Origin of the sequence: Roseobacter litoralis Och 149, from assembly GCF_000154785.2 — a bacterium.
Classification (GTDB): domain Bacteria; phylum Pseudomonadota; class Alphaproteobacteria; order Rhodobacterales; family Rhodobacteraceae; genus Roseobacter; species Roseobacter litoralis.
This window is the reverse complement of the sequence record NC_015730.1, coordinates 2,291,861-3,212,683: the sequence shown is the minus strand read 5'-3', so window position 1 is coordinate 3,212,683 and position 920,823 is coordinate 2,291,861. Positions and strand designations below refer to the sequence as shown.

The 920,823-nt window shown below is 57.7% G+C and carries 857 protein-coding genes, 12 tRNA genes, 1 other RNA gene, 9 pseudogenes and 2 riboswitches (2 of these 881 only partly in view); of the genes and pseudogenes, 503 read left to right on the top strand and 376 right to left on the bottom strand.

Annotated features, from left to right (window positions below; all coding sequences use genetic code 11):
- The 6 genes from RLO149_RS15235 to RLO149_RS15210 all read left to right on the top strand — a co-directional run.
- Positions 1-816, top strand: partial view of a nitrite reductase gene (locus RLO149_RS15235; RefSeq protein WP_013962996.1) — the 3' portion only. 732 nt of this gene lie to the left of the window's left edge; only the last 816 of its 1,548 coding nucleotides appear in the window; its start codon lies off the left edge, out of view; the stop codon is at positions 814-816.
- Positions 800-1,525 (top strand): sirohydrochlorin chelatase, encoded by a 726-nt coding sequence (locus RLO149_RS15230; RefSeq protein WP_245538067.1) that lies wholly within the window; start codon positions 800-802, stop codon positions 1,523-1,525. Before RLO149_RS15235 ends, RLO149_RS15230 begins: the two co-directional genes overlap by 17 nt.
- Positions 1,522-1,758: a hypothetical protein gene (locus RLO149_RS15225; RefSeq protein ID WP_148264372.1), complete on the top strand. Its 237-nt coding sequence runs from the start codon at positions 1,522-1,524 to the stop codon at positions 1,756-1,758. Before RLO149_RS15230 ends, RLO149_RS15225 begins: the two co-directional genes overlap by 4 nt.
- A gap of 65 nt (positions 1,759-1,823) precedes the next feature.
- The gene (hemA, locus tag RLO149_RS15220) at positions 1,824-3,038 is read left to right on the top strand and encodes a 5-aminolevulinate synthase (protein WP_013962993.1); all 1,215 of its coding nucleotides are present in this window, start codon (positions 1,824-1,826) and stop codon (positions 3,036-3,038) included.
- Between the two features lie 310 nt (positions 3,039-3,348).
- The gene (locus RLO149_RS15215) at positions 3,349-4,410 is read left to right on the top strand and encodes a glycosyltransferase family 2 protein (RefSeq protein WP_013962992.1); all 1,062 of its coding nucleotides are present in this window, start codon (positions 3,349-3,351) and stop codon (positions 4,408-4,410) included.
- A gap of 133 nt (positions 4,411-4,543) precedes the next feature.
- Positions 4,544-5,968 (top strand): oligosaccharide flippase family protein, encoded by a 1,425-nt coding sequence (locus RLO149_RS15210; protein ID WP_013962991.1) that lies wholly within the window; start codon positions 4,544-4,546, stop codon positions 5,966-5,968.
- Between the two features lie 33 nt (positions 5,969-6,001).
- Here the strand turns inward: RLO149_RS15210 and RLO149_RS15205 are convergent, their stop codons facing one another.
- Together RLO149_RS15205 and RLO149_RS15200 are read right to left on the bottom strand one after the other, a co-directional pair.
- Positions 6,002-6,997: a glycosyltransferase family 2 protein gene (locus RLO149_RS15205; protein WP_083825470.1), complete on the bottom strand. Its 996-nt coding sequence runs from the start codon at positions 6,995-6,997 to the stop codon at positions 6,002-6,004.
- 197 nt (positions 6,998-7,194) lie between these two features.
- The gene (locus tag RLO149_RS15200) at positions 7,195-8,835 is read right to left on the bottom strand and encodes a GMC family oxidoreductase (RefSeq protein ID WP_013962989.1); all 1,641 of its coding nucleotides are present in this window, start codon (positions 8,833-8,835) and stop codon (positions 7,195-7,197) included.
- A gap of 296 nt (positions 8,836-9,131) precedes the next feature.
- Here RLO149_RS15200 and RLO149_RS15195 point away from each other — a divergent pair, with 296 nt between their 5' ends.
- The 3 genes from RLO149_RS15195 (at position 9,132) to RLO149_RS15185 (ending at position 33,200) form a co-directional block, all read left to right on the top strand.
- Positions 9,132-10,118: a TAXI family TRAP transporter solute-binding subunit gene (locus tag RLO149_RS15195; protein ID WP_013962988.1), complete on the top strand. Its 987-nt coding sequence runs from the start codon at positions 9,132-9,134 to the stop codon at positions 10,116-10,118.
- A 115-nt stretch (positions 10,119-10,233) separates the two neighbouring features.
- The gene (locus RLO149_RS15190) at positions 10,234-12,462 is read left to right on the top strand and encodes a TRAP transporter permease (protein ID WP_013962987.1); all 2,229 of its coding nucleotides are present in this window, start codon (positions 10,234-10,236) and stop codon (positions 12,460-12,462) included.
- A gap of 608 nt (positions 12,463-13,070) precedes the next feature.
- A complete protein-coding gene (locus RLO149_RS15185; protein ID WP_013962986.1) occupies positions 13,071-33,200 on the top strand; it encodes a beta strand repeat-containing protein in 20,130 nt (6,709 codons plus the stop codon).
- 276 nt (positions 33,201-33,476) lie between these two features.
- On the opposite strand, the gene RLO149_RS15180 is transcribed toward RLO149_RS15185, so the two are convergent.
- The 5 genes from RLO149_RS15180 to RLO149_RS15160 all read right to left on the bottom strand — a co-directional run bounded on the left by RLO149_RS15180 (position 33,477) and on the right by RLO149_RS15160 (position 41,174).
- Positions 33,477-34,469, bottom strand: coding sequence for an aldo/keto reductase (locus tag RLO149_RS15180; protein WP_013962985.1), 993 nt, complete (start codon positions 34,467-34,469; stop codon positions 33,477-33,479).
- 147 nt (positions 34,470-34,616) lie between these two features.
- The gene (locus tag RLO149_RS15175) at positions 34,617-37,760 is read right to left on the bottom strand and encodes an efflux RND transporter permease subunit (RefSeq protein ID WP_013962984.1); all 3,144 of its coding nucleotides are present in this window, start codon (positions 37,758-37,760) and stop codon (positions 34,617-34,619) included.
- A 1-nt stretch (position 37,761) separates the two neighbouring features.
- Positions 37,762-38,799, bottom strand: a complete 1,038-nt coding sequence (locus RLO149_RS15170; RefSeq protein ID WP_201766492.1) for an efflux RND transporter periplasmic adaptor subunit — start codon at positions 38,797-38,799, stop codon at positions 37,762-37,764.
- A gap of 278 nt (positions 38,800-39,077) precedes the next feature.
- Positions 39,078-40,460 carry an endonuclease/exonuclease/phosphatase family protein gene (locus RLO149_RS15165; RefSeq protein ID WP_013962982.1) on the bottom strand — a complete coding sequence of 461 codons (1,383 nt, stop codon included), beginning with the start codon at positions 40,458-40,460 and terminating at the stop codon, positions 39,078-39,080.
- Positions 40,461-40,595: 135 nt separating this feature from the next.
- Positions 40,596-41,174 (bottom strand): TlpA family protein disulfide reductase, encoded by a 579-nt coding sequence (locus RLO149_RS15160; protein ID WP_013962981.1) that lies wholly within the window; start codon positions 41,172-41,174, stop codon positions 40,596-40,598.
- Positions 41,175-41,198: 24 nt separating this feature from the next.
- On the opposite strand from RLO149_RS15160, the gene argH reads away from it, so the two are divergent.
- The 5 genes from argH (at position 41,199) to RLO149_RS15135 (ending at position 47,248) form a co-directional block, all read left to right on the top strand.
- Positions 41,199-42,599 (top strand): argininosuccinate lyase, encoded by a 1,401-nt coding sequence (gene argH / locus RLO149_RS15155; protein ID WP_013962980.1) that lies wholly within the window; start codon positions 41,199-41,201, stop codon positions 42,597-42,599.
- Positions 42,599-42,775 carry a hypothetical protein gene (locus tag RLO149_RS15150; RefSeq protein WP_169315067.1) on the top strand — a complete coding sequence of 59 codons (177 nt, stop codon included), beginning with the start codon at positions 42,599-42,601 and terminating at the stop codon, positions 42,773-42,775. The genes argH and RLO149_RS15150 overlap by 1 nt, the downstream gene beginning before the upstream one ends.
- 168 nt (positions 42,776-42,943) lie before the next feature.
- Positions 42,944-43,252: a DUF2834 domain-containing protein gene (locus RLO149_RS15145; RefSeq protein ID WP_013962978.1), complete on the top strand. Its 309-nt coding sequence runs from the start codon at positions 42,944-42,946 to the stop codon at positions 43,250-43,252.
- A gap of 96 nt (positions 43,253-43,348) precedes the next feature.
- Positions 43,349-44,614 carry a diaminopimelate decarboxylase gene (lysA, locus tag RLO149_RS15140; protein WP_013962977.1) on the top strand — a complete coding sequence of 422 codons (1,266 nt, stop codon included), beginning with the start codon at positions 43,349-43,351 and terminating at the stop codon, positions 44,612-44,614.
- A gap of 42 nt (positions 44,615-44,656) precedes the next feature.
- Entirely contained in the window at positions 44,657-47,248 is a 2,592-nt protein-coding gene (locus RLO149_RS15135; protein WP_013962976.1) for a TIGR02302 family protein, read from the top strand.
- 15 nt (positions 47,249-47,263) lie between these two features.
- Here the strand turns inward: RLO149_RS15135 and RLO149_RS15130 are convergent, their stop codons facing one another.
- On the bottom strand, positions 47,264-48,067 hold the full coding sequence (locus RLO149_RS15130) for a zinc-ribbon domain-containing protein (protein WP_013962975.1): 804 nt from the start codon (positions 48,065-48,067) through the stop codon (positions 47,264-47,266).
- Between the two features lie 165 nt (positions 48,068-48,232).
- Between RLO149_RS15130 and RLO149_RS15125 the strand changes: the two genes are divergently transcribed.
- From RLO149_RS15125 to RLO149_RS15110, 4 genes are read left to right on the top strand one after another with little or no spacing between them, the layout of a single operon-like run.
- The gene (locus RLO149_RS15125) at positions 48,233-48,910 is read left to right on the top strand and encodes a cell division ATP-binding protein FtsE (protein ID WP_013962974.1); all 678 of its coding nucleotides are present in this window, start codon (positions 48,233-48,235) and stop codon (positions 48,908-48,910) included.
- Positions 48,910-49,800, top strand: a complete 891-nt coding sequence (locus RLO149_RS15120) for a cell division protein FtsX (protein ID WP_013962973.1) — start codon at positions 48,910-48,912, stop codon at positions 49,798-49,800. The genes RLO149_RS15125 and RLO149_RS15120 overlap by 1 nt, the downstream gene beginning before the upstream one ends.
- Positions 49,800-50,531 carry a lysophospholipid acyltransferase family protein gene (locus RLO149_RS15115; protein WP_013962972.1) on the top strand — a complete coding sequence of 244 codons (732 nt, stop codon included), beginning with the start codon at positions 49,800-49,802 and terminating at the stop codon, positions 50,529-50,531. The genes RLO149_RS15120 and RLO149_RS15115 overlap by 1 nt, the downstream gene beginning before the upstream one ends.
- Positions 50,515-51,132 (top strand): pyridoxamine 5'-phosphate oxidase family protein, encoded by a 618-nt coding sequence (locus tag RLO149_RS15110; protein WP_013962971.1) that lies wholly within the window; start codon positions 50,515-50,517, stop codon positions 51,130-51,132. The genes RLO149_RS15115 and RLO149_RS15110 overlap by 17 nt, the downstream gene beginning before the upstream one ends.
- A 16-nt stretch (positions 51,133-51,148) precedes the next feature.
- Here RLO149_RS15110 and lpdA read toward each other — a convergent pair whose 3' ends face one another.
- The 13 genes from lpdA to sucC form a co-directional block, all read right to left on the bottom strand.
- On the bottom strand, positions 51,149-52,537 hold the full coding sequence (gene lpdA, locus RLO149_RS15105) for a dihydrolipoyl dehydrogenase (protein WP_013962970.1): 1,389 nt from the start codon (positions 52,535-52,537) through the stop codon (positions 51,149-51,151).
- Between the two features lie 95 nt (positions 52,538-52,632).
- Positions 52,633-53,022 carry an MAPEG family protein gene (locus tag RLO149_RS15100; RefSeq protein WP_013962969.1) on the bottom strand — a complete coding sequence of 130 codons (390 nt, stop codon included), beginning with the start codon at positions 53,020-53,022 and terminating at the stop codon, positions 52,633-52,635.
- The gene (locus tag RLO149_RS15095; protein ID WP_013962968.1) at positions 53,012-53,287 is read right to left on the bottom strand and encodes a hypothetical protein; all 276 of its coding nucleotides are present in this window, start codon (positions 53,285-53,287) and stop codon (positions 53,012-53,014) included. The genes RLO149_RS15100 and RLO149_RS15095 overlap by 11 nt, the downstream gene beginning before the upstream one ends.
- Positions 53,288-53,296: 9 nt before the next feature.
- Positions 53,297-53,680, bottom strand: coding sequence for an MAPEG family protein (locus RLO149_RS15090; RefSeq protein ID WP_013962967.1), 384 nt, complete (start codon positions 53,678-53,680; stop codon positions 53,297-53,299).
- A 69-nt stretch (positions 53,681-53,749) separates the two neighbouring features.
- Complete coding sequence (locus tag RLO149_RS15085) at positions 53,750-54,088, bottom strand: hypothetical protein (RefSeq protein ID WP_148264371.1); 339 nt, start codon at positions 54,086-54,088, stop codon at positions 53,750-53,752.
- A gap of 161 nt (positions 54,089-54,249) precedes the next feature.
- On the bottom strand, positions 54,250-55,746 hold the full coding sequence (gene odhB / locus RLO149_RS15080; protein WP_013962966.1) for a 2-oxoglutarate dehydrogenase complex dihydrolipoyllysine-residue succinyltransferase: 1,497 nt from the start codon (positions 55,744-55,746) through the stop codon (positions 54,250-54,252).
- 3 nt (positions 55,747-55,749) lie between these two features.
- Positions 55,750-58,710 (bottom strand): 2-oxoglutarate dehydrogenase E1 component, encoded by a 2,961-nt coding sequence (locus RLO149_RS15075; protein ID WP_013962965.1) that lies wholly within the window; start codon positions 58,708-58,710, stop codon positions 55,750-55,752.
- Positions 58,707-59,213 carry a DUF805 domain-containing protein gene (locus RLO149_RS15070; protein WP_013962964.1) on the bottom strand — a complete coding sequence of 169 codons (507 nt, stop codon included), beginning with the start codon at positions 59,211-59,213 and terminating at the stop codon, positions 58,707-58,709. The genes RLO149_RS15075 and RLO149_RS15070 overlap by 4 nt, the downstream gene beginning before the upstream one ends.
- Before the next feature lie 202 nt (positions 59,214-59,415).
- Positions 59,416-60,303, bottom strand: a complete 888-nt coding sequence (gene sucD / locus RLO149_RS15065; RefSeq protein WP_013962963.1) for a succinate--CoA ligase subunit alpha — start codon at positions 60,301-60,303, stop codon at positions 59,416-59,418.
- A 15-nt stretch (positions 60,304-60,318) separates the two neighbouring features.
- Positions 60,319-60,822: a hypothetical protein gene (locus RLO149_RS15060; protein ID WP_013962962.1), complete on the bottom strand. Its 504-nt coding sequence runs from the start codon at positions 60,820-60,822 to the stop codon at positions 60,319-60,321.
- Positions 60,819-61,400: a hypothetical protein gene (locus RLO149_RS15055; RefSeq protein WP_013962961.1), complete on the bottom strand. Its 582-nt coding sequence runs from the start codon at positions 61,398-61,400 to the stop codon at positions 60,819-60,821. The genes RLO149_RS15060 and RLO149_RS15055 overlap by 4 nt, the downstream gene beginning before the upstream one ends.
- The gene (locus RLO149_RS15050) at positions 61,397-61,951 is read right to left on the bottom strand and encodes a hypothetical protein (protein ID WP_044025374.1); all 555 of its coding nucleotides are present in this window, start codon (positions 61,949-61,951) and stop codon (positions 61,397-61,399) included. The genes RLO149_RS15055 and RLO149_RS15050 overlap by 4 nt, the downstream gene beginning before the upstream one ends.
- 54 nt (positions 61,952-62,005) lie before the next feature.
- The gene (sucC, locus tag RLO149_RS15045; RefSeq protein ID WP_013962959.1) at positions 62,006-63,199 is read right to left on the bottom strand and encodes an ADP-forming succinate--CoA ligase subunit beta; all 1,194 of its coding nucleotides are present in this window, start codon (positions 63,197-63,199) and stop codon (positions 62,006-62,008) included.
- Between the two features lie 459 nt (positions 63,200-63,658).
- Between sucC and RLO149_RS15040 the strand changes: the two genes are divergently transcribed.
- The gene (locus RLO149_RS15040) at positions 63,659-64,411 is read left to right on the top strand and encodes a VPLPA-CTERM sorting domain-containing protein (RefSeq protein ID WP_013962958.1); all 753 of its coding nucleotides are present in this window, start codon (positions 63,659-63,661) and stop codon (positions 64,409-64,411) included.
- 72 nt (positions 64,412-64,483) lie between these two features.
- Here RLO149_RS15040 and mdh read toward each other — a convergent pair whose 3' ends face one another.
- The gene (gene mdh, locus RLO149_RS15035) at positions 64,484-65,446 is read right to left on the bottom strand and encodes a malate dehydrogenase (RefSeq protein WP_013962957.1); all 963 of its coding nucleotides are present in this window, start codon (positions 65,444-65,446) and stop codon (positions 64,484-64,486) included.
- 147 nt (positions 65,447-65,593) lie between these two features.
- On the opposite strand from mdh, the gene RLO149_RS15030 reads away from it, so the two are divergent.
- A complete protein-coding gene (locus RLO149_RS15030) occupies positions 65,594-66,349 on the top strand; it encodes a sulfite exporter TauE/SafE family protein (RefSeq protein ID WP_013962956.1) in 756 nt (251 codons plus the stop codon).
- An 80-nt stretch (positions 66,350-66,429) separates the two neighbouring features.
- Here the strand turns inward: RLO149_RS15030 and RLO149_RS15025 are convergent, their stop codons facing one another.
- Positions 66,430-66,762 (bottom strand): hypothetical protein, encoded by a 333-nt coding sequence (locus RLO149_RS15025; protein ID WP_013962955.1) that lies wholly within the window; start codon positions 66,760-66,762, stop codon positions 66,430-66,432.
- A 367-nt stretch (positions 66,763-67,129) separates the two neighbouring features.
- Between RLO149_RS15025 and RLO149_RS15020 the strand changes: the two genes are divergently transcribed.
- The 14 genes from RLO149_RS15020 to RLO149_RS14955 all read left to right on the top strand — a co-directional run bounded on the left by RLO149_RS15020 (position 67,130) and on the right by RLO149_RS14955 (position 77,499).
- A complete protein-coding gene (locus RLO149_RS15020) occupies positions 67,130-67,987 on the top strand; it encodes an HpcH/HpaI aldolase/citrate lyase family protein (protein ID WP_013962954.1) in 858 nt (285 codons plus the stop codon).
- 4 nt (positions 67,988-67,991) lie between these two features.
- Positions 67,992-68,549 (top strand): NnrU family protein, encoded by a 558-nt coding sequence (locus RLO149_RS15015; protein ID WP_013962953.1) that lies wholly within the window; start codon positions 67,992-67,994, stop codon positions 68,547-68,549.
- Positions 68,550-68,565: 16 nt separating this feature from the next.
- Positions 68,566-68,769 (top strand): DUF1737 domain-containing protein, encoded by a 204-nt coding sequence (locus RLO149_RS15010; protein ID WP_013962952.1) that lies wholly within the window; start codon positions 68,566-68,568, stop codon positions 68,767-68,769.
- On the top strand, positions 68,769-69,803 hold the full coding sequence (locus RLO149_RS15005) for a MaoC family dehydratase (RefSeq protein WP_013962951.1): 1,035 nt from the start codon (positions 68,769-68,771) through the stop codon (positions 69,801-69,803). Before RLO149_RS15010 ends, RLO149_RS15005 begins: the two co-directional genes overlap by 1 nt.
- Before the next feature lie 126 nt (positions 69,804-69,929).
- The gene (locus RLO149_RS15000) at positions 69,930-70,649 is read left to right on the top strand and encodes a DUF4344 domain-containing metallopeptidase (protein WP_044025373.1); all 720 of its coding nucleotides are present in this window, start codon (positions 69,930-69,932) and stop codon (positions 70,647-70,649) included.
- 55 nt (positions 70,650-70,704) lie between these two features.
- On the top strand, positions 70,705-71,370 hold the full coding sequence (locus tag RLO149_RS14995; protein ID WP_013962949.1) for a DUF1194 domain-containing protein: 666 nt from the start codon (positions 70,705-70,707) through the stop codon (positions 71,368-71,370).
- Between the two features lie 154 nt (positions 71,371-71,524).
- Positions 71,525-71,908, top strand: a complete 384-nt coding sequence (gene sdhC / locus RLO149_RS14990; RefSeq protein ID WP_013962948.1) for a succinate dehydrogenase, cytochrome b556 subunit — start codon at positions 71,525-71,527, stop codon at positions 71,906-71,908.
- A 10-nt stretch (positions 71,909-71,918) separates the two neighbouring features.
- Positions 71,919-72,290, top strand: a complete 372-nt coding sequence (gene sdhD, locus RLO149_RS14985) for a succinate dehydrogenase, hydrophobic membrane anchor protein (RefSeq protein ID WP_013962947.1) — start codon at positions 71,919-71,921, stop codon at positions 72,288-72,290.
- Positions 72,291-72,342: 52 nt separating this feature from the next.
- Positions 72,343-74,148, top strand: a complete 1,806-nt coding sequence (sdhA, locus tag RLO149_RS14980; RefSeq protein WP_013962946.1) for a succinate dehydrogenase flavoprotein subunit — start codon at positions 72,343-72,345, stop codon at positions 74,146-74,148.
- 234 nt (positions 74,149-74,382) lie between these two features.
- Positions 74,383-74,733, top strand: coding sequence for a hypothetical protein (locus RLO149_RS14975; RefSeq protein WP_013962945.1), 351 nt, complete (start codon positions 74,383-74,385; stop codon positions 74,731-74,733).
- Positions 74,734-74,886: 153 nt separating this feature from the next.
- The gene (locus RLO149_RS14970) at positions 74,887-75,666 is read left to right on the top strand and encodes a succinate dehydrogenase iron-sulfur subunit (protein WP_013962944.1); all 780 of its coding nucleotides are present in this window, start codon (positions 74,887-74,889) and stop codon (positions 75,664-75,666) included.
- A 9-nt stretch (positions 75,667-75,675) separates the two neighbouring features.
- On the top strand, positions 75,676-76,389 hold the full coding sequence (locus tag RLO149_RS14965; protein ID WP_013962943.1) for a ZIP family metal transporter: 714 nt from the start codon (positions 75,676-75,678) through the stop codon (positions 76,387-76,389).
- Positions 76,389-76,595, top strand: coding sequence for a hypothetical protein (locus tag RLO149_RS14960; RefSeq protein ID WP_013962942.1), 207 nt, complete (start codon positions 76,389-76,391; stop codon positions 76,593-76,595). Before RLO149_RS14965 ends, RLO149_RS14960 begins: the two co-directional genes overlap by 1 nt.
- Before the next feature lie 58 nt (positions 76,596-76,653).
- Positions 76,654-77,499 (top strand): urea carboxylase-associated family protein, encoded by an 846-nt coding sequence (locus tag RLO149_RS14955; RefSeq protein ID WP_013962941.1) that lies wholly within the window; start codon positions 76,654-76,656, stop codon positions 77,497-77,499.
- Positions 77,500-77,603: 104 nt separating this feature from the next.
- Here RLO149_RS14955 and deoD read toward each other — a convergent pair whose 3' ends face one another.
- Together deoD and RLO149_RS14945 are read right to left on the bottom strand one after the other, a co-directional pair.
- Positions 77,604-78,308, bottom strand: coding sequence for a purine-nucleoside phosphorylase (deoD, locus tag RLO149_RS14950; protein ID WP_013962940.1), 705 nt, complete (start codon positions 78,306-78,308; stop codon positions 77,604-77,606).
- 63 nt (positions 78,309-78,371) lie between these two features.
- Positions 78,372-80,339: a protein meaA gene (locus RLO149_RS14945; protein WP_013962939.1), complete on the bottom strand. Its 1,968-nt coding sequence runs from the start codon at positions 80,337-80,339 to the stop codon at positions 78,372-78,374.
- A gap of 249 nt (positions 80,340-80,588) precedes the next feature.
- Here RLO149_RS14945 and RLO149_RS14940 point away from each other — a divergent pair, with 249 nt between their 5' ends.
- The 5 genes and pseudogenes from RLO149_RS14940 (at position 80,589) to RLO149_RS14920 (ending at position 86,806) form a co-directional block, all read left to right on the top strand.
- Positions 80,589-81,959, top strand: coding sequence for a 1-acyl-sn-glycerol-3-phosphate acyltransferase (locus RLO149_RS14940; protein WP_044025688.1), 1,371 nt, complete (start codon positions 80,589-80,591; stop codon positions 81,957-81,959).
- A gap of 135 nt (positions 81,960-82,094) precedes the next feature.
- A complete protein-coding gene (gene ccrA / locus RLO149_RS14935) occupies positions 82,095-83,375 on the top strand; it encodes a crotonyl-CoA carboxylase/reductase (protein ID WP_013962937.1) in 1,281 nt (426 codons plus the stop codon).
- 368 nt (positions 83,376-83,743) lie between these two features.
- A pseudogene (locus RLO149_RS14930) lies at positions 83,744-84,463 on the top strand (helix-turn-helix transcriptional regulator).
- A gap of 116 nt (positions 84,464-84,579) precedes the next feature.
- Positions 84,580-85,218, top strand: a complete 639-nt coding sequence (locus tag RLO149_RS14925; RefSeq protein ID WP_013962934.1) for an acyl-homoserine-lactone synthase — start codon at positions 84,580-84,582, stop codon at positions 85,216-85,218.
- A gap of 52 nt (positions 85,219-85,270) precedes the next feature.
- On the top strand, positions 85,271-86,806 hold the full coding sequence (locus RLO149_RS14920; RefSeq protein WP_013962933.1) for an ATP-dependent DNA helicase: 1,536 nt from the start codon (positions 85,271-85,273) through the stop codon (positions 86,804-86,806).
- 122 nt (positions 86,807-86,928) lie between these two features.
- Here RLO149_RS14920 and RLO149_RS14915 read toward each other — a convergent pair whose 3' ends face one another.
- From RLO149_RS14915 to RLO149_RS14870, 10 genes are all read right to left on the bottom strand, one after another.
- Positions 86,929-87,702: a TIGR02186 family protein gene (locus RLO149_RS14915; RefSeq protein WP_013962932.1), complete on the bottom strand. Its 774-nt coding sequence runs from the start codon at positions 87,700-87,702 to the stop codon at positions 86,929-86,931.
- A 2-nt stretch (positions 87,703-87,704) separates the two neighbouring features.
- Positions 87,705-88,619, bottom strand: coding sequence for a sulfite exporter TauE/SafE family protein (locus RLO149_RS14910; RefSeq protein ID WP_044025372.1), 915 nt, complete (start codon positions 88,617-88,619; stop codon positions 87,705-87,707).
- 95 nt (positions 88,620-88,714) lie between these two features.
- Entirely contained in the window at positions 88,715-89,683 is a 969-nt protein-coding gene (locus RLO149_RS14905; RefSeq protein WP_013962930.1) for an ABC transporter permease, read from the bottom strand.
- A complete protein-coding gene (locus tag RLO149_RS14900; protein WP_013962929.1) occupies positions 89,683-90,777 on the bottom strand; it encodes an ABC transporter permease in 1,095 nt (364 codons plus the stop codon). Before RLO149_RS14900 ends, RLO149_RS14905 begins: the two co-directional genes overlap by 1 nt.
- A 4-nt stretch (positions 90,778-90,781) precedes the next feature.
- Positions 90,782-92,335, bottom strand: a complete 1,554-nt coding sequence (locus RLO149_RS14895) for an ABC transporter ATP-binding protein (protein WP_013962928.1) — start codon at positions 92,333-92,335, stop codon at positions 90,782-90,784.
- Between the two features lie 2 nt (positions 92,336-92,337).
- A complete protein-coding gene (locus RLO149_RS14890) occupies positions 92,338-93,333 on the bottom strand; it encodes a BMP family lipoprotein (protein WP_013962927.1) in 996 nt (331 codons plus the stop codon).
- Positions 93,334-93,468: 135 nt separating this feature from the next.
- Complete coding sequence (locus RLO149_RS14885; RefSeq protein ID WP_013962926.1) at positions 93,469-93,900, bottom strand: GNAT family N-acetyltransferase; 432 nt, start codon at positions 93,898-93,900, stop codon at positions 93,469-93,471.
- Positions 93,897-94,511 (bottom strand): tRNA (adenosine(37)-N6)-threonylcarbamoyltransferase complex dimerization subunit type 1 TsaB, encoded by a 615-nt coding sequence (gene tsaB / locus RLO149_RS14880; protein WP_013962925.1) that lies wholly within the window; start codon positions 94,509-94,511, stop codon positions 93,897-93,899. The genes RLO149_RS14885 and tsaB overlap by 4 nt, the downstream gene beginning before the upstream one ends.
- A 47-nt stretch (positions 94,512-94,558) precedes the next feature.
- On the bottom strand, positions 94,559-95,122 hold the full coding sequence (locus RLO149_RS14875) for a NifU family protein (protein ID WP_013962924.1): 564 nt from the start codon (positions 95,120-95,122) through the stop codon (positions 94,559-94,561).
- 134 nt (positions 95,123-95,256) lie between these two features.
- Complete coding sequence (locus tag RLO149_RS14870) at positions 95,257-95,712, bottom strand: universal stress protein (protein ID WP_013962923.1); 456 nt, start codon at positions 95,710-95,712, stop codon at positions 95,257-95,259.
- Between the two features lie 135 nt (positions 95,713-95,847).
- Here RLO149_RS14870 and RLO149_RS14865 point away from each other — a divergent pair, with 135 nt between their 5' ends.
- Positions 95,848-96,243: a BLUF domain-containing protein gene (locus RLO149_RS14865; protein WP_013962922.1), complete on the top strand. Its 396-nt coding sequence runs from the start codon at positions 95,848-95,850 to the stop codon at positions 96,241-96,243.
- On the opposite strand, the gene RLO149_RS14860 is transcribed toward RLO149_RS14865, so the two are convergent.
- Together RLO149_RS14860 and RLO149_RS14855 are read right to left on the bottom strand one after the other, a co-directional pair.
- Entirely contained in the window at positions 96,238-97,104 is an 867-nt protein-coding gene (locus RLO149_RS14860; protein WP_013962921.1) for a branched-chain amino acid aminotransferase, read from the bottom strand. The genes RLO149_RS14865 and RLO149_RS14860 overlap by 6 nt on opposite strands.
- A 71-nt stretch (positions 97,105-97,175) precedes the next feature.
- Positions 97,176-97,403 carry a hypothetical protein gene (locus tag RLO149_RS14855; protein WP_013962920.1) on the bottom strand — a complete coding sequence of 76 codons (228 nt, stop codon included), beginning with the start codon at positions 97,401-97,403 and terminating at the stop codon, positions 97,176-97,178.
- A 127-nt stretch (positions 97,404-97,530) separates the two neighbouring features.
- Between RLO149_RS14855 and RLO149_RS14850 the strand changes: the two genes are divergently transcribed.
- Positions 97,531-98,241, top strand: a complete 711-nt coding sequence (locus tag RLO149_RS14850; protein ID WP_013962919.1) for a M48 family metallopeptidase — start codon at positions 97,531-97,533, stop codon at positions 98,239-98,241.
- Here the strand turns inward: RLO149_RS14850 and RLO149_RS14845 are convergent, their stop codons facing one another.
- From RLO149_RS14845 to rimO, 3 genes are all read right to left on the bottom strand, one after another.
- Entirely contained in the window at positions 98,242-98,631 is a 390-nt protein-coding gene (locus RLO149_RS14845) for a thiol-disulfide oxidoreductase DCC family protein (RefSeq protein WP_013962918.1), read from the bottom strand.
- An 85-nt stretch (positions 98,632-98,716) separates the two neighbouring features.
- A complete protein-coding gene (locus tag RLO149_RS14840; protein ID WP_013962917.1) occupies positions 98,717-98,959 on the bottom strand; it encodes a CDGSH iron-sulfur domain-containing protein in 243 nt (80 codons plus the stop codon).
- Positions 98,960-99,024: 65 nt separating this feature from the next.
- Complete coding sequence (rimO, locus tag RLO149_RS14835; protein ID WP_013962916.1) at positions 99,025-100,404, bottom strand: 30S ribosomal protein S12 methylthiotransferase RimO; 1,380 nt, start codon at positions 100,402-100,404, stop codon at positions 99,025-99,027.
- A 65-nt stretch (positions 100,405-100,469) separates the two neighbouring features.
- On the opposite strand from rimO, the gene RLO149_RS14830 reads away from it, so the two are divergent.
- Positions 100,470-102,422 carry an AsmA family protein gene (locus RLO149_RS14830; protein WP_013962915.1) on the top strand — a complete coding sequence of 651 codons (1,953 nt, stop codon included), beginning with the start codon at positions 100,470-100,472 and terminating at the stop codon, positions 102,420-102,422.
- Here the strand turns inward: RLO149_RS14830 and kdsA are convergent.
- Positions 102,419-103,252, bottom strand: a complete 834-nt coding sequence (kdsA, locus tag RLO149_RS14825) for a 3-deoxy-8-phosphooctulonate synthase (RefSeq protein WP_013962914.1) — start codon at positions 103,250-103,252, stop codon at positions 102,419-102,421. The two genes, RLO149_RS14830 and kdsA, sit on opposite strands and share 4 nt — an antisense overlap.
- A gap of 384 nt (positions 103,253-103,636) precedes the next feature.
- Between kdsA and RLO149_RS14820 the strand changes: the two genes are divergently transcribed.
- The 4 genes from RLO149_RS14820 to RLO149_RS14805 all read left to right on the top strand — a co-directional run bounded on the left by RLO149_RS14820 (position 103,637) and on the right by RLO149_RS14805 (position 106,199).
- Positions 103,637-104,236, top strand: coding sequence for a uracil-DNA glycosylase family protein (locus RLO149_RS14820; RefSeq protein ID WP_013962913.1), 600 nt, complete (start codon positions 103,637-103,639; stop codon positions 104,234-104,236).
- On the top strand, positions 104,211-105,008 hold the full coding sequence (locus tag RLO149_RS14815) for an SseB family protein (protein WP_013962912.1): 798 nt from the start codon (positions 104,211-104,213) through the stop codon (positions 105,006-105,008). The genes RLO149_RS14820 and RLO149_RS14815 overlap by 26 nt, the downstream gene beginning before the upstream one ends.
- A gap of 172 nt (positions 105,009-105,180) precedes the next feature.
- Entirely contained in the window at positions 105,181-105,705 is a 525-nt protein-coding gene (locus RLO149_RS14810; protein ID WP_013962911.1) for a YHS domain-containing (seleno)protein, read from the top strand.
- A complete protein-coding gene (locus RLO149_RS14805) occupies positions 105,705-106,199 on the top strand; it encodes a rhodanese-like domain-containing protein (RefSeq protein WP_013962910.1) in 495 nt (164 codons plus the stop codon). The genes RLO149_RS14810 and RLO149_RS14805 overlap by 1 nt, the downstream gene beginning before the upstream one ends.
- Positions 106,200-106,201: 2 nt before the next feature.
- Here the strand turns inward: RLO149_RS14805 and mdoH are convergent, their stop codons facing one another.
- From mdoH to RLO149_RS14770, 7 genes are all read right to left on the bottom strand, one after another.
- The gene (gene mdoH / locus RLO149_RS14800) at positions 106,202-108,094 is read right to left on the bottom strand and encodes a glucans biosynthesis glucosyltransferase MdoH (RefSeq protein WP_013962909.1); all 1,893 of its coding nucleotides are present in this window, start codon (positions 108,092-108,094) and stop codon (positions 106,202-106,204) included.
- Positions 108,091-109,617 carry an OpgD/OpgG family glucan biosynthesis protein gene (locus RLO149_RS14795; RefSeq protein WP_013962908.1) on the bottom strand — a complete coding sequence of 509 codons (1,527 nt, stop codon included), beginning with the start codon at positions 109,615-109,617 and terminating at the stop codon, positions 108,091-108,093. Before RLO149_RS14795 ends, mdoH begins: the two co-directional genes overlap by 4 nt.
- The gene (locus RLO149_RS14790) at positions 109,617-110,837 is read right to left on the bottom strand and encodes an OpgC family protein (RefSeq protein ID WP_013962907.1); all 1,221 of its coding nucleotides are present in this window, start codon (positions 110,835-110,837) and stop codon (positions 109,617-109,619) included. Before RLO149_RS14790 ends, RLO149_RS14795 begins: the two co-directional genes overlap by 1 nt.
- A 48-nt stretch (positions 110,838-110,885) precedes the next feature.
- Entirely contained in the window at positions 110,886-112,226 is a 1,341-nt protein-coding gene (locus RLO149_RS14785) for a tetratricopeptide repeat protein (RefSeq protein WP_044025371.1), read from the bottom strand.
- A gap of 184 nt (positions 112,227-112,410) precedes the next feature.
- On the bottom strand, positions 112,411-113,619 hold the full coding sequence (locus RLO149_RS14780; RefSeq protein WP_013962905.1) for a CaiB/BaiF CoA transferase family protein: 1,209 nt from the start codon (positions 113,617-113,619) through the stop codon (positions 112,411-112,413).
- Positions 113,603-115,228 carry a thiamine pyrophosphate-binding protein gene (locus RLO149_RS14775; protein WP_044025370.1) on the bottom strand — a complete coding sequence of 542 codons (1,626 nt, stop codon included), beginning with the start codon at positions 115,226-115,228 and terminating at the stop codon, positions 113,603-113,605. Before RLO149_RS14775 ends, RLO149_RS14780 begins: the two co-directional genes overlap by 17 nt.
- A 119-nt stretch (positions 115,229-115,347) precedes the next feature.
- Positions 115,348-115,911, bottom strand: a complete 564-nt coding sequence (locus tag RLO149_RS14770; RefSeq protein ID WP_013962903.1) for a GcrA family cell cycle regulator — start codon at positions 115,909-115,911, stop codon at positions 115,348-115,350.
- Between the two features lie 389 nt (positions 115,912-116,300).
- On the opposite strand from RLO149_RS14770, the gene RLO149_RS14765 reads away from it, so the two are divergent.
- Complete coding sequence (locus tag RLO149_RS14765; RefSeq protein WP_013962902.1) at positions 116,301-117,476, top strand: aspartate aminotransferase family protein; 1,176 nt, start codon at positions 116,301-116,303, stop codon at positions 117,474-117,476.
- A 60-nt stretch (positions 117,477-117,536) separates the two neighbouring features.
- Positions 117,537-118,463, top strand: a complete 927-nt coding sequence (gene argF / locus RLO149_RS14760; protein WP_013962901.1) for an ornithine carbamoyltransferase — start codon at positions 117,537-117,539, stop codon at positions 118,461-118,463.
- A 4-nt stretch (positions 118,464-118,467) separates the two neighbouring features.
- Here the strand turns inward: argF and hrpB are convergent, their stop codons facing one another.
- Entirely contained in the window at positions 118,468-120,909 is a 2,442-nt protein-coding gene (gene hrpB, locus RLO149_RS14755) for an ATP-dependent helicase HrpB (protein WP_013962900.1), read from the bottom strand.
- 93 nt (positions 120,910-121,002) lie between these two features.
- Between hrpB and meaB the strand changes: the two genes are divergently transcribed.
- The 4 genes from meaB (at position 121,003) to RLO149_RS14735 (ending at position 123,422) form a co-directional block, all read left to right on the top strand.
- Positions 121,003-121,992, top strand: a complete 990-nt coding sequence (meaB, locus tag RLO149_RS14750) for a methylmalonyl Co-A mutase-associated GTPase MeaB (protein ID WP_013962899.1) — start codon at positions 121,003-121,005, stop codon at positions 121,990-121,992.
- A gap of 136 nt (positions 121,993-122,128) precedes the next feature.
- A complete protein-coding gene (gene rpmB / locus RLO149_RS14745) occupies positions 122,129-122,428 on the top strand; it encodes a 50S ribosomal protein L28 (RefSeq protein ID WP_013962898.1) in 300 nt (99 codons plus the stop codon).
- Between the two features lie 112 nt (positions 122,429-122,540).
- The gene (locus tag RLO149_RS14740) at positions 122,541-122,882 is read left to right on the top strand and encodes a hypothetical protein (protein WP_245538066.1); all 342 of its coding nucleotides are present in this window, start codon (positions 122,541-122,543) and stop codon (positions 122,880-122,882) included.
- Between the two features lie 45 nt (positions 122,883-122,927).
- The gene (locus RLO149_RS14735; protein ID WP_013962896.1) at positions 122,928-123,422 is read left to right on the top strand and encodes a copper chaperone PCu(A)C; all 495 of its coding nucleotides are present in this window, start codon (positions 122,928-122,930) and stop codon (positions 123,420-123,422) included.
- A gap of 12 nt (positions 123,423-123,434) precedes the next feature.
- On the opposite strand, the gene RLO149_RS14730 is transcribed toward RLO149_RS14735, so the two are convergent.
- Entirely contained in the window at positions 123,435-124,127 is a 693-nt protein-coding gene (locus RLO149_RS14730) for an NAD-dependent deacylase (RefSeq protein ID WP_013962895.1), read from the bottom strand.
- Between the two features lie 138 nt (positions 124,128-124,265).
- Here RLO149_RS14730 and RLO149_RS14725 point away from each other — a divergent pair, with 138 nt between their 5' ends.
- The 5 genes from RLO149_RS14725 to RLO149_RS14705 all read left to right on the top strand — a co-directional run bounded on the left by RLO149_RS14725 (position 124,266) and on the right by RLO149_RS14705 (position 127,220).
- Complete coding sequence (locus RLO149_RS14725; protein ID WP_013962894.1) at positions 124,266-125,141, top strand: carbon-nitrogen hydrolase family protein; 876 nt, start codon at positions 124,266-124,268, stop codon at positions 125,139-125,141.
- A gap of 77 nt (positions 125,142-125,218) precedes the next feature.
- Entirely contained in the window at positions 125,219-125,437 is a 219-nt protein-coding gene (gene infA, locus RLO149_RS14720) for a translation initiation factor IF-1 (RefSeq protein WP_005978431.1), read from the top strand.
- Between the two features lie 3 nt (positions 125,438-125,440).
- Positions 125,441-126,007 carry a Maf family protein gene (locus RLO149_RS14715; RefSeq protein ID WP_013962893.1) on the top strand — a complete coding sequence of 189 codons (567 nt, stop codon included), beginning with the start codon at positions 125,441-125,443 and terminating at the stop codon, positions 126,005-126,007.
- Positions 126,004-127,026: a ribonuclease E/G gene (locus RLO149_RS14710; protein WP_013962892.1), complete on the top strand. Its 1,023-nt coding sequence runs from the start codon at positions 126,004-126,006 to the stop codon at positions 127,024-127,026. Before RLO149_RS14715 ends, RLO149_RS14710 begins: the two co-directional genes overlap by 4 nt.
- Complete coding sequence (locus RLO149_RS14705) at positions 127,023-127,220, top strand: DNA gyrase inhibitor YacG (protein WP_044025369.1); 198 nt, start codon at positions 127,023-127,025, stop codon at positions 127,218-127,220. Before RLO149_RS14710 ends, RLO149_RS14705 begins: the two co-directional genes overlap by 4 nt.
- A gap of 15 nt (positions 127,221-127,235) precedes the next feature.
- On the opposite strand, the gene RLO149_RS14700 is transcribed toward RLO149_RS14705, so the two are convergent.
- Positions 127,236-128,807, bottom strand: coding sequence for a cation:proton antiporter family protein (locus RLO149_RS14700; RefSeq protein WP_013962891.1), 1,572 nt, complete (start codon positions 128,805-128,807; stop codon positions 127,236-127,238).
- Positions 128,808-129,030: 223 nt separating this feature from the next.
- Positions 129,031-129,480 (bottom strand): RrF2 family transcriptional regulator, encoded by a 450-nt coding sequence (locus RLO149_RS14695; protein WP_013962890.1) that lies wholly within the window; start codon positions 129,478-129,480, stop codon positions 129,031-129,033.
- Between the two features lie 82 nt (positions 129,481-129,562).
- Between RLO149_RS14695 and RLO149_RS23965 the strand changes: the two genes are divergently transcribed.
- From RLO149_RS23965 to RLO149_RS14660, 8 genes are all read left to right on the top strand, one after another.
- Positions 129,563-129,718 carry a hypothetical protein gene (locus RLO149_RS23965; RefSeq protein WP_169315066.1) on the top strand — a complete coding sequence of 52 codons (156 nt, stop codon included), beginning with the start codon at positions 129,563-129,565 and terminating at the stop codon, positions 129,716-129,718.
- Between the two features lie 95 nt (positions 129,719-129,813).
- Positions 129,814-130,047 (top strand): hexameric tyrosine-coordinated heme protein, encoded by a 234-nt coding sequence (locus RLO149_RS14690; protein WP_013962889.1) that lies wholly within the window; start codon positions 129,814-129,816, stop codon positions 130,045-130,047.
- Positions 130,044-130,349, top strand: coding sequence for a DUF6522 family protein (locus tag RLO149_RS14685; RefSeq protein ID WP_013962888.1), 306 nt, complete (start codon positions 130,044-130,046; stop codon positions 130,347-130,349). Before RLO149_RS14690 ends, RLO149_RS14685 begins: the two co-directional genes overlap by 4 nt.
- Before the next feature lie 9 nt (positions 130,350-130,358).
- Positions 130,359-131,564: an NnrS family protein gene (locus RLO149_RS14680; RefSeq protein WP_013962887.1), complete on the top strand. Its 1,206-nt coding sequence runs from the start codon at positions 130,359-130,361 to the stop codon at positions 131,562-131,564.
- Positions 131,561-132,229 (top strand): NnrU family protein, encoded by a 669-nt coding sequence (locus tag RLO149_RS14675; protein WP_013962886.1) that lies wholly within the window; start codon positions 131,561-131,563, stop codon positions 132,227-132,229. The genes RLO149_RS14680 and RLO149_RS14675 overlap by 4 nt, the downstream gene beginning before the upstream one ends.
- Before the next feature lie 251 nt (positions 132,230-132,480).
- A complete protein-coding gene (gene hemN / locus RLO149_RS14670) occupies positions 132,481-133,830 on the top strand; it encodes an oxygen-independent coproporphyrinogen III oxidase (protein ID WP_013962885.1) in 1,350 nt (449 codons plus the stop codon).
- Positions 133,831-134,079: 249 nt separating this feature from the next.
- Positions 134,080-135,744: a magnesium-protoporphyrin IX monomethyl ester anaerobic oxidative cyclase gene (bchE, locus tag RLO149_RS14665; protein WP_013962884.1), complete on the top strand. Its 1,665-nt coding sequence runs from the start codon at positions 134,080-134,082 to the stop codon at positions 135,742-135,744.
- An 819-nt stretch (positions 135,745-136,563) separates the two neighbouring features.
- Positions 136,564-137,763: a glycerophosphodiester phosphodiesterase family protein gene (locus RLO149_RS14660; RefSeq protein WP_013962883.1), complete on the top strand. Its 1,200-nt coding sequence runs from the start codon at positions 136,564-136,566 to the stop codon at positions 137,761-137,763.
- Positions 137,764-138,214: 451 nt separating this feature from the next.
- Here the strand turns inward: RLO149_RS14660 and RLO149_RS14655 are convergent, their stop codons facing one another.
- Both RLO149_RS14655 and RLO149_RS14650 read right to left on the bottom strand, forming a co-directional pair.
- On the bottom strand, positions 138,215-139,666 hold the full coding sequence (locus RLO149_RS14655) for an exopolysaccharide biosynthesis polyprenyl glycosylphosphotransferase (protein ID WP_052304822.1): 1,452 nt from the start codon (positions 139,664-139,666) through the stop codon (positions 138,215-138,217).
- A 257-nt stretch (positions 139,667-139,923) separates the two neighbouring features.
- Positions 139,924-140,928: a GlxA family transcriptional regulator gene (locus tag RLO149_RS14650; protein ID WP_013962881.1), complete on the bottom strand. Its 1,005-nt coding sequence runs from the start codon at positions 140,926-140,928 to the stop codon at positions 139,924-139,926.
- A gap of 104 nt (positions 140,929-141,032) precedes the next feature.
- Between RLO149_RS14650 and RLO149_RS14645 the strand changes: the two genes are divergently transcribed.
- From RLO149_RS14645 to RLO149_RS14630, 4 genes are read left to right on the top strand one after another with little or no spacing between them, the layout of a single operon-like run.
- Positions 141,033-142,286 carry a sarcosine oxidase subunit beta family protein gene (locus tag RLO149_RS14645; protein WP_013962880.1) on the top strand — a complete coding sequence of 418 codons (1,254 nt, stop codon included), beginning with the start codon at positions 141,033-141,035 and terminating at the stop codon, positions 142,284-142,286.
- Between the two features lie 11 nt (positions 142,287-142,297).
- Positions 142,298-142,597 carry a sarcosine oxidase subunit delta gene (locus tag RLO149_RS14640; protein WP_013962879.1) on the top strand — a complete coding sequence of 100 codons (300 nt, stop codon included), beginning with the start codon at positions 142,298-142,300 and terminating at the stop codon, positions 142,595-142,597.
- Positions 142,594-145,596 (top strand): sarcosine oxidase subunit alpha, encoded by a 3,003-nt coding sequence (locus RLO149_RS14635; protein WP_013962878.1) that lies wholly within the window; start codon positions 142,594-142,596, stop codon positions 145,594-145,596. Before RLO149_RS14640 ends, RLO149_RS14635 begins: the two co-directional genes overlap by 4 nt.
- A 13-nt stretch (positions 145,597-145,609) precedes the next feature.
- On the top strand, positions 145,610-146,140 hold the full coding sequence (locus RLO149_RS14630) for a sarcosine oxidase subunit gamma (RefSeq protein WP_013962877.1): 531 nt from the start codon (positions 145,610-145,612) through the stop codon (positions 146,138-146,140).
- 393 nt (positions 146,141-146,533) lie between these two features.
- On the opposite strand, the gene RLO149_RS14625 is transcribed toward RLO149_RS14630, so the two are convergent.
- Together RLO149_RS14625 and RLO149_RS14620 are read right to left on the bottom strand one after the other, a co-directional pair.
- Positions 146,534-147,742 (bottom strand): MFS transporter, encoded by a 1,209-nt coding sequence (locus RLO149_RS14625; RefSeq protein ID WP_013962876.1) that lies wholly within the window; start codon positions 147,740-147,742, stop codon positions 146,534-146,536.
- Between the two features lie 16 nt (positions 147,743-147,758).
- The gene (locus RLO149_RS14620; RefSeq protein ID WP_425357851.1) at positions 147,759-148,535 is read right to left on the bottom strand and encodes a hypothetical protein; all 777 of its coding nucleotides are present in this window, start codon (positions 148,533-148,535) and stop codon (positions 147,759-147,761) included.
- Positions 148,536-148,780: 245 nt separating this feature from the next.
- On the opposite strand from RLO149_RS14620, the gene RLO149_RS14615 reads away from it, so the two are divergent.
- Together RLO149_RS14615 and RLO149_RS14610 are read left to right on the top strand one after the other, a co-directional pair.
- Entirely contained in the window at positions 148,781-150,640 is a 1,860-nt protein-coding gene (locus RLO149_RS14615; protein WP_013962874.1) for a putative bifunctional diguanylate cyclase/phosphodiesterase, read from the top strand.
- Between the two features lie 355 nt (positions 150,641-150,995).
- Positions 150,996-151,262: a hypothetical protein gene (locus tag RLO149_RS14610; RefSeq protein ID WP_044025366.1), complete on the top strand. Its 267-nt coding sequence runs from the start codon at positions 150,996-150,998 to the stop codon at positions 151,260-151,262.
- A gap of 184 nt (positions 151,263-151,446) precedes the next feature.
- Here the strand turns inward: RLO149_RS14610 and acdA are convergent, their stop codons facing one another.
- From acdA to RLO149_RS14585, 5 genes are all read right to left on the bottom strand, one after another.
- Entirely contained in the window at positions 151,447-152,625 is a 1,179-nt protein-coding gene (gene acdA / locus RLO149_RS14605; RefSeq protein WP_013962872.1) for a 3-sulfinopropanoyl-CoA desulfinase, read from the bottom strand.
- A 283-nt stretch (positions 152,626-152,908) separates the two neighbouring features.
- A complete protein-coding gene (locus RLO149_RS14600) occupies positions 152,909-153,223 on the bottom strand; it encodes a bactofilin family protein (protein WP_013962871.1) in 315 nt (104 codons plus the stop codon).
- A 169-nt stretch (positions 153,224-153,392) separates the two neighbouring features.
- The gene (locus RLO149_RS14595; protein ID WP_013962870.1) at positions 153,393-154,943 is read right to left on the bottom strand and encodes a TRAP transporter large permease; all 1,551 of its coding nucleotides are present in this window, start codon (positions 154,941-154,943) and stop codon (positions 153,393-153,395) included.
- Complete coding sequence (locus tag RLO149_RS14590; RefSeq protein ID WP_013962869.1) at positions 154,940-155,437, bottom strand: TRAP transporter small permease subunit; 498 nt, start codon at positions 155,435-155,437, stop codon at positions 154,940-154,942. The genes RLO149_RS14595 and RLO149_RS14590 overlap by 4 nt, the downstream gene beginning before the upstream one ends.
- Positions 155,438-155,499: 62 nt before the next feature.
- Positions 155,500-156,585: a TRAP transporter substrate-binding protein gene (locus RLO149_RS14585; protein WP_013962868.1), complete on the bottom strand. Its 1,086-nt coding sequence runs from the start codon at positions 156,583-156,585 to the stop codon at positions 155,500-155,502.
- Between the two features lie 456 nt (positions 156,586-157,041).
- On the opposite strand from RLO149_RS14585, the gene RLO149_RS14580 reads away from it, so the two are divergent.
- The 5 genes from RLO149_RS14580 to RLO149_RS14555 all read left to right on the top strand — a co-directional run bounded on the left by RLO149_RS14580 (position 157,042) and on the right by RLO149_RS14555 (position 162,539).
- Entirely contained in the window at positions 157,042-157,743 is a 702-nt protein-coding gene (locus RLO149_RS14580; RefSeq protein WP_013962866.1) for a histidine utilization transcriptional repressor HutC, read from the top strand.
- A gap of 262 nt (positions 157,744-158,005) precedes the next feature.
- Positions 158,006-159,736 (top strand): type I secretion system permease/ATPase, encoded by a 1,731-nt coding sequence (locus RLO149_RS14570; protein WP_013962864.1) that lies wholly within the window; start codon positions 158,006-158,008, stop codon positions 159,734-159,736.
- Positions 159,733-161,046, top strand: a complete 1,314-nt coding sequence (locus RLO149_RS14565; protein ID WP_013962863.1) for an HlyD family type I secretion periplasmic adaptor subunit — start codon at positions 159,733-159,735, stop codon at positions 161,044-161,046. The genes RLO149_RS14570 and RLO149_RS14565 overlap by 4 nt, the downstream gene beginning before the upstream one ends.
- Positions 161,047-161,420: 374 nt before the next feature.
- Positions 161,421-161,915, top strand: a complete 495-nt coding sequence (locus RLO149_RS14560; protein ID WP_013962862.1) for a peptidase associated/transthyretin-like domain-containing protein — start codon at positions 161,421-161,423, stop codon at positions 161,913-161,915.
- Between the two features lie 27 nt (positions 161,916-161,942).
- The gene (locus tag RLO149_RS14555; RefSeq protein ID WP_013962861.1) at positions 161,943-162,539 is read left to right on the top strand and encodes a ferric reductase-like transmembrane domain-containing protein; all 597 of its coding nucleotides are present in this window, start codon (positions 161,943-161,945) and stop codon (positions 162,537-162,539) included.
- Positions 162,540-162,700: 161 nt separating this feature from the next.
- Here the strand turns inward: RLO149_RS14555 and nagA are convergent, their stop codons facing one another.
- From nagA to RLO149_RS14535, 4 genes are read right to left on the bottom strand one after another with little or no spacing between them, the layout of a single operon-like run.
- The gene (gene nagA / locus RLO149_RS14550; protein ID WP_013962860.1) at positions 162,701-163,828 is read right to left on the bottom strand and encodes an N-acetylglucosamine-6-phosphate deacetylase; all 1,128 of its coding nucleotides are present in this window, start codon (positions 163,826-163,828) and stop codon (positions 162,701-162,703) included.
- Positions 163,828-164,856, bottom strand: a complete 1,029-nt coding sequence (locus RLO149_RS14545; RefSeq protein WP_013962859.1) for an SIS domain-containing protein — start codon at positions 164,854-164,856, stop codon at positions 163,828-163,830. The genes nagA and RLO149_RS14545 overlap by 1 nt, the downstream gene beginning before the upstream one ends.
- A gap of 2 nt (positions 164,857-164,858) precedes the next feature.
- Complete coding sequence (locus RLO149_RS14540; RefSeq protein WP_013962858.1) at positions 164,859-165,617, bottom strand: GntR family transcriptional regulator; 759 nt, start codon at positions 165,615-165,617, stop codon at positions 164,859-164,861.
- A complete protein-coding gene (locus RLO149_RS14535) occupies positions 165,614-166,507 on the bottom strand; it encodes a glucosamine kinase nucleotide-binding domain-containing protein (RefSeq protein ID WP_013962857.1) in 894 nt (297 codons plus the stop codon). Before RLO149_RS14535 ends, RLO149_RS14540 begins: the two co-directional genes overlap by 4 nt.
- A gap of 518 nt (positions 166,508-167,025) precedes the next feature.
- On the opposite strand from RLO149_RS14535, the gene RLO149_RS14530 reads away from it, so the two are divergent.
- The 5 genes from RLO149_RS14530 (at position 167,026) to RLO149_RS14510 (ending at position 172,158) form a co-directional block, all read left to right on the top strand.
- Positions 167,026-168,282, top strand: coding sequence for an ABC transporter substrate-binding protein (locus tag RLO149_RS14530; protein ID WP_013962856.1), 1,257 nt, complete (start codon positions 167,026-167,028; stop codon positions 168,280-168,282).
- A gap of 78 nt (positions 168,283-168,360) precedes the next feature.
- A complete protein-coding gene (locus tag RLO149_RS14525; protein ID WP_013962855.1) occupies positions 168,361-169,284 on the top strand; it encodes a carbohydrate ABC transporter permease in 924 nt (307 codons plus the stop codon).
- A gap of 14 nt (positions 169,285-169,298) precedes the next feature.
- Complete coding sequence (locus tag RLO149_RS14520) at positions 169,299-170,138, top strand: carbohydrate ABC transporter permease (RefSeq protein ID WP_013962854.1); 840 nt, start codon at positions 169,299-169,301, stop codon at positions 170,136-170,138.
- Positions 170,135-171,163, top strand: a complete 1,029-nt coding sequence (locus tag RLO149_RS14515) for a Gfo/Idh/MocA family protein (RefSeq protein WP_013962853.1) — start codon at positions 170,135-170,137, stop codon at positions 171,161-171,163. The genes RLO149_RS14520 and RLO149_RS14515 overlap by 4 nt, the downstream gene beginning before the upstream one ends.
- Complete coding sequence (locus RLO149_RS14510) at positions 171,160-172,158, top strand: ABC transporter ATP-binding protein (protein WP_013962852.1); 999 nt, start codon at positions 171,160-171,162, stop codon at positions 172,156-172,158. The genes RLO149_RS14515 and RLO149_RS14510 overlap by 4 nt, the downstream gene beginning before the upstream one ends.
- A 21-nt stretch (positions 172,159-172,179) precedes the next feature.
- Here RLO149_RS14510 and RLO149_RS14505 read toward each other — a convergent pair whose 3' ends face one another.
- The 5 genes from RLO149_RS14505 to zrgA are packed head-to-tail and all read right to left on the bottom strand — an operon-like array spanning position 172,180 to position 175,770.
- Complete coding sequence (locus RLO149_RS14505) at positions 172,180-172,692, bottom strand: DUF3299 domain-containing protein (RefSeq protein ID WP_044025365.1); 513 nt, start codon at positions 172,690-172,692, stop codon at positions 172,180-172,182.
- Positions 172,674-173,189 carry a DUF3299 domain-containing protein gene (locus tag RLO149_RS14500; protein WP_013962850.1) on the bottom strand — a complete coding sequence of 172 codons (516 nt, stop codon included), beginning with the start codon at positions 173,187-173,189 and terminating at the stop codon, positions 172,674-172,676. Before RLO149_RS14500 ends, RLO149_RS14505 begins: the two co-directional genes overlap by 19 nt.
- A gap of 25 nt (positions 173,190-173,214) precedes the next feature.
- Entirely contained in the window at positions 173,215-174,465 is a 1,251-nt protein-coding gene (locus tag RLO149_RS14495) for an ABC transporter permease (RefSeq protein ID WP_013962849.1), read from the bottom strand.
- On the bottom strand, positions 174,462-175,163 hold the full coding sequence (locus tag RLO149_RS14490) for an ABC transporter ATP-binding protein (RefSeq protein ID WP_013962848.1): 702 nt from the start codon (positions 175,161-175,163) through the stop codon (positions 174,462-174,464). Before RLO149_RS14490 ends, RLO149_RS14495 begins: the two co-directional genes overlap by 4 nt.
- A 13-nt stretch (positions 175,164-175,176) precedes the next feature.
- Positions 175,177-175,770, bottom strand: a complete 594-nt coding sequence (zrgA, locus tag RLO149_RS14485; protein ID WP_013962847.1) for a zinc uptake protein ZrgA — start codon at positions 175,768-175,770, stop codon at positions 175,177-175,179.
- Between the two features lie 502 nt (positions 175,771-176,272).
- On the opposite strand from zrgA, the gene RLO149_RS14480 reads away from it, so the two are divergent.
- The 4 genes from RLO149_RS14480 to RLO149_RS14465 all read left to right on the top strand — a co-directional run bounded on the left by RLO149_RS14480 (position 176,273) and on the right by RLO149_RS14465 (position 179,875).
- The gene (locus tag RLO149_RS14480) at positions 176,273-176,926 is read left to right on the top strand and encodes a protein-L-isoaspartate O-methyltransferase family protein (RefSeq protein ID WP_013962846.1); all 654 of its coding nucleotides are present in this window, start codon (positions 176,273-176,275) and stop codon (positions 176,924-176,926) included.
- Between the two features lie 42 nt (positions 176,927-176,968).
- Complete coding sequence (locus tag RLO149_RS14475) at positions 176,969-178,408, top strand: TolC family outer membrane protein (protein WP_013962845.1); 1,440 nt, start codon at positions 176,969-176,971, stop codon at positions 178,406-178,408.
- Positions 178,409-178,479: 71 nt separating this feature from the next.
- The gene (locus tag RLO149_RS14470; protein WP_013962844.1) at positions 178,480-179,226 is read left to right on the top strand and encodes a hypothetical protein; all 747 of its coding nucleotides are present in this window, start codon (positions 178,480-178,482) and stop codon (positions 179,224-179,226) included.
- Between the two features lie 70 nt (positions 179,227-179,296).
- Positions 179,297-179,875, top strand: coding sequence for a hypothetical protein (locus RLO149_RS14465; protein ID WP_044025685.1), 579 nt, complete (start codon positions 179,297-179,299; stop codon positions 179,873-179,875).
- Between the two features lie 50 nt (positions 179,876-179,925).
- Here the strand turns inward: RLO149_RS14465 and RLO149_RS14460 are convergent, their stop codons facing one another.
- The gene (locus RLO149_RS14460; RefSeq protein WP_011567985.1) at positions 179,926-180,246 is read right to left on the bottom strand and encodes a DUF6280 family protein; all 321 of its coding nucleotides are present in this window, start codon (positions 180,244-180,246) and stop codon (positions 179,926-179,928) included.
- Between the two features lie 220 nt (positions 180,247-180,466).
- Here RLO149_RS14460 and efp point away from each other — a divergent pair, with 220 nt between their 5' ends.
- Positions 180,467-181,030 (top strand): elongation factor P, encoded by a 564-nt coding sequence (efp, locus tag RLO149_RS14455; RefSeq protein ID WP_013962842.1) that lies wholly within the window; start codon positions 180,467-180,469, stop codon positions 181,028-181,030.
- Positions 181,031-181,051: 21 nt separating this feature from the next.
- Here the strand turns inward: efp and ygfZ are convergent, their stop codons facing one another.
- A complete protein-coding gene (ygfZ, locus tag RLO149_RS14450; RefSeq protein WP_013962841.1) occupies positions 181,052-181,789 on the bottom strand; it encodes a CAF17-like 4Fe-4S cluster assembly/insertion protein YgfZ in 738 nt (245 codons plus the stop codon).
- 67 nt (positions 181,790-181,856) lie between these two features.
- Between ygfZ and RLO149_RS14445 the strand changes: the two genes are divergently transcribed.
- Positions 181,857-182,531 (top strand): TIGR04283 family arsenosugar biosynthesis glycosyltransferase, encoded by a 675-nt coding sequence (locus RLO149_RS14445; RefSeq protein ID WP_013962840.1) that lies wholly within the window; start codon positions 181,857-181,859, stop codon positions 182,529-182,531.
- Here the strand turns inward: RLO149_RS14445 and RLO149_RS14440 are convergent.
- Entirely contained in the window at positions 182,528-184,381 is a 1,854-nt protein-coding gene (locus RLO149_RS14440; protein WP_013962839.1) for an ABC transporter ATP-binding protein, read from the bottom strand. The two genes, RLO149_RS14445 and RLO149_RS14440, sit on opposite strands and share 4 nt — an antisense overlap.
- 142 nt (positions 184,382-184,523) lie before the next feature.
- Between RLO149_RS14440 and RLO149_RS14435 the strand changes: the two genes are divergently transcribed.
- Positions 184,524-185,756 (top strand): pyridoxal-phosphate-dependent aminotransferase family protein, encoded by a 1,233-nt coding sequence (locus RLO149_RS14435; RefSeq protein ID WP_013962838.1) that lies wholly within the window; start codon positions 184,524-184,526, stop codon positions 185,754-185,756.
- Here the strand turns inward: RLO149_RS14435 and RLO149_RS14430 are convergent.
- Positions 185,729-185,947: a hypothetical protein gene (locus RLO149_RS14430; RefSeq protein ID WP_013962837.1), complete on the bottom strand. Its 219-nt coding sequence runs from the start codon at positions 185,945-185,947 to the stop codon at positions 185,729-185,731. The two genes, RLO149_RS14435 and RLO149_RS14430, sit on opposite strands and share 28 nt — an antisense overlap.
- Positions 185,948-186,002: 55 nt before the next feature.
- Positions 186,003-187,106, bottom strand: a complete 1,104-nt coding sequence (locus tag RLO149_RS14425) for a pyridoxal phosphate-dependent aminotransferase (protein ID WP_013962836.1) — start codon at positions 187,104-187,106, stop codon at positions 186,003-186,005.
- Between the two features lie 114 nt (positions 187,107-187,220).
- Here RLO149_RS14425 and RLO149_RS14420 point away from each other — a divergent pair, with 114 nt between their 5' ends.
- The gene (locus tag RLO149_RS14420; RefSeq protein WP_013962835.1) at positions 187,221-188,009 is read left to right on the top strand and encodes a crotonase/enoyl-CoA hydratase family protein; all 789 of its coding nucleotides are present in this window, start codon (positions 187,221-187,223) and stop codon (positions 188,007-188,009) included.
- Positions 188,010-188,025: 16 nt separating this feature from the next.
- Here the strand turns inward: RLO149_RS14420 and RLO149_RS14415 are convergent, their stop codons facing one another.
- The 4 genes from RLO149_RS14415 to RLO149_RS14400 form a co-directional block, all read right to left on the bottom strand.
- Entirely contained in the window at positions 188,026-188,355 is a 330-nt protein-coding gene (locus tag RLO149_RS14415; protein ID WP_013962834.1) for a DnaJ family domain-containing protein, read from the bottom strand.
- A 10-nt stretch (positions 188,356-188,365) separates the two neighbouring features.
- A complete protein-coding gene (locus RLO149_RS14410) occupies positions 188,366-191,482 on the bottom strand; it encodes a valine--tRNA ligase (protein WP_013962833.1) in 3,117 nt (1,038 codons plus the stop codon).
- 75 nt (positions 191,483-191,557) lie between these two features.
- Positions 191,558-192,157 carry an HD domain-containing protein gene (locus tag RLO149_RS14405; protein WP_013962832.1) on the bottom strand — a complete coding sequence of 200 codons (600 nt, stop codon included), beginning with the start codon at positions 192,155-192,157 and terminating at the stop codon, positions 191,558-191,560.
- The gene (locus RLO149_RS14400) at positions 192,154-193,032 is read right to left on the bottom strand and encodes a phytanoyl-CoA dioxygenase family protein (RefSeq protein WP_044025684.1); all 879 of its coding nucleotides are present in this window, start codon (positions 193,030-193,032) and stop codon (positions 192,154-192,156) included. Before RLO149_RS14400 ends, RLO149_RS14405 begins: the two co-directional genes overlap by 4 nt.
- 204 nt (positions 193,033-193,236) lie before the next feature.
- On the opposite strand from RLO149_RS14400, the gene RLO149_RS14395 reads away from it, so the two are divergent.
- Both RLO149_RS14395 and RLO149_RS14390 read left to right on the top strand, forming a co-directional pair.
- Positions 193,237-195,534, top strand: a complete 2,298-nt coding sequence (locus tag RLO149_RS14395) for a xanthine dehydrogenase family protein molybdopterin-binding subunit (RefSeq protein ID WP_013962830.1) — start codon at positions 193,237-193,239, stop codon at positions 195,532-195,534.
- Positions 195,512-196,591, top strand: coding sequence for a DUF2235 domain-containing protein (locus RLO149_RS14390; RefSeq protein ID WP_052304804.1), 1,080 nt, complete (start codon positions 195,512-195,514; stop codon positions 196,589-196,591). Before RLO149_RS14395 ends, RLO149_RS14390 begins: the two co-directional genes overlap by 23 nt.
- A 199-nt stretch (positions 196,592-196,790) precedes the next feature.
- On the opposite strand, the gene RLO149_RS14385 is transcribed toward RLO149_RS14390, so the two are convergent.
- From RLO149_RS14385 to metF, 3 genes are all read right to left on the bottom strand, one after another.
- On the bottom strand, positions 196,791-197,345 hold the full coding sequence (locus RLO149_RS14385) for a hypothetical protein (protein WP_013962828.1): 555 nt from the start codon (positions 197,343-197,345) through the stop codon (positions 196,791-196,793).
- Positions 197,346-197,439: 94 nt separating this feature from the next.
- The gene (locus RLO149_RS14380; protein WP_013962827.1) at positions 197,440-197,922 is read right to left on the bottom strand and encodes a PaaI family thioesterase; all 483 of its coding nucleotides are present in this window, start codon (positions 197,920-197,922) and stop codon (positions 197,440-197,442) included.
- 59 nt (positions 197,923-197,981) lie between these two features.
- Positions 197,982-198,851 carry a methylenetetrahydrofolate reductase [NAD(P)H] gene (metF, locus tag RLO149_RS14375; protein WP_013962826.1) on the bottom strand — a complete coding sequence of 290 codons (870 nt, stop codon included), beginning with the start codon at positions 198,849-198,851 and terminating at the stop codon, positions 197,982-197,984.
- Between the two features lie 87 nt (positions 198,852-198,938).
- On the opposite strand from metF, the gene RLO149_RS14370 reads away from it, so the two are divergent.
- Positions 198,939-199,844, top strand: coding sequence for a LysR family transcriptional regulator (locus tag RLO149_RS14370; protein WP_013962825.1), 906 nt, complete (start codon positions 198,939-198,941; stop codon positions 199,842-199,844).
- Between the two features lie 179 nt (positions 199,845-200,023).
- Here RLO149_RS14370 and RLO149_RS14365 read toward each other — a convergent pair whose 3' ends face one another.
- The 5 genes from RLO149_RS14365 to RLO149_RS14340 form a co-directional block, all read right to left on the bottom strand.
- Entirely contained in the window at positions 200,024-200,881 is an 858-nt protein-coding gene (locus RLO149_RS14365; protein WP_013962823.1) for a delta-class carbonic anhydrase, read from the bottom strand.
- A 159-nt stretch (positions 200,882-201,040) separates the two neighbouring features.
- Positions 201,041-201,268 (bottom strand): DUF1289 domain-containing protein, encoded by a 228-nt coding sequence (locus RLO149_RS14360; RefSeq protein WP_013962822.1) that lies wholly within the window; start codon positions 201,266-201,268, stop codon positions 201,041-201,043.
- Positions 201,265-201,756, bottom strand: coding sequence for a Holliday junction resolvase RuvX (ruvX, locus tag RLO149_RS14355; protein WP_013962821.1), 492 nt, complete (start codon positions 201,754-201,756; stop codon positions 201,265-201,267). The genes RLO149_RS14360 and ruvX overlap by 4 nt, the downstream gene beginning before the upstream one ends.
- Complete coding sequence (gene ccmI, locus RLO149_RS14350; protein WP_013962820.1) at positions 201,753-202,994, bottom strand: c-type cytochrome biogenesis protein CcmI; 1,242 nt, start codon at positions 202,992-202,994, stop codon at positions 201,753-201,755. Before ccmI ends, ruvX begins: the two co-directional genes overlap by 4 nt.
- Positions 202,995-203,380: 386 nt before the next feature.
- Positions 203,381-203,575, bottom strand: coding sequence for a hypothetical protein (locus RLO149_RS14340; protein WP_013962818.1), 195 nt, complete (start codon positions 203,573-203,575; stop codon positions 203,381-203,383).
- Between the two features lie 191 nt (positions 203,576-203,766).
- Between RLO149_RS14340 and RLO149_RS14335 the strand changes: the two genes are divergently transcribed.
- The 3 genes from RLO149_RS14335 to RLO149_RS14325 all read left to right on the top strand — a co-directional run bounded on the left by RLO149_RS14335 (position 203,767) and on the right by RLO149_RS14325 (position 205,469).
- Positions 203,767-203,961 carry a hypothetical protein gene (locus RLO149_RS14335; RefSeq protein WP_044025363.1) on the top strand — a complete coding sequence of 65 codons (195 nt, stop codon included), beginning with the start codon at positions 203,767-203,769 and terminating at the stop codon, positions 203,959-203,961.
- Positions 203,962-204,351: 390 nt separating this feature from the next.
- Positions 204,352-204,744: a hypothetical protein gene (locus tag RLO149_RS14330; RefSeq protein ID WP_013962816.1), complete on the top strand. Its 393-nt coding sequence runs from the start codon at positions 204,352-204,354 to the stop codon at positions 204,742-204,744.
- 125 nt (positions 204,745-204,869) lie between these two features.
- The gene (locus RLO149_RS14325) at positions 204,870-205,469 is read left to right on the top strand and encodes a superoxide dismutase (RefSeq protein ID WP_013962815.1); all 600 of its coding nucleotides are present in this window, start codon (positions 204,870-204,872) and stop codon (positions 205,467-205,469) included.
- A gap of 89 nt (positions 205,470-205,558) precedes the next feature.
- Here the strand turns inward: RLO149_RS14325 and RLO149_RS14320 are convergent, their stop codons facing one another.
- A complete protein-coding gene (locus tag RLO149_RS14320; RefSeq protein WP_013962814.1) occupies positions 205,559-206,110 on the bottom strand; it encodes an LOG family protein in 552 nt (183 codons plus the stop codon).
- Between the two features lie 131 nt (positions 206,111-206,241).
- Between RLO149_RS14320 and RLO149_RS14315 the strand changes: the two genes are divergently transcribed.
- Positions 206,242-207,633 (top strand): LysM peptidoglycan-binding domain-containing protein, encoded by a 1,392-nt coding sequence (locus tag RLO149_RS14315; RefSeq protein ID WP_013962813.1) that lies wholly within the window; start codon positions 206,242-206,244, stop codon positions 207,631-207,633.
- 72 nt (positions 207,634-207,705) lie between these two features.
- Positions 207,706-209,541 carry an ABCB family ABC transporter ATP-binding protein/permease gene (locus RLO149_RS14310; RefSeq protein ID WP_013962812.1) on the top strand — a complete coding sequence of 612 codons (1,836 nt, stop codon included), beginning with the start codon at positions 207,706-207,708 and terminating at the stop codon, positions 209,539-209,541.
- 6 nt (positions 209,542-209,547) lie between these two features.
- Here RLO149_RS14310 and RLO149_RS14305 read toward each other — a convergent pair whose 3' ends face one another.
- A complete protein-coding gene (locus tag RLO149_RS14305; RefSeq protein ID WP_013962811.1) occupies positions 209,548-209,730 on the bottom strand; it encodes a hypothetical protein in 183 nt (60 codons plus the stop codon).
- Between the two features lie 127 nt (positions 209,731-209,857).
- Here RLO149_RS14305 and RLO149_RS14300 point away from each other — a divergent pair, with 127 nt between their 5' ends.
- Positions 209,858-210,487: a LysE family translocator gene (locus RLO149_RS14300; RefSeq protein ID WP_013962810.1), complete on the top strand. Its 630-nt coding sequence runs from the start codon at positions 209,858-209,860 to the stop codon at positions 210,485-210,487.
- 29 nt (positions 210,488-210,516) lie between these two features.
- On the opposite strand, the gene RLO149_RS14295 is transcribed toward RLO149_RS14300, so the two are convergent.
- The 3 genes from RLO149_RS14295 to RLO149_RS14285 form a co-directional block, all read right to left on the bottom strand.
- Positions 210,517-210,972 (bottom strand): DUF302 domain-containing protein, encoded by a 456-nt coding sequence (locus RLO149_RS14295; protein ID WP_013962809.1) that lies wholly within the window; start codon positions 210,970-210,972, stop codon positions 210,517-210,519.
- Positions 210,973-211,048: 76 nt separating this feature from the next.
- Positions 211,049-214,846 (bottom strand): efflux RND transporter permease subunit, encoded by a 3,798-nt coding sequence (locus tag RLO149_RS14290; protein ID WP_013962808.1) that lies wholly within the window; start codon positions 214,844-214,846, stop codon positions 211,049-211,051.
- The gene (locus tag RLO149_RS14285; RefSeq protein WP_013962807.1) at positions 214,843-216,081 is read right to left on the bottom strand and encodes an efflux RND transporter periplasmic adaptor subunit; all 1,239 of its coding nucleotides are present in this window, start codon (positions 216,079-216,081) and stop codon (positions 214,843-214,845) included. The genes RLO149_RS14290 and RLO149_RS14285 overlap by 4 nt, the downstream gene beginning before the upstream one ends.
- Positions 216,082-216,295: 214 nt before the next feature.
- Here RLO149_RS14285 and RLO149_RS14280 point away from each other — a divergent pair, with 214 nt between their 5' ends.
- The 3 genes from RLO149_RS14280 to der all read left to right on the top strand — a co-directional run bounded on the left by RLO149_RS14280 (position 216,296) and on the right by der (position 219,919).
- Complete coding sequence (locus RLO149_RS14280) at positions 216,296-216,973, top strand: tetratricopeptide repeat protein (RefSeq protein WP_013962806.1); 678 nt, start codon at positions 216,296-216,298, stop codon at positions 216,971-216,973.
- Between the two features lie 62 nt (positions 216,974-217,035).
- Entirely contained in the window at positions 217,036-218,388 is a 1,353-nt protein-coding gene (locus RLO149_RS14275) for a PQQ-like beta-propeller repeat protein (RefSeq protein WP_013962805.1), read from the top strand.
- A gap of 52 nt (positions 218,389-218,440) precedes the next feature.
- Positions 218,441-219,919, top strand: coding sequence for a ribosome biogenesis GTPase Der (gene der / locus RLO149_RS14270; RefSeq protein WP_013962804.1), 1,479 nt, complete (start codon positions 218,441-218,443; stop codon positions 219,917-219,919).
- On the opposite strand, the gene RLO149_RS14265 is transcribed toward der, so the two are convergent.
- Complete coding sequence (locus RLO149_RS14265) at positions 219,916-220,635, bottom strand: tryptophan-rich sensory protein (RefSeq protein WP_013962803.1); 720 nt, start codon at positions 220,633-220,635, stop codon at positions 219,916-219,918. The genes der and RLO149_RS14265 overlap by 4 nt on opposite strands.
- A 113-nt stretch (positions 220,636-220,748) precedes the next feature.
- On the opposite strand from RLO149_RS14265, the gene RLO149_RS14260 reads away from it, so the two are divergent.
- The 22 genes from RLO149_RS14260 to RLO149_RS14155 all read left to right on the top strand — a co-directional run bounded on the left by RLO149_RS14260 (position 220,749) and on the right by RLO149_RS14155 (position 241,827).
- On the top strand, positions 220,749-221,879 hold the full coding sequence (locus tag RLO149_RS14260; RefSeq protein WP_013962802.1) for a DUF2235 domain-containing protein: 1,131 nt from the start codon (positions 220,749-220,751) through the stop codon (positions 221,877-221,879).
- 70 nt (positions 221,880-221,949) lie between these two features.
- A complete protein-coding gene (locus RLO149_RS14255; protein WP_013962801.1) occupies positions 221,950-222,441 on the top strand; it encodes a hypothetical protein in 492 nt (163 codons plus the stop codon).
- A 133-nt stretch (positions 222,442-222,574) separates the two neighbouring features.
- Positions 222,575-224,041, top strand: coding sequence for a Glu/Leu/Phe/Val family dehydrogenase (locus RLO149_RS14250; protein WP_013962800.1), 1,467 nt, complete (start codon positions 222,575-222,577; stop codon positions 224,039-224,041).
- A 361-nt stretch (positions 224,042-224,402) separates the two neighbouring features.
- Positions 224,403-225,656: a sarcosine oxidase subunit beta family protein gene (locus RLO149_RS14245; protein WP_013962799.1), complete on the top strand. Its 1,254-nt coding sequence runs from the start codon at positions 224,403-224,405 to the stop codon at positions 225,654-225,656.
- Positions 225,657-225,696: 40 nt separating this feature from the next.
- Complete coding sequence (locus RLO149_RS14240) at positions 225,697-225,966, top strand: sarcosine oxidase subunit delta (RefSeq protein ID WP_013962798.1); 270 nt, start codon at positions 225,697-225,699, stop codon at positions 225,964-225,966.
- Entirely contained in the window at positions 225,963-228,890 is a 2,928-nt protein-coding gene (locus RLO149_RS14235) for a sarcosine oxidase subunit alpha family protein (protein ID WP_013962797.1), read from the top strand. The genes RLO149_RS14240 and RLO149_RS14235 overlap by 4 nt, the downstream gene beginning before the upstream one ends.
- Positions 228,883-229,428: a sarcosine oxidase subunit gamma gene (locus tag RLO149_RS14230; protein ID WP_044025360.1), complete on the top strand. Its 546-nt coding sequence runs from the start codon at positions 228,883-228,885 to the stop codon at positions 229,426-229,428. Before RLO149_RS14235 ends, RLO149_RS14230 begins: the two co-directional genes overlap by 8 nt.
- 32 nt (positions 229,429-229,460) lie before the next feature.
- Positions 229,461-229,763 (top strand): hypothetical protein, encoded by a 303-nt coding sequence (locus RLO149_RS14225; protein WP_013962795.1) that lies wholly within the window; start codon positions 229,461-229,463, stop codon positions 229,761-229,763.
- A gap of 84 nt (positions 229,764-229,847) precedes the next feature.
- Complete coding sequence (gene dnaG, locus RLO149_RS14220; protein WP_044025359.1) at positions 229,848-231,803, top strand: DNA primase; 1,956 nt, start codon at positions 229,848-229,850, stop codon at positions 231,801-231,803.
- A gap of 122 nt (positions 231,804-231,925) precedes the next feature.
- Positions 231,926-233,908 (top strand): RNA polymerase sigma factor RpoD, encoded by a 1,983-nt coding sequence (rpoD, locus tag RLO149_RS14215; protein ID WP_013962793.1) that lies wholly within the window; start codon positions 231,926-231,928, stop codon positions 233,906-233,908.
- Between the two features lie 62 nt (positions 233,909-233,970).
- Complete coding sequence (locus RLO149_RS14210; protein WP_013962792.1) at positions 233,971-234,555, top strand: hypothetical protein; 585 nt, start codon at positions 233,971-233,973, stop codon at positions 234,553-234,555.
- A gap of 76 nt (positions 234,556-234,631) precedes the next feature.
- Complete coding sequence (locus RLO149_RS14205; protein WP_013962791.1) at positions 234,632-234,916, top strand: HlyU family transcriptional regulator; 285 nt, start codon at positions 234,632-234,634, stop codon at positions 234,914-234,916.
- Between the two features lie 74 nt (positions 234,917-234,990).
- Positions 234,991-235,407, top strand: a complete 417-nt coding sequence (locus tag RLO149_RS14200) for a hypothetical protein (RefSeq protein ID WP_013962790.1) — start codon at positions 234,991-234,993, stop codon at positions 235,405-235,407.
- Between the two features lie 41 nt (positions 235,408-235,448).
- Positions 235,449-235,868 (top strand): secondary thiamine-phosphate synthase enzyme YjbQ, encoded by a 420-nt coding sequence (locus RLO149_RS14195; RefSeq protein ID WP_013962789.1) that lies wholly within the window; start codon positions 235,449-235,451, stop codon positions 235,866-235,868.
- A gap of 134 nt (positions 235,869-236,002) precedes the next feature.
- Positions 236,003-236,470, top strand: coding sequence for a transcriptional regulator NrdR (nrdR, locus tag RLO149_RS14190; RefSeq protein WP_011568035.1), 468 nt, complete (start codon positions 236,003-236,005; stop codon positions 236,468-236,470).
- Positions 236,467-237,567, top strand: a complete 1,101-nt coding sequence (gene ribD / locus RLO149_RS14185; protein ID WP_013962788.1) for a bifunctional diaminohydroxyphosphoribosylaminopyrimidine deaminase/5-amino-6-(5-phosphoribosylamino)uracil reductase RibD — start codon at positions 236,467-236,469, stop codon at positions 237,565-237,567. The genes nrdR and ribD overlap by 4 nt, the downstream gene beginning before the upstream one ends.
- 139 nt (positions 237,568-237,706) lie before the next feature.
- Positions 237,707-238,300, top strand: coding sequence for a riboflavin synthase (locus RLO149_RS14180; RefSeq protein ID WP_013962787.1), 594 nt, complete (start codon positions 237,707-237,709; stop codon positions 238,298-238,300).
- A 70-nt stretch (positions 238,301-238,370) separates the two neighbouring features.
- Positions 238,371-239,495 carry a 3,4-dihydroxy-2-butanone-4-phosphate synthase gene (gene ribB, locus RLO149_RS14175; protein ID WP_013962786.1) on the top strand — a complete coding sequence of 375 codons (1,125 nt, stop codon included), beginning with the start codon at positions 238,371-238,373 and terminating at the stop codon, positions 239,493-239,495.
- 3 nt (positions 239,496-239,498) lie between these two features.
- Positions 239,499-240,050: a 6,7-dimethyl-8-ribityllumazine synthase gene (locus RLO149_RS14170; RefSeq protein WP_013962785.1), complete on the top strand. Its 552-nt coding sequence runs from the start codon at positions 239,499-239,501 to the stop codon at positions 240,048-240,050.
- Positions 240,047-240,529, top strand: a complete 483-nt coding sequence (gene nusB / locus RLO149_RS14165; RefSeq protein WP_013962784.1) for a transcription antitermination factor NusB — start codon at positions 240,047-240,049, stop codon at positions 240,527-240,529. Before RLO149_RS14170 ends, nusB begins: the two co-directional genes overlap by 4 nt.
- 54 nt (positions 240,530-240,583) lie before the next feature.
- Positions 240,584-240,838 (top strand): hypothetical protein, encoded by a 255-nt coding sequence (locus RLO149_RS14160; protein ID WP_013962783.1) that lies wholly within the window; start codon positions 240,584-240,586, stop codon positions 240,836-240,838.
- A 530-nt stretch (positions 240,839-241,368) separates the two neighbouring features.
- Positions 241,369-241,827 (top strand): MmcB family DNA repair protein, encoded by a 459-nt coding sequence (locus RLO149_RS14155; protein ID WP_013962782.1) that lies wholly within the window; start codon positions 241,369-241,371, stop codon positions 241,825-241,827.
- A gap of 11 nt (positions 241,828-241,838) precedes the next feature.
- On the opposite strand, the gene RLO149_RS14150 is transcribed toward RLO149_RS14155, so the two are convergent.
- Positions 241,839-242,024, bottom strand: a complete 186-nt coding sequence (locus RLO149_RS14150; protein ID WP_013962781.1) for a DUF6324 family protein — start codon at positions 242,022-242,024, stop codon at positions 241,839-241,841.
- A gap of 79 nt (positions 242,025-242,103) precedes the next feature.
- Here RLO149_RS14150 and RLO149_RS14145 point away from each other — a divergent pair, with 79 nt between their 5' ends.
- From RLO149_RS14145 to RLO149_RS14135, 3 genes are all read left to right on the top strand, one after another.
- Positions 242,104-242,586, top strand: coding sequence for a GNAT family N-acetyltransferase (locus RLO149_RS14145; protein WP_013962780.1), 483 nt, complete (start codon positions 242,104-242,106; stop codon positions 242,584-242,586).
- A gap of 43 nt (positions 242,587-242,629) precedes the next feature.
- Positions 242,630-242,706 (top strand) — tRNA-His (locus RLO149_RS14140).
- 116 nt (positions 242,707-242,822) lie between these two features.
- Positions 242,823-243,830: a helix-turn-helix transcriptional regulator gene (locus RLO149_RS14135; RefSeq protein ID WP_245538065.1), complete on the top strand. Its 1,008-nt coding sequence runs from the start codon at positions 242,823-242,825 to the stop codon at positions 243,828-243,830.
- Positions 243,831-243,840: 10 nt separating this feature from the next.
- On the opposite strand, the gene RLO149_RS14130 is transcribed toward RLO149_RS14135, so the two are convergent.
- Positions 243,841-244,149 (bottom strand): DUF6476 family protein, encoded by a 309-nt coding sequence (locus tag RLO149_RS14130; RefSeq protein WP_013962778.1) that lies wholly within the window; start codon positions 244,147-244,149, stop codon positions 243,841-243,843.
- Between RLO149_RS14130 and RLO149_RS14125 the strand changes: the two genes are divergently transcribed.
- Positions 244,148-245,176, top strand: coding sequence for an RluA family pseudouridine synthase (locus RLO149_RS14125; protein ID WP_013962777.1), 1,029 nt, complete (start codon positions 244,148-244,150; stop codon positions 245,174-245,176). The two genes, RLO149_RS14130 and RLO149_RS14125, sit on opposite strands and share 2 nt — an antisense overlap.
- Before the next feature lie 175 nt (positions 245,177-245,351).
- On the top strand, positions 245,352-246,248 hold the full coding sequence (gene rpoH, locus RLO149_RS14120) for an RNA polymerase sigma factor RpoH (RefSeq protein ID WP_013962776.1): 897 nt from the start codon (positions 245,352-245,354) through the stop codon (positions 246,246-246,248).
- Positions 246,249-246,408: 160 nt separating this feature from the next.
- Here rpoH and RLO149_RS14115 read toward each other — a convergent pair whose 3' ends face one another.
- The gene (locus tag RLO149_RS14115) at positions 246,409-248,229 is read right to left on the bottom strand and encodes a M3 family oligoendopeptidase (protein ID WP_013962775.1); all 1,821 of its coding nucleotides are present in this window, start codon (positions 248,227-248,229) and stop codon (positions 246,409-246,411) included.
- A 207-nt stretch (positions 248,230-248,436) separates the two neighbouring features.
- Between RLO149_RS14115 and RLO149_RS14110 the strand changes: the two genes are divergently transcribed.
- Entirely contained in the window at positions 248,437-249,330 is an 894-nt protein-coding gene (locus RLO149_RS14110; RefSeq protein WP_013962774.1) for a hypothetical protein, read from the top strand.
- 105 nt (positions 249,331-249,435) lie between these two features.
- Here the strand turns inward: RLO149_RS14110 and RLO149_RS14105 are convergent, their stop codons facing one another.
- Genes RLO149_RS14105 through RLO149_RS14090 form a run of 4 tightly spaced genes read right to left on the bottom strand, consistent with a single transcriptional unit; the run spans position 249,436 to position 253,320 of the window.
- Positions 249,436-251,034 (bottom strand): ATP-dependent DNA ligase, encoded by a 1,599-nt coding sequence (locus RLO149_RS14105; protein ID WP_013962773.1) that lies wholly within the window; start codon positions 251,032-251,034, stop codon positions 249,436-249,438.
- Positions 251,031-252,044: a ligase-associated DNA damage response exonuclease gene (locus RLO149_RS14100; protein ID WP_013962772.1), complete on the bottom strand. Its 1,014-nt coding sequence runs from the start codon at positions 252,042-252,044 to the stop codon at positions 251,031-251,033. The genes RLO149_RS14105 and RLO149_RS14100 overlap by 4 nt, the downstream gene beginning before the upstream one ends.
- A gap of 38 nt (positions 252,045-252,082) precedes the next feature.
- Positions 252,083-253,030 carry an alpha/beta fold hydrolase gene (locus RLO149_RS14095; RefSeq protein ID WP_013962771.1) on the bottom strand — a complete coding sequence of 316 codons (948 nt, stop codon included), beginning with the start codon at positions 253,028-253,030 and terminating at the stop codon, positions 252,083-252,085.
- The gene (locus tag RLO149_RS14090; protein ID WP_013962770.1) at positions 253,030-253,320 is read right to left on the bottom strand and encodes an SCP2 sterol-binding domain-containing protein; all 291 of its coding nucleotides are present in this window, start codon (positions 253,318-253,320) and stop codon (positions 253,030-253,032) included. The genes RLO149_RS14095 and RLO149_RS14090 overlap by 1 nt, the downstream gene beginning before the upstream one ends.
- Before the next feature lie 50 nt (positions 253,321-253,370).
- Between RLO149_RS14090 and RLO149_RS14085 the strand changes: the two genes are divergently transcribed.
- The 5 genes from RLO149_RS14085 (at position 253,371) to RLO149_RS14065 (ending at position 258,333) form a co-directional block, all read left to right on the top strand.
- Positions 253,371-253,952, top strand: a complete 582-nt coding sequence (locus RLO149_RS14085) for a tetratricopeptide repeat protein (protein WP_013962769.1) — start codon at positions 253,371-253,373, stop codon at positions 253,950-253,952.
- Between the two features lie 24 nt (positions 253,953-253,976).
- Entirely contained in the window at positions 253,977-256,778 is a 2,802-nt protein-coding gene (locus tag RLO149_RS14080) for a helicase-related protein (protein WP_013962768.1), read from the top strand.
- Complete coding sequence (locus tag RLO149_RS14075) at positions 256,779-257,156, top strand: RNA-binding S4 domain-containing protein (RefSeq protein ID WP_013962767.1); 378 nt, start codon at positions 256,779-256,781, stop codon at positions 257,154-257,156. It begins immediately after the preceding gene.
- Positions 257,157-257,209: 53 nt separating this feature from the next.
- Positions 257,210-257,548, top strand: coding sequence for a ferredoxin FdxA (fdxA, locus tag RLO149_RS14070; RefSeq protein WP_013962766.1), 339 nt, complete (start codon positions 257,210-257,212; stop codon positions 257,546-257,548).
- A gap of 272 nt (positions 257,549-257,820) precedes the next feature.
- A complete protein-coding gene (locus tag RLO149_RS14065; protein WP_013962765.1) occupies positions 257,821-258,333 on the top strand; it encodes a CarD family transcriptional regulator in 513 nt (170 codons plus the stop codon).
- Between the two features lie 51 nt (positions 258,334-258,384).
- Here RLO149_RS14065 and cobS (RLO149_RS14060) read toward each other — a convergent pair whose 3' ends face one another.
- Positions 258,385-259,146, bottom strand: coding sequence for an adenosylcobinamide-GDP ribazoletransferase (cobS, locus tag RLO149_RS14060; RefSeq protein WP_013962764.1), 762 nt, complete (start codon positions 259,144-259,146; stop codon positions 258,385-258,387).
- Between the two features lie 81 nt (positions 259,147-259,227).
- Between cobS (RLO149_RS14060) and cobT (RLO149_RS14055) the strand changes: the two genes are divergently transcribed.
- The gene (gene cobT, locus RLO149_RS14055) at positions 259,228-260,241 is read left to right on the top strand and encodes a nicotinate-nucleotide--dimethylbenzimidazole phosphoribosyltransferase (protein WP_044025358.1); all 1,014 of its coding nucleotides are present in this window, start codon (positions 259,228-259,230) and stop codon (positions 260,239-260,241) included.
- Between the two features lie 14 nt (positions 260,242-260,255).
- Here the strand turns inward: cobT (RLO149_RS14055) and RLO149_RS14050 are convergent, their stop codons facing one another.
- Together RLO149_RS14050 and RLO149_RS14045 are read right to left on the bottom strand one after the other, a co-directional pair.
- Positions 260,256-262,139, bottom strand: coding sequence for a monovalent cation:proton antiporter-2 (CPA2) family protein (locus tag RLO149_RS14050; RefSeq protein WP_013962762.1), 1,884 nt, complete (start codon positions 262,137-262,139; stop codon positions 260,256-260,258).
- Between the two features lie 22 nt (positions 262,140-262,161).
- A complete protein-coding gene (locus RLO149_RS14045; protein WP_013962761.1) occupies positions 262,162-262,617 on the bottom strand; it encodes an Lrp/AsnC family transcriptional regulator in 456 nt (151 codons plus the stop codon).
- Positions 262,618-262,773: 156 nt separating this feature from the next.
- On the opposite strand from RLO149_RS14045, the gene hppD reads away from it, so the two are divergent.
- On the top strand, positions 262,774-263,868 hold the full coding sequence (gene hppD, locus RLO149_RS14040; RefSeq protein WP_013962760.1) for a 4-hydroxyphenylpyruvate dioxygenase: 1,095 nt from the start codon (positions 262,774-262,776) through the stop codon (positions 263,866-263,868).
- Positions 263,869-263,878: 10 nt separating this feature from the next.
- On the opposite strand, the gene RLO149_RS14035 is transcribed toward hppD, so the two are convergent.
- Positions 263,879-266,083, bottom strand: coding sequence for a hypothetical protein (locus RLO149_RS14035; protein ID WP_013962759.1), 2,205 nt, complete (start codon positions 266,081-266,083; stop codon positions 263,879-263,881).
- A gap of 159 nt (positions 266,084-266,242) precedes the next feature.
- On the opposite strand from RLO149_RS14035, the gene RLO149_RS14030 reads away from it, so the two are divergent.
- Positions 266,243-266,932 (top strand): SIMPL domain-containing protein, encoded by a 690-nt coding sequence (locus tag RLO149_RS14030; RefSeq protein ID WP_013962758.1) that lies wholly within the window; start codon positions 266,243-266,245, stop codon positions 266,930-266,932.
- Between the two features lie 65 nt (positions 266,933-266,997).
- On the opposite strand, the gene RLO149_RS14025 is transcribed toward RLO149_RS14030, so the two are convergent.
- Entirely contained in the window at positions 266,998-268,296 is a 1,299-nt protein-coding gene (locus RLO149_RS14025; protein WP_013962757.1) for an O-acetylhomoserine aminocarboxypropyltransferase/cysteine synthase family protein, read from the bottom strand.
- 298 nt (positions 268,297-268,594) lie between these two features.
- On the opposite strand from RLO149_RS14025, the gene RLO149_RS14020 reads away from it, so the two are divergent.
- The gene (locus RLO149_RS14020) at positions 268,595-269,752 is read left to right on the top strand and encodes an aminotransferase class I/II-fold pyridoxal phosphate-dependent enzyme (RefSeq protein ID WP_013962756.1); all 1,158 of its coding nucleotides are present in this window, start codon (positions 268,595-268,597) and stop codon (positions 269,750-269,752) included.
- Between the two features lie 194 nt (positions 269,753-269,946).
- On the opposite strand, the gene RLO149_RS23805 is transcribed toward RLO149_RS14020, so the two are convergent.
- Both RLO149_RS23805 and RLO149_RS14015 read right to left on the bottom strand, forming a co-directional pair.
- On the bottom strand, positions 269,947-270,108 hold the full coding sequence (locus RLO149_RS23805; RefSeq protein WP_158308162.1) for a hypothetical protein: 162 nt from the start codon (positions 270,106-270,108) through the stop codon (positions 269,947-269,949).
- A 186-nt stretch (positions 270,109-270,294) separates the two neighbouring features.
- Positions 270,295-270,368 (bottom strand) — tRNA-Cys (locus RLO149_RS14015).
- 348 nt (positions 270,369-270,716) lie between these two features.
- On the opposite strand from RLO149_RS14015, the gene RLO149_RS14010 reads away from it, so the two are divergent.
- Positions 270,717-270,791, top strand: a tRNA-Phe gene (locus tag RLO149_RS14010).
- Between the two features lie 61 nt (positions 270,792-270,852).
- Entirely contained in the window at positions 270,853-272,031 is a 1,179-nt protein-coding gene (locus RLO149_RS14005) for a DUF6538 domain-containing protein (protein WP_044025357.1), read from the top strand.
- Between the two features lie 442 nt (positions 272,032-272,473).
- Here the strand turns inward: RLO149_RS14005 and RLO149_RS14000 are convergent, their stop codons facing one another.
- Positions 272,474-273,088 (bottom strand): relaxase/mobilization nuclease domain-containing protein, encoded by a 615-nt coding sequence (locus RLO149_RS14000; protein ID WP_013962752.1) that lies wholly within the window; start codon positions 273,086-273,088, stop codon positions 272,474-272,476.
- A 367-nt stretch (positions 273,089-273,455) separates the two neighbouring features.
- Here RLO149_RS14000 and RLO149_RS13995 point away from each other — a divergent pair, with 367 nt between their 5' ends.
- From RLO149_RS13995 to RLO149_RS13985, 3 genes are all read left to right on the top strand, one after another.
- Positions 273,456-273,830: a hypothetical protein gene (locus RLO149_RS13995; RefSeq protein ID WP_245538064.1), complete on the top strand. Its 375-nt coding sequence runs from the start codon at positions 273,456-273,458 to the stop codon at positions 273,828-273,830.
- A 178-nt stretch (positions 273,831-274,008) separates the two neighbouring features.
- Entirely contained in the window at positions 274,009-274,395 is a 387-nt protein-coding gene (locus RLO149_RS13990; protein WP_013962749.1) for a VOC family protein, read from the top strand.
- The gene (locus RLO149_RS13985) at positions 274,392-275,273 is read left to right on the top strand and encodes a DMT family transporter (protein WP_013962748.1); all 882 of its coding nucleotides are present in this window, start codon (positions 274,392-274,394) and stop codon (positions 275,271-275,273) included. The genes RLO149_RS13990 and RLO149_RS13985 overlap by 4 nt, the downstream gene beginning before the upstream one ends.
- A gap of 173 nt (positions 275,274-275,446) precedes the next feature.
- On the opposite strand, the gene RLO149_RS13980 is transcribed toward RLO149_RS13985, so the two are convergent.
- Entirely contained in the window at positions 275,447-276,469 is a 1,023-nt protein-coding gene (locus RLO149_RS13980; RefSeq protein WP_013962747.1) for a permease, read from the bottom strand.
- 85 nt (positions 276,470-276,554) lie between these two features.
- Between RLO149_RS13980 and RLO149_RS13975 the strand changes: the two genes are divergently transcribed.
- Positions 276,555-277,454: a LysR substrate-binding domain-containing protein gene (locus tag RLO149_RS13975; protein WP_013962746.1), complete on the top strand. Its 900-nt coding sequence runs from the start codon at positions 276,555-276,557 to the stop codon at positions 277,452-277,454.
- Between the two features lie 1,018 nt (positions 277,455-278,472).
- On the top strand, positions 278,473-278,913 hold the full coding sequence (locus tag RLO149_RS13965; protein ID WP_245538063.1) for a YaeQ family protein: 441 nt from the start codon (positions 278,473-278,475) through the stop codon (positions 278,911-278,913).
- A gap of 321 nt (positions 278,914-279,234) precedes the next feature.
- Here the strand turns inward: RLO149_RS13965 and RLO149_RS13960 are convergent, their stop codons facing one another.
- The 3 genes from RLO149_RS13960 to RLO149_RS13950 form a co-directional block, all read right to left on the bottom strand.
- Entirely contained in the window at positions 279,235-280,254 is a 1,020-nt protein-coding gene (locus tag RLO149_RS13960; RefSeq protein WP_013960549.1) for an IS110 family RNA-guided transposase, read from the bottom strand.
- Between the two features lie 263 nt (positions 280,255-280,517).
- Entirely contained in the window at positions 280,518-281,327 is an 810-nt protein-coding gene (locus tag RLO149_RS23195) for a heparin lyase I family protein (RefSeq protein ID WP_013962742.1), read from the bottom strand.
- A 419-nt stretch (positions 281,328-281,746) separates the two neighbouring features.
- Positions 281,747-283,723: a pentapeptide repeat-containing protein gene (locus RLO149_RS13950; protein WP_013962741.1), complete on the bottom strand. Its 1,977-nt coding sequence runs from the start codon at positions 283,721-283,723 to the stop codon at positions 281,747-281,749.
- 330 nt (positions 283,724-284,053) lie between these two features.
- Between RLO149_RS13950 and RLO149_RS23580 the strand changes: the two genes are divergently transcribed.
- The 5 genes and pseudogenes from RLO149_RS23580 to RLO149_RS13930 all read left to right on the top strand — a co-directional run.
- On the top strand, positions 284,054-284,287 hold the full coding sequence (locus tag RLO149_RS23580; RefSeq protein WP_013962740.1) for a hypothetical protein: 234 nt from the start codon (positions 284,054-284,056) through the stop codon (positions 284,285-284,287).
- A 219-nt stretch (positions 284,288-284,506) separates the two neighbouring features.
- Positions 284,507-285,160 carry a hypothetical protein gene (locus RLO149_RS13945; RefSeq protein WP_013962739.1) on the top strand — a complete coding sequence of 218 codons (654 nt, stop codon included), beginning with the start codon at positions 284,507-284,509 and terminating at the stop codon, positions 285,158-285,160.
- A gap of 564 nt (positions 285,161-285,724) precedes the next feature.
- Positions 285,725-285,910, top strand: coding sequence for a VOC family protein (locus RLO149_RS23800; RefSeq protein WP_158308161.1), 186 nt, complete (start codon positions 285,725-285,727; stop codon positions 285,908-285,910).
- Between the two features lie 80 nt (positions 285,911-285,990).
- Positions 285,991-286,608, top strand: a complete 618-nt coding sequence (locus RLO149_RS13935; protein WP_013962736.1) for an MBL fold metallo-hydrolase — start codon at positions 285,991-285,993, stop codon at positions 286,606-286,608.
- A pseudogene (locus RLO149_RS13930) lies at positions 286,605-287,120 on the top strand (IS256 family transposase); the annotation flags it as partial. The gene RLO149_RS13935 and the pseudogene RLO149_RS13930, both read left to right, overlap by 4 nt.
- A gap of 382 nt (positions 287,121-287,502) precedes the next feature.
- Here RLO149_RS13930 and RLO149_RS13925 read toward each other — a convergent pair.
- Both RLO149_RS13925 and RLO149_RS13920 read right to left on the bottom strand, forming a co-directional pair.
- On the bottom strand, positions 287,503-289,119 hold the full coding sequence (locus RLO149_RS13925; protein WP_013962735.1) for a DUF4139 domain-containing protein: 1,617 nt from the start codon (positions 289,117-289,119) through the stop codon (positions 287,503-287,505).
- Positions 289,120-289,734: 615 nt separating this feature from the next.
- Positions 289,735-290,499 carry a transporter substrate-binding domain-containing protein gene (locus RLO149_RS13920; protein ID WP_158308159.1) on the bottom strand — a complete coding sequence of 255 codons (765 nt, stop codon included), beginning with the start codon at positions 290,497-290,499 and terminating at the stop codon, positions 289,735-289,737.
- 342 nt (positions 290,500-290,841) lie between these two features.
- Here RLO149_RS13920 and RLO149_RS13915 point away from each other — a divergent pair, with 342 nt between their 5' ends.
- The gene (locus tag RLO149_RS13915; protein WP_013962733.1) at positions 290,842-293,043 is read left to right on the top strand and encodes a hypothetical protein; all 2,202 of its coding nucleotides are present in this window, start codon (positions 290,842-290,844) and stop codon (positions 293,041-293,043) included.
- A gap of 237 nt (positions 293,044-293,280) precedes the next feature.
- Positions 293,281-294,300 (top strand): IS110 family RNA-guided transposase, encoded by a 1,020-nt coding sequence (locus tag RLO149_RS13910; protein ID WP_013960549.1) that lies wholly within the window; start codon positions 293,281-293,283, stop codon positions 294,298-294,300.
- A 361-nt stretch (positions 294,301-294,661) separates the two neighbouring features.
- Here the strand turns inward: RLO149_RS13910 and RLO149_RS13905 are convergent, their stop codons facing one another.
- Together RLO149_RS13905 and RLO149_RS13900 are read right to left on the bottom strand one after the other, a co-directional pair.
- A complete protein-coding gene (locus RLO149_RS13905) occupies positions 294,662-295,162 on the bottom strand; it encodes a hypothetical protein (protein WP_013962732.1) in 501 nt (166 codons plus the stop codon).
- A 569-nt stretch (positions 295,163-295,731) separates the two neighbouring features.
- A complete protein-coding gene (locus RLO149_RS13900) occupies positions 295,732-296,130 on the bottom strand; it encodes a hypothetical protein (RefSeq protein ID WP_013962731.1) in 399 nt (132 codons plus the stop codon).
- Between the two features lie 93 nt (positions 296,131-296,223).
- Between RLO149_RS13900 and RLO149_RS13895 the strand changes: the two genes are divergently transcribed.
- Genes RLO149_RS13895 through RLO149_RS13885 form a run of 3 tightly spaced genes read left to right on the top strand, consistent with a single transcriptional unit; the run spans position 296,224 to position 299,623 of the window.
- Complete coding sequence (locus RLO149_RS13895; RefSeq protein WP_013962730.1) at positions 296,224-297,798, top strand: recombinase family protein; 1,575 nt, start codon at positions 296,224-296,226, stop codon at positions 297,796-297,798.
- On the top strand, positions 297,798-298,709 hold the full coding sequence (locus tag RLO149_RS13890) for a plasmid partitioning protein RepB C-terminal domain-containing protein (protein WP_013962729.1): 912 nt from the start codon (positions 297,798-297,800) through the stop codon (positions 298,707-298,709). Before RLO149_RS13895 ends, RLO149_RS13890 begins: the two co-directional genes overlap by 1 nt.
- The gene (locus RLO149_RS13885; RefSeq protein WP_013962728.1) at positions 298,706-299,623 is read left to right on the top strand and encodes a plasmid partitioning protein RepB C-terminal domain-containing protein; all 918 of its coding nucleotides are present in this window, start codon (positions 298,706-298,708) and stop codon (positions 299,621-299,623) included. The genes RLO149_RS13890 and RLO149_RS13885 overlap by 4 nt, the downstream gene beginning before the upstream one ends.
- 889 nt (positions 299,624-300,512) lie before the next feature.
- Here the strand turns inward: RLO149_RS13885 and RLO149_RS13875 are convergent.
- From RLO149_RS13875 to RLO149_RS13765, 23 genes are all read right to left on the bottom strand, one after another.
- Positions 300,513-302,015 carry an amidase gene (locus RLO149_RS13875; RefSeq protein ID WP_013962726.1) on the bottom strand — a complete coding sequence of 501 codons (1,503 nt, stop codon included), beginning with the start codon at positions 302,013-302,015 and terminating at the stop codon, positions 300,513-300,515.
- Between the two features lie 260 nt (positions 302,016-302,275).
- Positions 302,276-302,674 carry a nuclear transport factor 2 family protein gene (locus RLO149_RS13870; protein WP_013962725.1) on the bottom strand — a complete coding sequence of 133 codons (399 nt, stop codon included), beginning with the start codon at positions 302,672-302,674 and terminating at the stop codon, positions 302,276-302,278.
- 74 nt (positions 302,675-302,748) lie between these two features.
- Positions 302,749-303,093: a hypothetical protein gene (locus RLO149_RS13865; RefSeq protein WP_013962724.1), complete on the bottom strand. Its 345-nt coding sequence runs from the start codon at positions 303,091-303,093 to the stop codon at positions 302,749-302,751.
- Positions 303,094-303,109: 16 nt separating this feature from the next.
- The gene (locus RLO149_RS13860) at positions 303,110-303,817 is read right to left on the bottom strand and encodes a tetratricopeptide repeat protein (RefSeq protein WP_013962723.1); all 708 of its coding nucleotides are present in this window, start codon (positions 303,815-303,817) and stop codon (positions 303,110-303,112) included.
- Positions 303,814-304,917 (bottom strand): aromatic ring-hydroxylating oxygenase subunit alpha, encoded by a 1,104-nt coding sequence (locus tag RLO149_RS13855; RefSeq protein WP_013962722.1) that lies wholly within the window; start codon positions 304,915-304,917, stop codon positions 303,814-303,816. Before RLO149_RS13855 ends, RLO149_RS13860 begins: the two co-directional genes overlap by 4 nt.
- 103 nt (positions 304,918-305,020) lie before the next feature.
- The gene (locus tag RLO149_RS13850; protein WP_013962721.1) at positions 305,021-307,426 is read right to left on the bottom strand and encodes a N,N-dimethylformamidase beta subunit family domain-containing protein; all 2,406 of its coding nucleotides are present in this window, start codon (positions 307,424-307,426) and stop codon (positions 305,021-305,023) included.
- Positions 307,427-307,523: 97 nt separating this feature from the next.
- Complete coding sequence (locus tag RLO149_RS13845) at positions 307,524-307,964, bottom strand: N,N-dimethylformamidase alpha subunit family protein (protein ID WP_013962720.1); 441 nt, start codon at positions 307,962-307,964, stop codon at positions 307,524-307,526.
- Between the two features lie 35 nt (positions 307,965-307,999).
- Positions 308,000-308,698: an urea ABC transporter ATP-binding subunit UrtE gene (urtE, locus tag RLO149_RS13840; protein WP_013962719.1), complete on the bottom strand. Its 699-nt coding sequence runs from the start codon at positions 308,696-308,698 to the stop codon at positions 308,000-308,002.
- Entirely contained in the window at positions 308,698-309,447 is a 750-nt protein-coding gene (locus tag RLO149_RS13835) for an ABC transporter ATP-binding protein (RefSeq protein ID WP_013962718.1), read from the bottom strand. Before RLO149_RS13835 ends, urtE begins: the two co-directional genes overlap by 1 nt.
- Positions 309,444-310,550: an ABC transporter permease subunit gene (locus RLO149_RS13830; protein WP_013962717.1), complete on the bottom strand. Its 1,107-nt coding sequence runs from the start codon at positions 310,548-310,550 to the stop codon at positions 309,444-309,446. Before RLO149_RS13830 ends, RLO149_RS13835 begins: the two co-directional genes overlap by 4 nt.
- A 36-nt stretch (positions 310,551-310,586) precedes the next feature.
- Positions 310,587-311,468 carry an urea ABC transporter permease subunit UrtB gene (urtB, locus tag RLO149_RS13825; RefSeq protein ID WP_013962716.1) on the bottom strand — a complete coding sequence of 294 codons (882 nt, stop codon included), beginning with the start codon at positions 311,466-311,468 and terminating at the stop codon, positions 310,587-310,589.
- A 75-nt stretch (positions 311,469-311,543) separates the two neighbouring features.
- Positions 311,544-312,848, bottom strand: coding sequence for a transporter substrate-binding domain-containing protein (locus RLO149_RS13820; RefSeq protein WP_013962715.1), 1,305 nt, complete (start codon positions 312,846-312,848; stop codon positions 311,544-311,546).
- A gap of 380 nt (positions 312,849-313,228) precedes the next feature.
- Positions 313,229-315,475: a nitric oxide reductase activation protein NorD gene (locus RLO149_RS13815; protein WP_013962714.1), complete on the bottom strand. Its 2,247-nt coding sequence runs from the start codon at positions 315,473-315,475 to the stop codon at positions 313,229-313,231.
- Positions 315,462-316,259 (bottom strand): CbbQ/NirQ/NorQ/GpvN family protein, encoded by a 798-nt coding sequence (locus RLO149_RS13810; RefSeq protein ID WP_013962713.1) that lies wholly within the window; start codon positions 316,257-316,259, stop codon positions 315,462-315,464. The genes RLO149_RS13815 and RLO149_RS13810 overlap by 14 nt, the downstream gene beginning before the upstream one ends.
- Positions 316,260-316,312: 53 nt before the next feature.
- On the bottom strand, positions 316,313-317,356 hold the full coding sequence (locus tag RLO149_RS13805) for an aliphatic amidase (RefSeq protein ID WP_013962712.1): 1,044 nt from the start codon (positions 317,354-317,356) through the stop codon (positions 316,313-316,315).
- A 47-nt stretch (positions 317,357-317,403) separates the two neighbouring features.
- The gene (locus RLO149_RS13800) at positions 317,404-318,234 is read right to left on the bottom strand and encodes an urease accessory protein UreD (RefSeq protein WP_044025348.1); all 831 of its coding nucleotides are present in this window, start codon (positions 318,232-318,234) and stop codon (positions 317,404-317,406) included.
- On the bottom strand, positions 318,231-318,890 hold the full coding sequence (gene ureG / locus RLO149_RS13795) for an urease accessory protein UreG (protein ID WP_013962710.1): 660 nt from the start codon (positions 318,888-318,890) through the stop codon (positions 318,231-318,233). Before ureG ends, RLO149_RS13800 begins: the two co-directional genes overlap by 4 nt.
- Complete coding sequence (gene ureC, locus RLO149_RS13790) at positions 318,887-320,599, bottom strand: urease subunit alpha (RefSeq protein ID WP_044025347.1); 1,713 nt, start codon at positions 320,597-320,599, stop codon at positions 318,887-318,889. The genes ureG and ureC overlap by 4 nt, the downstream gene beginning before the upstream one ends.
- Before the next feature lie 2 nt (positions 320,600-320,601).
- Positions 320,602-321,297, bottom strand: coding sequence for an urease subunit beta (locus tag RLO149_RS13785; RefSeq protein ID WP_013962708.1), 696 nt, complete (start codon positions 321,295-321,297; stop codon positions 320,602-320,604).
- A gap of 17 nt (positions 321,298-321,314) precedes the next feature.
- Positions 321,315-321,998 carry an urease accessory protein UreF gene (locus tag RLO149_RS13780; RefSeq protein ID WP_013962707.1) on the bottom strand — a complete coding sequence of 228 codons (684 nt, stop codon included), beginning with the start codon at positions 321,996-321,998 and terminating at the stop codon, positions 321,315-321,317.
- Positions 321,995-322,459 carry an urease accessory protein UreE gene (ureE, locus tag RLO149_RS13775; RefSeq protein WP_013962706.1) on the bottom strand — a complete coding sequence of 155 codons (465 nt, stop codon included), beginning with the start codon at positions 322,457-322,459 and terminating at the stop codon, positions 321,995-321,997. Before ureE ends, RLO149_RS13780 begins: the two co-directional genes overlap by 4 nt.
- Before the next feature lie 373 nt (positions 322,460-322,832).
- Entirely contained in the window at positions 322,833-323,441 is a 609-nt protein-coding gene (locus RLO149_RS13770; protein ID WP_013962705.1) for an ANTAR domain-containing response regulator, read from the bottom strand.
- Complete coding sequence (locus tag RLO149_RS13765; protein WP_245538062.1) at positions 323,441-324,850, bottom strand: transporter substrate-binding domain-containing protein; 1,410 nt, start codon at positions 324,848-324,850, stop codon at positions 323,441-323,443. The genes RLO149_RS13770 and RLO149_RS13765 overlap by 1 nt, the downstream gene beginning before the upstream one ends.
- A 90-nt stretch (positions 324,851-324,940) precedes the next feature.
- On the opposite strand from RLO149_RS13765, the gene RLO149_RS13760 reads away from it, so the two are divergent.
- From RLO149_RS13760 to RLO149_RS24155, 4 genes and pseudogenes are all read left to right on the top strand, one after another.
- Complete coding sequence (locus tag RLO149_RS13760; RefSeq protein ID WP_052304803.1) at positions 324,941-326,245, top strand: Zn-dependent hydrolase; 1,305 nt, start codon at positions 324,941-324,943, stop codon at positions 326,243-326,245.
- 186 nt (positions 326,246-326,431) lie between these two features.
- Positions 326,432-327,370, top strand: coding sequence for a phosphotransferase family protein (locus RLO149_RS13755; RefSeq protein ID WP_052304802.1), 939 nt, complete (start codon positions 326,432-326,434; stop codon positions 327,368-327,370).
- Between the two features lie 9 nt (positions 327,371-327,379).
- Complete coding sequence (locus tag RLO149_RS13750) at positions 327,380-328,303, top strand: choline kinase family protein (RefSeq protein WP_013962701.1); 924 nt, start codon at positions 327,380-327,382, stop codon at positions 328,301-328,303.
- Between the two features lie 122 nt (positions 328,304-328,425).
- Positions 328,426-328,694 (top strand): annotated as a pseudogene (locus RLO149_RS24155) (type III glutamate--ammonia ligase); the annotation flags it as partial.
- Positions 328,695-328,758: 64 nt separating this feature from the next.
- On the opposite strand, the gene RLO149_RS13745 reads toward RLO149_RS24155, so the two are convergent.
- Positions 328,759-329,286, bottom strand: coding sequence for a hypothetical protein (locus RLO149_RS13745; RefSeq protein ID WP_013962700.1), 528 nt, complete (start codon positions 329,284-329,286; stop codon positions 328,759-328,761).
- Positions 329,287-329,398: 112 nt separating this feature from the next.
- Here RLO149_RS13745 and RLO149_RS13740 point away from each other — a divergent pair, with 112 nt between their 5' ends.
- The 4 genes from RLO149_RS13740 (at position 329,399) to terL (ending at position 332,931) form a co-directional block, all read left to right on the top strand.
- On the top strand, positions 329,399-329,614 hold the full coding sequence (locus RLO149_RS13740) for a helix-turn-helix domain-containing protein (protein WP_013962699.1): 216 nt from the start codon (positions 329,399-329,401) through the stop codon (positions 329,612-329,614).
- Positions 329,615-329,784: 170 nt separating this feature from the next.
- Positions 329,785-331,113 (top strand): site-specific DNA-methyltransferase, encoded by a 1,329-nt coding sequence (locus RLO149_RS13735; protein WP_013962698.1) that lies wholly within the window; start codon positions 329,785-329,787, stop codon positions 331,111-331,113.
- Entirely contained in the window at positions 331,110-331,505 is a 396-nt protein-coding gene (locus RLO149_RS13730) for a DUF5681 domain-containing protein (protein WP_013962697.1), read from the top strand. The genes RLO149_RS13735 and RLO149_RS13730 overlap by 4 nt, the downstream gene beginning before the upstream one ends.
- Before the next feature lie 91 nt (positions 331,506-331,596).
- Positions 331,597-332,931: a phage terminase large subunit gene (terL, locus tag RLO149_RS13725; RefSeq protein WP_158308158.1), complete on the top strand. Its 1,335-nt coding sequence runs from the start codon at positions 331,597-331,599 to the stop codon at positions 332,929-332,931.
- A gap of 15 nt (positions 332,932-332,946) precedes the next feature.
- On the opposite strand, the gene RLO149_RS13720 is transcribed toward terL, so the two are convergent.
- Positions 332,947-333,162, bottom strand: coding sequence for a hypothetical protein (locus RLO149_RS13720; RefSeq protein WP_013962695.1), 216 nt, complete (start codon positions 333,160-333,162; stop codon positions 332,947-332,949).
- Between the two features lie 84 nt (positions 333,163-333,246).
- Here RLO149_RS13720 and dcm point away from each other — a divergent pair, with 84 nt between their 5' ends.
- Positions 333,247-334,572 (top strand): DNA (cytosine-5-)-methyltransferase, encoded by a 1,326-nt coding sequence (gene dcm / locus RLO149_RS13715; protein WP_281015701.1) that lies wholly within the window; start codon positions 333,247-333,249, stop codon positions 334,570-334,572.
- Between the two features lie 31 nt (positions 334,573-334,603).
- The gene (locus RLO149_RS13710) at positions 334,604-335,044 is read left to right on the top strand and encodes a very short patch repair endonuclease (protein ID WP_245538061.1); all 441 of its coding nucleotides are present in this window, start codon (positions 334,604-334,606) and stop codon (positions 335,042-335,044) included.
- On the opposite strand, the pseudogene RLO149_RS13705 reads toward RLO149_RS13710, so the two are convergent.
- Positions 335,017-336,363 (bottom strand): annotated as a pseudogene (locus RLO149_RS13705) (MvaI/BcnI family restriction endonuclease). The gene RLO149_RS13710 and the pseudogene RLO149_RS13705 overlap by 28 nt on opposite strands.
- Positions 336,364-336,608: 245 nt before the next feature.
- On the opposite strand from RLO149_RS13705, the gene RLO149_RS22920 reads away from it, so the two are divergent.
- Positions 336,609-337,544, top strand: coding sequence for an HNH endonuclease (locus RLO149_RS22920; protein ID WP_013962690.1), 936 nt, complete (start codon positions 336,609-336,611; stop codon positions 337,542-337,544).
- Positions 337,545-337,908: 364 nt separating this feature from the next.
- On the opposite strand, the gene RLO149_RS13690 is transcribed toward RLO149_RS22920, so the two are convergent.
- Positions 337,909-339,345: a LuxR C-terminal-related transcriptional regulator gene (locus tag RLO149_RS13690; protein ID WP_013962689.1), complete on the bottom strand. Its 1,437-nt coding sequence runs from the start codon at positions 339,343-339,345 to the stop codon at positions 337,909-337,911.
- Positions 339,342-340,148, bottom strand: a complete 807-nt coding sequence (locus RLO149_RS13685) for a LuxR C-terminal-related transcriptional regulator (RefSeq protein WP_013962688.1) — start codon at positions 340,146-340,148, stop codon at positions 339,342-339,344. Before RLO149_RS13685 ends, RLO149_RS13690 begins: the two co-directional genes overlap by 4 nt.
- A 185-nt stretch (positions 340,149-340,333) precedes the next feature.
- On the opposite strand from RLO149_RS13685, the gene RLO149_RS13680 reads away from it, so the two are divergent.
- The 5 genes from RLO149_RS13680 (at position 340,334) to RLO149_RS13660 (ending at position 345,308) form a co-directional block, all read left to right on the top strand.
- Entirely contained in the window at positions 340,334-340,747 is a 414-nt protein-coding gene (locus tag RLO149_RS13680) for an ester cyclase (protein ID WP_013962687.1), read from the top strand.
- The gene (locus RLO149_RS22915) at positions 340,747-341,301 is read left to right on the top strand and encodes a GNAT family N-acetyltransferase (RefSeq protein ID WP_013962686.1); all 555 of its coding nucleotides are present in this window, start codon (positions 340,747-340,749) and stop codon (positions 341,299-341,301) included. The genes RLO149_RS13680 and RLO149_RS22915 overlap by 1 nt, the downstream gene beginning before the upstream one ends.
- On the top strand, positions 341,301-342,476 hold the full coding sequence (locus RLO149_RS13670; protein ID WP_013962685.1) for an MFS transporter: 1,176 nt from the start codon (positions 341,301-341,303) through the stop codon (positions 342,474-342,476). The genes RLO149_RS22915 and RLO149_RS13670 overlap by 1 nt, the downstream gene beginning before the upstream one ends.
- Positions 342,477-342,478: 2 nt before the next feature.
- Positions 342,479-343,024 carry an amino acid synthesis family protein gene (locus RLO149_RS13665; RefSeq protein WP_013962684.1) on the top strand — a complete coding sequence of 182 codons (546 nt, stop codon included), beginning with the start codon at positions 342,479-342,481 and terminating at the stop codon, positions 343,022-343,024.
- Positions 343,025-343,541: 517 nt separating this feature from the next.
- Positions 343,542-345,308: an adenylate/guanylate cyclase domain-containing protein gene (locus RLO149_RS13660; RefSeq protein ID WP_013962683.1), complete on the top strand. Its 1,767-nt coding sequence runs from the start codon at positions 343,542-343,544 to the stop codon at positions 345,306-345,308.
- Positions 345,309-345,705: 397 nt separating this feature from the next.
- On the opposite strand, the gene RLO149_RS13655 is transcribed toward RLO149_RS13660, so the two are convergent.
- On the bottom strand, positions 345,706-346,044 hold the full coding sequence (locus RLO149_RS13655) for a hypothetical protein (RefSeq protein WP_013962681.1): 339 nt from the start codon (positions 346,042-346,044) through the stop codon (positions 345,706-345,708).
- 676 nt (positions 346,045-346,720) lie between these two features.
- Positions 346,721-346,809: riboswitch (glycine riboswitch) on the top strand.
- A gap of 154 nt (positions 346,810-346,963) precedes the next feature.
- Here RLO149_RS13655 and RLO149_RS13650 point away from each other — a divergent pair.
- Together RLO149_RS13650 and RLO149_RS13645 are read left to right on the top strand one after the other, a co-directional pair.
- Positions 346,964-348,184, top strand: coding sequence for a D-amino acid dehydrogenase (locus tag RLO149_RS13650; protein ID WP_013962680.1), 1,221 nt, complete (start codon positions 346,964-346,966; stop codon positions 348,182-348,184).
- A gap of 359 nt (positions 348,185-348,543) precedes the next feature.
- Positions 348,544-349,563 (top strand): threonine aldolase family protein, encoded by a 1,020-nt coding sequence (locus RLO149_RS13645; protein ID WP_013962679.1) that lies wholly within the window; start codon positions 348,544-348,546, stop codon positions 349,561-349,563.
- Between the two features lie 274 nt (positions 349,564-349,837).
- Here the strand turns inward: RLO149_RS13645 and RLO149_RS13640 are convergent, their stop codons facing one another.
- Positions 349,838-350,296, bottom strand: coding sequence for a GNAT family N-acetyltransferase (locus RLO149_RS13640; protein WP_013962678.1), 459 nt, complete (start codon positions 350,294-350,296; stop codon positions 349,838-349,840).
- 317 nt (positions 350,297-350,613) lie between these two features.
- Positions 350,614-352,302, bottom strand: coding sequence for an adenylate/guanylate cyclase domain-containing protein (locus RLO149_RS13635; RefSeq protein WP_013962677.1), 1,689 nt, complete (start codon positions 352,300-352,302; stop codon positions 350,614-350,616).
- A gap of 522 nt (positions 352,303-352,824) precedes the next feature.
- Here RLO149_RS13635 and RLO149_RS13630 point away from each other — a divergent pair.
- From RLO149_RS13630 to RLO149_RS24145, 4 genes are read left to right on the top strand one after another with little or no spacing between them, the layout of a single operon-like run.
- Positions 352,825-353,139 (top strand): DUF3489 domain-containing protein, encoded by a 315-nt coding sequence (locus RLO149_RS13630; RefSeq protein WP_013962676.1) that lies wholly within the window; start codon positions 352,825-352,827, stop codon positions 353,137-353,139.
- Complete coding sequence (locus tag RLO149_RS13625) at positions 353,129-353,539, top strand: DUF2924 domain-containing protein (protein WP_013962675.1); 411 nt, start codon at positions 353,129-353,131, stop codon at positions 353,537-353,539. Before RLO149_RS13630 ends, RLO149_RS13625 begins: the two co-directional genes overlap by 11 nt.
- The gene (locus RLO149_RS24150) at positions 353,536-354,462 is read left to right on the top strand and encodes a recombinase family protein (RefSeq protein WP_245538060.1); all 927 of its coding nucleotides are present in this window, start codon (positions 353,536-353,538) and stop codon (positions 354,460-354,462) included. The genes RLO149_RS13625 and RLO149_RS24150 overlap by 4 nt, the downstream gene beginning before the upstream one ends.
- Positions 354,463-354,507: 45 nt before the next feature.
- Positions 354,508-355,176, top strand: a complete 669-nt coding sequence (locus tag RLO149_RS24145) for a hypothetical protein (protein WP_245538059.1) — start codon at positions 354,508-354,510, stop codon at positions 355,174-355,176.
- A gap of 172 nt (positions 355,177-355,348) precedes the next feature.
- Here the strand turns inward: RLO149_RS24145 and RLO149_RS13615 are convergent.
- The 3 genes from RLO149_RS13615 to RLO149_RS13605 all read right to left on the bottom strand — a co-directional run bounded on the left by RLO149_RS13615 (position 355,349) and on the right by RLO149_RS13605 (position 357,124).
- Positions 355,349-355,423, bottom strand: a tRNA-Gln gene (locus tag RLO149_RS13615).
- A gap of 101 nt (positions 355,424-355,524) precedes the next feature.
- Positions 355,525-356,517 (bottom strand): NADPH:quinone reductase, encoded by a 993-nt coding sequence (locus RLO149_RS13610; RefSeq protein WP_044025671.1) that lies wholly within the window; start codon positions 356,515-356,517, stop codon positions 355,525-355,527.
- Between the two features lie 70 nt (positions 356,518-356,587).
- The gene (locus tag RLO149_RS13605; protein ID WP_013962673.1) at positions 356,588-357,124 is read right to left on the bottom strand and encodes an SH3 domain-containing protein; all 537 of its coding nucleotides are present in this window, start codon (positions 357,122-357,124) and stop codon (positions 356,588-356,590) included.
- A gap of 96 nt (positions 357,125-357,220) precedes the next feature.
- Between RLO149_RS13605 and RLO149_RS13600 the strand changes: the two genes are divergently transcribed.
- The 4 genes from RLO149_RS13600 (at position 357,221) to RLO149_RS13585 (ending at position 364,057) form a co-directional block, all read left to right on the top strand.
- Positions 357,221-358,207 carry a 2-hydroxyacid dehydrogenase gene (locus RLO149_RS13600; RefSeq protein WP_013962672.1) on the top strand — a complete coding sequence of 329 codons (987 nt, stop codon included), beginning with the start codon at positions 357,221-357,223 and terminating at the stop codon, positions 358,205-358,207.
- Between the two features lie 29 nt (positions 358,208-358,236).
- Complete coding sequence (gene ggt / locus RLO149_RS13595) at positions 358,237-360,015, top strand: gamma-glutamyltransferase (protein ID WP_013962671.1); 1,779 nt, start codon at positions 358,237-358,239, stop codon at positions 360,013-360,015.
- Positions 360,016-360,045: 30 nt separating this feature from the next.
- Positions 360,046-361,440, top strand: a complete 1,395-nt coding sequence (locus tag RLO149_RS13590) for an FAD-binding oxidoreductase (protein WP_013962670.1) — start codon at positions 360,046-360,048, stop codon at positions 361,438-361,440.
- Between the two features lie 115 nt (positions 361,441-361,555).
- Positions 361,556-364,057, top strand: coding sequence for a GcvT family protein (locus RLO149_RS13585; protein WP_013962669.1), 2,502 nt, complete (start codon positions 361,556-361,558; stop codon positions 364,055-364,057).
- Here the strand turns inward: RLO149_RS13585 and RLO149_RS13580 are convergent.
- Entirely contained in the window at positions 364,054-364,701 is a 648-nt protein-coding gene (locus RLO149_RS13580; protein ID WP_013962668.1) for a DUF938 domain-containing protein, read from the bottom strand. The two genes, RLO149_RS13585 and RLO149_RS13580, sit on opposite strands and share 4 nt — an antisense overlap.
- A 55-nt stretch (positions 364,702-364,756) precedes the next feature.
- A complete protein-coding gene (locus tag RLO149_RS13575; RefSeq protein ID WP_013962667.1) occupies positions 364,757-365,698 on the bottom strand; it encodes an aldo/keto reductase in 942 nt (313 codons plus the stop codon).
- Positions 365,699-365,774: 76 nt separating this feature from the next.
- Between RLO149_RS13575 and RLO149_RS13570 the strand changes: the two genes are divergently transcribed.
- On the top strand, positions 365,775-366,161 hold the full coding sequence (locus RLO149_RS13570) for an ectoine synthase (RefSeq protein ID WP_013962666.1): 387 nt from the start codon (positions 365,775-365,777) through the stop codon (positions 366,159-366,161).
- Here the strand turns inward: RLO149_RS13570 and RLO149_RS13565 are convergent.
- From RLO149_RS13565 to RLO149_RS13545, 5 genes are read right to left on the bottom strand one after another with little or no spacing between them, the layout of a single operon-like run.
- Complete coding sequence (locus RLO149_RS13565; protein WP_342626636.1) at positions 366,158-366,439, bottom strand: hypothetical protein; 282 nt, start codon at positions 366,437-366,439, stop codon at positions 366,158-366,160. The genes RLO149_RS13570 and RLO149_RS13565 overlap by 4 nt on opposite strands.
- Positions 366,436-367,044: a glycerol-3-phosphate 1-O-acyltransferase PlsY gene (gene plsY, locus RLO149_RS13560; RefSeq protein WP_013962664.1), complete on the bottom strand. Its 609-nt coding sequence runs from the start codon at positions 367,042-367,044 to the stop codon at positions 366,436-366,438. The genes RLO149_RS13565 and plsY overlap by 4 nt, the downstream gene beginning before the upstream one ends.
- The gene (gene pyrC / locus RLO149_RS13555) at positions 367,044-368,324 is read right to left on the bottom strand and encodes a dihydroorotase (protein WP_013962663.1); all 1,281 of its coding nucleotides are present in this window, start codon (positions 368,322-368,324) and stop codon (positions 367,044-367,046) included. The genes plsY and pyrC (RLO149_RS13555) overlap by 1 nt, the downstream gene beginning before the upstream one ends.
- The gene (locus tag RLO149_RS13550; protein WP_013962662.1) at positions 368,324-368,893 is read right to left on the bottom strand and encodes a hypothetical protein; all 570 of its coding nucleotides are present in this window, start codon (positions 368,891-368,893) and stop codon (positions 368,324-368,326) included. The genes pyrC (RLO149_RS13555) and RLO149_RS13550 overlap by 1 nt, the downstream gene beginning before the upstream one ends.
- Positions 368,890-369,834, bottom strand: coding sequence for an aspartate carbamoyltransferase catalytic subunit (locus RLO149_RS13545; protein ID WP_013962661.1), 945 nt, complete (start codon positions 369,832-369,834; stop codon positions 368,890-368,892). Before RLO149_RS13545 ends, RLO149_RS13550 begins: the two co-directional genes overlap by 4 nt.
- 117 nt (positions 369,835-369,951) lie before the next feature.
- Between RLO149_RS13545 and RLO149_RS13540 the strand changes: the two genes are divergently transcribed.
- The 5 genes from RLO149_RS13540 (at position 369,952) to RLO149_RS13520 (ending at position 376,824) form a co-directional block, all read left to right on the top strand.
- Entirely contained in the window at positions 369,952-370,731 is a 780-nt protein-coding gene (locus tag RLO149_RS13540) for a uracil-DNA glycosylase (protein WP_044025670.1), read from the top strand.
- Positions 370,724-371,335 carry a LysE family translocator gene (locus RLO149_RS13535; RefSeq protein WP_013962659.1) on the top strand — a complete coding sequence of 204 codons (612 nt, stop codon included), beginning with the start codon at positions 370,724-370,726 and terminating at the stop codon, positions 371,333-371,335. The genes RLO149_RS13540 and RLO149_RS13535 overlap by 8 nt, the downstream gene beginning before the upstream one ends.
- 1 nt (position 371,336) lies before the next feature.
- Positions 371,337-371,879, top strand: coding sequence for a molybdenum cofactor biosynthesis protein B (gene moaB, locus RLO149_RS13530; protein WP_013962658.1), 543 nt, complete (start codon positions 371,337-371,339; stop codon positions 371,877-371,879).
- A 94-nt stretch (positions 371,880-371,973) separates the two neighbouring features.
- Entirely contained in the window at positions 371,974-373,431 is a 1,458-nt protein-coding gene (locus RLO149_RS13525; protein ID WP_013962657.1) for an efflux RND transporter periplasmic adaptor subunit, read from the top strand.
- Positions 373,432-373,434: 3 nt separating this feature from the next.
- Positions 373,435-376,824 (top strand): efflux RND transporter permease subunit, encoded by a 3,390-nt coding sequence (locus tag RLO149_RS13520; RefSeq protein WP_013962656.1) that lies wholly within the window; start codon positions 373,435-373,437, stop codon positions 376,822-376,824.
- On the opposite strand, the gene RLO149_RS13515 is transcribed toward RLO149_RS13520, so the two are convergent.
- A complete protein-coding gene (locus RLO149_RS13515; RefSeq protein WP_044025343.1) occupies positions 376,821-377,627 on the bottom strand; it encodes a protein-disulfide reductase DsbD domain-containing protein in 807 nt (268 codons plus the stop codon). The genes RLO149_RS13520 and RLO149_RS13515 overlap by 4 nt on opposite strands.
- Before the next feature lie 149 nt (positions 377,628-377,776).
- Here RLO149_RS13515 and RLO149_RS13510 point away from each other — a divergent pair, with 149 nt between their 5' ends.
- On the top strand, positions 377,777-378,331 hold the full coding sequence (locus RLO149_RS13510) for a YqgE/AlgH family protein (protein ID WP_013962654.1): 555 nt from the start codon (positions 377,777-377,779) through the stop codon (positions 378,329-378,331).
- A 107-nt stretch (positions 378,332-378,438) separates the two neighbouring features.
- On the opposite strand, the gene RLO149_RS13505 is transcribed toward RLO149_RS13510, so the two are convergent.
- Positions 378,439-379,383, bottom strand: a complete 945-nt coding sequence (locus tag RLO149_RS13505) for an L-threonylcarbamoyladenylate synthase (RefSeq protein WP_013962653.1) — start codon at positions 379,381-379,383, stop codon at positions 378,439-378,441.
- A 120-nt stretch (positions 379,384-379,503) separates the two neighbouring features.
- Here RLO149_RS13505 and RLO149_RS13500 point away from each other — a divergent pair, with 120 nt between their 5' ends.
- The 5 genes from RLO149_RS13500 (at position 379,504) to RLO149_RS13480 (ending at position 383,621) form a co-directional block, all read left to right on the top strand.
- Complete coding sequence (locus RLO149_RS13500; protein ID WP_013962652.1) at positions 379,504-381,198, top strand: acyl-CoA dehydrogenase family protein; 1,695 nt, start codon at positions 379,504-379,506, stop codon at positions 381,196-381,198.
- The gene (locus tag RLO149_RS13495; protein WP_013962651.1) at positions 381,198-382,244 is read left to right on the top strand and encodes an MBL fold metallo-hydrolase; all 1,047 of its coding nucleotides are present in this window, start codon (positions 381,198-381,200) and stop codon (positions 382,242-382,244) included. The genes RLO149_RS13500 and RLO149_RS13495 overlap by 1 nt, the downstream gene beginning before the upstream one ends.
- Positions 382,245-382,247: 3 nt before the next feature.
- Positions 382,248-382,709 carry a DUF6173 family protein gene (locus tag RLO149_RS13490; RefSeq protein ID WP_013962650.1) on the top strand — a complete coding sequence of 154 codons (462 nt, stop codon included), beginning with the start codon at positions 382,248-382,250 and terminating at the stop codon, positions 382,707-382,709.
- Positions 382,710-382,872: 163 nt separating this feature from the next.
- A complete protein-coding gene (locus RLO149_RS13485; RefSeq protein WP_013962649.1) occupies positions 382,873-383,007 on the top strand; it encodes an aa3-type cytochrome c oxidase subunit IV in 135 nt (44 codons plus the stop codon).
- Between the two features lie 5 nt (positions 383,008-383,012).
- Positions 383,013-383,621 (top strand): hypothetical protein, encoded by a 609-nt coding sequence (locus tag RLO149_RS13480; protein WP_013962648.1) that lies wholly within the window; start codon positions 383,013-383,015, stop codon positions 383,619-383,621.
- 6 nt (positions 383,622-383,627) lie between these two features.
- Here RLO149_RS13480 and RLO149_RS13475 read toward each other — a convergent pair whose 3' ends face one another.
- The gene (locus RLO149_RS13475; protein ID WP_013962647.1) at positions 383,628-383,954 is read right to left on the bottom strand and encodes an AzlD domain-containing protein; all 327 of its coding nucleotides are present in this window, start codon (positions 383,952-383,954) and stop codon (positions 383,628-383,630) included.
- On the bottom strand, positions 383,951-384,682 hold the full coding sequence (locus RLO149_RS13470; protein ID WP_013962646.1) for an AzlC family ABC transporter permease: 732 nt from the start codon (positions 384,680-384,682) through the stop codon (positions 383,951-383,953). The genes RLO149_RS13475 and RLO149_RS13470 overlap by 4 nt, the downstream gene beginning before the upstream one ends.
- Positions 384,683-384,732: 50 nt before the next feature.
- On the opposite strand from RLO149_RS13470, the gene RLO149_RS13465 reads away from it, so the two are divergent.
- Genes RLO149_RS13465 through RLO149_RS13450 form a run of 4 tightly spaced genes read left to right on the top strand, consistent with a single transcriptional unit; the run spans position 384,733 to position 388,782 of the window.
- Positions 384,733-385,620: a formate dehydrogenase accessory sulfurtransferase FdhD gene (locus tag RLO149_RS13465; protein WP_013962645.1), complete on the top strand. Its 888-nt coding sequence runs from the start codon at positions 384,733-384,735 to the stop codon at positions 385,618-385,620.
- Positions 385,617-386,225, top strand: a complete 609-nt coding sequence (mobA, locus tag RLO149_RS13460) for a molybdenum cofactor guanylyltransferase MobA (protein WP_013962644.1) — start codon at positions 385,617-385,619, stop codon at positions 386,223-386,225. Before RLO149_RS13465 ends, mobA begins: the two co-directional genes overlap by 4 nt.
- Positions 386,222-386,716 (top strand): molybdopterin-guanine dinucleotide biosynthesis protein B, encoded by a 495-nt coding sequence (mobB, locus tag RLO149_RS13455; RefSeq protein ID WP_013962643.1) that lies wholly within the window; start codon positions 386,222-386,224, stop codon positions 386,714-386,716. Before mobA ends, mobB begins: the two co-directional genes overlap by 4 nt.
- Positions 386,713-388,782: a molybdopterin-binding protein gene (locus RLO149_RS13450; protein WP_013962642.1), complete on the top strand. Its 2,070-nt coding sequence runs from the start codon at positions 386,713-386,715 to the stop codon at positions 388,780-388,782. The genes mobB and RLO149_RS13450 overlap by 4 nt, the downstream gene beginning before the upstream one ends.
- Positions 388,783-388,787: 5 nt before the next feature.
- On the opposite strand, the gene RLO149_RS13445 is transcribed toward RLO149_RS13450, so the two are convergent.
- The 3 genes from RLO149_RS13445 to RLO149_RS13435 all read right to left on the bottom strand — a co-directional run bounded on the left by RLO149_RS13445 (position 388,788) and on the right by RLO149_RS13435 (position 390,854).
- Complete coding sequence (locus tag RLO149_RS13445; protein WP_013962641.1) at positions 388,788-389,834, bottom strand: hypothetical protein; 1,047 nt, start codon at positions 389,832-389,834, stop codon at positions 388,788-388,790.
- A gap of 14 nt (positions 389,835-389,848) precedes the next feature.
- On the bottom strand, positions 389,849-390,319 hold the full coding sequence (gene greA, locus RLO149_RS13440; protein WP_013962640.1) for a transcription elongation factor GreA: 471 nt from the start codon (positions 390,317-390,319) through the stop codon (positions 389,849-389,851).
- A gap of 154 nt (positions 390,320-390,473) precedes the next feature.
- Complete coding sequence (locus RLO149_RS13435) at positions 390,474-390,854, bottom strand: VOC family protein (RefSeq protein ID WP_013962639.1); 381 nt, start codon at positions 390,852-390,854, stop codon at positions 390,474-390,476.
- 78 nt (positions 390,855-390,932) lie between these two features.
- On the opposite strand from RLO149_RS13435, the gene soxR reads away from it, so the two are divergent.
- From soxR to RLO149_RS13415, 4 genes are all read left to right on the top strand, one after another.
- On the top strand, positions 390,933-391,379 hold the full coding sequence (gene soxR, locus RLO149_RS13430) for a redox-sensitive transcriptional activator SoxR (RefSeq protein WP_013962638.1): 447 nt from the start codon (positions 390,933-390,935) through the stop codon (positions 391,377-391,379).
- 163 nt (positions 391,380-391,542) lie between these two features.
- Positions 391,543-393,192 (top strand): electron transfer flavoprotein-ubiquinone oxidoreductase, encoded by a 1,650-nt coding sequence (locus RLO149_RS13425; RefSeq protein ID WP_013962637.1) that lies wholly within the window; start codon positions 391,543-391,545, stop codon positions 393,190-393,192.
- Between the two features lie 145 nt (positions 393,193-393,337).
- Positions 393,338-395,047 carry a tetratricopeptide repeat protein gene (locus tag RLO149_RS13420; protein WP_013962636.1) on the top strand — a complete coding sequence of 570 codons (1,710 nt, stop codon included), beginning with the start codon at positions 393,338-393,340 and terminating at the stop codon, positions 395,045-395,047.
- An 11-nt stretch (positions 395,048-395,058) separates the two neighbouring features.
- Entirely contained in the window at positions 395,059-395,952 is an 894-nt protein-coding gene (locus RLO149_RS13415) for a 4-(cytidine 5'-diphospho)-2-C-methyl-D-erythritol kinase (RefSeq protein ID WP_013962635.1), read from the top strand.
- Here RLO149_RS13415 and RLO149_RS13410 read toward each other — a convergent pair.
- Positions 395,945-396,946: a polyprenyl synthetase family protein gene (locus tag RLO149_RS13410; RefSeq protein WP_013962634.1), complete on the bottom strand. Its 1,002-nt coding sequence runs from the start codon at positions 396,944-396,946 to the stop codon at positions 395,945-395,947. The two genes, RLO149_RS13415 and RLO149_RS13410, sit on opposite strands and share 8 nt — an antisense overlap.
- Before the next feature lie 56 nt (positions 396,947-397,002).
- On the opposite strand from RLO149_RS13410, the gene RLO149_RS13405 reads away from it, so the two are divergent.
- The 3 genes from RLO149_RS13405 to RLO149_RS23185 all read left to right on the top strand — a co-directional run bounded on the left by RLO149_RS13405 (position 397,003) and on the right by RLO149_RS23185 (position 398,231).
- Positions 397,003-397,218, top strand: coding sequence for a putative signal transducing protein (locus RLO149_RS13405; protein ID WP_013962633.1), 216 nt, complete (start codon positions 397,003-397,005; stop codon positions 397,216-397,218).
- Positions 397,215-397,955 carry a tRNA1(Val) (adenine(37)-N6)-methyltransferase gene (locus RLO149_RS13400; protein WP_013962632.1) on the top strand — a complete coding sequence of 247 codons (741 nt, stop codon included), beginning with the start codon at positions 397,215-397,217 and terminating at the stop codon, positions 397,953-397,955. The genes RLO149_RS13405 and RLO149_RS13400 overlap by 4 nt, the downstream gene beginning before the upstream one ends.
- A 111-nt stretch (positions 397,956-398,066) precedes the next feature.
- Positions 398,067-398,231 carry a YdcH family protein gene (locus tag RLO149_RS23185; protein ID WP_083825466.1) on the top strand — a complete coding sequence of 55 codons (165 nt, stop codon included), beginning with the start codon at positions 398,067-398,069 and terminating at the stop codon, positions 398,229-398,231.
- Positions 398,232-398,285: 54 nt separating this feature from the next.
- Here RLO149_RS23185 and RLO149_RS13395 read toward each other — a convergent pair whose 3' ends face one another.
- The 4 genes from RLO149_RS13395 to RLO149_RS13380 form a co-directional block, all read right to left on the bottom strand.
- On the bottom strand, positions 398,286-399,218 hold the full coding sequence (locus RLO149_RS13395) for a transcriptional regulator GcvA (RefSeq protein ID WP_013962631.1): 933 nt from the start codon (positions 399,216-399,218) through the stop codon (positions 398,286-398,288).
- A 318-nt stretch (positions 399,219-399,536) separates the two neighbouring features.
- The gene (phbB, locus tag RLO149_RS13390) at positions 399,537-400,259 is read right to left on the bottom strand and encodes an acetoacetyl-CoA reductase (RefSeq protein WP_013962630.1); all 723 of its coding nucleotides are present in this window, start codon (positions 400,257-400,259) and stop codon (positions 399,537-399,539) included.
- A gap of 118 nt (positions 400,260-400,377) precedes the next feature.
- The gene (locus tag RLO149_RS13385; RefSeq protein ID WP_013962629.1) at positions 400,378-401,553 is read right to left on the bottom strand and encodes an acetyl-CoA C-acetyltransferase; all 1,176 of its coding nucleotides are present in this window, start codon (positions 401,551-401,553) and stop codon (positions 400,378-400,380) included.
- 159 nt (positions 401,554-401,712) lie between these two features.
- Complete coding sequence (locus RLO149_RS13380) at positions 401,713-402,555, bottom strand: EAL domain-containing protein (protein ID WP_013962628.1); 843 nt, start codon at positions 402,553-402,555, stop codon at positions 401,713-401,715.
- 129 nt (positions 402,556-402,684) lie between these two features.
- Between RLO149_RS13380 and RLO149_RS13375 the strand changes: the two genes are divergently transcribed.
- Complete coding sequence (locus RLO149_RS13375; protein ID WP_013962627.1) at positions 402,685-403,257, top strand: DNA-3-methyladenine glycosylase I; 573 nt, start codon at positions 402,685-402,687, stop codon at positions 403,255-403,257.
- Between the two features lie 132 nt (positions 403,258-403,389).
- Positions 403,390-404,010 (top strand): 30S ribosomal protein S4, encoded by a 621-nt coding sequence (rpsD, locus tag RLO149_RS13370; protein WP_013962626.1) that lies wholly within the window; start codon positions 403,390-403,392, stop codon positions 404,008-404,010.
- 64 nt (positions 404,011-404,074) lie between these two features.
- Here rpsD and RLO149_RS13365 read toward each other — a convergent pair whose 3' ends face one another.
- Complete coding sequence (locus RLO149_RS13365) at positions 404,075-405,997, bottom strand: acyltransferase family protein (protein WP_245538177.1); 1,923 nt, start codon at positions 405,995-405,997, stop codon at positions 404,075-404,077.
- On the opposite strand from RLO149_RS13365, the gene RLO149_RS23915 reads away from it, so the two are divergent.
- The 4 genes from RLO149_RS23915 to RLO149_RS13350 all read left to right on the top strand — a co-directional run bounded on the left by RLO149_RS23915 (position 405,977) and on the right by RLO149_RS13350 (position 409,114).
- Positions 405,977-406,234: a hypothetical protein gene (locus RLO149_RS23915; protein ID WP_162470489.1), complete on the top strand. Its 258-nt coding sequence runs from the start codon at positions 405,977-405,979 to the stop codon at positions 406,232-406,234. The two genes, RLO149_RS13365 and RLO149_RS23915, sit on opposite strands and share 21 nt — an antisense overlap.
- Positions 406,235-406,341: 107 nt before the next feature.
- The gene (gene hisC / locus RLO149_RS13360) at positions 406,342-407,421 is read left to right on the top strand and encodes a histidinol-phosphate transaminase (protein ID WP_083825506.1); all 1,080 of its coding nucleotides are present in this window, start codon (positions 406,342-406,344) and stop codon (positions 407,419-407,421) included.
- Entirely contained in the window at positions 407,418-408,338 is a 921-nt protein-coding gene (locus RLO149_RS13355) for a prephenate/arogenate dehydrogenase family protein (RefSeq protein WP_013962623.1), read from the top strand. Before hisC ends, RLO149_RS13355 begins: the two co-directional genes overlap by 4 nt.
- Positions 408,335-409,114, top strand: coding sequence for an extensin-like domain-containing protein (locus RLO149_RS13350; RefSeq protein ID WP_013962622.1), 780 nt, complete (start codon positions 408,335-408,337; stop codon positions 409,112-409,114). The genes RLO149_RS13355 and RLO149_RS13350 overlap by 4 nt, the downstream gene beginning before the upstream one ends.
- On the opposite strand, the gene RLO149_RS13345 is transcribed toward RLO149_RS13350, so the two are convergent.
- Positions 409,111-410,115, bottom strand: coding sequence for a DUF2125 domain-containing protein (locus tag RLO149_RS13345; RefSeq protein WP_013962621.1), 1,005 nt, complete (start codon positions 410,113-410,115; stop codon positions 409,111-409,113). The two genes, RLO149_RS13350 and RLO149_RS13345, sit on opposite strands and share 4 nt — an antisense overlap.
- A gap of 65 nt (positions 410,116-410,180) precedes the next feature.
- Between RLO149_RS13345 and RLO149_RS13340 the strand changes: the two genes are divergently transcribed.
- From RLO149_RS13340 to RLO149_RS13330, 3 genes are all read left to right on the top strand, one after another.
- Positions 410,181-410,711 carry a gamma-glutamylcyclotransferase gene (locus RLO149_RS13340; protein ID WP_013962620.1) on the top strand — a complete coding sequence of 177 codons (531 nt, stop codon included), beginning with the start codon at positions 410,181-410,183 and terminating at the stop codon, positions 410,709-410,711.
- 75 nt (positions 410,712-410,786) lie between these two features.
- Positions 410,787-411,971, top strand: a complete 1,185-nt coding sequence (locus RLO149_RS13335) for a hypothetical protein (protein WP_013962619.1) — start codon at positions 410,787-410,789, stop codon at positions 411,969-411,971.
- Positions 411,971-413,950 (top strand): peptidoglycan -binding protein, encoded by a 1,980-nt coding sequence (locus tag RLO149_RS13330; protein WP_013962618.1) that lies wholly within the window; start codon positions 411,971-411,973, stop codon positions 413,948-413,950. The genes RLO149_RS13335 and RLO149_RS13330 overlap by 1 nt, the downstream gene beginning before the upstream one ends.
- A gap of 584 nt (positions 413,951-414,534) precedes the next feature.
- On the opposite strand, the gene clpA is transcribed toward RLO149_RS13330, so the two are convergent.
- Both clpA and gloB read right to left on the bottom strand, forming a co-directional pair.
- Complete coding sequence (clpA, locus tag RLO149_RS13325; protein ID WP_013962617.1) at positions 414,535-416,856, bottom strand: ATP-dependent Clp protease ATP-binding subunit ClpA; 2,322 nt, start codon at positions 416,854-416,856, stop codon at positions 414,535-414,537.
- Positions 416,857-417,031: 175 nt separating this feature from the next.
- Positions 417,032-417,799 (bottom strand): hydroxyacylglutathione hydrolase, encoded by a 768-nt coding sequence (gene gloB / locus RLO149_RS13320; protein ID WP_013962616.1) that lies wholly within the window; start codon positions 417,797-417,799, stop codon positions 417,032-417,034.
- Positions 417,800-417,862: 63 nt separating this feature from the next.
- On the opposite strand from gloB, the gene RLO149_RS13315 reads away from it, so the two are divergent.
- The 8 genes from RLO149_RS13315 (at position 417,863) to RLO149_RS13280 (ending at position 425,319) form a co-directional block, all read left to right on the top strand.
- A complete protein-coding gene (locus RLO149_RS13315; protein WP_013962615.1) occupies positions 417,863-418,597 on the top strand; it encodes a class I SAM-dependent methyltransferase in 735 nt (244 codons plus the stop codon).
- Between the two features lie 287 nt (positions 418,598-418,884).
- Positions 418,885-419,445 (top strand): F0F1 ATP synthase subunit delta, encoded by a 561-nt coding sequence (locus RLO149_RS13310; protein WP_013962614.1) that lies wholly within the window; start codon positions 418,885-418,887, stop codon positions 419,443-419,445.
- The gene (gene atpA / locus RLO149_RS13305; RefSeq protein WP_013962613.1) at positions 419,446-420,984 is read left to right on the top strand and encodes a F0F1 ATP synthase subunit alpha; all 1,539 of its coding nucleotides are present in this window, start codon (positions 419,446-419,448) and stop codon (positions 420,982-420,984) included.
- 14 nt (positions 420,985-420,998) lie between these two features.
- Positions 420,999-421,874 (top strand): F0F1 ATP synthase subunit gamma, encoded by an 876-nt coding sequence (locus tag RLO149_RS13300; RefSeq protein WP_013962612.1) that lies wholly within the window; start codon positions 420,999-421,001, stop codon positions 421,872-421,874.
- Between the two features lie 19 nt (positions 421,875-421,893).
- Positions 421,894-423,318, top strand: coding sequence for a F0F1 ATP synthase subunit beta (gene atpD / locus RLO149_RS13295; protein WP_013962611.1), 1,425 nt, complete (start codon positions 421,894-421,896; stop codon positions 423,316-423,318).
- Between the two features lie 12 nt (positions 423,319-423,330).
- Positions 423,331-423,747 (top strand): F0F1 ATP synthase subunit epsilon, encoded by a 417-nt coding sequence (locus RLO149_RS13290; RefSeq protein ID WP_013962610.1) that lies wholly within the window; start codon positions 423,331-423,333, stop codon positions 423,745-423,747.
- Positions 423,748-423,934: 187 nt separating this feature from the next.
- A complete protein-coding gene (locus RLO149_RS13285) occupies positions 423,935-424,558 on the top strand; it encodes a LysE family translocator (RefSeq protein WP_013962609.1) in 624 nt (207 codons plus the stop codon).
- Between the two features lie 185 nt (positions 424,559-424,743).
- Positions 424,744-425,319, top strand: a complete 576-nt coding sequence (locus RLO149_RS13280) for a hypothetical protein (RefSeq protein WP_013962608.1) — start codon at positions 424,744-424,746, stop codon at positions 425,317-425,319.
- 21 nt (positions 425,320-425,340) lie between these two features.
- On the opposite strand, the gene RLO149_RS13275 is transcribed toward RLO149_RS13280, so the two are convergent.
- Positions 425,341-426,360, bottom strand: coding sequence for a ribose-phosphate pyrophosphokinase (locus RLO149_RS13275; protein ID WP_013962607.1), 1,020 nt, complete (start codon positions 426,358-426,360; stop codon positions 425,341-425,343).
- A 114-nt stretch (positions 426,361-426,474) separates the two neighbouring features.
- Here RLO149_RS13275 and RLO149_RS13270 point away from each other — a divergent pair, with 114 nt between their 5' ends.
- Both RLO149_RS13270 and RLO149_RS13265 read left to right on the top strand, forming a co-directional pair.
- Positions 426,475-427,074 carry a 2-hydroxychromene-2-carboxylate isomerase gene (locus tag RLO149_RS13270; RefSeq protein ID WP_013962606.1) on the top strand — a complete coding sequence of 200 codons (600 nt, stop codon included), beginning with the start codon at positions 426,475-426,477 and terminating at the stop codon, positions 427,072-427,074.
- Complete coding sequence (locus RLO149_RS13265) at positions 427,071-427,853, top strand: alpha/beta fold hydrolase (protein WP_013962605.1); 783 nt, start codon at positions 427,071-427,073, stop codon at positions 427,851-427,853. Before RLO149_RS13270 ends, RLO149_RS13265 begins: the two co-directional genes overlap by 4 nt.
- Here the strand turns inward: RLO149_RS13265 and RLO149_RS13260 are convergent.
- The 7 genes from RLO149_RS13260 to RLO149_RS13230 form a co-directional block, all read right to left on the bottom strand.
- Complete coding sequence (locus RLO149_RS13260) at positions 427,839-428,876, bottom strand: threonine aldolase family protein (protein ID WP_013962604.1); 1,038 nt, start codon at positions 428,874-428,876, stop codon at positions 427,839-427,841. The genes RLO149_RS13265 and RLO149_RS13260 overlap by 15 nt on opposite strands.
- The gene (locus RLO149_RS13255; protein ID WP_013962603.1) at positions 428,876-429,346 is read right to left on the bottom strand and encodes a YcgN family cysteine cluster protein; all 471 of its coding nucleotides are present in this window, start codon (positions 429,344-429,346) and stop codon (positions 428,876-428,878) included. Before RLO149_RS13255 ends, RLO149_RS13260 begins: the two co-directional genes overlap by 1 nt.
- Positions 429,343-430,275, bottom strand: coding sequence for a bifunctional riboflavin kinase/FAD synthetase (locus tag RLO149_RS13250; protein ID WP_013962602.1), 933 nt, complete (start codon positions 430,273-430,275; stop codon positions 429,343-429,345). The genes RLO149_RS13255 and RLO149_RS13250 overlap by 4 nt, the downstream gene beginning before the upstream one ends.
- Positions 430,276-430,335: 60 nt before the next feature.
- On the bottom strand, positions 430,336-430,779 hold the full coding sequence (locus tag RLO149_RS13245; protein WP_011569617.1) for a MaoC family dehydratase: 444 nt from the start codon (positions 430,777-430,779) through the stop codon (positions 430,336-430,338).
- Positions 430,780-430,868: 89 nt separating this feature from the next.
- The gene (locus tag RLO149_RS13240) at positions 430,869-431,741 is read right to left on the bottom strand and encodes a TIGR01459 family HAD-type hydrolase (RefSeq protein WP_013962601.1); all 873 of its coding nucleotides are present in this window, start codon (positions 431,739-431,741) and stop codon (positions 430,869-430,871) included.
- Between the two features lie 87 nt (positions 431,742-431,828).
- Positions 431,829-432,749, bottom strand: coding sequence for a manganese-dependent inorganic pyrophosphatase (locus RLO149_RS13235; RefSeq protein ID WP_013962600.1), 921 nt, complete (start codon positions 432,747-432,749; stop codon positions 431,829-431,831).
- Positions 432,715-433,068: a hypothetical protein gene (locus RLO149_RS13230; RefSeq protein ID WP_044025341.1), complete on the bottom strand. Its 354-nt coding sequence runs from the start codon at positions 433,066-433,068 to the stop codon at positions 432,715-432,717. The genes RLO149_RS13235 and RLO149_RS13230 overlap by 35 nt, the downstream gene beginning before the upstream one ends.
- Here RLO149_RS13230 and RLO149_RS13225 point away from each other — a divergent pair.
- The 4 genes from RLO149_RS13225 to RLO149_RS13210 all read left to right on the top strand — a co-directional run bounded on the left by RLO149_RS13225 (position 433,067) and on the right by RLO149_RS13210 (position 437,022).
- Positions 433,067-433,735 (top strand): DUF2161 domain-containing phosphodiesterase, encoded by a 669-nt coding sequence (locus RLO149_RS13225; RefSeq protein ID WP_013962599.1) that lies wholly within the window; start codon positions 433,067-433,069, stop codon positions 433,733-433,735. The two genes, RLO149_RS13230 and RLO149_RS13225, sit on opposite strands and share 2 nt — an antisense overlap.
- 182 nt (positions 433,736-433,917) lie before the next feature.
- Positions 433,918-434,229 (top strand): co-chaperone GroES, encoded by a 312-nt coding sequence (locus RLO149_RS13220; RefSeq protein ID WP_013962598.1) that lies wholly within the window; start codon positions 433,918-433,920, stop codon positions 434,227-434,229.
- Between the two features lie 54 nt (positions 434,230-434,283).
- Positions 434,284-435,927 (top strand): chaperonin GroEL, encoded by a 1,644-nt coding sequence (gene groL, locus RLO149_RS13215; RefSeq protein ID WP_013962597.1) that lies wholly within the window; start codon positions 434,284-434,286, stop codon positions 435,925-435,927.
- Positions 435,928-436,173: 246 nt separating this feature from the next.
- Positions 436,174-437,022: a DMT family transporter gene (locus tag RLO149_RS13210; RefSeq protein ID WP_013962596.1), complete on the top strand. Its 849-nt coding sequence runs from the start codon at positions 436,174-436,176 to the stop codon at positions 437,020-437,022.
- Here the strand turns inward: RLO149_RS13210 and RLO149_RS13205 are convergent.
- The gene (locus RLO149_RS13205) at positions 436,988-437,443 is read right to left on the bottom strand and encodes an NUDIX domain-containing protein (protein ID WP_013962595.1); all 456 of its coding nucleotides are present in this window, start codon (positions 437,441-437,443) and stop codon (positions 436,988-436,990) included. The two genes, RLO149_RS13210 and RLO149_RS13205, sit on opposite strands and share 35 nt — an antisense overlap.
- 72 nt (positions 437,444-437,515) lie before the next feature.
- Here RLO149_RS13205 and RLO149_RS13200 point away from each other — a divergent pair, with 72 nt between their 5' ends.
- Positions 437,516-438,313 (top strand): alpha/beta hydrolase, encoded by a 798-nt coding sequence (locus RLO149_RS13200; RefSeq protein WP_013962594.1) that lies wholly within the window; start codon positions 437,516-437,518, stop codon positions 438,311-438,313.
- Positions 438,300-439,445 (top strand): alpha-D-ribose 1-methylphosphonate 5-triphosphate diphosphatase, encoded by a 1,146-nt coding sequence (locus RLO149_RS13195; RefSeq protein ID WP_013962593.1) that lies wholly within the window; start codon positions 438,300-438,302, stop codon positions 439,443-439,445. Before RLO149_RS13200 ends, RLO149_RS13195 begins: the two co-directional genes overlap by 14 nt.
- 4 nt (positions 439,446-439,449) lie before the next feature.
- On the opposite strand, the gene RLO149_RS13190 is transcribed toward RLO149_RS13195, so the two are convergent.
- From RLO149_RS13190 to RLO149_RS13180, 3 genes are all read right to left on the bottom strand, one after another.
- Entirely contained in the window at positions 439,450-440,517 is a 1,068-nt protein-coding gene (locus tag RLO149_RS13190) for a 5-(carboxyamino)imidazole ribonucleotide synthase (RefSeq protein ID WP_013962592.1), read from the bottom strand.
- Positions 440,510-440,998, bottom strand: coding sequence for a 5-(carboxyamino)imidazole ribonucleotide mutase (purE, locus tag RLO149_RS13185; protein ID WP_013962591.1), 489 nt, complete (start codon positions 440,996-440,998; stop codon positions 440,510-440,512). The genes RLO149_RS13190 and purE overlap by 8 nt, the downstream gene beginning before the upstream one ends.
- An 81-nt stretch (positions 440,999-441,079) precedes the next feature.
- The gene (locus tag RLO149_RS13180) at positions 441,080-441,304 is read right to left on the bottom strand and encodes a YdcH family protein (RefSeq protein ID WP_013962590.1); all 225 of its coding nucleotides are present in this window, start codon (positions 441,302-441,304) and stop codon (positions 441,080-441,082) included.
- A gap of 159 nt (positions 441,305-441,463) precedes the next feature.
- Here RLO149_RS13180 and RLO149_RS13175 point away from each other — a divergent pair, with 159 nt between their 5' ends.
- The gene (locus RLO149_RS13175) at positions 441,464-441,877 is read left to right on the top strand and encodes an Hsp20 family protein (protein ID WP_013962589.1); all 414 of its coding nucleotides are present in this window, start codon (positions 441,464-441,466) and stop codon (positions 441,875-441,877) included.
- A 4-nt stretch (positions 441,878-441,881) separates the two neighbouring features.
- A complete protein-coding gene (locus tag RLO149_RS13170) occupies positions 441,882-442,106 on the top strand; it encodes a DUF1150 family protein (protein WP_013962588.1) in 225 nt (74 codons plus the stop codon).
- A gap of 62 nt (positions 442,107-442,168) precedes the next feature.
- Here RLO149_RS13170 and RLO149_RS13165 read toward each other — a convergent pair whose 3' ends face one another.
- Positions 442,169-443,488, bottom strand: a complete 1,320-nt coding sequence (locus RLO149_RS13165; protein WP_013962587.1) for a cytochrome P450 — start codon at positions 443,486-443,488, stop codon at positions 442,169-442,171.
- A 151-nt stretch (positions 443,489-443,639) separates the two neighbouring features.
- On the bottom strand, positions 443,640-444,620 hold the full coding sequence (gene trxB / locus RLO149_RS13160; protein WP_013962586.1) for a thioredoxin-disulfide reductase: 981 nt from the start codon (positions 444,618-444,620) through the stop codon (positions 443,640-443,642).
- Positions 444,621-444,819: 199 nt separating this feature from the next.
- Here trxB and RLO149_RS13155 point away from each other — a divergent pair, with 199 nt between their 5' ends.
- A complete protein-coding gene (locus RLO149_RS13155; RefSeq protein WP_013962585.1) occupies positions 444,820-445,317 on the top strand; it encodes an Lrp/AsnC family transcriptional regulator in 498 nt (165 codons plus the stop codon).
- 12 nt (positions 445,318-445,329) lie between these two features.
- On the opposite strand, the gene RLO149_RS13150 is transcribed toward RLO149_RS13155, so the two are convergent.
- The 4 genes from RLO149_RS13150 to lgt form a co-directional block, all read right to left on the bottom strand.
- The gene (locus tag RLO149_RS13150) at positions 445,330-446,073 is read right to left on the bottom strand and encodes a Hint domain-containing protein (RefSeq protein WP_013962584.1); all 744 of its coding nucleotides are present in this window, start codon (positions 446,071-446,073) and stop codon (positions 445,330-445,332) included.
- Between the two features lie 266 nt (positions 446,074-446,339).
- A complete protein-coding gene (pgeF, locus tag RLO149_RS13145) occupies positions 446,340-447,095 on the bottom strand; it encodes a peptidoglycan editing factor PgeF (protein ID WP_013962583.1) in 756 nt (251 codons plus the stop codon).
- Positions 447,092-448,150 (bottom strand): class I SAM-dependent methyltransferase, encoded by a 1,059-nt coding sequence (locus tag RLO149_RS13140; RefSeq protein ID WP_013962582.1) that lies wholly within the window; start codon positions 448,148-448,150, stop codon positions 447,092-447,094. The genes pgeF and RLO149_RS13140 overlap by 4 nt, the downstream gene beginning before the upstream one ends.
- Complete coding sequence (gene lgt, locus RLO149_RS13135; RefSeq protein WP_013962581.1) at positions 448,147-449,031, bottom strand: prolipoprotein diacylglyceryl transferase; 885 nt, start codon at positions 449,029-449,031, stop codon at positions 448,147-448,149. The genes RLO149_RS13140 and lgt overlap by 4 nt, the downstream gene beginning before the upstream one ends.
- Before the next feature lie 93 nt (positions 449,032-449,124).
- Between lgt and RLO149_RS13130 the strand changes: the two genes are divergently transcribed.
- The 5 genes from RLO149_RS13130 (at position 449,125) to RLO149_RS13110 (ending at position 452,336) form a co-directional block, all read left to right on the top strand.
- Complete coding sequence (locus RLO149_RS13130) at positions 449,125-449,367, top strand: accessory factor UbiK family protein (RefSeq protein WP_013962580.1); 243 nt, start codon at positions 449,125-449,127, stop codon at positions 449,365-449,367.
- 330 nt (positions 449,368-449,697) lie between these two features.
- Positions 449,698-450,198: a type III secretion system chaperone family protein gene (locus RLO149_RS13125; protein WP_013962579.1), complete on the top strand. Its 501-nt coding sequence runs from the start codon at positions 449,698-449,700 to the stop codon at positions 450,196-450,198.
- 41 nt (positions 450,199-450,239) lie between these two features.
- The gene (gene proC, locus RLO149_RS13120) at positions 450,240-451,055 is read left to right on the top strand and encodes a pyrroline-5-carboxylate reductase (protein WP_013962578.1); all 816 of its coding nucleotides are present in this window, start codon (positions 450,240-450,242) and stop codon (positions 451,053-451,055) included.
- Complete coding sequence (locus RLO149_RS13115; RefSeq protein ID WP_013962577.1) at positions 451,048-451,386, top strand: tRNA-binding protein; 339 nt, start codon at positions 451,048-451,050, stop codon at positions 451,384-451,386. The genes proC and RLO149_RS13115 overlap by 8 nt, the downstream gene beginning before the upstream one ends.
- Positions 451,387-451,397: 11 nt before the next feature.
- The gene (locus RLO149_RS13110) at positions 451,398-452,336 is read left to right on the top strand and encodes a 2-hydroxyacid dehydrogenase (protein ID WP_013962576.1); all 939 of its coding nucleotides are present in this window, start codon (positions 451,398-451,400) and stop codon (positions 452,334-452,336) included.
- On the opposite strand, the gene RLO149_RS13105 is transcribed toward RLO149_RS13110, so the two are convergent.
- Entirely contained in the window at positions 452,333-452,914 is a 582-nt protein-coding gene (locus RLO149_RS13105) for a thymidine kinase (protein ID WP_013962575.1), read from the bottom strand. The genes RLO149_RS13110 and RLO149_RS13105 overlap by 4 nt on opposite strands.
- Positions 452,915-453,195: 281 nt before the next feature.
- On the opposite strand from RLO149_RS13105, the gene RLO149_RS13100 reads away from it, so the two are divergent.
- Complete coding sequence (locus tag RLO149_RS13100) at positions 453,196-453,660, top strand: hypothetical protein (RefSeq protein ID WP_013962574.1); 465 nt, start codon at positions 453,196-453,198, stop codon at positions 453,658-453,660.
- 18 nt (positions 453,661-453,678) lie between these two features.
- Here RLO149_RS13100 and RLO149_RS13095 read toward each other — a convergent pair whose 3' ends face one another.
- The 4 genes from RLO149_RS13095 to RLO149_RS13075 all read right to left on the bottom strand — a co-directional run bounded on the left by RLO149_RS13095 (position 453,679) and on the right by RLO149_RS13075 (position 459,766).
- Positions 453,679-454,803: a beta-ketoacyl-ACP synthase III gene (locus RLO149_RS13095; RefSeq protein ID WP_013962573.1), complete on the bottom strand. Its 1,125-nt coding sequence runs from the start codon at positions 454,801-454,803 to the stop codon at positions 453,679-453,681.
- Between the two features lie 107 nt (positions 454,804-454,910).
- Entirely contained in the window at positions 454,911-455,213 is a 303-nt protein-coding gene (locus RLO149_RS13090) for a hypothetical protein (RefSeq protein ID WP_013962572.1), read from the bottom strand.
- A gap of 340 nt (positions 455,214-455,553) precedes the next feature.
- A complete protein-coding gene (gene carB / locus RLO149_RS13080; RefSeq protein ID WP_013962570.1) occupies positions 455,554-458,913 on the bottom strand; it encodes a carbamoyl-phosphate synthase large subunit in 3,360 nt (1,119 codons plus the stop codon).
- A gap of 97 nt (positions 458,914-459,010) precedes the next feature.
- Positions 459,011-459,766: an alpha/beta fold hydrolase gene (locus tag RLO149_RS13075; RefSeq protein ID WP_013962569.1), complete on the bottom strand. Its 756-nt coding sequence runs from the start codon at positions 459,764-459,766 to the stop codon at positions 459,011-459,013.
- A 75-nt stretch (positions 459,767-459,841) separates the two neighbouring features.
- Between RLO149_RS13075 and RLO149_RS13070 the strand changes: the two genes are divergently transcribed.
- The 3 genes from RLO149_RS13070 (at position 459,842) to RLO149_RS13060 (ending at position 461,906) form a co-directional block, all read left to right on the top strand.
- Positions 459,842-460,216, top strand: a complete 375-nt coding sequence (locus tag RLO149_RS13070; protein ID WP_013962568.1) for a hypothetical protein — start codon at positions 459,842-459,844, stop codon at positions 460,214-460,216.
- Positions 460,217-460,484: 268 nt separating this feature from the next.
- Positions 460,485-460,799 carry an ArsR/SmtB family transcription factor gene (locus tag RLO149_RS13065; protein WP_013962567.1) on the top strand — a complete coding sequence of 105 codons (315 nt, stop codon included), beginning with the start codon at positions 460,485-460,487 and terminating at the stop codon, positions 460,797-460,799.
- Between the two features lie 54 nt (positions 460,800-460,853).
- A complete protein-coding gene (locus RLO149_RS13060) occupies positions 460,854-461,906 on the top strand; it encodes a permease (RefSeq protein ID WP_013962566.1) in 1,053 nt (350 codons plus the stop codon).
- Positions 461,907-462,002: 96 nt separating this feature from the next.
- On the opposite strand, the gene RLO149_RS13055 is transcribed toward RLO149_RS13060, so the two are convergent.
- Positions 462,003-463,238: an HlyD family secretion protein gene (locus RLO149_RS13055; protein ID WP_013962565.1), complete on the bottom strand. Its 1,236-nt coding sequence runs from the start codon at positions 463,236-463,238 to the stop codon at positions 462,003-462,005.
- Positions 463,231-463,656, bottom strand: a complete 426-nt coding sequence (locus RLO149_RS13050) for a hypothetical protein (RefSeq protein WP_013962564.1) — start codon at positions 463,654-463,656, stop codon at positions 463,231-463,233. The genes RLO149_RS13055 and RLO149_RS13050 overlap by 8 nt, the downstream gene beginning before the upstream one ends.
- 159 nt (positions 463,657-463,815) lie before the next feature.
- A riboswitch (cobalamin riboswitch) is annotated at positions 463,816-464,035 on the top strand.
- Between the two features lie 104 nt (positions 464,036-464,139).
- On the opposite strand from RLO149_RS13050, the gene RLO149_RS13045 reads away from it, so the two are divergent.
- The 13 genes from RLO149_RS13045 to gph all read left to right on the top strand — a co-directional run bounded on the left by RLO149_RS13045 (position 464,140) and on the right by gph (position 476,772).
- The gene (locus tag RLO149_RS13045) at positions 464,140-464,544 is read left to right on the top strand and encodes a DUF1636 family protein (RefSeq protein ID WP_013962563.1); all 405 of its coding nucleotides are present in this window, start codon (positions 464,140-464,142) and stop codon (positions 464,542-464,544) included.
- Positions 464,541-465,323 carry an ABC transporter ATP-binding protein gene (locus RLO149_RS13040; protein WP_013962562.1) on the top strand — a complete coding sequence of 261 codons (783 nt, stop codon included), beginning with the start codon at positions 464,541-464,543 and terminating at the stop codon, positions 465,321-465,323. The genes RLO149_RS13045 and RLO149_RS13040 overlap by 4 nt, the downstream gene beginning before the upstream one ends.
- Before the next feature lie 12 nt (positions 465,324-465,335).
- Positions 465,336-466,277: an ABC transporter substrate-binding protein gene (locus RLO149_RS13035; RefSeq protein WP_013962561.1), complete on the top strand. Its 942-nt coding sequence runs from the start codon at positions 465,336-465,338 to the stop codon at positions 466,275-466,277.
- 5 nt (positions 466,278-466,282) lie between these two features.
- A complete protein-coding gene (locus tag RLO149_RS13030) occupies positions 466,283-467,329 on the top strand; it encodes a FecCD family ABC transporter permease (protein WP_013962560.1) in 1,047 nt (348 codons plus the stop codon).
- A 397-nt stretch (positions 467,330-467,726) separates the two neighbouring features.
- Entirely contained in the window at positions 467,727-468,653 is a 927-nt protein-coding gene (locus tag RLO149_RS13025) for a hypothetical protein (protein WP_013962559.1), read from the top strand.
- A 17-nt stretch (positions 468,654-468,670) separates the two neighbouring features.
- Positions 468,671-469,030: a hypothetical protein gene (locus RLO149_RS13020; RefSeq protein ID WP_013962558.1), complete on the top strand. Its 360-nt coding sequence runs from the start codon at positions 468,671-468,673 to the stop codon at positions 469,028-469,030.
- A gap of 80 nt (positions 469,031-469,110) precedes the next feature.
- Positions 469,111-470,142, top strand: coding sequence for a LacI family DNA-binding transcriptional regulator (locus RLO149_RS13015; protein ID WP_013962557.1), 1,032 nt, complete (start codon positions 469,111-469,113; stop codon positions 470,140-470,142).
- Between the two features lie 94 nt (positions 470,143-470,236).
- The gene (locus RLO149_RS13010) at positions 470,237-471,550 is read left to right on the top strand and encodes an ABC transporter substrate-binding protein (RefSeq protein WP_013962556.1); all 1,314 of its coding nucleotides are present in this window, start codon (positions 470,237-470,239) and stop codon (positions 471,548-471,550) included.
- Between the two features lie 112 nt (positions 471,551-471,662).
- Positions 471,663-472,529 carry a carbohydrate ABC transporter permease gene (locus RLO149_RS13005; RefSeq protein ID WP_013962555.1) on the top strand — a complete coding sequence of 289 codons (867 nt, stop codon included), beginning with the start codon at positions 471,663-471,665 and terminating at the stop codon, positions 472,527-472,529.
- Positions 472,530-472,541: 12 nt separating this feature from the next.
- The gene (locus tag RLO149_RS13000) at positions 472,542-473,372 is read left to right on the top strand and encodes a carbohydrate ABC transporter permease (protein WP_013962554.1); all 831 of its coding nucleotides are present in this window, start codon (positions 472,542-472,544) and stop codon (positions 473,370-473,372) included.
- 11 nt (positions 473,373-473,383) lie between these two features.
- On the top strand, positions 473,384-474,388 hold the full coding sequence (locus RLO149_RS12995; protein ID WP_013962553.1) for an ABC transporter ATP-binding protein: 1,005 nt from the start codon (positions 473,384-473,386) through the stop codon (positions 474,386-474,388).
- A 177-nt stretch (positions 474,389-474,565) separates the two neighbouring features.
- On the top strand, positions 474,566-476,029 hold the full coding sequence (locus tag RLO149_RS12990) for a mannitol dehydrogenase family protein (protein WP_013962552.1): 1,464 nt from the start codon (positions 474,566-474,568) through the stop codon (positions 476,027-476,029).
- Between the two features lie 83 nt (positions 476,030-476,112).
- On the top strand, positions 476,113-476,772 hold the full coding sequence (gene gph / locus RLO149_RS12985; RefSeq protein ID WP_013962551.1) for a phosphoglycolate phosphatase: 660 nt from the start codon (positions 476,113-476,115) through the stop codon (positions 476,770-476,772).
- Here the strand turns inward: gph and doeB are convergent.
- Positions 476,769-477,764 carry a N(2)-acetyl-L-2,4-diaminobutanoate deacetylase DoeB gene (doeB, locus tag RLO149_RS12980; RefSeq protein WP_013962550.1) on the bottom strand — a complete coding sequence of 332 codons (996 nt, stop codon included), beginning with the start codon at positions 477,762-477,764 and terminating at the stop codon, positions 476,769-476,771. The two genes, gph and doeB, sit on opposite strands and share 4 nt — an antisense overlap.
- A gap of 4 nt (positions 477,765-477,768) precedes the next feature.
- Complete coding sequence (gene doeA, locus RLO149_RS12975) at positions 477,769-478,944, bottom strand: ectoine hydrolase DoeA (protein ID WP_013962549.1); 1,176 nt, start codon at positions 478,942-478,944, stop codon at positions 477,769-477,771.
- Positions 478,945-479,068: 124 nt separating this feature from the next.
- Here doeA and RLO149_RS12970 point away from each other — a divergent pair, with 124 nt between their 5' ends.
- Genes RLO149_RS12970 through RLO149_RS12960 form a run of 3 tightly spaced genes read left to right on the top strand, consistent with a single transcriptional unit; the run spans position 479,069 to position 482,012 of the window.
- Positions 479,069-480,109, top strand: a complete 1,041-nt coding sequence (locus RLO149_RS12970; protein WP_013962548.1) for a pyridoxal-phosphate dependent enzyme — start codon at positions 479,069-479,071, stop codon at positions 480,107-480,109.
- Positions 480,106-481,263 (top strand): M24 family metallopeptidase, encoded by a 1,158-nt coding sequence (locus tag RLO149_RS12965; RefSeq protein ID WP_083825463.1) that lies wholly within the window; start codon positions 480,106-480,108, stop codon positions 481,261-481,263. The genes RLO149_RS12970 and RLO149_RS12965 overlap by 4 nt, the downstream gene beginning before the upstream one ends.
- Positions 481,260-482,012 (top strand): maleate cis-trans isomerase family protein, encoded by a 753-nt coding sequence (locus tag RLO149_RS12960; protein ID WP_013962546.1) that lies wholly within the window; start codon positions 481,260-481,262, stop codon positions 482,010-482,012. Before RLO149_RS12965 ends, RLO149_RS12960 begins: the two co-directional genes overlap by 4 nt.
- Here RLO149_RS12960 and RLO149_RS12955 read toward each other — a convergent pair.
- From RLO149_RS12955 to RLO149_RS12925, 7 genes are read right to left on the bottom strand one after another with little or no spacing between them, the layout of a single operon-like run.
- Complete coding sequence (locus RLO149_RS12955) at positions 482,009-482,944, bottom strand: AEC family transporter (RefSeq protein WP_013962545.1); 936 nt, start codon at positions 482,942-482,944, stop codon at positions 482,009-482,011. The genes RLO149_RS12960 and RLO149_RS12955 overlap by 4 nt on opposite strands.
- A gap of 59 nt (positions 482,945-483,003) precedes the next feature.
- Entirely contained in the window at positions 483,004-483,804 is an 801-nt protein-coding gene (locus tag RLO149_RS12950) for an MBL fold metallo-hydrolase (RefSeq protein WP_013962544.1), read from the bottom strand.
- Positions 483,804-484,610 (bottom strand): TatD family hydrolase, encoded by an 807-nt coding sequence (locus tag RLO149_RS12945; protein ID WP_044025664.1) that lies wholly within the window; start codon positions 484,608-484,610, stop codon positions 483,804-483,806. The genes RLO149_RS12950 and RLO149_RS12945 overlap by 1 nt, the downstream gene beginning before the upstream one ends.
- Positions 484,611-484,643: 33 nt before the next feature.
- Positions 484,644-485,750 carry a DNA polymerase III subunit delta' gene (locus RLO149_RS12940; protein ID WP_013962542.1) on the bottom strand — a complete coding sequence of 369 codons (1,107 nt, stop codon included), beginning with the start codon at positions 485,748-485,750 and terminating at the stop codon, positions 484,644-484,646.
- On the bottom strand, positions 485,747-486,385 hold the full coding sequence (gene tmk, locus RLO149_RS12935; protein WP_013962541.1) for a dTMP kinase: 639 nt from the start codon (positions 486,383-486,385) through the stop codon (positions 485,747-485,749). The genes RLO149_RS12940 and tmk overlap by 4 nt, the downstream gene beginning before the upstream one ends.
- Positions 486,382-487,551 carry a D-alanyl-D-alanine carboxypeptidase family protein gene (locus RLO149_RS12930; protein WP_013962540.1) on the bottom strand — a complete coding sequence of 390 codons (1,170 nt, stop codon included), beginning with the start codon at positions 487,549-487,551 and terminating at the stop codon, positions 486,382-486,384. Before RLO149_RS12930 ends, tmk begins: the two co-directional genes overlap by 4 nt.
- A gap of 20 nt (positions 487,552-487,571) precedes the next feature.
- Positions 487,572-488,414: an SPOR domain-containing protein gene (locus RLO149_RS12925; protein ID WP_013962539.1), complete on the bottom strand. Its 843-nt coding sequence runs from the start codon at positions 488,412-488,414 to the stop codon at positions 487,572-487,574.
- Positions 488,415-488,610: 196 nt separating this feature from the next.
- Between RLO149_RS12925 and RLO149_RS12920 the strand changes: the two genes are divergently transcribed.
- Positions 488,611-488,700 (top strand) — tRNA-Ser (locus RLO149_RS12920).
- 194 nt (positions 488,701-488,894) lie between these two features.
- Here RLO149_RS12920 and RLO149_RS12915 read toward each other — a convergent pair.
- Complete coding sequence (locus RLO149_RS12915; RefSeq protein ID WP_013962538.1) at positions 488,895-489,764, bottom strand: ABC transporter ATP-binding protein; 870 nt, start codon at positions 489,762-489,764, stop codon at positions 488,895-488,897.
- A gap of 285 nt (positions 489,765-490,049) precedes the next feature.
- Complete coding sequence (locus RLO149_RS12910; protein WP_013962537.1) at positions 490,050-490,499, bottom strand: DUF2383 domain-containing protein; 450 nt, start codon at positions 490,497-490,499, stop codon at positions 490,050-490,052.
- Between the two features lie 139 nt (positions 490,500-490,638).
- Here RLO149_RS12910 and RLO149_RS23570 point away from each other — a divergent pair, with 139 nt between their 5' ends.
- Complete coding sequence (locus tag RLO149_RS23570; protein ID WP_148264357.1) at positions 490,639-490,836, top strand: hypothetical protein; 198 nt, start codon at positions 490,639-490,641, stop codon at positions 490,834-490,836.
- A 450-nt stretch (positions 490,837-491,286) separates the two neighbouring features.
- Here RLO149_RS23570 and RLO149_RS12900 read toward each other — a convergent pair whose 3' ends face one another.
- The 7 genes from RLO149_RS12900 to RLO149_RS12870 all read right to left on the bottom strand — a co-directional run bounded on the left by RLO149_RS12900 (position 491,287) and on the right by RLO149_RS12870 (position 498,225).
- Positions 491,287-492,579 carry a PQQ-dependent sugar dehydrogenase gene (locus RLO149_RS12900; RefSeq protein WP_013962535.1) on the bottom strand — a complete coding sequence of 431 codons (1,293 nt, stop codon included), beginning with the start codon at positions 492,577-492,579 and terminating at the stop codon, positions 491,287-491,289.
- 316 nt (positions 492,580-492,895) lie between these two features.
- A complete protein-coding gene (locus RLO149_RS12895) occupies positions 492,896-493,579 on the bottom strand; it encodes an aspartate/glutamate racemase family protein (RefSeq protein ID WP_013962534.1) in 684 nt (227 codons plus the stop codon).
- A gap of 6 nt (positions 493,580-493,585) precedes the next feature.
- A complete protein-coding gene (locus tag RLO149_RS12890) occupies positions 493,586-494,308 on the bottom strand; it encodes an ABC transporter ATP-binding protein (RefSeq protein WP_013962533.1) in 723 nt (240 codons plus the stop codon).
- 3 nt (positions 494,309-494,311) lie between these two features.
- Complete coding sequence (locus RLO149_RS12885) at positions 494,312-495,094, bottom strand: ABC transporter ATP-binding protein (RefSeq protein WP_011567151.1); 783 nt, start codon at positions 495,092-495,094, stop codon at positions 494,312-494,314.
- Entirely contained in the window at positions 495,091-496,068 is a 978-nt protein-coding gene (locus RLO149_RS12880) for a branched-chain amino acid ABC transporter permease (protein WP_013962532.1), read from the bottom strand. The genes RLO149_RS12885 and RLO149_RS12880 overlap by 4 nt, the downstream gene beginning before the upstream one ends.
- A gap of 7 nt (positions 496,069-496,075) precedes the next feature.
- Positions 496,076-496,945: a branched-chain amino acid ABC transporter permease gene (locus tag RLO149_RS12875; protein WP_011567149.1), complete on the bottom strand. Its 870-nt coding sequence runs from the start codon at positions 496,943-496,945 to the stop codon at positions 496,076-496,078.
- 92 nt (positions 496,946-497,037) lie between these two features.
- Positions 497,038-498,225, bottom strand: a complete 1,188-nt coding sequence (locus tag RLO149_RS12870; protein WP_013962531.1) for an ABC transporter substrate-binding protein — start codon at positions 498,223-498,225, stop codon at positions 497,038-497,040.
- Between the two features lie 208 nt (positions 498,226-498,433).
- Here RLO149_RS12870 and RLO149_RS12865 point away from each other — a divergent pair, with 208 nt between their 5' ends.
- Complete coding sequence (locus RLO149_RS12865) at positions 498,434-499,174, top strand: GntR family transcriptional regulator (RefSeq protein WP_013962530.1); 741 nt, start codon at positions 498,434-498,436, stop codon at positions 499,172-499,174.
- A gap of 170 nt (positions 499,175-499,344) precedes the next feature.
- Here RLO149_RS12865 and RLO149_RS12860 read toward each other — a convergent pair whose 3' ends face one another.
- The 4 genes from RLO149_RS12860 to RLO149_RS12845 form a co-directional block, all read right to left on the bottom strand.
- Positions 499,345-499,662: a hypothetical protein gene (locus RLO149_RS12860; protein WP_148264356.1), complete on the bottom strand. Its 318-nt coding sequence runs from the start codon at positions 499,660-499,662 to the stop codon at positions 499,345-499,347.
- A gap of 934 nt (positions 499,663-500,596) precedes the next feature.
- The gene (locus RLO149_RS12855; RefSeq protein WP_013962527.1) at positions 500,597-501,148 is read right to left on the bottom strand and encodes a histidine phosphatase family protein; all 552 of its coding nucleotides are present in this window, start codon (positions 501,146-501,148) and stop codon (positions 500,597-500,599) included.
- Positions 501,149-501,385: 237 nt separating this feature from the next.
- A complete protein-coding gene (locus RLO149_RS12850; RefSeq protein WP_013962525.1) occupies positions 501,386-501,949 on the bottom strand; it encodes a hypothetical protein in 564 nt (187 codons plus the stop codon).
- A 163-nt stretch (positions 501,950-502,112) separates the two neighbouring features.
- Positions 502,113-502,727, bottom strand: a complete 615-nt coding sequence (locus RLO149_RS12845) for a response regulator transcription factor (RefSeq protein ID WP_013962524.1) — start codon at positions 502,725-502,727, stop codon at positions 502,113-502,115.
- A 267-nt stretch (positions 502,728-502,994) separates the two neighbouring features.
- On the opposite strand from RLO149_RS12845, the gene RLO149_RS12840 reads away from it, so the two are divergent.
- From RLO149_RS12840 to RLO149_RS12765, 16 genes are all read left to right on the top strand, one after another.
- Positions 502,995-503,489, top strand: coding sequence for a putative pterin-binding protein (locus tag RLO149_RS12840; RefSeq protein ID WP_013962523.1), 495 nt, complete (start codon positions 502,995-502,997; stop codon positions 503,487-503,489).
- Between the two features lie 39 nt (positions 503,490-503,528).
- A complete protein-coding gene (locus RLO149_RS12835; RefSeq protein ID WP_013962522.1) occupies positions 503,529-505,991 on the top strand; it encodes a PAS domain-containing hybrid sensor histidine kinase/response regulator in 2,463 nt (820 codons plus the stop codon).
- Positions 505,992-506,212: 221 nt separating this feature from the next.
- On the top strand, positions 506,213-506,992 hold the full coding sequence (locus RLO149_RS12830) for a DeoR/GlpR family DNA-binding transcription regulator (RefSeq protein ID WP_013962521.1): 780 nt from the start codon (positions 506,213-506,215) through the stop codon (positions 506,990-506,992).
- Positions 506,989-508,047, top strand: a complete 1,059-nt coding sequence (locus RLO149_RS12825) for an ABC transporter ATP-binding protein (protein ID WP_013962520.1) — start codon at positions 506,989-506,991, stop codon at positions 508,045-508,047. The genes RLO149_RS12830 and RLO149_RS12825 overlap by 4 nt, the downstream gene beginning before the upstream one ends.
- Positions 508,048-508,097: 50 nt before the next feature.
- A complete protein-coding gene (locus RLO149_RS12820; protein ID WP_013962519.1) occupies positions 508,098-509,378 on the top strand; it encodes an ABC transporter substrate-binding protein in 1,281 nt (426 codons plus the stop codon).
- Between the two features lie 72 nt (positions 509,379-509,450).
- The gene (locus RLO149_RS12815) at positions 509,451-510,326 is read left to right on the top strand and encodes a carbohydrate ABC transporter permease (RefSeq protein ID WP_013962518.1); all 876 of its coding nucleotides are present in this window, start codon (positions 509,451-509,453) and stop codon (positions 510,324-510,326) included.
- Positions 510,323-511,135, top strand: a complete 813-nt coding sequence (locus RLO149_RS12810; protein WP_013962517.1) for a carbohydrate ABC transporter permease — start codon at positions 510,323-510,325, stop codon at positions 511,133-511,135. The genes RLO149_RS12815 and RLO149_RS12810 overlap by 4 nt, the downstream gene beginning before the upstream one ends.
- A gap of 13 nt (positions 511,136-511,148) precedes the next feature.
- Positions 511,149-511,928 (top strand): metallophosphoesterase, encoded by a 780-nt coding sequence (locus tag RLO149_RS12805; protein ID WP_013962516.1) that lies wholly within the window; start codon positions 511,149-511,151, stop codon positions 511,926-511,928.
- Positions 511,925-512,725, top strand: coding sequence for an inositol monophosphatase family protein (locus tag RLO149_RS12800; protein ID WP_013962515.1), 801 nt, complete (start codon positions 511,925-511,927; stop codon positions 512,723-512,725). The genes RLO149_RS12805 and RLO149_RS12800 overlap by 4 nt, the downstream gene beginning before the upstream one ends.
- A 189-nt stretch (positions 512,726-512,914) precedes the next feature.
- Positions 512,915-513,694, top strand: coding sequence for a DeoR/GlpR family DNA-binding transcription regulator (locus tag RLO149_RS12795; protein ID WP_013962514.1), 780 nt, complete (start codon positions 512,915-512,917; stop codon positions 513,692-513,694).
- Positions 513,691-514,710 (top strand): ABC transporter ATP-binding protein, encoded by a 1,020-nt coding sequence (locus RLO149_RS12790; protein ID WP_013962513.1) that lies wholly within the window; start codon positions 513,691-513,693, stop codon positions 514,708-514,710. The genes RLO149_RS12795 and RLO149_RS12790 overlap by 4 nt, the downstream gene beginning before the upstream one ends.
- Positions 514,711-514,757: 47 nt before the next feature.
- The gene (locus RLO149_RS12785; RefSeq protein ID WP_013962512.1) at positions 514,758-516,026 is read left to right on the top strand and encodes an ABC transporter substrate-binding protein; all 1,269 of its coding nucleotides are present in this window, start codon (positions 514,758-514,760) and stop codon (positions 516,024-516,026) included.
- 64 nt (positions 516,027-516,090) lie between these two features.
- The gene (locus RLO149_RS12780) at positions 516,091-516,984 is read left to right on the top strand and encodes a carbohydrate ABC transporter permease (protein WP_013962511.1); all 894 of its coding nucleotides are present in this window, start codon (positions 516,091-516,093) and stop codon (positions 516,982-516,984) included.
- Entirely contained in the window at positions 516,981-517,790 is an 810-nt protein-coding gene (locus RLO149_RS12775) for a carbohydrate ABC transporter permease (RefSeq protein ID WP_011569662.1), read from the top strand. Before RLO149_RS12780 ends, RLO149_RS12775 begins: the two co-directional genes overlap by 4 nt.
- Entirely contained in the window at positions 517,787-518,578 is a 792-nt protein-coding gene (locus tag RLO149_RS12770) for a phosphodiesterase (protein WP_013962510.1), read from the top strand. The genes RLO149_RS12775 and RLO149_RS12770 overlap by 4 nt, the downstream gene beginning before the upstream one ends.
- Positions 518,579-518,606: 28 nt before the next feature.
- Positions 518,607-520,262, top strand: coding sequence for a Na/Pi cotransporter family protein (locus RLO149_RS12765; protein ID WP_013962509.1), 1,656 nt, complete (start codon positions 518,607-518,609; stop codon positions 520,260-520,262).
- 124 nt (positions 520,263-520,386) lie between these two features.
- Here RLO149_RS12765 and RLO149_RS23565 read toward each other — a convergent pair.
- Positions 520,387-520,470 (bottom strand) — tRNA-Tyr (locus tag RLO149_RS23565).
- A gap of 111 nt (positions 520,471-520,581) precedes the next feature.
- Between RLO149_RS23565 and rlmB the strand changes: the two genes are divergently transcribed.
- The 3 genes from rlmB to RLO149_RS12750 all read left to right on the top strand — a co-directional run bounded on the left by rlmB (position 520,582) and on the right by RLO149_RS12750 (position 522,376).
- On the top strand, positions 520,582-521,355 hold the full coding sequence (gene rlmB, locus RLO149_RS12760; protein ID WP_013962508.1) for a 23S rRNA (guanosine(2251)-2'-O)-methyltransferase RlmB: 774 nt from the start codon (positions 520,582-520,584) through the stop codon (positions 521,353-521,355).
- A gap of 27 nt (positions 521,356-521,382) precedes the next feature.
- Positions 521,383-521,697 carry a hypothetical protein gene (locus tag RLO149_RS12755; RefSeq protein ID WP_013962507.1) on the top strand — a complete coding sequence of 105 codons (315 nt, stop codon included), beginning with the start codon at positions 521,383-521,385 and terminating at the stop codon, positions 521,695-521,697.
- 208 nt (positions 521,698-521,905) lie between these two features.
- Positions 521,906-522,376, top strand: coding sequence for a CoA-binding protein (locus tag RLO149_RS12750; protein ID WP_013962506.1), 471 nt, complete (start codon positions 521,906-521,908; stop codon positions 522,374-522,376).
- Between the two features lie 9 nt (positions 522,377-522,385).
- Here RLO149_RS12750 and RLO149_RS12745 read toward each other — a convergent pair whose 3' ends face one another.
- The 3 genes from RLO149_RS12745 to hisA form a co-directional block, all read right to left on the bottom strand.
- Positions 522,386-522,703: a phosphoribosyl-ATP diphosphatase gene (locus tag RLO149_RS12745; protein ID WP_013962505.1), complete on the bottom strand. Its 318-nt coding sequence runs from the start codon at positions 522,701-522,703 to the stop codon at positions 522,386-522,388.
- Entirely contained in the window at positions 522,700-523,461 is a 762-nt protein-coding gene (gene hisF, locus RLO149_RS12740) for an imidazole glycerol phosphate synthase subunit HisF (protein WP_013962504.1), read from the bottom strand. The genes RLO149_RS12745 and hisF overlap by 4 nt, the downstream gene beginning before the upstream one ends.
- 75 nt (positions 523,462-523,536) lie before the next feature.
- Positions 523,537-524,256, bottom strand: coding sequence for a 1-(5-phosphoribosyl)-5-[(5-phosphoribosylamino)methylideneamino]imidazole-4-carboxamide isomerase (gene hisA / locus RLO149_RS12735; RefSeq protein ID WP_013962503.1), 720 nt, complete (start codon positions 524,254-524,256; stop codon positions 523,537-523,539).
- Between the two features lie 158 nt (positions 524,257-524,414).
- Between hisA and RLO149_RS12730 the strand changes: the two genes are divergently transcribed.
- Together RLO149_RS12730 and RLO149_RS12725 are read left to right on the top strand one after the other, a co-directional pair.
- On the top strand, positions 524,415-524,801 hold the full coding sequence (locus RLO149_RS12730; protein ID WP_013962502.1) for a DUF2147 domain-containing protein: 387 nt from the start codon (positions 524,415-524,417) through the stop codon (positions 524,799-524,801).
- A gap of 87 nt (positions 524,802-524,888) precedes the next feature.
- Complete coding sequence (locus RLO149_RS12725; protein ID WP_013962501.1) at positions 524,889-525,680, top strand: bestrophin-like domain; 792 nt, start codon at positions 524,889-524,891, stop codon at positions 525,678-525,680.
- A 24-nt stretch (positions 525,681-525,704) separates the two neighbouring features.
- Here the strand turns inward: RLO149_RS12725 and hisH are convergent, their stop codons facing one another.
- On the bottom strand, positions 525,705-526,343 hold the full coding sequence (gene hisH / locus RLO149_RS12720; protein ID WP_013962500.1) for an imidazole glycerol phosphate synthase subunit HisH: 639 nt from the start codon (positions 526,341-526,343) through the stop codon (positions 525,705-525,707).
- A 2-nt stretch (positions 526,344-526,345) separates the two neighbouring features.
- A complete protein-coding gene (gene hisB / locus RLO149_RS12715; protein ID WP_013962499.1) occupies positions 526,346-526,933 on the bottom strand; it encodes an imidazoleglycerol-phosphate dehydratase HisB in 588 nt (195 codons plus the stop codon).
- A gap of 145 nt (positions 526,934-527,078) precedes the next feature.
- Between hisB and RLO149_RS12710 the strand changes: the two genes are divergently transcribed.
- The 8 genes from RLO149_RS12710 (at position 527,079) to RLO149_RS12675 (ending at position 533,815) form a co-directional block, all read left to right on the top strand.
- Positions 527,079-527,318, top strand: a complete 240-nt coding sequence (locus RLO149_RS12710; RefSeq protein ID WP_013962498.1) for an Lrp/AsnC family transcriptional regulator — start codon at positions 527,079-527,081, stop codon at positions 527,316-527,318.
- A gap of 23 nt (positions 527,319-527,341) precedes the next feature.
- Entirely contained in the window at positions 527,342-527,656 is a 315-nt protein-coding gene (locus RLO149_RS12705) for a hypothetical protein (RefSeq protein WP_245538058.1), read from the top strand.
- 211 nt (positions 527,657-527,867) lie between these two features.
- The gene (locus tag RLO149_RS12700; protein ID WP_013962496.1) at positions 527,868-530,741 is read left to right on the top strand and encodes a monovalent cation/H+ antiporter subunit A; all 2,874 of its coding nucleotides are present in this window, start codon (positions 527,868-527,870) and stop codon (positions 530,739-530,741) included.
- 1 nt (position 530,742) lies between these two features.
- The gene (locus tag RLO149_RS12695) at positions 530,743-531,105 is read left to right on the top strand and encodes a Na+/H+ antiporter subunit C (protein WP_013962495.1); all 363 of its coding nucleotides are present in this window, start codon (positions 530,743-530,745) and stop codon (positions 531,103-531,105) included.
- A complete protein-coding gene (locus RLO149_RS12690) occupies positions 531,102-532,643 on the top strand; it encodes a monovalent cation/H+ antiporter subunit D (RefSeq protein ID WP_013962494.1) in 1,542 nt (513 codons plus the stop codon). The genes RLO149_RS12695 and RLO149_RS12690 overlap by 4 nt, the downstream gene beginning before the upstream one ends.
- A gap of 1 nt (position 532,644) precedes the next feature.
- Positions 532,645-533,145 (top strand): Na+/H+ antiporter subunit E, encoded by a 501-nt coding sequence (locus RLO149_RS12685; protein ID WP_013962493.1) that lies wholly within the window; start codon positions 532,645-532,647, stop codon positions 533,143-533,145.
- A complete protein-coding gene (locus RLO149_RS12680; RefSeq protein WP_013962492.1) occupies positions 533,142-533,429 on the top strand; it encodes a K+/H+ antiporter subunit F in 288 nt (95 codons plus the stop codon). Before RLO149_RS12685 ends, RLO149_RS12680 begins: the two co-directional genes overlap by 4 nt.
- Positions 533,426-533,815: a Na+/H+ antiporter subunit G gene (locus RLO149_RS12675; RefSeq protein ID WP_013962491.1), complete on the top strand. Its 390-nt coding sequence runs from the start codon at positions 533,426-533,428 to the stop codon at positions 533,813-533,815. Before RLO149_RS12680 ends, RLO149_RS12675 begins: the two co-directional genes overlap by 4 nt.
- A 154-nt stretch (positions 533,816-533,969) precedes the next feature.
- Here the strand turns inward: RLO149_RS12675 and RLO149_RS12670 are convergent, their stop codons facing one another.
- The 5 genes from RLO149_RS12670 to RLO149_RS12650 all read right to left on the bottom strand — a co-directional run bounded on the left by RLO149_RS12670 (position 533,970) and on the right by RLO149_RS12650 (position 538,586).
- Complete coding sequence (locus tag RLO149_RS12670; protein ID WP_013962490.1) at positions 533,970-535,019, bottom strand: hypothetical protein; 1,050 nt, start codon at positions 535,017-535,019, stop codon at positions 533,970-533,972.
- The gene (locus RLO149_RS12665; protein ID WP_013962489.1) at positions 535,016-536,473 is read right to left on the bottom strand and encodes a PucC family protein; all 1,458 of its coding nucleotides are present in this window, start codon (positions 536,471-536,473) and stop codon (positions 535,016-535,018) included. Before RLO149_RS12665 ends, RLO149_RS12670 begins: the two co-directional genes overlap by 4 nt.
- Positions 536,474-536,573: 100 nt before the next feature.
- Positions 536,574-536,930, bottom strand: coding sequence for a light-harvesting protein (locus RLO149_RS12660; protein WP_013962488.1), 357 nt, complete (start codon positions 536,928-536,930; stop codon positions 536,574-536,576).
- Between the two features lie 12 nt (positions 536,931-536,942).
- Positions 536,943-537,098, bottom strand: coding sequence for a light-harvesting antenna LH1, beta subunit (pufB, locus tag RLO149_RS12655; protein ID WP_011569637.1), 156 nt, complete (start codon positions 537,096-537,098; stop codon positions 536,943-536,945).
- An 849-nt stretch (positions 537,099-537,947) separates the two neighbouring features.
- The gene (locus RLO149_RS12650) at positions 537,948-538,586 is read right to left on the bottom strand and encodes a LysE family translocator (protein WP_013962487.1); all 639 of its coding nucleotides are present in this window, start codon (positions 538,584-538,586) and stop codon (positions 537,948-537,950) included.
- A gap of 942 nt (positions 538,587-539,528) precedes the next feature.
- Between RLO149_RS12650 and RLO149_RS12645 the strand changes: the two genes are divergently transcribed.
- From RLO149_RS12645 to RLO149_RS12605, 10 genes and pseudogenes are all read left to right on the top strand, one after another.
- Positions 539,529-540,500, top strand: a complete 972-nt coding sequence (locus RLO149_RS12645) for an NAD(P)/FAD-dependent oxidoreductase (RefSeq protein WP_013962485.1) — start codon at positions 539,529-539,531, stop codon at positions 540,498-540,500.
- A gap of 179 nt (positions 540,501-540,679) precedes the next feature.
- Positions 540,680-541,372: an ABC transporter ATP-binding protein gene (locus RLO149_RS12640; protein ID WP_013962484.1), complete on the top strand. Its 693-nt coding sequence runs from the start codon at positions 540,680-540,682 to the stop codon at positions 541,370-541,372.
- Positions 541,369-543,741 carry an ABC transporter permease gene (locus tag RLO149_RS12635; protein ID WP_013962483.1) on the top strand — a complete coding sequence of 791 codons (2,373 nt, stop codon included), beginning with the start codon at positions 541,369-541,371 and terminating at the stop codon, positions 543,739-543,741. The genes RLO149_RS12640 and RLO149_RS12635 overlap by 4 nt, the downstream gene beginning before the upstream one ends.
- Complete coding sequence (locus tag RLO149_RS12630) at positions 543,731-544,780, top strand: lipocalin-like domain-containing protein (RefSeq protein ID WP_013962482.1); 1,050 nt, start codon at positions 543,731-543,733, stop codon at positions 544,778-544,780. The genes RLO149_RS12635 and RLO149_RS12630 overlap by 11 nt, the downstream gene beginning before the upstream one ends.
- Before the next feature lie 79 nt (positions 544,781-544,859).
- Positions 544,860-546,008 (top strand): acyl-CoA dehydrogenase family protein, encoded by a 1,149-nt coding sequence (locus RLO149_RS12625; RefSeq protein ID WP_044025336.1) that lies wholly within the window; start codon positions 544,860-544,862, stop codon positions 546,006-546,008.
- Between the two features lie 127 nt (positions 546,009-546,135).
- Positions 546,136-547,269 (top strand): chemotaxis-specific protein-glutamate methyltransferase CheB, encoded by a 1,134-nt coding sequence (gene cheB, locus RLO149_RS12620; RefSeq protein WP_013962480.1) that lies wholly within the window; start codon positions 546,136-546,138, stop codon positions 547,267-547,269.
- Entirely contained in the window at positions 547,266-547,781 is a 516-nt protein-coding gene (locus RLO149_RS12615) for a chemotaxis protein CheD (protein ID WP_013962479.1), read from the top strand. Before cheB ends, RLO149_RS12615 begins: the two co-directional genes overlap by 4 nt.
- A gap of 305 nt (positions 547,782-548,086) precedes the next feature.
- Positions 548,087-548,194 (top strand): annotated as a pseudogene (locus RLO149_RS24510) (integrase core domain-containing protein); the annotation flags it as partial.
- A 479-nt stretch (positions 548,195-548,673) separates the two neighbouring features.
- A complete protein-coding gene (gene tnpB / locus RLO149_RS24505) occupies positions 548,674-548,829 on the top strand; it encodes an IS66 family insertion sequence element accessory protein TnpB (protein ID WP_083825504.1) in 156 nt (51 codons plus the stop codon).
- A gap of 375 nt (positions 548,830-549,204) precedes the next feature.
- Positions 549,205-550,378 (top strand): annotated as a pseudogene (locus RLO149_RS12605) (IS3 family transposase).
- A gap of 37 nt (positions 550,379-550,415) precedes the next feature.
- On the opposite strand, the pseudogene RLO149_RS12600 reads toward RLO149_RS12605, so the two are convergent.
- Positions 550,416-550,667, bottom strand: a pseudogene (locus RLO149_RS12600) (IS110 family transposase); the annotation flags it as partial.
- 134 nt (positions 550,668-550,801) lie between these two features.
- Here RLO149_RS12600 and RLO149_RS12595 point away from each other — a divergent pair.
- A pseudogene (locus RLO149_RS12595) lies at positions 550,802-551,098 on the top strand (integrase core domain-containing protein); the annotation flags it as partial.
- 110 nt (positions 551,099-551,208) lie between these two features.
- On the opposite strand, the gene RLO149_RS12590 reads toward RLO149_RS12595, so the two are convergent.
- The 4 genes from RLO149_RS12590 to RLO149_RS12575 all read right to left on the bottom strand — a co-directional run bounded on the left by RLO149_RS12590 (position 551,209) and on the right by RLO149_RS12575 (position 557,134).
- A tRNA-Gly gene (locus RLO149_RS12590) sits at positions 551,209-551,283 on the bottom strand.
- 105 nt (positions 551,284-551,388) lie between these two features.
- Positions 551,389-552,222, bottom strand: a complete 834-nt coding sequence (locus RLO149_RS12585; protein ID WP_013962477.1) for a cobalamin B12-binding domain-containing protein — start codon at positions 552,220-552,222, stop codon at positions 551,389-551,391.
- Positions 552,223-552,390: 168 nt separating this feature from the next.
- Complete coding sequence (locus tag RLO149_RS12580; protein WP_013962476.1) at positions 552,391-555,831, bottom strand: pyruvate carboxylase; 3,441 nt, start codon at positions 555,829-555,831, stop codon at positions 552,391-552,393.
- A 145-nt stretch (positions 555,832-555,976) separates the two neighbouring features.
- The gene (locus tag RLO149_RS12575) at positions 555,977-557,134 is read right to left on the bottom strand and encodes an alpha-hydroxy acid oxidase (RefSeq protein WP_013962475.1); all 1,158 of its coding nucleotides are present in this window, start codon (positions 557,132-557,134) and stop codon (positions 555,977-555,979) included.
- 106 nt (positions 557,135-557,240) lie between these two features.
- Between RLO149_RS12575 and RLO149_RS12570 the strand changes: the two genes are divergently transcribed.
- Positions 557,241-559,847 (top strand): ATP-dependent helicase, encoded by a 2,607-nt coding sequence (locus RLO149_RS12570; RefSeq protein ID WP_013962474.1) that lies wholly within the window; start codon positions 557,241-557,243, stop codon positions 559,845-559,847.
- A 137-nt stretch (positions 559,848-559,984) separates the two neighbouring features.
- The gene (locus tag RLO149_RS12565; protein WP_013962473.1) at positions 559,985-560,686 is read left to right on the top strand and encodes a DUF1868 domain-containing protein; all 702 of its coding nucleotides are present in this window, start codon (positions 559,985-559,987) and stop codon (positions 560,684-560,686) included.
- Positions 560,687-560,978: 292 nt separating this feature from the next.
- On the opposite strand, the gene RLO149_RS12560 is transcribed toward RLO149_RS12565, so the two are convergent.
- A complete protein-coding gene (locus RLO149_RS12560) occupies positions 560,979-561,218 on the bottom strand; it encodes a DUF1127 domain-containing protein (RefSeq protein ID WP_013962472.1) in 240 nt (79 codons plus the stop codon).
- A gap of 218 nt (positions 561,219-561,436) precedes the next feature.
- Here RLO149_RS12560 and RLO149_RS12555 point away from each other — a divergent pair, with 218 nt between their 5' ends.
- From RLO149_RS12555 to murD, 9 genes are all read left to right on the top strand, one after another.
- A complete protein-coding gene (locus RLO149_RS12555) occupies positions 561,437-562,510 on the top strand; it encodes an Mrp/NBP35 family ATP-binding protein (protein ID WP_013962471.1) in 1,074 nt (357 codons plus the stop codon).
- 649 nt (positions 562,511-563,159) lie between these two features.
- A complete protein-coding gene (gene mraZ, locus RLO149_RS12550) occupies positions 563,160-563,693 on the top strand; it encodes a division/cell wall cluster transcriptional repressor MraZ (protein ID WP_013962470.1) in 534 nt (177 codons plus the stop codon).
- Positions 563,694-563,696: 3 nt separating this feature from the next.
- Entirely contained in the window at positions 563,697-564,689 is a 993-nt protein-coding gene (gene rsmH / locus RLO149_RS12545; protein ID WP_013962469.1) for a 16S rRNA (cytosine(1402)-N(4))-methyltransferase RsmH, read from the top strand.
- Positions 564,689-565,048 carry a cell division protein FtsL gene (gene ftsL, locus RLO149_RS12540; RefSeq protein WP_013962468.1) on the top strand — a complete coding sequence of 120 codons (360 nt, stop codon included), beginning with the start codon at positions 564,689-564,691 and terminating at the stop codon, positions 565,046-565,048. Before rsmH ends, ftsL begins: the two co-directional genes overlap by 1 nt.
- Positions 565,045-566,826, top strand: coding sequence for a peptidoglycan D,D-transpeptidase FtsI family protein (locus tag RLO149_RS12535; protein ID WP_013962467.1), 1,782 nt, complete (start codon positions 565,045-565,047; stop codon positions 566,824-566,826). Before ftsL ends, RLO149_RS12535 begins: the two co-directional genes overlap by 4 nt.
- An 18-nt stretch (positions 566,827-566,844) precedes the next feature.
- On the top strand, positions 566,845-568,326 hold the full coding sequence (locus RLO149_RS12530) for a UDP-N-acetylmuramoyl-L-alanyl-D-glutamate--2,6-diaminopimelate ligase (RefSeq protein ID WP_013962466.1): 1,482 nt from the start codon (positions 566,845-566,847) through the stop codon (positions 568,324-568,326).
- Positions 568,323-569,753: a UDP-N-acetylmuramoyl-tripeptide--D-alanyl-D-alanine ligase gene (locus RLO149_RS12525; protein ID WP_013962465.1), complete on the top strand. Its 1,431-nt coding sequence runs from the start codon at positions 568,323-568,325 to the stop codon at positions 569,751-569,753. Before RLO149_RS12530 ends, RLO149_RS12525 begins: the two co-directional genes overlap by 4 nt.
- Before the next feature lie 9 nt (positions 569,754-569,762).
- Positions 569,763-570,845: a phospho-N-acetylmuramoyl-pentapeptide-transferase gene (gene mraY / locus RLO149_RS12520; protein WP_013962464.1), complete on the top strand. Its 1,083-nt coding sequence runs from the start codon at positions 569,763-569,765 to the stop codon at positions 570,843-570,845.
- A gap of 55 nt (positions 570,846-570,900) precedes the next feature.
- A complete protein-coding gene (gene murD / locus RLO149_RS12515; RefSeq protein ID WP_013962463.1) occupies positions 570,901-572,295 on the top strand; it encodes a UDP-N-acetylmuramoyl-L-alanine--D-glutamate ligase in 1,395 nt (464 codons plus the stop codon).
- Between the two features lie 9 nt (positions 572,296-572,304).
- Here the strand turns inward: murD and RLO149_RS12510 are convergent, their stop codons facing one another.
- On the bottom strand, positions 572,305-573,477 hold the full coding sequence (locus RLO149_RS12510; RefSeq protein ID WP_013962462.1) for a BaiN/RdsA family NAD(P)/FAD-dependent oxidoreductase: 1,173 nt from the start codon (positions 573,475-573,477) through the stop codon (positions 572,305-572,307).
- 132 nt (positions 573,478-573,609) lie between these two features.
- Here RLO149_RS12510 and ftsW point away from each other — a divergent pair, with 132 nt between their 5' ends.
- The 13 genes from ftsW (at position 573,610) to RLO149_RS12445 (ending at position 589,280) form a co-directional block, all read left to right on the top strand.
- Entirely contained in the window at positions 573,610-574,779 is a 1,170-nt protein-coding gene (gene ftsW, locus RLO149_RS12505; RefSeq protein ID WP_013962461.1) for a putative lipid II flippase FtsW, read from the top strand.
- Positions 574,776-575,876 (top strand): undecaprenyldiphospho-muramoylpentapeptide beta-N-acetylglucosaminyltransferase, encoded by a 1,101-nt coding sequence (gene murG, locus RLO149_RS12500; RefSeq protein WP_013962460.1) that lies wholly within the window; start codon positions 574,776-574,778, stop codon positions 575,874-575,876. Before ftsW ends, murG begins: the two co-directional genes overlap by 4 nt.
- Positions 575,873-577,279, top strand: coding sequence for a UDP-N-acetylmuramate--L-alanine ligase (gene murC / locus RLO149_RS12495; protein ID WP_013962459.1), 1,407 nt, complete (start codon positions 575,873-575,875; stop codon positions 577,277-577,279). Before murG ends, murC begins: the two co-directional genes overlap by 4 nt.
- A 19-nt stretch (positions 577,280-577,298) precedes the next feature.
- Positions 577,299-577,547, top strand: a complete 249-nt coding sequence (locus RLO149_RS12490) for a DUF2484 family protein (protein WP_013962458.1) — start codon at positions 577,299-577,301, stop codon at positions 577,545-577,547.
- A gap of 9 nt (positions 577,548-577,556) precedes the next feature.
- Positions 577,557-578,486: a UDP-N-acetylmuramate dehydrogenase gene (gene murB / locus RLO149_RS12485; protein WP_013962457.1), complete on the top strand. Its 930-nt coding sequence runs from the start codon at positions 577,557-577,559 to the stop codon at positions 578,484-578,486.
- A gap of 107 nt (positions 578,487-578,593) precedes the next feature.
- Positions 578,594-579,514: a D-alanine--D-alanine ligase gene (locus RLO149_RS12480; protein ID WP_013962456.1), complete on the top strand. Its 921-nt coding sequence runs from the start codon at positions 578,594-578,596 to the stop codon at positions 579,512-579,514.
- Positions 579,502-580,383 carry a cell division protein FtsQ/DivIB gene (locus RLO149_RS12475; RefSeq protein WP_013962455.1) on the top strand — a complete coding sequence of 294 codons (882 nt, stop codon included), beginning with the start codon at positions 579,502-579,504 and terminating at the stop codon, positions 580,381-580,383. Before RLO149_RS12480 ends, RLO149_RS12475 begins: the two co-directional genes overlap by 13 nt.
- Before the next feature lie 3 nt (positions 580,384-580,386).
- Positions 580,387-581,721, top strand: coding sequence for a cell division protein FtsA (gene ftsA, locus RLO149_RS12470; RefSeq protein WP_174270235.1), 1,335 nt, complete (start codon positions 580,387-580,389; stop codon positions 581,719-581,721).
- Between the two features lie 330 nt (positions 581,722-582,051).
- Positions 582,052-583,671, top strand: coding sequence for a cell division protein FtsZ (ftsZ, locus tag RLO149_RS12465; protein WP_013962453.1), 1,620 nt, complete (start codon positions 582,052-582,054; stop codon positions 583,669-583,671).
- 203 nt (positions 583,672-583,874) lie between these two features.
- A complete protein-coding gene (lpxC, locus tag RLO149_RS12460) occupies positions 583,875-584,798 on the top strand; it encodes a UDP-3-O-acyl-N-acetylglucosamine deacetylase (protein WP_013962452.1) in 924 nt (307 codons plus the stop codon).
- 177 nt (positions 584,799-584,975) lie between these two features.
- A complete protein-coding gene (locus RLO149_RS12455) occupies positions 584,976-585,842 on the top strand; it encodes an outer membrane protein assembly factor BamD (protein WP_013962451.1) in 867 nt (288 codons plus the stop codon).
- A 34-nt stretch (positions 585,843-585,876) separates the two neighbouring features.
- Positions 585,877-587,526 carry a DNA repair protein RecN gene (gene recN, locus RLO149_RS12450; RefSeq protein WP_013962450.1) on the top strand — a complete coding sequence of 550 codons (1,650 nt, stop codon included), beginning with the start codon at positions 585,877-585,879 and terminating at the stop codon, positions 587,524-587,526.
- Between the two features lie 68 nt (positions 587,527-587,594).
- Entirely contained in the window at positions 587,595-589,280 is a 1,686-nt protein-coding gene (locus RLO149_RS12445) for a chloride channel protein (RefSeq protein ID WP_013962449.1), read from the top strand.
- 6 nt (positions 589,281-589,286) lie between these two features.
- Here RLO149_RS12445 and RLO149_RS12440 read toward each other — a convergent pair whose 3' ends face one another.
- The 6 genes from RLO149_RS12440 to RLO149_RS12415 all read right to left on the bottom strand — a co-directional run bounded on the left by RLO149_RS12440 (position 589,287) and on the right by RLO149_RS12415 (position 595,606).
- Positions 589,287-589,631 (bottom strand): DUF427 domain-containing protein, encoded by a 345-nt coding sequence (locus RLO149_RS12440; protein ID WP_013962448.1) that lies wholly within the window; start codon positions 589,629-589,631, stop codon positions 589,287-589,289.
- Positions 589,632-589,706: 75 nt separating this feature from the next.
- Positions 589,707-591,497 (bottom strand): aminopeptidase P family protein, encoded by a 1,791-nt coding sequence (locus tag RLO149_RS12435; protein ID WP_013962447.1) that lies wholly within the window; start codon positions 591,495-591,497, stop codon positions 589,707-589,709.
- 46 nt (positions 591,498-591,543) lie between these two features.
- On the bottom strand, positions 591,544-593,421 hold the full coding sequence (gene cobT / locus RLO149_RS12430) for a cobaltochelatase subunit CobT (protein ID WP_013962446.1): 1,878 nt from the start codon (positions 593,419-593,421) through the stop codon (positions 591,544-591,546).
- 1 nt (position 593,422) lies between these two features.
- A complete protein-coding gene (locus RLO149_RS12425; RefSeq protein ID WP_044025660.1) occupies positions 593,423-593,821 on the bottom strand; it encodes a thermonuclease family protein in 399 nt (132 codons plus the stop codon).
- A gap of 50 nt (positions 593,822-593,871) precedes the next feature.
- Positions 593,872-594,858 carry a cobaltochelatase subunit CobS gene (gene cobS, locus RLO149_RS12420; protein ID WP_013962444.1) on the bottom strand — a complete coding sequence of 329 codons (987 nt, stop codon included), beginning with the start codon at positions 594,856-594,858 and terminating at the stop codon, positions 593,872-593,874.
- A gap of 121 nt (positions 594,859-594,979) precedes the next feature.
- Entirely contained in the window at positions 594,980-595,606 is a 627-nt protein-coding gene (locus RLO149_RS12415) for a J domain-containing protein (RefSeq protein ID WP_044025659.1), read from the bottom strand.
- 76 nt (positions 595,607-595,682) lie between these two features.
- Between RLO149_RS12415 and RLO149_RS12410 the strand changes: the two genes are divergently transcribed.
- A complete protein-coding gene (locus RLO149_RS12410) occupies positions 595,683-595,940 on the top strand; it encodes a BolA family protein (RefSeq protein WP_013962442.1) in 258 nt (85 codons plus the stop codon).
- A 9-nt stretch (positions 595,941-595,949) separates the two neighbouring features.
- Here RLO149_RS12410 and RLO149_RS12405 read toward each other — a convergent pair whose 3' ends face one another.
- The 5 genes from RLO149_RS12405 to RLO149_RS12385 form a co-directional block, all read right to left on the bottom strand.
- Positions 595,950-596,414, bottom strand: coding sequence for a DUF4177 domain-containing protein (locus RLO149_RS12405; RefSeq protein ID WP_013962441.1), 465 nt, complete (start codon positions 596,412-596,414; stop codon positions 595,950-595,952).
- Positions 596,415-596,548: 134 nt separating this feature from the next.
- The gene (locus tag RLO149_RS12400) at positions 596,549-597,022 is read right to left on the bottom strand and encodes a thioesterase family protein (protein ID WP_013962440.1); all 474 of its coding nucleotides are present in this window, start codon (positions 597,020-597,022) and stop codon (positions 596,549-596,551) included.
- 474 nt (positions 597,023-597,496) lie between these two features.
- On the bottom strand, positions 597,497-599,008 hold the full coding sequence (gatB, locus tag RLO149_RS12395) for an Asp-tRNA(Asn)/Glu-tRNA(Gln) amidotransferase subunit GatB (RefSeq protein WP_013962439.1): 1,512 nt from the start codon (positions 599,006-599,008) through the stop codon (positions 597,497-597,499).
- A 126-nt stretch (positions 599,009-599,134) separates the two neighbouring features.
- A complete protein-coding gene (locus RLO149_RS12390; RefSeq protein ID WP_013962438.1) occupies positions 599,135-599,617 on the bottom strand; it encodes a hypothetical protein in 483 nt (160 codons plus the stop codon).
- Positions 599,601-600,896, bottom strand: a complete 1,296-nt coding sequence (locus RLO149_RS12385) for a hypothetical protein (protein ID WP_013962437.1) — start codon at positions 600,894-600,896, stop codon at positions 599,601-599,603. Before RLO149_RS12385 ends, RLO149_RS12390 begins: the two co-directional genes overlap by 17 nt.
- A 224-nt stretch (positions 600,897-601,120) precedes the next feature.
- On the opposite strand from RLO149_RS12385, the gene RLO149_RS12380 reads away from it, so the two are divergent.
- Positions 601,121-601,741, top strand: a complete 621-nt coding sequence (locus RLO149_RS12380) for a transglycosylase SLT domain-containing protein (RefSeq protein WP_013962436.1) — start codon at positions 601,121-601,123, stop codon at positions 601,739-601,741.
- Positions 601,742-601,753: 12 nt separating this feature from the next.
- On the opposite strand, the gene RLO149_RS12375 is transcribed toward RLO149_RS12380, so the two are convergent.
- The 3 genes from RLO149_RS12375 to pepN are packed head-to-tail and all read right to left on the bottom strand — an operon-like array spanning position 601,754 to position 605,474.
- Positions 601,754-602,191, bottom strand: coding sequence for a hypothetical protein (locus RLO149_RS12375; protein ID WP_013962435.1), 438 nt, complete (start codon positions 602,189-602,191; stop codon positions 601,754-601,756).
- The gene (locus RLO149_RS12370) at positions 602,181-602,921 is read right to left on the bottom strand and encodes an SDR family oxidoreductase (protein ID WP_013962434.1); all 741 of its coding nucleotides are present in this window, start codon (positions 602,919-602,921) and stop codon (positions 602,181-602,183) included. The genes RLO149_RS12375 and RLO149_RS12370 overlap by 11 nt, the downstream gene beginning before the upstream one ends.
- 3 nt (positions 602,922-602,924) lie before the next feature.
- Entirely contained in the window at positions 602,925-605,474 is a 2,550-nt protein-coding gene (gene pepN / locus RLO149_RS12365; protein ID WP_013962433.1) for an aminopeptidase N, read from the bottom strand.
- Positions 605,475-605,576: 102 nt separating this feature from the next.
- Here pepN and RLO149_RS23960 point away from each other — a divergent pair, with 102 nt between their 5' ends.
- The 4 genes from RLO149_RS23960 (at position 605,577) to RLO149_RS12350 (ending at position 609,229) form a co-directional block, all read left to right on the top strand.
- On the top strand, positions 605,577-605,744 hold the full coding sequence (locus RLO149_RS23960) for a hypothetical protein (RefSeq protein WP_013962432.1): 168 nt from the start codon (positions 605,577-605,579) through the stop codon (positions 605,742-605,744).
- An 11-nt stretch (positions 605,745-605,755) separates the two neighbouring features.
- Entirely contained in the window at positions 605,756-605,908 is a 153-nt protein-coding gene (locus RLO149_RS23170; protein WP_083825460.1) for a DUF2256 domain-containing protein, read from the top strand.
- A gap of 98 nt (positions 605,909-606,006) precedes the next feature.
- A complete protein-coding gene (locus RLO149_RS12360) occupies positions 606,007-608,154 on the top strand; it encodes a malate synthase G (RefSeq protein WP_013962431.1) in 2,148 nt (715 codons plus the stop codon).
- Positions 608,155-608,452: 298 nt separating this feature from the next.
- Complete coding sequence (locus RLO149_RS12350) at positions 608,453-609,229, top strand: gamma-glutamyl-gamma-aminobutyrate hydrolase family protein (RefSeq protein WP_013962429.1); 777 nt, start codon at positions 608,453-608,455, stop codon at positions 609,227-609,229.
- A gap of 129 nt (positions 609,230-609,358) precedes the next feature.
- Here RLO149_RS12350 and RLO149_RS12345 read toward each other — a convergent pair whose 3' ends face one another.
- Positions 609,359-610,117, bottom strand: coding sequence for an SDR family NAD(P)-dependent oxidoreductase (locus RLO149_RS12345; protein WP_013962428.1), 759 nt, complete (start codon positions 610,115-610,117; stop codon positions 609,359-609,361).
- Positions 610,118-610,415: 298 nt separating this feature from the next.
- Here RLO149_RS12345 and RLO149_RS12340 point away from each other — a divergent pair, with 298 nt between their 5' ends.
- The 4 genes from RLO149_RS12340 (at position 610,416) to RLO149_RS12325 (ending at position 615,812) form a co-directional block, all read left to right on the top strand.
- The gene (locus RLO149_RS12340) at positions 610,416-610,865 is read left to right on the top strand and encodes a methyltransferase family protein (protein WP_013962427.1); all 450 of its coding nucleotides are present in this window, start codon (positions 610,416-610,418) and stop codon (positions 610,863-610,865) included.
- 125 nt (positions 610,866-610,990) lie between these two features.
- On the top strand, positions 610,991-612,565 hold the full coding sequence (locus RLO149_RS12335) for a Re/Si-specific NAD(P)(+) transhydrogenase subunit alpha (RefSeq protein WP_013962426.1): 1,575 nt from the start codon (positions 610,991-610,993) through the stop codon (positions 612,563-612,565).
- A gap of 13 nt (positions 612,566-612,578) precedes the next feature.
- On the top strand, positions 612,579-614,075 hold the full coding sequence (locus RLO149_RS12330) for an NAD(P)(+) transhydrogenase (Re/Si-specific) subunit beta (RefSeq protein WP_013962425.1): 1,497 nt from the start codon (positions 612,579-612,581) through the stop codon (positions 614,073-614,075).
- A gap of 453 nt (positions 614,076-614,528) precedes the next feature.
- A complete protein-coding gene (locus RLO149_RS12325; protein WP_013962424.1) occupies positions 614,529-615,812 on the top strand; it encodes a DUF3422 family protein in 1,284 nt (427 codons plus the stop codon).
- Between the two features lie 81 nt (positions 615,813-615,893).
- Here the strand turns inward: RLO149_RS12325 and RLO149_RS12320 are convergent, their stop codons facing one another.
- From RLO149_RS12320 to RLO149_RS12310, 3 genes are all read right to left on the bottom strand, one after another.
- Positions 615,894-616,871 carry an ABC transporter permease gene (locus RLO149_RS12320; RefSeq protein ID WP_013962423.1) on the bottom strand — a complete coding sequence of 326 codons (978 nt, stop codon included), beginning with the start codon at positions 616,869-616,871 and terminating at the stop codon, positions 615,894-615,896.
- A complete protein-coding gene (locus RLO149_RS12315; protein ID WP_013962422.1) occupies positions 616,864-617,871 on the bottom strand; it encodes an ABC transporter permease in 1,008 nt (335 codons plus the stop codon). The genes RLO149_RS12320 and RLO149_RS12315 overlap by 8 nt, the downstream gene beginning before the upstream one ends.
- A gap of 120 nt (positions 617,872-617,991) precedes the next feature.
- Positions 617,992-619,722, bottom strand: a complete 1,731-nt coding sequence (locus RLO149_RS12310; RefSeq protein ID WP_013962421.1) for a peptide ABC transporter substrate-binding protein — start codon at positions 619,720-619,722, stop codon at positions 617,992-617,994.
- A gap of 267 nt (positions 619,723-619,989) precedes the next feature.
- Between RLO149_RS12310 and RLO149_RS12305 the strand changes: the two genes are divergently transcribed.
- The 5 genes from RLO149_RS12305 to RLO149_RS12285 all read left to right on the top strand — a co-directional run bounded on the left by RLO149_RS12305 (position 619,990) and on the right by RLO149_RS12285 (position 626,393).
- On the top strand, positions 619,990-621,834 hold the full coding sequence (locus RLO149_RS12305) for an ABC transporter ATP-binding protein (RefSeq protein ID WP_013962420.1): 1,845 nt from the start codon (positions 619,990-619,992) through the stop codon (positions 621,832-621,834).
- Between the two features lie 10 nt (positions 621,835-621,844).
- Positions 621,845-622,558: an SDR family NAD(P)-dependent oxidoreductase gene (locus RLO149_RS12300; RefSeq protein WP_013962419.1), complete on the top strand. Its 714-nt coding sequence runs from the start codon at positions 621,845-621,847 to the stop codon at positions 622,556-622,558.
- Positions 622,555-623,718, top strand: coding sequence for an acetylornithine deacetylase (argE, locus tag RLO149_RS12295; RefSeq protein WP_013962418.1), 1,164 nt, complete (start codon positions 622,555-622,557; stop codon positions 623,716-623,718). The genes RLO149_RS12300 and argE overlap by 4 nt, the downstream gene beginning before the upstream one ends.
- 15 nt (positions 623,719-623,733) lie before the next feature.
- A complete protein-coding gene (locus tag RLO149_RS12290) occupies positions 623,734-625,083 on the top strand; it encodes an NAD(P)/FAD-dependent oxidoreductase (protein WP_013962417.1) in 1,350 nt (449 codons plus the stop codon).
- A 146-nt stretch (positions 625,084-625,229) separates the two neighbouring features.
- Entirely contained in the window at positions 625,230-626,393 is a 1,164-nt protein-coding gene (locus RLO149_RS12285; RefSeq protein WP_013962416.1) for a M20 aminoacylase family protein, read from the top strand.
- 14 nt (positions 626,394-626,407) lie between these two features.
- Here RLO149_RS12285 and RLO149_RS12280 read toward each other — a convergent pair whose 3' ends face one another.
- From RLO149_RS12280 to glmU, 6 genes are all read right to left on the bottom strand, one after another.
- Positions 626,408-627,478, bottom strand: coding sequence for a glycosyltransferase family 4 protein (locus RLO149_RS12280; RefSeq protein WP_013962415.1), 1,071 nt, complete (start codon positions 627,476-627,478; stop codon positions 626,408-626,410).
- Complete coding sequence (locus RLO149_RS12275; protein ID WP_013962414.1) at positions 627,478-628,773, bottom strand: 3-deoxy-D-manno-octulosonic acid transferase; 1,296 nt, start codon at positions 628,771-628,773, stop codon at positions 627,478-627,480. The genes RLO149_RS12280 and RLO149_RS12275 overlap by 1 nt, the downstream gene beginning before the upstream one ends.
- A gap of 8 nt (positions 628,774-628,781) precedes the next feature.
- A complete protein-coding gene (gene moaA, locus RLO149_RS12270; RefSeq protein WP_013962413.1) occupies positions 628,782-629,789 on the bottom strand; it encodes a GTP 3',8-cyclase MoaA in 1,008 nt (335 codons plus the stop codon).
- A 93-nt stretch (positions 629,790-629,882) separates the two neighbouring features.
- Complete coding sequence (locus RLO149_RS12265) at positions 629,883-630,437, bottom strand: pyridoxamine 5'-phosphate oxidase family protein (RefSeq protein ID WP_013962412.1); 555 nt, start codon at positions 630,435-630,437, stop codon at positions 629,883-629,885.
- Between the two features lie 256 nt (positions 630,438-630,693).
- Positions 630,694-632,514 carry a glutamine--fructose-6-phosphate transaminase (isomerizing) gene (gene glmS, locus RLO149_RS12260; RefSeq protein ID WP_013962411.1) on the bottom strand — a complete coding sequence of 607 codons (1,821 nt, stop codon included), beginning with the start codon at positions 632,512-632,514 and terminating at the stop codon, positions 630,694-630,696.
- A 2-nt stretch (positions 632,515-632,516) separates the two neighbouring features.
- Entirely contained in the window at positions 632,517-633,869 is a 1,353-nt protein-coding gene (gene glmU, locus RLO149_RS12255; protein WP_013962410.1) for a bifunctional UDP-N-acetylglucosamine diphosphorylase/glucosamine-1-phosphate N-acetyltransferase GlmU, read from the bottom strand.
- 135 nt (positions 633,870-634,004) lie between these two features.
- Between glmU and RLO149_RS12250 the strand changes: the two genes are divergently transcribed.
- The 3 genes from RLO149_RS12250 (at position 634,005) to RLO149_RS12240 (ending at position 637,266) form a co-directional block, all read left to right on the top strand.
- Positions 634,005-634,670: an HAD-IA family hydrolase gene (locus RLO149_RS12250; protein ID WP_013962409.1), complete on the top strand. Its 666-nt coding sequence runs from the start codon at positions 634,005-634,007 to the stop codon at positions 634,668-634,670.
- A 47-nt stretch (positions 634,671-634,717) separates the two neighbouring features.
- The gene (locus RLO149_RS12245) at positions 634,718-635,914 is read left to right on the top strand and encodes a DegT/DnrJ/EryC1/StrS family aminotransferase (RefSeq protein ID WP_013962408.1); all 1,197 of its coding nucleotides are present in this window, start codon (positions 634,718-634,720) and stop codon (positions 635,912-635,914) included.
- Between the two features lie 188 nt (positions 635,915-636,102).
- The gene (locus RLO149_RS12240; protein WP_044025332.1) at positions 636,103-637,266 is read left to right on the top strand and encodes an isovaleryl-CoA dehydrogenase; all 1,164 of its coding nucleotides are present in this window, start codon (positions 636,103-636,105) and stop codon (positions 637,264-637,266) included.
- 46 nt (positions 637,267-637,312) lie between these two features.
- Here the strand turns inward: RLO149_RS12240 and RLO149_RS12235 are convergent, their stop codons facing one another.
- Positions 637,313-637,918, bottom strand: a complete 606-nt coding sequence (locus tag RLO149_RS12235; protein WP_013962406.1) for an OmpW/AlkL family protein — start codon at positions 637,916-637,918, stop codon at positions 637,313-637,315.
- Positions 637,919-638,040: 122 nt separating this feature from the next.
- Between RLO149_RS12235 and RLO149_RS12230 the strand changes: the two genes are divergently transcribed.
- From RLO149_RS12230 to RLO149_RS12205, 6 genes are all read left to right on the top strand, one after another.
- Positions 638,041-638,361 carry a hypothetical protein gene (locus RLO149_RS12230; RefSeq protein ID WP_013962405.1) on the top strand — a complete coding sequence of 107 codons (321 nt, stop codon included), beginning with the start codon at positions 638,041-638,043 and terminating at the stop codon, positions 638,359-638,361.
- A gap of 46 nt (positions 638,362-638,407) precedes the next feature.
- Complete coding sequence (locus RLO149_RS12225; RefSeq protein ID WP_013962404.1) at positions 638,408-640,012, top strand: carboxyl transferase domain-containing protein; 1,605 nt, start codon at positions 638,408-638,410, stop codon at positions 640,010-640,012.
- Positions 640,013-640,089: 77 nt separating this feature from the next.
- Complete coding sequence (locus tag RLO149_RS12220; RefSeq protein ID WP_013962403.1) at positions 640,090-642,027, top strand: acetyl/propionyl/methylcrotonyl-CoA carboxylase subunit alpha; 1,938 nt, start codon at positions 640,090-640,092, stop codon at positions 642,025-642,027.
- Positions 642,024-642,689, top strand: coding sequence for a glutathione S-transferase family protein (locus RLO149_RS12215; RefSeq protein WP_013962402.1), 666 nt, complete (start codon positions 642,024-642,026; stop codon positions 642,687-642,689). The genes RLO149_RS12220 and RLO149_RS12215 overlap by 4 nt, the downstream gene beginning before the upstream one ends.
- Before the next feature lie 28 nt (positions 642,690-642,717).
- A complete protein-coding gene (locus tag RLO149_RS12210; protein WP_013962401.1) occupies positions 642,718-643,590 on the top strand; it encodes a hydroxymethylglutaryl-CoA lyase in 873 nt (290 codons plus the stop codon).
- Between the two features lie 9 nt (positions 643,591-643,599).
- A complete protein-coding gene (locus RLO149_RS12205; protein ID WP_013962400.1) occupies positions 643,600-644,382 on the top strand; it encodes a crotonase/enoyl-CoA hydratase family protein in 783 nt (260 codons plus the stop codon).
- Between the two features lie 72 nt (positions 644,383-644,454).
- On the opposite strand, the gene RLO149_RS12200 is transcribed toward RLO149_RS12205, so the two are convergent.
- A complete protein-coding gene (locus RLO149_RS12200) occupies positions 644,455-644,946 on the bottom strand; it encodes a fasciclin domain-containing protein (protein WP_013962399.1) in 492 nt (163 codons plus the stop codon).
- 268 nt (positions 644,947-645,214) lie between these two features.
- Here RLO149_RS12200 and RLO149_RS12195 point away from each other — a divergent pair, with 268 nt between their 5' ends.
- From RLO149_RS12195 to RLO149_RS12060, 27 genes are all read left to right on the top strand, one after another.
- Positions 645,215-645,580 carry an NADH-quinone oxidoreductase subunit A gene (locus RLO149_RS12195; RefSeq protein ID WP_013962398.1) on the top strand — a complete coding sequence of 122 codons (366 nt, stop codon included), beginning with the start codon at positions 645,215-645,217 and terminating at the stop codon, positions 645,578-645,580.
- 316 nt (positions 645,581-645,896) lie between these two features.
- Complete coding sequence (locus tag RLO149_RS12190; protein ID WP_013962397.1) at positions 645,897-646,430, top strand: NuoB/complex I 20 kDa subunit family protein; 534 nt, start codon at positions 645,897-645,899, stop codon at positions 646,428-646,430.
- A 41-nt stretch (positions 646,431-646,471) separates the two neighbouring features.
- On the top strand, positions 646,472-647,077 hold the full coding sequence (locus RLO149_RS12185; protein WP_013962396.1) for an NADH-quinone oxidoreductase subunit C: 606 nt from the start codon (positions 646,472-646,474) through the stop codon (positions 647,075-647,077).
- Entirely contained in the window at positions 647,077-647,250 is a 174-nt protein-coding gene (locus RLO149_RS23955) for a hypothetical protein (RefSeq protein WP_013962395.1), read from the top strand. Before RLO149_RS12185 ends, RLO149_RS23955 begins: the two co-directional genes overlap by 1 nt.
- A gap of 190 nt (positions 647,251-647,440) precedes the next feature.
- A complete protein-coding gene (locus RLO149_RS12170; RefSeq protein WP_013962394.1) occupies positions 647,441-648,661 on the top strand; it encodes an NADH-quinone oxidoreductase subunit D in 1,221 nt (406 codons plus the stop codon).
- 101 nt (positions 648,662-648,762) lie between these two features.
- Positions 648,763-649,842, top strand: coding sequence for an NADH-quinone oxidoreductase subunit NuoE (nuoE, locus tag RLO149_RS12165; RefSeq protein ID WP_013962393.1), 1,080 nt, complete (start codon positions 648,763-648,765; stop codon positions 649,840-649,842).
- A 29-nt stretch (positions 649,843-649,871) separates the two neighbouring features.
- Positions 649,872-650,573 carry a hypothetical protein gene (locus tag RLO149_RS12160; protein WP_013962392.1) on the top strand — a complete coding sequence of 234 codons (702 nt, stop codon included), beginning with the start codon at positions 649,872-649,874 and terminating at the stop codon, positions 650,571-650,573.
- 27 nt (positions 650,574-650,600) lie between these two features.
- Positions 650,601-650,849, top strand: coding sequence for a DUF5337 domain-containing protein (locus tag RLO149_RS12155; protein WP_013962391.1), 249 nt, complete (start codon positions 650,601-650,603; stop codon positions 650,847-650,849).
- A 12-nt stretch (positions 650,850-650,861) separates the two neighbouring features.
- Positions 650,862-652,157 (top strand): NADH-quinone oxidoreductase subunit NuoF, encoded by a 1,296-nt coding sequence (gene nuoF, locus RLO149_RS12150; RefSeq protein WP_013962390.1) that lies wholly within the window; start codon positions 650,862-650,864, stop codon positions 652,155-652,157.
- 4 nt (positions 652,158-652,161) lie between these two features.
- Positions 652,162-652,602, top strand: coding sequence for a DUF5333 family protein (locus tag RLO149_RS12145; protein ID WP_148264355.1), 441 nt, complete (start codon positions 652,162-652,164; stop codon positions 652,600-652,602).
- Between the two features lie 8 nt (positions 652,603-652,610).
- Positions 652,611-653,111: a DUF3291 domain-containing protein gene (locus tag RLO149_RS12140; RefSeq protein WP_013962389.1), complete on the top strand. Its 501-nt coding sequence runs from the start codon at positions 652,611-652,613 to the stop codon at positions 653,109-653,111.
- A 5-nt stretch (positions 653,112-653,116) separates the two neighbouring features.
- Entirely contained in the window at positions 653,117-653,449 is a 333-nt protein-coding gene (locus RLO149_RS12135) for a hypothetical protein (RefSeq protein WP_013962388.1), read from the top strand.
- Between the two features lie 121 nt (positions 653,450-653,570).
- Positions 653,571-653,972 (top strand): DUF5333 domain-containing protein, encoded by a 402-nt coding sequence (locus tag RLO149_RS12130; RefSeq protein WP_013962387.1) that lies wholly within the window; start codon positions 653,571-653,573, stop codon positions 653,970-653,972.
- A 41-nt stretch (positions 653,973-654,013) separates the two neighbouring features.
- Positions 654,014-656,029, top strand: coding sequence for an NADH-quinone oxidoreductase subunit NuoG (gene nuoG, locus RLO149_RS12125; protein ID WP_013962386.1), 2,016 nt, complete (start codon positions 654,014-654,016; stop codon positions 656,027-656,029).
- The gene (locus RLO149_RS12120) at positions 656,026-656,370 is read left to right on the top strand and encodes a hypothetical protein (RefSeq protein ID WP_013962385.1); all 345 of its coding nucleotides are present in this window, start codon (positions 656,026-656,028) and stop codon (positions 656,368-656,370) included. Before nuoG ends, RLO149_RS12120 begins: the two co-directional genes overlap by 4 nt.
- A gap of 6 nt (positions 656,371-656,376) precedes the next feature.
- Positions 656,377-657,414, top strand: coding sequence for an NADH-quinone oxidoreductase subunit NuoH (nuoH, locus tag RLO149_RS12115; protein ID WP_013962384.1), 1,038 nt, complete (start codon positions 656,377-656,379; stop codon positions 657,412-657,414).
- A 1-nt stretch (position 657,415) separates the two neighbouring features.
- A complete protein-coding gene (gene nuoI, locus RLO149_RS12110; RefSeq protein ID WP_013962383.1) occupies positions 657,416-657,910 on the top strand; it encodes an NADH-quinone oxidoreductase subunit NuoI in 495 nt (164 codons plus the stop codon).
- A complete protein-coding gene (locus tag RLO149_RS12105) occupies positions 657,907-658,326 on the top strand; it encodes a carboxymuconolactone decarboxylase family protein (protein ID WP_013962382.1) in 420 nt (139 codons plus the stop codon). The genes nuoI and RLO149_RS12105 overlap by 4 nt, the downstream gene beginning before the upstream one ends.
- Positions 658,323-658,925, top strand: a complete 603-nt coding sequence (locus RLO149_RS12100) for an NADH-quinone oxidoreductase subunit J (protein ID WP_013962381.1) — start codon at positions 658,323-658,325, stop codon at positions 658,923-658,925. Before RLO149_RS12105 ends, RLO149_RS12100 begins: the two co-directional genes overlap by 4 nt.
- A gap of 3 nt (positions 658,926-658,928) precedes the next feature.
- Positions 658,929-659,411 (top strand): hypothetical protein, encoded by a 483-nt coding sequence (locus RLO149_RS12095; RefSeq protein ID WP_013962380.1) that lies wholly within the window; start codon positions 658,929-658,931, stop codon positions 659,409-659,411.
- A 93-nt stretch (positions 659,412-659,504) separates the two neighbouring features.
- A complete protein-coding gene (nuoK, locus tag RLO149_RS12090) occupies positions 659,505-659,810 on the top strand; it encodes an NADH-quinone oxidoreductase subunit NuoK (RefSeq protein ID WP_011569388.1) in 306 nt (101 codons plus the stop codon).
- A gap of 131 nt (positions 659,811-659,941) precedes the next feature.
- Positions 659,942-662,047 carry an NADH-quinone oxidoreductase subunit L gene (gene nuoL / locus RLO149_RS12085; RefSeq protein WP_013962379.1) on the top strand — a complete coding sequence of 702 codons (2,106 nt, stop codon included), beginning with the start codon at positions 659,942-659,944 and terminating at the stop codon, positions 662,045-662,047.
- Positions 662,047-663,588 (top strand): NADH-quinone oxidoreductase subunit M, encoded by a 1,542-nt coding sequence (locus RLO149_RS12080; RefSeq protein WP_013962378.1) that lies wholly within the window; start codon positions 662,047-662,049, stop codon positions 663,586-663,588. Before nuoL ends, RLO149_RS12080 begins: the two co-directional genes overlap by 1 nt.
- Positions 663,589-663,600: 12 nt before the next feature.
- On the top strand, positions 663,601-665,043 hold the full coding sequence (nuoN, locus tag RLO149_RS12075; protein WP_013962377.1) for an NADH-quinone oxidoreductase subunit NuoN: 1,443 nt from the start codon (positions 663,601-663,603) through the stop codon (positions 665,041-665,043).
- 33 nt (positions 665,044-665,076) lie between these two features.
- The gene (locus tag RLO149_RS12070) at positions 665,077-665,838 is read left to right on the top strand and encodes a biotin--[acetyl-CoA-carboxylase] ligase (RefSeq protein WP_044025658.1); all 762 of its coding nucleotides are present in this window, start codon (positions 665,077-665,079) and stop codon (positions 665,836-665,838) included.
- 16 nt (positions 665,839-665,854) lie between these two features.
- Entirely contained in the window at positions 665,855-666,628 is a 774-nt protein-coding gene (locus tag RLO149_RS12065) for a type III pantothenate kinase (protein WP_013962375.1), read from the top strand.
- A 4-nt stretch (positions 666,629-666,632) separates the two neighbouring features.
- Complete coding sequence (locus tag RLO149_RS12060; RefSeq protein WP_013962374.1) at positions 666,633-668,300, top strand: ribonuclease J; 1,668 nt, start codon at positions 666,633-666,635, stop codon at positions 668,298-668,300.
- A 59-nt stretch (positions 668,301-668,359) separates the two neighbouring features.
- On the opposite strand, the gene RLO149_RS12055 is transcribed toward RLO149_RS12060, so the two are convergent.
- Both RLO149_RS12055 and RLO149_RS12050 read right to left on the bottom strand, forming a co-directional pair.
- Positions 668,360-669,814 carry a DEAD/DEAH box helicase gene (locus RLO149_RS12055; protein ID WP_013962373.1) on the bottom strand — a complete coding sequence of 485 codons (1,455 nt, stop codon included), beginning with the start codon at positions 669,812-669,814 and terminating at the stop codon, positions 668,360-668,362.
- A gap of 364 nt (positions 669,815-670,178) precedes the next feature.
- A complete protein-coding gene (locus tag RLO149_RS12050; protein ID WP_013962372.1) occupies positions 670,179-671,786 on the bottom strand; it encodes a peptide chain release factor 3 in 1,608 nt (535 codons plus the stop codon).
- 119 nt (positions 671,787-671,905) lie between these two features.
- Between RLO149_RS12050 and RLO149_RS12045 the strand changes: the two genes are divergently transcribed.
- The 4 genes from RLO149_RS12045 (at position 671,906) to RLO149_RS12030 (ending at position 674,672) form a co-directional block, all read left to right on the top strand.
- On the top strand, positions 671,906-672,685 hold the full coding sequence (locus tag RLO149_RS12045) for an SDR family oxidoreductase (protein ID WP_013962371.1): 780 nt from the start codon (positions 671,906-671,908) through the stop codon (positions 672,683-672,685).
- Between the two features lie 178 nt (positions 672,686-672,863).
- Positions 672,864-673,970 carry an ABC transporter ATP-binding protein gene (locus RLO149_RS12040; RefSeq protein WP_013962370.1) on the top strand — a complete coding sequence of 369 codons (1,107 nt, stop codon included), beginning with the start codon at positions 672,864-672,866 and terminating at the stop codon, positions 673,968-673,970.
- Positions 673,970-674,320: a Lin0512 family protein gene (locus RLO149_RS12035; protein ID WP_013962369.1), complete on the top strand. Its 351-nt coding sequence runs from the start codon at positions 673,970-673,972 to the stop codon at positions 674,318-674,320. The genes RLO149_RS12040 and RLO149_RS12035 overlap by 1 nt, the downstream gene beginning before the upstream one ends.
- On the top strand, positions 674,313-674,672 hold the full coding sequence (locus RLO149_RS12030) for a Lin0512 family protein (RefSeq protein ID WP_013962368.1): 360 nt from the start codon (positions 674,313-674,315) through the stop codon (positions 674,670-674,672). The genes RLO149_RS12035 and RLO149_RS12030 overlap by 8 nt, the downstream gene beginning before the upstream one ends.
- A gap of 53 nt (positions 674,673-674,725) precedes the next feature.
- Here the strand turns inward: RLO149_RS12030 and RLO149_RS12025 are convergent, their stop codons facing one another.
- Positions 674,726-675,391, bottom strand: coding sequence for a helix-turn-helix transcriptional regulator (locus RLO149_RS12025; RefSeq protein WP_013962367.1), 666 nt, complete (start codon positions 675,389-675,391; stop codon positions 674,726-674,728).
- Positions 675,378-675,707 (bottom strand): hypothetical protein, encoded by a 330-nt coding sequence (locus RLO149_RS12020; protein ID WP_013962366.1) that lies wholly within the window; start codon positions 675,705-675,707, stop codon positions 675,378-675,380. Before RLO149_RS12020 ends, RLO149_RS12025 begins: the two co-directional genes overlap by 14 nt.
- 219 nt (positions 675,708-675,926) lie before the next feature.
- On the opposite strand from RLO149_RS12020, the gene tatA reads away from it, so the two are divergent.
- The 4 genes from tatA to RLO149_RS12000 are packed head-to-tail and all read left to right on the top strand — an operon-like array spanning position 675,927 to position 678,285.
- On the top strand, positions 675,927-676,139 hold the full coding sequence (gene tatA / locus RLO149_RS12015) for a twin-arginine translocase TatA/TatE family subunit (protein WP_011569372.1): 213 nt from the start codon (positions 675,927-675,929) through the stop codon (positions 676,137-676,139).
- A 3-nt stretch (positions 676,140-676,142) separates the two neighbouring features.
- On the top strand, positions 676,143-676,598 hold the full coding sequence (gene tatB, locus RLO149_RS12010) for a Sec-independent protein translocase protein TatB (RefSeq protein WP_013962365.1): 456 nt from the start codon (positions 676,143-676,145) through the stop codon (positions 676,596-676,598).
- Positions 676,595-677,443, top strand: a complete 849-nt coding sequence (tatC, locus tag RLO149_RS12005; protein ID WP_013962364.1) for a twin-arginine translocase subunit TatC — start codon at positions 676,595-676,597, stop codon at positions 677,441-677,443. Before tatB ends, tatC begins: the two co-directional genes overlap by 4 nt.
- Positions 677,440-678,285 (top strand): ATP-binding protein, encoded by an 846-nt coding sequence (locus RLO149_RS12000; protein ID WP_013962363.1) that lies wholly within the window; start codon positions 677,440-677,442, stop codon positions 678,283-678,285. The genes tatC and RLO149_RS12000 overlap by 4 nt, the downstream gene beginning before the upstream one ends.
- A 75-nt stretch (positions 678,286-678,360) precedes the next feature.
- On the opposite strand, the gene RLO149_RS11995 is transcribed toward RLO149_RS12000, so the two are convergent.
- The 16 genes from RLO149_RS11995 to pyrC (RLO149_RS11920) all read right to left on the bottom strand — a co-directional run bounded on the left by RLO149_RS11995 (position 678,361) and on the right by pyrC (RLO149_RS11920) (position 694,036).
- Entirely contained in the window at positions 678,361-679,569 is a 1,209-nt protein-coding gene (locus tag RLO149_RS11995) for a LysM peptidoglycan-binding domain-containing protein (RefSeq protein WP_013962362.1), read from the bottom strand.
- Positions 679,570-679,642: 73 nt separating this feature from the next.
- Positions 679,643-680,296 carry a protein-L-isoaspartate(D-aspartate) O-methyltransferase gene (locus RLO149_RS11990; protein ID WP_013962361.1) on the bottom strand — a complete coding sequence of 218 codons (654 nt, stop codon included), beginning with the start codon at positions 680,294-680,296 and terminating at the stop codon, positions 679,643-679,645.
- Complete coding sequence (gene surE / locus RLO149_RS11985) at positions 680,293-681,078, bottom strand: 5'/3'-nucleotidase SurE (protein WP_013962360.1); 786 nt, start codon at positions 681,076-681,078, stop codon at positions 680,293-680,295. The genes RLO149_RS11990 and surE overlap by 4 nt, the downstream gene beginning before the upstream one ends.
- Positions 681,079-681,166: 88 nt before the next feature.
- Positions 681,167-681,802 carry an SDR family NAD(P)-dependent oxidoreductase gene (locus RLO149_RS11980; protein ID WP_013962359.1) on the bottom strand — a complete coding sequence of 212 codons (636 nt, stop codon included), beginning with the start codon at positions 681,800-681,802 and terminating at the stop codon, positions 681,167-681,169.
- Positions 681,803-681,833: 31 nt separating this feature from the next.
- On the bottom strand, positions 681,834-682,250 hold the full coding sequence (locus RLO149_RS11975; protein WP_013962358.1) for a DUF1801 domain-containing protein: 417 nt from the start codon (positions 682,248-682,250) through the stop codon (positions 681,834-681,836).
- Between the two features lie 5 nt (positions 682,251-682,255).
- Positions 682,256-683,740 (bottom strand): amidophosphoribosyltransferase, encoded by a 1,485-nt coding sequence (gene purF, locus RLO149_RS11970; protein ID WP_044025328.1) that lies wholly within the window; start codon positions 683,738-683,740, stop codon positions 682,256-682,258.
- A 185-nt stretch (positions 683,741-683,925) separates the two neighbouring features.
- A complete protein-coding gene (locus tag RLO149_RS11965; RefSeq protein ID WP_013962356.1) occupies positions 683,926-684,480 on the bottom strand; it encodes a CvpA family protein in 555 nt (184 codons plus the stop codon).
- Positions 684,481-684,507: 27 nt separating this feature from the next.
- Complete coding sequence (gene radA / locus RLO149_RS11960; RefSeq protein WP_013962355.1) at positions 684,508-685,869, bottom strand: DNA repair protein RadA; 1,362 nt, start codon at positions 685,867-685,869, stop codon at positions 684,508-684,510.
- A gap of 155 nt (positions 685,870-686,024) precedes the next feature.
- A complete protein-coding gene (locus RLO149_RS11955; protein WP_013962354.1) occupies positions 686,025-686,678 on the bottom strand; it encodes a hypothetical protein in 654 nt (217 codons plus the stop codon).
- A 193-nt stretch (positions 686,679-686,871) separates the two neighbouring features.
- Positions 686,872-687,618: an ABC transporter ATP-binding protein gene (locus tag RLO149_RS11950; RefSeq protein ID WP_013962353.1), complete on the bottom strand. Its 747-nt coding sequence runs from the start codon at positions 687,616-687,618 to the stop codon at positions 686,872-686,874.
- The gene (locus tag RLO149_RS11945; protein WP_013962352.1) at positions 687,615-688,385 is read right to left on the bottom strand and encodes an MlaE family ABC transporter permease; all 771 of its coding nucleotides are present in this window, start codon (positions 688,383-688,385) and stop codon (positions 687,615-687,617) included. Before RLO149_RS11945 ends, RLO149_RS11950 begins: the two co-directional genes overlap by 4 nt.
- A complete protein-coding gene (alr, locus tag RLO149_RS11940) occupies positions 688,385-689,419 on the bottom strand; it encodes an alanine racemase (protein WP_013962351.1) in 1,035 nt (344 codons plus the stop codon). The genes RLO149_RS11945 and alr overlap by 1 nt, the downstream gene beginning before the upstream one ends.
- A 111-nt stretch (positions 689,420-689,530) precedes the next feature.
- Positions 689,531-690,319 (bottom strand): DUF1194 domain-containing protein, encoded by a 789-nt coding sequence (locus RLO149_RS11935; protein WP_013962350.1) that lies wholly within the window; start codon positions 690,317-690,319, stop codon positions 689,531-689,533.
- Between the two features lie 222 nt (positions 690,320-690,541).
- Positions 690,542-692,035 (bottom strand): replicative DNA helicase, encoded by a 1,494-nt coding sequence (locus tag RLO149_RS11930; RefSeq protein ID WP_013962349.1) that lies wholly within the window; start codon positions 692,033-692,035, stop codon positions 690,542-690,544.
- Positions 692,036-692,271: 236 nt separating this feature from the next.
- Positions 692,272-692,949 carry an orotate phosphoribosyltransferase gene (locus RLO149_RS11925; RefSeq protein ID WP_013962348.1) on the bottom strand — a complete coding sequence of 226 codons (678 nt, stop codon included), beginning with the start codon at positions 692,947-692,949 and terminating at the stop codon, positions 692,272-692,274.
- Between the two features lie 52 nt (positions 692,950-693,001).
- Positions 693,002-694,036 carry a dihydroorotase gene (pyrC, locus tag RLO149_RS11920; RefSeq protein ID WP_013962347.1) on the bottom strand — a complete coding sequence of 345 codons (1,035 nt, stop codon included), beginning with the start codon at positions 694,034-694,036 and terminating at the stop codon, positions 693,002-693,004.
- Positions 694,037-694,274: 238 nt separating this feature from the next.
- Here pyrC (RLO149_RS11920) and RLO149_RS11910 point away from each other — a divergent pair, with 238 nt between their 5' ends.
- Both RLO149_RS11910 and RLO149_RS11905 read left to right on the top strand, forming a co-directional pair.
- The gene (locus RLO149_RS11910) at positions 694,275-695,183 is read left to right on the top strand and encodes an AAA family ATPase (RefSeq protein ID WP_013962345.1); all 909 of its coding nucleotides are present in this window, start codon (positions 694,275-694,277) and stop codon (positions 695,181-695,183) included.
- Positions 695,184-695,231: 48 nt separating this feature from the next.
- Complete coding sequence (locus RLO149_RS11905) at positions 695,232-696,488, top strand: vWA domain-containing protein (RefSeq protein WP_013962344.1); 1,257 nt, start codon at positions 695,232-695,234, stop codon at positions 696,486-696,488.
- 100 nt (positions 696,489-696,588) lie between these two features.
- On the opposite strand, the gene purL is transcribed toward RLO149_RS11905, so the two are convergent.
- Entirely contained in the window at positions 696,589-698,748 is a 2,160-nt protein-coding gene (gene purL / locus RLO149_RS11900; RefSeq protein WP_013962343.1) for a phosphoribosylformylglycinamidine synthase subunit PurL, read from the bottom strand.
- 284 nt (positions 698,749-699,032) lie between these two features.
- Entirely contained in the window at positions 699,033-699,938 is a 906-nt protein-coding gene (locus tag RLO149_RS11895) for a LysR family transcriptional regulator (RefSeq protein WP_013962342.1), read from the bottom strand.
- A 168-nt stretch (positions 699,939-700,106) separates the two neighbouring features.
- Between RLO149_RS11895 and RLO149_RS11890 the strand changes: the two genes are divergently transcribed.
- The 10 genes from RLO149_RS11890 to RLO149_RS11845 all read left to right on the top strand — a co-directional run bounded on the left by RLO149_RS11890 (position 700,107) and on the right by RLO149_RS11845 (position 711,406).
- Positions 700,107-703,505, top strand: a complete 3,399-nt coding sequence (locus RLO149_RS11890; RefSeq protein ID WP_013962341.1) for an indolepyruvate ferredoxin oxidoreductase family protein — start codon at positions 700,107-700,109, stop codon at positions 703,503-703,505.
- A gap of 73 nt (positions 703,506-703,578) precedes the next feature.
- Positions 703,579-704,463: a lysophospholipid acyltransferase family protein gene (locus tag RLO149_RS11885; protein WP_013962340.1), complete on the top strand. Its 885-nt coding sequence runs from the start codon at positions 703,579-703,581 to the stop codon at positions 704,461-704,463.
- A 24-nt stretch (positions 704,464-704,487) separates the two neighbouring features.
- Complete coding sequence (locus RLO149_RS11880) at positions 704,488-705,297, top strand: glutamate racemase (protein ID WP_013962339.1); 810 nt, start codon at positions 704,488-704,490, stop codon at positions 705,295-705,297.
- Positions 705,298-705,327: 30 nt separating this feature from the next.
- Positions 705,328-706,356: an N-acetyl-gamma-glutamyl-phosphate reductase gene (gene argC / locus RLO149_RS11875; RefSeq protein WP_013962338.1), complete on the top strand. Its 1,029-nt coding sequence runs from the start codon at positions 705,328-705,330 to the stop codon at positions 706,354-706,356.
- A gap of 7 nt (positions 706,357-706,363) precedes the next feature.
- Positions 706,364-706,807, top strand: a complete 444-nt coding sequence (ccmE, locus tag RLO149_RS11870; protein WP_013962337.1) for a cytochrome c maturation protein CcmE — start codon at positions 706,364-706,366, stop codon at positions 706,805-706,807.
- A gap of 78 nt (positions 706,808-706,885) precedes the next feature.
- Complete coding sequence (locus RLO149_RS11865) at positions 706,886-707,497, top strand: holin-associated N-acetylmuramidase (protein WP_013962336.1); 612 nt, start codon at positions 706,886-706,888, stop codon at positions 707,495-707,497.
- Positions 707,488-708,078: a holin family protein gene (locus tag RLO149_RS11860; protein ID WP_013962335.1), complete on the top strand. Its 591-nt coding sequence runs from the start codon at positions 707,488-707,490 to the stop codon at positions 708,076-708,078. Before RLO149_RS11865 ends, RLO149_RS11860 begins: the two co-directional genes overlap by 10 nt.
- A gap of 58 nt (positions 708,079-708,136) precedes the next feature.
- Positions 708,137-710,107 (top strand): heme lyase CcmF/NrfE family subunit, encoded by a 1,971-nt coding sequence (locus RLO149_RS11855; RefSeq protein WP_013962334.1) that lies wholly within the window; start codon positions 708,137-708,139, stop codon positions 710,105-710,107.
- A complete protein-coding gene (locus RLO149_RS11850; protein WP_013962333.1) occupies positions 710,104-710,559 on the top strand; it encodes a cytochrome c-type biogenesis protein in 456 nt (151 codons plus the stop codon). The genes RLO149_RS11855 and RLO149_RS11850 overlap by 4 nt, the downstream gene beginning before the upstream one ends.
- A gap of 70 nt (positions 710,560-710,629) precedes the next feature.
- Entirely contained in the window at positions 710,630-711,406 is a 777-nt protein-coding gene (locus RLO149_RS11845; protein WP_013962332.1) for an enoyl-CoA hydratase-related protein, read from the top strand.
- A 5-nt stretch (positions 711,407-711,411) separates the two neighbouring features.
- Here RLO149_RS11845 and RLO149_RS11840 read toward each other — a convergent pair whose 3' ends face one another.
- The 3 genes from RLO149_RS11840 to gltX all read right to left on the bottom strand — a co-directional run bounded on the left by RLO149_RS11840 (position 711,412) and on the right by gltX (position 714,820).
- A complete protein-coding gene (locus RLO149_RS11840) occupies positions 711,412-711,729 on the bottom strand; it encodes a hypothetical protein (RefSeq protein ID WP_013962331.1) in 318 nt (105 codons plus the stop codon).
- A gap of 288 nt (positions 711,730-712,017) precedes the next feature.
- Positions 712,018-713,313, bottom strand: coding sequence for a citrate synthase (gltA, locus tag RLO149_RS11835; RefSeq protein WP_013962330.1), 1,296 nt, complete (start codon positions 713,311-713,313; stop codon positions 712,018-712,020).
- 106 nt (positions 713,314-713,419) lie between these two features.
- Positions 713,420-714,820, bottom strand: coding sequence for a glutamate--tRNA ligase (gene gltX / locus RLO149_RS11830; protein ID WP_013962329.1), 1,401 nt, complete (start codon positions 714,818-714,820; stop codon positions 713,420-713,422).
- 24 nt (positions 714,821-714,844) lie between these two features.
- Between gltX and RLO149_RS11825 the strand changes: the two genes are divergently transcribed.
- Positions 714,845-716,956: a ComEC/Rec2 family competence protein gene (locus RLO149_RS11825; RefSeq protein WP_013962328.1), complete on the top strand. Its 2,112-nt coding sequence runs from the start codon at positions 714,845-714,847 to the stop codon at positions 716,954-716,956.
- Here the strand turns inward: RLO149_RS11825 and lexA are convergent.
- From lexA to RLO149_RS11790, 7 genes are all read right to left on the bottom strand, one after another.
- A complete protein-coding gene (gene lexA, locus RLO149_RS11820; protein WP_013962327.1) occupies positions 716,950-717,651 on the bottom strand; it encodes a transcriptional repressor LexA in 702 nt (233 codons plus the stop codon). The genes RLO149_RS11825 and lexA overlap by 7 nt on opposite strands.
- Positions 717,652-717,721: 70 nt before the next feature.
- Positions 717,722-718,894 carry a molybdopterin molybdotransferase MoeA gene (locus RLO149_RS11815; protein ID WP_013962326.1) on the bottom strand — a complete coding sequence of 391 codons (1,173 nt, stop codon included), beginning with the start codon at positions 718,892-718,894 and terminating at the stop codon, positions 717,722-717,724.
- Positions 718,891-719,370, bottom strand: a complete 480-nt coding sequence (gene moaC / locus RLO149_RS11810; RefSeq protein WP_013962325.1) for a cyclic pyranopterin monophosphate synthase MoaC — start codon at positions 719,368-719,370, stop codon at positions 718,891-718,893. The genes RLO149_RS11815 and moaC overlap by 4 nt, the downstream gene beginning before the upstream one ends.
- Before the next feature lies 1 nt (position 719,371).
- The gene (trpC, locus tag RLO149_RS11805) at positions 719,372-720,184 is read right to left on the bottom strand and encodes an indole-3-glycerol phosphate synthase TrpC (protein WP_013962324.1); all 813 of its coding nucleotides are present in this window, start codon (positions 720,182-720,184) and stop codon (positions 719,372-719,374) included.
- Positions 720,181-720,852: a uracil-DNA glycosylase gene (locus RLO149_RS11800; protein WP_044025327.1), complete on the bottom strand. Its 672-nt coding sequence runs from the start codon at positions 720,850-720,852 to the stop codon at positions 720,181-720,183. Before RLO149_RS11800 ends, trpC begins: the two co-directional genes overlap by 4 nt.
- Positions 720,849-721,868, bottom strand: coding sequence for an anthranilate phosphoribosyltransferase (gene trpD / locus RLO149_RS11795; RefSeq protein WP_013962322.1), 1,020 nt, complete (start codon positions 721,866-721,868; stop codon positions 720,849-720,851). The genes RLO149_RS11800 and trpD overlap by 4 nt, the downstream gene beginning before the upstream one ends.
- Complete coding sequence (locus RLO149_RS11790; protein WP_013962321.1) at positions 721,865-722,446, bottom strand: anthranilate synthase component II; 582 nt, start codon at positions 722,444-722,446, stop codon at positions 721,865-721,867. The genes trpD and RLO149_RS11790 overlap by 4 nt, the downstream gene beginning before the upstream one ends.
- Positions 722,447-722,627: 181 nt before the next feature.
- On the opposite strand from RLO149_RS11790, the gene RLO149_RS11785 reads away from it, so the two are divergent.
- Positions 722,628-724,538: a divergent polysaccharide deacetylase family protein gene (locus RLO149_RS11785; protein WP_013962320.1), complete on the top strand. Its 1,911-nt coding sequence runs from the start codon at positions 722,628-722,630 to the stop codon at positions 724,536-724,538.
- A gap of 15 nt (positions 724,539-724,553) precedes the next feature.
- Here the strand turns inward: RLO149_RS11785 and RLO149_RS11780 are convergent, their stop codons facing one another.
- The 8 genes from RLO149_RS11780 to fabI form a co-directional block, all read right to left on the bottom strand.
- The gene (locus tag RLO149_RS11780) at positions 724,554-726,620 is read right to left on the bottom strand and encodes a putative bifunctional diguanylate cyclase/phosphodiesterase (protein ID WP_013962319.1); all 2,067 of its coding nucleotides are present in this window, start codon (positions 726,618-726,620) and stop codon (positions 724,554-724,556) included.
- A 214-nt stretch (positions 726,621-726,834) separates the two neighbouring features.
- Positions 726,835-727,872 carry a succinylglutamate desuccinylase/aspartoacylase family protein gene (locus RLO149_RS11775; RefSeq protein WP_013962318.1) on the bottom strand — a complete coding sequence of 346 codons (1,038 nt, stop codon included), beginning with the start codon at positions 727,870-727,872 and terminating at the stop codon, positions 726,835-726,837.
- A gap of 3 nt (positions 727,873-727,875) precedes the next feature.
- Positions 727,876-729,387 (bottom strand): anthranilate synthase component I, encoded by a 1,512-nt coding sequence (gene trpE / locus RLO149_RS11770; protein ID WP_013962317.1) that lies wholly within the window; start codon positions 729,385-729,387, stop codon positions 727,876-727,878.
- Positions 729,388-729,393: 6 nt separating this feature from the next.
- Positions 729,394-731,232, bottom strand: a complete 1,839-nt coding sequence (locus RLO149_RS11765; protein WP_013962316.1) for a SurA N-terminal domain-containing protein — start codon at positions 731,230-731,232, stop codon at positions 729,394-729,396.
- 83 nt (positions 731,233-731,315) lie between these two features.
- A complete protein-coding gene (locus RLO149_RS11760; RefSeq protein ID WP_013962315.1) occupies positions 731,316-732,485 on the bottom strand; it encodes an aminotransferase in 1,170 nt (389 codons plus the stop codon).
- Between the two features lie 60 nt (positions 732,486-732,545).
- The gene (gene gpt, locus RLO149_RS11755; RefSeq protein WP_013962314.1) at positions 732,546-733,076 is read right to left on the bottom strand and encodes a xanthine phosphoribosyltransferase; all 531 of its coding nucleotides are present in this window, start codon (positions 733,074-733,076) and stop codon (positions 732,546-732,548) included.
- 5 nt (positions 733,077-733,081) lie between these two features.
- A complete protein-coding gene (locus RLO149_RS11750; RefSeq protein WP_013962313.1) occupies positions 733,082-733,696 on the bottom strand; it encodes a LysE family translocator in 615 nt (204 codons plus the stop codon).
- Between the two features lie 4 nt (positions 733,697-733,700).
- Entirely contained in the window at positions 733,701-734,507 is an 807-nt protein-coding gene (gene fabI / locus RLO149_RS11745) for an enoyl-ACP reductase FabI (protein WP_013962312.1), read from the bottom strand.
- A gap of 166 nt (positions 734,508-734,673) precedes the next feature.
- Between fabI and pdxH the strand changes: the two genes are divergently transcribed.
- The 7 genes from pdxH (at position 734,674) to RLO149_RS11705 (ending at position 742,840) form a co-directional block, all read left to right on the top strand.
- On the top strand, positions 734,674-735,279 hold the full coding sequence (gene pdxH, locus RLO149_RS11740; RefSeq protein WP_013962311.1) for a pyridoxamine 5'-phosphate oxidase: 606 nt from the start codon (positions 734,674-734,676) through the stop codon (positions 735,277-735,279).
- A gap of 281 nt (positions 735,280-735,560) precedes the next feature.
- Complete coding sequence (locus RLO149_RS11735) at positions 735,561-736,097, top strand: cold-shock protein (RefSeq protein ID WP_013962310.1); 537 nt, start codon at positions 735,561-735,563, stop codon at positions 736,095-736,097.
- On the top strand, positions 736,094-736,555 hold the full coding sequence (locus tag RLO149_RS11730; protein ID WP_013962309.1) for a DUF192 domain-containing protein: 462 nt from the start codon (positions 736,094-736,096) through the stop codon (positions 736,553-736,555). The genes RLO149_RS11735 and RLO149_RS11730 overlap by 4 nt, the downstream gene beginning before the upstream one ends.
- Before the next feature lie 42 nt (positions 736,556-736,597).
- Positions 736,598-736,674, top strand: a tRNA-Pro gene (locus RLO149_RS11725).
- A 780-nt stretch (positions 736,675-737,454) separates the two neighbouring features.
- The gene (locus RLO149_RS11720; RefSeq protein WP_013962307.1) at positions 737,455-741,099 is read left to right on the top strand and encodes a vitamin B12-dependent ribonucleotide reductase; all 3,645 of its coding nucleotides are present in this window, start codon (positions 737,455-737,457) and stop codon (positions 741,097-741,099) included.
- A gap of 787 nt (positions 741,100-741,886) precedes the next feature.
- Positions 741,887-742,345: a GNAT family N-acetyltransferase gene (locus tag RLO149_RS11710; protein ID WP_013962305.1), complete on the top strand. Its 459-nt coding sequence runs from the start codon at positions 741,887-741,889 to the stop codon at positions 742,343-742,345.
- 261 nt (positions 742,346-742,606) lie between these two features.
- Positions 742,607-742,840: an EF-hand domain-containing protein gene (locus RLO149_RS11705; RefSeq protein ID WP_013962304.1), complete on the top strand. Its 234-nt coding sequence runs from the start codon at positions 742,607-742,609 to the stop codon at positions 742,838-742,840.
- A gap of 71 nt (positions 742,841-742,911) precedes the next feature.
- Here RLO149_RS11705 and RLO149_RS11700 read toward each other — a convergent pair whose 3' ends face one another.
- A complete protein-coding gene (locus tag RLO149_RS11700) occupies positions 742,912-744,450 on the bottom strand; it encodes a trimethylamine methyltransferase family protein (RefSeq protein WP_013962303.1) in 1,539 nt (512 codons plus the stop codon).
- A gap of 224 nt (positions 744,451-744,674) precedes the next feature.
- Positions 744,675-745,865, bottom strand: coding sequence for a pyridoxal phosphate-dependent aminotransferase (locus RLO149_RS11695; protein ID WP_013962302.1), 1,191 nt, complete (start codon positions 745,863-745,865; stop codon positions 744,675-744,677).
- A gap of 222 nt (positions 745,866-746,087) precedes the next feature.
- Between RLO149_RS11695 and cysS the strand changes: the two genes are divergently transcribed.
- The 4 genes from cysS to RLO149_RS11675 all read left to right on the top strand — a co-directional run bounded on the left by cysS (position 746,088) and on the right by RLO149_RS11675 (position 750,937).
- Entirely contained in the window at positions 746,088-747,560 is a 1,473-nt protein-coding gene (cysS, locus tag RLO149_RS11690; protein ID WP_013962301.1) for a cysteine--tRNA ligase, read from the top strand.
- Positions 747,561-747,822: 262 nt separating this feature from the next.
- A complete protein-coding gene (gene cimA, locus RLO149_RS11685; protein ID WP_013962300.1) occupies positions 747,823-749,442 on the top strand; it encodes a citramalate synthase in 1,620 nt (539 codons plus the stop codon).
- A complete protein-coding gene (locus tag RLO149_RS11680) occupies positions 749,439-750,161 on the top strand; it encodes a class I SAM-dependent methyltransferase (RefSeq protein WP_013962299.1) in 723 nt (240 codons plus the stop codon). Before cimA ends, RLO149_RS11680 begins: the two co-directional genes overlap by 4 nt.
- Positions 750,158-750,937 carry a squalene/phytoene synthase family protein gene (locus tag RLO149_RS11675; protein ID WP_013962298.1) on the top strand — a complete coding sequence of 260 codons (780 nt, stop codon included), beginning with the start codon at positions 750,158-750,160 and terminating at the stop codon, positions 750,935-750,937. Before RLO149_RS11680 ends, RLO149_RS11675 begins: the two co-directional genes overlap by 4 nt.
- A gap of 17 nt (positions 750,938-750,954) precedes the next feature.
- Here RLO149_RS11675 and RLO149_RS11670 read toward each other — a convergent pair whose 3' ends face one another.
- Positions 750,955-752,166, bottom strand: coding sequence for an MFS transporter (locus tag RLO149_RS11670; RefSeq protein WP_013962297.1), 1,212 nt, complete (start codon positions 752,164-752,166; stop codon positions 750,955-750,957).
- A 76-nt stretch (positions 752,167-752,242) separates the two neighbouring features.
- Here RLO149_RS11670 and RLO149_RS11665 point away from each other — a divergent pair, with 76 nt between their 5' ends.
- The 3 genes from RLO149_RS11665 to RLO149_RS11655 are packed head-to-tail and all read left to right on the top strand — an operon-like array spanning position 752,243 to position 754,277.
- Positions 752,243-752,989, top strand: coding sequence for a precorrin-6A/cobalt-precorrin-6A reductase (locus tag RLO149_RS11665; protein WP_013962296.1), 747 nt, complete (start codon positions 752,243-752,245; stop codon positions 752,987-752,989).
- On the top strand, positions 752,986-753,615 hold the full coding sequence (locus tag RLO149_RS11660) for a DNA-3-methyladenine glycosylase family protein (RefSeq protein ID WP_044025323.1): 630 nt from the start codon (positions 752,986-752,988) through the stop codon (positions 753,613-753,615). Before RLO149_RS11665 ends, RLO149_RS11660 begins: the two co-directional genes overlap by 4 nt.
- A complete protein-coding gene (locus tag RLO149_RS11655; protein ID WP_013962294.1) occupies positions 753,612-754,277 on the top strand; it encodes an alpha/beta hydrolase in 666 nt (221 codons plus the stop codon). Before RLO149_RS11660 ends, RLO149_RS11655 begins: the two co-directional genes overlap by 4 nt.
- On the opposite strand, the gene RLO149_RS11650 is transcribed toward RLO149_RS11655, so the two are convergent.
- Positions 754,274-754,621: a VOC family protein gene (locus tag RLO149_RS11650; protein ID WP_013962293.1), complete on the bottom strand. Its 348-nt coding sequence runs from the start codon at positions 754,619-754,621 to the stop codon at positions 754,274-754,276. The genes RLO149_RS11655 and RLO149_RS11650 overlap by 4 nt on opposite strands.
- Positions 754,622-754,902: 281 nt before the next feature.
- On the opposite strand from RLO149_RS11650, the gene RLO149_RS11645 reads away from it, so the two are divergent.
- The gene (locus RLO149_RS11645) at positions 754,903-755,487 is read left to right on the top strand and encodes an HNH endonuclease (RefSeq protein WP_013962292.1); all 585 of its coding nucleotides are present in this window, start codon (positions 754,903-754,905) and stop codon (positions 755,485-755,487) included.
- Positions 755,488-755,623: 136 nt separating this feature from the next.
- The gene (locus tag RLO149_RS11640) at positions 755,624-756,352 is read left to right on the top strand and encodes a DUF533 domain-containing protein (RefSeq protein WP_013962291.1); all 729 of its coding nucleotides are present in this window, start codon (positions 755,624-755,626) and stop codon (positions 756,350-756,352) included.
- Here the strand turns inward: RLO149_RS11640 and xth are convergent, their stop codons facing one another.
- Entirely contained in the window at positions 756,353-757,135 is a 783-nt protein-coding gene (gene xth, locus RLO149_RS11635; RefSeq protein WP_013962290.1) for an exodeoxyribonuclease III, read from the bottom strand. It abuts the gene before it with no gap.
- A gap of 344 nt (positions 757,136-757,479) precedes the next feature.
- On the opposite strand from xth, the gene RLO149_RS11630 reads away from it, so the two are divergent.
- Positions 757,480-757,773 (top strand): DUF6749 family protein, encoded by a 294-nt coding sequence (locus tag RLO149_RS11630; protein ID WP_013962289.1) that lies wholly within the window; start codon positions 757,480-757,482, stop codon positions 757,771-757,773.
- Positions 757,774-757,847: 74 nt separating this feature from the next.
- Positions 757,848-758,897: a DUF6902 family protein gene (locus tag RLO149_RS11625; RefSeq protein WP_044025322.1), complete on the top strand. Its 1,050-nt coding sequence runs from the start codon at positions 757,848-757,850 to the stop codon at positions 758,895-758,897.
- A gap of 35 nt (positions 758,898-758,932) precedes the next feature.
- On the opposite strand, the gene RLO149_RS11620 is transcribed toward RLO149_RS11625, so the two are convergent.
- On the bottom strand, positions 758,933-759,256 hold the full coding sequence (locus tag RLO149_RS11620; RefSeq protein ID WP_013962287.1) for a HesB/IscA family protein: 324 nt from the start codon (positions 759,254-759,256) through the stop codon (positions 758,933-758,935).
- Positions 759,257-759,337: 81 nt separating this feature from the next.
- Between RLO149_RS11620 and RLO149_RS11615 the strand changes: the two genes are divergently transcribed.
- The 6 genes from RLO149_RS11615 (at position 759,338) to scpB (ending at position 765,977) form a co-directional block, all read left to right on the top strand.
- On the top strand, positions 759,338-760,501 hold the full coding sequence (locus tag RLO149_RS11615) for a deoxyguanosinetriphosphate triphosphohydrolase (RefSeq protein ID WP_013962286.1): 1,164 nt from the start codon (positions 759,338-759,340) through the stop codon (positions 760,499-760,501).
- Positions 760,502-760,710: 209 nt separating this feature from the next.
- The gene (gene argS, locus RLO149_RS11610) at positions 760,711-762,453 is read left to right on the top strand and encodes an arginine--tRNA ligase (RefSeq protein ID WP_013962285.1); all 1,743 of its coding nucleotides are present in this window, start codon (positions 760,711-760,713) and stop codon (positions 762,451-762,453) included.
- Between the two features lie 81 nt (positions 762,454-762,534).
- Positions 762,535-763,500, top strand: a complete 966-nt coding sequence (locus tag RLO149_RS11605) for an SPOR domain-containing protein (RefSeq protein WP_013962284.1) — start codon at positions 762,535-762,537, stop codon at positions 763,498-763,500.
- Between the two features lie 3 nt (positions 763,501-763,503).
- On the top strand, positions 763,504-764,502 hold the full coding sequence (gene nagZ / locus RLO149_RS11600; RefSeq protein WP_013962283.1) for a beta-N-acetylhexosaminidase: 999 nt from the start codon (positions 763,504-763,506) through the stop codon (positions 764,500-764,502).
- Positions 764,503-764,517: 15 nt separating this feature from the next.
- Positions 764,518-765,309: a segregation and condensation protein A gene (locus RLO149_RS11595; RefSeq protein ID WP_013962282.1), complete on the top strand. Its 792-nt coding sequence runs from the start codon at positions 764,518-764,520 to the stop codon at positions 765,307-765,309.
- Between the two features lie 62 nt (positions 765,310-765,371).
- A complete protein-coding gene (scpB, locus tag RLO149_RS11590; protein ID WP_148264474.1) occupies positions 765,372-765,977 on the top strand; it encodes an SMC-Scp complex subunit ScpB in 606 nt (201 codons plus the stop codon).
- 47 nt (positions 765,978-766,024) lie between these two features.
- On the opposite strand, the gene RLO149_RS11585 is transcribed toward scpB, so the two are convergent.
- The 8 genes from RLO149_RS11585 to RLO149_RS11550 form a co-directional block, all read right to left on the bottom strand.
- Entirely contained in the window at positions 766,025-767,101 is a 1,077-nt protein-coding gene (locus tag RLO149_RS11585; protein ID WP_013962280.1) for a 2'-deoxycytidine 5'-triphosphate deaminase, read from the bottom strand.
- A 67-nt stretch (positions 767,102-767,168) separates the two neighbouring features.
- Positions 767,169-767,245 (bottom strand) — tRNA-Pro (locus RLO149_RS11580).
- A gap of 56 nt (positions 767,246-767,301) precedes the next feature.
- The gene (locus RLO149_RS11575) at positions 767,302-768,537 is read right to left on the bottom strand and encodes a MerR family transcriptional regulator (protein ID WP_013962279.1); all 1,236 of its coding nucleotides are present in this window, start codon (positions 768,535-768,537) and stop codon (positions 767,302-767,304) included.
- 4 nt (positions 768,538-768,541) lie between these two features.
- Entirely contained in the window at positions 768,542-768,844 is a 303-nt protein-coding gene (gene ihfA / locus RLO149_RS11570) for an integration host factor subunit alpha (protein WP_013962278.1), read from the bottom strand.
- Between the two features lie 97 nt (positions 768,845-768,941).
- Entirely contained in the window at positions 768,942-769,913 is a 972-nt protein-coding gene (locus RLO149_RS11565; RefSeq protein WP_013962277.1) for a beta-ketoacyl-ACP synthase III, read from the bottom strand.
- Complete coding sequence (plsX, locus tag RLO149_RS11560) at positions 769,910-770,983, bottom strand: phosphate acyltransferase PlsX (RefSeq protein WP_013962276.1); 1,074 nt, start codon at positions 770,981-770,983, stop codon at positions 769,910-769,912. The genes RLO149_RS11565 and plsX overlap by 4 nt, the downstream gene beginning before the upstream one ends.
- Before the next feature lie 49 nt (positions 770,984-771,032).
- Positions 771,033-771,239: a 50S ribosomal protein L32 gene (rpmF, locus tag RLO149_RS11555; protein ID WP_013962275.1), complete on the bottom strand. Its 207-nt coding sequence runs from the start codon at positions 771,237-771,239 to the stop codon at positions 771,033-771,035.
- A gap of 232 nt (positions 771,240-771,471) precedes the next feature.
- Positions 771,472-772,017, bottom strand: coding sequence for a YceD family protein (locus RLO149_RS11550; RefSeq protein ID WP_148264351.1), 546 nt, complete (start codon positions 772,015-772,017; stop codon positions 771,472-771,474).
- Positions 772,018-772,104: 87 nt separating this feature from the next.
- Between RLO149_RS11550 and RLO149_RS11545 the strand changes: the two genes are divergently transcribed.
- From RLO149_RS11545 to RLO149_RS11535, 3 genes are all read left to right on the top strand, one after another.
- Positions 772,105-772,581, top strand: a complete 477-nt coding sequence (locus tag RLO149_RS11545; protein ID WP_013962273.1) for an outer membrane protein assembly factor BamE — start codon at positions 772,105-772,107, stop codon at positions 772,579-772,581.
- Between the two features lie 22 nt (positions 772,582-772,603).
- Entirely contained in the window at positions 772,604-773,329 is a 726-nt protein-coding gene (locus tag RLO149_RS11540; RefSeq protein ID WP_013962272.1) for a GNAT family N-acetyltransferase, read from the top strand.
- 66 nt (positions 773,330-773,395) lie between these two features.
- Positions 773,396-775,204, top strand: coding sequence for an ABC-F family ATP-binding cassette domain-containing protein (locus tag RLO149_RS11535; RefSeq protein ID WP_013962271.1), 1,809 nt, complete (start codon positions 773,396-773,398; stop codon positions 775,202-775,204).
- On the opposite strand, the gene RLO149_RS11530 is transcribed toward RLO149_RS11535, so the two are convergent.
- From RLO149_RS11530 to tyrS, 3 genes are read right to left on the bottom strand one after another with little or no spacing between them, the layout of a single operon-like run.
- Entirely contained in the window at positions 775,201-775,800 is a 600-nt protein-coding gene (locus RLO149_RS11530) for a hypothetical protein (protein WP_013962270.1), read from the bottom strand. The two genes, RLO149_RS11535 and RLO149_RS11530, sit on opposite strands and share 4 nt — an antisense overlap.
- A complete protein-coding gene (locus RLO149_RS11525; protein ID WP_013962269.1) occupies positions 775,800-776,555 on the bottom strand; it encodes an SDR family NAD(P)-dependent oxidoreductase in 756 nt (251 codons plus the stop codon). The genes RLO149_RS11530 and RLO149_RS11525 overlap by 1 nt, the downstream gene beginning before the upstream one ends.
- A 33-nt stretch (positions 776,556-776,588) precedes the next feature.
- On the bottom strand, positions 776,589-777,839 hold the full coding sequence (tyrS, locus tag RLO149_RS11520; RefSeq protein WP_013962268.1) for a tyrosine--tRNA ligase: 1,251 nt from the start codon (positions 777,837-777,839) through the stop codon (positions 776,589-776,591).
- Positions 777,840-777,903: 64 nt separating this feature from the next.
- On the opposite strand from tyrS, the gene RLO149_RS11515 reads away from it, so the two are divergent.
- Positions 777,904-779,037 (top strand): anhydro-N-acetylmuramic acid kinase, encoded by a 1,134-nt coding sequence (locus tag RLO149_RS11515; protein ID WP_013962267.1) that lies wholly within the window; start codon positions 777,904-777,906, stop codon positions 779,035-779,037.
- A gap of 203 nt (positions 779,038-779,240) precedes the next feature.
- Positions 779,241-780,317, top strand: coding sequence for an NAD(P)/FAD-dependent oxidoreductase (locus RLO149_RS11510; RefSeq protein ID WP_013962266.1), 1,077 nt, complete (start codon positions 779,241-779,243; stop codon positions 780,315-780,317).
- Here the strand turns inward: RLO149_RS11510 and RLO149_RS11505 are convergent.
- The 4 genes from RLO149_RS11505 to RLO149_RS11490 all read right to left on the bottom strand — a co-directional run bounded on the left by RLO149_RS11505 (position 780,307) and on the right by RLO149_RS11490 (position 783,521).
- Positions 780,307-780,822: a GNAT family N-acetyltransferase gene (locus RLO149_RS11505; RefSeq protein ID WP_013962265.1), complete on the bottom strand. Its 516-nt coding sequence runs from the start codon at positions 780,820-780,822 to the stop codon at positions 780,307-780,309. The genes RLO149_RS11510 and RLO149_RS11505 overlap by 11 nt on opposite strands.
- On the bottom strand, positions 780,819-782,093 hold the full coding sequence (gene eno / locus RLO149_RS11500; RefSeq protein ID WP_013962264.1) for a phosphopyruvate hydratase: 1,275 nt from the start codon (positions 782,091-782,093) through the stop codon (positions 780,819-780,821). The genes RLO149_RS11505 and eno overlap by 4 nt, the downstream gene beginning before the upstream one ends.
- A 64-nt stretch (positions 782,094-782,157) precedes the next feature.
- On the bottom strand, positions 782,158-783,030 hold the full coding sequence (locus RLO149_RS11495) for a DMT family transporter (protein WP_013962263.1): 873 nt from the start codon (positions 783,028-783,030) through the stop codon (positions 782,158-782,160).
- Positions 783,031-783,107: 77 nt separating this feature from the next.
- Positions 783,108-783,521 (bottom strand): Fur family transcriptional regulator, encoded by a 414-nt coding sequence (locus RLO149_RS11490; RefSeq protein WP_013962262.1) that lies wholly within the window; start codon positions 783,519-783,521, stop codon positions 783,108-783,110.
- Positions 783,522-783,859: 338 nt separating this feature from the next.
- Between RLO149_RS11490 and RLO149_RS11485 the strand changes: the two genes are divergently transcribed.
- Positions 783,860-785,161, top strand: coding sequence for a DEAD/DEAH box helicase (locus RLO149_RS11485; RefSeq protein ID WP_013962261.1), 1,302 nt, complete (start codon positions 783,860-783,862; stop codon positions 785,159-785,161).
- A 63-nt stretch (positions 785,162-785,224) separates the two neighbouring features.
- Positions 785,225-786,112 (top strand): DMT family transporter, encoded by an 888-nt coding sequence (locus RLO149_RS11480; RefSeq protein ID WP_013962260.1) that lies wholly within the window; start codon positions 785,225-785,227, stop codon positions 786,110-786,112.
- Here the strand turns inward: RLO149_RS11480 and RLO149_RS11475 are convergent.
- The 4 genes from RLO149_RS11475 to mazG form a co-directional block, all read right to left on the bottom strand.
- Positions 786,109-787,521 (bottom strand): protein adenylyltransferase SelO, encoded by a 1,413-nt coding sequence (locus RLO149_RS11475; RefSeq protein WP_044025649.1) that lies wholly within the window; start codon positions 787,519-787,521, stop codon positions 786,109-786,111. The genes RLO149_RS11480 and RLO149_RS11475 overlap by 4 nt on opposite strands.
- Before the next feature lie 44 nt (positions 787,522-787,565).
- On the bottom strand, positions 787,566-788,015 hold the full coding sequence (locus tag RLO149_RS11470) for a GNAT family N-acetyltransferase (protein ID WP_013962258.1): 450 nt from the start codon (positions 788,013-788,015) through the stop codon (positions 787,566-787,568).
- Positions 788,012-788,953: a nucleoside hydrolase gene (locus RLO149_RS11465; RefSeq protein WP_013962257.1), complete on the bottom strand. Its 942-nt coding sequence runs from the start codon at positions 788,951-788,953 to the stop codon at positions 788,012-788,014. The genes RLO149_RS11470 and RLO149_RS11465 overlap by 4 nt, the downstream gene beginning before the upstream one ends.
- 445 nt (positions 788,954-789,398) lie before the next feature.
- Positions 789,399-790,214 carry a nucleoside triphosphate pyrophosphohydrolase gene (gene mazG / locus RLO149_RS11455; protein ID WP_044025320.1) on the bottom strand — a complete coding sequence of 272 codons (816 nt, stop codon included), beginning with the start codon at positions 790,212-790,214 and terminating at the stop codon, positions 789,399-789,401.
- A 63-nt stretch (positions 790,215-790,277) separates the two neighbouring features.
- Between mazG and RLO149_RS11450 the strand changes: the two genes are divergently transcribed.
- From RLO149_RS11450 to RLO149_RS11435, 4 genes are read left to right on the top strand one after another with little or no spacing between them, the layout of a single operon-like run.
- On the top strand, positions 790,278-791,447 hold the full coding sequence (locus RLO149_RS11450; RefSeq protein WP_013962254.1) for a M20 aminoacylase family protein: 1,170 nt from the start codon (positions 790,278-790,280) through the stop codon (positions 791,445-791,447).
- Between the two features lie 3 nt (positions 791,448-791,450).
- Positions 791,451-792,419, top strand: a complete 969-nt coding sequence (speB, locus tag RLO149_RS11445; RefSeq protein ID WP_013962253.1) for an agmatinase — start codon at positions 791,451-791,453, stop codon at positions 792,417-792,419.
- A complete protein-coding gene (gene speB / locus RLO149_RS11440; RefSeq protein WP_013962252.1) occupies positions 792,419-793,369 on the top strand; it encodes an agmatinase in 951 nt (316 codons plus the stop codon). Before speB (RLO149_RS11445) ends, speB (RLO149_RS11440) begins: the two co-directional genes overlap by 1 nt.
- A gap of 39 nt (positions 793,370-793,408) precedes the next feature.
- The gene (locus RLO149_RS11435) at positions 793,409-793,810 is read left to right on the top strand and encodes a DUF1499 domain-containing protein (RefSeq protein WP_013962251.1); all 402 of its coding nucleotides are present in this window, start codon (positions 793,409-793,411) and stop codon (positions 793,808-793,810) included.
- On the opposite strand, the gene RLO149_RS11430 is transcribed toward RLO149_RS11435, so the two are convergent.
- On the bottom strand, positions 793,754-794,041 hold the full coding sequence (locus RLO149_RS11430) for a hypothetical protein (protein ID WP_044025319.1): 288 nt from the start codon (positions 794,039-794,041) through the stop codon (positions 793,754-793,756). The two genes, RLO149_RS11435 and RLO149_RS11430, sit on opposite strands and share 57 nt — an antisense overlap.
- 62 nt (positions 794,042-794,103) lie before the next feature.
- Here RLO149_RS11430 and prfA point away from each other — a divergent pair, with 62 nt between their 5' ends.
- From prfA to RLO149_RS11415, 3 genes are all read left to right on the top strand, one after another.
- Positions 794,104-795,159 carry a peptide chain release factor 1 gene (gene prfA / locus RLO149_RS11425; RefSeq protein ID WP_013962250.1) on the top strand — a complete coding sequence of 352 codons (1,056 nt, stop codon included), beginning with the start codon at positions 794,104-794,106 and terminating at the stop codon, positions 795,157-795,159.
- Positions 795,156-795,989 carry a peptide chain release factor N(5)-glutamine methyltransferase gene (prmC, locus tag RLO149_RS11420; RefSeq protein ID WP_013962249.1) on the top strand — a complete coding sequence of 278 codons (834 nt, stop codon included), beginning with the start codon at positions 795,156-795,158 and terminating at the stop codon, positions 795,987-795,989. Before prfA ends, prmC begins: the two co-directional genes overlap by 4 nt.
- 223 nt (positions 795,990-796,212) lie before the next feature.
- A complete protein-coding gene (locus RLO149_RS11415) occupies positions 796,213-796,764 on the top strand; it encodes a DUF4167 domain-containing protein (protein ID WP_013962247.1) in 552 nt (183 codons plus the stop codon).
- Between the two features lie 14 nt (positions 796,765-796,778).
- Here the strand turns inward: RLO149_RS11415 and rsmA are convergent, their stop codons facing one another.
- The 6 genes from rsmA to lptF are packed head-to-tail and all read right to left on the bottom strand — an operon-like array spanning position 796,779 to position 804,195.
- Entirely contained in the window at positions 796,779-797,621 is an 843-nt protein-coding gene (rsmA, locus tag RLO149_RS11410) for a 16S rRNA (adenine(1518)-N(6)/adenine(1519)-N(6))-dimethyltransferase RsmA (protein ID WP_013962246.1), read from the bottom strand.
- A gap of 27 nt (positions 797,622-797,648) precedes the next feature.
- Entirely contained in the window at positions 797,649-798,629 is a 981-nt protein-coding gene (gene pdxA / locus RLO149_RS11405) for a 4-hydroxythreonine-4-phosphate dehydrogenase PdxA (protein WP_013962245.1), read from the bottom strand.
- Entirely contained in the window at positions 798,626-799,846 is a 1,221-nt protein-coding gene (locus RLO149_RS11400; RefSeq protein WP_013962244.1) for a peptidylprolyl isomerase, read from the bottom strand. Before RLO149_RS11400 ends, pdxA begins: the two co-directional genes overlap by 4 nt.
- Before the next feature lie 7 nt (positions 799,847-799,853).
- Entirely contained in the window at positions 799,854-801,977 is a 2,124-nt protein-coding gene (locus RLO149_RS11395; RefSeq protein ID WP_013962243.1) for an LPS-assembly protein LptD, read from the bottom strand.
- Positions 801,974-803,071, bottom strand: a complete 1,098-nt coding sequence (lptG, locus tag RLO149_RS11390; protein ID WP_013962242.1) for an LPS export ABC transporter permease LptG — start codon at positions 803,069-803,071, stop codon at positions 801,974-801,976. The genes RLO149_RS11395 and lptG overlap by 4 nt, the downstream gene beginning before the upstream one ends.
- Complete coding sequence (gene lptF / locus RLO149_RS11385; RefSeq protein WP_013962241.1) at positions 803,068-804,195, bottom strand: LPS export ABC transporter permease LptF; 1,128 nt, start codon at positions 804,193-804,195, stop codon at positions 803,068-803,070. The genes lptG and lptF overlap by 4 nt, the downstream gene beginning before the upstream one ends.
- A gap of 137 nt (positions 804,196-804,332) precedes the next feature.
- Here lptF and RLO149_RS11380 point away from each other — a divergent pair, with 137 nt between their 5' ends.
- Positions 804,333-805,805 (top strand): leucyl aminopeptidase, encoded by a 1,473-nt coding sequence (locus RLO149_RS11380; protein WP_013962240.1) that lies wholly within the window; start codon positions 804,333-804,335, stop codon positions 805,803-805,805.
- Positions 805,806-805,809: 4 nt separating this feature from the next.
- Positions 805,810-806,277: a DNA polymerase III subunit chi gene (locus RLO149_RS11375; RefSeq protein WP_013962239.1), complete on the top strand. Its 468-nt coding sequence runs from the start codon at positions 805,810-805,812 to the stop codon at positions 806,275-806,277.
- Here the strand turns inward: RLO149_RS11375 and RLO149_RS11370 are convergent.
- Both RLO149_RS11370 and RLO149_RS11365 read right to left on the bottom strand, forming a co-directional pair.
- Entirely contained in the window at positions 806,274-806,855 is a 582-nt protein-coding gene (locus tag RLO149_RS11370) for a retropepsin-like aspartic protease family protein (protein ID WP_013962238.1), read from the bottom strand. The genes RLO149_RS11375 and RLO149_RS11370 overlap by 4 nt on opposite strands.
- A 51-nt stretch (positions 806,856-806,906) precedes the next feature.
- Entirely contained in the window at positions 806,907-807,539 is a 633-nt protein-coding gene (locus tag RLO149_RS11365; RefSeq protein WP_013962237.1) for a MarC family protein, read from the bottom strand.
- 49 nt (positions 807,540-807,588) lie between these two features.
- Between RLO149_RS11365 and RLO149_RS11360 the strand changes: the two genes are divergently transcribed.
- On the top strand, positions 807,589-807,792 hold the full coding sequence (locus tag RLO149_RS11360; protein ID WP_148264350.1) for a hypothetical protein: 204 nt from the start codon (positions 807,589-807,591) through the stop codon (positions 807,790-807,792).
- Positions 807,785-808,426 (top strand): bacteriochlorophyll 4-vinyl reductase, encoded by a 642-nt coding sequence (gene bchJ / locus RLO149_RS11355; protein WP_013962235.1) that lies wholly within the window; start codon positions 807,785-807,787, stop codon positions 808,424-808,426. The genes RLO149_RS11360 and bchJ overlap by 8 nt, the downstream gene beginning before the upstream one ends.
- Here bchJ and RLO149_RS11350 read toward each other — a convergent pair.
- Positions 808,423-810,285, bottom strand: coding sequence for an ABC-F family ATP-binding cassette domain-containing protein (locus RLO149_RS11350; protein ID WP_044025317.1), 1,863 nt, complete (start codon positions 810,283-810,285; stop codon positions 808,423-808,425). The genes bchJ and RLO149_RS11350 overlap by 4 nt on opposite strands.
- 140 nt (positions 810,286-810,425) lie before the next feature.
- Between RLO149_RS11350 and ndk the strand changes: the two genes are divergently transcribed.
- Positions 810,426-810,848 carry a nucleoside-diphosphate kinase gene (gene ndk, locus RLO149_RS11345; RefSeq protein WP_013962233.1) on the top strand — a complete coding sequence of 141 codons (423 nt, stop codon included), beginning with the start codon at positions 810,426-810,428 and terminating at the stop codon, positions 810,846-810,848.
- Positions 810,849-810,875: 27 nt separating this feature from the next.
- On the opposite strand, the gene RLO149_RS11340 is transcribed toward ndk, so the two are convergent.
- The 3 genes from RLO149_RS11340 to RLO149_RS11330 form a co-directional block, all read right to left on the bottom strand.
- Complete coding sequence (locus tag RLO149_RS11340) at positions 810,876-811,226, bottom strand: TfoX/Sxy family DNA transformation protein (protein WP_013962232.1); 351 nt, start codon at positions 811,224-811,226, stop codon at positions 810,876-810,878.
- A 227-nt stretch (positions 811,227-811,453) separates the two neighbouring features.
- Entirely contained in the window at positions 811,454-812,422 is a 969-nt protein-coding gene (locus RLO149_RS11335) for an aldose epimerase family protein (protein WP_013962231.1), read from the bottom strand.
- A 78-nt stretch (positions 812,423-812,500) separates the two neighbouring features.
- Positions 812,501-813,172, bottom strand: coding sequence for a hypothetical protein (locus tag RLO149_RS11330; RefSeq protein WP_013962230.1), 672 nt, complete (start codon positions 813,170-813,172; stop codon positions 812,501-812,503).
- A 246-nt stretch (positions 813,173-813,418) separates the two neighbouring features.
- On the opposite strand from RLO149_RS11330, the gene RLO149_RS11325 reads away from it, so the two are divergent.
- From RLO149_RS11325 to preA, 3 genes are all read left to right on the top strand, one after another.
- On the top strand, positions 813,419-816,673 hold the full coding sequence (locus RLO149_RS11325; RefSeq protein ID WP_013962229.1) for a chemotaxis protein CheB: 3,255 nt from the start codon (positions 813,419-813,421) through the stop codon (positions 816,671-816,673).
- Between the two features lie 415 nt (positions 816,674-817,088).
- The gene (locus RLO149_RS11320; RefSeq protein ID WP_013962228.1) at positions 817,089-818,423 is read left to right on the top strand and encodes an NAD(P)-dependent oxidoreductase; all 1,335 of its coding nucleotides are present in this window, start codon (positions 817,089-817,091) and stop codon (positions 818,421-818,423) included.
- Complete coding sequence (preA, locus tag RLO149_RS11315) at positions 818,423-819,727, top strand: NAD-dependent dihydropyrimidine dehydrogenase subunit PreA (RefSeq protein WP_013962227.1); 1,305 nt, start codon at positions 818,423-818,425, stop codon at positions 819,725-819,727. Before RLO149_RS11320 ends, preA begins: the two co-directional genes overlap by 1 nt.
- A gap of 57 nt (positions 819,728-819,784) precedes the next feature.
- Here preA and RLO149_RS11310 read toward each other — a convergent pair whose 3' ends face one another.
- Entirely contained in the window at positions 819,785-820,393 is a 609-nt protein-coding gene (locus RLO149_RS11310; RefSeq protein ID WP_013962226.1) for a TetR family transcriptional regulator C-terminal domain-containing protein, read from the bottom strand.
- Positions 820,394-820,581: 188 nt separating this feature from the next.
- Between RLO149_RS11310 and RLO149_RS11305 the strand changes: the two genes are divergently transcribed.
- From RLO149_RS11305 to RLO149_RS11265, 9 genes are all read left to right on the top strand, one after another.
- Complete coding sequence (locus RLO149_RS11305; protein WP_013962225.1) at positions 820,582-821,832, top strand: Zn-dependent hydrolase; 1,251 nt, start codon at positions 820,582-820,584, stop codon at positions 821,830-821,832.
- A gap of 25 nt (positions 821,833-821,857) precedes the next feature.
- Positions 821,858-823,312, top strand: coding sequence for a dihydropyrimidinase (gene hydA, locus RLO149_RS11300; RefSeq protein ID WP_013962224.1), 1,455 nt, complete (start codon positions 821,858-821,860; stop codon positions 823,310-823,312).
- A 23-nt stretch (positions 823,313-823,335) separates the two neighbouring features.
- Positions 823,336-824,118 carry an ABC transporter ATP-binding protein gene (locus RLO149_RS11295; protein ID WP_013962223.1) on the top strand — a complete coding sequence of 261 codons (783 nt, stop codon included), beginning with the start codon at positions 823,336-823,338 and terminating at the stop codon, positions 824,116-824,118.
- The gene (locus RLO149_RS11290) at positions 824,111-825,040 is read left to right on the top strand and encodes an ABC transporter permease (protein ID WP_013962222.1); all 930 of its coding nucleotides are present in this window, start codon (positions 824,111-824,113) and stop codon (positions 825,038-825,040) included. The genes RLO149_RS11295 and RLO149_RS11290 overlap by 8 nt, the downstream gene beginning before the upstream one ends.
- The gene (locus RLO149_RS11285; RefSeq protein WP_013962221.1) at positions 825,037-825,879 is read left to right on the top strand and encodes an ABC transporter permease; all 843 of its coding nucleotides are present in this window, start codon (positions 825,037-825,039) and stop codon (positions 825,877-825,879) included. The genes RLO149_RS11290 and RLO149_RS11285 overlap by 4 nt, the downstream gene beginning before the upstream one ends.
- Before the next feature lie 46 nt (positions 825,880-825,925).
- Positions 825,926-826,915, top strand: coding sequence for an ABC transporter substrate-binding protein (locus RLO149_RS11280; RefSeq protein ID WP_013962220.1), 990 nt, complete (start codon positions 825,926-825,928; stop codon positions 826,913-826,915).
- Between the two features lie 482 nt (positions 826,916-827,397).
- Positions 827,398-828,879, top strand: coding sequence for an alpha/beta hydrolase (locus RLO149_RS11275; RefSeq protein ID WP_044025316.1), 1,482 nt, complete (start codon positions 827,398-827,400; stop codon positions 828,877-828,879).
- Positions 828,880-828,942: 63 nt separating this feature from the next.
- The gene (locus tag RLO149_RS11270) at positions 828,943-830,232 is read left to right on the top strand and encodes a DUF2254 domain-containing protein (RefSeq protein ID WP_013962218.1); all 1,290 of its coding nucleotides are present in this window, start codon (positions 828,943-828,945) and stop codon (positions 830,230-830,232) included.
- Between the two features lie 105 nt (positions 830,233-830,337).
- The gene (locus RLO149_RS11265; RefSeq protein WP_044025645.1) at positions 830,338-832,761 is read left to right on the top strand and encodes a GcvT family protein; all 2,424 of its coding nucleotides are present in this window, start codon (positions 830,338-830,340) and stop codon (positions 832,759-832,761) included.
- A 74-nt stretch (positions 832,762-832,835) separates the two neighbouring features.
- On the opposite strand, the gene RLO149_RS11260 is transcribed toward RLO149_RS11265, so the two are convergent.
- The 4 genes from RLO149_RS11260 to RLO149_RS23950 all read right to left on the bottom strand — a co-directional run bounded on the left by RLO149_RS11260 (position 832,836) and on the right by RLO149_RS23950 (position 836,953).
- Positions 832,836-834,143 (bottom strand): HlyC/CorC family transporter, encoded by a 1,308-nt coding sequence (locus RLO149_RS11260; protein WP_013962216.1) that lies wholly within the window; start codon positions 834,141-834,143, stop codon positions 832,836-832,838.
- Positions 834,144-834,304: 161 nt separating this feature from the next.
- The gene (locus RLO149_RS11255; RefSeq protein ID WP_013962215.1) at positions 834,305-835,276 is read right to left on the bottom strand and encodes a site-specific tyrosine recombinase XerD; all 972 of its coding nucleotides are present in this window, start codon (positions 835,274-835,276) and stop codon (positions 834,305-834,307) included.
- The gene (locus tag RLO149_RS11250) at positions 835,276-836,814 is read right to left on the bottom strand and encodes a hypothetical protein (protein ID WP_013962214.1); all 1,539 of its coding nucleotides are present in this window, start codon (positions 836,812-836,814) and stop codon (positions 835,276-835,278) included. Before RLO149_RS11250 ends, RLO149_RS11255 begins: the two co-directional genes overlap by 1 nt.
- Positions 836,804-836,953 (bottom strand): hypothetical protein, encoded by a 150-nt coding sequence (locus RLO149_RS23950; RefSeq protein WP_013962213.1) that lies wholly within the window; start codon positions 836,951-836,953, stop codon positions 836,804-836,806. The genes RLO149_RS11250 and RLO149_RS23950 overlap by 11 nt, the downstream gene beginning before the upstream one ends.
- 77 nt (positions 836,954-837,030) lie before the next feature.
- On the opposite strand from RLO149_RS23950, the gene RLO149_RS11245 reads away from it, so the two are divergent.
- Positions 837,031-837,624: a shikimate kinase gene (locus RLO149_RS11245; RefSeq protein WP_013962212.1), complete on the top strand. Its 594-nt coding sequence runs from the start codon at positions 837,031-837,033 to the stop codon at positions 837,622-837,624.
- Positions 837,617-838,729 (top strand): 3-dehydroquinate synthase, encoded by a 1,113-nt coding sequence (aroB, locus tag RLO149_RS11240; protein WP_013962211.1) that lies wholly within the window; start codon positions 837,617-837,619, stop codon positions 838,727-838,729. The genes RLO149_RS11245 and aroB overlap by 8 nt, the downstream gene beginning before the upstream one ends.
- Positions 838,730-839,144: 415 nt before the next feature.
- On the opposite strand, the gene RLO149_RS11235 is transcribed toward aroB, so the two are convergent.
- The 4 genes from RLO149_RS11235 to RLO149_RS11220 all read right to left on the bottom strand — a co-directional run bounded on the left by RLO149_RS11235 (position 839,145) and on the right by RLO149_RS11220 (position 845,842).
- The gene (locus RLO149_RS11235; RefSeq protein WP_013962210.1) at positions 839,145-839,786 is read right to left on the bottom strand and encodes a response regulator transcription factor; all 642 of its coding nucleotides are present in this window, start codon (positions 839,784-839,786) and stop codon (positions 839,145-839,147) included.
- Positions 839,770-842,115, bottom strand: a complete 2,346-nt coding sequence (locus RLO149_RS11230) for a cache domain-containing protein (protein ID WP_013962209.1) — start codon at positions 842,113-842,115, stop codon at positions 839,770-839,772. Before RLO149_RS11230 ends, RLO149_RS11235 begins: the two co-directional genes overlap by 17 nt.
- 336 nt (positions 842,116-842,451) lie before the next feature.
- On the bottom strand, positions 842,452-843,726 hold the full coding sequence (gene rhaI / locus RLO149_RS11225; RefSeq protein ID WP_013962207.1) for an L-rhamnose catabolism isomerase: 1,275 nt from the start codon (positions 843,724-843,726) through the stop codon (positions 842,452-842,454).
- A 13-nt stretch (positions 843,727-843,739) separates the two neighbouring features.
- Positions 843,740-845,842, bottom strand: coding sequence for a bifunctional rhamnulose-1-phosphate aldolase/short-chain dehydrogenase (locus RLO149_RS11220; protein WP_013962206.1), 2,103 nt, complete (start codon positions 845,840-845,842; stop codon positions 843,740-843,742).
- 186 nt (positions 845,843-846,028) lie between these two features.
- Here RLO149_RS11220 and RLO149_RS11215 point away from each other — a divergent pair, with 186 nt between their 5' ends.
- The 14 genes and pseudogenes from RLO149_RS11215 (at position 846,029) to RLO149_RS11140 (ending at position 859,866) form a co-directional block, all read left to right on the top strand.
- Positions 846,029-846,841 (top strand): DeoR/GlpR family DNA-binding transcription regulator, encoded by an 813-nt coding sequence (locus RLO149_RS11215; RefSeq protein ID WP_013962205.1) that lies wholly within the window; start codon positions 846,029-846,031, stop codon positions 846,839-846,841.
- A 24-nt stretch (positions 846,842-846,865) separates the two neighbouring features.
- On the top strand, positions 846,866-847,858 hold the full coding sequence (rhaS, locus tag RLO149_RS11210; RefSeq protein WP_011569207.1) for a rhamnose ABC transporter substrate-binding protein: 993 nt from the start codon (positions 846,866-846,868) through the stop codon (positions 847,856-847,858).
- 72 nt (positions 847,859-847,930) lie between these two features.
- Entirely contained in the window at positions 847,931-849,466 is a 1,536-nt protein-coding gene (locus tag RLO149_RS11205) for a sugar ABC transporter ATP-binding protein (protein ID WP_013962204.1), read from the top strand.
- On the top strand, positions 849,463-850,443 hold the full coding sequence (locus tag RLO149_RS11200) for an ABC transporter permease (RefSeq protein ID WP_013962203.1): 981 nt from the start codon (positions 849,463-849,465) through the stop codon (positions 850,441-850,443). Before RLO149_RS11205 ends, RLO149_RS11200 begins: the two co-directional genes overlap by 4 nt.
- On the top strand, positions 850,440-851,441 hold the full coding sequence (locus RLO149_RS11195) for an ABC transporter permease (RefSeq protein ID WP_013962202.1): 1,002 nt from the start codon (positions 850,440-850,442) through the stop codon (positions 851,439-851,441). The genes RLO149_RS11200 and RLO149_RS11195 overlap by 4 nt, the downstream gene beginning before the upstream one ends.
- Complete coding sequence (locus RLO149_RS11190) at positions 851,438-851,755, top strand: L-rhamnose mutarotase (RefSeq protein WP_013962201.1); 318 nt, start codon at positions 851,438-851,440, stop codon at positions 851,753-851,755. The genes RLO149_RS11195 and RLO149_RS11190 overlap by 4 nt, the downstream gene beginning before the upstream one ends.
- The gene (locus RLO149_RS11185) at positions 851,752-853,137 is read left to right on the top strand and encodes an FGGY-family carbohydrate kinase (protein ID WP_013962200.1); all 1,386 of its coding nucleotides are present in this window, start codon (positions 851,752-851,754) and stop codon (positions 853,135-853,137) included. The genes RLO149_RS11190 and RLO149_RS11185 overlap by 4 nt, the downstream gene beginning before the upstream one ends.
- Before the next feature lie 560 nt (positions 853,138-853,697).
- Positions 853,698-854,871: pseudogene (locus RLO149_RS11170) on the top strand (IS3 family transposase).
- A gap of 393 nt (positions 854,872-855,264) precedes the next feature.
- The gene (locus RLO149_RS11165) at positions 855,265-855,963 is read left to right on the top strand and encodes a GntR family transcriptional regulator (RefSeq protein WP_013962197.1); all 699 of its coding nucleotides are present in this window, start codon (positions 855,265-855,267) and stop codon (positions 855,961-855,963) included.
- On the top strand, positions 855,963-856,790 hold the full coding sequence (locus tag RLO149_RS11160; protein ID WP_013962196.1) for a transporter substrate-binding domain-containing protein: 828 nt from the start codon (positions 855,963-855,965) through the stop codon (positions 856,788-856,790). Before RLO149_RS11165 ends, RLO149_RS11160 begins: the two co-directional genes overlap by 1 nt.
- A gap of 24 nt (positions 856,791-856,814) precedes the next feature.
- Positions 856,815-857,492 (top strand): amino acid ABC transporter permease, encoded by a 678-nt coding sequence (locus RLO149_RS11155; RefSeq protein ID WP_013962195.1) that lies wholly within the window; start codon positions 856,815-856,817, stop codon positions 857,490-857,492.
- A gap of 1 nt (position 857,493) precedes the next feature.
- Entirely contained in the window at positions 857,494-858,159 is a 666-nt protein-coding gene (locus RLO149_RS11150; protein WP_013962194.1) for an amino acid ABC transporter permease, read from the top strand.
- A gap of 3 nt (positions 858,160-858,162) precedes the next feature.
- Positions 858,163-858,939 carry an amino acid ABC transporter ATP-binding protein gene (locus RLO149_RS11145; protein WP_013962193.1) on the top strand — a complete coding sequence of 259 codons (777 nt, stop codon included), beginning with the start codon at positions 858,163-858,165 and terminating at the stop codon, positions 858,937-858,939.
- Positions 858,940-858,951: 12 nt separating this feature from the next.
- Positions 858,952-859,866, top strand: a complete 915-nt coding sequence (locus RLO149_RS11140; protein WP_013962192.1) for an aminotransferase class IV — start codon at positions 858,952-858,954, stop codon at positions 859,864-859,866.
- A 781-nt stretch (positions 859,867-860,647) separates the two neighbouring features.
- On the opposite strand, the gene RLO149_RS11135 is transcribed toward RLO149_RS11140, so the two are convergent.
- Positions 860,648-861,427, bottom strand: coding sequence for a LytTR family DNA-binding domain-containing protein (locus RLO149_RS11135; protein WP_013962190.1), 780 nt, complete (start codon positions 861,425-861,427; stop codon positions 860,648-860,650).
- Positions 861,428-861,595: 168 nt separating this feature from the next.
- On the opposite strand from RLO149_RS11135, the gene RLO149_RS11130 reads away from it, so the two are divergent.
- The gene (locus RLO149_RS11130; protein WP_013962189.1) at positions 861,596-861,931 is read left to right on the top strand and encodes a DMT family transporter; all 336 of its coding nucleotides are present in this window, start codon (positions 861,596-861,598) and stop codon (positions 861,929-861,931) included.
- Between the two features lie 583 nt (positions 861,932-862,514).
- On the opposite strand, the gene RLO149_RS23910 is transcribed toward RLO149_RS11130, so the two are convergent.
- The 3 genes from RLO149_RS23910 to RLO149_RS11115 all read right to left on the bottom strand — a co-directional run bounded on the left by RLO149_RS23910 (position 862,515) and on the right by RLO149_RS11115 (position 864,672).
- Positions 862,515-863,060 carry an NAD(P)-dependent oxidoreductase gene (locus RLO149_RS23910; RefSeq protein ID WP_052304799.1) on the bottom strand — a complete coding sequence of 182 codons (546 nt, stop codon included), beginning with the start codon at positions 863,058-863,060 and terminating at the stop codon, positions 862,515-862,517.
- Positions 862,999-864,303, bottom strand: a complete 1,305-nt coding sequence (locus RLO149_RS11120; protein ID WP_245538057.1) for a site-specific integrase — start codon at positions 864,301-864,303, stop codon at positions 862,999-863,001. The genes RLO149_RS23910 and RLO149_RS11120 overlap by 62 nt, the downstream gene beginning before the upstream one ends.
- 279 nt (positions 864,304-864,582) lie before the next feature.
- Positions 864,583-864,672 (bottom strand) — tRNA-Ser (locus RLO149_RS11115).
- A gap of 1,256 nt (positions 864,673-865,928) precedes the next feature.
- Here RLO149_RS11115 and RLO149_RS11110 point away from each other — a divergent pair.
- The 14 genes from RLO149_RS11110 (at position 865,929) to RLO149_RS11040 (ending at position 887,479) form a co-directional block, all read left to right on the top strand.
- On the top strand, positions 865,929-873,947 hold the full coding sequence (locus tag RLO149_RS11110; protein ID WP_013962185.1) for a calcium-binding protein: 8,019 nt from the start codon (positions 865,929-865,931) through the stop codon (positions 873,945-873,947).
- 753 nt (positions 873,948-874,700) lie between these two features.
- Positions 874,701-875,888: a tyrosine-type recombinase/integrase gene (locus RLO149_RS11105; protein WP_044025314.1), complete on the top strand. Its 1,188-nt coding sequence runs from the start codon at positions 874,701-874,703 to the stop codon at positions 875,886-875,888.
- A 163-nt stretch (positions 875,889-876,051) separates the two neighbouring features.
- Complete coding sequence (locus RLO149_RS23560; RefSeq protein ID WP_158308156.1) at positions 876,052-876,315, top strand: helix-turn-helix transcriptional regulator; 264 nt, start codon at positions 876,052-876,054, stop codon at positions 876,313-876,315.
- A 133-nt stretch (positions 876,316-876,448) separates the two neighbouring features.
- Entirely contained in the window at positions 876,449-879,529 is a 3,081-nt protein-coding gene (locus RLO149_RS11095; RefSeq protein ID WP_013962181.1) for a hypothetical protein, read from the top strand.
- Positions 879,530-880,359: 830 nt separating this feature from the next.
- A complete protein-coding gene (locus RLO149_RS11090) occupies positions 880,360-880,695 on the top strand; it encodes a helix-turn-helix domain-containing protein (protein ID WP_013962180.1) in 336 nt (111 codons plus the stop codon).
- The gene (locus RLO149_RS11085; protein ID WP_148264349.1) at positions 880,673-881,734 is read left to right on the top strand and encodes a reverse transcriptase family protein; all 1,062 of its coding nucleotides are present in this window, start codon (positions 880,673-880,675) and stop codon (positions 881,732-881,734) included. Before RLO149_RS11090 ends, RLO149_RS11085 begins: the two co-directional genes overlap by 23 nt.
- 52 nt (positions 881,735-881,786) lie before the next feature.
- A complete protein-coding gene (locus RLO149_RS11080; RefSeq protein ID WP_013962178.1) occupies positions 881,787-882,557 on the top strand; it encodes a hypothetical protein in 771 nt (256 codons plus the stop codon).
- Between the two features lie 175 nt (positions 882,558-882,732).
- On the top strand, positions 882,733-884,088 hold the full coding sequence (locus tag RLO149_RS11070; protein ID WP_013962177.1) for a DUF4055 domain-containing protein: 1,356 nt from the start codon (positions 882,733-882,735) through the stop codon (positions 884,086-884,088).
- 2 nt (positions 884,089-884,090) lie between these two features.
- Positions 884,091-884,606: a hypothetical protein gene (locus tag RLO149_RS11065; RefSeq protein WP_013962176.1), complete on the top strand. Its 516-nt coding sequence runs from the start codon at positions 884,091-884,093 to the stop codon at positions 884,604-884,606.
- 167 nt (positions 884,607-884,773) lie between these two features.
- Positions 884,774-885,133, top strand: a complete 360-nt coding sequence (locus RLO149_RS11060) for a hypothetical protein (protein WP_148264348.1) — start codon at positions 884,774-884,776, stop codon at positions 885,131-885,133.
- Complete coding sequence (locus RLO149_RS11055) at positions 885,133-885,387, top strand: hypothetical protein (RefSeq protein ID WP_013962174.1); 255 nt, start codon at positions 885,133-885,135, stop codon at positions 885,385-885,387. The genes RLO149_RS11060 and RLO149_RS11055 overlap by 1 nt, the downstream gene beginning before the upstream one ends.
- Positions 885,384-886,001: a hypothetical protein gene (locus RLO149_RS11050; protein ID WP_013962173.1), complete on the top strand. Its 618-nt coding sequence runs from the start codon at positions 885,384-885,386 to the stop codon at positions 885,999-886,001. The genes RLO149_RS11055 and RLO149_RS11050 overlap by 4 nt, the downstream gene beginning before the upstream one ends.
- Entirely contained in the window at positions 885,991-886,794 is an 804-nt protein-coding gene (locus RLO149_RS11045; RefSeq protein ID WP_013962172.1) for a terminase large subunit domain-containing protein, read from the top strand. Before RLO149_RS11050 ends, RLO149_RS11045 begins: the two co-directional genes overlap by 11 nt.
- Complete coding sequence (locus RLO149_RS11040) at positions 886,769-887,479, top strand: hypothetical protein (RefSeq protein ID WP_013962171.1); 711 nt, start codon at positions 886,769-886,771, stop codon at positions 887,477-887,479. Before RLO149_RS11045 ends, RLO149_RS11040 begins: the two co-directional genes overlap by 26 nt.
- Before the next feature lie 80 nt (positions 887,480-887,559).
- Here the strand turns inward: RLO149_RS11040 and RLO149_RS11035 are convergent, their stop codons facing one another.
- The 5 genes from RLO149_RS11035 to RLO149_RS11025 all read right to left on the bottom strand — a co-directional run bounded on the left by RLO149_RS11035 (position 887,560) and on the right by RLO149_RS11025 (position 890,297).
- Complete coding sequence (locus RLO149_RS11035) at positions 887,560-888,423, bottom strand: exonuclease domain-containing protein (protein ID WP_013962170.1); 864 nt, start codon at positions 888,421-888,423, stop codon at positions 887,560-887,562.
- Positions 888,424-888,517: 94 nt separating this feature from the next.
- A complete protein-coding gene (locus RLO149_RS23785) occupies positions 888,518-888,685 on the bottom strand; it encodes a hypothetical protein (RefSeq protein WP_158308155.1) in 168 nt (55 codons plus the stop codon).
- Complete coding sequence (locus tag RLO149_RS23555) at positions 888,685-888,864, bottom strand: hypothetical protein (RefSeq protein ID WP_013962169.1); 180 nt, start codon at positions 888,862-888,864, stop codon at positions 888,685-888,687. The genes RLO149_RS23785 and RLO149_RS23555 overlap by 1 nt, the downstream gene beginning before the upstream one ends.
- Positions 888,865-889,229: 365 nt before the next feature.
- A tRNA-Asn gene (locus RLO149_RS11030) sits at positions 889,230-889,304 on the bottom strand.
- A 66-nt stretch (positions 889,305-889,370) separates the two neighbouring features.
- Positions 889,371-890,297, bottom strand: coding sequence for an MBL fold metallo-hydrolase (locus tag RLO149_RS11025; protein ID WP_013962168.1), 927 nt, complete (start codon positions 890,295-890,297; stop codon positions 889,371-889,373).
- A gap of 42 nt (positions 890,298-890,339) precedes the next feature.
- Between RLO149_RS11025 and RLO149_RS11020 the strand changes: the two genes are divergently transcribed.
- The gene (locus RLO149_RS11020; RefSeq protein WP_044025311.1) at positions 890,340-891,665 is read left to right on the top strand and encodes an ATP-binding protein; all 1,326 of its coding nucleotides are present in this window, start codon (positions 890,340-890,342) and stop codon (positions 891,663-891,665) included.
- A 150-nt stretch (positions 891,666-891,815) separates the two neighbouring features.
- Complete coding sequence (locus RLO149_RS11015; protein WP_013962166.1) at positions 891,816-893,063, top strand: BamA/TamA family outer membrane protein; 1,248 nt, start codon at positions 891,816-891,818, stop codon at positions 893,061-893,063.
- Positions 893,064-893,342: 279 nt separating this feature from the next.
- On the opposite strand, the gene RLO149_RS11005 is transcribed toward RLO149_RS11015, so the two are convergent.
- Positions 893,343-893,419, bottom strand: a tRNA-Ile gene (locus RLO149_RS11005).
- Between the two features lie 125 nt (positions 893,420-893,544).
- Between RLO149_RS11005 and purM the strand changes: the two genes are divergently transcribed.
- The 3 genes from purM (at position 893,545) to rnd (ending at position 896,437) form a co-directional block, all read left to right on the top strand.
- Entirely contained in the window at positions 893,545-894,591 is a 1,047-nt protein-coding gene (gene purM, locus RLO149_RS11000; RefSeq protein WP_013962164.1) for a phosphoribosylformylglycinamidine cyclo-ligase, read from the top strand.
- Positions 894,588-895,184, top strand: a complete 597-nt coding sequence (gene purN, locus RLO149_RS10995) for a phosphoribosylglycinamide formyltransferase (protein ID WP_083825458.1) — start codon at positions 894,588-894,590, stop codon at positions 895,182-895,184. The genes purM and purN overlap by 4 nt, the downstream gene beginning before the upstream one ends.
- 89 nt (positions 895,185-895,273) lie before the next feature.
- Positions 895,274-896,437: a ribonuclease D gene (rnd, locus tag RLO149_RS10990; RefSeq protein WP_013962162.1), complete on the top strand. Its 1,164-nt coding sequence runs from the start codon at positions 895,274-895,276 to the stop codon at positions 896,435-896,437.
- Positions 896,438-896,445: 8 nt separating this feature from the next.
- On the opposite strand, the gene RLO149_RS10985 is transcribed toward rnd, so the two are convergent.
- Positions 896,446-896,952: a putative periplasmic lipoprotein gene (locus tag RLO149_RS10985; protein WP_013962161.1), complete on the bottom strand. Its 507-nt coding sequence runs from the start codon at positions 896,950-896,952 to the stop codon at positions 896,446-896,448.
- 137 nt (positions 896,953-897,089) lie between these two features.
- Here RLO149_RS10985 and RLO149_RS10980 point away from each other — a divergent pair, with 137 nt between their 5' ends.
- Entirely contained in the window at positions 897,090-897,500 is a 411-nt protein-coding gene (locus RLO149_RS10980) for a SufE family protein (protein ID WP_013962160.1), read from the top strand.
- A gap of 8 nt (positions 897,501-897,508) precedes the next feature.
- Here the strand turns inward: RLO149_RS10980 and RLO149_RS10975 are convergent, their stop codons facing one another.
- From RLO149_RS10975 to RLO149_RS10960, 4 genes are all read right to left on the bottom strand, one after another.
- The gene (locus RLO149_RS10975) at positions 897,509-898,147 is read right to left on the bottom strand and encodes a DUF1638 domain-containing protein (RefSeq protein ID WP_013962159.1); all 639 of its coding nucleotides are present in this window, start codon (positions 898,145-898,147) and stop codon (positions 897,509-897,511) included.
- Between the two features lie 41 nt (positions 898,148-898,188).
- Positions 898,189-898,887 carry a corrinoid protein gene (locus RLO149_RS10970; RefSeq protein WP_013962158.1) on the bottom strand — a complete coding sequence of 233 codons (699 nt, stop codon included), beginning with the start codon at positions 898,885-898,887 and terminating at the stop codon, positions 898,189-898,191.
- 177 nt (positions 898,888-899,064) lie between these two features.
- Positions 899,065-900,087, bottom strand: a complete 1,023-nt coding sequence (gene bmt / locus RLO149_RS10965) for a betaine--homocysteine S-methyltransferase (protein ID WP_013962157.1) — start codon at positions 900,085-900,087, stop codon at positions 899,065-899,067.
- A gap of 176 nt (positions 900,088-900,263) precedes the next feature.
- Positions 900,264-900,578 (bottom strand): DUF1476 domain-containing protein, encoded by a 315-nt coding sequence (locus tag RLO149_RS10960; protein WP_013962156.1) that lies wholly within the window; start codon positions 900,576-900,578, stop codon positions 900,264-900,266.
- Between the two features lie 156 nt (positions 900,579-900,734).
- On the opposite strand from RLO149_RS10960, the gene purC reads away from it, so the two are divergent.
- The 6 genes from purC to RLO149_RS10930 all read left to right on the top strand — a co-directional run bounded on the left by purC (position 900,735) and on the right by RLO149_RS10930 (position 908,772).
- Positions 900,735-901,496, top strand: coding sequence for a phosphoribosylaminoimidazolesuccinocarboxamide synthase (purC, locus tag RLO149_RS10955; RefSeq protein ID WP_013962155.1), 762 nt, complete (start codon positions 900,735-900,737; stop codon positions 901,494-901,496).
- A gap of 46 nt (positions 901,497-901,542) precedes the next feature.
- A complete protein-coding gene (gene purS / locus RLO149_RS10950) occupies positions 901,543-901,773 on the top strand; it encodes a phosphoribosylformylglycinamidine synthase subunit PurS (protein WP_013962154.1) in 231 nt (76 codons plus the stop codon).
- Positions 901,773-902,441, top strand: coding sequence for a phosphoribosylformylglycinamidine synthase subunit PurQ (gene purQ / locus RLO149_RS10945; RefSeq protein WP_013962153.1), 669 nt, complete (start codon positions 901,773-901,775; stop codon positions 902,439-902,441). The genes purS and purQ overlap by 1 nt, the downstream gene beginning before the upstream one ends.
- Positions 902,442-902,535: 94 nt before the next feature.
- Positions 902,536-904,239: a sensor histidine kinase gene (locus RLO149_RS10940; RefSeq protein WP_245538056.1), complete on the top strand. Its 1,704-nt coding sequence runs from the start codon at positions 902,536-902,538 to the stop codon at positions 904,237-904,239.
- Positions 904,240-904,242: 3 nt separating this feature from the next.
- Positions 904,243-905,577: a sigma-54-dependent transcriptional regulator gene (locus RLO149_RS10935; protein WP_013962151.1), complete on the top strand. Its 1,335-nt coding sequence runs from the start codon at positions 904,243-904,245 to the stop codon at positions 905,575-905,577.
- 468 nt (positions 905,578-906,045) lie between these two features.
- Positions 906,046-908,772, top strand: coding sequence for an Rne/Rng family ribonuclease (locus tag RLO149_RS10930; protein WP_044025642.1), 2,727 nt, complete (start codon positions 906,046-906,048; stop codon positions 908,770-908,772).
- A 64-nt stretch (positions 908,773-908,836) separates the two neighbouring features.
- Here the strand turns inward: RLO149_RS10930 and RLO149_RS10925 are convergent, their stop codons facing one another.
- Entirely contained in the window at positions 908,837-909,067 is a 231-nt protein-coding gene (locus RLO149_RS10925) for a sulfurtransferase TusA family protein (protein ID WP_013962149.1), read from the bottom strand.
- 92 nt (positions 909,068-909,159) lie between these two features.
- Between RLO149_RS10925 and RLO149_RS10920 the strand changes: the two genes are divergently transcribed.
- Together RLO149_RS10920 and RLO149_RS10915 are read left to right on the top strand one after the other, a co-directional pair.
- A complete protein-coding gene (locus RLO149_RS10920; RefSeq protein WP_013962148.1) occupies positions 909,160-909,912 on the top strand; it encodes a cytochrome c biogenesis CcdA family protein in 753 nt (250 codons plus the stop codon).
- Between the two features lie 123 nt (positions 909,913-910,035).
- Positions 910,036-910,926: a fructose bisphosphate aldolase gene (locus RLO149_RS10915; protein ID WP_013962147.1), complete on the top strand. Its 891-nt coding sequence runs from the start codon at positions 910,036-910,038 to the stop codon at positions 910,924-910,926.
- Here RLO149_RS10915 and RLO149_RS10910 read toward each other — a convergent pair.
- The 3 genes from RLO149_RS10910 to fumC are packed head-to-tail and all read right to left on the bottom strand — an operon-like array spanning position 910,911 to position 912,714.
- The gene (locus RLO149_RS10910) at positions 910,911-911,153 is read right to left on the bottom strand and encodes a ribbon-helix-helix domain-containing protein (RefSeq protein WP_013962146.1); all 243 of its coding nucleotides are present in this window, start codon (positions 911,151-911,153) and stop codon (positions 910,911-910,913) included. The genes RLO149_RS10915 and RLO149_RS10910 overlap by 16 nt on opposite strands.
- Complete coding sequence (locus tag RLO149_RS10905; RefSeq protein WP_044025310.1) at positions 911,150-911,326, bottom strand: DUF4169 family protein; 177 nt, start codon at positions 911,324-911,326, stop codon at positions 911,150-911,152. Before RLO149_RS10905 ends, RLO149_RS10910 begins: the two co-directional genes overlap by 4 nt.
- Positions 911,323-912,714, bottom strand: a complete 1,392-nt coding sequence (gene fumC / locus RLO149_RS10900; protein WP_013962145.1) for a class II fumarate hydratase — start codon at positions 912,712-912,714, stop codon at positions 911,323-911,325. Before fumC ends, RLO149_RS10905 begins: the two co-directional genes overlap by 4 nt.
- A gap of 178 nt (positions 912,715-912,892) precedes the next feature.
- Here fumC and RLO149_RS10895 point away from each other — a divergent pair, with 178 nt between their 5' ends.
- Positions 912,893-913,447 (top strand): hypothetical protein, encoded by a 555-nt coding sequence (locus RLO149_RS10895; RefSeq protein WP_013962144.1) that lies wholly within the window; start codon positions 912,893-912,895, stop codon positions 913,445-913,447.
- 7 nt (positions 913,448-913,454) lie between these two features.
- Here the strand turns inward: RLO149_RS10895 and RLO149_RS10890 are convergent, their stop codons facing one another.
- The 4 genes from RLO149_RS10890 to ssrA form a co-directional block, all read right to left on the bottom strand.
- Positions 913,455-913,943 (bottom strand): SspB family protein, encoded by a 489-nt coding sequence (locus RLO149_RS10890; protein WP_044025641.1) that lies wholly within the window; start codon positions 913,941-913,943, stop codon positions 913,455-913,457.
- Positions 913,944-914,034: 91 nt separating this feature from the next.
- Positions 914,035-915,282, bottom strand: coding sequence for a chromate efflux transporter (gene chrA, locus RLO149_RS10885; protein ID WP_013962142.1), 1,248 nt, complete (start codon positions 915,280-915,282; stop codon positions 914,035-914,037).
- Between the two features lie 123 nt (positions 915,283-915,405).
- Complete coding sequence (locus tag RLO149_RS10880) at positions 915,406-915,834, bottom strand: ester cyclase (protein WP_013962141.1); 429 nt, start codon at positions 915,832-915,834, stop codon at positions 915,406-915,408.
- Between the two features lie 106 nt (positions 915,835-915,940).
- Positions 915,941-916,289, bottom strand: a transfer-messenger RNA (tmRNA) gene (gene ssrA / locus RLO149_RS23160).
- 205 nt (positions 916,290-916,494) lie between these two features.
- On the opposite strand from ssrA, the gene RLO149_RS10875 reads away from it, so the two are divergent.
- A complete protein-coding gene (locus RLO149_RS10875) occupies positions 916,495-916,956 on the top strand; it encodes an NUDIX hydrolase (protein WP_013962140.1) in 462 nt (153 codons plus the stop codon).
- Positions 916,957-917,084: 128 nt separating this feature from the next.
- Here RLO149_RS10875 and RLO149_RS10870 read toward each other — a convergent pair whose 3' ends face one another.
- Together RLO149_RS10870 and RLO149_RS10865 are read right to left on the bottom strand one after the other, a co-directional pair.
- Positions 917,085-917,438 (bottom strand): DUF4345 family protein, encoded by a 354-nt coding sequence (locus tag RLO149_RS10870; protein ID WP_044025640.1) that lies wholly within the window; start codon positions 917,436-917,438, stop codon positions 917,085-917,087.
- 99 nt (positions 917,439-917,537) lie between these two features.
- Positions 917,538-918,269 carry a FadR/GntR family transcriptional regulator gene (locus RLO149_RS10865; RefSeq protein ID WP_013962138.1) on the bottom strand — a complete coding sequence of 244 codons (732 nt, stop codon included), beginning with the start codon at positions 918,267-918,269 and terminating at the stop codon, positions 917,538-917,540.
- Between the two features lie 72 nt (positions 918,270-918,341).
- Between RLO149_RS10865 and RLO149_RS10860 the strand changes: the two genes are divergently transcribed.
- The 4 genes in view from RLO149_RS10860 to RLO149_RS10845 are tightly spaced (at most 3 nt apart) and all read left to right on the top strand, a layout consistent with a single transcriptional unit that may run on beyond the window.
- Complete coding sequence (locus RLO149_RS10860) at positions 918,342-919,130, top strand: DUF2182 domain-containing protein (RefSeq protein ID WP_013962137.1); 789 nt, start codon at positions 918,342-918,344, stop codon at positions 919,128-919,130.
- Between the two features lie 3 nt (positions 919,131-919,133).
- Complete coding sequence (locus RLO149_RS10855) at positions 919,134-919,841, top strand: DUF1326 domain-containing protein (protein ID WP_013962136.1); 708 nt, start codon at positions 919,134-919,136, stop codon at positions 919,839-919,841.
- Positions 919,808-920,347, top strand: coding sequence for a DinB family protein (locus RLO149_RS10850; RefSeq protein ID WP_013962135.1), 540 nt, complete (start codon positions 919,808-919,810; stop codon positions 920,345-920,347). The genes RLO149_RS10855 and RLO149_RS10850 overlap by 34 nt, the downstream gene beginning before the upstream one ends.
- 1 nt (position 920,348) lies before the next feature.
- Positions 920,349-920,823: the start of a dimethylsulfoniopropionate demethylase gene (locus RLO149_RS10845; RefSeq protein ID WP_013962134.1), read on the top strand. Its footprint extends 629 nt past the window's final position; the window shows 475 of its 1,104 coding nt (coding positions 1-475); it begins with the start codon at positions 920,349-920,351; the stop codon falls past the right edge of the window.

The following is a 920,823-nucleotide window of genomic DNA, read 5'->3' as shown; positions in this document are numbered from 1 at the left end:
AAAGACGGTGAATCCTCGCGGGTCTCTGCCGTTTATCAGGCCCCGCAGCGCGACAGTTTCATCCTCGCCCTGAAAGACATCCCCGAGATCTGGGAGGTTGCGACCGATCCCAATGCGGACCCCGTGTACGAAGGTTTCGTGCACAGCCGCGAAAAGGGCATGGTCGAGGCGATCGCTTCGTCCGAGGGGCTTTTTGCGCGCCGCCGCATCGAAGTGACCGAACCGCTGGATGATTTCTTTTTCACGCCGGATTACCGGTTTCTGATCGGGGCGGCGCGGGAAAGCGACCGGGGCGCTGTGGTGAACCTCAACGTGGGCCGCGAGACGCATGAATTGCCGCTCTCGGGTCTGCCGCATCTGGGGTCGGGCATCTCGTGGGAATATCAGGGGCGGCGCGTCATGGCGACACCGCACCTGCGCGAGGCAAAACTGTCGGTGATCGACATCCAGAACTGGGAAGTCTTGACGCAGATCGACACCGACGGGCCGGGGTTTTTTATGCGCAGCCATGAAAATTCGCCCTACGTCTGGGCCGACGTGTTTTTCGGCCCCAACCGTGACGTGATGCATGTGATCGACAAGCAGACGCTGGAGATCGTCAAGACCCTGCGCCCCGTGCCCGGCAAGACGCTGGCGCATGTGGAGTTTGATCGTGAAGGTCGCCACGCGCTTGTCAGCCTGTGGGAAGACGACGGGGCGATCTTGATCTACGACGCGCAGACGCTTGAAGAAGTCAAACGGCTACCAATGAGCAAACCATCAGGGAAATACAATGTTTTCAATAAGATCACCTTTTCTGATGGCACCAGTCATTGATCGGCCCATCCTTGTGGTCACACATGGTTCGCCCTCTGAACCCGCACCACAGGAAGAGGCTGTGCAGGCGTTGGCGGCGCGGCTGAACCAGCTGATGCCCGACACCATGGTACGCGGGGCGACCCTTGCGTCAGAGGGTGCGCTGGATCAGGCTGTGCGGGGCCTTGATCGGCCGATCGTCTGCCCTTGGTTCATGTCCGATGGTTGGTTTGTCAAAACCCATCTGCCCAAACGCCTGAAAGCGGCGGGTCTTTCCGATTGGGAGGCGACGGCGCCCATGGGGCTGATGCCGGGGGTGGCGCGGCTGATGTGTGATCGCATACGCCTGCGTATTGCGACGCTGGAGTGGCAGATGGCGCAAACCACTGTCATTCTTGCCGCGCACGGCTCACCCTCCAGCAGCAAGCCGCGCGAGGCGACCGAAGCCGCAGCAAAGGCGCTGGCGGCGCAGGGGGCGTTCAAGGCGGTTCGTCCCTGTTACGTGGACGAGCCCCCCGCGATCCGCGATGTGGTGTCTGCGGTTCGGGGTCACGCCATTGTGGTGCCATTTTTTGCCGTGCGTGCGGGTCATGTCACAGGTGATCTGCCCGAAGAACTTGAGGCTGCGCAGTTTGCCGGGCCGGTTCTGGACCCTGTTGGAACATGGCCAGAGACGCCCGCGCTGGCGCTGGCCGCGATCACCGCATTGTTTGGTGCACAATGCGTATGAGCGATGACCGCCCCTGGCCTGTGTGGAAACTGGCGCTGTTGATGTATCCGTTTGCGGCCGGTGCGGTGGCGATCAACCTCTTCATGCTCAGCCTGATGGCACCGGTTGTGGGGTTGGACACGCTGAACCCGCTGACGGCGTTGAAGCTGTCCGTCGTTCTGGGTGTTCCGGCCGCATGGGCTGCAGGCCGCTGGGCGCGCCATTTAATGGATGAGGCAGACGAGGGCACTTGACCAAGGTCAAGGCCATGGGCGCGCGCGCCCGGTTTGATAGGTAAAACCCCGGGGGAGAGACCTGCATGAACTACGACGCCTTTTTCGCTGATAAACTGGACCAACTGCGCGCCGAAGGGAACTACCGCGTTTTTGCGGAGCTGGAACGGGACGCCACCGATGCGCCCCACGCCACGATGCATGGGGCAGACAAGGCGCGGCCCGTGACGGTCTGGTGTTCCAACGATTATCTGGGGATGGGCAAATCGGCATTCGTGCGTCAGGCGGTGGCGGATGCTGCGCTGCAGGACGGGGCCGGTGCCGGGGGCACGCGCAACATTTCAGGCACCGCGACGCAGCACGTCGCGCTTGAGGCCGAACTGGCAGATTTGCATGGCAAGGAAGCCGCACTGCTTTTTACCTCGGGCTATGTGTCCAACTGGGCCAGCCTCAGCACGTTGGGTGCGCTTCTGCCCGGTTGCACCATTCTTTCGGATGAAATGAACCATGCCAGCATGATCGAAGGCATCCGCCACAGCCGCGCGGACAAGGTTATCTGGAAACACAACGACCCCGAAGACCTCAATCGCAAGCTCGAGGCGCTGCCGAAAGGAGGCGCGCGCCTGATTGCCTTTGAATCGGTCTATTCCATGGATGGTGACATAGCACCCATCGCGGAAATCCTCGATGTGGCCGAGGCGCATGGGGCCATGACCTATCTCGATGAGGTGCACGCGGTTGGGCTTTATGGCCCGCAAGGCGGCGGCATTGCCGAAAGCGAGGGGCTGGCGCACCGCGTGTCCCTGATCGAGGGCACATTGGGCAAGGCCTTTGGCGTCATGGGCGGCTATATCGCGGGATCAGCCGTGATGTGCGATTTCGTGCGCTCTTTTGCCAGCGGGTTCATCTTTACCACAGCCTTGCCGCCGGCATTGGCCGCGGGTGCGCTGACTTCCATCCGGCATCTGCGCCGCAGTGATCTGGAACGCCGCCGTCAACAGGCCAATGTCGCCAAGCTGCGCACGCGCCTTGATGCGATGCGCCTGCCCCATCTGGACAACCCCAGCCACATCGTACCGGTGATGGTTGGTGACCCGTTCAAAGCCAAATTCCTCAGCGACACCCTGCTGGAACAACACGGCATCTACGTGCAGCCGATCAATTACCCAACGGTGCCAAAAGGCACGGAACGGCTGCGGATCACGCCGTCGCCATTGCACACTGACGCAGATATCGACCGGCTTGTCGGCGCGCTGTCCGATCTTTGGTCGCAATGCGCGTTGAACCGGGCGGTTGCCTGACGTCGCTTAGGGTACTCAGCCATTTCATCGATGCGCTGAGCCGCCATCATAGTGCACCTGCCAAACGCCGGTGCACTATGGCGTTTTGATTGGATTTGCGTTCGTCGCTGGGGTTGTGGCGCAAAGCCTGATCAAAGTAGCAGCGCGCACCAAAAACGCCGGATCAGCATAAAACCCCCGGTCCTTTAAGAATTTTTAAAAAATCGAGCGGATTATAGTGGGGTGATGTCCGGAGGCGCATTTTTCCCTTTCCAATGCGGCGATCTAGATTGATAAGCTCGGCTTGGTTCGGTGCATAGGCGTGGATAAGATGAAACTGTCAGAAGTTGAGACCTTGGTGACAGTTGTCATACCGGCATATAATGCCGAAGCAACAATCGGCACCACCCTGAACAGCGCGCGCGGACAGTCTTATCAAAACCTTGAAATCATCGTTGTGGTGGATGGCGCGACGGATGGCACCGAGGCCATCGCACGTCATCATGCGCAGCAGGATGATCGGGTCTCAATTGTTGTCACAGCGAACTGTGGATTATGCCCGGCGCGCAATACCGGGGCGCGGGCTGGTTCAGGTGCGTTCATAGCCCCTCTGGATGCGGATGATATCTGGCACTGCGACAAGATCCAAAAGCAGCTTGATGTGTTTGCGGCGGGCGGCGAGGACATGGGCATGGTCTACACGCTTTTCCGACGGATTGATCAATGGGATTACCTGATCCGCGATGGTGCTGTAACCTGCTGGTCTGGTGATGTTTTCTGTGCCTCATTGCTGTATAATTGCGTGGGAAACGGCAGTTCGATCATGGTCAGACGCCGCGCTTTCGAGCAGGTTGGCGGCTATTCGATGGAATTGAACAGGGTAGGGTGCGAAGATTATCTGCTTCAAATCCTTGTCTCGCATGATTGGATCGTTGGCGTCGTTCCCGAATACATGACGGGCTATCGGTACGATCACGAGTCGATGTCCAGAAACCACGTGCGCATGGCGTTGGCGCGGCTGAAAATGCTGGATATCGTTTCTCAGCGGCATCCTGACGTACCTGAAAATGTCATGCATCTGGCGCAGTCTCAGGCGAGGGCTGAACTGGCGATTGCAAGCGCGAGAGCTGGAAATATAGCCAAGGCCGTGTCCGAAATTTCAGGGGCATTGCGCATTAACGCCTCCTCCACCATGGCCTATTCCATCTATCGCCTGCGAGATTTTGCCTACCGTTTTATTCGCACATCCGGGGCAAATGTCAGACGCAATAAGCCGCCCAAGTTCGAAGATATGGATCCCAAAACTCATTATGGTATATCCTATCATCCGCTCAGGTCGCGGACGATGCGGCGTCTTCTGCGTCAAACGACCCTTCCGACCAAACAATGTTGATGGCATTGTCAGGCAGGGGAATTACATACCGCCGCGATTGCGTAAAACGTGCCTTGCGCCTTGTTATCCCGGTGGCTGCTCAGTCCGCTGAACGAAGGTGCGCGCCATCCTCATTGACCGTTCGTCAAGTCCTATGAGCCTGCGTCGGGCGATACGCGACAGGATCCTGAGCCGTCCTGCCGTTCTGGCCGCCCATGCGGTCACCCTCTTGGTCTTGTCGCGGCTGTTGACGCCGGCTGAATTCGGATTGTTCGCCCTTGCCGCTGTCGCCCACCAGATGGCGGTTTCCCTCGCCGATCTTGGCATAAAGACCCAATTACTGAACAGCCCGTCGCTGGACCCGCATCGCCACGGTGAGGCTTTCGGCTTGGCGCTGGCCTCTGCCTGTCTGGTCGGGGCGGGCTTTCTGGGAATTGTGCTGCTGCTGCCCGATGCGCTGGTGCCGCCGTCATTGAACCTGACGCTGTGGATATTCGCAGCCTCAGTGTTGCTTGGGCCGCTCGAATTGCTGTTCAACATCCCCCTGATGCAGAGCATGCGGTTCGGGCTGATTTCCGTGGTCAACGTTTTTGGTGCATGGATCCGCTGCGGCGTTTCAATCGTTGCCGCGCTCTATGGGGCTGGTCCGGCTGCACTTGCGGCGGGGCTGCTGGCGGAACAGATCGTTTCGTTTATCATGTTTGCCATTGCCAGACGTAAAGAGACGGTACCTGCACCGCGCATGACAGGGTGGCGTAGTCTGATAGAAGACGGTGCGCGCCTGAGCGGAAATCAGGTGATCCGCCACCTGAGCGAGCTGGGCATCATGGGGGCGATTTCCGGCTTTCTCGGCGTTGCGACACTTGGGATCTACAACCGGGCTGATCAGGTCGTGAAGCTCTTCGACAAGATATTTCTCAACAGCATGAGCCCCGTGATCCACCCGGCTTTTGTTCAGGCGATCAAGAACAAGCATCACCCTGCAACGATTTATCTCAAGAAAGTGGAGCTTCTGACCGCATTGATCTGGCCAGCCTTCGCAATGATCGCAATCCTTGCGGACCCGCTGTGTCGCGTCGTTCTTGGCCCCGGGTGGGATGCGGCACCCGTTATCGTTCAGCTCTTGGCCCTGATCGGTATCGCGCGGCCCTTCACGCAGATGAATCAGGCCCTGTTTATTGCTTTAGGTGAATTGCGTCTCAGCACGCGCCTTGACGTTCAACATCATATCACGCGTGTGGCGTTGGCCAGTGGTGGTGCATTGATCTCCCTTGAAGCGGTGTGCGTCGCCCTCGCGATTTCATATGTCATCGACGCCATGCGCCAGACCCGTGCATTTGCACGCTCCACCGGCTATGAAAAAAGGCAGCTTTTGAGCGTGGTTCTGAACGCTATGCTGCTGATGTGTTGCACGGCCGGACCTGCGGCGATGGCGTTGTACTTTGTCGCGACCGGGAATGCTATTGTGCAATTGCTGGTGGCTGCGGCGGCGGGTGCTGTGGGTTTTATTCTATGCGTTTGCGTGATGCGCAATGTGCTGTTCGACGAAGCGCAAAAGGCTCTGAAACGTATCCTGTAAGCGCCCGGGATGAAGGGACAGGACCACTATGGATCACCTTCGGAAACGCTTGCGCAGTTTGCTCACCCATTGCCATATCGCAGATGGCAGAACCGCCTTGGCGATGGCGAATGCTGCGCTGCTGCCCAGTGTGGCGGGCAATGCGAGACGCGGCGAATAGAAAAGCGCGCTGATCCAATATCTGAATGCCAGCCACACATCGCCCTGCCGGGCTGCAAGCAATGACCAGTATGCGCGCACCAGACCAAAATGCCGTCTTCGCGCAAACACACCGATTTCGCGCAACAATGGTTGGTGATTGCCGAGAAATTGCTCGTGACCTTTCTGCATGCGTCGCACGTTCGATGTGATTTGTGCCGACCTGATGCGATAGTCCACGAGCGCCTGTGGGCATTGCACAAGCGTGGATTTGCGCTCCCACAGAATACGCAGCCAGCAATCCACATCATTGTTTGATTTCAGGGCCGTATCAAAACCACCGCCAGCCGCAAATGCCTCCCGACGGACAAGCACGCCGGTTGCGCTTTCGGCGGGCGTTGCAATGAGCATCTCACCTGCATCGAAGAACTTTGCCTCACTCTGCTGAGTATGCGTGAGATGGACCGGCTCCCCCAGATAGTTGACCTCGCGCCCGTCCTCGTCGATCCGCCGGTAAAGGGGGCATGCGATATCACTTTCGGGAAACGCATCCAAAGCGCCCACGAGCTGAGTCAGGGTCTGGGGCGACCAACGATCATCCGCGTCAATGAAGCCCACAAGCTCGCCTTTTGCCTCAGCGACACCGCGGTTGCGTGCCGAGGAGGCACCCCCGTTCGGTTGCCTCAAAACTCTGAGTTGCTGGGGCTCCAGAGACCACCTGTCTTGCCGCGCCGCAAGAATGTCGGCTGTGCCGTCGGTGGATGCGTCATCGACAATGATGAGTTCGAAGGAGGCATAAGACTGGGCAACAATCGATCCGATTGCTTCGTCAATGAAGCCCTCAACATTATGCGCCGGCATTATGATGGAAACGCGCGGTACTTGTTCCAAATCTCAACGCTCCGCTAAAACTCAAGGCGACCCCCACCCGCTATCATCGTGATGACCGAGCCTCAAGCTGCGAAGGAACCTGCCGGGGTGGAAGATGGGTGAAACGGCAACGTTTGATCGACGTCGTGGCCGCTGGCGGCGAAATCGTCAGGCGTGGGTTTGGGCCCGCTGTCCAGACCGCCAGAGCCTGTGTGATGTTACGCCGATGCGTCCGCGTCACTTTTCGCCTTCATTTCCGCAGCAGGCAGAGGCGCAAGACCCCGCACCATATCCGCGGCCTTTTCGCCGATCATGATCGTGGGGGCATTGGTGTTTGACGCATTGATCCGGGGCATAATGGACGCGTCGCAGACCCGCAGGCCACTTACCCCGATCACGCGCAGCGCGGGGTCGACAACAGCATCAGGCCCTTGTCCCATCCGGCATGTGCCGACGGGGTGGTGGTCAGTTTTCGCGATCTTGATGGCATAGCGCAACAGGTCCTCCTTGGTTGCGCATGGCCCCGGCAAGACCTCGGTTGCAACGTATTTTGACAAGGCGGGTTGCGCCATGATCTCGCGGGCGATCTCAAGACCCTTTAACGACATCTCCCGATCATAGGGGTCACCCCAAAAATTGGGATCAATCAGAGGCGGCACATTGGGGTCAGATGACGCCAGCCGCACAGACCCACGCGACCTTGGCCGCACCAGCGCGCTGTTGAGCGTGACACCTGCGCCATTTATCTTGACGATCCCTTTCTCAATGCCCGACCCCTGACCCAGATGGAATTGAAGATCGGGGTAAGGGGTATCTGGGTCTGCATACCAAAAGCCCCCCGTTTCAAAGAGAGATGCCGTAGCAGGCCCGGTTTTCGTGAGATAATACCGCAAACCCGCCAACAGAGTGCGATCAATGCGGTCGGTTCCGTCGTAGGTATGCCGCCCGGTGCATTGCGATATCGTGCAAAGGTCAAGGTGATCCTGCAGGTTTGACCCAACACCGGGCAAATCAAGCGTCACATCAATGCCCACGCTGCACAGATGATCAGCAGGGCCAATGCCTGAATGCATCAACAGGCGCGGTGAGCCGACGGCGCCGGATGTAATGATCACTTCGCGGTCCGCACGGATCAGGACATCAGCACCGTTTTCACGCAGGATCACCCCGACCGCTTTGGCGCTTTCAAGCTTGATGCGCGAGACTTCAACGCCTGTACGCAGGGTCAGGTTGGCGCGCGCTTGGGCGGGTTTCAGGAAAGCCCGTGCACAAGACGAACGTCTGGCGTCACGCTGGGTCAGTTGATAAAACCCACACCCTTCCTGACGTACCCCGTTGAAATCAGGATTATACGGAAGACCCCACGCCTGCGCCGCTTCTATGAACGCCGTGCAGATCGGTAGGGCACCGCGCGGCATCGACACGCCAAGCGGCCCATCCTCGCTGTGATACAAGTCGGAAAAGACCTCATTACCCTCAGAGCGTTTGAAGTACGGCAGAACCTCGTGATAGCTCCATCCATCGCAGTTGTGGTTTTGTGCCCAATTGTCGTAGTCGTGCGGGTTGCCGCGCGTATATATCTGCGCGTTTATCGAAGAGCCGCCGCCGATGACCTTGGCCTGCGTGTACCAGAGCGATCGCCCGTTCAGCCCTTTCTGGGGCACGGTGGACCAGCCCCAGGATGCAATGCCTTTTGTCATCTTGGCAAAGCCTGCGGGGATGTGAAACAGCGGATTACGATCAAGCCCTCCCGCTTCCAAAAGCAAGACTGACGTGTTTTCATCCTCGCTCAACCGCGCCGCCATGACACAACCCGAAGACCCACCGCCCACAATGATATAGTCGTAAACCTCCAGCAATACCGCTCCTCAGATTTGTAACCGAATAGTTACACTAGTAAGGCCCCGTTGCCTTCAGGATGTCAACGCGCCCGCGGAAATCTCGTTTGAACGGGCATTGCAGCCTCCGGGGAGCGCGACGCAGAGCGGTGGCTTTATCAGGAATGTGATCAGGCATCGGCAAAAATTACCTTATACTGATTGCTTAGCGGCTAAATGACGCCTAATTACGAGAGTACACTCGGCGCGGGTCGTCGGGAGATAACAAGCGTGGCGCACCCAAAAGCGCCCGAAATGAACACGTGGAGGAAGATTATATGAAAACGCCCGCTATTATTGTGGCAACAGCCTTGCTGAGCCAAGCTGCATTTGCCGATGGTCATGAAGACCGCACGGGATGGCCCGAAAGCTTTACGGTTGCGACCGCGTCTCAGGGCGGCACATATTTCGCATACGGATCGGGCTGGGCGAATCTGGTCGCAGAGGAATTGGGCATTAGTGGTGGTGGTGAAGTCACCGGTGGCCCCGGTCAGAACATGGCGCTGGTGCACACGGGTGACGCGCAATTCGGCATGACGACCATGGGTCCGGCAGCCGAAGCCATCGCGGGCGAGAGCCCGATTGCACCGGGACTGCAAATGACGAATTCATGCGCGATGTTCCCGATGTATCAAACGCCATTCTCGGTGACGACACTTGCATCCTCCGGAATTACGGCGATTGCCGAAATTCCTGAAGGTGCGCGCATCGGGTTTGGCCCCGCGGGTTCAACGTCTGACACGTATTTCCCGCGCATGATGGACACACTTGGCGTCAACTACGAGCGCCGCAACGGATCCTGGAGCGATCTGGGTGGTCAGCTTCAGGACGGTTTGCTGGACGTGATTGCCTTTGCGGCGGGCGTGCCCGTTCCTGCGGTCAGCCAGCTTGAAGTGCAAACGGATGTGAACATCATCGAGTTCACAGCAGAAGAGCAGGCAACTATCATGGAAGCCTTCCCGGTGGCGGCCTATGCGATTGCTGAAAGCACCTATTCGACGCTTCAAGCCGATGCACGCTCGGTTTCGATGTGGAACTTTGCGATTGCCAACTGCGATCTGCCCAACAGCTTTGTCAAAGCGGTGGTCGATATCATCATGTCAGACAATGAGCGTATGATGAACATCCACAAGGCCGCTCGCACGACTGTGCCTGAAAACTGGGACAAAAACGGCGGTGTGATCGCTTGGCACCCAGGTGCCGCAGAGTGGTTCATTGAAAACGCCGGGGCCGACATCCCCGCCGATCAAATCCACAGCAAGTAAACCCACAGCCCCTGAGCTGCGCCGCTGGCGTGGCTCAGGCCGGCCCAAATTTCCTGCACGCATCTAAAAAACCGATGTCGTGCAGACGTCGCTCACAGCGAAATGGAGCCCAGCCATGGTCAGCACCCCCCAGCCAGACAGCGCGGTCGAAAGCCCGATCAACACGCAAGGGGTCGATGACGAACCGCTTGGCAGCAACCAGCGCGTATTCGAGGGGCGCACCAAATTCCTGATCGCTGCTTTTGCGGGGGTCTATGCGTTGTTCCACATGGCGGTTCTGAACGGTTGGTCAATTGGTGGCTGGACGGGAATTTACATCCCTTATCTACCGGTTTTCCCGATGGAGACGTGGAACTTCCGGATCGTGCATATCGCCGGGGCGCTGACGCTGGGCTTTTTGCTCTATTCTGCGCGGGGCTTCTCGGACCAGCCACAGCGTCGCAATCACCCGCTTGATATCGTTGCATATATCGCGCTGCTACCCGCGCTTTATGCCTGTTTCACCGCCTTCGGTTTCGCGCGCGATATCGCGGGTGGCACCATGTGGAACGGCATTGATCCGGCGATCAGGTCCGCTGAAATATGGCATTATGGCGTGCCTTTGATTGTTGCAACCAGCATTGGCGTTCTCGTCGGCTGGATGCGTGCGCCCGAACGGGGCAGGCTGTCTCCTGCGGACCTCGTGCTGATCATCTGTGCGGCTGGCGTCGCGATTTACCTGATCACGATTTTTGGCACCTTGATGCGCAATGCAACGGGCACCCCCTTTGCCCCCATCGGGATGAGCCTTGCCGCCGTCGCTGGCACCGTTCTTATCATGGAGATGACGCGCCGGGTTGCGGGTCTCGCCCTGATCGTGATTGCCGGTATTTTCCTCGTCTATGTCTTTGTCGGAGAACGCCTGCCGGGCTTCCTTAATGCGCCTGACATCACATGGCAGCGGTTCTTCAGCCAGGTCTATACGGATGCGGGAATTCTGGGGCCGACCACGGCTGTATCCTCGACATATATCATTCTGTTCATCATCTTTGCCGCGTTCCTGCAGGCGTCCAAGGTCGGCGAATACTTTGTGAACTTTGCTTTTGCCGCAGCAGGGCGCGCGCGCGGTGGGCCTGCGAAAGTGTCCATCTTTGCCAGCGGTCTGATGGGGATGATCAACGGAACGTCTGCGGGCAATGTGGTCGCTACTGGTTCACTGACGATCCCGCTGATGAAAAAGGTGGGGTACAAACCGACCACAGCGGGCGCGGTTGAGGCTGCGGCTTCGACAGGCGGTCAGATCATGCCGCCGATCATGGGCGCAGGCGCCTTCATCATGGCCGAGATTACTGGCATTCCTTACACGGACATCGCCATCGCCGCGATCATTCCGGCCGTCCTATATTTCGTGTCCGTCTATTTCATGGTGGATTTTGAGGCGGCCAAGCTGGGCATGCGCGGTATGCGTGAAGATGAGCTGCCCAAGTTCCGCGATATGGTGCGCCGGGTCTTTCTGTTCCTTCCGATCATCATCCTGATCGCCGCTCTGTTCATGGGGTATTCGGTCATTCGTGCAGGCACGCTTGCCACAGCCGCCGCCGCCGTAGTGAGCTGGTTTACACCCTACCGGATGGGGATCAAATCGGTCTCGAAAGCCTTTGAACTGGCAGGGATCATGTCCATCCAGATCATCGCGGTCTGTGCCTGTGCGGGTATCATTGTCGGGGTCATTTCGCTGACGGGCGTCGGGGCGCGGTTCTCTTCTGTATTGCTGAGCATCGCAGACACAAACCAGCTGCTCGCGCTGTTCTTTGCCATGTGTATTTCGATCCTGCTGGGCATGGGGATGCCGACGACTGCGGCCTATGCCGTTGCCGCCAGCGTCGTCGCACCGGGGCTTGTGCAGCTGGGTATTCCGGCTCTTACGGCGCATTTCTTTGTGTTCTACTTTGCTGTCGTTTCGGCCATCACGCCGCCTGTTGCCTTGGCCAGCTATGCGGCGGCAGGTATCTCGGGCGCAAACCCGATGGCCACATCTGTCGCCTCTTTCAAGATCGGAATTTCAGCCTTCATCGTGCCGTTCATGTTCTTTTACAACTCGGCTTTGTTGATGGATGGCACATGGTTCGAGGTTCTCAGAGCAGCGGTCACAGCCGTTTTGGGCGTCTACCTTTTGTCCTCCGGGGTGCAGGGCTGGTGGGCTGCAAAACGTGCGAATGTCGGGATACGCGTCGCGCTGATCGTCGTTGCCTTGTTCATGATCGAAGGCGGGCTTGTCTCTGACCTGATCGGTGTCACCGGGGCGGTTGCGTTGTTTTTTGTGTCCCGTTTTACGGGTCAGAGCACTGCGAAGAAGGAAGCGTAAAGCGCAAGCAGTAATCGATTTTCGTCAGGTTTTCCCTGAATGGCGAGATAACGCGCTAAAAGTGCGCGTCTGATTCTGATATGATGACATATATTCGCGTTGGACGTGTGCTGGGCCGGGCCGTTTCGACAATCGCGTTTTTTCTACCGAGAACATTGCGGGACGCTGAGGCCCGCTCCCGACTTAATTTCGCGAATTGCCGGAACCCGGCGGGCCGTACCGCCCTTTGTGCTGGATCACGGTGACGCGTCCGGCGTATGCGATGCTTTTTAAATGCCCGGCCTAAATAGCTAAATGCTTGGTCGACTTCACCAATCAAGCATACCGCAGATACCGCACTGCCGGTCATCTCAAGAAAACCCTGCGCGCTTCGCAGGTGAGGCATCTACACGCATAAGTCGAAATTACGACTCTTCGTTGAAAATGGCTGCGTGCCAAGGCCTTCAAACGATGACTTTTAGTCAGACGTCACGAGGCGAAAGCCGGGAAATTGGTTGACAGAAGCTTAAGGGCGATGAAGTCTATTAACCAAATTTGGGGCTATTTTCAGGCCCCGCTAGGTTTTTTTGTCCGCATTTAGGCGGATCCAGATATTTTATGAGGGCCCCATGAATTCTCCTTTGACGCCAGAACAACTTGTCAACAGCTTTACCGTCGGAAATCAAAACGAAGCGCGGGTCGAGACACTGGCTGATGGCAGCTATGTGATTGTTTGGGTGTCGACGGGTCAGGACGGAGATCAGGACGGTATATTTGCGCAAAGGTTCTCAGCGCAGGGCGAACGTATTGGCGCGCAGACCCTCGTGAATGAGACAGCCAATGAAATTCAGCGCGACCCGTCGATTGCCGCGACGGATGACGGCGGGTTCGTGATCGTCTGGGAATCCCGCAATCAGGATGTGCCGGGCTCCTTTGACTTTGGCATCTACGGACAGCGCTTTGCGGCGGATGGGTCCAAAGCGGGGGGCGAGTTTCAGGTCAATGCGGTGAACATATCTGTCACGCAGTTTGATCCTGAGGTCGCAGGCGTGCCCGGTGGCGGCTTTGCCGTCGCCTTCACGGATGATTCCGGGGATGGCAGCAGCGATGGAATCCGCGTGCGTTTCTATGACGCTGCGGGCGCGCCTCTTGGTGATGACGTGCAGGTCAATTCGGAAATTTCGGGAAATCAGGGGGAGGTCTCGATTGCTGCTATTGCGCCAAGCGCTGGCGCTAATGGGCTGGCCGCTGGCGGTATTATCGTGACCTGGACCAGTCCTGCGTCTGGCACAGCGGGCGATGGATCAAGTCAAGGCGTTTTCGCACAGCTTTATGAACCGAACGGCACCGCGATTGGCAGCGAGTTTCTGGTCAATACGACAACGGCGGGCGCGCAGCAGGACTCTGCCGTCTCAGGGTTGGACAGTGGCCGGTTTGTGATTGTTTGGGAAGACACCAGCGCGGCAGATGGCAGTGGCTTTGGTATCTTCGGGCAGGTCTATGAGGGGGACGGTACAGCCGTAGGCAGCGAATTCCAAGTCAATGTTGAGACATCCTCTTCACAGTACGATCCGGAGATCACCGCAACAAGCGACGGCGGTTTTGTGGTCACATGGACATCCGCAACCAGCGGCACGGCTGGCGACGGCAGCGGTGACGGCGTTTTTGCCCGACGTTTCGACGTCGATGGCGTCGCCGTGTCGGGTGAGATCATGTTGAACGAAGAGATAAGCGGCTCTCAGCAGCGGGGCGATGTCTCAGCCCTTGCCAATGGCGATTTCGTGTCCGTCTGGACCTCTGACACATCAGGTGATGCGGGCGACGGGTCAGTGCAGGGTGTGTTCCAGCGTATTTTTGGGGATGAACTGACGTTCTCGGCCCCCTCTGCACGGCCTCTGGTCGAAGCCTTTTCCGTAACGCGGACGTTCTCGGAAACGGATGTAAACGCAGCGCCACAACGGTTGGATGTCGATGGCGCGGTCGCGTTTTCGGATGCGGATTCAACGAATTTTGCGGGGGGGCGGATTGTCCTGTCCTCCATCGGGCAGTCTTTGTCCGAAGACGGTTTTTCCGATCAGGATGCCGATGCACAGTTGCAATTGGGATTGGACGGCACAGGGGCTGTCGCGATCAGCGGCGCGAACGTTTCTGTCGGTGGGACACTTATCGGCAGCATCAGCAGCGACGGCGCTGATGGTACAGCCTTTGTCATTGACCTGAACACTGCAGCTGATGCCGCAGCAGTCGAGGTCCTGTTGGAACATTTGACCTTTGGCATTGCCTCGGACGACCCGCGCGCGCAGACGACGCTTGAGCTGTTGGTCGAAGATGGCGATGGCGCGACATCTGATCCCGTCCTGATCAGTGTCGAGGTGACACCGGAATCCGACACCGATGGGTTTGTCGGAACCGAGCGGCAGGTCAATACAGTCACGGTTTCAAGCCAGTCGGATTCCGCGATTTCGGGTCTGGCGGATGGCGGTTATATCTCCGTCTGGACGTCGCAGAACCAGGACAATTCGGGCGACAATGACTTGGGCGTTTTTGCGCAGCGTTATGATGCGGCGGGTGGCGCAGTTGGCCCGGAATTTCAGGTGAACACGACGGTTACCTCGTCGCAGTTTGACGCGGATGTTGCCGGGCTCAATGACGGCGGATGGGTTGTTGTCTGGGATGACGACACGATCACCGGTGTGCGCCTGAATCGCTATGATGCGTCCGGTGCACTGATTGCCAGCGAGGTCCAGGTCGAGACCGAAACCTCAAGCAGCCAGTTCCAGCCACAGGTCACAGGGCTGAGCAATGGCGGCTATGTCGTCACCTGGACCTCGGTGAATTCCAGTACGGCCGGGGACGGCAATTCAAACGGCGTCTTTGGCCAGTTGTTCAATGCTGCAGGCGCGCGCGTCGGCGGCGAAATTGCGATCAATGAACAGACAATCGGCGCACAGGATACCGCTGCGGTTTCGGCCCTCAGCGGCGGTCGCTTTGTTGTGGCTTGGGAGGAGAATGACGTTGCCAATGGGGATGGGTCCTCATCATCCCTATCAGCGCGTATTTTCGATAGCTCTGGCAGCCCGGAAGGCGCGGAATTTCAGGTCAACTCCTTTGTGAACAACGCGCAGTCGGTGCCCAAAGTTGCAACGTTGGACAATGGTGATTTCGTCGTTGTCTGGCGCTCTGAGGGTCAGGATTCCAGTTCTGGCGGGATTTACTATCAGCGCTACAGCGATGCAGGGGTCGCAATCGGTGCCGAAACCCGCGTGAACGATACCGTGATCGGGGACCAGACGTTCCCTGATATCATCGCGTTGGATACAGGTGGCTTTGTCATCGGCTGGACGGATACATCCGTGCCCGCGCCGGGCAATGGTCAGGATGTGTTCGTGCAGGTGTTTGACGCGGATGGGACGCGGCTGGACAGTGAGACGCGGGTCAATACCGAAGTCCTGTCGACGCAAAACGAAATTTCATTGGCCGCCTTGCCCAATGGAAATTATGTCGTTCAATGGACGTCGGAAACTTCGGGTACGGCTGGCGACGGCGACAGCCGCGGTGTTTTCCAGCAAATCATCGGGGATCCGGCCGAGATATCGCAATCTGCGGCTCCTGTGCTTCAAGGATTGCCGCTGATCATCGATATCGACGAAGATGTTGCAAATGTCGGCAGCCAGCTTGTTTTGACGGGTGGCCTGTCTTTGACCGACGCGGATTCCAGCGATCTTGAGGGTGGGGTCGTCCGTCTGAGCCGCGTTGTGACTGAGCCGCTCGCGGACCGCTTCAATGCACCCGATGATCTGTCACAGGATTCGGTGTTTGTCGCTGTTGGCGGCACAGTTACGCAAACCGGCGCGACGCTTCGGGTCGATGGTGTGGCAGTTGCAACTGTATCTTCCGACGGTTTGAACGGCGCTGATTTGGTTTTGGACCTTCTTGCAGGTGCTACGCCGGACCGTGTTCAATCGTTGCTGAATGCTCTGTCGTATCAGACGGATTCTGATAATCCGCGCGATTCCCGCACGTATTCGCTGTTGATCGAGGATGGCGATGGCGGGCTGACCCAGCCGCGTTCGCTGGAAATCCGCATCAACCAAGTCGCCGAGGCAGGTGCGCCGGTGCCGGTTGGACCCGAAGAGCAGGTGAACAGCTTTGTCGCCGATGCGCAGGACCAGCAGGAAGTGGCCGCGCTGACGGACGGCGGCTGGGTTGTTGTCTGGGACTCCGACGGTCAGGACGAAAGTGGCGAAGGTGTCTTTGGCCAGCGGTATAATTCCGAAGGCGCGCGCATTGGCGGTGAATTTCAGGTCAACACCTTAACCTCCGGCAATCAGGCAGATCCGGTCGTCACCGGGCTGGAAGACGGCGGTTGGGTTGTCGTCTGGGAATCCGGCTTCGTGGATGTGCCGGAAAGCAGCGACCTCGGGATTATTTCGCAACGCTATGCGGCAGACGGCACGCCTGTTGGAGGCGAAACAGTTGTCAACACGACGGTGATATCCACGCAGTTTGACCCCGCCGTTGCCACTATCCCGACCGGCACACCGGGCTTTGCAAATGGCGGGTATGTCGTTGTCTACACTTCCGACAGTGGGGACGGCTCTGCGGATGCCGTTCTGATGCAACGCTTTGCGACAGACGGCACGCCCGTCGGGAGCGAGCTGGTCGCGAATACGACATCCGTCGGCAATCAGGGCACGGCAGATGTGGCCGTCCTGACCGATGGCAGCATTGCCGTAACCTATTTCTCCGGTAACACGGCCTTCGTGCGGGTGTTCAATCCCGATGGCACCGAAGCAGTCGCAGAAACTCAGGTTGGCATTACATCAAGCAGCACGTCCGAGGCGGATATTGCAGCCACGGCGGATGGTGGTTTTGTCATTGCATGGACGGATACGAGCGGGCTTGATGGGTCCGGTCAGGGTATCGCTGCGCAAAGGTATGACGCTTCCGGTGCGCCCGCAGGTGACGTTTTCATAGTCAATGACAGTTTTTCCAGCACCCAAAGCGAAGCCAATGTTATCGGGCTGGACGATGGCACGTTCGTCATCGCGTGGCGTAATTTTGCAGGGAATGCGGATGCAAGCGGCGATGCGGTGCTCGCACAGCGCTATTCGGCGACTGGCGAACGTCTCGACGGGGAGTTCCTGCTCAATCAGGAAACCTTTGTCAGCAGCCAGTTCTCACCTAAATTGGCGGCCTTGCCGGGTGGCAATTTTGTGGCCACCTTCTCATCGGTGACCTCCGGCACCTCGGGCGATGGCAGCAGCAACGGTGTCTTTCAGCAGGTCTATGGCAACCCGGCAGATTTCACACCCGGTGCCGCGCCAGTAATACAAGGGTTCTCAGACACCGCCGTCTTTGACGAAGCGGATGTCAACGCAGGCCTGCAACGTTTGGACGCGGATGCGACTGTTGCGTTTGGGGATGCGGATTCAAATGACTTTGACGGGGGCGTGCTAACGCTCGCGGTTGCGCAGACTTTTGACGATATCGAACAACTCAACCCGGGTGATGATGAAACGCAGGACCAGCTTGGTCTCGTGGCCGGGGATGTCGGAAATGGCGATGTTCAGTTCTCTGGCCTGAACACGGGTGACACAGTTACGGTAGACGGCGTTACGGTTGGTACGATCACAAACAGCGGGCCGGTTTTTTCAATCACGTTGAATACAAACGCAACCGCTGAGGCCGTTGAGGCTTTGCTGGGCAATCTTGCATACGGCAATGGTTCGGATGCGCCGGTGGCAGCCCGACGCCTGAGTGTCGACCTCACCGATGGCGACGGGCAAAGCACACCCACGCAGCTTATAGAAGTAACAGTGGTTCCGGATGTGGATTCCACACTTGTCGCGAGCGTCGAGCGCGGTGTGAACGCGCATACAGAAAGCAATCAGGACAATGCGCAGGTCGCTGAACTGACCGGTGGTGGTATCATCGTTGTCTGGCAGTCGACCAACCAGGATAACATCAGTGATTTCAACACGGGCGTGTTCGGCCAGCTATATGATGCGAACGGAATTCCCTCAGGTCCGGAGTTCCTCGTCAATGATGTAACTCTAAGTGCGCAAAGTGCGCCCAGCGTTACGGCGACCGCCGACGGCGGCTTCGTCGTTGCGTGGCAATCGACCAATCAGGATAATCCCGGCGACTTTGATCAAGGGATCATCGCGCAGCGCTTTGACGCGAATGGTGTTGAGCAAGGTTCTGAAATTGTCGTAAATACAGCGGTGGCGCTATCGCAGTTCGCACCTTCGGTCGCAGCCTTCGCCGATGGCGGATTTGTCGCCACCTATGTTTCGGATGACGGCGATGGCAGTCAGGACGCGATCCTCAGCCAGCGATTTGACGCAAATGGGGTTGCTGTCGGTGCCGAGATCACGGTGAACACGGCGACCGTGACTGGCAATCAGTCGCAACCAGATGTCGCAACGCTAGTGGACGGGGTTGGCAACAATGCAGGCCATGTGGTCGTCTTTACGTCCTTCGCGAGCGGGGCCGAAGGGGACGGGGATCGCAACGGTGTTTTTGCGCAGCGCTTTGACGCAAACGGTGCTGCAACCGGCGCGCAGTTTCAGGTCAACACAACAACGAATGATGATCAGTCGCAACCGGCGGTGATTGGTTTGGACGGTGGCGGTTTCGTCGTGGTCTGGACTGATGACCTGCTGGACGGGTCCGCTGGAGGTGTTTTTGCACAACGCTATGACGTCAATGGCGTTGCCGTTGGCGGCGAGTTCCGCGTCAACACGGACCGGCTCAACAGCGAAAGTGATGCGGATATCACGGCCCTGAGTGATGGGGGCTTTCTGGTCAGCTGGACCGCGGGCAGCAATCAGGATGGCAGCAGCGACGGTGTGTTCGGGCAGCGTTTTGACGCCAATGGTGACCGCATAGACGGTGAAATCCAACTGAACGTTGAGACATCATCCCAACAATTCCAACCCGCCGTCACGTCCTTCAACGATGGCTTTGCGGCGGTCTGGTCCTCCTTCACCAGCGGCAATTCGGGCGATGGATCCAGCTATGGCGTCTCGTTGCGTACATTTGAATCTGCACCGAGCGCGAACAACTCTCCTGTGCTTGAAGACGTTGAGCGGGATGTGCAGCTGTTTGCAGATGACATTGTGGGTGGCGCGCAAATTCTGGATGATGGCATCGAATTTTCTGACCCTGACAACGCCAATTTCAACGGTGGCACACTTGAGGTCTATTACACCGCTGGCAGGACCGCGAGCGATCAGCTGAGCATCGCAACCGATGCCGCCGTCACAATTTCGGGCAGCACGATCAGTATCAATGGCACGGCAATCGGGACCATTGATGCCGCGCAAAACGGGGTCAATGGGGAACCCTTGCGGATCGATTTCAACGCGGCGGCGGATGCGGCAGCGGTCAAGGTGATCATGGAGCATTTGGCCTATGGTTCTACCGATACCGCCCTGAACCTGCAGTTCACCAACCGTGGCATTGGGTTCACCGTGACGGATGGGAATGGCGGTCAGACTGAGCCGGATTCTATCTTTGTGCGGATTGGGGCAGGGGCCTCGACAGCCACCGGGCTTACACTGGATGACTTTGCCGATCCCGAAAACGAAGCGACACAACTTGATGACACGCCAGCGCGCAGCGAGGCTGATCTGTTTAATGCCCCACAACTCATTGATGCAAATATCGACTTTGACGATCTGGCAGGCACGAGCTTTGACGGTGGCTTCTTGCAGATTTCGGAAGTGTTCAACTCTTCGGCAAACAAACAGATATCTGTTCAAAACCAAGGGACTGGCGCGGGACAGATCGGATTTGACGGAACAAATGTGTCCTATGAAGGGACCGCCATCGGTACGATCAATGCGACGTCGAACGGTGTTAACGGCGCGACCTTGCGGGTCGATCTGAATGCAAATGCATCCGAAGCCGGGATCGAGGCCCTCGCCGAAGCGCTGACATTTGGGATCACCGGCGGGTTGAGCAGTACAAACCGCCTCGGCTTTGACCTCACAATCGGCAATCAGGCCGGGAACCAGACCGGTTTCACCCGGATGGAGCAAGAACTTATCCGCGATCTGGTGACGATTGACACCGGCCTCGGCGTCGAATCGCAGGTGAATTCCTTCACCGCCAGCACGCAGCAGGCCCCGCGCATCGCGGAATTGAGCGATGGTGGCTACATTGTCGTCTGGAATTCGACGCAGCAAGACAACCCCGCCTCGGGTAATCGCGGAATCTTTGCACAAAGGTTCAATGAACAAGGCCAGCAGGTCGGCGTTGAGTTCCAGGTGAACGATATCGCTGTCGGTGATCAGATCCAGCCGCGGGCCGAGGGTCTGTCCAATGGGACGTTCGTGCTGCTTTGGAATGATAACACCGGGCGGGATGGCAGCGGGCAGGGCGTCTTTGCCCAGGTTTATCAGAATGACGGCACTGAGATCGGTTCTGCCTTTCAGGTGAACGAAGAGTTTTCATCGACTCAGAACCAACCAGAAGCGGTTGATCTCGGTGCTGGCCGGTTCATGGTTGTCTGGACGTCAACGGCCTCCGGCACCGCAGGTGATGGCAGTAGCAATGGCGTGTTCGGGCGTGTTGTCGATGCCTCTGGTGCCCCGGAAGGCGGCGAGTTCCAGATAAACTCGACGACGGCTGGCGCACAGCAGCGCGCGCAGGTCACCTTGCTGGACAATGGCGATGTCATGGTCGTCTGGGAAGAGCAGGGCGGCAGCGATGGGTCGTCCATCGGCGTTTTCGCACAGCGTGTAGATACAAACGGTCAGTTGGTGACCTTTGATGGAACCCTCGCCGGTGCAGATGAGCAGCAAATCAATACGACAACGGCGGGCAGCCAATCTCGTCCGGATGTGGCTGCTCTTGGTGCCAGTGCAACACTGCCAAACGGTGGGTTCATCGTCGTATGGCAAAGCCCTGACGCGAGCAGTGATGGCATCTTCGGTCAGGTATTTGACAGTAATGGCGTGGCACAGGGCGCTGAATTCCAGGTCAATACATCAACGATTTCATCCCAAGCCGACCCAATTGTCGTGGGCACGCCGGGTGGCGGCTTTACCGTCGCATGGTCAGACTCCAGCGGTGTTGACGGGTCCGGCGTTGGTGTGGTCGCGCAGCGTTTCAACGCGGATGGCTCTTTCGACGGCAATGCGTTTTTGGTGAACGAAGAGATCTCGTCGACGCAAAACCAGCCCGACCTCGCCGTGTTGAGCAATGGCACACTGGCTGCTGTTTGGGCCTCGCAGACCTCTGGCACAGCCGGGGATGGGTCCGGGATCGGTGTATTCCAAGCGCTGTTTGATCAACCGACGCCACCCGCGGGGTCGATGGCACCGGTTCTGGCGGGTGTCGAGGAAACAGTGACCTTTGAGGAAAATGCCGCGAATGCGACCCCTCAATTGCTTAATCAGGACGGTGCGCTGTCGCTGACGGATATGGATTCCGCCGATTTTGATGGTGGCAGCATCCTCGTGCAGCGCATCGTGGGCAGCAGCCTCAATGAGGAACAACTGCGCGGCCCCGGCGAAGGCATTGCGCAAGACCTGCTGGGTGTTCTGGACGGCAATGGCGTCAGCGTTTCCGGAACGCAGGTCTCAGTTGGCGGCAGCGTCATCGGGACGATTGTCCAGGACGGCAGTGGCGGCAACCCATTGCAAATTGCGCTCAGTAGCGCATCGGCAACACCGGAAGCGGTGGAAGCGATCATTGCGCAGCTATCCTATCAGAACCTATCAGACAATCCGCTTGAATTACGCCAGGTCGCTGTTCAGGTGACGGATGGGGATGGCGGCTCAACCGGATCTCAAGTCATTGATATCATAGTAAATAGTGAAATAGACAGCACAGTTCTGCCGCAGGGCGACGAAGAGCAGGTCAATACATTTGTGACCGGCAGCCAGAATGACGCGGCCACGTCAGAGATATACGATTCCTCCGGTGCGCAGATTGGATATGTGGTGGTCTGGGTCAGTGCGGATCAGGACCGTGTGCAAGATGCCAGTTCCGGGATCTTCGGCCAGCGCTATGATCTGAACGGTGATCCCGTCGGTGGCGAGTTTCAGGTCAACCTGCATACCGAATTCGCGCAAAGCGATCCCACAGTCACCGGCCTGCCGACGGGTGGTTTTGTCGTCGGATGGAGTGATAATAGTTCTGCGCATCCTGCCGGAGTGCCCGCAGGAGAAGTCGGCGTGGGCACTTTCGCGCAGGTATTTGACGAAGCCGGCGTGCGGGTGGGCGATGAGTTCCTTGTGAACGACATCACCGCAAGCACGCAAGACCAGCTTGATCTCGCCGCGCAATCAGACGGTACGATTGTGGCTGTCTACTCCGACGCCAGCAGTGCGGATGGAAGCGGCTTTGGTGTTTTCCTGAGGCAGTTTGATGATACTGGCGCGCCCCTTGGTGCTTCTGTTCAAGTCAATGAAGAGACCTCATCGACCCAAAATGATGCGTCCGTTACCATTCTGAGCGGTGGTCGGATCGTTGTGACGTGGACGTCTTTCGCCTCTGGAACAGCCGGCGACGGCAACGCAAACGGCGTTTTTGCGCGTCTTTTTGAGGCGAATGGCACAGCGGTTGGCGGGGAATTCCAGGTCAACACTGCCACGCTCAGCAATCAGGACTCCGCGCAGGTCGCGGCCCTCGCAGATGGGTCCTTTGTTGTGGTCTGGGATGATGACAGTGGTGTGGACGGTAGCTCGACTGGCATCCAGATGCAGCGCTTTGACGCAAATGGGGTGGCAATCGGTGGCGAGACGCTGGTCAACGAAACCACTGTGAATGCGCAGTTTGATCCCTATATTATCGCGCTTGATACGGGCGGCTGGGTCGTGGCCTGGTCGGACAACGGCGGGAACGATGGAAGTGGAACCGGCGTATTTGGCCAAATTTATGCAGCTGACGGCAGCCGCATCGACGGTGAGTTCCAGTTGAACACCGAATTCAGCTCCACGCAGAGTGAAGCGCGTCTGGTTGCATTGCCCAATGGTGGTTTTACCGCTGTGTGGACGTCCTTTACGTCGGCCACAGCGGGCGATGGCAACAGCAATGGCATTTTCCAGCAGGTATTTGCCAACGCAGGCGACGTTCAGATCTCTGAGAACCCGGTTCTAGTTGCATTGGATGCGAGCGTCACGCTGGACGAAGCAGATGTGAACGCTTCGGGTCAGTTGTTCGCCACCGCCGCGGGCTTGGGAGATGCAGATTCATCTGATTTTGATGGCGGCGCATTGACGGTGTCGATGGTTGTTAACGATGTGATCCAATCGCAGTTTGCGGCACCGGATGACGCATCGCAAGACAGCCTCGGGTTCGATACGAGCGGTGTTGTGTCCATCGCCGGGTCAACACTGTCGGTGAACGGGACTGCCATCGGGACAATCACTTCCGATGGTGCAGATGGCGCCGAACTGGTTGTGCAACTCAACGGTGCAGCCACGCAGCAGCTGGTTCAGGACGCAATCCGGTCCTTGACGTATGGGAATTCCTCGGACGATCCCGAGACGTCGCGTCTTGTCTCTATTCAGGTCAATGACGGTGATGGCGGGCACGTGCGCGAGCTGGTCCAGATTAACATCACGCCAGAAACCGACGGCGCGGTTCCGGTCGGCGACGAAGTCCAAACGAACTCTTTCACGACCAACAATCAATCCGACAGCAAGGTCGCATCGCTTGCTGATGGGGGATACGTTGTCGTATGGTCCTCGGCCAATCAGGATGCTACCGGTGATAACGATCTCGGTGTTTTTGCCCAAAGGTATGACGCTTCAGGTGCACCGGTCGGTGGCGAGATTCAGGTCAACATAAACGCTGCTTTTGCACAAAACAATCCCGATGTGGTTGGTCTGTCCACGGGCGGTTTTGTCGTCGCCTGGGAGGATAACTCCGGCCTGATCGGTGTCGACAATGACGAAGAACTCGCGATGCAGGTGTTTGATGCCAATGGCCAGCCCGTTGGCAGTGAAATCGCAGTGCCGAGCACGACGCATTTCGACGCGGATGCCCCTGCACTTGCGGCGTTTGATAACGGTGATTTTGTCCTTGTCCGCAATGGCCGGGATGCGACCAGCCCGTTCATCGATGAAATTTATGTGCAGCGCTTCAATGATCAGGGCGGTGCGGTTGGCACGGAAACTGTGATTGCCCCACTCGGGTCTTCGAGCGCGGTGACACCGGATGTTGCGGTACAGTCGGACGGTACATATGTCGTCGTCTTTACCGCGACAAATGTGGATAATCCGGGCGACAACGACACTGGTGTTTTCATGCAGCGTTATGCAGCGGACAACAGCCAGATCGGCGGACCGGTGCAGGTCAACACGACCGAGCGTTTCTCGCAGTTTGCGCCAAAGATTGCCGCAACCGAGGATGGCGGCTATGTCGTCGTATTTGAATCTGACGTGGCGGATGATTTCGGGTTTACCACATCTGCGGGCATCTACGCACAGCGATTTGACGGGTTTGGGAACAGGGTCGGGGAAGAGTTCCTTGTCAATGAGGTCGTGGATAATGCTCAGTCCGCCCCTGATGTTGTTGCGATTTCCGGAGGCGGGTTTGCGATAACCTACTCCGACAACAATGGCACAGACGGCAGTGGTGTGGGCGTGTTCCTGCAACAGTACGACGCGCAAGGAAACCGGATTGATGGCGCATTGCAGGTCAATCAGGAATTCAGTTCAACCCAGAACGAAGCCTCCATCGCAGCACTGCCGGGTGGAAACCTTGTTGTGTCCTTTACCTCGCAAACCAGCGGCACGGCTGGTGATGGGAGCAGTGGCGGCATATTCCATCGCATCATCGGGGACCCCGCAGATTTCGCCAGCGGCGGCGACCCGGTCGTCGAGGGGATCAACCGCGAGGTCACATACCTCGAAAACACGCTGAATGGTGTGCCTCAGCTGATTGACGCGGATGGGGCTGCGGCCGTTTCCGACGCGGATTCAGCTGACTTTGACGGCGGGTCCATCCTTGTCTCAAACCTGATTTCTTCGGCGCCGTTGATCAATCAGATCAATGCACCGGATGACCTCACGCAGGACCAGCTCGGTCTGCGTCAGACGACCCAGATCACGATTGCCGGTACGACGGTCTCGGTGGATGGGACAGAAGTGGCCCAGATCATTCAGAACGGTCAGGACGGCACACCGTTTGAGTTGCGCCTGAATGCCAATGCAACGGCCGAGATTGTGGAACTGTTGGTCGAGAACCTGACCTATCGCAACATTTCGGATGATCCGCTGGCGACGCGGGATCTGCGTATTCAGGTGACCGATGGCGATGGCGGCGCGTCAGAGCCGCAGGTCGTCACGATCACCATCACGCCAACGCCGGATTCTGCTCAGCCCGTGGGTGCGGAGCAGATCGTGAACACGACTGACACGGGAAGCGAAGATAACCCGGAAATTGTGACCTTGCCGGGGACCGGTGGCGATTTCATCGTCACATGGACGAGCTTTGGGACGGATGGCAGCCGAGAGGGCATCTTTGGCCAGCGCTTTGACGTGAACGGCAATAAGCTGGCACGCGACGGAACGGGTCTTGCCTCAGGTGCAAGCGATGAGTTCCAGATCAACACGACCACCGCACAAGATCAGGCGTCGCAGGAAATCGCCGCCTTTTCGAACGGTGGCTGGGTTGTTGTTTGGGTGGACGACGCGCTGGACGGAAGTGGCAGCGGCATCGTTGCGCAGGTCTTTAACCCTGACGGGACGCTGAATGGCAGCGAATTTGTTGCAAACGATCTGGTGAGCAGTACACAGTTCAGACCCGACGTTGCCGTATTGAGTGACGATACATTTGTGATCACCTGGGAATCCGCGAATTCAGCCGGTGCGGGTGATGGCAATGGTAGCGGCATCGTCGCGCGGCATTTCCAGGCGGATGGCACGCCGATCAGCAGCCAGTTCGTCGTAAATACGGAAACGGTCAGCACGCAGTCGGACCCTGCGGTCACTGAACTGAACGATGGTGGCTTCCTTGTTACTTGGCAGTCGTTCTCCAGTGCCGGGTCTGCGGACGGTGACAGGTTTGGTATTTTCGCACAGCGGTATGATGCCAGCGCAGCACCTGTGGGTGCAGAGTTCCAGGTCAATACCGCGACGCGGAGCGACCAGACGGACGCCGAAGTGACTGTTCTGAGCGACGGAAATGTCGTCGTGACATGGACCGACTCCGTCGCAGACCTGAGCGGGACTGGCATTTACGCCACGATCATCGCCGCTGACGGTACACCGCTGGTGGACGAGTTCCGCGTCAATGACCAACGTTTGTCCACGCAGAACGATCCCGTGGTCGCTGCATTGGACAACGGCGATTTCGTTATCGCATGGGTCGATCACGCCGGAACGGATGGATCAGGTCAGGGCGTATTTGCGCAGCAATACGATTCCAGTGGTGCGCGTGTGGACAGCCAGTTCCAGGTCAACACAACCACAAGCGGGTCGCAAAACCAGCCTGATATTGCCGGTCTGCCCGGCGGTGGTTTTGTGATCACGTGGAACGGGTCAGTTCTGATCCAGATCTATGGCAATGATGCGCCGTCGATTTCGCCGGTATCTGCCAATGGCGACGAAGATACGGCGATTGTACTGGATGCCGCGATCTTTGAGGCAGGCTTTGTTGACCCGAACGGCAACACGCTGGAAGAAATCCGCATCGAAACCTTCCCGGTGAATGGCGCATTGGCGCTGAATGGTGTGCCGGTGATTGCAGGTCAGGTTGTGTCACGTGCGGATTTGCTGGCGGGTAATCTGATTTACACCGGTAATCAGGATTTCAATGGCCTTGATAGCTTCCTGTGGACGGGTTCTGACGGGATTGCCTTCTCGCAAGATCCGCCAGTTGCTGCGAATATTACCGTTGATCCGGTCAATGATGCCCCCGGTCTGGAGGCCGGTGCAGATACGAGTGTCGGTGAAGGCGCAAACCTGAACCGCACCCTGACGCTGACGGACCCGGATACGGACTCGCGTTCCTTCACGGTGGATTATGGTGATGGTTCGCCCGTTGCGACGTTCACCACGTCGTCGCTGTCTCCTGTGCTGAACCATGTTTTCGCGGGCGAAGGCACCTTTACCGTCACGGTGACGGTGGATGACAATGCGGGTGAGGCAAATTCGGTTGAGACCGACACATTCGAAGTGACGGTGGTGAATGCCAACCCGAATGCCACGAATGACTTTGTCAACGTGAGCGAAGACGGCCCCGCGGTGACAGGCAACGCCCTGACCAACGACAGTGATCCGGGCGGGGATGCGCTGACGGTCAGCGCGGTGAATGGTGTTGCGGCAAACGTCGGGCAGCAGATCACGCTGGCGTCGGGGGCGCTGGTGACACTGAATGCGGATGGCAGCTTTGACTATGATCCAAACGGTCAGTTCGAAGACCTCGCGGATTTCCAGACCGCTACCGATCCGCTGTCTTACGAGATTTCGGACGGGGAAGGCGGCACGGATACGGCCACGATCAACTTCTTTGTACGGGGTGAAAATGATGATCCCGATGCGGTTGATGATGCCTTTGCCGCCAATGACGACAACCCGATTTCAGGCAATGTGCTGAATGACAATGGCAGCGGCGCGGACAGTGATGTGGACGCGGTCAACACCCTCACTGTGTCCGAAGTCAACGGTCAGGCGGGCGATGTTGGCAACCAGATCACTCTGGCCTCTGGCGCGCTCTTGACGTTGAATGCGGACGGCACCTTTGATTATGACCCGAACGGCGCCTTTGGCACCGGCGGCACCGATGGTTTTGACTATACGCTGTCAGACGGGCGGGGCGGTACAGACACGGCGTCGGTTACGATCTCGATCAACGGGACCAATCCACCTCCGACAGCGCGCGACGACAGTATCGCCGCGGATGAAGAGGTGACAGTCAATGGCGATGTTCTGGCCGATAACGGCAATGGCGCCGATAGCGATGCCGGTGGCGATCCGATCACCGTAACGCAAGTGAACGGCAGTGCCGCCAATGTGGGTGTTGCCGTGCTACTGGCGGGTGGCGGGCAAGTCACCCTGCAAAGCAACGGTCAGTTCAGCTTTGACCCGAACAACGGCTACGAAGATCTCAGCGTTGGAGATACCGCGACCGAGACCTTTGAATACACGATCGAAGATGGCAATGGCGGCAGTGACACAGCGACCGTGACCCTGACGATTGCGGGTGTGAACGATGCGCCGCTTGGCTTAAATGACACGGCCAGCACGGATGAAGACAGCTCGACCTCCGGCAATGTCCTGAGCAATGATACCGATATCGATGCCAACGACACCCTTGTGGTCACCGAGGTTGTGGGATCGACCCTCGCGGTGGGCGTCGCCACCACAACCAGCGGCGGCGGCTCTGTCACATTGGGCTCGGATGGGCAATTCATCTATGATCCTGGCACGGCGTTCAACACGCTGAGCGTGGGGCAGACGGCGACGGATTCGATCAGCTACACGGTGGCGGATGGCAACGGCGGCAGTGCGACCGCAACCCTGTCGATTGTCGTGAACGGTGTAAATGACGCGCCGGTTGCAAATGACGATGCGCTGACGACCGGCGAAGACAGCACCCTGTTTGGCAATCTCACGGCGGACAACGGCAACGGGACCGACAGCGACCCGGATGCCTCTGACGTGCCCTTTGTCAGTGCGGTCAACGGGCAGGCGGCGGATATCGGGCAACAGATCACGCTGGCCTCCGGCGCTTTGCTGACCGTCAACGGATCGGGCACATTCAGCTATGATACCAATGGGGCGTTTGACACGCTGAACGCGGGCGAGACGGCCACCGACAGCTTTGTCTACACATTGTCAGACGGGAACGGCGGCACGGACACGGCCACGGCGACCATCACGATCAACGGCGATGCAGATGCGCCGGTTGCGGTTGATGACAGTGCCGCGACGGATGAGGCCACGGCGGTCACTGGCGACGTGCTCGCCAATGACACGGATGCAAATGGCGACACGCTGCTGGTCAGCGCCGTCAATGGCGCGGCGGGCGATGTCGGTGTGCAAGTGGCGCTGGCCTCCGGTGCATTGCTGACGTTGAACAGTGACGGCACGTTCGACTACGACCCGAACGGGCAGTTTGAAACCCTGTCTGCGGGCCAGTCGGGAACCGACACGTTTGACTACACGGTCTCTGACGGCAACGGGGGGGCGGATACCGCAACGGTGACCGTCGATATCTCGGGTCTGAACGATTCACCCATCGCGCAGGGCGACTTCTTTACCACAAGCGAAGACGCCGGACTCGTCGGGCTGGACCTGTTTGCCAATAACGGCGGCGGGGTGGACAGCGACATTGATCAGCTGGACATGCTGGTTGTGACGCAGGTCGACGGGCAATCCGCAAATGTTGGCACGCAGGTCCAACTCGCCTCGGGTGCTTTGCTGACAGTGAATGCCGATGGCACGGCTGACTATGACCCGAACGGCGCGTTCGAGTTCCTGAGCGTTGGCGCGACGGCGACGGACAGCTTCACCTATACCATCAGTGATGGGAACGGCGGCACCGACACGGCCACGGTCAGCATTGGCGTGAGCGGCGTGAATGATGCACCGGATGCGGTGGATGACAGCCGTGGCGTAAGCGTCGATGGCGCGCTCAGCGGCAATGTGCTGAGCGACAATGGCAATGGCGCGGACAGTGATATTGACGGCGATACGCTTTCGGTGACCGCGCTGAACGGCTCGACAGTAGCGCTTGGGGTCGCGACGACGCTTGCATCCGGTGCCATCGTGACGCTGAACGCGGATGGAACGTTTGACTACGACCAGAACGGCAGCTTCAGCGGTCTGGGCGCGGGGACAACTGCGACGGACACGTTCGACTACACCATCAGCGACGGCAACGACGGGACGGATACCGCGACGGTGACGATCACCATTGGCGGGTCGAACCTGCCGCCCGTGGCGATTGATGATGCCTTTGACACCAATGAGAATACGGCCTTTACCACCGGCTCGGTTCTGGACAACGATAATGATCCGAATACTGATCCATTGTCTGTCACCGGCTTTGATGACACCGCGACTGTTGGTATCGTCACGAATAACGGCGATGGCACGTTTGACTATAATCCCAACGGGCAATTCGAAACACTTGGGGTCGGTGAAACGGCGGTTGATACGTTCACCTACACGATCAGCGATGGCAATGGGGGCGTCGATAGCGCGACCGTCAACATCACGATCAACGGCGTAAACGATGCGCCAGTGGCGAGCGATGATGCGCTCACCGTGACCGAAGATACATCGGGATCAGTGGTCGCTACCGCGAATGACACCGACATAGATGGTGACGATGTCGAGATCACATCGGTAGATGATCTCGCGACCATCGGTGCTGTGCTGGTCGAGGCGGATAATGACACCATCACCTACGATACCAATGGTCAGTTCGATACTCTTGCCCAAGGCGAAACCGCGACAGACAGTTTCGGCTACACGGTGACGGATGGAAACGGCGGCACTGCCACTGCGACTGTCGATGTGACGATCACGGGTGTGAATGACGGACCTGTTGCACAGGATGATACCGTAACGACGGACGAAGATACGGGCATCATTGGCGGCAGCGTGCTTGCGGATAACGGCAACGGGGTTGACAGCGATGTGGACAACGGCGCGGTTCTGAGCATCGCCGCTGTCAACGGGCAGGCGGGCGATGTCGGATCACAGGTCACGCTGGCCTCTGGGGCTTTGCTGACACTCAACGCGGATGGTACGTTTGACTACGATCCGAACGGTGCCTTCGAGGCCCTCGCGCTCGGAGATGTCGGTAGCGACAGCTTCACCTACACCCTGACGGATGAGTTCGGCGCAACGGATGACGCGACGGTGACTGTGTCAATCGACGGGGTGAATGATGCACCTGTTGCACAGGACGACAGCTTTGCGACGGATGAAGACACCGGCGTCAGTGGCAACATCCTGAGCGATAACGGCAGTGGCGCTGACAGCGACGTGGATGCCGGGGATACGCGGGTGGTATCGGCCATAAACGGCACTGCGGCGAGCGTCGGGGTGCAAATCACGCTCGCCTCAGGTGCGCTTTTGACTGTGGGTGCCGACGGTGCACTGGACTATGACCCGAACGGCGCGTTCGAGTTCCTGAGCGTTGGCGCGACGGCGACGGACAGCTTCACCTATACCATCAGTGATGGGAATGGCGGCACCGACACGGCCACGGTCAGCATTGGCGTGAGCGGCGTGAATGATGCACCGGATGCGGTGGATGACAGCCGTGGCGTAAGCGTCGATGGCGCGCTCAGCGGCAATGTGCTGAGCGACAATGGCAATGGCGCGGACAGTGATATCGACGGCGATACGCTTTCGGTGACGGCGTTGAACGGTACGGCAGCGGCGCTTGGGGTCGCGACGACGCTTGCATCCGGTGCCATCGTGACGCTGAACGCGGATGGGACGTTTGACTACGACCAGAACGGCAGCTTCAGCGGTCTGGGCGCGGGGACAACCGCGACGGACACGTTCGACTACACCATCAGCGACGGCAACGGCGGGACGGATACCGCCACGGTGACGATCACGATCAGCCCAGAGGGCGGTGCTGTCACCGCAGGCAACGATGCATTCGTTGTGTCCGAGGGCGAATTGACGGCTGCTGGCCGTAGCCTGTTCCGGCTTGCTGCAATCGACGATCGGACAGACCTGCTCGAAAACGACACGGGCGCGAACAAGATCATCTCTGTCAATGGTGCGCCAATCAAACCGGGCATTCTGTTCGCCGGTGACAATGGTGGCCAGTTCCGTGTGTTCGAAGGCGGCGTTCTCGACTTCCAGAATCGGGGGGATTTGGTTGCGCCCGGCGACACAACTGGCTTCACTTACACGGTCAGTGATGGCAACGGCGGTACGGACACAGCGACGGTGACCCTGACAATCGGGCCCGACATTGCCGCGGATGATACGTTTGACATCACCGAAGGTGAGTTGAGCGCCGAAGGCCGTAGCCTGTTCCGTCTTGGGGCGATCAACGACCAGACGGACCTGCTCGAAAACGACATCGGCGCGGACAAGATCATCTCGGTCAATGGCGAGCCGATCAAGCCGGGCATCCTGTTCGCGGGTGACAATGGTGGCCAGTTCCGTGTCTATGAGGGGGGTGTCGTTGATTTCCAGAACCGTGGTGACTTCGTGGCTGCGGGGGAGTCCACTGGCTTCACCTACACGGTCAGCGATGGCAATGGCGGCACAGATACCGCGCGGGTGACCTTGAACGTCGGACCAGATATCGCGGATGATGACGTCTTTATGGTGTCTGCGTTCGACCTGGACGACGCTGGCCGCAGCCTGTTCCGCCTTGGGGCGATCAATGACCAGACGGACCTGCTGGAAAACGACTTTGGTGCCGATGAAATTATCTTTGTGAACGGTGAGCCCATTGAACCGGGCATCCTCTTTGCTGGCGATAATGGCGGCGAGTTCCGGGTTTACCCAGGCGGGGTCGTTGATTTCCAGAACCGGGGCGATTTGGTTGATCCCGGGGACACGACCGGCTTTACCTATACGGTCAGTGACGGAAATGGCGGGACCGATACGGCAAGGGTCACGTTGGAAGTGGGCTTACCGGTTGTGACGGAACTGTATATGTATCACAGCTCGTCAAGCATGAGCGCAGTAAATATTGTCGTAGATTTCTTTACTATCGATGATCTCACTGACCCATACACCGAGTATTCGTCTGGCTTGACGGTGCCAAACCTTCAACACGACGAGTTGGTGTTCATTGATGCCTATTAAAGCGTCATGCGAAAAACCTGAATCACGTAACGCTGCCTGAAATCAAAGATTTCAACGCGTTACGTGATACTTGATGTTTCAGGTATTTCGTCAGACGCTCTAAAGCACCGCAATATTCTGCCGCGCGTCTGCATGCTGTAAAGGTATACTGTTGGTAAAATGCTTCGACTTGCGGGCCGTGATCAAGGCCCGCAAGATCATTCTACGACGCCCGGTTGATGCCGGTTATTTTAACCGGACTGATCACCCTGCAGGGCAATGACACCTTAGGCAGGCTCAGCAGTATCCTTCCACACCCGGCCATTGCTCTGGTGCGTATCTGTCGCCATGGGCCCATCCAATCGGCAGGATGTCGTCTATGGCGTCTTTGATTTCTTGGGTCATCTCAAACGAGCACCCCGCGACGCACTCGGCCAAATGGGCTGCGCTGCGCGTTCCGGGGATCGGGATGAGGTGATCGCCCTGCGCCAAACACCACGCAATCGCCAGAGTTGCCGGAGAGGTATCAAGGGCCTGCGCGAGCGACTGGAACTGCGATATGAAGGTCATGTTGTGGCTGAAATTTGGCTCTGAAAAACGTGGTGTGCCGGTACGGAAATGACCTTTTTCAAAGGTCGCAGGATCAGGCGGCGTTGGCGTAAACATCCCGCGCCCAAGGGGGGAGAAGGGCACAAAGGCGACGCCGAGTGCTTTGCAGGTTTGGATCATCCCCATTTCAGGTTGGCGGGTCCAGAGCGAGTATTCGCTTTGCACGGCGTCGACGCCCCCCACCGCACTTGCACGTCTGAGCGATGCGGGCGAGATTTCCGAGAACCCAATCCCTCCGATCTTGCCTTCCGCCTTGAACGCCAGCAGCGTTTCCATGACGTCTTCAATCGGAATATCCACATCACGGCGGTGCATGTAATACAGATCGACCTGCTCAAGCCCCAGCCGCGACAGGGAGCCTTCAAGCTCGGTACGCAGATAAGCTGCTTGGTTGTTAAATGTACGTGCGCCGGTTTCCGGATCACGCGAGATGCCCGCTTTGGTCGCGATGGTGAAACTGTTCTGGTTGGCCTTTAAGTAAGAGCCGATGACGCTTTCTGACACGCCCATGCCATAGACATTTGCCGTGTCAAGGAAATCGACGCCAAGATCCCGTGCCGCAGACAATGTGCTATGTGCCTCGGTTTCGGTTGTGGGGCCATAAGAGCCCGCAAAACTCCAACATCCCAAGCCGATCGCTGAAATTTTTTTCCCGTCCTGGCGCAGTTGTCGAAAGTGCATGTCTGACCTTTTGCTTTGTGTCGCGTTGGAGATGAGAAGACATTGTTTAGCCAGTCGACTGCAGGCGCAATCAGCAGTGGTGGACAAGTAGAAGACCAGAGTTCAAGCTGCACGCCTGCCCCATACATCGACTGCCAAAATGGCCGCCTAGTCCTTGGCTTCCTTTAAGGGAAACAAAGTCCGGATTGTCACATAGAATACAGGCGTGAAGAAGAGGCCCAAAAATGTCACGCCTGACATGCCGAAAAACACTGCCGTACCAAGCGCTTGGCGCATCTCCGATCCAGGCCCGGTGGCGATCATCAGGGGGACAACACCCAGGATAAACGCAAAAGCGGTCATCAAAATTGGCCTCAGCCTCAGCTTGCTGGCTTCAAGGGCCGCCTCAACGGGGGAGAGGCCGCGTTCTTCCTGCGCCTGTTTGGCAAACTCCACGATCAGGATGGCGTTCTTGGCCGCGAGACCGATGAGCACAATCAGCCCAACCTGCGTCAGGATGTTATTGTCCATGCTGCGATACATGACACCGGCCAAAGCCCCCAGAACCGCAAGCGGCACAACGAGGATGATGGCAACGGGCAGGGCCCAGCTTTCGTAGAGGGCGGCGAGGAACAAAAAGGCGAAAAGGATGGAAAAGCCGAAAATATAGGCGGCTGTATCGCCCTGATTACGTTCCTGCAAGGCCAGTTCAGTCCATTCAAAATCAACGCCCGGCGGCATCAGGGATGCGGCCATTTCCTCCATCGCGATAAGCGCTTCACCCGTTGATACGCCCGGTGCCGCAGAGCCTTGGACGGGAACAGATACTTGCTGATTGTAGCGCTGCACCAACGCGGGGCCTGCGGTATCAACGATAGACACCAATGTGCCCAGCGGGACCAGTGCACCAGTTGCGGTGCGCACCCTGAGCGCGGTGATGTCTTCTTCGTCCAGTCGGAATTGTTCGTCCGCCTGCGCGCGCACCTGAAATAGCCGCCCCAAGGCGTTGTAATCGTTCACATAGGCAGAACCGAGGTTGATCGCGAGTGTTTCGAAAATTTCGCCAATGGGCACGTTCAGCATCTGTGCTCTGACGCGATCAATCTCCAGATAGACCTGTGGCGAGCTTGCGGAAAACGTCGTGAACACGCCCTGCACCTTGTCGGACTGCGCAGAGGCCCCCATGATGGCATAGGCCGTGCCGAGCACGCGCGACATGTCCGCGCTTTCGTTTTCGCGCAGTTGCAGCTTAAAGCCGCCACCGTTGCCAACGCCGCGCACAGCCGGAGGGGCAATCGCGATGATGAACGCTTCTCTGAGGGATTGCATGCGTCCGAAAAGCTGACCGACGATTGCGCCTGCGTCCAGCCCTGATTCAATGCGGTTTTCAAAGCTGTCGAATGTGGTGAAAATCACGCCCTGATTGCTGGCATTGGTAAAAGTTGCCCCTGAGAAACCTGCAAAGGCGACGGCATTTGTCACCCCGGGTGTTTCAAGGGCAATTTCGGTTGCTTGCCGTATGACAGCGTCCGTGCGTTCCAGAGAGGCGCCATCGGGCAATTGCACCACGACAATGGCATAACCTTGATCTGCGTCTGGAATGAAGCCGGTCGGAACCTCCTGATTGATCCAATAGGTCACCCCAAGCAGCCCGGCAAAGGCTACAAATGACAGCGCCAGCATTTTGTATGATCGCACAAGTACCGAGACGATTGCGACATACCCGTTTGTCAACTTTTCAAACCCGCGATTAAACCCATCGGACAGCGGCCGTGTCAAAAGCGTCAGCGGGTTGCGTGACGGTGTGTCACTGTGGGGCTTTAGGATGCTGGCAGCGAGGGCAGGCGACAATGACAGGGAATTTATCGTTGAAATCACTGTCGCCACGGAAATCGTAACAGCGAACTGCTTGTAGAATTGTCCGGTGATGCCGGGCACCAATGCGGCGGGGACAAACACCGCGATCAGAACCAGCGTTGTGCCGATGATCGCACTTTGCACTTCGTCCATTGTGCGTGCCGAGGCCTGCCGGGGTGTCATCCCGTTCTTGATGTTGCGTTCGACGTTCTCGACGACCACGATTGCATCATCGACCACGATGCCGATGGCAAGGATCAGGCCAAAAAGCGTCAGCAGGTTCAGCGTATAGCCAAGGGCAAACATCACCGCAAAGGTGCCGATCAATGATACCGGGATGGCAAGCAGCGGTATGATGGCTGTGCGCCAGCTTTGCAGAAAGATAAGAATAACCACGACCACCAGTAAGACCGCCTCAAACAGGGTCTGATACACGGCGTTGACGGATGCCGATATGAATTCGGTCGGGTTGTAGACGACCTGATATTCAAGCCCGCGTGGGAAATCCTCGGCCAGTTCATCCATGACCGCTATGATCTCATCCGCAGATGCCAGCGCATTTGAGCCGGGTCGTTGAAAAATGCCCAAGGCCACTGCCGGTTTGTTGTTGAGGTATGAGTTATTTACATAAGACCTCGCGCCAATTTCTACGCGCGCCACATCCCGCACGCGCACCACGCGGCCGTCTTCGGAGGCTTTCACGATGACGCGGCCAAACTCACGCGGGCTTTCAAGCCGTCCTTGCGTGGTGATGGTGACCTGAAACGCGCTGTTCGTATCGTTCGGGGGCGCGCCGAGCGAGCCGCCGGATACCTGCACATTCTGCTCGCGCAGGGCATCAACCACGTCAGCGGCTGTCAGACTGAGCGAGGACAACCGATCCGGATCGAGCCAAACGCGTGCTGAGAACTCCCGTTCGCCGAAAATCAACAGATCGCCGACACCATCAAGACGTACCAGACGGTCGCGCACCCGTGCCCGTGCGTAGTTCGACACATAAAGCTGATCAAAGGTCTCATCCGGTGACAGCATATGCACGACCATCATCAGATCGGGCGAGGACTTGGTCGTTGTGACACCAAGCGCACGCACCTCTTGCGGCAAGCGCGGCTCAGCGATGGCGACACGGTTCTGAACGAGCACCTGCGCGGCATCAAGGTCGGTGCCAAGCTCGAACGTAATGCTCAGGCTCATGGACCCGTCTGCCGTGGAAAAGGACGACAGATAAAGCATCCCTTCCACACCGTTGATCTCTTGTTCCAAAGGTGTGGCGACGGTCGCAGCGATGGTTTCGGCATCTGCACCGGGGTAGTTCGCACGCACAACAATCGAAGGCGGTGCAATTTGCGGATATTGCTCAATAGGCAGCTGCGTGTAGGCGAGCATGCCGACAATCGTCATGATAACGGACATGACGATGGCAAATATGGGTCGGCTGACGAAAAAACGGCCCATTCTAGTTTTCCGCAACCAGCGGTAATTCCACCCGTTCCGGGGTGACCACGCTGCCGGGGCGGGCGCGAATGATGCCTTCGATTACGATCAGTTCGCTGCCGTCGAGCCCTTCGCGTATCACGCGGTAGCCATCAATGCGCGGCCCGGGACGTACAGGGATGGGCGTGACGTTGCCCTCTGCATCCACGCTCATCACGAGGCGTCTGTTTTGGTCCGCGACGATTGCCGCATCGGGCACCAATATACCCTCGTAGGGCAGCGACCCCGGCACGTTGACACGACCAAACAAGCCCGGCGTCAGCACTTCATCGGGGTTGTCCAGAACTGCGCGCACCCGCAGCGTACCGGTTTCTGCGTCGATCCTGTTCTCAGAAAAGTCGAGGTATCCGTGGATCGGGGGGATGCTTTCGTCTGACAGGGACACTCTGACCTTCAACTCGCCGCCGCCCTCTTGCAAGGACGCACCGCGCGCGCGCGCATCGCGGGCGTAGGCAAGAAAATAACGCTCATCAATGTCAAAAAAGAAATAGATGGGATCAGAGGATACGATTGACGTAAGCTCTGTCTGATCGGCGAGAACGAGGTTGCCGGGGTCGACATGGGTCTGATCGATCCGGCCTGACATCGGGGCTGTGATTTTAGTGTATTCAAGGTCCAGTTGCGCCAATTCCAACGCTGCCCGCGCTTGCTCAAGCGCCCCTTGTGCGGCGAGATATGCCTCTCTGCGGGAATCGACTGCGCTTTGCGAGATGTTGCCATTCGTAATCAGGGCTTCGGCGCGTTCCAGTTGATCCTGCGTGAAAATATAGGTGGCCTGTGCCACATCGATCTGAGCCTGCGCCTGTCGCAATGCGGTCAGGAATCGGCGTTGGTCAATTGTGTACAAAAGCTGACCTGCTTCGACCCGGCTGCCGTCATCGAAATGCACCGTTTGCAGATACCCCGAAACGCGGGCGCGCACGATCACTTCGCCTTCGGCTTCAAATCGCCCGACAAACTCATCGTCTTCGATGATGGTTTTGACAACGGGGGTTGCCACGGTGACCGGCGGCGGTCCGTTTTGCGCGTTTGCGCTTACTCCGGCAGAAACAACAATGATTGAAAAGAAAAGTCGCGCCAAGAACGGCATAGGGCAGTGCCTCCGGTTATGCGGCGAAGCTAAACCTATCCCACAGCCCGTCAACGCTTTTTCTGTTCAATCTGAAACAGCGGGCTGCGGTTGTGTTTTCTAACGCTTGAATCTGGATAAAATGCACGCAAGGTGCGATTTAGACAAATTATGCGGCCAAAATTACGGATAACTGCCTAAAGCTTGTCTTATCCTGGCGGCTCTGTTGCATCGCAAACATCAAGAAATGCATCGGAAAAGTCGCTCGCGAGCTCAACCCACATTGGCAGATGGTCGCTCATTTTATACGTGCGCCAGTTTTTGTAAGATTGCTCAGAGCGTTGCGGCTGATACGTCTCGCGCTCATCCAGACGGTACACGTGGTCGAAAAAGTCAAAGACGTTCGCGCCATGCACCTTTACATGCGCATATCCCCGGCTGCGTTTCGGTTCCCAGAACGCGATTTGGTCGTAGGCTTTTGACTTATCTACATTCGATCCGGGGATTTGCTTTATTTTCTCTGGCACTTCGAAACCGTTTGCCTCCAGAGCCTGCATTGTTTCGTGTTCCGGGCTGATGATGTTGAAGTCACCCAACACGGCAGTCACGACCGCATTTTCGGGGTTCTTTTTCATCTCTTTTGATGCCCGGTTTCCGATGGCCTCGGTTAGTCTGACAATCTCCCTTCGACGCTGCGCCAGCAGTTTGTCGTCTTCGTTTGAGCCAAAGTAGATGTGAACGGTGGCAAGATCGATTTTTAACCACCCTGCCTGAAAACTAACCAGAAACGGGGTGCGCGCAAACTGCTTGAAACTCTGGTCGAGGGCATTGCCCGGAAACCTGAGCCGGAATGCGTCGCCTTGGACTACGTCCAGTGGAACATCAACGTTCACTTGACCCCGTGTGTTGGGTGGGCGGGTAACCTCGGTGCCTTTTGTTACTGCCAGCCCGCTGCCATCGGGCAGTTGCAGCATCGTGCCGTCGGGCAAAGGAATTTCCACATCCTGATCCAAACGTACTGTGCTGTTCTTGCGCAGGGACCGTGCGCGGTAGATGCCGGATAAATCCGCCCCTGCGGGGAGTTGCAAGGCGATCCCGTTTTCCAGCTTGATACGCTCTCCGAAACTCGCCAGAACCTTCTTGCCTTCGGGCAGCGTCAACTCGCCCGCGATGTTGCGAAACCGCACGCGATTTCGGTTGAACATAAAGACCATCCGCTCGCCGTTTCCGGCAGCGCCATCCGTCACATCTGTCGCGATATAATCCCAATCGGGTCCTAGAATATCCAGCAGTTGGGTGAATTCGCGCATGTCATCGCGCACCTCCTGTATGGCGGCGATATCAAAGTTCGAGATGATCTCGGCCATGTAATAAAGCGGCTCATACGTATCGCGCCCGTCGAATTTTGCATTGCCAAACTCGCGGATGTTCCATGTGCCGATGCGAACCGTCCCCATGCGATCTGTATGGGTCGGAAAATGCTCAGCAAGCGCCAAGCGTAGTCGCCGAATACCGGCAAGCGTGCGCTTTCGCAGTACTTCTTCGGGAGAACCAGCGGGATAGCTTATGCGTAAATTGCTGTAAAACGGCACGGTGCACGCCTTTCAAAAACCAATGGATAGAATATCCATTAGCCTAGAGATATCTGGTCACAGGTCCAATGTTTCCTGCACAGCAGGAGGGCTGTGGGGAATTCTGGTTAAACCGCAGCGCAGCACGCGCATAATTCAGGACGGCGCGCGGGCCAGAATTGTCTCGATGATGGCCTTGGCGTTATCTGATGCCCAATCTGCGTCGCCGCGCAGCCGTGCAACCTCTTTCCCCTCAGGGTCAATCAGAACGGTGATCGGCAGGCCAAAGATCGCCATCTGGCTTGCCAGCGCCTGTTTCGGATCCTGATGGCGCGGCAGGTTATCGATGCCGATCTCTTCAAAGAACTTCTTGATCCCGGTAGGCGAATTGCGTCCTGTCGCGATGGTGAGGACTTCGAAATCATCTCCGCCAAATTCTGTCTGTAATTCAGACAGGTGGGGCATTTCAACCCGGCAGGGCGCACACCATGTGGCCCAGAAATTCAGCAATACATATTTGCCCCGATAGTTTTCCAGCGTCGTCGTGCCTGCGTCATCGGCCAGAAAGAACTCCGCATTCGACGTGTCCTGCGGGGTCGCATGAAACACCAGTTTCTTCATGTCGCCTTCGCGCATTTGTGCTGCGGCCGCAAGATCGGCATGGGCCGCCGTGCCCACGGTGATTGCACCCAAGGAAAGGGCCGTATAAACGAGCGCGGATACCAGATTTTTCATTTTCCCTCCAAGGGGTGAACACAGATGACAGACACGCAGAACCCGAAATCCTCCAACCAGATGTGGGGCGGCCGTTTTGCCAACGGGCCCGATGCGATTATGGAGGCAATTAATGCCTCAATCGGGTTCGACAAGCGTATGGCTGCACAAGATATTGCAGGGTCGCGTGCGCATGCCGCGATGCTGGGCGCGACAGGCATCGTTGAGCCTAGCGATGCCGAGGCGATGGGGGAAGGGCTTCTCACGGTCTTGTCAGAAATTGAGACGGGAAATTTCGCTTTCTCGACGGCGTTGGAAGACATTCACATGAATGTGGAGGCGCGTCTGAAAGAGATCATCGGTGAACCCGCGGGGCGTCTGCACACGGGCCGCAGTCGCAATGATCAGGTCGCCACGGATTTCAAGCTCTGGGTGCGCGATCAGTTGGATGCGTCTGAGGCCGGATTGCTGGCGCTGATCCGTGCGTTGCTGGATCAGGCCGAGGCCGGGGCGGATTGGGTCATGCCCGGTTTCACGCATCTGCAGACAGCCCAGCCTGTGACCTGGGGCCATCACATGATGGCGTATGTTGAGATGTTTGGGCGTGACCTCAGCCGTGTGCGGGACGCGCGTGCACGCATGAACGAAAGCCCGCTGGGGGCGGCGGCACTTGCGGGTACGTCCTTTCCGATTGACCGCCATATGACCGCAGAAGCGCTGGGGTTTGACCGGCCCGCCGCGAATTCCCTTGATGCGGTGAGCGATCGCGATTTTGCCCTCGAATTCCTGAGCACGGCCAGCATCTGTGCCATGCACCTGAGCCGTTTTGCCGAAGAACTGGTGATCTGGTCCTCCGCACAGTTCCGCTTTGTGGCGCTGTCGGACCGCTTTTCGACCGGTTCTTCGATCATGCCGCAAAAGAAGAACCCGGACGCGGCTGAATTGATCCGCGCCAAGGTCGGTCGCATTTTCGGTGCCAATACGGCGCTGATGATGGTGATGAAGGGCCTGCCGCTGGCCTATTCCAAGGACATGCAAGAGGATAAAGAGCAAGTCTTTGACGCTGCTGATAACCTCATGCTCGCGCTGGCGGCAATGACCGGCATGGTCAGCGACATGACAGCCAACCGCGAAAGCCTCGCGCAGGCGGCGGGTTCGGGGTTCTCAACGGCCACAGACCTTGCGGACTGGTTGGTGCGCGTACTTGGCCTGCCGTTTCGCGAGGCCCATCACATCACCGGTGCGCTGGTTGCGCTGGCCGAAGCGCAGAAATGCGATCTGCCCGATCTGACGCTGGAGGATATGCGTGGGGTGCACGCAGACATCACAGCGGACGTCTTTGATGTGCTCGGGGTGGAAAACTCGGTTCAAAGCCGTATATCTTATGGAGGAACGGCACCCGTTCGGGTGCGCGAACAAATCGCTCGATGGAGGGCACTGATCTGATGACCCGATGTGTCGCGATGTTGATGTTGGCCGGTACACTGGCCGCCTGCGGTGTTGACGGTGAACCGGTGCGCCCGACAGTCGGTGCATCTGTCGCGGTTGGCTCAGGCGGTGTGAATTCAAACGTCGGGGTTGGTTTGAACCAAGGCCCGTTTTCGATATTTTTGGGGCTTTAGACGCTGTGATGATGCGGCTTGCCCTGATCTTGTCCCTTATCCTCGTGTCCGGCTGTACTGGTTCGCAGGTCTCGCATCGGCAACCGGTCGCAGAACCTGCGCCAAAAACGGGTGTAAGCATTTCCGGGTACGCGCGGTACGGCGTGGTCAAAAGGGGCTGAACCAGATATGTTGCGTGTCGTTTTCTTTGCACTGGCGATTTGGGGGTCCATTCACCCCATGTATTACTTCATAAGCTGGTTCAACGCCAACGGCTATGACCTGATGGCCATGGTCGATGCATGGCATGTCAACGCCGCTACAAGCGGTTTGGTCTGGGACCTCACGATCGCCGCCGTGGCGCTGACCGTCTGGGTGCTGACTGAAACCTTCCGCACGCGCCGTTGGCTGGGTCTGATCGCGATCCCTGCAACCTTTTGCATCGGTGTCAGCTGCGGCTTGCCGCTGTATCTGGCGCTGCGGATGCAAAATCGCTGAGGGCTGAGGCTGCATATGCAACTGCCTGTTGGGCCGAAACGCCGCGCGCGGCAAAGGCTGATTGATCTTGTCTGCGCTTTTGCGTAGAGCGCGCACATGGATCATTTTCTCTATCGCGATGGCGTTCTGCACGCCGAAGATGTACCGGTGCCCGAGATAGCGGCCACCGTGGGCACGCCGTTTTATCTCTATTCCACCGCAACGCTTCTGAGGCATTTCCGCCTTTTTGATGAGGCGCTTGATGGGATGGACCACCTCGTGTGCTACGCCATGAAAGCGGCCAGCAATCAGGCGATCCTGAAAACCCTCGCACAGGCCGGGGCGGGGATGGATGTGGTGTCGGGCGGTGAGTATCTGCGCGCCAAGGCCGCTGGGGTGCCCGGCGACAAGATTGTGTTTTCAGGTGTCGGCAAGACAGCCGCTGAAATCCGCCTCGCACTCGAAGGGGGCATTCGACAGTTCAATGTTGAGTCCGAGCCGGAGATGGAGGTGCTGAATGCCACGGCGCTTGCGATGGGTGTCACAGCGCCGATCACCATTCGTGTGAACCCGGATGTCGATGCCAAAACGCATGCAAAGATTGCCACCGGCAAGTCCGAGAACAAATTCGGCATCCCGATTTCGCGCGCCCATGAGGTTTATGCGCTGGCCGCCTCGTTGAAGGGGCTGGAGGTGATCGGCATTGATGTGCATATCGGCAGCCAGTTGACCGATCTGGCCCCGTTTGAAGCCGCCTATGACAAGGTTGCGGAGTTGACCGGGCAATTGCGCGCGCAGGGGCACAACATCCGGCGTCTGGACCTCGGTGGGGGTCTCGGTATTCCTTACACGCGGGACAATCAGGCGCCGCCTTTGCCGTCCGACTATGGCGCGATGATCAAGCGCAAGCTGGGGCATCTGGGATGCGAGATCGAAATCGAGCCGGGTCGGCTGATCGTCGGGAACGCCGGTATCATGGTCTCTGAGGTGATTTACGTGAAATCCGGTGAAGACCGCGATTTTCTGATCATTGACGGGGCGATGAATGATCTGATCCGCCCGGCCATGTACGAAGCCTATCACGATATCATTCCGGTGGTTGAGCCTGATCCTGGGATTGAACAGGTGAAATTCGATATTGTCGGCCCTGTGTGCGAATCGGGCGATACCTTCGCGCGCGCGCGGGTCATGCCGCCGGTCGCCGCCGGAGAACTCGTCGCCTTTCGCTCTGCGGGTGCATATGGCGCAGTAATGAGCAGCGAGTACAATTCTCGCCCACTTATTCCCGAAGTTTTGGTGCATGAAGATCAATTTGCGGTTATTCGCCCACGTCCAACCTTTGACGAAATGATAAAACGAGATACCATTCCTACTTGGCTCTGATGGACACTATGCATCCGAGCCTTTGGCAACGGAGCATGACATATGGCGTCTTTTTCCCGACATGATGCGGAAAAAACATTAAAATCAGTCAGATGGCCCCTGCGGTTGACGTGGCTGGGACTGCTGACCGAAGCTGTTGTGCACAGTTTCTGGCCATTGCTGACGGTATGTCTGCTTGTCATGTCGGCGCTGATGTTGGGGCTTCAGGATATTGTCGGCGTCGAAATTGTCTGGGGATCAGCGGTAATTTCCGCTCTCGCGGTCATTGCGGCGCTTATTTACGCCGCCCGAAATTTCCGCCTGCCGACCAGAGACGACGCGATCCTGAGGCTTGACGCGAGCTTGCCGGGCAGGCCGCTGCAGGCGCTCACGGACACGCAGACCATCGGGTCCGGGGATGCGGCGTCGACGGCAGTCTGGCGCGCGCACCAGACGCGCATGGCTGCGCGGGCGGTATTGGCCAAACCCGTTCCGGCAGATTTACAAACTCCCAAGCGTGATCCTTATGCGCTGCGTTACATGGCGCTGTTGGCGTTCGGCATTGCCCTGTTGTTTGGATCTATATGGCGGGTTGGTTCCGTGTCCGAAATGACTCCCGGTGGGGCCGGTCTTGCCGCAGGGCCGGTCTGGGAAGGGTGGGCCGAAAGCCCGCGCTATACCGGGCGGCCGACCATTTACCTCAACGACATTGACGCGGGCGATTTGGCGGTTCCGGCGGGCAGCTTGATTACAATGCGGATGTACGGTGAGGTCGGCGCGCTGACCCTCTCGGAAACCGTGTCCGGGCGTACAGATGTCGCTGCCGTTTCCGACCCGGCACAGGATTTCATCGTCGTACAGGATGGGGATATCACCATCAGCGGTCCGGGCGGGCGTAGCTGGCAAGTGGTTGTCATTCCGGATCAACCGCCGGAAATTACGGTTCTGTCTGACCCCAGTGCCTCGGCCATGGGTGAGATGACGTTGCCGTTCTATGCGGTCGATGACTATGCGGTAGAGGCCGGAGAGGCGCGGTTTTCGCTTGATCTGGCCTCCGTCGATCGCCGTTACGGTCTGACGATTGACCCTGAACAACGCCCCGAACTCATCGTGCCTTTGCCAATGCCGATTTCCGGCAGCAGAGCCGAATTTGAAGAGAACCTGATCGAAGATTTCTCTGAACATCCTTGGGCAAACCTGCCCGTACAGGTCAGCCTGTCGGCGCTGGATGGCGCGGAACAGCAGTTTGAAACAGAACCACGTGCCATCGTGCTGCCGGGCCGGCGGTTCTTCGACCCGGTCGCGGCCGCGGTGATAGAAGCGCGGCGCGATCTGTTATGGTCGCGCGCCAATGGGCCATCCATCGCGCAGGTCATGCGCGCGGTGTCCTATGAGCCGCAGGACCTGTTCCGTAAAGAGACCGATGCGTTACGCCTGAAGCAGGTCATCAAGGCGTTGGAAATACACGCAAAGCATGGGATTACGGACGAGAAGCAGCAAGAGCTTGCGGATGATATGTGGGACCTCGCGCTGATCCTCGAAGAAGGCGATCTGGCAGATGCCGCTGAGCGGATGCGCCGGGCGCAAGAACGTCTCAATGAGGCGATCAAGAATGGTGCATCGGACGAAGAGATCGCCGAGCTGATGCAGGAGCTGCGCCGCGCGACCGAAGACTACCTGCAGCAATTGTCTCGTCAGGCGCAACGCGACCAGCAGCAACAGCCGCCAGGGCAGCAGGGCGATCAGCAGAATTCGATGCAGATGACACAGGATGATCTGCAACGCATGATGGACCGCATTCAGGAGTTGATGGAGCAAGGGCGCATGGCCGAGGCGCAACAGGCGTTGCAAGAGCTTCAGGAGATGATGGAGAACATGCGCGTCACCCAAGGGCAGCAAGGTCAGGGCGGTCAAAGCCCGGGCGAACAAGCCATGGAGGGTCTGTCGGAAACGCTGCGCGAGCAGCAAGGGCTGAGCGATCAGGCGTTCCGCGATTTGCAGGAACAGTTCAACCCGAATGCACAAGCCGGCGAAAATCAGGGCAACGAAGGCCGCAATGGCGGTCAGGGGCGCGGCACGGAACATGAAGGCGAAGGTCAGGGGCAGGGCGGTGAACAGGACGGACAAGCCCAGAATGGTCAGCAAGGCGAAGGCGGTGCGCAGGGAAGCATTGCAGACCGTCAGCAAGCCTTGCGCGACGAGTTGAGCCGCCAGCAACAGAACCTGCCGGGTGCCGGGACACCTGAAGGGGATGCCGCGCGCGACGCGCTGGACCGCGCCGGGCGTGCGATGGATGGGGCAGAGGATGCACTGCGCCAGAACGATTTGGCGGAGGCGATCGACAATCAGGGTCAGGCCATGGAAGCGCTGCGCGAGGGCATGCGCGCACTTGGCGAAATGATGGCCGAACAACAGCAAAATGGCCAGCCGGGTCAGGGCACGCAAGAAAGCGACCAGCGTGCCGAGAGCCGCGACCCTTTGGGACGTGAGGCGGGCAATTCGGGTGTGCAGGGCGAAAACAGCCCGCTTGCGCTGAACGATGATGCCTATGGGCGCGCGCGCGAATTGCTGGATGAGATCCGCCGCAGGTCAGGCGACACAGAACGGCCTGAGGTCGAACGCGATTATCTGAACCGTCTGCTGGACAGGTTCTAGACGCCGCGCCGTTTGTTAAGGGGTGCCGCTGCCTGAAACCTGATCAAGCCAGGTCAGCAATGCTGTGACCTGAGTGTCCAGCCAGACACGCCACCCGTCGGCCATCTCCACATAACCCATCAGTGCGGGCTCTGCCTGCGGCATTTGCTGTGCGATCTGCGGTGCGTAAACATAGACCAGCACGAGACCTGCGACCAAGGCGGCGGCAAGAACGAAACCACGCCGGGCGCTTCGTTTTTCCTGCACCTCGATCTGGGCAGTCTGTCCGGGGTCCGTGCTGGCAGAGCGATCAGTGTTAGAGCGCAGCGTCGAATTTATCTCTTCGATATCCGGTAACAACTCGCGGCGGCTGGATATGGCTGATGATGCGGCTTTTGCAAAGGTTGCCTCATCCTTCTCGGGATTGGGTGCCGGTCGCGTCTTTTGCTCAGCTTTGCTGCTGTCTTGGGTGCGGCGTTTTTGGGGGGCATCGTCAAGGCCGAGGTCAGGTTGGCTTTCAAGGCTGGACTTTTCAGCCTTGCGCGCTTGTGCTTCCAACTCAGCCTCGGCGCGCAACACGTCCTCGACTGCCGGGTCCAGCGCCCGGCGCACCGGAGGCGTGGGCAGTTCGGGCGTCTCTTCCGGTTCTTCGCGGGTCTGTGCAGGTTCCGGTGTTTTTGGCAGATCAAGCGTTTCTGTCGGCGCATCGTCCGGTGCGTTCGGATGCTCCTGAAACCACGTCTGGCCACAGTTGGAACACTGCACATCGCGGCCATCCAGCGGCATCACATCTTCGGGCACTTCATACTGTGCGTCGCAATTGGGGCAAATCAACCGCATACTGAACCCTGCTGCATGGTTTCCATGGACCTTTTCATTTTGTGACACCCTATGTGACAGGTGTTTCAACGAAAAGTCTTAACTGAGCATAAACTCGGCAAGTGATGCATTGAAACCAGACCGGACCTGAGGCACAAGAGCCTCAGGCAAGGACCCGGAGGTCACGTGATCGAGCTGGACAACGTCGCTTATAGTTATAGTGGTGGCGCATTATTTTCGGATATATCCCTTACACTTGCGCCGGGCTCTTTTCATTTTCTGACAGGTCCGTCAGGGGCAGGAAAGACCACGTTGCTCAAGCTGTGTTACGGCGCTTTGTTGCCGTCGGTCGGGCAGGTTAGCGCCTTTGGCGCAGATCTCGCAGGTCTTGATCGCGAACAGATGGCCCTGTTGCAAAGGCGCGTCGGTGTTGTGCATCAGGATTGCCAGTTTCTGGATCACCTGTCGGTGGCGGAGAACATTGCACTACCACTGCATGTGACCGGGCGTGGGGCAGAGGGTGCGCATGACGACCTGATCGAGCTCATGGGCTGGGTGGGCCTGACCCACCGCGCCACGGCAATGCCGCCAGAGCTTTCAGGGGGCGAACGCCAACGTGCGGCTCTGGCACGCGGGGTGATCATGTCACCCGACGTGATCATCGCGGATGAGCCGACCGGCAACGTCGACTGGGAGATGTCACAGCGCCTTTTGCGCCTGCTGATCGAATTGAACAAAATGGGTAAAACAGTGCTGATCGCGACCCATGACCTCAGCTTGATCCGGGCGGCGAAATCTCAGATTCAGGCCCGTGTGCTGCGGATTGCAAACAATCGGGTGCAGCTTTCCGGGGCGGATCTGTGATGGGCGTCAAGGAAATCCTGCTGGGGGATCGCGGCGCTGACCGCGTTGTGCCACCCTCAGGGGTCACGGCGCAGCTTATCGTCTTTGCTTCGGGTGCCATGGCCTTTCTGGCGGTGTTCGCACTGGCCCTCAGCCTTGCATCTGGCCGGTTGGCGGCGCGCTGGGGGGATGAGTTGGCGCAATCAGCCACCATCCGCATTGTTGCCCCGTCAGAGCAATTGCAAGACCAGACGGCACTGACGCTGCGCATCCTTGAAACCACGGCTGGCGTTGCCTTTGCCCGCGCGCTGGATGTTGAAGAACAACGCGCTCTGCTGGCGCCATGGTTCGGGCCTGAACTGGACATTGATACTCTGCCGGTGCCGCAACTGATCGAAGTCATTCAGGAAGACAGTGGCTTTGACGCGGCGGGTTTGCGGCTGCGACTAGCGGCCGAGGTGCCGGGGGCAGTTTTTGACGATCATACACAATGGCGCGCGCCACTGGTGCAATCGGCGAACCGCCTCAAGGCGCTTGGCGTCGTGTCGGTGCTCCTGTTGGCCGTTACCATGGCGGCCATGGTGACGTTAGCGGCCAATGCGGCGCTGGCGGCAAATGCGCAAGTCATTCGCGTGCTGCGATTGGTGGGGGCGACCGACCAGTTCATTGCGCGTGCTTTTATCCGCCGATTTACGCTGCGGGCTGTGGCCGGTGCCGCTGGTGGTATGGTGCTGGGCATGGGGGCGGTGTTGCTTTTGCCGCCCGCCTCGGATGCGGGCGGATTTCTCACTGGTCTTGGGTTTCAGGGCGCTCAGTGGCTCTTGCCGCTGTTGATCCCGGCCCTTGCTGCTGCTGTGGCCTTCAGCGCAACGGGCTGGGCTGCCCGCCGCGTCCTCAAGGAGTTGTCGTGATGTTTCAATACCTGCGATCCGTGCTGTTCATTGCGCAAATGTATATTGCGATGCCGATCATTGGTTTGTTGTTCGCGCCTTGGGCATTGGTGGACAAACGCGGTGCCTTTGCCGCTTGCAAAGGCTATTCGCGCTATGTGTTCTGGACGGCGAAGTGGATGGTCGGGCTGCGTTGCGAAGTGCGCGGGACGCCGCCTGAGGGTGAAGCGCTGATCGCGGCCAAGCATCAGTCGTTCCTTGATATCATGATGATCTTTACCGCCTTGCCCTCGGCGAAATTCATCATGAAAAAGGAGATACTCTATACGCCCATCATCGGACTTTATGCGCGGCGTCTGGACTGTGTATCGGTGGATCGCGGCAAACGTGGCGCGGCCATCGAAAAGATGGTGGCGGATGTGCAAGCCGGGCGCAGCACGCCGGGACAGCTGATCATTTATTCGCAAGGCACGCGTGTCCCGCCGGGTGAAAAGCGCCCGTACAAGGTGGGGACGGGCATTCTTTACGAACAGTTGGGTCAGCCATGTGTGCCTGTGGCCACCAATGTGGGGGTCCTTTGGCCCAAACACGGGCTGTTGCGCAAACCGGGGGTGGCGGTGGTTGAATTTTTGCCGGTGATCGAGCCGGGCCTGCCGCGTGATGCGTTTATGAAACAGTTGGAAAACGTGGTTGAGACACGTTCCGATGCGTTGATGGCAGAAGCGGGGTTTGGGGATGGAAACGACACCTAGCCGGATCGCCAGCGTTGAGGCGCTGGAGTCGCTTTATGGCACGCCCGGCGCCCCTGCGCTGCGCAAAGTGGCGCGCCGGATGACACCGCTTTATCGCCGTTGGATCATGGCCTCAAAGCTCTGCGTGCTGAGCACGGTGGGCCCAGAAGGCACCGACGGCAGCCCGCGCGGGGATGACGGCCCTGTGGTGCAGGAACTGGACCCCGGAACGCTGCTGATGCCCGATTGGCGGGGCAACAACCGGTTGGATTCGCTGCGCAATATCGTGCAGGATGGGCGCGTGTCGCTGATGTTCATGGTGCCGGGGTCGCATAATGTGGTGCGTGTGAATGGCACGGCGTGGCTGAGCAACGACGCTGACTTGCGCGCGCGGTTTGAGCGGCAGGCGCGTCAACCTGCGACTGTCATCGTTGTTGAGATTGCGGAGATTTACACCCAATGCGCCCGGGCGTTGATGCGTGCGGGGCTGTGGTCTGGTGATGATCTGTCCGAAGATGTGCCCACCGTTGGCGAGATCCTGTCGGAAATGTCCGACGGGGACGAGGGTGGCACCGCCTATGATCAGGCATGGGGCGCGCGGGCCGCTAAAACCATGTGGTAGCCCGCGCGCGTCCTGATCACATGTGAATTGCGCCGCTACCGCAGGCCAGTGCGGCCTCACGGACCGCTTCGGAGTAGGTGGGATGCGCATGGCAGGTCATGGCGAGGTCCTCGGCGGAGGCGCCGAATTCCATGGCCACGCAGATTTCGTGGATCAGATCACCTGCCGCCGGGCCGACGATATGTGCGCCCAAGATGCGGTCAGTTTCTTTGTCGGCGATGATTTTAACAAACCCGTCGCCCGCAAAATTCGCCTTGGCGCGCCCATTGCCCATAAAGCTGAATTTGCCGACCTTATAGGCATGGCCCGCTTCCTTGAGGTTTTCCTCCGTCATGCCGACGTTCGCCACTTCAGGGTGGGTGTAGATGACGCCGGGGATCACGCTGTAATTGACATGTCCATGTTTGCCTGCAACCTGCTCGGCTGCGGCCATGCCTTCGTCCTCGGCTTTATGTGCCAGCATCGGGCCGTCAATCACGTCGCCGATCGCATAGATGCCGGCCACAGAGGTTTCCCAATGGGCGTTGACCTCAATCTGTCCCCGCGCAGACATCTTGACGCCCAGCGTGTCCAGACCCAGCCCTTCGGTGAAGGGTTTGCGGCCCGTGGCCACCAGAACCACATCGGCATCCAGCACATGTTCGCTGTCGTCCTTGCGCAGCTTGTAATGTACTTTCGCCTTGGTCTTGAGGCTTTCTGTCTTTTGCACAGCCGCGCCCATAATGAATTTAAGGCCCTGTTTTTTAAGCGTTCTTTGGAAGGTCTTTTGGACCTCTGCGTCCATGCCGGGGGTGATCGCGTCGAGGTATTCGACCACCGTGACCTCAGCACCGAGGCGCGCATAGACCGATCCCAGTTCCAGCCCGATCACGCCCGCACCGATCACCACCATCTTTTTTGGGATCTTCGCCAGTTCCAGTGCCCCGGTTGAGGTCACGACGGTTTTTTCATCCACCTCTACACCCGGCAACGAGGCCGGTTCGGAGCCTGAGGCGATGATGATATTCTTGGCTTCATGCACCTCGTCCCCGACCTTGACTTTGCCGGCCTCAGGGATCGATCCCCAGCCTTTCAGCCAGTCGATCTTGTTCTTTTTGAACAGAAATTCGATGCCCTTGGTGTTCTGGCCGATGGTGTCTTCTTTATAGGACATCATCTTTTTCCAATCGACGGACGGGCTTTTACCCATCAGCCCCATGGCGGCGAAATTATGCTCTGCCTCATGCAGCATATGGCTCGCGTGCAAGAGCGCCTTGGACGGGATACAACCGACATTCAGACAGGTGCCGCCCAGCGTGTCGCGTCCTTCGACGCAGGCCACTTTCAGACCCAGTTGCGCGCAGCGAATGGCGCAGACATAGCCGCCGGGGCCTGAGCCGATGATGATCACGTCGTAGCTGGCCATGGTATTTTTCCTTTGTTTTCAGGCGTCGGTATCGTGTCGGTGACACGTCGGTATTACGTCGGTGCGCAGGTGGCGCGGTTGGGCATAAACTGGCATCAAATAAGTCCCGCAATCAACAGTGCGGTTGTCGCGGCGACACCGATCATCCAGATGACCGAACGCCATGGGCTGAGACCGAAGGCATAGGCGGGCACGTAAGCGATGCGCGCAGCCAGATAGACCCACGCGCAGGCGGCGGTAAAGCCTGTGGACTGCCCTGAGATCGAGACAACCCCCACGGCAATCGAAAAGAGGATCAGCCCTTCGAAGTGGTTGTTCATCGCCCGCTGCAAACGAGCTGCAACGCCGGTGAGATGCACCGGCGTGTCGCGCGGCCCAAAGGCCGTTTTGGCATCAATCTGCATATTGCCCGCGACGGAATAGGCCCCCATCTGGGCCACCTGCAACAGCGCTGCGAGGGCAAGGACCGTCAGTTCAGGTGTCATCGTTTCGGCCTCGTTCCTGTGCGCGCAGATACAGCGCGACGCCCCATGCAGATGTGGCGTAAAGCACGGCAAACCCTGTGCCTGTGGCAGAGGCGCCCAGAATGATGGCCTTGGTATGGATCAACAGGGCCAGCAGGGTCATGACAGCTGCGATCCGAACCGCGGCTGTTGCGGGCGTTTCAATGCAAAACGCGATGAAGCGCAAGACAGGTTTCAGCAGCGGGGATGCAGGTGGTTCTGGCGGCGTTGATGATTGGGTTGTCACGTGGCCCCCTCAAAGTGACAGGAAGTATATGAGTGCAGTTGACAGCAAGCCAACCGTCCACGCAAGGCTGCGGATGCCCGTGAGCCCAAAGGCATAAGCGGGCAGGTAGACGAGACGCGCGAGCAGGAATGCCTGACAGGCGAGAAGCGACTGGTTGGTGGCGCTGTCGGTGACGACGATCAGCAGGACGGCAGGCGCGAAAAGCACCATTGCGTGGATCGAGTTGTGCAGTGCGCGTTCCAGCCGCCCCGCGATGCCGGACACTGTGCGCCCTTCATCGCGCGACCCCAGCAGGTAGGCTATGCCAAGCTGCGTCATCGCACCTGTGGCCTGAAGGATCAGGGTGAGGATGACCAGAAGGCCGTAGAGGGCGAGGATGGTGAGTTCGGTCATATTGTTTGCCTTTCTCTTACAAACCTAAGCCGCGATACCATTGATCAGCATTACAGTAGTGCCAGGCGACTATCTGCATGTTCCCTGATACAATAGCATACCACCCGTGTCGGCCCGGTCATTGATATCCCAGCCATTCTGGCAAATATTATTCTGCGCGACAAACTGGGCAATGTAGTCCTGCCGAACGTTTTCTTGTTGGCTCGGATCTACCAGACCATTCAAGCCATTGGTTGTAAACGCATATCTAAAGCCAGAGCTGCCATCTTGGCCACGTACTACAGTGCCGGTGCCACGGGCAATATCCAACGCCCCAGTTTTATTTCCTGACAAAAGCGCAACTTCTGTGGGTGTACAGGCTGCTAGGACAAGGGTTGCCAACCCCACAAACGGCACGAGTTTATACATGGTGACACTCCTGAACAAGTTTTGCGTCTTCATATGGCGGGTGCATGTTGCAGGCCCTCGGGCTGACGACCCCGTCGACGTCAAAAGGTCCGCTGGACTTTTTGCAAGATGGCTTGTGGCCCGAGTTCGGGCGCGGCTCCATGATTTCAAAAGTCAGCAGATTATAAATCCATTAACAAACGCCGTGGGTCTTCCAGCGCTTCTTTCACGCGCACGAGGAAGGTCACAGCGCCTTTGCCATCCACGATCCGGTGGTCATAGCTGAGCGCCAGATACATCATCGGGCGGATCACCACCTGGCCGCCGATGGCCATCGGGCGGTCCTGAATTTTATGCATGCCGAGGATGCCCGACTGCGGTGGGTTCAGGATCGGGGAACTCATCAGCGAGCCGTAAACACCGCCGTTCGAGATCGTAAACGTCCCGCCTTGCATTTCGGCCATCGACAGCTTGCCGTCGCGTGCGCGCGCGCCCTTCTCGGCAATCGCCTGTTCGATGGCATGGAACGACATGGCGTCCGCATCGCGAATGACCGGCACCACAAGGCCCGTGGGCGTGCCCGCCGCGATCCCCATATGGACGAAGTTCTTGTAGACGATATCCGTGCCATCAATCTCTGCGTTGACCTCGGGCACCTCGCGCAGGGCGTGGCAGCAGGCCTTTGTAAAGAAAGACATAAAGCCCAGTTTGACACCATGCTTTTTAAAGAACAGGTCTTTGTACTCGTTGCGCAGGGCCATCACCTCGGTCATGTCGACCTCGTTGTAGGTGGTGAGCATGGCAGCGGTGTTCTGGCTGTCCTTGAGGCGCTTGGCGATGGTCTGGCGCAGGCGCGTCATCTTGACCCGTTCTTCGCGGCTGGCGTCATCCGCAGAGACAGGCGCGCGCGGGGCCGCGGGGGCCGCTGCGGGGGCAGGGGCCGCATTGGCCGCAGCTATGGCGCTGCTGACGTCTTCTTTCATAATACGCCCGTCGCGCCCGGAGCCTGTCACCTGATCAGGACTTATTCCGGCCTCCGCCATTGCTTTTTTGGCGGAAGGCGCGTCTTCGACGTCCTTGCTGCCACTTGCAGGGGCCGCTGCGGCGGCAGGGGCGGGTGCTGACGCCGGGGCGGCGGATGCACCGTCGCCCGAAGACAGGAGCGCCAGTTTGCCACCAGCCTGAATGGTTGCGCCTTCAGCGGCCAGTATTTCCGTCAAGACACCTGAGGCAGGTGCGGGGACCTCGACACTGACCTTGTCGGTTTCCAATTCGCACAGCATTTCGTCCTGCGCCACGCTGTCGCCGACGGCCTTGAACCATGTGCTGACGGTAGCCTCGGTTACGGATTCGCCCAATGTGGGGACCATGACATCGACAGACGCGGATGCGGCAGCCGGTGCGGCGGCGGCGGGTTTTTCGGCGGGGGCAGCCGCTGCGACCCCTTCGGCTATTGTCGCGAGCAACGCATTTACGCCGACGGTATCGCCTTCGGCGGCAACGATTTCACCCAATGTGCCAGCGATGGGAGAGGGCACTTCGACCGTGACCTTATCCGTTTCCAACTCGCAGAGCATTTCGTCCACGGCCACAGCCTCACCGGGTTTCTTGAACCAGGTGGCCACGGTGGCCTCGGTCACGGATTCGCCCAATGTCGGTACGCGTACTTCAGTGGTCATTTCTTAGTTTCCTTCAATCGTCAGCGCTTCGTTCACGAGAGCTGCTTGCTGTGCTTTGTGCTGAGACGCCAGTCCGGTCGCGGGCGAGGCGGAGGTGGCGCGGCCAACATAGATGGGCCGCGCGTGTTTGGCTTTGATGCGGCCCAGAACCCATTCGATATTGGGTTCGATAAACGTCCATGCGCCCTGGTTCTTGGGTTCTTCCTGACACCAGACAACCTCGGCCTGTTTGAAGCGTTCAAGCTCCTTGACCGCAGATTGGGCGGGGAAGGGATAGAACTGCTCAACACGCAGGATGTAGATGTCGTCGATCCCGCGCTCGTCGCGTTCCTCAAGCAGGTCATAGTAGACCTTGCCCGAACACATCACGACGCGTTTGATCTTTTTGTCCGGCACCAGTTTGGTTTTGGAGTTGCCCTGCTGCGCATCGTCCCACATCAGGCGGTGGAAGCTGGAGCCGGTGGTGAATTCCTCGGCTGTGCTGACCGCGAGCTTGTGGCGCAGTAGCGATTTCGGGGTCATCAGGATCAGCGGCTTGCGGAACGAGCGGTGAATCTGACGCCGCAGAATATGGAAATAGTTGGCCGGTGTCGTGCAATTGGCGACGATCCAGTTGTCCTGCCCGCACATTTGCAGGAACCGTTCCAGCCGGGCGGAGGAGTGCTCCGGCCCTTGCCCCTCGAACCCGTGGGGCAGCAGGCAGACAAGGCCCGACATGCGCAACCATTTGCTTTCGCCGGAACTGATGAACTGATCGAACATGATCTGCGCGCCGTTGGCAAAATCACCGAACTGTGCTTCCCAGAGGGTCAGCGCGTTGGGCTCGGCCATGGAGTATCCATATTCAAACCCAAGCACCGCATATTCCGAGAGCATCGAGTCGATGACCTCATATTGGGCCTGTCCGGATTTGATGTTGTTCAGCGGATAGTAGCGTTCTTCGGTGTTCTGGTTCACCAGACCGGAGTGGCGCTGCGAAAAGGTGCCGCGTGTGCTGTCTTGACCCGAAAGACGCACGGGATAGCCCTCAGTCAGCAACGAGCCGAAGGCCAGTGATTCAGCGGTCGCCCAGTCAAAGCCTTCGCCGTTGTCGAACATCTGCTTTTTGCCATCCAGCAGGCGCCCGACCGTTTTATGGATCGGATAGTCGTCCGGTGCTGTGTAGAGCGCCTTGCCCACCTCGGCCATCGTTGCCTTGGAGATCGCGGTTTTGCCGCGCTGATACTGGTTTTTCTGCTTGTCCAGATGCGACCATTTCCCGTCGAGCCAGTCCGCCTTGTTCGGGCGGTATTCTTTCCCGGCCTCGAACTCTTCGTTCATATAGGCCTGAAACGCCGCCTTCATGTCTTCGATCTCGCCTTCGGGGATCAGCCCGTCCTTGACCAGCCGTTCGGTGTAAAGGCTGAGCGTGGTTTTGTGGCCCTTGATCTTCTTGTACATCATCGGGTTGGTGAACATCGGCTCATCACCTTCGTTATGGCCAAACCGGCGGTAGCAGAAGATGTCGAGCACCACGTCCTTGTGGAATTTCTGGCGGAATTCGGTTGCGACCTTGGCCGCATGCACGACCGCCTCGGGGTCATCGCCGTTCACGTGGAAAATGGGCGATTCCACCACCAGCGCATTATCGGTCGGATAAGGCGAGGAGCGCGAGAAATGCGGGGCCGTGGTAAAGCCGATCTGGTTGTTCACCACGATGTGCATGGTGCCGCCCGTCCGGTGCCCGCGCAGACCCGAGAGCGCGAAACATTCCGCCACGACGCCTTGTCCGGCAAAGGCTGCATCGCCGTGCAGCAGGATCGGCATGACGCTTGTGCGGTCAGGATCGTTGTTTTGATCCTGCTTGGCGCGACATTTGCCCAGAACCACCGGGTTGACCGCCTCAAGGTGGCTGGGATTGGCGGTCAGGCTGAGGTGCACGGAGTTGCCGTCAAATTCCCGATCAGATGAGGCACCAAGATGGTATTTCACATCGCCGGAGCCGTCGACATCCTCAGGTTTATAGCTGCCGCCCTGAAATTCGTTGAAAATGGCGCGGTAGGGTTTGGCCATCACATTGGCCAGCACCGACAGCCGCCCCCGGTGGGGCATGCCTATCACGATGTCGCGCACACCCAGCGCGCCGCCGCGTTTGATGATCTGTTCCATCGCGGGCACGAGGCTTTCGCCGCCAACAAGGCCGAACCGTTTGGTGCCCATGTATTTGACGTGGAGAAATTTTTCGAAGCCTTCGGCCTCGACCAGTTTGGATAGGATCGCCTTGCGCCCTTCACGGGTAAAGGCGACTTCCTTGCCGAACCCCTCGATCCGCTCCTTGAGCCAGCCGGCTTCTTCGGGGTTTGAGATGTGCATATATTGCAGCGCAAAGGTCCCGCAGTAGGTCCGTTTCACGATCGACAGGATTTCGCGCATCGACGCCATTTCAAGGCCAAGCACCTTGTCGATGAAGATCGGGCGATCCATGTCCGATTCAGTAAACCCGTAGGATTTGGGGTCAAGCTCGGGGTGGGGGGTCTGCTCGCGCATGCCCAGCGGGTCCAGATCGGCCACAAGGTGGCCCCGGATACGATAGGCGCGGATCAGCATCAGCGCGCGGATGGAATCCAGCACCGCACGTTTGATCTGCTCATCGGTTACTGCGACACCCTGCTCGGCGGCTTTGGCCTGAATTTTGCCAGCGGCCGCTTTGACCTCGGGCTCCGGCGCCCATTCGCCAGTGAGTGCCGCGGTCAGATCATCGGCGGGTTGCGGCGGCCAGTCGCTGCGCGCCCAGGATGGCCCCGACGCCTCGCGTTTGACCGAGACCTCATCATCGCCCATGGCCTTGAAAAACGCCTGCCACGCCTCATCGACGGCCGATGGGTCATTGGCATAGCGCGCATACATCTGTTCGAGATATTCCGCGTTGTGCCCCTGCATGAAGCTGGAGGCGTGGAACTGGTCGTTGGCGGGATGGTCGGTCATTGGGATACCTCATGTGGGTTGGGACCGTAGGTGTTGGGGCCGGGTTGAGACGGGCGAGTGAGCCAGAAGACTACGATGAATGGCGAAAGTGCTACGATGATCAGCGAAATGATCACGATGATCCCGAAGGCACCCTCAAATAAAGATGCAGGGTCGGAGCTGGTCAGAAGCTCAGTGCCTCCAAAAAGACCGATGAAAATGGATAGTCCAACAATCGCGATCAACGGATAAAACAGATAGACACCCGACCGCCCGCTGTCGTGCATGCGACGCCAGCCAACGGCGAGAGTTGGAATAAAAGTAGCCAGGTTGAAGGCTCCGGAGAGCAGGGTCGGGCCGCCGGGGGTGCCCGATGCTCCGTTGATGACCCCCTCAATAAAACCGAAAAACAAACCGCCCAATATAGTGAACAGGAAAAACCACCAGTATTCTGATCGCGATGCACGGCCGGAGAACGTGAAGTATTTTCGAAAGCAGGTTTTGATGGATTGGGTGAAGGTCATTGAGCGCACCCTTCCGCCTGGCGGGTACCGCCGGGCAGCGCCCGAACCGCCCCCACGGGGCGGGCGCTTCGCTTCCCACCCCTCGGTTCGGACACTGCCCTCTGTGCGCAAGTCCAACGCTTGAGTGCTGGCCGGGGCTCCGCCCGTTCGCCGCTCGAAAGCGCCATTGGCGCTTTCGCCTCGCTTATGCTCGGATCGCGGCTCACCCCTTCGCAATCGCTTCCTGAACCGCTTCGCCCAGTGTCGCGGGGCTGTCGGCGACCACGATGCCTGCAGCGCGCATGGCGTCGATTTTATCCTCGGCACCGCCTTTGCCACCGGCGACGATTGCGCCCGCGTGACCCATGCGGCGGCCGGGAGGGGCCGTACGGCCCGCGATGAAGCCGGCAGTCGGCTTCCAGCGGCCCTTTTTCTTTTCATCTGCCAAGAACTGTGCCGCGTCTTCCTCGGCGGAGCCGCCGATTTCACCGATCATGATAATGCTCTGGGTCTCTGGATCGGCCAAAAACATTTCCAAAACGTCAATGTGTTCGGTGCCTTTGATCGGATCGCCACCGATGCCCACGGCGGTAGACTGGCCCAGCCCCAGATCGGTGGTCTGCTTGACCGCCTCATAGGTCAGCGTTCCGGAACGGGAAACGACCCCGCAAGATCCGCGTTTGTGGATATGTCCGGGCATAATGCCGATTTTGCACGCATCCGGCGTGATAACCCCGGGACAATTCGGGCCGATCAGTCGGGATTTGGACCCCTCAAGCGCGCGCTGAACTTTCATCATGTCCAGCACCGGGATGCCTTCGGTGATGCAGACGATCAATTCCATCTCGGCATCGATCGCTTCCAGGATACTGTCGGCGGCAAAGGGGGGCGGCACATAGATCACGGAGGCGTTGGCTTCGGTCGCGTGTTTCGCCTCATGCACGGAGTTGAACACTGGCAGGTCCAGATGCGTTTGCCCGCCCTTGCCGGGGGTCACGCCGCCCACCATTTTTGTTCCGTATGCAATAGCCTGTTCGGAATGGAATGTGCCCTGTGATCCGGTCAGACCCTGACAGATCACCTTGGTGTTTTCGTCGATAAGTACGGCCATTTTGTTTCCTTTGACTTACATTTTAATGGCGATGGCACTGGTGCCATCATTGAGACAATCGCCACTGTTGCCAGCGGCAGAATAGGTGACGCGGATGAGCATTTGCGTCGCAAAGATCGACAGCCCGTCACAGGGGGCGACGGGTTGGTTTATGTTGCGTTCGGGATTGCCCAGCGTGACCTTGCCCGGAAAGAGCGTTTCAGCAGTGCGCTGGCCCATCTCTTCGGCGATCGCCAGCGGGACATCAGTTGTTTGCATCATGCAATACCCGGCCTTGAAAACGCCGGAAACACCGGGAGCGGTGAATTCGGTAACGCCCTCATCGAGGCCCTTGCCCAGCGTGAAGCCGGTGCTGGAAAACGCAAAGGGCATGTCCTGCGGCGTGCGGTAGTTGCGCAGGCACAATTCAAAGGCGAGCCGCATGTTCTGGGTCGCAACTTTCAAGCTGCCCTGTGCCGCGACTTGCAAGGGCATCAGCGTTACGCAAGTGAGTATGAACAGGGCGGCGCGCCGGATCATTGCACGTCCTCCAGCGGGACGGTTGCGGACACGGTGAACAGCACCTGCGGGGAACTCATTTCGATCAGAATAAGATCAGAGCGCGGGCCAAGTGCCCCTTCGAGAAGGAATTTCCTGTAGGTTTGTGAGATGCCATCCACGTCCCCTTCGGCATCGTCGTTTGGGTCCATCAATGTTATGCGCGTGGGACCACCTGCAAGCCGCATGCTACCGTCAGCAGGCAGGATCTGGCGCAGGGTGGCTTCCATGGCATTAGAGTTGAAGTTGTGATCGGGACTGGTCCGGGCGATCTGGCAATAGACATGCGCCGCTTGCGTGCCAACGGCGACTTCAACGAGGCGATACTGGCCGAGACCCCAGCGCCCCTGATGACGCCGAAACAGGCGACCATCTGCGGATTGCTCATGCCTGAGATACTGCAGGTTTGCCGGAGATTGGGCCATGGCAGTCACAGGATTTGCAAGAAACGGCGCGCACGTGCTGGAAAAGTCGTTCCAAAGATCCGTCAGGATCGCGCTGGGCGCCTGCGCTGCGGCAGGACCTGCAAGGCAGAGGGATATGGTGAGGGCGCGGATCATTTGCTGATGTCCGGTTTGTCGATGCGGACGTCAACTTCGAGAGCCAACGAGTCAACGTCAAACGCTACTACTAGATGCGTTTCGCGTCCTTCGAAAACGCCATTCAGAACAAAGGTATAACCCAATGGGCTTTTGTCGGTAACAGGAGCACCATTTTGCATTTTTACCCGCACAGGCCCGCCGACCATCTCAATTGAACCAGTTTGGGCAACCAATGTCCGAAAAAGTGCTGCTGATCCAGCAAGGTCCTCTGCGGGAAAATCTCGATAAGAACTTGTGAAGCACGTGAAGTGAAAATAACTGCGCGTCTCTTCCATCACTACGCCGAAGCCAAAATTTTGGGCATTAGCTTCTTGGACATAGTCTAGAAACGCGTCATCTTCCGTTCCTGCTATAAAAAGCCCAACGCCTTGACGCGGAAGCGCATTTCGTGCCGCCGCTGGGTTTTCGATGAAAGGGGTGCACCTTTCAATAAATGCTGCCCAAGCGCCAACAATGAATTGTTGGTCTGAACGGGCGACCTGAGCGAACGAAAACCCAGACAGCGACATGCAGATGCATGCCGCTAAGCTGACGGTCGATTTGCCTAGTCGCCCTGACACTTTTCAGCCCTTCACAGCCTTCACGATTTTCTGCGCGCCGTCCTTGAGGTTGTCGGCGGCGATCACATCAAGGCCGGAGTTGTTGATGATATCCTTGCCCTGCTGCACATTCGTCCCTTCGAGGCGGACAACCAGCGGTACTTTGAGGCCGACTTCTTTTACCGCGGCGACGACGCCTTCGGCGATCACATCGCAGCGCATGATACCGCCGAAGATGTTCACCAGAATGCCTTTGACCTGCGGGTCGGAGGTGATGATCTTGAACGCTTCGGTGACCTTTTCCTTGGTTGCACCACCGCCCACATCGAGGAAGTTCGCAGGTTCCGCGCCATAGAGCTTGATGATGTCCATTGTCGCCATCGCCAGCCCCGCGCCGTTCACCATGCAGCCGATTTCACCGTCCAGAGCAATATAGTTGAGATCGTATTTGGAGGCTTCCAGTTCCTTGCTGTCTTCCTCGGTGACATCGCGCAATTCGGAAATATCCGCATGGCGGTACATCGCGTTACCGTCAAAGGCCACCTTGGCATCAAGGACCTTGAGATCGCCGCTATCGGTGACGATCAGCGGGTTGATCTCCAGCATTTCCATGTCTTTTTCCATGAACGCATTGTAGAGCAGGCCCATCAGGCCCACGCATTGCTTGACCTGCTTGCCTTCCAGGCCCAGCGAGAATGCGATGCGGCGCCCATGAAAAGCCTGATAGCCGGACGCGGGATCAACGGAGAAAGACAGGATTTTTTCCGGCGTGGAGGCGGCGACCTCTTCGATGTCCATGCCGCCCTCGGTTGAGCAGACAAAGCTGACGCGGCTGGTTTGGCGGTCCACTAAAAGCGCGAGGTAAAGTTCGGTTTCAATCCCGGCCCCATCCTCGATGTAGATGCGGTTCACCTGTTTGCCTGCGGGGCCTGTCTGATGCGTCACGAGCGTGCGGCCCAGCATCTTTTTCGCCTCTTCTGCAGCTTCGGCGACGGATTTTGTCAGGCGCACACCGCCTTTTTCGCCCGCGTCGACCTCTTTGAACGATCCCTTGCCGCGCCCGCCTGCGTGTATCTGCGCCTTTACAACCCACAATGGCCCGTCCAGTTCGCCTGCGGCGGTCTTGGCATCTTCGGCCTTGAGCACAACGCGGCCGTCTGAGACCGGTGCGCCATAGCTGCGAAGGAGGGCTTTGGCTTGGTATTCGTGGATATTCATGTCAGCGTCCTGTCAGATTGCGATTGGATGCATGCTAGAGCGAAAGCTGAAGTCAAGTGAACCGCATTATGGATAAAAAAGGACTAAACCGGGTATTCTTTTAATTTTGTGATCACAGCATTAAATCGTGTGATCACAAAATCAAACCAGCCAGTTTTTCGAATCAGTTGCGATGGGATTCGATACTTAAAGAACTTCAATCTGTGTCGACGAAGTATGTGCTGTATCTCTATTTCTACTAAAAATAGAAATTTACCGAAAAGCTATGTGCCGAATACTACCTGTGGATGAAGCTTGGGCAAAACGCGTTAATTTTATATTAATAGCTTGGTTAACGTGCTTAAATGACGCCACAGGTTAAAGATGTATATTCCGATCGAGATTTCATTTCTTTGCCTCATTAACTTCTGCGCTTTGTCCGAAAAACCGGCAGCGTGATTATCTGGTAGGAGAGATTAAATGAATAAGTTTTTAACGGCCACGTTGGCAGCGGGTGTCGCGGTCACGATGGCAAGTGGCGCTTCTGCGACCACGTTTGATTTTGCTGCTCTAGCGAATTCAGGCAGCGGTCCTCTTTTTTACGAGGGCAGTTGGGAAAGCCGCGTTGATACGACGGCAGCTGGTGGCATGTTTGTCGATGCGTCGGATACTTTCACCGTGGGCGGCATAGGCGTCGTAGCTACAGCCGGATCATATGACAGCACAGGCACAACCACAGGTGCTTTGGGCGGTGCAAGCGCGTATTTGGACAAAGACTCCGACGGTAGACCGGCGGGACTTGGTGTGGCTCAGACATCGTCTTTGACCGGCGATGATCAAGCAGACCCCGGAAGCGATGACAACACGGGCGTACTCGGTAACAACGGTGGCGATATATTCGAGTATCTCATTTTGACGTTCACAGAGTCGGTATTCATGCAAGGCGTCACGTTCTATAATGATGGTCACTTTCTCATTACGGATGGCAAGGTCGGATACAATCAAGACGGCAGCGAAGTTATGACCGACCTAGCAATCACAATGGGCGTAAATGATTACACTTCGCTCGGGGCGTCTGATACTTGGGTGTTTGGTAAAGTGGCTGATGGCCACAACTTTTACATAAACGCTGTTTCTGTCGCGCCCGTTCCAGTACCTGCGGCGCTGCCATTGCTATTGGCTGGCATCGGCGGCTTTGGCTTCATGGCACGGCGCAAGCGTAAAGCGGCTTGAACCAGTCCATAGACAAACAAAAAACGCCCCGGAGATTTCCGGGGCGTTTTCTTTTGTGTCAGCTATTTCGGTTCAGGACAAGCTGTCGTCGATGCCCTTGCAGGCTGTGACCAGCCCTTTGACCGCCTTGACAGAGCTGTCGAACATGGCCTGCTCATCCTTGTTCATCGAGATTTCGACCACGCGCTCGATGCCGCCCGCGCCGATCACCGTGGGCACGCCGACATAAAAGCCCTTCAGGCCATAAGCACCATCAACATAGGCCGCGCAGGGCAGCACGCGTTTCTGGTCCTTGAGGTAGCTTTCGGCCATTTCGATCGCGGATGTGGCAGGCGCATAAAACGCAGAGCCGGTTTTCAGCAAGCCGACGATTTCGGCACCGCCGTCGCGGGTGCGTTGCACGATGGCATCCAGTTTATCTTGTGTGGTCCATCCCATCTTGACCAGATCCGGCAGCGGGATGCCCGCAACGGTGGAATAACGCACCAAAGGGACCATCGTGTCACCATGACCGCCCAGAACAAAGGCGGTGACGTCTTTCATGGACACATCGAATTCATCCGCGAGGAAATGCCGGAAGCGTGCCGAATCAAGGACACCCGCCATACCGCATACTTTTTCATGCGGCAGGCCCGAGAATTCGCGCAGGGCCCAGACCATCGCATCGAGCGGGTTGGTGATGCAGATCACGAATGCATCGGGTGCATGTGCGGCAATCCCTTCGCCGACAGATTTCATCACCTTGAGGTTGATCCCCAGAAGGTCATCGCGGCTCATGCCGGGTTTGCGTGCAACACCAGCGGTCACGATGCAAACATCCGCGCCTGCGATATCGGCATAGGATTGTGTACCCGACATTCTGGCATCGAATTTTGCGGATGGGCCGCTTTCGGCGATATCCAGCGCTTTGCCTTCCGGGACGCCTTCGGCGATGTCGAAGAGGACGACGTCGCCCAATTCCTTGAGGGCTGCGAGGTGGGCGAGCGTGCCGCCGATCTGGCCTGCGCCGATCAGTGCGATTTTGGGTCTTGCCATTTTGAAGATGCTCCGCGTTCGGTTGATTTCGTAGCCCTGCTAGCGAATGAACGCGGCTTGCGCAAGTTTACTTAGAGGATCGAACCAATCATTGGCCCCCGCTGATAGCATTGGACAATGCTCTGTGTATGGGTCTTAAAGGCAGGGATGCTGACACTCGACCTGACATTTTTCCTGATCGCAGGACCGGCCGTTATATTCGCGGGGATTTCCAAGGGGGGATTTGGATCAGGCGCCGCCTTTGCCTCGGCGAGCATTCTGGCGCTGGTCGTGGAGCCCGGCCTCGCTCTGGGGGTGATGCTGCCTCTGTTGATGCTGATCGACGCCAGTACGCTGCGGCCGTATTGGCGCAAGTGGGATATGCAGGCAGCGATTTTGCTGATTCTGGGCGCACTGCCTGGCGTGGCACTTGGGGCAGCTTTGTACAAACTGACAGAACCGGATGTTTTCCGCGTGCTTATTGGCGTGATCTCGGTTGGGTTTGTGATCTGGCAGATCGCCACCGCGAATGGTTTCATTAAAGTTGCAACCAAGATGCTGTCCCCCGCGGCGGGCGTTTTCGCGGGTGCGGTTGCAGGATTCACAAGCTTCGTGAGCCACGCGGGGGGGCCGCCCGCCGCGATTTACCTGCTGTCAAAGAAACTAGGCAAAACGGAATATCAGGCAACCACGGTGCTGGTGTTCTGGGCCGTGAATATTGCGAAATTCATTCCCTATGCGTTTCTTGGCATGTTTACCTTGCAGACGGCGACCGCCAATCTGGTGCTGGCCCCCTTCGCATTTCTGGGGGCCTCGCTTGGTGTCAAAGCACATGCTGTGGTGCCCGAACGCGCGTTTTTTGCGCTGACGTATGTTTTGCTGACCGTCACGGGCACCAAGCTGATTTGGGACGGGCTGACCTGAGCCAAGGCGACGCCGGCACTGATGGGAGCCTTATCCGGCTGCGCCATGCAAGACTGAAGCGCCGTATTAGAGTGACGCGGTTACACGTCTTCGCCTTTGACTGGTAGGACTTCGTCAAGTTGTTCAAATGACTGCCCTGATGCCACCAGACACGTCAGCCCATTGGGCGTTGTGACGGTGATCGTCCAAGTGCCGGTGCGCTCTGATGCGAAGACCTCAACAACAGAGTTGTTAGCGCCAAGGCCCATGGAATGGCGGGTTTCGCCGTATCCTTCGGCAAGCCTGTCTACAACCGCCTCGCGCGGGCCACAATTGCGCGGGTTTTCGGCAGCCGCGCTATGGCTGGATACGATGTAAAGAGCAGCGGCTGCGGTGAGCGCGCCAAGATGCAGTACTTTTACAGTGCGTTTCATGTCTATCTGCCTCAAGAGTAAGTTGAAATTTGACCTTCTGGTCAGACCGGTTTTCCGGCAGTGACCGGATTAATCCGGTTGGTATGCAGTCGCTGCGGGTGTGTCCGGCCATTTTCAGGCGGCAGTTTTTTCTGCACTGGGCACAGGTCTGTTGAGCGACCCCTGAAGCATCCGTTACAGAGTTGAACTAATCGTAAAGACCACGCGCGCAAACAGTTTCAATTTGAGGCTTTCTGCACTGCAGCGAGAAAATGCTTGATGTTCAATTCTAAAAATAATACGAATTCGCGCAAGTTTATAAGGCGCGCTGATGCCTCGGTCTTTTGGCACAGGCTTCCGGCGTCGCGGTCACGATCGGAGTTGTTTCATGTCACATTCCAACCGACCCCTGCGGTCCGTCCTGTACTTGCCTGCGTCCAACCCGCGCGCTTTGGTCAAGGCACGCAGTCTGGACGTGGATGCGATCATTTTTGATCTCGAAGACGCGGTGGCGCCTGATGAAAAAGCAGGCGCACGCGATACGCTCGCACAGGCGCTGTCTGAGGGCGGCTATGGCGCGCGCCTGAAAATTGTGCGGGTCAACGCGCTCGACACGCCCTGGGGTGTCGCGGATTCAAAGGCGGCGACTGACATGGGCGCGGATGCGGTGTTGCTGCCAAAAGTGGATGGACCGGAGCACCTTGAGGCGCTCGCGGCGCTCACCGGTGATTTGCCGCTGTGGGCGATGATGGAAACGCCACTTGGCATGTTGAATGCCGCCGCAATTGCCAGCCACGAGCGCTGCGCAGGGCTGGTTATGGGTACCAACGATCTCGCCAAAGACATGGGCACGCGGTTCCGCTCGGATCGTTTGCCGATGATGGCCGGGCTGGGCCTGTGCCTGTTGGCCGCCAAGGCGCATGGTGTTGCGATTGTGGACGGTGTCTATAATGCCTTTAAAGATGATGAGGGGCTGAAGGCCGAATGTGATCAGGGCCGCGACATGGGTTTTGACGGAAAAACGCTGATCCATCCCGCACAGATCGCAATCGCGAATGCAGCCTTTGCGCCAACGGAAGAAGAAGTCGAACTCGCCAAGCGTCAGATTGACGCTTATGAGGCTGCATTGGCCGAAGGTCAGGCGGTTGCCGTGGTCGACAGCCGGATCGTTGAAAATCTGCATGTTGCAACTGCGCGCGAAACATTGGCAAAAAGGGACGCAATAGCAACCCTGAACGCGAGGTAGCAAAATGTTACTCCTGATCGCCGGCCTGATCCTTTGGATCGCAGCACATTATTTCAAACGCCTGATGCCACAACAGCGCGCGGCGATGGGAAACGCGGGCAAGGGTGTCGCCGCCGTTGCGATTGTCGCATCTCTTGTTTTGATGGTGATGGGGTACCGGGCTGCAGACTTTATCCCCGTCTGGCAACCGCCTGCCTTTATGATGCACGTCAACAACACGCTGATGCTCTTTGCGCTCTGGGTCTATGGATCGAGCGCTGCGAAGGGCGCCAAGGCGTGGCCTGCATACAAGCTGCGTCACCCGCAGCTGGTAGGGTTCAAGATCTGGGCGCTGGCGCATTTGCTGGTCAATGGCGATCTCGCGTCGATTATTCTGTTCGGCGGGCTGCTTGCCTGGGCCGTGGGGTCGGTGATCCTGATCAACAAGGCAGAACCTGAGTGGACCGCACCTGAGCGGGCGGGCATGGCGACGCGCGTGCGTCTGGCAGTGATCACGCTGGTTCTCTACGGGCTCATTTCAGCTGTTCACATATGGGCGGGCGTCTGGCCATTCCCGACTTAACTCCGGAGCATTGCGCATGATACTTTATCGCTTCCTCTCAGCGGAGGATACTTCCGCCTTTTGCCATAAAGTCACGGATGCGTTGAACAAAGGCTGGTCCTTGCACGGTAGTCCGACGCAGACGTGGGACCATCGTGCGGGTGTCATGCGCTGCGGGCAAGCGGTCACCAAAGAGGCGCTCGGCACCTATACCGCTGACACCAAACTCGGAGAGCACTGATGCGCACCAAGACCAATGACGGCCGCTTTTTCGAAGACTATGCGGTCGGGCAGGTGATCAATCATGCAGTGCCCCGCACGGTCAAAATGGGCGAACGCGCGCTTTATCATATGCTCTATCCGGCGCGGCATGCGCTTTATTCATCGGACCAGTTTGCGCAAACCTGTGGGATGCCATTCAGCCCGCTGGATGACATGATCGCCTTTCATGTGGTCTTTGGCAAAACCGTGCCAGATGTGTCGCTGAACGCGATTGCCAATCTCGGCTATGCCGAAGGGCGCTGGCATCTGCCGGTCTGGCCCGGGGACACGCTGCGCTCACGATCCGAGGTCATTGGGGTCAAGCAGAATTCCAACGGGAAAAGCGGCGTGGTCTGGGTGCGTACCACCGGCCTGAACCAGAACGATGAAACGGTCATGGACTATGTGCGCTGGGTGATGGTGCGCAAACGGGACCCGGAGGCGGATGCGCCCGAACCGGTGGTGCCGGACCTTGCCAAAGTGGTCGCGCCGGACACGCTGGTGATCCCGCGCGGTCTGGATTTCACGAACTATGATTTCACCCTCGCCGGTGAGCCGCATCGCTGGGGTGATTACGAGGTGGGTGAGACGATTGATCATGTGGACGGCGTCACCATAGAAGAAGCAGAACACATGATGGCGACCCGGCTGTGGCAGAACACCGCCAAGGTTCACTTTGACACCTCGGCGCGCCCGGATGGCTCGCGATTGATTTACGGGGGGCATGTGATCTCGATGGCGCGCACGCTCAGTTTTAACGGGCTGGCGAATGCGCAGATGATCGTGGGGCTGAATGGCGGCGCGCATGCGAACCCCTGTGTCAGTGGCGATACCGTGCGCGCCTGGTCCGAAGTGCTGGACAAGGCCGAAACATCTGCGCCGGGCGTTGGCGCGATCCGTTTGCGTCTGGTGGCGACCAAGGGCGGCGCCCCCTTTGATCTGCGCGGTGAGGATGGGAAATACCTGCCCAACGTGCTGCTGGACCTCGATTACTGGGCCTTGATGCCCGTGTAACAGCGTGACTTCGTTGCGTACGCCGCCTAATCTGCGCGCATCTTACCCGTGTCCTACATGATTGTTGCCGCCTGCGCGCTGCGCTTCCTTGCAGGGCATCGGCGCGCATAGATGGAAAGGCCAAGCATGCGTAAAGCGTTCATTGCGATGCTATTCGCGGCCATGCTGGTTTTGCCGGCGACCGCGAAATCGAATGACCGGACGGATGATTTCGTAACCGCAAATACGCTGGCCATTCTCTATCACGAGTTGGGTCACGCGTTGATTGATATTCTGGACTTGCCCGTCTTCGGTCAGGAAGAAGACGCAGCGGACGTGTTGAGCGTGTTGCTGATCCATCAGCTTTACGATGACGGCGATGCGAGCGACATCATCTATGATGCGGCTTTCGGTTTCCTGCGGGAGGCAGAAGAATATGAACCTGCGCTCTGGGGCGTACATGGTCCGGACCTGCAGCGCTATTACACGATGATTTGTCTGTTTTATGGCGCTGATCCCGATGGTCGCCATGACCTCGCAGAGGAGCTTGATCTGCCGGAAGAACGACGTGACACCTGTTCCGATGAATTTGAACTGGCCGAGGCAAGCTGGGGGCCTGTGCTGGATGAGATTGCTGAGGAGGCTCCGGGTAAGAGCCTTGTTTTTAAGGGCGACGTAACCGGTTTGCTTGGTGGTGTGCTGGCCGAGGAGGTTGCCGCGCTGAACGCCGATTTTGCCCTGCCCGACAGCGTTTATCTGTCAGTGCAGGACTGCGACGAAGCAAATGGGTTTTATGACCCGGAATCACGCGAGATCATTCTGTGTTCTGAACTGGACGGATATTTGCGCGACCTGTCGAATTTTTGATCGCTGTTTTGCTGAAAATGCTGGGCATGTCCCGATAGTGGCATAACCTCGGCTTATGAGATTTATATGGGTTGGCGTCATTTATCTGTTTGGGTCCGTGCAGGCTGCGCTGGCCTGCCAGTTGGCGCTTGTGTTGGCCGTCGATATTTCCGGGTCTGTAGACAAACACGAATATCGCATTCAGATGGACGGGCTTGCTGCGGGTTTGAGGGACGGCATCGTCGTGGATGCGCTGCTGGAGCAAGAGGCGATGGTGACGCTGATCCAATGGACGGGGTCAAGCCGCCAGCGGCAGACCATACCCTGGACAGCGATCCGCGCGGCCGAAGACGTAGCGCGCCTTGCAGACCGAATAGCGGCGGATGAACGGGTTTGGCGCAACTATTCAACGGCCGTCGGCGAGGCCCTGATCGCGGCGGAACAGGCGTTAAAATCCGTGCCGCATTGCGCACGCAAGGTCATTGATGTGTCCGGTGATGGAATATCAAATGAAGGTGCAGCGCCGGACAGTCGCAGAGCGGCACTGACCGCGTTGGGGGTGACGGTAAACGCGCTGGCCATTGAAACCGATGAGGACGATCTGACGGGCTGGTTTTACGAGAACCTCATCCACGGTGAGGGTGCCTTTGTCATGACCGCAGACAGCTTTGAGGATTATCCGGCGCAGATAAAGCGCAAACTCCAGCGTGAAACGACGCGACAGCTCAGTCGAAATGATTAATGTGATCACGGTTTTGTTAGGTGTGATCACAAAACGCGCAAAAGGGAGAATTTTGTTCAGATCGCGCCAATTTAACGCGCTTTTTGGCCGATGCCGCAGGTGACAAGTGCAATAATAGGAGTAAAAGAATATCAGCGAATAAAAGGAACATATCATGGCTGATGTGAATCGGGGCAACCGTCCCTTGTCACCGCATCTGAGAATCTACCGCCCGCAGCTCACGTCAATAACCTCTATCTTGACGCGGATCACGGGAAACGCTCTGCTGATTTCCTCCCTGCTGGTTGTGTGGTGGTTTCTCGCGGCGGCAACGTCGCCTGAATCCTTCGCGGTTGCCAATGGCGTGCTGACCAGCTGGTTCGGTGATGTGGTCATGACCTTGTCGCTCTGGGGGCTATGGTATCATACGCTTGCCGGTGTGCGGCATCTGATCTGGGACCAAGGCATCGGCCTTGACATCGAAACCGCGTATAAAATGGGCTATGCGGTGATCGGCGGATCTTTTGTGCTGACACTTTTGACCATCATCTTGATCTAAGGGGCCTGTGATGAGCTATCTAACCGACCGAAAGCGCGCTGTGGGCCTTGGATCTGCCAAGTCCGGGACGGAACACCACTGGTCGATGACGGTCAGTTCTGGTGCGCTGCTTATTCTGATCCCGCTGTTCGTCTTTACCTTTGGCCCGATGCTGGGCGCGTCATACGAAGAGGTTACGGCCTATTTCGCCCGCCCGTTCCCGGCGGTAATTGCCGGTTTGACGATCATTGTAACGTTTAAGCACTTTGCGGGGGGCGTTCAGGCGCTACTTGAGGACTACGTGCACGGTGTGGCGCAAAAAGTGGCGATCGTGGCGATGACATGCGTCAGCTATGCGGCCATGGGTTTTGGCCTCTATGCGATTGTTCGCCTCGCACTGTAAAAATCATTCCGGCGCGCGCCTGTGTGCCAGCTAGACTTCCGGGAGTTACTCGATGGCTGAATACGAATATGAAACACATGAATACGACGTTGTCGTCGTAGGAGCAGGCGGTGCTGGCCTGCGTGCGACTCTCGGCATGGCCGAGCAGGGGCTTCGCACCGCCTGCGTCACCAAAGTGTTCCCGACCCGCTCTCATACGGTTGCCGCGCAGGGCGGGATCGCCGCTTCGCTGGCCAATATGGGCCCGGATAACTGGCAGTGGCATATGTACGACACGGTCAAAGGCTCCGACTGGCTCGGTGATACGGATGCGATGGAATACCTCGCCCGCGAAGCGCCCAAGGCGGTTTATGAGCTGGAACACTACGGTGTCCCGTTCAGCCGGACAGAAGAGGGCAAGATTTACCAGCGTCCCTTTGGCGGACATACAACCGAATTTGGCGAAGGCCCCGCCGTGCAACGGACCTGTGCCGCCGCCGACCGGACGGGCCACGCCATTTTGCACACGCTCTATGGTCAGTCGCTGAAAAACAACGCGGAATTCTATATCGAGTATTTCGCGATTGATCTGATCATGTCGGATGATGGGGTCTGTCAGGGTGTGATGTGCTGGAAGCTGGATGACGGGACGCTGCACCTGTTCAGCTCGAAAATGGTCGTTCTGGCGACGGGCGGCTATGGCCGGGCCTATTTCTCCGCCACGTCGGCGCATACCTGTACCGGGGATGGCGGCGGGATGACCGCGCGTGCGGGTCTGCCGTTGCAGGATATGGAGTTTGTTCAGTTCCACCCGACGGGTATTTATGGGGCCGGGTGCCTCATCACCGAAGGAGCAAGGGGCGAAGGCGGCTATCTGACCAACTCCGAAGGCGAGCGTTTCATGGAACGCTACGCACCGCAGTACAAGGATCTTGCGCCGCGCGATTATGTCAGCCGCTGCATGACGATGGAAATCCGCGAGGGGCGCGGGGTCGGCGCGAACGGCGATCACATTCACCTCAACCTCAACCATCTGCCGCCGGAAACGCTAAAGCTGCGCCTGCCGGGTATTTCGGAAAGTGCGCGCGTCTTTGCGGGCGTGAACCTCAACAAAGAACCGATCCCCGTTTTGCCGACCGTGCATTACAACATGGGCGGCATTCCGACGAATTATTGGGGTGAAGTGCTTGCGCCGACGCCGAATGAACCCGATCGTATCTCGCCCGGTTTGATGGCCGTGGGCGAAGCGGGCTGTGCTTCGGTGCATGGGGCGAACCGGCTGGGGTCGAATTCTCTGATCGACCTTGTGGTGTTTGGCCGTGCGGCAGCGATCCGGGCGGGCAAGATTGTCGATCCCGACAGCCCTGTGCCAAGCCCGAACCAGAAATCCGTTGAGGCGGCACTGGATCGGTTTGACAATGCACGCTACGCCAAAGGGCATATGCCAACCGCAGAACTGCGCCTTGAAATGCAGCAGACCATGCAAAAAGATGCAGCGGTGTTCCGCGCCAACGAAACCCTTGCCGAAGGCAAGACGGCGATGGAAGAGGTTGCGGACAAGTGGGCGGATGTCGGCGTCACCGACCGCAGTTTGGTCTGGAATTCCGATCTGATGGAAACGCTGGAACTCTCCAACCTGATCCCCAATGCCGTGGCCACGATCACCGGTGCTGAGGCGCGCAAGGAAAGTCGTGGTGCGCATGCGCATGAAGATTTCCCGGAGCGTGATGATGAGAACTGGCGCAAGCATTCGCTGATCTGGTTCAAGGGCAACAAGGCGAGCCTCGGCTATCGCGGCGTGCATGAACAAGCGCTTACCAGCCACAACGATGGCGGCATTGATCCCAAAAAGATCGCGCCCAAAAAACGGACGTTCTGAGATCAGACTGCGATACCTGACAAAGCGCCCCAGACGGGGGCGTTTTTATGTACAGCATTTTGCGTTTATCTGAGGCACTCGCATCGCAAGACGCGCTCCACCGAAAGAAGAGGCAATGACGTGTGATCGAAATCAAACGCAAAATGCTTTAATCAGCGTCCGGATCGTGCAAAAAACAACGCATAAACCGATAAGCGCTGCGGCAGAACCAGCGCGTTTGGAAAGGCAGAAATGATGCAGAAATTGAGTTTAGTGGCGGCGGTGCTCTGTTTGGGCGCGTGTAGCGGGATCCAGCAGGCGACCGATAAGGCGGGCCGGGATGCCGCGAAAACGGTACTTCCAGAAGCACTTGCGGTTTATTTCCCACAGGTGCCAAAACAGTTGTTCGAACCCTTTACGGATTGCGTGGTCGATAATGCAAATGCAAGTGAGGTTCAGGCCCTCGCTGCAGACGCGGTTGTTGGCGTGGATCAAGGCACTGCGGATACAGTGCGCGCGGTATTGGCACGCCCCGAAACGCAGTCCTGCCTGAGCGCACGCGCCACAACGATGGATTTGCCGATACCCGGCCTGTCCAACACCTGACGCGCCGTGCATCGGCAAGCGTGCCAGGAAAGGCGCCCATGCCATAGAAGCGGGGCAGAACTGCGGCATTCGGTTGCACCTGCATGCCGATGAGGTGCATGGAAATTTAAGCGTCATGCGGATAGTATCACGCTCAAAGAGGAATTCAGTCACATGGTTCAATTATCACTCCCTAAAAACTCCCGCATGACCAAGGGTAAAACCTGGCCGAAACCCGAAGGCGCGACCGACCTGCGTAAATTCAGCATTTATCGCTGGAATCCTGATGACGGTCAAAACCCACGCCTGGATACATATTTTGTCGATATGGACACATGTGGTCCGATGATTTTGGACGCGCTGATCAAGATCAAGAACGAGATTGACCCCACGCTGACCTTCCGGCGCTCTTGCCGCGAAGGGATTTGCGGATCTTGCGCCATGAACATCGATGGCATCAACACGCTGGCCTGTATCTACGGAATGGATGAGGTAAAAGGCGATGTCAGGATCTACCCGCTGCCCCACATGCCCGTGGTCAAAGACCTGATCCCGGACCTGACGCATTTTTATGCCCAACACGCATCGACCATGCCATGGCTTGAAACCAAGACGAACCGCCCGGCAAAAGAGTGGAAGCAATCCATTGACGACCGCAAAAAACTGGACGGTCTCTATGAATGCGTGATGTGTGCCTGCTGTTCGACGTCATGCCCGTCTTACTGGTGGAATGGGGACCGTTACCTTGGGCCAGCGGCATTGCTGCATGCCTATCGCTGGATCATTGACAGCCGGGATGAGGCGACCGGTGAACGGCTCGATGACTTGGAAGACCCGTTCAAACTGTATCGCTGCCACACCATCATGAACTGCGCCAAGACCTGCCCGAAGGGCCTCAACCCTGCCGAAGCGATCGCGAACATCAAAAAGATGATGGTGGAACGGCGCGTTTAACCCTGCGCTATGGAAAGTGCGGTCGATAGCATCTGGGGCGCGCTTGTCCTTGCGACACTTGCGGGCGCGTCCATCCCTTTAGGGGCCTGGCTGGGCACCTTTCACCGCCATATCATGCCGGATTGGCTGGAAGACGAGGCCCGCCACGGCGTGGTCGCTTTCGGGGCCGGGGCCTTGCTGGCGGCGGTTGCCTTGGTCCTGATCCCCGAAGGCAGTGAAAGGTTGGACCCCTTTCCCGCTTTGCTTTGGTTTTTTGCCGGCGGTGTGGGTTTTGCGCTCATCGACAGGGTGCTCAGCAAAACCGGTGGGCGGCTCTCGCAGTTTCTGGCCATGATGATGGACTATCTGCCCGAGGCGCTTGCCCTTGGTGCGTTGATTGTGGGGGATCCCGGCGCGGCCCTTCTGGTGGCGGGGCTGATTGCGTTGCAGAACCTGCCGGAAGGGTTCAATGCCATGCGCGAGATGTCGCAGGACAGGCCGGTGCCGCTCTGGATCTTCTTTGTGATGGTTCCCCTTGGGCCGCTGGCGGCATTCATCGGTGTGACCTTGCCGGCGGAACAGGACGCGTTGATCGGGGCGGTTATGATGTTGGCTTCGGGGGGTATACTCTACCTCATGCTGCAAGATATTGCGCCACAGGTCCGGTTGGATAACGCCATGCTTCCCCCGCTTTGTGGCGTTCTTGGGTTCGGGCTTGGTCTGGCGGGGGATTTGTTCATCTGATGCATATCGTCATTGGTCTTTTGATCGCTTTTGTTCTTGTGATGCTCTACGCGCGCAAGAACCGTGCGACGCGTCTGTGTCGCTGGCGCTCCGACCATACGGGTGACCATGATGCCTTGTTTAAATACAAATGCGCCGCCTGCGGGGCGGTAACCTATACCGGGACGAAAGACCCCCCAAACATCTGCCTTTCAGACCAGATGTGATGCCGCCATCTGACCCATAGCGACCATGCGACGATCCAAATCCGGAGGATAGACACACATGAGCGAACCAAAAGATGCTGATGCCCGCCGCGCGGTCAAGCCGGTGATCTGTTACCCGGTTGAAACATTGCCCGCACCCGATATGGCGATGTACGCGCGCGCGCGCGACAGTCTGAGCAAAGTCGATGAGGTGCTCGTTCCCGCGCGTGATGCGCGGTGTTTTTCGGTTCCGCGTGGCCACTTCTTTCGTATCACCTCGGTGGAGGGGGCGCAGGTTGGCGATCTCAACCTGCACAACGCGCAGGATGTGTCCGAGCGGTTTTACTCCGGGAAGACACGCGCCCTGCATGGCACGCATCTGACGACAGGTCAGCGCATGTGGTCCAGTTTCCCGCACCTGCGCCCGATGGCGACGATCACGCAGGATACGTTGGGTTGGTACGGCATCGATCCTTTTGGCGGGTCGGTGCACGATGTGATCGGTACCCGCTGCGACCCCTATACGCATGCGCTGTTGTCCGACGGGGGACAGTATCACCATTGCTGCCATTCGAACCTGACGCGCGCCCTCTCCGATCACCTCGGGGTGTCGCGCGCTGAGGCGGAACCTTTGGTGCATGATGTGCTCAACGTATTTATGTGCACAGGGTTTACCCGCGACACAGGCCAGTATTTCATGAAGGCCAGCCCGGTGCGGCCGGGTGATTTCATCGAGCTTTTCGCCGAGATCGACCTTTTGGGCAATCTGTCGGCCTGCCCCGGTGGGGATTGCTCCTCCGAGCATTCAAGCGATGCTGCGTCCTGCCACCCATTGCTGGTGGAGGTGTTCAAACCTGCGCCGGACGCTCTGGCAGGTTGGAACCCACCGGCGGCGAACAGCTATGACGGAACCCACGGTCCCTGAAGCGTTGCGCGTAAATCCTGAATCACTTGTTCGCGGCCCCTCTCTGCGGTCCAACGCGAAGAGTGATATGCAATGCCTCAAGTTAAACTCGAAAAGCGATCGTCTCAGGCGAAGGCGGCGTCCAGCGCGATTTCGACCATATCGCCAAAGGTCTGTTCGCGATCCTCAGCCGGGAGCGCCTCGCCGGTTTGCAGATGATCGCTGACGGTGAGTATCGCCAGCGCACGCCTTTTGTGGCGCGCGGCCAGCGTGTAAAGTTCGGCGGCTTCCATCTCGACGCCGAGGATACCGTGCCGCACCATCTGTTCATCCAGATCGGGGCGTTCGGCGTAAAAAACATCCGATGAGTAGATACCGCCCACATGGGTGCGCGTGCCTTTGGCCTTGGCGGCGGTGACAGCAGCGGCCAAAAGGTCGTAATGCGCGGTGGGCGCAAAATTCACCTCACGGAAAATCCCCGACGACGGCGAGGTGATCGTGGTGGCGGACATGGCAATGATCACATCACGCACGGCCACATGCGGTTGCATGCCGCCGCAGGACCCAATGCGGATCAGGGTTTGCGCGTTATAGGTTGAAATCAGTTCATTGGCGTAGATCGACAGCGAGGGCATGCCCATGCCGGAGCCCTGGATTGTCACGCGGTTGCCTTTGTAGGTGCCGGTGAACCCCAGCATGCCGCGCACTTCGTTGACCAGTTCGGCCCCCTGCAGAAAGGTCTCCGCCGCCCATCTGGCGCGGTAGGGATCGCCCGGCATCAGCACGGTTTCGGCAATCTGGTCGGGGCGGGCACCGATATGGATGGTCATGCAGGACTCCTTTGGCAGTTCGGTGCAGTTAACGGCACCTCACTACCCTCTGCAAGCCATCAGCTACTGTGCTGCCACCGCCTGAGGGTCCGCCAGCGTGACGATATCCATCATGATCATGTTGAGTTCAAAGTCCTTGGGCGTGTAGACCCGCGCAACCCCCATTGCGCGCAGGCGTTCGGCGTCATCATCCGGGATGATGCCGCCGACGATCACAGGCACATGGGACAGCCCGGCCTCGCGCATCTGTGTCATCAGGTCTTCGACCAGCGGAATGTGGCTGCCGGACAGGATCGACAGGCCGACCACATGCGCCTCGTCCTCCAGCGCGGCGTTTACGATCTCCGCCGGGGTCAGGCGGATGCCTTCATAGGCGATTTCCATGCCGCAATCACGGGCGCGCACGGCGATTTGTTCGGCCCCGTTGGAGTGACCGTCCAGCCCGGGTTTGCCCACAAGGAACTTCAGGCGGCGGCCCAGTTTGTCACTGACCACATCCACCGCATCGCGCAGATCATCCAGACCTTCGGTCCTGTTGGAACGCGCACCGGACACGCCGGTAGGTCCGCGGTATTCACCATGCACGGCGCGCATCTGTGCGGCCCATTCGCCCGTGGTTACACCCGCCTTGGCCGCTGCAATAGAGGCGGGCATGACATTGCGCCCCTCTTTTGCCGCTGCGCGCAGATCGCCAAGCGCTTGTTTGACGGCCTCTGGGTCCCGCGCGGCGCGCCATTCATCAAGGCGCGATATCTGCTCTGCTTCGACGGCCGGGTCGACGACCATGATGCCACCATCGCCCGTCATCAGCGGCGAGGGTTCCCCCTGCTGCCATTTGTTGACACCGACAACGATCGTTTCACCCGCCTCAATACGGCCCAGACGATCGGCATTGCTGTCCACGAGGCGCGCTTTCATATAGTCGATGGCCTCAATCGCGCCGCCCATACTGTCGAGGTTCGCGAGTTCCTGACGCGCACCGTCCTTGAGTGCTTCGACCTTCGCATCGACCGCCGGATTGCCGTCAAACAGATCGTCAAATTCCAGAAGGTCCGTTTCATAGGCCATGATCTGCTGCATGCGCATCGACCACTGCTGATCCCACGGACGGGGCAGGCCAAGTGCTTCGTTCCACGCAGGCAGCTGGACGGCGCGCGCGCGTGCCTTTTTGGACAGGGTGACCGCCAGCATTTCGATCAGGATGCGGTAGACGTTGTTTTCGGGTTGCTGCTCGGTCAAGCCAAGAGAGTTGACCTGCACACCATAGCGGAAACGGCGATATTTCTGGTCTTCCACGCCATAGCGGTCCCGGCAAATCTCATCCCACAGATCGACAAAGGCACGCATCTTGCACATCTCGGTCACAAAGCGGATGCCCGCGTTCACGAAAAACGAAATACGGCCCACAAGTGCGGGGAAATCCTCCTCCGGGACGCGGGGTTTCAGCGCATCTAGCACGGCGGTCGCGGTCGCCAGCGCAAAGGCGAGTTCCTGTTCCGGCGTCGCACCCGCCTCCTGCAAGTGGTAGGAGCAGACATTCATCGGGTTCCATTTCGGCACATGCGTATAGCAGTATTCGGCCACATCCGCGATCATCTTGAGGCTGGGCGCGGGCGGGCAAATATAGGTGCCGCGGCTCAGATATTCCTTGATCAGGTCATTCTGCACCGTGCCTTGCAGCTTTGAGATGTCCGCGCCCTGTTCCTCGGCCACGGCAATATAGAGTGACAACAGCCATGGTGCTGTCGCGTTGATCGTCATCGAGGTGTTCATCTGATCCAGCGGGATCTGGTCAAACAAGGCGCGCATATCGCCCAGATGGCCAACCGGCACACCGACTTTTCCGACCTCGCCCCGGCTCAGGATATGGTCGCTGTCATAGCCGGTCTGGGTCGGCAGATCGAAGGCCACGGACAGGCCGGTCTGCCCTTTGGCAAGGTTTGAGCGATAAAGTTCGTTTGACGCTTTCGCGGTGGAATGGCCGGCATAGGTCCGGATCAGCCAGGGTCGGTCTTTCTGCGGGTGCGTCATATGCGTCATCCTGAATCAGCTTGAGTAATTTTCTTACGTGCAAGCTGCCATATGCGGAATTTTATATCAATGCAAATTTGCCGCGCTGCAGCAACTCGGCTGTGCTTTATCCTGCTTTACGCCATGTGCCGACCCTTGGCAAAGACAGCCCCGCGCGAGTGATGCAGGAAAACGATGGTCGCACGCAGAACGCTGCTGTTTGGGCACGAAAAAGGTTTACCCATCGCGCAATTCTTGAAACAAGCCAGCATGACTTCGACAGTGGAATTGCCGGTTTGGTTTTTTGTGCTCATCCTGCTGTTCGCGGCAGTGACTTTCGCGTCCCACTTTCTGTTTCCTTCCGTCAGGTGGTTTTTCCGGCGTCGTCTTGAACGGGCCGTTGCACAATTGAACGAACGTCTGACGCGACCGATCGAACCTTTCAAGCTGGCGCGCCGCTATGACATGATCCAGCGTCTGATCTACGACCCTGAAGTGACACGCGAAATCGTGAACTATGCTAAGAGCCATGGCGTGCCTGAAAATGTCGCCTTTGAAAAAGCCCGCAGTTATGCCCGCGAAATCGTCCCCAGCTTTAGTGCAGTGACCTATTTCGGACTGGGCATCCGTCTGGCGCGCATGCTCGTCAATTCGATTTACGAAGTATGGACTGGCCCAAAGAACGACGCGATCATCAAATCCATTTCAAAAGACGCCACGATTGTCTTTATCATGAACCACCGCTCCAACATGGATTACGTGTTGGTGACATATCTGGCCGCGCAAACATCTGCTTTGTCCTATGCGGTGGGGGAATGGGCGCGTGTCTGGCCGTTGAGCCGGTTGATCCGGATGATGGGGGCCTATTTTATCCGGCGTCGCTCGCGCGGTGCGCTTTATCGCAAGGTGCTGGAGAGATACGTGCAGATGGCCACCGAAGGGGGCGTGGCGCAGGGAATCTTTCCCGAAGGCGGGCTCAGCCTGACAGGTCGCTTGATGCCGCCCAAGATGGGTCTTTTGTCTTATCTCGCGCAGGGTCCGGACGGTCCGGAACGGGACGTGGTCTTTGTGCCAGTGGCAATCAACTATGATCGGGTTCTCGAAGACCGGGTGCTGATCGCGGCGGGCCAGCGGGGTGATCGTCGCTTTGGTGCCCGGATATCGGTGGCCGTGCGGTTTATCCTGCGCAAATTCTGGCAGGCCCTGCGGGGTCGTTACGTACGATTTGGCACGGCGGCAGTTGTCTTCGGCGAACCTTTATCCATACGCGGATACTGCACTGAAAATTCAGTGGACGAACTGGCGGCTGAATTGATGCGGCGCATTGAAGACGCCATGCCGGTGCTGATTGTGCCTTTGCTGGCCCGCCAGTTTCAAAAACAGGCGGGGCCACTGTCAAAGGACCAATTGGTTTATGAACTGTCCCGGGATGCAGCGAGGCTCGGCGATCATATGCCCCATATGTCGCAGCCTGATCTGGCAAAGGCCGTTGGCAAAGGTCTGGTTCGCATGCGGCGCAACAACCTGCTCGATCAGCATGACAACCAGTGGCAGATGATTGAATCCGAACGGGCGGTCATAGATTTTTACGCGAATTCCATTGCCCACAGGTTTCCGGGTGATCAGGTGCGTGCGTCATAATTTCTGCACCTGCTCGGTCATAAAGTTACAAAAATGAGGTCTCATATGTTGCAATGTTGCGCGTGAGAACTTATTCAGGGCGCAGAGCGACGCGATTCTGCGACGCGGCATGACTGAAACAGGCTGGAGACTGCAATGGCACTGGATACGACCGTCGCCCATTACGAAGCACCCGAAAAAGATCTCTATGAGGTCGGTGAGATGCCACCGATGGGCTATGTGCCAAAGCAAATGTATGCTTGGGCCATTCGCCGCGAACGGCATGGTGAACCCGACAAGGCGATGCTTCAGGAAGTCGTGGATGTGCCCGAGCTTGACAGCCAGGACGTGCTGATATTGGTGATGGCGGCCGGGGTAAATTACAACGGTGTCTGGGCCGCCTTGGGTAAGCCAATCAGCTTTTTTGACAGTCACGATGAACCTTATCAGATATGCGGGTCGGATGCGGCCGGGATCGTTTGGGCGGTCGGAGATCGTGTGACGCGCTGGAAAGTGGGCGATGAAGTGGTCGTGCATTGCAACCAGGACGACGGCGATGACGAGGAATGTAACGGGGGCGATCCGATGTATTCGCCATCGCAGCGTATTTGGGGTTATGAAACCGCGGATGGGTCGTTCGCGCAATTCACACGCGTTCAAAGCCAACAGCTTATGCCCCGCCCCAAACATCTGACCTGGGAAGAGTCTGCGTGCTACACGCTGACACTGGCAACGGCGTACCGGATGCTGTTTGGTCACGAGCCGCATGACCTCAAGCCGGGACAGAACGTGCTGGTCTGGGGCGCATCGGGTGGACTGGGGTCATATGCGATCCAGCTGATCAACACCGCAGGTGCCAATGCAATCGGCGTGATTTCGGATGAAAGCAAACGCCAGTTCGTGATGGACCTCGGCGCGAAAGGTGTCCTTAACCGCAAGGATTTTAACTGTTGGGGCCAGTTGCCGACAGTGAATACGCCGGAATATGCCACATGGTTTACAGAGGCGCGCAAGTTCGGCAAGGCTATCTGGGACATCACCGGTAAGGGCGTGAATGTCGACATGGTGTTCGAACACCCCGGCGAAAGCACGTTCCCGGTTTCTACCTTCGTGGCGAAAAAAGGCGGCATGGTGGTCATCTGTGCGGGGACCACGGGCTTTAATCTGACGTTTGACGTGCGCTACATGTGGATGCATCAGAAGCGTTTGCAGGGTAGTCACTTTGCCCATCTCAAACAGGCGAGTGCCGCCAACAAGCTGATGCTGGAGCGTCGACTGGATCCTTGCATGTCCGAAGTCTTTAGCTGGGCAGATCTACCGCAAGCGCATATGAAGATGCTGCGCAATCAGCATAAGCCCGGCAACATGTCGGTGCTGGTGCAGGCTCCGACAACAGGACTGCGTACACTCGAGGATGCTTTGGAGACGCGCGGTTAACCGCCTACCGAGTCGTTTTACCTTCGAAAGCCCGCGAATCACCCCAGTGAGTCGCGGGTTTTTTGTTTGAAAAAACTGACGCTCTTTAGGATCAACAGGTTAGAAAATCGCGCTTCCCTATTTCTGGGGAGTATATATCCGCGAATTTTAAACGTGGTTACTAAATGGTAGAGTATTCTTAATCATTCGTTAACCTTTGAGAGGCGAGTCTACCATGCGAAGCGACTGGATACTGGACGTTCTAACGGACCTAAAAACTTTTGCCACGGCCAACGACCTGCCTGTACTTGCAGAACAGTTGGACGATACTGCAATTGTTGCATTGGCAGAGATTGCCTCGCTTCATGAAAGGACGCAGAACAACGCTCATGGCGACGAACAAAGTAGTGGAGGAGGTATTAGCGGCGCTGGAGCAAGCGGACACGCTTGAAGGAATCAATGAGGCGGTATTCGCGCTTCGGGGTCATTACGGCGTCGAGAATATGGTCTATCATTGGGTCGACAGCGCTGGTGATCAATACGGCTACGGAACATACCCCCTTGAGTGAGCGGCGCGGTACCAAGAACAGAACTACATTCGTATAGATCCGGTCGTGATCGGTTGTTACCAGAGATTCCACCCTGTGGACTGGAAGCGATTGGACTGGTCGAGCAAAGCTGCAAGAGCGTTTCGCGCAGAAGCTGCAACATTTGGGTTAGGGAATCAGGGCTATTCGATTCCCATCAGAGGACCTAACGGCCAGTTCGCGCTCTTTACGGTAAACACCAGTTGCGACGATGAGGAATGGGAAGAATTCACGGAGAGCAACCGGAGAGAGCTGATCCTGATCGCTCACTATTTTAACCAAAAGGCGCTGGAGTTCGAGCCGAACAAAACACCGGAGCAATCACAATCCCTCTCGCCGCGCGAGGTTGATGCGATGACGCTGCTTGCCATCGGATACAGCAGGGCGCAAGTCGCTGAAACTCTTTCTATTTCTGAACATACACTGCGCGTTTACATCGAAAGTGCGCGGTTCAAACTAGGCGCCGCCAATACCACACATGCGGTCGCCCGGGCCCTCAGCAGAGGCCTGATTGTGGTCTGAGTCTTTGGCGTTTTGAGGGCCAAAGGTTACCAACACGCGCGTGCGGGTTGGCGGCTGTTAAGCATCCTCAAGCTATTCCTTTGGTCGTCAAACGAACCGACCAGAGGAAAAAACAAATGATCCGTTACCTATACGCTGACCAACTGGACCAACACCCGACACTGCGCGATTCCATGTTCCGGGACCGCGCCGATCAGTTCAAGACAAGGTTAGGATGGGACGTCGACATCGACGAAGATGGCTTTGAACGGGATCAATATGATGCGCTGAACCCCCTTTATGTGATCTGGGAAAACGCGGATGGCTCTCATGGTGGTTCAATGCGCTTTCTGCCGACGACAGGGCGCACGATGATCAACGAACATTTCACGGACATTCTGGGGGGCGGCACGATTACCAGCCCGCTGATCTGGGAATGCACGCGCTTTTGCCTCAGCCGGGGTGCACAAAGCAAGGTGGCTGCAGCCCTGATGCTGGCCGGTGGTGAGATCATGCAGAACTTTGACGTCGCGCATTTTGCCGGTGTTTTCGACGCACGGATGGTGCGCATTTATCGGCTGATCGGCTCTTCGCCAGAAGTTCTGGGCAGCACAGGCAATGGGCGTGACAAGATCAGCGTCGGCCTTTGGGAATTCACCCCGGATGCACAGGCCAAAGTGGCAGCCAAGGCCGGGCTGTCGCTTGAATTGTCCCGCCTTTGGTTCAATCGGGCTTTTGGGACCACATCCGAACAACCACTCGCACAGGCAGGCTAAAACAGACCGTTCCTCACTGGTTCCTGGCGTGGCCTGCCTGTAGGGTCACGCCATGGAAGCCTCTGTTGTGAAATACTCTGATGACCAAGCCGTCGCTTTTGACGCGGTCACGGCTTTGCTCAGTGAAGCAGGCATAAACCTCGAAGATCAACTCCTGATGCCACCGCGCAGTTCCAAGGCAGCGGTCATGGCGATCATCGGCAAGGCAGGTTCCGGAAAAACCCTACTTCTTGCAGAGCTTTACAAGGCCATTCAGGATGCAGGCGTCGATGTGGTCTCAGGGGACTATGAGCCGCGCAAAAAACGCGACAGGCGCACGCTGGCCATCCTTGCCCCTACAAACAAGGCCGCCTCTGTACTGCGCCTGCGGGGGGTTCCGGCGACGACGATACACCGTATTTTATACACGCCTGTCTATGACCCCGAATATGAGCGGATTGCGGAATGGTTGGCAGGCACCGGCGACAAACCCGAAACAGAAGCGTTGAGCGAAGAGGCTCTGAGCCGCGCCGAAACGTTTTACGCCAAAAATAAATCCATTCCCGGCGCTTTGGCGGCCGCAGGATTACGGGGGTCCGATTTCATCACGGGATGGAAGCGTCGCGAAGAGCCGCTGGACATCGGGTTTGTGGACGAATCCTCCATGCTGGATGATAAGCAGTTCGAAGACCTTCGTGAGATTTTCCCCACGCTTTTGCTGTTTGGTGATCCGGCCCAGTTGGCGCCGGTTAATCAGTCTGGCGCCATGGTGTTCGACAAACTCCCGGCCCCCCGCATTCTGACATTGAGCCGTGTGCATCGACAGGAAGCAGACAATCCGATTCTTGATCTGGCCCATGCGCTGTCTGACCCGGATATTGGGTTTGAGGCCTTCGAACGCATGATCGAAGATGCGGCAGGTCGCGACGAACGTGTCGTCTGGGGTCAGCGGGTTGAAGTAGACCTGATGGCGCGCAGCCCGGTGCTGGTTTGGCGCAACGCGACCCGGATCCGCTTGATCAACGCGTTTCGTCAGGTTCATGGCGCGCCCGAAGATGCGCTGCTGGAAGGCGAACCGCTGATCTGCGACGGGTTGGAGCTGCCTTTGAAACACCGCAAGAAACGGCTCGATCTGGAGGCGCGCGGGCTGATCAAAGGCGCGCAGGTGATCTATCTGGGCGAAGGGCGCAAGCCGGGGTTCAGCAGGTTGCATGTGATGGGGGCCGAAGACCCGCAGGTCTCTGCCGCGTCGATCGTAAAGATTGAAAAACCTGACGAAGAAGAACCGTTTATCCCTTTTGCCGCACGCATGGGCGCGACGTTTCTGCATGGGGCGGCTGTGACGATCCATAAGGCACAAGGCAGCCAGTGGGATACTGTGCAGGTTTTTGCGCCCGATTTGTATGCGGCTGCGCGCATGGGGCGAACAGAGGCGGGGCAGCCGTTGTGGAAACGTCTGGCCTATGTGGCCATCACACGCGCGCAGAACAGGTTGGTGTGGGTGGTGCGCAATCGTCTTGCCAAGCCCACGGGTGGGCTACGCGTCGATGACCTGCGCGCCTTGCCAGCCGCCCCCCTCAGTTTGGCAGAACCTGACGAGGTGAATTGAACGTGCCGGTTGGGTAAAGCTAAAGCGTCATGCGAAAAACCTCAATCACATAACGCTGCCTGAAATCAAAGATTTCAACGCGTTACGTGATTCTTGATGTTTCAGGTATTTCGTCAGACGCTCTAGGCGCGAAAAAGCTTGAAGACCGCGGCCGCACCCCAGCCTGCCGCAATGGCGATGGCCAAAGACATCAACCCGTACAAAAGGGGCTGCTGGCGTGACAGTTCGAACAGCCAACGTTCCATACCGACCTTCTGGACGTCGATTGTGGTTGCATAGCTGGATACGACATCACCGCCGCGTGTCAGGAAAATACGGGTCGCGTAATCCCCTTCGGTCAAAGCGGCGGGCAGCCGCACCGATGTGCGAAAAAGCGTCTGTTCCTCGATTACGACACTGCCCTCACGCAATTGATAGATTTCGCTGTTTTCGCGAATGCGGATCAGCGCCTCTGTAAAGACCGCCGAATTATCTATGTTTTGAGGTGCGCCCACGGACCGGATCGCACGCGGCACAGAAACCCTGTAGCGTAAATCTTCGACTTCTTTGAGAACGTCGCGCAGGGGCCCGCTGGATAAGACTGCGTAGAAGCTTGGCGCTTCATCCACGTCGACCGCATCGGTATTGACCCAGATGCCCAGCTTTTTCTCTTTGCGCCGGACGGTGATGGGCAGGGACGGCCCGGCGATGGTGACGATCACCTGCACGGGGGGGCCATCCGGGATCAGCTCTTCGCGCTTGATGGCCCCGAAAATCAGGATTTCAGAGCCGTCAAAATTGGTATTAATGGAAATCTTGTCTTTGCTGAGGCCCAGAACGACTTCTTCTGCAGTGCTGACTGAGGCCGTGATTGCCAATGCAACGAAGGCGATCAGAGACAGGAGGCGTACCACCATCTCTAATGCCCTGTGCTTGCGCCGATGGAGTAAAGCTCCGAAGGCATGATCAATAGGTCAAGCGCCAGTTTTCCACAGACAACCAGAACCATGATGGCGAGCAGGATACGCAGTTGCTCCGCCTTGAGCTTTACACCAATACGGGTGCCTACCTGCGCCCCGATCACGCCACCCACCAGCAGTAAAACGGCCAGCACGATATCGACAGTAAAGTTGGTCGTCGCATGCAGCAGCGTGGTGAAGGCAGTCACAAAGATAATCTGGAACAGAGACGTGCCGACAACAACCTTGGTTGGCATCCCGAGCAGATAGATCATCGCGGGCACCATGATGAAACCACCGCCCACACCCATAATGGCCGCCAGTATCCCGACACAAACGCCCACAATCAGCGGCGGGATCACCGAGATGTACAAACCCGATACACGAAACCGCATCTTGAATGGTAACCCGTGGATCCAATTGTGTTTTTTACGCGCGGGCGGCTTACCTTTCTTGGTGTTCCGGATCGCATTGAGGCTTTCGATAAACATCAGCCCGCCGATAACGCCAAGGAAAACAACGTAACACAGCTTGACCAGCAGATCGACCTGGCCCTGCGCCTTGAGGTAGTTGAAAATCACCACCCCGACTGCGGCCCCGACAAGGCCACCGACCAACAGCACCGTTCCCATCTTGAGGTCCACGGTTTTACGTTTGAGATGCGCCAGCACACCAGAGAACGACGAGGCCACAATCTGGTTCGCCTCGGTCGCCACGGCGACGGCGGGGGGGATGCCGATGAAGAACAGCAGCGGTGTCATCAGAAAGCCGCCGCCAACGCCAAACATACCGGATAAAACGCCCACAATTCCGCCCAGCCCGAGCAACAGGAAGGCGTTGACCGAAACTTCGGCAATGGGGAGGTAGATTTGCATGACCTCGTTTAGGCGTAGAGCCATGCAAAATCAATGCTTAGCGGACCTGTGTGCGCATCAGGACTGATGTAATTTTGAAAACTGGCCTTATGCGGCTAGCGTTCCTTTACATAGGGTTGGCCGCCTGCGCGTGGGGGGATCGCCTTGCCGACGAAACCTGCCAGAATAATGACCGTCATGATATAGGGCAGCGCCCCGAGAATCTGTCCCTGTACCTTAATGCCGATCACCGCCTGAATGACGTCTGGCCGCGTTTCCAATGCGCCGAAAAGCCCAAAGAGCAGCGTCGCATAAAGCGCATACCACGGTCGCCATTTGGCAAAGATCAGCGCGGCCAAAGCAATGAAACCGCGCCCGGCAGACATGTCTTTGACAAAGCCAGCTTGCAGCGCGGTCGAGAGGTACGCCCCCGCAATGCCGCACAGGACACCGCAAATCAGCACGGCGGCGTAGCGCAGGCCGACAACGGAAACGCCTGCGGTATCTACCGCTGCAGGATTTTCGCCCACTGCGCGCAAGCGCAGCCCGAAACGCGTGCGGTAGAGGATCCACCACGTCAAGGGCACCGTTGCAAAGGCGAGATAGACCAAAATGGAATGACCCGAGATCAACTCGGCGTAAATCGGGCCAAGGATTGGCACATTGGCCAGCGCATCGGCAAAGGGCAGGGTGATCGGCTCAAACCGCGCGCCGCCCATGAGCGATGGCGTTCGCCCCCCTTGCTGAAACCAGTCCTGCGCAATCAAGACCGTCAGCCCGGCAGCAAGGAAGTTGATCGCGACACCGGAGATCAACTGGTTGCCGCGAAAAGTGATGGAGGCAACGCCGTGCAGCAGGCTGAGCGACATTGAGGCGGCAATACCCGCCATCAATCCGAGCCAGACAGAACCGGTGATCGCCGCGATGGCGGCTGAGAAGAAGGCAGCGGCCAGCATTTTACCCTCAAGCCCGATATCAAAAATGCCAGCGCGTTCCGAAAACAGCCCCGCAAGGCAGGCCAGAAGCAGCGGCGTTGCAAGGCGCACGGTGCTGTCGAGCAATTGAATGAGGGTGAGGAAATCCATCACGCTTTCCCCCGCCGCAGCATCAGGAAAATACGCTCCAACGGCATGCGCACCATGTTATCGAGCGCGCCGGTAAACAGGATGACAAGCGCCTGAATGACGACGATCAATTCGCGCGGTATCGACGTCCAAAGCGCAAGTTCAGCGCCACCCTGATAGAGAAAACCAAAGAGGATCGCAGCCAGAAAGACGCCAAACGGGTGGCTGCGCCCCATCAGGGCCACGGCGATGCCGATAAAGCCTGCCCCTTCAACCGCGTTCAGAACCAGCCGCTCGGCCTCGCCCATGACGTTGTTGATGGCCATCATGCCGGCCAGTGCGCCGGAAATCAGCATGGCGATCATCGTAATCGCCACCGGCGAAATGCCTGCATAGCGCGCGGCGGGCTCCGATTTGCCGTAGCTGCGGATTTCATATCCAAGCCATGTGCGCCACAGCAGCAGCCAGACCAGCACGCAAGCGACAATCGCAATCAGGAAGGTCACATTGGCGGGGGCGGCCTTGGAAAAGTTGATCCCGACCGTGGCAAAGATGTCATGTAGCGTCGGCAGATGAACCGCCTCGGGAAAGCGCGCGGTGGCGGGGTCCATGCTGCCCGCAGGACGCAGCAGATTGACCAGCACATAGTTCAGCACGGCTGCTGCGATAAAGTTGAACATGATCGTGGTGATCACGATATGGCTGCCGCGCTTGGCTTGCAAAAACGCAGGGATCGCGGCCCAGGCCGCGCCAAAGAGCCCCGCTGCCACCGTGGCCGCGACAAGCGCAACCGTCCAATGCGGCCAGGGGATCAGCAGGCAAGCCAGCGCGACGCCAAGCCCGCCCAGCATCGCCTGCCCCTCGCCACCGATGTTGAACAGACCGGCATGAAATGCGACTGAAACGGCAAGGCCGGTGAACAGGAAGTTGGTTGCGTAGTAAAGGGTATAACCCCAGCCATAGGTGCTGCCCAAGGCCCCGTTGACCATTAGTTTCACGGCTGCGACCGGGTCTTCGCCAATCGCCAGAATGACCAGCGCTGACAGGATGGCTGCCAGCATCAGCGAAATCAGTGGCACGAGGGTGACTTCAGCCCATTTTGGCACGACGTCCATCGCGTTAGCTCCCCACTCCGGCCATCAGCAGGCCCAGTTCTTTTTCGTCCGTGTCAGCCGACATACGCTCGCCCATGATGTGACCATCGAACATGACTGCAACCCGGTCGGCCAGCGCCAAAATTTCTTCGAGCTCGACCGAGACCAGCAGGATCGCTTTGCCCTGATCGCGCAGTGCGACAATCTGTTGGTGGATGAATTCGATGGCGCCGATATCCACGCCGCGCGTGGGTTGGCCGACCAGCAACAAATCCGGATTGCGTTCAATCTCACGCGCCAGCACAATTTTCTGCTGGTTCCCGCCCGAAAAGCTCTTGGCGGCGAGGGCCGGGTTAGGCGGTCGCACATCGAAACGCCCCATCTTTTCCTCGGTGTCCGCGCGGATTGCCGTGTTGTTCAGGAACAGACCGGATTGATACCCTTCGGAACGGTGATAGCCAAAGGCGGTGTTTTCCCAGGCGGCAAAATCCATGATCAGACCTTCGCGCTGGCGGTCTTCTGGGACGTGACCGATCCCGTGATTGCGCCGCGAACGGCCGTCGGAATCGCGTCCTGTCAGGTCCAGCGTTGTGCCATTCAGTGTGATGTCGCCTGTGCCTTTCGCATATCCGCCCAGCACTTCGAGCAATTCAGATTGCCCGTTGCCCGCGACCCCGGCGATCCCGAGGATCTCGCCCGCGCGGACCTGAATGTTCACCCCTTTGAGCCGCTCGACCTTTTGCTCGTCCACAACGCGCAGGTTTTTTACATCCAGAATGACCTTACCGGGTGTGGCAGGTTTTTTATCTACCCGTAGCAAGACCTTACGACCCACCATCAGTTCTGCGAGGGCTGCGGGTGACGTGCCGGATGTTTTGACAGTCGCAGTCATTTCTCCCCGGCGCATGACGCTGACCGTATCTGTCGCTTCCATGATCTCGCGCAGTTTATGCGTGATCAGGATGATGGTTTTGCCCTCTTCGCGCAGGCGGTTGAGAATTCGAAACAGCTGATCCGCCTCGGCTGGGGTCAATACGCCCGTCGGTTCATCAAGGATCAAAATGTCGGCGCGACGGTAGAGCGCCTTGAGAATTTCGACACGTTGCTGCATGCCCACGCCGATCTCTTCGATCAGCGCATCCGGGTCCACGTTCAGCCCGTATTCCTCTGCCAGTTCGACAAGCGTGCGGCGGGCTTTGGCCAAAGAGGGGCGCAGCAGCCGACCATCCTCGGCACCCAGAATGATGTTTTCGAGAACGGTAAAGTTCTCAACCAGCTTGAAATGCTGAAAAACCATGCCGATGCCTGCAGCGATGGCCGCCTGACTGTCGGGAATATCGGTTTTTTTGCCTGCGATGAAAATCTCGCCTTTGTCGGCTTTGTAGAATCCATAGAGGATCGACATCAGCGTCGATTTGCCTGCGCCATTCTCGCCAATAATCCCATGGATCGTGCCGGGCATGACGCGGATGGAAATGTCTTTGTTTGCCTGAACCGGACCAAAGGCTTTTGAAATGCCCTTCAGTTCGATGGCTGGGGCGGCAGTGGTCTGCCGCCCCAAAGTGCTGTCAGAATTCACGCTCAGAAGCTCAGTACCGGGCAGCTGTCGTCGGACATGTAATCATGGACCGTCACTTCACCGGCCGCGATTTGAGCTGAGGCCGCGTCAACGCTCGCCTGCATCTCATCAGAGACCAATGAGGCGTTGTTTTCGTCCATCGCATAGCCAACGCCACCGTTGGCCAACCCCATGACTTGAAAACCTGTCTCCAGGCCCGGACCATCCGTGAAGGCCTCAAACACGGCATTATCCACGCGTTTCATCATGGATGTGAGGACCTTACCCGGATGCAGGTGGTTTTGGTTGCTGTCCACACCAATGGACAGAATGCCTTCGTCAGCGGCGGTTTGCAGAACGCCAACGCCTGTACCGCCTGCGGCTGCATATACGACATCAGCGCCCTGATTGATTTGCGCCTTGGTCAATTCTGATCCCTTCACGGGGTCATTCCACGCGGCAGGCGTCGTGCCCGTCATATTGGCAATGACGGTCGCATCCGGGTTCACAGCCATTACGCCTTGGGCGTAGCCACAGGCAAATTTGCGGATCAAGGGAATGTCCATGCCACCGATAAAGCCCACGGTGCCCGATTGCGATGCCTGAGCGGCCATCATGCCGACCAGATAGGACCCTTCGTGTTCGTTGAACACAACGGAGCGGACGTTTGGCGCATCCACGACCATATCGATGATCACAAAGCTGGTGTCAGGGTAGTCCGAGGCGACCTGTCCCAATGCATCCCCAAAGGCAAAACCGGCCATCACGATCGGGTTTGAGCCCGCTTCGGCAAAACGGCGCAGGGCCTGTTCACGCTGTGCTTCGGATTGCAGTTCGATTTCACGGAACGTCTGCCCGGTTTCTTCCGCCCAGCGGGTTGCGCCACCGAAGGCTGCTTCATTGAAGGATTTGTCGAATTTTCCGCCGAGATCGAAAATCAGCGCAGGCTCAGCCAATGCGGCACCCGCCGACAGGGCCATAGCCGCAGTGGCGCCGAGAAATTTGTGCATAAGGGTCATTTAGGGTCTCCCAGTTTTGATTTTGGAGCGATGTTCACGGGTTTCACCATGCCATCGCTCTTCTTGAGCAGATGAATTCTGATCCTGTTCAAATTAGGGCCTAAGGCTTTGGCCGGGTCAACCGGTTTTTACGCGTCAAGCTGGGGATTCCACGCGCTGACCGTGGGTCAATTCGGATTGCATGAGCAGCGCGTCTACATTGGTGGCACCGGGGCGCTTGTAATACCCTTTGCGCCGCCCGGAAATGACGAATCCATGTTTGGCGTAGAGGGCGCGCGCGCCTTCATTGTCTGCGGCGACTTCGAGAAAGGCCATTTCGGCTTGAGCTGACTGTAACCATGTCTTCAAAAGAGCATCTGCAATGCCGCGACGACGGTATCTGGGGTCGACGGCGAGCGTCAGAAGTTCCGTTTCCCCCGCAAGGGTGCGCGCCAACGCGAAGCCGTTCTGACGTTCAAAAAGGCTGACGTGCGGCGATCCGCAAAGGGTTTTGAACTCATCGGGAGCCCACCCGCGTTCCGGCGCGAATGCTGCTTGGTGAAGCTGCGCCAAAGTCACTGGTGTCATGTCAGGATCTTGGGTGGCGCGTCTTTTGCCGGTGCCGCATCGGCGGGCCTGAGGTAGAATGGCGCTGGTCGTTGGGGCGTGTCATTGCGGCGCGCGCCCGCAAGATGTGCGATGGCTACTGCGATTGGCAGTGTTGCCTGACGGCCGCCCGCGCCGATCAACGGCCCTTCATGGGGCGGACAGTCTTCAAGGCGGATTATCGCAGCATCACTTGTGCTGCCGTCTTCGGCGGTGATCTGGAAATAGATGTGGTCCCGCCGGGCATCGACTGCGCAGGCAAAGGGCGCTGTTTGGCCGTACCCCAAGGCGTCAAATGCCGTGACACCCACAGCCGGTATGTTGAGGCCCAGCGCCAATCCCCGCGCTGCCGAAACTGATATGCGTATGCCCGTAAAATTCCCGGGTCCGATTCCCACGCCGATCACATCAATGTCCGCCAAGGTAATGCCAGCCTCGTCCAGCACTTCCGAGCAAATGACCAGCAGGCGCTCTGCTTGCCCTTTGGCCATCTCTTCGACACGCCACGCAAGAACATCATCGCCGCGCGTGACAGCTACCGCACACCGCGCCGACGCGGTATCAAAGGCGAGGACAATGGGCGCGCTGGTCACTGTCTTGTGCTTTCAGGTGTTTCTGAAACGGTTTGGCGCGTCAGGTGTCAGGTTGCGACCGGACGCACTTCGGTCACTTCGGGGATATAGTGGCGCAGCAGGTTTTCGATCCCCATCTTCAGCGTCAGAGTGGATGAAGGACAACCGGCGCAGGCGCCCTGCATGTGCAAATAGACCACACCGCGCTCAAACCCGTGGAACGTGATATCACCACCGTCTTGCGCCACGGCGGGCCGAACGCGGGTATCCAGCAACTCTTTGATCTGATTGACAATCACACCATCTTCGCCGGTATGCTCAGCGTGGCCGGAGGTGGGCGTGTGATCGCCCGCCATGACGGGTTGACCAGATTGAAAATGCTCCATGATCGCGCCCAGAAGGCCGGGTTTGATATGGTCCCAGTCCACGCTGTCCGCTTTTGTCACCGTCACAAAGTCGGTTCCAAAAAATACGCCCGTGACGCCCTCGATGGCAAAGATGCGTTCCGCCAAAGGGGATTTGTCCGCAGTCTCCGCGCTCGGGAAATCTGCGGTTCCCATTTCAAGGACGGTCTGACCCGGCAAAAACTTCAGCGTGGCTGGGTTCGGCGTGGATTCGGTCTGGATAAACATCGGCATTCTCCTGAGGTTGCTTTAGATATGCGGATCACGCCTGCGCAAGTCAAGGTTTAGAACCGTTCTAAATCGCTCCAGCAGGGGTTTTTTCCGCACAACACTCCCGATTGCGGAAAGTGCGCCCCATCTGATCAGGTAATTGCTTCGAGTTTTTCTTTACTCAGATCGCCCGGCACGATGGTGATCGGAATGGGCAATCCACCGGCGTTTTTGGTCAACTGTGTTACCAAAGGGCCGGGGCCTTTTTTGTCTGTGCCCGCCCCAAGAACAAGAACGCCGATTTCAGTGTCCTCCGCAATCTGTGCCACGATTTCATCGACGGCCTGTCCCTCGCGGATAACCAGTTCAGGATCGATACCCTGACGGTCTCTCATCCACTTTGCAAACACCTCGAAATGCACCTGAATCCGCTCGCGCGCTTCTTCGCGCATTACTTCGCCGACACCAATCCAATGGTTGAAATCATCGGGTGGGATTACTGCTAGAATTTCAACCCCACCGCCTGTCCGTGCGGCGCGCATGGCAGCAAAACGCATCGCATTGAGACATTCACGACTGTCATCCAGCACCACCAAAAACTTGCGCATGATCGGACGCCCCCTTGTTGGCCAGATCATGACCGCAGATAGAAACTTACGCAATCGCAATTTGGACACGAATGTCTCTGGACAGGTTTGCAAAACAGGATCACATTGGCGATGGTTTGGACAAGGCGGACAACTATGGCGATGCAACAGCTCATCTACGCGTCGCGGCCATTCGGGTATGATTCATCCGTTCTGGCGGGCATCCTGTCGCAAGCACGAGTCAAGAACAAGCAAAACGACATCACCGGGGCGCTGATCTGCCGGGCGGATATTTATCTGCAACTTATTGAGGGGCCTGCAGAAAAAATTGAAACGGTGTTTGATAAAATAAGCAGAGACGATCGCCACCTTGAAGTCGTCGTTCTGGTGCGTGAACAGGTAGAGGATCGTCTGTTCCCCGAATGGGAAATGAAACATGATCCGGCCAATTCATGGCTTTGGTCGCCGGATGAAATACACGATGGCATCCTGCAGACCGTCTCCGCTGATCAGGTCAGGGCTGTTTTCATACGCTCTTCCGAAGCGTCATAAAGGTTCAGACGCTGCCCAGTCCCAATACATTTCACGTAGACGCCGGGTCACCGGGCCCATCTGATAGGATGTGTCTTCAAACGCCCTGACGGCAGTTATCTTTGACATATTGCCGGTCAGAAAAACCTCGTCCGCTTGTTCGAAATCAGCAAAGCTGAGCACCTTTTCATGCACGGTAATTCCATCGCGTTGCATGTTGGACATATGCCGCGCGCGCGTGATACCGGCCAGAAACGTCCCGTTCGGGATCGGCGTGAACACCTCGCCATCCTTGACCATAAAGACATTGGCGGTCGCCGATTCCGCGACATTGCCCATGGCATCGGCGACGAGTGCATTGCCAAAGCCCCGGCGACGCACTTCGTTGAGCATGCGCGCATTGTTTGGATAAAGGCACCCTGCTTTCGCGTTGACGACACTGCTCTCCAGCACGGGTCGCCTGAAACTGGTGCGCCCTAGGCTCACGGCGGTATCCGCGGGGGCCATCGGAATTTCCTCAAGCGAGATGGCAAATCCGACCTGTTCGGGATCAGGCACAATCGCCGTCATATCCCCCTCTAGCCCCCAATACATGGGCCGTATGTAGACCGCATCCTGCGGGCCATAGGCTTTGAGACCCTCGCGTATGATCTCGACCATGGTTTCTGCCGTGACCGTCGGGTTCAACATCAAGGCGCGGGCTGAGCGGTTCACCCTTTCGCAATGGGCCAGCAGATCCGGGGTGTTCCCGTTGAAATAACGCGCGCCATCAAACACGCTGCTGCCCAGCCAACTGCCGTGGTCTGCGGCGCGCATGATCATCACATCTTCGCGGTGCCAGCGCCCGTCAAACCAAGTTGAAATATTCGTTCCGGTCGCCATCCGCCGCACCTCTTTCATGGATCACGGCAACGTCGCTGTTTTCCAACGCGGGGTCAACGGCATGTCACGATTCAGGTAGCTTTGTAGACACCTTCGGGAAGATTAAGCGCTGCCGTCAGATCCCGCCATTGTTCTGGCGACAAGCGGACCGACACGATTTGATCGGTGCGCGCATCATATTGGTTGAGGAGGATGACGCTTTCTGTCGCGTGGACAGTGACGTCTTCCTGCAAGGGGGCGGTTCCTTCATCAACAAGCGTCACGACGGTCGCATCAAATTCATGCTCAATGGTAAACATGAGATCAGACTACGTGTTGATGCAGGTTTTGCAAGTCTCACAAGTCTGTGTAAGGGGGCTGGTCGTCAACGTGGACAATGCTACTGTCCCAATACGGTTTGGTGCCGTGAAAAAGGGTTTCAATCCTATGCGCAAATCTGGTGTTTTCGCCGTCATGGCCGTGGTTTTGGCGGGTTGTTCCGTGTCAACCCAGCCCATCCCTTCTGCGCTGTCCACAGAGGTGCTAAGCAACATATCGCCCTTTCCGACACTCGAAATGAAACGTAATTTCAGCAGTGTCGTCGAAACTCTTGAACCTATTGCCGAGCGCGAGTGCCGGGCCCGGACGTCGCGGGTGAACTGTAATTTCAAAATACTTGTCGACGAACGACCAGATCAACCGCCCAATGCCTTTCAGACCATTGATCAATCAGGTCGCCCGATCATCGCATTTACGCTTCAGTTGATTGCCGATGCGCGCAATCAGGATGAACTAGCCTTTATTATGGGCCATGAAGCGGCCCACCATATTGCGGACCATCTTGGACGGCAGCAGCGAAATGCCGTGGCACGTGCGGTGATCGCAGGCGCCCTGACTATCTTGCGAGGTGGGGATGCCACCGCCGTGGAAGTTGCACAGCAACGCGGGGCACAAGTGGGCGCACGCACCTATTCAAAGGATTTTGAGTTGGAGGCCGACGCTTTGGGCACCATCATTGCCTCACGCGCAGGATACGATCCGGTGCGGGGTGCTGAGTTTTTCACGCGCATACCCGATCCGGGCGACAAGTTTCTCGGCACGCATCCGCCCAATGGGCAGCGGATTGAAACTGTCCGTCGGGTCGCTGCCGGTCTGTGATCATGCCGTCCCGCGCCTGAGCCGCCGCATGTACCAGCGGTAAATCAGCGGGGCGAGCACATAGTCATAAACAACACAGGCCAGCCAATGCACGCCGGGCAGCCCAACCAGCCGCGCCAGCCAGCGGTATCGTGGCATGTCCTGCCACAGAACGATGAACGCAGGGATGCCCGCGAAAACCTCACCGTCTTTCATCACGTGAAGCTTGCGGGCGGCGGTATCCGGATCAATGTCCCACGCGGCCAGCTTGTCGCTGTCATTGAGGTCATCGAAGGCAATCGGTAACGCCTTGTTCTGGCTATACTGCGCATAGTGGTTGATTTCATAGCTGCACACGGGGCAGGACGCATTATAAAGAACGGCCGTTTTGGTGTCGTTATTCTCGGTCATGATCCAGATATAGTCGCGTTAGCTGGTTTGACCAAAGCGGCGGACAATTCACCGCAGGTTACTTTGATCGGGGCAGTAAGAGCAATCACAGCTTGCTGTGCGAACCATCACACATTGGGGCGTTGCGCGTGGCTTTGCAGCCGCAAAAGAACACCTTACGATCCTCTTCCGCCTCGTATTTCATCGGCGCAAAGCTCGTGTCTTTGTGCGAGCCGTCACAAAATGGCTGTTTGGACGACTGGCCACAGGTGCACCAGAAATATGATTTACCGGCGGTGACTTCGACTGGGTAGGGGGCCGTCTGGGCGATTTTGGGGGTGTCGGACATGGCTTGGGTTCTCCTTGCTGTGCGCTCAAAAGGTAGCGCCCGCTTGTCAAAGGCAAAGCACCAACTCAGGTCGGCGGTACAATGCGGCCCCAAAGATCGTATTCTCCCGCCTCATCGACCTCAACCGTGACGATATCGCCCGGTTTCAACCCATCATGGCCGTCATCAATGAACAGGTTGCCGTCAATTTCCGGCGCATCCGCCTTGGTGCGGCAGGTCGCAGCATCAGTGTCCACCTCGTCCACAATCACCTCCAAGCGCTGAGCGACCTTTGCGGCGAGCTTCGCTTCGGAGATGTCCTGCGACTTGGCCATGAAGCGGTTCCAGCGGTCCTGCTTGACGTCCTCGGGCACATGATCAGGCAAGGCGTTGGACCTTGCCCCGGCAACGTTTTCGTATTGAAAGCAGCCGACGCGGTCGAGCTGCGCTTCGTCCAGCCAGTCCAGAAGGGTCTGAAACTCTTCCTCCGTTTCGCCGGGATAGCCGACAATAAAGGTCGAGCGCAGCGTCAGGTCCGGACAGATCGAACGCCATGCCGCGATTTCATCCAGCGTTTTTGCAGCAGCGGCAGGGCGTGCCATGCGGCGCAACACATCCGGATGGGCGTGCTGAAAGGGGATGTCCAGATAGGGCAGCACCAAGCCCTGCGCCATCAGTGGGATCAACTGGCGCACATGCGGGTAGGGGTAGACGTAGTGCAGCCGAACCCATGCCCCCAGTGATCCAAGGTCGCGTGCAAGATCCGTGATATGAGCGCGATGCCCGCGCTCCTCGGCGTGTTTGATGTCCACGCCATAGGCCGATGTGTCCTGACTGATGACCAGCAGTTCCTTGACGCCGCTTTCGACCAGCTTTTCCGCTTCCCGCATCACCGCATGGGCCGGACGGCTGGCCAGACGCCCGCGCATGTCGGGGATGATGCAGAATTTGCACTTGTGATTGCAGCCCTCGGAAATCTTCAGATAGCTGAAATGCCGCGGTGTCAGGCTGACCGCCGACGCAGGCAACAGATCGACAAAGGGATCGGGACTGGGCGGCACGGCGGCGTGCACCGCATCCAGCACCTGTTCGTACTGTTGCGGGCCGGTCACTGCCAGCACCTTTGGGTGCGCCCCGGTGATGTATTCGGGTTCAGCGCCCAGACAGCCCGTCACGATCACGCGGCCGTTCTCGTTCAGCGCTTCCCCGATGGCCGAGAGCGATTCTGCCTTGGCGCTGTCCAGAAATCCGCAGGTATTCACGATGACCGCATCCGCCCCATCATAATCCGGTGATATGCCATAGCCTTCTGCGCGCAATCGCGTCAAAATACGTTCACTGTCAACAAGTGCTTTGGGGCAGCCGAGGCTGACCATGCCGATTGTCGGCTGGCCGGGACGGTCCGGTTGCGTCAGCCGGGCTTTGGGCGCAAGATCAGGGCGCAGATTTGGTGGGTTGGTGCTCATGATCTGCGCTATACTGTAGTTGCAAGAGGCTTGAAAGGCCTTGCGTTGGCGCGGGAGTGTGCGTGATGAAATGGGTTTTTCGTTTTTTCGGGCTGATTTTTGCCCTTGTCGTTTTGCTGGTCGTGACGGTGTTTTTTTTGCCGGCGGATCGTCTGGCGCGCATCGCGACGGAGCAGCTGTCCGTGGCCACAGGCCGGGATGTCGCAATAAATGGTGATGTGGCGCTGACCTTCTGGCCGGTGCTTGGCGTCAGTGCCGATGATCTTGAGGTCAGCAACGCAGGCTGGGCCGATCAAGGGCCAATGCTTCAGGCGGCGAATGCAGCGATTGGTATTGACGTCATGGCGCTGCTGCGCGGTGACATCAGAATAACCAACGTCGAAGCGCATAGCCCCACAATCCGACTTGAGCAGCGCCTTGACGGACGCGCAAGCTGGGAATTCACCAATGCCGAAGACAGCGCGCAGATCAAAACAACGACAGAGGCCAAAACGGACCAATCTGAGACTGTGGCGGCGGAAAGCCGCTCGATCAGTATTGAACGCCTGAGTGTCACGGACGCGACCTTGATCTATGATGCCGAGGGCAGCGATCTCGTGACTTTGGCCGGTGTTGATCTGGCGCTCGACTGGCCGGACCCGGCGGGCCCCGCCGAAATCTCCGCAACGGTCCGTCCGGCAAACGTGCCGGTCAGTATTGATGCAGAAATTGAGGGCTTTGGCGACTTCATCACGGGCGAGACGCGCGGGGTTAAGGTTACGGTGGCAGCGCCTGCGGGGCAAATGTCATTGAATGGGCGTGCCAGCACAGCCGGGGCCGTTGCGGGCGCATTTGCGTTCAAGACGGACAATACCGAGGCGTTTTTAGCTGCACTTGGGTTGCCTGGCGTCGCATTGCCCCCCAAGCTCGGCCAGCAGATCGACGTGGCTGCTGATATCACATTGACCCCGGACCGGCAGTTGGCGCTGCGTGGTCTGGCGCTTGATCTGCATGGCAATCGGCTGAGCGGCGCGGCCGATATCTCATTGAACGGCATCCCGACTGTAAATGTGCAGCTGGCGGCAGGTGATCTGGATTTGACGCCTGCGCAGTCTGCGCCGCGCACGTCAGGATCCTCAGGCGGGCAGGGTGGCGCAGAAACCACGTCCGAAGGGTGGTCAAAATCACCGATTGATGCCTCGGCGCTGGCCTCCTTCAACGGGGACGTCGCTTTGAGCGCGGACAGTATCGACTTGGGGCAGTTCAAACTTGGGGCGACGCAAACCGTTTTACGAAATGATACGTCGCGGATGGTGTTTGAGTTGCGTCAGGTTAAAGCCTACGGCGGACAAATCACCGGTGAACTTGTCGTCAATAATCGAAGTGGTTTGTCTGTGGGTGGCAGGATGAATGTGGCCGGTATTCAGATGCAGCCGCTGTTGAGCGATGCGGTTGAATTCGACCGCCTGACCGGGCAGGGCGATTTGCAAGTTTCCTTTCTGGGAACGGGTCCATCTGTTCACAGCATTATGAATTCGCTGTCGGGTGACGGCAGTCTGAACATCGCGCGCGGCACGATCGAAGGGATCAACCTTGATCAACTGCTGCGCGGTGGCGCGTCCAGTGGCACCACGATTTTTGACGATCTCTCGGCCACATGGAACATCTCAGAAGGGGTTCTGCGCAATCGTGACCTCTTGTTGCAGTTAAAAAACTACAGCGCTTCGGGTGAAGGACAGGTGGGGTTGGGTAAACGCGATCTCAACTATAAGGTGACCCCGGTTGCCTTGCGTGCCAATTCCGGGAATGGGCTGGCCATTCCGGTGCGGTTCCAAGGGCCGTGGTCAGATGTCTCGATCAAACCGGACCTTGAAGCCGCGCTTGACCTTAACCTCGATAAAGAGCGCAGAGAGCTCGAGGATCGCGCAAAAAGCGAGGTTTCAGAGCGACTTGGTATTAAAGATGAGGACGGAAAATCCACGGAAGATGCGATAAAGGACAAAGTCAAAGACGAGTTGCTGCGCAAGCTGTTCGACTAGATCCTCAGCGGGTTTGCCTTTGCCAGAGCGTCGAATTGCATCAGCGTGTCGATCAGGTCCGGCATTTGGTCGAGGTATATCATATTGGGCCCATCCGAGGGCGACGCGTCCGGGTTTTCATGGGTTTCAATAAATACCGCAGCGACACCGATGGCGACCGCCGCGCGCGCCATCACGGGTGCAAATTCGCGCTGACCGCCCGATGATCCACCCTTTCCACCCGGTTGCTGAACCGAATGTGTGGCATCCATCACAACCGGATAGCCGGTTTGCGCCATCTGTGGCAGGGCGCGCATGTCCGCGACAAGTGTATTGTAACCAAAAGACGTGCCACGCTCGGTCAGAAGAATTTTCCTGTTGCCCGTGCTTTCAATCTTGGTCGTGATGTTCGACATCTCCCATGGCGCCAGGAACTGCCCCTTTTTGACGTTGACCGCCGCGCCGGTTTCACCCGCAGCGAGCAGCATATCCGTCTGACGGCACAGAAATGCGGGGATTTGCAGAATATCAACTGCTTGGGCGGCGGGCGCGCATTGCCCCTCGTTATGCACATCGGTCAGGACCGGCACACCAATCGCCTGTCCCACCGACTGCAAAATCTTGAGGCCCTCATCAATGCCGGGGCCGCGTACGCCTGCCAAGGATGTCCGGTTTGCCTTGTCGAATGAGGCTTTGAACACATACTGCGCACCTGCCTTGTCGCAGGCTTCTTTCATCCGGCCCGCGATCATTTGGGCGTGGTCTTGGCTTTCCAATTGGCAGGGGCCTGCAATCACGGTCAGGGGGCGGTCGTTACCGATCACAAGATCGCCGACGGGAACATGTGTCATGTCAAGAAGTTACCTGTTCTCTGAGAATTCAAGCTGTGAGACAGACCATCAAGTAGTTTCCGGTAAAGATCAAGAAGGCGTGTTCCGTGTTTTCAAAGCCGCGCCGACCTGCGCGCGTGTCTATACCTTGCGTTGTGTGCCCGTCCAAAAAGATTCTGGTATGTCGTTGAACGCCAGCATCCTCACCCCGGCATGTTCAGCGGTCCTGCCTTGGGGCCACTGTTCTTGTCCGATCAGGGGGTGATCGCGGTCTGTTACCCCCAAAACGCAAGATTAAACGCCAATTTGAGACGACCGTGCGCGGATTGCGATACGGTGTGTTGGACAGCTCCGGTTGCACCGGGTTGCCTTCACCCTGCGCGCCGATAAAGTACGCAAGTGGTGATGCTTCAGGATCAGATCAGAGACTGCCGTTTGTGCGCTGAGCGCTTCGCGGCCACCGCGACGGCACATGAACCGCGCCCCGTTGCATGGTTTGAGCCGCAGGCGCGGGTGCTGATTGCAGGGCAGGCGCCGGGGATGCGGGTTCATAAGTCCGGTAAACCTTTTTCTGACCCTTCAGGGGAGCGGTTGCGCAGCTGGATGGGTGTGTCAGAGCAGGTATTTTATGACCGTGCGCAGGTGGCTATCGTGCCGATGGCGTTCTGTTTTCCGGGCTATTCGGCGTCCGGCAGTGATCTGCCGCCGCCCCCGATTTGCGCGCAGACATGGCATGACAAAGTGACTGCTGCCCTGCCGCACATAGGGCTCACTCTGATTGTTGGCAGCTATGCAATGAAATACCATCTGGGCCTTAAGTCGTCGCTCACGCAGGCCGTGCACAGCTGGAAAGATCGAGATGAGGACATCTTTGTCTTGCCGCACCCAAGCTGGCGCAATACGGGATGGCTCAAGAAAAACCCATGGTTCGAAGAAGAGGTGCAGCCTCGTCTGCGATCGCGTTTAAAGGATGTTCTGCATGACAGATCTGACCCCTCTGGATAAGGCCCATGCCCTGATGATTGCGGATGAGGAAAACGATCAGGCGCGCTTGGGGTTCTACGAAAGACTGGCAGAGAGTGAGCTGTTCCTGATGCTGGCCGAAGACCTCAACGCCGCAGATGACGCGGTCTCGCCGGAAATATTTGAACTGGAGGGCGTGAAATATGTGCTGGTGTTCGACCGCGAAGAGCGTCTGGCCAGTTTTGCCGGGCAGGTGACCCCCTATATTGCGGTGTCCGGTCGGACCATTGCCGGGATGCTGGCGGGGCAGGGGATTGGGCTGGGTGTCAATCTGGACGTGGCCCCGTCGTCAATTCTATTGGCGGATGCGGCGGTGGACTGGTTGCACCAGACACTGGGGAACGCACCGGATGAGGTTGAGGAAAAGGTCGCAGAGCTTTCGCCCCCCAAAGGCCTGCCGGAGACGTTGATCAAGGCGCTGGATACAAAACTGGCCACCGCCATGGGGCTTGCGTCTTGCGCCTATCTTGTCGGTGTCCGTTTTGCGGGCGGGCGGAATAGTCATATGCTGGGGTTTGTCGATGCGCTGCCGCAGGCTGAAGGGGCGCTTGCCAGTGCAGCCGCCGAAGCGTTGACCTTTTCGGGCATCGAAGCAGGGGCGATGGATGTCGCCTTTTTCCTGAGCTCTGATCCCGTGGCCGCCAGAATGGAGCGTGTCGGCCTGCGGTTTGATCTGCCTCAGTTGCAACACTCCGTAACACAAATGCGCCCACCGCCCGGTTCGGATCCTGAAAACCCACCCAAATTGAAATAATTCACCCCTGCAGGGCGCGAATTCTCACGAAACGATCACGCGAACCGGCCATTTTTCACAAGCCTGAGAGGCGAGGGCCAAAGGGGTGCACCTGTGCGGTGCAAGCAGCTAAACCAGTTGACAGCGGTGCAAAAGCGCCCGTTGATGAAAAATGCCAGACTGGAGTATTCCGATGCGTTTCCCACTTAAGATGATCGCCGTTGCGGCAACTGCCATAACCCTTGCCACATCCGCTTTTGCGGGCGATCAATATGTCGACCCGACAGGCTTTGCCGTTTCCGGATATGATGTTGTTGCCTATTTCGACCTTGATCAGGCGCCTGTTGGTCAGGATCAACCCGCCGCTGTGCCGGGGAACAAAAACATCACATCGACCTATAACGGTGCGACATTCGCGTTTTCCAGCGAGGCGAACAAAGCGCGCTTTGACGCGGACCCCGCAGCCTTTGCGCCGCAATATGACGGGCATTGCGCCTATGGTGTTGCCAAGGGCGGCAAAGTCCCCGGAAACCCGGAATTGTGGCGCATTCTTGATGGTAAATTGTATCTCAACATCACGGAAAACGTTGTGGGCTTCTGGGAAGAGGATATTCCCGGTAACCTGACCCTGTCCGAAAACAACTGGGTGAGCCTTGAGCCGGCGGCCGCCTCCGACCGAGTGATCCCGCAGTTCAGCAGTGCCGCTCCCGTGAACTGATGCGGCAACCTGATCCGATCGAACAAAGCCAAAAATCCCCGTTGCGCATGTCGCGGCGGGGATTGCTCGTTGTTGCCGTCGCGGGGGTGGCCACGGGCGGAGCCGTTGCTGCGCAGTGGTTCAACATCCTCGCTGAAAACGGCGAAGCCGCGCTAAGCCCTCCGGATGTTCATGAGGCAGCACGCAGCGGGGACGTCGTGCTCATTGATATCAGGCGACCCGAAGAATGGGCGCATACCGGTATCGGTGAAGGCGCGGTTCCCATAGATATGCGCCGTCCGGATTTTGTAGAAGCGCTGCTTGTTGCGACACAAGGGGACAAATCGCGTCCTGTCGCATTGATCTGCGCACGCGGTGTCAGATCGCGCCATATGTCCAAACAACTCGCCGCCGCAGGCTTTACGCGCATCATTGATGTGCCAGAGGGGATGCTGGGATCAGGTGCGGGTCCGGGCTGGCTGAACCGTGGCTTGCCGGTCGTCGCCTTCCGATAACGCTATTCGGCCGCTTGATGTGGTCGGTCAAGAATGGTCAAGAGCTGTCGCCTTTTGCGCCGGGCATTCTGTACGATACCCGGTTCGCGCAGCGTCAGCGGGCTTTGCATGCGCAAGGGCCCTGGCAGATAGCGTGCAACGGGCAAGGCACTGGCAGCAGACAGTGGCACGGCCAACAGCAGGCTGGCTGCAATCGGGATCAGCCACAACGACACCAGACCCGACACAAGACCCATTGTCAGAACAATACCAACGCCGGTTTCCACCCAGTGAAAGCGCAACAGGTCCTTAAGAGGATAGGCCACCGCCGTGCGGTTCTGTGCTGCCCATGTCATCTCGCGGCCAATGGCCGTCCGCACGACAGCGCGCGTTTGCTGGATCATCAGGATCGGGGCATAGGCAATGGACAAGAACACTTCGACCCCAAAGGCGGACAAAAAGGCACGGCGCCCGCCATAAAGACGCGTGGCTTTGGGATGTGCGGCGATAATGCCCGCGCCGACCAATTTGGGCATCAGCAGCATGGCATACATGATCATAAGAAAGACCGCAGAATCGATGTGGCTCATGGCGGGTGGCCAGTCGGGAAACAGCGGATTGGCCTCATTGAAATAGCTGATCACATTGGTATCGCGGTCCTTGCCCAGCAAAGACCAAACGATGAGCAACACGAACCACGCGGGCGACAGCAAATAGCTGACCGCACCATGCAGCAGGTGAAACCGCGAGACAGGATGCAGCCCGGCAGTACCCAGTAGACGCAGGTGTTGCAGGTTGCCCCGACACCAGCGTTGATCGCGCAGTACATAATCGATCAGCGTGCCTGGTGTTTCTTCGAAGCTGCCGGTCAGGCGTGGCATGAAACGTACGCGCCAGCCTGCGCGCCGCAAAAGGCCCGCTTCGACAAAGTCATGACTGAAGATCAGATCTGATCGCCCCCCTCTGCGAGAGAGCCTCGGCAACCCGGCGCATGCCGCAAAAGCCCGGGTGCGAATGATCGCGTTGTGACCCCAGTAATTGCCTTCGCCTCTGGCCCAGTTTGCCAGCCCTTCGGACATGAGCCATCCATAGGCGATGTTTGAAAACTGCTGGAGGCGCGCAAACAGCGTCTCCGCCCCGATCAGAACCGGGCATGTCTGGATCAGCGCGGCCTGCGGGTCTGCGCTGAGTTCATAGGCGAGGCGGTCGATGGCCTGCCCCGTCATCAGACTATCCGCGTCCAACACAACCATGGCGTCATGCGCCGCACCCCAACCGGTGATCCAATCCACCAGATTGCCGACTTTCTTATCGGTGTTTTCGGCCCGGCGGCGGTAAAAGACACCCATGCCCGCAGGGGCGGAGACTTGCAGCAAGCTGTAGGCGCGCTCTTCTCGTGCAGCGGTTGCCGCATCGCGCGTGTCGGACAGGATGAATAACGTGTACCGGTGGTGGGCTTTCTGGCGGGCCAGATCATCGAGCATGGCCGCCGCGTTGCCGAAAACATCGCTGGTCGCTTCGTTGTAGATCGGCATCAGCAAGGCGACATCCATTGGCGCTGCGTGCCCTTTGGCGCATTGCGCATCAGTGGCCCGCGCCAACAGGCCGGCAAGGGCGATGCCGATTGTGCTGACCGAGAGGCTGACCCAGATAAAGGTGAGACCGATCAGGCTGAGCAGAAACCACTCAAGGCCCGCCATGCCCGTTTCCGAAAACCACCCGTAGATGCCGCGCATCAAGAGCACGGTCCCGACCAATGCGGGCACGAAAAGCGCAAGACGCCAGTAAAGGGATGTCTCAGGGCGATCCTGCTTGGGCGCACTGTTGACCGGGTGCTGGTCAAAGTCCTGCGCAAGCATCTCCAGCGGCGCGCGCCGGGGCATCGCCATAAACGCTGATTTGGCGTTTTCGCTCATGCGCGCGTCCAGCGGTAAAGCCAGATTTCGGAGAGGGGCGCATCCTGCAAGCGCAACTGGGCGCGGAACTCGACCAAATCCGCCTCTTGCGGGTGGAAGGTGAAGGCAAGGCGGGGTCCGCCGGTCTCCGGATTGCGTTGCACAAGCCCTTGTGACAGCTCACCGGTGCTGCTGCGCAAGACAATATCAAGCTGGCTCAGGTCGTCGGGCACATCTTCGCGGCCTTCGAAATCAATAGCGACGACAATTCCGCCCTCCGGGCGCGCGCCCATCGCCGTGTCGCTGACGCGCAGCGGCATGCCTGTCCGGGGGGCAGGATCGTCGGCCCAGTCCAGACGATAGGACATCTGGTGGCTTTCGCCCGCAGGCACAGGGGTTGCGGGGCGCCAATAAGACACGATGTTGTCGTAGATTTCCAGATCAGCGGGGATTTCAACAAGCGTGACCGCCCCCGGTCCCCATCCCTCGCCCGGTGTGACCCAAAGGGCGGGGCGGTTGTGGTAAAGCGCTTCGAGATCGGCAAAGTCGCGGAAGGCCCGCGCCCGTTGCATCAGGCCAAAGCCACGGGGGTCATCGTCGGTAAAAGCACTGATCTGCAGGTTCTTGGGATTGGCAAGCGGGCGCCAGATGGTTTCGCCTGCACCATTATGGATCATCAAACCATCGCTGTCATGCACGGCCGGGCGAAAGTCGGAAAACCGCTCGCGCATCGTGGCATCAAACAAAAACATGGATGTCAGAGGCGCGATACCAATGTGGGTCAGCGTCTCGCGGGCGAAAATCTCGGCCTCGACCTGCATGGTCAGCGTCTTGCCATGGGTGATGACGAACCGGTAAGCCCCGGTGCAGCTGGGACCATCGAGCAGCGCGTGCAACACCACATCAGGCGCACCGGGCTGCGGCGTTTCGAGCCAAAAGGCGGTGAAATCGGGAAATTCTTCGCCCTCAGGATCGGCGGTTTTCAACGCCAGCCCCCGCGCGGAGAGACCGTATGTCTCGCCCGTACCGATGCCGCGAAAATAGCTGGCACCCTGAAAAACCGCGTATTCCTGAAAAATACCGGGCTCTTCGAGTTCCGCGCGCAGTCGCAGGCCGGAATACCCCAAGGTTTCATCTATCTCGACATCAGGAAATTTATCCGTGCTGTCAAACACACCCATGTCAAATTTCAGCGGTCGCGCGCTGCCATTCTCGACGACGTTGATCTCAACCGGCTGCGGAAAATAGAGACCGGGTGGAAACACATCTACGCGCTGCGGGCCGTCTGTGTTTTCCCAAAGCGCATTGCGCCCGTCAAACCAGATTTTACGGTATTGATCATAGCTCAGGTTGCGCCAGCTTTCCGGGATCAGCGGGCGCGGCGCATAGGGTTTTTCCGCCAGCGCCTTGGCGCGCATTCTGACCTTTTGCGCATCGAAGGCCGTTGGTGCGCCCGATTGCAGCCCGGGTTCCTGCGCTGCCAGAACGGTCGGGCGCAGGGCAGCCACAGCCACCAGAGATTTGAGAAGTTCACGACGTAACATTACCGCACCGCCTTTTTTCGCCAGGGTTGCGATTTAAACCATCCAACCCCATAGGCGACGCCAATCAGGACGGTAAAACCCGCCAGATTGACAATGATCTGATTAAACAGAGAGTTGCGCCCCAACGTGTCCAGCGCCACGCCAAGCAGCCGCGCGGTGAACATGGAGGTGATGAAAACGGCCAGTGACTGCTGCCCCACTTTCATGATGACGGCAAGGATGCGGCGCCACCCTTCGGCCAGCAAGCCGCCGGTCTGGGGGGGCAGAATGCGACGACCTGCTTCGCCCACGGCGATCCAGCACAGATAGGCAAGGGCCAGAAAATGCACGTAGCGCAGAACACCGAAGTCCGATTTGTTGATCAGGACGTTGTATTCCTTGCGCCACTCGCGCACTTCGGGCAGTTGCCGGGTAATGCGGAAATAGGCCAGCGGAATGATCACGAGAACAATCACCCCGGCCACGATCACCAACAGTTTGTGGCGCGGGGGCGGTGGTATCCAGCCTGCCATGAAGGCAAAGCCGGTGAAAAACACCAACTGCCATCCGAAGGGATTAAAGAACCAGTGCCGCTCTGACCATGGCTCAGCCGGGAGGGCGAGAACATCAATCTGCGCCCCGAGCCAAACACCGACAATCAGCGCGGCCGCCAGAGCGGGATGCGCGCGGTGGCAAGCAACGACCAGCGGCATCATCGCAAGCACCACGAGATACATTGGCAGGATATCAAAGTAATTCGGCACATAGGTCAGCGTCAAAAGCCCCAGCAAATTTTCCTCCGGCCGATTGAAAAACGGGTAGAGGTTCAGTTGCCCAACATAGTCGCGCTGAAAAAGTTCCGTGCTGTTCAAAAATACCATCGTGCCCGCGATGGCGAAAAACAGCGCGATATGTGCCCAATAGACTTGCCAGCATCGGAACGCGACACGCGCAGCCCCCATCAACAGCCCCTGATCGCGAAACACGGCACCAAATGCGATGGCAGAGGCCATTCCCGAACAAAAGACAAAGACTTCAGTGGCATCGGAAAAACCAAAGCGCGCGGGAATCCACAAGGTCAGCCAGTTTCCGGGGGTATGCGCAATCAGAATGATGAACATGACTATGCCGCGAAAGAAGTCGAGGCGTGGGTCACGGATGCGCTGACCGGCCTGCGCGGTTTTCTGCGCAGGCGTCTCGCCACGCGTCAGAGGGAGTCGTGAGGGATCGGCAAGTGTCATGGCGGGTCTTTATGTCGTCGGTTGAGATTTGTCATCAGGGTGCCGCTGCTATTGGGCAGGGATCCGCCGGGCTTCGGCGATGGATGCCATACGCGTCTTGGTAAACCTGTCGGCTTGCCCGGCCCGCTGCTTGAGGCGGGCATGCAAGATGTCTTCAGTTTGCTCATAACGTCCGGCACGCAGCCCTGCATCAATGGTCAAGCGCTCGAAAACATCGCGTTGTGCATGGCTGCCGCCAATGGACTGCATGTTTGGACGCGCAGAGGCCAGATCGCTGAAAGCAGCATCATAGCGCCCTTCGGCGAAAGCATTCAGCCCTGAGGCGGCGGCAACGCCGGGGTCGGCATAGCGCGCGGGCATCTCGCCGCTAGATTTGGCGTCACGTGCAAAACGCGCTGTCATCGCGCGCTGAGCATCCGGTCGCGAAGCCCCTGCCAAGGCCAGCATATAGTGCAGATCGGCAAAGACGACACAGCCGTCGTCGGTGCGCCGTTCTGCGATATCGGCCAGTTCGGCCCACCGCGGCCCAACTTCCATGCCTTCCAGCTCAAGGCGCAACAACAGCGAGGTTGCATTCGATATGTCGCGGTAATCATCGGTTTTATCCGACCTGATCTGCGCATCATATAGGCCCAATGCGACGTCAAGTTCACCACGATCCATATGCAACAGCGCCTTGTGCCACCACACGTGATATCTGAAATTGTTACAGTGATCCCAAGCAGCGGTGTTGTTTTCGATCAAGTCGATGCCGAGATCCGGGCGCGCGGTCATGTCAAAAACATGTGCAACCGCATGTAAGCCCCAAGCGTCATCGGGCGTCAGTTCAAGCCCCGAGCGACCCGCTTGCTCGGCGTTGTCATATTCGCCGGTTTCTTCCAGCGTGAAGGCATGACAGCCCAATGCAAAGCCCCGCAGCGGGTGATCTTTGTCATGTGCTGGCAACACCCGCTCAATGGAGCGTCGCATGCCCTGCGCATCCCCCAGAATGAACCTGATCCCATGGCTGACCTTCGCCGACAGCGTGTCTGCAGGATAGGCCTGCAATGTGCGTTCCATCGCAGCAACCGCGTCGGACGGTCTATCCGCCAGCCACGCGTCCAGCGCGTCAATCCATGCACGCTCTCGCGGATTTGCAGCATCAGATGCACGAGCGGCAAGCAGAGCCTCCTTAGCGGTCTGAACCAGTTCGCGCCGCCCCATCATCAGCGAAAAAAGCCCCCGGGCGGCGTGGCCCATCGCAAAATTCGGTTCTGCCGTCAGGACCGCGCCCAAACACTGAGGCGTTGCTGTCCCATGCGCCAGAAAAGCTCGGATCATGCCGTTCCAGTCCTCCACCGCTTTTGCCGTTGATAAGGACACCGGACTTTGACAAATATCGAAATTCATTGAAAACACACCTTTTTACACCTGTTGTTTTCTGTTTATCGAAAAACGACAGTGTGCGAAGCGCTCGTGCAGAAGTTACACGTCAACGTGAAGGACTGTGTGGAAAAACGATGAATGTTTCACAGTTATCCTCAGAAAGTAACGTGATTTCAGCGGAAAACTGCGCATAGGATGATTGAATTAATCAGCTCTTGTCATCGGACAGACCGAAATCACGCAGCACTGTTTCGGTGTCCTGACCAAAGCGGGGGGGCGGGCGGTCATATCGCACCGGCGTGCGGGATAGTTTCAGTGGATTACCCAATAGCTGGACAGTGCCACCTTGCACCCCCGGTGCTGCCATTTCCTGTACAACACCGCGCGCTTTCGCCTGATCAGAATGAAGCGCCTCAGCCACTGTGTTGATCGGACCCACGGGCACTTTGACCGCGTGCAGGCGCGCGATCACGTCGGCTTTGGTGATGCCAGAAAGCCGTTCGGCAATCAGCGGGATCAGCACGTCGCGGTTCTCAATCCGCGCGAGGTTCGTGGTAAAGCGCGTATCGGCGGCCATCTCCGGGCACCCCAGCACATCGCAAAAACGTGCAAACTGCGCGTCATTTCCCACTGCGACCAAAACATGCCCGTCTGAACAACCAAAAGCCTCATAGGGCACAATGTTGGGGTGTGCATTGCCGCGCCGCACGGGCAGTTTGCCTGAAGTGAGGTAATTGGTGCCCTCATTGATAAGCCACGCCATCTGCGCATCTACAAGCGACAGATCAATGTGCTGCCCCTCGCCGGTGGCATCGCGGTGGCGCAATGCTGCCAATATGCCGATGGTGGCGTACATGCCGCACATGACATCCGCGATCCCAACGCCAACTTTCATCGGCTGCCCCTCTGGCTCACCGGTCAATGACATTATGCCGCCATAGCCCTGTGCCATGAGGTCGTAACCCGGTTGATCCCTGTTGGGTCCCGTGTGCCCGAAGCCCGAGATTGAGCAATAGACCAACGCCGGATGCGCGGCACAGAGTGCGGCGTGATCCAAGCCGTATTTTTCCAACCCGCCGGGTTTGTAATTCTCGATGACGACATCCGCGCGCGCCGCCAGCTTTTGAACGGTTTTCTGTCCATCCTCGGTCGACAGATCGATGCTGACCGACTGTTTGTTGCGGTTGGCGGCCATGAAGTAGGCAGAAAGATCGGTGCGTGACCCGTCATTATTGAGCGCATAGTTCGGCCCCCACCCCCTTGTGTCGTCGCCGCCCGTTTTCGGGTTTTCGACTTTCAGGACCGTGGCGCCCAGATCACCCAGCAGCTGTGTGGCCGTCGGCCCCGCGAGGATTCGGCTCAGGTCAAGTACGACAAGACCATCCAGTGCGCCTTTCGTCTTAGATTCGTCCGTCATAAGACCCCCGTTCGATTTTTGCAGCGATCACGGTAAACTTGTCCGCCGCCAGTGCTGTTTCCAGTGCGTCGCGCATTTCTGTACGGTTGTGCACTGTGACCCCGACGCCCCCAAAGGCACGTCCGATGGCGGCGAAATCGTGCTCTGCGAAGTCCACACCGTGGTTTGTCAGTTGGCGGGCGCGTTGCTTGAGTTCGATCAGCGCGAGGGAGGCGTCTACGAAAACCACAAAGATTGTGCGCAGACCGAGTTCCGCTGCGGTCGACAATTCCCCGGCGACCATCAGGAATCCGGCATCTCCAGAAAAGGAGACAACAGGCGTGTCCTGTGTGGCCAGTGATGCCCCCATGGCCAGCGGCACCGCACATCCCATTGTGCACAGTGCCGAGGATTGGATCAGGCCGCGCGGCGTGTAGCACTGCCACATCTGGCTGAGCAGGATGCGATGCGCACCGCTGTCCGCCGTGGCAATGGTGTTCCGGGGCAAGATGGCGCGACAGGTGTCAATGACGGCGGCCGGGCCCCAGTCATCACCCGTCGGGAAAGCCGCTGCCAACGCTGTTTTTGTAGCCTCAGGGGCGTGATCTGGCCATGTGTTTGCCGACGTGATCCCGTCTGAAAGGGCCTCAAGGGTTGCCCCGCAATCTGCGATGATGTTCAGGCTGGCCTGATGCATGTAGTGATGGTTTGGCGCGGCGGTGATGTCGATGATGTTCTGCGTCTGTGGTGTCCAGACGTCACGCCAGCCGGTGCGCATTTCGATCGGGTCATAGCCCAGGCATAGGATCAGGTCTGCGGCGTTCAGCAGAGGCAAAAGGTGCGTATCCGCAAGCGGTGACAGGCCTGCGCCGCCAAGCGCCAGCGGGTGATCTTCGGGGATGATCCCTTTTGCCTTATACGTTGTGATCACCGGGACACCGAAGGTTTCAGCAAATTGCACGAGCGCAGCGCCGCAGCCCTCATTCATCGCATCAACACCTGCGACAATGATCGGGCGTCGGGCGGACGTCAGCCAATCGCGCGCCTGTGTCAGGTCGCTCCCCGCAGGGGCCGTTGACGCGGCAGGCTGCCGGTCTGGTGGCGCTTTGGCGGGCACAAGGCTGTCGGCGACAGAAATCGGCACATCAATATGCACCGGTCCGGGGCGACCCTCTGTTGCGATGGCTACAGCCTTGTCGGCGATGATGTGCGCCGCACCTTGCACAAGCGTAAAGCTGGCTTTGGTGATCGGGCGAAAGACAGCCTGCTGATCCAGAACCTGATGCGTGTAGCTCTGCGCCTCGTCTGCGTCCACGGCGCCCGCCAGAACGATCAGCGGCACGCGGTCCTGATGTGCATTCGCAACCGCGTTCACACCGTTCAAAGCACCGGGACCAACCGTTGCCACCAAAATACCTGGTGCGCCGGTCTGGTGATATGCGCCTTCGGCCATGAAGGCGGCTGCATTTTCATGCTTGGCGAGGATAAAGGTGATGCCCGCCGTCTCCAAAGCGTCAACCAGCGTCAGGACTTCCCCGCCGGGCATGCCAAATGCATAACGGCAGCCTGCCCGGTAAAGGCGTTGTGCGACCGCATCGGCAGCGCGAATTTGGGTTTTGGTGGTCACCATGGCAGTCTTTTCGCTTTTTGAGTACGACAGGGTCATACCTGACCCAAAGCCACGCGCAACTCACCTTTGTGTTTGTGATATTTCAAAAGGGCCGCGATGGCGAACCGGTCAGGCAAGGATCAGCGGCGGCGGTCCCGGCGGGATGACATAGGCTGAAACGCAACGCCGACATGTGCCTCGCAATAGGGTTTGCCCTGTTGCACCGTCAGACCGCAAAACCAGAAGTCGTCCGTCGCAGGGTCGCCCACGGGCCATTTGCAGGTCCGTTCGGTCAGTTCCATCAGCGTCAGCCGTTTGGCTTTTTTCTCGATGGCCGAGACCTTGGCGAGGGCTTCCGGGCTGATCTCATTTGCGGATGGCTGCGGCGGCAGAGGCTGCCCGGCCGGGATAATCTGTTTGCGCGCAGGCAATGGTTTGGGTGCTGCGGGTTCGGGGGCCGCTTTCGCAGCGGGCTCCGCCGGCTTGGGGGTCGGTTTGGGCTTGGTGTCCGCTTTCGGTGCCGCTTTGGCCTTGGTCTCGGTCTTTGTGCTGGTCGTGGCACGGTTCGACAGGCCCAGCCGGTGCACCTTGCCAATGACGGCATTACGGGTCACACCGCCGAGCTCCTTGGCGATCTGACTTGCGGATTGGCCTTCGCCCCACATCTTTTTGAGCAGTTCAACCCGTTCGTCTGTCCAGGACATCAGCATTCCTCAATTCAAAAGGCGGCCCGTTGATCAGGACCGCCACTATGTCAGCGTAGCTTCTTATTCTAAAGACTAGACGCGGAGATACAAGCCGCGAACGCCCTTTGAGCAAGCTTAAACCGCTTTATTATCGGTAGGAATCGCCACCGGCGGATAAATTCTGCTTTGCAAATCGGCAGCCTTGTCCTAAACCGGGTGCATGTTGATGTCCAGAAAACCCCTCATGCGACGACAGGCTCGACGCACCGGCTGAAGCCGAAACCCGAAAGACCGCATGTCTTTGCGGTCACTGAACCAACTGAAAATCTGTAAACATTATTGACCTGTGTCTCCGGCTCATGCACGTTCTGCGTTCTGGCCTGCGACCCCTACCTGAGGATGATCCGATGATCCCCACTATACTGCCGACCTATGCCCGTGCCCCCCTGAGCTTTGTAAAAGGTGAAGGCTCCTGGTTGATTGAGGCAGATGGGCGACGCTTTCTTGATCTGGCGGCGGGGATTGCGGTCACGGCTCTGGGGCATGCGCATCCAAAGCTGGTTAAGGCTCTGACGGATCAGGCAGAGGCGCTATGGCATACCTCGAACCTCTATCAGATCCCGCAGCAGCAAAACCTCGCCGACAAGCTTACCGATCTGACCTTTGCCGATACGGTCTTTTTCACCAACTCGGGCACCGAAGCCTGCGAGTTGGCCGTCAAGATGGCGCGCAAATACTGGAACGACAAAGGCAAGCCGGAAAAATCGCAGATACTGGCGTTTTCGGGGTCATTTCACGGGCGCTCTGCGGCTGGTATCGCGGCGGCGGGGTCTGAGAAAATGACCAAAGGGTTTGGCCCACTTTTGCCCGGGTTCACGCATTTGGAGTTCGGCGATCACGACGCGCTGACGGCGGCTTTTGACGACACCACAGCGGCCGTAATCATCGAACCCATTCAGGGGGAGGGCGGCATTCGCCCGGTGCCGGATCAATGCCTAAAGGGCTTGCGCGATCTGTGTGATACGCATGGCGTGCTGCTGATCTTTGACGAAGTACAATGCGGCGTGGCGCGCACGGGCAGGCTTTTTGCGCATGAATGGGCTGGGGTGACACCGGACATCATGATGGTTGCCAAAGGCATCGGGGGCGGGTTTCCCATCGGGGCCGTGCTGGCCACCGAAGAGGCCGCCTGCGGCATGACGCTGGGCACGCATGGATCGACCTATGGCGGCAATCCGCTCGGTTGCGCGGTTGGCTGCGCGGTTCTGGATCACGTTGCTGATCCTGCGTTTCTCGCGGATGTGGCCCGCAAGGGGGCCTTGATGCGCCAGCGGCTTGAGGGTCTTGTTGCAGAGCATCCCGAGGTCTTTGAAAGCGTGCGTGGCTCTGGCTTGATGCTGGGTATCAAATGCCGTGCGGCAAACACGGACGTTGTCGCGGCGGGCTATAACGAATTGATCCTGACCGTTCCGGCGGCTGACAATGTGGTGCGCTTGCTGCCACCGCTCACGATTTCAGACGATGAGATCTCGGATGCCGTCGCGCGGCTTGGCGCTGCGGCGCGCAGTATTCAAGCAGCCTGAGTACGTAACCCATAGTTTGGGCGGCGCGAAGATCGCCGTCCTTGAACAGAGTAAGATACAATGAACCATTTTCTAGATATTCACCTGACCGACCCTGCCGATTTGCGTGGGATCATTGATCAGGCAGCAACCATGAAAAACGCGCGGCTTGGACGCCCCCGTGGCGCGCCGGATGACACGCAACCGCTGAAAGATCATATGGTGGCGCTGATCTTCGAAAAGCCGTCGACCCGAACGCGTGTGTCCTTTGATGTTGGGGTGCGGCAGATGGGGGGGCAGACAATGGTCTTGTCCGGCTCTGACATGCAACTGGGCCATGGTGAGACCATCGCCGATACTGCCCGCGTGCTGAGCCGCTATGTTGACCTCATCATGATCCGCACCTTTGATGAGGCGGTGCTGACCGAGATGGCAGAGTTTGCGACCGTCCCGGTGATCAACGGTCTGACTGACCGCACGCATCCTTGTCAGATCATGGCCGATATCCTGACGTTTGAAGAGCATCGCGGCCCGATCGCTGGAAAAAAGGTGGTCTGGTCGGGGGATGGCAACAACGTTTGCTCGTCGTTTTTGCACGCGGCTGGGCAGTTCGGCTTTGATCTGACCTTTACCGGCCCGCCAACGCTGGACCCGGAGCCAGAGTTTATCGATCTGGCTCGTTCCAAAGGGGTGAATGTTGCTGTGGAGCGTGACCCGGCCAAGGCGGTCGAGGGGGCCGATCTGGTGGTCACGGACACGTGGGTCTCCATGCATGACGCGCAATCGGCGCGCGAACGTCGCCACAACCAGTTGCGGCCCTATCGGGTGGATGCGGCATTGATGTCGCACGCCAAGCCGGAAGCGCTTTTCATGCATTGCCTGCCTGCGCATCGCGACGATGAGGCCACATCAGAGGTGATGGACGGGCCGCAGTCCGTGATCTTTGATGAAGCTGAAAACAGGTTGCACGCGCAAAAAGCCATCATGCGCTGGTGTCTGGCTGTCTAGTGTTTCACCGGCGGCGCGGTTTGGCCCGGAGTGTCGGGTCCGCCGCCGTTGGGTCTTCGGGCCAGGGATGTTTGGGGTACTGGCCCCGCATGTCTTTGCGCACGTCCGCGTAGGACGAGGCCCAAAAGCCCGGCAGGTCTTCGGTGACCTGTACGGGGCGTTGGGCGGGCGAAAGCAGCGTGATCTGAACCGGTGTTCCGGCGACCGTGGGGTGTTGTGTGACGCCAAAGAGTTCCTGTAGCCGGACCGCGATGCAAGGCTGGTGTCCGTCGTAGTCGATCGCAATTTTGCGGCCAAGCGGCGTGAGGAAATGGGCAGGTACGGCGCGATCCAATGCTTGCATCCGGTCCCAGCCCAGATGTGCCTGCAGCGCTGAGGTGATGTCAAAGCGGCGCCAGTCGCTGGCCGTTTTGACGCCCGTCAGATGCGGCAGCAGCCATGTTTCAAGGGTATCCATCAGTTGCGTTTCGCTCAGGTCCGGAAAATCTGCATGCGCACGGCGCATCAGCGCGGCGCGTGCCATGAGCCGTTCTGCGGCTTTGGTGGGCAGTAGGCCCAATTGGCGAACCCCCTCCAGCATTGCAATTGCGATGTCCTGCGCAGGTGCGTCGCGCCATACCCGGTTGTCCAGCACAAGTGCGCCGAACCTTTCCTGCTGACGTGCTTCAACACGGTTCTCGCGGCGTGACCACTGACAAACGTCATGCCATGCAATCTGATCTGTAAAGACCTCGCGCAGGTTTTGCTCGGACAGGGTGGCGGCCTGCCTGATGCGCGCCTCGCGTGGGTCACCGTCCAGATCGGTTGCAATAATCAGTCGCGCCTGCGCCATGGGGTCTGCATCGGGCAGGCGCGCGCCTTTGCCGCCAGCGAGGATATATCGCGGAGCATCTCCCGCCCGGCGCAAACCGATGCGATCCGGATAGGCCAGTGCCGCCAGCAGGGCGATGTTTTCCGGGCCTGTGCCGCGTGTGTTTCGGGCGAGCCTTTTGGCTTCCTGCTGGATGCGCTGAACGGTCGGGCGGTGCGGTTCAAAGGCATGTGCACGTTGAAAGGCGGCAGGGTCGCGCACAGCGTCAAACCGCAAAGTGAGATCGCAGGACGCGCCGCGCAAAACGTCACGCTCTGCCAATAAGGCCGCCAGCAGTGGGGCGTTTTGTCCCCCCAAGGCCACCATATGGGCCAGCCGGGGATGCAGCGGCACTTGCGCCAGAGCGCGACCGTGCGCTGTGATCCGCTCCCTGTCATCCAATGCGTTCAACATGGCCAACACCGCATGGGCTTCGGCCAACCGCCCCTTATGCGGCGGTGAGACAAACCGCAGCGTGTCAGCAGAACTGCCCCAAAGTGCCACTTCGAGGGCGAAGGCGGTCAAATCGCCGACGTCGATTTCTGGTGGCGGGAATGCTGCCAATGCGCCATCTTCGCCTTTGGTCCAGAGCTTATAGCAGGCACCGGGGGCCATGCGACCAGCACGTCCGGCACGTTGGTGTGCTTCGGCCTTGGATACTTTTGTCGTCACCAGTCTGGCCATTCCTGACGCGGGGTCGAAAACAGCACGCCGCGACATGCCCGCATCGACAACCACGCGTATCCCTTCGATGGTCAGCGAGGTTTCGGCGATTGAGGTGGCAAGGACGACCTTGCGCCCGTCTTTGCAAGGCGCGATGGCGGCGCGCTGGTCTTTGAAATCCATCGCGCCAAAAAGCGGCTGGAGCGACGTGTCTTTCGGGATTTGGTTTTTGAGCAACGCAAGCGTGCGCCTGATTTCCCCCTCGCCGGGGAGAAAGGCAAGCACGCTGCCCTCTTCCGTTTTGAGTGCGTTCAGGATGAGATCGGCAGTGGCCGCTTCCAGCCTTTGGGTTTTGCCAATCGGTCGGGGCAGCCAGTGTTCAATCACGGGATAGCTGCGCCCCTGCGATGTGAGAACCGGCGCGCCCATCAGGTCCGCCACCGGGGCTGCATCCAGCGTGGCAGACATCACAACCAGCAGCAGGTCATCGCGCAGCGCCTCGGCGACCTCCAGACACAACGCAAGGCCCAGATCCGCGTTCAGTGACCGTTCGTGGAACTCATCAAATATCACAGCGCCCACGCCGGGCAATTCGGGGTCGCTCTGAAGCATGCGCGTCAGGATTCCTTCGGTCACAACCTCGATCTTAGTGTCCTTGCTGACCTTGGACTGGCCCTTGATGCGATACCCGACACGACCCCCCAGGGGTTCACCCAGTGTTTGCGCCATGCGTTCTGCTGCGGCGCGGGCAGCCAGCCGCCGGGGCTCCAGCATCAGAATGCGCCCATCGGTCAAACCCGCTGACAGGATGGCCAAGGGCACGCGCGTGGTTTTACCCGCGCCGGGGGGGGCTTGCAGAACCACACGTTTGTCATCGCGCAAGGCGTTGATGACCTCCGGTAAAATCGCATCAATTGGCAAAGAAAATGACATGTGGCCTCATAGCCGATGGTTGAAGGCGCGCCAAGCACTGGACATTTGCCAAGCACTGCCGGAAAAACGTCAATGAACAAAGGGGCAGGGCATATGGAGACGGCGCAGCTTGCGGCAGGTGTCATCAAGGGCGAACGTCGCGCCTTGGCGCGGGCAATTACATTGGTCGAAAGCGCGCGTGAGGATCATCGGGTGCAGGCCAGTGAATTACTGCAACTGCTGCCCTTAGACCGGCAGGCCCTGCGCATCGGGCTGTCGGGCACGCCGGGCGTCGGGAAATCCACCTTTGTCGAAAGCTTTGGCATGATGCTGGTCGAAAAGGGCCTTCGGGTGGCCGTTTTGGCGGTCGATCCGTCATCCTCGCGTTCGGGGGGATCGATTCTCGGCGATAAAACCCGGATGGACAGACTGGCCCGTGCGCCCAATGCGTTCATCCGCCCCTCACCCAGTCAGACGCATTTGGGCGGTGTTGCGCGCCGCTCGCGTGAGGCGGTGGCGCTTTGTGAGGCGGCAGGGTTTGACGTGGTGTTGATTGAAACCGTGGGCGTTGGCCAATCCGAGACCGTCGTCGCGGAAATCTCTGATCTGTTTCTGCTCTTGCTGGCCCCGGCGGGCGGGGACGAATTGCAGGGCGTCAAGCGCGGGATCATGGAGATCGCTGACATGATTCTGGTCAACAAGGCGGATGGCGATCTGAAGCCTGCGGCGACGCGCACCTGTGCTGATTATGCGGGCGCTTTGCGGCTGTTGCGCAAGCGGCCTCAGGACCCGGAGGGGTTCCCCAAGGCCGTGATGGTGTCCGCTTTGCATGAAAACGGTCTGGCCGATGTCTGGCAGGATATCGAAACGCTGATCGCCTGGCGGCGCGCGCAAGGGTTTTGGCACCGCACGCGCGCGGATCAGGCCCGCTATTGGTTTGGACAGGACGTGCGCAATGCCTTGCTTGGGCAGTTGGAAACACCACAGGCGCGCGCCGCTTTAAAGTCCTTTGGCGACAAGGTTGCATCGGGTGAGATGCCCCCATCTGTGGCGGCGCAGTCCTTTTTGGCAGGGCTGGATCGTCGTGATGGGTCAAAGTCATGATTTTGCGTCCGGCTTGGGTTGACCGGAGGTGCGATTCCCACTAAAGCCAGCAAACGAAATTCCGGGGCGCGGCGTGACGCCAGCCCCTTTTGTCGTGACCGGACCGCCGGTGCGGCCCGAAAAAAAGGATGATCCCATGTCGCGCGTATGCGAATTGACCGGAAAAGGCCCGATGACTGGCAACAACGTCAGCCACGCCAACAACAAGACACGTCGGCGTTTCTTGCCGAACCTGAATGATGTGACCCTGCAGTCCGAAACACTGGGCCGCGCATTCAAGTTCCGCATTTCTGCCGCGGCACTGCGCACCGTGGACCACCGCGGTGGGTTGGATAAATTCATGGAAAAGGCCAAGGACAGCGACCTGTCTGCCAACGCCTTGAAAGTGAAAAAAGCGATCGGCAAAGCATCCGACGGTGCAGAAGCACTGAGCTAAGCGCGACCTGAAATTATTTTCGAAGGCTCCGATCTGAAAAGGTCGGAGCCTTTGGCTTTTGGGCTGGAAACCAGCGCCTCCGGGGTCGTATACTGCTTGTATGTTGCGACCCTTGTCCTCCCCTGTTCTTGGCGTATTGGTAAGCCTGCTGTTGATCGCCACCGGTCACAGCATGGCGATGGCGCGCGGCGCTGCAGCGGCGACAGGGCAGATGGTGATTTGCACGGGTGCAGGCCCCACCACCGTATACACGGATGCCGATGGCGCGCCCACCGGTGCGCCGCATATCTGCCCCGATTGTATCTTGGTGTTCGGCGATCTTGCATCACCTGCCACACTGACCCCACAAACCGAGATCATCGGCACGCAGGCTAAAATGCTGCGGCCTGATGCTGCGCGCGCCTGCGACGTTGAGACCGGGTTTCTGAGCCGCGCACCGCCTGCCGTGCTCTGACCCACATAACCCAATCTAAACGTTAAAATTTTCGAGGAGACATTCATGTTCCTTTCTCATGTCTCGCGTGCTGTTCTGGCAGCCGCGTTGATCACACCGCCTACATTCGCCTTTGCCGATATCGTCATTGACGATCCCTATGCGCGTGCGTCGCGCCCCAATGCCCCAACCGGTGCTGCGTTCATGATGATCAAGAACACAGGGGAGACGGCGGATCGTCTGGTTTCAGCGACGTCAGATGTCGCCAAACGGGTCGAGTTGCATACGCACATCGACCAAGGCGATGGCGTCATGAAAATGGTGGAAATCGAAGAGGGTATCGAGATCCCCGCTGGCGGCATGCACATGATGGCGCGCGGTGGCGATCACGTCATGTTCATGGGGCTGACCGAGAGCCTTGAGCAGGGCGGAGAGGTCTCCGTGACCCTGACGTTTGAGCAAGCGGGTGACGTCACTGTCATGATCCCGGTGGACAATGAACGCCAGCCAAAGCACGGCGCGATGAACCACGGTGATATGAACCACGACGCAACCAACTGATCGGGGCTGGAGTTATCCCCCCAGAACTTCTGCGACCCATTCGGGCACCGTCTGGGTTGCAGGTCCGATCCGGATATCATCGAACTGACTGCCAACCGCGGAGGGCTCAAGGTTGAACTCAAGCGTTTGCGCGCCGTGGCGGCGCGCTTCGGCTACGAAACCGGCTGCCGGGTAGACATTGCCTGACGTGCCGATGCCTGCGAAGAGGTCAGCCTGCGCGAGTTGATCATAGATTTCTTCCATGTCGTAGGGCATTTCCCCGAACCAAACGATATCCGGGCGTGCCGCAGGGGCCTTGCAGTGTGGGCATGCATCGCCGGGAGCCATAACCATCGGGGCGGGCCAGCGGTGATCACAAGCGCCACACAAGGCCCCGTTGAGTGCGCCATGCATATGCATCACCCGTTTCATCCCGGCTTTTTCGTGCAGGTCGTCGACATTCTGTGTGACCAAGACAACGTCGCCATCAAATCCAGCCTCCAGTTTTGCGAGGGCCAGATGAGCGGCATTCGGTGCCGCCTCCGCTGCCTGGGCACGGCGGGCATTGTAAAAATCGACCACAAGCTGCGGGTCACGCGCAAACCCTTCGGGCGTTGCCACATCTTCGATCCGGTGCTCGGCCCAGAGGCCGCCTTCAGCGCGAAACGTTCCAAGACCACTTTCCGCTGAAATTCCAGCACCCGTCAGTATTACAATTTTCTTCATATCGACTTTCCCATTGGTGCGCTCGTTGTGCCCAGTCTGCCGGTTCATGTCAAAGCCAGCGGGTTTTACCGTGCCTTGCTCTTGCGAAGGGGGCGGTTTTTCGAAACGGTGCGGCGCATACTCATTGAGGGTCGCGTGATGAAAATTGCTACTTCCGCCTATCCTTTGGATTTGCTGTCGTCTTGGGCGCAGTACGAAGATAAAATTTCCAGCTGGGTGGCGCAGGCTGCTGAACAAAACGCTGATCTGGCGGTATTCCCGGAATATGGCGCGATGGAACTTGCAACCCTCGCTGGTGCGTCTGTGGCTGCAGATCTGGAACAGTCGCTGAATGCGGTATCGGAGCGGTTGGCCGATGCAGATGCTTTGCACAAGAAACTGTCGATTGAATACGGTGTGCATATCCTCGCGGCTTCCGGCCCGGCGGTCACATCGACAAGGCCGGTCAACCGCGCCCGTCTGTTCACCCCGCAAGGCGGCGTCGGTGTGCAGGACAAGCAGATCATGACCCGGTTTGAACGTGACCCTTGGGACGTCATTGGTGGTGGCCCCTTGCAGGTGTTTGATACATCCATCGGCCGGATCGGCATTCTGATCTGTTATGATTGCGAATTTCCCTTGCTTGGCCGCGCACTTGCGGCCTGTGACATACTGCTGGTGCCATCCTGTACGGAAACGCTGGCCGGGTACTGGCGGGTGCGGATTGGGGCGATGGCCCGCGCGCTTGAAATGCAATGCGTGTCCGTCATGTCTTCGGTGGTCGGTACAGCGGATTGGTCCGAGGCGGTCGATGTCTCAGTCGGCGCAGGCGGTATTTTTGCCCCCCCAGACCGCGGCTTTCCAGAAACAGGCGTGTTGAGCCTTGGTGCGCTGAATGCAGCCGGTTGGACCATGGCCGAGGTTGATCTGCGCCACATCGCAAAGGTCCGTGCAGACGGGATTGTATTGGGCCAAAAGCACTGGTCAGAGCAGTCAGGCCGCGATGACACCGCGCCAATCGTCGATTTACGCTGAATCAGGCTTGAAAATACTTGCAAATGCGCTCATTTAGGCGGCGTCCACAAATGGTGGACGCGTTTGAAGGAGAAAACATGGCCAAGGAAGATACGCTCGAATTCCCCGGTGTCGTGAAGGAACTCCTGCCGAATGCGACATTCCGGGTCGAGCTTGAAAACGGCCATGAAATAATCGCACATACGGCAGGCAAGATGCGCAAAAACCGCATCCGGGTTCTGGCTGGCGATAAAGTTCAAGTCGAAATGACACCCTATGATCTGACAAAGGGTCGGATCAACTACCGCTTCAAATAGACTTTGTTTATTTTGGGGTCAGGATCGCCGCGCCGCAAGGAATTGCTGGCGCAAATCGGCGTTGTGCCTGACGATATTCGCCCGCCCGATATTGACGAAACACCACATAAGGGTGAATTGCCACGTCCCTATTGTGCTAGGATGGCGCGCGAAAAAGTCTGTGCCGTGGATGCGCAGCCGACAGATATCGTGCTATGTGCGGACACGACGGTCGCCTTGGGCCGCCGTATTCTGGGTAAACCCGAGGATGCAGCGGAAGCCGAAGCGTTTCTGAAATCGCTGTCCGGGCGGCGGCACCGGGTCATTACGGCGGTTGCGGTGCGGGTTGCTGATCGCGTGTGGGAAAAAGATGTGCTCAGCATTGTGCGTATGAAATCACTGTCGCAAGCGGACATCCAAAGCTATATCGACAGCGAAGACTGGCGTGGCAAGGCGGGCGGATATGGCATTCAGGGCCCGGCCGCTGCATTGATTCCGTGGATCAGCGGCTCTTACACGGGCATCGTTGGTTTGCCTCTGGCCGAAACAGCAGGCCTGTTGCAGGCGGCAGGATACAGGGGGGCCTCATGAAGGGTCAGACGATCATTCTCGACCATATCGAAAACCGTGAAGCGGCGGCACTTATGGTGGATGGCGCTTTGCAGGATATGCTGGTTGATGCGGATCAACCGCGCCCCGGTACGATTTACCGCGCGATTGCCGACCGGCCTGTGAAAGGGCAGGGGGGAATGTTCCTCAAGACGCCCGATGGGTCTGCTTTTCTGCGTCAGGTCAAGGGGATGGCACCGGGGCAAGCGGTGCTGGTGCAGGTCAGCGGCTACGCCGAAGCGGGCAAGGCCATCCCCGTGGCGCAAAAACTGCTGTTCAAGAGCCGTTATGTGATCGTGACGCCCGATGCGCCCGGTCTCAACATCAGCCGGTCGATCAAGGATGAAGCGGAACGAGATCGCCTGCTTGAGATCGCCCACGAGGGCGCGGGTGGCTCGGGCTATGGTTTGATCCTGCGGTCTTCCTGCGAGAACGCAGCGGAAGAGGACATCGCGCAGGACATAGACACGATGATGGGACTGGCGACTGATGTGCTGGAAGACAGTGGCACGGACATGGCCGTGTTGGCCACGGGCGACGGTCCGCATCTGTTGGCGTGGCGCGACTGGGTGGCACCCGGTGACGTAGTGACGGAGGCCGGCTCGTTCGAGACGCATGGTGTGCTGGATGCGCTGGATCGCGACCGTGGTATCCTGCAACCGCTTGATGGGGGTGCGAGTTTCTACATTGAACCAACGCGTGCCCTGATCGCAATCGATGTGAATACCGGCCCTGATACGTCTTTGGCGGCGGGGCTGAATGCGAACTTGGGATGTGCGCGCATGTTGCCGCGTGCGTTACGTGTCAAAGGGCTGGGGGGGCAGATTGTCCTCGATCTGGCACCGATGCCAAAAAAGGACCGACGTCGGTTTGAAACGGCCATTCGGCAGGCGTTCAAAACCTGCACCGTGGAAACCGCTCTGGTCGGCTGGACCCCTTTGGGCCATTATGAGCTGCAGCGTAAACGGGCGCGTGTGCCCTTGCACGAGGTTCTTAAATGACCTGCCCGATCTGCGGCAAACCACCGATCGAGACGGCGCGGCCGTTTTGCTCAAAGAGATGCGCAGACCTTGATCTGGCGCGGTGGTTTAATGGAAGCTATGCTGTTGCCTCTGAAAACCCCGATGATGCGGACGCCTTGCAAGAAGCAATCGATGCAGAGCGGGAAGAGCAAAGTCGCCCCAAGCCGCATTGACGCAGCACGCGCCGTTTATTTGTCCGACAAAGGATCGACACTCGTGGTGCCGGAGGCGTGATGGGCAAGGCTGCGGCCTGCTTCACGCATTGTCAGATAGGTCTGGTTCGCTCCGGCTTCTTTCATCAGATCAATGTGTTCCTCGTGCAGGGCGTGGGTCACGATCGGCCCCGTAAACCCCTTGGCGCGCAAGGTGCGTGTTGCGATCAGCTTTGCCTCCAGATCATCCATGGCAAGAACAGCCGCCTTTATCTTGCCAAGCTCCACGCTGCTCCAGAAATTGCTGTCTTCGGCATCGGCGAACACCACATTGCGCCCGGCTTTTGCGTGGGCTGCGGCCTTATAGGTATCTGCGTCCAGCCCGATGGGTTTCGACCCGTTCTGGATCAGAACCTCATATGTGGCCGAGCCCGTCCGCCCCATACCGAATATCAGCACATCCGCATCCCCCAGATCTGCGGGTTGCTCGTCGGGGTGACGTGTGACGCGCTCAAACCGGTGCAGGCGCTGTTCAAATCGTTCGTAAAGCGGATGGGCCAGCCGGTTGATCGGCGCCGCGATCAGGAAGGATACCGACACGGCGATGGCCAGCGGCACCACGAAGGGTTCGGCTGCCGGTATGCCGGTGGCAACGATCAGGCCAAATTCGCTGTAAACCGTAAGCGAGAGCGCCGACAGAAAGGCGGTTCTGGCCCGCAAGCGGAAGGCCAAGAGCAGGAAAAAGAACAAGATACCCTTGAGCGGCAACATCAGCCCCAGCACGACGGCAAAGATGAGCGCGTCCCAGTCCGGCAAGCCTGACATGCCAATCGACAGAAAGAACCCGACGAGGAATATCTCTTTCAGCGACCAAAGCGCGTCTGACAATTCGCTTGCGCGCGGGTGATTGGATAACAGCAAGCCCATCACAAGCGCGCCAATCTCACCCTTGAGCCCAATGATCTCGAACCCGTAGCCACCGATGACAAGCGCGAGCGCCATGCCCGCAAGCACCAGCACCTCATCATGGCCCGCCCAGTCGAGCAGCTTGTGCAAAAACGGGCGCAACAAGGGCGTGGCAAAGATCAGCAGCGCCCAAGGTCCGGGCACCTTGCCCGAAAAGATCGCCAGCACGACAAGCGCGATGATATCCTGAACGATCAAAATGCCGATGGCTGTGCGGCCATGGAAGGTGCCCATCTCGCGTTTGGATTCCAGCATTTTGGCGGCCAGCACAGTCGAGGAAAACGCCAGCGCGATGCCGACCAGTAGCGCAACCGTCCAGTCATCCGTGAAAAATGCGCGCGCCAGCGGGGTAAAGAGCGCAACCGACAGGGCAAAGTGCAGCAGGGATACACCGACCACATGCGGCTCGCCGATCTGTTTGATTTTCAGCTTGAGGCCCACTGTGAAAAGCAGAATCAAAACGCCAAGGTTCGCGATATATTCGAGAATCGGCCCGGTCGTGTCCGGCATGCCGACATGCGGCCCCGCAGCATTGATCACGAAACCGGCCGCAAGAAAGCCGACCAACGGCGGCAGGCCCAATGGTCTGGCTGCAAGGCCAAAAACAAATGCAGCGCCAATTGCGAAAACTTCAAAAACCATACTGTTCGGTCGTTCTTTTCTGTTGTGTCTTCCGGGATACGTCTTGGAGTTGCAGAAAGCATGTAGAACGACCGCAGGTCATGCAAGCCGAATAAACCGGAAGGCGCAGCTGTTTCCGACGGTTTGAGGAAATGGCTCAAGGTTCGTTCAGGGCGTCCGGTTTTTGCAGCAACGGACACACCTCAGTGCCAAAAAACGCATGATATCTGCCCGCAAAAAACGGCTAACCTTGTGTTTTTGCCAATTGCGAATTCAGCAATGCGCCGAGGCTGTGCCGCGACTGTGTCACATCAGCCAGCGTATAGTGATCCAGCGTTGCAAAGAAAGCCTCTTGCGCCTCTGCCAAGGGCTGGCGCAAGCCACAGGCCGGGAGGATCAGGCAGGATTTGTTCGTGCCAAAGCACTCCACCACATGCTCCTTGCGCGTCATCGTGCGCACGACCTCGCCGACAAGAATGCGTTCCGGTGGGCGCGCAAGGGTCAGGCCGCCGTTCCGGCCTCTTTCGGACAGGACAAAACCTTCGCGCACAAGCTGTGTCGAAACCTTGGACAGATGGTTTTCCGACAGCCCGAACAACGTCGCTATTTCTGACGTGGCCACGCGGGCAGGCGCACGCACAACCAAGGTTATCAGAATGCGAAGCGCATAGTCGGTAAATTTGTCCAGTTGCATGAATTGATATTTAGCATTTACAATGCGTATTTAAAAGCGTTAGTTAATACTCATCTGAAATACCTGTTAAAGGGGCGAATTGATGTCACTGTCTGAAGCTTTTCTGTGGCCGGGAACCAAGGTCTGCGAGCGTCTGGGCGTGGACCCTGAAGGGGAGGCGGGCCTGATCCGCTGGATGATAAATACACTCGTTTATCTCGTGCTGAGCTTGATCGTCGTATGGGTTATCATGGTGTAACGCTTGACGCTGAGCCTTCACGTTTGATGACGTGTGGCGGAACAAATCCGGCGTTTTTCTGACGGATAATGCGCAGTACTCGAAAGGATAGGCCCATGACGACCTGGCTTCCCACGCTGATAACCAGCACACCGCAAGAGGGATACGATCTGGCGGTCAAACTCAGCCGTGTCGCGATCAAGATGACACAGCCAGACGCAGATATCCGCGAGAAATTGCGGCCTGAGTATGCCGAGAATTTTGCGGCCCTGATTGGCTCAAGTCAGATCGTGGCGACGCATTTCGCAACCGTTGCGGCGGCTAATGGGTATTGGCGAGAGATTTCATGACACCGGTAGAAGTCAATGCGGACGGTTTTGTAGTTGATGCGTTGGTGCTGGCCGAAGCCTTCGCGCTTGAGCCGGGCGATGTGCAAAAACTGATGCGCATCGGAGAGATCACATCCCTGAGCGAAACAGGCATTGGCGAGGATGCAGGACGCTCACGTCTGACCTTTCACTATGGCGACCGCGCTGTCCGACTTGTCGTGGATCAGTCTGGCGTCATCCTGAAAAAAACCAGTTTTACGGCCAGATCCCGCACGTCGGCTCTGGCGAAAAACTCTCCTGAATTGCAACGAAAAAATCTCTAAGGGTCTGCCATGGGGCAAACAACGTCTCAACTAAGCCGGGAATGGCAGGGACCCGGTGTATTTTCCTACGGCTTTCGCCCGTTCTTTCTGTTTGGCGCGGTTTGGGCGGCTATGGCGATGGTGCTTTGGGTTTTGATGCTTTCAGGCTATTTTGCGTTACCGACCCGGCTTGACCCTCCCTCTTGGCATGCGCACGAACTGCTGTTTGGCTATCTTGGCGCGATCATCGCAGGCTTCTTGCTGACGGCTGTGCCGAACTGGACCGGGCGCTTGCCCATAGTCGGCTGGCCTCTGGCGGGATTGTTCGGTCTTTGGGCCATCGGGCGGGCTGTGATGGCGGCTTCGGCTCTGCTGCCGCTGGGCGTGGCAGAGTTCATTGATCTGTTGTTTCCCATTGCGCTCTGCGGCGTCATTCTGCGTGAGATTATCGCGGGCAAGAACTGGCGCAATCTGGTGGTGCTTGCAATGCTGGTGGTCTTCACATTGGCAAATCTGCTTTTCCATCTCGAAGCTGCGCGGGGTGATATCGCCGCTCAGGGTGTTGGAGCAAGGATTGGTGTGTCGTCCGTGATCATGATGATTGCCGTCATCGGGGGGCGGGTTATCCCGTCTTTTACCCGCAATTGGCTTGTACGACAAAAAGCGGAGCGGTTGCCCACCCCGCCGATGCAAGGTTTTGACAAGGCGGTCCTTTTGATCACGGTCCTAGGGCTTTGTTGCTGGGTTGCGGCACCAGATCACAGGGTAACCGGGGGCGCACTGCTGCTCATGGGCGCTTTGCATTTTGTCCGGCTTGTGCGTTGGCAGGGCGCGCAAACGTTTGGCGAACCGCTGCTTTTGGTTTTGCATTTGGGGTATGTTTTCGTCCCCGTTGGCGCGTTTATCGCTGGGGTCTCAATCCTGTTTTCTGACGCGATGCTGGCCGTTGCAGCACTGCACCTGTGGATGGCAGGGGGCTTTGGATTGATGACTTTGGCGATGATGACCCGCGCGACATTGGGGCATACCGGGCAAAAACTGACGGCAGGAGCGGGCACCGTTGCGATCTATCTCGCGCTGATTGGCTCGGTCTTCGCCCGGATTGCCGGGGCGTTCTGGGTCGGTTCAGCCACGACGCTTTACGCGTTATCCGGCGTGCTGTGGATCGGTGCGTTTCTTGGCTTCACCTTTATCTACGGGCCTGCCCTGATGAAATCTAAACCTGCGCGCTCATGAGCGGCTGGCTGACATTTGCGGGTGTGTTTGTGCTTTTCTTCGCGACACATTCCATTCCGGTGCGCCCGCCGGTCAAGAAGCACCTCGTAAAACACCTCGGTGCAAAGGGATTTACCCGTGCCTATTCGGCGCTGTCGCTGTTGATCCTGGCGTTGTTGATCTGGGCCGCACAGCAGGCTCCCTTTGTGCTGCTTTGGGCTGAGGCACCGTGGCACCGGCCGGTTATATGGTTGGGAATGCTCGTTGCTTGCCTGATCCTCACCGTTTCGATCGGACAGCCCAATCCCTTTTCGTTTGGAGGTCGAAACAATGACGCGTTCAATCCGTTGGACGCCGGTATTATCGGGTATTTGCGCCATCCACTGCTGAACGTTCTTGCCTTGTGGGCGCTTTTGCATGTGTTTGCGAATGGCGATCTTGCGCATGTCTTGTTGTTTGCCACCTTGGCACTCTTCGCGCTGGCCGGGCCGCGTGTCATTGATGCACGAAAAAAGCGTGATCTGGGCGCTGATGCATGGCTCGCGCTCGTATCTGAGACCCGCAGTCAGCGCCGTTTCCAAGTGCCGTCACGCGGCACAATGCTGCGTCTTTGCGCGGGCGTGATCGTCTATGTGGTGCTTGTGTACTTACATCCAATCGTAATCGGTGCCCCTGTTCTCCTGTGAAAATCAAGAGTGTTGAGGTTCCGCTGCCCTGCTTTGTGTCTTGCTGGAGCCTGCGACCCGACTGACTTCAAATCAATCTGCATCGATGATCTGGATCAAAGACAGTCCTGACTGCTTTCAAGAGACTGAGTGAAACCGGGCTTTATCCAAAGCCCTAACGACCGGAGCGGTTTGGGCGGGGTTTTCGTGGGTACGATACCACCTTTTCCAAGCCTTCAGCCAAGGTGCTGAAAGAACAGAGTGGGACTACAATGACGAACACGCTTAAAACCTACATGACCCGCAATGTACCACGCTACACCAGCTATCCAACGGCGCCGCACTTTTCCGATGCCATCGGTTCAGAGGAATATGCACGCTGGTTGTCAGCGCTTCCGCCTGAGAAACCTGTTTCACTCTATCTACACGTTCCCTATTGCCGTGAGCTATGCTGGTATTGCGGCTGCAATATGAAACTGGCCAAAAAGGATGCACCCGTCGCGCAGTATGCGCAGACGCTCAACCGCGAGATCAGCCTTTTGGCCCAGCATTTGCCAGAGCGTATGAAAATCTCTCATTTGCATTGGGGCGGCGGGACACCCACCGCACTTGTGCCTGACGATCTGGAGCGTGCAATGGACGCCGTGCACGCCAGTTTCGATTTCACCGCGGACGCCGAACTGGCGATTGAGAGTGACCCGCGGACCCTCACCGACGAGATGATCCTGCGGATTGGGCAATTGGGATTCACCCGTGCCAGTTTCGGAGTTCAGGAATTTGACCCCAAAGTGCAAAAAGCAATCAACCGGATTCAGCCGCCCGACATGGTGCGCCATTCGGTTGACGGGCTGCGTGCGGCGGGTGTCTCAGGTATCAACTTTGACTTGATTTACGGTCTGCCCCACCAGACCGTTGACACGCTGCTTGAAACGATACGTCTTTGCGTGGAGATGCAGCCTGATCGGATTGCGCTGTTTGGATATGCGCATGTGCCGTGGATGGCCAAGAAACAAAGGCTCATTGATGAGGCCGCCTTGCCCGACGGCGATGCACGGTTGCAGCAATCACAAGCAGCAGCTGTCGCATTGGTGGAGGCCGGATATGTGGCTATCGGGCTTGACCATTTCGCGCTCCCCTCAGACCCGATGGCCAAAGCTGCCAAAGAAGGAAGCCTGCGTCGTAATTTTCAGGGCTACACCACGGATCGCGCCGAAACCATGCTCGGGGTTGGATCGACATCTATCGGACGCACACCTTCCGGATACGTTCAGAACCTCACCGAAACCGGTGCCTGGGCGCGCGCCATAGAAGCTGGTGTTCTTCCGGTCGCCAAAGGTGTTGGCTTGAGCAAGGATGACAATTTGCGCGGGCATGTTATCGAACGGCTGATGTGCAATGGGGAAGTGGACCTCGATGCTGCGGCCCTGCAGGCTGGTGCGCCGGGGGGCTGGTACCACATGCACGACGCAGAGCTGGCGATACTGGAGGCAGACGGTTTGATCACGCGACAGGGCGGGAAAATTTCGGTCACCGACCATGGCGCACCGGTTGTGCGCGTGGTTGCAGCAGTTTTTGATGCCTATTTCGCAGCCCAGAGTGCGCGCCACGCTGTCGCCGTCTAAGGCTTCTTGCCCCACTTGCGCGATGTCTGTTTGCGCGGGGGCTATGCCTGTTATCAAAACACTGTCCGTTTGCCTGTAGCTGCGTTCCTGATTTCGGGACGCAGACCCGCATACGTTTTCCTGCTTCCCAGTGTTCAGCGTTGACGCTGGGATGCGGTTGTTCAGTGCCGGTGATTGGACTTTGATTTATGTCAAGGTGTATTGACACATTGACTGTCAATCTAACGTTACACAGATTGAGGAATCATCATGAAAATTCTGTTTGTACATCCAAATTACCGTTCCGGTGGCGCTGAAATTGCCGGAACATGGCCCCCGGCCTGGGTCGCTTATCTGAGCGGCCACCTGCGCGGCGTGGGCTTTGATGACATCGAGTTTATTGATGCGATGACCGACAATCTGACGGATGCTGATCTGGCACAGAAGATGGAGGCGCTGCAACCCGATGTCGTGGCTGTCACGGCCATCACACCGTCGATCTATCGCGCTGAAGATGTTCTGAAAATTGCAAAGGAACTGGTCCCCAACGCCGTGCGGGTGATGGGCGGTGTCCATGCGACATTCATGTACAAACAGGTTCTCTCCGAAGCCCCGTGGATCGATGTGATCGTGCGCGGTGAGGGCGAAGAGATCTGCTCTGAACTGATGCTGGCCATTCAGGATGGCAGCTTTCCCGGAAACCGGCACGACATCAAAGGTCTCGCCTTTTTGCACGGCGATCAGATCATTGCCACGCCTGCAGCTTCCACGGTCAAGGATCTGAGCAAGATCAAACCGGACTGGACGGTCCTTGATTGGTCAAAATACATCTACATCCCGCTTGGTACGCGGGTGGCCATCCCGAACCTTGCGCGCGGGTGCCCTTTCACCTGTTCGTTCTGTAGCCAATGGAAATTCTGGCGCGATTACCGGGTGCGTGACCCCAAGGATGTGGTCGATGAGATCGAAGATCTGGTGGATAATCACGGTGTTGGCTTCTTTATTCTCGCGGATGAAGAACCGTCGATCAACAAGAAGAAATTCATCGCCTTTTGTCAGGAACTGATTGATCGGGGCCTGCCGGATCGCGTCAAATGGGGCATCAATACCCGCGTGACAGATATCTACCGCGACCGCGATTTGCTGAAATTCTACCGTGAGGCCGGATTGGTGCACGTCAGTCTTGGGACTGAGGCTGCGGCTCAGATGAAGCTCGACATCTTCAACAAAGAAACCAAGGTTGACGAAAATAAAGAAGCGATCCGCCTGCTGCGCGAAGCTGACATTCTGGTCGAAGCTCAGTTCATCGTGGGCCTTGATAATGAAACGCCCGAAACCCTCGAAGAGACGTTTCAGATGGCTTGGGACTGGCAGCCGGATTTGGCAAATTGGTCGATGTATACGCCCTGGCCCTTTACCCCGCTGTTTCAGGAGCTGAAGGACAAGGTCGAGGTTTTCGACTACAGCCGCTATAACTTCGTGACCCCGATCATGAAGCCCAAAGAGATGACGCGGGGCGAATTGCTGGACGGTGTGATGAAAAACTACCGCCGGTTCTATTCGCGCAAGGCGCTTTTCCATTATCCATGGCGCGGCAACGGCTTCCGCCGCCGGTATCTGCTTGGCTGTCTTTATGCCTTCCTCAAGGCAGGTGTGGGGCGCACGTTCTATGACTTGGGCAAGGTGGGCTATACCGGCCCTCAATCGAAACACAAACTCGACTTCCATTTCGATGAAACCCGCACCATTGCCGAAGCGCAAATGGACGATTGGGAAGCCTCTGCCGACAAGGCAGCCAGAGCCGCCGAACGTCGCGAGGCGCTGCGCGAGCAAGGTAAAGAGCGCGCAGAAGAGAGAAGCCGGGCGTTCAAGATGCCCAATGGCGCAGAGGTCAAGGCCTGCGGTGGCGGCACTCAGCAAATGGAGGATGTGTAAGCGCATCCAGCCTTATACGGGGGTGATCAGGCGCCAAACGCCATTCTGCCACGCGGACCTTGATCGGTCAGTTTGGCGAGCCGGCACAGATCAGCGAGTAATTTTCCACGTCGCTTGGGGGCCCATGCAGGGCCCCTTGTAGCGTGGAGCGTCTTCAGTCCTCAACAATTCTGTGCGCGCAGCGTGTCAATCCGCTCTCTTGCGAACCAAGGCTCTGTGACCGGGGCGTTATTGGATATCGACGTGGGCCTGTTTTGTGATCAGCTTGGCACCGTGCTTGCAAACCCCTCGCACACGCGTTTTGGGATTTTGGGCCGGACAAGTGGCAGGCGACGACACTACCTATAGTTTTGATGGCGTTTTTCTCATTTTTTCGATCAATGACCGGGTGTGCGCTTTTGTGACGGGCAGATACGATAGCTCTCGATGAGATCGGTCTCCATTCGTCACGTGCGCAGGTGAATTTTGGTCGCGCCACCCAATTTCTTGTGGAAAAAACTGTTCTACGCGCGACGAGGCCTGTGATGTTCAGGACAAGCACCCAAAAGCCGCAGCCTGATATGGCATCAATACTGTTGCTTGGCCTGGAGCGTAGCTGAACGAAAAAAGTCACCCCCTCCGATTTCATGATGACGCTCGAATATCGGACGCATCATCACGCTGTGCGATAACTGGGACTTGTCAAAGCAGGGGATGCGACAGATCATGCTCTCACTCGATATAAGTATCGCCATCTTGTCAGGTGGATTCCTCAGGCAGTCCGGCCGGGCGGGGTTTTTCGGGTATAATGCACGGTAAACTCTCTCGAAAGGCTTCAATATGCTGCGACCCATCGTTCTTGCTTTTGTCCTTGGCACGCCCGCACTTGCTGATCCGATCACCACAGGCCCGCGTCCGCTTTATCTGATCGATCAGATGGCACCCGGCCCATTGCGCGATAAGCTGCTGTCGTGTGCAGGAGATCCGGTGCAGCGTACCTTGTTTTCTATTGGCCACCGAGGTGCGCCCCTGCAGTTCCCCGAGCATACGGTGGAAAGTAACATGGCTGCTGCGCGAATGGGGGCGGGTATACTCGAATGTGACGTGACCTTTACATCGGACAAGGAATTGGTTTGCCGCCATGCGCAGAACGACCTGCACACCACAACCAACATCCTCGCCACCGATCTCGCGGCGAACTGCACGGCTGGTTTTGTCCCGGCGGATGGTGATGCGAAGGCGAGTGCTGAATGCAGAACCTCAGACATCACACTGGCGGAGTTTCGAACCCTGACCGGCAAGATGGATGCGGCCAACACAAATGCCCGGACTGTCGAGGAATACATGGACGGCACGGCGGGCTGGCGCACCGATCTTTATGCAGCGGATGGCGGGGATTTGATGACCCACGCGGAGTCGATTGCGCTGTTCAAATCGCTGGGCGCAAAATTTACGCCTGAGTTGAAAAGCCCGGCTGTCGACATGCCGTATGACGGCTTTACTCAAGAAGATTATGCGCAGAAGCTGATCGATGAATATAAATCCGCAGACATTCCTGCATCAGATGTCTGGGCGCAGTCGTTCAACCTCGATGACGTGCTCTATTGGATCAGGGCCGAGCCAGAGTTTGGAGCACAAGCCGTCTATCTGGACGGAAGTTACAGGATTGACGGTTGGAACCCGGATGCGCCGGAAACCTGGACCCACCAGATGGATGACCTCAAGGCCATGGGCGTCAACTATATCGCGCCGCCGACATGGGTGTTGATGACCTTGGATGGCGGCAAGATCGTGCCCACCAGATACGCAATCGACGCCCGTGCGGCTGGAATTGACATCATCACCTGGACGATGGAACGGTCCGGCCCATTGCAAGACGGCGGCGGGTGGTATTACCAATCCATCAAGGATGTCATCAATTCCGATGGCGTCATGTACGAGGTGATTGACGTTCTTGCGCAGGACGTTGGTGTCAAGGGAATCTTCTCGGACTGGCCTGCCACCATCAGTTACTATGCCAGTTGCATGGGTCTTGAGTGAAACGAGCGATTGCCTTGTACCTGTAGCGTTCTGCGGCATCCCTCGCGAACAGCTTTGTCTGCATTCAAGGGTAAAAGCGTCCTCTTGGACGCAGATTGTGAAGGGATGTGTACCGCTCATGTGCATGCAGATTGCGGCAGTAGGACCAATATGAAATCTGCCCGGGCGTGTGTTGCATGCATATGGCTGGGTTAAACAGCGCTTGTCTGTGCAGTTTGCGTAAACCGAAGAGCGCTTTGAAACGGTTTAACCAACTGCATACACGCATATCCACCGCTGCGATGTCGCGTATGAAACGCGGCTTTTCATGACGAGTGCTGCACGCTCTCGCATTGAAGATCGCAAACCTTGTGTTGGTCCCGACCCTTCCCATTTTATCTTTCAGACATGACACCCAGGCCGCGCGTCACGGGTTCGTTGGGGTATGTGCGTCTGCAATTTTGTTACGGCCTCAATACGCACCCTTTTCCCGGAAAAGGCTCAACGGGGTTTGGAACAGGATTTTGAGATCTAACCAGACCGACCAGTTTTCAATATAGAACAGGTCGTGTTCAAAGCGGGCTTCCAGTTTTGTCGCGTCGTCAATCTCGCCCCGCCAGCCGTTGATCTGTGCCCAGCCTGTGATGCCCGGCGGCAACCGGTGTCGCGCCGAGTAACCATCAACGATCTGGGTAAATCGCTCATATTGACTGGACATCGCTTCGACCGCATGTGGCCGGGGTCCAACGAGTGACAAATCCCCTCGTAATACATTGAAAAGCTGAGGAAGCTCATCGATGGAGGAGCGCCTGAGGAAACGCCCGACACGTGTCACGCGAGGATCTCCTTTGGTCACCACCTTCTTTCCCAACGGGTCGGTCATATCCGAATACATTGATCGAAATTTGAGCACTTCTATGATCCGATTGTTATAGCCGTGACGGTGTTGGCGAAACAGCACAGGACCCGGAGATTCGAGCCGGATGGCGAGGGCGGCCAGGACCATCACAGGCCAAAAAACTGCCAACGCACACAGTGCAAAGAAGACGTCAAAAAGACGTTTGGCCAAACGACACTCGGGCGCATAGCTGCGCTTGAGGCGCTCAAGAGACGGCACTCTTCGGTGCTGATCAAAGGCAAAGTCCTTGCTATAGGTAGACAGCCCGACTTCGACCGGAAGGACGCGGAATTCATCCAACAACCATTTGATGCGTTTTTCTGCGGCGAAGGGCAATGCAATGATCACCAACTCAATGTCCGAAGCGCGCACGAAAGCGATCAGATCCTGATACCCGCCAATCTTGGGTATGCCCAAAACCTGCTTGGGAGAACGTATATCATCGCGATCGTCGAATATGCCATGCAGGCGAATGTCGTTACCCGGCCGCGCGTTCAGTCCCCGGATGAGGCGCGCTGCTTCCTCCCCGCCGCCGGCGATGACAGCGCGGCGGGCAATCAATCCTGTTTCGATCACCCATCTGATGATCATATTGCCGCCAAGCCGGGTCGGGATGATGGCAACTGTCAGACTTAGCGCTGTACTGGCAATTGCCGTGCTCATATTTGCGACTGGGGCGAGCGCAATGCCCACAATCACCGGAGCAATTGCGCACAACAAGCTATACCCGATGAACGACACGCGATTGGCCATGACCTTACTGCGATATCCACCAAGGACGACCATGGTTGCAACAACGACACCACTGCCAAGAATGGCCCAGCCCGCAGCATCAAGGGGCGCGAATTGCTCTGTGGCCGTGGCCCCGTAAAGGGCGAACCAGAAGGCAAGCGCGAACACGAAAACGTCAATGCAGACGGCGATGCAGGCGAGCCAAAGCGGTTCGAGCGCACCGCGTTGCAGCACAAGGGCAACATTCTGCGCGGCTTCATTCAATTTAATTGAATGCCTATCCATTTTACTCATGGTCCCGACCATCCTATTCTGACCGGGCAATCTCCGGCACTTCAGGCGATCAGTGTAGCACCCATCGGTTAAGACTCCGTTGGAGTTGGGTAAAATGGCCATCACAAATTGCATGATATCCGGCCCTGTCTTGACGATGCGGTTTCAAAGCATCTGAACGTTTACGCGTCGTCGCAAAACCCGCGCGGAAATTGGTCGGAACGTGCCAGTCGCACCCACGTCAGGCCCGCTTGAAACTGTTGATTTGCCCCAAGCCGTCATGACGCTGTTGACGCTCGGATGAGCCGCCAGCTTTCGGGGGTGGTGTTATAGGTGGCCTTAAAAACACGAATGAAATGAGACACATCCGAGAAACCCGTGTCCTGCGCAATCTGCGTGACAGACCGTTGTGTCTGTTGCAAAAGCCGTTCCGCCTGCGCCAGACGGATTCTCTTGCCCGCCTCGAAAGGCGTCATGTCCAGCGCGGCGTCGAAGCGGCGCTCCAGTGTTCTGGGGCTGACTTTCAGGCGCGCGGCCAAGGTCGAAAGTGTCGGCGGCGCGTCCAGTGCTTGTTGCAGCAACAGCAAGGTACGGCGCACGATGGGGTCGCTGGTTGTCAGGTCCAGCGGCAACCCCGGTTGCGGGCGGTCTGCTTCCATCGCCTCGTCGATCATCATGATCGACAGGCTTTTGCGCGCGGCGGCCTTGCTGATGTGGCGATCCACGAGAAAAGCCGCGAGATGCGCGGAACTTGTGCCGCCAGAACATGTCAGCCGGTCCCGGTCGACCACAAAAATCTGATCGGACACCGGCTCAAGCCCATCAAATTGCTCAAGAAAATCGTTGTGGTGGAACCAGCTGACGCAGCAGCGATATCCATCCATGAGCCCGGCGCCGTGAAGAACGAAAGAGCCGGTGCAAACACCAATCAAGGGCACGCGCGCCACCGCAGCCCGGCGCAGGAAAGCAGTGTATTCGGGTTCGAGCTGCTCCAACTCGCCCATCAGGCCGCCAATGACCACGATATAGTCAAAGCGTCCGGGGTCGCCAAGACGCTCTTCGGGCTGCACCGTCACGCCACTCGAGGAGGTGACCGGGGTCATGTCCGCTGAGAGCACACGCCAGTTGCAGAGAATGGCGCGAGAGCGGTCACCTTCGTCGGAAGCAAGGCGCAACACATCAACAAAATTGGCGAAAGCGCAGATCGTAAATTGCCGCGTCAGGATGAATCCAATGCGCAGGCGTGTGCGGTCTGAAGGGGTGGCAGATTCGGGGTGTTTCATGACGATATAATAACGCGCATCTGGCGTAATTATACAGCAACGGTTTGTGGTAATATGTTAACGAGCGATAGCTCTGCATTTTAACCGTTCGGGAAGGCCGCATCATGACTCATTTCTCCGGTATATCGCTCCTTAAGAATGCTCTGTCCGGCCATAAGAACTGGCCCGAACAATGGCCCGACTCGCCGCCCAAAGATGAATACGATGTGATCATCGTCGGTGCGGGCGGCCACGGATTGGGCGCGGCCTATTACCTCGCTAAGGAACACGGCATCACGAATGTCGCCGTTATCGAAAAAGGCTGGCTGGGTGGTGGCAATACCGGGCGGAACACGACGATTATCCGGTCGAACTATCTCTATGACGAAAGCGCGCGGCTGTTCGATCATGCCCTTGATCTGTGGGACAACCTGAGCACTGAGCTGAACTACAACGTGATGTATTCAAAGCGCGGCGTGATGATGCTCGCGCACAATGTGCACGACGTCCAAAGCTTCCAGCGGCATATTCACGCCAACCGCCTGAACGGTGTGGACAACCGCTGGCTCAACCCGAAAGAGGCGCAGGATTTCTGCCCGCCGCTCAACATCTCGCCTGATGCGCGCTATCCCGTTATGGGCGCAGCCTTGCAGCAACGCGCCGGGACCGCACGGCACGACGCGGTGGCTTGGGGCTATGCGCGGCAAGCGGCAAAGCGCGGCGTGGATATCATCCAGAACTGCCCGGTGCTGTCGATCCGGCGCGGGGCGGATGGCTCGGTCGAGGGCGTGGAAACCGGCAAAGGGTTCATCAAGGCCAAAAAGGTCGCCGTCTCCGCGGCCGGTCACACCAGTGTGGTTATGGACACAGCCGGCGTGCGTATGCCCTTGGAAAGCTATCCGCTGCAAGCGCTTGTCTCAGAACCGATCAAGCCCGTGTTCCCTTGCGTTGTGATGTCCAACACCGTGCACGCCTACATCAGCCAGTCCGACAAGGGTGAGTTGGTGATCGGGTCCGGAACCGATCAATACACCAGCTATTCGCAGCGCGGTGGCTTGCCTTTGATCGAACACACCGTCGCGGCGATCTGTGAGATTTTCCCGATCTTCAACCGCATGCGGATGCTACGCAAATGGGGGGGTATCGTCGATGTGACTCCGGACCGCTCTGCCATTCTGGGCAAAACGCCGGTTAAGGGGCTCTATGTGAACTGCGGCTGGGGCACGGGTGGATTCAAGGCCACGCCGGGGGCTGCGCACACGCTGGCATGGACCGTCGCAAAGGACGAGCCGCACCCGATCAACGCGCCCTTCACGCTAGAGCGTTTCACGACGGGTCGGCTCATTGACGAAGCCGCCGCCGCCGCCGTCGCGCATTAAGGAGAGATCTGATGCTATTGATACATTGCCCCTATTGCGATGAAACGCTGCCCGAATTGGAATTCGCTTATGCGGGCGAGGCACATATCGACCGCCCCACCGATCCATCAAAGCTGACGGATGAGGAATGGCGCGATTTCCTGTTCATCCGCACCAACGTGAAAGGCGTGCACGCCGAACGCTGGCGTCACATCAACGGCTGCGGGCGCTTTTTCAATGCCCTGCGCGACACGGTCAGTGACCGCTTTGTCACAACGTATAAGGCCGGGCAGCCCCGCCCTGATATGACAGCTGAGGAGGCCGTGAAATGAATGAATTTCGAGTAGAAGGCCGCGGGCGTGTCAACGCGGACAAGCCGGTAAAATTCACATTCGACGGCGAAATTTACAAAGGGTTTGAGGGTGACACCGTCGCATCGGCGCTGCTGGCGAATGGCGTTCACCTGATGGGGCGCAGTTTCAAATACCACCGCCCGCGCGGCGTGGTGACCGCAGGCTCCGAAGAGCCGAACGCGCTGATCGGGACGACACGTGGAAAGGGGCGGTTTGAGCCAAATACCCGTGCCACCATCCAGGAAATTTACGAAGGTCTCGACACAGAAAGCCAGAACAAATGGCCGACCTTGCAGTTTGACCTTGGTGCGATCAATGACCGGCTTTACATGCTGTTTTCCGCCGGGTTTTACTACAAAACCTTCATGTGGCCTCGCAGTTTCTGGGACAGCGTCTATGAGCCACTGATCCGCAAGGCTGCAGGTTTAGGCAAGGCCCCGACCGAGGTCGACCCCGACCATTATGCCAGTCGCTATCTGCATTGCGATGTCCTGATCGTGGGCGCGGGCCCGTCGGGGATTGCAGCAGCGCTGACGGCGGGGCGGGCTGGTTCCAAGGTTGTTCTGGTCGATGAAAATACCGAAATGGGCGGCACATTATTGTCTGAACCTGCGGTGTCGATTGAGGGGCAAAGCGCGTGGGACTGGCTCGCCGCCGCCACGAACGAACTCGATCAGTTACCCAACGTGCGCCTGATGACGCGCACCACGGCCATGGGGTATTATCACCAGAACATGATCGGCATGGTGCAGAAACTGACCGATCACATGGCCGATATTCCTGATGGCGCGCCACGTGAACGCATGTGGCGGGTGCGTGCGCACGAGGTCGTATTGGCACAGGGCGCGATCGAGCGGCCCATGGTTTTTGACGGAAACGACTGCCCCGGCGTGATGATGGCGGGCGCGGCGCAGACCTTTTTGAACCGTTTTGGCGTTCTGGTTGGCAGACGGCCCGTGGTGCTCACCAGCCATGACAGCGCTTGGTACAGCGCCTTTGACATGGCGGATGCGGGCGCGGAAGTCGTCGCGATTGTCGACACCCGACCTGAGGTTGCGCCGTCGCTTGTGCAGCAGGCGATGAAGCGCGGGATCGAAACACTGGTTGGACATACCGCGACCGGCACAAAAGGTCGTTTGCGGGTCAAGGGGCTGCGGGTGAACCCGATCAAGGAGGGCCGCGTGAGCTATGCGCGGATGCTGTCCTGTGACGCGGTGCTGGTCTGTGGTGGGTGGACACCGTCGCTGCATCTGTTCTCGCACACCAAAGGGTCATTGGATTGGGACGCCGACGCCAAAGCCTATCTGCCCGGCAACAAAACCGAAGACGTCCACATTGCCGGTGCCGGGCGCGGCCTTTGGGGCATCGCCGCTGCGCTTGAGGATGGCGCGAAGGCGGGCGTTGAGGCGGTGCAGGCGCTGGGGCAGACGGCGGATACGGTGACGTATCAAGTGACCGATGACCGCACCGGCACCGGTATCACGCAAAAAGAACTGCCGAGTGATCGCAGCGCGGGCAAAGCCAAAGCCTTTGTCGATTTCCAGAACGATGTGACCGCCAAGGACATCCGTCTGGCGGTGCGCGAGGGCATGAAATCCATCGAACACGTCAAACGCTACACGACAAATGGGATGGCGACGGATCAGGGCAAACTGTCGAATATGAACGGTCTGACGATTGCGTCCGATGCCTTGGGCAAAGAGGCCCCGCAAGTCGGTCTGACGACCTTCCGCCCGCCCTACACCCCAACGACATTTGGCGCATTTGCGGGCTATCATAAAGGCAAGCATTTTGAAGTGACACGCAAGACACCTATCGACAGCTGGGCCGAAGAAAACGGTGCAGCATTCGAGCCGGTCGCGCTTTGGCGCCGTGCGTGGTATTTCCCGCAAGACGGTGAAGACATGCACAAGGCTGTCTTGCGCGAATGCAAGGCGACCCGGGAAAGTGTCGGCATGTTCGACGCCTCCACCTTGGGCAAAATCGAGGTGTCCGGTCCGGATGCGGTCGAATTCATGAACCGGATGTACACCAACCCCTGGACCAAACTGGGTGTGGGGCGGTGTCGCTATGGCCTGCTGCTGGGCGAAGACGGCTTTATCCGCGACGATGGTGTCATCGGGCGGATACGGGACGATCTGTTCCATGTGACAACCACAACGGGCGGTGCCGCCAGCGTGTTGAATATGATGGAGGATTACCTCCAGACGGAATGGCCGGACCTCAAGGTCTGGCTGACCTCCACCACGGAGGAATGGGCCACCATCGCCCTGAACGGTCCGAACGCACGCAAACTGTTGCAGCCCTTCGTTGAAGGCGCGGATATCTCCGCCGATGCGATGCCGCATATGGCGCTCGTGGAATGCACGGTCGCAGGCTTTCCCGCGCGTCTGTTCCGGGTGAGTTTTACCGGAGAGCTGGGCTTCGAGATCAACGTGCCCGCGCGTCATGGTCGTGCCCTTTGGGAAAAACTGCATGAGGCGGGGCAGAAATTCGATATCTGCACCTATGGCACTGAAACCATGCACGTTTTGCGCGCTGAAAAGGGCTTTATCATCGTCGGTCAGGATACGGATGGCACGGTCACACCGCAGGATGCGGGTATCGGATGGGCCATCGGCAAGATGAAGCCTGATTTCGTCGGGAAGCGATCACTGGATCGCCCTGACATCGCGGCGCCAGGGCGCAAACAGCTGGTGGGCTTGTTGACGGACGATTCCAAAACCGTGCTGGTGGAAGGCGCGCAGATCGTGGCGAACCCCAAGCAGCCCAAGCCGATGAAAATGATCGGTCATGTGACCTCGTCCTACTGGTCTGAAACGCTGGGTCGTTCGATTGCGATGGCTGTCGTTGAAGGTGGGTTTGACCGCATGGACGAGACGCTGCATATCCCGACTGAGGAGGGGGGGACGGTACCTGCGAAAGTCACCGGAACCGTTTTTTATGACCCCGCGGGCGACCGCCTGAAGGTTGAATGAGGAGGACAACAAGATGAATGCTCCCGTAAGCTCTTTTGACGCCGTATCGATCGCGGTTCTGCCGCCGGTAGCGCGTTTCAACCTGCGCGTTGCACCTGCCGATCAGGCCATGGCCAGCAAAACCTTTGGCCTGGAATTGCCAGGTAAGATCGGGCAGGGGGCGCAAAACGGCGATCGCGCCGCCTATTGTATCGGACCAGATGAATGGCTGTTGCATGCCGCAGAGGCAGATCAGTCTGCCATTGTTGCGGGTTTTGATGCAGCCCGAGCAAAGACGCCACTTAGCTTGACTGTGATTTCAGATCGTGAGATCGCAATAGAGATTACGGGTCCGGCCGCGATTGAACTGTTGTCTATTGCTTGTCCGCTCGATCTGGCGCGTATGGCGGTGGGAGGTGCGAAGCGCACGGTCTTTGACTATGCGCAAGTCGTGTTGATCCGGGACGCGGATGATGCCTTCCGCCTCGAAGTCTGGCGGTCTTATTTCCCCCATGTCCACGGATTGCTGGAGGTAGGTTTTAAAGAGCTTTCGGTCGGTTTGTAACGCTACTTTTAGATGAGACGCCTGTTTGGTGTTGGCTGCGATGCGCATAGTATTTTGACTTCTGAATGAGATTTTCAGGGGAGAAATTGAACTTCTCTGAAAGGTATTCAGAACCCTGCGCGACACGCGGTACGCAGGACTCAAATGGCAGGAAAAAAGTTCAGACGGACGTATGTTGGTAATTTTCAGCGCAAGTTAAGCGCTGTTCTTTGAAGTTGCTTGCAGTAAATGCGCTCTGGTTTTTGTCGCACATTTCTGTCGCAAATGGCCCAGTATGGCCGAACGGTACAGTATTAATTCTCGCGCGCGCTGTGCGTTCGGGTTCTTGGCAAATTGTGGCGTGCATCAAATAATTGGATGATTTTGTCATTCGTGCAGAAGCCGACCTTCGGATCAGGGCGTTGGGTTGGGAACATGACTGGCTGACAAGCCAAGCCCCTTACTGGCCATAAGGGCGCAGGCGGCGGCGGCGAAACACGACACAGCCGTAGCAGAGGACGCATATGGAAACCCCGCCTCGGCGAGCAGTGCGACCATCGCGATTCCGCCGAGCCGTGCGAAAGTGATGTCCAGACTGGTTGAGGCCGCGCTCAACCCTTTTGGTGCAAATCTCAGGATTAATTGCGTAGACGGCGCGTTACTGCACGCCAACCCGGCGCCGACGAGCACACATGACAATACGATGAGAAACAGATTTTCGTTGTCATATGAGAGAAAAAACCCAACGACGATGAGGAGCGGCGAGGCAAACATAATTGTCCGGATTTGCGGGCCGTCCACCATGTTTCGCAACAAAGTACTCAAAGCGGAAAACGTCAGCCACATAACTGTCAATGCAAAACCTACACTGGCTGTCCTGACTTCATTGTCCGACAGCCAGACCGGGAGCCGGAACAGGTAATAGGTGATGGATCCATAGGTGCAAAACACATAGATAAAAGTAACCCAGAGATGGCGAGCTCGAAAGAGTTGAGAATAGTCTTTGGGCAAGACGGGGGTTTCTGCGCGCTCATTGGTGTCGCGCAATCCGTTGAGTAATATCAATGCAACGATCGCCAATAGTGCAATGAAGATGAACCCGATGTTCCAGCCGAACTTGCTGAAGAAACTGCCGTAAAAAAGTGGTGCGAAGGCGGAAACATAGCCCGCGATACTGCCCCACACGATCAGCATCCTTCCTGGTTTCAGGGGTGAGGCGCGGGTCAGGAGCAAGGGCAACAGTGGTGAAAAGATACCGGCGCCGAGGCCTTGTATTGCGCGTCCGGCAATGAGCATTTCGAAGCTTTTGGAGGTGGCAACCAAGAGTGAGCCAGCTGCAAAGAGGGCGACCCCGTAACCAAAGACCTTCCTCGTGTCAAAGGCGTCGCCGCACCACCCACTCAAAAGAACGCCAATTGCAACTGCAATTCCATATGAATTGAAGATCCACGCCAGATCACCAATCGATAAACCGAGTTGCAATTGGATCGCTGGCAACAGCAGCGGAACCAATGTGAGTTCCATGACGAAAGCGACGTTTGCCGCGATCGGTCCGATAATCAGTCCGCGCCGGGATACAGCCACTGCGTCAGCTTTATCGATCTGTGGTGTGTGAGATGTCATTTACTCATCTCGCTGGTCAGACACTTGCTTTTGCGGCTGAATTGCTCTTTTCGTCAGCCAGAGCAACCGTTGAAGCGCCCGTCGCGCGTTGCAGATTTTGTGGCGCGCGCCTGACCATATTGGCCATGTCACTGGCGCCCATCCAGATAAGGTAGTCTTCTTCGGTGACCTGTTGGTCCGGGCCGAGCCATCGACCGGGATCACAATGGTTATAGCCGTAACGTAGGTGGGCTCCCTTTGCAGCCAGTTGTTTTGGCACGAGAGCAAAAACGAATGACGGGTTCCAAGCCGCTATCATGACCTCAAGAAGGACGCGCGACAGCAGTGAAGTTGTGCCCTGGCTCCGCGGTCCTCCAAGGCCACGGGCGCGCAGCCAAAAGTCACCTTGATAGCAAACCTGGCCCGTAATCGTGTGTAGCGCTTCGGGGCCTGAGTAAAAGGTTAGGTCCGGATCGGGGGTGCTATCGGGTGTGATATACTTGTGCCGGTGCTTGTCCAGGTGGGTTGAAAGAGAAATGCCCGACAGATCAAGCAGGCGCACGGCCTGTGTGTGTACCAACTCGCCACCTGCGTTGAAACCGCAAACCCAGAACCCGTTGGTATGGTCGACATAGGAACGGGTTACATCGAACATCGGATAAAGTGGGCTGCGATCGGCTTGTTGGCTTCGATACGCACGGTATTTGGCAAAGTCATCGCCAATTTCAACGCGTATTCCAGCCTGCTCAAGATCAATGAGCGTGTTAGACAAGCTCCTTGTCAGTTCAAAAAGTCTACTCGGTGACATTAACATGCAGGCGGCCCTCTGATTTATGTCTGAAGCGCACGTTCACACCAATTGGTTAATGTTGTGTGAGCTACATCTTAATTTCGTGATATTTTGCGTTTTTCAGACGCACTTCTGATTGCCTGTCGGTCGTGCGTAACAGCGCCTAAATCATTCTAGTTTTCATTAAAAAAGGTTTGGCGCTGGGTTTTGACTTAACCGTTCTTAATCGTCTGGATGGCACAAAGGCAGCAACGTTTAGGGTTCTACACATGATACCTGCTCAGATATTCAACCAAATTAATGACAAGTGCACCGAAGGGCTCGCACTTGCTTTGGCGTCGAATGATGACGGCGCAGTTATGGAGATTCAGTGGAGTAACAAAGCCTTCACAACGATTTCCGGTTACACGGCGTCAGAGGCTCTGGGCAAACGTGGGACCATATTAATCGGTCCTGATATGGGGCAGGGCGTTCACCTTTTCATTATCGAAAAATTGATGAAATGGGAAAACTTCTCGACCAAGTCGCGCAACAACCGCAAAAATGGTGAGGTCTACTGGCAACGCATGAGTTGGGTACACCTGTCTGACCCAGAGACGGGAAACCGCTGGTGGCTGTGCTCGATCGTCGAACTGGAGGAAGAGCAAGCAGATGCGGCGAGGCATGCGATAAACGGCCCTGCGTTATCGGATCAGGAGGGCTATGAGAAAGCGCTTGAGCAGGTTCAACGTCTGGAGAAAGAAAACACGCGTCTGCTCCAACTTGCAAAGTCTGTGGCCAAAGACGCAAACGAAGACGCTTTGACGGGCCTTTCAAACCGACGCCATTTTGAGATTGAGCTAAAGACTTGGATTGAGAACCTCAAGAAGCATGGCACGGAATTTGCCGTAATCTACATTGATCTTGACCGGTTCAAGTTTGTGAATGACACGCTTGGCCATGAAGCGGGCGACCGGTTGCTGGTTTCCGTGGCGGATATGCTGCGCGATTTGACTGGTGAATCCGACCTTGTCGCGCGTCTTGGCGGGGATGAGTTTATCATACTGAGGCCACTGGCGCAGAGCGCGCTCAACATCAGCAGTCTGGCCGATGAAATCGTCGGAACGATGCAGGCGCCTTTTGCATGTGACGGTAAGTCGACTGCCTGCAGTGCAAGTGTTGGCGTGGCAATTGCCAACAAGTACATGGAACATGCCGAGCAGGTTGTCGCAGACGCCGACGAAGCGCTTTATCACGCGAAATCGCAAGGAAAGGGACGGTGGTCTTTCTTTACCGAAGAGATGCACGCCAAGTCCATTGCTACCAAAAAACTGGCATCGGACCTCTTGCTGGCGTGCGAAAGATGTGAGTTCGTCCCGTATTTTCAGCCCTTGATTGATGCACAGACCGGCAGAATTGCATGCGCGGAAATGCTGGTCAGGTGGGCGCATCCAACGCAGGGTATTCTGGCGCCGGCGGCGTTTCTGGATACTGCCGCAAACATGGGGATCCTCAAGCAAATTGATGAAATCATCTTTGCCAGTGTGCACGGGGCGCTGTCTCGCTTTGACGAGGCGGGCGTAGATCTTCCACGCGTTGCTGTGAATGTTTCTGCGGCGCGTTTGGCGGATCCAACTTTCATCCACGACATTAAAAGCTCGGGCATCAGTCCTCAAAGACTGACGATCGAAATTCTTGAATCAGTTTATCTGGATCGGATGGGTGATGTGGTCCGCTGGACCATCGACGAGTTGGACGAGTTGGGGGTAACGATTGCCCTTGATGATTTCGGGACTGGGCATGCTTCGGTGTCGGGGCTGCTGAAAATCAGACCTTCGATCCTGAAGATTGACCGTAACTTTATCCAGCCGATTGTCGAGGAAGCAAGCACAAGGCCGCTCGTCGCATCTATCGTGGGTATCGGTAAAAGCCTTGGTATGCGGGTGGTTGCTGAAGGTGTCGAAACCGAAGAACATGCGCGTCTCGTCAGCGAGATGGGCTGCGATTACCTGCAAGGATTCTATTTCGGCAAGCCGATGTGTGAAGATGACCTGCGCAACAGGCTCCTTGAATCAGGGGGGCAGTTTTGGTCTCCTGAACAGTCGGATATCAAGAGCAGCGTCGTCCGCGGTATCGCCGGAGCGGGTTGACTGTCATTTGGCTTGAAACCAGTCAGATAATCAGGGCCTTTAACCCCTCGCAAGGGTGATTTCATTATTCTGGCGATGGAAATTCAAAACAAAAAGTGACCATATTGAGGAACACATCTAAAATTGACATTATTTTGGCAAGCCTCTCGCTAATCGCATAGCTTACTGTTTTAAAGTCATTTTCTTTGGGTATCCGAAGTGACCCTAGCAAACTGCGCCATCTGACCTTTCTGTTTTTGCACCTCATGCAATGCAAATGCGGCAGAGCGGAGGCAATGAGGCAGATGCGGCCATATTCTTGACAGACCCACCCGTGATTTATCAGGCTCACAGTCGATCCTTGAAAGGAGACGTAATGAGCCTTGCTGAGCTTTTTGACACGTCCGTTCTTGTAACCAGTCCGCCGCCGGGCGCCGTAAACGTGCAGATTGGAAAAGCTGTTGAAGGCCCCGGAGGAAGGTGGGTTCCCTGCGCCTCGGCAGTTGCGGATGGAACCTATGTGCCATGCGTTTTCGAGGTTGGACCGGGCCGCAGACAAGTCTGTACCGCCAACCGGCCAACGCATTTCGTAGATGAAGCGCTCTCCCGCGCAATTGAACTTGCGACAACTGCGGCAGGCTAGGTCCGAGTGTCATGTCCCGTGTCTGCGGAAAACACATCAAATCCTGACCCTTCACTCGGTGGCGACCAGGTGCCACGCGCGCGCAGTTAAAACATGATCCTGTGCTTGGCCGAGGCCGATGGCATCAAACATGGGGATCTCGGCTCTATATGCACTGAGGTTTGCGTAAACCCATAAGTGTTGATCAGGTGTCACGTGTTTGTGGTGTTTTGATGCCCAGCACGGACCCTGCGATCTGAGTGCGCAGAACTTGCGCCGTGCCACCGCCAATGGTGAACATCCGGACATCGCGGTACATGCGTTCAAGCGGTTCGCGGTCCCCATACCCGCGCGCGCCGAACATCTGCAAAGAGTCGCTCACAACTTTGATAGCCATCTCTGATGCAAACAGTTTGGCGCGCGCAGCCATCGTCATATCAGGAAATTGACTGCCATCCGGCCCGCGCGACTTTGCAGCCTCATGTAACATCAGTCGCGCCGCATGAAGTTGGGTATCCATGTCCGCAACCATCCACTGCAGTCCCTGAAATTCCGCCAAAGGTCGTCCGAATTGCTTGCGCTCCAACAGATACCTTTTTGCATGTTCCAACGCGCCAGCTGCCACGCCCATTGCGATCATGCCCGCACCAACGCGCTGAGAGTTATAGGCATTCATTAATTCTGCAAACCCGCGCTTGAACCCCGATGGCGGGATCAGTGCCATGTCTGCACCAACCACGAGGTTTTCAAATCTGAGTTCTGCTTCGGGCATACCGCACAGGCCCATGGTTTTTTCACGGCCGACAACGGTAAAACCCTTCGGAAGTATGCCTGCCGACGGGTCTGAGTGGACGATAAAACCAGTAATCCCGAGGTCTGATCCGTCTTCGTCCAGAACCCGGGCAAATATCAGGTAGAGTTTTGACACTCCGCCCCCGGTAATCCAGTGCTTTGTGCCATTGATCACATAGGTATCGCCACGCCGTCGGGCTGTGGTGCGCATCTCGGTTGCGGCACTGCCCGCATCGGGCTCCGTGATGCAGATCGCGGGCTTGTCTCCGGCCAGAACAATGGGCGCGCAGAAGCTTTTCTGCGCATCCGTGCCATAGGCCATGACGGCGCTGATACCACCCATATTGGCTTCCACCACGACCCGCGCTGTGAGCGTACATGCTTTTGCCACTTCTTCGACGACATGGATGACATCAAGGTAGCTGGCACCTAGACCGCCCAGTTCCTTGGGAATGGTCATCCCCATAATCTGCGCATCGACAAGATCCGTGATGTTGTCCCAGCAATAGGTGCGTTCGACGTCCCATTTCGGGGCGCGCGCTGCGAAAACTGGCGCGAGTTCGCGTGCCTTGGCAACTGTGGAAAGTGTCATGAGTGCCCCTTTATGTGATTTGAGACAGCATAGAAGCTGTGTACCTCAGCTCAATCGAATAACGATTGAACTGACTTTCAAAGAGATAGACGCTGCGCGAGGGTCCAAGCCCACGGACCTGTCGAAGGCTGTGCGATCAGGACCTCGTCCGAACCTCGGCAGGCCTGCGGGAAGGGGGGACGACGATGCCTTGGATGCCTGATGTTGCAGCGCACCTGCCGTTAGGGTGCGCTGTTCACGCTTGGTTTTTGCATGCTCTCGGTGTTCAAAGCACGCTCAGTCGTTACTGCCCCGTTATTTGAACCTTGCCGAGAATCTTTGCGCCGCTTTCGGTTGTCATCGTTCGCGCGCTCACGTCCGCCTCGACTTGCGCGGTGGAGGCAAATGTCAGGTCGTCGCATTTCAAGGTGCCTTTGTGTTTGCCCTGAATGGCGATCTTCTTTGCTGCGAGCGCCCCGTCGAGTGAGCCGGTTCCATGAACAAGCACAGCCTCTGCCGTGACATCCCCAATCACCTTGCCTTTTACATCGACGTTCCCGCCCTTCGACGAGATGTTGCCTTTGATGGTAAGGTCTTCTTCTATTGTTGAAACTGCCACATCTTGCTCCTCAATTTGCATTGGGGCTGATCGTAGAACGGCGAGAACCATTTGAACACCCGTTTAGAAAGCGATGCAGCACGCAAGCGGCAGAACGCTTCATAATGACGGAACACGTGTTGTCGGATCGCTGTCTATGCTGTTGTGCACTGGCAGAAAGACAAGGCCGCTAAAACAAGGCGCCGGGCAGCCATGTGGCAAGGGACGGCATGCTCCAAACGAGAAAAATGCCGACCGCTTGCAAGCCGATGAAAGGCACCACGCCACGATATATCTGGCTTGTTGCAATCTCGTCAGGGGCTGCTGCGCGCAGATAAAACAGTGAAAACCCGAATGGCGGCGTCAAAAAGCTGGTTTGCAGGTTGATGGCCAAAAGGATGCCGAGCCATATGGGATCATGGCCCATCATGATCAGGGACGGGACCACCAACGGCAGCACGATCACGGAGATTTCTACAAAATCGAGGAAAAAGCCCAGAACAAAAACAAATAGCATGACAAACAGAAGCGTGCCACTGGGGCCACCCGGCAGGCTTCCCAAGATGTGCTCGACACGTTCCTCTCCGCCCAGGCCGATGAAAACCAGCGAAAAGAAACCCGCCGCAAGGATGGTTGCAAAGATCATCGCCGTCATGGTCAGGGTCGAGTTCAGCGCGTCATGAATGATCCTTTTGCGGAACGCGGCCCGCAGCGCCAATCCGACCGCCCCAAGCCCTGTCAGCGCAAGTAATGCGTAAACAGCGCCGGCAACCCATTCCAGCATGCCATTGTCGTTGCGCTGAAGGCGAATGGGAAATGACCCCGCGAGAATGGCCAGCGCAATCAAGGCACCGACGCCCAAAAGGATCAACCGCGTGTGACTGCTGGTTCTGCGCCCGGCCATCAAAAGGGCCCCGATCGCGCCGACGGAGGCGGCCTCGGTCGGGGTGGCAATGCCGCCAAGGATGGCCCCCAGCACCGCAAAGATCAGCAGGACGGGTGGCAGGATCGCCGCCAGAACCTCACGGCTGTCCGGGCGGCCCAGACCGAGTTCCGCAGGGGGCATATCGGCGGGTCTGAGCGCGCCGCGAATGAGGATATAGAGCAGGTAAAGCGTCACCAAAAGAAGGCCCGGTATAAGGGCTGCGGCAAAAAACTGCCCCACCGAGAGCGCCTCGACCGAGAATTTGCCCTGTTCGTATTGGGCTTGCTGGAAGGCGTTTGACATCACGTCAGCGAGGATGATGAGCAGAGTTGAGGGGGGGATGATCTGCCCCAGAGTGCCCGCCGTGCAGACAATACCCGAGGCGACCGCCGGGTTATAGCCTGCGCGCAACATCGTGGGCAGCGCGATCAGCCCCATCGCGATCACCGTCGCGCCCACTATGCCCGTCGAGGCCGCCAGCAGCGCGCCCACCAGAACCACGGATATGCCCAAGCCACCCCGCAACTGCCCAAAGCAGCGCGCCATGGTGTCGAGCAGCTCTTCGGCGATTTTGCTCTTTTCCAGCACCGCGCCCATGAACACGAAAACGGGGATGGCAATCAGCACCTGATTGCTGATCAGCCCAAACGCGCGTTGCCCCAAAGCCCCCAGAAGGGAAACATTCATGATCCCCATCATCCAACCGAGATAGGCAAAAACCACAGCCACGCCTGCGATGCTAAACGAGACCGGAAAGCCTGAAAGGATCGCGACCATGAGGGCCGCAAACATGATCAGGTCCAGGTATTCGGTCACGATTTCGCACCTTGCACAAGCAGACGGATCAAAAGGGACAGCGATTGCAGGATGATGAGACAGCAAAACGCCGGGATCAGCGATTTGAGCAGAAAGACGGCTTCGATCCCGCCGACGGACATCGGACCTTCAAGAATTTTCCAGGAATTGCGCACCGAAGGCCATGACCAATAGAGCAGCACTGTCATGGAGGGCAGCAGCAAAAACAGATGCCCGAAAATATCGATCCTGCGGCGATTACGTTCGGTGAGCTTGGCGTAAAAGACGTCAACGCGCACGTGCTTGTCGACCAGCAGCGTGTAGCCTGCGCCCAACATGAAAAGTGTCGCATGCATGTAGAGCACGCTTTCCTGTGCCGCGATGGAGTTATAGCCGAATACATAGCGGCCAATGACGATACAAAACTGTACCAGCACCATCGTCAGGGCCAGCCAACGGACTACATTCGCGACCCTTTGGTTCAGCCGATCAACCGCGTCTGCAAATGCCAGCACGCTACTCCCCCCTCGTTAACGCAGCATGGGCGCGCAGCACAGGGCCGCGCGCCCGTGGCGTCTCAATAGCCGAGTACACCGGCGCGGGCGTTCATTTGCCCGTTGTCCGCATAGGTCATGTAACCGCCCACCAGATCGCGATACGCGATAAAGCTTTCGGTGATACGACGCACCAGTTCATCGTCATCCGCGCGGTATTCTTCCATGATTTCACCGGCGGCGCTGCCCATGGCCGCGATCACGTCATCGGGCAGTTTGCGCACGTTAACGCCATGCTCGGACACCAGCGTTTTGAGGGCTTGCGCATGTTTGGTCGTGTATTCGGTCCACACGGGGTTATAGAGCCCTGTGCAAGCCTGCGTCACGACTTCCTTCAGATCGTCAGGCAAAGCGGCGAAAGCATCGGCATTGACACCGCATTCCTCGGCAGAGGAGGGTTCCCCAACACCGGGCCAGTAATAGTTCTTGGCGACCTGATAATAGCCCAATGCGGAATCCGTCCACGGTCCGATAAATTCGCCGGCATCCAGCGCGCCGGTTTGCAGCGCCTGGAACATTGCGGGGCCGCTCATGGCTTCGGCGGCCATGCCCATTTTCGCCGCCATCTGCGAAGCAATCCCGGTGGTGCGGAATTTCAACCCTTTGAGGTCTTCGACCGAGTTGATTTCGTTCTTGAACCAGCCCGCCCATTGAGGGCCGGAGTTGCCGCACAGGAATGGTTTGATCCCGAAACGCCCGTACATTTCATCATAAAGGGCCTGTCCCCCGCCATGCTGCATCCAGCCGAACTGCTCATCGGCGCGCAGGCCAAAGGGTTGCGAGCCAAAAAGCAGGATGCCCTTGGATTTTGACCCCCAATAGGCGGGGACAGCGTGATAAAGCTCAGCGGTGCCCTCGGACACGGCATCAAACACGCCGCGCCCGGGCACCAACTCGCCCGCCGCAAACAGTTTGACTTCAATCCGACCGCCGGAAAGGGTTGTGATCCGGTCCGACAGCATTTGCGCGGCAACGCCGGGGCCGGGCAGGTTTTTGGGCCATGCGGTGACCATTTTCCACTGCATCACATCCTGCGCGATGGCGGGCGCGGCGAGTGTGGACGCGGCAACGCCAACGGCTCCCGTTTTCAAAAAATTACGTCTGTCCATATTTTGTCTCCTGATTGGTTTATATTCGTTTTGTTAACGGATTGATTGCGATGTCCTGATGATTTTCTGCGCTGAGCATGGCACAGCTGGCGACACGGCAGGGCCATCTGGTCATGACGCAGATTGCGCCCTGAACGCGGGTAATCTGCGTGCAGTAAGCGCCAATTCAGCGATCCATATGTCTGTTAGGACGTGGGCGTCAGGCATGTATGGTCCTTGTTTTTTCCTGCCTTTAAGTTAATATGTAGCTACATAAAAATGTCAACGTCGTTTCAGTGCGGGCGTCCGCGCCTGCCAGTAATTTGTGCGAAACACCTGCATTGATGGTGAGGGTGCGCTCGTATTCGCGGCATCCGGGAGGGCAGGGTGAGCGGCAGCTAAAGAGGGTCGCATTTTCGAGCCTGACGCGATAGTTGACAAAAGCAAACACGCGACACGGCAGCTGGAGGCAGCCATTTGACTGGGCAATCACGCCTTTCATGGACGGATGTACGGGACGAGATACAGGCGCGTATTCTCGATCGAACATACGCACCCGGAGACAAGCTGCCACGCGACAACGACCTCGCTTTGGGGTTGGGGTGCGCACGAACGACCGTGCATCGCGCGATGCAGGAATTGTCGCGGATCGGTCTGGTAGAGCGTAAGCGCAAGGGCGGCACGCATGTCAGGACCGATCCGGTGACGCGCGCGACCTTTGACATTCCGATCACCCGACGCGAAGTTGAGCAGCGCGGCAGCAAATACGCCTATCAACTGATCAGCAGTGCAGTTGAGCCGACGCCGGGCTCTGTCATGGCCCGGTTCGGGACACCCCACCCGGCGGAGGTTTTGCACGTCAAGGCCCTGCATCTGTCGGATAACAGGCCGTATATCTTTGAGGACCGTTGGATTGATACCACCACAACACCCGACATTCTTGAGGTTGATCTGGCTTGCAACAGTGCCAACGAATGGCTTGTGCGCAACAAACCGTATAGCAAGCTTGATGTTCGGTTTTTTGCCATCAATGCCCAAGGTGAAAACGCAGAACATCTGTCCGTTGCGGCGGGCGAGGCCTTGCTTGTGATTGAACGCACCACATGGATTGGGACGGCCCCGATCACAACCGTGCGATCTGTCACCGCACCGGGATATCAGCTGTCAGCACAGAACTGACTTCGCTGAGAAGTGTCGGTTTGACGGTCTGCGCAGCCGACCGTTTCCTATTTGCGTTCTTTCGGCTCCTGCCACTTGACGCGGACGGGCTCAAAAGCGCTTATATTAGGAGCGCGGTGGGCAAAGCTGACGACTTTGATGAGGTGACCGGTTCTGACACTGGCAATGGGCGCCTTTATGTATACAAATTTAAGATGTGTAGTATTAAAGATATGTATTAAGGGCCGTGACAGCTGGCATTTAAAAAGGTGGGATTGGTATCGTGGCCAAAAGAGAAACAGGCATTGAAGAATTGCGGCGCGCCCGCCGTGCGGGGTCTTGGCTGCTATGGGCGGTGTTTCTGTTCAGTGTATTCGTAAACCTGCTGATGCTGACCGGGCCTTTGTTCATGCTTCAGGTCTATGATCGTGTTCTCGGGTCGCGATCCGAAGAGACGCTGGTGGCCCTTTTTGTGCTGGTTGGTGCGCTTTACGGTTTGATGATGCTGCTGGATTATGCGCGCGGTCGTGTGCTTGCACGATTTGGCGCTCGGTTTCAGTCGATACTCGAAAACCGGGTGTTTGAGGCGGTGCTGCGGCGCGCGGTGTTGCCAAGCGAACGCTCGGTCCCGGCAAGCGGGCTCAGGGATCTGGAAACCGTCCGCACGTTTTTCGCCTCTCCGGTTATCCTTGCGCTTTTCGACGTGCCGTGGACGCCCCTTTTCCTTGGCGCAATTTTCATCTTTCATCCGATGTTGGGCTGGCTGGCACTTAGTGGCAGTGTGCTTTTGGTCATCATCACGCTGCTCAACAACTGGCTGACAAATACCAAGACACTTGAGGCGCAAAACGTCTCGCACCGCGCACATGGCTTTGCCGAACAGGCGCGCCGCGCTGCCGAAGTCGTGCGTGCACAAGGCATGAGCGCGGCTGTCACGGCCCGTTGGCAGGGCCTGAGCGAAGAAGCGACCGACACATCCGTCAAATCCAACGACTGGACGGGTGTGTTCACATCCATGTCCAAATCATTCACTCTGTTTTTGCAATCCGCCATGCTGGCGCTCGGGGCCTATCTGGTACTACAGGCGGAAGTGACTGCGGGGGCGATGATTGCCGGGTCGATCATGATGGGACGCGCTCTGGCCCCGGTGCAACAAGCGCTGGGACAGTGGAGCACGGTACAGCGCGCGCGCGGCGCCTGGTCGTCGCTAGGCGAATTGCTGGACAAAACCCCTGTGTTGCCTGAAACGCATACACTGCCGACGCCGCATGCGAATGTGTCATTTGCGGGCGTTTCTGTTATCGCTCAGGGCGCAAAGTTCCCGACGCTCAGCGGTATCTCTTTCTATATCGGTGAGGGCGAAGCTCTTGGCGTTATCGGCAAGAGCGGGTCGGGCAAATCAACCCTTGCCAAGACGTTGCTGGGCCTGACCCGGGTGGCGGCGGGCGAGGTGCGCTTTGGCGGCGCCACCTTGGATCAATACGATCCGGATGCCCTGGGGTCCTACATCGGATACCTGCCGCAGAACGTGGTGCTTTTCTCTGGGACCATTGCTGAAAACATTGCACGAATGGCGATCAACCCTGATGATACAAAAGTGGTTGAAGCGGCAAAACGCGCTAATGCGCATGATATGATTTTGTCGCTGCCCGATGGATATAAAACAATTGTGCAGGGGGATGATGGACAGCTTTCTGGCGGTCAGCGACAGCGCATTGCCTTGGCGCGTGCCTTTTATGGTGACCCTGTCCTGCTGATACTGGACGAGCCGAATTCGGCGTTGGACAATGATGGATCGGTCGCGCTGAATTTGGCGGTACGCGAATTCAAGGCCGCCAACCGCGCCGTTGTAATCATGACGCACCGGCCAAGCGCGTTGTCGGAATGTGACCGGCTGCTGGTGATTGACGGTGGTCGGATCAAGGCGGATGGCCCTCGCGACGAGGTGCTGAAATCCATGGTCAGCAATGTCGAGAACATCAAGAAATCACTGGCACAGGCGACATCATCATGAACGGACAATCGCAGCAACCACGCGCATGGAAAGCAACCGGCCCGCTGATGGTTGGGATAACCGCGCTTTTGATATTGGTCGGGGTGATCGGCGTCTGGAGTGTTCAGGCGCGCATTGCAGGGGCTGTCATTGCCTCGGGCAATATCGAGGTGGAATCCAACCGGCAGGTTTTGCAACACCCACAGGGGGGTGTGGTTGGTGCGTTGCCCGTGAAAGATGGCGATTTTGTGAACGCCGGGGATACCGTCCTGCGCTTTGATGACACCCAGTTGCGCTCGGAACTTGCGATTGTCGAGGGGCAGCTTTTTGAGATCCTCGCGCGCAAAGCAAGATTGAAAGCAGAGCGTGATGGTCTGGATGCGTTGCCGCTTACGGAAGAACTGGCCGAACTGGCCGCAGAGGATGACGCCGTTCAGGCGTTGATTGACGGGCAAGCACAGCTGTTCGAGGCGCGGGCGACTTCCTTGCAGCAAAGTTCAGAACAGATACTGGAGCAGATCGCGCAGGCGGAGAACCAGATCGAAGGGGCGACCGCACAGCTTGCAGCGCTTGAAACCCAACGCGGCCTGATTGAAGCTGAATTGACCGACAGCCAGACGCTGTTTGAAAAAGGACTTGCCCCGGCTTCACGTGTCTCTTCGCTGCAACGCGAGCAGGCGCGGCTGTTGGGTGAAATTGGCAGTGTGACGTCCAGTATCGCTCAGCTGCGCGGTGAGATTGCATCGCTCAGCATTGAACGGATTTCGCTGACGTCGCGGTTGCGAGAAGAAGCTATTTCGACCCTGCGCGACTTACAGTTTCAGGAGGTCGAGCTTGTCCAGCGCCGCCTGAGCACCACGGATACCTTATCGCGGATGGAGCTACGGGCCCCGGTCAGCGGCGTCATCTACGGATCGCGCATATTTGCTTTGCGGTCGGTTGTCTCACCGGCTGAACCGATCATGTACATTATCCCGCAAGACCAGCCCATGGTCGTCGCGGCACGGGTTGACCCCATTCACATTGATCAGGTGCATGTCGGTCAGGAAGCCACCTTGCGTTTTGCAGCCTTCGACCAGCGCATGACACCTGAAATTATCGGGCATGTGGTTCGAATGTCAGCGGATGTGTTCACCGATGAAGTCACCGGCATGTCCTATTACGAGGTCAAGCTGGTCCCGATGGATGGTGAGGCAGAGAAACTTGGCGGGCAGGTGCTGTTGCCCGGCATGCCTGTTGAAGCCTTCATCAAAACGGCGGAGCGTTCGCCGCTCAACTATCTGGCCAAACCTTTGACCGACTATTTCACGCGCGCTTTCCGCGAGGGCTGAAAAAAACGGGGGTGGCGCAGGGTGTCGCCCAAACTTGGCCATCTGCGTGGGATCGTTCAATTGCCATAGCGCAATGAAGGTGGTTGCCAGGGTACTTTCACCGGGCCGCTTCGCCTTTTGGCGTATCAGAAATGCTTGGTGTGAGAAACATAAGAGGGGCTTGAGGCATCCAAAGAAGAGGTTTTTTCGTCAAGAACCGGAAAAACCAGCGCAGCAGGCTTGGTCCGACAGCGCGTTCCTCGCGCGATCACGAAGCTGTGATTTCATGTTATGCCTGTAATGCGGTGGGTGAATCGGAATTCGCTGATTGCGTGCTAACTTAGACATTAACCGACCCAGAATGGTTTCACTTTGCCCATACAGGAGAACCCGGAATGACCCGCAGACTGCTGACCCGCCGTTCACTTTTCACCGCCACCGCCAGCGCCGCTGTCGCCGCGACGAGTTTTTCCGGTCTTATCGGTCCCGCGAGGGCCAGCGGATTGGCACCGACAGCCACCATGCGCGGCGGGGCGAATAATTACCTGCCGGGGGCGCCAATTGTGGAGCGGATCGGCAGTGGCGGTTTCTGGATGACGGGCACGGTGCGCCGGGCCGGTGATGGCGCGCCGCTCGCGGGTCAGCGTATCCAGATCTGGGCACATACGACCGAAGGGCATGAGCGTGATCCGCACAGCCATGGCGCAACCCTGACCAACGCCAACGGAGAATTTCGCCTCGAGATGCCGCAGATCGTGCCTGCATTTGGTCAACCACATGCGCATCTGGCCTATGACAGCGAAGAGTTTCAAACGGTGTTCCTCAGACCCATCATGCGCAGTGCAAAAGACACCACATTGAGCGCGGATTTTGTTCTGCAACCGGCCTGATCACCTGTTGAAACGGGCGGAGCGTTGATGCGCTCGTTCTTAATATGGGCCACTTTGGCCTTTGCCGTGATCGTGACTGTAGCTGCGGCAGCCGCCAGCCCCCTGCTGGCATGGCGCGACCCCATTTACATTGCCGCCGGGTTGGCTGGCGTCATCGCCTTATGCCTTTTGCTCATGCAGCCGCTGTTGGCAGGGGGGGTGTTGCCGGGGCTGCCGGTTATCAAGGGCAGACGCGTACATCGTTGGGTTGGTGTGTGTTTGATTGCCGCCGTGATCATCCATGTGGCAGCGCTTTGGATTACAAGCCCCCCGGATGTTGTCGATGCTCTTATGTTCGTCTCTCCCACGCCGTTCTCGGTCTGGGGTGTGATCGCGATGTGGGTTCTGTTCGCCTCGGCGTTACTTGCGGTGCTGCGCCATAGGATACGGCTGCGCCCACGGTTCTGGCGCGTCATTCACACGTCTTTTGCCTTGATCATTGTGATTGGCAGCGTTGTTCATGCGCTGTTGATCGAGGGCACAATGGAGGTCATCTCTAAAACGGCACTATGCGCCTTGGTGATCCTCGCAACGGGCTATGTGGTCTTGAAGCTACGCGCATGGCAGGTCTTGCGGCGTCGATAAGGTTGCGGCTGTAAATGGCCACACCTGACGGGAGCGCGCATCGCGTTGGTGCGTCTGCAACATCCGTCTATCAACCGGCGGCACATGCTCGAATACGGGTTGGTCTGCAGCAAGCCCATGGGGGAGGGCGCGTGTAACGCACGGGCCGCAACACAAGCCGGTTAAAACCCCCTGACGTATTGCAAATGATCATCCAGATAAATCGCCCGCGCTTGGCCACCCGATGTAAACCCGCCCACCGTACCGGGATGCCGCAGCAGACGCGCGGGGTAACCCGTTACCATCGACAGGGCGAAGGCTTTGTCGCAACCCACGGTATTGATCAAAACGTCAAGTGCGCGCGGGAACGTCAGATCGGCCCCGGCGAGTGTCCCGTCCTCCAGTATCAGGCGACCGTTTTGGCGCAGCACGCGCCGTCCGTTCAGGCGAAACTCTGTTATGTCGGACCCGGCCGTGGGCATGGCATCACTCACTAGAAAAACAGAGCCATCCGCGTGCTTTGCACTCAAAGCGACACGTATGCTTGCCCGGTGCACATGGATATCATCCGCAATCAAGCCTGCATGAATGCCGCCTGTATCCAAAGCAGCCCCAACAAGGCCCGGCGCGCGACTGCCCAATTGGCTCATCGCGTTAAACAAATGCGTGACGCAACGCGCGCCTGCCTGAAAAGCCGCCTGCGCATCCGCCATGCTGCAATCAGTATGACCCAGCGAGACGATGATGCCCGCGTTGGACAGGCGCGTGATTTGGGCGTTTGTCACGTTTTCCGGGGCGACAGTGAGCATGATGTTTGGCACACGTCGTGCTGCATCCTGCAAAAACGCTTCATCCGCGTCGGTCATCGGGCGGATCAGTGCAGGGTCATGCGCGCCCTTTTTGGCCAGGCTCAGGTGCGGTCCTTCGAGGTGAATGCCAATGATCCCCGGCACCTTGTGGCGCATTGCGGCCTCAACGGCGTCGACAGCGGCCTTAGTGCAATCTGGCGTATCAGTAATCAGCGTTGGCAGCAGAGCACGCGTTCCTGTGGTTGCATGCGCTTGCGCGATTGTGCGCAGGCCTTCCACTGACGGGTCGTCGTTAAACAGTATACCACCCCCGCCATTGACCTGCAGATCAACAAACCCCGGCAGGATCGTTCCACCCGGCAAGGTCTCAATCTCGTAGTCGTTGGGGATGTCGCGCGTCGGGACGATACCGTGATAGACGCCCCCATCCAAGAGCAGCGCACTGTCAGACCGGAGTGTGCTGCCATCAAATATCTCTGCCCCTGCATATGCGCGTTTCATCACAGTGTTTCCGTTACTTTCTTCAGGTGCCGCGGCATGTCGGGGTTGATCCCGCGCGCTCGGGCGACCTGTTCGACCATCGCGTAGAATGAAACGATCAAAGAGATCGGATCAAGTAACGGGTGCGATGTGCGCGCGCAGGGCAGGCTGTGGGCGCGTGAGGTTTTGTCAGAGGTGACGAAGGCTTTGGCCCCTTTCGCGGCAAGCTGGTCGACAACATCCACCAGCGATGGTTCCGCCTGATCTCCTGCTGCCAGCGCAATCACCGGAAAGCCGCAGTCGACGACGGAAACAGGGCCGTGCAGCACTTCGGCGGAGGAGTAGGATTCGGCGTGCAATTGGCAGGTTTCCTTGAATTTCAGCGCGGCCTCATTCGATATTGCCAATGCAGGCCCGCGGCCCAGGCAAAAGAGCGATTGGGAGGATACGAGTTCGGATTCCAAAGCGGACCAATCCATTTGCGCCGCCTTGTTCAGCACATCCGGCAAGTCATGCATGGCACGCAACAGCGCGTGGTCTTGCTGCCACTCAGCCAACAGCCAGACGGCGGACACGGCAGAGGTGACGAATGTCTTGGTGGCTGCCACGCTCTGTTCAACACCTGCGTGCACATCCAGCACATGGGTGCTGACCTTGGCCAGATCGCTGTCCACATGGTTGGTCAGACCGATGGAAAGCGCGCCTTGCTTCTTGGCCATTTCAGCCATACGGACGATGTCCGGGCTTTTCCCCGATTGCGAAATCGCAAGACATGCGCCACGCGACAGGTGCAGGCTGCGGTCATAGATGGACACAACCGACGGACCGACAGAGGCCACCGGAATGCCTGAAACTAGTTCAGTGGCGTATTTGAAATACGTCGCCGCGTGATCAGACGATCCACGCGCGACTGACATCAGGAATGCGGGATGTGCGGTTTGCAACGCTTGCGCTGCGGAACTGATCGCGGGTGCACCCTTTGTCAGCAAGGTTTCAACGGTATTCGGGATTTCAAGGATTTCGCGGCGCATATGGGTTTGAGAACTCATGCTTATTCCCTTGATAACCGGAGTTCAGCAATAAAGTTGTATGCATCCCCCCGATATGTGGACTGGGTGAATTCCGCGACACGCCCGCTGCTCAGGTATGAGGTGCGCTCAATACGCAGACCGGCATCACGTGGTGATATTGCGAGCAGGTGGGCATCACGCTCAGCGAGGTTTATGGCTGAAATTTTCTGCAACGCTCTGACCGGCCGGTGGCCATCGCGTTCCAGCGTTTCGTAAAGGGAGGTATCCACTACCAGTGGGTTGGGCAAAATATCCGTGGGCAGGGATGCGCGCTCAATCGCAATCGGTTCCCCATCGGCGAGGCGCAGTCGTGTGATCCGAGCGACCTGTTCTTCTGATGTCAAACCCAGAGAGGTCATCTCATCCGGGGAGGGCATGAAAAGCCCGCGTTCCAGCCAACGGGATGTTGAGACCTTACCCCGCCGCGCCATGTCTTCCGAAAACGACGTCAGCCTCGATAGTTTTTGTTCAATCTGCTCAGGCTTTGAGGCGATGAACGACCCGGATCCCTGTTTTTGCACGATCACGCCAGCCTCGGCCAATGACTGAATGGCCTTGCGCACTGTGACGCGTGAGAGGTCCGTGATAGCCGCGATTTCGCGTTCCGGCGGCAAGGGGTTGCCAGGCAGCAGCAGGCCGGTTGATACGCCCTCGCTCAGCCGTTGGCGCAGCTGGACGTATCGCGGCCCTCCATCCGGACGGAACCAGTCTTCTGGCTTGAGGAACGCCGCAACACTCACGACGATCCCTCCATCCGAATTGGTTTTTGGCGCGCCAGAAGCAGGGCACCATCTAGAGCCGAGCCCTTGGGGGCTTGCAGTCGGTTTTGATGGGATTGATCAAGATAGGGTGCGTAATGGGGCCCAACCCCACCAGAAAGACATAGAACAGTCGTATTCTTAAGGCCCGCTGCTTGAATACAAGCGTCCAGATAGGCCGCACCCCGCTGCATCAGCGTCAGCGCGTTTTGATCCTTGATGCGCGCGGCATCAATAATCATCGGCGCAAAAGATGCGTAATCGCCGGGTTCGGCGGTTTTTGTAAACTGGACGACTTGGTTTAAATCGCCTTCAAAACGGTCGAGCAGCGTTTGTGTCATCGGGGAATGATCCAATAGGCCATCCTGCGCCAGAATGGCCTGCCGTAAGGCGCGGTGCCCCAGCCATCCGCCCGACGCCTGATCCGCGAGGGCCATCCCCCAGCCTCCAAAATATCTGATGGAACCCCGGAATTGCGCCGCTACGATCGTTCCTGTTCCAACCGCCATCAAGACCCCGTCCTCGGTGCCAAGCGCACCTGCCACCGAAGTTGCCCGGTCGTCTGTCACGGTGATCTGGGTGAAGGGCAAGGCGGTCGCGATCACATCCGCATCCGAGGGTTCCATAATGCCCGCAAGGCCCACATGTGCGACGCATTTTTCCGGCCAGTCGCCGGCAAGACCTGCATCAGACCCCGCCATCCGCACGGCGGCAAGGATGTTCTTGATCGTGGCGTCTGGGTCGGTCGCAAAATTTGCCGACCCGCCGGATGCGCCGCCAATGCGCTGGCCAGTCGCGTCGGAAATCGCAACCCGACAGCCGGTCCCGCCGCCATCAATGCCAACCAGAAGGAATTCAGACGCTGCTTTCATAAGATACCTATAACATACCTATTTCCAGAAATAACAGCCAATAAAATACCAAATAGTTGAATATGAAGCTATGCGGTGCAAAAAGGCAGTTTTTGAATAATTGGTAGACAATAGGTATTGTTTGACTACTGTGATTGAAAACCTAAGGAATCGATCTTGCATTCACACGTACCGCACCAAGACAACTCTGCGTCGAAGGGTCGGCCCGTCAAGCTTGATGCGTGTTCGGTCATACGCTTGCTGAATAGCGCGACTTGGGTTTTGCAGAGGACAGTTGGATCGGCCTGTGGCGCAGTCCGGAAAGCGGTGTTGAATATAATGCCCACGCAGACCGGTATCTCGATGGGTGATCTCAAGAGCGTCCACACCAAGCTGCGTCAGTATGCTGCGCGGATCACGTCGCGCGCCGCGCCTCCGGGGCCTTTTGAGCCGACGCTGCGGTCACCTGCGCGCATGCTTGCAAGATGCCGACTTAAAAACAAAAGTAACACCTGAATACAATCCAAAGGGAGACACCAATGCACAAAAATACACTCACAGGCTTGCTGTTCGCCACTACGCTTTTGGGCGCGTCAGCAGCAACGGCACAGCAGGCGGAATTGACGATCGAAAGCTGGCGCAATGATGACCTTGCGATCTGGCAGGACAAGATCATCCCGGCATTCGAAGCGCAGTATCCCGATATCAAGGTTCGGTTCACACCATCAGCCCCGGCGGAATACAACGCTGTGCTCAACTCAAAGCTGGATGCAGGATCGGCGGGGGATATCATCACATGTCGTCCGTTTGACGCGTCGCTCGCCCTGTTCGAGGCTGGCCGCCTTGCCGATCTGAGCGATTTGGAAGGGATGTCAAACTTCTCCGATGTGGCAAAATCGGGCTGGTCCACGGATGATGGCAGCGCGACCTATTGCGTGCCCATGGCCTCGGTGATCCACGGATTTATCTATAACAAAGACGCCTTCGAAGAAGTTGGTGTGGCGGTGCCGCAGACCGAAGACCAGTTCTTTGCCGTGCTGGAGGCATTCAAGGAAGACGGAAATTACATTCCCATGGCCATGGGCACGAACGACCAGTGGGAAGCGGCCACGATGGGGTATAACAACATCGGCCCGAACTACTGGAAAGGCGAGGAGGGGCGCACCGCGCTCATCGCCGGCGATCAAAAGCTGACGGATGAGGGTTGGGTTGCGCCGTTCCGGCAGTTGGCGAAATGGGGGGGCTATCTGGGCGATGGGTTTGAGGCACAGACATATCCTGACAGTCAGAACATCTTCACGCTGGGGCGCGCTGCCATCTATCCCGCCGGCAGCTGGGAAATCTCGGGCTTTAATGCACTGGCTGATTTCGAGATGGGCGCGTTCAACCCGCCGGTCCAGAATGCGGGCGACACCTGCTATATCTCGGATCATACGGATATTGGCATAGGCATGAATGCGGCGACCGAAAACCCCGAAGCAGCCATGACGTTTCTGACCTGGGTAGCGTCGTCAGAGTTTTCGAATATCTTTGCCAATTCACTGCCGGGGTTTTTCCCGCTGTCCAAGGCCGATGTAACGCTTGAGGATCCGCTGGCGCAGGAATTCATCTCCTGGCGGGGGAAATGCGAAAGCTCCATCCGCTCAACGTATCAAATCTTGTCCCGTGGCACGCCCAACCTTGAGAACGAGACATGGAACGCGTCCGTTGCGGTCATCAAGGGTGACGAAAGCCCCGAAGATGCCGGCCAACGTCTGCAGGGCGGGTTGGCCAAGTGGTACGCACCACAGCAGTAGCGCCTGTCCAAAGCACCACGGGGCGATGGAATGTCGCCCTGTGGTTTGTCCGCCCTGATGCCGTCAAGGAGATGCCGCATGCCCGCGCCCTCAAAGCCGAAAACCAGATGGCATATCGCTGTTTTCCTCGCGCCTGCAGTGCTGGTTTATACCGCAGTCATGATCTACCCGTTGTTCAACACTCTGCGTCTGGCGCTTTATTCTGAGGTTGATCAGCAGCGGATATGGGTGGGCCTGCAGAACTTTCAAACGCTGTTCGGGGATGCGATCTGGTCTGAGCAATTCTGGAATGCCTTGGGCAATAATGCGTGGTTCTTTCTGATCCACATGCTGGTGCAGAACCCGATTGGCGTGGCCTTGGCGGCGTTGTTGTCATCCCCGCGTCTGCGGTTTTCGGCGTTTTACCGATCCGCGATCTTTATTCCCACGATCCTGTCTTTTGTCATTGTTGGTTTCGCGTGGAAGCTGATCCTCTCCCCGATCTGGGGCATCGCGCCGGGTATGCTGGATGCGATTGGCCTGAAGTTCCTTTACCAGCCGTGGCTCGGCAAAGAGGAATACGCCCTGACCACGCTGAGCCTTGTGTCGGTCTGGCAATATGTGGGCATTCCCATGATGCTGATCTATGCGGCCCTGCTGTCCATTCCTGATGAAATTCTGGAGGCAGGCGAATGCGACGGCATCACGGGCATGTCCGCGTTCTGGAAGATCAAACTGCCGTTGATCCTGCCCTCTATCGGGATCATTTCGGTTCTGACTTTCGTGGCGAATTTCAACGCCTTTGATCTGATTTATGCGGCACAGGGCGCGCTTGCGGGGCCGGATTTCTCCACGGATATTCTGGGGACGTTCATGTATCGCACCTTCTTTGGTTTTCAGTTGCAACTGGGCGATCCGCATATGGGGTCCGCGATTGCCTCGGCCATGTTCGGCATCATTCTGATCGGCGTGTGCATTTACCTCTTCGGCATTCAGCGCCGCCTGCGCAATTACCAGTTCTGAGAAGGGGCAAGACCATGACCACCGCGCGCCGCATCTCCGGGACAACGATTGCCGCTCATGCCGTGCTGATTACCTATACGGTAATTGCGCTTTTCCCGGTGTTTGTGATCCTTATCAACAGCTTCAAGTCGCGGCGGGCGATCTTTCGCGATCCGCTGGGTCTGCCCAACCAAGAGACTTTTTCGCTGATTGGTTACCAGACGGTTTTCAAACAGGGGGATTTCGTTCTCTACTTTCAGAACTCGATGATTGTGACGGTTGTGTCCCTGACGCTGATCCTCGTGTTTGGTGCGATGGCAGCCTTTGCGCTCGCTGAATACCGGTTCAAAGGCAACACGTTGATGGGGCTTTATCTGGCCCTTGGAATCATGATCCCCATACGGATTGGTACGGTAGCGATCCTTGAAATGATGGTGTCTACGGGGCTGGTCAACACGTTGGTGGCGCTGATCCTTGTCTATACCGCGCAGGGGCTGCCGTTGGCGGTTTTCATCCTCAGTGAATTCATGCGCGGGGTGTCGGATGACCTGAAAAATGCAGGGCGGATGGACGGCTTGTCCGAATACCAGATCTTCTGGCGGTTGGTTTTGCCGCTGGTGCGGCCCGCAATGGCGACTGTTGCGGTCTTTAACATGATCCCGATCTGGAACGATCTGTGGTTCCCGCTGATCCTTGCCCCCGCAGAAGAGGTGAAAACGCTGACGCTCGGCAGTCAGGTCTTTATCGGGCAGTTCGTCACGGACTGGAACGCGGTGCTCTCGGCGCTGTCGATGGCGATCCTGCCGGCGATGGTGCTCTATGTGATCTTTTCGCGCCAGTTGATCCGGGGCATTACATCAGGAGCCGTCAAATGAAAGTGCTTATTGCGGGGTTGGGCAACATGGGCAAAAGCCATGCGCTGGCCCATCACCACCATCCCGAGACCGAGATTGTCGCCCTCGTCAATCGCTCGACGGTGGATTTGCCGGACGCGCTGCAGGGCTACCCGCTCCATGATGACTTTTATGCGGCGCTGAGTGCCACGCGCCCGGAGCTTGTGGTGATCGCAACATATACCGACACCCATGCGGATTATGCCATTGCCGCGATGCAGGCGGGGGCGCATGTCTTTGTGGAAAAACCGCTCGCCATGACGGCGCAGGATGCCGCGCGCGTGGTGGACACGGCACGTCGCCTCAAGCGCAAACTTGGCGTCGGCTATATCCTGCGCCATCACCCAAGCTGGACGCGCCTGATCGAGGAGGCGCGTGGCCTTGGCGGGCCATATGTGTTCCGCCTGAACCTTAACCAGCAGTCAGACGGCCCAACCTGGGAGACGCATAAGGCGTTGATGGAAACGACGTCTCCCTTGGTGGATTGCGGTGTGCATTACGTTGATGTGATGTGTCAGATCACGGATGCGCAGCCGGTGCGGGTGCATGGGATGGGCCTGCGCCTAAGTGATGAAATCGCACCGGATATGTATAACTACGGCCAGCTTCAGGTCGTGTTTGAGGATGGCTCCGTGGGTTGGTACGAAGCCGGGTGGGGGCCGATGATGTCAGAGACCGCGTTCTTTGTAAAAGACGTGATCAGCCCCAATGGTGCGGTGTCGATCACCGATGGCAACAAGGGGGCATCCGATGACATTGATGGCCATACCAAAGTGGGCGGGCTGCTCGTGCACCGACCCGGAGGGGATCGCCGGATCGACCTGCCCGACGAACCCGGACACCAGCAACTCTGCGATGCCGAACAAAGCTGGATTGTGGATGCCATTCGGCGCGACGTGGATTTGAGCCGTCATATGAAGGACGCGGTGCAATCGCTGCGCATCTGCCTTGCGGCGGATGAGAGCATTCGCACCGGTCAAACGATCAACCTGAGGCCCGGCGCATGACCGCATTGAAACTTGAGGGTATCAACAAATCCTTTGGCCCCGTGCATGTTCTCAAAGACATCAACCTGACCGTCGAGGAGGGCGAGTTTGTTGTCTTTGTCGGCCCGTCGGGTTGTGGCAAATCCACCTTACTGCGCGTGATTGCAGGGCTTGAGGATGCTTCCTGCGGGACGATTGCCATCGGGGGCGATGTGGTGAATGCGATCCCGCCGGCCAAACGCGGCATTGCCATGGTTTTCCAGTCCTATGCGCTTTATCCGCATCTGTCGGTAAAGGACAACATGGGCCTTGGCCTGAAACAAGAGGGCCAGCCGAAATCGGTCGTGCAGGAACGTGTATCCAAAGCCATCACGATGCTTGACCTTGATGACTATGCCGACCGCAAACCGGCTGCGTTGAGCGGCGGGCAACGGCAACGGGTGGCGATCGGGCGAGCCATTGTGCGTGATCCGAAACTGTTCTTGTTTGATGAGCCGCTGTCCAATCTGGACGCCGCCCTGCGGATGAACACCCGCGTCGAGATTGCAGAACTGCACCGCACGCTGTCCGCCTCAATGATCTATGTGACCCACGATCAGATCGAAGCGATGACGCTGGCGGACAAGATCGTCGTTTTGCGCGATGGGAGGATCGAACAGATCGGCAGCCCGATGGAGCTTTACAACAATCCGGCAAACCGTTTTGTGGCCAGCTTTCTGGGGTCCCCATCGATGAATTTCCTCGCGCGTTCGGTGCCGGATTTACCGCCCGGGCAGACCATGGGCATTCGCCCCGAGCATCTGCGTCTGTCCGATACGGGGCCGATTTCGGGCAGTGTCACGCATGTCGAACGGCTGGGTGGGGATACGAACCTGCTGGTCAGGACACCTCAAGATGAAACGCTGACGGTGCGGGTTTTTGGTCAGGACCCGAGTGAGGTGGGGGATGTGGTGCATCTGACTTTCGCGCCGCAACAGGTGTTTCATTTCAACGAGGCGCAGGAACGTATATTCTGAAGCCTGCGCGTGGCTTGTCGATCAATTGGCCCTGAAGGGTTCGATGTTCTCTGCCGACAGGGCGTATCCTATTTCCGCCAGCTGCGTCGTCATGGAGGCGGTACCAAACATGCCAACCACGTTTACCGCTTCAAACAGCCCTGTGTTTTCATAGGGTTCGGCGGTGGTGACAAAGACAAGCTGGTTTGCAGGCGGGGGCGGCACATGCACGCAGGCGCCAACAAACGGAACCAGAATAAAGGCCGTCACACCCGCGCCGGTATAATCAATCGGGACGATGAACCCCGGCAGCCGCACGATCTGACCATTCCAATCCGTGCGCAGCCCGCTTGAGGGCGGTTGCTGGCTCATCAGGTTGGTATCATCGTGATCAATCAGGCCCTGCAGCATGGGCGGCATGATCGTGTCGCCCTCTGGCACGAGGTCTGACCAATTCAGATCAATGTATTCCTTGGCCAAACCATGGCGGGGCAACAGGGCGCATGCACCGATCCCGGCGAGCAGGCTTCTGCGTTTCAACCGTTCTCGTCCCATTCAAAAACCTCCATCTTGTCGGCGGTCATGTTGTATCCGATTTCGGCCACCTCGGTGCTTTGCATCTCGTGGCGTATTTCGCCAGTGACCCAGACTGCCTCCCAAAGGTCGGTGCTGGCCCATGGTTTTTCTGTGGTCACGAACACCAGTTGATTGGCGGGCGGGGGGGGCACGTGGATGCAGGCCCCCACATAGGGCACGAGGATGAAGCTCGTCACGCCTTCCGATGTCATGTCCCACGGCAGGATATAGCCCGGCATCTTTATATAGGCCCCGTCGAGTGCGTCGTTGAGTTTGACCGCGTTTTCATCGAACACCGGAAGCCATGTGTCGTTTACCTCATCCACCTGACCGGGGCCGATGATTTCTGAATAGGGGACGCCGGGAGGGATCAGGTCATCCCATGTGATCTGGCGTGCGGTGCGCGCAAAGGCGGCGTATGGCCAGAAAACGCTGGCGGTTGCGGTGGTGATAAGGCTGCGGCGGGACAAGTTCATGTGCGATACCTTTTTTCAGTCGGCCTCAGATCCGGACCATCATACCATCTGCGAGTGACATTCTGTAAGCCCTGAGTGCGGGGATCAGGCTCACAATTGCGCCAGCACAGACCACGCCAAGCAAAACCCAGACCTCGCGCAGGGTCGGTGCTTCGATGGGCAGCCAGAGGCCAAAGGCGCGATCCACCATCGGCTGTGCCACAACAAGCCCCGCATAGAGTAACAAAAGGCCCAGGACAGCCCCGAGTGCTGCCATAAGGGTCGCTTCGAGCACCAGCATGCCCAGCACGATCCGGGGGCGCGCCCCCATCGCGCGGAATATCGCCATCTCGCGGCGGCGTTCGTTGAGGCTGGAGAAAATCGTCGCCATCATGCCAATCAACGCGGTGATGATGACCATGCCGGAAACGGCAACCAGGGCGGTTTCGGCAATGCCGACGATCTGCCAAAGCTCTTGCAGGGCGACGCCGGGGAGAATGGCAAGCAGGGGTTCTTGCGGGTATTCGTTGATCGATCGTTGCAGGCTGAACACTTGCAGACGGCTTTTCACTCCGACCAGCGCCGCTGTCACTGCCTGAGGCTGCAGGTCCATCTGTCGAATAACGTCAACGGGCGTGGATTGTCCTTGGATTTTGGTCCCGCTGGCCCAGTCAACGTGGATTGCTTCAATCGCACGCAGGCTCACGATTACGGTGCGATCCACGGGTGTTCCGGTCTTTTCCAGAATACCCGAGATGCGAAAAGGCTGGTCATCGTGGTTGGTGAAAGAGGCAAGACCATGTGCCACGACAATCGGATCGCCAACGTTGTAGTTTAGTGTTGCCGCCACATCCGCACCGACAACCGCATCAAACAAATCTGACATGATCGCTCCGTCGCCAAAAATCAGGGAACGGCCTGAACGGTATTTGTAGCGCTCAAAGAACTCAGTGGTGGTGCCCATCACGCGAAACTGGCGATGGCTGTCGCCCAAGGAGATCGGAACGATCCAGTCGACTTCGGGGCGTGCAGCGATGTCGTTGTAGCTTTCCCACGTGAGATTGTTGGTGGCGTTACCAATGCGGAATACGGAATAGAGCAACAGTTGCACCGACCCGGAGCGTGCACCCACGATCAGATCGGTGCCGGAAATCGTATCTGCGAAACTGGCCTTGGCACCGGTGCGTACCTTTTCGACACCCAAAAACAGCGCCACGGACAAGGCGATGGCAATCACCGTCATTGTGACAGTCAATGCGCGGGCCGCCATAGAGCCAAAAGCAAGACGTAAAATCATACAGGCTCCGCCAGTGTTGAGGCGATGTCGGACATTTCTATCACATGATCAAATTGCTTGGCCAGTCGTGCATCATGGCTGACCATCAGAATCGCGGTGCCGTTCCTTTTGGACTGGGCAAATAAGAGGCGCAGAAACGTGGCCTGTGTGGCGGCGTCCAATGCAGATGTCGGCTCGTCCGCGAGGATCAGCGGCGGTGCACCGATCAAGGCGCGCGCCGCCGCGACCCGCTGTTGCTGTCCGACGCTTAAGGTCCCGGCGCGTTTCAGCATGACTTCTTTTGGCAGGTCCAACTCAAGGCACAGTCTTTTCGCCTCATCATGCGGTGCGTTCACGCGCGCACGCCGTCGCGGCGCAAATTGCAAAGGCAGCAGGATATTGTCCCGAACACTTGCATAGGGCAGCAGGTTAAACTGCTGAAAGATCAGGCCAATATGTTCGGCGCGGAAGCGGTCCCGCTGGCCTTCGGAGAGTGCGGAGATATCCGTTCCCGCCACGCTGACGGTGCCCGATTGCGCGCTGACCGTGCCGCAGATCAGGGAAAGCAGCGTGGATTTCCCTGACCCGCTTGCCCCCAACAAGAGCGTCGTTTCGCCTGCGTTGAGGTGAAGTTCCGGTACAATTAACCCGAAGGCTTCCCGTCCCGGCCAATGGTATCGTGCTTTTTGCAGGTTCAGGATCGGCGTCGGATCGGCCATCGGGTTCCTTTGTTCAAAACATACCGCGCACATCCAGTGTAGGGTTGTCGCGAGAGACTTCAAAGGCCGTGGCCCCGCTTTCCGAGATCATTTGAATTTCGAGCTCCAATGCGTTTGGGAAAATGTCGAAATATGCAAATGTAATTTCAGAGGCTGCGGCAGGATCAGCGCAGTTCAAAAGGTATTCGGCATGAAACTCGCTATGGCTCGCGGCATGCGTGTCGTGATCATGTGCGTGTTCCGACCCGTGATCGTCGTGATCTTCATGGGCATCGTGGTCGTGATGCTCTTCTTCGCTTTCAAGTGCTGCGCTGGCCTGAACAACGCTGCATTCTGCTGTCTCTGGCAGAACAAACAGGGTCAACGGTTGCGCAAGTTTTGCAACGGCTGCGTCAATGCTGGCGCGATCTTCTGCGGTCTTGGCTTCATACTCAAATCCAACGATATCGGCGCCCGGTGCATGCAATTCCATCGCAACCTGTTGACCGTCAAAGGCAATGTCTAAATGGCCAACACCATGTTCATGCGCGTCCAGTTGACGGACCTCTTCGGCCAGTAAGGGCGATGAAACCAGCGTGGAAATTGCGATCAAAGGCAGAATTTTCATAGGTATGTCCTATCGGTTGTTTTGGGTTTTTAAAGTCTGTGTTGGCTTTGCATCGGCCAGTATTTCAACGGGAGGCCATGGGCCGTTGGCTGACCAGCGTTACACGAATGGGCGAAACACCCAGAGACGCCAGATCACGTGCATTTTGCTTACGCAGGTTATCGGTCTGTCTGATTTCTGTCGCACATATATCGCTCCCGTTTATGTTACTTTATACCATAACAAAGTTACGCGGTGCTGTATAGTAATGAACATCCGAACTCCGGCGATTTTTATGGCGCAGACGTCGTGGTAAGAGGGGCGTTGAGCGCGAAGACCTGCGTCTCAAGCGCTGTTGGAGCGGTTTCGATGGTATTTCCAATTCAACACTGTTTGCACAGGCAGTTGGCGACGGGTGACTCAAGTGTCACAGCGTCATAAAATCCCGTTCACAAGCGTTGCCGATGAAACTGAGATGTGCGACATGTTGCGTAGAAACTTCTAAACGAAAGAGTTTAGCCAAATGGCCGACTTTTTATCACGACGCACGATGATGGTGGACACGCAAGTGCGCCCCTCTGATGTGACAAAGTTCCCGATAATCGACGCGATGCTGACGATACCGAGGGAGGAATTCGTTCCTGCCGCTCAGCGCGAGGCGGCATATATGGGGGAAAACCTGCAAATCGGTGCCGGACGTGTCATCCTCGAGCCGAGAACGCTGGCCAAGATGCTGGATGCGCTTGATGTGTCAGTGGACGAACTCGTGTTGGATGTCGGGTCAGCGTTGGGCTATTCGGCGGCCGTCATCGCGCGTATGGCCGAAGCGGTCGTGGCGGTCGAAGAAGACGAAGCGCTGGCGTCAGAGGCGCAGGAAGCGCTGAGCATGGCAGGCGTTGATAATGTCATTGTGCATGTTGCGCCGCTTGCGGAAGGTGCGGCACAGCACGGTCCGTATGATGTTGTCATCGTTCAGGGCGGCGTCGTGGAGTTTCCTCAGGCATTGGCGGATCAACTGAATGAGGGTGGGCGCGCGGCGTGCATTTTCATGAAGGGTGCTCTTGGTGAAGTGCGCATTGGTCACAAGCAAAATGGCAAGATCACCTGGCGGATGGCTTTTAACGCAGGTGCGCCGATACTTCCGGGCTTTGCAAGGGCTGCGGAATTTCAGTTTTAGACGGTTTGCGAAAGTAAACAGGGTCTTGGAGAGGCATAATAAATGGCAGTAAATAGAAAAACCAGAGGCGCTGCACGGATTGTGCGCAAAGCGGCATTCTCTATCGGCGTCGTTTTCGCCCTCGCAGGACCGGCAGCGCAGGCCGAAACACTCGCAGATGCTTTGGCGTCTGCCTATCAAAACAGTGGTTTGCTTGACCAAAACAGAGCGCTTTTGCGCGCCGCTGATGAAGACGTAGCAGGTGCTGTCGCTGCGCTGAGGCCAATTCTGAACTTCACCGCAAACGTCACGCGTAACTTTGGGACGTCGCGCTCTACCGGCAATGTGGGCGGTATAGTTTCCGGGTTGGACAGTACGCAGGCAGACATGGGACTTGTTGCAAGCCTTTTGCTATATGACGGCGGGGCGGCATCTTTGGACGTCGAGGCGGCAAAGGAAACCGTTCTGGCTACGCGTCAGCGCTTGGTGAGTGTCGAACAGCAGATACTGTTGCGGGCTGTTGTGGCCTATCTGAGTGTCTATGCGAACCGCGATGCGGTGCAATTGCGCCAGAACAACCTGCGCCTTCTTTCAGAGGAATTGCGCGCCGCACAGGACCGCTTTGAAGTCGGAGAAGTTACACGGACGGATGTCGCGCAGGCTGAGGCAAGCCTCGCGCAGGCGCGCAGTGGTCTGGCGACGGCGCAGGGGGATTTGCAGCAAGCAATCGAAGAATACCAGAATGTGATTGGCCGCCAGCCAGGGCAGATCGCGCCGCCCCCACAACTGCCGCGCCTTGAAGGCGATGTGGAAGCTGCGCGCGCGCTTGCGGTCAGAACGCATCCCGATCTGCAGGAAGCACAGCACCGTGTCGCGGCATCGGAAATTAACATCCAGCGCGCAGAATCTGCATTGAAACCGACGATTTCGGCAGTGGGCAGTTTGGGCATCACGGATGATTTGGAATCGCGAGATTACAGCAACTCGGGAACGATTGGCATCGAACTGTCCCAACCGATCTATCGGGGGGGCGCGCTGAGTTCCACCATTCGTCGTGCCATCGCAGCGCGCGACGCCGAATTGGGCAACCTTTATGAGGTGCGCAAAACGGTTTCACAGGATGTCGGGAATGCTTATGCCGCACTGGCTGCGCGTCGTGCCAGCCTGTCGGCAAGTGAAGAACGTATTCGCGCTGCCAGAATCGCCTTCCGTGGTGTGCGCGAAGAGGCAACACTGGGCGCGCGGACAACCCTTGATGTGCTGGATGCTGAGCAGGAACTGCTGGATGCAGAGACAGCACGCATTTCAGATGAGGCCAATTTGTACATCGCGGCCTATGGTGTTCTGGATGCGACGGGAAGGTTAACCGCACAGAACCTGAACCTTGGTGTTCAGCAGTATGACCCAACCGCATATTACAACCTCGCCAAAGACGCACCGACCACAACCTCAGAACAGGGTCGGCAGTTGGACAGGGTGCTGCGTTCGCTGCAGCGAAATTAAGGCTTTTTATCAAACCATTGTGCCGCGCGGCTGCGCGCGGTAAACTGCACTTGTGTGTGGAGTGGTGAGATATGTCAGATCGTGTTACGAATGCAGAGGTTGGAGATGATGCGCGGGCAACGTTGCGCCTGATGGGCAGCAGAGCGCGCAAGACACCTTACGCACATATGGATGAACGCTTGATATTGACGCCGCAACTGCGTGTCCGAAACACAGGCGTTTTGCGTTTGACGCCAGAAGATGCTGTACCCGCCGACGATCAACGCGAACCGGATAAAGAGCCACCTTTGGCCAAGCAAAGCTCTTCTCCGTCTGCTGACCTCAACCCGTCACGAGCTGGCGACGCGAGACCTGCAACACCCGGCGCACCAAAGGCAGACGTGCTGGTTTTGACATCGCCGATCAAGCAGCCCGCACCATCCAAGCCGACGGATGTAAAGGATCTTAAAGCGAAAATTACCGCGCTGGAAACCGCCATTGCAAAAACGGTGGATCAATGGGAACCGGATGGGACCAGCAACGACCCCTATGCGGGGACACAGCCGCTTTCGATGACATGGCCCGAAGATGAATCTGATGGCACAAGCGGTCCGTTGGATCAACTCGTGCGCGGATCTGCCACCCGCAATGCAGTCACGGATGCTGTTCAGACGGCGGTATCAGGTCAGGTCATGGACGAAAAAGCGCTGCGCAGTATTGTCGCCGATATCGTGAAGTCGGAACTTCAAGGCGAGCTCGGTGACAGGATCACCCGCAACGTTCGCAAACTCGTGCGGCGTGAAATTCACCGGGCGTTGACAGCAAAGTCATTTCCCTGAGATGCGCTAGGCGCACTGCGCAGGTCTACGTGTGCAGCCGTTACACGCGCGTCGAAAGCGCGGGCTGCTGGTGAATACGCCCGCGCATCTGTTGATCGGCGCAGCCGTCTGGGGACGTCAACGATCGCGTGGCGTGATCATGGCAGCATTCGCTGGTGCGCTCTTGCCGGATCTGTCGCTGTACCTGATGGCGGGGGTGTCCCTGTTTCTTCTGAGTATTCCGCCACAGATCGTTTTTGACGAGCTGTATTTTTCCGATGCATGGCAGACCGTTTTCGCAATCGATAACTCGTTCATCTTGTGGGGGCTTTTGCTGGGCGGCGCCATTTGGAGGCGCGCGCCTTGGGCTGTGGCCTTGACGGGTGCTGCGTTCTTACATCTCTGTCTTGATTTTCCGCTTCATCATGATGACGGGCGGCCGCATTTCTGGCCCTTGTCCGGTTGGGTGTTTGAAAGCCCGTTCAGCTATTGGGATCGTGATCACGGTGCAATGTGGCTGGCCCCCATTGAAGGGGCCGCAGCAAGTGCCGCTGCGGTGATCCTCTGGCAACAGCGCCTTGGTGTGGTTTTGGGCGCTTTTGTTGCGATTTTGCTATTGGCGGAGCTTTGGATCGTGCGCCAATGGCTGTTTTTCTTCATTGACGCATAAAAAAACGCGCCCGGGATCAGGCGCGTTTTTTGTCAAAGCCAGGGGGGTGCCTAGGCTGCTTCTGCCTGCTGTGCAGCGTTGCGCCGTTCGGATTCTTCGCGGGACAGCGCGACAGATGTCCGAACACCTTTGCCAACAAAGTCCATCAGGCCTTCGACCACCCGTTCGTTGGGGTCGATCCCAGCACAGCTGAGCACTTCGCGTCCGTCACGCGAGCGCGCCCACCGCGCGATTTGTTCAGGGCCATTGCCATATTTCTTGTCGTCGGCAATTGCATCATCCAGTGCAGCGAGTACCACAGCTGCAAAAAGTTTACGCGCACGATTACCTTGCTCGTTATTGAAGGCCGTGCCGTCAACGAAATCTTTCATCCCGTCGTCCTTTCCATTATTCTTGCTCTTGTCTTTTCGGCGTGAAGTCCCTTATGCAGGAACCTAGGTGATTCGGATACCCTGTTTTTGCATACCTTCTATGCAAATTTTGCATGACTTTCCGGTGTTGACCACGACATATCGTTGGCTTGTCACCCTCCAGCCTCCCATATATAGGAGCGGGTAATTATTCATCAACCTTTTACAACGGTTTAGACACATGCCCAAAATCAACGGAAACGAAATCCGGCCCGGAAACGTGCTTGAACATAACGATGGCCTTTGGGCTGCGGTAAAGGTCGATCACGTAAAACCGGGTAAAGGCGGGGCCTTTGCGCAGGTCGAGATGCGCAACCTGCGCAACGGGTCCAAATTGAACGAGCGGTTTCGGTCTGCGGACAAGGTGGAACGCGTGCGGCTGGAACAAAAAGATCAGCAGTTTCTCTATGAGGATTCAGGCATGTTGGTCGTGATGGACACAGAGACATATGAGCAGGTGCAATTGCCTGCGGAGCTTTTGGGCGAGCGGCGGCCTTTCCTGCAGGACGGCATGACCATCGTCGTTGAGTTCTACGATGAAGAAGCGCTCAACGCGACGTTGCCCCAAAAGGTAGTCTGCAAGATCGTTGAGACCGAGGCAGTGGTAAAAGGCCAGACAGCGGCGAAGTCATTCAAGCCGGCCCTGTTGGACAATGGCGTCAAGGTCATGGTGCCGCCCTTCGTCGGGCAGGATGAGGACATCGTCGTCAACACCGAGACCATGGAATACTCCGAACGCGCCTGAGCGTTTTGATACAGTGTACCGTCAGGCGATGCGGTGTAGTTCCGCCGCACCCGCCTGCATCGGCCCCGTTGCACGGTCATAGCGCAGATAGGCCAGTGCCTTATCCCCCGCGCGGCTTTGCAGCACACCGACTGCTTTCCCGTTCGCAGTGATTTCCGCGCCCGGCTCGGCGGGACCCGTGATCGAAACCTGTGCAAGGCCTTTGCGCAATTCGGTCTTGTGCTTCATGCGGGCGGTGACTTCCTGACCGACGTAACAGCCCTTGCGAAAATCAACGCCCGCGATGCGTTCAAATCCGACTTCTAGGATGAAGGTGTCTGGGGTCAGTTCAATTCCGGTTTCCGGGATCTGATGTGCCACGCGCAGGGCGGTCCAGTCGGTTGTGTCATCTGTCTGCGGCGTGTCAGCATAGCAGCGCCAGCCAAGGGCCGGATGACGCGGATCGGGCAACGCCCCCGCGGGCGGATCGCCGATGCCACGGTGCAGATGCAGATCGGTCGTTTCGATGGAGACATCAGCGCGTAATTTATACATGCTCAACCGCTGCGCCAGCATATCCCCATGGCTTTCGGCGACATCGATCAGAATAGCGTCGCCCGATTTGCAGATAAAGAAATCGGCCAGATACTTCCCCTGTGGCGTCAACATCGCCGCATAAACCAGCCCCGTTTCAACGCCTTTGATATCGTTTGTAATCAGGCCCTGAAGAAACTCGGTAACATCTGTTCCGGTCAGTCTGAGGATGCGACGTTTGGTCATGGGGGCCTCTTTGTTAACGTGTGACAGGCATATAACCATGCAGCCGCAAGTTTGAAGAGGTAGCGTAATGCGTGCACCGATTTCGGTGATAATTCCGACGTTAAATGCAGAAACCTGTCTTGGTGCCTGTCTGGCCTCGCTGATGCCGGGGGTGGAGGCGGGATTGATCCGTGAGTTGATCGTGACGGATGGTGGCTCGACAGATGCAACGGTCGAGATTGCCAAGGAATGGGGCGCTGAGGTTCTTGAAGGGTCGGCGTCGCGTGGTGCGCAGCTGGCACGTGGATGTCGGGCGGCGCAAGGGGATTGGTTGTTGGTGCTCCATGCAGACACGCGCCTGAATGAGGCTTGGGTCGGCCCGGTGGCGAAACATCTGCGCAGTCCTGACGCCGCGTGGTTCAGGCTTGCCTTTGAGGATGGTGGCGGGGCAGGGCGCATGGTTGCGGCCTGGGCCAATTTGCGCAGCCGTATGGGGCTGCCTTACGGAGATCAGGGGTTGCTCGTGCCTGCAACGTTGTACGCGCGTGTCGGTGGCTATCCCAATCAGCCGCTGATGGAGGATGTCGCGATTGCCCGCGCGCTCAAGGGGCATCTGATCGGTCTGGATGTGATCGCAACGACCAGTGCCGCGCGGTATAAGAAACAAGGGTGGCTGCGCCGGGGCGCGCGCAACTTATGGACGCTGATACGGTATTTTGCGGGCACGCCGCCGCAGCAACTCGCTCAAAGCTATCGCGGCTAGTTTGTGAAAAACCCGCCGATCCGCTGAAGAAGGTTCGCCGGTGCGTCCATTACGGTTTTTTGTTTCTTTTCGGGGCTGATGGAACGTGTGTCCGCAACGAGCTTGCCATCCTGAAACTGGAGGCGATAGAGATCGGCATAGGTGCCGCCCCGGGCAAGCAATTCCTCATGGGTGCCTTCGTCCACGACGCGGCCACGGTCCATCACGATGATCTTGTCGGCATCACGCACCGTGGACAGTCGGTGTGCAATGACCAATGTGGTCCGCCCCGACGCAAGCTTGTCCAATGCTTTTTGCACCACGGATTCAGATTGTGCATCAAGGGCTGAGGTGGCCTCGTCCAACAGCAGGATGGGCGTGTCACGCAGCAAAGCGCGCGCGATTACGACCCGTTGTCGTTGCCCACCCGAAAGGGCAGAGCCACGTGGTCCTACAGGTGTGTCGACGCCTTTGGGCATTTGTTTGAGGAAATCACTGACGTGCGCTGCATCAAGGGCTGCGGTCAGTGCCTCTTCACTGACGTTTTTACGCCCCATCACCACATTTTCCCGGATGGTTTCGTCAAAGAGCAATGCCTCTTGCGTGACCACGGAATACAACCGTCGCAGGTCGGGCAGTGCCATCTCGTTTGTTGCGACACCGCCGACGCGCACCACCCCTTCCGTGGGGTCGATCAACCGCGTCAAAAGGTTAAAGATCGTGGATTTGCCTGCCCCGGATGCCCCAACAAGTGCTGTGGTCTGGCCTGCGGCAGCGGTCAGGGACAATTTATCCAGAACTTCGGTTTCGCCATAGCTCAAGGACACGTTTTCCAGTGTGATGCCGGGGGTGCCGGTTGGAGCAGGCTTCGGGTTCTCGGGAGAGACCAGTTTCACGGGCATTTCCATAAGCTCTTTCAACCGCTCGATTGACGCGGAAGCGATCTGGATCTGGCCACTGATGCTGGCCAACCGCCGCATCGGGTCAAACGCAAAGCCCATGGCCGTGAAAAAGCTCATGAACTGACCGACGGTTTTTTCGCCCGAAATAATCTCGCTGCCCCCATAGAGGATTACGGCCATGAAGCCGAAGCCTGACATCACATCGACCATGGCCGGTAAAGCTGCGGAGCCTTTGACCGTGCGCATGTTTGTCTTGATGAACTTCTCGGTTGTCTCGCGGTAGCGCCGGCGCTCGTAGTCTTCGGCATTGTTCAGTTTGATCTGCACGATCCCGTGAAACACCTCATCCAGACGGGTGGCCAAACTGGCGGCCAGATCGCGGACTTCACGCGCGCGCCTGCGTACGAAACGTTGTGCGACTACAGCGGGCAGCACGATGATCGGAATCCCGAAACAGGCGAGCAATGCCCATGTAACATCGACATTGATCGCCACGGCCAGCAGTACGAAGAGCCCGATAAAATCACGCCCGGCACCCGTCAGTAGGCTGCGCCAGATCTTGTTCACAGACCCAACATCGCCTTGTACCCGCTGGATCAGGTGGCCCGGCGGATGTGTCTGGTGGAATTCGCCCCCTTGCTTCATCATTTTGGCCAGAAGATCCTGCCGTACCTCAGACGCAGTCAGCATCGCGACCCGTGACAGCAGAATTTTCTGTACGACGCCCGACAGTGCCCTGACGAGGAAGATGCTAATCACCACAGCGGCGATGACATAAAGCATCCGGCCGTCGCCTTCCAAGAAGACATTGTCGAACATCGGCTGCATCATATAGGCGAGCGCGCCCAGCATTGAACCCTCAACGAACATGAAGACCAGCGCCACGGCGATCAGCTTTGCGTGCTTGCGCAAATATCCACGCCAGAGCCATTTGAACAAAATGCCTGAGGATACGCTCTTGCTGCTCATGTAATGCCTATTGTTCCCGAGTTTGACGACGCGTTGTCTATCCACTCATCTATGCCGCGCGACGCTAAGCTGCAAGCACGCTGGCAATTGACGCTTGGTTTCAGAACGCTAGTGTTGCCGAGAAACAAAAAGGGCAGTCTTGATGACCCAAAAAACCAATCTGTCTGCCGGGCGGGGATACCTCGCCATACCGGGGCCTTCTGTCATTCCTGATGCAGTGTTGCAGGCCATGCACCGTGCAGCGCCGAATATTTACGCGGGAGAGTTGCCGGATATGATGCCGGGCATCGTAACTGACCTGCGCCGCGTTGCGCGTACTAAACATGACGTTGTGATCTATATCGGCAATGGGCACGCGGCATGGGAGGCGGCACTGGCCAATGTGATTGGCGAAGGGGATCGGGTGCTGGTCCCTGCCACGGGCAGTTTTGGTCGTGGATGGGGGGATATGGCCGCGGGGCTTGGGGCGCTGGTTGAAACGCTCGATTTTGGGAAGTCTTCCGCGATGGATATGGCGCGGATCGGCGAGGCGCTGAAGGCGGATACCGCGCATACGATCAAAGCGATTCTGGCGGTGCATGTGGATACATCAAGTTCGGTGCGCAATGATATTGCAGCCCTGCGCACGGTGATGGATGAGGCGGCGCATCCTGCGCTGCTTATGGTTGATTGCATCGCCTCACTGGGCTGCGACGTGTTCGAGATGGACGACTGGGGTGTGGATGTCATGGTCACTGCCTGTCAAAAAGGGCTGATGGTGCCACCCGGTATGAGCTTCGTCTTTTTCAACGAAAAGGCCGCTGAGGTTCGGCGGCACATGCCACGGGTCAGCTGCTACTGGGATTGGACCCCGCGCGCAGCACCCGAACTGTTTTACCAATACTGGAACGGGACGGCTCCGACGCATCATGTCTATGGGCTGCGTGCCGCGCTCGACATGATCCACGCCGAAGGGATGGAGGCGGTCTGGCGGCGTCATGATGTGCTGGCACATGCGATCTGGGCGGCCTGTCATGCATGGGGTTCCGCCGGCAGTCTGGCCTTTAACGTGGCCGATCCGGACTCGCGAAGCCGGGCCGTCACGTCACTGAGGCTTCAAAGCCCAAATGCCACGGCGCTGCGCGACTGGACCGAAAACCAGCTTGGCTTAACGCTTGGCATAGGGCTGGGCATGGCCGCACCGGGCGATCCTGCGTGGCATGGTTTTTTCCGGCTCGGTCACATGGGGCATGTCAACGGGCATATGATCATGGGGATGCTTGGCGGGATTGATGCAGGGCTGAAAGCGCTGGATATTTCGCACGGGAAAGGCGCGCTTGAAGCCGCGTCCGAGGTCATCGCAACCGGTCAGGTGTCGCCGGACACGTCGCCATAGCGCTGATCGGCAAGCTGTTTGCGATGTTCGAGCCAGGAGACCCAGTGGTTGACCACCAGTCCCAGAAAGATCGCTGCGACAAGGCCATAGACCGCAAAGAGTAATAACAGGATCCATCCCAGATTGACGCCAAACATGACGATGCAGGCGCCTGTGAAATTCGGGGCCCGACCAAGCTTGTGACCTTCCATATCACACCTCGCTGATCACTCTTCCAAAAAGAGTATAGAGCGGACAGGTTTGACGTCAGCCTTTTTCTGCGCGCCGCAGCGCCTCAGGCAAAACCTCGGCCAGAAGGTCAAGGTCTGCCGGTGTGCCGCAACTGATCCTGACGCAGCGGTTCAGGGGGGCGACCATGGGCATGCGCACAAAGATGCCCTGCGCCAGCATCTCTTCCATGACCCGGCTGGCAAAGGCGTTGTCGCGACAGCAATCAATCGCGACGAAGTTTGTGGCTGATTTGATGGGTTTCAACCCGCAGGATGTGGCGATTTTCCCGATCCGCAGCCGGGAAGAGGTGATGCGCGCAACCACCGAGCGCAGCCATGTCTGATCAGACAGCGCCGCCAGTGCGCCCTCCTGAGCGGAGCGGTTCATCCCGAAGTGGTTTCTGACCTTGTTGAACGCGGCGATAACGTCTGCATGACCAATGGCATAACCAACGCGTGCACCTGCCAGTCCATAAGCTTTGGAAAAGGTGCGCAGCCGGATCACGCGCGGATCGTCATAGGCGACGGGCACCGCGCTGGTTTCAGGGGCACATTCGAGATAGGCCTCATCCAGCACAAGCAGGGTTCCGGAAGGCAACGCGTCAAGCGCTGCGGCGATGTCGGACCCGCTGTGGACGGTGCCCATGGGGTTGTCGGGATTGGACAGGTAGACCAGTTTGGCATCCACCTCGCGGGCCTTATCGAACAGGGCGGCGAGATCCTCGAAGTCCTGCTTGTAGGGCACTTTATGTACGATTCCGCCAAAACCGGCGACGTGGTAGTTGAACGTAGGGTAGGCTCCGTCCGATGTGACAACCGCATCGCCCTGAGCCACGAAAAGCCGCACCAGATTGGCGAGCAGGCTATCGATCCCCTCGCCGACCATGATTGTATCAGCAGAGGTGCCAAGATGATGCGCCAGAGCGTGGCGCAAGTCATAGCTTTCGGGATCGCCATACATCCACTGGGGTGTCTCTGCCATGGCGCGCACGGCACTTGGTGAGGGTCCAAACACGCTTTCGTTGGCGCCCAATCGTGCATCAAAGCGCAAGCCGCGTGCGCGCTCCTGCGTCTCGGGGCCGACAAACGGAACGGTTGCAGGAAGGGATTCAGCGATTTTGGTCAGGCGAAAACGAATCATGCGGCGTGATAGGCCAAGCCATACGTTGTGGGCAAGTCCGCCGTGCCGTAACGTTGCGCTGGTAATAAAATGTGTGTCAGGTTTTCTACAGTTGTCCAAAAAAGGAGATCTGCCGTGTCGCGTGTTCGCGTAACCCATCAGGATCATATCGCCCACATCATTCTGACCCGTGCGGAAAAGAAAAACGCGATGGATGACGAGATGATAGATGCTATCATCGCAGCGGGTGAAGCTGTTTCGGCGTCTTCGGCCCGTGCTGTGATCCTGTCGGGCGAGGGCAGTTGTTTCTGTGCTGGTATTGATATCTCCGGACTGTCCAAGATGGTTGGGCAGGATATCGAAGCGCTGATCATGCCACGCACCCATGGAACGGGCACAACAAACCGCTGGCAAGAGGTGTCGATGGTCTGGCATCGCCTTGATATTCCAGTGATTGCGGCGCTGCATGGTGTCGTCTTTGGCGCGGGGCTGCAATTGGCGCTGGGGGCGGATATACGCTTTGCCGCACCGGAAACGCAGTTTGCCGTGATGGAGATGAAGTGGGGTCTCATCCCCGATATGGGCGGCATGGTGCTATTGCCGCGTCTGGTGCGGGATGATGTGATGAAACGCCTGATTTACACGGCGGCCCCTGTTTCGGCGCAACAGGCCGCAACATGGGGGCTGGTCACCGAGGTTGTCGCTGACCCGCTTGAGGCGGCGCAGCGGCTGGCCTCGGAAATCGCGGGCAAAGGGCCGAACGCCATTCGTGCGGCAAAGAATTTGTGCGCCTTTGCCCATACCGCCGCCCCTGCCGATGTCCTGAAAGAAGAATCGCGGGTGCAGGTGGACTTGTTGGGTAAGCCCGAGCAGATGGAAGTGATCGCGGCGCAGTTTGCCAAGAGGGCGCCCATGTTCAAATAGCGCCGGGGTTTGGGGCTTATTGCATGAACTTCTGGCGCGCTTCACGGGCGATCTGGTACCGCAGGTCGAGGTCGGCCAGATGCGCCATGGCCTTTTTGCGCGCGGCCTCTGTTGTGCAGGCCGCATAGGCGGTGCGGGCCGCATCCAGTTGCTTTTTCAAAGCAAATTCTTCCGGCAGCACGCCAGCTTCGGCCATAATACGCATGCCTGCGGACAGGGCGGCTGCCTCCTGTGTTTCGACGGGGCGGTCGGGCAGGGGTTTGCCTTGGCCCTCAAGCCCGTCCAGCTTGCCTTCGGCGCGTGCCTTGGCAATCTGGCGTTCTGTGAGGTTTTGCAAACGTCGCATGGCGCGCAGTTTACCCCAGTTCGGCCAATCGCGCGAGCGCCTGGTTCAGCCGGGCTTCTTCCTCTTCGCGCAGGGCGAGATTGGCGCGGGTTTCCTCGACCACTTCGGGCGGGGCGGAGGCTGCGAATTTCGGATTGTTCAACCGCCCGCGCAGCCCGCCAAGCTCCTTGGCGAGCTTGCCCAGTGACTTTTCAAGCCGCGATTTTTCCTCAGCGATATCAATGATGTCGGCCAGCGGCAGCCCAAAGGACGCGCCCCGCACGGCAAGCGATACTGTCCCTTTGGGGAAGCTGTCTGCGTGCTCAAGTGCCTCGACGCGGGCGAGGCGTTTGATCATCACCTCGTTGCGCGCCCAAGCGGTCTGTCCGGCGGCGTCGATCTCGGTGACGATCAGCGGGACATATAGGCCTGCGGGCACATGCATTTGTTGGCGGGCAGAGCGGATGGCTTCGATCAGGCTGATGACCCAATTTACCTCTGCGTCAGCGGCTTCATCCACCAGTTCTGCTGTTGTGTAAGTGGGCCAGTCGGCGTGGACGAGCATCTTTTCGCGGGTGCCGGTGGCGGCCCAGAGTTCCTCTGTGATGAAGGGCATGACGGGGTGCAGCAGGATCATGCATTGATCGAGCACCCATGCCATCGTGGCGCGTGTCTCGGCGGCGTATTCGGCGTTGGTTTCGTCCTGCAACAGGGGTTTGGACAGTTCCACATACCAGTCACAAACCTTGCCCCAGACAAAGGCATAGGCCGCATTGGCCGCGTCGTTGAAACGGTAGTTTTCGAGGGCCGCGTCGATCTCTTGCCGGACTTTTGCGGTCTCTCCGATGATCCATTTGTTCACGGCCTGTTCGACGTCGGCAGGAGGTCGGTTTTGCGTCGGTATCACGTCGGTGCGCGCCGCGCGCTGGGCAAAGACTTCGTTCATCTCCGCAAAGCGGCAGGCGTTCCACAATTTGGTGCCGAAATTGCGGTAGCCCGCGATGCGCTGGGTGGAGAGTTTCAGATCGCGCCCCATGGCGGCCATGGCGGTGAGGGTGAAGCGCACGGCGTCCGCGCCGAACTCGTCGATCATGTCGAGCGGGTCGATGACGTTGCCCAAGGACTTGGACATTTTCTTGCCCTTTTCATCGCGCACGAGCGCGTGGACATAGACGGTCGAGAACGGCTTTTGCCCCGTCACCGCGTATTGCATCATCATCATGCGGGCGACCCAGAAGAAGATGATGTCAAAGCCGGTGATCAGCGTGGAGGTGGGGAAGTATTTTTGCAGCGCTTCGTTTGCTGCGTCTGCTTCGGCGTCGCCCGTCCAGCCGAGCGTGCCGATGGGCCAGAGCCCGGAGGAGAACCATGTGTCGAGGACGTCGGGGTCACGGTCGAGAATGACCACGAACTTACCTTCCAATCCTAGGGCAGTTACAGGACTCTGATACTCTAAAGCTGGTACTGGAGGTGTCCGCACTCCTTTGATGTCGGCTACGGCGATATCCTCGTTGTTTCGTAATCGGACTTCACACGGATCGCTTATACGCTTTGACCAAAAGCTTGTCGCCGCTTCAATAGCGGCCTTTTCGCTGGGAGCGCAGAATTGGTTTCCTTCATGATCAAACCACACCGGAATCTGATGCCCCCACCAAAGCTGGCGCGAGATGCACCACGGTTCGATGTTTTCCAGCCAGTTGAAATAGACCTTCTTGTCCTGCTCGGGGAAGATTTGGGTCTCGCCATTGCGCACCGCGTCAATCGCGGGCTGCACGATTTTGGAGGTTTCTACGAACCACTGGTCGGTCAGCATCGGCTCGATGACGGTTTTGGAGCGGTCGCCAAAGGGCTGCATGATCTTTTTGCTCTCAACCAGCGGCTCAAGGAAGGGTTCGTCCACGGGCAGAAAGGCGTCTTCGGGGTCGGGGTTGGCGACGGGGACCATGACGGCCAGCCCTTCGGCGGTGATCTGTTTCACGACTGCCTTGCGGGCCTCGAACCGGTCGAGGCCGCGCAACTCGCCTGGTACAAGGTTGACCGCGTCGGCTTCGGTCTCAGTGAGGGTGCGCTCGCCTTGCGCAACGGCCATCGCAATCGCTGCGGCCTCGGCGTAGGGCGCGCCGTCATCGCGCATGGCGGCTTTGGTGTCCATCAGGCGGTAGAGCGGGATGTCGTTACGCTTGGCGACGGCATAGTCGTTGAAGTCATGCGCGCCGGTGATCTTGACCGCGCCCGAGCCGAAGGTGGGATCGGGGTATTCATCGGTGATGATCGGGATCAGGCGGCGGTGTTCCTTGGGCCCAACCGGGATTTCGCAGAGCTTTCCGATGATTGGTGCATAACGTTCATCTGACGGATGCACGGCAACCGCGCCATCGCCCAGCATGGTTTCGGGGCGGGTCGTGGCGATTGAGATATAATCGCGGGTCTCGCGCAGGGTCTCGTTTCCGTCCTCGTCCTTTTCGACGTATTCATAGGTGGCCCCCCCGGCGAGCGGGTATTTGAAGTGCCACATGTGGCCATCGACTTCGATATTCTCGACCTCGAGGTCCGAGATCGCGGTTTCGAAATGCGGGTCCCAGTTGACCAGCCGCTTGCCGCGATAAATGAGGCCCTTGTTATACATGTCCACGAAGACCTTGATGACCGCGTCGTGGAAATTCGGGCCGTTGCCTGCGTCGGGGTCGCCCGGTGCGCCGCCCATGGTGAAGGCTTCGCGTGACCAGTCACACGACGCGCCGAGGCGTTTGAGTTGCCCGATGATGGTGCCGCGGGATGCGACCTTTTGCTGCCAGACACGGTCGAGGAACTTTTCGCGCCCCATCTCGCGGCGGGTCGGTTCGCCATTCGCGGCCATTTCGCGTTCGGTGACCATCTGCGTGGCGATGCCCGCGTGATCCGTGCCCGGCTGCCAGAGCGTGTCGAAGCCGCGCATGCGGTGCCAGCGGATCAGGATATCCTGCAGCGTGTTGTTGAACGCGTGCCCCATGTGCAGCGAGCCCGTCACATTGGGCGGGGGGATCATGATCGAAAAGGTTTCAGCACCTGCCCGTGCATTGGCCCCGGCCTTGAATGCGCCCGCTTGTTCCCAAGCGGCGTAGAGGCGTGCTTCGGCCTCTTTTGCGTCGAATGTCTTGTCCAGCGCCATTACATGCGTCCTTTACCCTTGCTTGCGCGATGATCTAGCCGAGGTCGCCGCAAAGGGAAAGGTCGGGCGTGCGGTTTATGTGCTGATCAGCGGTTCGCGCGCACCGGGGCGGATGATGGCCGGATCGTAAGGCGTGCGGGCAAAGACGGCGCGCACCCGGTCGACAAAGTGGTCAATCGGCAGGGTGTCATAGGCGGGATCAAAGCTGGACTGGTCCCAGCGTTCGCAAAACTGCGCGCAGTCGTCAAAATAGGCGCTGTCGCGGTAGGCGTCGCGTTTGTGCGGGTTCGCGCCGACGTGGTGGCCGTAATAGATCATCTGGAAGTCACCGTGTTTTTCCACGACCCACGTGCATTGTTCGCGCACGAAGGGGCGCAGGATGGTGGCGGCGTATTCGTCGTGGTTGTAGGGCGCAAAGATGTCGCCGATGTCATGCAGCAGGGCGGAGACGATCCAATCCGTGTCAGCGCGATCGCGTTCGGCGCGGGTGGCCGATTGCAGCGAGTGGCCAAGGCGGGTGATCTGGTAGCCCGAGAGGCTTTCATCAAGGCTGACCAGCGCCTTGAGCAGGCGGTCGGCGGTGCCCTTGGTGTATGCGGTCTCGTGTTCGGTGAGGAAGTCGTAGTCTTCCTTGGTGCCGTCTTTCATCTGGGTAAAGCTGACGCGGTCGATCATCCGTAGAGGGTTCCTTGTTTTTTGGCACCGGACATCATCGCCTTGGCCTGTGCGGCGCGGATTTTATCATACTGCGCGAGGGCATCGGGGGCAAAATTCGCCGATGGCGCGGGGAAGCTGGCGAAATGGCCGTGCCTGTCTGTGCCACGGGCGAGGAGGGCATAATCGACCTCGGCCACCTGCTGTTTCACATCCGGCGTGCAGTAGCGGATGACGGCGGCAATGCGGCGATCATCGGTGGTATTGGGGCCGGAGCCATGGATCGTCAGCCCGTGGTGGAGCGAGATCTGGCCGGGGTGGATTTCGATGGGCACCTTGTCGGCGTCCGCCACATCGACCTGCACTTCCTGCCCGCGCGACAGGAGGTTATTCTCGGCAAAGGTATCTTCATGCGGCAGGATCGCGTTTTTATGTGAGCCGCGCACGAAATCCATGCACCCGGAGGCAGGCGTCGCAGGCGAGAGCGACAGCCATGCGGTGACCAGCCCGTCAATCGCGCCGAGGCCCCAATAGGTCAGGTCCTGATGCATGGAGACGATCTGGTTGGTGCGGGGTTCCTTGATGAAGAATTCCACCGCGTAGATCATGATGTCGGGGCCGAGGATACCTTCGACGACGTCCAGAATGCGCGGGTCGGACCCGATGCGGTGGGCCATGGGCATCACGCAATGCGAATTGACACGCTTATAGGTGCTGAGCGGCAGGGGCAGGCCCGCATCGAGGTAATCCGCCTCGATCTGTTCAAGCTCGGCGCGCAGGGCGGTCGCCTCACGCGCGGGCATCACCTGCAGGGGGAAGAGATAGCCGTCGCGCCAGTACTGATCTGTCTGGGCTTGCATCAGTCGGCCCTGTTCCAGTGGCAAGGGGTGGGGCATCTGATCCTCCGGGTCGTGTGGTTGAATGATCGCGCTGGTGCGGGCGGGCTTCTGTTCTGTTTGCGACATCAATCTGCGTGCCGCAAAACGGCGCGTCGGTCCGTTGGTGCCGGCGATCATGTTATGACAGGTCTCAGCACTGGACAAGCGGGTCACCACCGCTACTGTCCCAATGACAGAGGTCGGTATGCAAGGAGGCATCGCATGGAAAAATTTGGCAAATCACAGCCCGTAAAGCGGGTTGAGGATGTTCGTTTTCTCACAGGTGAAGGTCGCTATGTAGATGATATCGCGCCTGAGGGTGCGCTCTTTGCTTTTGTGTTTCGCGCGCCTGTGGCCCATGCGGTGATCACCGGTCTGGATGTGGCGGAGGCGCGCACCGCGCCGGGCGTGCACGCGGTGCTGACGGCAGATGATCTGAAGGCTGCCGGGATTACCAAATCGATGTCCGCCCAGACGGTCAAGAACCTCGATGGCAGCATGGGTGCGGCCCCCCGCAGACCAATCCTCGCAGAGGAGCGTTTGCGTTTTGTGGGCGAGCCTGTGGCGTTCATCGTGGCGGAGACGCTCGATCAGGCGCGCGATGCGGCGGAATTGATCGACCTGTCCTATGATGAGTTGCCCGCCAAGATGGATATTCAGGCCGGTGGCGCGCCATTGCACGCCGAGGCCCCTGACAACGTGGCCTTTGACTGGGGCATGGGAGATGAGGCCGCCACGGACGCCGCATTTGCCGCCGCTGCGCACACGGTATCGCTGGAGGTGCCGGACAATCGCATCATCGTCAATTCGCTTGAGCCGCGCGGATGTTATGCCGAATGGGAGGGCGAGCGGGTCCATGTTTCTGTGGGCGGGCAGGGCGTCTGGGCGCAGAAATCAGAGATCGCGGAATTGCTGAACATCGACGCAGAACGCGTGCGGGTCACCAACCCGGATACGGGCGGTGGTTTCGGGATGAAGGGGTTCCCCTATCCGGAATATGCGCTGGCCGCCCATGCCGCCAAAACTGTCGGCAAGCCCGTGCGCTGGATGTCGGAGCGTACCGAGGCGATGTTGACCGATAACGCCGGGCGCGATCTGACGAGCTTTGCCGAATTTGCCTTTGATGAAAACCACAAGATCATCGGATACCGCGTGCATACGCGCTGCAACCTTGGCGCTTACAACAGCATGTATGCGCAGTTCATCCAGAGCCAGCTGTTCAGCCGGGTGCTGATGGGGGTCTATGATGTGCAGGCCACATGGCTGCGGGTCGAGGGGATTTACACCAACACGACCTATGTGGACGCCTATCGTGGCGCAGGGCGACCCGAGGCGATTTACGTGCTGGAGCGGTTGATTGACCGCGCGGCCCGGACCCTCGGTGTGGACCCGCTGGAATTGCGGCGGATCAATTTCATCAAGCCTGATCAGTTCCCCTATCAGAACTCGACCGGTGAGTTGTATGACGTCGGGGATTTCGACAAAGTGCTGCGCCGCGCTGAGCTTGAGGCCGATCTTGCGGGCTTTGCGGCGCGCAAAGAAGCCGACGCGGGCCAGGGTCTGCTGCGCGGTCTGGGGCTGTGTTACTATATTGAAAGTATTTTGGGTGATCCTAGTGAAGGCGCAAAGATTGCGTTCAATGAGGATGGCACCGTGAGCATCTATGTCGGCACACAAAGCACAGGACAGGGGCATGAAACCGTCTATGCCCAGTTTCTGAGTGATCAGACCGGGATACCGGCGGATCAGATTTTTGTCGTGCAGGGCGACAGTGATCAGATTGCGCAGGGCGGCGGCACTGGCGGGTCACGCTCCGTTACCGTGCAGAATACGGCGACGCTGGCCACGGTTGAGGTCATGACCACGGCATTCACAGCGTTTCTGGCCGATGAAATGGGCGTGCCAGCATCTGAGATCAGTTTTGACGATGAACGCTTCCGCGCGGATGGCAGCAATATGACGCCGACCATGTTGGAAGTGGCCGAACTGGCCCGTGAAAAGGGCCGCGATGATCTGTTGAGTCACGCGGCACGCGCGACCCTGCCTGCGCGCAGTTTCCCCAATGGCTGCCATGTGTCCGAGGTTGTGATTGACCCCGATACCGGTGTTGTCAGCGTCGATCGCTATACGGTGGTTGATGATTTTGGCAATCTTATCAACCCGATGCTGGCCGAAGGACAGGTGCATGGCGGTGTCGCACAGGGCATCGGGCAGGCGATCAGCGAACATGTGGTTTTTGATGAGCAGGGCCAGTTGCTGACCGCGAGTTTCATGGATTACGCGATGCCGCGGGCGGATGGTGTGCCCAACATCAGCTTTACCTCTGAACCCGTGCCCTCAACGGCGAATATCATGGGGATGAAGGGGTGTGGAGAGGCCGGCACGGTTGGCGCCCTCGCCGCTGTGGCGAATGCAGTTCAGGATGCGCTTTGGGAGCATGGCGTGCGGCAGGCGGATATGCCGTTTACACCGCTGAAGGTTTGGGAGTTGTTAAACAGTGAGGCTATCGCGGCCGAATAGAAAAACCTGGCATTGGCTGCGCCGGGCGATCTGGCGTCGGCCAGCGCAGGACTTCGGACCCCGCCGCGGGCCGGTCACGCATGTTATTATTCTCGACGGCACGATGTCGTCGCTCAATCCCGGTCAGGAGACGAACGCCGGGATCGCCTATCATCTGTGCCGCGAGATGGGCGCGCAACTGTCGATTTATTATGAACCCGGCCTGCAATGGACTGACTGGCGGTCCGCGCGCGATGTGATGATCGGGCGCGGCATCAACCGGCAGATCAGACGCGCCTATGGCTACCTTGCATCGCGCTACAGACCGGGGGATCGCATTTTCCTCATGGGATATTCGCGCGGTGCCTATGCGGTGCGCAGCCTTGCGGGTGTCATTGACATGATGGGGCTGTTGCGCGCGCAGGTCGCGACGGAGCGGAACATTCGTGATGTTTACCGCCATTATCAAGGCAACCCGGAGAGCGACGTGGCACGCGCCTTTTCCCGGGCAAAATGTTTGCAGAACGTCGAGATTGAAATGATTGGTGTGTGGGATACGGTCAAGGCGCTGGGCCTGAATATGCCCGTGCTGTGGCGGTTGAGCGAAAAGGCGCATGCGTTTCACAGCGATGCGCTGAGCCATAATGTCAAGGCGGGGTTTCACGCGGTGGCGCTGGATGAAACCCGCGCGGCCTATGCGCCGGTGATGTGGAACACGCCCGATGGTTTCGAGGGCCGGGTGGAGCAGCTTTGGTTTCCCGGAACCCATGGCGATATCGGCGGGCAGCTGGGCGGGTTCGAGGACGCGCGGCCCCTGTCCAACATCCCGTTGGTCTGGATGCTGGAGCGCGCGCAGTTGGCCGGGTTGCCGCTGCCCGAGGGCTGGGCAAGGCGGTTTCCCTGTGATCCGAATGCTCCGATGCTGGGCACCTTTCGCGGGCGCGGCAAGTGGTTCGTGACGCGCCGTGCGCGTGTGGCGCTGACGGACTCCTCCGAGCGGATGCATGACAGCGTGCATTTGCGCGCGGCCGCACGTCCCGCACCCCGGCGCAGAATGGCGTTTGGCCGGGCAGTCTAGCATCAGCGTGCGCGGCTATTCGAGCGACCCGGCTTGCAATTCATTGGCAGTAATGATGCGCGGCCACCATCTGCCGCGGCAGATATGCATGAGATCCTGAAGCGTCATGCGAAAAACCTGAATCACGTAACGCTGCCTGAAATCAAAGATTTCAACGCGTTACGTGATACTTGATGTCTCAGGTATTTCGTCAGACGCTTTAAAACGCCGTTGCGGCATTTTTCAAGACGTCGCTCTGCACACCAAATACACCGCGACTGGTCGAAATGCCGCTGCCCCCGACGCAGTAGTCGGCCCTGTCGTAGGATTTGAAATCGTCGATGGAACGATCTGACATCAGCGCGTCAGACACGTTGACCGCCGTCTGAGATCCGCCGCCCCGCCTGATGCGTTCCGCTGAAAGCAGTTCTTTTTCCTCCGCATCGAACCTCTGCGCGGTGTCGCGCCACGCACCGATGGGCGTCAAACGCACCATCGAGACCACCGTGCCGCCTTCCCTTAAGTGGGCAGCTGTCAAATTGATGGCGGCTCTGTGGTGTTTCAGATCGATGAACGCGGTCGTCGCATAGAATGACCAGCCCATTTCGCAAGCTTGCGCCGAAGATCGCGTTTCGATGATCTTGCAGTCTGAGACGGTTATTCTCTTGGTGTCCCAGCTGGATTTCAAGTTCGGATCCTTCGCCGAAAGGGCGCGCTGCACCTGAGCTTCTGCGGCAGCAAGGTTGTAGGTTTTGAAATCCGGCAATTTTACCATGGATTCGACCGTCGCTATTAAAAACGACCCCAAAACAAAGGCAACTGCGACGAGCACGTATTTAAATGTTGTCCATCTACTCGGTATATCGTCTTTAGCCCGGTTTCATAATGATGCAGGTCGTAGATCCGGTTGCGTAGAGCTTGCCATCCTCGGCGCCGCGAATTTCGCCATGTGCCACGCTGGTGGTGCGGCCTGCGTGATCCACCACGGCATCGCAATGGACGAACATGCCGAGGGGAATGGCGCGGGTGATATTCACCTTGTACTCCAGCGTCGTATAGACCGAACCCTGCGGCACTTTGGTCATCACAGCGCAGCCCAGTGCCGAATCGAGCAAGGCTCCATACCAGCCGCCATGCACGGCACCGCTGGGGTTCATGGCGCTGAATTCCGGGGTGCCGCAAAAGCGCACGCGGCCCTCTTCGACTTCCAGAAGGTTGAAATTGAGTGTCGCCGCGATGGGGGCGCCTGCGATCTCTCCCTTGAGCACGCGCTGCATGAAGGTCAGCCCCGACATGCCAAGGATTTCAGAGCGGGGCAGCAAATCGTCAGGGGTTTGGGCAGCGTAGGGCATCTGGTTCTCCGCAATAAGTGTTGTTGAGACACTAAGCGGCTGGTGCGCGGCTTCAAGGTTTACGCAACGTCCATAACACCTGTAACGGCCTGTGTGACACCCAATGCATGACATATTTCGCGCGTCAGTTCCGGGCGGTTGAGGGTATAGAAATGCAAACTGTCGACGCCTTCGTCCACCAGATCCGAACAGAGTTCGGTGCATAACGCACGGGCCAGCAGGTCGTGTCGGTCATCCCGCAGGGCCGCGTCAAACGCCTGATCGAGCCACGCGGGGATGGATGTCCCGCAGCGCTGCGCGAATTTGCGGGCGTTCGTCCAGTTGGTGATGGGCAGAATGCCGGGTGTGATTGGGACGGAGATGCCCGCGCGCGCGCAATCGTCGCGAAACCGCAGAAAGGTATCCGCCTCAAAGAAGAACTGCGTGATCGCCTCGCAAGCGCCTGCGTCAACCTTGGCCTTGAGCCAGTCGATATTGGCCTGCTGGCTGCTCGCTTCGGGGTGTTTTTCGGGGTATGCACCGACGCGCAGCGTGAATTGACCGCTGCGTGACAGGGCCTCTATCAACTCAACCGAGTTGGCGAACCCGTCCGGATGCGGGGTGAAGCCAGTGCTGCCGTCGGGTGCATCGCCGCGCAGGGCAACGATATCCGTGATCCCGGCTTGGGCGAAGCGTTGCGCGATGGCGAGGGTTTCGGCCTTTGATGCGCCCACGCAGGTCAGATGCGCGGCGACCGGCAGTCCGGATGATTTGTGCAACGTATAGGCCGCATCATGGGTCAGATCGCGTGTCGTGCCGCCCGCGCCGTAGGTGACTGAGAAAAACCGTGGGGCCAGAGGGGCAAGCGCCTGCGCGGTATCCCAAAGCTTGAAAGACGCATCAATGGAGCGGGGCGGGAAGACTTCGAATGAAACGGCTGGGATGGGCATCAATGTATCCTCGGATTTTTCATGACTTGTGCCACAGAATTAAAAATGAAACAAATTCATAACTTTCATCTTTAACATGAGTTCTGTATGCATATTGAGTTTCGCCATCTGCGCACGATTGAAGCGATCCATGAGGCGGGGGGGCTGGCGCGTGCGGCGGACCAGTTGCATATCACGCAATCCGCCTTGAGCCATCAAATCAAGGGCTTGGAGGATCAGGCGGGGGTTGAGCTTTTCGTGCGCCGGTCCAAACCGCTCAAGCTGTCTCCGGCGGGGATGCGTTTGCTGAAACTCGCGCGGCAGGTCTTGCCGCAGGTCAAGGCATTGCAGGATGAATTCACCGGCTTGCGCGCGGGCAGCACGGGGCGGATGCATATCGCCATTGAATGCCACGCCTGTTTTGAGTGGCTGTTTCCCGTGCTGGAACAGTTTCGCAAAGCCTGGGGGGAGGTCGACGTGGACATCCGCCCCGGTCTGGCCTTTGACGCGCTGCCCGCGCTGCTGAAGGAGGAAGTCGATCTGGTGGTGTCGTCTGACCCCGAGGATCTGCCCGGTGTGGAATTTGTCGAACTCTTTGATTATGCGCCGGTTTTCGTGGCGGCCAGCACCCATGCCCTGGCCCAGAAACCCTATATCGAGGCGGGCGATTTTCGTGGCGAGACCCTGATCACTTATCCGGTGGAGCGTTCGCGTCTGGACGTGTTCAGCCAGCTGCTGATCCCGGCCAAGGTCGAACCCGCGGCGATCCGGCAGGTGGAACTGACGGCCGTTATTCTGCTGTTGGTGGCGTCCAACCGGGGAGTGGCGGTTTTGCCCGATTGGGTGGTGCGCGAGGTGAAATATTCATCCGACTACGTCACGCGCCCCCTGACGGCCCAAGGGATCACGCGGCGTCTTTATGCGGCTGTGCGCAGTGATGATCTGGACAAGCCTTTCATGCAGCATTTGCTGGACCTCGCAGGGGCAGAGGCGCGGAAATTGCAGTCGGCGTAAGTATAGCGTGATGGACCCGCCCCATGCCCTTGTCACAAATGTGCACAAGGGTGTGGGGCGGGTATCTGGTCGCCTGTTGGGTCTGATGACAGACCAGAACCATCACGTAACGCTGCCTGAAATCAAAGATTTCAACGCGTTACGTGATGCTTGATGTTTCAGATATTTTGCCAGACGCTCTAGTTGATGTCGGAAATCAGGTCCGGGTTCACGACGAGATTGCGCACGCCATGGGCTTCGCCCTCACTGAAAATATTGTCGGACAGCCATGTCTCGACGCTGGTGATGGAGACCTTCATCACCTCAGGTCGCACGCTCCACGAGACCTGCAGGGGCGATCCTTGTTCGTTGAAAGAGGGGCCGGTTGTCGATCCGTTGTAGGCGATTGGGGTGCCGGTGTCGGTGGGAATGTTGACCGCCTGATAAAGGCCATCGACCTGTTCCACTTGGGTCAGGGTCACGAAATCTGCCGCTTCGGGATCGTTGACGAGCACATAAACCTGCGCCTCGACACGCAGCTGGGGGTTGCCGATGGACTCGGCAAGACAAGCGCCCAGCGTTGGGCCCGGCGCGACCTGCGCGGTGGTGTGCACGTAATGCAGTTCGATTGTGTCACCCGGTGCCAGATCGCCGTATTTTCCGGCGCCGATTGTGCGTCCCAAGGGTGCAAGCTCAGCCTCGGACAGGGTGCCATTGTATCTGAACCCCGTTCCTGCGCCCGCCCCATCGCCGTTCCCGGCAAATGCCGTGAATTCGCCGCCACGGTGTTCGGCGTTTTCATGAAAGTGGATGTTGCACAGGTTCATTTGCGTAAATGCGGGGGCCGTGCCGAAGGCGCGCGCGTTGTTGCCGCTCAGCGTTTCGAGGTCACGCGGGGACTGTGGCCCAAAACCGGCGCCTTGCGTATTTTTGGCCAAGGCCGCCCGTTGTGCGGCGATGACATCATCCCCGACAGCGCCGTGTCCGTCCGCAAGGGTGGATCCGGCGGTGAGCATCAAGACGCCAAAGGCACCGAAGCAAATTCTGGTAGATTTCATATGTCGCGTTTCCCTGTTTTGACATTAAAAAAGGCAGCGTAAACCCGCTGCCTTGCACGTCATAGATGTGCGCGCGGGTGGCTTTATTCAAGATCGCTTTGGTGTGTTTCGTCGGGTGGTAACCGGTCCGGATTTCAGGCCGTCACATGGGCTGACCGGTCAGCGGGCCAGCCGTGCGGCCCGTCCGCCGCGACGTTTGGTGAGCAGCCCCTGTCTGCTTGGCAATTCGTCCATCACCATGCGCCGCGCGTCGGGTGAGAGTTTGGACCACATCGTGATTTCATCGATGGAGCGCAGGCAGCCCGTGCACAGGCGTGCCTCGGGGTGGATCACGCAGATTTTGATGCAGGGGCTTTCGACTTCGTCCCGCTTCCAGATGTCACTCATTTTTGATCCTGTTCTGCGCGTATCACGCGGATGCGGTCCAATGCGCCTTGCAGGATATACCCTGCGGCGACGTGGTCAATGACCTCTGCGCGACGTTTTCGAGACGTATCCGCCTCAAGCAGGGCGCGTTCGGCAGCCACGGTGGACAGGCGCTCATCCCAAAAGGTGATGGGCAGGTCCGACCCGATGGTTTTTTCCAGATTGCGGGCAAAGGCGCGGGTGGATTGGCAGCGCGGCCCTTCGGAGCCGTCCATATTGCGCGGCAGCCCCAGCACAAGCCCGCCAAGCCGCCGTTCGGAAGCGATTTCCACCAGACGGGCGGCGTCCAGCGTGAACTTACGCCGTTTGATGGTTTCCAAAGGCGTGGCCACCGACAGGAACGTATCGCTTACGGCGACACCGATGGTCTGGGTGCCCAGATCAAGGCCCATGAGGCTGCGCATCGGCGCAAGTGCCGCGAGAAAGTCAGCGGTATCTTCAAGGATCATTCGGCCACTTGCGCCCGTTGTCCGGCGCGCAGCAGCAGATCAAGCGCGCGGGTGTCGTCGGCAAAGACCTGAATGGCGTTTTCATAGACGCTGCGCGCCGCCCCCGTCTGGCCCAAGACGCCAAGTGCGGTGATCAGCTGTGCCCAGTCCTGCACCGGGCCGCCCTCGGTGCCAAGCCGGTCTGAAAGGCCCTGCACCATACTTTCGATCATCTCGAGGCGTTCGGAGGGGCTCATCTCACCTGCGGCCTCAATGTCGGCAGCGCTCGGGCCGCCGGGAGCGTCAAGACCGGGGCCGATTTCGGGCAGTTGGTAATTGACACCGGCCCGGAACGCGAGGTCTTCGATCTGGGCGAGGACAGGTTCGATCCAGGCGGCCTCGCGCGGGCCTTCGCGCAACAGCTGATCCCAGATGCGGAACGCATTGTCGGGCCGTCCGGTTTGCGCCAGCATCAGGCCGATGTAATAGCGCGCCGCCCCATTGGTGGGGTCCAGAGCAAGCACCTGACTCAGCACGCTTTCCGCCTCTGGAGAGACATAGCCACCCGCTGCCAGCACCAGCATGTCAGCGTAGTTCGCGTAGTCTTCACTGGTGGCGTCATCGCCGCGCAGCCGCAGAATTTCACCCTGCGCGCGGGCGGCGGCGCGGAAATTGCCGAGGTTCCCCTCGTTTTGCGCCAGAAGGGTCAGACCCTGAATATCTTCGGGGCGCGCCGCCACGGCTTCGCGCAGCCGTTCCACCAGCGCGACGTAATCGGGGCTGATGTCCGGCGGGGCCACATAGGCGGGCAGGCTGTCTTCGGCTTCTTGCTGGCGGGGGCGATTTTCGCGGGCTTCTTCGGCCAGAACGATGCGATCCTTGAGCGCCAGATCGCCGTAGCCCGGCGCGCCGATGGTCATATACAGCCACAGACTGCCACCGATCAGAACCACCGCCAGAATGGCCCCGACAAGACTTGGGGCGCCTTTGTTTGCGTCCGCTTCAAGCGCATCGGTTTGCAAGGCGGCATCAGCCGCGAGGATGCGGCGCGAAATCTCGGCACGGACCCGGTCTGCATCTGCGGGATCCACGACGCCACGCGCCAGATCCTTGTCCACTTCGCGCAGCTGATCGCGGTAAACACGCAGATCATAAGCCGCCGCTGGTTCGGTTGCGCTGCGTTTTGGGGCACGCAGGGCAAGTACCAATAAAAGGGCCACAACAATCGCCAGTCCAGCAGAGATAATCCAGAACGTCATAAAGCCCTCTTGCAGCATTGAAGTACTCATGTAGCGATCAAATGGGCGGCGCAAAAGGGGCAAACGATCAAGAGCAGAGGTGTTACATGCGAGATGATGTCGCGCGTGGCCGGTTTACGCATGAAGGCGGTGGGCAGAGTCTTCAGGTCCACCATCCGCTTCTGGCGTACTGCGCGTTTATTCAAGGACTGATCAAGGGTATATTACGACGCGATGCCATACCACGCGCGCCTGCCATCCGCACGGCATGCGATAGCGTTTTGATAACGTGCGTCTGGCCATCGCGCGTGATGAGGGGGGCAGGTAACTGCGACGTGATGGCCGTGCGGGCGCGCACCGGAGTTCTGATGGTGCTGAGCTTTTTTTTCGCAAATGACTTTCAGCGCTTATTTTGACGCGCCATCCGACTTTTTGTTCTCGCCTGCGGCAGAGCCGAATGCGATCAGATTGCTGACATCTACTTCACGTCCGCCACGCGCTGCTTTGCGTTTGGCGATGCCGCGCCGTTCCAGCACGAGTAAGACGATGGCAATCGCGCCGATGCTGCCAAATCCGAGTACTGCCAACATTTGTTCGCTCATGAAGTTTCTCCGTTCTCTCAGTTCACGTTTAGTATAGCGCAAGTTCCCGGACGGGCCAAATGCGCGGTGCTCAGCCGATGGGGTTGGGGCGCAAAGGCTGTCACCCGCCGAAAGCTGTCGGGGATTTCCGCTTATATTGCAGCGCGCCGTGTACCCGTCATCATGAAATTCTCAGAAAAGGAGAGAAGATCATGTCAGACTACTCACAGCACAACCAAGGCATCGGTGGCAAAGGTATTGTTGTCGGATTGCTTCTCATCGGGCTCTTTGTTGCAGGGCTTGCGTTTCTCGGCGCAAACGGTTCGGAAGTTGAACCGGGCACTGCCGTCATAGACCCCGCCAATCCGGTAGCTGAGCCTGAACCGGCACCGGCCATCACTGAATAACACCAGAACATCAGGGGCAGACAAATGGGGGCGGGTGTCTTATGGCATCCGCCCCTTTTGCCCGAAATTCAATGCGATCTGGACCGGTTTGTCGCGATTGGCCCCATTTGCAGTGGGACATGTCTTGGTGCCCGCCAATGATAGGCGCCGGACGTGCGTCAATTTCTTACACTGGTCGTCCAAAGCCTTTTCGGCAGGTCATTTGTTCAGCGTAGCTGCGCGCGAGGTTGAAACCACTCTTTGAGCAAACAGAATTTCCCTATCGAACTTTTCGTCTATCTGGCCCAATTGAAACGAGTGGCGCTGGGGCGGTACCTGTTTCTACCTTTTCTTTACGTCAGCTTTCTTCTAACCTCGCGCGTGAGAATTCTATTAAAACAGGTCAATGTAATGAAGAAATTTTTGGTTACCACAGCTGCACTTGCAGCCTTTGCATCACCGGCCGTGGCACTGGAGTATGTGTGTGACGTCCGAGGGAATGGCGAAGGGTTTGTAAGTAGTGTTGTGGCCCTGCAATTTGAGCCGGGGGCTGGCACCGCTATGGTCTACGATGCTGTCATCGACCTCGTGCACGGCGAACCAATCGAGGTCGACCTGAAAGACCGTGGAAGGGGCAGATATCGCATGACCTACCGCGTCAGTAATATCCCCGCGAGACCACGACCGTTGACTATCCTCTACACGATTAATCTGGATGCCGAAAAGAACACGGTTGTCATTCGGGGGACCATGCCCGGATATTCCAACTTGGTCGGAGGCAAAGGCACCTGCAAAAAACGTTGAGCGGCTGCAGGATCGCTTTTGTCTATATGCTTGGAACTTTTTGCGCGCCCTGATACTTGAACTGCGAGCGTGTAGCGCTTCATTGCACTACACACCGCATTGAATAACCTAGAGGGGGCCCGACAATGGCTTTTGAACTTCCTGATCTTCCTTACGCGCACGATGCTCTGGCTGGCAAAGGCATGTCTGCTGAAACGTTGGAGTACCACCACGACCTGCACCACAACGCCTATGTGACCAATGGCAACAAGGCGATTGAAGGCACCGAATGGGCAGGTAAGTCCATGGAAGACATCATCACGGGCACCTATGACGCCACTTCCGTGGCGCAGAGTGGCATCTTCAACAACATCAGCCAGTTGTGGAACCACAATCAGTTCTGGGAAATGATGGGCCCGGGTGAGAGCAAGATGCCCGGTGAACTGGAAAAAGCGCTGACCGAAAGTTTCGGGTCTGTTGATGCCTTCAAGGAACAGTTTTCCGCCGCAGGCGCAGGCCAGTTCGGGTCAGGCTGGTGCTGGTTGGTGAAAAACGCTGACGGTTCGCTGTCGGTGACCAAGACGGAAAACGGCGTGAACCCGCTGTGTTTTGGACAGACCGCATTGCTCGGATGCGATGTGTGGGAGCATTCATACTACATTGATTTCCGCAACAAGCGCCCTGCTTATCTGACGAACTTCCTCGACAACCTTGTCAATTGGGAGAACGTCGCGTCCCGCATGTAATCATGTGACTGACGACGATGTAAAGCCCCGTGTCATCCCTGATGGCGCGGGGCTTTTTTTGTACCGTGCGACTGCCAGCGCAGCGCATTCTACGCCAGCGCGCGGTGCAGCTCTTTTCGGCAGGCTTCGGGATCGGGGACGGTGGTGTAATACCCATGCAGCGTTTCATCGGCAAAGCCATGGGCGGTCACATGGTTCAGGAGCGACACCAGAGGGTCCCAGTATCCATTTGTATTCAAGAGAAAGATCGGCTTTTGATGCAAGCCGAGTTGCCGCCATGTCAGGGCTTCGAACATCTCATCCAACGATCCCGCACCACCGGGCAGCACCACCACGGCATCGCAATTCATGAACATGACTTTCTTGCGCTCATGCATGGTTTCGGTGATCACATAGGTCGTCAGGTCGGTCTTCCCGATCTCCCAATCCACCAGAAGTTGCGGGATTACACCAAAGGTGTCAGCGCCCGCCGCCTGTGCCGCGCGCGCCACCGCGCCCATCAGTCCGACGTCGCCTGCGCCATAGACCAGACGCCATCCTTCTTCGGCGATCATTTGGCCCATGTTTTGCGCATCGCGCATGAAGTCGGGGTCGGTTCCGGGGCGGGATCCACAATAGACACAGACGGATTTTGGGGGCATCGGCGTGACTTTCTTGTTTCAAATCGCGGATTTATGACTGCATTCGTTTTGACCAGTGATAGGGCAGTTGTTATGTAGGCTCAACGTCTGCAACGCATTTCTGCGCGTGAACCCGAAAAGTAGAGATCAAAATGAACGATAATGGGTCTGCCAACCCATCCAGAAGCACAGGTCTGCTGACGGCGGGCCTTGTGATTGCGGGGCTGATTGCGGCTGCCGCTTTCCTGTCGCTGCGCGATTCCGGTCGCCTGAGTGAAGAGGCCGTGGCGGTTCTTGAGGCTTCCGAGAGAGCAGGGGCCAACACGGTCGTGACACCAGGGGAACCCGCCGGTGAGCGCCAGAGTGTGCCAGATGCCGCTGCCAGTGGGACGGACCCTGCGACGGCTGACGAGACGGTTGCGCCTGCCGAGACTGCCGAAACAGTCACCGCGACCGTCCCCACGATTGACGAAGTGCGGGTGGATACGGGCGGCACGATGGTGATCGCCGGGCGTGCAGAGCCGGGGGCCGACGTCGATGTGCTGGTAGACGGAGAGGTGGTCACCTCGGCGCAGGCCGATGCCAGTGGTGCCTTTGCCGCGGTCGGTTCCGTTTCTGCGAATGAGAGCGCCCGCAGCCTGACCCTGCGCAGTGGAACTGGCGATAGTGCCGTCGCATCAGCGGATGAGATCATTCTCACCCCCATCGCCCCGCGTTCCACAGCGCCCGCAGACACGCAGGCACAGCAGCCCGAAGCAGAGACAACTCCGGCACAACCGGATATCGCGATTGCGTCAACGGGTGCAAGCGACGACGCGGGGGCATTTGCTGAACCCGCAGCCCGTAGTGATGCGTCTGCGGATGCGACCCCCGAAGAGGCGCAGGAAACGGCCGCGAGCGCTGCACCAGCGCCCGATGCCACGCAAAGCGGTGCCGAGGTTGCGCAGTCAGCGGATGTTGGAGGTCTGGCGGATGCGCCGCGCGCCAGTGATGACGTGAGCGATGCACCGCGCGGGACAGACGTCGCGGTTTTGCGTTCAGATGAGCAGGGGGTTTCCCGCGTTCAGACGGCACCGGTGTCGCGGGTCATGCTCGATACGATCAGCTATTCTGACGACGGTGCCGTGCAGCTTGGCGGGCGCGCTGGCGCCGATGCTGTCGAAGTGCGCGCTTATCTCGACAACAGGGCAGTGGCGCGCATGAGTGTAGACCCTGATGGTCTGTGGCGCGGTGTCATCATAGATGTCGCGGCGGGTGTCTACAGGCTGCGCGTTGATGCGCTCGGACAGGATGGCGCGGTGACAAGCCGGCTGGAAACGCCGTTCAAGCGCGAAGCCCCGGCGGTTCTGGCGGCGGCCACGCAAGCCGCAACCGGGTCAATCCAGGCGATCACGGTTCAGGCGGGTGACACACTTTGGGCCATTGCACGCGACAGATATGGCGAAGGCCTGCTTTATGTGCAGGTCTTTGAGGCAAATCGCGGTGAAATTCGCGACCCTGATCTGATCTATCCGGGGCAGGTATTCGACCTTCCTGCAGACTAATTGGGGCGGCGTACTGGCCAAGCTGTGTCCGGTGTCTTAGGTAACGGCTTCTAAGACGTGACAGGACCTTACATGCCAAGTGATACCGCCGCCGATCAGACCACTGACAGCGCCGAGCAGAACATCGAAGAAACAGAACGCCGGTCGGGTTGGCGCACCATTCGAAAGGTGGCCCCATACCTGTGGCCGCAGGATCAGGCTTGGGTCCGTCATCGGGTGTTGATGGCGCTTGCGCTGTTGATTTTGGCCAAGCTGGTTTCGGTGGCGACGCCGTTTTTCTACAAGGGCGCGGTCGATGCGCTGGCCGAAGAGGGCGTGCCGCTTTTCGCCCTTGGCGCCATTGGTATGACCGTGGCCTATGGCATGGCGCGTCTGATGACGGTGGGCCTGCAACAGCTGCGTGATGCGGTGTTTGCCAAGGTCGGGCAACGCGCGCTGCGCATGCTGGCGCTTGAGACCTTCAACCACATTCACCGCCTGTCCATGCGCTATCATATCACCCGCAAGACCGGGGGCTTGAGCCGGATCATTGAGCGCGGTGTCAAGGGCGTTGATTTCCTTTTGCGTTTCTTGCTGTTTTCCATCGGGCCGCTGATCTTTGAACTGATCCTCGTGGGGATCATCTTTGCGCTCTATTTTGATTTTTATTACCTGCTGGTCGTGGCCGTCGTGATTGTTTTGTACGTCTGGTTCACTTTTGCGGTGACGGAATGGCGCGTCAAACTGCGCCGTGAGATGAACAATCAGGACACGGATGCCAATCAAAAGGCCATCGACAGCCTGCTGAATTTTGAAACCGTCAAATACTTTGTTGCCGAAAAACGAGAAGCGCAGCGCTATGATATGGCGATGGAAAAATATGAGGATGCCGCGATCAAAACCGCGTTGAGCCTCACGTTCCTGAACTTTGGCCAGTCCTTGCTGATCACGTCAGGCTTGATTGCGGTGATGGTCATGGCGGCTGTCGGGGTGCAGAACGGGACGCTGACGGTGGGTGATTTCGTGATGGTCAACGCCTATATGTTGCAGATCACCATCCCGCTGAATTTTCTGGGCACGGTGTACCGCGAAATCCGGCAGGCGCTGGTGGATATGGGCGAGATGTTTGATCTGCTGGAGCAACCGGCAGAAGTGGTCGACGCCCCCGATGCCAAGCCCCTGCGGGTCGAAGGCGGGCGCATTGAGCTGGACGACGTGCACTTTGGCTACAGTACGGATCGCGCCATCCTGAAGGGGGTTTCGATCATGGCGGACCCCGGTCAGATGGTGGCGATCTGCGGCTCGACCGGGTCGGGAAAATCCACCATCGGGCGGCTGCTGTTTCGGTTTTACGATGTGACCAGTGGCGCGTTGCGCATTGACGGTCAGGACGTGCGCGATGTGACCTTGGAAAGCCTGCACCGCGCGATTGGCGTCGTGCCGCAGGACACGGTGCTGTTCAATGATACCATCCGCTACAACATCGCCTACGGTAAGGACGGCGCAACCCAGGCGGAGATTGTGGCGGCTGCACAGGCCGCGCAGATCCACGATTTCATCATGTCCTTGCCTGAGGGTTACGAAACGGCTGTTGGCGAACGCGGACTGAAGCTGTCGGGCGGGGAAAAGCAGCGGGTCGGCATTGCGCGCACGTTGCTCAAGGACCCACCCATCCTGTTGCTGGACGAGGCGACATCGGCATTGGATTCTGAAACCGAAGCCGACATTCAAGACGCGCTGATGCAAGCTGGCCGTGGGCGCACCGTGATTACAATCGCGCACCGGCTCAGCACAATCGCCGAGGCGGATCAGATCATCGTGTTGGAAAAAGGCGTGGTTGTCGAACGTGGCACGCATGACGCGCTGTTGGCGCGCGAGGGCCGCTATGCGCAACTGTGGCGTCGCCAGCAGTCTGAAGAAGAGATTTGAACGCGGTTACTCAGGCTTTTTGTCGCGCGCGGCTTTTTCTTCGCGGGTCAGCTTCTGGTTCCATACATTTTTGCTTAGCCCCAACTCGCTGGGCGGCGGTTTGGTTTTGCCGACACTGATTTTTCCGCCCTTGTTCAGAAATTCCTGAATGAGCGCGTCATCGGTGGTTTTCTTTGGAACAGTTTTCATTTCTTACATCTACCGCCTGCATCTGCTTTAGGCAACGACGGGTTTGCCAAATCATGCGCGCAGACTGTGTTTGACCAATTGCGGCCAACGGGCCTAAGCTGGGCAACCGACATCGAGGAGACAGCGCGTGGCAATCGAGACCTATCTTCTCTATCTCACCGCGGTGGCCATTTTCTTTGCGACGCCGCCCGATACGAGCCAGCTTTTGATCATTTCAAACAGCATCCGCTATGGTGTAAGGCGCAGCCTGTTCACGATTGCGGGCGATTTGACGGCCAATTGCCTGCAAATGACCGCTGCCGCCTTTGGGCTGGCGGCGATTATCGCGACATCGGCAAGTGCTTTTACGTGGATCAAATGGGCCGGGGTGGCCTATCTTGCTTGGATCGGTGTGCAGTTGATCCTGTCCAAGGCGCAAGTGCCTGAGGTCGAGGCCAATACCACGGGCCAGTCTTTCCGACTGTTTCGGCAAGGGTTCTTCACCTCCATGGCCAATCCGTTTGCGGTGGTGTTTTTCGGGGCCTTGTTCCCGCAATTCATCGATCCCACGATGCCGGTCCTGCCGCAGCTTTTCATACTGGGCGCGACCTATATCATTGTCGATGGCTCGATTTTACTTCTTTGGGGCTGGGCGGGCGCACGTGCGATGCGCAGGCTCAAGCGCGTGTCTTTTCAACGGGTGAACAGGCTTTGTGGGGGTCTGATGATCGCAGCGGCGAGCCTGCTTGCGACCCGCGATTTGAACCCGCAGCCTTGAAGGCTGCAGGCTGAAAACCATGCGTTTTTCTATTCAGCGGCGATGGCCTTTGACGTCAGCTTGTCCAGCGCGCCGGTCATCATCTGGATGTATTTCGCATCCGCAGGCAGGCCGTGTGTCGCGGCGAGGGTGGCCGGATCGTGATAGACCACATGCACGACACCTGCGTCATCCTCATAGGCCAGAACCCGCAGGGGCAGATCAAGCCCAGCCGTCGCACCGCCCTGCATTGCGGGCGTGCCCAGTTTGGGGTTGCCAAAGATCAGCAGTTGCGAGGGCGCAAGCTCCAGATCGACGGATGCAGCACCGGCAGCGTGGTCCACGCGCGCGAAAACCGTCGCCCCGGCCCCGGTGACAGCCGCCTCAAGGCGGTCCATTGTGAAACCCACGGCATGGGGGCTGGTCTTTTCGATCAGATCGGACGCAAAAGCGCTGGTTGCGCTGACGATCGTGATCAGTCCGGCGATGGCGGCAGTGTTCGGCATTGGTATTCTCCTTTGATATTCGCGCGCAAGCTAGCACGGCGCTGGCAAGATGTCCGTCACAGTGCTGTGAGGTGCCTCATTCGGCGGCTTTCAGCGTTGTGTCCGAGGGGCGGAGGGCAGGCGTGTCATCCCAGATCAGCTCGGTGTTTGAGACGCGGTTGGCATCGCGTTCCAGTGCCCAGTCGCGTGCCGCCCGTGAGGCGCGCCCCAGTGACAGCTTGGCCAGCAACGTGGCGACCCAGCGCACATAGGTCGTGGCCCAGACGCGGATGGCCAGCATCGACGGTGTCACCACCAGCGTCAGCACCGTCGCAATGCCGAGGCCAAAGACCACCGCCGTGGCGAGTTGCTTCCACCACAGCGCTGTCGGGCTGTTAACCGTGTACCCACCATCGGCAAAGTTCAGGCTGAGCCCGAGCATCATCGGCGCAAGACCTGCCATGGTGGTGATCGTGGTCAGCAATACGGGGCGAATGCGGGCTTGGGCGGTGCGAATGATCGCCTCGATCCGGGGCATGTACTGGCTGTATTCCTGATAGGTGTCGATCAGGATGATGTTGTTGTTCACCACAATGCCTGCCAGTGCCACGATCCCCGTTCCGGTCATGATGATGGAGAACGTCTGATCCATCACCAGCATCCCGATCAACACGCCCGTGGTCGACAAAACCACGGCCACAAGCACGAGGACGGCGTTGTAAAAGCTGTTGAACTGGGCCAGCAGGATGATGAACATCAAACCGAGCGCGGCGGAAAAGGCGGTTTGCAGGAACGCCGCACTTTCGGCCTGTTCTTCCTGATCGCCGGTCCATTCCCATTCAACACCATCAGGCAGGGGATTGGTGTCAAGCCACGCCGTCAGAACCGCGATACGTTCGTTTGCATTCACGGGCACCAGCCTGAAGCGCCCCTCGTCCAACCCGGACTGCAGCGCGTCGCTCTCGATATCAGCCCGAAATGTCCAACTGTAGCCTGTGCCGTCCGGTCCGGTGACATCCGCCACAGCGCCGGCTGGACGCAGCATGGCGAGGGTAAGCTCGCCGCCTGTGCCATCGGGATCGCCCACCACCTTGACCAGCCCCGGTGCCACATCCGCCTTCACATCAAAGTACCGCTTTTGAGCGATCCGGTTGATTTCGGCCAGTTTTGGCACCGGCGTGCGGGTGATGAAGTTGCTGAGCGGGACCAGCCCATCGGTGGTGCGCACTTTGAGCGTGTCGAGGGTGGACAGGAAGCGATCCTCAGCCGGGAGGCGGACGCGGATGTCGATTTCTTCGTCCGAACTGTCGATGCGCATGGTGTCAAGCAGCAGACCCCGTGTCACAAGCTGCACCATCGCGCCCACGATCTGCACGTCAGCGCCGTAGCGGCCCGCTTTTTCCACATCTACGTCGATTTGCCAATCGATGCCGGGCAGGGGGAGCGTGTCTTCGATCAGGGTCAGGCCGGGGGTGGCGTCGAACTGTGTGCGCGCGACTTTCGTGGCCTCTGTCAGGGTGTCAAAGCTGTCTGCCTTGAGGCGCAGATGGACGGGTTTGCCCGATGCGGGGCCTTGCGCCACTTCGAGGATTTCGGTTTTGATGCCGGGCAGTTGCGCTAATTGCTCGCTGAGTTCGGCAATCACGATATTGCCGTCAAGTTCTGGCCGGTCTGCGCGATCACCCCAGGGGATCGTCTCAAACTGAACCTGCCCGATCATGTCGTTCGGGGAGGCGGCACCGGAGGTATCCGTGTTCAACCCGCCTTCGCCTGCGAAAGAAAACGCGTTCATGACGCCGGGATGGGCCAGCACAATGGTTTCGGCGTCTTTGACCAGCACGTCTTTTTCCTCAAGCGACAGGTTGCCGCGCGCCAGCACATAGACAATGCCCTGTTCGGGTTCGGATTCCACAAAGAATTCAACGCCGTTGTTGTTGTTTGTGAAGTAGATCAGAACCGTGCCGACAAAGACGAAAACCGCCCCCGCCATCACCAGCGGCATGGCCGGGTTCCCGACGATTGCCGCCATCACATGGCCAAAGCCGGAGCGGCGATAGCCTGCGGTGATCTGCTTAGGCTCGGCGCTGAAGAGCCGCGCCGCCAGCCAGCGGCCCGCGCGTCCCATGCGCGTCAACAGCGCGAAGGTTGAGACCAGCAGCACCAGAAAACCGCCGATGGCAATGGCCACACAGGCCGCTGCCGCCACAAGCAACAAGAAGACCACAAAGAAGGTCGGGATCACGGAGCCGAGCAGGTTCAGCCCTTCCATCGCCGCAAACCGTGCGCTGATACCGTCAAACACCGGCGACAGCCCGGCCAACGTCGTCAGCATGAGGGCGGCAATCGGGAAAAGTGCGAGATGCAAATACCACACAAGGCCCGCAACCTCTTGCATGTACTGCGAAATCCAGCGTTCAAGCCGACCCGTAACGCCGCCCATGACCGGCAGATAGATCAGTGCCACGACCAGCGAGGCCGAAAGCACAAAGATCAGTGTGACGGGCAGCATCCCCATGAATTCGCCCGGCACGCCGGGCCAGAAGAGCATCGGCAAAAAGGCACAGAGCGTTGTGGCGGTGGAGGACACGATGGGCCAGAACATCCGTTTGGCCGCCTCCACATAGGCCTGCATGGGCCCCACGCCTTCTTGCTGGCGCTTGTCGGCATATTCAACGACCACGATGGCGCCATCCACCAGCATCCCCACCGCAAGGATCAGTCCGAACATCACGATGTTCGAGATGGAGATGCCCATCACGGCGAGAAAGGCGAAACACAACAGGAAAGACGTGGGGATCGCAAAACCCACCAGCAGGGAGGCGCGTATGCCAAGGGCCGCCAGAGAGACGATCATCACCAGCGCAATCGCCGTAAACACGGAGCCCTGAAGCTGCTGCACCATGCTGTCCACGATGCGCGACTGGTCGTTTGACGTACCCACATGCACCGCCGAGCGCAGCCCCTCCGGCCAGCGTTCGCTTTTCTCGGCCACGAGATCTTTGACCAGTGCGGCGGTGTCGATCAGGTTGAAGCCTTTGCGTTTGACCACCTGCAAGGCGACCGTGGTTTCCCCGTCAAAGCGCGCGGTCCCTGAGCGGTCTTCGAAGGTGAGGTTGATCTGTGCGAGATCGCCCAGCGTCACGACGCGGTCGCCATTGGTCTTGACCGGCAGGTTGTAGACATCGCGTGGTTCATCGAACGACGAGGGGATTTTGACGGCGAATGTGCCTTGGGCCGAATCCACCTCACCGGCGGCAATCAGCTGGTTGTTGTTCTGTACGGTCGAGATCAGCTCACTGGCGGTGACGTTGTAGGCCTCAAGACGCAGCGGGTCGATCAGCACCTCCAGCATCTCATCGCGCGACCCGGCGATACCTGCCTCCAGCACCGCATCCAGCGTTTCAATATCGTCCTGCAAGTCCTTGGCAATGCGCACCATTGTGCGTTCCGGCACGGGGCCCGACAGGTTCACGATGATGATCGGAAATTCGGAAAAGTTGATCTCATTGATCGAATATTGCTCTGCCCCATCGGGGAATTTCGCCTCGGCCTTGCCCATGGCGTCGCGCACATCGGCGAGGATTTTCGTCTTGTCCCAGCCAAATTCGAACTCAAGCGCTACGCCCGCGTAGTTTTCGGCGGCGGTGCCGCTCATGTCCTTCAGCCCGTCAAGGTCGGCAAGCTCCGTCTCCATCGGCTTGACCAGCAAGGTTTCGCTGTCTGCGGCGGAGATGCCGGGAAAGGGCACCGAGACGAAGAGCGCCGGTATCTCGATGTCCGGCTCACCTTCTTTCGGCAGCGTGGTGTAGGAGTAGGCGCCGACAACAATGCTCAGCAGGATAAACGCCACGATCATGCGTGCGCGTCCTGCGGCCCAGTCGACGATGCCGGTCATTGCACAAGATCCCGGTAGGTGGGGGCAACGCGCACGCCCGCAATCACATATTCCTGACCCAGAACGATTACATCAACGCTGTCCGCCAACCCGGTCAGCCAGACGCCTTGCGCAGTATCGCGCAGCAGTTGCACGGCATGAAATTCGACGATGGCGTTTTCGTCGATGCTGCGAATGCCCAGCACGCCGTCATCGTTCAATGTCAGGGCGGATTGTGGCAGCAGGTGGGCCGTTGCACCTTCGCCCGCGACCATAATCTCTGCGGTCTGACCATCAGAGATGTTCATGCCGGTGTTCGCAACCTCGATCTCAACGAGGAAGGTGCGCGTTGTCTCATCTGCGGCGCGCGACAGAAATGTCACCTGACCGGTGATGTTGTCTTGACCGGTGGCGAGCGTCGCGCGGGCTGACGCGCCGACCTTGACCCGCGCCACCTCGGTTTCCGGCACGAAAGCCACCAGCTTGACGGGATTAAGCTGTATCACCGTCGCGCACAGATCACCGGCTTGCAAAAGGGTGCCGAGTTCTGCGGTATCGCTTTCCAAAATACCCGAGAAGGGCGCGCGGATCATGAGGCGTTCCAATTCTTTTTCGGCCGTTGCAACACCGGCTTGCGCGCCTTCGATTCCGGCCTGTGCCGCTTGCACACCGGCACGTGCAGATTCAACCGACGCCAAAGCGGTTGCGACATTGGCCTCCGCATTTGCCACGCGCGTTGTTGAGGCAAACCCGCCTGCGCTGAGCTTGGTCGAAGCATTTTCATTGATGCGCGCCTCGGCCAGTTGGGCAATCGCCTGATCGAGGCGTGCCTTGGCTTCAGGCGCACGGGCGCGGGCCTCGTTCAGTTGCGCATTAGCCTGTGCCAAAGCCGTCCCACGGGTGGATTCGTCGAGCCGACACAAAAGCTGCCCCTCATCCACATTTTCACCTTTGCGCAGAGGCTCCGAAACGACGGTGGCGGATGTTTCTGATTTGACGTCCACAACGCGAGCAGCGCGGGTTTCTCCGCGCAGTGAAACGGCTGTGTCGATTTCCTGCGCTATGGATTTTTGCACGACCACCCTGACCAGATCACTGGCCGCCGCGTTTTCCTCAGCACCCGTGTCTTGCGAATCGTCCGTGTCTTCCGCTGACGCATCCTGCCCGAACAAAGCAAGCAAAGCACCGCGATCAACGATGGCAAAATACAAAGCTGCCGCCACTGCAATCGCTGCAATGATGGAAAAAATACGCATGAAAACTGCCTCGTTATGAACTTCCAGCCGTCAATGCGCCGCATCGGGTGTATTCTGTGACGTTTGAAAACTGGTTTTTGCGCTAAACCGATCAGTTCAGTTTAAAGATTTTTCCGACTGAGTGCAATGGCGCGCGCGGATAGAAAGTGCAGGGTCTTGGCTTGCCCGTCCGGTCACTGTAAGAGGAGCGACAAGCGAGCTTTGGCGGGGCAATATGAGCGACACAGACAGTTTCATCGATGAAGTCAACGACGAGGTCCGTCGCGACAAGTTTTACCTGATGCTGCGCCGTTATGGCTGGGTTGCGGCCTTGGTCGTGGTTTTGATCGTTGGTGGCGCTGCATGGAGCGAGTACCGAAAAGCGCAGACGCGTGCTGAGGCCGAACGTCTGGGCGATCAGATTTTGAACGCTTTGTCGTTGGGCGAACCCGCGACGCGTCAGGCTGGCCTTGACACCATTAATGCCGAAACACCCACGGCCAAAGCCGTTGTGCGCCTTCTGGCAGCCGCCGAGGCGCAGCAGGCCGGTGAGACCGACACAGCCTTGCAAGCGCTTGAGCAAGTGGCCGTAGACGGTGATGTGCCTGAAATCTACCGTCAGATTGCAGCCTTTAAATCGATTGTCCTGCAGGCCGACACGATGGATCCGTCAGAGCGTCGCCAGCAACTGGAAGCGCTGGCCGTACCCGGTGCGCCGCTGTCGTTTCTGGCACAGGAACAGATTGCGCTGATGGAGGTCGCAGCTGGCAACACGGATGCCGCCCTCGCACAGTATCAGTCCATACTGCAGGCAGCGGGCGTGAGCGCGGACTTGCAACAACGCGCCTTACAGGTGATTGTGGCGCTCGGTGGGACGCCCGAGCTGGATAACCTTCCTGATTTGGGGAACTGAACCGGCATGGCGCGCAGCTTGGGGATAGCCGCGCGCAGACTGCAGCGGGTAAATGGGGCGGAATGAAGTTTATGTTTTTTGCAACCCAAAAGCGTCTTTTTCGACCTTTGTCTGTGTTACTCGTTGCAACGGTTTTCCTCTCCGCCTGTGCGGAGGATGACTTCATATTGCCCGGCAAACGCGAAAGCGTCGACTCAGTGCTGAACGGGGTGGATGCGTCTGAGACCCTCGCGATTCAGAATGAGGCGCGTGCCATCTCTCTGCAGGCGGTGCAATCAAATGCCAGTTGGCCCCAGGCGATGGGTAGCCCGGAATTCCGTACGGCGCATCCCGCATTGGCGTCGCAGATCACCGAGATCTGGTCGGCGGATATCGGGGCCGGCGATGGGCGCAAACAGAGAATTGTCGCAACGCCGGTCGTGGGCGGTGGGCTGATTTACACCCTTGATGCCGAGGCGCTAGTCACGGCGACATCTCCTTCCGGACAAACGGTCTGGCAGTCAGATGTGCGCCCCGCAAGGGATCGCAGCGGACAGGCAACAGGCGGTGGTCTGGCCTTTGACAGCGGGCGCGTTTTCGTGTCGCTTGGATATGGCAACTTGGTCTCTCTTGATGCGGCAACCGGTGCCGAGCTTTGGCGTCAGCGCCTCGACGGAACTGCCTCCGGGACGCCCACGGTATTCGACGGTATCGTCTATCTGACCGCTGGTGATGATCGCGGCTGGGCTGTGACGGCGGATGAGGGGCGGCTTTTGTGGCAACTCACGGCCTCGCCAGATGTCACCAATGTGCTGGGTGCACCGGCCCCTGCCGTGGCAGGTGATCTCGCCGTGTTTGCCTTCGGCTCCGGCGAGGTTCAGGCCGTGTTCCGTCGTGGCGGTTTGCGGCGTTGGGATGCGTCCGTGCGCGGCGAGCGGCTCGGCACTGCACTTGGGAACATTGGCGATGTAACAGCGCCCCCGATGATCGTAGGAAACCGCGTTTATGTGGGCAACCAGTCAGGGCGTCTTGTGGCACTTACGCTTGATGCCGGTGCGCGGGTGTGGACGGCCAACGAGGGGGCTGCGGGTAATATCGTGGCTGCGGGCGACAGTATTTTCGTCCTGTCTGATTTGAATGAATTGCTGCGCCTTGATGCCTCTGACGGCAGCCGGATCTGGGGCGTGCCCCTGTCGCGTTTTGTAAAAGACAGGCCAAGGAAACGTGCAGAAATTTATACCCACCATGGGCCCATATTGGCCGGTGGACGGCTCTATGTGGCCTCTAATGATGGGTTCCTGCGCAGCTTTGATCCGGCCGGCGGGGCCTTGGTGAACAGCATTGAGATCGCGGGCGGTGCGACGACCAGCCCGGTGGTTGCGGGCGGCGTTCTTTATGTCGTGTCGTCAAATGGCCGATTGCATGCTTTCCGTTGACGCGGCTTTGGGGTAAAGCGCAGGATAATCCCTGACATCCGGAGCTTTTGCCATGTCTTTCACGCTCGCCATCGTAGGGCGGCCCAATGTGGGCAAATCCACGCTGTTCAACCGTTTGGTGGGCAAGCGCCTTGCCCTCGTGGACGATCAGCCCGGCGTCACGCGAGACCTGCGCGAAGGGGCGGCGCGGCTGGCGGACCTGCGGTTCACGGTGATCGACACAGCCGGTCTTGAGGATGTGACCGACGACAGCCTTCAGGGCCGGATGCGTCGCCTGACCGAGCGCGCGGTTGATATGGCAGACATCTGCCTGTTCATGGTGGACGCGCGGGTCGGCATTACGCCGACCGATCTGGTCTTTGCCGATATTCTGCGCAAACGCGCGGGGCACGTCATTCTGGCGGCCAATAAATCCGAAGGTGCGGCGGCGGATGCCGGTGTGATTGAGGCCTATAGCCTCGGTCTGGGGGAGCCGATCCGCCTGTCTGCGGAACACGGTGAGGGGTTGAATGATCTCTATACCCATCTGATGCCATTGGCGGACGCCTACGCCGAGCGGGCTGCCGAAGATGCGCCGGAGATTGATGTCACCCTTGACGAAGACAGCGGCGACATGGAGGCAGCCATCCGCATGCCGACCGCCAATAAGCCGTTGCAGGTCGCGGTAGTGGGGCGGCCAAACTCGGGCAAATCCACGCTGGTCAATCAGATACTGGGCGAGGATCGTCTGCTGACCGGTCCCGAAGCCGGGATAACGCGCGATGCTATTTCCCTGCGTATGGATTGGGTCGGACCTGAGGGGGACGTGATCCCCATGCGGATATTCGACACGGCGGGCATGCGTAAAAAGGCCAAGGTGCAGGAAAAGCTGGAAAAACTTTCGGTCGGTGATGGTCTGCGGGCTGTGAAGTTTGCAGAGGTGGTCGTCGTGCTGCTGGATGCCGCGATCCCCTTTGAGCAGCAGGATTTGCGTATTGCTGATCTGGCGGAGCGCGAGGGGCGTGCTGTTGTCGTCGCTGTGAACAAATGGGACATTGAGGAAAACAAACAAGCTAAGCTGAAAGACCTGCGCGAAAGTTTTGAGCGGCTTTTGCCACAACTGCGCGGTGCACCCCTGGTCACGGTCTCGGCGCGGACCGGGCGGGGGCTTGATCGGCTGCACACGGCAATCCTGCGCGCCTATGAGGTCTGGAACCGCCGCGTGACCACCGCGCAGCTGAACCGCTGGCTCGCGGGTATGTTGGAGGCGCATCCACCGCCCGCACCGCAAGGCAAACGGATCAAGCTGCGGTATATGACGCAGGCCAAAACCCGCCCACCGGGGTTTGTCGTGATGTGTTCGCACCCTGATAAAGTACCCGAAAGCTACAGCCGGTATCTGGTCAATGGATTGCGGGTCGACTTTGATATGCCCGGCGCACCGATCCGTTTGTGGATGCGCGGTCAGAACGACTCCAACCCCTATAAAGGGCGCAAGAAAGCGCCGCCCTCAAAGCTGCGCAAACACACGGACGGGCGGCGTAAGGACTAGGTTTGCGTGGCGTTTCCAGCGCGCCATGCTTTCCAGACCGGCAGGATCAGGGCCAAGGCACCACCCCCGGCAAGCGCTGCAACGGTCGGGTAGGTGGTCATATTCTGCACAACGATTGCGACCAGTGCCCAGATGACGGCGATGCCATAGCTCGGGGCGCGTCGCAGCTGATTTTGCACGGCTGAGGCAATAAGTAACGCCATGAATATAAACACAAACGCAGCCGTCTCATCGCCAAGGTATCCATAGCCCGCTGCAACCAGCCCGAGGGCGACACAGCTCGCAGCACTCAGCCAGCCCGCATAAAGGCCGACCGGCCCCAGCGCCCAGCCCCGATCATCGCGTGGCGCGCGAAACAGCGCGATCAGCGCGGGGATCAACATAGCCCAGATCAGAATGGCGGCCCAGACCGGGCTGACGACAGCCACCGGCAACCAGATCGACCCGACCGCCAGTGACACACAGAGCGGGGCGCGCATGGCGTGCCACGTTGGGTCCTCGCGTCGTTTCCACAGGCCAAACCCCATCCCCAGCAGCAACCACAGATAAATGATGCCCCAGACCGCAAAGGCATAGCCTGCGGGCTGCACCGGCGGGTCCATTTGCGGAATGGGAAACTGGTCTGCGTCAAAACCGCCAAAGTCAGGCACCCAGAGGGTGGACCCTGCAAAGGTCAGGCAGAGCAGCACAGCAAGAAAGGCAATTGGTTTTGTCATCATTCATCCCTTTGCACGCGAAAACGCCCCACTGAGATTAAAGCAGCGCGCGGTGGCGTAACCGGCCCCCAGCGTTTCGAGGGTAGGTCTAGAGCTTTCATGAGGAGAAGCAAATGGCCGTGATTGCGATATTCTGCGATGGCACATGGAGCACGCTGGAGAGCGGCGCACGCACGCATGTGGCGCGACTGGCCGGGGCCTGCGCCGACTCCAAAACGCAAAAGATCATCTATGTCCCCGGCGTCGGCACCGGCAGCGGCATGGTGAGCGGGCTGGGGCGGTGGCTTTCCAAGGTGGGGGGCGGGTTTTTCGGCTGGGGTCTGAACCGGAATATCAAGATCGCCTATCTCGCCCTGTGTGAGGTTTATCAACCGGGTGACAAGATCATGATATTCGGGTTTTCGCGCGGAGCATATACCGCGCGATCCTTGGTCGGGAAGATCCGAAAATGCGGTATCTTATCCGATCCGACGCCGGAAAACCTGGCGTCCGCCTTTCGGCTCTACCGCTCACGGGGGCCACGCAATGCGCCTGATATGCCGCATGTGCGGGCCAAACGGCGACGGTTGTCGCCTGATTACGCGACCAGTGCGGTCGATGTGATCGAACGTGCCGATCACAGCTATCTGGTGCGCATCACATACCTTGGGGTGTGGGACACAGTGGGGGCGCTGGGGATCCCGAGTATGGTTCTGGGCCGTCTCGCCACCGTGTGGAATAGGCGCCATGCGTTTCATGACACGTCGCTGTCGCATCTCGTGGAACAGGCCCGTCATGCGCTGGCCTTGGATGAAAAACGCAGGCTGTTCACACCAAGCCTGTGGGATAACCTTGACCCGTCAGAGGCAGGTCCGGGGCTCAATCGCGGTGATCAGAGTGATACGCGCCACTATCAACAGGTTTGGTTTGCGGGCAATCACAGCATCGTTGGAGGCTCGGTTGCACCGCAAGGTCTCGCGTCTGCATCGCTGGGTTGGATATTTAAGGCGGCATCCGGCGCGGGGTTGGAGCTGAAGCCGGGGCATCAAATTCCGGACGCTGCGATTGACGCGGTCGCCGTGGCGCAGGACATGTACCGCCTGAACCGGTTGTACCATCTGTTTCCATGGCTTGTTGCATGGCGAGCGGGGCCGTGTGATGCCGGCAACCTGCACCCGACCGTCCGGTTGCGCGCTGTTTTGATGCGGTCCTACCGGCCAAAATCATTGCGCACGGCGCTGCCAAGGCTTTTTCGCAAGGTCTGAATCCGATTGCGCTTGTGAGGCATAGGGCTTGCACGGTAGGAACTGCGCCAGTCACAGACAAGGCGCAGGCATGGCACACCAAACCGAAGACGAAGTTCTGGCACGTGTTGCACCCTCCATGGGGCGACGTATTCTCGGGATCGGCATGCTGTCTTTTCTGGCGGTCCTCGTGATTTACGTGGCCATCGTTTCGCCGCCATCGTTGGGGTGGCAGGTGTTTTTGATCGCGCTTGGTGCGGGCTCGCTCACGGTTGCGAATGCGATGCGCAAATCGACCCGCCAAACGCTTGAATTGACGCGCACCGAACTGCGCGACGATGCGGGCACCGTGTTGGTTCGCATCGAAGATATATCATCAATCGACCGGGGGGCTTTTGCCTTCAAGCCGTCAAACGGGTTTTTACTGCGGTTGACAAAACCGCATACGCGCGACTGGCGGCCCGGTCTTTGGTGGCGCTCTGCGACGCGTGTTGGCGTCGGGGGGATGACCCCGATGCGTGCGACAAAATACATGGGCGAAATCATTGCGATCATGTTGGCCGAGCGCGAACAGAAAGACTGACGCCGATTACCCGGTGGTCACGGCAGGGATTCACGTCCCTTTAAACCGTCATCCTGTATATTTTGACGATGCCTAAAAAACTGGCAATTCCACCAGTGCGGGCATAGTGTCGCAGACATGTGACCGTCGGCGCATGTCCGTATTGCAGTTCAACAGGAGAACGAACGTGAATAACCCCGCCTCAGAGCCAAGCTTTCGCGAAAGCGTCGACCAGATGTTCAACCGGGCTGTCAGCCTCATGGATTTATCGCCCGGATTGGAAGAAAAGATCAGGGTATGCAACGCGACTTACACGGTGCGTTTTGGCGTGCGGCTGCGGGGCGAGATCAAGACTTTTACTGGCTATCGCTCAGTTCATTCCGAACATATGGAGCCTGTCAAAGGCGGCATCCGGTTTTCCCTTGGGGTGAACCAGGATGAAGTCGAAGCGTTGGCCGCATTGATGACCTATAAATGTGCCTTGGTCGAAGCGCCCTTTGGTGGTTCAAAAGGGGGACTTTGTGTCGATCCGCGCGAGTATGATCCGCATGAGATGGAGTTGATCACCCGCCGCTTTGCCTATGAGTTGATCAAACGCGATCTGATTAATCCCAGCCAGAACGTCCCGGCACCGGATATGGGAACGGGCGAACGGGAAATGGCGTGGATTGCGGATCAGTACAAACGGATGAATACGACGGATATCAATGGCAACGCCTGTGTGACTGGCAAGCCGTTGAATGCGGGGGGGATTTCCGGCCGGGTGGAGGCAACGGGGCGCGGCGTGCAATATGCCCTGCGTGAGTTTTTCCGCGACGGTGAAGGGATGAAGAAAGCCGGGCTGAAGGGATCGCTTGATGGTAAGCGCGTGATCGTTCAGGGGCTTGGCAATGTGGGCTATCACGCCGCCAAATTTCTGAACGAAGAAGACGGTTGCGACATCGTCGGGATCATCGAACATGATGGTGCGCTTTATAACCCCAAGGGTCTCGACGTTGACAAGATACGTGCATGGATTTCCAAACACGGCGGAATTGCGGGATATTCGGACCGCCATCAGGTCGCGGATGGCAACAAGGTCCTTGAGGAGCCCTGCGATATTCTGATCCCGGCCGCGCTCGAAGGGGTCATTAACCTTGAAAATGCCAAACGCATTCAGGCGCCGCTGATCATCGAGGCGGCAAATGGACCGGTCACAGCGGGCGCCGATGAAATTCTGCGCGAGAGAGGCACTGTCATCATCCCGGATATGTATGCCAATGCAGGCGGCGTGACCGTCAGTTATTTTGAGTGGGTCAAGAACCTCAGCCATATTCGATTTGGCAGGATGCAGCGGCGTCAGGAAGAATCGCGCCACCAGCTGTTGATCAACGAGTTGGAGCGTTTGTCGAGGGACAAGGAACTGAATTGGGAACTAAGCCCGAATTTCAAGGACAAGTATCTGCGTGGCGCGGATGAGCTTGAATTGGTGCGTTCTGGTCTCGATGACACGATGCGCATTGCCTATCAATCCATGGCGCAGGTCTGGCATGAGCGCGATGATGTGGAGGATTTGCGTACGGCGGCCTATCTGGTCTCGATCGGAAAAGTGGCCGCGAGCTATCAGGCCAAAGGTCTGTAGGACATCAGGCGTCTGGCTCAACGTCCAGAGCATTCCAGCCAGACGCCACCAACCCATCTAGCTTTGTCCATTGTGCTGGTCCTTTCAGGGCTAGACTATAGCCTTTGGCCGTGTGTTAGGCCGCCTTGGCCGGGCTTGATCTCGATTGATACCCGTAGTTTTCGGGCTGAAATACGCGCGATATAGGTGTGATTTACCTCGTACCCTCAATGATCCAAGGTTCTGGTTATCGTGGTCCCTGTCAGAGCCTGGGTTTGCAAAAAGCGACATGTCACGTCGTGTTCTTCCTATTACCAACCTTCTTGCGTTGTTAACCTGCCAGTGCAGCCTGTCCGCTTCAGGCGCAGATACAGAGGTTTTGATGCGGTTTTCAGGTCTGCGTGTCCTGCGCGAAGGGCTAACAGGGAATAAGGGCTGGGCGCCGCACTGGCGCGACCCTGAGCCCAAGGCGGAATATGACGCTGTCATTATCGGGGGCGGCGGGCACGGTTTGTCCACCGCATTCTATCTGGCCAAGAACCACGGCATGACCAACATCGCCGTGCTGGAAAAAGGCTATATTGGCGGGGGAAACATCGGGCGCAATACCACCATTGTCCGCGCCAACTACTACTTGCCCGGCAATCAGGAATTCTACAGCCATTCGCTCAAACTCTGGGAGGGGTTGGAGCAGGACCTGAACTATAATGTCATGTTTTCCCAGCGTGGCATCATCAACCTGTTTCATTCCGATGGGCAGCGCGATGCTTTCGTGCGGCGCGGCAATGCGATGCGCGCGCAGGGCGATGATGCAATCCTGCTGGATCGCGAAGGGGTGCGCGCGCATCTGCCTTATCTGGATTTTGAAAACAGCCGCTTTCCGATTTATGGCGGGCTTTTGCACGCCCGTGGGGGCACTGCGCGCCATGATGCGGTTGCATGGGGCTATGCGCGCGGTGCGGACGAAAGAGGCGTCGATCTGCTGCAGAACTGCGAAGTCACGGGTATCGACATTGAAAACGGCGCGGTGCGCGGGGTGCAGACATCACGCGGTGTGATCCGCGCCAAGAAGGTCGCCATCGTGACCGCCGGACGTTCTGGTCAGGTGGCCGCAATGGCTGGTATGCGACTGCCGATCGAAAGTCATGTGTTGCAGGCTTTTGTGACGGAAGGGCTGAAACCCTGCATTGACCATGTGATCAGCTTTGGGATGGGGCATTTCTATATCAGCCAGTCCGACAAGGGCGGGCTGGTTTTTGGCGGCGATCTTGATTTCTACGCCTCCTATGCGCAGCGCGGCAATCTGCCCATGGCCGAACATGTGATGGAGGCGGGCATGACCCTGATGCCGATGATCGGCAAGGCAAAGGTGTTGCGGTCGTGGGGGGGGATCATGGATATGACACCAGACGGCTCACCCATTATCGATACGACGGATACCGCCGGGCTCTTTGTCAATTGCGGCTGGTGTTATGGCGGGTTCAAGGCGGTGCCAGCGTCTGGATTCGCGCTGGCGCATCTGATGGCGACGGGCGCGCCGCATGAGACCGCGGCAGGCTTTCGCCTTGACCGGTTTCGCACAGGGCGCGGATTGATGGATGAAGAGGGCACGGGCGCCCAGCATAATCTGCACTGATGAACGAGGCTGGATAGATGCATATGAAAGGTCGTGAAAGATGAGGCTGACCTGTCCGCTGTGCGGCCCGCGAGACCGGCGGGAGTTTTGTTATCAGGGGGCGGCGCGTGCCTTGGACCGGCCCGTGCCGGATGCGGGTGCCGACGTTTGGGACGATTACGTACATCTGCGCGACAACCCGGCAGGCGAAACCAGAGACCTGTGGCATCACGAAGCAGGCTGTGGCGCATGGCTGGTCGTGACGCGCAATACAGTGACACATGACGTGACGGACGTGCGCCTCGCCCGCGATGAAAGAGCAACGCCGTGAGGATCGCGGGAAAAGGGCTGGTCGATCGCAGCACAAAGATACGGTTTCAGTTCGACGGTGTCGGACATACCGGTTTTGCGGGCGATACGGTGGCATCTGCGCTATTGGCCAAGGGCCAGCGGTTGATGGCGCGCTCCTTCAAGTATCACCGCCCGCGCGGCGTGATGACAGCCGGGAGCGAAGAACCAAACGCGCTGGTCACCGTGGGGCAAGGTGCTGCGCAGGACCCCAATGTGCTCGCGACCGTACAAGAAATTTACCAAGACCTGCAGGTGCATAGCCAGAACGCATGGCCGTCGCTGTCTTTCGATGCGATGGCGATCAACGACTATTTGTCGCCGTTTCTGGGCGCTGGTTTTTACTATAAAACCTTCATGTGGCCGCAGAGCTTTTGGGAGAAAATTTACGAGCCGGTCATCCGAAAGGCTGCTGGGTTGGGCGGGTTGAGCGGTTTGCCCGCCGAAGAGCGTTACGAAAAGACTTTTGCCTTTTGCGATGTCCTTGTGATCGGGGCTGGGCCAACAGGGTTGATGGCGGCGCTGAGCGCAGGTCGGGCAGGGGCAGATGTGATCCTCGCTGACGAAGACAGCCTGCCGGGCGGGCGGCTGAATGCTGAAACCCATACGGTTGACGGGATGCCGGGCCATGCTTGGGCGGCGGCGATCTGTGCTGAATTGGGCAGTATGCCCAATGTGCGCGTCATGACCCGCACAACTGTGACCGGGGCCTATGATCAGGGGACCTATGCCGCTCTAGAACGCTGGCCCGGTGCGCCGATGAACGGACATCCGCGCGAGACATTCTGGCGCATCGCAGCGCGCCGCACCATTCTTGCAGCAGGTGCGCTTGAGCGGCAGATCGCCTTTGCCAATAATGACCGCCCCGGCATCATGACGGCCAGTGCCGTGCGCGCCTATCTTAACCGCTGGGGGGTTGCGGCGGGAAAACGCGTTGTGGTGTTTGGCAATAACGATGATGCGCATCGCACAGCGTTTGATTTGTCTCATGCCGGGATCGAAATTGCGGCGCTGGTGGATGCGCGGGAGGATGCAGGCGTCGGCACGGCGGACTTCCCGGTAATTACAGGCGCGGTGGTCGAAGATACCAGCGGCCGACTGGGCCTCAAATCCATCAATGTCAGAACGTGCGGTGGCGTTCGGCATATCGACGCGGATTGTCTGGCGGTTTCGGGCGGGTGGAACCCGACGGTGCATCTGACATGTCATATGAATGGCCGCCCGACATGGGCGCCTGACATCGCCAGCTTTGTCCCAACGCCGGGTGCTGTTCCCGGATTGGTGGCTGCGGGCGCTTGTGCCGGCACTTTTGGCACGGCAGGGTGCCTCGCGTCGGGCGCGCAAGCTGCCGCTGAGGTCTGCAAAGCCTTGGGGCTTAAGGTCAAAACAGCAGATATCCCACCCGCAGAAGATGCCGCATATGAGATTAAACCGCTCTGGGCGGTGCCCGGTACAGGGCGGGCGTGGCTTGATTATCAGAACGATGTTTCAGTTAAGGATATCAAACAGGCGGCAACGGAAAACTTCCGGTCTGTTGAGCATATGAAACGCTATTCCACGCAAGGGATGGCAACCGATCAAGGCAAGAATTCCAACGTCACCGCCCTTGCCGTGCTGGCGGATGCGACCGGTCGCGGCATCCCTGAGACCGGCACCACGACGTTTCGACCACCCTATAGTCCCGTCGCCATTGCCGCGATGGGGGCCGGGGGGCGTGGCATGGGCTTTGCGCCGCGCCGGTTTACCACGTCGCATGCGGCAAGCGTGGCGCGCGGCGCCCCGATGATCGAAGCGGGTCTTTGGTACAGACCAAGTTATTTTCCCGCGGCGGGAGAGGCCACATGGCGCGAAGCCTGCGACCGCGAAGTACAGATGGTGCGCGATCACGTTGGCGTCTGCGATGTCTCGACCCTTGGCAAGATCGACATTCAGGGGCCAGATGCGGGCCGCTTTTTGGATTTTGTCTACACCAACACGTTTTCCACGCTTAAAGTGGGGTGCGTGCGGTACGGCCTGATGCTGCGTGAAGATGGCCATGTGATGGATGATGGCACGACCGCACGACTGGCAGAAACGCATTTTCTGATGACAACGACGACGGCGGCGGCAGGTCCGGTCATGCGGCACCTCGAATTCGTGCATCAGGCCCTGCGGCCTGAACTTGATTTGCGCTTTACCTCTGTGACCGAGCAGTGGGCGCAATTCGCCGTTGCGGGTCCGAAGTCGCGCGATTTGCTCAATGGCGTTTTGTCTGAGCCGATAGACAACACGGGCTGGCCGTTCATGTCCTGCGGCCCGGTCCGCATCGGGGATGTGGCGGCGCGGCTGTTTCGGATATCTTTCTCGGGGGAGCATGCCTATGAGATCGCCGTTCCTGCCCGCTTTGGGGCCAGCCTGTTTGAGGTGCTGGTTGCACGGGCGCAGGACATGCAGGGCGGTGCCTATGGTATGGAGGTGCTGAACGTCCTGCGTATCGAAAAAGGGCATATCACCCACGCGGAAATCCACGGGGCAACAACGGCCTTTGACATTGGGTTTGAGCGGATGATCAGCGCGAAAAAAGATTGCATCGGCAAGACCATGGCCGCCCGGCCCGGTTTGGTGGGAGCGCAGCGCAGCCAGCTTGTCGGTGTCAAACCCGTTCTCCCGGCGGATGATTTGACGGCGGGTGCGCATCTTTTTGCACGCGCAGCAGCGGCCACGCGAGAAAACGACGAAGGCTATATGACCTCCGTGGCCTATTCGCCCGCGATGGGTCACCCGATCGGCCTTGGGTTCTTGGTCAATGGCCGCGCGCGTCACGGCGAAATTGTGCGCATGGTCGATGCTTTGCGCGCAAAGGATCTTTTGGTTGAGATCTGCGCGCCGGTTTTCATTGATCCGGAAGGAGGGCGCTTACGTGGTTGAACTAAAGGCACGATCGCCGTGTTTCGACATGCTGCCTCTCAAGGTTGGGCATCTCGCGCTTGCCGAAATCAACCCAGGTGTGCTGACGTCCGTAACCCCGTTTGCCGGTCAGCAGGATGCCGTATCTGACGCACTGACGCAGGCGTATGGTCTGGCGTTTCCGGCCCCCAATCGCATGTCAGCTGCGGCCAAGGCCCGTGCGATCTGGTTTGGACTGGACGCAACCCTTTTGATTGGTCCGCCTGCTCCGTCCGGGTTGGATCGCATCGCGGGGATTACCGATCAGTCCGACGCGTGGGTTTGCGTTGACCTGTCTGGCCCCGGACACGAAGATGCACTGGCGCGGCTTGTACCGGTTGATATGCGCATCCAGAATTTTCCTGTGGGTCAGACGGTGCGCACTCTTTTGGGCCATATGAACGCCTCTATTACGCGTACAGCACAGGACGCGGTGCTGATCCTCGTTTTCAGATCCATGGCCGTCTCACTGGTGCATGACCTCAAAGAAGCTATGGAAGCCTGCGCGGCGCGCGGTTAACATGACAGACGTCACATTAAAGGAGTTCGAAAATGTTGCGTCTTACACTAGCTGCCATAATGGCCTGCACTGCGGTTCCTGCTCTGGCGGATGTGGACAAAACGGAATCCTGCGGTTTTCAGGCGCAGGTCGTTTCGGCGGTCCAGCAAGCGCGGTTGGATAAGGTCAAGGAACGCAATGTGGAAAAAACGATTCTCGCTGCAGATCCGACGTGGCCTGCGAATTACAGCAATGCGATCCCGCTCATCACGCCTTGGGTTTACGAATTGCCGATGAAACAAGTGCGCGACAATGATCTGAGCGAGATCTGGAACCAGAACTGCCTCGGTCAGTGAATGGCCTTGTGGGGTTTTGCGCTGCGTAATGCCGCGACGCTGACTCCGCTGGACTCTCTGCGTGGCTGGCCTGATAATTGAGCCATGAGCCTGCCGCCCGGATTTTTAGATGAACTGCTTTCCAGATGCAGTATTACCCAAGTGGTTGGGCGCAAAGTCATGTGGGATGCGCGCAAATCCAATCAGGGCAAAGGTGACATGTGGGCGCCTTGCCCTTTCCATCAGGAAAAAACTGCGTCTTTCCATGTGGATGACCGAAAAGGATTCTATTATTGTTTCGGCTGTCATGCAAAGGGGAATGCAATTTCCTTTGTGCGCGAAACCGAAAACGTCGGCTTTATGGAAGCGGTGGAAATTCTGGCGGGCGAGGCCGGAATGCCGATGCCAGAACGGGACCCGCAGGCGCAGCAAAAAGCGGATCGCCGCACGCAGTTGGCGGAGGTCATGGAACTGGCGGTCAACTATTTCCGGCTGCAGCTGAACACCGGTGCTGCCGCTGAGGCGCGCAACTATCTGGAGCGTCGCGGTCTGAGGTCAGAGACACTGGAGCGATGGGAAATCGGTTATGCGCCGGATCAGTGGCAAGGCCTTTGGGATCACCTGAAAGCCAAGAATGTTGAGGATGAACTGATCCTTGCAGCAGGGTTGGCCAAGCCTTCCACCAAAGGTGGCAAACCCTATGACACGTTCCGTGGGCGCATCATGTATCCCATTCGCGATGCACGCGGGCGGGCGATTGCGTTCGGCGGTCGGGCGATGGATCCGAATGATAACGCCAAATATCTCAACTCGCCCGAGACTGAGCTTTTTGACAAGGGCCGCAGCCTGTATAATCAAAAAGAGGCACGCACCGCTGCGGGCAAAGGCCAGCCCCTGATCGTGGCGGAGGGGTATATGGATGTCATTGCCCTTGATTCTGCCGGGTTTAACGCCTCAGTCGCGCCTTTGGGAACAGCCATCACCGAAAGTCAGTTGCAGATGCTGTGGCGCATATCACCCGAGCCGATTGTCGCGCTGGATGGCGATACTGCGGGGTTACGCGCGGCGATGCGGTTGATTGATCTCGCCCTGCCTTTGCTTGAAGCGGGGCGGTCCTTGCGATTTGCGATTATGCCGGCTGGGAAGGACCCGGATGATTTGCTGCGCGAACAAGGGGTTGCGGCGCTGCAAAAGCTACTCGATGAGGCCATGCCGATGGTCCAACTTTTGTGGCAACGTGAGACAGAGGGTGGCGTCTTTGACAGCCCAGAGCGCAAAGCGACCCTTGAAAAAGCCCTGCGTGACAAAGTGATGCTTATCAGGGATCCGTCGATCCAAAGCCATTATGCTCAGGCATTGAAAGATATGCAGTGGCAATTGTTTCGCCCACAGCGGAAAAATAATCCGGTCTGGCAAAAAAACAGGCGGCAATGGGGGAGCTCCCCTGCCACGCCGCTTACGTCGACCAAAGCCTCTGCACTGGCCAGCGCACAGACGATTGACGTGACCGAAGCCCTGCGTGAGGCGGTTTTGCTTGCTGCTTTCGCGACGTGCCCCTCGGTCATCGAAGACTTTGAAAGTGATCTGGAGCGCATGAACTGCACGGACCGCACCCATCAAGCGTTGCGGGACCTTCTTTTGCGCAACATGTCTGCTACGGAATCCGAAATCCGTGCCTTAGTTTCTGAAACTCTTGGGCCGAACACCCTTGAAAATCTGTTGGCCCAGAGCCATGTCGCTATCGTGCCCTGCATCCGAACGCCCGGCGATGCGGAAAAGGTCCGGATGACGGTTGCGGAAGAGTTCGCAAAGTTGAGCGCAACCCGTGGATTAAACGCAGAAATCGCAGAGGCGTCGGAAGACATGAGTGGTTTGGCGGATGAAGGGCTGACCTGGCGGCTGTCGCAAGCGGCCAAAGCAGCTGAAAATGCCCTGAAAAGTGTTCATGAGGACCGGGCAGAATACGAAACAGGTGCAAATGGGGCGCGAATCAGTCGGGATGAAAGAAACACTCTGGACGCCCTGCTGGAGTCGATTAAATCCCAAAAACCGCATGGTTAACCATATTTGAAGAGTAAAGCGTGAAATAGTGGTGCTTAACGGGTGGTCGAATCACCCAAAACGCTAGATGATTCCCTTATGATTCGGGCAAGCGAATCAACATATTCTGTGAGGAGCAGCGCATGGCCGCCAAAGATACCAACGACGACGCAAAGCCAGACGATCAGGATGCGGGACATTCGCTTGATATGAGCCAGACTGCGGTCAAGAAAATGATCGCTGAGGCGCGCGAGAAAGGCTACATCACCTACGACCAGCTCAACACTGTGCTGCCGCCCGATCAGGTGAACTCCGAACAGATCGAAGATGTGATGTCGATGCTGTCTGAAATGGGCATCAACATCATCGAAGACGAAGATGCCGAAGAAGAAGAAGCCAAAGGCTCGACCGAGCTGGCGACCACTGAAGGCACCCGCGAAGTCACGCTTGGGTCCGGCACGAGTGAGAAACTGGACCGCACGGACGATCCGGTGCGCATGTACCTGCGCGAAATGGGGTCGGTTGAACTGCTGAGTCGCGAAGGCGAAATCGCGATTGCCAAGCGGATCGAAGCCGGTCGCAACACAATGATTTCAGGGCTTTGTGAAAGCCCGCTGACCTTTCAGGCGATTACGATCTGGCGCGACGAACTCTTGTCTGAGGACATTCTGCTGCGCGATGTGATTGACCTCGAAGCGACATTTGGCAACCAGTTGGACGAAGACGTCAGTGTTGGCGAGCCGGTTGTCGCGACAGAAGGGGCGGCCCCTCAAAAAGAAGAGGCGAGCCCGGAGCTTGATGCCGATGGCAATCCGATTGCCAATGACGACGACGATGATGAAGACGAACAGGCCAACATGAGCCTCGCGGCAATGGAGGCGGCGTTGAAGCCGCAGGTGCTTGAGGCGCTTGATATCATTGCCGACGACTATACCAAGTTGAGCGAGATGCAGGATAGCCGGATTTCGGCGACACTGAATGAAGACGGCAGCTTTAACGCAGGCGATGAGGCTTTGTATCAAAAGCTGCGCTCAGAGATTGTTCTGTTGGTCAACGAATTGCACCTGCACAACAACCGTATCGAAGCGCTTATCGACCAGCTTTACGGCATTAACCGTCGGATCATGCAAATCGACTCCGCGATGGTGAAACTGGCGGATCAGGCCCGTATCAACCGGCGCGAGTTCGTCGACGAATACCGTGGGTATGAGCTTGATCCCAATTGGATGGAGCGGATGGCCGAAAAATCCGGTCGCGGCTGGCAGATGTTCATCGAACGCTCCAGCGACAAGGTCGAAGAGCTGCGCACGGATATGGCCCAGGTTGGTCAGTATGTGGGCCTTGATATCTCCGAATTCCGCCGGATCGTGCAGCAGGTGCAAAAGGGCGAGAAAGAAGCGCGTCAGGCCAAGAAAGAAATGGTCGAAGCCAACCTGCGGCTCGTCATTTCCATTGCCAAAAAATACACGAACCGCGGCTTGCAATTCCTTGATCTTATTCAGGAAGGCAACATCGGCCTGATGAAGGCCGTTGATAAATTTGAATACCGCCGGGGGTATAAATTCTCGACCTATGCCACGTGGTGGATCCGACAGGCGATCACGCGATCTATTGCGGATCAGGCGCGGACAATCCGTATTCCTGTGCATATGATCGAGACGATCAACAAACTGGTGCGCACGGGCCGCCAGATGCTGCACGAGATCGGGCGTGAACCGACGCCTGAGGAACTGGCTGAAAAGTTGCAGATGCCGCTTGAGAAAGTGCGCAAGGTGATGAAGATCGCCAAGGAGCCGATTTCTCTTGAGACGCCGATTGGCGACGAGGAAGACAGCCAGCTTGGTGACTTCATTGAGGACAAGAATGCCGTTCTGCCTTTGGACAGCGCCATTCAGGAAAACCTCAAGGAAACCACGACCCGCGTTTTGGCATCACTCACCCCGCGTGAAGAGCGCGTATTGCGCATGCGTTTCGGCATCGGGATGAACACGGACCATACGCTCGAAGAGGTAGGACAGCAGTTCTCGGTCACCCGCGAACGCATCCGCCAGATTGAGGCGAAAGCACTGCGCAAACTCAAGCATCCGAGCCGATCACGCAAGCTGCGGAGTTTCCTCGATCAGTGAGCTACGACTTACTGTATTTTTGGCGGACCATTAGATCAAAGTTACCGGATGCGTACGCTGTTATGCACGTCGTGCTTGCAGCAAGTGGTATTGCCTATGTCGTATTGTTTATGTGGCTGGGGGCAATACGCTTTGTTCCAGCTGCAGATGCTGGCGACTTTGTGCGACACTTCACAGGTCTTGCATCTCTTGCTTTCTTTGCCCTTTTATGTTGGCCGCTAGTAATCCCGGGTTGGCTTGATGCATTTGGAGACCGGGTTCTTGGCGTTCTCCGGAAGCCTCCGGCGACCTACAAACGAGATGTGCCAGTTGGGCGTTCGGGATGGGTGCCGGTCATTGTGTTCATTTCTCCTCTCGTACCATGGTTCGGATTCACGGCGCTCGTAGTGCTGTGGTTTCCAATGGCGACGGTCTTGATGGATTCGCGGACGACCAATCAAGATTTTACAATTGGAAGGCTGAATCAAGAATACAGGATGGCCGACTATATATCACTGCCCGATCGTCTTCCGTTGGGTGGTTCTGTCTACAGGGTTCCTCATAATATCTGGCAACATGCAAAACCCGGTGACACAATCCGCCTGAATGGCACCGGCAACCGCTGGGGCGTTTTCTACGACGAGATCGAGTTGATCAAACAGCAATGACACAGTTCGCCGTTATCAGTCTTTTCCCTGCACCGCCGCCACGTTAAGCTTGGGCAAAGCCAAAAGGGGAGCGCGCATGTCATTTCTCAAAAAACTATTCGGCGGTAGCGGTGGCGGTGGGTCTGAGGCCAAAGCCCCGACTGAAACCCATGAGGGCTTTCTGATCACGGCCACACCAATGGCCGAAGGTCCGTCCTATCGCGTCTGCGCAACCATAGAAAAAGAAATCGACGGTGAAACGTGCAGCCACAAGCTGATCCGTTCAGATATGATTCAGGGGCTGGAAGACGCACAGGCGGCCAGTTTTCGCAAAGCGAAACAAGTCATCGACGAGCAGGGCGAGCGAATTTTTAGGTCTTAGAAACGCTCTGACGATTGGCCTTTCTGTGACAGATGTGTAGCGTCAGCACAGAAATTGGAATGGGTTAAATCTTGATGCTTCGCGCTATTCTGACAGGGCTATGCTGTGTATGTTTTTCCGTGCCCGCTGGGGCACAGCCCTACCGTGCGATAAACTGGCTGTATGTCGTCCCGGTGAGCCAGAACAGCTTTGAGGTCATCGATGACGGCAGGTCAAGCGCCAAGGACTTTTGGTGCGCGGGTTCGGATTATGCCCGCGCGTTTGGCTTGGATGGCGTGCGCAAGCGGCTTTATATCCTTGATCCCCTTGGAGATTCTAAAACAACGGCCGGTGCCAAGGGCGTGGTGTTTACGGTCAGCCCGGATGACGCGATGAAGAACACGCCATCCTCCTATTCCGTTTCCGTAAAACGCCGCAACGAAAACCTTGCGATCAGCCATGCGTATAACTTCTGCGACACTTTGTTGGACGGTGTCTTCGGTCGCTTCTGAGAAACCTATTCTTTCCAACCGAACAGGACATGAAAAGCGCGATGAAAACACAGTTTGAATTTCAAACAGACGGGCCCGGGCTTTACGAATTTACCGATCAGGTCGCTGCATGGCTCCGGCCCCGAGGCGACGGTCTGTTAACGTTGCTCGTGCAGCACACATCGGCCTCGCTGTTGATACAGGAGAACGCAGATCCGGACGTGCAAACTGATTTGCAGGCCTTTTTCAACCGATTGGTGCCACCTGCGGATGACGCAAAGATGTCCTACCTGATCCATACGGTCGAGGGCCCGGATGATATGCCTGCCCACATCAAGGCTGCGATCATGCCGGTGAGCCTGTCCATTCCGGTCGCGGCGGGGCAGCTTCAACTTGGCACTTGGCAGGGGATTTATCTGGTGGAACACCGCTGCCGCCCGCATCGCAGACGGGTGGTCGTGCACTTTAATGCTGACCGATAAGACACGGTTTTTGCCACAACATGTGGGATGATAATTCGCCTCTACCCAAAACTTAGGCGTTCGCCTATACTTGTGGATAAGTGGGGCGGTGATCCCACAACAAGAGGCAGAGACTGGAATAAGGGGGACGGCCGATGCGCTGCCCGTTTTGCGGAAATATTGATACTCAGGTAAAAGACAGCCGTCCTGCGGAGGACCATGTCTCCATAAGGCGACGCCGGTTTTGCCCGGCCTGTGGCGGGCGGTTTACCACCTATGAACGCGTGCAACTGCGCGATCTGGTGGTAATCAAATCTACCGGCAAACGCGAAGATTTTGACCGTGATAAACTTGAGCGGTCCATCCGGATTTCGATGCAGAAACGGCCCATTGATCCTGAGCGTATCGACCAGATGATCTCGGGTATTGTGCGCCGGTTGGAAAGCATGGGCGAGACCGACATCGGCTCAAAACAAATCGGTGAGATCGTGATGGAAGCGCTCGCGCGGATCGATACCGTTGCCTATGTGCGCTTTGCCAGTGTGTACAAGAACTTTCAGGCGGCAGATGATTTTGACAAATTTGTCAGCGAATTGCGCCCGGACGTTCCCGGCGACGAGTGACCGAGGCGTCCCGCTACATGGCGCTGGCCCTGTCGTTGGGGCGGCGGGGGTTGGGCCGTGTTTGGCCGAACCCGGCTGTGGGCTGTGTGATTGTCAAAGAGGACCGGGTTGTCGGGCGCGGCTGGACCCAACCGGGGGGCCGCCCGCATGCCGAGACGCAGGCCCTGGCGCAAGCCGGTGCGCAGGCGCGCGGTGCCGATGTCTATGTGACGCTGGAGCCTTGCGCACATCACGGCAAGACCCCACCCTGCGCAGCGGCGTTGGTCAAGGCGGGCGTTGCGCGTGTTTTCGCGGCCACCGGGGACCCTGACCCAAGGGTGCACGGTGCTGGTTTTCGCGCCTTGGAACAGGCGGGCATCCATGTTCAGTCAGGCATTTTGGAAGCGCAGGCGCGCCGGGACAACGCGGGCTTTTTTGCGCGCGTGGAACTGGATCGCCCCTTCATGACGCTCAAGCTTGCAGGCAGCTTTGACGGGCGCATTGCAACCGGCACAGGCGAGAGCAAGTGGATCACAGGCCGGCAGGCGCGCCGCGTGGTGCATGCATTGCGCGCGCGACACGATGCGGTGATGGTGGGCGCAGGTACGGCGCGCAAGGATGACCCGGCGCTGACCGTCCGGGACCTCGGCACCGCGTGGCAACCCGCGCGTGTTGTGATCAGCCGCAGGCTCGATGTGCCGCTGATGGGGGTCTTGGCCCGCACGGCGACTGAAGTGCCGGTGATCTTATGTCATGGCAAGGACGCCGACCCGCAGCTCATCCGAACCTGGCAGGATTTGGGGGCAGTTCTGTTGCCCTGCGCGGCGAAGGGTGGGCAATTGGACCCTGCGGATGTGATGCGCCAACTGGCGGGGCATGGTCTGACGCGGATCTTTTGCGAAGGGGGCAGCGCCTTGGCGGCGTCCCTGTTCGAGGCTGACCTCGTGGATGAGTTGATCGGCTTCACCGCAGGTCTGGCGATCGGGGCAGAGGGGTTGCCGTCGATTGGCGCCTTGGGGCTGAGCAACTTGTCGCGCGCGCCGCGATATGGCCTGCGCAGCACGCAGCGCATCGGTTCGGACATCATGCATATCTGGGAGCGCGCGCAGCCTGATTGACACGCGTCGCGATGAGCGGTTCTGCCACGCTTTGCGCGGTGCATCAACGGCAGCCATAAGGCCATGACGCGCTGCAGGGGCTTGTCAGCTTTGGGTCTCCCCGCTACGTCATCACAAACACCAGCACGGCGGAGCTTTCATGTTTACGGGAATCATTACCGACATCGGCACAATCATCGACCTCAAACAGGAGGGCGATCTGCGGGCGCGCATTCGCACGGGTTATGATACGTCCGGCATTGATATGGGGGCCTCCATCGCGTCGGATGGTGTCTGCCTGACCGTGGTTGATCTCGGGCCGGATTGGTATGATGTGCAGATCAGCGCCGAGACCGTGAGCAAGACGAACCTCACCCATTGGGCGGTCGGCGGTCACGTCAATCTCGAACGTGCCTTGCGTGTGGGGGATGAGTTGGGCGGTCATATCGTGTCGGGGCATGTGGACGGTGTTGCCGAAGTCGTCGCGGTGATGGATGAGGGCGATAGCACGCGGGTGACATTGCGCGCACCTGAGGCACTGGCACGGTTCATCGCACCGAAAGGGTCGGTGGCCCTCAACGGGACCTCTTTAACGGTGAACGAGGTCGACGGCAGGGACTTCGGAATCAACTTCATCCCCCATACGAAAGAAGTTACGACATGGGGTGGGGTCAGCGTTGGGGACGCCGTGAACCTCGAAATCGACACGCTGGCCCGTTACGTCGCGCGCCTTGCGGAAATGCCTGCGCATTGAACCGGGGGCGGCTGGTCAAGCCTTCTGGCTTGGTCTATGAGCCTGTCCCAGACAAAGAGGCGTGCTTGCTATGACATTTGAAACATCCGGCCCAATTGAGCGTGAGTTGCGCGACAGCATCTCACCCATCGAAGCGATCATTGAGGATGCGCGTCACGGTCGGATGTTCATTCTGGTCGATCATGAAGACCGTGAGAATGAAGGCGATCTGGTGATCCCTGCGCAATTTGCGGATGCACAGGTGATCAACTTCATGGCCACCCATGGCCGTGGGCTGATTTGTCTGCCGATGACGTCCGAGCGTATCGATACCTTGGGTCTGCCGATGATGGCGGTCAACAATTCGTCGCGCCATGAGACGGCTTTTACCGTATCGATCGAGGCGCGCGAAGGTGTCAGCACCGGCATTTCGGCCCCAGACCGGGCGCTGACGGTCGCCATCGCCATTGATGAGGACAAGGGTCAGGCAGATATTGCAACGCCGGGTCATATCTTTCCGTTGCGTGCACGTGCGGGCGGGGTGCTGGCGCGGGCCGGGCATACCGAAGCCGCGGTTGATATCAGCCGCTTGGCCGGGCTGCATCCCTCTGGCGTGATCTGCGAGATCATGAAGCCGGATGGCGAAATGGCGCGTTTGCCCGATCTTGTGAGCTTTGCGCAGGAACACGACCTGAAGATCGGCACGATCAGCGATCTGATCGCCTATCGCCACAAACACGACAACTTGCTGCGCCTGCGGGATGAGCGGATGGTCAGTTCCGTCTTTGGCGGTGAGTGGTGTATGCGGATTTTCTCGGATGAGATGACCGGCACCGATCATGTCATGCTGTCCAAGGGTGATATTTCGACACCGGAACCGGTGCTGGTGCGCACCCATGCTCTGAACGCGCTGGAAGACGTTCTGGGCCTTGGTCCCAGCCCGGCGGATGAGCTGCCGCGCGCCATGCAGATCATCGCCGAGGAAGGGCGTGGTGCGGTCTTGCTGTTTCGCGAACCGCACCCGAAACTGCGTCTGGACGACGATGACGAGGATGGGCCCCGCACGATCAAACGCACAGGGGTCGGCGCGCAGATCATGTCGACCATGGGGCTGCACGAACTTATCCTGCTGACCGACAGCCCGCAGACGAAATACCTCGGGCTTGAAGCGTATAACCTTTCCATCATCGGCACCCGCCCGATTACAAAGGACTGAACCATGGCTGCTCAAGAACAGCATTACGTCTTGCCGCGTCCGACATTCGAAAAGCCGGTGAAGATTCTGATCGTGGTCGCACCCTATTACAAGGACATCGCGGATAGCCTGGTGGCAGGGGCCAAAGCCGAGATTGAAGCGGCTGGCGGGTCTTGGGAAGTGGCGGAAATGCCCGGCGCGCTTGAGGTGCCGACGGCAATTGGCATGGCGGACCGGCGCAGTAATTTTGATGGCTATGTGGCTTTGGGTTGTGTGATCCGTGGCGAGACAACCCATTATGAGACGGTGTGCAACGACAGCAGCCGTGCATTGCAGCTTTTGGGGCTGCAGGGGCTGTGCATTGGCAATGGCATCCTGACAGTTGAAACGCGCGCGCAGGCCGAAGCACGCGCAGATGTCTCCGGTCAGAACAAAGGTGGCGGGGCGGCTGCTGCGGCGTTGCATCTGATCGCACTGGCGCGTAAGTGGTCCTCCGAGAGCAAGGGCATTGGCTTCAAGCCGCTGGGGCAAACGATCCAAATGGCCGGCGATATAGACGGAACTGACACGGTATGAGCGCGTTTCACGGGAACCTGTCGGGCAATCAGCGCCGCAAGATGAAATCCGCCGCGCGCCTTTATGCGGTGCAGGCGCTGTTTCAGATGGAGCATTCAGGCCAGACCATTGAAATCGTGCGGCGGGAATTTCTCGAGCACCGCTTCGGTGAGACATACGACGGGCAAGAGATGTTGGATGGTGATGTTGACCTGTTTGATACGGTCATCGAGGGGGCAGTGAACTTTCAGGCCCCGATAGATCAGATGACTGACCGTGCATTGGTGGCCAAATGGCCTTTGGGGCGCATTGATCCGACCTTGCGCGCCCTGTTTCGCGCGGCTGGCGCCGAATTGAATGGTAAAGACACGCCGCCAAAGGTTGTGATTTCCGAGTATGTCGATGTTGCGCGCGCATTTTTTGAGGACGGAAAAGAGCCGAAACTGGTCAACGGTGTGCTGGATCACATGGCACGCGAGGCCCGACCCGACGCCTTTTGAGGCTTGCCGGGGCCGTCTAGGGGGCTACGTTTCTGCTCTGAAGGAGCGACAGTCATGCCACGTGTTTTCAAACTCTACCTGATGAGTGCCCTGAACGGCTTTGGCATTTCGCTGGCCTTTGTGGCGTTGATCCTTGCCTTCAATGTTGCAAACCTGCGCCATCTGGTTGGCACATCAGATATCGGCGTTTTGGCCACCGTTGCGTTCTGGATCCTGAATGGAATCGTCTTTTCCGGCGTTCAATTTGCCTGGGCATTGTCGCAGATGGTGCGCGTTGATCCATCCGAACTGGATGAAAGCAGCCGCTAGATCACTCTTTTGTGGCGAAATATTAAGAAATACTGCCTAAGATCGCTTTAATCGCCATATCCTGTGGCCTAGGCACTGGACATTTTTTTTCCAAATGCCATCTTATGATCAAAGGAGAGCAGTAATGTTTGACGCCATCATATCGTTCTTTCGGTCTTTGTTTGCACAACCTCAACAACAGGAACTTCTTATTCCTGTGCGCGTGGAGCGTAAAAAGGACCAACTGCGCCGCCGTTGATTTCTGTTTGTCGGTTGATTGATGCGGGTGTGACGGGCCCGCAGTAACCGTTTTGGTTTTATATTCCCGAGGACCTGTATGTACAGGTGGGCGCCAGGTAACCAGGCCAGGGCCAGGACAGAGCCAGCTCCCTCGGATTTGCTTAAGGCCACTGGAACGTAACCAGTCACGAGAGAAGCAGCACCCGTCACACCTTACCATTTAGGCCGGGCTTGCTCCGAGAACAAGGGCAAGCGGCGCATTACGCGATATTACTGTTGCGCGGTGTTCTTATTTTGTTCATATTTCCGGTATGGATGTCGAAAACACATGTGTTTTATCGCGTGGACAGCTGCTGGCGCGCGGCGTGTCGCGTTTGCTGGCAAGCCACGGACTGGTCACGATTGAAGAACTCGTACCGTCGCGCGGCCTGCGCGTCGACGTCATGGCGCTTGGCGGAAAAAGCGAGATCTGGATTGTGGAGTGTAAATCCAGCCGCGCCGATTTCCTTTCGGATCACAAATGGCAAGGATACCTCGCGTGGTGTGATCGTTTTTTCTGGGCGGTAGACACAGATTTTCCGACCGAGCTTCTGCCAGATACATCCGGTCTGATCATCGCGGACCCTTATGGCGGAGAAATCATGCGCATGGGTCCTGAACACAAACTGGTACCGGCACGACGTAAACAGCTTGTTCAGAAATTTGCGACAACTGCAGCGCGTCGGCTGCATAATTTACGCGATCCGGACATGCAATTGGCGGGGCCCTGATCGCTGCGGGCTTACTTCACCGCCCGCGCCCGGTTGGCGGCAGCCACGATTTCCTCAGCAATTTCTTCGGCGTCATCTGGCGTAAAATCCATTGGAATCTCAGCGCCATCAGCTTCCACGAAGATGCGCACCATGCCTTGATTTGTCGGGCCGATTTGCAGGTTTGCCTCAATGTCCCGTTCGGTATCAATGCCCATCGCGGCCTCCTTTACATATTGCGGCATGGCTAGCGCGTACAGCCTTGCAACGCAAGTATAGGGGGTATCATCTGGGGATATGAAAAACCTGATTCTCAGAAAAGTCAGGCCGGAAGACCGGGAATGGCTGGTGGCTGAACACCGTACGATCTACGCGCAGACGGACGGATTTGACGACAGCTTTGGTGATTTGGTCCAGCAGGTGCTGGACGATTTTCTGGCAAGCCATGACCCGCGATATGAGCGGGGGTGGATTGCAGAGGAGAACGGATTGCGGCTGGGCTCGATTTTTTGCGTGCGTTTGGATGAGGAGACGGCGCAACTGCGCCTGTTCCTGCTGGTTCCGGGGGCACGCGGCAAGGGGCTGGGCCTGCGCATGTTGCTTCATTGCATGCAATTCGCACAAGAGCATGGCTATTCAGGTATGCGACTTTGGACCCACCAAAGCCATAAAGCCGCCTGCGCTTTGTACAAAGCACAGGGATGGCAGTGCATTGAGACCAAACCAGTGCGATCGTTCGGGCAGGAATTGATCGTTGAGACTTACACCTACCCCTTTTAACCCTCTTGCAATTCGCAGGCGCGGCAGCTAAATCCAGCGCAGTGCCGCCTTAGCTCAGTTGGTTAGAGCGCCTGATTGTGGATCAGGAGGTCCCCCGTTCAAGCCGGGGAGGTGGTACCACCTTAAACCGCTTCATGTGACCGAACGATTATTATCGTTTTCGTGTGCGGAATACCCGACCGTACCGCCCGATCTTGCGCAACGCCGGGCAAAGTGTATTCCTTCGGCATATGAAGATGATCGGTCCTAACCTCGCGCTGGCCAGCCATGCGGCACTGCGATTGCGCCATCAGGTATCTGCAGATGCGGTCCGCCAAATTGCGGATGATCTTGGTATGCCGGATCCCTTGACGGCAAAACGCACCGAAGTGATCACCACACATCAGGAAGCTGCATTCGTCGAGGAGGCAAGCCGTGTTGTGCGTGATATCGATTTCGGATTTTCTTGTGGCCTGACCTATGGCTCCGCCGGAACCTTACCGGCATATCTTGCCGAACACTCAAGCACGCTCCGGCAAGGGCTGAACCTCGCAATAGATCATTTGCACACAGTCAGACCCGGGATGGATTTCGTGCTGGATGAAAGTGGAAACTCAGCAAACCTCAGGCTTGTGCTCTCCGATGCCAAGCTTTTGGAGTTCCCGCGTCACACGGAAATGATCTACGCAGGTGTCACGGCGCAAATCCGCGCTTTCACTAAGCGCGCATTCTATCCGGATACGATCAGCTTTTCTTATCACAGGCCGCCCATCGGGTCGGAGGTGCGATCTCGCATGGGGTGTGTGGTGGAGTTTGGTGCCGATCATATCGAGATGTCGATGTCGCCTGCGATTCTGGACGCGTGTATGGTGTCCAACGATGAAGTGCTGCTTGCCTTGCTGCTGGATCAGGCGAAAGCGATCGAGGCGCAGGTTTCGCACCCTGAAGCAAGCACCGCAGAGAAAGTCGAAGTGTTGATTGAGGCGGGGCTGGCAAAGGAAGTGCCCAAGATCAGCGATATCGCAAATGCTCTTGGTCTGTCCGAGCGTACGCTGGCGCGCCGGTTGAACGAGGCCGAAACAAGTTATTCGGGCATATTGAACCACGTTCGTTTGCGGGTCGCCGCGCGTGAATTGCGCGAGAGTACGTCGCAGATCGGTGAGATCAGCTGGCGGCTCGGATATGGTTCTTCCGCGTCTTTCTCGACAGCCTTCAAGCGCGAAACGGGATTGTCACCCAGAGAGTACCGTCAAACAAGCAGCTGAGCGGCAGGCCTCAGTCGATTGTAACGGTTTGCTTAAGCGCACCGGTGATCCGATCATAAATCAAGATGCGATTGTCATCCGTCACAATTGCGTACCAGTCGGGACCTTGTGTGAAAGACACGGCCTGTGCCCCGTCCGGCAAAGACACGCTCTGAGGTAAAACCGGCGGTACATCATAGAAGCGGATGACAATCAGCCCAACGATCAGTAGAACGCCTGCAATCATCGTGGCGGTCAATACCGTCACCAAACGCCGCAAAAACTTGAGGTTTGCGGGTTCTTCAGGCTCCCTGTCGGGGGTGAGTTCAGGGGTCATCATGTCCGTGCGTCAAATCCAATTCGTGATCGACGAAGCGCCGCCACTGCGTCTTGATAAAGCGCTGGCGCGCGATGTGCCAGTGGAGGCGGCACTTTCGCGCACAAGACTTGCACGTTTGATTGATGAGGGCGGCGTCTGGGTCGATGGTGTTGTCCAGCACAACCCCAAGGCGCGTATTGAGGCGGGTGCTCAGGTTACCATCCATGTGCAGGAAGCGCAGGACAGTCATATTTTGCCCGAAGACATACCGCTCGACATTATCCACGAGGATGCCGATCTGATTGTCGTCAACAAGCCCGCTGGGATGGTCGTCCACCCCGCACCGGGCACTCCGTCTGGCACGTTGGTAAATGCACTGCTGGCCCATTGTGGGGACGACCTATCCGGTGTCGGCGGTCTCAAGCGCCCCGGTATCGTGCACCGGATCGACAAAGATACCAGCGGTCTCTTGGTAGTTGCGAAATCCGATGCCGCGCATCACGGGCTGGCGGCGCAGTTCCAAGCCCATACGGTCGAGCGGTATTACAACTGTCTCGTCTACGGGGCACCCGACGCAAATGATCCACGCCTGCGTGGGGTCAAAGGGGCACGGTTCGAGGCCGGGAACATCCTGAAAATGACAACACAACTGGCGCGCCATAAAACCGACCGGCAACGACAGGCGGTTTTGTTTCAGGGCGGACGGCATGCGGTAACACGCGCGCGCAGCGTTGAGAGATATGGCACGCCGCCCGTGCTCACGTTGATGGAGTGTTGGCTGGAGACAGGGCGTACGCATCAGATCAGAGTTCATATGGCGCATGCGGGCCATGCATTGGTGGGCGATCCGACCTACGGCGGTAAACGCAAACTGCCAGCCAAATCGCTCCCCGATGCGACGCTGGAGGCGGTGAAGTGTTTCAAAAGGCAGGCCCTGCATGCAGCGGTTCTTGGCTTTGAGCACCCTGTTTCGGGGGAACACCTTCGGTTTGAGGCGGCTTTGCCCGATGATATGGCCCAATTGCTGGGTATCTTGCGCGCTCACTGACATGAAAAGCAAACCCGCGTGAACGCCGCTTTTGCCAAGTTTTAACTGTCGCGATTTATGCGTAGACTGACGTAACGAAGTTGTTTTTCGTTAAGGTTTTCTGCCGATCGAGACTTGAACCGATCAGTTTAGATACCATATTTATGTTAAGACAATAAACATCGGGGGGCTTTAAATGGCCAACTACGCAAATCTGCCGGCGCCAACGCCGGAAGGCGGCTTGAACCGCTACATGCAGGAAATTCGCAAGTTCCCGCTGCTTGAGCCGCAAGAAGAATACATGCTGGCAAAGCGATGGGTCGAAGAACAGGATACGGAGGCGGCCCATAAAATGGTCACGTCCCACCTGCGTCTGGCCGCGAAAATCGCCATGGGCTACCGTGGCTATGGGTTGCCGCAGGCTGAAGTGATTTCCGAGGCGAATGTCGGCTTGATGCAGGCGGTGAAACGGTTTGACCCCGAAAAAGGGTTCCGGCTGGCCACATATGCGATGTGGTGGATCCGCGCGTCCATTCAGGAATACATCTTGCGGTCCTGGTCGCTGGTGAAACTGGGCACGACCTCAGGTCAGAAGAAGCTATTTTTCAATCTGCGCAAAGCCAAAAACAAGATCGGCGCGTTGGAAGAAGGCGACTTGCACCCGGATAACGTTGCGCGCATCGCAAAGGACCTTGGTGTAACCGAGACCGAAGTGATTTCGATGAACCGGCGCATGTCGGGGGGCGATGCCTCACTCAATGCGACTGTCGGGTCCGAGGGCGAGGGGACGATGCAGTGGCAGGATTGGCTCGAAGACGAGGGTGCCGATCAGGCCGGTGATTATGAGGCGCGTGATGAGCTGGAAGCACGGCGCGAGCTGTTGGCGGACGCGATGAGTGTTCTGAATGACCGTGAAAAAGACATTCTGCAACAGCGCAGGCTGTCAGAGAAAACGGTGACGCTCGAAGACCTCAGTGCCGAATACAACGTCAGCCGCGAACGTATCCGTCAGATTGAAGTGCGCGCGTTTGAAAAGCTGCAAAAGAAGATGCGTGATCTGGCCAAGGAAAAGGGCATGCCGGTTTCGGCCTGATCATATGAAAACGTCAGGGAACCGGCGCATCTGATGCCGGTTTCCGCATGAACCCTGTGGTGCCCGGGTCACCACGCCGAAAGATCAGCCGGGAAAATCAATCACCTGCCATGCGCGCCCGGTTCCTGATTGCAGGAACCGGGCGTGAAGCATTGGGTCGTTACTCTTCCATCGCTTCCAGTTCGTCGATGAATCCTGAAATCATGCTCAACCCCTTGTCCCAGAACGCAGGGTCCGAGGCATCGAGGCCGAAAGGCGCCAGCAATTCCTTGTGGTGTTTTGAGCCGCCAGCCTTCAGCATGTCGAAGTATTTTTCCTCAAACCCTTCGGTGCCTTCCGCATAAACGGAATAGAGCGCATTCACGAGCCCGTCGCCAAAGGCGTAGGCATAGACGTAGAACGGCGAATGCACGAAATGCGGGATATAGGCCCAAAAGGTTTCGTACCCATCCATAAACTCAAACGCCGGTCCAAGGCTTTCGCCCTGCACGGACATCCACAACGCGTTGATGTCATCGGGGGTCAACTCGCCGCCGCGCCGCGCATCATGCAGTTTGCATTCGAAATCGTAAAACGCGATCTGGCGCACGACCGTGTTGATCATATCCTCGACTTTGCCCGCCAGCAGGACTTTGCGTTCTGCGTCGTCCTTGGCTCCGTCCAGCATTTTGCGGAAGGTGAGCATTTCGCCAAACACGCTGGCCGTTTCCGCCAGTGTGAGCGGCGTGGAAGACAGCATCTCCCCTTGTCCGGCGGCCAGAACCTGATGGACACCGTGCCCTAGCTCATGCGCGAGGGTCATCACATCGCGCGGTTTGCCGAGGTAGTTCAGCATGACATAAGGGTGCACATCGGTGACGGTCGGATGCGCAAAAGCACCCGGTGCCTTGCCGGGTTTGACACCCGCGTCGATCCAGCCCTTGCTGAAAAACGGTGCCGCGATCTCGCCCATGCGCGGATCAAACGCGGTATAGGCATCCATCACCATGCTTTGTGCCTGATCCCAGCCAACAATGCGGTTGTCCTCAAGCGGCAGCGGCGCGTTGCGATCCCAGACCTGCATCTTGTCGAGGCCCAGCCATTTGCGCTTGAGCTCGTAATAGCGGTGGCTGAGTTTGGGATAGGATTTCACCACTGCGTTGCGCAACGCTTCGACCACTTCGGGTTCAACCTGATTGCTCAGATGGCGGCCTTGCTGTGGGCTTTCCATGCCGCGCCAGCGGTCCACGATCTCTTTTTCCTTGGCCTGCGTGTTGTGTACGCGGGCAAAGGTTTTGACGTTCGAGCCGAAGACATCCGCCAGCTCGCGCGCGGCGGCTTCGCGTTTGGGCCGCTCAGGGTCGGTCAGCAGATTCAGTGCGCCCTCAATGTTCAGCGCCTCGCCGTCGACTTCGAATTCCAGCCCGGCAATTGTTTCATCAAACAGCCGCTCCCAGGCATCGCCCACCACGCCCAGATCATGCAGGAACTTTTCCAACTCATCGCTGAGTTGATAGGGCTTCATCGCGCGGATGCGGTCAAAGATGGGTTTATAGCGCGCAAGATCGCCGTTTTGCGCATAAAGACGGTCAAGGTGATCATCCGCAAGCCGGTTGATTTCCAGCGTGAAGAACACCAGCGGCGTGGTGAAATTGGTGATCTTTTCCTGCAGGTCGGACATGAATTTGGCCCGTCCGGCATCCGTGGTCAGCTGGTAATACCGCAGCCCGGCGTAGGACATGATACGCCCGGCGATCTGGCTGATTTTTTCGTTGCGCAACACGCACTCCAGAAAGCCAGCAGCGTCGAGGCTTTCCAGATTGCCTTCGTAATCGGCGGCAAAGCTGGCACAGGCCTGTTCCAGCCAGTCGAGATCGCGTTTCAGCTCGGGAGCATCCTCGCCGGTATAGAGATCGTCGAGATTCCACTCGGGCAGATCGCCCAGCGGATCAGCCGCGCCTGAAGCATTTGCATCGCGCACCGGAAAGGGAAGTTGAAACATGAGAGACCTCGTTTTGAATTCCTGTAATACCTAGGCTGCAGCAGGGCAGGGTACAAGCAAACAGATGCGATTATCTGCGGGTACACACAGCCACGCAACCTCACGAAAAATATAGAAACGTGGCGCGAATTCGGTAAACTGTGGTCGGGAAAAACAAAAGGCAGGACCGTTCCGGTACCTGTTTTATAACAGAAGGGAGAAACACTCATGAGTAATCAACCGATTGCGATCGCCGCCGGGGGTATGGTCATTGGCGTATTGCTTGCCGTGGCGATCAGTGGCTCGCGCGTGGATACGAAAATATCCGGCGCGCTGGAGCGTGCTGAAGGAACCACCAGCAGCGCCGTGACGGATGCAACAGAGGCCATGTCCGCCCAGCTCGCTGAGCTTGAGGCGCGCCTGAGCGATGGCGCAGCGGCAGCCTCTGAGGAAGCAGAGGCCCGGCTTGCCGCGCTCGAAGAAAGCTTTGGGGCGCAATTGGCTGCCCTATCCGAAACGGCGGCAGCACAGGCCGGTGCGTTCGAAGCAGCGCTGGCCGATTTGGCAGCGGCGGCTGTGGCCCCAGTCGCTGCACCCGAGGCCGAAACGCAGATGCCAAGCCTGAACGCCATAGGCGTGGGGCAGACGGCAGTCTTTGCCGAAGGCGCGGTCAGGGCCTTTGTGTCTTCCTTTGACGCTGAGGCGAATTCCGCCAAGCTGAGCGTTAACGGAGAGATGGTAACGCTGGATGCCGGGGCATCGACTTCCGTATCCCTCGAAAGTGGCGACTGCGTTGTGTCGGTGGTTGGGGTAAGTGACGCGGGCGTTGAGGTCGGCTCGGATTGTGGCATGTCCGAGATGGCAGCCGCTGACGTGCCGCCAGCCCCCGAAGAGGGCTATACACCCGGTTCCGTTGCGCTTTTGTCTGATGGCGCTTTGCGGGTCTTCGTGTCCAGCCTTTCACAGGATGGCAAGTCGGCGCGGATCGCGGTCAATGGGATCGACACGCAAGTGGTTAATTCCGGCGCCTCGATTGAAGTCGCTGCAGGCGATCAGACCTGCAATGTGACCGTCACCGGCGTCGGCAACGGCATGGTCGGGCTGGAGGGTGCCTGCAACTAAAGCGTCATGCGAAAAAATGTATCACGTAACGCTGCCTGAAATCAAAGATTTCAACGCGTTACGTGATACTTGATGTTTCAGGTATTTCGTCAGACGCTCTAGGCCTCAGCCATATAGTTCAAGCATCTGCTTGAGGTCATCCAGCGTGTTGGCCTCTTGCAGGGGTTTGTCCTGTCGCCACCGCGCCATGCGCGGGAAGCGCAGCGCCACGCCGGATTTATGGCGCGGGCTGGCCTGAATACCTTCAAAGGCGATTTCAAAGACATGGTGCGGCGTCACTTGTCGCACCGGGCCAAAACGCTGGAGCGTGTTCTTACGCACCCATGCGGTAATGGCGCGGAATTCGGCATCCGTCAGACCGGAATAGGCTTTGGTGAACGGCACGAGGTCATTGCCATGGCGCACGGCAAAGGTGAAATCGGTAAAGAGGTTCGCGCGTCGCCCATGTCCGGCCTGCGCATAGATCATCACGGCATCAATGGTCAGCGGATCAAGTTTCCATTTCCACCAGTCCCCCTTTTTGCGTCCCACGAGATAGGGGCTGTCGGCGCGTTTCAGCATCACCCCTTCGGCCTGTGCATCGCGCGCAGCACCGCGATGTTGCGCGAGACTGTCCCAGTCTTGAAATGAGAGCTGGGGGGATAGTTTTATCGGCGCTGTTGCGGGCAGGGCCGTGCAGGCGGCTTGCAGGATCGCGCGCCGTTCTGCGAAGGGACGTTGGCGAATATCCACGCCCTGCCATTCCAGCACATCATAGGCGTGGAGCACGACGGGCGCTTCTGCGAGCAGCTTTTTCGGCACCGTTTTGCGCCCGATCCGTTTTTGCAGCGCATTGAAACTGGAGGGCGCGTCGGCACCCGCCTCCCAGACCAGCAATTCGCCGTCCAGCACGGTGCCTGCCGGAAAAAAGTCGACCGCCTGCGCCAGTTCGGGAAAGCGGTCCGTCATCAACTCCTCGCCGCGCGACCATACGAAGTACTGCCCGTCACGCAGGATCAACTGGCCACGAATGCCGTCCCATTTCCATTCCGCGACCCATTCCGACGGTGCGCCGAGGTCTTCAACCGCCCCTTCCAGCCCATAGGATAGATAAAAAGGGTAGGGGCGCGAGGCATCCGCCATCGGGTCGTCTGCCTCGATCAGGACGTCCCATGTGGTGTCATCCGGGTGCCAGTTGCCCATCAGGCGATGCGCCAGCTCGGTTTCAGGCTTGCCCGTCGCCTTTGACAGCGCGCGCGTCATCAGCTTTTGACTGATCCCAAGGCGAAAACCGCCGGTGATCAGCTTGTTGAACACAAAACGCTCTGTGCCGCCAAGCTCTGCCCATGCATCGCGCACGAAGGCTTTGCGCTGTGCGTCGTCTGCCTCTGACAGAGCGCGTAATGCGGCGATCCAATCAGATAGGGATGTGTCGTTCGTGCTGGTCGTGTCGGGTAAAACCAGGGCGATCGTTTCGGCAAGATCGCCGACGATCGGATAATTTTCCTCGAAAAGCCATAAGGGGATATCGGCCATTTCAGCCGCCCATTCGCGCAGCTTGGTGGTGGTCACTGCCCGTTTCGGTCTGCGACCTGAAAAGATGGCGATTGTCCACAACCGGTCCTCTTTCGGGGCCTTGGCAAAATATGCCGCCAGTGCCGCCGTTTTGACGGTGGTCTTGGTGCTTTGGTCAATCGCATTGAAAAGCGCTGCAAACTCTTTCACGATTCTGCCTCGCTTTCGTCGCTCTCACCGCCAAAATCGGTTGGAACCACCTGCGCGTGCCACCCGTTTTCGCTGAGATAGCGCGCGAAAATATCCGTATAGCCGTGCGTGACGTAGATGTTTTCAGCCCCTGTGGACTTGATCGCACTCAACAGCCCGTCCCAATCGGCATGATCCGAGATGACAAAACCACGATCCCCGGACCGGCGGCGGCGCACGCCGCGCAACTGCATCCACCCGCTCGCAAAGGCGCTTTCGCTGGGGCCAAACCGCTTGGCCCATGTGCTGCCCAAAGCCGAGGGGGGCGCCACGACCAGCGCGCCACGGTTCGACTTGGGGTCCGTGTCTTTCGTCAGTTGCGTTGTGTGCGGCAAATCAATGCCCTGCGCGCGCAGAATATCGTTTGTGGCCTCAACCGCGCCATGGGTCAGGATCGGGCCGATGGAAGGGTCCAGCATGCGCAACAGCCGCTGCGCCTTGCCAAGCGCATAGGCCCCCAGAAAAGCGGTCTTGCCCGCGGCGGCGCATCCTTGCCACCATGCATTGATGTCCTGCGCGATATCGGGCTGGGGCCGCCAGCGAAAAACCGGCAGGCCAAAGGTCGATTCCGTGATAAAATGGTGACAGCGCTGCGGCTCGAACGGTTCGGACAAACCGTCGTCTTCAATCTTGTAATCTCCGGATGCGACCCAGATTTCGCCCGCGACGCTGACTTTGATCTGCGCGGAACCGGGAACATGGCCTGCGGGATGAAAGGATACCTCGGCCGCGCCGATTTGCTGCACCTCACCGTAGCGGATACTCTGACAGGTGATGTCGCCCAGCCGGTGTTTCATGACCGGAAGCGCCTGCTCGGTCGCCAGATAGTGGCGATGACCACTGCGCGCGTGATCTGCATGGCCATGCGTGATGAGCGCACGCTCAACCGGGCGCCATGGATCGATATAGAAATCCCCTGCTGCGCAGTAGATACCCCTGTCGGTAAATGAAAGAACCGGTGTGTTGGACATGGGCTTAACCTAGCGACAGATTGCCCAATGCCCAGCGATTAAACACCGCCCTCTTCCAGAAACAGGTCAACCATCTGGTCAAACAATCCGGTGGTCACCTGCGGGCCTTCCATGAGAACTTCATGCTCGGCATCCGGTACGATCTCAAGATGTCCGCGCTTCCAACTTTGCATCCGGGTGTGAATGGCAGAAATGTCGACGATGCGTTCGTTGCTGCCCATCAAGGTAAGGCAGGGCACGTTCGGCGCAGCCCGGCTCGACAAATGGCGCGTTTCCAGCAGTGCCTCACGCAGCCAGACGTAACTTGGGCCACCCAGTGTCAGTTCGGGGTGGGTTAAAAGCTGCTGTCGCATGATTTCAAATTGCGCCGGATCGCGGGTCAGCACGTTGTCTTCGAACCCGTCGGTCAGCACGTGGTGTTCCATCTTTGTCCCCGGTGGCAGCCTGTGGCCCTGACCGATGCGTGGCATGGTATGGCTGAGAACCCACGCGGCAGGCTTGAGGTGGGGCGCGATCTTGATGCCCCACATCGGGCCGCTGAAAACGACAGCACGCACGGCCAGCCCTTCCATCGCGGCGCGCAACCCAATCGCTCCGCCCATAGAATGCGCAAGCAGGAAAAATGGACGCGGCAATTCCAGTTCGCGTGCCGCCCGCATCATGGCGGCGACATCCTTCTGGTAATCGGAAAAATGATCCACGTGACCAATTACCGGATCATCGAGCAGCCGGTCCGCGAGGCCCTGTCCACGCCAGTCTACCGAAATGCTCGCCAGACCGCGTTCGCCAAGCGCCTTGGCAATCTGTCCGTATTTTTCGATGTATTCAGTCCGCCCCGGAAAAATCAGCACAGTGCCCTTGGCCGCGTGTATGGGCCAATGACCCACACGGATGCGGACATCATCAGATGTCGTCACCCAATACGCCGCAGCGTCTTCGGGGCCATGCGCTATGTCGCCATAATACGGGGCGGGATGAAGTGTCATCAGCCCAAAGCAGCCGCGAGTTGCATCGCCATTGCCATATCACCGTCGACGGTCAGCTTGCCGGTCATGAAAGCCCCGGTCGGGTCTGTTTCACCGGCGAGGATTGACTGAAACGTGTCTGCATCGGCGGTGAGCGTCACATCCGTGTCCTCATCGCCCGCGCGTGCGCCCGATCCATCGACAATGATGGCACCTTCACCGGTGATGTCGAACTTTGCGGTGCCGGTAAACTCGGAACCTGCCAGTTTTTCATTCAGCCGCTCAACGGCACCGTTCACAATATCGCTCATTTTCAAGACCCTTTTGCCTTATCTGCCCACAAGCTCTGGAATTGGCCTGCATGGCTGTTACATTGTCCCACGTTATGGCTATGCACGCACAGATTCTCAAATTGATCGTTACGGCACTTTTTGTCGTCCCTTTGTTTTTAGCACCAGCTAAGGCACAGACCAGCGAAACCGAACTTTTGCAGCAATTACAGACCGCGCCGGAATCGGATGCGAACCGTTTGGAACGTGAACTTGCGTTGATATGGGATCAATCCGGGTCGGCTGCGATGGACTTATTGCTTAAACGGGGTCGCGAGGCTTTGGAAGCCGAAGATAACGCCCGCGCGGTGGAGCATTTGTCGGCACTGACCGATCATGCACCTGAATTTGCCGAAGGTTGGCACGCCCGCGCAACAGCCCTTTATCGCGCTGGACTATATGGCCCGGCCCTTGATGCACTGCATAAGGCGCTTTTGCTAAACCCAAACAACTTCAACGCAATATTTGGCCTTGGGGTCATGTTGCGTGAATTCGGCGATCTTGAGCGGTCGGCAACCGCTTTTGATCGCGTGCTCGAATTGAACCCGCATCACGAACGCGCGAAAGCAGCGAAAGAACAATTGGCCGTGCAGGGACTGGGGCAGACACTCTAGTCAAGTTTGAGCAAGGGAAACGCCGTGACAGGTGACAAAAGGGTCGTGGCCGTTTTAGGCCCGACCAATACAGGCAAAACGACATATGCGATCGAGCGTATGTTGGGCCACAGAACTGGTGTCATCGGATTGCCGCTCAGACTGCTGGCCCGCGAGGTCTATGATCGCTGCGTCGCTGCGCGCGGGCCATCAGTCGTCGCATTGGTCACCGGAGAAGAGCGCATCGTGCCCCCGCGGGCGCAATATTGGGTTTGCACCGTCGAAGCCATGCCCGACGGCATGGGGTGCGATTTTCTGGCCGTTGATGAAATCCAACTATGCGCCGACCCGGAGCGGGGGCATGTTTTTACCGACCGGTTGCTGCGCGCGCGGGGTCTGCATGAAACGCTGTTTTTGGGTGCTGATACGATGCGCGGGCCGATCCGCGCACTCGTGCCCAACGCGGACTTTATCCAGCGCGAACGCATGTCGACGTTAACATATATCGGTCCGAAAAAGATAAGCAGGATGAAACCCCGCAGTGCAATCGTCGGGTTTTCGGTTGAGAGTGTATATGCCATCGCGGAACTGATCCGCCGCCAGAAAGGTGGGGCAGCCGTGGTCATGGGCGCGCTGAGCCCGCGCACGCGCAATGCGCAGGTGGACATGTACCAAAATGGTGAGGTCGATTATCTGGTGGCCACAGATGCCATCGGGATGGGTCTGAACCTCGACGTGGATCACGTTGCGTTTTCCTCATTGGCGAAATTCGATGGTCGCAGGATGCGGCCACTTGCGCCGAATGAATTGGCGCAGATTGCCGGACGGGCCGGGCGTGGCATGAAAAACGGCACCTTCGGTGTGACGGGTGATGCCTCGCCACTCGATGATGGGGTGGCGCAGGCGATTACCGATCACCGATTTACCCCGCTGAAAAAGCTGAACTGGCGCAATCATGCTTTGCAATTCGGCTCAATCGACAGGTTGATCCAGACGCTCGAAGCATCGCCTGACGACGAAATCCTTGTCAAAGCGCGCGAGGCGGACGATCTGAGCGCGCTCAAAAGCCTTGGGCAGAGTGCCGAGATCATGGCGCGTTGTACGGACGGACCGTCAGTTAGGTTGCTTTGGGATGTGTGCCGAATCCCAGACTTTCGCGGCATCAGCAGCGCCGAACATGCCTCCCTTCTGGAGCAGATTTTTGGCTATCTGCACCAATTGGGTAAGATTCCGGACGATTGGATGGCGCGCCAGATCGAACGGATCGACCGAACGGACGGTGATATCGATGCTTTATCCAAAAGATTGGCGTATATTCGCACATGGACCTATGTCGCACAGCGCAAAGGCTGGACAGATGACGAAAGCCATTGGCGCGACGCGGCGCGTTCTGTAGAAGACAGGTTGTCGGATGCGCTGCACGAGCGTCTGACCCAAAGATTTGTAGACCGGCGCACATCCGTGCTCTTGCGCCGGCTCGGCCAGAAGGAAGCCATGGTGGCAGAAGTATCGAATACCGGCGAAGTAACTGTTGAAGGCGAATACGTAGGGAAACTGGAAGGTTTCCGGTTCAGCCAGGACAAAGGCACAACCGGTGCTGAAGCAAAGACAATTAAAACAGCCGCCTTGCAGGCCTTGGCCCCGCAGTTCCATCTGCGCGCGGATCGGTTCTACAACGCGCCCGACACGGAAATAGACTTCACCGAACAGGGTGGTCTGATGTGGGGCAAGGATGCGGTCGGCAAGCTGGTCGCCGGGTCTGATGCGCTGAAACCGCAAGTCGATGTGTTCGTGGATGATGTCGCGGGACCGGAGGTGGCGCAAAAGGTACAACGACGCCTGCAGCATTTTGTGGACCGTAAGATTGCCGCCTTGTTTGAGCCGCTGATGAACCTCAGCCGGGATGAGACCCTTTCGGGTTTGGCACGTGGTTTTGCGTTTCAGATGGTCGAAGCCCTTGGTGTTTTGCCCCGCGGTCAGGTCGCGGACGACGTCAAGGCCTTGGATCAGGATGCCCGCGGCGCGCTGCGCAAACACGGTATTCGGTTTGGTCAGTTCACGATTTTTCTGCCTTTGCTGTTGAAGCCTGCGCCAACGCGCTTGCGCCTGGTGTTGTGGTCTTTGTCCAAAGGCATTGATGCGTTTCCTGAAGCACCACCGCCGGGGCTTGTTACAATTCCCGTCGACAAAGACGCACCAGAGGGTGCTGACACGATGTCTGGCTACAGAAACGCAGGTGAGCGGGCGATTCGCATCGATATGCTTGAGCGGCTTGCAGATATGCTGCGCGCGGAAAACACCCGGTCGGGTTTTGAAGCCAAGGCAGATATGCTGTCGATCACCGGTATGACGCTTGAACAGTTTGCCGATCTGATGCAGGGCCTTGGATACAAGGCTGAAAAAGGCGAGCGACCCAAAGTAAAAGCAGCGACCGAGGTCGTGGCATCGCAAGCTGATGGGACGTCTGAGCCGGATGAAGCAGGTGTGCCAGAAGCGCCGGCCGAAGATAGCCCGGTCACCAAGGCAGAGGGTGAAGAGGCCGTCGCACCGGCGACTGAACCTGCCGAGACGAAAGAGCCGGAAGCCGTCGCGGAAGTTGAGACAGAGGTATTTTACACCTTTACATGGGGTCGTGCGCCGCGGGCACAGGTTCCCCAAAACAAGCGCGCTGGTGCGGGTGCACAAAACAAAGGCAAGCCGGGGCGCAAAGGCAAACGGGGCGCGCCGCAGGGTGACAAGCCAAAAGCAGGTCAAAACTTCTCTGCGCGTCCGCCAAAACCTGAGAAAAAGATCGACCCAGACAACCCGTTTGCAGCCGCACTTATGGGGCTTAAGGACAACAAATAGTTGGCTGACAAGCTGCGGATAGATAAATGGTTGTGGCACGGGCGGTTTTTCAAAACCCGCTCGCTTGCCGCAGCGATGGTTGCTTCCGGTGTGGTGCGGGTGAACGGCACGCGCACGCAAAAACGCAGCCATATGGTCGTTCCGGGCGACGTTCTGACCTTTCCGCAGGGCGACGATATCCGCGTGATCCGGATTGAAGCATTGGGCTCACGTCGCGGTCCTGCGCCTGAGGCACAGGCGCTTTACACTGACCTGTCACCGCCAGAGCTCAGAGTGCGGGACGTTACACCGAAAAACCCAGCTTTTGAGGGAAAAGGTCGTCCCACAAAGAAGGATCGTCGCACCCTTGATCTTTCTCGTGTTCGGTCTCTTGAATGATTCTAATCTGTCATTTAGCAAGCGGTTAGCTATTCTATTCGGAAAGAGGGTCCATGACCTATATCGTGAACGACAGCTGCATTTCGTGCAAGTACACCGACTGCGTCGAAGTGTGCCCGGTTGACTGTTTTTACGAAGGTGAAAACATGCTCGTTATTCATCCCGATGAATGTATCGACTGCGGTGTGTGTGAGCCCGAATGTCCAGCGGACGCGATACGTCCTGACACCGAACCGGATATGGAGAAATGGGTCGAGTTTAACCGCAAATACTCGGAACTCTGGCCGGTGATTATCACCAAGAAAGATCCGCTGCCGACCGCAGAAGAGCGCGATGGTGAGACCGGAAAGCTCGAAAAATACTTCTCCGAAAACCCGGGCGAGGGCGGCTGATTCGCCGGTTTTCGTCGGTATCCGGACGCAACAGTTTCATTTTATTACAAGAATTCTGAAATGACGCTACGGCAGCTTTCGTTGTGGTGAATTTTGTGGTATAGGTTGTTGGTAAACTAACGACGGAACCGCTTTCCGCCCTGTCTCCCTGCGGGACATGGATTTGAAATAATCGGCATAAACGCACTGGATCGCGCAGCATCGCTGCTTCGGCCCTCGTGTGGTTTTGACTGTCGAAAGAGGGGCGCGCGCCGTCAGCTGAGGAATAGTGAATGACAAAATCGAAGAAACTTGATTTCCGCCCGAATGAATTCGTCGTCTACCCAGCCCACGGTGTGGGCCAGATACTCTCGATTGAAGAGCAGGAAGTCGCGGGTATCTCCCTTGAGCTTTTTGTGATTTCTTTTGAGAAAGACAAGATGACGCTGCGGGTGCCGACGCATAAGGCGACGGAAATCGGCATGCGCGCGCTAAGCAGTCCGGATGTGATCTCGCATGCGATGCGGACGCTCAAGGGCAAGGCCAAGGTCAAACGCGCCATGTGGTCGCGCCGCGCACAGGAATACGAGCAAAAGATCAATTCCGGTGATCTGATTGCCATCGCCGAAGTGGTGCGCGATTTGCATCGCACCGACGATCAACGCGAACAGAGCTATTCCGAGCGCCAGCTTTACGAAGCAGCGCTTGAGCGTCTGACCCGTGAGGTTGCAGCCGTGAGCGGTGGTGATGAGCTTGCCGCCTCTAAACAGGTCGGTGACGTTTTGGAAAGCCGCGTCGCTGCCTGAGTTGCATCCGATTTAGTAATAAAAAACCGCGCCTTCACCGGCGCGGTTTTTTTACGACAGCGCCATGATAAAGGTCAGCAAGATCAGCAGTTCGGCGACCAGCTGCGTCGCCCCCAGAACATCGCCTGTCTGACCACCGATTTTATGATGTGCGAGTTTGGCGGCTGCCAGCACAACTCCCACAACGACCAAGAGTGCCGGCAGGATCACAGGCCCCATCAAAACCGCACCAACCGACACTGCAATGAACAGGCCTAACAGCACAACGCGCAAGGCGGGTCGCCCAACGCTTTGTGACAATCCATCCCCGCGTGCATGTGGCACATAATGCATCATCACGGGCATCGCTGCGCGTGACAAACAGGCGGCAGCGACGACAGGCGCGATCCCTGTGGGCAGGAGAACGGCCAGAGCAGCCCACCGCAGCCCGCTTGTGACGATCAATGACAGGGTGCCATAGGTTCCGATCTGGCTGTCTTTCATGATCTCCAGACGACGGTCGCGATCAAACCCGCCCCAGAAGCCGTCCGCCGTGTCGGCGAGGCCATCTTCGTGCATCCCGCCGGTCGTCAGGATCAAGGCTGCGAGTGTCAGACCCGCTGCAATGCCTGCAGGCATGCCCAGAAATAGCGCCGCCGCGCCAACGCCGCCCGCGATCATTCCAAGCGTTGCCCCGACAAGCGGATAGGCCCAGACGCTGCGCGCGCCCCGCTCAAATGCAGCGGTTGGCAGGGCGGGCATGGGCAGACGCGTCAGCAGGCAAAAAGCAACCCCGATGTCGCGCATGAAAGACGGGATCATGTCGGATTTCATGCGCCTGCGGCCTCTTCACATCTTGCTGGTTGCGTCCCTTGGGGTAAAGAGGACGCGACAATCATGCAACGGGGTTCTGAAATGACGGCTGCTTTTTCCACACTTGATGAGGTCCGTGATATGCTCCGCGCGCTCCCCGAAAGCGACGCCAAGAGTTTTGATGCAGCGGCTGCGCGCAACGGTCAATTGACCAAGCCCCCCGGTGCCTTGGGTCGTTTGGAAGATCTGGCGATCTGGTATGCCGGCTGGCGCGGTGTCGCGACGCCCAAGATCGAGGCTCCGCAGATCATTGTTTTTGCTGGCAACCACGGCATCGCGGCACAAGGTGTGTCGGCCTTTCCGGCGGAAGTGACGGCACAGATGGTGCTGAATTTCCAGCATGGTGGGGCGGCGATCAACCAGTTGGCGGCGACATTCGGCGCTAAGTTGGATGTGCACGCGCTGACACTTGAGCAACCCACGGCGGATTTCACCCAAGCCCCGGCGATGTCCGAGGCTGAGGTGATCGACGCGCTGCGTACGGGTTGGCAGGCGGTTGATGAGACGGCTGATGTGTTGATCGTCGGTGAGATGGGGATCGGCAACACGACTTGTGCGGCCGCGCTTGCAGCGGCCTGTTTTGGCGGCGTGCCTGCCGACTGGGTGGGGCGCGGCACGGGGGTCGATGACGCGGGGTTGGCCATCAAGCAACGGATTGTGGCCGAAGGTCTGGCGCGGCACGCAACGGCGCATGACGGTCTGGAGAAGCTGCGCTGTCTGGGCGGGCGCGAAGTCGCCGCGATGGCGGGGGCCATCCTGCGGGCGCGCCTGTTGCGTATTCCGGTGTTGCTCGATGGTTTCATTTGCTGTGCGGCGGCGGGCAGTCTGATGCATACGGCACCGGATGCGCTGGCGCATTGTGTGGCGGGTCATTTGAGCGCTGAGGGATCGCATGACCGGCTGCTGAATGTGCTTAGGAAAGAACCGCTGCTGTCGTTAGGCTTGCGCCTTGGGGAGGCATCCGGGGCGGCGTTATCCTTGGGGGTATTGCAGGGGGCCGTTGCCTGTCTCAGCGGCATGGCAACATTTGCCGAAGCAGGTGTCGCCGCCGGTTGAGCCGTGCCGTCGGCTCACCCGTCGGTGTCTTTTGCGGAAATTGAGCGGCTCAATATGGCAGTTTCCAGCTCTTTTTGCAGCTCTTTGGCGCGCGCGACATAGGCCGGATTTTGGCTGGCAGGTCGCGATGGGTCCCAAAGATCGGCCAATTGCCGTATCGTTTTACGGTCATGATGGTAAAATACACGCTCGGCTTCTGCGGCTTCAAACTCGCTTAAGCCCACGTTTTCCAAGACATACCGACCCGCCCGGAGTGAGCTGTCAAACATCTCGCGCACAATATCGCTCGCCCCGGCCTGAAACAGGCGATAGACAAACGTGCGGTCACGGGCCCGCGCGATGATATGCAAATCCGGCCTGATGCTGCGTGCATATTTGACCAGTTTTATCGCGGCTTCAGGGCTGTCCATCGCCACAACCAACACCTTGGCATTTTCGATCCCGGCAGCGCGCAGAATATCGGGTCGGGTGGGATCTCCTAGAAACCCTTTGTATCCAAAGCGGCGCATGACGGCGATGGTTTCCATATCCTGATCCAATACAACGGTTTTGAACCCGTTTGCCTGAACCAGTCGATTGACGATCTGACCAAAGCGTCCAATTCCGGCGATGATGACGGGCCCTTCTTCGTCGATCTCATCGTCGGGAAGCTGCTCGACCTGTTCTTCCATGCGGCGGGAAAGGATATCGTAGATGATAAAGAGCAGTGGCGTGATCAGCATGGAAAGCGAGATGACCAGCAGCAGCGTTTCCGCAATCTCCAGCGGGATAACGTTTTGCTGCACCGAAAAAGACGTCAGTACGAACCCGAATTCGCCCGCCTGCGCCAGCCCGAGGGCAAAGAGCCACTGATCACGTCCCTTGAGCTTGAAGGCCCATCCGAGAGCAAACAAGATCAGGCCTTTGACGATGATGACCAAGAGCGCCATCGAAAGGATGGCGGGCGTATTGTCAAAAAGCAGCGGGAAGTTGATCCCCGCACCTACCGTAATGAAAAACAGACCCAGCAGCAGACCCTTGAACGGCTCAAGGTCGGTCTCAAGCTCATGGCGAAATTCTGAGTTCGCCAGAACCACGCCCGCCAAAAATGCACCAAGTGCCGGGGACAGTCCCACAAGCGTCATCAGAAATGAAATGCCCACGACAATCAAAAGCGCCAAGGCGGTGTACATCTCGCGCAGGCGCGCGGCGTGAATAAAGCGAAAGAGGGGACGCGTCAGATAGACGCCCGCAAAGATGACGGCGGCAATGGCACCGATCGTCACCAGCGTGACACCCCAGGCGGGCAACCCTTCGACCAGTGACAGGGAATGGTGTGCGTCGCCGGCGGCATGAGTGCCTGCGGTCAGTATGATCGACCCATCCTGCGCAATCTGCACGGGTATCGTGACGACAAGCAATGGCAAGAAAGCCAGCATCGGGATGACCGCAATATCCTGTGCCAGCAGCACGGAAAAGACATTGCGGCCCCCATTTGTCTGCATCAGGCCCTTTTCTGACAGGGTCTGCAGCACAATCGCGGTCGAACTGAGCGACAGGCTTAGCCCGATGGCCAGTGCCACGCCCCACGGCTGGTCATAGGCCATGGCGATCCCCATCAGCGCGAGCGTACTCAGCACCACTTGCAGACCCCCGAGGCCGAGCAACCGGTTGCGCATGTCCCACAGTGCGCGCGGCTCAAGTTCGAGGCCGATCAGAAAGAGCATCACAACGACGCCAAACTCGGCAAAGTGTTGCAAGTCCTGCGTTTCTGCGCCCACCAGCCCAAGGACCGGGCCGATAATAATACCCGCCGCGATGTACCCCAGAACCGAGCCCAACCCCAAGCGTGCTGCAATTGGAACGGCAATCACGGCTGCGGCCAGATAGATGGACGCCTGATAGAGGAAGCCTTCCATTGAGTCTAATTCTCCAGTCGGGTCAGGTTGGCAGCGGACCGTCGATTTTCAATTGATCCATCACGATCTGGCTGTGCACGCGTGAAATGGTAGGGTGAAATAGTAAAACATCCTGTATTAAGCGGTTAAAATCTGGCAAATCGGTGCAGTAGACGCGTAACAGGTAATCTGCATCCCCGGTCATTGTCCACGCATCAATGATCTGCGGGGTCGTGTTGATCAGCCGCGCAAAAGCGTTTGAATGCTCCACGCCATGGCTGGCGAGATGCACTTGCACAAACCCTTGTACCTGTAGCCCAAGCTGCCGCGGATCCAAACGCGCAACATAGGATTTGATGTAGCCTTCGTTCTCCAGCCGCTGACGGCGTCGGCCTGCCTGACTGTTCGACAGATGCAACAGGTCACCCAATTGCTGTGCCGTCAACTGCGCGTCGCGTTGCAGGGCGGCCAAAAGTTTCAAGTCAATGCTGTCCAGCATGATGCACGACCTCCGCATGATTTTAAGATGTCATGCGGCATTCCCGCAGAAATAGCGAGTATGTCCCTGATATTTGCGCAATTTTCGCGGCAAGAAACTGCTAATATTAGCCCCTATAGGCGTAATCATGCGCAATATCCGCAAGGAGTACAGGAAATGGGCCCTTTCCCGCACAATGCACCGAAATCACTAATCACGGATGACAATCCGGTTGGCACAGATGGGTTTGAGTTTGTGGAGTTTTCGCACCCTGAACCTGAAGCACTGCGCGCACTATTTGCGCAGATGGGCTATGCGCATGTTGCGACCCACAAAACGCGGCAGATCGAGCTTTGGCAGCAGGGCGACATCACCTATGTGCTGAACGCGGACCCCGAGAGCTTTGCGGCCGGGTTTGTGCAGGATCACGGCCCCTGTGCGCCGTCCATGGGGTGGCGCGTGGCAAATGCGCAGGTCGCGTTTGATCATGCCGTATCAAAAGGGGCTGTGCCGTATGAGGGCAGTGGCAAGGTGCTGGATGTGCCCGCGATCATTGGGATCGGCGGGTCACTGTTGTATTTTGTCGACCAATATCATGACACCAGCCCCTATAACGCAGAATATGACTGGCTGCAGGCTTCAAAACCTGCGGGTGTCGGGTTCTATTATCTCGATCACCTGACGCATAATGTGCATAAGGGCAATATGGACAAATGGTTCCGCTTTTACGGCGATCTGTTCAATTTCCGCGAAGTCCGGTTCTTTGATATTGCAGGGAAATATACCGGCCTGCTGAGCCGGGCCCTGACATCCCCTTGCGGGCGCATCCGCATTCCGATCAATGAAGATCGGGGGGAGGCCGGGCAGATTGTCTCCTACCTCAAAAAGTACAAAGGTGAGGGCATTCAGCACATCGCAGTTGGCGCGCGCGATATCTATGACAGCACAGATGCGATTGCCGCGCGCGGTGTGAAATTTATGCCCGGACCCCCCGATAGCTATTACGCCCTGAGCCACGAGCGCGTCGTCGGCCATGATGAGCCGATTGATAGAATGAAGGCGCATGGCATCCTGATTGATGGCGAAGGGGTCGTTGATGGCAATGAAACCAAGATCCTGCTTCAGATATTTTCTAAAACCGTGATCGGCCCGATCTTTTTCGAGTTCATTCAGCGCAAGGGCGATGATGGGTTCGGCGAGGGCAATTTCAAAGCCCTCTTTGAAAGCATCGAGCAAGAGCAGATCGACAGCGGAGAGATCGCCGCAGAATAACGCCCCGTTCTCAGCCGCGCGGCATTTTCAACACGATCGCGCGGCCACTTTTCTGGTATCGCAGCTCCGCATCGCCAATGGCGGATACCCGGCCCCCGTCGATCCGATCGCCGACCTCAACCTTGCGATATCGCCCATTGCTGAGCCGGACAAGCGCCCGTCTGCTGGAGGGTTTGCCATAGACACCGATCAGGTTGACCTTGCGCAGATTGATGGCGTTACGCACGGTGGCCTCTTTGCTGGCCGAAGCGCTGGAGGGAATCTTGGGCGTGACCACGCGGGGGGCGACACTTGCGGCCGATGCAGTTGTGACCGCAGAGGCGCTGGGTGCAGGTGTTGCCCGTTGAATTCTTGCAACGGTGTCTCTGAAATCCTTTGGCCGGACATCCGGTCGTAAGGACGCAGCGATTGCCCTTGCCGTAGCGCCGTCAAAATCGTCGGTTGATTGCGGTGTGATCAGCGCTTGTCCGCCCCCATTGTCCAGTGACACAAGACTCGCAGCCGCAAGCGCGTTTTCCTGTTCAGACTGTGGCCGCAGCCGTGGTCTGTATTCCCCCAGTTCTGAGCGCGTCAGACCGCTATAGGTTGCGCGTTCCGAGGATTCGATCAGATCAGCAGGGCGTACCTGTGGCCGGAAACTGGCCAGCCGCAGTCTTGTTGCGAGGTCTTCGCCCGGGTCTTCAACGCGCAACAAATTGGGTGGCTGTCGCACCGGGGGAGTTCCCTCAAAAATCCGTATCCCATCGGGGTTCAGGCTGCCTTCCGGTGTTGCAATCACCATGCCAGTGTCATCCAGCTCGAATACCGTACCGGCAGGCGCAGGCGAGGCGGGCGCGAGAAAACTCTGATCGCTGATCGATCCGGTAACAGCGGGCAGCGCAACCGCGTCGAAGTTCGGATTTATCGGGTCTATGCTGGTGATGTAGAGGTCTTCCAGACCGACGAGTGGCGGTGGGCTTGGCACCTCGGGCGCGAGGGGCCAGATGCCGCTGACTGCATAGTCCGCGCGCAGTTCATCCTCCGTTGGGGCAGGGGGCGGGGACAATTCAGTTTGGTCGGCGCCCCGCAACGCATCCAAAACGGCAGCATCTTCGTCCGTCAGATCGCGATTGAGCGATGCGAGGCTCACATCGTCTGGCTTTTCCTCGAGCTTTTGTGCGGCAAGGGGCGCTTCATCCACGAGGGGTGCTGTAAACTGCGCGGTGGGCTTGGGGGTCGACAGGCGTGCAATCAGGCTGTTGAAGCCGGTGCCAAACGCACCGCTGGCAAAGGCAGTGACACCAGCGAAAAGCACAATAAAAACAGCAACCAAAAGGCTAATTGACCCAAAACGGTTCGATAAGCTGTTGCTGTTTCTTGCGCCAAATACCGTCAAACGCTCAGCTTCGTTGTTTGGTTTTGTCACCGTTGGCGTCAGCGCAGGAGCCTTGGGGCGAGGTGGAACACGCGCCGGCTGTTCGGGCGGTGCTGCGTCAAAAGGTGCAGGCGGCTCGGCAAAACCGGGCGCCTCACTGGCAGGTGGTTGGACAAGACCGGCCGTCACACTCGGGTCAGGCGGATCCGTGCGAAAGGTCGGCACGGTGCGACGGCTCACAAAGCTGGGTCCCGGTTTCGACCTATTAATGACATCCGGCGTCGTCGGCATGGCTTCCAGACCGGTTTGCGGCGCTGTTTCCACGATCTGGATGATCGCTTCGTTGCGCGCGACGTCCTCTCCCGGTTCCAGAAGCCTGTGTGCGGCGTCGGTCATGCCGAAAAACGGCTCTTGCTTAAAGCTGTCGGCAACTGGAATAGCCACAAAGCTGACCGGCGGGAAACCATGCTCGAGCGCGAAAGCTTCGGCCTCTTTCAGAGTTTCCCCAGCGACTGCGGCGACCTGAGAAGTCGCGCCGTCGGTCTCAATGTCAAAGACGAGTTCAGACACCTCATAAGGGGTTGCCCCTTCCAGTGCCAACCGCGCTGCCGCATGTCGATCCGCGTCATCCAGCCCGGCGGTTTCAACAGTCAAATATCGTATCTGATCGTTGGGAATAACGAGTTTGCAATACACCTCGCCAGTGATCAGTGCCTTGGCCTTGCGTTGCAATCCTGCCAGATCTTCGGCAAGGCTCTCGGATGCCGGGTCAGCCTCACCAATAATCCGCCAGCCCGCTGCCGTGCGATGAAGCAGAAGGATACCGTCGTGGGACAGGGACAAGGCAAGGTTCGGTCTCATGGCGTGCTTGTTACCTGAAAAAGATTACGACCAATAGCGAATAGCCGGTGCGCGACATGATAAAGCAGGTCTTTGCCGAGGGAAAGGAAAACGGTGCATGCTCTTGTCTTATGGCCTCAGCATGGTCATGTTTTTTGCGTGGATCAATGGAGAATCTGGATGAAAAATCTGATCGTGGCGCTTGTGTTCGTGCTGGGAACGGTCCCGGCGGTTTGGGCTGACGCTGATCGCGTTATCACCACGACGGGACAAGGCGTCGTTGAAGCGGTGCCTGACATGGCAACCATAAATCTGGGCGTCACCAACGAGGCACGTCTCGCAGGGGATGCATTGCGATTGACGTCGGATGCGGTTGCGGCTGTTCTTGCGCAGCTTAACGAGGCGGGTATCGCACCGCGTGATATGCAAACACAGGGTGTGTCGTTGCAACCCGTGTGGAACCGTCGCAACCCGGAAAATGAGACGCCCCGTATCACCGGCTTCGTGGCGCGAAATACGCTGACCATACGCGTGCGGGACCTCGATACACTTGGCGGCATTCTGGATCGCGTGGTTCAGGACGGGGCCAACACATTCAACGGATTGCAATTTTCCATACAGGACCCGGAGCCCGCCATTGCGGCTGCGCGTCAGGATGCCGTCAAGGATGCCATCGCCAAGGCCGAGCAATTGGCTGAGGCGGCTGGTGTCGCGTTGGGACCTGTGCAGTCCATATCGGAAAGCGGTGGCGGTGGCCGACCAGTGATGATGGAGATGGCCTCCGCGCGGATGGCATCGGATGTGCCTGTCGCTGCAGGAGAGGTGAGCCTGACAGCCCGGGTGTCCATGGTTTTTGAGATACTGGACTGAACGTAGTTTGGTGATACGCAAAAGGGCGGCACGTGGCCGCCCTTCGCTGTTCAAAATACTGGTTTTCAGCTCGTTGCTTTGGAGAGCGCCTGATCAAGATCGGCGATCAGATCTTCCGAACTTTCGGTCCCGATTGAAATCCGGACGACGCCGGGTCCGGCCCCTGCCGCCTCTTGCTGCTCTTGGGTCAGCTGGCGGTGCGTCGTCGAGGCAGAGTGTGTCACGATCGATCTCGTATCACCCAAGTTTGCCACGTGGCTGAAGACTTCGAGTGCGTTCACGAATTTAATGCAGGCATCATAGCCGCCCTTGATCGCGAATGTGAAAAGGCCACCAGCCCCCTTCGGACAGATCTTTTTTACGCGCTCGTGGTAAGGAGACGAGGGCAGACCGGCATAGGTCACGTAGTCGACCCGCGGGTCTTTTTCCAACCACTGCGTGATGATCTCTGCGTTTTCCACGTGGCGGTCCATGCGCAGTGACAAGGTTTCCGTTCCCATCAATGTGTAATGCGCCGCCTGCGGGTTCATGGTCATCCCGAGGTCGCGCAGACCGATAGCAATCGAGTGGAAGGTGAACGCCAAAGGCCCGAAAGTTTCATGAAACTTCAGCCCGTGGTACGCCGGTTCCGGTGCGCTCAGCGACGGGAATTTGTCATTTGCAGACCAGTCGAACTTGCCTGAATCCACGATGCACCCGCCTGTGACAGTGCCGTTGCCGGTCAGGTATTTGGTGGTGGAGTGCACAACCAATGTGGCGCCATGTTCAATCGGGCGACACAGGTATGGCGTGGCCGAGGTGTTGTCGACAATCAGCGGAATGCCCGCCGCGTCAGAGATTTTGGAAATGGCGTCGAGGTCGGTGATATATCCGCCCGGATTGGCGATCGCCTCGCAGAAAACCGCGCGCGTGTCGTCGTTGATTGCGGCCTTCACGGCATCAAGGTCGTCGAAATCGACAAAGGTACATTCCCATCCGAAACGCTTGATCGTATGGCCAAACTGCGTAACGGTTCCGCCGTAAAGGCGGGTTGATGCCACGACATTTTTACCCGGCCCCATCAAGGGGAACAGTGCCATGATCTGTGCGGCATGACCCGAAGAGCAGCAGGCCGCGCCGACACCACCTTCAAGCGTCGCGATCCTTTCCTGCAGCACGGATACCGTGGGGTTGGTCAGCCGCGAATAGATAAAGCCGACTTCCTGCAGGTTGAACAGTGCCGCCGCGTGGTCGGTGTCGCGAAAGACATAGCCCGTTGTTTGATAAATAGGGGTCTGGCGTGCACCTGTTGCGGGGTCCGGGCGTGCGCCGGCATGAATTTGTAACGTGTCAAAGCCGTAGCTCGGACCTTTCGGGTCTGTCATTCTGGGTACTCCTGAAGGCTTGATTTGTCACATGGTTAGGCCAAGCCGCGCAGGGGTACAAGGGTGCAGCGACATGCCCGGTGCATCCAGAACCTGTACGCAACTCACTGGCGAAGGCTTCTGTCGCGCGCTGACACGAGGTGTCGTGACCCCCGCGGCATAGGCATTCCGGATCAAGGCCGAGCCAGCAGCATGTTGAGGGCGGTCAAAACATGATTGCCGCAGGGGCTTCGCATTTTGTGGCAGGTCGCTTAAGACATGAATTCGGCTTTTTACCCACCACACCAAAGGTCCACTCATGCCCACGCTGCCAGATTTCCGCCTTGAGACCCATTTCGCCAAATGGGAGTTTACTGCGCAATACCACCTGACAGCTTCCGACGCGGAAAGCATCTCTTTGCGTGACCTTCTTGCTATGGCCTCGGATGAGGATCGTGCTGCGTTCGAAGAGATGTGGCTCGGATATACCGAAACCTTTGGCGCTCCGGATTTGCGCGCCCGGATTGCGCAGACCTATGAACAACAGTCGGCAGATAATATCCTGTGTTTTGCAGGTGCCAGTGAGGGTATTTTTGCCGCCAATTCCGTGCTGCTCGACAAGGACAGCCACGCCATTGTCGTGACCCCGAATTATCAGTCTCACGAGACGCTGCCGGTCACGATCTGCAGTGCCACCGGGGTCCCGCTTGACCCGGATGATGGCTGGTCATTGGACATCGACCGGGTGGCCGCTGCGATCCAACCAAACACCCGGCTTTTGACGATGAACTTTCCCCACAACCCGACGGGCGCGATCCTTGCACGGGATCGTTATGATGCGCTGATCGCGCTGTGTCGCAAACACGGCATTTACATTTTGCATGATGAAATTTTCCATGGGCTGGGGCCCAGTGGCACGCAGTTTTTGCCCTTTGTCGCGGATGTCTACGAACGCGGACTGTCTTTGAACGTGATGTCCAAATCATATGGGTTGCCGGGTTTGCGTATCGGCTGGATTGCATCGCAGGACCGCGACGTACTGGCGCGTATGGAACGGCTGAAGCACTATCTTTCGATCTGTAATTCAGGCCCCAGTGAAAGACTTGCGATGATCGCGCTGGCGAACCGGCGCGCGTTGCTGGCGCGGAACTGTGCCATAGTTGATGAAAACCTGCCGAAATGGGATGCATTTTTCGCGCGATACCCGGACCTGTTTGACTGGCAGCACCCGGATGGTTCCTGCATGGCGTACCCGCGCTACAAGGGAGCAGGTGGGGTCGACGCCTTTGCCCGCGATCTGGTGGAGCAAAGCGGTGTTCTTGTCCTGCCGAGTTCAATCTATGCATCCGACATCGGCCCTGTGCCGAGCGACCGGTTTCGAATCGGATTGGGCCGTCGCGGCTTGGACGAAGGACTGGCGGCGTTTGAGGCCTATCTCAACCGCAACGACGGGCCTTCATTGCTGACGGGCGATTGACGTTCTGAGAGGCGGCCAGTTACGCACTCTCCAAGCTGGCATATGCGTTACTTGTAGTTTCCTGACCGAAAAGCTGAGAGAGTGATCGCTCTTAAAGCGTCATGCGAAAAACCTGAATCACATAACGCTGCCTGAAATCAAAGATTTCAACGCGTTACATGATACCCGATGTTTCAGGTATTTCGTCAGACGCTCTAGTCGCTGTTCTTCTTTGATTTGGCGATGTCTTCCAAAGCATCGGCTATTCGGGCTTGTTCATTTGCTTTTCTCTTGCTCGAGCGCATAATTAGCCAGATTGGCAATACCACGATCAACAGGATCAATAGGAGCCCAGGCAGGCCGATGTTGTTGAGCATGTGAAACGGTCCTCAGTATATCTACGACGACCTTTGTCAACACCGCGCGACAAGTATCAACCGATAACCGTGTTTTGAGGAGAACCGCTTGCAGAAATTTCCAGTACTTGAGCGCGGAACAAAAACAGAATATCCAGACGCGGCTGGTCACGATTCCCAAAAACCTGCTAAGTGCTTAAAATTAATTGGAGGCGAGTAGGAGAATCGAACTCCTGTACACGGATTTGCAATCCGCTGCGTAACCACTCCGCCAACTCGCCATCAAGCACTCTAGGCATATGTACTTCGAATCCGAGCGTCAAGCGACATTCCTCAGCTTTTGGCCATTTCATTCTGCTTTCACTTTAGGCTTATCGCTAATGGACTCTCACACCTGCCACTGCTTTTTGAATTGGCCAGTGAGCCTTCAAGTGTAATCCGCTGGGAACAAAGATCGACGATCTGATTCCGCGTTGCCTGTTAAGAAGTTTTGGAAGGCTCCAGATCTGAACATTGGCACTAGAATCAAAGTGTTTATGTTACATGGGTATAATATCAAAATATGGGCTGGACACCTTCTTACCAAACTCCTAGAACGCTGGCACCTCGTCAGTGAACTGACTTATATTGCCCGGGTAGCTCAGGGGTAGAGCAGTGGATTGAAAATCCTCGTGTCGGTGGTTCGATTCCGCCCCCGGGCACCACTTGTTCAGTTATCCCATTGGTTTTCCTCCAGTTTTTAGCAACTGCTTGGAGCCGTAGACCATGTCGGAGACCATTTCACCCACGTTCACCTTCGTAAAAGACGGTGTTTTCTACTTCAGTCGTCGCATCCCGAAAGAGCTGCTTCGCCACTATTCGTCGCCTCGGATCGCTTATTCGCTGCGTACAAGGTCAGGAAAGATCGCTGAAGCTCGCGCCAGAAAGGCAGCAGACCAGCTCGATGACTACTGGTTCCACCTCAGAACTCAAGAAGCAAAGCTGCCGGGAAAGCATATGCTGAGGATGGGAGCTACAGGTGCGGTAGGGTCTTCTTCTGTTCCACATGTAAGTTTGTCTTCATTTGTTTTGTTGTCAGAGGCTGTGGCGATATACCTTGAGCAGAAGGGCAAGGGCCGTCCGGTCACGTTCCACCGAGCCGCTGAGCGAGCGTGTGGCTATGTTATCGATGCCTGCGGTGACAAAAACCTCGATGTTTACACCAAGGCGGACGCAAACAAGTTCCGCGACGCACTGATTGCACGAGGCTTGGCAGGTAGCAGTTTGACCCGGGTCTTTGGCACAGTACGAGCCGTCACGAACTTTGCAGCGAGTGAGCAGGGTCTGACGCTGAACAATCCCTTTGCTGGGGTCTACTATGACCGGACTGCAGGGGTCTCAAATCGCAACCCGATCCCCTCAGACGCGCTTGGTGCCGTACAAACAAAGTGCCGGGAGATTGACGATGACCTTCGCTGGTTGGTTTCGTTGGTCTCAGATACCGGGATGCGTCTTGCTGAAGCTGCGGGGTTGAGCAAGGAAGACATCATCACCGAGGAAGATGGCTCACTCGTTGTTCGGGTCCGTCATCATCCGTGGCGGCGTCTCAAGACCAAAGGCAGCGAACGCGATGTCCCGCTTGAAGGTGAGGCGCGTTGGGCAGCACAGCGCATACTTGAACATGCCAGCTCTTCGCAGTTTGCCTTCCCGCGATACAACAAAGCGGAGACAACCAACGCGAACGCCGCCAGTGCCGCATTGAACAAATGGATGAAAGAGTACGCCCCGGAAGGATGCACCATGCACAGCTTTCGCCACTCTATGCGGGATCGCCTCAGAGCCGTCGAGTGTCCTGCTGACATCGTTGACCAGATCGGTGGCTGGCGCACGGACGGTATAGGCCACGGATACGGCTCAGGTTACCCGCTTGAGGTTCTCCAGAAGTGGATGAAGGCAGTCACTTGAGCCGACATGGTCTACGGCTCCAAGCAGTTGCTAAAAACTGGAGGAAAACCAATGGGATATCTGAACAAGTGGTGCCTGTTGACAGCGGTACGTCACCTCGCATACCCTTTGTTTTGCTGGAAAGACCAGCTGAAGAAGTGCCTGTAGGAGGAACAGAACCTCCGCTTCCGGGCACCATAACAGAATCCATGGTCTGTAAACCCACTTAAAGCCTTGAACGGGAACGCTAATTCGGCGGTTCTAGCACCCTCTTTTCGGCAGTATCTGATGCGGTCTGTGAAAGCCAATTTGAGCACCAGTTTACGTGCTGCCACACTGCCACTTTCCCATATTTTCCAAGGGCTTGAGAGGAATGTCAGGGCCGGTTCTAGTTTTTCGGCAAAGCTCCCAGAAGGAACTGTCCGATTTTCAATATTTTCGGTCAATAGTGCTTTCTGTTTGTTCAGTTGCCCGATCTTGGCTTCATAGGTTTCGAGTACTGCCGGATTGGAGGTTTCCATGATCCGCTCAAGCAGTGTTGAGGTTTCAGGGGAGATTGCCGCTTCGCCTGCTGCCATTCAGCCAATGAAAAAATACGGGGGTCCCGGTTGCGCCTGTCCCGATATCCATCCGGTAATCGCCAGCCATGCTCCAGAAATAGGTCCTTGGATACTTCTTTTAACCGAGTGTGATAGAAGGGCAGGTTGATGGCTTTCATGTCGATCACATCAATGCGAGACCAGACAACATGGGCATGTCGTCGTCCATTTTTCTCATGAAAGACAATCGCACGGGCCTGATCGTCCAACCCCAGTTTCTTTTCCGTGCGTTCAACCGCATTCAGGATGTCAGCAGTCGAAACCCGTTCCGTCTCAGGAGGGTTGATGCTCAGGGAAAACAGATATTGCTGGCATTTTGTCCCTTTGGAGATCGCATCAGCTTCCCGAAACGCGCCGTGCAGGGTTTCAGCCGTGAAGCCGCGCAGTTCATGTACTTCGACATGATCATTGTCGTGAATGTTCATAAGGTGGGTCGCCAGCTTGAGACCGCCGCCACGCTGATTGCCGTTGAGGATCATTTATCATCCTCGACGGGGTAACCAAGCGCTTTCATCAAGTCCATGCGGATTGCCAGCACAGCAGCGCAGGTTGCCATCAGGTCTTCTTCGACTTCCGGCGACATCGGCTGCCGCCGCGAGAAATCCCCTTGACGTCGCCGGTGGCGCGTAATGCCGGAAGTGTTGGACTGATCGAACCGACTAGACTCGATGGAGGTACGTGGCTGTGGGAGCCTGTCACAGAACACTCAATGATCTCAGAGCGGTACGATCTTTCCCTGTCGCTCTTGACGTTGGGTGCGCGCGCGCCACTGGCGGATACTGAAGGGGCGGCATCAAACCGCGACAGGTCCAAGGTTCACGAAGGTTGGCAAAGGGGCGCATCCGCGTGAATAGTTGGGTTTGGGTCTGTGTGCGCAGCACATCGTTGGTTGCAATGTATTTGGCGATCTATGCCGCGATTCCGGTGCTTGATTTATCGGTCATCGCGGCAACGCTTTATACCAGCCCGCTGTTCATTGTTCTACTATCGGCAGTCTTCCGTTTGGAAGCCATCAGCAAGGTTCATTTGGTCGCGGTGCTGGTTGGCTTCGCAGGTGTGCTCTTTGTCGTGCAACCCGCGGGGGCTGAGGTTCCTGAGGCCAGCACGATGGGCGGCATATTCCTGATCATGATGGCAGGCGGGCTTGTGCTTTTTTTCGACAGGAGGCCAACAAACAGACCTCTGTGCGAAGCCCGCCTTTCGCTGAAAGCTGACGAGTAAGTAGTTTGAGCTTGATCCGGTCCTCTGACGTATTGAATGGGGATGCTTTCCGTACCGATAGGTTCAAACAAACGGCATCACCGGGAAAGCCCATCATCCTCAAGATTGGTGTTATGTCTGTTGGAAAGGATCTAGTAGTTCCTAAACCAGCGCCGGGATGCGCAATGGGGAGCACCAAATGATTGACCATGTGTCCGTATCGGTCACCGATCTTGCGGCGGCACGGACGTTCTATGTCGAAATTCTTGAAAAAATAGGACTCTGTGAGCTTGTTTCCCGCGAACACAGCGTTGGATTTGGCAAGTCCTATCCGGAATTCTGGCTGAATGAGCGGCCGAACATGGGAGCTGTTGCGCAAGATTGTGGTGCTCATGTTTGTTTTCGGTGCCCTTCCAAAGACGCTGTCATCGGCTTTCATACGGTAGCGCTAGCAAAGGGTGGGTCTGATGCCGGTATGCCTAGGGACCGTCAGGGCGCGAAGACACCCTATTTTGGTGCATTCATTTTCGATTTGGATGGCAACAAAATAGAGGTTGTCACTTTTCCACGCGAGGCAACGGCATGAATGCTCAATCAACAAATCTTTCAGCCGGGATTTTCTTTGGTGTTCTCGGAATGCTTGGGTTCAGCGGAACGCTTGTCGCCACGCGTACAGCGGTCTTCGATTTTTCGCCGCTGGACATCACCAGCGCACGGATCGTTATGGCGGGCCTCCTTGGTGCGATTTTTCTGGTCCTGAGCCGACAAACAAGGTTTCCAGAGCGCAGGTTTGTGCTGCCCATTATCGTCATGGGCCTCGGTCTGGCGGTGGGTTACCCATTCTTTCTTGCCTTGGCGCTAGAAAAGGTGCCCGCCGTGCATGGTGCTGTCGTGACCGGTCTTGCCCCTGCTGCAACCGCTATTATCGCGGTGGTACGCACTGGCGAGCGGCCATCAATCGCTTTCTGGACTGCTTCTATTGTGGGATTCTGTGCAGTTTTCTATTTCGCATACGACGCAGGGGGAGGACATCTTAGCCTCTCAGATGGATGGCTCTTGCTTGGCATGTTGAGTCTGGGCGTCGCCTATGTCGAAGGGGGCCGAGTATCACGTGAAATTGGAGGGACTGCCACGCTGAGTTGGGCAATGCTTTTTCTGACGCCAGCGGCAATTGTCCCGCTCTTGGTGCGAGCCAGAGAGATCGACATCGAAGCTGTTGCGGCGTCAAGCTGGATTTCGCTGGCCTATCTCGGGATCGTCAGCATGTTTCTGGCGTCAGTGTTCTGGTATCGGGGTCTTTCCCTTGGCGGCATTGCCCGGATTGGCCAGATTAACCTACTTCTACCGCTCGTTGCTCTCGCTTGGTCAGCATTGTTTCTTGGCGAGGAAATCACTGCGACAGCCTTTGCTTGTTCCATAATTGTCCTTGCTGCCATGATTGTTTGTCTACGAAGCCGAACCTGACATTCGCTACCGCGCAGAAGGCAGTATGGTCGGCGTACTGCACTCCTTGGCAGCGTTGGTCACCAGTGTCAGGCTTCTGGAAAACCAGTCTTTCGCCGGGCTATGCATTAATTGGTACATTTAGGGATCTTTCAGATCTTTACCAAGGCCTGCTTCCAAGCCGATACCAGACTTCAAATGACCCACTCGAAAGCGTATCCTGCTGCCAAAGACCCTAGCACCGCGAGCAGCAGATACAGCAGGAACGGTTTTAGTTTCAGCACAGGCGCGATGGCCATCGCGCCCCAGATGCTTACCACACCGCCTGAGATCAGAAAGGCCATCGCGGCCCCTTCGGACATGCCGTTATCAATGAGGCCACGCGCCAGGGGCAAAGCCGCATAGCCATCGATGTAGGCCGGGGCACCTACAAAGACGGCAGCGGGAATAGCCCACCATTGATCTTCACCAACATATGCGGCAAGCGACCCCGGTGTCAGCGCCGCGTTCAGGGCATATTCGGCGGCAAAAGCCGGTATCAGGCAAATCACGATGATCCGCGCTGTTGCGCGGAACTGTGTGCTGAAAGACTGACGCCGTTCAGCGGTGCGCCAGACCTTTGGTTCGAAGCTTTGAACATCACCGCATCGCGCAGCACTCAGTTGTCGGGCCAGACCATTGTCACGAAGCGGGTTCAATGCCCAAGGCGACTTGGCGAACAATGCGGTGGTCGCGCCGCCGAACACCCCCAACCCGATTGCTGCCACCAGTTTGCCAATTGCAAAGCTCAGACCAAGCGTTGCAGCCGTTGTGGCAAGCATGGCCGGATCGGTAATGGGAGACGAGAGCCAGAACGCCATGATTGGCGCAAGCGGCACGCCCGCCGCCAAGAGACCGACCATCAGTGGTAGAACTGTCACACCGCAGACCGGTGTGATGGCTCCGATCAGCGATGCAGCCGCTACCGCGCGCAGCGTCCTTCCTTCAAACGCGCTGGCTATGTGCGTATCCGCGCCACTGGCGATGATCCAAGCTGCAAGAAGGATACCGGGGATAACGATGGGGGCGACGGTGACAAGGCCCCATCCAACAAATAGCGTGGCGTTCAGCACATGCTCAGGCCATGCAAATGAGATGCCTGCAAGCAAGGCAAGGCAAAGGCTCCAGAGCGCACGCTTCTTGCTTGTGCCTCGGCGCACTATGGTTTGATCGGCCATGGAATATTCCTTTGACCTTGCAAAATAGCGATCGACAAAGCATATGTGAAACGAATAGCTTGAATACCTGCCATCGGATTTGCAAATGGAAAATCTTGATAGTGACTTGCTTCGCACCTTCCTAGCTGTCGCTCAGGCGGGAAGTGTTACTGATGGCGCTGCGCGCATCCACAGATCGCAATCCGCCACCAGCATTCAGGTCAAACGCCTTGAGGCTATCCTGGGGCGATCTGTGTTCGACCGTCACGGGCGCGGCGTCGTGTTGAGCGAGACCGGACGTCGGCTACTGCCCGTTGCCCAGGATGTGACGGCGCGCCTTGATGTGACGCTGCGGGAAATTTCTCAGTGCGCGGTGTCGGGCCAGCTGCATGTGGGCATTCCTGACGATCATGGCAGGGCTAAGCTGGTGGAGATCATTTCTGCCTTCACGCGCCATCATCCCGGGGTCGAGCTTGTCGTAACTTGTGCGTTGAGCACAGAGTTCCCCAATGCGCTGGAAAAAGGGGCGCTCGATCTTGCCATTTACGAAGTGGAACATCCGAAACCGCAAGAGGAGGTCTTGTTCGAGGACCCCACATGCTGGATGACCTCCACACATCGGGATTTCCCGACCGGCGAAAGCCTGCCTGTGGCCCTATTCGATCATGCCTGCTGGTGGCGCGATGTGGCGATTGCGTCCCTTGAGGCGCGCGGCAAGCCCTACCGGATCGCCTATTCCAGCCAGAGCGTTTCCGGCGTGATCGCGGCCGTCGAAGCCGGGATCGCCGTTGGCCTGCTGGGTCGATCATCCCTACATTCTGGTCTGGCCGCCGTAGATGAAAACCTAGGGTTTGGATCGACGCCTGCGTCGAAGTTGGTCATGGCTGCGAGAGGGGCCAAGGAGACCCAACTACAGGCTGCTATGAAAGAGGCGGTCCGATCCGCGTTTCAAACGACGGCGTTAGAAAGTCGCCCCGGGTGCAACTTTAACAAATGCGCAAGTTAGCTCACTGCTGTGACCTGGCCGCGTTGGTCTAGGCTACGGTGAGATATTGACCCCTCTAGATCTACAACGCGGGACATTCCTGCCGTTCGTTTCATTCAATTGAATGGCGGCTCTGGACTGGGCTAAAGATTTCTTGTTGGCAGGACGCCTGCCAATTGAGTTGCTTCCCACTCTTCATTCAGAGGCTCACCGAGGCCCGCGAAGTCGTCGCTCTGGAGCTTTGATCGCATTATGAGATTGAGTCTGAAATGCCTTACCATTTGTCGCAATTCACACCATGCAGCAATTAACCCGGCATCGACGTAGTAAATCAGAACAAGCGGCCAGATTGTGCGCTTGGTTTTACTAATGAATTGTCGTGCCCGTTTGCCGACACCAAACCCAAAAACAAACCGGGGAACAATAGCATGCCGTCCATAGCCAACCGCGTGTTGAAGGCCCCGCCGTAGGTCCGCGCAATCAACGATGTGATGTACGCGAAGGTGAATATCAGAGCCATTGTCGGGCGCGTTTTCTCACGTAGGTAGATTCTGAATTGGTTTTGGTCGTTACAGATAGCGGTAGCCATTTCTACAGCCGATAGTGCCTAGTTTACAGTTTCAGTGCCATTGACGTGGGTTTCTGCCTTGCAAATGCTAAGCGTCACCGGTGCCCGGCAACGCTCCTACCGTAAATGCTCCAAACTGCTGTCAGATTTTCACTGCAACGGCGAACACTGCCATGTTGACTGCGCATTCCTCCCGTTCCCGAATGCTTGTGCTTGATCGGCTTGGGCACTGCGATCTAAAGCTGCCATTTTTGGATGAGCTATCGCAACGCATTTGGGATGTTGCAAACTGGGATTGGCTCCATCTTGTGACGATTAGCACTGTGGAGGCGATCGTAGATGGCAAGCACGGCTAGTTGCCGTTCGTCGAGTGTTGATCTGTCTCCGTCGAAAGTCATTGCCCATTCGAGTTCGTTGTAGCTGGCTCCGATTTGGTCCTCGTCGGTGCGGTTATCCCCCCATAAGCCGTCAGTGGGCGCAGCCGATAAAATACGCATCGTCGCTTTTGCGCTAAACGCTCATGAGCATTTGGAAATGACGAAAGGCCTTTCAACGGATGACGAGCCAGACATTTGGCAGAAAAGCCTGAGCGGAGAACTTGATGTATGGGTGGCCCTGGGACTTCCAAGCGAGAAGGTGATGCGTCAATCTTGTGGCAAAGCCGACAAGGTGATTGTTTATTCCTATGGCGGCAGGACTGCCGAGATTTGGTGGGACAAGATCAATAATAGCACCACCCGTTTTGATAATCTTCAGGTGATAAATTTCTCCGAGACGGACACAGGCGCACTGGCACAGCTGGCAAGCCGCACGATGAAGCTGCAGATCAATATTCAGGAAGGCGATGTGATGGTCAGCGTGGATGACAGCGTCGTTTACGTTACTCCCACGAAATGGAAGAGCGCTGCGTAATTCATGATTGCCTGCTGCATAGATGGACTTGAGTCACTCAGTGGTTGCTACCTCAGTCAGGTGTGACTGGCCAATGCCCTGTGTGGATAGCTCCTGCATAGCAAGACATATTTGAAGTAATTTCGCACTGGTCAGAAGCAGACGTGTGTCCGGCCTGTTTGCGCGGCACTCGTAGCCGCCGGCCCTGATGGTTTCCGCGACCAAGTCCCAAACGGCTTATCGAACAACAATGTGTCCTGGACATTCGACGGGGTGTCTTGGTTGGCGGGCTGACTGTGCGCCATCATTTCGTAGGTCTTGCTGTCTCGGGTGTTCCTTTTGTTAGGCTGTGTGAGGCCGGTAGTATTCGTTCTTGGTTAACACCGCCCAGACAATTCGAGCAGTCTTGTTTGCCATTGCAACGGTCGCCAGTCGAGCAGGTTTGCGCTCAAGAAGGCCGATAGCCCATGGATCGACGCGGTCAGGATTCACTTTCATTTGCCGCAATCTCGCTGTCATCCCGGTCACCAAAAGACGCCGAATGTATCGGTCACCCATTTTTGTGATCCGTCCTAATCGTTCTTTTCCGCCACTCGACATGTTCAGAGGTGTGAGCCCCAGCCACGCTGCAAATTGTCGACCATTCTTAAACTGTTTTGCGTCGCCGATAGTGGCAACAATGGCGGACGCGGTCACAGGGCCAACGCCTGGGATCGTGCGCAACAGCATAACGCGTTTGTCCAGTTTCGAATGAAGTCGCATGCGCATCTCGTACCAGCGGAACCGGAGATGCATAGCGACAAGTTGGTGGCTAAGTTGTTTCAGAACATCAATTGCGATTTGCGGAAGGGCGGGCTTTTCTCCCTCCAGAACACCTTTGGCGTATTTGACTGCGGCTCCGGTTCCTTGTGGAATGATGACACCAAACTCGGCGAGCAAACTGCGAAGCATGTTGCTGAGTTGTGTTCGTTGCCTGACGATCAAATCGCGCGCACAATGCAGGAACAAGACGGCCTGCTGTTCCTCGGATTTGGGCGCAACAAACCGCATCGTCGGGCGTGTCACCGCTTCACATATAGCTTCGGCATCATTCGCGTCAGATTTGCCGCGTTTGACATAGGGCTTCACATAATTGGCTGGGATCAAGCGAACATCGTGCCCAAGCTTGGTCAGTTCTCGCGCCCAATAGTGGCTGGACCCGCATGCCTCCATGCCGATCAAACAGGGCTCCAGATTGATGAAGAACTGCATGAGTTGTGCGCGCCGGATCGCTCGATTGAAGACAACCTCTCCATCCTCAGTAATTCCGTGAACCTGAAAAACATGTTTGGCCAGATCGATACCGATTGTTGTAACTTGCATTGGGTAGCTCCTTTCATAGCAGTGATAGACAACTGCAGTATGGCGCATTGCGACGCCGGGTGGAGCAGGAGCTATCCACACCATCCGCTTTGGGCAAACTGCAACGCAGCGCAGAACTCTGTCACCAAAGGCAAATATGGGCCGTTATTGACGAAGAATGGAGGCCTCGATTTGGGAGATGTTGCGCGGCATCCGAGGTCGGCTTGGAGACCAATGTACAGGATGCTGCACATTGCGCCAACGATGGCTTTTTTGTGCTCCTGTTAATCGACTGCTCGTTTTTGGAGCTCAACGGCAACTTTTTCGTAGGTTTTACCCATGCGCACCTCGTCAATGAAGACCACCTGAGTTGGCATCGGACCGCTATGCCTGCTCACAAAAGATCGGTAGATACCATACTTAAAGTAGTAAGACTTTGGCTCGTAACTTTGATTATAGGGGTGCACTGCAACCTGCTTTCCGTTTTTGAAAACCTCCAGCGTACCAGGAGAGCCCTGAGTGTTCAGTCGAACTGCAAAGTCGGTCCATTTTCCTCGTAACTCGCTGATACTGGCAAGTTGATAGTCTGCGATGTCGTTGCGTACGTTGTTAAATGGCCCGGACAGAACATGTACGCGTAAGAAGTATCGGTTGCCTAGCATCTCCATCTGAAAAACGCCCGGCTCGGATGGGAAGCCACCGGCAAATCCGGACGGCCCTCCCTTCATCTTAACTTGACCCACTGTCGTGCGCACCCGTGAGCTTGTTTTGAAATCTGGGGGAAGATATATTGAAAACGCTATCCATTGGTCGGTGCCATGACGCCAATCCCTTTTGACATAAAGCTCCGAACGCTCGCGGTCATTGTCGCAATCGGACCAACCGCTGTCCCAACCGCAATCGCCCGGCCGCACTTCAAACCGCTGCGCACGTTTGCCTAAGCGTGTCAGTCCACGTATCTTGGCATAACCATGTTCGGTTTGATTTTTTTGCAAGCTGCGCTCAACAGGAAGGCGCTGAGCAGCCACGGTTTCGGGAATTAGACTACACAAGAAGACTAAGGCAATTGTCGCTGCAAAAAATCTGGTAAACATGCATATCCCTTCAAATTTTTTAGAGTAGCTTACGGTTGAGGGCCTATTTGTCCAGTCAGAACCCTGAAGGAACTTAGTTTCGATAGCTGCTAAGTCTGCATCCAATAAGATTGACCGGGAGCAGCCGTTTATGCGAGTCTCATTTGCAGCACCCGGCCTGCCTCGCTTGTGCAACGCAGGGGCCACGCCCAGCAGGCCTTGACCGCAACCAAATCAACAGAAAGAGACAGGAACGGATTCTACACCTAAACGGACTGAATCAGGTGGCTGGGTCAAACCCAATTAACATGGCAATGGACTCCGTGGTTCCATCCCAAGCTGGAAGAGCTTGACCGCCTGGCACGTGACGCAAGGTTGGACGTCATCAAAACCGCCCCCATAGGCAGGCCATTCTATGCGGTATCGTTACGAAAGCCTCTCTACGGTACCGAAAGGCGTGAAGAGATCGGCCAAAGCCAAGAGCTGAACTCCTCCGATAACTTGTCATTCATGACCCGCCGCCGCTCATAGAATGCACGTTCTTCAGCTCTCCAAGCTTCGTCATCGAAAGGTTGGATCAGGCAGTCTTCAGGCAACGGAACCGGCGCGACATCTATGAAAGCTTCAGGCACCGCGGCGCTCCATGACGGCGTATAGGGCATTGCTTCGAATACCCCGCGCCAATGCCGATGATAATCAAGGTTGTTCAGGACGTCGTCGGGCCAGTGGCAGGGCCGCGCCATACCCTCAGGCAGGCGAACGCTGCCATCCGCGAAGGTCTGATCCAACTGACCCGGCTGATCAAATTGCGCGCGCGACAGGTCGAGATTGCGGAATGTGACCCCAAGAAGCACGGCTTCGGTAAAGTCGGGCTGGCCAACCGGCCAGTCAGCGCGCCCCTCAATGTGGGTCGAGCTGACCAATGCCCCAAGAAACTCAGCCGACGTCAGTTTAACATTGACGAGGCGCGAAAACCTCAACCTAGCATGCGCGAAATCGGCGCCGAAGAGACTGGACCGTTCGAATGTCGTCCCGATCAAGTCGGCGTTAGAAAACTTCGCCCGCTCCAGCAGAGCGCCGTCGAGCCGCGTCGCGTCCAAGGATGCACCCATGAAATTGACGTCATTCAAATTAGTGTGGCGAAAGTCCGCATTCTCCAGATTTGCGCCACGCATATCCGCCAGCAAGAAATCTGCATTCGTAGCACTTAGGTTGTACATGTTGCTGCCGATTAGCTTGGCGTAGCGCAGGTTTGCTCCGTCCAAACGCGCGTAGCGTAGACCCGATGCGGTCATATCCACGAAAAGTGCGCGGATACCTTCCATCTGCGCCGCTTCCATATCGGCACGGCGCAGCCGCGTCCGGGTCAGCGTCACGCCCGGAAGAAATGCAGCTAAAAGATTGGCGTGATCCATGTGCCGCTCGCTTAGATCTGGGCTCCTCATTACGGCGATCTCTCGGGAGCGGGCGGCGTCGAAGGCAGCGTTGAGGTCCTCATCCTCCAGACCCCGGTTGCGGCAGTCCGGGTCGGGGATATCGGCACACCAGTCGCGCCGGAACCTCCGCAACGCTTCATCATGCGGGCGCCAAGTCGGTGTCATCTCCGTTAAACGAATGCGTGATAAGTCGGCGACAGCGGGACGAAACCAGTTTACGACGCGTTCCGTGACGGCCGGATCTTCGGGGTAACGCGTCACCGAAGGTCCGAGGGGATCCCACTCGGTCCGCACTAGTGAAACAGCAAGCATGAGACCGATTGCCACCGTTAAAAAACTGATCGTCAATGTCCTGCGCGTTCGTTGTGGGCGGTTGCTCATCCTGTCGCGCAGTGACGCAAAGCTCTTCAAGCCGATTAAGACGCATCCCAAGGCCATGAAACCAACCGCGATGGTAAGCCATGCCAAGTGTGCGGTGTGTGACCGAAACCAGAGCCCCCAAACGAGGATCGGTGCCGCGACGAACAAAAGCGTGAACGACGTCACCATTCCCAGTGTACTCAGCGATCCAGCCTCAACGGGCGGCGGCTCTTCGCGGCGCGCTCGACCGCGCACCAGAAGTGCTGCACCGCTGACGAGCCAAGGCAGGATGACATCGGAAAGCGGATCGCGATCAATCCGAGCAGGCGCATGACCGAGAGTAGCCCAAAGCGGCTCTAGCGTTACGTGGAGATAGGCATAGGTCATCGTCACAAGTGTTGCGCCGAAGAAAAGGAACGGGATCACCGGCACCGCGACGCCGACGAGCGGCAGACTAACGTTACGATCTGCCGCAAAGAAGTCCGCATCATTGAAGCCAAGCAGAGTAATTCCGACAAACCCAAGCACGCCGAGATAGGTAAACCAGACTCCGCGCGTGGCCTGCGTGAGAGCCCGGATACGATCGATATACGTTTGATTGGTTTCGGACTTGTCGGACATAACCACTTTAGTATGCCCGCGAGAGCGTGTCCGGGGCAAGCCTACTCAAATTTCCCGTCGTCAAACATGCCTTCGCGGGGGGCATTGTAAACTTGTCTTGTCCTCGCGAAATATTAGTCAAACTGGCCCGATCAAGCACTCTTCAACTCACACGTAATGTCGCCGCAAAGGCTATGCCAGTCCTTACTGGGCCTAGACGCCGTGGCGCGTCCCATCGAAGCAGCCAATTACGCATAGCGCAGCACCTTGATCATTGGGTAGACCAACATTTTTCATCACGGTTCTCTCAGGGGAGTGAACAATTCGAATTTTCAGAGTGAGGTTCTGCCTATGGCCCGAAAATCTGCGCTTTCCGTTGGAAAGTTGAGTAATCTTGGTGCTAAAGAGCTTGCGCAGATGATACTGGCAGAGGCAGATCAGAATGCGGGTTCGGCTGAAAATTTTTGCTGCGACAGTCGAGCTTGCTCGGATGGCTCGGAAATTTCTGACTGCCCACCTGACATGATTGAATCTCATTGCGGAGGCGGCCCAAACCGGATTTTTTTTGCCGTGCAAAATATCTGACGACTTTATATTTCTCGCCGCGGATACGGCGGGTGTCGGTGTTGGTGCAGCATTTGGCTTTTGATGGGCAGACCTGACAATCGGATTTGAGAGCGCCATAGTTTCGGGCTTTCATGCCATGCGTATCCCGGGCAGGGTAAGAGTAATTGCGTCGGGTATGACTTGTTGACAGAGGCGTGCCGTACGCGCGAGGCTAGAAACGGGTTTGGGAGATTTCAGATGCAACCTGCTCGATATGCACTTGCCTTAATGATCGTCGCCGCGTCACCGGGTGCAGCGTCGACAATCAGCTCTGCGTTTGGCTTTGCGTCTATCACGATCACTGCGTTCACCTTTGAGACCGATTTTGAGCAGGTTGATCTGATTGTGGATGGTCGCACCTCGGTCAGCGCCAGTGCTTTCGTGGACAGTGCCAACGGAAGGGATGCTGGTAGCGACAGCGCAACCGTAACCTTCACCAACCCGCTTGATGAGGCACTGGAGCTTTATGTCGAGTACGAGCTTATGAGCCAGTCCTCGACGGAGTTTTTGAATGGTGTCGTGATCCGTGATGCGCGTTACGATTCGAACGCGTTTGTCGAGTTGGGCTTTCGGTCGGCCTTTACCTCCACAAACGGGAGATATGACTGCACCGATGCTGATTTCAGCTCTGCGGGCTTTGATTGCTTTGGGTTGTTCGACGACGATTTGCAGGATGTGTTTGAAACACCCTTAGACTACCTTGACCCGTTCGCAAGCGTGACCTTTTCGCTTGAGGCGGCGGCGTTCGCGTTTATCGAATCTACGCCGTCGCCGGTTCCCGGGCCACTTCCCGCTTGGCTGCTTCTTTCTGGCCTTGGTGTTTTGGGGCTGCGGCGCTTTAGGCGCGTCTAAAGTCTTTTCGCACGCCTTTGTTTGCAGATATTCGGCGAGATTGGGGGACATCTTTATTTAGCCTAGCGATATGCGCGACGCGGCTCCCATCCTGCCGCTGCTGGTCTGTCCGGACCATTCTACCTGCGCAGGAGCATTGAATGCGTTGGCTTGGAACGAGGGACAAAAAGTTATGCGGCCTGTGAACTGCGCCCTCAGTATTCGCTGCGTCTTAAACCAACTACTGGTTCTCCTGCTGCATCGCAGCAGCTCTAAACTCGCAACTGCAGCGCTTTTGGTACTACGAGCGCTTGCAGCGTGATTTGGAGACTTCCGCTGTGGACTGATTTTGTTGAAAAACTCGAAAATCTGACAGTTGCGTTTTTCTGCCAGAACCCGTTGCAACGGACAAATTGAAACCGACTATGGCCGCGGAGAACCGCGCCGAAGTATCCATAGACCCCTGCCAGATCATCAAACCTGCCACCGATAAACGCCCCATTGGTTGTCTTAAACCCGGCGGCACTGAGAAAGCTTCCGTCCTTGGACACAGCGCTGATTGCGTAAGTCGGATCAAGAACGCTCTTGATAAAGGGAACGGCCTTGGCCGCTGGTCCCAAGACCTGCCTTCATCTGGCCGGGCTGGGCGTCGAAATCACCCGAAACCCGGGCCCGATGAAAGCGGCACCGGATGAAACTGGCGAATACGAAACCATCGCATTCATCAAAGACCCTGACGGCTACAATATTGAGCTAATCCAAGCCCCCTAGGCGTCCCAACAAGCGGTGAGGCACGGCTGACGTGGATCACAAACGCATTGGGCACGGCAAATTATGAAACGAGACACACCATGACGAATAACCGCACTTCTGAAAAACAACAGGTTCACAGACTCAGTAGGTCTCTGGCTCTGACCTCGTTCTTAACTGCTATAATCGCCTTTCCAATACCGGCGTTGGCGGATGGGCCCCATCTGATGTCAACGAAAGTCGCCGAAAACCTGTACATGCTGACAGGCGATGGTGGGAACATCGGCGTCATGATCGGAGACGACGGCACGTTTCTCATCGACGATCAGATGGCACCTGCTTCGCCGGAATTGCTTGCGCTTATAAACCAATTGGGGGGCGAGCCCCCCCGGTTCCTGATCAACACCCATTTCCATTTTGACCATACTGGCGGAAATGAACTTCTTGGCGGGACAGGTACAACGATTTTCAGCCACGAGATGGCCCGCACGCGTCTTGCTGATGGAGGTGATATTCCTCTTTTCGACTTGTCGTTTCCGCCGATGGCAAGCGATGGATTGCCCGTTGTCACCTTTAAGGACTCGATGAGCTTCCATTTAAATGACGACATAATGCGCGCCGTCCATACGCCCCGGGCACACACGGACGGAGACTTGGTGGTGTTTTTTGAGATGGCCAATGTCGTGCACGCGGGGGACGTATTCTTCAACGGCATCTAGGGTTCTGGCATGCGCTGCGCGAGGTCTTTGGCGCGACGAAAGAACAGCGTTGCTGGTTCCACAAAACCGGCAATGTTTTGAACGCGATGCCAAAGTCAGTTCAAGCAAAAGCCAAAGGTCATCTGCACGATATTTGGCAAGCTGAAACCCGCGTGGAGGCTGAGGTCGCTTTTGATTTCTTCGTGGCATCCTACGGCGTGAAATATGACAAGGCTGTTGGCAAGCTGACCAAAGATCGCGACGTGCTCCTGGCCTTCTATGACTTTCCTGCTGAACACTGGAAACACATCCGAACGACGAACCCCATTGAAAGCACCTTTGCCACGGTCCGACACCGAACCGGCAAAACCAAGGGATGCCTCAGCCGCAAAACCGGCCTTGCCATGGCATTCAGGCTGATGATGTCAGCCCAGACGAAATGGCGCAAACTCGACGGAGCCAACCGCCTGCCCGAGATCATTGAGGGGATTGAATTCAATGACGGGATCAAGCAACTTCAAAACGCCGCCTGATCACGCCGTCACCAACTTTCGGGCATAGCTCAAGACAACACTACTTGTGGGTGTTCACGCTGAGGGCGAGGTTCCGTTTGGAGTGTGGTCAAGTTGGGCTCGGAGCCTCTATTGAACTAGACTTTGCAAAGTCCGCTTCCTGCGCAAGGCGACCTTGTGGCAACGCCGCTTCTAGATTTCGACCGATGAGCATCGTTTCCGTCCTTCTGTACTTAGGCAAAATGCCTGCTCTCAGCCCCAAGCGGACATTGGATCGGTAGGCCAGATGCGAGATAAGCGAACTTTGCTGTCGATCACTTTAGAGCAACAACGTAGCGCTTGCGCAAGAATGCTCCACGATCAATTCAGCAGTGCCGGGTGCCGACAAGTCGGGATTGAAGTCCTATTTTAGTAACAAGCCTTCAGGCCAGCGAACTTTTTGACTAACTGAAATAACTATCTCGTCATTTGGTACAACTTCGAGCTCCCATTTCAGGATGCCTCTCATGAAATCGTAGTTCTGTTCCGTTGGTTCGGGATCAGCTGTGAAAGTAATCTGAAGTTCTTCTTGTTCGCTGTAAGGAACTTGGCCAATCAGTTCCAAAGAATAGGACTGGTCGCCCAGATTTGTCACAGTGATCCGGGTTTCTTCGTCTCGAACGTTGGAGCGATTTAGAATGCCACTGTCGCCGTCGCTTCTGTCAAGGACCTCCAAATCTAATCTAAGGTCTTCTATTGGTCCGAATGCCAGAACACCCTCATCTCCGGCGGGAATCTCAGGCATGTCCGACAGCCCAACGAATTGGTTATCTACCGAAAAGAACGTCTCATTTGACGCAAAGAAAGGCTCGTCGGACGTATTCTTGAACCGCGCCATCAGGTATGCCGTTTCGTCTCTCAGTGGGACTGCACGCGCAAATACCTCTGCAGGCAAAGTGATCGTATCCAATGCGATCCTGGCCGCATCCACATCGTTTGCTACCGTTAGGCGTGCGAGTACATCGTATGTAACACCTGGTCCATCATAGATTGCAGCTGCAACTTCTTCCACGATAACAGGTGCTTCAACAATCGGCTCTGCTAACAGCATTGAGCTGCGATCAAGTGACTGCGCAGGTGGTGCAGGATCCACGGCCACTACCTTTCGCGGAAAAACTCGAGAAGGTTTTAATTTTTTCGACACCGACAGAGTAGACAAGCGCACCTCAACATCGTTCCAGTCCTCGCCACTGGACTGCTCGATAGCAGCCCCTCGCCGGATGCTAATCTGTGCTGTTTCTGCTGTTGAAAGGGTCACGTCGTAGAGCGGCTCCCAGCTGGCGCTAACGAAATAGGACACGGAGAGTTCTGCAGTGGCAGCTGTGTCCGTCGACAACGTGACGGCCGCTTGAAAACGATCCTCGTCTGATGTCAGCAGGGCAGCCAGAGCTTCTTCCGCATCTTCGACGGCTTCTTCTAGAACTTCTCGTGCCTTTAGCATGCCACGGATGGCTTTTTCAGCATCTAGTATCTGTTGCCGTGCTCTCTGGGTCTGTTCTCCGACCATAACTGCAATTTCATTTAGGTCGCCTGCGTCCGACGATAAACCTTCATTCCTAGCCAGAGCTTTGAGGAACTCTATCTGCATTTCGGCAGCTTCCGCTGCTGACATTACGCGCGCCTCTTGGTCCTCGTGATCGGCCAAGTTCGTTTGGGCGATCATCAATTGCTCCCGCGCCGATGCAATGTCGTCTGTGTCCTCTTCAGAAAGAGGAGGCAATGCATCGTTCCGTACCGACACCGGTCCCAAAACTGCGTTGGTCACGGCGATTTGCGGAAGTTGGTACTCCAGTTCAGGCGGCAGGTCCGGTAGGACAACATCGTGGCGACCAGCGGGCAACTCAACAGTCAAATTGCGAGTAACCTTAGCGCCTTCAAGATACACGATCACCGAGCTAGGCGCGCTTGTTATGACGTATGTTTCGCAGAACACTGGCGATGCAACACACACCAAAACTGAACTAAGAACTCTGTTTTTCATGACCGTATCACTCTCTCGTCCGAAGCTCAGTCACAGTGCCGTGCTCCGGTTCCAATTGAAACACATTTTTGAATTTAGTTCTGCTTGGGGTTCCGTGCAGCCATTCGCTAAATGCACTTCGAAGATCCGCTTTTGGAAACCGGTCCGGACTTTGCAAAGTCCGCTAACTGCGCAGTCCTGCCTTTCAAGCGAGACGCAGCATCTTGTGAAATTAGGCTCGTTGCCGTCATCGGAGCTGGTGCAGCATGTGGAATCCTAAGCTGATTTTCTCAGTTGAAGACGGCCCATTCCGGACCTTGGACAGGCGGTCGGAATGCTGCAGTCGCAGCCCATTTGGCGGCCATTCGCTGCGATAGCGAAATCTCGGGTTCTGCTAATGGGAAAGGTGCGGACGAAGCGGCCGTTCGATCTTTGACCTTCGCTGATGCAGCATACCTTCGCAGCCGCGGCGCACCTTCTGTTGCGATGCAGCGCATGTCACCCAAGCAGCCGTTAACTGGTATCGATTTGCTGAGCGGAACGTATGGACGCGGCGTCTCCACATTGAACGTTCGGCGAAGTGTTGAGGTATCCGACGTCCACACGACCTCTGTGGAGGCGAGCCTTTGATTGCATCTACTCCGCTGCCGGGTCCCCCAAGGGCGTGCGCTTCTGGATTTCCAGCAATCGAAGGAGGCTTTCGTCAATCCGACGTCCGAAGCAATTGGCGACATGTTCCTCAAAGCGACCGTCGCGCTGCTGTTCGGCGAGATACAGGTTGAGCTCGGCCACGAGCGGCTGATCATCATGCCCTCCAAAAATCGCATAGGGCTCCAAGGTGAAAGACCGTTGACCGACCAGCGGCGCGCTCAACGTATCGGATTGCTGAATCTTGAGCGATGACAGGTTTTCTTGGTACCATCTCAAGATATGATGGTCAGCAATCAACAGGTCGCTCTTTGGTGCCTTTGCATCGCTCAGAAGATCGGCGAGCGCCTCGGGATAGTCTTTGTACTCATGTTCAACGAGCGGTGCCTCCCCCACGGTGCCGCAAAAGGCGTTGGACGAAACAAAACGGTCCCAACCCGGTAACATGGTATCATCCGCGCGTTTTTGGCTCGACGTCGTGCCTCCCACCACACCGATCCGACACTGTGCGCTCTCTCCGACACCAAACCGCTCGGGCGTCATGGCCCGAGAGGGCGTGACAAAGGTATTAAGCGAGTGCGGCAGCCTGCCAGACATCCAAACCGTTGCAGTGGTTGCGCCGCACAGCAGATCGATCTCCTTGTCAGAGGTTCCCAAAAGCGACGCGACGCGTTCTGAGGCCGTAAGGCTTACCACATCGACCTCGACAGTCTCCGCGCCGCGTGCGGTGCAGCTTTCGTTCAAGTGCGCCAAGAATGCGTCGCACAAGGCAACTGTGAAACCTGCGTGCTGTGGAAAGTTAGGCGTCGTCGGGCCGCAGCTCTGCGCCGTCGGGTCGCTGTCGGGGCTGACAAGCAGGGCCGAAGGACTGAATGAAAATGGTGGAGCGTCGTCGCGTACGCCAACCCGAATTGTGGTGCCGCAATAGTCGCCTGTTTCGACAGCCTGAGCGTGGACTCCGCCTCCGATAGGGGTAGTCGCGACCGACCAAAGGACGAGCAGAGACGCTGGTTTAAAGAAATTCATTAACGAATCCATCCATACGTGTATTATGATAAATATTTCAATTTTTAATTATAGCGTATTTTAGAGACAATGGTTTGGATATTTTCTAGTCTTGCCGCCCTCGTCGCATTGGTTCTCGTCCTCGCAGCTGCACCCGATACCGGCGTGCAGATGTTCCAAATGGGCTCGGACGCGGCCAATGAAGCAGCCGATTGGCAAAGTGCACTGAGGTTCGTGGCGGCCGTATGCGTCGGTCTTTGGTTTGGCCGTGAGTTTGGTCAATGGGCGGAAGCGGGGGAAAAGGGAGACAGCCAACGCAGTGGCCTTCCCAGTGATACGATCGACGATCTACAGCGGCTGCTTCAGACGCGCGCGTTCACCACATCCTTGCGGTTTTGGCTGTGGTCGATCCTCTACGGGTTGTTTGTTGCAATCGGATTTCTCATAGTTGTGTTCTTTCCCGCGGTTGCCAATGAACTACAGCAGGCGCTGGCGCTGATACTGGGGCAGAGCGCTCTTTTCGATTTCCAAGTGGGAGGTGGCGGCCTTATGGCCGGTGTCGCCATGTCCGTACTCTTTGCCAGATCGGTCTGGGAAGGCAAATTACGGCGCTTCTTTCAGCGGCGTGCGCTAATCCCAGAAGAAGCGCGACGGATATACCAGGAGCTGAAGCATACAATCTTTGACTATCGCCCTCCGGACCATGATTTGGAACTGTTTTTGGAGCAACAGGCAGAGGACTCCAGAACGCCGACATACTTCGATTTTGAGTTCGACAGCAATCGTGTCCAACAGGCAGACAAGCGCATGGAGCTGTTGCCGCGCGTGGCCTTCATGTGTTGGCAAATCAAGCGCCTGCTGCCGCAGCATGTCGGATTTGAGGCCATGCGTCGAAATGGTCAAGAATTCGAACGGATGGCAAAATCTGTCGAAGCTTTCGAGAAGACCGCGATGGTGTGCAAAGACAGGCTGGTGTCGGTCCTGGATGGTTTGGTCAAGCTCGAAGAGGCGATTGCCGCGGCTCCGCATCTTGGTGCAAACGACACCGAAGACATCGTCAAATCACTGGATGTGCGGGCCAGTGTCGCTGCGAATACCAATCTGACCGTCGATATCCTGGAAAAAGGCGCCCTGCCGGTCTCGCGGCTCGACAATATAGCGCTTGCCCTCGTGGCGGAGCTGAATTCCCTGGGCGCGCGTCTCGGGCGATACAACGAGCTGCAAGCGAGAATAGACCAATCTTCGCTGAAACGCATCTATCGTTCGGCGACAGCTGCGCAGGCGATGCAAGAGGCTCCGGCGGCATTTGCCGGGCACCATGGCGGATCGGAGGGCCAAAGCCTGAACGCTGATTATGAGCGGCTGACAACACGGCTGGAAACTCTGCGCAAACAACTGGCGGCGGTCCAAAGCTCCCTGGTTCCGGTCTCCGTCGACAGGCTGAAAGCACTTGATGAGAAAATGGAGGCCGACAACCGCGCATTGGTCAATCTGGGCAACAGCTTCATTGGCGTGATCGTGTGCGCCGGGCTCACGGCTTACACTACGCCAAACCGCAAATTCTATCAAGCCTTCGGCCTTAACCCTACTCTTGGGTATGTGAGGTTTCGGTTTGAACGAGCGCTTATGCTGATCGCCGGTCCTTTGGCCGTCTACTTTTTCTATCTGATTGCGATGGCTGCGCAGAAGCCCGATCAGGGGTTTCAGTTTGCGATCTGGTTCCTTTTTGGAACTCTCTTCATTGCAGGATCGATCGTCTACGGCTGCGTGCACGGCGCGGCGCTTGCAAGCGTAGCAATTGAAAACCATCGCGCTATTGTCACCGAACCGTCCAATCGAGACACATCGGCCATGGGCCGTTTCAACCTGCTACACGGCTTCTTTGCGTTCTTATTCTCGACAGCCTTTCTGATCATCGGTGTTTATGTGCTGTGTTTGTGTTTGGCGTTTAACGTTACCGTGGGCAACAGCAGCGCCGAGGCGCATTCCGTGTTCCAAGGCGCGTGGCCTTTTGCGTCTGTCGCCGCCGTGTGGTCAGTTCTATGTGCGCGCATAACCCTTTGCGCCTCGCTGAACTACAAAAGCGTCGTCTCGATGCGTGACTGGGTTTTATTTCCGGCTCTGTGCCTGTTGTCCTCAGGGCTGGTGTTTGGCTTTTTGACAGGATCGGGCTTAGGGAGCGAAACGCCGTGGGGCACAGTCTTTGGTCTCGCGGCTGTGTTAACCCTCGCCGTGCTGGCCGGCGCTCAGTGGTCCGTTGATACAAAGAAACCGGGCCGTGCGGACAGCTAGCGCCCGTTTGCAGCATGACTGGTTTGGTTGCGGCCCAAGCCTGTTGCGGCGCAGCATCAGCTGACGCGATGACGCTGGAACCATGGTTAGGAGCGGCCCTTTGCGGTCATTAGACGCGAAGTTGACATGCTGCAGTGCAGCTCATCATAGCGGATGGTGTGGATAGCTCCTGCTCCACCCGGCGTCGCAATGCGCCATACTGCAGTTGTCTATCACTGCTATGAAAGGAGCTACCCAATGCAAGTTACAACAATCGGTATCGATCTGGCCAAACATGTTTTTCAGGTTCACGGAATTACTGAGGATGGGGAGGTTGTCTTCAATCGAGCGATCCGGCGCGCACAACTCATGCAGTTCTTCATCAATCTGGAGCCCTGTTTGATCGGCATGGAGGCATGCGGGTCCAGCCACTATTGGGCGCGAGAACTGACCAAGCTTGGGCACGATGTTCGCTTGATCCCAGCCAATTATGTGAAGCCCTATGTCAAACGCGGCAAATCTGACGCGAATGATGCCGAAGCTATATGTGAAGCGGTGACACGCCCGACGATGCGGTTTGTTGCGCCCAAATCCGAGGAACAGCAGGCCGTCTTGTTCCTGCATTGTGCGCGCGATTTGATCGTCAGGCAACGAACACAACTCAGCAACATGCTTCGCAGTTTGCTCGCCGAGTTTGGTGTCATCATTCCACAAGGAACCGGAGCCGCAGTCAAATACGCCAAAGGTGTTCTGGAGGGAGAAAAGCCCGCCCTTCCGCAAATCGCAATTGATGTTCTGAAACAACTTAGCCACCAACTTGTCGCTATGCATCTCCGGTTCCGCTGGTACGAGATGCGCATGCGACTTCATTCGAAACTGGACAAACGCGTTATGCTGTTGCGCACGATCCCAGGCGTTGGCCCTGTGACCGCGTCCGCCATTGTTGCCACTATCGGCGACGCAAAACAGTTTAAGAATGGTCGACAATTTGCAGCGTGGCTGGGGCTCACACCTCTGAACATGTCGAGTGGCGGAAAAGAACGATTAGGACGGATCACAAAAATGGGTGACCGATACATTCGGCGTCTTTTGGTGACCGGGATGACAGCGAGATTGCGGCAAATGAAAGTGAATCCTGACCGCGTCGATCCATGGGCTATCGGCCTTCTTGAGCGCAAACCTGCTCGACTGGCGACCGTTGCAATGGCAAACAAGACTGCTCGAATTGTCTGGGCGGTGTTAACCAAGAACGAATACTACCGGCCTCACACAGCCTAACAAAAGGAACACCCGAGACAGCAAGACCTACGAAATGATGGCGCACAGTCAGCCCGCCAACCAAGACACCCCGTCGAATGTCCAGGACACATTGTTGTTCGATAAGCCGTTTGGGACTTGGTCGCGGAAACCATCAGGGCCGGCGGCTACGAGTGCCGCGCAAACAGGCCGGACACACGTCTGCTTCTGACCAGTGCGAAATTACTTCAAATATGTCTTGCTATGCAGGAGCTATCCACACAGGACCTTCGCTATCGAAGGACAGCTCGACCACGGCCAACGGACCATCTGACGCGAAATACGATCCAAATTAACAATTTCTCGACATTCCGCCACCACCTCTTGCGTCGAAAAATAGTGTTTATTCAAATGATCGTTCCTTGGCTTCATCAGCCTCCTTTTCACGTGCCCGTTCATGGGTTTCCCACGTACGGGCCTGAGCGATGACCTGACGTGCTGCCTCATGAATGGCCTGATTTTCATGTTCCAAAAGTACCCTAAGAGCGTCCGTGTTTCGCTTCATGATATCTGCCCTACTACCGGACCAGCCATTTGGAGTAATTTGCTCTGCATAGCCGTTGAGCACGTCGACAGGGTTAGGACTGGCTTCCAGGAACTGGATGCAGCCATCGGCCAATCTAACCCGGTCGCTGTCTCCTGATGGGGTGAAGACTGAAAGCCCGTTGGCTAATACCTGCCATACCTGTGGGTCCGGCTGCGCCTGACCCCAAGCTATCAAACGCTCGATTTCAATGTCGTCCAGCACTGAACGCCGATGGGATACGTGCTCCAGTTGCCGTTTACGGTACCTCTGCTGATCATCAGTGCCTTGGAAAACACGATCCAGAAACTCGTCGGGCATTGCCGCGACGGTGGTTGCGACAGCACTCTCGTAACAGCCTGCCCGGCGACTGGCAGGACCAACGCGATCTTATCGCGACTCTCACGCATCGCTGAAACGGACAGTGCGACCGCGAAAAGGCCGATCCCAGACGACAGGGCAGTTCAGGGCCTGACCCATGCCACACAACGGTCTGCTCCAATGCCACGATCCCGCAACCCACTGAAACAACGCCACTATCCAAACGGACACACGCACCGTCTGCATTCAAGGAAGTGGTTGGCTGTGCAGGCAGTCCCAAGCTATCCAGTCTGAGCCGAAATTCCCTGTTATCAGGGAAAATACAGGGAAAAACTGCTGATTTTGCCGATCCTCGGGTTCTTTGCGTTGATTTCTGAAACGAAAACAAATTCTTACGCGTGAATTCCCTAAGTCAGATAGCAGGGAAACTCCGCGCAGCTATCAGTGAAATTTTTACAATGAGCAGGGAAGCCAACAGCTGCCTTTATGGCGCCAATGGCCTTTGGTGAAATGGACCAAGCGGGCTTTACGCTGTTTTTGACAGATGCGCTCCGGCCTGCACTTGCAAATCAACTATCCTGGTCAGTTTGACCGTCACCACCAAGCTGACGCACGGCATCAAGCAGATCCGAAATCGCGTCTTCGGCAGCCGCGAGCTTGATCGCCACCATCAGATCTTCCCGCCCAGCCATGGCCAGGAAGGTACCCAGCACCTCGTCGGAGTGCCGCGACAGCGCAATCAGATGCGCCCCACTCGGACCGTAGGTTCCCGAGAACCAGTTCTTCACCGTCTTCTCATTGGCACCCGTCCACGCCGCCACGGTCTTCACACCCGCCCGACTGTCGCCGAGCGACCGCTTCAGTGCCGATGCGATTTCTTCGACAAAGCATCCATTCGTCTGATGACCGCCTGTCCCATTATATCCGTTTTCTTTTGGAAAGAACTTGCCCTTTTTCGGAAACGACATTCCACACTCCTTCGCATTACATGATGCGAAGAATTCAACCGTTGATTCCGAAGGGAGCGATGGATTTGCCCGGAATAATGAGGAGATAAGCATGTGACTGGTCGATGGGCGGCCCACTCCGACAAGAGCGACGAGCCGCCTGAAACGGATGTGCCGGCCGTCGCCTATGTGCGGATGTCGACCGATCACCAGAAGTACTCCACCGAGAACCAGCTCGACACCATCCGGAATTACGCCACCGCCCGGGGGTTGCATATCCTGCGCGTGTTCGAGGACTCCGGTCGGTCCGGGTTGCGGCTGGATGGCCGCGAGGCGCTGCAGAACCTGATGGCCGAGGTCAGAACCGGCCAAGCGGATTTCAAGGCCATTCTGGTCTATGACGTCAGCCGCTGGGGTCGGTTTCAGGATGCCGATGAAGGGGCGTATCACGAGCATGTCTGCTCTCGCGCCGGGATCCGCGTTCACTATTGTGGCGAGCAGTTCGAAAACGACGGCAGCATCGGCTCCAACCTGCTAAAAACCGTCAAGCGGGTCATGGCGGGCGAATACAGCCGGGAACTATCCGTGAAGGTATTCGCGGGGCAATGCCGTCTGGTGGAGCTTGGTTACCGCCAGGGCGGCGCTCCCGGATACGGCCTGCGCCGGGTGCTGATCGACGAACACGGCAACCCAAAAGGCGAATTGTGCCGCGGTGAACAGAAGAGCCTTCAGACCGACCGTGTTGTCCTTGTTCCAGGCCCTGAGCAGGAACAGGATGTCGTGCGCAGCATGTACCGGATGTTCGTTGAGGATGGCTGCTCGGAGCGTGAGATTGCGGACGCCTTGAATGCAGAGGGGCATCTGACGGATCTGGAGCGGCCATGGTCCCGAGCATCGGTGCACCAGATCCTGACCAACGAAAAATACATCGGTAACAATGTCTACAACAAGGTTTCTTACAAGCTGAAGCAACGCCGGGTGGTGAATCCACGCGAGATGTGGATCCGGGCCGAGGGTGTCTACCCTGCCATTGTGGATAAAGCGCTGTTCCTGCGCGCACGCGAAATCGTTGACGCGCGCAGCCAGCATTTCACGGATGAAGAATTGCTCGAAGCCCTGCGCGGCGTGCTGAAGCAGAAAGGCGTTCTGTCCGGACTGATCATCGATGAAGAGGACAACCTGCCTTCGTCCGGCGCCTTCCGGCACCGCTTCGGCAGCCTTTTGCGCGCCTACCAGATGATCGGATACGAGCCGGAGCGCGATTATCGCTACGTCGCGATCAACCGGGCCTTGCGGCAGGCCCACCCCGGCATCGTGGCCCGGATCCTCGACGGTGTCACTGAACGTGGAGGACGGGCTGTGCAGGATCCGGACACGGACCTGATCCGCATCAATGACGAGTTCACGACGTCGGTGGTGCTTGCCCGGTGTTTCGAAACGCAGGGCGGTTCCCTGCGATGGCGCATCCGCCTCGATGCCGGCTTGGTGCCCGACATCACGATTGCCGTGCGGATGGACGAATTGAACGAAGCGCCACGCGATTATTACCTGCTGCCGAGCATCGATATGACCATGGCCAGACTGAGGCTGGCCGAGCAGAACGGGCTGTCGCTGGACGCCTACCGCTTCGACACGCTCGACTATTTTTATGCGCTCGCTGGCCGGGCCCGGATCACGGAGGCCGCCTGATGCCAGACGACGCCCAGGACATTACCCAAAAACAGGTCACTCTCATCCCCACCGACCGAATTCGTATTCTCAATCCCCGTGTGCGCAACCGGCGCACCTTCGAGGAAATGGTCGAAAACATCGCAAAGATCGGCCTGAAGCGACCTATCACGGTGGCGCAGCGCGCCGGTAAAGATCCAGCGGAATATGACCTCGTCTGTGGTCAGGGTCGGCTCGAGGCGTTCATCGAGCTTCGGCAGGATGCCATCCCTGCCATCATCATCGACGCCGACGAGAGCGACTGCCTGGTCATGAGCCTGGTGGAGAACTGTGCACGCCGCCAGCACAGCCCGATCGACCTGATGCGTGAGATCGGCAACCTGCGCAAACGCGGCTACAATGATCGCCAGATCGCAAACAAGATCGGCGTCACACCAGACTATGTCGGCATGATCGCGGGGCTTCTGGAGCGCGGGGAAGAACGGCTGGTCTCGGCTGTGGAAACCGGCCTTTTGCCGCTGAACCTTGCCATCGACATTTCAAAGACAGATGCCGAGGGCGGACAGCGCGCTCTGATGGATGCCTACACCCAGAAAAAACTGCGCGGCAAGAAGCTGGCCGCCGTGCGTCGGCTCATCCAGCAGCGCGACGCACAGGGTCCGCACCTCCATCGCAATCGCTATGGCAGAAGCGACGGCGCTAAGCGCCCCCTGACCAGCGACGCGCTTGTGAGTGCCTATCAACAGGAGGCGGAGCGCCAGAAGGTGCTCATCAAGAAAGCTGAGCTGACGCAGGGCCGCCTGATGTTCGTCGTGGAAGCGTTTCGCTCGCTTCGTGACGATGACCATTTCCTGACGCTCTTGCGCGCGGAGGGGCTGGACACCCTGCCCACATATCTCAGTCAATCGCTGGACGCAGGAGCGGCCGAATGAGGCGGGGCAAGCGCAAAACCCCGGACGCGGTTGCGCTCGGCTTTGAGAGTGATTGCGTCACCGTGCCGGTAGAGTCCGTGCTGCCCGTGAAGGCGCTGCGCGCATCGGTCAAATCCAGCCGCAAATACCGCCAGATCACCGCGTCGATCAAAGAGGTTGGCCTGGTCGAACCGCCGGTCGTCACGCGATCCACGGGTGAGGAAGGCACCTATATGCTGCTGGATGGGCATATTCGGATCGAGGTGCTGAAAGATCTCGGCATTGAACGGGTCGAATGTCTGATTTCAACGGATGACGAGGCCTTCACCTATAACAAGCGGATCAGCCGCCTTGCGCCTATCCAGGAGCACAAGATGATCCGGAAGGCCATTGAGCGCGGGGTCTCCGAGGAAAAGATCGCCCTGGCTCTGGACCTCAATCCGCGCAGCATTGTGCGCAAGGCCAAACTCCTCGACGGGATCTGCGAAGAGGCCGTCAGCATCCTGAAGGACAAACACTGCGCGACGGCTGTGTTCGAGACTCTACGCAAGATGAAAGCCATGCGCCAGATCGAGGCGGCAGAGCTGATGATGAACGCGAACAATTACTCTCCGGCGTACATCTCCGCAATTCTGGCGGGAACACCCCAGGCGCAGCTGGTGGACAAGAAGAAAACCAAGAAGATGAAGGGCATCACTCCGGAGGCCATGGCCCGCATGGAGCGCGAACTGGCCCGGCTGCAGGAAGGGGTCACCTCGATCCAGGACTCCTATGGCCAGGACCACCTGCAGCTGACCGTCATCAAGGGGTACCTGGGAAAGCTGCTCGGGAACGCCCGGATCGTCCGGTACTTGATGCAACATCGGCCGGAATTTCTGGCGGAATTTCAAGCCATCACTGCGATGGCCTCTACCCCACCGCTCGAGGCGGAATAGTCAAAACGGCCAGAATTGATGGGGACCCGGACCCGATAAGCGCGGGGACCGCAGGAGACGCCGCACTGTGGGGCGGATCAAGCGCGGCGGAGGGGATGGCGGCGAACCCGTTCGGAGCCCACCAGGTCGGCCGAGGTTTCGCCGACCGCGCGACCGCGTATGTGGTTGCGGCAATTGCAGGCGTGCCGAGGGGGGGCGGATTGGCACGCCTGCTTGAGAATTTGGTCGCACCCAGCCTTAGTTTCAGTCGCTCATGCGTCTTTAAGTTAAATTTCATGTCCCTGTCCAAACACGACTTGAGAATCTTTTTAGCGATGTGAGCATCCAACCCATCGCCAATCTCGTACCTCTTTCTCGCCGCTTCTAGGGTAAGACGGCTGCGCATTCGCGTGCATAATACTCGGTCACTCCGCTGATGGTTTGGGAGCATTCGTGTTTAATATCAATATATTAATCATTGTCTTGTGCACTAAGTGTGCAAACTGAAATCGCCGTCCGGCGCGCTCAGTCAGGTGTTTGGCGGTTCTGTGGATTGGCACCAAAGATCACGCCGCCGGTACACCCGAGGTGCAAGCCATCACACTCATATGTATGCACCGTACGCTTTATGCGACGCCGGCACGTAGAAGATCACAGCCGAACGCCTGACATGGAAATGGACCGCGTCAAAAGGGGATGTGTGCTCTTACATCGACACCCTGCTATTAACTTTGGCCTTCCCCATACAAGCGCAGAAATGTGCACTTGGGTCAAGCCTTAACCGGGCGCGCCCAACTGTTGGCTTGCCTTCAAGACCTGCAAAAACGGTCGTGTCGCTGCATGAGGTCCACAACTCACTTTTGCAAGTCCCGGAAATCAAATTTCGGCTTGGGGCTGGCATGGACGCGGATCAATGCACTTCGTAGGCAAAAGCCTGCTTAATAAGCGATTTCTCCGACCAGAGTTTCCCGAGAAAGATAAGTTCAAAAGGCGCTCCGGTTGCATAGAACCCGGCGGGAAGGGTCACCGCAGGCAACCCTGCAATATTCAACTCGCCCACGGTCGTTTCCTGAATCGTATCCCCGGAATGAAGACCCGGAAGCTCTTTTCGCATTTGTGGAAACACCAGCGAGTCGAGTTCGTGTTCGTCAAAGACCCTGTTGAAAATGTCTAGGTATGCTGCTTTCAAAGCAATAAATGCTGGTAGTTCAGGGGGCTGCGTCGGGTTCTCCATCGCAGCCCGGAAATCTGGCAGGCTGTTCATAAATTCTAACACGCCGCCGGGCCCGAACGGGTTCTCAGCAGCGGTAGCATCGGCAAATTCCGCAAAGGTTTTCAGCGCAGCATTCGGGCCGAGCCGATGCAGGTACTGACCGACGTCATAGGCGATTGATTCAAGGCCACGTCCGTCAAAGTTTGGGGTAGGGGCCGTTGGCTTTCTTAAAGATGCGAAATCTGTGCCTTCGAAAGGATCTTCGATCAGAACTGCGCCTGCCTCAGCAAGTTCTGACTTGGCGCGTTCATATAGGGCTGTGGTTTCTTCGCAAAGTGGCTGGTTTCGCCATCCAGACCCATAAAGACCGATGCGCTTGCCCGCAAGCCCGTCTTTGCTGAGGCCCGCCGCATAGCCTTCGGGCGGAATCTGCCCGACGCTTGCGAGGGTTTTTGGGTCTTCCGCACTGTAACCGGCCAGAACATCAAGGCAGATTGCTGCGTCAGTAACGTTGCGCGCGATGGGGCCGACCACATCGCGATTGGCAGAGAGAGGGACCACGCCCGCATTGGGTACGAGGCCGATTGTTGGCTTTATGCCGACCAGCCCATGGGCTGAGGCCGGGTTCTGAATGGAGCCACCGGTTTCTTCGGCAAGGCCTGCAACACACATGTTTGAGGCCACCGCAGCGGCTGTCCCTGCGCTTGATCCACCCGGAACGCGGTCTTCGATGACCACGTTCAAGGTTGGTCCCGCCCAGCTGTCATTGGCGTGGCTTCCGGTATGGCTGAGCACAGGCACGTTCGTCTTGCCGATGATCACCGCGTCGGCCGCACGCATCCGCGCAACAACCGGGGAATCCGTGCCCGGCATCAGATCAACCCCGCCTGTGCCGGAATAGAGCAGTTTCCATCCCGCGGTTGTCGGAAAACCCATCATATCCATTGGATCTTTGACAACGATGGGCACACCGGCCATCGCGCCCATTGCTTCGCCAGCGGCCCTTCGCCGATCAACGTCACGCGCTGTGTCCAGTGCCGCGTCGTTCATAAAGATGATGGCGTTGTAATGTGCATTGCATGCCTTGACCTGTTCAAGACAGGCCAGCGTCACCTCTTCGGCTGTGAAGGCCCCTGAGGCCAGTCCATCCGCAATGGATGCGATTGTCAATGTTTCAAGGTTCGACAAGGCAGCAGTCATTTACTTTTCTCCTAAATGTCGGAAATGATTGGTTTTCAGTTGGACATGCCTGATTGAAGCGTCGTCATTCGCTAGGATGAACCCGTTGGCGCAAAGCAAAGCCAGGCCGCCCAAAAAGATAATGCCGATGGCGATTTGCGCCCTCGTTATCAGGCATTTTCATGAGTTTCAGGTGCTGCCATTGAATTAGCTGTTGCCAGGCTGGACCGTGTCGCTGCATTTGCCCTCCTGTACGCGTTCCCGGACCGGGCCTTGGGCCGTTATTCCGGGATCTCATGGTCCAAGGCTTCGCTCAGCAAACCCGTGTCACAGTAGTGTTTGTAGGCCGTCAGCTTTTCGCCGTTTGAGGTCCAGAAGTGCACTGTCTCGAAATCGACTTCCTTCCCGGTCTTGGCGGCTTTAGCTCTGTAAAATCCTTTCACGACAAGAGTGGTCTCGTTGATCGGAATGAACTCTTCCGCATGGACTTCGAAATTATCAAATAGGGGGCCAAGCTTGTCAAAGAACGTTTTTGATGACTCCAGCCCGTCCTGAACGCCTCCGTATGGAAACCCCCGCATGATGTCGAACTGAAAGTCATCCGAAAGAACGTCCCCCAATTCACCCTCTCCGTTTACGATTTCATAAAACCCTGTCGCCAGTTGTGTGATGTCTTTCATGTCGTTTCTCTCCCTTTTATAAAGCCTCAGATTTTTTCCAGGCGTCGATTTCTTTATGTCGTAAACGTCCTCAATCAGGCTTGGGCGGTCCAGGCCGATTCAAGCAAATCTGCTGCATTGGGAAGACTTTGCTTGGATCTGAACAAGATCACCCATTCAATGACCCCTTCGCCTTCGAAGACGTCTGCATCGACAACTCCAAAACGTTGCATGAAATAGGTTTTCACAATCCCGGCGGCGCGTAGGGTGCCCGCCGGCTTGCCGAGGTAGATGAAGTCCTCAACGTTGTGCCCTATCGCTTCAAGTGTTTCATGAGGCGGACTTGACGAGATGACTACCTGCCAAAGCGAACCATCAGAGTCGAACTCCTTGATTGCATATAGAAACTCATACTTTATCTGTTGAACGCTGAAGCGCATGATCCGACCTTCTTGGTTAGTTGGTGTCGACACGGAAGTATAAGTCACCAGAACCAGAGCGATGGTCATGCATCCACTTTTCCACCATCTGGTGACCTGTATGAAGCTCGTCCGGCGTCATTTCCGCCACCAGCCCTTCCAGCATACTGATCGCGCTGCCTGCACCATGTTGTGCTGCAAGTGTCAGCCACATAAATGCCTTGTGACGATCCTTTGGGACGCCAAAGCCGTTGCGGTAGCTGAATCCAAGGCGAGCTTGGGCCGGGTGGTATCCGCTGTCTGCGGCCATCTGATAGTATTTAACGGCCATCTCGAGGTCTTTTTCGACGATCTTGCCTGCCGACAGCAGTGTTGCTGCATTGAACTGAGCGCCCGTATCACCAGCGTCTGCCGCCCTGCAAAGCCATTTCAGGCCGACCTCAATATCTTCGGCCACGCCATCGCCCTGAATGTACATGACGCCCAGATTGGTTTGTGCTTGAATACTGCCCATCTCGGCTGCCTTGAGGCAGCATTTGAAACCTGTCGTCTTGTCCACTGCACGCCCGTCACCGTTCATATGCATTGTGGACAACCAGAACCAAGCTGTTGCATCGCCTGCTTTGGCGCAGCTGTTAAAGACGTCATAGGCGGTCTCGAACTTGCTAGCTTCGTAAAAGGCGACGCCGTCCATGATATTGTATCCGGGCGCGCTCGGTGGCTCTTTGAGGGAAAGGTCGTTCATATCAAATAGTGCTCCACATTTCGGAAAATCGGTATGTCGCTGTCCACGTTCGGCATGTTTGCAATGCGAGAGACCAGCGCGTTCTGCGCCCACCACGCGGCCAGATCGCGCTGTTGGCGCGAGGCGGCGATGTCAGAAGTCACATCGAGCGCCGCACTCGACGGTACCGCCGCTTGTAGGGTTTCTGCTGTGGCACCGGCGTCGGTTAGCTCTGCTTGCCAGAACGCCAGACGATCCGCGCCGACGGGACCGTCCGACAGAATTTCGACGCGGAACAGCGTCTTGGTAATGGCGGTGTGCTGCAAGGTAATCACGCAGGTCTCGCCCCCCTGGCAGAGAAGGATCATGTTTGGAAATACCCAGCGTACAGACATGTCTGTGCCGTCCAGGGCGGTTCTGTGGCCTTCCATGAACCGGTCCGAAGAGGTCAACAACGCCTCTGTGCGGGCCAGCGCTTGACCGGAGAACTTCCAGTTGGCATCAAACTCCAGCCATGCGCGATGCAACCTTTCGACACCCGGGCCATTAAGGCGGTCGGGCAGGTCCAGTTCACCGGCCAGTTCGGTTTTGTCACCACTTGGATCTATGTTCACGAATAGCAGTGGCCCAATCTGTTCCACATGGACAGGGTGCAGTCGTTCGGGCCGCAGCCCAAGGTACTGGTACATAGTGCGAGTGTCGTCTTGGCCTTCGATCTTGGAAATCGGGCCCCGGTCGCGGCTGTATCCGCAGGATGTAAAGGAACAACTTGTGCGTTCACCCTGTTGGCATTGCGTCGGCACGATACGGCACCCGCCATGCTGGGCCAGGTTGAAGCGCCCTGTAAAATTGTAGCCTATGCGCTGCACGTGAATGCCATGATAGCCAAGGGTGAAGGGCAGGATGTCCCCGTCCTCCGGGATTTCATGGACGGTGCTGATGGGCACCCATTCCCGCGTCCATATGGCTTCGTCTTCTAGGTATAGAAACTGGAGCGATCTGAAGGCCAGACGGGGCAGGGCTGCCGCCTCACCAAAAGGAAGACACACGCTGTCAAAGGTTTTCGGGTCGCTGAGGGTGATGCCCTCGTCCCTGTAGCCTAGGTCTGGTCTGCGTACCATGTGGGCCTCCGGTTCCTGAATGAGGTGCTGGCCGGGCGATGGAATTTCGCAATCGAGCAGCGGTAATGGGGCCAGCGTTTTTGCCCGTCAGCCCCAAGGTTTGTTACTGCGCCGGGATCAAGTCGGGATTTCCGGCATCGCCATCGGCTCGGCCGCGTGCCCTGATCTCCGATTCTGGAACAGCAGGCAGTGGGCCATCCACCATGAAGTGGTTCAACACGTTCGCCGTCAGCTTCGAGATGTTGTTGTCGCAGTTGTTCCAAGGCAACGAGCCGCAATACGCGATCGAAGAGAATGAGAAACATCCGCCTCCGTTTGGCGTCTCGTGGAAGGCGATATCGCCTCGCACCCTTGGGTGCGTGGTGCCGTCCAGACCTTGCTGGTTAAAGCCGAAATCTTCGGTCACCAGAAGATAGGCCTCGGTGTGACGGCCCGCAGAGGTCGCTACCGTCAGCGTGTGAGGCGGGGAACCAAGCGTGAAGTCGACAATGTCGAGTTCCAACCCGGCAGCACCGCCGCCGACCAGGCCAAAGTTGCCTAGCATTTCGTCATAGTCGATCCCTTCGAAGGCCCATGAGACACGGGCGTTTTTGCTTTCCGGGGTTCTTGAGAAATAGCTCGAGACATCAAAGCCTTCTGATGACATTCCCACGCCAGCAACTGAATGCAGATAACGACCGCGGAAACGCCACATGCCGCCCAATTCTCCGGTGCCTGCGTGATAATACTCGCCCGGATCGGCACGCCATGTTCGAATGCCGGATTCGCAGCGCCGCATCTCGGTGATTACGCCGCGCCCTTTGTCCTCATAGGCGGGATGGTAGGAATGGACCCAATACCAAGCATCAGCGCCCATATACATCAGACGACCGCCACGCTGGGTGTAGTTGTGCAGCGCATCCAATTGCGTGCCAGAGTTATGTTCTGGGTGCGATCCTGTGATGATGACGTTGTAGTTCTCCAGACGCGCAAGCCCGTCATAGGTAATGTCTTCATCGGTGATGCAGTCGTATTCATAGCCCATGGTTTCGAGCCAGTAGATCAGATGCAGATCGGCCGGGTACTGCCAAGGCGCTTGCGCAAGAAAGTGGTCGTACTTGGGACGGTTGCTAAGGATTGGGCGCAGCCGGGATGAAAAGCAGATGCCGGTGCCGTCTGTGTGCGTGTCATAGATCGACCCGCCGTATTCGCGGTGCTCGGCCAGGAACATGTTCTGATGCTGCATGATCGGCACGCGGTAGATAAACAGCTCAGCCGCGCCTGCATTACAGGCCACGTGTTCGTTGGCATAAGCCATATAGCTGATCGTCGGCACCATGAAAGCGATCTTGGACTGTTCTTTGCCAATCTCGGGAACGACCCAGAACGGCACATAGTCTTCGTCGCCGTCTTGGGTGGTCAGTTTGGCCGCGTATGACCTGCTTTTGCAATCTGCGGGCACCTGCCATTCGAAATCCACTTCCCAGCGGGCATCGTCGATGTCGTCGTCATGAAAGCTAATTGCGCCGTACTGTGTGGGCGCTTCTTTCCAGTCAAAGACAGTGCCGCCCCAGTTGTGACCTGTCATGCCGCGGGTCGGCAGGTTCACGAACTCAAGATCCAACCGGTAGGGCCCAAAATCCGTGCCCTGAATGGTGTCGATCCCATCCGAGAACTCCCAGGCGGCAACGATCACTTCGGACAATGGTCCGGTGGGCCCAGAGTTGCGTCGTTCGGTCAGACCGGGCTGTGCGCCCAGCTTCATTGTCTCGATATCCTGTCGCGACAGGGCTTTGGAACAGATGCGCGGCGTCTCGATCTTGCCATTGTATTTCCCTGCCAGCACGACCCCTGCGGGTACCGAAGATCGCGCGGTGGGGTCATCCGACAACGCTTCAGTGAAGGCCGCGATGGCTGCGGGGACCGGCGTATGCGCGATCTTGTCCGAGATCGTTTTCGTAACTGGCGGGATCACCGGATCTAGGGCGTAGTGCACTTGCGGTTCGTGATAGAGGATCAATTCGCCGCTGGCCGCATCGAAGGTCGCCGCCACAAAGTGCCAGGCGTGATCGCGGACCGGTTCAGGGCTTTCCAGCGATACGCCATTGACCCGCACTTCAACATGTCCCTTTTCATTGATGAACAAGCCATATCCCTTGCCATCGCTCCACTTGGTCACAAGTCCCTGGGCGCCGTGCTTCCAGTACTTTGGGTGTGTTTTTGGTGCAGTGGGCCAGATCCAGCATTGCACAGTAAAGCTCTCGACGCGCAGTTGCGGGCAATCAGCCACATAGCCGTAAGAGCCGCTGTGGATCACTTGTTTGCGTCCGGGGACGGTTGCGCTCAGACCGCCGGGGACGGGCTTTTCGATGAATCCCGGTCCGCGGGGGTTCGTGTCGCCATTGATCATCTGGACGATCTCGGCCTTGAACTCTTTTGGCCCATCGCAGTTGATCATGAATTTGATGGTCTCTCCGGGGTGCACACCGAACGTATCGGCGTATCCGGCCAGTCGCATAGCTGCAGACATTGTTTTTCCTTCTTGTTTGACTTGCGCTTTGGCGGCCTGACTTTCTGTCAGGCGGCTGCCATTGCATCTTTTCTGGTCCTAAAGGGTGGGGCGTGGCTCAGGTGACGGGCCAATTGTCGTCACGGTGTTTCCAGCCCTCTTCGTAGTGCTCCGGCATACCGGCCGTTTCGGGTAACTCGTCCAGTCGCATCAGAAAGATCTCGTGCTGGACTTCCTGTTCGTCGGTAAAGACGCGGTCGTCGACAAATTCAGGGGGGACACCGCGCACGCCGGACAGACGGCCAATGCGCCATTCCTTCTCGACTTCGGTGCAAATGATGATCAACTTGCCCGCCATGGATTCACCACGCATGCGCAGCAAGACGCGCTTGAGCAGTGGGTCATCATGGACTCCGCCCGAGATAACGGTCGTGTCCCCCGGGGTCTCACATTTCAGGATTGAAAACCCCGCAACGCCTTTCATCGACTGTGTGCACTCGAGATGCGCCTGTATCAGTGCGTCTCTTTCCGGCGTTCCCTTCTTTGGAATGGATTGCATTTTCATTCTCCCTTGGTTGTCAAAAATTCAGCTCGTCAGACGGTCATGTGGCGATCGACCATATCGTCGGTCAGTTCCGAGATGGCACCGCCTTCGACGATGCGCCCGTTGTCCATCATCACGAACTGGTCCCCCAGATCGCGCGCCACTTTGATGTGTTGTTCGGATAGGATCATGCTGATGCCCATCTTGGTGTTGAGCATGCGCAGGGTCTCACCGATCTCGGCTACGATGTTGGGCTGGATCCCCTCGGTTGGTTCATCCAGCAGCAGGATCTGCGGATCCACAGCCAACGCCCGCGCAATGGCCAGCTGTTGTTGCTGCCCGCCAGATAGCTCTCCCGCGCGCCGGTTCAGGTTTTCCGCGAGATAGGGAAACAGCTCAAGGCAAATGTCAGGAACCTTCCCATCGCGCCCGGTCTTGGCGAACGTGCCCAGCAGGATATTCTCGCGCACGGTAAAGTTCCCGAGGATCTGTCGCCCTTGCGGCACATAGCCCAGCCCGTATTTTGCCCGCTCGTCCGTCCGAGCCTTGGTGACGTTTGTCCCAGCGACGGACAGCGTCCCAGTCATCTTGTCGACAAGCCCCATGATCGTGCGTAACAGGGTCGTCTTGCCGACGCCGTTGCGGCCCAGAACACAGACGCAAGAGCCCTTGTTCACTTCAAAATTGATGTTGCGCAGAATTTGTGTCCGCCCGTAAAAGGACGACACCCTATCCAGTTCCAAAAGCATCAGTGCGCATCCTCCGTGCCCAGGTAGACGGCGCGAACGCGTTCGTCTTTTTCAATGTCCTCAATGCTGCCCTGGGCCAAAAGGGCCCCCATATGCATCACCGTGACCACGTCCGCGATCTTGCGGACAAAGCCCATGTCATGTTCGACCAGGATGATCGTATGCGTGCGTTTGAGCGTGTTCAGGATGTCGACGGTCAGGCCGATTTCGTTCTCGGTCATGCCGGCAACGGGTTCGTCCAGCAGCAGGATCGCGGGATCCTGCATCAGAACCATGCCGATCTCGAGCCACTGTGTCTCGCCATGCGACAACAGCCCGGCCTCGACATCCAGACGCTGTGTCAGGCGGACTTGTTCCGAGATTTCCGCAAGTTTTTCTTTGCAGCCCTTGGCCGTCATGGAAAAGATGTTGCGCACTGCGTTAACTTCGCGGCTGTAGGCGACCTCGAGATTTTCACGCACAGTCAGGCCTTTGAGAACGGCCGGAATCTGGAACTTGCGTCCAACCCCCTTGCGCGAAATTTCGTGTTCTCCCTTGCCGGTGATATCGTCGCCGTTGAGATAGACCTTGCCCGCATCCGGTTTCTGGCGGCCACTGATCAGGTCGATTGTCGTAGTCTTGCCAGCCCCGTTCGGCCCCACAAGACATTGCAGCGTATGTTCGCTCACATTCAGGCTGAACCCGTTGATGACCTTGTTGCCACCAAAGCTCTTTTCAATGCCTTCGACCTTCAGAAAGCCGCCAATCATTTTGCCACCTCTTTTGCGTCTCTAAATTCTAGATTTGTCGTGGCGGTCTTTGCTTTGGCATTGGGCAGCAGGCCCAGAATAGTCTCCATAAGACCTGCAAATCCACCGGGCAGGAAGCGCACCACCAGTATGAAGGAGAACCCGAGGATCAGGATCCATGTGCTCAGGAACTGGTCGCCGACGTAGCTTTGTGCGCCTTGAACCGCAAAGGCCCCAAACATAGCCCAAATGAGCGAGTTGCGCCCGCCCAGAGCGGTCCAGATGACGATCGAGATCGAGAACCCGACTTCGAACTGTGCAGGCGATACATATTGCGTGAGCACTGCAAAGCAGCAGCCCGCGATTGCGGCGATCAGGCCGGAAAGCGTGTAGACCAGTGTTTCGTAGACCGCGACATTGTAGCCAAGAAAGCGCACGCGCTCGGGGTCGTCTTTCAGGGCGCGCACGACCAGTCCGAAGCGGCTTTGGTTGATCAGCTTTGCAGCGACCGTACAGGCCACCAGCATTGCAAAGACAGACCAGTAGGCACCGCTTGAATAGGGGTCGATTTCCAGGTTGCCTAAGTTAAGTGACCCGGGCGGAGAGATGCCGTTGACGCCATTGGTATAGGGTTGCAGATCCACAAAGATGGTCGCGAAAGCGCTGAGCGTGGCCAACGTCATGATGGCGAAGAACGGCCCTGACACGCGCGCCGTGAACATGATCCCGCCAAAGATCAGGTAAAAGGCGGTTGGGACCACGAGCGCCAGAGTGATGCCTGTCGCGGTGTTCTGGAAGGGTTGCCACAGCTGTGGCAGGCTATCGAGACCGTTGTTCAGCATAAACGGAGGGATCGTGCCTTCGGCCTGCGTTTGCATCTGCATGGTCATGGCCATGCAATAGGCGCCCAAGCCGAAGGCAATGCCTTGGCCCATGTTCAGAATACCGCCGCTGCCCCAACAAAGACTGATCGACACAGCCAGCATTCCATAGACGCCGTAGATCGCCAACTGGTTCAGCAAGAATGCATCATCCGATATCAAGGGGACTGCGCCGAGAACCGCGAAGGCAGCGGCATAAAACAGCCATTGCAGGGTTTTGTTGTGATAGATGTTCTGGTTCATTTTTAGTTGTGCCTGTCAAAGATATCTTTGTTTCACTTACCGACGCTTGCCGCTTGCCGAGATCAGCCCCTGCGGGCGGAACCTCAGAAAGACGATGATCACGACAAAGATAAGGAACTGCGCGAAGGTACTGTTGGTGATCAGAGCAAAAATCGATTGCAGCTCGCCGATTGCAAAGCTGGAGATTGCGCTTCCCATCAACGCACCACCACCGGTGACAACTGTCAGGAACGCCTCAACGACATATCCCGCACCCATGGTCGGCAAGACGATGTTCAATGCCCCGAACAATGCGCCCGCCACGCCGGCAAGCCCGGCTCCAAGCGCGAATGTGAAGGAATAGACCTGGCCGGCATTGATGCCGAAGGAGGCCGCCATTTCCCTGTTCTGGGTCACCGCCCGGACCTTGATCCCGAAGTCTGTGCGATAGAAAATAAACCACACAGCAGCGGCAAGACCGAGTGCCATGAGAATGATGAAAATACGGAAGGCCCCAAGGCTCAGCCCGCCTGCTTCGACATTTGTGGACAGGAAGCTTGGGATTTGGACGTACTTCGGATCGCTCCCAAAGATCAGCCGAGTTCCCTGAATGAGCACCAGCGATACCCCCCACGTGGCCAGCAGTGTATCAAGGGGCCTGTCGTAGAGATATCTGATCAGCGATTTTTCGATCGCGAACCCGATGGCACCGACAACAAAAAAGGCGGCGGGAATACATAGGAAATAAGGGATGCCAACGAAGGTTTGCAGAGCGTAGACCGTGTAAGCGCCAAGCATGATGAATTCACCATGTGCCATATTGATCACCCCGGCGGTGCCGTAAATGATTGTCAGTCCAAGCGCCGCTACGAAAAAGATGCTCGCTATGCTCAGGCCGAGAATAAGCGAATTGGCAAACGCGATAGACGAGAAATCCATCTTGTAACCCCCATGGTGTCAAAACTGCAGTGAACGTAGTGTTGTGGCGGGCTGATCCCGCCACAACGGCGTTGTTTAGATCACGTCGACGCGCACCGATCCGTCAGGCGCGACCAGCCCGTTGGATTTGCACGAACCCGCATCTGGATAGATCGAGAATGGATCAGGTGCGACGTGCTCGTCGGCCTGCTTGACGATCTCAAAGCTGCCATCGGACTTGCAGCGGCCGATCTTGGGGACAAGCCAGGTGTTGAAGTTGTCTCCGTCGACCCATGTCTCGCCCTCTGGCGAGACATCCGCGCCGAGCTTTACGCCGGCGCAAGCTTCGCGCACACGGGCCGATGTGACTTCGTCAAACCCATGGTTCTCGATTGCTTTTTCCATGGCGGCCTTGAACACGTAAGCAGAATTATAAGTTTCGGCCATGTTGTAGTGGGTGGCACCGTTCTTGCCGTAGGGGCTGGACAGGAAACCGTCGACGAACTTTTCGTTCGTTGGGTTTTCCAAGGCTTGGAAGTAGGGCGCGGACAGGAAGTGGCCTGCGCCGAATTCTGCACCCATCGCCTTGGTTTCGATCTCACCCGTTGTCAGCGAGGCAATTGGCATGTCTTCTGCCGAGAAACCGGCCTGTTTGAACTGGCGGTGGAAGGCGATGTCCGACGCGCCCACGACCGTCGAGAATATGAAATCAGGCTGCGCTTCGCGGATCTTGTTCAGGACCGGGCCAAACTCGGAGTCGCCCAGCGGAATGTACTCTTCGCCCAGCAGTTCGCCGCCGGCATTTTTCAGCCATATCTTGGCGTTCTTATTGGATTCCTTTGGCCACACATAGTTGGAACCGACAAAGAAGACCTTCTTGCCAAAATTCTCGACCATATAGGGGATGAGGTCTTTGGAGTGCTGGTTTGCCAGCGGGCCCGTGCACACGGTGTTTTGCGTGCATTCAGCACCTTCATAGCATGTCGGATAGAACAGCAGGTTGTCGCGCTGCATAACGATGGGCAGGATCGCTTTTCGGCTTGCGGATGTGTAGCAGCCAAAGATCGAAATGACCTTGTCGCGCAGGATCAGTTCGCGTGCCTTTTCAGAATACACACTGAAATCCGACTTTGCGTCGATGATCACAGGTTCAATAGGAGATCCAGCAATGCCTCCCGCCGCGTTGATCTCGTCGATTGCATATTGCATGACCAGAGTAGAGTCTTCTTCAGGAACGGCTAATCCGCCGGTCAAAGAGAAAAGCACTCCGACTTTGATCGGCTCACCTTTGGTCAAGGTCGCGCCCCAAGCACCACGGGATTGCGGGATCCATATGCCCGGAGCTGCAAGTGCGCTCGCTACGGCCGAGTTTTTCAAAAAATTCCGTCTGCTAAGTTTCATTGGTCTTCCTTTCGTTGGATGTTCAGGTGATCCGCCGGTTTGGAATTCCGACGCGTTTCTCTCTATCTTTGGCTTCCGGCTTACTTTCGGGTCAAGTAATTTTAGGAAAAATTTATTCCTACTAGTATAATTTTGAATGCAAGAATTGGTGCCCCCGAGGACCAACTGATTTCTTGAAAGACTGATTAAAGAATTTGCGTTTTGTTAACCGGTTTGGACTGAAGCTGCGTGCATGCTGACGAGGCTCCTTTCTTCGAATGAGCTGATTCTCTTGATTGAGTGGTGAGGTGACGCCCAGACCGGCTGCGGAGCACTAAATGTCTTGCGACATTGCGTGCCCCGCAACGCGTGTTCCGGGCAGAAAAAAATGCGGTTCCGGGTCATCTGGTCATCCGCAGATAAAACGTGGAAAGCTTGTTTGGCAGGGTCGCGATATCGGTGATCTGCAAGCTGGTTTTGCGACCAAAGATCTCTTTGTGGCGCTGCCCCGTTTCGTTACCAAGCGCCACACAAATGGCGTCTATACCCTCAGAGCGTATCCGTTGAACCGCGCGGCGTGCATCCTCTACCAGATACTCGGGGTCGGTCATATCGATGTCCGAAGGCTCGCCATCGGTCACCAAAAGGACGATTTTGCGATGCCGTGAATACCCTTCCATACAGCCTGCCGCGTATCGGAGGGCGGCTCCGATGCGCGTGGAATACTCAGGCCGCAGACCGGACAGGGCCATGCCCGTCACCTCGTCCAAAGCGGTGTCGAATGTCTTCACCGGCACAACGCGCATATCGTGTCGTCCCGAAGAGCTGAATGCTGTGATGGCAAGGTCATCTCCCAGTTGGGACATCGTGCAGGCAAGTATCGCTGCGGCGTCGCGCTCCATGTCCAAAATAGTAAAGCCTGGCCCGGCCGGATCAGCGGTCGAGCGCGAAATATCCAACAACAGATGAACCGCAATCGATCTCGGAGGCGGTGAGATGCTTTCATAGACGCCGGGGTCTGGTTGGCGGTTCGATCTGAGTGCAATCACCGTGCCAATCGCCGCATCAAGGTCGAGGGTTTCGCCCTCGAGCTGTTGCTTGAGTTTGCGCCGCTTGCCTGTTTCGGTTGTCGCGACCGCCTTTTGAAGCCGGGATAATGTCGCGCCGTGACGCTCTTGCAGTTGATCCCAAAAGCCCGCAGCCCCCAACATGACCTCATAGGCGTTTACGCTGACCCAATCTTCGCGCTCGATCCCGGCGTGGTAGTCGTATTCCGCAAGGCTGGATATCTTACGCCCGGCCTTTGGGTCTGCCGCTATCGTTTTGACAGGCTCCAGAACGTCTGGCGTTTGGGGCCTCAAATTCTCTTGCTTGCGATCATGTCTTGCATCATCTGTTTGAGTCTGTCGCAGGTCGGCAAGGGGTGCTTCAATGTCTTCTGAAGGTGGTGGTGTGTCGGGATCAGCAGGTAGGTTCCAAAGCCCCAGATTGTCGTCTCTATAGGCGGGCTGAACGACATAACTCATCGCATCGAACTGAACGCGCGTCTGACCCAGGTCATTGCCAAGAATATTGCCGATTTGGTGCGAGATGGCCGGATCATGCAGGCGGTGTGCTGCAGCGTGAAACATCGCCGCACCCTTTTTGACCCACCCATGAGTTGGCTGAAACTCCGGATCGATCAGCGCGCGCGCGAGCCCGGCAAACAGGTTCTGCGCAGTGCTCACCCCATCATGCCGTGCTGTGTGAAAAGGACACCACAAACGATGTAGGCCGGGCATGTCCTGCATCGCCAGGGTTTCCACGCGGGCATCTTCAAGCAGGGAGACAACCGCGACCTGCAGGGGTTTTAGCTGTCCCAGTTGGAACTGAGGCCCGCCATAAGTTCTGTGCGCGCCGACATGAGCGACGGCGGCGCGATACAGTTCCTTTTCAGCCCCGCGAAAGCCCGAAAAGGCTGGCGGCATCTGTATAAGGCTGCCTAAAAAGCTTGTCCGCCGGATGGGGCCACCATTTGGGCCTTTGGGTCCGGCTTCGCGCAATTGGGGAGGCTGACACCAGAGGGCTGTGTAAAAGGACTTTAACCCAGTCTCAAGGCTCAGGAAATTCTCCTCGCCCGCAAAGCGCTCGAGAAGCCGCTGGGCCTCGGGCGTTTCAAGCTGGAAGTACCCAAGTGCGAGATCTGTATCCTGCCCGGCCACGCGAAGCCCGGTCTGGATCCAAACACCAAGCTGGTCAAGACCGAGCCGAGCCAGCAGCATCTCGCTAAGTGATAGCAGCGGAAGAACAGCATCGGGGCTGTGTTTGAGAACAGATGCGATCATCTTGCGCCACTGGTCAAACGCCTGCGCATTCTGCAGTTTCAAAGCCATAATCGGACACAAGTCGAGGTAGGTTTCAGCGACTAGCGGACGCGCCCTTATTGCAATGCGTGACGAATCCGAGGCCAGTGCAATGGCTTGGTCCGGTCCGACGTCGGCCGCGACCCGCGGTGAGCCCGAGACGAAGGCACGCAAAACAGCGGCTCCGTATCCTGCACCTTTCAGGCGATCATGGGCGCGCAGATATGCCTCGCGATATGCGCCTGGAAAGGCTTCGCGTAGGGCAGGCGAAAGGCCCTCGGAACTTATCCGGTCAGATACAAGCATCAACTGCCGCCGCAAGGGTTGAACGCATCTCGGGATCGTCAGTGATCGGAATGATCAGCGCGAATTGACAGGCCGCAGCGATGGGCAAACCGGTGGTCATCAGGCGACCGGCGTGGATCAACATCCGGGTTGAGGCGCCTTCGTCCAGACCTTGACCACGCAGGTTGCGGCTTTTGCCGGCGATCTTTGTCAATCGTTCTGCGTCTTTTAGGTTCAGACCGGCCTCGGAGGCGACAATGTCTGCCTCTATCTCGGGGACGGGATAGTCGAAATCGAGCGCGCAAAAGCGCTGCTTGGTAGACTCCTTGAGGTCCTTCAAGACACTCTGGTAGCCGGGGTTGTAGGAAATCACCAACTGGAAGTCGGGATGGGCTTTGATCAGTTCGCCCTTCTTTTCCAACGGCAAAATGCGGCGGTCATCGGTCAGTGCGTGAATAATGACGGTCGTATCCTGTCGCGCCTCGACGATTTCGTCGAGATAACAGATGCCGCCGTCGCGCACCGCTTTTGTTAAAGGGCCGTCCTGCCAATACGTGCCGTCCGGTCCCAGCAGGTAGCGCCCGACAAAATCAGAGGCTGTCATGTCCTCGTGGCAGGCGATGGTCACCAGAGGCTTGCCCAGTTTCCACGCCATATGCTCGACAAACCGGGTCTTGCCGCACCCGGTCGGTCCCTTCAGCATGACCGGCAGGCGCATGTCGTAGGCCGCCGAGTAAAGGGCGACTTCATCTGCACTTGGGTAGTACCTGGGCTCTTCGCTCAGAAGATAGCTATCGAGTGACATGGGGTTTCCATCATTGCATTGACCGGCGAATTGCCCGCCGGTCCGGCGGTCGTCTATCTATGCGGTTCGGTGGTCTTCTCGTTAGGCAGGCCGTCAATCGGGCACTCTTCGGTTCCGACAGTGCTGCGGGTCATCGCTTCGACCATTTCGCGCGTACCTTCGGGGTCTTCGACCCACTTGCGATAGAAATCGTAGGGCATCTCGGCTGTGCCCTTGTCGCCATCGCCGGAATTCATCATGCCGGTGTAACCACGGTGCACGAGCTTGAAGAGGTGGTTGTTGGACTGCATGGTCCGGCGCGCTTCGCGGATAGCGGTCACGGAAAGAGGCGCATACTGAATCCCCATTTCTTCGGTGCCGCATTCGCCCAGCGTGCGCCCGTCGAACCCGCAGATCGTGGAGTGACCAAAGAAGGTATAGACCCCGTCAAACCCGGTCGCATTCGCCACCGCGACATAAGTGTTGTTGGCCCATGCCATGGCCTTGGCCATAGTGATCTGCTGTTCCTTGGCGGGGTACATATAGCCCTGGCAGCGGATGATAAGTTCTGCGCCCTTCATTGCGCAGTCACGCCAAATTTCGGGGTAGTTGCCGTCATCGCAAATGATCAGCGAGATTTTCATGCCTTTCGGGCCGTCGCTGACATAGGTGCAATTGCCCGGATACCAGCCTTCGATAGGCACCCAAGGCATGATCTTGCGGTACTTCTGGACGATCTCGCCTTTGTTGTTCATCAGGATCAACGTGTTGTACGGGGCTTTTTTCGGGTGATCCTCGTGACGCTCGCCGGTCAGAGAAAACACCCCCCAGACGTCTGCCGCGATGCAGGCTTCGGCAAAGATGGCCGTTTCCTCGCCGGGGATCGAGGCGGCGGTCTCGTACATCTCGGTTTCGTCATACATGATGCCTTGGGTGGAATATTCCGGGAAAATCACCAGATCCATGCCGGGCAGGCCACGCTTCATGCCCTTGAGCATTTTCGCGATATTGTGGCAGTTGTCGATCACCTCAGCTTTGGTGTGCAGGCTGGGCATTTTGTAGTTCACGACCGCCACGCCAACAGAGTCGTGACTGCTTCCGATATCTCCATGATGCATTTCTCATTCTCCTTTTTTGGTTGGGGCTCGTCTTTGCGGGGGTAATTTCATTTTCGGCGCTCCGCAGGTGCGGTGCCGTCCAGCGTCGTGGCTGCGGCCCGCCACATTGTTTTCATCACTTTTGTCAAAACAGCCCCGTCCGAGGCCAGAAACCGGATGAGCGCGATACGCCGGTCTTCGAAAACGGAAAGGCCGGCGTAGATGCCAGGCAGGGCGTCCGCGGCTTGCAACATCGCAGGTCCGGCACCGGGATCACCGACAACAATCATCATGCCAGAACAGGAAAAGCCGCCTGTGCGGGCAGGCCAATCGGTTCCGCTCAACTCAAAACGATCAAGCAGGAGTGGCCCGTCCGGGCCCAGAATTTCCACTTCGTTTTCAAGCCATGCGAATGGGCGCGCGCGCCCCTGCGGATCATGGCTGAGTTGCGCGTCTGCAAGGATCACGCGCGCATCTTTGCCTATCGTTGCGGTGACCCGGTTGCACAGCTTTGCGCCGCTCATTAGGATCGCCGGATCCGGCAGATAGTCGAGCCGCGCACCCTTTGCCACCGCGAGGGATACGGACTGCTTGACACCGTCGCGCCCTCGGGCGTCATGCACGATGGTCGAGGCCTGCGTCGTGACATGGGCCTGTGCACCGGCTTCGACCGTGATGTCGAGCGACAGGTCGTCCCCCGAATAGACCCCACCAGCAGACGACTGCAAATAGAGCGTTGCCATGCCCGATAGGCCACCCGGGTGATGGAAAGGCCGGGTGATGTGAAACGGGTGCGGAGTGAACTGACGCGCAAGATGCGTACGCCCCGCCACGGTGCGAAATTGCAGCTCTGCGCGGACCGGAGCCGCCATCAAACCTATGTCGCCCAGTGCATTCATGCAGGCAACTCTCGAAACAGAAGATCGCGCGCCAGCATGTTGACGATGTTGTCCACGCCCATGACGCGTGCCCCTTTGCAACAGCATCCAATGACCGGCGTTTCGCCGCGTATCTCGGCCGCCTCTGTCAGGATTTCTGCGGCATCCACGAATACGTGCGGCGCAAGATCCAGCTTGTTGATGACCAGCAGATCGCTTTGCAAAATGCCCGGACCTCGCTTGCGCGGGATGTCGTCGCCTTGGCCGACGTCGATCACGAACATCCACCAGTCAACGAGATCCAGGGAAAATGTTGAGGCCAAGTTGTCGCCGCCGGATTCGATAAGGATCAGATCGAGCTCGGGAAACCGCGCCTCAAGGTCATCGGCTGCAGCGATGTTGAGCGTGGGGTCTTCGCGGATCACCGTGTGCGGACAGGCACCCGCCTCTACGGCCGAAACGCGGTCGGGATCAATTAGACCACCCGCCCGAAGGCGTCGGGCGTCTTCCTTGGTGACCAGATCGTTGGTGACCACGGCGACTTCGATGCAATGGTCCTTGAACACCGGCATCATCGCTTCGATCAGCGCAGTTTTGCCAGAACCGACAGGCCCGCCAATGCCGATGCGGGCGGGGCCCGGAGCGGATCGTTTAGACAAAGGAACAAACTGTTTCATCGCAGCATGTACCTTTGTGTCAAAGGCAGCTTTTCTGCCGGGTCGCAGGTCGCCAGTTCACCGTCGACAAAGACTTCGAAAGTGGCCGGGTCCACGGTGATATTGGGACAGGCATCGTTCAGAAACATGTCGGATTTGCGCAAAGTGCGGGTGCCCTGTGCGGGCAAGAGTTGCTTGGTCAAGCCCAGCCGTTCCGATACCCCGCCATCGATGGCACGGGGGTTCACGAAACACGCGCCACAGGCTTGGGCCGCCTTGCCGAATGACCCCCATTGCGGGCGCATGATCAACGGCTCGCAGGTCATCAAGGATGCCGCGCTGTCGCCCATCGAACCCCAGGCGATAAAGCCGCCCTTGATCACCAATTCGGGCTTGATGCCGAAGTACCCCGGCTTCCACAGCACGATATCCGCCATCTTACCCGGCTCAATCGAGCCGATATGGTCGGCAATTCCGAAAGACCTTGCCGCGTTGATCGTATATTTGGCGATGTAGCGTTTGATCCGATGGTTGTCGCCTTTGGCAACCGTCTCTTCAGGCAGGCGTCCGCGCTGGACGCGCATCTTGGAGGCAAGCTGCCATGTGCGCGTGATTACCTCGTGGATCCGGCCCATCCCCTGACTGTCAGAGCCCAACATCGATATCGCGCCAAAATCGTGCAGCACGTCCTCGGCGGCGATGGTCTGCGCGCGAATGCGGCTTTCGGCAAAGGCCACATCCTCAGGGATCGACGGATTGAGGTGGTGGCACACCATCGTCATATCAAGATGTTCGTCGAACGTATTGATGGTGAAGGGGTTGGTCGGGTTGGTGGAGGACGGCAGACAGTTTGAAAGACCCGCCACAGTTATGATGTCCGGCGCGTGGCCACCGCCAGCCCCTTCGGTGTGATACATGTGAATCGTGCGATCCCCGATGGCCGCAAGCGTGTCTTCGACAAACCCGCTTTCGTTCAGCGTATCGGTGTGGATTTGAACCTGAAAATCCAGCTCGTCCGCAACGGTCAGGCAGGCGTCAATTGCCGCCGGCATCGAGCCCCAATCCTCGTGGATCTTCAGTCCCAGACAACCGTTTTCGATCTGTTCGACCATCGCGTCGGGTTCATGGGCATTGCCGCGCCCCAGAAATCCAAAATTCATCGGCCAGTGTTCAGCCGCCTGCAGCATTTTGCCGGTGTTGAACACGCCGCCACAATCGATCCCGACAGTGATGGGCCCCAAAGACCCACCCAGCATTGTGGTGATCCCCGATGAAATCGCATGTTCCACAAGCTGTGCGCTGTCGAAATGGACATGCACGTCGATGGCACCCGCCGTGGCGATCATGCCTTCGGCATCGCGCACGGTCGTTCCGGCTCCGACGATCAATCGAGGGTCCACACCATCCATCGTGGCGGGGTTTCCGGCCTTGCCGATGGCGACAATCTTGCCGTCTTTGATGCCGATATCACCTTTCACGATCCCGGCCATAGCATCGATCACGACCACGTTGCAGATCAGCATATCAAGCGATCCACCAGCACTGGTCACGCCCACGGCCATCCCCAATCCATCGCGCAGGGTCTTGCCGCCGCCATGCAGGCATTCGTCGCCGTAATGGGTGTAATCGTGCTCGATCTCGGCCCAAAGCTCGGTATCACCAAGCCGGATCATATCGCCCGTGGTGGGCCCGAACATCGCGGCGTATTCTGAACGCGTCATCTTCACCATGCTTAGGCCCCCTTGAATCCAGCGGCCTGAGCGCGTTTGATCGCCTCGGCCTTGTTGGTTTCGTTGACGACGCCGTTAGTGAGATTGTTCAGGCCGGACAGGCGTTTTTCCCCACCAAACGTGCACAGGGTCACTTCCTTTTCCTGACCCGGTTCAAACCGTACGGCGGTGCCTGCAGGGATATCGAGCCGAAATCCAAAGGCCGCCGCACGGTCCATCTCGAGCGCCTTGTTGGCCTCGAAAAAGTGGTAGTGACTGCCAATCTGAATGGGACGGTCGCCTGTGTTGCGCACAGTCAGGGTGACGGTTTCGCGCCCGGCGTTCAGTTTAATCTCACCGTCCGCCACGCGGAATTCGCCGGGCTTGGGGCCATTTTCCGCAACAGGTTTTTCACCGGGACGAATGGGGTCATGAACGGTAACCAGTTTCGTGCCATCGGGAAAAACCGCCTCGACCTGTATCATCGGCATCAAATCAGCGACGCCCGGCATGACGTCGTCAGTAGACAAGATGGTCGATCCAAAGCTGATCAGATCGGCCACTCTGCGACCGTCGCGCGCGCCTTCTAGGATGTCGTCACAAATGAGCGCAATCGCTTCGGGCGCATTGAGCGTGCGGCCGCGCGCGCGCCGTTTTCGGGCCAGTTCAGCCGCGGTGAATATCGTCAATCTTTCAAGTTCTGTTGGTGTCAGTAGCATTAAATGTCCTTAGTCTTTCATGTCGCAAAAAGGCTGGCATGGTCCGTTGTGCGGCGCACAGCAGCGATCTCGGATAGGGGGGAGAAACTGCCTGCTCGGGGCGGGCAGGGCATGCTGAGGCCGTTGGACATGTCTGCAGCTGTTTGTGCCAAAAGGGATTGCGCTTCGATTGCGCCTAAACAGCCCAAACGCACGGCGGCGGAGATAAATGCCATCACCGTAGAGTTCAGGGCGCCGGTCTCGGCCTGCTCCAGCGACAGCCCAATGCCTTGTGACGTCAAACCTTGCACGACGGGCTCATAGCCAGCGCAGTTCATTCGACCCGCTTGCGCGATTGCGGCTTCATAGGCGGCCACAAGGGGCGTTCCGATACGACCGTGCACGGATAACAGGGAACGGCCAATCCTGCGCGATGCGTCGGCCAACCTGTCAGAAGTGTTCTGAATGTGACAGCGCGCATCGATTTCCAGCAGACGCGTGGAGTCCTCCGCAGCTCCCCTAGCTTCGACCAAAAACGGGCGGTCAAAACTGAACCACCGCGGCACGATCTGCTGTGTCAAAACGCGATAAACATCTGTGGCATTGCGAACCTTTCCCTCGTTCTTGAGGGCTTCCAGACCGGACGAGAACGCAAATGCGCCAGACGGAAAGGCGCTGTCGGTCGTCTGCAACAGCCGTAAAAGAGAATTCGTATCGCTCAAGGCGTATCATCCTCTTTGGGCACGTCAGAACGTATGTCACCTGCGTCCAACATGGGCTCCAACCTTTCGAGGTAGACACGTGTTTCGGTCTCAACCGCGATCAGCAGCACCTCGCCTTCAAAACGGACACGCCAGTGAAGGTTGCCAGCGAAGTAGCCCAGTTTGAGCGCAGTCGCGGTGTCGCGGGGGATGAACCGCAGCCATTCTTCAGTCTCTACGCGCACAACCAAGGCCGCCGAATCGTCGATGGCCAGGACCGCGCCATCGAACAATTGCCGATCGCGCGGGAGGGCGATTGCTATCTCGCGCCCTGTATCCGTGATGCCTCTGAACCTGCGCCGTGCAAGTTCGGTTCTAGGCAGGCGCAAGTAATCCACAGCGTGCACGTGTTCCAGTCTGTGCAACTGATTGCGCAGGTCAGGTTGATCCGCCGGTCCGACGATGTCGGAGATGATGTTCATGTCGCTCGGCCACGCCTGTAGAGGCGCTCGCAGCGCGGATGTTGAAACATTGAAATACTCCAGAAGTTGAGCACCTTACGACAACGTCAAAGGGTGCTGGTGCAAAGGACCAGTTAACTTTTAAAACTGCGTATTGGGTTCAAGAGAAGTAAGCACAAAGCAAAGCGCACCAGCGCTGCTGGCAACCTCTTTGATCTTGGTGACTACGACGACCCCTCACGAACGAATAGGCTTGTTAGGCTTTTGTGGTCGTGGTTGGTCTGGCCAGAATGCGGCACTGCATTCGCCGTTGGTAAGCGCGCAACAATCTTTTCGATCTACTACGCTTGGCCTCTTCGATATCGCCAAGCAACCTTGGTCAGCGATGGTCTAATTATACATCTGATCGTTTGACTGACAAGAGCTCGCTGGCGTTGATAATAGCTTGAGCCATGTCGTAGATCGAAATTCGCTTGGCCATTGCCTGTTCTCTAAGCACTTTATGGGCATCGATCTCGCTCAAGTTGTGCATCTCCATGAGAATCAACTTTGCCTTTGCAACCGTTTTATGTCCTCTGATTCTCTGTTCCAGCCGAGTGATGTGTTCTTTATCCTCGATCTGCTGCTGCCAGATGGTTCTCGCAACGACCAGATTGGTGAGAACACCAAAACTCTTCACCGGTTTGGATGTTGCCGCCGTGGCATTCACATCAAGCAACAACTCCAACATTGCCGGGTTTTCGTAATTCACGACGCCGATGATGGTCGGACTGGGTTTTTCGGACCGCTTCAACATCGCTTTGATTCTTTCCTGATGATCGAAGAAGAGCCCGACAAATGCCACATCGAACTTTACCGGAAGTTTTTCGGGAGGCGGCCAGATCAATGCATTTCGGCATCCGATCCGGCCTAGCTGTTCAATGATCATTTTCCCGTCTCCATCGGGCGGGTGCACAACGGCGACAACGGTGTCGCGTAGATTCTTCAATCGAAAGCGGGCCATTACCGGCCCTTTTCCATAAGATCGGTGTAAGGAATGTCCCCGGGATCGTCCAATTGCATCAGGTAAGGTGACGGGATCACCGGCTCTGATGCTTCTCGAACAATCTCGAATTGGCCTTGTGCGTTGGCGATAGCGACCCGAGGCCAGAGCAATGTGTGATTGGTGGTGGCATCAACACGTACCATGCCCTGAGGCGCATCAACTGAGACCGTTGGCAGAACACGCATCAACGCTTCGCGCTCAGTCGTTCCGACCTGCTTTGCGGCTTCGGCGAACAGCTTGATTTGGAAATATGCAGCTTCGCACTCGGCGCACAGAGCCTCATCGGCGCCGAACCGTTCGCGATAATTTGAGACAAAGCGTTGGTTCACGTCGTTCTGAATGACGCTGAAATAGGGTGCAACCTTGATATTTCCTTCGGCCGCATCTTTTCCTATTGCCGCCATTTCAAGTTCGCCCGCTGTGACGGAACAGATCGGAGATTTGGTTCTGTCAAATCCTGCTTTGTCGTATGCTTTGTAGAAATCGACAGCACTTTTGCCCACCATCGTAGAGAATATGATGACGGGGCCGTTCTGCTTGATCCGAGCAATGACATTATCGATATCACTGCGCGATGCGGCTAGAGGAACATAGACTTCGTCCACGACATCCGCGCCCCGGTTGGACAAGAGATCTCGCATCAAGCTGTTGATTTCGTATGGGAAGACGTAATTTGACCCAACAAAGAAATACCTGCGGCCGTAGTTTTGCGTCATGAAATCGGCCAACCATTTGGCATTCTGATTGGGTGCGGCACCGGAATAGATGCACCCTTGTGCGTATTCAAACCCTTCATAATGCGTTGGGTAGAATAGCATTGATTTATTGGCACTTACGGGCGGAAGCACAGCCTTTCTGCAAGACGACATGTAGCAGCCGAACAGGGCATCGACCTTGTCTTCTAGGATCAGGCGCTCTGCTTCGGCGCGAAAGGCGACCGGATTTGAGCAGGTGTCATCGCCAGAGAAAAGAAATTCCTGTCCCAACAGCCCGCCGTCTTGATTGATCTCTTCGATCGCCAGCAAAGCGGCATTGCGTTGGTGGGTTTCAATAACAGAAGTGACGCCGGTGTCGGAGTAGAGAAGGCCAATCCTGACCGGCGATTTTTTGTGACCCATGGTCTTTTCCTGTAAAGAATTCATCCACCACTGGCACCAGAGGGCGTGATAGGATGTAGCGCAATCTGTTTCAACGCTGCATGATCCAACAGCAAGCCAGAACTCTCCAACGCGATCTAAGTCGTCAGTCCATTTTTCTCGCCGGTGTTTTTTTTGGCGATCTCGGTTCATTCTGCTTAATTTCGCGCCGTTACTGCTTGTGAAATTCGTCTTTGACTGATTTTCTATCTTTTGAACTGTTTGTGTCATTGGGCTTTGGGGCAGTGCAAAACGCGCAACAAAGTGCGTTGATGGAGAGGACCTCGTTCATGCAATCACCGCAAAATCACAAAGGCTGCCATGACTGCAGTTGAATACTCCCAAGACAAGGAGCACACCGAGATGCTGGATCTTCTGGAGGGCTTTTCTCGTTTTGGCGCGACGCCAGGAGGCGGCGTTTCAAGGCTTGCCTGCGATGAAGCTGAAGGAGAAGCACGCGATTTTTTCATAAAGTGGTTGGCGGATAACGGCTTTGATGTCCGTATTGACCAGATCGGAAATATTTTTGGGCTGGTCGATTTTGGTGTTGGCGATCCCAGCCTTACTTTCTATTGCGGCTCGCATCTGGACAGCCAGCCTAATGGGGGGCGCTTTGATGGCGCGCTGGGTGTAATCACAGCGATGGTCGTGGCTAAGTCGCTGATGAACGCCGTCAAACGCGGTGAATTGGCGCCGGTCTATCGCCAGCTTGTTGTGGTATCCTGGACCAATGAAGAAGGTGCACGATTTCAGCCCAGCCTGCTTGGCAGCGGTGTGTTTACCAAATCTGTACCTCTCTCGCAGGCGCTAGCCACTGTAGATGCGGATGGAGTTTCAGTAGAGGCGGCGTTGTCACAGATTGGATATCTGGGAACTGATGTGGTGCCACGGCCCGACTATTACTTTGAACTTCATATCGAACAGGGCACCCGGCTTGAAACAGCGCAAAACAGCATTGGAATTATTGAGAGATGTTGGGGGGCGATCAAGCTGCGCATCTGCGTTCAGGGCCGCGCGGATCATACTGGCCCCACGCCTATGGATGTCCGCAAGGATGCACTGCTTGCGGCCTCTCGCCTTGTTGTTTGCGTCAATGATCTGTCCAAAACCTCTGCGTCAGACCTTTATACATCCGTGGGTCGCATGGAGATCACACCAAACTCTCCGAATACCATTGCCGACACGGTCAGGCTCTGGATCGAACTGCGCAGTGCCGATCAGTCTGCCTTGCAAACCGCGGAACAGGCGCTGGCGACCAAGATCGCGGGTTTTTCCGACACAACAGGTTGCCTTATCGAAACCGAGGCCAGAAGCGACCGACCGGTCATCGCGTTTGACCCCTCAGGCTGTGCTACGATAGAGGGAGCTGCATCAGATATCGGGCTGGAAACCATGCGCCTGTCTACGATTGCGGGACATGACGCAATCAATCTGCAGACCATTTGTCCGTCGTCTCTCATCTTTGTGCCGTCAAAGGACGGGATCAGCCATGCGCCGGATGAGTTCACCTCTGACACAGATGTCATCGCGGGCTATGACGCGAGCCTTGCTGCGATCTCGGCTTTACTTGCGACTCCGCCAAAACCGCAGCGAAGCGACAAGAAAGATCCATCCAAGGCGCGATGACCCAGTGCGACGTGCACGGGATTCTGGTCAAAACATGGGCAGTAGCGGCGGAATTCTTCGGTAAAGGTGCCTTTCGCCTAGGTTTGTTCACTTCTCCTTTTGTTGCTTTTGCACGTTTCCTTAGGCTGATTTCTGACCTGTCAGGCGCCAGAGACAGATCGTTTGGTTCAAAAAAGGAGCGCGAGAATGAGTTCAAGCAGGCAAGACGCAGCGCTGTTTTGCGCCACCGCGTATTTGGGAGAGGCTCCTGCAACGATGGACAATCCTCTGACCGTTCTGGCATCGCCCGCCTGGCGCGGCGTCGAAGGAGACATGTGGCGAGCCTCTTCCCCAACAGGATCGGTCATTCTGAAACATTATCACCCCGACACCGCGTTTTACGTTGATGTCGCCGCATCCATGCGGGCCGCAGCAATGGCTGGCGACGCAGGAATCGGCCCGTCCGTGACCGGCATGTGGGCATCTCATGGGATCATTGCGTTCGAAGAACTAGCACCGCCCTGGCGATCTGGAGGGTTACAGGATGTTGTGAATGCCCACACCCGAACCGCCGTGATTGAGGCGAAGAAAGCGTTTCAAAGCCTGACGCCGATTGGCAAGCCTGTTAGCATTTTTGATGAGATCGACACATTCGTTTCGATGGTGCGCGAAAGCTCTGTCGCCACCCACCGTGACCTTGGGGTATTCGTCAGCTTCTTTGCAGACGCTCGGCACAAGATAGCTAGCGCAGGTCAGGATCGCGTTCCATGTCACCGGGATGGCAACACGGCCAACTATATGGTGGGCGGAGATACCTCGGTCAGGCTTATTGACTTTGATTTGGCCGGAGACTGCGATCCGTTCGAGGATATCGGCTGTCACCTCGTGGAGTTTTTCGAAAACGATCTGGATGCGCGTGCCGGGTTTGAAGAGTGGCATGGGTCTTTTGACGAGGGGCTGTTTCAGCGGGCGATGCTTTACGGTCTGGCAGACGATTTGCGTTGGGGGTTGATCGGTGCGCTGATGGGCGCAAAATCGGCCCGCAGCCACCTGGAATTCTCAAAATACGCGGCGTGGCGTTTCCTGCGCCTCGAAGCGCGCCTCAAAAGCTCGGATGCAAATGATCGCATTCGGGTCGCAGCCTAGGGGTAGGGTATGTCCAGCACTTTAGAAGAACAGCTTCGCAATGCGGTCAATTCGGTTCCGGGTTGGTCATGGGATGAAGTTGACGTCGCACCGCTGGACGGCGGTGTCACAAATGCCAATTTCGTCGCTATCAAAGATGGCAAGAAACACTTTATGAAGGTTTTCGGCTCTGGGACCGACAGCTTTATCAATCGTGACGCATCCAACGATGCGTCCGTTCAGGCGCATGCTATGGGCATAGGCCCTCGGGTGCTTCATTTCGACAAGAAAACCGGGCTTGAGGTCGCTGAGTTTCTGCTGGGTTATAGGGCCTCAACCAATGCGGACTATGCGCATAGGGTCTATCTCGAGAGCGTGGTGGACCTTTACAAGATTTTTCATTCCGGCCAGCCCCTTTCGGAAACCAAAACCTGCTTTGACATGATCGATGAACATATCGAACAGGGCCAATCGCTTGGTGCCATCTATCCGGTCGATATCGACTGGCTGATGAAGCAATACATGAAATCCAAATCTGCTTTTCTGGCGGCGGGTCTTGATCTTGTGCCCTGTCATAACGACCCGATGCCCGGCAACTTTATGGTGTCTGAAAAGCAAGGCATCCTGACCGACATGAAAATGATCGATTTTGAATACGCCTCCAACAATGAGCGGGCGTATGAACTGGGTATGTTCTTGGGCGAGATGTTTATTGATGAAAAGACCTCGCTTGAGATGGTGGAGCGATATTATGGGCATGCCAGCATGGATATCGTTGCCCGTGTCACCGTCGGTCGGGCACTGGCTGACATGAAGTGGGGGTCTTGGGCTGTCCAACAACGTCAGCTGCAATCTTGGGATTTTGACTATCAGAAATATGGCATTTGGAAATACGCACGGGCCCGTATGGTGTTCAATGATCCCAGGTGGGATGATTGGTTGCGGGCACTATAGATTGTAAAACATGGACCGGCTCAGGATTTCTGTTACGGACAGCAGATGACCGACAAATAGCGGATCGGAAACTCGACCAGCCGTTCAGGCCCATGCGGGGCTGATCACGGGGACCGGACCGCGTGGCCACTGATTTCACCACATTCGCTAATGATAATGCCGTCAAATACTTCATGATTGCCTTTACGGACCTGTTCGGCGGCCAACACCCAAAGCTAGTCCCGGCGCTGGCTTTGCCGGATTTGCCACATGGCTGGATATGAACCCGGCCCACGCTGATTTGCTGGCCGTGCCCGACCCATCTTTAGTCATCCAACTGCCTTGGAAGCCCGAGGTTGCGTGCGTCGCCGTGAACTGCGTGATGGAAGGCGAAGTCCTAGCCGAACCCCCTATTACGCTAAAAGGACCGCCCGTGCTTGAGGCAATCTGAAGAAGCAGGAATCCGGTTTGCCTTTTCACGCTGTGTTGTCACTCTTCGAGCATGCCGGGGCTTTCCCGAACAAATGATTAGCCAGACAGCTGGCTGACCCGGCCGCATCAAACTGTCCCTTGTTCAGGATCCGTATATCCGACCTCTCGGCCTTGTAGCCCTCGGCATTTCCTTTAGAGTGTTTCCCGATCCGTTCGCCCAGATCGGGCACCGGTTGCCCGGGTTCGGCACCAAACCAAAGGTAGTGAACCAGCTCCAGAGTAGCGGGGTCGAACCAGACCCAGATAACACAGCCTGACGGTTTCTCGGCGAGCTTCACATTGATCTTCTGCCGGCTGGTCTTTGCGCCGACGAAACTTGATTTCAGCTGAACATGACGCTGGATACCGTTTGCCTCCAGCAGGATGTCATAGCCACTGCGATCTGTGTGGCTGCGCAGGATGTCCATTTCCACGCCGCGCTTCCACATTTCCTGACAGAGGACTCCCATGAGGGCGTATTCAAGATATTGTTCCCGCAGGCTGGAGGCCGCGTTATGGATGTCATCAAGCATGCTGTTCTCCTTATCTCCCGCGCGCAGTACCGCTTCCCGCGCCCTGCCAGTCAAGTAAAATGATACTTATAGTCTGTAGATTAAAAGGCAACATCCATGACCCATACATCGAATGGATGTTCGTCAGCGGGTTGGCCGTAATCTGAAGAAATACCGCAAGCAAGCAGGCTTCTCGCAAGAGGGGCTTGCGCTCGAATGTGGTTTACACCGGACATATGTCAGCGGCGTTGAGCGGGGTGTTCGCAATCCGACGGTTGTTGTGCTTGAGCGAATTGCGGAAGCTCTGAAGGTGCCCGCCGCACGGCTGCTCGACGACTCCGAGAGCTGACTTCCTGAACAGAAGTCATTTACTACCAGATAGTTAATCCATCGGGCCGCCCGACGTAATGCCAGGTTACTTTGTGCCGGCTGTATGAGATTCCGATGCTGTGAGCTGCCTATGGACCCGTCCGGGCAGTTCTGAACCGCGCGCAAGCGCACATCAGCAAAGGAAACGTCATGACCAGACAAGAGACATTCACGCTGCCCGATCCGGGTGATATGACAATGAGGCCCGTGGGCGACCTGAATCCCTACGCTAACAATCCCCGCACGCATTCGAAAAAGCAGATCCGGCAGATCGCCGACAGTATTAGGGAGTTCGGCTGGACCAATCCGGTTCTGATCGACGCGGGAGGTGGTGTCATTGCGGGCCATGGCCGCATCGCAGCGGCAAAGCTGCTCGGAATAACGGACGTTCCTGTCCTGCGGCTGGAGCACATGAGCGAGGCTCAGAAGCGGGCCTACATTATCACTGACAACAAGCTCGCAGAAAATGCCGGCTGGGACAGTGATCTGCTGAAGATCGAACTGCAGGGTCTGCTGGACCTCAGTATTGATTTCGACATCGAGCTGACCGGGTTTGAAACCGGCGAGATCGATGTGCTGCTCGCGCCGGAAACGGCGCCTGAGCCTGAACCCGTGCCGCTGCCGGAAACCGATCGGCCGCCGGTCAGCCGCCCCGGTGATCTCTGGCTCATCGGGAAGCACCGATTGCTCTGCGGCGACGCGCTGAACCCCGCCGACTGGCGGGCGCTCATGGATCAGGACAAAGCGCAGATGATCTTTGTGGACCCACCCTACAATGTCCCGATCGCGGGTCATGTGTCCGGGCTGGGCGCGGTGAAGCACCGCGAGTTCGCCATGGCGTCAGGCGAGATGTCGCAGGACGCCTTCACGGACTTTCTGCGCGGATCCTTCCGGAATCTGGCGGCCTTCAGCGCGGATGGCTCTGTTCATTTTGTCTGTATGGACTGGCGGCACATGCGGGAAGTGCTCGACGCGGCCGAGGGCATCTATCCTGAGCTGAAAAACCTGTGCATCTGGGCCAAGACCAATGCGGGGATGGGCAGTTTTTACCGGTCTCAGCATGAGCTGGTCTTTGCCTTCAAGAGCGGCACGGCTCCTCACATCAACAATTTTGGTCTGGGCGACAAAGGCCGGCACCGGTCCAACCTGTGGACATATGCGGGCGCCAACACCTTCCGTGCCGGTCGCATGGACGATCTGAAGGCCCATCCGACAGTCAAGCCGGTCGACATGGTGGCGGATGCGATCTTGGACTGTTCGGAGCGCGGCGGGATCGTTGCCGATGCTTTTGCCGGATCCGGTACAACCCTGCTTGCGGCCGCAAAGACCGGACGGATCGGGGTCGGCATGGAAATCGACCCGCATTATGCAGATCTGATCGTTCGCCGCCTGCAGGACGCAACCGGCGAAACGGCAGTCCATGCGGAGAGCTTTGAAAGCTTTGCGGCACTCAGTACCGGACGCGGAGAGGACACATGAGCGGATCAGATAAAGACAGCTACAAGGTCGGCTACGGCAAACCTCCAAAAAGCGGGCAGTTTCAGAAGGGGAAATCGGGTAATCCGCGCGGCCGGCCGAAAGGCGCGCGCGGGCTGAAAACCGATCTGAAAGCAGAGCTCGGCGAGCGTGTCACGATCACGGAGAATGGCCGGACCCGCAAACTGACCAAGCAGCAGCTGATGGTGAAACAGCTGACTGCGAAAGCCGTAAAGGGCGATATGCGCGCAATCAGCAAGCTGGCGGAACTGGCGATTTCTCTGCTGGGGCCGGAGGATGAGGTGCCGGTCAGTGCGTCCCGGCTTTCGCCGGAGGATGACGCCATCCTTAAGCAGTTCATGGAACGGCAGGGCGGGAGCCCGCGCAATGACTGACCGCCAGGCACTCTTCGACGCTGTCCTGCGGGAAGATTTCATCGCGTTTCTGTCAAAGGCGTTCTCAACGGCCTCGGGGGGCGATCACTTTGTGCCGAACTGGCACCACGATGCCATCGGGCACCAGCTGGCCAGGGTTGAGTGCGGCGATTCAACACGCCTGATCGTGACCATGCCGCCCCGCTACCTGAAGTCTATCACGATTTCGGTCGCCTGGGTTGCCTGGCGGCTCGGCCGTGATCCCGGACTGAAATTCGTCTGCGTCAGCTATTCGGGTGAACTGGCGCAGAAACATGCCGGAGACTGCCGTGCGATCATGCAGACAGACTGGTACTGCCGCGTTTTTCCGGACACCCGCCTGAAGCGCGGCGGCGGGGCCGAAATGGACTTCGCGACCACAAAAGGCGGCGGACGTCTTTCCACTTCAGTGGGCGGCACGCTGACCGGGCGTGGCGGTGACATCATCATCATCGATGACCCGATCAAACCCGATGAGGCCATGTCGGAGACTGCACGACGTAAGGTTATCCACTGGTATGCGAATACGCTGTCATCGCGCCTGAACGACAAATCGAAGGGTGCGATCCTGCTGGTGATGCAGCGCCTGCATGAGGAAGATCTGACCGGGCATCTGCTGGAGGCCGGCGGCTGGGATCATCTGAGCCTGCAGGCGATCGCGGAAACCAGTGAACGCGTGCCGCTGGGCGGCGGTCGTGTGCACGAACGGCGCGCCGGCGATGCGCTGCATCCGGAGCGTGAAGATGTGGAGCGCCTGAATGCGCTGAAAGCTGTGATGGGGTCCGCGACGTTCTCGGCCCAGTATCAGCAATCGCCGGTCCCGGCCGAAGGTCTGCATGTGAAGCGGGAGTGGTTCAGGCGGTACAAGGAAATGCCGGAACGCCAGCCGGGTGATCTGATCGTTCAGAGCTGGGATACAGCCAGCAAAGACGGTGTGTTCAATGATTTCTCGGTTTGTACCACAGCGCTCGTCCGGAAGAACGAAGTGTTCGTGCTTGATGTCTTTCGCCGTAAGCTGCAGTTCCCCGACCTGAAGCGCCGTGCAATTGGCCTGGCGCTTTCATGGCAGACGGATATGCTGCTGATTGAGGATGCGGCGAGCGGGGCGGAGCTGATCCAGGTTCTGCGCCATGAAGCTCCCCGCGGGGTGCCGACCCCGGTTGCGCGAAAACCCGATGGCGACAAGGAAACCCGGTTTTCGGCCCAGACGCACCGGATTGAGGCAGGCGATCTGCTGCTGCCCGAAGATGCGTCCTGGCTTGCCGGTTTCGAACGCGAACTGCTCGGCTTTCCCAACCTGCGCCACGACGATCAGGTGGATGCCCTGACACAACTTCTGGCATGGCGATCGCCACGCCGCGCCCGCGTCGGGATGATCGCGCCGCAGCTGATCTTTCTGGAAGAGTAAAGATGGCTTTCCCGGCTAATCTTGTAGATACCGTGCCGCGATCATCTCTGCTGCATCCAGTTTCCGGTCAACTTCTGCCAGATTGTCGCGGATCGCTGTCGCAGCCGCGCGCGCCTTATTCGCGTCGATCCAGGGCGACTGCCCTTTCAGCGCCGCCATCGCTGCGTCTTCAAGCTGGGCCGTCACTTCCGCAAACAGGCGCTGAACTGTATCTTTCGGGTCGTTTTCCATGGCTCCGACTGACGCTTCGTTTGAAAATGAAGTCCAGTCGGATCTCGGTTCCGGGGCTCATTAACGCGAAATTCATCCAAATGTTTGCTGAATGTTCTTGCTTCCCGGGAATCGCGTCGCCATAGTGACAAAAAAATTCCCCGCGAAATTAAGTCGCGGTACCGGAGGGCGCGCAGAATGACCGAATTCGAACTACTGTTACAGAAAACAGGGCATTCAGTCGCCGAAGCTGCAAAGATTCTCGGCTATTCTGAAGGGCATATCTACCGCTGGAAACGTGGTGAGGAAACCCCGCGCGAAGGTGTAATGAACCTTCTTCGTATGGAAGTCGATGCGCGTCAGCCGGAGACTTCCGATGCGGCGTTTTCCTTTATCGATCTGTTCGCGGGGATTGGCGGGCTGCGCAAAGCTATGGAGAGCGCAGGCGGGCGTTGCGTGTTCACCTCAGAATGGGATCGGTTCGCCCAGCAGACCTATGATGCCAATTTCCCGGACAACCGCCCGATTGCCGGGGACATAACTGAAATCGACGCCGAAGAGCTTCCCGAACATGACGTGCTGGTCGCGGGCTTTCCCTGTCAGCCGTTTTCAATTGCAGGGGTATCGAAAAAGAACGCCCTTGGCCGCGCTCATGGCTTTAATGATGAGACCCAGGGCACGCTGTTTTTTGATGTGCTGCGGATCCTCAAACATCACCGCCCAGCCGCCTTCATGCTTGAGAATGTGAAGAACCTGCGCAGTCATGACAAAGGCCGTACGTTCCAGGTCATCATGCGTAAGCTGCGGGATGAGCTTGGCTACTATGTGCCGGAGCCACGCGTCATTGATGCCGCGCATTTCGTGCCTCAGCACCGCGAACGGATCGTCATTGTGGGCTTCCGCGAAGACGTGCCGTTCAGTTTTGATGATGTTATATTGCCACCCCACCGGGAGCGCCGCATGCGGGACATCCTGCACCCGGAGAACGGGAATGAGAACCCAGAGAGCCATTTCACCCTCGGCAATGACGCTGCCGTCAGCGGCAAATACACCCTGTCTGACAAGCTCTGGAAATACCTGCAGGACTATGCGGCGAAGCACAAAGCCAAGGGAAACGGGTTTGGCTTCGGGCTGGTGGATGGCGACAGCATCGCCCGCACCTTGTCTGCCCGGTACTACAAGGATGGTTCGGAAATCCTCGTAAGCCGCGGCGAAGGCAACAATCCGCGCCGCCTGACCCCGCGCGAATGTGCCCGACTGATGGGCTATCCGGAAGATTTCCGGATCCCTGTCTCAGATACCCAGGCCTATAAACAGTTCGGCAACTCGGTGGCTGTTCCTGTCTTTGCTGAGGTTGCCCGGGTTATGGAGCCGCACGTCCGGTCAATTCTGCAAGGGCAGGGGGCCAGCCCGGTCCGAAAAGTTGGCTGACGTCCATACCCCGAAAACGCGCAGTCGTAACATGGCGGCGATCCGGGGAATCAATACAAAACCCGAACTGCTCATCCGCCATGGGCTTCACGCTCGCGGGTTTCGTTATCGGCTGCACGATAGCAAGCTTGCAGGTCGGCCGGATCTGGTGTTGCCCAGATACCGGGCCGTGGTATTTGTGAACGGGTGTTTCTGGCACGGGCATGACTGCCCGCTGTTCAAATGGCCGAAAACCCGCGAGGAGTTCTGGCGGGGCAAAATCGGCGGGAATGTCGAACGGGATCAGAGGAACCTTGCGGCACTGAAAGCAGCAGGCTGGCGTGTCGGTATCGTTTGGGAATGTGTGCTGAAAGGGAAGCAGCGTCTTCAGCCCACAAAAGTCCTGGGCCTCCTTAGCGAATGGATCGAGGGTGATACATCCGCCTGTTCGATCGAAGGCCGGGGTCAGGAAACTACTGATACTCTCGCGTAGAGTTCCCGAAGCGCCGCTTCCAGTCGGGATGTTCCGATCCGCCATTGTGGCCGGACCTTCGCGGTTCCATCCGCGTAGATCGTATGGGCAGGGTCATAGTAAACCAGACCTGACGCAATTGACCTGAGCAGACGCCAGACATCGGTGCCTTCACACATGAACCATGGCGCGTTGAAACAGTATTGATCACCACCTGCCTCGGGGTCTTTCTGGAAACTGGCAGGCACATATGCAGCCAACGCATGTTTGGTGTTCCAGGAATTGGCCAGTTTTTCGAGCGACTAGCCGCCGATAAATGTGCCGAGCTCAGGGTCAGTGATCCCGACGAAAATTTCGTCAGGTTTGTCGCTGAACTCACCACTTTTCAAATCCAACCCGGATACTTCAAGCTGGTATCTTGTCGAAGTACTGGGCTTTCCGGCACGATGCACGCCAGTAAAGCGGCGGGAGCCATCGTCTTTCTTACCATCCCAGCCATAGGTCATCATGAAGTCGCGAAATGTCAGATCTCCTTCGGCACCCATGTCTGCGGTGGGAGTCATCAGGCTGATCTTGTTGCCTCTGAAGGATTTGATTTCATGGCCATAGGCATCGGGTTCTTTGAGTGCGTTGGTCTCAACCCCAAGCAAGGCTTCCAGTGTATATCCGGCACCCTGATTGCCTTTAAACGGAACGAGCGTGCCACCCTTGTTCCGGACTGATGCATGCCAGCCAGCGGCGACAATTGCACGAAGTTCACCGGTCAATTGCTCCTGAGGCGTCGCGGTCGTGTCTCCGGTGACATTCAGAATGCCAAGAACACCTGAGATGCCGGACGGTGCCAGTTCCGGGAATTCCGAAACAAGCCGGTCATCACGTTCGGACAGAAGCAGCCCGAAGATCTCACCCGCTCTGTTGGCGCCAATCCCGAGAATGCGTTTTCCGAACGCCGCCTGCTTCGTTCTGCGAATCGCGGCAGGCGCCCATTCGCACCCTTTGATAAACCCCGACAGCCGCGCCTCCGGGTACTGAAAATACTCGATCAGCTTTGTGTCTGGCGCGTGGTATCGATTGCCGTTTTGATCGAGCCAGAAATAATTGAGATGTGCCTCAGTGATCGGGCGGCCAGCAGCCGACTTTCTCTTCTTCGTGCTGCTGCTCGGCTCGCGCAGGCGAGTTTCGCGCACGGGGAACGCGTTGATCAATCCTTCAAGTTGACTGGCGAGAACAATCTGGTTCTTGTCATTGTCCTGTTTTGAAGCAAGAATTTTTACGAATATCCGGTCGACGCCTACGTCATTGAATAGGTTTCTGAAGTGATTGATCGTTGAAATGCCCATATGCAGACACTAGCGCGCTGGTTGAGTGTTGCACAATGGGCCGGCACAGCCCTTAACTGACATTCGTCATAGGGATCTTTGCTTCGTCGCAACCCCCCAGAAGCGGACCTAACAGGATAACGGCGAACCGGCATTGGCGGCAACCGGCTTGGGTGTCAGAGGATTTGCGAGTATAATTTTCTGATATGAGTAGACGCTGACGATGCTTTGCTCGGAAATATTTCACTGAGGGAACAAGAGAACAAATGAGCGTATGGCAGGACGCGGCTATTCAGTTAGATGATCTGTACTCGCAGGACCCGACTGTCGCTAGGCGTCAAATCAAAAATCAACCGCAGCTCTTGGTGCTTGATGGGACGCGCCACAGATTTTTTCCCATACGGCGATTGGCCGACGGCATCGCGGGCAGGAAAATGAACGCTCAAAAGAGCCAAGCGCAAGAGGTGCAGCGCTATCGACACAGTTTGAAGTCCTCAGGATTTCGGGAAATCACCGAAGGAGAAGCTGAATACACAGAACTGCTTGGCGATCTCGTAAGTCTTCTCAGAGAGTCGTTCCAAGAGCGCCCGTCACCTTCAAAAAAGACATTCTGGGTGCGCGACTCGATTATCAGGGAGGCTATTCTGGATGCCTTTCTGCAGTATGATGAGCATGGAATGCCTGATGGGTTCGGCGAAGCTCGTACCTGGTTTGTATCGCATCCTATAACAGAACTCCCATATCCAGCAAAAGTGATCTGGGGTTTAGCAACAAACAAGAAAGGGTCGGAATTCATCTCTCATCGGGCTCGGGACGGGTTACGCAAAGCTGGATTTGAGTGCGCTGACTTAGGCAATTTGGTCGAACCCGAGCTCCTTAGAGAAGGTTCTATCCGCGAAACGACCAACGTCAGGCGCGAACGCAACCCTGTAGCAAGGGTCCTTTGCATCGAGCACTATCGAAAGAAAAATGATGGACGACTAATCTGTATCGTTTGCGGTTTTGATTTCGCGGCCTTCTACGGAACCCTTGGCGAGGGATTCATACATGTCCATCACTTAAACCCCATCTCGGAGGCAGAGGCCTCCCGGATTGTATCACCTGAGATTGATCTTGTTCCGGTTTGCCCAAACTGCCATTCGATGATTCATCGAGGAGGCCAAACCAGATCGATCGCAGAGATGCGCGAAATTTTGGGCTAAGGCTGATTTTTTCCAACAAGATCGGCCCATACCGGTCATTGACCCACCCTTGGCCATGCCGCGATCGCATCCCGCATTGCCGACATTCGCCGCAACCGCAAAATCAGATGGTGGACGAACTCACGGTCTGCGGACTTTCCCGACATTGATGTTTGGGCATGTTGCTGACGCAGCATTTGTTCGCAGTTGCAGCGGCGCGCCTTTTGCAGTGCAGCGGGTTTCACCAGAGCAGCCGTTCAAACTGGTCACCCACGCCGGATCTCAAACTGATCTTTCGCCGCACAGTGCAGGAACTCACATGTCGCGGACAAAGCACTCTTTCGCTGCGGCTGTGCCAAGGGCTGCTTTGGCAAAATATCAGTTCTCAAGAAAAACCTGCCCTGAACAAACGCACCCGCAGCTCATTCAGTTTGTCGGGGTCCCTGAGAGGAACACGATAAAGGTCTTTGACGCCTATTTCTGGCAAGACGTCCTGACAGGATTTGACGGCTATGGCCGCGTCTTCTTGGTGTTCGAGCGCCACATGGCTCGCGGCCAAGACAAAGTGGGCGAAATACCACCTTGGCATTCGGTGGATTGCGCGTTCTGCCCATTCGATTGCGGTGGCGTAACGCCCAGCCATGTAATGCGCCAGCGCAAGACCGGAAAAGCGGAAGAAAATGCTTGGATCGAGAGGATTGGAGCGGATGGCAATCTCCTGATTGGTAATGGCCTCTTCCGAGCGCCCAAGGATGCCCAGCAAGGTGCCCAGACTGCCATAGGCCAATGAGCAATTCGGATTCAGCGCAACGGCACGTTTCAGCGCTGCGAGCGACTCGTCATATTTGAGCAGGCCCCAACAACAAATCCCCAAAGCCCAATGAGCGTATTCATTGCGATCATCAAGTTCGGTTGCGCGCCGTGCAAGCGCATAGGCGGCGTCCATTGCAGGTTGGACGTCGGGGACAAATCCCATGATGGCAATGTGGTGGTTGATCAGCGAAAGAAGCATGTTCGCCTCGGCGCTCTCGGGGTCGATCGCCAAAGCACGTTCCAGCAAGGTCTTGGCGTGGGCGTAGCTTTCCGGCGTAAAATCATAGAGCAGATGCCAGGACCGCATTGTCAGCTCCCAAACGGTCAGATCGCGTCGTGATGCACGCTCGACTGGCTCTTGAATAGTACTGAGATGCACGGTCGTCTGGATTGAGGCCACAACGTTGCGGGTGATCTCATCTTGCAGGTCAAAGACGTCCTCAAGCTGCCCATCGTAGCGTTCGGACCAGACATGCCCGCCTGTTATGCCATCGATCAACTGCGCAGTAACACGCACCCGCTCGCCCGATCGCCGAACGCTGCCTTCCAAGACAAACCGAACCCCAAGCTCTTCAGCAACGCGGCGGACATCGACAGATGAACCTTTGTAAGTAAATGTGGTGTTGCGCGCGATTATGAAAAGCCAAGGGGAACGCGACAGGGCAGTGATGATGTCGTCACTGATTCCGTCTGAGAAGTATTCCTGCTCCTGGTCACCGGACATGTTTTCAAAAGCCAGCACGGCGATGGACGGTTTCTCAGGCCGGTTGGGATGTTCAATAGGCAAATCAGCGAGCGTGGTTGCTACAGGTGCCAACCTGTCGCGCAGCTCCAATTTGGAGGACACACCCAGTTTGCGATAGATCGTCGCCAGATGCGTGCGAACCGTCGATGGCGCGAGACACAAGTGATCCGCGATCTGCTGATAGCTTTCGCCTTGTGCATAGTCCGCCGCAATTTGGTTCTCGCGGGTGGTGAGTATGCTTGTCTCGTCGGGTTTCTCGGTCACGAATGCGCCGCCTGTATCGCTCTGATCATACGGGCGTTCTCCAATGCGATCACGCTTTGGGCCGCAAACATCTGCGCAAGCCGTGTGGTGTCGTCAGAAAACGGACGCACTGTTTGGCGGTAGATCGTGAAGGCGCCAACCAAACTGTCACCGGCGAGCATTGGAATGGCAACAAAAGATCGCGCCCCGCCAAGATCCGCGGTTGCATAACGCAAGGGATCATCCGTTTGATAAACTGCCTCGGATTTGACGTCGATGATATTGATGACCGCCCGCAACTCATCCATCCGGCCAAGTCCGGTGTGGGGGCTGGCTGCAAAAATCCCCTGATCGTCTAGCCACGTTTTAAACGGCTTCGGAATTCCAACAGCATGATTGGCATGAAACCTGCCGTTCCGCTGATACTCGAACAAGATGCCAAACTCCGCATCGCAGAGTTCTAGTGCGTAGGTCAGGATCGATGGCATCACCGCCCCAAGATCGCCTTGGGACGCACTAATGATCCGAAGCACTTCGCTTAATGCTTTTTCCCTGCTGATCGCTTCCTCCAAGCTCAACGCCAACTCCGAAACGACGGCGGCCATTTCCGACGGATTGCGGGGCCGCTGGACTTCACCGTTCAGACAGGTTGCGAGCTCCAGTTTCGAGGAGACTTCAAGCTTGCGGTAGATGGTCGACAAATGCGTCCGCACCGTCGACGGCGCGATGCATAGCGCATCCGCGATGGTCTGATAGGTTTCCCCACCCGCATAAGACCGCGCGATCTGCAATTCCCTTTGACTGAGACCTGATTGGCCAGACACTTAAAATACTCCGAAAGAAACATCCTATTACGAGTTTGGTGAGAACGCATTCAACAAGCAATCCTGCAAATGCTGTAGTTTGAATACTGCATGCCGGCCCCGGATTTTACAGCATCTGCACGATATCTGGCACGGTGGGTCCTGGCCTAAGCTGACGTCATCACATCAACATGAAGGAAGGCACAATGACACAATACGAAACCGCCAAAGCTTTTTTCGAAGCCTGCGAAACCGGCAAAGGATGGGAGGGCTGCACGACTTTCTGCCACGATGGGGCGACGTTTTCATGTCAGGCAGATGCGCTGGCAGAAACCACAACCCTCGCCGGTTATGCGGAGTGGATGAAGGGGCTTCTGACACCCGTACCGGATGGCCGTTACAAGCTGACAGCCTTTGCAGTCGATGAGGCACGCGGAACCGTTGTGGCGTGCGCCGAATTTCATGGAACGCAAACCGGCGAAGGCGGGCCAGTTGCGCCAACGGGCAAAACGGTGGTCTCGGATTACGCCTATGTCATTCAGTTTAACGGCGACAAGATTAGCCATATGACCAAGATCTGGAACGATGTGCACGCGCTGCGCGGTCTGGGGTGGGCGTGATGCTTGCCGTTGCTCAATCACCGTCATCGCACGACGCGCACCATATCTCTGTGGTATCGGACCTATCCGAGCCCGGCCTGCGGGTGGCACTTGATGATCTTCTGTTGGAATACTACGGCGTTATTGTCCAAAAACTGGGCGAGGCCGGAATGGTCCACAGCTACACGCCGGAAACACTGATGGCGTCGTTTTGGCCCAAGGTGCATGACCTTATGCCACCAAACGGGCGGTTGATCGTCGCGCAGGATGCCAAGGGGCGGCTTGTGGGGTGCGGAACTTTGCACCGCGTGCGTCCCAACGCCGCCGAGGTAAAACGCCTCTATGTTCGGCCCGAGGCCGTAGGCCATGGATTGGGCAGTGCGATTGTGCGCCAATGGATCGACAGTGCGCGCGCCATGGGGCTGGATACGCTTTTGGTCAACGTGATCAACAGCAACCGCGACCCGATGGGGATATTTGAACGCTTCGGCTTTGAAACGACCGAGCGCTATCCAGAATGTGCCGACCCAATCGAAGCAGACCCCTATTTCATCTACTTGAGATACCATCTGTGATGACTCGCTGGCACATCCTCTCTCTGCTTTTTCTGGCGCGCACGGCGTTGGGGTTTCAATTCCAGACGCTCGCTTCGGTCGGGGATGATTTGGTGGTGGTTTTCGGGTTGGATTACGCTGGGATCGGCCTGCTGATCGGGCTTTTCATGGCGCCCGGTGTGGTGTTGGCTTTGCCTGCGGGGCTTTGGGGGCGTTACGTGTCTGACCGCAACATGGTCGGCTTTGGGCTGATCGGCATGGCAGTCGGAGGGGGGCTATCGTCGCTCGCGGCTGGGGGTTGGGGGTTGGGTACGGGCCGCGTCGTGGCGGGTATCGGGTGCCTGTTTGCGATGATATATTTCACCAAGATGGTCGCGGACTGGTTCGAGGGCCGCGAGATCGCGACCGCCATGAGCATTCTCGTCATGTCGTGGCCCTTTGGCATCGCCATGGGGCAAATTGGCCACGCGTGGCTTTCGCAAGCCTATTGCTGGCAGGTCCCGTTTCAGGTGGCCTCAGCGTATTGCCTGATCGCGGGGGTTGGTATTTATCTATTCTACCGTCCGCCGCACGATTTACCACATGCGAATGGCGGCAAAAGGGTCGCTATGACCGCCCAAGAATGGCGTCTGGTCATCTGTGCTGCTGCTGCTTGGGGCGTGTTCAACGCCGCTTATGTTACCTATCTTGCCTTTGCGCCCAAGGTTCTTGAGGGCCACGGCCAATCCGCTATCGCGGCCGCTGGCATCATCAGCATCGGCAGCTGGATCATGATCTTTTCTGGTGCGGCCTGCGGGCAGATCGTGGATCGCTTTGGTGGCCGCAATATCGTCTTGGCGGTCTGCATGGGCGGGGCCATTGCGGCGCTCTTGCTGCTCAACCTGCCGGGCGCTGGTTTCGGTGCAAGCCTGCTATTTGGTTTGATCGGCATGGCCCCAGCTGGCGTGATCATGGCGATGGCGGGCCAAGCCATGCGGCCCCAAGTCAGGGCCTTCGGTATGGGAATTTTCTTTACGGTTTACTATGCGATCATGTTGTTCACGCCGCCTGTCGCGGGTGCGATCCTTGATGCGACAGGCAATGCGCAGGGCCCAATGTGGCTGGCCATGGTCCTGTTCGCTACGGTCGTTCCGCTCGGCATTGCGTTCCAGTTTTTCAAAGGTGCGCCCATGATGGGTCAGGAAAGGAAAGTGTGACGATGGACATTCGGAAAACGGTTTTCACCAAAGAAATCATCACCGCTGATGAAATGGGTCAAACGTGCGACCAGATCACGCGCGTTGCCGCAATGGCGGTTGTCAGAAATCCTTTCGCAGGAATGCATCAAGACGACCTGTCGCCCCTTTTCGACGTTGGTGCACAGCTTGGTGGGTCGCTGACACAAGAGCTTGTCAACATGTTGGGTGGGCCTCCAATTGCCTACGGCAAAGCGGCAATTGTCGGATCAGCAGGTTCGATGGAGCATGGTGCAGCCGTGTTGCACCCCGCACTTGGCAAACCGGTGCGAGCCGCCGTCGGTGGGGGTAAATCCCTCATGCCTTCGAACCACAAAGTCGGGGCTTTGGGCGCCTCCATTGATCTGCCACTTGGACATAAAGACGAGGCATGGTCCTTTGACCATATCGACACGGTAACGCTCTGGGTGCCCGACGCTCCGCGCGCAGACGAAATCGTGCTTTGCGTCGGATTGTCCAATGGAACACGAGCGCAGCCCAGAGTTGGAACGGGCCCAAGCCCCTCTTGATCGTATGATCTTCCTTGAAGCTGCCATTGGACCCAAACGCAGCATCGGTCAAAGAGGGCTCGTTCCGGCCGTCGGAGGCGGCGCAGCATCTGCTCAATCTTGGCTTCTGTTGGCGATACGAACGGCCCATTGCTGCCGTTGGCCATGTCATCTCGATGCTGCGGTTGCAGCCCGCATAGCAGACGTTCACTATCGGCGCGAAATCTACGGCTGTGGGAACTCACGGAATGCGGACAAAGCGCCAATTCGCTGCGCCTGCGCCAATGGCGGCTTTGTTCTCCTGTTGCCATGACGCGACTAATCCCAGTGATTGACCACCTGGAACAAGCTCGAAAGCCACAAGACCAATAACCGCTGGCTGCCGCTCTGCGACTTGTTGGGCGTTTCGGGCTGATAGAGTCCTTGCGCTGAAAAAAAATGAAGCATGTTCTAGGCTTCAAGCAACCCTTTCAGGCCGCCTGCCATTGTGCCCTCTTCCTCTTTGAACCATACATAAAATTCTTCTTGGAAACAGCCGATGACCGAACACCGAAAACTTGCTGCGATCCTGGTTGCCGACATCGTCGGCTTCAGTCGGCTGGTCGGCAACAACGAGGAGCGAACGCTGTCAGAGTTGCGTGAGATCAACCTGGGCATCGTCGATCCGACCATTTCTTTGCATCACGGGCGTCTTGTCAAAAGAACGGGTGACGGCGTCCTTGTTGAATTTCGCAGCGTGGTCCAAGCGGCCCGTTGCGCCATCGCGTTGCAAGATGCCATGCACGAGCGCAATCGCTCAGTCGATCATGCGCACCGGATCGAGTACCGCATAGGCGTCCACCTCGGCGACGTCATCGAGGAAGGCGACGGCGATTTGATGGGCGACGGCGTCAACATCGCGGCCAGACTGGAGGCCTTGGCGGTGCCAGGAGCAATCTGCATGTCAGAGGACGCTTATCGCCAAGTCAGGTCGCGCCTCGAAGTTGAGATAAGTGACCTAGGCGAACACGAACTCAAGAACATCGCCGAACCCATGAGGGTCTACGCAATTTACTCTGGCACGATGACGGCTCCGCATTTGGAACATGGCAGATCCGCGACTGCGTCAGTGCCATCGAGTAAGCCTTGCATTGCGGTTCTTCCTTTCGCCAACATGTCGGCCGATCCTGAACAAGATTATTTCGCCGACGGTATCGTTGAGGAACTGACGACTGGCCTGGCACGTATGCGTTGGTTGACTGTGATTTCGCGCAACTCTGCATTCGCTTTTAAGGACAAGGCCATGGATGTCCGCCGCATCGGCCGGGACCTCTCGGTTGGCTATATCGTCGAAGGCAGCGTACGCAAGGCAGCCAATAGCGTGAGAATTTCTGCCAAGATGATCGATACAGAGTCTGGAGCGCATCTTTGGGGCGAGGCATTCACGGGTCGCCTCGATGACATATTCGATCTCCAGGACGAGGTAACCGCAGGCATTGTCGCAGCAGTGGAGCCATCTCTGAAGCAGGCCGAGATAGATCGCGCGAAGCGCAAGAGACAGGAGAATCTCAGTGCGTATGATCTGTATCTCAGGGCACTCGATCAGGCGCACAAGTTCACGCAAGAGGCCCGAGACAGTGCGCTAAAGCTGCTCGACGAGGCGATAAAAATAGACCCGGACTACGCCGAAGCGCACGGTGTGGCCGCGTATTGTCACCAACAGAGATATCTCTGGGGTGGGTGCGACCCGCAGGATCGGTTGGCCTCTTTGCACCACGCCGAAGCAGTTGCAGAAGGGCGAACTGACGACGCAACGCCGCTTTCGTTTGCGGCAATGGCGCTGAGTGCCCTTGATAACCAGCACGAAGTGGCTGCAACAATGCTGGCCCGTGCCCTTGACCTGTCACCAAATTCAGCGCTTGCGCTCATCTGCCGCTCACTCGTCATGACTATTCTGGGAAAACCAGAAAAAGGTGCGGTAGATGCGGCGCAATCACTTCGGCTCAGCCCCTTCGACCCCCTGCGTCATATCCCGGAGTGCGTGCTTGCGATTGCCATGTTGGCAGTCGGTCACTCGAAAGAAGCCGTGGACCACGCGCGTCGTGCTGTCGATGCAAACCCTATGTTTACGCCCGGTCGTGCTACCTTGGCTCTTTGTCTCGTTGAGGACGAGCGTATTGATGAAGCCGCTGATGTCATGCGAACTGTCTTAGCCAAGGCACCAGACACACGTATCTCCAATCTTCACGAACGTTTGCTGATCGTGAATGGATTAGGGTTCGACCGTGTTTCGGCGGCGATGCGCCTTGCCGGACTCCCTGAATGATTTGTATGCTGAGATTGTGCAGGCGGAGCGATTTTGTGGAACGTCTCCAGAGTCAGCTTCGGCCGATCGAGCGATCGTTATAGATCGGCTCTGAACTGCACCAATGTCAGCTTCCTGACGCTTAGCCGCTATTGGTGCGAGGTGCGGCACCTGGGAGGTTTGGGCTCGCAGCCGACATCTGATAGTTTCAGTCGGTTGACGGGTGCCAGCCCGAAGCGGTCATGGCGCAAAACTGCGGGGCCGGCCAGAGCGGACCTTCGCGCAAGCCCAGTCGAGTGACCGATATGCGGGACGAAGCGGGCTTTCGCTGCGGCTGCGCCAATGGCCGGTACCACCGCTTGAACCGGACCTTCATTTTGAACGGTTAAGGTTGGGTTCGCGGATTCTGCTACTTTTTCTATTCATCTGCCGCCAAATAGGCTTTGCCTTTCCGAAGTGACAGTGCTTCGCACAAAATAACACGGTATCCCGCATTGGTATCTAGCCTAAGTTTGTGAACATTCTTAGTTTCGAGGTATGCCGATTTGGTGGCTCCCATAATTGCGGGCGCACCAACAAATGGTCCTTCACGGATTTCGTATCCATGAACGCCAGAAAACGTAAGAGTATGAATCTCAAATACATTTTCCTCCCAATTTATCGGGTAGTCGATTTCAAATAAGATGACGTCCTTTTCGGGCAACTCAATCACCTTGTTGATTGTGCTGTCGTGCCAAAAAATGTCGTGTATTTCCATTTTGAATACCCCCTAAGTCAGCTAATCAGCCCTCGTCACGGATAAAGGCCTACGAACTTAGCCACATCAGTTCACCAAGTTGACACCATTTACAGTCAACCTGCCTTCAGGACTGTGCAAAGTCCACTTGCTGAGAGAGCTGCCATTTGAGCAATCTGCAGCATTCGGAACTCTGGGCTCGAAGGAGCCATTAGATCGGTTGCAGCATGTTTAAATTATGGGCGAATCAGCGACGTCAGGGACGGCCCAAAGCCGCCGTCGGCCGAGGGCACTCGATGCCGCAGCGCGGCCCTTCGAAGGAGACATTCGCTGCGCCTGCAAAATCAGGTAACGGGCGAACTCACACAACGCGGGACAACGCTGACGTCCGCTTGGAATGCCCCGATTTCGTCTTTGGAGGAGCCATTTATGAAGCAGTTCTTTTCTACCGACCATTATAGAACGCTCCAAGCCCAGAGCATTCGAGGAACAGTCTGATCATTGGTTTGTCTGGTTGTCAGAATTTGATACACTTTCCTACTTCTGTGCGCTGAGGTTCTACGTCTGTGAGACTATGGTTATTGGCAGAAATGCCGCATAGTCAGCAATCAATTCAAATGATACGGACATCTCTTGTTTTGAGCAAAGTTTGTCTTGATCCACGGCAGATTCGGCCCTAAGGCAAGAGCGTCACAATACGCTTTGTGCAGGAGAGACCGGACGAGAGTCTGGCGCCGAAGGAGCAACCCCCCGGAAACTCTCAGGCAAATGAACTGTACGAAAGCAGACAATCTGGAGAGCGGCCCGGTTCATTCCGGACCCACCGACGGAGAAAGTGCAAAGCTTAGGCTGCGTACGTAAACTCTCAGGTAATCGAACAGAGGGGATTAGCGGTGCGGATTTCTGCACCTGATCTTGATCTGTCTGGGGGTTAATCCTGATGAAAAAAATTGCCGTTATCGGCGCCGGTGTTACCGGTGTAACCACCGCTTATGCGCTTTTAAACCGTGGCTATGATGTGAGCGTGTTTGACCAGAACCGCTATGCAGCGATGGATACATCTTTTGCAAATGGCGGGCAGTTGTCGGCTTCAAACGCCGAAGTATGGAACCAGTGGTCGACTGTGTTCAAGGGAATGAAGTGGATGCTCGTGCGCGGTGCCCCTTTGTTGGTCAATCCCAAACCCAGCTGGCACAAATACTCTTGGATGGCCGAATTTATGGCTAACATACCGCATTACCATCGAAATACCGTCGACACGGTCCGCATGGCGATAACAGCGCGCGAACTTTTGAAATCTACTGCTGCAAACGAAGGGTTTACCTTCGATGTTGAAGAACGCGGCATTTTGCACATCTACAACACCAAAAAGGAATATGACCACGCCACAGAGGTGAATGCGCTTTTAACTGAGGGCGGTCTGAACCGAGAAGCTATGTCCCCCTCCGAGATGAAAACCCTGGAACCGGCGCTTGAGGGGGATTTTTACGGCGGCTACTTTACGCAATCAGATATGACAGGCGACATCCATCGCTACAGCACTGGCCTGTCAGAGGCCTGCAAAAAGAAAGGTGCCGCATTTCACTTCAACTCGGATGTGACACACATCACCCATACCGCGCAGGGTCCAGTTGTGCACTGGAAGGACGCGAAAGACGCCAAGAACGACAACCAGTTTGATGGGATGGTCATTTGTGCTGGCGTCGGGAGCCGTAAATTTGGCAAAATGCTGGGCGACCGGGTAAACGTTTATCCAGTCAAAGGTTATTCAATCACCGTTAATTTGAATGATGAAACGAGCAGGCAGGCAGCCCCTTGGATCAGCCTGTTGGATGACGAAGCTAAGATCGTGACAAGTCGGTTGGGCCCTGATCGTTTCAGGGTCGCAGGAACGGCCGAATTCAATGGCTACAACTGGGATATCCGCGACGATCGGGTGCGGCCGCTTGTTAAGTGGGTTGAGCAGAAGTTCCCGAATGTCGAAACTGAGCATGCGGTGCCGTGGGCGGGTCTACGCCCGATGATGCCGAACATGGTGCCAATGGTGAAGGGCGGCAAACGTCTCGGTGTCTATTATAACACTGGCCACGGGCATTTAGGGTGGACATTGTCAGCGGCCACGGCGGAGATAATTGCCGAAAAAATCAAGGAAGAAATCTAAAGCAGGTGTTTGTTCTATGACGGCAGCAGTGCTTCGTACTGCAGAATCTTGGCAAAATGGGCTCTTCGCTGCCATTAGATCGGCTGCAGCATGTTGAGCCCACGGATTGCCTTTCGCCAGCAGGGACGGCCCAGATCTGCCGTTCGCTTCATGGCCGAGCGCTGCGGTGCAGCTTCACAAAACCTGCCATTCGTCCATCGTGCAGCATTTTTGGAGGGTGAACGTCGGCAGAGCGTTGTGCAAAGCTGCAGTTTTCTACTGTCTAAATTGTTTGGATACGTCTTCTTTGGTATTAGAGCTTGTGCCCGTCCCAAGCGTCAAGGGATAGAAGGTCAAATTGCTTGGCTACGGAGATTTCCATGCATGACTTCTACTCAGATACACAGACCCGACCCAGCCGCGCCATGCGCGAAGCGATGCTGGAGGCTCCTGTTGGCGACGAACGGCATTTGGACGACCCGTCCACAAATGAACTTTGTGCCCGCGTTTCAAAGATGCTGGGCATGGAGGCGGCCATGTTTCTGCCCTCGGGCACCATGTGCAACCAGATCGCGATAGCTGTCCACTGCGATCCCGGTGATGAAGTGATTTGCACGCGGGACTCGCACATTCTGTTTGCCGAAAGTGGCGCATCCGCCGCGCTGTCTGGTGTGATGCACCAACCGATTGATGCGGTTCGCGGTATGATGACGCCGGATCAGGTAGCCGCCGCGATCCGTCCCCGGTCGTCGCACGCGCCGCGTAGCCGATTGCTTTGTACCGAGCAGACCGTGAATCTCGCGGGCGGAGCAATCTGGCCTGCCGAACAGTTGAAAACCGTTGCCAAGGTTGCGCGTGAGCATGGGCTTGCAACCCATCTGGATGGTGCGCGCCTCTTGAATGCCGTGGTCGCTACGGGAATCCCCGCGTCTGTCTACGCCCAAGGATATGACAGTGCGTGGATCGCGTTTTCCAAAGGGCTGGGGTGTCCGGTGGGATCGGTTCTTGCAGGATCGCAAGACTTCATCGATCGCGCCTGGCTCTTTAAACGTCGATGGGGCGGAGCGATGCGTCAAACCGGGGTGCTGACGTCCATGTGCCTCTATGCGCTTGATCACAACGTGGACCGACTGGTCGAAGACCATGACTTGACCAAAGTCATCGCCCGCAGGGTTGCAGATGTTCCTATCGTGGAACACGTTCATCCGGTTGAAACGAATATCGTGCTTGTCGATCTAAGGAAGTCCGGGCTGGCTGCCAGGGAGTGTATGTCCAAGCTTAAACAAGAGGGTGTGACGGTCACCGCAGTCGGAAAGCACAGGCTTCGTATTGTGACCCATATGGATGTGAACACAGCAGATGCCGATGCCCTGATTCAAGAAATGTTGAAGCTGTGCTGAATCATAATCGATCTGTACTAACGATCATTGCTGAGCTCCAGTCGACGTGCAGCATAGGGTATTATGGGCTCACAGCCGCCTTGCGGCGGTGCAGCGCTAAATTTGGGCCATTAGCGCCCTTGATGGGTAGCTCCAATGACCGTTATCGGCCCATTGCGGCCACTCGATCAGGTGCTCGTATGCTGCGGTGCGGCCCGTCATTCCGGACTTTCGCTGCATGCGTAAAATCCTGGGCTAAAGGAACTCACAGTCTGCGGGACTTAGCGGCCGTTGCCTACAGCGACTTTTCAAAGAACACGCGGTTGAAACCGTCTTCCGTTTTACGATCAGTCTCTTGATAGCCAAGGTGAGGATAGATCGACAGGTTTTCTGACATTTTTTCGTTTGTGTAGAGTTTGATCCGCTTTGCACCGGCTTGCTTTGCTTTTTCCTCGCAAAAGGTAATCAAGCGCTTTCCGACGCCCTTGCCCGCCGCACTCGAACGCACGGCAACGTTTTCCAACATGAAGTGATCATCTTTTTGATAGAATACTATAAATCCGATCAACTCCGCATCCGTTTCCGCTGCGACGTAGACTGAACCGGATGCGATAAGCGAACCGAAGTCTGCCACCATGGGTGCCGGTTTCTTGCCGATAGCGGCAACGTACTGTTCATAGGCATCCTCAGCGCACAATCGAACGCTGTTCTCATCTCTTGGCGTTGCTTTTCTGATTTCGAAATTATGCGTCAATGGCCAGCTCCTGCATCATCAAGCCGAGATTACTATTGCGGCGCAGCAACCTGCAAGATGGGCTCAGAGCCGCCTTGCGGCAGCGCAGCGCCCGGATTTCGAACTGAAAGCACTATTCACGCCCTTATTGTGGGCGGCCAGACGACCGTTGCCAGCCCGAAGCGGACCCACGGCGCTAGACGCAATTTTGCGATAGCCGACCTTCGCTGCGCGAGTCGCGAATTCACAAGTCGCGGGACAAAACGGGCTTTCGCTGCGGTTGCACCAACGGCTGCTTGTTGACGATTTGGACCTACGTGCAATGGTCAAAAAGCCGACTAGGTAAACAGGCCGATTTCGGGCAATTGCTCCAGTTCCACCTGCCAGACTGGCCAAAGTCGGCTTCTGTCGAAAATGTCGGCGATGGCGGACAATGACAGTGCTGGAAACAGAATGTGCGCTGCTGCCATATGTTGTTGGGCAACCTGCCTGTTGCCCCGCCGCAGTTCGGCTAAAGCGAGAAACAGGCTTGGCCACCAATTCGACCCAGCAGCACCCGCTGACCTTTCCAAAATGGAAATGCCAGGTTGCAGGTCTGGTGCATCATGCAGCAGCTGAGCAATGCCCAGAAAGAAAAGGTGTCCAGATCGAAACTTCGAAGATTGCGCTAGCTCCAATGTCCGTTCTGCATTCGAGACCGCGTGCAAAGCTTCAGGATCGTGCGTTCGAGCCCAGTCTGGCGCCGCAAATGTGTACGCAATGGATCTTCCATGCGGTGCGCCCCAAGCATTCGGGTTCAAGCGTTCAACTTGCGCCGCGGCTTCAAGCGCGGCTTCCGTTTTGCCCATCATGCCGTTCACACTGGCCAGCATGACATAGCCACCCGGCATTTTGGGGTCTATCCGGACGACGTCTATGGCAGGTTGTATTGCCGCCGCGAGCGTTGCCTGTACGGGCCACGCACCGCTCATCGCTTTGCGGTAACCCACGAAAGATTTCTGTATCTGAGCTGACGTGTTCCTTGGTTCGAGCGCAACCGCCCGCGTGAGCATAGCGTCCGCTTCATCAAATCCGTCAGATTGGCCTGAGGACATCAGATCATTGGCGCGCGCACTGAGTTCGCCCGCGTTCAACTGTTCTGGTGGACGCATCTGGGCTTGCACTTTTTCATGTGCGTCTATCTCTGCGCAGATCCGCAAAGCAAGCGCCAAACCGAGCTCGTCTGTGAGCTCGAACTCATCGATGACGATCCGATCAAACCGTTCACTCCAAAGCCGCCGCCTGTCATGTCGTGCGGAAAGGTGGACTGTAAGGCGTATCCGATCTCCGGACCGGCGCAGTGTCGCGTTCAAGATATACTTCGAAGGTGCGCCCTCGTTGTCCGGCCGAAGGACATGCAGCCAACGATACTTCTCGAGCTCTATTGCGGTTGCCTCCACGATCTCCGGGGAAAGGGTGTCGGGTGATGCCTCTTCGACGAAATTCTCCAATAGGATAGAAATCGGTTCAGATGTCATCGCTGTCGGAGGAATGCCGCCAAACGCCCAGACCTTTACCGGCTCTGCAATGTTCTTGAGGACCCGGGCCCCCGCATTCTCAAACGACACTCGCAAGTCTATGGACAGGTTTACAAAGACAGCATCGGAAATGGCGATGCCGCCCGGTTTTGCGAGCGCCTCTAGTCGCGACGCGATATTTACGCCGGTCCCAAAGACATCTTCATCCACAAAGCTGGCCGGTCCCTCGTGAATTCCTATGCGGAGTTCTGGGGCACCATCATCGGCCAATAAGTCTTGTATCTTGATTGCCGATGCGCACGCGTCCGAGCATCCGTCAAACGCGGCCAGCCACCCATCCCCAAGACGCTTTATGATCGTGCCGCCGCCCGCTGCAATGCATGGCTCGACAATAGTGTCGCGAACGTTTCTCAGGGCCTCCAACGTGGCACCGTGATCCACCTCCATCATCCGCGAATATCCAACGATGTCCGCTGCCAGAATGACAGTTTTTTGCTCTGAAGAACTCACCTGAAACCTTCCAAAATTGCCGTCACACGTCCGATGCGAGTGCAATCCGTGCATAGCATGTTTCCTAAAACAACTGACCATGGATGCGGGCGTTCGTACAGAGTGCAGCATCCGGGAAAAAGGGCTCACACCCAGCTTTCGCCGCACGCTACACGAAGGTCCGCTGTCGCGAAACTGCCCAAACTTTGCAAAGCACGCTTCCTGCGCATCGACGCCCTTGGTGGAGGCCGCAGCAATAGCGATTGCACATTTGGCGCTGTGAATGTCTGCAAATGCCTATGTGAGCAAGTAGCTTCGCAGGTGCAGCGAATGACCGGAGTCCGCCCTTCATGTCGGCAGCTTCAGACTAAGCTGAGCGAATCTTCCTCACGAAAACCAATTCAATTAGACTGGACTTCGTCTTGCGAAAGAGCGGTAGTAAACCTAATTCCGCGGGTCGACCCGCAGGTCTCCGCCCGGATGTCCGGGCTCTGGTCGGTAGCAGGGGCAGGGTGCTCCTGACTGATCGGAAAGGAGACCGACATGACCGATAAATCCACCACATCGTCCGAACCGGGCCGGGGCGCGAACCGCGTTCCGACCTCCGGGCGTACAAGCAAGAAGGATCAGCTGATCCGGATGTTGTCTGCCAGGGCAGGCGCCGAGATTGGTGCTGTCAGCAAAAAGCTCGGCTGGCAGACGCACACGACGCGGGCGGCGCTGTCAGGCTTGCGCAAAGCCGGCTTTGAGCTGGTGGGCGAGACGCCAGGCGATGGCAAGCCCAGGCGCTACCGGATTGTGGCCCGACCCGCTGATACCGGGAAAACAGATATGCCCGGGGTAACTGATGCCCGGTAAGCCGGATCCGGACCGGCCGCGGGCGATGGGCGCGTGGGAGGAGGCTTTCGGGTCTCCTCCTCCGCCCTACCTGTCGGTGGCGTTCATGTGCAAGGCGGTGGCTTACGAAGCGCAGTGCAAGGCCTCGGGTGGACTTCCGTCATCCGTGCGCCGCAGCCTGCGGCAGATCGCGGAGGGCAAACCGGTGGCCGATGCCGGCGACGGGGGTCTTCGATCCGGTTCCCATCTCGTGCGGGAGTGGAACGGCCGGACCTACCAGGTCGAAGTTGTCGAAGGCGGTTATCGCATAGACGGGAAAGACTGGGCGTCGCTCTCGGCCATCGCAAAGCACATCACTGGTACCACATGGTCCGGCCCAAGGTTCTTCGGCCTGACCCGCAGGGCAGCGAGCGGCAGATGAAGAAGATCCGCTGCGCCATCTACACCCGCAAGAGCTCGGAAGACGGGCTGGAGCAGGAGTTCAACTCCCTCCATGCCCAGCGGGAAGCCTGTGCCGCCTACATCGCCAGCCAGAAGCATGAGGGCTGGGTGCTGGTGCCGGATCAGTACGATGATGGCGGGCTCTCCGGTGGATCGCTGGACCGCCCGGCCCTGCAGCATCTACTGGCGGATATCCGGGACGGCAAGATCGACCAGATCATTGTCTACAAGATCGACCGACTGACCCGGTCGCTGGCCGACTTCGCAAAGATCGTCGATATCCTGGATGCAGGTGGCGCCTCCTTTGTCTCGGTGACGCAGTCCTTCAACACGGCCACCAGCATGGGCCGGCTGACATTGAACATGCTGCTGTCATTCGCGCAATTCGAGCGCGAGGTGACGGCGGAGCGGATCCGGGACAAGATCGCCGCCTCGAAACGCCGTGGGCTCTGGATGGGCGGGCAGGTGCCAATGGGGTATGATCCGGATGGAAGGACGCTCACCATCAATGAACGCGAAGCCAGAACGATCCGGACGCTCTACGCGCTCTACGAGCAGCATGGTACGATCCGGGAGGTGAAAGCGCAGGCCGATGCGCTGGATTTGCGCACCCGGCGCAGGACACTTTCTTCTGGCGAGACGCGCGGTGGCGGTGCCTTCGACCGCGGCCATATCCATCACATCCTGACGAACCCGATCTATGCTGGGCGCATCCGGCATCGTGACAAGGTGCATGATGGTAAGCACGACCCGATCATTGCGCCTGACCGTTGGGATGAGCTTCAACTGCGCCTGCAGGGTAAGGCCTCGCGCCTTCGCCGTCGCAAGACACCACGCCGCGTGTCGCTTCTCTGCAGGAAGCTCTTCGATGAAACCGGAGACCGGCTGACGCCATCGCATTAACGCACTAAACGGGGAACCCGGTTGCGCTACTACGTCTCGCACCGGTTGATCGCGCGCAGCGGCGAGGAAAACCTCGATGGCTGGCGCTTGCCGGCGGATCAGCTTGAGGCACAGATCAGCACTCTTGCCCATCGCCATCTCACCGAACCAACCTTCGCAGGTCGTGTCTCGATGCGCTCCGAAGCCGGCGAGATCGCCCGCGTTCGAAGCAAGCTGACAAATCTGACCAGCGGGCAGAATGTCAAAGACATCCTTGCGCTCGTCGAACGCATCAGGATCACGCCGGGCAATATCATCCTCAGGCTTGATCCCGAGAGCGTCGCGGAAGCGCTGGACATCGACGTCGATGCGTTGGACGCAAACGCCCTGCAGATCGAAGCGCCGTTCCAGCTGCGAAAGCGCGGAGTTGAAACGAAAATCATCCTCGCCGAAACTCCCCGCGACAGAGACGAGGCGCTGATCCGCAACATCGCGCTCGCGCATCACTGGCTGGAGCGGATCAAGGCGGGCGAGACCTTCGGCGATATCGCCAGAACTGATGGCATCTCCAAACGCCGCGTCCAGCACATGATCGATCTTGCCTTCCTCGCACCTGCCATTATCCGCGATGTTCTGGCCGGCGAACAGCCCCTCGGCTTCACCTCGGACTGGTGCAAGGCGCGCACCTTGCCATCAGACTGGAAGGACCAGCGCGCGCTTCTCGCGACTCTCTGATCCCCCGAACCCACACCTGCTACCGCGAAAATGCGGAGCGCAGACTTTTGCCCATTTGCGCCATTGTTCCGGCCCGGTTCGCGGTCTGCGCTGGTTTGAAAAGCCGCTAACCTTCGGATAACGCGCGACTATTCAGAGTACACCTTGCACGGTCTGGATATGGGGGAGTGGTTGGCTGGGATGGTAGGATTCGAACCTACGGTACACTGTACCAAAAACAGTTGCCTTACCACTTGGCTACATCCCAACGTCAGCGGTAATTAAAACGATGCTGGGCGACACGCAAGTCCCGTTTTTGACAAAAATTGAAGTGATCTGTTAATTCCTGTCCTCGCGCAGCGTTTCGCATCAGGTTGTGACGTCGATGAGGATCGCCCCATCGCGTCCGCCCGCTTCGACGGCCTGATGCGCGCGGGCGGTTTGCGTGAGCGTAAAGATTTCTTTGGTTGGACAGATCACTGCGCCGGCTGACAAAGCATCGTGCAGGTAATTGGTCGCTTTTTCGCGTTCTTCAGACCTTAAAATGTAGATCAGGGCGATATCAATTGTGACAGCTTTGAACAGCAGTGCTCCGAAGGGGATCGCCGGTGTCATGTTTTTTGCTGACCCATAAACCGATAAGGTGCCGTTCTCCGCGATGATTTTCGCGTTCGTTTCGATATTCTCTCCGAATTCCACATCAATGATCCGGTGATATTCCTGCCCGGCATTCTCGGCCAGTAAGTCCTGCGCAAGATTCGGCGCGTTATAATCCAGAACGCTATCGGCCCCGGCCTTAAGGCATCGTTCGAAACCCGAAGGGCTCGCCGTTGCGATAACCTTGGCCCCGCCCCATTTCGCCAACTGCACGGCGATATGGCCAACTGTGCCGTTGGCCCCATGGATCAAAAGCGACTGTCCGCGGATGTTGCCGCCGCCAAACACGGTATGGGCGGCAGTCAGACCGGGAATTCCCAAGCTTGCGCCGGTTTGCAGGTCTACGCCTTTGGGCAGGGCGACGGCCTGATGCGATGCTATCGTTATGACCTCGGCGGCGGTGCCCCAAGCCCGGTTGAACTGCCCGTTCCATATCCACACAGGCTCTGCGATGCGCGCAGGGTTCACGCCCTCGCCGACGGCGACAATGGTACCTGACCCGTCATTATGCGGACAGATTTGGTCATACGGCAGTTTGGTTTCACCCGGGCGCGCACCTGCCCGCCGTTTTACGTCTGACGGGTTTACGGCTGAATAGGCCAGTTCGACCTGCACTTCGCCGGGGCCTGGCGGCTGGACAGGCACGTCGGTCAACGCAAGGACCTCACCGGCGGGTCCGTAACGGTTGTATGTAATGGCGCGCATCTTCATCCCCTTGGTGAGCTTGCGCGAGACGATGCCGTGTCGCAGAGCGGGCTGCAAGCCCATGTCTGACCTAATCGCGCACCTCATCCGGCAAAACACCCCAAAGCAACGTCTTGGGGGTCCATCCGCGAAAACCTCCTGAGCGCACTTGGCACCAGTCCGGTTCGCATTTTCCCAGCCGCGCAATCACGCCCGCCTCCAGCATCGCGTTGACCGGAGAATCGGTGTTTGGTCGGCTGTGAATATTAAGCGTTTCTTCGACGATGACGGTGCGCACCCCAGACAACAGGGAATAATGTATCCATCCGCCTTGTCCATCGCGATCTTCCACCCGGCGCCAATGGCCATGCTCCGCCACAATCCGCAGCGGCATATCGCGGCGCTTGAACACCCAGTCGATGCGGTGGGTCAGCGAGGGGCCGCGCCTGACGTTTGCTTCGGAAGCTTTCATCGAGACATAACGCGGCATCGGTAAATTCGTAATGGGCCCGGTTGTCGCCTTAACTGGCTCAGTCGCGCTGGCAATCGACGCGCTGACGCTGGCGCACAGCAGAACGATGCAGATGATACGCAATATTTCGGTAAAGGTTCGGCCTGAATTCTGCATTTTGCTCATTTGCTTGCGACAGGTTCTTGTGCCTTGTCGTCAGTTCCGCCACCATGACAAAAAAAAGGCCCTGCGCCAAGTCCGTGGAGATCAAAAATGTCAAAGCCCAAACTGAGTGTTGTCGTAACACGACGCTTACCCGAAGAGGTTGAAACGCGACTGTGCGAGCTTTTTGATGTCCAGTTGCGTCAGGATGACAAGCCGATGGAGCGCAGCGAACTGGTCGAGGCGATCAAAACCGCGGATGTGCTCGTGCCGACCGTGACTGATGATATTGACTCTGCGCTGATTGCGAATGCGGGGGACAGGCTCAAGCTGATTGCAAATTATGGCGCGGGGGTTGACCATATCGATGTTGCGACCGCACGGCAGCGCGGCATTTTAGTGTCGAACACGCCGGGTGTTTTGGCCGATGATACTGCTGATATGACGATGGCTCTTATACTGGCGGTGCTGCGGCGCATGCCTGAGGGTCTGGCGGTCATGCAAAGCGGTGCGTGGGACGGCTGGGCGCCCAATGCCTTTCTGGGCGGGCGTGTCGGGGGGCGGCGTCTTGGCATTCTCGGCATGGGGCGGATCGGACAGGCCGTAGCGCGCCGCGCTGTGGCTTTTGGCATGCAGGTCCATTACCACAACCGGCGACGGTTGAGGCCAGAGGTTGAAGCGGACTTGCAGGCGACATATTGGGAAAGTCTGGATCAGATGGTTGCGCGCATGGACGTGATCTCGGTCAATTGCCCCGCCACGCCGTCCACTTTCCACCTGATGAACGCGCGTCGCCTGCAACTTTTGAAACCAGAAGCCGTCATCGTGAATACTTCGCGCGGGGAGGTCATCGACGAAAATGCCCTCACACGGATGTTGCGCAGCGATGCGATTGCCGGGGCGGGGCTGGATGTCTACGAACGTGGGACACAGGTGAACCCGCGTCTGCGCGAGTTGAACAATGTCGTGCTGTTGCCTCACATGGGGTCCGCCACCCGCGAAGGGCGTGCCGAGATGGGCGAAAAGGTCATCATTAATATTAAAACCTTCGACGATGGGCACCGTCCGCCGGATCAGGTCGTGCCTTCCATGCTATAGGGTCTATGTTCAGCGTCGGGAGGACTGCTATGAAACCTGTGATCTTTGCAATCGCTTTGGGATGCGCCACCAGCGTATCCGCTCAGCAAGCCGCTGATGCGGTGGCACCCGAGGCTGCAACGCAGGGCGCTTTTGCGGCGATGTCCCCCGAAATCAGCGCAGCCTTTCACGCCAAGGCCGAGAGACGCCCGGTAGAAGCGTCCAACTGGATGGTGGCAGCGGCCAATCCGTGGGCCGTGCAAGCAGGTGCTGATGTTCTTGCGCGCGGTGGCACGGCTGCCGATGCGCTGGTCGCGGTTCAGGCGTTGCTGGGGCTGGTTGAACCTCAATCCTCGGGATTGGGGGGTGGGGCGTTTCTGGTCTATTACGACGCGGCGTCTGGCAGTCTGACCACATTGGATGGCCGCGAAACCGCGCCTCTGGACGCCACGCCTAGGCTTTTTCAGGATGACGCCGGGGAGCCGCTGGGCTTTTTCGACGCGGTGGTGGGCGGCTTGTCTGTCGGGACGCCGGGCGCGCCTGCGTTGATGCAGGAAGCGCATGCGCGTTGGGGTTCGCTGCTATGGGCGGATCTTCTGGCCCCGGCGATTGATCTGGCCGATCAGGGGTTCCCGGTCTCGCCGCGCCTTGCCGGGCTGGTTGAGGCGGACAAGGAACGCTTGGCGCGCTTTGAAGCGACGGCCAGCTATTTCCTGCCCGGCGGTACACCGATTGCCGTGGGCGAGACGCTCATCAACCCCGATTACGCAGACACCCTGCGCGAAATGGCCACTGGCGGGGCAGGGGCATTTTATACCGGCAGCATTGCAGCGGATATCGTGCAAACGGTGCAAAACGCGCCGGGCAATCCCGGTGTGTTATCCACGCTTGATCTCAGCATCTATGCCGTCAAGGAACGTGCGCCGGTCTGTGTCGAATACCGCGCGCATGACGTCTGCGGGATGGGGCCGCCCTCGTCCGGGGCGCTTACGGTCGGGCAAATTCTGGGCATGCTGCAATCCTATGACCTCAGCGCAGGCCCCGACGATGTGACCGTGCGGCGGTTGATTGGTGACGCCTCGCGCCTCGCCTTTGCAGATCGCGGTCGCTACATGGCCGATAGTGATTATGTGCCTGTCCCCGCTGCGGGCCTTGTTGCGCCCGAATATCTCGCAGCGCGCGCGGCCCTTCTGGACGGTGATATGGCGCTGAGCGATGTCGCCCCGGGCACGCCCGAATTTGATCATGCGCTGAATTGGGCGGATGACGCGTCGCTCGAACTGCCCTCCACATCGCATTTCGTGATCGTGGACACGCAGGGCAATGTGGCGTCCATGACCACAACAATCGAAAACGCATTCGGCAGCAGGCTGATGGTGCGCGGGTTTCTGTTGAACAATGAGCTGACGGATTTCTCCTTTCGCAGCCATGTGGACGGCGTGCCGATTGCCAATCGCGTGGAACCGGGCAAACGGCCAAGATCATCCATGGCCCCGACCATCGTTCTGCGGGACGGCGCACCGGTCCTCGCCATCGGCAGCCCGGGGGGCAGCCGGATCATCGGCTATGTCGCACAAAGCATCATTGCCCATCTCGACTGGGGCATGGATGTGCAGCAGGCGGTCTCTGTGCCGCATGCCGTGAACCGCTTCGGAACCTACGATCTCGAAGAAGGAACCGCCGCCGAAGGGTTAAGCGACCCGCTCGCAGCCCTTGGATTCGAGGTCGGCACACGCGCGCTGACCTCGGGCTTGCATGCGATTTCCATCGGACCCTCTTTGCTGGGTGGGGCGGATCCGCGCCGCGAAGGGATTGCACTGGGACAATGATGCAGCCGCTGACAGAAGAGGCAAGCTGATATGCAACACGTAAAACTGCCCCGTAACGAGCAGGGTATTCAGACGGTTCTGGCCGTACTGAAGCAGAAATTCGGAGAACGGGTTCAGACCGGGACGTCCATTTGCGAGCAACATGGTCACACCACCACATGGATCGAAAACCAACCGCCTGATGGCGTGGTCTTTGCCCACTCCACAGCCGAGGTTGCCGATATTGTCACGATCTGCAGCGCGCATGAGGTTCCTGTTATTGCTTATGGCACGGGCACTTCGCTTGAGGGGCACCTGAATGCGCCAGCCGGTGGCATTTCGATTGACGTCAGCCAGATGGATAAGGTTCTGGCGGTCAACGCGGGCGATCTGGATTGTCGCGTACAACCCGGCGTCACGCGAGAAGACCTCAATACGTATCTGCGCGACAGGGGGCTGTTCTTTCCGATTGATCCGGGGGCCAATGCCTCGCTGGGGGGGATGGCTGCGACCAATGCGTCGGGCACCAATGCGGTGCGTTACGGCACAATGAAGGACAACGTGTTGTCGCTTGAGGCGGTCATGGCGGATGGCCGCATTATCAGAACCGGGACACGGGCGCGCAAATCCTCGGCGGGCTATGATCTGACGCGGCTGCTGGTCGGCTCCGAAGGGACGCTTTGCATCATTACCGAAATCACGCTGCAGTTACAGGGTATTCCTGAAGCGATCAGCTCAGCCTATTGCTCCTTTCCAAGCGTTGACGCTGCTTGTCAGACTGTCATGGCGGTCATCCAGTACGGGCTGCCGGTTGCGCGGATCGAATTGCTTGATGAGGTGATGGTCAAGGCCATTAACCCTTACGCGCAGCTTGGCCTGCCGGAAACGCCCCTTTTGCTGTTGGAATTCCACGGCACTGAGGCAAGCGTTGTCGAACAGTCCGAGATTTTTGCGGCTCTTTCAGAAGAGCATGGTGGCAACGGATATAAGGCGACCGAGACAACCGAGGAGCGCAACAGGTTATGGAAGGCACGGCACGAAGCCTATTGGGCCATGTTGCAGTATCGACCGGGGACGCATGGTGTTGCCACGGATGTCTGCGTGCCGATCTCCAAACTGGCGGAATGTGTGCGGGCATCGCAGACGCGCGCGTCGGAACTGGGTCTGATCGTACCTATTGTCGGCCATGTGGGCGACGGGAATTTTCACGCCACACCTTTGGTCGATATGTCCGACCCGGATGAGGTCGACCGCGCGGCGAGTTTTGTGTCGTGGTTGAATGAACTGGCGATTTCGATGGATGGCACCTGTACCGGTGAGCACGGGATCGGGCAGGGTAAGATGCCCTATCTCGTCAAGGAACTGGGGGAGGCCACGGATTTCATGTCCGACATCAAGCGGGCGCTTGACCCTAAGGGTATCATGAACCCCGGCAAAATATTTTAGCACCCGCGCGCGGGTGTAATGTCGCTTTCCCGCGATTTCCGGTCGGGGGTGTTTGGCGCTGCTTTCGCGCAGGCTGTACACCTGTCGCCAGATCGACAGCAGGGAGCCGTGCGTCATGAAAACCCAAGTCAAAGCACTCGTTGTTGGGGGCGGTGCCGTCGGCACGTCCATCGCCTATCATCTCGCCCACGCAGGCTGGGACGATGTCATGCTGCTGGAGCGTGACGAGCTGACCTCAGGCTCGACATGGCATGCAGCGGGCCTCTTGCCCTATTTCAACATGTCCTTTGCCACGACCCATATTCATGATTATTCCATCCGGTTTTATAAGACACTTGAGGAAGAGACCGGCTTGAACGCAGGCTTTGCCGTGGTGGGCAACCTGCGCATGGCGCAGACGGAGGAGCGGATGGATGAATACATGCTCTATGCCTCCACCGCTGAAACCTGCGGCGTGCCTTACCAGTGGATGACCCCGGATGAGATCAAGGCCAAATGGCCGCTGATCCGGACGGATGACCTCAAGGGCGCGCTGTATCACCACACAGATGGGTATATTAACCCTGCCGATGTGACGATGGCGATGGCCAAGGGCGCGCGCCAACGGGGCGTCGCGATTGAACGCAAATGGCAGGCGGATGCCTTTCACTGGACAGGCACCCATTGGGAAGTGACCGCCACCAAGATGGTGGAAAAGGGCGGCAATCTCGTGCCCTCGGACGAGCAGGTTGTGATTACGGCAGAACATGTGGTGACGGCTTCGGGCAACCATGCGCAGCGCACGGCACCAATGCTCGGCATCAAGATCCCCGCGATCCCCGTTGAGCATCAGTTTATCGTCATGGATCAGGACCCCGATCTGGTGAAATTCCGCGCCGAGGGGCATGTCGAACACCCGGTGATCCGTGATGCGGATGCGCAGTCCTATGTGCGTGAGGAGCGCGGCGGCTGGATTTTGGGTGTGTACGAGCAAAACGCGCCTGCGCGGTTCGAATATGGTGTGCCCGACAGCTTCCGGGCGGATCTGTTTCAGCTCGACCTTGAGCGGATCGAAGAGCAATACCTTGCCATGATCCACCGCATTCCGTCCTGCGAAGAAAGTGGTCTCAAGGATGATTTCAACGGCCCGATCTGCTACACCCCGGATGGCAACCCGCTGGTGGGTCCGGCACCGGGTTTGCGCAACATGTGGCTGGCCGAAGGGTTTTCGTTCGGGATCACGGCGGCGGGTGGCACGGGCTATTACCTTGCGCAGTTGATGGTCGAGGGCGAGGCTGAGATCGACATGGCGAGCCTTGATCCCAAACGCTACGGCGACTGGATGACCACGGAATTTGCCGCCCGAAAGAACGAAGAATGCTACAGCCACGTCTATATCCTTCACCACCCGGATGAAGAACGCCCGGCCTGTCGCCCCCTGCGCACCTCGCCCGCGTACGACCGGCAAGCCGCGCGCGGCGCGCAATTCGGCTGGGTAAACGGATGGGAGCGCCCGAACTATTTCGGCCCGCTGGATGCACCTGAAAGTTTCGACCACGATGCGCGGTCATTCCGACGGGGTGGCTGGTGGCAATACGCCGTGGAGGAGGCCAAGGCGATCCGCGAGGGCGTGGGCCTGATTGATGCCACCGCCTTTACCAAACATCTGCTCAAAGGGCCGGGGGCCACGCAATTCCTTGATTGGTTCACCTGCAACAAATTGCCCAAAGTGGGGCGGATCAACCTGACGTACGCCCTGACGCCGCACGGGACAACGCGCACGGAATATACCATCGTGCGTCTGGGTGAGGATGAATATTACCTCGTCTCCGCAGGGGCCTGGACGGCCTATGACGCGGATTACCTGCGCAAGGCGATTGAGGATAAAGCGCCCGAGTTTGGCTATATCGAATGCCATGACGTGACCACGCAGTGGGGTGTTTTTGCCATCGCCGGGCCGAAATCACGCGATGTGTTGAACGCGCTGGTCAGGGACGCGGAGCCGTCCACGGTGCTGTCCAACAAGCGCTTTCCGTGGCTGAGCGTGCGCAACATTGAGCTGGGCATGTGCCCGGTGCGCGCAATCCGCGTCGCTTATACCGGGGAATTGGGCTGGGAGTTGCACCACCCGATCGAGATGCAGAATTACCTGTTCGATCAGCTTGAAAAGGCGGGTGAAAAGCACGGTATGAAACTGGTGGGCGCACGGGCGCAAAACTGGCTTCGGCAGGAAAAATCCTATCGTGCCTTTGGCACAGAGCTTGGCCGCGACGCCACCCCGCTGGAGGCTGACCTGCCGCGTTTCATCGACCTGAGCAAGGATTTCCATGGTAAGGCGCGCCTTGAAGGAACCGGCGTGCGGTCCAAATGCGTGACCTTGCTGATTGATGGTCCGCCGGATGCGGACCCATGGGGGCGGGAGGTGCTTTATCATGGGGAAACACGTGTGGGGCGTCTCACGTCTGGCGGCTATTCGGTGGCTTTCGGTAAATCCATCGGCATGGGCTATGTCAGCCCTGATCTGGCCGTGCCCGGCACCCGGCTCAAGGTGAAGATGCTGGACCAGCTGTGGGATGCTGAGATCACCGAAGACAGCCCCTATGACCCCCGAAACGAACGCATCCGAATGGACCGTTAAACCTCAGCGATAAACGCGAGGTTATTGGCGGGCATCTCGACACGCGTCACAGAAGTCGCACCCGCGCGTGTCAGCCAGTGCTTTACATCGGCGTCGTTCTTATAGCCGATGTGGGGGTCCGCTGTATTCAGTTGGTGGTGAAAGCGGGCATCGCCGTCACTGATCAGGGCACCGTTTCTTTTGAACGGGCCGTAAAGGACGAAGCGCCCGCCGGGCACCAGTGCTGCAAGCGCGCCCGCAACGACCATTTGCGCGGCTGCGTCGTCGATCAGATGCAGCAGGTTGATGAGCACGACAAGCTGCTTGCCGCCCACCGCGTCCGCCCAATCTGCGCGCGTGACATCAAGATGGCGCGGCGTGCGCAGATTGGGCAACCCAGCCTCGCGCGCATAGGCGGAAATGCTGGCGATCCGCTCGGCGTCCACCTCACTTGGATGCCAGATCAAACCGGGAAAGCGCTGCGCAAAATGGATGATATGCTGTCCGGTGCCACTGGCGATTTCCAACGCATGCCCCGTCTCGGGCGCGTGATCGTGCAGCAAATCGCCCAAGGCTTGCGCGTTGCGCCCAGCGGCGGGGGCGTGCAGTTTTGCGCCAGACGCGGGCGTCGCGACACTGGCAGTGGCGGGCAGTTTTTTCATCATGGTGTTCGGCGGATCGCAGGCGTATCGCTTGTGTCAATCGAGCGCGCAAACCCCTTCATGCCTGCTGTTCCTCGATCCTGTCGGTCGCGGGGGGCGGTGTCGGGGTGAGCGCGCTCATCCGGTTGTAAAGTTCGGCGGTCAGTGTGGTGTCAGTCGCCGCAAGCGACGGCACGAGTTGCGCCGTGGACCGTGCCGAGATGATTGGCGTCGGCCCCATCGGATGGGCGGCAGCCCAGGCAACCGCAAGCGTCGCGGGATGTATCCCCTCGGCGTCAGCGATATTGCCGAGCTCCTGCGCGGCGCTGTGCATCCAGTCCACACCATATCTCGTGGCATAGCGTTCATCCTCGCTTAACCGACCTGAACCGCCGCTGCTGTATTTGCCCGTCAGCAACCCGCCGCCAAGCGGAGAATAGGGTGCGCAGGCAACACCCTGATCGGCGCACATCGGCAGGATTTCAACCTCCGCCTGACGTTTCACGAGGCTGTACATGGGTTGCAGAATATCCACCGTCAGATCGAACCGCGCGGCCACGCCGATGGCCTTCATCACTTGCCATGCCGCAAAATTTGACACACCGATGTAGCGGATGTGTCCTTTGGCCTTGATCTCCGCCAGCGTCTCGAAACTTTCGTTCAGGTCGGTGTCCGGGTCAAACCGGTGCAGATAAAGCACATCAACCATATCGAGGTTCAAGCGCTGGCGTGAGACATCAAAGCTGCTCAGAATATTGTCGCGCCCGGCCCCGCCCGCATAGGCGACTTTGGTCGCGATGATCAGATCATCGCGCTGATCGGCGATCATCTCGCCCAGCAGTTTTTCCGATGCACCCCCCGTATAAAGATGTGCGGTGTCGAAATGAGTGATGCACTTCGCGCGGCAGGCATCAAACATGTCCCGCGAGGCTGTGGCATCTGCAGCGCCGCCAAATTGCATGGTGCCAAAGGCGAGGCGACTGGCGGGGGTGCCGTTCGGGCTGGTCAGGTGATTTTTCATACGGAAAGAAGTGGCACGCAGACTGCGCGCATGCAACGTTCAAACGTGAAGAGATAAACGCAAACAGGGGCGAAAAATGATTGTTGTCGATAAAAAAGACCTGCTTGGGACTGCGCGCGATGCGGCGGGTCCGGGCTGGAGCAGCCTGCGGCTTTTGGTGAAATCTGACGGTATGGGATTTTCCATGACCGAGACCAAAGTGATGCCAGGCACGGTTCTGGACCTCGAATACAAGCACCACATTGAGGCGTGTTATTGCCTTTCGGGCAGCGGTCGCATCGTCGAAACGGATACCGGGGTGGAGCATGTGATTACGCCGGGTGTTCTTTATGCGCCCAACGCGCATGATGCGCATCAGGTCATCGTCGAAGGGGATGTGCCCTTTCACCTCATCTGCGTGTTTTCGCCTGCCTTGCAGGGAGATGAGGTGCATGGGCCGGATGGCAGCTATGCCAGTAGTTAATCGGGCGGATGATCTGGCACAAAACCCGTCACAAAGGCGGTCACTTTGACGTCGCTCATTTCGCAAGGGCGCAGCTTGGGGCCCGACGCAGGATTGTAGAGGTTGAGGCTGATATAATCCGCACCGCCCAATTCTTCGGCAACCAGTTTCAGAGACTTGCCTGCGCTGAAAACCGATTTGGTGGCGACATAGCGCCGCCCCTCAAAAGTGCCGTAACATGTGCCTTTCGGAAACCGATCCAACGCGCGCATAAAAGCTGCGAGGTCGCCTTGCGTCACTTTTTCTGGCCGATTTTGGGCTCAGTCCCCGTTCTGATCCGCGCGATATTGCCGCGATGGCGCCAGAAGATAAGTGCGCCCAACAGGATCAGCAAACTCACTGCAACGGGAAACCCGAGCAGGAACGCCAGCGGCACGGCAGCAACTGAAGCAACCAGCGCGCCCATGGACGAAATGCGCGTTGCAAACGCGCCCGCAAGCCAAGCCAGACAGCATCCGACCCCGACCGGGAAGGCCAACGCGAGTACGATGCCCAGAAAAGTCGCGACCCCTTTACCCCCGGCAAAACGCAGCCAGACCGGATAGCAGTGACCGATCATGGCCATCAGCCCTGCGATCTGCGCGAGGTCTTCCCCGCCTGCGGCGCGCGCGGCCAGAACGGCCACGACTCCCTTGCCCCCGTCCAGAACAAGTGTGAGTGCTGCGGCAAGTTTATTCCCGGTCCGCAGGACGTTGGTCGCGCCGATGTTTCCAGACCCGATATCGCGCAGATTGCCCAGCCCCATGACCTTGGCCAGCACCATGCCAAACGGGATCGACCCCAATAGGTAACCGATGACGCCCAAAAGAGCGAGTGCGGGAAGGGTGCTATCAATCAACGGCATCAGCTTCTTTCATAGACACGCTGGCCTGCGACATAGGTCGCGAGCACGCGGCCCTGCATGCGCGAGCCGTCAAATGGCGTGTTGCGGGATTTTGAGCGTAGCGTCGTGCGGTCCATCAAAAACGGTGCATCGGGGTCAAACAGCACAAGGTCTGCAGGTGCGCCTGCTGCCAGACGCCCGCTGTCGAGACCCAGCCGTTTTGCGGGGTTGAGCGACATGGCGCGCCACAGGGTCGGCAGGTCGATCAGATCCGCATGATAAAGCCGCATTGCCGCAGGCAAGAGCGTTTCAAGGGCCACCGCCCCTGACGCGGCCTCTTCAAAGGGCAGGCGCTTGCTTTCCTCGTCCTGCGGGGTGTGCATCGAAGAGATCACGTCAATCAACCCGCTGCGCACGGCATCAGCCACAGCGAGGCGATCCGTCTCATCGCGCAGCGGCGGTTTCAGTTTGAAGAACGTCCGGTAATCCGCCACATCCAGCGCATTCAGCGTCAGGTGGTGGATCGAAGTGCCAGCGGTCACATCATGACCGTTCTGCTTGGCCCGCTCCAGCGCAGGAAGCGCGCGCGCGCAGGTGATCTGATCCGCATGGTATCGCGCGCCCGTCATCTCGACCAAGGCGATGTCCCGGTCCAGCGCCATACGCTCTGCCATGGGCGAAACCGCCGGCAACCCTCTGAGAGAGGCGAATTTGCCGGATGTTGCCACCGCTCCGGCACTGAGGCCGGGGTCTTGCGGGTGTGCGATGACCAAGGCCCCGAGGGAACGCGCATAGCTGAGCGCACGCGACAGAACTTTGGTGTCGGTCACCACGCGGTCGCAGTCTGTAAAGGCAACCGCACCTGCGTCCATCAGAAAGCCGATTTCGGTCATCTCGCGGCCCGCACGCCCCTTGGTCAGGGCGGCCATTGGCAAGACGTTCACGGCGGCTGCCTGATTGGCCCGCCGGGTCACGAATTCAAGCGTCTCGGGGCTGTCGATGGCCGGTGTCGTGTCGGGTCGCGTGACCATGGTTGTCACGCCACCCGCCGCTGCCGCGCGCCCGGCGGAGCGATAGCTTTCCTTGTGGCGCTCACCGGGTTCACAGACCTTGACACCGATATCGACAATCCCCGGAGCGAGGTGTTTGAGGTTGCAATCAACCGTTTCGCCATCGGGTCGCGCATTCTTGTCGAGTCGCTCGGCAATCCTGCCGTTTTCGATCCGCAGGCCACCAATTGAGATGGTGCCTGTTTCGGGGTCAACCAGCCGTGCATTTACAAGGTTGAGCGGTTTCATCATCAGCTTCCGACCCACAGCATCAAGCCCACCACGCCAAAGGCGACGAGCAGTGCAACCGTTGCAATTCGTCCGGACATGGCGGCGTCGGAGGGGCGTTTTTTGACGAGCGGATCTTCTGGCGGGTCCTGATTTGGTGCTGCCGAGGGCGTGCGCAGGTCTACCCCGCCGGTCCAGTCGGCCCCTTCCTGCGGGTAGGACCCGATCAGCGTCAACTCTGGTGCGGGCGTAATTTCTTGTGCAACGCCGCCAAAAGCAGAGGAATAGACGACCATGACCCAGCCATCGAGCGCCGACAGTTTGCCGCGGTCTTTCTCGAGCGAGGGCGGGGTCGCTCCAGCGCCTTCCAATAGGTAATCGGCCAGTGCCATTTCGGAGAGGTCCGCAATGGCAAAAACCTCGACATGCTGAAGGTCCAGTTTCTTGGCACCCAAAGCGTCGTTCAGAGCGCTTTGGGTATCTTGCGAACTTGCACTATCGCGCAACGTTTTAGCGTCGGCTTCGCTCAAGGACAGGGCGAACACCCGGATCACACCGCTTTCAAGAGCGGGAACGGATATAGTGTTAATCATTCAGCACCTCGTGTGAGCCTTAGGTTTTGAGACAGCAAATCCATCGCGGCCATACGCACAGCGACACCCATTTCGACCTGATCCTGAATGACGCTGCGGTTGATGTCATCGGCGAGCGTGCCGTCAATTTCCACGCCTCTGTTCATGGGGCCGGGATGCATGATGATCGCATCCGGTTTGGCGTTGGACAGTTTGTCGGCATCCAGCCCGAAGCGGTGGTAGTATTCACGCTCCGACGGAATAAAGCCGCCATCCATGCGTTCTTTCTGAAGCCGCAGCATCATCACCACATCGACGTCTTTCAGGCCCTCATTCATATCGTTGAAAACCTCAACGCCGAACTCTGAAATCCCCGCAGGCATCAGCGTGGGCGGGCCGATCAGACGTATGCGGTTTTCCATCTTGCCCAGCAGCATGATGTTGGATCGCGCCACACGGCTGTGCGCGATATCACCACAGATCGCGATGGATAGCCGGTGCAAACGCCCCTTGGCGCGCCGGATCGTCAGCGCATCCAGCAGGGCCTGTGTCGGGTGTTCATGACGCCCATCGCCCGCATTCAACACCGCACAATTCACTTTTTGCGCCAATAGATCGACAGCGCCGGATTGCGGGTGCCGTACCACCAGCAAATCAGGGTGCATCGCATTCAGGGTAAGCGCTGTATCAATCAGCGTCTCGCCCTTTTTGACCGAACTGGCCTGCATCGCCATGTTCATCACATCCGCACCCAGCCGCTTGCCTGCGATCTCAAAGCTCGCTTGCGTGCGGGTCGAGTTTTCGAAGAACATATTGATTTGGGTCAGACCCTTAAGGGCATCGGCATGTTTGTCGGGCTGTCGGTTGAGAGCTGCGTAGCTATCCGCAAGATCAAGCAATGTATTGATCTCTTCCGGGCGGAGAGCTTCGATACCAAGCAGGTGTCGGTGCGGAAACGTCATGAGCTACCCTATCGTGATTTCCAACCTTATAGGCAGGGGCTGTGTCATCGGCAAGGTGCTGACGCCAATGTGCAACTCGCTGTTTAGTTCGTGTGATGCGACGCGTAGAGTATGGCCATGGAATCATCCGACTTTCATCACGCTTTGGCTTTGCTGGACTGGCAAATCGAACTCGGTGCGACCGAGGCGATTGGTGAGACGCCCGTCAACCGGTACGAATTGCCTGATAAAGCAAAGGTGCAAAAGAAACCGGGCAGCGCGGTGATGACACCCGGCGCGGCAACGGTGGCAGAAAAAATTGATGGCGTTGAGGCTGCGCGTAAAGCAGCGCTTGGGGCGCAGGACCTTGAGCAGTTGCGCGCGGCATTGGCAGCATTTGATCATTGCGATCTAAAACGTGGCGCGCGCAATCTGGTGTTCAGCGACGGGGTGGCAGGTGCCAAGGTCATGATCATCGGCGAAGCGCCGGGGCGCGAGGAAGACATGCAGGGGCGTCCCTTTGTGGGGCGGGCCGGGCAGCTGCTGGACCGCATGCTGGCGGCCATCGACATGGGGCGCGAGCATCAAAGCGACCCGGTCTATATCACCAACGTTCTCCCTTGGCGCCCGCCACAGAACCGGGACCCAAGTTCGGAAGAAATCGCCATGATGCGCCCATTTGTCGAACGCCACATCGCCTTGGCAAAACCGCAGGTGCTGGTGATCATGGGCAATATCTCGGCGCAAACCTTGTTGGGCAAAAGGGGCATTACAAGGTTGCGCGGGCACTGGGTTGAGGCCTTTGGCGTACCGGCATTGCCTATGTTCCACCCCGCCTATCTGCTGCGCACACCCACCGCAAAACGCGAAGCATGGGCGGATTTGCTGAGCTTGCAGGCGCGATTGCAGAATGGTTGAGCCGCTCACGCTGATCGCTTTTGTACCTGCTGCACTGGCTTTGAACCTGACGCCGGGCGCTGATATGCTGTTTTGTCTCGCGCAGGGCGCGCGCAGAGGCGCAAGAGCCGCTTGGGCTGCCAGCGCGGGGATCGCCATCGGTGGCTTGGTGCATGTCTTTATTGCCGGTGCAGGGCTGAGTGCGATTTTGACAGCTTGGCCCGTCGCATTTGATATTATCCGTTGGGTCGGGGTCGCCTATCTGGTCTGGCTGGCGGTAAATGCGCTGCGCAGACAGGCCGCGCCAGAGCAAACCGCGCCGTCCGGTTCAGGCCATGCATTTCGCGGGGGGCTGTTGATCAATCTGGCCAATCCAAAGGTCATCCTGTTCGTTCTTGCCTTCGTGCCGCAATTCGTCGTGCCGTCGGCCGGGTCGGTTCTTGGGCAGTTCATGGTTTTTGGATGTGTCATCGGGCTGGGTGGTTTCGTGGTGAACGGTGTGGTCGGGACATGGGCCGACGTATTGGCGCAGCGGTTTAAACGCGGTAGCCGGGTGCTGGACTTCCTCACCGCGGGAATTTTCTCGGCGCTTGCTGCGCGTTTGGCCATTCTGGAGGTAAGTTGACATGAGCCGTATCGATCAATCCAAAGACTTCATCGCCATCCGAATTGCGATTTTGACCGTGTCGGACACACGCGATCTGTCTCAGGACAAATCCGGCGATGTTCTGGTCCAGCGCCTGCTGGAGGCCGGGCATGAACTGGCCGACCGGCGTATTTTACCTGATGAACGGGACCAGATTGCCGATCAATTGCGCATATGGTGCAAGGACAGCAGCATCGATGTGGTGATTTCAACCGGTGGCACCGGGCTGACCGGGCGCGATATCTCGGTAGAAGCGCACCGCGACGTTTACGAAAAAGAAATCGATGCCTTTGGAACTGTCTTTACGATCGTGTCCATGCAGAAAATCGGCACCAGTGCCGTGCAAAGCCGGGCAACGGCGGGTGTTGCCATGGGCACCTATCTATTTGCGCTGCCGGGCAGTCCGGGGGCCTGTAAGGATGCGTGGGATGAAATTCTGGCGCGTCAACTTGACTACCGCCACCGGCCCTGCAACTTCGTTGAAATCCTGCCACGGCTGGACGAACACCAAAGACGCAAATAGCCCGAACACCCGACGCTTGGTCAGGGGTTGGTATTAACTGGCGGTGCGCTACATTTTCGCTTACATTTGAAAGCATTTAAAGGATTGGAGTGCAATGCGCTTCCTGCGGCAAAGCATGATCGGACTGTTCCTTGCGTCGGTGGCGCTGGGCCTGCTTGTTTACGCCGCACAATTGGTCAGCAGCGCGGTTCAATACAGCCTGAACAATGAACGCCAGCCCACGGAAGCGCGCGAACGTGTGTTCGTCGTCAACCTCGTAACAGCCGTAGAAGGACCGCAAACCCCTGTTCTTGAGACCTTCGGGGAGGTCAGTTCAAGGCGCCGTTTGGAATTGCGTGCAGCAATTGCGGGCCGGATCATCAACCTTTCCCCGGCCTTTGCAGAAGGCGGCACGGTCATGGCCGGTGAGGTGATTGTGTCAATTGATCCGGCGGATATGCAGTCGGCCTATGATCGTCTTGCGGCCGATCTGGCCGACGCAAAGGCCGAGGTGCGCGATGCGGACCGGGGGCTTGATCTGGCCCAGCAGGAAGAGCGCGCAGCACAACAGCAAGCGGTTCTGCGTGAACAGGCATTTGCGCGTCAGGTCGATCTGGCCGCGCGGGGCGTGGGGTCTGCGGCCTCCGTTGAAACTGCGGAGCTGGCCTCCGCAGCGGCGCAGGCCGTGGTCATTGCGCGCAGGCAAGCCGTCGCGCAGGCGCAGGCCCGCATCGATCAGGCCGCAACCCGTGTTGCACGCGCCGAGATCGCCCTTGCCGAGGCCGCGCGCAACCTAGCCGACACAGTCGTCGATGCGCCCTTCAGCGGCACATTGAGCAACACCGCTGCCGTTGAAGGTGGCTTGGTGGCCGCAAACGAGCGGCTTGCGGACCTGATTGACCCCAGCGATCTTGAGGTCGCTTTCCGAGTTTCTACGACCCAATATGCGCGGCTTCTGGATGAACAGGGCGTGTTGATTGATGCGCCCGTTGCGGTCCGGCTGGATGCCAACGGATCGGATCTGACCGCGACGGGCCGGATCAACCGTGTCAGCGGGGACACTGGCGAGGCACAGACCGGACGTCTGGTTTTTGCCCGGCTGGGGGCGGCGCCCGGATTTCGTCCCGGTGATTTCGTTACCGTCATGGTTCAGGAACCCACACTTGAGGATGTGATCCGGCTGCCTGCTTCGGCTGTGGGATCAAATGGTGAGGTTCTTGTTCTGGGCCAAGATGATCGGCTGGACGCTGTAGACGTTCAGGTCGTACGACGTCAGGGCGATGATGTTTTGGTACGCTCCACCGACCTCGTGGGTCGGGAGGTCGTGCGCGAGCGTTCGCCGTTGCTGGGCGTGGGTATTGCCGTGCGCCCCTTGCGCTCTGACGCCGAAGAGGCGCGCGCAATGCCACAGCTTTTGGAGCTCAGCGCGGATCGTCGCGCGCGGTTGGTCGCTTTCGTGCAGAACGATACCCAGATGCCCGAGGCAGACAAAACGCAAGCGCTGGCCCAGCTGTCCCAACAGGCGGTTCCGGCGCATACCGTTGCGCGCCTGGAAAGCCGGATGGGAGGCTAGCCCGTGGCACGCCAGATCCCGTCTGCGGCAGGTGGTTTGCTTTCCTATTTCACCCGCCATCGCACACTGGCGAACCTGTTGTTTGTTCTGTTGCTTGTTTCCGGTCTGGCGGCGATCCCGAACATGCGCACGCAGTTCTTCCCGGACGTGGTGCTCGAAGAGGTTCGGGTCAATATAAACTGGGACAATGCCAGCGCGGAGGACATGGACCGTGCCATCCTGCAACTGCTTGAACCGGCGGTTCTGGCGCTGGATGGCGTGGAAGGCACCATTTCCTTTACCGGCGAAGGCTGGGCGTCAACGCGCGTCAATTTTGAACCCGACTGGGATATGATGCGCGCGCTGGCGGATGTGCAGAACGCGGTTGACGGGATCGATGGGTTTCCCACTGAAATGGAAGAGCCGCGCGTTTTCCAGAGGTCGTGGACGGACCGGGTGACGGATGTTGTCATCACCGGGCCCGTTGGGCCGGACCAATTGGCGCTTTTCGCGGATGAATTGGTCGTGCGCCTTTTTGCGGCAGGCGTGACACGGACGAGTTTACAAGGGGTGGCCGCGCCGCAAACGCTGGTCGAGGTACCCTCGGTCGAGCTGATAGCCAATGACATCACGATGGCGGAAATCGCCGCAGCCATTCGCGCGGAAGTGGATACCGACCCCGCTGGCGATGTATCTGGCGCGAATGCGCGTGTGACGACCGGGTCCGAAAAGCGGGACCCAGAACAGATCGCCTCGATTGTTTTGCGCTCCAACCCGGATGGCTCCAAGCTGACCATCGGGGATGTGGCGATGATCTCGCGGCAGGGGTCTGACCGGGGGCAAAGCTATTTTGTTGGTGACAATCCAGCGGTGTCGCTGCGCGTCAACAGATCGGCGCAGGGCGATGCCATCGAAATCCAGCGCACGGTTGAACGCGTCGCCGAAGAGTTGCAATCGACACTGCCCGAAGGCGTGACTGTTGATCTTGTGCGCACCCGGGCTGAGGCGATCTCAAGCCGGTTGAGCATTCTGGTTGAGAACGGATTGACCGGGCTGGCGCTGGTTGTTGGCCTGTTGTTTCTGTTTCTGAATGCGCGCACGGCGTTTTGGGTTGCAGCAGGCATCCCGGTGGCGATGATGGCGGCGATTGCGATCATGTATGCCGCCGGTTTGACGCTGAACATGATATCGCTGTTCGGCCTGATCATTACGCTGGGCATCGTTGTCGATGACGCCATCGTCGTCGGCGAACATGCGGATCACCGGGCGCGGCACCTGAATGAACCTCCGATGCAAGCCGCCGAGAATGCCGCCCGCCGCATGGCCATGCCCGTATTGGCGGCCACGCTCACGACTGTCATCGCCTTTTTCGGCCTGATGGCGGTGGGCGGGCGTTTCGGCACATTGATTCAGGATATCCCGCTGACGGTGATCGCCGTTTTGATCGCCTCACTGATTGAATGCTTCTTGATCCTGCCAAACCATATGGCCCACGCACTTGCCGCCAAGGCCAAGGCACGCTGGTATGACTGGCCCAGCCGGCAAGTGAACAAAGGGTTCCGGCATCTGCGCGAAACCCTGTTCCGCCCCTTTATCGCGGGCGTCATCACGGCGCGGTATGTGGTGCTGGCGGGGGTGGTTTTGATCCTCGCAAGCCAGCTGGCATTGTTTGTTAGGGGGGATGTGCAGTGGCGGTTTTTCAACGCGCCGGAACGCGGATCAGTCTCCGGTAACTTTGCGATGGTTGAAGGCGCGACGCGCGAGGATTCGATGGAGATGATGCGCGTGATGCAGCGCGCGACCAACGAGCTTGCTGCCGAATACGAAGAACGCTACGGCGCAAGCCCCGTTGATTATGTGCTGTCGGTCGTGGGCGGGCACACCGGGCGCGGGTTGAGCGGGTCTGGCTCAAAAGACAAGGACTTGCTGGGCGGCATCGCGATTGAGCTGATTGACGCAGAACTGCGGCCCTATTCCAGTTTCGCATTTGTGGCGGACCTGCAGGAGCGTGTTGAAAACCATCCGCTTGTCGAAACCGTCGCGTTTCGCGGCGGGCGGTCCGGGCCGGGGGGCGATTCCCTGAATGTCCGCCTTTACGGCGCTGAAACGGATCAACTCAAGGCGGCCAGTTTAGCCTTGCAGGACGCCTTGCTGCGCTACCCTGAGGTCAGCGCGCTCGAAGACACGCTGGCCTATGACAAGGAGGAATTGATCCTTGATCTGACGCCGCAAGGGCAGGCACTGGGCTTCAAGATTGATGATCTGGGCCGCAGTTTGCGAAATCGCCTCGGCGGCATCGAAGCGGCGACCTATCCCGAAGGACCGCGCAGTGCGGAAATCCGCGTTGAACTGCCCGAAGGGGAGTTGACGGCTGACTTTCTCGAACGCACACAGTTGCGCAGCCCGACGGGGGCCTATGTGCTGCTTGCGGATATCGTCAGTGTGGAGCGGCGGACCGCGTTCAACTCCGTGCGGCGTGAAAACGGATTGCGTGTCATCTCCGTCACGGGGGACATCTCAGAAGATGATCCGGTGCGTGCCACAGAAATCGAGACGGCGTTGCGCGAGGAAATTCTGCCCGACATCGCCAGCACCTATCAACTTGACTGGCAGATGGCCGGGCTTGCCGAAGAAGAGAACTCCTTTCTCAGTGACGCCTTTACCGGGCTGATCCTCTGTCTGACGGGGATATACCTTGTGCTGGCCTGGGTTTTTGCCAGTTGGACGCGGCCCATTGTGGTCATGGCCATCATCCCCTTTGGCCTCGTCGGGGCGATTTATGGCCATTGGGTGTGGGACGTCCCCCTCAGTATGTTTACGGTCGTGGGCCTGTTGGGCATGACCGGGATCATCATCAACGATTCAATTGTTCTGGTCACGACTATTGACGAATACGCGCAGGATCGTGGGCTGATCCCGTCCATCATTGATGGGGCTGCGGATCGCTTGCGGCCCGTATTGCTGACCACGCTGACAACGGTTCTTGGCATGATGCCGCTGCTTTATGAGACCAGCCAGCAAGCGCAGTTTCTCAAGCCGACGGTGATTACTTTGGTCTATGGTCTGGGGTTCGGAATGCTGCTGGTGCTTCTGGTGGTGCCTGCTTTGATCGCGGTGCAGCACGATTTTGCCCGCCAACTCACCGCAACGCGGCGCGCGGTGTCCTCGCCCATGCGTGCCGGGTTTTACGCGCTCTGGTCCGTGATCGCCCTGTGGTTGGCGGTGACGCTTGGCTGGGCGTGGTGGCAGGGGGAAATCTATGCCCCCCTGCGCGCGATGTTCGGGTTTGCGGCAGAGGCCAACGTGATGCTCGGTGCGCTGGCGCTGTTTATCGCCGGGGCGGGTCTGCTGGCACTGATCGGGTATATCACGCTGGCGCTGCGGTTGCGTCTCAAAGGCCAGCTGGAGGCTTAACCGGCGGTGCAGCCGCGGATATCAACCGCATATTTTGACCCCAAGACGGTAATCCGGATGGCGGATCGATCCAACGCGATTGGCCCGCCGTTCACATTCACCATATCCGACGTGGCCACGATGGTGCCGCCCCGACGCTTGGTTTTGGCTTCGCTCACCCAGATATCGCCCGGTCCGGGTTCAATCACGATGTATTCGGGATCCCCCGCAGACGGCATGGTCACCCGCGCCTCGATCTGCAGCCCGTCTGATGTGGGGCTGATGCTGCATTCCGTGGCACGCACACCGGCTTCTTTGGCGCTATAGGGTTGTTGTGCCAGCGCCGCCGCGATGGCGGGCGTGGGTTTGGGCGTGTCTCCGGGGATTTCCCCGGTGAGCTCCAGCTCATGCGGGATACAGATGTCGGAACATATGCCAAGTTCCATCTTGGCATTCAGGCGGACCGATCGGTTCGCGTGCTTTGGTTCGATGCGCAGTGGAATGACCAGCGTGTTGTCATAGCCGACCGACCGCATGCCGTTTTGGTCAAACACCTTTGGCGTGGGCCATGAAATACCTACTGCTTCAAGGTTGCGCGAATAAGACCAGTCAAAACGGGGCGGAATGCCCGCATCGCCCGGTGCGCGCCAATAGGTCTTCCATCCCGGTGCCAGTGTGAGACGCAAAGCGGCCATACGGCTGCCATCCGATTGCACCCAGCCCGGCAGGATTTCGGCCGTTACCGGATTTTCAAATCGGTCCTGTGCGGATGCAGGGCTGGCGAGCAGCACAAAAAGTGCCAGAATTGAGAGGTTTCGCGTCATGCGGTATTCTATGCGGCACCGGCAACAAAAAGCCAAGTCACGTTCGGGTCAGCCATGTTTCGCGGATCATCGGTTCTTTGGTCTTGCGCCATGCCCATGGGCGCGCCATCTTGAAGGGCAGAGTATTTACATGTTGCAAAGGATGGCACTTGGATCTGGGAGGTAAACTGCTTGTGGCGATGCCTTCAATGGGCGATCCGCGTTTTGAAAATGCGGTTGTGCTGATCTGCGCGCATTCGGCCAAAGGTGCGATGGGTCTGATCATCAACAAACCCACCCCCGAAATCCGCATGAGCGACGTTCTGGACCAACTGGATATACTGTCATCCCAAAAGGGGCGTGACATGGTGGTGCATTTTGGCGGACCGGTTGAGACAGGGCGCGGGTTTGTTCTGCATTCAACCGACTATACCTCCAGCCTGAATACTCTGGTGGTCGACGGTGCGTTCGGTATGACCGCGACGCTGGATATTCTGGAGGAGATCGCCGAAGGGCGCGGGCCATCCGACGCCTTGATGATGCTCGGCTACGCCGGGTGGGGCGGGGGGCAGTTGGAAAACGAAATCGCACAGAACGGATGGTTGACGACAAATGCTTCCAGCGAGTTGGTCTTTGGCTTGCCAGCTGCGCGCAAATGGTCTGAGGCCTTGCACAGCCTTGGCGTTGATCCGATCAACCTGTCGCCAGCGGCAGGTCACGCCTGAACAACTAGAGCGTCTGACGAAATACCTGAAACATCGGGTGTCACGTAACGCGTTGAAATCTTTGATTTCAGGCAGCTTTATGTGATTCAGGTTTTTCGCATGACGCTTTAGGGGCGTGGTGCGGCCGCGCGTTGCAAACGATCGTTGATGGCGGCACCGAGACCCTGTCGGGGGATGGGTGCCACTGCGATGGCGCTGCCTGTGGCGTCCAGCTGGTGCAGGCAGTCAAAAAGAACGCTGGCCGCTTCGGTCAAATCCCCGCTGGGTGAGAGGTTCAGATCGCATGTCATCTCACCAAAACCCAAAAAGACCTCACCATCGTGCGCCCTCTGTGCATTCAGGCGCACGCGGCCATTTGGGGCGTAATGTGACATAAGCTGTCCGGGTGCGGAAATCTTGCCTTCTGTTTCGCGCGACAGTTTTTGACCTAGCACGCGCTCAATCTCTTCGGCAGGCAGGCCGCCGGGCCGCAAGAGACTGGCAGGCCCGTCAAGACCCACGATTGTGCTTTCCAGCCCTACACGGCACGGCCCGTCATCCAGAATTGCCCCAACTCTCATACCCAGCCCGTCGGACACATGCTGGGCGGTCGTGGGGCTGATTTTGCCAGATGGGTTTGCGGAGGGCGCGGCAACGGGACCGTCAAAGGCGCGTAGTAAGGCGCGCGCTGTGGGATGCGCGGGCACCCGCAAGGCCACCGTAGACAACCCGGCGCTCACAAGTGATGACAGTCCATGGCCCTCGGTGAGCGGCAGAACAAGGCTTAACGGGCCCGGCCAGAAGGCAGACGCCAGCTTTTCCGCCGTGTCAGACCAGTGGCAGAACCGCCGGGCATGCGTTGCGTCAAGAACATGCACAATCAGTGGGTTGAAACTTGGCCTGCCCTTGGCCTCGAAAATGGCGGCAACAGCGCGCCCATTGCGTGCATCCGCCCCTAGGCCGTAAACCGTTTCTGTTGGAAAGGCGACCAGCGCGCCCGTGCGCAACAGATCGGCTGCTTGCGCGATACCATCCGGCGTTGGCGTCAGACATGTTGGCTCTGTCGTGTTCATCAAACCCTGTGACGCCGCGTTTCTATTGCTGTGCCGGACCGGGCGGCCCATGCTGTAGCGACGCTTTATAAGCTGTGCTGCCTCTTGCCAAGGTAGCAGTACGTTTGAGGAGACCCCGCAATGCCATATCGCGCGCCCGTCGAAGAATTTTCTTTCCTGCTGAACAATGTGGTCGGATTTGATGAAGTATCCGCCACGTCGATGTTTGAGGCAGCCTCCCCGGATGTCACGCAGGCCGTTCTGGTTGAGGCGGGCAAGCTGTGCGATGAGGTGCTCGCCCCCTTGCAGCGCATCGGGGACATGCATCCGGCGCGGCTTGAAAATGGCGTGGTCAGAACGCCCCCCGGCTTTGACGTGGCATGGAGAGCCATCGCGCAAGGGGGCTGGGTTGGCATGGCCGCAGATCCCGAATTTGGCGGCATGGCCTTGCCGATGGCGGTGACCAGTGCTGTGAACGAGATGATGAGTGGTGCGTGTTTGTCGTTGCAGATCGCTCCGCTGATGGCGCAGGGCCAGATCGAAGCGCTGCAGCACCATGCCAGCGACGAGATCAAGGCGCTTTACTTGCCCAAACTGACCGCGGGTGAGTGGACCGCGACCATGAACCTGACCGAACCACAGGCGGGCTCGGATGTTGGTGCGCTGTCTTCAAAGGCGCAGCCCAACGGCGATGGCACCTATGCGGTGACGGGGCAGAAAATCTATATCAGCTGGGGCGATCACGATGTTGCGGACAATATTTGCCACCTTGTTCTGGCACGCCTGCCCAATGCGCCTGCAGGGACAAAGGGGATCAGCCTGTTTCTCGTGCCCAAGTTCATTCCCAATGCGGATGGCACGCTGGGCGCGCAGAACACCGTCAAGGTGGTGAGCCTTGAGCATAAGCTCGGCCTGCACGGATCGCCCACGGCTGTGATGCAATATGACGCCGCGACCGGCTGGTTGATTGGAGAGAAAGAAGGCGGCATGGCGGCGATGTTCACGATGATGAACAACGCGCGCCTTGGCGTCGGCGGGCAGGGGACCGGCGTGGCCGAGGCCGCCTATCAACAAGCGCTGAGCTATGCGCGCGAGCGTAAACAGGGCAAGAGCGCCATCGTGAATCATGCGGATGTGCGCCGGATGCTGGGCACGATGAAGGCTGATATCTATGCCGCACGCGTCATCGGTCTGACCTGTGCGGTGGCGATCGACATGGCGCATGCGACAGGCAGTGCCGACTGGCAGGCGCGCGCCGCCTTGCTGACGCCCATCGCCAAAGCCTTTGGCAGTGATACCGGGATTGCCGTGGCGGATGCGGGCATTCAGGTGCACGGCGGCATGGGTTTTGTCGAAGAAACCGGGGCGGCCCAGTTCAGCCGCGATGTGCGGGTGACCGCAATCTATGAGGGCACCAACGGGATTCAGGCCATGGACCTTGTCGCGCGCAAGATGGCCGACAATGGCGAGGCGGCACATCGTTTGCTGGATGAGATCGAAGCTTGCGCGGAGCATGCAAAAACCACCCTGCCGGAGCTTGCCGAAGCGGTCTGGCAGGCCTCTGAAAGCCTGCGCGAAAGCACCGAGTGGCTGGTCTCCGAGCGGGACATGAATGCGCGTTTTGCCGGTGCGACATGCTATCTGCGCGCCTTTGCACGTGTTCTGGGCGGCTATCTGCACCTGAAAGCAGCGCTTGCCGCACCCGGTGGGCCGCGAGAGGCGCTTGCACGTCTGTACATACGCCGTCTATTACCCGAACACATAGCCTTGCTGGCGCAGGCGCAGATTGGTGCAGATGACCTTTATGGTCTGACGCTTGAGGAATTGGCAGCCTGATGAAAGATCAACCACCACAAGGCCTTCGGTATCCGTGGGAAAACCCGCCCGAAGAGGGCACGGCGACGCAGGTTGCCCCCGGCGTTCTCTGGATGCGCTTGCCGTTGCCGATGAAGCTGGACCACGTAAACATCTATGCGCTGGATGAAGGTGATAGCTGGACGGTGGTGGATACTGGTTTTGCCTCCCGGCGCACAAAGGCGATCTGGCGGACGCTGATGGACGGCCCGTTGCAAGGCAAGCCGATCACGCGCGTTATTGTCACGCATCATCACCCTGATCACGTTGGTCTTGCGGGGTGGCTGCAATCCGAATTTGGTGCAGAATTGCTGACCACACGGACCGCATGGCTGTTTTCGCGCATGCTCACGCTGGATGAACAGGCCGTGCCATCGGACGAGAGCATCGCCTTTTACCAAAGCGCGGGGATGGACCCGGAGGTTCTGGCGCGGCGCCGGGTGGAACGCCCTTTCAACTTTGCAGATGTGGTGGCCCCCATGCCCTTGGGCTTTACGCGTCTAAAACAGGGCGATGTGATCGAATTCGGCGGGCGTCAGTGGGACATCCACACCGGGAATGGCCATGCACCTGAACATGCCACCTTCTGGAGTCGGGACGACAATCTGGTGATTGCGGGCGATCAGATCCTGCCCTCCATCAGCCCCAATATCGGGGTTTATGCTACCGAACCGATGGCCGACCCGATAGGTGACTGGCTCGAAAGCTGCGAACGTTTTGCCGCTATCGCGCGGCCTGATCATCTGGTTCTGGGGGGGCACAAACTGCCCTTCACCGGGCTGCCGATGCGCCTGTCGCAACTGATTGACAATCACCATGGCGCGCTGAGCAGGCTATTGGCGTTTATCGACACGCCAAAGGCCGCGGGCGAGTGTTTTGCGCCACTGTTCAAACGCAGAATCGGGGATGGTGAATATGGTCTGGCGCTGGTGGAGGCGGTCGCACACGTTAGCCACCTTTACCAATCCGGGCTTGCGACACGCACACTTCGCGGCGATGGTGCGTGGGTGTATCAGCGCAAGGAGTAAATGATGGGCGAACGTATCACCACCGCAGCCGAGGCGCTGGAGGCGGCCGCACTTGCAGGACTTCATGAGATTCACGCGGACCCGGATGCGTCAAACGCCTGTGCCAAACCCCTGCCCAAGGCGCTTACCGACAAGCCAGCTGTGGAAAAGTCGCCAGCGCAGTGGGCTTACGAACGTATCATCCTCTATCTCAAGAATTTCGAAGAGCAGCTGGATAACTCGCAAGAGGTTGCAATGGGGTTTACCGGTGGGGATGCCGGTGTGCTGCGCATCGAAGGCATGGGATATTTTGCGCCGGATATCGTAACCTTCTACGGCGTGGATGGCGCAGGCAGCAAGACGCAGATGGTGCAGCACGTCAGCCAGTTGAACGTCATGCTGCGCGCACTGCCAAAGCCTGCGGAGAAATCAGAACCGAACCGGATTGGCTTTCGACTGGCGCAGGAGTTGGACAAGCAGGGCTGAGTTTTTCACCCCTGTTGTGGTTGATCGATGCCACTGCCGGGCCGAATGCCCCTGCGGGCTGTGATTTTTCCGCGCAGGTGGGGCGGGATCGCGTGACATGACGCATCGAATCCAGTACGGCTTGGATAAATGTCGGAACTTAAAGAAACAAAGGACTGCGGCAATGGCAGAACACAAACACGGTGATATGGACGTTGAAGAACAAGAAAAGACCTTTGACGGGTTTATGCGCTGGACGATGCGGACGGTTATCGCAATTATCGTTCTGTTCATCTGGATGGCGATCTTTATCACTTGAGCGGCGTGATACGTTCGGCGCGACTGACCTGCGTCGCGGTACTTCTTTTGACATTGGCTGGCTGCGCTGGCGGTAGTTTCAATGACGCCACCGTTGAGGAGGCGCAGGCGGTCGCATATGTGCCGCGCGATGCGCCGAAACTGACCGTTTTCACCGTCGTAAACAACCGAACAGGCAACGGCGGCCATTCGGCGCTTATGGTGTCAGGCAGCCAGCAGGTCATTTTTGACCCGGCAGGATCTTTCGAACACGAACGGATCAGGGAACGGGGTGACGTGCTGTATGGCATGTCGCCGGGTTGGGTGGCGGCCTACAAAAGTGCGCATGCGCGCGACACATATCACGTCGTATCTCAGGAAATTGCGGTCACACCAGAACAGGCGGAACGCGCCCTTGCGTTGGTGCAATCCAACGGGGCGGTCGGCAGTGCATTCTGCGCCAATGCGACTTCTTCGATCCTGCGTCAGGTGCCGGGGTTCGAAGAGATATCGGTGACATTCTTTCCGGTCAATCTGATGGACCAAATTGACAAGCGGGACGATGTCGAGACATCAAAATACTATGAAAACGATGCAGGCGATGTGCTGGACGGAATCAACGCGGCCCCCATCTGACGCGCGTCAGCCCAAGAGATATAGCAACGCATAAAGCGTCAAGGCTCCGGCGAATATTGCACCAAACACGTTGCGCGTGATCAGACCGACCGTGAGCGTCACAACCGCCGCCGCCAGCCGTGCAGGGTCCAGCATGCCATCTGTGGCCGCTGGCCAAACGATCAGCGGCGCGACCAGAGCAGGCAGGATCGCCACGGCCGTGTAGCGCAGGTGTCGCAGCAGCCAGGGCGGCATTTGCCGCGACCCGACCAGCCCGATGAAGGCAAAGCGCAGGAAATAGCTGCCGACGCCAAGGCCAATGATCACGAACCACAGATCACTTTTGTCGATCATGGGGCTGGTTTCCGGCGGTCAAAGATGACTTCGGCCTGTGCGCCTGCCATCATCGCAAGCACCCCGGCCACCAGCAGTCCCATGGAATAGGGCAATCCGGCCGCAAGCAGGCTAACGAGGATGGACACGAAAGCTGCCACCAGATGCGCGGGTGTTCTGAGCATGGGCGCCATCAAGGCGAGAAACGTAATCGGAAGCGCGAAATCCAGCGCCCAGCTGTCCGGGACCTGCGTACCGATCACCGCCCCGATATAGGTGCAGAGATACCATGCTGGCACCACAGGAGCGACGCAGCCAAAGAAATACGCCAGCCGTTCGGGCAAGGTCATCTGTGGTTTGGCTTCATACTCGACCGTGGCGCAGGCATAGGACTGATCGAGGATGAAATAGGCGAGAAAGGCCCGTTTCCACAAAGGTGCTGCGCCCAGATAGGGGGTCAGCGATGCCGAGTACATGGCCATGCGCAAATTCACCGCCAGAGCGGATGCGAGAACGATAATCGTCGGGGCCTCTTCCGCCATCAGTTGCAGCGCGGTGAATTGCGCCGCCCCAGCAATGACCACAACCGAAAAGGCAAGCGTTTCCAGAATATTGAGCCCTGCTTCGGTCGCCAGCACGCCAAAGAGCACGGCAAAGGGTCCGACCACGAAAACAAACGGTATGCCACCGCGGAACCCGCGCCAGAAGACGGAATGCAAGTCGGGTGTTTTCGCTGTGGTGAAGGACATTGGATGCTTTTATACAGGGTGCGCGGACAGCTACATCAGTGTCGGGGGGGATGCAATTGGCCAGACTTGAAGATACGGACGATTATCTCATCGCGCCCGACCCATCTGCAGCGCGGTTGACGCGTGCTGTGACGGGGACAGATCACACCGGCGCTGAGGTCGCCACGAATGTGGTCGAGGAACGTCCGTTGACGATTTTCCTGAACGCGCAGGAAGTCGTGACGGCGATGACCATCGGGGATTATCCGGACTACCTTGCGCTGGGTTTTTTGCGCAATCAGGGCATGCTCAGCGATGACGACGATATTACCGGCGTTGAGTATGACGAAGACCTCGAAACGGTGATTGTTCGCACCGCCCGCAAGACCGATTACGAAGAGAAAATGCGCAAGAAAACCCGCACCAGTGGCTGCGCGGTGGGGACGGTGTTTGGCGACATGATGGAGGGGTTGCAGGATGTGCGCCTGCCCGCGACATCTGTGCGCACCTCCTGGCTTTATGCGTTGAGCGCGCGGATCAACCGCACGCCTTCGCTTTACCTTGAAGCCGGTGCGATCCATGGCACGGTGCTGTGTCACGAGGCGCGCCCGCTGGTCTATATGGAGGACGTGGGCCGCCACAATGCCGTGGACAAAATTGCAGGCTGGATGCTGTCCGAAAAGGTGCAGGCGGCGGACAAGCTGCTTTATACGACGGGGCGTCTGACGTCTGAAATGGTCATCAAAACGGCGATGATGGGCATCCCTGTGCTGGCTTCGCGCTCCGGGTTTACGGCCTGGGGGGTCGAGATCGCCCGCGAAGTGGGCCTGACGCTGATCGGCCGGATGAAGGGGCAACGGTTTATCTGTCTGAGCGGTGAAGACCGCCTGATCCGGGATGCAAACCCCGATGACATTGCGCAGGAACCGCGTCGCGCCGGACGCAAGGGGGCGATGTGAAGCAACCGTTGGGTGTGATCCTCGCCGGCGGGCAATCGACGCGCATGGGCGGGGGCGACAAGGGGCTGCTGGACCTTGGGGGTGGCACCCTTCTGTCGCATGTGATTGAGCGTCTGGAGCCTCAGGTTGCGGGGCTGGCGCTGAACGCCAATGGCGATGCGGCGCGTTTTGCACAGTATGGTTTACCCGTGCTGCCCGACAGCATTGATGGCTTTGCCGGGCCGCTTGCCGGTGTGTTGGCCGGGCTTGATTGGGCGGCGGAGAAAGGCGCGGATACGATTGTGACAGCGGCGGCTGACACGCCGTTTTTTCCGGGCGATCTGGTGCCGCGCCTGCTGCTGGTCAGTGAGAGCATGAGCCATCCCCTCGCGCTCGCCACAACACCGGATGCAAAACGGGGCCGCGTGCGCCATCCGACATTTGGCGTCTGGCCCGTGGCCTTGCGGGACGATCTGCGCGACGCGCTGCGCGGGGGCTTGCGCAAAGTGGTTTTATGGACGGAGCAGCATGAGGGTCGCGAGGCCTTGTTCCCTGTGACGACCTTTGATCCCTTCTTCAACGTCAACACGCCCGAAGACCTGAAACACGCGGAGAGCTTGCTATGAGAGTTTACGGGGTCGTCGGCTGGAAAAACGCGGGCAAAACGGGGCTTATGGAACGGCTCGTGACCGAGATTTGCGGGCGTGGTTTCACAGTCTCGACCGTGAAACACGCGCATCACGTTTTCGACGTCGACCAACCCGGCAAGGACAGCTATCGCCACCGGACTGCGGGGGCCACCGAGGTGTTGCTGTCCTCGCGCAAACGCTTTGCGCTGATGCATGAATTGCGCGATGAGGCCGAGCCTGCGCTGGATGCACTGCTTGCCAAGCTGCAACCAGTCGACCTGGTGTTGATCGAAGGATATAAACGCGACGCGCACGCCAAGGTCGAAGCCTTTCGCGCCGAGACTGGCAATGCGCTCATCGCGGCGGATGACCCCACTATCAAAGCCGTTGCCAGCGATGTCCCGTTGGATTTGGACCGCCCCGTCTTTGATCTGAATGACACAGGGAAGATCGCGGATTTCATTCTGTCGCAGGTGGGGCTGGCATGAACTTCGACACCGTCCTGATGGTGGATTGGTCCGGTGGCAACGACCGGGGTGCGCGACCGACAAAAGACGCCATCTGGCTATGCGTTGCGAGAGACGGCCGCGCCGAAGAGCCACAGTATATGCGCAACCGGCAGGTGGCTGAGGACTGGATCGCGGCATTTCTGACGACGGAAACCACCGCCGGGCGCAAAACGATTGTGGGGTTTGATTTCCCCTTTGGCTATCCCAAAGGATTTGCGCAGGCGCTCACCGGGCAGGATGCCGCCTTTGCCGTTTGGCAGTGGTTTGAGGATCGCATCGAGGACAGTCCGCAGTCCAACAATCGCTTTGATATTGCCGGTGAGATAAACCGCAAATTCGGTGGTGCCGGTCCCTTTTGGGCCAATGCACTCAAGCGCGATATCGAGGGGTTGCCGCGGACCAAAGAGGTGTACGAGAACCCATTTCCGGATCGGCGTGCAGCTGAACTGCATGCAAAAGGCGCCTTTACCTGCTGGCAGATGGCCGGGGCCGGGGCGGTCGGTTCGCAGGTGTTCATGGGGTTGCCGGTGCTGTCACGCTTGCGCAGGCGATTTGGGGCAAAGGTCTGGCCTTTTGAACCACTGACCAACGATGTCGCCTTTGTTGAAATCTGGCCGTCCCTGACCGTGGGGGCAGCCCCTGCGCATATGATCAAGGATGCCTGGCAGGTTCGGGAAGTGGCGCGGACGGTATCCGCGATGACGCCCGAACAGTTGGCCGAGGTGCTGGATGTTGATGCGCCCGAAGAAGGGTGGATTTTCGGTCTTGGCCACGAAGCGCTGCTGAAAGAGGCCGCAAAGCTGCCACCGCGCCTCAGCAACAGCTGTTTTGCGCTGCCACCGGGCGTGCATTGGACTCCGGTTGCCGAAGCGCTGGAGGCGTTGAAAGCACGGCTGGCACCTGTGACCGGCATATCAGAAACACCGATTGCGGAAGCTGCAGGGCAGGTCACTGCGCGCGATTGCATTGCGCAACGCAGCAACCCGCCCCTGCCCAATACGGCTGTGGATGGTTATGGCTTTGCCGGTGGGCGGGCAGAGGGGCTGCATAGGATGCCGCTGGCTGAAACGCGCGCGGCGGCGGGTGATGCGCCCGCGACCCTGCCCGTGGGGCAGGCGATGCGTGTTCTGACCGGGGCGGCTCTGCCACATGGTGTCGATACGGTTGTCTTGCAGGAGGATGTGACCGTCAGCGAGGGGCAGGTGGCCTTTCAGGGCCCGATCAAGCAGGGGGCCAATACCCGCAAAGCGGGCGAAGACGTGGTGGCTGGTGATGTGGCGGTGTCTGCCGGTGTGCGCATCAAGTCGGCGGATGTTGCCTTGCTGGCCGCAACCGGGGTGCAAACGGTTGAGACTTACGCGCCGTTGCGCGTCGCGGTCGTCTCAACCGGGGCGGAACTGGTCGACGCCGGAAAACCTGCGCGTGATGGTCAGATATATGACGCCAATCGTCCCATGCTGATCGAACTGGTCCGGGGCTGGGGCCATGTCCCGGTAGATATCGGTATCGTCCCGGATGACAGGGAAGCGCTGGCGCAGCAGCTGTCGCGCGCGGCGCGCGCGGCCGACGTGATTATCACCAGTGGTGGCGCGTCAGCGGGGGATGAAGATCATGTATCCGCCCTGCTGAATGACGCAGGCAGCATGAGCCTGTGGCGCATTGCGGTCAAACCGGGGCGGCCGCTCGCCCTGGGGATGTGGGACGGTGTGCCGGTGTTTGGCCTGCCGGGTAATCCGGTGGCAGCCATGGTGTGCTCGCTGATTTTTGCGCGCCCCTCTCTTGCGCGCCTTGCGGGGGAGGCGTGGCCCGAACCGCAGGGGTTCGAAGTGCCAGCCGCCTTCAGCAAAAACAAAAAGCCGGGGCGCTCGGAGTTTCTGCGCGCGCGCATCCGGCAGGGCCGGGCGGAAGTGTTTGCATCCGAAGGATCTGGCCGGATATCCGGGTTGTCATGGGCCGAAGGGTTGGTCGAGTTGCCACAGGAGGCGGCGACAATCAAACCGGGTGATCCGGTGCGCTATATACCGTTTGGTAGTTTTGGGCTTTAGCCCGCTTAGTCGAAAGTCCCTGCCACGCGGCCAAGCAACATAAACGCCCGCGCGGTGCGTGTTTCTGCAAGCGCTACGATATCACTGTCATCGGCGCGTTTCTCGAATTCGGCGAATGTCTTGTCAAACAGCCGCAAAAAATGATGCGCGGCATCGCGGAAAATCGGATCCTGTTTCATCCGTCCCGACGTGAGCGCCAATGATGAGCGATCCCGAATGCCCCCGAGCGGTGCGATGGAACGCCCCCGGATTCCCTGCCCGAATTGACGCCAGATTTCGGGACGCGCCCGGTCTGGCAGCAAGTCATCCATGTAAATCCCATCCTGACTGAGCAGCGTCAGAACATCCTGTGCCGCCTGAATAAGCTGCGCTGACGTGCGGTCTTTCAAAGCGCGCCGCAAGGCCGCAAAGCCCAACGCGTCCTCGGCGGTTTCGGGAAAATTCAGCGCGCGGATGAAATCGGCTGCGTCCAACGGAGGGGCGAGATCTTCGGCGTGCGTGCCCAGGGCGAGCGCTTGTTGCTGATCTCCCGATGCGGGCGGTTGAACGCGCGGGGCTGGTTGCCTCTCTTGTTCGCGCCGCGTTGAAAATGTGGCGAGCACGGTTTCAGTTTTGCGTGTGGCGGCTGCGATCTCATCCAGTTTCTTCGCAACGGATGAAGGTTCAACGCCGGTGGCGGCATTCTGACTTTGTGCAATATAGGTATGTCGGATCGCATCCAGTGAGGCCTGCAACCGCTGGCTTTCCTCGCGCATCACTTTGGAGGCCCGCGCCGCAGAAGCTGCAACCCAGACCATGCCAATGGGCATGAAAATGGCCATGATCGTCATCAGGAACCGCAAAGCCCCCGAACCATTGCCACCCTCAATTGCCTCACTCGGCAGCATCAGGAAAAACAGACCAGCCCCAAAAAGCCAGATGGCCGAGATTGTGATCGCAATGACTTCTATACCAGAGATGACCTGCGTTTTCGGGCGATCATATATGCCAAGAGACGTCGGTCGCGTCTGCGCCGAGCCTGTCTGTGGGTCTTGTTCGGTGGCATCGGCCATATCACAGGGTCCTGTCAGGCATAGACGATTTTCAACACCTCATAGGCTTTTTCGCCACCCGGCGTGCGCACTTCGACGCTGTCGCCTTCGTCCTTGCCAATCAACGCGCGCGCTATGGGGGATTTGATGTTGAGCAGCCCTTTCTCGACATTCGCCTCATGCTCGCCCACGATCTGCCAGGTTTTTTCCTCGTCGGTGTCTTCGTCGACAAGAGTAACGGTCGCCCCAAATTTGATGGTGCCGGACATCTTTGATGGATCGATCACCTCGGCCAGACCCAACACCCCTTCGAGTTCCTTGATGCGCCCTTCGATAAACGAGTGCTTTTCGCGGGCAGAATGATATTCGGCATTTTCGGACAGATCACCGTGCTCGCGCGCTTCTGCGATGGCACTTATGATGGCCGGACGCTCAACAGACTTCAGGTTCTTCAGTTCGGCTTCAAGATCAGTGTGGCCCTTACGGGTCATGGGTATCTTATCCATTGGCGGTATCCACGAAATGCTGCGGCCCGCCGGGGATGCCGGGGGCCGCTGGTGACAATTGCGTCCTACCTGACCCAAAGGCGCGGCAGATTGCAAGGGGAGTCGACCCCCCGAGGGCTGCCGCTAGGCGGAAAAATTCCCGTAAAGGGCGACATCAGTCATATTGAACGATTTCATATTCAATCCCGTCATGGTCGTGGAAATAAAATCGCCGTCCGGGGCTGTAGTCCGCATGATTGATGGCGCTGAACCCTGCTGCGGTGACCTTGGTTTCCAAATCATCGATGTCATCGACCACCAAAGCGATATGGTTGAGGCCACCCGTCGTATTATAACTGTTGTTACCTTTAACGACGGCTGTACGGGGTTGGTAAAGCGCGAGGTACTGCGTGTCGGTGCCGATGTGCAGCGATAGGCCCCCGTCAATCGCGGGTCCTTGCCACCGCACATCCCATCCAAAGAGGGTTTGCATCCAGAGCGCTGTCTTATGGGCATCTGAAACGGTAAAATTGGCGTGTTCAAGTTGAGCAGGCATGTTTTGTCCTTTCGAAATTGCGAATGTCACGATAGCGTAATTCCTGAACCTAACTTTAGGTCAAGGGATTTGTTTGATATGGATGAAGGTCTTTCAATCGGCAGGCTGGCGGCGCGGACGGGGCTCGCGGTGTCGGCCATTCGCTATTACGAGGCGCAGGGGCTTTTGAGCCCTTGGCGTAACGCAGGCGGGCAACGACGGTTTTCGCGCGCAGACCTCAGGCGGCTGAGTTTTGTGATGATTGCCCAGCAATTCGGGTTCACCCTGCCACAGATCAAAGCAGAGCTGGATCGCCTGCCGGGCAGGCGCACCCCCACCAAGGCAGATTGGGCCGAGATCAGTCAGGGCTTTCGCACCGCACTGGACCAGAAGATCGACACTTTGACCCGGCTGCGTGATAATCTTGATGGGTGTATCGGATGCGGGTGCCTGAGCCTGCCAAGCTGCGCGCTTTACAATCCGGTGGACAAGGCCGCAGCAAAAGGTGCCGGCCCACGGTATTTGATGGGTGACCGCCCCGAGTGATCGGATTTTGCGCATTTGACCCCTGTGCATTCCGTTAAGCAGGACCAAAGATACATTTTGACGCGGTGTAGCGATTGCATTGCGCCAAGACGTGGTTTAGCCAATCGCGAAGTTTATTTTACTTGGCATAACGCCATATGCGGAATTGACAGGGGGATCGTCCATGACCGACACGCCACGCGAAACAATGGAATATGACGTCGTAATTGTGGGCGCCGGACCTGCCGGGTTGTCCGCCGCGATCCGCCTGAAACAACAAAATCCAGACTGCGAGGTCGTCGTCCTTGAAAAGGGCTCAGAAGTCGGGGCGCATATCCTGTCCGGGGCTGTGCTGGACCCGATTGGTCTAAACGCGCTGATCCCCGACTGGAAAGAAAAGGGCGCGCCGCTCAACGTGCCGGTGCGCGAGGATAATTTCTATTACCTTGGTGAAGCGGGCAAAATTCGCATTCCAAACGCCCCCATGCCGCCGCTGATGCACAACCACGGAAATTACATCGTTTCGATGGGTAATGTCTGTCGCTGGATGGCAGAGCAGGCCGAAGAACTGGGTGTGGAAATCTTCCCCGGCATGGCGTGTTCCGAGCTGGTTTATGGCGATGATGGCGAAGTCAAAGGTGTTGTCGCTGGTGAGTTTGGAAAAAACGGCGACGGCAGCCATGGTGATGCCTATGAGCCCGGTATGGAGCTGCATGGCAAATACGTTTTCCTGTCCGAAGGCGTACGTGGATCGCTGGCAAAGCAGGTTATCGACAAATATGACCTCAGTGCCGGGCATGAGCCGCAGAAATACGGTCTGGGCATGAAAGAAATCTGGGAAATCGACCCGGCCAAGCACAAAGAAGGTACCGTGACGCATACGATGGGTTGGCCCTTGGGCCGCAATGCGGGCGGCGGTTCCTTTATATATCACCTTGATAAAAATCAGGTTTATGTTGGTTTCGTTGTGCACCTGAACTACAAAAACCCGCATTTGTTCCCCTATATGGAGTTCCAGCGCTTCAAACATCATCCGATGGTGGCGGACCTGCTGGAGGGTGGTAAACGCGTGGCTTACGGCGCGCGCGCCATCAGTGAAGGCGGATATCAGTCCATGCCGAAAATGGTGGCACCCGGTGTTGCGCTGCTTGGCTGTTCTGTCGGAATGGTCAACGTGCCGCGGATCAAGGGCAACCACAATGCGATGCTGTCCGGTATTGCCGCCGCTGAGGCCGCGATCGAGGCGATTGCCGCCGGGCGTGCAAGCGATGAGCTGACCGCCTATGAAGAAGAAGTGCGCACAGGCGAAATCGGCGCAGACCTCAAGAAAGTCAGAAACGTCAAACCCATGTGGTCCAAGCGCGGTCTGATGGCGAGCCTGATGTTGGGCGGCGCTGACATGTGGACGAACACTATGGGCTTTTCCCTGTTCGGCACCATGGCGCATGGCCAGTCGGACGCTGAAGCCACCGAGGAAGCGTCCAAACACAAACCCATCGATTACCCCAAACCGGATGGGAAATTGTCATTTGACCGACTGACCAATGTGGCGTTCTCTTTCACGAACCACGAGGAAAGCCAGCCTGCGCATCTGACCTTGAGGGATGCGGCGGTGCCCGTGTCCGTTAACTTGCCCAAATTCGCAGGCCCTTCGGCGCGATATTGCCCGGCGGGTGTCTATGAATTCGTCGAGGAAGAGGGCAAGGACACACGTTTTGTGATCAATTTCCAGAACTGCGTGCATTGCAAGACCTGCGACATCAAGGACCCCGCGCAAAACATCGTCTGGACGACCCCACAGGGCGGCGACGGCCCGAACTATCCTAACATGTAAGCGGCGCACAAAGATCCAAGGTCAAAGGCATCGCCCGCATGCTGCGAACAAGATATCGTGTGGCAGGTGGGCGCGCCATTGCGCTTGCAAGCGAACCTGATAGCCTGCATTCAAAGGTGATAGCCCATAAGGAACCTCGATTGTGATGCGCAAATTGTTGACACCTCTGGCCGCTCTTGGCTTGTCTTTGGTCCTTGCAGCACCCGTGGCCGCGCAATCGATCGCCGGCCCCTACCTTGCGGCACGCTCTGCCGCCATACAAAGCGATTTTGAACAGGCCGCATCCTATTACACCCGCGCTTTGGCGCGTGATCCCAGCAACCTCTACCTGATGGAAAGTGCGCTTGTCGCGCAGCTGGCCCTGGGTCGTTTGGAACTGGCGCTACCGATTGCACAGGCGATGCAGCGCGCAGATCAAGGCAGTCAGGTCGCTCAGCTGGTCTTGACCGCTGACAAGGTGATCAACGGCGAATATGAAGCCCTGCTGACTGAGCGCGGCGATGCGCAGGTGATCGGGCCATTGGTGGATGGGCTGATTGAGGCCTGGGCGCTGATTGGCACGGGCGATGTGAGCGAAGCGCTCAACCGATTTGATGCGATTGCGGCGCAACAGGGATTGCAGGCATTTGCGATGTTCCACAAAGCCATGGCCGTTGCCTCTGTCGGTGATTTTGAAGCGGCGGATGAGATATTCTCCTCCGATGTGAATGGCACGGTGTTGCAGACCCGCCGCGGTATTCTTGCCCGCGTCGAGATCCTGTCGCAGCTGGAACGTGAAGACGAAGCGCTCGAATTGCTGGAAACCACTTTTTCAGGCGCGACAGATCCTGAAATTGATGCGGTGATTGCAGCGCTCGCAGAAGATGATCCGATGCCGTTTACGCATGTCAATTCAGTGCAGGACGGTTTTGCCGAAGTATTCTTTACGGTTGCGGCTGCATTGCGCAGTGAGACAGGTCCGGAATTCACGATCCTCTATGCTCAGACAGCGCGGATTCTGCGGTCTGATCACGTGGATGCGATTTTGCTGACGGCTGAGCTTTTTGAAGATCTGGAGCAATATGAAGCGTCGATTGAGGTCTTGAAGGAAGTTCCGGCCACTCACCCGGCCTACCATGCAGCAGAACTGGGCCGTGCGGCCGCGTTGCGGCGTTCGGGCAAGCAGGATGCGGCTATTGAAGTGCTCGAACAGTTGGCGCGCAGCCACGGCGATCTGGTCAGCGTGCAATCGGCCCTTGGGGATGCCTTGCGCCAGCAGGACCGTTTTGAAGAGGCCGTCGGGGCCTACAACAAGGCAATCGCTTTGGTGGAGGAAACAAATGGAACCTCAAACTGGTTCTTGCTCTATGCCCGCGCAATTTCTTACGAGCGACAAGGGTTTTGGGATCAGGCCGAGCAGGATTTCCGCGCCGCGCTGGAATTAAACCCCGGTCAGCCGCAGGTGCTGAACTATCTTGGCTACTCCCTGGTCGAAAAGCAGATCAAGCTGGATGAAGCGCTGGAGATGATTGAGCGGGCGGTCACCGCCAGCCCGGACAGCGGGTATATCATCGACTCGCTGGGATGGGCGCTGTATCGTCTGGGTCGCTATCAGGAAGCGGTGCCGCATATGGAGCGTGCAGTGGAGCTGATGGCCGTGGACCCGGTCGTGAATGACCATCTGGGTGATGTCTACTGGGCGGTCGGGCGGTATCGCGAAGCTGAGTTCCAATGGTCGCGCGCCTTGTCCTTTATCGACAAGTCCCAGACCGTTGAAGACGTCGATCCAGAGCGTATCCGGCGCAAGCTTGCGGTCGGGCTGGACGTGGTTCTGGACGAAGAGGGTGCCGAACCTCTGAAAGTTGTGACCGACTAGAGGCCGATTTCATGGCAACGCCGCAGATCGTTGAGGTCTTTGCCCCGGCGAAAATCAACCTCACCCTTCAAGTGACCGGGCAGCGCGCGGATGGGTATCACCTGCTTGATAGTCTGGTCACCTTTGCAGATGTGGGGGATGTGCTGCGCATCGAAATCGGCGACGCCTTCGAGATGATAACCCAAGGGCCCGAAGCAGAGACCGTGCCGGATGGGCCCGAAAACCTCGTCTTGAGAGCTGCGGCGCTGCTGGAGGGGGCGCCAAAGGCTGTCTTTACCCTGACGAAAAACCTGCCCGTGGCTTCGGGTATTGGTGGCGGGTCCGCGGATGCTGCCGCCGCCTTTCGCGGGTTGAGTGCTGCAACGCCGGGCTATGATCCGAAGGCCGATGATGTTCTGGAACGGCTTCTGGTGCTCGGGGCGGATATTCCGATGTGTCTGGCGTCAACAACGGCCCGGATCGAGGGCATAGGTGAAATCATCTCCCCCGTGGGGCACCTTCCGACCCTGCACGCGGTGCTGATCAACCCCCGCGTCGCCGTCCCAACCCCGGCCGTTTTCAAAGCGATGAAACAGCGGACCAACCCGCCAATGCCTGATATCCCGCCCGTATTTTCTGGGGTGAGCGACTGTATCGAATGGCTGCGCGCGCAACGCAATGACATGCAAGAAGCCGCGACCGCGCTGGAGCCTGCCATCGCAGCCGTTCAATCAGCGCTTGAGGGGCACAGGGCGTGTCAATTGGCGCGGATGTCCGGCTCAGGCGCGACCTGCTTTGGACTGTTTGAAACCGCGCAGGCGGCGCAGCTGGCGGCCCGTGAGCTGTCCCGTACTTATCCGCAGTGGTGGATCAGGGCGGCGCAGTTGGGTTCGCAAAGCGACCGCGCGGCACCGTGTTTCAGTTGATGCGCTCAACCACATAGTCGGCCAGATCGACCAGCATGTCCTTGACCGGATGTGCGGGCAAGGGGGCAAGGGCTGCTTTTGCGCGCGCGGCCTCTGCACGGGCCACGACACTTGTGTCAAAAAGCGCTGCGTGCTTGTGCAACAGGTCAATTGCGTGTTGCAGATCGCTCTCTTCCTGTTTGCCCTTTTCAATCGTACGCACCCAAAAGGCGCGCTCCTCTGCATCCGCTTTGGCGACCGCCTTGATCAGTGGCATGGTCAGTTTGCGCTCGCGGAAATCATCGCCGATGTTTTTGCCGATTGCCCCGGCATCCCCTTGAAAATCAAGCAGATCGTCAACGATTTGAAAGGCAACCCCAAGTGCGTCGCCATATTCAAAAAGGGCTGCCACCTGATCGTCAGGCGCGCCGGCGATGACCCCGCCCACTTCGGTTGCCGCCGAAAACAGCGCGGCCGTCTTGCCACGCACAACCTGCAAATAGATCTCTTCGGTGGTGGCCAGATTCTGGCTGGCGGTGAGTTGCAAAACCTCACCTTCTGCAATCGTCGCAGAGGCATTGGCGAGGATGTCCAATACGCGCAGCGACCCGGTTTCGACCATCAGCTGAAAACTGCGGGAAAACAGATAATCCCCCACCAGCACAGAGGATTTATTGTCCCACAGCAGGTTCGCCGTGGGCCGACCCCGTCGCTGGCCACTTTCATCGACCACATCATCATGCAAAAGCGTTGCCGTATGGATAAACTCGACAGTCGCAGCAAGGTTGATGTGAAACGGGCCGTCATAGCCACACAGATGCGCAGTCGCCAGCGTGAGCATGGGCCGAAGGCGTTTGCCACCGGCATCAACCAGATGGGCTGTGACTTCGGGAATCCGTGGGGCGTGTTTTGACGCCATGCGCTCACGAATAAGTGTGTTCACCGCTGCCATATCGCTTTCCAGATAGGCCGCCATGCGGTCATGTGGCTTCTGCGCGTTTTCGGTTCTTGACATTAAATTCCTGTTTGCAAGTCTCGACATTCCTGCCGGCTTGCCCTTACATCCTTGGCATGAAAGAGCTTTTGCGCAGCACAGACCCGACCATCATCGCGTTCGCGACCGCCCTCTTACAAGGGGAGGATATAGACTGCTTTGAAATGGACGTAAACATGAGCATTCTTGAAGGTGGCATCGGAATTTTCCCACGCAGATTAATGGTGCGCACAAACGATCACTTCGCTGCGACACGGGTTTTGACGGATAACGATATCCCATTGGGATTGTGAGCGAAATCCATACCAGAGACGCGTTTTTGGGTGGGAAATTGCACCTCTTGCAGCCCAAAAAGGGATACCGCGCGGGTGTGGATCCCGTTTTGCTGGCGGCTACGGTTGCGGCAACGGCCGGTGACCGGGTTCTGGATCTGGGTTGTGGCGTCGGGGCTGCGGCGCTTTGTCTTGGGGCGCGGGTTCCGGGGCTTGTCCTGACCGGTGTTGAGCGTCAGCCACTCTATGCAGATCTGGCGCAGCGCAATGGCGGGTCCACGTTCGAAGTTGTCACAGCGGATATCGTTGACCTGCCGCTGCATATCCGGGAACGCCAGTTCGACCATGTTCTTGCCAATCCGCCCTATTACAAACGCAGCGACAGTCGCGCAGCACATGATGCCGATCGCGAAACCGCGCTGGGGGAAGAAACACCTTTGGCAGACTGGATTAAAATTGCGGCCAAGAGGCTCGCGCCAAAAGGGTATGCGCATTTTATTCACCGGGTTGAGCGGCTGCCAGAAATACTGACCGAGATGGGGAAGCGCCTTGGCTCTATCGAAGTACTGCCTCTGTCGCCGCGCACGGGCCGGATGCCGGAACTTGTGATCGTGCGGGGGCGCAAGAATGGACGGGGCGCATTCAGACTGCACACGCCTTTGATTCTTCACGAAGGGTCACGTCATGAGAAAGACGCTGACACTTACGTGCCTCGGGTTAAAGCAGTCTTGCGCGACGGTGCCGCACTTACATTCTAGGCGAAATTAACCTGTCCTTAACACTTTGCAGTGGCATAATGCGCTTGCGGCGTGACTTGAAGCGACCGATGTGCTCAAGTCGAATTGTACTCGAACCAACAGGAGGACTGAATGAGCGTAACTGCACATGTTGAACAGCTGAGAAAGAAACATGAGTCTCTGAGTGATGCTGTCGAAGCAGCCCAGCGTGCACCAGGTAGCGATAATCTTGATGTCGCCGACCTCAAAAAACAAAAACTTCGTCTCAAAGAAGAAATCACCCGACTGTCAAGCTAGGCGGGTACGTGCGATGGGCAGGCGGTTGAATGACCGTGCTGCCCTGAACTGCCGTCAGGAGATGGGTACAATCTCCAACCCTTGAGTTATATATGCGGTTTTTGCGATCTCCGCGACAATCCATTCGCGAAATGCACGCACTTGCGGCCTGTCTTCGGAACCGCGCGTACACAGGAAATGAAACCGTGCACCCGTGCTGACGGCGCGCGGAAAGGGCAACACCAGCCGACCTTCGTCAATATCCTTTACCACCAACGCGCGACGCCCCAGGACCACACCAACACCCGCCAGAGCGGCATCAATTGCGTGATCCGCCTGACTGAAGCGTGGACCGTGATCTGGCTTGTAATCGATGCCCATTGTGCGGAACCATGCCGCCCAATCCGGAGCGGGCTGCAAGAAATTGATCGAGTCGTCGAAAATCAGAGGTGCCTTTGTCAGGCTTTCGGGGGTTGGGTATTTCTGCGCCAAAGCCGGTGTCATGACGGGTGCAACCCATTCTTCGGCAAGTGGAAGGGCCCAAAGCTCGGGATCAACCCGCCGACCAAAACGCACAGCAACATCTACAGCGTCCCGAGCAAAGTCCACGATTTTGAGGGAGGCAGAGAAGCGCAGTTCGACCTCGGGATGCGTGTGCGCAAATTCATACAGGCGCGGCGCAAGCCATTTGGCGGTGAAGGCGGGGCCTGCAGTGACCGTCAGGGTTTGTTCGTCCTGCAGGCGTTGCGCCGCACGCCACGCCACAGTCAGCGTGGCAAACCCATCAGCCGCACCAGGCGCAAGCACCTGCCCGGCCTCGGTTAACTCAACAGCCCGGTTGAGGCGTCGAAACAATGGCGCGCCCAGATGTGCCTCAAGTGACTTGATCTGAAAACTCAGGGCGGCGGGCGTCACCGATAGCTCATCGGCGGCCTTGGCAAAAGACATATGTCTTGCCGCTGCATCAAAGGCCCGAAGTGCCGTGAGGGGAGGTAGGCGATCACTCATTTCACATAAGTAATACTTAAGTGAAGGTGGCGAAAGTCTCGTTTGTAGCTTTTTACTGTGAGTGTCATCTTAGTATCAGTTCAGAAACACTGATGCTGCAAAACAAGATGGAGCAAGGCGATGATCGAGACACCTACAAATGAAAAAACCCGCGCAGCGATTGAGCGTGCGCATTACGAACGCAGCCAGGTTCTGGTCGAAGCATGGCACTGGCTGTTCCCGTCAACGGTTTCCCGCTGAACGACTGCAGCGTTCTTACGGGATCAAAAAGGGCCGGTTCGCATGAACCGGCCCTTTGATTTGCAATGCTGTTATGGCTCAGACGAAGAACTGAGCACCATTTGCGGAAATGGTTGAGCCGTTGATGAAGCCTGCATCATCTGATGCGAGGAACGCCACGCAGCGCGCAATTTCTTCGGGTTCGCCCAAACGTCCAGCCGGAATGCCTGCAATAATGCTGTCACGCACTTTTTCGGGGATTGCCATGACCATTTCGGTCGCAATGTAGCCCGGGCAGATCGCATTGGCGGTGATGCCTGCGCGCGCGCCTTCCTGTGCCAGTGATTTAACAATGCCCAGATCACCGGCTTTTGTTGCGGCGTAGTTGACCTGTGCAAACTGACCCTTCTGGCCATTGATCGAGCTGATCACGATCACACGGCCAAACTTGCGCTCGCGCATGCCGGGCCAGACCGGGTGCACGGTATTGAAAACACCGGTGAGGTTCGTGTCGATGACTTCCTGCCATTGCTCAGGGGTCATTTTGTGGAAGGGCGCGTCGCGGGTGATACCTGCATTCGCGACCACCACGTCAATCGGGCCAAGGTCAGCTTCGACTTGTGCGATACCATTCTTGCTCGCCTCGTAGTCGGCAACATTCCATTTGTATGTCTTGATGCCTGTTTCGGCAGTGAATTTCGCGGCGGCTTCGTCATTGCCGGCATAGGTTGCTGCGACGGCGTATCCTGCATCTTTCAACGCGTTTGAAATTGCGGATCCGATTCCTCGGCTTCCTCCGGTGACAAGTGCAACACGGGACATATTCAGTCTCCTCAAGTGATTTGGTAATCTAATCTAAATTGGACGTGCCGGATCGAAGACGCAGCACGATAGGTTTTGTGTTTCAAAGCGGCACCCGCAGGTGCCACTTTGATCCGGTTCAGTCGCGCTCAAGGCACATGGCAACGCCCATACCGCCGCCGATGCACAGTGTCGCGAGACCTTTCTTGGCGTCGCGGCGTTTCATTTCGAACAGCAGCGTGTTGAGAATGCGCGCACCGGACGCACCGATGGGGTGCCCGATGGCGATGGCGCCACCGTTGACGTTTACCACGGCAGGGTCCCAGCCCATGTCTTTGTTGACCGCACAGGCTTGCGCGGCAAAGGCTTCGTTGGCCTCGACAAGGTCTAGGTCTTCTGCTTTCCAGCCGGCCTTTTCCAACGCTTTGCGGCTGGCAAAGATGGGTCCTGCGCCCATGATCGACGGGTCGAGGCCCACAGTCGCATAGCTTGCAACGCGCGCGAGAGGTTCGATGCCGCGCTTTGCGGCCTCATCGACAGACATAAGCAACGCACCGGCTGCGCCATCGTTCAGGCCCGAAGCGTTCGCCGCGGTAACTGAGCCGTCTTTTGTAAAGGCAGGGCGCAGCTTTTGCATGGCTTCCATCGTGGCGCCATGGCGGATGTATTCGTCTTTGTCGACGACGATGTCGCCTTTGCGCGTGCTGATGGTATAGGCGAAGATTTCGTCGTCAAATTTACCGGCCTTTTGAGCTGCCTCTGCCTTGTTTTGGGAGGCAACCGCAAATTCATCCTGCTGTTCACGGCTGATCTGCCATTTTTCAGCGACGTTTTCGGCGGTTTGACCCATGTGGTAGCCGTTGAACGCATCCCACAGCCCGTCACGAATCATCGTGTCGATATATTTCATGTCGCCCATCTTGTGGCCTGCGCGCAGCGAGGCGGCATGGGGGGACAGTGTCATGTTTTCCTGACCGCCCGCGGCAACAATCGAGGCATCGCCCAATTGGATGTGCTGAGCGGCAAGGGCAACGGTGCGCAAACCGGAACCACAAACCTGATTGATCGTCCAGGCCGAGCTTTCTTGTGGCAGACCCGCGTTGATATGCGCCTGCCGCGCCGGGTTCTGCCCCTGAGCAGCCGTCAGCACCTGACCGAGGATCGTTTCGGATACTTCCGAAGGATCGACGCCCGCGCGCGCCACGACTTCTTTGAGCATTGCTGCTCCGAGATCATGAGCCGGAGTGGTAGCGAATGACCCGCCAAAGCTGCCGACGGCAGTTCTTGCGGCGGAGGCGATTACGACGTTCGTCATGGTTTTTTGGTCCTTTGCCAGTTCTCGAAAAGACCAAGCGCGGAAAACCGTTATCACTTAGCCCCTTCTGCGATACGGGCAACTGTTAACGTAACATAAAGAACCGGGCAACATCTGAAAGCTGTGACACAGCACCGCAAACACAAAGAAGTTGAATCGTTAAACGGCTTGACTGAGGTGCTTGTCGCGCAGCCATGCGGGGCGGGTCGTGGCGGCCGCAAAGTGATACCCCTGCAAGCAGTCGACCCCGAGGCTCACGAGTTTTTGCGCATCCGCTTCACATTCCACAAATTCTGCCACCGTCAGCATGTCGAAGTGTTTCGCGATGGAGATCATAGCGGAGGTCATTGCCTGATTGTCGGGGTCGTCCGCGATGCCTTTGATGAACTGCCCATCAATCTTGATCACGTCAAAGCAGAATTCCTTGAAATACCGCAACGCGGTATATCCTGCGCCAAAGTCATCCATGGCAAAGCAAATACCCCTCAGCTGAAGCCGGTCCATGAAGTCCACAACCAGTTCAGGTACACCCATTGCGCTGCTTTCGGTGATCTCAAGAATCAATCGCTCGCCGATGAGTTCATTCTGCTTGAGCCATTTGTCGAGCACGCGGTTCCATGGCTCATACCCGATGGAACGTGCCGACATATTGATCGATAACCGCAATTCCGGATTTTCGTGCAAGGCGCGCAGACCCTCATCCAGCGCCAGCGTGTCCAATTGGCGCCCGAGTTCCAGGTTTTCGATCGCCTCCAAAAACGCTCCCGCCGGAATAACCCGCCCGGTCTCATCCAGAACGCGGATCAGACCCTCGTAAAAGGCAACTTTGCTTTGATCCCGCGCCTGCATGATCGGCTGATACGCTAACAAGACTTGCTTTTGTCTGACAGCTGCAGCAACCATATCAATGGTCCTTTGATCCCGCTTTGTGAGCGCAAAATTCAATGGGTTGTCGCTCCCCGGAGCGACGTCAGCCACGACGCGATTGATTGAAGCAGGCATGTTGTTCCTAACGTTCTCGGTTTGTGCCATATTGCCACCACATATGCTAAAAGCTGGTTAATATTCTCATTTTGTTCCAATTTTAGATGTGGTTTACAGAAGCTAAGAATACTGAAAAGAAAAGAAAAAATGACATCACGCTGCGACTGGGCCGGACCCGAACAGATATATCTGGAGTATCACGATACCGATTGGGGGGTCCCGGAGTACGACAGTCGCGCCCTTTGGGAGAAACTGATTCTCGACGGTTTTCAGGCCGGGTTGAGCTGGATCACCATCCTCAAGAAGCGGGAGAACTTCAGGGCTGCATTCGTGGGTTTCGACCCTGATGTGATCGCAGAATGGGGGGAGGCGGACGTCGAACGCCTGCTGACGGATACCGGCATCATTCGACACCGTGGCAAGATTGAAGCCACGATTTCCAACGCCCGCACCTGGCAGGAAATTCAAGCCCGCGAAGGGTTCGATACCTTTCTGTGGAAATATGTTGATGGCAAACCGCTGCAGAACGCGTGGCATACACAGTCAGATGTGCCGACCCAAACGCCATTGTCGGTGCAGATTTCAAAGGACCTCAAAGCGGAAGGGTTTAAATTTTGCGGTCCCACGATCGTCTATGCCTTTATGGAAGCGGTAGGAATGGTGAACGATCATCTCGTCACTTGTCATCGGTATGAAGATGTATCGGCAATGGGCCGTTGACACGGGTCATTAGGCAAGTATAAGCGCGACTTCATTGGTGTTGGTGGCCTCCGCGAGGGGTGACCTGTCGGGCGCAAGCCAGAGGACAACGCCCTTCATCGCCCGAACGGGCCCTTAAGAAGGAGATCAGCCGTGACCAAACGCACGTCTGCCAAACATAAAATTGACCGTCGCATGGGCGAAAACATCTGGGGTCGTCCGAAATCCCCCGTGAACCGCCGTGAATATGGCCCCGGCCAGCACGGTCAGCGCCGCAAGGGTAAAATTTCCGATTTCGGCATCCAGCTGCGCGCCAAGCAAAAGCTCAAGGGCTATTATGGCGACCTGACGGAAAAGCAATTCCGCCGTATCTATGCCGAAGCAGAGCGTGTAAAAGGTGACACGGGTGAAAACCTGATCGGCTTGCTGGAGCGTCGTCTTGACGCCGTCGTGTACCGTGCAAAATTCGTCTCAACCGTTTTCGCTGCCCGTCAGTTCGTGAACCACAAACACGTCCGTGTGAACGGCCAGATCGTGAACATCCCATCGTACCGCGTAAAAGAAGGCGACGTGATCGAAGTGCGTGACCGCTCCAAACAGATGGCCGCGCTGATCGAAGCCACACAACTCGCCGAGCGCGACGTGCCAGATTATATCGAGGCGGATCATTCCAAAATGCACGCGAAATTCGTGCGCACCCCGGCATTGGGTGATGTGCCTTATCCGGTGATGATGGAACCGAACCTCGTGGTCGAATTCTACGCCAAGAACTAAGGTTCCGCGAAGAGATCAAAAAATGGCCGCGCTGGCAAATCCGGCGTGGCCATTTTTTTTGCGCTCACATCTTTTGCTGGTTTAGCAATTCGCCAAGGACGCTGTGCTCTTTGCGCATTGCACGCAGGACCTCGTCACCGCCTGTCGTTGTCCAATGGCCGTAGTCTACGATCAGTGGCCCTCCATCCTCGCTCAGGAAAGTGCATGTGGGCGCGCAAATCACATCGTAGCTGGAGATGTAGGTCACGGGCGAGTCTTTGAACTCAGCCTTGAGCGCGGTATCAAGCTCCAAAAATGCATTCATATCAAGCAAGGCGTATCGGGCTTTTAGATGCTCAATCGATTGAACCGTGCCAAGTGCAATCCCCAGAGCGGGATGAAATTCGGGTCGCGGACCCCAATAGATCACAGATGTGCCCGTATTTTGGATGGCTTCCAAGCTTTTTCGTACGTTTTCAAGCGCGCCAGACGCCACCGTTAAGGTCGTCAGATTTTCTTCTGGGGCACCGTTTAGCAAGCTTTTGGCGCGTTGAGAATACACGACTACTTCAATATTATCTGCATGATCTATGATCCACTTCGATGCTATCTCTGCAAAATCCGTACACTTTTTTGAGGTCTTCTTGAGGCCCCCATAAGAACATCCTGCCGCTGTAATCTGCATGACATTCCGGTCGGGCAAGCCGCGGGACAGGGCCGACCATATGCCCGCTGCATGGCTGTCTCCGTAAACCACGATCAGATTATCAAGCGCTTCGGGTGCGCAGGCGTCCAGCGCATCCGCGTATTCCTGACGGCTCATGTCTGTAAAATGACAGGTTCCCTGTCGAATGGCTTTTCGACGTGCTTTTTTTTCGAGGCGAAGCGTTTCGTCAAAAGCGATCATTTCTGAAGGTAACCAGTCCTGTAGCCCGTCCTTTTGATCCACAAAAACTGCCGTGCTCACAAGAGTGGCACTCGCAGCAATGAGACTAAAGACCACTGCGCGGTTTCCAACCCGGAAAGTTGCTTTCGCGGCGACTTGGCGTTTTTTCCGAAAGGGCTGCTCGACCGCGAAATACATCACGCTGGCCAGCGCCAGGACGAAGACAATCAAACCGATGACTTCGGTGGGGTTTTCAGGCATCTGGTACAAATACGCATAGTAAACAACCACAGGCCAGTGGACCAGGTAAAGCGAATAACTGATCCGGCCAATGTAAACCAAAGGTGCGAGCGTCAACCGCTTGTTCATCCAGCCCGCCGGACCGGCCCAGATGATAAGTGCTGCGCCAACGCAAGGCACAAGGGCTGCAATTCCGGGAAAGCGCGTCTCTTTCGTATAAAGAAATGCAGATGCAAGGATTGCAATAAGGCCTGTGACGGACGCTGAGGATCGCAGGAAAGATGTGCCTGTGTTACGCACCGGGAAAAGGGCGAGGCCTGCACCAAAGGCAAATTCAAATATGCGAAACGGGGCGAGAAAGAATACGGTTTCCGGCGCGGTGTTGAGCATCATTTCTGAGGCGATCAAGCTGGCGACAGATAACGCCAGCAAAAGCGCCCCCAGCGCTTTGCGCCCAAAGTGCGAAACGAGCAAAAGCAGCACAGGCCAAACCACATAGAACTGCTCTTCCACCCCAAGTGACCAGGTGTGCAACATAGGCTTATAGATGGCGTCGGCGTCAAAATAACCAGCTTCCGACCAGAATAGAATGTTCGATACCGATAGCAGCGCCGCAAGGGACGATTCTGCCAATGCCTCTAATAGAGAAGGCGATAGAATAAAAATGCCGACCAGCAGCGTCGCAAGCAAAGTCACAAGCAGCGCGGGCCCCAGCCTTCGAATGCGTTTCATATAAAACGCTTTGAACGAAAACCTGCCTGCGTCGATATCATTCAGCACCAGCGACGTGATCAGATACCCGCTGATCACAAAGAATACATCAACACCCACGAACCCCCCAGAGAGCGAGGTAACGCCCAGGTGGAACAGAACGATGGGCAAAACGGCGATGGCGCGAAGACCATCAATATCGGCGCGATACTGCAAAACGTGCAACTCTCACTTAATCGGGTGGGATTTCAACTGCCGGTGCCACGAGCTACTCCGATAAAGTTGAAAAGCGTGATGAAAAAACAATCAAGCTGGGATGCACCGCAGCGATGGTCGATCCCAGGTGGTCTGGACGTGCGGTTTTCAACGGATCATCACCCTTTGGGGGAAAATTGTCTGATGTTGTGAATTCAGGATGTTGCATCCCCTGTCTGCATTTGCGAAGCCCTTTTGCAGTTGCTATCCGCCCCGCAAACGCGCCATCTGTCAGCGCGACAGGAGATAACCCAATGACGATGAGGATTACCGCTCAGCCAGGTATTATGGATATTGCACTGTATCAGGGCGGGGCATCCAAAATTGACGGGCAGGCAGAGCCTCTCAAGCTCAGCTCGAACGAAAACCCGTCCGGGTGCAGTCCGGCAGCCAGTGCGAAAGTCGCTGAAACAGCGCTCAATCTGCACCGCTACCCCTCAACGGATCACAGCGCACTGCGGGTGGCCATCGGGCAGTCGCACGGGCTTGATGCGCAGCGCATTATTTGCGGCGTCGGCTCTGACGAGTTGCTGAGCTTGCTCGCGATGGCCTATTCGGGGCCGGGCGGTGAAGTGCTTTATACCGAGCATGGGTTCTCGATGTACCGTATTTTTGCCTTGTCCGCCGGGGCGACGCCTGTTGTAGCGCCCGAAGCAGACAGAACCGTGGATATCGACGCGATCATCGACCGGCTGACCCCGGCCACACGTCTGGTCTATATTGCCAACCCAGCCAATCCGACGGGGACGGCGATTGGACTGGATTCGTTAAGACGCCTTGCGCAATCGGTGCCGCCCACATGTCTTTTGGTGCTGGATGGTGCATATGCCGAGTTTTTCGAGGGCTATGATGGGGGCGCATCTTTGGTCGATGAATTCGACAATGTGGTGATGACCCGCACGTTTTCAAAGCTTTATGGCCTTGGTGGTCTGCGTGTCGGTTGGGCCTATGCCACGCAAGAGGTGATCGACGTGCTCAACCGTGTGCGCGGTCCGTTCAACCTGTCTTCGGTCGCGCTGGCAGGGGCCGAGGCTGCGGTGAACGACCGTGCCTTTGTTGAAACATGCCTGCAGGAGAACGCGGCGCAGCGGGTGCGGCTCATGGGCGGGTTGAACCAGCTTGGCATCGCCTGCGATCCAAGCCATGCCAACTTTGTGCTTGCACGGTTTGCTGACGAGGCCGAAGCATTGGCGGCAGATGCGCATCTCAAGCACGAGGGCATTCTGGTGCGCATCGTGAAAGGGTACGGTTTTCCCGAGGCGTTGCGTATCACCGTGGGCCGCTCCGATGATGTGACGCGTGTGCTCGATGCCTTGGCGCGCTTTAAGGGGGTTTCATGAGTGTGATTTACGACCGGGTGGCCTTGATCGGGCTGGGCCTGATTGCGTCGTCCATGTTTTGGGCCATCAAGCGCAAGGGGCTCGCTGGTGAAGTGACGGGCTATGCGCGATCTGATGCGACGCGTCAGACCGCCCGGCATATTGGCCTGTGTGATCATGTCTACGACAGCGCGGCTGACGCCGTCGCGGGCGCCGATCTCGTGGTGCTCTGCGTGCCGGTCGGGGTGATGGGGCAGGTCGCCGCTGAAATCGCTCCCCATTTGAAACAGGGGGCGACCGTGACGGATGTGGGATCGGTCAAACGCGACGTGATCGACAGTGTTGGACCGCATTTGCCTGAAAACGTCCACTTCATCCCCGGACATCCGCTGGCGGGAACCGAACACTCCGGCCCTGAATCCGGATTTGCGGAACTGTTTGACCAACGCTGGTGTTTGCTGGTCCCGGTTGAGGGCTCAGACCGAGCGGCCGTCGATAGATTGTGCAGTTTTTGGGAAGGCATTGGCAGTAACGTGCAGGAGATGGAGGCAGACCATCATGACCTTGTCCTCGCCGTCACCAGCCATGCGCCACACCTGATCGCCTATACGATGGTGGGCGTAGCCGATGACCTCAGCCGGGTGACCGACCGGGAGGTGATCAAATACTCCGCTGCCGGTTTTCGGGACTTTACCCGCATCGCGGCGAGCGATCCGACCATGTGGCGCGATGTTTTCTTGTCCAACAAAGACGCCACGCTGGAAATACTCGGACGTTTCACCGAAGAGCTGTTCGCGCTGCAACGCGCGATCCGCACCGGGGATGGCGATCATCTGCATGAGTATTTCACGCGCACGCGGGCCATTCGCCGCGGCATTATCGAAGCGGGGCAGGACACGGATGCGCCGGACTTTGGCCGCAAGAAATCCGGCCCATGAAATCGCTGGTCTTTGCCTTTGTGATGTTGGCCGGGGGCGCGATTGCGGCGCCGGATACGTCTTTGCGCCCTGTTCAACGAGACAGCGCGGGACCGCAACTGGAGGCGTCCGGTGCCATCACCCCCCGCCCAAGAGACGCCGCCGCACGAGAGGCCGTTGGGAGTGGACGCGGGCTTGCTCAGTCACGCCGACCAGAAGTGCGACCGCGAAAGTTTCGCCGCATTGCCCGCGCACAAGAACGGCTGCGCAAGAAAGGCGCGGTCTGCGGCGATGTTGATATTCAGGGCGTGGTTGTGGGCCGTGTGCCCGGTTCAAAGACGGGATGCGGCGTCGCAGATGCCGTGCGCATCCGCGCCGTGTCCGGCATCGCGTTGAGCCAACATTCCGTGATGGATTGCGGCACGGCCAAGGCGCTGAAAACATGGATTGATGATACGGCCAAACCTGCTTTTTCGCGCAAAGGGGGCGGGTTGAAGAACATCCGCGTGGCGGCGCATTACGCGTGCCGAACACGCAACAACCGACCGGGTGGGCGCATTTCTGAACATGGTAAAGGGCGCGCCATCGATATTTCAGGTTTGCAGATGCGCGACGGCACATTGGTCACGGTGCGCAGCGGATGGAATGATCCGGCCACATCGAAAGCAATGCGTCAGTTGCACAGGGGCGCATGTGGGCCATTCGGCACGGTGCTCGGGCCGGAATCAGATCGGTTTCACCGGGATCACTTTCACTTTGACACAGCCCGGTATCGCAGTGGCCCCTACTGCCGTTAACGCAGAATGAGCAGGGGGGCTTGCCCCAACGGTATGAAGCCCAGAAAGATCGTCCCGTCGCGCAGTGACAGGGTAACATCTATTGAATTCGGATTTCCGCTGCCACGTGCGAGTGCCTGCAGAATGTTCTCTGCCTGCGGCTTGAGGGCTGGGGGCAAAATACCGGCAGTTTCGGCCAAGACCAGCATGTCCTGCCAGTTCTTTGCCTGCAAAGAAATCTCACCGGTCATGGCGCCCGTGGCGCTCACATCCAGATCTGCGGCCCCGCGCAACAACAACGTGCCCCATGCGGCCTGCGCCAGCGACAGATCAATTCTGCGCGGCTGCGGTCGTTGTGTTTCAAGTGTGCTGCGGTCAAACGGGCGATCAAAGGTGACGGTCATGTCCATCGTCAGGCTGTCAAAGGCGATCGGCCAATCCGTGGGGATACGCAAGGCGGCGCGCGGCACGCTGCCCGGTTGAAAAGAGGGCGCATCCAATGTCACGGCATACCGGTTTGCGTTTTCGACGTCCTGCCGCATGCCGACAGACAGCCCTTGTGCTGACATCAGGCTGCCGCCAGGCGTGTCGAGACGCCACGGCCCGGACGTCAGCGCCAGTTCTTCCACTTCCAATGTAGCACCCGGATGCAGGCGCAGATTGGCGACCGCCGTATCGGCCGTTAAGGTACTGCGACCAGATGGGCTGGCAAACAGCATCTCGTCTTGCGGGAAAAACAACGACACATAGCCCGGCCAATAGGTCGGCGCGCTGATCATGACTGTGGAGGCCTCAAAGGCGACGCCGGTTTCGGGATCTGCCAGCATGGGCCGCTCCAGCGTTACATCCAGTTTCAAAGGGAACCCGGAAAGCGCTGTGTCCGCTATTTCGGCCTGCCAGCCATCGCTGCGTCGATCTTCGAACCAGCGCGTCAATCCCGACTGCACGCCTGAGGCGGCAAAAAACCACCATCCGCTCCATAACACGGCAAAGACAACACCCAACCAAACCAGACGCCGCATCGTATACCTCTTTTATCTCCTGCCATTTTGGGGTTTACGCAAAGCAGGCAAGGAGAACCAGTGCAATGACGATGTGGGTATTTGGCTATGGCAGTCTGCTGTGGAACCCGGGTTTTGAGGTGGCGGAACAGGTTGTGGCGACCTTGCCCGGCTATGCGCGCTCTTTTTGTATGCGGTCCATTCACCATCGTGGCTCGGAAACGCACCCCGGTCTTGTCTTGGCGCTGGACGAAGAGCCTGCCCATGCCTGTGAGGGCGTGGCACTTGCGGTCAAAGGGGGTACTGAAGTTGAGACGCTGGCCTATCTGCGCGAGCGTGAGCTGATTTCCTCGGCCTACCTCGAACGCGAGCTTGATGTCGATCTGATCGATGGCCGCCGGGTGACAGCGGTGGCCTATGTGATCAATCCGGGCCATGTGCAATACTGCGGTGGATTGCCCCTTGAGGAACAGGCGCAGATCATTTCGTCAGCGGTCGGTGGGATGGGGCCAAACACGGAATACCTTTATAACACCGCACAACATTTGACCGAGATCGGGCTGCATGACCCTGACCTTGAGTGGCTCAGTCAGCGGGTTCGTGCGCTGACATCATAAATCCTTGGCACTTCCTTTACGTTTCTGTGTAAACTACGCGTAGAGCAGAACAATAACGGTCAGGAGCGGGGACGCATGGCGTTACCAGACCTAGAAACCAGACCTGTCTTTTCCCAGCCGGTAAGACAAATCTCTTTGATGCTGATTGTGCTGGGACTGTCCGGTTTTGGTGTTTTTCTGGCACTGCCCAGCGTGTTGCCCGTGTTTCAGGCCAATCTCTACCTGAACGGCTTCATCATTTTTGTTTTCGCCATTGGCGTTGTGGCCTGTTTTTATCAGGTGTTGCAATTGATCGGTTCCGTGCGCTGGATCGAAGGGTTTGCGACGGGCACATTGGATTCCAGCACGAAGGCACCGCAGCTTCTGGCGCCGCTCGCGTCGCTGTTGCGTCAGCGTGGCGCACGGATGCAGGTCAATGCCTCGTCGTCCCGCTCCATCCTTGAATCGGTCGCGACGCGGATCGAAGAAGTGCGTGAAATCACGCGTTACATCGTCAGCATGCTGATTTTCCTTGGCCTTTTGGGTACTTTCTACGGGCTGGCTACAACTGTGCCCGCCCTTGTGGAGACCATAGGCAGCCTTGCCCCGCAGGACGGGGAGGGTGGTGTACAGGTCTTCAACCGGCTGATGAGCGGGCTGCAAGACCAGCTGGACGGTATGGGCGTTGCCTTTGCATCGTCCCTGTTGGGGCTGGCCGGGTCGCTGATTGTCGGACTGCTCGAACTTTTTGCAGGCCATGGGCAAAACCGTTTTTACCGCGAGCTCGAAGAGTGGCTCAGTTCAATCACACGGGTTGGATTTACTTCCGGGGATGAGGCGTCCGGCGATCAGCATGGCTTTGCGGGTGTTGTCGATCACATGACCGAGCAGATGGATACCCTGCAGCAAATGTTCCTGCACGCAGATCAGGGCCGAAACGAAGTAAACCAAACCCTTGGCGGTTTGGCTGCTTCGCTCGATAAGCTGACACAGAGGATGGAAGGGTCTGATCCTGCAAGTGCAGCGCTCGAACGGGTTGCTGCGGGTCAGGAAAGGCTAATTGCTCTGATTGAAATGCAAGGGCAGGGCGATGGGATCGATGCGGAAAGCAGAATGCGGCTGCGGTCCATTGACGTGCAGATGCTGCGCATTCTCGAAGAGATTTCTGCCGGACGCCAAGAGAGCCTTGCCGAGTTGCGCGCAGACATCAATCGCCTCGCCGAAGCGATCAAGCCGCGCGCACCAAGGCCTTTGGGTAAAACCACACCCGGAGACGGCTGATGGCGCTGTCGCGGCGAACAGGTGCTCGGTTTCAGGCGTCGATCTGGCCCGGATTTGTCGACGCCATGACGGGTCTTTTGCTGGTGCTGATGTTCGTTCTGACCATTTTCATGGTAGTGCAATTCGTCCTGACCGAGCGCATTACCGGTCAGGAAACCGAATTGGACCAACTGGCCGGTGAAGTTGCAGCACTCGCGCAGGCCCTCGGTTTGGAAGAGCAGACGAGTGCACAACTAAGGGGTCGTGTCGGTGAGTTGGATGCGACATTAAGTGATGCACAAGCGCGCATCGCGGCCTTAACCACGACGCGCGACGCGCAGGCCCAAGCCCTGTCGCAAGCACAGACACGGATCACGGATTTTGAGGCGCAGGTCGCGGCATTGATAACGCAGCGGGACGCAGCCTTGGGAACCGTTTCCTCATTGGAGGACGCCCGTGCGGCACTGGAGGCGGCGCAAGCCGAGCTGACCAGTGAACGGGACGCTTTGAATTCGGCATTGGCGGCTTCGCGTTCAGAGGTTGACTTGCAAGCAGAAGAGGCCCGGTTGGCCGCAGCCCGTCGTGAAGCGCTTGAAGCGCTCGTGGCGGACCTCGAAGGGCAGAATACACAAGCACAGGGTCAGATTCTGGAATTGACCGCTCAGGTGGACGACGCGGCTCAGGCGTTGTCACAAGAGGAAGCAGGGCGGCTGGCCGAGGCTGCTGCCGCAGAACTGCTGCGCGCGCGCCTTCAGGATGCGGACGCTGAACTCACCGCAATGACCTTGGCGTTAGAACGCCAGCGACAAGAGGCAGAAGAGACGTTGACCCTATTGGCCGCGGCACGGGCGGCAGAAGCGGATTTGGATGAGGAACTTGCCGCAGCGTTGCTCGCGATCGACGGGTTTGAGGCGCAAGAGGCTGAGGCTCAAACGGTGCAAGAGGCCTTGAGGGCGTCGCAAACAGAGCAAGACCTGATCGCGGCGCGGCTCGCGCAGGTTTTGGCCGACTTGGATGCCGCGCAGAGGACGGCTGCGTTGGAAGCAGCTGCGCGGGCGGCAGCAGAGGCGTTGGCCTTAGAGACGCAACAGGACGCCGAATCTGGTGCCGCTGCACTGCGCGCTCAACTTGCGGCGGCGCTGGCGGCAAAGCAGGCTGCGGAAATACTGGCTGCTGACACCACATCTGAAGTGGAGCGTCGCGCATCTCTTTTGGCGCAGGCGCGTAACGAATTGGCGCAACAGGAACAAATCAGCGAGCGGGCGCAGCGGCAGACAGAGCTGCTAAACCAACAGGTTGCCGCATTGCGGACTCAGTTGGGTGATTTGCAGGCGGTGCTGGACGATGCAAAAGAACGTGATACTGCGCAACAGGTGCAACTGCAGTCGCTCGGTTCGGAATTGAACACGGCCTTGGCACGTGTGGCCGCCGAAGAACGCCGCAGGGCGGAGTTGGAAGAGGCCGAACGCTTAAGATTGCAGGAAGAAAAGGCGCGCCTTGAGGCTGAGGCCGCGCGTCTGACCGCCGAGACAAAGAACCTGGAGCAATACCGCTCAGAGTTTTTTGGACGGTTGAGGGATGTGCTGGGGCGGCAAGAAGGCGTTCGAATTGAAGGCGACCGTTTCGTTTTCTCTTCTGAGGTGCTGTTCGAGCCCGCGCGCGCGGATTTGTCTGCCGAAGGTCAGCAGGAAATCGCGAAGGTTGCACGGATTCTTTCAAGCATCGCAGATGAAATTCCACCGGAAATTGACTGGATCATTCGCGTGGACGGTCATACTGATAACTTGCCCCTTTCCGGTGTCGGACAGTTTGCCGACAATTGGGAGTTAAGTCAGGGGCGCGCATTGTCCGTTGTGAAATACATGGTGGAAAGCCTTGGTATTCCGCCGAACCGTCTTGCGGCGAACGGGTTTGGTGAGTTTCAGCCTGTGGCAGTGGAAAACACCCCGCAAGCACGGGCGCAAAACCGTCGGATCGAGTTGAAGTTTACAGAGCGCTAGAACGCCAGCGGTTCGGTTTTGGCGTGTAATCTTTCAGGTAGGATGTGACAGTCGTTGGTTGGCTGTCACATTGAAGTATGTTTGCGCGCTTACCAGCTCCAGTGGCTGGGTTTTGGTTTCAAGTAATCAAAAATGGGGTGCCCCGTGCCGGCCCATTGGCGTCATACACCAAACGCAAACGGTGCCTCAGCATTGGTTGAATAGAGAGTAAATGCGAAGCAACCGGAAATATCATTGGACATATGTCCCAAGCGGGAAATTGAGAGGCGGAACTGACTCTGCGACTTGGTTCGGCTGATTAGCCTCATGTTTGAGGAATTTAACACAGGTGTTCAGGATTTTGCTTACGTCGTTCTAACGTAAGTGCAGCTCGCCATGAAACGGACGTGCATGATCGCTTTCAGCACTTGCCCAATCCAATTCCAGCCGTTTTGGAGCCGTTTCAGATCGGACCGCTCGTTATTTTTGCCATGCAGACCAGCGCTACTTCATTTTCCCGGGTTAGTTGATCCGATGCTGGAAAAGCAAAAAACCTCTCCGTTCACAGCGGAGAGGTTTAATTTAGCGTTTCGAACGAAGACGCCTTACTCGGCGGTCAGAAGAGGAGGTTTATCCCCAGCCAGCCGCGGTTTGTCAGGCCCTTCGATCTGCAGATCGATTTCGCCATTTTTGACGCCCACTTTGACGACGCCGCCTTTTGCAAGCTTGCCGAAGAGCAAATCCTCTGCCAGCGGCTTCTTGATGTACTCCTGTATGACGCGACCGAGCGGGCGCGCACCCATTTTGGAATCGTAGCCTTTGTCAGCGAGCCATTCTGCTGCGGGTTTCGTCAATTCGATTGTAACGTTTCTGTCCATCAATTGGGCTTCGAGTTGCAACACGAATTTCTCGACCACACGCAAGATTACCTCTTTCGGCAATGGAGCGAAGCTGATCACCGCATCCAGTCTGTTGCGGAATTCAGGTGTGAATGTGCGTTCAATTGCGGCTGTGTCTTCGCCTTCGCGTCGATCACGACCGAACCCTATTGCTTCTTTCGCCTGTTCAGCGGCACCCGCGTTGGAGGTCATGATCAATACAACGTTGCGGAAATCAACGGTTCTGCCATTGTGATCCGTCAATTTGCCGTGATCCATGACCTGCAAGAGAATGTTGTACACATCCGGGTGCGCTTTCTCCATCTCGTCCAGCAGCAAGACGCAGTGGGGATGTTGGTCAACGCCATCTGTCAGCATGCCGCCTTGGTCGAAACCCACGTATCCGGGAGGGGCACCGATCAGTCGTGAAACGGCGTGTTTCTCCATATATTCGGACATATCAAAGCGTAAAAGCTCCACGCCCAGCGTGTCTGCCAGTTGTTTGGCAACTTCAGTCTTGCCAACCCCGGTTGGTCCGGCAAAGAGATAGTTACCGATGGGCTTTTCTGGCTCACGCAAACCCGCCCGGGCAAGCTTGATGGCGGATGACAGCGCTTCAATGGCTGCGTTTTGACCGAACACGACGCGTTTCAGCGACCCCTCGAGGTCTTTGAGCACCTCTGCATCATCTTTCGACACATTTTTAGGTGGAATACGCGCGATTTTCGCCACGACGTTTTCAATTTCTCTCGTGCCAATCGTTTTGCGACGTTTCGCGGCGACGACCAGGTGCTGTGCAGCGCCGGCTTCGTCGATCACGTCAATGGCGCTGTCGGGTAGTTTGCGGTCGTTGATATAGCGTGATGCCAGTTCGACGCTCGTCTTGATGGCGTCCGCTGTGTATTTTACGGAGTGGTGATCCTCAAAATAGGGCTTCAATCCCCGCAGAATCTTGACTGCGTCTTCGACAGAAGGCTCATTGACATCGATTTTCTGGAAACGACGGCTCAATGCGCGGTCCTTCTCGAAGTGCTGACGGAATTCTTTGTAGGTGGTTGATCCCATCGTGCGCAGCTTACCACCGGCCAAAGCGGGTTTCAGTAAGTTGGACGCGTCCATCGCGCCGCCTGACGTCGCGCCCGCGCCGATCACAGTGTGAATTTCGTCAATGAAAAGAACGGCGTCTTTGTGATCTTCCAATTCGGACACCACGGACTTCAAGCGCTCTTCGAAATCGCCACGATATCGTGTTCCGGCCAGCAGCGCGCCCATATCGAGCGAGTAAATGGTCGTCTCTGCAAGGACCTCGGGTGTCTCGCCAGCAACGATTTTACGTGCCAACCCTTCGGCAATTGCCGTTTTTCCAACGCCGGGGTCGCCGACCAGAAGCGGGTTATTCTTGCGTCTGCGGCACAAGACCTGAATGCAACGCTCCACTTCGGAGGCGCGCCCGATAAGGGGATCGATATCGCCCTCTCGGGATTTGGCGTTCAAATCCACGCAGTATTTTTCAAGCGCGCTTTCTTTCTTTTCGCCCTCTGTAACACCCTGCGTCTCTTCTTCAGCTTCTGGCGCGCCGGAAACGGGGCGCGGTTCGCCATATGCGGGGTCCTTTGCAACACCATGCGCGATGAAATTCACCGCATCATAGCGGGTCATATCCTGCTCTTGCAGGAAATACGCTGCATTGCTTTCCCGTTCCGCGAAAATCGCAACGAGCACATTCGCGCCGGTCACTTCTGTGCGGCCAGAGGATTGCACATGGATCGCGGCGCGCTGAATGACGCGCTGAAACGCGGCGGTCGGCACCGCTTCGGATCCGTCTATATCGGTGACCAGATTGCTCAGATCCTCGTCGACAAACTCAACGAGTGTCCTGCGAAGATCATCCGTATCCACGCTGCAGGCTTTCATAACGCGGGACGCGTCAGGCTCGTCAATCAGTGCCAGCAACAAATGTTCCAGCGTGGCAAATTCGTGGCGACGCGCATTTGCGAGTGCCAATGCCGAATGGATTGCCTGTTCCAGTGTCGTTGAAAATGAAGGCACGTTGTGTGCTCCTTCTGATCGGGGTCGGTATCAGAGCCAAAGGATATCAGCCCATCATCCAACCATAGCCTCATTAAGTTAGAGTTTGGTTGATCGTAGCGCAGCTTCAAGTTTTTTCTTCATTTTTCCATTCACAATTTGCGATTCCGGCTGCGTTCCGGTCACGTTGTGGGCGTTAGAATGCGTCTTTGCGGGCTCGAATTTCAGCAAAAACTTCGCTGTCGCTCGCGTGCTGCATATTCAAGTGCGCGCGGATGGTCGGGTCGGCGGCGCGCAGAAAGGGGTTTGTCGCGGCTTCTGTCGCCAAGCTTGATGGAACTGTGGGCTTTCCCGCCGTGCGCGACGCCGCTATGCCCTGTGATCGCGATATAAGGTCAGAATTATGCGGGTCAATGGTTAACGCAAACCTAGCGTTGGCGGCGGTGTATTCATGACCCGAATATATCTGCGTATCGGGCGGCAATACGGCGAGTTTGCTCAGGCTTTTCCACATCTGATCTGCTGTACCCTCAAACAGGCGTCCACAGCCCAACGCCATCAGGCTGTCAGCGGTGAACACAGCCTTGGCGTCCGCACAATAGTACGCAATGTGTCCGATGGTGTGGCCGGATACATCCATCACCTCTACCTCGTGGCCCGCGAAATCAAAACTTTCGCCGTCGCCCAACGCAAAGTCCAATGCTGGCAACCGGTGCGAATCGTCGGCCGCGCCCCGAACTTTGGCGGGATGCGCAGTTAGAACGTCGGCAAGGCCCTGAACATGGTCTGCATGATGGTGCGTGATCCAGACCTCGGACAAGTGCCATTGCCTGTCCGCCAGCGCCTTGAGGATCGCATCCGCCTCAGGAACATCAATCAACGCCGTTTGTCCTGTCGCATCATCATGCACAAGATAAGCGTAGTTATCGCTCAGGCAGGGAATGGTCAGGATCTCAAGGGGCATGGTCATTTTCCTCCGGCTTTGCGACACTGCTTGCAAGAGTGACCGATCACGAGGCTGCCTGCAATGCATCTGGACGTACAGGACCTGCGAAATTTCTACTACCGCAGTGCTCTGGGGCGGGCGGCGCAGATGTCTTTGCGCAGCAGAATGATGGAAATCTGGCCCGAGGCGAAGGGGCAGACCGTGGTTGGGTTCGGGTTTGCTGCGCCCTTGTTGCGCCCTTATCTCAAAGACGCGCGCCGGGTGATGGCCTTGATGCCGGGCCCCCAAGGGGTCATGCCATGGCCGTCGGGCTTGCCCAATGTCTCTGTGCTGACCGAAGAAGTCGCCTGGCCCATCGAAACCGGTCATGTCGACAAGCTGGTTTTGCTGCACGGTCTTGAGACGTCGGAACGGGCCTCCGATCTGCTGGAGGAATGCTGGCGGGTGCTCGGTCCCGGCGGGCGCGCCTTATTTATTGTGCCGAACCGAGCGGGGTTGTGGGCGCGGCGCGACCGCACGCCTTTCGGCTATGGAAGACCCTATTCGACCAGTCAGCTTGAAACACAGCTGCGCAAACATCAGTTTTTACCTGAACGTCACCTCGGCGCGCTTTATCAGGTGCCATCATCGCAACGGTTGTGGATGAAATCAGGCGCAGCACTTGAGAAAATCGGACGCCGCATGCCGACATTTATTGCCAGCGGTGCTTTCATGGTCGAGGCGACCAAACTGGTCTACCCACCAAAGGGCAAAGTTGAACCAAAACGTCGCGTCGCCCCGGTTAGTGTTTTGAAACCGTCCGTCAAACCAGTCTGATTTACATCAACTGATGAAAGTTTCGGCACTGCAGAATCGCAATCTGACCTGCTTTACCTCGCAAAAACGAAACTTTTTGCCGGGCCAAACCGTCGCACTTTAGCCAAGCACCTGAAAACATGGGAAAACCGCTGAAATGAACAAATGCTAAGACATGTTGCGGGGTGGAACCTCCTCTGCTACATCACCGCTGATTTCGTCGGTCAGAGGCAACTTTGACCGCACCAACTTCTTAGACCTCGCGGTTTTTGCGCGTACGTCGGGACCAGAACATCGGAAGGGTGGACGTGTCAGAACCAGCTTCGATTTCCACTAGCATTGCTGCGCGTTATGCAACGGCTGTCTATGATATTGCAAAAGACTCAAAATCAGTAAAATCGCTGGAAGATGATATAAACGTCTTGCAAAGCGCACTTTCAGAAAGCGCTGATTTCGGTGCTTTGTTGAGTTCTCCAATCTACACCAGAGAAGAGCAGGAAGCCGCTATTACGGCGCTTGCATCAAAAATGGGGCTGAGCACGACAATGGCGAGCACATTGTCCCTGATGGCTCAGAAGCGGAGACTGTTCGTTGTCCCTCAACTGCTGTCCACGCTGCGTGCGATCATCGCAGAGGATAAAGGCGAAGTAACCGCCGATGTGGTCTCGGCCAAAGCGCTGACGAAAACACAGGCCGATAAGCTGGCCAAAACGCTCAAAGCCTCCACAGGCAAAACTGTCACATTGAATGCGTCCGTTGATGAAAGCCTCATCGGCGGTCTCGTCGTTAAAGTCGGTTCGCGCATGATTGATACGTCAATCCGCTCGAAACTGAATTCCCTCCAGAATGCAATGAAAGAGGTCGGATAAATGGGTATCCAAGCAGCAGAAATTTCTGCGATCCTGAAGGACCAGATCAAGAATTTCGGTCAAGAAGCTGAAGTGGCCGAGGTTGGTCGTGTGCTCTCCGTCGGTGACGGGATCGCGCGGGTCTACGGGCTGGACAATGTTCAGGCTGGTGAAATGGTCGAATTCCCCGGTGGTATTCAGGGCATGGCGCTGAACCTTGAGTCCGACAACGTCGGTGTGGTTATTTTCGGCTCCGACCGGGACATCAAAGAAGGCGACACCGTCAAGCGCACAAACTCGATCGTGTCCGTGCCGACCGGTGACGAGCTTTTGGGCCGTGTGGTCGATGGCCTCGGCAATCCGATTGACGGCAAAGGTCCGATCAACGCCAAGACATCCTCTGTTGCGGACGTCAAAGCGCCGGGCATCATCCCGCGTAAATCGGTGCATGAGCCGATGGCGACTGGTCTCAAGGCCGTCGATTCGATGATCCCGATTGGCCGTGGTCAGCGTGAGTTGATCATTGGTGACCGTCAGACCGGCAAAACCGCCGTTGCTCTGGACGCGATCCTGAACCAGAAGTCCTATAATGACGCTGCGGGCGACGACGAGAGCAAGAAACTCTACTGCGTATACGTTGCGATTGGTCAGAAGCGCTCGACTGTTGCGCAGTTGGTCAAGAAACTCGAAGAAACCGGCGCCATCAACTATTCCATCGTTGTGGCCGCGACAGCTTCCGAGCCTGCACCGATGCAGTTCCTCGCGCCTTATTCCGCAACATCGATGGCTGAGCATTTCCGCGATAATGGCCGCCATGCGCTGATCGTGTATGATGACCTCAGCAAACAGGCGGTTTCCTATCGTCAGATGTCCCTGTTGCTGCGCCGTCCACCGGGCCGTGAAGCTTATCCCGGTGATGTTTTCTATCTTCACTCCCGTTTGCTTGAACGGTCCGCTAAACTTGGTGATGCGGCGGGCAACGGCTCGCTGACAGCGCTGCCGATAATCGAAACCCAAGGTGGTGACGTTTCGGCCTTTATTCCGACAAACGTGATTTCGATCACCGACGGTCAGATCTTCCTCGAAACGGAACTGTTTTATCAGGGTATCCGCCCAGCGGTGAACACCGGTCTTTCGGTATCGCGTGTTGGATCCTCGGCGCAAACATCGGCGATGTCTTCTGTTGCTGGACCCGTCAAGTTGTCCTTGGCTCAGTACCGTGAAATGGCGGCCTTCGCGCAGTTCGGGTCCGACCTCGACGCGTCTACTCAGCAGCTGCTTGCCCGTGGCGCGCGCCTGACCGAGTTGATGAAGCAGTCGCAGTATTCGCCTTTGACAAACGCCGAGATCGTATGCGTCATTTTCGCGGGAACCAATGGCTTCCTCGACAAAGTCGACGTCAAAGACGTGGGCCGTTTTGAAACCGGGTTGCTGAACTTCATGCGCGCCAAGAAGAGCGATGTGCTTGACTGGATTACCAACGATGATCCCAAGATCAAGGGTGATGCGGCAGACAAGCTTAAAGCTGCGATAAGTGAATTCGCCTCTGACTTCGCGTAAGGGGACCCAAGGCAATGCCTAATCTCAAGGATCTCAAAAACAGGATCGCGTCGGTCAAATCGACCCGCAAGATCACCAAAGCCATGCAAATGGTGGCCGCGGCGAAACTGCGCCGCGCGCAGGAAGCGGCCGAGCAATCGCGTCCCTACACTGAGCGCTTCAACGCGGTCATGGCAGGGTTGGCGTCTTCGGTTGGCGGGTCTGATTCCGCTCCGAAGTTGCTGTCCGGTACGGGCAGCGACAAGGTGCAGTTGTTGATCGTCATGACCTCCGAGCGCGGACTGTGTGGTGGTTTCAACACCAACATCGCCAAGCTGGCCCGTGCGCATGCCCAAAAGCTGCAGGGTGAAGGTAATGAAGTCAAAATCCTTACGGTCGGCAAAAAAGGGCGTGATCAACTTAAACGCGAACTCGGCTCACTTTTCATTGGGCACGTTGATCTCACCGAGATCAAGCGTGTCAGCTATGTTGACGCACAAGGCATCGCAAAAGATGTGTTGAACCGCTTTGATGTGGGCGAATTTGACGTGGCGACGATCTTCTATGCGAAGTTCGTGAATGTTGTCAGCCAGATCCCGACAGCGCAGCAAATCATCCCGGCCAAATTCGAAGAGCAAGAGGGCGATGAGGCCTCGACACTGTTCGATTACGAGCCGGATGAAGAGGCCATTCTGGCTGATCTGCTGCCACGCGGTGTCGCGACGCAGATATTCTCGGCACTGCTCGAAAATGGCGCATCCGAGCAAGGCGCAAGGATGTCTGCAATGGACAACGCGACGCGCAACGCGGGCGAGATGATCGACAACCTGACCATCGAGTACAACCGTTCACGTCAGGCCGTCATCACAAACGAGTTGATCGAAATCATTTCCGGCGCGGAAGCGCTGTAGAACAAATCGGAGAAACGACATGGCAAATGCAGTCGGCAAAATCACACAAGTCATCGGCGCGGTCGTTGACGTTCAGTTCGGGGATCACCTGCCGGAGATTCTGAACGCTCTGGAAACAGACAACAATGGCAACCGTCTGGTGCTCGAAGTGGCACAGCACCTTGGTGAAAACACCGTACGTGCGATCGCGATGGACGCGACAGAAGGGTTGGTCCGCGGTCAGACTGTGACCGACACCGATGGCCCGATTTCGATCCCGGTAGGGAACGCAACTTTGGGTCGCATCATGAACGTCGTGGGCGAGCCCATTGACGAAAAGGGCCCGGTTGAATCGGACGAGAAACGTTCAATCCACCAGGAAGCACCGGCTTTCGCCGAACAATCCACATCCTCCGAAGTGCTGGAAACCGGCATCAAGGTGATTGACCTTCTGGCCCCTTACGCAAAGGGCGGTAAGATTGGTCTGTTCGGGGGTGCCGGCGTTGGTAAAACCGTTCTCATCATGGAACTCATCAACAACATCGCCAAAGTGCACTCGGGCTTTTCCGTATTCGCCGGCGTGGGGGAGCGGACCCGTGAAGGCAACGACCTTTACCACGAGATGATCGAATCCGCCGTTATTGTTCCTGACAACCTGACCGAGTCCAAAGTGGCGCTGGTCTACGGCCAGATGAACGAACCTCCCGGCGCGCGTATGCGTGTGGCTCTGACGGGTCTGACACTGGCCGAACAGTTCCGCGACCAGTCCGGTACCGACGTTCTGTTCTTTGTGGATAACATCTTCCGCTTTACGCAAGCGGGTTCCGAGGTTTCCGCTCTCTTGGGTCGTATCCCCTCCGCTGTGGGCTATCAGCCGACACTGGCTACCGACATGGGCCAGATGCAGGAACGCATCACATCCACCAAAGCGGGATCGATTACCTCCGTGCAAGCGGTTTACGTGCCTGCGGATGACTTGACCGACCCCGCGCCTGCAACGTCCTTTGCGCACCTTGATGCGACAACGGTTCTGTCGCGTGCGATCTCCGAACTCGGCATCTATCCGGCGGTTGACCCGCTCGATTCCACATCACGTTTGATGGACCCGCAGGTTTTGGGGGAAGAGCATTACAATGTGGCGCGTGACGTGCAGGGTATTCTGCAACGCTACAAATCGCTTCAGGACATTATCGCGATCCTCGGCATGGACGAATTGAGCGAAGAAGACAAACTGACCGTGGCCCGTGCCCGGAAAATCCAGCGCTTCTTGTCCCAGCCGTTCGACGTTGCGAAGGTCTTCACCGGCTCTGACGGTAAGCAGGTTCCTTTGACCGAGACAATCGAGAGCTTCAAAGCGGTTGTGGCTGGCGAGTATGACCACCTGCCCGAAGGTGCGTTCTACATGGTCGGTGGCATCGAAGAAGTGAAAGCGAAAGCTGAACAAATGGCGGCAGACGCCGCTTAAGGAGCCTGATCAATGGCAGATACAGTCCAATTCGACCTCGTCTCGCCTGAACGTTTGCTTGCCTCCGTGCAGGTGACGGCAGTGCAGATTCCGGGTGCCGATGGCGACATGACGGCGATGCCTGACCATGCGCCGACCATCACCACCCTGCGCCCCGGCCTGCTGGTGACCGAAGGCCCTGATGGTACGTCGGAATACGTCGTCACAGGCGGTTTCGCTGAAATCACCGCAAGCAGTATTTCTGTTCTGGCCGAGCGTGCAATCCCTAAGACGGAAGTCACCAAGGCGGATCATGACGCGATGGTGAAAGAAGCCGAAGAAGCGCTTGCCAAGGCCAAAGAGGCCTTCTCGAACGAACCTGGCCCAGTCGATGATGCGGCCAAATTGTTGGCGGATATGGTCGCAGTCGGTGACCACATCACACTCTGATCGCTTCGGGTAGAATACTGTAAAGGCCTCGCTGATCTGCGGGGCCTTTTTTTGTCGCGACGGTCAGCTTTGAGCCCACTTTGACCGATGCTGGGCAGGGCAAAAAGGGCAGTTTGTTTAAGCTCGACACAGCTCAATCAGTTGATAATGTGCTGATTAACCAATCAGTGATGAGTGGAGTTGACCTATGGACCCGATACTTTTCTTGGCTTTTCTGACGACGACTCTTGTCTTTTTGGCAGTGCCCGGACCTTCAGTGGCATTTGCCACCGCGCAGGCCCTCCGACATGGACCAAGGGCCGCCTATGTGGCGGTTGCAGGCGACGCACTTGGCACGATGGTTCATGTCACTGTGGCGGTTGTGGGCCTTACCGCGCTGGTTGCATTGTCCGAACTGATCCTGCCGTTCCTTCAAATTCTTGGCGGAATTTTCATCCTTTGGATGGCACGGACTGCGTTTAAGAATATTGGGAAACCAGCGGATTATGCGCCGACCCCGTCAGACAAAGCTACCTTTTGGGCGGGTTTCTTTGCATGTGTGACCAATCCCAAAGCCATCGTATTCTTCGTTGCACTCTTTCCAGCTTTCATTTCACCGGAACACAACGTCTTTCTTCAAGGTGCAGTTTATGGCGGGATCTTCATCGTTTTGGATGCTTTGTCCATCCTAACCTATGCGCTATTAACGACCGCCGCCGTTAAAAGAACCACATCACGCTGGCTCAGCGGAGATTTTCTTAGCGGCTTGGGTTTAACGGGCGTCGGCGTCGCTATGGTGATCAAAGGCTATCGCTCGATCCCATCGAGTTAGCCGATAATCAGCTGTTGGCGCACCCGCAGCGAAAGGGGGCTTTGTCCCGCAACATGGCCATTAACTAAGACAATAAAGAACACGCGACCGATAGGTCAATTCTACGTGCTCATATTCACTTTGCGGCTGCGCTCTGGCGGTGAATACCGTAGCCTGTCGTTGTGTTCAGACCAATGAGGCAAGACATGACGCGGGTTTTTTCTTTCGTAACTGTGATAGGGGTGGCTGTTCTTCTGGCCGCTTGCTCACCCGCTCCCAGAGACGTGACGCAGGACGATATAAACATGCTCGCCCGTCAGATCCGCAACCTCAGCCCCGAAGTTGACCCCGCTGAGGCGGACCGCGCTGCTTTTATTGCCTATACCTATTCATTGCAGCTGGCCGAAGAGTATAACGTCACCGACAACCCGATCATCCACAACGCAAAGGTCAATAATGGTTGGCGCGCGCGTGGGTTGTGCGTGCATTGGGCTGAGGATATCGAAAAACGCTTGAATGCTGAAGGTTTTCAGACACTCGAAATGCACCGAGCGATTGCAGAAGGTAGTGAGCTTCGGATCGACCACAGCACGGCAATCATCAGTGCGCGGGGCGACACGATGAACGACGGCGTCGTATTGGACCCGTGGCGCACGGGTGGTTTGCTTTATTGGTCGCGGACGCTGGACGATCAACGCTATTTCTGGGAGCCGCAGCAGCTTGTTCTTGAACGCAAGTACCAGGCCAAGCTGGAGCGCAAGGGCGGCCCGGCCCCGGATTAAACCGACGCCGGTTCCGAAGCTTTATTCAGCCGCATACATCCCATCATAAATCGGGCCAAGCGTTTCAGCTTCGAACAGAGATGACACAGATGTCCCATTCCAGATATTCAGAATGGCCTGCGCAAAGACAGGCGCCGTTGGTACAATCCTGATGTTGGGGGCGGCCTTGACCGCATCGGTGGGGGCGATGGTGTCTGTGATCACCAGCGATTTCATCACCGAGTTTGTCACACGTTCGACGGCTGGGCCGGACATGATGCCATGCGTGATATAGGAATGCACTTCGTTCGCGCCGTGCTCGATCAGAACCTGCGCCGCCTTGCAAAGCGTACCGGCCGTATCGCACATATCATCCACAATGATGCAGGTTTTCCCCGTAACGTCGCCGATCACTTTCATTTCTGCAATCTCGCCCGGCTTTTCACGCCGTTTGTCCACAATCGCGAGGGGGGAATTGATCCGTTTGGCCAATTCACGGGCGCGGGCCACGCCCCCGACGTCAGGCGATACGATCATGAGCTCATCCATCCGGCCTTTGAACTCGCTTTTGATATCAAGGGCGAAAATCGGTGAGGCATAAAGGTTATCGACGGGAATATCGAAAAACCCCTGAATTTGCGCGGCATGCAGATCCATGGTCAAGACCCGTTCGATACCTGTCCCGACCAGCATGTTGGCAACGAGTTTGGCGGTGATGGGTGTGCGTGCTTTTGTGCGGCGGTCTTGCCGTGCATAGCCAAAATAGGGCAGCACCGCTGTGACCCGCGCCGCTGAAGAGCGTCGCAGGGCATCTGCCATGATCAACAATTCCATCAGGTTGTCATTGGCCGGGTTGGACGTTGACTGGAGAATGAACATATCCTCGCCACGCACGTTCTCGAACACTTCGACAAAAATTTCACCGTCGTTGAACCGCTCAACCCGAGCGTCCACCAGTCCGACAGGAACGCCGCGGTGCATGCTCATGCGTCGCGCGATACCTTGTGCAAGGGGCATATTTGCATTTCCAGAGATCAGCTTGGGTTCTTGGACATGTGGCATGGGAGGTGTTTCCGAGATTAGGAAGAGGGAATTGTGACAGATTCGTGATGTTGACTTCACCTAACACGGCCTTACCAATCGGCAAAGAACCCAAGGCCACAAGGAAACGTAAAAATGGCACATATCGATTTGTTTTTCTCAACACTGTCGCCCTATGCCTACTTGGCCGGGAAACGCGCCGAAGAGGTTGCGGCAAAACACAACGCGACGATTACCTACAAACCGCTCGACATTATGGCGCTTTTCGCGCGCACAGGCGGGACAGCGCCAAAAGACCGGCACGCGAGCCGTGTGGAATACCGCGCGCAGGAGCTGGTGCGCCAAGCCACCAAGCTGGGTCTCGCCTTCAACCTCAAGCCTGCGCATTGGCCCACCAATGGTGCGCCGTCGTCCTACGCGTTCATCGCGGCACAAAACGCAGGGGGCGGCGATCTGGGCAAGCTTATGTTCGCGATTACGCGTGCCGTCTGGGCCGAGAACAAGGACATTGCCGAGGACGGCGTGGTGCGCAGCTGTCTGTCCGAGGCCGGGTTTGACCCAGCTCTTGCGGACAGCGGCTTGCTTGAGGGGGCCGAAACATACGCGGCCAATCTCGAAGAGGCGGTGGAACGGGGCGTGTTTGGCTCCCCCTTTTACATCACGGATCGTGATCAGCGTTTCTGGGGGCAGGACCGGATTGACGATCTGGATGCGGTGCTTGCGGGAAAAATGTGAGCGCAGGTACAAGACGTTTTGGTGACGGAGCGCGCAAGGCGCTGGCCATCCATTGCAGCCTCGCGCATTCTGGCGCGTGGCGGGGTTTGGGGCAGGTTATCGGGGAAAAACTGTCCCTGACCGCGATTGATCTTCCGGGGCACGGAACCAGCCCCGCGTGGGACAAGCAACGTGATTTAACCGCCCTGTCGCTCAGTGATGCCGCGCCATATCTCACTGAACCGGTCGATGTGATTGGCCATTCCTACGGGGCTGTCGTTGCACTGTTGCTGGCTGTGTCGCGGCCGGAAATGGTCAGATCGCTGACCCTCATCGAACCCGTCTTCTTTGCGGTTACCAAAGTGGATGCGCCGGACGCGCTGGCACGGTTCATGCATGTTTCAAAACCCTATGAAGCGGCGCTGCACAAGGGCGATTGGGAGGATGCGGCCCGTGCGTTCAACCGGCTTTGGGGCAGTGGCGTTGCATGGGCGGATATTCCAGCTGCGACCCGGCGCTATATGACCGACCGTATGCATCTTATCCCTGCACAGCATGCTGCCATTCTTGACGATAGCCATGCGCTTCTTGCGCCCGGGCGCTTGGCGCGGGCGCGGATGCCGGTGTTGCTGATCAAGGGCGCACAAAGCCCGGAAATCGCAGGTTCGATCGTCGATGCGCTGGCGCACCGTATGCCCGATGCGCGCAGCGTGACGATCGCGGAGGCAGGGCATATGTCGCCGATCACGCACCCTGAGGCCGTGGGTCAGGCGCTCCTGTCGTTTCTAAAAATGGCTTAGGAACTCAGCGATGTGTTCTTCGCTCAGGGACCAATCACAGACGAGACGGGCGGCGAGCAACGCGTCCGGGTCGTCCCCCTCCAGATTTCCGGACCAGATGTAATACTTCGCGCCCGCGTCATGCAGGCGCTGGTGTATCCGGCGCGGAAAGCTTGCGAAAATCATATTGGCGTCAGGCGCATGGAGTAAATGCGCGCCTTTTTCCACCAACCCCGCGCTGAGCTGTGCGGCGCGCGCATTGGATTGGCGCGCCATATCCAGCCAGATATCGTTTTTCAGATACCCCTCCATCTGAGCAGATAAAAAGCGGTGTTTTGAGAAAAGATGCGCACCCCGTTTTCGGCGCAATTCGAATTCCCAGGCTTTGTCAGGGTCAAAGAAAACAACGGCCTCCACCCCCATACAGCCGTTTTTCGTACCTCCAAAGCTGACAACATCGACGCCGCGTTTCCACGTCATTTCAGCAGCTGAACATTCCAGCGCCACCATGGCATTTGCAAACCGTGCGCCGTCCAGATGCACGGGCAGACCATAGTGTTTTGCAATATCCGTGAGGGCGCTAATCTCATCAAGGGTGTAGACACCGCCGCGTTCCGTGACCTGTGTGATCGAGACGGGACCGCGCTGTGGCCCGTGCACGCCGCGGCTTTCCTCCGTTTCGATTGATGAGCGCAGCGCATCCGGTGTCATCCTGTCCGAACCGGGCACGAGCGTGAGTTTGCTGCCCGCGCTGTAAAATTCAGGCGCGTTGCATTCATCCTCGTGGATATGCGCCACCGGTGAGCAGAAAACCGTCTGCCACGGCTGACCATAGCACGCCAGCGCCAGCGCATTGGCTGCCGTGCCAGTGGCGACCAGATAGACCGCAGCATCCGGCGCTTCAAAGACATCGCGCACCCTGTCGCGCACGCGTTCCATGATCGGGTCCGCGCCGTAGGGCATGGCGTAACCTTCATTGGCGGCCAGCACATGTTCCATCACCTGCGGGTGTGCGGGGCCGGTGTTGTCAGAGGCGAGATACATCAGGACGGCTCCTCAATGATATGTTCTTCCCATTCGTCCTGCGGGACATCGAATTCGCTCAGTGTGATGCCACGCACTGAGATGCCCGCGTCATGGACGGATTGCGCTGTGCCTGAGATCAGCGGGTGCCAGTCAGGCAGCGCATCGCCTTGCCACAAGAGGCGATAGGCGCAGGTTTCGGGCATCCAATAGGCGTGGGTGTCGAGGTTGTCGGGTTTGAGAACAATGCAGTCGGGCACGAATTGGTGCCGGTTTTCATAATGCGCGCAGCGGCAGCTGTCATCATCCAGCAGGCGGCAGGCAATGCGCGTGAGGGCCACCTCGCCGGTGTCTTCGTCCTCAAGTTTGTTCAGGCAGCATTTTCCGCATCCATCGCACAGCGCCTCCCACTCGCGCTGGTTCATCGCGGACAGCGGCTTGCGCTCCCAATAGCGATCCTTGAGGCCCTTGCGGTCAATCGGGTCGCTCATAAAGCGCCCAGAATAGTGCGCGCGGCGGTGCTGTCCTGATCCATTTGCGCAATCAACGCATCCAGCCCGTCGAATTTGAGTTCGGGCCGCAGATGTTCCACCAATGCAACCGACAAGGGCGTGCCGTAAAGATCGCCCGAAAAGTCGAAGATGAAGGTTTCCAGATTGGGGCGGTTTTCGCCAAACATGGGACGCACGCCCATTGAGGCAACGCCATGATAGCTGCCCGCATGCGCCCCGTCGAGCACGTCAACCAGCACGGCATAAACACCAAAGGCCGGAGGATGCAGACCGTCAATCGACATGTTCGCGGTCGGATAGCCCAGTTCGCGGCCGCGTTGTTCTCCGCCGATCACAGGCCCTTCGATCCGGTGCCAGTGGCCCAGCATCTCGGCGGCCTCACGCGGCTTGCCCGCACTCAGCGCGCTGCGGATGGCCGTCGAGGACACGGTGATGTCGGAACGTGCCATCAGAGGTGCCACCGTGACGTCAAAACCCATGGTTTGGCCGAAACGCTTGAGGTCATCAGCCGTCCCGCTGCGCCCTTTGCCAAAGCAGAAATCCGCGCCAACGATGACATGTTTCAGCCCAAAGCCCTCGTGGATGACGCGCGCGGCGAAGTCTTCGGGGGTCAGGCTGGCGAGGGCGGCGTTGAAGTTCACTTCGTACAGGATATCCACACCGAGCTTGTCCAACCGGCTGGCGCGGGCCTCGCGGCTCATCAGCCTGAACGGCGGTGCGTCGGGGGCAAAAAACGCGCGCGGGTGTGGCTCAAACGTCAAGATGCCCAAAGGCGCATCCGGCGCGACGCTGCGCGCAAGGTCGATAACGGATTGATGCCCAAGGTGGACGCCGTCAAAATTGCCAATCGCAGCGCTTGCGCCACGATGCTCGGGTTCAACAAATTGATAATCGCGCAGTATTTTCATGCGCCCTGCGTAGCCCGCAGCGTGAAAACACGCAAGCGCCGTGCGGGGTGCGCGTGATGCTTAGTCGAACTTGCGTGAAGGCGCCATCACGGTCGCTTCGCCGACCAGCACCTTTTTGCCATCAACCGCGCAGTGACACTCCATTTTGACCCGGCGTTTTGCGGGGTCGATGTCAATGACCTTGACCTCTGCGTAGACCATATCGCCGGGACGCACGGGCGCGAGGAACTTGAGCGATTGCCCCAGATAAACCGTGCCGTGCCCGGGCAATTGTTCCCCGATCACGGCTGAAATCAGACCTGCGGTCAGCATACCGTGCGCGATGCGCCCCTCGAAAATCGTGTCGCGGGCGTAATCGTCATCAAGATGCACCGGGTTACGGTCGGTTGAGATCTGCGCGAACATCTCGATATCTTCATCGGTCACAACCTTATTCAGGTGGCGCGACATGCCCATTTCAATGTCTTCAATGCAGATTGTTCCGCGTGGCAGATTGTCCAACATGATGACCCTTCCGGTAATTTTCTAACAGCTAAGCGATAAGTCTTGAAACTTTATTACTTTGCGCGCGCAGAAAATCAAGCAAAAAGACGTCAGCGCAGGAAGCCGATTGTGAAGGTTGGGTTGGATTTTTCGTTATTCAGGTAGGTTTCAAGGGCTTGCGCATCGGGCTGTTGCACGGTTTTGGTTTCCCGCGCTGCCAATCCGCCTGAAATGAACAGAGAATCAATATCTTCGCCCATGGCCCCCGCGATGTCTGTCAGAACGCCATCGCCGATGGCCAGAGTGCGGCCGTCGGGGATATCGACGTTCAACTCGGCCAGACGGCGGCGCGCCAGATCATAGATCGGGGGATGCGGTTTGCCGAAATAAAGGCTCTCTCCGCCCATTTCCTCGTAAAGTTTGGCGAGCGCCCCGGCACACCATTCGCGCGTCTCGCCACGATCAACAATGATATCGGGGTTTGCGCAGAGCAGTTTCAGCCCAAGCTGCTTGGCCATCAGAAACTGCGGGCGCATCACCGCAGGGTCGGCCAGACTATCGAAAGGGCCGGTGCAAACCATACCTTCGGCTTCGTTAAGCGCGACGCGTTCGATATCGACCGGGGTCTCCGACAGGTGCAGCGGTTCGAAAAACTTCAGATCCGTGGGTGGGCCGATGTGCCAGACCTTCTGACCCACGACACCGCGATAAAGAGCGGCGCGCGCGCTGTCACCTGAGGTCGCGATCGTGTCCCAGGAATCGTCCGGCACGCCAAAATGGGTAAGCTGTTTCTGAACACCGGCACGCGGGCGGGGCGAGTTGGTGACAAGCACGACCTTGCCCCCCTGCGCGCGGTATTCCTGCAAGGCCGCGACCGCTTCGGGCAGGGCCTGCACACCGTTATGAACACAGCCCCAGAGGTCGACAAAAAGCGCGTCATACTGCGCCGATATATCCGAAAGGGCCGAGATAATGCGTGTCATGGTCAGATCCTTTGCAGATAAAAAGACTGTCGGCCAGCGCGGGCGATCCGACGCTGGCCGACAAGTGAAAGGCGTGCGGCCCTGTGATCAGATTTTCAGGTTCGGAATGATCTGTTTCTTGCGGCTCATGATGCCGGGCAGGACGACCGTATCCGCATCGACCGTTGCGCCAAAGCTCTTTTCCGCGACGGTTTTCACTGTGTCGTTCGGCACCAGAAGCGTTGCTTCTTCATTGAGGATGTCCACGACGAACAACAGAACCTCGTCTGCGCTGTCCTCTTTGGCGACACCGGGCATTGCGGCCATCAGCGCATCCTTGCGATCAAGGACCTGTGCGGGCGACGTGGTTTCCAGCACGGAAACACGGAATTGCTTTCCGCCGACGGCGTATTCCTTGCTGTCCATACGCAGCAGTTCGGCCTCGGAAAAGGCGGAGACGTCGGATTTCGCGGCGAACATCTCGCTGGCGTAGGTCGCGATATCGACGCCCAGCTCTTTGGCCAGATCATGGGCGATGGCCTTGTCTTCCTGCGTCGTGGTGGGGCTGCGGAATTCGAGCGTGTCTGACAGGATACAAGACAGCATCGCGCCTTTGATCGACGTCGGCATCTGGGCCATGTCCTTGCCAATCATCTTCCACATCAGGGTCGCGGTGCAGGCCAGCGGTTCAATTCTGATATCAATCGGACCCTTGGTTTCAAGGCCGCCGACGAGTTTATGGTGATCGATGATCTGCGTGATATCTGCATCGTTAATGTTGTCGGGCAGCTCAGCGGGGTTGTTGGTGTCCACGATGACAACGGGCGTATCGCTTGCCAATTCCGAAATGATGTCCGGCTTATCGAGCGACCAGTGGTCCAGCATAAAGAGCGCTTCGGTATTTGGTTCCCCCAGCAGAACCGGCTTAGCCTCTGTTCCCTTGATGGTGTTGAGGTACCACGACCAGATGATAGGGGATCCGGTGCTGTCGGTGTCAGGGGATTTGTGGCCAAAAACGAGGGTTGTCATGAGGTGATCCATTCATACGCAATTTGAGTGTTGCGCGCCTTATAACACTGTCCTGCGGCTTGTCACCCCGTTCGTGCTGCGCTGCGGCATTTTGCTGGCGGGTATGTTCGGCACGCATAATCAGCGCCTTGACGGTGACGCGATTGTTTAAATGCAGCGCGCGGGTCAGAAACAGAGAGAAACCACTCAACAGCGGGTCGCGCAAAGTTGAAAGGGGCGGTATTGTGTGCAATCCATCTGTGATGGATGTGCTGGTATTGGTGCTATCAGCCATGATGGGCGTACGCAGGCGCATGTCATGTGTCGCAAGGAGAAACATGCGAGAGACTGAATTGTATCCGCCGATAAAATCCTTTCTGGAAGGGCAGGGATATGAGGTCAAATCCGAAATCGGTGCCGTTGACGTGGTTGCATTGCGCGGGGGTGAAGCACCAGTTGTCGTGGAAATGAAAACGGGTTTTGCATTGACGCTATTTCATCAATGCATCGCGCGGCAGGCGGTGACGGATGATGTGTACCTTGCGGTTCCAAGGTTGACTGGCAAGCGGTTTGCCAGATCGCTGAAAGAGAATGTCACCTTGGCGCGGCGTTTGTCGCTCGGCGTCATCACGGTGCGCCTGTCTGATGGTCTGGTTGAGGTGCATTGCGACCCCGGACCCTACAAGCCACGCAAATCGAAGAAGCGCCAAAACGCATTGCTGCGCGAATTTGCAAAACGCAAGGGTGATCCGAATGAGGGGGGGCAAACGCGCGCAGGGTTGATTACCGCCTATCGTCAGGATGCCACCAAGATCGCGCTTTATCTGTTCGAGGCCGGCGCGTCCAAAGGGGCGGAAGTTGCGCGGGAAACAGGGGTCGTGAATGCAACGCGTATCATGCGGGACGACCACTATCACTGGTTCGAAAAAGTCGCCACAGGTGTCTATGGCCTGACCTCTGCTGGGGCGGAGGCCGTGGCGTTGACACCCCGGGTTCTGGGCGACTGAGCTATAAGAAAGCTGAAGTGCGTGGTCTGGAGAAAATTTTGCATATGTCGCTGTTGACTCGGCTCGCGCGGGTCCCTAACTACACGTCGTTAGCACTCGCACATAAAGAGTGATAACGGCGGCACCCCGGAGAAATGAGGATGCCGTCTGGGAGAAACTTTGAGCCTTAAGGAGCTGCAAAGATGACATTCAAACCACTTCATGACCGTGTTTTGGTGCGCCGCGTTGAAAGCGAAGAGAAAACTTCCGGCGGATTGATCATCCCCGAAAGCGCAAAAGAAAAGCCGGCAGAGGGCGTAGTTGTTGCCTGCGGCGAAGGCGCGCGCAAAGACAGCGGCGAATTGATCGAGATGGCCGTATCCGAAGGTGACACAATCCTCTTCGGCAAATGGTCCGGAACAGAAGTTACCCTCGATGGGGAAGAACTGTTGATCATGAAAGAGAGCGACATCCTCGGGATCATCGCAGCCGCGGCAGAAGCCAAGGCGGCCTGAAAGCCCCGGATCGTCTGATCCAACGCTGAACAATTTTATAAACGGAGAACAAAAATGGCTGCTAAGGACGTCAAATTCGACACCGATGCCCGTAACCGTATGCTCAGGGGTGTAAACATCCTGGCCGACGCGGTTAAAGTTACACTTGGCCCAAAAGGCCGTAACGTCGTTCTGGACAAATCTTTCGGCGCACCGCGCATCACCAAAGATGGTGTATCCGTGGCGAAAGAAATCGAACTGGAAGACAAGTTCGAAAACATGGGCGCACAGATGGTGAAGGAAGTCGCTTCCCGCACCAACGACGAAGCAGGCGACGGTACAACAACCGCGACTGTTCTGGCTCAGGCGATCGTCAAAGAAGGCCTGAAGTCGGTTGCCGCTGGCATGAACCCGATGGACCTCAAGCGCGGTATTGATCTGGCGACGGTCAAAGTCGTTGCTGCGATCAAGGAAGCCTCGCGTGAAGTCAGCGACAGCGCAGAAGTTGCACAGGTCGGCACGATCTCGGCCAACGGCGAAGCTGAAATCGGCCAGCAGATCGCTGATGCGATGCAAAAGGTTGGCAACGAAGGTGTTATCACCGTCGAGGAAAACAAAGGTCTGGAAACAGAGACAGACGTGGTCGAGGGCATGCAGTTCGACCGTGGCTACCTCTCCCCTTACTTTGTCACCAACGCCGACAAAATGACCACTGAACTGGAAGACTGCATCGTGCTGTTGCACGAAAAGAAACTGTCGTCCCTCCAGCCAATGGTTCCCCTGCTCGAGCAGGTCATCCAGTCGCAAAAACCGCTCCTCATTATTGCTGAGGACGTGGAAGGCGAAGCGCTGGCAACTCTGGTTGTCAACAAACTGCGCGGCGGTCTGAAAATCGCAGCTGTCAAAGCTCCTGGTTTCGGCGATCGCCGCAAAGCCATGTTGCAGGACATCGCGATCCTCACAGGCGGTCAGGTCATCTCCGAAGATCTGGGCATGAAGCTTGAGTCCGTCACAATGGACATGCTGGGTTCTGCCAAGAAGATCCAGATCACCAAAGACGAAACAACAATCGTTGATGGCGCTGGCGAGAAGGCCGAAATTCAGGCGCGTGTTTCCCAGATACGTACACAGATCGAAGAAACCACATCTGATTACGATCGTGAAAAGCTGCAGGAACGTGTTGCCAAACTGGCAGGCGGTGTTGCTGTGATCCGCGTTGGCGGCATGACCGAAGTAGAAGTGAAAGAGCGTAAAGACCGCGTCGATGACGCCCTGAACGCCACACGCGCTGCTGTCCAAGAAGGCATCGTCGTTGGCGGTGGTGTTGCGCTGGTTCAGGCTGGCAAGCACCTTGAGGGTCTGACCGGTGACAACAACGACCAGAACGTTGGCATCAGCATCGTGCGCAAGGCGCTCGAAGCACCTCTGCGTCAGATCGCGGAAAACGCAGGCGTCGACGGTTCCGTCGTTGCAGGCAAAATCCGTGAAAGCGACGATCTGAAGTTCGGCTTCAACGCCCAGACCGAAGAATATGGTGACATGTTCGCGTTTGGTGTGATTGACCCGGCGAAAGTTGTTCGGACTGCTCTGCAGGACGCGGCATCTATCGCAGGTCTCTTGATCACAACCGAAGCCATGGTTGCAGATAAGCCCGCAAAAGAGGGTGCAGCACCAGGCGGCGGCATGCCCGACATGGGCGGCATGGGCGGCATGATGTAATCATGCCTTACCTTGCGGTATGAGTTACCGGGGCTCGCCAGTGATGGCGGGCCTCATTTTTGTTCAACGCATGCGTTCGGTCGATCTATGTCGAAATAGCGTGTGAATGGTGGGTTCTGTGCAAACGCCAGCATTTGGTCTACGGGCAACCCTTTCCCACTCTTCCCCTTGATTTGCTTCCAATATATGCAGTTGCCAATGCAAATGCGCATCAACGGACCGCAGGTTCACCAGTAAGGAATAGACATGCGCTTGTTTCTTGTAACCAGTTTTACGATGCTCGCATTCGCTTCAAATTCCATCCTGACGCGTATGGCGATTGAACCGGGGTATATTGACCCGATCAGCTTTGCTTTGATCCGGGTTCTTGCCGGGGCGGCGTTGCTGTGTGCGCTGGTTCTGATGAAAGGGGCGTCGGTACCAATACGCGGCCGTGCGCGCCTGATTGGAGCCGCCAGTCTTTGTATCTATATGATCGGCTTTTCAGTGGCTTATATCACGCTTGATGCGGGTCTTGGCGCGCTCATCCTCTTTGGTGTAGTGCAGATTTCCATGTTCACCTACGGGGCTGTCTATGGGGTCACACCGACCCTGCGCCAGTTGATTGGCGCGGGGATTGCCTTTCTGGGGCTCGTTGTCGCGCTCTGGCCGGAACCGGGTGACAGCGGCGGGATAATGGGGGCTGCCAGTATGATCAGTGCCGGGCTTGGCTGGGCCGCCTATACGATCAGCGGCAAAGCCGAAGCCAACCCGCTGGCAGCGACGGCTGCGAACTTTCTGATTTGCCTGCCGTTTTTATTTATCCTGACCTTCGCGTTTATCGAACAGGCCTCGGGCATTGGCGTTTTACTGGCGGTCCTATGCGGGGCGCTGACCTCCGGTCTGGGCTATGCGCTGTGGTACAGTGTCTTGCCGAACCTGCAGCAAAGCGTGGCTGCGGTCGTTCAACTGAGCGTGCCGATCATTGCGATCCTCGCCGGGGCGCTCGTGCTGAATGAACGCCTCAGCCTCGAAATTGCAGTGGCGGCGGCGCTTGTTGTTGCGGGCATTGGTCTGGCGGTCACAAAACAATCGTCTCCAAGGGATCGTAGCTGAACGCGAACTCGCCCCCGAACGCCACCTGAGGCAGGCTATCCGGCTTGATCCTGTGGTTTTTCATGTCCGCTTGTGAGGCCCAAACCCACTTTGACACGATGTTTTCGGGATCATTCCAGTCGGGGTCAATCGTGTCGCTGCCTGACAAGGTGCACCGAAAGAACACCTCGATCTGGTGAAAGCCCGTATCGGGGTCGTGAAACTCGTTGACCAGACAGGGGGCGCCGACCTCAATGCGCAAGCCTGTTTCCTCGTAAACCTCGCGCGCAAGGTTCTGCGGCAGAGAGGTTCCCACATGCACACCACCACCGGGGGCACAAAGCAGCGTGCTTTTGCCATCAGGCCAGGCGTTTACCAGCAGAATACGATTGTCTTTCGTAATGATCGCGCGTGCAGCAATTCTTGGTGATTTTGGTCGCATTCGTGCAATTTCCTGTCAAATAGCGTTACGTCGTCCTTTTTAATGGGGCACAATAGCTCTATCTGACAGCCTATGAAACGCGTGTTCTTTTCTGTTTTGGTGATGGCAACCTTTTGGTCGACGCTCGGCGTGGCGCAGGTGCAAAACCGATGTGTCGTCTTGCTGCATGGGTTGGCCCGAACCGAGCTTTCCTTTGCGCTGATGGAGGCGGCCCTCGCCTCAGAAAACTACCGCGTGGTGCGCCCCGGATACCCCTCAACCGAAGCACCTGTCGAAGAACTGGTCGCGAGAACCCTGCCGGATGCGGTTGCCGCCTGCGGTGATGTGCCCCGTGTCGATTTTGTGACCCATTCGATGGGTGGCATTTTGCTGCGCCAATGGGCCGCCGAGGTCGGCTCGGACAGGATTGGCCGCGTCGTGATGCTTGGCCCGCCCAATCAAGGCAGCGAGGTGGTCGATGCCTTTGACGATATCGAGGCCTTTGGCTGGATCAACGGCCCAGCCGGAGAGCAGCTCGGCACCGGTCCGAATGATCTGCCACGCAGCTTGCCATCTGTGACGTTTGAATTGGGCGTCATCGCTGGGGATCAGACGATCAACCCTTATTTTTCGACGCTCTTGCCCGGCGCCGATGACGGCAAGGTCGCCGTCTATTCAACGCGTGTGACGGGCATGAAGGATCACATCATTCTGCCTGTCACACATACCTTCATGATGAACAGCCCGACGGTCATTGGACAGGTCATGGCGTTTCTGAACACAGGCGCTTTTGATCAGAGCATTACGTGGTTTGACACGATACTGGATCAACTGGGCTGTCCGGATGGCAGCTGCGTGCCGGGTGTGGGGGATCAGATTGGAAGACCTTAGATTTGTCGGCGGCGACGTGCTGGGTCCGGCGGGCATGCATACTGATCCGCTTTGCGTGAGTGATGGCATGATCTGCGCGCAAGGGGCGGGCCGTGACGTGGACCTCAGCGGCTATATGGTGCTGCCGGGTATCATCGACGTGCATGGCGACGGTTTTGAACGTCACCTCGCGCCGCGTCGTGGCGCGATGAAGGAAATGGCCGAAGGGTTGATTGCCACGGAAACCGAACTGGCCGCCAATGGGATCACGACGGGGGTACTGGCGCAATTTGTGAGTTGGGAGGGCGGTTTGCGCGGTCTCACCTTCGCAGATCAGGTGTTTCGTGCGATAAAGGAGACGGCGCCCAAGCTGGTCACGGACCTGCGGGCGCAATTGCGGCTGGAGACCCATTTGCTCGACCTTTATCCGGATATTCCGGAAAAGATGATGCAGTGGGGCGTTGAATACATCGTGTTCAACGATCACTTGCCACATGCGCGTCTGGCGCAGGGTCGTCAACCGCCACGCATGGTCGGGCAGGCGCTCAAGGCCGGGCGTAACCCGGATGTGCATTTTCAGATGATGATGGATTTGCATGCGCACTCAGACGATGTGCCGGTGGCGCTGGATGGTCTTTGTGCGCAACTGAGCGCGCAGGGTATCCGCATGGGCAGCCATGACGATGCGCAAAAACCAACACGCGATGACTGGCATAATCGCGGTGCGCATATCGCCGAATTCCCCGAAACGCTTGAGGCTGCGGAGGCCGCGAAAGCCAAGGGTGACCTTGTGGTTCTGGGCGCACCGAATGTGGTGCGCGGGGGCTCGCACAAGGGCAACGCCAGCGCCGTTGATCTGATCGCGCTTGGCCTGTGTGATGCTATCGCGTCAGATTACCATTATCCCAGTCCGCGGCGCGCGGCGCTGATGCTTGCGAAAACCGGGCTTGCCTCTTTTGCCGATGCGTGGGGGCTTGTGTCCTCCGGGCCGGCACAGGTTCTGGGGCTTAAGGATCGCGGCGTGCTGTCCCCCGGAAAGCGCGCTGATCTGGTGATCCTTGACGGCGAAACCCAGCGCATCGCGGCGACACTGGTCAAAGGGCGGATCAGCCATATGGCAGGCGATGTCGCGACCCGCTTTTTCGCGGCCTGAGTGATCAGGACGCGATACGGTTCACATGGCCCATTTTGCGCCCCGGTTTGACGTCAGCCTTGCCATAAAGATGTAAGGCTGCGCCGCTTTCCCGTGCAATTTCGGCGACGCGGTCCATATCGTTGCCGATCAGATTTTCCATGATCACATCCGAATGGCGCGTCCCGTCGCCCAAAGGCCAGCCTGCGATGGCGCGGATATGCTGTTCAAACTGGTCGATGGCGCAGCCGTTTTGCGTCCAATGCCCTGAATTATGCACCCGTGGCGCGATTTCATTCACGATCAGACCTTGGGGCGTCACAAAAAGCTCAACCCCCAGCACGCCAACATAATCGAGGGCGTTCAATATCTTGGCCGCCATCAACACCGCGTCTGTGCGCTGTGCTGCGCTAAGGGATGCAGGGACGGTTGTCGTGTGCAGAATGCCGTCTTTGTGGATGTTTTCGCCGGGGTCGAAACAGGCCACATCACCATTGACGCTGCGTGCGGCGATGACTGAGACTTCGCGACTGAAGGTCACAAACCCTTCGAGCACGGCAGGTTGATCCGCCATCGCCGCCAGTGCTGCGGATTGATCCTCGGGCGTGTTCAGCTTGGCCTGTCCTTTGCCATCATAGCCGAAGCGGCATGTTTTGAGGATTGAGGGGGTGCCGATCTGATCGACCGCCTTTTGCAGGCTTTCGGCATCATGCACGGGTGCAAAGGGTGCTACCTGCAGGCCCAGACCCTCAAGATATGCCTTTTCGATCAGGCGGTCCTGACTGACGCGCAAGGCTTCTCGCCCCGGTCTTATCGGGGTGATGGCCTCGATCGTATCCAGCGCTTCGGTCGGGATGTTCTCGAACTCATATGTGACCACATCGACCGAGCGGGCAAATGCGATCAACGCCTCAGTGTCACTGTAAGCTGCCGTTGTGAGCCGGTGGGCAGTGTGGCTGGCGGGGGGCTCAGAACCGGGCTCAAAGATATGCGTTTTGAGGCCAAGACGGGCCGCCGCCACGGCCAGCATCCGGCCCAGCTGCCCACCACCAAGGATTCCGATGGTGGATCCGGTCTTCAAGGGTTCATTCATCAACAGGTTCCTCAGGGATGGAGGCAGAAAGTGCAGCGCGCCATGCGTCCAGACGCGCCGCGAGCTCAGCATCATGCAATGCAAGGATTCCAGCGGCCATCAGCCCTGCGTTCTTGGCACCGGCGGCGCCGATGGCCATGGTCGCGACCGGATAGCCGCGCGGCATTTGCAGGATCGAATAGAGCGAATCAACACCGGAAAGGGCCTGTGTCTGCACGGGGACCCCGATGACCGGCACCCGTGTTTTTGACGCCATCATGCCCGGTAAATGGGCCGCACCACCGGCACCGGCGATGATCACCTGTAACCCCCGGTCCACAGCGTTCACGCCATAGTCCCACAGCCGATCCGGTGTGCGATGGGCCGAAACGATACGTTTTTCATACGCAACGCCGAGATCATCCAGCACCAGTGCGGCCTCACGCAGGGTCGGCCAATCCGACTGGCTGCCCATAATTATTCCGACAGAGGGAAGTGTCATGTGAAAGGGCCCCTTGCGCCTGATATTGCTAGATCCGGACTATAATCAAACGGATGGGGTGCGCAATGCACCGGGGGCGCCTCAGGCGATGATATCCGGGGTCAGACGGTCTTCGATCCGCGCGATGATATCTTTCAACAGCAGCTTGCGCTTTTTCAGACGTTGCAGGGTCAGCTGATCCGCAGTTGCCTGCTCAGCAAGCGCATGAATTGCATCGTCTAGATCGCGGTGCTCACGGCGAAAAACGGCAAGCTCCACCCGCAGGACTTCATCCGTTTTCATCGACAGATCGGTGGGCGCGTTCATAGGGCTGTGATTCCGTTAATTGTCTGATTTCACATTAAGCGATAACCCTTTGAGCGCATAGCCCTTGCTTTGCGCGGCAAGCCTTCCCATATTCACTATTGCCGGTTGCCTTAAAGGGGCCGGCGCTGACTGTCGCTTAATCCTAAAAGGACGTGTCGCATGACAAAAATGACGCTGGCTTCATACCCACATATGTTGGGATTTGAACAACTGGAACGCTTGCTTGAACGCACTGCGAAATCAGGCAACGAAGGGTATCCGCCGTTTAACATCGAACAGACGTCGGAGTTTTCATACCGCATCACATTGGCCGTTGCCGGTTTTTCCGAGAACGATCTGTCGATCACCGTTGAGGACCGCCAGTTGGTCATCCGGGGGCGGCAGACAGATGACAGCGAAGGGCGTGTGTTCTTGCACAGAGGCATTGCCGCACGGCAGTTTCAACGCAGCTTTGTGCTGGCGGAAGGTGTTGATGTAGGGGAGGCCGTGATGGAAAACGGTCTGCTTCATCTGGACCTCAGCCGCGAAAAAACACCAACCGTCGTTCAGACCATCAACATTAAAAAGGGGTAAGACCATGCAGGAGCCGTTTGAAACATCAACACGGGACAACCGTATCGTTTACGTCAAAGCAGTTGATGTCAGCGATCTGCCGACCGAAGTGCAGGGCAAGATCGAAGGACTTGAACAGCTTTATGCGGTTCATGACAGTGACGGGCAGCAATTGGCGCTTGTCGCGGACAGAAAACTGGCCTTTGTGCTCGCGCGCCAGAATGATTATGCGCCGGTGCCTGTGCACTAACGCACAGCGATGGACCTTGTTTAAAAGCCGCGGACATTGCCGCGGCTTTTTCTTTTTCCGCTTCACCGCGCAGGCAGCAGAATTGGTAACCCGCCCTTTGGCTTCGGAATGGGCATTCTGTGCCATTCGGGCGGACCGCCGGGCAGTTCTATTTTGCGCTGACGCAAAAGTGTCGCGATGAACAGCTTGACCTGCATTGTAGCAAAATGCATGCCGATGCACTTGTGTGCGCCCCCACCAAAGGGCGTCCAGGCAAAGCGATGGATGCGGTCCTCCGCCCGGTCTGGTGCAAAGCGGTCGGGGTCAAACTGGGTCGGGTTTGTAAACAGCTCTGGTGAGAGCATTGTGACGCCGGGGTTCAGCGCAAGAGAGGTCCCGGCCGGGATATCATAGCCTTGCCAGTGAAAATCCTGTGTCGTCATGCGCGGAATAAACGGGACCGGCGGCACCAAACGCAGGGCTTCGCGGAAGACCTTGTCCGTCTCTTTCATCTGACCCAGCGCATCCTCGTTCAGCTCTGCATCCCCCAGGGCGTCCACCTCATCGATCAGGCGCTGTTGCCACTCGCCATGCGTGCCGAGGGCGGCCATGATCACCGTCAGAGACGTTGCCGTGGTATCATGTGCGGCCATGATCAACAGATTGAAATGATTCAGAATTTCGTCTTCGCTCCAGCCTTTACCGTCTTCGTCCGTGGCCATGCACATTTGCGAAAAGAAATCATCGCCCCCGTTTTTGCGCCTCTCTGGGATCAGTTTGCGAAAGGTTTCGCGCAGAAAATCACGCCCGCGCACACCATGCCACATCGGCGTAAACGGGATCGGAGCCCGGATCGGTGTGACCGAGGCGCGGATTTCGTCGGTGATCGCACGGTTGATCTGTTTAGCCAGATCACCGTCCAGCGGCAGACCCATGAATACCGCCCCCCCCATGCGCAGCGTCAGGTCTTTGATGGCCTCGTAAAAGTCGAAAGGGGCGTCCTTGGGCCAGTGCTGCAGCAGATCAAGCATGATCGCCCCCATCCGAACGCGGTAATCGCGAATGGCCGAGGCGCGAAAGGCAGCGGTCAGAATCCGGCGGTCCTGTCGGTGCTTGTCAAAGTCCTGAAGGATCAGCCCACCGGGATAGATGCGCCGTAACGCGTCCCACCCGCCCGCAGAGGAAAAGATCTTTTCCTTGTCGAGCAGCACATGTTCCAACGCGTCTGGTCCGCATAGGTTTACCCGCCACACGCCCAGCATTTTGGTTTTGTAAACAGAGCCGTAGCGCTTGATGTATTCTTGCTGCGTGCCATAGCTGTCCTTGGCGATTTTCAGCGTGTGGCCGATCAGGGGGGGCGTTGGGGGGCCGGGAATATGGGACAGGGCGGCTCGGGTTGGCATGATGGACCTCGCTTGAAACGGTGTAAGTGACCGGGCCACAAAAGCGGCATATCAAGCGTTATCCATAAGGCAGGTGAGTGTGCCCTTAATCCACCGTACGCACGCAACACCCCAGAGGGCTGCTGCATGTGCACTTTGGTGGCGCCAAAGCCTATTCGGCAGCGGCGACTTTTTCGTCGGTGCGCGCGACAGTTTCGTTTTCAGCGAGGAACTTTTCCGCTTCAAGCGCTGCCATACACCCCATCCCGGCTGAGGTGACAGCCTGGCGGTAAATATGGTCCGTCAAATCGCCCGCTGCAAAGACGCCGGGAATTGACGTCTCGGTGCTGTCCGGTTTGGTCACGACATAGCCGCCCATATGCGTTTCAAGCACGTCCTTTACCAGTTCGTTGGCAGGGGCATGTCCGATGGCCACAAAAACACCCTTTGCAGGGATTTCCGTGATTTCCGACGTTTTGGTGTTCCGAACGCGCACCGCTTCGACGCCGAGCGGGTTTTCCGTGCCGACGACTTCATCCAGTTCATGGAACCACAGGGGTTCGATCTTGGGGTTTTTCATCAACCGGTCAATCAGTATCTTTTCAGCCCGCAATTCATCCCGGCGGTGGACCAGCGTCACCTTGGAGGCGAAGTTTGTCAAAAACAGCGCTTCTTCCACGGCGGTGTTGCCCCCGCCGATGACGACAATCTCTTGGCCACGGTAGAAAAAACCATCGCAGGTCGCACAAGCGGAAACGCCAAATCCTTTGAATTTTTCCTCCGACGGCAACCCGAGCCATTTCGCCCGTGCCCCGGTCGCCAGAATGACAGCGTCGGCGATATAGGTCGTCCCGCTGTCGCCCTTTGCGACAAACGGGCGCTGCTCAAGGTTCAGGTCGGTAATGATGTCGCCGATGATCTCGGTGCCCACGGCCTTTGCGTGATCCTGCATGCGGATCATCAGGTCCGGCCCCTGAACTTCGCTGTCGCCGGGCCAGTTTTCGACCTCGGTGGTTGTGGTCAACTGTCCGCCCGGTTCAATGCCCTGCACCAGAATGGGTTCCAGCATCGCGCGGCTGGCATAAACGCCAGCGGTATATCCGGCAGGTCCGGACCCGATGATTAGAACGCGTGTGTGGCGTGTTTCGCCCATAAGAATCCCCGATCTCACTCATTGCAGCGGTTTTGGATATATAGATGCATCAGGGTGTCTTAAACCCCTCATCTGCCCGCATCCTGTGCAAAACACGCGCGGTTACTCAGATGTGAAGGAAAGAATCTTGCGCAACTGTGAAATATTATTGCGCATGTCGCATCGGTGATATAACAAACGCAAAAAAGAGGGAGCATGAATGCCAATGCGTTTGGATCAGATAGATCGTAAAATTCTTGCAGAATTGCAAGCTGACGGACGCATGACGAATGTGGAACTGGCAAAGCGTGTGGGCATTTCGGCACCCCCTTGTCTGCGCCGCGTCCGCACATTGGAAGAAGCCGGTTACATCAAGGGCTATCATGCCGAGGTTGATGCGCGCGAACTGGGCTTCGAGGTGCAGGTGTTTGCGATGGTTGGTCTGGCCAGTCAGGCAGAATCGGACCTGACGGCTTTCGAGGACCGCTGCCGCGCCTGGCCGCTTGTGCGCGAGTGTCACATGCTCAACGGTGAGGTGGATTTCATCCTGAAATGCGCAGCCCCGGATTTATCCAGTTTTCAGCGTTTTTTGACTGGTGACCTTTTGACGACGCATAATGTGGCGAGCGTCAAAACTTCGCTTGTGATCCGGGTGGCCAAAGATGACCCGGGTGTATCGTTTGACGTCCTTGAGGAACGTCTGGCCGAAACAGCCTGATAGGCGCGCCGTTCAGTTCGACACGCTTGGGTATCGGCGTGATCCAAAAGCACTCAGATGTTCGACATGCGGAAACAGCGACAGATAGGCATCACGCAGCGTTTGTGAAAAATGCGCAACCGGGTCGGTGCCCGGGTGAAAGCTCTCGATTTGCAGGCCACTTGCGATCACGGCCCCATGATTTCGCAGTCCGATATGAAACAGGCGGATAGTTGAGGGGGGCATTGTCTCGATCACATTCACGCCGTCGAGAAACCTGTTTACGGGCGACATGAGTTGTTGAGGTGATGCTGTGTTGCGCAGGTCCGGCGGTGTTTGCAACACGCGCGCCGCCGGCCCAAGGCAGACAGAGTTTTCCGGGCGGTTCATACCGAAACTATCCGCCATGATACGGGTGAGACGCAGTCGTGCACCACTGTCCCGGGGCGCAAAGAGGGTGGAGCCGATCCAGGTGACCTGCTCAAATGTGCCTTCTGCCGTTTTCAGCACATCGCCGGGGCGTAGATCTTCAATCGCGATATATTGCTGTTTTGACTGCAAGAGGGTGCCCTGTGCGAAAGCTGCAAACACCCGATCAAATTCTGGCAACGTCGGGACGCGGCGCTGCCTTGCAACAACACGACCGTCGTCAGCCAATGCCGCAACCTCGGCGATGCGAACGCCGAAATCGGGCCTGATTTTAGCTGATGGCGCAGGGTGATGCGCGCAATCCGGGCTGACGGCTACCGCAGGCGGCACTAAAGGCGACAGTTTCATAGGGTAACCCTTGCGTTTGGTCACACCCCGTGTCGGCCCCCACCGACGAGCACGGAAAGGACAGTTACAGTTCTTTCCCGTTCAGGAGCTTTCAGCATCGCACATGCCAGCGGTCCGGTCAAAAAATCGCTGGGATTGTTCACCGACGTAGTATTAACAGGTCTGCTTCTGCGGTTTGTTTCACCAACCTCGAACCTGCGGCCGCAATTTTGCATTGAAAGGGGGCGCGCGTCCTTCGGAGCGCACTGGTCAAAGACTGTGACGCGCTAGAGGCGAATCGCAGCGATCAAGCGCCCGTAATCAGCCTCTTTGGCATGCGTGGACCGCCGGTAGGAATAGAAACGCTCAGGGTCGGCGTAGGTGCAGTGTCTGGTCCACTCTGCATGGCCGACGCCTGCTTCTCGCAGCCGGTGCAGTCCAAAGCCGGGCAGGTCAAATTGCATCCGGTCCTCGGCGCCACCGGCAAAAAACCGGGCGTACTGCTGATCCTCGCACATGAATGCATCAAAGAATTCCGGCCCAACTTCGTAGGCGGGTTGGGAAATGCTTGGGCCGATAATGGCAACGATATTATCGCGCCGTGCCCCTTGTTCAATCATCGCATCAATGGTTGCTTCCAAAATGCCTTCCAAAGCGCCGCGCCAGCCCGCATGCGCTGCTGCAATCACGCCTGCGTCCTTGTCGGCGAAAAGAACGGGCTGACAATCCGCTGTCAGAACTGAAATCGCGATGCCGGGTGTTGAAGTCACCAGCGCGTCGGCGCGGGTCGTGCCCTGATGAGGCTGGTCAATGGTTGCCGCCTCAGCTGAATGGACTTGGTGGACACCGATCAGGCAATCGGGCGGAACCGATAGTGCATCTGACACCCTCTTGCGGTTGATCGCTACGATTTCCGACTGGTCGGAACTGCCATACCCACAATTCAGCCCGGCAAAGACACCCGAAGACGCCCCCCCACGACGCGTAAAGAAGCCGTGTTGTATTGGGGAGAGGCTATCGGCTGTCAGTATTTCAAGGGTCATATTTCCAATCCCGCGGGGGGTGCCTTTCCATGCGGAAAGAGACCGAGCACTTTGAACAGGTTTCCCATTTCCGCCGGGTGCGTCAAGCGGCGATGTGCCTGAATGTGGATTTCGAGCTGCTCTTTGGACAGGTTTTGCGCAAGGTGCTGCGCGCGTTGTGCAATGCCCAGACGTTCCAGAAACACACCTTGCGGTGTCAGCCGCGAATAGGCGCAACGGGCCGCCTGCGCGAGGGCTTCAAAATCTACATGCGCGGTCAGATCGCTTTCGCCCGGGTGATCCAGAATGCCTGTGAACTGATGGCGACGCACGGCTTGCAGTGTATCGCCGAGGCTGTGCCAATCGCCGTAGTCTATGATCAGACCCACGCCCCCGTGGGCTTCGATGCGGCCACCCAACTGCGAAAGAATGGGTGCTGCGGCGGGAGTGTATTCGACAACGTCGTTGTCTTTTGTGTCTGACAGGCGGTCATTCAATGCGGGTTGAGGTGTTTCTGCGCCCAGCCCAAATATGAGTTCGTCGCCATCGCTCCCGATCTGACGCTCGCGCCAATGCGCGCCTGACCTTACAAACTGGCGGACGGGCAGGGCGTCAAAGAACTCATTGGCAATCACGAACAAGGGCTGTTGCGGTAGCGTGGATACTTCAGTCACAAATGCAATGTCATGGTCTTTGAGGGTATCGCGCTGGATAGACTGCAGCCTTGGTGATGCTTCGACAAGGATGATTTCCGCGGCGTGCAAAAAGGCCGGAACCTGAGAGGTTGCGCGTAAAACATCAGCCATCAGTGTTCCGCGTCCGGGCCCAAGTTCCACGAGGGAAAAAGGCGTCGGCTGACCCTGATCTATCCATGTCTGCACAAGACAAAGGCCGATCAACTCACCAAACATCTGGCTGATTTCAGGGGCAGTGGTGAAATCACCTGCGCTGCCAAAGGGCATCTGGGTCGTGTAGTATCCAAGCGTGGGGTGGAGCAGGCACTCGCCCATGTACTCTGCAACCGACATCGGCCCATGCGCGGTGATCCGCGCGATAAGTTGGTCCTTAAGGGTCACGGGCGTCGCTTGGCGTGAGCCACAAGCCAAAGCCCGAGAATGATCATCGGAACGGACAGACATTGCCCCATGGTGAGCCCCCAGCCGTCGATTTGCCACGCAAGACCGAGCGGATTACCGGCGGATATGAACTGGGCATCGGGTTGTCGGAAGAATTCCACGAGAAAGCGCGAAACCCCGTATCCGGCAAAGAAGACACCTGCAACACGGCCCGGTGTTTTCAGCGCGTCCTGTCGCCAGACGATCCAGATCAGCAAGGCGCCCAGTATCAGACCTTCAAGCCCGGCCTCGTAAAGCTGTGACGGGTGGCGTGCGCATATCCCTTCAATGCCGGGGCAATCCTGTGCTGCCGCGCCGGGAAAAGCAACGCCCCAAGGCATATGTGTTGGTCGGCCCCAAAGCTCGGCGTTTATGAAATTGGCCAATCGTCCCAGCAGCAGTCCCGGCGGCACACCAAGCGCCATGATATCTGCAGCACTGAGCCGTGCGATCCTGTGCCGCCATGTGTAGATGAAGCCCGCGACAACGACACCCAGCAGCCCCCCATGGAAGGCCATTCCCCCTTGCCAGACGGCCAGAATTTCGGATGGGTTTTGCAGGTAATAGCCGGGCTGATAGAAAAATACATATCCCAGCCGGCCCCCAAGGATCACGCCCAGAATGACCCATGTGAGCAGGTCCTCTATTTGGGCGGCTGTCATTGCGGGTTGCTCATTGCGCCATAGATCGGGTTGTTTGACGGCGCGCACCACCAGCCGCCAGCCTAAAACGATGCCGACGATGTAGGCCAATGCATACCAGCGCAGTGCGAGTTCGAACCCGAAGACTGAGATCGAAAATATCTCTGGTGAAATATCTGGAAAAGGAATGGTGGCGCGCATGTCGCATGCATGCCCTTGCGACTTGTAGGAAGTCAACCTTGCAGAGCAGGGTCGGCGGGTCCATATAAAGAGTAAGCAAAGCGGAGAAAACAGATGCAGACGCGCAATAAGATTTTTGATGATATCTCGCAGTTGATGACAAATGCGATGGGGGTGGCCCAAGGCGCGCGCGATGAGGCGGAAACCGCGGTGAAGGGCATGATGGATCGCTGGCTTGCGGATCGCGATTTTGTGACCCGTGAGGAGTTCGATGCAGTGCGCGCGATGGCGCAAAAGGCGCGTGAGGAGAACGAAGCGCTCAAAGCGCGCCTCGATTCGCTTGAAGCCAAAAGCTGATCCAAAGGCGGCGCTGACGCGCCATTCCATTTTTTATTTGGCGCGATGTGCCAAGGAACGGGCCTGAAACCGGCGCAGTGTGTTAACAGTCGGTTGACGCACCAGGTCGTCCGTCGGCATTTGTTAACAGACGCCAAGAAATTGGGCCCAAATTCAAAGTATCCACAAGTTATTGTAGGTTACCCCAAGAATAGGGGTTGCCAGAGCCGCATTCGCACCGCACCATATCTGGTATGGACGCGGGGGCTCGCCCCGCTCTGTAGAGCAGGCACCTAGCCTTGGGGGCTATTTGAGACCTCCTTCGCTAGAGCGATAAAAAGAGGTAACACCATGGCCTTGTCCGAGCAGTATCTTGAAGACGACATTCACCCCATCGACATAGTTGAACATCTGGCAGCCCATCACGATTGGGATTTCGACCGGATTTCTGATGAGCAGATCGCCATGGCCGTCGAGGGCCAGTGGCGCACGTATTCGCTGACCCTTGCGTGGTCGGCCTATGACGAAACGCTGCGGATGGTGTGTACCTTTGATATGGAGCCACCGGAAGAAAAGCACGCAGCACTTTATGAATTGCTGAACAATGTAAATGATCAGTGCTGGGCGGGGGCGTTCACCTATTGGGATGAGCAGAAGCTGATGGTGTATCGCTACGGTCTGGTGCTTGCAGGCGGTAACGTCGCCAGTACAGAGCAGATAGATACGATGATCAGCGCTGCCGTCATGAGTGCGGAGCGTTACTATCCTGCGATGCAATTGCTGGTTTGGGGAAACCAAAGCCCGAAGCAGGCGCTTGAGGTCGCCATTGCAGAGGCTTACGGACGCGCGTAAAACACACCTCGGGACAAGATACTTCCGGGGGAGATCACATCATGCATGACAGTCGGGTTGCCACCGAGGGCCTTGTGCTCTTGGGCTGCGGTAAGATGGGGTCGGCGATGCTGGCCGGGTGGCTGGAGGCCGGATTGCCCGCAAATTCCGTCTGGGTGGTGGATCCTAACCCCTCTGACTGGTTGTCGGGAACTGGCGTAGACCTCAGCGGGACACTGCCGGAGGCGCCCGCCGTCGTTCTGGTTGCCGTCAAGCCGCAGATGATGGCGCAGGCGTTGCCGCTTTTAAAGCGCATGGGAAATGGCGATACGCTTTTTATCAGCGTTGCTGCGGGCATAACACTGGCTGCTTTTGAACAGATTTTGGGTGAGCAGACGCCGATCGTGCGCGCCATGCCGAACACACCGGCGGCCATATCGCGGGGCATCACCGCAATCGTGGGCAACGGTGCTGCGAGCGCGCAGCATCTGGGTGAGGCTGAGGCCCTGTTGCAGGCTGTGGGCGAGGTCGTGCATGTGCCGGATGAGGGCCAGATTGACGCCGTAACAGGTGTCAGCGGCTCGGGCCCGGCATATGTATTTCACATGATCGAAACACTGGCGCAGGCCGGGCAGGCGCAGGGGCTGGACGCTGAAACGGCCATGCGGCTGGCCAAGGCGACGGTCGCCGGGGCAGGTGCGCTGGCGATGACCTCCGAAGAGACACCGGAACAGCTGCGGATCAATGTGACGTCACCGAACGGGACCACACAGGCCGCGTTGGAAGTCTTGATGGATGAAAGCACCGGTTTCCCATCCCTCATGGCGCGCGCAGTCAAAGCAGCGGCAGACAGATCGCGAGAGCTTGCCAATGAGTGAGATTACTTTCGACGATTTCATGAAGGTGGATATCCGTACTGGTGTCGTTGTGCGCGCAGAACCGTTTCCCGAGGCCCGCAAGCCCGCCATCAAGATGTGGATCGATTTTGGGCCTGACATTGGTGAGAAAAAAACATCTGCACAGATCACCGTTCATTACACATCCGAAAGCCTTGTCGGGAAAAGGGTTATGGCAGTGGTGAACTTTCCGCCGCGCCAGATCGGGCCATTTATATCCGAAGTACTTGTTTTGGGTGTGCCGGATGAACAGGGTGCGGTTGTTCTGATCAGCCCCGACCAAGACGTACCAACTGGAGGACGGATGCATTGACCAGAATTTATATGGCGAGACCACTGCCGAAACGTGTTCAGGATGCCGCGCGCGCTCAATTTGATGTGACCGTCCGCGAGATCACCACCCCGCTGACGGGTGATGAAATGCGCATGGCGCTTTCTGAGTTCGATGGCGTTGTGCCAACGCTTGGCGACATGTTCACCGCTGAGGTCTTTGCGGATGTGCCCAAGCCAAGGTGTCAGGTGCTGGCGAATTTTGGCGTCGGGTACAATCACATCGACGTCGCGGCGGCAAAGGCGGCCGGGATCGCCGTGAGCAACACGCCCGGTGCGGTCACGGATGCCACTGCTGACACGGCCATGTGCCTGATGCTGATGAGTGCGCGTCGTGCCGGTGAAGGTGAGCGGCTGTTGCGCGCGGGACAGTGGGAAGGTTGGCATCCGACGCAGCTGTTGGGGATGCATCTTGGTGGCAGAACGGTCGGGATCGTCGGCATGGGACGGATCGGACAGGCAATTGCACGCCGCTGCAGCCATGGCTTCGGGATGCGGATTGCCTATCACAGCCGGTCGCCAAAAGAGCTTGATTTCGAGGCTGAGCGCAAGGGCAGTCTGCTGGAGCTTGCCGCGAGCGTCGACGTGTTGGTGATTGCCGTGCCCGGCGGGGCAGAGACCCATCACCTGATCAACGCCGAGGTGCTGTCCGCGATGCAACCTCATGCGCATCTCGTGAACATCGCGCGTGGCAATGTCGTCGAGGAATCCGCGTTGATTGCAGCGCTGCAGGCGGGGCAGATCGCGGGTGCGGGCCTTGATGTCTATGAATTCGAGCCCGAAGTGCCCAAGGCCCTGATCGCCATGGAAAACGTCGCCCTCTTGCCGCATCTCGGTACCGCAGCGTTGGAGGTGCGGGAAGACATGGGGATGATGAGTGTTGATAACCTCAAGGCGTTTTTTGCAGGCACCCCGTTGCCGAACGCGGTTTAGCGGTCGCCGACAGCTTCGCGCCAATGGCGGCGGCACAGTGATACATATGTCTCGTTGCCGCCGACCTGTATTTGCGCGCCATCGCGCAGAACGGTCCCGTTTTCGTCTTTGCGGATGACCATGCTGGCTTTCTTGCCGCAATGACAAATGGTGCGCACCTCGCGCATTTCATCAGCCAGCGCCAGCAGTGTTGCGGACCCTGGAAACAGTTCGCCGCGAAAATCCACCCGCAGCCCAAAGCACATGACGGGCACGCCCAGATCATCCACCGCGCGCGCCAGTTGCCACACCTGTTCTGCGCTGAGAAATTGCGCCTCATCCACAAACACGCACGCAACCGGGCCTTCTTTCAGCCGGTTTGCGATTTTGGAGAAAAGGTTCTCTCCTGTCGTGAAGGTGTCCGCTGGCTCACCGATTCCAATGCGCGAGGCAATACGACCGTCGCCTGCCCGGTCATCCACTTGTGCGGTGATCAGGAATGGCACCATGCCGCGCTCTTTGTAGTTATGCGCGGCCTGTAACAGAACGGTCGATTTTCCGGCGTTCATTGTGGAGTAGTTGAAGTAAAGCTTGGCCATGCGGTTTGATAGGCTTTGCAGGTTTGCGCTGCAATAGACCAAAGCAGCCCTAAAAGGGCCAATGTGCTGCTGTCAGCAGATGCTGACCCACCGTTTCCCTGACGGTGGTACACATTCGGCCTCACCAAAACCGGCGTTGGGGGCGCCGGCTACTCATCATCCCCCGAACAGTTGGGAGTGCTTTTATAAATGACATTTCCCAAACATCTGATTAATGGGTAAAAACCGTTTGGTGTTCCCCGTTGGGGCAGGAAGATACCGAAACCGATAAGGAGCCTTAAATGACAGCTGTCGGCAGATACCTAAAGAAACATACTGAAGCGCTGGTCAAGGATGTCGGCGTCGAACAGGCCTGCATCGTCACGGGTAAATCAAAGGCGACCCTTGGGCGGTATTATTCCGACCACGACGAACACGCAGATCGGTTCATGCCGATCGAGGCTGTCGCGCTTTTGGAAAAGGCTGCAAGCTATCCGCATGTAACAGGGGCCTTGGCCGAATTGTCAGGATCGTCGCTGCAATATGACGAGCGGCGCCCCAATCAGGAACGTCCGGGCGGTGTGAATGCGGATGTGATTGCCCTCAGCCAACGGTTTGCAATGTTGATGGGCGAATACCAGCAATCCATGGAAGATGGAAAAATCACGGTCAATGAAGCGAAACGCCTTCTGAAAGAAACCACGATGCTGCAACAGGTTCTGATAGACATGAAGCTGCATCTGGAAAACGATCACGGCGGGGCGTGAACGCAGACGAAAACCGCGTTAAATGTGACGCTTGAGCAGGACAGACCCGACCGAGTATCCGGCCCCGAAAGAACAGATCAGCCCCAGGTCACCCGCCTGTAAATCTTTCGAGTATTTTGAGAATGCGATGATGGAGCCTGCCGATGAGGTATTGGCATAGTCTTGCAGGATATTTGGCTGCTCTGCCGGTTGTGGGGTGCGTCCGAGCACCTTGCGCCCGATGAAGTCATTCATGGTCTTGTTGGCCTGATGTAGCCAAAGGCGTTTCAGATCTGCTGCGACCACGTTCTCGGATGTCAGATGCGCACTGATGTGCTCAGACACCATCGGCAGCACTTCCTTGAATACTTTGCGCCCGTTTTGCATGAATTGCATGTCGCGCCGGTCTGCCATTCCCGCAGGGCGGGACCGGCGCAGATAGCCGTTGTTGTTGCGAATGTTGTTTGAGAATTCCGTCGCGCAGCGTGTTGACTTTACTTCGAAATATCCAGCTGTCGCGTCATCTGCCCGTTCGATCAGCGTGGCGGTGGCCACATCGCCAAAGATGAAGTGGCAGTCGCGGTCCCGCCATTCCAGATGCGCTGAGCAGATTTCAGGGTTGATCACCAGCGCGCGGCGCACGCTGCCCGACCGGATCATATCGGCCGCTGTCTGGATGCCGAAGGTTGCCGACGAACAGGCCACATTCATGTCAAAGGCAAAACCGCCCGCGCCAAGAAGGCTCTGAATTTCAACGGCAATTGCCGGGTATGCGCGTTCCATATTGGAAGCCGCGCAAATAACGAGATCAACCCCGCCAGCGTCCTTGCCCGCCTGCAAGAGCGCTTTGTGCGCCGCATCAACGCCCATTTCCGCCATCAGCGAGGGTTCGTCATCACGGCGTTGCCGCAGCAGCGGGTGCATGACCGAAGGGTCAAGAATACCTTCTTTGTCAATGACATAGCGCTGTTTGATGCCGGATGCCTTGACGATAAAGTCTTCGGATGAATGCTCCTTGGCGGGCACCTCGCCCGCAGCAATCGCAGCCGCATTTTCCGCGTTATAGAAGTCCGCATGGGCATTGAAGGCCACGACCAGTTCCGCGTTGGTTATGACATTTTCAGGCGTAAAAACACCGGTTCCGGTTATGGCTGGTCTGTGCATTTGGTCCTCCGACGCGTCCCCAAGTGAGACCGGATATATTCACCTGGGTCAAGCATGCCGACATGAGATGACGCAGCGTTGGTGCGATACAGTGGGGGCTTTCGCGCCTATTGGCCGGTCGGGACGGAGTAGACCACAAAGCCGTCTTGCCGGAAAACCTCAGTTGCGCCCGTATTCAGGGCGAATTCATCCAATGTGCTCAGGTTTACGGGACATCCGACCAGAACGGCGGTATGATCAAGGTAATCAATCGTTTCAGCGGATTCACCCAACCGGCGGCAAGGATCACCGTCAGATGGATATCCTGAGCCAAAAAAGGGCAGGGTTGTTTCGGATGGCGCCGAAGGCTGTATCAAGGGCGCGCACGCGCAGACCAACGCTGTGGCGATCAGGCAAATATAAATGCGCATCCAAAACCTCGAAATTTGTGACGACCTGTTTGCGCTCAGATCATCATCTAACGCACGATGGCACAAGTATTTAAAACACGAGATCGTGCAAAGCCATGTCAGATCGTCGTACCGGCTGTGCGGACAAACCCAAGAATTTCTTTCGTCAGCATCCCCGTGCCGGTCGCAATCTGCATCAGGTCAAAGGCGCAGCCCGTGTTTGTTTCGATTGCCAAAGCGCCATCTGGCGTCAGGGAAAGTTCTGTGGACCCATAGCGGTTGGCACTGTGCCGCACGCAATGAAAAGTCACATAATCAAAGGTTTAGGTGGCGATTTTAGTCACCATAGAAGTGCGATTTATCACCCTTGCAGTGCTTTGACGCCCACATCCCCATCGGCCTGCGCGCGGATGGCGAGGGCTGCTGCATAGCTGCCAGCCGCCGTCGTGAAATACGGTATCTTATCATAGAGCGCGATTGAACGGATCGACTTGCTGTCGTCCACGGCTTGTGCGCCTTCGGTCGAGTTCATGACCAGATGGATCGCCTCATCCTTCATCATATCGGTTACGTCGGGGCGACCCTCATAGACCTTGTTGACGATGCCGCAGGCCATATCGTGTTCGTTCAGCCATTTTGCGGTCCCACGGGTGGCGACCAGAGTGAAGCCCTGCTCGAGCAAAATTCGTGCAGCGCTCAGCATGTCGTCTGTCTTGTCCGCATCCTTGATCGAGATAAACGCACAGCCATCCGAGGGCAGCGGATTGCCAGCGCCCATCTGCGCCTTGAGGAAGGCCCGGGGGAAATCGCGATCCCAACCCATCACCTCACCGGTGGAACGCATCTCCGGTCCCAGAATGGTGTCCACGCCGGGGAAACGCGCAAAGGGCAACACAGCCTCCTTGACCGAGAACCACGGCATGTTCGGGTCGGCCAGCGTCATGGGATCACCCAGCGGCAAGACGTCTTCGTAGGCCGCATCTGCGTCATAGGCGGGGCGCAGCGGGAAATTGCTGAGCGGCTCGCCAGCCATGATGCGCGCGGCGATCGAGGCGATGGCCGAATCCGTGGCTTTGGCGACAAAGGGCACCGTGCGCGAGGCACGGGGGTTGACCTCAATCAGGTAAATCTCGCCGTCTTTGACCGCGAATTGGATATTCATCAGTCCGACCACATTGAGCGCTTTGGCCAGGGCGTACGTCTGTTCTTTGACCTGCTCAATGATTTCGGATTTTAGCGAATAGGGCGGCAGTGAACAGGCACTGTCGCCGGAATGCACGCCCGCCTCTTCGATGTGCTGCATCACGCCGGCCACGTGCACGTCCGTGCCATCACTCAGCGCATCAACGTCAAGCTCAACCGCGCCTGTGAGGTAACTGTCGAGCAGCACGGGGCTGTCGCCCGAGACCACGACCGCCTCGGAAATGTAGCGCTCAAGACTGGCCTGATCACGCACGATTTCCATCGCGCGACCGCCCAGCACATAGGACGGGCGGATGACCAGTGGAAAGCCGATTTCCTGCGCAATCTCCAAGGCTTCAGCATCAGAGTGGGCGATGCCGTTTTTCGGCTGTTTGAGACCCAGACCCTGCACCAGCTGCTGGAAACGTTCGCGGTCTTCGGCCAGATCGATGGCGTCCGGGGTCGTTCCGAGAATCGGAATACCGGCTTCTTCCAACGCATTGGCGAGCTTGAGCGGGGTTTGGCCGCCAAACTGCACAATCACACCGTGCAACGTGCCGTTCTCTTGCTCAACCCGCATGATTTCCATCACATGCTCAAAGGTCAGCGGCTCAAAATACAGCCGGTCAGAAGTGTCATAATCTGTCGAGACCGTCTCAGGATTGCAGTTGATCATGATCGTCTCATAGCCCGCTTCGGTGAGGGCATAGCAGGCATGACAGCAGCAATAGTCGAATTCGATCCCTTGGCCGATCCGGTTCGGGCCGCCGCCAAGGATGACAACTTTTTTGCGATTGGTCGGGCGGGCCTCGCATTCGGCTTCGCCAAAGACGGGTGCCTCATAGGTCGAGTACATGTAAGGTGTTTGCGCTTCGAATTCAGCGGCGCAGGTATCAATGCGCTTGAAGACTGCAACCACACCGTGGTCCAGGCGAGTGCGTCGGATGTCTGTTTCGTCGCGTTCTGTCAACTCGCCAAGGCGCGCATCGGTAAAGCCCAGCATCTTGAGATGGCGCAGCGCTTTTTCGCTCGCAGGAAGTCCTTGTGCGCGCAGGTCTTTTTCTGTCTCGATGATCTCGCGAATGCGCGCAAGGAACCACGGGTCGAACATGGTCACATCATGGATGTCCTCATCAGACAGCCCGTGGCGCATAGCCTGTGCGATTGTGCGCAACCGTTGTGGGGTCTGCTGGCTTATGGCCTTGACGATTGCGGCACGATTGGCCCCTTCGTCGACCCAATGACTGACACCAACACCGGGAATGTCTATCTCGTTGAACCCTGTCAGGTCCTCTTCCATCGAGGCCAGCGCTTTTTGCATGCTCTCGTGAATGGTGCGCCCGATGGACATCGCCTCGCCGACGCTTTTCATGGCCGTGGTAAGGTTCGGGGTGCTGCCGGGGAATTTCTCAAAAGCGAATTTGGGGATTTTGGTGACGACGTAGTCAATTGACGGCTCAAAACTGGCAGGCGTCACCTTGGTGATGTCGTTGTCCAACTCATCCAGCGTGTAGCCGACCGCAAGCTTGGCGGCAATTTTGGCAATCGGAAAACCTGTCGCCTTTGACGCCAAAGCAGACGAACGGGACACGCGGGGGTTCATTTCGATCACGACCATCCGGCCATCCGCAGGGTTGACCGCCCACTGCACATTCGACCCACCCGTCTCGACCCCGATCTCGCGCAGGACCGCAATCGAGTGGTTGCGCATGATCTGGTACTCTTTGTCCGTCAACGTGAGGGCAGGGGCCACGGTGATACTGTCGCCGGTGTGCACGCCCATCGGGTCCACATTCTCGATGGAACAGACGATGATGGCGTTGTCGGCAGTGTCGCGCACCACCTCCATCTCGAACTCTTTCCAGCCCAAAAGGCTTTCGTCCACAAGGATTTGGCCGACGGGTGATGCATCCATGCCCGAACGGCAGATTGCTTCATAGTCGTCGCGGTTATACGCCACGCCGCCGCCTGTGCCGCCCATCGTAAAGGCGGGGCGGATGATCGCGGGCAAGCCGACCTCTTCAAGGATTTCAAGCGCCAGACGCACGCCTTCCGCCAGATCTTTCTTGCCTTTGGCATCCTTGGGGGCGGTGACGATCGCGGCTTTGGGGTTTTCGATACCCAGCCGGTCCATCGCCTCGCGGAACAGCTTACGGTCTTCTGCCATTTCGATGGCTTCGCGTTTCGCCCCGATCATCTCGACGTTGAACTTGTCCAAAACGCCCATTTCTTCGAGCGCCAGTGACGTGTTCAATCCCGTTTGCCCGCCCATGGTGGGCAGCAGCGCATCGGGACGCTCTTTTTCGATGATTTTGGCGACCATTTCGGGGGTGATCGGTTCGATGTAGGTAGCGTCCGCCAGTTCGGGGTCGGTCATGATCGTCGCGGGGTTGGAATTCACGAGGATTACGCGGTAGCCTTCTTCTTTCAGCGCCTTGCAGGCTTGCGCACCTGAATAGTCGAATTCACAGGCTTGACCGATCACGATAGGGCCGGCACCGATTATCATGATGGAGTTGATGTCGGTTCTTTTCGGCATGATCGGGCCCCCAGTTTCAAGAACGCCGTGTGCGTTCAAATTGTTCTGCGTTATAGGCAAGCCGGGCTGCGGTGCAAGGGGGAAAGGCGTTTGCGGATCAGCCGACGAAAAAGCTGCGCACGGCCGCTTCGAATTCACGCGGTTTGTCGGCATGCAACCAGTGGCCCGCACCCCGCAGTTTTGCAAACTTTGCACGCGGAAAAAGTGTTTTGATCAAAGTACGGTGCTGTGGCTGCACATACTCCGACGTTGCCCCGCTCAGGAAAAGGGTCGGGCTCTCGAAAGGACCATCAAGCTGCGGGAAAGACATGATCTTATCCATATCGTTTTCCAGCGTCTCCAGATTGAGCCGCCATCTTTTTTCGGCCAGATCAAGCGACTGCGTGAAAAAACTGCACAGCGCAGGCTCAACCCCAAGCTCTGCCAATTGCGCCTCTGCATCCGATCGGCGCGCCACCTTTGTCAGATCGACCGCTTTCATGGCGTGAATAAACGGCAGTTGACTGTGCGTGTAAGTTACTGGCGCGATGTCGGCGATGATCATGCGGCTCACAATGTCCGGACGCGTCAGCGCCAGCGTCATTACCGCTTTACCACCCATTGAGTGACCGACCAGCTGCATGGGATCGCCCAGATTATCGATTGTTTCGGCAAGATCCGCGGCCATTTCGGGATAGCTGTGCGTATCCGTGTGCGGGCTGAAGCCGTGGTTGCGCAGATCAACCGTATAAACACGAAAACTGTCCGAAAGCCGTTTGGCGATCACACCCCAGTTGCGCGCAGAGCCGTAAAGGCCATGGACAATCATCACGGCGGGGGCGGTTGCTGCGCCAAATTCGTTCACGTTCAACATGGCCAAGGGCTAGCGGATTTTGTTGCGCTCTGCCAGAACCATTCCCTGTAAGATACCCCGACAGAGAGGCGAGTGATGCAGGAAGCCGAGCAAATTGCAGAAAAGGTCAAAGCGCTGCGTGATCTTTTTCGGGTACACATGGGTATCAGAGCGCCGACCTTGGCAAGGGCTGCGCATCGGGCCCGGCGACAATTACCGCAAAGCCTGCGCGCCAAGGCCAAAATGCTGGCCGAAGCCGAGACCATGGCACTTAACCCGAAACTGGCACGGCGGCTCGACATGGGGGCGTTGGACAGCGCTTATGTGGAACTTGCCGACCATCTGGAGGCTATTGATCTTGCGGACAAACGGTGGGGTCGTCTGTTGAATATGCTTGCGGGTATCGTGCTGAACCTGCTGATCTTTGGTGGATTGGCTTTGTTGTTCCTGTGGTGGCAAGGTCTTGTGTGACGACACGGCGCATCGCACGGGTTGGCTGTCAGGCGGTGGCACAACTTGCTTTTTGCATTCGGTATCACTGCAAGACCGTGCAAAACCTTGCGCCCGCCCCACAGGGATCAATGCGATACGCCTATGTATCTAAAAGACACTGGGGGCGCGCGCAGCAAGGACGCCGCGTCGTCGCGCAAAGGGCTGCTTTCATCACCTTGTGAATTTTAAAGCGTACCAAGACAGAGAAACTAATTTACAAAACTAGTTTTATGGTTATGATGTGTGCATGGATATAAACGAATCTGTCGCCACCGCTCTTGCGGCCTTGGGCCATGCCACACGTCTTTCGGTGTTTCGACTGCTCGTGCGCGCCGGTGATGAGGGTCTGAACGTCGGCGAAATCGGCCACCATCTGAACATGGCGCCGTCAACTCTGGCGCATCATCTTAAGGCCTTGGTGGATGCGGGACTGGTCAGGCAAGAACGACAGGGACGCCAGATTGTGAACAGTGTAAAATACGATGCCATGCACCAGATCGTGTCTTTCCTGACATCGGAATGCTGCATCGGCGTCAAACTCACCCAGGAGGATGCTGCATGAATACAGGTAGCATTTTTCAAACCCAAAAGAAACGATAAATCTAAGGATATCGCTATGACTGAACTTGCGCTGAGTGTTCGATCCTGGGCAGCTGATTTGGTTCACAGATTGTGGGGTGAAGAAAGAGTTTGGTTGGTTTCTGCCAGCCTTCTCGTTGTTTTGTTTCTGATTGCGCCGGAACAGGGCGCGACCAGCGCCGCCTTTGCGGCTCAAAACCTCATCAATGTGGCGCCGTTCCTTGTTTTGTCTATTGGGATTGCCGCTTATGCAGGCGCGACCGGGGCGGACGGTCTGATTGCTCGTGCGTTCACCGGGTCACCGCTTGTCATGATCGTCATTGCCGCACTTGCCGGTGGCTTATCCCCTTTTTGTTCCTGCGGTGTCATCCCGCTGATCGCAGCGCTCTTGGCGATGGGCGTGCCACTGGCGGCGGTAATGGCATTCTGGCTGGCGTCTCCGGTAATGGACCCTTCGATGTTTGTGCTGACAACGGGCGTTATTGGGCTTGAGTTCGCGATTGCCAAAACAATGGCTGCCGTGGGCTTGGGTATCGCGGGCGGGGCAGTAGTTCACATCATGAGCAAGGCAGGCGGGCTGACAAATCCCCTGCGCGAGGGGGTCGGGAATGGCGGATGCTGCGGTTCCTCGGTGCGCGCACCAAAAGACGTGGTCTGGAAATTCTGGCATGACGACGAACGGATGTCGAAGTTCTGGCGGGAGGGGATAAAGACCACCTTGTTCCTCGCCAAATGGCTGACCCTTGCGTTTTTGCTGGAGAGCCTGATGCTGGCGTGGCTTCCTGCGGATCTTGTTGCGCAGACGCTCGGCGGCTCCGGACTTGCGCCCATCGCGGTTGCGACAGTGGTTGGTGTACCGGCCTATCTCAACGGTTATGCAGCGCTCCCCCTCGTGGGCGGTCTGATTGAGCAGGGTATGGCGCCGGGGGCAGGGCTTGCCTTTCTGGTGGCGGGTGGGGTGACATCGTTACCGGCGGCCATTGCCGTCTGGGCATTGGTCAAGCGGCGTGTCTTCTTCCTTTATGTCGGGATCGCGCTGACCGGGTCCTTTGTCGCGGGACTGCTCTTTCATATATGGACGTCGTTTTAAGGGTCCGGGCGCATCGGCGGCGCAAGGGCATGCGGCACTGAACGCCAAAGGCAGCACGAAACAACTCAGAGCAGTCTGTTTTTGCTCTGAGTTGGATCAATGGCCGCCGCTGAACACAAGGGTCTGCACCGGCATCAGCAACAGCCTGAGCCGCAGCCCCGCCGCATGGACGACACCAATGGTATCGATTACATGCAGCGCTATTTTATGCGGGGTGCTCAAGCTCTCATCCTCGAGCCGTTCATGATTGTCGGTGTAGACATTCGCGATACAGTTACTGCCCGGCGGCAGCGCCTCGGCGGTCCCGTCATAGAGAGGTTCCAGATACACCATGATGCTGCCCGGCTGCTGGTTGTTTTGTGGATCCAGAAGCCGGTCGCTGGGTCGGACCTGCCCGGACGGGATCACATCCTGAACCGCCACGACCACCATCGGAATGACGGTGAAGGGCTTGGTCATGCAACCGATTTCACCAATCATACCCGGCTTGATGACCTGCGCGGCCATTTGGTTGAAACCTGCCTGAAAGCGGCTTCGCCCAGACGTCACGGGCACCAGCACGCCTGCCGGTCGCAGGACCGGGCTGATATAGTCGCCAACCTGCAGGCTGAGTTGCTCAACCCGACCGGTCACACCCGCATAGACCACGGTTTTTTCCAGTTCGGCGTTGGCCGCATCAAACTGTGCCAGCGCGTTATCTTTCTGCGCCGGTATCAGGGAATCGATCCGTTCCTGCGTCTCGGCCTGTTGCGCGATGGCGGCATCACGCTGCGCTGAGCGTTGCGCGACAAGGTTTTCAAAGCGGTCGATTTCAGCAAGGCGCACGGCGGTCGAACCCTGATCGCGCAGGGTCACGTTGCGCTCTAATTCCTCTTCCGCCTGCCTCAGGGCCGCGGTGGCCCCGGCGATAGATGCAATCGCTTCGGTCAAATCGGTTTGCGCCACTTTCAAGGACGCATCAGCCTCAGCAATCATTGCCTTTGCGGCTTCGACCTGTGCGCGTTGCGAGTGATCTTCCAACCGGAATATCGGCTGGCCGAGGTTCACCAATTCGTTGTTCTTGACGTAGATTTCCAATACCCGGCCCCCGGCCTGCGGCAATATCGTGACGGTGCGAAAATAGGACACAACGGAATTTGTGGCCGGGTGAAAATAAAACAGCGTCGTAATCACGGTGAGTGCCATGATCGCGCATCCGGTTATGCCCCACCTGAGTTCATACCAGACACTGAAGAGGTTGATTTCGATGCCTATTCTCTTGCCCTGTCGGAACCGGCGGTAAAGATAATCGGGCAAGATCGTGAACAGCGCGCAGATCAGTGTCTCAAGCATCAGAGGTTTCTTTCGGGGTCGGCGTCACCGGCGTTTCGCTGTTTTGGGATGTTTGCGCGTTGGGCGCCGCATCGCGCGACCCGTTTCGATCAATCGCATCGGCAATGGCGCGCAGCGGGCTGCTGAAATCGGGAAACTGGAAACCGGCCACAAGGATCGCGGCCACCCAGAACAGCCCGTTATGCGTAAACAGGGCAAGCAAGGACAAGATTCCAACCAGTTGGAACTGCGGGTGGTTCGATTTATGCGCCAGCTTTTCCGGGATCGCATGCAGCGTGAAATAGGCCACACCGATCAGGATTACGACACCAACCGTAAAAATGACCATGAAAGTAAAAAGGTAATCACTGCCGTCAGCCGCCGCTACATATTTGGGAATATGCCCGGTCGCCATGGGGTGAAGCGTTGCAGGTTCCATGCGTTCTCCAAAGTGGTACCACAGACGCAGACCTCTTCGGGCCCAAGATACCAGAACCTACATAGCGAGAAATCTGCTGGCATTGCAATGCCGCGTCTCGGGTTGCCCGCACGACACGGTAACCCGCACAGAGTTTCGCTTGACGCGGGTCGGAATCTCGGGGAAGGGTTGGGAGATGGTGTTCGGCAAGTCAAAAGCAAACCGGACTGAAAAGGGAATACGGTGCGGCGTTCGTAACAGACGCCAAATCCGTGACTGCCCCCGCAACTGTAAGCGGCGAGCGACCCCGATGATCACCACTGGATGCATCCGCATCCGGGAAGGATCGGGCAAGCTGCGACCCGCGAGTCAGGAGACCTGCCATCATTGATGTAACTTCAACCCGGGCGGGGTGTCCGGACAGGAGGTCATGATGGATTTACGGGCCAACCCGTTGAAAAGTACATGTCCCAAAGTGCACCCTGCGCAATCGCGGAGGGCGACATGGGAACACCGACACATAGAATAACAATCTGCACATCCTGCCGACATAAAGGCACCGACTGTAAACCGGGCTATGAGCTGATTGCCAGACTGCGCGCGGCGATTGCTGCTGCGGGTGACAGCGTCACCGAAGAGTTCGAGATTTCCGGCGTTGCCTGTATGGCAGGCTGTGATCGCCCCTGCACGGTTGCCTATCACGGAACGCGCAAGGCGACCTATCTTTTTGGCGATATAGAGCCGGATACGGATATTGGCGATCTGGTCAGTTTTGCACGTGATTACGCACTGCTGGAGGACGGGTGGTGTTCGTCGGTTGATCGTCCCGGCAAATTACGCAAAACCACGCTTGCGCGCGTGCCTGCGGCCATCATTGCGCTGGAAGACAGCGATGTGCGTGTCTCATGAACGCCACGGACCTCGTCGCGGAGAACATCAGCTGGGCGCCGCGCCGCAAAGAGCCGCTCTTGCTGCAACCGACCAGCTTTCGCGCCGCACCCGGCAGCGTGATGGGTGTTGTCGGCCCAAATGGGGCGGGTAAATCCACGCTGTTGCGTCTGCTCTACCGGTATCAGGCGCCGCTGAGTGGCCAAATCAGGATCGGTGGAGACGACATCTGGTCGATCCCACCGCGCGCCGCTGCGCGAAAGGTTGCGGCGGTTTTGCAGGAACAGCCGTCGTCCTTTGGACTGACAGTGCGCGAAATCGTGACGCTGGGTCGCGCACCGCACCGCCTTGGTTTTGCCACCGCAGGCGCGAAAGATGCGCAGATCGTCGAGGTTGCGCTTGATACGCTGAACCTGAGCGATTTGGCAGATCGGGACCTCGCCAACCTGTCGGGCGGTGAACGCCAGCGGGTCATGGTGGCCCGCGCCCTAGCGCAAGAGCCTCAGGTGCTGGTGCTGGATGAGCCGACCAACCATCTGGACATCCGCCATCAGCTTGAGGTGCTCGCCCTCATTCGCGCGCTGGATGTGACGATTATCGTCTCTCTGCACGATTTGAATGTCGCGGCGGATGTCTGCGATACCATTCTGCTGCTCGAAAACGGACATACGCGTGGCGTGGGGCCGCCTGATGCGGTGCTCACTGCGCATAGTGTTTCGAACGTATTTGCGGTTGAGGCGCGCGCAGAACAGCTTAGTCCGAGCAAGACCAAACACTTATCCTTCCACCTTCCGCATTAAGGCAAGCACACGATGAAGCCGACACGTATACTTTCTTCCCTGTTTATGATCCTGATGGGCACCGGCCCGCTGGCGCAGACAACGGTGCAAAGCTGCAACCGAACCGTCACCTTCGACGCGCCGCCGAAGGCTGCGATTTCCAACGACGTCAACCTGACTGAGATGATGCTGGTCCTTGGGCTGGCGGACCGGATGGTGGGCTATACCGGTATCTCCGGCTGGAAAACGCTGGACGCGGAGATGACGGCGGGTGTCGAAGCCCTGCCCGAATTATCCGCCAAATACCCCAGCAAGGAAGTGCTGATCGGGGCGGATGCTGATTTCTTCTTTGCAGGTTGGAACTACGGCATGAAAGTGGGCGGTGAAGTGACGCCCGAGACGTTGGAGCCCTTTGGCATCAAGGTCTACGAGCTTACCGAAAGCTGCATTCACATCGGTGAGAAAGCCGCCGTCAGCATGGAAGATATGTATGCCGACCTGCTGAACCTTGGCGCGATCTTTGACGTATCCGAAAAGGCGGAGGCACTGGTGGCAGGCTACCGCGCGGAACTGGACAGCTTCACCGCGTCATTGTCGCCCCTCAGCACCCCGCCGCGCGTATTTGTCTATGACAGCGGCGAAGACGTGCCCTTTACCGCCGGGCGCTATGCGATGCCGAATGCGCTGATCGAGGCTGCAGGTGGGGTCAATATCATGAACGGTCTGGAGAAAAGCTGGGCGACGGTTGGATGGGAAACCGTTGTCGAGCGTAACCCCGAAGTGATCGTTATCGTCAACTACGGCGATGTCACGGCGGCGCAAAAACGCGCGTTCATGATGTCCAATCCTGCTTTTGCACAGCTTGATGCGGTCAGGAACGACCGTTTCGTAACGCTGGAATATGTCGAGGCGACACCGGGTCCACGCAACATCGCCGCCGTCAAAACGCTTGCTGCGGCTTTACGGGCGGAGTGAACCCTATGGCAAAGACCGCAGCAGCACGATCCGGGCAGTCTGCGGTCTATCCTGTCGCAATGATGTGCGGTTGGATCCTTTTGCTGCTATCGCTGACGATGGCGGTCAGCATTGGCGCTGTTTCGATCCCCTTTTCGACAGTCTGGGGGGTGGTGTTGAATAATACAATTGACACGTCTTTTGTCGGCGATTGGTCAACAGGACGCGAAGCGATTGTTTGGGACATCCGGTTTCCACGCGCTTTGCTGGCCTGTTTCGTCGGCGCGGGGCTGGCGATGGTGGGCGCAAGTCTGCAGGCCGTCACGCGCAACCCGCTTGCAGATCCGCATCTGTTGGGGATTTCTGCGGGCGGGGCTTTTGGCGCCATTCTTGCGCTGCTCCACACCGGATTGTTCCTTGGGCTGCTGACGGTGCCTCTGTTGGCCTTTGCGGGGGCCTTGGGCGCGACGCTGCTGGTACTGGCAGTCTCGCAATTCGCCGCGGCAACCAGTGCGGACAGGCTTGTGCTTGCCGGGGTTGCCGTATCATTCATCGTGATGTCGATGGCAAATGTGCTGATTTTCCTTGGTGACCCGCGCGCGACCCATACGGTTGTGTTCTGGATGCTTGGGGGCTTGGGGTTGGCGCAATGGAACCAGCTTATCTTTCCGCTGATCATTCTGGTTTTCTGTGGCGTCTATCTGCGGATCAATGCGGGTAACCTCAATGCAATGACAGTCGGGGATGAAACCGCGGCAACGCTGGGCCTGAACGTGGCACGCTTTCGCTTGTCGATCTTTTTCATCGGCGCGTTGATCACGGGGGTGATGGTCGCGTTTTCCGGCATCATCGGTTTTGTCGGACTGATGGTGCCCCACATCGTGCGGTTGATCGTTGGCGGGGATTACGCGCGCGTTTTGCCAGCGTCGGCCTTGCTGGGGGCTGTATTTCTGCTTTGGGCGGATATTGTCGCACGCACGGTCATGGCCCCTGAGGACATGCCGATCGGTATCGTCACCGGTCTTGCAGGCGGCACCTTTTTTGTCTGGTTGTTGCGCCGCAGACAACGCTGAGGTTACCGTCCGAAATATAGCCGGGCCGCTTGGACGCGCTGCAAACCTGGCCGCGTCTTAGACATTCACCGCAATGGATTAAAACCTGTGGCTGAAACGCCCAAAGGCTATTTTTCTCGGCGATGCCGGCCGTAATTGTCGGAAAATGTCAGGTCCTTCAGGGCAAAAATGCTGAAATTCAAGCATAGCGTGTCGACAGATCAAAATTGTATTGTTAGTCTTCTCGCTATTGTAGAAGTGAATTTGGACTAAAAAGACCTTTTCAGCGCCAGCCCCGGCGCCTGTGGACGGCAGGCGCCAGGGGGCCACCGCGCTGATTTCTCGTGCATTTGTTGCGGTTTTCTTGAGCCGCAAAGACAAGGCGCATTTTGATGAAGTTTGCAGAACTGGACACATCATGACACTTCGATCGATCTGGCCGGTGATGGCGTTGGCGGTTGTTGCTGGATGTTCATCGCCAGTGTACCGCGGCTCTGTCGCGTCTTTTGGCGAGGCGACGGAAGCGGCCGCGCAGGCGCAGACCAAACGGCTCGGTACGTTGACAGAAAACCAGATTTCCGACATTCGCGGCGACCTCGCACAAGATGGGGTTTTTCTGGCCTATGCACCGGAATGTGCCTTGCTTGCCGTGCCGGGGTCTTCGATTGAGGATTGCAAGGTGGTGCGGCGCGACGGTGCGCCAATAGAAAACCCTGAAAGCTTTGCCTCCATCGCGGCGCTCAACAAGGCCATGGGGGAATATGGCGCGAACCTTGCGGCCCTTGCGGCCGATGCAGCACAAGACGGCGCCGCGTTCAACACGTCGTTGACCAACCTTGCAGTGTCCGTCGAGGGCCTAAGCTCGGCGCTGGGCGGGGCAGGGACAAAAGATCAGTTCGAAGCGGTGGGGGCGGCATTCGGGGGCATTGGCACCGCCACATTTGCAGGTGCGCGCACCGCCAAGCTGCGCGAGATTATCGTGGCGGTCGATCCGCAAATTCAGCAGGCCACCGGGTTGCTCAGTGCTGCCTCGGAAGCGCTGACCCTGAGCGAAGTCACCACATCCCTGCAGCGTGTGGAACGTGCGGAACGTGCGCTCGCGGCGGCCTATGCCAACAATGCATCAACGCGCGATGTGCAGCGTTTGCAGGACAGGCTTTTTGATGAGGTGGCGGCGCTGAAACGCAGCGCGGCGGCCAGAGATGCATATGCCAATATCGGCCAGACACATGCCAAACTGGCCAAGGCATCCCGAGACAGCGCCAGCAAAGAGGATTTGCAAGGCTCGATTGTGGAGTTGTCCAAGCTGGTCAAGCTCCTTTCGGAGTCCGCCGACCCATTTTGATGACAAAGGAATGTTAGATGTCCAAAGCGCGTTTAAGCAACTGGGGTTCCTGGCAACAAACCCGTAATGCCATTGCGGTGAACCTTGGTTACAATATCGAATCCCGAAACCGCCAGACACCGGGTTCAGCAGCGGAACAAGAGTTCTCCGACAACATCGACGACTTGCTCAAAAGCATGCAGGTTCACGCTTTAAGTGGTTTGCGCCAGATTGATCTGGAGATAGCGAATTCAACTCTTCTTGAGGATATCGCGGCGGCATCTCGCGATATCAAGAAAGAAACCGATCGTATCAAAGATGCGACGGACCGCCTTGACGACCTTACGCGCCTTGTCAAAAAGCTGTCGAAACTGGTCGGGTTGTTCGCCGGTCTGTAATCTGCCTACTTAAATTTGCGCGCGTTAAAAAAATTTGTACAATGCGACTCTGACAGACAGAGAGTTGTAGCGCACGAGAGATGAGCAATACCAAGATCAGAAATATGGAAGAGTTCGCGGCGGTCAGTGGGATTTCACGGCCGACGGTGTCAAAGTACTTCCACAACCCGCAAAGCGTGCGCGCCACGACGCGCAAGCGCATCGAAGAAGCGCTGGAGCATCACGATTATCGCCCGAACATCTATGCGATCAACCAGAATCGGCGCCTGACAAAGAACATCGGAATCGTGGTGCCTTATCTGGCCGATCCTTTCTTTTCGGAAATATCGCGCGTGATTGAGCGGCGCTGCATTGAGGCGGGCTATGCGCCGAACCTGTTTAATTCTCATGGTGAGGCATCGCAGGAAAACGATATTCTGGATGGATTGCGGTCGTTGAAACCGGCGGGCGTTTTGCTGGCGCCACTGGGTCGGCTGTCCGACACGTCGATGATTGAGAAGTTCTGCCGTGATGTCCCGACGGTCCTGTTCGATAGTAATCTTGATGGTATAGGCGATGCTTTCGTGGGTTCTGACAATTACAGTTTCGTGTCGCAAACTGTTGAATACCTTAGCAGAACCGGAGAGCCGCCATGTTTTCTGGAGATGCGGACGCCTGCAAACCCGAACGCCAACAAACGTCGGCGCGCCTATTTGCAGATGATGGAGCGTCTGGGTCTGGAAACACAGGTTATCAAAATTGACGGAGAGGGTTGGGCGTTTGAAGAGATCGGTCGCAATGGCGGCTTCAAACTGCTTGATGAAAAGATACTAAAGACGGATACGGTTTTGTGCAGCAACGACCGCCTTGCTATTGGCTTTCTGTCCGCTTGCTATGACCGGGGCGTGCGAGTCGGACGAGATGCGTCTTGTGATCTGCGTGTGGCGTCACATGACGATCATCCGCTATCACGTTTTGCCTGCCCGTCACTGACCACCGCTGCACATGACTATGCTTCTGTGTCCGAGCACGCGGTCGAGACTTTGTTCCAATGCATTGAAAATGGCGGAAATTCGGGGGCGAGACCGGAAACGCTTTTTCCCGCGCGACTGATAATTCGCGACTCAGCGTGAGTTAAAAGTTTACGCGCGTAAACTTTTTTGTTGACCGGACGTATACAATGCGACTAGCTTGATTGGACAACATCCAACCATAGGGAGGACACGGATGTCTTTGAGACACGCACTTTGTGCGGCGACTGCTATGTCGCTCATCACGGCAAGCAGCGCATTCGCTGACGGCCATGCAACCACACTCACCATCGCAACTGTCAACAATGGCGACATGATCCGCATGCAGGGTCTGACAGACGATTTCACCGAGAAAACAGGCCATCAGGTAGAATGGGTGACCTTGGAGGAAAACGTTCTGCGTCAACGCGTGACAACGGACATCACCACCAAGGGTGGTCAGTTCGACATCATGACCATCGGCATGTACGAAACGCCCATCTGGGCCAAGAACGACTGGCTGATCTCTCTTGATGATCTGTCCGCCGAATACGACATTGACGATATTCTGCCCGCAATGCGCGGTGGCCTGTCGCTCGATGGCACGCTCTATGCGGCACCATTTTATGGTGAATCGTCAATGGTCATGTACCGCACCGACCTGATGGAAGCCGCAGGCATGGAAATGCCCGACGCGCCCACTTGGGACTTCATCGGGGAAGCCGCACGCGCCATGACGGACAAGGACAACGAGATATACGGTATTTGTCTGCGCGGAAAAGCGGGTTGGGGCGAAAACGCAGCCTTCCTGACGGCGATGTCCAACTCCTTTGGCGCGCGGATCGTGGATGAAAACTGGGTCCCTCAGTACGATTCCGATGCATGGTCCAACACGCTCAACTTCTACATCAATCTGATGAATGACGCGGGCCCTCCCGGTGCTTCGACAAATGGTTTCAATGAAAACCTGTCGCTGTTCCAACAAGGCAAGTGCGGCATGTGGATTGACGCGACAGTTGCTGCGTCTTTCGTGACCAACCCGGACGATTCAACTGTTGCGGACAAGGTCGGCTTTGCGCTGGCACCGGACAATGGTTTGGGCAAACGATCCAACTGGCTTTGGGCCTGGGCGCTGGCAATTCCTGCGGGCACCGAAAAGGCTGACGCTGCGAAAGAGTTCATCGAATGGGCGACTTCGACCAGCTATATTGAGCTTGTTGCGGAAAATGAAGGCTGGGCCAACGTTCCACCGGGCGCACGGACATCGTTGTATGAGAACCCGAACTATCAGGACGTTCCCTTTGCCAAGATGACACTGGAGAGCATCCTGTCGGCAGATCCGAACAGCCCAACAATCGATCCGGTCCCATACATCGGCGTACAGTTCGCCGCGATCCCTGAGTGGGCCGGTATGGGTTCAGAAATCGGTCAGGAGTTCTCAGCAGCTCTTGCCGGTCAGCAAACCGCTGACGAAGCACTGGCAAAAGCGCAAGCGATTGCCACTGATGTAATGGAAGCCGCCGGGTACTAACCGCGTCTTTCTGCCGGGGGGCTGGCCGCAGCTATGCCCCCCGGATACACTGAAATCTCTATAATTCACACGCATTGAAACGGCTTGTCCGTTAACGGGAGAGGTACATCCAATGGCTACGCAGCAATCCCGATCAGCAGCCAGAATAATGATGGCCCCGGCTGTAATCCTGCTTTTGGGCTGGATGCTGGTGCCGCTGACCATGACGCTGATGTTCTCATTCAAGAAGTATCTGCCGCTGCGCGGCGGTGATCTGGGATGGGTTGGTTTCGACAATTATGTCCGATTTGTGAGTTCCAGCGCCTTTTGGCCTTCGGTTATGGCAACACTGACCATTGTTGGTGGTGTGCTTGTTATCACGATTGTGCTCGGTGTCGTTCTGGCCCTGTTGCTTGATCAGCCGATGTGGGGTCAGGGGATTGTGCGCATTCTCGTGATCGCGCCCTTCTTCGTGATGCCGACCGTTTCCGCGCTTGTTTGGAAAAACATGTTCATGGATCCTGTGAACGGTCTTTTTGCGCATGTTTGGAAGTTCTTTGGCGCCGAACCCATACAATGGCTCAGTCAGGCGCCGCTGGAATCGATTGTGCTTATTGTCAGCTGGCAGTGGTTGCCCTTTGCAACGCTGATCCTGCTCACCGCCGTGCAGTCGCTTGACAGCGAGCAACTGGAAGCTGCCGAAATGGATGGCGCGCCGTTCTATAGCCGGTTCATCCATATCATCCTGCCGCATCTTGCCCGCGCAATCACAATTGTCGTGCTGATCCAGACGATCTTTCTTTTGTCGATCTTTGCGGAAATCTTTGTGACCACGGGTGGGTCCTTCGGCACCAGAACACTGTCCTATCTCATTTTCCAGCGCGTGCTTGAAAGTCAGAACGTCGGCCTTGGGTCTGCGGGTGGTGTCTATGCAATCATACTTGCCAATATCGTTGCCATCTTCCTGATGCGCATCGTCGGCAAAAACCTCGACAACTAAGGAGGACCGGATATGGCTCGTGCTGTTACAAACAACCGCAAAGCGCTCAATACCGCGATCGCCTGGACGATTGGTCTGTTGATCTTCTTTCCGATCCTGTGGACCATTCTGACCAGCTTCAAGACCGAAGCCACGGCAATCGCGGACCCACCTGTGTTCCTCTTTTTCGACTGGACGCTTGAGAACTACACCGTGGTTCAGGAACGCTCCAACTATGGCCGTTTCTTGTGGAACTCCATCATTATCGCAGGGGGTTCAACCCTTCTTGGATTGCTCGTGGCTGTACCTGCTGCCTGGTCCATGGCCTTTGTGCCCAGCAAGCGGACCAAAGATATCCTGCTGTGGATGCTCTCCACCAAGATGTTGCCGGCGGTTGGGGTTCTCTATCCGATCTATCTGATCTTCATCCAATTTGGTCTGCTTGACAGCATTATCGGTCTGACGATTATCCTGATGCTGATCAACCTGCCGATCATCATCTGGATGCTCTATACGTATTTCCGCGAAATTCCGGGCGAAATTCTGGAAGCGGCGCGTATGGATGGTGCCGGGTTGAAATCGGAAATCCTCTATGTACTGACACCAATGGCGGTGCCGGGGATTGCGTCTACAATGCTGCTGAATTTCATTCTTGCCTGGAACGAAGCCTTCTGGACTCTGAACCTGACAGCAGCAAAAGCAGCCCCGTTGACGGCCTTTATTGCCAGCTATTCCAGTCCGGAAGGATTGTTTTACGCAAAGCTGTCGGCAGCTTCCACCATGGCCATTGCGCCAATTCTCATCCTCGGCTGGTTCAGCCAGAAACAACTCGTACGCGGCCTCACGTTTGGCGCGGTTAAGTAAGGAGCATTGTCATGGGACAGATTACTCTCGAGAAAGTCACCAAGAGTTTCGGTGCAACAGAAGTCATTCCACCCCTCGACCTCACGATCGAAGATGGCGAGTTCACAGTTTTCGTAGGGCCTTCGGGTTGTGGTAAGTCCACACTTTTGCGCCTGATTGCCGGGCTGGAGGATGTGTCATCCGGCGTCATGCGGATTGACGGCAAAGAAGCAACCAACGTGCCGCCCGCCAAGCGCGGTCTGGCGATGGTGTTCCAATCCTACGCGCTTTATCCGCATATGACGGTGCGCAAGAATATCGCATTTCCGATGCGGATGGCTGGGATTGATCAGGCGGAACAGGATAGCCGGATCAAGCAGGCCGCCGCAGCACTGAACCTCACCGATTATCTGGACCGCCGCCCGGGCCAATTGTCAGGTGGTCAGAGACAACGGGTGGCCATTGGCCGTGCCATTGTGCGTGAGCCATCGGCGTTTCTCTTTGATGAACCGCTTTCCAACCTTGATGCTGCGCTGCGTGTGGGCATGCGGATGGAAATCTCGGAACTGCATGAAAAGCTCAAAACCACCATGATTTATGTGACCCATGATCAGGTGGAAGCGATGACGATGGCCGACAAGATTGTCGTTCTGCGCGCGGGCCACGTCGAACAGGTCGGCACACCGCTGGAGCTGTATAAGACACCGCGGAACGTCTTTGTCGCGGGCTTCATCGGCTCACCCAAGATGAACCTGATCGAGGGCGACGAGGCGGCCAAACACAATGCGCATACAATCGGCGTGCGCCCTGAGCATATCGAGATTTCGGCTGAAAGCGGGCAGTGGTCGGGTACCGTCGGGGTGTCAGAGCATCTGGGCTCTGATACATTCTTCCACATTCAGGACAGCGGATTGGCTGATACCATCACGGTGCGCGCGGGTGGAGAAGTTGGTTTCCGCCACGGGGACCGGGTTTACATGACGCCGCGCTCGGATGTTATTCATAAGTTTGGCGATACCGGACTGCGCATCGAATAAGGCGGCGTGCAGCAAGGGCCGCTCCCCTTTTTGACATGTTGTGCAGCCGGAAGATATGACAGCGATGGCGTTTTTTCCGGTTGCGCAATACGTAGGTCACACTGTGGCGCGGACGTATAGAACAGATGGCGGAAACTGGATGAGCTGATGGATGATTTGGTGCAAGGATCCCTCCCGATGAGCTTGGGCAACAAGACGTTGGCAACACTGCCAACAGGCGTGGAACGACCGCGTTATGATCGGTCAAAACTGACGGCTGGCATTGTTCACATCGGTCTGGGCAATTTCCACCGGGCGCATCAGGCATGGTATTTGCACCGTCTGATGCAGCAAGGCGAGGCGTTGGACTGGGCAATCATCGGGGCAGGCGTGCGGCCCGGCGATGCAGCCATGCGCGACAAACTGCTGGAGCAGGATTGTCTGACAACGCTGATCGAACTTGACCCATCGGGGACATCGGCAGAGGTCACCGGCGCCATGATCGACTTTCTGCCGGTCGAAGAAGACAATGCCACACTGATCACGACAATGACGGATCCCGCGATCCGGATCGTGTCATTGACGGTGACCGAAGGGGGGTATTTTCTGGATGGGTCTGGTGCGTTGGACACGAGCCACGGCGACATTATCCATGATGCCACATACCCGGACGCCCCACGAACGGCCTTTGGCGCTATAATTGCTGCGCTCAAGGCACGCCGCGACAGAGGTCTTATGCCGTTTACCTGTCAGTGTTGTGACAATTTGCAGAACAACGGCGAGATTTTACGGCAGGTGATCATCGGTCTTGCAGAACTCAGCGCCCCGGACCTCGCGGATTGGATCAACGAAAACGCGGCGTTTCCAAATGCGATGGTCGATTGCATCGTGCCAGCAACCGGGCAGGCGGAACGCGACCTTGTCCATAAGATCGGCATTGATGATGCCGCGCCCGTAACGCATGAAAACTACCGTCAGTGGGTTATCGAAGATCGCTTTTGCGCAGGCCGCCCCCCGTGGGAAAACGTAGGCGCTACGCTCACGCAGGATGTGCATGCTTATGAAAGCATGAAGATCAGAATGCTGAATGCAGGCCATCAGGTTTTGGCCAATGTAGGTGAAATACTGGGCTTGCCAACGATATCATCTTGTATGCAGGATGCGCAGGTCTCCGCGTTTTTCTCAAAGGTCCAGACCGAGGAAATCGCTCCTTACGTTGATGCTGTACCCGACTTGTCGCCCCAGAAATACCTGGCGTTGATTGAGAAGCGTTTTGCGAACCCCGCAATTCGCGATACGACCCGACGCGTCGCGTTTGACGGTTCATCACGCCATTTTGGATTTGTGATTCCAATCCTGCAGGATGCGATTGAAGCAAAAGGAAGTATCGTCGGTTTGGCCCTTGTTGAGGCCCTTTGGGCGCGTATGTGTGCTGGCCTGCGCGAGGATGGCAGTGTGATTGAGCCAAACGATCCGCATTGGATGGCGCTGACGGAGGCTGCTGTAAAAGCGCGCAGTAACCCCGGTGCATGGCTTGAACAATCCGTTTTCTATGCTGGTGTCGCCGACGATATGGCTTTCAAAGCGGCATTTGATGACTGGCTGACGCTGATCTGGCGCGATGGTGCACGCGCAGCGCTTGATCGATATCTCGCCACTTGAGGTCCGTGCGAAACCTGTTTGTGTTGCACGAGCAACAGGGCCATAGGTGAACCCGCGCATTGTGGGATTGAACCGGAAAACGAATGGCCAAGCTGAAGCAGATAATATTCGACCTCGATGGGACGTTAATTGACAGCGCCCCTGATCTGAGGGCCGCGATGAACGTGGTTCTGGTGGAACTTGGGCGCCAGCCGCTCGACCTGAAAACTGTTATCGGGTTCATTGGCAATGGTGTTGAGAAACTTGTGGCCCGCAGTCTTGCGGCCACCGGTGGTGCCGAGGCGCAGCTGCACCCGCGCGCGCTTGAACTGTTCTTGCAGGCTTATGCCAAAGACAAAACAACGTTGACCCGGCCCTTTCCGGGCGTTTTCGAATGCCTGGACCGGCTGAAAGAGGCGGGAATACCAATGGGTCTTTGCACCAACAAACCACACGGGCCCGCAAATGAGATTTGCGAGGTGATGGGCCTTGATGGGTATTTCGGTGTGATCAGCGGGGCGCTGCCCGATGTGCCAAAGAAACCAGACCCGGCACCCCTTTTGGCCGTGATCGACGCCTTGGGTGGTGATCCGGCAAGCACGGTTTATGTAGGCGACAGCGCGGTGGACTATGACACGGCACGCGCGGCACAGGTGCCTTTTCGGCTTTATACGCAAGGGTATCTGAACAGGCCGCTGCCTGATCTGGATCCTGCGCACCGGTTCGATGACTGGGCACAGGTCGACTTTATACCGGAGCGTTAGTCTGCGTCTTCTACCGCCAGAACAGCCAGACAATCGCCCGGCTGGATCAGACCCGGATGATGGCGCGCGACCAGTAGACCGGGGCGCTGCGCAAACACCTGAAAGGGCGCGCGCCCTGTCGAACCAAGGTGCCAGATCTCGGCAATCAGATCGCCTTTGGTGACATGTTGTCCAAGCCGTATCTTGAAATCGACCAAGCCGCCGGTTTCGGTGAAATGAAAGCACTCATCATCGGGTTGTGTCAGGGTTATGCTGGGATTACGCGTCGGCGTTCCTTGTAAGATTCCGGTGTGGATGAGCAGGTTGCGTATGCCGTTTTTCGCAATCATGACCGTGTCGGGCGTCGCTGTTCCGCCCCCGGCCAGTTCGGTCGTGACAAAGGTTTTGCCCAGACTTTCCGCTGCGTGATCATACATGCCGCGGGAATCTATTTCGCGCATCTCAATGCTATAGGGTGCATTAAAGGCATCGCGGGCTGCCCGGCAACGTGCTTCTTGCGCCTTGTCGTCGAGAATGTGCGACGCGGCAAACGGAAGGAAATCCAGCGTTTTGCCCCCGGAATGAAAATCCAGCACCAGATCTGCCATGGGCAGCAGGTATCGCTGGACATAGTCGGCCATCTTTTGTGTCGGGGTGCCATCGGCCCGGCCGGGGAAAGACCGGTTCATATTGCCGCCATCAATAGGTGAGGTGCGCGTGCCTGCCATAACGGCCGGGTGGTTCATTGACGGAATGGCGATAACGCGCCCGGATATTTTCAAAGGGTCCAGTTCGCGTGCCAGATGATGCAGCGCAATCGGTCCTTCGTACTCATCGCCGTGATTGCCACCGGTCAATACTGCGGTCGGACCGGCCCCGTTTTTGATCACGCAGATCGGGGTCAGGATTGAGCCCCACGCGCTGTCATCGCGGCTATAGGGCAGGCGCAGATAGCCGTGCTGCACGCCGTCTGCGTCATAATCGATTGTGGCATGCACCTGCGTGTCCTGCATCCGTTTACTCCTTGATGACCAGCGCGCGCGGCGTGGTGCACAGGCATTCCGCACCGGTTTGTGTGATCACAATCGGTTCGGTTATTTCCAAACCGCCATCTTCGAGCCAAAGGGCCGGCATAAAATGGAAACTCATCCCCGGCTCCAACACGCTCTTGTCGCCGGTGCGAAAGGACATCGTGCGTTCGCCCCAGTCGGGGGGATAGGACAAGCCGATCGCGTAGCCGCAGCGGCTGTCCTTTTTGAACCCGTGTTTATCGAGTGTTTGGTTGAACGCATGCGCGATATCCTCGCACATGTTGCCGGGTTTTGCCTGTTCCAGCCCCGCAGAGATGGCATCGAGTACGGCTTTCTCCGCATCGAGATATTTTTGCGGTGGCTTGCCCAGAAACAGCGTGCGCGATTGCGGACATTGATATCTTTTATACGCTCCGGCAATCTCAAAAAATGTGCTTTCCCCGGCGCGCAGCGGGCTGTCGTCCCATGTCAGATGGGGGGCCGTGGCGTCCATGCCGGACGGGGCCATGGGCACAATCGCCGGGTAGTCGCCCCAATGACCCTCAGCGCCCGAGATGGCGGCGTGATAGATATCTGCAATCAGGTCGTTTTTGCGCATACCAGGTTCGGCACGCGCGCGGATCACGCCGTGCATGTGCTCAACAATGCGCGCGGCCCGGCGCATGTATTCGATTTCAGTATCTGATTTGACGGCGCGCTGCCAATTCACCAAACCCGTGGCGTCTTTGAATGTTGCGCAGCCCAAAGACTGCTGCAAAGTCAGGTAAGCCGCTGCGGTAAAATAGTAATTGTCCAACTCGAGCCCGATGGAAAAGGTCTCAGCGCCTTGTTCGCGGATCAAATGCGCAAGGTCCTCCATCGGGTGTTTGTCCGGGTTCTGGACGTATGTGTCATCGTATCCGCGAATATTCTCAGCGGTCATATAGGTGGTCAGGCCAGCCCCGACGGCGTCCATGGCCCGGCCCCACCAGATCGGCTTTCCCTCCAGCGTCAACAGAACACCTTGATGCACGTAGAAAGACCAACCATCGTATCCCGTCAGCCAAGCCATATTGGACGGATCAGTGACAAAGAGCGCGTCGAGACCCCGGCGCGCCATCTCGTTGCGTGTTTTGGTCAGGCGCGCGTCATATTCCGCGCGACTAAAGGGGAGCTTGGGCATAGGCCCTCCAAAGGGTCGGTTGCGATGAGGTTAGCATGACTTGGCACACTCACCAGCGATTTTGCGCGATCGTTTATTTTTGAGAGCATTGACGTCGATGGGGATTGCCGTAGCAATAGACCGCATGAAAATTGTTCAAAACCCGTACCGCGGCTCAGGTCTTTTGCACCCCGATCTGGATGACATGCCTTGGACTGCTGCGGATGCGGCACGGCCTGTTAATCTGGTCGCGCGCTGTCCCAAAGCCGGCGAAACACCGCTGCGCGACGCTGCAGCATTGGCCAAGGCCATTGGTGTTGCATCCGTTCACATCAAGGACGAACGGCGGCGTATGGGGTTGGGCAGCTTCAAAGCACTTGGGGCCGCTTATGTGATTGCCTCTGATGCGCAATCTGGTGACGCACAGGGCAAAACCTATGTCACCGCCAGTGCGGGCAATCATGGGCTGTCGGTTGCGGCGGGGGCTGCGGCCTTTGGGGCCAAGGCCTGTGTCTATATCGCAGAGACAGTTCCCGAGGCCTTTGCCGAAAGGCTGCGCAGCCATGGCGCGCAGGTGGTCCGCGAGGGGGCAGTATACGAAGACAGCATGGCGGCTGCTGCAAAAGCCGCTTCCGACAATGGCTATATTCTATTGTCGGACAGTTCATGGCCCGGCTACAGCAGCCGGCCGCATCGCCTGATGGAGGGGTATCTCATTTTGATGGCGGAGGCTGCCACGCAGATTCCCCATTCGCCCACGCATATCTTTTTGCAAGCCGGTGTCGGCGGATTGGCGGGGGCAGCCGCAGCACATGCACGAGAGGTTTGGGGGGATGCTCCGCACATTGTGGTGGTTGAACCTGACCGCGCGCCCGCGCTCAGCGCTTCCATCCAAGCGGGCGGCCCGATTGTTGCCAAGGGTGGTGTGTCAGCGATGGGGCGTCTGGATTGCAAGGAGCCTTCGCTGATAGCGCTCAAAAGCCTTTCGCGGGATGCGGATTGTTTCATGACGATTTCCGAAGCCGAAGGGCTGGCGAGCGCTGCGCGCGCCGCACAAGAGGGCTTTGCCTCGACACCTTCGGGGGCAGCTGGGTTGGCTGGGCTTTTGTCCGGCGCGGGCGCGTTAAAGCTGGACGAGACGTCTCGCGTACTGCTGATCCTGAGCGAAGAGCCTGAACCCGCGTGAGCGCGGCGTTCGAAACCAGTGAATACCGGCTGCGCACAGAGCAGGTGCAAAACCGCATGGCGTCGCTGGATATTGCCGCCCTGCTCCTCACCACTGAGGCTGATGTGCGGTATATCACGGGTTTCATAACGCGATTTTGGGAAAGTCCGACGCGCCCGTGGTTCGTGATTGTCCCGGCGACAGGTGTTCCGATTGCTGTCATCCCGTCCATCGGCAAAGCACTCATGAAAACCACTTGGATCAGTGACATCCGCAGTTGGCGCGCCCCGAATTACGAGGATGACGGCGTTACACTGCTGGCGCAAACGCTTTGCGAAACGGTTCCCAAGGGCGCGCGCATTGCAGTGCCGGGTGGCGGCGGAACGCAGTTGCGGATGCCGCTGCAAGACTGGCAGCGCTTGCAAGCCGCCGCCGCTGGGCGGGTGTTCGTGGGTGACGGCGATCTGATGGCAGCGCAGCGGATGGTCAAATCAGAAGCGGAGATCTCGCGTATCGCCAAGGCCTGTGGCGTGGCGGATCGCGCCTTTGCCCGTGTGCCGGAAATTGCATCGGCAGGCACATCTTTGCGTGATGTTTTCCGGCGGTTTCAGATGCTGTGCCTCGACGAGGGGGCCGATTGGGTGCCCTATCTGGCAGGGGGTGCGGGGCCGGGCGGGGTGCGCGATGTGATCTCGCCTGCGACGGACAGCCCTCTGCAAACAGGCGATGTTCTGATGCTGGACACAGGATTGGTGCGGGATGGGTACTTTTGCGATTTTGACCGTAATTTCTCGATCGGGCCGCCGTCGCCTGCCACTATGTCGGCCCATGCACGCTTGATTGAGGCGACACAGGCGGCTTTTGATGTGGCCAAAGCTGGCTGCACCGCCGCTGATCTTTTCAGGGTGATGGATGATATCGTGACGGACGGGCCGGACGGATCGGATGCGGGCCGGCTTGGTCACGGGCTTGGTCTGCAACTGACAGAACCGCCTTCGCTGATCGCGCAGGATCACACGGTGCTGCAGGCCGGAATGGTCCTGACGCTGGAACCCGGCATTGATCTGGGTGACGGGCGAATCCTTGTGCATGAGGAAAACATTGTGATCCGGGAGGACTGCGCTGAATGGCTGTCAACGCCTGCAGGTCCCGAGATGATGGTACTGCCCGCATGACCCCGCAGGTTTTCCCCTACGACCTCAGCGAGCCGAGCGGCGCGCGTCTTGGTTTGATTGTGTTGCAATCTGATGAGACCATTGAACGCGATATGCGCCGGTTGCTGCCGCAAGATGCACAACTCATGGTCAGCCGTGTCCCGTCAGATCCGGAAGTGACGCGCGATACGCTCGCGTCCATGGAAGCGCACCTGAGCACAGCGGCAGGGCTCTTGCCCGCTGGTTTGAGCTTCGATGCTGTGGGTTACGGATGTACGTCGGGCACAGCACAGATTGGCGTGGACAACGTGGCGTCCCGTATCTGCGACAGCATCGACACGCGGGCCGTAACGCAGCCTCTCTCAAGCCTGCTTGCAGCCTGCGAATACCTCGGGCTCAAGCGTTTGGCTCTATTGTCGCCCTATGTGCTGGCGGTGTCAGAGACGCTGCGCGCGGCCCTGTCGAATGGCGGTATCACGACAGATGTGGTGGGTAGTTTCGAGGTCAGCACTGAGTCAGCGGTCGTCCGGATTGATCCCGCGTCCGTGGAAAGTGCCGCAATGACCTTGATGGCACAGGCTGACGTGGATGGTTTGTTTTTGTCCTGCACAAACCTGCGCACGCTGGATGTGATTGAAAGGCTTGAGACCGACCTTGATCTGCCAGTTCTGAGCAGCAATCAGGTTCTGGCGTGGCATATGATGAAGCTTGCAGGTGTGCAGGCATCGACACAGGCCCCGGGCAGGCTATTTGACCAGACGCGCGCCTAGATACCTTGCAACAGCGTCAACCAGACCCATACCGTGAAAATTGAGCCGAGTGTTGCCAGCAAGACTGAAGAGGCCGCAATCCGCCGGGCGCGACCGTACATGTTGGCAAAGATATAGGCGTTGAACCCCGGTGCCATGGCTGCTGTCAGCACTCCCGAGCGGAAAGCATCCGGCGGCACCGACAGCGTTGTGCCAAACCCCCACATCAGGGCAGGGTGCAGGATCAGAGCGATCACGCAGACCATAGCAATGGCGCGCAGATCGCCTTCGGGTTTGTATTGTATCAAAACGCCGCCCAAGGCGAAAAGGGCCGCAGGCAGCGCCGCCTGAATGATCAGCGACAGCGCGTCATTGACCACTCCGGGTATCGGCGTGCGCGTGACATTGACCAAAAACCCCAGCGCAATCCCGATGACCAGCCCGTTGCGAAACATCGCACGACCCACCGAACGGGCCATCAGCAGCGGGGATTTGCCCCGGTTGCGGGTAATCTCCATCACGGTGATGCCAAGGCCGTAACAAAAGGGCGAATGCAGCGCGACGATTGCAAAGTTCCCGGTGAGCGCATCCGCCCCATAGGCGCGTTCCGTGATCGGCAAGCCCAACAGCACCGAGTTCGAAAACAAACAGCAAAAGCCGATGGCAACGCAGTCTTCCCAGTCGCGCTTGAACAACACACGAGCACCAGCCATGCCCGCGATAAAACACAATGTTGCCCCGGCGTAGAAACTTACCAAAAGGCCGGGGTCAAAGGAATTGCTCAGGTCGATTTCTGCGATGGCCTTGAACAGCAGGCAGGGGATAGCGAACCCTTGGGTAAACCGCATGACACCGTCTATGCCGGATACCGGAAATAACCCTCTCCACACGGCGATATATCCGAACCCGATTACGAGAAAGACGGGCAGGATGACATCAAGAAGGGTTTGCATGGTGCCTCTTTATGCCGCTGCGGGTCTGGGCGGCGAGGGTGGTCAAAATAAAGGTGCGCCTAGGTAACGGGGTAGGTCAGCCGCAGGCCATCATAGGCCGGTTGTATGTGATCCGGCGTTTCCGCCATCACCGTTTCGTAGTCAAGGTCGATATGCATATTCGTGAGCACGGCAGACCTCGGTTTGAGCCGTTCAACCCATTCAAGCGTCTGCGCCAGATGGGAATGGGTTGGATGCGGGTCGCGCCGCAGCGCATCTACGATCCAGCAGTCCAGTCCGTCCAATTTGGTCCAGACGTCATCCGGGATATGCGCAACATCCGGCAGATAGGCGACATCACCGATCCGAAACCCCAGCGCGTCCATGCCGCCATGTCCAACTAAAAACGGCGATAGCGTCACAGGGCCCCCGGCACCGTCAATCGTCACATCCCCGTCAATAATGTTCATATCGAGGATGGGCGGGTAATTCGACCCTTCCGGTTGCACAAAAACATAGCTGAAGCGCTGCATCAACGCGTCTTTTGTCGGGATATCAGCCCAGACGGGCAGGCGCGCGCGCATGTTGAAAACGATCATGCGTAAATCGTCGATACCGTGTACATGATCGGCGTGACTGTGGGTGTAGACAACGCCGTCAAGTCGCCCGATGTTTTCGCCCAGAAGCTGTTCGCGCACATCGGGGGATGTATCAATCAGCACGGTGGTTTTGCCATCAGCGCCAATGCGTTCGACCAATAATGAACACCGCCGCCGCCGGTTTTTGGCATTGTTCGGATCACAATCACCCCAGAGGCCACCGAGCCGTGGCACGCCGCCGGATGATCCGCATCCTAATATGGTGAATTGTATTTCACCCATTATGCGGCGGCCTCAAAGGCTGCGGCCTTGGCGAATAGGCGGTCGAAATTCAACTCAAGTTGCGCTGCAAATTCGGTGTAGTCCATCCCAAAGGTTTCCGCTGCCCGCCGCGCTGTGTGGGCGGTATAGGCAGGCTCGTTTTGCTCGCCCCGATGGGGTGGGGGCGCCAGATAAGGCGCGTCGGTTTCTACCAAAATGCGATCAAGCGGGGCGGCGGCAAAAATGTCGCGCAGGGCCTGAGATTTGGGAAAGGCCGTGATGCCCGACATCGAAAGATAAAACCCCAGATCAAGCGCTGCTGTGGCCAATTCGGCAGAGGATGAAAAGCAATGCATCACACAGGTGAATGCGCCACGATTATATTCGGCGCGCAGGATGCGGGCCATATCGTCATCCGCATCACGCGCGTGGATGATCAGCGGCAAACCGGTTTCCCGCGCCGCATCGATATGGGTATGGAGCGAGGTTTTCTGTACCTCCGCACTCTCGGCGGTGTAGTGGTAATCGAGCCCGGTTTCGCCGATACCCACAAACTTTGGATGCTGCGCAAGCGCGATGAGCCCATCAACGGTCGCAAGTGGCTCGCTTGCCGCGCTCATCGGGTGCGTTCCGGCGGCATAAAAGATCGGTGCATGTGCCTCTGCGATGGCGCGCACATCGGGTTCGTTCTTTAGTTTGGTGCAGATCGTCACCATGCGCATGACGCCAGCCTCTGCGGCATTGGCCACAACCTCGTCGATACGCCCTTTGAAATCGGGAAAATCCAGATGGCAGTGGCTGTCGGTGATATGTGGTTGCGTGCTCATGGTCTGCTCAATACTGCCACCGCGCATCGTGTGCTAGGTCACACGTGTTTGGCTGATCTTGATGAGGGTATCTAGGACGAGAGCCGCAGGGTCAAGGTTCACTGCAAGTCCATGGCGCGCACGTGCGCCGGTCTCCTGCGCGATCTCGGCCCAGGCGCGCGCTGCGGCAGGGTCTGGCGAGAGCCGCATCAAGGTTGCCGCCTCGCCGGGCGTGGCCTCGATAGAAGGGGGTAGGCCAGTTGCCCCGGCGCGCGCCAGACGCGACATAAGCAAATCGAGCAGCACGAACAGCAGATCACGTTTCGTCTCAGCCCCGCGCGCTGCGGCCGCTTCGGCCAGTTTCAATGCGCGCACCCGGTCGAACTGCGGCAGCGCGTTGATGAGTTGAACAAGCTCGGCATATGTCTTGAGGCCATCGAGGTTTGACAGTCGTACAGCCGCCCCAACCGACCCGCCCGACAGTTCGGCCAATGCAGGTGCGTTCCCGCCAGGATCAATCCCCGCCTGCGTAAAGGCTTTTTGCATGTCGTCGGGCGGCAGAGTGCCCAAGCGTAACACGCGGCACCGAGAGCGGATCGTGGGCAAAAGACTGGACGGTTGATGGCTGGTCAGGATCAACGTGGCGCGCGCCGGGGGTTCCTCAAGCATCTTCAAAAGGGCGTTTGCGGCCTGTGGGTTCATGTCATCCGCAGCATCCACGATGACCACCCGCCGCCCGCCATCTGTGGCGGAAAGTTGAAAGAACGAAGACAGGCTGCGGATGTCATCGACAGAAATGACATCACGCATCCGCCCGGTTTTTTCATTTTCTGACCTTATGATGGATTTCAGACCCGGTTCTGCGCCCGCTACAATCCGTCTTGCGACAGGATGCTCGGGGTCAATCGCGAGGGATGTGGGGGCCGGTGGTACACCCAAAAGGCCATCGTCTTCTTGCAGCGGCGTGGCCAGCAGGAACCGCGCAATGGACCATGCCAGCGTCGCCTTGCCGACCCCGCGTGGCCCAGTCAGCAACCACGCGTGATGAAGCCGCCCCGTGGCAAAGGCATCCAGAAAGGTCTGCTCTGCAGTCGCCTGACCAAAAACCTGCAGCGTGTCGCGCGGGTGCGGTGCCCCTTCGATTTGATCCGGGGCTGTCATGCCAACGCCTGATCGACGACGTTGATCACGTCTTGGGTGACGCTGTCCGCATCACGCCCCCCATCCACAAGGCGAAAACGCGCCTTGAACTCTTGCGCCAGTGCCAGAAAACCGGCGCGCATCTTGGCCTGCAAATCCTCGCCAAAGGCCTCAAAACGCTCATCGGCTGTTTGCCGCGATAGCGCCCGGGACAGTCCAATGGCCGGGTCCATATCAATCAGTACGGTGAGGTCAGGCTCTCGACCAATCATCAGATCATGCAGCGTATCCACGACCTGTCGCAAATCCCCGCGCGAGAGGCCCTGATACATGCGAGTGCTATCGGCAAACCGGTCACATATGACGATTTTTCCATCCGCAAGGGCAGGGAGGATCAACCTCTCCATGTGGTCGCGCCGCGCGGCTGTAAACAACAGGATCTCCGTTTCAGCGGACCAGCGGTCGGGATCGCCCTGCAAGACAAGCGCGCGGATTTCCTCCGCCCCCGGAGAGCCACCCGGCTCTCGGGTTTCGACGACCTCGTGGCCCCTGACGCGTAAGTGTTCGGCAAGCCTTTTGGATTGGGTGGATTTGCCCGACCCGTCGATGCCCTCAAAGGAGATGAAAAGTCCGTTGTCGCCTGCGCGCGATATCACGACTGCCCCTCTGGCCCCTGTATCAGCGTCGTGACCAGAACCATGGCTGCTGTCATCATGCGGCTGACAAAACCGCCACTCGGCACGTCTTGATCGGCCACCAGAGGCAGGCGCATTTCCGGCAACCCCTCGGGGGTGAAAACGAGCTCTCCCAGCGGATCGCCTTTGGCAATTGGGGCCTCGATCGGTCCGGTAAATACGACCTCGGCCTCAATTTCACGATCCGCAAGGGCGGGCATCAACACGTTCATGTCTTCGGCTGCGACCAGCCCGACCTGTGGGCTGCTGCCCATCCAGACGTCCGCCTTGGCAAATTCCTGACCTGCCTTGCCAATGTCGCGCATGGCGAACTGTCTGAAGGCCCAGTTTACGATGGCCTGACTTTCCTGCGCACGCGCCGCTGTAGTCTCCAACCCGGTGATCACAAAGATAACCCGCCGGTCGCCCTGCTTGGCCGACCCGACAAGACCGTATCCGGCCTCTTGCGTGTGGCCGGTTTTAAGCCCGTCCGCCCCAATGCCCATGGTCAGGACCGGGTTGCGATTGCGGCTGTTGCTGGGCACGCGGTTGTCGAATGGAAACTCGGTTTCTGCAAACATCGGGTAGAACTCAGGGAAATCGGTGATCAGCCGGTCTGCAAGAATGGCGAGATCGCGCATGGACATCACATGCCCGGTTTGCGGCCACCCGCTTGCATTAATGAAGGTGGAATTGTTCATGCCAAGTTGCTGTGCCCGTTGTGTCATCATGCGTGCAAACCCGTATTCCGTTCCATCGGGGGAAAGCGCTTCGGCAATGACCACGCAGGCATCGTTGCCGGAGACCACGATGATACCGCGCAACAAATCCTCAACGCTGACCGTTTCGCCCGAGCGCAAGAACATGCTGGAACCGCCATAGGACTGTGCGTGTTCTGACACGGGTAAGAGCTCATTCAGGTCCAGCCCGCCGTCGGCTTTGCCCCGCCGCACGGCCTCGAATGCCATGTAAAGCGTCATCAATTTCGACATGGAGGCCGGCGGCAAGGGCGCGTCGGCATTCTTATTGAGCAGCACGGTGCCGGTCGTCTGATCCATCACAAAGGCAGCACCGGCTCTGGTTTCAAAGGCGGCTGCGCTCAATGTTGATGCGACCAGAACAAAAGCGGCAAGAACGATACGAAACATATTTTTTCCTCGCTGACGGATCAATTTGTTACGGCATAGGCGTCTGAATAGCCTTCTGCCTTGATTTGTGCGAGCAGTTTTTTGCGCTCTGATGCCGTGCTGGCCGGCCCGACCAACACCCGCCAAAACGCTTTACTGCTGGATTCCTGTGCGCGCACGGATGACACCATTCCAGCGCTGCGCATTTGTTGTGCGACACGCTCTGCGTTTGTCTCGACGCTGAAGATGCCAACCTGAACATAGGGTTTGTCGAGCGACGATACAGGCAAGCTGGATTGTACCGGTTCGGCTGCGTCAATGGCGGCACTGGCGACTGCGATCGGGTCCAGCGTCTCGGTGATCGTCTCTTCGGTTTGTGGTGTTTGCGGTTCGGGTGGGGATACGGCAACTTTTTCTTTGCGCAAGGCCACGACATTCAACTCAACCGGTGCGCCTGCCAGTACGCCGAGCGCTTCGGCTGCGTCAGACGACAACTGCAAGCGCGGGCCCGGTATGTCACGTTCCCTCCGAAATAGCGCGCCCACGACCGATTGCCCATTCACCTGATTGCGGATCAACACGCGTTCAGGCTCCGCGACATCCGGGTGCGCGACCCATACGCCGCCCAACGACGGACGCCCATCCCACAAACCGGCCTCTTGAGCCGAAAAGACTTCGGGGGCTTCAACATCTTTTTCTGTGAAGTCTGTATTCGCAGTGGGTTCAGGGGTGGTGTTCGCCTCATCCTGATCAGCCTTGAAAACACTTTGCACATCGAAGGAACCTGCGTCGTCACAGCCAGACAATAAAACGCTGAGCGCAATCATAGCGGGAAGTCTGAGGCCGCAAATCGCCATAAAAGGAGGGAATTGAGATATGCTCATTTTGCTGTCCTAGCCTGATTGCCGCACGGGCGAGTTACCTCATCGCCCCGATTTGAACAGGGTCTTTGGGCTAACTTAGCTTGGGATCAACGCTCTGGGAAGGTGAAACAGGGCAAACTGGCAATAATCCCCGATCCGTCAGCAATGAAAATTCATGGTTTCAGAATCGGTTATCACCCACTAGGAGGGTGCCACCGGAGGAGTGGCAGAGTGGTCGAATGCACCGGTCTTGAAAACCGGCGTGCGTGAAAGCGTACCGTGGGTTCGAATCCCACCTCCTCCGCCATCTTTCTTGGGTGTTCCAGAGATGTGATCCAAGTAAAAGGGATGCGAGGGAAACACGTGCTTTCTTCCCCTTCACAGTATTCCAAAGTATACTCCACGATTGCTCGGCGTCTACTGCACAATCCAACGCTTGGCTCCGCGTTGCTCACCGATTTCTTGCTCGGCGGCCAACGGATTGAGGGAGCCCATAATGATCTACGACGCCATCCACTTAGCGATCATACGGTGCTGCACATTCGCCTGTGCCGTGATCCGGTAGAACCCGATGAGCTCGCGCAGTGGCGATGAGATTTTCTCGAAGCCAGAAATGAAAGCGACAATGACGCCAAGCTGAGCGTCGCCTTGCATGGCCAGATACCCGCCGAACAATAAAACGGTCAACGGTCCTAAAGCGTTGAGCAAATTCAAAGCGGATTTCATTGCGAACTTTAAGACAAAAAACCGCATCCGATTTGTAAAGATGCTGTTCACAACATGGTCAGGGTCCGAGCTTGCGTTCGTCTTCATGCCTGAGATGCCGTCCCCGAGATCGCGCAACAGCACGACACGCTCTTCGATCAACACGTTGAGTTTACGTTGTAAAAAAGGCGTGATCACCACCTGTGGGAACAGGAATGCAAGTGCAAAAACGGCAATCTGCGGCTCCACGTAGAGCACGTAGGCGGCAACACCAATCAACATGGCACCGTTGGCGCAGGCGCCCGAAAGCGCTTCGCCTGCAAATCCACCCAGCTTTTCAACCTCTGCACCCACCACCGACACAGCGCGTCCGGCGCCGTCCTCGGCGGAGCTGCTTTTGTCGCCATAAAGTGTGAGAAGGTGAGCGCGGGTGTATCGGTTGGTGCTTTCAGTGTGCCATGATTGATAAAGCCACAAGGCGTATTTGAAAGCTTGGTGCATCAAGATAATCACGGAGTAGGCGATGCCGAATTGCACCAGAACCGCAACATCGCGTGTTTCAACCACTTCGTTCACGATGCGGCGTTGTAACTCAATCGGCGCGAGATTGAGGAGCGCAACGAAGGCTGCCAGAGTACACACCGCGACTTGATGCCATCCTGTCATGCGCCGCACGTAGGTCAGAAGTGACGAGGCCGCGCTGTCATCTCCGGTTTTTACACTTTGCGCGGTTTTTGCGTAAATCCTGATGTGATCATTTCAATGGCCTTCATTAATGCAACCGGTCAACGTAGCGAAACGACCGAAGTTCCCTTCACCACGTCGGGGACGTATGCGAACCATTCAAAAATATGCTGGAAAGGCCCAACCCCGAACAAGGTACACGAGTTATGATAAACCTGTTCACAAGGTTGGGTGCCGGGCGAGGACCGCCCGGTGATCTGGTGAGACTTAGCCGATATGGCGCGTCCGCTCGACACAGTCGCGCAGTTCGCTGCGCATCGTGCCAAGTTCGTCACAAAGCTTACTGTTTTCTACCTTGTTAATGGCGTCATCGAAGGCGTTGATCACGTGCTGCTCACCATTGCGCACCGACGCCATCACGTTTTCATCCACCGTTCCTAAGTAAGACCGCGCTGCAATCACTGCTTCGTTTACCTGCGACATGAAAGAGCCATCTTCGCTGACGTCGTAGCCGTGTTCTTCCAGCTTGCCGCGCAGTTTGTCGATGTGTTTGTCGTGCAGCGCCTTAAACTCGCGAGCGATAGGTTCGAGGTCTTCCTGCGCCTCTGAAACCAATTTTTCAAACCCGTTCTTTACGTCCTTCAACCGGGTCATAAGAGTTTGCAAAGCGCGCTCAGCGTCGTCTCCGAAAATTCCGTTGCTTGATTTGATATTCATCGAAAATCCTCCATTGGTTGCTTGGCTGACCAACGCAGTGACAGGTAAAACGTTCCAAGAAAAATAGTCGTGCTGCGGTGGAACCATGGAACGGATGGCGCGTTGTCACCGCAACGATGTAGCTAAGAGGAGATACACAATGGGACTATTACCAATCCTTACTTTTGCCACTCTGGGTGCCGCCATCGCATTCGCGCTATGGAGCAAATGGCGTACAGAGCGTGAGTTGGACAGCGACAACGACCGGCCCTCCAGCCTTGCGCGCACGACGCCTGACCCCAGATTAAAGCCAGACCAATCTGTGACGGACCCATATGGCGTGACAAAGCGTTCCTAAGGTCTGAAGACCCAGCCCATCGTGCCGCTGAACCCCCAGTTGGTGGTCTGGGTCGTCCCCTGGAAACCCCTCTCGCCATCGTTCTGGCGCGCCGGCACCTGAGCGTGTGCGACAAAGCGGCCCCTGCTGGGCAAAGATACAGCGGCCCAGCAACTCAGCCGATCGGCAGAACCGAACGCTTTTATCCTCATCCTGCTTCAACGCCCCGTTGGTGCAAGATCGTGCTTTCGATAAGGAAGACTTGAGTGGCGTTGCGAGCACGAAAGGCACCATCCTTGGCCTCCGTGCAGTTCTGCAAAATCGACGGTTCGCAAGCGTTAAAGGCGCACCGTGCCCGGCAGTGAAGCGGTCTTTTACTCTACAGGGGGCGCGATCAACGCTCCGACATTGGGGAAGCGTTGATCAACTTAATTTGGACCATGCGCCGATACCGCATGGTTACACGAGGTACTACCCGCCGGGTGTCAGCTTGTAGATCTCACCTTCATCGATGGCCGTGTAAAGGCTGCCATCAGGACCCATGACGACCGAGCGGAAGCGTCCCGATTCCATAGGGAGGGTCATCTCAGTGACGTCCTCAACATCCGTGTTGTCGTCATTGAACATGATAACATCGATGCGTTGGCCGATGGGGGTGCCGCCGAAGCCGATGCCCATGATCCCGACGACCATCGCGCCGTCCCAGTCGCCCCAGGCCTCACCTTCCAGAAACGCAGCCGACGAGGTGCCCTGCGACCAGCCGTTGTTGTTCCAGATCGGCGCCATCGCGTCAGGATATGTGTCGAAATCCGTCATTGGCATGGAGGCCGCCCGTTCATAGCGGTTCATACCGGTTTCCTGATTGGGGCTATAGCCGCAATAGTTGTCCGGGCAGTCGCCACGGCCTGCCATGTTTGGCCGAGGGTCCCAGCCAGCATTGCCGCCATTTTCGAGGATCGTGATCTCATCAGAATGCCATGGCCCGTGTTCAGCTGCGATTGCGGCGCCTGTTTCGGGGTGAAACGCGATCCCCTGAACGTTGCGATGGCCGTAGGTGTAGGTTCGTGCGTCAAAACCGTCGGGGGGGCTGTTTTCAGCGATCGCCTTCCCATCCGTATCCATGCGCAGAACTTTCGCGCCCATCTTCGTCGGGCTTTGCGGAACTTCACCGTTGTGAGTGTCGCCCGTGGTCAGGAAGAGGTGACCATTGGCATCAAACCGCACACGCCCGCCGTTATGTGCGCCGGGGCCGCCAAAGGGGTGATCCGAAGCCGCCATTTTATACGGCACGTCATCGACAATGTCTGTTCGATCCGAAACTGCCGTGAAATCCTCACTCAGCGTGAAACGCATCAGCCGGTTGGTGTGCGGGTCCGACATATTCGACGTCGAATAGACATAGATGCGGCGGTTGTCCGCGAAATCCGGATCGAAGGCGACGCCCATCATGCCTGCCTGACCTTCGCAAAAGAGGTCCGCGCCATTTGAGGCATAGCCTGCGGTCTCACCCACACCGTAGAGCGCATTGACCGACCCGTCGGGCAGGCGCACCGACAGGCCCGAGCATTTCTCGGTGAACAGCATTGTGCCATCATCAAGGAATGCCATGTCCCATGGCTCGTTCAGCCCCTCCAGCACGACCTCATATTGCAGGCTCGTGGTGTTCATGCCGTTTTGCGCAAAAGCGGACGCGGGTAGCAGCGCCGTTCCCGCGAGAAGTGCCGCACCAACAGACAGCGCGGAGATAGATGTGTAATGAGCCATTTTTTCCTCCCAGAATTTAAGGTCTTAGCTTGCCCGGGAAGGCCCTCCCTGGGCAGTCTCTGCTCGGACGCGCCGAGACGTTAACCTTAGGTGTCGGTCTGTCGAACGGTCAATGAATTTCTCCCTCTCTGGTAGAAATTCTCGGTATAGCAAGACGTTATAGGGGTGAGGTCGCTCGAAATCCGACGCCGAACGCTTCAAGAGGTTGGCGACGACGTCGTCAGATAAAACACCCCAACAGGCACTTGGTTTGATGTTGGGGTGCGACGTTTCGGGTCTGGTATTGGCCGCCGCGGAACGCGCAGGCCAATACCGATTACATGCTGGCGTATGCGCCGATTTTTGAAGTGCTGAGGCCGTTGTTCACCAAAGCTTCAACGAAGGTGATGCCGGCGGCGACCCCGTCAATAACGGGCAGGCCGAACTCAGCGCTCAGATCTGACATCAGGTCCGCCATGCCTGCGCATCCCAGAACGATCGCCTCTGCGCCGTCCTGTTCAATGGCCACACGGATTTCTGAGCGGATTTTGTACAGTGTGGCCGGATCGCCTTCTTCGAGCTTGAGCACGGGGATATCCGTTGCCCGAACACGCGCGCATTTCTGAGCGAGCCCGTATTTCATCAGGTTGTTTTCCAAGCCGGGTACGGACCGGGACAGGGTGGTAATCACGCTGAACTTGTTGGCGATCATGCTGGCGGCGTGATAAGCGGCCTCGCCGATCCCAAGGACCGGCACGGAGACTTGCGTGCGCACAGCGTCAAGCCCGGTGTCGTCAAAACAGGCGATGACGATGGCGTCGACATCCGGGTGGCGCGCGATCTCTTCGAGCAGCCCCGGCACACAGGTTGCGACATCCAGAAACCCCTGAATGCTGGCAGGACCGGATTGCGAATTGGTCGCGACAATCTCGGTGTCCGGGCGTGCAACCGCGCGCGCCGCCACCCCGATCTTTTTGGTCATGGAGGATGTTGTATTCGGATTGATTATCAGGATTTTCATGCGCAGTCAGACCTCGCCGCCAAGGTATGCGGCTTTGATCCGGTCATCATGCAAAAGATCCTTGGAGTTGCCTTCGATCACCACATTACCGGTCGCCATTGCATAAGCCCGGTGCGAGATGCTCAGCGCCATGCGCGAGTTCTGTTCGACCAGCAACACGGAGACACCTTCATCCCGGTTGATCGCCACGATCGAGCGCGCAATGTCCTGCACGAGTTTGGGCGCGATGCCAAGGCTGGGTTCATCCAGCAGCAACAGCTTGGGTTTTGCCATCAGGGCGCGTCCGATCACCATCATCTGCTGCTCACCGCCGGACAACGTCCCCGAGGCTTGTGAATACCGTTCTTTGAGGCGGGGAAAACGGGTCAGGATACTGTCGAGCGTATCCTGAATTTCGGATTTATCGCTGCGTGTAAAGGCCCCCATCATCAGGTTGTCCTTGACCGACATATAGGGAAAGACACGGCGTCCTTCGGGAACCATCGCGATGCCGCGTTTCACGATATCGGACGGGTCGGTGCCATCGACACGTTCGCCCTCAAAACTCACCGAACCTTTGGCCGGTTTGGCAAGTCCCGTGATGGCGCGCAGGATCGAGGATTTGCCCGCCCCATTGGCGCCGATCAACGCGATGGTTTCACCCTGATTGACGGTCAGCGAGACACCTTTCAGCGCATAGACATGGTCATAGTAAAGTTCGACGTCTTTGAAATCCAACATGGCTGTCATGGTCTACATCCCGATTTCGTCGTCGGCGCTGCCCAGATAGGCCTCGATGACTTTTTCATTGTTCTGGATTTCGGACGGTGTGCCCTCGGCAATCTTTTCGCCAAAGTTCAACACGACAATCCGGTCCGAGATGGTCATGACCGCTGGCATGTCGTGTTCGACCAGCATGACCGTCACGCCGCGCTCATCGCGCACGGAGCGCACCAGATCGACCATGCGCATGGTCTCATCGTGGTTCATGCCCGCGAAAGGCTCATCAAGCAGCAAGACCTTTGGGTCTGTCGCAAGCCCGATTGCAATGCCAAGCGCGCGCAAACTACCTTGCGGCAGGTTGCTGGCCTGTTCGGCGCTGATCTCGCTCATCCCCAGAAATTCGAGGAGTTCGTCGGCGTATTTCTCAAAGGCCGTGATGTCGTCATGGGCGACTTTCGAGCCCCAGAAATATCCCGCAAGGGACGCCTTGGCACGCAGGTGCTGGGCCACGACAACGCTTTCGCGCACCGTCATGCTTTTGAAAATCGTGGTTTCCTGAAAGGTCCGCACCACGCCCTTGCGCGCGACGATATGGGGTTTGAGGTTGGAGATACGCTCGCCCCGATAGAGCACCTCGCCAGACGAAGTCGGCGTGAACGAAGATATCATCTTGAACAGGGTTGATTTGCCAGCCCCGTTTGGCCCGATCACCGACAGGATTTCGTTTTCCGCCACATCGAAGCTGATCGCGTTGTTGGCGATCAGGCCGCCGTATTTCTTGGTGACGTCCTTGACCTGAAGAAGCGCGCTCATTTGCCACCTCCTTTACCGAAACGAAGGCTCAGCAACCCGTTTGGCAGAAACCGGATGATCAGGATCAGCAGCGTTGCATAGATCAGCATCTGATACTTTCCGAATTCAAACAGCAGGTCCCAGCCGAAATAGAGAACCAGTGTCCCGAGCATGGGGCCAAAGACAAAGCCCAGACCGCCGAGGAAGCAGTTCAGCATGAAATCAACCGAGTCCTTGACCACGAAGGTCGCAGGATAGACCGACTGCGAGATCGACCCGAACATCGCGCCCCCCACGCCCCCGAAGAAGCTGGAGATCGCAAAGATCAGGATGCGGATGTAGGTAATGTTCACCCCGATGGAGCTGGCCAGCTCCTCGTTCTGCTGCATGGAGCGACACAGGTGCCCCAGACGCGAGTTCACGAGCCGGTAAAGTGCGGCGTAAGTGATGACCATCAGGATGACTGCCGTGAAATAGAACGCCATCCGGGAGTTTTCCAACGTGGCGAAATCAGGAACCAGCGGAATGCCAAAGACCGAGATCGCGCCGGGCAGGGGGATATTGGTGATGCCCTTGGCCCCGTTCGTGATGGGCAGGGCCAGTGCAGTCAACGTCGCCACCTGCGTCAACACCAAGGTGATCATCGCAAAATAGACCCCCCGCAGGCGCAGGATCGGCAGGCCAATCAGAACCGCAACCAAGGCCGCGAAGAGCCCTGCCGCTGGCAGCGAGATCCAAAAGGACCACCCCGCCTTGACCACGAGGATCGCAGAGACATAGGCCCCGACCAGCGCAAATGCGCCCTGTCCGATGTTGATCCGGCCGATATAGAAGGTCAGCCAGACGCCCGCACTTGCAATCGCCAGCAGCGCGACAGAGGTCAGCGTGAAGTAAAAGTCCCACCGGCCCGTTGCTGCGATGAAGATGGGGATGCCCACGAAGACCACAGCCAGAAAGGCCAGAACGCCGAGGATTTGGATTTTTGAAAAGTTCATGACGCCATCACCCCCAGGGTTTGCCCATCAGGCCCTGAGGCCGGATCGCGAGGAAAATCATCAGCGATACAAAGATCAGCAGATATGTGATGTCACCGTATTGCGACAGGTAAGCGAGGCCGAAGGCTTCCATGAAGCCGAGGATGAACCCGCCCCAGATCGCACCCGAAATCACACCAGCGCCGCCAATCATCACCATCATGAAGGCTTTGATCGAGGTCGGACCGCCCATGCCAAGGTTGACGCCGGTGATCGTGACCAGCAAGCCACCGACCAGTCCCGCCAGCATGGCACCAAGCGCGAAACCGATCATCGAATAGCGGTCAACATTGACGCCCATCAATTGCGCGGCTGTGCGGTCTTGCGCCAGCGCTCGCAGCGCGCGGCCCGTCTTGGAATATTGCATCAGGGCGATGAAGGCGACGATTGAGAGAATGGCGAGCACGCAGATCAATATACGGTCATAGGGCATGATCAGGCGGAAATCCCAGTTGAAGACTCCGTCGACGATCTTGGGAACACCGCGTTGCTTTTCGCCAAAGATCAACAGGATCAGCGCATCCAGCAAAAACGCGATACCCGCCGCGAGCAGCATTGTGCTTTCTTCCCGCGCAGAGCCCTTAATCACCGGGGCGAATAGGTATCGTTCAATCAGCGCGCCGATGATAGCCAGCGTCATGCAGGACATGAACAGGGCCAGTACAAACGGCACGCCCCATTGTCCGTAAAATGTATATGTGACGAACCCGCCGATGACATACATCTGCCCATGGGCAAAGTTGAGAACATTCATCAAGGCGAAAATCAGGGTCAATCCGAGTGCGATCATCGCATACTGAGATCCCAGATAGACCCCATTGGCCATTACCTGTTCCATGAGCACTTTCTTTCTGTGGTTAACCCCGAACGATCCGTCGGGTGGGAACTGCTTCCGGGCAATGCCGGAAGCAGTGTATCGTGTGTGATGGTTTAGTCGACGCGCGCGATGAACATCGTTTCAAACGCACCGTTCTGATAGACGTTGACAACAAGGGGCACAGCGATCTGACGCTTTTGGCCGAAGGAGGTCATGCCCACATAGGTCAGTTGCTCGTCGCCGTTCATATAGGGGTTTGGCGCTGAGAAATCGTCCATGGACGCCTGAAATGCAGCTACATCTTCAATGGCGCCCGGCGTGGCTTTGAGTGTCTCAAGGATATACTCAAGCGCGTAGACCTTGGTGTTGGATTCGTCGTTGTACTCACCAAACATGGCTGTGTAGCGCTCGACGAATTCATTCATCATCGGGGACGCCAGCTCTGGTGTGGACGCGCCACCCACCGAGATAAAGCCATTGGCAAGATCACCGGCACCTTCGGCCAGAACGCCTGCATCCTGTGCGGTTTCGGTCGAGATCATGCCTTGAAAACCCAACTCACGTGCGGAGCGGATGAGCTGTGGCGCGTTGGCAGGCGACACACCCGACAGCACAAGCAGGTCAGGGCGGGCACGCAGGATTGGCGTCAGCACAGGTGTGAAGTCTGTGGTGTCCACCTGATAGGTGACGTTGTCAGAAACGACTTCCAGACCCAGCTCTTTTGCTGCAGCTACGCCACTTTCGCGCTGGCTCAGTGGATCAGATTCATTGGCGGCAATGAAAGCAACCGTTTTGACGCCTTCGTTCTCCATCAGGTGCTTATAAATCGCAGGACCTGATTGATAGTTGGCGATCATACCCAGCACGGCGTTTGACGCAGGCGCGGAATACAACTCCTTCGGGAACGCATATGGAAAATACATGATGTCGTTTGCTTCGGCGACGGGGCGAACAGCGGCCGCGCCATCATCAACGTTTGGTCCAACGACATAGTGAATACCCTCTTGGGCCATTTTTTCCATGCCCGCGATGGCGCGCTTGGGGTCTTTCTGGTCATCAAACGACACGATCTCGATATCGTAAGTGGTATCACCAATCGTGTAGCCGCCGGTCTCGTTGATCCAGGCAGCGCGGGCCTCCATTGAGCGTTGGTTGGAAATACCCCATGCAGCAGCTGGGCCACTGGTCACGCCCACAAAGCCGATTTTCAAAACCGGATTCTCGGCCGCGGCTGTGGTTGCACCAAATACTGCCAGAGTTGCAGCTGTCGCAGCTGCCTTCATTAGTGATCTTCGTTGCATTCTTAACTCCCGTTGAAATCTAACTTGGCGTGATCCACGCCGTTCTTGGCCGGCAGTTGAATGGAAACTCCACGCGTGCCGCAGCGTCACTTCACGATTGTTAACAATAATTGTCAACACTTTTGTCAAATCTGTCGACAAGTTCTGATGCTTGGCCTAACAATGATGAAGGTTTAAGCGTTGGCGAGCAGCCGAAGTGGTAAAAAGAATGCGTCTCGAAAGTGATCCTGTGTCCTCCAGCCCGCAACAGAAAAGCGGTGCAACATCAGACCCTAAGTCGGGAACGGATGAGAATTTCATCGTTGAGCGCATCTACAAAGCGGTGATGGAGCAACGGCTGGCCCCGAACACAAAGTTGAGCGAAGCGCGCCTGTGCGAAACTTTTGGGGTAGGGCGGATGCGGGTCCGACGGGCGCTTTTGCTGCTGTCGAGTCAGGGCCTTATAGAGCTGCATTCAAATCGAGGGGCCTATGTCGCCTGTCCGGATAAATCCGAGGCGAACGACGTTTTCGCGGCCCGGCTGCTGATCGAACCGCCCTTGGTGCGTCAACTGGCACAAAACGCCGGTAATATTGATCTGACGCTGCTCACCCAACATATCGCTCTGGAGGACAAGGCCCGCGCGCAAAAACAGCGTACCGAAATCATTCGGTTGTCAGGTGAATTCCACACAAAGCTGGCCGAGGCGACCGGCAACAAATTCGTGTTTCGCATGATGCGCGAGCTCGTCACAAGAACGTCACTGATCGTCGGCCTGTTCGGGTCATCAGAAAAAGTCAGTTGCCCGGATGACGAACACAGTAACATCCTCGAGGCGATCCGGTCACAGAACCCGGAACTGGCCGAGCAACTGTTGATATCGCACCTCACGCACATTCAGGCGGGCCTCAACATGGAGGCGCGTCAGGAACCTCAGGATGATCTGGCAGCTATTCTGGGCGCCGTGTAATCATCTGCCGTGTGGCTTCATGAAACGAAAACCGGGCTGTAAAAACGCTTGACCGGCTGCAAATCTCTTACCCGCTAGAGAAAACCTGTATCAAGTGCCGCTTCTGAACGGCATCCTCGTCGCTCATTTCAGGACGATCCCCGCACTTCAAATCGGCCTTAACGGTCTCGTCAAAACTTCCGGCAATCGGTGAATCCTTCGCTTTCCAGAAACTCTCCGAAGTCGAGGGACAGGGCGTCTTTCATCTGCACGACAAGGTTCAGTGACGCCGCTGTCACGCTGGCGCGGTCGTATTCATCCGCGCATCTGTATTGCGTCGACCAGTCGCTCCAGCGGATGTCAAAAACCGTCAAACTGTCGCGATCACGGTAGAAATATCCGCGCACATCCTCTTTGGGAACCACGTATCGGTCGTTAATGACAATCAGGTCGGCGGCCGCGCTTGAGGCGCATACTGCGAAAACAAGGGAGAGTGCTTTCAGTTTCATTTGTCGTTCCTTTCCGCAGTACTTGCGAATGTCGGAGCCAGGCAACCGCCGTGTTCGTTCAGATTGAACTGCCAGAAAAAGCCCGGCCCGCACAGCGTTCTGCAGCTGATTGTGCATGAGATATGACGCTATCTGTGCGGGCAAGGTAAATCAATTGGCCGCGCTTTATATATTGGCGGCCCTGCGTAAAGAAGCTGATGGCGACCTATACATGCGCCGGTTCCGGGATGCGCCGTCGGGATCATAATCTGGGGCAGTGGCGCCTTGCCCTCGACCCTTCTGGTTGCGTTGATCGTGGCACCCGGGGCGACGATGCTGGGCTCTACGCTGGCGCTGCTGGGCCAACGCACCCAATTGACCGGGTGATATTCGCCACCCGAGGCCTCCGTCTACGGTGTTGTCCTGCTGGTGCTGGTCGGGCTGGTGTTCATCGCAAGCCGGATCATTCTGGGCACCAAAGGGTTCACAACGCTCACAGGTAATCCTGCGTAGGGGTCCTTCCTGAAACTACCGCGCAGTTGTGAGGCCGGGTTAACGGCGCTGGCGACGGTGCTGATCTTTGGGCTGTTGATCCTAATCCTGTTGTTGATGATCGTTTCGCGCCATGTGGATGGAACGGGTCGGGCTTGAGGGTTAATGAGGCGGGGCGGATGCCTCGCTCAATGATGCCGGATTTCCGCACAGTCAGCAAACGCCGGGCGGCGATGTCTCCGTCATCTTGCGCCTGCCCAGGCAAGGATTTCGTGCGACCGTGGCAACGGTTTCCTTCCTCGGCGCGACAACCGCAGTGAGATTTGACCTCGCGATGGGTGAGGTCAAAACCCTGTTGCCGGATCAGGAGGCGGCCGGAATTGAGCTGGGGTAAAAACTGTCAATTGGAATCATACCGGGCGGGGCTTCAACTGCTGCCCGCCACTGGGGTCTGAGAACGGGTTCAGAGGCTGGTGATCAGGCGTTCCGCGTTGTCGAACCTGTGGCCGGTCAAAGCATGCAGAAACGTGCCATGGCCGACGACACCAATGGTTTGTTCCGGTCTCGCTTTGAGCCATGCGCTGAAATCCTCCACCCGCCGAGCTGAAACCGATGCAGGCTCTTTTTCGTAAACGGCATCCGAGGTGTGATCCACATACCACCAAGGATCATTCAGGTGCGCAAAGTCGAACATCGGAAAGAGCTTGCCAAGGTGGGCAGGGCTGCGGCCCACGTCACAATAGTTTTCCAGATATTCGCGGTGCAGATCAAGGATCATGCGCGGGGCCGTGCTCTGGCCAAAGACCCGCAAGGCAGTTTGCAAGGCGCGGGTGAAGGGCGTGACCACGACGAGATCAAAGGCCGGTGCCTCCGCGATCTCGGTCCCCAGCCGCTGCGCCTGTTCCAGACCCAGTTCGGTCAGCGCGGCGTCATGCACCATCGGATCAGGCTGTCCTGCTTGCTGCAACGCGTTATGCATCGATTGCGCGTGTCGGATTAAATGAAATGTCTGCATGCTCTTCGCTCCGTTTCCAGCCCTTGGCATCTATATCCACAGCCCACAGGTTTTCCAACCGCAAGTGGATGCATTCATGCAGGGTCTGGTTTTTGAAACGCGCGTTGCTCGCAGCCTGAAGCGTCATGCGAAAAAGCTGAATCACGTAGCGCTGCCTGAAATCAAAGATTTCAACGCGTTACGTGACACTTCATGTTTATGGTATTTCGTCAGACGCTCTAAAGGACCGGTCAAGGTTCAGTTCAGCTTTGCGTCGATGAATGTGTTTCGCACATCGCGGACCGGTTCCTGCGTGGCCGGAGTACAGGCATATCGAAAGCTGGCATGGCCAAAGGTGCTCGACTTCAGGAGCAGGAAACAGTCGCAGTCGTCAACCTTGAAGTCGATGCGCTGACCGATGGAGATGATCTCCTGCTGATCGGCGAAGCTGATCAGGAGACTGCCGCCCGAAAGACGGTTCACGCCCAACATCAACTTTGGCTCTGACAACCAATAGGCTTGATCGCTTTCGGTGACGTCGATGTCTTTTGCAACGACATACCCATTGTTGAGCTCATCGCGCAGCGCTTCGAGGGCCTTGTCTTTTTCAACAAGCTCATTCTTTGCCTCGTGCAAAAGATGGGCAATCTGATCGTCCAGCTTTACCAGCGGCGGCACGGGGGCTTGGACATGCGTCACGGCAGAAGCTTGCGAGATCACGAACAGACTTGCGACAAAAGCCACCGTGATAGTGCAAAGCAACAAAACGCAGTTTGCAATCAAAAAGGAACTGCCGCCTTTTGGGCGCTCGGGGGTATTCATCGTCGACTCCATCACTGGTCACTTAACTTCAATTGAGATGTTATCTAGCGATCCAAGACGGCCAGCACCCGCATGCGGAGGGATGGGTCACGCACAAAAAAGAGGTGCACTATGACCAAAAGGATAGGTGCAGTTTGACAGTTTCGTCCATCAGGAAGGCGGCTTATTCAAACCCTGCGTTGCGCGCAATCATGGCGGCCTGCGTGCGGTTCTTTGCGTCGAGCTTTTTGCACAAGGTGCGCACATGCAACTTGATCGTGACTTCCTGCAGATCCAGATCGCGCGCGATTTCCTTGTTTGATTTGCCGGTGCACAACCCGCTCAACACCTGTCTTTCCCGTTGGCTCAGTTTCCTGCTAAACTCGGTTTCGGGCGTCTCGCCGCTCTCTCCCATAAGGGAGGCCGGTACATATGTTTCCCCGGCAATCATAAACCGCACCGCATTGACCAGTGATTTTGCGCCCATTGATTTGGGCAGATATCCGATGGCGCCACGCTCGACCGCCTGTTGTGCAATTCGGTTCGGGGCGGTGCCGCTCAGGATCGCAAACGGCTGATTGGGATGCTTCTTGATCGCATCGGACAAACCGTCCAGCCCATTCATGCCGGGCATGCCGAAATCCAGAAGAACCAGATCGAAGGGTCCCTTGTTGCTCAGCACCTTCATCGCTTCGGCATAGTCTTCAACGGCGATTACAGCCGCGCGCCCTTCCGCCTCCAGATAGGCCGAGATCGTGTCGCGGACCAGCCCGTGATCATCTGCCAACAATATCCGCATTACCGTTACCTGCTAAGTTCTTTCACCGTATACACCACATAGCGCACGCGCGCGGGATCGATGCGTCGGGATCATTTCTTTTTGCACCGCCCCTGTCATCATGTCACCTCGAAGTCTTAAGGCATAGCGCCCAGCAAGGTGTTAACGTGCTTTAGTTTATTTAAACTATACCAAAGTATAGCGGGCTGAACCCCTGCGCAAGATCGGTGAAGCGCGATCATGCGATAGGAATACTGCACGAACCTGTCCCTCGAAGGAGAAATCATCATGTTTGCCCCTTTTCGCCACGCGGCGCTCATTTTCTTTATGTCACTTGCCGCGCCGGTTTTGGCGGATGAGACGATTCTGACCGTCACCGGTGCGGTTGCACAGCCAGCCGAAGGGGAGGCGTGGACTTTCGACATGGCATCTCTCAGGCAGTTGCCCGCTGCCCGTATCGAAACAACGACAATCTGGACGACCGGCACTCAGACCTTTGAAGGTGTCTCTCTGGTCGATCTGTTGGCGCATGTGGGCGCGACGGGAAGTTCAATCCGGGCTGTCGCGCTGAATGACTATGCTGTGTCTATTCCCATGGCTGATGCAGTCGCGGGGGGGGCGGTGGTGGCCTATGCGCAAAATGGATCGGAAATGTCGATCCGAAATAAAGGCCCCTTGTGGATCATATATCCGTTTGATGGTAACGAAATTTATAAGTCTGAAGAGTATTATTCACGTAGTATCTGGCAACTCGACCGGATTGAGGTCATCACAGAAAAGTAGACTGACGATGTCACAGCTAACCGTTTTCAGCCGCCTGTGATGGGTCGGATTTCCGTCATATTCTTTGCGTGTTTTCTGGTCGTTGGTGTTACCTTCATCACCTACCTGGGACGCACTGTCGTGGGCGATCTTGATGCCCTGTCCACGGCGCGCCATGACGACATCAGTTGGAACATGTCACAGCTTGAGATTGAGACGCTCAATCTCGACAGTGCGACCCATGACGCGGTTCATGGCCATGACAGCGACCTTTCCAGTTTTCGCAAGCGGTATGACATCTATTACAGCCGTGTCAGAACGCTGACGCAAAGCGCATTTTACAAGGTTATAAAAAAGGACCCGGATGCGCAGATCGGGTTGGCAGCGATCACCGACTTTATCAACAGCATAACGCCGATTGTTGACGGCCCTGATGCGGGCCTGCGTGCCGCGCTTCCCGATATCCAGCGCCGGGTAGAGGAATTGCGGCCTCAGGTCAGGGACCTGTCGTTGGCGGGCATACAGGTTTTCGCGAGGGAAGATGCAGAGCGACGTGCGGCATTCTCGCAGACGCTTGTGAAACTGGCGGCTTCAATCTTTGGATTGATCGTGTTTCTTTTGTTTGCGCTTGCAACGCTGCTCAAGTTGCACCGCAAGGGACAGCAAGTTGCGCACGAGAGCGAGGTTTTGCGATCCCGCTTTGAAGCCGCGATTGCCTCGTCACTTGATGCTGTACTGGTTGTGGACACAGACGGCTCGATCATAGACTTCAACGGTGCGGCGGAAACAGTTTTTGGCTACACGCGTGCCGAAGCCTTGGGCGGTGATATGGCCGAGATGATCGTACCGCAACACATGCGCGACATGCACCGCAAGGGGATGGCGCGTTTTCTTGAGACAGGTCACCAAAAGATCGTCGGCGCAGGTCGCGTCCGATTGGAAGCGTTGCGAAAATCCGGCGCGGTTTTTCCGGTTGAACTGTCTATCTCGCTTTCCGAAGTAAACGGAGAGCGGGTATTCGTATCCTTTCTGCGCGACATTACCGGGGAGTTGGAGGCAGAGGCGCAATTGCGCGCCGCCCGAGACAAAGCACAGGAGGGCGAAAGGGCCAAGTCCAACCTTTTAACCGTCATGAGTCACGAGATGCGAACGCCGCTCAATGGCATTCTGGGATCTCTCGCTTTGCTTGACAAGGACAGCTTTGATGACCGTCACAAGCGGCTCTTGAATTCGATTTCCGTGTCTGGTGAATTGTTATTGTCACACGTCAATGATGTGCTTGATCTGTCCAGCCTTGAAAAAGAGACATCGCCCCGAGAAAAGGTGATCTTCGACATCACGGACTTGTTGCGGCAAGTGACAGACAGCCTCATGGCCAATGCCGAGGCGCGGGGCAACAGCTTGTCGTTCACCTGTCTGTCGGAGGGTCTGGCAAGCGTCACCGGTGCCAAACGTTCGCTGCAACAGTGTCTGGTTAATCTTCTCGGCAACGCCATCAAGTTCACGGCGAGCGGTGAAATCTCGGCAGAGGCTGAGCGGTTGAACGGCGGCGATCTTGTGGAAATTCGCGTTTCGGACACTGGCGTTGGTATTGCACCGGAAAACATGGACCGGATATTTGACGAGTTTGTAACCATCGACACGGCCTACTCTCGTCAGAACGCGGGTACCGGGCTGGGCCTTGCTATTACCAAACGCCTCGTCGAGATCATGGGGGGCACAATCGAAGCGGACAGCCTGCTGGGCGAGGGCAGCTTGTTTACCTTGCGCATCCCATTGCCCGCCGTACCGTTTGAGACCCGCACAGGGACACAACACTCGGTTAAAACGCAAAGAAACCTATCGCAGGAACATCGCGCCCTCGTTGTGGATGACAACGAAATCAACAGGATGATCCTTTGTGAAATGCTGCAGGAAGCCGGGCTGTGCGTGGAAGAGGCCGCCGACGGGATTGAGGCGATAAACCTCATATCGGAAAAACCTTTTGATATTGTCTTTCTGGACATCAGCATGCCGGGGATAGACGGGATCGAAACCCTGAACCGCATACGTCAACTCAAGGTGGACTGGCGCAATCTGCCCGCCATCGCGGTAACGGCCCATGCCGCGCCCAAAGATCACCACGCGATCATGCAGGCGTCATTTCTTGACCTTTTGGTAAAGCCCGTTCACCCAAGAGAAATTCAGGCCAAACTGGCGTCAGTGTTGACCCGGGATCAAGGCAACGCTCCTATTTCGGCGTCGGAAACCAACGGTGCGGATTTCAAGGCGCAGTTTGGCGCGGTCAAGTATCAAGAGGCCCTGAAATCATTCAGAGCCGAGCTGGATGAATTGCATGCAGAGCTTGAAGGCTTGGCCGATTTGACGGACGAAGCTCGCACTAAAGCGCACAAACTCAGCGGATCAGCCGCGGTTCTGGGGCAAAGCGCGACGCACGCAAATTTACAAGCCATCGAGCACTGCCATGCAGAGGCTTGGCTTGAATTGAAAGTGCAGCTCTTCGAGACCTCCGGCGGTATCTGACAGCGCGTTTTTAGCAAAAAAAGTCGTTTGCCCAGCGTAGGGCTAGTGCGAGGACGTCTTTGTTGGCCGGCCTGCGGGTAATCCGCAGGGCGCGGGTCAGCTAAGGCGTCATCAAGAAATGTGTTGCCCGGCGTGTTGTGATCAGTTATGCACATTTATGTCCATATGTGATTGGATGTGAGCGTTAGCCTTGGTGCGAGCGCCGGTCTGCTGGGGGGTAGATGTCAGAAAATTTTGATCTCGCAGCCGTGCGACGGCGCAAAATTGCGGAGTTGGTCAGAGCGCGTGGCGCCATGGGCATTCGTGATCTTGGTCTGCAATTCGGTGTATCAGAGGCAACAATTCGACGGGATCTCAAGACGCTGGACGATGAAGGCATTGTTGTGCGGACACATGGCGGCGTTTTGATGAACGCCAACGTCCGGGTCGATCTGCCGAATGAAGAGCGCAAAGCTGTCGGCGCGGCAGAAAAGCGACGGATCGGCGAGGCTGCAATCGAAATGCTCTCTGACGATGAGGTGGTGTTTCTGGATGCAGGCACAACTGCGCATGCCGTGGCGGCCCATGCCCATAAAAAATCACGCTGTACCTATGTCACGACTTCGCTGGGCGTGGCCAATCAGTTGCAAGCGCAGGGGATCGTGAATTTCTACATGATCGGAGGCTCCTACGAGCCGGTGAACGATTCATTCGCGGGAACCTTGGCGATATCGGCCTTGCGGTCCTTGTCGTTTGATATCGCCTTTTTGTGCTGCTCGGCGGTGGATGTTCCCAAACGGTCCATCAGCGTCGCCAGCGAAGTTTACGCGCAGGTTCAAAAAGAGGTCATCCTCAATACTCGCCGCTGCTTTGTGATCGCGGATGCCAGCAAGTTCAAACCCAATGCCTTCATGCGCACGTCATGTTTCGATCAGATAACGGGCATCATTACCAACCGCGAACTTGATTCAGGCACGATCGCCGATGTCAAAGACGCCGATCTGGAGCTTGTCTTGGTATGACACAAACCGGCGTCTCGCTTGATGTACAAAACCTGCGCAAAACCTGGGGTCAGACAGAGGTTTTGAGGGGCGTCGATTTCAATATTGCGCCGGGTGGGTTCCTGACGCTGCTGGGGCCGTCGGGCTGTGGCAAAAGCACGGCCTTGCGGCTGATCTCGGGCCTTGATGAGGTCAGTGACGGCAATATCCTGATCGAGGGCAAGGAGGTCACCCAACAGCCCGCCGATCAGCGCAACATCGGGATGGTGTTTCAAAACTACGCACTGTTTCCGCATATGACCGTGCGCGACAATATCGCCTACGGTCTCAAGGTGCGTAAAGTGGCCAAAGCCACGCGTATCGCGTCGGTCGCACGGGTCGCTGATCTGATGGCGCTTGGGCCGCTGCTGGAGCGTAAACCTGCGCAGCTTTCGGGCGGGCAGCAACAGCGTGTCGCCTTGGCGCGGGTCTTGGTGTCTGAGCGTCCGTTGGTCCTGATGGATGAGCCGCTCTCGAATCTGGATGCCAAGTTGCGGGTGGAAATTCGCAGCGAAATCAGGGCGCTGAACAAAAAGCTGGGCATCACCATCGTCTATGTCACCCACGATCAAAGCGAAGCTTTGTCGATGTCGGATACGGTGGTCTTGATGAACGCGGGGCGGGCCGAACAGATCGGCACCCCCAAAGAGCTATACGACGCGCCCGCGACAGTCTTTGCCGCCGGGTTCATCGGAACACCGCCGATGAACCTGCTGCCTGCATCTGACGTTGCACTCAACGGCGATATCGGGGCGGGTCTGGATGTGGCGGATGTTTTGATCGGTGTGCGCCCCGAAGCCATGACCGTGCCGGGGCAGGGGATGGCATTGTCCGTGACCTGCCATGTGGCGAGCGTCGAATATGAGGGCAGCGTGTTTCTCGTGCACCTGATGTCGCCCTCCGGATCGCCCTTCATCCTGTCCTATGCGGGGCAGGACGTGCCTGCCCAGGGCGATGAAATCACCGTGGGCTGGACCAGCGCCGAAACCCATTTGTTTTCGAAATCGACCGGCCAGCGCATTGCGCCTGACCCATAACGCAACGGTGTACCACGTGCCGTTTAATACTTGCAGGAGGAGAACGAAAAATGACCTTTAAAACAAAGACAGCGATCCCATTTGGCATCGCCGCATTGATGGGGGCCACGGCCCTGAGTGCTGCCGACCTTGAATTCTATTTTCCGGTTGGGGTCAACGCCCCGGCTGTGGCCACAATTCAGGAGTTGACCGATGAATGGGCCGCGATGAACCCGCAGCACACGGTCAAAGCCATCTATGCCGGCAACTATGAGGAAACGACAACCAAGGCCCTGACGGCTGCAAATGCCGGTGACCCACCGCAAGTGGCGGTTCTGTTGTCGATTGATCTGTTCACGTTGGTCGAGGAAGACGTCATTTTGCCGATCTCGGATATCGCCACATCCGATGAAGACAAGGCATGGATCGACGGGTTTTACCCCAGTTTCATGAAGGATTCGCAGTTTGAGGGGAAAACCTATGCCATTCCTTTCCAGCGCTCGACCCCGGTGTTCTACTATAACAAGGACGCGTTTCGTGCGGCGGGCCTCGACCCGGAAGCGCCGCCCACCACATGGGACGAAATGATTGAGGTCGGCAAGAAGCTGACCGTCAAGGACGACAATGGCAACGTCACCCAATGGGGCACGCGCATTCCGACGCTGGGCCTTGGTGGCGCGTGGCTCTTTGGTGGTCTGGTTGTGTCCAAAGGCGATGTTCTGACAACCGATACCGGGACCGAGGCGCGCATGGATACGCCCGCGACCGTCGCCTCGCTTGAGTTTTTGCTGGATCTGGCCAATGAGGGCGTGATGGCCCCCGGCGGCATCAGCTGGGGCGACACGCCCAAGGCTTTCCTCGAAGGGCAGACGGCATCGATCTGGACCTCGACAGGGAACCTCGCCTTCATCGAGGAAAACGCCGAATTTGATTGGGGCGTCGGGTTCCTGCCCGGTGGTGACGGGCCGGGCGCGCCCATTGGCGGCGGTAACTTCTATATCTTCCAGGACACCACAGATGAGGAACGCGCAGCCGCGCTTGATTTCATCAAATTCATGTCCTCCCCCGCCAGTGCTGCCAAGTGGAGCATTGCAACAGGGTATGTCGCACCGCGCCCTGACACATGGGAGACGCCTGAGATGAAAGCCTACGTTGAGCGTTTGCCGCAGGCGCTGGTCGCCCTTGAACAACTGCCCTATGCCGAGCGTGAGTTCGCCACCTTCCAGCGCGCAAAGGTCACGCAATATCTGGTGGATGCCATCGAAAGCGTCGTCACTGGCAACGCTGAACCCGCCGAAGCACTGAAGAAGGCGCAAGAAGGCGCGGATGACGTGCTTGGCGAATATAACTAAGCCATTGCGTGCGCCCCGCGTGTCATTGGCGCGGGGCGCGCGCGCAATCATCCGGCATCAAGGTAAAGTCACATGAGTAAAAAACTGACCACAGGGCCAGCCATTATCATGCTGGTGATCCCTTGTGCTATTTTGGTGGCGTTCACCCATTATCCGGCCATCATGGCGCTGATAAATTCGTTCTGGAATAACGCAAGTTCGCGCCGCCCTTCGCGCTTTGTCGGGGCCGACAATTATCAGGCGATGCTCGAAGACGACCGCCTGATGCAGGTGTTGATCAACAGCACGATTTACGCGGTCGGCACAGTGCCCTTGGCCATCGGGTTGGCGATTGGCATGGCGCTTTTGGTGAATTCACGGCTGCCGGGGACGGCCTTCATGCGGCTGTCATTCTTTTTGCCCACGATGCTCCCGATGATCGCGGTCGCCAATATCTGGCTGTTTTTCTATGCGCCGGGCATCGGGCTTGCCTCGCAGATACTTGGGCTGTTCGGCCTGGCGTCGATAAACTTTTTGGGGCAGACGGAAACCGCGCTGGGCTCGATGATGTTCGTCGCCATCTGGAAGGAGGCGGGGTTGTTCATGATCTTTTACCTCGCGGCCCTTCAATCCGTCCCGACCAACCTCAAGGATGCGGCAAAACTCGAAGGGGCAGGCCGCGTGCGCGTGTTCATCGACGTGGTGCTGCCGCTCCTGCGCCCGACGACGATTTTCGTGGCGGTCAACGCGCTGATCAACGCCTTCCGGCTGGTTGACCATGTGGTTGTGATGACCGAAGGCGGGCCGAATAATTCCAGCGCGCTGCTGCTCTACTACATCTACGAGGTCACCTTCCGGCAACGCGATTTCGCTTATGGCGCGACGCTGACTGTTCTGATGGTGGTGCTGCTGGGCTTTCTTGCGATCATCCAGTTCTGGGTGCTGAACCGAAAGGCGCATTACCAATGAACCGGGGTCTGAATAAAATTCTGCTGGGCACGCTGACATCTGTCGCGGCCGCCCTTTGGGGTCTGCCATTCATCTATTCGGTCTGGACGGCCTTTCACGACGAACGCTATGCGGCCAATTTCCAATGGGACGCGCCCTGGACAATTGTCAATTTCATTGAGGCTTGGCATGCGGCGCCCTTTGCGATGTATTTCGCCAACACCCTGATCCTGATCACCATCGTTCTGGTCGCAAACCTGATCCTGTGCACGCTCGTCGCCTATGCCTTTGTGCGCTACCGCTTCCGTTGGGCCGGGATTTTGTTTGCGCTCATCATGGTGCAGTTGTTGATCTCGCCCGAAATTCTGATCGTGGAAAACTATCTGATCCTGTCGCGCGTGGGCCTTACGGATACGATCATCGGCATAGCGCTGCCTTACCTGACATCGGCCTTTGGTATTTTCCTGTTGCGCCAGACCTTTATGACCGTGCCCAAGTCACTGGATGAAGCGGCCCAGATCGAAGGCGCAAGTGCATGGCGCATCCTGTGGAACATCTATGTACCCCTCGCGTGGCCGGTTTATCTGGCCTATTCGCTGGTCTCTGTCAGCTTTCACTGGAATAATTTCCTGTGGCCACTGATCGTCACCAACTCCCCCGAAGTGCGTCCGCTAACGGTGGGCCTGAGCGTTTTCGCCACGGTCGACAGCGGTGTGGAATGGTCGCTGGTCAATGCCGCGACGCTGATGACGACCGCGCCGCTGATCATCGCGTTCATCCTGTTTCAGCGCCAGTTTGTCGCGAACTTCATGCGCGCAGGCATCAAATGAGCCGGAGCGCAGAATGCTGATCGCCCATATCTCTGATTTCCACGTTTTCGCCAAGGCGCCGGAAACCTCTGTGGTGCGCGCGGATGCGGCGGATGCGGCGCGCAAGGTGGTGGCCGATGTCGCTGGTTTCGCGCCCCGGATTGACGCGGTGATGTTCACCGGCGATCTGACGGACGGTGGGTCGGCAGAGGATTACGCGCTGTTGCAGGATATCCTGTCGCCGATTGACGTGCCGGTTTTCGTCGTGCCCGGCAATCACGATGCGCGCCCCGGCCTGCGCGCAGCTTTTGGCGATACCTTGCTGTTCGGGGCGGGGCCGTTTCTGAACTATCAGGCGCGGGTGGGGGAAATCCGCATCCTCGCGCTGGATACCCTGTGGGACGGGCATGTGGCCGGGCGGCTTGACAGCGCGCAACTCGACTGGTTCGCGGCGCGGCTTGGTGAGCGTCACGATGGGCTGACGCTGATCCTGATGCATCACCCTGCGTTTCCCTCGCAGATGGCGGCGCTGGATGCGATGACGCTGCAGGAAGGGCGCGATGGCTTCGAGCAGTTGATCGCCGCCTATGTCGGGCCGCTGCGGATTTTGGCGGGGCACATTCACCGACCGTTTCAAACCCTGTGGCATGGCGCATTTTGTGCGGTCAGCGGTGGCCCCGCGTTCCAGCATGAACTGGCGCTTGGCACGGACACCACGGAGCCGGGGATCGTGCGCGAACCCTATGCCTATTTCATTCACCGGATGACCGGCCCAACATCGGTGTCCATTCACACAAGGTATGTAGAACTGTGACCCTGACCGTATCCGACGACGAAGCGAGCAAGATCGAACGCCTGGCGCGGGATGCAGGGGCGTTAGCGCTCTCTCATTTCCGGACACTGGCAACGGTATCTGTCGAATCCAAGGGGCATCTTGATTTGGTCACAGCCGCCGATCAGGAGGTGGAGGCATTTATCACCAAGCGCCTGATCCGCGATTTCCCCGATGATGGCGTTTTCGGCGAAGAGGGTGCTGCCCACCAGGGAACGAGCGGGCGCACGTGGGTGATTGATCCGATTGATGGCACGTTCAATTTTGTGCGCGGGGGCGACCAATGGGCGATCTCGATCGGATTGTATCAGGGTGGGCGGCCCAGCTTTGGTGTGATCCATGCGCCGGTGCGCGACCAGACCCTTGTGGGGGGCGACGGTGTGCCCGCCACGCTGAACGGGGTGCCAATGGCGGCGCGCGCGGGGCTGGATGAAAATCGGGCGGCCTGCGGCGTCGGGTTCCATCCCGTCATTCCGGTGGCGCAGCGTCTACATACGCTGCAGTTTGTACTGGAGGATGCCCGCATGTCGTTTCGTTGCTGCGGTTCGGCGACGATTTCCCTGATCGAGGTCGCGCTGGGTCAGGTCGATGGATACCTTGGCACGGGCGAATCCACGTGGGATCTGATGGCAGCACTCCCCATCCTTGAGCAGATCGGCATCGTCAGCACAGTGGATTGGAGCGCAATCGAGCTCAATGCCAAAATACGTTTCGCTTGCGGCACGCCAGAATTCCTCGAAGCCGTTGCGCCGATCGTGCCATTCGGGGCGACGCTTTAACCGATCCAACGGCGAGGGGTTGGGTAAGGCTAAAAAGCAACAAAGCAACATATTCTACATGGCTGTAGGGGCGGAGCACTACAAGGAGGGGAGTTTGTCAGAAAAACTTCACAATTCCTTATATCATAAATGTTGTTTTGTTGCTTTTGTTGTTCTAACGTCATCAGGAAGCCAGCTTGGGGAGGCAGGATGTCATCGAAGAAGCGCAAACGGCGGGCGGCGATCTCTGAGCTTGTTCTGGAACGGGGCGCGGTGGCTGTCGGGTCTCTGGCTGAGCGGTTTGACGTTTCCATGCAAACGATCCGCCGCGATGTGGATGCGCTGTGCGAAGGTGAAATGCTGCACCGGCGACATGGTCGGATTGAGCTGAGCCGCGAGTTCCTGAATACACCGTTTGATCAGCGCACAGAGACAAATAACCCCGGCAAGCAGATGATTGGCGAGGCCGCGGCGGATCTGATCCCGGACGATTCAACCGTCTTCATTTCCATCGGTTCGACGCCCTTGCGCGTTGCGCAATCCCTGCGACGGCGCAAAGGGCTGACGGTCATTACCAATAACCTCAGCGCTGCCATGGCGCTAAGCGAAGAAGTGTCCAACCGTATCCTGATACCCGGCGGGGAAATGCGCCTGCCTGATCGGGATATCTTGGGCAATGAGGTGCTGGATTTCTTCGGGCGCTTCAGGGCTGAATATGCGGTGTTCGGCGTGGCTGGTGTTGCGGAGGATGGCGGGCTGCTCGACTTTTTCCCGACCGAAGTGCGCGCGCGGCAAGTCATTCGGGAAAATGCGCAACAGGCCTTGCTGGTCGTCGATTGGCTGAAATTCGGGCGGCAAGCACCGGCGTTGGGCGATAATATCGCAGACATGGATCAGATCATCACGGATCGTCGGCCGGGCGATGCATTTGCGCCGCTGCTGACCCGGATCAATGACAAGCTGCTTGTGGCGGGAGGGCATGGGACATGATGGCATCACCGTTTGTGAAACTCGATGGCGTGGCAAAACGCTGGAACGGTCAGCTTGGCGTCGAAGGGATCAGCCTTGATATCGCTCAGGGCAGCTTTACCGCGCTGCTGGGGCCGTCGGGGTGTGGTAAGTCGACGACGCTGCGCTTGCTGGCCGGGCTGGAATTGCCTGATGAGGGCAAGATCTGGATTGACGGCCGGGACGTCACGACCAGTGCTGCGTCTGACCGGAACCTGTCGATGGTCTTTCAGTCTTATGCGTTGTTTCCGCATCTGTCGGTGGCTGAGAATGTGGTTTTCGGTCTGAAGGTGCGGCGCGTGCCCAAGAAAGAGCGGCAAGAGAAACTGTACCGCGCGCTGGAAATCACCGGGTTGCTTGGGCTGGAGGACCGCAAACCGGGCGAATTATCCGGCGGCCAGCGCCAGCGCGTCGCCTTGGCGCGCGCGATTGTGGCGGGGCAACGGCTGTGTCTGATGGATGAACCTCTGTCGAACCTTGATGCAAAGCTGCGCAATGCGGTGCGCAAGGACATCAAGAAACTGCAGCGTGATCTGGGCATCACGGTTGTATACGTTACCCACGATCAGACCGAAGCGATGAGCATGGCGGACACCGTCGTCCTGATGAAGGATGGCCATATCCAGCAGGTCGGCACGCCCGAAGACCTCTATGGCAGACCAAAGAACACCTTTGTCGCGGAATTTGTCGGCGCCCCCCCCATGGCCCTGATTGCGTCGCATGTTTTCAGCGGTTTTGGCGCGGATAAGACCATTGGGATCAGGGCCGAAAACATCCAGATCGTGCCAAAAGGGCAAGGCCGGATGCAATGCAGGGTCAGTGAAAGCGAATTTTTGGGGGCAGAGACCCTGATCGGTCTGGATCATGCGGATGCCTCGGGCTTATGCGTGCTGAAGCCCGGCCTTTCGATGATGGCGGAGGGCCATGAAATCGACATTACGTTTGACGACCAAAACCTGCACGTTTTTAACGCGGCAGGCCATCGACTGACGGGGTAATGCCTGCCGGACGGCGAAATTCACCAGTGAAATCAAGGGAGAGAACAATGAGACACTTTTCGACAACAGGGCTGGGATTGGCCACGGCCATGGCGGCGGGGCTTGCCGTGCCAGCAACGGCCGAGACTGAACTGACGATGTATTACCCGATTGCGGTCGGCGGAGCGTTGACCGAAGTGGTGGACGGAATCGTTGCGGATTTTGAGGCTGCAAACCCGGACATCAAGGTTAATGCGATCTATTCGGGCAATTATGATGACACGCGTGTGCGCGCCTTGTCCGCTCTTGCATCCGGCGAGCCTGCGCAGCTTGCGGTGATGTTTTCCATCGACGCCTATGACCTGATCGAGCAGGAACTCATCATCCCGTTCGAAGAGGTCGCTACCACCGAGGCGGATCAGGCATGGCTGAACAGTTTTTATCCGGCACTGATGGCCAATGGCAAAATCGAAGGACAGACGTGGGGCATCCCGTTCCAGCGATCCACCATCGTGGCCTATTACAACAAGGATTTGTTCCGTGCTGCGGGCCTTGATCCCGAAGCACCACCCACCACCTGGGACGAGATGATCGAGATGGGCAAGGCCCTGACGAATGACGACACCTACGGTTTGATGATCCCGTCCACCGGCTATCCTTATTGGATGTTTCAGGCCCTCGCGATCCAGAACGGCAAAGAGGTGATGTCGGGCGATGGTCTGACCACCTATTTCGACGACCCGACCGTTGTGGAAACGCTGGAGTTCTGGAAGTCGCTCTCTGCCGAGCATGGGATCATGCCAACGGGCACTGTCGAATGGGGCACATTGCGACAGGCCTTCCTTGAGGGTCAGACAGCAATGATGTGGCACTCAACCGGTAACCTGACGGCGGTGAAAAATGGCGCGAGCTTTGATTTCGGTGTGGCCGAATTGCCCGCGAATGTGCGCAAAGGGTCCCCCACGGGGGGCGGCAACTTCTACCTGTTCAAGGACACAACAGACGAAGAGCGCGCGGCGGCCCTCAAGCTGATGCAGTTCATGACGGCACCAGAGCAGGCGGCGGCATGGTCCATCGGCACAGGGTATATGGGTGTGTCGCCAGCCGCCTATGAGACCGAGGCGCTCAAGGCCTACACAGAAGAATTCCCGCCTGCACTGGTTGCACGCAACCAACTGGAAAACGCCGTGGCCGAGTTCTCGACCTTCGAGACGGCGCGCGTGCGCGATGGTCTGAACAACGCGATCCAGTCCGCATTGACCGGCGCGAAAGAACCAGTGGCCGCCTTGGCCGAGGCACAAGCCGCCGCCGAACGTTTGCTGCGCGACTACCAATAACACCCCCGGTCGGGCTGATGCACAAAGCGCATCGGCCCGACCTTTCCCAAAGCGGAGCGGCACGATGTCAGAACATGCCAACCTTGAACGTCGCAGGCAGGCCATTTATGGCTGGCTGTTGCTGTCTCCGGCGTTGGTGCTGCTGTCTGCCTTTGCGTTTTATCCAAGCATTGCAACCCTTTGGACGAGCCTGTTTTCGCGCGGCACACGCCGCAAACCCGTCGAATATGTGGGTCTTGAGAACTATACTGACCTATTTGCCGATCCGACCTTCTGGCTCGTGGTCAAGAACAACCTGATCTACGCCGGGGTCACGATCCCTGTGTCGATGGGCATTGCGCTGGCCATGGCGCTTTGGGCGAATGGTAAAATCCGCGCGCGCGGTTTTGTGCGCACCGCCTATTTCACCCCGACAGTGCTGCCGATGATCGCAGCGGCAAACCTGTGGCTGTTCTTCTACACCCCCGGTCTTGGCGTGCTGGACCAGATCGGCAGCCTGTTCGGTCTGCCGTCGGTGAACTGGCTGGGGCAACCTGAAACGGCACTTTGGGCGATCATCATCGTGACGATCTGGAAAGAGGCGGGGTTTTTCATGATCTTCTACCTTGCGGCGCTCCAGACCATCCCCGAGGATCTGAAGGAAGCCGCAGACATTGAGGGTGCAAGCCGCTGGACCTATACGCGGCGTATCGTGTTGCCGCTCCTGATGCCCACGACAGTGTTCATTGCGGTCAATGCGCTGATCAATTCGGTCAAACTGATCGACCATCTGTTTATTCTCACCAAGGGGGGGCCGTCGGACGCCTCCAAACTGCTGCTCTATTACATCTGGGAAATGGCCTTTGCGTTCTTTGATGCGCCAAGTGCGGCTGCCATGACCATCATGGTCATCGTGGTGCTGGCCATCGTGGCGGCGATCAAGTTCAGCTATCTTGATAAAAGGACGCATTACCAATGAAGAGCCTGAGCAACTTCATGGATAGTTTCGGTGCGATCCTGCTGGCGGTCATCTGGGTCGCACCCTTGCTTTTTGCGTTCTGGGCCGCCACGCATTCCACGTCCGACGCGGTCAACCTGAACCTGTTTTCCCCGTGGACGCTGGAAAATTTTCGCGTGGCATGGGCCGGGGCGCCTTGGTTGAAGTATTTCCTCAACACTTTCCTGCTGGTGACGGTGATCCTGATCGGGCAGTTTTTCCTGACCACACTGGCCGGATTTGCCTTTGCGCAGTTGCAGTTTCCGGGCAAGGATTTCGTCTTCATTCTGGTGCTGATGCAGCTCTTTATCCTGCCCGAAGTCCTGATCGTGGAAAACTATGCGATGGTGTCGCGCCTTGGGCTGTTTGACACCATTCTGGGCGTGGGCATGCCCTATATGGCCAGCGCGTTCGGCATTTTTCTGATGCGGCAGGCGTTCAAAGGGGTCCCGATTGAGCTGCATGAGGCGGCGCGCATCGAGGGCTGTGGCCTGCTGGGTATCTTGTGGCGGGTCTATGTGCCTTTGGCAAAACCGACCTATCTGGCCTATGCGTTGGTCTCTGTCTCCACCCATTGGAACAACTTCCTGTGGCCGCTGATCGTCACCAATTCGCCCGATACGCGGCCCCTGACCGTGGGTCTGTCGATTTTTGGTGCGCCGGAAAACGGCGTTGATATCAGCATCATTTCTGCTGCGACACTCATGTCGGTGGCCCCCTTGCTGATCGCCTTCCTGATATTCCAGCGCCAGTTCGTTCAGGCATTCTTGCGCGCAGGGATCAAATGACGACGATCCTGCAAATCACGGACACCCATATCGTGCCGGAGGGCGCGCTTGTGTCGGGGCGGCTGGATACAGCGGATGCGTTGGAACGATTGGTGGCGCGGATCAACAGCATCCGCGATCAGATCGGCGCGGTGGACGCGGTGCTTGTCAGTGGTGATCTGAGCGATGATGGCACTGCCGAAAGCTATACGCGGTTCAAAAAGCTGATGGCTCCGCTGGATTTGCCCATCCATGTGATCCCCGGCAACCACGACGGGCGCGCGACATTGCGTGCCGCCTTTGCCGATCAGTTTGCGCCGACCGGTTCACTTAACTGGACCCGGTCTATTGGCGGTCTCCACCTGATTGGCCTTGATACATTGGTAGAGGGGCAGGGCGGGGGTACGCTTGCGCCTGAGAGCCTGTCGTTTCTGTCAGGCGCCCTGTCGCAGGCAAGGGGCGCGCCGGTTTTGCTGGCGCTGCACCATCAACCCTTTCTCTGTGGCATCGGCTTTATGGACGCCATCGGGCTAAGCAACAAAAACGCGCTAAGCGAGATCGTGGCGGGCTACCCCGGACCGCTGCGCCTGCTGTGCGGTCACATCCATAGCATGATGATCAGCGATGTGGGGGGCCATATTGCGATCTCATGTCCCTCGCCCTGCAGTAGTTTTGCCTATGACTGTCGCCCTGACGCCCCGACGGGGTATATGTTACAAGAAGACGGCTGCCTGTTGCATCACTGGGACGGGGGCTTTCAAACGATCCGTATTGGGCCAGTCGCTGGCGCAGGCCCTTTTCCCTTTTGATGACGTCCCCTGAACGAAAGTCCGCCCGTTGAACGAACCTCACATTCTCCAAGTCCTCGTGCAGATCGCAGGCGCTGCAGCGCTTTTGATCTGGGCCGTACGTTTGGTGCGTACCGGGGTTGAGCGCGGGTTTGCAGCCCCAATGCGTATTTGGCTGCGTCATTCTGCGAAGAACCGTTTGCTTGCGGCTGGCACCGGCATGGGTGCGGCTGTGCTCTTGCAAAGCTCTACTGCAGTTGCTGTTCTGGTGTCCAATTTCGTGTCCAAAGGTGGGCTTGCCACCGCGACCGGGCTTGCGATCCTGCTGGGGGCGGATGTGGGATCCGCCATCGTCACGCAGCTTTTGATGGTGCGTCAGCCCATCCTGATCCCACTGTTGCTGCTTGTCGGCGTCGTGGTGTTTCTGCGTGGTGAAGGCAGCAGCACGCGCCAGATTGGTCGCATCATGATCGGGCTCGCGCTGATCTTTGTATCACTGGACATGATACGCGCCGCAACAGAGCCGATGATATCCAACCCCGGCACGCAGGTCGTGATGGCCTATCTTGGCCGTGACCTTTTAACTGCTTTTGTGATTGGCGCGGTATTTGCCTGGGGCGTGCATTCAAGCGTCGCGGCGGTTTTGTTGTTCGTAACGCTCGCGGGGCAATCCATCCTGCCGATCCATGCTGCTGCAGCGATGATACTGGGTGCCAATCTGGGCGGTGGCCTGATCGCATTCCTGCTGACCTATACGGCCCCCGCCGCGGCGCGGCAGATGGTCATGGCCAACCTGGTCTTGCGCGGTGGGGGGGCTGCCCTTGCCTTGGTCTTGATTTCTGCCCTGCCGGAACTCTTGAGCCATCTCGGCGCAACCCCGGCGCGGCAAACCATAAACCTGCATCTGGTCTTTAATCTTGTTTTGGCAGTCGCAGCACTGCCGTTTGTGGGTCTGATTACTGCCGCACTGTCACATCTCATGACTGAGAAACCTGCCATGAACGGTGCATTAGAAGTCACAAGCGCGCTTGATCCGGCTTTGCTGGATCGACCTCAGCGGGCGCTTGATTGCACGGCGCGCGAATTGCTTGGCATGGGTCAAAAGATCGAACAGATGCTGATCGCGGTCGAACCCCTTTATGACCAGTGGAACAGCGTAACGGCAAAGCAGATCGCCGATCAGGAAAAAGCCACCAAGACAATGCATCTTGATATCAAGCTCTATCTTGCGCGCCTGGGTCAGACGGGTCTGGACGAAGACCTGAGCCGTCGATCGATGGAACTGGCATCCATATCATCAAGCCTTGATTCCGCCTCCGATGCGATTGCGCGGATCATGGTGGAACTGGCCAGACGTCTGGACAAGCAAAGTTTGCAATTCTCACCGCAAGGGCGCGAGGAGATCCGCGATTTTGCGGACCGGGTTCAAAGCAACGTGCAGCTGGCGCTGAATGTCATGATGAACCAAAACCCGGCCGAGGCACGCGAACTGGTGGCCGCTAAGGAAAAAGTGCGCAAGGTGGAACAAAAGCTGCAACGCAGCCATATCGGCCGTCTACGTGAAGGGCTGGCTGAAAGCATCGAGACGAGTAATATCCATCAGGAAACGCTCAGAGCCTTGAAACAGGTGAACACGGCTTTTTCGATGGTCGGGCACCCCATTCTTCTTAAATCCGGTGACTTGCTGAAGAGCCGCCTCGCTTAAAGTTCCCGGCTGCCTTGGACGGTATCTATCGAACACTAATTCTCGGTCTGTGCGTGGTTCAGGCACGCCTGGTCACTACACGCTTCAAAGCACGTTACCGCCACAAACATAAGAGATGAGGAAGTGGTGGGCGACCCTGGAATCGAACCAGGCGTGCGTCTCCGCGAGGGAGTTACAGTCCCCTGCCACACCTTGCGGCCTGTCGCCCACTCTGCTCATGCATTGCATAAACAGTGAAAGCGTGATTACAAGCGGTGTCCTGAGCCGTCAAGGCGAAAACCGTCGCTTTTGTGCGTCTAAAATCAGTTGGAAGCCCACAATGAAAAAACCAAAATGGGTCGTGCGCAAGGAGCAGGACAAAAAAACGGAAAATCGCGAGACAATCTGGCTTTTTGGACTGCATGCTGTGCGCGATGCGCTGGAGAATGCTGCGCGTGAAAAATTGCAATTGATCGTGACGCTGAATGCGCAGGCCAAGCTGGCCGACGCGATTGAAACGTCCGGAATCGCGCCCGAAGTGGTGGACCCTCGAAAATTCAATGCACCGCTCGATCCCGGTTCGGTGCATCAGGGGGCGGCGCTGGAGGTCAAGCCGCTGAACTGGGGCAGCCTTGAAGACGTGTGCGTCGGCTCCGAGCACCCGCGCGTCATGTTGCTCGACCGGGTGACGGACCCGCACAACGTGGGCGCGATCCTGCGCTCTGCCGAAGTGTTTGGCGCGTCTGCCGTGATCGGAACGCGTCACCATTCAGCACCTGAGACCGGGGCCTTGGCGAAATCTGCCAGTGGGGCTCTGGAACGGCAGCCCTATTTGCGGGTCCGCAATCTGGCGGATACGATTCGTGCATTACAGGGCATGGGTTACATCGTGCTGGGTCTGGACGGCGAAGCCCGCGACACGCTGGAACAAGCCATTGAAGGCAAGCGGGACCGTCCGATTGCGCTGGTTCTGGGGGCAGAAGGGCCGGGATTGCGCGAAAAAACCAAAGAGACTGTCGATTCTCTCGTGCGGATTGATGCGGCAGGCCAATTTGGATCGCTTAACGTATCGAATGCGGCGGCAATCGCCTTATATGCCACACGAAGGGTCTGAAAACAGCGCGGACCGAAAAGGGCTGAAATGGGATATCCGACTAAAATCGCCACCTGTTGTTATTGCGGATCGCGCGCGGCACTTGTGCTTGGCAAAGACCGCCATGAACTGACTTGCGCCAATTGCGGTGCCCCTTTGCATGACATGAAACGTTTAAAACAAGAACGTTCCACCGACAGACAAGAGCGTGGGTATGTACCGTCAAAACCCTTAAAAAAATCCAAGAAGCGCAAGTATCAGGCGGACTATGCACAGCGCCGCAAACCCGTGAAGCGGCGCAAGGGGTTGATGCGACATATCTTGGAAGAAGCCTTTGACGTGATCGAAGATATTTTCGATTGATGCGCGCGGCTGCGACAAATTTACCCTTTCTTCACAGAATAGAGAGCCCGTCTGGAACTGCGATGCGGAGCACCTATCTTTATATTATGTCAAAAGGCTCGGAACGCCTTTTGAAGCTAGACTGTCCCTCGTTCCGTACCTTGAAGCGTCCTTTGCCTCAGGCACTGGACGCTCTTTTTTTCAGGGTGATGCTGGGCTAGGGTGCCGCATGGACTATTCGGACGCTTCGCTCAAAAACATATTGCAACAGACCAAGACGATCGCTGTCGTCGGTGTGTCCATGAACCCTGTGCGGCCCAGCTATTTTGTTGCGCGCTATCTCAACCTCAAGGGGTTCAAAGTGCTGCCCGTCAATCCAATGCACACGGGCGAGACACTGTTTGGCGAAGTCGTCCACGAGACGCTGAGCGATATTGATCTACCGGTTGACATGGTCGACATTTTCCGACGTTCAGAGGCCGTGCCGCAGATCGTGGACGAAGCCTTGGCGGCGCTGCCGGATCTGAAAACCATATGGATGCAAATCGGTGTATCGCACGAGGCTGCAGCGCAAAAAGCACAGACGCGCGGCATCACCGTCATTCAGAACCGTTGTCCCAAGATTGAGCATCAAAGGCTGTTCGGCGAACTGCGCATGGGCGGTTTTTCGACTGGCATGATATCCTCGCGCCTGACCTGAGGCTGACGGTTACGGCGCCTTGGATCTGGCCTGTTTTTCAGCGATCCCAGATGTATTTTGTCGCCGCTCAAGTTCCGCCAGCACGTCTTTCAAATCCACATCACAGGCGGCGAGCATGACCAGCAAATGATAGAGCACGTCCGCGGCCTCACCAGTCAGGGCGTCGCTGTCGCCTTTGACGGCCTCAATGATGGCCTCAATCGCCTCTTCCCCGAATTTCTCCGCGCATTTTTCCGGCCCTTTGGAAAGTAGTTGCGCTGTCCAACTGCTGGTGGGATCGGCGGTTTTGCGTGCCAGAATCGTGGCGAACAGGGCGTCGAGTGTCATGCGAGCCTCATTGGAATACCAGCATTTGCCATATGCTGTTTGGCCTGTGCGATCGTATAATCTCCAAAGTGGAAGATCGACGCGGCCAAGACTGCTGATGCGCCGCCCTCTGTTACGCCTTCGACCAGATGATCGAGCGTCCCGACGCCGCCAGAGGCGATAACCGGCACCGCCACTGCGTCGGAAATGGCGCGGGTCAGGGGCAGGTTGAAACCCGCCCGCGTGCCATCGCGATCCATCGATGTCAGCAGGATTTCCCCTGCGCCCTTTGCAGTCACTGTTTGCGCGAAGGCCACGGCATCAATGCCGGTCGGTTTGCGCCCGCCATGGGTAAAGATTTCCCATTTGCCGGGGGAGACTGTCTTGGCGTCGATGGCCACAACGATGCATTGGCTGCCAAACTGGTCCGCCGCCTGTGCAACGACGTCCGGGTCGGCCACAGCGGCAGAGTTGAAAGACACCTTGTCAGCGCCTGCCAAAAGCAACGCACGCACATCTGAAACGGTGCGCACGCCTCCTCCGACGGTGAGCGGGATATAGCAGTGTTCGGCTGTCCGTGTGACGACATCAAACATGGTCGCCCGGTTTTCATGTGTTGCGGTGATATCCAGAAAACAAAGCTCATCCGCGCCTGCCGCGTCATAGGCGATGGCGGCGTCGACCGGGTCCCCTGCGTCACGTAAGTCAACAAAGTTCACGCCTTTGACGACGCGGCCGTCAGCCACGTCCAGACAGGGTATGATGCGGGTTTTTAACATGCGACACCTCTAGGCTTTCATGCGCTGCTGAGCAAGTGGGTCGGTGCTGTCGTCATCAGCGCGGGGCTTGCTGCATCACGTTTTAAGTGCCTCAAGAGCCTGCGCCAGATCAATCGCCCCATCATAGAGCGCGCGACCTGATATTGCGCCGGAAATCACGCCAGTCGCTCGCAATGCCAGCAAGTCCTGAAGCGAGGAAACCCCACCTGAAGCGATCACGGGAATGCTGACCGCGCGGGCGAGGTCTGCCGTTGCCTGCGTGTTTGGGCCCCCCATCGCGCCGTCGCGCAGGATGTCCGTGTAGATGATTGCTGCGACACCTGCGTCTTCGAACGACTTTGCCAGATCAGTGGCCTGCACGTCGGTTTCCTCGGCCCAGCCTTTTGTTGCGACAAATCCGTTGCGCGCATCAATGCCTACCGCCACCTGATCGGGAAAGGCGCGCGCGGCCTCGCGGACCAGACCGGGGTTTTCCACCGCGACGGTGCCAAGAATGACGCGGGCCAAGCCTTTGTCGAGCCAGCGTTCGATCGTTGCCATGTCGCGGATACCACCGCCAAGCTGGGCGGGGACCGGACACGCCTTGAGGATCGCCTCTACCGGAGCTGCATTTACAGGCTCGCCCGCAAACGCACCATTCAAATCGACGAGATGCAGCCAGCTGCAGCCCGCGTCGACAAAGGATTTGGCCTGAGCCGCGGGGTCGTCATTAAAGACCGTTGAGCGGTCCATGTCCCCGTGTACCAGCCGGACGGCTTGTCCATCTTTGAGATCAATTGCAGGGTATAGGATCATGTCGTGAGTTCCGGTCTGGGCGCGCCTTGGCGCGGTGCGTCGTGTTAACTTGGCTTTTGCACTGCACGCAGGCGATATGCAACGCGACGTGTGGTCATGCTTGCCAGATTGCCAGCGTAAAGGGCAGGGTAGTTTCGCGTCAAAAGGGAGGCATAACGATGCGTAGTATCATTCTGGCAATTGCGGCACTGACATGTGCAGGCGGTACGGCCATGGCGGACCCATTGGTGGGAACATGGCAGACCGAGCCGGACGATGGGGCATATGCATATGTTGTCATAGCGCCTTGTGGTGCGAATTTCTGCGGCACGATCGAGCGGACGTTCAAAGGTGGCTCTGAATATACCTCACCCAACAAAGGTAAAACGCTGGTCATCGATATGGCCCCTCAGGGCGGTGGAAAATACACCGGAGAGGTCTGGCGCCCCAGCAACGATAAAATCTACCGCGGTAAAATCGCGCTTGATGGGGATGATATGCGATTGTCAGGCTGTGTCGCGGGCGGTCTTTTGTGCTCTAAACAGAGCTGGGCGCGTGTAAACTGAGACAAATCCATTGCAACGCGGTTCTGGCGCTGCCTGAATTGTGCTGCTACCGTGTCACAACGGCAGGCGGCAGAATTCAGTAGCAGCATGATCAATTCAACTTTCGACGTTTTACCTTTGTGGGGCACATTCGCACTCAGTCTTGCTATTTTCTTTGCGGCTACCGAAATCGGTTTTCGCATTGGCCTGCGTCGGCGAGAGCATGCGGATTTTGTCGAAAGCGGTTCAACCGGGATTGTCACCGGGTCGATTCTTGGGCTGGTCAGCTTTTTGCTCGCCTTTACCTTTGGTATTGCAGCAACCAATTATTCCGAACGGCGCGGCGTGGTTCTGGATGAGGCAAACTCCATCGGCACGGCGTTCCTGCGGGCTGACCTTCTTGAAGCAGAAGACCGCTCAAAGCTGCGCGAATTGCTGGCAGAATACACCCGCATCCGGGTCGAAATCATCCAGCCTGAAACGAAGGTCGCGGAGTATTTTTCAGTGATCCGCGCGTCAGAGCGGCTGCACTCTGACATGTGGCAGACGGTCGTCGCAGCAGCGCGCGCGAACCCCACACCAACTCATGCAGTGGCTGTGACTGCGATCAATGATGTGATTGATATCCATACAACGCGCGTCGCGGTCGGTGTGCGCTACGCTATTCCGCCCTCCATATGGCTGGCGCTTTATGTGGTGTCTGCCATCGGACTTGCCACGACAAGCTATCGGTTCGGTGTCAGCTTTGGCAGACGATCCGAACTATTGCCGGGCATGGTGTTTGCCTTCGCGAGCGTTATCACGCTGATCACGGATTTGGATAATCCAAGGCATGGGTTCCTGTTAAGTGACCAGACACCGATGCAAGAGCTTCTGACGTCGATGAGCAAAGAAAACTGATGCCGTTCTGCGTGGCTTGGTTTCTCAAGGCCGCCACGCCAGAAAGTTCGCGATCATGCGCAGCCCGGCGGATTGGCTCTTTTCCGGGTGGAATTGCAGGCCGATCATGTTGTCCCGCCCGATCACAGCTGTGACGTCGCCCGAATAATCAACATGTGCCAGCCGTTCAGCGTCGTTTGATACATCCATATGATAGCTGTGGACGAAATAGGCGTGATCCCCGGTCGTGATCCCCTCAAAAACAGGATGTGGGGCATCGATAATCAGATCGTTCCAGCCCATATGGGGCACTTTCAGCGACGAATCATGCGGCGTGATTTTGATCACTTCGCCACTGACCCAATCCAGCCCCTCCGTGTTGCGGTATTCCCGCCCCAGAGTGGCCATCAGCTGCATGCCGACGCAAATCCCCATGAAGGGGCGGCCTTTGCCCTCCACCGCTTCGATCATCGCAGCGTAGAGCCCGGAGTGACCCTTGAGCGCTGCCATGCAGGCGGGAAATGCCCCGTCGCCGGGCAACACGATGCGATCGGCACGCGCCACCACATCCGCATCGCCCGTCACAACCACGTCGCCGCCCCCGGTTTCATTGGCCATGCGCTCAAAAGCTTTGTGCGCGGAATGCAGGTTGCCGCTTTCGTAGTCGATAATCGCCGTCAGCACGCTCAGAGTGCGCCTTTGGTGGATGGGACCGCGTCAGATTTACGCGGATCCGTTTCAACCGCCTGACGCAGGGCGCGCGCGACAGATTTGAACGTGGCCTCGGCGATATGGTGGGAATTGATCCCGTGCAGCATGTCGATGTGCAGCGTGATGCCGCCATGGGTGGCAAGCGCGGTAAAGAATTCGCGCACCAGCTCGGTGTCGAATGTGCCGATCTTGGCCGTGGGCATGGCGACGTTCCAGATCAGATAGGGCCGTGCGGACAGGTCAAGCGCACAGCGCACCAGCGCGTCATCCATCGGCAACAGGCAGGAGCCATAACGCACGATGCCGCGTTTGTCGCCCAATGCACCAGCCAGCGCTTGCCCGATGGCGATGCCTGTGTCTTCGACCGTGTGGTGATCATCCACATGCAGATCGCCTTTGGCCCTGACACTCAGGTCAATCAGTGAATGGCGCGCCAACTGATCCAGCATGTGGTCGAAAAATCCGACGCCCGTCTGATTGTCATAGCGTCCGGTGCCGTCCAGTTGAACGCTCACCTCGATGTCGGTTTCCGCTGTGCTGCGGGTGATGGAATGGCTGCGCATGGAAGGGGTCTCCGCACCTGTCAAAGTCGCGGCCCTTATAACAGGCTTGCCCGGCAGTAAAAGATGCCACATTCAGGGATTGCGGCCCCTGTGCCTGATATGCCAGCCTGCGCCCATGGGCGTGACGCCCCGAAGGAGCCGTTTCATGACCACTTGCGTTTTTGTTCAGATTCGCTGCACGCCCGGCACCACCTACAAGGTGGCCGAGGAAATCGCCCTGCGCGAGATACATTCGGAGCTTTACTCCACCAGCGGTGAGTATGATTTGATGATGAAGATGTACATTCCGAAAGACGCGGATGTGGGTAAGTTCATCAACGAAAACCTGCTGAATATCAAAGGGATCGAAAGGTCAATGTCGACCATGACGTTCAAGGTCTTTTGAGGCGCGCCTGCTCAGCGCTTTTGTTGGTTGTCTTTTGCGCATCGGCTGCCAATGCCAAAACACGCGTCTATGAAGGGGCAGAGGCCGCTGCGTTGCGCTGTGCAAACATGATGGCGCTGACCGCGATCGTGTTGTCGGACACCGACCGGATGGGGGAGCCGGAAAAAGATGTGATGATTGGTATTTCGTTTCTCATCCTGCAGGAGCATGTCTCCGGCACATGGGCCGAAAAGAAGGCAGCCCTCGAAGTCGTGCGTGATCGTCGCGGTGTTCAGGAGACGCTGGATGATTTTGAACGGCTGGCGGAACAATGTCTTCGTGAGTATCCGATCAACTGACAGAAAAACGCGCGCGGAGCCGTTTCAAATGCGATCTGTCAAGGCGATCTGACACCCGCATGCGATATCTGGCCGCAGTCACGTAGTTTTCGCGCGCGTATTTGCGAAGAATGACCATATCGACGATGATTTTGGCGGGTTTCTCTTGAGGTTCGGATGAATCTGCCACATTAGGGGGGACCTTTTCAGGCCCCAAAGATCAGGAGTTCGCGTGTCCCTCTTCCTTATCGTTGCCTTGCCTTTCCTGGGCGCACTTTTGCCCGGGCTTATGAATTCAGCGGGTCGTCAGGCCTGCGCAGGTATTACCTTCGTGGTGTCTCTCTCCGCATTCATCGGACTGTTGACCAATGCGCCTGCGGTTCTCGCGGGCGAGGTCGTGACCGTCGGCGTTGATTGGTTGCCGATCCTTGGTTTGAATTTCAACCTGATGCTGGACGGGCTTGGCTTTTTCTTTGCCTTGCTGATCCTTGGTATTGGCCTGCTGATTATCGCATATGCGCGGTTTTATCTGTCGCGAGACGACAATATGGGCGAGTTCTTTACCTACCTGCTGCTCTTTCAGGGCGCGATGGTTGGGATCGTTCTGAGCGATAACATCCTGCTTTTGCTGATCTTCTGGGAGCTGACGTCGCTGTCGTCATTCCTGCTGATCGGCTATTGGAAACATCTGCCCGAAGGTCGTCAAGGCGCGCGTATGGCGCTGACCGTGACCGGTATGGGTGGTCTGGCGATGATCGGGGGAATGCTGATCCTTGGCCAGATCGCGGGCAGCTACGACCTCAGCGTTATCCTGCAGAACCGCGAACTTATTCAGGAAAGCCCGCTTTATCTGCCGGCGCTTTTGCTTATTCTGCTGGGCTGTTTCACCAAATCTGCACAGTTCCCGTTCCACTTCTGGTTGCCCCACGCGATGGCCGCACCGACGCCTGTCTCGGCCTATCTGCACTCGGCCACCATGGTGAAAGCCGGGATTTTCCTGATGGCGCGGATGTGGCCGGTCTTGTCTGGCACGCCGGAATGGATCGCGATTGTGACGACGGCGGGGTTGATCACGATGGTGCTGGGCGCGGTCATTGCTTTGTTCAAGCATGACCTCAAGGCCTTGCTGGCCTTTTCAACCGTCAGTCATCTGGGGCTGATCACGATGCTGCTGGGCACCAGCACGGCCTTTGGTGCCATGGCGGCGATGTTTCATATTCTCAACCACGCGACCTTCAAGGCGGCGCTCTTTATGTCTGCGGGCATCGTGGATCACGAGACGCATACGCGCGACATTCGCAAGCTCGGTGGCTTGCGCCACCTGATGCCCATTACCTTTGTGATTGCGACGCTCGGGGCGCTGTCCATGGCGGGTATTCCGTTGCTGAACGGTTTCCTGTCAAAGGAAATGATGCTCGAAGAGGTCTACCGCACGGAACTCTTCGGCTCGGTCTGGCTTGTGCCCGGCCTTGCGGTTCTGGGCTCGCTTTTCTCAGCGGCCTACTGCTTCAGGCTGATCGCGCACACCTTCCTTGGCCCCAAGCGCGACGATTATCCGGCCACGCCGCATGATCCGGGTGCCGGGCTGTGGATGCCGCCCGCCATTCTGGTGGTTCTGGTTGTTGTCATCGGCGTGGCCCCGTTTGTGGCCGAACCCTTTATCAAAACGGTCACGGCCTCAGTTCTGGGCGGCGTGGTTGACGTGCCAAAAGCCTATTTCAAGATATGGCACGGGCTGGTTCCGGCGCTTTATATGTCCGTGATCGCGACCGTTGGTGGTTTGATCGTTCTGGCGATATTCAAACCGCTGCTCAAAGGGTGGGACGCCGCCCCGCGGCCGGAAGCCAAAGTGATCTTTGAAGGTCTGGTTGAGGCCATCGTCGCGCTGTCCCAAAGGTTGGTGCGCCCGTTGCATGATGGTTCCTTCACGCGCTATTCGCTTTTCGCCGCAGTCGCCATTGTGGGCGCGGGCATCTACGCCTGGATGACGGGCACGGTCGGTGAGGCCACGCGCACCATGCAGCCTGCCGGGATCGTCCCGATTGCGGGCTGGCTGATGCTTGTTGCCGCGGCAATTGCGATGGTTTTCCTGCACAGGAACCGTTTGCTGGCGCTGATCCTGATGGGGATTTGCGGGCTGATGGTCTCGGTTGGTTTTGTGTATTTCAGCGCGCCGGACCTTGCGATGACGCAATTCACCGTCGAGGCAGTGACGATTATTCTGTTGCTGCTGGCGCTGAATTTCCTGCCCAACAGATCGCCGATTGAAAGCTCTGCGTTTCAACGCAGTCGTGACATCGCAGTGGCTGTGGTTGGTGGTCTTTCGACTTTTGCGCTGACCTACCACTACCTTTTGCGGGATGCGGTGCAGCCAACCATCTCAGCCTTCCACGTCGAGAATTCGTACAAGGGCGGTGGCGGGACCAATATGGTCAACGTCATTCTGGTCGATTTCCGGGGCTTTGACACTTACGGTGAAATCATCGTTCTGGGGATCGCGGCGCTGTTGATCTATGCCTTGACTGAATCGCTGCTCGGCGGGCCGGTGCGGGCGCGCTTGTTGAACCGCAAGCCCGATCAGCCAAGGGCCGGTGACATGCATCCGATGATGATGGTGGTGCTGACGCGGGTGATGATGCCTATCGTGATGCTGGTCGGTTTCTACATCTTCCTGCGGGGTCACAATGAACCCGGCGGTGGCTTTATCGCGGGGCTAGTCGTGTCGATTGGTGTGGTGATGCAATATATGGCCAGCGGCTTTAACTGGACAACCGCGCGGCTGCGCTATCCGTACCACGGTGTGATCGGGGCGGGTGTCCTGATCGCTGGTCTCACAGGCATCGGATCGTGGTTCGTGAGCAAACCGTTCCTGACGTCTGATTTCACCTATGTGCGCATTCCCCCGTTCAACGAGTTCGAACTGGCGACTGCAGCCTTCTTTGATCTGGGCGTGTTTCTTGCTGTTGTGGGCGCGGTGATGCTGGCGCTGGAAAGCCTGTCGCGTCTGGCGCGCAGACAGCAGATGCCGGATGCGGAACATCCGATGGATATTGATCCGTCGCGCGAAGATATACCGTCGAGTATGACCGCGAAGGGAGAATTGTAACATGGAGTTTCTGGTTGCTTCTGCCATCGGTGTTCTGACGTCTGCGGGTCTTTATCTGCTCTTCCGCATGCGCACCTTTCCGGTGATCCTTGGTATTTCGCTGCTGACCTATGCCGTGAACGTTTTCCTTTTTGCGTCCGGACGATTGTCCACTGGCGCACCACCGATCCTGCAAAAAGGGGTGGAGGGCGTGATCTATTCCGACCCTCTGCCGCAGGCGCTTGTCCTGACCGCGATCGTGATCTCGTTTGGGATGACGGCGGTGGTCGTGATGATTGCATTGGGCGCATATCTGGGCGGGGATGATGACAAAGTGAATGACGCTGTTGAGCCTTCGAGCAAACGCGCGGAGGACGCGACATGAGCCATTGGATCATTTTACCGGTGATGCTGCCGGCCCTTGTTGCACCCTTTATCATTCTGGCTGCGCGCTATCACATCGGCATACAGCGGGTTTTTTCGATCGCTGGTGTTCTCGCGTTGATCGCCGTGGCTGCGGGGCTGGCATGGCAGGCATCCGATGGCACGATCACGCTATACCAGCTTGGTGATTGGGCAGCGCCCTTCGGCATTGTTCTCGTGGGGGATCGTCTGTCGACGATCATGGTGCTGCTGACCGCAGTGCTGGCGTTGATGGTCTTGCTTTACGCCATTGGGTCGGGCTGGGATGATCGGGGTCGTCATTTCCATGCGCTGTTTCAGTTTCAGTTGATGGGCATCATGGGGGCCTTTCTGACAGGTGACCTCTTCAACCTTTTCGTTTTCTTCGAAGTTTTGCTGATCGCCTCTTATGGCTTGATGATCCACTCGGGCGGCAACGCGCGATTGCGGGCAGGGGTGCAATACGTGCTCTTTAACCTGATCGGATCGACGCTGTTTCTCTTTGCGCTCGGGGCGATTTATGCCGAAACCGGTACACTCAATATGGCAGACCTTGCCCAGAGGGTGCAGGCGATTGACGCCTCTGAAACGGTTGGGATCCGGGTGGCCGCCGTGCTGTTGCTGCTGGTCTTTGCCATCAAGGCAGCACTTGTGCCGCTGCACTTCTGGCTGCCTTCCAGTTATGCCGAAGCACCGGCCCCGGTGGCGGCTCTCTTTGCGATCATGACCAAGGTCGGCGCCTATGCGATTATCCGGGTCTACACGATGGTTTTCCCGCCTGAGTTTGAGGCGACCGCGGGCCTGCATGGCGACTGGCTGCTGGCCTTTGCGCTGCTCTCGCTCGCACTTGGTGCCGCTGGGGTGCTGGCGGCCCAAAAGCTGGACCGGATGGTGACCTTTGCGGTGATCAGCTCGATGGGGATGGTAATGGTGACGATCTCACTCTTCACCCCGGAAAGCATCGCAGCGGCGCTGTATTACATCATCCATTCGACATTGGCGGCGGCAACGCTGTTCCTGATTGTTGATCTGGTGAAATCCAGCCGCCCACACCTTGAACTGACGCCAACACCGGCCATCGGCGGGGCGGTTCTGGTTTCCGCGCTGTTTTTCGCAGGTGCCATTGCCATGGCGGGGCTGCCGCCCCTATCCGGCTTCATCGGAAAACTGTTGATCCTGCAGGCGTCCTTTTCAACCGATGCGATGACCTGGGTCTTTGCGACGGTCCTGATCGCTAGCCTCGTGAATGTTGTCGGGCTATCGCGGGCGGGCAGTATCGTTTTCTGGAAAGCAAAAAGCGTCGCACCCGCTGCAGATGCGCCCGAACCTCAAAAGCCTCCGGCCCTGTCCTGTGTCGCTGTGGGTGGTTTGTTGGCGCTATTGACGGCGCATACTGTATTTGCCGGGCCGATCCACGGCTATATGACCACCACAGCCGCACAGCTGTTCGCGCCCGCACCTTACATCGCAACCGTGCTGGACACGCCGGGCAAGTTGAGCAAACCGAAGGAGGGGAACTGACATGGGACGTGCATTGCACTGGCTTTTTCCACATCCGCTGCTGACAGTCATCCTCACAATCGTCTGGGTCATGCTTCAGAATGAAGTCTCGGCTGGCATGGTCGTCTTTGGTGTCATTCTGGGGATCATCATTCCGCGCGCAACCGCCGTCTGGTGGCCGGGCCGTCCCGAAGGCATTCGGGCAGGCAAGTTTCTGGTCTATTGCCTCATCGTTTTGTGGGACATCATTATCGCAAATATCGAGGTGGCGTGGATCATTTTGACCAAGCCGAATGCCAAGCTGAGGCCGAAATGGGTGGAGGTGCCGCTTGATCTGCGCCAGCCCGAAGCGATCACGATCCTTGCAGGGACAATCACGTTGACGCCGGGGACGGTGTCGGCTGATCTGTCCAACGAGGGCCGCAGCCTTCTGGTGCATGCGCTGGACGCAGAGGATGCAAACGCCGTGCGCGATGAAATCAAAAACCGCTATGAGCGTCGTCTGAAGGAGATTTTCCAATGACCTTCGCACTGGAACTTATACAAATGACCCTCTATCTCGGGTTCGCCGTTCTGGCCATCAGCCAGCTGATGGCGATGGTACGTCTGGTGATCGGGCCCAGCACAGGGGACCGAATCCTCGCGCTTGATACGATGGTGATGAATGCGATCGGGTTGATCGTTCTGCTGGGGATCACGCAGGGCACAAGTGTCTATTTCGAAGTGACCCTGATCATCGCAATGCTTGGCTTTGTTTCGACCGTGGCGCTGGCGCGGTTTGTATTGCGGGGGGACATCATCGAATGAACTTTGAGGTTATTGAACTCTACATCACTGTTGCGTTTTTACTGATTGGCGCTGTCTTCACCATGGTGGCGGCGATTGGCTTGCTGAAACTCGGTGATCCGATGACGCGCCTGCACGCCCCGACCAAAGCCGCGACGCTGGGCATCGGGTCCTTTCTGCTGGCGTCGATGTCTTATTCCTTTGCTACATCGGAGGGTTCGTTTCACGAGGTGTTGATCCTTGCCTTCCTGTTTGTGACGGCCCCGATTTCGGCGAACTTCATTGCCAAGGTGAACATTCACAAGCGGTCGTGCGACATGCCGGATGCTCCCACAAAAGACGCGATGTGGTCGACCATGGACGTGCCGGAGGGTGACAGAGACATCGAGGTTCGGCCCGACCCGTAATATGGTCCGATGGCAGTTGAAAAAGCAAAGGGCTGATCCTCGCGGATCAGCCCTTTGCCTTTTCAGTCTCAGCTGCGTCAGACCGTTTGGGAATGACAGCTATGCGCGTGTTTCTCAGGCTTCTGCCAGCCCGCGCAGATGACAGGTTGGCGCGTCAGCGACGCAGCAGCGTTGGAAACCCAAACAGCTTGGAGAATGAGAAACGCGCAGCATCTGCCTCGGTGGTTTCGGTATCGGCACGCCTCACGATCAGGGGCAATATCGCATCCGCCATCCGCGCATGACGCGGGAACGCGAATTTATCAACGGGCTTTCGCTTGCTCAGCAGTGGCAGCGGGAAATTTGCCATCCGGGCGTGACGGTCAAACGCAAACTTGTCCGCAGGCTTGCGCTTGCTGAGCAGGGGAATGGGAAAATTCGCCATCCGGGGCGCGCCCGGAATTAAGGAGTTCGTGCCCGTTTTCCCGTTGATCAGATGGGGGAAGGGCCAGTTGGCCATACGCTGGTGACGCCCGATCATTGATCCGGTATAGGGCTTACGCTTGCTCAGCAGCGGGATTGGGAAATTGGCCATCCGGGCATGGCGCGGAAATGCAAAGCCCTCCCAAGGTTTGCGTTTGCTCAACAATGGAATTGGGAAATTGGCCATGCGCGCGTGGCGCGAAAAGGCAAAGTTGTCTTTTGGCTTGCGTTTGCTGAGCAGGGGGATGGGAAAATTGGCCATGCGCCCATGCCGCGGAATGGCAAATTCATCGGAGGGCTTGCGACGGCTGATCAGGGGGATGGGCCAATCTGCCATGTGATAGGTCTTGGAGTCAGGGTCGCGTCTGCGCGACAACATATGAGGGTGCCCGCTCAACACGCTGGCAGTTCTGCCGGGGGGATCCTTGACGTAGACCTCTTCGGTCAAATCGCCCATGTCGGCCGCACCCATTCTGGCAGTGATTTCGCGGGTCATCCTTGCAGCGCCCAAAGGCACATAGGTTGCTTTGGCCAACAGAACCGCGCCGCCGGATGCCATTTTCTTTTTGTATGCTTTGGCAGTTTCAGGATCGACGTTTTCAGCGCTCAGTGCTTCGACCAGACCATTCGGCTCGGTATAGACTTTCAGGTCTCGCCCGGGAAAACGTTCCACTACGAGCGTTCGTTTTATCATTGACGCCTGTGCCGCGTTTTCAAAATATCGCGTAATGACTTGTGTCATGATGCCTCCGCCGATTTAGGATGCGAATCCGGCATGGACCGCTTGGGTTGGTGTATATTTGGGTGCTGCGTACTGTTTGCTTTGCCGCACAGGGGTATAAGTGTAGCGCATGCCAGCGCCAAGAAAACAATCTCGATCAGGAAAACCGCGTTGTAAGGGGCATGTGCGGGCAGGTCTGTATATGCGGACATGTTGACGATGACGTCGCGCACAATGCCTGCAAGCGCCACACCGACACCAGCTGCCGTTGCCTGAACCGCACCCCAGGTGCCCAATGCAAGGCCAACCTGATCACGCTCAGCCGAGCGCATGGTGGCGGTCAAAGTGGCGTGCCCAAAGAGGCCTGCGCCAATGCCGGTTGCAAGCGTTCCGGCAAGAAACAAGGGCGCGCCGCCGCCAAAGGCCGACAGGATGATCCCGGAAAACCCCGGTATGCCGATCAATGCACCGATCAGCCCAAGACGGGTCGGTGCGCCATTCGTGCTCAGAACGCGTGAGGCGATGCCAAAGCCGATCAATGTGCCTCCCGCCAGAAGGGCGGTCAGCCGTGTTGTCTCGGCCACGGAAAAACCAAGTGCTTGTGCGCCGTAAGGCTCAAGCAGCACATCGGCCGCCCCAAAGCCAAAGGTGCCAAGCGCAATAACCACCAAAAGCCGCTTGCGACCGGGTTTCTTGACAAGTTCGGCCAATGTTTCACGGAAAGGTGCGTGCTGCGCTGTTTGCATTTTCTGGGCACGGACCCGATCGCGGGCCTCTTGCTTCCAAAGCGCCAGAAGGTTCAGGGCGACGGTCACAACTGCCGCGCCCTGAATGACCTGAATAAGGCGCCCGGGCGAATAGTTTTCCAGCAATGTGCCAAAGACCAGCGCGCTGAGCACCATGCCGACCAGCAGCATGACATACATCAGTCCCACGACTTTTGGCTGATCTTCGTCCGCGACCAGATCGGTGGCCAGCGCAAGGCCCACGGTCTGCACCATATGCACACCGGCCCCAACCAGCAGAAACGCCAGCGCTGCCGCCGACAGCCCCATCCAGCGTGGCGCATCGACCGCCTCACCGTAGCCAGACAAGACAAGCAGGGCGAAAGGCATGATGGCAAAACCACCGAATTGATAAAGCGTCCCTTTCCAGATGAACGGGACCCGCCGTAGCCCAAGCGCGGAAACGTTCACATCGGATTTATAGCCGATCAACGTGCGGAAGGGGGCAAACAGCAAGGGCAGGGCGAGCATCATCGCGACGAGCGTCGCCGGAACGCTGAGTTCGACGATCATGACGCGGTTTAAAGTTCCGACAAGCAGCACGATGGCCATGCCAACGGTGACTTGGAACAGAGATAGCCGTAGTAAGCGGGAAAGCGGTACTTCTTCGGTGGCGACATCCGCGAATGGTAAATAACGCGGGGCGACCGATACCAGCTTTCGTAAGGCAAATGCGCGATACTCGAACATTATCCTCCCGCCATTCTAATTCAAATTGAACCCACTGGCGCAATGACCCCGCAGGTATGGGTGCCGCAAGTCCCTCGCCGTAGCGACGAGGGACCTTGCGTTATTGTTCTATCGTTACAGGCTGCGTAGCGCTTGCCTGTACGAGAGCCGGTGATTGCAACATCGCCATTGCCGTCGTGCCGTCTGGCATAACCACAAGAACTTGCTGGCCACCTTCCGCAGATGGAAGAACGAAAGAGGCGTTTGCCACGTCTTTGTCTGCGTTTTCCAGGATTTTTGCTGACGCTTCTTGTGCAGCGCCGCTTCCAAGTTCATTGCCTGACAAAAAGTCAGATACCCAGGTGGTATTGCTCAGGACAGCAACGTGTACTGCGAATGAGCCTACAGCGACTGCGCCCAGAAATACTGGAACGCCGACAGAGGGGGAAACAACAAGCCACATTTTTGCATTGTTCATGTTTTTTCTCCCTTAGCCGAGCCACGGCGTCGACGCAGCGACGAGCATGTGCGCAACAAGTGCGATTGCACCAAAGACACGGGTACCATCAATCAGGTAACTGTGAACTTCTTCGGCTTCGAGTAGTGTAAGACCGGTCGGCCAAACTTTGTCTGGGTCGTCGGACATAATGGTTCTCCAATTCAGCTTCTAACCAAGTACATAGACAGCATCCGATTTAATAACGGGGTGTTGCTATGCAGCTCATTGGTCGCGACGCGCACACTCGGACCGTCCCTCCATTGTGTCAGAAAATGTTGACATTACAAGTGTCAATTTATCTTTACTTTCTGGTTGTGCGTGCATTGCAGCGATCGTCTCTTAACGCATGATTTCGCTGACATATTTGTCCAAAGCGACATGACAGCGCCGTGAAATACGCTGGAAATCGGCGTTGAAGCTGGTGCAGGCAACGCGGCGAGCCGAGGATCGGCGCAGGCGAATCCCGGACAAGTCAAGAGGGTTGCTGTCACTTAAGGATTTATCTGGGTGAACGCCCTCACCTGAAATCGCCAGCCGTCGCTTGGGCTTGGATAAACCAGTGTTTCCACGGTGGTTCTGTCGGCAGTAGGTCCGTGGAAGGTGCTATGACGAACGCCGGCAAGTGCAGATATGATGCCATGGCAGCATACCGGCCGGGCAAGAGCACACCGAGATGGTTGATTTAATGCTCAGCGATTGGGGCGCACACCGATGAAAGTCGGCGGCGAGGAAGACCCGATTTGGCCGTAAGGATTTGAAGGCAGTCACCGGAACTGACGGGTTTCTGGTAAATTAAGACGTTAGAGCTTCAATATTCACGGCTTCAACATGACAACCGTTCTCTGAGCCTCAACCGATTATTCCGGTCCCCACACTCCCTGCGATCTTCCGGTTTGAAACAGTGCGGCGCAGCATCCAACACCTCTGCCATCAGAAAAACATGCAGATCTCGAAACTTTGCTCAGTTGGGTTTCCGGCGCTTTGCCGACTGGGAAATCAGTTGCGAACTTCCCGTATCCCGGCCCAAATCAGGCTTGCACCCATGGCTCCAAACGCCGCAGCAAAGAGCCCTTCGAACCATCTGGCGAAACGTGAGTAGCCCCGCATCGCCACACCAGTCGAGAACAGCCATGCGTATGTTCCATAGATAACCAACCCCGACAAAGCGCCCATTGGGCCGAAAGCCAGGACGTGCCAAGCGCTCAGCCCTTGACCGAATAGAAAAGACGCAACCGCAGCCCACATCAACGCGGCTTTGGGGTTGGTGAGCAGAACAAGAACGCCACGACGCCATGCAAGGGCATCTGTCAGCGGTCGGGCATCCGGTGCAAATGTTGTCTTGGCTCCACCTTTAAGCGTCGCGCGTGCCGCTTTGATGCCAAGAAAGAGGAGATAACTACCACCCAGAAACTTCAAAAATAAGAGCGACAGCGGAAACGCTTCAACAAGAACGCCAAGGCCCAAAGCCGTTGCCATCGACCAAACAAGCATACCCGAAGAAATGCCGGTCACCACGAATAGCGCGGGCCGTCGACCTTGCGCCAACCCGACCGAAGCAACCGCGGCAAGATTGGGGCCGGGAGCAATCTGGGCTGCGAGAACACCTAACCAGGTCAATGCATAAATCGAAAACATGATGAGCAAGTTCCTTGAAACTGTTTGCTACATCTTTTTCGAACAGCGCTAGTTTGGCAAGGGCGCTGTCAATGGCAGCTCACATCCAGAGAAGTCGCAGCATCGGTACGTTAGGCTGAAACCGAACCTCGGAGCCAACGTAGCATTTGGTTCATCGGCCAAATCTGTGTGGGTGAAGGCCCATGAAAGACGCCCGGCACAGCGCTCCCACGCGGCCGCCCACAGAGCCGGCGTTCGATAGGGGTTCATAAGAGGGGTGATCCTGCAGATCAGAGACGCGGGCTTTCTGACGTTCGTGAAGCCTTCGCTTGAATTGCACAACAGCCGCAAGGGCGTCGGCTGTTTACGATTTCAGAAGTGAGGGGAAAGACCAGTGATAGTGGCCTTGATGGTGTCGGCGTGCCAAGCGGTAAGCTTGTTTCGTTCCAAACCTACCTCCAGTGCAAAAAGTGGAAGGGGAGCGCGGAGTCAAAATGAAATTGAGACTGTCGAGAGGCGTTGTAAGGTCGAGCTGACAAAGGGCCATTCATAGCCGCGGGAAGGTTCACGAGCCCGGCAAATGATGGAGCGACACGAGACCGTGCCATTGCTATCGACCTCATTGACGGCGACAGGTCGTGTGATCTGCTGAATGAAAACAGGCCTGGCGTAACGGCGGATATGATTGAAAAGCGCACATTGACGCCAAGTGACTCAGCAGGGTTCAGAGTGATATAGCCAACTGGTTTTCGTAAGGTTTATTCACGAATTTCAGAAAAACCTGATACCAGAACGTTGGTCCTCGTGAGATACCGATAGCACCTGTCTGACACGGTCTGATAGAATTCCCATGACAGATACCGTTTTAATCGCACCCGCGACGATACTCCCGGATCGATGAGTGTTGGCAACGCAGATCGCATGACCTAAATCCCCAGTCATGCGGATCAAAAGGTCAAGAACATGACATCACGACCACGTATTGCGATCATAGGTGCTGGCATTTCCGGGCTGCGTCTCGCGCAACTGTTATCACCCACGGCCGATGTAACGGTTTTGGAAAAATCACGCGGGATTGGTGGCCGAATGTCGACCCGGCGCGCGGATTGCTTCCAATTTGACCACGGTGCGCAGTATTTCACAGCACAGGGCGAGGATTTCCAGCGCTTTCTTGCACCTCATATTGAGCGTGGCGTTGTCAGGGCGTGGCGTCCTCGATTGACGTGTTTTGGGGGAACTATTCCGCAGTGGACGGCACCGCGCTATGTTGGCTTGCCGGGGATGAACGCGCTGTGTAAAGCGATGGCCAGCGATATCGAGGTGCTGCGCGAAACCCGTGTCGCGAGCCTCGAACGTAGAGATGACCATTGGCAGCTTCGGTCTCTGGCGGGGGAGGTGTTGGGCCCCTATGACTGGGTATTCTCCTCTGCGCCCGCTGAACAATCTGCCGCGCTGATGCCGGCCTGTTTTTCGCATCTGCCGGCGTTGGAGCATGCCAGAATGCTTGGCTGTTACAGCTTGATGCTCGGGTTTGACGCTGCGCCGGATTTGGCTTGGGACGCTGCGACTGTCCTGAACAGCCCAATGGCCTGGGTGGCCGTCAACAGCACGAAACCAGACCGCAGCACGGGTTTCAGTGTGCTTTGCCAATCCAGCAATGACTGGGCCCAAGCGCATATTGAGGCTGATCCCGACAAGGTGCGCGCCAGTCTGGCACAGGCAGTGCAGGAGACCACAGGTCTGGTTGTTGAAGAGGCACAATATGTCAGCTTGCACAAATGGCGCTTCGCCAAAGTCGAACGCCCTACGGACGAGCCGTTCTTGCTGGATACAGAAAACAAACTGGGCGCATTTGGCGACTGGTGCGGTGCGGGCCGCGTCGAGGCCGGATTTGACAGTGCGACGGCACTTGCGCGAGGGCTGAACCTTAGGTGATGTGAGAGCGAATATTTGTGCAGCGTACTTGGATCAAATCATAAAGAGTAATTGCATAATCTGGACTGATTTCCCGACCCTTTCATTCCATTTCCGCAGATGGTTTGCCCATAGGCCCTTGCGATACGCGCTTGGTGCTACATCTCTTGGTCTGAACGCAGTCTTGATGGGACACACCGATGGTTTTGACGGTCAGCCACCTTGCCAAAGAATATGAGACTGGCGGCATTTCAGTGCCGGTTCTGCGGGATGTGAGTTTTGAGGTGCCGCGCGCGGGCACGTTGGCGCTCGAAGGGGAATCCGGCAGTGGGAAAAGCACGGTGTTGCACCTGATCGCCGGGCTGGATGTGCCAACGGGCGGTAGCATTGTGCTGGACGGGCTAGAGGTCGCTGGTCTGTCGGATGCAAAATCTGCACAGCTGCGCCGCACAACGGTCGGGATTATCTTTCAGCAGTTCAACCTGATCCCCAGCCTGAGCGTCGCGGCGAATATCGCGTTTCATGCCCGACTTGGCGAACGCTTCGACCCGGAATGGGCGCGTCACGTCGCTGAACAGATCGGGCTGGCAGACCATATGACCAAATACCCCGAGGCGCTTTCCGGCGGGCAGCAACAGCGTGTGGCCATTGCCCGCACCCTTGCCGCGCGCCCCGGCCTGATCCTCGCGGATGAGCCAACGGGTAATCTGGATGAGGACACGGCGGATACGGTTTTGAACCTGATGCTGGAAAGCGCGGCAGAGGCGGGTGCGGCCGTGTTGATGGTCACGCATTCCCCCCGTCAGGCGGCCCGGATGGGGCGGCGTATTCGTCTGTCGCATGGGGTTGTGCAGGATGCGAACGCGCCCATGCGACCCGTGGCGGTGCCATGACGCGGCAAGGGTTTCTTGCACTTTGGTCCCACTGGCGGCGCAATCCGTGGCAGTTGCTGACCTTGCTGGCCGGGTTGGCCCTGTCCACCGCGCTGTGGTCGGGTGTGCAGGCGATCAACGCCGAAGCGCGCGCGAGCTACGCCTCTGCCTCCGATGTCTTGGGGGCGGGCGACACAAACCGTATCCTGAAACAAGATGGCAGCAGCTTCACGGTCGAGGAATATGTGACCCTGCGCAGGCTTGGCTGGCCGGTCAGCCCGGTTCTGGAAGGCACGGTTGATATTGCCGGTGCTGAACTGCGCATCGTCGGCATTGACCCGCTGAGCTTTCCTGTGGCCTTGCCCGCAAGTATTTCGGAGGATGGTGGGTTTCCCGACATGATCGGCGATGATCCGGTCGGTTTCGCACACCCGGATGACATCGGGCTGACGCTGCCGGGAATGACCTTGCGGGTGGATGAAAACCGACCACGCGGCAACATCCTGATGGACATCGCGCAGGCGGACCGATTGCTGGGCGAACAGGGGGACATCAGGCGGCTGCTGGTCAGTAACCAGCGTCCCTGGGGCCTTGGGGCCTTGCCGGACGCGTATCGCATTGCCGAGGTTTCGGTGCAGGCGGATGTGGCGCGCCTGACGCAGAGCTTTCATCTTAACCTCACGGCCTTCGGTCTGTTGTCCTTTGCTGTGGGGATCTTCATCGTCTACGGCGCGGTTGGGCTGGCCTTTGAACAGCGCCGGGCGGTATTCCGGACCCTGCGCGCTTTGGGTATGCCGCTCAGGCGGTTGATGTTGCTGCTTATTCTGGAGTTGGGGGTGTTCGCCCTCTTGGCTGGTGGCGCAGGTGTGGCTTTGGGCTATGTGATCGCGGCGGCCTTGTTACCGGATGTGGCGGCGACCTTGCGCGGTCTTTACGGGGCCGAAGTCGCGGGACAGTTGCAATTGCGCGCAGCGTGGTGGCTGTCGGGGCTGGCCATGGCGTTGGGGGGCACGGCGATTGCGGCGGCAGCGGCCCTGACAAAGCTGGCCTATATGCCGTTGCTCTCATTTAACCACCCGCGTGCGATGAGCATCGGGGCTTTCGCCGCCGGGCAGTGGCTGGCGCTGATCGCGGCTGGGCTGTTCATCGCAGGCGTTGCGATTGCCACTTTCGGGCAGGGTCTGGTTGCTGGCTTTGCCTTGCTGGCCTGTTTGCTCATCGGCTCTGCACTGTTGCTGCCCTTTCTGCTGGCGCAATGTCTGAGCTTTGCCGAACGCCACAGCAAACGCGCCTTGGTGCAGTGGTTCTGGGCGGACAGCCGCCAGCAATTGCCGGGGCTGTCGATGGCGCTGATGGCTTTGCTGTTGGCGATGGCGGCCAATATCGGGGTCTCCACCATGGTGTCCAGTTTTCGGCTGACCTTCGTGGACTACCTTGACCAGCGGCTGGCCTCGGAGCTTTACGTCAATGCGCAGGATACAGAGCAAGCTGCGGACTTGGTGGCCTATCTTGAGGACAAGGCGGAGGCGGTCTTGCCAATTGTGTCGATTGACACGCGGCTCGGCGGGCTTCCGGCTGAAGTCTTTGGCATCCGCGATCATGCCACCTACCGCGAAAACTGGCCGTTGCTCAGCGCCGATGCACAGGTGTGGGATTTGCTGGCCGCAGGGCAGGGTGCGCTGATCAACGAACAACTGGCCCGGCGGCAGGACTGGCAGGTGGGGGATACATTGCCCACCGGGGATCGTTTGATCGGTATCTACAGCGATTACGGGAATGCGGTGGGCCAACTGGTGCTGGGCGAGGATCTGTTCTCGATGCGTTACCCGGATGTACCACGCCTGCGGTTCGGGGTGCGCACGGACACGCCCGAGGCGCTGGCCGACGATTTGCGCGACCGCTTTGGGCTGGGGGAGGATGCGCTGATCAATCAGGCCGATCTCAAACAGTTTTCCATGCAGGTCTTTGAGCGAACGTTTTCCGTGACGGCAGCGCTGAATGTGCTGACGCTTTCTGTGGCCGGGCTTGCCATCCTGATCAGCCTGCTGACACTGGCGACGATGCGCTTGCCGCAACTGGCGCCGGTCTGGGCCTTGGGGCTTACGCGCAGCGCGCTGTCGCGGCTTGAGGTCGTGCGCGCGGTTTGTCTTGCGACCCTGACTGGTGTGCTGGCTTTGCCCGTCGGCTTGATGCTGGCCTGGGTTTTGCTGGCCGTCGTCAATGTCGAAGCCTTTGGCTGGCGGTTGCCGATGTATGTCTTTCCGCTCGATTATCTGCGCCTCGGCCTGCTGACGATTGTTGCAGCGCTGCTGGCTGCGATTTGGCCCGCGATCCGGCTTGCGCGCACCGATCCGCAATCTCTTTTGAAGGTATTCAGCAATGAACGTTAGACTTTGGTTGTCGATCTTTTGCATCGGCATCGTGGTGGCCGCGCAGGCCGCAGCACAGGGTTTTGCGGGTCTGGGGCGGGACGCCAGCACCTTCAGCCAACCCGAGCGCGGATATGTGTTTTCCTTCCCCGAAGATCACGGCGCGCATCCGGATTTCCAGATTGAGTGGTGGTACGTTACGGCAAACCTGACCGATGCCGCCGGGCGGGATATGGGGCTGCAATGGACATTGTTCCGATCCGCCATGGCGCCCGAAGAAAAACCCGGCTGGGCCAGCCCGCAACTGTGGATGGGCCATGCGGCGGTCACCACTGAGGATGCGCATTTCGTAACCGAACGGATTGCGCGCGGCGGGGTCGGGCAGGCGGGTGTCACCGCTGCACCCTTCAGCGCATGGATTGATGACTGGCACATGTCTGGCGATACGCTCGACGAGGTTGCGATGCGCGCCTCCGGCCCTGATTTCGGCTATGAGGTCACACTGACCGCGCAAGGCCCGCTGATCTTTCATGGCGAGGCGGGCTATTCGCAGAAATCCGCCAGCGGGCGGGCCAGTTACTACTATTCACAGCCGTTTTATACCGTCGCCGGAACGCTGTTTCTGCCGGAAGGTCCGGTTGAGGTGACAGGCACCGCATGGCTGGACCGTGAATGGGCCTCGCAGCCGCTGGCTGCCACGCAGGTCAGCTGGGACTGGTTCTCGATGGTCTTTGACGACGGGGTGCGCCTCATGGGGTTCACGCTGCATGACGAGGATGGCAGCGATTACACGCAAGCGACGTGGATCGAACCGGATGGCACCACCACCGCCTTTCCCGATGGCGCGTTTTCGGCAACCGCGCTGGCCACCACGGATGTGGCGGGCCGGGCCGTGCCGACCAAATGGCGCGCGCAACTGCCGCAAAAAGGCGTTGATGTCACGGTGGAGGCTTTGAATGGCGCGGCCTGGATGACCACGTCCATTCCCTATTGGGAGGGCCCCGTTCAGATCACGGGATCGCACGGCGGGCGCGGCTATCTTGAGATGACGGGGTACTGAGCGGCCCCTTGCAGCGTCTGACTGGGATGATATGCCTTGGACTGGGCTGCTTGGGCCACACGATCATTTGAGGATGCCAATGGATTTTTCGCTCACCGAAGAACAGCAAGCGATTTTCGACATGGCCTATGCTTTTGGCCAGGAAAACATCGCACCCTTTGCCCAAGAATGGGAAACCGCCGGAACCATTCCAAAGGCGCTGTGGCCCAAAGTGGCTGAACTTGGCCTTGCCGGGATCTATGTCTCAGAAGAGCACGGCGGCTCGGGGCTGTCCCGGCTCGATGCCACGCTGGTTTTCGAAGCGCTGGCCATGGCCTGCCCCTCGGTCGGGTCCTTTCTGTCGATCCACAACATGTGCGGCGGAATGATCGACACCTATGGCTCTGACGCCATGAAAACACACTGGCTGCCCAAACTATGTGCGATGGAAACCGTGTTTTCCTATTGCCTGACCGAACCCGGATCAGGGTCGGACGCCGCCGCCCTGCGCACGCGTGCGGAGCGCAGCAACGCAGGCTACGTGTTGAACGGCACGAAGGCGTTTATTTCCGGTGGCGGATATTCTGACGCCTATCTGACGATGGTGCGCACAGGGGATGCAGGCCCCAAGGGTATTTCCGCCATGCTGATCGAAAACGGGCGGGCGGGTCTGTCCTTTGGCGCTCTTGAAAACAAGATGGGCTGGCGCGCGCAACCCACAGCACAGGTGCAGTTTGATGACTGTGCGATCCCGGCGGACAATCTGGTCGGGGAGGAAGGGCAGGGGTTTGCCTATGCGATGGCGGGCCTTGATGGAGGCAGACTGAACATCGCCGCATCCGCCCTTGGTGGCGCGCAGGCGGCCCTGAATGCGGCCCTGTCCTATACCGCTGAGCGCAAGGCTTTCGGGCAACGGCTGGATCAGTTTCAGGCGCTGCAGTTCAAATTGGCGGATATGGAAGTCAAGTTGCAGACCGCACGGATATTCCTGCGGCAGGCGGCCTCAAAACTGGATAACAAGACGTCGGACGCTACTAAATACTGTGCGATGGCAAAATTGTATGTAACGGACGTTGCTTTTGATGTCGCAAACGATGCGCTGCAACTCCATGGCGGATATGGCTATCTGGCCGATTATGGTATCGAAAAAATCGTGCGTGATCTGCGTGTGCACCAGATCCTTGAAGGCACCAACGAAGTCATGCGCGTCATTATTTCGCGCCAGATGATCGCCGAGCACGGCACCTGACGTTCGCTTCAGCGATTTTTTGAAAAGCGGTCGTGGGCCATTAAGCCTCAATTTACATCTGTGCGGCATATCTGGGAAAGGCGCGTCTGAGGTAGGGCGCGCTGCGGGTCTCCAAACGGAACAGAGCATGGTTTTGCATAGCGATACGAACGGGCATCAATCCAACGAATCGGTCAAAAAGGTCTTGATCGTTGATGATTCGCGGGTGATCCGGATGTGGTTGCGCACTGTATTGGCTTCGGACAGACGCCTTGAGGTTGTGGGAGAGGCAAGTGACGCCGTAGAGGCGCGCGATTTTTTACGGGCCAATGCCGCAGATGTCGTGACGCTTGATATTGAAATGCCGGGCATGAGCGGTCTGGAATTTCTGACGCGCCTGATGCGAGCGCGCCCGATGCCCGTCGTGATGTTGTCCAGTCTGACAAGCAAAGGCAGCGACGCCGCCATTCAAGCGCTTTCAAGAGGGGCAATTGACTGTATTTTGAAACCGACAGACGGGTACGATCTGGATCTGTCGCGCGACATTTGTGAGCGCGTTTTTCAGGCGGCCTGCACGCGCCCCGCCCGCATAAGCGCTGGGGAAGGTGCGGTGCAACCCGGTCGACAGGCTGTTGCGCGCCATGCGCCGGCACTGGGCCAGAGCTGTCGCCGCGGCTCGCTGATATTGATTGGCGCATCGACCGGCGGTGTCTCCGCTCTCGAGGCCGTATTGCCCCAGCTTGAACCCGACGGGCCGCCCGTCGTCATCGTACAACACATGCCCGGCAACTTTCTGGAAAGCTTTTCCCAACGGTTGGAAAGACAATTGCCTCAAAACGTAAAACTCGCCCAAGAAGGTGTGCCGCTGCGTCGAGGAGATGTGATCCTTGCGCCGGGGACTGGCAAGCATACACAGGTCGTTAGGAGGGTAGATGGCTGGCAGTGTCGGTTCGTCGAGAATGAGCCTGCTGCCTTACATTGCCCGTCTGTTGACACCTTGTTTTTATCTGCAACCTCAGAGGCCAAAAATGTCTCGGCTGCGATCCTGACTGGCCTTGGTCGGGACGGCGCGCAAGGTCTGCTCGAACTCGCAGAGGGTGGCGCCATTACATTCGGTCAAGATGAAGAAACGTCAGTGGTTTACGGTATGCCGCGCGTGGCCTTCAGTCTTGGCGCTGTTCAGCATCAACTACCAATACACAAAATCGGTGACGCGCTTCGTGAGAGTAAAAATAGAACGGCGAAGACGTCCCACAGAACGACCAAGGTGCCTTTGCAATGACAAAAAACCGCAAACATATAACGCAGGGTGAGTGGGCTGTCTCAGCTGATCCTGAGCGGGCGATATCAACAATTTTGGGATCTTGTGTCTCGTGTTGTCTTTGGGATCCTGTTGCCAAAGTAGGTGGTATGAACCACATGCTCTTGACGGTCAGCACCAGAAGCTCGGGTGCTTGTAATCTGGCAGGCATCAACGCCATGGAACTGCTGATAAACGATATTCTCAAGCTTGGTGGCGCACGAAGTCGGCTGCGCGCAAAAGCCTTTGGTGGCGCTCGCATGGTGGCCGGGCTCAGTGATGTCGGGTTGCTCAATAGTCAGTTTACATTGGACTTTCTTCGACAAGAGAGCATTGCCTGTGAAGGGCACTCGCTTGGAGGAGACTCGGCACGTCACATCATGTTCTGGCCTGCGTCGGGTCGTGTCATGCAAAAAGTACGAGCGGATGAGGCTTTACCCAAAGAAGTACCCGTCCAATCCCAGCCGAGCGGAAACGATTTGGAGCTGTTTTGATCTGGCAATCGACTTGGAAACGGCAAGGGTGCCGGCACTGTCAGTACCAACGACACGGATATCATGAACCGAATGTTACGGAGTGTTGATGTCGGTTCCGTCTGCTGACCGTAGTGGATGATTTCAGCCGGGTGCGTATGGCAATTTTTCTAGGTACATTGTTGTCTCGGGTGCACGTACCCGCACGCTGAAAGCAGTCATTTGGGCGCGCAGAATGTCCTAAGCAATTGTCAGTGATAACCTGGCGGAAAGCGCTTGGTCGGCGGTGCTGAAATGATGTCAGAAAACGAAGATCGATTGAAAATATTGTTCCGGGCAAGCCGACACAGAATGCTTTCATTCAGAATTCCAACGGCAGCTTTCGCAACGCATACGTGAACGAGACCCATTTTTTGTCTCTCGCATCAACCCGATCAAAGATCACATGATGAAAGTAGGAGCAAATAATCTGGCTGCATCCGTCGCTGAGCGATCTCATACCTGCCGAGTTCGTGCGCAATGCCAAGTTGTAAAAGCAGGCCGCATGGGGTCGAAGTTCAGCAATCGGAGTCTCCAATACGATCGAGAAGAGTTGGGTTTCAAATCAACTGCAGTGAATGCTTAGTCTGTGCTACGCCCGGTGGCAAAGTTCACCAACACTGCCCTCGCCACGGAGGCCTCGACATAAAGGCGTGATATTGTAGACAGATTATTGCTTCTCGCACAGCTGTATCCATGGATTAGACCACACCATTCGAAGCCGTGTGCTTTCTACGAGTTTGTTCCTCATGGAATTTAGGGTATTTCTCGTTGGGTGGTACGATTGAGTTTAGCGCAGATGCGGCTGGTGGTCGTAGGTGTCGTTGCTGGCCAACGGGCGGTAGTTGCGTCCTTGGGCCAACGCGGCGATTGAATCAAACTGCTGTATTGGGATGGCCAAGGATTCTGCCTGATTTATAATGCTCTGCAACGGAGCCGGTGTTCATGGCCGAGCGCAAAAGATTGCCCTGCCCACCTGACCTGCCCACAGCTTTCGATGCTTTGGGGGAGGATCATTGACGGCGTCTAAAACGGGGCGCACCGCCTGCATATCTCGGGTGGTCTAGCGCCCCCATTCGCATTGTTTGCGTGGTGATCTGACCTTATTCTTTGCTGCTTAAGCGCTTGGTTTGCGCATCACCAAGTTGTAGAAACTGGCATTTAGCAAACCTTCGGGAAAGATCGAACGCGATACAGAGACAGGAGCTATGGCTCGAAGATCTGCCGGCTTCTGTGGCCGAACAAGATGAAACGCCCATCAATGAGGGGCAGTGTGAACGAACACCATAGAAATTTGCGACGCCTACGTTGCGTCATCATCCGCGCCTCTCTGATGCAACCTTGGACCTGTCGCGGTTTGATGCCGCCCCTTTGATAGCATTTACTGCAACAAAGGAGACTGACTATGGGACTGAAACGGACGGACGAATTTCGCCAAGATGCGGTGCGTATCGCGCTGACCAGTGGGCTGACACGCAAACAGGTGGCTGACGATCTGGGTGTAGGTATGTCCACACTGAACAAGTGGATCACAGCGCATCGAGACACGGATGTGGTGTCAAAAGAGGATATGAGCCTCGTTCAAGAGAATGACCGGCTGCGCCGCGAGAACCGTATTCTCAAGGAGGAGAGGGAGATCTTAAAAAAGGCCACCCAGTTCTTCGCGGGCCTAAAGCAATGAGATTTAGGTTCATTGAAGAACACAGCGAGAGCTTCCCCACCAATCGGCTGTGTGATGTCGTTGGCGTCAGCACACGCGGGCTACGCGCATTTCGAAGCCGGCCAGCCAGTCGCAGACAGCGGTCTGATTTGGTCACGCTGGCGCACATCAAAGAACAATCTCGTCTGAGCCTTGGCAGCTATGGCAGGCCGCGCATGACTGAGGAGTTGAAAGAGATTGGCCTGGATATCGGTCACCGCCGTGTTGGCCGCCCCCTCTCGGCAGATTTGGCTTTGCCAAATCGCCTGTCGGGCAGTGGATGCGCCAGAACGGCATATCAGTGGTCAGAACACGCAAACACAAGGTCACGACGGATAGAGATCATAAGTTCAATATAGCACCGAACCTACTGGATCGTGACTGCGCGGCAGATGCGCCAAACCAGAAATGGGCGGGCGACATCAGCTATGTCTGGACCCGTGAAGGCTGGGTGTATCTGGCTGTGATCTTGGACCTGCATTCTCGCCGTGTCATCGGCTGGGCCGTCAGTAACCGCATGAAGCGTGATCTAGCGATACGGGCGTTGAACATGGCCATCGTATTCCGTGCGCCACCAAAGGGCTGCATCCATCACACGGATCGCGGTAGCCAATATTGTTCTCACGACTATCAAAAGATTCTGCGCCAACATGGGTTCAAGGTGTCGATGCCTGGGAAGGGCAATTGCTACGACAATGCGGCTGTCGAGACGTTCTTCAAAACCATCAAGGCCGAGCTGATCTGGCGGCGGTCATGGGAAACCAGGCGGCACGCTGAGATGGCAATCTTTGAATACATCAACGGCTTCTACAGTCCACGCCGCCGTCACTCAGCACTGGGATGGAAAAGCCCTGTCGCATTCGAACGGAAGGTGGCTTAAACGAGCACTAGGGGCGGCACTAAAGCGGGACAGCTCCAAAGCCTGCGGTTGCCAGATGGTACGCCAAGACCCGGTAATAATTACCGGTCGCCTCAAAGGCTACACGAACTGGACGTCCGTATTCCTTCAACGCGGTGACGAGGCGGTTAAAGTCGGCAAGGCTGTTCAAGACGGTTAAACGGCGTCGGCGTTTCTTATCTGGAACAGCAATCAAAACTTCATGCCGCGCTTTGGCAATGTCGATGGCAACCAAAACAGGTGTATCTTGTGCAATAGTCATCTCGGTCATAGTCGGTCTCCTTTGCGGTGTGGTTTGTGCAAAACCACTGTAGGGACCTGAGACCCGGCTATGACCACCTGCTGCGCTATTTGATGGCTGCGCAGGCAATCACAGCCTCTCAATCAGCGTTATTCCGAAGGTGTTATGGCCCTGAGTTCGTTGCTCAGACCGTTCGGGATTGGATTGCCGCTGTCGGTGCCAAGACTGCCTACATCAAGCCAGGATCACTTTGGGAGAACGGGTATTGTGAAAGCTTTAATGGTCGCTTCAGGGATGAACTCCTCAACGGCGAAATTTTCTACTCGCTCAGAGAAGCACCAATCATCATTGAAGAATGGAGGGAACACTACAACACAAAGAGACCGCACAGTGCATTGGGCTACCGCCCACCCTCGCCAGAAGCCATCGTTCCGATGGACCAAAGGCCAATCATGCACTAACTTTCAAATTGCACCACTCAAGTGGGGCCGGTCAAACGTTCGCATGAAGTAAAAAATTTACCAGCCTTACAGGTGTTTTAAGCTAAACAACTGTAAGGCTTTGGTAATTTTGGAGCGGGCGAGGCGATTCGAACGCCCGACCCTAACCTTGGCAAGGTTATGCTCTACCCCTGAGCTACGCCCGCATCCTTGGGTGAGGTTGAGATACATACAGGAGCCATATGCTGCAAGAGGTAAATCGACGATAAGTATATTTTTTTGGCCCCTACGGAAGACGTCTTCGTTCAGGATCAGGACGGTTGTGCGCACGACTCCGACCAAAGCTCTTGCAGAATACGCTTGGCGTCTTCGATATCATCGGCAGCACCGTCAAGGTCCATGACGGTAACAAGGTCGGGGCAAGCTTGCACAATCTGTCCGCTTAGGAAAATCCGCATATCAGGTCGGGCCAGTCGTACAGCGACAATCAACCGTGCCAATGCACCGGCAGAATGTGCGCCACCTGCAGACAGGCCCAGAATGTGATAGGGGCTTTGCGTGATCTGTTGGACAAGCGCTTCATGGGACAGGCCAGTCATGACGTCGATATTCCAGCCTTCGGTGCCAAAAAGGTCCGCCGCCATCTGTACGCCAAGAACATGCGTTTCGTTCGGGGTAGTTGCGAAGATTGCTGATTTCACCTCAACAAGGCGATCGGGCACAAACAGATAGCCAAGGTCGCGCATGATTGCGTAGATCCGACTGCTGCCAATCGTGACCTCAAGAAAAGTGACGTGATCATCATCCCACCACTCGCCCAGAACTCCGGCGGCTTCGGCGAGATAGTTCAGATAGACTGCTTCGAGGGTCGCGCCTTCTTCCTGCACATCATGAATGAACGCGGCACCTTCATTCATGTCGTCTGAAATCAGCGCATAGCAGAGTTTTTCAACTTTTTCCCGCGTTGGCAGGTTGACTCTGTCGCCGTTTACTTTTCTGAGCGCAGTAACGCGGTTCAATACTTCTGAAACGATATCACCGACATCAGCCTCGGGAAGACGCGCCTTGAGCTGCAAAACATCCGTCTGAACCTGGCGATACCGATCCTCATCTCTCGCCGCGCGCGGGGAATTCTGATCCGACATTTAGTCCCCCCAAGGCCGTAGTTCAATGCATCCTTCGACAATCATCGTGTGCCTTGGCCATAGCGTACAGACTACCGATGAGCTGTGTCAACAAAAGTTGACATCATAGAAGCGGTTTTTCGCGTGAAAGGCGAATAAACCGTGCGTCTCGCCGGTGTCTTTTGGGGGTTACTCAAATTCGATAAGCAGATCCTTGGCGTCAATTTGCCCGCCGGGGCTGACATGTACGGTTTTGACCGTGGCCGCCTTTTCGGCGTGGATGCCCGTTTCCATTTTCATGGCTTCGATTGTGAGCAACAGATCACCCGCCTTGACCTTGCCCCCTCCCTTGGCTGCAACCGACGCTACAACCCCCGGCATCGGCGCACCAATGTGTTTGGCGTTCCCAGTCTCGGCTTTGGGGCGTTTTTGGGTTGTCGCCGCCACGAGGCGGTTGGGCACCCGGATCACGCGGGGTTGGCCGTTGAGTTCAAAGAATACCCGAACCTCACCGTCTTCGCCGGTGTCGCCGACCGTCTGCAGACGTATTTCAAGCGTCTTGCCGGGGTCGATTTCAGCGCTGATTTCTTCGCCCGGTTCCATGCCGTAAAAGAACGTCTTGGTCGGCAGTGCCCGTACCGGCCCATAGGTCCGGTGACGGCCCATGTAATCGAGGAACACCTTGGGATACATCAGATATCCCGACAGGTCCTCATCATCAACGAGCTTGCCTTCCATCAGATTGGAGGCCTCTGCGCGCAGGGCTTCCAGATCAGCGGGGGGCAGGTGTTTGCCGGGGCGGTCAAGGACGGGCTGCTCGTCCTTGAGCACCTTTTTGACAATGGCTTCCGGAAAACCGCCGGGCGGTTGGCCGAGGTTGCCGCGCATCATATCCACAACACTGTCCGGGAAGGAAACATCCGTATCCGGGTTTTCCACGTCTGCGCGGCTTAGCCCTTGCGATACCATCATCAGGGCCATGTCGCCCACTACCTTGGAGGATGGCGTCACCTTAACGATATCGCCAAACATCTGGTTCACCTCGGCGTAGGTCTGTGCGACCTCATGCCAGCGGTCGGCAAGCCCCAGACTTGCCGCCTGCGCCTTGAGGTTCGTGAACTGACCACCGGGCATTTCATGTAGATAAACCTCGGAGGAGGGGGCCTGCATACCTGTTTCAAAGGCGGCGTAGTGATTGCGCACCTCTTCCCAATAATCAGAGATTTCGCGAATCGCGGACATATCCAGCCCGGTGTCGCGATCGGTGTGTTTCAGCGCCGAAACGACAGACCCCAGCGTCGCTTGTGAGGTGTTGCCCGAGAGCGCATCCATCGCGCAGTCCACGGCATCCACACCAGCCTCGGACGCGGCAAGGATCGTGGCACAGGCAACCCCGGCGGTATCATGCGTATGAAAGTGAATGGGCAGGCCGACTTCGGATTTCAGGGTGCGGACCAACTGGCGCGCGGCGGCGGGTTTGAGCAGGCCCGCCATATCCTTGAGGCCGAGAACATGGGCCCCCGCGTCTCGCAGTTCCTTGCCCATGTCCACATAGTATTTCAGGTTATACTTTGCCCGATCCGGGTCATTGATGTCGCCGGTGTAGCAGATGGACCCTTCACAAACCTTGCCGTTCTCAATCACGGCATCCATCGCAACGCGCATGTTCTCAACCCAGTTGAGACTGTCGAAAACGCGGAAAACGTCCACCCCTGTGCTGGCGGCAACGCGCACGAATTCTTGCACAACATTATCGGGATAGTTGGTATATCCCACCCCGTTTGAGGCGCGCAGCAGCATCTGGGTCATCAGGTTTGGCATCGCGGCACGCAGATCGCGCAGGCGCTGCCATGGACATTCCTGCAAGAACCGATAGGCCACATCGAACGTCGCGCCCCCCCAGCATTCAACCGAAAAGAGTTGCGGCAGATTGGCCGAATAGCTCGGCGCCACCTTGATCATATCAATGGACCGCATCCGCGTGGCCAGCAGAGACTGGTGCCCGTCGCGCATGGTGGTGTCGGTGATCAAGAGCTGGCGTTGCTGTTTCATCCAGTCCGCAACCCCTTGCGGACCTTTTTGTTCAAGCAGGTTGCGCGTGCCCATCATAGGCTCTGCGCGTTCCTTTGGGGCGCGTGGGTCTTTGACATGGGCTGGCGGGCGCGGATGCGCTTTGGTCTCGGGATGGCCGTTCACCGTGATGTCCGCGATATAGGTCAGCACTTTGGTGCCGCGGTCACGCCGTTTGGAGAACTGGAAAAGCTCAGGCGTCTCGTCAATGAATTTGGTGTGGTATTCATTGTTCAAAAACGTCGGGTGTTTGAGCAGGTTCTCGACAAAGGCGATATTGGTGGACACGCCCCGAATACGGAATTCGCGCAGGGCGCGGTCCATCCGGGCGATGGCCGCGTCCGGTGTTTGCGCCTTGGCGGTGACCTTGACCAGCAGGCTGTCGTAATAGCGCGTGATCACGCCGCCGGAATATGCAGTACCACCATCAAGGCGGATGCCCATGCCCGTTGCCTCGCGAAAGGCAGTGATGCGGCCATAGTCAGGGATGAAGTTATTCTGCGGGTCCTCGGTGGTGATCCGGGTTTGCAGCGCATGGCCCGTCAGCTGGACATCAGCTTGTGTCGGCTTGCCCGTCGCCTCGGCAATGGTTTTGCCCTCTGCGATCAGGATCTGAGCCTGCACGATGTCGATGCCTGTCACCTCTTCGGTGACGGTATGTTCAACCTGTACGCGCGGGTTTACCTCGATGAAGTAAAATTTGCCGTCATCCATATCCATCAGGAATTCGACCGTGCCCGCGCACTCGTAATTCACATGTTTGCAGATATCATAGCCCAGTTTGCAAACTTCAGCACGCTGCGCCTCCGTCAGGTATGGCGCAGGCGCGCGCTCAACGACCTTTTGGTTGCGCCGCTGGACCGAGCAATCCCGTTCAAACAGGTGATACATGTCGCCATGTTTGTCGCCCAGAATCTGAACCTCCACGTGGCGCGCCCTGAGGATCATCTTTTCCAGATAGCCCTCACCATTGCCAAAGGCAGCCTCCGCCTCGCGCCGCCCCTCAAGGACCTTTTCTTCCAGCTCGTCCTCTTGCTGGATTGGACGCATGCCGCGCCCCCCGCCGCCCCATGACGCCTTGAGCATCAGCGGATAACCAACCTGTTTCGCCTCGGCCTTGATCGCCTTCATGTCATCGCCCAGCACTTCGGTGGCGGGGATCACGGGCACGCCTGCTTCAACAGCCACCCGACGGGCAGAGGCCTTGTCCCCAAGCGCACGCATGGTTTCGGCCCGCGGTCCAATAAAGACGATGCCGTTTTGATCGCAGGCATCCACAAAATCGGGGTTTTCCGATAACAGCCCATATCCGGGGTGGATGGCATCCGCGCCCGCTTCCTTGGCGACACGAATGATCTCATCAATGCTGAGATAGGCGGCAACCGGCCCCATGCCTTCGCCGATCCGGTAGGCTTCGTCCGCTTTGAAACGATGCAGGCCCAGTTTGTCCTCTTCGGCAAAAACGGCGACGGTTTTCTTGCCCATCTCGTTTGCGGCGCGCATGATGCGGATCGCGATTTCGCCCCGGTTGGCAATGAGGATTTTTTTGAATTCAGGCATGTGACTCTCTTGATTTCAGCGGTGTCGTTACCCTGTCTAGGCGGGTTTGGGTGTATCGTAAACGCGTACTAACGGATGGTTTTCGCGCTGCCGCAGTGCAGCATTTCGCTGACGTAAAGTAAAGCACCAAGAGACCCTCATCCCTTCAAGCCACAGGTCCGGAGGCGCTCAGATCAAACGGCGACGGCAATTCTCTGATCGTTCGCGCGCCGAGCTGTCCCATATTGGCCTCAATATCCTTGGTCAGAATCTCAATCAGATGATCGACGCCGATCGGTCCAAGGGCGGCCAACGCATAGTGGAACGCCCTTCCCAGCATGACGAAATCTGCACCGCATGCATAGGCGCGCAGAATATCAAGGCCTCCCTCAATGCCGCTGTCGAAAATCAGCGGCAGGTCCGTCGCGGCGCGGATCTCACGCAAGGCGTCAATGCTGGCAGGGGCTGCATCAAATTGGCGACCCGCATGATTTGAGACCCAGATCGCATCAACGCCGCGTGATTTAAGGGGCTGTGCATCCCTGGCGCGCAGCACGCCTTTGAGTACAAAAGCCCCATCCCAGGCGTCGCGTAACCAACTGACATACTCCCAGTCGGGGGAGGTGCGCAAAAGATATCCGGCGTGTTGTGTGGAAGACAGCGCACTTTCGGTTTTCGGGGTATATTTCTCAAGCCCGCGCATACGGGGCATGCCGCGCTGTGCCATCCCCCAGGCCCATGCCGGTGTCGTCGCCACCTGTGCCAGCAGGCGCGGTGTCAGGCGGGGGGGCTGTGTCAGGCCAGACCGGGTCTGACGCTCGCGGCGCGAGGCGACGGGCACATCCACCGTCAGCACCAAGGTGCTGAAACCAGCAGCGCGCGCGCGCTTCAGCATGTCGGTACGAATGGCTTGGTCGCGCGGCGGGTACATCTGAAACCACGCATCCGGACCCAGATGCGGCGCGACGTCTTCGGGGGATTGGCTTGCAACGGTGGACAGCGAATAGGGGATCTGCGCGCGGGCAGCGGCGCGGGCCAGATGCCCTTCGGCATCGGGCCACATCAGCCCGGACATGCCCACCGGGGCGATCCCGAAGGGCAGGGGGCGTTCGACACCAAGGAATTGCGTGCCGAGATCCGGGGTGAATTCGCCATGCAGGATCGAGGGATGCAGGCCGATCCAGTCGAGCGCGCTGCGGTTTCGGCGCTGGGTTGCCTCGGTGCCTGTCGCCGAATCAAGATACTCCCACACGAATTTCGGCATGCGGGTGCGTGCGCGGGTCCGCAGATCAGCAATCGCGGGATAGCGGTTGTGCAGGCTCATGCGCCTATTTGCCTGCCAGATCAGAGGATTGTCCAGAGCGGAAAAGCTGCAGAACAGAGTGTGAACTTCTCTTTATCTCCGGACAACCGCGCGCTAGGGTGCGTTTATGAGCAATTTTGATGACATGGACGCTTTTGAGGGCGCTTCGCTCTCCGCGCAGGCGATGGCCGCGCGCCCGCAGCCGTATCTTGACGGGTTGAACCCCGCGCAACGAGAAGCCGTGGAGCAATTGGACGGGCCGGTCCTGATGCTTGCCGGCGCAGGGACGGGCAAGACGCGGGCGCTGACTGCGCGGATCGTGCATCTGCTCAACACAGGGCGCGCACGCCCGAACGAAGTTCTGGCGGTGACCTTCACCAATAAAGCAGCGCGCGAGATGAAAAACCGCGTTGGTGCAATGTTGGGCCAACCGGTCGAAGGCATGCCATGGCTTGGCACCTTTCATGCGATTTGTGTCAAACTGCTGCGCCGCCATGCGGAACTGGTTGGATTGAAGTCGAACTTCACCATTCTGGACACAGATGATCAGTTGCGCTTGCTCAAGCAATTGGTGTCTGCCGAAAGCATTGACGACAAACGCTGGCCTGCCCGGCAGCTGGCCAGCATCATAGATGGCTGGAAAAACAGCGCTTTTACCCCTGAAAAGGTGCCGACGGCGGATGCGGGAGCTTATAACCACAAAGGCGTCAAGCTTTACGCACAGTATCAGCGACGCCTGATCGAGCTGAACGCGGTCGATTTCGGCGATCTGCTGCTGCATATGGTGACGATATTTCAGACGCATGACGACGTGCTGAAACAATACCAGCGCTGGTTCGCCTATATCCTCGTGGATGAGTATCAGGATACGAACGTCGCGCAGTATCTGTGGCTGCGGCTCTTGGCGGCGGGGCATAAGAATATCTGCTGTGTGGGGGATGATGATCAGTCGATCTATGGCTGGCGCGGGGCGGAGGTGGGCAACATCTTGCGGTTCGAAAAAGACTTCCCCGGCGCCCATGTGGTCCGTTTGGAGCAAAATTACCGCTCCACCCCGCATATTCTGGCGGCCGCATCCGGCGTTATCGAAGGCAACGAAGGGCGGTTGGGCAAGACACTTTGGACTGCTGCTGACGAAGGCGAGAGAATTCGTCTCATCGGTCATTGGGACGGCGAGGAAGAGGCCCGCTGGATAGGGGAAGACATCGAAGCACTTTGTGATGGTAGTTCTTACCTCGCTAAGAGAAGGCAGAATTCGCGGTCTCAGCAAATTATGGAAGAAGTGAAGCGTCTTGATAATAACGATGCGCTTTTGGGCCTCAACAGTATTGAGCAACTCTTGGAACGTTTGAAGCAGCACGAGAGCTTTCTTTCAAAGGAAAAAAACCGTGATTTGTTGTGGGAACTAACAACTCGGCAACAAGAAGGCCTGTCGTTGGAGCCAGTGTTTCTTAGGTTCAATTCAGAAGAAATCGCGATCCTTGTGCGCGCCAGCCACCAGATGCGTGCCTTTGAAGATCGCTTCCTGACCATCGGTCTGCCCTACCGCGTGATCGGTGGCCCGCGCTTTTATGAGCGGATGGAGATCCGCGATGCGATGGCCTATTTCCGCGTCGTCGTCAGCCCGGATAATGATCTGGCGTTTGAGCGGATCGTGAACACTCCCAAACGCGGCCTTGGCGACAAGGCGCAACAGACCATTCAGGTGACAGCGCGCGCAAATGGCGTTTCCCTCTTTGAAGGCGCGCGACTGGCCGTTGCCCAAGGGTTGATCAAAGGCAAGGGTGGCACAGAACTGCGCAAACTGGTTGAGGGGATCGATCGGTGGATCGCTATGCTGCATCAGCGCAAACATGTGGACGGGGATGTGGTCATTGACGACGGGGGCGAGGGCGCGCTTGCGTTCTCTCACATTGAGCTTGCTGAGGTTATCCTCGACGAAAGCGGGTATACGACCCATTGGCAAAACGAAAAAACACCCGAGGCGCCGGGGCGTCTGGAAAACCTCAAGGAACTGGTCAAAGCACTGGAAAACTTCGAAAACCTGCAGGGATTTCTGGAACATGTCAGCCTGATCATGGACAATGAAAGCGATGATGGCGGCGCTAAAGTGTCGATCATGACGTTGCACGCGGCCAAGGGATTGGAATTTCCCATGGTATTTCTGCCGGGGTGGGAAGACGGGCTTTTCCCCTCGCAACGCTCCATGGATGAAAGCGGGCTCAAGGGCCTCGAAGAGGAGCGCAGGCTGGCCTATGTGGGGATCACCCGCGCTGAAGAGGTCTGCACCATATCCTTCGTGTCGAACCGTCGCGTTTTCGGGCAGTGGCAAAACGCTATGCCGTCCCGTTTTATCGACGAGTTGCCGCAAGCGCATGTGGAAGTGCTGACGCCGCCCGGACTTTATGGGGGCGGATACGGGGCAGCCGCGCCGCGCAGCACCTTGCATGATCAGGCGGCGGAGGCGAATGTATATAACTCCCCCGGTTGGCGACGGTTGCAGGCGCGCAGTCAGGAGCGTTCTGTTGCTCAGCCACGCGAAATAAAAAACACGGTCATCGACGCATCGGCACTGTCCAGTTTTGTAATTGGAGAGCGCGTTTTTCACCAAAAGTTCGGTTACGGTACCATAGCCGGGATCGAAGGGGATAAGCTGGAGATCGGGTTTGAAAAGGCGGGCACCAAAAAGGTCGTTGCCAAGTTTATCACCGCAGCAGATGACATCCCATTTTGAGGAAATAGTCTCTGTAGATATGCATTACGGTAGCAGTTGGGTGATTGCCGTGAGCCACGAACAGCTTGCCCGATGATAATCGAAACCCATTATCGTTGGGCTTGAAACGGTACTGCCTATGGGAGCACAAGTACATTATGACGAACCCCCATATTCTCAAAGTAGCCAAACGCAACAACCCTAACGAACCGGCGCGGCTTGGCCAGCGTTATAGTCATACCGCTTTTCTACCCGAAGCTGGCAATACGGTCATCTGCCATCTCGATACAGACCACCCGGGCCATCGCGCGATACTGCATGCGCGATCAAGAATTCAAGCGCTGCCCGGTGCCAAACGGTTTCTGTTCACGCCAGCTTCCAGCTTGCATATGACCGTGTTTGAAGGTGCCATCGAAACCCGCCGCACCGCAGATGCATGGCCGTCTGGCCTCGATCGGCAGGCGGACATGGACGATGTGACGGCGCATGTGATTGAACGGCTTTCCAACTTTGCGCCACCGCCTGCATTTTCTGTGCGTGTCGGGAAGGTTGTACCCACAGGGCTCGCTCTGAAGGGGGCGACAGTGCGGGACGAAAAGATACTGCGTGCATGGCGTGACGCATTGACCAAACCCTTTGGGTACAGGCACAAAACGCACGACACATATGAATTTCATATGACGTTTGGCTATTGCATTGACTGGCTGAGCGACGACGAAGTGCCGATTTGGGAGAGCGCTTTGAAATCCATCCACGCAGACCTTGTCAAAGAAGCGCCCGTGGTGCCCCTTAAAACCCCCGCCTTCAGCAGGTTTGCGGATATGACGCGGTTTGAAGAACTGTTGGTTTTGCGCGCCTGATCTTTCCCAAACGCGACTACCGTACGGCGGTAACCCCGAGAGGGGATGTTGTCTCTTATGTGCTTGAAAAGGGACGGTGGCGCCCGGGAGGAGGATAGGCGCCACCGCCTTGTAACAGACCATCCCAGGGAGGAGGAAGGAATGATCTGATCCGGTTCTTACGAACGACCCTGTCGTCGGTAAGCGCATGGGTAAAACCACATGCATTTGTTTGTGAACGGCGACATCTGGGAGGAGGATAGATGCCGCCGCCAACATGCGGGCGTCTCAGGGAGGAGATAAAGCCCGAACGTCAGTAGGCCCGGTGAGCCATTTGTTTCGTTGCAGCCTGCATCGCTATGTCCTTCAGCGCATAGCGGCTCAAGCCAAGGTCTTCGAGTTCACGATCGCTCAGAGCGCGCAGCTCATTCAGCGAGTTGCGATAAATTCTGTAGCGCGCGTGCGTCACGGCTGTCTGTTCCAACCCGTGAGCAACCCGCGCCAGCAACCGCTCAAGCGCGCTCGGTGATTTGATGTCGTTGTAATATGTCATTTGCTCGTACTCTCAACTGGTCATGTCTTGCTACCATACTTAGGATAATGCTGCGCTTGCACAATGGTTACCGTCAACATTTCTGCTATGCAGCAATTGCATGGGGGAAGAGGGTGAATGCTGTGCGTGTCGCCCAACTTTTAGGCAATTGAATGCTGCCGGTGGTACTTCGGTTTTCAGTTGCTATATGGAGTGGCGAATATGAGGGGTAATTAGGCATGTCTATCACGAAAGCTGAAATCGAAGCCGCGCTGGATCGTGTCCTGCTGCCGGATGGGCGCAGTCTAATTGCGCATGATTTGATTCGCGCTTTGGCGATTGATGGCAGCACTGTGCGCTTTGTGATCGAAGCGCCAAGCCCCGAGGTTGCCCGCCAGATGGGCCCTCTGCGCGACGCGGCTGAAAAGACCGTGTCCCAATTGCCCGGCGTGCAATCGGCATCCGTCGCACTGACAGCGCATGGTCCTGCAGAGGCGAAACCCGCAGCGCCGAGCCTAAAAATCGGGGGGCACCCCAAACCGCAAGCCGGTCCGACCAAGCCGAGCGGCGTGCAGCGCATCTTGGCCATTGGTTCAGGCAAGGGCGGCGTCGGGAAATCAACGGTGTCCTCTAACCTTGCTGTTGCTCTGGCCAAGGCGGGGCGCAAGGTTGGATTGCTGGATGCGGATATTTATGGCCCCAGCCAGCCGCGCATGATGGGCGTGAACAAGCGGCCCGCCAGCCCGGACGGCAAGACCATCATCCCACTGCACGCCCATGGTGTGACGCTGATGTCGATCGGCTTCATGATGGAAGAGGGCAAGGCGGTTGTCTGGCGGGGTCCTATGTTGATGGGCGCACTGCAGCAAATGTTGGGGCAGGTAGAGTGGGGCGAGCTTGACGTGTTGCTGGTCGATTTGCCGCCCGGTACGGGTGATGTGCAACTGACGCTATGTACAAAGTCGGAACTGACGGGCGCAATTGTCGTGTCGACCCCTCAGGATGTGGCGTTGATCGACGCGCGCAAAGCACTGGATATGTTCGCGACGCTCAAGACACCTGTGCTCGGGTTGATCGAGAACATGTCGATGTTCGTCTGTCCCGACTGCGGATCGGAACACCAGATTTTCGGGCAGGGCGGTGTGGCCGCCGAGGCGGACAAGCTTGGCGTGCCATTGTTGGGTACGCTACCGATTGACCTCGAAACCCGGCTTGCCGGGGATGGCGGCACACCAATTGCGGTGGGAGAAAGTGCCATGGCGCAGGCCTATGGCCGTATCGCGGACGGTCTTATCAAAGGCGGTATGGCTTGACCTACGTGAATTTTCGTCGCGCATGCGCCTCTTTGTGCTGACACGGGAAATTATGGGAACTGGCTAAAATGCTGCTGGTTCTGTGATTTGATTCTGGTCGACTGCTGTATTCATCTGTGTAAAGGCTGCAAAATGTACTCGTTTTCCCAGATTTCACGCGTATCTCTTAGGATTTCCGGGAATTGAGGGGAAATTTCATGATGCGCTATTTCGGACCACATATGGTGTGTCATCTGCAGGTTGATGCCAATATGTATTAGGCTGTTGCGATTTTCGGAATTATTGCTAATGATCGCTCAGCGTGAATTGGCCACAGTTGTGATAAATTTCAAAAAATTCCCTTGCTTCACCATGAATTCCCATACTATACCTGTCCTCACAAGATGAGAACGGGACCGGGGCATCAAACGACCCCACGCAGATAAAAACTCTAGCAGGTTTCATACAGGCATCTCGCTTTCATCACGACAGAGATCCGGCGCGTGAGCGAGCAGACATCCCCCCAGGTGGCGCGCGCAGCTGGACTTCCCCGCACAGCGGGACGAGGGCGGCGGGTTGATCAGTGGCAGCAGATCAACCCGCCGTTTCCATTTCAAGACAGGGGGATAAGCGTCAATCTTAAAGTGACGCATGAGATTGGGATAAGGCAGTGAGCCGCAGGTTCAGAGGCGAGAGCCATCACAAGGTCGATGCAAAGGGGCGAGTGTCTATTCCAGCCTCTTTTCGCCGTGTGATTGAGGCTTGTGACCCGAACTGGACGTCCGGCGCGGCACCTGAGCTTGTCATCGTCTATGGCGATCATCGCCGCAGTTTTCTGGAATGCTACACCATCGAAGCGATGGATGAGGTGGATGCCAAGATCGCCGATCTTGCGCGCGGAACACCCGAACGCAAGATCATGCAACGGCTTTTTCAGGGGCAGTCTTTGACGATTGCGGTGGACGAAACCGGTCGGCTGGTCTTGCCAGCAAAGCTGCGTCAAAAGATTGGCCTCGACAAGGAAGCGTTTTTCATCGCTGCGGGCGATACGTTCCAGATCTGGAACCCAGACACATATGACACAGAAGAAACCGCCAAGACCGAAGCCCTGCTTGACGATCTGCCGGATGATTTCGACCCACTGATTTTGCTGGACGGTGCGCGTCTTGACGATGTGCGCAGCACTGGTGAGCAGGGGGGGTAAGGTATGGCTGCTGCTGCCACAGCTGACACGACACCGCCCCATATCCCTGTTTTGCTGTCCGCCATTCTGGACGCGGTTGCCCCCGTACACGGCGATTGGCTGGATGGCACGTTCGGGGCTGGCGGATATACGCGCGGGCTTCTGGAGGCTGGTGCAGATCGTGTGATCGCGGTCGACCGCGATCCGCTGGCCTTCGAAATGGCGGCCGATTGGGCTGACGCATATGGCGCGCGGCTGGTGCAGCAACTTGGTGTTTTCTCGAAGATGGACACATATGCCGACGCGCTTGACGGTGTGGTGCTCGACCTTGGTGTCTCCTCCATGCAGCTGGATCTGGCGGAGCGCGGGTTTTCCTTCATGCGCGATGGTCCGCTGGACATGCGGATGAGCCAGGAGGGCCCGTCTGCGGCGGATATCGTCAATGAGGCCTCCGCTGAAACCATCGCAAACATCTTGTTCCAATACGGCGAAGAGCGCGCAAGCCGACGGATCGCCAAGGCCATCCTGACCGAGCGTGCCATCGCGCCGATCACGACGACGCTGCATCTGGCCGGAATAATTGAGCGTTGTCTGCCGCGCTCCAAGCCGGGTCAATCGCACGCCGCAACGCGCAGCTTTCAGGCCCTGCGGATTGCGGTGAACGATGAATACGGTGAGTTGTATCAGGGGCTTATGGCCGCTGAACGGGCCTTGAAACCGGGTGGTCAGTTGGCCGTTGTCACGTTTCATTCGGTTGAGGATCGCATGGTAAAGCGGTTTTTGACCGCGCGGGCAGGCGCGGGCGGCAATGCAAACCGTTTCGCACCCGAAGTGCAGCGGGATGCGCCCGCTTTTACTCTGCGCTCGCGCAAGGCAATCGTGGCGGACTACGCGGAAGTCGCGGCAAACCCGCGCGCGCGGTCGGCCAAATTGCGCATCGCGGTGCGCACGGATGCGCCAGCGGGTGAGATAGATGCAAAATCGGTCGGCATGCCGGTCGTGAAAGCGGGGAACTGATGCGGACATTCTTGTTTATTGTGACCACCCTCGGCGTTATCGCGCTGGCGTTCTGGGCCTATCGTGAGAACTACGCAACGCAGGCAGCGCTGGCGGAAACACGCGAATTGCGGCAGGACATCCGTGCCGCGCATGAACGCCTGTCGATGCTCAAGGCGGAATGGGCCTATCTGAACCGTCCGGACAGGCTGCGCGATCTGGCCGAGATTAATTTTGACCGCCTTGGTTTGTTGCCGCTGCGCCCTGAACAGTTCGGTCATGTGGATCAGGTCGCTTATCCGCCAGACCCCCTGATTGAGATCAGCGACATCGTTGAACTGGCGAACCTCACAGAGACAGACGCCGAGGTAGGCCAATGATCCGGACACCGCTACGCCCGCTTGCCCGAATACTTGATGCGCGCAGCAAGGGCGAAAACCCCGATGCCATTGAGCGTGAAAATATCCGCATCCGCCACGAACAGATGCGCGATCAGGCGCGCCAGCGTGCCGAGGGGCGGCTCTTGGTGTTAGGGCTGTTTTTCGTTGTGGCCTTTGGTGTTGTCGGCCTGCGCATGGGGATGCTGGCCACCTCCGAACCGACCGAGCCGCGCGTCGACGCACCCGGTGCGCAAATTCATGCCGCGCGGGCAGATATCGTGGATCGTCACGGCAACCTCTTGGCGACGAATTTCGAAACCCACGCGCTTTACGCGCAACCGCCGCAAATGATCGACCCCGAGCACGCAGCGCAGGAACTTGCCAAGGTCTTTCCCGATCTGGATGCGGCGGACTTGCTCGAAGACTTCACCGGCAAGCGCAAGTTTTTATGGGTAAAGCGCAAGATCAGCCCCGAGCAGATGCAAGCCGTGCATGAAATTGGCGATCCGGGCCTGCTTTTTGCGACGCGCGACATGCGTCTTTATCCCAACGGTCAACTTGCTGCGCATGTTTTGGGCGGTGCCAGCTTTGGTAAGGAAGGCGTCAAAGCGGCCGAGGTCATCGGGGTCGCAGGGGTCGAGAAATACTTTGACGAGTATCTGCGCGATCCTGCAACGGTCAGCCAACCCTTGCAATTATCGCTTGATCTGACTGTGCAGGCAGCAGCTGAGCGCGTGCTTTATGGTGGCATGAAACTGATGAATGCAAAGGGCGCCACGTCAATTCTGATGGACGTGCACACTGGCGAAGTGATCAGCGTTGTGTCCTTGCCCACCTTTGACCCCAACAACAGGCCGCGCCCCGCGACCTCTGGTGATGCGTCGGACAGCCCGCTTTTCAACCGCTCGGTGCAGGGCGTGTACGAATTGGGATCAACCTTCAAAATATTCACAGTGGCACAGGCGATGGACCTTGGCCTTGTCAATCCTGACAGCATAATCGACACCAAAGGCCCGCTGCGCTGGGGCAAGCACCGTATTCGCGATTTCCGCAATTACGGCGATGAGATGTCGGTCACAAAGGTGATTGTCAAAAGTTCGAACATCGGGACGGCGCGTATCGCGCAAGATATTGGCGTTGCGAGACAAAAGGCATTTCTCGGCGAACTTGGGATGCTTGAAACCACTGGCTTTGAGATTGTCGAAGCCGCAACCGGCAGACCCCTTTTGCCGCCCAACTGGTCTGAATTGAGCACGATGACGATTTCCTATGGGCATGGTTTGTCCACGTCTCCTATGCATCTGGCGGCGGGCTACGCGGCCATTGCGAATGGCGGCTACCGCGTGCAGCCGACTATTTTGAAAGCGACCAACCCTGAAAAAGGGCCGCGTGTGTTCAGCGAAAGCTCATCCGCCGCGTCGCGCAAGATGTTGCGTCAGGTTGTCACCGAAGGCACGGCAAGCTTTGGCAATGTGGAAGGTTATGCGGTCGGCGGCAAAACCGGCACAGCGGATAAACCGGGCAGTCGGGGCGGATATTATGAAGACAAGGTCATCGCCACATTTGCCTCCATTTTCCCGATTGATGACCCGAAGTATGTTCTGATTGTCACCCTTGATGAACCGGTGGAAACCACCAGCGATGAACCACGCAGGACAGCGGGCTGGACGGCCGTACCTGTCGCGGCTGAAATGATCCGCCGCGTCGCACCTTTGCTTGGGCTAAGACCAACCGTTGAACCCTTGGCCACGCGCGATATAACCCTGACCAGTAATTAAACCGCAAAGGCGGGTGCAATGCTCGGGCAGACAAAAACACTTTCCCAACTGGGGCTCACAGCGCGCGATGGGCGGCAGGCGGCGCTGACGGGGCTTGCCGTTGACAGCCGCGATGTGAAAGACGGATATCTTTTTGCGGCCTTGCCCGGGTCGAGGATCCACGGCGCTGAGTTCATCCAATACGCTTTGCGCATGGGCGCGTCAGCCATTCTGACGGATATCGTTGGCGCGCGGTTGGCGGCCACCGAACTGGGCGCAAGCGACGCGGCCCTCGTGATATCCGATGATCCGCGCGAAGCTCTGGCGCGCACGGCAGCTTTATGGTTCGGGGCGCAGCCAAAAACCATGATCGCGGTGACAGGGACGAACGGCAAGACATCCGTTGCGACCTTTGTGCGGCAAATCTGGACGCTGCTGGGGCATGAGGCGATCAATTTGGGCACAACGGGCGTCGAAGGCGCATGGAGCGCGCCGCTAGCCCACACCACTCCGGAACCGATCACGCTGCACCGCGCGTTGGCTGAGGCCGCGCGGGAGGGTGTGACCCATGCCGCGATGGAGGCCTCAAGCCACGGGCTTGATCAGCGCAGGCTGGACGGCGTGACGCTGGCCGCCGCCGGGTTCACGAATTTCACGCAGGATCATCTGGATTACCACGCCACCTTCGAGGATTATTTTGCCGCCAAGGCGGGGCTGTTTGCGCGCGTGCTGCCCGAAGACGCCAAGGCCGTCATCAACATTGATGTGGATCGCGGTGTCGATATGGCCGCGATTGCCAAAGCCCGCAATTGTCCCGTGATTACCGTAGGACGGGATAGTGGCGATCTGCATCTGGGGAATATTCAGGTCGATGCTACCGGGCAGGTGGTATGTTTCATGCATCATGGCAAGCAATATGTGCGCCGCCTTGGGTTGATCGGCGGCTTTCAGGCCGAAAACGTGATGCTGGCGGCGGCTTTGGTGATCGCCTGCGGGGAAGAACCGCCGCACGTATTTGACACGCTGGAGCATCTGAGCACCGTGCGGGGCCGTATGCAGCTTGCGGGCACGCGCGACAATGGGGCCACGGTCTTTGTCGATTATGCCCATACGCCCGATGCGATTGCCACGGCACTCAAGGCGCTGCGACCGCATGTTGTCGGTCGTTTGATCGCCATTGTCGGTGCAGGCGGGGATCGGGACGCGACCAAACGCCCCCTGATGGGGCAGGCAGCGGCGGAAAATGCGGATGTGGTGTTTGTGACAGACGATAATCCGCGCTCCGAAGACCCAGCCACCATCCGCGCGGCGGTTTTGCTCGGTGCGCCCGAAGCGATCGAAGTCGGCGACCGGGCGGAGGCGATCCTGCGCGGCGTTGACGCGCTGGGGCCGGGGGATGCCTTGTTGATCGCGGGCAAAGGACATGAAACCGGGCAGGTTGTGGGCGATGATGTGCTGCCCTTTGATGATGCGGAACAGGCAAGCGTGGCGGTCGCTGCTCTGGACGGGAGGCTGGCATGACCCTTTGGACATCCGCAGAGGCGGCAGCGGCCACCGGCGGCACAACGACGCCGGAGTGGCAGGCCACAGGTGTGTCCATTGACACACGCACCCTGCAAGCGGGGGATATATTCGTCGCTCTGAGCGATGTGCGGGACGGGCATGATTTTGTGCAACAAGCGTTGGACAAAGGGGCGGCAGCAGCACTGGTCAGCCATGTGCCGCAAGGTGTGCCCGAGGACGCGCCTCTGTTGATGGTCAAGGATGTTCAAAGGGCCCTCGAAGACCTTGGACGGGCGGGCCGCGCCCGCGTGGGCGGCAAAGTGGTCGCGGTGACGGGAAGTGTCGGTAAGACCTCGACCAAGGAAATGCTCCTCGCGATGTTGTCCGATCAAGGCAAAACGCATGCTTCGGTTGCAAGCTACAACAACCATTGGGGGGTGCCGCTGACGCTGGCGCGCATGCCGCGTGACACGGAATTCGCGGTAATCGAAATCGGCATGAACCACCCCGGAGAGATCGCACCGCTCGCCAAGATGGCCGCGCCGCATGTGGCGCTGATTACCACGGTTGCGGCGGCGCATCTGGAAGCCTTTGAGGACATCACGGGGATTGCTGTCGAAAAAGCATCCATCTTTGAGGGCGTCGTGCCGAACGGTGTCGCGATCCTGAACGCAGATGTCGAAACATCCGCAATTCTGATGGCCAAGGCACAGGACTGCAGGTTGCGCGACATTACGTTTGGCGAACACGGGTATGATTTCAAATTGATGCGCGCGGATTTGCAAGGCGACACAACTGTGGTGCGCGCGCAGATGGGCGAGGTGCCGATCCTGTACAAGATCAACTCGCCGGGGCGGCATTTTGCGATGAATGCGCTGGGGGCAGTGGCTGTTATGGCCGCCCTGCGTACGGATGTGGCGCTGGCTTTGGGCTCGCTTGGGCGCTGGACACCCTATAAGGGCCGCGGCCAGCGGGAACGCATTTATCTCGACAGCGTCGATACGCGGCTTTTCGTAGATCTGATTGATGACAGCTACAACGCCAACCCGACCTCAATGGCGGCAGCCCTTGAGGTGCTCGCTGCCGCTAAGGTGACAAACGACATCGGGCGCGTCTCGAAGGGGCGGCGGATTGCCTATCTCGGCGACATGAAAGAGCTTGGACCTGATGAAGTCGCGTTGCATGCGGGCCTTGCGCATTTACCCGCCACAAAAGAAATCGACGTGATCCACTGCATCGGCCCGGTCATGCGTGCGCTCTACGACGCTCTGCCGGAGCCGCAGCGCGGCACGTGGTTTGAAACCGCTGAAGAGGCCGCCACCCGCGTAAAAACACATATCGACAGCGGTGATGTGGTCCTTGCCAAGGGGTCACTGAGCATGAAGCTCGCCTGCGTCGTTGACGCCATCCGCAAAATGGGACATGCCCCGCTCGACGAAGAATAGGAATTCGCGATGCTCTATTGGTTAACGCTGCTGTCGGACGGAGGGGATTTTTTCAACCTCTTTCGCTATATCACATTTCGGGCAGGCGGCGCGTTTCTGACGGCATTGATATTCGGCTTTCTGTTCGGACGCCCCCTGATCAACGTGCTGCGGCGCAGACAGGGCAAGGGCCAGCCTATTCGCGATGATGGTCCCCAGGGCCATTTTGCAAAGGCTGGAACACCGACCATGGGTGGTTTGCTGATCGTGGGGGCATTGCTGACCTCCACGCTGCTCTGGGCGCGACTGGACAATCCGTTTGTGTGGATTGTGCTTTTTGTAACCATTTCCTTTGCGATCATCGGTTTCATGGACGATTACGCCAAGGTTTCCAAACAAACGACGGCGGGTGTGCCGGGCAGAGTGCGGCTCCTGCTGGGTCTCGTGATCGCGGCCATCGCATCCTATTGGGCGGCGCAATACCACCCCGAGGCCTTGCAGAACCGGCTGGCCCTGCCGGTGTTCAAGGATACGCTGATCAACCTCAGTTACTTTTTTGTGCCGTTTTCGGTGATCGTGATTGTCGGGGCGGCGAATGCGGTTAACCTGACGGACGGGCTGGACGGGCTGGCGATCATGCCGGTCATGATTGCGGCAGGCACGCTTGGCGTGATTGCCTATGCGGTCGGCCGGGTTGATTTCACCGAATACCTTGATGTGCATTACGTGCCGGGAACGGGCGAAATCCTCATCTTTACGGCCGGTATCTTTGGCGGGGGCTTGGGCTTTTTGTGGTACAATGCACCGCCTGCAGCCGTCTTCATGGGCGATACCGGCAGCCTTGCTTTGGGCGGCGCATTGGGCGCAATCGCGGTATCCACCAAACACGAAATCGTTCTGGCCATCGTGGGTGGTCTGTTCGTGATTGAGGCGCTCAGCGTCATCATTCAGGTGCTCTATTTCAAATCTACCGGCAAGCGCGTATTTTTGATGGCCCCGATCCATCACCATTATGAGCAGAAAGGCTGGGCGGAAAGCACCATTGTCATCCGCTTCTGGATCATTTCGCTCATCCTCGCGATCATCGGACTTGCCACGCTGAAAGTGCGTTGATGCTGGGTATCGTGCGGAACAAAATTCTGGACCTGACCCGCAACGGGGCTCTGAAGTGATCCCGGTTCAGGGGCTGAGAGGCGCAAAAGTCGCTGTGCTGGGGCTTGGTCGGACAGGCATGAGTGCCGCGCGTGCCCTGAAAGAAGGGGGCGCGCTGGCGTTGTGCTGGGACGACAACCCGGACGCCCGCGCACGTGCGCAAAACGAGGGCTTTGACTGCACACCGTTTCGTTCGGTGTCTGATTTTGACGACATCGCCCGGCTGATCGTCAGCCCGGGTATTCCGCATCTTTATCCCGCCCCGAACCCTGTTGTTCGTCTCGCGTTGCAGGCAGGGGTGCCGGTGGACAACGACATCGGCCTGTTCTTTCAGTCCTTCGCGACGGAGGATTGGTCCAATTTTGACATCGCCCCCCGCGTTGTGGCCGTCACCGGATCCAACGGAAAATCGACAACATCCGCGCTGATCCACCATATTCTGGAACATGTGGGCCGCCCGGCGACCTTGGCTGGAAACATAGGCCGCGGGGTGCTTGATATTGACCCGCCCCATGATGGCGAAGTCGTGGTTCTGGAACTGTCCAGTTATCAGACGGACCTTGCGCGCAGTCTGACGCCCGATGTGGCGGTGTTTACCAACCTGTCCGAAGATCATCTGGATCGGCACGGGGGTATGGGCGGGTACTTTGCGGCCAAGCGCCGGCTGTTTGCCGAAGGCGGGCCGGACCGTGCGATCGTTGGGGTTGACGAGGACGAAGGGCTGTCTCTGGCGGGGCAGCTTGCGGAGGGTCGCGCGGATGATCGTGTTATTCGCATTTCGGTTGCGCAAAAGCTGACCGGACCCGGTTGGCAGGTTTTTGCGCGCAAAGGGTTTTTGTCTGAATACCGCAAGGGCAAGCAGATCGCGTCGATTGATCTGCGGTCTGTGCCGGGCCTGCCGGGCGTTCATAATCACCAGAATGCCTGCGCGGCTTATGCTGTGTGCCGGTCCTTGGGTCTTGCGCCCAAAGTGATCGAGGCGGCGCTGCATTCGTTTCAAGGGCTGCCGCACCGCAGCCAGCTGGTCGGCGAAAAAGACGGTGTGCGCTTTGTGAACGACAGCAAGGCGACAAATGCCGATGCCGCCGCCAAGGCGCTGGCGGCCTTTCCATCCATCCGCTGGATCTGCGGCGGGCTGGAAAAAGATGGCGGGATGGACGCCTTGCGCGACGCGAGCGCTTCAGTGGTCAAAGCCTATGTCATCGGTCGCGAAGCGGCGGCTTTTGCCATGAAGCTCCCGGTTGAGGCCGAGATTTGCACAACGATGGCGCAGGCCGTGGAAAAAGCGGCGCGCGAGGCCGAGGCGGGCGATGTTGTGCTGCTGGCACCGGCGGCGGCGAGCTTTGATCAATATGACAATTTTGAGCAACGTGGCGACGATTTCACCCAAGAGGTCGCCAAGTACCTTTAACCGCCGGTTTCATGCCAGCGCGCGGGCGGTCGCCATGGCGGACGACCACGCCCATTGAAAGTTATATCCGCCGAGCCAGCCGGTGACATCCACGGCTTCACCTATGAAAAACAGACCGGGGACCTTCTTGGCCTCCATCGTTTTTGACGACAGATCATCGGTATCGATGCCGCCCAAGGTCACTTCGGCTGTGCGGTAACCTTCCGTGCCGGAGGGGTGCAATGTCCATTTTTCCAGCGCTCCGGTAATGCCGGCGAGTTTTGCATCGGACTGATCCGCGATATTGCCGCTCAGGTCGAGGGTTTGCGCCAGCGTCTCCACCAGCCGCGCGGGCAGGAAATGCGACAGCTCGTTGGTCAGCTTGCGCGCGCCCGACTGGCTCCGTTTTTCTTTCAGGGCCTCAAACAGATTGGTGTCTGGCATCAGGTTCACATCAATCGGGCTGCCCTCACGCCAATAGGAGGAAGCCTGCAAGACGGCCGGTCCGGACAGCCCGCGGTGGGTGAAAAGAACCGCTTCGTCAAAACTTGTGCCACCTGTTGTGACGCGTGCAGGCGCCGCCACGCCCGCGAGCGGGGCAAAACGCCCTTCGGGAAAGGTGAATGGCACCAGCGCGGGTCGGGTTTCAGTGACGCGCAACCCGAATTGGCGTGCGATATCATAGGCAAGCCCGGTCGCTCCCATCTTGGGAATGGATTTTCCGCCGCTGGCAATCACCAGCGTTTTGCAGTGCACCCGGGTGGTCTGGCCGTCCTTTACGAGGTTGAATTCATAGCCATTGACGGTCTTCACAAAGTCCTGCGCCTGTGTTTGTAAACGCAAATCAACGCCGTTCTCTTGCATAAGACCGCGCAGCATGGCGATGATCTCTTTCGCGGAAGTGTCACAAAACAACTGGCCCAGTGTTTTTTCGTGCCAAGCGATCCCGTGTTGATCAATCAGATCGATAAAGTCCCACTGCGTGTAACGCGCCAAGGCGGATTTGGCGAAATGTGGGTTCTCTGACAGGAAGGCATGCGGGCCGCAGTGCATATTCGTGAAATTGCACCGCCCGCCGCCGGAGATACGGATTTTCTCACCGGGCGCGCGGGCGTGATCCACCAGCAGAATGCGCCCCGGCGCATAGGCGGCGCACATCATGCCGGCGGCACCTGCGCCAATTATTGCCACATCAACTTGCATGGCGGCCAACTGGCCTGAAACGACAGATATTACAAGGCTTGAGGCTAGCTTTGCGGTTCAAATCAGGCTATGCTCTGCGAATAGACCTCGAAAACGGGGCGCATCGGCAGTGAATTACTAAGGCAGACATCCATGACGGAAATGGTCTATGGCGCGGTACCGGTTCGTGATGGCGAACCGATCCTCCCCAAGTGGTGGCGGACAATCGATAAGTGGTCGCTGTCCTGCGTGCTTATCCTCTTTGCCGTGGGCCTTTTGCTGGGGCTTGCAGCCTCGCCGCCGCTCGCAGCCAAAAACGGGTTTGAGCCCTTTCATTATGTGCAGCGACAGGCGTTTTTTGGCACATTTGCGCTGCTGGCAATGATCATCACCTCCATGATGCTGCCGACGCTGGTGCGGCGCTTGGCGGTTATTGGCTTTATTTGCGCCTTCATCGCCTTGGCGTTGTTGCCTTTCTTCGGGACAGATTTCGGCAAAGGGGCTGTGCGCTGGTACGGCTTGGGCTTTGCGTCCTTGCAGCCTTCAGAGTTTTTAAAGCCCGGTTTTGTGGTTGTCACCGCATGGATGATGGCGGCTTCGGCTGATGTGAACGGTCCGCCCGGCAAGACATGGTCGTTTGTTTTATGCGTGACGATCGTACTGATGCTGGCCTTGCAACCTGATTTTGGACAGGCCTGTCTGGTGCTGTTTGGCTGGGGTGTCATCTATTTTGTTGCGGGTGCGCCGATGCTCTTGCTGGTCGGCATGGCGGCGCTTGTGGTGGCAAGTGGGGCGATTGCCTATTCCAACTCGGAACACTTTGCGCGGCGCATTGATGGTTTCCTGAGCGCTGAGGTGGACCCGACAACGCAGCTTGGCTACGCCACCAATGCCATTCAGGAAGGTGGCTTTTTCGGTGTCGGTGTGGGCGAGGGGCAAGTGAAATGGTCCCTACCTGATGCGCATACAGATTTTATCATCGCTGTTGCCGCCGAAGAATACGGGCTGATCCTCGTGCTTGTCGTGATCGCGCTTTATGCCTGTGTGGTTGTACGCTCGCTGATGCGTCTGGTGCGTGAGCGTGATCCGTTCATTCGTCTGGCTGGAACCGGTCTTGCCTGCATGCTCGGCGTGCAGGCGATGGTGAACATGGGCGTGGCTGTGCGTCTGTTGCCCGCCAAGGGCATGACGCTGCCCTTTGTCAGTTACGGGGGCTCATCCGTGATTGCATCCGGGATCGCCGTTGGCATGTTGCTGGCCTTTACGCGCACGCGCCCTCAGGGTGAGATCAGCGATTTGTTGTCGCGTGGACGCACCCGATGAGCGCGCCGCTCTTGTTGATCGCCGCCGGGGGCACGGGCGGGCATATGTTTCCCGCGCAGGCCCTGGCTGAGGCGATGTTGAACCGAGGCTGGCGCGTCAAGCTGACCACGGATGCGCGTGGCGCACGCTACACCAGCGGTTTTCCGCATTCGACAGAAATCGAAGAGATCAGCAGCGCGACCTTCGCGCGCGGCGGTATCGCCTCAAAAATCGTCGCTCCATTCAAGATCGGTGCAGGTGTTTTGCGCGCCTTGCTGAGCTTTCGGCGGGATCGACCAGCCGTGGTAGTGGGTTTTGGCGGCTATCCGACAATCCCGGCGCTTGCTGCGGCCTTTGTGATGAAGCTGCCCCGCATGATCCATGAACAGAACGGGATTTTAGGGCGGGTGAATACCGCCTTTGCCAGCCGTGTTGATGCGATTGCCTGCGGTACTTGGCCGACCGATTTACCCGAAGGCATTGAGGGATATCACACCGGCAACCCGGTGCGCAAAGCCATTCTGGAGCGGGCGGAGGCGGGATATATCTGCCCCGGCGATTATCCGATGGAAGTGCTCGTGATCGGCGGCAGTCAGGGTGCGCGCATCCTGAGTGATGTGATCCCCCCAGCCATCGCATCGCTGCCGATGGCGATGCTCAGGAACCTCCGGGTCAGCCATCAGGCGCGCGATGAAGACGAAGAGCGTGTGGCGAAATTCTATGCGGACAATGGCGTGCAGGCCGAGGTGCAGCCTTTCTTTCAGGATGTGCCGCGTCGTATGACCGAGGCGCAACTGGTGATCAGCCGTTCCGGTGCTTCCTCTGTCGCGGACCTTTCTGTGATCGGACGGCCGTCCATATTGATCCCCTTTGCCGCAGCCACCGGGGATCATCAAACCGCGAATGCGCGCGGGCTGGTTGAGGCAGGTGGTGCCATCATGGTGCCCGAATCCAAGGCATCCCCAGAGGCGCTGGCCACCCAGATACTTTCAGTGCTGGACAATCCGACCGCTGCGATGCAAATGGCGACCGCTGCCGCGCGATTTGGCAGACCTGAGGCCACTGAAATGTTGGCACAAATGGTCGAAGGGCTGGCAGAAAAAGGGCAAGGGACATGAACGCAGCAACAAAACTGCCCGGCGATGTTGGGCTCATTCATTTCGTCGGTATTGGCGGCATCGGTATGTCTGGCATTGCCGAGGTTTTGCTTAACCACGGCTACCGTGTTCAGGGTTCTGATCTGAAACCTACACCCATCACGCGGCGCCTTGAAGAGCTTGGCGCGCGTATATTCGAAGGCCAGCGGGCCGAAAACATTGAAGACGCTGAAGTTGTGGTCATCTCAAGCGCGATCAAGCCGGGCAATGCGGAGCTCGATGCGGCCCGTGCCAGTGGATTACCCATTGTGCGCCGCGCTGAGATGTTAGCTGAACTCATGCGTTTGAAATCAAATATCGCAGTTGCGGGTACCCATGGCAAAACCACCACGACAACCATGGTGGCGACGCTTCTGGATGCGGGGGAGTTTGATCCAACTGTCGTCAATGGCGGGATAATCCACGCCTATGGCTCAAACGCGCGCAAGGGCGAGGGCGAATGGATGGTGGTCGAAGCCGATGAAAGCGATGGCACGTTCAATCGTTTGCCTGCAACGATTGCGATCGTCACGAATATTGACCCCGAACATATGGAACACTGGGGGGATTTTGACACGCTGCGCCAAGGGTTTCTCGATTTTGTCTCCAACATCCCATTCTACGGCGTTGCGGTGTGCTGCACGGATCATCCCGAAGTGCAGGCTTTGGTGGGTAAGATCACCGACCGGCGGGTGATCACCTATGGGTTTAACGCGCAGGCCGACGTGCGCGCTGTCAATCTGCGCTATGCGTCAGGTGTCGCGCACTTCGATGTTGCCCTTCAGGCCGAAGGCATCGTGATCGAGGATTGCAGCCTGCCCATGCCGGGGGATCACAATGTCTCCAACGCGCTGTCAGCCATTGCGGTGGCGCGCCATCTGGGCATGAAGGCCGAGGTGATCAAGACAGCCTTGGCCGCGTTCGGCGGCGTTAACCGTCGGTTTACCCGTGTGGGCGAAATTGACGGTGTGACGATTATTGACGACTACGGCCACCACCCCGTTGAAATTGCGGCGGTATTGAAAGCTGCGCGGCAGGCCACGGAGGGTCGCGTGATTGCGGTGCACCAGCCGCATCGGTATTCCCGTCTCTCAAGCCTTTTTGATGATTTCTGCGCCTGTTTCAACGATGCGGATGTGGTCGGTATTGCCGAGGTTTACGCGGCGGGCGAAGACCCCATTCCGGGCGCCGGTCGTGACGATCTGGTCGCAGGGTTGATCCGCCACGGGCATCGACACGCACGCGCCGTGGTCGGCGAAGATGATCTGGAACGTCTGGTGCGCGAACAAACCCGCCCCGGTGATATGGTTGTTTGCCTTGGGGCGGGGACGATCAGCACCTGGGCCAACGGTCTGCCGGCACGATTGCAAAAAGGGGCCGCTTGATGGCGCAGGAGTTTCCTTCATGAGCATTTCTCTGACACTGGCGGCTTTGTGGGCTGTTTTGGCAAACGTTCTTGCAATGACGCCCAGTCGGGATCACCACTGGCGCAACGCCTATATGCTGATCGCGGTGGGCATCCCGATCGTGGGCTATGTCACCTCGCAACATGGCCCTTGGGTCGGCATGTTGATCCTTGGTGCAGGCATGTCGGTGCTGAGATGGCCGGTCATTTATTTTGGGCGCTGGATCAAACGCCGCACGTTGCGTTAAACAGCGCACATGAGTGATATGCCAGCAGTCCGGGGCCGCCTGACGCAGGGACGGCCCTTGAGCGATCTGACATGGTTGCGTGTGGGCGGGCCTGCAGATTGGCTGTTTCAGCCCGCGGATATGCAGGATTTGTATGCATTTCTGGTCAGCTTGCCACCGGATGTCGAGGTTTTTCCCATGGGTGTGGGATCAAACCTGATTGTGCGGGACGGCGGATTGCGCTGCGTGGTCATACGCCTTGGGCGGGGGTTCAACCAGATTGAAATTACCGGTTCCCGTGTTGTCGCCGGGGCTGCGGCGCTGGATGCGCATGTGGCGCGCAAAGCGGCGGATGCCGGGCTTGATCTGACGTTCCTGCGCACGATCCCGGGGAGCATTGGCGGGGCTGTGCGTATGAATGCGGGATGTTATGGCAGCTATACAGCTGACGTGCTGGTCGAAGTGCAGGTTGTCAGCCGCACGGGCGAGGTCAGCACCTTGTCGGCCAGTGATCTGCACTTCGGATATCGTCACAGCACGTTGACCGAGGGGGCCGTTCTGACAAAAGCGATCTTTGATGCCCCGCGCGGCGATCCTGATACGTTACATGCCCGGATGGCCGACCAACTGGCCAAACGCGATGCGACGCAACCCACCAAAGAGCGAAGTGCGGGGTCGACCTTTCGCAACCCGTCGGGATTTTCATCCACAGGTAGAAGCGACGATGTGCATGACCTCAAGGCGTGGAAAGTGATTGACGATGCAGGAATGCGCGGGGCGCGGCTTGGCGGTGCGCAGATGAGCGAGATGCATTCGAACTTTATGGTTAACACCGGGCGGGCAACCGCCGCCGATCTGGAAGGATTGGGCGAAGAGGTGCGAAAAAAGGTTTACGATTCCAGTGGTATCACGCTAGAATGGGAAATTATGCGGATCGGTGAGAAGTTAAGTCCAGATTAACTCAAATTGAATTAAAATCCGCATGTAAATTGACGGTGAACCGGCGCAAAAGTCGGACGACTAAAAATAAAACGGGCCCTGAATGGGCTCATACCAGAGGCACCAAGGTGGGTCAGTCGAGCAGGACACCCCCGAAAGTGGCAGTATTATTGGGCGGACCTTCGGTTGAACGCGAAGTGTCGCTGTCCAGTGGGCAAGCCTGCGCTGCCGCTTTGCGGGACGAAGGATATGACGTCGTCGAAATTGACGCGGGCCAGCATCTTGGCGCGCGTTTGATCGACGTGGGCCCGGATGCCGTCTTGAATTGCCTGCATGGTCGTTGGGGCGAAGATGGTTGCGTGCAGGGCCTACTGGAGTGGATGGGCGTGCCCTATAGCCACTCCGGTGTTCTGGCCTCCGCCCTCGCGATGGACAAGCAGCGCAGCAAAGAGGCTTTCGTCGCGGCAGGCTTGCCAGTGGTCCCGAGCGTCATCGCCAAGGCGGCCGATGTGCGTATAGGCCATGTGATGCAGCCCCCCTATGTGGTCAAACCCAATAACGAAGGGTCCTCCGTGGGCGTTTACCTCGTTCATGAGGCCGCGAACGGCCCGCCACAGCTCTCGGAGGATATGCCACAAGAGGTCATGGTCGAAGCCTTTGCCCCGGGGCGTGAATTGACCACAACGGTGGTGGGGGATCGACCGCTGACCGTCACCGACATCGTGACAGACGGCTGGTATGACTATGATGCCAAATACAAACCCGGTGGGTCCCATCACGTTGTGCCTGCGGATATTCCTGCCGATATCTTTGATATGTGCATGGATTATGCCCTGCGCGCGCATCATGCCTTGGGCTGTCGCGGTGTCAGCCGCACGGATTTCCGATGGGATGAAACAAAGGGTGCCGCGGGCCTGATCCTGCTTGAGACAAACACGCAGCCGGGCATGACGGCCACGTCGCTTTCGCCTGAGCAGGCAGCGGCCACGGGCATGCCCTTTGGCAAGCTCTGCGCGTGGATGGTGGAGGACGCCTCATGCGACCGTTGATGCGAAACAGAGCGTCAGAGCGCGGCGTTGATCCGGCCCCTTCGCGGTGGGCGTGGCGCATGCAGCGGTTGTTGCTGACGCCTGCGTTTCTGCTTTTCTTGCGTGCCGGGGTGCCTGTTCTGGTGCTTTTTGGTGCGGCGACCTGGTGGCTGTCGGATACGGACCGACGTGCCGCCATCTGGGAAACGGTGGCCGAAGCGCGCGCCAGTTTCGAGACACGACCAGAGTTCATGGTGCAACTGATGGCTGTTGATGGCGCGACAGACGCGCTGGCCGCAGAAATTCGCAAGGAAGTGCCGCTGGACTTCCCGCTGAGTTCATTTGATCTCAACCTGAGTGATATGCGCGACCGTATCGTAGCACTTGATCCGGTGAAATCTGCCACCGTGCGTATCCGGCCGGGTGGTGTTCTGCATATTGATGTGGAGCCACGTATCCCGGTGGTCATCTGGCGCAATCCGCAGGGCCTCACGGCGGTGGATGTCAACGGAATACACGTGGGTCCGATCGCGCAGCGCATGGACCGGCCTGACCTGCCATTGATTGCTGGAACGGGTGCTACGGAACATGTCAAAGAGGCCCTGAACCTTTATCGCGCGGCGGGTCCTTTGGGGACGCGTCTGCGGGGGATTGTGCGGGTTGGAGAGCGCAGGTGGGACATCGTGCTTGACCGTGACCAGCGCATCATGCTGCCCAAAGAAGGCCCGGTCGAAGCGCTCGACCGTGTGATCGCTCTGGATACTGCGCAAGATATCTTAAGCCGCGATGTCAACCGGGTGGATCTACGTCTGGGCGCGCGGCCGACCGTTAAAATGAGTGACTATGCCACCAATGTCTGGTGGGAAATCCGGCAGGTATCAAGGCAATAAATGATGACCGATCTATATGACAGCCAACGACAAATGCGCAACATGCGCCAAGCCGCGATGCAACGTGGTGTGGTGGCCATTCTTGACGTTGGCACCTGCAAAATTACCAGCCTCGTTTTGCGATTTGATGGCGCGCCCCCTCTTGGGGATGAGGGGGAGATTGGCTCGCTGGCCGGGCAGTCCGGGTTTCGGGTGATCGGCGTGGGCACGACGCGCTCGCGCGGGGTGAGGTTCGGTGAGATCAGCGCCATGCCCGAAACGGAAAGAGCTATTCGCACCGCCTTGCAGGGCGCTCAGAAGATGGCGGGGATCCGTGTGGATCATGTAATCGCCTGTTTTGCCGGGGCTGAGCCGCGGTCTTATGGTTTGGACGCGCAGGTGCCGCTGGAAGGTGAGGCGGTCGGTGAAAATGACGTGGCGCGCGTTTTGGCAGCCTGCGATGTGCCGGATTATGGGGCCGGGCGCGAAGTGCTGCATGCGCAGCCGGTAAATTTCGCACTGGATCACCGCTCCGGCCTGCGCGATCCGCGCGGACAGTTGGGCAACAGCCTGTCGGTTGATATGCACATGTTGACGGTGGACGGTGACGCCATTCAACATCTTGCCCATTGTATCAAACGATGTGATCTGGAACTCGCGGGGATTGCCTCTTCGGCGTATGTCAGCGGCATCTCTTCGCTGGTGGAGGATGAGCAGGAACTCGGTGCGGCCTGTATTGATCTGGGCGGGGGCACGACGGGCGTGTCCATCTTTATCAAAAAGCACATGATTTATGCGGATACCGTGCGCATGGGTGGGGATCATATCACCTCGGATATCTCGATGGGGTTGCAAATTCCCATGACGAATGCGGAACGGATCAAGACATTTTACGGCGGTGTCCATGCCACGGGTGTTGATGACCGCGAAATGATCGAAATCGGGGGGGACACGGGCGATTTCGAACACGACAGACGCACGGCAAGCCGCGCAGAAGTGATTGGCATCATGCGCCCGCGCGTCGAAGAAATACTCGAAGAGGTGCGCGCGCGATTGGACGCTGCGGGTTTTGAGCATCTGCCAAGCCAGCAGATCGTGTTGACAGGAGGGGGCAGTCAAATCCCCGGGCTTGATGGTCTGGCCAGCAAAATTCTGGGTCAACAGGTGCGCCTTGGTCGCCCGCTCAGGGTTCATGGTTTGCCGCAAGCCGCCACCGGCCCCGCGTTTTCCTCGGTGGTCGGCCTGTCGCTGTTTGCCGCTCACCCGCAGGATGAATGGTGGGATTTTGACATTCCGACGGACAGCTACCCGCACCGCTCTTTGAAGCGCGCGGTCAAGTGGTTCCGTGACAACTGGTGACAATAACGGCGCAGGGGTCGAATCGACCTGACAGACGCTGAAAACACCCCAAAGGCAGACCGAGCAGTCCGCCCGCACAGACGAAAATACCCCGGTGCTTCAAGGGACCGGCGCCAAGGCTTTGCGCGCCGGCCTATGGCAGCACGGCAACTTTTCGCAAGATATTGCCGATCAGGTCAACTCTGAGCGGCCAAAGCACTAAAATTCCCCATATTTTGTGGTGTTTATGCGTTTTTTGCGTGACCCTTTGGCGCACAGGCGGTACACTGCTACGGGATTGGCAGAAAAAAACGCCCGCGAATGCGGGCAGCAGCACAGGCGGATTTGATCATGACACTTACTTTATCGATGCCGGGACAGGCGGAACTCAAACCACGCATTACAGTTTTCGGCGTCGGCGGCGCTGGTGGTAATGCGGTAAACAACATGATCGAAAAAGCGCTCGACGGCGTCGATTTCGTGGTCGCGAACACAGACGCGCAGGCGCTGCAGCAGGCCAAATCAGACAACCGGGTTCAACTGGGCGTCAAGGTAACCGAAGGTCTTGGCGCCGGCGCGCGCGCAACAGTTGGCGCCGCAGCTGCCGAAGAAAGCATTGAAGAGATCGTCGATCATCTGGCGGGTGCGCATATGTGTTTCATCACCGCTGGTATGGGCGGCGGCACCGGGACGGGGGCCGCGCCTATCATCGCGCAGGCCGCGCGCGAACTGGGTGTGCTGACTGTTGGCGTTGTGACCAAACCGTTTCAGTTTGAAGGCGGCAAGCGGATGCGTCAGGCCGAAGACGGCGTTGAGGCGCTGCAAAAGGTCGTGGATACGCTGATCATCATTCCGAACCAGAACCTGTTCCGGCTTGCCAACGAGAAAACAACCTTCACCGAGGCGTTTTCCATGGCGGATGATGTGTTGTACCAAGGCGTCAAGGGTGTCACCGATCTGATGGTGCGCCCTGGCCTGATCAACCTTGATTTCGCGGATGTGCGCGCTGTCATGGATGAAATGGGCAAGGCGATGATGGGCACCGGTGAAGCAGACGGTGAGGATCGCGCCATTCAGGCCGCTGAAAAAGCCATTGCCAACCCGCTGTTGGACGAGATTTCTTTGCGCGGTGCCAAGGGTGTTCTGATCAACATCACCGGTGGTCACGATCTGACGCTGTTCGAACTGGACGAGGCGGCCAACCGCATCCGCGAAGAGGTCGACCCCGATGCAAACATCATCGTTGGCTCAACGCTCGACACGGACATGGGCGGATTGATGCGGGTCAGCGTTGTGGCAACCGGTATCGATGCGGTGGATGTGAATACGGATATTCCAGTGCCGCGCCGCTCCATGTCGCAACCGCTTTCTCCTCCCGTTGTCGTGCAGGAACCACTTGAAGAGACCATGCCAGCGGCAGAAATCCCGCAGGAAGTAGCAGCCAGTGCCGAACACGTGGAAGAGCCTTCCTTGTTCGAAGGCCTTGACGGTGCGGGCGATGCAGCCCCTGCAAGCGACGATGGTTTTTTCGACGTGCAACCGGCGCAGGATGAAGTCAACGATCTGCCGCCGCCTGCGTATCAGCCACATGTACCTGCATTCGAACCGGCACGGGACATGGTCGACACAGCGGCTGACAGTTTCGTGGCACCCCGCGCACCCGCGCCGGGCACACCGTCACCGGAAGCGATGGCACGCCTGCGCGCAGCGGCGGAAAAATCCGCTCCACGTGGCCAGGTGAGACCACAAGCCGTGGCAGCCGATGCCACGGAAGAGCGCCCTCGGTTCGGGATCAATTCCCTGATCAATCGCATGACCGGGCACGCGGAGGCGGGGCAGCCTGCTGCGCCGCGGCAACAGCCGCAAATGCAGAACCGGGCCGCAGCGCCCGCTGCAGTGCCGCAAGACCACGATGACTCGGATCAGGAACGCATCGAAATTCCCGCGTTTTTGCGCCGTCAAGCCAACTAAACCGATCACGAAATGACGTTAAAAGGCCACCTTAGGGTGGTCTTTTTTCGTTTTATATCATGCGCTTAATATTATGATGGCGTGTTTGCGCTCAATTGTAACAGTTGTGTTTCAGACGGTTGCAAAGATTGAGTTGAGCCTTTGCTCGCCAGTCCTTAGTTACCTAAGCAACCGGACAGTAGTCCGCCGTTTTTGGAGGCCACGTGCAAACGACGCTCAAATCATCGATCAGCTTTTTCGGCTATGGTCTGCACTCAGGCCAGCGCGTTAGCATGATTATCCGCCCCGCTTCGGCAGAGCACGGGATCTGGTTTGCGCGTACCGATGTTGCTGTTGGCGATCGGATGATCCCGGCCCGCTGGGATGCGGTGTTGCGCTCACCCCTGTGCACGAAGCTTGAGAACGCAACCGGTCTGCAGGTATCGACCGTTGAGCATGTGATGGCTGCTCTTGCGGGATGTGGTGTGCACAACGCTCTGATCGAAATCGACGGTCCCGAAGTGCCTATTCTTGACGGATCGGCGGCCCCCTTCGTACGCGGGATCATGCAGCGCGGGTTGCGGACATTGAACGCACCGGTGCGTGCTTTCGAAGTTCTGAAACAGGTAACCGTCACGGATGGAGTTGCTTCGGCCACTCTCGCGCCTGCTGAAACATTGAAGATCGATTTCGAGATCGATTTCGAAGACGTGGCCATCGGGCACCAAAAGAAATCTCTGGTCATGAACAACGGCAGCTTCGCGCGCGAACTGTGCGACAGCCGTACGTTCTGCCGTCAGGCCGACGTGGATGCGATGCGCGCAAACGGTCTGGCATTGGGCGGCAACTCTGGTGAGAACGCGGTTGTTTTCGAAGGGGATCGCGTGCTGAGCCCGGGCGGTTTGCGTCACAGCGACGAACCTGTGCGCCATAAAATGCTCGACGCTCTGGGCGATCTGGCCTTGGCTGGTGCGCCTTTGATCGGACACTACAAAGGCGTGCGTGCCGGTCATTCCCTGACCAACACACTGTTGCGCACCCTGTTCGCGACGCCGGATGCGGTACGCATGATCGTCTGCGATGAGGCTGCGGCGTCACGCCTGCCGGGATACGGTCTGGTGTGGGATGAAATTCCCGCCGTAGCGTGAATAATTCCACTTGCAGAATGTCCTGTCGGCATCACCCGGTAAATTCTTTGGTAGGTCACACAAGCTTATACACTTCGTGAACGCAAATGGCATTTTGCCTCCCGAAATTCTATGCTAGGACAAGCGGGCGCGGTGGGTGAAAGTCTGCTGCGGAGGAAGAATCGAAGGTATCTGGGCATGAGTTGGCGAGGATCTGCACAGCGTTTTTCAGCGATTGCGCTCGTGGTTGTCGGCATTGCCGGGTGCACCAGCGATCCCGGTCGTACAACCGGTACCTTCTTCAATCCGCAGGAAGTGCCGCTGGAGGCTTTCGAGGCCGAGCAGATCTTTGAACGCGGCGAATTCGAACTGACCCGTAACCGCCCTGACGATGCTGCCTTCTATTTCGCTGAGATCGAGCGGCTGTACCCCTATTCGGATTGGGCGCGCCGCGCGTTGATCATGCAGGCGTTTTCGTATCATCAAGATCAGGACTATCCCAACAGCAGGTCAGCCGCGCAGCGGTTCATCGACTTTTATCCCGATGATGATGATGCCGCCTATGCGCAGTACCTGCTGGCGCTCAGCTATTACGATCAGATCGACGAAGTCGGGCGCGATCAGGGGCTGACCTTTCAGGCGCTTCAGGCGTTACGCCAAACGATCGAACGCTATCCCGACAGCGAGTACGCGCGCGCCTCCATCCTGAAATTCGACCTCGCCTTTGATCACCTTGCGGGTAAGGAAATGGAAATCGGCCGCTACTACCTGCGTCGCGACCATTTTGCCGCTGCGATCAACCGCTTCCGCGTTGTGGTAGAAGACTTTCAAACCACCTCGCACACGCCAGAAGCGCTGCACCGGCTGGTTGAGGCCTATTTGTCACTTGGTCTGACGGATGAGGCGCAAACGGCGGGGGCTATCCTCGGATACAACTATCAATCCACGATTTGGTATCAGGACAGTTTTGCACTGCTGACCGGGCAGGGGTTGCGCCCGGAGGCAACTGGGGACGGATGGCTCGGCCAGGTGTACCGTCAGACCGTACGTGGCGAATGGCTCTGACGCGACCTGCATTACCGAAAAACGGATAGGGCCTATGCTGCGCGGGCTGGATATTCAAAACATGCTGATCATCGACCGGCTTGAGCTTGCCTTCGAGCCGGGTCTGAACGTGCTGACTGGTGAAACCGGTGCGGGCAAGTCCATTTTGTTGGATTCGCTCGGCTTTGTTTTGGGCTGGCGCGGTCGCGCTGATCTGGTGCGTCAGGGGGCGGAGCAGGGGGAGGTGACAGCATGGTTCGACCTGAGCGAGGATCACCCCGCACATGCCATTCTGCAGGAGGCGGGGCTGCCGGACGGTGATGAGCTGTTGTTGCGCCGCATGAACATGCAAGATGGCCGCAAGACCGCTTGGGTCAATGATCGGCGATGTTCGGGCGAGGTACTGCGGGCCTTGTCGGAAACGCTGGTGGAGCTGCATGGGCAGCATGATGACCGTGGGCTGTTGAACCCCCGTGGTCACAAGGCCATTTTGGACGAATTTGGCAAGCTTGATGCGCTGAAATCAAAAGTGCGCAAAGCATGGGCCGCAAAAGGAAAAGCGGCAAAGGCACTGGCTGCGGCAGAGGCTGCGATGGCAGCTATTCGCGACGAAGAGGACTTTTTGCGGCACGCGGTGGCAGAATTGGATACGCTCGCGCCGTTGCCCGGCGAAGAGGCAGAACTGGATCAGCAACGCCGCGCAATGCAGGGTGCTGAGAAAATCCGAAATGATGTGATCCGCGCGCATGAAGTTTTGGGAAATCAGGGGGCAGAGGCCGCTTTTTCGGATGCACTGCGTTGGCTTGATGGCGCAGCGGAGCGTGCAGAGGGCGCTTTGGAGGCACCGATGGCGGCTTTGGCCCGCGCCATGACGGAACTGGACGAGGCCATGGACGGCATCGTCGGCGCAATTGAAGGGTTGACCTTCAACCCTGCCGAGTTGGAAGACACCGAAGAACGCCTTTTCGCCATCCGTGCTTTGGCACGCAAGTATGATGTTTTGGCGGATGATCTGGCGGAATATGCCAATAGCCTGCGTCAAAAGTTGGACGCATTGGATGCCGGGGATGCGGATTTGTCCGCCTTGCAGATAGCGGCCAGGGAGGCCGAGGACCAGTATCTTGATGCTGCGGCCAAGCTGACGGCGGCGCGGCGCAAAGCGTCGGCTCGACTTGATAAAGCTGTAGCGGGCGAGCTTGCTCCTTTGAAAATGGAACGGGCCATCTTTACAACCGGGATCACTGAAGACGCCGCCGGACCTGATGGTGTCGATCTTGTCGCGTTCAGCGTTGCGACCAATCCCGGCGCGCCATCCGGCCCGTTGAACAAGATCGCTTCGGGCGGGGAACTCAGCCGGTTTCTGTTGGCGCTCAAGGTCTGCCTCAGCAAAAGCCAGAGCGGTGTCACGATGATCTTCGACGAAATAGACCGGGGCGTCGGGGGGGCGACAGCAGATGCTGTGGGGCGCAGGCTTGCGGCGATTGCAGATGGTGGGCAGGTTCTGGTCGTGACCCACTCGCCGCAGGTTGCAGCTTTGGGCACGCATCACTGGCGGGTGGAAAAGCATGTCTCGGACGGCATGACGACCTCGACTGTGACCGCTTTGCCGCGCCCTGCGCGTGTCGATGAAATCGCGCGCATGCTCGCCGGAGACACGATCACCGAAGAGGCGCGCGGGGCTGCGCGGGCATTGTTGGCAGGCTGACTGGCACTAAAGGGCTTTCACCTGCGTCTGGCTTGACCTAGACAGGAAAGGCGCAAGGGGCAAAATGAATGTCCGGGGATAAACGATCTTTTTTCAGCCAGCAGGTCGAAAGGCTGAAGACCTTCCTCGGGGAGGCGTATCGATTGTTGCGCCACCGTGGGCCGAGCCAGATACAGTTTTGGTTTATCGCTTTGGCAGTGGGCGTGGCCGCCGGCTTTGCGGCGTTGTTTTTCCGCAAAGGGATCAATGCGTTACAAACTTATCTTTACGGGACCGAAGACGTACGTCTGCTGCACAGCTTTGCGGAGTCACTGCCGTGGTACATGATTTTGATCATCCCGATTGGCGGCGGTTTGGTGGTTGGGATCATCCTGCATCTCTTTACGAACGATGGCCGTGCCCGTTCGGTTGCGGATGTGATCCACGGGGCCGCGATGAACAATGGTCGGGTGGAAACCAAAGCCGGTCTCGCGTCGGCGCTGGCGTCGATGATCACATTGGGCACGGGCGGCTCTACCGGACGCGAGGGGCCTGTCGTGCATCTGGCGGCAGTGATTTCGACGTGGGTCAACCGCCGTATCCTTGCCGACGGCATCACGGGGCGCGACCTTCTGGGCTGTGCCGTTGCTGCGGCGGTTTCAGCGAGTTTCAATGCGCCCATCGCCGGGGCATTATTCGCGCTTGAGGTTGTGCTGCGTCATTTCGCGGTCCATGCCTTCGCGCCAATTGTGATTGCCAGTGCCGCGGGCACCGTGATCAACCGGCTTGAATTTGGCGGCGTGACCGAATTCACGCTGACGACTGTGAACGAAGTACAATTCTATCAGGAATTACCCGCCTATATCATTCTCGGACTGGTCAGTGGCTTGGTTGCGGTGGCCTTGATGAAGGCTGTGTTCTGGTCCGAAGATGTGGGCAATAAGATACAAGACCGCTTTTCAATCCCGCGATGGCTGCGCCCTGCGATTGCGGGTGCCATGCTCGGGGGCATCGCAATCTACTTTCCCCACATCATCGGCGTCGGCTATGAGACGACTTTTCTCGCACTGGACGGGCAGTTATTGCTCTGGGATGCGATTGTATTTGCCATGCTGAAGACGGCGGCAGTGGCAATCACCATGGCCGGGCGCATGGGGGGCGGAGTCTTCTCGCCTTCGCTGATGATCGGTGCGTTGACGGGGCTGAGCTTTGGTCTGATCGCAACAAGCATCTTCCCGGATGTGTCCGGGTCAATATCCCTTTACGCCTTGGCGGGCATGGGGGCGGTGGCTGCCGCTGTGCTGGGCGCGCCGATATCGACGACACTCATCGTGTTTGAATTGACCGGTGACTGGCAAACAGGTCTTGCGGTGATGGTCGCGGTGTCGCTGTCCACGGCATTGTCGACGCAGCTTGTGGCGCGCAGTTTTTTCCTGTCCCAGCTTGAACGGCGCAACATTCACCTTGCGGCGGGGCCGCAGGCCTATCTGCTGGCTATGTTCCGGGTCAGTGGCCTTGTGCGCGGACGGGGTGATCCGAATGCGGCAGATGAATCCGCCTGCATGTCGATGATCGAAGAAGGCGTTTTTCTCAGCCCGAACGCAACCTTGGAAGCGGCAATGCCACTGTTTGAAGACGGGCGTAGTTTTGTGCCAGTCGCCTCGAAAGCCTCAGGGGAGGGGCCACCAGAGCTGGTGGGAGCCTTGTTCCATGTTGACGCCCTCAAGGTCTATAATCGCGCCCTTGCCGCCACTGCCGCAGAAGAGCATTCGTGACCCTGCTCAGATCTGTTCGACAGTGACATCCCCATCTGTGAAAAATGCCAGATGGCCCTTGATGCGCGACACAGCTTCGGCAGGGGCCTCATAGCTCCACACGACGTCTTTCAGTGTCGTGCTTTTGGTGACGACCGAAAAGTAACTGGCATCGCCCTTATGGGGGCAATGCGTTGATTTTTCTGACGTATCCAGAAAAGCCATCGCAATATCGTCGCGGGGGAAGTAGATGACCGGCGGGTAATCCCCTTCGATCAATTCCAAAGCTTCGCTGCTTTCGCCCAAAACCGCACCGCCTGCACGCACAGACCATGTTCCGTCTGCTTTCCGTATCGTAATATGTTGTGCCATCTTGGTTCCTTCCATGTTGTGCGCCACTCTATTTTCACGCCACATGATTGTAAACGCGGCATCCGTGGAGCGCCTTCAGAGAGGTGCGGTCGCAGCCTCCAGCCATTTCCGCGTATCTGCACTGACCCGTGGGCCGATTTTATCGGCCACATCCGCGTGATAGCTGTTGATCCAGTCGATTTCCGGTCTTGTCATCATCTCCTTGACGATCAGGCGTCGGTCAATCGGGGCATAGGTCAAGGTGCGCCATTCCAGCATCTCGCGTTCCGCATCGCCGTCGGGCAGGGCGGGGGCCTTGATCACAACAATCAGGTTTTCGAGCCGGATGCCGAATGCGCCTTCGCGGTAATAGCCTGGCTCGTTCGACAGGATCATACCGGGTTGCAGGGGCACCGAACTCACCCGGCTCAGCCGCTGTGGCCCCTCATGCACGCTCAGATATGCGCCGACGCCATGGCCCAGCCCGTGGTTGAAATCCTGCCCGGCCAGCCAGAGCGGCACGCGTCCGACCGCTTCGATCTCGCGTCCGGCAAGACCGACGGGCCAGCGCAGGCGGCTCATGGCGATCATGCCCTGCAACACACGGGTAAAGGCTTCGGCAGCGGCGCGGGGCGGGGCGCCGATGGGGATCGTGCGGGTGATATCGGTCGTGCCGTCAAGATACTGGCCCCCGCTGTCGAGCACGATCAACTCCCCCTCCTGCAGCAGGCTGTCGGTCTCTTCGGTGACGCGGTAGTGCATAATGGCCCCGTTTGGCCCGGTACCCGCAATGGTTTCAAAACTGATATCCTGCAAGGCATTGTCACTGCGCCGGAGCGTTTCAAGCCGTGTGACCACCTGCGTTTCGGTGATGCTCCCCGGCGCTTGCTGATCCAGCCATGCCAGCAGTTCCACCACAGCCGCACCATCGCGCAAATGGGCCGCCGCCGCGCCTTCTATTTCGGCCTCATTCTTGCAGGCTTTGGGCAATGCGCAGGGATCATCCCCCCAGACCACGCCGTCTCCGAGACGTTCCGCCAGATAAAGCGGTACGGTCGCTTTGTGCGCGCGCACCGGCCCTGCAAGATCGTCCAGAAAGCCCGGCAGCCTGTCCGGTGCGTGGATCGTAACGCCGTCCCCGAGATGCGCGCGTACCTCGCTCAATTTGGCCTCGGCGATGAACAGATGCACATGACCATCCGCCATCAATACGCAAAAGCCCTGCGCGATAGGGTTGCGCGCGATATCCGCACCGCGAATGTTCAACAGCCAGCACAGGGCGTCGGGCAGGGTGATCAGCGCTGCCGCTTCGCCTGCTTCTTTCAGGGTCGCGCCGAGGCGCGCGCATTTATCGCCGTGACTTTCGCCTGCAAATTCAAGGGGGTGCACTTTGGCAGGTGCCATCGGCGGCGCGGGTTGGTCATGCCAGATCGCATCCACCAGATTGGCGCAAGGCTGCAAGGTGATACCGCTGTTTTTCAGCGCCTTTTCCAGCGTTTCGATTTCGCCGGGCGTGTGTAGCCATGGGTCAAATCCGACGATACCGCCACTGGGCATCTGCTCTTTCAGCCAGCCGCCCAAGGATACGTCGGGCCAGGGCACGGGCGTGAAGTCTGCCGCGACCTGTGCCTTGACCTGCGTGCGATACCGCCCGTCTATGAACACGCCCGCCACCGGTTGCAAAACCGCGCAGAACCCGGCTGATCCGGTGAAGCCTGTCAGCCATGCAAGCCGTTCGTCATGCGGTGCTACATACTCGCCCTGATGCGCATCTGCCCGAGGCACCAGAAAACCGTCCAACTCGGCCTCTGCCATACGGTCGCGCAGTGCGGCGAGACGCGGGGGGCCCTGTTCCGGGCGGGCTGTGACTTCAAATGACTGAAACATAGCGATGGGTCCCTTTGATTTTGCCGCGATAGAACTGTAGCCGGGTTTAGCCTGCGCGGCGCATGCCCATGACGCGTGCGCGTGCGCGTGGATCACTGTCAAACAGAGCCGCCAGTTGTTCAGTCATCGCCCCGGCAAGCTGGTCGACATCGGTAATGGTGACCGCCCGCTCATAATAGCGGGTGACATCGTGACCGATCCCGATGGCCAAAAGCTCAACCGCTTTGCGCTTTTCGACCAAGGCGATCACGTCGCGCAGGTGTTTTTCCAGATAGTTCGCAGGGTTCACGGACAGCGTGCTGTCATCCACCGGCGCACCATCCGAGATGACCATGAGGATCTTGCGCGCCTCGGCCCGCATCAGCATACGCCGGTGCGCCCATTCAAGCGCTTCACCGTCGATGTTCTCCTTGAGCAACCCTTCTTTCATCATCAGGCCCAGATTGGGACGGGTCCGCCGCCAAGGCGCATCCGCTGATTTGTAGATGATGTGGCGCAGGTCGTTCAGACGGCCGGGCTGTTGGGGGCGGCCATCGTTCAGCCAAGCCTCACGGGCCTGTCCGCCTTTCCACGCGCGGGTGGTAAAGCCGAGGATTTCCACCTTGACGTTACAGCGCTCCAGCGTGCGCGCCAGCACATCGGCACAAATCGCTGCAATCGAAATGGGACGCCCCCGCATGGAGCCGGAGTTGTCCAGCAGCAGTGTCACCACGGTATCGCGAAACTCGGTGTCTTTCTCGACCTTGAAGCTGAGCGGCGTGGTCGGGTTGGCCACCACGCGCGCCAATCGGCCCGCATCCAACATCCCCTCTTCGAGGTCGAATTCCCATGACCGGTTCTGCTGCGCCTGAAGGCGTCGTTGCAGTTTGTTCGCAAGGCGGCTCACGGCCCCTTTGAGCGGCTCAAGCTGCTGATCGAGATAGGCGCGCAGGCGTTCCAGCTCAACCGGTTCGGCAAGGTCTTCGGCGTTGATCTCTTCGTCATGATCTCCGAGGTAGACCATGTAGTTCGGATCCGCATCCGACACCGGCTGCGGGGCGGGCGGTTCAAGCGGGGCCTCGCCCTCGGGCATTTCCGCTTCGTCGCCCATCTCCTGATCGGCCATGTCATCCATGGAGACCTGTGCCTGCGCGGCATCTTGCTGATCTTCCTGGCTCTGTTCGGGGGAGGCGTCTGCGTCTTCCTCGTCCTGATCATCCTGCCCGGTGCTGTCGGGTTCGTTCTGATCCTCGCTGCCATCTTCGGCGTCGTCTTCCTGATCCTCATCGATTTGATCGGGATCATCCCCAAGCTGGTCACCGTAGCCAAGATCAGAGATCATCTGACGTGCAAACTTGGCAAACGCGGCCTGATCCGCCAACGTCTCATCCAATGCGTCAAGCGTACCGCCCGCCTGCTCTTCGATGAAACCGCGCCACAGATCCATGACGTTTTGCGCCCCGGAAGGCAGATCGCGCCCCGTCGCAAGGTGACGGATCAGATACCCCGCCGCCGTGGCCAGCGGCACATCCGCCGCCTGCGTGACCTGATCATAGCCCTTTCGCATCGCTTCATGCGCGATCTTGGCGTCAATATTGCCCGCTGTGCCCGGCATGTCGCGCGCGCCCACAGCCTCGCAGCGGGCGGTTTCCATCGCCTCGTACAACTCGCGCGCCATTTCGCCCTGCGGCGCATAGCGTGCGTGTGTTTCGCCATTATGATAGCGCCGGTTCAGCGCCAGAGCATCCGCCGTGCCGCGCGCCAACAGAACCTCGGCGCGCGTCATACGACGACTGACCTGCGGCAGACGCATCGCATCCCCGGACAGGCCCGCCGGGTCCACCGAATAGCTGACCGACAGCTCAGGATCATCCGCCATGACCTTCGTCGCCTCGGTCAGTGCCTTTTTAAAGGCATCTGCGGGATTGTCGGATGGTTTGGTCATGTCAGGCTTTCAATCTTTCGCACCAGTTTATCCTTTTGCCGCCATCATACCGCACGGCCAGCCCTGCTTTCACCATTATTTCCGATACCGGAACGCCGTCAATGACCGCATTGGCCAATGGGCGTCGGTACTTGTCGATACCTTCAGGCGACAGGCCGACAAGTGTTGCCCCCCTAAGCCTGTCTTCAAGGTGTTGCGCGGCTCGCGTGCCCATCTGCTTTTCGAGCGCGCAACCCGGTCGAAACGTCTCGGGCTTATCGTAACCGGTGAGACGCACGTTCGCCCGTCCGTCTCGACAGGCGACGTCAATCGTATCTCCGTCAACGACCCTGATAACGGCACAGATCGGATTTTCCGCACGTGGCACGTAGGCGAGGGGTTTGTTGTTTTGTTCCTGCAAGCTTGTGCATCCAGCGAGACCGACCGCAACGGCATATAGGGCGCGGTGGGTCACCCTAAGCTCAGGCTTGCCGCGCTTTCGGGCAGTTCTTCGTCGAACAGGCGTTGGTAGAACTCGGCCACGGTCTGACGCTCCAGCTCGTCGCATTTGTTCAGGAAGGACAGGCGGAAAGCATAGCCTACGTTGCGGAAAATCTCGGCGTTCTGGGCCCATGCGATCACGGTGCGCGGGGACATCACGGTGGACAGATCACCATTCATGAAGGCGGTCCGTGTGAGGTCTGCAACGGTCACCATCTGCTTGACGGTTTTGCGCCCCTTTTCGGTGTTGTAGTGCGGGTTCTTGCTGAGCACGATGGCAGTTTCGGCATCAATGCTGAGATAGTTCAGCGAAGCCACCAGCGACCAGCGGTCCATCTGGCCCTGATTGATCTGCTGTGTGCCGTGATAAAGGCCGGTCGTGTCGCCAAGCCCGACAGTGTTTGCCGTCGCGAAAATGCGGAAATAGGGGTGCGGGGTGATGACCTTGTTCTGATCGAGCAGGGTCAGCTTGCCATCCACTTCCAGCACCCGCTGGATCACGAACATCACATCCGCACGGCCCGCGTCATATTCATCGAACACGATGGCGGTCGGATTGCTCAGCGCCCAGGGCAGGATGCCCTCCTGAAAGTCGGTGACCTGCTTGCCGTCTTTCAGCTTGATCGCATCCTTGCCGATCAGGTCGATCCGGCTGATGTGGCTGTCGAGGTTTACGCGCACGGCGGGCCAGTTCAGACGCGCGGCCACCTGTTCGATGTGAGTCGATTTACCTGTCCCGTGATACCCTTGGATCATGACCCGCCGGTTGTGCGTAAAGCCCGCAAGGATCGCGAGGGTCGTATCGGGATCGAATTTATAAGTGGAATCAACATCGGGAACGCGGTCGCTGGGTTCCGCAAAACCTTTCACGATCATATCGGAATCGATGCCAAACACGTCGCGGACATTAATGTCTTCGGTGGGCTTTGTATTAATGTCCAGTGCGCCATCGGCCATGAGCTTTGGTCCTTCGAATAACTTGGTTGAGGAGCAGGTGCAAACCTGCGCCATCTCGTGCAACATATTGCAGTGAGGTGCAAGGGAAAGGGGCGTGCCAATTATGGGCAATGATTACCCGTCAGCTTTTGAAGTTCCTGCTGCCCTTGATCTGATCCCACGCCCAAACGACTTCCTGCAATTGTTCTTCCTGACTGCGATCGCCCCCGTTCATGTCCGGATGCAATACCTTGATGAGCGCTTTATAGGCTTTGCGCACATCCGGCTTGCTCCACGTATCCTTTGCCTCGAGGATCTCCAGCGCACGGCGTTCGGTTGGTGGCAGGCGACGCCCGGCCTGCGCCCCTTTGCCGGGGTTCTGCGTCGCGTTCGACCCCAGCACCTGATGCGGATCCTCAATGCCAAGGCGGGCCCATGCCCGCGCTTCGGGGTCGCCCATCGGTTTTGTGTTGCGTTCCCACACCTTGTCCTTGGACATCTGGGCGTTCATCTCGGCCTCTGTGGTGCCGTCAAAGAAATTCCATTTCAGGTTGTACTCACGGACGTGCGTCTGGCAGAACCAGAAATAGTCATCCAGAACATCAGGCGCTTTGGGCGCGCGGTATTTGCCCGGGTCATTGCAGCCCTCTTTGTCGCAGATGCGTCTTGACGTCTCGGATGCGCCCGACATGCCGCGTCTGCTGCGTGGGTTTTTCTTCTTGGACGAAGAAACGGACATGTCGAATCCGAATGGATCAGGTTTTGTCATCATTGGCACCTATACGAGTCGAGGTTGCATAGTTTAGACTGACTGAAGAAAGATTGAAGGGGGCAGAGAGAAAAAAATGTCGAAACGGCAAGATATTGAGGACAGTTTGCAAAAAGCCTTCGCGCCGCGCGTGCTGGAGGTGGTGGACGATACCGAAAGCCACAGGGGACATGCGGGCTTTACCGAGGGTGTAGAGAGCCATTTCAACGTCATGATCCGGTCCGATCATTTCGCCTCGATGAGCCGCGTCGCGCGACATCGTGCCATCCATAGCGCTCTCGGGCCTGAGCTGATTGCGAAAATTCACGCTTTGGCACTTGATGTAAACGTTTAAGAAGGCGTTTTAACCATCTGATTTGTCTGTTTTTCGCGTCTCTGCCAGTTGTTTCAAAGACGTGGTGACGCCGGAGACATCGCTGACCTCCTCAACGCCATTGTCACGCAGCATTCGGCTGGCACCGGCGCTTTGCGAAGCGTCGTCTTGTGGTGTCTCTGGTGTCGTTGTCTCTGGCAGAACCTCTACCTCGGGTTCATCCGTGAGGGTTTCTTCAACGGTCTCCGATACTGCGCTCGAGGCCTCCGGTCGACGGAAGATCAGCATGTTTCGCCATTTGGTGGTTGTCGAGGTCAATCCCGCCCGTTCGGTCGAGGGCAGCGTTTCTGCGCGGAGGTATTCCCAACCCTCTGCTGCCATCGTGTTCATCGCCTCTTCGAGCGCATGACAGAACCGCGCCTCCGCTGTTTTAACACCCTTGGCTTTCAAGCCGCGTGTCGGGGCGGCAACGACCCGGTATTCATATCTTTGCATGCACCCTCCAACGGCTTTATCCCGTTGGTCTATAACAACGGATTGTGAAGGCGGAAAGTCTCATGCGCAACAGGTGTTGGGCGTGTTGTATTTGTGGGTGCCGCGCAATCGGGACGCGGCGTCGCAATTGCATGTCATCGCGGAATTCCGATCCGCCGGCCAACCCTGTGCGGGCGTGGCAATTTGGCATGGGCGTCATGCAGCTTTTTCAGGTTTGCTAATACATGGGGCGGCATGGCTGCGACCTTCGGCCCGGACTGATCGACATGCAGGCCCATCGCCTCGCCTGTGGCGGCACACCAGCCGTCCTCGTGCCAGATTTCCTGATAGAAGTGAAATCTCTTTTCATCAAAATCGATCAGTTGCAGCGTTACCGTAACAGCATCATTGAGGTGAAGTTCGCGCAGATAGCAAATGTGGAATTCCGCCGTGTAGGTCGTAAATCCGGTTTTCTGATAGTCAGGCCCAAATCCAATTTCCGGATAGATTTCATCGCCAGCCTCGTCAAACAAGACCGCGTAATAGGCCATGTTCATGTGACCGTTATAGTCGATCCATTCGGGGCGCACGCGTGCAACGGAGGATCGGAAGGGAACAGAGAGGGACAATTCAGGCCTCCACAAAAAGATTACGACATTTGCGCTGAGGCGAAAGACTAAGCAAAGTCGAAGCACTGCTCAAAAGGTTTTCTCCCTGCGAGGGCTTTGCAATTGAGCGGTGTAAATCGTGACCGTTCAAACCCCGCATGAATGATGAATGTACCACGGGTGTGAGTCCACCGCTCGAATGCCGCGTATTATAATTGGCGTTATATGCTTATGACTTTAAACGCCATCGCTCTTGCCGAAAACCTGTCCGAGGTGGTCATGGATGAGGGTCATGCACCCCGTAGAGCACATCAAAGGGTACCACAGCGATACTCACGGGTGCCGTAGGAGCTGGCTTGAATATCATGCCGGACACCGGGGAAGCACAATGCGCGGTGATCTAGCCAACGACAACGGACGCCGCCGAGGAAGTTGACGATACATCGGACAAGAGTTGTGACATATGATTGCAAAGCGCGCCTGACGTCGACGGCGTTAGCCTGCCAGCTTTTTGGCGACCAGTTGGTTGACGGCCTTGGGATTCGCTTTGCCGCCCGTTGCTTTCATCACCTGTCCCACGAACCAGCCGGCAAGTTTCGGGTTTTCGCGCGCCTTGGCCACCTGATCGGGGTTGGCGGCGATGATTTCATCCACGGCGGCTTCGATTGCGCCTGTGTCGGTGACCTGCTTCATGCCTTCGGTTTCGACAATCTCCGCCGGGTCACGCCCGGTGGTATAGCAAATTTCAAAGACATCCTTGGCGATCTTGCCAGATATCGCATCCGAGGCGATCAGATCAATGATGCCACCTAGTTGTGCGGGGCTGACCGGGCTGTCCGTAATGGCGTGGTCTTCTTTCTTGAGACGCCCGAACAGTTCGTTGATCACCCAATTGGCCGCCATCTTGCCATCCCGGCCAGCCGCCACAGCCTCAAAATAGCCCGACGAATCCAGATCGGCGGTCAGCACTGAGGCATCATAGTCCGACAACCCGAAATCATCCCGGAACCGCGCCTTTTTGGCGTCAGGCAATTCGGGCAGGTTGGCGGCGATGTCATCCACCCAAGCTTGTTCGATCTCGAGCGGCAACAGGTCGGGGTCGGGGAAATAGCGGTAATCATGCGCTTCTTCCTTGGAGCGCATGGAGCGTGTCTCATTCTTGTCCGGATCATAGAGGCGGGTTTCCTGATCAATCGTTCCACCTGCCTCGACAATTGCGATCTGGCGGCGCGCCTCGACGTCAATGGCCTGCTGTATGAACCGCATTGAGTTCATGTTCTTGATTTCGCAGCGCGTGCCCAGATGGCTGAAATCCTGCGTGGCCTGGTATTTTTCATATTGCCCGGCCCGGCAGATCGACACGTTCACATCGGCGCGCATGGCACCCGATTGCATGTCGCCGTTACAGGTGCCGAGATAGCGCAGGATTTGCCGCAATTTGGCGAGATAGGCCGCAGCCTCTTCGGGCCCGCGGATGTCGGGGCGGGAGACGATCTCCATCAGGGCAACGCCTGTGCGGTTCAGGTCCACAAAAGACATGTTCGGGTCCATATCATGGATGGACTTGCCCGCGTCCTGTTCAAGGTGAATGCGTTCGACACGGACCAAGCGCGCGGTGCCATCGCCCATTTCTACCAGAACTTCGCCTTCGCCCACGATCGGGTGGTACAACTGGCTGATTTGATAGCCCTGCGGCAGATCGGGGTAAAAGTAATTTTTGCGATCAAACGCGCTGTGCAGGTTGATCTCTGCCTTCAGGCCAAGTCCGGTGCGCACGGCCTGCTCAACGCAGAATTCGTTGATCGTGGGCAGCATGCCGGGCATGGCCGCATCGACGAAGGACACGTTGTTGTTCGGCTCGGCTCCGAATTGGGTCGAGGCCGCCGAAAACAGCTTCGCAGCGGAGTTGACCTGCGCATGCACCTCCATACCGATGACCAGTTCCCAGTCATGTTTCGCCCCGGAAATCACCTTGGGTGCGGGGGTCTCATAAGTCAGATCGAGCATGGGCAGTCTCCCTCAGGTCACACGTCATCGACCGAGGGTTTAGGCCAGTGGGCCACTTGCTGCAAGTGTCTGTTGTGTGCGGCTGGGCGCGTCGCATGCCGGGTGTTTTGACAGGGACGGTCCGGCCTAAAAAGCATGAGGCAGCGATTTCCATGCGACGCGGTAGGGCCCGTCTTTGGATTTGGGCAGATCAGCGCGGCTGATCATCCGGGCCTTTGACGAGAAATCATCCGAAATTTTCACAACGATCAAAGTCACAAAGGGTTGCGACAGATCGACCTCCACGTCGTCTGATCGGCTGTGCGGCGCCAGCCAGCTTATTTCCACACCTGTCTGCGCGCAGGTACGGTCTGGCCCCTCCAGCGGAAGGTCACAGAAAATCGCGGCATGTACATGTGCGATGTGCTGGTAGACCGGCAGGTGGTGGCCTGTCATCTCGAAATACCCTTTGGCGGCGCGCAACAGGCTGATGTGAAGCGCCGTGATCTGCGCCAGCTTGTCCTGTGCTGCAGCCGCGCAAGGGCTGTCATCGACCCCCAGAGAGGTACGATGCCATTCTATCCAATCGCCAGTGTCCCAATGGGCGGCGTCGTCAGGTATCTGTCCCATGATGTGTCCTTTCCTGCTTGCTTGTGCAATCTGCGGCGACGGGTCCGTCGACGGTAAACGTGATGTGCTGTCCCTTGCCGATCTCGTGCCGGAACAATTTTGCCAGGGTGCGCAGTGCTGTCTGCCGTCCCTTGGCTGCGAACCAGCGTGATGAGCGCACGCGCGCAGCGTTATCAAATCCGCAGGCGGCGTGCGCCCAGACCATGGGGTGCACTTCTTTCAGATGCTTGCGCACGATCCAGTGTGCGCAATCTGCGATCTGTGTACGCACGCCATCCGCCTTGGGGTTGCCGGTCCGCTGTGCGCCAATCGTCTGGGTACAATAGGCCGCCGCCATATTCGCTGTGTGCTGATCGGTCTGACGAGTCAGTATATCTTCGAGGCCCTCGATAAAGAATGTCACATCCAGATTGGCGCAGGCCACAGGGTCATCGGTCAGTGTGTCGAACATCACCCAGGTATACCCACCAGCACCCCACGCATTATGCGTGCGCGCCGCCGTGCGGCGGGCTTCGATCTCGACGTCTTCATGGCTGCCGTACCAGCGCGGCGAAAGATAGGTCCCCAAGGCGCGCATCGACGCCGGGTTCAACGGGTTCAGGTCAATCAGCGTCTCGTAATCCCGCGCCAGACGCGACTGTGGCGATATGCTTTGCGCGTTGAGCATGCACCACGTTGTGTAAAACAGCGGGGAACTCTCGGACAGATGCAGGAATGGCGCGAGAATGGCGCGGGCCCGCTCGAAATGCGTGTCAAAAGCCGGCTGCTTCCGGGGTGATCCGCGGAGTTTGCCTTCGCTTCGGCGACTGGCCCAGCCGATGTCCATATGCGCCTGTGCCACGGTAATGGCCCGGTACGGGTCGCCCGGCGCGTTCGCGATCATCCGTTCCAGCGCGTCGATCCCCTCAAACAGCGGTGCGCCGCGCGGCGGGCAGCCATCCACGAAGGCATGTTCAACAGCCGCCACCACATCGGCACGCGCGCCGTAGCACAACAATTCTGCCACGGGCATCGCTGCCGGCGTGATTGAGCGCGTCAGGTCTGCGACGGCGATTTCCCGGCTCAGTGTTTGCCACTTCTCCTGTCGGGCGAGGAATTGTCCGCGCATCTGGTGAGCATCGCGAATGCGTTCTTCTTCGGTTGGATCAGGGCAGGGAACAGTCAAGGCATCGAGCGCATGCTCTGCCGGATCATCCTGCCCGAACAGCGCCGGTGCCGGTGTGGCATGGCGCACCGGTCTGAACAGGTCTTTCAATCCAAGCATTGTCGACAAAACCATCTACCCGCGTCCTCAGCTTCAACAGCCCTTAAACTGCCGTTGGTTTGGGGCCGAAAGAAGGCGCGCGCGCGGAGATATCACGATGATTGACCCCGAAAGGTGAACAATATGCAGGGGTTGTTCCCGGATCACGAACGATGTCAGCGGGTTGACATGGTCTCGCCTTGAATACGCCTGCGGATTGCCGCCGATCAGTTGTGTAGTGTCTTGTCAGGACAACAAAAATGGACGCATATCAGATTATGAAATACGCGATTGTTATAAGTTTGAGTGCTCTTTTGGTGGCAGGGTGTCAGGAAGCAAGCAGTAATGCCGGGGCCTTGTCAGACACGGACTTGCCGCAGATGCGCTGGAGTGCCGCCCCCGGACAGGCAGAATGGAATGAGGCCGCACTTGAGGCCCTTGATGGCCACGGCGCGCCGCTGGTTCAGATGGTGCCGGAAGACATAGAAAAATGGTGCCCGGCCTATCCTGAGGCCGACGAAGCGGGACGCGAAGCCTTCTGGATCGGCTTCATGTCCGCACTGGCCAAACACGAAAGCACCTACAAACCCACCGCCGTGAACCCGAATGGCAAGTGGTTCGGGCTGCTCCAGATATCGCCCGCGACCGCGCGCGGATATGACTGTCAGGCAGGTTCGGGCGAGGCACTCAAGGACGGCGGCGCAAACCTCAGTTGCGCAATCCGGATCATGGCGGTGACCGTGCCGCGCGATGGCGTGATCGAGGATTATGACGGGCGATGGCGTGGTGTGGCAGCGGACTGGGGGCCGTTGCGCGTGCCCTCCAAAAAGCGTGACATTGCCGGATGGCTCAACGATCAGCCCTTTTGTCAAAGCGAGTAGATTGCCGCCGGATCAGCCAATCAGCGAAAAATGATGCCGCTCGGTAAGGATGCCCCGGGCGTTGAGCGCCGCTTCGAGCAATTCGTGATGCGGCGTGCATTCATAGGGCAGTCTGATCTTGCGCCCGCTGGTCAGAACAGCCGTCGCCCGCACTGAAAAATCCAGCCGGGTATCAAGGCGAAAGCGGTCAATCTCGGACCAGTTGATCGCCGCCTGCCTGCGCCCGGTGAACCACGTTATCTGATCGGGGCGAAAATCGAGGCCCGAGGCCGGGTTCGTGTAAAGTTCCCAAAGTGCGGGCAGGGTAAAAGCCGCGATGGCCAGCATCAGCCAGAGCGCGGCATCCACCGTGACACTCAACACGATCAGCACGCTCCATACGCCCGCAACGGTCAAAAGAGCGGCGCGGCTGCGTCCCTGACGTCGAAAGCTGAAATCGTCAGCGTCCACCCGTCACATCCAGCGTGGACCCCGTGACATAGCTCGCCTCGTCAGAACACAGCCACAGGATCGCCTGCGCCACTTCTTCGGCAGAGCCTTTACGCTTCATCGGGACCATATGGGCCAGCTTGTCGGCGCGTCCCGGCTCGCCGCCCTTGGCGTGGATTTCGGTCTCGATCAGGCCGGGGCGGATGGCCATGACGCGGATATTATCGGCGGCAACCTCATCCGACAGCCCCTTGGTAAAGGTGTCGATGGCCGCTTTGGAGGCAGCGTAATCCACGTATTGATTGCCCGACCCCAGACGCGCCGCCGCCGAGGATATATTTACAATTACCCCGCCATCGCCCTGCGCCTGCATCCGCTGCACGGCGGCTTTGGCCACCAGAATGGCCCCGATGACATTGATGTCGAACATGCGGCGCAGACGCTCGTAGGTCATGTCGGTGACCTTGGCGGTCTGATCGACCACACCTGCATTGTTGATCAGTGCATCCAGCCGCCCGTAGGTCGCATCAATGCTGGCATAGATCGCATCAATGGCCACCGGGTCAGATACGTCGCCCTTGCACATCAGCACCTCAGCACCTGCGGCGCGGCAGCTTTGGGCCACGGCTTCAGCCCCCGCATCATCCGAGCGATAGTTCAGCGCCAGATCGAAACCGCGCTTGGCGGCGATGGTGGCGCAGGCCGCGCCTATTCCGGCAGAGGCTCCGGTGATCAGCATGATAGGTTTCATCGCTCAGCTCCCTCTTATTCTGGTCAGCATTTCAGTGGTGTCACGCGACAGATCGGGCGTGGCGAGGATACGGTCGAGGGCTGCCGCGATTTTCTGTTGGCGCGCGTCGTCATAGCGGCGCCATGTCTGCAAAGCCGAGCACATGCGCGCGGTTGTCTGCGGGTTGACCGGGTCAAGCCGGATCAGCCAGTCAGCCAGCAGGCCATAGCTTTGCCCGTCGGCAAAGTGAAAGCCCGCATGATGCGCGGCAAGGCTGCCCATCACGGCGCGGAAGCGATTGGGGTTCTTCCAATTGAAATCCGGATGTTCCGTCAGGCGGGCGGCGGTCGCAGCAGTTTCGTTGGGGTCGGCATGGATCACTTGCATCCCGAACCATTTGTCCATCACGAGCCGGTCATGTTTCCATTGTTGCTCAAAAGCCTCAAGCTCATCCGCGCCCTCATTGATGCGCAACAACACGCCAAGTGCTGAAAGTTGCTGTGTCATATTGTCGGCACTGGTGAACTGCGCGCGCGCGCGGTCAGGGCCGTCGATCAGCGACACCAGCCGCAGGGCCGCATTGGCCAGACTGCGCCGCCCGGATTGATCGGCATTTGGCTCGTAGGGCTCTGTTACCTGATGGGCATCGAAGAGGGCGGGTAACATATCTTGCAACCGCTCCGCCTGTGCGTGGCTCATGGCGCGGCAGGCGTCCCAGATGGCCTGCGGATCAGGCGTTTCGCCCATGTCACAAAGTGATTTGACCAGATCGGATTGCCCCGGCAGGTTGAGCATCAGCGCGCGGTAGGCGGGATCGAGTGTTGCGTCCCCCACGACCGCATGGATGCCATCCAGATAGGCAGGATCGGGTGCGGCATCGTCCGTGATCATCTTGAGCAGGCTGGCGCGCGCAAGACTGCGCCCTGCCTCCCAACGGTTGAACGGGTCCGTATCATGGGCCAACAAAAACGCGGTATGTTCGGCTGCGAGTTCACTTTCAAGCACGACGGGGGTCGAAAAACCGCGCAGCACCGAAGGGACGGGCCGTTCCTTAAGCCCTTCAAAGGTGAAGGACTGTGTCGCTTGCGTCATCTCGAGTACCTGACTGGGCACGACTTCCTCGCCTGAAGGTCTGAGCAACCCGGTCACAATCGGGATGACCTGTGGCTGCGGGTCCGGCGTTGTTTCCGAGGCCGGGAGGTTCTGGGTAAAGGACAGGATATAGGTGCCGTTATACCATGCGTCCTTGACGGTCAGGCGCGGGGTGCCTGCCTGCGAATACCAGCGTTTGAACTGGCCGAGGTCGCGCCCGGTGGTGTCTTCAAACACCTTTAGCCAATCCTCAATGGTGCAGGCCTGACCGTCGTGTCGTTCAAAATAGAGATCCAGCGCCTTGCCATAAGCCTCAGCCCCCACCAGACAGCGCAGCATGCCAATGACCTCAGCGCCTTTTTCATAGACAGTGGCGGTATAGAAGTTATTGATTTCCTGAAAACTTTCGGGCCGTACCGGATGAGCGAGCGGGCCCTGATCTTCGGGGAATTGCCGTGCGCGCAGATCAATCACATCCGTGATGCGTTTCACCGGCGCCGAGCGCATGTCAGAGGTGAACTGGCTGTCGCGATAGACCGTCAGCCCTTCCTTGAGGCACAGCTGGAACCAGTCGCGGCAGGTGATGCGATTGCCTGTCCAGTTGTGGAAATACTCATGCGCGATGATCGCCTCAATCCGCAAGAAATTTTCGTCGGTGGAGGTTTCAGGCGAGGCAAGAACGGCTGAGGAATTGAACACGTTCAAGCCCTTGTTTTCCATCGCGCCCATGTTGAAATCATCCACCGCCACGATATTGAACAGATCAAGGTCGTATTCACGGCCATAGACTTCCTCGTCCCATGTCATCGACGCCTTTAGGGCGCGCATGCCAAAGGCGCATTTGCCCTCGTCGCCGGGACGCACATAGAGGTTCAGATCGACGTTGCGGCCTGAAGCAGTGACGAAACTGTCCGAATGCGCCACCAGATCACCGGCGACCAGCGCAAAGAGATAGGCGGGTTTGGGCCATGGGTCGTGCCATGCGGCATGGCCTTGCGACGTGCTGATCACATTGCCATTGGACAACAGCACCGGATGGGGCCCGTTGATCTCGACGTTGAAAACGCTCATCACATCGGGACGGTCCGGGTAATAGGTGATCTTGCGAAATCCCTGCGCCTCGCATTGCGTGCAATACATGCCATTGGACATGTAAAGCCCTTCGAGGGCGGTGTTGTTTTCGGGGTCAATCTCGACCTCTGCTTCCCACAGAAAGGGCGCGTCAGGCACCGGGCAGGTCAGCCCCTCTGCAGAAACCTCAGGGTGAACAGGGGTGCCATCTATACTTGCCGACACCAATGTGAGGTTCTCACCATCAAGGAACATATCAGAGGGTGCACCGGGCTTTGGCACAAAGGAAATACGGCTTTTGACCCGCGTCTTTGTAGGGTGCAGATCAAAAGTCAGCTCGACTTTCTCAACGTCGAACCCAAATGGCGTATAGTCTTTCAGATAAATCGTGGTGGGGGCTGCGTCGCGCATAGGTCCTGCATCTTTCTGGGAACGATTGGGTTGCGCCAGACGTTAGGTCCACAAGGGCCCGCCGACAAGGTGGGTTTACACAAGAACTTGAAAGGAAGCTCCATGTCAGCGCCTGACGTTAACCTCGAAAAACAAAAACACCGGCATCGCAGAATGGTTTTAGGTATTTGGATTGGTGTGGCTATCGCCGGCTTGGTCGGTATCGCCGCCGTGATCGCCATCTTTGGGTTTGGTGCCGATCTGCAAGACGCCATCCCACCTGAATCGTAGGGTACTGGATCATGAAAACGCGCCGAAAAGGGGATTTGCCGCAGAAAATCTGCGCCACCTGTGGCAGGCCGTTTGCATGGCGCAAGAAATGGGAAAAAGTTTGGGATGAGGTGCGCTACTGCTCGAAAAAATGCAGTGGGCAGCGCAAGCCCCCTGCAACATGACATATCTTTTTGTTTCCGGACACTGATCCGGTTGCCTCATCGTGGCAAACTGCCTAAAGCGCTTGTGGTGAAAAGACTGCACAAAAGGAAGCGCGCGCATGACCGGATTTCAGACAAAATGTGAACTGCAGGTCGCTGATGTACTTGTCTCTTTCATAGAGGACAGCGCATTGCCGGGTACGGGCATAGAGGTGTCGACCTTCTGGTCCGGATTTTCTGACCTCGTGCATGGGTTCGGCTCCGAAAACCGGGCCTTGCTGGACAAGCGCGCAGAAATCCAATCACAGATAGATGACTGGCATATTGCGCATCGCGACCAACCCCACGATCATGAAGCCTATTCGGCCTTTCTGCGGGAGATCGGATATCTGGTTGAGGACGGTCCCGCCTTTGAAATCGATACGGCAAATGTTGATCCCGAGATTGCCAGCGTTCCGGGTCCACAGCTTGTGGTGCCCATTACCAATGCGCGCTATGCGCTCAATGCGGCCAATGCGCGTTGGGGCAGCTTGTATGACGGATTTTATGGCACCGATGCCATGGGCAGCCCGGCTCCTAAGGGTGGGTATGATCAGGGGCGTGGCGCGCGGGTTGTAGCACGTGCGCGGGTGTTTCTGGACGAGGCATTTCCGATTGTCGGCACCAGCCATGCGGATGCCCGGCGGTATATCGTGCACAAGGGGGCCTTGCTGGTGGATGATCAACCGCTTGTCAGCCCGGAAAAATTCATCGGACACACGGGCCATGCCAAAGCGCCCGACAGCATCGTGCTGTGCAACAACGGCCTGCATGTGAAACTGGTCTTTGACCGCACGCATGCGATTGGCGGGCGCGATCAGGCAGGCCTTGCCGATGTGCAGATGGAAAGTGCGGTGTCCGCGATCATGGATTGCGAAGATTCTGTCGCATGCGTCGATGCCGAGGATAAGGTCGTGGCCTATGCCAACTGGCTTGGTCTGATGAAGGGAGACCTCGAGGACTCCTTTGAAAAGGGTGGGAAGATACTCACCCGGCGTCTCAACGATGATGTGACGCTGACCGGTCCGCAAGAGCAGGACGTCGTGCTGAAAGGCCGGGCCTTGATGTTGGTACGAAACGTCGGTCATCTGATGACGAACCCCGCCATTCTTGATCGCGATGGCAATGAGGTCTTTGAGGGCCTGATGGACGCTATGATCACCACGCTGATCGCGATGCATGATCTCAAACGGGCGGGCGGCAATTCTCTGACCGGGTCCGTCTATGTAGTCAAACCCAAGATGCATGGACCCGAAGAGGTCGCCTTTGCGGATCGCACGTTCACGCATGTCGAGAACGTGCTTGGCCTGCCGCAATACACGGTCAAGCTGGGCATTATGGATGAAGAGCGGCGTACGTCCGTGAACCTGAAAGAATGCATTCGCGCCGCCAAATCGCGGGTCGCCTTCATCAATACCGGGTTCCTTGACCGGACGGGCGATGAAATCCACACCTCGATGGAGGCAGGGCCCTTCAGCCGCAAGGACTTCATCAAGCGCAAGGCGTGGATTGGCGCCTATGAAAACCAGAATGTCGATATCGGGCTGGAATGTGGTCTTTCGGGGCGCGCGCAGATCGGCAAGGGAATGTGGGCCATGCCGGACCTTATGGCCGCGATGCTGGAGCAAAAGATCGAACACCCCAAATCGGGTGCAAACTGTGCCTGGGTGCCAAGCCCGACAGCGGCCACGCTGCATGCGTTGCACTATCACAAGGTCGACGTCTTCGCAGTGCAGGAAAAACTGCGCGCGGGCGGTCGGCGAGCCTATGTCGACACGGTGCTGGATATCCCGCTGGCAACCTATCAGAAATGGACGACCGAGCAGGTGCGCCGCGAGGTTGAAAACAACGCGCAGGGCATTCTGGGCTATGTGGTGCGCTGGGTCGATCAGGGGGTGGGCTGTTCTAAAGTGCCTGATATGAACAACGTTGGTCTGATGGAAGACCGCGCAACCTGCCGCATATCGGCGCAACATATTGCGAACTGGTTGCACCACGGTGTGGTCGATGCGCAGGATGTCATGGCCGCGCTGCGCAAGATGGCAGAGGTGGTGGACGCGCAGAACACCAGCGACCCTGCGTACATGCCCATGGCACCGGGCTATGATGGCATTGCGTTTCAGGCCGCCTGTGATCTGGTGTTCAAGGGCCGTGTTCAGCCCTCGGGCTACACAGAGCCTGTCTTGCATGCACGCCGGCTGGAGTTGAAGGCTCTTGCTCAGGACTAAGGGTCTGCGAAAAGTCGACGATCACAGTGAGAGTAGCGCGGGCCCTTTTTCATCGTATGGATGAACGAACCCGCGCGTTCGCTGTAACGGGGTTTCTCGATGGAGCGCATTTTTGGCGCAACCGCGCGACAGCCCCCTGTCGCAATCGGATAAGACTCTGGCCGGGCGAAGGCTGCGTGTGCGAAAATCTGGCAGATGGTCTGGTATTTCTAATTCGTGTCATCGGCGTTGTGAACACGGTCTGTTAACCTAGTTTCGTCGAAGGTATAGTACCTGAAAGCTACAAGAGGGATGCAGAATGGCTCGTCCGGTCATCGGAATTATTGGCAACGCTTACATGTTGCATGATGAATACCCCGTGCACGCGGGGGGGACGATGAATTCTGCAGCCATCGCTGAGGTGTCCGAATGTATCCCTTTCATCGTGCCCTCAGACCCAAGCTACGTCAGCGTTCCTGATCTGCTTGAGGTCTGCGACGGCTTTTTGTTCACCGGCGGGCGGCCCAATGTGCACCCTGAGGAATACGGCGAGCCTGAGACCCCCGCACATGGTGAATTTGACCGTGCGCGCGATGCGGTATCGCTTTCTCTGATCCGGGCGTGTGTGGAACGGGGGCAGCCGTTCTTTGGGGTGTGCCGTGGTTTTCAAGAGGTCAACGTGGCCATGGGTGGCACGCTTTACCCTGAAATCCGCGACCTTCCGGGGCGTATGAACCACCGCATGCCGCCGGACGGGACGTTGGAGGAAAAGTTTGAACTGCGCCACGCCGTGCGCTTTTCCGATGCGGGTGTTTTCCACCGTTTGATTGGCGCGCAAGAGGTCATGACCAACACCCTGCACGGGCAGGGGATCAAAACCGAAGGCGACCGGATCGTGATCGATGGCCATGCGCCCGATGGCACGCCCGAAGCGATCTATATTGAGGGCGCGCCGGGGTTTACGCTGTCTGTGCAGTGGCACCCGGAATATAACGCAGCGGCAGATCCCGTTTCGCGCAAGCTGTTCTCGGCCTTCGGGGATGCCGCGCGCATGTGGGCGACGCAGGGCAGGGCGCAAGCGGCACGCGTCGCCTGATCGCAAGGCTGCGCCGTTTGGGTCAGGTAGTCTCCTCGGCGCGCGCTGGGCTTTCCTATGTGTTGTTTTAAGCAGCGGTTTGTACGTCGGCACTTTTGACGCAAACGTGGGTGTTTGAAAAAAACACGGCTACATCTGCCCGCCTGCGATTTCGATGGCCTGACCGTTGACGCTTGCTGCTGCTTCGGAAACGAGCCACATCGCAGCCGCTGAGACCTCTTGCGGGCTGATCAGGCGGTTATGGCGGTTCGCAGAGACCATGATCTCGCGTGCCGCTTCGGAACTGACGCCTGCGCGGGTTGCAATCGCCTCCGTGTTGCGCGTTACGATCTCAGTGTCGACATAGGCAGGGCACAGCGCGTTAAACGTAATGGGCTTGCCCAGATAGTCTTCGCTCAGGCCGCGGATCAGTCCAATCATGCCATGTTTTGACGCGGTGTAGCACGATGCGCCCTGTAATCCCCTCAGGCCGGCGACTGAGGATACGGCAATCACCCGTCCCCACTCCGCGCCACGCATGGATGTGAGCGCTTCACGAATGGTCAGAAATGTCCCGTCAAGGTTGGTGGCCATCATGTTGCGCCAAAAGTCCAGATCGGTTTTGTGCAGGGCGCGCCCCTCGGCGATACCGGCATTCGCGACACAAATCTGAACGGGTCCGCGGGCGGCGACGGCGCGTTCTGTCGTGGCGATCACATCATCTTCCGAACGGACATCCATCGCCATGGCATGCAGCCCGGCTGTGTCGGCCGCAACCGCGTCCAGTACCTCCTGCCTGCGTCCGGTAATGGTCACTTGCGCGCCCGCTGCGGCAAGGTCTTTTGCGATGGCAAGCCCAATGCCTGTGCCACCGCCTGTCACAATCGCATGTGCATTTGCCAGTGTCATGCATGTCCCTCCCTTGGGTTGCCAGCAGTTTAGAGAGGTCGTCGCGCAGCGCAAGCGGCGGGTGTGATCATCAACGTGTGACGTTAGCCTGTAAGACGGTGCGGGGACGTGATCTGAGGGTGCGGCGCTGTGATTGACCTTTAATCAGCGGATCAAAAATCCGATGGCGCAAGTCGCAGCGTTGCGGGCCATCGGAAATGAAGTTACGCAAGGGCGTCGTTCGTTTTCTTCGGGGGTGATCACTACCCTCAGGGCGATGCGATTGAGACATGAAAACCCGCACAACAGGAGACGTGCAATGAAATGGCTCGACTTGCCGCCGGTCTGGACGCTGGCCTTTTTCACGATTGCCTCGGTTCAGGCGCGCTTTTTTTCGCTGGGGTTGAGCCTTGCGCACCCGGTCACATCGCTGCTGGCGGGCTTGCTCGTCGGGGCGGGGGTGGTCCTGATCCTTCTGGCCGCGATGGAGTTCAAACGTCACAAAACGACCATCGTTCCGCATCAGGCGCCTGCCCAACTGATCCAGACCGGCGTGTTCAAACGCAGCCGAAATCCTATCTATCTGGGGGATGTTATTTTATTCACCGGACTGATGTTGTGGCTGGACGCGGTCTTGTCCCTCGTGCTGGTCCCCGCGCTTTTCTGGGTGCTTGAGACGCGTTTCATCATTCCCGAAGAGGATAAATTGCGCCGCACATTCCGGGCAGATTTCGCGCGATATGCCCAGAAAACGCGCCGCTGGCTATGACATACAGGGTGTCTGAGCCAACACAGACTATCTTGCACCTTGTACCTTGGCCCTGTTGACGCTAGTGGACATCGCACTTCTGTGCACCAGATTGCTCAAAAACGTATCAGACGGGGGAGCTAAAATTGAAGATCGGAACACCAAAAGAAATTTTTGAGGGCGAAGCGCGCGTTGCCATGACGCCGGACAGCGCTTTGCAACTGCAAAAGCTTGGCCATACTTGCGTGGTGGAAAGCGGCGCAGGCCACAGCGCCGGTTTTTCCGACGCGGATTATGAGGGCGCAGGCGTAGAGGTTGTCAAAACCCCCGCCGCCCTTTGGAAGGCTGCGGACATCGTCGCCAAGGTGCGGGTGCCGTCCGATGCCGAGATGAAACGGCTGCGCGCGGGGCAGACGCTGATTTCCTTCTTCAGCCCTGTCGCGGATGAAGACAAGATGAAGGCCGCCGCAGACAAAGGCGCCACAGTCATCGCAATGGAAATGATCCCCCGGATCAGCCGCGCCCAGAAAATGGATGCGCTAAGCTCCATGGCCAATATCGCAGGCTACCGGGCCGTGATTGAGGCGGGCAACAACTTCGGTCGGTTCTTTACCGGTCAGATCACGGCGGCGGGCAAGGTCCCACCGGCCAAGGTTCTGGTCGTGGGCGCTGGTGTCGCCGGATTGGCCGCGATCGGGACATCTACGTCTCTGGGCGCGATCACCTACGCATTTGACGTGCGTCCCGAAGTCGCCGAACAAGTTCAGTCCATGGGCGCGGAATTCGTCTATCTGGACTTTGAAGAAGAGCAACAGGATGGTGCGGCAACAGGTGGCTATGCCTCTGTGTCCTCGCCAGAGTTCCGCGAGGCACAACTTGCCAAGTTCCGCGAGTTGGCACCAGAGGTTGATATCGTCATCACTACGGCGCTGATCCCGAACCGCGAAGCACCCGAGCTTTGGACCGAAGACATGGTGAAATCCATGAAGGCAGGGTCGGTTATCGTCGATCTGGCTGCGGAAAAAGGCGGTAACTGCAAACTGACCGTGATGGACGAAAAGATCGTGACCGACAACGGTGTGACGATTATCGGCTACACGGACTTTCCAAGCCGGATGGCCACGCAGGCTTCGACGCTGTATGCGACCAACATTCGCCATTTGATGACGGACCTGACGCCGGAAAAAGACGGTGTCGTCAATCACAACATGGAAGACGACGTGATCCGCGGTGCCACGATTGCGCATGCCAAGGAAGTCACCTTCCCGCCGCCCGCGCCCAAGGTTGCTGCCATCGCGGCAGCCCCCAAGAAAGAAGCGCCCAAGGAACTGACGGCCGAGGAAAAACGCGCCAAGGAAACGGCGGAGTTCAAGACACAAACCCGCAATCAGGTGGCTTTGCTGGCGGTCGGTGCCGCGCTGGTGCTGGCGGTCGGCCTTGTCGCGCCTGCCAGTTTCATGCAGCACTTCATCGTGTTCGTTTTGTCCGTGTTCATCGGTTTCCAGGTGATCTGGGGCGTGGCGCACAGTCTGCACACGCCATTGATGGCGGTGACCAATGCGATTTCGTCGATCATCATTCTGGGGGCGGTTATCCAGATCGGGTCAAGTTCATTCCTGATCACGATCCTTGCGGCGCTGTCGGTCTTTATGGCGTCGATCAACATTTTCGGCGGCTTCCTTGTGACACGGCGCATGCTCGCCATGTTCCAGAAATCGTAAGGGGTAGGGAACAATGGAATTCGGATTTACTATTGCAGCCTATGCGGTTGCGGCTGTTCTCTTCATCCTCAGCCTTGGCGGCCTGAGCGGTCAGGAAAGCGCAAAACGCGCCGTCTGGTACGGCATTGTCGGTATGGCCATCGCGGTTGTCGCGACCTTGATGGGCCCCGGTCAGGGCCTTGGCATCGTTTCAATCGTGCTGATCGCGCTTGGTGCGGCGGTTGGGTATCAGCTGGCCACCAAGGTCCAGATGACGCAGATGCCCGAACTTGTGGCGATCATGCACAGCCTTGTGGGTTTGGCGGCAGTTTTTGTCGGCTTTAACGCCGACATCATGATCAACAACATGAGCGCGCTTTTCGTGGAAAATGGCGGCGTGCTGGGGGCTGTTGGCCCGGATGGCTATACGGCCATTGGCCTGCCCAAGGAAATCTATGACGGTCTGTCGTCCTTCGGGCAGTTGATCGCCAAGAAATCCAATGTTGAGATCAACATCCTCAAGGTTGAACTTGTTCTGGGCATCTGGATCGGCGCGGTCACCTTCACAGGTTCGGTGATTGCCTATGGCAAACTGGCGGGCAAGGTGGACACATCGGCCAAGAAGTTGCCGGGCGGTCATATGCTGAACGCGGGTGCGGCGGCTTTGTCATTGCTCTTTACCGTGATGTATCTCGGTGGCTCGGGCAGCTGGACGTTGGTGCTTTTGACGCTTCTGGCGTTGTTCATCGGCTATCACCTCATCATGGGGATCGGGGGGGCGGACATGCCCGTGGTTGTCTCGATGCTGAACAGCTATTCCGGCTGGGCGGCGGCGGCGATTGGTTTCTCACTTGGCAATGACCTGCTGATCGTGGTGGGTGCACTCGTGGGGTCCTCCGGCGCCATCTTGTCCTACATCATGTGCAAGGCAATGAACCGGTCGTTTGTCAGCGTCATTCTGGGCGGCTTCGGTGGCCCTGCAGGCGAACAGATGGCCGTTGAGGGCGAACAGATCGCAATCGAGGCGGACGGTGTCGCATCAGCGCTCAATGAGGCCGACAGCGTCATCATCATTCCGGGATACGGCATGGCTGTGGCGCAGGCTCAGCAGGGTGTCGCCGAACTCGTGCGTAAACTGCGTGTCAAGGGCAAGACTGTGCGCTTTGCAATTCACCCGGTTGCGGGTCGCTTGCCGGGACACATGAATGTGCTCTTGGCCGAAGCCAAGGTGCCCTATGACATCGTGATGGAAATGGACGAAATCAACGATGATTTCCCGTCCACGGACGTGGCGATTGTAATCGGGTCCAATGACATCGTGAACCCTGCGGCACAGGATGATCCGAACTCTCCCATCGCGGGGATGCCGGTTCTGGAATGCTGGAAGGCGAAACAGGTTTTCGTGTCCAAGCGTGGACAGGGGACAGGCTATTCGGGCATTGAAAATCCGTTGTTCTTCAAAGACAACACGCGGATGTTCTATGGCGATGCCAAGGCCAGCCTTGATAAACTCCTGCCGATGATCGACTAAAGCCGTCACCCGTCAGGAACTCTTGCGAGTGAGGCGTGGAAGCGAAATAGAAAGAAAGCCCGATACGCGCGTATCGGGCTTTTTTAGTGGGATTTGGAAACTGTTGGTCACTGTTCGCACTTGACCGTTCCAATGCGCGGTTTTGGTTCCTGCGCCCTTGATGTACGTCGTATCGCAGGCACGTAGTTCGACATAGCGCAAACGTGCAAGCTGTCGCAGAGCCGGGGAAAATCCTTGTTTGCCAGAAGCACTGGCCGAAAAGCGCGTCCTTTGGCGTGTTGTGGCTAAGTGGTGCTAATACGGTGCTTTTCAGGCTGCGCGGGAGTGGCCTGCGGGTGAGGTTGTGTCGTCTGTATACGATTGCACTCTATTAACGCATTGAAAACTATTCAGAAAATAATTGACATCGGTTGGTTCTACGCTATCCCTCAACCTATACCGGAGATATATTTGATGCCGCCAATCGACGATCACCCGTTACGCTATAAAATGGCGAATGAACTGCATGCGCGGCCGTTTCCGTCGATGGAAGCGCCTTGTTCTGCGGCATATATTGCGATCAAGCAGCCTAACGACGCGGTCAGCCGCGATCGCCAGAAAGACCTTGATCACCTGATCATGCTGCTGGATCGTTATGGTGCGCCTCATCCGCAACCCGGTGCAACGCATTACTACGGTCAGATCGGCAAACACTGGCTCAAGTGGGAGCAGCACACGGAGTTTGTTACGTACACGGTGTTTCGCGAAAGCGCGCCCAAGCGTGCGTTTGACCCGGCAGAATTTGAGGTCTTTCCGGCAGATTGGCTTGAACAAGCGCCCGGGCAACGGGTGACATCTGTGCTGATCGACATTCGGGAGCGCCCGGAAACGGATGCTGAAATCACTGAAAATCTGGATGAATGGTTTGTGACAGAGAGTCTGGCCGCTGCCTGTGTTCTGGATAATTCAGGCGTGGTTGCAGGCGATTTTCGCATAGATCAAAATGGGCATTTGCGGTTCGCAGTCTTTGCCAACACGGGGACCACGGATCGGCGTGTCGGGCGGATCGTCCAGCGGTTGTGTGAGATTGAGACCTACAAATCCATGTCGATGCTGGGGTTCGCGCGGGTGCGGGTGTTGCAACCAAAGCTGAACACGCTCGATACTCAACTCACCAGCCTGATGAGCGCTATGTCGGACGATAAAGCCAGCGCCGAAGACACATTGAACGACCTTCTGTCTATTTCGGCTGAGCTTGAAACATTGTCGGCGCAATCCTCCTTTCGCTTTGGGGCGACCGGGGCCTATGAGGCACTTGTCAATCAGCGTATCGAAGCGCTGCGCGAGGAACGGTTTCAGGGGCGCCAGCATTTCGCCGAGTTCATGATGCGTCGCTATGCGCCGGCCATGCGCACCGTTACGTCAGCACAGGGTCGGCTCGATGCCATGTCGAGCCGGTCTATCCGGGCTTCGAACCTGTTGCGCACGCGGGTGGATGTGGAGCGGTCGGCGCAGAACCAAGCCTTGTTGGAAAGCATGGATCAACGATCGGATCTGCAATTGCGGCTGCAACGCACCGTTGAGGGGCTGTCGGTGGTTGCCATCAGTTATTATGCGGTGTCTCTGGTTGGTTACACTCTGTACCCGATGGCGCAGGCCACGGGTATCACCAAGGGCACGCTGACCGCATTGGTCACGTTGCCGGTTGTGGCGTTTGTCTGGTGGGCCATCCGCCGTTTACGGGCCAAGGTCGAGTAGATCAGGTGTATTTTCGGGTGCGGCGCAGCGGCGCTCTTTCGGCTACGCGAAAGACGCCCCGCCCGCCGTCCCACAGCATTCTCAGCGTCCGCGTATGCGCGGGTCGAGTGCGTCGCGCAGCCCATCGCCCAGATAATTGACGGATAAGACCGTCAGCGAGATCAGTATACCGGGCAGCATCACGCGCTCCGGGAATTCTTCCATCCGTGGGACGGCATCTGACAAGAGCTTGCCCCAGGTCGGGAAGTCTGACGGAAAGCCCACGCCGAGAAAAGACAGCGCGCTTTCGGTTATGATTGCCGTGGCAAGCCCGAGGGTTGCCGAGACCATGATCGGTGAGATCACATTTGGCAGCAGGTGGCGGCGTATGATCAGGAATGGTGTGGTGCCAATGGAGCGGGCGGCGAGCACAAATTCCCGTTCTTTCAGTGCGAGGATTTCGCCCCGCACAATCCGGGCTGTGGGCATCCACGACGTGATCCCGATGACGCCGACGATCAGGATGAACATGCCTCCTTCGGGACCGAAAGCGGCACGCAGCGGTTGACGAAAAAGGGTGACGGCCACCAGCAGCAAGGGCAGGATCGGAAGCGACAGGAAAAGGTCTGTGATGCGCATCAGGATACCATCGAGGCGCTTAAAGTATCCCGAAGTCACCCCGACCGCCGTGCCAATCACCAAAGACAGCACCATCGCAGCCCAGCCGACCGCGAGAGAGGCCTGTCCACCGGCAATCAGCGTGGCCATGATATCCCGGCCCAGATTGTCCGTGCCCAGCGGGCGCGACCATAGCACTTTGGCATCGCCGTCCCACAACGCGGTGTAAATGGGGCGCAGATCCTTGTTACGGATGTCGAGCGCTTTTGCGTCGACCTGCCAGATCAGCGGACCCAAGAGCACAAAAAGCGTGATGAAGGCCAGAAAGCCGCCCCCGATCAACGCGCCCTTATGCTTGCGAAACTGATCCCAGACATCTTTCCATTGCGAGCGCGGCTCTTTTTGCGGTTCTTTATCCTTGAGCGCGCCGAAGTCTTCTATTTCTGCATTCTGATCAGTCATAGCGGATCCTCGGGTCAAGCACGCCGTAGAGCACGTCTGCGATCAGGTTGAAGAAAACGATCAGGATCGCGAAAATGAACGTTAGCGTCATGACCATCGGCAAATCGTTTGCAAAGAGGGCCGTCAGCAGCAACTGACCAATCCCGTTCACCTTGAACAGGGTTTCGGTGATGATGGCACCGCCAAAGATGGACGGTACGCCCAAAGCAATCACGGTAATGATTGGGATCATCGAATTGCGCAGGACATGCACCATGACCACGGTGCTTTCCTTGAGGCCCTTGGCGCGGGCGGTGCGCACGTAGTCCTGATTGAGGTTGTCGAGCATCGAGGCCCGCATGAAGCGGCTGATCTGCGCGGTGGTTTGCAGGGCCAGAACCATGACAGGCATGATCATCTGTTGGAGTTGCACCTTGAAGCTGGCCCAGTCCGTGACCTGATGGGTGGTGTCATAGATCGACGGGAACCAGCCGAGATTGACCGAAAAGATCACGATGACCAGAACGCCGGAAAAGAACGGCGGGATTGAAAAACCGATCATCGATACGAATGTGCCGGCCTGATCGAAGAGCGAATACTGTTTGTAGGCAGAGTAAATACCGATTGGCAGGGCAATCAGGATACCCACGATATAAGACATGCCAACCACCCAGAGGGTCTGTGGCAGTCGCTGGATGACGATATCCATCACCGGTGAGCGGGTCTGCCAGGAGATGACGCGCAATTTGCCTTCGGAAAACGACGTGCCAAACCAGTGGTCAATCAAAACCTGCGGCTCGACCCAGAAGAACTGCACCAGCCATTTCCAATATTGCACATGGATCGGCTCACCAAGACCAAGCGCCTCACGCATCAGCTGTTTGACTTCCGGAGGCACCGTCAGGGGCACTTGCGACATCGGATCGCCTGGCGCCAGTTGCAACAGAAGGAAAATAACGATGCTGATGAAAAGCAGCGTTGGAATTGCAAGAACCAGTCGCCTGATGGTGTAAGTCAGCATGCCTGCGCTTTCATTGCGTCGTTCTTGTTATCTTTGAGGGCCGTCTTGCCGTCTGGCAATTGCCCTGTCGCGATTGATCAGCAGGGCAGGCCGGATGGCGCTGCCCTGCTCAATTTCCAGTCACCCGTCGTTGCGGTACCAGTCGGCGATATTCCATAGCTCGCTGTCCCAATCCGACATCTTGACCCCGCCGAGTGTATTGGCATGCGCTGATGGGCTGCCGCGGTGGATGAGCGGGATGATCGACCAGCTTTGGACAAGCATGTCGTTCATTTTCTTGGCCAGTTCACCGCGTTCGGCGAGATCGGTGGTTGTGGACATCTGTTGCACCAATGCGTCGTATTCCGGATCGCAGAAGCGTTGCATGTTGTTGCCCTGCCACTGTGTCTGCGGGCGCGGGATGTCGGCGCAGACCCAATTGCCCATATAGGCTTCGGGATCGACCCCGGCGAAGTTATTGGTGTACATCTCTACATCTGCATAGAACTTCTGGAACGTATCCGGTGAGCCCGGATCGCCGCCAAAGAAGACTGACCCGTCGATATTGCGCAACTCGGTTTCAACACCGATCTGGCGCCACCAATCCTTGATCAGGGCCTGCGTGTCCTGGCGCACGGCATTGGTCGATGTCTGGAATAGAATGGACAGTTCGACCCCATCCTTGTCGCGCGCACCGTTGCCGTTTGTATCAACCCAGCCGGCCGCATCCAGAATTGCGTTCGCGCCGTCAATGTCCTGTACGAGGCAGGCATCATTCGCGGTTGACGCATAAAGTTCGGGGGCGGGCAGAACGTTGCAGGTCGGCTGGCCGCCCGCACCATAGCCGATCTCATCGATCAGATCGCGGTCGATCGCCATCGAAAGCGCTTGTCCCACGGCAGGGTCAGTCAGGAAGGGGTGCGGGTTTTCGCCGTTCAAAAAGACCGAACGTTTGTCCGGGCCAAGCGATGGGTCGGCATTCGTTTGGTTGATCATCAACCGCTCGACTGACGTGCCATAGGCTGTGATCACTGTGCCTTTGCCAGCCTCTTCCATGCGTGACAAGACATCGGGTGCAAGCTGCAGGTTCCAGGCATAGTCAAATTCGCCTGTTTCCAGAACCGAGCGCGCGGCGGCTGCGGCATCGCCGCCACCCTTCAATGTGACCCGCGCAAAAGCGGGTTTGTTCGCGTCGCGATAGTTTTCATTCGCAACATAGATGATTACGTCGTTCGGGCGGAATTCCTCCACCACGAAGGGGCCTGTGCCGATCGGGCCGAAATTGGCTTCGGTACACTCCGGTGCACGCGCGCCAAGACAGTCCTGAAACTGCGCTTTTTGCAGGATTGGGGCCTCAGCACCGACAAAGGCTGTGTATGGAAAAGGTTTGGGGCTGTCGAAGCTGATTTTCACGCCGCGCTCGCCCACGGCTTCCACTGAACTGATGCCGTCGAAATAGCTCAGCGATGCGCAGCCACTTTCAGGATGGGTGCAGTACTCATGTGTGAACAGAATGTCATCGGCCGTAACTGCGGTGCCATCAGACCAAACAAGACCCTCGCGCAGCGTCCAAGTTATTGAGGTCTGATCAGCCGCCACGCCACCATTTTCAACCGTCGGGATTTCTTCGGCAAGCCAGGGGACCATCTCGCCCGCTTCGTTGAACCGCGCCAGGGATTCCAGAACAAGGCTTGCCGCTTCGTTTTCCTTTGTACCACCGGACAGGAAAGGGTTGAGCGTTGAGGGGGCCTGCCAATAAATAATGTTCAGTTGGCCATCGCGTCCCCGCTCGCCCTCATGTCCAACCGCAAGGACGGCAGGAGCAAAGCTGGCGGTCGCTATTGCGCCCATCAGTAATGTTCTCAGTTTCATAATAATCTCCAAATTGGACACCGAAATGCCGGTTCTTCCCATGCGTTCTAAACGCCTTTTTGTTGAGCGGCAGGGTGGAACCGGTTCGGCACGGCGCGCAACCGCCGGCCATTTTAAACAGGCTCCACTGAGCGCTTACGAGCATCACAGCATGTTTTTGAGAAAATGCAAGGGTTCTGATACCGCAAACAGTCCAAACGACCGTGTTGGGTTTGACAGTTGTCCATTCTTGGTCGTAGCGTCGTGTGACACTCACCAGAGGCGCATATGCTAGATCACGAACCGCAAGGCCAGGACATTCATCCGATCGCGCAGATCAAAAGTCTCAGGGTCGAATTTCAGACCAAAGACGGCCCGGTCCTCGGGGTCGAAGATGTGTCATTTGACATCAATCCGGGTGAGACCGTCTGCGTGGTGGGGGAAAGCGGGTCGGGCAAATCCGTGTCCTCGCTGTCGCTGATGCGACTGGTAGAATTCGGTGGCGGTAAAATCACCGGGGGTCAGCTTCTTTTTGACCGGGCGGAAGCGGCGGATGTGGATCTTGCAGACACAGAAGCGGAGTTAATGCGCAGCATTCGCGGCAACGAAATCGGGATGATTTTTCAGGAGCCGATGACGGCACTTAATCCGGTCTTTACTATCGGGCGGCAATTGACCGAAGGACTGCGGCTGCACAAAAAGCTCAGCAAGTCTGAGGCGGAGGCCCGCGCGCTGGAATTGCTGCGCGAAGTTCGGATACCCGAACCCGAGCGGCGCCTGACACAATATCCGCACGAGTTGTCGGGGGGCATGCGGCAGCGGGTGGTGATCGCCATGGCGCTGGCCTGCAAGCCCCGGCTTTTGATCGCGGATGAACCGACAACAGCGCTGGACGTCACCATTCAGGCGGAAATTCTGGCGCTCATCGATCGGCTCAAGCGTGAAACAGGCACGGCGGTGATGTTCATCACCCATGATATGGCGGTGGTGGCGCAGATGGCGGACCGCGTGGTTGTGATGTTTCGCGGCAACAAGGTCGAGGAAGGCCCGGTCGAAACCATCTTCGAAAACCCGCAACACCCCTACACCAAGGCTTTGCTGGCGGCCGTGCCCAAATTGGGTGAAATGACGGGTAAGGAATTCCCCGAACCGATGAAGCTTCTGGGCCGCGAGGGCGCGCAGATCGCGCCGATCCCCGGCACCAATGAGGTCTTGCTGAGCGTCAAAAACCTGACGACGCGCTTTCCGGTCAAGGGCGGGTTTTTCCGCCGCACGGTGGCAAATGTCCATGCGGTTGAAGACTTATCGTTCAGCATAAACAAGGGTCAGACGCTGAGCCTTGTGGGCGAATCCGGCTGTGGCAAATCAACCGCAGGGCGGTCGATCCTGCGGCTTGTCGATCCGATGGCGGGTGAAATCATGCTGGGTGACAAGGACATCATGGCATTGGACCCAAAAGGTCTGCGCGAGGCGCGTCTTGACATGCAGATGATCTTTCAGGACCCGTTTGCCTCGCTCAACCCGCAGATGCAGCTTGCCGATCAGGTGGCTGAGCCGATCCATAACTACGCCACGCTCAAAGGGCAGGCCGTCGCGGACCGGGTCGCGATGCTGTTTGACCGGGTGGAATTGCCACGCAGTTTCATGCGCCGCTTTCCACATGAGCTGTCAGGCGGGCAACGGCAACGGGTGGCGATTGCGCGCGCGCTGGCCCTGAACCCCAAGCTGATCATCGCGGACGAAGCGGTTTCCGCGCTGGATGTGTCGGTGCAGGCGCAGGTGCTGAACCTGATGATGGAACTGCAATCCGAGATGGGGATTTCGTTCCTGTTCATCAGTCACGACATGGCCGTGGTTGAGCGTGTCAGCCATCATGTCGGTGTCATGTATCTGGGCCGCATTGTGGAACTTGGGCCGCGTGCCAGTGTCTTTGAAAACCCGCAACATGCCTATACGCAGGCGCTGATGAAAGCGGTCCCGATTGCGGATCCACGTCAGCGAAAAGACGAGAAAGATTTGAATTTCAAACCGATACCGTCGCCGATCCATCCTGTCAGTTATGAGGCGCAGCCCTCGGTTTACCGCGAGGTGGCACCGGGTCACATGATCCTCGAAACCGATAGCGGCTATTAGGCCTGCGTCGATGACATCAGCCCCGGTTAAACAAAAGGTGGCTCTGGTCACGGGTGGCGCGCGTGGTATCGGGCGCGGCATTTCTGAGAATTTGATGCGCGATCACCACGTCGCCATCCTGCACAACACAACGGTGCCGGACTGGATCCCGGACACTGTGCTGGCCGTGCAAGGAGATCTGACGGATCCGGCCTTTGCGCAGGTTGCGGTTGACGCGGTTCTGGCGCGATTTGGCCGAATAGATGTGATCGTGAACAATGCAGGGGCGATCGTTTCATCCCCTGTTGAGACGTTCGATCCGAAAGCGTACCGCGCCATTTTTGATGTCAACACGCTGGCGCCGCATGCGCTTTTGTCAGCGGCATTGCCGCATCTTCAGCCGGGTGCGTCGGTCATTAACATCTCATCCGTCAACGCGGAACACCCACCGCTCGGGGCCAGTCTGTATGGTGCCAGCAAAGCAGCACTTGAACTTTGGACGCGGGGCGTTGCAAAGGAACTTGGGCCGCGCGGCATCCGCGTGAATGCCGTTGCGCCGGGGGCGATTGACACGGATGAGACACCGCGCGAAGAGACGCTGAGACAGGCCTTTATCGATCTGACTGCGTTGGGACGGCTCGGCACACCGCAGGACATCGCAGCGGCGGTCCGGTTTTTGGCAAGCGATGAGGCCGCTTTTATCACAGGTAGCGTGCTTGTGGTGTCTGGAGGATACCGACTATGACGAAACGCCTTTCACCGCTGGAACTGATGCAGCAGCTTGTCGCTTTTCCAACGGTGAGCAGAGACACGAACATCCCGTTGATCGACTGGGTGGCCGACTATCTGGCCAGCCATGACATTCAAAGCCATCGCTATGTCGACTCAGAACAGCCGAAACACGCGCTTTTTGCGCATGTCGGTCCCTGGCAGGAGGGGGCGATTGTGCTGTCGGGGCATACGGATGTTGTCCCCGTTGACGGCCAGCCCTGGGACAGCGATCCGTTCGAGGTGATGGAAAAGGACGGCAAGTATTTTGGCCGCGGCACCTGCGACATGAAGGGTTTTGACGCGCTGGCCATCTGGGCACTGGTCGAGGCACAGCATGTCGGTGTGAAACGGCCCCTGCAGATTGCGCTGAGTTTTGACGAAGAGATCGGCTGCACCGGCGCACCCCCTATGATCAACGCGATGCAGCCCGTCCTGCCAAAGGGTGCGGCCGTCATCGTCGGAGAACCCTCGATGATGCAGGCTGTGTCTGGCCACAAGGGCGGCAGTGGCTTTGACACGCATATTCGCGGCTTTGAGGTGCATAGCTCGTTGATGGATCGTGGTGTGAATGCGATCATGTTCGGGGCCAAACTGATCGAGTGGGCCAATCTCACGAATGCTGCAAACCGCGACGCGGTTCCGGGCACTTTGGCGCAGGCGTTTGATCCACCCTATACCACGCTGCATGTGGGGCAGATCAGTGGTGGAACAGCCCACAACATCACCGCCAAGGATTGCTATTTCGCCATGGATTTCAGGGTGGTGCCGGATGAAACGAAAGCGGAGTGGGAGGCGCGCTACCGCGAAGTTGTCGTCGATGTGGAGCAGCAAATGCAGGCCATCGTGCCGGAAACGTTTATCCAGCTGAGCGAACGGTTCAATGTACCAGCCCTCAGCCCCGAGGATGAAGGCGAGGCCGAAACACTGGTGCGCAGCCTGACCGGTGACAACGCAAGCCATGTTGTCAGCTACGCAACAGAGGCGGGACAGTTTCAGGAGGCCGGATATTCGGCGATCATCTGCGGGCCGGGCGATATTGCGCAGGCGCACCAACCCAACGAGTATATCACCAAAGCACAGTTTGAGGCCGGTCATGGCTTCATGCGGCGGCTGGTTGAACGGCTTTGCACGTAAGGACGGGGACGCGTGATGACCGCGGTATTTCCAATCACAGCGGCGACGCCTGTGACATTTGCTGGTGCTCTGCCTGACACGGCCGACGTTGTGGTCATCGGCGGTGGCGTGATTGGCGTGTGCACTGCGCTTTTTCTGGCGCGCGAAGGGCACCGCGTGGTGCTGCTGGAAAAGGGGCGCATCAGTGCGGAGCAGTCCAGCAGAAACTGGGGTTGGATCCGTCAGCAAGGGCGTGACCCGGACGAATTACCGATCATGAAAGAAGCCAACCAGCTGTGGCGTCAGCTGGCCGCTGAGACGAACGTCGACATCGGTCTGACCCAAGGTGGCGTCACCTATCTGGCCTCGGATGCTGCGGCGATGGCACGCTATGAGGCATGGCAAAAGATCGCATCCGATCAAGACGTGGACACGCGCATCTTGTCGCAAAAGCAAACGGATAGCCTTATCCCCAACATGTCCCGGCGGTATGCAGGTGCACTCTATACGCCCTCTGACATGCGTGCGGAGCCGTGGGTCGCGGTTCCGGCACTGGCGGGCATTGCCGTGCGCGATGGCGCGCAGATCATTGAGAACTGCGCCGTTCGCTGTCTGGATATCGAGACGGGCCGGATCAAGGGGGTTCTGACCGAGAAAGGGCGCATTGAAACGTCACAGGTTGTGCTGGCGGGTGGCGCTTGGTCATCGCTGTTTTTGGCAAATCACGGGGTCAAACTGCCACAGCTATCTGTTCGCGCGACGGTTGCTGCCACAACACGGCTTCCGGTGGTTTTTCAGGGTGGGGCGGCGGATGACAAAGTCGCATTTCGTCTGCGAAAAGATCGGGGCTATACGCTTGCCCCGGGCGGATTTCATGAACTGTTCGTAGGACCAAGCGCTTTTCGATCATTGCCGAAATTCCTGACGCAGTTGCGCGCCGACCCCTTTGGCACCCAGTTTTTACCCGCTGCTCCCAAAGGCTACCCGGATGCATGGGGAACAGCGCGCCGGTGGGATGCGGATATGGTCTCGCCCTTTGAAGACATGCGAATTCTCAATCCGCGTCCGAATGCGGGTAAGGTGCAAACCATAACAGACGAATTTTCAAGACTTTTCCCTGATCTGCCGGACTTCAGGGTGTCTTGTGCCTGGGCGGGTATGATCGACACGATGCCCGATCTTGTGCCCGTTATTGATACGGTGGCTGTGCTGCCCGGATTGACGATTGGCACTGGCATGAGCGGGCACGGCTTTGGCATTGGCCCCGCCATCGGGCGCATTCTGGCGCGTTTGGCCACAGGAAGGGAAAGCGGGCATGCGTTGACGCGATTTCGGTTCTCTCGTTTCACCGATGGCAGTGCGATGGATCTCGGCCCCGCACTTTGAACGGTCGACCGCTTGCAGCTTCGACGCGGCGCCCTATGATGCCATATCGGAATGCAGGCACCGCTCATCGCACTTGCCCCACTCAGACATAGCTGCCAATGACGCTGGCAAACATCGCCCCTATCGCCTTGCAGGAGAGACTTCTGATGCCCATCAAGAACCGATTTTCCGAACTTCAGCCTGAAATCGCGGCATGGCGTCAGGATTTGCATGCGCATCCCGAGCTGCTTTTTGATACGCATCGCACGGCGGGACTGGTGGCTGAAAGGCTTGCGGCCTTCGGGTGTGACGAGGTTGTGACCGGTATCGGGCGCACGGGTGTCGTTGGTGTGATCAAGGGTCGCTCTGATACATCGGGCCACGTGGTCGGGCTGCGCGCGGATATGGATGCTCTGCCGATCCCCGAAGAAACGGGTGTTGATTACGCCTCCACCGTGCCGGGAAAGATGCACGCCTGTGGGCACGACGGTCATACGGCGATGTTGCTGGGGGCGGCGAAATACCTGTGCGAAACACGTAATTTCGATGGCACTGCCGTTGTGATCTTTCAGCCCGCCGAAGAGGGCGGCGGCGGCGGTCGCGAGATGTGCGAAGATGGCCTGATGAACCGTTTCGGTATTCAGGAAGTCTATGGCATGCACAACTGGCCTGGAATCGAAACGGGCAAGTTCGCTATCCGCCCGGGCGCGTTTTTCGCCGCCACCGATATTTTCGAGATTGAGATCGAGGGCAAAGGCGGGCATGCCGCTTTCCCGCATCAGACGATTGATCCCACGGTGATCGCCAGTCACATCGTTCTGGCGGGGCAATCCATCGCCAGTCGGAACGCGGACCCGGTCGAGCAGGTGGTCATGTCGATCACGTCCTTTGAGACCTCATCGCATGCCTACAATGTCATCCCGCAAACGGTGAAGCTGAAAGGCACGGCGCGTACCATGAGCACTGCCATGCGTGATCTTGTCGAAGAGCGGCTGACGAAAATCGTCGAAGGGACGGCGGAGAATTTTGGCGCCACAGGCCGCATCAGTTATATCCGCAACTATCCCGTGACGGTGAACCATCCGGCGCAAACCGAGTTTGCCGCCGAAGTGGCCACCAAGGTTGCGGGCGATTGTGCAGACGCGGAATTGGTAATGGGGGGCGAGGATTTCGCCTTTATGCTCGAAGAGCGCCCCGGTGCCTATATCCTGATGGGCAATGGCGCGAGCGCGCGGCTGCATCATCCCGAATATAATTTCGACGACGACGCCATTCCCGCCGGGTGCAGCTGGTGGGCCGAAATCGTGGAACAACGCATGCCAGCGGCCTAGTCAGCGGCTTTGGGTCACGCGCGGCCGAGCAGGTGGTGATAGATCCTGAGAATGGACGCGGCCTCTTTTTCAATTGAAAAATTGGTGACGGCGTTTTCACGCGCGGCTTTGGCGAAATCAGCACGCATCTCGTCATCGATCAGCAACCGCCGGAGGTTGGTTGTGATGGCGCTGACGTCATCAACGTCGACAAGATTGCCGGTTACGCCGTCCTCGATCAGCTCTTCGAATGCGCCGACGCGTGTGGCAACCACGGGCGCGCCACAGGCCATCGCCTCAAGCGGCGTCAGCCCAAACCCCTCCCAACGCTGCGGTGCGATGTATAGGTCCAGCGCCTGAAAATGCAGGGACAGTTGGTCAATCGGAACCTCATCGCGAAACAGAATCCGATCCGACAGCCCTGCAGCGGCGACTTCGTCCTTGAGGTCTTGCAGATAGGTTTTGTGTTCATCTGTGGCACGACCCATCATCAGTGCCTTGCCGTGCGGCACCTCAGAAAAGACGCTGATCATTGCTTTGACAAATAGGTCATTGCCCTTTTGGTGACGAATACGGCCAAAACAGCCGACGAGGGGACCCTCTGGCGGCAGATCGAGTGAAGCGCGCAGGCTTTCGCGGTCTTCAACGGGGCTGAACAGGGCGCAATCGATGCCATGGTGAATCACCGTTGCCTCGCGTTCGAGGTAACCTGCGGACTTGGCGGACGTGGCGATCACCGCGTCCATCTGGCGAATGAGCCAACGGGTAAAGCCCGTATGGCGGCGCTGCGCGGCGGAGGTGAAAAGCAGTTTCAGCCGCTTCCCCGCAAGATATTTCAACGCCAGCCCTGCCACCATTTCAACATTGCGTCGCGCATGCCAGACACGTGCCCCAGAGGGGCCGGAACGGGGCAAGCGCAGCAGCCCAAAGGGGGGCAGGTTCGGCACTTCGTCGGGCAGGTCAGGGCCAGAGGCAACAATGGCGATATCACGCGCCTGTAGTGGCACAAGACGGATCACGGTCGATGTCACGCCCGAGTGACGGCGTTTGAAATTGGGCGCAATCACCTCGATCTCTTTGAGCGGTGGGATCTGGGCAGGGGGCATCAGCGCACCTCGTCTTGCAGATGAAGCGCACGGATCAGCCGCGTGGCAATCGTGCTGGTCTGGGATGACTTTCCACGCACATAATCGCGCGCGGCACGGCCCGTCGCTTCCATCAATGCGGTATCATTGAGCATCTTGTCGACCGCTTCGGCCAATTCCGCATCATCATTGACGAAGCGGACGACACCGGCTTGTGTCATCTCGGCATATGTTTCGCTGAAATTGAAAACCTCGGGTCCGGAGATGACACCGGAACCACTCAGTGTGACCTCAAACGGGTTATGCCCGCCGATGGGTTTCAGCGATCCACCAAGAAAAATCGCGTTGGATAAAGCGTACCAATTGCCCAATTCGCCCAGAGTATCGGCGAGGTAGACGTCCCGGTTGCCCGGCAACTCGCCTTTGGACCGAATGCGGGCACTCAATCCCTGATCCTCGATCAACTGCGCGACGTCTTTGCTGCGCTCGGTGTGGCGCGGCGCCAGCAGCAACAGCAGATCCGGGTTATCCAGCAACAGCCGGGCATGCGCGCGCAGCACGATTTCCTCTTCGCCCTTGTGGGTTGAAGCGGCAACCCAAACACGTCTGCCTTTCAGGCTGGTGCGAATTTTCGCAAGCGTTTCAGGGTTTTGCTGCAAGGGGGCAGCCAGCGATTTCAGGTTGATGCCACGCGCCACCCGATCGGCGGGGGCGTGCATATCCACCATCGCCTGCGCCATTTCGTCGTTCTGGGTCAAAATCAGATCGAACGTGCCCAGAACAAAAGCCGCGGTTTTGGGTCGCCGCTTCCATGCCTTTTGTGAGGTCTCACTCAGGCGGGCGTTCACAAGGATCATTTTCGCGCCGCTGTCCCGCGTCAGCCGCAGCATTTGCGGCCACAGCTCGCTTTCCACGAAAACCACGCAATCAGGGCGCCAGTGACGGATGAACCGACGCAAAGGACCGGGCGCATCAAGGGGGGCAAACTGGTGCACCGTGCGCGGTGGCAAGTGGTTCGCCACCATCTTGGCCGATGTGGCCGTGCCAGAGGTGATCAGAAAATTGGCGCGGGGCATTTGCCGCCCCATTTCGGCAATCAAAGACAGGACAGACATGCTTTCGCCAACCGAGGCTGCGTGAAACCAGATCAGCGGGCCCGACCCTTCGCGCATGGCGGTGGCATGCCCGAGTTTTTCATGCGCACGCACAATGGGCACGCCCGCTGCGCGCAGCTTTCGGGTTTCGATCCAGGCAAAAAATGGGACCAGAACCGCGGTGGCACCCACATACAGATGGTAAAGCAAAGGGGGGCGCATGGCGCAGGTCAGCCGCCGGTGTGGCTCATGTGTCGCGGCATCTGGCCGTCAAGGCGCTGACGCGAGTAGTCAAAGTCATGGCCCTTGGGCTTGCGCGCGATCGCGGCCCGAATTGCCTCTTGCAGCGGGGCGTCATCCTCAGGATAGGCACGTAGCGGAGCACGCAGATCTGCGGCATCTTCTTGCCCCAGACACATGAACAGCTCACCGGTACAGGTCAGACGCACACGGTTGCAGCTTTCGCAGAAATTGTGGCTGAGCGGGGTGATGAACCCGATTTTCTGACCCGTTTCCTCCAGCCTGACATAACGTGCTGGGCCACCTGTCCGTTCAGCCAAGTCCGTTACGGTGCAATGCTCGGCGTAGCGTGCGCGCACGTCTTTGAGGGACCAATACTGGTCCAGACGGTCCTCGTTACCAATGTCACCCATTGGCATCACTTCAATCCAAGTCAAATCAACGCCCCGCTCTGCGCACCATTCGGTAATCGTTGGCAGTTCGTCTTCGTTGAAGTTCTTCAATGCCACTGCGTTCAGTTTAACGCGCATGCCAGCTGCTTGGGCCGCATCGATGCCCCGCAGCACCTGCGGCAAGCGGCCCCAGCGCGTAATATCCGCGAATTTCTGTTCATCCAGGGTATCGAGTGAGACATTGACCCGCCGCACGCCCGCCGCATAAAGGTCGTCTGCAAAGCGTTCGAGTTGGCTGCCGTTTGTCGTGAGGGTCAGTTCTTTCAGCGTACCGGCTTCAAGGTGTCGCGACATGCGTTGGAAAAAGGTCATAATACCCTTACGCACCAACGGCTCGCCCCCGGTGATCCGCAATTTTTCCACGCCGAGCCCCACAAATGCCGAGCACATGCGATCAAGCTCTTCGAGCGTAAGAAGCTCTTTCTTGGGCAAAAAAGTCATGTTTTCCGACATGCAATAAACACAGCGGAAATCGCACCGGTCTGTCACGGAAACACGCAGATAGGTAATGGCGCGGGCGAAGGGATCAATCAGCGGAGCATTCATACATTAACAAGTAATGATCTCGGCGCTTCGCGGCAAGCAGATAACGTCACAAGAGTAGTGCGACAACGTTGCGGGTGCCTCGTCAGAAACGGTTTATCCCTTGGCCGGTGCCAGAATGAACGTGGGATCATCGTCAATCGTGGTTTGATTGCGCGTTTCCCAATATTCTGAAATGCCGTCGGGGCCTTTGTCCTCTGCCCAGTTGGCCAACACATCGCGCTCGCCCGCGTAGTCCATGAATGGCACCGCGTAACCGCAACTGGTTTGCACCATATCAATCGTGACGTCGTAGATTTGGCGCGCTGCGATAGATAGTGGAAATTCGGCGTTCAATGCGTCAAAATCCGTGTCGCGTCGGTGCAGGGTACGTGCACTTCCGTACGTCCTTAGGATCATGGGTTTTTTCTCAAACCCACACCACATCAAGGTCATGCGGTTGATTTGTGCAAGATGCCCTGCAGTCTCATTTCCGGACCCGGTGAGGTTGCGCCAGATGATGCGGTTTGGTCCCAGAACGCGCAGACTGTCCATGCCTTTCGGTGAAACATTCACCCGACCGGCGGGACCTGCCGTGGCGCAGAAAAAGATATGCTGCATCTCGATGAAACGCGTCAGGGTATCGTTGAGTTCTTCATATTGCGTGGCCACCGGTTTCTCCGTGTATCAGATTTGAATAATGGAAAGGGCTTCCCGTCTTGAGCTCTTCCTAGCCTGTATTGACGACATATAGCATGTTTTTTTGTCGAAGAACCGGTCGCTCGTACAGTCGGCCGAGGGATAAGCATTGTCTTCCAGCGCCCATTGTTTCAGATCCGCGTTAGGCTGCGCAGGCGGTCATTGGGGGGAGCGGGCAGACCTCAAAATTGATCTACCTTAGGTGGTTGGGGCATGTGCGACTGCTTGTCTATTCTACCGTTACGGATTTTGCCAGATTGCGCGGTTGGTCAACATCTGTGCCTTTGGCCACGGCGGTATGATACGCGAGCAATTGCGCAGGTATCGCGTAAAGGATCGGCGTCAAAACGGATGAAACCTGGGGCATTTCAATGGTTGCGAAAGCCTCTTGTCCGAACTCCGCGATCCCGGTCGCGTCCGAGACGAGGATGACCCGTCCTTTGCGCGCCATCACTTCCTGCATGTTGCTGACTGTCTTTTCAAAAAGGGCATCGCGAGGCGCCATGACAACCACCGGCACATGTTTGTCGATCAGGGCAATGGGGCCATGTTTCAATTCACCTGCTGCATAAGCTTCGGCATGTATATAGCTGATTTCTTTTAATTTTAAAGCGCCTTCTAAAGCGAGAGGATACATCAGGCCGCGCCCCAGAAACAGTACATCGCGCGCCTCCGCCAGCTTGATCGCCGCTTGGTGCATTTCCGCGTTTGCGCCAAGCGCGGTACTGACGATGTTGGGCAGATCGCGCAGGTCCGACAGATGTTGCGCGAGTGTGTCAGCGTCGATCTCGCCCCGGTCCTGTGCGGCACGCAACACCAGAAGAAACAGGACCGTCAGTTGGCACGTAAACGCCTTGGTGGAAGCGACGCCAACTTCGACACCGGCATGGATTGGCAGCACCAGGTCGCTTTCCCGCGCAATGGAGCTTTCGGGGACGTTGATCACGGACAGGATCGTATCGCTCTTGCCTGCGCAATAGCGCAGGGCGGCCAGCGTATCGGCAGTTTCACCGGACTGGCTGACGAACAACGCAGCCGAGCGCGCCGGGATCGGCGGCTCGCGGTAGCGAAACTCCGAGGCTACATCAACTTCGACCGGGATACGCGCAATTTGCTCAAACCAGTATTTTGCGGTCAGGCAGGCGTAATAGGCCGTGCCACAGGCCACCATGGTCAAGCGGTCGATGGCGGTGAAATCAATATCGGGTTTGGGCAGATTAATCTGCCCATCGCTGGTCACATAGTGCCCCAATGCCTGCGCGATAACAGCAGGCTGTTCGGCGATTTCCTTGGCCATGAAGTGTTTGTGACCGGCCTTGTCGATGCGGGTATTGTCGATCTGGATGGTCTTGACGGCGCGCGTTACGGGATTTCCCTCGGCGTCGATAATCTGCAGGCTGGTGCGTGTGACGACAGCGCGATCGCCTTCCTCCAGATAGGTGATTTCATTCGTCATGGGGGCGAGGGCGATCGCATCGGAGCCGACAAACATCTCGCCTTTGCCATGTCCGATCGCGAGCGGCGAGCCTTTGCGCGCGGCGACAATCAGATCGTCTTCACCATCAAAAAGGAAAGCCAGTGCAAAGGCCCCGCGCAGTTTATCCAGCGCTTGGAAAGCTGCATTTACAGGGCTTTGACCCTTGGACATGAAGTGTTGTGTCAGCAGTGCGACGGTTTCTGTGTCTGTTTCCGTGACAAATTGAACGCCGTTTTCAGCCAACTCTTCACGCAGTTCGCGGAAGTTCTCGATAATACCATTGTGCACAACAGCCACAGGCCCCGCCTGATGGGGGTGGGCGTTCGTTACGGTCGGCGCGCCGTGGGTGGCCCAGCGGGTATGGCCAATGCCCGACTTTCCGACGAGCGGCTCATGTACCAGCAAATCTGACAGGTTCACCAATTTGCCAACCGCGCGCCGCCGCTCCAGATGCCCCGCGTTAACGGTTGCGATGCCCGCGCTGTCATAGCCGCGATATTCCAACCTTTTGAGCGCGTCGACAAGGATTGGCGCTGCTTCATGGTTACTTAGTACGCCAATGATACCACACATAGTCAGCTGCCTCTCTGTTGTTTGGCCTTTTTAGCCTTCAACAAGTTAATCAGTTTTGTAGCCATACCGGGTTTTTCGATTTGCGGGGCGCGCGAAAGAGCCAGCGCTTCTGGCTCCACATCGGACGTGATTACCGACCCGCTGCCCGTCATGGCGTGATCGCCGATCTGCACAGGGGCAACCAGCATTGTGTTCGAGCCGATAAAGACGTGGTTGCCGATCTCTGTGTGGTGTTTCAACACACCGTCGTAGTTACAGGTGATCGTGCCGGCGCCCACGTTTGTGTGTTCGCCCAAAGTCGCATCGCCGATGTAACTTAGGTGATTTATTTTCGTGCCGGTTCCGATTCGGGCGTTCTTGACCTCAACAAAGTTGCCGACGCGCACGTTCTCGCTCAGTTCTGTGCCGGGGCGCAGGCGCGCGTAAGGGCCGACGATGCTGCCCCGCGCCACATGGCAGCCTTCGAGGTGCGAAAAAGCGCGGATGGTTGCGCCAGACTCGACGGTCACGCCAACGCCAAAGACGACATTCGGCTCAATAATCGTGTCGCGTCCCACCACCGTGTCGAAGGCGAAATGAACGGTTTCGGGGGCGGGCAGGGTCACGCCATTTTCAAAGGCGTCCGCGCGGGCGCGGTTTTGAAATGCAGCCTCTGCCGCCGATAGTTCCGCGCGCGAATTTATGCCCAGCGTCTCGCTTTCGTCGCATGTGACAACGGCTGCTTTCAGCCCGCGCGCCCGGGCGATGCCAACGATATCGGGCAAATAGAATTCGCCGGCAGCATTGTCATTGTCCACCGCTTGCAGCAAATCAAACAAGAGCGTTCCATTGCAGGCCACAACGCCGCTGTTGCACAGGGTGATGGTCCGCTCTGCCTCACTGGCATCCTTGAACTCCACAATGCGATCCAGCTGCGTGCCATCCATGACAAGCCGCCCATAGCGTGCAGGATCTTCTGCCTCGAACCCCAGAACGACCACGTCTGAGGAGCGTTGTGCGTCACAAATGGCCGATAGGGTCTCGGGGCTGACGAAGGGCGTGTCCCCGAAGAGAACGATCACCGTGCCGTCAAATCCTTTGAGCACTTCCTGTGCCTGTTTCGCGGCGTGCCCGGTTCCGAGCTGTTCGTTTTGCTCGACAATAATGGCGGAGGCGTCATGCGACCGCGCCGCTTTCCGGACAAGTTCCGCGCCGTGACCGGCGACAATCACCGTATGACTTGGCCCTAGACTGGCCCCTGATTGCATGGCGTGAACAAGCAGCGGCGCGCCCGCAAGCGGGTGCAGGACCTTGGGCAGGTCCGAATTCATGCGCGTGCCTTTGCCCGCTGCAAGGATGACCAGAGCTGTTTTCATGCGAATTCTCTTTGTGTTCTGTTGCTGGTCTGTTTATCCGCTAAATCGCGCGGCGCAAGCCACGGGGGATCAAAGAAGATTGCGGCTTGCAATAAAGCTGCGCGCTTTCTTGCGATAATAGAGGTAAGTTAACAAATGAAGACCGTCATTTTCGACCTGGATGGCACGCTTGCTGACACCAGTGGTGATCTGATCGCAGCGGCCAATACCTGTTTTCGCGACATGGGCGCGGGTGATCTGCTGAAACCGGACGTTGATCAGGGAACGGCTCTGCGCGGTGGCCGGGCAATGCTGCGCCTTGGCATGGCGCGTTTGGGTCGGCCCGAGGATGAGGCAACGATTGACCGTTATTACCCAGTATTGCTTGAGGCATATGGCGCGCAGATTGACCGGTTCACGACGGTCTATCCCGGGGCGATGGACGCAATCGAAGTGCTAAAGCTGCGTGGGTATGGTGTTGGCATCTGTACCAACAAGCCGGAAGGGCTGGCGCAGATATTGCTGCAGAACCTCGGTATTCGGGACAGCTTTGCCTCGCTTGTAGGGGCGGATACGCTGCCTGTGCGCAAGCCCGATCCCGAACCGCTGTTTGAGGCGGCACGGCGCGCGGGGGGCGATCCGCGCCACTGTGTTCTGATTGGCGATTCCGATACTGACCGAAATACAGCGCGCGCGGCGGGGGTGCCAAGTGTGTTGGTCACTTTCGGCCCTGCGGGGGGGGATATGGCCGCGCTTGAGCCTGAGGCGCTGCTGGAACATTATGATGCGTTGCCCGATACGGTGGACAGGCTTCTGTCTTGACGCGCGGGGGCGCAGAGGCCACTGTTTTTGCAAGGGAGACCAAGGCAATGAGCGAAAAATTCACCGGCAGCTTCACCCAGCAAGACCCCATTCCCGAAGCAGGTATCGAGGCCGCCCTGGCGGTGCTGCGGCATGGTCGATTGCACCGCTATAACACAGCCGAGGGCGAAATAAGCGAAACGGCGCTGCTGGAGCAGGAATTTGCGGCATATGTCGGGGCGAAATACTGTTTGGCCGTGGCATCAGGTGGGTACGCCATGGGCACTGCCCTGCGCGCGCTTGGGGTCAAGCCGGGAGACAAGGTGCTGTCCAATGCTTTTACGCTGGCGCCCGTGCCCGGTGCGATTGCCTCGGTTGGCGCAGAGCCGGTATTTGTCGGTGTGACCGAGAGCCTGACCATCGACCTTGAGGATTTGCAGACCAAAATCGGGCAGGCGGATGTTCTGCTGCTCAGCCACATGCGCGGGCATATCTGTGACATGGATCGGTTAATGACGATTTGTGACGGGGCAGGCGTAAAAGTGATCGAGGATTGCGCCCACACGATGGGCGCGGCGTGGAAAGAGGTGCCATCGGGCCGGTTTGGGGCCGTGGGGTGCTATTCCTGTCAGACGTATAAACATGTGAACTCCGGTGAGGGTGGGTTTCTGGTCACGGATGATCCAGAGATCGCGGCGCGGGCGGTGATGATGTCGGGCAGCTATATGCTCTATGAACGCCATCTGGCGGCCCCACCCAAGGAAGCCTTTGAAACGATCCGCTATGAGACGCCAAATATCTCGGGGCGCATGGACAACCTGCGTGCCGCGATCCTGCGTCCGCAGATTGCTGATCTTGAGTCCCAGTGCCGGCGCTGGAACGAACGGTATTACACGCTGGATAAGGGTTTGCGCGACACGCCGGGTCTGCAGGTGATCGAACGCCCTGCGCAGGAGAAGATTGTCGGATCTTCCATCCAGTTCCTGTTGCGCAATTGGCCTGCGGATGCGGTGCGCGATGTCGTGGCGCGCTGCGCGGCGCGCGGGGTTGAGTTGAAGTGGTTCGGCGCACCCGAACCTGTCGCCTTCACCAGCCGCTATGACAGTTGGCGCTATGCGAAACCTGCGGCAATGCCTGCGACGGACCTGATATTGGCGGGTGTTGTCGACATGCGGGTGCCGCTCACGTTCTCGCTGGAGGACTGTGCGCTTATTGCTGAGATTATTCGCGCTGAAGTCGGGTTGGTCTATCAAAAGGCTGCGTGATCCAGCGGCGCAGGCGGCTGCGCCGCCTGCATTCTTTTCTATTTGGTTTTGGGCGTGGGCCCAAAACGGCCAGTCGCGAGGGCTGCGGTCTAAAGAGGTGTGTCGCTTGACCGAAAAACAGGCCAAGACTACGGTGCGGCGTGACACTTAAAAATGCCGAGCAGTCGGTTTTTCGGAAGGCTTATGTGATGTTTAATGCAGCGATGCAGTTTGATCTGGGCGAGGATGCAAATGCGTTGCGCGACATGGTGCACCGCTGGGCGCAGGAGCGCGTGGCCCCTCTGGCTGCTGAGATTGATGAAAAGAACGATTTTCCCGCTGATTTGTGGCGCGAGATGGGTGATCTGGGCCTTTTAGGGATCACGGTAGATGAGCAGTTCGGTGGCGCGGGAATGACCTATCTGGCGCATACGATTGCCATTGAGGAAATCGCGCGGGCCAGTGCGTCGGTGTCGCTCTCTTATGGGGCGCATTCAAACCTGTGCGTCAATCAGATCAACCTGAACGGGACCGCTGCGCAAAAAGAGAAATACCTGCCCAAGCTGATTTCCGGCGCGCATGTGGGCGCTTTGGCCATGTCAGAGGCCGGGGCGGGGTCTGATGTCGTATCGATGAAGTTGCGTGCAGAAAAACGCAACGATCATTATCGCCTGAACGGGAACAAATACTGGATCACCAATGGTCCCGAGGCCTCCACCCTTGTGGTCTATGCCAAGACCGATCCTGACGCTGGGGCGCATGGCATCACGGCCTTCATCGTTGAAAAGGAGATGGCCGGTTTCTCCACATCCCCGCATTTTGACAAGCTGGGCATGCGGGGATCAAACACGGCCGAGTTGATCTTTGACGATGTGGAAGTTCCGTTTGAGAACGTGCTGGGCGAAGAGGGGCGCGGGGTCGCGGTTCTCATGTCGGGGCTGGATTACGAGCGCGTGGTTCTGGCAGGGATCGGGACGGGCATCATGGCGGCGTGCATGGATGTCGTAATGCCCTATCTGGCCGAGCGCAAACAGTTCGGCAAGCCGGTCGGGAGCTTTCAGCTGATGCAGGGCAAGATTGCGGATATGTATACAGCGATGAACTCCGCGCGCGCCTACGTCTACGAGGTCGCAAAAGCCTGCGATCGGGGGGATGTGACGCGGCAGGATGCGGCTGCTTGCTGCCTTTATGCCTCCGAAGAGGCGATGAAACAGGCCCATCAGGCGGTGCAGGCCATGGGCGGGGCGGGGTTTCTGGCCGACAGTCCGGCGGCACGGTTGTTCCGCGATGCCAAGCTGATGGAAATTGGCGCAGGAACCTCTGAAATCCGCCGTATGCTGGTGGGGCGCGAACTGATGGCGGCGATGGCCTGATCCGGTGGTAACGACCGGGTCAGGCAGTACTGTCGCGCAGCAGTTTTCAGAACCTGTGCACGTAGGAGACACCGACCAGCACGGGGTCAATCTCGGCGGTGCCTATTTTGCTGCCGTTGAGCTCTGCGTCGGCGTCGATGTCAAACCAGCGTACGTTCAGCCGGATCGCACCGGCGTCGCTGATCATGTAGTCGAGACCGGCCTGCAGGGAAAAGCCAAAGGAGTTATCAAGCTCAAGGTCGCCCAGTCCGGAGTCCTCTTCGAAAAAGACCGTGTAGTTCAGACCCGCACCCACATAGGGTTTCCATGCGCTGTTGGTGGGGAAGTGGTAGTTCAGCGACAGGGTGGGCGGCAGGTGTTTGGTGCTGCCCGCGTCACCGATACCGTCAATGGAGATGTCGTGTTCGAACGGCGTTGCGACAAGCAATTCAAGCCCGATGTTGTTTGCGATGAAATATTCGACGGTAAAGATGGGACGGGTGTCATCACCTATGTCGGCCTCTCCCCCGGCGAGGGTGCCGTTGCCGGATTTCGGGTTGACGTTGCCAAAGCCGAACGCAACGGTCCAATCCCCTTGCGATTGCGCAACGACCGGTCCCGCCACAATGGCGAGCGCGCTGGAGAGAAGGATGGCTTTGAGAGTGTGTGTCATGGTTTTGCGTGCCTTTCAGAGTTTAGCGTGGCCCCTATGGCATCAGCGAACAGCACCTTCATTGACATGGGTCAAACCAATGTGCCGCCTGTGGATTTTAGCGTTGAGACGGGCGCGGTATAATGCCGCGCTGGGTGTGGTTTGTGCCTTTCGGGGCTTTGGTGCTGGCGCTGGCTGTTTGGGGGTTTCGTCTTGGCTGGATACGCGCCACACTCACGGAGACGCATGTTATCGAAACCTATGCGGCGCGCTATCTCGAAATGGGCGGGGAGGGGGCGCGGATCACGGATTGTTCGGCGCAGCCGGGCCGGGTTGCCCCGGTTTGGATCGTCGTCAGCTGCACGGGGCCGGATAGGGTGCGTTTTGACTTTCCCGTTGATCGGATGGGGCGTTTGTTGAAACTGGCGCCTGATCCTCAACGGCTGGAAGCGCCGGAGACATGAAAGACCGAAGTCGGGGATCGAAACATGCGAAAGCAAAGGACTTGAGATGAAATTGGTGTCGCAGGCTGTTTCAGGCTCTGACGTTTTCAAGACAAACCGGGCCGCGCATCTTGAGGCGTTGGAAGCGGTTTCTGCTGTTGCACAGGCGGCGGCACGCGGGGGCACGGACGCGGCGCGTGCGCGTCATGTCTCGCGCGGAAAGATGTTGCCGCGTGACCGGGTTGCGGGTCTGCTTGATCCGGGCAGTGCCTTTCTCGAGATCGGCGCAACAGCGGCGTATGGGCTTTATGATGGTGCAGCGCCTGCGGCGGGGGTGATCGCGGGCATCGGGCAGGTATCCGGGCAGCAGGTTATGATCCTGTGCAACGATGCGACGGTCAAAGGGGGCACCTATTATCCCCTGAGTGTCAAAAAGCACCTGCGCGCCCAGGAAATCGCCGCCGAGAACCATTTGCCCTGCATCTACCTTGTCGACAGCGGCGGGGCCAATCTGCCAAATCAGGACGAGGTCTTTCCGGACCGGGACCACTTTGGCCGCATCTTTTTCAATCAGGCGCGGATGTCTGCGGCAGGCATCGCACAGATCGCCGTGGTCATGGGGTCCTGCACGGCAGGCGGTGCCTATGTGCCAGCGATGTCGGATGTCACGATCATCGTCAAGGATCAGGGGACTATTTTTCTGGCCGGCCCACCGCTCGTAAAAGCCGCCACAGGCGAAGTGGTGAGCGCCGAAGACCTTGGCGGCGGCGATGTGCACACACGGTTGTCGGGCGTTGCCGATTATCTGGCGGAGGATGACGCCCATGCGCTTGCGTTGGCGCGCCGCGCCGTGGGCGCGCTGAACCGGACCCGACCGGCGAGCGTCGACTGGGCCACGCCAGAGCCGCCCGCCTATGATCCCGAAGACATCTTGGGCGTTGTGCCTGCCGATTTGCGCACGCCCTATGACATACGCGAGGTCATCGCGCGGCTGGTGGATGGCTCACGGTTTGACGAGTTCAAGGCGCGCTTTGGTGAAACACTTGTGACCGGCTTTGCGCATCTGGACGGATGCCCGATCGGGATCATCGCCAACAACGGGGTGCTGTTTTCGGAATCGGCCCAAAAGGGCGCGCACTTCATTGAGCTGTGCACACAGCGCGGTATTCCTCTGGTATTTTTGCAAAATATCACCGGGTTCATGGTCGGGCGGCAGTATGAAAACGAAGGGATTGCGCGGCACGGGGCGAAAATGGTCGCGGCTGTGGCCTGTGCCAATGTGCCAAAGATCACCATGCTGGTTGGTGGTTCGTTCGGGGCGGGCAACTACGGCATGGCCGGGCGGGCCTATTCGCCGCGGTTTCTGTGGACCTGGCCCAACAGCCGTATTTCGGTCATGGGCGGGGCGCAGGCTGCCGGGGTGCTTGCCACCGTCAAACGCGACGCCATTGAACGGGCGGGCGGGTCGTGGTCGCCCGAGGAGGAAGCCGCCTTCAAACAGCCCACCATTGATATGTTTGAGGAACAAAGCCATCCGCTGTATGCCTCAGCGCGGCTCTGGGATGACGGGATCATTGATCCGCGCAAAAGCCGTGAGGTGCTGAGCCTGTCTTTGTCTGCCGCGCTCAACGCCCCCATTGAGGAGACACGCTTTGGCGTTTTCAGAATGTAGCCGGAGGGGGCGGCGCGCGGTAATGGCGTCAAGCCCGGTGGTGCGCGGTCCGGGTGCGGCAGATAGAAAGGGACGTTGTGTTTAACTGCATTTTGGTGGCCAATCGGGGTGAAATTGCCTGCCGGGTGATCGAGACGGCGCAGGCCCTTGGGGTGCGCTGCATCGCCGTTTATTCGGACGTGGATGCAGGCGCAAAACACGTGGCAATGGCGGATGCTGCAGTGCGGATCGGCGGTCCCGCACCTGCCGACAGTTACCTGCGCGCCGATGCCATTATCGCAGCCGCCCGCGCCACCGGTGCAGAGGCGATCCACCCCGGCTATGGGTTTCTGAGCGAAAACCCCGAGTTTGTCGAACAGGTCGAAGCGGCAGGCTTAGTATTTATCGGCCCTTCGGCGCAGGCGATCCGGGCGATGGGCCTCAAGGGCGCGGCCAAGGCCCTGATGATTGAAGCAGGCGTGCCCGTGGTGCCGGGGTATCACGGTGCGGATCAGGCGGACGCACAGTTGCAGCAGCAGGCTGACAAGATCGGCTATCCGGTCTTGATCAAAGCCGTTGCAGGGGGCGGTGGCAAAGGCATGCGTCTGGTCAGCGCCGCGTCAGGATTTACCGAGGCACTGGCGGCGGCACGTTCCGAGGCGCAGGCTGCATTCGGCAATTCTGATGTTCTGATCGAAAAGTTCATCCCGCAGCCGCGCCATATCGAGGTGCAGGTTTTCGGCGATGGCACTGATGTCGTGCACCTGTTTGAACGGGACTGTTCGTTGCAGCGCCGCCATCAGAAAGTGATCGAAGAAGCCCCCGCACCCGGTATGACCCCGGAGGTCAGAGAGGACATGGGCCGCGCCGCCGTGCGCGCTGCCAAAGCAATCGGCTACAAAGGGGCCGGAACGGTGGAGTTCATCGTTGATGGCACGGGTGATCTGCGCCCCGATGGGTTTTATTTCATGGAGATGAACACCCGCCTGCAGGTCGAACACCCCGTCACCGAGGCCATCACTGGCGTGGATCTGGTCGAATGGCAATTGCGCGTGGCGGCGGGGGAACCCTTGCCCTGTGATCAGGATGATTTGGCAATCACCGGACATGCCTTCGAGGCGCGTCTTTATGCCGAAGATGTGCGCGCCGGGTTCCTGCCTGCCACCGGAACGCTGCATCATCTGGTTTTTCCGGCGATTGCGCGGGCAGACAGCGGGGTGCGCGCAGGCGATGCGATCAGCCCCTATTACGACCCGATGATTGCCAAGCTGATCGTCGCTGGCCCCACCCGCGCCATTGCGCTGGCGCTGTTGCGTCGTGCATTAAAAGACACTCAGGTGGCGGGCAGCGTGACCAATCTGGAATTTCTGGGCGCATTGGCGGCCCATGAGGGGTTCGCCGCAGGGGCATTCGACACGGGCCTGATTGAGCGTGATTTTGCGACACTCACACCTGCTGCCGACCCACAGATCGTTCATATGGTGGCGGCGGCGATGCAGGTTGCGGGGTTGGACAAACCGGCGGCGATGGCAGGCTTTGCCCTCTGGGTGCAGTTTGCGCATCAGGTGCGGCTGGGCTGGCAGGATCAGGAACATCTGCTGTCCGTTGAGGTGCTGGATCAGCACAGCCAGCGCTGGACCCACGGCGACCAAAGCGTCACCGCGACGCGACATGCGGGCCAGTGGTCGATTGATGGCGCACCCCTGCCGCTCTGTCACATGTCTGCAGGGCAGGTCACGGTTTTTGATCACTACGGTCTGGTTTTTGACATCCATGATCCGTTGCTGGCGGGCGCGACCGAAAGCGGCAGCGGCAATCTGATCGAAGCGCCAATGCCGGGTCTGGTAAAGATGTTGGCGGCGGTGCCGGGACAGACCGTTGCACGGGGGGATCGGCTGGCCGTGCTGGAAGCGATGAAGATGGAGCATGCGCTGCTGGCTGCGCGCGACGGCATCATCGCCGAAGTGCTGGCGCAGGAAGGTGATCAGGTCAGCGCGGGTGCTGCCCTCATCCGACTTGAGGAGGAGCAGGCATGATCACGCTGCATCACTGCCCCCAGACGCGGTCCATGCGCACGCTGTGGCTGCTGAACGAACTTGAGATCCCATTTCAGCTGCGCAGCTATCCGTTCGATCGCAGTCTGCGCAGCCCTGAGTTCTTGAGCCTGTCGCCCGCAGGGCGTGTTCCCGCCCTTGAGGTGGATGGCGAACGCATGTTCGAAACCGGGGCGATTACGGAATACCTGTGCGAACGCTTCAGCCCGGACCGGCTGGGGCGCAGCACCGCAAGCCCGGACCGGATGTCATGGCTTGTCTGGCTGCATTTTGCGGAAACGCTCAGCCAGCATGTCGCGGCGCTGACACAGCAGCATGTGATGCTTTATGAGGACCACATGCGCAGCCCGATCGTGATGAAACTGGAGGCCGCGCGCATTGGCAAGTGCTTTGATGCCATTGAGGCACGCCTGTCGACGCCCATCGAAAGCCGCGACTATTTGTTGACCTCTGGTTTTTCCGCTGCAGACATTTCAGTGGGGCAGGCGGTCTATATGGCGTCGCATTTTGTGCGTTTGGAGGGCTACCCCGCGCTGCATGCGTGGTACGCCCGGATCACGGCGCGCGACAGCTTCGAGGCGGCGTTGCCAAATGGCGGCGGTATTTATTCGCAAGACTTTTATGCGCCTTGGCCGCTAGAGTGAGGCAAAACCCTTAACAGGAGCGTCAGGGATGAGTTTGGGAAACTGTGAGATATACGAAGTGGGCCCGCGCGACGGGTTGCAAAACGAAAAACGCGAGATACCAGTACGCGATAAAATCGCGCTCATCGACTGCCTGAGCCGCGCGGGGTTCAACCGGATCGAAATTGCAAGCTTTGTCTCCCCCAAGCTGGTGCCGCAGATGGCAGGGTCTGGCGAGGTGCTGGCCGGTATCTCAAGGGCGGCGGGGGTGCGTTACGCGGCACTTGCGCCAAACATGCAGGGGTACAAGGACGCCTGCCGCGCCGGGGCAGATGAAATCGCGATCTTTGCCTCAGCCTCCGAGGGGTTTTCCAAAGCCAACATCAACGCCAGCATTGCCGAAAGTCTTGAGCGTTTTGCGCCCATCCTAGAAGAGGCGCGTCACATTGATCTGCCCGTGCGCGGCTATGTGTCCTGCGTGGTAGCGTGCCCTTATGACGGGGCCGTGGCTCCGGCGCAGGTGGCTGAGGTGGCGGACAAGCTGTTTGCGATGGGTTGTTATGAGGTCAGCCTCGGCGATACAATCGGCGCAGGCACGCCGGACAGTGTTGCGCGCATGTTGCTTGCGGTGCGTGATGTGGTGCCGGTCGGTCGGCTGGCTGGGCATTTTCATGACACAAATGGCCGCGCGATCGAGAACATCGACGCCTCCCTCAGCCTTGGGGTGCGCGTCTTTGATGCCGCTGTGGGCGGTTTGGGCGGATGCCCCTTCGCACCCGGAGCCTCCGGGAATGTGGCGACTGAAACTCTGGCACGCCATCTCGCGGCTCTGGGGTATGAAACCGGTCTTGATCCCGAAGTGATCGCGGAGGCTGCGGCTTTGGCTCAAGCCATGCGCACGCAGCCTGAACCCGCGCATTAGGTCGGTCCAGTGTTTGATACCATTACGGTTGATACAGATGCGCGCGGCGTCGCCACCCTGAGCCTCAACCGTCCGGAAAAGCACAATGCGATGTCCGGGCAGATGCTGGAGGAACTGACATCTGCCGCAAAACGGCTCGCGTCAGACAGCGATGTCCGGGTCGTTGTCTTGACCGGAGCAGGCAAGAGTTTTTGCGCGGGTGGTGATCTGGGGTGGATGCGCGACCAGATGACGATGGACCGCGCCACCCGCAATGAAGAGGCGCGCAAGCTGGCGATGATGCTGGATGCGCTCAACAGCCTGCCCAAACCGCTGATCGGGGCGCTGCAGGGGAATGCCTTTGGCGGTGGCGTTGGGCTGGCTTGCGTGTGTGACGTCGCGGTCGGGGTCGATACGATCAAGCTGGGGCTGACGGAGACGCGCCTTGGCCTGATCCCTGCCACCATCGGGCCTTACGTGATCGGACGGATGGGCGAGGGCTGTGCGCGGCGTGTCTTTATGTCGGGCCGTATCTTTGACGCAGCGGAGGCTGTATCTTTGGGCATTTTGGCGCGTGTCGTGCCGCAAGCGGCCTTTGCCCAAGCGGTTGAAGAAGAAATCACGCCCTATCTGTCTTGCGCGCCCGGAGCCGTGGCGGCGGCCAAAAAGCTGGCACGGGAATTGGGCGCGGCGGTGTCCCCGGAACAGATTGAACACTCGATTGAAGCCTTGGCCGATCAGTGGGAAGGGGCGGAAGCCGCCGAGGGTATCGCGGCTTTCTTTGACAAGCGCAAAGCCTCTTGGGTGCAGTGACAGACCTGCGGGCTGGTTCAAAACAAGATCAAGACCGCAGGGGTAAACCTGCGGTCTGTTCCAGTGCCGCGATCAGGGCAGCAGCACTTTGTCGATCACATGGATCACACCGTTTGACGCTTTGATGTCCGCCGCGGTCACATTTGCGCCGCCGACAACAACACCATCGCCTGTTCCGTCAACGGTCAACAATGCGCCGTTAACGGTTGCCACGTCCGTGCTTGCGCCACTCACATCCGCGGCCATCACTGCGCCGGGGATCACATGGTATGTCAGAATTCCGGCCAGTTTGTCTTTGTTTTCCGGCAGCAGCAGGTCCTCAACGGTCCCAGCGGGCAGGGCTGCAAAGGCTGCATCGGTTGGTGCGAAAACAGTGAACGGACCTTCGCTGCGCAGTGTATCCTCAAGGCCAGCTGCCTGAACCGCAGCGACCAGCGTGTTAAAGTTGCCGTTGGATGCCGCGACATCGACGATGTCATCGCCACCTGTCAGTGTTGCACAGGCAGAGATGGTGGTCAGGGCAGTAACGGCAAGGGCCGCTTTGAGAGTGGAGCGTCTGTTCATGGTGTTTTCCTTGTCTTTGGGTGCGCTGCGCGTGCGACACTGGTGTGTATTCAGGTTGTGCGCGCGTTGTGCCGCAACAACCTGACAAGATAGTTGGATCACTCGTTTGTGATTTCAAATGGAACGGCGGATACATGCTCATCCCCGTGCGATGCGGCAAATGGGTGCAGCCTGTTCCAAAAGCGGCGCGGGGCGTTTCGCGTGTGTTGACCAACCCATATACTGCGCGTACACAGACACCGCAGAAGACCGAGAAAGGATCAACACCTTGGACGACATGTTACGCGAATACTTGCCGATTCTCGTGTTTCTGGCGGTTGCCATCGGTCTTGGTCTTGTGCTGATCCTCGCTGCTGTTGTGTTGGCGGTACGCAATCCGGACCCCGAAAAAGTGTCTGCTTATGAATGCGGCTTCAACGCTTTTGATGATGCACGCATGAAGTTCGATGTGCGGTTCTACCTCGTGTCGATCCTTTTCATCATCTTTGACCTCGAAATTGCCTTCCTGTTTCCATGGGCCGTGGCGTTCAAGGACATCAGCATGGTGGGGTTCTGGTCTATGATGGTCTTTCTGGGCGTCCTGACGATTGGCTTCGCCTATGAATGGAAAAAAGGCGCGCTTGAGTGGCAGTAACCGTCCAAGGCGGGTAGGGCTATATACCATCGTCGACCCTGTAGGTTCAGACCGCGCAGAGAAAACCGTTTTTGGCTGGAATATATCGCGGATGTGCGCCCATTTTGCGAAAATGGCACGTATCGATGGCCAGCTTTGCGCTAGACTTTTGCCCATCAAACAGGGCACGCGAAAAAACATCGTATTTTTGAGAGGTTATTCATGACTGAGCCATGCTGTCGCGTTGATCTTGTAAACGCGCTGGGGTATGGCTTTGCCAACTGCGGATATTCCCCGTCGTGCGAAGCTTTATGAATGAGTTCGGAGGTCTATCAGGATGAGTGTGGCAACGAATGTGAACGTGGCTGGCGCCGACCGTGAGGTCGCAACGCAAGAGCTGAACCGTGAGCTGCAGGACAAGGGTTTTCTGCTGACCTCTACGGAAGACATTATCAACTGGGCGCGGACCGGGTCGCTGCACTGGATGACCTTCGGTCTTGCCTGTTGCGCGGTCGAGATGATGCACACGGCCATGCCGCGCTATGACATGGAACGGTTTGGTACGGCACCTCGCGCCAGCCCACGCCAGTCCGACCTGATGATCGTCGCGGGAACACTGACCAATAAAATGGCACCCGCGCTGCGCAAAGTATACGATCAGATGCCGGAACCAAGGTATGTGATTTCGATGGGGTCCTGCGCGAATGGTGGGGGATATTACCACTATTCCTATAGCGTCGTGCGGGGCTGTGACCGCATTGTGCCGGTCGATATCTACGTGCCAGGCTGCCCGCCAACGGCCGAGGCGCTGCTTTATGGTATAATGCAACTCCAGCGTAAAATACGACGGACCGGGACCATCGTCCGGTAAAAATCGGAGCGGTGCGACCTGGAGAACGAAAGAGGATACCGATGTCAGAGCCTTTGCAGGAATTGGGAAACTACATCGCGACAAAACGCACGGACTGCGTCTTGGCATGGGATGTTACGCATGGTGAATTGAACGTTGATGTGACGCCGTCCAATATCGTGGGACTTGTTGAGTTTCTCAAGACGGACGCCACATGTCGTTTTTCGAGCTTGGTCGATATCACAGCTGTGGATTATACCGGGCGCGCCAAGCGCTACGATGTCGTTTATCACTTGCTGTCGATGTATCAAAACCACCGTGTTCGGCTGCGGGTGAGTATCCGCGATGATCAGATGATGCCGTCGGTTATATCCGTGCATCCATCGGCGAACTGGTTTGAGCGCGAAGTTTTTGACATGTTCGGTATTTTGTTTTCGGGCCATCCGGATCTGCGCCGCATCCTCACGGATTACGGGTTTCGCGGGCATCCGCTGCGCAAGGACTTCCCGACGACGGGATATACCGAAGTGCGCTATGATGAGGCGCAAAAGCGCGTGGTTTATGAGCCCGTCAGCCTTGTGCAAGAATACCGCCAGTTCGACTTCATGTCGCCTTGGGAGGGTGCAGAATACATCCTGCCGGGAGATGAAAAGCAGGAGGCAAAGTAATGGGTGGCATCTGGTGGCTGATCCTGTCGGCGGCAACGGCCATTCCGATGATCAAGCTGCTGCCGTTCTTTGGCATCAACAAATACTGGGCCGCGGCCTGCCTGATCCCGCTGGGTACGATTGCCCTTCTGTGGTGGATGGGCCTGAAGCTGCAAGAGCTGGAGAAGCGGTGATGTGGTTTGAGATCATCAATACATTTATCGCAGCTGCTGGACTGGGTTTGGCCTCGGTGCCTTTTTTTAAAAATGCTGTGGGGTTCGAGTCTCCAAATCCGCACCAACTTGCATTGAACTTTCAATGGCTAACGCTGAACTTGCGTAATGACAAAGGTCGGAATTACGCACGAAATGGAGGGCTTTCCTGATGGACGGCACCAAAGGCTTTGACGACGCCCTCACAGGCGAGCAGAAAATCCGTAACTTCAACATCAACTTTGGCCCGCAGCACCCGGCGGCACATGGCGTGTTGCGGCTTGTGTTGGAGCTGGACGGTGAGATCGTGGAGCGGTGCGATCCGCACATCGGCTTGCTGCACCGGGGCACCGAAAAGCTGATGGAAAGCCGCACGTATCTGCAGAATCTGCCGTATTTTGACCGGCTGGACTATGTGGCACCGATGAACCAAGAGCACGCATGGTGTCTTGCCATCGAAAAGCTCACAGGGGTCGAGGTGCCGCGCCGCGCGTCCCTGATCCGCGTGTTATTCTGCGAAATCGGCCGCATTCTGAACCATATTCTGAACATCACCACGCAGGCGATGGATGTGGGCGCGCTGACCCCGCCGCTTTGGGGCTTTGAAGAGCGCGAAAAGCTGATGGTGTTTTATGAGCGGGCCAGTGGCGCGCGTCTGCACGCAGCCTATTTCCGCCCCGGTGGGGTGCATCAGGATCTCCCGCCCGAGTTGGTCGACGACATTGAAACATGGGCGCATGAGTTCCCGCGTGTCATCGCCGACATCGACGGCTTGCTGACGGAAAACCGGATCTTCAAACAGCGCAATGCCGACATCGGTGTCGTGACCGAAGAAGATATTCTTGAATATGGCTTTTCAGGTGTCATGGTGCGCGGGTCCGGTCTGGCGTGGGATTTGCGCCGTGCGCAGCCCTATGAATGCTATGACGAATTCGATTTCCAGATACCCGTGGGCAAAAACGGCGACTGCTATGATCGCTACCTCTGCCGTATGGAAGAGATGCGTCAGTCGTTGCTGATTATCCATCAGGCGGTTGAAAAACTGCGCGCACCCGAGGGGCAGGGCGACGTTCTGGCCCGCGGCAAGATCACACCGCCATCCCGTTCCGATATGAAGACGTCGATGGAAAGCCTGATCCACCACTTCAAGCTTTATACCGAAGGGTTCCACGTGCCAGCGGGCGAGGTCTATGCCTGTGTCGAGGCCCCCAAGGGCGAGTTCGGCGTCTACCTCGTGGCCGATGGCACCAATAAACCCTACCGCGCCAAAATCCGCGCGCCCGGGTTCCTGCACCTGCAGGCGATGGATCACATGTCACGCGGCCACCAGTTGGCGGACGTGGCGGCGATCATCGGCACCATGGACGTGGTGTTCGGGGAGATCGACCGGTGAGTGCTTTCTCACAAAGTGAGGCCTTTGGTTTCAAAGGCGCTGCATGCGTTTTTGCATACGCACCGCTGGCGCAACCCAATCTGATTTAACGGATATTTCTAATGCTGCGTAGACTACATCCCGACCAACCCGAAACCTTTGCTTTCACACCAGAGAATCAGGCGTGGGCCGAAGGGCAGATCACGAAATACCCCGAAGGGCGTCAGGCCTCGGCGATTATTCCGCTTCTGTGGCGTGCGCAGGAGCAGGAAGGCTGGCTCTCTAAACCTGCGATTGAACATGTTTCCGACATGCTTGGCCTCAGCTATATTCGCGGTCTGGAAGTTGCGACTTTCTACTTCATGTTCCAGCTGCAGCCCGTGGGGGCGATTGCGCATATTCAGGTCTGCGGCACCACGTCCTGCATGATCTGCGGGGCCGAAGACTTGATATCGGTCTGTCAGGAAAAGATCGCACGTGAGCCGCATCAGCTCTCGGAAGATGGCAATTTCTCGTGGGAAGAAGTCGAATGCCTTGGCTCCTGTTCCAACGCGCCGATGGCTCAGATTGGCAAGGATTACTACGAAGATCTGACCGCAGCACGGATGGGAGAGATCATTGATGAATTGGCGGCAGGGAAAGTACCTGTGCCAGGTCCACAGAACGGTCGCTATGCCGCAGAACCTCTTAAGGGTCTGACTTCGTTGATAGAATATGACAGCGGAAAGACGCAGTATAACGCGTCCGTGCAATTGGCTGTTGATCTGGGCGACACGGTAAAACGAATTGATGGCACAGAGGTGCCGCTGACGACACCGTGGCAAGGTGCGAATGAAAACGCCGCGCCCAAACCAAAAGCAAAGAAAAAAACCACGCCTGCGCAAGCGAAAGGGGACGCACCAATCAAAGGTGTGCCGCCAGGCCTGTTAAAGATCGCGCGCAGTGGCGGTGGAGATGATCTCAAGCGGATCAAGGGCGTGGGCCCCAAGCTTGAATCCATGCTGAACGACATCGGTATCTTCCATTTTGACCAGATTGCCAGCTGGTCCTCGGAAGAGGTCGCATGGGCGGACGAGAGCTTTGTCGGCTTCAAGGGACGGGTCAGTCGGGACGACTGGGTATCGCAGGCCAAGCTGCTTGCGCAGGGCAAAGAAACAGAATTTTCCCAACGCGCCGAAAAAGACGGTATTTATAAAAAGTGATTGCGTAAATAACCGAAAGAGAGGCCTTCATGGAAAGCAATAAAGGAATGGTTGGAATGGCGTTGGGGAGCTGGCTTGTGGCTTTCGCGGGCGGTACGCTTGCGGGGACATTGGCGTGGGTGCTCTTTGGCTGGAGCTTTTTACAAGGTGCTTTCCTAGGCGCTGTCGTGTTTCTTGTGGCGGGCGTGCTTGTCAGCTGGGTCATGACCCGGCCGTTGCCAAGACCCGGTGAAGTTAAGATCAATCCTCCGACGCCTGCTGCCAAGGCCTCTGCCACAAAAGCGGCGCCGATCAACGTTGCACCAGCGCCGACGGCGGCACAGGTCAAACCCACAGCACGCCTTGCCGGAGAAGAAGAGCTTGCTTCGCGCAAGGGTGATTGGAAATACGAGAAAGAAGCGGCACCCGCACCGGCGCCCAAGAAAAAGGCAGCACCCAAGAAAGCACCTGCCAAAAAGGCCGCGCCCAAGGCAGCGGCAGCCCCTGATGGGCGGCCTGCGTATCTGTCGGATGCACCAACAGGGACCGCGGATGATCTGAAGAAGATCTCCGGTGTTGGTCCCAAGCTGGAACAGACGCTGAATGAGTTGGGGGTCTGGCATTTTGAACAGGTTGCCCAGTTCAAAAAGAAAGACATCGCTTGGGTGGATGAACGCCTGCGGTTTAAAGGACGTATCGAAAGAGACGATTGGGTTGGACAGGCCAAGGCTTTGGCCAACGCCAAGGACTGACCCTGAACGACGGAGCTAGGAGGCTTCATGAGTGCGCAAGACCAGACAGCCGAGGCGCGCGACCGTGCCTTGGCCAAAAAAGGGCGAATGGTAAGCCTCGTCATCGTGGGCACCATGGTAGCGTGGGTATTGTCGCTGTGGCTCGCCCCCAAGTTCGGGCTGACCGCGCGGCACGCCATTCTGCTGGACTTTCTGGCGCTGGCTGCCTTGGCATGGTCGTTCATCGTTTCATTGCAAATCAAACGTGCGCGCAAGGCTGCGCAGAACGACAGGTAAAAGGGGAAGCGGATGCTTAACGATCAGGATCGCATCTTTACCAATATTTACGGCATGCATGACCGCACGCTGAAGGGCGCGCAGGCGCGCGGCCATTGGGACGGAACGGACGCCATCATCAAAAAGGGCCGCGACTGGATCGTGGACCAGATGAAGGCATCAGGTCTGCGCGGGCGTGGCGGGGCCGGTTTCCCGACGGGGCTCAAATGGTCCTTCATGCCCAAGGAAAGCGACGGGCGGCCCTCCTATCTGGTGGTCAATGCGGATGAATCCGAGCCGGGCACCTGCAAGGACCGCGAGATCATGCGTCACGACCCGCATACGCTGGTTGAAGGGTGCCTGATCGCCAGTTTTGCGATGAATGCGCATACTTGTTACATCTACATTCGCGGCGAATACATCCGCGAGAAAGAGGCGCTGCAAGCCGCGATTGACGAGGCCTACGATGCGGGGCTGGTGGGCAAGAACGCCGCAGGCTCCGGCTGGGATTTTGACATCTACCTGCACCATGGGGCGGGTGCCTACATCTGCGGCGAGGAAACCGCGCTGCTGGAAAGCCTTGAGGGCAAGAAGGGCATGCCCCGGATGAAGCCGCCGTTCCCTGCGGGGGCGGGGCTTTATGGCTGCCCGACGACGGTAAACAACGTGGAATCGATTGCTGTTGTTCCAACGATCCTGCGGCGCGGACCGGAGTGGTTTTCCTCCTTTGGGCGTCCGAACAACGCGGGCACCAAGCTGTTCGCGATTTCGGGCCACGTGAACAACCCCTGTGTGGTCGAAGAGGCGATGTCGATCAGTTTCGAGGAACTGATCGAGACGCATTGTGGTGGCATCCGTGGCGGTTGGGGCAACCTCAAGGCGGTGATCCCCGGCGGGTCGTCGGTGCCGATGATCCCCGGCGCGCAGATGAAAGACGCGATCATGGATTTCGACTATCTGCGCGAACAACGCTCCGGCCTCGGCACGGCGGCGGTGATTGTGATGGATAACTCAACGGATGTGATCAAGGCGATCTGGCGGCTGTCGAAGTTCTACAAGCACGAGTCGTGCGGGCAATGCACGCCCTGCCGCGAAGGCACCGGCTGGATGATGCGCGTGATGGACCGTCTGGTGACAGGCGAGGCAGAACCCGAAGAGATCGACATGCTCCTTGATGTGACCAAACAGGTCGAAGGCCATACGATCTGCGCCTTGGGCGACGCCGCAGCCTGGCCGATCCAGGGCCTCATTCGACACTTCCGCGACGAGATTGAGGATCGGATCAAGCACAAGCGGACAGGGCGTGTGAGCGCAGTGGCGGCGGAGTAAAATCGTGCTGAACGTTCAACGAAGAATAATACTTTGGGTTGTGGTGGCCAGTGCGGTGTTGGCTGGGTGTGACACGGCAGTACAGGAAGCCGGTTCCGAGGGCGCTGTAAGCACATATCGTACATTGGAGTTTCGCAATCTTCCGGAGGATATTCATGACCAGTTTCTTGCCTTTAGAATGGCCAGTGAGATTTCTTCAAATTGCGGCGGCATCTATATAAGCAATTTAACAGTGAACCGGGCCAACGAAGAAATTGCGCGTATTCTGGAGCACAAGGGCCATATCGATGTGGACGAAATGCGTGACAATCTGCAGAAAAGCTTTCAGGAGTATTACACTTCTTATTTGAAAGAAAATGGCATCGTATCCCGCGAAGGGTTATGCGATGCGGGACGCAAGGAAATTGCTGACCAAAGCCAAATAGGCAAGTTCCTGAAAGGATGACGCAAAAGATGACGGGTGTGCATTTTCATCTTGCCGAACTCAACGTCGGTCGTCTTGCGGCGCCTACGGACGATCCGCGCGTGGCGGAATTCATGGAGAACCTTGACCGGATCAACGGCCTTGGTAAGAGGATGCCAGGGTTTGTGTGGATGATGGAAGGCTCGGGTGAGCCGGGCACCGGCAACACAGAGAACGCCATTGACGGTGATCCGCTTTATGTCTCCAACCTGACCGTCTGGGAAAGCGTTGAGACCTTGGAACAATTCGTCTGGGGCACCATCCACAAGCAGTTTTACGCGCGCCGTCAGGAATGGTTCGAAGTGCTCGGTGAGATGCATTTCGTGATGTGGTGGGTTCCTGTGGGGCATCAGCCAACACTGGATGAGGCATTGGAACGGCTGGAACACCTCAAAAACCACGGTGACAGTGATCACGCCTTTGGCTGGCCCTATCTGAACGAGGCAAGTAAGTGGAAAGACAACCGGTGTGCGCCGGTTGCAGCAGAGTAGGTAACATGCGTATTTTCACAGCCCTCATGATTATCGGACTGACGCTCACCGCCTGCGGGCCGGATGACGATGCGATCAGTTTTGATGGCCAGTTTTTCAACGCGCGGCTCAAGTCGGAACGCGGGGCAGACCGAGCGCAGTTCAGCGTAACTGTCAGACCTGTTTCGGCCTCTCTTGAGGGGGCACGTGAGGCTGCGCGCTACGAGGCGACAGTCTATTGCGTCAATAGCTTTGGCCGCTCGGACGTGGACTGGGTTGTGGGACCTGACGATGAGAGTGAGACACTGACCATCGAGAATGACACACTCTTGCTGCAAGGAAGGTGTCGCGAGATATGACCTGTGGCCTGCAATCAGTCCAAAACCCGCTCGGTTATTGCTTATCAATGCGGGGTACGCGCATCTATCCTGTCAAAGGCGTTTTGCCTTTTTACTTGGTAACGGCAACTGGAGTTGTGGGATGCGTAAAACGATGATGATGGCGGTATTCATGATGGGGCTTGCGGCTCCGGTGGCTGCAAACCCGCCCTTGCGGGATGTTCAGCAAATTGATGACGCGCTTTACACCGTTGGGCTGGCCAATGAGATCAGGCGAAAGTGCCCCGATATTTCTGCGCGATTTTTCAAGGCGATAAGCTATTTGCGCGCTTTGGAAGATCAGGCGCGAGAACTGGGATACTCCGAGGCCGAGATCAAGGCGCATCTGGAGTCGGACACGGAGAAAAAGCGACTGCGGGCGCGGGCGGCGGATGAGATGAAGGCCGCTGGCTACAAGCAGAACAAACAGGGCTATTGTGCGCTCGGTCGGGCCGAAATTGCACAGAAAACGGAAATTGGGGCGCTGTTGCGCGTCTCTCGGTAACAGGTGCGCCCGGTGTGGCGCGATGAACAAAGGCGAATGATATGAGCGATCTGCGCAAAGTCATTATCGACGACACAGAGGTTGAAGTGGATGGGGCGATGACCCTGATCCAGGCCTGTGAAGAGGCGGGCATCGAGATTCCGCGTTTTTGCTATCATGAGCGGCTGACGATCGCGGGCAACTGCCGCATGTGTCTGGTCGAAGTGGTCGGCGGGCCGCCAAAACCTGCCGCTTCCTGCGCGATGCAGGTCAAGGATCTGCGCCCCGGACCCGAAGGCCAACCGCCGGTCGTCAAAACCAATTCGCCCATGGTCAAAAAGGCCCGCGAAGGGGTGATGGAGTTTTTGCTGATCAACCACCCGCTGGATTGCCCGATCTGCGATCAGGGCGGCGAGTGTGATCTGCAGGATCAGGCGATGGCGTATGGCGTGGATTTCTCGCGCTACCGCGAGCCCAAGCGCGCGACTGAAGATCTCGATCTGGGGCCACTGGTTGAGACCCATATGACGCGCTGTATCTCCTGCACGCGTTGTGTGCGGTTCACCACGGAGGTGGCGGGCATTCACCAGATGGGCCAGACGGGGCGCGGTGAAGACGCAGAAATCACGTCTTATCTGGGCCAGACGCTGGACAGTAACATGCAGGGCAATATCATTGATCTCTGCCCGGTTGGGGCTTTGGTTTCAAAGCCTTACGCGTTTACGGCGCGCCCGTGGGAATTGACCAAGACCGAATCCGTGGACGTTATGGACGCACTGGGGTCAAACATCCGCGTGGACACAAAGGGCCGTGAAGTGATGCGGTTTTTGCCGCGCAACCATGATGGCGTGAATGAGGAATGGATTTCGGACAAGACGCGGTTTGTCTGGGACGGGTTGCGCCGCCAGAGGCTGGACCGACCCTACATCCGCGAGAACGGCAAGTTGCGCCCCGCGAGCTGGCCCGAAGCCCTGACAGCGGCTGCAACAGCGATGAAAGGTAAGAAACTGGCCGGGTTGGTCGGGGATCTTGCGCCGGTTGAGGCCGCCTATGCGCTGAATGCTCTGATCGAGGGTCAGGGTGGCACGGTTGAGTGCCGCACCGATGGGGCGAAACTGCCCGCGGGCAACCGGTTCGGCTATGTGGGCAACGCCACCATCGAAGAGATCGACGATGCGTCGCACGTCATACTGGTCGGAACCAACCCGCGCATCGAGGCGCCGGTGCTGGATGCGCGCATCCGCAAGGCGTGGCTGAAGGGGGCCAAGGTCGGCGTTGTCGGCCCGGCGATCGATCTGACGTATGACTATCATCATTACGGCGATGGTCGCGACGGTCTGGCGGCGCTGGATCAGGAAAACACCGCTGACCTGACGGATAACCCGACGATCCTGATCATCGGGCAGGGCGCGTTGCGCGGCGCGGACGGTGAAGCGGTGATGGCCAGGGCCCACGCTTTCGCAGAGCGCAGCCAGTCCAAGGTATTGGTCCTTCATACGGCTGCGGGACGTGTGGGTGCGATGGACATTGGTGCATGTGCCGATGGCGGCGTCGATGCGGTGATGGATGCGGAAGTGATCTATAACCTCGGTGCCGATGAGATCGACATCAGACCGGGTCCTTTCGTGATCTATCAGGGCTCACATGGGGACCGGGGCGCGCACCGCGCCGATGTTATCCTGCCCGCCGCTGCCTATACCGAAGAGCCGGGGTTGTTTGTGAACACCGAAGGGCGGCCTCAACTGGCGCTCAGGGCCGGGTTTGCGCCGGGGGAAGCCAAGGAAAACTGGGCGATCCTGAGGGCGCTGTCTGCGGAAATCGGGGCGCAGCTGCCGTTTGACAGCATTGTGCAACTGAGGCAGGCGCTGGTCAAAGAGGTGCCGCATCTGGCGAATATCGACACGGTGCCGGAAAATGACTGGCAGGCGGTAACAGGCGGCGAGGTGAGCCGTGGCGCATTTGAGCCGGCCATAACCGATTTCTACCTGACAAACCCCATTGCGCGCGCATCCGAGCTGATGGCGGAACTCTCCGCCAACGCAAAAGCGCGTCAACAAGAGACCTTGGCTGCGGAATGACACAGAAGAGCGCGCGCATATCTCAGTTGTCACGCGACGCGGCGAGTGTTCCCGAAACACGCCGCTGCGAGTCGGCGGTTTGTGGCGCGCGCGCGTCGGGGACGTTAACGCATGGCACCGCAAACCTGCAAAAACACATGCGGGTTGCAGCGGCCGGGCATTCAATGCCGCAAGCGCGCGATTTTGCGCGGCATTTGCGCACAAAAGTTCACGAAGAGGGTGGCGTGTGGTCGGCAGATGCTGTTTACACCAAATCGCCAACCCTGCCTGACAGGCTAGCCAAGAATGACGCTGATGTCGTGCGGGCTGACTGTGAGCAAAGCGGAATACCGATGGTGTGAGGACATATGGCTGATTTCTTTACCACTCCCGGCGGCATAGCTGTCCTGATCCTGGCACAGGTGCTGGCCGTTATCGGCTTTGTGATGGTCTCATTGCTGTTCCTCGTCTATGGGGACCGCAAGATCTGGGCGGCTGTGCAGATGCGGCGTGGGCCTAATGTGGTGGGCACCTTCGGGTTGCTGCAAACGGTGGCGGATGCGCTGAAATATGTCGTGAAAGAGGTCGTGGTCCCGGCCGGTGCCGACAAGACCGTCTTCATGCTCGCGCCGATGACCTCTTTTGTTCTGGCCCTGCTGGCTTGGGCGGTGATCCCGTTCAACGATGGTTGGGTCCTCAGTGACATCAATGTGGCGATCCTGTTCGTCTTTGCGATCTCATCGCTTGAAGTCTACGGCGTCATCATGGGGGGCTGGGCGTCCAACTCGAAATACCCTTTTCTGGGCTCTCTGCGTTCTGCCGCGCAGATGATTTCTTATGAGGTGTCGCTTGGCCTGATCATCATCGGGGTGATTATTTCGACCGGGTCGATGAATTTCGGCGGCATCGTCGCCGCGCAGGACGGCCCCTATGGCTTTTTCAGCTGGTACTGGCTACCGCACTTCCCGATGGTTTTCCTGTTCTTTATCAGCTGTCTGGCTGAAACGAACCGCCCACCGTTTGATTTGCCCGAAGCGGAATCGGAACTGGTCGCGGGCTATCAGGTCGAATATTCATCCACTCCCTTCCTGCTCTTTATGGCCGGGGAATATATCGCTATTTTCCTGATGTGCGCGCTCACGTCGCTGCTGTTCTTTGGCGGCTGGCTGTCCCCGATCCCGGGGCTGCCCGACGGCGTTTTGTGGATGATTGCCAAGATGGCATTTTTCTTCTTCCTCTTCGCGATGGTCAAAGCGATTACGCCGCGCTACCGCTATGACCAGCTGATGCGTTTGGGCTGGAAAGTGTTCCTGCCGTTCAGCCTTGTCTGGGTGGTTTTCGTAGCATTCGCCGCAAAATTCGAATGGTTCTGGGGGGCATATGCCCGCTGGGGTATGGGAGGCTGATATGACACAGATCGATTACGCACGACATGCGAAATACTTCCTGCTTCAAGACTTTTGGGTCGGTATGAAATTGGGTCTCAAGTACTTTTTCGCCCCCAAGGCCACGCTGAACTACCCGCATGAAAAAGGGCCGCTTTCCCCGCGTTTTCGGGGTGAGCACGCGCTGCGCCGCTACCCCAATGGCGAAGAACGCTGTATCGCCTGTAAACTCTGCGAGGCGGTTTGCCCGGCGCAGGCCATTACAATCGACGCGGAACCCCGCGATGACGGCAGTCGGCGCACCACACGTTATGACATCGACATGACAAAATGCATCTACTGCGGTTTCTGCGAGGAAGCCTGCCCGGTGGATGCTATTGTCGAGGGGCCCAATTTCGAGTTTTCAACGGAGACGCGCGAAGAGCTGTATTACGACAAGGACCGCCTGCTGGCCAATGGCGAGCGCTGGGAAGCCGAGATCGCGCGCAACCTTGAGATGGATGCACCTTACCGATGAGTGACAAAAACAACCCGTTCGAGGGCGCGAACCCTTTTGCCGCGATGATGGCGCAGGCGCAGGAAATGGCGAAATCCTATCCGGCGATGGAGGCGTTTTCGCCCAAAGGGTTTGAAAAGATGATGGGCACGATGCCCAAGGACATGATGGAAATGATGTTCGGGAATACGCTGAACGAGGGCGGGCTGGATGCGCGCACGCGGATGCTGCTGACGCTCGCTGGGCTGACCATGCAGGGTGCGCAGAACGACGTCGGCTTTCGTCAGGCGGTGCGCCACGCGGTCGAGGCGGGTGCCACAAAACAACATATCGTGGAATCCATCGGCCAGATGTCGATGTTTGCAGGATTGCCAGCGATGACCCGCGCGTTGGAACTGGCGCAGCAGGTTCTGGATGAAGAGAAGGACGCGGAATGACGGTTTTTGCCTTTTATCTCTTTGCGATCAGTGTGATCGCAGGCGGTTTGTTCACCGTCATCAGCCGCAACCCGGTGCATTCGGTCCTGTGGCTCATCCTCGCTTTTCTCTCGGCAGCCGGTCTATTCGTTCTGCTCGGCGCTGAATTCGTCGCGATGCTGTTGATCATCGTCTATGTCGGGGCCGTCGCGGTTCTGTTCCTGTTCGTCGTCATGATGCTCGACGTGGATTTTGCGGAACTCAAGGCGGAGATGTCGAAATACCTGCCGCTGGCGTTGCTGATCGGCGTTGTGTTGTTGATGCAATTCGCCATCGCTTTTGGCGCATGGGAAAGCAACGCCGCCGCCGAAGGCATGCGCGCGCAGGTGACACCTGTGGACCGGCATAACACCGAAGCCTTGGGCTTGATCCTTTATGATCAGTATTTCCTGCTGTTCCAGTTGAGTGGACTGATCCTGCTGGTCGCCATGATCGGGGCGATTGTGCTGACGCTGCGCCACCGCTCTGATGTGAAACGCCAGGATGTCGTGGCGCAAATGATGCGTGACCCGGCCAAGGCGATGGAACTCAAGGATGTCAAATCGGGGCAGGGCCTCTGATCCATGACGCGTTGGGCTTCATATCATGTGCTGAGCGCGATTGCCGTATTTACGGCGTCCTCAGCCTTTGCCATGACGGCGTCGGAGTGCACACGCACCACCCATGTCAGCCACGGCGGTGAGGCGGATCATGTCGATCTGGGGGAGGGTCGCGTGATGTGGCGCGACTGGTGGTCACAGGAAGGGTCCGCAACGGATATCGTAATTGCGGATTGCCAATCGGGCGACGTGCTGCAATTCCGCACGGCTGAGGAAAACATGAACAAACGACCGCCCTTCGACCGGACCGAAGACGCCATGGCAATTGTGGCGCAGCATGAAACGGGTGCGCGGGTTTTTGCAACGCTGGGGCGCATGTCGGACGATCTGAAAAAGGTGGCGCGGGATGTGTCGGTTGAGGTATGGGCGCTTGAGCCTTGCGCCTGCGCCGCTTTTTATCCGGGCCTGCGGGGCGACAAGGAAGCATTCAGGCTGGAAGGCCTGTAACGAAAGGGCTCGATTTGAGCTTAGCGTGGCGGGGCAAATGCCCCGGCGACATAGGAACGAAAACGGGGTCTTAGCGCTCCGGAAGGAAGAACAATGATTGGTTTGGAACACTATCTTACCGTTGCTGCCACACTATTCGTGATCGGGATTTTCGGGCTCTTTTTGAACCGTAAGAACATCATCATCCTTCTGATGAGCATCGAATTGATGTTGCTGGCGGTGAATATCAACCTCGTCGCTTTCTCAAGCTTTCTCGATGATCTCGTAGGGCAGGTTTTCACGCTCTTTGTTTTGACCGTCGCTGCCGCCGAAGCGGCGATTGGCCTCGCTATCCTCGTCTGCTTCTTCCGCAACCGGGGCACGATTGCGGTCGAAGACGTCAACGTGATGAAGGGCTAAGACATGCACCGATCAAAGACGCACGCGCAGCACACGGCTGACAGTTTTTTGGTCAGCGGGGCGATATGCCCTTGGGCTGGCCTGAACGAATATGACCCAGATTGCCGTGGTGGCACCAAGGAAACAGACTGATGGAAACAATACTCCTCTTTGCCCCGCTTGTTGGTGCGCTCCTGTGTGGTTTCAGCTGGAAATTTATCGGAGAAGCTGCCGCCTGCTGGATTGCCACCGGGCTGCTTTTCCTGTCGGCTCTCTTGTCGTGGGTTGTGTTTCTCACCTTTGACGGCACGACTGAGCAAATCCAGATTTTGCGCTTTATCGAAAGCGGTAGCCTCAGTACGGATTGGGCGATCCGACTGGACCGGCTGACCGCGATCATGCTGGTCGTCATCACCACCGTGTCGAGCCTCGTTCATCTTTATTCCTTTGGCTACATGGATAAAGACCCGCAGTGGAAAGACGACGAGAGCTACAAGCCGCGCTTCTTTGCCTATCTGTCGTTCTTTACCTTTGCGATGTTGATGCTGGTCACGGCGGACAACCTTGTGCAGATGTTTTTTGGCTGGGAAGGGGTGGGCGTCGCGTCCTACCTTCTGATCGGCTTTTACTATCGCAAACCCTCGGCAAATGCGGCGGCGATCAAGGCGTTCGTCGTCAACCGCGTTGGGGACTTCGGCTTTGCGCTGGCGATTTTTGCGCTGTTTTTCCTGACGGATAGCATCAATTTTGATGACATCTTTGCCGCCGCGCCAGAACTGGCAGAGACGCAGCTGACCTTTCTTTGGACCGAATGGAACGCGGCAAATCTGATCGCCTTCCTGCTTTTCATCGGCGCGATGGGGAAATCGGCGCAGTTGTTTTTGCACACATGGCTGCCGGACGCGATGGAAGGGCCAACGCCTGTGTCCGCGCTGATCCATGCGGCCACGATGGTCACGGCGGGTGTTTTCCTTGTGTGCCGGATGTCGCCGATCATGGAATTCGCACCCGAAGCCATGGCATTCGTCACCGTGCTGGGCGCAACAACGGCGTTCTTCGCGGCCACGGTGGGACTGGTGCAGACGGACATCAAACGGGTGATCGCCTATTCGACCTGTTCGCAGTTGGGGTATATGTTCGTCGCGGCAGGTGTTGGCATGTATTCAGCGGCCATGTTCCACCTGTTTACACATGCTTTCTTCAAGGCGATGCTGTTTCTCGGCGCAGGCTCGGTGATCCATGCGATGCACCATGAGCAAGACATGATGAACTACGGCGGCTTGCGCAAGAAAATCCCCTATACCTTCTGGGCCATGATGATCGGCACGCTTGCCATCACGGGTGTTGGTATCCCTGTCTGGATTGTGACATTGGGCGAGATACCGATCGGGTTTGCGGGCTTCCATTCCAAAGATGCGATCGTGGAAAGCGCTTTTGCTGCCGGGTCCATGTATGGGTTCTGGGCGCTTGTGATCGCCGCACTGTTCACCAGTTTCTATAGCTGGCGTTTGATGTTCCTGACGTTTTACGGCACGCCACGGGGCGACAAACACACCCACGACCACGCGCATGAAAGCCCGATGGTCATGATTATTCCGCTGGGTGTGCTGGCGCTTGGGGCGATTTTTGCTGGTATGGTCTGGTACGGGTCGTTCTTTGGCCACACGGATAAAGTGGCGAAGTTCTATGGCATTCCCTATGCCGAAGCCTCTGAGCATGGCGCTGAGGGTCATGGCGATGATAAGGCCGAGGACAGCCATGGTGCCAAAGAGGGCGAGCATCATTACGTCTTTGCCGGGGTGCCGGGTGAAGGGGCGCTGTACATCGCACCCGATAACACTCTGCTCGATGACGCCCATAAGGTGCCATATTGGGTTAAGACATCGCCTTTCGCGGCCATGTTGATCGGCTTTCTGATGGCCTATTGGTTCTACATCGTGAACCCCGAACTGCCCAAGCGGCTGGCCGAAAACCAACGCCCCTTGTACCTGTTCCTCAAGAACAAATGGTACTTTGACGAACTCTATAACATCGTGTTTGTCATTCCGGCCAAATGGATCGGCTCATTCCTGTGGAAACGCGGTGATGGGGATGTGATCGACGGGGGACTGAACGGCATCGCCATGGGCATTATCCCGTTCTTTACCCGCCTCGCCGGGCGTGCGCAGTCCGGTTATATCTTTACCTATGCCTTCGCCATGGTCATCGGCATCGCAGTGCTGGTCACTTGGATGACACTGTCAGGAGGGGCCAACTGATGGGCAATCTTCTTTCCATCGTAACCTTTATTCCGGCCATGGCGGCGTTGATCCTTGCGGTCTTTTTGCGCGGCGATGATGAGGCAGCCAACCTCAACGCCAAGCGCGTGGCGATGTTTGCCACGGTGGCGACCTTCCTTGTCTCGCTGTTCATTCTGGCCGGGTTTGACCCGCAGGACACCGGGTTTCAATTCGTGGAAGAACGCGACTGGCTGCTGGGTCTTGAATACAAAATGGGCGTTGATGGCATCTCGGTGCTCTTCGTGATGCTCACGACCTTCATGATGCCGCTGGTGATTGCCGCGTCGTGGAATGTCACCCTGCGGGTCAAGGAATATATGATCGCCTTCCTGCTGCTTGAGACGCTGATGCTTGGCGTCTTCATGGCGCTCGACCTGGTCTTGTTCTACCTGTTCTTTGAGGCCGGCTTGATCCCCATGTTCCTGATCATCGGCATCTGGGGCGGGGCGAACCGCATCTATGCGAGCTTCAAGTTCTTCCTCTATACCTTCCTCGGCTCCGTGCTGATGCTGGTGGCGATGGTGGGTATGTTTGCCGATGCGGGCACCACAGATATTGAAATGCTGTTGCGTCATGAATTCTCCTTTGCCGATTTCGACCTTCTGGGCATTCAGATTGTCGGGGGGATGCAGACACTCCTGTTCCTTGCCTTCTTTGCAAGCTTCGCCGTCAAGATGCCCATGTGGCCGGTGCATACATGGCTGCCGGATGCCCACGTTCAGGCCCCGACTGCCGGGTCCGTGGTGCTGGCGGCGATCCTGTTGAAACTCGGCGGCTACGGGTTCATCCGTTTCTCGCTGCCGATGTTTCCGGTGGCGGCTGATATCTGGGCGCCGATGATCCTGTGGCTGTCGGCCATCGCGATCGTCTATACCTCGCTGGTGGCACTCGTGCAGGAAGACATGAAAAAGCTGATCGCCTATTCGTCCGTGGCCCATATGGGGTTTGTCACGATGGGTATCTTTGCGGCCAATCAACAGGGCGTCGATGGCGCAATTTTTCAGATGATAAGCCACGGGTTCATTTCCGGCGCGCTGTTCCTGTGTGTTGGCGTGATCTATGACCGGATGCACACCCGCGAAATCGACGCCTATGGCGGTCTGGTAAACCGGATGCCGGCCTATGCGCTGATTTTCATGTTATTCACGATGGCCAATGTGGGTCTGCCGGGCACATCTGGCTTTGTCGGCGAGTTCCTGACACTCATGGCCGTGTTTCAGGTCAACACATGGGTTGCCGCAGTGGCCACGACCGGAGTGATTTTCTCGGCGGCCTATGCGCTCTGGCTTTATCGCCGCGTGGTGATGGGGGATCTGATCAAGGAAAGCCTGAAATCTATTACCGACATGACGTCGCGCGAGCGTTGGATATTCGCACCCCTTGTGGCGATGACGCTGCTTTTGGGGGTTTACCCCGCATTGGTGCTCGATATTACCGGGCCGTCGGTGGCGGCATTGGTTGCAGGCTATGATACGGCGCTGAGTGCAGCAGAAGCTGCAAGCCAACTGGCGTCGAACTAAAGGATGGATACGATGATAACCGCTGATCTGACCCTCATCCTGCCGGAAATTATCCTGTCGCTCTACGCCATGGTGATGCTGCTGGTGGCTGTTTACACGACCAAGGATGGCATGGCCTCGGTGCTTGTCTGGTTGACCGCCGGTCTGATGGTGGCACTGGGCGCATGGATTACAGTGGACGGTGAGGGGACAAACGTAGCCTTTGGCGGCATGCTGATCGAAGATGGGTTCGCCCGTTTTGCCAAGGTGACGATCCTCTTTGCCGCCGCCGCCGTTTTGGTGATGTCCGAAGGCTACATGAAGGCGCGCGACCTGCTGCGCTTTGAATATCCGCTTTTGCTGGCTCTTTCCGTGGTCGGTATGATGGTCATGGTATCCGCCGGTGATCTGATGGCGCTCTATATGGGGCTCGAGCTTCAGTCGCTTGCGCTCTATGTAATCGCGTCGCTGCGCCGGGACAGTGTGAAATCCACCGAAGCCGGGCTGAAGTACTTTGTGCTTGGCGCGTTGTCCTCTGGTCTGCTGCTCTATGGGGCATCGCTGATCTACGGCTATGCCGGAACAACGCTCTTTTCGGGGATCATCGAGACGGCGCAGCATGGCGACGTCTCCCTCGGTCTGCTGTTCGGCCTCGTGTTCCTGATCGCCGGGCTGGCGTTCAAAGTCTCCGCCGTGCCGTTCCACATGTGGACACCGGATGTCTATGAGGGTGCGCCCACCCCTGTCACCGCCTTTTTCGCCACCGCCCCCAAAGTGGCCGCGATGGGGCTGTTTGCGCGCGTGCTGCATGACGCGTTCGGCAATGCCATCAGCGACTGGAGCCAGATCGTCGCGCTCTTGTCGCTGTGTTCCATGTTCCTTGGCGCGGTCGCCGCCATTGGGCAGACAAACATCAAACGTCTGATGGCCTTTTCGTCGATTGCGCATATGGGCTATGCGCTGATGGGTCTGGCTGCTGGCACGGTGCTCGGTGTGCAGGCGATGCTGATCTATATGGCGATCTATGTGACAATGAACGTCGGCACCTTCGCCTTTATCCTGATGATGGAAAAGGATGGCCAGCCGGTTACGGATATCTCATCTCTGAACATGTATTCCAAGAAGGAACCGGGCAAGGCGCTGGCCATGCTGGTCTTGCTGTTCTCGCTGGCGGGCGTGCCGCCGATGCTTGGGTTCTTTGGCAAATTCTACGTCTTGCGCGCCGCCTATGAAGCGGGGTTCGCATGGCTGGCCATTGCGGGGGTCATCGCATCGGTCATCGGGGCCTATTACTATCTGCGCATCGTATTCTTCATGTATTTCGGCGACGAAAAGGAAGACGGGTTGGACAAGGGGGGATCGCCGGTTTTGTCAGGCTTCCTGCTGGTGTCCGCGGCCATCATGGTACTGGGCATTGCCAATATGTTCGGTGTCGAAACCGCCGCTGCCTCCGCCGCTGCAACACTTGTTAACTGACCGACGGGGCCGCGCGCATTTGTGCCGGGGTATATGTCGTTGACGGGTGATAGCTGGCCTGAAGGTTATGGCCGATTGCAGTTGAACGAAGTCGACAGCACTCTGGATGAAGCCGCGCGACAAGCCCCCAAGGCTGCGACCCCGCTTTGGATTTTTGCGCGGCGGCAGACCACAGCAAGAGGCAGACGCGGGCGGCCATGGTCCATGCCCGAGGGTAATTTTGCGGCGACGCTGCTCTTGCGTCCCGCAGGACCACCGACGCAAGCCGCGCTGCGGTCATTTATCATGTCTCTGGCGCTCTACCGTGCGTTTGTCGAAGTGACAGGCCGGGAGAAGGGTTTGGCCTTGAAATGGCCCAATGACGTGTTGCTCAACGGTGGCAAGGTCGCGGGCATTTTGCTTGAGAGCACGGGTGCGGGCCAGCAGACTGGTTTTTTGTCCATTGGCGTTGGGGTCAATCTTGTTGCCGCCCCGCCAGCAAGTGATGTCGAGGCGACCGCCCTGAAACCGGTGTCGATCCTGAGTGAAACGTCCGTTCGGGTGCTGCCTGAGACCTTTTTTGAGGTGCTCGCCTGCCACTTTGCCAATCTTGAACAACAGTTTCAGCAGTACGGTTTTGAGCCGATCCGGACCGGGTGGCTGGCACATGCTGCCCGCATCGGCGAGGTGATAACGGCACGCACGACCCGAGAGGAATACTCAGGGACTTTCGAAGATGTGGACGCCGAGGGGCATCTCGTGTTACGCGGCCCGCGCGGTGTCATGTCCATCGCAGCAGCAGATGTCTATTTCTGAGAAGGGGCGCGCGGCTATGTTACTGGCAATTGATTGCGGCAACACGAATACCGTCTTTTCCCTCTGGGACGGGACACGTTTTGTTGCGACCTGGCGCACGTCGACAGAATGGCAGCGCACCGCAGATCAATACTATGTCTGGCTCAGAACGCTGATGCAGTTTCAGAAACTCGAAGTCGACATCACCGATGTAATCATCTCCTCGACCGTGCCGCGTGTGGTGTTCAATTTGCGCGTCTTTGCGGACAGGTATTTTAACACGCGCCCGCTTGTGGTTGGCAAACCCGACTGCCTGCTGCCCGTCGATGTGCGCGTGGACGAAGGGACGCAGGTCGGCCCGGACCGGCTGGTCAACACAGTCGCTGGGTTTGACCTTTTCGGTGGTGATTTGATCATGGTCGATTTTGGCACCGCGACAACCTTTGATGTCGTCGACACCGATGGCGCCTATGTCGGTGGTGTGATCGCCCCCGGCGTGAACCTGAGCCTTGAGGCGTTGCATCAGGCCGCTGCAGCCCTTCCGCATGTCGATATCACCAAACCGCAAAGCGTGGTGGGCACAAATACTGTCGCCTGCATGCAATCTGGCGTTTTTTGGGGTTATGTCGGCCTCGTGCGTGAGATATGCGACCGGATAAAGGCGGAACGCGCCCGCGAGATGCGCGTGATTTCAACGGGTGGGCTGGCACCCCTTTTCCAGCAATCTGAGGCGCTTTTTGATGCGTATCAGGAAGATCTGACAATGCACGGTCTGACCGTGATTTATAAGTACAACAAGGAAAAAGAATAATTCTATGAGCAGTGAAAGACTGATCTATCTGCCCCTCGGTGGGGCGGGCGAAATTGGCATGAACGCCTATGTTTACGGATACGGCAAACCGAATGCGGAACGGCTGATCGTGGTGGATATGGGCGTGGCCTTTCCGGATATGGATGGCAGCCCCGGCGTTGACCTGATCCTGCCCGATATCACGTGGTTGCAGGAACGGCGCGACCGGATTGAGGCTGTGTTTGTGACCCATGCGCATGAAGACCACGTGGGCGCCGTGGCACATACCTATGAGCGGTTGGGTGCGCCGATTTACGCCCGCGCGTTCACGGCCAATATTGCGCGACGCAAAATGGCAGAGCATGGCCATCCCGAAGACGCTGTGCACACTGTATCGCCCTGGCCCGAGACGGTTTCGGCCGGGCCTTTCCAAGTGAGCTTTTTGCCGATTTCCCATTCGATCCCTGAAAGCTCGGCCATGGTGATTGATACGCCCGAAGGGCGCGTGATCCACTCAGGTGATTTCAAATTGGATGAAACCCCGCTGGTGGGTGAAGCCTTTGATCCCGAACTCTGGGCTGAGGTCAGCAAGGACGGCGTCAAGGCGCTGATCTGTGACAGCACGAACGTGTTTTCGCAACATCCCGGTCGCTCTGAAGCGTCGGTTGGGCCAGAGATCACAAAGCTTGTCCAGAGCGCGCAAGGCATGGTTGTCGCGACGACATTTGCCTCCAACGTGGCGCGCGTTAAAACGCTCGCGGATGCGGGGGTGCGGGCAGGGCGTTCCATCGTTCTGATGGGGCGCGCAATGCGCCGCATGATCGAGGCATCAGCCGAAACCGGCGTCTTGCAGGATTTTCCATCCGTCGTGAGCCCGGAAGAAGCCAAATCGATTCCACGCGAAAACCTGATGTTGCTCGTCACTGGCTCGCAGGGGGAGCGGCGCGCGGCCTCGGCGCAACTCGCGCGCGGCAAGTATCAGGGCATGGAGATGAAGGAGGGAGACCTGTTCCTGTTCTCATCCAAAACCATCCCGGGCAACGAAAAAGGGGTGATCCGGATCATCAACGCCTTTTCCGAACTGGGGGTTGATGTGGTGGATGACAGCTCCGGGCTCTATCATGTTTCGGGCCACGCAAACCGGCCCGATCTGGAACGCCTTAGCGAGATCGTCAATCCGCAGGTTGTGATCCCCATGCACGGCGAACATCGCCATCTGCGCGAACATGTGAAAATCGCCGAACAAAATGGCAGAACGGGTGTTCTGGCCGTGAATGGCATGATGGTTGATTTGTCCGGGAACAAGCCCAAGATCGCGGAATATGTTGAAACGGGCCGTACCTATCTGGATGGGACAGTGCAGATCGGTGCGTTGGACGGTGTCGTGCGGGATCGTATTCGCATGGCGCTGAACGGGCATGTGGTGGTGACGCTGATTGTGGATGAAGACGACGAACCGCTTGGCGATCCATGGTGCGAACTCAAGGGGTTGCCGGAAACCGGACGCAGCAAGGCGTCCTTGGTCGACGTGCTCGAAGCGGACCTTGGCCAGTGGCTCGGGCGGGCGGATCCCAAGACGATGCGGGATGATGATCGTCTGAACGAAGGTCTGCGCCGCGTTGTGCGTCAGACGTCACAAGACGAGATTGGCAAGAAGCCTGAGGTCAGCGTGATCGTCAGCCGGTTAAGCTAAACGAAAGGCCGGGCTGCTTTTGGGAAAGCAGCCCGGCCTTTCTTGTCTTGCAGTCGCTATCAGCTCCCGATCCGCTCCTTGAAGCTGAGACCTATGAATTCCGGGGTATGATCGCCCAAGCCGATCACGCCCGCTCCACCACGATCTCTGCCGGACGTGCTGCGGTTCCGGCCGCCCCGTGCACGGGGTGCCTGCGCTGGTTCAGCGGCAGGAGGGGCTTCTGCAGGTGTTGGTGCGATCTCGGGTTCAGGCACTGTATCTTGCGGTTTGTCACTTTTACGCGGCGCGCGTGTTCGCGTGCGTTTCGGTTTTTCCGTTACAGCCGGCTCACTCGCGGTCGTCTTTTCCTCTGGCTCCGCCGGGGTGCCCAAGGGATTGTCCAGCCGCGGTATTTCCCGCTGCACAAGCCGCTCGATGTCTTCGAGGTTGCGCTCATCGCGCGGCACGCAGATCATGATCGCCTTACCGTCACGCCCGGCACGTCCGGTGCGACCGATGCGGTGGACATAATCCTCGGCATGGCCGGGCACGTCGAAGTTGAACACATGGCTGACCGCAGGCACATCAAGGCCGCGTGCGGCCACATCAGAGGCGATCAGAAATTTCAAGGACCCGTCGCGAAACCCGTCAAGCGTGCGTGTTCGCTGGCTCTGGTCCAAGTCCCCGTGAATAGGGGCCGCGTCATAATTGTATTTCTTCAATGACTTGGCGACAATATCCACGTCCGTTTTGCGGTTGCAAAAGATGATGGCATTGGTGCATTTTTCACCTTCGGCATCAATCAGGGCGCGCAGTAACTTGCGTTTTTCCGTTCCTTCACGATCTTTGCGAGAGGCTTTGAACTTGAGCACGCCTTGCTCAATGGTTTCACTGGCCGTTGCCTGACGCGCTACTTCGACCCGTTCCGGTGCGGACAGGAAGGTGTTCGTGATCCGTTCAATTTCCGGTGCCATGGTGGCTGAAAAGAACAGCGTCTGGCGGGTAAACGGTGTCAGGCTGAAGATACGTTCGATATCTGGAATGAACCCCATATCAAGCATCCTGTCCGCCTCGTCCACGACCATGATCTGCACGCCAGTCAACAGCAATTTGCCGCGTTCGAAATGATCGAGCAAACGCCCAGGCGTCGCAATCAGGACATCGACACCTTTATCAATCAGCTTGTCCTGTTCTTTAAAGGACACACCACCAATCAGCAGTGCCTTGGTGAGCTTGAGGTGTTTCGTATAGGTATCAAAGTTTTCAGCAACTTGTGCCGCGAGTTCACGCGTAGGGCACAGCACAAGACTGCGCGGCATCCGTGCGCGGGCGCGCCCACGGGCCAAAAGGGTAATCATCGGCAGCGTGAAGCTGGCGGTTTTACCGGTCCCGGTTTGCGCAATCCCCAATACATCACGACCTGCAAGAGCAGGGGGGATCGCACCAGCTTGAATTGGGGTGGGGGTTTCGTACCCGGCTTCGTCAATTGCCTTCAATACTTTAGGATTGAGGTTCAACTCAGAGAATTTTATCATATGTATCCGTAATTTGCGGACACATTCTCGGCCCGCGGCAGCTTTCACATCGGCCCGCATGGCCCAAAACGGCGGTTCTCCCGCGATATGCTGCGCCTGCTTACCAATTCGTCAGCGATTGGTCAAACAGTTGACACAGAACAATTAAGGATTCCGTTTGTGCCGATGCGCTTTAGAGTAAAACGCGGTGGCATGCGCCCCCGGTTTGTCTGATCTATGCATGAAAATAGCTGGAAAAGAGCGCTTCTGGTATTTTTGCAACTGGCTCAACGCCATGGCCCGGCATGTCAAAACCAGTCCTTCTTTTGCCAGACAGACCAAGATGAGGCATCGGGAATGCGCGCCATGTATACTGGCGCGCGTTTTACACCATCATTTCCTTGGTCGCGGTTAATGTCACCTGCGGATAATCCCGCTCCACCCTGTCGATGTCCCACTGCAGTCGCGTCAGATAGACAATGTCGCCGTCGTGGTCCTTTGCGATATGCTGCTTGTTGCTTTCGGTGAACTTGTCGACCGCCAGCTTGTCGCCGCTGACCCAGCGCGCTGATGTGAACTGTGACGCCTCGAACCTGACCGGCAGGCCGTATTCCAGTTCAATGCGACTGGCCAGCACTTCGAATTGCAACTGCCCGACCACTCCGACGACAAACCCCGAGCCAATGGCGGGTTTGAACACTTTGGCAGCCCCTTCTTCGGCGAACTGCATCAGGGCTTTTTCCAGATGCTTGGCCTTGAGCGGATCACCTGCACGCACGGTCTGCAAAAGTTCCGGCGCGAACGAGGGGATACCTGTCACGCGGATCGCTTCGCCTTCGGTCAGCGTGTCGCCGATGCGCAACTGGCCGTGGTTCGGAATGCCGATGATATCGCCTGCCCAAGCCTCTTCCGCCAACTCGCGGTCAGAGGCGAGAAACATAACCGGGTTTGAAATCGCCATCGGTTTTTTCATACGGACATGGGTCAGTTTCATACCCCGGTTGAAATGGCCGGACGCGATGCGCACAAATGCAACGCGATCCCGGTGCTTTGGATCCATGTTCGCCTGCACCTTGAAGACAAAGCCGGAGACTTTCTTTTCCTCAGGCAAAATCTGGCGCGGTTCGGCGGATTGAATCTGCGGTTGTGGGCCGTATTGTGCGATGCCCTCCATCAGTTCCTTGACGCCAAAGGAATTGATGGCGGATCCGAACCAGATCGGTGTCAGCGATCCTTCGTGCATCGCTTCGATGTCAAGCGGTGGCAAGAGTTCGCGCGCCATCTCGAGATCTTCGCGCAGCTTTTCAAGCAATTCTTCCGGGACCAGCTCGGCCAGTTTAGGATCGTCCAAGCCATTGATCTCGACGCTTTCCGCAACGCGGTTTCGGTCGGCGCGATCCATCAGTTCCAGTCGGTCCCGTAGGATATCGTAACATCCGATAAAGTCCCGGCCCACCCCGATGGGCCAACTGGCCGGGGTCACGTCAATGGCGAGGTTTTCTTGTATTTCGTCAATAATTTCGAAAACATCCCGGCTCTCGCGGTCCATTTTGTTGCAAAATGTCAAGATGGGCAGGTCGCGCAGACGGCAAACTTCAAAGAGTTTCTGCGTTTGGCTTTCCACACCTTTCGCCCCGTCAATCACCATCACCGCTGCATCCACGGCGGTGAGCGTGCGATATGTGTCCTCGGAAAAATCGCTGTGTCCGGGCGTGTCCACAAGGTTAAAGCGGAACTCTTTGAAATCAAATGACATGGCGGAGGCGGAGACAGAGATGCCGCGGTCCTTCTCCATCGCCATGAAATCGGAACGTGTGCGGCGTGCTTCGCCTTTCGCGCGTACCTGACCCGCCATCTGAATGGCCCCGCCAAAGAGCAGGAATTTTTCGGTCAATGTGGTCTTGCCGGCATCCGGGTGGCTGATGATCGCAAACGTGCGTCGCCGGGCAATTTCAGGCGGCAAATCCGCGCGGTTTTTTGATGTATCGAGCATGTCTGCGGCTATAGGCGCTGCAATGAGGCAAAGCAAGAGAGCAGCGGGAAATGTCGCTTGCCTGCTGGTGCAGCTTGCGTTTTTGATGCTACGCAAAGGCCAACAAAGGGGAACAGACCATGGATTTGGGAATAAAAGGCAAGCGCGCCATCATCTGCGCGTCATCAAAGGGTTTGGGGCTGGGCTGCGCGCGCGCGCTTGCGGCGGCTGGCGTGGATGTGGTCATGAATGCGCGCGGCGTTGACGCACTCGAAGCGGCGGCAAGCGCGATCAGAACCGAATTCGACGTGGACGTCACGACCGTTGCAGGCGATATCGCCACTGACACGGGGCGCGCCAAAGTTCTCGCGGCGGCGGGTGAAGTGGACATTCTGGTCAATAATGCCGGTGGTCCCCCCCCGGGTCTCTGGCAGGATTGGGACCGCGATGATTTCATCAAGGCGCTGGATGCCAACATGCTGGCCCCGATTGCGATGATCAAGCAGCTGGTGCCCGGCATGATGACGCGCGGCTGGGGCCGGGTGGTGAACATCACCTCGCAATCCGTCAAGGCACCGATCCCGCAACTTGGCCTGAGCAATGCAGCCCGCACCGGTTTGACCGGCTATGTGGCGGGGACAAGTCGTCAGGTCGCTGAAAAAGGGGTGATCATGAATAACCTTTTGCCGGGCATCCACGATACGGACCGGGCGCTGGCCCTTGATGGCGGCGTGATGGAGCGCGAGGGCATCACGAGGGAAGAGGCCCGCGCGAAACGCAGCGCCACCATTCCCGCACGCCGCTACGGTACGGCAGAGGAATTTGGCGCAACATGTGCGTTTTTATGTTCGCAACATGCGGGGTTCATCGTCGGGCAGAACATCCTGCTGGACGGCGGTGCCACGAACGCAACGATTTAAAAGAGGCGACGGGCGTCCTCGAAACCCGGTAATGGTTCTGCAGATGGCGCGCGAAATGCGGCTCCGACTGGATTGGCATGCGGCGTGATCAAAACCGGGCGCTGTCGGTGCTTGCGGGCGCGCGGTTGGGCTGATAGCTGCTATTCCGAGAAATTCTATAAGATATCCGGAGAACTCTGTGACGACTGATGCGCCCCGGCTCGAAATTAAAGATATTTGCTGTGCATTTGATGGTCGCCGGGTTGTAGATAACGTCTCATTGCGCATCAACCGGGGTCAGGTGACCTGTCTTTTGGGGCCATCGGGCTGTGGTAAGTCCACAACGCTGCGTGTGATCGCGGGCGTTGAGATGCAGGACAGCGGTGAAATCTATGTGGATGGCAAACTGATTTGCGATACCGCGCATCGCGTCCCTCCGGAACGGCGTGAAATTGGGCTCATGTTTCAGGACTTTGCCCTGTTTCCACATCTGAGTGTGGCAGACAACGTGGGCTTTGGCCTCAAAACCGGTGGCAAAGCCGAAAGACGTGCCCGGATCGAAGAGTTGTTGGAGCGTGTGGACCTGAAACGTTTCATCGACGGCTTTCCGCATCAACTTTCCGGGGGCGAGCAACAGCGGGTCGCCTTGGCGCGTGCGTTGGCCCCAAAACCGAAAATCATGCTGATGGATGAACCGTTTTCCGGCCTTGATAACCGGTTGCGAGACGGCATCCGGGATGAAACGCTGACGATCCTGAAAGAGCAGGACACGGCTGTTTTGCTGGTCACACATGAACCCGAAGAAGCCATGCGTATGGCCGATGAAATTGCGCTGATGCGCGATGGCCGTATTGTCCAGCAGGGCGCGCCCTATAATGTCTATACGCGCCCCATGGACAGGGCTGCCGTGGCGTTCTTTTCTGATGCAAATGTCATTGCGGCCGAGGTGAACGGCGCGCTGGCGCGCACCCCCTTTGGCAGCTTTCTGGCCCCCGGTGTGCCCGATGGCACGCCCGTTGACATTGTGTTTCGCCCGCAGCATCTGCGCATCGATTTTGACCGCGCAGGACAAGGGCCCAAACCGACGGCCAGTGATGGCACCGCCGTGCGGGCGCTGGTTGAGAGATCGCGCTTCATGGGCAACGAAAGCCTTGTTGAGTTCCGGCTGGATCATGACGGATCGGTTTTGAAATCCACCGTACCGAACGTGTTCCTGCCCAAACCCGGCACGGTGATGTGGCTGACAATACGGCGGGACCGGTGTTTCATCTTTCCGGTCTCGGAACGGACAGACAAGGGAACATGATGCAAAAACTGTTGGTTGAATTTGGCATGGGCACCTCGCTGCGGCGGGGGGATTACACACAAGCGGCTGTGCGGGGCGTAAAGGATGCGCTTTGGCACAACTCCATCAATCTGGCTGAACTGTTCGGCTTTGAGAAAACGGACATGCGCATTCTCGTGGATGTGGGGGTTCAGGCACCCGAGAAAGTCGATGTTGGCGAAGTGCTCAAGGTATTTCCCTATGGTCAGGCGGAGGTCCGCGTGCAGGTGGGTGGCCTCGATATTCCGCGCCCGGATGGCGACGGGCATCCGACGATAATGGCGAATGTGGCGCTGACCGTGGGCTTTGACATGGAGCGGATCAATGACTGAACAACGCATGATCATCGAAATGGGTATGGGCAATGATCTGCACGGTCAGGATTATACCAAGGCCGCCAAACGCGCGATTGAAGACGCGTTTCGACATTCCTCGATCCCTTTGTTCGGCCTGCTGGGGCTGAGCCATGAGGTCATGCGCGTTCAGGTGACCGTGGGGGTTCAGGACCCCGATGCGGTGGATGCACAGGCGCTTGTGGACACGCTGCCGCGCGGGCGGGCATCGGTCCGTGTTGTTAAGGGAGGGCTGAACGTTGAAACGGTAAGCGGTGATCCCATCGTGGTGGCGCAAGCCAGTGTTGAGGCATTCCTGCCGCTACAAACCGGGTGGACGCTCAAAAGCTGAGCAAGCAGCCGGCGGCCATAGGGCGCACAGGATCCTGAACAAATCCGCGGCGGTTAAGGCGTGTAATCCGCCAGTGTTTTGCCGGGCTCATCAACAAATAGCTCCGGCAAGGCTTGTGCGGTCTCGATCAGATCGACGCGAAAGACACGAAACGCTTGCCTGAGTTCGCACCACGCCGTCAACGTCCAGATGCGCCCCCAATATTCCATATGCAGCGGGCGCACGATCCGACGGGTGCGGGCATTTCGCTTTGATTGGTAATTCAATTCGACCTTTTGGCGGGCCTTGATCGCGGCGCGCAAGGTTGGCATATGCGCAAATGCGCGGGTCGCATCGGCAAACGGATAGACGGCAAATTTCCATTCATCGGCCTGTGCGATAACGCGGCTTGGGGACACGGCGTCAATTTTTGCCCCGAGGCTCAATGCGGCAGCCTTGAGGTCGGGATCAGCCGCTTCGCCGACAATGGCGATGCCGAGGTTCAGCGCTTCCATCTCAGCAACGGAGAGCGTCAACGGGGGCAGGGTGATCGCCTCAGTAATCATATACCCCACGCCCCGTTCCCCCTGCACCGGAACGCCGGAGGCGACCAGCGTGTCCATGTCGCGGTAAATCGTGCGCGTGGACACTTCCAACTGCTCGGCCATGTCCTGCGCGCGGTGCAAGTTGCCGTCGCGCAGGATCTGGATGATGTCAAAAAGGCGGTCAGTGCGGCGCATGATCCTCCGGTGCCCAAGAAAAATGAATGTCGGCGTGGCGCAGGTTGACGCTTTGCGCATCAATCATTTTCATGAAAGGTGCCGCTTCGGGGGCGGCCATGATTGCGCTCGCGGCGTCTTTTGCCGCTGTCATCGATGTCCATGTGATGTGATCCACCCAACCGCCGGTCTCGTCACGGCTGAGGGTGCGCGATATAACCGCGCCAGTCCGATGTAAAAACGGCGTCATTTGCGCGGCAGCCTTCGCAAAGTGGTCCGGGTCCGTGCCCGCGTTCAGACGAAAAGTTACGATTTCAGCTACAGTAGTGTCAGTCATGCACGTATTCCTTGTATGTGATCTGCAATGCGAAGCTTCTGACAGGATGCAACTGACATAAACCTGTCAGTTGAGTTTTGCGAGCGCTAAAATTAACGCAATTGATCGCCGCAACTCTCCTTTTGATGCAGATTGCGGTTTAGCCTCTGTCCCGCTTTTTCTACAGTTAAACATGACAGCCCTGCATTTGACGGGCGAATTTCTTTTGGGAGCATGAGAATGTTAAACAATATTGGTCTGCCGGGACTTTTGCTGATCGCGGTCGTGGTGCTTGTCCTCTTTGGGCGCGGTAAAATTTCCAGCCTGATGGGGGAAGTCGGTAAGGGCATCACGTCCTTTAAAAAAGGTGTGAGCGAAGGACAGGACGAGATCACGACCGCATCTGAGCAAGCGAAAGACGTGACACCTGAGACTGAAAAAGACAAGGTCTGAACCATGTTCGACCTTGGCTGGACAGAGATGCTGGTCATCGGCATCGTAGCGCTTATTGTGATTGGTCCCAAAGACTTGCCCGTGATGTTCCGCACGCTTGGGCAGTTCGTCGGAAAGGCCAAGGGCATGGCGCGTGAGTTCAGCAGAGCGATGAATGACGCCGCCGCTGATTCTGGTGTCAGCGACGTCACCAAGAGCCTCAAGGCGGCCGTGAACCCTGTGAATTCCGCCATGGACAGTGTGAAATCCGCCGCATCGGATCTGGGCAAGTTTGATCCCGACAGCGAGACGGGAAAGCTGGCAGCTGACAAAGCGGAACGCGCACAAAATGCCAAAAAGATCCAGGCCGCCACAGCGCGCGCCGCAGCGGATCGTAAGCTGAAAGAAGCGCAAGAGGCGCAGGCCCGCGCTTCAGAACTCGAGGCTGCCGTGACGCCCCCTGAAAAGAACGAGACATGAGCGCATCCGAAGACATGGACGAAAGTGCTGCACCGCTGATCGAGCATCTGGCCGAGCTGCGCACCCGGTTGATCCGCTCGGTCATCGCGTTTTTGATCGGTATGATCATCTGCTTTACCGTGGCAACGCCGATATTCAACTTTCTGACGGACCCGCTCTGTGCGGTTCTGGCGGATCGCGGACAGGATTGTGATCTGATCTTTATCAGCCCGCAGGAAGGCTTCTTTGTCGCGATCAAAGTGTCGTTGCTGGGTGGCTTTATGCTGTCTTTTCCGGTGATCGCTCATCAGATGTGGCGGTTTGTGGCCCCGGGTCTGTACAAGAACGAAAAGGGCGCTTTTCTGCCGTTCCTGATCTCGTCGCCGGTGATGTTTCTGTTGGGAGCATCCTTTGCCTTCTACGTCGTGACGCCACTGGCTTACGATTTCTTTCTGGGGTTTCAGCAGTTTGGCGCTGAGGGCGAGGCGGTCGTCGGCGATCCTGACTCCAGTCCGGGCTTGAGTGTGGTCTTTCAAGGCTCGGCACAGGAATACCTGAACCTGACAATCAAATTCATTGTGGCCTTTGGCATGTGCTTTCAATTGCCCGTGTTGCTGACGCTGATGGGTAAGGCCGGTCTGGTCAGTGCCGAGGGGCTGGGCAACGTGCGCAAATATGCGGTTGTGGCCATCCTTGTGCTCGCGGCTCTGGTCACACCGCCTGATGTGATAACGCAGGCGATCCTGTTCGTGGTGGTTTATGGGCTCTACGAGGTGTCGATTTTCCTCGTGAAACGCGTTGAAACCAAGCGCGAAGCCAAACTGCGGGCCGAAGGGTATTATGACGATGAGGATGACCCTGCGTGATCAAAGACCCGATGGAAAGGATCGCCGCTGCGCTTGAGCGCATGGCACCCGCACCGCTGGAAGCGCCTGATTTCTCTCAAGCTTCTGCTTTCGTGTGGCACACGGAACCGGACCGGCTGGAACCGGTTGAAAACGTATCGCGGATTGATTTGCCCTTGTTGGTTGGTGTGGATCGCTCGCGGGACACGTTGTTTGCCAATACCGAGCAGTTTGCCAAAGGGTTACCCGCAAATAACGCGCTTTTGTGGGGCGCGCGCGGCATGGGAAAATCAAGCCTAGTCAAATCAATACACGGTAAAGTTCATGCGTCACATGAGGCTCTGCGTATTGTCGAATTGCAGCGCGAGGACCTGCCGTCGGTCGGCCGGTTGCTGAACTTGCTACGGGGCAGCCGCTATCGCTTTATCCTGTTTTGTGACGATCTGTCGTTTGGCCATGATGACGCGCATTACAAAAGCCTGAAAGTGGTGCTTGATGGTGGCATCGAGGGACGCCCCGATAACGTGGTGCTATACGCGACATCCAACAGACGCCATCTGATGCCGCGCGATATGATTGAGAATGAGCGGGGGTCAGCGATCAACCCTTCCGAAGCGGTGGAAGAAAAGGTGTCACTCTCTGATCGCTTCGGTCTCTGGCTGGGCTTTCACCCCTGTGATCAGGATCAATACCTGCAAATGATACGCGGGTATTGCGACGCGCATGGCGTGGATATTGATGACGACACGCTGCGTGCCGAAGCGATTGAATGGCAAGCGACGCGCGGATCACGCTCCGGGCGTGTGGCGTGGCAGTATTTCACTGATTTGGCTGGGCGCAAGGGTGTCACCCTGAACGCATAGTGGCCAAGCGGTTCAGTTTGCAAATTCAACACATCGACTTTGCAAAGCTCTTTTTGCCGCGCCTGATTTACGGCGCTATTGCAGAAACGGCATAGGATCCACGCTGTCAAACCCGCGCCGTACTTCAAAATGAACAAAGGCATCATCGCCATCGCGCAGCTTGGCAATGCTTTGCCCTCGTGTCACCCTTGTGCCCTTTTCGACGCTGACGTCGGTCACATTGGCATAGACGGTCAGTAATTCGGGTTCATGTCGGATCACGATGATCGGCACGCCCTCGGCACTTTTGGTGACGGCCGCAACGGTGCCGGCATCCGCTGATTTCACGTCCGATCCAGGGGCGGCTTTTATGTTGATGCCCTCATTGCGGCCCTTGGAATACTCACGAATGATGGACCCGTTCACCGGAAACAACATGCGGGCCACATCAGAGGCCGCCGTACGTTCACCCACATCAATGGAGGGCTGCGGCTGTGTCTCGGACAAGAGTGGTTCGGGCGGTGGCAGTGGTCTGGTCGCACTGGGAGGCGTCGGTGTGGGAGAGCCGGTTCCAGGCTTTGGCGTGGCGTCTTCGGTTTGTGCGGCGGGGGGAGATTGCATCGCGACCGGGATCAGCAAAAACTGCCCTTCGCGGATCGCAAAATCGGAACCGAGGCCATTCCACTCGGCCAGTGATTTTACAGGAACCTGATAGAGGCGCGAAATGGTATAGGCGGTCTCGCCGCGTTCAACCTTGTGGCGCACGGGTTCTTTTCCGGTGCTGGCAGGCTCAGCCGTACCAGAGGCGGGCGGCAGGGCCGCGACACGCACGTCACCGTTGTTTGTCTCGGGGGCGCGGTCGATAGCATTCCCGGCCAATGCGCCAATATCAACACTGCCCGGTTGAATGGGGCCATCGCTTTGTGCGCCTGTCAAAGGGCTTGGTTCGGCCACACGGTTTGGCAGGGCGATGATTTCACCACTGCGCAACGGCGCGGTCTCATCAATGCCATTGAAGCTGGCGAGGGCAGGTGCGTCCACGCCCAAGCGCGTCGCGACGCTTTGGATCGTATCCCCCTGTTCGGCCACGGCGACCTGATAGTTGGGATAGGAGATCACGCCCCGATTGTCCGGTTGCGGACGCTGTTCCGTGCCGACCTGACTTGCTGCATCTGCTGTGGAGAACCCGCCACCGATGCCGCGCAAATCGTAATCGAAACCTTGCGTGCATGCGCCGAGCAGCGCCACGGTGCTTGCGCTCAATAACAATAGGCGAACCCGCGTGCGGGAAATATGTCTGACCATCTGCATGTCCTCAACGTTGCTCTTTGAGCGTGAGCCGGTTTTCCGGCCGCTTATTCGTTAACACTATAACAGCTTATCCGTCCTTTCCCAAGCCTTCCAGCAAAGGAACAAAGCGGACTTGCCGCAACTCGTCATATTCAAGACCATCTTCGGTCTTGTGAACAACGATCAGATGCTGAACGGCGTCAGATTGTCCGACGGGAATGACCATGATGCCCCCGACCTTGAGCTGCTCCATCAGCGTGCTGGGAGGATCTTCTGCGGCGGCAGTGACGAGGATGCGATCAAAAGGGGCCTGATCCGCAAGGCCATAGCTGCCATCTGCGGTGATCGCGGTGATATTTGTGAGGTTCATCTCTTCGAAAAGGGTGCGCGCCTCGCGCACCAATCGGCTGTGGCGGTCCAGCGTATAGACCCGGCGGGCCAGACGGCTGAGGATCGCCGCCTGATACCCGGAGCCTGTGCCCACCTCCAACACCTTGTCGCGCGGGCTGATCCTGAGCGCCTGCGTCATCAGCCCGACAACCGATGGCTGGCTGATGGTCTGACCGCAGGCAATCGGCAGCGGCATGTCCTCATAGGCGCGCTCAGCAAAAATCCCCCGGATAAAGGGTCCGCGGTCGATACTCTCCATTGCTGAGAGCACGCGTTTATCTGTGACACCCTTGGAGCGCAGCGCATAGAGGAACTGCATCTTGCGTTCTGCCTCAGACACGTCTGTCATCATGTATTGATGCCTGCCAGCGGAGCCATCATGTCATGCGCGGTCAAATCCGCCCGCATCGGCGTGACCGAGATGTACCCCTCCAGATTCAACTGCGCGTCAGACCCGGGTGCGGTCGGGCGATGCTGATCGCCGCCTTTGATCCACAAAAAACGCCGACCCGATGGGGCGTTATGCGGCTCGGTCGAAAACCCCAGACCCTCGCGGAAGCCTTGCGTTGCCAACCGGATACCGAGGACTTCGTCGGCCGGAACAGGGGGGAAGTTCACATTGTAAAACAGACGGTAGCCACCCGTTTCCTGCGGTGTATGCGCAAGGATGCGCTGCACCACATCGACACCATGCTGTGCTGAGGCCTCGAAGGGGTTCTCGATGGAGTTGTTGCGCGGCCCGTAGTATTGCGAAAGCGCAATCGCGGGTAACCCTTGCAGGGCTGCTTCCATGGCGCCGCCAATGGTGCCCGAGTAAAGCGTGTTTTCAGCAGAGTTATTGCCCCGGTTCACGCCGGAAAGCACCAGATCGGGCGGGCTGTCTTTCATCACATCGTGCAAGCCAGCCAGCACGCAATCTGCCGGTGACCCTTCAGCGGCAAAGCGGCGCGGTCCCATTTGCGCAACCATCATGGGGCGGGTGTAGCTGATGCAATGGCCGACGCCGGATTGTTCGAACGCAGGTGCGACTGTCCAGACTTCGCCCTTGTCACCCGCCAGCCGGGTTGCGATTTCTTGCAAAATCATCAGCCCGGGTGCGTTTATCCCGTCGTCGTTCGTAATTAAAATGCGCATATCCAAGCCCCTTTTGGCTTTGATAGGCGAGCGGGTGGAGCGCAGCAAGAGAAGCAGCCCTCTGTCATGTATTTTGGATGCTGAAAGCTCAGAGTTGTGACAGAAGTGCTTCGGCTGCGTCCTTGGCGGGCGTTAACACATCGCGGTTCTCACCGGGATAGAAGCGCCCGCGGGTCGCGGTTGGCATCGGTGGCGGTGTCAGAATATGCACCTTTGGTCCCGTCGTCGCGCTCTCGGCCTGCCACGAGCGGGCCAGCGCAATCTGCGCGGCCTTGCTGGCGCCGTAGCTGCCAAAGAACTTTTCCCCTGCGCATGGATCATCAAAGAACACCGCTTGTCCGTCTGCACCGAGGAGTGGCGAGACAAAAGAAATTAATGTCGCAGTTGCGGTGACATTGGCGGCGATGGATTTGGCCAGATCCTTGCTGTCGATATGGCTTGTCGGTGTCAGGGGGGCCGCATGAATGGCCGCGTGCAGCCACAGATCAAGGCTGCCCCAACGATCAAATATCCCACGGCAGAGCGTCGCCATGGCGTCCGTATTGGTGATGTCCATGGGCGCGAGCGTGCTTGTGCCGCCTTTTGCCTGGATGTGGTCGTCCAACTCTTCGAGAGCGCCGGTTGTTTTCGCAACGGCGATGATGTGATGCGTAGGTGCGAGCGCTTCGGCAAGAGCGTATCCGAGGCCGCGCGATGCGCCGGTAATGAGAGCAGTTTTTGTCATGCCCTGCTGGTGCCGTGTTATCGCGCGGGCGTCAAGCGTTCTTGCGGTGGTAGGTCAGTGTCAGAACAGCGCAATGCGCGATGGCCTGCTCGGGCAGCGGTGCATCCAATGGCAGATAAAGCGCGCGCTTGCCTTGATATTCAAAACTTGTCGGATAGAGGCTTCGCATCGTGTCCGCGAGCGTGGTGTTGCAATTCACAAACATGCCAATCTGGTTGGGGCGCGCTTGCTGCCACGCGAGACGAAGCGTTGATCCCACCTTTGGTTTGTCCGGGTGCCACGCAGGCTGTCCCCATTTCAGCGTTTCGATCAGGTTTACGTCCTGCGCATCGGCGACTGAACCCAGAACAATAGCCCGGATGTCATGAAAACGGTCTTTCGCCTTTCGCGGCCAGACCGTGATACGCTGTTCGACGAAGGCGGGCAGGGGTGGTATGGCCCCCGACACTGCGTTTACTCGGCTGCGGGCTTCATTTCAAAGCCGTCTTCGATTTGATCTGAGGGGACAACCGGGTATTCGCCGGAAAAACACGCATCACAATACTGTGGCTGTTTCGGGTTCCGGCCTTTCGCCTCGCCCACGGCACGATAAAGGCCATCCAGTGAGATGAATTTCAGGCTATCGACCTGCAAATGGTCTCGCATTTCCTCTTCGGACATGGTTGCCGCCAGCAGCTTTTCGCGTTGCGGCGTATCCACACCGTAAAAACAGGGCCATGCGGTCGGCGGTGAAGCAATGCGGAAATGCACCTCTTTCGCGCCGGCATCCAGGATCATCTCTTTGATCTTGCGGCTCGTTGTCCCGCGCACCACGGAATCGTCCACCAGAATGACACGTTTGCCGCGGATCAGTGCCCGGTTCACGTTCAGTTTCAGGCGCACGCCCATGTTGCGGATCTGCTCGGTCGGCTCAATAAACGTGCGTCCCATATATTGATTGCGGATGATCCCCATCGCATAGGGGATACCCGACTCCAGCGAATAGCCAATCGCCGCCGGGGTGCCTGAATCGGGAACCGGACAGACAAGATCAGCCTCAACCGGGCTTTCCTTGGCCAATTCACGCCCAATTGCCTCGCGGGTTTCATAGACCGAACGTCCGCCCAGAATGCTGTCGGGACGCGAGAAATAGACATGTTCGAAAATGCAGAAACGTGGTTTTTGCGGGCGAAACGGAAACTGGCTGTCGACACCCTTTTCCGTAATGACGACCATTTCACCGGGTTCAATTTCCCGAATAAACTCGGCCCCGATGATATCCAACGCACAGGTTTCCGAAGAAAGCGCCCAGCCATCCCCGATTTTGCCCAGAACAAGCGGTCGCACCCCAAGCGGATCACGCACGCCGATCAATTTAGTGCGCGTCATCGCGACAACTGAGAATGCCCCTTCAACCCGGCGAAGGGCGTCTTCCATGCGCTCTGGAATGTTGCGTTGCAAAGACCGCGCCATAAGGTGGATGATGCATTCGCTGTCGGAAGAGCTTTGAAAAATTGAACCGCGTTCGATCAACTCGCGACGCAGGGCGTTCGCGTTGGTGATGTTCCCATTATGGGCGATGGCAGCACCGCCCATGGCAAATTCACCAAAAAACGGCTGGACGTCACGAATGGCTGTCTGGCCTTTTGATCCGGCGGTTGAATAACGCACATGCCCGATCGCAATTGGTCCCGGCAGTGTTTCCATCACTGATTTGCTGGTGAAGTTGTCCCGCACATATCCAAATCGGCGTGCTGATTGGAACCCTTGTACCTTGTCGTGGCTGACGATGCCGCCCGCCTCTTGTCCGCGATGTTGCAAGGCGTGCAAACCGAGGGCCACGAAATTGGAGGCATCGACGACACCAATGACGCCAAAAATCCCGCATTCTTCTTTCAGTTTGTCGTCGTCATCGCTGTCGCGCAGATAGCTGGTATCAAACGGATGAGCGGGTGGCATAATTTTGGACAACGGGGCAGCTCCGAATCCGATTTGCGGTTGAGCACTGTTTAGGCGCTGCGCAGGCTTATGTCACGAACCTATGACGGTCTTGGCGCCGATTGTCGCGGTCTTTGCTGAAGTGAGCACCTGTGGCGTGACATTTTTTCTCGCACTGCGGGAAAACCATGCATCGATAACAGGTGTTACTGTCCGCAATTGCTGACCAGTGCTTCGTATTGGCCGGTGATCCATCCCAACGCCTGCTCGGGCTCGGCGCCTTCGATTTCGTCGGTCAGTTGAGAGAAAACCGCGGCAGAGCGGCTGTTGTCGACGATGGTGTAGCTTTCACCTGTGACGACGGTGTTATAGACGAAGAACCCGACGGCAACGAGCAATACGCCACGCGCAACCCCAAACAGAAAACCGAGGCCCTGATCCACGCCGCTGAGTGCGGAGCGCTGGATGACTGAAGAAAACAGTGGGGTAAAGAGAGACACAATGATCAGCGAGACGGCAAAGACAGCAGCAAACGCCCCGATGATCGACAATTCGCAACTATCGGCCAGAAATTCGCCAACTACCGGCACTTCGCGCACCATGGGTTCGACCTGTGGGGCAAACATGAAGCCAAGGATGGCCGCCGCAACCCAGCCGACAATCGCCATGATCTCGCGCACGACGCCGCGACTATAGGCGAGCAGCGCCGAGATGACGATCACAAGGGCCACGACCCCGTCAATCATTGTGAAGTTTTCCATAGCCTCAACTGCCTCTTTACGTGACGCTTAGCCTGCGCCAAAAATCTCGCCTACAAAGCCTGTCAGGTCCGGCATCGTATTTAACGAAATACCACTGACCCCGACCGCTTTACCGCCCTTGGCAGCAATGGCGCTGGTAAAACCAAGTTTTTGCGCCTCTTTCAACCTGTTTTCGGTCTGGGTGGCCGGTCGCAGGGCACCTGACAGGCTGATTTCACCAAAAACGACGGTATCTGCGGGGAGCGCGGCGTCTTCGCGTGCGCTGAGCAACGCCGCCGCAACCGCAAGGTCCGCCGCCGGTTCTGACACTTTCATGCCGCCCGCGACATTCAGATACACATCCAGACCTGCGAAGGGGATGCCACATCGCGCCTCCAGCACGGCAAGGATCATTGCAAGCCGCCCACCATCCCAACCGACAACCGTGCGCCGCGCCTGCGAATGGGGGGACGGAGACACCAGTGCCTGAAATTCAACGAGGACAGGACGCGTGCCCTCAACCCCGGCAAATACGACAGACCCGGGTGAGGGGGCCCCCCGTTCGCTCAGAAACAGCGCGGAGGGGTTGGCGACTTCGTCCAGCCCGCCGCCCGTCATCTCGAAAACACCGATTTCATCGGCGGGACCAAATCGGTTTTTAACCGCGCGCAGAATGCGGAACTGATGCCCGCGTTCGCCTTCAAAATAAAGCACCGTATCGACCATGTGTTCGACCACGCGCGGCCCTGCGATCTGGCCGTCTTTGGTTACATGTCCCACAAGGATCACGCTGATGCCTTTGCGTTTGGCAAAACTCGTCAGCTCATAGGCGGCGGCCCGCACCTGGCTGACGGAGCCGGGCGCGCTTTCGACATTGTCGGCCCACATGGTCTGGATGGAATCGATGATGGCAAGCTGGGGCTTTTCTGCTTCCAGTGTCGTGAGGATGTCGCGCAGGTTCGTCTCGGCCGCCAGTTGGACGGGCGCGTCGGTCAATCCCAAACGCTGTGCGCGCATGCGTACCTGCGCCGAGGCCTCTTCGCCCGAGACATATATGGTTTTCAAACCACTGCGTGCAAATTGGGCTGCGGCCTGCAGCAGCAGCGTGGATTTGCCGATACCCGGATCGCCACCGACAAGTATGGCAGAGGCCGCAACCAATCCGCCGCCCAAAACGCGGTCCAGCTCTTTGATGCCGCAGGTGGTGCGGGGCGGAGGGGCTTCTTCGGTGGAAAGATTGGTGAGCTTAACGGATGAGCCACGCTTCCCCCCGAGCGATTTCGCGGGACCTTTCGAGATGCCTGCGTCCTCGGAGATCGTATTCCACTCGCCACAGGTTTCGCAGCGTCCGGCCCATTTGGTTGTGACACTTGCGCAGGCGGAGCAGGAGAAGGAGGGGGATTTAGCCATGGCCTCTTGTGGCGCAGACGAGGATTGCCGTCAAAGAGATTTTAAGCGGCCGGTTCGTGCAGGTTCTACCAAGCCGCGCAGCAAAGCAGACCTCAGAATTTTCTGAGGCCTGCCTTGGCGTTCTGTGCACCTTGAGGTGCGTGGTGTCGTGTGGTTCAGGCCGCGCGGCGCTTCATCCAGCCAAAGATGCCCACACCCGCAAGGAGCAATGGTAAACCGGCGGGCAGCGGAACTGCGGAAATCTCGTCACCTGTCACCTCGATCAAATATCCCGTGCCACCACCGTGATCCTCACGCAGCAACTGCAGGAAGTTCGTGCCGGCCTGAACCGTGCCGAGATCAAGCGTGAATTCTCCCAAACGCGCGCCACCCGGTGCCATTGCACCGCCCTGGAACACACCGTTGAGCCAGACGAAAATACCGTTGTCGACCCCGATGCTGAGGTTGAGGTTTGCAAGCCCGTTTGCACCAGCGTCAAAGGCATAAATGACCGCTGTTTCATCGTTGACTGTCCAGTTGCGCGGAATTGCCTGCTCGTTTGTGGACCATGCACCGCCGGGTGTGGATGGCGTTGTCAACCAGTCACCCAAGGCAGAAGCCGCCGCCGTTAGATCGGGTGCATCGCCGGGACCAAATGATTGTGTAGGGTCGCCATCGCCCACGCCAGGGAATGCGTTGGAGGTGCCGTTCAGGACGTTTCCAATACCCGCGTTATAGAGGCCCTGCGTGCTGGAATCGATGATTGTGACTGCATGACCTGCTGCTGCCGTTGCAACGACAATCGCTGCCGCGAGGACGAACTTTTTCATACCCAATTTATCCACTGGTTAAACCGAAACTTGTTAAAACGTCTAAAATTCTCTTGAACCGAAATGCCACAAAGGCATGTGCGTCGCAATTACAATGACGCTAAATGGTTAATGCTTCGATCAAGGCCCGCGCGGAAAAAATATCGGATTTGACGCTGTGTATACCCGTGCCAAAATGAATCCCCGCTTATGTCTATCGGACGGATTCAATCGGCCCTTCGGCGCTGCCATTGATGAACTGTGTGAGATAGGGATCACCGGAGTCGTCCATCTGCGCTACCGGGCCAGTCCACTGAATGACACCCTCATGCAGCATGGCAATATTGTCAGCAATCGCGCGCACACTTGTCATGTCATGCGTAATGGTCATCGCCGTTGCCCCCATTTCCACGACGATTTCGCGAATGAGATCGTTGATGACACCGGACATGATGGGATCAAGGCCGGTCGTGGGTTCATCGAAAAAGATAATCTCCGGCTCAGCGGCGATTGCGCGGGCAAGGCCCACACGTTTCTGCATGCCGCCTGACAACTCTGCCGGTAAGCGGTCTGCCACATCGGGCTTCAGCCCCACGCGCCGCAGCTTTTCAATCGCGATGGCGCGCGCTTCGTCTTTGGGCCGCTTCAGTGAGCCGCGCAGCAACCGAAAGGCCACATTCTGCCAGACCGGAAGACTGTCAAACAGGGCGGAGCCCTGAAAAAGCATGCCAAAGCGGGCGAGAAAGGCATCCCGGTCGCCGGTTGCCGCATCCTTGCCATCGACTATGATCGTGCCGGTGTCCGGTGTGACAAGCCCCAATATGCATTTCAGCGCAATTGACTTGCCGGTCCCGGAACCGCCGATGATGACCATTGACGACCCTTTGTCGATCTGCAGGTCTATCCCGCGCAGAACGTGGTTTGAACCAAAGGATTTATGAACGCCTTCCATGCGGATCATAGCGTGAAGAATACCCCCGTCAGAACGAAGTTTGCGGCCAGAATGAGAATGGCCGCCCCCTCGACGGCCCCTTTTGTGGCACGACCAACACCCATGGCACCGCGGCCTGAATTCATGCCGTGATAACACCCCATGAGAGCGGCGCAAAAGCCAAACACGGCCCCTTTGGTCAGGGACGAGATCACATCCAGCGGTTCCAGAAAGTTCACGGTGTTATTGATATAGGTCGCCGCATTGAACCCAAGGGTTCCGGTTGCGACAGCATAGCCGCCGAAAATGCCGATGATATCCCCGATAGCCACCAGCAGCGGCACCACCAGCACCGCCGCAAGAACGCGCGGCACGGTGAGATATTTCATCGGGTGCGTGGATAGCGTTACGAGCGCGTCAATCTGTTCCGTCACCTTCATGGTCGCGATCTCGGCGGCGATGGATGACGTAACCCGCGCGGCAATCATCAGACCGACAAGAACCGGGCCCAATTCGCGCACCATACCGACCGCAACGATTTGGGGCACGACGGATTCGGCGTTAAACCGGGACCCGCCTGCGTAGATCTGCAGGGCAAGCGCGCCCCCGGTAAAAAGAGCCGTCAGCCCGACAACGGGCAGGGACAGCCATCCGATATTCACCAGTTGCGTCACGAATTCGCGGCCATAAAAAGGCGGTCGCACCAGATGGCTGATGCATTGGCCGCCAAAGATAGCGATCCGGCCAATGGCTGCCAGTGCGCCCATAATCACGCGGCCTATGACGGCGAAAAACATCACTGCGTATAGACCCTTTTGTATCTTTCGCCGAGAGACGTCAGTATTTCATATCCAATGGTATCTGCAAAGTCCGCAACCGTGTCGACCGACTGGTGACGGCCAATCAGTTGCAGGCTTTCCGGGTCTGCGCTGAGTGCCGTGACATCGACACCGATCAGATCCATGGAAACGCGGCCCACCACGGGTACGGCGACATCACCTGCATGCAGGTTCGCCTTGGCCCCCATCGCGCGGATCAGGCCATCGGCATAGCCAGCCGAGATCGTGGCAATCCGCGCAGGTGCCGCCGCCGTCCATGTGTTTGCATAGCCAACCGTCTCTCCGGGGTGCACGTCGCGCACCTGAATAACCGGCACGTCCAACTGCACAACGGGCAGCGCATCGACAAAAGGCAACCCGCCATACAGGCCAATGCCCGGTCGGGTCAGATCGAAATGGTAATCGCTGCCCATCAACAGCCCCCCCGTTGCCGCAAGGGAGCGGGGAGCAGAGATGTCGTGCGTCATCTCGATAAAGCAGTCCAGCTGCTGGCGGTTCATCTGGTGCGACGGCTCATCCGCGCAAGCCAGATGCGACATCACGAGGCTGGGAGGGCGCTGCGTGGCAACTTCGCGCACGCTGCGCCATTCAGCGTCTTCCATGCCGAGCCGATTCATGCCGGTATCAAGCTGGATGCCAAAGTCATGGTCGGGCAGGGCCTCAACATGTCTGATCAACTGGTCGATGGAATTGATCATCGGCGTGAGACCTGCGTCTCGGATCAGAGGGGTGTCCCCCTCCATATGGCCGGAAAAAACGCTGATTTGCGGCCCCGTGCCAAGGACTTCGCGCAGGGCGGCCCCTTCTTCGGCGACGGCGACAAAGAAATGGCGCGCACCGGCCTGCGCGAGTACGGATGCGGCAGTGCGCAGACCCAAACCATAGGCATTGGCTTTCACGACAGCCGCGGTTTCGCTGTCTGATCGGGCGTTCAGATTTCGCCAGTTCGCCGCCAAGGCAGAAAGGTCAATTGTCAGGACTGCAGTGCTCATGGCGCGTTCATGACACGAATGCGCGCAAGGTCAAGTCTTTGGGCAAGTATGCAGCGCACCCTTTGCCGGAAATTGCCGGTTGATCACATAAAAGCTGTTCTTTTCATGCGTTCAGGGGATTTCGAAGTAGGTCCGATTGGCCTCGCGCATCTTTTCGCCGACAAGACAGTCGTAAGGGGAAGGCACAGCAAACTGCGCCTGTCTGACATAGGGTGGCAAAGCGGAGACTTCGAGGATCAGTTTTCGCTTGATGGCGGCGGGAAACTCATTCCAGCTGAGTACGGGAACAACAAAAGCGCCCGGCCCGCCGATCACGCAGTTTTCATAGTAGATATCAAGATCGGGAATGCCCCAGAATTCAGACAGTAAATCGACGGTCATCAGGGGCAACCCATTGATCACAAACCCCCGCGCCACCGCTGCATCGCGCAATTGGGTCACCGGTGGGCCCTGATTGTTCGGGCCATCGCCCGACACGTCAATGACACGCCGCAATCCGGTAAAGCCATTGTGCTCAAAACTTTCCATGGCATAGGCAAGCGCACCGGATATGGATGTCCGGCGCATGGCCGGGGATTTCCTGGCCGCTATTGTCTCTGCGATATTCTGTGCATCCTGCGTTGTGGCCAATATTTGCCACGGCACCACGATCCGCTGCGCCTGATCGCCTGCCCACTCAACATAGGTGACCGCAATACGACCCAGTGGCCCGTCCTTTATCGCGGCGAGCACATCCGCGTCCATCAGTGCTTGGGAGTAGCCTTGCCGTTGCAGTTCCAACTCGTCCCGGTTCATTGACCTTGATACATCAACGGCGAGGAAAAGCTCGACATCAACTTCGATGTCTTGTGCAGGCAGGATCACGGGCCACAGAAAAAGCACCAGAGTGAGGATTCGCATGCCCTATCTCACGGAAGATCGACACGCCTGTCCACTCAATTTTAAACGAATGCATGGCTTCTGATGGCTCTGCGTCCATCGCGCTCGGGGCTGGCTAACAGGGCCGGATGTGCTGTTCGGGCACAGCGTCGGACAAATGCGACAGGCAGAATTGACCTGCTGCGTGGGCGGGATAGCGCGCAGATACGGCCATCGTGTCCGCCCGCAGATGGGGAACCGCGCCTAAAACTCGCGGTCGCTGCCTTGTTGCCATGGCTGAACCAGATTGCCAAAGCGCGTGAAACGCCCCTCAAAGCTAAGCTCAACTGTTCCGATGGGTCCATGTCGCTGCTTGCCGATGACCACTTCGGCGCGGCCATGCAGACGTTCCATCTCTTCTTGCCATTTTGCCATGGCCTCTAGGTCATGATCGCCGGGTTTTTCGCGTTCTTTGTAATACTCTTCGCGGAACACGAACATCACAACATCCGCATCCTGTTCGATGGATCCTGATTCTCGCAAATCGCTGAGCTGGGGGCGTTTGTCTTCGCGGTTTTCAACCTGACGCGACAGCTGCGACAGCGCAACGACCGGGATATCCAGCTCTTTGGCGATGGCTTTGAGGCCCATGGTGATCTCGGAGATTTCATTGACGCGGTTTTCAGATTTCCCCGTTCCGCGCACCAGCTGCAGATAATCCACCATCAAGACATCAAGCCCATGGGTCCGCTTGAGCCGCCGGGCGCGGGCGGCAAGCTGCGCGATGGGCAGTGCGGGCGTGTCATCAATGTAAAGCGGGCAGGCCTCAAGCGATTTCGCCGCATCCACAAAGCGTCTGAATTCGGTTTCTGTCATATCGCCGCGTCTGATCTGTTCCGAGGGCACTTCGGAGGCTTCAGACAATATCCGTGCGGCGAGTTGCTCAGCGCTCATCTCAAGGGAGTAAAACCCGACAACGCCACCATCGACGGCACCCTCACTGCCATCAGGGAGCGCGCCGCGTTTGTAGGCCTTGGCAATGTTGAACGCGATATTTGTGGCCAGAGAGGTTTTCCCCATCGACGGGCGGCCTGCGAGGATCAGCAAATCCGACCGATGCAACCCACCGAGTTTCTTGTCCATGTCGATCAGGCCGGTCGAGACGCCGGACATGCCACCTTCGCGTTGGTAGGCGGCGTTAGCTACATTAACTGCATCTGTTACTGCCTTAAGAAAGCTCTGAAAACCGCTTTCGGACTGGCCTTGTTCAGCAAGCGCGTACAGGGCCTGTTCCGCTTCGACAATCTGCTCACGCGGTTCAGAGGCAACGTCCACATGCGCGGCCTTGTCGGAAATCGTGCGCCCAAGCTGGATAAGGTCGCGCCGCACGGCCAGATCATAGATCATCTGCGCATAGTCCTTGACCGCAAATGCAGAAATTGCGGCCCCTGCAAGTCGCGCCAGATAGGCCGGGCCGCCAAGCTCCTTGAGGCCTTCATCGTCTTCCATGAAGGCTTTGAGCGTGACCGGGGAGGCAAGGCTGTTCTTGGCAATCCGCGCGGCGGCAATCTCGTAAATCCGAGCATGGACCGGGTCGTAAAAATGCTTGGGACCAATGATTGACGCCACACGGTCATAAATGTCGTTGTTGGTCAGAACGGCACCCAACAGCTGTTGTTCTGCTTCGATGGAATGCGGCATCGTTTCTGGCGATTGCACATCAACGCCGGTCGGATTGAAGGTCGATATCTCGTTCATGACTGTCCTTGCCTGCGCGGCATTTGCTGCTGCTGTTTTTTGTAACGCTTATGTGACAGATGTAGTTGAAAATTCCCCTGCCGCCTATCGGGACAAATCTGGGGATAACAAGGGCTGGACCCTGTGCACGACCCTTTATGTCCGCTGATATAGTATCAGGATGTAATTTTGGCGCAACATCTTGATGCAGGTTTTGATTCCCTGAGCAGGAAGTGAACCTGAATGTGGAGAAGATTTTATTTCTTGTTTGCTTCTTGCCACTTACGCGGATCACTCAGGAATTTTTCCACTTCACTGAGCGTTGCGTCATCGAAAACGCCCTGTGCCTTTGCTTCGGCGAGCACGTCCCACCAGGTGCAAAGTGAATGCAATGCGACGCCGTGATCGCCCAGTGTTTTCGTCGTTTCGGGAAAGATATCATAATAGAAAATCACCGCCGTATGCCCGCAGGTCGCACCCGTCTCGCGGATCGCGTCCACGAACGACAGCTTGGAGCCGCCATCGGTGGTCAGATCCTCAACCAGCAGCACACGTTCGCCTTCGCTCATCGCCCCTTCGATACGCGCATTGCGGCCATAGCCTTTGGGTTTTTTGCGCACATATGTCATGGGCAGGGCCATGCGTTCGGCCACCAGTGCTGCAAAGGGAATGCCGGCAGTTTCCCCGCCGGCGATGTTGTCAAAGGCCTCAAAACCAACATCGCGCATGACGGTGACGGTCAGAAAATCCATCAAGGTGGCGCGGATGCGCGGAAAGCTGATCAGTTTGCGACAATCAATATACGTCGGGCTGGGCAGACCGGAAGAGAGCGTAAAGGGGTCTTTCGCGTTGAAATGTACCGCGTGGATTTCAAGCAGCATGCGGGCCGTGAGGCGTGCCATTTCTTTCGCATCGGGGTAGGCGGAGGGGATCATATCGCTGTCCTTCGTGTTTGGATGGCTGAGCAGGGCGCTTTCGCAGAGACGATTACACCACCGTCCAATTCGGAACAAATCCGGGGTCAAATACGGTCACTGGTCCGTCCTCTGTTTCGATATGGCTGGGGAATGTGGCGGGCGTTTTTGTCAGGGTCAGACGTGTTTCGTTGACGGGCAGACGGTAGAACGCAGGCCCGTTCAGGGACGCAAATCCTTCCAGACGCTCTAGCGCTTGTTCTTCTTCGAAAACATGCGCGAGGATGGACATGGTGTTGGTCGCGGTGAAGCACCCGGCGCAGCCACAGGGCAGCAGCTTGTTGGCGTCTGTATGCGGGGCAGAATCCGTACCGAGGAAAAACCGCGCGTCACCTGACGTGGCCGCGGCGCGCAAAGCCAGCCTGTGTTCTTCGCGTTTGGCCACGGGCAGGCAATAGTAATGCGGTTTGATGCCTCCCGCGAGGATATGGTTGCGGTTGATCACCAGATGATGGGTCGTGATCGTCGCGCCGAGCGTGTCGTCCTGCGCCGTGGCATAATCCACCGCATTGCGCGTTGTGATATGTTCCATCACCACGCGCAGCCCCGGTGTCGCCTGCCGGATCGGGTCCAGAACACGGTCGATGAACACAGCCTCGCGGTCGAATATGTCGATGTCATCATCGGTGACTTCGCCATGAACACAAAGCGGCAGTCCGATCTCTGCCATACGCTCCAGCACGGCGCGGATATTGTCAAAATTCGCCACACCGCTGGCTGAATTCGTCGTAGCCCCCGCAGGGTAGAGTTTGACCGCATGGACCAACCCGCTGGCGTGCGCAGCAGCCATATCGTCAGGATCGGTGTCCTCGGTCAGATAAAGCGTCATCAGCGGTGTAAACTCTGCACCCTCCGGAAGCGCTGCGAGAATGCGCGCATGATAGTCTTGCGCCTGCGCAAAGGTGACCACGGGCGGAACGAGGTTCGGCATGATGATGGCGCGGGCGAAATGCGCGGTGGTTTCGGGCAGGACGGCGCGCAGCATCGCGCCATCGCGCAGGTGCAGATGCCAGTCGTCGGGGCGGCGGATGGTCAGCGTTTTTGTCATGTTTCTGCGCTAGCATAGGCACGCGCGGGGCACCAGAGGCTGGCGTTTTCTTTCGTCTTGGCGTGGTTGATTTCGGGGCGTTTCATGGCATCGCCCAGGCGGCGCAGGCGAACACCTGGAACCTGTCTTGCCGCTAAGGAGGCAGAAAAGATCGCCGGAAACCCGATATAGACCGGCGTGATTGCTTGACGCTCCGCGTGAAGGGTGCAGTGTACTGTCAGCAACAGCAGGAGCCAGCATGATCACGCCCAAAACCATCGACGCCGTTCAGGAAATGCTGGCAGATCAGGGTTATGTCTGTGATCGCGCCCTTGGCACGGTTGTATTTCTGGCGCTCAAACTGGGGCGTCCGCTGTTTCTGGAAGGCGAAGCGGGGGTCGGCAAGACAGAGATCGCCAAAGCGCTTGCTGCCGGGCTGAACCGGCGCCTGATCCGCCTGCAGTGTTATGAGGGGCTGGATGCGTCCAGCGCTGTGTATGAATGGAACTTCCCGGCACAGATGGTTGCAATCCGCACTGCCGAGGCGACGGGTGCTGCATCGCGCGGCGCACTTCAGGCGGAGCTTTTCAGCGACGAGTATCTGATTGAGCGACCGCTGCTGCAGGCGATGCGCCCGGATGAAAACGGCGCGCCGGTGCTCTTGATTGACGAATTGGACCGTACCGATGAGCCGTTTGAGGCCTTTCTGCTCGAAGCACTCAGCGATTTTCAGGTGACGATCCCGGAGCTTGGGACGATCAAGGCGCCGGAACCGCCCATCGTGATCCTGACCTCCAACCGCACGCGCGAAGTGCACGACGCCTTGAAACGGCGGTGTCTCTATCACTGGGTGGATTATCCGGATTTCGAGCGCGAGATGGAAATCCTGACCGCCCGCGCCCCCGAAGCCGCCGCAGCGCTCAGCCGTGAAGTTGTGGCCTTCGTGCAGGCGCTGCGCACGGAGGATTTGTTCAAGAAACCCGGTGTGGCCGAAACAATCGACTGGGCGAAATGTCTGTTGGCGCTGGATGTCATCAACCTCAGCCCCGATGTGATTGCCGATACGCTGGGCGCGATCCTCAAATATCAGGATGACATCCAGAAACTGCATGGATCTGAAGCCAAACGCATTCTGGATGAGGTCAAGGCGACGCTGGAGCCGGTGTGATGCGGGTACAAACCGGTTGCACCGGGCACCATAAAATAGGCGTGCAAGATGCCTGAATATGCGCCGTTGGAGTTGCCTGACGAACCGAAACTCGCGGGCAACATCACCCATTTCGCGCGGGCCTTGCGGCGTGCCGGGGTGCCGATTGGGCCGGGGCGGGTGATTGATGCGGTCCGTGCCGTAGAAGCGGCGGGGTTTACCGAGAAGCGCGATTTCTACTGGACGCTGCATGCCTGTTTCGTCAACCGGCCTGAACATCGCGCGGTTTTCGCGCAGATTTTCCGGCTCTATTGGCGCGACCCGCGATATCTTGAGCATATGATGTCCTACATGATCCCGGCGGTGCGGGGGGTGCAGGAGGACCGTAAATCCAGATCGGCCGAAAAACGCGCGGCAGAGGCCTTGCTTGACGGGGCCGAAGCACCGGATTTGTCGCAAGGGGAAGAGGGCGAGGAAACCGAGATCGAGATTGACGCAAGCCTCACCATGTCGTCCGAGGAACGGCTGCGCACGCTTGATTTCGAGCAGATGAGTGTTGCCGAAGTCGCCGAGGCCAAACGTATGATCGCGCGTCTCAGCCTGCCGGTCAAACCGATCAAATCGCGGCGTGCGCAGGCGAGCCTGAGGGGGCACAAGGTCGATGCCGCGCGTACGCTGCGCCAGTCGATGCGGCAGGGCGGTGATCTGCACAAGATCGCTCTGAAACGGCCACGCCCGCGCTGGCCGAACCTTGTGGTGCTCTGTGATATTTCAGGGTCCATGAGCCAATACAGCCGCATGGTGCTGCATTTCCTGCATGCTGTTGCGAATGAAAAAGGGGCCGGATGGGCCAAGGTGCATGCATTTACCTTTGGCACGCGGCTCACCAATATTACCCGCCACCTGCGCCAGCGTGATGTGGATGCCGCGCTGGCCGCCGCCGGGGCCGAGGCGCAGGATTGGGAAGGCGGCACGCGTATCGGCAGGTGCCTTGAGGCCTTTAACCGCGACTGGTCGCGCCGGGTGATGGGGCAGGGCGCGGTCGTGCTGGTGATTACCGATGGTCTGGATCGCGATAGCCCGGATCGGCTGGCAAAACAGATGGAGCGGCTGCATCTGTCATCGCGTCGCCTGATCTGGCTCAACCCGCTGCTGCGCTGGGAAGGGTTCGCACCAAAGGCCCAAGGGATTGCCGCGATGCTGCCCCATGTGGACAGCTTTCGCGCAGGTCACTCGATTGCCTCGCTCGAAGACCTTGCCGCCGCGATTTCCCGCCCCGATGACATGGGCGAGAAAGACAGGTTGATGCGCCTAATTGGGGTCTAGAGCGTCTGACGAAATACATGCAACTTTTTAGCATCATGTAACGCGTTGAAATCTTTGATTTCAGGCAGCTTTATGTGATTCAGTTTTCTCGCATGACGCTTTAGGCCAGTGCCGCGCCAAAACTCCGGCGATAGACGTCGGATAGTTCGGACAAGGCAGCGCTGGACGCGCCAAACCGCACCGCATGGCCGGTGAATTTCCCGACCGATGTCAGGGTCAGACCCGCCTGATTTGCCGCGATCATCAATGCTTCGGCCTGATCGAAATTGCAGGCAATCAGGTATCTGCCCTGATCTTCGCCGAAAAGTGTTGGGGTATCGCTGGCGTCAAGACAGACACCAACGCCCGCGCCTTCGGCCAATTCAAAGGCCGCCAAAGCCAACCCGCCGTCGGATAAATCCGTGCAGGCCTTAATGTAGGCGCGGTTTGCCCGGATGAAATCGCCATGCGCCTTTTCCTGATCAAGGTCCACCGGCGGGGCGTCGCCCTCGGCGCGGTTATAGACTTCGGACAGGATCGCGGATTGACCAAGGTGGCCGTGCGTCTCGCCCAGCACCAGCGCCACATGTCCGTCGCGCACGTCGCAACCGATTACGTCATCGAGGTGCGCGATCAGACCAACGGCCCCGATGGTCGGTGTGGGCAAGATCGCGGTGCCATCGGTTTCATTATATAAAGACACATTGCCCGACACGATGGGCATATCCAGTGCTGCGACCGCCGCCGAGATGCCTTTGATCGCGCCGACGAACTGGCCCATGATCTCGGGCTTTTCGGGGTTGCCGAAATTCATATTGTCGGTCGTCGCAAGGGGCGTGGCGCCAACCGCCGACAGGTTGCGATAGGCTTCGGCCACAGCCTGTTTGCCGCCCTCAACCGGGTTGGCTTTGACGTAGCGCGGCGTCACATCCGAGGTAAAAGCGAGCGCCTTGTCGGTGCCATGCACGCGCACAATGCCCGCGCCAATGCCGGGAATGCGCACTGTATCAGCCATGACCATCGTGTCATATTGGGTGAACACCCAGTCCTTTGCCGCGTAATTGGGGCTGCTGATCAAGGCGCGCAGACCGTCAATCGGGTCCACATCCGGCACATCACCGAGCGGGTCAGCGGCGGGTGCCGCAACCCAAGGCCGGTCATATTCGGGGGCGGTGCCGGCCAGCGTCTTGAGCGGCAGGTCGGCTTTGACCTCACCATTGTGGACGATGAGAAACCGATCCTCGGCAATGGTTTCACCGACGATGGCGAAATCGAGGTCCCATTTGTCGAAGACGGCTTTGGCTTCCTGTTCCAACTCGGGGCGCAGCACCATCAGCATGCGTTCCTGACTTTCCGACAGCATCATTTCATAGGCGGTCATCGCCTCTTCGCGCACCGGTACTTTTTCCAGATCGAGCCGTACGCCCAGATTGCCCTTGTCGCCCATTTCGACCGCGGAACAGGTCAGCCCTGCGGCGCCCATATCCTGAATAGAGATCACCGCCCCGGTCTGCATCAATTCCAGCGTGGCTTCCATCAGGCGCTTTTCCGTGAAGGGGTCACCGACTTGCACCGTGGGCCGCTTTTCCTCGATGGTATCGTCGAATTCGGCGGAGGCCATGGTTGCCCCACCAACACCGTCCCGACCCGTCTTGGCACCCAGATAGACCACCGGCATGCCGACGCCCGAGGCGGCGGAATAGAAAATCTTGTCCGTGTCTGCCAAACCGGCGGCAAAGGCATTCACAAGGCAGTTGCCATTATAAGCCGGATCAAACCGCACCTCGCCGCCGACGGTCGGAACGCCAAAGCAATTGCCATATCCGCCCACGCCCGCAACCACGCCGTTGACCAGCTGTCGTGTCTTGGGGTGGCTGATTTCGCCGAAACTGAGCGAGTTCATCGCTGCGATCGGGCGCGCGCCCATGGTAAAGACATCGCGCAGGATGCCGCCAACACCGGTGGCCGCACCTTGATAGGGCTCGATATAGCTGGGGTGGTTATGGCTTTCCATCTTGAAGACCACGGCCTGACCGTCGCCAATATCGACGATCCCTGCGTTTTCGCCCGGCCCGCAAATGACCTGAGGGCCGGTCGTGGGCAGCGTGCGCAGCCATTTTTTCGATGACTTATACGAACAATGCTCATTCCACATGGCCGAAAAAATGCCGAGTTCCGTGAAGGTCGGCGTGCGTCCTACGATATCGAGGATGCGATCATATTCGTCAGGGCTGAGCCCGTGGCTGGCAATCAGGTCTGATGTGATGGCAGGCTCTTGCATAGGCCTTATTGTCCCCCGGCTGGCAAAACTTGGCGTCCTCTTACAGGCCTGCGCGCGCGGGGGAAAGAGGCGATCCTGCCAAGGCGATGTTCAGTGTGTGGGCAACTGTGCAAAAAAAAGGCCGAGCGCGAGGCTCGGCCAAGTCCAACAGGGAGGTGTGAAGAGTGCGCGCAAGCCGCGCCGTCTTCACAACTCTGAATTAATAGGCAAGCTGCCCGCATTCAAGGCAGTTTGTGTACAAATGACGTCATGCCCGCTATGCGCCGTACGCATGTCTCGCCAGGTCAGGCGCCGGAATTTGCGCGTAGTCTTTTGCGATAGCTGATGATTTCATCCTGCACAAAGTCCTTGAAGGCAGAAACCCGCTGCGATTGGCGCAACTCTTCCGGATAAGCGAGGAACACAGGCACGTCAGCAGAGCTCAGATCAGGCAGCACCCGCACGAGGTCAGGGAAATCCTCGGTCACATAGTCAGGTAGGACGCCGATCCCCAGATTCTGCAAAACGCCCTGCAAAACGCCATAATAGTTGTTCACCGTCAGCATCGAGCGGATGTTCTGCGTCATGAGATGCTGCACGAGGCTTCGACCTGCGCCGACCTGATCACTGTCGATGTTTTGGCAAATCAGGCGGTGGTCTTTGATCTCTTCGATCGTCTGTGGTGCGGCGTAGTCAGCCAGATAATCCGGCGTGGCGTAAAGGCACATACGGATCATCATCAGTTTCTTGCGGATCAGATCGGCCTGGCTGGGTTCCTTCATGCGGATCGCCACGTCCGCCTCGCGCATTGGCAGGTCCAGAACGCGCTCTTCGAGCATCAGATCAACTTTGAGATCGGGGTATTTTTCATAAAGCTTGGGCAGGCGCGGCGCCAGCCATAATGTACCAAAGCCTGTGGTGGTCGTCACGCGTAACTCACCGAATACCTCTTCTTCGCTGTCGCGAATGCGCGCGGACGCCGTATCAAGGCGCCGTGTCATGGCGGCCGTTGCGTCAAACAACAACTCGCCCTGTTCGGTGAGGATCAGGCCCCGCGCATGCCGGTGGAACAGGGTCGCATTCAATGATTCCTCAAGCCCGCGGATCTGACGGCTGACCGCGGATTGAGACAGATTCAACTTGTCACCGGCGTGTGTCAGCGATCCCGCATCTGCGACGGCATGAAATATTCTAAGCTTGTCCCAATCCATATCTACTCTCTCGATCACTGTCAGTGTGGTAGCGCTATCTCGGCACGAAAGACAGGGGCGGCGATCGGGAAAGCGTGAATTCGCGTAAATTTTCCTAGGCATGTCAGCATAGGTGACCTATTATTGAAGAAAAGGTGCGATCCTGCGCGCCCGCTGAGGAGGTATCAGATGAGCTCCGAGAAAATAACGCTCAACGATCGCTATGATCTGGAGAAGTCTCCGGTTCTGCTGAATGGCACCCAAGCGCTTGTCCGGTTGATGTTGATGCAAAAGGCGCGGGACCGGGCAGAGGGTCTCAACACGGCGGGGCTTGTGACGGGGTATCGAGGGTCACCATTGGGGGCTGTCGATATGCAGATGCAGCGTGCGGCGCAACCGCTCACTGCCCATGACATCACCTTTCAGCCCGGCCTGAACGAAGACCTCGCCGCGACCGCTCTTTGGGGCAGCCAGCAAGCTGAACTGCGCGGTGAGGGCAGGTACGACGGCGTTTTCGGGCTTTGGTACGGCAAGGGGCCGGGGGTCGATCGCTCTGGTGATGTGATGCGCCACGCGAATATGGCCGGAACGTCGAAATTCGGCGGTGTTCTGATGGCCATGGGGGATGATCATACCGGCGAAAGCTCGACCGTGCTGCACCAATCAGAAATGGCGCTTGTTGACGCCTATATGCCGATTGTCAGCCCTGCGGGTGTGCAGGAAATACTGGACTACGGGCTTTATGGATTTGCGCTCAGCCGGTTTGCGGGCCTGTGGGTCGGTGTGAAAACCATGAAAGACACCGTCGAAGTCACAAGTGTCGTTGAGACGGGGCTGGAGCGCTATAATTTCGTCACACCCGCTTTCGACATGCCGGATGGCGGCCTGAACATCCGCCTTGTGGACGAACGGATCGAACAGGAAGCCCGCCTGATCGACTACAAGCGTTATGCCGCCGAAGCCTTCGCGCATGCGAATAAAATGGACAAGCGGGTGTGGGGCAAGCCCGGTGCCAAAATCGGTTTCGTTGCAGCTGGCAAGAACTGGCTGGATCTTGAGCATGCGTTGAGCCTGCTCAACATTGATGCGGCCGAAGCCGACAGAATTGGGGTGACCACCTATAAGATCGGGCAAACATGGCCTTTGGACATCAAGGGGTTTGAGCCTTGGGCAGACGGGCTTGATCTGATTGTCGTTATTGAAGAAAAACGCAAATTGATCGAGGTGCAGATCAAGGAGGCGTTGTTTGACAACCGTGCCGGGCGGCGGGTGGTCGGCGGGACGCGCGATGGTGCGCCATTCTTTGCGGCCAAATGGGCGCTTGATCCCATTGAGATTGCGCTGAAATTGGGTGGTCTGCTGCTCGATGAGGGGCGCAACACCGATGGGATTGCGGCGGGTCTTGCCACCTTGGAAGATGCGCAGCGGGCGGATAACGCTGAGGAAATCGCGGCGCGTTTGCCCTATTTCTGTTCCGGATGCCCCCATAATTCATCAACCAAAGTGCCTGAAGGCTCACGCGCCTACGCCGGTATCGGCTGTCATTTCATGGCGCAGTGGATGGACCGTGAAACGCTGGGCTTTACGCATATGGGCGGTGAGGGGGCCAATTGGATTGGCGAAGCGCCGTTTTCCACCCGCACCCATGTCTTTCAGAACATCGGGGATGGGACCTATAACCACTCGGGCATTCAGGCGATCCGTGCCGCCGTCAGTGCGGGTACGAACATCACCTACAAGATACTCTATAATGATGCTGTCGCGATGACGGGGGGGCAGGGCAACGACGGTGGTCTTACCGCCTCCCGGATTGTGCAGGAGGTGCGTGCGATGGGTGTCGTCACGCTTGCCGTTGTCTATGATGATAAAGAAGACGTGGATTTGCAGTCCTATAAAGACGTCGAGCTGCATGAGCGCGCGGATTTGCAAACTGTTCAGGAAAGGTTTGCAAAGACCTCTGGTGTGTCTGTCATCGTGTATATTCAGACCTGCGCGGCGGAAAAACGGCGCCGGCGTAAACGGGGTCTGTTTCCGGACCCTGACAAACGCCTGTTCATCAATACCGACGTTTGCGAAGGCTGCGGCGATTGCGGAATCCAATCAAATTGCGTCTCGATCGTACCGAAGGACACCGAGCTGGGGCGAAAGCGTGCCATTGATCAGTCTTCCTGCAACAAGGATTTCAGCTGCATCAAAGGGTTTTGCCCATCCTTTGTGACCCTTGAAGGGGCGCGCATTCGCAAAGAGCCCACAGCGCAGTTCGATCTGCCAGACCTGCCGCCACCGGACCTGCCGCAGATTGAAAGCACATGGAACATCGTGATCACCGGGGTCGGTGGCACCGGTGTCGTCACCATCGGTGCGATTCTGGCGCAGGCGGCCTTCATCGACGGCAAAGGGGCCGGTGTCATGGAAATGGCAGGCCTCGCCCAAAAGGGCGGTGCGGTACACATCCACTGTCGTCTTGCAAATAAGCCGAGCGATATCAAGGCGATCCGCGTATCTGCAGGTGAAGCGCATGCGCTGATCGGGGGTGATCTGGTGGTATCTGCAGGGGCAAAGACCCTCGGGCTGACCTCGGCGGGAAAAACAGGGGCTGTTGTGAACAGCCATGAAATCATCACTGGTGACTTTACCCGTGACACTGAGTTTCGACTGCCCAGCGAGCGGTTGACACTCGCACTTGAAGCACGCCTGCAGTCGCGACTGGATCTTTTCGATGCCTCAGAGCTCGCGCGCGTCGTGTTGGGAGATTCGATTTTTTCCAACATGATGATGCTGGGGGCCGCTTGGCAACAAGGGCATGTCCCGCTGAGCGAGGCGGCGTTGAGACAGGCGGTTGAACTGAATGGTGCCGCGGTTGATAAAAACCTGCGTGCGTTTGATGTGGGACGGTGGGCCGTTTTGCATGGTGAACAAGCGCGTGCCCTGACGACATCCAACGTTGTGGCTTTGCCCAAGACACAGGCGGAGAAAATCGCGTTCCGGGCTGCCCACCTCAAGGCCTATCAAAACGGGCGTCTTGCGCGGCGCTACCTCAAGTTATTGGATAGGATTGATGACAATGCGATCAAGGAAGCCGCTTTAATTGGGTATCACAAGGTGCTGGCCTACAAGGACGAATACGAAGTCGCACGGCTTTTGATCACAAGCCGGGAAAAGGCAAAAGTTGAGTTTGAAGGTGATTTCAAGCTCAGTTTCAACCTCGCGCCACCGCTGATGTCAAAGACCGGGCCAGACGGGCGGCCACAAAAGCGGGAATTTGGCCCCCGGCTCGAAACCCCATTGCGGTTGCTGGCCAAGTTGAAGTTCTTACGCAGAACCCCGTTTGATCCTTTTGGATACACCGCTGAACGTCGTATGGAGCGCGCGCTGATCAAACAATATGAGGCCGACATGGCGGAGGTTCTCCCGCTGGTTACGCAAGCGACACGTGATGCGGTCGTTTCATTGGCGGGATTGCCTGCTCAAATCAAAGGGTTCGGGCCGGTAAAAGCGACCAACGAAGCAAAGGCGGCGAAACGGCGCGAAGAGCTTTTGTCGGTCATCCGTGTGGGTGGTCCTGCTGTTGCTGATGCGGCAGAATAATCGTTAACCCATTGTCATAAAAATTTGGGAATACTAGTGTTTAACTTCGGCCCCGAATTGTTTGGAGACTAGGATGGGTGCGCTGCGCCGCAACATAACCCGAGATATCAGTTATGCGCATAGCGCTGAAACCAAAGGTGGCCGTGCGGTGATCCGTTTGATGGAGAACTCCACGGGGCGTTTGCGCCTCATCAAGCGCGCGCGCGGGTATGAGAATGAAGTGGCTGCTGGAAAAGATTTTTTTAGTGTGATGGCCGCGCGTTATGGCCTGACATTGGATTTGGTGAAAGGGCATCTGGATCTGATCCCACGTGAGGGGCCGCTCGTTGTGATTGCCAATCATCCCTACGGAATTCTGGATGGCCTGATGATGGGGCACATTCTTGAACAGACCCGCGGTGATTTCCGAATCCTGGCAAACTCCGTTTTTCGAAAAGCCGAAGATATCAACCGCATCGTGCTGCCGATCAGCTTTGATGACACCAAAGAAGCGCGCATGCTCAACATCGCCACGCGAAAGCAATCCCTGCACTATCTGTCGCAGGGCGGCGCAATCGGTGTCTTTCCAGGGGGTACGGTCAGCACTGCGGTCAAGCCGTTTTCCAAGCCCATGGACCCCGGCTGGCGTGGCTTTACGGCCAGAATGATCGCGAAATCCGGGGCCTCGGTGCTGCCGATCTACTTTGACGGGCATACAAGTCGGTTGTTTCAGATTGCCAGTCATATGCATGTGACGCTGCGCATGGGCTTGCTGATCAACGAGTTCGGAAAGAGGGTCGATACCCCGGTTCGCATGTCAATCGGCAAGCCAATTGGTCCGGAAATTCTGGCCCCTTTGGCAAAAGACAGCAAAGCGATGATGGATTTCTTGCGAAAAGCGACGTATGAGCTGTCACCGGATCCAGCAAAGAGCTTTGATCTGGGGTATGAATTTGAAGATCGGCACCGCGTCGGATGAGGTGCCCAAAAAGGCGCAACGCAGATGTCAGTTGGAATTTTTGATAGTGGGCTCGGTGGACTAACCGTTCTTGATGCGGTCCAGACACGGCTGCCGGATGTGTCCTTTGCCTATCTGGCTGACAGTGCGCATGCGCCTTATGGCGTGCGCACGGCGGATGACATTTACGATCTGACCTGTCGGTCGGTCGCGCGTCTGTTTGATACGGGCTGCAATCTGGTGATCCTCGCCTGCAATACAGCCTCGGCGGCGGCATTGCGCAGGATGCAGGAGTCATGGGTGCCGGACGACAAGCGTGTTCTCGGTGTCTTTGTGCCCTTGATTGAAGCCATGACGGAACGGCAGTGGGGGGATAATTCGCCGCCACGAGAGGTCGGCGTGAAACATGTCGCGCTGTTCGCGACGCCAGCAACCGTGGCCAGCCGGGCGTTTCAGCGCGAGCTCGCGTTCCGTGCGATTGGTGTCGATGTTGAGGCGCAGGCCTGCGGCGGTGTTGTGGATGCGATTGAGGACGGTGACATGATGCTCGCCGAGGCGCTGGTGCGCAGCCATGTGGACGCATTGCAGAGGAAAATGCCGACACCTGACGCGGCAATTCTGGGCTGCACGCATTATCCTCTGATGCAGGACATATTTCAGAAAGCCTTAGGCGAAAACGTGCGCGTGTTCAGCCAGGCCAATCTGGTGGCGGATAGTTTGGCCGACTACCTCGAACGGCACCCCAAGATGCACGGGACGGGCAGCCCTGTGTTTTTGACGACCGGGGACCCGGGCCGTGTCAGCGACCGGGCCACGCAGTTTTTGCGACGACGTATCGAGTTTTCAGCCGCCTGATCTGACACTCTTTATTGACGGACAATCAACATGACTTACTCCATCGCTATTCTTGGTGCCTCTGGTTATACAGGCGCCGAACTGATCCGCTTGATTGCGGGGCATTCTTCGCTAAAAATTACTGCATTGGGAGCTTTTTCGAAAGCGGGCCAATCAGTCGCGCAGGTGTTTCCACACTTGCGTCATCTGGACCTGCCAACGCTTTTGCAAATAGATCAGATTGACTTTGCAAACATCGATTTGTGTTTTTGCGCCTTGCCGCACAAGACCAGCCAAAGCGTAATTGCGGCATTGCCCCCGGACCTTAAAGTCGTCGACCTCAGCGCGGATTTTCGGCTGCGCGATCCGGATGACTACGAAAAGTGGTACGGCAACAAACATTCAGCACTGACGCAACAAGCCGAGGCGGTCTATGGGCTGACGGAATTCTATCGCGATGACATAAAAACCGCGCGGCTGGTTGCAGGCACCGGGTGCAACGCGGCGACGGGTCAATATATGCTGCGCCCCTTGATTGCCGCAGGTGTCATTGATCTGGACAATATCATTCTGGATTTGAAGTGCGCGGTTTCCGGGGCGGGGCGCAGCCTCAAAGAGAACCTGCTGCACGCAGAGCTGTCCGAAGGCTACCACGCCTATGCAACGGGCAGCACGCACCGGCACCTCGGTGAATTTGATCAGGAGTTTTCACAGATCGCGGGACGGCCGGTTCAGGTCCAGTTTACACCGCATCTCATCCCGGCCAACCGGGGCATTCTTGGAACCGGATATCTGCGCGGTGACGCGGCGCAGATCCACGACACATTGTCGCAAGCCTATGCAAACGAGCCGTTTGTCGACGTATTGCCCCTCGGTCAAACGCCAAGCACGCGGCACGTAAGGGGTTCAAATTTCTGCCATATCGGCGTTGTTGCGGACAGGCAGCCGGACCGTGCGCTGGTGGTGGCGGCGCTGGACAACCTGACCAAGGGCTCAAGCGGTCAGGCGTTGCAAAATGCGAACCTGATGTTAAATATTGAGGAGACCGAGGGGCTGATGATGGCACCGTTGTTTCCGTGAGGCGGATATGAAAAACCTAAAGAAGCAAAGACGCATTCAAGTCATAGCGCTCGCGACCGTCGCGCTTGTCTTGTCGACGGCGCTGATCGGGTATGCAATGCGCGACGGGATCAACTTTTTTCGCGCACCAACGCAGATATTGGCCGAACCACCCGCGCCCTCCGAAGTGTTTCGGATTGGCGGTTTGGTTGAAGAGGGCTCAATCGTGCGCGGGCAAGGTAAAACGATCCGCTTTAGCGTGACAGATGGCAACGGTGTTGTCCCGGTCACCTACACCGGTGTGTTGCCTGATCTGTTTGAAGAGAACCAAGGTATGGTCGGCACGGGAAGTTACATCAACGGCGTCTTCGAAGCATCTGAAATACTTGCGAAACATGATGAAACCTACATGCCTGCTGAGGTCGTCGACATGCTGAAAGAACAGGGTGTATACAAAGGTACTGAGGGCTGATTGCGTACGCTGTGGTTAAACGATTTTAATAAATAGCTTTGATCTTTGCGTGGAGAAATCCGGGGCAAAGGTAGCAAGATGCAAACAGTTCGTGAGATCGCAAAGGAAATCGTGCGGCGAGAAGGCGGGTTCGTAAATGACCCCGACGATCCCGGCGGGGCAACAAACTTTGGCGTTACCATTCACACAATGCGCAGGCTCGGGCTTGATCTTGATCATGATGGGTCCGTTACCGAAGCCGACGTGCGGGCGCTAACCGTCGATCAGGCGATCGATATCTTTGAAAAACACTATTTTCAAAAACCACTGATCGCGATGTTGCCGCAGCCAATGCACGCCACCGTTTTCGACATGTATGTGAATGCCGGGTCTAATGCAGTGAAAATTCTGCAGCGTTTGCTGCGCGATATGGGCCACGATCTGGTTGTCGATGGCGCATTGGGGCCCAAGAGCATTGGGGCCGCGCAGGCCGCATTTGCGAATGCGCCGGATCATTTGGTGGATGCCTACGGTATTGCGCGCCGTAATTACTATTTCCGCATCGGAGACCGCCGGTCTGCGAGCCGCAAATTCGCAAAGACACGGGCAGGTGGCAAAGGCGGTTGGATCAAACGCGCGGAAGAGTTCATCTCTGCGCGGTATCACCTGACAGATCAACAGTTTAAGGAAAGGGTCGCAGCATGGGCTTGATCGGAGGATTGCTCAGCATCGTTTTTGGCAATGAGCGTAACGTCGTAAAGGAAACTGTTGAAGTCTTCAGGGCGAATGCCGAAGAAGACGCCGCCCGTGCTCAGGAACTGCGTATTGAGGCGTTGGGCCAATACGGACGTGAGTTTGAAAGTGCGAAAGACTCCGCCTTTAACCGTGTCATGGATGGCGTGAACCGCGTGCCACGCCCTGCACTGGCGCTGGGAACGCTTGGGCTGTTCCTCGCGGCGATGGTTGATCCGATCTGGTTCGCGGCGCGCATGCAGGGCATTGCTCTGGTGCCAGAGCCTTTGTGGTGGTTGCTCGGGGTGATCGTATCTTTTTACTTTGGCGCGCGGCATCAGGTCAAAAGCCAACAATTCCAGCAATCCATCGCCAAAAGCGTGGCTCTTGCCCCGAAAGTCGTCGAAAATATCGGCATGTTGCGGAGCTTGCGGGCCACGACACCCGGGACGGCAGATACCGCAGGGGATGTGCGGTTGAAGGCCGTGGCGCTTCAGCCCGACAGCAATGCAGCCCTTGAAGACTGGCAGAGCACCAGCGCAACCCCCGCGACAAAGTGATCACTTAAACCATCCGATTATCGTTGGATGAACGCTCCCGGCGGCTTATAGTCTGGGTATGATTACAGAACTCGGACACTTCGCCCTCATCCTCGCCTTCATGGTTGCCATCGTACAAACGGTCATTCCTTTGATTGGTGCCCATAAACGATGGCCATCCTGGATGGCCGTTGCGGAACCTGCGGCAAACGCTCAGTTTTTGCTGACGGCGTTTTCATTTGGTGCTCTGATGTGGGCATTTATTGTGTCGGACTTCAGTCTGCATTTGGTGACGCTGAACAGCCACTCGGCCAAACCAATGCTGTACAAAATAAGCGGTACATGGGGCAACCACGAAGGGTCCATGTTGCTCTGGGTGCTGATTGTTGCGCTGTTTGGCGCGATGGCGGCTTGGTTTGGTGGCAACCTGCCGCCGACGCTGAAAGCCCGCGTGCTGAGTGTGCAGGCCGCGATTGGTGTCGCTTTCTTTGCGTTCATCATCTTTACGTCGAACCCGTTCACGCGCCTTGCCGTGCCGCCCTTTGACGGCCAGGATCTCAATCCGCTCCTTCAGGACCCGGGATTGGCCTTCCATCCACCGTTTCTCTATCTGGGCTACGTTGGCCTTAGCATGGCGTTCAGCTTCGCGGTCGCCGCCCTGATTGAAGGGCGTGTCGATGCAGCTTGGGGCCGTTGGGTGCGTCCCTGGACGCTGGCGGCCTGGGTGTTCCTGACAATTGGTATCGCACTTGGTTCTTGGTGGGCCTATTACGAATTGGGTTGGGGCGGTTTCTGGTTCTGGGACCCGGTTGAAAATGCATCCTTCATGCCGTGGTTGCTGGCTGCTGCCTTGCTGCACTCCGCCATCGTGGTGGAAAAGCGCGAAAGCCTCAAAAGTTGGACCATACTGCTGGCCATTCTCGCCTTTGGTTTTTCACTGATTGGTACATTCATTGTCCGCTCGGGTCTTTTGACCTCGGTGCATGCCTTCGCGAATGACCCGGAACGTGGTGTGTTCATCCTGATGATCATGGGCTTTTTTATGGGCGGCGCGTTGATCCTCTTTGCTTTCCGGGCAGGCGCGATGGAGGCGCGGGGCGTTTTTGGTGTCGTCAGCCGTGAAAGCGCGCTCGTTGCGAACAACCTGTTGCTGGCTGTGTCGTGCTTTGTTGTCTTTGTCGGCACCATGTGGCCGCTCGTGGCCGAGATGTTTTTTGACCGCAAGCTCAGCGTGGGGCCGCCGTTCTTCAACATGGCCTTTTCGCCCTTCATGCTTGTCCTTGGCATTCTGCTGCCCATCGGGTCAGCCATGCCTTGGAAGCGGGCGCATATCGCGCGCGCCCTGAAACCGCTGCGCTATGTGTTTGTCCTTGCGTTGGCGATTGGTGGTCTTGCCTATGCGATGCAATCTGGTCGCAGCCTTCTTGGGCCGATTGGTCTCTTCCTCGCGGCTTGGATCGTGATGGGCACGATCATCGATTTCATCCAACGTGCGGGCCGGGGTCCGGAGCGGTGGGCGCGAATCTGGCGACTGCCGCGGGCAGACTGGGGCAAGATGGTTGCTCATGCCGGTGTCGGTATCACGATGATGGGCGTCTGTGGGATCATGGCCTGGCAATACGAAGACATCCGGGTTGCGCAGTTTGGCGAACCCTATGAGGTCGGCCGCTATACCATCACGCTGGATAAGGTCAGCAATTACGAGGGGCCGAATTTCCTGTCTACCACCGGCTATATCACGCTGGCGCAGGATGGTCGCGAAATTGCACAACTGAAACCGGAAAAGCGCATTTATCCGGTGGCACAGATGCCGACGACCGAGGCTGCGATTGATTATGACCTTATCCGTGATGTTTACGTGGTCATCGGTGATGAGCAGGCGAATGGGGGCTGGGCGGTACGGACCTATGTCAAACCGCTCACCAACTGGATATGGATTGGCAGTGGCCTGATGGCACTTGGCGGGCTTCTCAGCCTGTCTGACCGTCGGTTCCGCGTCGCCGCAGGCGCGCGCAACAAGTCGTCCGCGCTACCGGTAGCCGCAGAATGATCCGGGTTCTTCTGATCATACTTCTGCTTTTGCCCGGTTCGCTGCTTGCAGTGCAGCCAGACGAAATACTGGCTGATCCGGTTATGGAAGAGCGCGCGCGCGAGATCTCAAAAGGCTTGCGCTGCCCGGTCTGTCAAAACGAGAGCATCGATGAAAGCCACGCGAATATCGCGCGTGATTTGCGTCTGTTGGTCCGCGACAGGCTGGTGGAAGGGGATAGCGACGCGGAAGTCGTCGACTTCGTGGTCGCGCGCTACGGTGAATTCGTGCTGCTCAAACCGACCATCGGCGGTTCGAACTGGATGCTGTGGGCGGCGGGGCCGTTCATGCTGCTGCTGGCGATGACTGTTGGTTTTTTCTATCTGCGGGGCCGGGATTCTGCACGTGCACCGCAAGAAGACGCTTTAAGCGTTGATGAGGCCGCCCGCCTCAAGGAAATCCTGAAAGAATGACGTTTCGTTTCACTTTCGCATATGGTCAAACGCTATAAAGTCGGACCACATGCGAAGTGAAGGAAGTTTCATGGAATACCAAACGCTGACCTATGCGCTGGACGACGGGGTGGCTGTGATCACTCTGAACCGGCCGGAAAAGATGAACGCCCTCACCACACAGATGCGGGCGGAGCTGACTTACGCCATCACGCAAGCGGGTCGAACGGCGCGGGTCGTGGTGCTGACAGGTGCCGGCTCGGCGTTTTGTTCCGGGCAAGACCTTGGGGACAGACCGGGTGCCGCCAACCTTGATCTTGAACGGACGTTGCGCGATGAATACGCCCCTCTGATACGCGCGATTGTCGGATGCCCCGTGCCAACCATTGCAGCGGTCAACGGCGCAGCAGCAGGTGCAGGCGCAAACCTTGCCCTTGCCGCGGACGTAGTTATTGCAACGGAAAGCGCGTTTTTCATGCAGGCATTTTCGCGTATCGGTCTGATCCCGGATGCGGGCGGAACCTATACTTTGCCGCGTACCATGGGGGCCGCAAAGGCGATGGGGGCCGCGCTTTTTGCCGACCGGATCACAGCGCGACAGGCCGATGAATGGGGCATGATCTGGGAGGCTGTGGCGGACGATCAGTTCGATGCCCATTGGAAAGCGCGTGCAACGCATCTGGCTGAAGGACCAACCGCAACCTATGCGGCCATCAAGTCGGTTTTGCGCGGCAGCTGGGACAATGGCTTCGAGGACCAACTGACGTTGGAGGCACGCCAACAGGGCGCCTGCGGAAAAACGCGGGACTTCAAGGAAGGTGTTTTGGCGTTTACCGAGAAACGCGCCGCGCGTTTCGAGGGGCGGTAACGGCGTCAGCGCGGCGCGGTATAGCGCGCAATCAGAACAACGTCTTCCTTGTGTAGTTCGGGTTCGTTTGCACCCGCCACGATCGCCACGGCAACGCCGTCTGCCAATACCGTCTGCACAGGCCATGCGCTGCGCGAAATCGTAATTTCTGGCGGCTTGTCGACATGATCGTAGTAAACGGCAATCTGGCCATGATCTGCGCCGTGCTCTGTCTCGATGACAGCGCCTTCAGGCCCGGGCGGGGGCGTCAGATTAAAGTGGAGGTGGCGTGCTTGCTGCTCTGCTGATGTGTAAACCTGATCGCGGCATCTTTGTATTCCCACCACGTTTCCTTCGCGATTTTTCTACTGCTCTCGTCCGTGCGCATGCGCGCTCAGTGCCGACAAGATAGAGCCGTCAGAGGGGTGGCGTCAATTTTATGGAAACATTGTGACAAGTGTCGAAACAATACCACAAAAGTGCCATATTCAACTGCTGTTGGCGTGAACAGTTAAGTTAATTTGCATGGGCTTTAACGATTCATACAGGCTTCGATTCGCCCGTCGGTTGATAGAAAACGGGCTGGAACGCATCACGTTTCAGCCCGTTTTCCTTCGCTGACTTCGAAACCGTCAGCGCGTTTCGATATCGGAGTAATCGCGGGTCACTTCACCAAGATAGAGCTGGCGCGGGCGACCGATCTTGTGCTGTGGATCGCTAAGCTGTTCTTTCCACTGAGAAATCCAGCCTACTGTCCGCGCCACGGCAAAGATTGGCGTGAACATTGACGTGGGGAAACCCATCGCCTCCAGAATGATGCCTGAGTAGAAATCAACATTCGGGAAGAGCTTCTTGTCGGAGAAATACGGATCGGCCAGTGCTGCCGCTTCCAATTCTTTGGCGACCTGCAGCACGGGGTTGTTCTCAACGCCGAGCAATTCCAGCACTTCATCGGCGCTTTGCTTCATCACCGTGGCGCGTGGATCGTGGTTTTTGTACACGCGGTGGCCAAAACCCATCAGGCGGTAGGGGTCGTTTTTGTCCTTAGCCCGCGCGATAAACTCCGGGATGCGGTCCGGTGTGCCGATCTCCTTGAGCATCTCCAGACAGGCTTGGTTGGCCCCGCCATGTGCAGGCCCCCAAAGGCAAGCAATCCCGGCGGCGATACAGGCGAAGGGATTGGCACCAGAGGAGGAGGCCAGCCGGACCGTAGAGGTCGAGGCGTTCTGCTCATGATCCGCATGGAGCGTAAAGATACGGTCCATGGCACGGCTCAGGATCGGATTAACCTCATAATCCTCCGCAGGCACAGCGAAACACATACGCAGGAAGTTCGATGCGTAATCAAGATCATTGCGCGGATAGATAAAGGGTTGCCCGATGGAATACTTGTAAGCCCATGACGCAATCGTCGGCATTTTGGCAATCAGGCGGTGGCTGGCGATCTCGCGCTGGTCTGCGTCGGAAATATCGGTGCTGTCATGATAGAAGGCAGACATCGCGCCCACTACGCCGACCATAATGGCCATTGGATGCGCGTCGCGGCGGAACCCTCGAAAGAAGTTCTGCATCTGCTCGTGCAGCATCGTGTGATGCGTGATCAGCCCTTCGAACTTCTCCAGTTCAGCGGCAGACGGCAGTTCGCCGTAGAGCAGCAGATAACAGACCTCAAGATAGTGCGACTTGCCCGCCAGTTGATCAATCGGATAGCCGCGGTGCAACAACTCGCCCTTGCCCCCGTCGATAAAGGTGATCGTGCTGTCACAGCTTGCGGTCGACGTGAACCCCGGATCATACGTGAAAACGCCTGCCTGCGCATAGAGCTTGCCAATATCGATCACGTCCGGCCCGGCGGTTGGGCTATAGATGGGCAGTTCGATTTCTTTGCCATCGATGGTCAGTGTCGCTGATTTTGTGCTTTCGGCCATAGGTGGTCCTTCCATTCATCATTGCAGGTCGCACTCTGCGCCCCGGTGCCTGATGCCTTAGGATCAGGCGCTTCTATGCGCTTCTGAAATTGTACCGCAGGGGCCGTCAATCAGCAGCATCGTTCAGCCGTGCGCAGGTCTCTTCCGGACCCAAAACCAGCATCATATCAAATACAGAAGGCGTAACAGATTTCCCGGCCAGGGCAGCGCGCAAAGGACCGGCGAGTTTACCAAACTTGGTATCCTTGCTGTGAGCAAACGCGTTTAAAGTCGCCTCTAGATTTTCTCGGTCCCAGCTAGCATTTTGCAACTGCGGCGTCAATTCCCTCAGTATACCACGGGATACATCATCCAGCGATTTCGCCGCTTTCTCATCTGGTGTTATCGGGCGTTCAGTCAAAGCAAAGTGAGCTTTTTCAAAGAGTTCTGGAAAGGTCTTCGCGCGTTCTTTGACGCAGTACATGGCCGTTTCAAACATGTGTGATTGTGACGCGGTCAGTGCGGGCTGGCCGGAGACGACCCGGAAAGCCTCCGCTTCTTGCCGCAGCGCGGCATCATCCGCGCAGGCGATGTGCTGCCCACACAGGTTTTCGAGCTTTTTGGTGTCAAATCGTGCGGGGCTTTTACCGATTCCGCTGAGATCAAACCATTCCTTGGCCTGCGCATCTGTGAAAAACTCATCGTCTCCGTGACTCCACCCCAATCGCGCCAAATAATTGCGCATGCCGGCAGCAGGGTAGCCCATGACCTGATATTCCTGCGCACCAAGTGCGCCGTGCCGCTTGGAAAGTTTCTTGCCATCCGGACCGTGGATCAGCGGGATATGCGCCCAGACCGGCACATCCCAGCCAAGGGCATTGTAAATCATCATCTGCCGCGCTGCATTATTGAGGTGGTCGTCGCCGCGGATCACATGCGTCACACCCATATCATGATCATCGACAACGACCGCCAGCATGTAGACAGGCGTGCCATCGGACCGCAACAGCACCATGTCGTCCAATTGGTCATTGCGGATGTTAACATCCCCCTGCACCTGATCATGGATGATGGTCTCGCCATTCTGTGGTGCTTTGATCCGGACGACATAGGGTGCATCCGGATGCTCGTCCGGCGCGACGTCCCGCCAGGGCGAGCGATATAGCGTACTACGGCCTTCGGCGCGCGCCGCTTCCCGAAAGGCGCTGATTTCCTCTTGCGTGGCAAAGCATTTATACGCTTTGCCCGCAGCCAGCAGGTCCATGGCCACGGCGGCATGGCGTTCCGCGTTGTCAAATTGGCTCACAATTTCACCATCATGGTCCAGACCAAGCCATGCCATCCCGTCCAGAATGGCCTGCGTGGCCTCGGGCGTTGAGCGGGCGCGGTCGGTATCCTCAATACGCAGCAGAAACTTCCCACCCCTGCCGCGTGCATAGAGCCAATTGAACAGGGCCGTGCGCGCCCCGCCAATGTGTAAAAAACCAGTCGGGGAGGGCGCGAAACGAGTAACAACGGGCGCAGTCATGCTTGCGTTTACCTTTCAGTAACCATGGGGAGCGTATTTCTAGCCTCGTGTCTATCTAGTGCAGTGAACGGGGGCAAGACGGTGCTGCTTGCACGCATCAGATCACAATTGCTGCATCAGCGCGGGTATCTCTTTGAATGGGCACCGGTTTGTCTGGCCGTGGGCATCGGCCTTTATTTTTCCCTGCGATTTGAACCAGCGCTGGCGCATCTTGCAGCGCTTGCGGGCGGGGCGGTTCTGGTGCTCGTGCTGTCGCGCTTCTTGGGTGAGGCGTTCAGCCCGCTGGCCATTGCGTTGACGCTTGTGGCCACGGGCTTTCTACTCGCCGCGCACCGCGCGCATGATATGTCCGGCCCGGTGATGGGCTGGCGTTACTATGGCCCGATCGAGGGGCGCGTGGTCAACCTTGATCGCAGCGGCTCTGACGCGCTGCGCATTACCCTTGATGAGGTCGCGCTCGAAAACCTGCGCCCCGAACGCACCCCGCTGCGCGTGCGCATCTCGCTGCACGGCGATCAAAGCCATAGCGTGACGCCTGCGCCGGGCATGCGCATCATGACAACGGGGCATTTGTCGCCCCCCGGCGGGCCGGTCGAACCGGGTGGTTTTGACTTTCAACGGCACGCCTGGTTTGCGCAACTCGGCGCGGTTGGCTACACACGCGTGCCCATTCTGGCGATCGCCCCGGCGAGCGAAGGCAACGCGGGGCTTGCGGTTTTTCGCGTGCGCATGGCGGCGGCCGAACACATCCTGAACGTGCTGCCGGGCGATACCGGCGGCTTTGCGGTGGCGGTCACGACGGGCGCGCGATCTGCCATCAGCCAGCAGGCGCTCGATGATCTCAGGGCATCGAATCTTGCGCACTTGCTGGCAATTTCGGGGTTGCACATGGGGCTGCTGACAGCCTTCGTCTTTGGTCTCATCCGAAGCATTCTGGCACTGATCCCGCCGATTGCGCTGCGCTGGCCGACGCGTAAACTCGCGGCGGGTGGCGCGTTGATTGTCGCCAGCGGATACCTCGCCCTGTCAGGTGGCAATGTCGCGACCGAGCGTGCCTTTGTCATGGTCGCCGTGGCGCTCTGTGCCATCATGGTCAACCGGCGCGCAATCAGCCTGCGTTCCGTCGCGATTGCGGCAATCATCGTGCTGGTTCTGCGCCCCGAAGCCTTGCTGGGGCCGGGTTTCCAGATGTCATTCGCCGCGACCACGGCGCTGGTGGCCGTTTTTGGTTTCATGCGGGATTACAAGATCATGATCGGGCCGAAATGGGTGCAGCCGGTCGTGGCGGTTCTGCTGGCATCGGGCATTTCAGGACTGGCCACAGCGCCCGTTGGCGCGGCGCATTTCAACACGATTTCACACTATGGGTTGATCGCGAACCTGCTGTCCGTCCCGGTGATGGGCAGCGTCGTGGTCCCGGCGGCGGTTCTGGCACTGTGCCTTGCACCGCTTGGATTGGATTGGCTGGGCCTGTGGATCATGGGCGTTGGGCTACGCTGGATCTTGGAAGTCGGCGCTTTCGTGGCGGCGCTTGATGGCGCGCGCTCATATGTTGCTGGTCCCGGAGCCGTCGTGCTGCCGATGATCGCGCTGGGGTTCTTGTGGCTGGTTCTGTGGCAGGGACGCGCCCGGCTGATCGGTGTCGTCCCGGTGATCCTCGCCTTTTTGCTCTGGCAGGGGACCGTGCGTCCGATGGGCCTGATCGCGGAAAACGGCACCCTTGTCGGTGTCATGACCGAAAACGGCCGCGCGCTCAGCAAACCAAAGGGGGCAGGGTTCATTGCGCGCAACTGGCTGGAAAACGATGGCGATGCGACTGGGCAGGTGGATGCCGCCGGGCGTTGGAATTCCGGCGCGGCGGGCCTGTTGCCGGACGGGGGTAAGTTAATGCACCTTTCAGGCAAACGGGCCGCAGCCGCATTTGAGGGATGTGGCAAACAGGATATCCTCGTCAGCTCAGTTGAATTAGGCCCATCCTCGTTCGATTGTGATGTGTTTGACCCCATACGCCTGCGCAGTGTCGGAGCCGTCGCCATCCACCATGACAAGGCCGGTTTGCGCCTTGTCTCGGTTCGGGATGTCACGGGCACGCGCCTCTGGACCAGATGGCGCGCACCCAAGGAGCGTAATCAGTAGGTGCGGATCAGACCGACCAGTTTACCCTGCACTTTTACTTTGTCTTCGGTAAATACGCGCGTCTCATAGGCCGGGTTGGCGGCTTCGAGCGCAATAGAACTGCCCCGGCGCATATAACGTTTCAGCGTCGCCTCGTGGTCCTCGATCAGGGCCACAACAATGTCGCCGTTATCGGCTGCGGAGGTTTCGCGAATAACCACCACATCGCCGTCATTGATCCCGGCGTCGATCATCGAATCGCCTTTGACCTCAAGCGCATAGTGATCGCCCTTGCCCGAAAGCATCTGGCCCGGAACGGCCACGCTGGCGGAATTCTGGTTGATCGCCTCAATCGGTAAACCGGCTGCAATGCGACCCACCAGCGGCAGGGACACCGCGTCTGCGCTGCTTACGGCCTGCGCACCTGCGGGCAGTGGCGCATCGGGTTTGTCGCCTTCGATCACCCGTGGGGTAAATCTGCCTTGCGCCGCTCCGCCCAAGGCTTCGGGCAGTTTCACGATCTCAATCGCGCGGGCACGGTGGGCGAGGCGGCGGATAAAGCCGCGTTCTTCAAGGGCGGTGATCAACCGGTGAATGCCGGATTTGGACCGCAGGTCCAGCGCCTCTTTCATTTCGTCAAAACTTGGGGGAACGCCGTCCCGCTGCACGCGTTTGTGAATGAATTCCAGCAAATCCAACTGCTTCTTGGTGAGCATCTTCTTTGGTCCTCCGAGGCCTGATTTGCTTTTGTTCTATTCATGTTCCTGTTTTGTGTCAACAAAACCTTTACAGATCGATGTACTCCACAAGAGCACCTATTGGCTGCGCTGGCGCATGCGGGGGCCTGACCAACAAGGCATCCGCGCTCGACAGAATGCTCAATAAGGAGCTGTCCTGCCGGTCAAATGCGATCAACCCTTCGGCAGTTATGCAGGCGCGCATATAATGCTCGCGTGGCCCGTTGGGCGAAAGCGCTTGTGCAAGCTGCATGCGGCGTCGCGGGGCCGCTGCACGACCCAGCCCTAGCATGGCGCGCAGAAGGGGTACGACAAAGATCGTGCCGCACACCATCGCTGACACCGGGTTTCCGGGCAAACCAACCATCGCCGCCGCGCCAAGCCGTCCGGCCATCAGCGGTTTACCGGGGCGCATGGCCACTTTGTAAAAGGCGCGTTCCATGCCCATTTTCTCCGCCACCGGCGCGACCAGATCGTGATCGCCGACAGACGCGCCGCCAATGGTGATGATCAGATCAGCGGATGCAGCAAGCTCAAGGACTGCCGTCAGGCTTTCCTCAGTGTCTCGCGCAATTGGCAGCAGGCGGCACGTCGCACCATGTTTTTCCAGCAAAGCGGCCAGCCCATAGCTGTTTGAGGCGATGATCTGATCCGGGCCGGGGTCCTCGCCGGGGGCGACCAATTCATCGCCCGTCGCAACGATCGCCACCGTGGGCGCGCGCGCCACCGGCACCTCGGCGATGTTCATCGACGCGAGCAATGCAATGTCGGAGGGGGACAGCACACGCGGCGCCTTAAGCGCGTCGCCGGTTTTGAAATCACCGCCCGCAGGTCGGATGTTGGATTTCGCCTCCACCTTGTGGCCCAGCGTGATCAGATCGCCGCGCCGGGTCACATCCTCTTGCAGGACGACCTGATCTGCCCCTTCGGGAACGGGCGCACCAGTAAAAATGCGCGTACATTGGCCGGGTCCGATGCGACCATCAAACGCATGTCCCGCCGCCGCTTCACCGATGACCTTGAACATGGCGTCCGGTTCAACTTCAGTCGCGCGCAGGGCATAGCCATCCATGGCGGAGGCGGCAAACGGAGGCTGCGTGCGCGCCGCGACGGCGTCCTTGGCCAGCACCCTGCCAGCGGCGTTGCGCAGCGGTACGATCTCGCTGTCGACCTCTTCCACCAGCGCGAACAACTGCTCCAGCGCTTCAGCGACAGAGATCATGGTGCCTCGTATCGGCCGGATTTGCCGCCATCTTTCAAAACGACATGCAGACCACCGATCTCCATGCCCTTATCAACCGCCTTGCACATGTCATAGACGGTGAGGGCGGCGATATTGGCGGCGGTTAGCGCCTCCATCTCGACGCCGGTCTGTCCCGTTGTTTTGACGGTAGCCTCAATCTGCACGCCCGGCAATTGCGCATCAGGCGTAAGCTCCACGGCAACCTTGGTGATCGGCAGCGGATGGCACAGGGGGATCAGGTCAGATGTCCGTTTGGCCGCCATGATCCCTGCCAAACGCGCGACCCCAAGCACATCGCCTTTCTTTGCGCGTCCTTCTGTAATAATATCATGGGTTTCCGGCTTCATCTTAATGTAGCAAGATGCCACTGCAATGCGATCTGTGACTGCCTTATCCCCGACATCCACCATTTGGGCATCGCCCTTCCCATCAAAATGGGTCAGCTTGCCGGTCACGCTACATTCCCCCCGCCATTGCGGGTCTTTCGAGCAGCTTTTTCGTTGCCAGCGCAACATCATCCTGCCGCATCAGGCTTTCCCCAATCAGGAAGATACGCGCGCCATAACGTGCGATATCGGCCAGCTCTTCGGGCGTGTTCAGCCCAGACTCAGACACGATCAACCGGTCGGCCGGAACTGATTTCGACAACTGCCGCGTTGTGTCCAGAGAGGTTTCAAAGGTCTTGAGATCGCGGTTGTTGATGCCCATCAACCGGCTTTTCAGAAAGCTCGCGCGTTCGAGCTCTTCGGCGTCGTGCACCTCAAGCAGGCAATCCATGCCCCATTCCGATGCGGCATCCTCAAGTTCCTGCGCCTGCGCATCGCTGACGGAAGCAAGGATGATCAAAATGCAATCTGCACCCAGACTGCGCGCTTCGGCCACCTGATAAGGGTCATACATGAAATCCTTGCGCAGCACCGGCAAATCGCAAGCCGCACGCGCCGCCACAAGATATTCCTTGGCCCCTTGAAAACTGGGCGTATCCGTCAGAACGGACAAACAGGTTGCCCCGCCTTCTGCATATGCAGCCGCGAGCACGGCGGGATCAAAATCAGCCCGGATCAGTCCCTTGGAGGGGCTGGCCTTTTTGATCTCGGCGATCAATCCATAGCCTTCGGTCGAGGCCCGAAAAAGAGCCTCGGCAAAGGGTCTGACAGGGCTGGCCGCGCGGGCCATGGCCTCCACGGCTTCAAGCGGTGTTTCGGCCTTGTCACTGGCGATCTCTTCGAGTTTGTAGGCTTTGATCTTATCAAGGATGGACTGGGTCATGGTGCCTCCGGCGGATTGCTCCAGTTTATGGCCTGATGGCCCTGCGCCTGCAACCAGTCATTCACGCGACTGAAGGGGCGTGAGCCGAAAAAGCCACGCCGCGCAGACAGGGGCGAAGGATGCGCGGTCTCTAGCTTCAGATGACGGATCGGATCAACATCGCGCGCCGCTTTTTGCGCATGCGCTCCCCACAGCAGAAAAGCGCGCGGCTGATCATCAAGATGTGCGAGCACCTGTTGCGTCAGGACATGCCATCCGATCTTTGCATGTGACCCGGCATCATGGGCGCGGACGCTCAGCGCCGTGTTCAAAAGCAAAACGCCCTGATCGGCCCAAAACCTCAGATCGGCATGCGGGGGCGCGGCACCGAGGTCCGCTTCCATCTCTTTGAAGATGTTGGACAGCGATCTGGGCAAGGGGCGTGTTTGGGCGCTGGCGGAAAAGGCAAACCCATGGGCGTGACCGGGTGTCGGATAGGGGTCCTGACCAAGGATCACGACGCGCGTTTGCTGCGGCTGGGTGCGCGCAAAAGCGGCAAAGATGTCATCTGCAGGCGGTAATACCGGCGCGGTCTCATTCTTGAGAACGTCGCATATGTCCGGCCATGTATCTGCAAAAAAGGGCAGCGCGCGCCATGCCCCCAGTCTCTTCAAGGAACGCTCGCTCACGCGGCTTGCGTGATCTTTGCGACGGCCTTGATCTTTTGCGCCGCGGCACCGCTGTCGATAGATGTCGCGGCCATTTCAACACCGTCTTTCAGGTTGTTTGCCACGTCAGCCACTACCAGTGCCGCAGCTGCATTCAGCAAGACCGCATCGCGATACGCGGATGCTTTTCCTGCAAGCAGTGCTTTGAAATCCGCTGCATTTTCTGCGGGCGTTCCGCCAACAATAGCTTCGAACGGATGGACGGGCAGGCCAGCATCCTCCGGGTGAACTTCCATCTCTGTCACGGTGCCATCCAGACCGAGTGCCGCAACCCAGCTCACGCCTGTAATGGTCAACTCATCGGTCCCATCGGATCCATGCACCAGCCACGCCTTGTCCGATCCCAACTCTCCGAGCGTCTGCGCCATGGGGCGGATCAGATCGCGTGAAAAGGCACCCGTCAGCTGGCGTTTGACACCTGCGGGGTTTGTCAGCGGACCAAGGATGTTAAAGATGGTGCGGGTGCCAAGTTCGGCGCGCGTCGGCATCACATGTGCGATGGCCGGGTGATGCATGGGGGCCATCATGAAACCGATGCCAGCCTCGGCCAGCGCTTTTTCAACGACATCCGGGCCGACCATGACGTTCAGGCCCATCTGGGTCAATGCATCCGCCGCACCGGATTTGGAACTGAGGTTGCGATTGCCATGTTTGGCCACCACGACGCCCGCGCCTGCCACGACAAAGGCCGTTGCAGTAGAAATATTGAGGGTTCCCTTGCCATCACCGCCCGTGCCGACGATGTCCATAGCTCCATCAGGGGCTTTGACCGCGTGGCATTTTGCGCGCATCACGGAGGCCGCAGCTGCGTATTCGGCAACGGTTTCGCCACGCGTGCGCAGCGCCATCAGAAACCCGCCAATCTGGCTGGGTGTTGCTTCGCCCTCGAACAGGATCTTGAAGGCTTCTTCCGCTTCGCTGCGGCTCAGGGCCCGGTCCGCCGCAGCCCCGATCAACGGTTTCAATGCATCGCTCATGCTGGAACCTTCATGTCACTCAAAAAGTTCTGCAACAGCGCATGCCCGTGTTCGGACCGTATGGATTCGGGGTGAAACTGCACGCCGTGAATGGGCAGTTCGCGATGTTGCAGCCCCATGATCGTGCCATCGCTGAGCGCTGCCGTTACCATCAGGCTGTCGGGCAGGCTGTCTTTCTCAACGACCAGCGAATGATACCGGGTCGCAGCAAAAGGGGTCGGCAGCCCCTGAAATAGACCCTTGCCGGTGTGCTTGATTTCACCCAGTTTGCCATGCACGATTTCGTCGGCGCGCACGACCTTGCCGCCAAAGGCCTGCCCGATGGTCTGATGCCCCAGACAAACACCCATGAGCGGCGTTTTTGTTTCGGCGGCTGCAAGCGTCAAGGCGAGACAGATTCCCGCCTGATCCGGGTCGCAAGGACCGGGCGATAAGAGGATTCCCGCCGGATTCATCGCCATTGCGTCCTGAACAGTCAGCGCATCGTTGCGCCTGATCTCGACATCGGCGCCTAAACTGCCCAAATAGTGCAACAAATTGTAGGTAAAACTGTCGTAGTTGTCGATCAGCAGCAACATGGTCAAAACTTTGCAATCAGGGCTGGAGACCTCGGCCTCGCGCGCGGTATATGTCGGGCATACTTGTTCAGGGTTGGCTGGCTGCGTCAAGAGGCAGCGACAGGGCCGATGACTGAGATGACCGCTTTGGCCGGCCAATGAGCTGGATCAGAGCGCGTTTAGCAAAGAGGGTGGGCACAGATTGGCCAGAGGGTTTATCAAGGGCGTGGTGTCGGGGGCTGGTGTGAGCCTTGGTGCGGTGGCGGTGCTTTCCATCATGAGCGACTTGCCGGGAACGGTGTCGCAGCAGGATGCAGGTGTGGCAGGCGGCCCAAGTGTAACGCCCGAGGTGATCGCGCCGCAATCAGGCACCACCACGACAGCTGCGACCGGATTGATACCGCCCGATCTTGAAGGGCCGACGCCGGATACATTGACGGGGCTGCTGCCAGATATGATGGCCCCTGCGGCTGTGCCACAAACCGGGTCTATTGCGGATATGCAAGCGGCACAGGCCCCGGATGCCTTGTCCGAAACGGGCATTCAACCGCCCCGGACCGCGACACCCCGAACGGCATTGGGGCAGGGCGGTTCCTTGCAGGCCCCCTTGGCAGAAACGGGTGTTTCGGTGAGCACCGACCCCGCGCCACAATCGAGCGTGGCACAAGGGGAACCCGCGCGCGCGCCGCAAGATACGGCAGCGGCGGATGTTCGCGATCAGGCGCCCGACGTCACGACAGATATTATTGCGTTGGAGGCACCTGTGCTGGTCGGGCCGCAGGGGACGATTTCCAGTGATCCTGCCCAGCCGCCGATCCCGGATATCCCGCACACATCCGGGGCCTTTGGACCGGATGCCGGGCTTGAACGTGACGCGAAAGAATCGGACGCGGCCGCGGCCGTCCCCCAGCCAACCCCTGCCAATACGTCCCAAAAGAGTGCGCAACAGCCGCCAGAGGTCGCGCCCGCGCCGACCCAGCCCGCCCAGACAGCCGTGGTTTCAAACGCGCCTGATCTGGTCAGCCCGCAGGCGGATCACAGTGTCGATACAACGGGTGCCGAGGGTTTGCAAAAACCGGAACCGCAACGCCGCGCGACGCTGCCGGGCGATAGTGCGGACGCTCAGGTGGACGCAGATCAGTCAGTTGAGGCACCCGCGCGCGTCGCTCTCCCTGAAAACACTGTGGCAGTGCCGCTATCAATTAAACCTGTCCCAATGCCCTCCAATGTGCAGCCGTTGGAGGGTGTGGCACTGGCGGACAGTGCTGCGATGGTGTCCGAGACACCCGCGCCACCAGCCAAAGCGCGCTCCGGACAAGATGTTCGTGTGAACCAGTTGCCCTCTCTCGGGGCGGCACCACAGGAGGTGGAGACAAAGACCCCTGACGGGACTGCGCCGGAACCGGAAACAATAGCACCCGAAGCAGCGCTGACACCCTTTGAGATGTTCGCCACGGATTTTGAGAACCCGGATGCGAAACCGCTGATGGCGGTCGTCCTGATGGACACAGGGTCTGATCTGACGTCTGGCGCGGCGGGACTTGCCGCTTTGAAGCAGCTGCCCTTTCCTGTCAGTTTTGCAGTGGATGCGCTGCGCCCGGATGCGGCAGCACGTATGAAGGCCTTTCGCGAGGCTGGTTTCGAAGTGCTTGCAGCTGTGAACCTGCCGTCCGGGGCAACCGCTGCGGATGCCGAGGTAAACCTCTCGGTGGCATTACAAACCCTGCCGGAGGTGCTGGGTGTTCTGGAAGGGGTAGACACCGGCGTGCAGACGACTGTGGATGCCGGGCGGCAGGTGGCTCGGATCCTCGCCCAGACGGGACATGGATTTGTTACACAGAACCGGGGCCTCAACACGGTACAGAAACTTGCGGCCCGCGAAGGTGTGCCTTCGGGCGTCGTTTTTCGTGACTTTGATGCGGAAGATCAGAGTGCCTTGTTGATACGGCGTTTTCTGGATCAGGCCGCTTTTCGGGCGGCACAGGAGGGTGAGGTTATCATGCTGGGCCGTATGAGAGAAGAAACGCTGGCCGCTCTGATGAAGTGGACACTGCAAGACCGGGCGTCGACCGTAGCCATGGCCCCTGTGTCGGCTGTGTTGGCGATCAGGTAAACAGAGCCATGGGTTTCAGCCAGCACGCTTTTGCTGCGCGGTATATTCATTGTACCATTCAATCAACGCCTGCTGCGGCATTGGCCTGCCAATACCGAACCCCTGAACCACATCACAGCCCAGTCGCTTGACGGTTTCGAAATGTGCAGGTGTTTCGACCCCTTCGGCGACCACTCTCATGTTCAAATTGCTCGACAGGGTGACCAGCGCTGAAATAATACTATCCGCTCTTGGCTCAGGCACAGGCAAAACCAGAGACTGGTCGAGCTTGATGCCATTGAGCCGCAGCCGCGACAGGTTCGACATCGAAGCATAGCCGGTGCCAAAATCATCCAGCACAACTGAAAAACCAGCCTCAGACAGGTTCTCAATGGTGAGCAGCGCCACATCGTCATCGTTTTCAATCAATGTGCTCTCGAGCACTTCGACAGTCAAAACGCTGGGCGGTAAATGCCGCGCATGCACAGCCTGCAAAAGCCGGTCTGTCAAATGAGGGTCGCGCAGTGTGGGCGGCGAGGCATTCACAGAGATTGCCGGTACGTACATGCCCAATTCCATGAACACCTCAAGCGCATCGAGACCTTTTTCAACCATGATCTGATCAATCTGGTGGATCATACCCGCTTCTTCGGCAGCGGCGATAAAGGTCGCGGGGGGCACGATCCCGCGTTCAGGGTGGCGCCACCGCGCAAGAACCTCGCAGCCATAGATTTCGCCGGTTTCCGTGTAGACCTGAGGCTGAAAATAGGGCTCGAACTGATCCTCTTCCAAGGCGGCGTTTATCTCGTTGAACAGAATTCTTCGCGTCTCGATTTCTTCTGCCAATGCATTCGAATAGGCGCAGACCTGGCTGCGCCCGCCACGTTTGGCTTCATAAAGGGCGAGGTCAGCCTCGATCAGCAACTGATCCGGCGTGGCATCTGATGATGCAGCAATCGTGAACCCGATACTGGCCCCGATTTTTGTCTGGATCCTATCCAATTCGATTGGTTTGCCAACAGCTGTGACGATCCGTTGCGCCAAGTCCTGGATCATCTTCAGGTCCCGGGGGTTATCGATGAGGATCACAAATTCGTCGCCACCGATACGGCCGACGAAATCACCCGGTCGTGTCAATTCCTGTAGAATTTTTGCCACACGCACCAGAACGCGGTCACCCGCATCATGCCCGAGGCTGTCATTGACCTGCTTGAAAAGATCCAGATCGAGTTTCAGAATACACCGGGTAAAGTCACCGCCTTGCGCCGAATTGCCGGAACCACTCATGTGCTCATAGACCGCGCGCCGGTTGAAAAGCCCGGTGAGAGCGTCGTGATTGGCCGCGCGCATCAATGCCTGGCGGGCGGCTACAAGCTCATCGTTTTTTGCCCGAAGTGTTTTCATCGATGTTTTGAGCCGCTTTTTACTGCGTTCAAGGCGGTGGATCGTCCGGTTGACGGATAGCTGCGCGGGCAAGAAAATCAGAATTGCCTCAATCAACAACACGGTCAACGCCGAGATCAACGTCGCTTTTTGAATGATTTGCAACCGTTTGATCCGCGCTTCGGAGCTTTGCCGGAACAAATCAGAAGCAGTCGCCAGAGAGGTCAGCAATTCATGCGTGCCCCAACGGGTGAGGACCTCGTGCAATTCTTCGGCCTGTTCACCCTGCGCACTTGACGCAATTCCCACCATCTGCACGAATCGGCGCGAGAAGGCGTCCAGCGAGATTGGTTTCTTCTCAAAATAGAGTGCTTGCAACTCCGAGGATAAATCCTCGCGTGATACCAATGCGTTATGTGACGCCTCAAACACATCCAATGCGTCTTCGAGACTGCTTTCGATGTGAGCGTCGTGGCCGTGGCTTGCCTCCGTCATCAGGAACATGATGCGTTGGCTCAGCATCCTTTGTCGGCTGCTGACAGACAGGACTTCTGCATCATCCTCGGCGGCAGTGATGGTTGCGAGAGACGCCCAATGTGATACGGAAATGGTCGCAAAGATGAAGATAAAGCCGAGGATATACCGCTTCCAAAGTGCCTGAGGGCGGCTGATGCAAAACCGATGCATCGCGCGGAGCATGCGTTTTCTGAGTGATCCCATAAGTGCGCAATCCAGTTGGCGTCGCGGGCCGAGAATGTTCGAGCCGCTTGAACCACGCAGATCACAATCCACGCAGCGCTCATCCAAGATGCAGGAAATGGTTTAAGAGAGTGTGTGAAAGCCATCATCTTCCGACATTCACGCCATGTTTGTCGTGACAATTTAGCAGATATCCGCTGAAAATTTGTCGAAAACCACCGCTCGAATCCGGGCGTCAGATAATTTCGTCTTCATCGAAAAGCGGGTCGGTTTCCAGTTGCAGCGCAAGGCCTTCAACAGTGTCCTCGGCGGCTTCCGGGCTGAGTTGTGCAAGGTGAAAAACCGCATCACCTTCGTTGACGACGGGCAAAATCGCCCTGCCAATCAGTATACCGGATGAGGGCGAGATGATATCGGTCTCAACCTCGCCAAAGGGGTCAGACACGCATGCAAGGGTTTCGCCTTTTTCGACAGTTTCCCCTTCGGCTCGGAAGGTTCTGAGCAACCCACCCGCAGGTGCGCGCACCCATGACGAGGATTTGCACATGTAGGGCGCAACCCTGGCCTTGGCGATCCCTTTCGCAGGCAGCATGCCAAGGCTGCGCATGACGCGCAGAATACCGGCAACACCGGCGCGCACGGCAAGTTCGTCAAACCGCAGACCCTCACCCGCCTCATACAATAAAACAGAAGTGCCGCGTTCGGCGGCTTCGGCGCGCAGCGACCCTGCCCGCAGGGAGGATTGCAGCACAACCGGTGTTCCGAATGCGATGGCCATGGCGCGCGTCGCTGGATCACCGGGTGAGATGCGGATCTGTGGCAGATTGGTGCGGTGAATGGCCGCCGAATGCAGGTCAATGCCGGTATCACAGCGCAAGACCACATCGTGCAGAAAGATATGCGCAAGCCGCGCACCCAAGGACCCCGATCGATGCCCCGGAAAGCACCGGTTCAGATCCCGTCGATCCGGCAGATACCGCGAGCGGTTCAGAAAGCCAAAGGCGTTGACAATCGGCACCACCAAAAGCGTCCCGCGCAGGGCCGACAGTTGCGGCGCACGCAGCAGACGCCGCACGATCTCCACACCGATGACCTCATCCCCATGCACGGCGGCCGAGACAAACATCGTTGGGCCGGCACGTTTACCGTGATGGACCTGAACCGACAGGGTAACGGGCGTGTGATCGGGCAGGATCGAGACCGGCAAATGAACGGTTTGCGAGGTCCCGGCAAGGATCGTTTTCCCCGCAATGTCAAAAGGCGCGCGGGGCATTCCCTATCTGTTACCTTCGCCGCTAAAGCGCGCAGCATCCGCCGCCGCCCGTCGGATCGCGTTCGATTTATGAACCGTTTCCTGATATTCCGCCTCGGGGTCGCTGTCATAGACAACGCCGCCTCCGGCCTGAATATAGAGCTTTTGATCCTGCACGACGGCGGTCCGCAGGGCGATGCACATATCCATATCGCCCCCGGCGCTGAAATAGCCGACACCGCCGCCATAGACGCCGCGTTTTTCAGGCTCCAGCTCGTCAATGATTTCCATCGCACGCACTTTGGGCGCACCCGACACGGTGCCCGCGGGCATGCCTGCGAAGAACGCATCCAGCGCATCCGCATCTTCCCGCAACTCACCCACGACATTGGACACGATGTGCATCACGTGGCTGTAGCGCTCGACGATGAACTCTTCGGTGGGGCGGACAGTGCCGATCTTGGCCACGCGGCCCACGTCGTTGCGGCCCAGATCAAGCAGCATCAGATGTTCTGCCAGTTCTTTCTTGTCGGCCAGCAGATCCGCTTCGAGCGCGTTGTCCTCTTCCGGCGTTTTTCCACGGGGACGGGTGCCTGCGATGGGGCGGATCGTGACCTCATTGCCAAAGACGCGCACAAGGATTTCGGGGCTGGCCCCGATCACCTGAAAACCGCCAAAATTGAAATAGAACATGAAAGGCGAAGGGTTCGTGCGCCGCAGACTGCGGTAAAGCGCGAAAGGGTCTTGCGCGAAATCCTGCGTCCAGCGCTGTGCCGGCACCACCTGAAAAATATCACCCGCACAGATATAATCGCGCGCTTTTTCCACGGCGGCCTTGTAGCCTTCATGGGTAAAATTGCTGACCGGCGCGCCGGGTGCATCCGCATCACCCAGATCGCGGGTGGCCATTGGCATCGCGCGTTCCAGATCGCGTACGGCGTCCATCACGCGTTCGGCGGCCTGCGCATAAGCCGCGCGGGCGGTTTGTCCGTCAGACACCCAAGCGGGCGATACCACCGTGACCTCGCCCTTGACGCCGTCCAGCACCGCAATCACGGAAGGGCGCAGCATGATCGCGTCAGGCAGGCCCAGCGGGTCGGGGTTGATGTCGGGCAGATGTTCGACCAGCCGCACCATATCATAGCCGAGATAGCCGAACAGACCCGCAGCAGCCTGCGGCAAATCAAGCGGCAGGTCGATCTTACTCTCCGCGATCAGATCACGCAGCCTGTCCAGCGGGTTGCCCTCCAGCGGCTCAAACGCATCGGCGTCATAGCGCGCGGCGCGGTTTATCTCGCTGGTCTTGCCCTGACAGCGCCAGATCAGATCGGGTTTCATCCCGATGATCGAATAGCGCCCGCGCACCTCGCCTCCGGTCACGGATTCCAGCACAAAGGCATCTTTCTGCGCCCCCGTCAGCTTGAGCATCAGAGACACCGGCGTGTCGAGGTCGGCCGCCAGTCTGGTGTACACGATCTGGTTCAGGCCTGTGCTATAGGCCTGCTCAAATGCATCAAAATCAGGTGTGAGTGCCATGGCGGATCAGGGGAAATTCACATGCACCGCTTGCAGCGCCTGTTGGTTGATCTGCGGGTCTGCGCGCAAGACGACATCATTCGCGAAAACCTCAAAGACATCGCGCGCCAATTGCTGGCTGGCCTGTTGCTCAAGCTGCGCGCGCAGGGCTGCCGCATCGCCATCCGCTGCGGGCGGGGCGATGGCATCCAGCCGCACAAGGATCACGGCGGCGTCACTTTCGATGACCTGCGCCTTGCCCACTTCCATGTCGAAAACCTCTTCTAAAAAGCCCGGTGGGGTGCGTGGCACAAAGCCCGAACGGATCAGGTTTTCCTCAACGATGGCATCCAGACCAAGGTCGGCAAAGCTGCTGCCGTTTTCCAGCAGGCCCACCTGACCGGCAACCTGCTCGGCCAGACGTTTCGCGGTCTCGGCAGCCTCCCAATGGGCAATGATCTCTTCGCGTATCTCGTCAAAGGGGGCCGGGCGGGGCGGCAGGACCGTATCGAGGCGCAGCGCAAACAACCCGCCATCATCCAGTGACGCGATCTCGGGGAAATCACGCGGCCCGACAGAGGCGGCCGCCTGACGGAAAGTGGGGTAGGCGGCGATCTCCTCGGTGCTCCCGGCGGTCCAGTCGATTTGTGCCACGACCATATCCGTCTCGGACGCCAGATCCTCTAGGGTGGCACCCCCGGCGAGCAGATCATCAAAACTCTCCGCCTGTGCTGCGACCAGACGGCTGGCGCGGTCGGCGGCAAGTTGGGGGCGCAGCACGTCGATGGCTTCTTCAAACGGGGTTTCCTGTGCGGCCAGGACGGCGTTCACACGAAACAGCGCCGGGCCAAGCGTGCTGGGGAAGGGGCCGACAACCGCACCCACATCCGCCGCAAAAACACCCGCGCCCGCCGCGCCCAGTTCCGCTTCGCTCACATCGCCCAGATCGATATCCTCAAGCGCCAGCCCGCGCCCGCGCACCAGATCATCAAAGGAATCGCCCGCCGTCAGCGCATCCGCCGCCTGCTGCGCGCTTTGTGTGTCCAGAAACGCGAGGCGTTCCACAAGGCGGCGTTCGGGCTGGTTGAACTCGGCGGACTGTTCGGCATAGGCCTCGCGCAGCGCTTCCTCATCGACCTCTACCGAGTCAAGCAACATATCCGGCGTGAGCCAGGCATAGGTAATCTGCTTGGTTTCGGGCAGCGTAAAGACATCGATGTTGTCATCATAATGCGCGCGTAAAATCGCATCATCCGGCGCGCCCAGCGGCGTGGCAAGGTCGCTCGCATCCAGCAGCGACCACGTGAAACTGCGCTGCTCGCCAATGTAACTCACCAAGGTGTCCACATAGGTTTCAGGCATCGCGATCCCGCCCAGAACCGCGCCCTGAACGATGGTGCGCGCCACTTCTTCGCGCAGTTGCGTTTCGAATTCCGCTTCGCTCAGGCCGGTCTGTTCCAGCGCAAAACGGTATCCCTCGCGGTCAAATTCGCCGTTGATCCCCTGAAACGCGCTGATCTGCAGGATACGCGTGCGTAGTTCCTCGTCCCCAATGGACAGGCCCAGTTCGGACGTTTCGTGATCCAGTGAGCGCGTCGCCACAAGGCGCTGCAGCACGGCGCGGTCCAGACCCATTTGCTGCGCCTGCTGAAAGGGCAGCACTTCGCGGGTTTGCTGTTCCACCGCGCGGATTTCCTGCTGCAGCTGGCGGAAATAATCATCGACCGGGATAGGTTTGTCCCCGGCGGTTCCGATGGTGCGGATGTTGCCCGACAAATTCGTGGCCCCGAACCCGGCGAGGCCAAGGATCAACAGACCCATCAAAATCCAGATTGCCGTCTTGGAGAGGCTGAAACCTTTGATCATGATCGTCCCTTGTATCGCGCTATGTTAAATTGGTTTCAGCTTATCTATGCGGTGGCGCGCGCAGGAGCAAGAGCCAGCGCACCCTAGCCAGAGATCGCCGCGAGCCGCTTGAAAAGCACGCCAATCCCATCCGCGTCCAGATTGGCAAATGCGATGCGCAATTGTCGCGCGCCCGTGGGGTCATCATCGGGCGTGAACATCGTTCCGGGCAGGCATAAAATTCCACTGTCTGCGACCATGCGCTTGGCCAGATCGGCTGAGCTTTCCGCAAAGGGATGCTGGAAATAGGCAAAATAGGCCCCCAGTCCCAAAAGCTGCCAGCCTTGAAGTTGCGGCGCTCCCGCAGCGATTGCGCCGCGTCTGGTCAGAATTTCCGCGCGTTCCCCGGCAAGCCAGCCATCAAGATTTTCTATCCCCCAAAGCGCCCCGTGCTGGCCCAGCTGACCGGGGCAGATCGCCACCGTGTCGAGGAATTTCTCAACCTCCGCCAACCGCGCAGCAGAGGTGATGATCGCACCAACCCGGTGCCCCGTCAGACGGTAGGCCTTGGAAAAAGAATAAAGATGGATCAGCGTGTCGTGCCAGTCCGGGTCCTGAAACAGCACATGCGGCGGGCCGGGCTGGCTGTGAAAATCGCGGTATGTCTCATCCACGATCAGCGCGATTCCATGCGCGCGCGCCAGCGCCATGAAGGCGGAAATCAGCTCTGACGGATATTCCACACCGGCGGGGTTGTTCGGGGTGACCAGCGCAATGGCGCGGGTGCGGGGGGTGATGCTTTGGCGTGCTACTTCCGGGTCGGGCAAGAGGTCCGGCCCCGTCGGCAGGGGGACGGCAGCAACACCAGCCATGTCCAGCCACATCTTGTGATTGAAATACCATGGCGTGGGCAGAATTACCTCGTCGCCTTCGGAACACAACGTGGCGATGGCGGCGGCAAAGGCTTGATTGCAGCCCGAGGTGATCGCGACCTGATCGGGGCTCACAGTGCCACCATAAATCTGCGAGGTGCGCCGTGCCAGTGCGGTGCGCAGGTCCGGCAGGCCCAGCACCGGCCCGTATAGATGCACGTCATCGCGGGTCAGTGCTGCATCCGCCAGCGCACGGCGCAACCCGTCTGGGGGTGGGTCTACCGGGGCGGCCTGACTGACATTGATCAAGGGTCGTTCGGGCGGAAAGGTCACATCCGCCAGCCAGCGTCGCGCCTCCATCACCGGGGGCATGAAGGTCATTTCCGTGCGTGTAGGGCTCATCTGACTGTCATCCCGTCCAGCTTTCAGTTTTATCCGTCGGTTGAGACACGCACCCGCGCCTCAATCCGTGCCGCGATAAGGTTCCACATATTGCAGCGCCATATCCCAGGGAAAGAAAATCCAAGTGTCTTGGCTCACCCCGGTGATGAACGTGTTCACCTGCGGCTCGCCCTGCGGCTTGGCATAGACGGTGGCGAAATGCGCATTCGGGTATTGCGCGCGCACCAGTTCAAGGGTTTTGCCGCTGTCCACCAGATCATCGACGATCAGAATGCCCGTCCCGTCGCCCATCATTTCTGCATCCGGTGCCTTGAGAACCTTTGCATCGCGGCGCTGATCGGCCTTGCCGCCGCCCGAATGATAGGAGACCACAGAAATCGTATCGACAACGCGGATGTCCAACTCGCGCGCGACGATCATCGCAGGAGCCATGCCGCCGCGCGTGATCGCGACAACCGCCCGCCATGCGCCATCGTCAGGGCCTTGCCCATCCAGTCGCCACGCGAGCGCGCGACTGTCGCGGTGGATCTGATCCCAGCTGATATGGAACCCCTTTTCATGGGGCAGGCGGCTTTGGTCTTTGGAACTCATTTTCGTTACCTTTCGAAAAGCAGGCGCATCCCAAGCGCGCCCAGCACAGCAGCGGCGATACGATCCGCCCAAGACTTGATGCGCACATAGGCCGCACGGGCAGGGGCCGTCGACAACCCGAAAGCCATTGCTGCATAGACGCAAAGCTCAACCGCCAGATGGTTGGCGACGATCAGCACGCTGTCCGTCAGTGACAACCCCGCCGGAAAGATCACAACGATCACGGCTCCGGCAAAGAGGACGGATTTCGGATTGGTCAGGTTGACCAGCAGCCCTGCGCGAAAGGCGCGCCGGCTGGCGTGATCGGATGCCGCCTTGAGCGGCTGCGCCGCCCCGCGCCACATGCCCCATGCCAGATAGATCAGATAGAGCGCACCGATGGTCTTCATCGCGGCATAGGCCCAGGGCACAAGATCGAAAAGTGCGGCCAGCCCGGCAAGCGCCGCCGCCGTCCAGATCGCGGCCATCACGCCCAGACCCACACCGGTCATGACACCCGCGCGCCGTCCAAGCGCGATGCTGTTGCGCAACACCAGCAGAAAAGCCGGGCCCGGTGCCGCCATCGCCACCAAAAGTGTGATGTTGAAAGCGGCAAGCTGGGCCCAGGACAGATCGCTCATGGCGTTATTCCTTGCTCATGTCGGGGGCGTCCACCGCCTTCATGCCGACCACATGATAGCCCGCATCCACATGCAGGTTCTCTCCCGTGGTGCCGGAGCCGAGGTCAGACAACAGGAACAAGGCCGCCTTGCCCACGTCATCAATCGTCACATTGCGCCGCAGGGGTGAGTTATACTCGTTCCATTTCATGATATAGCGGAAATCGCCAATTCCGCTCGCGGCCAGCGTCTTGATGGGCCCGGCGGAAATCGCATTCACGCGAATGCCATCCTTGCCAAGGTCTTCGGCCAGATATTGCACCGATGCCTCAAGCGCCGCCTTGGCCACACCCATGACGTTATAATGCGGCATGACTTTTTCCGCGCCATAATAGGTCATCGTCAGGCAGGACCCGCCCGGGTTCATCATCTTTTCCGCGCGTTGCACGACCGAGGTGAAGGAATAGACCGAAATATCCATCGTCATCGCGAAATTGTCGCGCGTGGTGTCCACATAGCGTCCGCGCAATTCGCCCTTGTCGGAAAACCCGATGGCATGGACGATAAAATCCAGCGTGCCCCATTTTTCCTTGAGCGCGTCAAACAGCGCATCCATCGAGGCTTCGTCGCTTACATCGCAGGGCAGGACGATATCACTGCCCAGCTTTTCCGCCAGCGGCCCGACTCGTTTCTTCAGTGCCTCCCCCTGATAGGAAAAGGCAAGTTCCGCCCCGGCATCGGCACAGGTCTTGGCAATACCCCAGGCGATGGACTTGTCGTTGGCAAGACCCATAATAAGGCCGCGTTTTCCCGCCAGAAGCTCGTTTCCCATGAAAATTCCCTTGGTAACTGAATGGTTGCTCTCTCGCCTTTGGTCTTTAGGCGATTGCGCGATGGCCATCAAGGCTGCTCGCGGCAGTCAACTTGCGCAGTCCCTCTTGACCTTTGGCGTCTTTCGGCCACCTGTGCCAGTATCGGGACAAAGCTAAAGGTGCATCATGACGGAACGGACGGGAAAATTCGCGGGTGACAACCCCTTCAGGATTGCCGAAAGCTGGCTCGCCGAAGCGCAGGACGCCGAAACCAATGATCCCAACGCCATCGCACTCAGCACCGTGGACGCCGATGGGATGCCCAACGCGCGTATGGTTCTGCTGAAGGGTGTGGAGGCGGATGCCTTCGTCTTTTACACAAACTACGAAAGTGCGAAGGCGCGCGAACTGGACAACGCGGGCAAGGCCGCCTTTGTGATGCATTGGAAAAGCCTGCGCCGTCAGGTCCGGGTGCGGGGACACGTCAGTCGTGAAGATGGCGATGCGGCCGATGCCTATTACGCCTCGCGCTCACTGAAAAGCCGCCTCGGGGCGTGGGCGTCCAAGCAATCGCGCCCGCTCAGCAGCCGCGCCGCGCTCATGGCCGAGGTGGCCAAGATGACGGCAACGCATGGAACGAATCCCAAGCGCCCGCCGTTTTGGGGGGGATTCCGGATTACACCTATCGAGATCGAATTTTGGGCAGACGGCGACTTCAGGTTGCATGATCGATTTGTGTGGCGCCGAGAGACTCCGTTATCCGAGTGGAGCGTCACCAGACTTAACCCCTAGGCTGCGCAAAAGTGTAAAAAATAAGTTAAAATCTCCTGTTAATTCTTGCACAGGCCCTGTGCATCAGATATGTTTGCGCATATATTTCAACTGCTTATTGCAACTATTAGCCAAGAAAAGCGCCATTGAACTGCACTCTATTCATCGTGATACTGCTTCAATGCGCGTACGGTCTGATCAAAACGCTAAACATGAGATTTCTCAATCTTTTGGCTTGATTAGGGAAGGCATGATCGCGCAAGAGTGTTTAGGGACGTTTTGGGATCCGGGTTATAAAGTACGTGAACGATACTTCTGAGATAACAGACCCAGTGATCGGGGTTGTAAAGTGGTTTGACCCTGTTAAGGGATTTGGATTCGTCGTCGCGGATGCGGGCGGACCTGATATTCTATTACATGTCAATGTGTTGCGAAATTTCGGGCAAAGCTCGGTCGCCGATGGTGCGCGGGTTGAACTGGAAGTTCAGCGCACCGACCGGGGCGTTCAGGCAACGCAGGTTTTGTCATTGCTCCCACCCGACAGCGATGATTCCGTTGGTCTGTCCGATATTGCGGCACTGGATCCAAAGATCGTGGCAGAGGCACCGCTGGAACCTGCACGCGTCAAATGGTTCGACAAAGGCAAGGGTTTTGGCTTTGCGAATGTTTTCGGGCGTCGGGACGATATATTCTTGCACATGGAGGTGCTGCGCCGCTCCGGTCTGTCTGATCTGGCGCCGGGCGAGGCACTTGCATTACGCGTGATTGAGGGGAAGCGTGGCCATATGGCTGCGGAGGTTTTTGCATGGGAAGCCGCACTCGAACCCCAGGATACATGAAGGCGCTGCTCGCCGTTGTTCTCGCAGTCTTCGCACAGGGGGCTGTTGCCCAAGGCTGTGACGAAAACGCGGTCTATCTCAAGGGCGACTGGGGTCAGGCGCGGTTTTCTGTCGAAATTGCCGATGATGCCGAAGAGCGCGCCCGCGGCCTGATGCACCGTACTGAAATGGCCAGTTCCGCCGGCATGCTTTTTGTCTACCCGCGCCCGCAGGCCCTGTCGTTCTGGATGCGTAACACGCTGATCGAGCTGGATATGCTGTTCATCGATCCCGAAGGGGTGGTGCAGCACGTGCACCACCGGGCGAAACCGCTCGATGAAACCCCTGTTTTTGGCGGGCGTGATTTGACCCATGTGCTGGAAATCAACGGCGGTCTGTCGGAAAAGCTGGGAATTGATGCAGGAACGGTGCTGAAACACTCAAGTTTTTCGCAAGCTGAGGCGGCTTGGCCCTGTTAAGGGGTTTTCAAACCCAAAAAGGCGGTCTAAAGAGGCGCAAGTCGGAGCGTGGCGCAGCCTGGTAGCGCACCTGTTTTGGGTACAGGGGGTCGGAGGTTCGAATCCTCTCGCTCCGACCACTTTCATCACCAAGATCAAGATCGTGTCGGTTTGATTTGCCCTGTGTGGGGCGTCACGCCATGGACGCTGCTCGGACCGCGCGCACGGCGCATCTGAACTGAGTCGCGCCATGCACCATATTCAGTGTATCCGCATAGTTTCTCGCCCACTACATTTAGTGGACCAATCGGCCGATGCGGGCGTTCTCTCCCCATATATAGCGATGCAGCTGTGCTCTTATGGGTACGTTTCAGCCGCGCGTGCCCCCTCGAATGAAAAATAATCATCGTCCGGGCAGTCACATTGTTTTAGCAGCACGCAGCAGCGTTAATCTTGATGAATTCTCGTGTGACACCTCAGGTTTTTGGTCTAAATTCCTCTATCCATTCATGTTTCGAGTTTTGCTATGTCGCGGCGCTTTCCCCGCTGGCCTGTGGATATTAACCGCTGGTTAATCTCTTGAATCACCTGCGCGCCGACAGCCTTCAAAAATACCCGCCCGTCAAGATGAATACTGGTAAAAAAAGTATAAAAACAGCGTTGACCGAATAGGTGGAAATACGTCACTTTGTATGAGCCGACAGTGACGCCACAAGATGTAGTGGTTAAACGCTCCAAAGGGCGTCACGACGGGACAGAGGCAAACGACGGTCACATATATGATCCGAATGCAGATGTGAAAGGCGCAGACGCGGTTTTCACATACGCATATTTCTCTCTGCCCTTGGGCAAGTAACGGGGGCGGTGCTGCAATGACAGCCTGCTTCATAAGTGACAAAGCTGAATATGAGGCAGCGAAAATGAAAATTGAACGCAAATTCACCAAAGCCGACCAAGACGCCTATGCTGATCTCGACTTTATCACCACCGTGTCGGAAATCCGGAACCCGGATGGCACAGTTGTGTTCAAGCTCGACAATGTCGAAGTGCCCAATTCGTGGAGCCAGGTTGCCAGCGACGTCATCGCACAGAAATATTTCCGCAAAGCCGGCGTGCCCACCAAAACCCGTCGGGTAAAAGAAAAAGGCGTTCCAGAATTCCTGTGGCGCTCGGTCCCGGCGGAAGGGGCCGAGATGATCGGCGAAACCTCCTCCAAACAGGTCTTTGACCGTTTGGCCGGTGCCTGGACCTACTGGGGTTGGAAGGGTGGCTATTTCACCACCGAAGAAGACGCCGCTGCCTATTTCGACGAAATGCGCCACATGCTGGCCAGCCAGCGGGCAGCCCCCAACAGCCCGCAGTGGTTCAACACGGGTCTGCACTGGGCCTACGGCATCGACGGCCCGGCACAGGGTCACCACTATGTGGATTACAAGACCGGCAAACTGACACGGTCGAAATCCTCCTACGAGCATCCACAGCCACACGCCTGCTTCATCCAGTCCGTCTCCGATGATCTGGTGAACGAAGGTGGCATCATGGATCTCTGGGTGCGCGAAGCACGCCTGTTCAAATACGGCTCCGGCACCGGCACCAACTTCTCCAGCCTGCGTGCGGCGGGCGAGGGGCTTTCGGGTGGTGGTAAATCCTCCGGCCTCATGGGCTTTTTGAAGATCGGCGACCGGGCGGCGGGTGCGATCAAATCGGGCGGCACTACACGGCGTGCAGCCAAGATGGTCATCGTTGATGCAGATCACCCCGACATCGAGGATTTCATCAACTGGAAAGTGGTCGAAGAGCAGAAGGTCGCCAGCATCGTCGCAGGCTCCAAGATGCACGAGCAAAAACTGAACCTGCTGTTTGATGCGATCAAAACATGGGACGGCGCCGAGGAAGACGCCTACGACCCCAGCAAGAACGCAGCCCTCAAGCAAGCCATTCGCGAGGCAAAAAAGGTCGCGATCCCCGAAACCTATGTCAAACGCGTGCTCGATTACGCAAAGCAGGGCCATACATCGATCGAATTCCCGACCTATGACACCGACTGGGATTCCGAGGCCTATAGCTCCGTCTCCGGTCAGAATTCGAACAATTCGATCCGCGTCACCAACGCTTTCCTCAAGGCGGTCGAGGATGACGCCGACTGGGAATTGATCAACCGCGTGGATGGCAAGGTCACCAAGACCATCAAGGCGCGCGATCTGTGGGAAAAAGTCGGCCACGCGGCATGGGCCTGCGCGGATCCGGGCATCCAGTACCACGACACGGTCAACGACTGGCACACTTGCCCGGCGGATGGCGCAATTCGCGGCTCCAACCCCTGCTCGGAATATATGTTCCTTGATGATACGGCCTGTAACCTCGCGTCGATGAACCTGCTGACCTTCCTCAAGGACGGTGAGTTCCAGATCGAAGACTACATGCATGCTTCACGTCTCTGGACCGTGACGCTGGAAATCTCCGTGATGATGGCGCAATTCCCCTCCAAGGAAATCGCACAACGCTCCTATGACTTCCGCACGCTGGGTCTGGGCTATGCCAATATCGGCGGTCTGCTGATGAACATGGGCTACAGCTACGACAGCACCGAGGGCCGTGCCATCTGCGGGGCGCTTACAGCGATCATGACCGGTGTGTCCTATGCGACCTCTGCCGAAATGGCGGGCGAACTTGGACCCTTCCCGGGCTATGCGAAAAACGCCGACAACATGCTGCGGGTGATCCGCAACCACCGCACTGCCGCCTATGGCAAGGTCGGTGGCTACGAAGACCTCGCCGTGAACCCTGTGCCGCTGGATTACAAAAGCTGCCCGGACGCGCGGATGATCGACGTGGCACGCGGGGCCTGGGATCAGGCGCTGGAACTCGGCCAACGTCATGGCTATCGTAACGCGCAAGCCACGGTAATTGCGCCGACAGGCACCATCGGTCTGGTGATGGATTGTGATACCACCGGTATCGAGCCCGATTTCGCGCTGGTGAAATTCAAGAAACTCGCGGGTGGTGGGTACTTCAAGATCATCAACCAATCCGTCCCCGGTGCGCTTGAAAAACTCGGCTATGGCTCAGCCCAGATCGAGGAAATCGTGTCCTATGCGGTCGGTCACGCCACCATTGGCAACGCACCCGGCATCAACCACACCTCGCTGGCGGGTCACGGGTTTGGCCCGAACGAACTGGCCAAGGTGGACGCGGCATTGGCCTCGGCCTTTGACATCCGCTTTGTCTTCAACCAGTGGACGCTGGGCGAAGAGTTCTGCACGCAGGTTCTGGGTATCCCGGCTGAAAAGCTGAATGATCCGTCCTTTGATCTGCTGCGTCACCTTGGGTTCTCCAAAAAGGACATCGACGCGGCCAACGATCACGTCTGTGGCACCATGACCCTCGAAGGGGCGCCTTTCCTCAAGGACGAGCATCTGTCGATCTTCGACTGTGCCAACCCCTGCGGCAAGAAAGGCAAACGTTTCCTCTCCGTGGACAGCCACATCCATATGATGGCGGCAGCGCAATCCTTCATCTCCGGCGCGATCTCCAAAACGATCAACATGCCCAACGATGCCACCATTGAGGACTGCCAGAAGGCCTATGAACTCAGCTGGTCGCTCGGGGTGAAAGCCAACGCGCTCTATCGTGACGGCTCGAAACTCAGCCAACCGCTGGCCGCATCTCTGGTCGAAGACGACGAGGAAGCCGCCGATATTCTGGAAAGCGGCAACGCCCATGAAAAGGCAACCGTGCTGGCCGAAAAGATCGTTGAAAAGATCATCGTCAAGGAGATCGTGAAGTCGCATCGTGAAAAGATGCCGCAACGCCGCAAGGGCTACACCCAGAAAGCCATCGTGGGCGGGCACAAGGTCTATCTGCGCACCGGCGAGTATGAAGACGGCAAGATCGGCGAGATCTTTATCGACATGCACAAAGAGGGTGCGGGTTTCCGGGCGATGATGAACAACTTTGCAATCGCGGTATCGGTCGGTCTGCAATACGGGGTCCCGCTGGAGGAATTCGTGGATGCCTTCACCTTCACCAAGTTCGAACCCGCAGGCATGGTGCAGGGCAACGAGACGATCAAGAACGCAACTTCGATCCTTGATTACGTGTTCCGCGAACTGGCTGTGTCCTATCTGGACCGGACGGACCTCGCACATGTCCAACCGGCAGGTCACAGCTTTGACGATCTGGGCGCGGGCGAGAAAGAAGGCGTCAGCGATGTCTCTGAACTCAGCGAAACGGCCGCGTCCAAATCACTCGAAGTGCTGAAACAAATCAGCTCGACAGGCTATCTGCGCAACCGCATGCCACAGGAACTGGTCGTGTTGCAGGGCGGGCAGGCCTCGGCCATCGCCTATGACAACATCGCGCCCCTTGAGGGTGGCGGGAACGTTGCGGTCGCCATGGCCTCAACGGCAGTGACCTCCGGCACGGTCGAAATGGACGCGCGCACCAAAGCCAAGATGCAAGGCTACGAGGGCGAAGCCTGCGGTGAATGCGGCAACTACACCCTCGTGCGCAACGGCACCTGCATGAAGTGCAACACCTGCGGCGGGACATCTGGCTGTAGCTGAGGAGATTGAGGGTTGGGGATCAGCGCTGCAACGCTGATCCCCGCTCGCCCCAAGCCTAAACAGCGTGGGCAAAGGGCAAAGCTGTTCGGTCCAAAATGGCCGATGAAAGGAGCAAATACACGGAACGCGACGGCAATCAACGACGCGCTGCTAACTCACAGGAAATACATGGTTTATCCACGAGCTGCCTGTGGAAAAGAGGAGTGATACACATGTCACGACGCAAGAATTCGGAGGTTACAAGTGCGAAGGCTGCATCTGCTGCATCAAAAGTGCTTAGAAACCCGAAGTCCTCGAAAGCTGCTAAAACCGCAGCCGCGTCGGCGCTAACACAGCGACCGAACAGGAAGAAGTAACAGTCTTCCATGAAAACGCGCCCCCAAGGGGCGTGTAGGGGTGCGGTCTGCTCAGGCAGGCCGCACCCCGACGAGATAGCGAGCAGCCGGATGTATCGGCTTCTCAAAAACAAGCGGGTGAGACTCCGCAGAAAACGAAGATGTTTTCCGCTCTGTCTCACGCGTCGGAAATCCACAGGATTTCCAACGAAATTGGGGACGGGCAGGGTGGGACCTTGGCCTCTCTGATATCCGGGACGGATGCGTTCGTTCCAGACGACGTTCAGGCCGCAGGCAAAAAAATACCGAGCGGTTAACAAACTGAGCCTGAACATCGAAACTAACAGGGGTCCTTCGGGGCCCCTTTTTTCTGTCGGCTTGCACGGTAACGCATGCGTTGACCATCGAAGTACAGCAGGTTTACCCTCTCGCGACCGGGCGGGGGAAAAACAGTGATCAGCCAGTTTGTCATCAGGAAAGCGCGCAAAGAAGATGAAACCGCTGTCCGACACTGTGCGGAACACGCCTATGCACAATATGTGGCGGCCATCGGAAAGAAGCCCGCGCCGATGGTTGCGGATTTTTCGTCTTTGATCACGTTGGGCCGGGTGCATGTTGCGATTGATGCCAAAGACCGCTTTTGCGGTTTCATTGTCTTTTATGAAAAGGGCGACTGTTTCTTTCTGGAAAATGTGGCCGTGCACCCGGACATGGCAGGCAAGGGTATCGGAAAACAATTGATCCTGTTTTGTGAGCGCATGGCAAAACACGCAGATACGACATCCGTCAGGCTTTACACAAACGCGAAAATGACGGCGAACCTGTCGCTCTACCCTCATCTGGGATATCGCGAAACAGAACGCAGACATGAAGACGGATTCGATCGTGTCTTTTTTGAAAAGCCCGTGTGAGAAAGCCACGTGTGGCCCGCACACAATGCCGGGCGGCCAAGATCGGCGGTATAGTGCCTCATCCATCGGCGGATCGGTCACAGACCGCCGAAAACACGCTCAGCGGGATTTTGCCCGGCAGAGACTCACCTACGCAAAAGCCCCATTTGTGCGTTGAAGTGCCCGTTTCTGGCCCAAGACATCAGGGGTGATGGCTTTCGTTTCCGGGCATGTCATCCCTGTTCTTGCGGAGATGTTCCGCTTTTACTTGGGAGTAAGAAAATGACTAAAGTTAGCCTACCTGCAATTCTCTTCACTGTTGCTTTTGCCGGTGCCGTTTCAGCCGCCACAGCTGCGGATGTGAATGGCGATGGCGTTCTGACCATTGATGAGGTTCAAGCCGTGATGCCGGACATCACAGCTGAAGACTTCAGCGCAATGGATCTGAACTCCGATGGCGCGCTCGACGAAGCAGAAGTGCAATCTGCGCAAGACGCGGGCCTGATGCCGGCCTAACGTCACCTGCCTGAGCGGAGCAATGCCCTGGCTCCGCTCAGGCACCTCACCAACGGTATGCACATCCGGCGCTATGCAGGCAGATGGATGGTAAAGCGCGCTCGGATCCGGGCATCCAGTTCCGGGTCAAAACGCGCAGCTGAGCGTTGGCTCAAAATCTCTTCCTTACGTGCCTTGGCCTTGGCGATCAGATTGGGTTTGCCCTTCTCCTCCCACTCTTTAGGGGAACTGCGATCGCCAAGGGTGGGGTACACATGATCTGCCTCCATCCGGCCCAGTGTCTGCTGCGTGCCCAGATAATGCCCCGGACCGTCCATGCAGACTGCGCGCATCTGATCCAGCGCCATGGTTTCGTCCGTGACCTCGATCCCACGCACGCAGCGCATGGCCTGTCCCAGCAAATCATCCCCTAAAATCAGCGATTCGTGACAGAAACCCAGCAGCGAGGCATGCATCCCCGCGGCCTCATAAACCATGTTCAACCCCGCAAGCCCGGCCATCACGTTGGAGCACATCTGCTCCCAGCCCGCCTGCATGTCAGGCAGCTTGCTGTCGGCGATCCCTGCGGCGGCCCCACCGGGCAGGTCGTAGAATTTGTGCATCTGCGCGCATCCAGCCGTCAGCAACGCCTGCTCTCCGGAGCCTCCCGTCATGGCCCCACTGCGCAGATCGAGCCCAAAGGGCCAGGTGCCAAAGACCACCGGATGTCCCGGTTTGATCGCCTGAACATAGACCAGACCGGCCAGACATTCCGCCGTGGCCTGCACAATCGCGCCCGCAACCGTAGAGGGCGCGGTTGCCCCTGCCATCCCCGCAGACAGCAGCAGAACAGGCATGCCGTGTTTGATACATTCTTCCATGACCTGACAGGATTCAGTGGCGAACTTCATGGGCGGAACAACAAAACAGTTTGAGTTCAGCACGAAGGGCCGCGCGCGCCATGCGGCTTCACCCCCCGCGATCATGTGCAGCATTTCTATGGCCGGGGCGACATGGGCCGGGTCGGTAAAGGATGTGCCGATATGCTTGGTCGTGCCCGAGCAGGTCGCATAGATCGTATTGAGGTCCATCTCAAGGTTATCGGCTATATCACGGCACACCATGGGGCGTTGCAGAAAATGGATGTTTTGCAGCACATCCGTGATGCGCGCCGCGTCATGCAAATCCTGCACGCCACATTCGCGGTAATTGCACCCTTCGGCGTCTACCAGATGCACCGCTGCGCCTGCGGTTCCATAATGCACACGCGTGCCCGTCAGATCCAGATCATGTGCCGGGTCGCGCGCACACAGCGTCACCGTGCGGTTGGCAGAGGCGATCACATCTTCGACCAGCGCGCGCGGGAACCGGATGCGGCCATCCGCCCCCAGAACCGCGCCCGCCTTCGTAAGATACGCCACACCGCTGTCGGGGGCATCTGCCAGACCGATGGTTTCAAGCGCCTCAAGGGCGGCGTTGTGAATGCGATCTACGTCCGTCGGGCTGAGCGGCTCATAGCGTCCACCCTCCATACCGGGACGTATGGGGCGCAGATGATCCGCAAGTGGCGCTGCGCGTGCGGCGCGCCGGGCAGAGCGGCCACCGGCTCGAATTTGGGTTTTTTGTGTCATGGTTCAGATCCTGAAAATAGCAATAGAAAAGGGCTCTATCGCCTTTCAGGTCGGCCACGCGCCGCACGTCCGCGTTCAGCACCGATTGTGCGGATTACCAGATTTATCTTGATCCGGTCTGCTTTCATGCGTCCTCCGTTTTACCGGATCGTGCAAACCAATCATCCCCGCGTCTGTCTCATTTGCGACGGGGGGTCGTTTTCGAGCAATCGCGGGTGTCGGGCTTACTGCGCCGCCGCGCGCTCAGCGGAGCGCAGGGCCGCATGGTCCAAAAGTGTCCGCAGGGCGTGGGCGAAAACGTCATCCGCAACCGTCATAGCAACGCGGATATGTCCCGTGGCTGAGGCGCCAAAGCTCTCTCCGGGCATCACGGCGATATGATGGCTCTCCAGCAGATCATAGGCAAACGCTTCGCCCGTCATCCCCGTCGCGCGCATGTCCAGCATCAGATACATCGCCCCCTGCGCGGGAACGAGACCGACGATATTCTGCCCTGCAAATATGTCCTGTGCCAATGCGCGGCGCCGCCGGAAAGGGGCTGCGACCTCTTCTTCAAAGGCATCGCCCTGCGCCAGCGCAAAGCAGCTTGCATCCTGAATGAAACCGGGCACGCCATAGGTCGTATGTGTCGCAAGGTTGGTCAGATGCGCAATCGCGTCTTGGGGCCCAATGATCCAGCCACAGCGCGACCCGGTCATCGCATGGGATTTCGACATCGACCCCACCACCAAGGTCCGCTCGGCCATGCCGGGCAGGGCGCGCGGGCTCAGATGCGCACCTTCCCAGACCTGCGTGTCATAGACCTCATCCGAAATCAGCCACATGTCTTCTGCGATGCAAAGGCTGGCGATGCCCTCCAGTGTGGCGCGCGAATAGACGACGCCTGTTGGATTGTTCGGCGTGTTGATCAACAGCGACCGCGCCTTGGCGGCGAAGGGCGCAATATCCTCAACACGCGGCTGGAACGCGTCTTCGGCGTGCGTGCCAATGACCTGCGGGATCGCCCCCGCACCGCGCAGTGTTCCGGGGTAGGTGGCATAATAAGGGTCAATATAAAGCGCGATGTCGCCGGGATCACAGACCGCCATATGGGCCGCAAACAGGGCCGCCTGACCGCCGGGTGTGATCAACACGTTGTCCCTTGTGGTGGCAACACCCGTGCGCGCCGCAACCCGGGCCGCCACCCTATCGCGCAGCGCATCTGTGCCGGGCACGGCGGCATATCCGGTGTGACCGCCAAGCGCTGTGCGGTGCATCTCCTGCAGAACGGGCGCTGCGGTGCGGATGTCATGCTCGCCAATGGTCAGCTCCGTGACCGCGACCCCTTGCGCAATCATCCGACGTGCCTTCAAGAATACGTCCCACCCGTCTGAGCCGCCGCCCGTGATGCCCGTGATACGCTCGGAGAGTTGCATGGCCGTTCCTCTGTCTGACTGTCCGCAGAGAGGTCAGAGGGCACCTGATTCGTCAATCACCCTTGACGCAAGGCCGCTGAACCGCGTAGGTCTGGCCTATGACCCAAATACCGCCCCTTTGCTGTATTATTTGCTGATCCCCACCTGCGGGCGCACTTAGGTCGTTTTCATCCCTGATCGAGATTGCTATGCCCGCGCCATCCCTGCGCAAGGACGCCTGTCATGACGATCAAGCTTTACAACACCAAGACCCGCCGCAAAGAGGACTTTGAGCCGATCAACAAAGACGACGTGCGCATGTATGTCTGCGGCCCCACGGTCTATGACCGCGCGCATCTGGGCAACGCGCGGCCCGTGATCGTCTTTGACGTGCTCTATCGGTTGCTGCGCCACACATATGGGCCGGACCACGTGACCTATGTGCGCAATTTCACGGATGTGGATGACAAGATCAACGCGCGCGCCGCCGAAAGCGGGCGTGCCATCGGCGAGATCACCGCCGAGACGACGCAGTGGTTTCTCGATGACATGGCGGCGGTCGGCGCGCTGGAACCCTCCATCAAGGACAGGGATCATCAACGCGCGATGCCCCGCGCGACGCAGTATATCGCGCAGATGGTCACGATGATCGAAGACCTGATCGCCAAGGGGCACGCCTATGCCGCCGAGGGCCATGTGCTCTTTGCGGTGGAGAGTTATTCGAAATATGGCGCGCTCTCGGGTCGCTCGATTGACGACATGATTGCAGGCGCGCGGGTCGAGGTCGCCCCCTACAAACGCAACCCCATGGATTTTGTGCTGTGGAAGCCCTCGGATGATGCGACACCGGGCTGGGCAGGGCCGGTCGTGGGAGGCAAGAGTATTGGCAGGGGCCGTCCGGGCTGGCACATCGAATGCTCCGCCATGGCGCATGATCTGCTGGGCGCAACGTTTGATATCCACGGCGGCGGCAACGACCTCATGTTCCCCCATCACGAAAACGAAATCGCCCAAAGCACCTGCGCAGGCCATGATTTCGCCAACGTCTGGATGCACAACGAGATGCTGCAGGTCGAAGGCAAGAAGATGTCCAAGTCCTTGGGCAATTTCTTCACCGTCCGCGATCTGCTCGACCAAGGCGTGCCGGGCGAAGTCATCCGTTTCGTGATGCTCAGCACCCACTACCGCAAACCGATGGACTGGACCGAGAAGAAGCGAAAAGAAGCAGAAAAAGCAGTTAGCGATATCCATTTGGTACTTTTGCGCGCTGGCTATTCGCCATCGATGGTTGCATTGCTGAAAAAAAACAATCGCTGGCAGCCAGCTAGTGAAGTCGTTAACTTCTTGCGTGATGATTTGAATACGCACGGTGCGTTACAAGCACTACGAAAACTCAATACTAATGGTACAGCTTTGCAAATAGCGGAGTTTGCGGCGAGTGCTGAGTTTCTTGGACTCGTATTTGATTGGGACAATTTAGGACTTCGAGCGGGACTCGGCGTTACGTTCGTGGGCGACCATCCTGACACCGATATGATCGCCAATATTTTGCTTGTTCGCCAAGAACATAAGCAAAGAAAACAGTTTGAGGAGGCAGACCGGATAAGAGCTTTGCTCGAGAAAGCAGGTGTTCAAGTCAACGATAACGCCGGTGGGTTATCCAGTTTTGAAATCACAAACGAGTACGACCCCGCCAAACTGGAAGCCCTCAAATGACCCGGTTCCCAACACAGGACAGCGCCCGAGCCTGGGGGGGCGTGAAGCGCCCTCCCGGGGGGAGGGTCGGGCGCTGTCCGGGCCGCAAGCGACCCGGACCGGTGCAGACCGCACCGGGGCCGTTCAAAACCGTCACGACACCGCCTGATGCGCCATGCCGTGACGGTTACCACAGTGTCACCCGACCGCGCGCCGCGCACCGACGTAATACCGACACGATACCGACGCCCTGCCGACGTGCCAAAACAGCGGAATTTCACCTATGACCCGTGAGCGCCTTTACCTCTATGACACCACCCTGCGCGACGGGCAGCAGACGCAGGGCGTGCAGTTTTCGACCGAGGAAAAACGCACCATCGCCGAAAGCCTCGACGCGCTGGGCGTGGATTATATCGAGGGCGGCTGGCCCGGTGCCAACCCCACCGACAGCGCGTTTTTCGACACCGCCCCCAAGACCCGCGCGACCATGACCGCCTTTGGCATGACCAAGCGCGCGGGCCTCTCGGCTGAAAACGACGACGTGCTCGCCGCCGTTTTGAACGCGGGCACATCCGCCGTCTGTCTGGTCGGCAAAACCCATGATTTCCACGTGCGCGCCGCCCTCGGGATTAGCCTTGAGGACAACCTCGATAACATTTCGAAATCCGTCAAACACCTTAAAAACATGGGCCGTGAGGCGCTGTTTGATGCCGAACACTACTTTGACGGCTACCGTGCCAACCCTGATTATGCGCTGCAGGCCGTGCGTGCGGCCTATGAGGCGGGCGCGCGCTGGGTGGTGCTGTGTGACACCAATGGCGGCACTATGCCCGAAGAGGTGCGCCGCATCACCACCGAGACAATTGCGGCGGGCATACCGGGCGACCACCTTGGCATTCACACCCATAACGACACCGAAAACGCCGTCGCCTGCAGCCTCGCCGCCGTGGATGCAGGCGCGCGGCAAATTCAGGGCACGCTGAACGGGCTGGGCGAACGCTGCGGCAACGCCAACCTGACCACGCTGATCCCGATCCTGCTGCTCAAGGAACCCTATGCCAGCACCTATGAAACGGGCATCACCCACGCGGCCCTCAAGACGCTGACCCGCACCAGCCGGATGCTCGATGAAATCCTCAACCGCGTGCCGTTTCGCCAGGCCGCTTTCGTGGGCTCTTCGGCTTTTGCGCATAAGGCCGGGCTGCATGCTTCCGCCATCCTCAAGGACCCTACGACCTACGAACACATCGACCCCGCAACCGTCGGAAACGCAAGGATAATTCCGATGTCCAACCAAGCGGGGCAATCCAATCTGCGCGAACGTTTGCAGGGGGCAGGGCTGGTGGTGAAAAAGGGCGATCCGGCCTTGGGTCTGATCCTAGATCGCATCAAGGATCGCGAGGCTTTGGGCTATTCCTATGACACCGCGCAGGCCAGTTTCGAACTGCTGGCGCGGGACGCTTTGGGCCAGATGCCCGCCTTTTTCGAGGTCAAACGCTACCGGGTGACGGTCGAGCGGCGCAAGAACAAATACAACCAGATGGTCAGTCTGTCCGAAGCAGTCGTGGTCGTCAAAGTCGGTGGCACCAAAAAGCTCTCCGTCTCTGAATCGATGGATGAAACGGGCAGCGATCGTGGCCCCGTCAACGCATTGGCCAAGGCACTGTCCAAGGACCTTGGCCCGTATCAGGCGATCATTGATGACATGCGCCTCGTTGATTTCAAAGTCAGAATCACGCAGGGCGGCACCGAGGCTGTCACCCGCGTGATCATCGACAGCGAAGATGGTGAGGGGCGGCGCTGGTCCACGGTCGGTGTTTCGGCAAACATAGTGGATGCATCGTTCGAGGCCTTGCTGGATGCGATCCGCTGGAAACTGACGCGCGATTGGAAAGCCACATGACGCAGGCCTATTGGGACGCGTTTTTCCAATTGCACCGCGGCCTGCCCCGCGAAGGACCGGGGGAGGCGCAGGAGGTTGCATGGGCGGCAGAGGTTGCAGGCGTGAAACCGGATGCCTTGATCTGCGACGCAGCCTGCGGCCCCGGCGCGGATATCCCGGCATTGCTTAAGGCCGCCCCGCGGGGACATGTCAGCGCACTCGATAAGGTGGACGCGTTTGTGCAGCAAGCGCAGGACAGCCACGGTGACGACCCCCGCACAACGATCTTTTGCGGCGATATGACCGCGCTGACCGGCCCGTTTGATTTCATCTGGTGCGCCGGTGCGGTTTACTTTCTGGGCGTGACCAAAGCGCTGGAGGCGTGGCGCACGGCCCTCGCTCCGGGCGGCGCAATTGCGTTTTCGCAGGTCTATTGGCGCACAGATACCCCGTCGCCAGCGGCGCAAGAGGGCTGGGCAGACTACCCCGAAATGACCGATGAGGCAGGTCTCAGGGCGCAGATTGATGCCGCAGGCTATGACTGCGTGGCAACACGGCATCTCTCTGACAAGGCTTGGGAAGACTACTATGGCCCCCTCGATCAGCGGATCAGTCAATTGCGACCCAACGCGTCAGGCGCGCTGACGGAAGTGCTGGACGAAGCAGAGGCCGAAGCGGCGCTGTGGCGCGCGGCAAGACATGAATTTGGCTACTTGCTGTCTGTGGTGCGCCCGCGATGAGCTTTGATGCGGATGTGACCGCCTGCGCCGCTATCGTGGAAAAGGCAGACCCGGACCGGTTCGCCGCCGTCATGGCAAGCCCGGTTGCGGCGCGCGCCGTCCTCTTTGTGCTTTATGCCTTCAACGTCGAGGTTTCGCGCGCCCCTTGGCTGACGCAAGAGACCATGATTGCCGAGATGCGCCTGCAATGGTGGCGCGATGTGCTTGAGGAAATCGGGCAGGGCGCGCAGGTCCGCCGCCATGAGGTCGTCACCCCGCTGAGCGGTTTTCTGTCAGAACCGGCAACGCAGGTGCTTGACCGGCTTGTCGCGGCCCGGCGCTGGGATATCTACAAGGATGCCTTTGAGGACGCTGCACATTTTGACAATTACCTCAACGAAACGGCTGCCGGTTTGATGTGGGTTGCGGCCTGCGCGCTCGACCCGGACCTGACCCCGCAGGGCGATGCGGAAGCCATGGTACGGGCCTGCGGTCGCGCCACGGGGCTTGCGCGGTTTTTGCAGGCCGTGCCCGCGTTGGAAGCGCACAGTCGCATTCCCTTGGTTGATGGCCGCGCGGAGGCAATCGCCGATCTTGCGCGCGCGGCACTCGATGCGCTGCCTGCACCAAAGCTGCTGAAACGCACCTTGGGGGATGCGGCGAAACCTGCCATCACCGAGGCGTTTGTTACCCGGAGCCTTCTGAAACAGGTGGTACAGGATCCGCGACGCGTGGCGGTTGGGGACCTGCAGGTTCACCCGATGCGGCGCGCAGCACTTTTATGGCGCTGGTCCTGATTTCGACCGATGCGCGCTCAGGCGGCTTGGGTTTTGGGGCGCATCATCAACCAGATCAGGGATGCGCCTGCCAAAGCGATAAAAGGCACCATCGCGATATTGACCGCCATCCAGCCTTCCTGTGGCGATCCGCCGGAACAGTTCATTAACCCACCCGAGGACAGCGACGCCAGCGTGACCCCGCCAAACAGGATCAGGTCATTCAGCCCCTGCATCCGTCCGCGCTCCTCCACGCTGTGCTCCTCAGAGAGCATCGTGGTTGCGCCGATAAAGCCGAAGTTCCAGCCCAACCCCAACAGGATGAGCGCGAAAAAGAAGTTCCCAAGTGCAACGCCAGCCAGTGCCACGCCACCGGCAACCGCCAGAATGAACAACCCGATCGCCATGATCCGCTGCGTGCCAAAACGCGCGATCAGATGTCCGGTAAAGAACGAGGGCACATACATCGCCAGCACATGCGCCGTGACCACATCGGCCGCATTGCCCGTCGTATACCCGCAGCCGACAACGGCCAGCGGGGTGGATGTCATCACAAGGTTCATCAGCGCATAGGTCACCGTGGCACAGATGACCGCCACAGCGATCCGCGGTGTGGTGATCAGCTCCCACCTTGTGCGGCCTGCCGGGCTGTCAGCGCGCGGGGCAGGGGGTGTGGGTATATCCAGCGCGAAAAACAGCAGCGATCCGACCACGTTCAACACGATGATCGCGCCATAGGTGCCCATAAACGGGATGACATAGGCGTCCGCTGTGACTTTGACCAACTGCGGCCCGATGATCGCTGCGGCCAACCCGCCCGCCATCACATAGGAAATCGCCTTGGGGCGGTATGCATCCGAGGCCGTATCCGCAGCCGCAAAGCGGTAAAACCCATGCGCGGACATGTAGATGCCCGTGATAAAGCTGCCCAGCAGGAAAATCGGAAAGGACGCGGTGTAAAGCCCATAGGCCCCGATGGCACCGCCCGCTGCACCCGCACAGGCCCCGACCATGAAACCGGCGCGCCGCCCATATCGTTGCATAATGCCGGAAATCGGCGTCGCAGCAACCATCGAGCCCAGCACGATCAGCGTAATCGGCAAGGTCGCAAAACAGACGTTGGAGGCAAGCGATTGCCCGGCCAGCCCACCGATGATGAACAGCATCGGCATTTGCGCGCCGAGCACAGCTTGCGCCAGTACCAGCACTATAACATTGCGCTTTGCGCGATTTTCCAACGTGGCTTCCATGGCCCTTGCGTACTGCTAAATCATTGCGTTGGGCAAGCCCCTTGCTCACCTGCGCCATAGTCGTAAAGTCGCAGCCATGAGGCATGAATCCACAACACTTGTCATGGCGGGCGCACGGGAAGCGCATGCTGTTGTCAACGGCCTTTTGGCCCGCGGGCGGCGGGTGGTCGCAAGCCTGCCGGAAGAAGAACGCATTTTCGATGCCTTGCGCGTGCCCACCAGACTGGGCCGGTTCCAAAGCGCGGACGCCTTATGGGGCTGGATGCAGGACCAGCGGGTAGGCACCGTTATTGACGCAAGCCACGCCTTTGATGATGACATAAGCAGCATGGCAAGCGAGGTCTGCGTCACACAAGGGATCAGATATCTGCGGCTGTTGCGCCCGCCCTGGCAAGCCACCCTGCGGGATCGCTGGATCTCTTTCCCCTCCGTTGAGGCGGCGGCCCCCTCTGTCCCGCCAACCGCGCGCGTCTTCAGCAACACAGGGTGGCTGAGCCTGCCCGCCTATGAGACGTTCAGCGGGCATCGGCTCTATATGCGCCAAACACATAGCGTTTCCGCACCGCCCCCTTTTGCCTTTGTGACTTTCGTGCCCGGCACCCCGCCGTTCTCTCAGTTTCAGGAGGAAAACCAGTTCGCTGAATTGCACATCACGCATCTGATCTGTCGTAACGTCGGGGGCGCGGCCAGCATGTCCAAACTGCTGGCGGCCCGCGCGCGCAGCCTGCCGGTTCTGATGATCGAACGGCCCGTTTGCCCCGCGCACGTAGCGCAGGTCGAGACCGTGGTCGAAGCGCTGGCCTGGGAGGCGGATCAGGGATGACTGGCCGAGTGATTGAAACAGACAGGGATGTGGCCGAGGGCGCCCTTTGGCTGTCAAAAGCTTGCCCGCGTCTGGCCTATGCGTTGGCGCAGACCGGCCCCTTGCCGCTGCGACGCCGCCCCGATGGGTTCGCGCAACTGCTGAGTGCGATTGTCAGCCAGCAGGTCAGCGTCGCCTCAGCACGGGCGATCTGGTCCAAACTGGAAGCGGCGGGGATGGTTGATCCGGCCACTGTGCAGGCCGCTCGCGAAGATGATCTGCGCGCGCTTGGTCTCAGCCGACAAAAGATCCGCTATGCCCATGCGCTGGCCGGTGCCGATATCAACTACGATGCTTTGCGCAGCTTGCCCGACAGTGACGTGATCAAGACGCTTGTGGCGGTGCCCGGCATCGGAAACTGGACGGCGGAAATCTATGCGATGTTCAGCCTTGGGCGCGCGGATGTTTTCGCGCCGGGCGATCTGGCCCTGCAGGAAGCGGCGCGCAGCCTTTATGCTCTTGAGGCGCGCCCCAAGGAACGCGCGCTGCGCGAGATGGCTGATGCATGGTCGCCATGGCGGTCGGTTGCAGCGCGGCTCTTGTTTGCGTACTACCGCGTGGTCAAGCAACGTGAAGGGATCACATGACACGGGTTTTAAACGCAGAACGTCGCGCCGCCGCCTCTGGCGAAACACGCTCAATCGTGGTCTTTTTGCACGGCTACGGGGCCAATGGTGCAGACCTTTTGGGGCTGGCCGATCCGCTGAGCGAACATCTGCCGGATACGCTCTTTGTGGCGCCGGATGCGCCCGAGGCCTGCGCGGGCGCGCCTTTCGGGTTTCAGTGGTTTCCGATTCCCTGGATTGATGGGTCCTCCGAGGAGGAATCAATGCGCGGGATGGCGCAGGCCGTCGAGGATCTGAACGCGTTTCTGGACGCGCTGATGGTAGACGAAGACGTGCTGCCCGAACAGGTCGTGCTGTTCGGCTTTTCGCAAGGGTCGATGATGGCGCTGCATGTGGCCCCGCGCAGAGAAGATGAAATTGCCGGTATCGTCGCCTTTTCCGGCCGCTTGCTGGCCCCTGAGACGCTCGCGGATGAGGCGCTGGTGCGCCCACCGGTGCTGCTGGTGCATGGCGATGCAGATGACGTCGTGCCGCCGCAGTCGCTGCCGCAAGCTGCCGAAGCCCTGCAGGAGGCCGGGTGGAAAGATGTTTTCGCCCATATTATGAAAGGCACAGGGCACGGTATCGCGCCGGATGGTCTGTCGGTGGCCTTGGCGTTCATGCGCGACAAACTGAACCTTTAAGCTTTCGTCTCGCTCCAGATGGCCATTTCGCTGCCGCCTGGTTCAATGAACTGAAATCGGCGTCCGCCGGGAAAGTCAAAGATGTCGGCGGTTATTTGAGCACCTGCCTTTTTGACGACCCCCAACATGCCTTCAAGGTCGTCGGTCTTAAGCACCGGTAGGGGCGCGCGCAAAGCACCCCGCTCAATGCCGCCGCCGATCCCGGCGCCCTGAATGTCGCGGTAATCATCGCCGTAGTCCACAAACTGCCACCCGAAGGCATCGGCGAAAAACGCCTGCGTCTTTTCCAGCTCGGGCGATGTGAATTCGATGTAGTCCAGTGTCACGCGCGCGTCGTTTTCCATCATAACCTGCCAATTGTGTATTTCCTGCCTGCGCAACCGTAAACAAAAGTGGGCTTTGAGCAAGATCATGCTCCGCAGCCATTGCCGAATATCGCATTCCGGACGTTGCAACGAGGCTTGTGGATAACTGTCATCTGCCTGTGACATAAGCATCGTAAGAAAACTGCGACATATTGTGGTGCAGGAAGGGCTTGTCAGACAAAAACCACGAGATATAGTCAGCCTATCGGTGGGACTGGCCTGCCGGACCGGACGCGGAACGGCAAAGGTGCAGTAGATTTATGGACGGCGATTTCAGAGTAGAATTCACACGTAACCCGGCGAGCCTCAAACACAGGCCAGCATTGGTGCTCAACGCGGATTACCGACCGCTCAGCTATTATCCTCTGTCGCTCTGGCCCTGGCAGGATGCTGTCAAAGCGGCGTGGCTGGATCGCGTCGACATCGTGGCTGAATACGACGACATCGTAAGATCGCCGAGTACCGAAATACGCATACCTTCCGTCGTGGTCCTCAAAGACTACGTGAAACCTCAAAAGCGCGTGGCCTTCACGCGCTTTAATTTATTTCTGAGGGATGAATTCAGGTGCCAATACTGCGGTGCGCGGGGCGACCTGACCTTTGACCACGTGGTGCCGCGTGCCTCCGGTGGGGTGACAAGCTGGCAGAATGTTGTCGCAGCCTGCAGCCCGTGCAACCTGAAAAAAGGGGCGAAACCGCTGCATCGCACGGGGCTGTCACTGCGCAAACCACCGCGCCAGCCCGGCGCCGAAGAATTACGCAACATGGGCCGCAAATTCCCGCCGAACCACTTGCATGAAAGCTGGATGGACTTTCTGTATTGGGATGCCGAACTGCAGGCCTGACCCGCTTTTGAAACTGCGAAGCAATAGATGTCGTGGGCTCCGCCGGGTGGGCAGGGCGATGCTGGTGGACGCGGGAACCCGTTCTCTGCATGATGGTTCTATAGCAAATGCAGTATGATTAAGGTGGGAGTATCTGATGTCTTTGATGAACACGGTCACGAAAATGGCCATCGGCTTTGCCGTCGCGAAAGGGATGGAAGCGGTGCAAAAGCAGGGTGGAATCGGATCCATGATGAAAAGCCTTGGCGGAGGTGGCGCGAATAACTCGGGCGGCTTGGGCGATCTGTTGGGTCAATTGGGGGGCGGCAGCGGTCTTGGTGGGGCATCGGGCGGCCTTGGGGACATTCTGGGTCAACTAACGGGCGGTGGTGGAGCATCGGCCGCTGGCGCTGCTGGTGGCCTAGGGGGCTTGGGGGGTCTGCTGGGCAGTCTGGCTGGCGCGCGCGGTGGTGATGCGGCTGGTGGCTTCGAAAGTCTGATCAATCAGGACAATCCCGCGACGGAGCCGGACGAAGAGGAGGTCGCGCGCCTGATGTTGCGGGCAATGACGCAGGCCGCCCGCGCAGATGGGGATATTGACGCCGACGAAAAAGCCAAGCTGCTGGACGCTCTGCAAGATGGTGATCCGTCTGACATGGAAGTGGTGCAGAAAATCCTCGCAGAACCGGTCAGCGCGCAGGCGCTCGCATCTGACACGCCGCGCGGGTTGGAAACTCAGGTTTATACGATGTCGCTCAACGCGATCAGCCCTGACAATCAGGCTGAGGGGCAATACCTTCATGCCCTCGCAGAAGGGTTAGGCATCACGCCTGATACGGCCAATAAAATCCATGACAGCCTTGGTGTGCCGCGGCTTTATACCTGATCAGGCGGCCAGATCGATCCAGACGGGAACGTGGTCAGAGGGCTTGTCCCGACCTCTTACGTCCTTGTCGATCTGGCAATCCACCAGCATGTCCGCCGCCTGCGGGCTAAGCAGCAGGTGGTCAATGCGGATACCATTGTTGCGGTTCCACGCCCCCGCCTGATAGTCCCAGAAGCTGTAGTGTCCGGGGCCCGCCGTCCGGGCGCGGAAGGCCTCCGTCAGGCCAAGGTTGATCAGTTTGCGAAACGCGGTCCGGCTTTCCAGCCGGAACAGCGCGTCATCGCGCCAGCTCTCCGGTTTGGCCGCATCCTCGGCTTGCGGAATGATATTGTAATCCCCCGCCATCACAAATGTGGTTTCATCGGCCAATAGCTCTTTGACGCGATCATATAGCCGCGCCATCCAGTCCAGTTTGTAATCGTACTTCGGTCCGGGTGCCGGGTTTCCGTTGGGCAGATACAACCCGCAGACCCGCACCGGCGCGGTGTCCCCCATGACGGTCGCCTCGATATAGCGCGCCTGCTCATCCGATTCATCGCCGGGCAGGCCCCTTGTGACATCTTCCAGCGGCAGTTTGGACAGGATCGCGACCCCGTTGAAACTTTTTTGACCGTGGGTTTCAAGGTTGTAGCCCATGTCCTCGAACACCGAGCGCGGGAAGGCCTCGTCCACGGACTTTATCTCCTGTAGCAGGGCGACGTCGGGCTGCGCTTCTTTCAACCATGCGGGCAGGGCATCGATGCGCGCTTTGATGCCGTTTATGTTGAACGTTGCGATTTTCATGGAGGCCCCCGCTTGCTACACGTTTCTGATATCCCTGAAGTGACGTCCCGGGGCAAGGGCGTTGTGCCGGTCCGCCCAATGACCTGCGCGTGTGATTCTCGTTAACCATTTTTCTGCAACAGGGCATGAATGGTTAATATCCACAGAGTTATCCTTTGTGGATAAATGTTTTTTTAACAAAGGTTACCGTCTGGGCACAGATTGTATCGATTAGAAATTCACATCAGCATCCCTGTGGATAACCAATGGTTAAGGCAATCTTAACGTGAATTTTTCTTTAAAACTCTCCCTAAAAGGGTGACCGTTTGGAGGTTATCGAAACTTTCAAATGGACGGGATATACCATGAAAACGCGTACCAAAATTTCCATTCACCAAGCCGCAGCTCTACCTCTGGAAACTGCTGATATCCACGGGGGTGACGCAACTGGGCTGTTCACCACATCAATGACATCTCAGCACGGTGACATGATGACGGGGGAGCAAACGGCGCTCTACACGACCTCGATGTCGCCCGAAGGCTCTGCGCTGGCAGGGGCACACACGGGCCTTTACACCACGAGCATGACGACTGGCAAAAATGCGCATTCCGGTGAAGCGACAGGCCTCTTCACCACAAGCATGTCGCCCAAAGTCTGACCCTCGGCGCGATGGCCTGCTGGCTTTCGGGCTGCGGGCCATCCGTGCACTCTCACATCAAAAACGGCTGTATCATGTCAAATGTCATCTCACTCGGCGTGCCGAAACGTCCCAACCTGGCGCAACGGCAATCAACGCTGTTAAGCAGTTTCGCACAGCATCGACGCAGCGCCGAAGATGTTTTCTGGCTTAAGGAAAATGCTGAGATACTCAACATTCTGACAAGCAGTGGCGCGCAACTGACCCCACATGCGCTGGACGTCTACGCTGCTTTTTACGACGGTCTCGAAGAACGCATGCGTTTTTTCCCGCAGTATTACAGGTTTCTTCTGTCGATGTGTCTTGATCTTGAGGACCTTGGCCTTGACGGCGACACGGGCAGAAGGCTGTGCGAAACGGTGCATGCCGCTGATCTGGTTGCCTGTGAGCTGTCCGATTTACAGCGCGCCGAAGCGCAATATCTTATGGCGCGTCGCGGCATGGGAGAGATGACGCCCACTCTGAGGGCACGATTGTTGGATTTCGCGTCTGAGCCACGCACGTTTTCTGTGCCGAACAAAAAAGCAGCTTATGAGCTGACCCATATTGTCTTTTATCTGACAAGCTACGGTGCCGCGCAGACGGAACTGCCGGAGGCCACTGTGACCAGCCTCGAATACGCCGGTCTTCTGGCATTTTTGGATCAGGATGTGGATCTGCTGGCAGAGATTTGCGTTGCATTGCGTTTTGCCGGCCAAAGCCCAAGCGAAATCTGGGAAGATTGGCTGGCGCATGAGATGGGATCGTTCACGCTGGTCCCGGCCCCTGAGGGATCAGTAAATGATGCCTACCATGAATATCTGGTGACCAGCTGGTGGGCCGGTATCGCAGGCATGACAGGTTTTTCCGGACGCCCCCCACAGGGAAATGTTGAAATTTTCAGGCATCGCGCAGGGCCGGGGCCGCTGCGGGCGATATCGTCGCTGTTATATCAGCTTGGACCTGCACGCAGTGGGGACTGGGGGCATATGCGGTCCATTTTCGCGCGCTCCCTCGCACACGACCAGAATGCAATTCTGGAAGGCGCCGCACAATCGTCAGCGCATTTCGATCGTTTCTTTGAACGGTTTTCGAGGTCGAATTAGGTTTCAATCCAACCGCTTGCGGGCTTGACTTAAAGCTACATCGAAAAGGATGTACCACACCCGCATGAGCTGGAGGCATTCGGGTTGTTGATCACAAACCGCGCCCCGATAAGCTCTTCGGTAAAATCGATCACGGCATCTGCGAGAAACGGCAGGGACACCGCGTCGATCACCACTTTTTGCCCGACACCCTCCAGAACAAGGTCATCATCTTTGGGCTCGTCCAGATCGATTTCGTATTGAAACCCTGAACATCCCCCGCCCTCAACGGCGACGCGCAGGGCCTTGCCATCATCAGATGCACCGATCTCTGCGAGCCTCTCGAAAGCGCGCGGGGTGACTTTGGGTGGAAGTTGCATGGCAGTGCTCCGTCAAACGGGTTTATTAATCTGTTAGGATCAATATATAACTTCTGATGACAGGCGACAAGGACCGGCGACATGACAGCACCCTATGCTTCCGATCCGCAGCGCGCCCGAGGGCGCCGCGTGCAGGAGGAGGAGAGCACGTTCCGCTCGTCTTTTCAGCGAGACCGCGACAGAATTATTCACGCAAGTGCGTTTCGACGGCTCAAACACAAGACGCAAGTGTTCATCGAGCATGAGGGCGATTATTACCGCACGCGGCTCACACATTCCATAGAGGTGGCACAGGTTGCACGCACTATCGCGGGGGCGCTGAACCTCAATCAGGAGCTGACCGAGGCTGTCGCCCTGGCCCATGATCTGGGCCACACACCGTTTGGCCACACGGGCGAGGATGCGCTGTCCGACATGATGGCGCCTTTTGGCGGCTTTGATCACAACGCGCAGGCGATCCGCATCGTGACGCATCTGGAACGGCATTATGCCGATTTCGACGGGCTGAACCTGACGTGGGAAACCCTTGAGGGGCTGGCCAAGCACAACGGCCCTGTGACAGGCGACATTCCATGGGCGCTGAAGGCCTATAACGACACGCATGACCTTGAACTCGGCACATTCGCAAGCGCCGAGGCGCAGGTCGCAGCCATCGCGGATGATGTGGCCTATAATCACCACGATTTGCATGATGGTTTGCGCGCAGAGCTTTTTTCGACCGATGAATTGGCCGAATTACCCATTCTGAACATGTGCTTTGCCGAGGTGGATCGGCTCTATCCCGGTCTGAACTATTACCGGCGACGGCATGAAGCGTTGCGGCGGTTCTTTGGCGTTCTGGTCGAAGATGTCATCCAACTTGCGCAGGCGCGGCTCATGACGCTGCAACCCAAATCCGTTAGCGATATCCGGTCTGCTGATCGTGCGATCATCCGGTTTTCAGACGACGTTTTTGACGATTTGAAAGTCATCCGCAGCTTTCTGTTTGATCGCATGTACCGTGCGCCCAGCGTGGTTGTGATGCGGGCCAAGGTGACGCGGGTTGTCGAAGAGCTTTTCCCCTATTTCATGGCGCACCCGGACCAATTACCCAAACAATGGCGCAAGGATGTCGAAGCCATAAATTCTGAAACCGAACTGGCGCGGATCGTGTCCGACTATATATCCGGCATGACGGATCGTTTTGCCCTGCAAGAACATGCGCGTTTGTTGTCGGGAACCCCGCAGGCGGAAATGGCATCTTGAGCAGGCTGCAAGTGCGACATGTTACCCAAACTCCAGGAGGTGTTGTTGACAACACCGCTTGATGGCCGCTTTTGACCGGTTTGTCGCTCAGCCGTGATTGTCTTTCTGCGGTAAACTGCCGAGGGGTTTCCTCCTGATACGCTGGGCAAAGGTTGACCCGGCTTTCGGGCGTGATACACCGCGCATATGCTCTGAGATAGGACCGCTTGATGAACCTTTTTGCCGAAATGCGCGCGCTTGTGCTTGCCTGTCTGGACCAGATGGTCACCGCCGGGCATTTGCCTGCTGACCTGAACATGGCCAACGTGACGGTTGAACCGCCGCGCGATGCGTCGCATGGCGATATGGCGACCAATGCAGCGATGGTATTGGCCAAGCCTGCGGGCAAAAAACCACGTGAGATCGCAGAGGCTTTGGCGGCCTGTCTTGTCGCTGATCCGCGGATTACATCGGCCGAGGTGGCGGGGCCGGGTTTTTTGAACCTGCGGATTGCGCCTGACGCATGGCGCGCGGTTTTGCTCTCGGTGCTCGGCGCGGGTACGGATTTCGGGCGCGCGACCCTTGGTGCGGGTCAGAAGGTGAATGTCGAATATGTGTCGGCCAATCCGACAGGTCCTTTGCATGTTGGCCATACCCGAGGTGCGGTTTTCGGGGATGCACTGGCGTCTTTGCTCGATTACGCAGGCTTTGATGTGACGCGCGAATACTACATCAACGATGGCGGTGCGCAGGTCGATGTGCTCGCCCGGTCAGTATATTTGCGCTATCTGGAAGCGCATGGGCAGGAGGTGGCCTTCCCCGATGGTACCTATCCCGGCGATTATCTGATCCCGGTGGGTCAACAGCTGAAAGATCTCAAAGGCGACAGCTATGTGGGCCAGCCCGAAGAGGCATGGCTGCAGGACATTCGCACATTCGCCACCGATGCGATGATGGACTTGATCCGGGCTGATCTGAAATCGCTCGGTGTCGAGATGGACGTGTTCTATTCGGAAAAATCGCTCTATGGCACCGGACGGATCGAAGCCGCGATTGAGGACCTCAAAAGCAAGGGGTTGATCTATGACGGTGTGCTGGAGCCGCCGAAAGGCAAAAAGCCCGAAGACTGGGAGCCGCGTGAGCAAACACTGTTCAAATCGACTGAACATGGTGATGACGTCGACCGCCCGGTGATGAAATCCGACGGCAGCTGGACCTATTTCGCGCCCGATATCGCCTATCACTACGATAAGGTCAGCCGGGGGTATGACGCCTTGATCGACGTCTTTGGCGCAGACCACGGCGGCTATGTCAAACGGATGAAGGCGGCGGTCTCCGCGCTGTCGGACGGCAAGGTGCCGCTCGATATCAAACTGACGCAGCTGGTGAAGCTGTTCAAGAACGGTGAGCCTTTCAAGATGTCCAAGCGGGCAGGGACCTTTGTGACTCTGCGCGATGTGGTCGATCAGGTCGGCCCGGATGTGGCACGCTTTGTCATGCTGACGCGCAAGAACGACGCCATGCTTGATTTCGATTTCGACAAAGTGATGGAGCAAAGCCGCGAAAACCCGGTGTTTTACGTGCAATACGCCCATGCGAGGGTCGCGTCAGTCATGCGCAAGGCCGAAGCGGCAGGCATTGCCGTCGACATGGACACGCTGAAGGCTGCGGATTTGTCGCTGCTGGATCATGAGGCCGAACTGGGCCTGATTGCCAAACTGTCCGAGTGGCCGCGTCTGGTTGAAACAGCGGCGCGCAGCAACGAGCCGCACCGCGTTGCCTTCTATCTCTATGAACTATCGGGCGTGTTTCACGCGTTGTGGAACCGGGGTAATGATGTGCCGGAATTACGTTTCGTGCAGGATGATCCAAAAGTCACACAAGCGAAAATTGCCCTCGCACGTGCCTGCAGCGTTGTAATTGCGGCCGGTCTTGGTATTCTCGGCGTCACACCGGCACAGGAAATGCGTTGATATAAAACGCGACCTGTGCCTGAGCAGTAATTCGTAAGACAGACTTTTGGGGCAACGTATCCCAAAGGCGGTGAGGCACAAATGGCGGATTTTGAACGCACCCATTATCGGGGCGACTATGGTCATGGTACGCAGGGGCAGGGCCCCGAAGGCGCACAATCGGTTTCAATTGCTACGCTCACTAATATGGCGGGCGCGGTTGTTTCAATTGCGTTGATCGCGGGTATCGGTGTCTGGGGCTACAAGCTCATGGTGCGCGATGTCAGTGGCATCCCTGTCGTGCGCGCGGCAGAGGGTGAGATGCGCGTGCGCCCGGAAGACCCGGGGGGGCAACTGGCCCGCCATCAGGGTCTGGCGGTGAATGAAATTGCCGCACGCGGTTCTGCGTCAGGACCGGTTGATCGCGTGGTGCTTGCACCGCCGGCAACACAGCTGGCTGATGAAGATCAACCCATTGCCGCAAAAAGAGAAGAACCCGTCATACAGCCAAAACCGCTCGCGCCGGCGCATGAATCGCTGATCACGACAGAGGCTGGCGTTGCCCCCACGACCGATCGCGCGCAACAAAGCGCTATTGACGCGGTTGTGGCAGAATTGGCAGGGGATGGCGCGCAAATAGCGGCAACGTCCGATCTGACGCCACACCCTGCTGTGCTGCTCACACAGGTCATAGATGCCCCCGGAGCGCGGGCGTCTCTGCGCCCCCGTATTCGTCCGGCTGACATTCAACAAACCGTGCAGCGCGTTGCCTACACCCCTGAGCAAAGCGTTGAGGTCGCCGCTGCGGATATTCCCTCCGGAACACGCCTTGCCCAGCTTGGTGCCTTTGACAGCCCCGAGGTGGCGCGCGCGGAATGGACACGCATTCAGGCCAAATTCGGCCAGATGATCGACGGCAAATCGCGGGTTGTACAAGAAGTGCAATCGGGGGGGCGTACTTTTTACCGGTTGCGCGCCATGGGGTTTGTGAGCCTCAGCGATACGCGGCGCTTTTGCTCTGCCATCAAGGCGGAGGGCGTCGATTGCATCCCGGTGCAGGTCAAATAGAGCGTGGCACGGTTCGGGGCCACTATCCTTGATGCCGAAGGGCTTCGTCTGACGGCGGATGAAAAGGCGTTCTTCAGGGCCGCCAACCCCTATGGGTTCATCCTGTTTGCCCGCAACATCGACTCCCCGGATCAGGTGCGCGCCCTGTGCACGGAAATGCGGGATTGTGTCGGGCGTGATGCGCCCATCACCATTGATCAGGAAGGCGGGCGCGTTCAACGGTTGCGTGGCCCGGTCTGGACAGAATGGCTGCCTCCGCTGGATTTCGTGGCCAAGGCCGGCCCGCGCGCCAAAGAGGCGATGTATCTGCGTTTTCGCCTGATCGCGGCTGAGTTGCATGATCTCGGCATCGACTGCAATTGCGCACCGATGGTGGATATCGCGAGCGCCGATACCCATGATTTCCTGCGCAACCGATGTTATGGCACGGACGCGAATAGCGTGGCGATGCTGGGGCGCGCGGCGGCTGAAGGGATGCTGGCGGGCGGGGTCATCCCGGTCCTCAAACACATCCCCGGACACGGGCGTGCGACCTTGGACAGTCACTACGATTTGCCAAATGTCACAGCATCGGCGGCTGATTTGCGCGCTCAGGATTTTGCCCCGTTCAAAGCGTTGAACGACCTGCCCATGGGGATGACCGCGCATCTTGTCTATGAGGCGCTGGACAGCGCGCCCGCAACGCTCTCGCCAAAGGTGATGAAGCTCATCCGCGAGGACATCGGGTTTGACAACCTGATCATGACCGATGACATCTCGATGAAGGCGCTGTCGGGCAGTCTGACCCAGATCGCGCAGTCCGCCCTTGTGGCAGGATGTGATGTGGTCTTGCATTGCAACGGATCGCTTGCCGACCGCCATGAAGTGGCCGAGGCTGCGGGCGAAATGAGTTTTGCTGCGCAGACCCGCGCATTACGCGCCCTGAATGTGCGGATCGCCCCTGATGATATTGACATTCCGGCCGCGCAGGCTCAGCTTGAGGCGCTGTTGAATAAGGCGTGAAAGTCGATATCGGGCATGGCTGAAATTCCCTTCGAAGAGGACAAGCTGTCTGTTGCCGATCGCATGGCCGCCGAAGCACTCATCGTGGATGTAGAAGGTTTTGAGGGTCCACTGGACGTTTTGTTGACGCTGAGCCGGACGCAAAAAGTAGACCTGCGCAAAATTTCCGTCCTTGCACTGGCCAAACAATATCTGACTTTTGTGGAACGCGCCAAGGCGCTGCGCCTTGAACTGGCAGCGGATTATCTGGTGATGGCCGCATGGCTTGCCTTTCTCAAGTCTCGCCTGCTTTTGCCCCCTGACCCGACCGAAGAGGGGCCAAGCGGCGAAGAGCTTGCAGCGCATCTTGCCTTCCAGCTTGAGCGGTTGCAGGCGATGCGTGATGCCGCCGCACGGTTGATGGGGCGCGACCGGCTTGGGCGTGATTTCTTTGCGCGCGGCCAGACCCACGAGGTCACCCGCACCCGCAACATCCAATATACCGCCACATTGCTGGACCTGATGCAGGGCTATGCCCGTATTCGGACGCGTGATGAATTTCGCCCGTTTGTCATGGACCGCGATGCTGTCTTCACGATGGAGCAGGCGTTGGAACGCATGCGCGGTCTGATGGGCTATGCGGGCGACTGGACGGATATCTCAAGCTATCTGCCCGAAGGGTGGGAACTCGACCCGGTGCGCCGCAGGTCCGCGACTGCCGCGACCTTTGCGGCATCCCTTGAGCTTGTGAAAGAGGGTCACCTTGAGATACGTCAATCCGACACATTCGCACCGATCGAACTGCGCAAAAGGGACAGACCTCAGTGAGTGACGACACCACCCCCACAGCGTCCGACGAAAACGAACAAAGCCTGTTCGAGGCCCCGCCCATGGGCGAGCAGGAACGTATGGTCGAAGCGATCCTCTTTGCATCAGCAGAGCCTGTATCTGTCAAGGAACTTGCCGCGCGCATGCCGCATGGGTCCGACCCGGCCGAAGCGTTGGTCTATCTGCGCAAGAGATACGAGGGCAGGGGTGTCAGACTGTGCCATATCGGCGATGCATGGGCGATGCGGACCGCACCCGATTTGGGCTTTCTGATGCAGCGCGAAACCATCGAGACGCGCAAACTCAGCCGCGCCGCTGTTGAGACGCTGGCGATCATCGCCTACCACCAACCCGTCACACGCGCGGAGATCGAAGAAATCCGCGGCGTGTCGGTGTCGCGCGGCACGGTGGATCAACTGCTTGAAATGGAATGGATCCGCTTTGGGCGTCGGAAAATGACACCGGGTCGCCCTGTGACATTCGTCGTGACGGCTGAATTTCTGGATCACTTTGGTCTTGAGAACGCGCGCGATCTGCCGGGGTTGAAGGAACTGCGCGCTGCAGGGTTGCTTGAAAACCGACCGCCGCCCGGAGCCATCAGCCTCAACTCCGAGGAAGACGAGCCGGACGAGAGCGCAGAAGGGCAAAGCGAGCTGTTTGAGGATTAAACCACGACGTGACACAACCACGGTGTCAGAGGTCGCGCGGGGTGACGCTAAGGCGTCTTAAAGTGTTTCGACAGCTTCAGACCTTGCCCCTGATAGTTCGAGGCGATGCCCGCCCCATAAAGCTGCGTTGGGGCCTCTTCCATGCGCTCATAAACAAGGCGGCCAACCACCTGACCATGTTCAAGCACGAAGGGCGCTTCGTGACAGCGCACCTCCAGAACCCCGCGCGATCCCGCCCCGCCTGCCGGTGCAAAGCCGAAACCGGGGTCGAAAAAGCCGGCGTAATGCACCCGGAATTCACCCACCATTGCCAGATAGGGGGCCATTTCAGCGGCGTAATTAGGAGGAATCGTTACGGCTTCGCGGCTGACGAGAATATAGAACGCGCCCGGGTCGAGAATGATCTGACCGTTCTGCGTATGGACTTCCTCCCAATACTCAGATGCGTCGTATCGGTTGATCTGTTCCAGATCGATGACGCCCGTATGCGGTTTCGCCCGATAGCCGACCAGCGTGGTATCCTTCAGCTTCAGGTCAACAGAAAACCCCAACCCTTCGTCGATGACCGCATCGCCGTTCACGAGCGGAATTTCCTGATGCAGGCTTTTCAGCGCGGCGTCATCCAGAACCGCATGTCCGGCGCGAAAACGGATTTGGTTCAGCCGCATACCGGGCCGGACCAGAACGGAAAACGAGCGCGGGCAGATCTCTGCATAAAGCGGGCCGTGATACCCCGGCGCGATCCGGTCAAACTCGGTGCCCCCGTCGGTGATCGTGCGGGTCAACAGGTCAAGACGCCCGGTGGAGCTTTTAGCGTTTGCCACGGCCTGCACGTCGCCGGGCAGGGCGAGAGACTCCATCAAAGGCACGACATAAACGCATCCCTTTTCGAGAACGGCGCCTTGCGAGAGGTCGACGCGGTGCATCTCAAACTCGCGCAAACGATCCATGACCCGCGCGCCGTGACCGGCCAGAAAAGAGGCGCGCACCCGAAAGGCGACGCTGCCAAGGCGCAGGTCCAGACTTGCAGGCTGGATTTGTCCCTCAACGAGGTTGCGCGTTGCAGCGATCTGGTTTTCCGCGACCATCCGTTCGATGGCTTGGTTTGGCAGCACGCCGCTCATATATCCGCTCCCGAAAGCACAAAGGCCCGCACTGCAAGAGTACGGGCGCTTGGTGTAGATTTTATGTTGGTCGGGCTAGCAGGACTCGAACCTGCGACCTTCCGTCCCCCAGACGGACGCGCTACCAGGCTGCGCCATAGCCCGACTTGACGCGCTTCATACCCGATCTGGGCGTCGTGGCAAGAGAGAAATACCACCTGTCAGTCTTTGTGGATTTCTTTGCGGGGGGTTGCCATGCTGGCGCGCAGGCGGGTGAGCCGCGCAAGCAAGGGCTTGATCTCTTGCGCCTGTGCTGGTGTCAGCGATTTTACCTGCGTCAACGCGGACAAAGCGGACGGATCCACGGCAATCTGCGAGATTGCCGGCACCGGGGGCAGATCGACGACTCTCGGTTTGGGTGCCTCGTTGGAGGTCTCAGGCGGCGATACGGGTGCAGCACTGTCCTGAACCGTTGGCTCAGCTTGGGGAGGTGTCGGCGTCTCCTGCGGAGCGGCGGGTGCCGGTGTGGGTTCAGTGGGTATGATCGCCTCTGCATCGGCGCTGCGGGGACGGGCGCGAAAACTCGGCATCGCCTGTGCCGCGTCCTGCGACGTCTGTGGCTGCTCAGGTTCAGCACTGGCAGGGTCGCTTGGCACCGTTTCAGCTGCAACCGGTTCATCCGCCAGGCGCGTCATCGGTGAGGGCTCGACCTCTTGCGGTGCGGGCTCGGGCTCTTGCGGCGCGGGCTCGACCTCTTGCGGTGCAGGCTCGGGTTCTCGTGGTGCAGGCACATCATCTTGCTCTGCAGGTGGCGCCGTCAGAGCAGTTTCAGATGGGGCGAGCACATCGGACGCATCCGCAGGCACGACCGCCTGCGGGACGGGCTCCGGATCAGGTTCACTTGCCACCAATGGCGCTGTTTCTGGCGTCTGCGTGCTCAGATCGGGTTCCGGCGTGCTGGCTATCACTTCGGGTTCGGTCGGTGTGCTTGCAAGCACCTCCGGCTCTGGCATGGCGGGGGCTTCAGGGGTCACAGGTGCAGGTGGTTCGTCAAGGACCTGAGCCGCTGGGGCCGCGGGGCTTTCCTCGGGCATGGCATCAGGGACGACCGCCTCCTGCAGATCGGAAACCTCGTCGTCAGATCCGGCCGTACTCCCCTCGATCACCGCAATTGTCAGGTCGTCCAGTGGTTGCGACATATCCGCGACATAAGGCACGCCGTTTTCACGCAACAGTTTCTGCGCGCCCTTGATGGTCAGGCCGTCCTCATGCAGCAACTGCTTTATGCCACCCAGCAGCAGCATATCCGCCGGTCTGTAATAGCGCCTGCCACCTGCGCGTTTTATAGGTTTGACTTGGCTGAATTTGCTTTCCCAAAAGCGCAGCACATGCGCCTGCACGCCCAACCAGTCGGCGACCTCTGAGATCGTGCGGAACGCGTCAGGTGATTTGGGCATGCGTTCAGGACTTGTTGCCGTCGGCCACACGATCTTTCATCAGGTGAGAGGGCCTGAACGTCAACACACGGCGTGGGTTGATCGGAACCTCTTCGCCGGTCTTTGGGTTGCGTCCCACACGGGCTGATTTATCGCGCACCGAAAAGGTGCCAAACGAGGAGATCTTGACCTGCTCGCCACTTACCAGCGCATCGGAGAGATGCTCCAATACCGATTCGACCAATTGTGCGCTTTCATTTCGAGACAGGCCAACCTCGCGAAAAACCGCCTCGCTCAGGTCCATTCTTGTCAACGTTTTCTCGGCCATCTCTGTCCCTTTCGTTTTCAACGACTGTACGTCCATGCATTTTTACGAGTCAATATCAATGACTTGCTCAACGCCAGATGAGCGAAAATAACCCCGTTTACCAGCGCAGTACGACCGCGCCCCAAGCCAATCCACCGCCGATGGCCTCGGTGACCACCAGATCGCCCTGTTTGATTTGCCCGCGCGCATGCCCCACGGAGAGTGCGAGGGGAATCGATGCAGCCGAGGTATTACCGTGATCCTGTACTGTCACCACGACCCGGTCCATCGACACGCCCAGCTTCTTGGCTGTTCCTTGAATGATACGGATATTCGCCTGATGCGGTACAACCCAATCGACATCCGCCGCTGTCACCCCTGCGCGCTCAAGGGCGGTGGTGGCGGTGGAGGCGAGCTTTTCGACCGCATGGCGGAATACCTGATTGCCCTGCATCCGAAGATACCCGGTTGTCCCAGTAGAAACGCCGCCATCAACGTACAAGAGATCCTTGTGCCGCCCGTCGGAGTTCAGATCGGTGGAGAGGATGCCGCGGTCCGCTGAGGTGCCGGTGCCGTCCTGAACTTCGAGCAGAACAGCGCCCGCACCGTCGCCAAACAGAACGCAGGTTGAGCGATCCGTCCAGTCCATGATGCGGCTGAAGGTTTCGGCACCGATCACCAATACTCTTTTCGCCTGACCGGACAGGATCAGCGCATTGGCGTTGCTCAGGGCAAAGACAAACCCCGCGCAGACGGCTTGCACATCAAAGGCAAACCCGCGTGTCATACCAAGTTCGGCCTGCACCATTGTCGCCGCCGAGGGAAACGTCAAATCGGCCGTGGAAGTTGCGACAATGATTGCATCGACGTCCTGTGGCTCGACCCCGGCCATCGCGAGTGCTGCGCGACTGGCGGCACTGGCCATGCTCGCGGTTGTTTCACCTTCGGCTGCAAAGTGTCTGCGTTCAATGCCAGAGCGCGCACGTATCCACTCGTCATTGGTATCGAGAGTTTTTTCAAACTCGGAATTTGGCACGACACGATCGGGCAGATAATGTCCGACACCCGTTACAACGGCACGCAGGGTCACTGGGCTTTCTCCTCTGCGGGCAGGCCGGCAACGCGGGCTGCAAGTTTGTCGGTAAACTGGATATGCGCCAGTTGTGCGGCCAGCTTAATCGCGGACGACACGCCGGTTGCGTCAGCGGAGCCGTGTGATTTCACAACTGTCCCATTCAACCCCAGAAAAACGCCGCCATTCACACGGCGGGGGTCGATCTTTTTCTTCAGGCGGCGCAGCGACGGATAGGCCAAGAGCGAGGCCAGCCGCGACAAGGGCGTGTAACGGAATGCCTCACGCAGACGGTTACCGACAAGATTTGCCGTGCCCTCACCAGTCTTGATCGCGACATTGCCCGTAAAACCATCCGTCACGATTACATCACACAGATCACCCGAAATATCGCCGCCTTCCACGAAGCCGACAAAATCAAATCCCGCCGGATCCTGTTGCTCCTTGATCAGATCAAAGGCTTCCTTGAGTTCGGTGCGGCCCTTGTGTTCCTCGGTGCCCACGTTGAGCAACCCGACACGCGGGCGCGGCAGATCAAGCCCGTTACGTGCATAAGACATGCCCATCAGCGCATAGCGCAGCAAATCATCCGCATCCGCCTTGATGTCTGCCCCCACGTCGAGCAGCACATTGAAGCCCTGCTGGTTGGAGGAGGGATAAAGCACAGCGATCGCGGGACGGTTCACACCGGGTAGTTTGCGCAGTCGGATCATGGAAAGGGCCATGAGCGCCCCGGTGTTGCCACAGGAAACGGCGACTGACGCACTGCCATCGCGCACGGCTTCAATGGCGGACCACATGGAGGTGCCTTTGCTGTTGCGCACAACCTGACTGGGTTTGTCGTCCATCGTAACGACACCGGTCGCATCGCGGACTTCGCAGCGACCCTGCAATGATTTGCGGCGGGCGACGAGAGCGGAAATTTCCGCCTCTGGCCCATGCAGGATGAAAAACACGTCAGGGTTTTTGCGCGCTGACACGTCGCAGCCCGCAACAATAGCGGCGGGACCCTCGTCCCCCCCCATCGCATCTACCGAGATGATGATGCGTTCATCGTGTGATTGCGTCTGACCGGTCTGCGCCGTCATAAAGCGACTGCCCCCAAACCCTGCTGCCCGTATTCGTTAAGGCACAGGTTTAGGCTGCGTCGTCTTCCAGATCAATCTCTTCTGACAGTGCCACGACTTCTTTGTCGTCATAGTGACCGCAGGCGGCACAGATATGGTGGGGGCGTTTCAGCTCGCCACAGTTGGTGCATTCATTTGGGTTTGCTGCGACCAGCGAATCGTGCGCGCGACGATTGTTGCGGCGCGATTTGGAGACTTTGTTCTGTTGAACAGCCATTGTCTTGGGCCTTTTGTCGTTCGGGGCTCAGCGCTGGTGATATCGCGCAAAAAGCCGAGTTTCGTGAATAGATGTCCCATTCGTGGGTGTGACGTGCGTTTAGGCGCAAGCCGTCGCTTTGTCCAACCCTATTTGGAAGAGCCACGCAAAATACTGTGATAAGCGGCGCGTGCAAGCTCTTTTTGTTCGGATGCCGCTGCCGGACGCGCATACACGCTGCAGATTCGGGGCATCAGTCGTCTTTCAGTTGCTCTTTGAGTGCTGCCAGCCCTGCAAAAGGGCGCGCATCTTCGTCCGTCATTGGGCGCACTCCGGGTTCACTCACGCTGAGTACGCCGAGTTCTGCGTCCGGCGCGCGTGGATAGAGTGGCAGATGCAACACGAGGGCTTCAATCATGACGTCTGCCGGGTCTATCCAGGTAGACAAAGGCTCAACAGCGTCGTCGTCGGGGATTTCCGCCTCGGGTGCATCCACGTCGATGAAGTCTTTTTGATAGACGCGCCGGACAGGCACATCGATTCGCGTCGTGACCGGTTCAACCGTGACGGCACATGGCTGCACAACGGTTGCACCCAAGGTTGCGTCAAGTTGCCAATCGGCAGCCCCAAGTGACGTAATTTGGCCTGTAAACGATAATTTACGCAAACCCAGAAGATCCATTTGCGTGGCCAATTCAGTCCGCTGAGCCTTTGCCGGGCGTAGATCAAAGGGTGTGGCAGTGTTCTGTGACAAGCCACTGACACGCAAAGCGGTAGGTGAGGGCGGTGTTTGCGACATTGATGCTGCTTTCGTTTCTTGAACCATGGCACGTGCATGGTGTAAGCGAGATAGAAGCCATGGAGCACAAGGGCAAGGGCCAGCGTTATGAGTATGCGAATACCGCAGGGATACCGGTTTTCCAAAACGGCACGGACCTTTGTCTTGGCAGGTGTTCTGTTCGGGCTGGTTGCGTGTGGTCCGACATATCGCAATCATGGATATGTGCCGCCGCAGGAAGACCTTGACCAGATCGTGGTCGGCATCGATACGCGGTCGTCCGTCGAAGAGACTCTTGGCACATCCGGATCTACTTCGGTGCTGGAAGATGATGCCTTGTATTTTGTGCGCAGCCGCATGCGCACCGTCGCTATGCTGGACCCCGAAGTGATTGAACGTCAGGTAGTTGCCGTCAGTTTCGATGCCAATGGAATCGTCGAGAATGTGGAGAGTTTCGGGCTGGAGCGGGGGCAGATCGTCAGTTTGACCCGGCGTGTGACTGATTCCAGTGTCGCAGGTAAATCCTTCCTGCGTCAGCTTGTCGGTAACATTGGCAGCTTTACACCGAATGGTCTCGGCCTATAGATCACGACATTAGAGCGCGCTGATGAAACGGGGCCGCTATCAGGCAACAGTCGCGACATCGGGGCCCTTGATCCTGCATGCGCAGTCTTTTCGGGCGGCGTGTTTTGGGTTGGAAGTGACGCACGATTGCGACGCGTATGATTCACGCTGCACCCATGTGCTTATCGCAGATACAACCAGCGGCGCACCGGTCTGCTGTTTTCGCATGCTTCATCTGAAACCTGCCCAAATCACGCAAAGCTATTCAGCGCAATTCTATGACCTTTCACCGCTTGAGGTGTTTCATGGCCATATGCTTGAGGTCGGGCGGTTTTGCATGGACGCCGGGTGCCATGACCCGGATGTGCTGCGCCTTGCCTGGGCTGTGTTGACGGCGCAGGTGGATGCTTTGAAGATCGCTTTGCTCTTTGGGTGTTCGTCCTTTCAGGGGATGGTGCCAGCCCTGTATGAAGACGCCTTTGCAATGTTGGCGCATCGTCATATCGCGCCGCGCAAATGGTCCCCCGGTGCGAAAGCCGCAGAGCGTGTGTCGCTCGACGGGTATGTTAATGCCACGCCAGACCTCCAACGCGCCATGACGCAGACACCGCCACTGCTGCGCAGCTACCTGCGTCTCGGGGGCTGGGTCAGCGATCACGCGGTGATCGACCGGCAGATGGGAACGATGCATGTTTTTACCGGGGTTGAGGTGGCCCTGATCCCGCCCGCGCGCAAAAAAGCGCTGCGCTTTTTACTTGGGGCGCATTGATCGCAATCTGTGGCTCGTGCAGCTTTCTGCATTGACGAGATCGGGTGGGCAGCATAGCTGCGCGTCATGGCCCGTATACCTCTTTTACAACTCAATGATATTTCTCTGACCTTTGGGGGGGATCCGGTTTTCGACGGGCTTAGCCTTGTCACGCAACCCGGCGACCGTGTGGCGTTGGTGGGGCGCAATGGGTCGGGCAAATCGACCCTGATGAAGGTTATGGCCGGTAATGTTGAAGTCGACCGGGGTGATGTGATCACCGGTCCCGGCATATCCGTTGGTTATATGGAGCAGGACCCCGACCTCAGCGGGTTCACAACGCTGGGCGATTTCGCAGCGCATGAGCTTGATGCATCCGAGATGTATAAGGTTGAACGCGCGGGGGCGGGGCTCAAGTTTGATCCGGCACGCCCGGTTGAAACAGCCAGCGGCGGAGAGCGGCGGCGTGCAGCACTTGCGCGGATCATGGCGGATGAGCCGGACCTGATGCTGCTCGACGAGCCGACAAACCACCTTGATATCGAAGCAATCGCCTGGCTTGAAGAAGAGCTCAAGCAGAGCCGCAAGAGCTATGTGATCATCAGCCACGACCGGGCGTTCCTGCGCGCCTTGACGCGGGCCACTTTGTGGATTGATCGCGGTGCGGTACGGCGGCAGGAAAAAGGGTTTGATGCCTTTGAGACGTGGCGCGACACTGTCTGGGAAGAAGAAGACACCCAGCGTCACAAGCTTAACCGCAAGATCAAGGCAGAGGCCCGCTGGGCTGTCGAAGGTATCTCCGCGCGGCGCAAGCGCAATCAGGGCCGGGTACGCGCGTTGCAGGACCTGCGCGCCCAACGCGCGTCGCAGATCAACCGCCAAGGCACCGCCGCCATGGCATTTGAAGCCGGGCCCAAATCTGGCCGAAAGGTCATTGAAGCAACTAACATCACCAAAGCTTTCGGGGACAGAACCATTCTGTCGCCATTTTCGCTGACCATCCAGCGGGGGGATCGCATCGCTTTTGTCGGACCGAACGGCGTGGGCAAGACAACCTTGCTCAACATGTTGATCGGGCGCGAGACCCCGGATGCAGGCGATGTAAAACTGGGCACCAATCTGGACATTGCCCTGTTTGATCAGGCGCGCGCACAGCTTGATGGCGACATGAGCCTGTGGGACAGCCTGACGGGCGATCCGGAGATGCGTGTCTCAGGCAAGGCCGATCAGGTCATGGTGCGCGGGCAGCCCAAACATGTGGTCGGTTATCTCAAGGAATTCCTGTTTGATGAGGCGCAGGCGCGCGCACCCGTCCGGTCGCTGTCGGGTGGGGAAAAAGCACGTCTGCTGCTGGCCAAGCTGATGGCGCGCCCGAGCAACCTTCTGGTTCTCGATGAGCCGACCAATGATCTGGACGTCGAAAGCCTCGATTTGTTGCAAGAGCTGCTGGAAACCTATGACGGCACGGTTCTGCTGGTCAGCCACGACCGCGATTTTCTGGACCGGGTTGCCGCCACCACCATCGCGATGGAAGGGGATGGCCGTGCCACGGTCTATGCCGGCGGGTGGAGCGATTATGTTTCGCAACGCCAGACGGATAAAATCACCGCGCCTTCAAAGCTGAAAGCAAGCGAACCTGCGTCTTCAAAGGGGAAATCCAAGCCGAAATCGGGATTGAGCTTTACGGAACAACACCGGCTTGACGCCTTGCCGGATGAGATGGCGCGCCTCGAGGCAGAGATTGCAAAACTGGTTGAGGTGCTCAGCGATGCGGAGCTTTTCACGGAAAACCCAGTCAAATTCCAAAAAGCGACGGATGCCTTGGTTGCGCGTCAAGCTATGCTGGATGACGCCGAAGAAGAATGGCTGATGCTTGAGGAAAAGGCACAGGGTTAGGGCTGCGCGACCTGCACTTTGTATCCCGCCTGCAAAACCTGCACCATCGGCGCGGGTGTCAGCACCGTAACGGTGCCTCGTGCGGGACGGTGGATCGGCTGGCCATACCCTGACGGGGTGTAGGGCAACATCTTGTCCTCCCACAGCAGATGCGCAGCACCGGTTTCGGACAAAATAAAGACACCGTCTGGTAACTCCGCGATGTCAGCGGTGTAGCGCACTTGTTCATAGCGGCGTGGCACGGCGCGCTGGGCGTGCAGGATGGCGTCATAAGCGGCAATGGGTGTGGTTACTTCAGCGGCTGCGCGGAACTGATTGTAATCCGCTCTGCGGCACTCCCCGCAGGGGCGGTGCCCCGCCGCAAAAGCGACGGCCTCGTCCAGAAAGAACAGCTCTGTGTAGTTGTGGGGGCGCATCAAGGCGCGGTGGCGCCCTTTGAACGATAACACACAAGTCACCCAGGCCTTGTGCCGCCAACGCGCTTTGCCCAAACGCTGGTCTGAGTCATGCAAGATACCGCGATTGCCCATAAACTGCCCCCGCGCCGGGTGGGCGATGATCTCTCCGGTGGGTTGGACGCGGTTTTGCAGCGGCATCAGCGCATCCGCAGCGCGCCATCAATGCGGATGACTTCGCCGTTCAGATACCCGGCCTCAACGATAAAACCTGCCAGCTGCGCAAACTCTTCGGGGTCTCCCAACCTGCGGGGGCAGGGAACGTCGGCGGCGAGTTCAGCCTGTATTTCATCGCTGAGCCCCGCAAGCATCGGCGTCATGAAGATACCCGGCGCGATGGTCATCACACGCACGCCCGTCTGCGCCAGATCGCGCGCCATTGGCAGGCACATGGCCACCACGCCTCCCTTGGAAGCGGCATAGGCGGTCTGCCCCTTTTGCCCGTCAAAGGCGGCAATCGACGCGGTGTTGATGATAACACCGCGTGCGCCATCCAGTTCGGGATCGTTTTCGGCCATCGCCTCGGCGGCCAGACGCGCCACATTGAACGTCCCGACAAGGTTTACATCGAGCGTGCGCGAAAACGGCGCGAGGGGATGGGGGCCATCCCGGCCCACGGTCTTGATCCCATAGACGATCCCGGCACAGTTCACCGCTGCCGTGATGCCGTTCATCTGTTCCTTGGCGGTGGCGATGGCCGCCTTGACCGATGCTTCATCCGTCACGTCTGTTTCAACAAAACGCGCATCGATCTCCCGCGCGATAGTCTGTCCCCGCTCTGCATCGCGATCCAACAGGGTCACCTGCGCGCCGTGCTTTGCAAAGTGGCGCGCGGTCGCTTCGCCAAGGCCAGAGGCCGCCCCGGTGACAACAGCAGCGGTTGTTGCGAGTTTCATCGGCGCGACTCCTTTGGTTTCAGGTTTTTATTGTCAGGACAGTTGCACCATAGCGTGACGCTTTTTACCAGCACTCAGCTTGATCGGCGACTGCAACGCAGCGGCGTCGATCATCAACCCCGCGTTGGTCAACGGTGCATCATCCAGTTTGGCACCATTTTCTGCAATCAGGCGTTTGGCCTCTTTGCCTGAATTGGCGAGGCCCGATTTGACGATCAGCTGCACGATGGAAATACCCTGCGCGACGTCTTCTGCGCTTAGCGTCAGGGTGGGCAGATCATCCCCAACCCCGCCTTTTTCAAAGACGTCATGCGCGGTCTGTGCGGCCGTCGCAGCCGCCTCAGCGCCGTGCAAAAGCGTTGTGATCTCGTTCGCCAGCGTGATCTTGGCGGCATTGATCTCAGACCCTGCAAGTGCTCCCAGACGCTCACATTCATCCAAGGGGAGTTCGGTATAGAGCTTCAGAAACCGCCCGACATCGGCATCCGTCGTATTGCGCCAGAACTGCCAGAACTCGTAAGGAGAGAACATATCGGCATTCAGCCAAACCGCGCCGGATTGGGATTTACCCATCTTCTTGCCATCAGATGTCGTCAGCAAAGGCGAAGTCAGCCCATAGACCTCGCCATCAATGACACGGCGGGTCAGGTCAATACCGTTGACGATATTGCCCCATTGATCCGATCCGCCAAGCTGCAGGATACAGCCGTAACGGCGATGCAGTTCCATGAAATCATAGGCCTGCAGGATCATGTAATTGAATTCGAGAAACGACAAGGATTGTTCCCGGTCGAGCCGCGATTTCACACTCTCAAAGCTGAGCATCCGGTTGATCGAGAAATGCCGCCCAATGTCGCGCAGAAAATCGAGGTAGTTGAGATTGTCCAGCCATTCGGCGTTGTTCAGCATCAAAGCCCCGGTGGGCGCATCCGAATAATCAATATAGGCGGAGAACACCTGCTTGATCCCGGCGATATTGTCGTCAATCGCCTCCGGCCCCAACAACGGGCGTTCGTCCGCCCGAAAGCTTGGATCGCCCACTTTGGTGGTCCCACCCCCCATGAGCGTCAGCGGCTTGTGCCCGGTTTTCTGGAACCAGCGCAGCATCATGATCTGGATCAGCGACCCAACATGCAGCGATTTCGCCGTGGCATCAAACCCGATATAGGCCGATTGAACGCCCTTGAGCAGTGCTTCATCCAGCCCCTGATAATCCGTGCAATCGGCCATAAAGCCGCGCTCCATCATCACAGCCATGAAATCGGATTTCGGGGTGTAGGTCATTGGTCTTGCTCTCTGCTTGCAATGCGCTCACTCTATAGGTGCTGTGCAGACAAAGGAAAAGGCTTTGGAACAAGCCATCGAAAAAACAGGACCGATCACGGCTTTGGGCGCGATGAGCGGCACCTCATTGGACGGTGTGGATGCGGCGATCGTCGTCACGGATGGCGTAACGATTGATCGCTTTGGGGCGACAGCATACAAATCCTACAGCGCTGCAGAACGCGCCGTTTTGGCCAGTGCGCTAGGCCACTGGCAAGGCCCCGAAGTTGATGCCGCGACTGCAGTGATCGAGCATGTGCACAGGGCCGTGCTTGAGGGTTTTCCAGAGGCCGATGTCATCGGCTTTCACGGTCAGACGCTGGCACATGCGCCGCACACGCGCGGCACCTTGCAGGTTGGCGATGGGGCGTGGCTTGCCACCGCTTTGGACCGGCCAGTGGTCTGGGATTTTCGCACGGCGGATGTTGAAATGGGCGGGGAGGGCGCACCGCTGGCGCCGTTTTTCCACTTTGCCTGCGCAAAGTACATCGGTGCCACGCGGCCGCTCGCGTTTCTGAACCTCGGAGGGGTTGGCAATCTGACCTATGTTGATCCGTCCTTTGATCAACCGGAAGCGGCGGGCGCCTTGCTCGCCTTTGATACCGGGCCTGCCAATGCGCCAATGAATGATCTGGTTCAGGCGCGCCTTGGGTTGCCTTATGACAGGGACGGGCAGATCGCGCGCGAAGGTTCTGTGGAGAAAAGCGCGCTGGATCGGTTCCTTGCTGAGCCTTACTTTGCGCGTATTCCACCCAAATCCTTGGACCGGAACGATTTCTCACAAATGATGGATCACGTGGGCGATTTGCAGAACGCTGACGCTGCGGCCACCTTGACGGCCATGTCAGCGGCAGCTGTGCGCGAGGGGCTGCGTTATTGCCCGCAAACGCCGACGCAGCTTTTGGTGACGGGCGGTGGGCGCAATAACCCGGTGCTTATGGAGATGTTGCGCAGCACGCTCGCGTGCCCGGTAAAGCCCGTGGAAGACGTCGGCCTTGATGGCGACATGCTCGAAGCGCAGGCGTTTGCCTATCTCAGCGTGCGCGTCGCGCGAGGCTTACCGACGTCCTGCCCCGGCACAACAGGAGTGCGGACGCCGGTCGCAGGCGGGACCATCAGCTACCCGAACGCAGCTGCAGTGGCTGTGCACAATCGCTAAGCCTTAGGGGCGACAAACCTGTCCGGGGGCAAGTTCAAAGTTATCAAACGTAAAGTGAGGCGAGACCTTGCATCTGACCTGAGTATACGCGCCGACTGCCAATCTTGGTTGGGCAGGATGATCTGAGGGCGCCGCGATGACGACTTGTGCCGCTACATCGGCAAGCTAGTCTGCCATAGATCATCCGCCAAAAGGAGAGATATGTGAAAGTCATCATAGTAGGGGCAGGTATCATTGGTGCACTCACCGCATTTCATCTGGCGCGCCGCGGTGCTGACGTCACGGTGATAGAGGCGGGTCAACCGGCAGGGGCCGCATCCGGTGCCTCATTTGGATGGATCAACGCCAGCTTTTTCCTTGATCGGAACCATTTTGATTTGCGCTGTGCCGCCATGTCCGCGCACCGCCGTTTGGCTGACACTCTGACGTCGCGTGCCACGCTCTGGCAGGGATGTTTGTCTTGGGAAGACCCCGCAGGTCTTGAGGCACATCACGATATGCTCAAAAGCTACGGGTATGCGGTCTCGATCCTTGGAAAAGACGAAATTGCTGCCTTGGAACCTGCCATTTCAGCACCCGACCGGGCGATGCTCATGCACCGCGAAGGTGCTGTAGATTTGGCGACGCTTGCCCGTGATGCGCTGACAGCGGCCACGGCGCTCGGAGCGCATGTGATTGCCGGGGTGGCCGTCACCGGATTGCTGCATCAACAGGCAAAGGTGCAGGGTGTGCGCTGGTCTGGCGGGACACTTCCTGCCGATGCGGTCGTGCTGGCAACGGGCGTGGCCACGCAGGGGTTGCTGGCAGGTGTGGGTCAGTCTTTGCCGATGCTGACACGCCCGGCACTTATTGTCCGCTCCACGCCCGTGCCACCGGTCATTTCGCATATTCTGGTGACGCAGGGGCAGGAGGTGCGTCAGGACCCCACTGGCCGCATATTGGCACCGACCTCTGCCGCGCATCAAAGCGATCGTGCAGATGCGATTGACGAAAACCCGGAACAGCTGGCGGATAAGGCAATCGGGCGGGTGGAACGGTTGCTGGACAGATCGCTGTCATGGGAGCAAGTGACGCTGGCGCATCGTCCGATGCCGCAGGACGGATTGCCGGTTGTCGGGGCTTGCACCTTAGAGGGCCTTTACGTCAGCACCATGCATTCGGGTGCGACGCTCGCGCCTCTGGTGTCTGAAATCGCTGCGAAAGAGGTTCTAGCGCAAGCGCTCAGCAATGAAGAATGCTCACTGATCGCGCCTTACCGGCCGCAGCGATTTACAGATTGAGTTCGTAAAACACCAGCATGGGCAGCACTGCCTCCGGGATGTCGCTATAGGGTCCGCGTTGCTGAAATCCGAGCTTTTCATAAAGACGACGCGCGCCCGTGAAACTGGCATTGGTATCGAGCAATATGCGTTTTGCACCGTCGCGACGCGCCTGATCGATCAAGGCCTGTGACAGCTTTTTACCCGCACCGGTTCCACGCGCCTGCGCCTGAACAAACACGCGCTTGATTTCCACATCTTGGTCATTCAGAGGGTGTATCATGGCGCAGCCGACAGACTGTCCATCCAGCGCTGCGATCAGAATTTCCCCCTGCGGGCGCGCGTGCTTCAGCGCCAGATCCTTCATGAGCGCTGTGTAGGCATCTTCGGGGTAGAAGACATTGACGATTTCCTGCATGTAATCGTCGAATGCCAGCAAATAATCCCGGTATTCCCAGCAAAGCTGGCGGACGTCGTCAATATCCTCAGGCGTACGGGCGGCGCGAATGGTGATCGCAACCGTCACCGCAAAATTGACCGGCCTGCATATTCAGCGGTTTCCCCCAGGGCTTCTTCGATGCGGATCAACTGGTTATATTTCGCCAGCCTGTCAGAGCGGGCAAGCGACCCGGTTTTGATCTGACCACAGTTTGTAGCGACTGCGAGATCTGCAATCGTGGCGTCTTCGGTCTCTCCTGAGCGGTGCGACATCACGTTGGTGAACCCGGCGCGATGGGCCATATCCACGGCCTTGAGCGTCTCGGTCAGGGTGCCGATCTGGTTCACTTTGACCAGCATCGAATTGGCCGAACCGCGTTCAATGCCCATGGCCAGACGTTCGGGGTTGGTGACGAACAGATCATCCCCGACCAACTGTATCTTGTCGCCCAAAGCATCCGTCAGGGCCTTCCATCCGTCCCAGTCATCCTCGGACATGCCGTCTTCGATGGAGATGATGGGGTAATCCGCGACCAGTGCGGCCAGATAGGCGACGTTTTCCTCAGAAGTCAGCGATTTGCCTTCGCCCGCCAATTCGTATTTGCCATTCTTGAAATACTCTGTGGCCGCGCAATCCATCGCGAGATAGATTTCCTCACCGGGTTTGTAACCAGCTTTCTCAATGGATTTCAAAATGAAATCAAGCGCGTCGCGGGTAGAGTTGATGTTGGGTGCAAAGCCACCTTCATCGCCGATACCCGTGGACAGACCCGCCGCCGAAAGCTCTTTTTTCAAGGTATGGAAGACTTCCGAGCCCATGCGTACGGCCTCGCGAATGTTGTCTGCCGCCACCGGCATGATCATGAATTCCTGAATGTCGATCGGGTTGTCCGCATGCTCGCCGCCGTTGATGATGTTCATCATGGGAACGGGCAGGACACGCGCCGATGTACCACCGACATAGCGGTACAGGGGTTGCGTGCAATAATCCGCAGCGGCCTTTGCGGCGGCCAGTGACACGCCCAAAATGGCGTTCGCGCCAAGGCGGGATTTGTTCGCCGTGCCGTCCAGTTCAATCATGCTTGCATCGATGTCGACCTGCTCAGTGGCGTCCAGACCAACGAGCGCATCCGCGATTTCGCCGTTTACGGCGGCGCAGGCTTCCAGCACGCCCTTGCCCATATAACGGGCTTTGTCCCCGTCACGGCGTTCCACCGCCTCATAAGCGCCGGTCGAAGCACCGGAGGGGACGGCGGCGCGCCCCATCGTGCCATCTTCGAGGATCACATCAACTTCGACGGTTGGATTGCCACGGCTGTCCAGAATTTCGCGGGCGTGAATGTCGATGATCGTGCTCATGAGTATGGGCTCCTGCAAATGAATTTGCCGAGGTGATAGCCCGACCGCTCAAAGATGGAAAGGCCTAGTGCGCGACGCCCCGGACCCGGCGTTCGCGCCACAACGTGTAAAGACCGGAGGCGACAATGATTGCAGCCCCCAGCAATGTCAGCGCATCGGGACGCTCGCCAAAGATGCTGATGCCTATCACCAGCGCAAAGAGAATACGGGAATAGCGAAAGGGTGTTACAAAGCTGATTTCGCCCACGCGCATGGCTGCGACGATGCAGTAATAGGCGAAAATACCGATCAACAGCGCGGCCCCAAGGTAAAATAACGTGGAGGGTGGCGGCGTGATCAGCGTGGTGTCGTTGAACCACATCATGATTGCGGCCGAGGGGATGAGCACCAGAAACGCCCAGAAACTGAGTTGCAGCGATGATGTCTCCGGCGGAACGCGCCGGGTTGCAAGATCGCGAATGCCAAGGCCGATGACGCCCTGCACGGCAAAAAGCGACAGCCAGCTGAACCCTTCAAGTCCGGGCCGGATGATCAGCATAACCCCCATGAACCCCACAATGATCGCTGTCCAGCGGCGCCAGCCAACGGCTTCCTGTAAAAACAGAGCCGCCCCCAAGGTCACAAAAAGCGGCGTTGCCTGCAGGATTGCCGAGGCCGTCGACAGCGGGATCAAGGCGATGGCCGTCACAAAACCTATGGTGCCGACCAGTTCCCCGATGGCGCGCAGCATGATAGCGGGTGTGAAGAGGGCGGCAGTGAACAGCGCTTGCCGTTGTATTTTGAGCAGGATCGCCAGCAACACGGCACTGCCCACACCCAACATGCCCACGATCTGACCGATTGGCAGATCGACCGCGAGCAGTTTGATCAGCATATCTTCCAGCGCGAAGAGAAGCATCGCCAGAACCATAAGGGCCGCGCCGCGCAAATTATCCATTGGGGGGTTTTTCCTGCTAAAAGGGATGCCAGTCCCTTAGGCCGCGCAGTTGCAGATGTCCACGCCGCGCGCTGGCATCACTCTTTTTTCAGCGGCACGCCATAGAGTTCCAGACGGTGCCCCCGTAACTCATACCCCAACTTGTTGGCGATCCGTTCCTGCAAGGCTTCGATTTCGGCGTCCACGAATTCAATAACTTCGCCTGAATTCATATCGATCAGATGATCATGATGGTCGCGTTCGGCGTCCTCGTAGCGTGCCCGACCGTCGCCGAACTCCAGCTTGTCCAGAATGCCCGCCTCTTCAAACAGCTTGACCGTCCGGTATACGGTTGCAATCGAAATACCGTTATCAATTGCGACGGCGCGGGCATATAGTTCCTCAACGTCGGGGTGATCCGCACTGTCTTCGAGGACCTGCGCGATGACACGCCGTTGGCCGGTCATGCGCAGCCCCTTCGCCTCGCAGCGTTTGATGATTGGTTTGCTCATGCGGTGGCCCCCGTAACGTAGCTCCGGTTTTTAGCCGCCTTTGCGCATGGGTTCCAGCCAAGTTTTTGTGTTTCGGTTGACTTATGCGCCAACAAGGCGCATGTGGGTGACAGGTGATGCCTTCTGCCGCGTGAGCAGAGTTGTAGCGAGACGCCCATAAAGCGTCTGTTTCAGCCGATAAGTCCCACCTATGTTCCCAAAATCACGCGTGGGTCCGAGCGCAATGGACAGTGCCAGGTATGTTGCCTGCGATCTGTGATCCCTTGCGCATCCTGCGATGGCCGTCTTGTAGAACGGCTGCGATTTTTGCGTGGGCAACAGCCTGCGAGAGGATAAAAATGAGCGATTTCGAAATGATGAACCTGCCACCGGAACTGGTGGCACGACTGGGCCGTATGGGCCTGAATGATCCGACTCCGATCCAGAAACAGGCGATCCCGCATGCGATGAATGGACGGGACGTTATGGGGCTGGCCCAGACCGGCACCGGTAAAACGGCCGCGTTCGGCGTGCCTCTGGTGGCGCAGATGCTGGAACTTGACGGGCGGCCTGCGCCCAAATCCGTGCGCGGGCTGGTTCTGGCACCGACGCGCGAATTGGCCACACAAATCAGCGTCAACCTGCGCTCGTTTGCCGAGAACACCAAGGTGAAGGTTGCAATGGTTGTGGGCGGTCAGTCCATAAACAATCAAATCAAGCGGTTGGAGCGTGGTGTGGACCTGTTGGTCGCGACACCGGGACGTCTGCTCGACCTGATGGACCGCCGCGCTGTGCGGCTGGATGAAACGGTTTTCCTGGTGCTCGATGAAGCGGACCAGATGCTGGACATGGGATTTATCCATGACTTGCGCAAGATCGCCAGCGTGATCCCCAAAGAGCGTCAGACGATGCTGTTTTCGGCGACCATGCCGAAACAGATGAACGAGCTGGCCAACAGCTATTTGCGCAGCCCGATCCGGGTTGAAGTTTCCCCGCCCGGCAAGGCCGCCGATAAGGTGACGCAAGAAGTCCACTTTATCGCCAAGTCGGAAAAATCCGCTTTGCTGATCGAGATGCTGGACAAGCACCGTGAAGAGCGGGCACTGGTTTTTGGCCGCACGAAACACGGGTCGGAAAAACTGATGAAGTCACTGGTCAAAGCAGGCTATGCGGCAGGGTCCATTCACGGCAACAAAAGCCAGGGCCAGCGTGACCGCGCGATTGCAGCCTTCAAATCCGGCGAGATCAAGGTTCTGGTGGCAACGGATGTCGCCGCACGGGGCCTTGATATTCCAGATGTCAAACATGTGTACAATTATGATCTGCCAAATGTGCCGGAAAACTATGTTCACCGGATCGGGCGGACCGCACGTGCGGGTAAGGATGGCGCGGCGATCGCCTTTTGTGCCCCCGATGAGATGGGTGAGTTGAAGGCGATCCAGAAAACCATGAGCATCTCGATCCCCGTGGGCTCGGGCAGACCGTGGGAGGCTGCAGACATTCCACCCGGTGACAAAACCAAGGGCCGGGGTCGCGGTCGTGGCGGCAGACCACCACAGGGCGGTAAGCCCGCAGGCGGCAGACCGGGCGGGGCCCGGAAACGGCCCGGCGCGCGCAACCGGGGCGGCAAGCCCGCTGCGGCGGGTGGCGCCAACCACTGAAGCACGCGGTGTTTCAGCAAAGGCCAGATTGACATCTGCTGATCGGCGCGCCTTTGTGCGCTGATGGATCGTAAATCAAATATGGACGCTGTCGGCGCGGCTGCGCTGATCGCATTCGCGCTGCATCTGGCGTTTAATCAAGTGGTGATCAAGGTCACAGTCGATGGGTTTGGGCCTGTTTTCGCAGCGGGGCTCAGGTCAGCCGGCGCTGTGATTGTGCTGCTCATCTGGATGCGATTGCGTGGTATCTCTATGATGGTGCCGCGCGCTGCAGTGCCGGCAGGTATCCTGTGTGGTCTGTTGTTCGCGCTGGAGTTCATGGTTCTTTTCACGGCGCTGGATTTTACCACGGTGAGCCGGGCGTCGGTCATCTTTTATTCCATGCCCGTCTGGCTGGCCATCGCGAGCCACTTCCTGCTGCCGGGTGATCCGATGACGCGCCTCAAGGCGGTGGGGCTTTTGCTGGCCATGTCCGGCGTGGCCCTCGCACTGCTGGACCGAAGCGATGCAACGGCCAGTCTCGTGGGTGATCTTATGGCGCTTACATCCGCGATTTGCTGGGCTGGCATCGCGCTTTGCGTGAAAATCACACCGCTGAGCCGTGTAGAGCCTGCGCAGCAATTGATGTTTCAGGTGGCGATTTCAACACCGATCCTGTTGTTTGTTGCAATGCTGACGGGGGATCTGATGCGGGATCCACAACCCATCCATTATGCCGGGCTGCTGTTTCAGATTATCGCTGTGGCGAGCCTGGGGTTTCTGGTGTGGTTCTGGCTGCTCACGATTTATCCGGCGTCTTCTGTCGCCTCCTTCAGCTTTCTGTCACCGGTTTTTGCCGTCATTCTTGGCTGGCTTTTGCTGAGTGAAGACGTCGGCATTCAGGTCTGGATGGCGCTGGCGCTGGTGTCGTTGGGCATTTATCTGATCAACCGAAAACCGCGCGCAGCTTAGGTGCCGCAGAAGGTGGCGGGAACGATTTCGTCCTTGGTTGGAGGGCGCATCAAATCGGTGTCATCGGTTCCAAACGGATCAGTGCAGGCAGCCATCAGCCGCTCAAATGGGGTGTAATCGCCCTGCACAGCCGCGGCAATCATCTCTTCAACCCGGTGGTTGCGCGGGATCACACGCGGCGAGGCGGCCTGCATCACCGAATTAGGGTCGGGTTCCTGTGAAATGCGATTGCGCCACTCGCTTGACCACTGATCAAAGGCGTCACGATCCAGAAACTGATCGCGCGCGTCCGAGCGTGCCAGCGCATCGAACGTATTGGTGAAATCGGCCTGTTGATCCTGCATGAGTTTCAGCAAGGCTTCGATCAGCGGGGTGTCTTCGGGTGTGGCTTTGGCGATGCCGATCTTTTTGCCCATCCTGTCCAGCCATGCGGCTTCAATCTGCGCGGGCATGGCATGGACGATCTGCGTGGCTTCTTCGACGGCTGCTTCGGGGTCGTCCATCTGCTGCAACAGGGACGTTGCCAATTGCGCCATGTTCCAGACCGCGATCCGGGGTTGGTTGGAATAGGCATAACGGCCGGTCTGATCAATGGAACTGAACACGGTGTCGGGGTGATAGTCATCCATAAAAGCGCAGGGGCCGTAATCGATGGTCTCCCCTGAAATCGCGCTGTTGTCTGTATTCATCACGCCGTGAATAAAACCCAGCGACATCCAACCCGCGATCAATTCGGCCTGCGCGGCACAGACCGCGCGCAAGAGCCCCAGCGGCCCGTCTGCATTGGGTGCATGGCGCGTGATGGCGTAAGCCGTCAGTTCCCTAAGCGCTTCGATCTGTCCCCGGTGGGCGAAGATCTGAAAGGTACCAACCCGCAGATGGCTTGCGGCCACGCGCGTCAGAACGGCACCGGGCAGAACGGTCTCGCGCAAAACGTCTTCACCGGTAAGGGTTGCCGCCAGTGCGCGCGTGGTCGGCACGCCAAGCGCATGCATGGCCTCAGAGACGACGTATTCACGCAGCACCGGACCAAGCCAGGCGCGCCCGTCGCCCATACGTGAATAGGGCGTGGGGCCGGACCCTTTGAGCTGCAAATCGTAGCGATTGCCGTCCGTGCCGACGACTTCGCCCAGCAAGATAGCCCTGCCATCGCCTAATTGCGGATTGAAATTGCCAAACTGGTGGCCCGCATAAAGCTGTGCCAAGGGTGTCGCCCCGTCTGGCACTTTCGCGCCTGAAAAAACAGCCGCGCGATCTGTTTCACTCGCCGGTGAGATGCCCAGTATTTTCCCAAGAGGTTCATTGTAAGCAACCAGAGAGGGGTTGCGCACGGGGGTCGGATTGAGGCGGGTGTAAAACACAGCCGGCAGTCGCGCATAGCTGTTATCGAAGGGGGCGGTAACTGTCATGTCAGCCATATAAGCGCCTTTGCATGCCTCTGCCACCCGCAGGGTCAGAAGGTTTTGGTCATTAACATATAATTGTCGCGCGATTTGAACCCGGCGCGCTGATACAAACGTTGTTTATCCTCAGCGCTGCGCTCGACCTCGAGGTGCAGTGCTTTCAGACCGGCGCCCGCCAGTGCGCGGGGCAGGGCCAGCAGGGTTTCCGATGCTATCCCGCGCCCTCTCACGCCCGGCCGCACAAAGATTTCATCAATGAAACCGTCAAGCCCGCCGAATTCCAGCGACCAGCCAAAGGTGATCACAAGATAGCCGATGGGTGCGCGGGGTGGGCCGATCAGATAGGCGGCACCATGCGGACTGCCCTCAAGCAACGGCAGAATACCAGTGCGCCGCGCCTCCGCCCCGAGGGTGATCCCGGCCTCCTGATGAAATGCAGCCACCAATGTGTCAAGCTTTTCAAGGTGATCGGGTGCCGCAAGGGTCAGGGCCGCACTCATAGCCGGGCAAGCCGTTCTGTCAGCATATCAAAAAAACCATCCGCATCCAGATCCCCGATAAACAGCGCGTTTTTTGGCCGATCCGTCACGCCCCACCAATCTGCGACGGTCATGCCCATGGTCAATTCGGATGTGGTTTCTATTTCTACATTAACCCGGCGTCCCGTGAACAGATCTGGGCGCAGCAAATATGCGGTGACACAAGGGTCGTGCAAGGGTGCCCCGGCAGAGCCGTATTTCTCCTTGTCGAACCGTTCGAAAAAATCCGTCATCTGGGCGACAGCAATGCCAACGGGCGTGCTCAAAGCGCGAAAGGCGTCGTTACGCGGGGCGGTGACGAGTGCTTTGTGTGTGACATCGAGTGGCAGAACCACGATATCAACGCCAGATTTGAACGTTATTTCAGCGGCTTGCGGGTCGACATAAATGTTGAATTCCGCTGTGGGGGTGATATTCCCAACCTCGAAATACGCCCCGCCCATCAAGACGATCTGTTGCGCGCGCTGCACGATGTCCGGCGCTTTCTGGAAGGCCGTGGCGATATTGGTCAGCGGCCCCAGCGGGCACAGAGTGACCGTGCCCGACGGCTCTGCGCGCAGGGTATCAATGATGAAATCAACTGCGTGCTGGTCTTGCAGGGGCATCTCTGGGTCCGGCAGGTCAGGGCCATCAAGGCCTGTTTTGCCATGAACATGCTCGGCGGTCACAAGATCACGGCCAAGCGGCCTGTCACAGCCTGCAAAGACCAGCGTATCGGGTTTGCCTGCCAATTCGCAGATGATGCGTGCGTTTTTGGTGGTCAGATCAAGGGGGACATTCCCGGCCACGCAGGTGACGCCCAAAACATCGAGTTCTTCAGGGCTGGAAAGCGCCAAAAGGATCGCCACTGCGTCGTCCTGACCGGGGTCGGTATCAATGATAATTTTGCGTGCTGTCATATGCTCTCTTTGACTGTGTCGCGAATAAGAGTCCAGCAGGCATCAGTGACAAACCGCTGCGGTATTCGGTGTTGGATGCAGTATGGTGAAACCGGTAATTTGTGGACCGCGGTCAAAGGTGTCGCACGTTAGGGCGTCCGGCGAAATTCGAAACGCGGGTTTGCCATTATGCACTGTCACCGTTTTATGTCTAATGCCTGTTGCAGGATGGTAGATATGCGCTTGTTTTTATTGCAAATATGCCTCTGGATACCGTTTTCGATCCGTGGCGCCACGATCTAGTGGCCGAAGATAACACCAGCTCTGCTTATCTCGCGGAGGGTTTGAAGCGACAAAGCAATCCATCCAACGCAGAACAGAAAAACGCGATTTTTTCCGGCAATATTCCGCCAAGGCCGCACTGTGCCCGAACGCGCGGTTACCATGATGCGGCATCGAATATGCTCTAGTCTTTCCGCGCCTCTGCTTTGACCTGATCCCATAGCGCATCCATCTCTGCCAGATCGCTGTCTGCGGGTGTTTTGCCCAAGGCCGCCAGCTTGGCTTCGACCGCTTCGAAGCGTCGGGTGAATTTCGCGTTGGCGGCGCGAAGGGCGGCTTCGGGATCAAGGCCGAGGTGACGGCCCAGATTTGCCATCACGAACAGCAGATCGCCGAATTCCTCTTCGATTTCCACCTGGGTCAGACTGTCGCGCGCCTCCACCAGTTCTGCGGCCTCTTCGGTGATTTTGTCCAAGACCTCATTGGTGGAGGGCCAGTCAAATCCGACCCGTGCTGCGCGCTTTTGCAGCTTGAGCGCGCGCAGCAGGGCAGGCAGGCCAATGGCCACACCATCCAGCGTGCCCTGTTGCGCGTTGTCTGCGCGTTCGCGGGCCTTTATCTTTTCCCAATCGGCGGTTTGCTGGTCCGCTGATTTGTCGCGGCTCTCATCGCCAAAAACATGCGGGTGGCGCGCCACCATCTTGTCGCTGATCTTGCGCACCACCGACTGAAAGGTGAAGTGACCGCCTTCCGCACCCATGGCCGTATGATAAACGGTTTGCAGCAGCAGATCGCCCAGCTCCCCCTCAAGATCGCGCCAGTCCTTGCGCGCGATGGCGTCGGCGACCTCATAGGCTTCTTCGATTGTGTAGGGGGCAATGCTGTCGAAATCCTGCTCGATGTCCCACGGACAGCCCGTTTCCGGGTCGCGCAGGCGGCGCATGATCTCAAGCAGGCGTTCAATTCCCGCATCAGGGTCGTGGATCAGTTCATCTGCCATTGCAGCCGCTCCCGCTTCGGTGTCAGATGCACCTGACAAAACATTCGACAAGGAGTCCAGAGCATGCCCGTCGTTAACCGGATCGCTGACATGAGCGCGGATATGACTGCCTGGCGGCGTCACCTGCACACCATTCCCGAACTGGGGCTGGAATGCCATAAAACCTCCGCCTTTGTGGCGGAGCGGCTGCGCGAATTCGGGATGGATGAAATCCATGAAGGGATCGCCAAGACGGGTATTGTCGCCATCATCAACGGGCAGGGTGCAGGGCCGACGATCGGGTTGCGCGCCGACATGGATGCGCTGCCGATAGAGGAGGAAACAGGCGTTGACTATGCCTCGACCCATCCGGGTAAAATGCATGCCTGTGGTCATGACGGGCATACGGCCATGTTACTTGGCGCGGCCAAATATCTGGCCGAGACGCGAAATTTTTCCGGGCGTGTCGCGCTGATCTTTCAACCTGCCGAGGAATTTGGCGGTGGCGGTGAGGTGATGGTCGAGGAGGGCATCATGACGACCTTCGACATCGCTCAGGTTTATGCGATCCACAACGCGCCGGGCAAGGATTTCGGCAGTTTCAACACCTGCGCGGGGCCGATCATGGCGGCGGCTGATACCTTCTCGATCCATATCGAGGGCAAGGGCGGACATGCTGCGCGCCCGCATGACTCCGTTGATCCTGTCGTCGCGGCCTGTTCCATCGTGCAGGCCCTGCAGACCATCGTCAGCCGGAACCGCAACCCGCGCGATTCGCTGGTGATTTCCACCACGCAGATACACACGGGCACCACGGATAACGTGATCCCCGAGACGTGTTATATAAACGGGACGGTGCGCACCTTTGACAAAGCGGTGCAGGCCATGGTCGTGCAGCGTATGGAGGAGATCGTGCAGGGGCAGGCGGCCAGTTTCGGGGTCAAGGCCCGTCTTGAGTTCGAGTTTGGCTATCCTCCCACGGTCAATGATGCGGATAAAGCCGCCTTTGCCGCACATGTGGCTCGTGAAATTGCAGGGGATGGGGCTGTAAATAGCGCGACAGAGCCGGTGATGGGGGCCGAGGATTTCTCCTATATGCTGGAAAAACGGCCCGGTGCTTACCTCATGCTGGGGCAGGGGGAGGGCGCGGGCGTGCATCACCCAAAGTATAATTTCAATGATGAGATCGCCCCGATTGGCGCGTCGTTCTTTGCGCGCCTTGTCGAGCATGCACAGCCGGTTTCGGGTGCCTGACACATGGGACTGGAAGATGCCAAGACCGAAATAGACCACGCCTTTACGCGCGATGATCTCAAGGGTGCGAGTTTTGAGAATGCATTCGGTGGGGCCACGTCATTTCTGCGCCGTAAATACACCAAGGATCTGTCGCTCGCCGATATCGCAATAACGGGCGTGCCCTTTGATCAGGCGGTGACCAATCGTCCGGGGACCCGTCTGGGGCCGCGCGCCATCCGCGAGGCCAGCGCGCTGCAACCCTACGATCCGCCCTATGGGTGGCCATTTGATGTGCTGAGCGAATTTGCGATCATTGATTACGGCGATATGGCCTTTGACTATGGGAATGTCGCGGCCTTTCCCGAAACGCTGAAGGCGCATATCGGCACCATTCTCGCAGCAGATGTGCCGACCGTCACGCTGGGGGGGGATCACTATGTGACCTATCCGATCCTCAAGGCCTATGCAGAGAAATACGGCCCCATCAGCCTGTTGCAGTTTGATGCCCATTCAGACAGTTGGCCGGATGACGAGGAAAGCCGCATTGATCACGGTACTTTCGTCTACAAAGCCATCAAGCAAGGCATCGTCGATCCGGCCACGTCGGTGCAGGTGGGTATCCGCACCACCAATCAAGACACGCTTGGGGTAACAACGATTGATGCGCGCGAAGTCCACCGCATCGGACCGGAAGCCACCGTCGCGAAAATCAAAGAGGTGCTGGGGGATAATCCCGCCTATCTGACCTTCGATATCGACGCGCTTGATCCGGCCTACGCGCCGGGCACAGGCACGCCCGTGTGGGGTGGGCTGACCTCGGCGCAGGCGGCGGCGATGTTGCGTGATCTGGCGGGTATAAACATCGTGGGCGGCGATATTGTAGAGGTTTCACCGCCCTTTGACACCACAGGGGCAACCGCTATAGCAGGCGCGCATGTGGCAACAGAAATACTGTGCCTTTTGGGCTGGAAAATGCGAGGCGGTGCGTGATGGCAGAAAAAAATCAACCGATCAGCGGGAACGATCTGGCGCGCTTTTCCGGCCCCAACACTTTCATGCGCTTGCCCATGGTCAATGATCTCAAGGGGCTGGATGTGGCTATTGTTGGTATTCCGATGGATATCGGCACATCCTGGCGGTCGGGCACGCGGTTTGGGCCCAAAGAGGTGCGCGCCGAAAGCGCGATGATACGGCCCTATAACATGGGAACGGGCGCGGCCCCCTTTGACAGCCTGCAGGTGGCAGATATCGGCGATTTGGCCATCAATACGTTCTCGCTGGCCAAGAGCCTCAAGATCGTTGAGGAAAGCTACCATGCCATCCTGAACTATGACGCGATGCCAGTGGCCATTGGTGGGGATCATTCGATCACATTGCCGATCTTGCGGGCCATGCATAAGCGTCATGGCCCCGTCGCCCTTATTCACGTGGATGCCCATGCCGATGTAAATGATGAAATGTTTGGCGAAAGGGAAACCCATGGCACCGTCTTTCGTCGCGCCTACGAAGAAGGCCTGATCCTGCCTGAAAAAACCTATCAGGTCGGCTTGCGTGGCACAGGGTACACGGCAGATGATTTCGCTGAGGCGCAGGGGTGGGGTTTTCAGCAGTTTCCGGCACAGGAGCTTTGGCACCGCAGCCTCACCGGTTTGGGCGGTGAGATCCGCCGCGACATTGGATCGAAAACACCTGTCTACGTCACCTATGACATCGACAGTCTGGACCCGGCCTTTGCGCCCGGCACGGGCACGCCTGAGATCGGCGGCCTTACAACCCCGCAAGCCATGGAACTGATCCGGGCGTTGAGGGGGCTGAATATCGTCGGCTGTGACCTTGTGGAGGTCTCGCCGCCCTATGATGCCAGCGGCAATACCGCGCTGGTGGGCGCAAATCTTCTTTTCGAGCTTATATGTGTTTTGCCCGGCGTCGACTATCGCTGAGGGCATAGGCTTCGAGCCGAGTTAGAAAAGAGGGAAGATATGCGCATGTTTTTAGGGTTTGGCCTGATCATCGTTGTCTGTGCGCTGGCATACGTGCGCCTGTCGCAGGGCGATATTAGCAACTGGCATGTGCCGGTAGCGGGCACTCAGGACGCTGACGGTGCAGGGGATGCTTTGCGCGTGATCGCAGCGACGCCCGAGACATTCGCCGCAGCGGATGCCTATATGGCTGCTTTGCCGCGCACCAAGGCGCTTGCGGGGTCATTGGACGAGGGGCGCATCACCTACATTACGCGTTCGCAGGTCTTTGGGTTTCCCGACTACACCACAGTGGAATATGCGGACGGCACGTTGAAAGCTTTCGCCCGCCTGCGATATGGCCAATCAGATTTGGGGGTCAACCGGGAACGACTGGAGGGGCTGATCGCCGCGCTCCAGTGAAGAGGACAGGCATCCCTGTTCAACCTCGCGCCACATCGGCACATTCAGCGACATCTGACACTGCGCCATGAACATGCGCCCATCGACCTGCATGCAAATCGTCTCGCCCAGTTCGATGCGTGCGCCACCGCGATCGGTGCAATAGCAATCCACTGTTTTACCGCTGGGATAAGTGATATCAGCACCGGCGGGCAGGGCCAAAAAGGCAAGAGCGAAAGCAAATCGTATCATGGCGATAATCTATCATGAAAACGGGCCTTGACCAATAGCATTCAATATCGGATTTCAGCACGATGATCCCGCTTGACAGACTTCGCCAGATTACCGAACGGTTCCAATATCTGGAAGCCGCCATGTCCACAGGGGATGGTGGCGGCGATATCGCGACGCTGGCCAAAGAGTATTCGGATCTGCGCCCTGTTGTTGAACAGATCAGCGCCTATCAGCAATTACTGAACGATCTGGAAGATGCGGCCGAGATGCTGGGGGATCCCGATATGGCGCCGCTGGCCGAAGAAGAAATTCCGCGGCTCAAATCCGCCCTGCCGCAGGCTGAGGCCGCGCTGCAACTGGCGCTCTTGCCCAAGGACAAGGCCGATGCAAAACCGGCCATGCTTGAAATCCGGCCGGGCACCGGCGGGGATGAGGCGGCCTTGTTCGCCGGTGATCTGTTTCGCATGTACCAACGCTATGCCGAGACGCAGGGTTGGAAGGTCGATGTGATCGAATTGCAGGAAACCGAACTTGGCGGAATCAAGGAGGTGGTCGCGCATATCAAAGGCGCGGATGTCTTTGCCCGGCTGAAATACGAAAGCGGCGTGCACCGGGTGCAGCGGGTGCCGAGCACGGAAAGCGGCGGGCGTATTCACACGTCGGCGGCAACGGTCGCTGTCCTGCCGGAAGCCGAAGACGTCGACATTCATATCGAGGCGAACGATCTGCGGATCGACACCATGCGCTCGTCCGGTGCGGGGGGGCAGCATGTGAACACCACGGATTCTGCCGTGCGCATTACCCATTTGCCCACCGGGCTGGTGGTCACGAGTTCCGAAAAATCGCAACACCGCAACCGCGAAATCGCGATGCAGGTGCTCAAAGCGCGCCTTTACGATCTTGAGCGCAGCCGCGTGGATGATGAACGCTCGGCGGATCGGGCGGCACAGGTCGGCTCCGGCGATCGGTCGGAACGCATCCGGACCTATAATTTCCCGCAGGGGCGCATGACGGATCATCGCATCAATCTGACGCTTTATCGGCTCGATGCCATTCTGCAAGGCGATCTGGATGAAATCATCGATGCTTTGACGGCGCATGCGCAAGCGCAGCTGATGGCGGACATGGGACAATGACCGCCGCAGAGGCGATGGTGGCTGCCATGGCACGTCTGCGGGCAGCTGGTGTACCGGATCCGGCCCGGGATGCGCGTGTGCTACTGGCCCATGCCGCGCAGGTGGATGCCGCGCGCGTGACGCTGATTGCACCGGAAGACATGGCCGCAGATATCATTGATCGCTACGATCATCTGGTGTCATTGCGTGCAGTGCGTGTGCCCGTATCCCAATTGATCGGATCGCGTGAATTCTACGGACGCCGCTTTAACATCACGCGTGAAGTGCTTGATCCAAGGCCAGAAACTGAAAGCTTGATCGAGGCGGCGCTATCTGCACCCTTCAGTGATGCGCTGGATCTGGGCGTCGGGTCGGGGTGCCTGATCGTGACGCTTTTGGCGGAACGGCCTGATGCAAAGGGCGTTGCCATCGACATCAGCGAGGCTGCGTGCCTGCAAGCCAGTGCGAACGCGGTGCTGCATGAGGTTGCGGATCGTGTTCAGGTGCTGAAATCGGACTGGTTTGACGCGGTGGAGGGCCGTTTTGATTTGATCGTTTCCAACCCGCCGTATCTCGCAGCGAGTGAAATGTCACAGGTGCAACCAGAGTTGCGTGATCACGAACCGCGCTTGGCTCTGACGGACGAAGCAGATGGGTTGACGGCGTACCGCGTGATCGCCGCCGAGGCACAGGGATACCTGAGCGCGGAAGGTCGCGTGCTGGTAGAAACCGGGTGGCAACAGGCGTCGTCCGTGCGTGACATTTTCGAAGCGCAGGGGTGGGGTGAGTTATCGATTCTCCCTGATCTTGGGGGACGTGACAGGATTGTCAGCGCGTCAAAACCTGGGTGAATTCCGCCAGAACTGTACCAAAACTGACGAAATTTTAGGTTTTTCGGGTTTTACTCTTGCAGGGACGCGCTTGTCGTGGTTATTCAAAGACGTTGCAGCGGTGGATGCTTTGTTATGGCGGTCCCGCGCGGCATTATGCCCAACATATCGAAATCCCGGATTTGAGAAACTCCATAAGCACATCCGGCCCTACGATTAACAGCACGAAGGCTGAGCAAACTTCATGAAATCATCGCGATCACGCTCCCGTTCAAAGGGCAACCGCAACAGGTCCAGTAATCAGGGCGGCAACGTCGTCAACCGCGTCTTTGACAGCTCTGGTCCAGAGGGTAAGGTACGCGGCACGCCCCAGCAGATCATTGAAAAATACAATCAGCTGACGCGGGATGCACAATTGAGCAACGACCGGGTTGCGGCGGAGAATTTTCAACAACACGCCGAACACTACACACGTATGCTCAGCGAGGCGCAGCGCGAGATCGACGCGCGGCGTGAAGAACAGGAGCGTCAGAACAGAGAACGCCAGGCCGAGCGCGATCGTGAACGTGCCGAGCGGCAGGAACGGGATGCTGCAAATGCCGCTGCTGTGGTCGAACAGCCGGTGGTTGAAGCGCCGGAACAGGAAGTTGAGAGCGGCTTGGTTGAGACACCGGAAAGCCAGCCCAAGCCGAAACGCGCGCCGCGTCGCAAGCCACGTGCAAAACCTGCACCTGCAACGGATGAAAGCACACCGCCTGCATCTGGCGGAGATGACGCGCCAAAGGCCGCAGAATAACCTGCGACCTTTGGTTACTTGGCAGCCACGGCGCGGGCCAATGCACAAAACCCTTGGAGGCTGACGCGTTCTGCGCGTTCGGTAGGTTTGATGCCTGCCGCCTGAAGCCTGTCCTCAATATCCGGGCCCAACCCCTTTAACGCCGCGCGCAGCATTTTGCGCCGCTGATTGAAGGCCATCGCGACCACTTTGCTCAAAACATTCGCATCCGCAGGATACCGTGGCGCGGGCAGGGCGGTGATATGCACAACGCTGCTCGAAACTTTCGGCGGCGGTGTAAAGGCTTCGGGTGGCAGTTGCATCACAATCTGAGCATCCGCGCGCCATTGCGCGAGAATGGCAAGGCGCCCATAGGCTTTGCTGCCGGGTTTTGCGACAATACGTTCGGCCACCTCACGCTGGAACATCAGCGTCAGGCTCTGCCAATAGGGTGGCCATGTTTCTGGCGTAAGCCAGCGCACCAAAAGCTCCGTGCCCACGTTATAAGGCAGGTTGGCGGCTACGCGGATGGGCGGGGTCAAAGCACTCAGCGGGTCGATCTCAAGGGCATCCCCGTTCACGACCTCCAGCCGCCCGGGATAGGCCGCGGCGATTTCCGCAAGGGCAGGCAGGCAGCGGGCGTCTTTCTCAATCGCGAGCACACGTCGCGCACCCTGCGCCAAAAGCCCGCGCGTCAGACCACCGGGCCCCGGGCCGATCTCCAACACATCGCAGGCGCTCAGATCGCCGGCCTGACGCGCAATCTTGGCCGTCAGGTTCAAATCCAGCAGAAAGTTCTGTCCCATTGATTTGCGCGCCGACAGATCATGATCGCGGATCACGCTGCGCAAGGGGGGCAGGTTGTCTATCGTGGTCATAGGTGGGCGCGCCCACCGCGCACGGTCTCAGACATGTTGGCCCGCCATATGCGCGGCTAGCTTGATCGCTTCGATCATACTTGTCGGGTTGGCGATGCCCTTGCCCGCAATGTCAAAGGCCGTCCCATGATCTGGTGACGTGCGGATAAAAGGCAGGCCCAGCGTGACATTGACGCCGCGATCAAAATCGAGCGTCTTGATCGGAATGAGCGCCTGATCATGATACATCGCGACTGCGACGTCGTACCCCTCGCGGGCGCGGGCATGAAACATCGTGTCTGCGGGCAGGGGGCCGCGGATGTTCATCCCGGTTGCGGCAAGCGTGTCGATCACATCGCCAATCCAGTCCTGTTCCTGCATGCCCATCGCGCCACCTTCGCCCGCGTGCGGGTTCAGGCCAGCAACTGCGATCCGTGGCGTTTTTATGCCGAATTGTGAGCGCAGCGCGTTGTGCGTGATGGTAATCGTTTCGTGGAGCAACTCTGGTGTCAGGGCATGGGGGACGTCTTCAAGGGCAATATGGATTGTTGTCGGCACCACACGCAGCGTATCACTGGCCAGCATCATGACCGCGCGTGACGTGCCGCCTGCCAGCGCCTGTAAAAACTCCGTATGTCCGGGGTGTTGGAAATCAGCGCCATCAATCAGCGCCTTTTTGTGAATAGGGGCGGTGCACAGGGCTGCGGCAGCCCCATCCTGTACCCACCCGACGCAGGCCGCGATCACGTCGATCACGCCTTGCGCATTGGCAGGGTTGGGGTGGCCTGGGATCGTCGGTGCGGCAAAGCTATGAACCAGAACGGGCAGCGCATGCGCGTCGACCTCGGCAATCTCGCGCGGGTGTGTGATTGCCGTAAACCGCGTGCCCGCGGGCAGGTGGCGTGGATCACCCATCCATGCCAGTGGGATTGTCCCCTTGAGGGCGTCCCATGCAGCTACAGCAATTTCCGGACCAATCCCGGCCGGTTCACCGCAACTCATCAGCACGGGGCCCGTCACGGGGGTCATTGGACGCGAATTCTGGCGTCCGCGCGCAGCTGTTCCAGAAAGCTCTCTGCAATCGCGTTAAGTCTGCCGCCGCGCAAAGCATTTGCCGCCTCGTCACGACCGACATCTTCATTGGCGGCAGCCGTCCGCCCGCACATCATCAAAAAGAGCAGCGTTTGACCCTCTGACCGCGTCAGGGCGATCGAGGTCTCTCCGGGATCAAGCTTGCTGAGTTCAAGCGCGATGTCCGTCGGTATCTCAGACGGTGGTTTGCTGCCCCGTTCTAGGATCTCCGGCGGCTGGCCCTGTGCCACGCCATATAGATCGTCACAAACATCGACCTGCGCCCCGATTTTGGCCGCCTGCGCAAGGCCTGCCGGAGTGCGCCCGCCCGCAATGTAATAGACCGCATAGTCGATTGCGGCATACTCAGGCGTTGACGCACCGGTCTCTCGAATGTCACGTAGTTGAAACAATGCCACAGCTTCAGGGATGTTCAGCGGTTCCGTGACCTCGCCCGGCGCCAGACCCAACAGCAGCGGACGCAGGCTTGGCGGCAGATTGCTGAGCGCTTGCCATTCCAACCGTCCGCCCTGATCGCGCGTGGCCGTCGCTGAAAACCGCCGCGCATAATCGGAGAATTCTTCCACTGAGGTCGTGGTGGCGATCTGCTCTGCCACTTCCTGTACTTCGAGCGCGCGTGCGGGCGGTGCGGGGATGATGATTTCGGACACCAGCACCTGAATGTTACTGGCCCCATTGGTGCTGCCAAGCGCCTGATCGATTTCTTCTTCGGAGACCTGCAAACGCGGGCCAAAGCGGGCAGCGATGAAATCGCGCCATGACACCCCGACACGAACGAAATCTTCGAAGGTTGTGGCGGCGATCCCGTTTTCCTCAAGCACGGTCTTGAATTCATCCACGCCAAGGTTCACCCGACCCGCGAATTCAATCATGCCGTCCTGCATTGCAGCGTCCGAGAGTTCCAGACCCGCGTTTGCAACGGCCTGCGCGCGCAGGCGTTCGTTGATCAGTTCTTCAATCACGGCTTGTCGGCTTGAGCCTGGCGCATTCAATAATATCAGAAACTGCTGACGCTGCTCGATTTCAAACTCGGTGATGACGCCATCATTGACCTCAATGACCGGACTGAACAGACTTTGCGCGCCGAGCGGTACAGCAAAACTGCATGTAGCGCAGACCATCAGCACGGTACAAAACTCTTTTATTCGGATCATCTGTCTGTCACCCGCATGTTTTGGCATAAGTGTCCGTTCCCCGTTTGGCCGAAAAACCCGACAGACCGATGGATAAGCCGAAACTGGTAGAAGGCTCAATACCTGTTGAGGAGGTATATCGGCGGCGCACGGAAAAGTCGATTTCCACGCATTCGTTAAAGTAAGTCAGGCTAAGCCCTGCGTTCGAGGCGCGATCGGCAATCAGGTCATAGCGCCAATCCGCTTTGGCACGCCAATTGCGGTCCACGATGAAGGAGCCATCAAGGAACAGTTCCGACGTATCGATGAAGCGGCTTTCCTGCGCGTCACGCGTCAGCCACAGATAGCTGCCGCCGACATCGCCGAGCCTGTGATCGAAAGACCCGCGTACCTCGGCCTTGCTGAAGTTGAAACTATCGTCAAAAAGTGTGCGCGCGGTGACGGCCCACCCGTTGAGCGTTTTGATTTGTCCGGCCACGAGGTAATCTGACTGCAGCCCGGAAAGACCCGAGGCATCGGTGAAGTTTTCGTCTTCGTCGTTGCGCATCACCTGGCCCACGGTCAGCGCGCTCTCCCAGCCTGACAGCGCAAAGCGGGACCAGTTCACGCCATAGGCACCCACCCCGCCGCGCTCGCGCCGGTCGGGGCTTGGGAAGCGGGACAGGGCCAGAAGGTTGCCGTCATCAAAATCTACCAACGTGCTTTCTTCATTGGGAATGTCCAGCTGGGTGGAGCCTGTCCATGCAAGCTGTGCGATGGGTTCAAGAAACTGTGTGGCCCCATTGTTATCCACGCGGGTCATCGGATAGCGCAAAGCCACCGTGCTGAAGGGGGAAACCTGCGATTGGTTCTGATTTGTGCTGCTGTCTTGCGTGATGTTGAAGATATCGGCGGCGACGCCAAATCGGGTTTCCGCACGCAAGCCGCCGGGCAGGGACCAGCCCCGCAGCCATTCGGCCTCTGTGTTCACGCGGGAGACGTCGCGCCCGATGATGTCCCTGTCCGAATATCTGATGTGGTTATGCCCATTGACGGTAAAGCGCAACTCGCCTCCGGTGGCTGCCGGAAAAAACCGCCGCTGGTAGAAAATATCGCCGACAATGGTGGGTATGGTCGAATTCTGTTCGTTGTCGCGCAGGGATTTGTAGCCGATAAGGCTCGCCGCGGTGTATTCGTCTTTTCTGGCGCGGCTGACGCTGATCTGGCTGTCCAACCGGTCTTTGCCGGAATACCCATAGTCCTGCAGATAGTCGTCGTCGGATGTAAGCTCGATGTCGAAGTTTAGTTTGAAATCATTGCGAAGGTCAAAGGACCCGTCGCCAAACAGGTAGGCGCGCGTCTCTCCGGGCCTTTCATCGTCGCGGCTGATGGCCCAGTCAAATTCGATGTCACCGTTTACGAATGCCTGCCTGTAGCGCATCTCAACTGTTCGCGTTCTGCTTGAGACATAGGGCGTTATGGTCAGATCGCGGTCATCTTCCAGCGCGATGAAATAGGGGACCTTTATGCCCAGCCCCAGTTCTGATGTGCTGACCAGCGACGGGATCAAGAAACCGGTGGCGCGTTCAACCGTTGGGTCCGGTAGCCGCAGGCGCGGAAAATAGAACACCGGCACGTTGCGGATGCGAAACTGCGCGTCTTCAAAATAGATCTGGCGTTCCTGACGGTCATGGATCACGCGCCGCGCTCTGATCTGCCAAAGGGGTGGTTTGCCGTCATCACAGACATCGCAGGAGGTGACGGCGGTGCGATACAACTGGCTGTAGCGCTCATTGACGCGCTCCATTTGCCCGCTGGCCAGCTGGAGTTGTTGATTGATCACCATCCGCGCCCCGCTCAGCAGCCCGGTCTGGAGCGTGGCATCCAATTCAGCAGCATTGGCGAGAACGGTGATGCTGTCGCCGTCCTGTATCCGAATGGGGCCGACAATGGTCAGCGCACCGGTGACGCGATCATAGCGGATTTCTTCTGTCTGCAGGCGGGTTTGCCCCTGTAGCGCTTCGACGTTGCCACGTGCGATCAATTCGCGGTCGGCGGCAATGAAAATCTCATCGGCAACCAGTGTGGCAGGGCGTGGTGTTTCTGCCTGCTGAGCGGTCGCAAGGCAGGGCAACAGCGCCAAAACGAGAGTGAGTAAAACGCGTCGCATCATCCATCCTCTGCATGTAGCAGCGGCCCGAAGGCGAGCAAAACCGACGCAATCGGCGGTGCCCATGCGGCGAGGTAAACAGGCAACTGGCCGTTCTCGCCAAGGATCAGCCCGAAACTGCGCACGAAATAGAGCGCGAAGCCCAGCAGCACCGCCGCAAGAACAGCAACCCCGGTGCCGCCAAATCTGGTATGGCGCATGGTGAATGCACTTGCGATCAGCACCATGGCGACCAGAAACAGAGGCCGGGCCAATTCCGATTGCAGCCAGACGCGGTGTTGCAGCGACGAGAACCCGGCCTGGTTCAGCTGTTTGATAAAATCGTTCATCTCCCAGATCGAAATCGTACTGGGGTGCCCGAAACTTTCGCGAATACGCTCAACCGTCAGGCTGGACGGGATCGTGAGACTCCGGTGTTCTGTCGCATTGCCTTCTGAATTGATGCCGCGCGCCAAAGGCCAGTCTTTGACGTTGCGCAACAGCCACGCGCCATCTTTCAGCTCCGCGCTATCGGCGTGAATGCGGCGCACCGGGGTGCCGATCACTTCATACGCCAGAAACGTGACGTCAAACAGAACCGAGGCATCCGGGTTTGATCGCCATGCCCTGATCACCATCTGCCCGTCATCTGTTCCCTGACGCAGCCACAGCCCTTCGGTGGAAATGGAAAAGGTTGACCCGCCGCCCGTCCGGTAGGTCTGCGATAACTCGTTGTATTTTTTGGAGGTGGCGGCCACGATGGGGTTCAGGGTTGTGGTGGCCAGCGTGCCCAGCACAATCACAACGCCAACCGGCGCGATCAAGGCCCCCATCGCGGAGCGGCCAGAGGCCCGCGTGGCAATCAGTTCGGAAGAGCGTGCAAGGCTCAGGAAAAACGCGACGGTGGCCAGCAGGACGATCAGGGGCAAGATCTGGCTGATCGTTTGCGGGGTGTTGAGGATGACGAGTTCGAAAATGCCTGCCGCGCTGACGCCCCGATCCGCGAAACGTCGTGTTTGATCCACCAGATCCACCAAGGCGATCAGCGCAAAGAGCGCGATAAATGCGATCATCAGCCAAGATGCAAAGCGGCGCGCGAAATATAGATGGAGGATCATGCGCGCCTCCGCAGAAGGCGCAGGAAAGCGCCCCGTGGCCGGGCGGCAATCCACAGCATCGCAATTACGAGCAGCGCGCTGATGAAAGTGGGCAAATAGAGCAGGGGCCAGAGTTCCGGGTCCCGCCGCACCGGGCTTTGCAGCGTGCTGCGTACCCCGTCGATCGCGACAAGCAGCACGAAGGCAAAAGCGACTTCGCGCCAGACGCCAAAGCGCGAGAACCCGCCGATCATCAGGGTCGAAAACCCGATCAGGGCGGCAACGATACAAAACAGCGGGTCTGCGATGCGCGCGTGAAAGCTCTGACTGATTGTACCGATACTGCGCCCTGTTTCTCGTGACAATTGATCCCACGGGGTCAGCAACTGGAAAGTCGTCATCCTGTCGGGATCGAGCCGTTGGCTGACATCATTTTGCACCAGCGCTGAGATATCAAAGGAAAAATCCCGGAAGTTCGCCGTGGCCAGACGATCCGTTGCGGTCGTCAACCGCTGCGCGAGGCCATCCACCATGATCAACGATGTGCGGTCTTCATCTCGGATCAGGTACGCGTGCGCTGCGGTGTAAATAACTCCTTCTTCAACGTGTCGCCGGTCCGACAAAAACACGTCCCGTAAAACACCGTCGTCATCGATCTGCTGCGTGTAAAAAGTAACGCCCTCAGACGGATGCAGAAACCGCCCTTCGGTCAAAAGCCGAGAGGTCGCATTCTGTGCGATTTCGTTTTGCCGATGGCCCAATTGCTGTTGGGCCAGGGGCATCAGCACATGATGCAAAACAGAGGCCATCAAAAACACGATCACTCCAAAAACAAGAACCGGGCGGGCCAGTCGCACAGGGCCGGAACCCGTCGCCTGTAACACCGTCAACTCGCTTTCGTTGTTCATGCGGTTGGTGACGTAAACTGCGGCGGCAAAAGTCGCGATGGGCAGCACCGTCGTGATCAATTTCGGCAACCCCAATGCGGTGAATTCAAGGAAAACAAGGGCAGATTGCCCGTCGCTGATCAGTTGGTCAAACAGGGATACGCCGCGATTGATCCACAGAATGGCAACCAGCACCAGCGCAAAGAAGCCAAATAGAACCAGAAGTTGCGACAGCATGTATCTGTCGAGTCTGACCACTCCGATTCCCTCTTACGCGTTTTGAATTCTTGGCGTCACGTTAGACCAAAGCGCGCTGCGGTAAAACTGCTATCTGGTCTTTGCGGGTCAGGCGCGCTACGTCCTTGAGCGTAATCCATGAAAAGAAGGCTAATGATATGACGACGCCCACCCCTGTGACCTTTTTTGAAACTGATATTGAGCGTTTGGCCGATCATGCCGGGCGTGTCTCGATCATTGTTGACGACACCGGGCGCATGGATGTGGCGGGGCGTCGTGTGAATCGTCTGACCAAAGGGGCGCTGAAGCGCGCGCTGGAGGCCAAGGCCGAGGCAGGTTTGAAACCGGGCAGTGTTTTTACGTTGGCCTATCCGGCGGGCATGGCCGCAGAGGCGGTGGATGTCATGTGTGTTCCGCGCTCAACGACTGTGCACAAGGCGCGCGCAGCGGGTGCTGCAATCGGGCGCAACCGGGGCAAGGCAGAGGTATTGCTGGCGACAGGAAACTCGAAATGGGCCGCAGAAATCATGCTGGGTGCTGTGCTGCGCGATTATCGGTTTCAGGATCACAAGACCGGCGCGGATGCGAAAGCAGGCAGCATCCATGTGATGTGCAACGATCCGGCGGCTGTATCCGCGGCGGCTCAGCCGTTGCTGGCGATCGCGGAGGGGACCTTCTTTACCCGTGATCTGGTCAGCGAGCCTGCCAATGTTTTGACCACCACGGAGTTTGCAGACCGCCTTGCGGCAATGGAAAGCATCGGTCTAAAGGTCGAAGTGCTTGAAGAAGATGAACTGGCGAAACTGGGCATGCGCACGCTGCTTGCCGTTGGCCAGGGTTCGGACAGCCCCTCCAAGGTCGTGGTCATGCAATGGAATGGTGGGGCAAAAGGGGATGCCCCCCTGGCGCTGGTCGGCAAGGGCGTGGTGTTTGACACCGGTGGCATCAGCCTCAAGCCGGCAGCAGGCATGGAAGATATGACGATGGACATGGGCGGTGCGGGCACCGTGGCCGGTGTCATGCGCGCGCTGGCATTGCGTAAAGCCAAGGCCAATGTGGTGGGCATCGTCGGTCTTGTCGAAAACATGCCGTCGGGGAATGCGATCCGTCCCGGTGATGTTGTTACCTCGATGAAAGGCGATACTGTGGAAATCCTCAACACCGATGCCGAGGGGCGCTTGGTGCTGTGTGATGCGATGTGGTATACGCAGGAACGGTTTGAACCGGCTGCAATGATTGATCTTGCGACCCTGACCGGGGCCATCATCGTCGGGTTGGGTCACGAAAATGCGGGCGTGTTTTCCAATGATGACACGCTGTGCAACGCGTTCCTGAAATCGGCCGAGGCAGAGGGCGAAGGCGCGTGGCGGATGCCCTTGGGGCAGGCCTATGACGATATGTTGAAATCGCCCATCGCGGACATGAAAAACATCGGGGGCCGCGCGGCCGGGTCGGTAACAGCGGCGCAGTTCATTCAGCGTTTTGTCAAGGACGGTGTGCCATGGATTCACCTTGATATCGCGGGTGTCGCCTCCGTCAAATCCGAAACGGACTATGCGCCCAAAGGGGCCACGGGCTGGGGTGTGCGCGCGCTCGACCGTCTGGTCGCGGATCGTTTCGAAGGAGAGTAACTCCGTGGGCAAGGCCATGTTCTATCATTTGACGCGGCGTCCCATGGAAGACACGCTGATGATGTTGCTTGGCAAAGCAACAGGTGCGGGCTGGCGTGTGGTCGTGCGCGGCACGCGGCCTGACCGGATGGCATGGCTTGATGAAAAACTGTGGCAGGGGGCGGACGACAGCTTTCTGCCGCATGGTCTGGCGGGCGGTGCGCATGATGCGCGTCAGCCAATTCTGCTGAGCACGACGCCGGACATTCCGAATGCGGCCACCTGCGTCATGTCGGTTGACGGGGCCGATGTCGCAGCGGATGAGGTCGCACAATTGGACCGCGTTTGCGTGCTGTTTGATGGCAACGACCCGCAGGCGCTTGACATCGCACGGGGCCAGTGGAGCACGTTGAAAAAGGCCGGAGCCGCTGCGGAATACTGGTCCGAGGAAAGTGGGTCTTGGCAGAAAAAGGCCGAAACCAAAGCCGGTTAACGCATCAGCGTCAGCGTGTTATCCGCGATCTGGATTTTGCCCCATTTCTGCAAATAGGTCATGCCAAGCAGCGAATTGTTCATCTCGCCCTCATTCACAACCGCCACGACGTCTCTGTCGATCACATGTCCCAGCTTCATGGTGTCGAGCCGGACAGGGGCGGTGCGCACTTCGCCGTTGGCAGTCATGGCGCGGCCATAATAGGTCAGTTCATCGCGCAACAAACCGGCGGCTTCTGCATCTTTCTGGGTCAGGACAAGTGACGTGGCACCCGTATCCAGAACGAAGCGCACAGGGGCGCCGTTGACCTCTGCTTCGATGTAATAGTGCCCGTTCGGACTGCGCGGCACGACGATCCGGTTTTCATCCGCAAAGACCGATTGCTGCGGCAGGACGGTGCGCGAGATATCATCCCACAGCCCGTAAGCAACAATCGCACCGCCGAAAATGAACGCCCAGGCGGCGGCCTGCTGCAGTGTCTTGTTCCACGACCCGCGACCTTGCATGAAAAACCACCCGCTGACCATGAGGCCCAGTAGGATCAGATAAATAAGCTGCCCGGTATCGAAGCTGTCCACTAACATTCTCCCATTGCGTTAGATCTGTATATAAGCCTTGGTTGGAAATTGTCAGCCCGGTCCGGGGCCAAAGCCGAATGCCGCGAGACCTTCCAGCACGAATTGAACGGACAGGGCCGCGAGCAGCATGCCCAGCAGACGCGTGACTACCGTGATACCCGTTTTACCCAGTGCCCGCCCAATCGGGCCGCTGATCATGAAAAACGCCAGCACGATCAGCATCACGAGACCGGTTGCGCCAAGGACCATCACCGCGCCTTCCAGCCCCGGGCGCTGACCCATCAACAGGATCACCGACGCGATGGAACCCGGCCCTGCGATCAGAGGAATTGCCAGTGGGAAAACGGAAGGGTCGTCGCTGTCGTCTTCTTCGGAGCGATCCTCGCGCCGCTTTGTGCGCCGCTCAAACAACATGTCCAGCGCGGTGAGGAACAAGAGCACACCCCCTGCAACACGGAAGGCAGGCATGGAAATGCCGATAAAATTCAACAGGGCTTCGCCAAAGGCTGCGAAAGCCAGCAAAATGACGACAGCGATAATTGTAGCCCGCAGCGCGATCCTGCGCCTCGCCTGATCCGACATGCCATGTGTCAGCGCAACGAAAAGTGGGGCCAGACCAATCGGATCAATGACCACGAACATGGTGACAAAAGCGGTAATCAGAAAAGCTGTATCAACAATCATGCGAGCGCCCCAAAACCGTAACCGTCGCGATCCCTACGGGAGTCGCGCCGTGAAAGCAAAGGAACATGTGACGCGAAACCGAAATTCGGGGATCAATGACACCGACTTGATCCATGTCATTCAGGCTGTGCCGGGACGGTGTAAAATGCTGCCCATGCATCAGGTGACAGACCGACGTGCACCGCTTGCGGGATTGGGGCACGTTTGGTTTGGCCATCTGTCGCTTCGCAAACCGGAGGATATCCATGGCTGACATGTCTGTTAACGAGCCACTGAGAAAGTCGCCGCGCATCGGGCCTAATGCGATTTTGCAATTGGAAGAGCCGCTTGATCGTATGTTGGGGCAGGGCGCGTTGGCGCAGATACTGAAGATAACCCGTGTGGCGATGCCATCGGGTAAAGAAATGGTGCCGCAAGAGGATGTTGGGCTCGTGCATCATACGATGTGGCGCCTCTTCCCCGAGCAGGCCGGAACACTGTCAGACCGAGCCGGGGTCGGCACCGCGCGCTACATTGCGGCAAACCGTATCCCCAAGGCCGCTCGGGTTATGCTGCGTATCCTGCCACGCGTTTGGGCGGAAAGAATGCTGACCAAAGCCATCTCAGACCATGCATGGACATTTTGCGGTTCAGGCGCGCTGGATACCAGACGCGAGAATGGAGAAATCCACTTTATGCTGCGTGAAAACCCACTTGCGGACAAGGTCACACAGCCACCACATCGGTGCATCTGGCACGCCGCAGTATTTGCCGAACTGTTCAGCTTGGTCCTTGGTCGCCCCTATTATTGCAAAGAGGTCTCATGCTGCGCGCTTGGAGCCGAACTGTGCCATTTTGTGGTGAGCCGCGACAGACCGACGGGCCATTTCAAAGGGCTGCAACTTTAGGCAGCACCTGATTTTTCCAATTTTTCGAGGGCGGCCATCCACATGCCTTCGGCGCGTTCCAACGCGTCCATCACCTCAGCGTATTTCTTGTTCCAGACTGCCAGTTCACCGCGCTTTGCGTCCTCATAAAGATCGGGGTCGGCGAGTTTCTTGGCGAGCTTGTCGCGCATATCATTCAGCTTTTCAACGCGGGCTTCGGATTTGCGCGCGTCGGCACGCAGGGCCAGCATTTCGTCGCGCGACAATCCTTTGGTCGCCGGGGCGGCGGTTGGTTTTTTTGAAGTCTTGCTGACGGGTTTCGTAGGTGTCAGCAGCATCTTGCGATAGCTGTCGAGGTCGTCGTCATAGGGCGTCACGGTTCCGTCTGACACCAGCCAGAGGCGATCCGCGACCATCGACAGCAAATGCATGTCGTGGCTGACCAGAATAACAGCGCCGGAATAAGCAGTCAGCGCCTCCACGAGCGCTTCGCGGCTTTCGATGTCGAGGTGGTTCGTTGGTTCGTCGAGGATCAGCAAATGCGGTGCATCAAGTGTTGCCAAAAGCAGCGAGAGCCGCGCCTTTTGACCACCTGACAGGCGACCGACTTCGGTTTCCGCCTGCTCAGGGCCCAGGCCAAACCCTGCCATCTGCGCACGCAGTTTCGAGTGCAGAATGCCGGGACGGGCTGAAATCATATGTTGCAGCGGTGTTTCCTTGACATGCAACTCTTCGACCTGATGCTGCGCGAAAAACCCGATCCGCAGTTTGTTGGCCTTGACCGCTTTGCCCTGCATCAGCACCAGCCGATCAGACAAAAGCTTCGACAGCGTCGATTTACCCTGTCCGTTACGGCCCAAAAGCGCGATCCGGTCATCCTGATCAATGCGCAGGTTCAGACAGTTGAGCACAGGCGTATCGGTATAGCCCACCGCACCGCCTTCGATGGAAATGATTGGCGGCGACAGCTCTTCGGGTTCAGGGAAGGTAAAGACCCGCTTGGCCACCTGTTCGGGGCTTGCGATCATATCCATTTTTTCAATCATTTTCAGACGGGACTGCGCCTGTTTGGCCTTTGAGGCCTTTGCTTTGAACCTGTCGACAAAGGATTGCATGTGGTCGCGGCGCGCTTGCTGTTTCTTGGCCATGGCCGCTTGCAGGGCACGCTGTTCGGCGCGTTGGCGGGCAAACTGATCGTAGGGGCCCTGATAAAACGTCAGCTTGCGTTCATCCAGATGCAGGATAGCGCCCACCGCCCGGTTCAACAGACCCCGGTCGTGGCTGATGATGATGACCGTATGCGGGTATTTGGCCAGATAGGCCTCCAGCCACAGCGCGCCTTCGAGATCCAGATAGTTCGTCGGCTCATCGAGCAGCAACAGATCGGGCTGGGCAAATAAAACCGCCGCCAGTGCGACACGCATCCGCCAGCCACCGGAGAAATCGGAACAGGGTTTCAGTTGCTCATCGTCATCAAAACCCAACCCCTTGAGGATCGTTGCCGCGCGCCCTTCGGCGGACCAGGCATCAATATCGGCCAGACGCGTCTGGATTTCCGAGATACGGGTCGGGTCGCTGGCCTCTTCCGCTTCGTGCAGCAGGGCCGCGCGCTCGGTGTCGGCTTCGAGCACGGTGTTCAAAAGCGATGTCTCAGACGAAGGGACTTCTTGCGCAACGCCGCCGATCTTGGCGCGGGTGGGCAGCGACAGATCACCTCCATCCAACGAAAGTTCACCGCGGATAAGCTTGAACAATGTCGTTTTTCCAGCCCCGTTTCGTCCGACAAGGCCCACCTTGTGACCATTGGGGATGACGGCGCTGGCCCCGTCGAAAAGAGGGCGACCCTCAATCGAATAGCTGATGTCGTTTATACGTAACATGCGCCTTGCACTGAACGACTGTCGCGGGCATGTCAATGTGCCTCCTGCAATCAGGGGACACAGACTGAATTAAGGTCTTTTCGGCAAGCAGGGCGCGTGATAGATGCGCCGCAAATCAAACCCCTTGCAGGAGACCTATCATGGCCCTTGAGCGCACATTTTCGATCATCAAACCGGACGCGACACGCCGCAACCTCACCGGAAAGATCAATGCAAAATTTGAAGATGCGGGACTGCGCATCGTTGCACAAAAACGCATCCACATGACCAAGGCGCAGGCCGGCGTGTTCTATGCAGTGCATTCCGAGCGCCCGTTTTATGATGAATTGTGCGAATTCATGGCGTCAGAGCCGGTTGTCGTGCAGGTTTTGGAAGGCGAAGGGGCCATTGCCAAAAACCGCGAAGTCATGGGGGCCACAAACCCTGCGGATGCAGCGCTCGGCACTATCCGCGCGGAGTTCGCCGAAAGCGTTGGCGAAAATTCGGTACACGGATCAGACGCACCTGAAACGGCCGCAGAAGAGATTGCGTATTTCTTTTCCGGCATGGAATTGGTTGGCTAAACCGCCCGGCTTATTCAGCGACAAGGGTCAGCGCGTGCGCTGGCCCTTTTTTGTGGGCTTCAGCACGCCAATTTGATTCATCTGCCGTTCAAACTCGGCGCCGCCCTGATCAAATGCCTCGGCTTTGATGGCGTCAAACCGGGCGCGCAAAGCTTTTTTCTCAGCACCCTTGCAGTCATTCCATGGGCGATCCTGAAGCCCCATGACCAACACGTAATATCCGATGAAATGGGGTTGCGTTCCCGCGCGCAACAGTGCGGCATAGGTTGCATCTGCCCCAAGTGCCCGGACCTGTTCGGCGGTGTGAATGCCTGCTCTCGCGCAGCCAGCCTCGAAGGCGGGGCCGAGGTTTCTGATGGATGAGATCGGGGAAGTCATTGCAGGATACTACCGGCAATTGGCCGCAGACGCTACGGTCGCGGAACGTCAAATACTGGCGTAATCAGTAATCGGCGGCGGTGGTGGCGGCGTGCTTCCCGTGGTGGGGGGCGGTGTTTGCGGTTGTTTTGGTTCTGTCGGCATGAAACTGATTCCCATCGTTAACGCAACAAAGATACCGCCACAGACTTAACGTCGGGTTTGCCAATCGAGCGTCAGGTCTGTGTTCAGACTGTGGCGATTTGGTTCAATTCGTCCCAAATGCGATAGGTGGTTTTTTGCCGGTATGTTTCACCCACGCGTAGAATAATGCTGGGAAAGGCGCTGTGGCGTGGCGCGTCAGGCCAGGCTTGCGGTTCTAATGCGATACCTGAGAAGGGTTGCAAAACCCGTTGATCATGCAGAGAATTTTTGATATCATTTAATCCGCTTCCATTGTATACTTGCAAGCCGGGTTCGGTCGTATCGATCTGTAGCATCAGCCCAGATGGCCCGCTCAGGCGCGCTGCTGGTGTGGGGTGGTCTCGCCGCGTTTCGGCAAGACATAAATTTGCATCCAGCGTTTGATCTGTCGGGACAAGTCGCCCCGTTTGAAAATCATATGCCGTGCCCGAGACAGGTGAAATCTCTCCCGTTGGCAGGGTGTGCGCATCCACGGGCAGGTATTTATCTGCATAGATCGTCAGACGGTGATCTTTCACCGTTTCGCAATTGCCAAGGTTCCAATAGGGGTGATGTGCGAGGTTGATGGCCGTTGTGCGGTCGCTGCTCGCAGTCATTTCCAGAATGAGATGGCCCGCATCCGTCAGGCTGTAGTCCACATTGACCGTCCGATTGCCCGGCAACCCATTTGCCCCATCGCGCAGAAAGCACCGCAATGAGACAGCAGAAGGGGATTGCCGGACGACCGTCCAGTCGCGCGCATGCAGCCCGTCGGCCCCGCTGTGCAGACAACTGCTGCCTTCATTCGGCTCCATCTTGCAGGTGGCACCATCGATGCAAAGCGTAGCGCCGGAAATCCGGTTGGCGATGGGGCCGATCAGGGCGCCGAAATAGCGCAGTTTCTCCGCATATGCATCTGCGTCGGTTGAACCAATCACAAGACTGTGCGGGTGCCCATTGTACCAAAGTCCCGCCAACGTCGCACCGAAGGGCAGGACTTGAGCGGACAGGGATGCGGAGCGCAAAGTTATCATGTGGCGAGCCTCTCATGCGGTCACGCCTGAAGTCTATGCGTTGTGCAAATCAGATACCACGCCTCATGCGTTGGAGCGTCATCTGATCATCCAGCCCTGATCCATGTCGGATAGATATGCGCGGTCTCTCAGGGCATTGTCGCGGTCCACACTTGCATTTGAAATGAAGCGTTTGAGCAATTCCGTCTGAAACTCGAATTCCATCGCCTTGTCGCTGATTGCCTTGGCAAATGCCCGGTCCTGCGTCGTGTTGAGCATGTCGAAGGCGCGACACAGATTCAGGATCGGCAGGCAGATCTCCTCCAGAATGTTAACCGCAAGTTTCTCACTGTGTGTCGCATAGGGTTCGCTAAACCCGATATCCAGTTTGAAGGCATTATTGATTGTGCCCATGAACTCAGTGAACCGGAAGATCGCATTGCGCACGCCGTCCTTCGCTTCCATGACCATGACATGAGCACCCGCCAGCGCGAGACCGGGCAGTTCAATCAGAAAGTCTGGAAGCGACAGGACCTGTGCCCCTGCCGAAAGGGTTTTCAGGCTTGATTTTATGGCATCGCTGAGCCGGTGTACGAGAATGTCGCCCAATTCGCTTGTCTCTTGAAACGAGACCCGGTTTCGAAAATTCCGGCCAATCACTTCACAGGATCGTACGGACACTTCTTCAGCGGTTTTTAAAGTCAAATTCAGTGTTAGCGTTCGATCTGACAGATCAGACCGGATCGATTGAATCTCAGGTAAAGTTTCCATGAACTTGCACCTCTCTTTTTCATAAATTTATGGGGTTAATATGCGTGGCTGGCATGCAGGGAGTGTAAACGCACCGTACGGTGCCTGTTGCGTGTGGGCCAAGGCGCTGAATTTACAGGTATAAAAATACTCTGTAGTAGTTGAGCGGCAGTGCTTCGCAACTTTAAGTTGCCGATTGCAGGGCGGCATCCGTTAACATATGACTAAATAGCCTAACGGCCAAAAGGACTTGCGGGGACACGAAACGTGACAGACGACAATAAAGAAATAACTATCATCGGGATCGGGTCTTCGGCCGGTGGTCTCGAAGCGATACGCGAGCTTGTCGCAACATTGCCGACAAAAATGAAAGTGGCCTATGTGGTGGTGCAACACATGTCACCCCATCACAAAAGCCTGATGACAGAATTGGTTGCGCGCCAGACAAGTCTGATCGTCAAAGACGTCAAGGACAGCATTCTGCCAGAGCCGAATGTCATCTACATCACGCCCCCCAATACCGATATTATCTATGATGAGGGCAAGTTACGTCTTGTCGAACCCAGCCATGAGGTGGCATCGCCGAAACCATCCGTTGACCGGTTTCTGCTGAGCCTCGCGGATCAACATGGTGAAAAATCGATGGCTATTATCTTGTCCGGCACAGGCACCGATGGCGCCTATGGTGTGCAGGCGATCCGTGAGGCGGGCGGGATTACGATTGCACAAGACACCGAAAGTGCAAAATATGACGGCATGCCAATGTCTGCGATGCAAACGGGCTGCGTTGATCTGGTGTTGCGCCCCTTCGAAATCGGGACGCATCTGCAAAAGATCCTGTCGTCTGCACGCGACTTTGACGCTTTCCGCCAGGAAACGTCCGAGACCAGCCCGGCATTGGATCTGTTGCAAATCCTGCTTGCAAGGACGCGGGTGGATTTTCGCGAGTACAAGCAAACCACGATCAACCGGCGGATTGAGCGCCGCATGGTGGCCCTGGGGATCGAAAGTCATGCGGAATATACGCAGTTTTGTCGCGTAAACCCGAACGCTGTGGATGCACTGTTCAAAGATCTGCTGATTTCTGTCACGCGGTTCTTTCGCGACAAATCGGAGTTTGAGCAACTCAAGGAGATGCTGCCGGCGCTGCTGAAGAAAAAGTCAAACCCACCGTTCAGGGTCTGGATCGCGGGATGTGCGACCGGGGAAGAAGCCTATTCGATTGCGATCCTACTGTCCGAAGCTCTCGGTGGCCCTACGGTAAATCTGAAAGACCATGTCCAGATCTTTGCGACTGACATCGACAAAGACGCCTTGGACGTCGCGCGCAAGGGCGTCTATGGCATGGCCGCGCTGAACGACATCCCCAAAAGCCTGTCTGATCGCTATTTCATGACCCAGAACGATGGCATCCGGGTCATCGATTCCCTGCGCTCCGCCATTTTGTTTTCTGATCACAATGTATGTCAGGACCCGCCCTTTCAAAAAGTGGATTTGCTCTGCTGTCGTAACCTGTTGATATATTTTGGAAACGCCTTGCAGCATAAGGTCATGTCACGGTTTCACTACGCCATGACTGACAACTCCCTGATGTTCCTGGGAACGGCGGAAACGGTCGCTGGCTCGGACGAAATGTTCGTACAGGACAGCCATTCGGCCCATATCTACAGACGCCGCTCGATCCGGCGAACGGATCAGAACGTGTTTTCCAACCCGCGCAACCTGCCAAAATCGCGCAGCAAGGTGCCGATGCAGATCAAACAGGGGCAGGATCCGGGGCAATCCACGGACCGGCAAATGTTCGAGGCGCTGGCACTGGCTCTGGGCAAGAATTCGGTGTTGGTGACGGATGACTACGGGATCATCAGGGTCTACGGAAACGTCAGCCCGTTCATCGAGATGAACGAAACCAGTAACCTGAAGATGCACATTGATCTGCTGCGCAGACCGTTTCGTGAAGAAGCGCGCAGCCTCGTTACACTTGCTTTGAAGCATGGCGAACACCGCAGCGGCGTGCGCCATCTGCTTGCGGAAGACGACGACGCCGAAATCAGGCTCGACGTTTACCCCATCATAGCACGCGACATAAACGAGCGCGCGGCCTTGGTGGTCTTTACCGAGGTGCAGGTCGATCGCAGCAAAGCCTCCGGTGCTTCGGAAGTCGATGAGGACTCGATTTTTGAAAGCGACAGAATACGCTTGCTCGAAGATGAAGTGGCGACAACCAGAGAAGCGCTGCAGCAGACCATCGAGGAGTTGGAAACTTCCAATGAGGAACTGCAATCCCTGAATGAGGAATTGCAATCCACAAATGAAGAACTGCAGGCAACCAACGAAGAGTTGGAAACATCCAACGAAGAATTGCAGTCCACCAACGAAGAGCTGATCACTGTCAACGAAGAGCTTCAGGTCACGGCGGCGGAATTGAGCGGTCGCACGGGCGAACTGATGTCAGTGCTGGAAACCGCGCCGCTGTCGATCATGGTGCTCGATACCGCCTTGCAGATATCACAAGCGACCAATGCCGCCTGCGATATGTTCAATTTGACGCGTCCAGTGTCAAATCCGCATATTAGCCAATGCGTCCTGCCCAATAGTTTTCCGCCCTTGGCGCCGATCTGCAATGAAACACTCAAACTGGGCGAGCCCATTACAAAGGAATTCAATTCGGGTGGTTCGCGATACAAGCTGACAAGTTCGCCGTTTTTTGACATGCGCGGTCAAATGAAAGGGGTCACGATGGTTGTTTCGGCCTTTCCGGGACTTGCTCAGGAGTTGGACCTCATTCTGGATCATGGCGAAATCTACATGCTGAACCGCGCGCAGGATGGCACCATTTTGCGGATCAGCGAGAAGTCAGCGCGGTTTTTCGGCACCACGCGTCACAAGGCGGAAGGTGCCAATTTCTACAATCTGGTTTCGAGAAGTATTTCCAATACCATTCGGGAACATGATGCCCAACTATTGAAAACCAATGATGGTCACCTGCAGGATATGCTGCGGCTCCGGTCTGTTGAGGATAAAAAGGAAGTCTGCCTGAATTCAGAGAATTTTCTGTTTCCTGACCCGTCAGGGGACGACGCTTCGATTTACACGATCGGGCAGGATATCTCCGAAGTCATAGAAACGCGCGATAAGGCCGAGGATGCGCTTGCACAGCTCATACTGTTGCAAGAAATAGCGCGCATTGGGTTTTGGTCGCTGGATTTGGAAGATGAAACGGTTTTCTGGTCCGAAGAGGTGTACCGCATCCATGGCAAGGATCCTGATACCTTTTCCCCAAAGCTGGAAGATGGGTTGTCGTTCTATCACCCCGAAGACCGCGAAACCGTGCAAGCTGAAGTGGAAAGAGTGCGCACACAAGGCGGAGAGTTTCATTTTAAACTGCGCATCATCAACGAGGATGGTGAAACGATCCCGATTGAGTCGTTCGGCTTGGCCCGCCAAGACGTGAACGGCAACATTGGCAAGATCATCGGTGTGTTTCGTGTCAGCGAGGACAACACCAGCACCGTACACTGACGCGTTGACAGTAGTCGCCATGCCCGCTCAGCGGTCCTGCGGGCGACGCGCGGCAAAAAGAAACCGGGCGTTCGGGGATATTGTCGCGCACCCGGTTTGCTTCTGAAGCGTCAAGCATTTAACCTTGCTCGTCCAGATCGGTGCCGATGAATTGAAACCGGCCAAGCGCAGACACCGTGCGCTGGCTGTGTCTGTTGTGCGTGCGCGCCAGTCGCCAGAATGCTGTATTCAGCATAGGGATGCGTCTTTCTGAAAGCGATTTGCCGGATCAACACCGCTCAGGTGGTGGTTTTGATGAACATTTCAGCATCGAACGCCATGGATGAAAAAATCTTGCCAATTTCCATTTTTTACCGTTTGATAAAATTTTAAACCATGCAATGCTGATGATATAACAAAACCCGACGGAGTAGCCATGATAAGCCAACGCACACCGGGCATCGTTGCCGAAAGGCTGAACGCAGAAGAGCTGGCCGCAAATTTTGCCGACCTCCACGCGCCCTTGGAGCCACATGAAGCAGCGGTTGCTGCGGATCGCTGTTATTTCTGCCATGACGCGCCCTGCGTGACGGCCTGTCCCACGGAAATCGACATTCCGCTTTTTATACGCCAGATCAGCACGGGCACCCCCGAAGCAGCGGCCAAGACGATTTTTGACCAGAACATACTGGGCGGTATGTGCGCGCGGGTCTGTCCCACGGAAGATCTATGCGAACAGGCCTGCGTGCGCGAAATGGCTGAGGGCAAACCGGTCGAAATCGGGCGTCTGCAACGCTATGCGACCGATACGCTGATGCAGCGCGACATCCACCCCTATACCCGCGCGGCAGCCACTGGAAAGCGGATCGCGGTTGTGGGCGCGGGGCCTGCTGGTCTCTCTTGTGCGCACAGGCTTGCGCTGCTTGGCAATGATGTTGTGATCTATGATGGCCACGCCAAACCGGGCGGTCTGAACGAATATGGGATCGCGGCCTATAAATCCACGGATGATTTTGCGGCCCGCGAGGTGGCTTGGCTGTTGGATATCGGTGGCATCACGGTCGAAACCGGCAAGGTGTTGGGCGGTGATCTGACCCTCGATAGTTTGTCGGCGCAGTATGATGCGGTCTTTCTGGCCGTGGGTCTGGGCGGTGTGAATGCGCTCAACCTTGAGGGGGATGACAAATCCGGCGTCACGGACGCGGTGTCCTTTATCGAAACGCTGCGCCAGTCGCGCGATCTGACCAAGCTGCCTGTGGGCCGCAACGTCGTGGTCATCGGTGGGGGCATGACGGCCGTGGACGCCGCAGTCCAGTCCAAGCTGCTGGGCGCGGAGAATGTCACGATAGCCTATCGGCGCGACCGTGCCGCGATGAGTGCCAGCCGCTACGAACAGGACCTCGCCGCATCCCATGGCGTCAAGCTGATGTTCAATGTGCAGCCGGTCGCCATACATGGCAACGGGGCGGCGGCTGAGATTGAACTGGAATATACCGCATCGGTTGATGGCCGCCTTGCCGGGACCGGTGAAAAGACACGCGTTTTGGCCGATCAGGTTTTCCGTGCCATCGGGCAGACGCTGACGATGGATGAGTCCCTTGAAACCGAGAGCGGCAAAATTGCCGTGTCTGGTGCGGGGCGCACCAGTCTGGACCAGGTCTGGGCCGGCGGCGATTGTGCCCATGGTGGCGATGATCTGACCGTGACTGCCGTAGCCGAGGGACGCGACGCGGCAATGGATATTCATGCAACATTGAACGGGAGCGTATAATGGCTGATCTGACTTCGGAATTTCTGGGCATTACGTCCCCCAATCCGTTTTGGCTGGCCTCTGCGCCGCCCACTGACAAGGAATACAACGTGCGCCGCGCCTTTGAGGCGGGGTGGGGCGGTGTCGTGTGGAAAACGCTTGGTGCTGAAGGGCCGCCGGTGGTGAATGTCAACGGCCCGCGCTACGGCGTGATCCACGGTGCCGACCGGCGGGTGCTGGGGATGAACAACATCGAGCTCATCACCGACCGCTCGCTTGAGATCAACCTAGAAGAGATCACGCGCGTGAAAAAGGACTATCCGGATCGCGCCATGATCGTCTCCATCATGGTGCCTTGTGAAGAGCAGGCGTGGAAAGACATTCTGCCCAAGGTCGAAGCGACGGGCGCGGATGGGATCGAGCTGAACTTCGGCTGCCCGCACGGTATGTCAGAGCGTGGCATGGGGGCCGCCGTCGGGCAGGTGCCTGAATACATCGAAATGGTCACGCGCTGGTGCAAACAGTATTACAGCAAGCCGGTGATCGTGAAACTCACGCCCAATATCACCGATGTCCGCAAACCAGCAGCAGCCGCCAAACGCGGTGGGGCGGATGCGGTGTCGCTGATCAACACGATCAATTCCATCGTATCGGTCGACCTCGATACGATGAGCCCGCACCCCTCGATTGACGGTAAGGGCACCCACGGTGGCTATTGCGGCCCGGCTGTGAAACCTATCGCGCTGAGCATGGTGTCCGAGATCGCGCGGGACGCGGAAACCCGCGGCATGCCGATCTCCGGCATCGGTGGGGTCACCACATGGCGCGATGCTGCTGAATATATCACCATGGGCTGCGGCAATGTGCAGGTGTGCACGGCGGCCATGACCTATGGGTTCAAGGTGGTGCAGGAAATGATTTCCGGCCTGTCCCAATGGATGGATGAAAAAGGGCATACGGATATTCGTGACTTCATGGGTGCCGCCATACCAAACACGACAGACTGGCAGTACCTCAATCTCAATTACATCGCCAAGGCGCAGATCAATCAGGCCGATTGCATCAGTTGCGGGCGGTGCTATGCGGCCTGCGAGGATACATCCCATCAGGCCATCGCCATGTCCGAAGACCGGGTGTTCAGCGTCATCGACGAGGAATGCGTCGCCTGCAACCTGTGCGTTGAGGTTTGCCCGGTTGAAAACTGCATCACCATGGTCCCGATGGAGCAGGGCAAGGTCGATCCGCGCACCGGCAAAGTTGTGGAAAAAGACTACGCCAACTGGACCACGCACCCCAACAACCCCGGCGCAGTTGCCGCCGAATAATCCACGACAATCGTTTCTCCCTGGCTGCCGGAGTACTCATCCTGAGTGCTTCGGCAGTTAGGTTTGAGGGGTCAGCATCCGCCGGAGCATGTCTTCGAGGTGCTGCTCGGCCCCCGGAAACGGGTCTTGATCCGGCAGGATGGCGCGCACTTGAACGTCAAAATCCGCATAGTGTTGCGTCATGGACCAGATTGAGAAAATCAGGTGATGCGGATCTACGGGCTGGATGCGACCCTCGCGGATCCAGCCATCGATGATCGCAGCGATCTTGTTGACAACGCGACGCAACTCACCGCTGAGGGCGTCGCCGATGCGCGGCGCGCCCTGTATCACCTCATTGGCAAACAAGCGGCTTTCACGCGGGTAATCCCGGCTCATCTCAAGCTTGCGGCGGGCATAGGACAGTAGCTCTTCGACCGGGTCCCCGCTGGCATCTATCTCGTAAATGGGCTGCAGCCATTCGTCCAGCAAACGCGTTAAAAGCGCGCGATAAATCGCGTCCTTTGAGGCGAAATAATATAGTATGTTCGGCTTTGACAGGCCTGCTTCAGCGGCGATCTGATCCAGAGTGGATCCGCGAAATCCGTATTGCGAAAACACCTTCAATCCAGCCGTCATGATGGCTGCTTGATTCTTTTTCTGTATGCGCGTTTCAGTCTTTGTCATCTGCTGCGCCCGTATTGGTGGAGTATCTTTGATTGCGATGCCTGCCCGTTGTGCGACAGCACGATGATACCCTTGATATGTCAAGCATACGCCTTGACTCGTCCGAACCCTCTGGTAGCGTTGCTTTTACCAGTTGGTCAAATAAAAACTGAAGAGCCAGCACGCCAGATTGCCAAGGAGAACGCGCAATGCCAGCCATCGGGGAAAACCTGCGGATCAACAGCGAACGGCTGTGGGGCAGCCTGATGGAAATGGCAGAGATCGGACCGGGTGTGGCGGGCGGTAACAACCGTCAGACGCTCACCGACGAAGACAGCGAAGGGCGGCACCTGTTTCAAAAATGGTGCGAGGCGGCGGGCTGCACCATGGGGCTGGACCAGATGGGCAATATGTTTGCGACCCGCGCAGGCACGGACCCCGACGCGCTGCCGGTCTATGTGGGATCACATCTTGATACGCAGCCGACCGGCGGTAAATACGATGGCGTATTGGGAGTGTTGAGCGGTTTGGAACTGCTGCGCACGCTCAATGACCTGGATATCAAAACCAGGCACCCCATCGTGGTCACGAACTGGACGAATGAAGAGGGCACGCGCTATGCGCCCGCGATGCTGTCCTCCGGCGTTTTTGCGGGGCTGCACACGCAGGACTGGGCATATGCGCGTACAGATGCGGAGGGCAAGACATTCGGCGATGAGTTGCAGCGCATTGGCTGGCGCGGCGAAGAGGAAGTCGGCCAACGCAAGATGCATGCGTTTTTCGAGCTTCACATCGAACAGGGCCCCATTCTGGAAGCTGAAGGCAAGGAAATTGGCGTCGTGACTCATGGTCAGGGCTTGTCGTGGACGCAAATCACCATCACCGGAAAAGACGCGCATACCGGCTCAACGCCGATGCCGATGCGCAAGAATGCGGGGCTTGCCATGGCGCGGGTGCTCGAAAAGGTGGATGAAATCGCCCTGTCCCATGTGCCCCATGCAGTGGGCGCTGCAGGGCACATCGACGTCTATCCCAATTCTCGCAATGTGATCCCCGGCAAGGTGGTTTTCACCGTGGACCTGCGCTCGCCTGATCTGGATGTGATCACCGATATGGAAACACGCCTCAGGACCGAGGCGCAGGCGATTGTCGATGCCATGGGGCTTGAGATCGAATTTGAAAAGGTAGGCGGGTTTGATCCTGTTACCTTTGACGAGGGCTGCGTGAGCGCTGTGCGCACCGCGGCGGAGCGTCTGGGCTACAGCCACATGAACCTGATTTCTGGTGCCGGTCATGATGCCTGCTGGATCAATCGCGTGGCCCCAACGGCAATGATCATGTGCCCTTGCGTAGATGGTCTGAGCCACAATGAGGCCGAAGAAATCAGCCCCGAATGGGCCGCTGCGGGCACGGATGTGCTGTTGCATGCGGTCTTGGAAACGGCCGAAGTGGTATCATGATCCCACCCTTTCAAGGAGTTCACTTATGTCTACTGTGATCAAAAACGGCACTGTGGTGACGCATGATCTGACCTACAAGGCGGACGTGTTGATCGACGCGGGCACCATCATCGAGATTGGCCCGAACCTGAGCGGTGATGAGGAACTGGATGCCACGGGCTGCTATGTCATGCCGGGCGGTATTGATCCGCATACGCATCTGGAAATGCCCTTCATGGGCACCTATTCCTCTGACGATTTCGAAAGCGGGACGCGCGCGGCACTGGCGGGCGGCACGACGATGGTCATTGATTTTGCGCTGCCATCTCCGGGGCAGGGGCTGCATGATGCGCTGAAAATGTGGGACAATAAATCGACCCGTGCCAATTGCGACTATTCCTTCCATATGGCCGTCACATGGTGGGGGGAGCAGGTTTTTGACGAGATGAAATCCGTCATTGAGGATCGCGGGATCAACACTTTCAAACACTTCCTTGCCTATAAAGGCGCGCTCATGGTCAACGATGATGAGCTTTACGCCTCCTTCAACCGCTTGGCTGAATTGGGCGGCATCGCCATGGTGCATGCGGAAAACGGCGATGTGGTCGCGGAACTCTCTGCCAAACTGCTGGCCGAGGGCAACACCGGCCCCGAGGCACATGCCTATTCCCGCCCGCCACAGGTTGAGGGGGAGGCCACAAACCGCGCCATCATGATCGCCGACATGGCGGGCGTGCCGCTCTATGTGGTGCACACCTCTTGTGAGGAGGCACATGAAGCCATCCGTCGCGCGCGCCAGCAGGGCAAACGTGTCTGGGGCGAGCCGCTGATTCAGCACCTGACGCTGGATGAAAGTGAGTATTTCAACAAGGATTGGGACCACGCCGCACGCCGTGTGATGTCACCACCATTTCGCAACAAGCAGCATCAGGATAGCCTCTGGGCCGGGTTGCAATCCGGGTCTCTGTCTGTCGTGGCGACCGATCACTGTGCCTTCACTACGGAGCAAAAACGTTTTGGCGTGGGCGACTTCACCAAAATTCCCAATGGCACCGGAGGTTTGGAAGACCGCATGCCCATGCTCTGGACGCATGGGGTGGCCACGGGGCGTCTGACGCCGAACGAGTTTGTCGCGGTCACCTCCACCAATATCGCCAAAATTCTCAACTGCTATCCGAAGAAGGGCGCGGTTCTGGTGGGGGCCGATGCCGATCTTGTCGTGTGGGATCCACAAAAGGAAAAGACGATTGCAGCGAGCACCCAGCAATCTGCCATTGATTACAACGTGTTCGAGGGGCAAACGGTCAAAGGCCTGCCGCGCTATACCCTGACACGAGGTCATGTGGCCATACATGACGGTGAAATCCGCACGCAGGAAGGACATGGCAAATTCGTCAAACGCGACGGCAACGGCGTGACCAACAAAGCCTTGTCCACCTGGAAAGAACTGACTGCCCCGCGCCCGGTTGAGCGCAGCGGCATTCCCGCCACCGGCGTCTGAAACCTGAACCTGAAAGCCCGAGCGTGACCCAAGAAACGATTATCCATGCGCAGGGTCTTGATCTGACCTTTGAAACCAATGACGGTCCGGTCCATGCGCTCAAGGACGTGAACCTTGAGATCAAGAAGGGCGAATTCGTCAGTTTCATCGGCCCCTCGGGCTGCGGCAAGACGACATTTCTGCGCTGCATTGCCGGGTTGGAAACCCCCACATCCGGCGAAATCAGCGTGAATGGCATGACACCGGATCAAGCGCGTCAGGCGCGCGCCTATGGCTATGTGTTTCAGGCCGCAGGGCTCTACCCGTGGCGCACGATCGGCGGCAACATCCGCCTGCCGCTTGAGATCATGGGGTTCTCAAAGTCTGAACAGGTGGAACGTGTCGGGCGTGTTCTGGACCTTGTCGACCTGAATGGGTTTGACCGCAAATTTCCATGGCAATTGTCGGGCGGCATGCAGCAGCGCGCCTCCATCGCGCGCGCTCTGGCCTTTGATGCCGATATTTTGCTGATGGATGAACCCTTTGGCGCGCTGGATGAGATCGTGCGCGACCACCTCAACGAGCAGCTCTTGCAGCTTTGGGCGCGTACCGAAAAGACCATCGGCTTTGTGACCCATTCGATCCCTGAAGCGGTTTATCTGTCCACGAAAATCGTGGTGATGAGCCCGCGCCCGGGCCGTATTTCGGATGTCATCGACAGCCCGCTGCCCAAGGAGCGCCCGCTGGACATCCGTGACAGTGCCGAGTTCATCGAGATCGCCCACCGTGTGCGCGATGGGCTGCGCGCGGGTCACATAGATGAATAAACTGGCCAGCATCGTGCCGGCCCTCGTTGTGGTGGCGGTCATAATCGCCTTCTGGACCATGGCCGTTGTGCCGATGAACGCGCATCTGACCGCAGATCAGGCGCAGCGGGACGGATTGATCATTGCGCCGGAGGCCCCGGCGGAGCGGCAAGAATACTCGGGCCTCGCGCTTGCGCTGAAAAACCCGCAGATCATACCGCTGACCTACAGTCAGGTGCGCCCTCGCTTGCCCTCGCCGCATCAGGTCACCGCCGAACTTTACGACAGTATATTCACCAAGAAAATCACGTCGAAGCGCAGCCTTGTGTACCATGGTTGGGTCACGCTTTCGGCGACGCTGTTGGGGTTTATCATAGGGACAGGTCTGGGCATTCTGCTGGCCGTTGGCATCGTGTATAGCCGTACGATGGACAAATCCGTGATGCCATGGGCGATTACTTCGCAGACCATTCCCATACTGGCGCTGGCACCGATGATCATCGTCATGCTGGGCGCTATTGGCATTCAGGGGCTTTTGCCCAAATCGGTCATTTCCGCATACCTGAGCTTTTTCCCCGTGGTCGTGGGCATGGTCAAGGGGCTGCGCAGCCCCGATGCGATGCAGCTTGATTTGCTGCGCACCTATAGCGCCAGCCCGTCACAGGGGTTCTGGAAGCTGCGCCTGCCTGCTTCGGTGCCCTATCTGTTTGCATCGCTCAAGATCGGTATTTCCGCCGCGTTGGTGGGTGCTATCGTGGGCGAATTGCCGACTGGCGCGCGGGCAGGTTTTGGCGCGCGTATGTTGGTCGGGGATCAATACGGTCAGCCGATGGTGACATGGGCCGCCCTGTTTGCAGCGGCGATTACGGCGGCACTATTGGTTGCCATTCTGACACTGGTTGAGCGTCAGACGCTCAGGCGCATGGGGATGGAGGCAGCATGATGGCCTATGTGCTGGCGTTGATCGTTTGGGGGCTGGGCTGGTGGCTGAACATCAAACTGTCGCATTCGCCGCGCGCGGACACGCGTTTGTTCAGCTTGCTGATCCCCGTGATATTTGGGGTCACAATTGTGGTGATGTGGGAAATTCTGGTTCAGATGCTGGGCATCAGCGGGGTGATCCTGCCGCCTCCCTCTGCGATCGCGGCGCGTTTTGCGGTCTCCACGCATCTGCTTTGGGCTGATTTTGAACAAACGATCCTCAAGGGGGCGATGACCGGGTATGTCTTGGGGGCAATTGCGGCCTTTGCCGTGGCCATCCTTGCGGATCGCTCGCCTTTCTTGACCAAGGGTATATTGCCAGTTGGGGCGTTCATGGCCGCGCTTCCGATTGTCGGCACCGCGCCGATCTTTGTGCGGTGGCTGGGCAGTGACTGGCACTCCAAGGCGGCGGTTGTCGGGGTCATGGTGTTTTTCCCCATTCTGGTGAATACAGTCGCGGGATTAAAAGGCAGCAGCGCGATGCAGCGTGACCTGATGCGGACCTACGGTGCCAATTACTGGACCACGCTTTTCAAGCTACGGCTGCCTGCTGCGATGCCCTTTGTGTTCAACGGGTTGAAAATTGCCACAACGCTTGCGCTGATCGGTGCGATTGTTGCTGAATTTTTCGGCTCTCCGACTGTGGGGATGGGCTTTCGGATATCAACCTCGGTGGGTCAGCTTGCCATGGATATGGTCTGGGCAGAGATTATCGTTGCAGCCCTTGCGGGCTCGGCGTTTTACGGGCTTATCGCCCTGATAGAGAAGCGGGTGACTTTCTGGCATCCGTCACAACGATAAAGCGGGCGAAAGACCCGCTTTCAATACTGACAAGGAGATACGGAAGATGAAAAAACTGATGATATCCGCGGCCTTTGCGGCCGGTCTGGGAACGGCGGCTTATGCCGATGATGCCAATTCGGTGACATTGCAATTGCAGTGGGTCACGCAGGCGCAGTTTGCGGGTTACTATGTGGCGCTGGACAAGGGGTTTTACGAAGAAGAGGGGCTTGACGTTACAATCCTGCCCGGCGGGCCGGATATTGCCCCCCCGCAGGTGCTGGCTGGTGGCGGTGCTGATGTGATGCTCAACTGGATGCCGTCGGCACTGGCCGCGCGCGAAAAGGGCTTGCCGGTCGTTAATATCGCGCAGCCCTTCAAAACATCGGGGCTGATGCTGACCTGTTGGAAAGACACCGGCATCACCTCTGTTGAGGACTTCAAGGGCAAGACCATCGGTGTGTGGTTCTTTGGCAATGAATACCCCTTCCTGAGCTGGATGTCACAGGCGGGTATCTCCACCGATGGGGGCGAGGACGGTGTGACTGTGCTCAAGCAAGGGTTCAATGTCGATCCGCTGTTACAGCGTCAGGCCGATTGCATTTCCACCATGACCTACAACGAATACGGTCAGGTGCTCGATGCGGGCGTGTCACCGGATGAGCTTGTGACCTTCAAATATGAAGATCAGGGTGTCGCCACATTGGAAGACGGTATCTATGCGCTTGAAGAGAACCTGAGCGATCCGGTGTTTCAGGACAAAATGGTCCGCTTTGTGCGCGCATCGATGAAAGGCTGGGAATACGCTGGGGCCAACCCCGATGAGGCTGCGGGTATCGTTCTGGACAATGATGAAACCGGCGCCCAGACCGAGTCGCATCAGGTCCGGATGATGGGTGAAATCGCCAAGCTGATCGAAGGCTCGGACGGGTCGCTGGATGTGGCCGATTACGAGCGCACGGTGGCGACACTGCTGGCCGGCGGGTCTGATCCGGTGATCTCCAAAGCGCCCGAAGGCGCATGGACGAGCGCTATTACAGATGCCGCGCTGAAATAAAGCGTCCAAGAAAAAAAGTCGCGCGGCGGTGCACCGATCCGCGCGGCTTTGGCTGACATTTTGGTGTCATGCCAGCTTTTTAGAACCTTTCGGATACGCTGTTATGACCGGGCGCCGGCGCTTTGTGGTCTTTGAGACAGGCAAATTGTGACGGTAGTGCAGCGCGCTACGTACCATATAACCGGATCTCACAGGCCAAAACCACTGTTTTGAAGTATCCCACCTGGTGCTGACGAAACCAGAGCAATTGAGTATCCTTGCGGGTGTTTTGACTGGCGTTGCTACCTTTTTTTGAGGCCGCCGGACGGTGCATTCTCCGTAACAAAAAAAGCGCGCTGACCCTCTGTGAAATCCAAGCGCGTCATGGACTAAGCAAAATCTGACCTATCATCTACACAGGTACATCACTGTGTGCGCCTTGGGCTGGCGGGTGCTCGGAGAAAGAAGGATTGTTAAATGCGTTGTTGCGAAGACGTAAGCTGATGGTTGTAAATCTGGTTTCATTTCGTGCGCTGCTATGGGCCTTGGCTGCTGTATGTGTTTCTGCAGCGATTTTCAGTCTTGAGAGCGAACGCGCGACCGTCAGTGAGCGCATTATTGACACGGATGTCGGACGGGTATCCCTCTACACCGACCCTTCGGGCTTGCCGGGGCCTCTTGTCATTGTGACGCATGGGTTTGCCGGTTCGCGCCAGATGATGCAGTATATCTCGCGTGATCTGGCACGGGCTGGCTTTATGGTCGCGTCCTTTGATTTCTATGGCCATGGGCGCAACCCTGAACGCATGTCCTCTGATGTCACCCGGATCGAAGGGACAACGCAACAACTGGTGGCGCAGACACGCGCCGTTCTGCAAGCTGTGCAGGCTGAGATCGGCACAGTGACCCCGGTTGGCATGCTGGGCCATTCCATGGCGACGGATATCGTCATTCGCGCGGCAAAAGCATCGCCAGAGGTATCCGCCATCGTTGCCATTTCGATGTATTCGGATGCGGTCACGGCAGATTTCCCGCAGAGATTGCTGGTGCTTTCGGGTGAATATGAGGGGCGACTGCGCGATGTGGCCCGCCAGTCCGTCGCACTTGTTGCAGGTGAACCTGTTGAGGGCGAAACCGTATCCGACGGGCCAGTCATCAGGCGCGCGGTCGCCATCCCCAATACAGAACATGTGGCTGTTCTCTTTGCCGCTGAAACGATGCGGGAAACGCGCGACTGGCTGATGTCCGCGTTCGAAATATGCGGGCAAGGGCGGGCTATGCCGCAGGGCCTTGCGATCACCGCGGTATTGGTGGGCCTGGTTGTCCTCTTTTGGCCGCTCACCCGCCTGTTGCCACAGTCCCGGTCCCCCGCCACCCCCGTGGGTCCAAAGGTTTTCTGGGCCGCGCTGCTGGCACCGGTTTTGCCCGCCATCGGCTTGTCGCTCGGCCTTGGGGGTGGGCTTTTCCAAACTGCGGCCTTTGGCGCTTTGGCTGTGTTCTTTGCCACATGGGGTCTTGTGGTGCTCGCTGTGCTGCGGGCGGCGGGTCACCGTTTGACCTTGCCGAAACCCTCCGGTGTTTTGCTTTTGACCTTTTGGTGCCTGTGCGTTTTCGCAGTGGCGCTTGACAGATACGCAGCGGCCTTTCTGCCCAGTGGTCCGCGCTTGCCAATCATGTGCGTACTTCTGCTTGGCACAGTGCCCTTCGTGGTTGCCGATCGTGTCCTGCTGGACGGTGCAGCGCTTTGGCAGCGGGTTGTGGCACGCATGGTCCCTGTTGCATCCTTATCGGCAAGCATGATCCTGTTTTCACAAAGCCTGGGGCTTTTGTTTACCGTTTTGCCTGTGATGGTGCTGTTTTATCTGGTGTATGGCACGATGGCACGCCCCGTCGCGCTCCGGCAGGGGGCAGAGACGGCGGGCGTAGGCTCCGGCATTGTTCTGGCGTGGTCTATTGCGGCCAGTTCGCCGCTGTTTCTCGCCTGATTGCCGCTCATATGTCTTCACTGGGTATTTAGCTATGGCGGCCTAAGGTGCTAAGGACAGCGTATGGATAATGCCAGCTCTTTCATGATGACCCTCTTTCGCAAAGCCCGCCGCTATGCGCGCAAGCTCTGGGTGCGGGTGGTGCTGATCGGCTTGCTGGCTGTGCTTGCCGTGGCCCTCAGCCAATGGGTTGAGCTTTATGTGCCCGATACCCTGTCCAGAAGCCTAGATGGCGCGGCGGCAGACCGCCTGTTGCAACTGATTGCCAGCGCCATGCTTGCGGTGACGATCTTTTCGATCACGGTCATGGTCTCGGTCTATCAATCCTCCTCCACGCAATGGACGCCGCGTGTGCACCGCTTGATCATGCAGGACAGGACCACCCAGAACACGCTTGCCGTCTTTATCGGGGCCTATGTCTATGCCTTGCTGGGAATCATCCTGCGCGAACTTGGCGTTTACGATGACGACCATGCCTTCGTGCTGTTCTGGATGACGGTCTTTGTTCTGGCGATCATTGTGGTCTATCTGATCCGCTGGGTTCTGCATTTGCAGGGGTTTGGTCAGTTGACCAATACAACCCGTCAGGTGGAGGCCGTGACCCGCGCCCGGTTCAATGAGCGTTTGCAGACGCCCTGTCTGGGTGCCATGCCGCTGGTGCATGACGCACCTGAGAGCGCCAAGACGCTGAACGCATGGGACAGCGGGTATATTCAATGCATTTATCCCGAAGCGATGAATACGCTGGCAAAGGAGTGCGACGTCACACTCTACATGACACGCGACATTGGCAGCTACGTCTTTACAGAGTCCCCAGTGCTGTATGTGGACCGGGCGGACAATATCCGTGATTGGGAGTCGTTTTGTGAGCAAATTCGCGAGATGCTCGTCCTTTCTGATTTGCGCAGCTATGATCAGGACCCACGCTTTGGCCTGCTGGTATTGGGAGAGATCGGATCAAAGGCCCTGTCGCCAGGGATCAATGATCCGGGCACGGCGATTGACATTATCACGCGCATCGGGCGCATTTTGTCTGTCTACAAAGATGAACAAAACGCAACGCCTGATACCCCGCTGGATCACCTGTATGTCGCGCCGCTTGATCCGATTGATCTTATGCGCGACGGTTTTGGAACGCTCGCGCGCGACGGGGTTGCGGTTGTCGAGGTGCAACAGATGCTTCAGCAAACGCTTGGCAATCTCATCGGGAATCCTGATCCGAAATTATCCGCCGCCGCATGTGATTTTGCGCAGGAAAGTCTGGCGCGTGCGCTGAAAGCGACTGCATTTGAACCGGATCGCGACCGCATTTGTGCCAGCGCGCATCCGGAGGTGCGCGGGGAAAATAAATAGACCCGCCTTGTATGCGCGCGACGACAGATGTCGCAAATCGGCTAACAGTGCGGGCGATGGCAGGTCAGGTTGTCCCTGTTACATGCCATCATCGGGGTCTCAACCATGCGTACTCATGCCCAAGCCGTTGTCATCGGAGGCGGCGTCATCGGCTGCTCGATTCTGTATCACCTGACCAAACTGGGCTGGACAGACGTGGTGCTGCTGGAGCGTGACGAACTCACCAGCGGCTCGACCTGGCATGCGGCGGCAAATATCCACGGTCTGCATGACAACAACAACATCACGCGCATTCAGAACTATACGATGGATCTCTATAACGCTTTGGAAGCCGAAACAGGGCAGTCCTGCGGCGTGTTCCAGCCCGGCTCGCTCTATCTGGCGCAGACCGAGGCGCGCGAACACCAACTGCGCCTGCAGGCGGCCAAAGCGAAATACTACGGGCTGCACTTTCATGAGGTCAGCCGGGATGAGGCCGAACGCCTGCATCCGCTGGTCGATTTTGACGGTATCCGCTGCATCATGTTCGAACCCTCGGGCGGTAATGTGGACCCATCCGGTGTCACCAATGCCTATGCTGCTGGCACACGCCAGAATGGTGCCGAAATCATCCGCTTTTGCCCGGTGACGGCCACGGAGCAGCAGCCGGATGGCACATGGATCGTGCGCACGACCAAAGGCGATATTGCCACCGAATGGGTCGTGAATGCGGCGGGCCTCTGGGGGCGTGAGGTTGCGGCATTGGCCGGATTGGACCTGCCTTTGCAGCCGACCGAGCATCAGTATTTTGTCACCGAAACCATCGCCGAGATCGCAGCACTGGATCGCCGTTTGCCATCGGTGGCCGACCGGGACGGCGAATACTATCTGCGTCAGGAAGGCAAAGGGTTGCTTGTCGGTGCCTATGAAAAGGACCTGCGGTTCTGGGCCGAGGACGGCACGCCGCAGGGCTTTGGGCATGAGCTATTCGCCGATGATCTGGAACGGATCGAAGACAACATGATGCGTGCAATCGACCGCGTCCCCGCAGTCGGAGAGGCGGGGATCAAACGCGTGATCAACGGGCCGATGATCTGGTCGCCGGATGCCAATGTCCTGTTCGGCCCCGCGCCTGAACTGTCGAACTATTTCTGCTGCAACGGTATCATTCCGGGGTTTTCGCAGTCGGGTGGCATGGGGCTGTTGGCCGCTGATTGGATCGTCACGGGCGAGACGCGCTATGATATGTTCGCATGGGACATGGCGCGGTTCGGGACATGGGCGGATAAGGCCTTCACCAAGGCGCGTGTTGGCGATCAATACGCAAACCGGTTCAAAATCCACTTCCCGAATGAAGAACGCAGCGCCGGTCGCCCCCTGCGCCGCCGCCCCGTCTACGACATGCAACGCGAACGTGGGGCGGTATTCGGGCTGAACTACGGATGGGAACACCCGCTGTATTTTGGCTATCCCGAAGGGGCCGAAGACCACACAGAAGGGTTCACCCGGCAGGATTGGTGGCATCAGGTCGGTGCGGAATGCCGGATGCTGCGCGAGAACGCAGGGGTGATTGATATCTCGAATTTCGCGACATACCGCTGCGCCGGGCCGGGGGCCGAAGGCTGGTTGAATAGCGTTTTTGCAAACACCATGCCCAAGGCGGTGGGGCGGTCCTGCCTTACGCCGCTTATTGGCAAGCGGGGTGGTATCGCGGGTGATTTCACGGTTACGCGTCTGGGGGAGGAGGAGTTCTGGGTGATTGGCTCCGGTATGGCCGAACGCTATCACCAGCGATTTTTCAAGGCTGTGCCCTTGCCCCGCGACACCATATTTGAAAGCCACACCGATGCGATGAGCGGTTTCAACGTGGCCGGACCGAGGTCGCGCGACATGCTGCAACGGCTCACCAATACGTCGCTGTCCACCGAAAATTTTCCGTTCATGCGCTCCAAATGGATTGAACTGGCCGGTGTCCGGGTCTTGGCCTTGCGCGTCAGCTTTACCGGCGATTTGGGCTGGGAATTGCACTGCGCGACTGAGGATCAGGCGCAGCTTTATGAGGCGTTGCTCGTCGCGGGTAAAGAGGTCGGTGCAGGCCCGGTGGGCAGCCGCGCCTTGATGAGCCTGCGTGTTGAAAAAGGGTACGGGTCATGGGGGCGCGAATACAGCCCCGAATACTGGCCGCAGGAAGTCGGCCTTGATCGGTTGTGCAAGATGGACAAGGCATTCCTGAACAAAGCTGCGGTTGCGCAAACACTTGCCAAAACTGCGCGCGAACATCTTGTCGTGCTGGCCTTGGACAGCGGGGAAACCGATGCATCGAACGCAGATGCCACAGGGGGCGAGCCGATCTTCAAAGACGGGCAGGGCATTGGGCGCGTCACCTCTGGTGCTTATGGATACAGCGTTGGGATGAGCCTCGCGCTTGGCTTTGTGAGCGGTGCGCAATCGGGCGACGTGGTTGAGGTCATGGTGCTGGGTCGGCCGCATCAAGCGCGCATACTGGCTGAACCCCCATTTGATCCAAAAGGGCTGCGGCTGCGCGCGTGATGCGCGGCGCGCGCCAGTGTGTCACGCGGGCGCGCCGCGCGACAGCCCATGGAACCAACCGCCCGTGCGCGTGGTCAAAGCGCGCGGATTTTGAGTTCCGTAATGCGGTTGCCCTCGCGCGCGCAGACCTCGAACCGGAACCCGTGGAATGAGAACACCTGACCGGTGGTCGGGATCATTTGTGCTTCGTGGATGACCAGCCCGGCGACGGTGTTGGCTTCTTCATCCGGCAGGTTCCAGTCGGCGGCGCGGTTCAGGTCGCGGATCGTCATCGCGCCATCGATCACGAACTGACCGTCTTCGGTCTGTTGGATCGGTGCCATGTCCGTCGGGTCATGCTCGTCCGTGATTTCACCCACGATCTCTTCGAGGATGTCTTCCAGCGTGATCAGACCCTGCAGTGAACCGTATTCATCGACCACGAGGGCAAAGTGCGTCCGACGGCGCAGGAACTGGCGCATCTGTTCATCAAGGGTGGAGGTTTCGGGCACGAAATAGGGTTTCATTGCCACGTCGGACAGCTTGAAGCTGCGCAGTTTCGAGGCATCCCCCTCAGGCCCGCCGATGATCTTGTACATGGCGCGCAGTAGATCCTTCGCATGGATCACACCGATGATGTTTTCCGGATGCTCCTGAAACACAGGCAGGCGGGTGTGGTTGGATTGCAGGCACTGGTGCAGAATGTCCTGCGGATCATCATCGGCGTTGATCATCTCGATGCCGGAGCGATGCAGCATGATTTCTTCCACGGCGCGCTCGTTCAGATCAAGCGCGCCCAGAATACGGTCGCGATGCTCTTTTTCAACGACGCCTTCGGAGTGACCCAATGTCAGCGCGCCTTCGATTTCAGCATGAATGTCGAGGATATTGCTGTTGGGGTCGATTGTCACACCGAAAAGCCGCAGAACGCCACGGACCAGAAGCCTCACAGCCGCCACAATGGGCGCAAAGACGGTCACCACAATCGCAATGGGGCGGGACACGAAGCTTGCCGCTTTCTCTGAATTCGTTATGGCGTATGTTTTCGGCAAGACTTCGGCAAAGATCAGGACAAGCAAGGTCATCACCAATGTGGCCAGAGCGACACCGCTTTCGCCAAAGGCGCGCGTAAAGATGGACGTGGCCAGAGCCGCCGCAAGGATGTTCACCAGATTGTTGCCCAGCAAAACCGACCCGATGAGCCGCTCATTGTCTTCGGTGATCTGCAGCGCACGCTCCGCGCCCTTGTTGCCTTTGTCGGCAAGCGAGTGCAGTTTTCCCCGCGATGCGGCCGTCAGTGCCGTTTCAGAGCCGGAAAAGAACCCCGAGAGCACGAGCAAAAACAGAATAACGCCTGAGGTCATCCAGAATGTGGCGTCGAGGGTGGCGGTGGACATGTCCATGTTAGAGCGTACCTTTGAGATGTGTTCATTGGTTATGGGGGCGATGGTGCCCGCAATCAAGGGATGAGCCAGAGTTGCATGTGCATCTGGGCAGGTCTGCGACAGTGTGGCGCCGTTGCGATCATCAGTGCGCCGGAAAGGCCCGTGTCAGTGGAACGGCATTACGATGCGTCCAGAACAGGTTTGTCACCCGGCGGGCGCGGGTCCTCCTGGGCCAGGGGGTGGTGCGTCAGAACCAATTCGGAAAGCCTTGCCTCAAGCACATGGGTGTAAATTTCGGTCGTGGCCACATCCGCATGACCCAGTAGTGTCTGGATCGAGCGTAGATCCGCGCCGTTCGCCAGCAGATGCGTCGCGAAAGCATGGCGCAGCGTGTGGGGGGTCACCTTGGACGGGCTGACGCCTGCATCGACGGCCAGTTCCTTGATCAACAGATAGAAACGATTCCGCGTCAGATGCCCGGACACCCCGCGCGATGCATATAGGAAGCGTGAGGGCGGATGCCCGTCGGCCTTCTTGAGGGCTTCTTTCTCATCGCGCAGCCGCAGCCATTCTGATGTGGCATCGCGGGCAGGGGGCGAGAGGGGCACCATCCGCTCCTTGCCGCCCTTGCCGCGGATCAACAACATGCGCGGATCGCCCCGTGCTGCAGACACGGGCAGGCTGACCAGCTCGGTGACGCGCATACCGGTCGCATACAGCAGTTCCATCAGGCAGGTGTTGCGCGCCCGGTCCGCTGTGTTGCGCCCTGAGCTGCGGGCCGCCTCAAGAAGCCTGTCCACTTCTGCCTCGGACAGTGTTTTCGGCAGTTTGCGGTCGCGTCCCGGACCCGTGATCTGCAGGGCCGGGTTATCGCTGCGCCAGCCTTCCTCAAAGGCAAACCGATAAAGCTGTTTGACCGCTGAGAGCCTGCGTGCGCGCGTTGCCTTGGACAGACCCTCCGCATCGCAGGCAATCAGATAGGCTTCGACATCAGCTTGTGCTGCGGCGTGAAAATCCAGATTTCGATGTGTCAGAAAACTGTCAAAGTCCTTGAGGTCACGGCCATAGGCCAGCAGCGTGTTGCGTGCGGCGCCCAATTCGGCTGCCTGTGCCTCAAGAAAGGCGGAAATCCATGTACTATGCGCTGCCATCAGCTGTATTTGTCCAGCAGCAGGATTTGCAACGCGGCCCGTCGGACAGTGTCTTCGAGGCCAAAGGAACGCAATGTGGCAAGTGCCTGTGTCAGGGCAACCGGATCACCCGCAGCCCCGTCATCAAGCAAGATCAAAGCGCGCAGTATCGCCTCGCCCCGCCGGCCGTTTTGCGCCATCTGTGTCAGGTCGCGGCGTGCGTTCGCAGGGTCAAACCCACGGCTGATCGCGCTGTGGCGCAGATCGGTACTGATCATGGTTTCAGGTGTCCCTCGCGCCAATTCACTCAGAAACGGATCCGTGTCTTCCGACAGTTGTGCGCCTGCGTAATCCGTCGATAAAAGCGCCATGGTGGTCGCGATTTCCTGTACGCGCCCACCCAGTTGATACCGGGTCAGCGTATCCGCGAACAGGTCGGCAAAGATCATTTCCAGACCCGCCGCCTGCATGGCGCTCCATGCAACGGGCAGGCTTTTTGAAATCGCATCGGTGGAGCGTGTGCGCAGCGCAGTCTCAAACCGTTGAACCGCGCGCACACGGTCCCAGACGCCGCCTGAGGCTGCGGCCTGACGCGCCGTGTACAGCCCGAGCAACCGGTTTGGTGACAAGGCGCCTGTCACGGCGAGGCGTTCAGCGGCTTCAAGTTGTGGTTTCCAGCCCGCCAGATCGCGCAGGTCAGCGACGGCATAGGGGCGGGGCAAGGCACCGGTTGGCAAGGGCTCTCCGATGGCTTCATGCAGCCGGAACAAGAGCGGAGTTATCTCAGCGGGCCGCGGCAGGGGGGGCGCGTCTTCAAACGCCTCAGGGTGCAGGAACCTCTCAAGGGCGACTGTCTCAGCATCGGAAAACGCCGTCAGCGTGTTGCCCGTATCAAAGAGCAGGGCGGCCGTGGGCCAATCCCCCTGCCGGGCAGCACAAAAGACGCGGTGCGACAGGGAGGGCGCAAGGTGCGGTGTCGTGGTCAGAATGGCGCAGCCCGTGTCTTCCTGACCCGTCAGCAGCGCCAGATCCATATAGGCCCTGAAATGTGCCGCATCGCGCGTTACCCCTGCCTGATCAAGCAAGGACAACGCCGCGTCATGTGCCCCAAACCGCATCAACGCGTCCACGCGGGCAAGTGTCAGCAGGTCTTCACCCGCCGTGTCATCGCCGGGACCTTTGGCTTCGGTCAAAAGCACGGTGTACAACAGGGTCTGCGCGGCAGGCAGCCGCAAGACGGGGATGTCGTTGAGTTGTGCCTGCAACGCGCGCGCATCACTGCCTGACCATATGTCTTCGGACAGGCCAGTGACTGACGCAGGCACCAATCCGATAATGCGGCGCGCCTTTTGATCCAGCGGCGCGACACTCACGACCGGAACATGCGCACCGGGTGACACGGGCGGCTCAAATCGCTGCGCCGGGATGGCCGAGGTCATCGCAGGCTGGTCCGGATTACGCTTAACCCAGTCAATGACCGACAGTGGCTGATCCTGCGCCAAACCGGCAGTGCACAGGAATATCCCAAAGAACGCGTATGAAAGATGTTTAATCGGCATCCAGTGTCACGGGTACACGTGTCTCTTCGGAGGGGGCTGAGAAATCAGCGCCGAAAAACGGACCGACATAGGCATAACCCGCCAGCCCGATAAAGCCAATCACGGCCAGATAGATCAGAAATTTGAATAATCGGAGCATTTTACTGCCTTTATGCCTGCCGTTTTTCTTTAAGTTATATATGGCCTTTTTTATAATATCACGTCATTCAATCGATTATGAGCGAAATTGAGCAAACCGGAGCCGAAACGGGTCAAACACACAGATTTGTGTTGAAAAAGACGATCGTGATGATCGGAATGATGGGGGCGGGCAAGACTGCTGTGGGCCGTGCGCTGGCGCAATTGCTGGATGTTCCCTTTCTTGATTCGGATCATGAGATCGAAGAGGCAGCCAATATGAGCGTGCCGGAAATTTTTGCCCGTGATGGCGAAGCCTTTTTTCGGGCGCGTGAAAGTGAAGTCATAAACCGCTTGCTAAGTGGGCAGGCGTGCGTGCTGTCAACGGGTGGGGGGGCGTTTCTGGCTGAGGCCAACCGCGCCGCTATTTCGGCGCGCGGTGTGTCGGTCTGGCTGGATGCGGATATTGAACTGCTGTGGAACCGGGTCAAACACAGGGACACGCGACCGCTTTTGCGCACGCCTGATCCAAAGGCAACGCTGAGCGCACTGTATGAAACGCGGGTTCCGGAATATGCCAAGGCCGATATGACCGTGCCTTGTGCCCCGCCCGTCGCGATCGAGCAAATGGCCCGGCGTGTGGCAGAGGTCTTGGTGTCGCGACCCGATGTGCTGGAGGTTGTAAATGATTGAAACTGTTCATGTCGATCTGCCCGGGCGTGCGTATGACGTACGGATTGGGCCGGGGCTTGTGTCAGAGGCTGGCGCGCATATCTTGCCGCTGCTTAATCGACCAAAGGTCGCTGTTGTGACGGATGAAACCGTGGCTGCACTGCATCTGGACGCTTTGCGTGCAGGGCTGGCGCGCGAGGGCATTGAGATGACGGCACTGGCCTTGCCCGCAGGGGAAGCCACGAAATCATGGGAGCCACTTGAACGGACCGTGGGCTGGCTGCTTGATCAGAAGGTCGAGCGCGGCGATGTCGTGGTGGCTTTTGGCGGCGGTGTCATTGGTGATCTTGCCGGGTTCGCTGCTGCGATCCTGCGCAGGGGGGTGCGGTTCGTGCAGATCCCGACGTCACTTTTGGCGCAGGTCGACAGCTCTGTCGGGGGCAAGACCGGGATAAATGCGGCGCAGGGAAAGAACCTGATCGGTGCGTTTCATCAACCCAGTCTGGTGCTGGCAGATATCGACGTGCTTGGGTCCCTGACGGCGCGTGATTTTCTGGCGGGCTACGGCGAAGTCGTTAAATACGGCCTGCTGGGTGATCTGGCGTTTTTCGAGTGGCTCGAAGAAAACGGGCCAACGCTGGCGGTGGGGAATCAACAAGCACGATGTGAAGCCGTGCGGCGCTCGGTTCAGATGAAAGCAGATATCGTCATCCGCGATGAAACAGAGCAGGGGGACCGCGCGCTGCTCAATCTGGGTCACACCTTTGGGCACGCGCTGGAGGCGGCGACCGGGTACTCGGATCGCCTGTTGCACGGCGAGGGGGTGGCCATTGGTTGCGCTATGGCCTTTGAATTGTCGTCCCGCATGGGCCTTTGCTCGCAGGAAAGCCCAAGCCGCGTGCGCGCGCATCTCAAAGCGATGGGGATGAAAACCGACCTGCGCGACATTCCCGGCGAATTGCCGGATGCTGCCGGATTGCTTGATCTGATGGGGCAGGACAAAAAGGTCATGCAAGGGACGCTGCACTTTATCCTTGCGCGCGGGTTGGGCGAGGCTTTTGTGACGTCCGACGTCGCAGCCGGCGATGTGCTCACTGTGCTGGAGGATGCGTTGCGCGGGCGGTAGGCTGGTGACGTCGCAACAACGCGTCGGACTAGAGCGTCTGACGAAATACCTGAAACATCAAGTATCACGTAACGCGTTGAAATCTTTGATTTCAGGCAGCGTTATGTGATTCAGGTTTTTCGCATGACGCTTTTAAGTGCTTTTTAGTGTTGGATTAGTGGTGCGCTGCGATCTGTTGGTGCAAAACAGGTCGCAGCGCTATTCCAGTCATTCACGCGACAAGGCGCAAAATCTTATCCTGGACGGGAAGATAGGCCAACCGAGAACCAGCTAATTCCGTTTCTCTATCACTCGTTAACCCATTGCACCTGCAGCGCACAAAATTTCCAAAATACACACTGCACGCATACAATCGTTCAAAAGACGGCCAAGGTATATTCGCGTTGTTACCTAGGTAGACTTGCCTATAGCCCGTTCACGTCTCGGGTTTTTCAAAAAGCTGATAGGTCAGCGCCAGATCGACAAGCTCTGCGACCGACTGGACGTTCATTTTATCCAGAATGCGTGCGCGGTGGTGATCGACCGTGCGTGGGCTAATATCGAGATGACGTGCTACATCCTTGCTGGAACTGTTGGAGGGATTCAACACCAGAAATTCTGCGATTTCCCTTTCGCGCTGGGTCAGGCTTTTTAGTTTGTTCTGGGTCATCTTTAACGCGTTATCGACGTCGCGCGCCTTTGCATCTATTTGCAGGGCGGTATCAATTCGGGCCAGTAACGCCTCCTGACGAAACGGTTTTTCCAGAAAGTCGACGGCCCCGAATTTCATCGCGCGCACGGCTTCTGAAACGCCGCCATGCCCGGTGATGAAAATGATAGGCAACGCTCTGCCACGGTTTACAAGCACCTGCTGGAGTTCCAGACCATTCATCTGTGGCAGTCCGTAATCCAGTATCAGGCATCCCGACCGGGCGGGGTCGTAGCCCGCCAGAAAGGCATGTGCGGAGTCAAAGACCTGCGTGTTATATCCACGGGTGCGCAAAGCGCGCGAGAGAGACGTGCGAATGTCTTCGTCATCATCCACGATGAAAACGCAAGGTTCAGTGGCTGTATTCATATGCCTTCCCCACCTCCGTTTTTGGTTTCAATGCAGGCAGAGTAAAGCAAAATTGGGGGTTTCCATCCGGGTCCTGCTGGTACCAGATTTCCCCGCGATGCGATTCCACAATTGTGCGGCAGATCGAAAGCCCCATGCCCATGCCGTCTTTTTTGGTCGTTTTGAAGTGTTCGAAAACGTCCACGTCTTCCTGCAAACCGGGTCCTGTGTCGGTGACGCTGATCATAGCCCCGGATTGGGTGTTCTCTGCTTTCAGAGTGACCTTGCGGTCGCGCATGTTACTCTGGGCAATGGATTCAATGGCATTGCGCAACATGTTCACCAGCACCTGAGCGATCTGCACGCGTGATCCATAAACGGGTTCAAGATTGCTGCCTGTTGCGGTGATGCTGATGCCGTGGTCCTTAGCCTCAGCCCGCATCAGATGCAGGGACTGCTCCATCAGTTCGGCAAAATCAAACTCTGTTTTTTCAGCGCCTTCCTTTTTCACAAACGCCCGCAGCGCTTTGATGATGTCCCCGGCGCGGTGTGCGTGCCGGTCTGTTTCCACAAGAAGCTCCCGCAGGGCGGAAGCCTTCTGGTCTGTGTCCTTGAGCAGAAAAACAGCCGTGTCCATGTTTTGCGAGATCGCAAGCAGGGGTTGGTTCAATTCATGCGCAAGCCCGGTCGCCATCTGTCCCATCATGTTGATCCGTGCAGAATGCGACAGATCGGTATTCAACTGCTGGATTTTCAGGTCCGCTGCAATTCTTTCCGAAATATCGTCAACCGCGACTACGGCATAGACCGGCACGTCATTGTCATCTCGAATAACGATCACGTTTTCACTGACCCAGATGGTGGTACCGTCTTTGTGCCGATACCGCTTTTCACTGAAATACTCTGAGCGACCTCCGCCGCTTGACGCGGTGAACACTTTGGCGACGGGGTCACTGGGGTGCGATATGTCCTGAATTGTCAAATCAAGCGCTTCGACTTCGCTATAGCCCAGCAAATCGGCAAGCCGTCTGTTTATCCGCAGGATCTTACCGGTGTGCGCCTGTATCCGGGCCATGCCGCGCGCAGCAAGATCGAAGGTCCTGTCATATTCGGCTTCTGATTTCTTGCGCTCGGCGATGGCCTGAACCAGAGTTTCATTTGCGCGTTCAAGCTCTTTGTAGGTTTTGGGTAAAGGTTCCTCCGCCGAGGCTTCCCCCTGCGAAACCAGCGAGGATCGAACGGCAAAAGCCCGGACAGGTTTGTGGATATAATTCGCCAGCATTAACCCCACCACGCCCGATGCAAGGGCAATTGTTGCTGCAATCCAGACATTCTGTGTCCGGTTTCCCGTAATCTCACCGGTGAAATCCGCTTCCGGCGCATAGACCGCGATCGTCCACGGCAGTTCATCACTGATGGCAGGCATCACGGTCGAGACATAAGTAGACCCGTCAAACTCAAACCGCGACGCAACCTCACGATCTACATAGACCTCCGACCCACGGACCACATCGGCAAAGGCGGCATGGGCGACCGGATCGTCGATCTCGTTGATGTTGACAAACCGAAATGTTCCGTCCGGGTTTTGCTTGCGGATCAGTGCTTGATTTGGGTGCGCAATGACGTCGCCGTTCCGGTTCAGGATCAGTGCAACGCCTGACTTTCCGATATTGAGCCGACTCAGAAACCCGGAAATAGCGCCAATTTCAATGTCCACCCCGACGACACCGCGTAATCCGCCATCGGTATTGAAAACGGGTGATGCGGCAGTGATGCCGGGACGCTGCGAGGTGAAAAAGATGTAGGGGTCGGTCCAGATGCCTGTCAGGTTTTCCCGGGAGGATTGATACCAGGGGCGCGTGCGCGGATCATATGTGTCCGCTTTGTCGTCTTGGCGCGCAAGCACCTGATAATTGCTGTCACGCCAGATCAGCTCGGTTTCGCGTGCCTCGCCGTCGCGCATCACAATCTTGGTTCGGAAGGGTCCGGGCCCTTCGCTGCGCATCACATAGACAAAGTTCCCGGCCTCATCACCATAAAAAACCCCTGCAAACTGCGGTGAAATCTGAAGCTGCTGAAAGAGAAGGTTTTCAAGCTGGTTGAAATCATCGCTCGCAATAACCTGATTCTCGGCAAGCCGTGTTGCAAGCTCAGCGGCACCTTTGGCAGGTTTGAGGAATCCCTTCGAGTGCTCGATGGTATTGGTTCCCACATCGCTCAAGAGGTCGCGCGCATGCTCCAGCAGAACTTTTTCGGAGGTGAGAAAGGATGAAAACACCACAATAGTGACGGCAACAAATTGCAATCCAGCGAGGCAGAGCGCCAGTATCAAACCCAGAGAGAACTTCATTACGCATCAGTTTCACCGAAAACCAAGAGATTGTTAAGGCCCAACAAAACGTGCTGGGCCTTTTATCGCGCATGCAATCGCTCGGGGCGCGAGGATCGGTGTCATTGCGGCATAGGTGAAGGGGCGGTCATCCTGCTTGAATATGCCTGCCAGATGAACTTGTGTGAGCGGTGCACGGGCCTTGCGGGTATAGCTCCAGCGATCTGCAGAACGAAACAAATCAACGGGAAAATGCGCGATCTAAGCGGTGGAATTCCATGCTTCAGAGGGCCATCAGACCCTCAGCGCCCCACTGGGATCGACCGCACACCACAGCAAGCCCATGTCGCAGCTTGCCTACACGATCCCGCCACCAGCGCCGGAGACAGCAGGACGTTGTGTGCCGACCTTGGCGCGATACCCGGACGCGCGATAGGTCGCAACCGGGTCAATGGCACCGTTCTGCTCAAGACGTGCCATTGCGAGGATGGGTTCGACATCCGTGCGAAACCCCTGTTTCAGGGTCGTTGTGGCCATCAGCGCATCGTTGTCTTCCTGAAATCCAAGCAAAGCGGTGCGGTCGACCAAAAGTGCTTGCGCATAGGCGCGCTGCACCTCTGTTGCGGACACCATCAGGCTTTCGATCGGATCGGTCACGTTGTGGCTTTGATCCAGCATATGCATCGGGTCGAAGTCAGCCTGCGTTTCCGCCTCAACCAACTCGTTGAACACGAGGAACAGGCGGTAGGGGTCGATGCTGCCCGTGTCGAGGTCATCATCGCCGTATTTGCTGTCATTGAAATGAAATCCGCCGAGCTTTCCAAACTGGATCAGCCGCGCGACGATCATCTCGATGTTCGTGTTGGGCGCATGATGACCCAGATCTACAAGGCATTTTGCCTTGTCGCCCATCTGCTGCGCGATAAGCAGGTTGGTGCCCCAGTCCTGCACCACCGTGGAATAGAAGGCTGGTTCATACATCTTGTGTTCGCTCAGCAGCGTCCAGTCATCGGGCAGGGCGTTGTACACCTGTTTTGCTGCATCAAGATAGCGTTCAAACTGCTTGGTAAAGTTGGTCTGTCCCGGAAAGTTTGACCCGTCCCCGACCCAGATCGTCAGCGCCTTTGATCCGATGGCAACCCCCAGTTCAATGCATGCAATGTTGTGATCAACCGCTTGCTGGCGCGTGGCCGCGTTGGTGTGGGAAAGGGAGCCGAATTTGTAACTGTGTTGCTGTTGCAGCTGATCCTGAAAGGTGTTGGAATTCATGGCATCGAAGCGCAGACCGACTTCTTCGGCCTTGCTGTTGAGATCGGCGGCAGGTTGTGCATCCCACGGAATATGCAACGACACGGAAGGTGTTGCGCGCGTCAATTGGTGGATCAGCCCGCAATCATCAAGCTTGTCGAAAATATCGCGCGGCTCGCCGGGGCCGGGAAAGCGCGCGAAACGGGTGCCGCCTGTGCCAACGCCCCAGCTGGGCACCGCCACGCCATAGTTTGCCACCCGGTCCTTGATCGCCGCGATGTCGATCCCGCGCCTATCAAGGTGCGCGCCCAGAGCGTCATAATCTGCCTGCAATTTTGCCATCGCAGTTTCATTGGTCTGCGCGATGATGTCTGAATGGATCATGATGCTGCCCTCCCTAACGCGTGAACGCCTGAACGTTGCCTGCGTCCACGTTGATGATGTTTCCGGTTGATTTCGAGGACAGGTCAGAGGCAAGAAAATAGGCGGCCTCCGCAATATCTTGCGGCAGGACAGAGCGTTTGAGCATCGAGCGGTCGCGATACATCGCCTCCAACCCGCTTTTGTCCGTGCCATAGGTGCCAGCCCTCTGGTCGAGCCATTCCCCTTCCCAGATTTTGCTGCCCTGCAAAACCGCATCCGGATTGACCACATTGACCCTGACACCCATCTCGGCGCCTTCCAGAGCAAGGCAGCGGGCAAGGTGGATTTCGGATGCCTTTGCCGTGCAATAGGCCGAGGCATTGGGCGAGGCGGCGAGACCGTTCTTGGAGGCGACAAAAACAACCGATCCGCCCATATCTTGCACCTTGAACACCTTGAACGCTTCGCGGCTGACGAGGAAGTACCCGGTCGACAGGATCGCCATGTTTTTGTTCCAAAGCGCCAGCGTCGTGTCCTCGACCGGGGCAGAGCTGGCGATACCGGCGTTTGACACAAGGATATCAATGCCGCCAAACTCGGCAGCGGTCTCGGTATAACAGGCGATGACCGCCGCCTCATCCGTTACGTCCATATTGATCGTGCGCACCACATCCGTGGAATACCGTGCCGACAGCTTTGCCGCCGTTTGCGCCAGGGCGGCGTCGTCAATATCGGCCAGCATCACGCAGGCACCTTCGCGCAGGTATCGTTCCGCCGTGGCCGAGCCGATCCCGCCCGCGCCGCCCGTCACAAGTGCCACGCGGCCTGCCAGTGCCTTGGGCGCGGGCATGCGTTGCAACTTGGCCTCTTCGAGCAGCCAGTATTCGATGTCGAATGCCTCCTGCTCGGGCAGGCCCTGATATTCGGACACGGCATCCGCACCGCGCATCACGTTGATCGCATTGACATAGAATTCGCCGGAAATCCGCGCAGTCGCTTTGTCCTTGGCAAAGGTGATCATCCCCACACCCGACACCAGATAGACAACCGCATTCGGGTCGCGCATGGGCGGGCTATCGGCGCGTTTGCAACGTTCATAATAGACCTGATACCCCTGCCGATAGGCCGCCACCGCATCGCTGAGCCCCGCAAGTGTTGCCTCCACATCAGGGTTGGCCGGGTCAAAATCCACCACAAGCGGGCAGATTTTCGTGCGCAAAAAGTGATCGGGACAGGACGTGCCCATGCTTGCGAGCCGTGTCATGTCTTTGGCATTCACAAATTCCAGCACCGCATCGCTGTCCTCAAAATGCCCGACCATATGCTGCTGATCCGATACCATCCCGCGCAGAACCGGCATGAGACGCGCCGCGGTGGCACGGCGGGCCGCGTATGTCAGGCTGTGATGGATTGCGCCGCCAAAAGCGTGCTTGCCCGCTGTTTGCTCTGCAAACCAATCCATCGCGGTCTGAATGATCTCCAGCGTCAGTTCATAGCAATCCTGTGCGTCATCGGCCCAGGTAAAGAGCCCATGGCTTTCCAGCACAACACCTTTGGCATCGGGGTTCTTTTCGCAGAAATCCGACAGCCAAAGCCCCAGTTCGTAGCCCGGTCTTTTCCATGGCAGCCACCCGATGCGATCCCCGAAAATCTCTTGGGTGAGCTTTTTGCTATCCTTCGCGGCGGCGATGGCAATAATCGCATCCGGGTGCATGTGATCGACGTGTTTTGCCGGCACATAGGCATGCAGCGGCGTGTCGATGCTGGCGGCGCGCGGGTTCAGGTTGAACGTGCAATGGGGCAGGAAGGCCACCATTTCATCCTCATACTCGGCACCACGGTAGACGCCCCGCAATGCGTTCAGCTTGTCCATATAGAGCGTCGCAAACCCATCCATTTTGATCGATCCGACATCGCCGCCCGATCCCTTGACCCAGAGCACTTCGGCAGGCTCACCCGTCAACGGGTCAGTTTCGATCACCTTGGCCGATGTATTGCCGCCGCCGTAGTTTGTGATTCTCTTGTCTGATCCCAGAAGGTTGGAGCGATATAGCAGCTTCTCGGATTCGCTCATGGGCGCGGCAAGATTAACATCCCACTTGTTTTCAAGGCGTTGCGTTGCGGATGGGTGGGTCATTGCAGTCTCCATGGACGCCAGAGTTCAGGATATTTCTGCGCTGCACGTTGGCCGAGCGCAGAAACCATGTCAATCAGAATCAGTCAAAAGCAATCATGCTGCGATGCAGAATGATTGAATGTGACAAATATTGATTGACACGCAGCTGCGATTCGCGTCAGCTTGACGGCGAGCAAAGGGGCATCCATGCACGAAAAAGACCGTCATCGCGTAATCCTATCGGCCGTTCAGGACCGGTCCCTCGTGACGGTCATGGACTTGTGCACATTGACGGGAGCGTCCGAGGCAACGGTGCGGCGCGATATCAACACGCTGGATGCGCAAGGGCGCTTGCGTCGCGTGCGTGGCGGGGCCGAGGCGCTGGCGACAAAGCCGTTTGTGGGCCTCGCGGGGCGCCCGTTTTCAGTAAACGAAACGATGAACAGTGCTGAAAAGCAAGCCATCGCGGCGGCAGCGGTTGATCTGTGTGAGGATGGTGAGCCGATCATCATCAACGGTGGGACGACCACCTTCCAGATGGTACACCCGCTGGCCTCGCGTCGGATGCAGGTGTTCACCAACTCCTTTCCCATCGCCGAGCATCTGTTGAAGAATTCCACCAATACCGTGATGCTGTCCGGCGGGATCATCTACCGCGAACAGAACATCATCCTGTCGCCTTTCGAGAACGACGTGACGCGCAACTTCTATGCCAAACGGATGTTCATGGGGGCCGCCGGCATCGGCCCGCTGGGCTTGATGGAGCAGGACCCGCTGCTGATTCAGGCCGAGCAGAAATTGATCGGGCAGGCGGATGAATTGATCGTTCTGGTGGACAGTACGAAGTTTGAAAACCGCTCCAGCCTCGTGCTGTGTCCGTTGGAGCGGATCGATACGCTTATCACCGATGACCGCATGGATGATCGCACGGCAAACATGCTGGACGCGGCGGATATCACATTGATCGTTGTCCCGTCCGGGACCACGCAGAAAGACGGTGTGGCGCAGTTGCCCGCCTGATGTAACCACTCCAGGGAGGAAACCATGAGTGTACTTAAGAAACTAGCAGCATCCGTTGCATTGGCAGGAACGATGGTCGCCAGCCCCGCGCTGGCAGAGGACGTGCGCATCGCGCTGGTCGTCAAGGCGCTGGGTATCGGCTTTTTCGAAGCGGCTGCGGAAGGCGCTCAGGAGGCGGCGGAAGAACTCGGCAATGTCGAAATCATCTACACAGGGCCCACTGACACGACCGCTGAAGGGCAGATCGAGGTCATCAATTCCCTCATTGCCCAGCAGGTCGACGCCATTGCCGTGTCTTCCAATGACACGGACGCTTTGGTGCCCGCCCTGCAGCGCGCGATGCAGCGCGGGATCACGGTGATCAGCTGGGATTCCGGTGTGGCCCCAGAGGGGCGTCAGTTGCATCTCAACCCATCGTCCAACGCGCTGATTGGCAATATGATCATCAAACTGGCTGCGGATCATTTGCCAGAGGGCGGCGAGGTTGCCTTGCTCTCTGCGACCACAACATCCACCAACCAGAACATCTGGATGGAGGAGATGAACAAGGTGATGGGCAACTACCCGGATATCGAAGTTGTTGCGACGGTATACGGGGATGATCTTGCCGATAAATCCTACCGCGAGGCGACCGGCCTGATGCAATCCTATCCGGATCTGGACGCCATCATCGCGCCGACATCCGTCGGGATCGTGGCTGCGGCGCAAGCTGTTGTGGATGCGGGCAAAGTCGGTCAGGTGAATGTCACGGGCCTTGGCCTGCCATCCGAAATGGCCGGTGCGATTGAATCGGGTGCCTCGCAGTCTTTCGCCATCTGGAATCCGATTGATCTGGGGTATTCTGCGACCATGCTTGCCTATGAACTCAGCCAGAACGGCGTTGAGGCCGCGCCCGGTGCCGAAATCCCCATGGGGCGCATGGGCAGCCTGACGCTTGATGAAAACAACGAAGGCGCCATGGCCGATCCCTTCGTCTATGACGCAAGCAACATCGAGCAGTTCAAGTCGATTTTCTAATTTGTGACGGGTCCGGCGCATCCTCTTGCGCCGGACCAGCCCCTTTTATCAACGCCCCAAAAGAGTGTCGTCATGTCAAAGCACACCCTATCTGCAGATGTGCCCGTGGTATCCATGGATGCCATCACCAAGACGTTTCCGGGGGTCAAAGCGCTGGATCAGGTCAGGCTTGATCTTTACCCCGGGCAGGTCACGGCCCTTGTGGGCGAAAACGGGGCGGGGAAATCCACGACCGTCAAAATCCTGACCGGAATTTATCAGCCGGACGGGGGCACCATCCGGATCGCGGGCGCGCCGGTTATTCTGAACACTCCGAATGACGCCTCCGCCGCAGGGATCACGGCCATCCATCAGGAAACGGTGTTGTTTGATGAGCTTACGGTTGCTGAAAACATCTTCATCGGTCACGCGCCGCGCACAAAATGGGGTTTGATCGACAAGGCAGCGATGCACCGCAAGGCGCGCGGACTGCTGGACGAGATCGGTGCGCCTTTCGACACGGGTGCCTATCTGCGCGAACTGGGCATTGCGAATAAACATCTGGTGGCCATCGCCCGCGCCTTGTCGGTGGATGCCCGCGTTGTGATCATGGACGAGCCGACGGCAGCGCTGTCCCACAAGGAAATCGAAGAGCTCTATGAACTGGTCGAAACCCTGAAAGCGCAGGGAAAGGCGATCCTCTTCATCAGCCATAAGTTCGACGAGATTTTCCGCATTGCTGACCGCTACACGGTGTTTCGCGACGGGGCCTTTGTCAGCGATGGCCTGATCAGTGACATTGATCAGGACGCGCTGGTTAAAATGATGGTGGGGCGGGCGGTCGATCACATCTTTCCCGAACGTCAGGCAGCGCTTGGCGAGGAGGTGCTGCAGGTTACAGGCTATGCGCATCCCACGGAATTCGCCGGTATCGGGTTCACGCTGAAACGCGGTGAAATCCTCGGGTTTTACGGACTTGTCGGGGCAGGGCGCTCCGAATTGATGCAAGCGCTCTTTGGCATCACCCGGCCCAGCAAAGGGGTGACAAAGATCAATGGGGACATTCGCGTGATCCGCTCTCCTGCGGACGCAGTGAACAACGGGATTGTCTATGTCCCCGAGGATCGCGGCAAGCAGGGTGCGGTGATCGGGTTGCCGATTTTTCAGAACATCACCTTGCCCTCACTTGGCCGCACGTCGCAATCGGGCTTTTTGCGCATGGCCGAAGAATTCAAACTGGCGCGCGACTATGCCGAGCGGCTGGATCTGCGCGCCGCCGCCCTTGATCAGGATGTGGGCAACCTGTCGGGGGGCAACCAGCAGAAAGTCGTCATTGCCAAGTGGCTGGCCACGCAACCGCAGGTCATCATTCTGGATGAACCGACCAAGGGCATCGACATCGGCTCCAAGGCGGCGGTGCATGAGTTCATGGCCGAGCTTGCAGGCCAAGGCCTCGCGGTCATCATGGTCAGTTCCGAGATACCCGAAGTCATCGGCATGTCCGATCGTGTGATCGTGATGCGTGAGGGTCGCATCGCCGCCGAAGTGCAGGGCGATGATCTGACGCCCGAAACCCTTGTTCGCCACGCCGCGGGCATTGCACCAGTGACAGAAAGTATCCCCGCATGAGTCGTTTCATCCCTGTGCGCGAAACCATTCTTGCCGCGGCGATTGCTGTGTTGCTGATTCTGATCGCCTCGCGTTTTTCAGGTTTTGTCGCCCCCTCCAACCTTGTGAACGTGTTCAACGACACGGCACCGCTGATCATCCTTGCGCTGGGTCAGATGGTGGTCATCCTCACCCGCTGCATTGATCTGTCGGTCGCTGCGAACCTCGCCCTCACGGGGATGGCCGTTGCCATGATCAACGTCGCGTTTCCCGGCCTGCCTATCCCTTTCATCATTGCCATCGCGATCTGCCTTGGCGGTGCGATGGGGGCGATCAACGGTCTGCTGGTATGGAAACTGCCGATCCCGCCCATCGTCGTGACGCTGGGCACAATGACCATCTTTCGCGGTATCATTTTTCTGATCTCTGACGGAAAATGGGTGAACGCCCATGAGATGAGCGAAGGGTTCACGGGTTTTCCACGCGCTGCTGTGCTTGGCTTGCCTATTCTGTCATGGTGCGCCGTGCTGACCGTCATCATCTTTGCGGTGATGATGTCGCGCACGCCCTTGGGCCGCTCGATCTTTGCGGTCGGTGGTAACCCCCATGCGGCTGTCTACACAGGGATTGATGTTGGCAAAACGCAGTTCAAGGCCTTCGTTATATCCGGCGCACTTGCGGGTCTCACGGGGTATCTTTGGGTAGCGCGGTATGCCGTGGCCTATGTCGATATCGCAGGTGGATTCGAGCTGGAAGTTGTGGCCGCCTGTGTCATTGGCGGTATTTCCATCGCCGGTGGCATTGGGTCCGTTGGTGGTGCGGTTCTGGGCGCGCTGTTTCTGGGCGTCGTCAAGAACGCCTTGCCCGTCGTCAATATCTCACCCTTCTGGCAGTTGGCCATTTCCGGCAGCGCGATCCTGATCGCGGTCGCTTTCAACGCCCAATCCGGCCGCAAGAAAGGCCGTCTCATCCTCAAGGACGCGGAGGCGACCCGATGACCGATATCGCAGCACAACGCCACATCCCCGACCGCCTGCACAGCCGCGCGTACCGGACAGTGCGCAGCTGGGAATCCCTGCTGTTGGCCGTCGCCATCGCGATCTTTGTCGTGAACAGTTTTGCCTCGCCCTACTTTCTGAACGCATGGAACCTCAGCGACGCGACCTTTAACTTTACTGAAAAAGCGATGATCGCCTTTGCCATGGCCTTGCTGATCATCGCGGGTGAAATCGACCTTTCCGTGGCCTCGATCATCGCGCTTGCCAGCACCGCCATGGGGCTTGCGACCCAATATGGCGCGGGCACCCCGGAACTGGTTATCATCGGCCTGTCGGTCGGTTTGCTCTGTGGGGCTTTTAACGGGTTTTTCGTCACGATCCTTGGCCTGCCCTCCATCGTCGTTACCATCGGCACGATGAGTCTGTTTCGCGGTATCAGTTTCATTATTCTGGGCGATGATGCGTTCCGCGGCTACCCGGCAAGCTTTTCGTGGTTCGGGCAGGGGTATATCTACTGGGTTTTCACAGTCGAAATGCTGCTGTTCGTCATCATCGCGGTGATCTATGGCGTTCTGCTTCACAAGACGAACTTTGGCCGCGCGGTCTATGCCATCGGCAACAACCCAACGGCGGCTCTGTTCAGCGGCATCCGCGTGCAGCGCGTGAAATTCATTCTGTTTCTGCTCACTGGCTTGATGTCGGGTGTCGCCGCGATCTGCCTGACGTCGCGGCTTGGCTCGACCCGCCCGAGTATCGCCACCGGCATGGAACTTGAGGTCGTCACGATGGTTGTGCTCGGCGGCGTCAATATTCTGGGTGGCTCGGGGTCGATCCCGGGCGTGGTGATCGCGGCCTTCGTCATGGGGCTTGTCACCTTCGGGCTTGGCTTGTTGAACGTGCCGGGTATCGTGATGTCCATCTTTATCGGTCTGCTGTTGATTGGCGTCATCGCCTTGCCGCGCCTTTGGACGATGTTTGCATCGCACGGCAAATCATGACGGAACGCTACGTTTTCCGGATGCGCCTTCATGCGGGCAAACAGGCGGAATACCAGCGCCGCCATGATGCGATCTGGCCCGAGTTGGTCGATCTGTTGCGTGCCGCCAAGGTTTCTGACTATTCCATTCATCTGGACCCGGAAACGCATGTGCTGATTGGCGTGCTGATCCGCCCGGAGGACCATGGGATGGCGGCGCTGTCCGATCACCCGATAATGCAGAAATGGTGGGCGCATATGGCCGATATCATGGAGACCGGGCCGGATGATGCCCCCGTCGCGGTCCCGCTGCCCTGCCTGTTTCATATGCCATGAGAAATCCGCGCCATATCGCCGTTATTGATATCGGAAAGACAAACGCGAAGCTGGCGCTTGTCGATTTGGACACGCTCAGTGAAATCGCCGTACGCACGCGGCCCAATGTGGTTTTGCCCGGCCCGCCTTGGCGGCATTTCGATACCGAAGGGCATTGGGATTTTCTGCTGAATGGGCTCAAGGCGCTGCATGCCGAAAAAGGCATCGATGCCATTTCCGTCACAACGCATGGTGCCAGTGTTGTGCTGCTGGATGCGCGCGCAGAGCTCGCAGCACCTGTGCTTGACTATGAACAACCGATCCCATCGGATGTTTCACGGGCTTACGACGCGATGCGTCCCGCTTTCGCAAAAACGGGTTCTCCCCGGCTTGCCAATGGATTGAATGTGGGCGCACAGCTTCATTATCAGTTCAATCAGGACCCATCTTTACGCGACCGTACAAAGCATATCGTGGGCTATCTGCAATATTGGGGCCATCGCCTGACAGGGGAAATGGCGTGGGATGTGACCTCGATCGGTTGTCATACAGACCTTTGGCAGCCGGTTGCCGGTCAGTTCTCCGAGCTTGTCGATCGCTTGGGCATCGCTGACAAGATGGCACCTGTGCGACATTCTGCTGACATCCTTGGTACCATTTTGCCCGAGATTGCTGCGGCCACCGGATTGCCCAAGAATACGCCTGTCTCCGTCGGTATTCACGATTCCAATGCATCGCTTTATCCACATCTTCTGACCGAAGAGGCTCCATTTTCTGTTGTTTCGACGGGTACTTGGGTCGTTGCCATGGCTGTTGGCGGTAAGGTACAGGACCTCGATCCAACCCGGGACACGCTCGTCAACGTCACCGCAATGGGCCAACCCCTGCCATCCGCGCGTTTCATGGGCGGGCGGGAATACGAGATCATTCAAGCCGGTCAATCGCAGCCACCAACACCACAGGACGTGGCGCAGGTTCTTGCAAATGCAGTTATGATCCTGCCGGCAGTCGAGCCATCCTCCGGCCCGTTTGGTGGCCATCAAATGCGCTGGAGGGGAGGGGAACCTGCGCTTGGCTCCGGACAGCGCTCAGCGGCATTGGCGTTTTACCTCGCGATGATGACGAACACGTGCCTGTCGTTATTGGAGGCGAAAGGCTTGACGATTGTTGAAGGCCCATTTGCGCAGAACAAGGCATTCAGGACCATGCTCTCGGTCGCAACAGGTCGACCCGTTTTGCACGGCCAGTCGTCAACTGGCACCAGCATTGGCGCATCGCTCCTTTTCAGTAAGGGCATGACGCCCGTTCTTCCGAAATTGGACGCAATCGAGGAGGACGCAAAAGAGTATCGGGCATACGCTAAGGAGTGGCACCTGCATACCAGCCAAACGCCGAACGGCTAAACAAGCACGGGAACAAGGCTTCGCTTCAGAGAAGACTGCTGAGTACACTGGCATCAGCGGTGACAGCGTCTCAGGCGTGCAGAACGGATTATGTCCGTCGTTGTAAAAAGTCGAACGTCAGAGCGGCTCAAGCAATGGAGGTTCTGGCTCGTTTGTGTGACTGGTTCTTGATTTTTCAAGCAGTGTTGTCGGATTGTTTTGTTCGACGCCCTTGCTCCGAAAACGGCTCTGTCGGGCCCGAAATGGACGTTGGCTGGCCTGACGTTATTCAGGCTCTCGCGATGTCGCCGGGTATTGCAGTAGGTGAGGAAGGCCGCAACGTCACCTTCGAGATCACCCGGTAAGTCTTCGTTGTCCCGCGAAACGCGGCTCTTCAGCATCTATGGCCAACGATGGAACTTGCCTTGAGTCTTCGGGTGAACACATAATGAGATTGCTGCCGTTGCAGCCCGCATAGCTGACCTTCGCTGCAGGTACAGAATTGTAAGATCGTTCGATGGACCTGTCGCGGTTTGATGCCGCCCCTTTGATAGCATTTACTGCAACAAAGGAGACTGACTATGGGACTGAAACGGACGGACGAATTTCGCCAAGATGCGGTGCGTATCGCGCTGACCAGTGGGCTGACACGCAAACAGGTGGCTGACGATCTGGGTGTAGGTATGTCCACACTGAACAAGTGGATCACAGCGCATCGAGACACGGATGTGGTGTCAAAAGAGGATATGAGCCTCGTTCAAGAGAATGACCGGCTGCGCCGCGAGAACCGTATTCTCAAGGAGGAGAGGGAGATCTTAAAAAAGGCCACCCAGTTCTTCGCGGGCCTAAAGCAATGAGATTTAGGTTCATTGAAGAACACAGCGAGAGCTTCCCCACCAATCGGCTGTGTGATGTCGTTGGCGTCAGCACACGCGGGCTACGCGCATTTCGAAGCCGGCCAGCCAGTCGCAGACAGCGGTCTGATTTGGTCACGCTGGCGCACATCAAAGAACAATCTCGTCTGAGCCTTGGCAGCTATGGCAGGCCGCGCATGACTGAGGAGTTGAAAGAGATTGGCCTGGATATCGGTCACCGCCGTGTTGGCCGCCCCCTCTCGGCAGATTTGGCTTTGCCAAATCGCCTGTCGGGCAGTGGATGCGCCAGAACGGCATATCAGTGGTCAGAACACGCAAACACAAGGTCACGACGGATAGAGATCATAAGTTCAATATAGCACCGAACCTACTGGATCGTGACTGCGCGGCAGATGCGCCAAACCAGAAATGGGCGGGCGACATCAGCTATGTCTGGACCCGTGAAGGCTGGGTGTATCTGGCTGTGATCTTGGACCTGCATTCTCGCCGTGTCATCGGCTGGGCCGTCAGTAACCGCATGAAGCGTGATCTAGCGATACGGGCGTTGAACATGGCCATCGTATTCCGTGCGCCACCAAAGGGCTGCATCCATCACACGGATCGCGGTAGCCAATATTGTTCTCACGACTATCAAAAGATTCTGCGCCAACATGGGTTCAAGGTGTCGATGTCTGGGAAGGGCAATTGCTACGACAATGCGGCTGTCGAGACGTTCTTCAAAACCATCAAGGCCGAGCTGATCTGGCGGCGGTCATGGGAAACCAGGCGGCACGCTGAGATGGCAATCTTTGAATACATCAACGGCTTCTACAGTCCACGCCGCCGTCACTCAGCACTGGGATGGAAAAGCCCTGTCGCATTCGAACGGAAGGTGGCTTAAACGAGCACTAGGGGCGGCACTAAAGCGGGACAGCTCCACGACGACCGCCACGCGGACAAGGCCGACCCATGCAGACCACAGTTTTCCAGTGCGGCATTTCGATTCCATGAACAGCGATGACGACTTTGAAATCTATCCGCCTTCACCGCACCGATCATTCGCTGCGAAGGGTTTTGGTATTCCTAGTTCAACCGCTCGCTACCGAAGGCTGCGAGTCTGGAAAGGGATTGCTCATCATAGGGGGCGTTTTGCTGAGGGTGACGATTGTTATTTGGAGGCGCCGTGCAACAAGGCTGTGTAACGCATGCGAAATATTCAGATCTCAATAATTGTTGACAATCTTCAATCTACCGCCAACGATACGTAAATGGGCTAACAACTATTGAGTGATTCATGATTTCTTCACCTTTGAAACGTCAGACGATGAGCGCTCAGATCGCGACGCTATTGCGGCACGCCATCCTGACGGGTGAGTTTGAGCCGGGAAGCCAAGTGGTTGAGAGCACACTTGCTCTGCGTCTCGGTGCGAGCCGGGGGCCGCTGCGCGAAGCGATGCAACAATTGATTGACGAAGGTTTGTTGGTCAGCGTGCCATATACAGGAACGCGGGTTGTCGATATTTCGCTGGAGGATGTGAATGACATATACGCCATGCGCACCTGTCTGGAGCAATTCGCCTTTGAGCAGGTCTGGGACCGGCGCGACGGCGATTTCAAGAAAGACCTGCTGGCCCGCAGTGACACCCTCAAAGAGGCGATCGACCAATCGGATCACGTGGCCGCAATTGAGGCCGAACTTGATTTACACGGGCTTGTCTATGAATACGCCAACAATCGCATCCTGTTGAACACATGGACCGGATTGCGCGGGCATTTGCAGTTGTATTGGGCAGCACACCGCCGCGCGCATGGGACCGCTGTACCCAAACGAGACAGCCACGACGATTATATACGTTTTGCCCTCGGCGACAGCCTGAGCGCGATGCAAGACGAGCTAAGCGATCATATGCGACTCGGGCTCGAGACGACGAAAGCATTTGTTGAAGCGCGAAGCGCCGAGATGAAACCAAAAACCAACAAGGAGAGAGATTGATGAAAAGACGTACGGTATTGGCGGCCGCGATTGCCGCGACGGTGATGGGGGCAGGCACAGTGGCCCAAGCCCAAGACAGCACAATGGCACAGGTCCGCGATAACGGCGTGTTGCGGGTCGGGGTCACTCAGGCCCCGCCGTGGTATTCCAAGGACATCATCAGCGGTGAATGGACCGGCGGTCTTGGTGTGTCGATGGGCAAGGCCATGGCCGAAACCCTCGGCGTTGAATTTGAACCTGTTGAGGTGACATGGGGCACCGCAGTGGCGGCCCTGCAGGCAGATCGTATCGATTTGATGTTCGTGCTGGACGCCACCGATGCGCGCAAAGAGGCGGTGAATTTCCCTGAAACACCGCTGCTGTATTACTCCTTAGCCGTCTTGGCACGCGATGATCTTGAGATTACGGATTGGGCCGATTTGAATTCGTCTGATATCAGCGTTTCAGTCCCTCAGGCGACCAGCATGGATGCATTCCTGACAGAAAACGCACCCAACGCTGACATCCAGCGGTTTCCCGGCAACGCTGAGGCGATAGCCGCTTTCCAGGCCGGTCGTGTGGATGCCGTGACCTTGTTCCACCCACCGCTGATTGCGGCCCGTCAGAAATTGGGTTCTGGCCAGATCATCGTACCTCAGCCGGTTGAATCGCGCCCCTCTTCGGTGGCTGTGCGTCAAGAAACCGACCCTGCGTTCGTGAACTGGGTGAATGAGCAGATCGACGGTTACTACAAATCCGGCCAAACGCAGGTGTGGTACGAAGAATTCCTGAGCGACTTCGGCCTTGATCCGTCCAAGGTGCCCGCGATCATACGCGAACGCCTGTAAGCCAATCAGCAGGGCGCAAAAGCAATGTATGAGTGGGATTTCACCGCCGTTATCGAGAACTCTGACCTTTTGTGGCAGGGGCTTCTCGGGACGCTGGCGATCACCGGCACAGCGTTGGCCTTTGGCCTGCCGCTGGGTCTGATGCTGGCGTTGTCGCGGCTGTCGCCACGCAAGTGGCTGGCGTGGTCTGCCGGGTTCGTCATCGAATTCTTCAGGACCACCCCACCGCTTGTGCAGCTCTTTTGGTTCTTTTTCGCCCTGCCGATCCTGATGGATATCCAGATGACGCCCTATCTTGCGGCGGCCATCACGTTTTCGATCCAATCCTCGGCGTTCTTTGCCGAAGTGTTCCGCGCTGGCATCGTCTCCATCGAACGGGGCCAATGGGAGGCTGCGCGGGCCATTGGCATGCAGCGCCCGCAGGCCATGCGCCGCATTATCCTGCCCCAAGCCATCAAACGGATGATCCCCGCCTTCACCGAACGCTCAATCGAATTGATGAAGACCACAACACTGGTCGCCACGGTGTCCTATGCGGACCTGCTGTATCAGGCCAACGAGCTGGCCCAGAAAACGTTTCGCCCCATCGAAATCTTCACCGCCACAGCGCTGATCTATTTCACTGTCATTTTCGGGCTGAGCCTGTGCGTGCAGGCCCTTGAACGTCGTCTCGCCGTGAGCGGCGACAGTACGGTGCGCTGAAATGGAATACACTTGGGATTTCGGATCGGTTTGGGAATATCGCGAAGCCCTGTGGGTCGGCCTGATCAACACGCTGCGCATCTTTGTGATCTGCCTTGTGGCGGGCCTGTCACTGGGGCTTGCTATGGGACTGGCGCGCTATTCTGTGCGCCGCTGGTTGCGCTGGCCTGCGGCGTGTTTCATCGAGTTTTTCCGCAACACACCGGTTCTGGTGCAAATTTTCTGGTTTTACTTTGCCTTCCCCATCCTCGCCCCGTTCGAGATATCGGCCCTGATGGCCGCAGCCCTTGGCATCACCCTGAATTCCGCTGCATTTTCCGCCGAGATCTTTCGCGGTGGCATCCAAACCATCGACCCTGGTCAATGGGAGGCCGGGCGCGCCATCGGCATGCGTTACCGCGAGATCATGGCCCGCATCATTCTGCCCCAGGCTGTGCGCCGGATGATGCCCGCCCTGACGAACCGAGGCATCGAGATTTTCAAGATGACGACGCTGGCCTCCGCCATTGCCTACGCCGATGTGCTGCATCAGGCGCGCCTTATTGCGTCAGTCAATTTCAACCCGATTGAGGCCTACACAGTTGTTGCAGTGGCATTTTTCGTCATTCTTTACCCCATTGTGCGGGCCACCTATGCCCTTGAACGGCGTCTGGCCAAAGGAGACTGATCGATGTCACAAGAACCGATCCTGACCATACGGGGGCTGCAAAAGTCATTCGGGGACAACCACGTGTTGCGCGGCATTGATCTGGACGTGCAAAAGGGGGATTGCATCGCCATTCTGGGTGCATCCGGGTCGGGCAAGAGCACGTTCCTGCGCTGCCTGAATTTCATGGAAATCCCGTCGGATGGGGAAGTTACCCATGCAGGCAAGACAATCGGCACCGAACGCCCCGGCAAACCGCGCGCCTATCCAGAAAATGAACTGACAAAGGTGCGCCAGAAGGTCGGTATGGTGTTTCAACAGTTCAACCTGTTCCCACACAAAACCGTGCTGGGCAACATCACCGAAGGGCTGCGGATTGTTCAAGGAAAGGACAAAGCCAGCAGCGAGGCCCGCGCGCATGAAGAACTGGCGCGCGTCGGGCTGGCGGAAAAGGCCGACGAATACCCCTCGCGGCTGTCGGGCGGGCAAAAGCAGCGGGTCGCCATCGCGCGCGCTTTGGCGCTGGCCCCTGAATTGATGTTGTTTGATGAACCGACCTCGGCGCTGGACCCGGAATTGGTGGGCGAGGTACTCAACGTTATTCGCGGCATCGCCGATGAAGGACGCACCATGTTGTTGGTCACCCATGAGATCGGGTTCGCCTATCACGTCGCAAATCGCGTGATCTTTATGGCGGACGGTATCATCCAAGAGGAAGGCCCGCCCGAGCAGGTGCTGAAAAACCCGCAAAGCCCCCGCACGCAAGCGTTTCTTGCCCGCCACAAGCAATTTGAATTCTGAACGGAAATATCCATGAGCAACGCGACACAAGACAGCGCCCAAAGCTACGCACACGACCCCCGCAACGACACCGTCGAAGTTTACGTGAACGGAAACTTCTTTGCCCGCGACAAAGCGATGGTGCCCGTCTTTGACGCAGGCTTTGTTCTAGGGGACGGCATCTGGGAAGGGATGCGGTTGGTCAAAGGCAAGCTGTTGGCTGTCGATGAACATATGGCACGGATGTATGAGGGGGCGAACGCGATCCAGCTCGATATCGGCATGGATCGTGACGCACTGGTGGCGGAAATCTGGAAAACCCTGCGCCACAACAATATGAAAGACGGCGTGCACATTCGCCTGATGATCTCGCGCGGCGTAAAGTCGACCCCAAATCAGGATCCGCGTTTCATCACCGGCCCCGCGACGATTGTGATCGTCGCGGAGTATAAACAACCCAATGCCGCGCTGAAATCACGCGGCCTCAAGCTGATGACCTCGACGATCAGATGCTCCACCCCCGACGTGTTCGATTTGCGGCTCAATTCCCACTCACGCCTGAACTTTATTCAGGCTCTGATCCAAGCCATCAACATGGGCGCAGACGAGGCCCTGATGCTTGATGATCGTGGTTTTGTTGCGAGCTGTAACTCTACCAATTTCTTCATCATCCGCGGAGAGGAATTGTGGACCTCGACAGGGACGACCTGTTTCAACGGGATTACCCGCGCCAAGGTGATCAAGCTGTGGCGCGATGCGGGAAAACCGGTGTTTGAAAAGGACTATACGCTGGCGGAAACCTATGCTGCTGACGAAGCATTCGTCACCGGCACCTTGGGTGGCATTACACCAGTGACAGTAATCGACGGGCGCAAGGTGGGTGCCGGGAAACCGGGGCCGGTGACGTCGTCGATTTCGGACTTATACAGTACGTATATAGGCGCATGAGCCGTCGGTTCGGTCGGGGAACAAGCAACGCCCGTTTTTCGCAGGAGGCTAACAGCCGCCCGCTTCGTGCGTAAAGCGGTCCCGACGGTTCTCTTTTACTTCGCGATTTGCGTGTGGCCGTTTGAGTAATTTCGCTGCGCGGCCATTGGTTGAGGCACGTTCACAGCCGACTTCCTCAGCGATCTGATTGTTGTGCCAACATACGGTGAACGGGTTGTTTTGCATTCTCTGGTTTCCAAGCACAGGGAAGGGCCGCGCCCGCGCGCAACGCAACAAAACGAATGCTGCCGCATGCGTGAGGAAATGCTGGGTCTGCAATATCTACACCAGAAAAGCGCAGCTTCGTCCCGCGACCTGTGAGTTGCCCTCAAAATCGTCGCCGCCACGCAGCGTCAACATCCGAGCAGATGCGGCGATCTTCGTGCTTTGCGCGCGCACGGCGTCACACCTCAACGACTGGGTTGGAACCCTTCCAAAACTCGGATGCGGCGCAGCATTTTCGCCTGCCTAGAGCGTCTGACGAGATACCTGAAATATCAGTTATCACGTAACGCGTTGAAATCTTTGATTTCAGGCAGCGTTATTTGATTCAGGTTTTTCGCATGACGCTTTAAGCGGCTGAAAAGAGACATGCGCCACCGGTCTGTGATGCTGCGGTCACAGCCTGCACAACGGATATTGGCGCTTATTCGCAGCATGGATGCCTCGACAACGACCGGACCGCCGACGACGCAGGCAGTTTGACGGTGTTATGCAATGTCCGCTTGATCACTGAAAATGGTCATCGGAGTGCTTCTTTCACTGATCGGCGATAGGTCCGACCAACGGGAAGTTCACGTCCGCATTGCAAGACGACGACTGGTGCCCCGCTGCGGTACCGATAAGCTTGTACTGCACGCCGAGCTACCCACCATGATCGGTGAAGCCGGACCCCATATTCACCAAGATCATTTGCTGCGTCCTGAAGCGTTGTTCTGATCAGTGTTTGGCCGAGTTCCGTTTCGGCCCTGACGTAGTGGTCCTCTGCGTGCAGTAAGATCAGATCTCTGCCCAAGTGATCCGGCAGTTGATCAAGCCAGGCGGGCTCTGGCGTCGGTGTTCTGCTTGGCGCCTCACCAACTTCGCGTATGGCGACGGCCTCAGACAGCGCTGAAACAGCGAAACAAATCACCGCGACATAGGGCAGAAGCTCCAGCGCATCCGTCAAGAACGGAGTCGCGAAAACTGCCATATGAAAGCCCGCAAGCCAAGCTGTCACAGGGAGACTGGCAATCGCAGCTCCGATCCCAAGGCTCGTAGGCGCACCAATGCCATAGCCTTCCGCGGTGGTCGCGACGGCGAATGAAACCAGGTAGCCAAGCCAGAAAGTTGTTGTGACAATAAACAACCAATACGCGGTTCGCACTAGCGTCGGCAAAGCGTCATAGGTCCCAAATGGACCAGTCAGCCCAATCACGAAACCGGCGCCCAGAAGCCCTGCCCAGAACCGCCCGCGCCGCGCAAGGACCCGCGCCTCGGCAATGGTTTCTGCAACAACCGTGTCGTTCGCGACCTTTCCCATGCTGTTGACGCCAGACCTATTTCTTTCGCTCCCTTCGAAGGTTAGCAGGCCAGCAGAACACCAGCAACTCAACGCACCACGGATTACGATTGCACAATGAAAGGACCGGTTCGGTTTAATTTCACATGGCACCCGAGCGTGGCCAAATTACCTATGAAGGAGATCATCTTGCCAACTCATTACCTTTACCTCGTCGCATCTGTCATTGCCGAAGCGGTAGGGTATTCCGCATTGAATACCAGCGCGCAATTCACCAAGTTCTGGCCCTCGCTATTGGTGATTGCCGGGCTTGGGAGCTCGTTCTACTTTCTGACTCTGGCGCTGGAATATATGCCACTTGGCGTCACATACGCATTAGCGTCCGGCCTTGGAATCATTGTGGTCGCCTTGGCAGGCATCGTCATTTTCGGGCAACAGCTGGACCTAGCTGCAGGCATCGGACTTGCGCTCATCATCGCCGGAATAGTTGTCATAAATGCCTTTTCGGACTTTGCCGTTCACTGAGGCAGACCCCGAGCGCGAAAGTCAAAGACCGTGGATCGCCAGTAATTGCAAAAAAAAGCGAGACATCATATCAGAGTCTGATGGTATCCCCATATTTTTTCCACTGCCCGGTGGTATTTACAATTGTGGCAATTGGTCTGATGACATGTGACCATGTTCTTTCATTGAAACGGCGACAGTGATCATATTCGCTACAGCTATGGATCGCGACGTGCACTCAAGAATAGTCTAGGCGGTGGTAAATTGCTTTGTCTTTTACGCGGTCTGTGGTCAAAGCGCGTGAGAGGTCTTTTGCAAAAGAAATATGTATTGAATTCTTTTGATTTGCCGCCGGGCGGAGATTTGAATAGCGCATTTCACGTTGGTTGGCGCAACCCACCACAAAGGCTGCCATGTGGCATTTATTCAGACTACGGGAATGGCACCTGAGGGTCTTGCTGTCTCAGGGGGCGGGAATTGGATGAGATCATTGCGAAACTGTGCCGCTTTGAACGCCACCATTGGACGAGCATAACCGAAAAATCATACGCTTCGGCGAACAAAGAATTCACAGCTTGTGACGAAATCAACAGATTTTCTGCGGTCAGTCTTTTCGGCTTGGCCCCAAATAATATTCAATCATTGTGGCCTCGTCCTCGGCGCCGTATCCGGCGCGTGTCATAATGCGGTGAACGTCGCAGCTGAGCGAAGTGAAGGGCACGGGGGTGTTTTTTTGGCGGGCGAGGTCCATTGCACCGTTCAGATCCTTGATGAAATTATCAAGCCGCCCGGTCTTGCGATAGTCGCGGGCGGCAAAACGCGGCATATATTCCTGCAGGATCGCGCTGTCGGCGCGCCCGCCTCTGAGCGCGCCGGGGATCTTCTCAACGTCGATCCCGGCATCCTCGGCAAGGGCGGTCGCCTCTGCGACGGCCATAAAGCCGATACCGCAGAGCACCTGATTTATAAGCTTGGTGGCCTGTCCTGCGCCGGAACTTCCCATATGAGTGATATTCGAAGCAATCTGGCTGAGGACTTCGCGGGCTGTTGTTACATCGCCTGCCTCGCCACCGAGCATCAAAGTCAATTCACCTTTCAGCGCCTTTGGGGCTCCGCCGGACAGCGGCGCGTCCACCCATGCGTGACCCATCAGGTACGTCTGCCTGCGCCAGTCGCCTCACCATCGTGTGGCGCAGGCTATGGAATACCAGCCCGCCTTCCTTCATCCCGATCCCCTTTAGGAATGGCCCGTTGAACCAGCGGCCAAGGTTGCGCCCGTATCCGTCTTTTTGGTCATCGCTGAACGACATAAACAGGCGCGGTTCCTTGGCTTTGGTTGTCACCCAATCAAGAAATCCCAAACGGATCAGTTCAGAGTGGAGGGGCACTTTGCGCCTGCAGGCATTGGCCTTCACGCGCTTCTTTTTGTTACCATCGTCTGTGATATTCAGAAACCATATGCCGTCATCTTGCGCAACGTCGCCAACTTCCAACTGAGCAATCTCATTTAACCTTGCGCCTGTGAACAAGCCCAGTAGCGCACCCCACTTGTGATCGTCTTTCTTGACAAGACCTGAGTGATTTTCGGTCAACTCCGCATATAGTTTGGCAGTCTGGTCTTTTGTGTAGGCTTTACGCCCACCCTTAGTCTGCTTTGCCTTGGCAACTTTCATGCCCACGAACAGCTTTTGGGGCGCATGGCCGTGCCGTTCAGCCCAATCCCAGAAACGAAAGAACATAGCCAAGTGATTGTTGACAACCTCAACCGAGACCTTCTGAACGCCCGTAACCTCTATCGCTTCCATCAGTGGCAAGTCTCTGGTTTCGGGTTTGGTGTTCCGGTTCACAGGCAGAGCCTGAACGATCTTCTTCAACTCGCTTGCGTCGTTTCGGGTGATTTCAGCCATAAGGCGGTCTTGACCGAAATACTCCAATAGCACGGCAAGAAAGCCCCTCGCCTTCTTGGCCATCTGATCTGACCAATGCTGATGCTCTGCCATGAAGTCTGCGTAGGCATCGCCCAGAGACGCAGAGCGGGCCTGTGGTGGCGTTGCCGGGGTTTGAGAAGGCTGCTGAGCGAAGGAATGACCGTCAAGGCTTTCAGCGCGGCTTAAAAGGGCCTTGATCTGATCCCGGCGGGTCTTGCGCATCTTCCTGCGCAAGTCAGGCTCGTTTTCGGCCCATTCCGCGTCTGTGAGGCCCGTAGAAGCACGAAAATCGTCAGGATCAAAATAAAGGTCGGAAAGGTCATCTGTGCCGCTTATGGCGTCCTCATGCACAGCCAACTCTTGGCGTAAAAGGTCCAAGGATTGCTCAGACAGCCCGTTATCATTCAGCTTTTCGGTATAGCGGTCCAGCGAAGCCACAAAGTAGCTGCGCACCATATCCCGCATCTGATCTTGCCTAAGCCGTACCAACGTCTTGTTATCCCGAACTAATCGCCCGCAGGATGCAAGATAACGGGCCAAATCGCCAGCCCGATCTGGGCATTTTGTCCGTAGTGATACCCGAACGGTCCTACGTCGGTCATTTTCGGCCCGAGGAAGCGGGAACCGGAAATAGTAGACGCCATGTCGTGACGGGGAAAGGTAGGCTGACAGCTTCATGGGCTTGTGCTCCACTTTGTGTCGCACTTGCCCGCCCAACTTCTAAGTCACTGCTTTAGAGGGTTATGGCGGAGACGAAGGGATTCGAACCCTCGAGACCCTTCCGGGCCTACTCCCTTAGCAGGGGAGCGCCTTCGACCACTCGGCCACGTCTCCGCCGACGGGTATAACCGCGCAACTGCCAGTAATACAAGGTGAAATCGGCACTTTTTCTCGGAACCGCCACAGACACCAGAACCTCTTGAAAATAGCCAGAAACACTCGTTCTTGTATCGGTCTCGGGCAAGGTCTAAACAGATCGGAAAAAGGGTTTTCTGGCAGTCTGAAAAGGTCTTAGAGCATCCACGCTGCGAATCTACAGGTAAATCTGTCACGCAGGAATCCTGCGGCTTTGGTTATGCCTGAACCAATTGCTCCTATTTTCGATACCGCTGGATCAAACCGGTGTTCTTCGCAACAAGAAACGTCGAGCATCAGATCAGCCCCCAACTTCAGGAAGAGACTTCGCGACACAAAAAGAAATCGTAAACAGGAGACAGGCCCTTCGCAGCTACCTTTGAGGAACCCCGCACACCTCGACTAACCAAGAGAGATATCGGAACCTGATGGAACGCTGGCGAGGATGCAGTTCAAAAGGTCCTCGATGCACATGGTGTCGGCCTTGGGTTGGCGAAAAAGCTACGCTTGCCAGTGACCGGCATCCGTTTTTGCAAAGGCGCGTCATACGCTGGGAGAACATGGGCGTTCGGATCAGACACTGCCGGAAATGTTCTGGAAGGCAACCTTCTTAAGCCTGAAGCGATACGGAATGCGTCTACGCGCGGGAGTAAACTTCACCAGTCGACTATCGCCGACTGTCTCGCGTAGCTGGAAGAATATTTGTCGGCTGTAGGGTACAAGTTTGGCGAACTATGCTGCAGTTTCGACCTGCGCCTGTCGGGTGGTACCTTCAGCGCGATCGTCTCATGGAACAGGGCCTCAAATAACCAACTCGGTATTTTTCGCCTTATTTGTCAAATTGAGAGCGCCGCTTTCTGCGCGTGCATGAAGTCAGTTCATTTCAAGATGCGAAACAGGTCTGGAGTACACGATTGTTCCACTTCGCACCCCGGATGCGCATTACTCCAGACGGTATTTTGACCGTTTTTTGGCACTTTCGCGCGACGGGTGTTGTTGAGTTTCCCGTGTCGCTAGAATTTACTACGAGTGGTTGCTGAAACGGACAAAAACTGGTCTGGAACAGCCCAAAAATATGTTGACGCAGTGCTGATGCCTAAATAGCGTTAACTCCAAATTAAATCAAAATTGATCGACAAGACCCCAATGCGGGGTCTTACTTAGTTTATTTGAAACCAGGCTGTTCTTGCCGAGGAATTTAACTTGGAATTGGACACTGGGATGGAGAGACACCCATGGCCATTTCTTATTTCGGTAGCAATTACAACGTTGTCGCCTCCACCGTAACTTTTACTCCAAAAGACAGCCAGTTCGGCCCCGGCGCGGGTGGGGATCCGATTGAGCCGATGTTCTTTGGCATTGGCGGGGATGAGTTGCGCACGACCCCGTTCAGCGTTGGCGGCCCCGTGGTGATGGACTTACCGTTTCTTGGCGAGACTGAGGTGCTGACCGCGCGTTTGTTTGGTGAGCTTGGCGCGCGCATGGGGCTCGAGATCACCGCCGGATTGGAGAAGGGCGCGGATGACCCCGATGATCCGGACCTGATCACACCGGGTCAGATCGCAGCGGTTCTGCCCTATGATCTGGTGGTTGCCTATCCCACATTGGCAGCGGACGCTGCATCGGGTGATCTGGTTGATCTGTTCTTTGACACGACCTTCAACCCGGGTGCGAGCGCGGAAACAGGCTTTCAGACCCGCTTTCCCAGCCTGATTTTCGAGATGAACCTGATCAACGAACTGGACGTCGTTCTTGGGGCCGAGGTCGGTATATTGGGCTCGAACACGACCTTCACCCCGGTTGATTTCAATGCTTCCACGTCGATCCCGCTAATCTCCGTGGACACCGCGCGTACGGATGACGAGGGCGATGCAGACCCGCTGAACGTACTGGGCATCGGGACACAGACGATCATCAGCCTGCTGGGGCTCGACCCGATTGAGAACGAGAACGGCGAATTCGCGGGCATCTCGGTGCCGCTGAACGCCTTTTTCAATACGACATTGCCAGAAGACCGCGCCGGCGGCACGACGGATGTGACCGGTGAACAGCCCGAAGGCCGTGTGCCCGAACGGCCAGAGATCGACATCGGCCGCATTGAACTGTTCGTGCCCAACATTAATGTCACCTCCAAGGAGGTCGATGGCGTTTACGTGGCCGATCCCGATAAACGCGTGGTCAACGGCGTGGTGCAGGACGACGCGACAGGCCAGGGCAACAAAGATGATCTGGCCGCCCTCGTGCTCGATCTGGACGGGCTGACCACGCTTGCCACCGGTGGGGCTTTCCCGCCGCTCGAACTGGGCTGGGAGCTGTTCAACAGCAACAACGGTGAGACCGAAGAGGACGCCAGCCCCTTTGAGCTGGCCATTGATTTCTACTACAACCTGCTGGATGTGGAATTGCGGGCCGCGTTCCCGCTGGCGCAGGAGTTTGAACTGACCCCTGAAATCGCCACCAAAGTGTCTTTCTTTGAGACGACACCAGAGGGCGAAAAGGGCGATGCGGTCGCGGTACAAGTTGCGCAGACGAAAAAGCAGTTGCTGTTTGATGCGTCCGGTTCGTTCACAAGCGATGCGGTGGCACAGCGCCTGTCGGAACTGGCAGCGCAATCGACACAGGTGGCGCGCGACATTGAACTCTTTGTGGACCTTGAGCGTGCCATTCCGGGTGCTTTCACCGGGGATGTGGGCGGTGTGTCGGGCGTGTTGGGCATCAGCCGAGATGGCGGCCCATTCCAGCCGCTGGATGCCTTGGGCGATGCGCCGATCGTCGAATCTGCACCGCAGTTGGGTGAAAACCAGAACGTCGACCTCGATCTGACGGGCATAGAATTCGGCTATATCATCAGCAGCCAGATCAACGGGCCGGAAACGACCGAAGTCATCCCATTGGACTTCAACCCGGACGACACCGTCTTCCGCTTTGTGGAGGTTGAAGCCCCCGCCGGATTGACGGAAACCGACTTTTTTACCGATCTGTCGGCGCTGAATGTGATCTATGGCGGTGAGCAGATCTTTGTCGAGGTCGAGACCGAGGCGCGCCCGATTATCCGAAGCACCACGGGTCTGGAGTTTGACCTGTCGTTGCTGCTGTCGGGGCTGGAGTTTGAGGCAGGCTTCAACGCCAGTGTCGATCTTGGGCCGTTCTCGGTTGGTGTCGGTCTGGATCTGGGCGTTGGCCCCTTGTTTGACGAGACGATTCCGCTGTTTGATGCGGACCTGATCACGCTGTTCGACGAGACGTTCTCGATCACGGACAGCAAGACGACCACCTTCCTGCTGGGCGGGGATGAAGCGGAGGGCGAACTGGCGCCGGGCGCCATCGTTGGGACAGAAGAAGATGATAATCTGACACCGGAAGAATTTGGAGACCTTGACCTTGTGGCCATCGTCGCCGCGCGGCAGCAAGCCGCTGATGCTCAGGTTGTCATTGATGAAACAGAGCCGCTGATCGGCCCGGCGAGTGCTGCAGTGCCTCCGGCTCAAGCGGCGGTAATACAGGCGAATTCCTTATCAGCGGTGTTAGATGCACAATTCGCACAGATTCAAGCTCTTTTCAATATTGGCGCAGTTTCGGAATCCGTGTTAATTGAGGCTAGGGCGGCCCGGGATCAGGCGCGCGCTGATCTAAGCGCAGCCGAAGCAACGCTTGCCGCGCTTGAGGCTGAGCGCGACAGCCTAATACAGACACTCAATCAGGCAAATGCGGAGTTGGCGGAGGCTGAGTTGATACTCGCCAATGCGGGCAACCCGGAACTGCGCGGCACAGCGCAGGCGGATGTCATCATCGGTCTGGGCGGCGACGACAGGCTGCTGGGTCTGGAGGGCGACGACACGCTCTTCCCGGGTGAGGGCGCGGATAGTGTCGACGGGGGCGCAGGCGTTGATCTGGTAGATTTCAGTGATCTGATCGGCGCAGTCCTTACTACAGGCTACGACGGTCTTTTGCCGTCGGGCGTGCGCGCGGGTGTTGATGTGACGCTGGATGGCGGGACTGAGACCGCCGCCGAGATCAACAGCGACGCTACCGCAGGCCCGGTCACAGAGGTCAGCAACGTAGAGCGCTGGCGCCTGACCGATTTTGCTGACGTTTTGCGGATGGAAGACATCGCCTTTGGTGCTTTGGATAATCTGCGCGATGTGTCGCTGCTGGGTGGCAATGACGTTGTCGTGACGTCGTCACTTGGTGGGCGTACCATTGATGCGCCGCAACTCACCATCGATCTGGGGGAGGGTGACGACCGCTTCACAGTCACTGGCAGCGGCGGTCTGGCAGACCTTGCGCCGGGGATGACCATCTTTGGTGGGGAAGGTGTAGACACCATTGGAGTTGCCGGAAACGTCGACTTGCAGGTTTCGACTGGGCCGCTCGGGGTGACGTTTACCGGGTTCGAGAACGTCATACGGCTGGACAGCGGTGCGGGGACGCTGGCGGGCGACGACGGGGCCAACCGGCTGCAGGACAGTACTGGCGACGGCGTTCTGATCGGGCGTGGTGGCGCGGATATGTTGCTCGGCGGGGCGGGCAATGACGTTTTGATCGGCGGCTTGGGTGCGGATGTGCTAGACGGCGGGGCAGGGACCGACACTGTCAGCTACGCCGATAGCACAACCTCCATTTTCATCCGTGAGGTGCCCGGTGCGCAGATGCTGGGCTTTCGCGGCGAGGCGCAGGGCGATGTGCTGATCGACATTGAGCGCATCGAAGGATCTGCGTTCAACGATCTGTTCCGGGGCGGCGACCGCAGCATGACCATTGAAGGCGGCGACGGCGATGACCGCATTGTTGCAGGCGCCGGAAACGATACGATCCGTGGAGGTGACGGTGACGACCTGCTGTTGCGCGCCGAAGAGGGGCAGGTATCGGGTGCCAATGTTTTTGATGGCGGCAACGGCTTTGACTTGCTGGGCGGTTTCGAGGGCGGTGAGCGTTTTGTGACGGGCTCAGTCAGCGGCACGGTACGCTTCGTTGATCGCGACCCGCGCGGCTTGCTGCCTTTCCAAGACAACAACGTAGATCGGACCGGGACATTCACCTACAGCGCACCGGTAGAGCAGTTCCTGCGCGTGCGTATGGCCGATGGTGTGGCCCAGATGGTCGAGGAAGACATCAACAGCAACGCCATCTTCACAAGCGTCAGCGTCAACGGTCGGTATAATTACACCGAATTCGGCGTGCTTAACTTCCCGACGGATTGGCGCAATGTTAACATCCAGACCTTTGAGCAGTTTGGCTTCACGCGGTCGGCCTTGCTGGCGTCCAGCAACGATTTTGTAGACGGGACAGGCAGAGACTCACTGAATACTTTCATCGCTGACGCGGTCAGTGGCTTGTCGTCCAGTGAGATTGTCTCGAGCTTTTATTCCTCAGATATCCGGTCAATCGGCAGCCTGTCCTCAAGCGAAAGAATCCTGTCGACTGATACGTTCAGCAACGTCGAAGGCGTTATCGGGACCACGCGAGACGATGAACTCTTTGGCGCGGGCGCGGATGAGGCGTTCTACGGCAATGGTGGAGACGATTATATCGAGGCCGCAGCAGGTGATGACATTCTGGGCTTTGGCGAGGGCCAGGCCCTGCGAGACCTTACCGATCCACCCGGCGATACTGCCGTTCCTTCCTTTGGTCGTAGCGGCGGCACCAACGCACCGCAAAACAACCCAACTATTCTTGAACGCCTGCGCACGCTTGACCCAGATGACCGCGTGGCCAGCGCGGCGCCTGTGACTGTCACCGGCGATGTGGATGGCGCGGGCAACACCCGCGTCGATTGGGGGTCGTTCCTGTGGGGAGGAGATGGGATAGACACGCTGGACCTGCGCTTTGACAGGGGCCTGAGCTTTTTGCCGAGCGACGGCCCGGCAGCGCGCGCCATCGTCGATCTGGATGTGGCGCCGACCAATACCACCATTAACACCTTTACCGGGGAACGTGTCGTCTATGGCACGGCAGTCTTCACCAACCCGGGCGAAGACGCGAGCGCGCGTGGCTCTTATGTCAATGCAACGCTTTACGGCATTGAAAACGTGCTGGGCACCGCGAATGACGACATTATCAGCGGTGATGCGCGCGACAACCGGATCGAAGGCGGCGGCGGGGCCGATACGATGGACGGGCGTGGGGGCATGGATACGGCCAGCTATGCGCTGGCCTCCGAAGGCGTCGAACTGAACCTTGTGCGCGACGGCGCAGGCGTGCGACTGGAAAACAGCGGCGGCGGTACTGGCGATGCGGCAGGGGACACGGCGGTCGGTTTCGAACGCTTTGAAGGGTCAGACTTCGCTGACACGGTGACCCTGACAGGGCCGGTTGCGACAGGCAATGCAACCCTTTCATTTGACGTGGCGCATTTCTTTCCCGAGGTGACGGTACCGGGTGGTTTCCCGGGCAACGATGAAACATTTCCGGCAGAAACGCGGGTCTTTACCGAAACCGTTCCGGTGTATGACCGGCTACTGACATCTGCGATACCCTTGGTTACCGTCTCGCTGGGGGACGGCGACGATGTGTTGACAGCGGGCGCCGGAATGCCGGTCGTGGCCGATATGGGTGACGGAGCCGACACCGTACATCTGACCGGTGTTGTGCATGATATCGATCTGGGCGCGGGCGACGACATGGTGAGCGTCGCGGCACTTCCTGACGGAGCCCTGACCGGGCGCTCGGCAGCGCAGCGCACCACCTTCATCGACGGGGGCAACGGTGTTGACACGGTGAGCTTTGCGTCTGATGCGTTTGTGAGCCTGCAATCCGACGGCGCAGGCCGGGCTATTGTGACCGTGGCTGCGGAACCCGTTGCAATCGAGACGACTGCGTTCATCAACAGCCGCACGTTCACGGATTTCATCTTTCCATTCACCTCTGTCCAGCGGACCTCCGATCCAATTGGAGAGATCGACATAACCGGGCAGGCCAGCTTTACGGCGGCCTTGGATGCAATCGACGCATCCCCCGCCATTTACGATCTGACCAATGTCGAGTTCATCGAAATTGATGGCGCGCGCATTCGCCTGAACGCAGCAGACCCGGTGGTTGATGCCGATACCACGCTGACAATCACCGAGGACGCGCGCGATCCGTTTGATCTGGGCATCATAGTGCCCGCAGTCGAGCGCAGTGCCGGGGCCACGTTCCGGATCGAGGCGCTGCCCGATACTGCGCAGATCATACTGCCTGCTGATGTCGCCGCTGCCGGTCCGGTGGCTGTGGGCGATGTTCTGTCCGCCGATGAGCTGGCCGCATTGCAGGTTATCCCGGGTCAGCTTTTCGGAGATGCGGTTGATCGCTTGGAATTCGCCCGCGTCGATCCGCCGGAACCGGAAGCTTCGCGCATCGCAACCCTGCCAAGTGTTGCACCGCTGGACGGTGTGTCGCTGAACATCACGGCGCCCACCAGCCCGGATGGCGATCCGCTTACTGTGACGATCACCCAAGCGCCCGACAGCGGCACCCTGTTCATCATGCGGCCCGACTCGGGCTTTCTTGCGCTTGGGGTGACGATGCCCATGCCCGTTGCCGTGACGGTGGGCGACACGTTGACACCGGAAGAACTTGCCGGGCTGTCCTACCGACCTGCGGACAATGCGACAGGGTCCGTGGGGGCCGTGGCCTATGAGGTTGATACAGGTCTTGGTCTGCGTGAATTGAGCCAGACAACGGGGACCGACGACGCGCCTGTAGACCGTGATGGCCGCGCTGGGCAGACGATCACAATCGAAATCACACCGGTGGACGATGCGCCAAAAGTGGCGCGCTTGTTGTACCCGATTTCACCCAACGGTGTTCTGGAGGCCACTATCAACGCCGCAGACGCAGAGAATGACGCGTTTACGCTAAGTGTCGAACAGGCGCCGACGTTGGGCGCGCTGGTTCTGAATCCCGACGGTTCTTTTGTGTATCGTCAGGATGCGGAGCTGGATTTCGCAGGTGCAGATTTCCTTGAAGACAGGTTCACCGTGCGTGCAACGCAGGACGGCAGTGCCCTGGCATCACCTGCGGTCACGCAGGTTGTGCGCATTGTGAACCCAGCCAGCCAGACCGCCATTGTTTTCGATCCAACCCGGGTGGATGTCTTCTTTGACGATCAGGGCGACCCGATTGCATTGGGGGGCTTGGGCACCGACGATACGGTGATCGGCCATGATGGAAAAGACCAGCTGTTCGGCTTTGGGGGCAACGACCGTATTCTGGGCCTTGAGGGCGATGACATGCTGTCGGGTGGCTCTGGCAATGACAGGCTGAATGGCGGCGACGGCAACGACAGTATCGAAGGCGGAACCGGCGACGATGTCCTTTTCGGCAAAGCCGGGGATGACATGCTTGATGGCGGCGAGGGCGACGATGAACTGATCGGAAGCGATGGCGATGATGAGATCAACGGGCAGGCTGGCGACGATCTTCTGCGCGGTGGTGCCGGAAACGATACGATCGAGGGCGGCGAGGGCGACGATACGGTCTTTGGCGGTAACGACGATGATATCATCAACGGCGGGGTCGGTGACGATATGCTCGGCGGTAACGGCGGCAATGACACGATCAATGGTGGCAGCGGCGACGATATGCTGATCGGCGGTCTCGACAGCGACGTACTGGATGGCGGTGACGGTGCAGATGAACTGCGCGGCGGCGGGGGCGATGACACGCTCTTTGGCGGTGACGGCGACGACGTGATGTTTGGCTCGTTCAATGACGATGTGCTGTATGGCGGTGCGGGCAATGACGTGTTGAATGGCAACACTCAGGTCGACTTGCTGTTTGGCGAGGCGGGGAATGATATTCTGCGCGGCGGCGACGGTTTTGACACTCTTGATGGTGGCGCAGGCAACGACACGCTCGAAGGGGGCAATGGCAAGGACATTCTGAACGGTGGCAGTGGGCAGGACATCCTGCGCGGACAGGCCCAGAACGATACTTTCGTCTTTGCAAACGCCTCGGATTCTGCCTTTGGCAGTGCGGACCTGATCGACGGCTTTGATGGTGTCGGCATTCAGGGAGGCGATGTCATCGACCTGTCGTTGATTGATGCCGATTTCGCGGCCAGTGGAAATCAGGGTTTCGTGTTCCTTGGCGCTCTGACAACCGCACAGGGCCTCGCGGCAGGCGCTGGCGCGCTGTGGGTTGAGGATTTTGGCACTCAGACGCGGCTCTATGGTCTTGTGGACGATGACAATACCATTGATCTGGCGGTTCGGATCAATGACGGTGCTGCCACGAGAGCCAGTGATTATTTAGTGGGTGATTTTATTGTCTAAAGCTCAACCCTTGCCCGCCACCGGTTGTTGAAGCAACTGGTGAAGAGGATCTACTGTCCGTTTTCGCGTAAAATGGGATTTCGTAGCTGTTTGAGCACGGGAGGTTCTGGTTCGCTTGTGTGATGGATCAAACCCAGATTTTGACATTTGGATGCACCCCGAAGACTTGCGTCTTGTGGGCATTGAAGCTGACAAAAATGGGACACCTCGCCGTGATGGCGCGACCAAGGCGCCGGAGTGCATCCAATGCTCGAGAGAGCAGCCCCATGAAAGAAGTTGGATAGACGGTCGAACCTGTCGAGGACTGTTTGATACGAACGGGCGAAGGCAACACCCTCGGTGTTGCGAATATGGACCCGAAGGTACTCCCCTCCGGTATGTTGAAAAACCTCCTTAAGAGATCTTCGCTGAAATCTCGGGATACCGTGTGGAAGCTTGTCGATGTGGCCGATCTTTGGTGGGACAGCCATTTGTGGCTCTCATGGGTGTGCAAATATGTGCTGAGAGATGAACGAAAACGCCGAATTTCAATGAAATAAAGGTGTTACGTGGGAAAAATGGCTCCGGCGGTAGGGATCGAACCTACGACCAATTGATTAACAGAGGACAACTCTGAGTTGTGTTTGATCGGATTTGACCGTGTATAATCTTGAAAATACAAGGTAAAACAGTATCTTACCCAAATATCCGGTTGGGCGCTGTGGTATTGGATCGTATGTTGTCGCTGATGAATGTTGCAGAGATTGTTGCAGAATGGCGAAATTTGAAACGAACCTGACGAGCCGCCCGGCTATTGCGAAAATCAAGAACCCGAAGTCCGAAACCGATTTTTACTCACATCAGGGCGACGCGCTGAAAGGGCTTCGCCTTGCTGTTGGTACACGGTCGAAGTCATGGATCATGACCAAGCGGGTAGGCGGCAAGGTACGCTCTATGAAGCTTGGTAATTGGCCAGATGTGGTGAACGGCGAGAAGGCAATGGAGATTGCCCGCGACAAGATCGTTGAACTTGAGACAGGCACCGACGCCCAATCAACAAACGTCGCCACCCTGCATGATGCCTTCGAGTCCCATCTCTCTCAGTCGGATGCAAAAGGGGCGACGATTGAAAACTATCGCCTGCAAGTCAGAAATCATCTGGACGTTCTGTTTTCGCTACCGATTGAAAAGATCACGTTGCCGATGCTGGAAGCAGCTATTGCCGACAAAGGTGTGTCGCAGGCGTTGCATTTGGCGCAGATTATTAAAATGGCGTTTAGGCGCGCATCCACTGTCAGGCGGTGTTTTGATGTGTCGGCCAGCCTCAAAGTAAAGGGCGCGAAAAAGTACAAGCCCTCGAACAAGGTCAAGTTTGATGCGTCAGAGCAGTGGCCCGCCATAGATCTGATTTTTGAGTGTAACAGCCTCGTCCATCGCACGGCATGGCTGCTGATGTTGTTTACGGGGTTTCGGTCACTGAATGCGCGCACTTTGATGTGGGATCAGGTCGATCTCGAAAAGAAGACGATTGAACTGACCGCAATGAAGAACGGTCTCGACCGGACGTTCCCGATCTCAGACGTAATATGTGCGGCGCTGGCGCGCCTTCCGCATCGTAAGGGGTTTGTGTTCCCCGCTGATACGCCAAGGTCACATACGGGTCACATCGGCCAGCTTGATGCACGCACGCGCGGCATCGAGATGTTTGAGGGTAATGAACGCCCGAAGAAGGCATTGCGGCAACACGATTGCCGCCGCTTATTCACGACGGCGGCGAGGAGGGCGCGTCTGCCCGAATATGTAATCGACGAACTGCGGGGTGATACGCCCAAGAAGGTTCAAGACATCTATGATCAAGGCTCAGCCAACCACGGCGACGTAAACCTGATTGCCGAACGCATCTGCGCCGAATGTGGAGTAACACCTTGTTTCGTACTTGATCGGATCGAAGGCAGCTCTTAGATGTAAGCTTGATAAACGCCCCATCTCACACGCGCCCTTCCGTGAGATGAGGCCGTGGTGCAGGATCAAAGTTAACGCCCCTGTGGGGCCTTAAGCATAGTGCGACTTTGAACGCGAAGGCATAAGCACCCGGTCAATGGCAACGCCAAGAAAGGCGATTGCAATGACTGATATCGAACTCTCAGAAGAAATCCGTGCTCTGCGCGAAACCGTCGACCAGATGGCCGAACAGCTGGCCCGTGTTGAACCAAATGAAAAACTGATGACCACTCCTGAGTGCGCCGAATTTCTTGGCGTTGGTAAGGACGTAATGTTCGAATGGCGCAAGAACGGCGAGGGGCCCCCATACCTCCACATGACGGCTCGCACTATTCGGTATGACCGTGACGACGTGCTCGCTTGGGCACGTTCGCACCGCGTAAACTGAAAGGGGGTTCGAAGACGCTAATCTCCGAACCCACCCAGTGCTAAGTTCTCACGACCAAGTTTGAACAACCAAGTTATAGCATTTTGCGTGGTATGCCCCAACCGGGAAACGAGAAATAGCGTCTGAGTTTCAGATGCATATTTATACAGCAACCAGCCCGACCCATGAACTGCGCAAAGTGTGGCGCAATGGCAGTGACGGCCCTTGGCAGGATGAAAGTGCCGAAGGCTATCGCTATGCTAAAGACTTCATCTACGATGAGCATCACGTTGACGCCTTGGACGGCGTCTGCGACCTGCTGAACCGTTTGTCAGACGTTCCCAACGCGTCTCTGGTTCTTGGAAAACCTCTGATCGAAAGCGGCGGACGCACGGGCATCGACTTCGTGGATGTTGCAACGACGCTCTTTCTTGCAGACCTCGACTCCCTTGAGTTTGACGGCACAGCGGAAGAAGCCATCTGCTACGCGTTCCCGTTCTTGCGCGGGCGCAAATATGTCTATGCCTATTCACCGTCGTCAGGGTTCAAACCCGGCCATCGTCTGCGCGTCGTGTTCGAAGTCGAACCAATGGACCTGACCGTGATGCAGATTTACGCAGAGCAGTGGAATGCGGATCTCTGTCGCCGCCTCGGTTTCAATCGCAATTTCATCGACCATGGCATCTACAAGGCTGCGGGGTTCGTGTTCACATCACGCCCCAAGCTGAAAGGTCTCGACGATCCGCACCCCGTTCGCGCGTTTGTCGCCGACGGGATAGATGGTCCCGTTGCGCTGCCCCAAATGCCGAACATGGTCGAGGTGGACGCGGGTTCCATGGTCAGCGTCGGCACCATGCCCACTCTGCGCTGGGACCCAAACAACCGCCACAGCAATTCGGTCTTTCCGTTCATGGTCGGGTTCAAGACTGCGTTTCCAGACAGCACCTATTTGGAATGCTGGACAGCTTTGAAAGCCGAGTACGACCGCCTCTGCGTGTCGGTAAAAGATCAGAGCGAGTTCGGGGAAAAATACGTTCAGGCGCGCTATCAGAAGATCACTGGGGCAAAGCGGAAGCGCAAGGCGTTCCCAACGATCAGGAACGAACTGCCCCTGAACGCTGCCGAAAAGATGCTGTCTGACGAGATCAAGAAATTCGTTGAGGCGCGTGAACCGGGCGTAAAGGTGATCGAGGCCGAGGCTGGCATCGGCAAAACCTACAGCGCGTTGTATTGGCTTGGTGTCGAAACGCGTTATACCGAGCAGACAGGCGTCGCGACCTTTCAAACTGACCTCTATGTGCCTAATCACAACTTGTCCGCACAGATCGAAGCTGAGGCGCGCTCTCACGGTATGACCGCCTACACGGAACTTGGGCGTGGCCAAGAGTTGAACGGTCGGCCTGTCTGCACAAAGCACGAAGCGATCTCGAAGGTGCAGGGCATCGTGTCCGAAACCCGTAAAACTTTCTGCGGCAACGATATGGTGCAGTGTTCGGATCGGCCGGGTTGTATCTGGTGGGACCTGCACGACAAGTCGCTGTCGCATGATCTGCGTATTCGCACCCATGCCCACCTGCCATTGCAGATCGCGAAAGAACCCGGCATGTCGCGCGTTCCTGACTTCGTGGTCATTGATGAAAACTTCATCGGTGCACTGGTGAAGCAGGGATATGTTGAGGTGAAAGACCTTTGTGACGTGACGCGTCACGACATGGCTGAATGGCTGCTTAAGATTGCCGTGGTCATCAAGGAAGGTCTGACGATTGAACGGTTGGAGGCCGCAGGCTTCACAGCCGACATTTGCAAGGCGCTGATCAAGGCCGAAACCGAGCTTGCCCCAGAGGTTGAGATCACGCCTGACATGTCAGCAGAGGAGGCGCTGAAGGCGGCAGGCTGTTACGATGGGCAGTGGTACAAGTATGCGTCGTTCTGGCGTCGTTTGCGCGATGCCCTCGAAGCGCGTTCGCTCAATCGCCTGCGCGTGACGAAGAACAAGAAAGGCATCTTCCTGAACTGGCGGCAGAAGATTGCGGGCATTCCTTGGGACAATGAGACAGACAGGCCTCGTGTGCCTGTTCTTATCCTGTCCGCAACGATCAAGCGGTCAATGGTCGAGGCAGTCCTGCCCATCGATGAATGGGTCACGATTGAGGTCGAAAAGCACAAGGATGCGCAGGTGACGCAAGTCATGTTGAATGCGTCTAAGGCGTCGCTGCTCTACGGCACGGGTGAGCGTGTGGAGGAATACAAAGAAACGAACGCAGCGAAGAAAGCCGCTGCCGCCAAATTCCGCGACGACCTCATGCTCGTATCGGAGGGGCGCCACCTGTTCTCGTATAAGTCGCTTATAGACGAGGGCGTTCCACTCGCTGGATGGTTTAATGCCGTCGAAGGGTTGAACGATTGGGCTGGCGGCAAGATCGACATTGTGGGCAGGCCGTTGCCAGAGCCTGAGGTCGTCGAGGACATGGCGCGGGCGATCCATCAGGACGGTGCACAGATCGTGTCTGACGGCATGTGGTACAACAAGCGTCCGATTGCGACTGTCGGTGAAAAGGGCGTGGCGTGGTGTGAGCGGCATTCAGACCCGCGCGTTGAGGACGTGCGCTGGGTCGTGTGCGAGGGTGCGATGATGCAGGCGGCGGCGCGGGCGCGGCATGTCAGGCGCAGTTGTGAAATCCGCCTGTTCACGAACATGGTGTTGCCCGTGCATGTGGACGAGGTTGCACGGTTCGAGACTTTGCTGCCAGAGGAACGGGAGTATCAGGACGCGCCTGTGCGCGTCGCGTCACCAGCCCTTGCGAAGCACATGTTCTCAAAGTTCGACGGCATGTCGGCGAATGGAATCAAGCAGTCGCTCGGCAATCTGCATGACTGGGCTGACAAGAACGACGCTGAACTGATTGAGGTGCGGTTGAAGGATCAGAAGCATTGGTCGCGTGTGTTGATTGCACGTGATGGATGGCAGTATCTGTGTGATCGGGTCAAGGTAGTCGATTGGCGGGATGTGGTCGCGCGGGCGGACGACAACGCTGATCGGATCACAGTGTTGCGGTGTCAGACTGAGCACGCGCGCGATGTGATGGTTTTGCGTGAGGCGTTTGAGCGCGAGGCTTGGCACGATGAAGATGGTTTCGTGCCTTCGGGCAAGGTGCGCGGAGCATGGGGCGAGATCGACATTGGAGCAATGGTGGGCACAGTGCGGCAGGATGCAGATCAATGGCTGCATGGCTGATGGGCAGATTTAAACCGTCACTGCTCTTAATAGAGTATGTCTTTATTAACGCGAGTGACGGTTTAGACTGCGGCACAATGTGCCAATGCGCAGCCAGCCTGCCGATGTCGGAGCAGCGGATGCGATATGCGTCAATAATGCTGACATAAATATCGCCCGACCAATTGATTACGTATCAATCTACCGCGCTTATTGCACTGATATATCAAGACGTTGGCACCGTTCTGCAACAACTCTGCAACGCACCGTTTGCGACCAAGTCGCAGATACATATCGCCACAAAGGGGACCCCCTCCGCTGATATATGGAAAGGGGCGGGTAGGTTCGGAAAGTTCTGAGATGAAACCAGCAAAGTCCCCGAGAAAATAAATTATTACTAAAAGCGATATTTTACTTGCCGCCGGTGCTGTTCTCTAGTAGCTCTACTGTTGTGATGAACCTTTCGTATGCAGAACCCGACGAGAACTGGGGCCAGAGGCCCTGTGAAGGCTTAGAGCCTTCGTCTCTCACCTGCGTCTCGGCACGGGGGATGGCCGCGCGCCGCACCCCACCGGGGTTGGGTGCGGCATGTAAAGGGTCAAACGCCGCTGATCTTCTTCCTCATTCCTACGGGGGCCACTGTTGGCCGGAATCGAGGAGTAAAAGCCATGCGAAGAAAGAACGTTCAGCACCAGCGGCGGCACCGCAAAAAACCTTCAAAGTGGCGGTACGTCTACATCGTCATTGTGACCATTTTCCGACTTTGGGATTTGCTCACAGGCTCCGGGGAATGACCTCAGAGTTTTTGGGGGCCAGCGGCGGTGACCCTTTCACAGCCCAGAGGTGGGCAAATGTCTAAGTCAAATCGCGAACTTATCAATGAAGCGCTGACCCTTGCCCGGTTGTATTGGGGTTATTCTCAAGTGGAGATGGCCGAAGCGCTCGGAATGTCGCAAGCGATGGTCTCTGAAATTGAGCGCGGATCTAAATCTGTGACTTTAGAGACCCTAGAACGCTATAGCGAAGCGCTCGGTGTCAAGAAATCCCAGCTTATGTTCTTTGCAGAGGAAATTGAAGATGACGTGCCGGTTCGTCGAGGCAGGTTAATTATTGCCCGAAAGGCGCTGGATCTTCTGGAGAAACTGAAACCTTCGGAGCATGGCTGTGCGCAAACGCCGGGTCCGTAAAGCTTATGAGAGATACGAAATCGACCGTTCCCCGTTGGCGCAGAGACCGTCCCAACGCGACATCGCGTCACTGATTTCTGAGAATAAGAGCGATTTAAACCGCTTGGCGACACCTCAATTCAAAGAACAGTTCCTCGTCCGCCGTAGTATTGAGTCGGGCGGAAAAACTCGTGATCTTGTTTATCCCGAAGGCCGATTGCGCGCAGCACATGAGCGATTAAAATTTCATCTGAACAAGATTGTTCAGCCCAGCTATCTGATGAGTCCTAGAAAGAATCGGTCTCAACGCGACAATGCCGCCGCGCATCTCGATGCCGCGCAGTACCTGACACTTGACATTAAGCAATTTTACCCATCGACCACCCGAGGAATGATCCGAAATTCGCTGGTCGATCTTTTCGGGATGGAGGCAGACGTTGCTGGCCTGATAGCTCACGTTGCAACTGCCGATGACCGAGCTTGTTTCGGTTCACCACTTACGCCAGTCTTGGCCTCGTTGGTTCATAGGCCAATGTTCGATGCGATTGCTGATCTTTGTGCCAGCTATGACCTGGGTCATACCGTTTGGGTTGATGACCTTACTATCTCAGGTAACCAAATACCTGGCAGGTTTGTATCGCAAGTCAGAGCAATCGTCGCCTCACATGGGCTGAGGTCACACAAGTTGAAGTATCGCACAGGAAATAAGGCTGTCTTCATAACTGGCATTGGTGTTGTCGGCAGCAATTTAGTGGTTCCCCGCTCGGTTGAGCGCCGCTCAAAAGATTTGTGGCGCGACTTTCAGAAAGCGGACACTGTGGACGAAATTGATACCGCTGGCTCTCGTCTTTTGAGCCATCTCGGAGGCATACGCCATGTCGTCGGAAAATCCTCGAAGAGAGGGCAAAAAATTTCCAGTGAAATGAACTCTGTTCGCCAAAAGCGTACTAAGGCTTTACGTATTGGCAGTGAAAAATCTGCAAGCACCTCAAACCTCAGATATTTGACTGCTGAGGAACAAGAAGAACGTCGCGATGAAATTGATGCAATTCCGTTCTAGGCATTGATAGCGCAACACATGCCTCCGCAAAAATTACTTTTAGGACTAAGTAATGAGTGAAGACCCGAAAGTTGACCCACAAGCAGAGGGTTTTCGGCAACCTCCAGATCATACAACTGATCCGTGTCTGACCTACATGGCGCGCATTATGGAATTGCGGGAATTTGTCGGTTTCTACTTTGGTTTCGTAAAGACTTCGCAAGAAATGGGAAAAGCAATAGAAGATCAGAAAGAGAAAGAGGAGTTTAAGGTTTTTGAGTACAATTTCTCAAATCAAAGGCCTCTAGTTAATCAGGTAATGCTATCTCGGGCGACCGAGTCTTTCGATCTGTACCTCACGACGATACTTAGGGACATTTTTTTGGCGCGTCCGGAAATGCTTAAGTCTGACAGCAAAATCGACGTTTCTACTATTATTGAGACCGGAAACTACGAAGACCTGATTTGGCAAATTGTGGAGCGGAAGGTTCATGAACTATCCTACAAACCGCTTCGTGAGCTGCGAAAATTCATTAGTTCTAGAACTGGAATTGAGATTTTCCCATCGGAAGAGGCATTCGAAATCACTCTGATAGCATCTGAAATCCGAAATCTGATTGCCCACAATGATTGCGTTGTTAATGATCTTTTTAAAACCCGAACAAAAGATGTCGAGTTCCCACTAAAAATCTCAGATACGGGGCGTGTCGAGATTGAAGACGATTGGCTTCGACGGGCAAGCTATACGCTTGACAGCATTGTTTTTGACTTTGATGAACGCGCTTCAAAAAAGTTTGACTTGCACACGCGCTATCGCTTCGGGGCGTTTACTATTCGAAGCTGAAACACCCGTTTTCCACCTCCACCTCCACCTTTAACTTTGGTTGAGCACCCCGCCGCGTGCCGTCCAAAATCGCTGTATCGGTCTGATCCCAAATGGGGGAGGCGTGCAGCCCGATGCGCTGTTTTTCCGTCAGCGTCTTTCGACATGCCTTCCCCACCATCGAAAGGAAGGCCGCATGACCGCCATCAACCACGTCCGCTATGACGCGCGGAGCAAAGAATACAATCTGATCCGCGACTGTCTTGACGGCGAGCGCGCAGTCAAGGGGCAAGGGCAAATCTACGTCAAGAAGCCCGACGGCATGTCTATGGACAACTACGCCCACTATCTTGAACGCGGCACGTTCTACGGCGCGCCTGAAATGACATTGCGGGCGCTTTGCGGGCTGGCCTTGCGCAAGGACCCCGTGGTCAAGCTGCCAAGCCGCCTCGAACCGATGCGTTTAAACGCGACCCATGAAAATGCGCCGCTTTCCGTAATGATCGAAGAAACGGTGCGCGAAGTCATGAGCATGGGGCGCTACGGCATCCTGCTTGAATTTCCGCGCGAGGGGAACACGGTCCTGACGACGCCTTATTTCTCGAACTGGAAGGCAGAGGAAATTCTTGATTGGGACACGGCCTATGTGAACGGTCGCAAAGAACTGACCCGCGTTGTGCTCGCATCAGACGAGGATTTTGACGGGTCCGCTGTCTACATTGAATGCCTGCTTGACGATACGATCTACAAAGTGCGGCGGTTCATCATGGACGGACGCTCTCGCGTCGATATGGGCGAGGAAATCATCCCGCAGGTTGGCGGCAGGGCACTGAACTACATTCCGATGGTGATCGTGTCGCAAGAGGGGCTGGGCGTCGAAGACGTGAAACCGCCGTTCCTGGACTTGTGCACCGTGGCGGTCTCTCACTTCCGCAATTCTTGCGACCGGGAGCATACGATGTGGCATCTGTCTGCACCAACGCCGTGGATCGCGGGCAGCGTTCCTGCCGACAAAATCCCGACGCAGATCGGGGCCGGGACAATCTGGCATTTGCCCGAAGGCACGGAGGTCGGGATGCTTGAATTTCAAGGCCCCGGTGTCAACGCGCAGAAGGCGCTGATGGATGAAAAGATCGACACGATGGCGACCCTTGGGGCGCGCATGTTGTCGGTCAACATGAACCGCAACGAGACCTTAGACACGGCAACACAGCGCACACGGTCGGAACTTGCCTTGCTGCACGCTGTCGTTGTGATGGTCGAGATGGGCCTGAACCGCCAATTGCGGCTTGCGGCACAGTGGATGGGTGAGGATGCGGACGAGGCATCAATCAAGCTGTCTCGCGACTTCATCGAAACCACTATTGATCCGAAGATGATGGACGCGCTCAACAAAGCCTTGATGTCCGGGTCGATCTCGCGCGAAACCTATATGGCGAACCTGCGCAAGGGTGAGATCATCGACGCGAACCGCACGGACGAGGAAGAACTTGGTGCCATCGAAGAAGACGGTGGCGACTTGTCAAACATTATCCCAATCGCGCAGACGTAAAGATGCTTGGCGACCCGACCGCCCACCTTTACAGCGCGCCTCGCGCGTCACCGGAACGGCTTCTGAGCGCGGCTGTACTGCACCGGGCCGTGCTGGACCTGTTCATGGCCTCGCAAGCGCATGGAGACGGTGCGCCGACAGTAAATGAGCAAAAGGATAATCTGCGCTTTCTTACATCGACCAGCGGCGCTTGGGCCAAAATGCGGCATGAACACTGCGCCATTGCGGACATTGACCCGGACATAGTGCGTGAAACCGTTCTGCGCTGGCTGCACGATGAAGACGACGGGCACCTTCTGTCATTTGTCTATAAGGGACGTGGCCGCGCCCCGTCCGGTGAGAAAACGAAAGCGATTTTCTTCGCTATTACGGGCGACGTGGACAAAGCGGCCAAGGCACGGGCAGCGCAAGCCCGCGCCGTTGCCAAGCGCCGGGAGCAAGAGCGTTTACGGCAAGCAGACATTGCGGACTCCATGTCAAGGATCGCGAAGCGCGAAGAAGAATTTTTCGCTACCTAAAACTACCCGCCCTGCACCTTCTTTCTCGGTTTAGCGTCTATAAACAACCGCTTACATTCATCCTTGAAGAGGTGGTGGGGCCACGCTCTCCTTTTGCTGGACGCAAAAAGGAAGGGGTGGCTTGCAAAAGCTGCCCCTTTTTCATGTCCAAGCAAAAGGAACAGCACATGACCGATACTACAAACCAGTCCGAACTGATGGACAAGTTCATCGAAAAGATCGAAAGCAAGCTCGCGGACGCCGTGATCAGCAAAGTCTCTGAGCGCGTCGAGCAGCAGATCAAAGGCATCTCCGAAAAGAACGAAACGCTGCTCAAAGAGTTGGTCGCATCGAAGTCAACGACCGACGACTTTGCGGCAATGCTGACCGAGGCAACAAACAAGATTGCGTCAGCCACAGGCACAGCGCAGACAGGTGGCGACCCTGTCGTGATTGCGAAAGTCGATGCCCGCGACGTGAAGAAGTACGCGGCGGCAAAGGCAGAAGCAGAACGCCGTGACGTCCCGTTGCACATTGATCGCTCCTGATGAACTTCTACGACGCGGCCAAACAGGTCGCGCGTGAGTTCCTTGAAACCAAGTACGGGACACTCCGCGAAATCCACGTCACCATCGGAACGAACGTGATCCTCGATATGTGGTTCAGTTCGGAAGAACCCGACTTCACACGCCGCGTCTGTGAGCATCAAATCTATGGCCGCACGGCAAAGGGCGTCGTGAACCGCATGGCTCCGCACATTGAAGAACTTGCGGGTCGGGCGTATCGGGAGGCCATCGCGTGAGCATCGACTATCGCCGTATCAAAGAAGCCTTGCCCTTGGACAACGGGCAAGGTGCCAAGTCGATCATCCGCCAACGCCCGGACGTTGGGCAGATCGTCGTCGATTGTGTACTGCGTCGCCGTGAGTTCAAAGAGATTGCAAAGCACTGTGGTGTCGGGATTGAGTCACTTGTGCGCTTCCGCAAAAAGTTCATCACCGAAGAGATCGCAAAGATCGTTCTTGTTGAAGCGAACAAGATGGAAGCTGATCAACTGGATGCTGCCGTCAATGACGCGCAGGACAAGGTAGAGGGCGGCATCATGGGCGTTCTCGCGGAGCAAAAGAAGCTCTACCGCACATTGCACCAGCGCGTGGCTGACGGCGACCGGGATATCGAAGACCTTTTGCCGGGTCTTGCCCAGCTTTTGCGCGACCAAACCAAGACCTACGAAGGGCTGCTCAAGGTCTATTCTAACCTCAAGGAAAAGACGACTATTGTCCTGTCCCTGAACGAACACCCCGACGTTGCAAAACTAATGGACGTCCTTTGGGTGCTGTTCAAAGAGAACCCGCAGGCGTTTGCCCGCTTCCAAGAACTGATCGACGAGAAACGGATTCCGCTGGATGTCGACTGAGCTTGGCACCTTCCTGCGCACGCTGTCAGAACGGGTATCGCCTGAACTGTTGCTGGAACGCGTCGTCGGTGGCCCGCCGGACCCGTGGCAGCGGTCGCTGATGAATTCCACGTCCGACGTGATCATGGTCCTTGCGTCGCGCAGGTCAGGAAAATCAACAACCGTGGGCGTGATGGCCGGGCAGGAACTTGCCAAGCCCGATCATCAAGTGATCATCCTTTCGCCAACCCTCGCACAGTCTCAACTGCTGTTCGCGAAGATCGCCTTCACTTGGGAGAAGATGGCTTTGCCCATTGAAACCCGTCGTCGCACCATGACCGAGTTGCATCTGAAAAATGGGTCATCTGTCGTCTGTGTTCCCGCAGGCCAAGATGGTGAAGGTGCGCGGGGTTATGGCGTCAAGAACGGTATCCTTGCATTCGACGAGGCTGCGTTCATTCCAGACAAAGTATTCGGGGCAACTCTTTCCATCGCAGAGGACAATGCGAAAACCGTCTTTATCACGACCCCGGGTGGCAAGTCGGGCAAAGCGTATGAGATGTGGACGAACCACGACCTTTACCCGGAAGTAGAGCGCATTCGCGCCTGCTCCCTTGATCTGCCGCGCATGGCAAAGCTTGTCGCTCGCCAGCGCAAGACGTTGAGCAAGATGGAATTCGACGTGGAGCATGGCCTGCAATGGATGGGGCGCGGCACCCCTTTCTTCGATCCGGACACCATCCGGGCCGCATACACTGACACACCGGAATTAAAGTTTGGAGACCTCTATGCAGGAATTAGTGCAACAGGGTGAAGACCTGATCTTGCCATGCTCGGACCCGGCTGTGGCGGTCGTCAAAGGCTTCCGCCGCTTTATCGTTGGGCAGGATATTGCGCAGGCAAAGGACCGCAATGCGATTGCGGTCATCAAAGACGAACGGGTTCCCGAGTGGGTGGGCAGCACGCAGCAGCTTGGCCCTCGGCGCAGGGAAGTGGTTAAGGTTCAGTATTTGCCCCATATGTCTTACGCCGATCTCGCACAGGTCACACGGAACCTGATGCGGGACCCAACGATTGCAGGCCGCTCCTACCTCGCAATCGACGCAGGCGGCGTAGGTCGCGCCTACGCCGACCTGCTGAATGACCGCTCCGTCCTCCACACCCGCGTCACAATTACGGGCGGCGAGAATGAGAACGAGCACAAAGAGAGGTCCCTGACCTATAACTCAGTTGGCAAGGTCCGGCTGTTGTCGATGCTGAACTCTGCCCTGCACGTAGGAGACCTGACATTGGGCGCAATCGCGATGCGGGACGAACTGACACAAGAGCTTGAAGCGTTTGAGGCTGAGATCACTGCTGCTGGCCGGATGAAGATCGACGGCGGCACCGACTTCTCGCATAGTGACGCCGCAATCGCCCTCGCGCTTGCCTACTGGCTGTCCGATCATCGCACTATCGGCGCGTGCATCGGTGAGACGCCGCTCAAAGGATATTGGTGACAGAAACCCGGCAAAACGCGTCAGCGCTGCGGCATCCTGCGATGGCACGCACGCTAACCACCAAAAATGCGTGATGCGTCTTAAATGGGCGCTGCTTCGACCAACTCCCGAAAGTCAGTTTCGCGTATAATACGGATGGGGACACCCTTCGCGGCCAAATCCTCCGCCTTGCGGTGCTTCGAGCTTTTAGCGTGTCCCGCTAGGCGCGCAACGTCCGTATCACCGACCACGAGCAGAGTCGTTTTCTTTGTCACGCTGGCCCCAACAGAGCAGCCGATGGAGGCTGCTAGGTCTGCGGCCTCACGCCGCGGGATTTCCAGCGCGCCCGTGAATACAACGACCTCGCCCGCAAGCGCACCGTCAGGGTTGCCGTCGCGCGTTATGCGTCCATCGCGGCTGGACGGGTCAATGGGCTGCGTGACACGCGTAAGCCAGCGATCAAGATCAAATCCTGACTTGTTCATGGCGGCGAGCAATACTACCCCCGATGCCTTCGCGTCTTCAAGCGCGTTGTGGTGCTCAAAGGTATGCCCGATCAGCTTGCAGACATTTGCGAGACCATAACCTCTTTGTGCGCACTCCTCCCACGTCCTTCGGGCGACCCGGGCGGAGTCTAGCCAGGTGCAGGTGACAGGCGGCACAGACCAGTGTCGTGCGGCTTGGTGCATCGCGACACGGTCAAAGTGGGTGTGGGTGACTACAACGTTGTCTGACAACATCGCACCTAGTTGCTCTGTGATCTCGGCAAAGGTTGGTGCGCCGACGACCTGCGTCTCGTCGATACCGTGGATGGAGACATTCATCCCGTCGAAGTAGTCGCGCGGATCAATGAGTGAATACCACTCTTGCGCCAGTTCGCCGTTCTCAAAGACGGCGACCCCGACGGAGCAGATAGACGCCATGTTTGCGTTCGCCGTTTCTACATCAATCGCAACAAATTTCATAAAGCAAAAACCCCTCGTATAATGTGCAAAGGTAAGCTGCACTGAGGTGTGTTGCCAATAGAAAACGGGCGCCCGATAAGGCGCCCGCTGTCGTTTAGATTTCGTCGAAAATGATCGGCTTGACCCAGCGCGGCCTTCCGCCCTCTGCTGGTGGTTCGCAGTACAAGCGTTCGTAGTTGGACGAAAGAAAGTAGAGCTTACCGTTTTCGAACTCAGGATGCGCAGCCAAGTCCTGAAGGATCTGTTTCAGCTTGTCGTCCATTATGCGGCCTTCTGCGTTGCACGATTGGCGTAATGCGCGCCTTGCCATTCAAGCATGATACCATCGTACTGGTGAACGCGGATGCCGATCAAAGCGCCAGAGTCCCAGTGACGGTTAAGGATGTCGTGTGCAATCTCAATCTCTGCCGCGGCCCTAGCGTCAGTCATCGTTGAAGACATAGTGTCTCCTTTCATCGCGCGGCGAGTTTAAAAGAGGGATGGGCCTGCCGCGCAACGGACCACCACCTCATCAACCGCGTGTGCGGCGAATGCGTGTGACATGTGGTTCTCCGTTGATATGCCCGCAGGTGTCATTTGCGGACCGACGGTGTGATAGCACTGATTCCGTTGAGCAGTCAAGCCATTGATAACAAGGGCGTTTAAACGCTGCGCGCAGAGGGGAGCCGACGTTAGTGGACAGCACCTGATCTCTAAACCTGCATTGCAGCCCCGCGATTGTTGCAGAGTTGTTGCAGAGCCTACTAAAAACGACGATGGCCGCCCTTAGGGGCGGCCTTCATCATGTTGAAATCTTTGGAAGAATTTGGCTCCGGCGGTAGGGATCGAACCTACGACCAATTGATTAACAGTCAACTGCTCTACCGCTGAGCTACGCCGGAACGGTTTGGGCGATATAGCAGTGCTCTTAATATGCGTCCAGTGCCTTTTTTGAGAAAATGAGGAAATTATCGATGATATCGGTCAGTCCGTTCGAAAAAGGTTGTCACGTCGAGCGGTCCTGTGAAGGCAACTTGGAATTTACCTTGCAAATCAATCAGGTGGGCGATGACATTTCGTTGTGCCGCAGGGATGAGGGCAGCCGGTGTGTCGTGGTAAACGTGATGTGTGATCTTCACAACATTGGCTGGACCATCCGCGAGATAATCAAGGATCGCGGCTTCCCTCGCTTTTCTGTGCGAGATCAGCCATTCCAGCCTGTCGTGAGGGGCCTCGATACGATCGCCGTGACCCGGTAGAAACCGACGCCAGGGATGGCTTTTGAGACGCGCGCAGGAGGCCATGAAATCTGTCAGATCTCCATCGGGTGGGGACACGAGTGAACTGGCCCACCCCATGACATGATCGCCCGTAAAGCAGATATCCCCGTGCGCTAAGGCGATGTGGTTCCCCAGGTGGCCGGGCGTGTGAATGACTTTCAGAGCCCAGTCCGAGCCGCTTATGACCTCTCCGTCTGATACGCAAATGTCCGGGGAAAACGACAAATCAATGCCTTCGCCGCCACCGGACAGCCCGGCGTCTGCCAAGTGTTGCATCACTGGCGAGCGGCCGGCAAAGGGCCCGCCAAAAGCAACGACGGGCGCACCGGTCACCTCGGACAATCGCGCGGCCAAGGGGGAATGATCCAGATGACTGTGCGTCACGACGATCTGCGTGATGCGTTGGCGGCCTGTCACACAGGACAGAAGAGCTGTGAGGTGCCTTTCGTCGGCCGGACCGGGGTCAATCACAGCAATGTCGCGAGTGCCCACCAGATAGGTGTTGGTGCCCTTGTAGGTCATTGGGGATGGGTTCGGGGCCACGATACGGCGTATATTCGGCTCTATCACCTGCGGGATGCCGATGGGTGGGTCGAAATCATCTGCCATGGTCATTCGGTCTTTCTAATGGGGAGGGGCGCCGCTAGGGTCTACCCCATGTTATTTGGGTGGCTCAAACAGTATATGCCCCGCAGCCTTTATGTACGGGCTATTTTGATCCTGCTGTTGCCGGTCGTTTTCTTGCAACTGGTGGTCACCATACTTTTTCTGACCCGCCATTTCGAGGATGTCACCCAGCAAATGGTGACAGCCGTCTCCCGTGAGGTTTTGCTGGTACTCGACATTGTTGATTCTGCGCCTGATGCAGGGTCCGTTTCAACGCAGGTGGTGGCACAGGCCAGCCAATTGGCGCTGACAGCAACGCCTGTATCACCCGATGATGTGCCGACACAGATGCTGCGCCACTGGTATGACTTTTCCGGACGCGTGATCGTGGCGCTTTTGCCGTCGCGGGTCGCGCAGATTGAAACAATTGACCTTTTGGACGATCAGCGCGTCCATGTATATGCGCAAACCCGCCATGGTCCGATACGCATGAGCTTTGATCGCAATCGCGTCTCAGCCGAAAATCCGCATCAGCTGTTTGTGAATATGGCGTTTTTCGGTGGATTGGTGACGGTCATCGCGATTTTGTACCTGCGCAACCAGTTACGCCCGATCAAGCGGTTGGCGCGGGCTGCTGAAGCCTTCGGGCGTGGGCGGCATGAGCCCTATACTCCGGCCGGTGCGTCCGAGGTTCGCGCTGCTGGCAATGCGTTTCTGGATATGCGCAACAGGATCGAACGCCAGATCGAACAACGCACTTTGATGTTGTCAGGGGTGAGCCACGATTTGCGCACGCCGCTGACACGCATGCGGCTGAGCTTGTCGATGCTGGAAGACGCGGAGCGCGAACTATTGGAGCAGGACGTAGATGACATGCAGGAAATGCTTGATGCCTTTCTGAGCTTTGCCAAAGGAGCGGGAGAGGGCGAGCCCGAAGCTGTCGACCCGCGCGCCTTGGTCAGTACGGTAGTAGAAGATGCAAAACGGGCAGGACGGGACGTCACATTGGTCGCGCAGGAAGGCGAAGGTACCGGAACCGTCAAGCTGAATGTGCTCGCCATGCGGCGTGCATTGGATAACCTGATTTCCAATGCGGTACGGTATGGCTCGCGCGCGCAGGTGTCGGTCATGCTGAGCGATAAATCCCTCAGGGTGCGGGTTGAAGATGACGGGCCGGGCATCCCTGAACAGCGACGAAGCGAGGCGACACGACCGTTTACGCGTCTGGATGCGGCGCGTAATCAGGATAAGGGCGGTGGCGTCGGTCTGGGACTTGCGATTGCAAATGATATTGCCCGCGCGCATGGCGGTACCCTGAGGCTGGGCGTGTCTGAACATCTGGGCGGTCTGTGTGCCGACATCGTTATCGCGCGCTAAGGGTGCATATCTGCGCTTGGGGTGTTTCAGGCTGGCATATCGACGATCCGTCACAAAGGTAGCACATCAAACAGTGCGCCGGTTTCAATCGAAGATTTTTTATGATGTGGTGCGCACCATCCGTAAACGAAAGTACGAGGCGAAACAGGTATGGCGGTTCTTCGGGCGGGCGCACATGCTCATGGGGACCGGACTGCGTTCGGCGCGTGTTCACACTTGAAGCCGATGTTGTACGAGGCCGTCGATACAAGCATTCTGACCTCTGAAAGGCATCTTGTGGCGCATGTCCGATCGCTTGTCATTGGTGCGGCTGCCTTCTGTCTTGTCTGCTCATTTGCGTTTGATGAGGCCGCCGCACAGTCCAGCGTCGTCGATGATCCGCTTAAATCTGTTCGATCCGTACAGGAAAAATCTGATTACGGTTTGGGAAACGGCTCCTTTCTCGTTGCGCCGATTCCGTTCTCGAATCCGGTTGTCGGTGCGGGGCTGGCGCTTGGTGGAGGATATCTGTTTCAGCTGGACCCTGAAGCTGACACGTCCTTTGTGGGACTTGGCGCATTGGCATCTGACAATGGCAGCAGCGCAATTGGAACCGCCTTGAACCTGTCGTTTGGCAATGGGTGGCGCTTTGATTTCGCACTGGTCGACGCGGATCTAAGGTATGATCTGTTCTTGGGACAACTGGAGGTTCCGATTGAACAGGACGGGACGTTGCTTAACAGCGGTTTTGATTACAAGATTTCCAAGACGATCTCTGTGGGCGCCGCTTTCAGGTATTTGGACTCGACGATTGGCCTGAGAAATTCCGAGACGGCTGTTCCGCCGGAACTGCTCCCGGATCTGGGGCTGGAACTGATGAGCCTTGGCGGCCGGTTTGAGTGGGATGTCCGCGATGACGGGGATTACCCGACGCAGGGGGCACTGTTCAGCATTGCCGCCAACCGAGGCTCCACGCTTTCCGGGCCCGCACGCAGCTATGGTTATGGATCAGCGAATTTTGATGTCTATAACGCGCTCAGCGATACATCCGTGCTGGCTGGCAGGCTATCTACCTGTGCTGCATCGGAGAACGCCCCGTTCTTTGACAAATGCTCTATCGGGTTCAGTGATGCGTTCCGCGGGTTTTCACCCACAGAATTCTACGACACCCGCATGGCCTCGGCCCAGATTGAGGTCCGCCAACGCTTGGGGAACCGGTGGGGCGTGGTTGCGTTCGGGGGCATCGGCTGGACGGGCTCCAGTTACGGATCACTTACCGAAGACGGAGACCGCATCGCGGGCGGTTTTGGCGTGCGCTATCGTGTCTCGCAGCAATTTCCGATCGACTTCTCAGTGGATGTGTCGCGCAACAATGACAGCGAAGAGTTTTTGTATATTTACGTCGGCCAGCGGTTTTGATGTCTGGCTCTTGTGACGGCGCACGGTTTGATCTAACGGCGCGCGGTTATCGGGTCCAATACAAGAAGAGCGGCCGGGGGTTGGGCTCTGGTCAGGGTTCAATCGATGCGGCGACCTTTCTGTTAGCGGATGCGCAGGATCATCAAACGGCCTCTGAAACCCAGTGTCACCTTCGTGCGGTGATGCGCCGGACAAACGGTCAATGAAAAACCAAGGCCGTAAGACGAGGGTGCGACCACTCTGACACGTGACCGAAGAAAAGGAATGGATATAGTATGGTGGTAGGCCCGGCAGGACTTGAACCCGCAACCAAAGCGTTATGAGCGCTCTGCTCTAACCAGTTGAGCTACAGGCCCGCCATAACCGCTGCGTAATCGCCCGTGTGCACGACGTCAAGACCCTGTATGATCTGCTTTGGATTGCAGTCTGCTCAGATATGATTTACCTCGGCCCCAATCATGCTCACGCAGGAGAGAGCGCCATGAATTTGCCGAAAAACGGGATGACTTACGCCGATGCAGGCGTGGATATTGACGCCGGGAATGCGCTTGTGGACCGGATCAAACCGGCGGCCAAGCGCACGAACAGATCCGGCGTCATGGCGGGCTTGGGCGGTTTTGGTGCGCTGTTTGATCTGAAAGATGCAGGCTACACTGACCCGATCCTTGTGGCCGCGACGGACGGTGTCGGCACGAAACTGCGGATCGCCATTGATACCGGCCATGTGGACGGCGTTGGTATTGATCTGGTGGCCATGTGCGTGAATGATCTGGTCTGCCAGGGCGCGGAGCCACTGTTTTTCCTTGATTATTTTGCCACGGGTCTGCTGGAGACTGAAAAAGCCGCACGCATTATCGAAGGCATTGCGCTTGGCTGCGAGCGCGCCGGATGCGCGCTGATCGGTGGTGAAACCGCAGAGATGCCGGGCATGTATCCTGCCGGTGATTTTGACCTCGCAGGGTTTTCCGTCGGCGCGATGGAACGGGGCGGCGCACTTCCGGCGGACGTGGCACAGGGCGACGTGTTGCTGGGCCTTGCCTCTGACGGTGTGCATTCCAATGGCTACAGCCTTGTGCGCAAACTGGTCGAAGTCTCCGGGTTGTCGTGGGATGCGGCCTGTCCGTGGTCCGATCAATCCCTGGGGGCTGAATTGCTAACCCCGACGCGGTTGTATGTAAAACAGGCGCTGGCGGCGATTGACGCAGGGGGCGTGCATGCGCTTGCGCATATTACAGGCGGCGGGCTGACGGAAAACCTGCCGCGCGTTTTGCCCGAGGGGCTGGGGGCGGATATTGATCTGGGCACATGGTCTCTGCCTGCTGTTTTCCGCTGGATGGCTCAGACGGGCGGCATGGAAGAGGCTGAAATGCTCAAGACGTTCAACTGCGGGCTCGGCATGATTCTCGTTGTCGCGGAAAAAGAGGCCGACGCGCTGACGGAACTGCTGGCCGGTTTGGGCGAGGATGTCGCGCGCATCGGGCGTGTCAGCGCGCAAGACGGTGTGCACTATTCCGGCACGCTTTTGTGACGAAACGGGTCGCGATTTTCATCTCGGGTGGTGGATCGAACATGGTCCGCCTGCTGGACAGCATGACCGGGGATCATCCGGCGCGCGCATGTGTGGTCTTGTCGAATAACCCCAAGGCCGGCGGTCTGGAGCGGGCCGAGGAACGCGGCGTGCCAACCGAAATCGTGCGACACCAGCCCTTTGGTACGGATACCTCCGGCTTTGAACACGCGATCCTTGGCGCGCTGGCGGAGCACAAGCCGGATATCATCTGTCTGGCGGGTTTCATGCGGATCCTTACGGCAGAGTTTGTTGATAGGTGGCGCGGCCGGATGCTCAACGTTCATCCCTCATTATTGCCAAAATACAAAGGGTTGCACACACATGCGCGGGCAATTGCGGCCGGGGATACCGCGCATGGATGCACGGTTCATGAAGTAACGCCGATTTTGGATGACGGCCCGATATTGGGTCAGGCACGGGTGCCCGTGCGCCCCGACGATACCAAGGACACGCTGGCGGCGAGGGTATTGGTGCAGGAACACATTCTGTACCCTATGGTTCTGCGTCGCTTTGCCAATGGTGACAGGACGCCCGTTTTTCTAAACGATTGACGGATTGTGCTGCTGGTCAATCCGATCAGGCTCGTGTAACAATTTCGCCACTGGGTGGACGTAAACACTAAAAACAAAGAATTGCCCGAATGAAAACCATCACAACGACACAAGCGCTGGAAGAATTCTGCACACAGGCAGCCCAGTTTGATTATGTGACGGTCGACACGGAATTCCTCAGAGAGCGCACATATTATTCCAAGCTGTGCCTTATTCAGCTTGCCATGCCGGGTGAGGATGACAGCACCGGCTGTATTGTTGACCCGCTGGTGCCCGGTCTGTCGCTTGAACCGCTTTACGCGTTGTTTCGCGACACATCCGTGGTCAAGGTGTTTCACGCCGCACGGCAGGATCTTGAGATTTTTTACGTCGATGCCGAGGTCTTTCCCGAGCCCTTGTTTGACACGCAGGTCGCTGCCATGGTCTGCGGCTTTGGCGAACAGGTGGGCTATGAAACACTGGTGCGCCGGATCGCCAAACAGCCGCTGGACAAGACCTCGCGTTTCACCGATTGGTCGCGCCGCCCGTTGACGGATGCGCAGATGAAATATGCCTTGGCCGATGTCACCCATCTGCGTGATGTCTACGAATTTCTCGCAGAAAAGCTTGAAGAAACCGGGCGCAGCCGCTGGGTGCGCGAGGAACTGACCGTTCTGACCAGCCCGGAAACCTATATCATTCCACCGATGGACGCTTGGCGGCGGGTAAAAACGCGGACGAATTCACCCAAGTTTCTGGCCGTTGTGCGGGAACTGGCGGCGTTCCGCGAAATCTATGCGCAGGAGCGCAACGTCCCACGTAACCGGGTGTTCAAGGATGATGCGCTGATCGAACTGGCCTCGAACAAACCAAAGACACAGGAAGAGTTGGGGCGCTCGCGCCTGTTGCTGCGCGAGGGGCGACGGGGCGATGTTGCGGATGGCATTTTGCAGGCGGTCCAGCGCGGCGTGGAATGCCCGCAACAAGACATGCCAAAACCGGACCGATCACGCGACAAACTGCAGGTGAACCCTGCACTGGCGGATTTGTTGCGCGTATTGCTCAAGGCCAAAACGGAAAGTGCGGGTGTTGCGGCCAAGCTGATTGCGCCCGCCGCTGATCTGGATGCGATTGCCGCGGGTCTGCGCGATGTGCCAGCGTTGAACGGATGGCGGCGCGAAGTCTTTGGGGAAGATGCACTGCGTCTGTGTGAGGGAAAGATTGCCCTCGCCGCGGAAGGCGCAAACGTGCGTATCGTCAACCTCGACGCATGATCACGCGCTCAGCGTCGCCGCTCCAATGCGTTTTGCAGACCTTCAACCCGGATCGTGCGCGTCCCTGACAATTCCTGATCCGTGAGCGTGCGCGCGACGGTGACTTCGCGGGTTTCCGGCGTGCCGCCTGCAATCTGCGTGTACTGCGCCTGAAGCTGGTAGGTCAGTACGCCATCTTCGGGCAATTCGTCTTCATTGCTGGGCGTCAGCCGTGCGTTGAATGGGCCTTGGGTCGATGCAAGCCCGGTCGCACGGATCAGCACCCCGCCGGGGACGCGTTCCAGCGTCAGGTCCGCAATCGCGTCGATCGTTGTTCCGGGATAGATCGCAATCTGATTGCGCCTGTTCTGGAAAACGCCGTCGCTTTCCGGGATCAGCGGATTTGCAGCGTCGATCGGCTCCAGAACGCTTTCATCCGGTGCGTCATTTCCAAACCAATTCATGGGGTTGGCCGAACTGCCGCATCCGGCGAGAAAGACAGCACTTACCAACAAAGCGGGGATCGTTATACGCATGCGTTCGCCAATTACGTTTTCTGTTCCCTTTGACCTAGACTATCTGCGGGCTGATGAAAAGTGTCCATCAGAAGCTGGGACCTTTACCTTTGCGCGGTGCCGACCTACCTGTGACGTCAAAAGACAGGAGACCCGTCATGGCACAGGCTGCATTCGAAGAATTGGTCGAAGATTTTGAATTTCTCGACGAGTGGGAAGATCGCTATCGTCTCGTCATCGAAGAGGGCAAATCGATGGCGCCCCTTGATGCCGCACTCAAGGTGCCTGCCACAAAGGTTGAGGGCTGCGCCAGTCAGGTCTGGCTGCATGTGACGCCCGAAGATGGTGTGATGCAGTTTGAGGGCGAGAGTGATGCGATGATCGTGAACGGCCTGATTGCCGTTTTGCGCAAGCTCTATTGCGGGGCGCCGCTGAGCGAGGTGGTGGCCATTGACGCGCGCGCTGAGATGGGGCGTTTGGGGTTGAATGACCACCTGTCCGCGCAGCGTTCAAACGGTCTGCGCGCCATGATCGAGCGGATCAGGGACGTCGCCGCCAAATCCGCGTAGACGCCCCGCTACAATCTGGCCAACGCGGTCGATAGGTCCCCATAGCCGGTAAATCGCCGCTCGAAAGCCAGTCCAAGCCGTTCGGCGCAGCGTTCCGCTTTCTCGGTCAGTGCGGGATCGTCGGTCTGCGCCTGATAGACCAGTTTTTCGTAATGTGCGAAATACATATCGTGCAGCTCTGGGTGGCGGTCGAGGCCCATCGGCCGGATCACGAAAGCGTCGAACTGACGGACCAGAAAATCGGTCAGATAAAAGGTTGTGATCTCATGCTCTGCCGCTTCGGCAAAGCGCGCATTGCCTTCGAAAAAGCTGTAGCAATGCGGGCCTGATATCATCTCGACCCCCAAGGCGTCGCAGGCCGATTGCAACTGCCCGCCCGTGCCACAATCGGCATAGACGACGAAAACGTCGCTATAGTCTTTCCTGTGTTTTGCAACGGCGTCGCGCACCGCCGCCGTTATCTTGTCAGGGTAAAGATGCAGATTGGCGGGCAGGCAGGTCAGATCCAGATGGGTCCAACCGTTTGCCGCCTTGAGGTCCAGAATTTCGCGCGCCAAAGCCCCGCAGGCAATCAACAGAACGCGCCCTGTCTGATGCGCCATGTCCAACCCGTCTTCGGTCAGCTGCTGGTCATTCAGATCCGTCATCTCCATGCCTCACACAGATCTCCGACCGGGCGCGGCGTGTTTCAGGCCGATTTTTGATTGTGTTTACGCCCAACCCATTCTTTTGCCGTTTCCACGGCCACGGCTGCATCACGGCAATAGGCATCTGCGCCGATGGCCTTGCCGAATTCTTCGTTCAGCGGCGCGCCACCCACCAGCACGATGTAGTCATCACGCACGCCTTTCTCGACCATCGTATCAATGACCACTTTCATATAGGGCATCGTGGTGGTGAGGAGGGCGGACATGCCAAGGATCTCGGGTTGCTCTTTCTCCAGCGCTTCCATGTAGGATTCAACGGGGTTGTTGATTCCCAGATCGACGACCTCAAAACCCGCGCCTTCCATCATCATGCCAACAAGGTTCTTGCCGATGTCATGGATGTCGCCCTTGACCGTGCCGATGACCATCTTGCCCACGCGCGGGGCACCCGTTTCGGCCAACAGCGGTTTGAGAATTGCCATGCCGCCTTTCATAGCGTTTGCGGCGAGCAGAACCTCAGGTACAAAAAGAATTCCGTCCCGGAAATCAGCACCGACGATTGTCATGCCGCCGACCAAGGCCTTTGTCAAAATATCATAGGGCTGCCATTCACGTTCCAGCAGGATGTTGACGCTTTCTTCTATTTCCTCTTTGAGGCCATCATAGAGGTCGTCAAACATCTGCTGGACCAGTTCTTCATCGTCCAGTTCCGACAGAATGATTTCGTCTTCATCCGACATGATCGTTCCTTTACCAGAGGCACAATGGGTGCGTCACTTTGGACCATCTTTCGCTTGAACCGGGGCTGCGCACTGTCCGGATTGCGACACGGTGAAAGCGGAGTGCGACGCGCGCACGCGAAAGTGTCACGCGGTGTGTGCATCGTGTGCGGCGGCAATCTGGTCGGAATACGGGAATTAGCTGGCGCGTCTGCTTCTTCGCGTTGCGCGGCGTGCCGGTGTGTTTTCCTTATCGGTTCCGTCTGCGGCAGAGGAGAATGCGCCCAATCGGTCCACGATTTCTTCTAACGCCGGGGGATGATCCATGGTTCGTGTATCCAGCGCTTCGCGCATGTGGCGCAGATGCTCCGGCATGGTGCCGCAGCATCCGCCGATGATCCGCGCACCGCTCGCGCGCGCCATTATCGCGTAATCCGCCATCAGTTCCGGGGTGCCGTCATAATGGATGTGACCGTCGACATATTTGGGAATGCCTGCGTTGCCCTTGGCAATGATGGGGCGTTCGGGGCCTTGCGCAGCGAATCCCAGAACCGTGCGCAAAAGATCAGAGGCACCAGTGCCACAATTCGCGCCAAAAGCCAGCGGCGCATGATCGCCCAGATCATTGACCATTTTGACCATATCGGCGCTGGTCAGCCCCATCATGGTGCGTCCGGCGGTGTCAAAGCTCATCGTGCCGCACCAGTCCAGCCCGGCCAGCGCGAACCCTTCGGCTGCGGCGCGGTATTCTTCAGGCGCGCTGATCGTTTCGAGCCATCCAATATCCGCACCGCCTGCCTTGAGACCGTCTGCGGTTTCGTGAAACATCTCAACCGCCAGCGCATGGCTGAGCGTACCAACAGGCTCCATGATTTCGCCGGTCGGTCCGACGGAGCCTGCGACAATCACAGTGCGCCCGGCGGTATCCGCAACCTCGCGTCCGATCTCGGCAGCGACACGGCTCAACTCATGAACGCGCTTTTCTGCGTTGTGCAGTTTCAGGCGTGAGGCGTTGGCCCCGAACGAATTTGTCAGAAACAGATCGCTGCCTGCATCAACCGCGCCTTTGTACAGCGTTTTGATTTTTTGTGGCTCTTGCGTGTTCCACAACTCCGGGGCTTCGCCAGACATCAGTCCCATGTTGAAAAGATTCGTGCCGGTCGCGCCATCGGCAAGCAATACGCCGTTTGTTTCGAGAAGGTCGCTGAAAGGGTTGGGCATGATCACGCTCCGTCATCGTAGGAATGCGTCATGTCACAGGTGGCATTATGTAGCAAATTCATAATTCTCATTATTTTCATGAAATAATTAAGGGAATTTGAACGTGTTGTCGCGCCTGTGGGAAAGTGGATGTGCCGCCGGGCAGGCGACACATGAGGGCTGAGCCGGGGGCTTTGTTATTCGCTTGCCATCAACTGACGCTTGGCCTCGACCATCAGGGACGCCATCTGCGCGCGAATCGTGGCCTCATCCGCCTTGTTGCCAAGATCGCCTGACACCTTGCGGTAGACATCTTCGTCACCGGCTTCTTCGAAATCGGATTTCACGACCTCTTTGGCGTAGTCATCCGCATCAGAGCCGGTTTTGCCCAGAAGTTCTGCCGCCCAAAGACCCAGCAGCTTGTTGCGCCGCGCCTCTGCCTTGAACTGCATCTCTGCATCATGGGCATATTTGTTTTCAAACGCATTTTCGCGGTCATCGAATGTTGTCATGGGCCTGTCTCCTGGTGGCGTGGCTGTTTCCGTCTTAGATATGCGAGTTCGCAAGCCGTTACGCAAGATGCCTCGGCTTGCAGCGACGCGGGCGTTCCACTAAGACAGGCTCAGATAAGCCCCTGATCCTCAGGGCTCAGTCTTGAAAGGACGCCCATGGCCCGGCGCAAGAAAATCTACGAAGGCAAAGCTAAAATTCTGTATGAAGGCCCGGAACCGGGCACGATCGTGCAGTACTTCAAGGATGATGCGACTGCATTCAATGCGGAAAAGAAGGCCGTGATCGAAGGCAAAGGGGTGCTGAACAACCGTTTGTCTGAATTTTTCATGACGGGTCTCGGTCATATTGGCGTGCCGACGCATTTCATCAAACGACTGAACATGCGCGAACAGCTTGTGCGCAGCGTTGATATCATTCCGCTCGAAATTATCGTGCGCAACTATGCTGCTGGTACCATGTCAAAGCGTCTTGGGCTGGAAGAGGGCGTTCAGTTGCCAAGGCCCATCGTTGAATACTGTTACAAAGATGACAAGCTGGGCGACCCATTGGTGAGCGAAGAGCATATCGCAGCCTTTGGCTGGGCGAGCCAGCAGGATATGGACGACATGCTCAGCCTTGCGCTGAGAGTAAATGATTTCCTGTCAGGGTTGATGTTCGGGGTCGGGATCCGGCTGGTGGACTTCAAGATTGAAGTGGGTCGCGTTTATGACGGAGATTTCCAGCGGCTTGTCGTTGCAGATGAGATCAGCCCGGACAGTTGCCGTTTGTGGGACATCGAATCCGGTCGCAAACTGGATAAGGACGTGTTCCGGCGCGATCTCGGCGATCTGGCCGATGCCTATACGGAAGTGGCCGAGCGTCTTGGCGTAATGCCGAAAAAGGCCACGCCGATGACAAAGCCAACTCTCATCAACTAACATCGAACAAAAAACAAAGCGTCCGGGGCGCGCAGAAGGACAAGACATGAAAGCACGAGTACATGTTATGCTGAAAAACGGTGTGCTGGACCCGCAGGGTGAAGCCGTGCGCCACGCTTTGGGGGCCATGGGGTTCGCGGGGATCAATGGCGTGCGACAGGGCAAGGTTATTGAACTTGATCTGGCCGATGGCGCGACGGAAGAAGACGTGAAGGCGATGTGCGAAAAACTGCTCGCCAATACGGTGATCGAATCCTACTCGGTGGAGATGTCCTGATGCACGCGGCGGTCATTGTCTTTCCCGGGTCCAATTGTGATCGCGATCTTGCCGTTGCTCTTGAAGCTGCCGGTACAAAGGTGACCAAAGTCTGGCACAAAGATACCGACCTGCCGCAGGGTGTGGATATGATCGGCATTCCTGGTGGGTTTTCCTTTGGGGACTACCTGCGCTGTGGTGCGATTGCTGCAAATTCTCCGATTTGCAAATCTGTCGCGGCGCATGCCGAGCGGGGCGGCTATGTGATCGGCATCTGCAATGGATTTCAGGTACTCACCGAAACCGGGTTGTTGCCGGGCGCGTTGCTGCGCAATGCCGGGTTGAAATACATCTGCAAGACGGTCGCACTCAAGGTTGAGACATCCGCATCTCCTTTTACCGAAGGGTACAATGCCGGGGATACCATCAACATTCCAATCGCCCATCACGACGGCAATTACTTTGCCGATGATGAGACAATCGCGCGCCTTCAGGGCGAAGACCGTGTGGCCTTTACCTATGAGGACACGCCCAACGGTGCCAAGGCCGATATTGCCGGTATCCTGTCGTCGAACCGCCGGGTTCTGGGCATGATGCCGCACCCGGAGCGGGCGGCGGATGCCGGACATGGCGGGACAGATGGGCAAGCGCTCTTCCGCGCATTGGCAGGCGCGCTGGCGGCTGTGTGACTTGAGCCGACAGGCGCCTTTGGCGTAAGCTCATTAAATGGAAGGTGAGCTTCAATCAAAAGAGCCGAGCCCCATCAGCTCATGGCGGGTGCGCATGGCTGTGGGCATTCTGCTCGCGCTGGCGGTGACGGTCGTTTCTGTCACCAACAAGCTGCTGACCGACCGCTTCACCGACACGACCCGCGACCGTGCCGAACTGAGGCTCGCGCTCTATAGTGGGAACTTGCTGTCCGAGTTGCGCCAGAACGCCATCGTGCCGCAACTGCTGGCGCGCGACCCTGAGCTGATCGGCGCGCTGAACTCTGCCGATTATACCGCGTCTACACGGCGGCTGATCTCTTTTGTCGAAGAGATCGGCGCGGCCTCTTTGATGTTGCTGGATATTGACGGGCGGACGGTTGCGGCGACCGACCGTAACCGTCTTGGCTCGATGCACCGCTCAGAAGCCTATTTCATTGACGCCATCCGCGCCAGTGGCACCGTTTTCACCGTCGCAGAGCGCGAAGAGGGGGGCTACGGATTTTTCTATTCGCGCAGGGTGCAGTCGGGCTCGGATGTGTCAGGCGTAATCCTCGTTGAGGTCGATTTGCAAAAATTCGGCCGGGCGTGGGCCGGGATTTCGGATGCTGTGATCGTGACGGACAGCACTGGCACCATCATCCTGACCACAGAACCGCGCTGGCGAGGGCGCACCGAAGAAGAAGCGCTGGCCCGGCAAACGCCCCAGAACGCCATCCAGCGCGCCATACAGGCCACCGCAGACTGGACCGCGCTGCCGCCCGATGCCTATCTGCAGGGCGAGGCCGTGATGCGTCTGGAAACACGGATACCGTTCCGCGGTTGGCGCATGACCAGCTATACCACCTATGCGTCAGTGCGCGAACGCGTGAATGGTGTGCTGGCACTGGAGATCATGGGGTTTGCGATTCTGCTCGCTTTGACCTTCTATGCGCTCAGCCGGCGCACCGCCTTGCGCATGGCGCTTTTCCAGCGGGAATCTGCCGAATTGAGGTCGCTCAACGCGGCGTTGCAGCGAGAAATTGCCGAGCGCAAAAGGGTGCAGGAGACGCTTGCCGTTGCTGAACAGACCCTTGAACAGTCAAGCAAACTGGCCGCACTGGGTGAGATGTCAGCCGCGGTCAGTCACGAGCTAAATCAACCCCTTGCCGCGATGAAAACGTACCTTGCCGGAGCGCGCTTGTTGCTGCGGCGCAACCGCCACGAAGAGGCGCTCTCCTCCTTTGGGCGCATTGACGATCTGATTGAGCGGATGGGGGGCATCACGCGCCAGCTGAAGTCCTACGCGCGCAAGGGGCAGGAGGCGTTCGCGCCAGTCCCCATGGGCGATGCGCTTGCCTCAAGCCTCGCCATGATGGAGCCGCAATTGCGCCAAAGGCAGGTGCAGATCACCCGAATTTTGCCCGATGATCCGGTTGAGGTCATGGGCGACCGGCTGCGCATTGAACAGGTGATGGTGAACCTCTTGCGCAACGCGATTGACGCCACCAAATCAGCCGCAGCGCCAAAGGTGGACATCATCCTGTCTGCCGGGGAAACGGCGACGCTGACGGTGCGTGACAACGGGCCGGGTATTGAAGACCTCGATGCTCTTTTTGAGCCATTTTATACGACCAAACAGCCGGGGGATGGTGTCGGGCTTGGGCTTGCTATCTCGTCCCAGATCGTGACAGACCTTGGTGGAAGACTGACAGCGCGCAATGGCCAGCAGGGTGGCGCGGTGTTTGAAATGCAGTTGCCGATCCTAAGCGGCGAACCAGCGAAACAAGCGGCGGAGTAGACAATGACACAAGCCATGAAAATCGCGATAGTCGATGACGAACAGGACATGCGCCAATCCATCAGCCAGTGGCTGGCCCTCTCGGGCTATGACACGGAAACCTTCGGCAGTGCCGAGGATGCGTTGAAAGTGCTCGGGCCGGAATACCCGGGGATTGTGATTTCGGACATCCGGATGCCGGGCATGGATGGGATGCAATTTCTCAAAAAACTGATGGGCAATGATTCCGCATTGCCGGTGATCATGATTACGGGGCATGGCGATGTGCCGATGGCTGTGGAGGCCATGCGCGTCGGCGCCTTTGATTTTCTGGAAAAACCGTTCAACCCGGACCGGATGTCGGACCTTGCCAAAAAGGCGACAGGTGCGCGACGTCTGGTGATGGACAACCGCGCATTGCGGCGGGAACTTTCCGACGGCACCCAGTTGATGAGCAAGCTCATCGGGCAAAGCCCTGTGATGGAGCGGCTGCGCGAAGATATCCTCGATCTGGGGCAGGCGGATGGCCATGTGCTGATCGATGGTGAAACCGGGACCGGTAAAACGCTGGTGGCCCATGCCTTGCATGCGGTCGGCAGCCGTGCGGGCAAGAAGTTCGTTCTGGTCAGCTGCAGCGCGTTTGAAGAGGATGCGTTGGCAAAACGGTTGTTCGGTCCGATGATGCCCGAAGATGCGCAACTGCCGGCCATGGAAGAGGCACGCGGTGGCACGCTGGTGCTGGAAGACATCGAGGCCTTGTCAGAAACGATGCAAGCGCGCTTGCTCAGTGTGATAAACGAACAGGGCACCCCGGCGGAGACGCGCCTCGTGGCGATCTCGAACCTTCAGGAAGCAGGGCGCACATCCGAGGATGCCTTGCGCTCTGATCTGTTCTACCGCATCGCGGCCTTGCGCATCACCGTGCCCCCGCTGCGTATGCGGGGCGAAGATATCCTCACCCTGTTCACCCGTCTGAGCGAACAGTTTGCCGAAGAATACGGCTGCGAAACACCGCAGGTGACGGCACAGGAAGCCGCGCAGCTGTTGCAAGCGCCCTGGCCGGGCAATGTGCGCCAACTGATCAATCTCGCGGAACGCGCGGTGCTGCAGTCACGGCGCGGGGCGGGGACCATATCATCGCTGCTGATGAACGATCATGAAGACATGCAGCCTGTGATGACGACCGAAGGCAAACCGCTGAAAGAATACGTCGAAGCCTTTGAACGGATGCTGATCGACAATACCATGCGCCGTCATCGCGGCTCCATCGCGAGTGTGATGGATGAACTATGCCTGCCCAGACGCACGCTGAACGAAAAAATGGCGAAATACGGTCTGCAGCGCTCGGATTACCTTTAAATGCTGGTATTTGGTGAGCAAAAGCAGCGGTTTATGCGATTCAATTCAGGGTTGAGGCAGGTTATTGTCGATTGACCATTGTGTTTTTCAGGCATGTGGCATTATCTAGCACTGTAGAGAAGTGAACAGTTATGGTTCGATTTCTACAGAGAGATTCGCTGTCGCGGGCGCGGTTTGACACAGCTCATGCACCCCACGGCAGACCGATTGGACCGGAAACGGTTAAGGAACCGCTGACGTACTATTGGGTTTATAACCCGGATTGCGCAGTAAAAAATGGATGCGAGGCCGTAAAACGTGCCCGTGTCGGAGAAGAAACGCGATGACGCGCGCAAATGCATTGAGCAGATCGGCAAGGGCCTCACAGGCCCGGCCATGCAGTGCGTCTCAGATCGCCCTGACAAGACATACCCCCCATTGCAACGCTCCCCCGGGGGCTGTGCGGTCGCGGCTATGCAATTTGGAAATATGGCTAAGAAAATGCTTATCGATGCCACCCACGCGGAAGAAACCCGCGTTGTGGTGGTGGATGGAAACAAGGTTGAAGAGTTCGATTTTGAATCCGAAAACAAACGCCAGCTTGCTGGCAACATCTATCTCGCAAAAGTAACACGGGTCGAGCCGTCCTTGCAGGCGGCCTTTGTGGAGTATGGGGGGAACCGCCACGGTTTTCTCGCATTCTCGGAGATACACCCCGATTACTATCAAATCCCCGTCGCTGACCGTCAGGCCCTGATGGAAGAAGAACGTGCCTATGCCGAAGCGCAAAAGGCCAAGGAAGACGAGGACGAAAAGCCCAAGCGCCGCAGATCGCGCAGTCGGACAAAGGCCAAGGCCGAAGACACCACGTCAGAGGACGCGGTCGCGACAAAGGACGTAGAGTCCGATCAGATCGGCGGGATGGAAACCATTGATCTGGATGACAGCGAAGAGGGGTCCTCTCCGATGGAGCGGGTCGCCGAGACACCTGTCGAAGAGCCCGAAGGCGATGATGCAAGCGCGGAGGCTGCGCAGACGGCTGACGCGTCCGATGATCAGGCCGCACAAGCAGCGTCTGAGGATACCTCGGCAGACGATACCGCGTCTGAAGATGGCGACGATGATGACGACGACGATGCGCCGCGTAAACCTGACGCATCCTCCAAAGACGACACCATCGAATCCGTCGCGGATGACGATGATCACGACGACATCCGTCCCGTGCGCAAGCCCCGTCCACGGCGCTATAAAATTCAGGAAGTCATCAAGGTTCGCCAGATTTTGCTGGTGCAGGTCGTCAAGGAAGAGCGCGGCAACAAGGGCGCGGCCCTGACCACATACCTCAGCCTCGCAGGGCGCTACTGTGTCCTGATGCCCAACACGGCGCGCGGCGGTGGTATTTCGCGCAAGATCACGAATGCCGCAGACCGCAAGAAGCTCAAGGAGATCGCAAATGAGATCGAAGTGCCGCAAGGCGCGGGTCTCATCGTGCGCACCGCCGGGGCTAAACGCACTAAGGCCGAGATCAAACGCGACTACGAATACCTGCAGCGCCTGTGGGAACAAATCCGCGAGCTGACGCTGAAATCCGTTGCACCTGCCAAGATTTATGAAGAGGGCGATCTGATCAAACGCTCGATCCGCGATCTTTATAACCGCGAGATTGACGAGGTGTTTGTCGAAGGTGAGCGGGGCTACCGCATTGCCAAGGACTTCATGAAAATGATCATGCCGTCTCATGCGAAAAACGTGAAACTTTACACCGAAGGCCTGCCGCTTTTCGCGCGCTATCAGGTCGAAAGCTATCTGGCGTCGATGTTCAACCCGACTGTGCAGCTTCCGTCAGGGGGCTATATCGTGATCGGTGTGACCGAGGCCTTGGTGGCGGTCGATGTGAACTCTGGTCGCGCGACCAAAGAGGGGTCGATCGAACAGACTGCGCTCAAGACCAACCTCGAGGCCTCGGACGAAGTGGCGCGGCAGTTGCGCCTGCGGGATCTCGCGGGCCTGATCGTGATCGACTACATCGATATGGACGAGCGCAAGAACAATGCGGCCGTCGAAAAGCGCATGAAAGACAAGCTCAAGACGGATCGTGCGCGCATTCAGGTCGGTCGTATCTCTGGCTTTGGTCTCATGGAAATGTCGCGCCAGCGTCTGCGCCCCGGCATGATCGAGGCAACAACGCAGCCGTGTCAGGCGTGCCATGGCACGGGCCTGATCCGGTCTGATGATAGCCTTGCACTTTCTATCCTGCGTCAGATCGAAGAAGAGGGCACGCGCAAGCGGTCCCGTGAAGTGCTGATCAAGGCACCCGTTGGCATTGCCAATTTCCTCATGAACCAGAAGCGGGAACACATTGCGCATATCGAAGCGCGATATGGGCTGTCGGTGCGGATCGAAGGCGACCCCATGCTGGTCAGCCCTGATTTCAGCCTTGAAAAGTTCAAGACGGCGACACGGGTTGTGCCGGTTGCTGCGCAACATGTTGTTTCTGTTGATACTTCCTTGATGGATCAGGTGGATGCAGATGACGAAGAGATCCCGGCAGAGGTTGCCGAACATGCTGTAGAGACGCCAAATACGGAGAATAACGTCGAGAATGATGGCGAGGATCGGCCCAAACGCCGTCGTCGGCGTCGTCGGCGTCGCAACAAGAACGGCAATGGTGAGGCGCAGACCGCGTCCGATGAGACAAATGCGGAGGCGTCCGATGCCCCGACTGCTGAGACTCCAAAGGAAGCAGAGCCGTCACCTGAAAGCGCGGTAGATGCGTCTGCTGCGAAAACCGATGACGCACCAGCCGCTGCCGCAGAGCAGGAAGAAGCACCCGCGAAACCGAAAAGAACACGGTCACGCACGCGCAAACCTAAGGTTGAAGTCGTCGCAGAGGATGCTCCAGAAGCAGTGGTGAAGACGGAAACCGCCGCACCAGTGGAAGAGGCTGCACCCGCCGAGGCAACTGAAGAAGCCCCTGCAAAACCAAAGCGCAAACGGGCCAGCCGGGCCAAAAAGGCCGATCCGGTTGAAGCTGCACCAGACGCGGATGCCGCGCCCGTGGCGCCGGAAGTCGAGTCTGCGTCCGTGGAAGAAGAGCCAGCGCCCGCGGCTCCTGCACCGGAACCCGCAGGTGCCGAGCCTGAACCAGTGGCGGCCGAGGCCGCGCCTGAGCCAGCCAAGCCCAAGCGGCGCGGGTGGTGGTCAATCGGGGGCTAAAGGCTTACCATCGCCAGAAACACAAAAAGCGCGTCCCAAGTGGGCGCGCTTTTTCTATGTCACCTCATTTTTTGCGGATGACATAGACCTGCACCGGCCCATCCAGTTCGCTTGACACAAGGTGATGCCCTGTCTCGCTGCAAAAATGGGGCACATCGACAATTGCCGCGGGATCATCCGCGTGCATCGTCAGCATCTCGCCCGACGTTAACGATTGCAGTCTTTTGCGCGCCTTGAGAACAGGCAAGGGGCACAGCAGACCAGTGGCGTCCAGTACGTTTAAGTCTTTTGTCATACCGCTCAGATAGGCGCGATGTTTCGTCCTGTCCACAAGGTTGTGACCGGGGGCGGGGTGACGCTATCGTTTGGATAGGCTAAGGGAAGCTTATGTTCGGAATTGAAATCATTGATGCGGGCCTGTTGCCTGCCATGACGGTGGCGCTACTCGCGGGAATAATCAGCTTTCTCAGCCCCTGTGTCCTGCCAATCGTCCCGCCTTATCTTGCGTATATGAGCGGTGTCAGCCTGAATGAAATGAGCGGAGAGGGCGCGGCGCGGCGACGCGCCATTATCGCGGCCTTGTTCTTTGTGATGGGCCTGAGCACGGTGTTTCTGATTCTGGGCTTTACGGCCTCGGCCTTTGGCGCCTTTTTCCTACAGAACCAAATACTGTTTGCCCGTATTTCAGGCATTGTCATCATCCTCTTTGGGCTGCATTTCCTTGGTATATTGCGGATCCCCTTTCTCGACAGAGAGGCGCGCATGGATGCCGGGGACAAGGGCGGCTCAAGCTTTGGGGCCTATGTGCTGGGGCTGGCGTTTGCCTTTGGCTGGACGCCTTGCATTGGCCCGCAACTGGGCGCGATCCTGTCGCTGGCGGCCTCCGAGGCCTCTGTGACCCGTGGCACATTGCTTTTGGGGGTTTATGCGGCGGGCTTGGGCATTCCCTTTCTGCTGGCCGCCATGTTCATCACACGCGCGATGGGAGTCATGGACCGGCTCAAGCGCCATATGAAGATGATCGAACGCGTGATGGGTGGGCTGCTGCTTGTGGTCGGCGTTGCGATGGTCACCGGTGCGTTCACAACGTTTTCATGGTGGCTTCTTGAACGGTTCCCGGCTTTGGCGACTCTGGGCTAAGTTGCGTGCGGTGACGCCTCAGGAGCGCAATGGGCTGCGGCTTGTCCGGCGCTAACATATATCATCTTTTGACGGCTTGATTTAAGGACGGGTGATCGTTCGGAATCATAGGAAGAGGTAGGAATGTCAGACCACAGTAAGATGCGTGAACAAATGAAATCGGGCGCGGGCTTTGTTGCCGCGCTGGACCAGTCTGGCGGGTCCACGCCAAAAGCGCTGAGCCTGTATGGCGTTGAACCCACGGATTATGAGGGTGACGAGGCGATGTTCAAGGCAATGCATGATATGCGCGCGCGGATTATTCTTGCGGATGACTTTACCAATGCCAAGATCATCGGTGCCATCCTGTTTGAGCGCACGATGCATGATGAAATCAACGGCACGCCCGTCGCGGAACTGCTTTGGAACAGCCGGGGTATTGTTCCCTTCCTCAAAATCGACAAAGGTCTGGAAGAGCAGGCGAACGGTGTGCAGATGCTCAAACCGATGCCAGGTCTCAACGAGGTGCTGGCCACTGCCAAAGGCAAAGGCGTGTTCGGAACAAAAGAGCGTTCCGTAATCAATGAGGCAAATGCTGAAGGGGTCGCGGCAATTGTGGCCCAGCAATTCGAGGTGGCCCAGACTGTGCTTGCAGCAGGTCTTGTGCCGATCCTTGAGCCGGAAGTGAACATCCACTCCGAGACCAAAGCTGAAGCCGAGACGCTTTTGGAGGCGGAGATCGCGAAGCATCTTGATGCGTTGGATGATGGTGTGGATGTAATGCTGAAACTGACATTGCCGGACCAACCGGGCCTCTATGATGGGCTTGCGCAGCACCCGCGCGTGTTGCGTGTTGTCGCGCTGTCGGGGGGGTATTCAACGGATGTCGCATCGGCGAAACTCTCAGAAAACAAGCATATGATCGCGAGCTTCAGCAGAGCGCTGAGCGAAGGTCTGAACGTCAAGATGACAGATGCTGAGTTTGGTGCCGCATTGGGCAGCAACATCGACAAGATCTATCAGGCGTCCATCTGAGCGCGCTCAAGCTGCGCCTTTAAATCTTCGAGAACAAACACCCGGATCGCGGAGGCCAGCCCAAGTCTGGTCCCGCGTTTCACATCAATGTCGGCTACTAAGGCATTGATTGGTTTGTTGGTTTCTGCCGAAATACGCCGCAGTTCCATCCAGAACGCGTCTTCAAGCGATATGGACGTTCGGTGACCTTTCAGGGTCACCGAGTGTTTGACCGGCCGCCCGCTCATGTTTCTCGCTTATGGGCGTCCAGGTTGCGCGCGATCTTGTCGGCCTTTGCTTTCAGCAGTTCTTTTTGTGATTTGCTCTGGCCGAAATTAACAGCGTTTTCATCAGCCCGTGCCTTGCGCGATGCGCGATTGCGTTCTTTCTTGACCTTGTTGAGGTTAACGGGCGTGATCATTTGGGTCCAATCATGTTTTCCGGACGCACAACGCGTTCGAAGGTTTCTGCGTCGACAAAACCCAGCGCAATGGCTTCTTCTTTGAGGGTCGTGCCGTTTTTATGCGCTGTCTTGGCGACTTTGGTGGCGTTGTCATAGCCGATTTCCGGGGCCAGCGCTGTGACGAGCATCAGGCTTTCGCGCATCAGGCGCTCGATGCGGTCCGCATCCGCTGTCAGCCCGTCAATGAGGTTGTCCGTAAAGGTTGATGCTGCATCCCCCAACAGCTGCATGGATTGCAGGACGTTATACGCCATCATCGGTTTATACACATTCAATTCGAAATGCCCTTGCGAGCCGGCGAACCCAACGGCTGCGTCATTGCCGAAGACATGCGCGCAAACCTGCGTCAGGGCTTCGCACTGCGTCGGGTTGACCTTGCCGGGCATGATGGAGGAGCCGGGTTCGTTTTCGGGCAGCACCAGTTCACCCAGACCGCACCGCGGTCCTGACCCCAGAAATCGAATGTCATTGGCAATTTTGAACAGGCTCGCGGCAACGACCTTCAGCGCACCCGATATTTCAACCATGGCATCATGCGCGGCGAGCGCCTCGAATTTGTTCGGCGCGGTGATGAACGGCAGCCCCGTGATGTCGGCCATGTTCTTGGCGACCATCACATCCCAGCCCACAGGCGTGTTCAGACCCGTGCCCACGGCCGTACCCCCCTGCGCAAGCTCATAAATCCGACCCAAGGCATCCTTGACGCGCTGGATGCCCATGGCAACCTGATGCGCATAGCCCGAGAATTCCTGACTGAGGGTCAGAGGGGTCGCGTCCTGCGTATGCGTGCGCCCGATTTTGATGATCCCATCGAATTCTGCGATTTTGACTTCAAGAGCGGCATGCAGTTTTTCCAACCCCGGCAACAGAACGTCGCGGGCCGTCATGGCGGCAGAAATATGCATGGCCGTGGGGAAGGTATCGTTTGACGATTGCCCCATGTTACAGTGATCATTCGGATGAACGGGGTCTTTGGAGCCGATTTCCCCGCCCATGATTTCAATCGCGCGGTTGGCGATGACCTCATTGGCGTTCATGTTCGACTGGGTCCCAGACCCGGTCTGCCACACGACAAGCGGGAAATTGTCGTCAAACTTGCCCGCCACCACTTCGCTTGCGGCCTGAATGATCGCGTCACCGCGTGCATCATCCAGTTTGCCCAGCTCAAGATTTGCCTGCGCACAGGCCTGTTTGATCACCCCCAGGGCGCGGACGATCGCGACGGGCTGTTTTTCCCATCCAATGGGAAAGTTGATGATCGACCGCTGCGTCTGAGCACCCCAGTATTTGTCGGCAGGGACCTCAAGCGGGCCAAAACTATCGGTTTCTGTTCGGGTTTGGGTCATTCTGCGCTCCGTTACACTGGCTTTCTATGCGGTTTAGCGGTGCCGACCGTATCGTGCAACAGCACTGCGGATACCCATAGCCATTGTTTGACCATCCAAAGGCATTATCTGATATCCTGCAGCCACCGCTTGGGCTAGACTCAAGCGGCGAAGAGGGTCCAGCCTTGGAGGATTTCATATGAACCGCCAATTCTTGCAGTGTCGTTGGGGTTTTGCCTGCGCGGCATTGATCATGGGACTGTTGATCGCGGCCTCTTCCGCAACTGCTGATATTTCGCGGTTTGTCGGGAGCTTTGTCGGGTCCGCTGATGTCCAATCTGCTGATGGTTCAACGCGACCGCGGGATATGAGCGTTCAGATATCTGAAACCAAAGAAGGGTTTCGGGTCTATTGGAAGTCAACAACCTATCGCAAAGATGGCACCGCCAAAGAAAAAGCCTATACCATTGATTTCGTACCGAGCGCGCGCCCCGGGGTCTTCGCCTCAGCCATGAAGCGCAACGTTTTCGGACATACAGCGCAGCTTGATCCGATGAAGGGCGAACCCTACGTCTGGGGACGGATCGTCGGAGAAACGCTGAGTGTTTACTCAATGTACGTTACCGAAGACGGGGGCTATGAAATTCAGCAGTTCGACCGGTCGCTGGCCTCACGCGGACTAATGCTGGAGTTCCAGTCCATTCGGGACGGTGAAATCCAGCGGACGGTTTCAACCCTTTTGAAACGCGAGTAGCGCGCGCCTACTTGCGGAAACTGTCCAGCGATACGATCTCAGCATCTTTGGCGCCATCGTCAGTTTCTGCTTTCTCAGTGTCAGGTTTTTCAACCTGCGATGTGGCGGGCAATTGTGACGGCGCTGCCTCTTCGTCCTCATCGCTTTGTGTCTCAAAACGCAGCCCGAATTCAACCGACGGATCAACGAACGTCTTGATCGCGTCATATGGAATATACAGTGGCTCTGGCGCATCGCCAAAATTCAGCGTGACGGAAAACCCTTCGTCGGTCACCTCTAGGTTGTCATACCAATGCTGCATCACCACCGTCATTTCGCCAGGATAGCGGTCAAACAACCAATCGGCCAGTTCCGCATCGGGGTGCCCGGTGTCGAAGGTGATGAAAAAATGATGCTCCCCCGGCAGGCCGTTATCGCACACATCCAGCAACACTTTACGGATCAGGCCACGCATGGCCTCGTGCATCAAGTTGCCGTAATCAATGGAGCGGGTCATCTTATTCCTTGAAGCAAAGAATTCTTCTGTTGCGAGCATAGCCGATTCCTCCGGGGATAAAAGAGGTGTCTGCGTCAATGCGTGCGTCGTCTTAAAGAAGGCTCAGGCCGAGCCCCGCAAGAGCCAATATGCCCAAAGTTTCCGCAATACCACGCTTGAGCAGCAGCAAAATGACAGCGGCCAGCACCGTCAGGCCGAGCGCTTTGAAATCCAGCGATGTCAACACGGGGGCAGGGGCTTGCAATCCGGGCAGTGTGGTGACCTGCGCAAACAGCACATGGATCGAAAACCACACCGCGAGATTTAGGATTACCCCCACGACCGCTGCGGTAATGGCCCTGAGCGCGGCAGACACGCGCGGGCGGTTTGCGATCACATCCAGATAGGGACCGGCGAGGAAAATCCATAAAAAGCAAGGAGTAAACGTTACCCAGAGCGCAACGGCACCCGCGGCCAGCGCTAAAAGAGGCCCGCTTTCATTGAACCCGGCAATCATTGCGACAAATTGCGTGACCAGAATGAGCGGCCCGGGCGTGGTTTCCGCAAGACCCAAGGCATCCATCATCTGCCCTGTCGTAATCCAGCCGTAATCTGCCACCACAGTTTGGGTCATATAGGCCAGCACAGCATAGGCCCCGCCAAAAGTCACAATCGCCAACTTTGAAAAGAACAGCGCAATCTGCATCAGGAACGTATGGTCGATCAGCGTCAGCAAGATGATCGGACAGGACCACAAGACGCCCCAGATCAGAAGGGTGGAAATGGGATTTGTTGCTTTGGGTTTTGCGTCGATGACCTGCGGTTCTGTTGTTTTCATTGCGACAGCCCCGACAGTGGCGGCGCTTGCGATAATGATCGGGTAGGGAACACTGAGGAAATACAAAGAGACGAAAGCCGCGCCTGCAAGCGCCCATGCGCCTTTGCTGGTCAGCGCTTTGTCAGATACTTTGACCAGCGCTTGCAGGACGATCACGATGACGGCCGCTTTAACCCCGGTGAAAGCGGCCTGAACCAGCGGTACCTGACCAAAAGTCGCATAAATCAGGGCGAGGGCAGGGATCACGACCGCGCCGGGCAGCACAAACAAAAGCCCTGCGATCAGCCCACCTCGCACACCGTGCAAACGCCAGCCCGCGTAGGTTGCGAGTTGCATCGCCTCGGGTCCGGGCAGGAGCATGCACAGCGAAAGCGCACGCAGAAAGACATCTTCGGACAGCCATTTGTTTTCTTCAACCAGCGTTCGGTGCATCAGCGCAATCTGCGCAGCCGGTCCCCCAAATGATAAAACGCCGATACGGGCAAAGACCCGGCATAACTGGATGGGTGTTGGCGCGGTCATTTCCGTCACTTTCATGGCTTGCCATGGTGGTGCGGGATGTTACGCGAAGGGACGCATCGCCAACCGCTCTGGCCTCGGTGCTAGATGTGACACATCGCCATGCTTTGGGTCAATTGTGAACCGTTACTTGAAGACCGTCCCGCTGAGCAGCAACTCAAAACTGTTTGGCGGCAACTGGCCCAGCTGTTCAAAAAGCGACACGAAATCAACCGCCGGATAGCTCTCAACGATAATTTCTTTGTCAAGGCGCACCATGGTCAGCCACCGCATGTTGATGGGTTTGTCAGTGCCCGCCTTGAAACCATACATCTCAACCAGAGCGGAGACCCACTCACCGTCTGCGACGCAATGGACAATCCGGATCTTTTGATCCGTGATCAGGTTGTTGAAAATTGTGACCAACTCGCGTGCTTCGAGCGTGTCGATCAAACCACCCGGTATGAGCGATTCACTTTCAGGCGCAGGTCGGTAGATCTGGTCGATCATACCCCAGTTTCCCTTGACCCATATCTCTTCATACCATCTTTGGATGATTTCAGTTTTGCTCAGCATTTGTTTTCCCGCCTATACAGGTGGAATACCACCTATCGGCGTATAAAGAGTAAATTTATGCAACCTAAAGTTGCTTCAGGAGAAATTCATTTGGGGGGAGGTGTAAAGTGCAGGCTTCTGTTGCCAGGTGCCTGCGAACCCCGCCCTAGGTCGCTAAACCCAGGGAGTTAAGTTTCAGTGGCTGAAACCGCTTACGCGGCCATCGCTACTGGAGCACGATTGTCATTTGCAATTGTACATGTTTCGCCGATAACGGTGGCAGACAGCCGAAACAAAGCAAACCCCTTTAGACGTTCGTCGATCCTGTTTCGACCCCATGATCCCCAAATGAAGGATGTTTGGTGGAGTCGCCGGGTACCGCCCCCGGGTCCGATCCGCTTATTACGAGCGCGTTTATGTTCATAGTCCCGAGGGACATCGATTACATAGGCGAAGTGTTCGCAAATCTCAAGAGGCAACGATCTTACGGCGAAACTGGACTGCAAGCCGCATAAGGAAATAATAGTGTTTAAATACAGTGTTTAAAGATTTTTTGTTAATGTAAATTCTGCGTCGCGGCCACGACAATTTTTGCGGCTGTCGTGTTTCAGGTCGAATCTAAGGACGAGTGGCGCGCAACAGGCCTGTTGTCTTATCGATCCTGAGCAGTACAATTTAGGAATGAACATCTGGCGACCACGGCAGAACATAGAGGTCAAGGCTTTGGGACTTGTCTGGCGTGACGGTCTGTTGCTCGCGAGCGAGATTTGCCGTGATGATGGCACCGTCGATGGGGTCAGACCACTGGGCGGTCGGGTGGAATTCGGTGAAACCTGGTGCGACGCGTTGGTCAGAGAGTTTCGTGAGGAACTTGGTGTTGTGGTCGAAGTGGTTGGTACCCCAATGGTTCTGGAAAATATCTACATGCACCAAGGTATGGTTGGACATGAGGTCGCGTTTGTTTGTGATGTCACATTTCCAGCAGATGCTTATGTGAGCGAAGGACCGATTGAGTATTTTGAGGACAATGGCGACAAGTGTCTCGCCCGCTGGTACGATGTGGCGCAACTGGATTGCGGGGCTTTGGAATTGTACCCCACTGGCCTCAAGACCCAGCTTCGGGAAAGATCACAATCAACGTAGTATCGTAAGCTGTTCTGTCGGCTCTCAAAGCGCTGGTGGGCAGCGTGGTAGCGGATGCAGTCCAAGGACAACCCTGTGCTCTCCATTCGCCCTATTTGAAGCAGTCGGGTGAATGAAAATCTATGGTGTCAGGCCAGATTGGCGATCAGGAACCACGCGGCCAGCGCTGCCTCGATCCCGCCAAAGATCAGGACTTTGATCACAGGTGGCTTGTCAAAGATCAGCGATAGCACGCGGCCCAAAGCGGCCCCCGCAAAGGCAAAACCGATCATCGCATAGGCCAGCGGGTCGCCCAGCCAGATGGCAGCGAGGCCGGCCATCACAAAGAGCCCACCGACCGAGGCGCGCAGTTCCGATAGCCCCATGGTCGAGGTGGTCGGTTCCAGATCAAGCACGGCGGCGGTGTAACGCGGGGCGAGAAAGCCGAAGAGACCAAATCCGATTGTGAGTATTGCGCCGATCAGGTTGAGAATATCTGTCATGGTATCGCATCTAGCCGGGATGCGCGTCGATGCAAGGGGCAGCGACCGGGGCATGTGCTGGCGGGAAGTCCCTGCGCCAATACCACGAGACCTGTGGGCTCAGGATTTGCCGGCACGGGCGGCGAACACGCTTTGGGCGAGGTGTTGAGTCTCTTGTTCCAATGCCGAAAGGGCGCGGACAGTGGCATCGCCTTCGGCGCGTTCAATGGCGTCAGCGATGTCTGTATGCAGAGCGACAATGCGCGCGCGGTCGCGGGCAGTGAAGGTGATCATGTTCATCAAGGGTTGCATCGCCTCAACCGCCCCGGCGAGTTGATAGCTCAGCACCGGATTACCTGCACCATCCACCAGTGCACGATGGAACGCGACATCGGAGGCGCAAAAGGCTTCATCCGTCAGGCCCGGTTGATTTTGGCGGTGAATTTCGGCCCGCATGGTCGCAAGGTGATCCGCCGTGCGCCGCTCTGCCGAAAGGGGCGCGCAGGCGCGCTCCAGCGCATAGCGCGCTTCGCAGGCGGTGCTGAAGCTGACGGCATTCATCGACAACAAAAGGGTCGAGGTGGTGATTTGCTGGGGATAGGCATCCTGAAAGGAAATCCGGTTCACAAAGGCCCCGCCCGTTGCGCCGCGCTGCGTGCGGATCAGCGATTGCGCGGCCAGCCGTTTGAGTGCCTCGCGCACGGTCGGGCGCGAGACGTCGAATTGTTCCGCCAGTTCGGCCTCCGACGGCAGTCGTGCATCCACCAGCAACGTGCCGGCCACGATGGCATCCCGGATCGCGGCTGCAATCTGGGCGGATAGATCAGCGGGGTTTTCAGGATCAATTTTCATATGTCTTACATTTAATGTTTGCCCGTTTTCTAATTGTCTGGCATTTGAAGTGCAAGGAAAAGGAATCCCCCCGTGCACGGTATTATGCGCTCCACCCTCTGGCTTGGTTTTTTCGGTGCCATTCTGGCGGCGTGGTGGGTGATGTATACAATGGCGATTGACATGGATGTGGATATGCTGGGGCGTCCGGGTGAAATGGGCGCGCGGATGGCGGCCATGGACCCGCGCATGCCGATGTATATGCCGATGGCGAATTTCGGACCGCTGTTCTGGATGTGGGCGATCATGATGGCGGCGATGATGCTGCCGACGCTGCTGCCGACGCTGCGCGCCTATGAGGACCTGATGGTAAGCGCGACGGGAACGCGGGCCGGGTGGTCGGGCGTGTTGGTGGGGTATTTCATCGTCTGGGTTGCTTTTGCTGCGCTGATCACCGGGGTGCAGCTGGCGCTGTTGTTTGGCGGCGTGATCGATATGCTGGGCATCGCCAAAAGCCCTTGGGTGGCAGGGGGCTTGCTGATCCTTGTGGGAGCGTTCCAGTTCACCCGCACCAAAGAGATTTGCCATGGCGTGTGTCATTCCCCGATGATGTATTTTCTGGGCCACTGGCGTGCGGGCTTGGCGGGTGGTTTGCGCATGGGGATTGGCCTTGGTGCGTTCTGCGTGGGATGTTGCTGGGGGTTCATGGCGCTCGGATTTGTCGGCGGGGTGATGAACCTTGCATGGATGGGGCTGGCCACATTTTTCATGGTCATCGAGAAATTGCCTCAGATTGGGCATTACGTAACAAAACCAATGGGGTTTGCCTTGATCATCGCGGGACTCGCGGTGTTGGGCTGGCCCGTCTTTTCGGGAGGATAAGGCATGGCGAAGAACAGAAGGGCGGATGCGGATCGGTTGCCGATCAGTCAGCGCATTGATCAACGAATGCCGAACCCAAAACGTCGGCAAAGCAGCCCGACCGAATGGGCGATCAAGGGCGAGTTGTTTCTCAACTGCTCCTGCACGGTTTTTTGTCCCTGCGTGGTGAGCCTTGGTGCGCACCCGCCCACAGAGGGGCATTGTCATGCGTGGATGGCCATTGCCATCGACGAAGGGCATTACGAGGGCGAAGACCTGTCGGGCCTCAATATCGGTCTGCTCGTGGATATCCCCGGCCGCATGGGAGAGGGCAACTGGAAGGTTGCCGCCTATGTGGATGAACGCGCCAGTGGCAAGGCCTATAACGGTATCCTGCAGATCTTTTCGGGTGCTGCGGGCGGTACGACGGGACTGTTCACCATGCTGGTCAGCGAAATCATTGGCGCGGAACGTGCACCGGTTGAGATCGTGCGCGAGGGCAATCGCCGCTCCATCATGATCGGGCGCAAGATACAGGGCGAGATCGAGATGCTGGCGGGCAAGGACCCGGAGCATCCGGTGATGGTCAGCAATTCCAAATACTGGATGGGTCCGGATATTATCGCGGCCACGGGGCTCAAAAGCCGGGTGCGGGATTATGGCCGGATCTGGGATTTCGGCGGCAAATCGGCAGAGATATGTCCGATCGACTGGAAAGGTCCCAAGCCGTGATCGACCCGCGCTATGTGCAAACCATGGCGCGCTACAACAGCTGGCAAAACAACCAATCCATGCCAGTGTTGGAGGCCATGTCACACGATGAGCTGACCAAGGATCACGGGGCGTTTTTCGGCAGCCTTCTGGCGACCGCGAACCATCTTCTGTGGGGCGACATCCTGTGGATGAGCCGTTTTGACCCTTCCGTCCAGCCGCCCGAGGTAGGCGGCGCGGACAGCACGGGCCTGCACCCCACGGTGATGTCGTGGGCGGCGGATCGGTTCCGTCTGGATGGCAAGATCCGGTTCTGGGCCGATGGTTTGCGCGCTGTCGATCTGATTGGCGACCTGACGTGGTATTCCGTCACAGAGGGGCGCGATATGACCACGCCAATTTCAACAGCTGTTATTCATTTTTTCAACCACCAGACCCATCACCGTGGTCAGATCCATGCGATGCTGACCGCTTCGGGGCGAAAAGCTCCGGTAAGTGATCTGGTCTTCATGCCGCAGGATATCTGATATGGCACTTATCTCTCCATCGCGCAGACTACGCCGCACACCTTTTTCTGATGGTGTGGAGGCCGCAGGGGTCAAGGCCTACACGGTCTACAACAGGATGCTACTGGCAACCGTTTTTGAAAGCGTGGAGGCTGACTACCGTCACCTCAAGGAACATGTGCAGGTCTGGGATGTCTCGGTCGAGCGTCAGGTCGAACTGCGCGGCCCGGATGCGGCCCGCCTGATGCAAATGCTGACCCCGCGCGATCTGCGTGGCATGTTGCCGGGGCGGTGCTTTTACATCCCGATCGTGGATGAGACAGGCGGCATGCTCAATGACCCGGTGGCGGTCAAACTGGCAGAAGATCGCTGGTGGATTTCCATTGCGGACAGTGATCTGCTGTTGTGGGTCAAGGGGATATCCAATGGCTATCGGCTGGATGTGCTGATTGATGAACCCGATGTCAGCCCGCTGGCCATTCAGGGTCCTAAGGCGG

Bases quoted from the DNA above. Each gene is read 5' to 3' on its own strand.
- RLO149_RS14690 (WP_013962889.1), top strand. From the start codon at position 129,814: ATGACGACCTGGCTTCCCACGCTGATAACCAGCACACCGCAAGAGGGA.
- RLO149_RS13990 (WP_013962749.1), top strand. From the start codon at position 274,009: ATGATTGACCATGTGTCCGTATCGGTCACCGATCTTGCGGCGGCACGG.
- glmS (WP_013962411.1), bottom strand. From the start codon at position 632,514: ATGTGTGGTATCATTGGCGTACTAAGTAACCATGAAGCAGCGCCAATC.
- RLO149_RS11495 (WP_013962263.1), bottom strand. From the start codon at position 783,030: ATGGATAATTTGCGCGGCGCGGCCCTTATGGTTCTGGCGATGCTTCTC.
- purC (WP_013962155.1), top strand. From the start codon at position 900,735: ATGGCCCGGCGCAAGAAAATCTACGAAGGCAAAGCTAAAATTCTGTAT.
- RLO149_RS11845 (WP_013962332.1), top strand. From the start codon at position 710,630: ATGGAATACCAAACGCTGACCTATGCGCTGGACGACGGGGTGGCTGTG.
- preA (WP_013962227.1), top strand. From the start codon at position 818,423: ATGGCTGATCTGACTTCGGAATTTCTGGGCATTACGTCCCCCAATCCG.
- RLO149_RS14565 (WP_013962863.1), top strand. From the start codon at position 159,733: ATGAACGGACAATCGCAGCAACCACGCGCATGGAAAGCAACCGGCCCG.
- RLO149_RS13065 (WP_013962567.1), top strand. From the start codon at position 460,485: ATGGATATAAACGAATCTGTCGCCACCGCTCTTGCGGCCTTGGGCCAT.
- RLO149_RS14810 (WP_013962911.1), top strand. From the start codon at position 105,181: ATGCGTTTCCCACTTAAGATGATCGCCGTTGCGGCAACTGCCATAACC.
- RLO149_RS14125 (WP_013962777.1), top strand. From the start codon at position 244,148: ATGTCCGTGCGTCAAATCCAATTCGTGATCGACGAAGCGCCGCCACTG.
- doeB (WP_013962550.1), bottom strand. From the start codon at position 477,764: ATGCAGGACACGCAGGTGCATGCCACAATCGATTATGACGCAGACGGC.
- tatA (WP_011569372.1), top strand. From the start codon at position 675,927: ATGTTAAACAATATTGGTCTGCCGGGACTTTTGCTGATCGCGGTCGTG.
- nuoE (WP_013962393.1), top strand. From the start codon at position 648,763: ATGCTGCGTAGACTACATCCCGACCAACCCGAAACCTTTGCTTTCACA.
- RLO149_RS13355 (WP_013962623.1), top strand. From the start codon at position 407,418: ATGAGTGTGATTTACGACCGGGTGGCCTTGATCGGGCTGGGCCTGATT.
- rhaI (WP_013962207.1), bottom strand. From the start codon at position 843,726: ATGATCCATTCAGACATCATCGCGCAGACCAATGAAACTGCGATGGCA.
- RLO149_RS11780 (WP_013962319.1), bottom strand. From the start codon at position 726,620: ATGGGATCACTCAGAAAACGCATGCTCCGCGCGATGCATCGGTTTTGC.
- RLO149_RS15005 (WP_013962951.1), top strand. From the start codon at position 68,769: ATGCGCACCAAGACCAATGACGGCCGCTTTTTCGAAGACTATGCGGTC.
- RLO149_RS12580 (WP_013962476.1), bottom strand. From the start codon at position 555,831: ATGCCTGAATTCAAAAAAATCCTCATTGCCAACCGGGGCGAAATCGCG.
- hisF (WP_013962504.1), bottom strand. From the start codon at position 523,461: ATGTTAAAAACCCGCATCATACCCTGTCTGGACGTGGCTGACGGCCGC.
- RLO149_RS13465 (WP_013962645.1), top strand. From the start codon at position 384,733: ATGCAATTGGCCAGACTTGAAGATACGGACGATTATCTCATCGCGCCC.
- RLO149_RS11645 (WP_013962292.1), top strand. From the start codon at position 754,903: ATGGACGGCGATTTCAGAGTAGAATTCACACGTAACCCGGCGAGCCTC.
- RLO149_RS14335 (WP_044025363.1), top strand. From the start codon at position 203,767: ATGTCAGACTACTCACAGCACAACCAAGGCATCGGTGGCAAAGGTATT.
- RLO149_RS11760 (WP_013962315.1), bottom strand. From the start codon at position 732,485: ATGAGCCCTACACGCACGGAAATGACCTTCATGCCCCCGGTGATGGAG.
- RLO149_RS10850 (WP_013962135.1), top strand. From the start codon at position 919,808: ATGTCCGATCGACTGGAAAGGTCCCAAGCCGTGATCGACCCGCGCTAT.
- RLO149_RS14730 (WP_013962895.1), bottom strand. From the start codon at position 124,127: ATGAAGAAAATTGTAATACTGACGGGTGCTGGAATTTCAGCGGAAAGT.
- RLO149_RS11640 (WP_013962291.1), top strand. From the start codon at position 755,624: ATGTCTTTGATGAACACGGTCACGAAAATGGCCATCGGCTTTGCCGTC.
- RLO149_RS13580 (WP_013962668.1), bottom strand. From the start codon at position 364,701: ATGATGAAAAAACTGCCCGCCACTGCCAGTGTCGCGACGCCCGCGTCT.
- RLO149_RS13545 (WP_013962661.1), bottom strand. From the start codon at position 369,834: ATGACGTTTCCGCACCGACACCTGCTTGGTATCGAAGCTCTCCGCCCG.
- RLO149_RS14315 (WP_013962813.1), top strand. From the start codon at position 206,242: ATGAACGATAATGGGTCTGCCAACCCATCCAGAAGCACAGGTCTGCTG.
- proC (WP_013962578.1), top strand. From the start codon at position 450,240: ATGCATGACAGTCGGGTTGCCACCGAGGGCCTTGTGCTCTTGGGCTGC.
- nrdR (WP_011568035.1), top strand. From the start codon at position 236,003: ATGCGCTGCCCGTTTTGCGGAAATATTGATACTCAGGTAAAAGACAGC.
- RLO149_RS12950 (WP_013962544.1), bottom strand. From the start codon at position 483,804: ATGGGTGAAATACAATTCACCATATTAGGATGCGGATCATCCGGCGGC.
- RLO149_RS14195 (WP_013962789.1), top strand. From the start codon at position 235,449: ATGAAAACACAGTTTGAATTTCAAACAGACGGGCCCGGGCTTTACGAA.
- cobT (WP_013962446.1), bottom strand. From the start codon at position 593,421: ATGACCAAACCATCCGACAATCCCGCAGATGCCTTTAAAAAGGCACTG.
- RLO149_RS11550 (WP_148264351.1), bottom strand. From the start codon at position 772,017: ATGTCGCAAACACCGCCCTCACCTACCGCTTTGCGTGTCAGTGGCTTG.
- RLO149_RS14425 (WP_013962836.1), bottom strand. From the start codon at position 187,106: ATGATTCGTTTTCGCCTGACCAAAATCGCTGAATCCCTTCCTGCAACC.
- RLO149_RS12215 (WP_013962402.1), top strand. From the start codon at position 642,024: ATGATCACGCTGCATCACTGCCCCCAGACGCGGTCCATGCGCACGCTG.
- sdhD (WP_013962947.1), top strand. From the start codon at position 71,919: ATGAGCTATCTAACCGACCGAAAGCGCGCTGTGGGCCTTGGATCTGCC.
- RLO149_RS14380 (WP_013962827.1), bottom strand. From the start codon at position 197,922: ATGCCCTACGCTGCCCAAACCCCTGACGATTTGCTGCCCCGCTCTGAA.
- RLO149_RS13600 (WP_013962672.1), top strand. From the start codon at position 357,221: ATGTCAAAGCCCAAACTGAGTGTTGTCGTAACACGACGCTTACCCGAA.
- RLO149_RS12445 (WP_013962449.1), top strand. From the start codon at position 587,595: ATGTCCGGGGATAAACGATCTTTTTTCAGCCAGCAGGTCGAAAGGCTG.
- RLO149_RS11995 (WP_013962362.1), bottom strand. From the start codon at position 679,569: ATGGTCAGACATATTTCCCGCACGCGGGTTCGCCTATTGTTATTGAGC.
- RLO149_RS11320 (WP_013962228.1), top strand. From the start codon at position 817,089: ATGATAAGCCAACGCACACCGGGCATCGTTGCCGAAAGGCTGAACGCA.
- RLO149_RS14130 (WP_013962778.1), bottom strand. From the start codon at position 244,149: ATGATGACCCCTGAACTCACCCCCGACAGGGAGCCTGAAGAACCCGCA.
- rlmB (WP_013962508.1), top strand. From the start codon at position 520,582: ATGAAAAAACCAAAATGGGTCGTGCGCAAGGAGCAGGACAAAAAAACG.
- RLO149_RS14170 (WP_013962785.1), top strand. From the start codon at position 239,499: ATGGCTGCTCAAGAACAGCATTACGTCTTGCCGCGTCCGACATTCGAA.
- RLO149_RS14640 (WP_013962879.1), top strand. From the start codon at position 142,298: ATGCTATTGATACATTGCCCCTATTGCGATGAAACGCTGCCCGAATTG.
- RLO149_RS12970 (WP_013962548.1), top strand. From the start codon at position 479,069: ATGAAAATTGTTCAAAACCCGTACCGCGGCTCAGGTCTTTTGCACCCC.
- RLO149_RS15190 (WP_013962987.1), top strand. From the start codon at position 10,234: ATGGTCAGCACCCCCCAGCCAGACAGCGCGGTCGAAAGCCCGATCAAC.
- RLO149_RS13750 (WP_013962701.1), top strand. From the start codon at position 327,380: ATGTCCAGCACTTTAGAAGAACAGCTTCGCAATGCGGTCAATTCGGTT.
- RLO149_RS12640 (WP_013962484.1), top strand. From the start codon at position 540,680: ATGGTTTTGACGGTCAGCCACCTTGCCAAAGAATATGAGACTGGCGGC.
- argE (WP_013962418.1), top strand. From the start codon at position 622,555: ATGACGAAACGCCTTTCACCGCTGGAACTGATGCAGCAGCTTGTCGCT.
- RLO149_RS14035 (WP_013962759.1), bottom strand. From the start codon at position 266,083: ATGAGACCGAACCTTGCCTTGTCCCTGTCCCACGACGGTATCCTTCTG.
- RLO149_RS12170 (WP_013962394.1), top strand. From the start codon at position 647,441: ATGGACGGCACCAAAGGCTTTGACGACGCCCTCACAGGCGAGCAGAAA.
- RLO149_RS12780 (WP_013962511.1), top strand. From the start codon at position 516,091: ATGTCAGAACATGCCAACCTTGAACGTCGCAGGCAGGCCATTTATGGC.
- RLO149_RS13020 (WP_013962558.1), top strand. From the start codon at position 468,671: ATGTCCAAAGCGCGTTTAAGCAACTGGGGTTCCTGGCAACAAACCCGT.
- RLO149_RS15090 (WP_013962967.1), bottom strand. From the start codon at position 53,680: ATGACCGAACTCACCATCCTCGCCCTCTACGGCCTTCTGGTCATCCTC.
- RLO149_RS12645 (WP_013962485.1), top strand. From the start codon at position 539,529: ATGACATCACGACCACGTATTGCGATCATAGGTGCTGGCATTTCCGGG.
- moaB (WP_013962658.1), top strand. From the start codon at position 371,337: ATGAGCCGTATCGATCAATCCAAAGACTTCATCGCCATCCGAATTGCG.
- RLO149_RS15210 (WP_013962991.1), top strand. From the start codon at position 4,544: ATGAGCCTGCGTCGGGCGATACGCGACAGGATCCTGAGCCGTCCTGCC.
- RLO149_RS11285 (WP_013962221.1), top strand. From the start codon at position 825,037: ATGATGGCCTATGTGCTGGCGTTGATCGTTTGGGGGCTGGGCTGGTGG.
- RLO149_RS15150 (WP_169315067.1), top strand. From the start codon at position 42,599: ATGACCCGATGTGTCGCGATGTTGATGTTGGCCGGTACACTGGCCGCC.
- RLO149_RS12325 (WP_013962424.1), top strand. From the start codon at position 614,529: ATGCCGCCAATCGACGATCACCCGTTACGCTATAAAATGGCGAATGAA.
- fdxA (WP_013962766.1), top strand. From the start codon at position 257,210: ATGACCTATATCGTGAACGACAGCTGCATTTCGTGCAAGTACACCGAC.
- rpoD (WP_013962793.1), top strand. From the start codon at position 231,926: ATGGCCGCCAAAGATACCAACGACGACGCAAAGCCAGACGATCAGGAT.
- RLO149_RS12805 (WP_013962516.1), top strand. From the start codon at position 511,149: ATGCTGATCGCCCATATCTCTGATTTCCACGTTTTCGCCAAGGCGCCG.
- sucD (WP_013962963.1), bottom strand. From the start codon at position 60,303: ATGGCCGTACTTATCGACGAAAACACCAAGGTGATCTGTCAGGGTCTG.
- RLO149_RS10970 (WP_013962158.1), bottom strand. From the start codon at position 898,887: ATGTCGGATGAAGACGAAATCATTCTGTCGGAACTGGACGATGAAGAA.
- RLO149_RS12320 (WP_013962423.1), bottom strand. From the start codon at position 616,871: ATGACTGATCAGAATGCAGAAATAGAAGACTTCGGCGCGCTCAAGGAT.
- RLO149_RS23580 (WP_013962740.1), top strand. From the start codon at position 284,054: ATGGCCCGAAAATCTGCGCTTTCCGTTGGAAAGTTGAGTAATCTTGGT.
- RLO149_RS12555 (WP_013962471.1), top strand. From the start codon at position 561,437: ATGTCTATCACGAAAGCTGAAATCGAAGCCGCGCTGGATCGTGTCCTG.
- RLO149_RS24150 (WP_245538060.1), top strand. From the start codon at position 353,536: ATGAAGAAGATCCGCTGCGCCATCTACACCCGCAAGAGCTCGGAAGAC.
- RLO149_RS13235 (WP_013962600.1), bottom strand. From the start codon at position 432,749: ATGACAACCCTCGTTTTTGGCCACAAATCCCCTGACACCGACAGCACC.
- RLO149_RS12345 (WP_013962428.1), bottom strand. From the start codon at position 610,117: ATGACACTGGCAAATGCACATGCGATTGTGACAGGCGGTGGCACAGGC.
- RLO149_RS11730 (WP_013962309.1), top strand. From the start codon at position 736,094: ATGAAGGCGCTGCTCGCCGTTGTTCTCGCAGTCTTCGCACAGGGGGCT.
- RLO149_RS14290 (WP_013962808.1), bottom strand. From the start codon at position 214,846: ATGACCGGCATCGTCGACTGGGCCGCAGGACGCGCACGCATGATCGTG.
- RLO149_RS12070 (WP_044025658.1), top strand. From the start codon at position 665,077: ATGTCGTTGACGGGTGATAGCTGGCCTGAAGGTTATGGCCGATTGCAG.
- nagA (WP_013962860.1), bottom strand. From the start codon at position 163,828: ATGAAACGCGCATATGCAGGGGCAGAGATATTTGATGGCAGCACACTC.
- RLO149_RS12300 (WP_013962419.1), top strand. From the start codon at position 621,845: ATGACATCAGCCCCGGTTAAACAAAAGGTGGCTCTGGTCACGGGTGGC.
- RLO149_RS13660 (WP_013962683.1), top strand. From the start codon at position 343,542: ATGACCGAACACCGAAAACTTGCTGCGATCCTGGTTGCCGACATCGTC.
- RLO149_RS14265 (WP_013962803.1), bottom strand. From the start codon at position 220,635: ATGACAAAACCAATTGCCTTTCTTGCTGTGCTGCTCTGCCTGACCTTT.
- mazG (WP_044025320.1), bottom strand. From the start codon at position 790,214: ATGGCAGATGAACTGATCCACGACCCTGATGCGGGAATTGAACGCCTG.
- RLO149_RS13860 (WP_013962723.1), bottom strand. From the start codon at position 303,817: ATGAACGACCTTTCCCTCAAAGAGCCACCGAGCGCGCCCGGATACAAT.
- RLO149_RS12105 (WP_013962382.1), top strand. From the start codon at position 657,907: ATGAGTGACAAAAACAACCCGTTCGAGGGCGCGAACCCTTTTGCCGCG.
- RLO149_RS13445 (WP_013962641.1), bottom strand. From the start codon at position 389,834: ATGGCCGATGCCACCGAACAAGACCCACAGACAGGCTCGGCGCAGACG.
- ftsW (WP_013962461.1), top strand. From the start codon at position 573,610: ATGACGGAAATGGTCTATGGCGCGGTACCGGTTCGTGATGGCGAACCG.
- RLO149_RS13100 (WP_013962574.1), top strand. From the start codon at position 453,196: ATGACAGCTGTCGGCAGATACCTAAAGAAACATACTGAAGCGCTGGTC.
- trpE (WP_013962317.1), bottom strand. From the start codon at position 729,387: ATGGCACTCACACCTGATTTTGATGCATTTGAGCAGGCCTATAGCACA.
- ccmE (WP_013962337.1), top strand. From the start codon at position 706,364: ATGAAAAACCTAAAGAAGCAAAGACGCATTCAAGTCATAGCGCTCGCG.
- RLO149_RS14385 (WP_013962828.1), bottom strand. From the start codon at position 197,345: ATGGTAAAATTGCCGGATTTCAAAACCTACAACCTTGCTGCCGCAGAA.
- RLO149_RS15055 (WP_013962961.1), bottom strand. From the start codon at position 61,400: ATGATCCGCGCCCTCACCATATCCCTCTGCCTTGCAGGTCCTGCCGCA.
- RLO149_RS13870 (WP_013962725.1), bottom strand. From the start codon at position 302,674: ATGAAAGACATCACACAACTGGCGACAGGGTTTTATGAAATCGTAAAC.
- RLO149_RS12135 (WP_013962388.1), top strand. From the start codon at position 653,117: ATGCGTATTTTCACAGCCCTCATGATTATCGGACTGACGCTCACCGCC.
- chrA (WP_013962142.1), bottom strand. From the start codon at position 915,282: ATGACCGCGCCAACACCCATCCAGTTATGCCGGGTCTTTGCCCGTATC.
- RLO149_RS14000 (WP_013962752.1), bottom strand. From the start codon at position 273,088: ATGATCCTCAACGGCAATCAGCGTGGCGGCGGTCTCAAGCTGGCGACC.
- RLO149_RS11270 (WP_013962218.1), top strand. From the start codon at position 828,943: ATGGATAATGCCAGCTCTTTCATGATGACCCTCTTTCGCAAAGCCCGC.
- ftsZ (WP_013962453.1), top strand. From the start codon at position 582,052: ATGACACTTACTTTATCGATGCCGGGACAGGCGGAACTCAAACCACGC.
- fumC (WP_013962145.1), bottom strand. From the start codon at position 912,714: ATGACCCAAACCCGAACAGAAACCGATAGTTTTGGCCCGCTTGAGGTC.
- RLO149_RS11905 (WP_013962344.1), top strand. From the start codon at position 695,232: ATGCCTGAATATGCGCCGTTGGAGTTGCCTGACGAACCGAAACTCGCG.
- bmt (WP_013962157.1), bottom strand. From the start codon at position 900,087: ATGCCCAACCCTTTCAGCGACCTTCTCGAAACAAACGGCGTATTGCTT.
- RLO149_RS13890 (WP_013962729.1), top strand. From the start codon at position 297,798: ATGCCAGACGACGCCCAGGACATTACCCAAAAACAGGTCACTCTCATC.
- RLO149_RS13815 (WP_013962714.1), bottom strand. From the start codon at position 315,475: ATGCTTGTATCTGACCGGATAAGTTCCGAGGGCCTTTCGCCTGCCCTA.
- RLO149_RS23555 (WP_013962169.1), bottom strand. From the start codon at position 888,864: ATGTCTTCAACGATGACTGACGCTAGGGCCGCGGCAGAGATTGAGATT.
- RLO149_RS12275 (WP_013962414.1), bottom strand. From the start codon at position 628,773: ATGCGCCCCCCTTTGCTTTACCATCTGTATGTGGGTGCCACCGCGGTT.
- RLO149_RS11265 (WP_044025645.1), top strand. From the start codon at position 830,338: ATGCGTACTCATGCCCAAGCCGTTGTCATCGGAGGCGGCGTCATCGGC.
- RLO149_RS23955 (WP_013962395.1), top strand. From the start codon at position 647,077: ATGGGTGGCATCTGGTGGCTGATCCTGTCGGCGGCAACGGCCATTCCG.
- RLO149_RS13245 (WP_011569617.1), bottom strand. From the start codon at position 430,779: ATGTTGGACAATCTGCCACGCGGAACAATCTGCATTGAAGACATTGAA.
- RLO149_RS11910 (WP_013962345.1), top strand. From the start codon at position 694,275: ATGATCACGCCCAAAACCATCGACGCCGTTCAGGAAATGCTGGCAGAT.
- nuoK (WP_011569388.1), top strand. From the start codon at position 659,505: ATGATTGGTTTGGAACACTATCTTACCGTTGCTGCCACACTATTCGTG.
- RLO149_RS11380 (WP_013962240.1), top strand. From the start codon at position 804,333: ATGACGACGCCCACCCCTGTGACCTTTTTTGAAACTGATATTGAGCGT.
- RLO149_RS12190 (WP_013962397.1), top strand. From the start codon at position 645,897: ATGAGTGTGGCAACGAATGTGAACGTGGCTGGCGCCGACCGTGAGGTC.
- RLO149_RS13045 (WP_013962563.1), top strand. From the start codon at position 464,140: ATGGGAACACCGACACATAGAATAACAATCTGCACATCCTGCCGACAT.
- RLO149_RS13900 (WP_013962731.1), bottom strand. From the start codon at position 296,130: ATGTCGTTTCCGAAAAAGGGCAAGTTCTTTCCAAAAGAAAACGGATAT.
- recN (WP_013962450.1), top strand. From the start codon at position 585,877: ATGCTGCGCGGGCTGGATATTCAAAACATGCTGATCATCGACCGGCTT.
- prmC (WP_013962249.1), top strand. From the start codon at position 795,156: ATGACCGCCGCAGAGGCGATGGTGGCTGCCATGGCACGTCTGCGGGCA.
- RLO149_RS13175 (WP_013962589.1), top strand. From the start codon at position 441,464: ATGACAAAAATGACGCTGGCTTCATACCCACATATGTTGGGATTTGAA.
- pgeF (WP_013962583.1), bottom strand. From the start codon at position 447,095: ATGACCCTTGAAATACTGACAGCCGATAGCCTCTCCCCAATACAACAC.
- RLO149_RS14725 (WP_013962894.1), top strand. From the start codon at position 124,266: ATGAAAATTGCTACTTCCGCCTATCCTTTGGATTTGCTGTCGTCTTGG.
- RLO149_RS13475 (WP_013962647.1), bottom strand. From the start codon at position 383,954: ATGATCGACAAAAGTGATCTGTGGTTCGTGATCATTGGCCTTGGCGTC.
- RLO149_RS13830 (WP_013962717.1), bottom strand. From the start codon at position 310,550: ATGAACCAGAACATCTATCACAACAAAACCCTGCAATGGCTGTTTTAT.
- RLO149_RS13300 (WP_013962612.1), top strand. From the start codon at position 420,999: ATGCCTAATCTCAAGGATCTCAAAAACAGGATCGCGTCGGTCAAATCG.
- RLO149_RS12830 (WP_013962521.1), top strand. From the start codon at position 506,213: ATGTCAGAAAATTTTGATCTCGCAGCCGTGCGACGGCGCAAAATTGCG.
- RLO149_RS12245 (WP_013962408.1), top strand. From the start codon at position 634,718: ATGAGCGAAAAATTCACCGGCAGCTTCACCCAGCAAGACCCCATTCCC.
- RLO149_RS11020 (WP_044025311.1), top strand. From the start codon at position 890,340: ATGTTATTTGGGTGGCTCAAACAGTATATGCCCCGCAGCCTTTATGTA.
- RLO149_RS13000 (WP_013962554.1), top strand. From the start codon at position 472,542: ATGGCTCGTGCTGTTACAAACAACCGCAAAGCGCTCAATACCGCGATC.
- ndk (WP_013962233.1), top strand. From the start codon at position 810,426: ATGGCCCTTGAGCGCACATTTTCGATCATCAAACCGGACGCGACACGC.
- RLO149_RS11335 (WP_013962231.1), bottom strand. From the start codon at position 812,422: ATGATAACTTTGCGCTCCGCATCCCTGTCCGCTCAAGTCCTGCCCTTC.
- RLO149_RS11490 (WP_013962262.1), bottom strand. From the start codon at position 783,521: ATGAGCAAACCAATCATCAAACGCTGCGAGGCGAAGGGGCTGCGCATG.
- RLO149_RS11670 (WP_013962297.1), bottom strand. From the start codon at position 752,166: ATGGAAGCCACGTTGGAAAATCGCGCAAAGCGCAATGTTATAGTGCTG.
- RLO149_RS12065 (WP_013962375.1), top strand. From the start codon at position 665,855: ATGTTACTGGCAATTGATTGCGGCAACACGAATACCGTCTTTTCCCTC.
- RLO149_RS13540 (WP_044025670.1), top strand. From the start codon at position 369,952: ATGGAATCATCCGACTTTCATCACGCTTTGGCTTTGCTGGACTGGCAA.
- RLO149_RS11305 (WP_013962225.1), top strand. From the start codon at position 820,582: ATGCCAGCCATCGGGGAAAACCTGCGGATCAACAGCGAACGGCTGTGG.
- RLO149_RS13935 (WP_013962736.1), top strand. From the start codon at position 285,991: ATGACGAATAACCGCACTTCTGAAAAACAACAGGTTCACAGACTCAGT.
- RLO149_RS15070 (WP_013962964.1), bottom strand. From the start codon at position 59,213: ATGACCTTCACCCAATCCATCAAAACCTGCTTTCGAAAATACTTCACG.
- RLO149_RS14995 (WP_013962949.1), top strand. From the start codon at position 70,705: ATGAGATTTATATGGGTTGGCGTCATTTATCTGTTTGGGTCCGTGCAG.
- RLO149_RS12235 (WP_013962406.1), bottom strand. From the start codon at position 637,918: ATGACACACACTCTCAAAGCCATCCTTCTCTCCAGCGCGCTCGCCATT.
- RLO149_RS22915 (WP_013962686.1), top strand. From the start codon at position 340,747: ATGCTTGCCGTTGCTCAATCACCGTCATCGCACGACGCGCACCATATC.
- RLO149_RS10985 (WP_013962161.1), bottom strand. From the start codon at position 896,952: ATGCGTATAACGATCCCCGCTTTGTTGGTAAGTGCTGTCTTTCTCGCC.
- RLO149_RS13190 (WP_013962592.1), bottom strand. From the start codon at position 440,517: ATGAATGAACCCTTGAAGACCGGATCCACCATCGGAATCCTTGGTGGT.
- RLO149_RS13255 (WP_013962603.1), bottom strand. From the start codon at position 429,346: ATGAGCGACCCGATTGACCGCAAGGGCCTCAAGGATCGCTATTGGGAG.
- RLO149_RS23570 (WP_148264357.1), top strand. From the start codon at position 490,639: ATGGGACTATTACCAATCCTTACTTTTGCCACTCTGGGTGCCGCCATC.
- RLO149_RS11035 (WP_013962170.1), bottom strand. From the start codon at position 888,423: ATGAAATTTGTTGCGATTGATGTAGAAACGGCGAACGCAAACATGGCG.
- RLO149_RS14955 (WP_013962941.1), top strand. From the start codon at position 76,654: ATGAGCGAACCAAAAGATGCTGATGCCCGCCGCGCGGTCAAGCCGGTG.
- purS (WP_013962154.1), top strand. From the start codon at position 901,543: ATGAAAGCACGAGTACATGTTATGCTGAAAAACGGTGTGCTGGACCCG.
- RLO149_RS14440 (WP_013962839.1), bottom strand. From the start codon at position 184,381: ATGAGCAGCAAGAGCGTATCCTCAGGCATTTTGTTCAAATGGCTCTGG.
- nuoI (WP_013962383.1), top strand. From the start codon at position 657,416: ATGACACAGATCGATTACGCACGACATGCGAAATACTTCCTGCTTCAA.
- RLO149_RS14100 (WP_013962772.1), bottom strand. From the start codon at position 252,044: ATGTCCAACACACCGGTTCTTTCATTTACCGACAGGGGTATCTACTGC.
- RLO149_RS14830 (WP_013962915.1), top strand. From the start codon at position 100,470: ATGAAATGGGTTTTTCGTTTTTTCGGGCTGATTTTTGCCCTTGTCGTT.
- nuoH (WP_013962384.1), top strand. From the start codon at position 656,377: ATGGCTGATTTCTTTACCACTCCCGGCGGCATAGCTGTCCTGATCCTG.
- RLO149_RS13550 (WP_013962662.1), bottom strand. From the start codon at position 368,893: ATGATTAACACTATATCCGTTCCCGCTCTTGAAAGCGGTGTGATCCGG.
- RLO149_RS12695 (WP_013962495.1), top strand. From the start codon at position 530,743: ATGGAGTTTCTGGTTGCTTCTGCCATCGGTGTTCTGACGTCTGCGGGT.
- cimA (WP_013962300.1), top strand. From the start codon at position 747,823: ATGACCCGTGAGCGCCTTTACCTCTATGACACCACCCTGCGCGACGGG.
- RLO149_RS14530 (WP_013962856.1), top strand. From the start codon at position 167,026: ATGCACAAAAATACACTCACAGGCTTGCTGTTCGCCACTACGCTTTTG.
- bchE (WP_013962884.1), top strand. From the start codon at position 134,080: ATGAAAATTCTGTTTGTACATCCAAATTACCGTTCCGGTGGCGCTGAA.
- RLO149_RS13535 (WP_013962659.1), top strand. From the start codon at position 370,724: ATGGTTGAGCCGCTCACGCTGATCGCTTTTGTACCTGCTGCACTGGCT.
- RLO149_RS12815 (WP_013962518.1), top strand. From the start codon at position 509,451: ATGAGTAAAAAACTGACCACAGGGCCAGCCATTATCATGCTGGTGATC.
- RLO149_RS13500 (WP_013962652.1), top strand. From the start codon at position 379,504: ATGCCATATCGCGCGCCCGTCGAAGAATTTTCTTTCCTGCTGAACAAT.
- ureC (WP_044025347.1), bottom strand. From the start codon at position 320,599: ATGGTGAAGATGACGCGTTCAGAATACGCCGCGATGTTCGGGCCCACC.
- RLO149_RS11790 (WP_013962321.1), bottom strand. From the start codon at position 722,446: ATGTTGCTGCTGATCGACAACTACGACAGTTTTACCTACAATTTGTTG.
- RLO149_RS13040 (WP_013962562.1), top strand. From the start codon at position 464,541: ATGAACGCCACGGACCTCGTCGCGGAGAACATCAGCTGGGCGCCGCGC.
- trpC (WP_013962324.1), bottom strand. From the start codon at position 720,184: ATGACCCAGTCCATCCTTGATAAGATCAAAGCCTACAAACTCGAAGAG.
- RLO149_RS23910 (WP_052304799.1), bottom strand. From the start codon at position 863,060: ATGGGTCACGCATGGGTGGACGCGCCGCTGTCCGGCGGAGCCCCAAAG.
- RLO149_RS13745 (WP_013962700.1), bottom strand. From the start codon at position 329,286: ATGCTTGATGACATCCATAACGCGGCCTCCAGCCTGCGGGAACAATAT.
- purE (WP_013962591.1), bottom strand. From the start codon at position 440,998: ATGACACTTCCCTCTGTCGGAATAATTATGGGCAGCCAGTCGGATTGG.
- RLO149_RS11065 (WP_013962176.1), top strand. From the start codon at position 884,091: ATGCTTGGCGACCCGACCGCCCACCTTTACAGCGCGCCTCGCGCGTCA.
- RLO149_RS12955 (WP_013962545.1), bottom strand. From the start codon at position 482,944: ATGCAAACCCTTCTTGATGTCATCCTGCCCGTCTTTCTCGTAATCGGG.
- RLO149_RS13415 (WP_013962635.1), top strand. From the start codon at position 395,059: ATGGCAACGCCGCAGATCGTTGAGGTCTTTGCCCCGGCGAAAATCAAC.
- RLO149_RS11195 (WP_013962202.1), top strand. From the start codon at position 850,440: ATGACCGATATCGCAGCACAACGCCACATCCCCGACCGCCTGCACAGC.
- RLO149_RS13495 (WP_013962651.1), top strand. From the start codon at position 381,198: ATGAAAGATCAACCACCACAAGGCCTTCGGTATCCGTGGGAAAACCCG.
- RLO149_RS13950 (WP_013962741.1), bottom strand. From the start codon at position 283,723: ATGTCCGACAAGTCCGAAACCAATCAAACGTATATCGATCGTATCCGG.
- RLO149_RS12855 (WP_013962527.1), bottom strand. From the start codon at position 501,148: ATGCAGACATTTCATTTAATCCGACACGCGCAATCGATGCATAACGCG.
- RLO149_RS14025 (WP_013962757.1), bottom strand. From the start codon at position 268,296: ATGACAGACCCGAAAGGTCCGAGCTACGGCTTTGACACGTTACAAATT.
- ftsA (WP_174270235.1), top strand. From the start codon at position 580,387: ATGACCGATCTATATGACAGCCAACGACAAATGCGCAACATGCGCCAA.
- RLO149_RS13425 (WP_013962637.1), top strand. From the start codon at position 391,543: ATGACCGACACGCCACGCGAAACAATGGAATATGACGTCGTAATTGTG.
- RLO149_RS23965 (WP_169315066.1), top strand. From the start codon at position 129,563: ATGTCACTGTCTGAAGCTTTTCTGTGGCCGGGAACCAAGGTCTGCGAG.
- RLO149_RS13395 (WP_013962631.1), bottom strand. From the start codon at position 399,218: ATGAGTGATCGCCTACCTCCCCTCACGGCACTTCGGGCCTTTGATGCA.
- RLO149_RS11220 (WP_013962206.1), bottom strand. From the start codon at position 845,842: ATGACCCACCCATCCGCAACGCAACGCCTTGAAAACAAGTGGGATGTT.
- RLO149_RS13275 (WP_013962607.1), bottom strand. From the start codon at position 426,360: ATGCCACATGTCCAAGAACCCAAGCTGATCTCTGGAAATGCAAATATG.
- RLO149_RS12945 (WP_044025664.1), bottom strand. From the start codon at position 484,610: ATGAGCACGCAACCACATATCACCGACAGCCACTGCCATCTGGATTTT.
- RLO149_RS12915 (WP_013962538.1), bottom strand. From the start codon at position 489,764: ATGACAGGATGGCATCAAGTCGCGGTGTGTACTCTGGCAGCCTTCGTT.
- RLO149_RS12885 (WP_011567151.1), bottom strand. From the start codon at position 495,094: ATGAGCGCGCTTCTTCAGGTCAAGGACGTCACCAAGAAATACGGCGGC.
- RLO149_RS13315 (WP_013962615.1), top strand. From the start codon at position 417,863: ATGCATCTGGACGTACAGGACCTGCGAAATTTCTACTACCGCAGTGCT.
- RLO149_RS11310 (WP_013962226.1), bottom strand. From the start codon at position 820,393: ATGACAAAGACTGAAACGCGCATACAGAAAAAGAATCAAGCAGCCATC.
- tatC (WP_013962364.1), top strand. From the start codon at position 676,595: ATGAGCGCATCCGAAGACATGGACGAAAGTGCTGCACCGCTGATCGAG.
- RLO149_RS12025 (WP_013962367.1), bottom strand. From the start codon at position 675,391: ATGCGCCGCACTGACCGCCTTTTTGACATCATCCAGATCCTGCGCGAC.
- RLO149_RS14340 (WP_013962818.1), bottom strand. From the start codon at position 203,575: ATGAGCGAACAAATGTTGGCAGTACTCGGATTTGGCAGCATCGGCGCG.
- RLO149_RS13960 (WP_013960549.1), bottom strand. From the start codon at position 280,254: ATGCAAGTTACAACAATCGGTATCGATCTGGCCAAACATGTTTTTCAG.
- RLO149_RS14845 (WP_013962918.1), bottom strand. From the start codon at position 98,631: ATGACCGAGAATAACGACACCAAAACGGCCGTTCTTTATAATGCGTCC.
- RLO149_RS13735 (WP_013962698.1), top strand. From the start codon at position 329,785: ATGACCAGACAAGAGACATTCACGCTGCCCGATCCGGGTGATATGACA.
- RLO149_RS15075 (WP_013962965.1), bottom strand. From the start codon at position 58,710: ATGACCGACCATCCCGCCAACGACCAGTTCCACGCCTCCAGCTTCATG.
- RLO149_RS13055 (WP_013962565.1), bottom strand. From the start codon at position 463,238: ATGCTTGAGACACTGATCTGCGCGCTGTTCACGATCTTGCCCGATTAT.
- hppD (WP_013962760.1), top strand. From the start codon at position 262,774: ATGGGCCCTTTCCCGCACAATGCACCGAAATCACTAATCACGGATGAC.
- RLO149_RS13410 (WP_013962634.1), bottom strand. From the start codon at position 396,946: ATGTCAAGAACCGAAAACGCGCAGAAGCCACATGACCGCATGGCGGCC.
- RLO149_RS11885 (WP_013962340.1), top strand. From the start codon at position 703,579: ATGGGTGCGCTGCGCCGCAACATAACCCGAGATATCAGTTATGCGCAT.
- RLO149_RS12650 (WP_013962487.1), bottom strand. From the start codon at position 538,586: ATGTTTTCGATTTATGCATTGACCTGGTTAGGTGTTCTCGCAGCCCAG.
- RLO149_RS11120 (WP_245538057.1), bottom strand. From the start codon at position 864,303: ATGCGGGATATGGTGCGCAGCTACTTTGTGGCTTCGCTGGACCGCTAT.
- RLO149_RS13800 (WP_044025348.1), bottom strand. From the start codon at position 318,234: ATGAATGCACTGGGCGACATAGGTTTGATGGCGGCTCCGGTCCGCGCA.
- RLO149_RS11620 (WP_013962287.1), bottom strand. From the start codon at position 759,256: ATGCAACTTCCACCCAAAGTCACCCCGCGCGCTTTCGAGAGGCTCGCA.
- RLO149_RS12210 (WP_013962401.1), top strand. From the start codon at position 642,718: ATGAGTTTGGGAAACTGTGAGATATACGAAGTGGGCCCGCGCGACGGG.
- RLO149_RS14535 (WP_013962857.1), bottom strand. From the start codon at position 166,507: ATGAAAGCAGCGTCTGAATTCCTTCTGGTTGGCATTGATGGCGGCGGG.
- RLO149_RS12440 (WP_013962448.1), bottom strand. From the start codon at position 589,631: ATGGCACAACATATTACGATACGGAAAGCAGACGGAACATGGTCTGTG.
- RLO149_RS23170 (WP_083825460.1), top strand. From the start codon at position 605,756: ATGAAAACGCGCCGAAAAGGGGATTTGCCGCAGAAAATCTGCGCCACC.
- hisC (WP_083825506.1), top strand. From the start codon at position 406,342: ATGAGGATTACCGCTCAGCCAGGTATTATGGATATTGCACTGTATCAG.
- RLO149_RS13760 (WP_052304803.1), top strand. From the start codon at position 324,941: ATGACTGCAGTTGAATACTCCCAAGACAAGGAGCACACCGAGATGCTG.
- RLO149_RS12385 (WP_013962437.1), bottom strand. From the start codon at position 600,896: ATGGTTTTGTCGACAATGCTTGGATTGAAAGACCTGTTCAGACCGGTG.
- RLO149_RS12185 (WP_013962396.1), top strand. From the start codon at position 646,472: ATGTCAGAGCCTTTGCAGGAATTGGGAAACTACATCGCGACAAAACGC.
- RLO149_RS14240 (WP_013962798.1), top strand. From the start codon at position 225,697: ATGAGGCTGACCTGTCCGCTGTGCGGCCCGCGAGACCGGCGGGAGTTT.
- purL (WP_013962343.1), bottom strand. From the start codon at position 698,748: ATGCAAGAGCCTGCCATCACATCAGACCTGATTGCCAGCCACGGGCTC.
- lptG (WP_013962242.1), bottom strand. From the start codon at position 803,071: ATGATCCTCCATCTATATTTCGCGCGCCGCTTTGCATCTTGGCTGATG.
- RLO149_RS13220 (WP_013962598.1), top strand. From the start codon at position 433,918: ATGACATTCAAACCACTTCATGACCGTGTTTTGGTGCGCCGCGTTGAA.
- ggt (WP_013962671.1), top strand. From the start codon at position 358,237: ATGAAACCTGTGATCTTTGCAATCGCTTTGGGATGCGCCACCAGCGTA.
- RLO149_RS13765 (WP_245538062.1), bottom strand. From the start codon at position 324,850: ATGACACAAACAGTTCAAAAGATAGAAAATCAGTCAAAGACGAATTTC.
- pdxH (WP_013962311.1), top strand. From the start codon at position 734,674: ATGACGGAACGGACGGGAAAATTCGCGGGTGACAACCCCTTCAGGATT.
- RLO149_RS15010 (WP_013962952.1), top strand. From the start codon at position 68,566: ATGATACTTTATCGCTTCCTCTCAGCGGAGGATACTTCCGCCTTTTGC.
- urtB (WP_013962716.1), bottom strand. From the start codon at position 311,468: ATGGATTTCTCGTCTATCGCGTTTGCCAATTCGCTTATTCTCGGCCTG.
- RLO149_RS11945 (WP_013962352.1), bottom strand. From the start codon at position 688,385: ATGTTTTTCGCCGTCATAGGCCGCGTGATTATGGGCGCACTGGCAGCC.
- RLO149_RS14545 (WP_013962859.1), bottom strand. From the start codon at position 164,856: ATGAGTTCTCAAACCCATATGCGCCGCGAAATCCTTGAAATCCCGAAT.
- RLO149_RS14785 (WP_044025371.1), bottom strand. From the start codon at position 112,226: ATGAATTTCGATATTTGTCAAAGTCCGGTGTCCTTATCAACGGCAAAA.
- soxR (WP_013962638.1), top strand. From the start codon at position 390,933: ATGGATGAAGGTCTTTCAATCGGCAGGCTGGCGGCGCGGACGGGGCTC.
- RLO149_RS13375 (WP_013962627.1), top strand. From the start codon at position 402,685: ATGACATCACGCTGCGACTGGGCCGGACCCGAACAGATATATCTGGAG.
- RLO149_RS11615 (WP_013962286.1), top strand. From the start codon at position 759,338: ATGACAGCACCCTATGCTTCCGATCCGCAGCGCGCCCGAGGGCGCCGC.
- RLO149_RS13625 (WP_013962675.1), top strand. From the start codon at position 353,129: ATGCCCGGTAAGCCGGATCCGGACCGGCCGCGGGCGATGGGCGCGTGG.
- RLO149_RS11280 (WP_013962220.1), top strand. From the start codon at position 825,926: ATGAAAAAACTGATGATATCCGCGGCCTTTGCGGCCGGTCTGGGAACG.
- RLO149_RS12675 (WP_013962491.1), top strand. From the start codon at position 533,426: ATGAACTTTGAGGTTATTGAACTCTACATCACTGTTGCGTTTTTACTG.
- lexA (WP_013962327.1), bottom strand. From the start codon at position 717,651: ATGCTCACCAAGAAGCAGTTGGATTTGCTGGAATTCATTCACAAACGC.
- hisA (WP_013962503.1), bottom strand. From the start codon at position 524,256: ATGATCCTATACCCTGCAATTGATCTCAAAGATGGACAAGCCGTCCGG.
- RLO149_RS10925 (WP_013962149.1), bottom strand. From the start codon at position 909,067: ATGACAAAAGACTTAAACGTACTGGACGCCACTGGTCTGCTGTGCCCC.
- RLO149_RS11110 (WP_013962185.1), top strand. From the start codon at position 865,929: ATGGCCATTTCTTATTTCGGTAGCAATTACAACGTTGTCGCCTCCACC.
- RLO149_RS14645 (WP_013962880.1), top strand. From the start codon at position 141,033: ATGACTCATTTCTCCGGTATATCGCTCCTTAAGAATGCTCTGTCCGGC.
- RLO149_RS11235 (WP_013962210.1), bottom strand. From the start codon at position 839,786: ATGAATACAGCCACTGAACCTTGCGTTTTCATCGTGGATGATGACGAA.
- RLO149_RS14765 (WP_013962902.1), top strand. From the start codon at position 116,301: ATGATCCCCACTATACTGCCGACCTATGCCCGTGCCCCCCTGAGCTTT.
- RLO149_RS14515 (WP_013962853.1), top strand. From the start codon at position 170,135: ATGAAAGTGCTTATTGCGGGGTTGGGCAACATGGGCAAAAGCCATGCG.
- RLO149_RS11470 (WP_013962258.1), bottom strand. From the start codon at position 788,015: ATGAGTGCGGCCCTGACCCTTGCGGCACCCGATCACCTTGAAAAGCTT.
- RLO149_RS11215 (WP_013962205.1), top strand. From the start codon at position 846,029: ATGCACGAAAAAGACCGTCATCGCGTAATCCTATCGGCCGTTCAGGAC.
- RLO149_RS12585 (WP_013962477.1), bottom strand. From the start codon at position 552,222: ATGTCGGATCAGAATTCCCCGCGCGCGGCGAGAGATGAGGATCGGTAT.
- gltX (WP_013962329.1), bottom strand. From the start codon at position 714,820: ATGACTGCGCCCGTTGTTACTCGTTTCGCGCCCTCCCCGACTGGTTTT.
- RLO149_RS12390 (WP_013962438.1), bottom strand. From the start codon at position 599,617: ATGGGACAGATACCTGACGACGCCGCCCATTGGGACACTGGCGATTGG.
- RLO149_RS12280 (WP_013962415.1), bottom strand. From the start codon at position 627,478: ATGCCCCCTGCCCAGATCCCACCGCTCAAAGAGATCGAGGTGATTGCG.
- RLO149_RS12310 (WP_013962421.1), bottom strand. From the start codon at position 619,722: ATGAAACTGAGAACATTACTGATGGGCGCAATAGCGACCGCCAGCTTT.
- RLO149_RS14495 (WP_013962849.1), bottom strand. From the start codon at position 174,465: ATGATTTTACGTCTTGCTTTTGGCTCTATGGCGGCCCGCGCATTGACT.
- RLO149_RS14705 (WP_044025369.1), top strand. From the start codon at position 127,023: ATGACCTGCCCGATCTGCGGCAAACCACCGATCGAGACGGCGCGGCCG.
- RLO149_RS13130 (WP_013962580.1), top strand. From the start codon at position 449,125: ATGCAGACGCGCAATAAGATTTTTGATGATATCTCGCAGTTGATGACA.
- RLO149_RS14305 (WP_013962811.1), bottom strand. From the start codon at position 209,730: ATGAAAACTGTTCCAAAGAAAACCACCGATGACGCGCTCATTCAGGAA.
- RLO149_RS12360 (WP_013962431.1), top strand. From the start codon at position 606,007: ATGACCGGATTTCAGACAAAATGTGAACTGCAGGTCGCTGATGTACTT.
- RLO149_RS14445 (WP_013962840.1), top strand. From the start codon at position 181,857: ATGCGTGCACCGATTTCGGTGATAATTCCGACGTTAAATGCAGAAACC.
- RLO149_RS10855 (WP_013962136.1), top strand. From the start codon at position 919,134: ATGGCGAAGAACAGAAGGGCGGATGCGGATCGGTTGCCGATCAGTCAG.
- RLO149_RS11650 (WP_013962293.1), bottom strand. From the start codon at position 754,621: ATGGAAAACGACGCGCGCGTGACACTGGACTACATCGAATTCACATCG.
- RLO149_RS10930 (WP_044025642.1), top strand. From the start codon at position 906,046: ATGGCTAAGAAAATGCTTATCGATGCCACCCACGCGGAAGAAACCCGC.
- RLO149_RS14110 (WP_013962774.1), top strand. From the start codon at position 248,437: ATGAGTAATCAACCGATTGCGATCGCCGCCGGGGGTATGGTCATTGGC.
- RLO149_RS12475 (WP_013962455.1), top strand. From the start codon at position 579,502: ATGCGACCGTTGATGCGAAACAGAGCGTCAGAGCGCGGCGTTGATCCG.
- RLO149_RS12680 (WP_013962492.1), top strand. From the start codon at position 533,142: ATGACCTTCGCACTGGAACTTATACAAATGACCCTCTATCTCGGGTTC.
- RLO149_RS12290 (WP_013962417.1), top strand. From the start codon at position 623,734: ATGACCGCGGTATTTCCAATCACAGCGGCGACGCCTGTGACATTTGCT.
- RLO149_RS11660 (WP_044025323.1), top strand. From the start codon at position 752,986: ATGACTGGCCGAGTGATTGAAACAGACAGGGATGTGGCCGAGGGCGCC.
- glmU (WP_013962410.1), bottom strand. From the start codon at position 633,869: ATGAAAACAGCTCTGGTCATCCTTGCAGCGGGCAAAGGCACGCGCATG.
- atpA (WP_013962613.1), top strand. From the start codon at position 419,446: ATGGGTATCCAAGCAGCAGAAATTTCTGCGATCCTGAAGGACCAGATC.
- odhB (WP_013962966.1), bottom strand. From the start codon at position 55,746: ATGACCACTGAAGTACGCGTACCGACATTGGGCGAATCCGTGACCGAG.
- RLO149_RS15000 (WP_044025373.1), top strand. From the start codon at position 69,930: ATGCGTAAAGCGTTCATTGCGATGCTATTCGCGGCCATGCTGGTTTTG.
- RLO149_RS14885 (WP_013962926.1), bottom strand. From the start codon at position 93,900: ATGACACCAGTGACTTTGGCGCAGCTTCACCAAGCAGCATTCGCGCCG.
- RLO149_RS11865 (WP_013962336.1), top strand. From the start codon at position 706,886: ATGCAAACAGTTCGTGAGATCGCAAAGGAAATCGTGCGGCGAGAAGGC.
- RLO149_RS12925 (WP_013962539.1), bottom strand. From the start codon at position 488,414: ATGAGCATATCTCAATTCCCTCCTTTTATGGCGATTTGCGGCCTCAGA.
- cheB (WP_013962480.1), top strand. From the start codon at position 546,136: ATGGTTTTGCATAGCGATACGAACGGGCATCAATCCAACGAATCGGTC.
- prfA (WP_013962250.1), top strand. From the start codon at position 794,104: ATGATCCCGCTTGACAGACTTCGCCAGATTACCGAACGGTTCCAATAT.
- argH (WP_013962980.1), top strand. From the start codon at position 41,199: ATGACAGACACGCAGAACCCGAAATCCTCCAACCAGATGTGGGGCGGC.
- RLO149_RS14255 (WP_013962801.1), top strand. From the start codon at position 221,950: ATGGCACACCAAACCGAAGACGAAGTTCTGGCACGTGTTGCACCCTCC.
- RLO149_RS14945 (WP_013962939.1), bottom strand. From the start codon at position 80,339: ATGACGCACCCGCAGAAAGACCGACCCTGGCTGATCCGGACCTATGCC.
- RLO149_RS11135 (WP_013962190.1), bottom strand. From the start codon at position 861,427: ATGGGAAAGGTCGCGAACGACACGGTTGTTGCAGAAACCATTGCCGAG.
- RLO149_RS12250 (WP_013962409.1), top strand. From the start codon at position 634,005: ATGAAGACCGTCATTTTCGACCTGGATGGCACGCTTGCTGACACCAGT.
- RLO149_RS13485 (WP_013962649.1), top strand. From the start codon at position 382,873: ATGGCAGAACACAAACACGGTGATATGGACGTTGAAGAACAAGAAAAG.
- trxB (WP_013962586.1), bottom strand. From the start codon at position 444,620: ATGGGCGAAACACGCCACACACGCGTTCTAATCATCGGGTCCGGACCT.
- RLO149_RS11450 (WP_013962254.1), top strand. From the start codon at position 790,278: ATGCCCGTCGTTAACCGGATCGCTGACATGAGCGCGGATATGACTGCC.
- RLO149_RS13125 (WP_013962579.1), top strand. From the start codon at position 449,698: ATGGCCTTGTCCGAGCAGTATCTTGAAGACGACATTCACCCCATCGAC.
- RLO149_RS14155 (WP_013962782.1), top strand. From the start codon at position 241,369: ATGGATGTCGAAAACACATGTGTTTTATCGCGTGGACAGCTGCTGGCG.
- RLO149_RS14470 (WP_013962844.1), top strand. From the start codon at position 178,480: ATGTCAGATCGTGTTACGAATGCAGAGGTTGGAGATGATGCGCGGGCA.
- RLO149_RS12960 (WP_013962546.1), top strand. From the start codon at position 481,260: ATGACCCCGCAGGTTTTCCCCTACGACCTCAGCGAGCCGAGCGGCGCG.
- RLO149_RS11160 (WP_013962196.1), top strand. From the start codon at position 855,963: ATGAAAAGACGTACGGTATTGGCGGCCGCGATTGCCGCGACGGTGATG.
- RLO149_RS11950 (WP_013962353.1), bottom strand. From the start codon at position 687,618: ATGATCCGCATGGAAGGCGTTCATAAATCCTTTGGTTCAAACCACGTT.
- nuoL (WP_013962379.1), top strand. From the start codon at position 659,942: ATGGAAACAATACTCCTCTTTGCCCCGCTTGTTGGTGCGCTCCTGTGT.
- RLO149_RS13655 (WP_013962681.1), bottom strand. From the start codon at position 346,044: ATGGAAATACACGACATTTTTTGGCACGACAGCACAATCAACAAGGTG.
- RLO149_RS12940 (WP_013962542.1), bottom strand. From the start codon at position 485,750: ATGACAGCCCCGGATCAAATCGAAGGGGCACCGCACCCGCGCGACACG.
- RLO149_RS14660 (WP_013962883.1), top strand. From the start codon at position 136,564: ATGCTGCGACCCATCGTTCTTGCTTTTGTCCTTGGCACGCCCGCACTT.
- RLO149_RS11630 (WP_013962289.1), top strand. From the start codon at position 757,480: ATGAAAACGCGTACCAAAATTTCCATTCACCAAGCCGCAGCTCTACCT.
- speB (WP_013962253.1), top strand. From the start codon at position 791,451: ATGGGACTGGAAGATGCCAAGACCGAAATAGACCACGCCTTTACGCGC.
- RLO149_RS14525 (WP_013962855.1), top strand. From the start codon at position 168,361: ATGCCCGCGCCCTCAAAGCCGAAAACCAGATGGCATATCGCTGTTTTC.
- RLO149_RS12910 (WP_013962537.1), bottom strand. From the start codon at position 490,499: ATGAATATCAAATCAAGCAACGGAATTTTCGGAGACGACGCTGAGCGC.
- RLO149_RS11655 (WP_013962294.1), top strand. From the start codon at position 753,612: ATGACACGGGTTTTAAACGCAGAACGTCGCGCCGCCGCCTCTGGCGAA.
- RLO149_RS13885 (WP_013962728.1), top strand. From the start codon at position 298,706: ATGAGGCGGGGCAAGCGCAAAACCCCGGACGCGGTTGCGCTCGGCTTT.
- RLO149_RS12160 (WP_013962392.1), top strand. From the start codon at position 649,872: ATGGAAAGCAATAAAGGAATGGTTGGAATGGCGTTGGGGAGCTGGCTT.
- pdxA (WP_013962245.1), bottom strand. From the start codon at position 798,629: ATGACCCCCGTGACGGGCCCCGTGCTGATGAGTTGCGGTGAACCGGCC.
- RLO149_RS14205 (WP_013962791.1), top strand. From the start codon at position 234,632: ATGTCATTTCTCAAAAAACTATTCGGCGGTAGCGGTGGCGGTGGGTCT.
- RLO149_RS14620 (WP_425357851.1), bottom strand. From the start codon at position 148,535: ATGTTAATGTCACCGAGTAGACTTTTTGAACTGACAAGGAGCTTGTCT.
- RLO149_RS14395 (WP_013962830.1), top strand. From the start codon at position 193,237: ATGGAAAAATTTGGCAAATCACAGCCCGTAAAGCGGGTTGAGGATGTT.
- RLO149_RS12745 (WP_013962505.1), bottom strand. From the start codon at position 522,703: ATGACACTCGACGCCCTGTTCGCCACGATTCTGGCACGCAAAACCGCC.
- gpt (WP_013962314.1), bottom strand. From the start codon at position 733,076: ATGAGTTCCAAAGACCAAAGCCGCCTGCCCCATGAAAAGGGGTTCCAT.
- RLO149_RS15030 (WP_013962956.1), top strand. From the start codon at position 65,594: ATGCTGACACTCGACCTGACATTTTTCCTGATCGCAGGACCGGCCGTT.
- RLO149_RS11525 (WP_013962269.1), bottom strand. From the start codon at position 776,555: ATGAAACTCGCAACAACCGCTGCTGTTGTCACCGGGGCGGCCTCTGGC.
- RLO149_RS12530 (WP_013962466.1), top strand. From the start codon at position 566,845: ATGCTCGGGCAGACAAAAACACTTTCCCAACTGGGGCTCACAGCGCGC.
- RLO149_RS12140 (WP_013962389.1), top strand. From the start codon at position 652,611: ATGACGGGTGTGCATTTTCATCTTGCCGAACTCAACGTCGGTCGTCTT.
- RLO149_RS14815 (WP_013962912.1), top strand. From the start codon at position 104,211: ATGACAGATCTGACCCCTCTGGATAAGGCCCATGCCCTGATGATTGCG.
- alr (WP_013962351.1), bottom strand. From the start codon at position 689,419: ATGAGCACTGCAGTCCTGACAATTGACCTTTCTGCCTTGGCGGCGAAC.
- lysA (WP_013962977.1), top strand. From the start codon at position 43,349: ATGGATCATTTTCTCTATCGCGATGGCGTTCTGCACGCCGAAGATGTA.
- RLO149_RS12890 (WP_013962533.1), bottom strand. From the start codon at position 494,308: ATGACAGCCATGTTGGATTTCAAAGACGTCGAACTTTACTATGACCAT.
- RLO149_RS13010 (WP_013962556.1), top strand. From the start codon at position 470,237: ATGTCTTTGAGACACGCACTTTGTGCGGCGACTGCTATGTCGCTCATC.
- RLO149_RS12510 (WP_013962462.1), bottom strand. From the start codon at position 573,477: ATGCAAGTTGATGTGGCAATAATTGGCGCAGGTGCCGCCGGCATGATG.
- RLO149_RS13330 (WP_013962618.1), top strand. From the start codon at position 411,971: ATGGCGCTGTCGCGGCGAACAGGTGCTCGGTTTCAGGCGTCGATCTGG.
- RLO149_RS15225 (WP_148264372.1), top strand. From the start codon at position 1,522: ATGAGCGATGACCGCCCCTGGCCTGTGTGGAAACTGGCGCTGTTGATG.
- RLO149_RS13855 (WP_013962722.1), bottom strand. From the start codon at position 304,917: ATGGTACGCAGACCAGACCTAGGCTACAGGGACGAGGGCATCACCCTC.
- RLO149_RS10935 (WP_013962151.1), top strand. From the start codon at position 904,243: ATGACACAAGCCATGAAAATCGCGATAGTCGATGACGAACAGGACATG.
- RLO149_RS13585 (WP_013962669.1), top strand. From the start codon at position 361,556: ATGAAAACCCAAGTCAAAGCACTCGTTGTTGGGGGCGGTGCCGTCGGC.
- RLO149_RS11105 (WP_044025314.1), top strand. From the start codon at position 874,701: ATGGCGAAATTTGAAACGAACCTGACGAGCCGCCCGGCTATTGCGAAA.
- RLO149_RS11480 (WP_013962260.1), top strand. From the start codon at position 785,225: ATGGATCGTAAATCAAATATGGACGCTGTCGGCGCGGCTGCGCTGATC.
- RLO149_RS14210 (WP_013962792.1), top strand. From the start codon at position 233,971: ATGCACGTCGTGCTTGCAGCAAGTGGTATTGCCTATGTCGTATTGTTT.
- RLO149_RS12625 (WP_044025336.1), top strand. From the start codon at position 544,860: ATGGATTTTTCGCTCACCGAAGAACAGCAAGCGATTTTCGACATGGCC.
- RLO149_RS11145 (WP_013962193.1), top strand. From the start codon at position 858,163: ATGTCACAAGAACCGATCCTGACCATACGGGGGCTGCAAAAGTCATTC.
- RLO149_RS13680 (WP_013962687.1), top strand. From the start codon at position 340,334: ATGACACAATACGAAACCGCCAAAGCTTTTTTCGAAGCCTGCGAAACC.
- RLO149_RS13770 (WP_013962705.1), bottom strand. From the start codon at position 323,441: ATGGCCCGCTTTCGATTGAAGAATCTACGCGACACCGTTGTCGCCGTT.
- RLO149_RS14050 (WP_013962762.1), bottom strand. From the start codon at position 262,139: ATGGAAGGCTTCCTCTATCAGGCGTCCATCTATCTGGCCGCAGCCGTG.
- RLO149_RS11605 (WP_013962284.1), top strand. From the start codon at position 762,535: ATGGCGGATTTTGAACGCACCCATTATCGGGGCGACTATGGTCATGGT.
- RLO149_RS13945 (WP_013962739.1), top strand. From the start codon at position 284,507: ATGCAACCTGCTCGATATGCACTTGCCTTAATGATCGTCGCCGCGTCA.
- RLO149_RS13200 (WP_013962594.1), top strand. From the start codon at position 437,516: ATGAAACGCGTGTTCTTTTCTGTTTTGGTGATGGCAACCTTTTGGTCG.
- RLO149_RS11340 (WP_013962232.1), bottom strand. From the start codon at position 811,226: ATGACTTCCCCGATCTCATCCATCAGAAACCTCGGCCCCGCCTTCGAG.
- RLO149_RS14905 (WP_013962930.1), bottom strand. From the start codon at position 89,683: ATGGATTTCCTCACCCTCATTCAATTGCTCGACAGCACCGTGCGCCTT.
- RLO149_RS13070 (WP_013962568.1), top strand. From the start codon at position 459,842: ATGCAGGAAGCCGAGCAAATTGCAGAAAAGGTCAAAGCGCTGCGTGAT.
- RLO149_RS11350 (WP_044025317.1), bottom strand. From the start codon at position 810,285: ATGTTACGTATAAACGACATCAGCTATTCGATTGAGGGTCGCCCTCTT.
- RLO149_RS14475 (WP_013962845.1), top strand. From the start codon at position 176,969: ATGGCAGTAAATAGAAAAACCAGAGGCGCTGCACGGATTGTGCGCAAA.
- RLO149_RS13150 (WP_013962584.1), bottom strand. From the start codon at position 446,073: ATGAAACTGTCGCCTTTAGTGCCGCCTGCGGTAGCCGTCAGCCCGGAT.
- ureG (WP_013962710.1), bottom strand. From the start codon at position 318,890: ATGAAACAGTTTGTTCCTTTGTCTAAACGATCCGCTCCGGGCCCCGCC.
- RLO149_RS12055 (WP_013962373.1), bottom strand. From the start codon at position 669,814: ATGATAAAATTCTCTGAGTTGAACCTCAATCCTAAAGTATTGAAGGCA.
- RLO149_RS13710 (WP_245538061.1), top strand. From the start codon at position 334,604: ATGGCGGCGATCCGGGGAATCAATACAAAACCCGAACTGCTCATCCGC.
- RLO149_RS12810 (WP_013962517.1), top strand. From the start codon at position 510,323: ATGAACCGGGGTCTGAATAAAATTCTGCTGGGCACGCTGACATCTGTC.
- RLO149_RS14970 (WP_013962944.1), top strand. From the start codon at position 74,887: ATGGTTCAATTATCACTCCCTAAAAACTCCCGCATGACCAAGGGTAAA.
- RLO149_RS14805 (WP_013962910.1), top strand. From the start codon at position 105,705: ATGCGGCAACCTGATCCGATCGAACAAAGCCAAAAATCCCCGTTGCGC.
- RLO149_RS12130 (WP_013962387.1), top strand. From the start codon at position 653,571: ATGCGTAAAACGATGATGATGGCGGTATTCATGATGGGGCTTGCGGCT.
- der (WP_013962804.1), top strand. From the start codon at position 218,441: ATGTCTTTCACGCTCGCCATCGTAGGGCGGCCCAATGTGGGCAAATCC.
- mdh (WP_013962957.1), bottom strand. From the start codon at position 65,446: ATGGCAAGACCCAAAATCGCACTGATCGGCGCAGGCCAGATCGGCGGC.
- RLO149_RS23950 (WP_013962213.1), bottom strand. From the start codon at position 836,953: ATGCTCCGATTATTCAAATTTCTGATCTATCTGGCCGTGATTGGCTTT.
- trpD (WP_013962322.1), bottom strand. From the start codon at position 721,868: ATGAGCGATGCATTGAAACCGTTGATCGGGGCTGCGGCGGACCGGGCC.
- RLO149_RS11955 (WP_013962354.1), bottom strand. From the start codon at position 686,678: ATGAAAAAGTTCGTCCTCGCGGCAGCGATTGTCGTTGCAACGGCAGCA.
- RLO149_RS14555 (WP_013962861.1), top strand. From the start codon at position 161,943: ATGCGCTCGTTCTTAATATGGGCCACTTTGGCCTTTGCCGTGATCGTG.
- RLO149_RS11095 (WP_013962181.1), top strand. From the start codon at position 876,449: ATGCATATTTATACAGCAACCAGCCCGACCCATGAACTGCGCAAAGTG.
- mraY (WP_013962464.1), top strand. From the start codon at position 569,763: ATGCTCTATTGGTTAACGCTGCTGTCGGACGGAGGGGATTTTTTCAAC.
- RLO149_RS14655 (WP_052304822.1), bottom strand. From the start codon at position 139,666: ATGAGTAAAATGGATAGGCATTCAATTAAATTGAATGAAGCCGCGCAG.
- RLO149_RS13165 (WP_013962587.1), bottom strand. From the start codon at position 443,488: ATGCCAACCCGAGCCGCCCTGTCCCATATTCCCGGCCCCCCAACGCCC.
- RLO149_RS14680 (WP_013962887.1), top strand. From the start codon at position 130,359: ATGGGGCAAACAACGTCTCAACTAAGCCGGGAATGGCAGGGACCCGGT.
- RLO149_RS11585 (WP_013962280.1), bottom strand. From the start codon at position 767,101: ATGAGCGGCGTGCTGCCAAACCAAGCCATCGAACGGATGGTCGCGGAA.
- RLO149_RS14860 (WP_013962921.1), bottom strand. From the start codon at position 97,104: ATGGCGACCGGAACGAATATTTCAACTTGGTTTGACGGGCGCTGGCAC.
- purF (WP_044025328.1), bottom strand. From the start codon at position 683,740: ATGCCACCCGCTCATCCGTTTGATACCAGCTATCTGCGCGACAGCGAT.
- RLO149_RS12930 (WP_013962540.1), bottom strand. From the start codon at position 487,551: ATGTTTCGTATCGTTCTTGCCGCTTTTGTTCTGGTCGCATCAACATTG.
- RLO149_RS14675 (WP_013962886.1), top strand. From the start codon at position 131,561: ATGAGCGGCTGGCTGACATTTGCGGGTGTGTTTGTGCTTTTCTTCGCG.
- RLO149_RS14250 (WP_013962800.1), top strand. From the start codon at position 222,575: ATGTCCGTATTGCAGTTCAACAGGAGAACGAACGTGAATAACCCCGCC.
- RLO149_RS10895 (WP_013962144.1), top strand. From the start codon at position 912,893: ATGAACCGCCAATTCTTGCAGTGTCGTTGGGGTTTTGCCTGCGCGGCA.
- RLO149_RS12860 (WP_148264356.1), bottom strand. From the start codon at position 499,662: ATGAAACTGAAAGCACTCTCCCTTGTTTTCGCAGTATGCGCCTCAAGC.
- RLO149_RS14085 (WP_013962769.1), top strand. From the start codon at position 253,371: ATGGCTGTTACATTGTCCCACGTTATGGCTATGCACGCACAGATTCTC.
- RLO149_RS11705 (WP_013962304.1), top strand. From the start codon at position 742,607: ATGACTAAAGTTAGCCTACCTGCAATTCTCTTCACTGTTGCTTTTGCC.
- RLO149_RS15020 (WP_013962954.1), top strand. From the start codon at position 67,130: ATGTCACATTCCAACCGACCCCTGCGGTCCGTCCTGTACTTGCCTGCG.
- gltA (WP_013962330.1), bottom strand. From the start codon at position 713,313: ATGGCCGAAAGCACAAAATCAGCGACACTGACCATCGATGGCAAAGAA.
- RLO149_RS12755 (WP_013962507.1), top strand. From the start codon at position 521,383: ATGGGATATCCGACTAAAATCGCCACCTGTTGTTATTGCGGATCGCGC.
- RLO149_RS12120 (WP_013962385.1), top strand. From the start codon at position 656,026: ATGACACAGAAGAGCGCGCGCATATCTCAGTTGTCACGCGACGCGGCG.
- RLO149_RS12410 (WP_013962442.1), top strand. From the start codon at position 595,683: ATGTCGAAACGGCAAGATATTGAGGACAGTTTGCAAAAAGCCTTCGCG.
- RLO149_RS12730 (WP_013962502.1), top strand. From the start codon at position 524,415: ATGCGTAGTATCATTCTGGCAATTGCGGCACTGACATGTGCAGGCGGT.
- RLO149_RS11055 (WP_013962174.1), top strand. From the start codon at position 885,133: ATGAACTTCTACGACGCGGCCAAACAGGTCGCGCGTGAGTTCCTTGAA.
- RLO149_RS11850 (WP_013962333.1), top strand. From the start codon at position 710,104: ATGATCCGGGTTCTTCTGATCATACTTCTGCTTTTGCCCGGTTCGCTG.
- gloB (WP_013962616.1), bottom strand. From the start codon at position 417,799: ATGCCCCTTGAGATCCTGACCATTCCCTGCCTGAGCGATAACTACGCT.
- RLO149_RS13075 (WP_013962569.1), bottom strand. From the start codon at position 459,766: ATGTTGAACGTGAACGAATTTGGCGCAGCAACCGCCCCCGCCGTGATG.
- RLO149_RS12895 (WP_013962534.1), bottom strand. From the start codon at position 493,579: ATGAAAATCCTGATAATCAATCCGAATACAACATCCTCCATGACCAAA.
- RLO149_RS11465 (WP_013962257.1), bottom strand. From the start codon at position 788,953: ATGACAGCACGCAAAATTATCATTGATACCGACCCCGGTCAGGACGAC.
- nuoF (WP_013962390.1), top strand. From the start codon at position 650,862: ATGCTTAACGATCAGGATCGCATCTTTACCAATATTTACGGCATGCAT.
- RLO149_RS14330 (WP_013962816.1), top strand. From the start codon at position 204,352: ATGAAGAAATTTTTGGTTACCACAGCTGCACTTGCAGCCTTTGCATCA.
- RLO149_RS14710 (WP_013962892.1), top strand. From the start codon at position 126,004: ATGAAGGGTCAGACGATCATTCTCGACCATATCGAAAACCGTGAAGCG.
- RLO149_RS13005 (WP_013962555.1), top strand. From the start codon at position 471,663: ATGGCTACGCAGCAATCCCGATCAGCAGCCAGAATAATGATGGCCCCG.
- RLO149_RS13060 (WP_013962566.1), top strand. From the start codon at position 460,854: ATGACTGAACTTGCGCTGAGTGTTCGATCCTGGGCAGCTGATTTGGTT.
- RLO149_RS12725 (WP_013962501.1), top strand. From the start codon at position 524,889: ATGATCAATTCAACTTTCGACGTTTTACCTTTGTGGGGCACATTCGCA.
- RLO149_RS11750 (WP_013962313.1), bottom strand. From the start codon at position 733,696: ATGAGCGATCTGTCCTGGGCCCAGCTTGCCGCTTTCAACATCACACTT.
- meaB (WP_013962899.1), top strand. From the start codon at position 121,003: ATGGAGACGGCGCAGCTTGCGGCAGGTGTCATCAAGGGCGAACGTCGC.
- RLO149_RS15135 (WP_013962976.1), top strand. From the start codon at position 44,657: ATGGCGTCTTTTTCCCGACATGATGCGGAAAAAACATTAAAATCAGTC.
- RLO149_RS13240 (WP_013962601.1), bottom strand. From the start codon at position 431,741: ATGACACGCATTATCTCGGCCCTTTCGGATATATCGGCGCAGTATGAC.
- radA (WP_013962355.1), bottom strand. From the start codon at position 685,869: ATGGCTAAATCCCCCTCCTTCTCCTGCTCCGCCTGCGCAAGTGTCACA.
- RLO149_RS12845 (WP_013962524.1), bottom strand. From the start codon at position 502,727: ATGCGGATATTGTTGGCAGATGATCACGGGCTGGTCCGCGACACGATC.
- murC (WP_013962459.1), top strand. From the start codon at position 575,873: ATGAACGCAGCAACAAAACTGCCCGGCGATGTTGGGCTCATTCATTTC.
- pyrC (WP_013962347.1), bottom strand. From the start codon at position 694,036: ATGACAAAAACGCTGACCATCCGCCGCCCCGACGACTGGCATCTGCAC.
- mdoH (WP_013962909.1), bottom strand. From the start codon at position 108,094: ATGAGCGAAAACGCCAAATCAGCGTTTATGGCGATGCCCCGGCGCGCG.
- RLO149_RS12525 (WP_013962465.1), top strand. From the start codon at position 568,323: ATGACCCTTTGGACATCCGCAGAGGCGGCAGCGGCCACCGGCGGCACA.
- tyrS (WP_013962268.1), bottom strand. From the start codon at position 777,839: ATGACCTACACCCCGAAATCCGATTTCATGGCTGTGATGATGGAGCGC.
- RLO149_RS12045 (WP_013962371.1), top strand. From the start codon at position 671,906: ATGGATTTGGGAATAAAAGGCAAGCGCGCCATCATCTGCGCGTCATCA.
- rsmH (WP_013962469.1), top strand. From the start codon at position 563,697: ATGGCTGCTGCTGCCACAGCTGACACGACACCGCCCCATATCCCTGTT.
- RLO149_RS13035 (WP_013962561.1), top strand. From the start codon at position 465,336: ATGAAGCCGACACGTATACTTTCTTCCCTGTTTATGATCCTGATGGGC.
- mobB (WP_013962643.1), top strand. From the start codon at position 386,222: ATGAGAGTTTACGGGGTCGTCGGCTGGAAAAACGCGGGCAAAACGGGG.
- RLO149_RS13845 (WP_013962720.1), bottom strand. From the start codon at position 307,964: ATGCAATCCATTCCAAAGAAGGGAACGCCGGAAAGAGACGCACTGATA.
- RLO149_RS10875 (WP_013962140.1), top strand. From the start codon at position 916,495: ATGAACATCTGGCGACCACGGCAGAACATAGAGGTCAAGGCTTTGGGA.
- RLO149_RS13110 (WP_013962576.1), top strand. From the start codon at position 451,398: ATGGCGAGACCACTGCCGAAACGTGTTCAGGATGCCGCGCGCGCTCAA.
- rsmA (WP_013962246.1), bottom strand. From the start codon at position 797,621: ATGACCACGATAGACAACCTGCCCCCCTTGCGCAGCGTGATCCGCGAT.
- RLO149_RS14115 (WP_013962775.1), bottom strand. From the start codon at position 248,229: ATGTTTCAACTTCCCTTTCCGGTGCGCGATGCAAATGCTTCAGGCGCG.
- RLO149_RS12880 (WP_013962532.1), bottom strand. From the start codon at position 496,068: ATGAACTTTTCAAAAATCCAAATCCTCGGCGTTCTGGCCTTTCTGGCT.
- RLO149_RS14180 (WP_013962787.1), top strand. From the start codon at position 237,707: ATGTTTACGGGAATCATTACCGACATCGGCACAATCATCGACCTCAAA.
- sdhC (WP_013962948.1), top strand. From the start codon at position 71,525: ATGGCTGATGTGAATCGGGGCAACCGTCCCTTGTCACCGCATCTGAGA.
- RLO149_RS11825 (WP_013962328.1), top strand. From the start codon at position 714,845: ATGGGGAGCGTATTTCTAGCCTCGTGTCTATCTAGTGCAGTGAACGGG.
- pepN (WP_013962433.1), bottom strand. From the start codon at position 605,474: ATGCGCGACGCAGCCCCCACCACGATTTATCTGAAAGACTATACGCCA.
- argS (WP_013962285.1), top strand. From the start codon at position 760,711: ATGAACCTTTTTGCCGAAATGCGCGCGCTTGTGCTTGCCTGTCTGGAC.
- RLO149_RS11930 (WP_013962349.1), bottom strand. From the start codon at position 692,035: ATGAACGAGATATCGACCTTCAATCCGACCGGCGTTGATGTGCAATCG.
- RLO149_RS15160 (WP_013962981.1), bottom strand. From the start codon at position 41,174: ATGAAAAATCTGGTATCCGCGCTCGTTTATACGGCCCTTTCCTTGGGT.
- RLO149_RS14855 (WP_013962920.1), bottom strand. From the start codon at position 97,403: ATGTTTACCATTGAGCATGAATTTGATGCGACCGTCGTGACGCTTGTT.
- RLO149_RS11275 (WP_044025316.1), top strand. From the start codon at position 827,398: ATGGTTGTAAATCTGGTTTCATTTCGTGCGCTGCTATGGGCCTTGGCT.
- RLO149_RS13385 (WP_013962629.1), bottom strand. From the start codon at position 401,553: ATGACGAACGTCGTAATCGCCTCCGCCGCAAGAACTGCCGTCGGCAGC.
- RLO149_RS10905 (WP_044025310.1), bottom strand. From the start codon at position 911,326: ATGATCACGCCCGTTAACCTCAACAAGGTCAAGAAAGAACGCAATCGC.
- RLO149_RS15180 (WP_013962985.1), bottom strand. From the start codon at position 34,469: ATGCACTTTCGACAACTGCGCCAGGACGGGAAAAAAATTTCAGCGATC.
- ureE (WP_013962706.1), bottom strand. From the start codon at position 322,459: ATGAACATCATCTCCGACATCGTCGGACCGGCGGATCAACCTGACCTG.
- RLO149_RS13345 (WP_013962621.1), bottom strand. From the start codon at position 410,115: ATGCGGCGTCTGGTTTGGTTGGGTGTTGTCTTTGCCGTGTTATGGAGC.
- RLO149_RS15145 (WP_013962978.1), top strand. From the start codon at position 42,944: ATGTTGCGTGTCGTTTTCTTTGCACTGGCGATTTGGGGGTCCATTCAC.
- RLO149_RS14775 (WP_044025370.1), bottom strand. From the start codon at position 115,228: ATGGTGACCACCAAAACCCAAATTCGCGCTGCCGATGCGGTCGCACAA.
- RLO149_RS12615 (WP_013962479.1), top strand. From the start codon at position 547,266: ATGACAAAAAACCGCAAACATATAACGCAGGGTGAGTGGGCTGTCTCA.
- RLO149_RS12820 (WP_013962519.1), top strand. From the start codon at position 508,098: ATGACCTTTAAAACAAAGACAGCGATCCCATTTGGCATCGCCGCATTG.
- RLO149_RS12415 (WP_044025659.1), bottom strand. From the start codon at position 595,606: ATGACAAAACCTGATCCATTCGGATTCGACATGTCCGTTTCTTCGTCC.
- RLO149_RS12770 (WP_013962510.1), top strand. From the start codon at position 517,787: ATGACGACGATCCTGCAAATCACGGACACCCATATCGTGCCGGAGGGC.
- RLO149_RS15230 (WP_245538067.1), top strand. From the start codon at position 800: ATGGCACCAGTCATTGATCGGCCCATCCTTGTGGTCACACATGGTTCG.
- RLO149_RS14320 (WP_013962814.1), bottom strand. From the start codon at position 206,110: ATGCCCCCAAAATCCGTCTGTGTCTATTGTGGATCCCGCCCCGGAACC.
- RLO149_RS13665 (WP_013962684.1), top strand. From the start codon at position 342,479: ATGGACATTCGGAAAACGGTTTTCACCAAAGAAATCATCACCGCTGAT.
- RLO149_RS14790 (WP_013962907.1), bottom strand. From the start codon at position 110,837: ATGACACTTGCCGATCCCTCACGACTCCCTCTGACGCGTGGCGAGACG.
- RLO149_RS13850 (WP_013962721.1), bottom strand. From the start codon at position 307,426: ATGTCTGCAGCTATGCGACTGGCCGGATACGCCGATACGTTCGGTGTG.
- RLO149_RS10890 (WP_044025641.1), bottom strand. From the start codon at position 913,943: ATGACCCGCTCCATTGATTACGGCAACTTGATGCACGAGGCCATGCGT.
- nusB (WP_013962784.1), top strand. From the start codon at position 240,047: ATGAGCGCGTTTCACGGGAACCTGTCGGGCAATCAGCGCCGCAAGATG.
- RLO149_RS13905 (WP_013962732.1), bottom strand. From the start codon at position 295,162: ATGCCCGACGAGTTTCTGGATCGTGTTTTCCAAGGCACTGATGATCAG.
- RLO149_RS13335 (WP_013962619.1), top strand. From the start codon at position 410,787: ATGGCGTTACCAGACCTAGAAACCAGACCTGTCTTTTCCCAGCCGGTA.
- dnaG (WP_044025359.1), top strand. From the start codon at position 229,848: ATGAGCCTGCCGCCCGGATTTTTAGATGAACTGCTTTCCAGATGCAGT.
- phbB (WP_013962630.1), bottom strand. From the start codon at position 400,259: ATGTCCCGTGTTGCACTTGTCACCGGAGGAAGCCGAGGAATCGGATCC.
- RLO149_RS11895 (WP_013962342.1), bottom strand. From the start codon at position 699,938: ATGGATTGGGACAAGCTTAGAATATTTCATGCCGTCGCAGATGCGGGA.
- RLO149_RS13260 (WP_013962604.1), bottom strand. From the start codon at position 428,876: ATGTATCTCGCCTCTGACAACACCGGCCCCGCACACCCGCAGGTGATG.
- RLO149_RS12455 (WP_013962451.1), top strand. From the start codon at position 584,976: ATGAGTTGGCGAGGATCTGCACAGCGTTTTTCAGCGATTGCGCTCGTG.
- RLO149_RS11205 (WP_013962204.1), top strand. From the start codon at position 847,931: ATGTCAAAGCACACCCTATCTGCAGATGTGCCCGTGGTATCCATGGAT.
- RLO149_RS12825 (WP_013962520.1), top strand. From the start codon at position 506,989: ATGACACAAACCGGCGTCTCGCTTGATGTACAAAACCTGCGCAAAACC.
- RLO149_RS10870 (WP_044025640.1), bottom strand. From the start codon at position 917,438: ATGACAGATATTCTCAACCTGATCGGCGCAATACTCACAATCGGATTT.
- RLO149_RS23560 (WP_158308156.1), top strand. From the start codon at position 876,052: ATGACTGATATCGAACTCTCAGAAGAAATCCGTGCTCTGCGCGAAACC.
- RLO149_RS13155 (WP_013962585.1), top strand. From the start codon at position 444,820: ATGCCAATGCGTTTGGATCAGATAGATCGTAAAATTCTTGCAGAATTG.
- efp (WP_013962842.1), top strand. From the start codon at position 180,467: ATGCCCAAAATCAACGGAAACGAAATCCGGCCCGGAAACGTGCTTGAA.
- RLO149_RS12285 (WP_013962416.1), top strand. From the start codon at position 625,230: ATGCCCATCAAGAACCGATTTTCCGAACTTCAGCCTGAAATCGCGGCA.
- doeA (WP_013962549.1), bottom strand. From the start codon at position 478,944: ATGCCCAAGCTCCCCTTTAGTCGCGCGGAATATGACGCGCGCCTGACC.
- RLO149_RS11435 (WP_013962251.1), top strand. From the start codon at position 793,409: ATGCGCATGTTTTTAGGGTTTGGCCTGATCATCGTTGTCTGTGCGCTG.
- RLO149_RS14405 (WP_013962832.1), bottom strand. From the start codon at position 192,157: ATGATCGACCGCGTCAGCTTTACCCAGATGAAAGACGGCACCAAGGAA.
- ihfA (WP_013962278.1), bottom strand. From the start codon at position 768,844: ATGGCCGAGAAAACGTTGACAAGAATGGACCTGAGCGAGGCGGTTTTT.
- RLO149_RS13505 (WP_013962653.1), bottom strand. From the start codon at position 379,383: ATGAACACGACAGAGCCAACATGTCTGACGCCAACGCCGGATGGTATC.
- RLO149_RS10980 (WP_013962160.1), top strand. From the start codon at position 897,090: ATGGCACAGGCTGCATTCGAAGAATTGGTCGAAGATTTTGAATTTCTC.
- RLO149_RS14915 (WP_013962932.1), bottom strand. From the start codon at position 87,702: ATGGTGGTACGCCTCCTGTCTCTGATCGCCTTCGTTGCATTGGCAATC.
- RLO149_RS14310 (WP_013962812.1), top strand. From the start codon at position 207,706: ATGCCAAGTGATACCGCCGCCGATCAGACCACTGACAGCGCCGAGCAG.
- RLO149_RS15110 (WP_013962971.1), top strand. From the start codon at position 50,515: ATGGAAACGACACCTAGCCGGATCGCCAGCGTTGAGGCGCTGGAGTCG.
- RLO149_RS13015 (WP_013962557.1), top strand. From the start codon at position 469,111: ATGAGCAATACCAAGATCAGAAATATGGAAGAGTTCGCGGCGGTCAGT.
- eno (WP_013962264.1), bottom strand. From the start codon at position 782,093: ATGAGCACGATCATCGACATTCACGCCCGCGAAATTCTGGACAGCCGT.
- RLO149_RS13875 (WP_013962726.1), bottom strand. From the start codon at position 302,015: ATGACTGCTGCCTTGTCGAACCTTGAAACATTGACAATCGCATCCATT.
- RLO149_RS12305 (WP_013962420.1), top strand. From the start codon at position 619,990: ATGCTAGATCACGAACCGCAAGGCCAGGACATTCATCCGATCGCGCAG.
- ccmI (WP_013962820.1), bottom strand. From the start codon at position 202,994: ATGACGTTCTGGATTATCTCTGCTGGACTGGCGATTGTTGTGGCCCTT.
- cobS (WP_013962444.1), bottom strand. From the start codon at position 594,858: ATGGCCGATGGCGCACTGGACATTAATACAAAGCCCACCGAAGACATT.
- RLO149_RS14505 (WP_044025365.1), bottom strand. From the start codon at position 172,692: ATGGGACGAGAACGGTTGAAACGCAGAAGCCTGCTCGCCGGGATCGGT.
- RLO149_RS13515 (WP_044025343.1), bottom strand. From the start codon at position 377,627: ATGACGCGAAACCTCTCAATTCTGGCACTTTTTGTGCTGCTCGCCAGC.
- RLO149_RS13805 (WP_013962712.1), bottom strand. From the start codon at position 317,356: ATGCATCATGGAGATATCGGAAGCAGTCACGACTCTGTTGGCGTGGCG.
- RLO149_RS11665 (WP_013962296.1), top strand. From the start codon at position 752,243: ATGAGGCATGAATCCACAACACTTGTCATGGCGGGCGCACGGGAAGCG.
- speB (WP_013962252.1), top strand. From the start codon at position 792,419: ATGGCAGAAAAAAATCAACCGATCAGCGGGAACGATCTGGCGCGCTTT.
- argF (WP_013962901.1), top strand. From the start codon at position 117,537: ATGAACCATTTTCTAGATATTCACCTGACCGACCCTGCCGATTTGCGT.
- RLO149_RS13270 (WP_013962606.1), top strand. From the start codon at position 426,475: ATGGCACATATCGATTTGTTTTTCTCAACACTGTCGCCCTATGCCTAC.
- RLO149_RS14435 (WP_013962838.1), top strand. From the start codon at position 184,524: ATGACCCAAAAAACCAATCTGTCTGCCGGGCGGGGATACCTCGCCATA.
- RLO149_RS14005 (WP_044025357.1), top strand. From the start codon at position 270,853: ATGTCGGAGACCATTTCACCCACGTTCACCTTCGTAAAAGACGGTGTT.
- RLO149_RS11815 (WP_013962326.1), bottom strand. From the start codon at position 718,894: ATGATCTCTGTCGCTGAAGCGCTGGAGCAGTTGTTCGCGCTGGTGGAA.
- RLO149_RS15120 (WP_013962973.1), top strand. From the start codon at position 48,910: ATGGGCGTCAAGGAAATCCTGCTGGGGGATCGCGGCGCTGACCGCGTT.
- lgt (WP_013962581.1), bottom strand. From the start codon at position 449,031: ATGCGCGCCACCATTCCTTTTCCAGATATTTCACCAGAGATATTTTCG.
- RLO149_RS14870 (WP_013962923.1), bottom strand. From the start codon at position 95,712: ATGCGCAAGTTTTTGGTGGTGCTGGATGACAGTCGTGAATGTCTCAAT.
- tatB (WP_013962365.1), top strand. From the start codon at position 676,143: ATGTTCGACCTTGGCTGGACAGAGATGCTGGTCATCGGCATCGTAGCG.
- RLO149_RS12050 (WP_013962372.1), bottom strand. From the start codon at position 671,786: ATGCTCGATACATCAAAAAACCGCGCGGATTTGCCGCCTGAAATTGCC.
- RLO149_RS11775 (WP_013962318.1), bottom strand. From the start codon at position 727,872: ATGCCCCGCGCGCCTTTTGACATTGCGGGGAAAACGATCCTTGCCGGG.
- RLO149_RS14145 (WP_013962780.1), top strand. From the start codon at position 242,104: ATGAAAAACCTGATTCTCAGAAAAGTCAGGCCGGAAGACCGGGAATGG.
- RLO149_RS12565 (WP_013962473.1), top strand. From the start codon at position 559,985: ATGACGAACCCCCATATTCTCAAAGTAGCCAAACGCAACAACCCTAAC.
- plsX (WP_013962276.1), bottom strand. From the start codon at position 770,983: ATGACGGCGCAGACCGGTCAGACGCAATCACACGATGAACGCATCATC.
- RLO149_RS14650 (WP_013962881.1), bottom strand. From the start codon at position 140,928: ATGAAACACCCCGAATCTGCCACCCCTTCAGACCGCACACGCCTGCGC.
- RLO149_RS15040 (WP_013962958.1), top strand. From the start codon at position 63,659: ATGAATAAGTTTTTAACGGCCACGTTGGCAGCGGGTGTCGCGGTCACG.
- RLO149_RS11060 (WP_148264348.1), top strand. From the start codon at position 884,774: ATGACCGATACTACAAACCAGTCCGAACTGATGGACAAGTTCATCGAA.
- nuoN (WP_013962377.1), top strand. From the start codon at position 663,601: ATGATAACCGCTGATCTGACCCTCATCCTGCCGGAAATTATCCTGTCG.
- carB (WP_013962570.1), bottom strand. From the start codon at position 458,913: ATGCCGAAAAGAACCGACATCAACTCCATCATGATAATCGGTGCCGGC.
- rhaS (WP_011569207.1), top strand. From the start codon at position 846,866: ATGAGTGTACTTAAGAAACTAGCAGCATCCGTTGCATTGGCAGGAACG.
- RLO149_RS13105 (WP_013962575.1), bottom strand. From the start codon at position 452,914: ATGGCCAAGCTTTACTTCAACTACTCCACAATGAACGCCGGAAAATCG.
- RLO149_RS14480 (WP_013962846.1), top strand. From the start codon at position 176,273: ATGGCCGACTTTTTATCACGACGCACGATGATGGTGGACACGCAAGTG.
- rpmF (WP_013962275.1), bottom strand. From the start codon at position 771,239: ATGGCTGTTCAACAGAACAAAGTCTCCAAATCGCGCCGCAACAATCGT.
- rpmB (WP_013962898.1), top strand. From the start codon at position 122,129: ATGTCGCGCGTATGCGAATTGACCGGAAAAGGCCCGATGACTGGCAAC.
- xth (WP_013962290.1), bottom strand. From the start codon at position 757,135: ATGAAAATCGCAACGTTCAACATAAACGGCATCAAAGCGCGCATCGAT.
- RLO149_RS14735 (WP_013962896.1), top strand. From the start codon at position 122,928: ATGTTCCTTTCTCATGTCTCGCGTGCTGTTCTGGCAGCCGCGTTGATC.
- RLO149_RS12790 (WP_013962513.1), top strand. From the start codon at position 513,691: ATGATGGCATCACCGTTTGTGAAACTCGATGGCGTGGCAAAACGCTGG.
- RLO149_RS10865 (WP_013962138.1), bottom strand. From the start codon at position 918,269: ATGAAAATTGATCCTGAAAACCCCGCTGATCTATCCGCCCAGATTGCA.
- RLO149_RS10880 (WP_013962141.1), bottom strand. From the start codon at position 915,834: ATGCTGAGCAAAACTGAAATCATCCAAAGATGGTATGAAGAGATATGG.
- RLO149_RS11535 (WP_013962271.1), top strand. From the start codon at position 773,396: ATGGCCCGTATACCTCTTTTACAACTCAATGATATTTCTCTGACCTTT.
- cobT (WP_044025358.1), top strand. From the start codon at position 259,228: ATGACGGCTGCTTTTTCCACACTTGATGAGGTCCGTGATATGCTCCGC.
- RLO149_RS14225 (WP_013962795.1), top strand. From the start codon at position 229,461: ATGTTGCGTCTTACACTAGCTGCCATAATGGCCTGCACTGCGGTTCCT.
- RLO149_RS23805 (WP_158308162.1), bottom strand. From the start codon at position 270,108: ATGCTCAACAACATCGGCCTGCCTGGGCTCCTATTGATCCTGTTGATC.
- RLO149_RS12835 (WP_013962522.1), top strand. From the start codon at position 503,529: ATGGGTCGGATTTCCGTCATATTCTTTGCGTGTTTTCTGGTCGTTGGT.
- RLO149_RS13720 (WP_013962695.1), bottom strand. From the start codon at position 333,162: ATGGAAAACGACCCGAAAGATACAGTTCAGCGCCTGTTTGCGGAAGTG.
- RLO149_RS13980 (WP_013962747.1), bottom strand. From the start codon at position 276,469: ATGGCCGATCAAACCATAGTGCGCCGAGGCACAAGCAAGAAGCGTGCG.
- RLO149_RS14820 (WP_013962913.1), top strand. From the start codon at position 103,637: ATGCTTCAGGATCAGATCAGAGACTGCCGTTTGTGCGCTGAGCGCTTC.
- RLO149_RS13755 (WP_052304802.1), top strand. From the start codon at position 326,432: ATGAGTTCAAGCAGGCAAGACGCAGCGCTGTTTTGCGCCACCGCGTAT.
- RLO149_RS15060 (WP_013962962.1), bottom strand. From the start codon at position 60,822: ATGATCCGGCGCGCCGCCCTGTTCATACTCACTTGCGTAACGCTGATG.
- plsY (WP_013962664.1), bottom strand. From the start codon at position 367,044: ATGCCGTTGATTGATAGCACCCTTCCCGCACTCGCTCTTTTGGGCGTC.
- RLO149_RS14840 (WP_013962917.1), bottom strand. From the start codon at position 98,959: ATGTCCGACACCCCCAAAATCGCCCAGACGGCCCCCTACCCAGTCGAA.
- argC (WP_013962338.1), top strand. From the start codon at position 705,328: ATGACTTACTCCATCGCTATTCTTGGTGCCTCTGGTTATACAGGCGCC.
- RLO149_RS11545 (WP_013962273.1), top strand. From the start codon at position 772,105: ATGAGTATGCGAATACCGCAGGGATACCGGTTTTCCAAAACGGCACGG.
- RLO149_RS11430 (WP_044025319.1), bottom strand. From the start codon at position 794,041: ATGATACGATTTGCTTTCGCTCTTGCCTTTTTGGCCCTGCCCGCCGGT.
- RLO149_RS12990 (WP_013962552.1), top strand. From the start codon at position 474,566: ATGAGCTTGGGCAACAAGACGTTGGCAACACTGCCAACAGGCGTGGAA.
- RLO149_RS14780 (WP_013962905.1), bottom strand. From the start codon at position 113,619: ATGACGGACGAATCTAAGACGAAAGGCGCACTGGATGGTCTTGTCGTA.
- RLO149_RS12330 (WP_013962425.1), top strand. From the start codon at position 612,579: ATGGAATTCGGATTTACTATTGCAGCCTATGCGGTTGCGGCTGTTCTC.
- RLO149_RS15175 (WP_013962984.1), bottom strand. From the start codon at position 37,760: ATGGGCCGTTTTTTCGTCAGCCGACCCATATTTGCCATCGTCATGTCC.
- RLO149_RS13250 (WP_013962602.1), bottom strand. From the start codon at position 430,275: ATGAAAATACTGCGCGATTATCAATTTGTTGAACCCGAGCATCGTGGC.
- ccrA (WP_013962937.1), top strand. From the start codon at position 82,095: ATGGCACTGGATACGACCGTCGCCCATTACGAAGCACCCGAAAAAGAT.
- RLO149_RS11165 (WP_013962197.1), top strand. From the start codon at position 855,265: ATGATTTCTTCACCTTTGAAACGTCAGACGATGAGCGCTCAGATCGCG.
- RLO149_RS11090 (WP_013962180.1), top strand. From the start codon at position 880,360: ATGTCTAAGTCAAATCGCGAACTTATCAATGAAGCGCTGACCCTTGCC.
- RLO149_RS14965 (WP_013962943.1), top strand. From the start codon at position 75,676: ATGGAAAGTGCGGTCGATAGCATCTGGGGCGCGCTTGTCCTTGCGACA.
- RLO149_RS11695 (WP_013962302.1), bottom strand. From the start codon at position 745,865: ATGCAACTCTCCGAGCGTATCACGGGCATCACGGGCGGCGGCTCAGAC.
- RLO149_RS13470 (WP_013962646.1), bottom strand. From the start codon at position 384,682: ATGTCCTTCACCACAGCGAAAACACCCGACTTGCATTCCGTCTTCTGG.
- RLO149_RS11040 (WP_013962171.1), top strand. From the start codon at position 886,769: ATGCAGGAATTAGTGCAACAGGGTGAAGACCTGATCTTGCCATGCTCG.
- RLO149_RS13095 (WP_013962573.1), bottom strand. From the start codon at position 454,803: ATGCACAGACCAGCCATAACCGGAACCGGTGTTTTTACGCCTGAAAAT.
- RLO149_RS13865 (WP_013962724.1), bottom strand. From the start codon at position 303,093: ATGCGCTTCAGCGTTCAACAGATAAAGTATGAGTTTCTATATGCAATC.
- RLO149_RS14940 (WP_044025688.1), top strand. From the start codon at position 80,589: ATGACTTCGACAGTGGAATTGCCGGTTTGGTTTTTTGTGCTCATCCTG.
- RLO149_RS13450 (WP_013962642.1), top strand. From the start codon at position 386,713: ATGAACTTCGACACCGTCCTGATGGTGGATTGGTCCGGTGGCAACGAC.
- RLO149_RS11290 (WP_013962222.1), top strand. From the start codon at position 824,111: ATGAATAAACTGGCCAGCATCGTGCCGGCCCTCGTTGTGGTGGCGGTC.
- RLO149_RS13170 (WP_013962588.1), top strand. From the start codon at position 441,882: ATGCAGGAGCCGTTTGAAACATCAACACGGGACAACCGTATCGTTTAC.
- bchJ (WP_013962235.1), top strand. From the start codon at position 807,785: ATGGCTGACATGTCTGTTAACGAGCCACTGAGAAAGTCGCCGCGCATC.
- RLO149_RS14610 (WP_044025366.1), top strand. From the start codon at position 150,996: ATGAGCCTTGCTGAGCTTTTTGACACGTCCGTTCTTGTAACCAGTCCG.
- RLO149_RS11155 (WP_013962195.1), top strand. From the start codon at position 856,815: ATGTATGAGTGGGATTTCACCGCCGTTATCGAGAACTCTGACCTTTTG.
- RLO149_RS15085 (WP_148264371.1), bottom strand. From the start codon at position 54,088: ATGTATAAACTCGTGCCGTTTGTGGGGTTGGCAACCCTTGTCCTAGCA.
- RLO149_RS13670 (WP_013962685.1), top strand. From the start codon at position 341,301: ATGACTCGCTGGCACATCCTCTCTCTGCTTTTTCTGGCGCGCACGGCG.
- RLO149_RS12535 (WP_013962467.1), top strand. From the start codon at position 565,045: ATGATCCGGACACCGCTACGCCCGCTTGCCCGAATACTTGATGCGCGC.
- RLO149_RS14585 (WP_013962868.1), bottom strand. From the start codon at position 156,585: ATGGACAGACGTAATTTTTTGAAAACGGGAGCCGTTGGCGTTGCCGCG.
- RLO149_RS13405 (WP_013962633.1), top strand. From the start codon at position 397,003: ATGAAAGAGCTTTTGCGCAGCACAGACCCGACCATCATCGCGTTCGCG.
- RLO149_RS14275 (WP_013962805.1), top strand. From the start codon at position 217,036: ATGAAGTTTATGTTTTTTGCAACCCAAAAGCGTCTTTTTCGACCTTTG.
- RLO149_RS12850 (WP_013962525.1), bottom strand. From the start codon at position 501,949: ATGAATACCCCCGAGCGCCCAAAAGGCGGCAGTTCCTTTTTGATTGCA.
- RLO149_RS11400 (WP_013962244.1), bottom strand. From the start codon at position 799,846: ATGATCCGAATAAAAGAGTTTTGTACCGTGCTGATGGTCTGCGCTACA.
- hydA (WP_013962224.1), top strand. From the start codon at position 821,858: ATGTCTACTGTGATCAAAAACGGCACTGTGGTGACGCATGATCTGACC.
- RLO149_RS10940 (WP_245538056.1), top strand. From the start codon at position 902,536: ATGGCTGTGGGCATTCTGCTCGCGCTGGCGGTGACGGTCGTTTCTGTC.
- RLO149_RS12750 (WP_013962506.1), top strand. From the start codon at position 521,906: ATGGACTATTCGGACGCTTCGCTCAAAAACATATTGCAACAGACCAAG.
- deoD (WP_013962940.1), bottom strand. From the start codon at position 78,308: ATGACCATCCATATCGGTGCCCGCCCCGACCAGATTGCCGAAACCGTG.
- RLO149_RS13925 (WP_013962735.1), bottom strand. From the start codon at position 289,119: ATGAAAAACAGAGTTCTTAGTTCAGTTTTGGTGTGTGTTGCATCGCCA.
- RLO149_RS13210 (WP_013962596.1), top strand. From the start codon at position 436,174: ATGCGCTTGTTTCTTGTAACCAGTTTTACGATGCTCGCATTCGCTTCA.
- RLO149_RS12370 (WP_013962434.1), bottom strand. From the start codon at position 602,921: ATGAAACCTATCATGCTGATCACCGGAGCCTCTGCCGGAATAGGCGCG.
- atpD (WP_013962611.1), top strand. From the start codon at position 421,894: ATGGCAAATGCAGTCGGCAAAATCACACAAGTCATCGGCGCGGTCGTT.
- RLO149_RS11855 (WP_013962334.1), top strand. From the start codon at position 708,137: ATGATTACAGAACTCGGACACTTCGCCCTCATCCTCGCCTTCATGGTT.
- RLO149_RS13280 (WP_013962608.1), top strand. From the start codon at position 424,744: ATGACGCGGGTTTTTTCTTTCGTAACTGTGATAGGGGTGGCTGTTCTT.
- RLO149_RS12080 (WP_013962378.1), top strand. From the start codon at position 662,047: ATGGGCAATCTTCTTTCCATCGTAACCTTTATTCCGGCCATGGCGGCG.
- RLO149_RS12315 (WP_013962422.1), bottom strand. From the start codon at position 617,871: ATGCTGACTTACACCATCAGGCGACTGGTTCTTGCAATTCCAACGCTG.
- RLO149_RS14975 (WP_013962945.1), top strand. From the start codon at position 74,383: ATGCAGAAATTGAGTTTAGTGGCGGCGGTGCTCTGTTTGGGCGCGTGT.
- RLO149_RS15115 (WP_013962972.1), top strand. From the start codon at position 49,800: ATGTTTCAATACCTGCGATCCGTGCTGTTCATTGCGCAAATGTATATT.
- RLO149_RS14520 (WP_013962854.1), top strand. From the start codon at position 169,299: ATGACCACCGCGCGCCGCATCTCCGGGACAACGATTGCCGCTCATGCC.
- RLO149_RS14285 (WP_013962807.1), bottom strand. From the start codon at position 216,081: ATGCGTATTTTTTCCATCATTGCAGCGATTGCAGTGGCGGCAGCTTTG.
- RLO149_RS23185 (WP_083825466.1), top strand. From the start codon at position 398,067: ATGAGCGTAACTGCACATGTTGAACAGCTGAGAAAGAAACATGAGTCT.
- RLO149_RS14685 (WP_013962888.1), top strand. From the start codon at position 130,044: ATGACACCGGTAGAAGTCAATGCGGACGGTTTTGTAGTTGATGCGTTG.
- RLO149_RS13785 (WP_013962708.1), bottom strand. From the start codon at position 321,297: ATGCTACTGACACCAACAGAACTTGAAAGATTGACGATATTCACCGCG.
- surE (WP_013962360.1), bottom strand. From the start codon at position 681,078: ATGCGCATTTTAATTACGAACGACGACGGGATAAACGCACCCGGGCTG.
- RLO149_RS14490 (WP_013962848.1), bottom strand. From the start codon at position 175,163: ATGGCCGATCCGACGCCGATCCTGAACCTGCAAAAAGCACGATACCAT.
- RLO149_RS13180 (WP_013962590.1), bottom strand. From the start codon at position 441,304: ATGAACGCGCCCACCGATCTGTCGATGAAAACGGATGAAGTCCTGCGG.
- RLO149_RS11200 (WP_013962203.1), top strand. From the start codon at position 849,463: ATGAGTCGTTTCATCCCTGTGCGCGAAACCATTCTTGCCGCGGCGATT.
- RLO149_RS10915 (WP_013962147.1), top strand. From the start codon at position 910,036: ATGTCAGACCACAGTAAGATGCGTGAACAAATGAAATCGGGCGCGGGC.
- RLO149_RS11935 (WP_013962350.1), bottom strand. From the start codon at position 690,319: ATGCGAATCCTCACTCTGGTGCTTTTTCTGTGGCCCGTGATCCTGCCT.
- RLO149_RS13435 (WP_013962639.1), bottom strand. From the start codon at position 390,854: ATGCCTGCTCAACTTGAACACGCCAATTTTACCGTTTCAGATGCCCAT.
- RLO149_RS13030 (WP_013962560.1), top strand. From the start codon at position 466,283: ATGGCAAAGACCGCAGCAGCACGATCCGGGCAGTCTGCGGTCTATCCT.
- RLO149_RS11185 (WP_013962200.1), top strand. From the start codon at position 851,752: ATGAGAAATCCGCGCCATATCGCCGTTATTGATATCGGAAAGACAAAC.
- RLO149_RS14030 (WP_013962758.1), top strand. From the start codon at position 266,243: ATGAAAAATCTGATCGTGGCGCTTGTGTTCGTGCTGGGAACGGTCCCG.
- RLO149_RS11595 (WP_013962282.1), top strand. From the start codon at position 764,518: ATGGCTGAAATTCCCTTCGAAGAGGACAAGCTGTCTGTTGCCGATCGC.
- hemN (WP_013962885.1), top strand. From the start codon at position 132,481: ATGACGAACACGCTTAAAACCTACATGACCCGCAATGTACCACGCTAC.
- RLO149_RS14910 (WP_044025372.1), bottom strand. From the start codon at position 88,619: ATGCAAATCTACCTCCCCATTGCCGAAGTTTCGGTCAACGCCTTCCTG.
- RLO149_RS12870 (WP_013962531.1), bottom strand. From the start codon at position 498,225: ATGCAACGAAGATCACTAATGAAGGCAGCTGCGACAGCTGCAACTCTG.
- RLO149_RS14865 (WP_013962922.1), top strand. From the start codon at position 95,848: ATGGCGATGCAACAGCTCATCTACGCGTCGCGGCCATTCGGGTATGAT.
- RLO149_RS13420 (WP_013962636.1), top strand. From the start codon at position 393,338: ATGCGCAAATTGTTGACACCTCTGGCCGCTCTTGGCTTGTCTTTGGTC.
- RLO149_RS11965 (WP_013962356.1), bottom strand. From the start codon at position 684,480: ATGGAAAACTTCACAATGATTGACGGGGTCGTGGCCCTTGTGATCGTC.
- RLO149_RS12060 (WP_013962374.1), top strand. From the start codon at position 666,633: ATGAGCAGTGAAAGACTGATCTATCTGCCCCTCGGTGGGGCGGGCGAA.
- RLO149_RS15025 (WP_013962955.1), bottom strand. From the start codon at position 66,762: ATGAAACGCACTGTAAAAGTACTGCATCTTGGCGCGCTCACCGCAGCC.
- RLO149_RS14410 (WP_013962833.1), bottom strand. From the start codon at position 191,482: ATGGCGCTGGACAAGACATTCGACGCAAAAGAGGCCGAAGCACGCCTC.
- RLO149_RS14365 (WP_013962823.1), bottom strand. From the start codon at position 200,881: ATGAAATCTACCAGAATTTGCTTCGGTGCCTTTGGCGTCTTGATGCTC.
- RLO149_RS12775 (WP_011569662.1), top strand. From the start codon at position 516,981: ATGAAGAGCCTGAGCAACTTCATGGATAGTTTCGGTGCGATCCTGCTG.
- RLO149_RS11720 (WP_013962307.1), top strand. From the start codon at position 737,455: ATGAAAATTGAACGCAAATTCACCAAAGCCGACCAAGACGCCTATGCT.
- sdhA (WP_013962946.1), top strand. From the start codon at position 72,343: ATGGCTGAATACGAATATGAAACACATGAATACGACGTTGTCGTCGTA.
- RLO149_RS12405 (WP_013962441.1), bottom strand. From the start codon at position 596,414: ATGCAAAGATATGAATACCGGGTCGTTGCCGCCCCGACACGCGGCTTG.
- RLO149_RS14850 (WP_013962919.1), top strand. From the start codon at position 97,531: ATGCGCAAATCTGGTGTTTTCGCCGTCATGGCCGTGGTTTTGGCGGGT.
- RLO149_RS11395 (WP_013962243.1), bottom strand. From the start codon at position 801,977: ATGATGCGACGCGTTTTACTCACTCTCGTTTTGGCGCTGTTGCCCTGC.
- gatB (WP_013962439.1), bottom strand. From the start codon at position 599,008: ATGCTCGATCTGACTTATGAGACCCCCGCACCCAAGGTGATTTCCGGG.
- ribB (WP_013962786.1), top strand. From the start codon at position 238,371: ATGACATTTGAAACATCCGGCCCAATTGAGCGTGAGTTGCGCGACAGC.
- RLO149_RS11530 (WP_013962270.1), bottom strand. From the start codon at position 775,800: ATGCCGCTGCAAAACCGCGTCCAACCCACCGGAGAGATCATCGCCCAC.
- RLO149_RS15195 (WP_013962988.1), top strand. From the start codon at position 9,132: ATGAAAACGCCCGCTATTATTGTGGCAACAGCCTTGCTGAGCCAAGCT.
- RLO149_RS14400 (WP_044025684.1), bottom strand. From the start codon at position 193,032: ATGCCCCACCCCTTGCCACTGGAACAGGGCCGACTGATGCAAGCCCAG.
- RLO149_RS14045 (WP_013962761.1), bottom strand. From the start codon at position 262,617: ATGCTGGACAGCATTGACTTGAAACTTTTGGCCGCCCTGCAACGCGAC.
- RLO149_RS11700 (WP_013962303.1), bottom strand. From the start codon at position 744,450: ATGACACAAAAAACCCAAATTCGAGCCGGTGGCCGCTCTGCCCGGCGC.
- RLO149_RS11675 (WP_013962298.1), top strand. From the start codon at position 750,158: ATGAGCTTTGATGCGGATGTGACCGCCTGCGCCGCTATCGTGGAAAAG.
- RLO149_RS14245 (WP_013962799.1), top strand. From the start codon at position 224,403: ATGCGGTTTTCAGGTCTGCGTGTCCTGCGCGAAGGGCTAACAGGGAAT.
- cysS (WP_013962301.1), top strand. From the start codon at position 746,088: ATGACGATCAAGCTTTACAACACCAAGACCCGCCGCAAAGAGGACTTT.
- RLO149_RS11245 (WP_013962212.1), top strand. From the start codon at position 837,031: ATGAGCGAAATTGAGCAAACCGGAGCCGAAACGGGTCAAACACACAGA.
- RLO149_RS14890 (WP_013962927.1), bottom strand. From the start codon at position 93,333: ATGACCCTTATGCACAAATTTCTCGGCGCCACTGCGGCTATGGCCCTG.
- RLO149_RS12995 (WP_013962553.1), top strand. From the start codon at position 473,384: ATGGGACAGATTACTCTCGAGAAAGTCACCAAGAGTTTCGGTGCAACA.
- ygfZ (WP_013962841.1), bottom strand. From the start codon at position 181,789: ATGACCAAACGTCGCATCCTCAGACTGACCGGAACAGATGTTACCGAG.
- pufB (WP_011569637.1), bottom strand. From the start codon at position 537,098: ATGTCCGACGACCCAGACAAAGTTTGGCCGACCGGTCTTACACTACTC.
- aroB (WP_013962211.1), top strand. From the start codon at position 837,617: ATGATTGAAACTGTTCATGTCGATCTGCCCGGGCGTGCGTATGACGTA.
- RLO149_RS14280 (WP_013962806.1), top strand. From the start codon at position 216,296: ATGAGCGACACAGACAGTTTCATCGATGAAGTCAACGACGAGGTCCGT.
- RLO149_RS12690 (WP_013962494.1), top strand. From the start codon at position 531,102: ATGAGCCATTGGATCATTTTACCGGTGATGCTGCCGGCCCTTGTTGCA.
- RLO149_RS11250 (WP_013962214.1), bottom strand. From the start codon at position 836,814: ATGCCGATTAAACATCTTTCATACGCGTTCTTTGGGATATTCCTGTGC.
- RLO149_RS11485 (WP_013962261.1), top strand. From the start codon at position 783,860: ATGAGCGATTTCGAAATGATGAACCTGCCACCGGAACTGGTGGCACGA.
- RLO149_RS14630 (WP_013962877.1), top strand. From the start codon at position 145,610: ATGAATGCTCCCGTAAGCTCTTTTGACGCCGTATCGATCGCGGTTCTG.
- RLO149_RS14370 (WP_013962825.1), top strand. From the start codon at position 198,939: ATGCATATTGAGTTTCGCCATCTGCGCACGATTGAAGCGATCCATGAG.
- RLO149_RS12435 (WP_013962447.1), bottom strand. From the start codon at position 591,497: ATGTTTCAGTCATTTGAAGTCACAGCCCGCCCGGAACAGGGCCCCCCG.
- RLO149_RS14260 (WP_013962802.1), top strand. From the start codon at position 220,749: ATGGCCGTGATTGCGATATTCTGCGATGGCACATGGAGCACGCTGGAG.
- RLO149_RS14960 (WP_013962942.1), top strand. From the start codon at position 76,389: ATGCATATCGTCATTGGTCTTTTGATCGCTTTTGTTCTTGTGATGCTC.
- RLO149_RS12035 (WP_013962369.1), top strand. From the start codon at position 673,970: ATGCAAAAACTGTTGGTTGAATTTGGCATGGGCACCTCGCTGCGGCGG.
- RLO149_RS11150 (WP_013962194.1), top strand. From the start codon at position 857,494: ATGGAATACACTTGGGATTTCGGATCGGTTTGGGAATATCGCGAAGCC.
- RLO149_RS13835 (WP_013962718.1), bottom strand. From the start codon at position 309,447: ATGATTGGCGGCTTTCTGAAGGTCGAAGGCATTGAAAAGAGCTTTGGT.
- RLO149_RS12665 (WP_013962489.1), bottom strand. From the start codon at position 536,473: ATGTTCGAGTATCGCGCATTTGCCTTACGAAAGCTGGTATCGGTCGCC.
- RLO149_RS12635 (WP_013962483.1), top strand. From the start codon at position 541,369: ATGACGCGGCAAGGGTTTCTTGCACTTTGGTCCCACTGGCGGCGCAAT.
- RLO149_RS22920 (WP_013962690.1), top strand. From the start codon at position 336,609: ATGAGCGTATGGCAGGACGCGGCTATTCAGTTAGATGATCTGTACTCG.
- RLO149_RS13230 (WP_044025341.1), bottom strand. From the start codon at position 433,068: ATGTTTCTCCTTGCGACACATGACATGCGCCTGCGTACGCCCATCATG.
- RLO149_RS12030 (WP_013962368.1), top strand. From the start codon at position 674,313: ATGACTGAACAACGCATGATCATCGAAATGGGTATGGGCAATGATCTG.
- RLO149_RS15185 (WP_013962986.1), top strand. From the start codon at position 13,071: ATGAATTCTCCTTTGACGCCAGAACAACTTGTCAACAGCTTTACCGTC.
- hisB (WP_013962499.1), bottom strand. From the start codon at position 526,933: ATGCGCAGCCATTCCATCACCCGCAGCACAGCGGAAACCGACATCGAG.
- RLO149_RS14160 (WP_013962783.1), top strand. From the start codon at position 240,584: ATGCCACGTGTTTTCAAACTCTACCTGATGAGTGCCCTGAACGGCTTT.
- acdA (WP_013962872.1), bottom strand. From the start codon at position 152,625: ATGACACTTTCCACAGTTGCCAAGGCACGCGAACTCGCGCCAGTTTTC.
- RLO149_RS12875 (WP_011567149.1), bottom strand. From the start codon at position 496,945: ATGGAACAGGTAATGGCCAATGGGGTCTATCTGGGATCTCAGTATGCG.
- RLO149_RS11140 (WP_013962192.1), top strand. From the start codon at position 858,952: ATGAGCAACGCGACACAAGACAGCGCCCAAAGCTACGCACACGACCCC.
- zrgA (WP_013962847.1), bottom strand. From the start codon at position 175,770: ATGAAAATTCTGCCTTTGATCGCAATTTCCACGCTGGTTTCATCGCCC.
- hrpB (WP_013962900.1), bottom strand. From the start codon at position 120,909: ATGTCATTTTCTTTGCCAATTGATGCGATTTTACCGGAGGTCATCAAC.
- RLO149_RS12840 (WP_013962523.1), top strand. From the start codon at position 502,995: ATGTTTGCCCCTTTTCGCCACGCGGCGCTCATTTTCTTTATGTCACTT.
- RLO149_RS12225 (WP_013962404.1), top strand. From the start codon at position 638,408: ATGAAATTGGTGTCGCAGGCTGTTTCAGGCTCTGACGTTTTCAAGACA.
- RLO149_RS11230 (WP_013962209.1), bottom strand. From the start codon at position 842,115: ATGAAGTTCTCTCTGGGTTTGATACTGGCGCTCTGCCTCGCTGGATTG.
- RLO149_RS14875 (WP_013962924.1), bottom strand. From the start codon at position 95,122: ATGTTTATCCAGACCGAATCCACGCCGAACCCAGCCACGCTGAAGTTT.
- RLO149_RS12155 (WP_013962391.1), top strand. From the start codon at position 650,601: ATGAGTGCGCAAGACCAGACAGCCGAGGCGCGCGACCGTGCCTTGGCC.
- RLO149_RS11015 (WP_013962166.1), top strand. From the start codon at position 891,816: ATGGCGGTTCTTCGGGCGGGCGCACATGCTCATGGGGACCGGACTGCG.
- RLO149_RS14920 (WP_013962933.1), top strand. From the start codon at position 85,271: ATGGAAGCCTCTGTTGTGAAATACTCTGATGACCAAGCCGTCGCTTTT.
- ruvX (WP_013962821.1), bottom strand. From the start codon at position 201,756: ATGATCCTTGAAGATACCGCTGACTTTCTCGCGGCACTTGCGCCGATG.
- RLO149_RS12100 (WP_013962381.1), top strand. From the start codon at position 658,323: ATGACGGTTTTTGCCTTTTATCTCTTTGCGATCAGTGTGATCGCAGGC.
- ftsL (WP_013962468.1), top strand. From the start codon at position 564,689: ATGCGGACATTCTTGTTTATTGTGACCACCCTCGGCGTTATCGCGCTG.
- RLO149_RS12350 (WP_013962429.1), top strand. From the start codon at position 608,453: ATGGCTCGTCCGGTCATCGGAATTATTGGCAACGCTTACATGTTGCAT.
- RLO149_RS13050 (WP_013962564.1), bottom strand. From the start codon at position 463,656: ATGGAACCTGCAACGCTTCACCCCATGGCGACCGGGCATATTCCCAAA.
- RLO149_RS11080 (WP_013962178.1), top strand. From the start codon at position 881,787: ATGAGTGAAGACCCGAAAGTTGACCCACAAGCAGAGGGTTTTCGGCAA.
- RLO149_RS13910 (WP_013960549.1), top strand. From the start codon at position 293,281: ATGCAAGTTACAACAATCGGTATCGATCTGGCCAAACATGTTTTTCAG.
- RLO149_RS12575 (WP_013962475.1), bottom strand. From the start codon at position 557,134: ATGAGCCTGCACAACCGCTATCCCGCGATTGCTGATCTGCGGACCCGC.
- RLO149_RS14295 (WP_013962809.1), bottom strand. From the start codon at position 210,972: ATGCCGAACACTGCCGCCATCGCCGGACTGATCACGATCGTCAGCGCA.
- RLO149_RS14065 (WP_013962765.1), top strand. From the start codon at position 257,821: ATGACAAAATCGAAGAAACTTGATTTCCGCCCGAATGAATTCGTCGTC.
- RLO149_RS10910 (WP_013962146.1), bottom strand. From the start codon at position 911,153: ATGAGCGGGCGGCCGGTCAAACACTCGGTGACCCTGAAAGGTCACCGA.
- hemA (WP_013962993.1), top strand. From the start codon at position 1,824: ATGAACTACGACGCCTTTTTCGCTGATAAACTGGACCAACTGCGCGCC.
- RLO149_RS13740 (WP_013962699.1), top strand. From the start codon at position 329,399: ATGGATGTTCGTCAGCGGGTTGGCCGTAATCTGAAGAAATACCGCAAG.
- RLO149_RS14135 (WP_245538065.1), top strand. From the start codon at position 242,823: ATGATCGGTCCTAACCTCGCGCTGGCCAGCCATGCGGCACTGCGATTG.
- RLO149_RS13650 (WP_013962680.1), top strand. From the start codon at position 346,964: ATGAAAAAAATTGCCGTTATCGGCGCCGGTGTTACCGGTGTAACCACC.
- RLO149_RS11025 (WP_013962168.1), bottom strand. From the start codon at position 890,297: ATGACCATGGCAGATGATTTCGACCCACCCATCGGCATCCCGCAGGTG.
- RLO149_RS12560 (WP_013962472.1), bottom strand. From the start codon at position 561,218: ATGACATATTACAACGACATCAAATCACCGAGCGCGCTTGAGCGGTTG.
- RLO149_RS11255 (WP_013962215.1), bottom strand. From the start codon at position 835,276: ATGGCAGCGCATAGTACATGGATTTCCGCCTTTCTTGAGGCACAGGCA.
- RLO149_RS14695 (WP_013962890.1), bottom strand. From the start codon at position 129,480: ATGCAACTGGACAAATTTACCGACTATGCGCTTCGCATTCTGATAACC.
- metF (WP_013962826.1), bottom strand. From the start codon at position 198,851: ATGCCCATCCCAGCCGTTTCATTCGAAGTCTTCCCGCCCCGCTCCATT.
- RLO149_RS11045 (WP_013962172.1), top strand. From the start codon at position 885,991: ATGTCGACTGAGCTTGGCACCTTCCTGCGCACGCTGTCAGAACGGGTA.
- RLO149_RS14200 (WP_013962790.1), top strand. From the start codon at position 234,991: ATGCTTCGCGCTATTCTGACAGGGCTATGCTGTGTATGTTTTTCCGTG.
- nuoG (WP_013962386.1), top strand. From the start codon at position 654,014: ATGAGCGATCTGCGCAAAGTCATTATCGACGACACAGAGGTTGAAGTG.
- RLO149_RS13575 (WP_013962667.1), bottom strand. From the start codon at position 365,698: ATGAAAAATCACCTGACCAGCCCGAACGGCACCCCCGCCAGTCGCCTC.
- RLO149_RS13525 (WP_013962657.1), top strand. From the start codon at position 371,974: ATGCGCTTCCTGCGGCAAAGCATGATCGGACTGTTCCTTGCGTCGGTG.
- RLO149_RS13225 (WP_013962599.1), top strand. From the start codon at position 433,067: ATGCGAGAGACTGAATTGTATCCGCCGATAAAATCCTTTCTGGAAGGG.
- RLO149_RS15015 (WP_013962953.1), top strand. From the start codon at position 67,992: ATGTTACTCCTGATCGCCGGCCTGATCCTTTGGATCGCAGCACATTAT.
- RLO149_RS15130 (WP_013962975.1), bottom strand. From the start codon at position 48,067: ATGCGGTTGATTTGCCCCAATTGCGACGCACAGTATGAAGTGCCCGAA.
- RLO149_RS11415 (WP_013962247.1), top strand. From the start codon at position 796,213: ATGAAATCATCGCGATCACGCTCCCGTTCAAAGGGCAACCGCAACAGG.
- RLO149_RS11980 (WP_013962359.1), bottom strand. From the start codon at position 681,802: ATGACAAAAACTGCTCTCATTACCGGCGCATCGCGCGGCCTCGGATAC.
- rpoH (WP_013962776.1), top strand. From the start codon at position 245,352: ATGGCCAACTACGCAAATCTGCCGGCGCCAACGCCGGAAGGCGGCTTG.
- RLO149_RS11860 (WP_013962335.1), top strand. From the start codon at position 707,488: ATGGGCTTGATCGGAGGATTGCTCAGCATCGTTTTTGGCAATGAGCGT.
- RLO149_RS12795 (WP_013962514.1), top strand. From the start codon at position 512,915: ATGTCATCGAAGAAGCGCAAACGGCGGGCGGCGATCTCTGAGCTTGTT.
- RLO149_RS12710 (WP_013962498.1), top strand. From the start codon at position 527,079: ATGACCACTTGCGTTTTTGTTCAGATTCGCTGCACGCCCGGCACCACC.
- RLO149_RS14500 (WP_013962850.1), bottom strand. From the start codon at position 173,189: ATGAACTTGTCCCGCCGCAGCCTTATCACCACCGCAACCGCCAGCGTT.
- RLO149_RS11575 (WP_013962279.1), bottom strand. From the start codon at position 768,537: ATGCCCAAATCACCTGACGCGTTCCGCACGATCTCAGAGGTCGCCGAC.
- RLO149_RS11625 (WP_044025322.1), top strand. From the start codon at position 757,848: ATGTCAAATGTCATCTCACTCGGCGTGCCGAAACGTCCCAACCTGGCG.
- RLO149_RS15050 (WP_044025374.1), bottom strand. From the start codon at position 61,951: ATGTCGCTGTCTGGGTTTTCGTTCGCTCAGGTCGCCCGTTCAGACCAA.
- RLO149_RS14925 (WP_013962934.1), top strand. From the start codon at position 84,580: ATGATCCGTTACCTATACGCTGACCAACTGGACCAACACCCGACACTG.
- RLO149_RS11890 (WP_013962341.1), top strand. From the start codon at position 700,107: ATGAGCTCCGAGAAAATAACGCTCAACGATCGCTATGATCTGGAGAAG.
- pyrC (WP_013962663.1), bottom strand. From the start codon at position 368,324: ATGATGAAACCGCTCAACCTTGTAAATGCACGGCTGGTTGACCCCGAA.
- RLO149_RS13285 (WP_013962609.1), top strand. From the start codon at position 423,935: ATGGACCCGATACTTTTCTTGGCTTTTCTGACGACGACTCTTGTCTTT.
- RLO149_RS12380 (WP_013962436.1), top strand. From the start codon at position 601,121: ATGGACGCATATCAGATTATGAAATACGCGATTGTTATAAGTTTGAGT.
- RLO149_RS13975 (WP_013962746.1), top strand. From the start codon at position 276,555: ATGGAAAATCTTGATAGTGACTTGCTTCGCACCTTCCTAGCTGTCGCT.
- RLO149_RS12785 (WP_013962512.1), top strand. From the start codon at position 514,758: ATGAGACACTTTTCGACAACAGGGCTGGGATTGGCCACGGCCATGGCG.
- RLO149_RS14090 (WP_013962770.1), bottom strand. From the start codon at position 253,320: ATGAGCGATATTGTGAACGGTGCCGTTGAGCGGCTGAATGAAAAACTG.
- rnd (WP_013962162.1), top strand. From the start codon at position 895,274: ATGAAAACCATCACAACGACACAAGCGCTGGAAGAATTCTGCACACAG.
- RLO149_RS13115 (WP_013962577.1), top strand. From the start codon at position 451,048: ATGAGTGAGATTACTTTCGACGATTTCATGAAGGTGGATATCCGTACT.
- RLO149_RS11260 (WP_013962216.1), bottom strand. From the start codon at position 834,143: ATGGACATGTCCACCGCCACCCTCGACGCCACATTCTGGATGACCTCA.
- RLO149_RS11990 (WP_013962361.1), bottom strand. From the start codon at position 680,296: ATGATGACAGACGTGTCTGAGGCAGAACGCAAGATGCAGTTCCTCTAT.
- infA (WP_005978431.1), top strand. From the start codon at position 125,219: ATGGCCAAGGAAGATACGCTCGAATTCCCCGGTGTCGTGAAGGAACTC.
- RLO149_RS13605 (WP_013962673.1), bottom strand. From the start codon at position 357,124: ATGCAGAATTCAGGCCGAACCTTTACCGAAATATTGCGTATCATCTGC.
- urtE (WP_013962719.1), bottom strand. From the start codon at position 308,698: ATGCTTTTGGAACTGGATAGGGTGTCGTCCTTTTACGGGCGGACACAA.
- cobS (WP_013962764.1), bottom strand. From the start codon at position 259,146: ATGAAATCCGACATGATCCCGTCTTTCATGCGCGACATCGGGGTTGCT.
- RLO149_RS13915 (WP_013962733.1), top strand. From the start codon at position 290,842: ATGGTTTGGATATTTTCTAGTCTTGCCGCCCTCGTCGCATTGGTTCTC.
- RLO149_RS12020 (WP_013962366.1), bottom strand. From the start codon at position 675,707: ATGACTGACACTACTGTAGCTGAAATCGTAACTTTTCGTCTGAACGCG.
- RLO149_RS23960 (WP_013962432.1), top strand. From the start codon at position 605,577: ATGTCAGCGCCTGACGTTAACCTCGAAAAACAAAAACACCGGCATCGC.
- RLO149_RS10975 (WP_013962159.1), bottom strand. From the start codon at position 898,147: ATGACGGATCTGAATGACCAGCAGCTGACCGAAGACGGGTTGGACATG.
- RLO149_RS15215 (WP_013962992.1), top strand. From the start codon at position 3,349: ATGAAACTGTCAGAAGTTGAGACCTTGGTGACAGTTGTCATACCGGCA.
- RLO149_RS12230 (WP_013962405.1), top strand. From the start codon at position 638,041: ATGCCGCGCTGGGTGTGGTTTGTGCCTTTCGGGGCTTTGGTGCTGGCG.
- RLO149_RS13380 (WP_013962628.1), bottom strand. From the start codon at position 402,555: ATGCCTGCTTCAATCAATCGCGTCGTGGCTGACGTCGCTCCGGGGAGC.
- RLO149_RS13630 (WP_013962676.1), top strand. From the start codon at position 352,825: ATGACCGATAAATCCACCACATCGTCCGAACCGGGCCGGGGCGCGAAC.
- RLO149_RS12670 (WP_013962490.1), bottom strand. From the start codon at position 535,019: ATGACACAAGTCATTACGCGATATTTTGAAAACGCGGCACAGGCGTCA.
- RLO149_RS11925 (WP_013962348.1), bottom strand. From the start codon at position 692,949: ATGATCCCCTCCGCCTACCCCGATGCGAAAGAAATGGCACGCCTCACG.
- RLO149_RS13090 (WP_013962572.1), bottom strand. From the start codon at position 455,213: ATGCGCATTTATATTTGCCTGATCGCCACAGCGTTGGTCTGCGCGTGC.
- lpdA (WP_013962970.1), bottom strand. From the start codon at position 52,537: ATGGCCAGCTACGACGTGATCATCATCGGCTCAGGCCCCGGCGGCTAT.
- moaA (WP_013962413.1), bottom strand. From the start codon at position 629,789: ATGAATGCTCCGCTGATTGATCCCTTCGCCCGCGCCATTACCTATCTG.
- kdsA (WP_013962914.1), bottom strand. From the start codon at position 103,252: ATGACACATGTTCCCGTCGGCGATCTTGTGATCGGTAACGACCGCCCC.
- RLO149_RS14560 (WP_013962862.1), top strand. From the start codon at position 161,421: ATGACCCGCAGACTGCTGACCCGCCGTTCACTTTTCACCGCCACCGCC.
- RLO149_RS14430 (WP_013962837.1), bottom strand. From the start codon at position 185,947: ATGGAAGGTCACAAGCTTGGTCGGGCCCCGAATTTCACAGGCGCCTGC.
- purQ (WP_013962153.1), top strand. From the start codon at position 901,773: ATGCACGCGGCGGTCATTGTCTTTCCCGGGTCCAATTGTGATCGCGAT.
- RLO149_RS13290 (WP_013962610.1), top strand. From the start codon at position 423,331: ATGGCAGATACAGTCCAATTCGACCTCGTCTCGCCTGAACGTTTGCTT.
- RLO149_RS12660 (WP_013962488.1), bottom strand. From the start codon at position 536,930: ATGAACAATGCAAAAATGTGGCTTGTTGTTTCCCCCTCTGTCGGCGTT.
- RLO149_RS14460 (WP_011567985.1), bottom strand. From the start codon at position 180,246: ATGAAAGATTTCGTTGACGGCACGGCCTTCAATAACGAGCAAGGTAAT.
- RLO149_RS11880 (WP_013962339.1), top strand. From the start codon at position 704,488: ATGTCAGTTGGAATTTTTGATAGTGGGCTCGGTGGACTAACCGTTCTT.
- murB (WP_013962457.1), top strand. From the start codon at position 577,557: ATGAGTGATATGCCAGCAGTCCGGGGCCGCCTGACGCAGGGACGGCCC.
- RLO149_RS12900 (WP_013962535.1), bottom strand. From the start codon at position 492,579: ATGGCTCATTACACATCTATCTCCGCGCTGTCTGTTGGTGCGGCACTT.
- RLO149_RS11475 (WP_044025649.1), bottom strand. From the start codon at position 787,521: ATGACAGTTACCGCCCCCTTCGATAACAGCTATGCGCGACTGCCGGCT.
- RLO149_RS11765 (WP_013962316.1), bottom strand. From the start codon at position 731,232: ATGATCAAAGGTTTCAGCCTCTCCAAGACGGCAATCTGGATTTTGATG.
- RLO149_RS11190 (WP_013962201.1), top strand. From the start codon at position 851,438: ATGACGGAACGCTACGTTTTCCGGATGCGCCTTCATGCGGGCAAACAG.
- RLO149_RS14325 (WP_013962815.1), top strand. From the start codon at position 204,870: ATGGCTTTTGAACTTCCTGATCTTCCTTACGCGCACGATGCTCTGGCT.
- RLO149_RS13590 (WP_013962670.1), top strand. From the start codon at position 360,046: ATGCAACACGTAAAACTGCCCCGTAACGAGCAGGGTATTCAGACGGTT.
- sucC (WP_013962959.1), bottom strand. From the start codon at position 63,199: ATGAATATCCACGAATACCAAGCCAAAGCCCTCCTTCGCAGCTATGGC.
- RLO149_RS23195 (WP_013962742.1), bottom strand. From the start codon at position 281,327: ATGTTTACCAGATTTTTTGCAGCGACAATTGCCTTAGTCTTCTTGTGT.
- RLO149_RS15100 (WP_013962969.1), bottom strand. From the start codon at position 53,022: ATGACACCTGAACTGACGGTCCTTGCCCTCGCAGCGCTGTTGCAGGTG.
- purM (WP_013962164.1), top strand. From the start codon at position 893,545: ATGAATTTGCCGAAAAACGGGATGACTTACGCCGATGCAGGCGTGGAT.
- RLO149_RS13645 (WP_013962679.1), top strand. From the start codon at position 348,544: ATGCATGACTTCTACTCAGATACACAGACCCGACCCAGCCGCGCCATG.
- RLO149_RS12685 (WP_013962493.1), top strand. From the start codon at position 532,645: ATGGGACGTGCATTGCACTGGCTTTTTCCACATCCGCTGCTGACAGTC.
- RLO149_RS13350 (WP_013962622.1), top strand. From the start codon at position 408,335: ATGAAATCGCTGGTCTTTGCCTTTGTGATGTTGGCCGGGGGCGCGATT.
- RLO149_RS13810 (WP_013962713.1), bottom strand. From the start codon at position 316,259: ATGTCACTCGATAGCTATCTTCTGAGCGAAGAGCCCAGGTACTACCCA.
- RLO149_RS13340 (WP_013962620.1), top strand. From the start codon at position 410,181: ATGACGATGTGGGTATTTGGCTATGGCAGTCTGCTGTGGAACCCGGGT.
- RLO149_RS12570 (WP_013962474.1), top strand. From the start codon at position 557,241: ATGAGCAATTTTGATGACATGGACGCTTTTGAGGGCGCTTCGCTCTCC.
- RLO149_RS12490 (WP_013962458.1), top strand. From the start codon at position 577,299: ATGAGCATTTCTCTGACACTGGCGGCTTTGTGGGCTGTTTTGGCAAAC.
- rimO (WP_013962916.1), bottom strand. From the start codon at position 100,404: ATGAGCACCAACCCACCAAATCTGCGCCCTGATCTTGCGCCCAAAGCC.
- RLO149_RS14795 (WP_013962908.1), bottom strand. From the start codon at position 109,617: ATGTTACGTCGTGAACTTCTCAAATCTCTGGTGGCTGTGGCTGCCCTG.
- RLO149_RS13610 (WP_044025671.1), bottom strand. From the start codon at position 356,517: ATGCGCGCCATTACATACAACCGTTACGGACCCGCCGGTGAGGTCCTT.
- RLO149_RS13730 (WP_013962697.1), top strand. From the start codon at position 331,110: ATGAGCGGATCAGATAAAGACAGCTACAAGGTCGGCTACGGCAAACCT.
- RLO149_RS12095 (WP_013962380.1), top strand. From the start codon at position 658,929: ATGACGCGTTGGGCTTCATATCATGTGCTGAGCGCGATTGCCGTATTT.
- RLO149_RS11330 (WP_013962230.1), bottom strand. From the start codon at position 813,172: ATGGAAACTTTACCTGAGATTCAATCGATCCGGTCTGATCTGTCAGAT.
- RLO149_RS12200 (WP_013962399.1), bottom strand. From the start codon at position 644,946: ATGAACAGACGCTCCACTCTCAAAGCGGCCCTTGCCGTTACTGCCCTG.
- RLO149_RS13820 (WP_013962715.1), bottom strand. From the start codon at position 312,848: ATGAAACTTAGCAGACGGAATTTTTTGAAAAACTCGGCCGTAGCGAGC.
- RLO149_RS11540 (WP_013962272.1), top strand. From the start codon at position 772,604: ATGAAACGGGGCCGCTATCAGGCAACAGTCGCGACATCGGGGCCCTTG.
- RLO149_RS12240 (WP_044025332.1), top strand. From the start codon at position 636,103: ATGTTTAATGCAGCGATGCAGTTTGATCTGGGCGAGGATGCAAATGCG.
- RLO149_RS13490 (WP_013962650.1), top strand. From the start codon at position 382,248: ATGGGCGAACGTATCACCACCGCAGCCGAGGCGCTGGAGGCGGCCGCA.
- groL (WP_013962597.1), top strand. From the start codon at position 434,284: ATGGCTGCTAAGGACGTCAAATTCGACACCGATGCCCGTAACCGTATG.
- RLO149_RS13205 (WP_013962595.1), bottom strand. From the start codon at position 437,443: ATGCGACCAAAATCACCAAGAATTGCTGCACGCGCGATCATTACGAAA.
- RLO149_RS14020 (WP_013962756.1), top strand. From the start codon at position 268,595: ATGCCCACGCTGCCAGATTTCCGCCTTGAGACCCATTTCGCCAAATGG.
- RLO149_RS14095 (WP_013962771.1), bottom strand. From the start codon at position 253,030: ATGACACTTCATCCCGCCCCGTATTATGGCGACATAGCGCATGGCCCC.
- RLO149_RS13025 (WP_013962559.1), top strand. From the start codon at position 467,727: ATGACACTTCGATCGATCTGGCCGGTGATGGCGTTGGCGGTTGTTGCT.
- RLO149_RS14770 (WP_013962903.1), bottom strand. From the start codon at position 115,911: ATGTCCTGGACAGACGAACGGGTTGAACTGCTCAAAAAGATGTGGGGC.
- RLO149_RS12340 (WP_013962427.1), top strand. From the start codon at position 610,416: ATGAAATGGCTCGACTTGCCGCCGGTCTGGACGCTGGCCTTTTTCACG.
- RLO149_RS10960 (WP_013962156.1), bottom strand. From the start codon at position 900,578: ATGACAACATTCGATGACCGCGAAAATGCGTTTGAAAACAAATATGCC.
- murG (WP_013962460.1), top strand. From the start codon at position 574,776: ATGAGCGCGCCGCTCTTGTTGATCGCCGCCGGGGGCACGGGCGGGCAT.
- RLO149_RS13570 (WP_013962666.1), top strand. From the start codon at position 365,775: ATGATTGTTGTCGATAAAAAAGACCTGCTTGGGACTGCGCGCGATGCG.
- greA (WP_013962640.1), bottom strand. From the start codon at position 390,319: ATGGATAAGATACCCATGACCCGTAAGGGCCACACTGATCTTGAAGCC.
- RLO149_RS14415 (WP_013962834.1), bottom strand. From the start codon at position 188,355: ATGCGACGTTTGCAAAACCTCACAGAACGCCAGATTGCCAAGGCACGC.
- fabI (WP_013962312.1), bottom strand. From the start codon at position 734,507: ATGGGAAACGAGCTTCTGGCGGGAAAACGCGGCCTTATTATGGGTCTT.
- RLO149_RS14900 (WP_013962929.1), bottom strand. From the start codon at position 90,777: ATGGACGTCGTGCCAAAATGGGCTGAAGTCACCCTCGTGCCACTGATT.
- RLO149_RS14625 (WP_013962876.1), bottom strand. From the start codon at position 147,742: ATGACATCTCACACACCACAGATCGATAAAGCTGACGCAGTGGCTGTA.
- RLO149_RS14635 (WP_013962878.1), top strand. From the start codon at position 142,594: ATGAATGAATTTCGAGTAGAAGGCCGCGGGCGTGTCAACGCGGACAAG.
- RLO149_RS14700 (WP_013962891.1), bottom strand. From the start codon at position 128,807: ATGGTTTTTGAAGTTTTCGCAATTGGCGCTGCATTTGTTTTTGGCCTT.
- RLO149_RS14510 (WP_013962852.1), top strand. From the start codon at position 171,160: ATGACCGCATTGAAACTTGAGGGTATCAACAAATCCTTTGGCCCCGTG.
- RLO149_RS10920 (WP_013962148.1), top strand. From the start codon at position 909,160: ATGTTCGGAATTGAAATCATTGATGCGGGCCTGTTGCCTGCCATGACG.
- RLO149_RS13985 (WP_013962748.1), top strand. From the start codon at position 274,392: ATGAATGCTCAATCAACAAATCTTTCAGCCGGGATTTTCTTTGGTGTT.
- RLO149_RS14615 (WP_013962874.1), top strand. From the start codon at position 148,781: ATGATACCTGCTCAGATATTCAACCAAATTAATGACAAGTGCACCGAA.
- scpB (WP_148264474.1), top strand. From the start codon at position 765,372: ATGGGCGAGCAGGAACGTATGGTCGAAGCGATCCTCTTTGCATCAGCA.
- RLO149_RS11680 (WP_013962299.1), top strand. From the start codon at position 749,439: ATGACGCAGGCCTATTGGGACGCGTTTTTCCAATTGCACCGCGGCCTG.
- RLO149_RS14360 (WP_013962822.1), bottom strand. From the start codon at position 201,268: ATGAGTGACATCTGGAAGCGGGACGAAGTCGAAAGCCCCTGCATCAAA.
- RLO149_RS12865 (WP_013962530.1), top strand. From the start codon at position 498,434: ATGCGTCTCGAAAGTGATCCTGTGTCCTCCAGCCCGCAACAGAAAAGC.
- RLO149_RS23785 (WP_158308155.1), bottom strand. From the start codon at position 888,685: ATGGACGACAAGCTGAAACAGATCCTTCAGGACTTGGCTGCGCATCCT.
- RLO149_RS14150 (WP_013962781.1), bottom strand. From the start codon at position 242,024: ATGGGCATTGATACCGAACGGGACATTGAGGCAAACCTGCAAATCGGC.
- gph (WP_013962551.1), top strand. From the start codon at position 476,113: ATGGCCAAGCTGAAGCAGATAATATTCGACCTCGATGGGACGTTAATT.
- RLO149_RS11070 (WP_013962177.1), top strand. From the start codon at position 882,733: ATGACCGCCATCAACCACGTCCGCTATGACGCGCGGAGCAAAGAATAC.
- RLO149_RS12630 (WP_013962482.1), top strand. From the start codon at position 543,731: ATGAACGTTAGACTTTGGTTGTCGATCTTTTGCATCGGCATCGTGGTG.
- RLO149_RS11365 (WP_013962237.1), bottom strand. From the start codon at position 807,539: ATGATTGTTGATACAGCTTTTCTGATTACCGCTTTTGTCACCATGTTC.